We start from the raw sequence: 906,277 nt of genomic DNA, 5'->3' as shown, positions 1-906,277 counted from the left end.
GTCCGAGCGGCGAAAGATATCGACCATATCCACGTCGAACGGAATCTCGGCCAGCCCCGCATACACCGTTTCACCCAGATGCGTCTGTCCCTCCAGACCGGGGTTCACCGGCACAACGCGATATCCGCGTGATTGCAGGAACCTGGCGACACCGTGACTGGCGCGCGCGGGCTTGTTGGAAAACCCGACCACGGCGATCGTTTTCACGCGGGTCAGAACATCACGGATCAGATCATCAGAATACATCATCCCCCTATAGCCGCATAAAAAAGCGCCCGGAAGGGGATCCGGGCGCAAGGTATGGAACGAGGGACAGTGAAATGAAGCAGCAGGTTCCAGCTGCGTGCCTCTGATCCTAGATTTAGGGGCTGAGCGGCCACTTAAAAGAGGATGTAAGATAATTGTGAACAGGCCGTTAAGGGCACAGGAAATTCTAGGCTTCCAGCACTTTTGGCCAGTTTGCATCCGCCAGCGCGATATTCTCGGCAATCTCGGGGCGCCATTGCGCCCGCACGGAAATCGAATAATTCAGATATAATTTCCCAGCGTGCAGGGTCCAGGCCTCGGGATCGGTGCTGGCGGTATAGCCGCGTGACACCGCATAGGCGCAATAACCCCCGTATTGCGGGGCATATCCCATCGGATCGGCCTCGAAGGCGGCCATATTGGGCGCGCTGGCAAACTGCCAGATCGCACCCTTCCACATCAGTTGATGATCCGGCGATCCGGCAACGGGGCCATTGCCGGCAAAATAGGCCACTGGATCAATGCCGCGGATCGCAAGACCATCATCGGCAAAGGTTTCAGGCGTCGCGGCCATGACAGAGGGCGCCATCAACGCGCCAACAGGGGTCAGGGCGGCAAGGGCCAACAGGGAACGGCGAGTCAGCATGGGTCACACTCCGGTTGCTCGGGTTGATCCCAAGATGCGCGTTTGGATCGTGCCGCAAAAGCCCCCTGACACAAGTGTGACGGGGCGTGGGCAAATGTTTCAGTCAAAGATGTCGTCGACAACGTCCCATAGCTCGGACAGGGCCTTGTGCGCCAACCCTTTGCGTTTCTTACTCTTTTTGACCGACTTACGCCTCTTGCGCGGCGCCGGTTTGGGGCGTTTTGCGGGCGCCGGACGGGCGAGCGTCGCCGCAGGCGCGGTGGCCTGCGTCGGGCTGATCGGTAACATTTTCAGGTTGTGCAGCGGCGCGCCACAGCTTGCACAGGACAGCTCGTGGCGCTGCTCTCCGGTCAGAACCAGCGCGGCGCGGGTGCCGCAATAACAACAGGTTGCAATCTTTCGCAGCGGCAATCGGGCCTCCTATGCTCCTCTGGAGGCATATAGGGCTACGGCGGCCGCATTCGAGACATTCAGCGAACCAAAACCACCCACGGCATCAATCCGCACCAGGGCGTCGCAGGTTTCCTTGGTCTTGTCGCGCAATCCCGGCCCTTCGGCCCCCAACACCAGCGCGACGGCACGGTCGTGTTTGCCCGCCAGGGCGGTGTTGATGTCCTGATCCCCCTCGCCATCCAGGCCCAGCACCAGATAGCCCATCGATTTCAGGGTCTCCATCGCCTCTGCCAGATTGCGCACCCGCAGATAAGGCTGGCGTTCCAGCGCGCCACTGGCGGTTTTGGCCAATGCGCCGGTTTCGGGGGCCGCATGGCGCTGCATGGAAATGACCGCCCGCGCGCCAAAAACTTCGGCCGAACGCAGGATGGCACCCACGTTATGGGGGTCCGTCACACGGTCCAGCAAGACAACGCGCGGGGGCACACCATCGGCGCCGCCAACGCAGCGTTCCTCTAGTGACCCCCAGTTCAGCGGCTTGACCTCCAACGCCGCGCCCTGATGCACCGATTGCGGATCAATCGGGGCCGTGAACTTGCGCGGATCGGCCATTTCTGGCGTCATCCCGCTGGCCGCGACCGCGTCCTCCAGCTTGCCCAGCGCGTTCAGCGTGGTGATCAGGCGCAGTTTTTCGCGGCTCGGGTTCAAAAGCGCATCGCGCACCGCGTGCAGCCCGAACAACCAGATCGTTTCAGCCGCCGCGGCGCGCTTGTCACGTTCCTTTTCAACAACCCACTTTGGCTTTTTCATCGCATCTCTCCTGTTGCACCGCACCTAATCGACACCACCCGAAATAACCAGACAGCTTGTGGGGGCGTGGGTTGAAACCCACCTTACAGGGGGTCCGCGTCGGGTGGATTTCAATCCACGCGCCCTTTGTCACGATTTCAATCATTTGCGTATTGACGCCTCGCACGCCCAAGGGTATCCCGCCCGCCAGTGGGCGACAGGCCGCAAGGTGTGGCAGGGGACTGTAACTCCCTCGCGGAGACGCACGCCTGGTTCGATTCCAGGGTCGCCCACCATTACGCTATAGCGTTGATTTTCCTTATTTTTATGGCTACACTCCCCCGCACGGGGCCAGATTTAGCCACAAATGTTGAGGATTTAGCCACATGTCTTCGAAGAGAGCGCCAACTAAGGTCAAATATCTGAAGGACAACAATGGCTCATGGGCATACCGTCGCAGGGTACCGGAACGCCATCACTCTACGCTGGGTTTCAAGACGTGGAACAAGCCCTGTGGTAAAGTTCCCTATCCAGATGCGGTCGTTAAAGTCGCTGGGTGGACAAAAGAACATGACGAACTGATAGCGCAACTCGACGACCCAAAAATCGCAGCAGGCGTACGAGAAGTGACTATTTCTGGCAAATGGGAGAGAACGGCCCATGCAATGCGATACGCTCTCGAAGACTATGTTAGAGACCCTGAGGCACGGATGCATTTGCGCGACGAAGATGGGAATATCGTTGATACGTTCGATGCACTACCTAGTCCTTGGGTGACGGCAAGGGAATTCACTCTTGAAGCCGATGAGAATTCGGACCCAGTGCAGCGACTGGTTGTCTATCGAATAATCAAGAACACATATTTCGATCCCATCGTGGTGCCGCCGACCGATCCGGATGAGCGTGATCAGTATGACGCTGCCAAGCGGATGCTGGAACGTCGGATCGCTGATCTAAACGGAGACCCCAATACAATCAGCGTGGTATCGGAGAAGGCGTTTGATTTTGCCCGCATCAAAACCCAGGTCAGAAAAAAATATCGTCGAAGCATCCAGCAGTTGATCGACCATGCAGGTGATATTCCCCTGCCCCACTTGACCGGAGCCAAACTGCGTGAGTTCCGAGAAGCCAAAACAGGATCGATGAAAGCATCATCCGTCCAATCCGTATTTACCCCGATCAGGACGATGATGAAGTTCGCCGTCGAAAACGAGATCATCGAGAACAATCCGATGCCCGACGTATCCATGCCACGGGAAACACGGTCAGTTTGTCCGTCGTCAGGGTTTTTGGAACCAATGGCAGCTTAAACTAAGTGAGAGTTTGGCTCATCTGGTTGGTTTCATTATGCGGCGTGCTGTCGGTGATGCAAGCGCCGCGCTTCGAGTGTCTTTCGTTTGATCCTTTCCCTTTGTTTTAGAATGGCTTTGTCACGGCCAAAGTAGACGTCGGCGGGTGTGACGTTGTTGATGCTCTCGTGATACCGCTGATGATTGTAGTGGTCGACGAAGGCTTCGATTTGAGCTTCAAGATCACCCGGCAGGAAGTAGTTTTCCAGCAGGATGCGGTTCTTTAAAGTCTGATGCCAACGCTCGATCTTGCCTTGGGTTTGCGGATGGTATGGCGCGCCGCGAGAATGCTTCATGCCTTTGTCCTGCAACCATTCCGCCAGATCTCCAGAGACGTAACTCGATCCGTTGTCGCTGAGCAGACGTGGCTTGTGAACGACGTGAACTTGGTCGCAGCCGGATGCTTGCAATGCGAGGTCAAGCGTATCGGTAACGTCTTCAGCCCGCATGTTGGTGCAGAGCTTCCAGGAGACGATGTAGCGGCTGTAGTCGTCGAGGACAGTGCTGAGATAGAACCAACCCCATCCCAGAACCTTGATGTAGGTGAAGTCTGTTTGCCAAAGCTGGTTGATCGCAGTTGTTTTGTCTTTGAACTCGCTGGCTGCCTTGATGACGATGAAGGCCGGGCTAGTGATTAGATCATGCGCCTTTAGCACCCGATACACTGTGGATTCTGAGACAAAATAGCGCTCCTGATCCGTGAACGTCACCGCCAACTCGCGCGGTGACAGTTCCGTTTCCTGCAAGGCGAAGTCGACAACCTTGCGCTTCACCTCGTCAGGCACGCGGTTCCAAACGTGCTTGGGCTTGGGGGATTGATCCTGCAATCCGGCCTCACCGCGCTGCAGGTACCGATCGTACCAACGGTAGAACGTCGTGCGTGGGATACCCAGCTTGGCCAGTGTCAGACGCGCCGACAGATGGCTGCCCTCAACCAAACGAATGATCTCCAGCTTCTCTGATGCAGGATACCTCATTCGTGGTCGCCCCCATCGCCTGTCATGCTTTTTTTGAGAAGACGCAATTCGAGCGTCTGTTCCGCGACAACCTCTTTGAGATCCTTGGCCTCACGGCGCAGTTCTTTGACCTCATCGGTGTTTGCAGCCCGCGCAGTGTCGCCTGCCAGACGCCGCTTACCGGCTTCCATGAAGTCCTTGGACCACTTGTAGTAAATGCCTTGCGATATGCCTTCACGGCGGCACAGCTCTGCAATGCTGTCCTCGCCACGCAGCCCATCCAGTACGATCCTGATCTTCTCTTCGGATGAATAATGCTTGCGCGTGGCGCGCTTGATGTCTTTGACGATCTTCTCGCCAGGGCTCTTCGTTGTCTTTCTCATCGTCCACTCCTCAGTGGCTACGATGAGCAACAAACACTCTCTTAGCAAATACGCCTAATTGGACCCATAAGCGCTGACGTCAGACACTGGTGGTTACACCCAAGGCAACAACGCGGATTTCGATGCCGAACTGGCCATCGACACCGTGCAGCTATGGGCCTTCCTCGAAGCCACGCAATCAGACGAACTTGAAAAGCTGAAAAGCTATATGGACTGGAAAGATCGGGTGCTTCAGCGCCTCAGCAATAAGATCAAGAAGGACGGTTTGTTGACGATCCTAAAGAAGGGACTCAGCGTCGATCATGCCCACCTGAAGCTGCTCTATCGACTACCCTACAACACCAAGACCCCCGAGGTGACGCGGCTGTTCGAGGCCAACATCTTCTCGGTCACCCGGCAGGTCAATTTCTCGACCACCGACAGCAACCCGTCGGTCGATATGGTGCTGCTCATCAACGGTCTACCCATTGTGTCCATGGAGTTAAAACAGCCGTGGAAGGGCCAGAATGTCTCTCACGCCCGAAAGCAGTACCAAAGCCGCGACCACCGTGAACCGCTGTTCCAGTTCGGTCGCTGCCTGGTGCATTTCGCCCTCGATACGGATGAGGTGTTTATGGCCACCAAGCTGTCGGGCAAGAGCACCTATTTCCTGCCCTTCAACAGGGGCGACGGCCACGGCAAGGGCAACCCAATCAACCCCACCGGCCACAAGACAGCATATCTGTGGGACGAGGTGCTGACCCGGCACAGTCTGACCAATATCATTGAACACTTCGCCAAGCTGGTGGAGGAAGAAGACCCCGACACCGGCCAGAAGAAAAAGACTCTGTTCTTCCCACGGTACCACCAGTTGGATGTCGTGCGGCAGGTGCTGACCGATGTGAAGGCCCATGGTGTCGGACAGCGCTATCTGATCCAACATTCGGCGGGGTCAGGTAAGTCGAACTCGATCACATGGCTCGGGTACCAGTTGATCGAGACCTATGACGCGGTTGGGGAGCAGAATCTATTCGATAGCGTGATCGTGGTGACCGACCGCCGCGTGCTGGACAAGCAGTTGAAGGACAACATCCGGGCGTTTTCCGAGGTGAAAAACGTCGTCGCCCATGCATACAATTCGTCTGAACTGAAAACCGCATTGGAGAACGGCAAGAAGCTGATCATCACGACGATCCAAAAGTTCCCGTTCATCCTGGATGGCATCGCCGATCTTTCCGACCGGAAGTTTGCAGTAATCATCGACGAAGCGCATTCTTCCCAATCGGGCAGTGCTGCCGATAAGATGAACGAGGCCATCAGTGGTGGTGGTGACGAGGAAGAACCGGAAGACTTGCAGGACAAAATTCTCGCCGCGATGGAAGCCCGCAAAATGGGTACCAATGCATCGTTCTTTGCCTTCACCGCGACACCCAAGAACACCACGCTGGAACGGTTCGGTCGTCAGAACAGCGATGGCAAGTTTGTACCATTTCATCTGTATTCGATGAAGCAGGCGATTGAGGAAGGCTTCATCCTCGATGTGTTAAAGAACTACACGACCTACAAAAGCTATTACGAGCTTCAAAAATCAGTCGATGAAAACCCCGAGTTCAATACCAAGAAGGCGCAGGGGAAACTGCGGGCCTACGTCGAGGCTGATCCCACAACGATCAAGACCAAAGCTGGTATCATGCTCGAACACTTCGAGAGCAACGTTGTTCGGCCCAAGAAGCTGAAGGGCAAAGCCAAGGCCATGGTGGTTACCCGGAACATAGAGTCCGCCATCCGGTACTACCTGGCCCTGAGGGACGCCCTGCGGGCCGCTGGGAGCCCGTACAAGCCCCTGGTGGCGTTCACTGGCAAGAAGATGATTGATGGGGTGGAGCACGCTGAGGATACGCTGAACGGCTTCCCAGGGCGTGATATCACGAAGGAGTTCAAGACGGACCAGTACCGTATTCTGGTCGTCGCCAACAAATTCCTGACAGGGTTCGACGAACCCATGCTGACCACGATGTATGTGGACAAAAAGTTACAACATGTGCTGGCCGTACAAGCGTTGTCGCGGCTGAACCGCAGCAACAACAAATTGGGTAAAGAAGAGACCTTCATCCTCGATTTCCACAACACGGTGGAAGACATCAAGGATGCGTTCGACCCGTTCTACACCTCGACGGCCTTGAGCGAACCCACCGATGTGAACGTACTACACGACCTGAAAGACGCGCTGGATGATACGGGCATTTATGACTGGCCCGAGGTTGTGGAGTTCAACGAGAAGTTCTTTGCATCCGTCGACGCGGACCAGTTGTCACCGCTGCTCGACTCGGTTGCTGAACGGTTTGATGAGGTTGATGAGGACCAAAAGCCTGATATCAAGATCAAGGCTAAGCAGTTCGTGAAAATCTACGCCCAAGTGGCCTGCATCATTCCGTTCACCAACGCGAATTGGGAGATGCTGCACTGGTTCTTGAAGTTCCTGATCCCCAAGCTGAAGGTCAAAGACCCAGACCAGGATGAAATCAACGGCCTGCTCGAAAGCGTAGACCTGACCACTTATGGAGTAGAGCGCGTCAAGATCGGGTACACCATTGGACTAGACGACTCAGATAGTGAGTTGGAACCACCAAACCCGAACCCTCGCAGTGCCCATGATGACCCGGAAAAGGACCCTCTCGATCTGATCATCGCCGCGTTCAATGAACGATACTTTACCGGTTGGGATGCAACGCCAGAAGAACAACGGGTGAAGCTGGTTAACATCCTGAAACACGCCATGGCCGACCCTGCCTTCCAAGATAAGGTCGTTGGTAACCCCGATGAACAAAACCGTCGGATCGCGAGTGAGGCACTATTTGAGAAGGCGATGCGCAGTGAACGTCGTCGTGAAATCGATCTGTACAAGAAGTATGCGTCAGATGATGATTTCAAGAAGGGTATGCACGATGCGTTGCTACGAATGATGGAGCATGTGCTCAAGGATAGTGGAGCCAATCAATCACGTCCCGGATAAGGATCAGAGTTACGGCACCAGAATTGTTGATGGCCAATACCCAACCGACTATGAACCTTGGGCCCAACCCATATACGCTTAATGTTCAACAACAGGCTCCATATTTAGACACAAATCTTCATAATTTAGACACACAGTCGGAAAAATTCACCCACTACGAACTCATAAGTAATTAATAATATTAACTTAATCATAATCTTAATATCCACGCCAACACCGATTCCAGGGTCGCCCACCACTTTCCAGACATTGACCCACTGCCGTCACCACCCAACAAGGCACGGATGGAGAATGCGGGTTTTCTGCGCGGTCGGCATTTTTGTGGACGCGCGTGCCCGCAAAAGGTCAGGCCGCGCGATGGGAGGTGGCCGCTTTCGCCCCGCCCCTGTCATTCATGTTGAATGATCACCGACAAAAAGTCTTCATCGCTTGTGACGACGGTGTGATGGCCTTTGCCGTGCTTGTCTTCCATGTGCCAAACATCCCCCGGGCCGATGTCCCTGAACGCGCCGTCGCTGGCGGTCACGCGCACTGAACCGGCAAGACAGACAAGTTTTTGCGCAACAGGCGTTGGATGTATCGGTTCGTCCCACCCTGCGCGCAGTCGCAGAAACATGGTTTGCCTGGCGGTTTCCGGCGTTGAGATTTCAATGGCCTTGGCGGGTGGCGCAAAGGTCCGTTCCCGAAGTTCCACGTCAACGTCTTGCCAATGGCTCTCGCCTTGGGCGTCTGAATAAAGCCGATGAAATCTCATGTTCAAATCCCTTCTGCGCGCGCAGCGTTCCTGTTCGTGGGCGGCGGCAAATGTTGGTTCAGTTTGCGGAAAACTGCAAACCGGGATTTGGGTCCGGGATCGGCCCGTCCGGAAACCGGAAGTCGATGATTTCCCGAGCCGAGATTTCAAAAAATCGTCTGGCATTTCATGTTCCGGAAAAATCTTTTGCCGACTCCGAGTTTCCAGAAATCAGTCAGTTAAGGTTAAGCGGCCTGCGGCATGCAAGTAATCCGGCCTTTCGATTTCTGACAGGCTCACACTGGCCGATGCGGGTTCGGTCATTTCTCAAAACTCGTCTGGATAGACCGACATCAGCATTTGCATGCCATATTCGCTGTCACAGGCACCTGCCGCGATCATCTCGCTGACGATCTTGCGACGCGCGACGTCATGAACCGGGGCACTGTCGTCATGCTTTGGCGCGGCCTTCCGTGCGGGCCAGGTGAGACGCGGAAAAGAGGAAAAGAACAGGGCGGTCATGTTTGGTCTCCTTCGTTGTGCTGAATACAGATTACGGGTGGGAAAGTTCTGCTGGTATCCGTCACGGTGCCGTGCTGATATGCAATAATGCAGAGCCAGTTCAGGGATTGGGGCGACGTGCGCGTGTTTCTCGCGGTGATGCGCGAGGGGTCGACGCTTGCGGCCTCGCGACATTTGGGGATCAACCAGACCACCGTCGCGCGGCGCATCGACGTTCTTGAACACGTCCTTGACGTGACCCTGTTTGACAGAACCACGCGCGGAGTGGTTCCGACAGAACATGCGACCGCCCTTTTGCCTTATGCCGAATCCCTCGAACAGGCCGCCCTTGCGTTTGAGGCGGAAGCCGCGAGGGGAAAGACCAGCGCGCCGATCCGTATCACCTCCGTTGGCGACAAGACGTTTGGCAATATCGGCCAGGTGGTCGCCGATTTTGTCGCGGAAAATCCAGGTGTGAATTTTGAATTCATTTTTTCGGAGCGATATATAGACCTGACCAAGGGAGAGGCCGATATCGCCCTGCGCATGACACCGGCGATCTCGGACGACAGGTTGATTGCGCGAAAAGTCGGCCAGACGTATTGGACCTATTATGCCGCGCGCACCTATGCTGACAAACATGCGCTGCCCGATGCGTTTAGCAAAGATATGGAAGATCACCGCGTTCATCTGCTGGACCATTTCCCCAGCGAGCGCCGCAATATTATCCGGTGCGCGACAGTCAATGACCTGATGATGGCAATCGAAACCGGACAGGGTATTGGCCCGTTCCCGGTGCATGTCGGCGACGCAAACCCGAACCTTGTCCGCTGCTTTGATCCACCACCCAACGCGGAACTGCCAGTCTGGTTGATCACATCACCGGCTGCACACAAACGCCCCGAAATTCGCCGCTTTGCCGCCTTTGCTGCGCCGCGGATTGCCCGCAACCTCAAGACTATGGGCTAGGGTCAGATCGACCGCCCGTTCCGTTACCGCCACGCGGTCGGAGAGCGTTTTCAGGCGCGCACCGCATCGAACGATCCGTTGCTGCTGTCGCGCCATGAAAACCGCGCGCGGGATGGGCCGAGGTGTGATATGGTTAGACCGATTTCCAGTTAGGTCAGTGCCATGTCTCACGATTTGCACCTTCTTGTCGGCACTACAAAGGGGCTGTTCATTGTGCATGGCGGCACGGATCGCAACGGCTGGGATGTGACGGGGCCGCTGTGTGATGGCTGGCCGATCAATCACGTGGCTGGATGCGCGCGGACCGGGCATCTCTGGGCCGCAGGCGGGGGTGATTTTCACGGGGCCGGCGTTTGGCATTCACAGGATCGGGGGCAGACATGGGCGCTGACCCGCCTGACGCGCGGTGCGATGGATCAATGGGCCGCGAACGACCCCGATTTCGCGGCGATAGTCGGATGGGACGACACGCCCCTGCCCTTTGGCGACGATTTTGCCCAAATCTGGTCGCTGTCCTTCGCGCATGGCAGGCTTTATGCAGGCACCAAACCGGCAGGGCTTGTGGCCAGCGCGGACATGGGGGCCACTTGGGAAAAAATCCCGGGGCTGACAGATCACCCATCGGCCAAGGACTGGCAGGGCGGTGCGGCGGGTCTGGTCCTGCACAGCATCGTGCACCACCCCGAGGATGCGCAAAAGATCTGGGTCGGGATTTCCGCCGCTGGGGTTTTCGCTACCGAAGATGGCGGCAAGACTTGGGACAGGCGCAACCGTCTGTCCAACGCCGAAAGCTGTGGGCATCACGACCATCCGGCAGCGCCACGCGACGGGGAAACCGGACACTGCGTGCATAATATGATGCGCGCGCCGGGGCATGCGGACCTGCTGTATCAGCAAAACCACCATGGGGTCTGGCGGTCGCCTGATGGCGGGCGCAGTTGGGATGACATTACAGCGGGCCTGCCTTCGACCTTTGGTTTTCCGATCCGGGTGCATCCGCGCGACGGGGCGACGATCTGGACGATACCACTTAATGGCGACATGGCGGGCCGTTTTCCGCCTGACGCCGCCGCCGCAGTCTGGCGTAGTCGCGACGGCGGGCAAACCTGGGCGGCGCAGCGCGCGGGCCTGCCACAAAAGGCGTGCTTTTTCACTGTCCTGCGTCAGGCGATGGCGGGTGATACGCGCGACCCTGCCGGCCTTTATTTCACGACGAACAGCGGGTCGGTGTTTGCAAGTCTGGATGAGGGCGAACAGTGGCGCGAGGTCGCGCGCCACCTGCCCACTGCGCTGTGTCTCGAAGCTGTCGATTTCACCTGACGCCTAGGGAATCAGCACCTCGTTGCGGTTGAACTGAGCAAAATCTGTCGTGCCATCGTCATAGGTAATTTCGATATAGATGCTCTGCACCGAATCCGGCGGCAAGGTGACGTAAGGCAGGAATGTCGCCACATCGATCATCGCGTTGGGCGTGGCAAATTCGGTGTTGCAGGGTTCCATCAGCAGCGATGTGTCGGCCGGTTCTCCGTTGATCCCGTAACGCACGTCCCATAAACCGCAGCGCCAACTTAGCAGATGTGTAAAGTAAACAAGGTCTTGCCCCTCGTAGAGCCGCACCGCGACCCAGTTCGACTTGGTCATGGCCAAGATCGGACGCACTTCGAGGGCGGTCGTATATTTGCCCGTGGGCACCTGCGGTTCGGGTTCGCGCCCTTCCAGCCCATCGCCCGAACCTTCTTCGATCACAAGTTCGGGGACCATTTCGGCGACTTCGGTGCCGTTGGTGTCAGGCACGGGTTCGATTCCAAGGGCGATCCCGATCACAAAAGGCAGGAATAATTCAAACACGTGCAAATCTCCTCTCGGCACGGCTTTTGCCGCAGGGTTTCTCAATCTATACTGCCCCGAAATATATGAGGACAGGGCGAGTATGGCGCGAAAGGCGAAAACAGGCCAGCGTTTCAATATCATGGTTATTGGCCAGAACGGGCGGCTGCAATACGAGGCACTGTTGTTCGCGGCGTCGCTGCGCGCCTGTGCCCCCGCGTTCGCCGGGCGTCTGATCATCGCCGAACCCCAGCCCGGACCGCTGTGGAAGGGCGAGACCCGCATCACCGGCGATGTGCGCGCCGCCCTCGAGGAGATGGGCGCCGAGATCATACCATTCGACTCTGTTCATTTCGGCCAGGATTATCCCTATGGCAACAAGATCGAAGGGTTGTCGACCCTACCCGCAGGTGAGCCCTTTGTGTTCTTTGACACGGACACGTTGATCACCGGTGATATCACAAAAGTGCAATTCGACTTCGCCCGCCCTGCCGCATCCATGCGCCGCACCGGCACCTGGCCCGAGGAAGAGCTTTACTGGCCGGGCTATACGAAAACCTGGAAGTCGCTTTATGACAAGTTCGGGTTGGAGTTCGACAGCACGCTGGACCTGTCCCAACCGGATGAATACTGGGAGCGCTATCTTTATTTCAACGCAGGTTGGTTCTTTGGCACGGATCCCGTGGCGTTCCGTGATCGGTTCATGGAATACGCCCTCGCGATCCGTGATGACCGGCCCGAAGAACTGGTGCTGCAATCGCTTGATCCCTGGCTGGATCAGGTCACCCTGCCGTTGGTGATCCATTCGCTTGGCGGTGGCCGGCCCGGGCCGGAACTGGACGGGCTGGACGGTGATGTGACCTGCCACTACCGGATGCTGCCGCTGCTTTATGCCCGCGAGAGCGATCATGTTGTGCAGGTTCTTGAGGCTGTCGCCGCACCGAACAAGGTCAAGAAATTGCTGAAAAACTATGAGCCGTTCAAACGGATGATCTATCAAAAACGCGGCGAAAAGGTGCGTGCGCTGTTTGATCAAAACGACATGCCCCCGCGCGAACGCCAAGTCCGCAACATGATCAAGAAGAACGGGTTTTGGATGCGGTAATGACCGGGACGGGTGCTGCGCACACGCGATTTTTTGATGAGGGGCGCTGCCCCTCAAACACCCCGAGGTATTTCCGGCAAGATGAAACTAGGCACGCTTGAAGATATCAGCGTTGTCTGCCAATCCTTTGATTTCGATTGGGTTTCCTGACGGGTCGCGGAAAAACATCGTCCATTGTTCGCCGGGTTCACCCCGGAAACGCACCGAAGGCGCGACGATGAAATCCGTGTTGAGGCTGGTTAGCCTGTCTGCAAGCGCCTGCCAGTCACCCAATGGCAGCACGATCCCGAAGTGCGGCATCGGCACCATGTGATCGCCGACCTTGCCCGTTGCCGCCGTGGCCATCGGTTCGCCCAGGTGCAGACTCAGTTGGTGACCGAAAAAGTCGAAATCGACCCAGGTCGCCGTGCTGCGCCCCTCGCGCGCGCCCATGTGACCGGAATAAAAGTCGCGCGCGGCGTCAAGATCGCGAACATTAAAGGCCAGATGGAATGGATGTGGCATGTGTTTTTCCTTATTCCCGTGTCGCGCGTTGAGGTAGCGCAGCTTTCCCCTTAAACCTAGCGGCAAGCAACATCAGGGAGAAGACCTATGACCGACACGCCGACACTTGGTTTCGACACGCTGCAAATTCACGCGGGCGCGAACCCCGACCCCGCAACCGGTGCCCGTCAGGTGCCGATTTACCAAACCACGGCCTATGTGTTTCGCGACGCCGATCATGCGGCAAAGCTGTTTAACCTTGAAGAGGTCGGCTATATTTATTCGCGCCTGACCAACCCCACCGTGTCGGCCCTGGCCGAGCGGATCTGTGCGCTTGAAGGCGGCGTTGGTGCCGTGTGCTGTTCAAGCGGACACGCGGCGCAGATCATGGCGCTGTTCCCGTTGATGGGGCCGGGCAAGAACATCGTCGCCTCGACCCGTCTTTATGGTGGCACGATCACGCAGTTCAGCCAGACCATCAAACGCTTTGGCTGGTCCGCCACTTTCGTCGATTTCGACGATCTGGATGCAGTGAAGGCGGCGATTGACGATGACACCCGTGCCATCTTCGGCGAGGCGATTGCCAATCCGGGCGGGTATATCATGGATGTGCGTGCGGTGGCCGATATTGCCGACGCGGCGGGAATTCCGCTGATTATCGACAACACCACGGCCACGCCATACCTGTGCCGCCCGATTGATCTGGGCGCGACTCTGGTTGTGCATTCCACGACCAAATATCTGACAGGCAATGGCACCGTTACCGGTGGATGTGTGGTGGATTCGGGCAAGTTCGACTGGACCGCGAGCGACAAGTTCCCGTCCCTGTCAGCGCCCGAGCCAGCCTATCACGGGTTGAACTTTGGCGAGGCACTTGGGCCGATGGCCTTTACCTTTCATTCCATCGCGATTGGTCTGCGTGATCTTGGGATGACGATGAACCCGCAGGCGGCGCATTACACCTTGCTGGGTATCGAAACCCTGTCGCTGCGCATGGATCGCCACGTGCAGAACGCACAGGCCGTGGCCAAATGGCTTGAGGCGGACCCGCGTGTGGATTACGTGACCTACGCGGGGCTGGAAAGCTCGCCCTACTTTGCCCGGGTCAAGGATGTCTGCCCCAAGGGCGCGGGCGCGCTGTTCACCTTTGCCGTGAAGGGCGGATATGACGCCTGCGTCAAACTGGTCGATAACCTTGAGATTTTCAGCCATGTGGCCAACCTTGGGGACACCCGCAGCCTGATCATCCATTCGGCCAGCACGACCCACCGCCAGTTGTCGCCTGAACAACAAGAAGCCGCAGGTGCCGGCCCGAATGTTGTCCGCCTGTCGATCGGCATTGAAAGCGTTGACGATCTGATTGCCGATCTGGATCAGGCCCTGACCAAGGCAACCGCCTGAGCCATCATCGGGGGGCTGCGCTGTGGCCCCCCAGACCCGCTTAAAAGTCACAAAAAGGCACGCGGGCGCTTGGACTTGGCGGAAACCTGCTATAGCTTTGCGGCAACGCAGGGGGGTGCTTTTCCCCCACCCATCGGGATGATACAGCCGGGCAATGACGCCGAATTTCGCACTTTCACTTACATTCGAAGGCATCCGCCTGCTGCACCGCGTGCAGGATGGCTGGCACATGGTGGGTGAAGTTGCGCTGGATGTTGATGATCTGGGCGCGGCCCTTGCCCAATTGCGGGCGCAAGCGCTGACCATCGAACCGGGCGGATTGCGCACCAAGCTGTTGATTCCAAACGAGCAAATAAAATACCTCGCGCTTGACTCGACCCGCGTCGAAATGGACGATGTGCTGGCGGCGCTGGATGGCGCGACCCCCTATGCGGTGGCCGATCTGGCGGTCGATTTCACCAAGGGCGGCGGGCGCACCTACGTGGCCGCAGTCGCGCGCGAAACCCTGGACGAGGCGGCAAGTTTCGCAACCGAACACAACTTTGAACCGGTGTGTTTTGCTGCGGTGCCCGAAGCGTTCACTTTCGTCGGCGAGGCTTTTTTTGGCGCGCTTGACGGCTTTGACGTCCAGCGTGACGAAGACCCGGTGGTTGTGATCGGCGTTGCCGACGTTGGGGCGGCAAAGCCTGATCCCGCACCCGACGCCATTGCCGAACCCGAGGAAGTCGCCGCGCCGGAACCCGAAAAAGTGGCAGCGCCGGACCCTGCGCCTGACGCAACGCCGGATGCTGCCGCTGACACTGCGCCGCCCACCAAGCCAGCGCCCGATATCGCGCCAAGCGATCCGTCGGACATGTTCGAAGAACTTACGCTGGCCGCATCCGCGCCGGACGACACCGCAGATATTGACCTTGCCGACGAGACGCCCGCACCGGCTGGCGAGCCGGTCTTTGCGGCCCGTCCGCGCGCACCTCTTGCGGCACCGGCCAGCGATGCGCCAACCCCCAAGGCACCACCCGTCTTTGCGCCCGCCCGTGCCGCGAAACCGGCGAACGAGACCCGCATGGACCCGCCGCCGCTGGCCGTGCCGCAGGGTAAGAACACCAGTCCCATGCCCGCGCTTGCGGGCGTCAAGGTTGGCGATCGCAATGGCGTGGCGGCACCGGTGACGCCCTTGCGCGCAGAGACGCCCGATCCCGCCGACGCCCCCGCCGTGACAGGTGTGGCGCAAACTGCGGTGCCGGACGCCGAGGTGCAGCATTTTGAAGCGATTGTGCCCACTCACACGCCTGCGCAAGCCCCAGAGGAGACGCCGGAACCAGCCCCCCTCGCCGCCCCTGCCCGCGCGCCCGATACTGACATACCCGACAAACCCGGTCTGTTTCGCAGCCGCCGCAAGGAACGCGCCGAAAAGCCGCAAACAGCCCCGGCCGCGGCACAATCGGACGAACAAAGCCAGATGACCGTTTTTGGTGCGCGCAAGCCCGCCAAGGCAAAATCCACGACAGTCGTCGGCGGCAAGCCCCGTTTTCTTGGCTTGATCCTGACGGCGGTATTGCTGTTGTTCCTGATCGCCGTTGCCGCATTTGCCGCCATTATCTCAGAGGACGGGCTGGCAGGCTGGTTCAACCGTGGCACTGTTGAAACGGCGGCCACTGATCCGGTTGCACAGCCTGCCACCCCCCCGACATTGATCCGGCATCGGGGGTGGCCGCGCTGGACGATGGCACCGCTTTGGGGCAGGGCGGCACAGATGACGCAGTGACGCCCGACGCCCCCGACTTCGCGCTGATGGGAGAGGTCCTGAGCCCCGCCGAAGCTCAGCGAATCTATGCCGCCACAGGCGTTTGGCAAAGGGCACCACGCAGTCCCCAAACACCGCGCACCGATGTGATTGGCGCTTTGACTGTTGCTGCAACGCAGCCCATCACGCGCCAACAAACACCTGAAATTCCTGACTTTTCGATGGCCGCGCGTGATGGCTCGATGCTTGCGCCCGTCAATCCACCCCCGCCCGGCACCGATTTCCCGCGCGATGAACGCGGCCTGGTTCTGGCCACGCCCGAGGGAACGTTGACGCCGGACGGGATCGTGTTGATCGCGGGCAGCCCATCTGTCTTGCCGCCCGTGCGTCCGGGCACCATCGCCCCGCAAGTGGCCGCCGCACCCGAAACCAGACCCGAGACCACGCCCCAAGCCGCGCCCGCGTTCGTATCCGCCGCGCCGAGCGAGGTCACACTGCGTCCTCGTCTGCGCCCACAAAGCGATGCGGCTGTCGCACCTGAGGCAACGCCCGATACTGCACCGGAAACTGCGCTTGAATCTGAGCCAGACGCGGCTCCCGGGGCTGTCACAGAAGAACCGGCGCCAGCGGGCGGTATCGCCTTGACCGCCCTGCGCCCGCTGCCCCGCCCCGGCGGGCTTGCGCCCGTTGCCGCCCCCGTGCCCGAACCTGATCCGCGCCTGTCGGGGTTCCGCCCCCGTTTGCGCCCTGATGGTCTGGTCCCCGCAGCCGCGCCCGAACCAGAACCCGAAGTCGAACCCGCAGTCCCGACCGCCGCTGAACCGCCAACCTTGCAAATCGCCCCCGAAGTGGCCGCCGCCATTGCCGCTGCGCAATCCGCCCAAGCCGGACCGCCGCCCAGCATGATCGTTAATGCGACGCCGCTGGCGATCACCGCCTCGCTGCGTCCTGATATGCGCCCACGCAATTTCTCGCGGGTTGTATCGCGCGCGCGCGAAAACCAGACCCGCGTGGCGCAACAAGTGGCCGCCGTTGTGCCGCGAACCGTCGCGCCAAGCGGGCCGACGTCTGGCGGGGTGGCACGGGCCGCGACACTGGAGGGCGCGATCAACCTGCACAACATCAACCTGATCGGTGTTTTTGGCACCCCTGATGCGCGCCGCGCACTAGTGCGGTTGGACAATGGCCGCCTTGTGCGCGTCGGTGTGGGTGATCGTCTGGATGGCGGGCGCGTGCAGGCCATCGGCGATAGCACGTTGAACTATACAGTAAGAGGGCGCACATTTCAGCTGCAAATGCCCAGCGGCTGACCACTCTACCGCTTTTACACTGAGGGCCGATGCGTTGCACTGGCGCGCCCCTTAACCGACAAGGCCCAATGGAAAGTTTCCTGTTCCAAGCAACGATCTATCTTGGCGCTGCGGTGATCGCGGTGCCTTTGGCTGCGCGCCTCGGGCTTGGCTCGGTGCTTGGCTATTTGTTGGCCGGGATCGTGATCGGCCCCGTGCTTGGTCTTGTGGGCACCGAGACGGTGGATTTGCAGCATTTCGCTGAATTTGGCGTGGTAATGATGCTGTTCCTGATCGGGCTGGAGCTTGAACCGCGCGCGCTTTGGGATATGCGGCACCGGCTGGTCGGCCTTGGCGGCGCGCAGATCGGTCTGACAACGGCCCTGATCATGGCGGCGGGCATGTTTCTTGGCCTCGCATGGCCCACCGCGCTGGCTGTCGGGATGATCTTTGCGCTGTCGTCAACGGCGATCGTTTTGCAGACCCTTTCGGAAAAGGGATTGATGCAGACCGGTGGCGGACGTTCGACGTTTTCGGTGCTGCTGACGCAGGATATTGCAGTAATCCCGATGCTGGCGCTTTTGCCGCTGCTGGTCATTTCCGCGCCTGTCGCGTTTGCGCCGGACGGATCGATGCAGCTCGTGACGGAAGACCAACACGCGTCTGCCGCAAGCGAGGGGGCGCTGAGCCTTGTAGAGGGTCTGCCCGGATGGGGCGTTACGCTTGTGACGCTGGGCGCGGTGGCCGTGATCATTCTGGCCGGCATATTTCTGACCCGACCGGTGTTTCGCTATATCCACCACGCCCGCCTGCGCGAAATGTATACGGCGCTGGCCCTGTTGATGGTGGTCTCGATTGCCGTGCTGATGGGCATGGTTGGCCTGTCGCCCGCCTTGGGCACGTTTCTGGCGGGGGTCGTTCTGGCCAACTCGGAGTTCCGCCACGAGCTGGAAAGCGACCTTGAACCCTTCAAGGGGCTGTTGCTGGGGCTGTTCTTTATCACTGTCGGGGCGGGTATCAATTTTGCCGTTCTATTCGGTGACCCGGCGCGTATTCTGGGGCTGACGGCGGGCGTGATCGTTACTAAGGGTGCGGTGCTCTATCTACTGGCCCGCCTGTTCAAATTACACGGGCGCGACCGCTGGTTGTTCACGCTGGGCCTCGCGCAGGCAGGTGAATTCGGCTTTGTGCTGATCTCTTTTTCGCTACAGCAAGGTGTGCTGGGCCAAGGCCTGTCCGAGACCCTGTTGCTGGTCGTTGCCCTTTCGATGCTGGTCACGCCACTGTTGTTCATTGTCTTTGAATTGCTGAGCCGGAACATGACTGGCGATCAGGATCATCCCGCGGATGAAATAGACGAGGTCGGACAGGTGATCATCGCCGGAATCGGGCGCTTTGGGCAGGTCGTGAACCGGCTTGTGCAGGCTTCGGGCTTTAGCACAGTGGTAATCGACAACAATCTGACGACAGTGCAGACCATGCGCACCTTTGGCTTCAAGGGGTTCTTTGGCGATCCGACCCGCCCCGATCTGTTACACGCCGCCGGGCTGGACGACGCGACGGTGCTGGTCGTCGCCCTTGACGATCGCGCGGCCTCTTTGCGGTTGGTGAGATATGCCCGCAAGGAGCGCCCCGATTTGCACATCGTCGCGCGCGCCCATGACCGCATTCATGTTTATGAACTCTATCAGGCCGGTGCAGATGACATCGTGCGCGAAATGTTTGACAGTTCGCTGCGCGCAGGCCGCTATGTGCTTGAAAATATGGGTCTTTCTGAATTCGAGGCGAATGAGGCCGAAATGGCGTTCTACCATCAGGATCGCGCATCGCTGCGCGATCTGGCCGAATTGTGGAAGCCGGATGTGCCGATCGAACAGAACGCGGCCTATGTGGCCCGCGCGCGCGAGATGAACAAGGCGCTTGAGACCGAACTGACCGCGAAACTTGATGATGAAAAGGTCAAAAGGGGCGCCGCTGGCGGGCGCCCCAAGGCCTAACCCGCGGCTACACCTGCCTCGGCAAAGGTGGCCATGCCGGAATGGCAGGCCACCGCCCCCTTGAGGATACCAATCGCCAGTGCCGCGCCCGACCCTTCGCCAAGGCGCAAGCCAAGTTGCAGCAGTGGTTCCTTGTCGATCTTGGCGAGCAAAGCCGCATGCGCCCCTTCCGCGCTTTGATGCCCCGCAACCGCGTGATCCAGCGCGCCCGCCTGCGCCTGCGCCAAAGTTGCGGCGGCAGCGGTGCAGATGAACCCGTCAAGGATTACCGGGATGCGCTGCGCGCGCGCGGCGGCAATTGCCCCGGCCATCGCCGCAAGCTCGCGCCCGCCAAGGCAACGCAGGGCCGCAAGCGGGTCTTTGGCCGCGCTTGGGTTCGCGGCCAACCCGCGCGCAACCACATCGGTCTTGCGGGCAAGGCCTGCATCATCGACGCCAGTGCCGCGCCCCGTCCAGTCAGCCGGGTCACCGCCAAACAACGCCGTTGCGATGGCGGCGGCGGATGTGGTGTTGCCGATTCCCATTTCGCCCGTCACCAGTAGATCGGCTGCCGGATCAACCGCCTCCCAACCGGTGCGCAGCGCCGCGATCACCTCGTCCTCGGACATTGCGGGACCGGCGGTGAAATCGGCGGTGGGCGCGTCAAGCGACAGGGCATGCACGTCCATGCGCGCACCGAAGGCTTTGGAAAGCTGGTTGATCGCGGCACCGCCGTGTTCGAAATTGGCGACCATCTGCACCGTCACTTCGGGCGGAAAGGCCGATACACCCTGCGCGCAGACGCCGTGATTACCTGCGAAAACAATCACTTGCGGGTTTCTGATTTCCGGCGTCTCGGTGCCGCGCCACGCGCCATACCAGATCGCAAGGTCTTCAAGCCGCCCCAGCGCACCCGGCGGTTTGGTAAGCTGACCATTGCGGGCCGCAGCCCCCGCGCGGGCGGTTTCATCGGCGGCGGGTGCAGCAGCAAGGGTCGCGCGAAATTCGTCCAATGTGGTAAAGGGGGCTGGCATTTTTGTCCTCGCTCTGATCATTCTGGCCCCTGTCTAACGCCTTGGCCGCCTGTGAAAAGCCTCGAAAGGTCATCTTGATGCGCAATGCCGACATTTCGCACACACGCCCGTTGATGACGGCGCAGGACGTGCCTGCAGCACTGGGTTTGCTGACCCGGCTGCCGGTGCGGATCGACATAGATCGCGCCACGGCACGCGGCGCGGCGGCGGCTTGGGCCTTTCCGCTTGCGGGCGTTGTCGTGGCGGGAATTACCGCGCTGATCGGCGCGTTTGCCCTTTGGGTTGGCACGCCCGTCATGATCGTCGCCGGTCTGATCCTTGCCGTGCAGATCGTTGTCACCGGGGCGATGCACGAAGACGGGCTGGCCGACAGCGCTGACGGATTGTGGGGCGGTTGGGAGATCGCCCGCCGCCTTGAGATCATGAAGGACAGCGCGATTGGCACCTACGGCGTTCTGGCATTGGGGGTGTCGCTGTTGCTGCGGTGGGCGGCACTGGTTGCGATCCTGTCGGCGGGGTTTCTTTGGGCGCCGCTGATCGTTGTTGCCACTGTCAGCCGCGCGCCGATGGTGACGATGATGGCGGCCCTGCCCAATGCGCGCGCCGGTGGTCTGAGCCAAAGCGTCGGTCGCCCGAGCGGCGCGACAGCTGCCCTTGCCGGCCTGATCGCGCTGGCGGTTACGGTGGTATTCTTACCGTGGTCGGCCTTTGCGGTGCTCTTGGTCGTGGCCCTGGCGGGGATCGCTTGCGCCGTGATCGCGATGGCCAAGATCAAAGGCCAGACCGGCGACATTCTGGGCGCGACCCAACAAATCTGTGAAATTGCCGCCTTGACCGTATTGGCCGCACATCTGGGTTAGCAGCACTGCGCCGCCGTCAGGTCCGCGCGCCCGCGGTGCGGCCCCATATCGCGGGACACCAAAGTGCCATCCACAAGACGTGTAGCCATCACGCGGGTCCAGTCGGCATTGGCGGTGATCATCTCGATCACGCCGTTGCAATCGCGCAAGCCCCCGCCGATATCGCTTTCGCCGATGCGGTGGTTGGTCAGGCCCGGGGTTTGCGCCACAAATGTCAGCGCGCCGTCAGCGTAACGCCAGACCCGCAGGATGCGCGCCAGATGCGGGCGGTCGATATAGGCAACCTCAATCGCCCCGTCGCCGTCCAGATCAGCCGCACCGATGGGCGCAAGCCAGCGGTTGGTCTGGCCAATGTAGGGGGTCGCAGCCACCACGCCATTTTCATCGTAAAGCGCAAGCCGCGCGCCTTGGGCGATCGAGGTTTCGACTGTCATCACAACCACATCCCCATCGGGCAGGGTCACAAGGCGCGGCGCGATATCCTCGAATACATGGGTTTCAGGAAGCCGCAGGGTGATCTCGCGCCCCCCGACATCCATTTCCAGCGCGCCCCATTCCACAGCATCGCCAAGCACGCCGTGATCGTAACGGGTTGTCGGTTCACTGTAGCGCGCGGCGGTGATCGGTTCGGCACCCGCCAAAACGGGCCAAAGGGCCAGGGCAAGTGCACACAACCGCATCAGATCTGCTTTTCGGGCATCTGCACGCGCAAACCATCCAGCGCATCCGTCACCTTCAGCTGGCACGTCAGGCGCGAGCGGTCGGGATCGGGTTCATAGGCGAAATCAAGCATGTCTTCTTCCATCGGGTCCTTGGCGGGCAGCTTTTCGACCCAGGCCGGATCAACATAAACGTGGCAGGTGGAACAGGCGCAGGCGCCGCCGCAATCGGCCTCGATCCCCGGAATGCCGTTGTCGCGCGCGCCCTCCATCACGGTCAGCCCGTTGGCAACCTCGACGATGTGTTCCTTGCCGCCATGTTCGACGTAGGTGATTTTTGCCATGTGTTTCGCCCCTTTGCGATCCGCAATTTCTGTTGGCCTCTATTTAGGGTGCGCGCCACGGCCCTGCCAGCCCCAAAATGGTGTTGTGTGGGCTGGATGCGACAGGCTGTCGAGGTTGTGAACAGATGACTAGGCCGCGCACGGGTTTTGCGCTATCAAGCTTCAAGCGGGCGCAAGACCCATAAGGCAGAGCAGATGACCAAGCCGTTCCGAATTCTGGCTCCGATTGCGGGGGCGCTGGTGCTTGCTGCCTGCGTCGCGCCCGCGAATGTGCCTGATGAAACACCGATCACAACCGATGGCGCGGGGCGCTGTTTTGCGCAGGAAACCACGCCTGCGGTGATCGAAACCGTGACCGAACAGATCATCGTGCAGCCCGCCGTGCTGGACAGCGACGGAACGGTGCGCAGCCCTGCGGCGTTTCGCACGGTCACGCGCCAGCGCATTTTGCGTGAACGCCGCGAGGTTGAATTTGAAACGCTGTGCCCGGATGCGCTGACACCGCAATTCGTGGCCTCGGTGCAGCGTGCCTTGGGCGCGCGCGGGTTTTACCGTGGCGAAATCACTGGTGTGCTGGATGCGCGCACGGGGCGCGCAATCCAGACTTACCAGCGCCAGAACGGCGGCCATGACCTACCGGTTCTGGATATCGAAACCGCGCGGGGCCTGGGCCTTGTGGCCCTCTCCAGCGCGGTCTTGAACGCCGAGGGTTAAGCGGCCAGGCGCACGAAGTGCGGCTGCCCGTCCGAGGTGCGTTGCGGGGTCACGCCTGCATCGTTCAAGCTGACGGTGATCCGGCGGCGCAGGGACGAAAAGCTGTCAAAACGCACCACATCAACCGGTTCATCCAATTTGATCGTCAGCCGTGTCAGCCCTGCGTGCGCGGCAATCGCCAGCACGGTGCCCGCGACATCCTGGCCAAGGTAGCGCCCGGCGATCCGCGCCCCAAGGGTCAGTGGCGCAGGTGCGTTGGCGCGCTGCGCAAGCGCGGCAAGCGTGTTCCAGTCGCGCTGTCCCATCTGATGGGCCAGCATTTCAAGCGCTTGCGAATGGGTCGTGTCGTGGCCGCGCTTGGTCAGGTCTGCGCGCAAACGGCGGGCCTGATCCTTAAGGGTCGCAATGGTATTGGTCTGCATATTATCAGCCTTTTCAACGTGACGTTGGACCAGTGATCGGGGCTCGCATTGCCGGTCTGCCAACAATGTCTGTTGAAAGCCGTGGGATCGTGGCGGAATTTCACCATCCCCAAGGGGGGCGAGCGGCAGGCATTCCGAACCTGTGAGCGTAGATAGGTGTGGTGGGGCGATGCGTCAAGGTTTGGGGCCTTGCACGGAATCAAGGCACGCGCGGCATGAACCTGCAAAATTTGCGTCACTCGCCAAACAAAAAGGGCGCCCCGCGGGACGCCCTTTGTGCGGTGGTCAAAACAGTCTTACTCCAGGCCAAGCGCCACGAAGCGTGGATCACCGCCGCGCCGGATCAGCAGCAGGATCGACTTGCGCCCTGCTTCCTCGGCTTCGACGATACGCGCCTCAAGATCGCCCAGCGTGGCGACCTTTTGCTGGCCCGCTTCGGTGATCAGATCGCCGGCAAGGATACCTTTTTCTGCCGCTTCGCTATCGGCCGCAACATCCGTCACCACAAGACCGTCACCTTTGCCAAGCTGATATTCCTGCACAAGGTCCGGTGTGACTTCGGACAGGGTCATGCCCATCAGATCGGTCATGGCGGGTTCCATCGCTTCGGGCTGAGGGTCGGTGCCCGCCGCTTCGGCGGTTTCACGGCGGCCCAGCACGACGGTCAGGTCTTCCATTTCGCCTGCGCGCAGCACCTGGACGGGGACAGATTTGCCAACCGGCGAATTGCCGACGATGGTGACCAACTCGCGCGTATCCGCAATTTCGGTGCCGTCAAACATCAAGATCACGTCGCCCGACAACATACCCGCATCTTCGGCGGGGCCGGTCGGCACATCAGTGACCATCGCGCCGCGCGCCATATCCAGCCCTTCGATGGCTTCGACCATATCGGGGGTGACGTCCTGAATGCGCACGCCCAGCCAGCCGCGCCGCGTTTCACCAAACTCGCGCAGCTGATCGACCACATTGACCACCACAGCCGAGGACATGGCAAAGCCAATGCCGATGCTGCCACCGTTGGGCGACAGGATGGCGGTGTTCACGCCGATGACTTCGCCGTCCATATTGAACAGCGGCCCACCCGAGTTGCCGCGGTTGATTGCGGCATCGGTCTGGATGTAATCATCGTAAGTGCCTGACAATGCACGGTTACGCGCCGAAACGATTCCGGCGCTGACCGAAAAGCCCTGCCCCAGCGGGTTGCCCATCGCCATGACCCAATCGCCGACACGCGCGCCCGCGCCATTGCTGTCTCCAAAAACAACGAAAGGCAGGTCGGTTGCATCGACCTTGAGCAGGGCAAGGTCGGTATTGGGGTCTGTGCCGATAATTTCCGCGGGCAATTCCTGACCCGAGAAAAATTCAATCATGATTTCGTCTGAATCGACGATCACGTGGTTATTGGTGACGATATACCCGTCAGCAGAAATCACGAAACCCGATCCAAGAGCCGAGGAACGGCGCGGCGCGCCATCCTGACGATCCTCGAAATCGCGAAAGAAATCCTCGAACGGGGAGCCTTCGGGAACGATCCCCTGCGGGCCGGTGCGCCCTGCCACCACGGTGGTCGTGGTGATGTTCACAACCGCCGGGCTGACCATTTCGGCAAGATCGGCGAAGGTCGCCGGTCGCTCCTGGGCGAAGCCTGGCGCGACTTGTGCCGCCAGAACCGCAAGGCCAAGCATCAGCGCAGCCAGAGCGCGGATCATGGTAGTGTAACGAGAAGATTGAACTGCGATCGCCTTAGAATTCACGGGGATCTCCTTGGTATTGGACTGGTGCCGCTGCTGCGGCCATTGCTATGATCATCTATGTAGTATGCGCAGCGCGCAACTCAAACCTTGTGCACGGCCTGTCACTGCGATGTGAACAGATCGATGCCCAGCGCGGATGCGAACCAGACCAGCGCCAGCCCGGTGACAAGCGCCAGCGCCCCGGCTACGCGCCGTGCCTCGATGGGCATGTTGCGCAGGGCGGCAAGCATATCTTCGACGAGTGAAGGGGCCAGCACATAGACCAGCCCCTCTACGATCAAAACCAACCCGAGGGCCAGAAGCACGACGGCCATTGGCCCGCCTATTGCGCCGCTGGCGCACCAGAAGGCGAACGCAGGTAGTCAAAGAACTCGTTATCGGGGCTCAGGACAAGACGTGTGTTCCCCTCCGACAAAGCGCCACGATAGGCCTCGAGCGAGCGGTAGAACTGGAAGAATTCCTGGTCCTGACCAAAGGCATCGGCGAAAATCGCGTTGCGTTCCGCGTCTGCTTCACCCTGGGCGATACGCGCCAGACGTTCGGCGTCGGATTCAAGCTCGATCACGGTCCGGTCGGCCTGCGCACGGATACGCTGCGCGGCTTCGCGGCCACGGGCGCGTTCGTCTTCGGCCTCGCGTTCACGTTCCGACACCATGCGGCGGAAGGTTTCCGCCAGGTTTTCCGTCGGCAGGTCGGTGCGTTTGAGGCGCACGTCAATGACCGTCAGACCCAGCGAATTGGCTTCGGCAATGGCGCCGTTGCGAATGCGCAGCATCAGCGCGGTCCGGTCGGTGGACAAGATATCGCCGGAACTGACCGAACCCAGAACTTCGCGGGTTTTATCGCGCAGGATTTGCTCAAGACGGTTATCGGCCATTGCAATCGAGGCCTCACCGCCCGCGCCTGTGGCTTGACGGAATTGTTCCACATCGGAAATCCGGTAGCGGGCAAAGGCGTCGATGATCAAGCGGCGGTCATCATTGGGGATGACTTCCTGGGCTTCCATGTCGATGGAAATGATCCGGTCATCATAGGTGATTACCTGATCAATGATCGGAATGCGCAGGCCGATACCCGGGTCTTCCTTGATCTGGACCACACGGCCAAAGCGCAGCACAAGCGCCTTTTCACGTTCATCCACGATAAAGATCGAACTTAGCCCGGCTGCGATCAGGATCACGATAAGCGGCAGAATAAAGACTGACTTGTTCATTAGTTTGCCCCCCCTGTGGCTGGACGACGGATGGTATCAAGCGGCAGATATGGCACTGCCCCTCCTGCCCCGCCGTTATCATCCAGCAGGATGATGTCGGATCGGCCGTAAACTTCCTGCACCATCTCGAGATAAAGGCGCTGACGGGTCACGTCTGGGGCCTTGGTGTATTCTTCGAGAACGCTGATAAAGCGCGCGGCCTCACCCTGCGCTTCGTTGACGACGCGGGCACGATAACCTTCGGCGGCTTCAAGAATTTGCGCGGCATTACCACGCGCACCCGCCGTCACACGGTTGGCATAGGCGTCGGCCTGGTTCTGCAGTTGGATACGTTCCTGTTCAGCATCCTGCACGTCGCGGAAAGCATCCAAAGGCGAGGTCAGACGTTGCTGCCCGTCGATATCGATAACCTGCACCTGCGTTGCAGGCGGATCGGCCTGGTCAAGGTTGATACGCACGATGTTCACGCCGCTGTCATAGCTATCAAGGGTGGCCTGGGTCAGCTCGTGCAGGCGATCACGGATCACGCCACGTTCGCGGTTCAGGTTGGCCAATTCAGAGGTGGCGATAATTTCGCGCATGGCCGATTCTGCCACAGCCGCGATGGTTTCCTCGGGATCGGCTAGGTTGAACAGGAACCTGTCAGGCGAGGTAATATTCCACACCACCTGAAAGTCGATATCGACGATGTTTTCATCACCGGTCAGCATCAGGCCGATGTCCGCCTCAAGCTGGCTTTGCACAAGACGGCTGTCGCTGAGCTGTGCGGGCACCTCTTCTTCGCCGATCTCGATCACGCGTTCCTGTGAAACATTGACGATTTCGCGGGTGATAATCGGCCAGGGGGCAAAGTTCAGACCCGGTTCGCCGATGCAGGGCTCGTTACATTCGCCAAAAAGCAGCTCGACCGATTTTTGTTCGGGACGGATCGTGTAGAACGACGACAGCCCCCAAAGCACGACCAGCGCAAGAACCCCAAGGCCAACCATGCCACGGGTGATTTGCGGACCACCGGCGCCACCGCCGGCGCCGCCGCCGTTGTTGCCACCGCGACCGCCGCCCATCAAAACGCGCAGCTGTTCGCGGCCCTTGTTCATCAACTCGTCGATTTCGGGAATTTGGGGTGGTTCACCGGGACGGCGTCCGCGATTGCCGCCTTGACGGTCGCGATCGTCGTCGCCACCTGACCCGTTATTGCCTCCGCCCCCCAGGGGCCACCATTGTTTCCAGCCATTACGCCTGTTCATCCCTTTTTGCTCGGCCCGACTTAGGGCGTCATGTTCAATCTGTGTAGTTTCTAGCGGATTTCAAGCGCTCCGCACAGGTTCTCGCATCGTCACCAATTCTTCCGAGATCGTCGGATGCACGGCAACGGTGCGATCAAAGTCTTCTTTGGTGGCCCCCATCTTGATCGCGATGCCCACCAGCTGGATCATTTCGCCCGCCTGGGGGCTGACAATGTGACAGCCCAGCACTTTGCGGGTCGCCTTGGAGACCACCAGTTTCATCAGCACGCGGTCGGTGCGTCCGGCAAAGGATTGCTGCATCGGCTTGAACGAGGTGCAGTAGATGTCCACCGGCTCGATCTCGCGGGCGGCTTCCTCGGACAGGCCCACGGTGCCCATTTCCGGCTGCGTAAAGATCGCGCTGGGGACCAGTTTGTGGTCAACCTTGGTCGGATTACCCTGAAACACCGTCTCGACAAAGGCCATCGCCTCGCGGATCGCCACCGGTGTCAGTTGCACGCGGTTGGTCACATCACCGATCGCAAAGATCGAGGGCACCTTGGTTTGCGAATAGTCATCCACCACGATTTGTCCCTGACGGCCCAGTTCAACACCGGCTTCGGCCAGCCCCATGCCGTCGGTATTGGGGGCGCGGCCCGTGGCGAACATCACATGATCAAAAGTGCCTTCGGTGCCATTTGTCGCCTTGATCCAGACGCCAGCGTCGCGCTTTTCCATCTCGAATACGTTGGTGCCAAGGTGAAGATCGACGCCGCGTTGCTGCATCTCTTCGCTGACCAGCCCGCGGGCCTCGTCATCAAAACCGCGCAGGATTTGCGCGCCGCGATAGAACTGCGTCACCGCCACACCCAACCCGTGCAGAATACAGGCAAATTCACAGGCGATATAACCACCGCCGACAATCAGAATGGATTTGGGCAGCGCGTCGAGATTAAAGATATCGTTGCTGGAAATCCCCAGCTCGGCGCCCTTCATGTCAGGCGGTTGCGGGCGTGCGCCGGTGGCGATCAGAATATGTTTGGCCGATTTGGTGCTGCCATCGGTGAATTTGACGGTGTGTGGATCGGCCAGCGTTGCGCGGCTGTCGACGATTTCAACGCCCGACCCGTCCAGCAGGCGGCGATACACATCTTCCAGCCGGTCAAGTTCGGCGTGCAGTTTGCCGCGAAACCGGGTCCAGTCAAACTGCCCGTCTTCCACGTCCCAGCCATAGGCGCGCGCGTCAGCAAACATTTCGTGGTATTCGGATGCAAAGACCATCAGTTTCTTGGGCACACAGCCGCGGATCACGCAGGTGCCACCCATGCGGTATTCTTCGGCCAGTGCCACCTTGGCCCCCGTCGCGGCGGCCACGCGCGCCGCGCGCACGCCCCCCGAACCGCCACCAATTACGAAAAGGTCATAGTCAAAGTCGGTCATGGGTCGGCCTTTGGGAAAAACGATCATGCAGCATAGATCATAAGGCGCGGCGGAATGCCAGCACAGGCGCGGTAAATTTGCGCCCTCAGATGCGCGGAGCCTGATGCGCCGAATCAGGGCGGGCCGGACAGAATTCAACGCACAGGGCCGCACTATCCGTTCTGTGGGCCATCACGTCATCGCGACGATCCCCGGGCGGGTTTGCCCACGTCGCCGCCCCACACCGCACCAGTTGGATTGAGAAGCCGTCGTTTAGCGTGACGCCGGTTTCGTCAAAGCGTCAGTCGCACAGAGTTTGCGCAAGTCAACGTCGACCGGCGGACGCTACGGCAAAGTTCCATGCGTTTACAGATCGCTGAACAGGTTTTCGGATTCCACAAATTCGATCTGGCTTTCTTCGATCGTGCCCTGATTGATGTCACGCACCTCGACGCGGCCATCGCCGTGGCCGATCACGACGGCGTCACAGATATCGATGAACAGCCCGTTTTCCACCACGCCGGGAATCTGATTGAGCACAAGGCTGAGCTGGCGGGCGTTGCCGATCCGGTTGAGGTGCAAATCAATGATATGGTTGCCCTCGTCGGTGATAAACGGATGGTCGCCGTTCATGCGCAGGCTGGTGGTGCGTCCCAGCACATCCATCCCGATCAGCGTTTCCTCGAGCAGGGTTTTCGTGGTCTGCCAGCCAAAGGGGATCACCTCGACGGGCAAGGGGAATGCGCCCAGCGTTTCAACCTGCTTGCCGATATCGGCGATGACGACCATCTGGTCGCTGGCCGTCGCCACGATCTTTTCCTGGAGATGCGCGCCGCCGCCGCCCTTGATCAGGTTGAGGTTGCCGTCATATTCATCGGCCCCGTCGATGGTCAGGTCCAGCCACTTGGCCTCGTCCAGTGAAATCACCTCGATCCCGACTTCGCGCGCCATCTGGGCTGTGCGGCTGGACGTTGGCACGCCCTTGATGCGCAGCCCGTCGTTCTGCACCATCTCGCCCAGACATTTGACCAGCCAGGCGGCGGTGCTGCCGGTGCCAAGCCCCACGCGCATCCCGTCCTCGACAAAGTCGGTGGCACGTTTGGCGGCGGCGAATTTCGCCTTGTCGATGGGCGAGAGATCATAGGTCATGGGGCAGCTCCACTGTGGCAGGTGTGGGGGTTATAAGGCCGGAACGCGAGCCGCGCGACCCCAGAAATGCGGATAGCGATGACGGAAGCTGTGGGGACGATGGATGAATTTGTTCCAAAGCTGCATCTGCCACGCGCGAACGACCGCAATGAGCCGCAGTCGTTAATCCGCACGGATTTTGAATGTAGGGGTCCTTCCGTTATAGTTCCGGTAAAATAGCGAAGATAAGGGATCTCAAATGAAAATTCTCATAACTGGCGCTGGCACCGGGCTCGGACGTTTAACCGCGATAGAATTGGCGGAACGGGGCCACGATATCTTGGCTGGCGTTATTTCAACGACCCAAGCAGCTAGTTTTGAGAAACTTAACCGAATAACGCCGATCAAGCTGGATATCACAAACGCCGACGATCGCGCGCAAGCGGCGGAGTTCGCGGCGGATGTATTGGTCAATAACGCCGGCGTCAGTCAACTCGGCCCGCTTGCGCTTATGCCGATGGACCGCGCACGGCAGGTTTTCGAAGTGAACGTGTTTGGTACACTCGCGATGACGCAGGCCTGCGTTCCTGCGATGACGGCGCGTGGATCGGGGCGCATACTATTTGTCTCCTCGATTGCCGGTGTAAGCGCCGGGGCAATGGCAGGGCCCTATGCAATGTCAAAACATGCCATGCAGGCGATGGGGGCGAGCTTGCGCGAAGAACTGGCACCCCAAGGTATTGACGTTGTGTTGGCTAACCCCGGTCCTCATGCGACCGGCTTCAATGACCGGATGTTCGACAGTCTGGACGAGTGGCTGACTGGAGCCGCCGAAGAAACTTACAGGCCGTTTGTTCAGGCGTTGTCGAACGCCGTAACCGTCGGCCAGTTGGATCCGGCCGATGCAGCCAGCCAATTGGCCGATTTGTGCGAAGCAGAAACGACTGAACTTATCAACCCGATCCCCCCGAGCCTATTCTAATATCTGAGGGAGCCGGGGTTTCTCAGCGGTGTCAACGCCATCAGACCCGAAAAACGCGTTCGAATCGTCACCTGACCTGAACGTCCGCCTTATCCGCCTAGCGGCCATGTCCCTTTTGGTGCAATTCCCCCTGAACGGTCGTTTTCGCGCTGCGATTCATTCGGGCATGGCGTAATCTTGCGCCATGACCAGCAGCCTGCGCCTTCACTATGCCCCTGACAACGCCTCGCTTTGTGTTCGGCTGGCGCTGGATACTGTGGGCGCGCCGTTTGACACCGTGTTAGTGGATCGCGCCGCGCGGGGGCAGAAATCGCCACGATTTCTGGCGCTCAATCCCAACGGATTGATTCCGGTGCTTGAAACCCCCGACGGCGTGTTGTTCGAAACCGGTGCAATCTTGCTGTGGCTGGCCGATCGCCACGCCGGGTTGCTGCCTGAACGCGGGTCAGATCGTGCGGCCGCGCTGAAATGGCTGTTCTGGCTGTCCAATACCCTGCACCCCGCCTGCCGGATGCTGTTCTACCCTGACCAACATATCAGCGGTGACACAACCGCCCTGCGCGCGACCACCCGCGCGCGCATTTGCGCCCAGCTTGATATCCTGAATGCCGCGCCTGATGCGCCTTGGCTTGATGGGTTGGGGCGCGACGCGCGCCAGCCAAGTGCACCCGCCTGCTACCTGGCCCCGATACTGCGCTGGTTGGCACTTTATGGCGGCGACACCGCGTGGTTTGATCTGGCGCGCACCCCGCGCCTGCTTGCCTTTGCCCGCGCGGCTGATAGATGGCCCGCAACCACCCTTGTCCAAACCGCCGAAGGGCTTGGCCCCACGCCTATGTCTGCCCCCCGCCCCCCGCAACCCCCCGAAGGAAGTGCAATCTGATGTTCCTCTCAGTCTTTGATATGTTCAAAGTGGGCGTAGGCCCGTCGTCCAGTCATACGATCGGACCGATGGTCGCCGCCGCGCGGTTTCTGGATCATTTGCGCGCGCAGCCCTTCAAGGTGGCCCGTTTGCATGCCTCGCTGCACGGCTCGCTGGCGTTCACCGGCGTGGGCCATGCCACTGATCGCGCGGTGATCCTTGGCCTCGCCGGATTTCGCGCCGACGATTATGACGCCGACAAGGCCGAGGCCGAGCTGGCGCGCATCAAGGCGGAAGGGGTCGTGGAACCCGATGGCCTGAGCCGTCTGATTTTTGCCCCCGCCGACGATCTGGAATTCGACTATGGCCCGGCCCTGCCCGGCCATGCCAACGGGCTGATCCTGCGCGGGCGCGATGCGCAGGGCGATACGATCACCGAAGTCACTTATTATTCCATCGGTGGCGGGTTCGTTCTGACAGCCGAAGAACTGGCCGCGGGCAAGGATACCGACGATGGCCCACCGGTGCCGTTTCCCTTCACGAGCGCGCGCGAAATGCTTGATATGGCCGCTGAATCCGGCCTGAGCATCGCCGACATGAAGCGCGAAAATGAACATTCCCGCAACGGGTCCGGCCATGTCAGCAAGGGTTTGGCGCGCATCTGGGACGTGATGAACGCCTGTATTGATCGCGGTCTGACCACGGATGGCATCCTGCCCGGGGGCTTGCACGTCAAACGCCGCGCCAAGGCGATCCACGATGCGCTGCAGGCGGAACGCGGCATGAACCTGAATGCGCCGCACACCATCAACGACTGGATGTCGACCTATGCGATGGCCGTAAACGAAGAAAACGCCGCCGGCGGGCAGGTCGTGACCGCCCCGACAAATGGCGCAGCGGGGGTGGTGCCGGCAACGATCCGCTATTGGCTGGACCATGTGCCGGGTGCTGCGCCCTCGAAAATCCCCGATTTCCTGCTGACGGCGGCGGCGATTGGCGGGCTGGTGAAATTCAACGCCTCGATCAGCGGGGCCGAAGCGGGCTGTCAGGCCGAAGTGGGCAGCGCCGCCGCGATGGCTGCGGCCGGTCTGTGCGCCGTCATGGGCGGCACCCCGGAACAGATTGAAAACGCAGCTGAAATTGCACTGGAGCATCATCTGGGCATGACCTGCGATCCGGTGCGCGGGCTGGTGCAGGTGCCCTGTATCGAACGCAACGGCCTTGGCGCGATCAAGGCGGTATCGGCCGCGAGCCTGTCTTTGCGCGGGGATGGCACGCACCTTGTGCCGCTCGACGCCGCAATTGAAACCATGCGCCAGACCGGCGCCGATATGTCCGAGAAATACAAGGAAACCGCGCTGGGCGGCTTGGCGGTGAATGTGCCGAATTGTTAAGGGAGTGTTACGGCGCCCGGCGAGGGGAGCTGAAACCGTGATCGGTTTGCTCACCCATGCGTGTCGCCCCCAAGCTAGACCTGTCGCGTTCACCCGCCTAAATGCGCGACCATGACTGTCGCAATAACCCCTGCTGCTGACGCGGATCGCGTGCTGCCCGGTATCGTTTTGATGCTGGGGTTTTGCGTGTTTGCGCCGATGCTGGATGTGGCGGCCAAACTTGCCGCCGCGACCCTGCCCGTTGGCCAGATCACCGCCGCGCGTTTCATTGTGCAGGCGGTGCTGATGTTGCCGCTTTGTCTGGCGATGGGTCTGGGGCTGCGCCTGCCCGTCCGTCTGTGGGGGATCATCACGGCGCGCGCACTTTTGCTGATCCTCTCGACTTATCTTTTTATCGCGGCGATAGCGATCATGCCACTGGCCGACGCATTGGCGATTGTCTTTGTCGAGCCGTTTATCATCCTGATCTTTGCCAAACTCTATTTCGGCGATGAAGTCGGCCCCCGCCGGATCGGGGCCGCTGCCGTGGGTTTTGCAGGTGTATTGCTGGTGATCCAGCCCAGCTTTGCCGAATTTGGCGCGGTCGCATTGTTGCCGCTGGGCACGGCCTTCAGCTTTGCCGCCTATATGCTGGTCACGCGCGGGTTGTCGCGCCGGATGCATCCCGTGGCGATGCAGTATCATACGGCTGTGGTGGCCAGCCTGATCTGCATTCCGGTGATCTGGCTGGCGGACGGGCGCGGCTGGGCCACCCTTGATCCGGTGATGCCGCAGGGCGTTGTCTGGCTATGGCTGGTTGGCGTGGGGATCTTTGCCGCCCTCAGCCATCTGATGATGACCTATGCGTTGAAATTTGCCCCCTCGGCCACGCTCGCGCCGCTGCACTACCTTGAAATCGTCATGGCGGCGCTGCTGGGCTATCTGGTGTTCCAGGATTTCCCCGACACGCTGACCCTGATCGGCATTTCGGTGATCATCGGATCGGGGCTTTATGTGATCCATCGCGAACGGGTTAACGCCCGCGCGCCGCTGGTAACGCAAAGCCCGCCAGCGGCGGCGATTTAAGGGGGATTGGCAGAATAGACGCAACCGGCGCACATTTGCCAAGCCCGACCTCCCCCGTGGGAGGGCTTTCCCGCAACGCCTGGCACGCTTGGCAGTCAGGTCATTCTGCCCAACACCCGTCACGCGCAATTCCACGGCCCTCCCGAGGTCGGGCTTGGCGCATGTAGCGTGATACCGTTGTCGGAACGGGGTCGCCCCGCTAGCCTTCGCGGATGACCACCGACCGTCCTTTTCTTGGAATCCTCTTGATGCTTGGCTTCTGTGTCCTTGCACCCTTGGGAGATTCATTGGCCAAGGTCTTGGGCGATACGGTAGCGCTGGGTCAGTTGATCTTGGCTCGGTTCGGGGTGCAGGCGGTGATCCTTGTGCCTTTGGTTGTGGTCATGGGCGGCACCCTGCGCATGACACGCCGGATTGCCGCGCTGACGGCCCTGCGCACGGTGCTGCACATGGTCGGAATCGGGGCGATGTTCACGTCCCTGCGGTTCCTGCCATTGGCCGATGCCATCGCGATTGCCTTTGTCATGCCCTTCATCATGCTGCTGCTGGGGAAATACGTGCTGGGCGAGGATGTTGGCCCACATCGGTTGATCGCCTGCGTGATCGGATTTGCAGGCACCCTGCTGGTGGTGCAGCCGAACTTTGCGCAGGTCGGCGCGCCAGCCCTTTTGCCCCTGCTGGTGGCTGTCGTGTTTGCCCTGTTCATGCTGGTCACCCGCCAGATCGCCAGGGAAGTTGACCCGATTACATTGCAGGCCAATAGCGGGTTGTTGGCGCTGGTGATCCTGCTGCCGCTACTGGCCGTGTTTGCGCAGGTGCCTGCTCTGTCCCTCGCCCTACCCGTGGGGAATGAGTGGTCGTTGCTGGCGCTGCTGGGCATCCTGGGCACGCTGGCGCATCTGGTGATGACATGGAGCCTGCGCTTTGCCCCTTCGGCCACGCTTGCACCGATGCAATATCTGGAGATTCCGATTGCGACCGTGATTGGCTGGCTGATCTTTCGCGATCTGCCCAACGGGCTGGCGGCACTTGGCATTGCCGTCACGATCGCGGCGGGGCTCTACGTTATCCTGCGCGAACAGCGGTTATCGCGGCTACCAGCGCCGCCTGTGGCAGAGTGATCAACAGCGGCCCCATCGCATGAATATCAACCTGTGGCGCGGTGGTTTCGTTTGAAATGCTGGCGGCGCGGACGGGGTGCAGGGCGGTGTCCCGGATCTCCCAGCGCAGGCCTTTCGTGTCGACCCGCGCATCCGCCAAGGGCATCAGCGACAGGCGGGTGGCAACGGGCAGATCAAGGGTGATCTTGCTGTGCGGCACCAGAAAACTGATATCATCCGGTCCGATCAGGATCACCGGGCGGTCGCGGTGGCGCGCCATCGTGTTGAGCGCGGACAGAGTATGGTCAAGCCGCCCGCCGGTGAACCCCACCGCGAGAATCACGGGCGCCGCGATTCGGGTCAGGCATTTCTCAAAATCGGTGGTATCTTGTTCGCCGACGTGGTGCATTACCTTGGAAAACGCCGCCCTGGCCTTATTTGTCAGGCTATCAAGGTCGCCGATCACCGCCAGGGGTGCCTGCACATGCCCCACAAGCGCGTTCCCGCCACCATCGGCGGCCACAAGCGATGGCGCATGTTTTAACGCCAAAGTAAGGTCGTCCGCGTTAAACACACCCGCGCCGACCAATGTCACTGGTTCGGATTTGTGAACAACAGGGCGCGTCATGAAGGATTAACCACCATTCGGGAAACATTCCTTAGTTTGGTCACGAAATAATACCCCTATTAACGCGGTCTTGTTCCGGATTGCGAACCAATTGATGGTAAAAAGATTGTCGCTGGGATTGGGAGAAAGCGAGCACACAATGGTTGAATCAAGCAAGATTCTTACCGTTTCTTACGGCACTTTCTCGTGCACGTTGGAGGGATTTGACGATTCCTTCACCACGATGAAAGCGATTGCGGAATATTTCCGCGATCTGGCGAGTGAAGATCGGTATTTCGGGGCAGAGCCCCCAACACCCGACGCCGAAATGTTGGCGCGGATTGCCCAGCGCGAGATTGCGCGCCCGGTTCAGGCCCGAAGCGACGAAAGCGGCATCGTGCTGCGCGCTGCCGGTGCCTTGGCCGCGCCAGCGGAATCCCCGACACCTGCCCACCCGGCAGCGTCGGATCATGACACTTCAGACACCGATGCGCCTGCGACGGCAGATGCAGCCGGGAACGCCCCCGAACCCGAGGCCGAGGCGGATCACAGCGATCCTGCCTCAGTGCTCGTGGCTGACGGTTCGGAGGCGGCAATTTCAACGCCCGAGACGGAAGACATGGCCGAGGACGCAGCAGCGCAAGCCGCCCCGCGCCCCGCAGTGCCAAGCCACCCCGATGCCGACAGCGTTGCCGCCAAACTGCAGCGCATCCGCGCCGTGGTCGGGTCGGGCAACAGTGACGGCGAAACGGCCGACTATGCCGAAGACCTGCATGCGCCAAATGTGGCTGACGTTGATTCCATCGCCGCGTTTGACAGTGATATGGATGATGCCGACGACATGAATGCGGTGGACGAATCCGCCGCTATGGACGTGTCCGATGACATTGATGATGACTTGGAAGACGTCGCCGAAACCGCAGATGAAACACCTGCGGGTGATGACGATACCCTTGCCGCCATCATGGCGCAGTCCGGCGCCGATGATACCGTCGAGCCCGCGCAAGACGTGGATACATCCGACGATGTTGACGCCGATGACGCGACGGACGGCGACGACCTTGTCGCGCGTTTCGTGGCCGGCGATTCCGACGATGACGAGAGCGTCGATGACATGGGCAGCGCTGAGGACGAGGATGAAAACGCCCCGATCCAACCGCGTGTAATGCGCATGAAACGCGCGGCCTTCGACGCCGCCGTGCAAGCTGGCGCGCTTGAAGAGGATGTTGACGACGACGCGGGCGCGGACGTCGCTGATATGGCCGATTATGACGACGAGATCGAGGACGATATCGCCATCGCCGCATCCTTGGCGGATCTTGACGGCGCCGATGATGTCGATATCGCCGATGGCGACGACGACCCGCTTTCAGCCGAGGAAGAAGCCGCGCTGATGGAAGAGTTGGCCGAAGTTGAGCGCGAAACCGCCGCGCAAGACTCCGCTGCCGAGGCCCCCCCGCGACGCGCCGTGGCCGCGCGATCCTGTCGGAAACGGTTGACGAGGACGAGGCTGCGATGTCGCGGATCATGGATCAGACCGACGCCGAACTGGCCGAACCTGAAAGCAGCCGCCGCCGCCAGGCCATTTCGCAACTCAAGGCCGCCGTGGCCGCGACCGAAGCCGCGCGCGCTTTGGGCGAAGATAAAGACGACGATGGCGAGGCTGAAAACGCGTTCCGCGAAGACCTGGATCAGGTTGTGCGCCCACGCCGCGCCACACGCGGTGACGCACATACCGAACGGCCCCGTCCGGCACCGCTGAAACTGGTTGCGTCGCAACGTGTCGATGCGCCCAAGCCAGCAAGTGATGGTCCGGTGACCCCGGTCCGGCCGCGTCGCGTGGCCACGGCTGTGACAACCGCCCCGGCTGACGCGGATTCATTCGCTGAATTTGCTGAAAACATGGGGGCAAGCGCCTTGCCTGACCTGCTGGAAGCCGCCGCAGCCTACACCGCCTTCGTGGAAGGGGCCGAGGAATTCTCGCGTCCACAGATTATGAAGAAGGTGCGCGAACTCGACCCCGAGGAGTTCAACCGTGAAGACGGCTTGCGTTCGTTCGGCACCTTGCTGCGCGAAGGGCGGATCAGCAAGATCAGCAACGGCCGTTTTCAGGTGTCCGACCAAACCCGGTTCCACCCGGAACGGCGCAGCGCCGCAGGATAAGTGCGACTAACTATAAACATGAAAAGGCGGGGATAATCTCCCCGCCTTTTATGCGTTCTGGTGTCTGGGCCAATCAGTGTTCGTGCGGATCGTTTTCCGCATCGGCCTGGGTCGCGTGAACCGTTCCATGACGGTGATCAGGCGGGCCATAGATCGCATAAAGCTTGATCGGTTCGTCGCCGATGTTGGTGATGTTGTGCCATGTTCCGGCCGGAACGAAGACAGCAAAATCAGCTTCCACTTCGCGCTCGAAATTCAGATCCGCTTTGCTGGGGCCCATCTGCACTCGGCCCTTCCCCTGTTCAAGGCGCAGGAACTGATCATGGGTTTCATGCACTTCCATGCCGATATCGCCGCCCAAGGGGATCGACATCAGCGTCAGCTGGATGTTTTTGCCTGTCCAACGTGTCGTGCGAAAGTTCGGATTCTCGCGCGTATCCTTCTCGATATCCAAGACATGGGGGGCCGCGCCGTAATCGGTTGTGTCGGTCATGCTCTCTCCTTTCATGGTTCGTGATGTAACGCATGAGGTATGGAGTAGCGGCCTGCGTTCAATTGGGCCCAGCTGTGACAGATTGTCTGGGCGAGCGGCAAAGATCGCCCGCGCTCACTTGGCCAACCTATATTGGAAAGCTAGGCGTCCGGATCGTCCTGCCCGATCCCCTTGAACACGAATTTCAACGGGAACACCCACAGCACGCCCAGCCCGATGTAGATACCCAGTTCGACCCAGATTGGCGCGCGCGCGTCGGGATCGGGGTATAGCCAGTTGAGGACGCTGACACTTACGGCAATATAAGCAGGCAGCCCGACCAGCAGGATCACCAGCGCCCAGCGTTTTTTGGCTTTGTGCGACATCGCCATCAGTCCGCAAACGGATCAGTGACAAGGATCGTGTCCTCGCGTTCGGGCGAGGTGGACACAAGCGCCGCCGGACATTCGATCAGTTCTTCGATCCGCTTCACGTATTTGATCGCATTGGCTGGCAAATCAGCCCAGCTGCGCGCGCCTTCGGTTGATTCCGACCAGCCCGGCATTTCTTCGTAAACGGGTGTGCAGCGGGCCTGCTGATCAGCGGCGGTGGGAAGGTAATCAAGGTGCCTGCCGTCCAGATCATATCCAACACATATTTTCAGCGTCTCGAACCCGTCGAGCACATCCAGTTTGGTGAGGCAAATTCCGGTGATCCCGGATGTCGCGCAGGTCTGGCGCAGCAAGGCCGCATCAAACCAGCCGCAGCGGCGTTTGCGCCCCGTGGTCGTGCCAAATTCATGGCCGCGTTCGCCAAGGCGCTGGCCGTCCGCATCTTCCAGTTCGGTGGGAAACGGGCCTTCGCCCACGCGGGTCGTATAGGCTTTGACGATCCCAAGGACGTAGTCAATCGCGGTGGGGCCAAGCCCGACACCGGTCGCGGCCTGCCCTGCGATCACGTTGGACGAGGTCACGAAAGGATAGGTGCCAAAGTCGATGTCCAAAAGCGCGCCCTGCGCCCCCTCAAACAGGATGCGTTTGCCGGCTTTGCGTTTTTCAGCCAGAACTTTCCAAACGGGGGCGGCAAAGGGCAGGATTTTCGGAGCAATCTCACGCAGTTGAGCGATCAGGGCATCGCGGTCCACCGGGTCAAAGCCAAGGCCGCGACGCAGCGGGTTATGGTGCTGTAATGCCCGGTCAACGCGCGCCACAAGAGTTGCATCGTCCGCGAGATCAGCGACGCGGATCGAACGGCGCCCGACCTTGTCTTCATAAGCCGGGCCAATGCCGCGCCCTGTGGTGCCGATCTTGGTCCCCGCGCTGGCGGCTTCTTCGCGCAAGCGGTCCAATTCGCCGTGGAAAGGCAGGATCAGCGGCGTGTTTTCGGCAATCATCAGGGTTTGTGCATCAATCGTCACGCCCTGGTCACGGATCGTTTCAATTTCGCCCAACAGGTGCCAGGGGTCCAGCACGACGCCGTTGCCGATCACCGACAGTTTGCCGCCGCGCACAACACCCGAGGGCAGCGCGTGCAGCTTGTAGACCTTGCCATCAATCACCAGCGTATGGCCCGCGTTATGCCCACCCTGAAAGCGCGCGATGACATCGGCGCGTTCGGACAGCCAATCCACGATCTTGCCTTTGCCTTCGTCGCCCCACTGTGCGCCGACAACCACCACATTCGCCATGTTCAAAGATTCCTATCCGGTCAAACCCGCGTCCGTATATCGCCACGCGGGGCGGGGCGAAACCGCAAACTGCGCCCACAGGGTAGACAGGCGCGCGCAGCCCCGCCAAATTACCCGCAACAGGGAAAGGAACCATGATGGGATTTGTGCTGCGCTGGCTGTTTGCCTTTGTTCTGTTGGCCGCGACATATAATCCGACGCAGTGGAACTTTCTGCGCTGGAGCATGGCAAATTACCAAACGCAGCTTTCGGTCACCGTTCTGGCCGCGCTGGTGCTGCTGGTGGGTTACATCATCTATTTGCGCGCGACCCTGCGCAGCATCGGCGGCCTGGGCATGTTTCTGGTGCTGGCGGTGGTCGCGGCGCTGCTTTGGGTCGGGTATGACATGGGCTGGCTGTCATTCCAGAATCCCAGCGCCAACACATGGATTGGCCTGACCGCCATGTCACTGGTCCTTGGCGTGGGCCTGTCGTGGAGCCATGTGCGCCGTCGCCTGTCAGGTCAGGCCGACATGGATGATGTCGATGAGTGAACTAGGGGTTGCGGGACAGGCAATCAGCTTCTAGATACCACCCGTCCCAGTCCACTAAGGCCACACTCATGGAAAATGTCGTTCTTGTCGTTCATCTGATCCTCGCGTTGACGCTGATCGGCGTGGTGCTGTTGCAGCGCTCCGAAGGTGGCGGGCTTGGCATTGGCGGCGGCGGTGGCGGCGCGATGACGGGCCGTTCAGCCGGGACGGCTATGGGCAAGATCACCTGGGTCCTCGCGATTGCCTTCATCATCACCTCGGTCGCGCTGACAATTATTGCCGCGCGCGATTCCGTTGGCGGGTCGGTTGTGGACGGCGATGTTCCTATCACCATCGAAGATGTGACACTGGACGCCCCGCTGGGTGGCGGAAGCCTGTTACCGCCCACTGATCCGGCGCAGCCATTGGTGCCTGACGCCAACTAAGTGACTGTTTGACCACAAGGGGTTGGCGTTGCAGCTGCGGCGCCAACATGATCTTGGGTCACAGGTTGCGTTGCGGGCGCATTTGCGGATATACTTAAATCCCGTGATGATGCGATTCTGACGGGTCGCTTTTCCAGATAATTTGCCCGATTTCGGGTGCACTTCACGGGGGTTTGCGGCCAATGGCGCGTTTCATTTTTATTACCGGCGGCGTTGTCTCCTCGCTTGGCAAAGGGTTGGCTTCGGCTGCGCTTGGGTCGCTGTTACAGGCGCGCGGATTTTCGGTGCGCCTGCGCAAGCTTGACCCCTATCTGAATGTCGATCCGGGCACGATGTCACCCTTTGAACATGGCGAAGTATTCGTGACGGACGATGGTGCGGAAACCGATCTGGACCTTGGTCACTACGAGCGTTTTACCGGCGTCGCTGCGCGCAACACGGATTCCATTTCGTCGGGGCGCGTCTATTCCACCGTGTTGGAAAAAGAACGGCGTGGGGATTATCTGGGCAAGACCATTCAGGTGATCCCGCATGTCACCGACGAGATCAAGGAATTCATCAGCATCGGCGAGGACGAGGTTGATTTCATGCTCTGTGAAATCGGCGGCACCGTCGGCGATATCGAGGCCCTGCCCTTTTTCGAGGCGATCCGCCAGTTTTCCCAGGACAAACCGCGTGGCCAGTGCATTTTCATGCATCTGACGTTGTTGCCCTATCTGGCCGCCTCGGGTGAACTGAAAACAAAACCCACCCAGCACAGCGTCAAGGAATTGCGCAGTATCGGGATCGCGCCCGACGTGCTGGTTTGTCGTTCTGAACATCCGATTCCCGACAAGGAACGCGCCAAGATCGGCCTGTTCTGCAATGTGCGCACCGATGCCGTGATCGCCGCCTATGATCTGAAATCGATCTACGAGGCGCCGTTGGCCTATCATGAACAGGGGTTGGATCAGGCGGTGCTGGACGCTTTCAACATCTCCCCCGCGCCCAAGCCGGACCTTGGCGTCTGGGAGGACGTTGCCGACCGCATTCATAACACCGATGGCGAGGTGAATATCGCCATCGTCGGCAAATATGTGCAGCTTGAGGATGCCTATAAATCCATCAAGGAGGCGCTGACCCACGGTGGCATGGCCAACCGCGTCAAGGTCAATGTGAAATGGGTCGACGCAGAAACGTTTGACAGCGAAGACGCCGGGCCCGCCCTTGCCGGGCTGCATGCGATCCTTGTGCCCGGCGGCTTTGGCGAACGTGGCACCGAGGGCAAGATCAAGGCGGCACAATTCGCCCGCGAAAAGAAAATCCCCTATCTGGGCATCTGTCTGGGCATGCAACTGGCCGTGATCGAGGCGGCGCGCAATGTCGCCGGACTGACCACCGCCGGGTCCGAGGAGTTTGACCACGAAGCGGGCAAAAAGCGTTTTGAGCCTGTGGTTTACCACCTCAAGGAATGGGTGCAGGGCAACCACACGGTGCGCCGCAAAGCGGGTGACGATAAGGGCGGCACGATGCGTCTGGGCGCCTATGACGCGGCCCTGAAAGACGGATCCAAAGTCGCCCAGGTTTATGGCACCACCGCAATCGAGGAACGCCACCGTCACCGCTACGAGGTCGATACGAAATACCGCGAAACACTGGAAAAATGCGGTCTGACGTTTTCGGGAATGTCACCCGATGGCCGCTTGCCGGAAATTGTCGAATGGCAGGATCATCCGTGGTTTATCGGTGTGCAGTTCCACCCCGAGCTGAAGTCAAAACCCTTTGCTCCACACCCGTTGTTTGCCGATTTCGTGCGGGCTGCGGTTGAAACGTCGCGTCTGGTATAGGAAGGTTACCCATGTTCGCAGAATTCTTCAAACGCCTGACCGGCCCTGCTGAAACCCCCGTTGACGATGCCGATGCCCGCCTTGCGATCGGTGCCATGCTGGTGCGTATCGCCAAGGCCGATGGCGCGTATCGCGCCGAGGAAATCGCGCGGATCGACCGGATTTTGGCAAAGCGCTATGATCTCGATGTGGTCGCCGCCGCCAAGCTGCGCGCTGAGTGCGAACATATCGAACATGATGCGCCCGACACCGTGCGCTTTACCCGCGCCATCAAGGATGTCGTCCCCTATGAGGACCGCGCCGCCGTGATTTCCGCCTTTTGGGAAATCGTGCTGGCGGACGGGGTGCGCCGCCCCGAAGAAGACAGCCTGCTGCGCATGGTCGCGCCGATGCTGGGCATCACCGATCAGGAAAGCGGCGCATTGCGGCAAGAGGTCGAGGCGCGCAAGGCGTGATCGCCGCCCTGCCGATGTATGCGCGCGCCGAAAACCGCGCGGCACATGAGGCGTTTTGGGCCATGGTGCGCGATGATTTGCGCGCCGTCGGCCATGCCGCCCCCGATACCCTTGATCATGACATTGATCATATCGCCAGTTGGCAGCACCCCGCTTTGACCCTTGGGATGATCTGCAACCTGCCTTACCGCGCGCAGTTTCAAGGCCGGGTCACGCTTGTCGGCGCGGCCGACTACGGGCTGGATGGCGTTGCCAGCGGCTATTATCACAGCGTGTTTCTGGTGCGCGCCGAAGATCCGGTGCAATCCCCGGACAAGGCCCGTAGTCACCGCTTTGCCTATAACGATGCCCTGTCGCAGTCAGGGTGGGGCGCGCCGCAGCTTTGGGCGCAGGCGCGCGGATTTGCCTTTGCCCCGCATCTGGAAACCGGCGCGCATCTGGCCAGTGCGCGCGCCGTTCTGTCGGGCAAAGCTGATCTTGCAGCGCTTGATGCTGTCACCTGGCGCGACCTGCAACGATGGGAACCTGACATGACGGGGCTGCGGGTCATCGGCCATAGTAATCCTTCGCCTGCGCTGACATTCATCACCGCGCGCGACAACGATCCGGCCCCGCTTCGCACCGCGATTTGCGCCGCCATTGATGCCATGCCACAACCGCACCGCGAGGTTCTGGGCCTGCGTGGCATCGTCCAATTGCATGAATCGGCCTACAATCTGCCGCTTCCACCGCTTGTCGCGGGCGATTTGCCGTTAACGTAGGGTCATTGACCAGCGAGTCGTTGCAATCGGTTTGAAAATGCGCCCTAATCCCATGTCAAACAGGGATGTCTGCCGACCTATGACCGAAAATACCCCCGTGATCGAAATTCGCGATCTGCACAAATCCTACGGCGCGCTTGAGGTGCTCAAGGGTGTGGATATTGCCGCGCCTGCCGGCCATGTGGTCAGCCTGATCGGGTCTTCGGGGTCGGGAAAATCGACATTGCTGCGCTGCGCCAATCTGCTGGAAGACAGCCAGCAGGGCGATGTGTTGTTTTGCGGCGAACCGGTCAAATGGAAGGGGCACGGCCTTGGCCGCCACCCCGGTGATCGCGCGCAGATGATCCGGATCCGCACGAATCTGTCCATGGTATTCCAGCAGTTCAATCTTTGGGCGCATATGACGATCCTTGAAAACGTGATGGAAGCGCCGGTAACGGTGCTGAAACGCGACCGCGCAGACGTGGAAAAAGCGGCGCGCGGCTATCTTGACAAGGTCGGGATCGGCGACAAATGCGATGTCTATCCGGCGATGCTGTCGGGTGGCCAGCAACAGCGCGCGGCCATCGCCCGCGCCCTGTGCATGGAACCAAAAGCGTTGCTGTTTGATGAACCCACGAGCGCGCTTGACCCCGAGCTTGAGCAGGAAGTCATCAAGGTGATCAAGGACTTGGCAGCCGAGGGGCGCACCATGATCATCGTCACGCACGATATGCGTCTGGCTGCGGATGTCAGCGACCACGTGGTGTTTTTGCACATGGGCAAGATCGAAGAAGAAGGCCCGCCCGAGGCCGTTTTCGGCAACCCGCAGACCGAACGTTTGCAAGGGTTCCTGTCGGCAGGAAATGCGGCATGATCCGCGCGCTTGCCCTTGTCCTGCTGGCCGCCCCGGCGACCGCCGAAACCCTGCGTATCGGCACCGAGGCAGGGTTTGCCCCCTATATCATGGCCACTGGTTCCGGCGAATTGATGGGCTTTGACAAGGACATGGGCGACGAGATTTGCGCCCGCCTGCGCGCCGATTGTGAATGGGTCACCGTGCAATGGGACGGGATCATCGATGGGCTTTTGGTCGGCGATTATGACATGATCATCGGTGGCATGGCCGCAAGTGCGGCGCGCGCGCAGCGGGTCGACTTTTCCCGAGGCTATCTGGGCGGCGGCGCCGGTGCCTCGGCATTTGTGGGCTTGCGCGATGATATTGACCCATCCGGCGCACGGATCGCCGTGCAGGCCGCCACGGTCTATTCGGAACATCTGATCGGCTCTGGCAATGATGTCATGCTGGTCCGCACCGGCCAGGACGCGCTTGATGCGGTGCGCAGCGGCGCGGCTACATTGGCCTTTGGCAGCCCGACCTATCTGGAGCGGATGTTGCTGACGACATACCGTGACCTGCGCGTTGTCAGCACGATCGACATGCCCGTCGACCCGACCGCCATCGCCTTTCGCCCCGACGACGACGCGCTGCGTGCGCGGGTCGATCTGGTGCTGACAGGCATGCTAAGCGACGGCACAATCAACGATATCGCAGCGGTCTGGTTTCCAGCCCGCGACGACACCTGAACCACCAATCAGTTCATCAACGGGAGATTGAAAATGAAAAAACTGATCCTTTCCACCGCCGCCCTGGCCTTTACGGCTGGCATGGCGTTTGCCGAAAGCCATAGCGTTGTGCGCATGGGCACCGAGGGCGCCTACCCTCCGTGGAATTTCCTCAATGACGCGGGCGAAGTTGACGGCTTTGAGCGCGAGTTGGGCGACGAGCTGTGCGCGCGCGCCGAACTGACCTGCGAGTGGGTCACCAACGAGTGGGACAGCATTATCCCCAACCTCGTGTCCGGCAACTACGATGTCATCATCGCCGGGATGTCGGTCACCGACGAACGTGACGAAGTGATTGATTTCACACAGGAATACACCCCGGCTGATCCGACATCCTTTTTGGCCCTCTCGGCTGACGTGGATCCGGCAAGCGGTGTGATCGCGGCCCAGACCGGCACCATTCAGGCGGGCTATATCGCTGAACAAGGCTGGATGCTGGTCGAATTTGCGACCCCCGAAGAAACCATCGCAGCCGTGCGCGGCGGCGAGGCCGACGCGGTTTTCGCCGATAAATCGTTCCTTGTGGGCGCGATGGAAGGCCAGACTGATCTGGTGATGCTTGAGCAGGAAGTCATGATCGGCGGCGGCGTCGGCATGGGGATCCGCGAAAGCGACACCGAGCTGCGCGACAAGTTCGACGCGGCGATCACCTCCATGAAGGAAGACGGTTCGCTGAACGCGCTGATCACCAAATGGGAAGTGGCCAGCACATTCTAGGCTGACACGCGGCGGGGGCGGCTGATGCGGCCCCCGCCACACCAACGCACGGGGTATCCCAATTTTTGAATTTTGCGCTGATCCCAGCCAGCTAAGTGGTCTTTCGTGGCTTTCCTGCTACCTGACCACAGGCAAACACATGGCCTTTTACCAGTCCTTCGGGACGGTTCTGCTGCTGTTGGCGATTACCGCGCCGACGGCGCTGGCGTTCGGGTTCATGGGGGCGTCTGCCGCCCGCAGCCGGATCGCGCCCCTGCGCTGGATCGGCAAGACCTATACAGCGATCGTGCGCGGCGTGCCCGACATCGCGTTTTTTCTGTTTTTCGTGATCGCGCTGGACCAGATGTTTGAATACATCCGCCACCGCGTCAAATGCCCTGACTGGCCCGATGCCATTCGCCAGGGCAATGATTTCATTGTCTGCCAACAGGCCAAGCTGCCCCTGGGCAACAGCCCGCAATGGGTGCATGAGACCTATGGATTTTTCCTTGCGGTGCTGACCTTTGCCATCGTGTTTGGCGCCTTTGCCGCCAATGTGTTGTTCGGGGCCATGCGCGCCGTGCCGCACGGGCAGATGGAAACCGGCGAAGCATACGGCATGTCGCATCGCCAGACGTTCTGGCGCATCCTTGTGCCGCAGATGTGGGTCTATGCCCTGCCGGGGCTGTCGAACCTCTGGATGGTGTTGATCAAGGCGACACCCCTGTTGTTCCTGCTGGGGGTCGAGGACATCGTTTACTGGGCGCGCGAACTGGGCGGCACGAAGACACCGCAGTTCACCGACTACCCCCACGGCGACTGGCGCATCTGGTATTTCGGGGCGTTATTGGTGTTCTACCTTCTGTTCACCAAATTATCCGAAGTTGTGCTGGAACGGCTGATGGTCCGCCTCACCCACGGGCAGGCGACCACGGGTGGTGAAGCCCAGCGAAAGGGGCTGGCATGAGCTGTGTTCAAACGATCATGGACTATGGTCTGCGATCTCTCGGGATTGGCGAGCGTCTGTTGCCGCGCACCGATTTCACGCTTTGCCAGCAGTTCACGCTGATTGGCTCGGGGATGATCTGGAACATCTATTTCGGGCTATTCGCCCTGTTGTTCGGGTTCTTTCTGGCCACGATTGTCGCCCTTGGCAAAGGATCGCGCCATTTCTGGCTGCGCAAACCATCGGAATGGTTCATCTTTGTGTTTCGCGGATCGCCGCTGTTCATCCAGTTCTTCTTTGCCTATTTCCTGTTCCTGTCCCTCAAAAGCGTGAACCCGATGTTTGACGCCTTCACCTCGGCCTGGCTGGGGGCGCTGATCGTGCTGTTCCTGAACACCGCCGCCTACACAGGCGAGATTTTCTACGGCGCGCTGCGTTCCATCCCCAAGGGCGATGTCGAGGCAGCGGATGCTTATGGGCTGTCGGGCTGGGCCCGGTTTCGCCGGGTGATCTGGCCAACGATGCTGCGCCTTGCCTGGCCCGCCTATACCAACGAGGCGATCTTTTTGTTCCATGCTACCACGCTGGTCTATTTCAGCGGCTTTCCCGCATGGCAACAGCGCGGTGACGCGCTTTATTATGCCAACTATTTCGCCGACAAGACGTTCAACCCGTTCGTGCCTTACCCTATTCTGGCCGGATATTTCATTTTGTTGTCGCTGACGGTGATTGGCTGTTTTGGGCTGGTGAACCGTTATCTGAACCGGCATTTGCCTTCCGACAGGCGCGTGAAAATGAAAATCCGGCCACAGATCATCCGCTAGCGGGGGCTTGATTTGATCAAATTCTCGGATTAGCGTCAGGCCATACAAACTCTGGTGCATCATGAAAATCGGTATTCTGCAAACTGGCCACTCACCGGATGAGTTGCGCCCGACTCTTGGTGACTATGGGTCACTGTTTGAAAAGCTGTTGGCCGGGCAAGGTTTCGACTTTGATATCTATAGCGTCGTGGATATGGAATTTCCGAACACCATCACTGATGCCGACGGCTGGTTGATCACCGGCAGCAAGCACGGCAGCTACGAGGACCACCCGTTCATCGCGCCCCTCGAGACCTTGATCCGCGAGATATACGCGGCAGGTATCCCGATGGTCGGCGTCTGTTTCGGCCACCAGATCATCGCTCAGGCGCTGGGTGGCACCGTCGAAAAATTCGACAAGGGCTGGGCCGTGGGCCGTCAGACCTATGACTGGGGCGGCGAGACGGTTGCACTGAACGCCTGGCATCAGGATCAGGTCACCACCCTGCCACAAGGGGCGACGCCCCTGGCCAGCAACCCCTTTTGCGCCAATGCTGCAATGACCTATGGCAACCGCGCCTTTACGGTGCAGGCCCATCCGGAATTTGGCGCGCGCTTCATGGACGGCTTGATCAAGACCCGTGGCAGGGGCGTTGTGCCCGATCCGCTGCTGAATGCAGCGACCGCGACGCTGGATCAACCTGTCGACAATCAACTGCTGGCCGACAAGATCGCCCGCTTTTTCAAAACAAGAGACGTGTCATGAAAGACTGGATCAAACAGATACCTGCGGCAACGCAGACCTACCTTGAAAACAACCGTTTGGACGAGGTCGAATGCGTGATCGCCGACCTGCCCGGTATCGCGCGCGGCAAGGCCGTTCCGGCTGCCAAATGGGAAAAACAGGCGCATTTCCACCTGCCCAACTCGATCTTTTTCCAGACGATCACCGGGGATTGGGGCGAAGCGGCCGGCCCGGAAGGGTTCGTCGAACCCGACATGAACCTGCGCCCCGATCTGTCCACGGCCACCGCCGCGCCTTGGGCCGAGGATGGCACATTGCAGGTCATCCACGACGCATTTGATCAAAAAGGCCGCCCAGTAGAATTTTCCCCGCGCAACGTCCTGAAACGGGTGGTTGATCTTTACGCCAAACAGGGTTGGACACCGGTTGTCGCCCCGGAAATGGAATTCTACCTGGTGGGCCGCAACATTGACCCCGCCAAACCCATCGAGCCGATGATGGGCCGCACGGGCCGTCCCGCCGCCGGACGTCAGGCCTACTCCATGAGCGCTGTGGATGACTACGGCCCGGTGATCGACGACATCTATGAATACGCCGAAATCCAGGGCATCGAAATTGACGGGATCACCCAAGAAGGCGGCGCCGGGCAGCTTGAGATAAACCTGCTGCACGGCGATCCGGTGAAACTGGCCGACGAGGTGTTCTATTTCAAACGGCTGATCCGCGAGGCGGCGCTGAAACACGATTGTTTCGCCACCTTCATGGCCAAGCCGATCGAGGGCGAGCCGGGCAGTGCGATGCATATTCACCACTCGGTCGTGGATACGGAAAGCGGCAAGAACATCTTTACCGGTCCGCAGGGTGGTGAAACCGATGCGTTCTTTAACTTTATCGGCGGGTTGCAGGAACATATGCCCGCCGCCATCGCCGTGATCGCCCCCTATGTGAACAGCTACCGGCGCTATGTGCGTGACCACGCCGCCCCGATCAATCTGGAATGGGGCCGCGACAACCGCACGACCGGTATCCGTATTCCTGTGTCCTCGCCCGAAGCGCGGCGCATTGAAAACCGTCTCGCGGGGATGGATTGCAACCCCTATCTGTGCATCGCCGCCTCGCTTGCCTGTGGATATCTGGGGCTGATGAACGACATCCGCCCCGACAAACGTTTCCGCGGCGATGCCTATGACGCCGAAGACGACATCCCGCAAAGCCTGTTTGACGCGCTTGATCTGTTCGACGAGGCCAAGGAATTGCACGATGTTCTGGGGCCGGAATTTGCCCGCGTCTATTCGATTGTCAAACGGGCCGAATATACTGAATTCCTGCAGGTGATCAGCCCTTGGGAGCGGGAGCATTTGTTGCTAAACGTCTAGGATGTTACGCAAACTTCTGCTCTTTATCGCGCCGCTGGCGGTTCTGGTTCCGGTGTTCTGGATGCTGTTTGGCACCCGTCCACCAGTTGAACCCGCACAGCCCCTGGCCGTCGCGATGCAGCCCGCCCCTGCTCCTGATCCGGTTTTCGTTCTGCGCGACCAGAACCTTGAGACCGGCACCTTTGCCCTGATGATCCGAAACGGAGCGGAGGACGCAACGGTCGTTTTGCGCGATCAATCGGTGATCTTGGCCGCCCAAGACAGTGCCGCGATCATCGGCGATGGCCTGACCCCTCTGACCCCTGCGATGTTGGCGCAGACCGATGCCATGCCCACCCTGTCGCTTTATCGTGACGATCTGTTCATCGCCGGGTATGCCTGCGGGGCAGAATGCAAGGTATCGGGCATCGACATCGGCAGCGCGATCAGCGCGATCCCGCAAGTGGTGCAATTCAACGATTATGACGCATACCTCGCTGCGATCCTTGCCGTCACCGAGGATCCGAACTTCGGCTTTCTGGACCTGCGCCCCGAAAACGGCCTTCCTGCGCCGCGTCAGGTTCCCAAGCTGACGCTTGATTTGCCGGTGGTCAGTATCGCGGCATCGGCCCTGTTTGACATCGAAACCCACCGCGCAATGGTAGGGCAAGCGGTGCAAGACAGCCTGCCCGAAGGCGCATCGGTCGCAAGCGTCGAAATCACCGATCTGGGGTTGGGAGTCATCGGCGATATCGACAATTCCGCCCCGATCCTGCGCGCCGGTGCCCCTATCCCCTATCCCGACGTGCGGTTTCACGGCGTCGCAGTGCAGATTGACGGGGCCGATACGATCGCGCCCGAGGTGCTGGGGCAGATCGGTGATCTGACCCTCACGCAGGTCGATACCACCGCCGGTTTCACCCGTTTCACCGCTGCGCAACTGGGTGGCGATTGCGCCCAATGCTATCAATTGACCGTTGCGGGGGGTATCACGGACAGCGCGCGCATTCGTGACGCGCAGCCCGAAACCTACCAACTGCAATACTACGATCTGCGCGAGGCCCCGTAGATGACCGCCCTTTACCGCAACGACCGCCCCGCCACCTACCCCGCCAGTTTCTATGCAGCGGGCGTCGATTTCGGCCCCGAACGGGCCGGACTACGCGGTGACCAACACGCCGATGTCTGCGTGATCGGCGCTGGCTACACGGGGCTGTGGGCCGCAAAAACGCTGGCCGAAAAGGGGTTGCGGGTGATCGTGCTGGACGCCCACCGGGTGGGCTTTGGTGCATCGGGGCGCAACGGCGGGCAGGTCTGTTCCGGGTTTAACAAAAGCCCCCGCTGGATTGCGCTACGTCTGGGCCGCGACCCCGCCCGCGCCATGTGGGATTTCGCCGAGGAGGGCAAGGCAATGGTGCGCGATTTCTGCGCCGCCCATGCGCCTGATGCCACCTTCAAATCCGGCGTGGCCGCCGGTGCCTATTCCGCCCCCGAGGTGCGCGCCCTCCATGACGAGGCGAACTTTCTGCGCCTTGAATATGGCTATGAGGGCATCGAGAAGCACACGCGTGACAGCTTTCAAAGCATTGTAAAATCACCGCTTTATCAGGGTGGCTTGGTCGATACGGGCGCGGGCCACGTGCATCCCCTGCGCTATGCCCTTGCCCTTGCAGATGCCGCCGAAGCGGCGGGCGCCATGATCCACGAACGCAGTGAAGTGCATGACGTGCAAGCCGGACAACCCGCCTTGGTGCGCACCGGACAGGGGCGTGTGCGGGCCGATCATGTGATTATTGCCGGGAACGGATATCTCCCGCATCTGTTTGGCAAATATGCCGCCCGGGTCTTGCCGATCAACAGCTTCATGATTGCCACCGCCCCCTTGGGGACGCGCGCGGCTGACGTGCTGGCACGCGACATCGCCGTGAGCGACAGCAAACATGTGGTGAATTACTTTCGCCTGTCCGATGATGGTCGCCTGTTGTTTGGTGGGCGCGCCAACGCAGGTCTGGGGTTCCCGCGCGACATCGCCGGACTGCTGCGCGGCCGAATGGAGCATATGTTTCCGCAGTTGCGCGGCATGGCGATTGATCATGCATGGGGCGGCACGCTGGGGATTACCGCAACCCGTTTGCCCTGCCTGCTACACCTAGGACCCAATATGGTCGCGGCGGGCGGGTTTTCGGGGCATGGCGTGGCACTTTCGGGTCTGGCCGGGCGTGTCATGGCCGAGGCCGTGGCTGGACAGGCGGGCCGTTTCGACACCCTGTCGACCCTGCCGACCCCGCGCTTTCCCGGTGGGCCAATGCTGCGCGCGCCGATGCTAGGCGCGGCGCTCACCTGGTTCGGGCTGCGCGACCGGCTGGGGTTCTAAGCGGCGAAAATCAGCTTTTGGTTGTCCGCGCGGGGATTGTCATGGATTTGTCACATGCTTCATGTTAGGGAAATCAAAATTCCACTTTCAGGAAAGCCGAAATCACGATGCCAGCCCCCAACGTTTACGATGCCGAACCGATCCCCGCCGCCGCAATGACGGCGGTGCAGGAGTTGCTCAATTCAGGCGATCTGTTTCGCTACACGGCCGCATCGGACGCGCCTGTCACCCTGCTGGAGCAGGAATTTGCGCAGATGCTCGGGGCGCGGTTCGCGCTGGCCGTGTCGTCCTGCTCGGCCGCCCTGTTCCTGTCGCTCAGGGCGCTTGCCCTGCCCCGCGATGCGCGCGTCCTGATCCCTGCCTTTACGTTTGGCGCGGTCCCTTCGGCCGTCGTGCACGCCGATTGCATCCCCGTTCTGGCCGAATGCGGCGATAATTACCGCCTTGATATAGATGATTTTGCCGCCAAACTGCCCGATGTGCAGGCCGTCATCATCAGCCACATGCGCGGACATACATCCGATATGGATGCGATCATGGCGCTGTGTGACGCCGCAGGAATCCCCGTGATCGAGGACGCGGCACATTCCATCGGCACCACATGGCACGGGCGCAATATCGGCACGATCGGGGCGATCGGCTGTTTCAGTTTCCAGTCCTACAAGCTGCTGAATGCAGGCGAAGGCGGGATCATGGTCAGCGACGATCCCGACCTGATCGCGCGCGCCGTCATCATGTCGGGCGCCTATGAACATAACTGGCAAAAACACCCCGTCCTGCAGGATGCTTTTGCGCGCTGGCAGAACAGGCTCCCGCTTTACAATCAGCGGCTTGGCAACCTCTCGGCGGCTGTGATCCGCCCCCAACTGGATGAATTGCCCCGCCGCGTGCGTGATGGGTTGCGCAACCACGATTTCGTCGCAGCGCGCCTCAACGCTTCACCCTACCTGCATGTGCCGCCTCCACTTGCCCCCGAAAGCCGCGCGCCCGACAGTATCCAGTTCAACCTTATAGACCTGACGGCGGATGAAACCGACGCCTTTGCCAAGGCCGCAGCCGTGCGCGGCGTCAAGGTGCAGGTCTTTGGCCAGTCGACCGATAACGCCCGCGCTTTTTGGAACTGGCAGTTCATTGAAACGCCCGATCTGCCCAAAACCCGCGCGATGCTGATGAAGGCCTGCGATGTGCGTCTGCCCGCACGTCTCGGCCTTGACGACTGCAGCTACATCGCTGCCGCACTCTGCGACGCGGCGACCGAGGTGATGGGCACCCCGCGGGCATTCGGCACATAATTCTTCATCTTGGTCGGAAAACTCTGGGGGGGAGTCCGAGAGGACGGGGGGCTAGCCCCCCTGCACCGCCAGATCATCACCCAGCCACGGCAATTCAGCGCGGGCGGGATCAACGATCATCCCCTGCAGCAAGGGGCGCAGTTGGGCCGCGATTCCGGCAGGCATCTCGCCCAGCACATCGCGGCGCGCGGTTAGTGAAATCACGCGCGTCAGCGGCGCAAAGGGCATGGCGATCACGTCAACGCTATCGCGAAACCGCTGCGCGCGCAGCCAGCCCAGCGGCGTCAGGATCGTCCAGCCAGCACCTGCTGCCACCATCGCCATGATCGCGTGATAGCTGTCGAGCTCGAATTTATGGGCCAGCGTCAGGTTTTGCCGCGCCAGATGGGCGGCGATCATCCGGCCCATATGATGGCGGGTGGTATATTGAATAAGCGGCATGCGGCGCAAGGCGCGTGCCGGATCGCCCGCCACGCTGCCTTTTGGAACGGCGACGACAAAGGGTTCCTGCAACAGCGGATGCACTTCCATCCAGGGGGCGGCCGCGCCCATATCCGTGGCCACGACCACATCCAGCGCGCGGGTTTCCAGCAGGTCGAACAGGCGGTGCGATGCGCCGGTTTCCAGCAGGAATTGGCAGTTTTTCAGGGTATCCGCCATGTCCGACAACAAACGCGGGGTCACATCGGCGTCGAAATCCTCGATCATGCCAAGGCGGAACCGCGTGAGCCGTGACAGATCGGCCATTGCCAGTTCAGCGCGGGCCTGATCGGCCTCGTTGAGGATGGTATTGGCGCGGCGCAGAAACATCTCGCCGGCCGGGGTCAATGTCACGGGGCGTTCGGACCGGTTCAGCAGCGACGTGCCGATCGCGCCTTCAAGGTTGGTCAGTTGCTGGCTGACGGTCGCGGCGGATGTGCCAAGGCGGCGCGCCGCCGCGCTGATGCTTGCCTCTTCGGCGGTGGCGACGAAAACCTCGACGCCCCACAGGGTGATCCGGCCCGTCGATGCCGCCATAGCACGCGCCTTTACTTGCCCAGTTTGGACAGTTTCGCCTGGAGCGCGGCCAATTCGGCCTTGATGTCATCAAGGTCATCGGATTCGGGTTCCGGCGCGGTTTTGGCCTCGGGCTTGGTCGCGCCCATCATCCCGCCGGTCATCGCCTTGAAGAACGCCTGTTGCTGCGCTTGCATCGCGTCGAAACCGGGCATCTTGGACAGGGGGTTCATCACACCGACACTTTCGGCCATCTTGGATTGCCCGTCGCGCAGCATGTCGAAACTCATCGCCAGAAACTGTGGCACCACCGATGTGGCCTGCGATGTGTAGCTGCGCACAAGGTCGGTCAGCACATCGACCGGCAGCACGCTTTCACCACGGCTTTCGTGTTCGGCGATGATTTGCAGCAAATACTGGCGGGTCAGGTCGTCGCCGGATTTCAGATCAACGATCTGCACCTCGCGCCCCTCGCGGATAAAGCCTGCGATATCCTCAAGCGTCACATAGTCGCTTGTTTCGGTATTATAGAGCCTGCGGCTCGCATAGCGCTTGATCAACAGCGGCTTGTTCGATTCGGCCACGGTATCCTCCCCGGATATGTTGCAGTGCAGAGAAGCCTATGCCGCCTTTGCACAAAAAGAAAGGGCGAGCTGCGCACTGCAGGCTCGCCCCCGGGTGTCGTCCGGTCTTAGGGAGGAAAGACCGTCAGATTTCCCTTATCTTACTTCGATGTTGCCTTCTTGGCGGCAGCAGTCACATCGGCAGTTGCTTTCTTGGCGGCAGTTGTCATGTCCTCGGACATGTCTTTGCCAGCGGCCATCAGCAGCTCCAGAGTTTCGGTCTGAACCTTTTTCGCGATTTCAGCGAAAGCGGCCATGTTTTCAGCAGCGGCTTCGGCAGACGCGGAGGCGAAATCAGTGACGGATTTTGCATAGTCGGCAGGCTCGGCCTTGGCAGCAGTCAGCGCCTGCAGCTTGCCCAGCGTGTCCTGTGCCCACTTTGCGGACAGTTCTGTAGATTTGCCAGCGGCGTCGAGTGTGACGGCAGACATTTTTTCGGCAAGCGTCGTGGACGTCTTGAACTGCTCTTCCATTGCTTTGGTGTCGACGGGGAATGCGCCCATCATGTCTTTCATGACAGCGGTGAAGTCTTGTGTGTTAGCCATTGCTCTGAACCTTTCAGGGTCGGTTGCGGTGTCCCGCGGTGAATTTCTAACCCCAATATGCATGCTGCAGTGCGGCATTTCAAGTTTTTTCTGCACTGCAGCATGATATTTTTTCTGCACTTGCAAAATCAAACACTTAACCCGGCGTCACTTGTCCGGGGTGGCCGACACATAGGTTCCGGGTGCGTCACACAGCACCGGATGGGACGAATCGCCGGGGCTGCGGGCCGGCACCTGTTTGCCGGATTTCTTGCGCAGCCAGCTCTCCCAATGGGGCCACCACGACCCCTCATGCTGCGTGGCAGTATCCTGCCAATCTTCGGGCGACAGCGACAGATCATCATTCACCCAGTAGCCATATTTGACCTTGGTGGGCGGGTTCACGATCCCTGCGATATGGCCGGATCCTGACAGGATAAAGGTCTTGTTCTTTGCCCCCATCTTTTGCACGCCGCGATAGCTGCTTTTCCAGGCGGCGATGTGGTCTGTCTCGCAGGCGATCGCGCAGAGCGGCACATCGACATCTTTCAGGTGTAACTTTTGCCCTGCAATTTCAAAACCTTCGCCATTGGCAAAATTATCGCTTTGGCACAGGCCCCGCAGGTATTGCACCGCCATCTTGCCCGGCAGGTTGGTGCCGTCACCGTTCCAATAGAGCAGATCAAACGCAGGGGGCGCCTGCCCCATCATGTAGCTTTTGATGGCGGGTCCATAGATCAGGTCATTGCTGCGCAGATAGGAAAAGGTGCGCGACATGAAGAAACTTTCAAGGATGCCCGTTTTCTGCACCTCCTCCTCGATCCCGTCGACAAAATCGTCGTTCAGGAACACGCCGACTTCGCCCTGATCGGAAAAATCCGTGAGGGTCGTGAAAAAGGTCGCCGAATTGATTGATTTATCCTTGCGCGACTTCATCAAGGCCAATGTCAACGATAGGGTCGTGCCGGCGATGCAATAGCCCACGGTGTTGACTTTTTTGACGTCGCAGATGGATTTGACCTGGGCGATCGCTGTCAGATAGCCGTCCTGCACATAGTCGGTCATGTCGGTGTCGCGATAGCTTGCGTCAGGGTTCACCCAAGAGACGACAAACAGTGTATAGCCCTGATCGGTGATCCATTTTATCAGGCTATTTTGTTCTTTCAAATCAAGGATATAGAATTTGTTGATCCAGGGCGGAAACAGGATCAGCGGGGTTTCACAGACCGTTTCGGTGGTCGGGCGATACTGGATCAGTTCAAACAGGTGATTGCGGAACACCACGTCGCCGGGCGTTGTGGCGATGTTCTCACCAATCTTGAAGGCGGATTTGTCGGCCAGCGTGACCTGCAATTCACCCCCCGACGCCTCGAGATCGGCAACCAGATGTTCCAGCCCGTCCAGCAGGCTTTGGCCTTCGGTTTCGACGGCAAGGGTCAAGGCATCGGGGTTGGTCGCCAGAAAATTCGTCGGGCTGAACATATCGACGATCTGATTGCTGAAGAATTCCAACCGCTTGCGGTCCTTGTCATCCAGCCCGTCGATTTCGGCCACCGCCGCGTGAACCGCCTGCACATTGTGCATGTATTGCTGCTTCACAAAGTTGAAGTAGGGGTGGGTCTGCCACAGCGGATTGGCGAAACGTTTGTCGGTGGGGGTGTCATCGGGCGGGGCGACAAGGTTGCCCTTGGCCAGCTCCTGTTGCGCTTCGACAAAGTGTTTGACGGTTTTGCCCCAGTAGCCGACCTGATGTTCGATCATCTTGGCAGGGTTGGCCATCATTTCAGTCCAAAAATTGGTCGCTGCTTTGACGTAAAGCTCTTGGTCGGGGCCTTGCAGATCCTTTGGCACACTGCGTTTGTTCGCGAGCGCATTGACCAGACGCTGCGTCAACCCTTCGATCTTGGCTAGATTTGCCTCAAGCTTGGCAAGGCTTTCGCTAGATGTAGCGTCGTCGGTTAAATCTTCAGTTGTCATATCGCAATTTCACCCCTAGTTTGCAGGTGCAGCATCAGCCCTGACCTTCACGAAACGTCAAGGCCACCAAGCTATCCTGCTGCGCCAAACACCCGGAGGTGTCTTTGTGAAGTATATGATGACCTATGACCTGATGGAAAGCATGCGCAACACCAACCAATGGTTGGGAGCGACAGCACGCGCATTTGCATCCTATCCGGCGGTGGCGCTCTGGCCCAACCCAGGCATGGAAATGCTCAAGGCGTGGGGCGAGGTGACGGAACGGTCATTCAGCCGCATGGTCGCCAAGCCCGATTGGGGCATCAGCACCTTCACCTGCGAGGATGGCAAGGACCATCTGGTCAGCATCAACACTGTCGTCAAACGCCCGTTTGGCGATCTGATCCATTTCGCCGTGCCGGGCCGCAAGGCCAAGAAGCGCCGCGTGATGCTGGTCGCGCCCATGTCGGGCCACTATGCCACGCTGTTGCGCAAGACCGTGAAATCGCTGCTGGTCGATTGCGAAGTATACATCACAGATTGGCACAATGCCCGCGACATTCCGGTCAGCGAGGGCAAGTTCGACGTTGAGGATTATACACTCTACCTTGTTGATTTCATGAAGGCGCTTGGCAACGATATTCACGTCATTGCCGTCTGCCAGCCGGTGCCACTGACCCTTGCCGCGACCGCCTATCTGGCCGAGGAAGACCCAAAGGCGCAGCCTGCGTCCCTCACCCTGATCGGTGGCCCCGTCGACCCCGAAGCGAACCACACCGAAGTCACCGACTTTGGCCGCTCTGTCACGATGGGCCAACTGGAACAGACCATGATCCAGCGGGTCGGTTTCAAATACGCCGGCGTGGGCCGTCTGGTCTATCCGGGGCTGTTGCAACTGGCTTCGTTCATTTCGATGAATGGGGAAACCCACGCGGATGCCTTCAAGGACCAGATCATGCGCGTCGCCAAGGGCGAAGACGGCGAACATGACAGGCACAACACCTTTTATGATGAATATCTGGCCGTGATGGATATGCCTGCGGAATTCTACCTGTCCACGGTTGAACGTATCTTCAAGGGGCGCGATATCGCCCGCAATGATTTCTGGGTCGATGGCAAAAAAGTCGATTTCGGCAAGATCACAACGGTCGCCGTCAAGATTGTCGAGGGCGAGGACGATGATATCTCCGCCCCCGGTCAATGTCTGGCCGCGCTGGACCTGCTCACAAGCCTGCCTGACGACAAAAAGGCCGCCCATCTTGAACCGGGTGCGGGGCACTATGGCATCTTTGCCGGGCGCAGCTGGCGCAACAACATCCGCCCGCTTGTGCTGGATTTCATCGACGCAAACAGTGGCGATCCAACCCGCAAGATGCGCAATGCCAAACACGAGGATCTGCCGCACGATACCGGGCTGGCGAACGTCGCCGTTTGATCAGATCGGGGCGCTACGGCACCCCTTTCTTACACGCGGCGCAGGGCGAATCCCGCCTTTGGGCGCCAGATTTGCGACCAGCCCTCGGGCAGTTCCGCAAGCAAGCCGGCGATGTTGTCTGCCTCGTCCAGAACCACGCATGACCCGCCCTGTTTGACGGCCCCGGCAAGGCGGGCGAATCCTGCATTGCGGCGCGGCGCGTCAAGGATCATGTGCAGCGTGCGATCAAACAGCACGCAGTCAAATTCTCCATCCGGATCAAAGGTTTCCACATCTGCCACATGGGCGGTGACATCCAGCCCTTCGGCCTTGGCGCGATCACGTAACTGGCCGATTCCCACCGTCGAAATATCGATCCCGACCACGCGATGCCCCCGCCGCGCAAGCCAAAGTGCATCGCGCCCCTGCCCGCAGCCCACATCCAGAACGCGCGCCTTGGCGGGCAGATGATCCGTCAGGAAATCGGTCAGTATCTTCGTGGGCGGCCCCAGCGCATCCGGCCCTTCGCTGTAATATTTGTCGTATTTCACGCTCATCGAAGCACCAGCGGTTGTTTCATCCAGTCGCGCAGCGCCGCCGTGACCGCGGCAGGCTGATCCAGAACCGGCAAATGGCCCGCCCCGTCAATCACACGCAATTGGGCAAATTCGATCAGTTGCGCCATGAATTCGTGGCGTTTGGGCGGGGTCAGCGTGTCATCGGCCCCACACAGGATCAGGGCGGGCTGGCGGATCTTGCGCAGGGTCATCTGATGATCGCGCCGCCGCTGCAACGCACGGGTCTGGCGCACGAAAACCTCTGGCCCCAAATCCGCCGCCATATCCAGCATCAAGGCCTGTTGATCGCCCCTTTCCGGCCCGGGCCGCAAGACGTTGGGCAGCATATCGTCGCGGATCACCTCGAGCATCCGTCCCGATCGTGCGCCGACAATCTGCACCTCGCGCGCGGCGGCCTCGGCCGGGGATTCCGCCATTGGCGAGGTATCCATCAAGGCCAGTCGGGTCACCCGTTCAGGCGCGCGCCGCAGGATTTCCAACGCAACGATGCCACCCATCGATAACCCCGCCAGCGCAAACTTTGACGGAGCAAGCGACAGAATATGGCTGGCGATTTCCTCGATCCGTTCACCGTGAGTGATCGGCGCGGCCATGACGGCCATATCGGTCGATAGGGCAAATATTTGCGGCGCGAAAATGCGTGCATCGCACATCATGCCCGGAAGTAAGACCAGTGGTTCGTTCATGTCATCCCCTGTCACCCCGCTGCGGGGCGCGACACGCGATTGATGCCTGTTCCTGCGCGGCGGGCGCAACCCGAATCTGCACCGTATCCCGCGCTAATGCACCCTGTGGGGGCGATAAAACGCCAGTAATCCGACGATGGCCAGCCCAAGGATTCCCGCCGGCACAAGCGAGATTGACACCTGCAGTGCAGCCAGCGCCGCCTTGGGTTGCACGGTGATGGTTTCTGTCGTTTCGACCCAGCCATATGCCGTCAGAATGCCCCCCAGGATCAGCGGTGCGATCGCGTTGGCGGCCTTTTGGCCAAACAGCCAGATCGCGCTGAACGCCCCTTCGATGGCCTGCCCGCTTTGGGCCCGTGTGATATCCATCAGGTCGGGATACATCGCAAAGGGAATTTGCTGATAGGCCCCGTTCGCCATCCCGGCGAGCACGAAAAGCCCGGCAATCAAGGTGACATCGACCGACGGCAGTTGATAAAACAGCACGACCAGCAAGACGATATACAGTGACAGGCCCAGGATCAGCGCGCCCATTTTGCCCAAGGCATGGGACAGCGCGACCCAGACGGCCTGCGACAGGATCGCGCCGACGACAAAGGCGGCAAACATCAGGCTCAGGGTCGTCAGCGCCCGCGCCGCACCCGACAGAAATGTATCGCCCGAGTCGATGATCAAATAAAGCGCCCCAAAGGGCAGCCCTGCGGTGATCAGCGCGATCGCCATCGTCATCACACCATAAAGAACGGTCAGCGCCATAAAGGGACGATTGCCAAGCACCAGCGTGATCACCGCACGTGGATCGACAGTTGTGGCCTGCGCGATCCGCGGGGCGCGTCGCGTCAGATAGATCGACGCCCAGATGGCGCCAATGATCAATGGCGATACAGCAAGCGCCGCCCAAGCGTGGCCCATCCCCGCCGCCAAACCGGGCACCAAGGCCCCGCCCACAAGGATGCCGATGCTGGCAAATCCCATGCGCCACGCCGTCATCGCGGACCGTTCGCGCGGGTTTTGGGTAATTTCGCCCGCCATCGCGCCGTAGGGGACCGCGACCATCGTGAACCCGATTGTCGCCATCACGAAAAAGCCGATCACCCAAGTCAGACTTCCGGCAATGCCCAAACCGGCAGGCACGGCGAACATCCCCGTCATCCCCGCCGCCATGACGACCGCACCTGTGGCCATCCACGGAAACCTGCGCCCCCAGCGGCTTTGGGTGTGGTCTGACAAATACCCCACCAAGGGGTCGGTGATGATGTCAAAGATCAGCACGGCCGTGGTCACCGCCCCTGCCAATCCAACCGGCACGCCCAACTGACTGGTCAGAAAGGCAAAGACCAACAGTTGCTTGACGACGACAAAGACGACGATGCCCATATCGGCAAGGCCCCAGCCCGCCCTTTGCATGAGTGTGAGTGCCATACGTCCCCCCGGTTTTTCGAAAGGTTACGCATGGCGTGCAATACTTCCCTAGCAAAACCTTGCGTCACCTATGGGCTTTGGCATTACGGGACGTCGGCGCCGGGCGGATCACGCGCGCGCGATCACATCCGCCACAGTCGTGGTGATCAGATCAAGGCAGGCATCATCGGAAAAGCGGTGATCGGCCCCCTTCACCAACGTCAGCCGCATGTCAGCCCCCGTGGCATGGTCCAGCAGGCGCAGCGCCACCGACATTTCCACATCTGCGTCAGCCGTGCCTTGCAGGAACCTGACAGGAAAGGGCAAATCCAGCGGGCTGCGCAACACCAGATTGTCGCGCCCGTCCTCGATCAGGCGGCGGGTGATCGTATAGGGGGCGTCGTAGTCCGAAGGCAGTGCGATTTGGCCGTCACGATCCAGCGCCGCACGCTGATCGGCGTCAAAGCCTGCCCACATGCTGTCTTCGGTGAAATCGGGGGCGGCGGCAATGGTGACCAATCCGGCGACCTTGGCGGGCATCTCGCGGGCCAGCAGCAGTGAAATCCAGCCCCCCATCGAAGATCCGACAAGCACGACCGGACCGTCGATCAACGACAGGGCGGCGCGGGCATCTGCAAACCAGTCGCCAATCGTGCCATCGGTAAACCTGCCGCTGCTTTCGCCGTGGCCGGAATAATCGAACCGCAAGAACGCGCGGCCCTGCGCGCGGCACCAGTCTTCAAGAAAGACAGCCTTGGTGCCAGCCATATCCGACATGAAACCGCCCAGGAACACCACCGTCGGACCGCTGCCGCGGATCAGGTGATAGGCGATCGTCCGCCCTTGGGGTGTGTGCAAATGCTGTGTCATCTTTCGACCTCGTCCAAGCCTGGCGCAAGCCAAGCGCCGGTCAGGTTGAACACACCCAAGCGGAAAATGACAAGAGGGATGCCCGGTGCCGCGATCCTCGCCCTGTCGGGATCATCAACAAGCGCGGCGAATTCGACACGGCAGTGCCTGAGGCATCCGAGGTTGGTCCTGCGGCATCGCTTGCCTTGCACATGGCAGCGTCGGTGCGAACCTTGATAGGTTACCATATTGACACGTGACGTATTGGTTACCTAATGTAACCTATGGACCAGATCTTCAAAGCCCTCAACGATCCCACCCGCCGCGCAATCCTTGACACGTTGCGCGAGCAGGACGGGCAAAGCCTGTCCGACCTCGAGGCGAAGCTGACCCTGACCCGCTTTGGCGTCATGAAACACCTGCGGGTGCTGGAAAGCGCCGATTTGATCGGCACCCGCAAGGTGGGGCGGTTCAAGTATCATTACCTCAATGCTTTGCCGATGCAGGCGCTGATGGATCGCTGGGTCGCGCCGTTTTTGCAGCCCCAGGCCCGCGCGCTCAGCGAGCTGAAAACCAAACTAGAAAGAGAGGGCAAAACCGGAAAACCCGATTTCATGATGCAGATATTTATCCGCTGCACGCTGGATGCCTTGTGGCGCGCGTTAACCCAAGCCGATGAAATGGCGCGTTATCACTTTGCTGGCAACGTGGTGCAGGGCAACGCGGCGGTGGGCGCGGCGACGGCGTTTATCCAGCCCAATGGCGATGCGATGCTGCGGCAGGTCACGACGGAGCTGGACCCGAAATCGCGTATTGCCATGACGTTTGAACCGCTTTTCATGGGGCCCGCGGCACCGCCTTCACACATGGTCTATCTGATCGACGAACAGGGCGAGACCTGCAAACTGACCATCCAACATTACGACATGGCACCGGGTCAGGACGGCTTTGCCGAAGGCTGGGCGCGTCTGGCGGTAAGCCTCAAGACATACCTTGAAACCGGCAACGCCCTGAAGGCGGCGATGTGATTACAACAGGAGGGACAACAATGACCGAGAAACCAAAATTCATGATGCAGACTTATATCCGCTGCACGCAGGATGCGCTTTGGGACGCGCTGAGGGATGCGGATGCATTCCAGCACTATGATTTCCTTGAACAAAGGGCGAAGCGGGAGGGTGACAACGTCACCTATATGATGCCCGATGGCACGGTGACGCTGCATGCCCGCGACCTTGAGGTGGTGCCCAAGACCAAGCTGGTGACCTCGTTCGAGCCGACATGGGCGCCCGACGATCCCCCATCACGGATCACCTATGAAATCGCGGTCGAAGGCGACTTTTGCTGCCTGACCGTGCTGCATGAAGACCTGACCAACGATCCATCCGACGGCACCGGTGACGGCTGGGTGCGCAGCATTGCGGGCCTCAAGACATGGCTGGAAACCGGCAAACCTGCCCACTTTGGCGGTGCCTACCTGATGGAACAGATGTAGCGGATACCATCCGCGCCCCCGGTCCGATGATCCTTGCGGCATCTTTTTGATCCTGTTTGCCGCGCCACGGGCCGTCAAAACAGCCGAACCGGCGTCAGGCCATGCTTGACACCGGTTTAGCCAAGCGCCATCTAGACCCCACATAACCCGCAACCGGGCGTTCAGTAGGCGCCAAAACGACGAGGAGCAGGCCAGATGAGCCAGATTTCCCTTACATTTCCCGACGGCAATTCACGCGATTTCGACGCAGGTGTCACACCTGCCGAGGTGGCCAATGCCATCGCCACGTCACTTGGCAAAAAGGCGATCAGCGCCACCGTGAATGGCAAACACTGGGACTTGCAGTGGCCCATCGACAGCGATGCCAGCATCGCCATCAACACCATGAAGGACGATGCGGCGGCCCTTGAGCTGGTGCGCCACGACCTGGCCCATATCATGGCCCGCGCCGTGCAGGAAATCTGGCCCGACACCAAAGTGACCATCGGGCCGGTGATCGAAAACGGCTGGTATTACGACTTTGACCGCGCTGAACCTTTCACGCCCGAAGATCTGGGCCTGATCGAGAAAAAGATGAAAGAGATCATCAACAAGCGCGACCCCGTGACAACCGAAGTCTGGGACCGCGCGCGTGCAATCAAGTTCTACGAGGCGGGGAACGAACCCTACAAGGTCGAGCTGATCAACGCGATTCCGGGCGATGAACCGCTGCGGATGTATTGGCATGGCCACTGGCAGGATTTGTGCCGTGGCCCGCATTTGCAAAATACCGGTCAGGTGCCCGCGGATGCGTTCAAACTGATGTCGATCGCCGGTGCCTATTGGCGCGGTGACAGCGACCGCGCGATGCTGCAACGTATCTATGGCGTGGCGTTCCTGAACAAGGAAGGCCTGAAGGCGCACCTGCACATGCTGGAACAGGCCGCCCTGCGCGATCACCGCAAGTTGGGCCGCGAGATGGACCTGTTTCACATGCAAGAAGAAGCGCCGGGCCAGATTTTCTGGCACCCCAACGGCTGGCGCATCTATACGACGCTTCAGGATTACATGCGCCGGATGCAGACCAAACACGGCTACGTCGAGGTCAACACGCCACAGGTCGTTGACCGCCGGTTGTGGGAGGCCTCGGGCCACTGGGGAAAATATCAGGAGCACATGTTCATCGTCGAAGTGGACGAAGACCACGCACGCGAGAAAACCGTGAATGCGCTGAAACCGATGAACTGCCCCTGCCACGTTCAGATTTTCAATCAAGGTCTGAAATCCTACCGCGACCTGCCCCTGCGCATGGCAGAATTTGGATCGTGCAACCGTTACGAACCCTCGGGCGCGTTGCACGGCATTATGCGCGTGCGCGGCTTTACCCAAGATGACGGGCATATCTTTTGCCGCGAGGATCAGATCGAAAGCGAAACCGCGATCTATATTGAGTTTCTCAGCCAGGTTTACAAAGACCTTGGCTTTGAGAACTTCCGCGTAAAGTTTTCCGACCGCCCCGAAAAGCGATCCGGCAGCGATGACGTCTGGGACAAGGCCGAAGCCGCCCTTTTGAACGCCACCCGCGCCGCCGGGATCGAACCGGAAATGAATCCCGGCGAAGGCGCGTTTTATGGTCCCAAGCTTGAGTTCGTGCTGACGGATGCGATTGGCCGCGATTGGCAGTGCGGCACCCATCAGGTGGATTTCGTGCTGCCTGAACGCCTTGATGCGAATTATATCGGCGAGGACGGCGCCAAACACCGCCCCGTCATGCTGCACCGCGCAACGCTGGGAAGTTTCGAGCGTTTCATCGGTATCCTGATCGAAAGCCACGCGGGTAAACTGCCGTTCTGGATCGCGCCGCGTCAGGTTGTCGTCACCACCATCGTGTCGGACGCCGATGACTATGCCAACGAGATCGTCGCCGCGCTGCAAGCCGCAGGCGTGCGCGCCGAGGCCGATACCCGCAACGAAAAGATCAACTACAAGGTGCGCGAACACAGCCTTGGCAAAGTGCCGGTGATTTTGGCCATCGGCCAGCGCGAGGTCGAGGACCGCACAGTGTCGGTGCGCCGTCTTGGCGAGAAGCAGTCAAATGTTACAAGTCTGGACGAAATCGTCGCACAACTGAAAATCGAGGCCACCGCACCCGACCTTTTGTAACATTCCAGCACTGGAACCTGTAACAGACCCGCCCGCTGCAATCCGGGCGGGTCTTTGCGTTCAAGGGCTTAGGGGTTTTCTGCACCTGCAAAATCCATAACGGACGGTCACGCGCCCGCGATGCACGGCCCTGTGAGTGGCCGGGCCCGTCCTTCTCTCTCTACGCTTCAGGCAGCCAAACGGATCACCCGCTGGCATCTGTTCGAAACCAACCTTTAGGAAAACCTCATGTCCAACACTTACAAAACCCTCGCGATTGCTGCCTCTGTTGCAACGGCTGTGGCCGGGCTGGCCACCACCGCAAGTGCCGCCGAAGAAGAGAAATGCTTTGGCATTGCACTGGCTGGCGAAAACGATTGCAAGGCTGGCCCCGGCACCACATGCGCCGGCACATCCACCATCGATTATCAGGGCAACGCATTCTCGCTGGTCCCCGCCGGCACCTGCGAAACCACGATGATCGAAGCGATGGGCGACGAGCCCGCACGCCAAGGCTCGCTCGTTGAACTGGATCGCGATCTGCCCGCGTAAGCACACGAATGCAGGGTGGGTGCAAACCCGCCCTGCGCCCCGATTTCGAAAGGCCCACCATGTTCGACGCCCTACAAAACACGCTGCCCGCCCTGCCCGGCGTCGGTTACAAACCGCAGCATTTTGCGGCCGTGATGGACGATCCCGCGCCGGTGGGCTGGCTGGAAATCCACGCCGAAAACTACATGGGTGGCGGTGGGCGCCCCTTGGCGCAACTGCGCGCCCTGTCTGAAAAATTCCCGATATCCGTGCATGGTGTCGGTCTGTCGATTGGTGGCGAAGGGCCGCTTGATCCGGACCACCTTGCCCGTCTGAAAACCCTGTGTGACTGGCTTGATCCGGCCAGTTTTTCCGAGCATCTGGCATGGTCCACCCATGACAGCCAGTTCCTGAACGACCTGCTTCCGCTGCCCTACACGGGTGCCACCGTGGCGCGCGTCGCTGATCATATCGACCGCGTGCAGGATGTGCTGGGACGGCAGATGCTGCTGGAAAACCCGTCCTCCTACCTTGCGTTTGTCGAATCCGAGATGACGGAAACCGATTTTCTGCGCGAGGTTACGCATCGCACCGGATGCGGGCTATTGCTGGACGTGAACAACGTCTTTGTATCGGCCACCAACCTTGGTTACGCGCCCCAGGGATATATCGACGACTACCCCCTGTCGGCGGTCGGTGAAATCCACCTTGGCGGCCATGACGAGGACGAAGACGAACATGGCGCGCCGCTGTTGATCGACAGCCACGGGCGCGAAGTGGTGGACCCGGTCTGGGCGCTTCTGGACTATACCCTGGCCAAATCCGGGCCCCGCCCGGTGCTGATCGAATGGGACACGGATGTGCCTGACTGGCCGGTGCTGGCCGCCGAGGCACAGCGCGCGGCGCAAGCGCTGGTGCTGGCATGACGGTCAACCAAACCGCGTTTCGACAAGCGGTGCTTGATCCCGCCATGCCCGCCCCTGACGGGCTGGCCGACGGGCAGGGACGCAGGACCACGAAACGGTTCGATGTCTATCGCAATAATGTCGCCGTCAGTTTGACAGAGGCCCTCGAGGCTGCCTTTCCGGTCATTCGCAAACTGGTCGGGAACGAATTTTTCCGTGCCATGTCTGGGGTTTACCTGCGTGCGCATCCGCCCGCGTCGCCGCTGATGATGTTCTATGGCGCCGATATGCCCGCGTTTCTGGCCGGGTTCACCCCCGCCGCCAGCCTGCCATATCTGCCCGATGTGGCGCATCTGGAACTGGCGCTGCGCCATGCCTACCATGCGCCGGACACCGCACCGATCGCAGCTGACGCGCTGGCGCAATACCCGCCCGAGAACCTGGGCGATCTGCGCTTTGCCCTTGCGCCCGCCCTGCGCCTTGTGGCCTCGCCCTACCCGATTCACGGACTTTGGCGCGCCAATATGGCCGGGGCTGCGCCCACGAAAGGGGCGGAAACCGTGCTGATCACCCGCCCCGATCTGGACCCGCAGATGCATGTGATACCCCCAGCCGCCGCGCGCTTTATCGTCGCGCTCAAGGCCGATGCGACCCTCGCGGGGGCCGCCGACGAAGCGGGTGAAACCCTCGATCTGACCGCAATACTCGGGCTGCTGTTGCGGCAGCGCGCCATTACCGAAATCAAGCCCTGAAAGGCCCGCCCATGTCCGCATTCATCACCCGTTACGCTGCACTCCTTGCCATGCTTGACCGCGCCGCGCCTGTGGTCCTGCCCACCCTTGCACGGCTGGTCTTTAGCGCGGTCACCTTGCTTTATTTCTGGCGCGCGGCCGTCACCAAACTGGGGGACGGTTTCTTTGGATTTCTGTCGCCGTCCTCGGGCGGATACGTGCAAATCTTCCCGCGCGCGATGGAGGCCGCAGGTTATAGCACCAGCGAACTGGGCGTGTTTCACTGGGCCGTTGTCGTTGCCGGCACATGGGCCGAATTCATCTTGCCGCTGCTGATCCTGCTGGGCCTGCTGACCCGCCCCGCGGCATTGGGTATGATTGGCTTTGTCGTCGTGCAAAGCCTGACGGACCTTTATGGACACGGCGGCATTGAATACATCGAAACCGTTGGCGCGTGGTTTGACCGCCTGCCAGACGGCGTGGTTCTGGATCAGCGTGCGTTCTGGGTGCTTGCGCTTTTGGTGCTGGTGTTCAAAGGGGCCGGGCCACTGTCACTGGATCGCCTGTTCAAAAGTGCGCTTTAGGTTCATCCGGTTTGCCCGCGGCGATGGCCAGGATACCGCCCAAAGCCGCAAAGCCGATCGGGAACATCGTGCCTGCATTGAACCCGAACGCCGCGTAAAACAGCGCGGCCGCGATCAACAATAACCCGCCGCCCCACAGCGCGCGCATCTTGGCCATTGCCCCACCCGCGATGGCCAGCAAAGGGGCCATGAAACTTGCGAACCGGATGAAGCCGGGGTTGTCAAAACTGCCGAACACCTCGCCCACCTCGGGTTTGTTGCTGGTCAGTTCAGCGTAGCCATAGCCGAACAGGCCGACGAAAATACCGATGATCCCGGCGATGATCCCAAGGGTGAGGGCGGCGTTACGCATTGTTGTCTCCGATCAAGTTGCCCGTCCCACATAGGGGCTTTCCCGCGACTATCCAAGGATGGCCGCCTGCACATCCCCCTTCCAGCCCAGATAAAGCTGACCCGCGTGGTCGATCACAGGGCGTTTCATCAGGGTCGGATGCTGCGCAAGTAAATCATTGGGATCACTTTCTTTTTCAGCGTCTGACAGGCCGCGCCATGTGGTTGACGCGCGGTTGATCGCCTTGTGGCCAAAGGCTTTGAGAATTGCCGCGCGGTCCTCGTCAGATACACCGTCGGCGCGCACATCAATCACCTGCGGGTCATGACCCGCCGCGCGGATCGCGGCAATTGCCTTGCGGCAGGTGTCGCAGGATTTCAGGGCAAAGATGCGCATAAGCGGGCCTTTCATCGTAGTCGGCGGTTTCGTGCAGACTGCCAACCTCACGGTAATTTGTCATTTGCCTTTTTCAAAATCACGCTAGGATTTCATGAAAGGCCAACGGAATATCCGCCTTTGTCGCGGGCCCAATTGTGCCGCAACGCCGCATCGCGGCCCGACAAAGGAGAAGGACATGCCTAAAGGCACCGTAAAATGGTTCAACACTGCCAAGGGTTTCGGCTTCATCGCACCCGATGATGGCGGGGCAGATATCTTCGTGCATATTTCCGCCGTCGAGGCATCAGGTTTGACCAATCTTGCCGACGATCAGGCGGTTGAATTTGAATTGGTCGACGGGCGCGATGGCCGCAAGATGGCTGGTGACATCAAAGTCGTCTAAAGCGGTTTTTCCCAAGATTTGCACGCACTTGTCACGGTATGAGCCGGAACAGCGGATTTGACCTGTCAGATGTTGGCTCATTTCTCATGCGCAGTTGCCAACCACAGAGTCGGGCGCGGATGAGGGGGGGCTGCGGCGCGGTGTCCCAACCTAGCGGCGCAGCAGTTCCACGGCCTCGCAAGCCGGATCAGCGGCGCGCAGCGGTTGGCGGCCGAGTTCGCGCCAGTTGCGCGCGTCGATGTCGGGGAAAAACGCATCCGCATCGGCAATCTCAAGGTCCACTTCGGTGATCAGCAGACGGTCCGCCAGCCCCAGCATGTCACGGTAAATCCCTGCCCCGCCGATACCATAGAGGCGCCGATACCCCTGCGCATAGGCCAGCGCGATGGCGTCGGAAACGCTGGTAACCTGATGCGGCGCACCGGTTTCGCGCGAGGTCACGACGATATTGAGCCGCCCTTTCAATGGCTTGAACGGTGGCAGGCTATCCCATGTATTGCGCCCCATGATGATGGCCCCGCCCGTGGTCTCGCGTTGGAAAAACGCCAGATCCTCGGGGGCATGCCAGGGGATATCGTTATCCTTGCCAATCGCGCCATTGCGCGCGCGCGCCACGATCAGCGAAATCATACGGCCACCGGCGCGCGAATTGCGGGATCGGGGTCATAGCCGCTAATCTCGAAGTCCTCGTATTTGAAATCAAACAGCGAGGTCACCTTGCGGGAAATCCGCAATTGCGGCAGTGGTTTGGGGCTACGCGACAGTTGTGTCCGCACCTGTTCCATGTGGTTGGAATAAATATGCGCGTCGCCCATCGTATGCACGAAATCGCCCACCGCGTAGCCCGTCACATGGGCCAGCATATGTTGCAGCAACGCATAGGATGCGATGTTGAACGGCACGCCAAGAAACATATCGGCCGAGCGTTGATAAAGCTGCAAATGCAGTTTGCCGCCGGCGATCCGCACTTGCCATAGGGTATGGCAGGGCGGCAGCGCCATGTCAGGCACATCCGCCGGATTCCACGCCGAGACGATCATACGACGGCTGTCGGGGGTGTTTTCGATCTGGTCCAGCAGGGTTGCGATCTGGTCGATCTCGCCCTTGCGGCCAGGCCAATGGCGCCACTGGTGGCCATAGACGGGGCCAAGATCGCCATTTTCATCGGCCCATTCATCCCAGATCGACACGCCGTTGTCTTTCAAATAACCGATATTGGTATCGCCCGACAGGAACCACAGCAGTTCATGGATGATCGAGCGCAGGTGCAGCTTTTTCGTCGTTACCAGCGGAAAACCATCGGCCAGCGGATAGCGGCTTTGCAGGCCAAAGGCCGAAATCGTGCCAGTGCCGGTGCGGTCGCTTGATGTCACGCCGGTCTCAAGAACCTGCCGCAGGGCCGCGTGATATTGATGCAATGTGGTATCCCCCAAGGTGCGTTTGGGCAAAACCTAGCGGCGAACGGCGGCGGTGAAAAGCGCGAACCCTGCGCAGATTGTGACATCGCCGCGCCGCTTCGCTCTTTTTTGCGCACTCGGGGCAACCGCGCGTTGACTTTCAACAGCGATCCCCCGACTCTGCGTCAAAATCGTGATGAGGGGCAGTCGATGCGCAAAGCAATTTCATTCAGCCTGTTGTTGGGGCTGCTGGCAGCATGTGGCGATGGGAATCCGTTTACGTTTGGCGTGACGGAAACGCCTATCGAACCGCCCGTCGTCAGTGACAGCGGTGTCCCCGAAAAGGTGCAGGGCAATGTGGCGTCCGTTACCTTTGTCGCAGGCGCTCCGACAATCTCGGTGCAGATCACCTCGCTTGACCAAGGGACGATTGACGCGGTTTACAACCGTAATCCAGCGCTGAACGTCCCGGGCTATCAGGCCTATACCTATCAAGACGACCCGCTTGACCGGATGTTCGTCGCGATTGTCGCCGAAAGCCCGGATGCTGCAATGCAGGCCGCAGTTGTGATGGACGGCGGCCAGTTCACGAAATTCTTTGGCGGTACAAGCGTCACGCAGGTCGGGACCTACAGCGCGGATACCGGTCTTGTCAGCTATGCTGGCACCTATGCGGGCCTCAGCAATATCAACGCACCGGGTGCCGAATTGTTGCCGGTGCCCGCGGGCACCGACCCCGCAATCCTGCCATCGCAACCCACCCGCGTCACGGGCGATGTCTTTATCAACGCCGATTTTACCGACAACACGATCAACGGGGCGATCACCAACCGTGAATTGACGGAATATGGAACAGCGATCCCCGATGTATTCCTGATCCCGGGCGATATCGCCGCCGATGGCACATTTGAGGGATCGGTCGAACTTGGCGATCAAACGGGTGTCGGCAATTATGCCGGTGTCTTTGGTGGCACGGGGGCCACCTCGGTCGGTGGCGGCGTTCTTCTTGACGGTGATTTCATTACGGGTGTCGAGAATGAACAGGAATACGGGATCTTCGTGCTGGCCCAGTGTGGCACGCCCGGCGATGCTGCAATCTGTGCTGGCGTCAACTAAACGCTTCCTCTGCGCTCTGGCTTTCTGCTTTGGGCTGGCTGCGAGCGGTCAGGCCCAAACCACTGTCGCGCTGAGTCTTGACGAAGCGCGCGCCGCCGCGCAACAGGCCGCACTGTCGGGCAACTTTGAACTGGCGCGCGAATTGGCCGCTGCTCTGCTACAAGCGGACCCCAATGACCGCGCGGCACTGATCGTGCTGGCCGCTGTCGAACCTCGCCTTGGCCGCCCCGATCAAGGCCGCATGGCGGGCGCACGCGCATGGCGGCTTGCCACAACGGATGGGCAGAAATACGAGGCGGCCCGCCTTGCGGCCCTTGCCGCCGCAAATGAAGACCGCCTGACACTGTCACAAATCTGGCTGCGCCGCGCCGCCACCGTGGCCCCCAGTCCCGCCGCACTTGCACAAACCCAACAAGACTACGCCGGGCTGCGCAGCCTGAACCCGTGGCGCACGGATATCCAGCTATCGTTTTCTCCCTCAAGCAATGTGAACGGGGGCAGCAACGACATTTATAACGTCATTGACGGCCTGCCGTTCGTTGGCGTGCTCAGCGGCGATGCGCGCGCCCTGTCTGGCGTAACCGCAACGGCGGATGTGCGGTTAAGTTACCGTCTGGCAGAAACGTCGCAGGCGCGCACGGAAATCGCGGGCCGGTTCTATAGTCGTCAGGTTTTCCTGTCGGACGCGGCGCGCGCCCTGGCCCCGGACAGCGAAAACGGCGATTTTGCCACGACGTTTTTCGAGGTCGGCGTCGGCCATAAACGCGCGCGGGGCGATGCCATCGTGATGGCCGATTTCGACATCGGCGCGAATTGGTCCGGCGGCGATCTTAGCACCCCATTTGCGCGCCTGTCATTTGCGGGCAACGTCCCTATCGCCGCGCAGTGGACCGGATCGGCGGGCATCGCGCTTGAACAGCGCTGGCAGGGCAATAGCGGACAGATCGGTGACGTGGTTCAGACGCTGAACGCGGGGCTGGCCTATCAGTTGGACGGTGGCGCACAAATTGCCGGCACGGTCGAACTTCGCGACACGCAAAGCGACAGCGGCAACCTGCGCAATACGGCCACAAGCCTGCAGCTGACCTATGTGCCCGGCGAACAGATCGGACCCGCCGAGATGGTGTTCACACTGGGCGCGAGCGTGACCGATTATCCTGATTACGCGATCATCCTGCCCGTGCCCGGCGGGCGGCAGGATGTGACGCAATTTGCCTCGGCCGAATTTGCCTTTGTGGATTTCGATTATGCCGGGTTCGCCCCTGTCGTCACCCTTGGCGCGCAGCGCAGTGACAGCAACGTCAGCCGCTTTGACCGCTCGGCGTTTTCGATCCGGTTCGGCTTTCGCTCAACGTTCTAAGGCTGGTCATCGCGCGGTGCTGTGCTAGCATTTGGCGAAGCAAAGCGAGGAGCACAGCATGGGCCTGAAATATCTACACACAATGGTGCGCGTCAAAGACCTTGAGGCGTCGATGGCGTTTTATGCGCTACTGGGGCTAAAGGAAACGCGCCGCCACGACAACGAAGGCGGGCGGTTTTCCCTTATTTTCATGGCACCAGAAGGGCAAGAGGATTGCCCGATCGAACTCACTCACAACTGGGATGGCGATGACGGGTTGCCAAGCGACAGTCGCCATTTCGGCCATCTGGCCTATGCCGTGGACGACATTTACGCCACCTGCCAGCTTCTGATGGACAACGGCGTGACGATCAACCGCCCGCCCCGTGACGGGCATATGGCCTTTGTGCGCAGCCCCGACAATATTTCGATCGAACTGTTGCAGGCCGGTGATGCCCTGCCCGCGCGCGAACCCTGGGCCAGCATGGAAAACACCGGAACTTGGTAAAGGCGGGCGGCATATATGCCGCTGCTGTATCGGCTTTGGCGGCGACGGGCGCGGCGGCCGAATGTCGCCTGGCGTTACTTTTGGCGATCGACGTGTCGTCGTCCGTGGACCCATCCGAGGACGCCTTGCAACGGGGTGGCCTGGCCGCCGCCCTTGTCGCGCCCGAGGTTATGGCGGCATTTTTTGCCACGAATTCACCTGTCGCCCTTGCCGCCTTTGAATGGAGCGGGCGGTATAATCAGGCGCTGCTGCTGGACTGGACCATGATCAATGCGCCCGAGGATTTGACAGATGCGGCCCTGGCGATTTCCAGCACGCAGCGCAGTCAAGACGACTACCCCACAGCGATGGGCTATGCGTTGGGGTATGGCGCAACCCTGCTGGAACAGGCCCCGGTGTGCGATGCGCAGGTCATTGATATTGCTGGTGACGGGATCAGCAATGACGGCTTCGCCCCTGCCCTGGCCTACGCGTATTTCCCGTTTCAGGGCGTCACGGTCAACGGGCTTGTGGTGCTTGACGGCAGGGATGACGCGGCGCTGTTGGCCTTTTATCAGCGCGAAGTCATACGCGGACGATTGGCTTTTGTTGAAACGGCCCGTGGTTTTGCAGACTACGAAAATGCGATGCAACGCAAGCTTTTGCGCGAATTAAGTGTGCGCGTCATTGGCGCGCGGCCTGTGCAAGCCCCAAGGACAGGACCAGCCGGATGATCCGCCTGCTTGTCATGTTGTGCCTTCTTGCGAGCCCGGCACTGGCGCAATCGCACTGCCGCCAGGCGCTGGCCCTTGGTCTTGATGTATCGGGGTCGGTGGATCAGCGGGAATATCGCCTGCAACTGGATGGGCTGGCGGCGGCCCTCAACAGTGCGCCCGTGCGCGAGGTATTGCTTGCACCTTCCAGCGCGCCGGTGCGCATCGCCATCTTTGAATGGAGCGGGCCGCGCGACCAGTATTTGATCGTGCCCTGGCGCGAAATCACCGATGAGGCAGCATTGATTGGCGTGATCAGCGCCTTGGCGGCAACGACGCGCCGCCCCGCACAGCCCACAACGGCCCTTGGTCCAGCAATCCTGACAGGGTTGGGTCTGCTTGATCAGCAACCCGCCTGCTGGAAGCGCACGCTGGATATCTCGGGCGATGGCAAGGCCAATACAGGCACCCGCCCGCAAGATATTTCCGACCACCGGTTCCCGGCCGGTATCACGATCAACGGGTTGGTCATTGGCCACAACAACCCTGGCTTTGATCTGCAAATCGGCGAATTATCGGCCTATTATCAAAGCTATGTGGTGCGCGGCCCCGACGCTTTTGTGGAAACGGCGCTGGGGTTTGAGGACTACGAAGCTGCGATGACACGCAAGCTGCTGCGCGAATTGGCCAGTGTTGCGATTGGCAGCCTGTCCCCCTAGTAGATATAGCGGATCTGATCAGTCCAGTAGCGTTCAACCCGGCGCAGGGATGTCGTGATATCCTCGATCCCCGCCATATCCAGCACGCCGCGCCCTTGCAGCCCTTCGGCATGACCTGCAAACAGGCGCGCGACCACATCACGGATACGTCGCCCCTTTTCCGTCAGGCGCACACGGACCGAACGGCGGTCAATTTCGCAGCGCTGATGGTGCATAAAGCCCATTTCCACCAGCTTTTTCAGGTTATAGCTGACGTTGCTACCCTGATAGTAGCCGCGCGACTTGAGCTCGCCCGCCGTAACCTCGTGATCTCCGACGTTGAATAGTAGCAAGGCCTGGACGGCGTTGATTTCGATCACGCCGACCCGCTCAAATTCGTCCTTGATCACGTCAAGCAAAAGGCGGTGGAGGCGTTCAACCAGTGTCAGCGATTCCAGATAGCTGGTCATGAATCCGGCATCGATCGCCGGTTGGGTCGGTGCGGCCACGTCAGAATGAAGGCTCATGCGTCTTACTCCGTCAAGATTGTCGGGATATGTCTGGGGCATAAACCCCAACAACCCGTTAAACGGTGACAGAAATTTGCCCAAAATGCGGCTAGGGCTTTACGATTCCCTGCGCACGCGCCGCTATCCGCGTGATCAATGGGCCGTAGGGCGCCGGTGTTTGCACCTGCCCGGACACCCATTGGTAAAGATCGTGATCATTTTCACTCAAAAGCCGATCATATAGATCAATCTCGCCGATGTCCAAATCGGCCAGTTCCGCGTCGGCAAAGGCGGTCAGGATCAGGTCCATTTCCTTGATCCCGCGCCGCATTGACCGCATCCGTAACCGTTTCACGCGATGTTCGGCAGTTTCGCTCATGCGGGTTCGCGCAGGGCCGTGCGCAGGCGTTTTTCAAGCTGACCAAGGCGTTCGGCGCTTTGGATCATCTGGGTGCGCAAGCCACGCATTTCAGCCAGAATGCCGGCGATATCGGCTTGTGCTTCGCCCGCGTCCATCGGTGCATCCGGCCCGGTGCCATTGCCCGTCAACAACCACGACATCGACACGCCCAACACGCCCGACAGCATCTGCAACTTGTTTGCGCGCGGCTCGTTGAGGTCTTCTTCCCAGTTGCGCAGCGTGCTCAGCTTGATGCCCAGTTTCTTGGCCAAAGCCTTTTGGGTCAGCCCCGTGCTTTCGCGCGCGCCCGCGACACGATCACCAAAGGTTGCGGTTTCTTCGCTGAACCAGCCTGCGTCGTCTGTGTTTTCCATGACGTCGTCCATCGCGCGCTCCTTGCTGCTTGATCGGGTCGGTTGCGCACCATATGACACAAGCGTCCCAAGGATTCCACATGAGGCCGACCATGTCTTTTCTTTCCGCGACACTTGATCGCGTCAAACCATCGCCAACCATCGCCGTGACGACCAAGGCGCAGGAGCTCAAGGCGGCGGGGCGTGATGTCATCGGCCTTGGCGCGGGCGAGCCGGATTTTGACACGCCCGACAATATCAAGGCCGCTGGCATCGCCGCGATCAAGGCGGGCCACACGAAATACACCGCCGTTGATGGCATCCCCGAGCTGAAACGGGCGATCTGTGCCAAATTCAAGCGCGACAACGCGCTGACCTACACGCCCGATCAGGTCACGGTCGGCACGGGCGGCAAGCAGGTTCTCTATAACACCTTCATGGCCACGCTGAATCCGGGCGATGAGGTGATTATCCCCGCCCCCTATTGGGTCAGCTACCCCGATATGGTGCTTTTGGCGGGCGGTGAACCTGTGTTTATCGCGGCCACGCTTGATACGGATTTCAAGATCACCGCTGCCCAGCTTGAGGCGGCGATCACACCAAAAACCAAGTGGTTCCTGTTCAACTCACCCTCTAACCCAACAGGGGCGGGCTATTCATGGGATGAACTAAAGGCGCTGACGGATGTGTTGCTGCGCCACCCGCATGTCTGGGTGCTGACCGATGACATGTATGAGCACCTGGCCTATGGGGATTTCGCATTCTGCACGCCTGCGCAGGTCGAACCACAGTTGATTGACCGCACGCTGACCATGAACGGCGTCAGCAAGGCCTATGCGATGACAGGCTGGCGGATCGGCTATGGTGCGGGGCCAAAGCCGCTGATCGCCGCGATCCGCAAGGTGCAATCGCAGTCCACCTCGAACCCCTGCACGATCAGCCAGTGGGCCGCCGTCGAGGCGCTGAACGGCACGCAGGATTTCATCGCCCCCAATAACGAGATGTTCGTGCGTCGCCGCGATTTGGTGGTGCAGATGCTGAACGCTGCCGAAGGAATCGTCTGCCCGCGTCCCCAGGGCGCCTTCTATGTCTATCCCGACATCACCGGCTGCATCGGCAAGACCACCCCCAGCGGCGTGGTGATCGACGACGACGAAGTATTCGCCACAGCCCTGCTGGATGACACAGGCGTGGCGGTGGTATTTGGCGCCGCCTTTGGTCTTTCCCCAAACTTCCGTGTCAGCTACGCTACCTCTGACGAGGCGCTGAAAGAGGCCTGCACAAGGATTCAGGCCTTTTGTGCGGGGCTGACGTAAGGAATAATCATGTCGGCAGACCTACCAGACTACTACTTCCGTGTGCGCGAAAACGGGGCGGCGGTGTTTCGCGTGGACACTGAAAACCGCCAGCGCCGGATCGAGATGGACCAGATCGCCGTTATCAACATCAAAAACGGCGAAGTGAAACCGCATGGCGACCGCGAACTGTCCAAGGCCGATATCGCCCGTATCGAGGATTGGATGGCGCAGCGCAGCGCCCTTTTGGCCCAGCGCGACATCGACGATATCCACCGCGCGGTCGATTACCTCAATATCACGACGCAATGGGTGCAATCCAAGGCCAGCGACGAACAGCTTGAAGACGTGACCGATGCCCTGCTGCTGGCGATGCACGACCTGCGTTCGGTTCTTGTGCGAAAAAAGGCGGACCGGTTGCTGGATAAATCCTGACCGCGACACCATCCAAGCGAGGCCCGCCATTTCAGACGTTCGCGACCAATACGAAGCCTTCCCCTATCCTGCCCGCGATCCTGCGGAGGAGGCCAAGCGCCTGATCACCGGCTCGCCCAGCCACCCGCTCGAGATGGATCACTGCCTCTGGGGCGGTGCGCGCGACTGGTCGCAGCCTTTGCGCGTGCTGGTGGCGGGTGGCGGCACCGGTGACGGGCTGATCCAGTTGGCGCAGATGATGGCCAGTGCAAAACGCCCGGCCGAAATCACCTACATCGACCTGTCGACCGCCGCGCGCGCCGTGGCCGAGGCCCGCGCCAAGGTGCGTGGCCTGCGCAATATCACCTTTCACACCGGCAGCCTGTTGGACGCGGGCCACTACGGCCCTTTTGACTATATCGACTGTTGCGGCGTGCTGCACCACCTGCCCGACCCCGCCGCGGGTTTTACCGCATTGCGCGCTGCCCTCGCCCCGCATGGCGGTATGGGGTTCATGGTCTATGCGCCTTACGGACGCTCGGGCGTCTATCCATTGCAAGAGGCCTTTGGCACGTTGTTCGCCGATATGCCCGCACATCAGCGGGTGGCGGCGGCGAAATCCGTTCTTGCCGCCCTGCCCGCAGGCCATCCGTTCAAATGCAACCCCAATCTGGGTGATCACACGATTGGTGATGCGGAGTTTTACGACCTGCTGCTGCACAGTCAGGACCGGGCCTTTGATGTGCCTGCCCTCCTCGATATCCTTGATGAAACGGGCTGGGAACTGGCCGGTTTTGCGCTTGCGGGGCTTTATGATCTGGCGCGGCTTGCGCCCGTCCCCGATGGCATGGCCACGGCCAGCAGTATGGCTGTGGCCGAAAAATTACGCGGCACGATCAAGACCCATGTGGGCTATGCGCGCGCCAGCGGTCAATCCGCGCCCATGCCCGACCCCGATACGCGCATCCCGCATCTGCATGGCGTTCCGGCAGCGAAACTGGCCGAGGCGATTGCGCAGGGGCGCGCACCCGCCCTGACCGTTGAACGGGAACGCGTCCAGATCACCCTGCCGCCTGACACCGCCCCCCTGATCGCGCAGATCAACGGGCGGCAATCCTTGGCCGAGATATACAAAACCGCAGGGCTGTCGCCGACGCAGGCGCGCAGCCTTTGGCCCCGGATCGAGGCGCAATTGTTGCCCTGGGGCGTGCTGCTTTATTCTCGGTTTCTGGTCTGACGCGCAGCGCACCCTACCTGATATGGACCGAACGCACCCAAAACCGCCAGCCCAGCAACAACGCGGCACAGCCAAGCCCCACCGTCAGCCCTAGCCAAAGCCCGTTCGGGCCGAAATCCAGCGTAAAGGCCAACAGATAGCTGACGGGCATGCCAATCACCCAATAGCTGACACCAGCCAGCCACATGGGCACGGCTGTGTCCTGCACCCCGCGCAGCAGCGACAGCGCGACAATCTGCGCGCTATCGACGAACTGGAACAGGGCCGCCAGCATCACCAGCGTCACCCCAAGACCCAGCAAGGCATCACGCTGCGGTTCGCTCGGGTCAATGAACAGTGACACCAATGTGCCTGGGATCAGCAGGAACAGTGCCACCACGATCACACCAAACACCGTCGAAACCGCAAAAGCCGATATCGCACCCATGCGCAGGGCCTGTTCATCGCGCCGCCCGTAATGTCCGCCAGCACGGATCGTCGCGGCCTGCGACATGCCCACATGAAACATGAACATGAACGCGGTCAGTTGCAGGGCGATACCGTGGGCGGCCAGTTCGATTTCGCCGATCCAGCCCATCATGATCGCGCTGCCGGTGAACAAGCCGCTTTCGGCCAATGAAGTGATGCCGATGGGCAGGCCAAGCGCGAACACCTCGCGCAAGGCCTCCCAGTCGCTTTTCCAGATGCGTTGGAACAGGCTGTAATCGGGGCGTTTCCACTGCACATAGGCGATCAATGCTACGAGTTGCACCACCTGGATGATCACCGAGGCAATCGCCGCCCCGCGTATTCCCAGTTCCGGCGCGCCCAGATTACCAAAAATCAGCGCATAGTTCACCACCGCGTTGCAAACCAGGGCCACCAGCGTAATCCAAAGCTGCACCGCCGTCAGATGCAACGCCCCCAGAAACGAGCGCAGCACCTGCGCGGCCAGCGCCGGAAACATCCCGAAGACGGCAATGCGCAGATATTTTTCGGATTCAACGGCCACGACCGGCGTTTGGCCGATGGCCAACATGATTTCCTCGGCCCACCACAACAGCCCGACCGCCAGCACACCATATGCCGCGCTAAGCCAGAGGGCCATGCGGGTGATCCGCCGGGCGCGCACCTCGTCGCCTTCCTCGGCGGCGGCGGCGGCCAGCGGCACGACCGCATACCCAAAACCCGCACCGACGATGAAGATCACGAACCAGATCGAGGTGGCGATCGTGGCCGCCGCCAGCGCTGTCACATCATACCAGCCCAGCATGATCGTGTCGGTCATATGGATCGAAAAACCTGCCACGCTCGCGCCCACAAGTGGCAAGCCAAGGGCCAACAGCCGCGTGACATGCGCGCGATAAGTTTGCGCTGGTTGTGTGTGGACAGGGGCTTGCATCAGCCATGCTTAGGGCCAAAGCTGGGGCAGGTCCATAACCCAAAGGTGCCCCCATGTCAGACCCTTATGCCAGCCTGATCGCCGATGCGCGCAGCTTTTTCGCCGCGCTGTCGAGAAACAATAATCGCGACTGGTGGCAGGAACACAAAGACGGATACGACACCAAACTGAAGGTGCCCGCGCTGGCTTTGCTTGACGAGATGTGCGCGCCGCTTGCGGAAATCACCGGCGAAGCGATCACGCCAAAACTGTTCCGCCCGCACCGCGATGTGCGCTTTTCCAAGGACAAGACCCCCTACAACACCCACCTGCATATGATGTGGAGCGTGGCTGGCGGTGGCCGTCAGGATCCGGTATTTTTCTTTGGCATTGCACCTGAGTATGTGACCGTAGGCGCGGGGATGATGGGCTTTGACAAACCCGTGCTTGAGGATTGGCGCAAGTTTGTTGATCTGGACGGCGCGCGCGTGGCCGGGATCATCGCGGGCGTCGCCGCCCACGGGTATGCCCCGCGCGCGCCCGATCTCAAACGGGTGCCACCGGCCTTCGCGGCGGACCATCCGCAGGGCGAATTGCTGAAATACAAGGGCTTCGTGATGTCCGGCAACTTGCCCCGCATGGGCGCAGTGAACAGCGATTTGCGCGCCGCTTTCACGCAGCTATGGCCGCTGAACGACCTGCTGCTGTCAATTGCCGCGGCCTAATCCGCACCGTCCCAGATCAATTCAAGCCGCAGCCCGCCGGGGTCGGTAAATATCATGTGCCGGCGCGGTCCCTGCCCGACGAGTTCGGGCATGAATTCGATGGTGACGCCCGGATAGTCACGCAGGGTTTGCGCCAGGTCATTCAATCGCGCCTCGCTCTCGACCGTCATTGCCAGATGGTGAAGCCCGACGTTGGTGCGCCGCGCGAATGCTACGATTTCCGGTTCCGGGTGGGCCTGCCACAGGGTCAGCCGCATCGCCCCATCGCTCACAGTTGTGCGCGGATAGGTGTCGTCGCGCGCCAGAACCTCCCAGCCCAGCGCCTGCGCGAAAAACGCCGTGCTGGCGTCAAGGTCCGCGACCGTTAGCCCAAGGTGGTTCATGCCGGATGTTGCAGCCATATCATGTCCTTTCTAGGTGCCCGCCGCGCGGAATTTTTCCATCAGATAGGGGCCAGATTTGACGGGCGGATAGCTGTCGGACCCGTCCAGCGGCGCAATCACCACGTCCCAGTTGGGCTGGTGAAAGAACGCAAGCGACTGGCGCGCCGGCTGGTCCGGCCGGGCGACGACACGGTGCAGGGTGCTGACCCAACGATCACTGGTCCAGCGCGCCATCAGATCACCGATGTTGATCACGAACGCGCCTTCGGGGGCGGGCACGTCGATCCAGTCCTGTTCGGGCAAAAAGATTTGCAGGCCGCGCGATCCGGGTTGCGGCAGCAGGATCGTCAAAGACCCGTAATCCGTATGCGCCCCTGCGCGGTGCTGGCCTGCGAGCGGCACATTCTGCGTCGCAGGATAATTCAGTGCGCGCAGGGCGGAAATGGGCGCGTCGATATAGGGGGCAAAGTGATCTTCGGGCAGATCAAGTGCTGCGGCAAAACCCACCATGATACGCGCGGCGAGATCTTCCATCGCGGTATAATAGACCTCCCATGCGGGGCGAAACCCCACCATATCGGGCCAAAGGGTTGGCTGATAGCAAAAGGCATGGGCGTCGCGGTCGCTAACCCCGTCCGGCACGGTCAGCGGCCCGCCGTTAAAGCTTTCCTTCAGGTCGGGCGGCGTCTCTTCGCCCCTGGATTTCGCCAGGCTTTCGGTGTTGGGGCCAAGGTAGCCGTAGGGATAGCCCGCATAGGGTGCGGCGACCTGTTGTTTCGCCTCTGGATTCTGGGCAAAGAACGCCCGCGTGGCCTGCCAGACAGCATCAATCACGACCTGCGGCACGCCATGTCCGGTCAGCACCAGAAAGCCGGTCTCGCGGCAGATGCGATCAATCGCGGCGGCCAGTTTGGCGCGCTCGCCACCACGTGCGCCCTCGAACGCCGCCAGATCAAAGGTCGCGAACATACCCTAGCCTTTCAGCACGTCACGCCATGAATGACGGGGCTTGAACCCGACCAGGCGCTTGGCCTTGTCATTGGCATAAAAGGTCTCGTTCGGTCCCATGTCGCGTTTTTGCGGCACGCCTTGGTAAAACTGGGCAATGACCTGATCCGAAGTCAAACCGACCGACATATCATCGTTGCTAACGTTGAAAACCTCGTATCCCAGCCCGTCCGTTTTCAGGCAACAGTCCACCATCTGCCCCAGATCACGCGCGTCAATATAGGCAAAGATATTGCGCCGCCGGGTCGCCGGATCAGCCATAAACGCGGGGAAATTTTCAGCGTATTCATGCGGTTCAATGACGTTGTTAATGCGCAATCCATAGATATCGATACCGCTGCGCGCCTGAAAACTGCGCGCGCAGACCTCGTTTGCCACCTTGGACATGGCATAGCTGTCGTGGGGCACGGTGGGGTGGTCTTCGTCCACCGGAATGTAGTCGGGCTTCTTCTCTCCGTGGGCGAAACAGATGCCGTATGTGGTTTCGGAGCTGGCAAAAATAACCTTGCCGATCCCCAGCCGCACTGCTGCGTCAATCACGTGATAGGTGGACATGGTGTTGATGCGGAATGTCTCGTTGTCGGGACGCATCATGATGCAGGGGATGGCGGCAAAATGCACCACGGCGTCATAGGCGGGCTTGCCACCCTTTGCATCAAGTTCATCGAAATCCGCATAGGCCGACATGGCGTTGAGCACCTGCCCCGCGTCAGTCAGATCGACATTCAAGGTATCGCCCCCCGGCGCTGGATCAGCCGCCAGATCAATGTTGGTCACACGGTGCCCAAGGTTGCGCAAATAGGCGACCGCGTGTTTGCCAGCCTTGCCGCTGCCGCCGGTGAAAAAGATACGCATGACGGTGTCCTTTCATTGTTTGCCCACAGCCTAGCAGATCGGCGCGGCGTGGCGAGGGGGCGGCGCGCGTAATTTCGGGCATGGGTGCTTTCACACCGTCCAACCCTCTGCCATACTGGCGCACAATCAAGAAACGCGAGCGAGCACACACATGGCCAACGACCTTTTGGCGGGACACGAACCGACCGATTATGACGCCTCATCCATCGAGGTGCTGGAAGGGCTGGAACCCGTCCGTAAACGCCCCGGCATGTATATCGGCGGCACGGACGAACGCGCGCTGCACCATCTTGTGGCCGAGGTTCTGGATAACTCGATGGACGAGGCCGTGGCCGGCCACGCCACGCGGATCGAGGTCGAACTGCTTGCCGATTATTCCGTCAAGATCAGCGACAACGGCCGTGGCATCCCGATTGATCCGCACCCGAAATTTCCCGATAAATCCGCGCTCGAGGTGATCTTGTGCACCCTGCACGCGGGCGGGAAGTTTTCCGGCAAAGCCTATCAGACATCGGGCGGTTTGCACGGGGTCGGGGCGTCGGTTGTGAACGCGCTATCGGATTCGATGGTCGTGCAGGTGGCGCGCAACAAGGTGATCTATGAACAGCGGTTTTCGCGCGGCATCCCGCTGGGCCCGGTTGAACAGGTCGGCACCGCCCCCAACCGGCGCGGCACCACGGTCACATTCCACGCGGATGAGCAGATTTTCGGCGCACATCGCTTCAAGCCCGCGCGGCTGCTGAAATCCATCCGCTCCAAGGCCTATCTGTTTTCCGGCGTCGAAATCCGCTGGAAATCGGCGATTGCGGACGGCGACACGCCGATGGAGGCCACGTTTCACTTTCCCGGGGGCTTGGCCGATTATCTGGGCGAAACACTGGGCGCGGCGACGACCTATTCGGAAAAACCCTTTGCGGGGACTGTCGATTTTCAGGACAAGTTCAACGTGCCGGGCAAGGTCGAATGGGCGATCAACTGGACCCCTTCGCGCGACGGGTTCATCCAGTCCTATTGCAACACCGTCCCCACCGCAGAAGGCGGCACCCACGAGGCCGGTTTCTGGGCGGCGATCCTGAAAGGCGTCAAGGCTTACGGCGAGTTGGTCAACAACCGCAAGGCCAAGGACATCACCCGTGATGACCTGATCACCGGCGGCTGCGCGCTGGTCAGCTGCTTTATCCGCGAGCCGGAATTTGTCGGCCAGACCAAGGACCGCTTGGCCACGACCGAAGCGCAGCGGCTGGTCGAAAATTCCGTGCGCGACCACTTTGACAACTGGCTGGCGGCGGATACGAAATCCGCGGGTGCGATCCTTGATTTTCTGGTGCTGCGGGCCGAGGAACGGCTGCGCCGCCGTCAGGAAAAGGAAACCGCGCGCAAATCGGCGACCAAGAAACTACGCCTACCCGGCAAGCTGACCGACTGCACGTCCAAAACCCGCGAAGGGACCGAACTGTTCATCGTCGAGGGGGATAGCGCGGGCGGGTCCGGCAAGGGCGCGCGCGATCGCAACACGCAGGCGCTGCTCCCGCTCAAGGGAAAAATCCTGAACGTGCTGGGTGCGGCCAGCGGCAAACTGACGACCAATCAGGAAATCAGCGACCTGTGCGAAGCCTTGGGCGTCGGCATGGGCACCAAATTCAACCTTGATGACCTGCGCTATGACAAGATCATCATCATGACCGATGCGGACGTGGACGGGGCGCATATCGCCGCCCTGCTGATGACGTTCTTTTTCACCCAGATGCGCCCGCTGATCGACAACGGGCACCTTTATCTGGCCTGCCCGCCGCTTTACCGCCTCACCCAAGGGGCGAAACGGATTTACGTGGCCAATGACGCCGAAAAAGACGCGCTGATGGAGGCTGGTCTGGGCGGCAAGGGCAAGATCGACGTGCAGCGTTTCAAGGGCTTGGGCGAAATGGACGCGAAAGACCTGAAAGAAACCACGATGGACCCTGCCTCGCGCAAGCTCATCCGCGTGTCGATCGACGAGGACGAGCCGGGCGAAACCAGCGATCTGGTGGAACGGCTGATGGGCAAAAAGCCGGAACTGCGGTTCCAGTATATTCAAGAGAATGCGCGGTTTGTTGAGGAGTTGGATGTTTAGTGGCGCTTTCGTGGCGGAGGCATTGCACGCATTTTCTTGAGAAATTCATTGGTCTCGTCATCCAGAGACAACTCCTCCAACTTATGAATGCACTTAATACCGCTGCCAAGCACGCGACCGCTACTATCAGCTGCAAATTTCGAAGATAACTCCCGTAGGTATCGAGTCTCGACAATCCCAAAATTGTCAGGCGTTTTGTTTACGCAGGAGTAAAGTGCGTGCGAAACAAGATCAGCCAATCGAAGGAGGTCTTCCTCATCTTTGTTTTTCCGCGTTATCGAAAATGGGTTTATCGCAGCCAGCGAATTTGATTGCGGATAGATCGGGTTATCTTTGACCTTTGCGATGTATCGGATCATCGCATCATAGTCATGATTGCGCTCCTCAAAGACAATTCGTGGTTCAGTCAAGCTCTCGTCCACGTTTGCGAGGTATCGCCCCACTAATTCAAGTAGATACTTCGCGCATTTGTTGTAGAACTTGTGAGGGGACCATTCGATCTTCGAAGCGTATTCGCGCATGGTTGGTTTATAGGATATCACCCCGAAAAAACGAACATTTAACTCCGAAGCCTTCTTGCAGAAATAAACGCGCTGGTTATGGTTTAGGTCAGTGGCGTGTCGCCACTTCTTTGTTTTTCCGAACTCTTCTTGTAGTTCATCCAGCAATTGTCGCGCTGCAATTTGACTTGCCGGCTGCAATACTACTGCACTCATTGCCATGTATGGACTTGATCCACCGGCACTATTGTTTCGGATCTTGGTGAAACCCGTATCGCCACTTTCATCTATGAATACCGTACAAGCCATTTTGAGTCCTCAAAAAGGAGAAACATTCAGCCCACGAAACGCGGGCACGAGATCAGGCTTACCTCGAGGCTCTATTCAAATTCATTTGCAATTTATCTGCGATTCGTGATCTGAATACCAGTCGACTCCCCTTTGTTAATGCCACAATTCAAATAGCTTATCGCTGGCTATTAGCACCACAAAACTGGATACTCTCTGCGCCCGAACCGAGGGGTGGGCGTGAGCGCCCGCCCCGTGGGGGCGGTTCGGGCGCTGCCAAATCTTTGATTTGGCAAGGGGGATGGGGTGAAGCGTCCGCGCAATCCTCCCTCTTGAAAGACACCGCACAAAGGCGCACATTCCTCATGCAGGCCGCGCCAACATCCGCGCGGCCGCTGCCTCATCGGCTGCATCGCCCTGATCCGTCAGGCAACCCTGCCCCCCTGAGCATCGACCCGATGGGCAACCGCCGTTCGGGAACCGTTGTGAGAAAGGGACACCCCATGTCCAAGGAAAAGAACCGCGGCAACCGCGAGACCAAGAAACCGAAAAAAGAACAACCCAAAGTGCTGGCCACGGCCAATAGTGGCGGCAAGGACGGCACCACGATTGCCGGCAAAAAGGTCAAATAACCGCGACGACCCTAGCCGAAGTGATCGGTATATTTCACCATCGGCTGGGCAAAAATCGCGGCAAACCCGTCACCGCGCGGGATGACGCCAAGCGAGCCGAAAGGCTGCCATCCGTCATGGATGGCGGCCGCGACCTTCTTTTCCAAAACACGGGAATCCTCGTTGCTCAGGATCGCGTAATCGGTGATGTGGTGTCCGCTCACTGCTGAATCCCTTCGAGATAGGCGACCAGATCGGCAATCACCCGGCTGGTCATGATCGGCTGGCCCGATGGCGCCTTGAGCGGCGTATCGTCGCCCTGGAAAAAGTCGCCGTAGACCGGCATCGGCGATCCGTGGGCGACCAGCGGGTCGCGCCCGTCAATCCGCCAGACCACGCGGGTGGTCGGGAAAACACCGCCGTTTTGTTCCGCGAGCGTTGTCAGGTCGGGCGGTTGCACAACCAGCGCGGGGGCCATCGGACCATTGCCGGTCGCGTCCACCGCGTGACAGGTGGCGCAGTATTGCAAGTAAACGCCCTGCCCCTGGGTCGCATCCTGGGCGATCCCGGGTGTCGCCAAGGCCAGGCCTGCGCAAATCGCAAATATCTGGTGTCGCATCTTACCCTCCTATCGCTGGATGCTTTCAAGGTAGTTGGCCAGTGCCAGCAACCTTGCAGGCACCGGCGTGCCAATCCCGTCTTGTTCGACGATCACGGTGGCGCCCATGTCGCCTGCGCCAAATTCGGGCATGGCAGGGCTAAAGTGATCACCCCGGGTGTAGCCATCAATGGTGGACATCACGAAATCACGCGGAAACGCGCCGCCGTACCGCTGTGTCAGGGTCGTGAGGTCCGGTGGCACACGGATCAGCGTGCGCCCGAAATCACCTTCGCCACGGGCGTCCGAGCCGTGACAACTGGCGCAGTCTTGCTGAAAGGCCAAGGCCCCCGCCTCGGGCGAGGTGTCGGTTGATTGGGTGATACAGCCCGCGAGGGTCAGTGTGGTGAAGATGATGATTGCATTGCGCATGTTTCACTCCTCTGCTGTATCAAGTTTGCGCGCCTGCGCCGCTATTCGCCTTGATCTGGATCAGCCACGCGTTAGGCTGGCGGACATGCGCCTGACCTTCATCGCCCTGCTGTTGCTGGCCGCCTGTGGCCGCCCCCTGACATCGGGGGAAATGCGCCTGACCCAAGAGGTCATGGGGCCAGCGCTGGACCCCGCGCCGGTCCGCCTGTCACAAAACGCGTTCATCGGCCTGTCCACATCCACCTATGCCGTGCGCCCGGCCGTCACCTGCCGTGAACGCATCGCGCCCGCGCCCACAGCGGCAACATTCACGGCCCGCACCGCCGGTGTGGTGCTGTTCAATCGGGTGCTGACCAGCGCGGATTGGACCGCGCCCGATTACCTGCCCAACTACCCTGAATCGGTCAACGTCGTTTCCGCAATGTATTTCGCCCACGAGATGACCCATGTGTGGCAGTGGCAAAACCGCGCCGTCACAGGTTATCACCCGCTTCGTGCAGCGGCGGAACATAGCCGCAGCGATGATCCCTATCTGTTTGATCCGGCGGGGGATATTCCGTTCTTGCAAATGGCCTATGAACAGCAGGCATCACTGGTCGAAGAATATGTCTGTTGCCGCACCGTCGCCCCCGAAGGCGCGCGCACCCAGCGCCTGTGGGACAAACTGTCCGAGGTGATGAAGGTCACGCCACCGCAGCAATCCCCGCGCCCGACCCGCGTCACCGGCATTGCCGAGGGCGCGGATCTGACTGGCGTTTGTGACTGATCAGTTGATCGACAAGCCGCTGATTTCACCGCGAATGGTGCTGTTGGTATCGTCGCTGTCAGCCGACACGGCCAGACCCACCAGCGCCCCCGCAGCCCCGCCAAAGGCGCGCGTGTAATCCCCCGCCAAATCGACGGTTTCGCGAAAACTGCCCGTGCCCGAAGGGCGGCGCACAATCGTCTTGCCGCGTGCGCCCAGGTAGGGCGAGGACAGCACATCACCGCGCCCATGCACACCCCCCCAGACATAGACCAGCACGCGGGCCTGATCGTTATTGAGAAGGTTGCGGATCGACCCGCCCTCGCCGATGCGCCGCGCCTCGGCCTCGGGCAGGAACACGAAGTAAAGCGACAGGTTGCGGTCATCCCCGCCCTTGCGGGTCAGGTCGGTGGCAGGCACGCTTTGGCTGACGGCCCAGGACCAACTTGCACTTGTCGCGCCCCATGATCCGGCGGGTAATCGACGATATGTCATCGACGCGGCATCGTCCGAAGACACGCTTAACCGGCTGCTGGAAAAACCGTAATCGACCTTTTGAAACAGGGAAAACCGCTGTTCCGTCCAGCCGCTGAAGCTGACAGGTTCAGCCGCAATCGGCGTGGCGGCAAGCAGGATCGGCAAGACGAGGGACAGCGAACGCATCAGGGCAACCTTTCAAAACTCTGTTTCGAAGGGACCATAGCCCGCACCTGCACGCGCTCAAGCATTGGCGCAAAGTCTCACGCGAATGTCAGCCCTTCGTGAGGGTCTGCACGCTTTGCCACAGGGTGTCGGGCACGTCGATCACATCCATCGCACGGCGGTGTGCGCCGGGAAGGCGCGCACCGTCCTGCGCGGCAACGACATCGGCCACGCGCGCGAACCGGTCGCTGAAATCATCGCCATAGGTCGCTGGGTCCAGCAGGATATAGAACTGCCCCAGCCCGTGCGGCGGCCCATCGGGCAATTTCAGCCCCTTCACATCAAGCGAATTGACGCTGCCGGTCATGCCAGCGGCCAGCAATTCCACCATCAGGCCCAAGCCCCAGCCCTTGTAGCCGCCCGCGCTGACCAATGCGCCCCCAAGGGCCGCATCGGGATCAGTTGTCGGGGTGCCATCGCTGTCCACGGCCCAACCCGGCGGGATCGCCTCGCCTGCCGCCTTGGCCATTGTGATCTTGCCCAGCGCCACCGCCGAGGTCGAAAAATCGAAATGCATCCGCGGGCCGCTGTCGCCCGGCACGGTCATCGCGATCGGGTTCGTGCCAATCACCGCCGCGTTGCCACCCGGCGGCGCAACCACCGGCGAGGCGTTGGTCATGCCGATGCCGATCAGCCCTGCTGCGGCGATCTGTTCAGTGAAAAAGCCTACGGATGTGCAGGTATGGGCGTGGGCCACGGCAAGGGTCGCAACACCGTTTTCGCGCGCGGCCTGGATCGCCAATGGCAGCGCGCGGGTAAAGGCCGGTTGGGCAAATCCGAATTTGGCGTCCGACAGCACAGCCCCGCCGCGCGGCTGGCTAACTGCTGGTTCAACCGTGCCGTTGACCCGCCCCGAGGCAAGCTGCGTGCAATAGCTTTCAAGGTAGTAAAGACCGCAGATGACATTGCCCAAGGCCTCGGCGCGGGCCACGGCGCGGGCGACTTCGCCCGCCTGAAACTCGCCTGCACCGTGGGCGATCAGGGCGGTGCGGCTGGCCGTTTCGATTTCGGTGACGGTAATTTTCATGGCACGATCTTTCCCTGATCAAGACGCACCGTGCGGTCCATCCGCGCGGCCAGCTCGAGGTTGTGAGTGGCGATAACCGCCGACAATCCTGTGTCGCGCACAAGGTCCATCAAGGCAGCAAACACCACGTCCGATGTGCCCGGATCAAGGTTGCCGGTCGGTTCATCCGCCAGCAAAAGGCGCGGCTGATTGGCCAGCGCGCGACAAAAGGCAACGCGCTGTTGTTCGCCCCCCGACAGGGCGGCGGGGCGATGATTGGCGCGCGCGCCCACGCCCACCTGATCCAGCAGGGCTTGCGCGCGGCTCTGGGCCGCACCTTGCGCCACGCCATTGGCCAGTTGCGGCAGCGTGATGTTTTCCAGCGCACTGAATTCCGGCAACAGGTGGTGAAACTGATAGATGAAACCCACCTGATTGCGCCGGGCAGAGGTGCGTTTGCGATCCCCCAGATCGGTCATATCCACACCGCTGATGCTGACCTGCCCCGCATCGGGCGTGTCCAGCAGTCCGGCAATATGCAGCAGCGTCGATTTACCCGCACCCGAAGGGGCCACAAGGGCCACAACCTCGCCTTTTTGCACTTGCAGATCAACGCCTTGCAGAACGGTCACAGCATTGGGTTTGCCGTGATTATAGGCCTTGGTGACGCCTTGGATGTTCAGGATCAGATCACTCATATCGCAGGGCCTCGACGGGGTTCATGCGCGCGGCGCGACGGGCCGGAAACAGCGTGACGATCCACGACAGCGACAGTGACAAAACCACCGCCGAAAGCACATCGGCCAGTTCCAGTTTCGCGGGCAGTTTATAAATGCCACGGATCGACGGATCCCAGACCCCGCCCTGCCCCATCGCATTCACAAAGCTGAAGATCGGATCGATATAAAGCGCAAACAGGCAGCCAAGAATAACGCCGATCACAGTGCCAATGGTGCCGATACTGGCGCCACAGATGAAAAAGATGCGCAGCACCGATCCCTCGGAAAGGCCCATCGTGCGCAGGATGCCAATATCGCGGCCCTTGTTTTTGACCAGCATGATCAGACCGGAAATGATGTTCATCGAGGCGATCAGCACAAGGATGCTCAGGATCACGAACATCACGTTGTCTTCAACCTCGAGGGCGCGCAGGAAACTGCCGCTTGATTGCTGCCAGGTCCAGGGAATCGCGCTGTCGCCGGCGGCGTCGATGATGGCTGGCACCTGGGCATTGACGGTGTCAGGATCGGTCACCATCACTTCGATCTCGTCGGCAAAACCGTCCTTATTGAAGAACGACTGCGCTTCGGCGAAGGGCATGTAAATGCGTGTGCTATCAATGTCATAGCGGCCCGCCGTAAAGATATAGACAACCTCGTAGGCGCCGGTGCGCGGGGATGTTCCCATCGCCGTGCGCACCCCGTTGGGGGAAATCACGCGGATCCGGTCGCCCACCGTGATGCCCAGTATCCGCGCCACGCCAGACCCGATGGCGATGCCGTCGTCAAAGCGTTCGATTTGGCCCATGCTTTCTTCGGGGGCGGCGATACGGGGGATGCCCGCCAGATCGGCGGCGGTGATGCCATAGACCTCGACGCCGGTGTTGAACTGGCCGGCGTTGGCCATCACCTGTGCTTTGATCAGGGGGGCGGCGCGCACGACATCGGGCACCGCCTCGATCCTTTCGGCCATCGCGGTGTAGTCCGTGATCTGGCGCAGCACGATGCTGGTATTTGGCACCACCTCACCGCGCGGATAGACCGTGACATGGGCATTGGCCCCGACGATTGTATCCACAAATTCAGCGCGAAAGCCGCTGCGCACGGCCAGCGTGGCAATCAGCGCAAAGACCGCCAGAGCGATGCCGATCAGCGATATCCATGTCATCACACTGACGCCACCTTCGGCGCGTTTGGCGCGGATGTAGCGCCAGGCGATCATCCATTCAAAACGTGAAAACGGGGCGGTCTGGCCTGCCATCTGCTGCACCTTTGTGGTTTTGGGGATCACCTAATGGGGCGCGGGGGCAAAGGTCAACGCCCTAGCCCCTGATCAGCGAGCGGGTGCCGCCTTGGGATCGCCCCAGCCCCTTCCAGTTTGCATAAAGTTCATCCACGGCGCGAAAATAGGTTTGCCAGCGATCACCTGTTGGGTGGATCGCCTGCGCCAGCGCGTCGATCCCTCGGGGCGGGGCCATCGCGCGCGCGATGTCGTCAATCAGGAACGAAGTGCGCAAGCGGTAGGTCAGCATCTCGACCACATGGCGCTGCAAGATCTGCGCAAATTCGTCAACGCGGTGGCTGCGATCCGCAATCAGCGCATCCAGATGGGCATGAAGCGCGGCCAGACTACCATCACCGGGGCGCGTAGAAGGATCTGTGCGCATCGGATGCAAGTGGTTGAGAATATGAACAAAAGGACGCATGTCGGGCCTGTGAAACACCACGGGTTTGGCATGGCGTCCGTAGATTTCCACGAACAGGTCAAGCCAGTTGAACACGCGCTCCAGTGCCTGATCAGGGTTGTCACTGATCACCTCAAGCCAGTCACCCCAATCGGCCCCGCCGTCCCACATCGCGCGGTGGTCGCGCCCGTAGTAGCCGATGAAATGTTCGCGGGCGCGCTGGACAAAGTGCATGCCGTGGCGCGCCGGATGGGTTGCGTTGCCGTCTTGATCCAGATCGACGGGCGCGATCTGTTGCGCGGCCTCCCAAGCGGTCAGATCGCGGTGCAGGCGCGCGGTGCCGCCTGTGCCGCCGTAGGTGGACGGGTCGTCGCGCAGGGCGATCATCCAGCCAATCAGATCGTCGCCCGCATCAATCAATAATGGTTCCCCGCCGATTGCAGCGGCGCCAAGGCCGCCGGATCGGCCAGTGCCTTGCCCGCTGCAGCCCATAGCAGCCCGCGACGTAGCATTTCGTGCGCGGGGCCCGTCGCGATCACATCGGCGTGGTGGCCCAGCGCGTTGTAATAGACCCGCCCCTGCCCCCAAGCCCGGCTCCAGGCCACGGGCATATCGACCGGGCCGTTGGGCGAATGATACCAGTCGACAGTCGGAAAACGGGTGGTGGCCAGCACGTGATTGGCGGGATCGACATGCAGATAATACTGTTCGGATGTGACATCGAAATCACCGATCCCCGCGACCAGTTCATGCCCCGGGTCGGTGATGGTTACGCGGTACTCTACACCGTCACCGCCGGGATGCGCGACCCAGTTCGCCCCGGTCATGAATTGCCACAGGGTCTGGTCGCGAAAAGCATCACACATGCCGCCGTGACAGCCCGCAAGGCCGGTGCCCTGGGCCACTGCCTCGCTGACATTGGCGACCTGTTCGCGGCTGGCCTGTGCCATCGTCCAGACCGGCACGATCACATCGTAGGCGCGCAATCCTTCGGCATCATCGAAACACGCAAGGCTGTCGGTGAGCGTGACCTTCATACCCGCCTGCTCCAGCATCGCGCGAAATATCGCGGCGACCTGTTCTGGTTCGTGGCCGTCCCAGCCACCCCAGGTAATCAGGGCGCGCTTTACATCCACGTGTGGAACGACCGGTTCGCCATCGGTTCGACGTCGGCGTGGCCTTTCACGGGCAGGTGTGGTGCGTAGATTTTGGCGATCTTGGTGACGGCCTGTTTCGGGGTCATTTCCTCGGATGTGCCGGTGCGCCGACACGTCACTTCAACTACGCCGTTTTTCAACCCGCGCGGCCCAACCGTGATCCGCCAGGGCAGGCCGATCAGGTCCATCGTGCCGAATTTCGCGCCTGCCCGTTCGTCGCGGTCATCATAAAGCGGCTCGAGGCCCAAGGCGGCAATGTCGCGGTAAAGGGCTTCGCAGGCGGCATCGGCCGCGGCGTCGCCAGACCGCATGTTCAGGATACCCACATGAAACGGGGTGACACCTTCGGGCCAGATGATGCCCTTTTCATCGTGGCTTGCCTCGATGATGGCACCCAGCAGACGGGATACGCCAATACCGTGGCTACCCATATGCACCGCGACTTTTTCGCCCTCGCCATTATCGACAAGCGCGCCCAAGGCATCGGAATATTTGGTGCCAAAGTAGAAAATCTGCCCGACTTCGATACCACGCGCGGTCTTGCGTCGTTCTTCGGGGATGGCGTTGAACAGCGCCGCGTCGTGGGTTTCGTCGGTGCGCGCGTATTTGGTGGTAAATTCCTCCATGACGGCGGCGCAGGCGGCCTTGTCGTCATAATCAATTTCGCGGTCGCCGAATGTCAGATCGGTGACGGCGCTGTCATAGAACACTTCGCTTTCGCCCGTTTCGGCCAGCACCAGAAATTCATGGGTATCCTCGCCGCCAATCGGGCCGGAATCCGCGCGCATCGGGATCGCCTTGAGGCCCATGCGTTCGTAGGTGCGCAGGTAGCTGACCAGATGACGGTTATAGGCGTGCAGCGCGTCCTCTTTGGTCAGGTCAAAGTTATAGCCGTCCTTCATCAGAAATTCGCGCCCCCGCATCACGCCAAAACGCGGGCGGACCTCATCGCGGAATTTCCACTGGATCTGATACATGGTCAGCGGCAGGTCTTTGTAGGATGACACATTGGCGCGGAAAATATCCGTTACCAGTTCTTCGGCCGTGGGCGTGAACAGCATGTCGCGTTCATGACGGTCGGTGATGCGTAGCATTTCCGCGCCATACGCATCATAGCGGCCACTTTCACGCCATAGGTCCGCCGATTGAATCGTCGGCATCAGCATCGCCAGATGGCCCGCCCGGGCCTGTTCCTGATGCACGATGTTTTCAATCTTTTTCAGCACCTTGTAGCCCAGGGGCAGCCACGAATAGATCCCTGCGCTGGCCTGTTTGATCATGCCCGCCTGCAGCATCAGCCGGTGGCTGACGATCTGCGCCTCGCGCGGCGTTTCTTTGAGAACGGGAAGGAAATAGCGGCTCATGCGCATGGGGATGGACCCTTTTGGAATTCGGTTTCGCGACAGCTTTACGGATCACCCGCGCGCGGCGCAAGCGCGCAAGACGTGCGAAAACATCGTTTGGATCAAAGATTTCAGGCTTATGACAGATGCGCGAGGGATGTGAACCGTGCCGCCTGACGCCCCGTAACCTTGGCATATGCACTTTCGCATGAACCAAGAGATGGGATAGACACATGACCTTTTTCCGCAAGCTTGCTGCTGCCGCAGCCCTGAGCACCACAGTCGCCGGCGCTGCCTCGGCCCAGACAATCGTCGACATAGCCGCGGGCGATGAACGTTTCACCACGCTGGTCGCTGCCGTCACGGCCGCCGGTCTGGTTGAAACGCTGCAAGGCCCCGGCCCCTTTACCGTTTACGCGCCTGTCAACGATGCCTTTGCCGCACTGCCCGACGGCACGGTTGAAACCCTGCTGATGGAAGAAAACAAGGCCCAGCTGACCAATGTGCTGCTGTATCACGTGGACGATCGCCTGTTGCGCGCCGCCCAGATTCCAGCCGGTTCAAACTATTTCAAGCCGGTTCTGGATAGCGAACGCCTGTGCATCACCGCCGGTGCGGGGGGTGTCACAATCGCCGACGGGACGGGTGAAATGGCCAATGTGATCATTGCCGACATCGTTGCCGAAAATGGTGTGATCCACGTGATCGACAAGGTGCTGCTGCCCGGCACACGCCCTGCCTGCAACTAAGATTGCGCTTTGACTTAAGAAAGGCCCCGCAGCGTCGGGGCCTTTTACTATGCCGGCGAAATCCAGAGGGGTGACCGGCGGCACGCGGGTTGGCGATCCAGCGTTGGCTATATGGCACTTTATAGCTGCCGTGTTCATCTCCCTTTTCGGCATCTTGCGCGCGTCGCCAATCGCCGACCCGTGGTGCGGGCCGCCGATCACCCGGCGCCTGCGGCCTGATTGCGGGCGTGTTCTCCATCACGGTCCCGCCCCCCTTTTTCTTGCATCCCGTGCGTGCATCGCCCATTTAGGGGCAGCAACGCACGAGGGTCGAAATGGCATTTCCGGTTCAACAGCAGGCTAAATACTGGGGCATCGCCACGGCGGCATTCCTTGTGATCCTTTGGTATCTGGGCGATGTGATCTTGCCGTTTGTCCTTGGCGGGGCGGTTGCCTATTGCCTTGATCCCATCGCCGATCGTCTGGAAAAATGGGGTCTGAGCCGGATTATGGCGACCGTGACAATCACGCTGGTCGCGGTGCTGATCTTTGTCATCGCGATCCTGCTGATCATTCCAACGCTGATCCAGCAGACGGGGCAATTGATCAATACCGCGCCGGACCTGTTTGCGAACCTGCAGGCCTGGCTGACGGAAAAGTTCCCATCCCTGATGGATGCCGACAGCACGATCCGCCAGCAACTGGTTTCGATCGGTGAAACGATCCAGTCCAAGGGCGGCGATCTGGTCAATTCAGTGGTCAGTTCGGCCATGTCCCTGGTCAACGTGCTGGTGCTGATCGTGGTCGTGCCGGTGGTGACGTTTTATCTGCTGCTTGATTGGGACAACATGGTCGCCAAGATCGATGAATTGCTGCCCCGCGATCACGCCCCCGTGGTGCGCGACATCGCCAGCCAGATTGACGGCACGCTGGCATCATTCATTCGCGGTCAGGGCACGGTTTGCGTGATCCTTGGCACCTACTATGCGGTGTCGCTGATGCTGGTGGGGTTGAATTTCGGGCTGGTGGTCGGGTTTATCGCCGGATTGATCACCTTTATTCCGTACGTTGGCGCGCTTGTGGGCGGGGTTCTGGCCATCGGGCTGGCACTGTTCCAGTTCTGGGGGGAATGGGGATGGATCGCGGCGGTTGCCGGCATTTTCGCGTTGGGGCAGTTTCTGGAAGGGAATATCCTGACACCGAACCTTGTCGGCAGCAGCGTCGGATTGCACCCGGTCTGGCTGATCTTTGCCCTGTCGGTCTTTGGATCGCTGTTCGGCTTTGTCGGCATGCTGGTCGCGGTTCCGGTAGCGGCGATGCTGGGGGTGATCGCCCGTTTCGCGATTGCCGAATACAAGAAGGGGCGCCTCTATAAGGGCCTGACGGACCAAGACTGAATGACACAGCAGCTGTCCTTTGACTGGCCCAGACGCGTGGCGCTGGAGCCGGATGATTTCTTTGTCTCGGATGCCAATGCGGCAGCCTATGCGATGGTCAGCGACTGGGAAAACTGGCCCGACGGCAAACTGGCGCTGATCGGGCCGCAGGGGTCGGGCAAAAGCCACCTTGCGCGGGTGTTTCAACATATTTCTGGCGCGCAGATCATTGCGGCGCGTGATCTGGGCGGTTTGGCGCTTGCCCCGCCCGATGCACAGTCGCTGGTGGTCGAGGACATGGAAACCCTGCCCCAATCGGGCGAAGAATGGCTGTTTCACGCCCATAACCACCTGCGCGCTACGGGCGGGCGGTTGTTGCTGACCGGGGCCAACGCCCCGACCCGTTGGGACATCGCCCTGCCTGATCTGGCCAGCCGGATGCAAGGCGCCAGCGTGATCCGCATCGATGACCCCGACGACAGGCTACTGGGCGCGGTGCTGATGAAACTGTTTCAGGATCGCCAGTTGTCACCCGATCCGCGCGCCTTTGATTACCTGTTGCGCAACATGGCGCGCAGTTTTGCAATGGCGGGCAGGGTTGTCGAAGAACTGGACCGTATGGCGCTGGCCCAGCAACGGGCGATCAAGGTGCCGCTGGCCAAGGCGGTGCTGGACAAACTGGACCAAGACAGTCGATAATCTGTCACTCTCCTGTTACGCGAACGCGCCATAAGGCCCCGATGACACACGCAGATTTTCTTGACGCCCCCTTTCCCGATGCGGTCGCCCTTGATGGCGATCTGTCCGGCCCCGCACGTTTTGTGAACCGCGAACTTAGCTGGCTGGGCTTTAACTGGCGCGTGCTGGAAGAGGCGGAAAACCCCCGTGTGCCCCTGCTGGAAAGGCTGCGGTTCCTGTCGATTTCCGCCACCAACCTGGATGAATTTTACACGGTGCGCGTGGCCGGGCTGCGCGAACTGGCCCATGCCGGCAACCTTACACCCTCGATCGACGGGCTGACCCCGGCCGAACAGTTGATCCTGATCGACACCAATGCGCGCAGCCTTATGGCGCGCCAGCAACAGGTATTTCGCGTCCTGACGGCGGAAATGGAGGATGCGGGGATTTCCATCCTGAACCGTGCGGCCCTGACCAAGGATGACAAGAGCTACCTCGAGGATGTGTTTCTGGATCAGGTGTTTCCGGTGTTGTCGCCGCTGGCGATTGACCCCGCGCACCCCTTTCCGTTCCTGCCCAACGAAGGCTTTGCGCTGGCCTTGCAACTGGAACGCACGGCGGACAAACGCCCCCTGCGCGCGATGCTGCCCGTGCCCCACCAGATCGACCGGTTCATCGCCCTGCCCAACGACGGCGATCACCGCTTTCTGCCTTTGGAAGAACTGCTGCTGGAACATCTGGGCAGCCTGTTTCCGGGTTACCGGGTCAAGGGGCATTGCGCATTTCGCATCCTGCGCGACAGTGATCTGGAGCTTGAGGACGAGGCCGAAGACCTTGTGCGTGAATTTGAAACGGCACTGAAACGGCGGCGGCGCGGTGAAGTGGTGCGTATGAAAATGTCGGTCGATGCCCCGCCAGCGCTGAAGAAAATGATCATGGACGAACTTCATGTGACCGAGGACGAGGTCGTTGAAGTGGATGGGCTGATCGGCGCGTCCGATCTGTCCGAACTGGTGCTTGACGATCGCCCCGATCTGCTGTGGCCGGCGTTCAGCCCGCGCGTCCCCGAACGGGTGCTGGACCACGAGGGCGACATGTTCGCGGCGATCCGCCAGAAGGACATGCTGCTGCATCACCCTTACGAAACGTTTGATATGGTGGTCCGGTTTCTGGCGCAGGCCGCACGCGACCCCGATGTGGTGGCGATCAAGCAGACGCTTTATCGCACCTCAAAGAAATCCCCGATCGTCGAAGCCCTGTGTGAAGCCGCCGAAGACGGCAAATCTGTCACCGCCCTGGTCGAGCTCAAGGCGCGCTTTGACGAGGCCGCCAATATCCGCCAGTCCCGTCGCCTTGAACGGGCGGGCGCGCATGTGGTTTACGGCTTTATCAACTATAAGACCCACGCAAAAATCAGCACCGTGGTGCGCCGCGAAGGTGACAAGCTGGTGACCTATACCCATTACGGCACCGGGAATTATCACCCGATCACAGCACAGGTTTACACCGACCTGTCACTGTTCACCTGCGATGCGGCGCTGGGGCGCGATGCGACCAAGGTATTTAACTATCTGTCCGGTTACGCGCAGCCGGAAACCCTTGAGAACCTGGCGATTTCACCGCTGACGCTGAAGCCCCGCCTGCTGGAAATGATCGCCGCCGAGGCCGAACATGCGCGCAACGGAAAACCCGCCGAAATCTGGGCCAAGATGAACTCCCTGATTGAAGAAGACGTAATTGACGCGCTTTATGCCGCGTCGCAGGCGGGTGTGAAAATCAGCCTTGTGATCCGCGGGATCTGTGGGTTGCGCCCCGGCATCAAAGGGCTGTCGGACAATATCCGCGTCAAGTCCATTGTCGGGCGGTTTCTGGAACATTCCCGCATTGTCTGTTTCGGCAACGGCCACGGATTGCCGCATAAAAAGGCGCGTGTCTTCATCAGCTCCGCCGATTGGATGGGGCGCAACCTGAACCGCCGCGTTGAAACGCTGGTCGAGGCGACCAACAATACCGTCAAGGCGCAGATCGTCAGTCAGATCATGGCCGCAAACCTGCATGATGTCGCGCAAAGCTGGGTGATGGGCCCCGATGGCGCCTTCCGGCGCGAGGATATCCCCGACGGCACATTCGCCTTTAACTGCCACCGCTTTTTCATGGAAAATCCGTCGCTTTCGGGGCGCGGATCGGCGGGCGCATCGGATGTGCCAAAACTGACCCACACCGAAGATGATCCAACCGGGAATTGACTTGGGGGGCGTTCCGCCGCCAAGGTCACGGGGCAGGAATCGGGGGGCGTTTTGGACGACAGCTTGCAGGACCACGAAGATTGGGGGCCGTTTGGCCGCCCGCTGTTCAATGACCCGCAGGCGCGGGCGCTCTCGCGGGTTGGCGTGGTTGATGTTGGCTCGAACTCGGTCCGGATGGTGGTGTTTGACGGCGCGGCGCGCAGCCCCGCCTATTTCTACAACGAAAAGATCATGGCGGGGCTTGGTGCGGGACTGTCGGACACCGGAAAACTGAACCCCGAGGGCCGGGTGCGCGCCCTGTCGGCGATCCGCCGCTTTGTGGCCTTGGCCAAGGGGATGGGTATCGCGCCGCTGACGGCCGTGGCCACCGCCGCCGTGCGCGAGGCCAGCGATGGTCCCGATTTCCGCGCCGAAGTGGAACGCGAAACCGGCCTGAAACTTTGGGTGATCGACGGTCAGGAAGAAGCCCGCCTGTCAGCTCAGGGCGTGTTGCTGGGCTGGCCCGGCAGCTATGGCATGGTCTGCGATATCGGCGGATCGTCGATGGAACTGGCAGACCTGTCGGAGGGGCGCGTGGGGCGGCGGCTGACCTCGGCGCTGGGGCCGCTGAAACTGCGCGAGATCAAAGGCGGCAAAAAGGGCCTGCGCGCCTATATCAAGGCCACGATGGCCGACCTGCACGCGCAGATGGACCATGAGACCGCCATGCGCCTGTTTCTGGTGGGCGGGTCATGGCGCGCGATTGCCCGCGTCGACATGGAACGGCGCGGCTATCCGCTGACCGTCTTGCACGAATACCGCATGTCATCACGTCAGGTCAGCAAGACGCTGGAATATATCGAAAAATCCGACCTGCAAGAGCTGCGCAATCGCTGCAACATATCAGATGCGCGGATGTCGCTGGTGCCCTACGCCATTCAGGTGCTGCGCGAATTGGTCAAGGTGTTCAAACCCAAGGATATCGCGATTTCCAGTTATGGCATCCGCGAGGGGATGCTGTATGAACAAATGCCGCAACGCCTGCGCGACCGCGACCCGCTGATCGAGGCCTGCCGCTTCGTCGAAGCCAAAGACGCGCGCATGCCCGGTTTCGGGCGCGCGCTGCACCGTTTTATCGAACCGCTGTTCAAGCAACGTGGTTGGCAGCGCAAACGCATCACGCGCGCCGCCTGCCTGCTGCATGACGTCAGCTGGCGCGCCCATCCCGATTACCGTGCCGAGGTCTGTTTTGACAACGCGACCCGCGCCAATCTGGGCGGATTGAAACATTCGGAACGGGTATTTCTGGGGATCGCGCTGCTGCACCGCTATGCCAACAAACGCGAAGGCACTCCGTTTGAAGCCCTGTTCACGCTGCTCAGCGAAAAAGAACAGCTCGAGGCGGAAATCCTGGGCAAAGCCATGCGGTTTGGGGCGATGCTGCTGCTTTCGATGGACGAACAGCCCGGCCAATTGCAGTATCGCCCCAAAAAGAAAGAATTGGAAATCGTGTTGCGCAACCGCGCGCGCCCGTTGTTTGGCGAAGTGGCCGAAGCGCGGTTCAACGCGCTGGCCAGCGCAATGGGCGCGACCCCGATCGTGACCTTCAAGACAAAGCGCGCGTCCTAGAGTTCGATTTCTTCGTTCGGTTCCGGCTCGGGCTCGTAGGGCGGTGCATCGGGGCTGCGGCGGATGATGATATCACCGTTTGGCAAGACTTCCGGGGCTTCGTAATAGCGCACATCGTCCAGCCGCTTGATCAGCGCCATCAGCGCGGGGCCCATTTCGGTGGCCAGCATATCAAGGGCGGGTTCCAGGTCCTGCGCCATGCCGGCAAAGTCATCCAGTGCCGGTTCCATTTCGTTCATGAAACCGCGAAACAGCAGCTTGGCCCCTTCCTCCATGAGGGAAAAGCCCTCCTGTATATCAGGGTCCTGATCTTCCTGCGCGACCAAGGGAAAGGCCGCGAGGGTCAGCGCGAAACTGGCGGCGATAATCTGTTTCATGATTCCAATATAAGGGTTAACCGGTCAAATCCCAAGTCACAGATCAATATCAATTGTGACAGGGAAATGATCCGAGGCCGTCAGCAGTGCATCACGCAGCAGCGCATTTCCGTAACAGGCGGGGTGATCAAAGGGGTGCCAGATTGTCCAGACCGGCGCGCGGCGCTCTAGGTCGGGCGAGACCATGATGTAATCCAGCAGCGCCTGCAAATAGCGCCCGTCGGGCGGCAATTTGAACCGCGCGGTCGTGGGCGTGGCCACAAGACGGCGCGACAGGGCCATGCGCGCGTGCGGATCAAACAGGCCGGTCGCGCCGTTTTCGCCCAGCACGATTTCCACGCCCGAACGTCCGAACAGCTTTTCATATTCATCCAGGCCCGGACCATCGTTGAAATCGCCCAGCACGATCAGCGGTTCGCCAGCCTGCAAATGGCCTTCGACGCGTTGGCGCAACCAGATACATTGCGCCAGTTGCTTGCGCCGGTTTTCGATGGAAATGCGCATCACCTCGGCCTTGTTGCGCGCGCCATGCGGGGCCTTGGATTTGGCATGCACGCCGATCATCCGCAGTGCGGTTCCACCGGAGGTTTCAATCGCGACCTCGAGCGGGGGTTTGGACCAGCGGATCAGATCGGGCGCGGCATCGGTATCCAGATCAATGCGAAAGACGGAATCAAAGCGCGGCGCATCGCGCGCGCCCTGTTTGCCGGTCTGATCGCCCAGCGGATCGTGGCGCGCTGTCATCGCGTCAGGATCATGAAGCAGGCTGATTTCCTGCTGCGTTTCGTTGACAAACCCCATTACAACCTTGCGGGCGCGCAATCCGAAATGCGCGGCAAAGTTTTCAAGTGCGGCAACCCCGTCACGGCGGGCGTGGCCATCGGGGGCCTCGATCACCATCACCGCGTCCGCATCAAGCAGTTTGAAGACCACGCCCAGCGCCGCGATCTGGTCTTCGCGGGTCACATCGCGGCGCCCCGACCAGCGGTCATCATCCATCAGCGCACCTGCATCATTGAACAGGTTGGCAAACCATTCAACGTTGTAGGTGGCGATCCTCATGCGGCGTCCTGTTCGATCTTGTCCCATGCGGCATTGATCGCGATCATGCGCTTTTCGGCCAGTTTCACCGCCTCCTCGGGGACGCCGCGCGCGATCATCCGGTCGGGATGGGTTTCGCGCACTAGATCGCGCCAGGCCTTGCGGATGTCGGGCAGCGGTGTGTCGGGATCAACGCCAAGCACATCATAAGGGTCGCGCTGTGCATCGGGCACAAATTGCGCGCGCAGGCGCTGAAAAGCGCGCTGTTCCAGCCCGAAAATTTCCGCCACGCGGGCCAGAAACTGGTCTTCGCTCGGGTGATACTGGCCATCGGCAAGGGCGATGTGAAACAGCCCTTCCATCAGATCGCACAGCGGTGCGCCCCTGGTGTCATCATCATACATGGCGCGGATACGGCGGGCGTATTCTTCAAAGCCGGCGATATCGGTGCGGGCCATGTTGAAGATCCGCGCGGCGTTCTTTTCGTCGGCGGGCGAAATCGCAAACACCTCGCGAAAGGCGGTCACCTCGTCGCGGGTGACCTGCCCATCGGCCTTGGCCATCTTCGCGCCCAGCGCGATCACCGCAATCGCAAAGGCGGCGGACCGTTCGGGCGGCGTGCGCAGTTTTTCGAACACAGCCGACAGCCCCTCACCCGAGGTGAGAGAGGAGACAGCTTCGGCGATGCGGGTCCAGATCGACATGGGGCGCACCTTAACGATCTTGACGGCGGATGTCAGAGGCGTTTTTGCATCAGCACCAGATCAATCCAACGGTCAAACTTGCGCCCCACTTCGGGTAAAATCCCAATGGTTTCAAAACCCAAGGCCGTGTGGAATGCGACACCTTGGGCGTTTTCGCCGCTTACCCCCGCCCACATGGTATGCACGCCCTGCGCGCGCGCACGGACGAAAAGATCGTGCATCAGGGCCTTGGCCAACCCCTGCCCCTTGGCATCGGGCGCGATGATGACAGTGTGCTCGACAGCCTGGGCATAGCCAAGCCCGGCGCGAAATTGATCATAGGTGGCGAACCCCATGATATCGTCGTCCTGCGCGGCGACGATGAAGACAGGGCGCGTTTTGATCATCAGGGCGATGTCTTGGGCTGTTTTTTCGACCGGGTTGAAGGTGATCGTCGTGTCGCGGATGACCGGGTTCCAGATGGCGGCAATCCTTGCGCAATCTCTGGCGGTCGCGGGCCGGATCACAGGCGCACACGGCCCTTGGGCGTCTCGAAGGTGGCGTGAAGCGCGGGTCGGGGTGCAGCGTGAAAACTGACACGCGCGTCGTCCAGCATCGCACCAACCTCGACCGCCAGAGCCGCCGCCTGCGGGTGATGCACCTCGAGGTCGTGCAGGCGCACGCCGCTTTCGGGCAAGCCGGTTGCGGGATGGGGGCAATCGCCCCAGGCGATCAGGGTGGGAAAACCGCCCGCGTCAGGCAGGCTACCGTCCTTTGGCACCGCGATTTGCCATGCCAGATCGTCGCGCGTCAGGGCGATGGGCTTGCCCGCCTTGTCAGGAGCCTGCGCGATATCGTCGGTCGCGCAAATCCAGTTGCCAAGACGGGGCGCGCCGGTGAACCGGTCCAGATCAAACCAGCGCGGCCCCTGAAAGGGTGCGGCGTCAGGGTCGGGCGCGATCACCTCGAGATAGATGTCGCCCAGACCGAGCAGGGTGTTATGCGTGCCAAAACGGACATGTTTCCCGCCCTGTATCAGGCGCTGGCCCAGTTCCCCTTCGACCCAAGTGGTGCCGCTGACCAGATCGGTGGCGCAGATCGCAAGGTGATCAAGGCGCAGTTTCAACTGCGTGCCTCGCGGATCAATCGCAGAATATCCTGTGCGGCCTCGGGGATGTTGGTGCCCGGTCCGAAGATCGCCTTGACGCCATTATCATACAGGAACTGATAGTCTTGCTGCGGGATAACCCCCCCACAAATAACGATAATATCGCCCGCACCTGCATCCTTGAGCGCCTGCACCAGTTTCGGGGCAAGGGTCTTGTGGCCCGCTGCCTGACTGGAAATGCCGACCACATGCACGTCATTGTCAACGGCGTCCTGTGCCGCCTCGGCAGGGGTCTGGAACAGCGGGCCAACATCCACGTCAAAGCCAATATCGGCAAAGGCGGTGGCGATGACCTTGGCGCCGCGATCATGCCCGTCCTGCCCCATTTTCACGACCAGCATGCGCGGGCGCCGGCCCTCATCGGTCGCGAATTCCTCGACCGATTTCTGGATCGCGGCAAAGCCTGCGTCGCCTTCGTAGGCGGCGCCATACACCCCGGCGAGCGTTTTGACTTCGGCACGGTGACGCCCGAATTCCTTTTCCATAGCCATGCTGATTTCTCCGACTGAGGCACGGGCGCGGGCTGCGTCCACGGCGGCTTCCAACAGGTTCCCGCCCTCGCGCGCCCGGCGGGTAAGTTCATCAAGCGCCGCCGCGCATGTGGCGGCGTCACGGGACGCGCGGGTCTTTTCAAGGCGGGCAATTTGCGACTGGCGCACCGCGTCATTGTCGATATCAAGAATGTCGATCGGGTCTTCCTTATCAAGGCGATACTTGTTCACCCCGACGATTACCTCCTGGCCGCGGTCGATCATAGCCTGTCGGCGGGCGGCCGTTTCCTCGATACGCAGTTTCGGCATGCCGCTGGCCACGGCCTTGGTCATGCCGCCCATCTCCTCTACTTCTTCGATCAATTTCCAGGCTTGCGTTGCCAGATCATGGGTCAGCTTTTCAACATAATAGCTGCCCGCAAGGGGATCGACGACATTGGTAATTCCGGTTTCTTCCTGCAAAATCAACTGGGTGTTGCGTGCGATACGGGAGCTGAAATCGGTCGGCAGGCCCATCGCCTCGTCCAGGGCATTGGTGTGCAGGGACTGTGTGCCGCCAAGGGCCGCCGCCATCGCCTCGTAGGCGGTGCGGACCACGTTGTTATAGGGGTCCTGTTCCTGCAAGGATACGCCCGAAGTTTGGCAATGGGTGCGCAGCATGCTGGATTTGGGGTTTTTCGGTTCAAATTCGGCCATGATCTTGTGCCACAACAGGCGGGCAGCGCGCAGTTTCGCGGCCTCCATAAAGAAATTCATGCCAATGGCGAAAAAGAACGACAGACGCGGGGCGAATTTGTCCACATCCATGCCTGCCGCGATGGCCGTGCGGACATATTCACGCCCGTCTGCCAGCGTATAGGCCAGTTCCTGCACGAGGTTCGCGCCCGCCTCTTGCATGTGGTAGCCGGAAATCGAAATAGAGTTGAATTTCGGCATGAAATCAGAGGTATAACCGATGATATCCGAGATAATCCGCATCGAGGGTTCGGGCGGATAAACATAGGTGTTGCGCACCATGAATTCCTTGAGGATGTCATTCTGGATCGTGCCTGCCAGGAGTGCCTTGTCGTGGCCCTGTTCTTCGCCGGTGACGATGAAATTTGCCAGAATCGGGATCACGGCACCGTTCATGGTCATCGACACGCTGACCTTATCAAGCGGGATGCCGTCAAACAGGATTTTCATATCCTCGACGCTGTCGATGGCCACGCCGGCCTTGCCGACATCGCCTTCGACGCGGGGGTGGTCGCTGTCATAGCCGCGGTGGGTGGCCAGATCAAAGGCAACGCTGACGCCTTGCTGCCCTGCGGCCAAGGCCTTGCGGTAGAATGCATTGGATTCTTCGGCGGTGGAAAAGCCCGCGTATTGGCGGATGGTCCAGGGGCGGCCGGCATACATCGTCGCCTTGACGCCGCGGGTAAAGGGTGCCTGCCCCGGAACCGTGCCAAGATGGGCCAACCCGTCGGTATCTTCCGCCGTGTAAAGCGGCTGCACGGCGATCCCTTCCAGCGTGTGCCACGTCAGATCATCGACACTGCGCCCGCGCAGTTCGGCGGCGGCCGTCTCAGACCACGATTTGCTGTTTCCCATAGCCATATCCTCCTGAATGCGGTGGGCGGGGCGGGTTCATGCCCGCGACCTCGCTCTCGCAGGGTTGTTTTGGTATTTCCCGGTCGTCGCCGTGGCTGTCCACGAAACGTGCCAGCCCTTCTGCGCCCTGTCGCAGCCACGCCAGATCAATCTGGTATTGGGCCCGCAGGATTTCTTTTTGGTCGTCGTCAAACGGCATCCAGCGCCCGGTGGCACTGGGCATCTGCGCCGCACCGTCCTTATCGCCGCGCATCGCGAGGATTTCGCGCAGGGCGGCAGGTTGCGGGCTTGGGTTTTGCCAATCATTTTGGCCGGTCATGGGGTTTGTGACACGGACCCCGCCGGTCAGGATCTGCAATTGGCGATCAGGCTGCCCGACAAGCCGTTCAAACGGCCAGACAACGATTTCGGCCTTTGGAAAGACGCCAGCCACCTCGCGGATGATCTTGCGCCATGTGCGCGGCTGGGTCACCAACCGGTCAAGATCGGCGCGGTCGGGGGCAGCCTGCCCCTGCGTCAACGCAAAGGCCAGTTGCGACGCCCAAAGCGTGTCATAGGACCGGATGCCGATCGCGATGCGGCTGCAGCTATCGGCAAAGGCCGCGCGAAACCGCATGAGGCGTTCGTTCAAGAGCGGATAAAGCAGCCCTTCACGCAGGTTGTTGCGCATCGCGCCGATCATGTTTTCCTCGGAGACGATCAACTGGCGCATGCCAAGCGCGCGTGTGCGGGCGATCTCAACGCGCATCACGCCGCAGGACCGCGTGCCGGTGCGTTCAACCTGTTCGGTGATATCTTGCGGGCGGCGCACCAGCCCGGCCATCAGGCCGTTGCGGGTGCGCTCAGGTGTCCAGACGGCCACCCCCGCTTCCCACAAGGGGGTTTGGTTGCGCTGCAAAAAGCACTGAAAAGTTGTTGTTCCGGTGCGATGCGCACCAATATGCAATAATACGTCCATCACCCGTTTGACCCCACAGCGCAGCGCCGCACACCATCGCGCGACAAGAATTACTGCGCCGATCATTGATCAGACTTTCTGACGATAGGCTTAACCCTAAAATTGTTGTGACCCACAGCGTGATAAGTCTTAGCTTTTGCGACCGCCCGCCCTATGTTGGATGGCAAAGGGGTATCCATGAAATACATTATCAGCTTTGTTTTTCTGGCATTTTTCGCGTCAAACCTGGTGGCGCAAACCGCGTCGGACACGCAGGATATGCCGGCTGACGCGGTCGCGCTTTGGCAAGAAGACCACACCACCATCTTTGCGGCTTCTGAGGTCAATTTGAACGAATTTGTCTGGATCGCCCGCCCGGTCATCGTTTTTGCCGATAGCGAAAACGATCCCAATTTCCGCCGCCAGGTCGAACTGCTGCAAGAGCGCCCCGAGGATCTGGCCGAACGCGATGTGGTGATCATCACCGACACCGCGCCGCGCGACCCCAGCGAGGCGCGCACACGCCTGCGCCCGCGTGGGTTCATGCTGGTGCTGATGGGCAAGGATGGCGAGGTGGAGTTGCGCAAACCCAGCCCGTGGAGCGTGCGAGAAATATCGCGCTCGATCGACAAGATGCCGCTGCGCGCCCAGGAGGTCGAGGACCGCCGCGCCGCGCCATAGCCTGATATGCTCGCCGGATCAGGGATTATTCAAACTCCATGATCACTTCGTCAACGGCGAGGCTGTCACCGGCAACCGCGTTGATTTTAATGACAATTCCCTTGCGTTCGGCCCGCAGGATGTTTTCCATCTTCATGGCCTCGACAGAACAAAGGGTCTGCCCTTCCTGCACCTCGTCGCCAACTTCGACATCGACTTTGACGATCAGCCCGGGCATCGGGCAAAGCAGCAGTTTAGACGTATCGGGCGCCAGTTTTTCCGGCATCAACGCGGCCAGTTCGGCCTGACGCGGCGTGCGCACCCGCACTTTCAGGTCAGCGCCGCGATAGCGGATGCGGAAGCCCGCCGAAATCAGATCAACCTTGAGAACCAGCGGCGTGCCATCGACGGTCAGGCGCGCAAGGGTCTGGCCCGGCGTCCATCTGCCTTCGACGCGGTAGATTGTCCCGTCAAGCGTCACCGTCGCGCCACCGCGATCAGCATCCACATTGGCCCTGGCCGTGCCATTCCCAAAGGTTACGACCCAGTCCTGCCCGACAACCCGTTCATGGTTGTCCATGCGCCCGCTGATCTGGGCGCGCCGGATTTCGCAAACCCGATACATGGCAACGGCAGCGGCGGCGACCCGGTTCGCCTCGGCCTCGGGAAGGGTAACACCTTCAAATCCTTCGGGATATTCTTCCTCGATAAAGGCGGTGGTCATTTCACCGGCAATGAATTTCGGATGATCATAAACGGCGGCCAGAAACGGCAGGTTATGCCCGATCCCTTCCACCTCGAAGCCGTCCAGCGCGTTGCGCATTTCCTCGATGGCGGTCGCGCGGTCCAGCCCCCAAGTGCAAAGCTTGGCGATCATCGGATCGTAGAACATGCTGATCTCGCCGCCCTCGAACACGCCGGTGTCGTTGCGCACGGCGCGGCTCTGCTCGGCCTCCTCGGCGGGGGGGCGATAGCGGGTCAGACGCCCGATTGAGGGCAAAAAACCGCGATAGGGGTCTTCGGCGTAAAGACGGCTTTCCATCGCCCAGCCGTTGCGCTGCACATCCTTTTGCTTGATTACCAGCTTTTCGCCATAAGCGACACGGATCATCTGTTCGACCAGATCAATACCGGTGATCAGCTCGGTCACCGGGTGTTCCACCTGCAAGCGGGTGTTCATCTCAAGGAAGTAGAAGTTGCGATCCCCATCAACGATAAATTCGACGGTTCCGGCGGAGGCGTAGCCCACGGCGGCGGCCAGCGCGCAGGATTGCTCGCCCATTGCCTTGCGGGTCTTTTCGTCCAGAAACGGGCTGGGAGCTTCCTCGATGACCTTTTGGTTGCGACGCTGGATGCTGCACTCGCGCTCGTTCAGGTAAATCGTGTTGCCGTGGCTGTCAGCCAGCACCTGAATTTCGATGTGGCGGGGCTGGGTGACGAACTTTTCGATGAAAATGCGATCATCGCCAAAGCTGCTGGCGGCCTCGTTTTTCGAGGATTGGAAACCCTCGCGGGCCTCGGCGTCATTCCAGGCGATGCGCATCCCCTTGCCGCCGCCGCCCGCTGACGCCTTGATCATGACCGGATAGCCGATTTCGTTGGAAATTTTCACCGCCTCATCAGCGTCCGCAATCAGGCCCATATAGCCGGGCACGGTGCTGACGCCAGCCTCTTGTGCCAGCTTTTTGCTGGTGATCTTGTCGCCCATCGCTTCGATGGCGTTCACCGGCGGGCCGATAAAGGCAACGCCAGCGGCTGACAGTGCTTCGGCAAACTTGCTGTTTTCGCTCAGGAAACCGTAGCCGGGATGGACGGCCTCGGCACCGGTCTTCTTGACCGCCTCCATCACCTTGTCGATGACGATATAGGACTGGTTGGCGGGACTGGGGCCGATATGCACCGCTTCGTCCGCCATCTTGACGTGCAGCGCGTTGCGATCCGCATCCGAATAGATCGCGACCGTCTGGATGCCCATCAGCTTGGCGGTCTTGATCACGCGGCAGGCAATTTCGCCGCGATTGGCGATCAGGATTTTCTTGAACATGGGAAACGGTCCTTTGAATGCAAAACCGCCGCTGGCGCACGGCGGCACCAACGGCGGTCAATCTTGGTCAGTCGCCCCGAGGGGCGGGATGTATTAGCGGCAGATGCTTGTGAATTCGTCACAGGTTGCGCCGGCAAGGCCACCAAGGGCCGCGCCCGTGACAACGTTCCCGCCAGTGGAGTCAGCGATAATTGCACCCGCCGCGGCACCGGCAAGCCCGCGCTCGACGTCATTGCCAAGACATGCGGAGAGAGTGAAAACCGCAGCTGCGGCAAAGAGAAGACGGAGTTTAAGCATAATTTACTGCCCTTATTGGTGTTGCTATTACGCCCAGAATCGGCGGTTTTCTGGCCAAATACAACAAAATTCTTTGTGCAGCGGCCAAACTGGCGAAGCGGCGCGCGAAAAAGGGAAGCCGGTCTGGCCCGGGGAGGACCAAACCGGCTAGGGGAAGGGTAACGGTATTGACAATGTGCCGTTGAAATCTTGCTGGAAACCTCAACGACAAGAATAGGTTTGCACGCAGAAATGGACCGCGCAACACCACCTTGAATGCGGGCCGATGAATGGGCATTTTCCCGCGCAAATTGCATCTTTATGGGCTGGTTCCCGCCGATCATTCGAAGCGGTCCCCCGCAAAAGCATCGGGAAAACTGATCCGTGCGCGTTTTTCGTCGATCACCAGCAGGGCATCATAGCTTTGCGGATCAAAGGGATCCTCGGCGGCGACCACCTCGCGGCCAAACAGCCAGCTGAGGCGACCCGCATCGAGATTACCGCGCGCAAACGGGGCATTGCCGAAATGCGCCCAAAGCGCCGCCATGAACCCTTCGTCGGCGCGCCGGTCGGGCGGGCGACGATCGGCAAAACGTTCGCGCGCAATCAGTTTCGTCGGCCCCGATTTGGAATCGCGCCGGATCGTGAACTGATAGTCGGTGCCCGGAAGGCGGCTTGGGAATCCGCGGTGCTTTTCCATCACAGCCCCTCCGGTTGCGGGCCGCGATCCGTGGGGGCTGGCCTGGTGGCCAGCCCCGCACAGGCTTTAGTTGTATTTGCCGGTATAGACTGGCTCAACGGTGACCGGAACCGGGTCAACGACCACGAATTCTTCGACGTCACTGTTGCGCCCGCCACATGCTGCCACGAGGGCAAGCAGGCCAAGCATGGAAAATGTCTTGATGCTTTTCGACATAGGAAGCTCCTGTCTCTGTCCACAAAATGCGTCCGGCCTGCTGGCCGGTTCCGCGCCTCTTTACAAGGTAAGGTCACTTGGGTGTAACCCTGTGGAAAACTACTTGAAAGCCTGTGGAAAAGATACGCGGCGGAATGCGAGCCACGCGCATGTGACATGGCTGCATCAAAACGCCGCCAAGATGAGGAACACGCCGCAAGATGTTGTGTATGCATCACAATCCCTCCCATATGCAGGTCTCGTTTTCGACGCGAAACGCCTCGAAAAACTGCACTGCCTCGGGATCCATCTCGCCGAATGGCACTTCTCGATCGGCGATCGAGATGACGATCTGATTGGCGGATTGGCCGCTCGCGATCAGGCTTGGCAGGATATCAACCTCGCATAAATGCAGGAAATCAGCAGCCACTTTTTCAAAGTCGTCGGACCGCAATCCGGGCGACACGAAACGAAAGCGCCACAGATTTGCCTCCTCCTCGAAGATGGCGTCGAACAGCTCATGGGCATAGCCCGACGGCACCGCTGGCTGGTCGGCCAAGGCAGGGGCAGCTATCGCGATCAACGCGGCGGCAATCTGGCGGATACGCGGGGTCATAGCGGGATATTGTCGTGCTTTTTCCACGGGTTTGTCAGGCGTTTGCCGCGCAGGGAGGCAAAGGCGCGGCAGACACGTTTGCGGGTCGAATGGGGCATGATCACCTCGTCGATGAAACCGCGTTCTGCAGCGACAAACGGATTGGCGAAACGATCCTCGTAGTCCTTGGTATGGCCTGCGATTTTGTCGGCATCCCCCAGATCGGCGCGGTGGATGATTTCGGTGGCCCCCTTGGCCCCCATCACGGCGATTTCCGCCGTGGGCCAGGCATAGTTGAAATCGCCGCGCAGATGCTTGGACGCCATCACGTCGTATGCGCCGCCATAGGCCTTGCGGGTGATGACAGTCACCTTGGGCACGGTCGCCTCGCCATAGGCAAACAGCAGTTTCGCGCCGTGTTTGATGACGCCGCCCAACTCTTGTCCGGTGCCGGGCAAAAAGCCGGGTACATCGACCAGTGTCAGGATCGGAATTTCAAAGGCATCGCAAAAGCGCACAAAGCGCGCCGCCTTGCGCGAACTGTCAATATCCAGACAGCCCGCCAGCACCATCGGCTGATTGGCGACAACGCCGACCGTGGACCCTTCAAGGCGCACGAAACCGGTGATGATATTCTTGGCGAAATCTTCCTGAATTTCGTAAAAATCACCCTCGTCCGCCAGTTTCAGGATCAATTCCTTCATGTCGTAGGGCGCGTTGGCGTTATCGGGGATCAACGTATCAAGGCTGTCATCAAGACGGCCCACATCGTCAAAGAAGGGGCGCACGGGCGGCTTTGCGACATTGTTGAGCGGCAGGAAATCAATCAGGCGGCGGACCTCGGCCAATGCCTCCACATCGTTTTCAAAGGCGCCATCGGCCACGCTGGATTTGCGGGTATGGGTGCTGGCGCCGCCCAGTTCTTCGGCTGTCACTACCTCGTTCGTGACGGTTTTCACGACGTCGGGGCCGGTCACGAACATATAGCTGGAATCCTTGACCATAAAGATAAAGTCGGTCATCGCGGGGGAATAGACCGCACCACCTGCACAAGGCCCCATCACCACGCTGATCTGCGGAATGACACCGCTGGCCATGATGTTGCGCTGAAAAATCTCGGCGTAGCCAGCCAGGGCATCGACCCCTTCCTGAATACGCGCGCCGCCGGAATCGTTTAGGCCGATCACGGGCGCGCCGTTTTGCATCGCCATATCCATGATCTTGCAGATCTTTGCGGCATGGGTCGCGCTGACCGACCCGCCCAGCACGGTGAAATCCTGACTGAACACATAGACCTGACGACCATTGACCGTGCCCCAGCCCGTAACCACACCATCCCCGTAGGGGCGTTGTTTTTCCATGCCGAAATCGGTGCTGCGATGAGCGACGAAGGTATCGAATTCCTCGAAGCTCTCCTCGTCCAGCAGCAGGTCAATCCGTTCGCGCGCGGTCAGCTTGCCCTTGGCGTGCTGCGCGGCAATCCGTTTGTCGCCACCGCCCTGATACGCCGTCGCGCGCCGGGATTCGAGTTCTTGCAGGATGTCGCTCATGTGATTTTGCCCTTGTCTCTTTGGGGCAGACTATGCTGCATCGGGCGCGCGGGAAAGCAGGAATGGGCAAATTTGCAAACCAACCGATCTTCCATCTTGCATAACTGCAATATTGCAAACTGCCGATCCGGTGTCGTTTGCGTTGGACAGCCATCGGCGGCGGGCCTAGTCATGTGCAATGACAGATAGACCTCTGGTGCGCTTTCTTGATCGCACGACGCCGCCACATATTTTTACGTTGATCATGATCGCGGGCATTTCGGCTTTGAACATGTCGATTTTCCTGCCCTCGCTGAACACGATGGCACTCTATTTCAAGACCGATTACGCGATCATGCAAATCTCGCTGTCGGGCTATCTGGCTACCACCGCCGTGCTGCAGGTTCTGATCGGGCCGATTTCGGATCGCTATGGGCGGCGCAGCATCACCTTGATTGCATTGGCAATTTTCGTGATCGCGACAATTGGCGCCTTGCTCTCCACTGCGATCGAAGCATTCCTGTTTTTCAGGATGATGCAGGCAGCCGTGGCGACGGGCCTGGTGCTGTCGCGCGCCGTTGTGCGCGACATGGTGCCCCAGGAACAGGCCGCATCCATGATCGGCTTCGTGACGATGGGCATGGCCCTTGTGCCGATGTTCGGGCCGATGATCGGCGGGGCGCTGGACCAGTTGATCAACTGGCACGCGACCTTTGTGTTTCTGGCGCTAAGCGGGGCCGGCGTCTTCGTGCTGGTCTGGTTTGATCAGGGCGAAACGATCGCCGGACAGGGCGTCAGTTTCGCGGATCAATTGCGTGGCTACCCTGAATTGCTGGTCTCGCCGCGCTTTTGGGGCTACGCGATGTGCGCCGCTTTCGCATCGGGCGCATTTTTTGCCCTGCTGGGCGGGGCGTCATTCGTGGCGAGCGAGGTTTTTGGGCTGACCCCGCTCTGGAGCGGGATTGCTCTGGGCGCGCCTGCGGTCGGCTATGCCTTCGGGAATTTCATGTCGGGCAAATACTCGGTCAAGCTTGGTGTGAACCGCATGGCGATGCTGGGATCGTATATCATCATCTTTGGCCTTGGCGCATCCTTGCTGTTGTCATTGCTGGGATACAATCATCCGCTGTTGTTCTTTGGTTTCTGCACCTTCCTGGGGCGGGGAATGGGATCACCCTGCCCAATGTCACAGCCGGGTTGCTATCGGTGCGCCCACATCTGGCGGGCACGGCCAGCGGCTTGGGTGGTGCGCTGATGGTGGGTGGCGGCGCGGGCCTGTCGCAGTTTGCAGGCGGGATGCTGGATATCGAAACGGGGACATTGCCACTGCAATGGCTGATGCTGGGCACCGCCGTCGCGGCGCTGCTGTCGGTGCTGTTTGTCGTCTGGCGTGAACGGGCGCTGGGGCTTGCCGACTAAGTTTGCAAAGCCTAGCATTGCGATTGCAAAGTTGCGGAGGGGATCATGGCCGTTCAAAAACTCTATGCCGGTGTGAAACTGCGCGAGCTGCGCAGCCGTCTGGGGCTGACGCAAAAAGCATTCGCCGAAAAGCTGGGCGTATCTCTGCCCTATCTTAACCAGATGGAGAACAACAACCGCCCCATAAGCACCACGGTCGTGGTCAATCTGGCGCAGGAGTTTGGTTTTGACGTGACCGAATTGCAATCGGGCGACGAGGCCCGCCTTGTCGGTGACATGCGCGAGGCCCTGGCTGATCCGATCTTTTCCGGCCCGACGCCGCCGCTTGCTGATTTGCGACTTGCGGCCTCGAATGCGCCAGCCCTGACCCGCGCCTTTCTGGACCTGCATTCAGCCTATCGCCAGACGCATGAACGCCTTGCATCGCTCGACGAAGCCCTGGGGCGCGAAGATGCCCGTCTGCAACCCAGCCCCTGGGAAGAAGTGCGCGACTTCTTTCATTATTGCGACAATTACATTGATGCGGTGGACCGCGCCGCCGAACGGTTTGCCACCCAGGCCAGCACCAAGCCAAGCCCGGTTGCTGCCGCCGTGTCGGCGCTTGGCGCGCATGGGATCACGGTGCATTTCAGTGATACCGACGGGGCGTTGCGCCACTTTGATCCCGACACGCGCCGGCTGCATATTTCGACGCGCGCCGCCGCCCCGACGCAGGCGTTTCAACTGTTCATGCAACTGGCGCTGATCACGCAGGACAAGCTGCTTGAGGCGACGCTGGATCTGGCGCGGTTCCATTCACACCAAGCCCGCGCCATCGCCAAAATCGGCCTTGCAAACTACTTTGCAGGCGCGGCCCTGATGCCCTACGGCGCGTTTTTGCAGGCCGCACAGGACACCCGCCACGATCTTGAGCGTCTTGCCGATCAGTTTGGTGCGTCCCTTGAACAGGTCGCGCACCGGCTGTCGACGATGCAGCGCCCCGGGGCCAAGGGGATCCCGTTCTTTTTCGTGCGCGTCGATCCGGCGGGAACGATCACCAAACGCCATTCGGCCACGACCTTGCAATTTGCCCGCTACGGCGGGGCGTGCCCGCTGTGGAATGTGCATCGCGCCTTTGAAACGCCGGGGCGCTGGCTGCGGCAGTTGGCAGAAACACCGGACGGGGTGCGTTATTTTTGTCTGGCGCGAGACGTGACGAAATCCGGCGGAGCATTTGATGCGCCCACCCGCCGCTATGCCATCGGTTTGGGCTGCGAAGTGCGCCATGCGGGCGCGTTGGTCTATGCTGATCACATGGATGTGGAGGCCGCACAAGCCTATGAACCCATTGGGATTTCCTGCCGGATTTGCGAACGTCGCACCTGCCATCAACGGGCCGTTCCGCCACTGGAACGCGAATTGCGGGTGGAGTTGAACCATCGCGGCACCCTGCCCTATCAAATCGACTGAAAGGTATCACATGGAACTGACAGGCAGCCGTATCATCGCCGCCGACCGCGCGACCGTTTGGGCCCATCTTAACAGCGCCGACACGCTGCGCGCCTGCATCCCCGGCTGCGAGGAATTGACGGGATCGCCCGCGGATGGCTTTGCAGCCGTGGTCAAACAAAAGGTCGGACCCGTCAAAGCGACCTTCAAGGGGGCCGTGACGCTGGCGGATGTCACCCCGCCTGAAAGCTATCGGATTGTCGGTGAGGGCAAGGGCGGTGTGGCCGGATTTGCCAAGGGCAGCGCCGCTGTGCAACTGGTTGATCTGCCCGAGGGGACCGAACTGCGCTATAGCGTAGACGCCGCCGTCGGTGGCAAGCTGGCGCAGCTAGGCAACCGTGTGGTTGGGGGATTCGCCCGCAAGATGGCGGACGAATTCTTTGATCGTTTTCAGTCTGTTGTGCAGGGCGATGGCACCACGCCCTAGCTGGCCCTCAGCATGCCCCAGATTTCATCCTTAAGAGCGAGGCGCTGCTTGCGCAACTCGGCCATGTGCAGATCATCGGTTGGTTCTACGTCTGTTTCAGCGCGGTGCACGGCGCGGTTCACCTCGTGGTATTTGTCCGAAATATTGGCAAAATGCGCGTTTTCGGCCTTGAGCTTGTGCATCACCTCCACGTGTTCGGGGAATTCTTCGGCAAGTTCGTGCGGCGTATGAGACATATAGTGTCCTCCCTTAGGTGTTCGCCCAAGGTTATCGCAGGGTGCGGCGCGCCTCTTTGACAGGGATCAACAAGGGGGGCAAATACGGTGGTTTTGCGGGTTTAATTTCGCGCCGCGCGCCAGCCCGCCGCACGGGCCTCGGCTTCGGTGCAGAACCAGCGTTCACCGTTGGCGGGATTGATGCGGGTGCGGTCGTAATCGCGGTTGTGGGGCATGTGATAAATCCGCCCCGAGCGCGAAATATTACCCTTGATGATGCAGTTTTCGGTCGGCGCGGCGGTCCCTTGCTGATTGGCGGCGCGTCTGTCCGCGCGAAAGGTCGCGGGGGCAGTAAATTGCGCGCTCCAGATCCCGATTGCAGCCACGGCGGCGGCCTTTTCATCCAGATCATACGCCATTGAGTAACGGCGGTAGGCGGTGGCCAGCCCCGCGCGCACGATGGTGCGGCCCATGTCGTTTCCGTCCACCGCGCAGCGCGCAACGACGCGGTTGTAACGATCGATGTCGACCTGCTCGCAGGTCGCATACCGCCCCTGAAACCTTGCGCGCACTTCTTGGGTGGTCCAGGCCCCGCATTCCCACAACGTGCCTTGATCCGTGGTGCAGGTCTGCCCGTTTTCCAATGCGTCTACCCCATGCAACCTGACGGTTTGCCCTGCAATTTCAAAGGTATCGCCATCAATCACGCGAAGGCGCCCATCAGGGCCGGCCAATGCCGCCACGGGCATCAGCGCCAGTAAGAGAATTGAACAGAAGCGGAACATATCCTTAACAAAAGGTTAATTTCGCGCCAATGCAAGCCGGAAATCCGGTTGCGGTTAATATGTCGCTAGCGCTGTTCCGTTTGCCAGTTCGGATGCATCCAGGGCACGTCATTTGCCGCCGCAAGCATCCCGCGCCCAAGGATATGATCGGCCGCCTTTTCGCCCACCATGATGGACGGGGCGTTTAGATTGCCGTTGGTGATGCGTGGAAAGATCGAACTGTCGGCAACGCGCAGCCCGTCAACGCCAATGACCCGCGTTTCAGGGTCGACAACGGCCATCGGATCATCCGCCGCGCCCATCTTGCAGGTGCCACAGGGGTGATAGGCGCTTTCGGCATGTTCGCGGATCGCGGCGTCAAGATCATCGTCGCTTTGTGCCGCGTCGCCGGGCTGGATTTCGTGACGACGGAAGGAGGCAAAGGCGTCCTGCGCGAAAATCTCGCGGGTCAGCCGGATGCAGGTGCGGAATTCCTCCCAGTCCTGCGGATCGGACATGTAGTTGAACCGGATTTCCGGCGGGGCAAGCGGATCGCCCGTTGCCAGCGTGACCGCCCCGCGCGAGACACTGCGCATCGGGCCGACGTGGGCTTGAAATCCGTGCCCTTCGGCCACCGTCTGCCCGTCATAGCGTACCGCCATCGGCAGGAAATGGAACTGGACATCGGGGTAATCAATGCCCGCTTTGGAGCGAATGAACCCACAGCTTTCAAACTGATTGGAGGCGCCAAGCCCCGTGCGCGTGAACAGCCACTGTGCACCGATCAGCCCCTTGCCGATCAGGTTCCAGTATTTGTAAAGCGACACCGGCTTGGAGGCGGCCATCTGGATATACATCTCCAGATGGTCTTGCAGGTTTTGACCGACACCCGGACGGTCGGCAATAACGCCGATCCCGTGATCGACCAGATGCGCGGCGGGGCCAATGCCCGAATGCATCAGCAATTTGGGTGAATTGATCGCCGAGGCGGCGATGATCACTTCGGCATTGGCGGCGATAATCTGCGTGGTTTCACCGCGCTGGACCTCGACGCCCGTCGCGCGGCCCTCTTCGATCACCACACGCAGCGCCAGCGCGTTGACCAGATCGCAGTTGGCGCGTTTCAGCGCGGGGCGCAGGTAGGCGCGCGCGGCAGACCAACGCTGCCCGTTGTGAATCGTCGAATCAAAGGGGCCGAACCCCTCTTGCTGATAGCCGTTGTAATCGCCCGTCACGGGGTATCCGGCCTGTTCGCCAGCGTCGATGAAGGCCTGCGTCAGGGGGTTCTTGCCGGGTCCGCGCGACACATGCAGCGGGCCATCCGTGCCGCGCCAGGCCGGATCGCCGCCGCGCCCGCCATCGGTCCAGTTTTCCATCCGCTTGAAGTAGGGCAGCACATCGCCATAGCCCCAGCCCTGTGCGCCGCTTTCGGCCCAGTGATCAAAATCGCGGGCGTGGCCACGCACATAGATCATCCCGTTGATCGACGACGACCCGCCAATCACCTTGCCGCGCGGGCAGGCCAGACGCCGGTTGTTCAGGTGGGGTTCGGGTTCGGACCAATAGCCCCAGTCATACCGCTTCATGTTCATCGGATAAGACAGCGCGGCAGGCATCTGGATGAATGGGCCCACGTCCGTGCCGCCATGTTCGATCACCAGCACCGACCGGCCCGCCGCGGCCAGCCGATAGGCGATGGCGCAGCCTGCGCTGCCCGCACCCACGATCACATAATCTGCCTGCATCGGATCTGTCCTAGAACGGCGCGTCGACGGGGCCCATAGCCACATAGACGGATTTGACTTGGGTGTAGTATTCGATTGCGCCCTTGGAGTTTTCGCGCCCCACACCCGACAGTTTCGAGCCGCCAAAAGGGGCCTCGACGGGGGCAAGGTTGTAGGTGTTGATATAACAGGTGCCCGCCTCGAAACCGGCGGCCATCCGGTGCGCGCGGGTCAGGTCTTGGGTAAAGACCCCTGCGGCCAGACCAAATTCCGTTTTATTTGCGCGCTTTAGGACGTCTTCTTCATCCTTGAAGTCAAGAATGGACAGGACCGGGCCAAAAATTTCATCGCGCGCAATCGTCATCTCGTCGGTGACATCGGAAAAGACGGTCGGCTGTATATAAAACCCTTCTCTTTCAATGAGTTCACCACCGTAACTTAATGTGGCCCCTTCGCTGATACCCTGTGTGATAAAGCCCATCACGATGTCACGCTGGTTGGCACTGACCATCGGGCCGAAATTGGTGGATTCATCCATCGGATCGCCCATCCTGATCTGGCCAAGACGTTCGCAAAGCCGTTTGATAAAGGCGTCGCGGATACCGTCCTGCACAAAGACCCGGGTGCCGTTGGAACAGACCTGGCCAGAGCTGTAGAAGTTCCCGAGGATCGCGCCGCCCACGGCGTCCTCGAGGTTGGCATCATCAAAGATCACCAGCGGGGATTTGCCGCCAAGTTCCATCGTGACGTGACGGATTCCTTCGGCAGCGGCGGCGTAAACCTTGCGCCCTGTCGGCACCGAACCGGTCAGCGAAACCTTGGCCACGCGCGGGTCAGTGACCAGTGATGCCCCGACCGCGCCCATGCCCTGCACGACGTTGAACACGCCTGCGGGCGCGCCGGCCTCGTGCAGGATTTCCGCGACCTTGAGGGCGGACAGCGGGGTGGTTTCGGAGGGTTTGAACACCATCGTGTTGCCACAGGCCAGCGCGGGCGCGCCCTTCCAACAGGCGATTTGCGTGGGGTAGTTCCAGGCCCCTATCCCGACACAAACGCCCAGAGGTTCGCGCCGCGTATAAACGAAATCATCGCCCAACTGGATGTGTTCGCCGGTGATCGCCGCAGCCAATCCGCCGAAATACTCCAATGCATCCGCACCGCTGGTCGCATCCGCCACGAGCGTTTCCTGCAGGGGTTTGCCCGTGTCATAGGTTTCCAGCACCGACAGATCGCGGTTGCGCGCGCGCATGATATCGGCGGCGCGGCGCAGGATGCGGCCCCTTTCGGTGCCCGACATCGCCGCCCATTCCTTTTGCGCACGGGTCGCGGCGTCCAGTGCCTGTGCGACAATGGCGGGTGTCGCGGCGTGGACCTGCGCGATGACCTTGCCGGTGGCGGGATAGATCACGTCGATCACCTCGCCGTCTGTGTCCTCGACGTAGGCACCATCGATAAAGTGGCTGGCGGTGGGTTGGGTTGGATAGGTCATGGAGCCTCCGGCGGGAGTTGTAAGGGCCAAGATGAAGGGGTTATTCACCACGGGGAAAGCGTTTGCTTTCTTCCAGGACGTTCAGGTCCATGTGGTTGCGCATGTAGCGTTCGGATGCCTTTTGCAGCGGCTGGTAATCCCAAGGGTAGTAGTCGCCGTTGCGCAGGGCCTCGTAGACGACCCAGCGGCGCGCCTGACTTTCGCGCACCTCGGCGTCAAAGCGTTTCAGATCCCAGCGTTCAAGTGATTTTGCGCGCAGTTGCGTCAGTGCCTCGTGATGTTTTTCAACATTGGCGAGGTTGATGAGCTCGGCGGGGTCAGCGGAGATGTCAAATAGCTGATCCGGGTCCAGATCACAGCGGATATACTTCCATGTGCCGTCACGCAGGGCGACCAGCGGTGCGTTTGACCCTTCGGCGGCGTATTCCATCGCCACGGGGGTCGAACGCGTGCCACCCTGGCCCAGCGGCTTTAGGCTTTCGCCATCGGTCCAGGGCATGACATCGTCCATGCTGACGCCGGCAAGGTCGCAAAGGGTCGGGCAGACATCGATATTGCTGACCGGGGTGGTGACAAGCCCCGGTTCCATGTCCGGTGAGGCGATCAACATCGGCACGCGCGCCGAGCCTTCAAAGAAGGTCATCTTGAACCACAAGCCGCGTTCGCCCAGCATGTCGCCGTGGTCAGAGACGAACAGGATCGTGGCTTCCTGGCGGGTGTCTTTCAGGACTTGCAGGAGTTCGCCGATTTTGTCGTCGAGATAGCTGATATTGGCGAAATAGGCGCGGCGCGCGCGGCGGATGTCCTTTTCGGTGATGTCGAAATTTCGCCAGTCGTTGGCGTCGAAAATCCGTTTGGAATGTGGGTCTTGGGCGTCATAGCCAAGGTCGGACACCTGTGGCAGCAGATGCGCGCAATCTTCATACAGGTCCCAGTATTTCTTGCGCGTAACGTAAGGGTCGTGCGGATGGGTGAAGCTGGCCGTGAGGCACCAGGGGCGCGGATCGCCGCCGCGCGCGAGTTCGTAAATCTTGCGCGTTGCGTGATAGGCGACCTCGTCGTCATATTCCATCTGGTTGCTGGTTTCGGCGACACCGGCCCCCGTCACGGAGCCCATGTTGTGATACCACCAGTCGATCCGTTCGCCCGGTTTGCGGTAATCCGGCGTCCAGCCGAAATCGGCGGGATAGATATCGGTGGTCAATCGTTCTTCGAAGCCGTGCATCTGGTCGGGGCCGACAAAGTGCATCTTGCCCGACAGGCAGGTCTGATAGCCCGCACGGCGCAAATGATGCGCGAATGTCGGGATCGCCGAGGCAAATTCGGCCGCATTATCATAGACACCGGTGCGCGAGGGCAGTTGCCCCGACATGAATGATGCCCGCCCCGGCGCACAAAGCGGCGAGGCTGTATAACAGTTGGCAAATCGGGTGGCGCGCGCCGCCAATGCCTTGAGGTTGGGCGCGTGCAGCCAGTCGGCAGGGCCATCGGGGAACAGCGTGCCGTTCAACTGATCGACCATGATGATCAGGATATTGGGCTGGGTCATGCGGCACCTTTGGTGAGCGTGGACAAAAGCGAAAGCGTGCGCCCGCAGGCGTCCGCATCAGGTTCGGCAAGGGCGGCGCGAATATAAAGCCCGTCAATCAAGGCCGCGAGCGTGCCCGCCACATCGCGCGGATCGTCGCAAAGCGGGCGTAGCGCGTGGGTCAGATTGCTGCGCAGGCGGTTCTGATAGATGCGCAACAGGCGCAGGGCCTGGGGATTCGTTTGCGCCTGCACATAAAAGGTCATCCAGGCGCTGACAGTGGCCGGATCAAAGAATGCCGGGGCAAAATTGGCGCGGATAATGGCGCGCGCGCGCATCGCCGGGTTGGCGGCGGCACCTAGGGCGGCGCGCACTTCGGCACCGTAATCGCGCAGGATCTGGCGCATTGCAGCGATGAAAATCTGGTCTTTGCCACCAAAGTAGTGGTGTGCCAGCGCAGAAGACATGCCCGCACGCTTGGCGATCTGGCTGACGGTCACGTCCAAAGACGCCGCCGCACCGACCTCTGCAATAGTTGCTTTCACCAACGCCGCGCGGCGTATAGGCTCCATCCCGAGCTTGGGCATGTTTTCTCCAGAAAAGGCTTGCCCGGTGACACTAGATGGTTCTTTATTGACTGGTCAATCAAGAATAATACCGCAACATGGGAGCTGCTAAAATGAAAATGAAATCAACCCTTTCCGTGCTGGCCATTCTGGCCGCCGCGCCCGCATTTGCCGATTGTGATTCGGTTACCTTTTCCGATGTCGGCTGGACCGATATCACCGCAACGACCGCTGCAACGACCGTTGTGTTGAACGCGCTTGGGTATGAAACCGAGATCAAGGTGCTATCTGTGCCCGTCACCTATACCTCGCTGGCCGAGGGTGATGTGGATGTTTTCCTTGGCAATTGGATGCCAACGATGGAAGGCGATATCGCCCCTACCGCGAAGCTGGCACCGTGGATACGGTGCGCGCCAACCTTGAGGGTGCGAAATACACACTTGCCACCAATGCCGCGGGTGCCGCGCTGGGAATCACCGATTTTGCATCGATCGCTGCCAATGCCGACGCATTGGACGGCAAGATTTACGGGATCGAAGCGGGCAATGACGGCAACCGCCTGATCATGGATATGATTGCCGACAACGCCTTTGGTCTGGGTGATGCGGACATGGAAGTTGTCGAAAGCTCGGAAGCGGGGATGCTTGCGCAGGTGGGGCGCGCCACGGATCGCGGTGAACCTGTCGTATTTCTGGGCTGGGAGCCGCATCCGATGAACGCCAACTACGACATGACATATCTTGAAGGTGGCGACGACTGGTTTGGCCCCGATCTGGGTGGCGCAACGGTCTTTACCAATACCACCGCCGGTTATGTCGATGCCTGCCCGAATGTGGGCGCGCTTCTGAACAACCTGTCCTTCACGCTTGCGATGGAGAACGAAATCATGGGCGCGATTCTGGACGATGGTCAGGATCCGGCCGAAGCCGCGACCGCCTGGATGGCCGCCAACCCCGATCTGGTCATGGGCTGGCTTGACGGCGTGACCACCCAAGATGGTGGTGACGCTGCCGCGGCTGTCAAAGCCGCCCTTGGCATGTAAGTGACAACGGGCCGTCCCATGTGGGGCGGCCCAATTACATCGGGCGGATAGATGTCATTTCTCAACAGCATTTCGGATGCGGTGGTTTCCATCGCCTATGCCTTTTGGTGGTGCGTTGTTGCCGTCTGGGATTTCGTCTGGTGGCTGATCCCGGCACTTTGGTGGTTTCTCAAATGGCTGCCACAGCGGATCGCCGGATTGACGGACGAAAAACTGCCCGTGGGCGAAACCGCCAGCCGCGGATTTGACTATGTGCGTGACGGCGCCCAAGGCTTTCTGGACGGCTTTTCCGACAGCGTTGAAGTCTTTATCGAATTCCTGCTCGCGCTGTTGTCACGCCCGCCGGGCACCAACTGGATGCGCGGGCGCGGGTTTGAACCCTATGTGTCGTTCTGGAACGAAACGACCCATCCTTTTGTAATTGTCGCGGTCATTGTCGCGCTGGTCTATGCGGTGCACCGCCGCGTGACGATTGCCGCCTTTGTGGCCCTGGGGTTTCTGTTTATCCTTGATCAGGGCTATTGGGAAGAAACGGCCGAGAGCCTCAGTCTGGTGCTGTCGGCCTGTGTTGTCTGTATGGCCGTGGGCGTGCCGATTGGCATTGCCGCCGCGCACCGTCCGCGGCTTTATGCATGGATGCGGCCCGTGCTGGACCTGATGCAGACGCTGCCGACATTTGTCTATCTGATCCCGGCCATTGTATTTTTCGGCATCGGCATGGTGCCGGGCCTTGTGGCGACGGTGATCTTTGTGGTGCCTGCCCCGATCCGGCTAACCCAGTTGGGGATATCGTCAACCCCGCAATCCCTGCTTGAGGCGGCGGATGCCTTTGGCGCGACGGGCCGGCAAAAGCTGTGGAAGGTCGAATTGCCCTCGGCCCTGCCCCAGATCATGACCGGATTGAACCAGACGATCATGCTGTCGCTGTCGATGGTCGTCATCGCGGCCCTTGTGGGGGCCGATGGTCTGGGCGTGCCGGTGGTGCGCGCGCTCAATACCGTGGACACCGCCAAGGGGTTCGAAAGCGGGCTGGTCATTGTCATCGTCGCGATCATGCTTGACCGCATCCTGCGGGTGGGCCGCAAATGAGCGCCGTTGAATTTGACAATGTGTCGATCGTATTCGGCGACGATCCCGCCACCGCCCTGCCGCTGATGGACGCCGGCAAGGAGCGCCCTGATATTCAGGCGGCCTGTGGGCAAATACTGGGGGTGCACAACTGTTCACTGACTGTCGAAGAGGGCGAAATTCTGGTCTTGATGGGCCTTTCGGGTTCGGGCAAATCGACATTGCTACGGGCTGTGAACGGTCTCAATCCGGTGCTACGCGGCGAGGTGCGCATCAAGGACGGCACGCAGATGACCAGCGTGACCCATGCGGACAAGGCGACCCTGCGCCGCTTGCGCCGAAAAAGCGTGGCGATGGTGTTTCAGGCGTTTGGTCTGCTGCCCTGGCGCACAGTGCGCGACAATGTCGGCTTTGGCCTTGAACTGGACCGCATGGAAAAAACTGCACGCGCGGCCAAGGTCGCCGAGCAGCTTGAACTGGTCGGCCTGTCGGACCGCGCCGATGCGCTGGTCGGTGAATTGTCGGGCGGGATGCAACAGCGCGTCGGCCTTGCCCGCGCCTTTGCCACGGATGCACCGACCCTGTTGATGGACGAACCGTTTTCAGCGCTTGATCCGCTGATCCGCACGCGGCTTCAGGATGAACTGCTTGACTTGCAACAGCGGCTGAACCGCACGATTGTCTTTGTCAGTCACGATCTGGACGAAGCCTTTAAAATCGGCAACCGGATCGCCATCATGGACGGCGGGCGGATCGTGCAGATCGGCACCCCGCGCGAGATTTTCTCGGCCCCTGCCAACGGCTATGTCGCTGATTTCGTGGCGAATATGAACCCGCTTGGGGTGCTATGTGCGCGTGATGTGATGATTGACGGAACCTTTGACGGGCCCGAAGTGGACGCGGAAACGCCCGTGCGTGACATTATGGCGATGCTGGGTGACCACGGCGATCTGAGTGTCACCGAAAACGGCAAACCCATCGGGCAAATCTGTCGCGCGAGTGTCTTGGCGCGGCTTGCGCCCAGCGCTGGTTAACCGCGCGCCGCGACACCTGTCATCGCCGTTTCCAGATCGTGCACCAACGTATTCGCCATTGATCGCATCGCCATGACCTGAAACGTCTGCGCGCCCGTGCGCGTCACGCTGACCGTCATATGTGCCAGCATCGTGCGGGCGGTGTGGCCCTTTTTGAACGTCGCCGCGCGCAGATCAACGGGGACCAGGCGGGCCAGCACGTCTTCGGCCCCCTGCCCGTCCAACTGCACGATCGCCCATGCGTCCGATTGATCGCTCAGCGCCGCGCCCGCGATCGCCGGCAGCGCCGCGCCCATGACGAACGCCACGCCATTGCCAAACCAAAGCGCGCGCACGCCGCCTTTGGCTGTCGTGCGATTGGCACCGGGCAGCGCGATTCCGATGGCCGCTTTCACGGCCTGCGACACGGGTTTGGCCTGTCCCACAAGCGGCGCGACGGAAGTGATCACACCTGCTTCTACTTCGGTCAGGGTCAGCCCGCCGATGGCGCGCGGCAAGAGCCCCGCGCAGGGCGTTTGTGCAACCAGATTAACCACGCAAGCGCCCTCCTTCGGGATCAACAAAGACCGGATCGCATACCTCGCATTGGGCCGTCACGCCGCGCAGATGATCGACCATCGTGATCACCTCGCCGTGGCGCGCGCGCCCGTTGCGCAGGAACCCAAGACCAAGGGGTGTGCCAAGGGTCGGCGAGAATCCGACGCTGGTGACATAGCCCTGATCGTTGGTGCGCACCGGTTCGGCCCCTTGTGCAAACAAATGTGCGCCTGCGGTGATCTGTTTGACCTCGCCCGCCGGTTTCAGGCCCACAAGCTGTTCGCGGTCTTCCTCCAGCAGCCCTTCGCGTTGCGAGGCGGCGTTGCCGATGCAATCCTTTTTCTGGCTGACCATCCGGCCAAACCCGATATCGAACGCGGTGGTGCGCCCGTGGATCTCCGAATGGGTGATATGGCCCTTTTCGATGCGCAGCACGTTCAGCGCTTCCATCCCATAGGCGCAGCCGCCCATGCTTTGGGCGCGTTCCACCAGCACGTCGTAAAGGGCGGCACCATAGCGCGCGGGCACCGCGACTTCATAGGCGTGTTCCCCGCTGAACGAGATGCGGAACAAACGCCCCTGCACCCCCGCGACACCCATCGCGCCGCAGGCCATGAAGGGCCAGCTTTCATCGTCGATCTGGCTGTCCAGCACGCCGTTCAGCAACTCGCGCGATTTTGGCCCTGCCACGGCAAATTGCGCCCAGTGTTCGGTCACGGAAATGCACTGCACGTCCAGATCGGGGCGCAGCACCTGCGCGACGAAATCAAGGTGACGCATGACCAGACCGGCGGCGGCAGTCGTCGTCGTCATCACGTAGTGGTTTTCGCCCAGCCGCGCGGTCGTGCCATCGTCCATGACATGCCCGTCCTCGCGCAGCATGAGACCATATCGCACCCGCCCGATCTTCAGCGTGGAAAAGGTATTGCAATAAACGAAGTCAAGGAAGGCGGCGGCGTCCGGCCCCTGAATGTCGATCTTGCCCAGCGTACTCACATCACAAATCCCGACCGCGTTGCGCACCGCTGCAACCTCGCGGTCGCAGGATTGCCGCCATGTGGTTTCACCCGCTGCCGGATAAAAGGATGGGCGATACCAAAGCCCCGCTTCGATCATCGGTGCGCCGCGTTCGACGCTGGCCTTGTGCGATGTGGTGAACCGTTGCGGCGCAAACCCCACGCCCTGCGATCCCGCGCCCATCGCGGCAATCGCTACGGGCACGTAGGGCGGGCGGAATGTTGTCGTGCCGGTTTCGGGAATGCCGCGCCCCGTGGCATCGGCCAGCACAGCCAGCGCGGCCACGTTCGAGTTCTTGCCCTGATCGGTCGCCATCCCTTGGGTCGTGTAACGTTTCATATGCTCGACGCTGCGGAAATTTTCCTGCGCGGCCAGCTTGATGTCCTTGACGTGCACATCGTTCTGGAAATCCAGCCATTTGCGCCCCTTGCCTTCGACGACCCAAAGAGGAGTCATGGCATAGGGGGTATCTTCGGCCTGCGGGGTCGTGGCCGGTTTGGCCTTGATTTTCAGCTCTGCCAAGGCGGCCACGGCCACCGCCGCGCCATCCTTCAAACAGGCGGTGGTGGAAAAATGCCCCTTGGCCGCGCCCGCGACTGTCATCCCCGGCACCGAGTCCGGGGTTGGCACGAATGACGCGATATCGCTCTGCCATGTGGGGCGCCCGTTCATGTGACAGGTCAGATGCACCGAGGGGTTCCAGCCGCCCGACATCGCCAGACAGTCCGTCGCGATCTGATCGGTGCCGCCGGTATGCGTGACGCTGATTTGCTCCAGCCCCAATCGCCCGCGCGTGCCTGTGACCTGCGCGCCGGTGAACAGGCGATAATCCCCTTGCGCGCGCGCATCGGCGCGGCTGTCGATCACGCCCGCGACTGTCACACCCGCGCCCAGCATATCCAGCGCCGTGCGGTGGGCGTCATCATTATTGGCAAAGACGGTGACAGCCTGCCCCGGCGCCACACCCCAACGGTTAAGATAGGCACGCACGGCCGCAGCCGTCATGATGCCGGGGCGGTCGTTATTGGGAAAAGCAATCGGGCGCTCCAGCGCGCCCGCACAAAGCAGCGCGCGTTTCGCCACGATCCGCCAGAAACATTCGCGCGCCAGCCCATCGGCGCGGGGCCGATGATGCCCGACCCGTTCAAGCGCGCCGTAGGTTCCCTGATCATACGCGCCCGTGACAGTGGTGCGCGTCATCAGGCGCACGTTATCCATGCCGCGCAATTCGCCCAGCACCTGATCGACCCAAAGATGACCCGCCATGCCATCAACCGCGTGGGTTTCGGCCAAAAGCCGCCCCCCCATGCGCGCGTCTTCATCGGCGAGGATCACATCCGCCCCCGCACGCGCCGCCGTCAGCGCCGCTATCAATCCCGCAGGCCCAGCGCCGATCACCAGCAGGTCACAAAACGCAAAGGCCTTTTCATATGGGTCGGGATTGCTCTCGCCGCTCAGCGCGCCCAGCCCGGCGGCGCGGCGAATGATCGGCTCGTAAACCCTTTCCCAAAAGGCGCGTGGCCACATGAAGGTCTTGTAATAGAACCCTGCACCCAGAAACGGCGAGATCAGGTCGTTCACGGCCATCGCATCCATGCGCAGGGACGGCCAGCGGTTCTGGCTTGCGGCGTCCAAGCCCGCAAAGATTTCCTGCGTCGTAGCACGCTGGTTGGGGTCGGCCTCTGCCCCTTACCGATGGTGACCAGGGCGTTGGGTTCTTCGGACCCGGCCGTCAATATCCCGCGCGGGCGGTGATATTTGAACGAGCGCGCCACAAGACGCACATCATTGGCCAGCAGGGCCGCCGCCAAGGTATCGCCCTCGCGCCCCGTATAGTCCTGCCCGTCGAATGTGAACGGCACCGACCCGGCGTTGGTGTAAATACCCTTGCCTTGAATTCTCATCGTTTGACCTTTGCGGCGGCGGTGCTGGTATGCACGGCATGCGTCACTGTGTTGCGGTGCACCACAATCCAGGTCGCACAAGGATCGTGATACCACAGATCGCGGGTGTCACCGGCGGGGTTTTCGCGATTGTGCAGGTAGTCATCCCACGCGACTGCCCCCGCATCGCGCGCTGGTCGCTCCAGCGCCAACGCATCGCCTTGATAGGTAAACTCACGGCGGTCGCGGTCGCCACAATGGGGGCATATGATGCGCATGGTCTGGTGCCTCTAGTGTAGATTGTGCTGAGAGCCGGTGCCCTCTTCATCCATCAAACCGCGCCCCGTCTTGAAGCGGTCAAGCCGGTAACGCGCGGCGGGGGCGTGATGATTTCCGGTGGCCATCAGGTGGGCAAAGCTGAAACCGGACCCCGGCACGGCCTTGAAGCCGCCGTAACACCAGCCGCAATCGATGAACAATCCTTCGGTGTCGGTCTTGTCGATGATCGGGCTGCCGTCGGGCGTCATATCCATGATCCCGCCCCAGGATCGCAGCACTCGCGCCTTGCCGATCATCGGCATCAGGGTCATCGCCGCGTCCATGACGTGTTCCTTCATCGGCAGGTTGCCCCGCTGGGCATAAGAGCTGTAGAAATCCAGATCACCGCCGAACACAAGGCCACCCTTATCCGACTGGCTGATATAAAAGTGGCCCATGCCAAAGCTGACCACATGGTCGATGCAGGGTTTCAGGCCTTCGGTGACAAAGGCCTGCAAGACATGGCTTTCAATGGGCAGACGCATCCCCGCCATCGCCGCGACTTGCCCACTGCGCCCAGCGACGACAATCCCGACCTTCTTGGCACGGATCGCGCCGCGTGTGGTTTGCACGCCCTTGACCACACCGTTTTCGATATCAATACCGGTTACTTCGCAGTTTTGCAGCAGATCCACGCCGCGCTGGTCGGCCCCGCGCGCGTAACCCCAGGCCACCGCATCGTGGCGCGCGGTGCCGCCACGCGGATGCAGCAACCCGCCGTAGATCGGAAAGCGGATGTTGTCGAAATCCAGATAGGGCAGATGCTTGCGCACGCCGTCTCGGTCCAGCAATACCGCATCATCGCCCTGGTTGATCATCGCATTGCCACGGCGGGCAAAGGCGTCGCGCTGCCCGTCGCTGTGGAACAGATTGATCAGCCCGCGCTGGGAATGCATGACGTTGTAATTCAGCTCGGCCTCCAGCCCTTCCCACAGCTTCAACGAATGACTGTAGAATTCGGAATTGCCCTGAAGGAAATAATTGGCGCGCACGATGGTGGTGTTGCGCCCCACATTGCCGCCGCCGATGTATCCCTTTTCCAGCACGGCGATATTGGTCATGCCGTGTTCGCGCGCCAGATAATAGGCGGTCGACAACCCGTGCCCGCCGCCGCCAATGATCACGGCATCATATTCGGCCTTTGGTGCGGGGTCGCGCCATTGCGGGGTCCAGCCCTTTTGGCCAAACAGCCCCTCCTTGATCACCCGAAAACCGGAATAGCCCATTGCAGCGTCCCACTGTCATTACATGAGAGACCCTATCAAGACCGCCAATCGGCGCAACGCCGCTTTTCGACAAATCACGGCCCCGTCACGACAGCCTAATAAAGGGCAAGGCCCAGCGTGACCATAATCGCAAGCAGGCCCAGCAGCAGGGCAAGCTGGATCAGGCCGCTGCGCCGCGCCGCGATCGCGGCATGGGCAACAAAGGCCTCGGGCGTTTGTATCAACCCGTTCAACTGGCGGCGCAACCGCCCGCCCGTGCTTTCAATGGCCATCATCACGACGACGGCAGTGATCACCAATAGCCCATAGGGCGCAACCAGATCGCCCCAGCCGGAAACCCCACCGCCCAACCAGGCGCGAAAACCGCCCAAAAGATAGGTCAGCCCGGCCATGCTGCCCAATATCCCGGCCACGACGGGGCGCAGACGGGTAAACAGCGCCACAGCCTGTTCGCCGGGCATCCGCGCCAGCATCGGCCAGATCGCAAGACCGACAAACACGGTCGACCCGGCCCAGATCACAGCAATCGCTACATGCAGATAATGAATGACAGCCAACAGCACGGCACGCTCACCTTCATCTTGGTAAAACAACTCCGGGGGGAGTCCGCAGGACGGGGGGCAGCGCCCCCAAGCCCGCCCGCCGCAGGCGCTAAAGCCCCTTGGCGCGGTAACTGGCCGCGACCTTGTCGATGGCCACAAGGTAGGCGGCGGTGCGCAAATCCTCGCAATCGTCGCGGCTGTGCCACATCGCGCTCATATCCTGATAGGCCTTGCGCATGGTGTCATCAAGACCGGAACGCACCAATTCCAACTCGTCCGAACCGCGCAGGTATTTCGCCTTGAAATCGGGTGTCATCGACCAGCGATGCTCCAGCATTTCGTCCAGACGTTCCAGTTCGGCGATGATCAGCTCGTTGCGCGCTTCTTCGGCGCGCCGCTGCATCCGGCCAAAGCGGATGTGGGACAGGTTCTTGACCCATTCGAAGTAAGACACCGTCACACCGCCCGCGTTGGCATACATGTCAGGGATGATCACGCAGCCTTTTTTCCGCAGGATTTCGTCGGCCCCGGCAGTCACGGGACCATTGGCCGCCTCGATGATCAGCGGCGCCTTGATCTGTGCGGCGTTATCCATATGGATCACACCCTCCAGCGCGGCGGGGATCAGGATATCGCAGGCGGCTTCCAGCAGCGCTGCACCGTCTTCCTGATAGGTGGTGGATGGGTAGCCTTTGACGCCGCCATGTACGGCAATCCATTTGTGCACCGCATCCACGTCGATCCCGTCCTCGTTGAACAGGGCGCCGTCGCGTTCGATGATGCCGATGATCTTGCAGCCGTCCTCTTGCGACAGGAACTTGGCCGCGTGATAGCCCACATTGCCCAGCCCCTGCACGATCACACGTTTGCCGTCCAGCTTTCCGGTCAGCCCTGCCGCCTTCATGTCGGCGGGGTGGCGGAAAAACTCGCGCAAGCCATATTGCACGCCGCGCCCGGTGGCTTCGGTGCGACCCTGAATGCCGCCGGCGTTGGTTGGCTTGCCGGTCACGCAGGCGGCAGCGTTGATATCGGTGGTGTTCATCCGGCGGTATTGATCGGCAATCCAGGCCATTTCGCGTTCGCCCGTGCCCATGTCAGGGGCTGGCACGTTCTGGCTGGGGTGGATCAGGTCGCGCTTGGCCAATTCATAGGCAAACCGGCGGGTGATCTGTTCCAGTTCGTGTTCGTCCCATTCACGCGGGTCAATGCGCAGACCGCCCTTCGAGCCGCCAAATGGCGCTTCAACCAAGGCGCATTTATAGGTCATCAGGGCCGCCAGCGCCTCGACCTCGTCCTGATTGACGCCCATCGCGTAGCGGATCCCGCCCTTGACCGGTTCCATATGTTCGGAATGCACCGAGCGGTAGCCGGTAAAGGTGTGCAGCGCGCCGCGCAGGCGTACCCCGAAACGCACCGTATAGGTCGCGTTGCAGACCCTGATCTTTTCCTCGAGGCCGGGGGACAGGTCCATCAGGGCGACGGCCCGATTGAACATCAGGTCCACCGATTCACGGAACGACGGTTCTTTGGTGCGTTGGGAAGATTGGGCCACGGTAAGCTCCTTAAAGCTGAACTGCGATGATGTGCCATCGCCAAGACGTCCCTGACCCTACCCCTGTTGCAAACAACTGCACGCAAAATTCTTAGGATTTTCCTAACTTCAGCGAAATGGCCTGCAAACCCCCAGTTGCGCAGGCCGCGTGGCCGCAGGGTTCTTTGTTTCCAGTCGATCGACAGTACGGGCGACAGGGCCGGAATTGGTGCCAAATGGCGGCCTTGTTAACCTATTATTGCCATATTTGGTCAAACTTCTGCCACTTCCCCATGTCACATCTTCGCTTGGCCCAATGCGTCAAATGGGTTTTGCGACACGTGATTCGCAAACCTGGACGCGCGTTCACGGGTATGGAAAGGGACGTCATGGAACGTGATATGTTTTGCGATCGGCACATCAACAGCGCAAAGGACCGCGCGCGCCTGAAAGACTTTCAGCGTGACGAGGACGGCGGGATGATCATCTTTGCCCTGTTCATATTCGTGCTGATGCTCATGGCAGGCGGCATGGCCATCGACTTCATGCGCTTTGAAACCACCCGCACCAAATTGCAGGGCACCCTTGACCGCGCCGTGCTGGCCGCCGCCGATATGGAACAACCCTTGCCCCCTGCCGAAGTGGTTGCCGATTATTTCGCCAAGGCAGGCATGTCGGCCTACCTTGTCGGCGAACCTGTCGTTGATGAGGGTCTGAACTATCGCCGTGTGTCGGCCCGTGCCGAAGCTTCGATGGCGATGATGTTCGCCGATATGATGAACGTCTTTACCGATCCCTTCTCGCCCGGTGTGAGCGCGATCACGACGCCCGCGTCCGGCACCGCCGAAGAACGCGTGACCAACGTCGAAGTGTCGCTGGTGCTTGACGTCTCGGGTTCGATGAACAGCAACAACCGCTTTAACAACATGCAGGACGCCGCCGCGGAATTCATCGACCTGATCATGGCCAACAATGGCCTGCCCGCCGAGGGTCTGATTTCGATGTCGATCATCGCCTATAGTTCCGTTGTGAATCTGGGCGAGGAAGTCGCCGCGCAATACAATATCGACACGCTGCACGAATATTCGAACTGTATCCTGCTGCCGGACGAGGTGTTTGATTACCCTGGTCTGCCGATGGATGGCTATGGCTTTGCCCAAACCCCCTATACGCAGGTGTCGCACTTTGAACAGTGGTATGACTATTCCTACGGCGAAACGCTTTATGAACCGATCTGCTTTAGCGGTGAAGAAAACTCGGTGATCGTGCACTCGACCTCGACTACCGACCTGAAAGCTATGGTTGATGGTCTGGAGGCCTACGGCAACACAGCCATTGATCTGGGTATGAAATGGGCCACGGCCTTTCTTGACCCCAGCTCGCGCGATCTGGTGACCGGTCTGGTGGCCTCGGGTGATGCACCCGCCGTGGTTGCGGGCCGCCCGATGGATTACGGCCTGTCTGACAACCTCAAGGTGATCGTGCTGATGACCGATGGTCAGAACACGACAGAATATGACATCGCCGAACCCTACAAGACCGGCATGTCGCCGATCTGGTTTGACCGCGACAACGCATGGGAGGCCATCGGCGATGTGTCCCGAAATGACATCTCGATCAAGGTCGATGATAACGACACGCCATCCGACTACACCGATGACACGTTCTACTGGCTTGACCAGCCCTATTGGAACCGTATCCACGACTATCCACAGGGCTACCCTGAATACAAGACTGACGGCCCCAGCGGTGTGAGTGCCGGCCCCGGCCAGGGTGTCGAATACCCCGGTGATGTGCGCAATGCGAGCTGGCAGGACATCTATGCCTTCTGGTCGCGCTCGCGGATCAGCAACGTGTTTTTGAACGAACCCTATTCGCGCGGCTATATCAGCTACTCGGAATATGTAGGGCCGACCAGGGCCGACTATGCGGTCGTGAACGGTAGTCAGGCCGACGACCGCCTGTCCGACATCTGTCAACAGGCGCGCGACGAAAACATCGTGGTCTATACGGTTGCCTTTGAAGCGCCCTATGGTGGTCAGGTTGCGCTGCAGGACTGTGCAAGTTCGCCCAGTCACTACTTTGCGGCGTCCGGCACCGACCTTGCCGAAAAGTTCGCCACGATTGCCAGTGACATCCGTAGCCTGAAGTTGACCCAATGATCAGAACGCTCGCCAAAATCCTGCGCCTGTTCCGGCGTTCCGAGGAGGGCTCGGCCACGGTCGAATTCGTGCTCGTGTTCCCGATGTTCATGGTGCTTTTCACCTCGGCCTTCGAGGCGGGCTTGATGATGACGCGTCACGTGATGCTGGAGCGCGGCCTTGATATGGCAGTGCGCGAGGTGCGCCTGAACACAGGTGCCGCCCCAAGCCCTGACCAGTTCAAGGAAATGATCTGCGAAGGTGCGGGCATCATCCCCGATTGCATGAACAACCTGAAGCTGGAAATGCGCCCGATTGATCCGCGCAACTGGTCCAACATCCCACGCAGCGCCGACTGCGTGAACACCAACCAGCCGTTTCTGCCCAACCGCAACTTTGAGGCGGGCACGCAGAACCAGATCATGATCGTGCGTGCCTGCTCGCTGTTTTCGCCGTTCTTTGCGGCCACCGGCATCGGCTTTGATATTCCGCGCTACAGTGGCGATTTTTACGCCTTGATTTCGATTTCCGCCTTTGTGATGGAGCCAATCTGATGCTGAGCATCCTGAAACGCATGGTGGCAAAGTTCCACCACGAAGAAGATGGCGGGATCGCCGTTGAATCGGTGCTGGTCTTTCCCATGCTGACATGGGCCTATCTGGCGACCTTCGTCTACTTTGATGCGTTCCGCTCGCAGTCGACGGCCCTCAAGGCGGCCTATACAATCTCGGACGCCCTAAGCCGTGAAACCGACTATATCACCAACCAATATGTCACCAGCGTCTGGCGTCTGCACCGTTTCCTGACGATCACAAGCCAGCGCACCAAGCTGCGCATCAGCGTCATCACGTTTGACGCGGATGACGACCGCTACTATGTGATCTGGTCGCGCAACAAAGGCGCTATGGGCAACCTGAACGACGGCAATATCAGCAACATCGAAGATCAATTGCCAGTCATGCCCGACGGCGAGATCGTGATCGTGGTGCAGACCGAAGTGGTTTACGAACCGATCTTCTCGATCGGCCTCGAAGCCTTTGTGTTTGAAAACCTCATCGTCACGCGGCCACGTTTCGCATCACAGCTTTGCTATAGCCAAAACGGCACGGACGCAGGTCGTATTTGCGAGCGCGAGGCCTAGGGCTTCTCCATACTGGCCAGATGCAATGCAATCTGTTCGGCCATGAATTTGCCTGCGCCCGCCGCCGTGACCCCGCCCACGCCAAGGCGGCGGCCCACGCGCCACCACAATCCGGGCGCCCAGCCTGACGCGCCCTTGTCGCGGGTGATCAGCACAAAGCCGTTTGACGGCTTCATCGCGAATACCCCGCGTTCAACCCGCAGCATCTGATCAAACGGGATGTCCAGCACGCCGGTGGAATCGCGCAGCCCGTCCTTGGTCAGCTCGATCACCGTGGTCGTTGCGCGGCGCATCCGTTCGGCCACCCACAGCACCACCGCACCAAAGATGATCAGCATCATCTGCAGCGCAAAACTGGGTGGCTGCACGAAGGCGATCAGGATCATCATCGCGCCCAGCACAAACAACACCCCAAAGGCAAACGCACGCCGGATCGGCGACGCCCCCACGCGGGCCACGACACCCGTCTTGTCCGGATCCATCATCTGCAAACCCCTTTGCTTTGCGCCCTGCTAGCGAAAAGCGCGCGCGCCTTCCAGCCCTATCGCTTGGGCACCACCTCGTAGCCGGGTTCTTCGGGTTCATCATCGACCATTTCGTCCGGAAAGCCGGGGGCGGTGATATCAAGGCCCGTGGCCTCTTCAAGGCGGCGGATGATATCATCGGATTGCGCACGCGCCCCGTAACGGGCGATCCCGTCGTCAAAGATCGACACCATCAGGGGGCTGATTTCAAGCGGGACACCGGCGCGCTCGGCGATGTCCTGAAACAGGCCGATATCCTTTTTGACCAGATCCATCGTGAAATTGATGTCGCGACTGCCGTTCAGAATGACCTGACTTTCGGTCTCGTGCACGAAGGAAGTGCCCGAACTGATGCGGATCGCCTCGTATGTGGTCGCCAGATCAAGGCCGGCGGCTTTCATCGTCACCAGCGCCTCGCAACAGGTCAAAAGGTTCGCGGTGGCCAGATAGTTGGTCATGACCTTGAGCGTGCTGGCGCTGCCCAGATCGCCGGTGTGCAACACGCGCCGCCCCAGAATGGTCAGCACCGGCAAGACCCGTTCAAAGGTCGCGCGGTCGCACCCGGCAAAGATCGAAATATTGCCGGTGTCCGCGCGGTGACAACCCCCTGACACGGGGCAATCCACCGCTGCGCCCCCACGGGCAATAACCGCGTCGCCAAGGCGCTGCACTTCGGCGGCGTCCGTGGTCGACATCTCAAGCCAGATCTTGCCTTGCGTGACGGCGGGCAACATCTGCGTGACGACCGCATCGCAGGCCGCAGGCGATGGCAGACAGGTGATCACCAGATCGCACCGCGCCATCATATCGGCTGGCGATTGCCCATCGCGTGCGCCGCGCCCGACAAAGTCGGCAACGAATGCGCCGTTCAGATCATGCACCGCCAGATCGATGCCGTTGCGCAGTAAACTGCCCGCCAGTTTGCCGCCCACATTCCCCAAGCCGATAAAGCCGATTTTCATTAGGTCACTCCTGTTGTTTTCGCCACCCTGATCGCTGCGTGCACGGCAGGCCCGCCCATTTGCGACATTGCACCAGTCTTGTTGTGCGCCCGGGCCGCCGCCCCTTGCATCTGCACGCGCGCCCCCCGTATTGTCACGCAACTTTGCCCTGCTAAGGCCCGTTGATGCGTCCTTTCATGATCATCCTTCTTTACCTGACAGCCGCGTGCACGCAGTTTCCAGAACTGGATGCCACGCTGGATCAGGCCACGCTTGATGCACCTTATCCCGATCTGGTGCCGCTGGGGCCGCTTTTGGCGCAGGCTGACGGTATCGCGCAAACGGGTCAGACCAGCGCGACGGCACAGGCCAGTTTCGACAGCCGCCTGGTGCGCCTGCGCGCACAGGCCGCCCGCCTGCGCGGTCCTGTCGTTGACCGCGCCACCCGCGCCCGCATGGCGCGCGGAATTGCGATCGCCGCGTTGCAGTAGGCGCGCCAACGCGCTAACAGCCTTTTGAACCACAGCCAGACAGGACCCGAACATGACAGAGCCACTTCGCCTTGGAATTGCAGGTCTGGGAACCGTGGGCGTGGGCGTTGTGCGCATCGTGCAAAATCAGGCCGATTTGCTGGCCGCACGCTGTGGGCGCCCCGTTGTGATTACGGCCGTTTCGGCCCGCTCCAAAGCCAAGAACCGCGATGTTGACCTGTCTGATTACGCCTGGGAGGACGACCCCGTTGCCTTGGCCAAACGCGCGGATGTCGATGTTTTTGTCGAATTGATCGGCGGCGACACAGGCCCGGCCAAAGACGCCGTCCAAGCAGCCCTGAAGGCGGGCAAGGACGTGGTGACCGCCAACAAGGCGTTGCTGGCGCATCACGGTCAGGCCCTGGCTGAAACCGCCGAGGCCGCAGGCCGCGTGATCCGTTTTGAAGCGGCGGTGGCGGGTGGGATTCCCGTCGTCAAGGCCCTGACCGAAGGGTTGGCCGCCAACGAAATCACCCGCATCATGGGGGTGATGAACGGCAGCTGCAACTATATCCTGACGCGCATGCAAAGTGCCGGCCTGTCCTACGAGGCTGTCTTTGACGAGGCCAATCAGCTTGGCTATCTCGAGGCCGATCCCGAACTGGACGTGGGCGGGATTGATGCGGCACACAAGCTGGCGATCCTGTCGTCGATTGCCTTTGGCACGCAGGTTGATTTTGACGCCGTGGAACTGGAAGGCATCGGCGCTGTCACCATCGAAGACATCCACCAGGCCGCCGATATGGGCTACCGGATCAAGCTGCTGGGCGTGGCGCAGATGACCGGGCGCGGACTGGAACAGCGCATGTCGCCCTGCCTTGTGCCCGATACATCGCCGCTGGGGCAGCTTGAAGGCGGCACCAATATGGTTGTGATCGAAGGCGACGCCGTGGGCCAAATCGTGCTGCGCGGTGCAGGTGCGGGCGAAGGCCCGACCGCCAGCGCCGTGATGGGTGATGTCATGGATATCGCGCGCGGCCTGCGGTTGCCGACTTTTGGGCAGCCCGCCGCCAGCCTGCGCAGCGCCCGCGCGGCCCGCGCCGCGGTCTCTGCCCCCTATTATCTGCGCATGCAACTGCTGGACAAACCCGGCGCGCTGGCCAAGGTTGCCCAGACCCTGGGCGAAGCGGGTATCAGCATCGACCGGATGCGCCAATACGGCCATCAGGACACCAGCGCACCGGTGCTGATCGTCACCCACAAGACCACGCGCACCGCCCTGGACGAGGCGCTGGACGCAATGGCAGACACCCGCGTTGTTGTCGGCACGCCCGTCGCCATCCGGATCGAAGAAGTCTGATTTGAACTGGGGCGCGCCGGTTGATATTTACTGCGAGCGGCTGTCAGCCGCGTTCTGGGCCGAACCCATCAACGCGTTTAGCAACGTCGCCTTTATCATTGCGGCATTTGTCGCATGGCGCACGGCGCGCCGCCTTGGGGTGCGCGGCGTCGATCTGACCGCGCTGATCGTGCTCGCGGGGCTGGTCGGGATCGGGTCGTTTCTGTTTCACACCTTTGCAAACAGATGGTCGGAACTGGCCGATGTTGTGCCGATCTGGACCTTTGTCGCCGTTCTTGTTCTGGTCGCGATCCACCGTATTGGTGGGGTGCGTCCCGGCAAGTTGGCGATGGGTGCCATCGGGGTTCTGGCGATCATGATTATCGTGATGCTTGCCAGCGGCGAAGGCGATGCAGCGACGTCCCCCACCCCGCCAATCCTGAACGGATCATTGCAATACGCCCCAGCCGTCATCGCCATGCTGGTGTTTTCCCTTATCGGCTGGTGGCGTGCCAGCCCGATGGCCCCATGGATCTGGGCGGCCACGGGAACCTTTGTCATCAGCCTTGCATTTCGCACGGTTGATCTGGCGCTTTGCGATGTTTGGGCCACTGGCACACATTTTATCTGGCACGCGCTCAACGGTCTGATGATTGGCTTGTTGCTGGACGGGATGATACGATTACGCGCACGTCCGCCGGGTTGAGGCATGTTGCCGTTATCACGGTGCCAGCCATCCCACCGCTTGTCGCGATCTGCCTCGCCCCCTATCCTGACGCCACAGCATCAGGAGGCAAGAATGCTTGATCACATCGGCATCAGCGTGTCCGATTTCACAGCGGCCAAGGCATTCTACGACGCAGCGCTGGCCCCGATCGGCGCGTCACTGATGGTAATGATCCCCGCGGAATTTACCGATGGGGTCAAGGTTGGAGGCTACGGTCAGGGCCGTCCGGTGTTCTGGCTAAGTGAAGGTCCGGCGCAATCGCCCAGCATCCACATTGCCTTTGCCGCGCCCGATCGCGACACGGTTGACGCGTTTTATCAGGCGGCGCTTGCGGCGGGCGGCACAGACAACGGCGCGCCGGGGGTGCGCCCTCAGTATCACGCCGCCTATTACGGCGCATTCGTGCGCGATCCTGACGGAAACAACATCGAAATGGTCTGCCATGCGCCAGCCTGATCCAGCGCCAGACTTTCGCTGAAAGTCTGTGCCACAAATCCCGGGCAAGGATTTGACGGCGAAATCGGATGTTAGCGACGAAACTCGCGCTCCGATCGCTTGGCCTTGGGCACAGGGCGGGTTACACCATGCCCACCCATAAGGAACACCCCATGTCCAAAGCTGCCGATTTCAACGACCGCATGCTCTCGCTCGGCCTTGCCCGCGTGTCCGAGGCCGCCGCATTGGCCAGCGCCCGCCTGATCGGGCGCGGTGATGAAAAGGCCGCCGATCAGGCCGCCGTCAACGCCATGCGCGACCAGCTTAACAAACTTGATATCGCCGGCGTTGTCGTCATTGGCGAGGGCGAGCGCGACGAGGCGCCGATGCTTTATATCGGCGAAGAAGTCGGCACCGGCGATGGCCCCGGTGTGGATATTGCGCTGGACCCGCTGGAAGGCACGACCCTGACTGCCAAGGATATGCCCAATGCCCTGACTGTCATCGCAATGGGACCGCGCGGATCAATGCTGCATGCGCCCGATGTCTACATGGACAAACTGGCCATTGGGCCGGGGTTTCGCACCGGCGTTGTGACCCTTGACATGGCGCCAGCCGACCGTGTCAATGCGCTTGCTGCCGCCAAGGGGTGCAGCACCCAGGACATCACCGTTTGCGTGCTGGAACGACCGCGTCACGAGGAAATGCTCGCCGAGTTGCGCAGCACGGGTGCCGCAATCCGCCTGATCACCGATGGCGACGTTGCCGGTGTCATGCATTGCGCCGAGCCGCATCTGACCGGCATCGACATGTATATGGGCAGCGGTGGCGCACCCGAGGGTGTGCTGGCGGCGGCGGCGCTGAAATGCATGGGCGGGCAGATGTTCGGCCGGCTGACCTTTCGCAACGACGATGAACGTGCCCGCGCCAAAAAGGCGGGGATCACCAATCTGGATCGCGTTTACACCCGCGACGATATGGTGACCGGCGATGTGATTTTCGCCGCCACCGGCGTGACCGACGGCTCGATTCTCGCGGGCATCAAGCGCGAGGTCGGTTATCTGACCGCCGAGACGATCCTGATGCGTTCCAAGACGGGGTCGGTGCGGCGGATGTCGTATCGCAACCCGACCGGGTGACAGCGCCGCAAGGGCTGGAGCCTCCGGCGGGAGTTTTATTGCCAAGATGAAGCAAGGGGCGTGGATTATCTGCGCCCCTGCGCATATGGTGCATCGTGATGAATGAGACACAACATATGGCACGCGCCTTTTTGGGTGTGACGGAGTCTGCGACGGGCCGCCGCTGGGTCGGGCCCAGCGTGGAACAGGACCGCGCTGCCGAGGCAATGGCGCAGGATACCGGCCTGCCCCCGCCACTTTGTCATACCCTGGCGCGCCGCGGTGTTGCGAGCGCTGAGGCGGCAGACTTTCTGGCGCCAAAACTGCGTGACCTGCTGCCGGACCCGCGCGCACTGCGCGATATGGAGGCCGCCGCCACACGGTTTCTGGCGGCCGTCACTGCAGGTGAGCGGATTGCCATTTTTGCTGATTATGATGTGGATGGCGCCACCTCGGCGGCGCTGCTGATCAGTTGGCTACGCGATATGGGGCGCGCGGCGACCTTGTATATTCCCGATCGGATTGACGAAGGATACGGCCCCAACGACAACGCGATGGCGATGCTGGCAGGCGATCACGATCTGATTGTCTGCGTCGATTGCGGCACCCTGTCTCATGGGCCGATTGCGGCGGCCGTTGGCGCGGATGTGATTGTGCTTGATCACCATCTTGGTGGGGAAACGCTGCCTGAATGCGTGGCCGTGGTGAACCCGAACCGGCAAGACGAAGACGGTGCGCTGGCGCATCTTTGTGCCGCTGGTGTTGTGTTTCTGATGCTGGTCGAGGCGAACAGGCGCCTGCGCGAGGCGGATCAAAACGGCCCCGATCTGATCGCCCTACTGGATCTGGTGGCGCTGGGGACGGTGGCCGATGTGGCCCCGTTGATCGGCGTGAACCGTGCACTTGTGCGCCAGGGGCTGGCCGTTATGGCACGGCGCCAGCGGGTTGGGCTGGTGGCCCTGTCGGATGTGGCACGCATGGATAGTGCGCCGTCGTCCTATCATCTGGGGTTCCTGCTGGGGCCGCGCGTGAATGCGGGCGGGCGTATCGGCAAGGCCGATCTTGGCGCACGCTTGCTGGCCTGCACTGACCCGCGCGAGGCACAGGCAATGGCAGAGCGGCTGGACCAGCTCAACAGTGAGCGGCGCGAGATCGAAAGCAGCGTGCGCGACATGGCCCTGGAACAGGCGCAGGCGCGCGGCGTCGATGCGCCCCTTGTCTGGGCGGCGGGCGAAGGCTGGCACCCGGGCGTGGTGGGCATTGTCGCCGCGCGCTTGAAAGAGGCGACAAACCGCCCCGCCGTGGTGATCGGGCTGGACGGAGAGATCGGCAAGGGGTCGGGTCGGTCTGTCAGCGGCATTGATCTGGGCGCCGCGATCCAGCGGCTTGCCGCAGAGGGGCTGTTGATCAAGGGGGGTGGTCACAAGATGGCCGCTGGCCTGACGGTGGCCCGTGAACAGTTGGAACCGGCGATGGCGCGGCTGTCGGACCTGCTGGCCAAGCAGGGCGCGGGTGACATTGGCCCTGCCGATCTGCGCCTTGATGGCGTGCTGATGCCCGGCGCGGCCAGTGTGGAGCTGATCGAGCAGATCGAACAGGCGGGGCCATTCGGCGCCGGCGCCCCTGCCCCGCGCTTTGCCTTTCCCGACTGCCAGATCCTGTTCACCAAACGGGTCGGCGCGGACCACCTGAAACTGACGTTCGGTGACGGGCTTGGGACGCGCATCGACGCCATTTCCTTTGGTGCAATGGACGGGCCGCTGGGGGTCATGCTGGCCAATCACGCAGGCGCGCGATTCCATCTGGCGGGGCGGCTTGAGGTGAACACCTGGCAGGGCCGCCAATCGGTGCAACTGCGCCTTGAAGACGCGGCACCTGCCTGAAAACCCATAAATTTCAGGCCAAAAATTTTCGCAATATTCCGCGAAAAACCCCCTTGCCCTTGGCAAACGGTTTCCCTAAAAGCGGCTCACCAAGTGCGGTCCCTTCGTCTATCGGTTAGGACGCCAGGTTTTCAACCTGGAAAGAGGGGTTCGATTCCCCTAGGGACTGCCATTGGAGCCCCCAATTCTCAGGCGCTCGTCGTGTTTCAAAAATGCGATCCGTCGACTTTGCCGCCGTTGGCAACGTCGTGATTTGGCGCCTCCCTCGGGTTGCGGCCGGACCGCGCATTCGAAACACACCAGAATCCACGTCGAACCGGACCCCGATAAATACGAAACGGTGCCGCTCCTGTCGCCGATCCCGCCAACCTCAGTAGATCGGACGCGGCAAGGCCGGGCTTGATCCAAGCCAGAATTTTCGTGCGAGCCAGGCTACGACACTGGCAAACTGGTATTCACCGCCATATCGGCATAGACTTCGCAGGCAATTTCCGATTGCCTTGACTGCGAGGCGGCATGACAAGAAATACATTTTCAACCAAAGGCTTGACCAAGGTTTATGGTGAGGGCCGATCAGCCGTTCATGCGCTGCGCGGCGTTGACCTGGACATTCCCAAGGGCGAAATTGTCGTGCTGCTGGGGCCGTCGGGCAGCGGCAAATCCACCTTGCTCAACATTATCGGCGGGTTGGACCGTCCAACTGCGGGCGAGGCCTTTTTTCAGGATCGGAACCTGGCGGAGATGACCGACAGGCAACTGACCCGCTATCGCCGTGATCATGTGGGATTTGTCTTTCAGTTCTACAATCTGATGCCCAGCCTGACGGCGCGCGAAAACGTCGAACTGGTGACCGAGATCGCCCGTGATCCGATGGACCCGGACGAGGCATTGGCGATGGTTGGCCTGCGCGAACGCGTCGATCATTTTCCGGCACAGTTGTCGGGCGGCGAACAGCAACGCGTCGCGATCGCGCGGGCCGTGGCCAAGAACCCGACGGTGCTGTTTTGCGATGAACCCACGGGCGCACTGGACAGCATGACGGGGCGGTCGGTGCTGAATGTCTTGCGTGATGTGAACGAAGAACTGGGTGCGACCGTGCTGATCGTCACCCATGCCGCAAGCCAGGCGGCGATGGCCGACCGCGTCATACATTTTGCGGACGGCGCGATCCGCGAGGTCGTCGTGAACAAGACGAAACTGTCCCCCGCCGAGATCGACTGGTGAGCCCGCTTGACCATAAGCTCCTGCGCGACCTGTGGCGCATGAAGGGACAGGCGATTGCAATTGGCATGGTCATTGCAGTCGGGGTCGGCATGCTGGTGATGATGCAGGGGCTGGTCACCTCGCTCAATGAAACCCGCACGGCCTATTACGAACGTCACCGGCTGGCCGAGGTTTTCGCGCCTGTGGCCCGTGCACCCAACCGTGTGGTCGGGCGGCTGGCGGCAATCGACGGCGTCAGCACCGTCGAGCCCCGTGTTGTGGGTGGTGCGCTGATTGACCTGCCCGATTACGACCTGCCCGTGCAGGCGCAGGCGGTGTCCCTGCCCGACCTGCGCGACCCGCGTCTGAATGACGTGTTCCTGACGGACGGGCGGATGATTGATAGCGACCATTCCGACGAAATCCTGCTGTTGCAGGCCTTTGCCAATGCCCATGACCTACGTCCCGGCGATCGGATCAGCGCGACGATGAACGGCGCGCGGCGCAGCTTTCGGATTGTCGGCCTCGCCCAGGCGCCCGAGTTTCTTTACACCACCGCGCCGGGCGAATTGATCCCCGACGACGCCCGTTTCGGTGTGATCTGGATGAGCCGATCCGCGCTTGGCGCCGCCTATGACATGAACGGAGCGTTCAATCAGGCGCTCTTATCCCTCTCGCGCGGGGCCAATGAAGCGGCTGTTCTGGACGCGGTGGACCGCATCCTTGATCCCTATGGCGGCACGGGTGCCTACCCGCTGGCCGACCAGACCTCGGACCGGTTTGTCAGTGAGGAAATCAGCGGCCTGGAGGCATCCGCCGCGGGTGTGCCGCCAATCTTTCTCGCGGTGGCGGCGTTCCTTTTGTATATCGTGATCAACCGCATGGTGCAGTCCGAGCGCGAGGAGATCGGGCTGATGAAGGCCTTTGGCTACTCAAATGGCGAAGTGGGCGCGCATTATTTCAAACTGGTCATGGCCATCGCGGTCGGCGGCGCGCTGGCGGGGTGCCTGATGGGGATCGCAGGCGGCCGAGCGCTGATCCAGGTCTATGTCGCATATTTCAAGTTTCCGTTTCTTGTGTTCCAGCTTGATCCGGCCTCGTTCGTGACGGGGGTGACGGTCAGCATTCTTGCCGCTTCGGCGGGTGGCATGTTGGTGCTGCGCCGTGTTTTTGCGCTGACACCTGCCGATGCGATGCGACCGCCTGCCCCGGCCGATTACACGCGTTCGGGGCGTTTCGGGCGGAGGCTGGACAGTTTTCTGGATCAGCCCTCGCGCATGGTGCTGCGCCGCATTACCCGCCAGCCTGCGCGCATGGCCGGTGCGATGATCGGCATCGCCTGCGGCATGGCGCTGAGCGCGTCGATGATCACGATCTACGCCGGATTTGATCGCACGATCGACCTGACCTTCAACGTGATCGACCGCAGCGATGTGACGGTCGGCTTTACCCACGCGGCCTCTGAGGCGACGATATTCGAGCTGGCGCGCATGGACGGCGTGACATTGGTGGAACCGGTGCGCCATGTGCCTGCGGTGCTGCGCAACGGGTTGCTGACCCACCGCGGCATTGTCAGCGGGTTGCCACCCGATCCGCGTCTCAGCCGGGCACTGGACGCCGATCTGGTTGATATCCCGCTGGAAAATGGCGGTATCGTCCTGTCCACCGCGCTGGCGACCAAGCTGGATATCAGCCCCGGCGATACCCTGACGGTCGAGGTGCGCGAGGGGCGACAGCCGGTGTTGCAAATCCCGGTGACCGGTGTGGCCGAAAGCCTGTTGGGCGCGCCCGCCTATATGGATTTGACCGCGCTGAACCGTGCCCTGCGTGAACCCAACCGCGTGTCGGGTGCATATCTTTCCATCGACGTGGCCCGTGCCACTGAAATCTACGCCGCCCTTCAGGACATGCCGACAGTTGCGGGCGTCAGCCTGAAATCACAGGCCGAAGTCGCCTTTCAGACGGTGATGGACACAGGCGCGGGCGCGATCCGTTACGTCATGGGTGCCATCGCCTTTGTGATCACCTTTGGCATTGTCTACAACGCCGCCCGCATCGCCTATGCCGAACGCGCACGCGATCTGGCGAGCCTGCGGGTGATCGGATTCACCCGGGGTGAAACAGCATTTGTGTTGCTGGGTGAACTGGCCGTGGTGACGCTGGTTGCCCTGCCCATCGGCGGTTTTCTGGGCTATTATCTATCCTTTGGGATCGCCGCCGGTTTTTCCAGCGAACTTTACCAGATTCCTGCGGTCTTTGACCCGGCAAGCTATGGATTCGCCGCGATGGTGGTGATCGGGGCGGCCATTGGTTCAGGGTGGTTGGTGAAACGAGATATCGACAGGGCTGAACTTGTTGCGGCCCTGAAAACAAGGGAATAGCCCAATGGCAAAAGCAAAGAAACGATCTCGCCTGATCCTGACTGCCGCGACCATTTTGTTGGTCGGCGGCGCGTTGACGGCGGCATTCTGGCCCAAGCCCACAATGGTCGATATGGGCGCGGTCACGGTGGGAACGTTGCGCATGACCATTGACGAAGAGGGGCGCACACGGGTGCGCGATGCCTATATCGTCTCGACGCCTGTCGCCGGACAATTGCAGCGCGTCACCGTGCAGCCGGGCGATCCGGTGGTGCGCGGGGAAACGATCGTTGCGCATATGCGCCCCACCAACCCTGCTGCGCTGGATGTGCGCACCCGCGAACAGGCGCAAGCGGCTGTCACAGCGGCCCAGGCCGCCTTGCGTGTCGCGCGCGCTGATCTGAACGCAGCACTTGCCAACCGCGATCTGGCCGACACCGAACTGGCCCGCACGCAGCAACTGGTGGCGCGCGATATTTCAAGCGAGGCCGCCCTAGACCGTGCCCGCCAATCCGCCCGCGTGGCGCAGGCAAGCGTCGACACAGCCGAGGCCGCCATTGTCATGCGCGAGGCCGAAATTGCCAACGCGCAGGCCTTGCTGATCGGTTTTGATGATCGTGGGCTTGCGGCGGCTCTGGGCAACGGGTCCGACGATATCCCGCTGTTCGCCCCCGCCGATGGCCGTATCCTGCGGGTAATCCAGCAAAGCGAAACCACGCTTCCGGCCGGCGCTCCGGTCATGGAAATCGGCAATATCACCAACGACCTCGAGGTCGTTGTCGATCTGCTGTCAACCGATGCCGTGCAGGTTGCGCCGGGCGACCGGGTGGTGATCGCCGACTGGGGCGGTCTGGCCGAACTGGCAGGCGAAGTGATCCGCGTCGATCCGTTTGGTATCACCCGGTTTTCGGCCCTCGGCGTCGAGGAACAGCGGGTCAACGCCGTCATTGCCTTTACCAGCCCGCCCGAAGACTACGCCGGTCTGGGCCACGGGTTTCGCGTGGAAACCCAGATCATTGTCTGGCAGGCGGAAGAGACCCTGATCGTGCCCGCCAGCGCCCTGTTTCGCAGTGGCGATGCCTGGGCCGTGTTTGTGGTGAACAATGGTGTGGCGCAGCAGCGCACGATCACCATCGGCCCCAACAACGGCATCGCCGCGCAGGTGCTGGATGGTCTGGCCGTGGGCGACACGGTGATCCTTTACCCCTCGTCGGGTCTGTCCGAGGGGATGCGCGTGGCCGCGCGGGTGATCAACTAGGGCGCGCGCCAGTCAGGCGTTGTCTTGTTGAGGAATGCGTCGATCCCTTGTGCGGCCTCTTGGCCTTCCCAGGTATCGGCAAGACGGGCGATTGTGGCATCGATCACCGCGTCATCAATCACCGGACCAAGGGCGCGCGCCAGGGCCTTGGCGGCAGCGACCGCATGGGGGGCCGTGTGCAGGTAGGGGGCGATTTCGGCCGCGATTGCACCGTCCAGATCAGCGGCGGGAACGGCGCGAGCGATCACGCCAAGGCGCGCGGCCTCGGCTGCGTCGAACACCCGCGCGGACATGAACACGCGGCGCGCATGGCCTTCGCCCAGCCGCGCCAGGACATAGGGGCTGATGGTGGCGGGAATCAGGCCAAGGCGGGTTTCAGTCAGGCCAAATTTGGTGGTCGTTGCAGCCACGGCCACATCACAGACACAGGCCAACCCCACGCCACCGCCGTAGGCGCCACCGTGAAGTTTTCCGATCAGTGGCACCGGCAACTCGTTCAAGGCCTTCAGCATCATTGCCAGATCACGCGCCGCCCCCATGCGGCTGGCACGATCACCGTCGATCTGTGCCCGCATCCAGCCCAGATCACCGCCCGCGCAAAACACCTGCCCCGCCCCGCTAAGGACAATGACGCGACTTTTGCCGCCCGCATCGACCCCACGCGCGAAATCGGTCAGATCAGCGATCATCTGTCCCGACAAGGCGTTGCGTGTGTCGGGCAGGTTCAACTGCAGTTGGGTCACGCCACGCGGATCGGTCTGCACGGTCAGGGTGTCATAGGGCATCGGTTTGCTCCACCAGGGCGCGCGCAAATTCGGCGGCAATGGCCAGGGCGGCGCGGTCAATTCCCGTAGGATAGCCAAGCCGTTCCAGCAGTTCCACAACGTCTTCGGTCGCGACATTCCCGCGCGATCCGGGCGCATAGGGGCAACCGCCAAGCCCGGCTACAGAGCCATCAAAGCTGCGCAACCCGAAATCAAGGCTGGCGACGATATTGTCGCAGGCACGTCCGTGGGTATCGTGGTAATGCCCCGCGAGCGCGCGGGCTGGCACTGCGTCACAAACCGCCCGCAGCATTGCGGCAATCGTATCGGGCGTGCCCGCGCCGATCGTATCACCAAGGCTGACTTCATAAGCCCCCATCGCATACAGTTTTGCCGCCACATCAGCGACCTGTGCGGGTGGCGTTGGCCCGTCATAGGGGCAGTCGGTGACACAGGACACATAGGCACGCAGCGGCAACCCGTGATCGCGCACCACGGGCAGCATCGGCGCGAAACGTTCAAGGCTTTGCGCTATCGAACAGTTGATATTGTGCTGGCTGAACCCTTCCGAGGCAGAGGCGAAAATCGCGACCTCGTCCGCGCCAGCGGCAATGGCGGCATTCAGGCCGCGCAGGTTGGGTGTCAGCGCCGTATAGGACACGCCAGCCTTTCGCGCGATCCCCGCCAGAACCTGCGCCCCGTCAGCCATTTGCGGCACCCATTTGGGGCTCACAAAACTGGCGACTTCGATCCTGGAGAACCCGCAACCCGACAACAGGTTCACCAGATTGATCTTATCCGCCGTCGCAATCGCGCGGCCTTCGTTTTGAAGGCCGTCGCGCGGTGACATCTCGAAGATGGTGACGTTGTCAGACATTGCGCTGCACCTTGGTTAAGCCGTTGGGATGATCATCCCATTGCGGCGAACAATCGGCAAGCCACCCCATTTCCCCGCATGACCGGTGCGGCGGTTCGCGCTACTCGGCCGCGTTCAGATAATCCTCCAGCGGCGGGCAGGTGCAGACCAGATGCCGGTCGCCGTAAACATTATCCACACGCCCCACCGGCGCCCAGTATTTGTCGACCCGGAACGACCCCGGTGGGAAACAGGCCTCCTCGCGCGAGTAGGGCCGGTCCCAGTCGCTGACCAGATCCTGCATCGTGTGGGGCGCGCGTTTCAGGGGGTTGTTGTCTTGCGGCCAGTCGCCTGCCTCGATCTTGGCAATCTCGGCGCGGATCGCCAGCATCGCATCGCAAAAACGGTCCAGTTCGGCCTTGGTCTCGCTTTCGGTTGGTTCGACCATCAGCGTGCCAGCCACCGGCCAGGACATCGTCGGCGCGTGAAAGCCGCAATCCATCAACCGCTTGGCGATATCATCGACATTCACATGGGCGCTGTCGGCATAGGGGCGCGTATCAAGGATGCATTCGTGGGCCACGTGCCCCCGCGTGCCCTTGTAAAGCACGTCATATGCCCCTTCCAGACGTTTGGCGATGTAGTTGGCGTTCAGGATCGCGACGCGCGTCGCCTGCGTCAGCCCCGCGCCACCCATCAGCAAAATATATGCCCACGAGATTGGCAGGATCGAGGGCGAGCCATAGGGCGCGGCACTTACCGGCCCCTGTTCTCCCCCGGTCTGGGGATGGCCGGGCAAGTGTTTGGCCAAGTGTGCCTTGACGCCAATCGGCCCCATGCCGGGGCCGCCGCCGCCGTGGGGGATGCAGAACGTCTTGTGCAGGTTCAGGTGGCTGACGTCGCTGCCGATCTCGCCCGGTTTGGACAGGCCTACCATGGCATTGAGGTTGGCCCCGTCCAGATAGACCTGCCCGCCAAATTCATGGGTGATCTCGCAGACCTCGCGCACGGTTTCCTCAAACACGCCGTGGGTGCTGGGATAGGTAATCATGCAAGCCGCCAGCGTGTCCCCTGCCGCCGCGGCCTTGGCGCGGAAATCCTCGGTGTCGATATCGCCGCGCTCGGTGCATTTGACGACGACCACCTCCATCCCGCACATCTGCGCAGACGCTGGATTGGTGCCGTGGGCATTGACGGGGATCAGGCAAACCTTGCGTTGATCATCGCCATTGGCGCGGTGATAGGCGGCGATGGTCAGCAGGCCCGCATATTCACCCTGTGCGCCGGAATTGGGCTGCATCGACATGGCGTCATAGCCGGTGATCTCGCATAATTTGGCGCTCAGATCGGTGATGAGTTCCTGGTAGCCCTCGGTCTGGTCCCTGGGCGCAAAGGGATGGACCAGCGAAAACTCGCGCCAGCTGACGGGCATCATTTCCACGGCTGCGTTCAGCTTCATCGTGCAGGAACCAAGCGGGATCATCGCCCGATCAAGCGCCAGATCACGATCCGCCAGCCGGCGCATATAGCGCATCATTTCGGTTTCCGCGCGGTTCATGTGGAACACCGGGTGGGTCAGGTAGTCGGATGTGCGATGCAGTTCATCGGGCACCCGGTATTCGGGATCGAAATTGCGATCCTTGCGCTTGATCCCGAAGGCTTCCCAAACTTTCTCGACCCGTTTTGGCCGCGTTGTTTCATCCAGTGAAATCCCGATCCGGTCATCGCCGACGCGGCGCAGATTGATCTGGCGATCAACCGCAGCCTGCATGATCTTGGCCTGATCCTTGCCCACCTTGACCGTGATCGTGTCAAAGAATGCGCCGGTGCCAATATCAAAGCCGGCTTCTTCCAGCCCCTTGGCCAGACGCACGGTCTTGCGGTGAATCCGTTGGGCAATCGCCTTGAGCCCCTCAGGTCCATGAAACACGCCGTAAAACGAGGCCATGACCGCCAGCAGGGCTTGGGCTGTGCAGACGTTGCTGGTGGCCTTCTCGCGGCGGATATGCTGCTCGCGTGTTTGCAGGGACAACCGATAGGCCTGATGACCGTGGCTGTCGATGGACACCCCGACGATGCGCCCGGGCATGTTGCGTTTATAGGCATCCTTGCAGGCAAAATAGGCCGCGTGCGGGCCGCCATAGCCAACGGGCACGCCAAACCGCTGGGTGCTGCCCACCGCGATATCGGCCCCCATCGCGCCCGGTTCTTTCAGCAGCGTCAGAGCCAGTGGATCGGCACAGATTATCCCGATGGCTTTGGCACCGTGCAGAGCGGCAATGGGATCGCTGAAATCATGCACAGCGCCGTAGGTGCCGGGATACTGGAACACGGCCCCGAACACGGCCTCGGGATCCATATCCGCAGGGTCGCCGACAATCACCTTGATGCCCAGGGGGGCCGCGCGGGTCTGCATCACGGCGATGTTCTGCGGATGGCAGTGATGATCGACAAAAAACGCCCCCGCCTTGGATTTGGCGACACGCTGGGCCATAACCATCGCCTCGGCACAGGCCGTTGCCTCGTCCAACAGGGACGCATTGGCGATATCGAGACCCGTCAGATCAATGATCATGGTCTGAAAGTTGATCAGCGCCTCGAGGCGGCCTTGGGAAATCTCGGGCTGATAGGGCGTATAAGCAGTATACCACGCCGGATTTTCCAGAATATTGCGCTGGATCGCGGGGGGCGTGACCGTGCCATAATAGCCCTGCCCGATCAGGCTGGTATAAACCTTGTTCTTGCCCGCGACCTTGCGCATATGGTGCAGCAATTCCCGCTCGGACTTGGCCTTGCCGAAATCAAGCGGCTCCGCCTGCCGGATCTCCTTTGGCACGGTCTCGTCGATCAGCTGGTCCAAACTTTCGACGCCGATGACCTCGAGCATCTGCGCCATTTCGGCGGGGCTGGGGCCGATATGACGGCGATTGGCAAAATCATATGGCAGATAATCCGTGGGCGTAAACGACATGACCGCTCCTTTTCTGGGCGACGAGATCCAGCTTTTTCTTCCAAAATGACTTCCGCCGGAGGCTCCGGCAGAAGCCACGCGCGCTAGCCGATGAATTTCTGATAGGCGGCTTCATCCATCAGATCATCGAGCACCGACATATCCTCGACCTTCATCTTGAAGAACCAGGCGTCCCCCGTCGGGTCTTCGTTGACCTTGCCGGGATCATCGGCCAGCGGCGAATTCACCTCGACGATCTCTCCGTCCAACGGGGCCAGAATATCAGAAGCGGCCTTGACGCTTTCAATCACCACAACCTCGTCGTCCTTGACAACTTCGGTGCCTTCTTCGGGCAGTTCGATAAACACCACATCACCCAATTGTTCAGACGCATGTTCGGTAATGCCAACAACGATCAGGTCATCCTCGACGCGCAGCCATTCGTGTTCTTCAGTAAATTTCATTTTATTCTCCGTTGTTTATCTCTTGTAGGTGGATGGGCGGAACGGCATATCCGCGACCATGACAGGCTGGCGCTTGCCGCGGACTTCGCCCCAAAGGGCCGTGCCCGTGGCGCTGTGATCTGTAGCAACATAGCCCATCGACATGGGCGCGCCGATACTGGGGCCAAATGCGCCGGACGTTACATGGCCAATCGGCGCGCCACCGGTGGCCTGCGCGTAGATCTGCGTCCCGGCCCGCATCGGCGCGCGCCCGTCGGGCAACAACCCGATACGCAGACGTGCAGGCCCGTCAGCAAGTTCTTTCAAGATACGATCCGCGCCCGGAAAGCCCCCCGCACGGTCCCCGCCAGCACGGCGCACCTTCTGGATGGCCCATGCGATGTTGCCCTCCACGGGACTTGTTGTTTCGTCCAGATCGGACCCGTAAAGACACAAGCCCGCCTCAAGGCGCAGGCTGTCGCGCGCGCCCAGACCAATCGGCGCAACCCCGTCGATGGCCAGCAGGGCGCGGGCAAAATCGACCGCTGCCGCATCGGGCACCGACACTTCAAAGCCATCTTCGCCACTATAGCCAGACCGTGAAATCCACAGCGCGCCAAACGCGCTGTCCACGGTCAAGACATCCATGAACCGCATTGCGCGCACCTCTGGTGCGATGGCCGCCAGCGCATCCTCGGCCAGTGGTCCTTGCAGGGCCAGCAGGGCGCGGTCAGTAACGGCCGCAATCTCGCAAGCCTCGGACAGATGCGCGCGCAGATGCGCCTCGTCGGCGTCTTTGCAGGCGGCATTCACCACCAGAAACAGGTGGTCACCGCGATTGGCGATCATCAGATCGTCGCTGATCCCGCCCGCGTCATTTGTAAACACGCCATAGCGCTGTCGCCCCTCGGACAGCCCCGCCACAGACACTGGGACCAATCTTTCCAGCCCCAGCATCGCGTCCATCACCTCGCCGGATTTCGGCGACAGCAGGATTTGCCCCATATGGCTGACATCGAACAGCCCCGCTTTTTCGCGGGTATGCAGGTGTTCGCCCAGCACGCCCAACGGAAATTGCACGGGCATGTCATAGCCCGCAAACGGCACCATCTTGCCGCCCAGTTCCACATGCAGATCGTAAAGCCCCGTGCGTTTCAGATCGCTCATCCCGTTCCCCTGTCCTTGACCGTCGGGAAACCCCTGCGGCACCGTTTGCGCGCAATTGCGCGTCCGATGCCCCCTCTGTCCTTGCGCCTGAGATCGTTATCCCTTCGGCGGGTGCGTCTGCACCACTCTCCAGAGTTCAGTCAACACAGCGGTCCTTGGGCCTGAGAGTTTACCGGGGCGGTTGCTCCTTCGGCACTGGATATCCAGTTCTCCCACTGTGCTGTAGATTGATATGCCGCTTTTCCCCGAGTCGTAAAGGGCTTTGATGTATCACTGCGCGGCGATTGGCATGCGTGCCAGTTGGCATTGTTGCCAGAGCCTTTCGAGTGCGTTGACCAGCGCGTCGATATCGGTCTGGGAGTGCACTGGTGAGGGGGTGATGCGCAGCCGTTCTGTGCCTTTGGGCACGGTCGGGTAGTTGATCGGCTGGATATAGATGCCGAACTGGTCCATCAGCACGTCCGACAGGTATTTGCATTTCACCGGATCGCCCACCATCACCGGAATGATGTGGCTGGGGTTGTCCAGATGCGGGATGCCGGCCGCGTCAAGCCGGGCGCGCACCTGCGCGACACGGGCCTGCTGGCCGGCGCGCTCAGAGCTGGACTGTTTCAGGTGGCGGATCGCGGCGCAGGCGCCTGCGGCCACCGCCGGCGGCAGGGCCGTGGTAAAGATGAACCCGCTGGCGAACGAGCGGATAAAATCACAGACCGCGGCGCTGCCCGCGATATAGCCGCCAACCACGCCGAACGCCTTGCCCAGCGTGCCCTCGATCACCGTGATCCGGTCCATCAGCCCGTCGCGTTCGGCGATCCCGCCGCCGCGCGGACCATACATGCCCACGGCGTGCACCTCGTCCAGATAGGTCATGGCGTTGTATTTGTCAGCCAGATCGCAGATCGCGCCGATCGGGGCGATATCACCATCCATCGAATAGACCGATTCAAAGGCGATCAGTTTCGGGCGCTCCAGCGGCGCTGCGGCCAGTTTCGCCTCAAGATCGGCCAGATCATTGTGCCGCCAGACCTGACACTGCGCGCGCGAGTGGCGGATGCCTTCGATCATGCTGGCATGGTTCAGCGCATCCGACAGCACCAGACAGTCGGGGAGTTTCGCCGCCAGCGTGCCCAGCGCCGCCCAGTTGGACACATAGCCCGAGGTGAACAACAGCGCGTCTTCCTTGCCGTGCAGATCGGCCAGCTCGCGCTCCAACAGCACGTGATGATGGGTCGTGCCGGAAATGTTGCGGGTGCCGCCCGCGCCCGCGCCAACCTTGTCAAGCGCATCATGCATTGCCGTCAGCACCGCCGGGTGCTGCCCCATCCCCAGATAATCATTCGAACACCAGATCGTCACAGGGCGCACCCCATCGCCCCGATGATTGGCCGCCCGCGGAAACGCCCCCCGCTCCCGCTCAAGATCGGCAAAAACACGGTAATTGCCCTCGGCCCGCAACGACGCAAGCGCCGACTGGAAAAATGACTGGTAATTCATGGGGTTTCTCCTGCAGCTTGGGAAATTTTTACAGGACGGGGCGGTCACTACTTTGACACAGGTCAATGACGGGCGGTTTATTGCACCGCCTTGATCCCCGCATATGCGGCGCGGAATTTGGCATAAGCGACGTCAAAATCCGCCGCCAGGCTCGCGTCGGGCGTGATGGTTTCGCCCAACCGGGGCGGGGTCATCAGCGTTTCGGCCTCGGCCCCTGTGGCCGCCGCCATCGCAAGGCGCGCCGCGCCCAAGGCCGCGCCAAATTCCCCGCCCTTGGGCAGGGACAGCGGCACGCCCACCACGGTCGCGATCAGTTTCAGCCAATAGCGCGAACCGGTGCCACCGCCGATGGCGATCAACTGATCAAGCTTGGCGCCCGTGGCGCGCAGGGCGTCAAAACTGTCGCGTAGCCCAAAGGCCACCCCTTCGAGGACGGCGCGGGTCAGGTCATCGCGGGTCGTATCGGTGCCAAGCCCGGTGAAGCTGCCACGGATATCGGCATCGTTATGCGGCGTGCGTTCACCCGACAGATAGGGCAGAAACCGCAGGTCAGTGGGCGCTTGCAAGGCGTCACCCAGCGGCGCGGTCAAATCGCGTGGGGCAGTGCCGGTGATCCGTCCCAGCCAGTTCAGACTGTCGGTCGCCGACAGCATCACACCCATCTGATACCAGCGGTTCGGGATCGCGTGGCAAAACGTATGCACCGCAGTTTCGGGCGCGGGGCTATAACCATCGCGCGCGGCCAGAACCACGCCCGATGTCCCCAGTGACACGAACCCCTGCCCTTCGGCCACCGCCCCGATCCCGCAGGCAGCGGCGGCATTGTCGCCCGCACCACCCGCGATGGTGACGGCGTGTTCCAGCCCCCATTTGGCGGCCAGATCGGCGCGCAACTGACCAGCGGGCGCGCTGCCTTCCACTAGGTCGGGCATCTGATCGCGGCGCATCCCGCCAGCGGCCAGAAGATCATCGGACCAGTCACGCGCGCCGACGTCCAGCCAGGCCGTGCCTGCGCTGTCGGACATATCGGCCACACATGCGCCGGTCAGATAATAGTTCAGATAAGCTGCGGGCAATAGCACCTTGGCAACACGCGCAAAAACTTCCGGCTCATGGTTAGCTACCCAGCTAAGTTTTGGTGCGGTAAACCCCGGAAAGACGATATTGCCCGACAGGGCGCGCGTGCCCGCCATTTGATCAAGCTGCGCCGCTTCGGCATGCGCGCGCGTATCGTTCCACAGGATGCAAGGGCGCAAGACCGCACCCGTTTCATCCAGCAAAGTCGCCCCGTGCATATGCCCCGCAACGCCAATGCCCCGCAGGGTGGCAAATTCGGGATGGGCGGCGCGCAGATCGTCCATCGCAGCCTCAAGCGCGGCAATCCAGTGGCGCGGGTCTTGCTCGGACCAGCCCGAATGGGGGTGGCGGACCTCGTAGTGATGTTCGCTGGTGCCGATCGGCGTGCCATCGTCACCGATCAACAAGGCACGCAAACCCGATGTGCCAAGGTCAATGCCCAGATATGTCATATTGGTCCTTTCATGGGGCACCATAGCCCCCGCCGCCCGGCGTTTTCATCACGAAAACATCCCCCGCAGCCACCTGTGTTTCGTCGTTACCCTGCAATGCATCAACGCGACCGTCCGCGCGTTCGACAGCGTTTTCGCCCAGCGCACCCGTGTCCCCGCCTGCCGCCCCATGCGGCGGCACAATCCGGTGCGAGGTCAGCACCGTTACCGTCATCGGCTCAAGGAAACGCAAGCGGCGGGTAATACCATTGCCCCCCGCGAAACGGCCCTGGCCGCCCGAGCCGTGACGGATCGAAAATTCATCGACCCGCACGGGGAACCGTGTTTCCAGCACTTCGGGGTCGGTCATGCGGGTGTTTGTCATATGACTGTGCACCGCACTGGTGCCGTGAAACCCGTCGCCCGCGCCGGTGCCTCCGCAGATGGTTTCGTAGTTCTGATAAGTGTCGTTGCCGTAGACAAAATTATTCATCGTTCCCTGACTGCCCGCGATCACCCCCAGCGCGCCAAACAGCGTATCAGCAATGGCCTGTGACACTTCGGTATTGCCGGAAATCACGGCGGCGGGGTGAGCCGGATTGATCATTGATCCCTGCGGCACGATCAGGTTCAGCGGCTTGAGGCAGCCTTCGTTCATCGGGATGTCGCTGCCCACAAGCGTGCGGAACACATACAGCACCACCGCCCGGCAAATCGCCAAGGGGGCGTTGTAATTCAACGGGTTCTGCGGTGATGTTCCGGTGAAATCAAGGGTCGCTGCGCGGGCGTCATGGTCAACATTGATCGCGACCTTGATCTGGTCACCGCCATCAAGCGGATAGGTAAATTCGCAGTCGTGCAGCACGTCCAGCACGCGACGCACGCTTTCTTCGGCGTTGTCCTGCACATGGGTCATATAGGCGTGGACGGTATCCAGCCCGAACTGGCGGGTAATCTTCTGCAATTCGGCGACGCCGGTGGCATTGGCGGCGATTTGCGCGGCAAGGTCGGCCATGTTCTGATCAACGTTGCGGCAAGGATAGCGCCCCGAGGCCAGCAATGCCCGCGTTTCGCTATCGCGCAGTTTCCCTTTGGCGACCAGCAGGAAATTGTCGATCAGCACGCCTTCTTCGTCAATCGTGCGGCTGTCGGGCGGGGCGGACCCCGGGGTCTTGCCACCGATATCGGCGTGATGGCCGCGGCTGGCGACGGTATAGGCAATGCGACCGTCCGCAAACACCGGCGTGATCACCGTGACATCGGGCAAATGGGTGCCGCCGTTGAACGGGTTATTCATCATGAACACATCGCCGGGGCGGATCTTGCCAGCGTTCTGGCGCAGCACCGTGCGCACACTTTGTGACATCGACCCAAGATGCACAGGCACATGGGGCGCATTGGCGACCAGATCGCCCGCTGCGTCAAAAATCGCGCAGGAAAAATCGTAACGTTCCTTGATGTTTACCGAATAGGCCGTATTGGCGAGGGTCGCACCCATCTGTTCGGCGATCGACATAAAGAGATTGTTGAACACCTCGAGCATGACCGGATCGACGCGGGTGCCAATCGCCATTTCGCGCGGCAAAGGGATCACGCGGCGCAGGATCAGATTGCCGCCCGACAGACATTCGGCCCGCCAGCCCTGTTCCAGCACATTGGTGCCGGTGGGTTCGGTGATAATCGCGGGGCCATCGACGGTATCGCCCAGGCGCAGGGTCGCGCGATCGACCACAGGCACATCCACTTGCACACCTTGCGACCACATTGGCCGGGTCTGTGCGGGGCCGCTGGTGCCTTGCGGGTCGGGCAGGTTCACCGGTTCGCCCGTGGCGCCGATGGCTTCGGCCGTCAGCATGTCGATGATCAGGCGCGCGCCCTGCGGGACAAAACCGAACCGTTGCTGATGGGCCGTTTTAAAGGCGGCGGCCATATCATCGGGCGCGCCAAACGGCACGGCCAGCGTTTGCTGGGCACCGTCGGGGCGGATATGCGCCATTTTGACGAGGCTGATTTGCGCCGTGGGAATGCCCTGCCCCGCCACTTCTGCGCGGGCGTCTACCACAAGACCGGCCAAGGTTTTGGCCGCCGCATCCAAAGCATCAAACCCCTTGCCAAACTGGGCCTCGCGCATGGCGCGCACATCGGCCAGCCCCATACCAAAAGCCGACAAAACGCCGGCAAAGGGATGGATAAAGACGCTTTGCATCCCCAGGGCATCGGCGACCAGACAAGCGTGTTGCCCGCCTGCCCCGCCAAAACAGTTCATCGTGTATTTGGTCACGTCATAGCCGCGCTGGACGCTGATCTTCTTTATCGCATTGGCCATGTTCGCGACTGCGATCCGCAGGAACCCTTCGGCGATATCCTGGACCGACATATCGCCACCGATCACGCGCGCCATGTCGGCAAATTTCGCGCGCACAGCCTCCACATCAAGCGGCTGGTCGGCGTTAGGTCCAAAGACGGGCGGGAACAGATCGGGGTGCAGTTTGCCCAGCAGCACGTTGCAATCAGTCACGGTCAGCGGCCCGCCACGGCGATAGGCGGCAGGGCCAGGATTGGCCCCCGCACTTTCGGGGCCAACCTGCATCCGCCCGTCGCGGTAGGACAGGATCGATCCGCCCCCCGCCGCGACCGTGTGGATCGACATCATCGGCGCGCGCATCCGCACACCGGCGACTTCGGTCTCGAAGCTGCGTTCGAATGCGCCCGCGTAGTGGCAGACATCGGTTGATGTGCCGCCCATGTCGAACCCGATCAGCCGGTCAAACCCAAGCTCCGCCGCCGTGCGCACCATTCCCACCACGCCCCCCGCCGGACCGGACAGGATCGCATCGCGGCCCTCGAACAGGGCCGCATCGGTCAGCCCGCCGTTCGAACGCATGAACATCAGCCGGTCGCACCCGCCAGTCGTCGCGCCCAAGGCATCAGCCACCTGGGCCACGTATCGGCGCAGGATTGGCGACAGGTAGGCATCGACCACCGCCGTATCGCCCCGCGCGACGATCTTGATCAGCGGACTGGCCTGATGGCTCAGCGAGGTTTGGGTAAAGCCGGTGTCGCGGGCGATCTGGCCCAGCGCCTTTTCGTGATCGGCAAAGCGATAGCTGTGCATCAGGGCAATCGCGACCGAACGATAGCCCCGTTCGTGGGCCGCCTGCAGGGCCGCGCGGGCCGCACCGGTATCTAGTTGTGTAATCACCGTGCCATCGGCGGCCAGCCGTTCATCCACCTCGACCACATCATCATATAGCAATTCGGGCAGCACGATATGCAGATCAAACAGGCGCGGGCGGTTCTGATAACCAATGCGTAGCAGGTCGCGCATGCCCTTGGTAATCAACAGTAGGGTGCGTTCGCCCTTGCGTTCGAGCAGGGCATTCGTGGCCACGGTCGCGCCCATTTTGACGGCATCAATCTGACCGGGTGGAATAGGATCGCCCGCGCCCAACCCCAGCAGCGTGCGAATACCCTGCACTGCCGCATCGGCGTAGCTTTCGGGGTTATCAGACAGCAATTTATGGGTGTGCAACCGGCCATCGGGCGCTTTGCCGACGATATCGGTAAACGTCCCGCCGCGATCAACCCAAAACTGCCACATCCGCGCCTCCCCTGTTGATAGGTTTTTCAACAAGGGGGCTTGGGATGTAAAGCACGCAATGCGTGGTTATGTTTTCAGCGCGTCAAAGGTGGCGGGCTACATGTCGCGCGCGAATGCGGGCGCATCGGTAATGCCTGCCAGATTCGCCGTGATCACGATGAAATGCCCATACGCAAGTTTCTCAGAACCCGAGAAATCGCGTGATCAGCCGGGTCTGTGATTCAATGGTGCCCAGGGGCGGAATCGAACCACCGACACGAGGATTTTCAATCACATAACCAAATTAAATATCAATGAGTTACGTGTTGTTGTATAATCTTGTGTATAACTCTTAGTTTCAAACGCCTGACATACATGGCAAGTATCTGATATTTAACAATTATGCGGACGCAAGTTCTGCTATCATGTGAAAATACTCGTTGTTAACTGTCCATTGTCAGCCAGTTTGGGCACTTGGTGCAAACCGATACTGAACAGTGTCAGTTAGTCAAACAGACTTGCGATAGTTAAAAAGTAACCAATGACCAGCGCTAGCAAGCCCAGAATGACATGCAACCCTATGAGTTTTCCACCAAGTTTTAATGCCACACCGAGTATAGCGCTGAGGGCAAACAAAGCCATTCCGGCAAGTACTCCCCAAAACAAACCTAGGAATTGAGCCAGATACACCGCAATCCAAAGATTTGCGGGTAGGGCTGCCAACTGAAAAATGGACCCGATTGTGTTTTGGAGAACGGGAGGATCGAGCGCGATATTAGGTGGTTGCTGCAATCGTTGAAGAAACCCAAAATAGACGCATGCAGCGTAAAAGCACAGGACGACTCCTACATGTGATCCGTGTTCAAGAAAGTCGTTCAACATCTATTACTCTCCGGATGGCGAAACGTTTGAGGGATTCATCCCTGATTTTTTTGGCGCCCAAGCCTGTTTTATATTTCATTCGGGATAGGCAGGACATTCTATCGCACTGAGCCTCGAAAGTTAGTGTAGATTGCCGCCAGCTGCCACCAACTTTGTTGATGAACAGTATTCCTAGTAAACCATCGAAAGAACTCACAAGGGCTTGCTCTGCCAGTGTGAATGCAGTTTTCTTCGCCAGTTATTGTCCGACTCCCGAACACGGAAAATCCCCCGTTTGAGGTCACACGCACATTTTTTCAACAAAAGCTCTCCAACTGATGATCCATCACCAAGCAGTTTTTTCGCAGGGGGTTTTGTCGCCATATTTTGGCTGTCATGTGTCGATAGACGAAGAGTTCTTGTGTGCATGTGTCACCCGCATCACAAAACACATTTCGTATCGGTTCAGCTTTGGTTAACAAGGGTGGTGCAACCAGAAGAGTATTGAATAAGGAAGATCGAGCAGCAATGGACCAAGCCTCCCACAACAAGATCGTAAGTTTCATATGGTCCATCGCTGATGACTGCCTTCGTGACGTGTTCGTTCGTGGCAAATATCGTGATGTCATCCTGCCGATGTTTGTGCTGCGTCGGTTGGATTGCTTGTTGGAGCCAACTAAACAGGCTGTCCGCGATGAGATGAAGTTCCAAACCGAAGATGCGGGTCTGACTGAACTGGACCCCGCAGGGCTACGGGATGCATCTGGTTATGTGTTTTACAACACCTCCGAATGGACCTTGAAGTCGTTGCTCGGCAATCCATCACAGCTTGAAGCGAACATGGATGCCTACCTCAACGGCTTCAGTGACAACGTGAAAGAGATCATCGAAAACTTTGATCTTCGTACACAAGTGCGCAAGATGATTGCTGCGGATGTGTTGTTTGATGTGATCGAAAAATACGTCGCCGAGGACATCAATCTTACGCCGAATGACAAACGTGGTCCCGATGGCCGTGTTCAGCCTGCGTTGACGAACCTTGGCATGGGATATGTGTTTGAGGAACTGATCCGCAAATTTAATGAAGAAAACAACGAAGAAGCAGGTGAGCACTTCACGCCTCGTGAAGTCATCAAGCTGATGACGCATCTGTTGTTCGATCCGGTGAAGGACAAACTACCGCCAGTGTTGACTGTCTACGATCCCGCCTGTGGTTCGGGTGGGATGCTCACCGAAGCGCAGAATTTCATCGTCGATCCTGAAGGCGGCATCAAGTCGTCTGCGAGTGTCTACATTTACGGCAAGGAAGTGAATCCAGAGACATTTGCGATCTGTAAGTCAGACATGATGATCAAGGGCAACAACCCAGAAAACATCAAGCTTGGTTCGACATTGGCCACCAATGATTTCTCCTCCATGACCTTCGATTTCATGCTGTCAAACCCGCCTTACGGCAAATCGTGGAAGACCGACCTAAAGTTCATCAAGGATGGCAAGGATGTGCTTGACCCACGGTTCAAAGTCGAACTGAAAGGCTATGACGGCACAGTCGAAATGTGTGACGCCACGCCTCGATCATCTGATGGGCAACTGCTGTTCCTGATGGAGATGGTCGATAAGATGCGGAAGCTGCAAGACAGCCCCGCTGGTTCCCGCATCGCTTCGGTTCACAACGGATCATCGCTGTTCACTGGTGATGCAGGGGGCGGCGAAAGCAACATTCGCCGATACCTGATTGAGAATGATATGGTGGAGGCCATCATCCAGCTTCCCAACAACCTGTTCTACAACACAGGCATCACGACATACATCTGGGTCGTCACAAACAACAAACCTGCTGGTCGGCGGGGCAAGGTCCAACTGATCAATGCATCTGAAATGTACACCAAACGCCGCAAGAACTTGGGAGAAAAGAACTGCGATCTGGCCGATGAGCACATTGACGCAATTACTGAACTCTACATGTCGCTTGCCGATGAGGGTGTCTCGAAGGTTTTCGATAATGCGGATTTTGGCTACCACAAGGTCACAGTCGAACGTCCCTTGCGCAAGAAAGCGCAATTCACGCCGGAACGGATTGCGACCCTACGGTTCACGCCGGGCCTGCAAGAAATCATGGCTTGGGTCTGGGATCGTTATGGCGAAGATGTTTACACCGACCTGAAATCCCACCGCGAAGCCATCGAAGATTACATCGAACGAGAAGAAATCACGCTGACGCCGAAGAACCGCAAAGCCTTGCTTGATCCCAAAACATGGGTGGCTCAGCGGGAAATCATGGAAGAGGCTGCACGGCTTATGGCCAGCATCGGGCAGGAGGTCAGTGACGACTTCAACGCCTTCACCGCTGCGGTCGACGCCGATCTAAAATCCCGCAAGGTCAAACTGGCGGCCGCACAAAAGAACCAAATCTTGAATGCGGTATCGTGGCGGGATGAGACTGCCAAAAAGGTCATCAAGAAGCGGCACAAGCTGGCGGGTGACAAGCTGAAGGATGTGTTGGCCAAGCTGGGCGCAACGGTGGAAACACTGCCTGACCATGGCTACTGGCCAACCAAAACGGCTGGGGAATTCATCGAATATGAAAGCGACAGCGAACTTCGTGATAGCGAAAACGTCCCGCTGAAAGACGATATCCATGCCTACTTTTTGCGCGAGGTCCGGCCACATGTGAAGGATGCATGGCTTGATATCGCAACGGTCAAGATCGGCTATGAGATCAGCTTCAACCGGTATTTCTATCAGCACAAGCCGCTGCGGGACTTGAATGAAGTGGCTCGGGACATCCTTGAGCTGGAAAAAGAAACCGACGGTCTGTTGAAGCGGTTGGTCAGCCTGACAAGTGAGGCCGTGTAATGCAGGATATTCAAGGCGACGACAAAACCCTCGAAGTGCTGCTGTCTGGATCGGCGTTCGGCATCGACTACTATCAGCGGGAATACCGTTGGAAGCGCAAGCAGCTTCAGGAACTTGTCGATGACCTCTACGGCCAGTTTTCACAAACCTACGGCCCCGGCATACCGCTAGAAAAGCAATCGAAATATTTCCTCGGCTCCATCGTCATCAGCAAGGCGGGTGACGTGCGCAATATCGTGGATGGCCAGCAACGTATCACCACCCTTACGCTGCTTTTGATTTACCTGAACCACCTGCAAAAGGACCACGCCAAGAAGGTCAACAAGATCGAACAGTTGGTCTACGACGAGGACCCGGGCGGCCCTAAATTCAAACTCGACATTCCCGAACGCAACGACTGCATGTCAGCGCTGTTGAACGGTGACAGCTACAACCCAGAAGGCAAATCGGATTCCGTCCGAAATCTTGTGGACCGTTACGATGACCTTGCCGACATCTTCCCGACCGATATGGAGCCTGATGCGCTGCACATGTTCATCTGGTGGATCATCCGCAACGTGAAGCTGATCGAGATTACGGCCAATGACGATGGGGACGCATACACGATCTTTGAGACGATGAACGACAGGGGGCTGTCCCTGACCCCGACTGACATGCTCAAAGGTTATTTGCTGGCCAACATCGAGAACCCCGGCAAACGGCTGGAAGCAGACAAGCTGATCAAATCCTATCTGACCAAATTCGCCGAACATGGCGAGAATACAGAGTCGGATTTCTTTAAAGCATGGCTCAGGTCCCAGTACGCCAAAAAAATCAGGGAGCGGAAGAAAGAGGCCCAAAACGAAGACTTCGAGCTGATCGGAACCGAATATCACCGCTGGGTAAAGAACCATGAGGGAGAGGTGGGGCTGAACTCCGGTGAGGACTTCTATCAGTTCGTCATTAAGAACATGCGCATCTTTGCGGACCTTTACCTGCGACTGCTCAAAGCGTCTGCCACCCGCAAAAAGGGGCTGGAGAGCGTCAAATACAACGCAGATGCGGGCTTCACCCTTCAGCACCACATCATCTTGTCGGCAGTAAACGTCGATGACGACAAGGAAACAGCCTTGGCCAAGATGGGTCTGGTCGCTGACTTTATTGACAGCTGGCTGAATGTCCGTCTGTGGAATTTCAAAATGACCAGCTACTCGCACATGCAGTATGCGGCCTTCACCGTTATCCGCAGTGTCCGTGGAAAATCACTTACCGAATTGCGGAACGTGCTGCACAAGCGGCTTTTGGAAGAGATGGTCGAAATCAGGTTTACCGGCAATTTTGGGCTGACAAAAACCAACGGCAAAACAGTTCAACGCATGTTGGCCCGCTTTACCGATTGGCTCGAACAGCAGGCGGGAGAGCCGGGCAGATACGAGGATTACATCGTCAGGTCAGGCAAGAACGCCTACGAGGTCGAACATATCCTTGCCAACAAGTTTGAGATGTTCGCTGAAGAGTTCGAGGACGCCCACGCATTCGAGGAATGGCGCAACTACATCGGCGGGCTGCTCTTGCTGCCCAAAAAGGTGAACGCCAGCTTGGGGGATTACAGCTATGAAAAGAAGCTGCCGCATTACCTCAAAGCCAATGCGCTGACCCACTCATTGCACCCTAATTTTTACCAGAACAATCCCGGTGTGCTGAATGCCATCAAGAGGCACGGGCTGGCATTCGAGGCGCATGAAAAATTTGATGGGGACGATATCGAACAACGTTCCGAACTCTACAGCGCCTTGGCCAGCCTGATCTGGTCACCGGATCGCCTGCTGGCGGAGGAGGTGTGATGCTGGACGGGCAACCCAGATACGACAGCTACAAGGAGAGTGGAGTGCCGTGGCTGGGCGGGGTCCCAATGCATTGGGAGATTAAGCCGCTTGCAGGGCTCTTTGCAGTAAGCCGCGAGAAAAACGGAAAGAACATCGTTGGGTCGATGCTCTCCGTGTCTGGTTACCGTGGTATTGAAGAAAAGAAATATGAGAGCGAAGGCCAGATTCGTGAAGACAAGGATTTAGCCGACTATCGGGTTGTTCGACCAAGCCAATTAGTCGTCAATACGATGTGGCTGAATCATACTGGGTTGGGAGTTTCAGAGATTGAGGGTCATGTCAGTCCAGCCTATCGAGCCTACAATATTCATCCATCACTGATACCTCGATATGCACATCACCTTCTTCGGTGCCACAGCTATGTGCAGGGCTACACCGGTCTCATGCAAGGAATTCGGCCAAACTCCCTGCAAATCAAAGATGTTGATTTCAAGCGCATGCCGGTACTGGTTCCTGACCTCGACACCCAAAACCGGATCGTGCGTTTTCTTGACGAAAAAACCGCCGAGATTGATGCGGCGATTGCCAAAAAGCGGCGGTTGATCGAGCTGCTGAACGAGCAAAAGGCCATCCTGATCAACCGTGCGGTCACCAAGGGCCTGAACCCCGACGCCCCCATGAAAGACAGCGGCGTAGACTGGATCGGCGAGATACCTGCACATTGGAAAATCGTTCCCTTGATGGCTGTAGCTGAAGTGATCGATCCAAATCCTAGCCACCGAAACCCAGAATACGTAGATGAAGGTTTCCCGTTCATCTCAACCCAAGAATTCATTGGTTGGGACGATATAGAAATTGATACTCCACGCCGGGTTTCGGAAAAAACCGTTTTAGAACAAGAGCGTCGTTGTGGTTTCAGAAGAGGGTCAATCGTCTTTTCAAGGAAAGGCACAATTGGAGCAACGCGAGTTCTACCTTTTGGAGTTCGGCTAGGAATTCTCGACTCGCTGTGTGTTATTAACCCAAAGCAAGGGGTTACCCCTGAGTTTCTCGTCGGCACACTCGGTGCTGACTACCTTGCCGCACAATATGGGCCGACTGTTAAGGGTGCGGCACTGCCGCAGTTAAGTGTCGGCAAAGTGCGTTCACTCAGAGTTATTTTGCCACCGGATGAAGAACAATATTCCATCCAAGCAGAACTTGCTTCGATCAAGGCGGAACATCATCGCTTGGATGAAGTTGTTCAATCGGAAATCTCCACCCTCAACGAATTCAAACAAACCCTGATCGCCAATGCGGTCACGGGCAAAATCAAGATTTAAGCAAGGGATGTAGCGATGGTCAGCGAGACAAGCGAAAAAGCCTTGGAAGACTTGATCGAGACTGCCTTTCTGTCGGGCGGCTACATCAAGGGCAACACCGCTGATTTCGACGCTGATCTTGCCATCGACACGACGCAGCTTTGGGCCTTCCTTGAGGCCACGCAATCGGACGAACTCGACAAGCTGCGCCCCCGCCAGAACTGGCAACGCATCGTGCTGGAACGGCTGGATCGCAAGATCAAGAAAGACGGTGTGCTGGCGGTTCTGAAAAAGGGTCTGAATGTAGATGATGCGCACCTGAAGCTGCTCTACCGTTTGCCCTACAACACCAAAACCCCCGAAGTGACGCGCTTGTTTGAGGCCAATATCTTCTCGGTCACCCGTCAGGTCTATTTCTCGACCACGGACAGCAACCCATCAGTCGATATGGTCCTGTTCATGAACGGCCTACCCATCGTGTCGATGGAGTTGAAACAACCGTGGAAGGGGCAAAACGTCTCTCACGCCCGCAAGCAGTACCAAAGCCGCGACCCCCGCGAACCGCTGTTCCAGTTCGGGCGCAGTCTGGTGCATTTCGCCGTGGATACCGACGAGGTGTTCATGGCCACCAAACTGTCTGGCAAAAGCACCTATTTCCTACCCTTCAACAAGGGCGACGGCCACGGCAAGGGCAACCCGATCAACCCGACGGGCCACAAGACGGCCTATCTTTGGGAAGAAGTGCTGACACGCCACGGCCTGACCAACATCATTGAGCATTTTGCCAAGCTTGTTGAGGAAGAAGACCCAGAGACGGGCCAGAAGAAAAAGACCCTGTTCTTTCCCCGCTATCACCAGTTGGACGTGGTGCGGCAGGTGCTGGCCGATGTCAGGGCCAACGGGGTTGGGCAGAGGTATCTGATCCAACATTCGGCAGGGTCGGGCAAGTCGAACTCGATCACATGGCTCGGGTATCAGCTTATCGAAACCTATGATGCGGCAGGGGAACAGAACCTCTTCGACAGCGTCATTGTCGTCACTGACCGCCGTGTGCTGGACAAGCAGTTGAAGGACAACATTCGGGCGTTTTCCGAAGTGAAGAACGTCGTCGCCCATGCCTTCAGCTCGTCCGAGCTGAAAAGCGCATTGGAGAACGGTAAGAAGCTGATCATCACTACGATTCAGAAGTTCCCCCATATCCTTGATGGCATCACCGATCTGTCTGACCGCAAGTTTGCAGTGATCATCGACGAGGCGCATTCATCCCAATCGGGCAGTGCCGCCGACAAGATGAACGAGGCTATCAGCGGGGGCGGTGACGAGGAAGAACCAGAGGACTTGCAGGACAAAATCCTCGCCGCGATGGAAGCCCGCAAGATGGGGGCTAACGCCTCGTTCTTCGCCTTCACCGCCACACCGAAGAACACGACGCTCGAACGATTTGGCCGTCAGAACAGCGATGGCAAGTTCGTGCCCTTCCATCTGTATTCAATGAAACAGGCAATTGAAGAAGGCTTCATCCTTGATGTGTTGAAGAACTACACGACCTACAAAAGCTATTATGAACTGCAAAAGTCTGTTGATGAAAATCCAGAGTTCAACACTAAGAAGGCCCAAAGCAAGCTGCGGGCCTACGTTGAGGCTGATCCCACGACGATCAAGACAAAATCTGCCATCATGCTTGAACATTTTGAGAGCAACGTCGTGCGGCCCAAGAAGCTGAAGGGCAAAGCCAAAGCCATGGTGGTCACTCGGAACATCGAGTCTGCTATCCGGTACTACCTCGCCTTGAGAGACGCCCTGCGTGATGCTGGGAGTCCATACAAGCCCTTGGTTGCGTTTACGGGCAAGAAGATGATCGATGGTGTGGAGCACACCGAAGACACGCTCAACGGCTTCCCCGGGGGCGACATACCCAAAAAATTCAAGACTGACGAATATCGTATTTTAGTGGTTGCCAACAAATTCCTGACAGGATTTGACGAGCCGATGCTGACCACGATGTATGTGGACAAGAAGCTGCAACATGTTCTGGCTGTACAGGCGTTGTCACGCCTGAACCGTTGCAACAACAAGCTGGGTAAGGAAGAGACATTCATCCTCGATTTCCACAATACTGTGGAAGACATCAAGGATGCGTTCGATCCATTCTATACCTCAACAGCTTTGAGCGAACCAACGGATGTGAACGTGCTGCACGATCTGAAAGACGCGCTGGATGACACTGGCATCTTTGATTGGCCGGAGGTGGTGGAGTTCAACGAAAAGTTCTTCGCCTCTGTCGATGCGGATCAGTTGTCACCACTACTGGACACGGTAGCCGAGCGGTTTGATCAAGTAGAGGAAGCCCAAAAGCCCGACATCAAGATCAAAGCCAAGCAGTTCGTCAAAATCTATGCGCAGGTGGCCTGCATCATCCCGTTCACCAATGCGAATTGGGAGATGCTGCATTGGTTCCTGAAGTTCTTGATCCCCAAACTGAAGGTCAAGGACCCTGATCAAGATGAAATCAACGGCTTGCTGGAAAGCGTCGACCTGACGACCTACGGGCTGGAGCGGGTGAAGATCGGATACACCATTGGCTTGGACGACGCGGACAGTGAGTTGGAACCTCCAAACCCCAACCCGCGCAGTGCGCACGTTGACCCCGACAAGGACCCGCTTGATCTCATCATTGCAGCGTTTAATGAACGGTATTTTACGGGCTGGGATGCCACGCCAGAAGAGCAGCGGGTGAAGCTGGTCAATATCCTGAAACACGCAATGGCGGACCCGGCGTTCCAAGACAAGGTTGTCGGCAATCCGGACGAGCAGAACCGTCGCATCGCCAGTGAAGCCTTGTTTGAAAAAGCTATGCGGAGCGAGCGTCGGCGTGAGATTGATCTCTATAAGAAATATGCGTCCGATGACGACTTCAAGAAGGGCATGCATGATGCCTTGCTGCGAATGATGGAACATGTGCTGCGAGGCGAAGCACAACAAAATTCGATGCGTTAAGTTGGGCTATTTGTACGGGATTGGCGTTCAGGCGACAGAACTAACAAGATGGATTGAAGCTGCGCTTGATCACAGCAACCGTCATATGAACGACCAATAGGGGGCCTTCGGTTGTCGTCAGAAAAACTCATCAATTTGTCATTCAACCCGAAACTTGTTGATAAGGCAAAACATACCGACAAAGCTTGGTTCCGCGAGGGGTTTCAAGCATTTGAGGCGACGCTTGATGAGCTAGAAGAAACGATCAAGCTCGGCATTGCCTTCAGCTATCAATACAGGGACGAAAAACGCAGCGCGAAGAACTTCGTTGCGTCTGACTTTCTTGCAGTCGACTTCGATGGCGGGCTAACGATTTCAGACTGCCTTGCACTTGATCTCGTTCAGAACCACGCATCCCTTATCTACACTACGGCATCACACACGCAGGCCAATCATCGGTTCCGCCTTGTGTTTGTGCTCCCCAGAACAATCGAAGACCCGCAAGAATTGCGATTTGCCGTTCGTGCTTTAACGGAACGGCTCGGTGGCGATCCCTCAGCCACTGATCCAGCAAGAATTTTCTTTGGGTCCAAGGGTGGTTGGTCAAAACAGTTGGGGTCAACGCTATCGAGTGAATTGCTTGATGAACTCATTCTGGATGGTCGCCTTGAAGTCGCTAGCGACTCAAGAGCAAGAACGTTCCCGGTGCCGAACCGATCTCTCGCAAAGATTAAGCCGGAACAAACGATCGTACTTTCCGACGGAACGACAGCGACATTCGGGAACATCGCTGGCCACAAGCAGGTTCATTGCCCATTTCACGTGGATTATCATCCAAGTGCTTTCGTTTCTGGAAAACGCGATGGGCGATATCTCCATTGCTCGACTTGCCAGAAAACGTGGCATTCATCAGCGTCTCGCCCTAGACGATACAACTTTCACGACTTTGACGACTTCATTAAAGCCATCAAGTCAGGCGCCTTCTATAAAGGCGATAACGAGCTTGTGGCGCTAGAGAGGTTCATGGAGCCTCACGGCATCAAACCGCACAACATCAGTCTTCAAGACGGCACCTATTTCGAGGGTCCCGACATGAGACTTGAGTCAATCACGAATGGTGTGACGTTTATCAAAAGCCCTAAAGGAAGCGGCAAGACCACATTTCTAGAGAACCTGTTGAAGCCTGCGCCCGATGCTTTGGAGACAGAAATAAATTTTGCAGATGGTGCACTTCAACCTGACCCAAAGCAGGAAGACCCATCAAAAAAAGTGCTGCTGATTGGCCATCGCCAAGCATTGATTGGCGAATTGTGCGAACGTCTTGGGCTGAATTGCTATCTGGACTACCCAGAAAGTCTTGGTGCCAATGTAAAGGCTGAAAAGAAGCGCAGTTATGGTGTCTGTCTTGATAGCCTGTGGCGTGTAGATCAGATGCGGTACGATATCGTTGTGATCGATGAAGTTGAGCAAGTCCTTGGACACTTTCTTTCAAGCACGGTCGGTGCCGCCAGAAACCGATTATTTGAGGTATTTTTCAGACTTATCCGCATGGCAAAACACGTTATTGTCCTTGATGCCGACCTTGGCTGGACGAGCTTCAATACCATACGCATGCTTAAGTCATTGAGCCTTGAAGAGGGGCAAGGGCCGGAAGCGAAGGAACCCGAATGGCCCATTCAAATTGTGCTGAACGAGAGAAAAGATGCCAACCGCAAATTGCACATGTATGAGAGCCAGCCGCACCTCGTTGCAAAACTGAAGCAAGATATTCTGGCGGGCAAGCGCGTATTCGTTACATCAAATTCGAAGAAGACCGTCGATGCGATAGCCAAGACCGTGGAAGCCCTCGCAAAACAGGCAAATGTCGATATTCCACATCTCAGCATCACGTCAGCCAACTCAAAGACTGAAAGCGTTCAGGGCTTTATCACCAACATCCGAGATCGCATTCTAGACTACGGCGTCATCTTGTCTTCGCCGTCGTTGGGGACAGGTGTGGACATCTCATTCCCAAATGAAACGCAGGAAATCGACTGCGTTTTTGGTCTGTTTGAAGCCAGAATAACGAACCATTTTGAGATCGACCAACAGCTTGCGCGGGTGCGCAATCCTAGGGAGGTCTACGTCTGGATCAGCCCGCAATGTTTCAATTTTGAGACTGAGTTCGAGGTTGTTGTAGACGACTTGCTACGGACAGAATTGGCAACTGGAATCCGGTATGGGTTCAGGTGGCGGGACCGTAAGTCAATTGCCGATGAAGACCCTTTTTTGACGATGGCGGCACAAACGACCGTCAAGAACCGTGCATCCAAAAACAATCTGAAGGCGAATTTCATACGCCACAAATTGGATCAAGGCTGGGACATTGGGATAGTCGACAAGGACGACAGTCTAGCGCAAGACGGCAAGCAGCTGCTCAAGGATGGTCGATTGCGAAGCAAAGCTGAAGAAATAAAGAAGGTGACATCAGCTACAGTGCTCAATCATGTTGCGTTTGAGAAACTGAAGCGTCGTTTAAACTTTCAAGATAGCCCAATTACTGAATCCGAGCGTTATGACCTGAAGCGGACTAGTTTTGAGTTGTTCTATCGCGCAGATGCGTCGCCTGAGATGTTGGAGCTCGACATATCAAAGACGTATCGATTAAAAGTACTTTTGTTTGAGGCGCTTGCCCAGGCTTCCAAGGGTGGCACTGAATTCAAGAAAAAACTGCCAACAGATAAGCAGGATGACGTGCAACGAACTCATGTAAAGGTTATTCCTGACCGTCAGGTTGGTGCGGCCCTTCTGCATCTAATTCTAGAAACAACACCGTTCTATCAGAATGGGCAATTCAATCCTAGCGTCACATACTCACACGGCGATCTAGAAGCGTTTGTTGACCTCTCGTTGCATTTCAAGAAATTTGTTGAAGGTCAGTTTGACCTCAACTTACGCAAAGACTTCAAGACGAAGCCAATGCAGCACATGCAGCAAGTCTTGAACTTGGTTGGGCTCAGGCAAGAATACATTTGCAGTACGAAAGTGGGTTCGCAAAAAATCAGACACTACACACTAGACAGATCGGCTCTTCGGAGAATGCAATCAATCGTGGATGCGCGTGCTGAAACAGCACCTTGGCCCTCTCTCGACGCCCGCCACGGATTTGAATACTCCGAGGAAGATTACGATTGGCTGTATACTTACACATAGTTTTCCTTTGGGGACAACGACCTCTTTTTTTATAAGAATACTAATATTCACATTAGTTGCCCCACATTCTGAAAAGGGCAGCGGATCACCCAAACAGACAGAAGCCATAAATACTTGCAATCGCTCGTTATTGTGGACTTCAGCCCTTGCAACCCGACCTTCGCACCCCTCTTCGGGACTTCTTGATTGATCACGCCCGACAGTATGATCTCGCCGTGACTTTGACTCTGAAGCAGCAGGACGGGCAAACCACGCTTGACCGGATCGAGGCGGCAAAAAACTTACGGCACTTCCTCAATCGGCTGAACAAGCAGGCGTTTGGCAACGCAGCCCAACGGTTTGGCAAGAAGGTTGCCGTGATCTCGATGCTGGAAGCATCTTGCTCTGGTCGTCTGCATTACCATCTGGCGATGAAGAACCCCTTTCCGACAACTGCCGCATGCCACGAGGCCGTTGTCGATTGTTGGTCCAAAACACGGTGGGGCTATCATGAGGTTGATCTGCAGCCCATCTATAGCTCTGGCTGGATCAGCTACATCACGAAATCCAAGTTTATCGACGGCTGGGACGTCGAGAACACGCATCTGGTTCGTTGAGCTAAAGCTCCTTTCCTGCGGTGATTTTCAGAAACTCTTGAGTAGGGAGGCTCCGGTAGGGGCTTTCAATCTTAAGGGTGCCCAACCTTAGGGTAGTCATGTGGCCGATTTAGCTGAAAGAAGTCGGCAACGCAGCATCCTGCAGAAACGAAGTCCGTGAAGAAATTCAGACAAAACGATCTTAGCGCTACGCCGACTGCGGCTAGAGGACTTGACTTGGTCAATCAATTTTCTGTTTCATTTGATTTGAAGCCGAGGGAATTTGAAGGAGGGAAACCCCATGTGGGAAGATATTGAAGTCGTAGAGTGCTTGGGTGAACGAGGCGACATCATCGACGTTATCAAGCAGGAGCGAATGATAGACGGGCAAAGTCAGCAGCGCTGGCTGTCAAGCCGAGGCAACGAAATCCTTGTCGAACGTACCGATGGGCACTTTGAGACTCAAAATGGTGGAGAGATAATCACCAGATTTCCTGATTGATTGTGCCGATACAAAACTGCACCTGTGGCTCCGATTTGCAGGCTTCAGAAAGACAACCAATTCCAGCAAAGCGCATCTCGGCTCAGGTCGGGGTGCGTTTTTGTTTTCCCGCCTGAAATCGAACCCATGATAGAATAGTCAAAATATCATCAATTCATCTAACCACATGGAATTACAGGGAAGTTTCTAGCGTGATCACCGTGCCCATCTAGAACTGATGGTTCTACGGTCCTGATACAACGAAAGTATCATGGGTTTGAGATGGCATTAGGCAAGCAGGCAAAGACGTTAAACAAGAACCAGATCAGCGCAGTCCAGAACTATCTGGCGGGTCGGCGAAATGCTCTTCGGAACCAGACCATCTTCTTGCTGTCGATCAAAGCGGGGCTGAGAGCCAAGGAGATCGCCAAACTACGGTGGGAGATGACGCTCGACGCAGATGGAACGATATCGGCCTGTATGAGCCTCTCTGACGATGCTTCAAAGGGTAAGTCGGGTCGAAAAATTCCGCTGAACAAGGATTTGAAGGCTAAGCTGTCAGAACTGCGCCAGCAACAAATTCAGGATGGTTGCTATTCATCGGCAGGCCACGTCATCCGAACAGAACGGGCAGATCGGACAAGCCCCCAAGCCATCGTCAACATGTTCAGCAGCTGGTATCGGGACCTCGGATTGATCGGCTGTTCATCACACAGCGGACGACGAACCTTCATCACCAACGCAGCGCAGAAGATCACAACGGTTGGTGGATCGCTACGGGATGTTCAATATCTCGCAGGGCATTCGTCCTTGCAGACGACCGAGCGGTACATTGAGTACTCCGAGAAGGCACGACGCAGCATCGTCGACATTGTTTGATGTATTGCAGGTAAATGGCTTATGCGCAGGTGCGAAAAACACTGCTAACAGTGTCGAAGCGGTCATCGAATGACAGGTTTGCTTAAACTAAAGGATAACTGGTGACGGCGTTTCATTGAGTTTTCTGTATATGAAAGACCATGAGCAAAGGGGCACTATCCGCCGGTGTATCCAAGCGATAGGCTAAAACCATACTGCAACAAGGATTACTGCGTGGCGATGGCGGAAAACGAACTTTACATCCACGGATATGATCTGTCTGATCAATGGCACGATCAGGACGAGGACGCAGACGAAGGCATTGTCGACTGGGACGCGGAATTCCAAGCTAAGAAGACTGAACTTGAGACCTTCCTGGCTTGCCGTGATATTGATATTGCTCTCGGAAAAACTGCTCATCAGTGCCTTACAGAAACCCTTGTATTCAAGAACAGATATCCAACTATTGAACTTGCCGCGCTGGAAGCATTTCAGGCGCTGTTCCTGACAATGCCCATCCATTCCAGCAGTGTGCCTACGTCGCCCGAGAATTTTTCTAAGCACTGGAAGGCCTTGGCCCGCCTGTTTCAGGCTTTCACAAAGAAGCAATCTAATCAGTTGGACCAGAAAGACCCCATCAAGGTTTTAACTTGGCGTACCAAATTGCAGACGATCTACTACCGATTTCCCTTCGACCAAGACATTTGTGCAGAAATCACCGCTGATATTCTCGGACGGATCGACAGTAAGGGAAACGTCGCTACAGACTTCGCTAGCCAATTCAAAATGCTGATCGGGATTTCGCAGCTGGTCGCGAAGCGCCTTCACGATTTCATGTCACACATCGGCCAGATGATGAGGGCTGTCTCTCAGGATGAAGCAATCTCGCACATTGAGTATTTCTGCTCTCTCAGCCCAACCACAAATCGAATGTGGGAGCGCTGCAAACTGAAACAGAGGCCCCTTGATGACATGAAAAACCTGGGCTACCAGCTCTCAGAGCTTTCAACGCCTTGGTTGTTCATTCTTGAGAAAGATGAACTGATTAGGGAGTTTGGGTCGGAATGCGTTCCGTTGATTAAATCGCTGTCCCTTTGCCCCGGCGAGTTGGCAGGAAAGAACTTCGAGCATTTCGTCATGGACAACCCTGTATGGGATAAGCCGTTCATCGCACGCCCTGATGGTCACTTCTTTCTCGCAATTCAATATTTTCCTTTCAGTTACCCATTCAGGATTATTGAGCGGCTTATTGATGGCAAGACGGACTTGCTGGGTGCGTACAGCGATGCCCGCTCCGAATTCCTTGAGGATGCGATAGCCACAACATTGAAACAGACGATGCCAAGCGCTGAGATATACCGCAGCGTGCTATGGGATGATCCGGACACTGGCATTAGATACGAGAACGACGTTGTCGCAGTCGTCGGAAATTTCATTTTTGCATTTGAGGCGAAGTCCGGCAAGATCAGCCCAGCGGCACGACGTGGCGCGGAAATGAGCCTGCTGAAGAACATCAAATCATTGTTCGTTGAACCTTGGCAGCAGTCACAAAGGCTTCAAAGATACCTTAACGAACATGGCATGACTGCGAAGCTTTGGGAAAAAGTGGGCGGACGTCCCGTGAAGATCGACCTAGACAAGCCAAAAATCGCATTCAGCTACAGCGTGTGCTTGGAACATCTTGCCGCTCTTTCAAGCAGCAAGCACTTTTTTCTGGAAGCCGGACTTGTGAGCAATAACGACATCTGGGCACCGGTCCTTTCCATAGGCGAGCTGTTCATGCTCTCGAAGTTTCTGGATTCGGAAGTCTCGTTTGTTCACTACCTGACCAGACGGTTCCGGATTGGCGAGCAATTTGATTTCGACGGCGACGAACAGGACCTGTTGTCAATGTACCTGACCAATGGTTTCTGTCTCGTCGGAGACGCGCCGCCGGATAAGCGGATCATGTTCCGCGATTCCGACGATGCGGTGAGGGTAGACCGGACGCCGAATCCGGAGAGAGCAAGAGCTGAAATTATCGGGATAAGCCTACCACAGATGTGGACCAAGACAGTCGAAGAAATCTACACAAGCACGGTCGGCACCATGCGCCATAGGTTCGATATCATCTGCGCGATTCTGAACCAGCCGCCACCCTCGCTGCTCGAACTCCAGAAACGCATCCGAAGTTGGAGACGCGGAGGCGGCGGTAAAGAGCCGCGAGTTTCTAACTACGTGGTCGGCTCGCAGCAATACGTTGTGGCGACCATGTTCCTGAACAAGCCCATTTTGTCCGAGGATGACCTCAGAAACGAAGCGCGGATGCATGCCATGAAGATTTCCAGCAATTTCGAGGGAATGACCGATTGTGCGATCTTCCTCTATCTGAAGAAGTCAAAGCAGATGACCCATGACGGGGTATTCTTCTTCCGGGCAGGGCCACAAGGTCACGGAAAGGCTGCGCTGGCGACGCCTACACGATCTTTTTTCTCTTGAATACAGTACCGCCTCCAGCTGTGAGCTTTTGCCTTCACATGGAGAGTGCGCTCGCGGCGAATGAACAGATTGACCAAGCTGTGTAACAGTACCATCAGATATCACCAATGTCCGGTATGGGACGTCAAAGCCGAAGTGGACGAGGGCCTTCCAATCCGAACTTAAGCCGTTCGATTTGCATCGAAGCCGATTGCGCTTTCTTGATGAACGTTTCCAGCTCGGGGGCATCCAAAACGTCGGGCTTTGGGACTGTCGCCATGAGTTCGCGGAGCACTTGAGAGCCAGATCGTTCAATTGCAGAAATGTGCTGAGTCTCGTCACTTTCGCCAAACATTGAGCGCCCAAAGCTGCTTCCGAGTGAGGGGAGGTGCTGCCTATTGTGGTTTTCCCAATCTCGTCGTGTAGTCTGACAGGCCTCTTGAAGCAGCAAGAAGCTACGTTCTGCATTGGAAAGTCCATCTTGCACCTTCACCCGCATCGCGGTTGTGTCAGAATCTCTTGTGATCTTCAGTGCCTGTTTTGAGGCGCTGAAAGCCAATGCAGCGTAAACCAAGGCAGCGGCTGCGATGAAGATCGAAACGATCTCAAAAACATTTTGACTGATGAATTCCAAATCCAACTACCTTCCCGCCAGCGTCTGACATCTTTCTACAGGCCTCATTCAAAACCATAAATCGGATTGGATTTGCCGGATTTCAAGACTCGCGGCTGTTCGACCAGACCAAAAACACCTTTGGCCAAGCGAGTGATCTGAACAAGTTCGCCGTGCTTAATTATCTAGATTGGCTTGGGGGAAGCTCTGACGAAGCTTCCTCCTTCACGACAATTGATGATGTTCGGCGTTTATTTCCCAAACCGACTGCGGATTTCAGATGCCGCAGCCTCCAACACCGCATCCAGCTTGCCCTCGGATGCCAGCGCCTTCAGCTTCTGCAAGTTCTTGACGGCATCGTCAGCGTCCAAACACTTGATAGCGTGAAGGCCTTCAGCGAGTTCAAGCGGGGCCTTGCCGTAGCGGGGTGAGATGAACCACTCACCTTTATCTGACTGCCATACCCAGTTGCTTGATCGGGACAGCACGGTTGAGTTGCCGCCGGGCAACGCTGCAAACTGCTTGTCGACTGCCGCAATGAACTTCTGACGACGCTGGTGTGTCGGATTGGTGGACTTGGGCTTTTCAGCCGCTGCGAGGGTGAACTGTTTCTCTAACGTCATGATAATCTCCTTTTATGTAAGGAGGCGGTCACTCTTGATGCGCCAGTCGGACAACAGGAGATTTCTGAAGTTGTGGCTACGTCTGCAAAATCGGGAACAACGACCCCCTTTTTTATAGAAATTCAAATATTCGCTTTCGCTGTCCCCCACTCTGAAAAAGGGGTGGCTGAAGGGTTCATCGCTGGCTTTGGGAAACACCCCCGGGGGGCGGTTGAGAGCGGCTTTATATACCGGGGGGCGGCGATATAGGGCGCAGCCTCCCCAACGCTTTCCGATTTTTTTTTGCAGCCAAAAAATCGCTCAAATTTGGGTTTTTTAGAACTACCATATGCCAGCGGTTTGCCGGAGCATCATGTTGCAAATGTTGGCCATCAGTCTTCGTCATGCTCTTCAAACGAGAGGTGATCATTTGATTCTGAAGATAGGATCGGGGTCGGCTTCGTTTCACCACGGAAATGCAGGTTCTCAATCATCTCCGGCGTTGGGGCCATCTTGTGAAGATAGAAGCGCTCTAGCTGATCGACGGACGTGCCAGCATTTTGGGCCAGCGTATGAATATTGACCTTGCCGTGAGAGCTACGCAGGCGGCTTTGAAGCGCATAATGCCGAAGCGAATAGGGGGAAAGCTTCCGGTCGGCATCAATCAAGTTAGCCACCTTCAAGATGTGATTGAACAACCGTCGAGCCGTGTTGATGGCTGTCGTTCTGTTCGGGTATTCGGGCATCCAGACATATTCTTCAGGATCAACATTCGGCCATTCTAGCGGGGTCTTGATGCTTTCGTAGAGTGCTTTAGCCAGTGGCATTGTCACACTTGTACGTTGGCCTGTTTTGCCGCCCCTCACGTTCATTTCCAGATAATTTGGGCTGGAATGTGATTGAATATCCTTGTGCTTTAGCCCGAACAGTTCACCTCCTGTTGGACGTAGAAAGCTATGGACGATGAACTTGAACATCTTGGCATGATGGGTCGTGATCTGAACGCCTCTCACGACATCGCCCCGTTCAGCGCATTCAAGTGACGCTTTTGAGAACCGAATATACTCATTGTCCGTGAACGCATGTCTGGGCGTGTCGACAGTCTTGATTTTCGGCATCAATGGCAGTTGGTTCATCAGCCCATCTTCAACGGCCAGTGACAGGACCTTTCGGATGATGACGACATGCTTGGATTTGGTTGATTGAGCCAGTGGCCTGTCTCGGTTGTCATCCAGATGCAGCAAGTATTCACGGACCATGCCAGTCGTGATCTTCGTCACATCATGTCTGCCAAAATAGACGATCAAGCCGTCCTTCTGGCGGTTTAGCAGTTTGCCGTCGCCGTCAGACCACTTCGACTTGCCCTTCTGGGAGGCCATCAGCAGTTTGGCGTAGTGCTCAAAGCTTGTGACCTTCTGCTGGGCAAATTCGCTATTAGCCTTGCTACGGAAGTTGTCAGCAAACTCATGGGCTGTTTCGATGGCATCAAGGCGGGATATCTCTTTAGACGACCGGACGATGTACTTGCCAGCAAGGGGGTCTCGCAGCCGAATAAACCAAAAAGGGCTCCGACCAGTCTTGTAGATGGAGAGCCCTTTACGCAGATGTTTGATCGACTGGATTGAATCGATTGACTTTTTTGTCGCCTTCGATGTTCGGGCCAAAATCAGCTCTTTCAAAGTGTATAACTGTGTATAACTTATTCGAGCTTTCTGTTTGCATCAACGCAAATGAATTTATCCAGCAATATCAGGGTATTATTGGTGCCCGGGGGCGGAATCGAACCACCGACACGAGGATTTTCAATCCACTGCTCTACCCCTGAGCTACCCGGGCACCGGAACAACCTGAGTTGTGGGTGCGCGTTGTTTAGGCGAGCCGTTCAAGGGTGTCCAGAGGGATTTGCGCGAAAACGTCTAGTGCGGCTTTTCGGGCGGTAGATCGGTTTGACGCAGCACTTCATCAAGCGCTTTTTCGGCGTCTTCGGGATCGGTTGACGGGATCGCATAGCCCCCGCCCAGCCATTTCGCCAAATCCACATCCGCGCAGCGCTTCGAACAGAACGGGCGGTATTTTGCATCGGTGGGTTTGTCACAGATCGGGCAGGCCATTACAGCACCTTTGCCAACAGATCGCCCAGCGGCAGGCGTTCGCGTTTGCGTTGCAGTTCAAAGTGGCCCAGCGGCGTCCAGCCGACAAGGGCCGTTTCAATCGGGTCGGTGCGAAAGGCCGCCCGCAGCGCCTGTTCGATCTGTTTGCGGTGCGCCTTGGACATGGGCGCGAAATCAATCACGATCTGCCCGCCAAGCCCGCGCAGGCGCAGGGCCAGCGGCAAGGCGCGGGCCGCTGCCAGATTGACCTTCAACGCCGCAGCAGGAGAGGTATCATTACCGGTGTTCACATCAACGGCGACCAATGCGCGGGTGGGTTCGACATACATCCCGCCCTCGCCCAGTTTGTGACGTGCGCCAAGGGCGGCCAGCTGGTCGAGCACGCCTTCGCGCGCGAAACCGCCCGTATCGGTGACCACCTGCGCGGGCGCGACCCATTCGCGCCAGGCCAGGGCGTGGGGGCCATCGCCATCGGTCAGGGCCTCGGCTGATTTGCCTTCGGCCTCGGCCATCACGGCAGCGGCCAAACCGGCCATTGCATCAATATCGTCAGCGATTTCAACGGGGTCAGCGCCAAGGCAGGACGAGCGCAGGATCAATCCGTAACCATCAGGCAAGTCCGCTGCATGGGCAATGGCCAGCAGTTCGTCGCGCGCATCATCGTCCTTGATACTGCGGCTGATGTTCAGGCCCGGCGCGCCGGGGGTGACAATCGCATGGCGGCTTTTGAACAGCACCTTTTGCGTCACGGGCAGGGCCTTGCCATCTTCGGCGTAGCCCGTGACCTGCACCAGAAGCGTCTGACCGGGGGCAAGCCCCTTGGCCGCGCGCAGGAACGCCGTGCCGCCCTCGGGTAGGCGCAACATCATGCCGCCCTGCCCCTTGATCGGACGGTCGCAGATCGCGCGATAAATCGCACCAGGGCGCGGGGCATCTGCATCATCAACCAGGATGTCATGCAGCTTGCCCTCGACCAGCAATGCAGCGGCTTCGGTGTCACCCAGATGGTCCAGAACGATCATGCGGCCTTTCATGGTGCGCCTCCGTAAAGGGGGTAGCCCACAGCCGTCAGCAAGCCTGCGGTTTCGGCCAGTGGCAGGCCGACAACGCCGGTGAACGATCCGTTGATCCACGGTATGAACGCGCCTGCGGGGCCTTGGATGGCGTATCCACCTGCCTTACCGTCCCAGTCGTTTGTCGCCAGATAGGCGTTCACTTCGGTGTCCGACAGGCGTTTGAACTGCACGGTCGTGACCACATCGCGGGTGCGGATATCATCGCCACACCGCACCGCCACGGCGGTGATCACGCGGTGACGGCGCCCCGACAGGGCGTAAAGAAACGCCGCCGCCTCGCCCGCATTGGCGGGCTTGCCCAGAATACGGCGGCCCATTGCCACGGTCGTGTCGGCGCAGAGCACGACTTCATCCGTGCCACAAACGCTTGCCGCCGCCTTTTCGCGGGCCATGCGGGTGACGTAGGCGCGTGGGATTTCGCCCTTGGCAGGCGTTTCATCAATATCGGGGGGACGCACGGCATGGGGCACCACGCCAATCTGCGACAGCAGCTCAAGGCGGCGCGGACTGCCCGATCCGAGGACAAGTTTCAGACGCGGGTCAGGCATGACCGACGCGGCTTATTTGAAACGATAATTGATCCGACCCTTGGTCAAATCATAGGGGGTCATTTCGACCTGCACCTTGTCGCCAGCCAGAACGCGGATGCGGTTCTTGCGCATCTTGCCTGCCGTATGCGCGATGATCGTATGGCCGTTTTCCAGCTCGACCAGGAATGTCGCGTTCGGCAGGAGTTCCTTAACGACACCGGGAAATTCGAGCAGTTCTTCCTTGGCCATGTGATCTCCATCAAAAAGGTCCGCAACAGTGCGAACGGCGCTTAAATGCGCCCAAAGGCGCTTGGTTTCAAGTGCTAAACTGTCCAAGCCCCATGACGGTGACGCTTTTGACGCGGTGATCCTGTTCGGGCCAATGGGCAAAGTTGCCGACCTGACCGGATTGGCGCGGGGCGGCAATGGCTTGCGGGTCCAGGTCTGCAATCGTCCAACCGGCAACATCGGTATCGCCTTGGGCAATGATCCCGCTCGCAGGCAACCCGTGATCGGGCGGGCCAAAGAACCCGGCGCGGCCTGTTTGCGTGTCGGCAATGGCGCAATCTGGCACATCGCCAACCAGCGGGGCTTGTACGATCAGGCATTGCTGTTCGATCGCGCGAGCGCGGCAGGACTGGCGCACGCGGGTCTGGCCTGCGGGGAAATCAGTGTTAGAGGGCACAAGGATCATATCTGCCCCGGCGCTGGCCAAGGCGCGGGCGAGCAGCGGAAATTCACTGTCATAACAGATCAAAACGCCGATCTTGCCCAAATCCGTGTCGAACAGACGCAGGTCATTGCCCGCGCTGAGGCCCATTTCATCGCGCTCATAGGGAGTGAGGATCAGTTTGTGCTGGAATGCGACCTGCCCGTTCGAGTCACAAAGCGCGGCCATGTTTGTCGTCGCGCTCCCGTCCCACCACGGCAGGCTGCCCGCCAGAATATGCAGATCATGGGTTTGGGCAAGCCGCGCGTTCAGGGCGATCCATTGGTCCTGCACCGCAACGCATTGCGCGACCCAAGCCAGCGGGTCGCGATCTTTTGGCGTGCCGATCAGCGCCGCCTCGACTCCGGCATATTCGGGGAACACCAGCAACTCGGCGCCTTGTGCGGCGGCATCAGCGACCCATCGGTCCAGTTTGGCCGCAAGGCTATCCCAATCGGCGTGCCATTGCGGCGCATAGGCGGCAGCGGCGATTTTCATGCCTCAGGGTCCGGCGGTGGGCCAAAGCGCGCGATAAGATGTTCGGTGATCTGGTCGCGGGTCTGGCGATATTTGACAAGTTTTTCATCGCGGTTGTCGGTCAGACCGGTTGGATCAAGGATCGGCCAGTATTCCACCGTCAGATGGTAAAACCGCGTCAGGTCAAGGGCGCGGCGCTGGCTGGCGGGCGACAGGGCCAACACCAGATCGAATGATGACAGATCATCGCCCCAGTCTTCCATTTCATCAAACGAACGCGAACGGTGGCGCGCCAGTTCCACGCCGATTTCATCGCAAACGGCGACGGCAAATCCGTCAATCTCCATATCATTTTTGACGCCAACGGACTGAATGTAACACATTGTTCCATATAGTTTTTTCATAATTCCCTCGGCCATCGGGGATCGCACGGAATTATGGTCGCAGCAGAACAGAACCGAATGGGGCAGATTGCCTTGGATGATGGGCGTTGCCACTGGACTAGCCGCCGAAATGCAACACGCAAATCAGGGTGAACAGGCGGCGGGCGGTGTCGGTGTCGACCTCGGCCTTGCCTTCAAGACGTTCCTGCAAAATGCGCGCGCCTTCGTTGTGGATGCCACGGCGCGCCATATCAATCGTTTCGATCTGGCTGGGCGCGGCGGTTTTCACGGCCGAAAAGTAGCTTTCGCAGATCTGGAAATAATCCTTCACGACCTGCCGGAACGGTCCGAGCGAGAGGTGAAATTCAACGGCCGGCTGGTGATCTTCGGTTGTGACATCGAACACCAGGCGACGCTCGCGGATCGATAGCCCAAGGTGGTAAGGGCCGCGCGGCACCGCGCGATCATCCCGGTCAGGCAGAACGAACGAGTTTTCCTCGAGCAGGTCAAACATCGCAACCTTACGTTCCTGTTCTATCTCGGCTGTGGGCGCTGGCAGGGCACTGTCATCGAGATCAATTTTGATAATTTTCGACATTGGTTAACCTTCGTTCAACTGATCAAGGCGGGCGCGCACCGACAGGCCGTGCGCTTGCAGGCTTTCCGAATTGGCGAGGCGCTCTGCGGCGGGGCCAATGGCGTGCAGGGCGGCGGGCGTCATCCGTGCGAGCGTGGTGCGTTTGATGAAATCCATGACCGACAGCCCCGATGAAAACCGCGCCGAACGCGCCGTGGGCAGCACATGGTTGGGCCCGCCAATGTAGTCGCCGATGGCTTCGGGCGTCCAGCCGCCCAGGAAAATGGCGCCCGCGTGGGTGATCTTGGCCGAAAGCGCGTCAGCATCAGCCACGCAAAGTTCAAGATGTTCGGGGGCGATCCGATCAGAAAGCGCCGCCGCCTCGCCCATGTCACGCACGGTGATCACGGCGCCAAAGTCGCGCCAGCTTGCACCCGCAATCGCGCGCCGTTCCAGCGTTTCAAGGCGTTTTTCCACGGCCTGCGCCACCTGCTGGCCAAATGCCGCATCGTCGGTGATCAGGATGCTTTGGGCGCTTTCATCGTGTTCGGCCTGGCTCAGCAAATCAAGTGCGAGCCAGTCAGGGTTATTGTCGCGATCGGCAATCACCAGAATTTCTGACGGCCCCGCGATCATGTCGATCCCGACCTTGCCAAAGACGCGCCGTTTGGCGGCGGCGACAAAGGCATTGCCGGGCCCGGTGATTTTATCAACGGGGGCAATCGTTTCGGTGCCATAGGCCAGCGCCGCAATCGCCTGTGCCCCCCCGATCCGGTAGATTTCGTCAACACCCGCAATCCGCGCCGCCAACAGCACCAGCGGGTTACAGACCCCGTCCGGCGTTGGCACGGTGATGGCCAAGCGCCCGACACCTGCGACCTTGGCGGGAATGGCGTTCATCAAGACAGACGACGGATAGCTGGCCAGCCCGCCGGGCACATAAAGGCCCGCCGCCGACACAGGCGTCCAGCGCCAGCCGAGGGTCGCGCCAGTGTCGTCCACCCAACTGGCATCTTCGGGCATCTGGCGGGCGTGATAGGCACGGATACGGTCCGCCGCCAATTCCAGTGCGGCGCGATCCTGCGCCGATACCTTGGCGCATTCAGTAGCGATTTCAGCATCTGTAAAGCGCAGGGTTTCAGGCGTCAGTTGCAGACGGTCAAACTGCGCCGTGAGATCGATAACGGCCCCGTCACCACGGGCGCGCACATCGGCAATGATCGCCGCGACGGTATGGTCCACATCCGGGCTATCTTCGCGTTTGGCCCCCAAAAGGGCCGTAAAACGCGTTTCAAAATCGGCATCCGTGGTGGCGAAAAACTGCGGCATCGGCGACTCCTTTGGTCTGACATAGCCGCAGGGCGCGGGCGCATCAATGCAAGGGTTTACTGGGCATTCACGGCGGTTGTCATATAGACGATGGCGCGTTCCTCGGCGGCGCCGGTCGCTTCGGCCACAAAGGCCTGAAACGTGGTATTGGCCGCGCAGAACGCCGGATGGGACATGTCACCCCCCATCAATGCGGTCTGCATGTCGGGTGTGGTCGCGGGATCGTTGTTCCAACCGTCAATCAAGGCGGCAATATCGCCGTCCCGCACGGCGGCGTGTGTCACAGGTGTGTCACGCCCGGCGGCCATCGCGCGGAAGTTTTCGTTGCCAATCGCCGCGACCAGATCAAGGTCGAGCATTTCAACATCGGCCATCGTCAGGTTCGCACCACCGCCAACCGCAAACTTGGCACAAAGGGGCAGATTGTCTTGGAGGCTGACCAGCACAGCCAAGGTCGCGCGATTGATCGCACGCAGGTTTTCCAGCGGCGCCTGCGAAAGGTAGCGGGCGTTGGTGCGCCGCAATTCGCTGGTAAAGTCGCGCGATTTTTCAAACGCGGCCTGCTCCAGGTTGGGAATGCCGCTATTGGCAAGGGCCGTCATATCCGCAAGGAAGGCGGCATATTCTGTTGGATAATCCTCGGCGATGACACGGTAAAGATCGCGTTGCACCTCGCTTGTGGCCCCCTCAAGCAGCAGGGCTTCGACACGTTCCGTCGTGAACGAAGACCCAGCGGGCTGAAACCCGTCCAGCGGCGCGTTGCCGCGAAACGCCAGCACACCGACAATGACAGCAACGGCAAGGGCGACAACGATAAGAGCGTTTTTCATGTGATGTCCTGACCTAGGTTTCGTGATCGGGCACTTTGTGCGACGGGGCGACATAGGGGCGGGTTACATCGCGCAGCACAACTTCGAGCGCTTCGACATCCACAGCAATTGCGCCATCCCCTGCAAGCGTCAAAATCAGGCGGCCCGTGCCATCCTCTCCCGCTTCGAAGGCAAGTGATAACAGGGACATGACTGTATCGGCATCGCGGCTGACCCCCTGGCTTTGCACTTTCATTGCATCCTCGATCACCAGCACCGACTGCACACGTTCGACGGGGCGATTTCGTGCAGTTGCCTTGGGCGCATCCTCCCACCGGAAACGATTTATCAACAGGGCAAAGCGGCGTTTGCCCCTGTCCCACGTCATTTCGCTTGCCGGGAACACGGCATCTTGCACGAGGGTGGAAATCACCGTCAGATCATCGGTGTCCAGGGCCCGCAGGCGCAGCGGGCTTTCGCCGCCGTCTTCAAATGTTGCATCCCCACTCATGATCCCGGCACCCGCTTGATATCGGCCCCGACCGCGCCGAGTTTGTCTTCCACATGTTCATAACCGCGATCAAGGTGATAGACGCGGTTCACTTGGGTTTCGCCCTCGGCAGCGAGGCCGGCAAGAATCAGCGACACGGAAGCGCGCAGATCGGTCGCCATGACCGGCGCGCCTTTCATGCGCTCGACGCCGTTTACGGTGGCCGTGCCGCCATGCACTTCGATATCTGCCCCCATGCGCACCAGTTCGGGGGCATGCATAAAGCGGTTCTCGAAAATCTTTTCTTCCAGCACCGATTTGCCCTCGGCCAGGCAAAGCATCGCCATCATCTGTGCCTGCAAGTCGGTCGGGAAACCCGGGAAAGGTTCGGTCGTGACATCCACAGCCGTGGGGCGGCCATTCTTGCGCGCCACTTTCAGCCCGTTTTCGGTTTCGCTGACGGTGACGCCTGCCGCGTCCAGTTTTTCCGCAAAGGCAGCGACCAAATCCATGCGCCCGCCAATGCATTCCACCTCGCCGCCGGCGATCACGGGGGCCAGCATATAGGTGCCCAGTTCGATCCGGTCGGTGACAACGGGGTGGGTGGCACCGCCCAGACGATCAACGCCCTGAATGGTGATGGTTGACGTGCCGTCGCCATCAATCTGCGCGCCCATGCGGCGCAGGCAAGTCGCCAGATCTACGATTTCCGGCTCGCGCGCGGCGTTGTTGATCACAGTCGTGCCTTTGGCCAAAGTCGCGGCCATCATGATGTTTTCAGTGGCACCGACGCTGGCAAAGGGAAAGTCGATGACCGCGCCCTTCAGCTTGCCACCCGAAGCCTTGGCATGCAGATAGCCGTCTTTCAGTTCAATCGACGCGCCCATCTTTTCCAGTCCGTTGGTGTGGATATCCATCGGCCGCGCACCAATCGCGCAGCCACCGGGAAGGGACACAACCGCATGGCCTTCGCGCGCCAATAGCGGCCCCAGCACCAGATTGGATGCGCGCATCTTGCGCACGATGTCGTAATCGGCGGTGGTGTTGATGGTCCCGTGGGTCGACATGGCCTGCACTTTGCCGTCCTGCATCGAGGTAATCTCCGCCCCAAGCGAGCGCAGCAATTGTGTCATCGTCTTGATGTCGGACAGGCGCGGTGCGTTAGTCAGTGTCAGCGGTTCTTCGGACAGCAGGGTGGCCGGCATCAGGGCCAAGGCAGCGTTTTTCGCACCCGCAATGTGGATTTGCCCACTTAGCGGTTTGCCGCCCCTGACGATAATTGAATCCATACCTGCCTACTCTTTCTCTTTGTTGTCCGTGCCGCGGTCGGCCGCACGTGCCTTGGCCTGCGCCTTGCGACGCCCCATATTCGCCTTGAGCGCCGCTTTGAGCCGTTCTTCACGGGTCTGGGCGGGTTTTGGCTTGGGTGTGTTGCCGGATTTCTGCTCCATACCTGCCCTGTTACCAACAAGGGCAAAAAGCGTCCAGAGAGGGCTTGCACCATTTGCACATAACCGCTAATTCCCGCGCCACGGATGCTGTGGTAGCTCAGTGGCAGAGCACACCCTTGGTAAGGGTGAGGTCGAGAGTTCAATCCTCTCTCACAGCACCATCCGCCCTTCCCGTCTAGATTCGGCAAAAAACCGCAAGCTGTTGTTTCGCCCGCTTTTGCTGTTAGATCATCGCGCGCACCCATTTTGCCCATTTGGCAGACCGATTACAGCACCCAAAGGCACTGACATGACCAAGACGATCCATATCCTGAACGGCCCGAACCTGAACCTGCTTGGGCAACGCGAACCCGATATCTATGGCCATGCCACGTTGGACGATGTTGCGGCACAATGTGCTGCGGCGGCCAAGGACTGCGGGCTTGACGCCAAGCTGATGCAGACCAATCACGAGGGCCGGATGATCGACTGGATCCACGAGGCCCGCGACAATGCGGCTGGTATTATTATAAATCCGGGTGCGCTGACCCATTATTCCATCGCCGTGCTGGACGCGCTGAACGCCTTTGACGGACCGGTGATCGAGGTCCATATCAGTCAGGTGCACAAACGCGAGAGTTTTCGACATCAGTCCTATGTCAGCTTGCGGGCCGATGCCGTGATGGCCGGCTTTGGCGTGCATGGCTATGTGCTTGCGATGCAGCACATGGGGCAGTTGATTGGCGACGGTAAATAACACTGCAAATTCAGTGGGTCGCGCGGAGCTGTTCCAGATAGGTGCGTTGGCCCAGTGCCATGTTCGCCGCGCCGCGAAATTCGCGTGAAAGCCGGTCCAGCGTCTTGCGCGCCGCCGCGCGGTGCTGCGGGGTGTTGGCAAATAACTGCTTGGCCGGTGCCTTTGGCAAATGCCCCAGACCGTCAAGCACGGGCGCAAAAAGCTGTTCTTCCACATGTGGCAGGTTCCCCGGAAAGGGCGCGAAATCGGCGCGTGTCAGCGGGTGTGACTGCCATTGCGCAAGCCGGTCACGCGATTGCTGCGAAATCCCGCTGGCAGCCATATCGCGCCAGAAGGGTGTATCTCTGCGCCCGCCGGTGTAGTGCAAATTGATAAACTGTGCGAAATCATCGACTTGTCGTGCCGTGGCGGCGTTATATTCGCTGCGGGCGCGATCAGGTGCGCCACCCAATACCGTATCCAGCGAGATCTGCGTCAGCATCAATGCCTGCACCAGACTGCCGTGGATCGAGGTCGCCTCGAGCGGTTCAAGAAAGCTTTGGGCAAGGCCGATGGCGATGCAATTGTTGATCCAAGCGCGCCCAAGCCGCCCCGGATCAATCGACAGCACACCGCGCGGGTCGATCGGCTGGCCCAGCGCCGCCTCGATTTCGGCCTGCGCTGCATCGGGCGTGGTATGGGCATCGCTGAAGACATAGCCGCAGCCCATCCGGTCACGCACAGGAATGCCCCACATCCAGCCAGCCCCAAGCGCGCGGGCGTTTGTGTGGGTTGGAATGTCCTTGTCGGGCGCATGATCAAGCCAGAACGGCATCGCCTTGTTGAGCGGCAGGAACGTGCCGTAAGAGGTCCAGCCTGCGTCCATCTTGCCAATGATCGCGCGCCGAAAACCGGTGCAATCCAACACCAGATCAACCGCCACCGCGGTGCCGTCCGTCATGACCAGATCGGTGATATCGCCGCTGGCGCTGTTGCGCTTGGTTTGCGCGACTTCGGCACGGATGTGGGCGATGCCGCTGGCTTTGGTGGCCAAAAAGCGGCCCAGACGTGCCTGATCGAAATGATAGGCATAGTGATACTGGCTGAGGGCAATCAAGCGCCCGTTCTTGCGCGCATAGGGTGCCTTGCGCCCGCGCATCAGGGCCGTGAACAGATGCGCATCCGCCAGTGGTTTGCCCCCGGCCACGCGGGCCTGATGCAGCCAGTTGGCGGGCAATCCGTCAGGGTGCGGCACCAGGGCATTGGGATCGTCAATCGGCCCGTAGTAGCTGCCCCCATCAGCACGCCAACCTTGATGATGGATTCCGAATTTGAAGGTCGCTCCGGTCTCGGCCAGAAACTCGGATTCATCAATCCCAAGGTCCAAAAGCACCTGCCGAAACACCGAGGTCGACCCTTCACCGACGCCCACCGTCGGAATGTCGGGGGATTCGATCACCGAAATACTGATCGGCTGGCGGGCGCTCTGCGCGGCCTTTTGCAAGACCAGCGCTGACAGCCACCCCGCAGTGCCACCACCAACAACGGCGATATGTTTGGGTGCGCCGCTCACCTAGGCAACTTTGGACACGCCCTTGATCTGTGCCCATTTGGGCAACCAAGTGCCGTGGGCTTCGCGCAGGCGATCCACCACGCCCCAGATCTGGTCAAGGTCGAGTTCGGCGGCGGTATGCGGGTCCATCATGGCAGCATGGTAAATATGCGCCGGATCTTCGGTCATCAGTGCCTCCACGGTCAGGCCCTGCACCGTGACGTTTGACTGCATGACGGCGGCCAATTGCACAGGCAATGCGCCCACGGTCGTCGGTTGCACGCCATTACTGTCCACAAGGCAGGCCACTTCGACAGCGCAGCCCTCGGGCAGGTTCGAGATCAGTCCGTGATTGGACACATTGCCGTAAATCACGGACGGCGTGCCAGTCCATATCGAATTGACGATCTCGGAAGCGTATTCGTGGCTTTCCTTGATTTCGATCGTGTTCGAGGTTTCCAGCTTGGCGCGTTCCGCGTCCCAGTTGGCGATCTGTTCGACACAGCGCTTGGGGTATTCGTCCAGCGGAATCTGGAACTTTTCAATGATGTCGTCGCGGCCCTCCTTGATGAACCAGGGGGTATATTCGGCAAAGTGTTCACTGCTTTCGGTCACGAAATAGCCAAGCCGTTTCATCATTTCATAGCGCACGATATTGGGGCAACGGGCGTTGTGTTCGTTGGGTTTGGGCGCCGTGCCTTTGGCGTAGGCGGCGTGCAGATCGGGATAAAGATCGCGGTAGCTGCCATTGGCCATGCGCTGTTCAAACTTCAGCATAAAGGCAATGTGGTTGATCCCCGCGCATTCATAGCGGATTTCGTCAACCGGGATGTCCAGATCACGGGCCAGTTCCTTGGCTGTGCCCTGCACCGAATGGCACAGGCCCACGGCCTTGATTTGCGGATACTTGCGGGCAATGGCCCACATGTTGATCGCCATTGGATTGACGTATTGCAGCATCGTCGCATCGGGGCAAACCTCAAGCATGTCCTCGCAAATCGACCACAGGTGCGGCACGGTGCGCAATCCGCGCATGATCCCGCCCACGCCCAGAGTATCGGCGATGGTCTGGCGCAGGCCAAATTCCTTGGGCACGTCGAAATCGGTGATCGTGCAGGGATCAAACCCGCCGATCTGAAAGGCCACAACAACAAAATGCGCGCCGTCCAGGGCCTCGCGCTGGCTGGTGTGGGTTGTGATCGTTGCGCCGACATTCAGGGTCGAAACCATTTTGCCGACGACGGCCTTGGATTCGGACAGGCGTTGCGGGTTGATATCCATCAACGCGATATGTGCGTCGCCCAAGGCGTCGCGTTGCAGGATATCGCCCACGATATTACGCATGAATACCGTCGAACCGGCGCCGATAAAGGCGATCTTGGGGGATTTTGACATAGGTAGTTTCCTTTGGTCGAGATCGTTAAACATTAGGGCCGTTTGACCGGCGGCGCGTTCGGAAAAAACGCACATGCTTCCGGATCGTCACGCAACAACCTTGAAAGCGGCGTCCACGAGCCTGCGCGTATAGGGGGTTTGCGGGTTAATCAGCACCTGTTCGGTCGGTCCTTGCTCCATGACCTGCCCGTGTTGCATCACGATGACGTTGTGACACAGGGCGCGCACGACTTTCAGGTCGTGGCTAATGAACAGGTAGCTTAGCTCGTGTTTGCGGCGCAGTTCGCGCAGCAGGTCGATGATTTGCGCCTGAATGGACAAATCCAGCGCCGAGGTCGGTTCGTCGAGCAAGATAAATTCAGGCGCCAGAACAATGGCGCGGGCGATCGCAAGGCGCTGACGCTGGCCGCCGGAAAACTCGTGCGGGAACCGGTCAAGGCAGGCGTGGGGCATATGCACATCATCCAGCGCCTGGCGCACCAGGCTGTCGCGTTCAGCGGCATTCGCACCGATGTTATTGACCACCAGCCCCTCTTCGAGGATCTGGCGGATGATCATCCGCGGATTCAGCGATGAAAACGGGTCCTGGAACACGACCTGAAGACGCGTGCGGTAACGCTGCAACTGTTTGCGCGACAGCGCGTCGATGCGGTCGCCCTTGAACGTGATCTCGCCGCGGTGAAACACGCCCAGCCGGATCATCGCCATGCCAAGGGTGGTTTTGCCAGACCCGCTTTCGCCCACAATCCCAAGGGTTTCACCCCTGCGAATGGTTGCCGTGACATCATCAACGGCCTTCAGCTCCTTGAGTTTGGGACTAAAGAACCCGCCGGATTTCAGCATGAATGTCACGCCCATATCCACGCCTGACAGCACGGGTTCGGCGTTCTCGGGCAGCGGGTCGGGGTGGCCCTTGGGTTCCGAGGCAATCAGGTGTTTGGTGTAGGGGTGCTGCGGGTTGTCGAACACATCGCGGGTCGTGCCATGTTCGACAACCTCGCCCTGGCGCATGACGACGACGGTATCGGACACTTCGGATACCACGGTCAGATCATGGGTGATCAGGATCACGGCCATCTGATGCTTTTGCTGCAACTGTTTGAGAAGCGACAGGATTTCAGCCTGCACGGTCACGTCCAGCGCGGTTGTCGGTTCATCGGCGATCAACAGGTCAGGGTTATTGGCGAGCGCCATCGCGATCATCACACGCTGGCGCTGCCCGCCCGACATTTCATGGGGGTATTGGCTATAGCGCTGTTCGGGGTCAGGCAACTGCACCTCGCCCAGCAGGCGGATGACCTCGGCCCGCAAGGCGGCTTTGCCGATTTTGCGATGGGCGGTGATGATCTCACCGACCTGATCACCGATCTTGTAGACCGGGTTCAGGCTGGTCAGCGGTTCCTGAAAGATCATCGAGATACGCTTGCCACGAATGTCCTGCAGCTTGATCTCGGGCCATTCCGACAGGTCATCACCATCAAAGATGATCTGTGTATCAGGGTCGACCACCGCGTTGGGGGCCAACATGCCCATGATCGCGCGCGCGGTGACGGATTTGCCCGACCCGCTTTCGCCCACGACCGCAAGCGTTTCACCGCGCCGCACGCTATAGCTGACGTCCTTGACGGCTTCGGTCAGGCCGACAACGGTGCGAAAGCTGATTTTTGCGTTATGAACGGAAAGGATGGGATCAGTCATTGGCATAGGGGTCCATTGCATCGCGCATGCCATCGCCAAGCGCGTTAAAGGCAAGCACGGAAAGAATAATCATCCCCACAGGCGACAAGAGCCAGGGTGCCGAGGCAAGGGACTGGAAATCACGCACGGCGTTCAGCATCACCCCCAGGACACAAGCGGTTGTTGGATGCCGACCCCCAGGAAGGACAAGAAGCTTTCCAGCAGGATCACCTCGGGCAGGACATAGGTCGCCCAGACGATGATATGCGACGACATGTTGGGAATGATGTGGCGCAGGATGATGCGTTTGTCGCTGGCCCCCACCGCCACTGCCGCGCGCACGAATTCAACCGACCGGATGGCGATGACCTTGCCGCGCAATTCACGGGCAAGGTTGGCCCATTGCAGCAGCACGACAATGCCCGCGAACATGATAAACGTCGTCATCGGATCGGCGCGACGCGGCAGGATCGCCACCAGTGCAAGATAAAGCGGCAAATCGGGAAAGGATTTCACAAACTCGATCAGGCGCTGGATCAGCGTGTCGACTCGCCCGCCCAGATACCCCGATGTCACGCCGACGACCGTGCCGATGACACAGGCCACAGCCATCACCAGAAAGCCCATCATCAGCGTAATCCGACTGCCATAAAGCATCCGACTGAACACGTCGCGCCCCAAGCCGTCGGTGCCCAGCAGGTGGATCGGCTGCCCGTCAACGCCGCCAAACAGGCGCGTTTCAAATTCCATTCCCAGAAACCGATAGGGATCGCCGGTGACAAACAGATCAAGCTGCACGACCTTGTCATAGGACGGCACGAAAGTGATCTCGAATGTGTTGGGGTCCATTTCTTCGGCAAAACCAAGGACAAAGGGCCAGGTCAGCCCATCTTCGGGGCTATAAATCTTGATGATCTGGGGCGGCGAATAGATCGCATCGCGGTCCTTGGTGGCGTGATCATAGGGGGCCAGAAACGGCGCAAAGACGGCGGAAAAGACGATGAACAGGCAGACAATCATGCCCGTCATACCATAGCGGTTACGCCGGAAGCGGCGGCGCACAAGTTGCCAATATGACAGGGACGGGCCGGTCGCGGCCTCGGCGTTCATGCCAAAATCGGGGGCGGTTTGGTCGGTCATCGGTGCCGCCTCCTAAACCGTGGCCTTGCGGACGCGCGGGTCCAGCAGGGCAAGAACGATATCGGCCAAGAGATTGCCGATGACCAGCAGCACGGCGACCAGCAGAAAGATGGCGGCGACCACATACATATCGCGTTCACTGACCGCATTGATGATCAACGGTCCAAGGGTCGGAATGCCCAGGACAATCGCGATCTCAAGCTCGCCTTTGATCATGTAGTCAAAGCGCGCGCCCATGTTCATGATCACCGGGTGCAGCGCGTTTGGCACAGCGTGTTTATACAGCACCTTGCGGCGCGACAGCCCCTTGGCGCGGGCCGTTTCGATATATTGCGCGTTCATCACATCCAGAAGGTTGCCGCGCATCATGCGGGTCGTATAGGCCTGCCCGGCCCAGATCGAGATGAACAGGATCGGCCAGACATGCAGAAACATGTTCCACAGCTTGGCGAATGACATGCGGTCCTGCACCTGAAATTCCGCTGAATACAGAGCGCCAAGGTAGGGCGAATGCCACACGAACGCGAGAAAGTAGAGCAGGATCAGCGCGACAACGAACTTGGGGATGACAATGCCCAGGAACGCGACAAGGGTCGCCAGCTTGTCGCCCCATTTGTATTGATTGGTCGCGGCGTAAATGCCCAGAAACACACCGATTGCCTGCCCGACGACAAGCGTCACAAGCGCGATTCCGATCGAGCGCCAGAGCCGCAGGCCGATCACATCCGTGACGGGGCGGGATTGAACGAAAGACTGGCCGAAATCGCCGCTTACGACGATGTTCTTGATCCAGTACCAGTATTGAATGACCAGCGGCTGATCGAGACCAAGCTGGCGGCGCAATTCCTCGGCGCGCGGCATCAGGGCCTCGCGGGTTTGGCCGGTCTGCGCCATCGTGCGCCCGAGCCAGCCATCGACATAATCGCCCGGCACCGCGTTGATAATCAGAAATGTCGCGATAGAAATTCCGATCAGCAGCGGGATCGTCACAACGATACGGCGCAGAATGAAGACCAGAAAAGCCATTCAGAACATCCTTGGGATTGCGTGGATATGGTGATGCGCGGCCACCTGTCAGCGGCCGCGCAATTTGCGGGGCGCCCTTAGTATTCGGCTACCGTTCCGGGAAGGACTTCTGCTTCCTGCAAGTCAGCAGGCGTCCAGAGGCGTTCACGCATCACGCCATCTTCGGCCCATTCATACATGAACACCGGCGTGCCGGGGTGTGCGTTGCGCACCCGCTTGTTGACCAGAAGTGCCGCAGGGATTTGCACAGTGCCGATGTAATAGACGTTTTCAGTCATCAGGCGCTGCATACTTTGCGCAAGCGAAGCCCGTTCAACCGCATCGTTACTGGCAACAAAGGCGTTATACTGGGTTTCCAGTTCGGCCTCGAAGTCCAGACGGTCACCACCCTTGTTAAAGGTCGGGCAGTTGGCACCGGCGGGGAAACTTTCGCAGGTTTCGCGCGTCGGCTGGATCACCGGCAAACGGGCGAACATGGCTGTAAAGTTGCCGCTGGTGCGGTTCGTATCCGCAGTTGTCTGGTCAACGCTGCGTGTCTGGATACGGATACCAACTTCTTCAAGCTGAGAGGCAACCGCCTCGATTTGCTTGCTGTCGGCACCGCGTTCGGCATCGGCCATAACCTCGATGATGATGTTCTCACCGTCGGGCATGTTGCGGATGCCGTCGCCGTCGCTGTCCATCAGGCCAAGACCATCAAGCAGGGCGTTTGCACGGTCCTGATCGAAGGGCTGGTAGGCTGAAGACGCCGCATCGTAGTAGGGCGATCCCGTCGCAAACCCCGCGATATAGGGATAAGAGAACGGACCACGCGCAAGCGCCTGACCAATTGAATCGCGATCCAGCGCATGTGACAACGCAAGACGGAAATCCCGTTCACGGAACAGGTCGCGCAACGCGCGATCATAGTCGTCAGCCGCGGTCGATGTGTCAAAGTTCAGCATCAGGCGCCATGACAGCACGCGCGGCCCAAAGTTGGCCACGACAGGGCTGCTGTCGTCCTGCGACTGCTTGAGCGCTTCAACATAGTTGCCCGGGTCTTCCATGTTGGAAAAGTCACCCGTGCCCGCAACGGCCTGCGTTGTCCGATCGCCCCATGTGGACAGACGGAATTGCATTTCATTGTAATAGGGCAGCTGCTGGCCGCTTTCATCTACCTTAAAGTAATAAGGATTGCGGCGCATGATGACGATTTCATCTGGGCGGTGCACGACCGGCACCCAGGCCCCCAACACAACAGGCGGCAACAGATCGTTGGGCAGTGCGTTGGTGTAACCTTCGTAGGTTGCATCAGCGTTGTAGCTGGGATGCGACGCCTTGAGAATATGGCTTGGGCCGGGGCAGCCCTGAATATAGGCCAGACCTTCAAGGACGGTTTCACTTTGCGGGCTGTCGAAGGTGAATTTGAACGAATAATCGTCGATCACTTCCATCGTTGCGCCTTCGCCGAATGATCCCGCAGGCATCCGCGAGGACACGTTTTCGTCCTCGACGTTATCTTCCCACCAGAACCGGACATCTTCGACATCAAACGGATCGCCGTCAGACCAGCGCACCCCTTGCATCAGCTGCATTGTGACTTCGGTGCGGTCGTCATTCCACTCCCACGACTTGGCAAGGTTGGGTAGCGGGCCGGTTTGCTCTTCGGCGCGGACCTGCCAGCGCGGGCCTTGGCGCACGAGGCATTCCTGCATCGCCATGTTGATCCCGCCCCAGCCCTGATGCTGGCCGGCCATCCAGTTCCAGCCCTCGGGGCGGCCACCGATCACGTGGCGGAACACGCCGCCGTATTCGCCAATGCCGTCCGACATCGCGCCGGTTTTCATGATAATGGGTTCGGCTGGCAGACGCTCCGCGACCGGTGGCAGTTCGCCCGCCGCGACAAGGTCTGACAGGAACGGCGCTTCGGAATAGCTTTCCAATGCGCCGTAGGAATAAATATCGGCCTTACCGATCAGCTCGTATTCGAGGCCGGACAGGCTTTGTTCTGGTGGCATTTCTTGTGCTGCAGCCATCGTCGATACGGCCAGCAACGCCGTCGTTGCCCCCATTATCGCACGTGCTGTTTTGTTTTTGTGATACACTTTGTCTCCTCCCTATGACGACATGTGGTGCCGCACATTGAAGCGATCCGAGGTATCTCGAGTCTTCCGCATTTCTGCAAATGGCTTCCGGAAAAACCAACCATCAAACCTGTATTGGATTGCTTTGCCTATATTGTCTAGGATCACCACAGGCACACCGCCCCTACCCGATTCCAAGGAGTTTGCCCATGCCGACACCGCCAAAAATTTCGGAGTCTGTCGATGTGTTTTCACATGGGCGCGATGTTTTCATCGAAAGCCACGTGCCCTGGGTGGACAGCCGGTTTTACCACGCGCATCCCTCGATCGAGATCAATTATCTGCGCGATTGCGAGATGCGCTATTCGTTCTCGGGCGATCCGGTCGATGTCCCACGCGAAAGGCTGTGCATGTTCTGGGCCGCCTATCCGCACCGTGTCACCCATGTGTTCGGCCAAGGGCGGATCACCAACGCCTATGTGACCTTGCAGCAGTTTCTGAACTGGTCCCTGCCGCCTGACATGGTGGATCAGGTGATGTCGGGCGCGATCATTTGTTCACTAAACCTTGATCCGCTGGATCAACCGCTTGTGGCGCGCTGGGCCAATGAACTGGACAACAGCAACCCCGAATTGCAGCGTCTGCACCGCCACGAGGTGCGCGCGCGCCTTCTGCGGCTTGGCATCGAAGGCTGGGGCCAGATCAGCCCGCCGCGCACGACCTCGGGCGGGATGCGGATCGGCGGACGGGCGGTCGAGAGTTTCGACGCGATGATGCGGTTTGTCGCCTCGAACATGTTTGAGCCCATCACCGTGCAAGACGTGGCAGATGCGGCGGGGATTTCACGCAACTATGCAATTACGCTATTCAAAAAGATGCTGGGCATGACCGTCAAAAGCTATCTGTCCGACCTGCGTATCCGGCACGCCAAGATGCTTTTGGCCGAAACCGACAACAAGATCGTGTCGGTGGCTTTTGACTGCGGATTTGTGTCGCTGTCCTCGTTCTACGAGGCTTTTGGCAAGGCCACGGGCCAGTCGCCCGCAGCCTACCGCGACACGCACATGACCTGAGCGGCTGGTTTTGCTAATGCATGAAATCGGCAATCACCGGATAATGATCGGTGGGCCATTCGCCCGCAAACTTTTGGCGCAGCACAACAGGATCGCCCGCCAGTCGGGCCGTGCCCACATAGCCGATGTGATCAATCGCGCCAAACAGGTTCAGCCCGCGATTGAAGTGATAGCTCGCCCCTTTTACGGGCGCGAATGTGACGCCTGTTTCCTCGATCAACCGGAGCGTCTGATCACCACGCCGCGCGTTAAAATCACCCACGACAAAGACCGTCTCGCCCGCGTTGATCCAGGGGCGCGCCCGCGCGGCGACCAATTCAGCAGAACGTAACCGGTTGCTGCGGCTGCCATAATCGGTGTGGACATTGATCACGCGAAATTCGCGGCCATCACGCCGGTCGCGAAACACAGCCCAGGACGCGAACGCAGGGTATGACCCGTTGTAGGTGCGCGCATAGATCACATCGGGGGTCGGTGAAAAGAAGAACCACCCCTGATCGCGCATCTCTAGCCGGTCCCTGCGATAAAAGATCGGCTGGGTCGAAGGAAAGACCGCCGGATCGCCTGTCGCCGCAGCAGCATATCCGGTGTTGTTCTCCAGCAACCAGTCCAGCGTCAGGTTGACATCGCCGCCTGAGCTGCCGCCAAAACTCTCCATTTCCTGAAAGGCGATGATATCAGCGTTGATCGCCTTGAACGCCAGATCAAGCGGCCCCTTGCGCCGCTCCCAATCACCAACCGACCAGGGGCCAGTGGCCTGACCCAGCACAATATAATGCACGTTGTAGGTTGCCACCCGCAGGGTCGCAGCGGTCGCAGGGGGCAGCGGTTCGGTCTCGGTGTTGCGCACGATCTGACACCCCACGACGGCCAGTGCGACGAACAGCAGGACAAACACAGTCTTGGTCAGTCGTAAGAACAATTCGGGTATCCCTGATGGTCGCACCTGATCCCTTATACGCTTTGGTCCTTTGCTCCACAAACCCTCCGCCGTGCGCAACTATCGTTGCGGGTTGGAGCGCTGCGCTCGGGGCGTTCCCGTTCAGATCAGTTCCGGTTGGCGATCAGTTTCAACCGCAAGAGGTGTGCCCGAAAAGTCGGCTGCAGATTGCAACCAGCCTTGGTAGTGGACAATCAATTGGCCGGTAACAGGCATGGACAGGCGCACGTCGAAATGAAAGCGGCCGTTCTCGACCCTCTCGCTTGCCGCGCTTTTGGGCAGGGCAAAGCGTGGGATCGGGATGCCAAGACACCAGCCCTTTTGGATCGGGTAGTGCAATCTGCCCTCGGCCACATGCAGGTCCAGCAGAAAGGTAAGCGCGCCGAACCTTTCGGCGATCCCCTGCGGCGTGGCCCGCAGGGTTGACTGAAACGTGGCGGTGCCGAACCGCCGTTGCCAGACTTCGGTGCCGTTGACAGGTGTCTTGGTGACCTGCACGCGCGTATCGTCGCGTGCCTGCGGAAAGCGGAACAGAAAAGCCGCCAGCCGGGGCAACACCCCGGCCCCGCGCGTCACGCTGGCGCGGCCCTGCCAGATGCGCGGCGCGGGCGTGTCATGGGTGGCGCGAATTTCCGGCGCGAGGGTCGCGAAAGGCGCACCAAGTGTTGCGGGAAACAGGGGTGTGATTTGTGTGGTGTCACGGGTCGTCGTGACACATAGATCGGCCATCGCCGCCTCGGCATCTGGCAGAGTCACATCGCCCAGGGCGGGCCGCGCGCCAAGGGCAATCTGCGCCGGGTTACGCAACAGCGCGCGGGCAGGCACGGCCGGAATGAACGGCCCCTCGCCCTGATCAACACCAAGCCGCCAAACCGCGCGCTGCCACGCGCCATCCTTGCGCCCGATTACCGCGACAACCATGCCGCCACGATCCGTTCCAAAGGGCGCAAGCAGGCACGCGCCAAACATCACCAGCGCCACCAGCCAGCGCGGCATCCCAAAGCGCAAACGCTCGCGCAGCCGCGACAAAACCGCCAGACCGTAGTTCATCACGGGCAGTTCCAGCCCGGCGCGAAACTGCACGCTGCGCGCCTTGAAATGCGCGGGAAACAGCGACTGGTCCGGCACTTCGATCAGCCAGCCTTTGCGCAGCTCGCCCGAAGGCAGAGTGAACGTGCGCGGGGCCGACCACGACCGGACCGGCGTCGTCTGGCTGTCTGTCGTTTGGTCAAACATCAGCCCGGTTTGTGACAGGATGCTGTCCACGACGGACCGCCCGCGCGGGGCGCGATTGCCCGGCAGGATCGCACTGCTGATCGTGTCGATTGTCTCCATGTCCTGCGCCAGCGCCGTGGCGGCGGCGGCGGACAGGGCCGGCACGCTCGACACACCCGACAAGGCAAAGACGCCGGCCTTGCGGGCGTTGGCATCCAGCACTGAAATACCCGCGCAGAACGCGGCATTGTCGGACAGATCAAGATAGTTGATCCCCACATCGATGCAAAAGCGCGCAAGGCGATAAGGATCATCGCCGTAAGCATGAAACGGGCCGGCGGCATCCACGACCACCTCTGCGCCGGTCAGCGGCGACAGATCGGCGGATCGATCCAATACCATCGCCTGCGCGCCCCAAGCCGAGGCAAAACGCTGCGCGCGCGCCAGATCGCGCCCCGCAACTGTCACCTCGTGCCCGTCACGGCGCAAAAGCTGCACCAGCCGCCCGCCGAAAACTCCATAGCCGCCGATGACTGTGATCTTCATCCGATCAACCTTGCGCGCAGGGCCGGATCGGGCAGCGCACAGAGGTCTGCATGACCAAACACGGCGTAGCGATTGCGCGCTATGCGCCGGTAAAGCCAGTCGCGCATCGGGCGCGGCAGGATGCGCAACACCGACATAAGCCGCCCCCAGCCGCCCATGCGTTCGCCAAGGTAAATCATCGCGTCAAAGTCCTGCAAAACCTGATCACCCTCAATCAGCAACCACGAATCCGGATCGTCGGGGGCCAGCCCGTGACGCGCCAGCAAGGCCCGTCCAAGGTCCGTCTGGATCGGGCAAATCCGCACGGTCCCGGTCTTATCAAGCCGGTGGATCATCCGCGCCCCAAACGCACACAGGGCCAGTTGCCGTCCATGACGGCAACTGGCCCGGTAAAAATGGCAGGATCAGGCTGCGACATGATCCGACTTTAGTCCGCCATGCGCGCGCCACAAGCGGCAGATGCGCGCAGTCAGTCGGCCCACTCCCAGGGGCGGGTGAAGGCCCCCAGCGCGCGCAGGACATTTTCATCCGTGACGGTGCCGGTCTTGTTCAGACGCGCCACCAGACCGCGTTTCTTGTCCTCAACGACCTCGGCCACCTCGGCGGCGACATCGGCGTTGGACAGCGCCGCATCATAGATGCGGGCAATCGCCATCTTGCGCAGGTCAGGTTTGAAAATCTTGCCCACGGCCGTTTTCGGCAGTTCATCCATGATCTGCAGATGCTTGGGATGGGCGGCGCGCTCGCTGATGTGGTCCTTGGCGAATTTCATCAATTCGTCCTCGGTGACGGTCGCACCGGACACCAGTTCGACAAAGACGCAAGGCACCTCGCCCGCGTGGGCATCGGGCTGGCCGATGGCGCCGGCAAAGGCGACATCGTGATGACCTGCCAGCGCTTCTTCGATTTCGGCGGGGTCGATGTTGTGACCGCCACGAATGATCAGATCCTTGGCGCGACCCGTGATCCACAGGTAACCATCGCTATCGATCCGGCCCAGATCGCCCGTGCGCAGGAATTGCGCGTTGGATTTGGGGCCCGCGTAATAGAGATCGGCGTTCTTGTCGGTTTCGGTATAGGTTTCGCCCGAGACAACACCGGGGTTGGACACGCAGATTTCGCCCACCTCGTCGGGCGGGCATTCTTCGTGGGTGTCCACCGACATGATCTTGATCTCGGTATAGGGGAACGGCAGGCCGACCGACCCGACCTTCTTCTCGCCGTCGGGCGGGTTGATCGACACGAGGCAGGTCGCCTCGGTCAGGCCATAGCCCTCGCAGATGGTGACACCCGCAGCTTTCTCGAATTTCTTATAGAGCTCGATCGGGAGCGGGGCCGAGCCGGAAAACGCCATCTGGAGCGACGAAATATCGGCATCCACGGGGCGTTGCATCAGGGCGGACATGGCCGTGGGCACCGTGATCATGAAGGTGACCTTATAGCGTTCCACCAGCTTCCAGAAATTGTCGAACACCCCCTCGCCGCGATAGCCTTGGGGCGTCGGAAACACCACATGCGCGCCCGATGACAGGGATGCGCCCATGACCACAATCGTGGCAAACACGTGGAACAGCGGCAGCGGGCAAATCATCGTGTCCTTTTCGGTGAACAGCAAACGATCACCCAGCCAGCCGTTATAGATGATGCCGCTGTATTTATGCTGTGCCACTTTGGGCATACCGGTGGTGCCACCGGTGTGAAAATAGGCGGCAACACGGTCTTCTTCGCTGTCGGCGAATTTCAAAACCGTTGGCTGTTTGGCGATTTCAGCGTTGAAGTTCAGCACCTTGGCGCGATGCTGGATATCCACTTTGGGGCGGATCAGCGGGACGATCAGTTTCTTGACGCCCGTCAGATAGCGGAGCAAATCCACCTCGAGGATCGTATGCACATTCGGGGCCAGGCGCACGGCCTCGGCCGCCTTTTGCGCCACATCCGTTTTCGGGAAGGCGCGCAGGGTCACCAACACCTTGGCGCCGGTTTCACGCAGGATTGACGCGATCTGATTGGCGTCCAGCAGTGGGTTGATCGGATTGACGATCCCCGCAACGGCACCGCCCAGATAGGTCAGCGCGGTTTCGGTTGCATTGGGCAGCAAAAAGGCGACCACATCATTTTCACCCACTCCCAATTCGTGAAACAGGTTCGCCGTCTGGTTGGTTTTCTCCAGCAATTGCGTCCAGCTCAGGGTTTCGGCCTTGGCCTTGGGATCGGACAACAACTGATAGGTCAGCGCGTTGCGCGATGCATGTGTCGTTGCGGTTTTTTCCAGCATTTGATGCAATGTCACGGGCATGGGGCGGTCTTCCCATGCGGACTCGGCCTCGATTGCATCTCTATCGGCCACGGACGCGTAGGTCATGGTCGTCTCCTCCCCTGGTATTTGCCCGATCTGACGCCGGGGCATTCCTCGGGCCCAAGATGTGGGCAAATTTGGCGTTAGGCAAGACTGACGCTGCGAAACAGCTACTCGGCGGCCAAGCCGTCGGTGAATTGCAACCGGGCCAAACGGGCATAAAGCCCGTCTTGCGCGACCAGCTGGTCATGGGTGCCGGTGGCCACGATGCGGCCATCCTCCATCACGACGATGCGATCTGCCTTTTTCACCGTGGCCAGACGGTGGGCGACAATGATCGTCGTGCGATCCTTTGACAGCTTATCGACCGCCTGTTGCACAGCACGTTCGCTTTCGGCGTCCAGCGCGCTGGTGGCCTCGTCCAGCAACAACACGGGCGCGTCACGCAAAATGGCACGGGCAATGGCGATACGCTGCTTTTGGCCGCCCGACAGCATCACGCCGCGTTCGCCGACATAGCTGTCATACCCGTCAGGCAGGGCCGTCAGGAAATCATGGGCAGCGGCGGCGCGCGCGGCGTCCTCGACCTGTGCGTCGGTGGCGTCCGGGCGGCCAAAGCGGATGTTTTCGCGGGCCGTATCGGCAAAGATCACTGGGTCCTGGGGCACAAGCGCCATATGACGGCGGAAATCGGCACGCTCCATCTCGCGCAGGTCCACACCGTCAAGGCGCACCGCGCCGCTGGCGGGATCATAGAACCGCAACAGCAGTTGAATGATCGTCGTTTTTCCGGCACCGGATGGCCCGACCAGCGCGATGGTTTCGCCGGGCGCGACCGTCAGTGACACCTGATCAAGCGCCGAGGTATCGGGGCGCGACGGGTAATGAAACGTCACCTCCTCAAAGGCGATTTCGCCGCGCCGTGTGTCGGGCATGTTCGCTTGGCGCAACGGGTCCGCCACGCTGTCATGGGCATTCAGCAATTCCACAAGCCGTTCAGTTGCCCCGGCGGCGCGCTGCAACTCGCTCCAGATTTCGGTCAATGCGCCCACGGCCCCTGCGACCATGATGGCGTAAATCACGAACTGGACCAATTCGCCGATGGTCATGATATCGTCACGCACATCGCGCGCGCCAATCCACAAGACCCCCACAACCCCCGAAAAAATAAGGAAGATAACGATCGCCGTCATGACCGCGCGGGTGCCAATCCGCTTGCGCGCGGCGACGAAGCTTTTTTCGGTGACGTCATCGAATTTGTCGCGGCTTTGGGCCTCGTGGGTAAAGGCCTGCACGGTCTGCACCGAAAGCAGGATTTCGGACGCGCTGCCGCTCGAGGCCGCGATCCAGTCCTGATTTTCGCGGCTGAGCGCGCGCAGGCGGCGGCCCAGCACCACAATCGGGATGATCACCGCAGGCACGATCAGCAATACCAGACCCGCCAGTTTCGGCGAAGTATAAAGCATCAGTCCAAATCCGCCGGCAAAGATCAGAACATTGCGCAGGGCAATCGACACGGACGAACCGATCACAGAAAGGATGAGGGTCGTATCGGTGGTGATCCGGCTTAAAACCTCGCCGGTCATGATCTTTTCATAGAACGCCGGGCTCATCATCACCATGCGGTCAAAAACCGCCTTGCGAATGTCGGCCACCACCCGCTCGCCAAGGCGCGTCACCAGATAATAGCGCAGCGCCGTGCCGACGGCCAAAAGGGCGGTAATCACCAGGGCAGCAGCAAAATACTGATCAAGGATCGTGCTGGCTGCGGCCTCGAAATTGTCGACAACACGGCGCACGGCCAGCGGCATGACCAGCGAAATCATCGCTGTGGTCACCAGCGCCACCAATGCAAACGCCATCATCGCCTTGTGCGGTGCGACGAACGGCCAAAGCCCGCGCAGCGCGCCGATTTCTTTCGACTTCGCGCGGTCTTCGTCGGTTGTGATCGGGGCTCGGGCCATTGGCACCACCTTTTTGAAGTTCGTGATTGCTTAACCGCCCCGCTAAATGACCACAAGCGGCGCAGGGACGCATTTCAGGGCCATTACAGGAAAATCTGGAGCGGGCGGCGGGAATCGAACCCGCGTCATTAGCTTGGAAGGCTAAGGTCTTACCACTACACAACGCCCGCCCAGTGTTTGCTGTGCATATGTGAAGCAATTGGGACCGTCAAGAACACGTTGTGTCTTGGCGCCGTTGTCCGGTCGCTAAGCATTCGGAATCGGTCGAAAGCGGTCATTCGCCGCGCACGGCACGGTGGTTAGGTTTTCAGCTGAGGATTCTGACATTTGCCTTCACGCGAGCCATCATCATTTCTCGGGAATACCCAGCATGATTTGCGATTGGAAGTCGAACTGCCCTTTTCGACCGATGCCGACGCTGCCTGTCTATCACAACAGTGTGACGGTTCAGAGTGCGGCTTCTACGCTTCTTTCGATGAAATTTCGACCAAAAGTGCTATGATAAACGCCATGAAGCCGAGGAAAGGATGCAACATGCCCCGCCAACTCATCACGCGCCGCTCCCTCCTGACATCCGCTGGCGCCGCCTTGGCAACCGCAGGGTCAGGCATGTTTTCAGGTGCCACGGCCCAGACCCTCGCACCGACACCAACAATGCGCGGTGGCGCGAATAACTATCTGCCAGGCGCCGCTATTGTCGACAGAATTGGCGGTGGTGGCTTTTGGATGACGGGCACAGTCCGTCGTGCGGGTGATGGCGCGCCGCTTTCCGGTCAGCGCATCCAGATTTGGGCACACACGACCGAGGGGCACGAACGCGACCCCCAAAGTCATGGTGCCACCCTCACCGATGTCAACGGGACGTTTCGCCTCGAGATGCCGCAGATTGTCCCTGCGTTTGGCCAGCCACATGGGCATCTTGCCTATGACAGCGGTGACTTTGAAACCGTGTTTCTGCGGCCGGTGATGCAAAGCCCAAAAGACACGAGCCTCAATGTGGACTTCGTGCTCGTGCCGGTCTGATCGACGTGTCATCGCAACGCCCGGCGCGGGCGCGAGCCACATTGATCTGGACAGCAGTTTTCATCTGCGTGGTTGTTCCAGTTTTTGCCGCAACCCTGAGCCCACTGCTTGCCTGGCGCGGCCCGGTCTATATTGTTGCCGGGTTCGCAGGGATCATTGCGATGACGCTTTTGCTGATCCAGCCACTTCTGGCAGGCGGAATTTTACCCGGTCTCAACATCATGCAAAGCCGCAAAATACACCGCGTTCTTGGCGGTGCGCTGGTGACGCTGGTCCTGATCCATGTGGTAGGCCTATGGGTTACAAGCCCGCCGGACGTGGTTGATGCCCTTCTCTTTTCTTCACCAACGCCCTTTTCGGTTTGGGGCGTCATCGGGATGTGGACCATATTTATCTCGGCGCTTGCAGTCTTGTCACGGCGACGTCTGTGCCTTGCTCCGATGACATGGCGGCGTGTTCATATGGGCTTTGCCGTAGTGATCGTGACAAGCACCGCAGTCCACGCACTCCAGATCGTTGGCACGATGGAACCCGTATCCAAGGGATTGCTAAGCTTCTTGATTATGGTCGTGACCGCAACGGTGATTGTTGGGCGCTCTCGCGCCAAGGCTTCATAACCTGTCATGATCGGCCCCAACGCAGCGGGTCTTAGGCAATGTCGTTGTTTTGATCTGGCGCTTGAAGGCGGCGAAGCGCACCGACAAGCGCGCGGACACGGTCCGCGTTGTCTTTGGCGCGCGTTCCGTCGCGGTGCCAGAGGGAGTTTTCAAACCCGACCCTTGCTTTCCCACCCAGTTGGACCGCCCGCACAAGGCTGTCCGTTTCGGCCGCGCCAAACGCGCAGGCCATCCAGTCAAACGCCAAACCATCGCTTTGCGCAAACGGCTCCAGATAGGTCTCCAACGCGACACTTCCTTGCGATCCCTTAGAATAGCTGCCCTGCACGAAAAGGGTCAGGTGGGTCTGGTCGGGGATGAAGCCCATATCGCAGCCCGCAATGAAGGCGCGGACGTCATCGGGCGAATACAGGATGTGCTGGATTTCGACGCCACTTTCGGCTGCCCAATGATAGAAATCGCGGGCCTTGGGCCAATCGTCCGGGCTTTGCACCATTTCTCGTAGGGCCACAGAAACATGCGCGGGGCGCAGGTTGCGTATTACCGCGCGCTGCTCGGGCGCATTATAACGGTCTGCCGCCTCTGATGTCACCTGAAGATACATGCCGGGAGCCTGGTCTGCCAACTGATCAAGCAGTGCGCGGTATCGTGGCGCGTCAAGCAGGTGGCGACCCTGTGCATCACGGATGTGCAGATGGAGCCCGTCCGCACCCGCGTCTTGGCAAAGTCGCGCCGTGTCGATGATTTCTTCGTCGGTGACTGGCAGGGCGGGATGATCTGCCTTGCTGCGCCGCGCCCCGTTTGGCGCAATCATCAGACGTGGCAGTAACCTCACCACTTGTAACGCTCTCGCAAGGGCATCGCAGCTTCCCTAATGGATGTAGCCCTTCAGAAATGCGCCCGTCCGTTCATAATGGGATACCAAAAGTGCGGCAGCCCGATCAGGGTGTTCGGAAATGACGGCATCCAGGATCTGGCGGTGTTCGTCATCGACCTTGCGGCCCTTGTAGTCAGACGACCGCCCCGCAAGGTAGCGGTAGCGGATGTTGAGATCATAAAGCTGATCGCAAAACCGCAACAGCAACGGCGACTGGCAATTGCCGATCAGTGCCATATGAAAATGCTTGTGCTCTCGTTCGAATGCGTCCGAGCGTTCGGCCTGAAGGCGCGTCATGCGGTGGTGGACGACAACGAGATTTTCGACCCATTCGTCGGTCGCGTTTTCCATACTGTGACCCAGCGCCATGCTTTCAAGCGCGCAACGCAGCGTCAGAATCTCCTGAAAATTCTCGCGGCTGGTTTCGGCGGCGCGAAATCCGCGCTGCTCGTGACGCACCACAAGCTGGTCAGACACAAGCAGGCTCAACGCCTCGCGGATCGGTGACGCCCCCGTCCCCAGCAAATCGCGCAGCCGATCAATCTTGAGCTTTTCCCCCGGCGCCAGATCGCCCGTCAGGATCAAGTCGCGCAGCCTGTTATAAGCAAGCTTCGTAGCGGACCCCTCGGAGGGCGACTGGGCTGGGTTCAGATTGACGTTCATGTGCGCGACATAGCCCTATTTAGCCTTTACCGCAGCAACAATATTGGCGAACTCTTCATTCGACAATACGTCGCGCTTGGCAATACCTGTGGCTTTGACCTCATTCAGAATCAGCGCGATCTTGTCGTCATCAACTTCACCCAGGCCCATCTCTCCCATTTTATAGATGATGGATGCCTTGCCCGATTTCTTGCCCAGAACAACTTCGCCGATTTTACCCGTCAGTGACGGATGCGTAGCGAACATGACCAGCGGATCGTTCATCACATAGTTGATGCCGATCCCGGATTCACGAATGAAGTTGCCGTGACCCAACACAGGTTTGTTGCGCGCGATGGGGATGTTGGATTTCTCGGCGATCATCGCGGCAAGCTCTGGGATTTTATCGAGCTTGTAGTCGGTGTCGTAACCGTAAAGCAGGTGCAGACCCATCATCAGTTCTTCAAGCGCGGCGTTGCCCGTGCGTTCGCCCAAACCGTTGGCGCAGCTATGAACACAGACGGCCCCCGCGGTCACGGCCGCCAGTTCGGTGGCCACGCCCATCCCGAAATCGTTGTGCGTGTGGATTTCGATCGGCAGGCCCGTCATATCGGTGACCCAGCGCACCATGTATTTGATCGCTTCGGGTGTCGCGCAGCCCATTGTATCAACAATGCCGATGGAATCGGGCGGCGCGTTGTCCATGATGTAGTTGCACAGATTGGTCAGATCATCCTTGCGTGCCCGTGTCGTGTCGTAGGGAAAAAACAGCGCATGCAGCCCGTTTTCACGGGCATAGTTGATGATGGGCGCGGTTTTTTCGGCCACGTCTTTCCATGTCCAGCCGAACTGGGTCACCAGTTTCGGGTATCCAATCGGCACTTCGATCACAACGCCGTCTGCGCCACATTCCAGCGCCAGATCGATGTCTTTTTGCATCGCGCGGGCAAAGGTGAAAATCTTTGACTTCAACCCCAGCTTGGAGATTTCCTTGATCGCCTTTTGATCATCGGGTGACACTGCGGGCATCCCCGCTTCGATCCGGTCTACGCCAAGTTCATCCAGCTTGGTGGCGATCTCGATCTTGTCGTCGATAGAGAACACGACGCCCGGCGTCTGTTCCCCGTCACGCAGGGTCGCATCGTGAATTTCAACCTTTTCGGGCAGGTTCAAGCCCGCACGCACGCTGGATTCGAAATTATACGGGCTGACCCACCATTTGCCGTCCTCAAGATGTGTTTCGCGCATCTATTTTATTCCTTTTCGGATCAGTTTCTATTTTTCTGCAGGGACAAGGGTGAAATCGAAATCAACCTTGAAATAAGGGAGAGTAACGTTGCGTCCAACTTCCAGATCGTCGGGCAAAGCGTCCAGATCGTGGCTTTCGACGTAATTCATGATCAGATCAGAGCGCACGCCAAAGACAGCGTCGCGATCAAGGTAAGGATCGCCGTTTGCAAAAACCTCGGTCACCAGCGGCTTGAGGCCTTCCGCTTGAACGATGAAATGCAGATGTGACGGGCGCCAGGGCGTGCGCCCTGTCGCGCGGAACAACTCGCCCACGGGGCCATCATCAGGCACTTTATAGGGGGCAGGTTTCACCGTTGTGATGGCGTAGCGGCCATCGGCGCCGGTGCGCATGGAACAGCACAGGTTGAAATCCTCCTTGGCCTCGTCCTGGGCGTAGTAGAGCCCGTCTTCGGCCGTCTGCCACAGTTCGATCATCGCGCCTTCTACCGGATTCCCATCCAGATCCCGCACATATCCCTCGACGACGACAGTCGCGCCCTCGTTGTCCTTTTTGATGTCACCGCCCACTGGCAAAAGCGGCGCGCCGACCGAATGAAACGGACCAAGCACGCTAGACGAGGTGCCTTCGTGCTGCGAGCCGATCATATCCACGAGCGACGACATCCCCGTCACGTCCGAAATCAGCACAAACTCGTTGCGTTCGTCATCCGTGATCTTGCCCGCATCCGTCAGGAACTTCAGGCCACGCGCCCATTCTGCGTGGGTCAGTTGGGTTTCTTTGGCAAAGGCATGCATGTGCTCGACCATCTTTTGCAGGACGAACATCGTGCGCGGATCGGTATCATCACTGCAATAATCCAGAAAGGCCTGGGTTATCGTGTCAATGGTGACGTCTTTCATGTGAAGTGCGCTCCTGACGCTAGAGAATTGCAGTGGAAAGGATCGGGAACCTGATCAACAGGATCAGGACCAACAGCATGAGAAACGCAAATGGGAGAGCCCCAAGAAATACGTCTTTGAGCGAGATTGACGGATCGTTCAACGTGCTTTTGATGACAAAACACGAGATGCCAAGTGGCGGAGTCAGCAGGCCGATCTCGGCTCCGATCACGGTGACAATCCCGAACCAGACAAGGCTCAACCCCATGCTTTCAATCAAGGTGATGAACAGCGGCACGACGATCAGGATGATCGATGCCGTGTCGAGCAAGGTGCCCAAAACCAACATCAACGCCACATAAATCAGCATGATCTGGAAGAACGACATATCCCACGCCTGCAACAGTGCATCAAGCTGGTTGGGCAGGCCCGCATAGCCAAGCATCCGGCTATAGAACGACGCCATCGTAATCAGCAGCAGGATCGCAGCCGTGATATGGCCCGTCTCGACCAGGGTTTTCCAAAAATCCGGCCATGTGATTGAACGCCGTGCGATGGCCACGATCAGCGCAAGCGATGCACCCGCCGCACCCGCTTCGACAGGCGTCAACCAGCCCGTGTAAATGCCCCCCAGAACCAACAGGATCAATGAGGCAACGGGCCATGTTTTGCGGAACATTTCCGCGCCGGGCATCGCTGGCAGCTCGTCGGCGCTGATGTCCTCCCCCACATAAGAGGGCCAGACCCGCGCCATGACATAGATCGCCGCGACGTAGACGCCAGTTAGGATCAGGCCGGGGATGATCCCTGCAAGGAACATGTCGCCCACGGATTGTTCCGCCACAAAGGAATAAATGATGAGCATCGCCGAAGGCGGGATGATCATGCCCAGCACCGATGATCCTGCCACAACACCAACCGCAAAGCGCTTGTTGTAGTTGTAGCGCAGCATTTCCGGCACTGAAATTTTTGTGAAAACCGAGGCCGAGGCGATGGACGATCCGGTGATCGCCGCAAAGACCGCGTTGGCACCGACCGTTGCCATGCCGATCCCCGCAAGCACCTTGCGAAAGGCGGAATTCATCACGTCATAGATATCGCGGCCCAGCCGCGCCCTTGAAACAAGCAGCCCCATCAGGGTGAACAGCGGGATCGTCGCGAAGTTGTATTCCGTGACCCCGTCCCCGACGGCCACCTTCAAAAAGTTGAAGGCAAGGATGGATTTACCGGACATCAGCCAGATCGACACGAAAGACACCAGGCCCAAGGCGACCGGGATATAAAGACCGAGGTAGACCAAGACGACGATCGCGCCGACTGACAGCATTCCAATTGTGAGCGGATCCATAGGCTACAGGTCTCCGCTGGTTTGGGCTGTGACGTGGCGCGGGTCTTGGGTGTCGCCCAGCACGGTCTTGAAGAAGAACAGGATCGCCGCCCAGGCGCAGCCAAACGCGATCGCGAGCCGCACGGGCCACCAGGGTGCGGCAAGGATACCGGGCGTGCCAAAGTAGTCGCACCGCCCCAATGCGGTTTTGAAATCAGCCCAAAATGCGCCGGTCGGCTGCACCCCAAATTCGGGCGGGGTGAAGAAATAGCAACTTTCAAAGGCCTCGGTGAATTCGGGCCAGACCGTCCAGACGATCATGCTCATGAAGATACAGGACACCCCATCCAGGACGCGGGCCAGTCCCCCGCCCAGACGCGGGGCGCGGCTGCGTAGCAGGCCAAGAAACCCGTCAGATCGGGTCAGCCGCCCCGTACGCACCACATCCGGCAATTGCAGGAACACAATAAGCGCCAATGAAAACACCACTATTTCGACCACACCCCGGAACGGTGCCAGAAACAGATTTCGTGACACCACATCGACGTTCATGATCACGACCAGCGCCAGCAGCACAAATGCACCGCTGACGTTGGCAATAATCGCGACCGCCACGACCCAACTTTCAATTTTTCGCAGACCCGTGACGATCATTTTCAAGACTCACCTCGCTAGAGTTCGATTACTCGAGTTCCGCCGCCCAATCGCGCAACGGGGTGAATCCAGCCGCGGCCAGCTTCCCCATATAGGCGACCAGCATGTCAGAACCGGGCGCGCCAGTGCTGTCCAGATTCGCCGCCCATTCGGCAGCAATATTGGGCATGCTGTCGGCCCAGGCCTGACGCTCGTCCTGGCTCATCACGACGACGGTGCCGCCACCTTCGATGTAGGCCGCAACCGATGCAGCCGCCTTGTCCATCGCGATGCCCGCAACCCGGTCACGGTATTCCAGCGCGACAGTTTGCAGCACGTCTTTGACCTCGTCAGGCAGCGCAGCCCAGACGTCAGCGTTCACGGTCACAGTCTTTGAGTTCACGGCACCCAGATCGGCCTGCAACATGTAGGGTGCTACCTCGGCGATCTTGAATGTCACCGCAGCCTCTGGCCACAGCATCGCCGCTTCGGTCACACCGGTTTGCAGCATGTTGTAGAAATCCGGCAAACCGCCGCGCACACCGGCTGCACCGGGGATCCCTTCAAGATAGCGCAGGTTGTAGCCCGCACCGGCAATCTTGAGACCCTCAAGGTCAGACAGTGAATTGATCGGCTCGGTCGAAAACAACTGATAGGTGTCCAGAACAACGCCCGTCGCCAGATATACCTGGTTCTCGGCCGCCAATTCGGCGCCCATTTGCGGGAACTCGCGGGCGATCTCGTCAACCGCCTGCGCCACCACGCGCGCATCAGACGACACGAACGGCGTCACAGCAGAGATACCCTGCGAGGGCAAGGCCGAACTGTGGAAAATCGTCGTGACGATACCAATATCGCCCAAGCCCAGCTTGATGCCCTCCAGGACCCCGCGTGGTTTTACGATCTGGCCGCCGTAGGCTTCCATCCAGTTGATCTGGTAGTTGCCGGTTTCTGCCAGCAGTTCATCCACCCGTGGAATGAAAAAGCCGGAAAACTCGGCGACCCACATGGAGCGCTCTGGATAGCCATCGATTGCGGTCATGTTGATGACCTCTTGGGCCGTAGCGGCCCCTGTGATTGCGGTGGACAATCCCATCGCAAATCCTGCCGCAAGGGCATTGCGTCGTGTTAGTGCCATTGGTCTCTCTCCCTTGGTTATTGGTTAGCTGGCTTTGCGCCAATCCTCGTTAATGATGGTGCCAGCGCCGCGAAACAGCTTGGACACTGGACAGTATTTGGCGACCTCCATCGCCACTTGGGTCAACTCGTCTTGCGACGCCTTGCCGTCTGAAAGCACGACCAGATCGATCTCTTCAAACGGGGTGGCGATCTCCTCCTCCAGGGTCACGCCAAGTCGGTTGAATCGGCACTTCACCGAAATATCCAGGTTGCCGATGTCCACGCCCAACCGGGACGCGCATTTGTGGCCGATCGTATTGGTGCAGCCCGCCAGCGCGGCAAGTGCTGTATCCGTGGGTGTGAAGCCAAGGTTGGTGCCGTGGCGCTCAACCGGTTCGTCAATGATCGACACCAGATCGCGCGTGCGCAGTTGGGCAACCGAATGGCTGGAACACTTTGCGTTCATCGAAAGGGTCACCGATGTTTTCATCTTGACGGCCACTTCAGTGCGTCCCCTCGGTCATATGATTTCGCAGACGTCGTCGAAATCGAACCGGGGCAAGCGTTGGAACAGCGCGGCCTCGTCCGCGTAGCCCAGATTGCACAAGAAGTTCGATTTTACCGATGTTCCGGCAAAGAATTCGGCGTCCACCACTGCATTGTCAAAGCCCGAGATTGCGCCAATATCCAGCCCCAGCGCCCGCGCGCCGATCATGAAATAGGCCCCTTGCAAGGTGGAATTGCGAAACGCCGTCTCTTCGCTATGTGCCGGTTTGTCCTTGAAATGCGACCGGCGGTCCTCGTGAGGGAACAAACGCGGCAGTTCTTCCCAGAAATTCACATCGTAAGCGATGATCGCCGTTACGGGCGCGTTCATCACCTTTGGCACATTCGCGGGCTTGAGCGCCTTGGCCAGCCGTTCCTTGCCCGCCTTCGAGCGCACAAAGATGATCCGGCTGGGGCAGGTATTCATGCTGGTCGGGCCCATCTTCATGATGTCGAAGATCTTGTGCAGCATGTCGTCTGACACCGGCCTGTCAGTCCATGCATAGTGGGACCGCGCCTTGGTCAGGATCAGGCCGATCTGCGCGTCACTCAATGTGGTAATCTCGCGGCGCAAGGCGCGCACGTCGTCTTGTGCTGACTGCCGCAGGCCTTCAAGTGATGCGCCGTCTTCCATGAGTCCTCCCAGATTCGCTTTTCCAAAAGTGTCGTCATTTTCGCCCAATGTCCAATAAAATCGATTTTTTATTTGCAGCGCGCCGGACTCCGGTTAGGGTCGGCGTAACAGAGGAGAGTGAGTCCATGCCTAAATGGGAAGACTACAAGAGCGAAGCAAAGGCGCGCGGCGCGCTGGCGATGGAGTTGTTTGTCGTGCGCACGCGGCCCACGGGCGACATGGGATTGGTGAAAGCCACCTTGCCCGACCACCTCGCCTACCAAAAGGAAATGGAAGCCGCCGGTGCCTTGGTCATGGCCGGCCCCGTGTCCGACGTTACCGGCGATATGATGGAAGCCGAAGGGATGATCATCTACCGCGCCACCAACCTTGAGGCCGCCCGCGCGCTGGCAAACGGTGACCCGATGCACAAGGTCGGCGCGCGCAGCTATGACATTCGCAAATGGCTGGTGAACGAAGGCAGCCTGAGTTTCACCGTTGCGCTGTCGTCCCAAAGCGTCACAGTGAACTAAGGACGCCCATGCAACGCAACCGCTTCCTGCCAGATATGTTGTCCACACTGTTTGCCCGTAGCCGTGTGACGGGAAAGGACAACGACCCGCGCGATATGGCGCAGCTTTGCTATGCGCTTTTGTCCGACGAGGGCGAAGTGTCGGGCCAGAAACTTGCCGAGGTGATCCTTGATCGCTACCGCGCGTCAGGCGACGACAAGAAACTGGCGTTCTTTCAATTCATGAACGACGAGCTTGACATCGATGCGGGGGCCTTGGCTGTTCTGGCAGCCGAATATGCAGAAACACGCGCGGCCAATGCCTATGCCCGCGTTGCAGAAGTCGCGGCCCCGAAAAGACGCAAACTGCTGCGCCGCCTCAATCAGCCAAGCGGGGCAACAGCAGATCTCGTGAACATGCGTGTCGACCTTCTGCGCTTGATGAAAGATGCGCCTGAACTGGCGCGCAGTGACCTTGATTTCGCGCTTCTGCTGCGCAGCTGGTTCAATCGCGGGTTTCTGGTTCTCAAGCAAATTGATTGGGATGCGCCTGCCTCCCTGCTTGACAAGATCGTCGCCTATGAAGCCGTGCATGAAATCAATGATCTTGATGATCTGCGCCGCAGACTTAGCCCGCCGGACCGGCGTTGCTTTGCGTTCTTTCACCCAGCCATGCCCGACGAGCCGCTGATCTTTGTCGAGGTCGCATTGACCAAAACAATCCCCGGATCAATCGACGCGCTCCTTTCCGAAGACCGCGAGCTTCTCATGACCAAGGACGCGCGCGTCGCTGTGTTTTATTCGATCTCAAACTGTCAGGACGGGTTGAAGGGGATCAGCTTTGGCAATCTGTTGATCAAACAGGTCGCCCAAGAACTGTCGCTGGAATTTCCGCACCTGACCGATTTCGTGACCCTCTCCCCTATCCCGCGATTAAATACTTGGCTGGTCAGCCAAACAAGTGATCCGACCTATGGGCATGTGGCCGCCGCTGTCCTCGCCGGTGATGCCCCGCCCGAAGATGTGTGTGCGATGGCCGCGCGATATCTGGTTGAGGCCAAGCGGGATGACGGCACCCCCCTTGATCCAGTTGCCCGGTTTCATCTGGGCAACGGCGCCGAAATCCACGCGGTGCACGCCGGCGCCGACAGTTCCGAAAACGGTCGCTATCAATCAGGCGGCGCGATGGTGAATTACCTCTATGATCTGTCCCTGGCTGAACGTCACCACGCGGATTTCGCGCGCAATGCCACAGTGGCCACATCAAAATCGATCAAGGCCCTGATCCGCGCGCCGTTCAAGACCAAACCCGAAGAACTGGCGTCATGAGGGCAGTGAACGATTCTGAAAACCGGGGCTGTCGCGACCAACGACCTTGCAAACTTGAACAACTCGCGTCTCAATAGCGTCACGCGGCGGAATACCAAACGGCGAACACGCCATTAACCATCTGGGAGGATGATATGAAACTGTTGAAAAAGATAACCTTTACCGGGCTGCTCCTTGCATCCACAACGGCCGCTGCGCAGACGATCGAGGGGCCCGAAGTAAACTGGAGCCTGTCGATGTGGGGCAACCCGCGCGCTCTCGGCGGGTATGGAAGCGATTGCTGAGCAGGTCCGCGAACAGACGGGCGGCAACTTTGACATCACGATCTTCTATGGCGGGCAATTGTCCGGCAGCCGTGAAAACCTTGACGGGATCCAGTTGAATGCCTTTGAAGGTGCGGCGATCTGCAACTTCTACCACCCGGGCAAGAACCCGGCCTGGATGGTGTTTTCGCTGCCGTTCCTGCCGCTGGGCGATCCCGCAGTTGATCAATACGTGCGTTCGCGCATGTTCGAACATCCTGCTATTGTCGCTGATATGGAAGCGTGGAACGCCATTCCCTACATGTCGGGCCTGCTGCCACAGTATGAAGTCCTTGGCAAAGGCGATGCACCGACCGACCTGGCCGATTGGGCGGGTCTGCGCGTGCGTGCGGGCGGTGGACTTGGTGACGCGATGGAGGCTCTCGGGGCCACCAAGCAAACCTTGCCAGCGGGTGAAACCTCAACGGCTTTCCAGCGCGGCGCGGTTGATGCTGCGGCCTTCCCTTATACCTATGCGCATGTGTCTTTCGGCATTGCGGATGAAGCCGATTGGTTCACGTCCAACCTTGCCCCCGGCACGTCCGAATGCGGCTGGGTTCTGAACAAGACCGCCTATGAAGCCCTGCCCGAGCAGTATCAGACGCTCCTCATGGACCTGCGCGGGATGGGTATGGACGTTGAACAGGCCGCCTACGCAGAGCAGGACGAAAAGAACCTGCCTGTCTTCCGCGATACGATGCAGGAAATCGTCTATTCCGAAGAGCAGCTTCAAGCCTTCCGCGATGTTCCCGGGCAGCCGGTCTGGGATGCGTGGATCGCCGCAAACTCTGATGCGTTTGATGCACAAGGCGTGTTCGACGCAATTTGGGAATATGCCGAAGAAGCACAGAACCAGTAAGGTCTGACATCGGGTTCGGGCGCATTTGGCGCCCGAACACCACCATTCTTCCCGCCCATACACCTCAGATAAAGGACGTCCCATGTCTTCGGATTCAAAGGTCCCAGGCGCCTTGCTTGGTCGACTTCATAAAAGGTTGATCCCGATCGAGGACGCCGCCAACCTTTTGGCAGCCTTCGCGATTATGGCGCTCATGATCCTTGGGGTGATGCAGATTTCCCTGCGCACCTTCGACTATCCGATCAGTGGATACATCGACCTTGTCGAGCTTTCGATGGCCAGCATGGCCTTTCTTGGGGCCGCCTATACGCAACGCCTGGGCAGTCACATCCGCATGGAGCTTCTGGTGGGCAAGCTCTCGGGCCGGGCTCTCTGGGCGCTCGAGGCGTTTGGCGCGTTGGTGGCGATGTTCATCATCGGCGTGTTGATCTATTACAGCTATGGGCATTTCCTGCGCGCCTACACCCTGGGCGACACGACAATTGACGCCGAATATCCTGTTTGGCCGTCCAAACTGCTTGTCCCGATCGCGTTTTCGGTCTGGTGGTGCCGCTTGGCGTTGCAGTTCGTCGGCTCCCTCCGGCTTGTCATCTATCCCGACGCCGAACCCATCGCCGTCGTGATCGCCAAGAACGTCGCCGAGCAGGCCCAGGACGAGATCCACGAAGTCATGGGTGACGATGCCGATTTCTCCGATCCGGGGGCGTTCTCATGATTATCGGTATTGGCATGTCCGATCCCTTTCTGGTCGGCGTTATCACGCTTGGTCTGCTGCTTTTGCTGATCTTTCTTGGCGTGCGCGTTGTGTTTGCGGCAGCCGTGGTCGGGCTGTTGGGGCTGGTGGAACTGCGCGGCTGGGGCCCTGCGGCGGGTATCGTTGGCACGATCCCGCATTCAAAGTCCTCGGCCTATGCGCTGTCCGTCTTGCCGATGTTCATCTTTATCGGGTTTCTGGCATTCCACGCAGGCATGACCCAACAGCTGTTTGATGCGGCCCGCAAATGGCTTGGCTGGATGCCCGGCGGTTTGGCGGTTGCAACAGTGTTCGCGACCGCCGGTTTTGCCGCCGTGTCCGGCGCGTCCACTGCGACAGCAGCGGTGTTCAGCCGGGTGGCGATTCCCGAGATGCTGAAATACGGCTACGACAGGCGTATGGCCGCAGGCGTTGTGGCTTCGGCCGGCACCTTGGCCACGCTGATCCCGCCCTCGGCGATCCTCGTGATCTATGCCATTATCGTTGAACAATCCGTCGGCAAACTGCTGCTGGCGGGCTTCCTGCCCGGGATCTTCTCGGCAGTGGTCTATGCAGGGATCATTGTCGTCTGGGCGATGCTGAAACCCGGTTCTGCCCCATCGGTGTCGGGCTTTACCTGGGGTGAGCGCATGCGCACCCTGCCCGGCATTTCCCCCATCGCCCTGGTCGTCGTGATCATCATGACGGCAATCTACGGCGGCTGGGCCACCCCGACAGAAGCCGGGGCACTTGGTGCGTTCATCGTTATGGTCCTGGCGCTGGTGCGCGGCACGCCACTAAGGTCAATCAAAGATTCGCTGATGGAATCCGCTAAATTGACGGTGATGATCTTTTCGCTGATCTGGGGTGTGTTGATCTTTGTGCGCTTCCTGGGGTTTTCCGGCATTCCCGGCGCGTTTACCGAATGGATTGTCAGCCTTGACGTGGCCCCGATGACCATCATGATCTTCATTCTGCTTGGCTACGCCCTGCTGGGCATGTTCATGGACGCCATCGGGATGTTGCTGCTGACTTTGCCCGTGGTCTATCCGGCGGTTATCGCCCTTGGGTTTGACCCGATCTGGTTTGGCATCATCGCCGTCAAGATGGCCGAGATTTGCCTGATCACCCCGCCCATCGGCCTCAACTGTTTTGTGGTCAACGGCGTGCGGCCTGACATTCCGCTCGGCACGATATTTCGCGGCGTCGCGCTGTTCTTCATCGCCGACGTCATTACCATCGCGGCCCTCCTGATGTTCCCAGAAATCGTTACGTGGCTGCCAAACTTTGACTTTGAGGCATGGTGGTCTGGCCTTTGGGCCGCCGGGGCCGTCAACTAAGGAAACGCCATGCGCCTGCACACCTCATTGCCCCTTGATCGCGCCAACGCCATTGTCACCGAAAGCCTGGCCCTGGGGCGCAAGGCATCGCTCTTGCCTCTCACCGTCGTGGTGCTCGACGCGGGTGGCAAACTTGTGGCGATGCAATCCGAGGACGGCGCGGGCCTGATCCGCTTCGAGATCGCCTTGGGCAAAGCCTATGGCGCGCTTGGCATGGGGATTTCAAGCCGCCTGATCCGCGACCGCCTGTCTGAACGCCCAACGTTCCAGAACGCACTCGCGGCCGCGTCCGGCGGGCGGCTCATCCCCGTTCCGGGCGGGGTCCTGGTCGAAGATGCCGAGGGCGTGACGCTTGGTGCGGTCGGTATTTCAGGCGACACGTCAGACAAGGACGAATACTGCGCAATCGAGGCGATCAAATCTGCCGGATACGCCCCTGAACCCGCCGAACCGAACCCGGACTGGCGCACTTCGTCCCTGTCCGACCACTACCCGGCATCGACCTGAACGGTATGATCGAAATGCCGGTGTGTCACCTGCAATCGCGGCAAGTCAGCGTCCTTAGGCGTGCAAAGCTGAAACGTCGAACGCCCCAGATCGGCCAGCGGAATAACCATGCAACGCACGAACCGTGTAACACCCGCGCCGTGCAGCGCAACGGCACGCACAGGGCTATGGGCCGGTTCAAACCAATAGTCACCCGTTTTCATGATTGTGGTGTGATCCTCTGCTTCAGTGCGCAAAGACCCCGCGACCAGACACCGCCAGCCGCTGCCCGAATGGGTATGCCGATGGGCCACAGCGCCGACAGGAAACGCGACCTCGTCCAACCGCAAGGCCCAACCTTGGCCCGGCATCGCAACCCGCGCGCAGCCCAATACCCCGGCACCCGACAAGGCCGTGGCTGTGACAAGAAAGCCAATGCTGTCTTTGCCCCCCTCCAATGCACCGACACCCAGCGGTGCATCTGCTCCACGGTCCACCGCCCTGGTCCAATACGCGGTCGCAATCGCGTCATTGACCTGCACCAAGTCACTGTTAACCACGCTCATGAACATGCAAGATTCCCGATTCCATCTGTGGCAAATCTAGCATGAGGACCGCGACCCTCGCCACAGTCCTGATCGCCCTTTCAGTCCTTGTTCTTGGCGCGCGCACGATCGGGGATTCCTTGTTCGCCTGGGGTGCTGGCTTGGGCTTTGCCGCGCTTTGCATTGCCGGGCTCAAGACCAGCACCATTCGTGAATGGCTGCTGCTTGCCGCCGCCATAATCCTGTCGGTTCTGTTGCTGCAAACCGAAAACGGATGGGAGGTCTTTGCACAAGCCGTTGATCTGGCGGCGTTCTTCGCGGCCTTCATCCTGCTTTTGACGGCCCTGAAGATCGCGGCGGAGCGCTCCAACTCGGTCCTCACTGTCGGGCGTTACCTGTTGCGACAGCCCCCAGCAGGGCGCTTTATTGCGACGGCGACGGGCGGGCATCTGTTGGGTGTCTTCCTGAATTTCGGCGCGATCAGCCTCTTGGCCCCCCTGATCCAGAATGCCGCCAAACGCAGCGACGGAACAACGGACACCGGCCTTGAACGGCGTCAATTGTCAGCCCTCCTGCGCGGGTTCGCCTGGATCCTCCTCTGGGCACCGACAACGCTGTCGCAGGCTGTTTTGTTAACCTTGTTCACCGATATCGACATGGGCAAGATCGTCAGCCTGGGGATCGCGACCTCCGTTCTCATGATCATGATCGGCATGCTTTATGACCGCGTCGAATGGCGCGGGCGCACGCCGGCCCACCTTGCGCCACCGCCCTTTCCGGGTCTTGCACTGCTGCGGCTTGCGATTGTGTGTGGCAGCCTTATCGCGGCAACAGCGGTTCTACAGATCACATGGGGCTTCACTACGGCCTTGTCATTGATGTTCGTAGCTCCAAGCGTGACGCTGTTGTGGTTCGCCGCCCAGCGTCCACGAGGCACGGCAATGACGCGCCAACTCGCGACATTCTGGCCAGCCCTGAAAGGCAACGCTCCCGGGCTCGCGCGCTCTGCCATTGCCCTTGGGCTGTCGGGATTCATTGGCCGCGCGTTGGCCGATGTCCTGCCAATGGATACACTGACGGCACAGCTCGATTTTGCGGGCGTGCCGGGCTGGCTGTTCCTCGCCAGCCTACCGATCCTGATCACGCTGGGCGGGCAAGTCGCGCTCAGCCCGATCATCCTTGTGGTGTTCATCGGCCAGGTGGTGCAGACCATCCCAAGCCTGCCAGCTGACCCGACCAACATCGTCTTTGCCCTCAGCGCAGGCTGGGCGATCTCGATGTTCGCCTCTCCGAATGCGACGGCAACCCTGCTGATTGCGGCAACCACCAACATCCCGCCAACGCGCCTCACATGGGGGTGGAACCTGCGCTATGGCCTTGTGTGCTATGTCGTTCTGGTAGTGATATTCGCGGTGATCGAAGCCATCTAGCGGGGCGGAATGCCTTTGCCGCCGCCCGCCCGCGTCACCCCGTCGATCAGCACGAACATGATCGTGCAGGGTTCGGTCCCGCGATTGGCCCAGGCATGGTTGGTGCCGCGCTGAACGACAACATCACCCGCCTTCAGCAATACGTCGTCGTCTTCGTTGTCCATCAGCATCCAGATTTCGCCGTTCATGACGATGCCATAGTCCACGCTATCGGTGCGGTGCATCCAGGGATGGCGGCCCCCCTGCACAACATTGGCCCCAGCCCCCATTTCGGCAAATGCCTTTGCCCCATCCGCGCTGGACAGGCGCGCCATGACGTCCGGGTCCTCGGGCATGAACTCGACGCAGCGAAACACGGTTCCGTTCTTTGGCGGATGCAGGATGAAATCGCGCGTGCAGGTCTCGGTCGCGCCATCATATTCGGCAGGCGTTTGATCAGTCAGCCAAAAATTCGTTAGCCGCACACCGGGGCGATTTGGGCGCTCCAACTGCTGGGTCGCAATCTGGTTGCTTTCGATAATGGCGGTGCCCTGCGCGTTATGTCCGGTGACAACGCGGCGATAGTCCTTGTGCTTCATGTGGAGACCTCGATTGGTTTGGATCGGGCGCGATCAATAATGATCACGCAACAGAATAAGACGATGCCGATGACCGCGCTCAGCCAGCCTTGAAACAATAGACCAAGGCCCGCCACAGCGGCTATCAAACGCACAACAGGCGCAAGCCGCCCGGTCAAGGTGCCGATGATGGCCACGGCGATGGCGAAGGTGCCGGCACTGGCAGTGAGCACAGCCGCCGTATTATCCACCCAGGTGCCGCCCATCAGCAGTCCGGGTCCGTAGACAAAGGCGAACGGCAGCACGAAAGACGTCGCCGCATAGGCCGCCGCCGTCCAGCCAACCTTGTTCACGTCGGCCCCCGCAATCCCGCCCGCCACATAGGACGCAAGCGCCACGGGCGGTGTGATGGTGGAAATGCAGCCATAGTAGAAGACAAAGAAATGGGCCGTCAAAACAGGAACGCCAAGCTTGACCAGGGCAGGCGCAACCACTGTTGCAAGGATCAGATAGGCCGCCGTTGTCGGCAGCCCCATGCCCAGAATGATCGATGTGACCATTGTGAAAAACAGCGCCAGGAACAAATAGCCACCGGACGCCACATCAATCAGCGTCGCGATTTTGGACCCAAGGCCGGTCACTCCCAAAACCCCTGCGATGATCCCCGCTGCGGCGCAAGCTGCCGAGATCGTCACGATCGAGCGCGCGCCTTCGGACACGGAGCGCAATAGTTTCTCGATGAAGACCCTGTCGATCTTGCGCCGCCAGATCACATCGCCCCCGATCAGCACGACCATCGCCCAGAGCGAGGCCATGAAAGGTGAATAACCGACAAGCATCATCGTGATCAGCGTCGCGAAGGCGGCGATGAACGGCCCGCCCTTGATCAAGACCTGCGCCAAAGGCTCCTCGCTCACCTGCTCTCCCGCATTTGGCGCGATGCCTGATTTGACGGCCTGCAGGTGGACCACCACAAAGGCCGACCCGAAGAACAACAGCGCAGGCAGGATCGCGGCAGCCATGACGGCGGTGTAGGGCACGCCGACGATCTCGGCCATTATGAAGGCCGCGGCCCCCATCACGGGCGGCATGATCTGCCCGCCCGTCGAGGCCACCGCCTCGATCGCGGCCGCCTGATGGGGCGCATAGCCTTCGCGTTTCATGATCGGGATTGTAACCGTGCCAGTCACCGCGACGTTACCTGCCGCCGAGCCGCTGACCATGCCGATCAGCGTGGAAAACAGCACGGCTGACTTGGCCGATGCGGCGCGCAACCCGCGTGTGCAGCGCACCGAAAGTTCAAAGAAAAAATCGCCTGCACCAAAATTGGACAGCAACGCACCAAAGATCGTGAAGACAATAATATAGGTCGCGGCAACGCCAACGGGAATACCATATATGCCTTGGGTATCCGTGGTCAGGACCAGCACGATACGGCGCAATGTCGACGCGCGCCCCTCCAGAACGCCCGGCAGATACGGGGCAAGTAACGGATAGAGAAAGAAGACAAACGTGATCAGCGCAAGGATAAGACCGATGCCCCGCCGCGCGGCTTCAAACACCACGATCAACAGGATCACACCTGCGATGAAATCGCCCTCGGTCGTGATCCCGCCACTGAAAGCAATCGGTTTCCAGCGGGTCAGCATCCAAATGCTCGCCCCGACGGTTGCCACCGTCAGGATCAACGATAATGCAGCGTTCAGCGTGGTTCCCGCCAGACGTTCGCTGGCAGGGATCATGACGAACAGCAGCGACAGCGCCAGCATCACATGGGTCAGTCGCATGGGCATGGTCGAGATCACAAAAACCCCGGAAACCACCATCAAATGATAGAGCCCCAGCGCCAAACCGGCCGTAAAGATCGCGTTTTGAAGGCTGATGTGTCTTGTCGGTGATGTCATGGAAATGTCTCTGATTACGGCGGGCCAAGGCGCGCGATTGCGCCTTGGCCGATATCAGAACCTGAACTTATTGCGCGTCGAAATAGGCCTGCGCGCCAGCGTGAAGCGGGATAGAGAGCTGTTGCGTCATCGCTGGATCGATCTGGCGCGCATAGGCATTTTCTGCTTGGAACTCTTCAAGGTTATCAAAGATTGCTGCCGTGACAGCCTGAACCGTCGCCGCGTCAAGGCTGTTTGGTGCAACAAGCATGTTATTCACACCAATCAGCGTGCCACCTTCTTCCATGCCATAGACATCAGCCCCAAGGTCCACGGCCAAATAGGCATCATTCGCTTCAAGTGCGGCATCCAGCATCCCTTCGGAGAAACTGATAAACCGCAGATCCGCGCCAGCCGAAGCTTGCATGACAGCACCAGCCGGATAGCCGGACAGGGCAAGAGCCGCATCGACGGTTCCGTCGGTCAGCTGGCTAAAGCCGTCCGAATAAGACACGAAACTTGGCGTGATGTCGTCGATCGTCATGCCGTGCAGCGGGAACAGGAAGTTCACAAAGCCCAGTGTGCCACCCCCCGCTGGTCCTACGGCAACGCTTTTGCCGCGCAGGTCTTCGATGGAACGAATGTCGCTGTCGGCCAGCACAACCATATGCAAGACAGACGGGTGCAACGCGGCGACTGCGCCGATATCGATGGGACCCGCGGCGCTGTAGGGGCCCGCGCCGCGGGTCGCCAGAACAGCGAGGTTGTTGTTCGTGATGGCGATTTCAACTTCGCCGCTGGCGATCAAATTCGGGTTCTGAACAGAACCGCCCGTGACGATCGGCACCATCGAGATGTCGTCACCAGCATATTTGTTCACGATATTCGCGATGCTTTGGCCCATCGGATAAAACGCGCCGCCCAGCGATGCGGTTCCAATGCGCAGTTCTTCGGCGGATGCAGCTACCCCCAGCACGGCAAGCATGATCGCGCCGGTGACGTTCTTGAATGAGTTAAACATGGAATCCTCCCTGATGTCCTTTTCCAACATTACCTATGTTTTTACATTTATCCACAAAAAATCGATTTTTTCTGAATCCGCCTCTGGGTTGGCGAAGTCCAAACCTGGTGATCGCTTCACCAGTCGAATATTTCGCGCCTACGGTGAACGCCTGAAATCCTGCGCTGCGCGATCCGCCTCGAAGTGGGGCCATCAAGCAGCTCGGCTGCGCGCAATGCGAGAGTGCTTTTCGCATACCTGCCGCCCGACATGCTTGAATTCATCGGGCAACAGACGGGCGTTTCGTCCGAAATAAGTAAAATATCGACGAAGTGTCTGTGCAAGACCGGCACGTCATCCCAAGGATGCTTACACCAATGCCTGGAAGGTTGAGGTTTACCGCGCAATAATGCTGGTAAAATGCATCATTTGCCTACCTGCATTTGCCCGCACTGCGATTTTCACTGTTCTTGGCGCCCGTCACGTTCATAAGTTAGCCCATGACTGGAACGCATCCCTCTCTCAAGTGGCTTTCGACATTCCGCGCGATTGCACAATGCGGCTCGGTGCAGGCCACCGCAGCGCAAACGCAGCAATCGGTCAGCACGGTGTCGCACCAGTTGCAATCCCTTGAAAAGCATCTTGGCATTGCCCTGATGGATCACCATTGCCGCCCAATGGTGCTGACGCCGCAGGGCGCGATCTACCTGCGCCACGTCGAAGAAGTCTTCAAGCTGCTGGACCAGGCCAAGGGTGACCTGATTTCGACCGTGCCCGATGGCTTGCGGCACCTACGTTTCGCGATGATTGACGACTTCGAGGATGATGTCGGGCCTGCCGTGACGCGGCTGTTGACCCAAGCCCTGCCGACCTGCCGCGTCACCCATTACACCCGCACCAGCCATGATATTCTTGCGCTGTTGCGCAATCGTGAGCTTGATATCGCCGTTGCCACCCAGCCCCAGGCCCCGCTGCCCGATGTCGCCGAATTCCCCGTTCTGCGCGATCCGTTTGTGCTGGCCGCCCCAGCCGCGTTCACAGGTACGGGCGAGGATCTGATCGCGGGCCAGTCCGGCCTGCCGTTTCTGCGCTACATGCGCAGCCAGATCATGGGCGGTCAGATCGAGGCACAGTTGACCCGCCTTGGCCTGAAACTGCCCAATCAGTTCGAATTTGACAGCACCGCGTCGATATTGGCGCTGGTTGCGCAAAACAGCGGCTGGGCGATCACCACCCCCAGCAACTATGCCCGCAGCAAGCAGTTTCAGGGAGGCGTGCGGCTGATACCATTCCCGCGCAAAGGCTTTGCCCGCACGATTTCGATGTTCGTCGCCGCGCCGCATTTAGCCGATCTCGCCCAGACCATCGGCGCGACCCTGCGCAGCCAGCTGGCGACCCACTCCATCGGGCCCATCACCGAGGCACATCCGTGGTTGGTTGACGGGTATCGGCTGATCACCGACTAGCCGATGATATTGAACGCAGCGCGGATTTCCCTGTCCTGCGCGGGTATCAGATAGGCCGGGTGATGGGTTGCCAGCACTTCGCGTGCACGGATTTGCGCGCGCGCCCAGGCATCCATGGCGCCCGCGTCCGCCCAAGCGCGTGGCTGGGCGCGATCGGCAAGTTTGGGATAGTGATAATCACGCTCCATCGCCTGATACGTGGCGTTTGACCCCAGAAAATGCCCCTCGCCCAGCACCGCTGCACAGATCGTTTCAAACCCAAGGTTTTCCGGGTTCACTTCGACCCCGCGCAGGGCGCGGTACGTCATGGCGTGCATGTCATCGTCCAGAATGAAGGCCTCGAAGCTGGCCCCCAGCAAGGACGCCGTCATGCCCGAACTTTCATAGATCAGATTGCCCCCCGCAAGCGCGGCAGCCAGGCTGGTCATGCCCTTTTCAACGCCATATTGCGCGTCAATCGCCTTGGCGTCGGTCATTGAACAGGCCACCCCCGAAGGCAACCCCAACCAGTTGGACAATTGCGCCGACGCCGCATTGAGCAGGGTCGTTTCCCCGCCCCCGCCCGCGAATGCCCCGCTGCGCAGGTCGATCACAAGCGGCCAGTTGGAGAACACCATGGGAAACCCGGGCGAAATCACGTTGACCATCACCAGGCTGGCCAGTGTTTCGGCCAAGGATTGCGCAAGAAAACCGGCCAGGGTCGCGGGGGCCGTCGCACCGGCTTGCGCGGCCGTGATACAGGACATCGGAATGTTGTGGGCAATGCATTCGTAAACAACATCCACCGCGTCTTCACCAAACCGCATCGGTGAAATGACGGGACTGATATGGGCTTTGACAAAGGGGCGTTTGGCGAAACTCCCCGCGCCGCCACCCGCGATATCGAACATCCGCACGATCGGGGCGACATGCTGCGCCAGCGTAAAGGCCGTGGCCACTGGTTTTGTCGTGTTGCGCATCAGGGCATAGGCAGTGTTGACGTCCAGATCGAAATTGTCGGGCACATCCGTGGCAATGCAGCAACGCGTGAACCACGCCACGTTATCAAGCGTATCCTGAAGGCGCGTGAAATCGTGCAGGTCTTGCAGGGTCGAGGGGCGGTAAAGCCCGCTGTCAAGATCAAGCGTATTGACCGCCGCGCCACCGGTTCCGAAATAAACGCGCGCGCCACCAACCCTGATATCGCGCGCGGGGTCGCGCCCATGCAGGGCAAATTCTTTGGCCGAAAGGCTGATGGCCCGTTTGACCAGTGTTTCAGGCAATCCAAGGCGGGCATTGCCCAGATCAACCGCGCCCGCAACAGTCAGATCAGCCCAAAGCCTGTCCGGCACTTCGCCCATGCCCAGTTCGGCCAGCAATCGCAGCGCAGTGGCAAAGATTGCCTTGAGGTCGGTATCGGTCAGCGGGCGATAGGCACCGCCAATCTGGCCGGGCGGCGCGGGGTTGATCACTGGCGGTGCGGCGCGCGCCGTCACTCTGGCCTTGCGCCCCGCGCGGCGTGGCTTGTCCGGCGTGTGCATCTCTGCCCCCTTTGCTGGCCCCATCGGAACGGCGGTGCCGGAGCCTTTGCAATCTGTTTCGTTTTGTTCCCAGTTTTAGGGAAGCTATATTGCGATTTATGGGATGTCGTAGTTGCCGTTGACCCTTTGCATGTTTTTTCCGTCAGTATCGCGCAAACTTGAAAGGGATCATCATGAAATCGCACACCCGCGTCGTTGTTATTGGGGGGGGCATCGCCGGGTGCTCGACACTGTATCACCTGACCCAAGAAGGCTGGAGCGATGTCGTTTTGCTGGAACGCAACGAGCTGACTTCGGGCACCACATGGCATTCTGCAGCGCAGGTGACAAACTTTGGCATGAACCAGACGATGGTTGGCCTGAAAACCCATTCCATCAACCTTTACAAGGAACTGCGTGACGATGCCGACTATCCGGTCAGCTATAATCACGGTGACGGGGGGATCCGGCTGGCCAACACGCAGGCGCAGATGGATGGCTATCGCCACTTTGCCTCGATGGCACGCGGCATGGGTGTCGAATTTGAAGTGATCGACGCCGAAGAATGCGCCCGTCGCCATCCGCTGATTTCGACCGATAATCTGCTCGGCGGACTCTGGGACGGCAATGACGGCGATATTGACCCCGCAAGCCTGTGTCAGGCGTTGGCGCGGCGCGCCCGCACGGCGGGGGCCGAAGTGTATCGCAACACCCCCGTCACCGGCCTGACCCAACACAAAGATGACAGCTGGACGGTCCATACCGATCAGGGCGACATCACCTGCGAGATCGTCGTGAACGCCTGCGGCTACCGCGTGAACGAGGTCGGAGCGATGATGGGCGTGCATCACCCTGTCGTGTCGATGGAACATCAGTATTTCGTGACCGAGGACATTCCCGCAATCGTTGACGCGGGCCACCGAATGCCGTTGCTGCGCTGCCCGATCAGCGACTATTATTGTCGTCAGGAAAAGAACGGCCTGCTGGTCGGCTTTTATGAACAGGACTGCAAGACATGGGGCATGGACGGGATCGATCCGCATTTCGTCAACGCCCTTTGCCCCGACGATCTGGACCGGATCACGGATGTTCTGGAGGGCGCATTTGAAAGGATGCCAGCCCTTGCAGAGGTCGGGATCAAGACCATCGTCAACGGCCCGATCACCTATACGATTGACGGCGCGCCGCTGGTCGGCCCCATCCCAGGCAAGCGAAATGCGTTCTGTATCATTGGTTTGCGTGCGGGTCTTGGTGAGGGCGGCGGGCACGGCTGGATGCTGGCCCAACAGATCGTGCATGGCGAGGCCTGCTATGACAGCTGGTGCATCGATCCGCGCCGCTTTACCGGTCACACGAATGTCGAGCTGACCGCGCTGAAGGCAATCGAGGATTACCAAAACGAATTCCGTTTTCATTTCCCCAACGAACACCGCCCCGCGGGCCGCATGGCCAAGACAACCGCGCTGACCCCTGTTCTGGCCGCCGAGGGGGCCGAATTTGCGGTGGTGAACGGCTGGGAAAGGGCCGAGTTTTTCAAACCGACCGCCCAATTCGAGGTCACCCACGGGTTCCATTTTGATGAATCCTTTCCGCTGGTCGCACAAGAGGTTGCCGCGGTGCAGAACGCCGTCGGCCTGTGCGAGGTGAACGGCTTTAACCGGTTTGAAATCACGGGCACGGATGCGCGCCCCTTTCTTGACCGGATGTTCTGTGGCCGCGTGACCGCCAGGGCGGGCCGTGTCGGGCTTGGCTATCTGCTAAACCACCACGGCATGCTGAAAGGCGAGGCGACAGTCGCCAATATCCCCGCATCAGATCGTGGTCCCGACCGGATCTGGTATGGGTCTGCCGCAGCGTCAGAATTTCACGATATGGACTGGCTGCAACGCCATATTGGCGCGGACGAAGACGTGCAGATCACATCCCTGACCAATGACCAGACGATCCTTGTGCTGGCGGGTCCAAAGGCGCGCGCGGTGATGCAGGCGGTCAGCCGTGCTGACTGGACTGCCACCGGTTTCCCCTGGCTTTCGGTGCGCGAGTGTTTCATCGGCTTTGCCCCGGCAACGGTCATGTCGGTCAGCTTTTCGGGTGAACTTGCCTATGAAATCCACGTTCCCAATGCATCGCTTTATGCGGCCTATCTTGCCCTGCGCGATGCGGGTCAAGCCCACGGGCTGCGCCTGTTTGGCGCGCATGCGGTTGAATCGATGCGGCTTGAAAAAGGGTATTTGCACTGGAAAGCAGAAATTCTGACCGAATTTGACCCGTTCGAGACCGGCCTCTCGCGGTTTGTGGACATGGCCAAGCCCGATTTTGTCGGCAAGAACGCGCTGGAAAAACGTGTTGTTGATGGGCCATCAAAACGGCTTGTGACGCTGCATCTGTCTGACGACGGCGCGCCTGCGCATGGCGGTGCATCACTGATGCGTGACGGGGCGGTTGTCGGGACAGTGACGTCGGGCGGCTTTGGGCATCGGGTGCAAAAGAACCTAGCCTATGCCTTTGTCGATGCGGATCTTGCGCAGGTGGGTGCCGCCTTTGACATCGACCACCTTGGGCAGATGGTGCCTGCGGTGATCGTCGATCCGGCGCAATATGATCCGCAAATGGCGCATGTGCGCGGCTGACCGGCGGCGCAGGGCCGCTATGCGCGATTGCCCATATACATTTGGGCGCGCGGCCCTTATTGGCAGGCCTTTGATCCTGAAAGAAGCCGCCCGTGAAAAAAACTATCGCCGCTGCCCTTGAGACCCAAGGCTACCACACCCTGACCCCCGTCCAGGAGGCCGTGACCGCGCCCGACCTAGGCGCGGCCGATCTGCTGGTGTCCGCCCAAACCGGATCGGGCAAGACCGTAGGCTTTGGCCTCGCGATTGCGCCAACCTTGCTGGGGGATGACGACACATTCGCAAGCGCGGACGCACCGCTTGCACTGATCATCGCGCCCACGCGCGAATTGGCCCTGCAGGTAAAACGCGAATTTCAGTGGCTTTATGGGGCGGCGGGCGCTGTCATTGCATCCTGCGTCGGTGGCATGGATATGCGCGACGAACGGCGCGCCCTTGCGCGCGGGGCGCATGTTGTCGTTGCCACGCCGGGCCGCCTTGTGGACCATATCAAACGCGGATCGATCGACATGGGATCGCTGCGCGCGGTGGTTCTGGATGAAGCCGATGAAATGCTTGATCTGGGCTTTCGCGAAGACCTTGAGTTTATTCTTGGCCAATCCCCCGAAACCCGCCGCACTTTGATGTTTTCCGCAACCGTGCCAGCGGCGATTGCCAAGCTGGCCAAAAGCTTCCAGCGTGATGCGGTGCGGGTCACCACCGTCAGTGAAACCAGCCAGCATGCCGATATCGAATACAAGGCCATGACGGTCGCGCCGCGCGACGCCGAAAACGCCATTATCAACGTGTTGCGCTTTTATGATGCACGCAATGCCATCGTGTTTTGCAATACCCGCGCGATGGTTGCGCGCCTGACCAGCCGCTTTTCCAACCGCGGATTCAGTGTTGTAGCCCTGTCCGGTGAACTGACCCAGAACGAACGCACCCACGCCCTGCAAGCCATGCGCGACGGGCGCGCCCGCGTCTGTGTGGCAACTGATGTGGCCGCGCGCGGGATTGATTTGCCGGGGCTTGAGCTGGTTGTGCATGCGGAATTGCCGAACAATTCCGACACCTTGCTGCACCGCTCGGGGCGCACGGGGCGCGCGGGGGCCAAGGGCACCAGCGCCCTGATCGTGCCCGTCAAGATGCGCGGCAAGGCCGAACGCCTGCTGCGCTTCGCAAAACTGACCGCCGAGTGGGGCGCACCGCCGTCGGCTGCCGAGGTGCTGGCGCGCGACGAAGAACGCCTGTTGGTCGACACGCCCTGGGACGAACCGGTCGGCGAAGACGATCAGGACTTTGTCGCGAAGCTGGCGGCGCAGTTCAGCGCACCCCAACTGGCCGCTGCATTCCTGCGCCTGCACCGCGAACGCCAATCCGCCCCCGAAGAACTGGGCAATGCCGAAGACGCTGCCAAACCGCGCCCGCGCGAGGCATTCGGCCCCTCGGTCTGGTTCTCGGTCAATGTCGGGCGCGACAAGAACGCCGAGGCACGCTGGCTTTTGCCGCTGCTGTGCAAGGCGGGCGGGATCAGCAAGGACGACATTGGCGCGATCCGCATCCAGCAAGACCAGTCCTATGTCGAGATTTTGAAAAGCAGCGTTGACGGGTTCTTGGGCCGTGTCGGTAGCGGCATGGAGCTTGAGGCTGGCACCCTGATCACCCAGCTCGATAAGGCGCCCGTATTGGCAGGCCCACCGCCGCGCCAGGCTGGCGGCAAACCTGCCTACAAGCCACGCGATAATGACGCCGCGCCACGCGCCAAGCCCGCGCGCGCGCCCAAGAAAGATCACGGCGATGCCTTGACCGATTGGAAACCCAAGGGCGACAAACCTGCGGGCGCGAGCAAGCCCGGCGACAAACCACACAGCAAGCCTGCGGGCAAACCTGGCGATAAACCTCAAGGCAAGCCTGCGGGCAAACCCAAGGGCAAATTTGAAGGCAAGCCGAAGGGCAAGTTTGGCGGCAAACCCGAAGGCAAATTCGGCGGCAAACCTGCGGGCAAGAGCGCGCCGCGTTCCGATGCAGCCCCCGCCAAGCGCAGCTTTGAAGGCGCAAGCGATCCCTCCAAACGCTTTACCCCGCCCGGTGCCAAACCCAAAGGGGGCAAACCCCGCACCGCAAAGGGCAAGGGCGCGCCAAAAGGCGGCAGTGCTTTCCCGAAACGGGGCAAATAGACCCTAGCGCTGGCTGGCCATATCGGCCACCTGCGCTGCATCCCCAACCCCGGCAAGGGCCGCGACATTGCTGCCCTGGGCGCGCTGTAATGCGGCGGGCGTCTTGCCATCCATCAGCGCCGCAATGTCCGACAGGATCAACTGGCCGATCAACTGCCGCCCGCCCGCCACGGCGGCGGCGCGATGGGGCGACAGGATCAGGTTGGGATTGTTGCGCATGGGATGATCCGTCGCCACGGGTTCGGTCGGAAAGACATCAATCGCGGCGCGGATATGGCCCGTCTGAGTGGCCTCCAGCACCGCGTCGAAATCCACCAGATGCGCGCGGCTGATCAGCACCAAAAGCGCGCCCCGGGGCATCCGCGCAAGCTCGGGCGCGCCAATCAACCCCTTGTTTTCATGGCTTGGCGCGGCCGCGACGATGACACAGCGACTATCGGCCATCAGATCATCCAGCGCAACAAGATCAACCCCCGCCGCGCTGGCAACAGCAGCGGGCAACCAGGGATCAAACGCGCTGACCCGGGGCGCAAACGGGCGCATCAGATCATGGGTGACACGGGCGATTGACCCGTAACCGACAAAGCCAACCTTTGCGCCAAACAGCGTGAAATCAGTTGCGGGATTGTCAGCCAACCAGTGTTCCCGCCCCGCGCGAAAACCCTCGTGTTCGGTGACCAGCCCACGCGCGCCCGCCAGCACCATCGCAAGGGTCATTTCCGCGACAGATTGGCGAAATCCGGGGGCGCAGGACAGCACCTCGACCCCGCGCGCGGCACAGGCGGCGTAGTCAATCGTGTCTGGAAACGCGCCCGAAACCTCGATCACCATGCGCAGTCGCGGCGCAGCGTCTAGGATCGCCTGATCAACCTGTGGCGTCGCCGCGATCAATATATCCGCACGCGTCAGCCCATCGCACAAGACATCGGCGGGAATGGGGGCATCCCGGCCCCAGATCACCTCGGCGATGTCATGCAGGCTCCGCAGATCGGCGGCGCTGAACAGCTCGTCCAACTGCCGCCAATGGGCGTCAAGAATGACAACCGGGCGCGTCATTCCAGCTCGTTGAACAGATGCGCCTGCGCGGGGTCAAAGTTGAGACTGATCTTGGCGCCGGTTTCCATCACGCGGTCCTCGCCGATGGCGGCGATAATCTTGGCCCCTTCGCGCAGGGTGATGTCGATGACCGTTTCCGCGCCCAACCGTTCGGTGATCGCGACCTGCCCGTGCAGCATGCCCGTATCACCATTGACCGGCACCAGATATTGCGGGCGGATGCCCAGTGTCGCCTTGTCACCCTTGGTGAAATCGCGGCCGCGACGTGGCACCGAAATGGTCTCGAGGGACGGGCCGGAAATCGTGACTGTCTTGGCATCCACGTCCAGGACATCGACCACCATGAAATTCATCGAAGGCGCGCCAAGGAAGCCCGCGACGAACAGGTTGGCGGGTTCGTGATACAATTCCATCGGCGCGCCGACCTGCATGACCAACCCGTCCTTGAGAACGACAATCTTGTCGGCCAGTGTCATGGCCTCGACCTGATCATGGGTGACGTAAATCATGGACGCGCCAAGATCCTGGTGCAGTTTGCCGATTTCCATGCGCATATCCATGCGCAGGGCCGCATCAAGGTTGGACAGCGGTTCATCAAACAGGAACACTGCCGGATCGCGCACAATCGCGCGGCCAATCGCGACCCGCTGGCGTTGCCCACCAGACAACTGGCTGGGGCGGCGATCCAGCAGATGTTCCATCTGCAAGATGCGCGCGGCCTCTGCGACCTTGGCGTCCTTGGTCGCCCTGTCGGTCTTGTTCACGGTCAGGCCAAAGGCCACGTTTTCGCGCACTGTCATATGCGGGAAAATCGCGTAGGTCTGAAACACCATCGCGATGCCGCGGTTTTTTGGTTCGACATCGTTGACGACCTTGCCATCGATTTCGAGCGTGCCGCTGGTGATATCCTCGAGGCCCGCAATCAGGCGCAGCAAGGTGGATTTGCCACAGCCCGAGGGGCCGACAAAGACGACAAATTCGCCGTCATCCACATCGATGTTCACGCCCTTGATCACTTCGACCTTGCCAAAGCTTTTGCGAACGTCGCGCAGTTTTACCGTTGCCATTTATCGCTACTCCGCTGCTTTGGGAAAGGCCTGCACATGCAACAGCCCTTTGTCGTCAATGACGATTGGTTCAGGGTCCATCACATGGCCGACGAAATCGCCGCCATCAGGACGGTCCGCAAACCCTAGGATCACAAGGCCGTCGCCCGTGTCGACAATCCGCGCAGCATAGCGGCGCGGTGGCAATGCCCCGTCCAGGAATTCGGGCGCGATCTGCCACGGGCCGCGCGGGCTGTCGCCGATCAGGTAATGGTTGCCGGTGACGGGGCCGCCGGTAGTTGCGGCCGCCTGATCTTTGGAAAAATGCTCGGCGGCGGTGCAGAACAGGCAATACCACTGCCCACGGGCTTGGAACACTTGCGGCACTTCAAGCTGGCCATATCCACCCGTGAAAACAGGAGGTTGCAGGGTCCAGTCAAAGCCGTTGGGCGATGTCGCAAAGCCGATACAGCCGCCCGCATTGGGTTCCTGGATACCCGCGCTGCGGGCGGTGAAGAACATCAGCCACCCATCCCCGTCCGGGTCGCGCATGACCCAGGGGTCGCGCATGGCACGGTCATGCCACAGGCTGTCTTCCATGCGCACTTCGTAGTGGTGCGCATTCGGTCCCTCAAGATCAAGGATCAGACCGGTCCCGACCCGTTTCCAACTGTGCAGATCGTCCGATACCGCATGACCGATGCGCTGATACATCCCGTCTTCGGCCCTGCACGCCCCGGTATAATAAAGGTGCCATTGGGCATCACCGCCGCGCACGACCGATCCGGTCCATGTGGTGTAATCATCCCATGCCGGGCCAGTTGAGGGGCGGAAACACTCGCCCAGATGGGTCCAGTTGGTCAGGTCGGTGCTGGTCGCATGTCCGTAACTGACATTGAAGTGACGCAGATCCGGATCACCGATCGCGCGCGGCGCCTTGAGGAAAAACCCGTGCCACAGATCGCCATCACGGACATACCAGCTGTCCCAGACAAAGTGACTTTCAAGTGCAAGAACCATAGCTCAGCCTTTCACGCCGGTTGAGGCAATCGACGCGATGAACGCCCGTTGCAATATCAGATAGAAGGCCAGCACCGGCACCGTGATGACGGTGAGATAGGCCATGATTTCACCCCATGCGGGGTTAAGCTGGAAATAATAGCCAAGGCCCACCATGACGGGGCGGAACTCTTCTTGCTGCACCACGATCAGCGGCCAGAGGTATTGGTTATACATCACCAGAAACTTGAGGATCGCAGCGGTGGCTAAAACGGGTCCGGCAAGAGGCATGACAACGCGGCGATAAATCTGCCACCAGCTTGCGCCCTCAACGCGGCTCGCCTCGATCAATTCATTGGGCAAATCTCGGAAATACTGCACGAACAGAAAAATCGTCAGCCCATCGGCGATCCAGGGAATGATCTGCACGCGGTAGGTATTGAGCCAGCCGATCTCGAACCCTTCAAGCCCAAGCCACGGCAGCTTGGACACGATCAGCAATAGCGGAATCGCGATGGTTTCAAACGGAATGATCAGCGTGGCCAGAATGATCGACAACAACACGCCGCGCCCCTTCCATTCCAGAAACACGAACGAAAACGCAGCAAGCGAGCAGAAAAACAGCGACAACAGCACTGTCGCCCCCGTCACAAACACCGAATTGAACACGAACAGGGCCACCGGCGCGCGATCAAAGGCGGCGGCGTAGTTGTTGAAACTGACGTCCCCCACGGGCAGGAAGGCGCGCAGGCTGCCGGTATCCGACAATAGCTGGAAATCGGGCTTGAGGCTGGACACCACCATGAATACCAGCGGGAAGATAAAGATCAGCGCGATCAGGGTCAGCACGCCGTAACGCACGGCCAACCGAAGCCCGCTGTTGTCTGCATTGACAGTGGCCATCTTACCGCTCCCTCGTGAGGTATCGCTGGATCAGCGAGATTGTCAGCACGATCAGGAACAGGATCACGCTGATCGTGGACCCGCCGGAAATATCCTGTTTGCCATAGCCGCGCTCTACCGCCTGAAAGACGACCGTTTGCGTGCTATCAAGGGGGCCACCGTTGGTCATCACGTCAATCTGCGCAAACAGGGCAAAGGCCTGCATGGTGATGACGATCAGGACCAGCACCGCAGTGTTGCGCAGCCCCGGCCAAGTGACATAACGAAAGGTCTGCCATTTGCTTGTGCCTTCGATCTCGGCGGCCTCATACAATGTCGGGCTGATGGTTTGCAGCCCCGACAGCCAGATCACCATGTGAAACCCGACAGCCTGCCAGATCGACATCGCCATGATCGCACCCAGCGCGGTATCGGGCGACCCAAGCCAGTCGCGCCCTTCAAAGGCACCAAAGGTGATCGCGCCTAGCAAGTTGTTCAAAAGGCCGTCATTGCCGTCATAGATAAACCGCCAAAGCAGTGACACGACGACGATGGAAACGACAACGGGCATGAAATAGATGGCGCGATATATGTTGATCCCGCGCAGGCGCTGGTTGATCAGCAAGGCAAGGCACAGCGCCAGGCCGCCCTGCACAGGCGCCACGACCAGCACAAACAAAAGCGTATTCGTCAGGGCGATCCAGAACACCACGTCCTTGGCGATCACCACCTTGGCATTGTCACCGGACTGCCAGCGAAACCACTCGCGCATCCCTTGATACTGCGGGGCCTCGGGGTTGTTGCGGGTGATCGTGCGCACGCGCGGGTATTCGATCTGGCCATCGGCGTCGCGGACAATCGCGCCCGCATCATCGCGTTCCGGTTCAATGGTGATCACGGTGATCGACAGCAGGTTGCGATAATTGGCCAGCCCCACATATTCAGTCGGGTTGGGCGAAATCAGGCGCTGGTTGGTCAGCGACAACCCGAAAGCAAAGAAGAACGGCATGACGATAAAGGTCGCGATCAGCGCAAACCCCGGCAGGGCAAAAGCCCAGCCCGCCCTGTTGGAAGTCGTGAGTTTCGAAGCCATCAGAGGCAATCCTTCACCGGCGAATTCAGAAGAATTCGGATACGATCTTTGTCAAAAAAAGATCGGCGCCCCGGCCAGAAACCGGGACGCCGTGAGAGAAGTCTAGTTGTGGCCATAGCCTGCGTTGCGCTCGATGTCGGTGTCGATTTCATCGACAGCCGCGTCCAGCGTGTCAGCCACATCCGCGCCATTGGCGATATCGGCCAGTGCCTTTTCAAACACCTTGGCCGCCACCACGTAACCGGGCGAAACCGGACGCACCAGCGCCTGTTCCGCGCTAAGCGCGAAATAGACGTTCAGCGGGCCACCTTCGGCGTAGTTTGTCGTCATCGCCGCTGCGCCCGTGGTCGAGGGGATCAGGCCAATACCGTCCGAGAAGGCGGCCAGATACTTGTCCTGCAAGGCAAATTCGATAAACGCGTTTGCACCTTCGGCGTTTTCGGATGTGCCAGACACACCGAACTGCCACGACCCGGCACCGATTGTCGGGCCATTGCCAAAGTCGGGTGCGGGCAGGAACAGCACGTCATCAACGCCGCCGTCCATCGTGGCGACAGCTGCCCAGTTGCCGTTCCACTGGAAGCAGTATTTGCCATCAATGAAGCCGGTATCGCGGTCAGCGGGGTCCTGGCTGGTGCCCGGGGCGTAGCCTTCGGTGAACAGGCTTTGCCACCATTCGCCGAATGCGATGGCTTCGTCGCCGTTCAATGCCCCTTCGGCCGTCAAATAGGTCGAACGGTCAACGATGTCGCCGCCAAAGGATTGCAGGAACGGGCTAAAGGCATAAGGATACCATTCGCCCGTCCACGCCATGCCCGGGTCAAAGGCGTATTCGCAAAGACCGGATTCTTTGGCGGCACCAAGGGCCGCCATGAATTCATCGCCCGACCACGGGCTATCAAGGGTCGGTGTGCGCAGGCCAAGTTCGTCCAGCGTGGACTGGCGCGCATAAAGCGACACCGCCGCGTCCCACAGGCCGACCGAATACAGCTCGCCATTCCAGCGGCCAATCGTGCCCGGCAGGAAGTCGGCGATGATGCTTTCATCGATGGTGAGTGGTTGCATATAGCCGGCCCAGGCCCAGTTGGGCATGACGGGGCCGTCAACATCGATGATGTCGGGCAGGTTGCCAGCCAGTGCGGCGGCCACGATGGAATCGTTGTAGCTGCCCTGCGGGAAGGCCTCGAGCGTAACATTGTAATCGGCGTTGGCGTCGTTGAAATCTGCAACGATCGTGTTGATGATATCGCTTTCGACCTGATTACCGCCACCATGATACCACATGGTCAGTTCAGTCTGGGCCGCGGCAGCGCCTGCCCAGCCAAGCGTTGCAGCGACAGCCGCTGCGATCATTGGAGTGTGTTTCATCTCGTTTTCCTCCCGAGTGATGAAAGTTGTATAAGAGGTGAGGGTCGTGTCAGCACCGAGTTGCCCCAGTGCAGCGGACCACTGACAAGCAGCGGTTCGTTCGATGGGGCGGGTTCGCCCCGAATGAGCGCGGCTAGAATTTGCGCAGCCCGCACCCCCATCGCCGCATAGGGCAGTTCAACAGAGGTGAGCGTTGGATAAAGCGTTTCGGTAATCAGCCGGTGATTGTCATAGCCCGCCACCGAGAGTTCATCAGGCAAGGACACCCCGCGCGAACGCAAAATACCATAGGCGCGCATGGCCATACGATCGTTGCCAAAGCAAATTACAGTGGGCCGGTCCGCCAGTTTCAGGACGCGATCAATCGCATCCCACAGCAGTTGCACCTCGGCGTCAGCGTCATTGCTGTCCAGATCGGCAGGAATGATCAGGTCGGGGTCAATCGCAAGGCCCGCGCTCTGCAGGGCATCGCAATAACCGGCTGTGCGCAGCCGCGTGGCATCAAGCGTTTCATTCAGGCTGATATAGGCGATCCGCTGGTGCCCCTTGGCGATCAGCGCCTGCACCAGCATCTTTTGCCCCTCGTAATCGTTGGGCAGAACTGCGGGTGTGCCGCGTTCGTCATAGCAATTCGCCAGCACCAGCTTGGTGTCGGTCATCATCGGTGGCAGCGCGACCTTTTTGTGATGGTCAGCCACATAGATGATCCCTTCGACGCGGTGTTCCTCGAAGGTGCGCATCAGGTCCGGCACGCGCTCCATCCGCCCGCCCGTATCCGAAATGAGCAGTGTCTTGCCACTGGCTTCGAGCGCCTTCTGGATACCCTGAACGATAAAAAGATCGGGCAGGCCTGCCGTTTCGGTCTGCTGTGGTGACAGCGAAATCGCACCTGTAATCAGGCCGACAAGGCCCGACTTGTTAGACCGCATCGCCCGCGCGGCAATCGACGGCACATAGCCAAGCTGCTGGATCGCAGCCTGCACCGCCTTGCGGGTTTTTTCACCAACGGGGGCATCGCCGTTCAGCACGCGACTGACAGTCTTGGGCGACACTTTGGCCACCTTGGCGACATCGTATATTGTTGCCATCTTCCCCCCACTGCGACGCCGATTTCGGCGCAGTTCGCGACCGTGACATCGGTGTCATGACATCGGTGTCATAACGCGCCACTCGCGAATCGTCAAACGTGGCTTACGCCGCACTGCAGCATTCCGGGTATAATACAGCGCGATCGGTTTGGCACCTGCGGCGCGCCTGGACTTCACGCTGGATCAACCCAATGAAAAAAAGCGAATTTTCCGCTGGCGCCGCCATCAGGCGCGCGGGTGTTCTATAACAGCGGCGTTGCAGCGTTATACGGGCCGGTGAAGGTGGAAATAGGCGCGCTTGCGCCAAACCCGACCTTGGAAGGCCATGCACCCATGCGCGCCGGGTGCGCGCACAATATGCGGGGCGCATCAATGACAGCGATAAGAGTGGCCAGATTGCCAAAACAACGCACCTGGGGCGCAAACAAAAAAAGGGCGCGCCACTGGCGCGCCCTTTCCACGGTCGAACCGACCGTTATTTCATTGTGATACGGCCATCGGTGTAGGGCGCGTATGCGCCTTCCGCGGCCATATATTCGGCGACGACATCGGCCAGATCAGGGCCGAAGTCATAGGCGTTTGCGGCATCCGTAAACATCGCGAACCCGTCACCGCCATTGCGCACGAAGTTATTTGACACAACGCCGTAAGTCGCGGCGGGGTCAATCGGCGCACCCCCCACCATGACATCACTGATCCGGCTGCCCGGGTCCATCGACAGATCAACCGTTAGGGTCATGCCCGCCACCTGCAGGAACCGGCCCGATCCGTCTTCGATCTGGCTGGCAGAATTCTCGAGCGCTTCCATCAGCGTGGCACCCGATATCTGGAACGTGGACAGCGTGTTCTGGAACGGCAACACGGTCAGCACTTCGCCCATCGTCACTTCACCCGCGTCGATGTCGGCGCGGATACCGCCCGAGTTCTGCAAGGCGATGACGATGCCCTGATCCGCGACACGGTCCAGCATCGCATCGGCAATCAGGTTGCCCATACTGCATTCCATGACCCGGCAGATCGCACGGTCGCCGGTCAGAACATCCGCTGTTTCGGCAACAACCCGGTTGCGGATTTCCTCAAGCGGAATTGCCAGTTCTGCGACGCGGTCTTTCGCGGCAGCGTCCTCGGCCACGGTGCCATCGATGGTCACCGGCGCGCCGGAGGCTTCGGTGATCACACCGTCATCGTCAAAGGTGACATTCAACTCGCCCAGATATTTGCCATATGACCGGGCCTGAACAATCGCCGTATCGCCGACCATCGTCGGATAGGGGCCAGCGGCATCTTCAAAGTCGCCCAAAAGCGTGTGGCTGTGCCCACCAACGATCACGTCAACGCCGGTCGTGGCCTGCGCAATCGCGATATCGACGTTATAGCCGGAGTGGGACAACACGATAATCTTGTTCACCCCTTCCGCTTCCAGTCGGTCCACTTCGGCCTGAACCGCCTCGGCCGGGGCGGTAAAGATCACGTTGGGTCCGGGACTGGCCAACTCGTTTGTATTCTGTGGTGTCAGGCCGATCAGCCCGATCCGCTCGCCGCCGCGCTCGATGATGGTGGATTTCTCGATCGCACCGCTCAACAGCTCCTCGCCCGAGATGTCGGCATTGGACATCAGCACAGGAAAATCGACGGCGTCGATCAAACCGCGCAGCACCTCGGGGCCATCGTCAAATTCGTGGTTGCCCACGGTCATGGCGTCATAGCCCAACTGGTTCATGAATTCGGCCGTCATTGCACCCTTGTAGTAGGTGTAAAACAACGTGCCCTGAAACTGGTCGCCGCCATCCACGAGGATCACGTTGTTAGAGCGTGCGCGCGCCTCGGTAACGGCCGTGACCATGCGGGCCACCCCGCCAAAGCATTCGCCGGCATCGTTATCTTCGGCAGAACAGCCAGAGTCGTATTTGCTGATCGGCTCGAACCGATCATGGAAGTCGTTGGTATGCAGAATCGTCAGCGAGTATTCGGCAGTCGCCGCCCCCGCAGAAAGCGCCAGGGCGCAGGTTGATGTGAGAATACGAGCAAACATAGGTGGAACCCCCTTGTTGGAATGTCGATAGCTTGGCCAGAACCCGAACCAGAGTCAAAGGCTTCGCGACATCGGTGGCGTAACGTCGCATTGTAACGGTTTTGCATCCTTGACCCGCGCACGCGCAGGCGGCATGAGATTGCCATGTTGATTTACAAAATTCTGACGGCTGATCAGTGGGCCGCATGGCAGTCCGGTGGCACATTCACCGGCGCGCCGGTTGATCTGGCGGACGGCTATATTCACACCTCCACCGCCGCGCAGGCGCAGGAAACCGCAGCCAAGCATTTCGCGGGTCAGGGCGGGTTGATCTTGGTTGCCTTGGACGCGGATCGTTTCGGGGATGCCTTGAAATGGGAGGTGTCGCGCGGGGATGCCCTGTTCCCGCATGTCTTTCGCGACATCGCCCTGAGCGAAGTGATCTGGGCGCGTCCCATGCCGCTGGTTGACGGCAAGCATGTGTTGGATTTCGGATGAGGTTTCTGGAAAACATCGGCCTGCGCGCCCTGCGCGGGTTCGATCCCGAGCGCGCGCATGCGTTAGCCCTGCACGCGCTGAACACCGGATTGGGACCGCGCGGCGGGCCTGTGACATCGCCGCGATTGGTCGTTGAACTGGCCGGGCTGAGCTTGCCCAATCCGGTCGGCCTTGCCGCCGGTTTTGACAAGAACGCCGTGGCCCTGCACGCGCTGGCCCGCACCGGTTTCGGTTTCCTCGAGGTTGGCGCCGCCACGCCGCGCCCGCAGCCGGGCAACGCCAAACCACGCCTCTTTCGCCTGACCGAAGACGCGGCGGCGATCAACCGTTTCGGGTTCAACAACGACGGGATGGAGGCGATTGCCCTGCGGTTGGCCCGACGCCCGCGCGGCGCTGTGATCGGATTGAACCTTGGGGCCAACAAGGACAGCCCGGATCGCGCGGCGGATTTTGCCCGTGTGCTGGCGCATACTGGCGCGCAAGTTGATTTCGCGACCGTGAATGTATCCAGCCCCAACACCGAAAAGCTGCGCGATTTGCAGGGCAAGGCGGCGCTTGCGGCCCTGCTGGATAGCGTCATGCAGGCTAACACGGCCGGCGTGCCGGTCTTTCTGAAAATCGCCCCCGATTTGCAGGGCGACGAATTGGCCGAACTGGCCGAGGTCGCCAATGCATCGGGCCTGTCGGCGATCATCGCCACCAACACCACCCTATCGCGCGAGGGGCTGGCCAGCCCGCATCGCGATCAGGCGGGCGGGTTATCGGGCCAGCCGTTGTTTGAGAAATCCACCCGCGTTCTGGCGCAGTTGTCCGCGCTCACCACCTTGCCGCTGATCGGGGTTGGCGGGGTTGGCAGCGCGCAGCAGGCCTATGCGAAAATTCGCGCGGGTGCCACGGCCGTGCAGCTTTACACGGCGCTGGTTTATGGTGGGATCAGCCTTGCCACTGACATCGCGCGGGGCTTGGACGATCTTTTGAAACGCGACGGTTTCGCAAATATTGCCGAGGCCGTCGGCACCGACAAGGGTGCCTGGCTATGATCCTTTGGCACAATCCACGGTGCAGCAAATCGCGCCAGACGCTGGCGCTGCTCGAGGGGCATGCCCCTGACGTGCGGCATTATTTGCAAGACCCGCCGACGCTGGCAGAATTGACCCGGGTCACGGGCCTTTTGGGCGGTGCGGGCACGATGATCCGCAGGGGCGAGTCCCTCTACAAGGACCTCGGCCTGACAAATGCGGATGAGGCCACGCTGTTGGCCGCAATGGCCGCGCATCCCATTCTGATCGAACGTCCGATCTTGCTGGCCAAGGGCAAGGCCGCACTTGGCCGCCCACCTGAAAACGTGCTGACGATCCTTTAATCGACCGCCCGTTCCAACGCCGGATAGCGCCACCCCAAAGTCACCCCGCGCGCCACAAAGCTGATCAAAAAGCCAACCCACAGGCCGTGATTTCCCAAAGCGGGCATCAGTGCCAGCACGGCGGCAAAATAGATCACTGCCGATATAAACATCATATTGCGCATATCGGCAGTGCGGGTCGCGCCGATGAAAATGCCGTCCAGCATCCAGGCCGCAGCCCCAAGGATCGGAGCAAGGATCATATAGGGCAGATAGATGCGGGCCGCCGCGCGGACCTCGGGTGCGGTGGTCATGATGTCAATGATTGCGCCGCCCGCCACCAGGAACACCACCGCCAAAACCAGCCCGACACCAAAGCCCCAAATGCTGGTCAGCACGGCGGCACGGCGCAGGGCTGCACGCCGACCGGCCCCCAACGCCTGCCCGACCAGGGTTTCAGCGGAAAACGCCAAGCCATCCATCGCGTAGGCGGTGATATTGAGGAACAGCAAGAGGATGTGATTGGCGGCCAGCGTCACATCGCCAAAGCGTGCACCAAAAAACAGGAAGCTGACGAAAATCGCCTGCAACAAGAGCGAACGCAGCAGGATATCGCTGTTCACTTGGGCAAAACGGCGCAGCTTGGTCGGATCCGTAACGCGGGACCAGTCCCGCCATGCCGGTGTCTGGAACGCGGCGCGGCAGAACCACAGGCCCAGCGCCACCCCGCTCCACTCGGCGATCAAAGTGGCCAGCGCGACCCCTTCGACGCCCCATTCAAACCCCAGCACAAACCACAGGTCCAGCGCGATATTAAGACCATTCATCCATAGCTGGATCGCCAGCACCGCGCGGGTGCGTTCTGCGGCGATCAGCCAGCCGGTGATGGCATAGATAGCGATCAGCGCAGGGGCCGACCAGACGCGGATGCCCATATAGCTGCGCGCAAGGCTTTCGACCTCGGCGCTGGCGGGGGACACAAGGAACGACAGAAAAAACAGCGGCCGTTGCAAAATGATAATCGCAAGGCCCGCCATCAGCGCGATCCCCAGGGCGCGGCTCAGGATCGCGGCCCCTTCGGCCAGATCGCCCCGGCCCAGCGCCTGACTGGCAAAGCCGGTCGTGCCCATGCGCAGAAACCCGAACACCCAGTAAAGTGCCGTCAGAATGATCGCACCGATCCCGACAGCGCCAATGGGCGCGGCCAGCCCCATTTGCCCCACCACCGCCGTATCGACCGTCCCAAGGATCGGCACGGTGGCATTGGACAACACGATCGGCACGGCAATATTGAGGACCCGGCGATGGGTTAGCTGCGCGCGGTCAGCCATCCCGCGCAGGCATCAGGAAATGACCGGTCGCTTGGGCAAATAGACGCGTGCGGTTGTCTTGCCAGGCTTCTACATGCACGCTGGCATAGCGCCGCCCCGATCGGTTGACGCGCGCGCGCGCATAGGCATCGCGCGGCAGGCCAGTGCGCAGATAATCCACGGTCAGGTCGATGGTCTTGGGCATGCGGGGCTTGCGCGCCGCGTCAATCTGGAAATCCGCCGATTGTGCGCCCTCCATATCCTCCCAAAGCATTGCCCAACTCAGTGCGATGATCGCCGTGGTTTCCAGAAAGGCCGCCGTGACGCCGCCGTGCAGGGCGGGCAGCATGGGGTTGCCGATAAGCTTGTCCGCATATGGCAGCACGGCCGTCAGCTCATCGCCGCGCCGGTCAAACGTGATGCCCAGAAACTGGACATAGGGAACACCCCGCACGAGGCTTTCCAGCGCGGCATCGCGGCGTTGTTTGACGACCTGAACCGGCTCGGGGCGTTTCATGGCGCTCTCCTGCAAGGGGCGTGGGTCAAGACCCAACTTACGGGGCGGGTAAGGTGGGTCTTGACCCACGCACCCCCGCTCACGACGCACGCTCGAGCGTAAAGGCACCTGTTGCAGTGGCAACCGGCCTGTCCGGGTCTTCGTCGGTCGCCGTGGCGCGCACAAATGCAACCGAGCGCGTCACATGATAACATTCCGCGGTCGCCGTGATCGTCTGGCCGGGCGTTGCCGGACGCATATAGTCAATGCGTAAATCAAGCGTCGCCGTGCCGATGGGCGCGCTGGGGTGAACCATCACCGCCGCCCCGCCGCATGTGTCCATCAGGGCCGACACGGCCCCGCCATGGATCACGCCGGTTTCGGGATCGCCAATCAGATGTTCGGCGTAACCCATGCTGATTGCCGCCTTCCCGTCCGCAATATCCGAAAGGGTCATGCCCAGCGCTTGTGAATGCGGAATGGCCTCGATGAACTGGCGGGCCAGTTTTTCGCGCCGCGCCTGTTCCTTTGGATCGCTTTTGTCGGTCATGTCGCCTCCGGGATTTCGGGGCAATTTGGCACTTGTCGCGGCGCGTGCAAGTGCTATATCCGCAAATGAGAATAATTCTCAATACCAAAAGGCCAGACATGCACGCAACAACCGACATCGCACCGCCACAGGTGGGCACCCGCCTGCCCTTCGGAGAGTTTCGCCCGCGACGGCTGGCCGTTGCCCTTGTCTTTTTGGCGCTGGCGCTGATGCCGGGCGACTTTGGCGCGTTGACCCGTGGGTTGATGGTTGATGCCTATACGCAGGTGTCGGTTTTTGTGGCCGCAACGCTGTTTCTGTTTTATGGGGCGGAGCGGTTGTTCAGTTTCGATATCGGCACTGCCCTGCGCAACGCAAAGGGCTGGCAGGTGCCGCTGGCCGCCTTGCTTGGCGCGACGCCCGGTTGCGGGGGTGCAGTCGTCGTGGTTGCAGCCTATTCATCGGGCAACGTCGGCTTTGGCGCGGTTGTCGCAACCCTGACGGCAACGATGGGCGATGCAGCGTTCCTGCTTATTGCGACACGTCCCGACGCGGCCCTTGTGGTGCTGCCCCTGTCGCTTGCGGTCGGCGTTTTGTCAGGCTGGATCGTTGACGCTGTGTCGCGCGACAGCATGGGACCCGTCACAGCAAAGCACTGCGATCTGGCCCCGCGGATCGGTGCAACACGCCCGCGCGACTATCTTTTCGCACTGATCGCCCTGCCCGGGTTGATCGTCGGTGGGGCGCAATTGGGCGGTGTCGATGTGCGCGCCGTTTTTGGCCAATCGATGGAGATCGTCGGCCTTGTCGGCACGGCCATCGGCCTTTTCATCTGGGCCACGTCAAAACTGATGGCCATGTCCAACGCCGATGATGCGCCCGTCACACGCATGGCCGAAGAAACGGCATTTATCTCGGTCTGGGTGATCGGTGCCTATCTTGCCTATGACTACCTTGCGGCCTACGCGGGCCTTGACCTTGAGGCGATGTTCAATTCGGTCGCGCTGGTGCTGCCCTTGATCGCGATCCTGATCGGCTTTGTGCCCGGATGCGGGCCGCAGGTGCTTGTGACCACGCTTTACATCAACGGGCTGATCCCGTTTTCCGCACTGATCGGCAATGCGATTTCAAATGACGGCGATGCGCTGTTCCCGGCAATCGCTATTAATCCGAAGGCCGCAGTTTGGGCGACAGCCTATTCATCCGTTCCCGCACTGATCGTGGCTTATGGGTTCTATTTCCTTGCGCCCGGCTTCATGAATTAGTGGCTGCAATCGCAGTTGCCCCTACGCGCCGCACCCCTTACAATTGCGTGCAGGGAGACCATGATGCCTGAAACCCGCCTTAACTTTAAGGAAATGTGCGCCAAGTTTGACGTCACACCGCGCACCCTGCGCTATTACGAATATATCGAGCTTTTGACGCCGGACCGCGAGGGTCGCGCACGGTTTTACGGACCCCGCGAACTGGCCCGCATGACGCTGATCCTGCGGGGCCGCCGGTTTGGTTTTGCACTTGAAGATATCCGCCAATGGTTGCTGATTTACGAACATGAAGGCACCGAAGCGCAAATGCGCGCCTGGCTGAAGCTGGCCGATAAACAGCTTGCCGAATTGACCGAACAGCAAACCCAGATCGAAGAAGCCATCACCGAACTGCAAGCGCTACGCGATGAAACAGCAGCAAGCATCGGCTGAAAACCCGGCGACCCGTCCCCTCTGTTTACCAACAAAACAAGGCTAACGGGGAAGCGTTCGCGTTTCCTCCCCGTTAGAAAATTGCGCGTGAACCAGCGGAATGTTGCCTGACCTTTCGTCAGCCTCAAAGTGACGCCGCGTTACGTTTACGTTTACGTCAGCTTTCCTTGTAAGGTGATCCTCAAGCCCGCAATTCACTGGCACAACGTTTTGCCAGAGGAAACGACATGACTGATCAAACGATGACCATCCGCGAGATGTGCGAAGCCTACGATGTGACCCCGCGCACCCTGCGATTCTATGAAGCCAAGGAACTGCTGTTCCCGATCCGTGAAGGCCAGAAGCGCCTGTTCACGAAACGCGACCGCGCGCGGCTGAAACTGATCCTGCGTGGCAAGCGCTTTGGCTTCAGCCTCGAGGAAACCCGCCAGTTGCTCGATCTTTATGACATGGGCGACCAGCAGGCCACGCAATTGGCCAAGACATACGAGATGGCTGAAAAGCACCTCGCCGACATGGAAGCCCAAAAGGCCGAGTTGGACGAAGCAATCAGCGAACTCAAAACCCAGATGTCCTGGGGCAAGGCGCAGCTTGCCAAGCTCGGGACCAAATCAACAGCCGCCTAGCGGACCTTTCGGAGAGACCACAGATGCCAAGCTACACAGCCCCCCTCAAGGACATGCAATTCATCCTGCACGATGTGTTGAAAGTATCGCAGCAGGACATCCCCGGGTTTGACGAGCTGGACCCCGACTTTACGGGAGCGGTGCTGGAAGAAGCTGGCAAAGTGGCCTCCGAAATCCTCGCGCCATTGAACATTGTTGGCGATACCGAAGGCTGCGTGCTGGAGAACGGCATCGTGCGCACGCCCAAGGGGTTCAAGGAAGCCTTCGCGCAAATGAAAGACGGCGGCTGGACGGCGATGGACTGCGATCCCGAATATGGCGGGCAGGGTCTGCCATATGTGATGCACACGGCAGCACAGGAAACACTGGTCAGCGCGAATATGGCGTTCCAGATGTATCAGGGGCTGACGCATGGCGCCTATTCGGCGATCTATATCCACGGCACGGACGATCAAAAACAGACCTATCTGCCGAAAATGACGACCTGCGAATGGACCGGCACGATGAATCTGACCGAACCGCATTGCGGCACGGATCTGGGGTTGATGCGCACCAAGGCCGAACCGCAAGACGATGGATCCTATGCGCTGACGGGCCAAAAGATTTTCATCTCGGCGGGTGATCACGACATGGCGGATAACATCATCCATCTGGTGCTGGCGAAAATCCCCGGCGGTACCGAGGGGATCAAGGGTGTGTCGCTGTTCATCGTGCCCAAGTTTCTGGTGAACGACGATGGCTCGCTGGGTGATCGCAACCCCGTCACGGTTGGCAAGATCGAAGAGAAGATGGGCATCCACGGCAATGCGACCTGCGTGATGAACTATGACGGCGCCAAGGGGTATTTGCTGGGCGAGGAACACAAAGGCATGCGTGCCATGTTCACGATGATGAACGAGGCCCGTCTGGGCGTGGGCCTGCAAGGCTATGCGCAATCCGAAGTGGCCTATCAAAACGCCGTTGCCTACGCCAACGACCGGCTGCAAGGGCGCGCCGTGACAGGTGCCGAAAACCCGGACGGGCCTGCGGACCCGCTGATGGTGCATCCCGATATTCGCCGCAACCTGATGGACCAAAAGTCGTTCAACGAAGGCGCGCGCGCGTTCACATATTGGGGCGCGTATCTGATCGATCGCGCGCACAAGAATGGCGACGCCGAAGCTGACGGGCTGATTTCGCTGATGACCCCCGTAATCAAGGGCTTTCAAACCGACAAGGGCTTTGAATACGCCGTTGCCGCGCAGCAGGTTTTCGGCGGCCACGGCTATATCGAAGAATGGGGCATGTCGCAGTTTGCCCGTGATGCGCGGATCGCGATGATCTACGAAGGCGCGAACGGGGTGCAGGCGCTGGACCTTGTGGGGCGCAAGCTGGCACAGGACGGCGGCAAGCACGTCATGGCGTTTTTCGAGATGATCAAGACCTTCATCGCCGAAAACAAGGGCGATGCGGCGTATGAACGCGATTTCCTCGACCCCCTCAAGGCGGCGTCCAAAGACCTGCAGGCAGCCGGGATGTATTTCATGGCCCAGGGCATGAAGAACCCCAACAACGCATTGGCAGGATCATATGACTTCATGCACATGATGGGCCATGTCTGCCTTGGGCTGATGTGGGCGCGGATGGGCAAGGCGGCGATGGACGCTTTGGAGGGCGGCGCGACTGATACGGCCTTTTATGAAACCAAAATCGCGACGGGGCGCTATTACATGGCCCGGCAACTGCCCGCGACCGCGCTGCATCTGGCCCGCATCAACACCGGTGCCGATACCGTGATGGCACTGGACGCTGCGCAGTTTTAAGGGTGTGGTGGGGTGAAAACCCCACCCTACGCCCCCATATCGGAGGACGACATGCCAAAACGCCTGCGCCTGACCCGCCGTTTCCCGGTTGCGATGACCGAGGATGGGTATCGCCGCCTGAAACGCTTCGCGCGCGAGGCTGGACTGGACGAGGGCGAGGCGCTGTCGTTCCTGTTTGAAAACTTTGACAGCGTGATTGATGACGACACGTTTTCGCATCGCTTGCGGGTCTTCAATTCGGAACTGGAGGCGCGCAAACGGTGATGGGGGATTTGCGGCCAACCGCCCCTCCGGGGGGAGTTATACCGGCCAAGATGAAGCAGGGGCGCAGCGCTCCACCCCGCCTGCCGAGTGTTCTCCGCCGTGGGAGCGCTGCACGGCAGGACGGGGCTTCACCTTGGACGCCGCTTCACTCTCCAGCTATCGGCGCCCGTCTAACCTGGGCCATTAACCTTAACGGATCGTAAAAAAGAGAGACGCTCATCTTCATCTTGGCAAATACAACTCAAACCCGTCGCCAGCCAGTGGCGCACCCTTGGGAGGGGGTCACGACATGATCAAGCTGCATTGTTTTGGCGAAAGCGGAAACGCCTACAAGGTTGCCCTGACACTGGCCCTGTCGGAAAGCGACTGGGAACCGGTTTACGTTGATTTTTTCAACGGCGAGACGCGCGGCGCGGCGTTTCGCGCCCTGAACGTCATGGGCGAGGTGCCGGTGATGGAAGACGGTGAGCAGATCCTGACCCAGTCGGGCGTCATTCAGGATTATATCAGTTCCAAGACCGGCAAGCTGGGCGGCAAATCCGCAGCTGAACGCCGCGAGGTCCTGCGCTGGATGTTTTTTGATAATCACAAGGTCAGCGGTATCGCGGGCCCCTTGCGCTTCCAGATGAATTTCCTGCCCGAGGCCAAGCGCAACGCCGATGTCATCGCCTTCATGTCGGCCCGTCTGCACGGCGCCCTCAAGATCATGGAGACCCATCTGGCCGATCATGACTGGCTGGCCGGGGACGAGGTCACCATCGCCGATCTCGCCTGTTGCGGCTATCTGTTCTACCCCGAGCCTTTCACTTTTGCGCGCGCCGACTATCCCCATATCGACCGTTGGCTGGACCAGATCGCGGCCCTTCCCCATTTCGCCCTTCCCTATGACCTGATGCCCGGCAGCCCTGCTGACCGCGCTTAATCGGAGGATCCTATGACCGAAGCTTATATCTATGACGCCGTGCGCACCCCGCGCGGCAAGGGCCGCCAGGACGGCAGCCTGCACGAAGTCACATCCGCGCGCCTGTCCGCTGGTGTGTTGAACGCCCTCAAGGCGCGCAATAACCTCGAGGGTCACGCCGTCGAGGACGTGATCTGGGGCAATGTCACCCAGGTCGGCGAACAGGGCGGCTGCCTGGCCCGCACGGCTGTTCTTGCCTCGGACCTTGATGAAAGCATCCCGGGTCTTGCGATCAACCGCTTTTGTGCGTCGGGCATGGAGGCTGTGAACCTTGCCGCCAATCAGGTGAAAGGTGGCGCCGGTGCCGCCTATATCGCGGGTGGCGTCGAGATGATGGGCCGCGTTGCGATGGGCAGCGACGGCGCGGCGATCGCTGTTGATCCGTCGATCGCTATGGAGACCTATTTCGTTCCCCAAGGCATTTCCGCCGATATCATCGCCACCGAATACGGCTTTAGCCGTGACGATGCGGATCAACTGGCAATGGAATCGCAAAAACGTGCCAAGGCGGCGTGGGATGACAACCGCTTTGCCAGGTCCATCGTCCCGGTGCGTGATCAGAACGGTCTCGAAATCCTTGGCCACGACGAATACATGCGCCCAGGCACCGACATGCAGAGCCTTGGCGGGCTGAAACCGGCCTTCAAGGACATGGGCGAAGTCATGCCCGGGTTCGACAAGATCGCGATGATGAAATATCCGCATCTGTCCCGCATCAACCACATCCACCACGCCGGCAATTCATCGGGTATTGTCGATGGTGCGGCGGGTGTTCTGGTTGCATCAAAAGAATGGGGCGACCAGCATGGTATCAAACCCCGCGCGCGCATCCGTCAGACCGCCAAGATCGGCACCGATCCGACGATCATGCTGACCGGCCCCGTGCCAGTGACCCAAAAAATCCTGGCCGATGCCGGGATGGCGATTGGCGATATCGATCTGTTCGAGGTGAACGAGGCCTTTGCCTCGGTCGTGCTGCGTTTCATGCAGGCGTTTGATATTGATCCGGGCGTGGTGAACGTCAACGGTGGCTCAATCGCTATGGGCCATCCGCTGGGCGCGACCGGTGCGATCATCATCGGCACGCTGCTGGACGAGTTGGAACGCAGCGACAAAGAGGTCGGCCTTGCCACCCTGTGCATCGCATCCGGCATGGGTGCAGCCACGATCATTGAACGCGTGTGAGGATCAGATAAATGACAGATTTCACCATGAAAAATGACGCCGATGGCGTCGCGATTATTACTTGGGACGTCAAGGGCAAGAGCATGAACGTCCTGTCCCTTGAAGGCTGGGACGATCTGGACAGGCTGGTCGATCAGGCGCTGGGTGACGACGCCGTGAAGGGCATTGTCATCACATCCGGCAAGGACACATTTGCCGGCGGCATGGACCTCAATATCATCGCCAGAATGAAGGCCTCGGCGGGGGACGATCCCGCCAAGGGGTTGATGGAGGGGCTGATGAAATCCCACGGCATCCTGCGCAAGATCGAACGCGCGGGAATGGAGCCAAAGACCAACAAAGGTGGCAAGCCGATTGCCGCCGCCCTGCCCGGCACGGCCCTTGGCATCGGGTTGGAAATCCCGCTGGCCTGTCACCGGATCTTTGCCGCCGACAACCCAAAGGCCAAGATTGGCCTGCCCGAAATCATGGTCGGAATTTTTCCCGGCATGGGCGGCACCACCCGCCTTGTCCGCAAGATGGGCGCGATGGCGGCCAGTCCGTTGTTGTTGCAGGGGAAATTGAACGATCCGAAAAAGGCGATGCAAGCTGGGGTGATCGACGAAGTCGTCGCACCGGACGACCTGATGACCGCCGCAAAGGCATGGGTCTTGTCCGCCCCAAGATCGTCAAACCCTGGGACGAAAAAGGCTATAAGATGCCCGGCGGCGCGCCCTACCACCCTGCCGGTTTCATGACCTTTGTCGGCGCATCCGCGATGGTCAACGGCAACACCATGGGCGTCTATCCGGCGGCCAAGGCACTTTTGTCCGCCGTTTACGAGGGCGCATTGGTGCCGTTTGACACCGCCCTGAAGATCGAGGCGCGCTGGTTCACCAACGTGCTGATGAACCCCAGCAGCGAGGCGATGATCCGCAGCCTGTTCATCAACAAGGAAGCTTTGGAAAAAGGCGCCAACCGTCCGAAAGTAGCTGATCAGACTGTCAGGAAAGTCGGCGTTTTGGGTGCAGGCATGATGGGCGCGGGCATCGCGCTGGTCGCGGCCAAGGCCGGAATCGAGGTTGTCTTGCTGGACCAAAAGCAAGAGGCGGCAGACAAGGGAAAATCCTATACGGCAGACTATTACGACAAGGGGATTTCGCGCAAGAAAGCAACAGCCGAGCAGAAAGACGCGGCCCTGGCGCGCATCACGGCGACAACCGATTATGCCGCGCTCAAAGGCTGCGATCTGATCGTCGAAGCGGTGTTCGAGGACATGGGAATCAAGGCAGAAGTCACGAAAAAGGTTGAAGAAATTGTTGGCGCGGATTGCATCTTTGCCTCCAACACCTCCACTTTGCCCATCACCGAATTGGCCAAGGCCAGCAAGCGCCCGGACCAGTTCATCGGCATCCATTTCTTTTCGCCCGTCGACAAGATGATGCTGGTGGAAATCATCAAAGGCAAGGCAACCGGTGATGTGGCCGTGGCCAAGGCGCTCGACTTCGTGCGCCAGATCCGCAAGACGCCAATCGTCGTGAATGACGAACGGTTCTTTTACGCCAACCGCTGCATCATCCCCTATATCAACGAGGGCATCCGCATGGTGCGCGAAGGGGTGAACCCCGTCCTGATCGAAAACGCCGCAAAACTGGTCGGCATGCCCTTGGGGCCGTTGCAGCTCACGGATGAAACCAGCATTGATCTGGGCGTCAAGATCGCCAAGGCGACCAAAGCGGCGATGGGGGCGGATTACCCCAACGACGAAGTCGACGAGGTATTGTTCTGGATGGCCGACGAGGGCCGGTTGGGCCGCAAGGCCAACGCAGGTTTCTACGCCTATGACGACAAGGGCAAGCGCGGCGATCTATGGGAGGGGCTGGCGGCGAAGTATCCGCAGGCTGCCGACCAGCCGGACCTGACCGAAGTGCAGCATCGCCTGCTTTTTGCGCAGGTGCTGGAAGCCGTGCGCGCGCTGGAAGAAGGCGTGCTGGAAGACATCCGCGAAGGCGACGTGGGCGCGATCCTTGGCTGGGGCTTCGCGCCTTGGTCGGGTGGTCCGTTCAGCTGGCTGGATATGTTGGGCGCGCCCTATGCGGCAGATCGCTGTGACGACCTGACAGCCAGCTACGGCGACCGGTTCGCAACACCCGACCTGCTGCGCGACTTGGCCAGCAAGGGCCAAACGTTCTACGGCCGCTTTGGCACGCAAAAGAACGCAGCCTAACTCAAAAAGAATTGCCCCCGACCATCGCTGATCGGGGGCAATCTATCCTTGCCCTTGGCCCAATCTGGGGAAAGGCCCGCAGGCGCGGATCCTTGGATTGGGTCAGGCCGCGACAACCATCATGTGCGTGGCAGGACGGGCAGGCGCGCGGCGTCCCTCGTCCTCGACCTCAAGAAAACCCACGAGAACATCTGCCTCCTCCGCGCTCAGCGTCTGATACGGGCTTTGCGCGGTTTCGTTCAGCATGTCGCTCAGCACCGAGGCCGAACGCTTGCACAGGAACAGTGCGCCAAGGTTGGCAAACACGATCTCGTCCTGCGCAAATTCCAGATGCACGATCTCGATCTCGCCGCCGGGCAAGGGGCGCGAAATACCACGAAACCCGTCAAGGCTGGCAGCAGGGATCAAGGCGAACGGATCACCGAGCACGTCTTCGGCAGTGTCGCTTTCGACCAGAATGCTTTGTGCCGGCAATAGGCGCATGGCCTCGCGGTTACCAAGGGCATCGGCGGGCACATCCAGCGGCCAATGGGCCATTGGCGTGACGTTGGGATCAGCGCTGATCAGGTCGCGGCGCACCGAAATGACGGTTTGCAGCCCGCCATCAAAGGTCAGCACCTTGTCGCCCTCAGTCACGGCCTCGACCACGCGCCACCCCATTTCGGTGGCCACTTTCGTTCCGGCGATAATACCGGTCGTCACATCACGCAGCGTGTTGTGTGCAGTGGCGCGTCCCCAAGTGGCTTTGTTCCAAGCAAGCATTTTCCCATCCCTTATTTTTCCGGTGCGGCAGCGACCGTGTCGTTTTCTTGAAACCAGTTGCGGTGATTCCCGCGACCGTCCTTGGCCGACAAAAAGGCAAGATTGGGGCATTGGATGATGGTTAACGCCAATCGCACGCAATTCCGACGATTTGACTAAAATACGAAACGATCAGGCTGAATCATCAAAGGAATAGCCAAAGCGGGCAATATCATCGGCGCAACATTCGGCGATGATTCCCCGCGTCGTCGCATCATAATAGCTATGCCAATCGGCGCGCCTGTCCGATGTGTTGGCGCGGGGCATATCAATCGTGAACCCAAGGTGGCCTTCGACCGGGTCAAGGTCCGCAGGATATTCAAGACGCAGATAATGCCTACAATGTTCCTGCCCCGCGCCATCGCGCATATAGGCAGTATAGGGGGCGTCGCGCAGGCTGGTGCGGGTGTGTTCATGGGCGATAAACGCGGCGAACGACAGACTTTGCGCCAGTTGCACGGCGGGGTGGTCAAACCCCTGATCCTGCAACCAATGGTAATAGCTGACCGCGCGATCCCAAGGGTTGCGCACCAGCGTGAAGGTCATGAAATCGGCCAGTTCGGCGCGCGTCACCAATCCTTCGACATCTGCCAGCGTGGAATGTTTCCACAGCCGCCCCGCCGTGCGCAGACCCTTCAGCCGCCCCTTGCGCCGCCTGGCCTTGGGCGTGTCGCCGATCAGGATATCATCCGCCATCGCACGATTTTCGAGGGCCAGCGCCATCGCTGTCCCGCCGGTCTTCGGGATATGCACAAAGATATAGCGGCGCCCGCGCGAGATAATCATGCGCGCCGCGCCCGCAAGGTGATCACCGCGCCCGAAGCAACGATCAGCACAATCCCGACCACCGCCAGCCAGCCCAGCGTTTCGTCCCAGATGAGATAGGCCCAGAAGGATGCAAAGACGATCAGTGAGTATTCGTTGATCGCCACAAAACTTGCCTCGCCAATCTGATAGGCCTTGGTCAGGCAGCCGATGCCGATAATTGCGCCCAAGGCCTGCACCGCCGTCCAGAACAGGAAATCACTGGTAAACGGCACCGCCCCGCGTGCGATAAAACCGTCATTTCCCGCCGCCACGTCCTGCGGCCAGATCGCCAGCGCAGCCATGCCCAGCAGCCCGAAAATGCCGAGGGTGGCGAAAAAGCCCAATACGAGCGCAGCCGTCCCTTCACCTTCGCACCATGATCGCGTGGCAACCGCCCCGCAGGCATATAGCAAACCAGCGATGATCGGCACGAATGACAGGGCCGTCAGCGATCCATCGGTGGGCTGGATCACCAGCAGGGCCCCGACGAAACCCACGGCCACAGCGCACCAGCGCAGGACGCCGATTCCTTCACCGCGAAACAGGACCGAAATCAACAACACGAAAATCGGTGCGGTGAACAGGCCCGCGACGACCACCCCGATGGGCAGGAACGCAAGGCAGCCGAAATAGATCAGCATCGACAGCGCAATGAGACTACTGCGGCCCAACACGGCAAGCGGACGCTTGGGGCGCAACGCCCCGAGGCCGAGGCCCGATGCAATGATGATCAGCGGCAAGGTCATCGCCGCACGGGTCGCGTGAAACTGCCACAACCCCGCATCAGCCGAGATCATCCGCACGTAGTTGTCCGACAACCCCAGCGTCAGCATGCCGATCATGATGAATACCGTTGCCTTGAATGGTTCGGTCTGCGCCATGAGTCACCCTCCGCCCCGACTTTCGCCAGCGCCGCCGCCAGTTGCAATGCCAAAGGCGACACGCCGCTTGCGTTAAATGTCTGACAATTGCTTTCCCAGATCCGCAAACCTGCGCTAGAGTCTGGAAAATGATTCCGCAGGGAGGGGATGCGCGATGGGATGGATGCAAGACGAAACCGGCCTGGAAAAATGTGCCGCCAACCATGTGCCGCTGACGCCTCTGAGCCATCTGCAACGGGCCGCGCGGGTTTTCGCGGGTCACGAGGCGCTGGTCTATGGCACAACCCGGCGCACCTATGCACAGTATCACGCGCGGGTTTCGCAACTGGCATCGGCGCTGCAACTGGCCGGTGTTGCCCCGGGTGATGTTGTCGCTACGCTTCTGCCCAATGTCCCCGCACAATGCGAAGCCGCTTTTGGCGTCCCGGCCTGCGGTGCGGTGCTCAACACGATCAATATCCGGCTTGATGCGGACACGATCGCCTATATCTTCGATCACGGTGGCGCCAAGGTGGTGCTGGCCGACAGCCAGTTCCTGCCCCTCACGATGGCCGCGATTGACCTGATGGACGGCCCGGCCCCGCTGGTCATCGAAGTCCCCGATATTGAGGCAGGCGTGCCCGAAATCGGCGAACAGATGGATTATGAAACCTTCCTTGAAACCGGCGATCCGGCATTTGACTGGATCATGCCCACGGATGAATGGGAAAGCCTTGCGCTCAATTACACGTCCGGCACCACCGGGCGGCCCAAAGGCGTGGTCTATCACCATCGCGGGGCCTATCTGATGACGATGGGCACGCCCATTTCATGGCGCATGGTGCTGCATCCACGCTACCTGACGATTGTGCCGCTGTTTCATTGCAACGGCTGGAACCACACTTGGATGCTGCCGGTCATTGGTGGCACGGCGATCTGCTGTCGCGACGTGACGGCGGCCGCGATCTACTGTGCGATTGCCGACGAAGGGGTGACGCATTTTGGCGGCGCGCCCATCGTGTTGAACCTGCTGGTCAACGCAGCGGACAGTGACCGCCGCACTTTTGATCACACGATCGAAGTGTTCACCGCAGGTGCGCCGCCCGCTGCAGCCACCCTCGCCGCGATCAGCAAACTGGGGTTCCATGTCACGCAGGTTTACGGGCTGACCGAAACCTATGGCCATGTCACCGAATGCCTGTGGAACGATGATTGGGATACCCTGCCCCGCGATCAACAGGCCGCCATTCAGGCGCGTCAGGGGGTTGCCATGCCGATGATGGAAGACGTGACCGTCGTGGATGACAGCGGCGCGCAGGTCTTGATGGATGGCAAGACGCAGGGCGAGATCGTGATGCGCGGCAATTCCGTGATGAAGGGCTATCTGAAAAACCCCGAGGCCACGGCAAAGGCATTCATGGGCGGTTATTTTCATTCCGAAGATCTGGCCATTCAGCACCCCGACGGTCACATGCAGATCGCCGACCGCGCCAAGGACATCATCATATCGGGCGGCGAAAATATCAGCAGCGTCGAGGTCGAAGGCGCCTTGATGCACCACCCAGATGTGAACCTCTGCGCTGTGGTGGCAATGGCCGACGACAAATGGGGCGAAGTGCCCTGCGCCTTTGTCGAATTGAAATCGGGTCATAGCGTCGATGAGGCCGCGCTTATTGCCTTTACGCGCGAACGACTGGCCGGGTTCAAATGCCCCAAGAAGGTGGTGTTTCAGGAACTGCCGAAAACATCGACCGGCAAAATTCAAAAGTTCGAGCTGCGCAAGATGCTGCGCTGACGCAAAGTCCCTGTCCTTTCGCAAAGACCTGCCCTAAGATACCGTAAAACAAAGGTGGCAGGGCAGCCCCATGACGGCACTTAAAGAATATGCGCGGCTGGAAAGCGGCGGGTTGTGGCGCGCAGATGCCGACGCCCAGCGCCGCGATGTCATCGTGTCCTTTGGCGATGCAACGCTGGTAATTTCCGATAGCGCCGAGCGCGCCTTGGCGCATTGGTCGCTACCAGCGATTGAACGGCTGAATGTGGGCGAGCGCCCGGCGATTTTCAGCCCCGACCCCGAGGCGACCGAAACCCTTGAAATCGAAGACGACACCATGATCGCGGCGATCGAAAAGGTGCGCAAAACCGTTGAGAAACAGCGCCCCAAACCCAAACGGCTGCGCTATCTCGGGCTTGGGCTGTCGGTTGCGGCGGTTGCGGCGCTGGCGGTGTTCTGGCTGCCTGACGCCTTGATCCGACAAACTGTTTCCGTGGTGCCTGCGGTGAAACGCTCGGAAATTGGCGGCACGTTGTTGGGCCATATCCAGCGGGTGACCGGCCCGACCTGTCGCAGCCAGCTTGGCACGCAGGCGTTGAACCAATTGCGCACCCGCGCACTTGGGCGCGATGCGGGCGGCCAGATCGTCGTTGTGCCGGCTGGCGTGCAGCAGGCGCTATACCTGCCCGGCGGCATCATCGTGATGAACCGCGCGCTGGTCGAAGATACCGAAGATCCCGCGACCGTCGCAGGCCATGCCATCGCCGCTGCCGCCGGATTGCGGGTGCAGGACCCTTTGGCCACCCTGCTGAAAGAGGTCGGCGTGCGCGCAACCTTTCAATTGCTGACCACCGGCGATCTGGATTCAGAGACGTTACGCGCTTATGCCGAAGTGCTGATCGCGTCACCACCGCAACGCCCGCCCGATGATGCGCTGATACCGCTGTTCGAAGCCGCGCAGATCCCGTCCACGCCCTTTGCCTTTGCTGTCGACAAGACCGGTGAAACCACCCTTGGATTGATCGAGGCCGACCCGATGCAGGGGCGCGAGGCGCCTGCAATCCTGAACGATGGGGAATGGATCAGCCTGCAAGGGATTTGCAGTTAGGTCCAGACAAGAAAAGACCCTGCGTAGCTGGTGCAGGGCCTTTCCCCGGGAGAAATCAGTTGCGGGTGCTTGCGCCGCTGTAACCTGCGCCGCGCACGGTGTTCAGCGCGCTTTGCAAGGCTGTTGCCGAATTGAACGGCCCCGCCATGACGATCCGGTATTCAGTGCCTCCGCGCGTATAGACGCCGATCCGCATGGGCAGACCCTGGGCGCGCAGACCCTGTGCGACCCGTTGCGCATCCGCGCGCGAGGCATAGGTCGCAACCTGCACAAACCGATCCGCAGTCGCGGCGGGTTGCTGCACCGACCGCGTTGACACCCGCGTGGCAGGTGTTGCCTCCGGCTGGCGCAGACCTTGGGCGTTTCCTTCGGGCAGGCCGCGCTGGCTGTTAAGGCGCCCATCATCCCAAACCTTGGTATAACCATCGGGCGTCACGGGCGCGCGCGCCGCCGTCCAGGCGCCTGTAAATTCGGGATTCGAATAGGGTGGTGTGCGGCCAAACCCCCGTGCCGAGCGTGTCACAATTTCCGGGCTGGTCTGGCAATTCAATCCATAGCCAGTGCCGCCCGTCATGCCGATGCTGGTGCAGGACCGTGGCGCGGCGGCGGTGCCCAGCGTGCGCCCATAGGTCAGCATTTCAGGCTGCACAGCGCGAGTCGTCGGCACCGTTGGCGTGCGCCCCCAACCAAAGAGTGCGGCCATGATCCCGCCTTGCGAACCGCAATCCAGCGGCAGACCCGTGGAGGTACTGACATAGCGCCGCCCGGTGGCTTGCATATCGGCGCAGGCCGTTGCGCGATTAACGGGTGTGCGCCCGGACGGGGCCACAAGGGGGCCGGAGCCGATTGTGCCCGCGACGCTGGCACTGATGACCGCGCCGGTTTGCGGGCCGCATTGCAGCAACGCACCGGTCAGGGTGCTGGCATATTGACGACCCGTCGCGGCACTATCGGCACAGGCCTCGGCCCGGCTCAGCCGTGGTCGCGAAGCGGTGGCGGGGGTTGGTTGCGGCGCGGTAGCGGGCGTTGGTTGCAGCGTCGGGGGAACAACTGCGGCCACCTGGGTAACGGCTGGCGCACCACAAACGATCGTCTCGCCCGTGCGGTCGCTGATGAAACCGGGTTGCGGTCCACTGCGCCCTTCACAAAACTCCGAGCGGGTCATTGTGCGCGGCGCAGGTTCCGGTGCAGGCGTTGCGACCACGCGCGGCGTGGGCGTCACGGGCGCGGGTTGCGGAATGGCGGCGGGGGGCGTTTGCCGGGCAGCGGGCGCAGGCTGCGGCGCCGGGGCCACAACAGGTGTCGGTGCAGGTGCTTGGGGTGTTGGCGTTGGAACTGGTGCAGGCGCTGGGGTCGGCGTTGCCGTAGCGACCTGCGTTGCCCCACCCAGCGACGGTTCAAAGCCACACAGCTGTCGGCGCGACCGGTTCACACGCGGCACCCATGTCACATTTCCGGAAATACCAGCGCGAATGTAAACGCAGCCACGGCTATCCACATATTGGTTGGCAGTAAATGACGCGGGCGGCGTTTCCGCGGGTCCATCGGCGTTACGCAGCGCCTGCGCCATTGCAGCACCACCCAAACCCATCGCAACGATTGTCGCTGTCAAAAATACACGCGTCTTCATACTGCCCCCACAAGATATGGGGTTAGAATGGCGAACAATAGCTAATAAGTAAAGCCATTGACGCCAAATGAGCACCAATTTGGGCCGCTATTTTGTGCCAAACATCCGATCACCCGCATCACCTAGCCCCGGAACAATATATCCATGCTCGTTGAGGCAGTTATCCACAGCCGCTGTGACGATGGGGATATCTGGATGGGCTTCTTTCATACGCGCGATTCCCTCGGGCGCGGCCAGCAGGCACAAAAACCGGATGTTGGTCGCGCCCGCTTCTTTCAGCAAATCCATTGCCGCCACGGATGAATTTCCGGTCGCCAGCATCGGATCAACGGCGATCACAAGGCGATCCTCGAGCGCTTCGGGCAGCTTGCAGTAATACTGCACCGGCTTCAGGGTTTCTTCGTCACGGTAAAGCCCGACAAAACCGACGCGGGCCGATGGGACCAGTTCAAGCACCCCATCAAGCAACCCGTTTCCGGCCCGCAAGATCGACACCAGCGCGAGCTTTTTGCCATCCAGGACCGGGGCGTCCATCGATTCCATCGGCGTCTCGATCCGGCGCGTGGTCAGCGGCAGATCGCGCGTGACCTCATAGGCCAGCAGCTGCGAAATCTCGCGCAGAAGCTGGCGGAAAACGGCGGTGGACGTGTGTTTGTCGCGCATCAGGCTCAGCTTGTGTTGCACCAACGGGTGGGTGACGTGGGTCAGGTGTTCGCTCATGTGGCCTCCAGCTTTTTGGCGATCTTGGCGCGGGTGTCCTCATCACAGAACGCCGCCGCAAGGGCGGTTTCGTTAAGCGCGCGCAAATCGCTGTCGTCCCAGCCGAATGTCTTGGCCAGATTTACAAATTCATCCGTCATCGTGGTGTGGAAAAACGGTGGATCGTCGGTCGACACCGTCACCTTGACGCCTGCATCGCGCAAGGGTTTGATCGGGTGATCGGCCCAGCCCCCCGACGCCTTGAGAAAAACATTTGACCCCGGGCAAACCTCGAGCACGACACCTGTTTGCGCCATCTGATCGACCAGCGCGGGGTCTTTGATCGCATTGATTCCGTGGCCGATGCGTTCAACCCGCAGATCGCGGATCGTGTCGGCCACCATATCCGGCCCGCCCCATTCGCCCGCATGGCAGGTCAGTTGCAATCCGGCCTCGCGCGCCATGTCGAAACTATAGGCGTAATCGCCCGGACGTCCGACCATTTCCGCCCCCGCCATACCAAAGCCGGTGATGAAGCGGCCCTTGGTTTCAGCGGCGCATTTGGCGGCGGTTTTGGCCTGTTCGGGGCCGAAATGGCGGATGCAGGTAATGATGCCGCGCAGCGTGATACCCATATCGCGCTCGGCCTCGTCGGCGGCCATTTCCATCGCCGCCAGATAGTCGCGCCAGGCAGACAGATCGCCACCGCCGCAAAAATCGGGCGACAGGAAGGTTTCGGAATAGACAACGCCGTGGCTGGCGCTTTCTTCCAGCACCGCCTTGGTCAGACGGTAAAATTCCTCGGGGCCGGTCAGCGTGGTGCAAGCAGCCTCATAAACGCGCAGGAAATGTTCAAAATCGCGATAGGCATAGCCGCCGTTTTCATCGAATATCTCGCTGATATCGATGCTTTTTTCACGGGCAAGACCAGCGATGAACGCAGGCGGTGCGGCCCCCTCCAGATGCAGGTGCAATTCGACCTTTGGCATGGAGTTGAACGTCATGGAAATGTCTTTCCGGTTCCCTGTGATGGCACGCCCAGATGCTGCGCCACGCTGGCAGCGATATCAACAAACCCGACATGCCCCAAGTCCCTTGTGCCTGCGCCATGCACAAGAACCGGCACCCGTTCGCGGGTGTGATCGGTGCCGACCCATGTCGGGTCATTGCCGTGATCGGCGGTGACAATCAGCATGTCATCGGGGCGCAGGCACGGCAGGATTTTTGCCAGTTCGGCATCGAACCATTCGAGGTGGCGCGCATATCCGGCGGGGTCGCGGCGATGGCCGTATTCGCTGTCAAACTCGACAAAATTGGCGAATGTCAGCGACCCGTCCTCTGCCCCGTCCACCAGCGCATTCAAATGGCCCATCAGGTCAATATCCTTGCCCTTGACCACGTCATCAATACCCTGCATCGAGAAAATATCGCCAATCTTTCCAACGGCATGGACCTTTCTCCCGGCATCCTTGACCCAATCGCACAGGGTTGGCGCGGGTGGTGCAATCGCAAAATCACGGCGATGCGGCGTGCGCTGAAACCCGCTTTGGGCGTCCCCCACAAAGGGGCGGGCGATCACACGACCGATCTTCATGGCATGCAGCGTGGGCGCAAGTGCGCGACACAGATCCAGCAAGCGATCAAGGCCAAAGGTTTCCTCGTGCGCGGCAATCTGGAACACGGAATCCGCCGAGGTGTAGCAAATCGGCCAGCCGGTTTTCATGTGGCGCGCGCCTTCTTCGTCAAGGATCACGGTGCCGGATGCGTGACGATTGCCAAGAATGCCACCGGTGCCCGCCGTTTCACAGACCTGCACGACCAGATCGTCGGGAAAGCAGGGGTCGGTGTCGGGAAATGTGTGCCAGTCCCAGGGCACCGGAACGCCCGCGATTTCCCAGTGGCCCGAGGGCGTGTCCTTGCCGCGCGACACTTCGGTGGCAGCCGCATAGGCACCGGTCGGTGTGGCGTCCAATCCGTCAGCCGCGTCACCGCTTGCCAGCTTGAGCGCAGCGCCAAGACCCAGCGCATCCAACGTCGGCACATGCAGCGGCCCGCTGCGCCCCGTATCGGCGCGCCCGGCGGCACATTCGCGCGCGATATGGCCCACCGTGTTGGCACCGGTATCCGGCACATCGCCGTTGAAAAACTGGTCGGCATCGGGTGCGCCGCCAATGCCAACACTGTCAATCACAACCAAAAAGGCACGAGGCATCACTCTATCCTTTCGCGGATCAGGTCGGGCAGGTCCGGTGCATCGCCGATGGTGATCGCCGCCAAAACGGCCCGCGCTGTAGCTTGGGCGCTGTCCTCGTCGGCGGCGTGGATCACGGCAAGCGGATCGCCGCGGGTCACCTTGGTGCCCAGCATCACCACTTCGGACAGCCCCACGGCGGGGTCGATCCTGTCGGTCTCCACGCGCCGCCCGCCCCCCATATCGACCACGGCAAAACCCAGCGCTTCACCGTTGATCGCGCTGATATGGCCGCTTTCGGGGGCCGGAACCTCGCCCACAACTGGGGCTTTGGGCAGATGCGTGTGCCAGTCGTCGGCCATGTCGGGCGGACCGCCCAGCGCGGCCGTCATCGCGGCGAAATGCTCCATCGCGCGACCCGATGAAATGGCATCGCCAATCATCTCCTCGGCTTCGCCCTCACCGTGGCCAACCAGCGCCAGCAATCGCCCCCCCAAGGCGACAGTCAGATCGTGCAGGCGCGGCGCGGCCAGCCGGTTTCCGGCCAGCACCTCCATGCAGGTCCCCACCTCGAGCGCATTGCCAAGGGTCGGCGCAAGCGGTTGATCCATATCGGTGATAAAGGCCGCAGTGGCACAGCCCGCCCCATTGGCAGTGTCCACCAGCGAACGTGCAAGCGCGCGCGCGTCATCCGGCGTTTTCATAAAGGCACCACTGCCGACCTTGACGTCCAGCATCAACGCGCCAAGCCCCGCCGCCAGCTTTTTTGACAGGATGGACGCGGTGATCAGGTCGATGCTTTCCACCGTTGCCGTCACATCGCGCACGCCATAAAGCCGTTTGTCAGCCGGCGCGATCGATCCTGTCGCGCCAATGATGCAGCAGCCCACTTCGCGGGTAATCTTGCGCAACTGTGCATCGGTGATATTGCTGTCATAGCCGGGGATGGACTCAAGCTTGTCAAGCGTCCCGCCCGTATGGCCAAGGCCGCGCCCCGAAATCATCGGCACATAAACGCCGCAAGCCGCCAGCGCGGGCGCAAGGATCAGCGAGGTGCAATCGCCCACCCCGCCACTGGAGTGTTTATCGACAACCGGACCATCCATATCCCATTTCAGCACGTCACCGCTGTCGCGCATCCCTTGGGTCAGGGCCACGCGCCCCGCCTCGCCCAGCCCGTTCAAACAAACAGCCATTGCAAAGGCGCCCGCCTGCGCATCACTCACGGCACCGCTGGCAAGACCGCTGGCGAACCACTTGATCTCGTCGGCGTCCAGATCCTGCTTGCGCCGCACCTTGGCAATGATCGCGCGGGCATCCATCAGTTGCGCTCCATGTAATCCTGGGAAAAGACACCGGGCAACAACTCACCCACAGTCGTATGCAGCACCTTGCCATCCGTGGTGGCCAGCGTCACGACGATGTCGGGCGCGCTGAATTCCGCCAGCTTCTGGCGGCACCCGCCACAGGGGCTGACTGGCAGCGGGCTGTCGGCGATCACGGCGACCTCGGCGATGGCATCGTCACCGGCAGCGACCATCGCGGCAATTGCACCCGCTTCGGCACAGGTGCCTTCGGGGTAGGCTGCGTTTTCCACATTGCATCCACGGTGGACCGTGCCGCCAGTGGACAGCACGGCCGCGCCGACCTTGAAACCCGAATAGGGCGCATAGGCATGTTCGCGCACAGCTGTCGCGGCATCTATCAGATCTTGTGTTCTGCTCATGGCTGGTCTCCTTGTGCCTGACTCTGTGGTCTTGGCAGGCGGGATGCAAGGGGCAAGCTTAGCGTGCTGGCATGGTCTTGAACGCGCCGGGCAAGCTGACCTCGAGCAGTTCAAAATCATCAGAGGGGTCAGCCCAGTGGGTCACCATATCCGGCGGGATCACAAAGGCATCGCCCGCGCTCAGGTCATACGGTTCTTTGCCCTCGCCGTGCAGGGTCATACGGCCCTCCATCACAAAGCCGAACAGGATATCTGCATCGTGGCGCGCAGGGGTCGTGGCCCCCTGCCCGCGCCGCACGACTTGCACACCCGCCACGGATTTCGTGGCATCATTGATGGTGGTGTCGCGCGCAATATAGCCGGTCAGGCGAAATGGATGCCACGGTGCATCTGCCCCGACGTTATGCACAAACCGCTGCCCCTGCCATTCGCGATCTGGACGCAAATCGGGGGTCGGCAGTTGCATGTCGTGATCAATTTCGGTGATGTGTTCGGCGGGCACGCCGATCTCGATCACCTCGATCCCGTCCGAGGCCTCGAGCACGCGATGGCGGATCTCCGGCGGCTGGATAAAGCAATCACCGGCGTGCAGGCGGATCGGGCCACCCTGATCCTCGTATAAGACATCGACCCAGCCGCGATAACAAAAGATCAGCTGAAACCCGACGCGGTGGAAATGCACCGTATCGGGCACCGGCCCGCCATCGGGAATGCGAATATGGCTGGCGATGATCGACCCGCCCAGACGGGTCGGGATCAGGTCACGATAATGCATGCCCGCACGGCCAATGACCCAGGGCGCCTGATCTGTCAGGCGGCGCACGACAAATGCATGGTCGGTGTCGGGCAGGACCAGCGGCGGATTCAGCGGGCCAATCGTGATCTGTGTGCCGCCAGGCGCGACCTGCGTGCCCTTGAGAAAATCCGGATCGTCGGTGTTGATCTGCAACTGGCCGGCACCTGCCGCTCCCTGATCAAGGCGCACCCGCAGCCCGTGGCCGCTGAACACTGCAACGGCGGGATTGTCCGCCGGATAAATCATATCCATCCGCATTTTCAGGGTTTTCGTGAAAAACCCGATATCGTCACGCAGGGATGTGGTGGGCAAGACCACCTCGGCGCGAATTTCGTGTGTTTTGTCCATTGGCGTAAGTTGCGCGCGACCTTCTTGATTTGCAAGAAGCTGTTATCCGTGCTTAATCACGCATCAGCGCTTCCCCAACGGAAGCAAGCTTCCCCAACGGAAGCAAGATGGTTTAATATTAAACCATTATTCTCGGGAGGATCATCATGGCCGAAACACCGCGCGATAACCTGCGTCAGGCAGCACTGGATTATCACCGGCTCCCCAAGCCCGGAAAACTGGAAATCCGCGCCACCAAGCCGCTGGCGAACGGCCGCGATCTGGCCCGCGCCTATTCCCCGGGCGTGGCCGAAGCCTGCATCGAAATTACGGAAAACGCCGACACGGCGCGCGACTACACCGCACGCGGCAATCTGGTGGCCGTCGTCACCAACGGCACCGCTGTGCTGGGCCTTGGCAATATCGGCGCGCTGGCCTCAAAACCGGTAATGGAGGGCAAGGCCGTCCTGTTCAAGAAATTTGCAAACATCGACTGTTTCGACATCGAAGTGAATGAACCGGACCCGGAAAAGCTGGCCGATATCGTCTGCGCGCTTGAGCCCACCTTCGGCGCGATTAACCTCGAAGACATCAAGGCACCCGATTGTTTCATCGTCGAGAAGCTGTGTCGCGAGCGGATGAATATCCCCGTCTTTCATGACGACCAGCACGGCACCGCCATCGTCGTCGGTGCGGCAGCGACCAACGCGCTGCATGTGGCGGGCAAGACGTTCGAAGACATCAAGATCGTCAGCACCGGCGGCGGGGCCGCGGGCATTGCCTGCCTCAACATGCTGCTGAAACTGGGGGTGCGGCGTGAAAACGTTTGGCTCTGCGATATTGATGGGCTGGTTTACCAAGGCCGCGAAACCGAAATGACGCCGCAAAAGGCCGAATACGCCCAAGGTAGCAAAGCAGCTACCCTGACCGAGGTGATCGAGGGCGCGGATATGTTCCTTGGGCTGTCAGGCCCCGGCGTTCTGAAACCCGAAATGGTTGCGAAAATGGCCAAAGACCCGATCATCTTTGCCCTTGCCAACCCGACCCCGGAAATCCTGCCTGATCTGGCGCGCGAAGTCGCCCCCGGAGCGATCATCGCCACAGGGCGCAGCGATTTTCCCAATCAGGTCAATAACGTGCTGTGTTTTCCGTTCATCTTTCGCGGCGCGCTCGATGTGGGCGCGACCGAAATCAACGACGACATGCAACTGGCCTGTATCGCTGGAATCGCCGCGCTTGCCCGCGCCACCACATCGGCCGAAGCCGCGGCGGCCTATCACGGCGAAGAACTGACCTTCGGACCCGATTACCTGATCCCGAAACCCTTTGATCCGCGCCTGATCGGGGTGGTCGCCAGCGCCGTCGCCAAGGCGGCGATGGAAACCGGTGTCGCGCAACGCCCGCTTGAGGACCTGAACGCCTACAAGGCCAGCCTTGATGCATCCGTGTTCAAATCCGCGCTGCTGATGCGCCCCGTGTTTCAGGCCGCCGCTACCGCCGCCCGCCGGATCGTCTTTGCCGAGGGCGAGGACGAGCGCGTGCTGCGCGCGGCCCAGGCCATCCTTGAAGAAACCACAGAACTGCCGATCCTTATTGGCCGCCCCGAGGTGATCGAGGCACGTTGCGAACGGGCCGGTCTGACGATCAAGCCCAACACGGATTTCAAGATCGTGAACCCGGAAAACGACGATCGCTACCGCGACTATTGGCAAGCCTATCACAGCCTGATGTCGCGCCGTGGCGTCACCCCCGATCTGGCCAAGGCGATCATGCGCACCAACACCACCGCGATCGGTGCGGTGATGGTGCAACAAGACGAAGCCGACAGCCTGATCTGCGGCACCTTCGGGCAATACCGCTGGCACCTGAACTATATCGACAATGTGTTGGGCCGCGATGGCCACAGCGCTCACGGTGCCCTGTCGATGATGATCCTTGAAGACGGGCCACTGTTCATTGCCGACACCCATGTGCGGTCTGAACCGACGCCCGCGCAATTGGTCCAGACGGTTCTTGGTGCTGCCCGCCACGTGCGCCGCTTTGGTCTGGAACCCAATGTCGCGTTCTGTGCGCAATCACAATTTGGCAACCTTGATTGCGACACCGGCACCCGCATGCGCGAGGCGATGGCGATGCTGGATGATATGAACCTCGACTTTACCTACGAGGGCGAAATGAACGTCGATGCCGCCCTGGATGCGGAACTGCGCGAACGCCTTTTGCCCGGCAGCCGCATGCAGGGGGCTGCCAACGTGCTGGTCTTTGGCCACGCCGATGCAGCATCCGGCGTGCGCAATATCCTCAAGATGAAGGGTGGCGGGCTCGAAGTGGGGCCGATCCTGATGGGCATGGGCAACCGTGCGCATATCGTCACCCCGTCGATCACCGCACGCGGTTTGTTGAACATGGCTGCCATCGCCGGCACACCAGTCGCGCAATACGGCTGACCTGCACAAATGCAAAGCAACTTTGCAAAGTAGCGCCAATCTATGCAGCAACCCCCAGCATCTCGGTAACTTTGCAAAACTTTGCAGCCCAATTTGCGCAAATCCTGCAAATTTTCTGGGTCAATCTGACACGCCCCTGCGCAACAGACTTGCCCAGCGCGCCGACACTGCCTACCACCATGACATCGCTTTGGAGGAGGCAAACAAATGGGCTATCGCGAGGTTTACGACAGTTGGAAGGCTGATCCGGAAAGCTATTGGATGAATGCCGCCGAGGCGATCGACTGGGACCGCAAGCCAACCAAGGCCCTGTTTGACGAAAACGCCCCGCTTTATGAATGGTTTGCCGATGGCATGGTCAACACCTGCTACAACGCCGTGGACCGGCACGTGGAAAACGGGCGCGGTGACCAAACGGCGATCATCTATGACAGCCCGATCACTCATACAAAACGCGAAGTGACCTATTTCGAGCTGCGCAACCGCGTCGCCACCCTTGCCGGTGCGCTGCGTGCGAAAGGCGTGGAAAAGGGCGACCGCGTGATCATCTATATGCCGATGATCCCCGAAGCACTCGAGGCGATGCTGGCCTGCGCGCGCCTTGGCGCGATCCACTCGGTGGTGTTCGGCGGCTTCGCGGCCAGCGAATTGGCCGTGCGGATCGACGATGCGAAACCCAAAGCGATCATCGCGGCGTCCTGCGGGTTAGAGCCCGGGCGGGTGGTGCACTACAAACCGCTGCTCGACGGGGCGATTGATCAGGCGAGCCATAAACCCGATTTCTGCGTGATTTATCAGCGCGAGCAAGAGGTTGCACACCTTGAAGAAGGCCGCGACTATAACTGGCACGGCTTTCAATATGGCGTTGAACCCGCCGAGTGCGTCCCCGTCGAAGGTAACCACCCCGCCTATATTCTTTATACCTCCGGCACCACCGGCGCGCCCAAAGGTGTGGTGCGCCCCACGGGCGGGCACCTGGTGGCGCTGAACTGGACGATGAAAAACATCTACAACGTGGACCCCGGCGATGTGTTCTGGGCGGCCTCGGATGTGGGCTGGGTCGTCGGACACAGCTATATCTGCTACGCCCCGCTGATCCACGGCAACACCACCGTCGTGTTCGAGGGCAAGCCCATAGGCACGCCCGATGCGGGCACCTTTTGGCGGGTGATCGAAGAACATGACGTCAAATGCTTCTTCACCGCGCCAACGGCATTCCGCGCCGTCAAACGCGAAGACCCCACCGGCGAATTCGTCAAGAAATACGACCTTTCCTGCCTGAATGCGATCTATCTGGCTGGCGAACGGGCCGACCCTGATACAATCGAATGGATGCAGGATAAACTGGGCAAGCCGGTCTATGATCACTGGTGGCAAACCGAAACCGGCTACACCATCGCCGGCAACCCCGTCGGGATCGAGGCGCTACCCGTCAAGATCGGTTCGCCCACCGTGCCGATGCCCGGCTATGACGTGCAAATCCTTGACGAAGCGGGCCATCCGATGAAACCGGGCGAACTCGGCGCAATCGCCGTCAAACTGCCATTGCCGCCGGGCACGCTGCCGGGCCTATGGAATGCCAACGACCGCTTTATCAAATCCTACCTGACAACCTTTCCCGGTTACTACGAAACCGGGGATGCAGGGATGATCGACGAGGACGGCTACCTTTACATCATGGCGCGCACCGATGACGTGATCAACGTGGCTGGCCACCGCCTGTCCACGGGCGGGATGGAGGAAGTGCTCGCCGCGCACCCCGATGTCGCCGAATGCGCGGTGATCGGCGTGACAGATCAGCTCAAGGGGCAATTGCCAATGGGCTTTGTCTGCCTCAACAAGGGCGCGACCAAATCACACGAGGATGTCGTCAAGGACTGCATCAAACTGGTGCGCGACAAGATCGGCCCGGTGGCCGCGTTCAAGCTGTGTGCGGTGGTGGACCGCCTGCCGAAAACCCGCTCGGGCAAAATCCTGCGCGCGACAATGGTCAAGATCGCCGACGGCGAAGACTTCAAGATGCCCGCGACCATTGATGATCCCACAATCCTCGATGAAATCCGCGCAGCGGTGAAACCACTAGGATATGCCGGCGGCTAACAGCTTCTTCTGTTCAAAAATACCTCCCGCCGGAGGCGCAGCTTTCACCCCGTACCCCGGGCGGTTTTGCACGTCGCCGCGCAACTTTCTGAATATGAAATGCGCGGTCGCGCTCCGTTTACCGGATCACACAAACTGCTCGCGGATCAGTCGTTCTTCCAACCCGTGACCGGGGTCAAACAGGATACGGTGGGCTACCTTGGGTTCGGACCGGATCTCGACCCAGGCCACATCACGCACGGATTTACCATCGGCGTCCGACATCACCGGGCGCTTGTCCGGCTCGATTACATCAAAGCGCACCAGGGCGCTTTTGGGCAGCAAGGCACCGCGCCAGCGCCGTGGCCGAAACGCCGACATCGCCGTCAACGCCAGCACATCCGATCCGATCGGCAGGATCGGCCCGTGGGCCGAGTAGTTGTAGGCGGTTGAACCGGCGGGCGTGGCGACCAGCGCGCCGTCACAGACCAGCTCGTGCATGCGAACCTTGCCGTCCACCGAAATCTGCAATTTCGCGGCCTGTGGCCCTGCGCGCAGCAGCGACACTTCGTTGATCGCAAGCGCGTGATGTTCAGTGCCATCGATACAAACAGCCGTAGTCGCCAGCGGATTGATCACGGCTTCTTCGGCCTCGGCCAGCCGGTCCAGCAGATCGTCGCTGTGAAACTCGTTCATCAGAAATCCGACTGTGCCGCGGTTCATCCCGTAAACCGGCGCGGGCAGATCCTGGGTCGCGTGCAGGGTCTGCAGCATGAATCCATCACCGCCCAGCGCCACGATCACCTGCGCCTCCGCCACCAGGCAATCGCCATAGCGCGCAATCAATTCACCCTGCGCGGTTTGGGCGGTTGGGGCCTCGCTGGCCAGAAAGGCGATCTTGATCTTGGCAGTCATGCGGCGGCCCTTTTCAACTGTATTGACGGTTGTCCACCGATCCTGCCTGAAACGCAAGCGCAGGGCGAATGGCGGCGCAATGCGCCAACGGGTCGTTTTGTCACTTTTGGCCACGCCCACCTTACGCTAAGACACGGGCAACATTTCACCCGAGGGGCACTTTCATGACCAACGATTCCGGCTTTTTCACCGAAAAACTTGCAACCCGCGATCCGGCCCTCTTTGCCGCGATGCAGGACGAGCTGGGCCGCCAGCGCCACGAGATCGAGCTGATCGCAAGTGAAAATATCGTGTCCGCCGCCGTGATGGAGGCGCAAGGCTCTGTCCTGACCAACAAATACGCCGAAGGCTACCCCGGGCGGCGCTATTACGGCGGTTGCCAGTATGTCGATGTGGCTGAAAATCTGGCGATTGACCGCGCCAAGCAGTTGTTTGGTTGCGCATTTGCCAACGTGCAGCCCAATTCCGGCTCTCAGGCCAACCAGGGCGTGTTTCAAGCACTTTTGCAGCCCGGTGATACGATCCTTGGCATGTCTTTGGACGCAGGTGGCCACCTGACCCACGGCGCCAGGCCAAACCAGTCGGGAAAATGGTTCAACGCGGTGCAATATGGTGTGCGCCAGCAGGACAACCTGCTGGATTACGATCAGGTGCAGACCCTGGCCACCGAACACCAGCCCAAGATGATCATCGCCGGTGGCTCGGCCATTCCGCGCATCATCGATTTCGCGCGGATGCGCGAGATTGCCGATAGCGTTGGCGCTTACCTGTTGGTTGATATGGCCCACTTTGCCGGGCTGGTTGCGGCGGGCATCTATCCATCGCCCTTCCCGCACGCCCATGTGGCCACGACGACGACCCACAAAACCCTGCGCGGCCCGCGCGGCGGCATGATCGTCACCAATGACGAAGCCCTGGCCAAGAAATTCAACAGCGCGATCTTTCCCGGCATTCAGGGCGGCCCGCTGATGCATGTGATCGCCGGCAAGGCCGCCGCCTTTGGCGAGGCGCTTCGCCCCGAATTCAAGACCTATCAGGAACAGGTCGTCAAGAACGCACAGGCTTTGGCAGATCAGTTGATGAAGGGCGGGCTGGACATTGTGTCGGGGGGCACCGACAGCCACCTGATGCTGGTCGATCTGCGCCCCAAGGGCGTCAAGGGTAATTCCACCGAAGTCGCCCTTGGCCGCGCCCATATCACCTGCAACAAGAACGGCATCCCGTTTGATCCCGAAAAGCCGACCGTGACATCGGGCATCCGCCTTGGCACCCCGGCAGGCACCACGCGGGGTTTCAAAGAGGCCGAGTTCCGCCAGATCGCCGACTGGATCGTCGAAGTGACCGAAGGTCTGGCGGCCAACGGTGAAGACGGCAACGACGCCATCGAGGCCAAAGTGCGCGGCGAAGTCGAAGCCATGTGCGCCCGCTTCCCGATCTATCCCGACCTCTAGGGAATAGCTGCACAAATGCTACGCAAGGCCGCCGCTGGACACCCGGGGCGGCCTTGGTCTTTGGTGCCCCCATGAAATATCTCTCGCTTGAACGCCGCCTTGGCGATGCTGTCCGCCGCCGCCTGCCGCACCCGGTCGCCGAACTTGTGATGTTCGGGTTGAAACAGGGCTGGGCCTGCCTGTTTGGCGGTTTGATGATCGCGGGGTTGCTGGTCAGCGATGCACTCTGGCAGGATGATTGGTGGATTGCGCGTTATGATGCGCTGTTTCTCTTTGGGCTGACCATTCAGGCGCTGCTCCTGACCTTCAAACTGGAAAGCTGGCGCGAGGCGCGGGTGATCCTGTTGTTTCATGTCACCGGCACGGCGATGGAGATATTCAAGGTCAATGCCGGCAGTTGGGCCTATCCCGACGCGGGGTTGATCAAACTTTGGGGTGTGCCGCTGTTTTCGGGGTTCATGTATGCCAGCGTCGGGTCTTACATGGCGCGGGTGATCCGTATTTTCGACATGCGGTTCGCGCCTTTTCCGCCCTTCTGGATCACGGCCCTGCTGGCCTGCGCGATCTATATCAACTTTTTCGCGCATCACTTTGCCCGGGACATGCGCGTGGTGTTGTTCGCCGCGACGATCCTGATCTATGCCCGCACCCGCATCTGGTTTCGGATCGGCGCGCGTGACTACTGGATGCCCCTGCCCCTTGCCGCGCTGCTGACCAGCTTTTTCCTGTGGATCGCCGAAAATGTCGGCACCAGCACGGGGACATGGGTTTATGCGGGGCAGTCGGTGCGTGATTGGGTCAGTGTTACCAAACTCGGGTCATGGTATCTGCTGCTTTATGTGAGCTTTGCCACGGTCCTGCTGGTTTACCGCGATGTGCTGCACCCTGCCGCGATCACACCAGCCCGCGCGCCCACAGATACCAGACGCCAACAGCGAAAATTAGCAATAGATTAAAGGCGATAACGCCCAAGAATCCCAGCAACCTGCCCTTGGCGCGGTCTTTGGGGTCAACGGTTTTCAGGAAGGCAACCATATCATCATGGGCACGCCGGACGCGGTCCTCGTCCACCATCCGTGCCAGTTTCGGGTTTTGCGCCAGCACCGCCGCCTGCGCCAGAAACGCCCCGTCACGGCGCTGGCGCTTGGGTAAAAGCCGCCCGGCTTTGTGCACCTGACGGCCCAGATCGCGGCCGCGCACGCGCAAGCGATCCCGCATCAGCGTGCGGATTTCTTCGACCAGTTTGTGCAAGGTATCCGGGTCCATTTGCGCAATCTAGCGGTGGCATTGGGCGCTGGCAATCGGGGCCTGTGCGCCCTAGATTGCGGGCATGTTGAATACACTTGAATACGGCGAAGCGGGGCTGCCGAAACTGCTGATCGCGCACGGGCTTTTCGGGTCGGCGCGCAACTGGGGCGTGATTTCCAAACGGCTGTCCGACATCCGCCACGTGGTCTCGGCCGACATGCGCAACCACGGCGAAAGCCCGCGATATCCGACACAAAGCTACGCCGATATGGCGGGCGATCTGGCGGCACTTCTGGACACCCCTGCCGATGTTCTGGGCCATTCGATGGGTGGCAAGGCGGCGATGGTCATGGCACTGGCCCACCCCGAAAAAGTGCGCAAACTGGTCGTCGCCGATATCGCGCCCGTCGCCTACGGACATTCGCAAAGCCATCATATCGCGGCAATGAAAGCCCTTGATCTGGACGCGATAGAGACGCGCGCGCAGGCTGCCGCGCTGTTGCAGGTTGACGAGGAAGTGCGCGACTTCTTTCTGCAAAGCCTTGATGTGCAAGATAAAAAATGGCGTCTGAATTTGGACGTGCTGGAACAGGACATGGCGAAAATCATCGGCTTTCCCGATGTCTCGGGGCAGTTCGCGGGGCCGACCCTGTTCTTGACGGGGGCCGCGTCAGACTATGTGCAACCCGCACACCGCGACCGGATCAAGGCGCTGTTCCCCAAGGCGCGCTTTGCCAAAATTTCCGGCGCGGGGCATTGGCTGCATGCGCAGCAGCCGCGCGCGTTTGAACAGACCGTGCGGGCGTTCTTGACCAGTTAGGCAGGGCTGCAGTCAAAAACCGAGCACCGCCGATTGGCCAAGCACCAGCAGGCTGAACAGCGCAAGCGTGACAAGATAGACGATTGGCAACTGTGTCATGATGAACCTCTTTCGTTAATAGTGGTTCAACGGCTGACGCGGGCGTTTCCGTCGTCAGTTTTCGATGATTTTCTTGGCAATGATCCAGGTGACCGGCAGCGCGACAACCGCGCCAAGGGCCACGGCGATCACGATCGGGTAAAGCGTATCATACCCCATCGTCAGCCCGGCAATCATAAAGCTGCCCGCCAGGGTCGTGCCAATCACGGCGTAAAGAATAGATGCAAGTCGAAGCATAATGCGCCCCTTTGGTTGTTTCATGCAGGGTTTGGCATGTTTGGGGGCGGCGGGCTTTGATTTGGGTCAAGGTGGGGGCGACGCCTACTAGGAAGTCGCGCACGAACCGAGGGGTCCTCACCGCGCTCATTCAGGCGCTGCGCCCGAACCGAGGGGCTGGTGCGAAGCGCCCGCCCCGTGGGGGCGGTTCGGGCGCTGCCAAACGCTGTGCGTTTGGCATGTTGCAATTAGTTGGGATACCACGCAATCTGAGCGGGAGCAGTGATAGTATTGGAGCGACTTTTGGCCGACTTAACCTGGGATAAGGCAATACAAAAAGTACTTACGGCAGCAAGTGGAGCTATGCACTACACTCAAATTGCTGAAGATATTGAGGCATCTGGCTATCGACAGGTGCTTGGAGCGACTCCAGCAAATTCCGTCAATATGATAATTAACAAGTCGATTAACGAAAAAGGCGATAAATCGAAGTACGTGCGTCTTGGAAAAGGAATGTATGCGTTACGGATTGAGCTTCAGAAGAAATCTCAGGAAAAGCCTTCTGCAGAAGAAACGGAAGAAGGCGAAAAGAGTACAGGTATTATTCAATGTCTAGGTATGTATTGGAAGTCAGAAAATGTTTCGTGGAAAAACAACCCAAAGCTGTTTGGCCAAGCGACACCAAAATCGGATACCATTGATTTCTCGGAACAAATAGGAATTTACCTTCTTCATGACCGCGACAAAGTTGTTTACGTAGGTAGAGTGGATGAACCGAGGCTTGGGCAAAGGCTATTCGAGCATACCAAAGACCGCCTCAATGCCCGATGGGATCGATTTTCTTGGTTCGGACTACGTCCCATTGATGAAAGCGGGAATCTAGGAAAGTCGCAGGATAAGATTGATTTTGTATCTTCAATTTCTGCACTAGAAGCGATCTTGATTGAATCCCTTGAACCGCCACAGAATAGGAGAAGAGGAGACCAGCTGAACGCTGTCGAGTATATACAAACTCCGAAACCGTTAATTTCAGAGGAGAAGGCAAAGGCTATCGATCTAATTCTAAAGAGCCTTTAGATAATCGTCAGCGTGCCTTAGCTCCTAAATTCGACCGCAATTGCCCTTCGGTCAATCCCTTCCCCGGACGCCACAATACAACCAGCCCTAACTATCCATCTTCAGCGCCGAAATAAACGCCTCCTGCGGGATATCCACTTTGCCGAACTGCCGCATCTTCTTTTTCCCCGCCTTCTGCTTGTCCAGCAGCTTGCGTTTTCGGGTCGCATCCCCGCCGTAGCATTTCGCGGTCACGTCCTTGCGCATGGCTGACAGGGTTTCGCGGGCGATCACTTTGCCGCCGATGGCTGCCTGAATCGGGATCTTGAACATGTGGCGGGGGATCAGGTCCTTGAGCTTTTCGACCATCGCGCGGCCCCGCATTTCGGCGCGGTCGCGGTGCACCATCATCGACAGGGCGTCGACGGGTTCGTCGTTCACCAGCACCGACATCTTGACCAGATTATCCTCGCGGTAGCCGGTCAGTTGGTAATCAAAGCTGGCGTAACCCTTTGTTACGGATTTCAGGCGATCATAGAAATCAAACACAACCTCGTTCAACGGAAGGTCATACACCACCATCGCGCGGCTGCCCGCATAGGTCAGGTCTTCCTGGATGCCGCGGCGGTCCTGACACAGTTTCAGCACATCCCCAAGGTATTCGTCCGGCACCAGAATCGTCGCCTTGATGCGCGGTTCCTCGATGTGGTCCACATGGGTCAGGTCGGGCATGTCGGCGGGGTTGTGCAGCAGTTGCATCGTCCCGTCACGCATGTGCACGTGATAAATCACCGACGGCGCGGTGGTGATCAGTTCGATGTTGTATTCCCGCTCGATCCGGTCGCGGATCACCTCAAGGTGCAACAGCCCCAGAAAGCCACAGCGAAACCCGAACCCCAGCGCGGCGGATGTCTCCATCTCGAAACTGAAGGACGCGTCATTGAGGGCCAGCTTGTCAATAGCATCGCGCAGGTCTTCAAATTCGGATGAATCCACCGGGAACAAGCCGCAAAAAACCACAGGCTGGCTCGGCTTGAACCCCGGCAAGGCCTTGTCACAACTGCGCTTTTCATGGGTCACCGTGTCGCCCACACGGGTGTCGCGCACCTGTTTGATGCTGGCGGTCAGAAAGCCGATCTCGCCCGGGCCCAGATCATCGACGACCTGCATCGCGGGGCGGAAAACGCCAATCCGATCAACGTGATGCACCGTATTGTTGGACATGAATTTGACGCGGTCACCCTTTTTCAAGACGCCATCAATCACCCGCACCAGCACGATCACGCCCAGATAACTGTCATACCAGCTATCGACCAGCATCGCCTTGAGGGGCGCGTCGCGGTCGCCCTTGGGGGCAGGCAGATGCTGCACGATCGCCTCGAGGGTTTCGCGGATGCCTTCGCCGGTTTTCGCCGATACGGCAATCGCGCCCGACGCATCAATCCCGATCACGTCTTCCACCTGTTCGGCAACGCGGGAAATATCGCTCGCGGGCAGGTCTATCTTGTTGAAGACAGGCACGATTTCATGATCAGCATCCAGCGCGTGATAGACATTTGCCAGTGTCTGCGCCTCGACCCCTTGGGTGCTGTCGACCACCAAAAGCGAGCCTTCGACCGCCCGCATGGAGCGCGACACCTCATAGGCGAAATCGACGTGTCCGGGGGTGTCGATCAGGTTGAGCACATATTTCTGCCCATCAAGCGCGACATAATCAATCCGCACCGTGTTGGCCTTGATCGTGATCCCGCGCTCGCGCTCGATATCCATGCTGTCAAGCATCTGCGCCTTCATATCCCTGTCCTGCACGGTGCCCGTGGACTGGATAAGGCGGTCAGCCAACGTGGATTTCCCGTGGTCAATATGCGCCACGATCGAGAAATTGCGGATGTGATCTAGGTCAGTCATACAAGGGGATATGGTGGGATTTTGGGGGTTTGGCAATGGGATATCGTTACTGTCAATAACGATGAGTGCGCCAATGTGCACCTGATTAACCCCCTTCCCCCACTCCCCCATTTCCGCCATAATCGTCGCAGGCACACACGGGCTGACATCGCGCAAAGCGGGCGGGCCGAACATCGAGGCGGATCTATGCGTAGAGCTATCATTCTTTCGGCACTTGTTCTTTTGACATCTTGCGCCGGGGCCAACCGCGCAGGCGTTGGCAGCACGCGCGGCGCAACAGGCGAAATCAGCCGGGCCTGCCTGGCGGCGGATCGCGCGGCGGCCAATCCGGCCTTGTGTGGCTGTGTGCAGGCAGCCGCCAACCAGACCCTGCGCGGCAGCGATATGTCGCGCGCGGCTTCGTTCTTTGGCGATCCTGATCGCGCCCAGGCGGCCCGCACCGCCGATAATTCCAGCACCGAGGCATTTTGGCAGCGTTACCGGACGTTTGTGGATCAGTCGCGCGCGATGTGCAGCGTCTAACGCAGGTATCCACGCCGCGTCATGCCCCGCGCATAGGCCCAAAACACCACGATCATGATGAAAATCGCGGCTGAAAAGAGCGCGGCCGTTGGTCCAGCAAGGTCGATTATCGACACCTCCGACAGCCCGAAACTATAGACAGATGTGGCGATCAGCCCAAGCAGCGCAATGAAAAAGGCCGTGCTGGCAAAGCGGCTGCGCGCCAGCAGGAACACCGACCCCAGCACCGAAAACCACACGCCTGTCGCCCAGGTGGCAACCGCCCACGAGGGGTAGCTGGTGAAATAGGCCAGTTGTTCGGGCGTATAATTGCCCAGGTAACTTGGGACCCGCGCCTGCACCATCAGGTAGTCAAACGCCCCCATCGTGTTCCAGAGGAGCGAGAGAAGCCCTACGGCCCAAAGGTGCCACGGTCGGCGCATGTCACATTCCTTCTTTGTGGCAGGCTAACACGGGTTTGCACCGGGACAAAGCGGATGAAAACGGGCGGTCAGTTGCTCTCGCTGCCCATGTCGCCTTGATCCCCCATATCGCCCTGATCCATCGCGCCCATCATCGGCATCCGCGCGTTGTCGACAGGTATCTCGACCGTCAGTGCGCCGGAACTTTCAAACGTCAGCGTCACGGTGACCATTTCATCCTGCACAAACGGGCCGGTCAGCCCCATGAACATGATATGATCACCGCCGCGTTGCAGGATGTGATCACCCCCTGCCGGGATTGCAAAGCCGCCTTCGACTTCGCGCATGCGCATCACGCCGTTTTCGTCCTCGATATGGGTGTGCAGCTCGACGCGGGCGGCCGCATCCGATGCGACGGCAATCAAACGGTCGTCCGTGTCGCCGCTGTTGCGGATCGTCATAAAGGCCGCCCCGGACTGCGCCATCGCCCCGCTGGAACGCGCGTAGGCATCGAGGATTTCGATCCCACCGGCAAAGGCAGGCAGGGCAAAAGCCACGGCAGCCGTCGCCGCAAGAAGAGTCGTTTTGAGAGACATGTCATGTCCTTACATTGCTTTAGGTGTTTGAAATTATGTGTTTTTCAAACAAGCAACGGGGGGTCCGCGGGCCAAGGGGGCGATAGCGGGACGCTGGACATGCGCCGCAATGGCGGCGCTGGCAAAGGTCATGGCGCGCAGATTGCGCAGGACATCTGATGCATCCGGCGGGGCGCTGGTAATGATAAAGGACACCACGCAGTCCGGGCAGATCGGCGTGGCGCCAGCGGGCTTGCCCCCTTCATCGACAGGCGCTGCACCATGCAGGGCCACGCAAAGCCCCGTGCCATCCGCAACAACCACTTGCCCGCGCGCCTCGGCCATCTGCTGACTGGTGAAGGTCATCAACAGCGCAAGAACGATCGCTAAGGCGTGGCGCAAATTGGGCATGGGCATTGGTTAACATGGTCCATCAGGGGCGAAAAGCGTCAGGACGTCGCGGTCTGCGCTGCCCACGACCGTCCCTTGCGCCCTAGCGGTCCATGCGCGCGGACTGCACCAGATCCTCGTTGATTTCGATACCAAGGCCCGGTCCCTCGGGACGGTTCACCGATCCGTCCCTGTGCCAGATCGGCCGATCAACCAGATCGCTTTGCGCAGGGCCATAAACGGGCTGAAGTTCGAGTAGATAACAGGCGGGGCTGGCAAAGCTGAGCGCCTGACTGGCGGCCCCGACGATCGCCGTCGAGAAGTTATGCGCGTTGGCCTGTCGACGGTTAAGCGCACAAATCTCGGCGGCTTTGCGAAAACCCGTGATCCCCTCGACACGCCCCGGATCAAGACCGATCACATCAACCGTGCCCGACTGCACGATCCGCTGGACACCCACGGCATTCCATTCGCGCTCACCATAGGCGATGCGGATGCCGGATGCTGCGCGCAGGGCGGCATAGCCAGAAGGGTCGTCGTGGCCCAGCGGTTCTTCGAGCCAGGCAACATTGCGTTCCTCGAACGCGCGCGCACGACGGATGGCGGTGGGGACATCCCAGAAATTCTTGACGCCGAGGTCGATCATCAGATCCTTGCCCGGCCCCATCGCCGCCTGCACCTTGTCGACAAATTCCAGATCGCGCGCCTCGTCAAACCCCAAATTTGCATTGCCAGCCTTGCCAAACCCAACCTTGGCCCCGTGCAGGCCGGTGGCCGTATGGGCGGCGATTTCCTCGGCCATCTTGTCGATGCTTGCATCGGTGCCGTGCAGGCTTGCAATGGCAGGCAGGGTGTCGCGCACCGGCCCACCCAGCAGGTCAAGAACGCTGACGCCAAGCTGTTTGCCCTTCAGGTCCCACAGGGCGATGTCGATACCGGATATGGCGATCGAGGCAATTCCGGCCCCCGTGCCATACCACCAGCTATGCTGTTTCAGGTCGTGCCAAATGGCTTCGGTATGCAGCGGGTTCCGGCCAATCACGATCGGGGCCAGACCTTCGATGATCCGGGCCGTCGCAAGCGTGGCCTCGGGAAAATAGGCGCAGGATTCGCCCCAGCCGACACGCCCGTCCCGATCCGTGATCTTGACCAGACAGACAGACCGAAACCGGTTGTGATCGGTGGGTTCCTGATAGGAAACGGGGATTGCCTCGACGCTGGCGACTTTCATGGGCGGTCCTTTTCAGGTCGTGCGGGGCCGTTCAGCCCATCATGGATTTGAACGGCTCTTCGCGAACGTCGAGCAGCACCTCGTCAAGTTTACGGGCTTGGGGGCCGCAAAGCCAAGCCATAACGCTGGCAGGCACATCGGGATGCACCAGGTCTTTCTTGGCGATCTTGCTGATCGGGTTCAGCCCCGCCGTGCGGATCTCGGACTGCATTTCAGTATCGGTCGGCGGGATACCGACAAAGAAGAACTGCACATCGCCGCCGTCCAGGTCCTTGGCGAACATCATCGTCATCATGCGCGCCGCCGCCTTCGAGTTGCAGTAGGCCGTCCAGCCTTCCATCGGCGTGGTCGCGGCCCCCGTGCCGGCGTTCACCACCACCCCCTTTGATGCGCGCAGCAACGGCAGGGCCGCGCAGGTCATCCGGTGCACGCCCAGCGCGTTGATCTCATAGGCTTGGCGCAGGGATTCCGTGGCAAGCGTGTCGATATGGCCAATCGGCGCGATTGAACCTGCGTTATTAACCAGCGCATCAAGACGGCCGTTTTCGGATTTGATGCGCGTCAGCACCGTGGCGATTGTGCCGGCATCGGTGACGTCAAGATCAACAAGCGTGCAGTCTTTCAGATGATCAGCCCACGCGGGGTCTGGTGCATTCAGAATGCCCGCATAGACCTTGCCCCCGCTGGCCGCGATTTTCCCCGCAAGAACCGCGCCAATCCCGCGTCCAGCACCTGTGATCAGGATGGTCTTTCCCGACAGATCCGGGATCTCAATTGGTGATAGGTCGAACATTCTTCTTGCTTTCCTCTCGCGAATCGTCAAATTGGTATGACCAATTAATTGGTATGTGACCTGTCGGCGGAAGTCAAAAGCATTTGATCCGACCGGCACACCACTGGGAGGGGATAATGATGAACACCCGTTACGGTGTCAGCAAGCCGACCGAGGACGATATCCGCAAGGGCGGTTTTTCGACCCCTTGGGATGCGCCGATGATTCCCCCCTTTCCCTTTGCTTTCCGCAATGCCGAGGTCATGAGTGTCTATTGGCGCACTGACCCCGATGCGATGGCATTTTTGTTGCCCCCGCCCCTTGAACCGGTCGGGGATGTCGTCTGCGCGCATATCTACAAGATGAATGACACCGATTGGCTTGGCCCCTACTGCGAGGCCAACGTGATGATCGCCGCCCGCCTTGGTGACCGGATCGGTGCCTATTCGCCCTATCTGGTTCTGTCGTCCGATATCGGTGTCGCCCACGGACGCGAGGTGCATGGCCAACCCAAAAAGCTGGGCACCCCGGAATTAACATGTCGCGGTGACCTGATGGTCGGCACCGTCGAACGCAACGGGATCGACGTGCTGACTGGCACCCTACCCTACAAGCAGCGCCGGATCGCGGATGACGGGCTGGCCCCTTATTTCGACTTTACGACGAACCTGAACCTCAAGGCGGTGGATCACATCGACGGACAGCCCGCCATTCGGCAACTGACCAGCCGCAAGTTGTCTGATGTGCAGGTGCACGAGGCATGGATCGGTCCCTGCACCGTCGAGTTGCGGCCCAATGCCCAGCTTCCGGTCTTTCGCCTGCCCGTGCTGGAGCCGCTTCAAGGCGTCTATTGGCGCGCAGATTTCACCCTGGTGCAGGGCGAGGTCATTCATGATTATCTCGCGGAGGGCGCATGAGCCAGAAAGTTGTCATCACCGACTACACCTTCCCCAGCCTTGTGGCCGAAGAAGCGGCGGCGGCCTCTGCCGGGGCGGCATTTTCCGCGCATCAGTGCAAAACCGACGCCGAAGTGGCAGAGGCCGTGAAAGATGCCGATGCCGTCGCGGTCCAGTTCGCCACATTCGGCCCCTTGGCCGCGCAGGCCGTGCGGCCCGGCGCAACGGTCATTCGCTATGGCGTGGGGTATGACAACATCGACCTCGAAGCCGCCGCCGCCGCCAGCCTCAGGGTCGGATATGTTCCCGATTACTGCGCCGACGAGGTTGCGGATCATACGGCCGCAGCAATCCTGGCACTGTTGCGCAAACTGGTGCCGCTTGACGCCTCGGTGCGGGCCGGTGACTGGGCGGCTGTGAATGTCTGCAAGCCGATGAAACCCTTTGCGGAAACGACCGTCGGTTTTTTCGGGATGGGGCAGATCGGGTCTGCGGTAAAGGCGCGCCTTGTGGGGTTCGGCTTTCAGTTCATTGTCGCGGACCCCGGCCTGTCGCCCGCACAGGCCAGGGCCGCAGGCGTGTCACTGGTCAGCAGCGACACCTTGCTGGCGCAGGCTGACATCATTTCATTGCACGCGCCCGGCACGCCGCAGACAACTGGCTTTTTCAACGCAAAACGGTTGGCGCAGATGCAACCGCACGCGATGATGGTCAATTCCGCGCGCGGCCTTTTGATCAACGAAGACGATCTCGCGGCCGCCCTGGAAAATGGCACGATTGCAGGCGCTGCTTTGGATGTCTTTCAGACCGAACCGCTCCCGGCGACGTCGCCATTGCGCGGGGCACCCAACTGTCTGTTGACGCCACACGCGGCCTGGTATTCCGAAGCAGCGATTGGCCGCTTGCAAGGCTTGGTGGCCGATGATTTGACGGCGGCGCTGTCCGGTCGCGGGCCGCGCAAACCCGTTCCCGTATTGAAAGGATAAATGAATGAAACTGCTTCGTGTTGGCCCAGCAGGACAGGAAAAACCAGCCGCATTGGATGAGGCTGGAACGCTTCGTGACTTGTCGGCTCATGTCGAGGACATCAGCGGCGCAACGCTGTCCGATGACGGCCTGGCGGCCCTGCGGCAAATTGATCTTGCGACCCTGCCCGAGCTGCCGGCTGACAGCCGGGTCGGCCCCTGCGTCGGGCAGGTGGGCAAGTTCATGTGCATCGGCCTGAACTATTCCGATCACGCGGCGGAATCCGGCATGGAGGTGCCCGCGCATCCTGTCCTGTTCATGAAGGCGACCAGCGCGATTTGCGGACCAAACGATGATGTGCTGATCCCGCGCAATTCACAAAAGACCGACTGGGAGGTCGAACTGGGTGTCGTGATCGGCAAAAAGGCCAGCTACGTCGAGGAAGCCGATGCAATGGGTCACGTTGCGGGCTATTGCGTGGTCAATGACGTGTCCGAAAGGGCGTTTCAGATGGAATTCAGCGGCCAGTGGGTCAAGGGCAAAAGCGCCGACACCTTTGGCCCGATCGGCCCCTGGCTGGTCACCCGAGACGAGGTCGCAGACCCGCAAGATCTGGATATGTGGCTTGAGGTGGATAGCCACCGTTACCAGGACGGATCGACCAGAACGATGGTGTATGGGGTTGCCCACCTTGTTCACCACCTGTCCCAATTCATGACCCTTCACCCCGGCGACATCATTTCAACGGGCACCCCGCCCGGCGTCGGGTTGGGGCAAAAACCACCGGTCTATCTGCGCAGGGGACAGGTCATGGAACTTGGCATCGAGGGTCTGGGACGCCAACGCCAGACCGTAGGGCAGGCCTGAAGGCAAGAACCACGAAACCCGCGCCGGGAGGGCGCGGAACACTGGAAACGACTGACGACAAGATTTCAACGGAGGAGAAAAACATGAAATCGCTGAAAACACTTGGCCTCACGGCCGCATTGATGATGAGTGCCGCCGGTCTTGCGAATGCGCAGACCGCGCTTGAAGGCGGCGAAGAGGTCAACATGGTCCTGCTGCCCAAATTCCTTGGTATTCTGGTCTTTGATCAGGCCAATGAAGGCGCGCAGGAGGCCCATGCCGAATTGGCCAACCCCGGCGAGCTGCTGTTCGTCGGCCCAACGCCGGAAAATTCGGTCGCCGGACAGATCGAGATCATGACGACATCGGCGACCCAAGGTCAGGGCGCCGTGATGCTGTCCAACAACGCGGGTGATCAGATCGCCCCTGCCGCTGTCGCAGCACAGGAGAACGGCACGCGGGTCGTGACATGGGATAGCCCGATCCCCAGCGGCGAAGGCGAAGATATCTTCGTGGCGCAGGTCGACTTTGGCGACATGGGGGTGGTGATGGCCGATATGGCCTATTCCATCCTGGGCGGTGAAGGCCAGATGGCCGTGCTCTCGGCAACGCCCGATGCGGCCAACCAGAATGCCTGGATCGCCTCGATGCAAGCGGCGCTCGAGGATGATAAATATGCCAACATCGAACTGGTCGATATCGTCTATGGCGATGATCAGGCCGAGGTCAGCTATAACCGCGCACTCTCGCTTGTCGATCAATACCCCGATCTGGGCGTGATCATGTCACCGACAACCGTGGGCATTCAGGCCGCGGCCAAGGCGATGCAGGACGAAGGCCTGTGCGATCAGGTCAAGGTGTCGGGCCTTGGGCTGCCTTCGGAAATGGTGTCCTACACCATGAACGGCTGCGCGCCGGAGTTCGCCCTTTGGGACTTCCGCGACCTTGGTTACCTGACCTACTTTACGTCATACGGTCTGGCTACCGGTCAGCTGTCTGGTGAAATCGGTGAATCCTTCACCGCCGGTCGGATGGGTGACTTTACCATCGAGGAAGACCCCGGTCGCCCCGGTTCCAAGCGGATCCTGATGGGGCCGTTCACCATCTACACCAGTGAAAACGTCGAAGCCGCTGCCGGCTAACGGCGCTTGCGAGGGGTCGCGGCGGGTTACTCCCTCCTGCCGCGACCCATTTTGGAGAACCCCGATGACCGACCCCCTTTTGCAGCTGCGCAGCGTCTCCAAATCCTTTGGAATGACCCACGCGCTAAGTGATCTGTCGCTCGACCTCTTTCCGGGCGAAGTTCACGCCTTGGTGGGCGAAAACGGTGCCGGCAAATCGACGATGATCAAGATCATGACCGGGATTCACCAGCCCACCAGCGGCACACTTCTTTTGGACGGATCGGCAAAAACCATGACGGGGCCACAGGCGGCCCGCGATGTCGGTATCGCCGCGATCTATCAGGAACCGATGGTCTTTCCCGACCTGGATGTGGCCGAAAACATTTTCATCAGCTCAACCAAGGAAGGTATCTGGCTGAACCGCAAGCAACAGCGCAGGAACGCGCGCGATCTGATTGCCCGGATCGGCATGTCGTTTGACGTGGAACAAATCGCCAGCGGGCTGACGCTCGCCGAACAGCAAGCCGTCGAAATCGCGCGCGCGCTGTCCGAAGATGTGCGCGTGTTGATCATGGATGAACCGACCGCATCGCTGTCGGCGCACGAGGCCGCGCAACTGCGCCGGATCGCCAGCAGCCTGGCCGAACAGGGGGTGGCCGTCGTCTATATTTCCCATCGCCTGGAAGAGATATTCGAGATCGCCGACCGCGTGACGGTGATCCGCGATGGAACACATATTTCGACCCGCCCGATCGCCGAGGTCACATCGGATGGCATGATTGCCGAGATGGTCGGGCGCGAGGTCGGCAACTACTTCACCAAGGCACCAAGCACCGCCACCGACGAGGTTTTCCTGCAGGCCGAGGGTCTGACCCTGGACGGCGTTTTCGAGAATATCAGCTTTGCGCTTCATCGCGGCGAAGTGCTGTGTATGGCTGGCCTTGTGGGGGCACGTCGCACAGATGTCGCCCTGTCGATCTTTGGCGTCACGCCCGCCACCCGTGGCACCGTCACGGTCAAGGGGCAGACAATGCACATGACCAAACCACAGCAGGCCATGCAGGCCGGGATCGCCTATGTCTCCGAAGACCGTCGCAAGCTTGGTCTTGCCATGCCGATGCCGATCCGCGCCAATGTGAGCGTCGCCACGCTGGCGGATTTCCTTGGCCCGATGGGCATTCTGGATCGTGACAGGGAACGCGCCACCGCCGAGACTTACCGCGAAAGGCTCAATATCCGCACACCGGATGTGGAAATTGCGGTCGGCACACTGTCTGGCGGCAACCAGCAAAAAGTGATGCTGGCGAAATGGCTCAATATGGAACCGGACATCCTGATCTTCGATGAACCGACCCGCGGCATTGATGTCGGGGCCAAGGCTGAAGTGCATGACCTGATCCGCGCATTTGTCGCGGGCGGCGGGGCCGCGCTGGTGATTTCATCGGACCTGCCCGAAGTGCTGGCGCTGGGTGATCGCATTCTGGTGATGCGGGAGGGCCAGCAAATGGGGATCATTCCCGCCCAAAAGGCTACGCAGGAAAGCGTCATGGTAATGGCCACCGGACAGGCCGGTCTAAAGGAGGCATCGTGATGCTGCGCGCAATCGACAAACTTGGGCCACAGACCCTGCGCATCCTGGCCCTGCTGGCGGTTCTGATCGTGGTGATCCTGTTCTTTGCCTCGGTCGTGCCCAACTATCTGAACGGGCGGCTGTTCAACCGGATTTCCAGTTCGGTGGCGATCATGGCATTGATCGCGACGGCGCAGACCCTGGTGATCATCACCCGCAATATCGATTTGTCGATCGGCTCGATCGTGGGGTTCGTGGCCTTTGCGACGGGCAGTCTGATCTCGAACAACCCTGACCTTGGCCCCGTGGTTCTTGTCCTTTACGCGATGGCGGTTGGCGCCATATTCGGGGCCATCAACGGCCTGTTGGTCGCCTATGCCAAAATCCCGTCGATCATCGTCACCCTTGGCACGCTTGCGCTGTTCCGGTCCGCCCTGGTCGAATACTCGGACTCCAAGTCGATCTCGACGGCGAACCTGCCCGAATGGCTGGTGTCCTTTCCAAACACGGTGTTGTTGCAGGTCGGCGGGCTTCAGTTTCGCGCGGGGTTTGTTGCCGCCGTGGCCGTTGTGATCGTGGTGCATATCGCGCTGACGCGGCTGCGCGCCGCGCGCAAACTCTACGCGATCGGATCGAACCCCGAAGCTGCCGAAATGGCGGGTATCAACACGCGCCTGACGGTCTTTGTCGCCTTTGTGCTTGCGGGGGTTCTGGGCGGGTTGGCCGGGTTCATGTTCCTTGCAAGGTTCGGCACGATCACAGTTGTTGCCGGGCTTGGTTTCGAGCTGAAATCGGTCGCCGCATCCGTGGTCGGTGGGGTCAATATCTTTGGCGGGTCGGGCACTGTGGTCGGCGCGCTGATCGGCGCGATCCTTGTGGATCTGATCGACAGCAGTCTGGTGCGCTGGCAACTGGTCAGCGAATTCTGGCGCGAAGCCGTGCTGGGCGTCCTGATCCTGTTGTCGGTCGCCGCCGACGCCCTGCTGATGCGCCGCCTCGTGGCATCGCGACAGGCCCGTGAACACCAGCGCGCCGAAGAAAAGATCAAACAAGAACTGACCGCCCAAACACAAGAGGCGCAACCATGACCTATCTGGCCAAACTTCGGAGTTGGGAAGGTTTCCTGCTGGTCGCCCTGCTTGGCATCATCGTTGTCAATGCGATCCTGTCGCCGCAGTTCCTGACCCTCTCCAACCAGATCAACCTGTTTCAACTGTCGATCGAAAAGATCATCGTGGCGCTGATCATGACCTTCATCATCATCAACGCCGAAATTGACCTGTCGGTCGGGTCGATGATGGGGCTGGCCGCCTGTGCCTTCGGCTGGATGTTCGCGGCAGGCGTGCCCGCAGGACTGGCGATCGTGATCGTTTTGATCATCGGCATGATCGGCGGGGCGCTGAACGGGTATTTCATCGCCAAGGTCGGATTGCCGTCACTTGTGGTGACGCTTGCCACGCTGATCGGCTTTCGGGGCTTGGCACGGGTGCTGGTCGAAGACCGCGGCATCACGGATTTCCCAGACTGGTTCGACGCGCTGGGGCAACAGGGGTTCATCGGCGATCTGCCCTTTGCGATCCTTGTTTTCGTGGTGTTGTTCTTGTTTTTCTACGTCGTCCTTCAGCGCAGCGGCTTTGGCCGCAAGACCTACCTGATCGGCAACAATCGTAACGTCGCCGACTTTGCCGGTATCGACACCGCGAAACACAAGATGATCCTGTTCATCGCATCCGGGCTGGTCGCCGCCCTTGCCGGGTTGCTGTTTGCGGCGCGCGTCGGAGCGGTCCGCGGGGACGTGGCCAACGGGTTCGAGCTGGACATCATCACCATCGTGCTGTTGGGCGGCGTCAGCATCTTTGGCGGATCAGGCAGCCTTGTGGGCACCCTGCTGGCCGCATTGATCGTCCTCAACCTGCGCAATGGGATGGCCTTGATGAATGTCACAGGGCATATCCAGACGGGTGTGATCGGGATTCTCCTGATCGCGTCGGTGATCGCACCAAGGCTGAACCTTGGCTTTCTGATGGGGCGCAGCAAGGGCACAAAAACGGAAGGGGCAGCACCATGAACGCAAAGAAATCGGTATTTCAGCTGGAAGAACCCATCGCGCGACCGCCGCTGGCCGAGATCGTCGCCAAACGTATCCTCGAGATGGTGACAAGTCGCGCGCTAAAGCCCGGCGATCAATTACCCCCCGAACGCGAATTGGCCGAGATGCTGAACGTCTCGCGCCCCTCGGTGCGCGAAGCCATTCGCGGGCTGGCCATTCTGGGTGTCGTCACGTCGCGGCAGGGCGGTGGCGCCTATATCAGCCGGCTGGACGGAGAGGCCCTGCTTGGCCCGATCCGGTTCTTCCTGTCCCTTGAAGATATGAACATCCGCGAACTTTATGACGCCCGCTCGCTGATCGAAGGCGATGTGGCACGGCGCGCGGCGCAGAACATGTCGGACGCGCAACTGACCGAGTTGCAGGCGGTACTGGAACAACAGGAAGCGACCCTGGCGGATCCAAAGGCGTTCCGCGTCTCGGATTTCAAATTCCACGAGGCAATCTGGACCGGATGCGGTAATGCCTTTCTCAAGCGGATCGGCGAAAGCCTCAATTCGCTTGGTCTCGAATTTCGGCGACGGGCATCCGAACATCCGACGGTTCTTGCACAAAGCATGAAGGATCACCGCGCCCTGCTTGAAGCCTTGAAATCGCGCAATCCGGTCGCGGCGGCGCTGGCCGCTGAACAGCACATGCAAAACGTCTATCGCTCGACGGTTGCGCAAGACGTGAAAGGCCAGAAGACATGACAGCAAGGATAGGCGTGGTCGGCATCGGCTGGTGGGCCACGGTGAACCACATCCCGACCATTTCCGACTGCCCGCAGGCCGAGGTCGTGGCAATCTGCGACCTTGACGCGGACAGGCTGCAAAAGGCGGGTGCCGCATTCGGCATCACGGGGCAATACCGCGATCTGGACGATATGCTGGCAGCGGAACGCCTTGACGGTGTGATGGTGTCCACGCCCCACACCGCCCATACCGGCCCGGCAGTTGCCGCCCTGAAGGCCGGAGCGCACGTGCTTGTGGAAAAGCCGATGGCCACCACGGCGGCCGATGGTCGTGCGATTGCAGACGCGGCGATGGCGGCGGGAAAGCAGGTTCTGGTGCCGACCGGGGCGAACTTCACGTCCTATACCGCCCAAGCCGCGGCATGGGTGCGCGACGGGCGTATCGGCGAGGTGCGCCATGCCGTGTGCCAGATGGGCTCGGCGCTCGGGGATCTGTTCGCGGGCCAACCGATGCTTGAAACCGATGGTCAGATGTTCCGCCCGCCCGCATCCACATGGGCCGACCCGGCAAAGGCGGGCGGTTATGGCTGGGGGCAGATGTCCCATTCGCTGGCTTGGCTATGCCACGTCGCCGACCTGCAATTCGAAAGCGTTTATTGCATGGACGGGAAATCCGGCTCGGGTGTGGATTACTACGACGCGGCCTGCGCCCGGGCGACCAACGGCGCAACGGTTGCGCTGTCGGGATCGGCGACAACGCCCAAACACAAGGGCATGCACATGGATATCCGCATCTACGGGACCGAAGGCATGATCATGTTCGACAACGAACGCGCGCGCCTGTCGCTGCACCGGATGGACGGTGCGGACGATATCTTTGATATCTCGCCGCAAGAGGCCGAATATGACGGCACGCTGCCCGTGCGGGTCTTTGCGCAACTCTGCGCGGGCGACGCGGTGGTGAATGCCTCAGACGCCGAATGCGGTGCCCGCGTAACCGAGGCGCTGGACGCGATGTATCGCTCGGCGGCAAGCGGAGCGCTGGCGACAATAGGAGAATAGGACATGTATCTGTCACTGACCGCATGGTCATTACCATCCTGCACGCTGCGCGAAGCGGCCGATATTTCAAAAGCCCTGGGGATCAATGCGCTGGATGTGGGGTTGTTCTATCGCTCGGCGCTGGACAAATCGGCAATCCTGACGGACCCGACATCGGCGGCGAACGGTCTGCGCGATCTGGGTGTCAAACTGCCCAACTATTACCACCTCTTTGGCGAGGGGCTGGGCGGGCGCAACCTCGCGCTGCCCGGTGCGCTCGATGAAAACCTACGGGATCTCAAGCAGGTGCTGACCTTTGCCGATGCGGCCGGGATCGGCTCGGTCTTTATCCTGCCCGGCATTGTGAACCCGGGCCAGTCGCGCAGCGAGGCCGAGGCGATATCAGTCACCGCCCTGCGCGAAATGGTGGCGATGGCCAAGGATCATACCGCCAGCCTGTGCATCGAACCGCATGTTCATTCCTTTGCCGAATCCCCGTCGATCGTGCAGCGGCTTGTCGAAAAGACCGGCGTGCTACTGGCGCTGGATTATTCCCACTTTGCCTGTCTTGGCTATCGGCAGGAAGAAATCGACCCGCTTGCGCCACACGCGGGGCACGTTCACTTGCGGCAGGCCAAAATGGGGGCGCTTCAGACCAAATTCGCCCACGGCACGCTGAATTTTCCGGCGATGTTCGCCACGCTGCGGGACGCGGGGTATGACGGGGCCTTGGCAATCGAACCGGTCCACCAGGACTACATGAATACGCTGTTCGAGGACGTGCTCACTGAAATTGTCGCCTTGCGCGATTGTTTCACAAACTGGAAAGGAGACGCGTGATGGCATCCTACGCATGGGTTCTGGAAGTCCGCCCGGGCTGCGAAGACGAATACAAGAAACGCCACGATGACATATGGCCGGACATGCTCGCGACGTTGCGCGAAGCCGGGATTTCGAATTACAACATTTTCCGCCACGGGCTGACGCTGTTTGGATATTTCGAAACTGACGATTTGAAAGCCGCCCAGACTCACCTCGCGGCCTGCCCGGTAAACGCGAAATGGGGCGAGGCGATGGGCCCGCTGATGCGGATCGACGTCGATCCACGCACGAGCTTCCCCTATCTGTTGCCGCTGCAATTCCAGATGCTTTAGCCGCAACTACGGGACTGGCGCGGGGTGCGACGTGCCCGACAAAGGTTGGTGAAGAACCACGCGATTGCCTCGGACCGTGATCCGGTTCATGCTTCTGCCAGCTTCAGAAGCGATCCCAAGGGTTGCTTCGCATAGCCCGCACAATTGGCCATGAACTTCGTTCGCCGTCGCGCAGACATGCATTCTATCGCAGAGGACCAGCCTATGAGTAGAATTTTTCAAGAGCCCCACCGCGCCCTTCAGGATCAATTCGAAACGCGTCGGCTCGCTGACAGGGTTGAAGCCGAAGATCTCATGGACACGCTTGACGAACATGCCCGAAAGTTCGTTGCCGAGGCTTCGATGTTCTTTTTATCGACAATCGACCCGGACGGGCAGCCAACGGTGTCCTACAAGGGGGGCTTGCCGGGCTTCGTGCGAGTGCTGAGCGAAAGTGAGCTAGCTTTTCCGAATTACGACGGGAACGGCATGTATTATTCCTGCGGGAATATCGCGGAAAATGGCAAAGTCGGTCTGTTGTTCATCAATTTTGAAAAGCCGAACCGGCTACGGCTTCATGGCAAAGCCCGAATATCGCATAATGATGATTTGCTGGGCCAGTATCCCGGCGCGCAATTCATGGTGCATGTGACACTGGACAACGTCTTTGACAACTGCCCCCGCTACGTGCACCGCATGACGCTTCAGGAACACTCGCGGTTTGTCCCCCAGCCGGACGGCACGGCCCCCCGCCCCAAATGGAAGCGGCTTGATTATCTGCAAGACGACCTCTCGGCAGCCGAACGCGCCCGGACTGATCAGGAGGGTGGGTCGGTCACATTGCCAGACTACATGGCGGGGCTGGAGCGCGGCGAACACTGAAAGTCACGTTCAGACCGGACGCTGCGCAAACACGGCAACGCAAAAGGCCCGACGGGCGAACCATCGGGCCGGAAAACACATCTGCAAGGGATCAGGCGGCGGCCTGTGCCTTGGCGATGTCTTTCTTGATTTTCAGGGCATCGGCGGACAGTTCGGCGTCCTTGGCTTTGGCCATGAACGCATCCAGACCACCACGGTGATCAACCGTGCGCAGCGCCGCGTTCGAGATACGCAGCTTGAACGTGCGGCCCAAAACATCCGACATCAGCGACACTTCCTGCAGGTTCGGCAAAAAGCGGCGGCGGGTTCTGTTCTTGGCGTGGCTGACATTGTTGCCAGACATCGGCCCTTTTCCGGTCAATTCGCAACGGCGCGACATATCTCGTATCCTTGTCTTTCGGTAGCGCGGATCGGCCCGCGTCCCCGTTTCAAACGGCTTTGACCCTCCCGATGTGGCAGGGTCGTGAATTCGGTTCGCGGGAGTTACGAGGATTCCGTGTGCCCGTCAACCCGCATGGCGCGTGTTTTGCCGGAATCCGCGCGCAAAGTGAATTGCCTTTACGTCTTGGCTGGGAAAGCCGGATCAACCACCCCCGCCGCCGCCACCGAGGGCAGCACGCGACCCGCCGCAACATCGGCTTCGGCCGCTTCAAGGCGGGCGCGCATCGCCGGATCATCGCGCAGCCGTGCCAGCAATTGCACGCGCACTTCCTCGTGGAACCAAAAGCGGGCCTGATCCCTGCGCCGCGCCGCCCATATGCCATTGTCGCGCCGCCAATTGATCAGCGTTTGCATATCCCCCCAGGCCGCGTCCAACCCTTGTGTTTCCAGGGCCGACACGGCGATCGCCTTGGGGAAACCTTCGGGGTCTTCGGGGCGTTTGCGCATCAGACGCAGGGCGCCCGCGTAATCGGCACAGGTGCGCAGGGCCTGCGATTTCAATTCGCCATCGGCCTTGTTCACCAGAATCAAATCGGCAATCTCCATGATGCCGCGCTTGACGCCCTGCAATTCGTCGCCGCCCGCAGGCGCAAGTAGCAAAACGAACAGGTCCGACATTTCCGCGACAACGGTTTCCGACTGACCCACGCCCACTGTTTCGATCAGCACCACGTCAAATCCGGCCGCTTCGCACAGGGCCACCGCCTCGCGGGTGCGGCGCGCGACGCCGCCCAGTTGCGTCTGGCTGGGCGAAGGGCGGATAAAGGCCAATTCATCGCGGCTCAGGCGCTCCATCCGCGTCTTGTCCCCAAGAATCGACCCCCCCGAGCGTGCGCTTGACGGATCCACCGCCAAAACCGCCACGCGCAGGCCTTGCGCGGTCAGCATCAGGCCGAATGCCTCGATAAAGGTTGATTTACCAACGCCCGGTGTGCCTGAAAGTCCGATCCGCAAGGCCTGTTTTGCGGTCCCCAGCGCCGCCAACAGCTCTGCCGCCTGCGCGCGATGGTCGGCGCGTGCGCTTTCGACCAGCGTGATGGCGCGGGCCAGAGCGCGGCGTTCGCCCGCGCGCAATCGTTCAGCAAGATCATCAATCATCGTCATGCCCCTTACATCGCGCGCGACTGTGTCCATGTCTAGGGGCGCAGACGTTTCACGGTCCAGATCAACACCCCCGCCAGCACGCCCCAGAACGCGCCACTGACCCCCAGCAGGGTCATCCCGCTTGCGGCAATCAGAAAGGTCAGTGCGGGGGCTTCGGTTTGGGATTTATCGGCAAAGGCGGCAGACAGTGATCCGACAAGTGCCGGGATCAGGGCCAGCCCCGCCACGGCGGTGATCAGCACGGCCGGGGCCAGTCCGGCCAGCGTGGTGATCGCCCCCGCGGCCAGCGCCAGCGCCATATAGACCACACCGGATGTAATCGCGGCCCAGTAGCGGCGCGCGGGGTCGGCGCCCGCATCCTCGCCACTCATCATCGCGGCGGTGATCGCCGACATGTTCACAGGGATCGCACCAAAGGGCGCGATCAGCAGGCTCGCCAGACCGGTTTTGCGCAGGAACGACTGGCGCACGACCGGATAACCGTTCAATTCCAGCACCGCAAAACCGGGGATATTCTGCCCCGCCATCGTCACCAGATAAAGCGGCAGCGCGACAGATATGAACGCGCGCAGGGTGAATACGGGCGGCACGAGGGCAAACTCCCGCAAGGACAATGCGGCCAGCGGCGGCATCGCGCCCGCGTCGACCGTCACCACCAACACACCCACAAAGGCGGCCACCGCCAAAGGCATTGCTGCCAACCGATGCACAGCCATGCCCAGAACCCAGGCGACCAGCACGGGCAAGACCAGCCAGGGCGCGACCCCAAGGCCGACCGCAGGTGCCAGACAAAGTTTCAACAGAACCCCCGCCAATAGCGCGCTGGCAATCGGTTTGGGGATCGCCGCAACCACCCGCCCAAGGGCTGGCACGATCCCCGTGAGCACGATCAGCGCGGCTGCAAGGGTCATCGCGCCGACAGCTTCGCCGAACCCGCCGGGCAAGAGCACACTCGAGGCCAGAAACGCTGCACCGGGTGTCGACCATGCCACCGCCGCCGGAATACGTGTGATGGCAGGCAGCCAAATGCTGCAAATCCCCATGCCAAGGGTCGCAAAAAACAGGCCGGTTGCGGCCTGACCGTCGCTCGCCCCCGCAGCCGTCAGCCCCGCCAGCACGATCGCAAAGGACGCCGCGTAGCCGACAAAAGCGGCCAACAGCCCCATCATCACCGCCGAGGCCGAAATATCACGCACAAACAATCCCCAGATCCGGTTCGCGCGGATCGTGGTCGCATGCGCCGCGATTGACAAGACCGCGCGTGCAGGGTCCAACACACGGATGGTCGAAACGCTGCCCATTGATGTTGTCCTGCCCGATCTGGTCGCCGCCCTGCGCACGCACGGGCGGGCCGTGCTGCAAGCCCCACCGGGGGCAGGCAAAACCACCCGCGTGCCCTTGGCAATGCTGGATGCCGGGCTGACCGAGGGGCGGATCGTCATGCTGGAGCCGCGCCGCCTTGCGACCCGCGCTGCCGCGGACCGGCTGGCACAGCAGTTGGGGGAAAAGGTTGGCGCGCGTGTCGGCTACCGGATGCGGGGCGACAGCAAGGTTTCTGCGCAAACGCGGATCGAGGTCGTGACCGAGGGCATCCTGACCCGCATGATCCAGAGCGACCCGGAACTGACGGGTATCGGCGCGCTGATCTTTGATGAATTTCACGAACGGTCCCTGAATGGCGATCTGGGGCTCGCCCTCGCGCTTGAGGTGCGCAATGCCCTGCGCCCCGATCTGATCTTGCTGGCCATGTCCGCCACACTGGACGCAGGGCCGGTGGCCGACCTGATGGGTAACGCGCCGATGATCACCTCCCAAGGGCGCAGCTACCCGGTGGAAACCCGCTGGCTAGATCGCCCGACACCCAAGACCACGCGCCTTGAAACAGCGACCGCCGATCTGGTGCAACAGGCCGTGGCCGACAATACCGGCGGCGTTCTGGTGTTCCTGCCCGGTGAGGGTGAAATCAGGCGCGTCGAAAGCCTGCTGGCCAAATGCCTGCCCGCAGATTGCAGCCTGCGCCCGCTGTATGGCGCCCTGCCCTTTGCCGCCCAGCGCGCCGCGATCGCGCCCGTGGACAAGGGCCGCAAGGTGGTGCTTGCCACGTCGATCGCCGAAACCTCGCTGACGATCGAGGACATCCGCGTGGTCGTGGATGCGGGCCAGGCACGCCGCGCGCGGTTTGACCCGAACAGCGGCATGTCGCGGCTTGTGACGGAACCTGTGACCCGCGCCGAGGCAACCCAGCGTGCGGGCCGGGCGGGGCGCGTGGCGCAAGGCGTATGTTACCGGCTGTGGACCAAGGGTGAGGACGGCGCGCGCGCCGCCTTTCCCCCGGCCGAGATCGAAGCGGCAGACCTGACAGGACTGGCGCTGGAACTCGCGCTGTGGGGGACCGATGATCTGGCCTTTCTCACGCCGCCACCCGAAGGCGCGCTGGCCAATGCGCGCGACCTGCTGGTGGGTCTGGGGGCGCTGGACCGCACCGGCGGGATCACCGCGCACGGGCGCAAGGTGGCCGCCCTGCCCCTGCATCCGCGTCTTGGGCATATGCTATTGCGCGCCGGGCGTAGCGCGGCAGCCCTCGCCGCTCTGATGGCGGCACGTGACCCGCTGCGGGGTGCACCTGCCGATCTGGGGATGCGGCTGCGGCTGATCACCGGACAGGCAAAACCGGACACACAGGTCAACCGCGCCGCCCTTGAGCAAATCAGGCAAGAGGCCAAGCGCCTTGCCAAACTGGCCCCTGCGACGGGTGAACCCCTCAGCCCCGCCGCCTGCGCAGCCCTTGCCTATCCTGACCGGATCGGGTTGCGGCGCGCGGGCGATGCGCCGCGTTATATCCTGTCAGGCGGCAAGGGTGCGGTGTTGGACGCTGCCGACCCGCTGGCAGGCCAGCGCCTGATTGTCGCCACCGATCTTGACGGCGACGGGCGCGAGGCGCGCATCCGGCTGGCCCTGCCGATTGGCGAGGGCGAACTGCGCGATTTGTTCGCGGATCGGATTGCATGGCGCGATGTCTGTATATGGTCGCGCCGTGATCGCCGCGTATTGACGCGGCAACAGGAAAGCCTTGGCGCGCTGGTGCTGGATGATCGCACCTGGCCTGACGCCGACCCCGAACAGGTGGCGCGCGCCATGCTGGACGGTGTGCGCGACCTGGGCCTGCGGATCAGCGGTGCTGCGGCGCTGTTTCGCGCACGGGTGATGTTGTTGCAGGGCGGCGGCGGGTTGCCCGATATGTCGGATGAGGCGCTGATGGACAGCCTTGAAGACTGGCTGCTGCCCCACCTTTCCGGCGTCAAAACCGCCGAGGACTGGCGCAGGTTCGACCTGCTGCCGCCCCTGCGCGCGATGCTGGGCTGGGACCAGATGCAGCGGCTGGATCGCGATGCACCAGCCAAGTTTCGCACGCCGTTGGGAAACCACGTGGCGATTGATTATGCCCCTGATTTTCCAACGATTTCCGTGCGTATTCAAGAGATGTTCGGCGTCACCCGCCACCCGCATATCGGTGCCACGCCCTTGCGGGTCGAACTGCTGTCACCGGCCCGCCGCCCCGTGCAGGTCACGATGGACCTGCCGGGGTTCTGGGCCACGTCATACGACGATGTGCGCAAGGATATGCGCGGGAAATATCCGCGCCATCCCTGGCCCGAAGACCCGACGCAGGCTGACCCGACGTTGCGGGCCAAACCGCGCGGAACGTAAGGGATCAGGCCGCGTCGATGCCAACCACTTCAATGGCAAAATTCAGATCTTTGCCCGCAAGCGGGTGGTTGGCGTCCAGCACCACTTCGGTTTCGGTCACTTCGGCGACGGTGACCGGCACGACCTGCCCCTGCGGTGTCTGCATCTGCAACTGCAAGCCGGCTTCGACCGGAATGTCGGCAGGGATTTCGCTGCGCGGCACGGCCTGGCGTGCTTCGGGGTTGGTTTCGCCGTAAGCATCGGCGCAGGCCACATCGACCGACTTTTTGTCGCCCACGGTCATGCCCGGGATCGCGGCGTCAAGGCCGGGAATGATCTGCCCCGAACCGACCACGAATTCCAACGGATCACGGCCCGCCGAGCTGTCGAAAGTTTCGCCATTGGTAAGTGTGCCCGTGTAATGGATGCGCACGGTGTCGCCGTTCTTGACCTCTGTCATGGAGCCTCTTTGGAGTTGGAAGGGGTGAATTTCGGGGCCGCGCGGCGCGCAGGTTCCCGTTTGCGATGGCATTTAGGTAGTCTGCGCAGCACTTGATTGCAAACCGATGCCCGCCGCCCCTTTCGCTGGCGCGCGCACCGTGCCAGTCTTTGCACCAAAACCGGAGGACGCGATGCCCATCACCACCTGCATTTTTGACGCCTATGGCACCCTGTTTGATGTGGCCGGGGCCGCGCGGATTGCAGCGGCTGAAAAGGGGCGCGAAAAACTGGCACAGGTCTGGCCGCAGATCGCGCGGGACTGGCGGCAAAAGCAGTTGGAATACACATGGTTACGCGCGGTTGCAGATCGGCACTGCGATTTCTGGCAAGTCACGCAGGACGGGCTGGATTGGGCGCTGGATGCCGCTGGGCTGGACGACAGGGAAACGCGCGAAAGGCTGTTGGCGCTTTATTGGGAATTGCCCGCTTACGGCGAAGTGCCCCATGTTCTGGCCGACCTGACGGCGCGCGGGATGCGCTGTGCCATCCTGTCCAACGGATCGCCCGAGATGTTGCAGGCGGCGGTGGAGTCGGCGGGCATTGGCGAATTTCTGGTTGCGCGCCTGTCGGTCGAGGATGTCGGCGTGTTCAAACCCCACGCGCGCGTTTACGACATGGTCGGCGCGCGGATGGGCTGCGCGCGCGACGAGGTTTTGTTCGTCAGCTCCAACGGATGGGACGCGGCGGGGGCGGCGGGCTACGGCTTTCAGACAGCCTGGGTCAATCGCGCAGACGCGCCCGTCGATCGTCTTTACGCTGCGCCGCACCATATCGTGACAGACCTGACCGCCATCAAGGGGCTGTGCTGATGCCGTATTTCACCACCGCCGACGGCACGCGCCTGCACTTTACCGACCAGGGAACGGGCGCGCCTGTGCTTTGCCTTGCGGGGCTGACCCGCAACGGCGCGGATTTCGATCATGTGGCCCCACATCTGCCCGACCTGCGCCTGATCCGGCCTGATTATCGCGGGCGCGGTCAGTCCGATTGGGCCGAGCCCGCCACCTATGCGATCCCGCAAGAGGCGCAGGATACGCTGGCGCTGATGGATCATCTGGGGCTGGACAAGGCAGCCATCCTTGGCACCTCACGCGGCGGGCTGATCGCGATGGTGATCGCCGCCACGGCCAAGGATCGCCTGACCGCAGTCGCGCTGAATGACATCGGGCCGGATTTGTCCGAACAGGGCCTGAAAGTGATCCGCAACTACATCGGCAAAAACCCCGCGCAGGCGACATATGCGGAAGCCGCGGAATTTCGCGCGCGCAGCTGGGTGCAGTTCAAAAATGTGCCGATCGAACGCTGGCTTGCAGAGGTGGAAAACCACTACGAACAAACGCCAGACGGCCTTGTCATTCGCTATGATCCGAAACTGCGTGACGCGGTGCTGGCGGCCGGCGCACAGCCCGCGCCCGACCTTTGGCCACTGTTTGACGCACTGGGTGGCTTGCCGCTGGCGTTGATCCGCGGGGCCAATTCTGACCTGCTGACGCCCGAAACGGCGGCTGAAATGCAGCGCCGCCGCCCCGACATGATCTTTGCCGACGTGCCGGATCGCGGCCATGTCCCGTTTCTGGATGAACCTGTGGCGCTGGATGCGCTGATGCAATGGAAAGCGCACCTATGAATATCGGCATGATCCGCGCCGCCGCGACCCGCCTGCACGGTCACGCGCGCCACACACCGCTGCTGTCCGCGCCCGCGCTGGATGCCATCGCCGGACGGCGCGTCCTGATCAAGGCAGAGTGCTTGCAACATACCGGCAGCTTCAAATTTCGCGGTGGGCGCGCGGCTGTTTCGGCACTGACCCCGGCGCAGCGTGCAGCGGGGGTTATCGCCTTTTCATCGGGTAATCACGCGCAGGGGGTCGCGCTGGCGGCGCGTGATTTCGGCGCGCCCTGCCTGATTGTCATGCCCGCCGACGCCCCCGCCGTCAAAATCGCCAACACCCGCGCGCTGGATGCCGAAGTCGTGCTGTATGACCGCGCGCGCGACGACCGCGACGCCCTTGGTGCCCAGATCGCGCAGGATCGCGGATTGACCCTGATCAAACCATTCGACGATCCGCAGGTGATCTCTGGCCAAGGCACGGCAGGATTGGAAATCGCCGCAGATGCGACCGCGCTGGGGATCACCCGGGCCGAGGTTCTGGTCTGCTGCGGTGGCGGCGGGCTGACATCTGGCATCGCGCTGGCACTGGAAGCGGACGCGCCGGAGATGACCGTGCGCCCCGTCGAACCCGAAGGGTTCGATGATGTGACCCGCTCACTGGCCGCGGGCGCAATCCAGACCAACAACCGCCGCGACGGGTCACTGTGTGATGCCATCATCACCCCGCGCCCCGGCGATCTGACCTTTCCGATCATGCGGCGCCTTTGCGGCACCGGGCTGGTCGTCACCGAAGCCGAGGCCCAGCGCGCCATGGTGGCCGCCTTTACCCACCTGCGTCTCGTGCTGGAACCGGGCGGGGCCGTGGCATTGGCCGCCGCACTTTACCACCCCGACCAGATCACCAGCGACACCGTGATCGCGGTGGCCACCGGCGGCAATGTTGACCCCGCGCTTTTCGCGCAAACCCTGAGGGATTTTCCATGACCCGTTTCACCATCGCCAGTTTCAACGTCAAGAACCTGATCGCCGCCGATCAGGAATACTACCGCTTTGAAAAATACACTCCCGAGGAATACGCGTGGAAAGAGGCGTGGTTGTCTGAACAATTGCTGACGATGAACGCCGATATCGTCGGCTTTCAGGAAATCTTTGACGAAGCCCCACTGCGCGCCGTGATCGCCGAAGCCGATGCCCTGGGGGCTGCCGCAAACGAGGCCAACATCCCCGACCGCACCAAACGCTATGCCCGCAAGGCGATCTTTCGCAAGCTGGCGTTCACGCCCTATACCGACGCCGCCCTCGCCTTTGCGCCCAACGCCAATGACGGCGGCCCCGGTGAACGCCGCCCCGGTGTCGCGATCCTGTCGCGGTTCGGGTTCGCGGGCGCGCCCGAGGTGTTGCAGGAACTGGACGAACCGCTGACGATCCCGTTCCGCGACCTCGATAACAGCGATGGCGGCGCTTATACGATCAAACGTTTGTCGCGCCCGATCCTCAAGGCGCGCATTCCCGTGGGCGGGCAGGTCGTGACCGTGTTCAACTGTCATCTGAAATCGAAACTGGGCGAATTTCCACGCCCCGCCGGTGCGGCCTTTGCACCCGAAGCGGACCTTGTGAATTACGATCCGGCGGGGCGTGCGATGGGGGCGTTGCGCGCCGGTTTGCGCCGCATGGCCGAAGCATGGGTGCTGCGCGCCGCGGTCCTCGAAGAACTTGAGGCGGGCAACCCCGTCATGGTCCTGGGTGATTTCAACGACAGCGAACATGCGGTCAGCAGCGAAATCATCAGCGGCGAAATTCCATTCAAGAATTATGCCTGGATGCGCCGCCACGACGCCGAGCGCGCCAACGACCGTTACAGCGACGAGGAAAACGAGCTGATCACGGCCAAGGTCGAGGCCACGCGCCTGCATTCCGCCGAAAAGCTGTTCGTGCGCAAATCGCTGCGCGACATGGTTTACACATCGGCCTTTGGCGGTGTGTTCGAAAGCATCGACCAGATCCTGATGTCGCGCCATTTCCACCCTGATGATGACACCCGCATCGGCGAGATGGAATATTTCAGCGTGCTCAATGACCACCTCACCGATGGCTCGCACCCCGAAGCGCCCTATAACAAACTCGCCTCCGATCACGGGCAGATCATCGCGCATATGCGGATCGGCGCCGACGGCAAAATATAGCGCAAACAGTCAGGTCAGGATTTCCAGCCTTGCCTGAAAAGCAATCCAGCGCCAACATCACGGGTATTAGAACGATACTTTATTTTATTGACGATGGAGGGTTTCATGCTTGATGTATTTTTCCGCCCGACGACTCTGATTATCCTTAGCGGACTGGGCTATGCCACCGCGACCCTCGCCATGAAGGCCGCTTCAAGCACGCCCAGCCTGATCGCCATTTCCGCGATCGGGCTGTTCCTTGGGCTGGCCGTTCTGGCCGAAGTGTTGCTGCTGCAACGCACCGATCTTGGGCTGGCCTATATTGCCGTTCTGGCCGCAGAAACGGTCATCATCATCCTTGTGGCAGCCGCGATTGGCGAAGGCCTGGGCCTGCGCGATATGGCTGGTGGTTTGCTGGTTTTGGTTGGCGCGGCGATCTTGTCGACCTAAAGCGGTTGACCCTGCCCGCTTGAACGCCAAAGTAGCTCCGAAAACGGGAGGGGCTATGAAACAGCATCACATCATCCGCGACGGTGTCACGCTTTTTGCGCTTGAAAGCGGCCCAGCCGATGGCCCTGCCGTCGTGTTCCTGCACGGCCTCGGGATGGACGGCGCGATCTGGGATGATGTGGTGGCGCAATTGCCTGACGGTTTGCGCTACATCCGTCTGGATATGCGTGGACATGGCCAGTCCGACGTGTCGCCCGCGCCTTACAGCATGGGCGCGCTGATTTCCGATTGCGAGGCGGTTTGCGATGCTTTGAATGTTCGCGACGCCGTGATTGTTGGCCTGTCCATCGGCGGGCTGATCGCGCAGGGGTTGGCGGTAAAACGGCTTGATCTGGTGCGCGCGCTGGTGCTGTCCAACACCGCGGCCAAGATCGGGCGGCCCGAAATTTGGCAGGCGCGCGCTGATGCGGTGCAGCGCGGCGGGATCGGCGCGATTGCTGACGACACGGTCGCGCGTTGGTTTGGCCCGCGTGGGCGTCTGGAACAGATGGCGGCGGCCCGCGCGCGGTTGATGCGCTGTGATCCGGTTGGCTATGCCGGGTGCAGCGCGGCCATCGGTGGCACCGATTTCTGGACACCGACCAGCGGATTGCGCCTGCCCTGTCTTGGTATTGCGGGGGCCGAGGACGGATCGACTCCGCCGGACCTTGTGCGCGAAACCACCGATCTGATCCCGGGGTCGCGCTTTGCCCTGATGCGGCGTGTGGGCCATGTGCCGCCCTTGCAGGACGCACAAGGCTACGCCGCGCTGATCACACAGTTCCTGACCGAAATCGTTCATGGCTGAGTTTTTGCTGGTCCACGGATCGTGCCACGGCGCGTGGTGCTGGCGTGATGTGATCCCGGCCCTGACGGCACTTGGCCACTCGGCCCGCGCGATTGATCTCCCATCGCACGGCGATGATGAAACGCCGCCCGAAACGGTCACGCTTGATCTTTATGCCGATGCGGTCATCGCGGCCATTGCACCCGACACGATACTGGTGGGCCATTCGATGGCGGGCTATCCGATCACCGCCGCGGCCTTGAAAGCGCCCGACCGGATCAAGGCGCTGGTCTATTTGTGCGCCTATGTGCCGATCGCGGGCAAGACACTGGCCGAAATGCGCGCGATGGCCCCCAGCCAGCCGCTGTTAGAGGCCGTGCAAGTCGCGCCTGACCGGGTGACATTCACCATCGACCCGGCGCAGGCGGTGGCGAAATTCTATCACGATGTGGACCCTGCCACCGCCGATTGGGCCAGGGCGCAGCTTTGTGCGCAACCGATCCTGCCGCAGGAAACCGCGCTGGCGCAGGTCGCCACCGGCCTGCCGCGCCATTACATCCGCTGTCGCGATGATCGCACGATTCCACCCTTGTTTCAGGATGTTATGACCAAAGACTGGCACGGCGGGCGCGTGATCGACATGGCCACATCGCATTCGCCCTTCCTGTCTGATCCCACTGCACTGGCCGCGCATCTGGATGCCTTGGCGCAGGAAACGCTTGCAACGTGAACCAATCGGTTTAATTGGGTCGGGCCATCTGAAAGACCCGAAATGAACACCCGCCTGTCCATCACCTTTATCCTCATCACGGTTGTCCTTGATTCAATGGGGATCGGGCTGATCATGCCGGTCATGCCTGCATTGATCCGTGAAATCCACGGTGGCGACCTGGGCAATGCGGCCGTTTGGGGGGGTATTCTGGCAACGACATTCGCGGTCATGCAGTTCCTGTTCGGCCCCATCATCGGCAACCTGTCCGACAGGTTTGGCCGCCGTCCGGTGCTGTTGATCGCCTTGCTGGTGATGTCACTGGATTATCTGGTGATGGCGGTGGCGGGCACGATCTGGCTGTTGTTTCTGGGCCGCGTCGTTGGCGGGATCACGGCGGCGACCCAATCAACCGCAAGCGCCTATATCGCCGACATTTCCAGACCCGAGGAAAAAGCCGCCAACTTTGGCCTGATCGGCGCGGCCTTTGGCGTGGGGTTCGTCCTTGGGCCGCTGATCGGCGGGGTTTTGGGCGGCTATGGCACCCGCGCGCCGTTTTACGCCGCCGCCGCACTTGCTGCGATCAACCTTGCGTTCGGGTATTTCGTGCTGCCCGAAACCGTGACCGACCGGATCCGCCGACCCTTTCGCTGGGCGCGCGCGAACCCCTTGGGCGCGTTCAAATCGATCGGCGAATTGCCGGGTCTTGGGCGCCTGATGCTGGTCACCTTCATCTATGCGGTCGCCTTCTTTGTCTATCCGGCGATCTGGGCCTATTACGGCGAGGCCCGCTTTGGCTGGGGGCCGGGGATGATCGGCGCGTCACTGGCGATGTTCGGGATATCCATCGCGATCATGCAAGGCCTGCTGATTCGGCCGATCCTGCGTGCCATCGGCGAACGGAACGCGGTGCTGCTGGGATTGGGCGTGGATGTCATCGCCTTTGTCTTTCTGGCCTTTGTGACAAACGGGTGGGTGGCGCTCGCCTTGACGCCGCTGACAGCACTTGGGTCCATCGCCGGACCGGCAATTCAAGGGATCATGTCGCGCACGGCCAGCGACGACCAGCAGGGCGAACTGCAAGGCGCGCTCACGTCGATCAACGCGGTGGCGACGATCATCGCGCCGCTGCTAATGACCCAGACATTCTGGTATTTCACCTCTGGCAGTGACAGCTATTTCCCGGGCGCGCCATTCCTGTTGTCCGCCCTTCTGGTCGTGATCTGCATCGCGGTTTTCCAGTTGCGCCAACGCGCCGCAAACGCGGCGTAAAAAGGCCGGTATTTGCCGGAAAAGCGCTTGCAGGCTGGCAGGCGCAATCGCACCATACCCAAAAATCAGGGAGGGGCGCATGGCCCAGATCAAAGCTGCCGTTTGCCACACATTTGGTGCCCCGCTTCGTATTGAAACCGTCCAATTGCGCGCGCCCGTCGCGGGCGAGGTCGAAGTCGCGCTGGATGCCGTGGCCATTTGCCATTCCGATATTTCCTATGCCGAGGGCGCGTGGGGCGGCTCACTGCCCGCGGTTTACGGCCACGAAGCGGCAGGGCGCATCACCGCCCTTGGCCCGCAAGCGCAGGGGCTGAAAATCGGCGATCCGGTTGTCGTGACGCTGATCCGCGCTTGCGGCACTTGCCCGTCATGCAGCGCCGGAGCGCCGGTGATCTGCGAAACCGGATATGACGGCGATCATGGCCCGCTGACCATGCCCGACGGGTCAAAGCTGCATCAGGCGATGGCCTGCGGGGCCTTCGCTGAAAAGGTGGTCGTGGATCAATCACAGGTCGTCACGATCCCCGAAACCATGTCGATGGAAGCCGCATCCTTGCTGGCCTGCGGCGTGATCACCGGCGTAGGCGCGGTGGTCAATGCCGCCAAACTGCGCGCGGGGCAGGACGTTGTGGTAATCGGCGCGGGTGGCGTCGGGCTGAACGCCATTCAGGGCGCGCGGATCGCCGGGGCGCGGCGCATCGTTGCCGTTGATATGTCAGCGGAAAAACTGCAAATGGCACGGGGCTTTGGCGCAACCGATGGCGTGCTGGCCACGGGCGACACACCCTGGCGCGACGCCAAGGCGGCGATGGGTCGCGGGGCGGATGCGGTGCTTGTGACCGTCGGGGCGGCCAGGGCCTATGACCAAGCGCCGCAATACCTGGCCCGTGGCGGCAAGGTGATCATGGTCGGGATGCCCGCAAGTGGCGCCACATCCGCATATGAGGCGGGCAATTTCGCTGCCGTCGGGCAATCCATGATCGGATCGAAAATGGGCGATGTGGTGATCAAGCGCGACATTCCGTGGATGGTGGACCTTTATCAGCAAGGGCGGCTGAAACTGGATGAACTCATCTCGGGGCGCTGGTCACTTGATCAGATCAACGAAGCGATTGCCGATACGAAAACTGGCCAAGCGGGGCGCAACGTGATCCTATTCAAGTAACGGGGGTCGCGACCCGCCTTATGAAAGGACAAGGCGATGTGGCACGACGTAGAACTGGACAGGGAAGGCCAGGTGCTGCGCCTGCACGGTGGCGCGCCCGATACCCGTTTTCACGCCGTCTGGCTACGCGACAACGCGCTTGACCCGGCCACACGCGATCCGGGCAACGGGCAGCGATTGATCACGCTGGCTGACATCCCTGCCAATCTGAGCATCAGCGCCGCGCGCATTCGCGAAGGCCAGTTGCACGTCATCTTTGCCCCCGAGGACAAAACCTGCACCTGGCCCCTGCGCTGGCTGAATGATCACGCCTATGACCGCGCGCACCCCGCCGATATCCTGCCCGACCACGCGGAAACCTGGGACAGCGCGCTGACCGGCACCGTGCCCGGCGCCGATCTGGCGCAGCTGCAAACCGATCCCACCGCGCGGCGCTTCTGGCTCGCCGCTGTGCGCCGCTATGGCTTTGCCAAGGTCACCGGCATGACCCCGCGCGAAGGCGGGCTGTTCGATATCGTCAATCTGTTCGGCTATGTGCGCGAAACCAACTATGGCCGCCTGTTCGAAGTCCGCACCAAAGTGAACCCCGTCAATCTGGCCTATACCGGCCTTGGGCTTCAGGCGCATACGGACAACCCCTACCGTGATCCGGTGCCGACGCTGCAAATCCTTGCCTGCCTCGAAAACTCGGCAAGGGGCGGGGAAAACATGGTCGTTGACGGCTTCGCCGCCGCCCTGCGCCTGCGCGATGAAGACCCGCACGGGTTTGACCTGCTGGCAGGCTATCCGATGCGCTTTGCCTATACGGGCAGCACGGGCGTCGCACTGCAATCGCGCCGTCCGATCATTGATCTGTCGCCGGACGGGCAGTTGACGGCCGTGCGGTTCAATGCCCGGTCTGCCGCGCCCTGTGTCGATGTGCCTTTCGCCGATATGGCCGGTTGGTATCGCGCCTATCGCCGCTTGTCCGACATCATCGACGACACGGCGATGGAGGTGCAGTTCAAACTGTCCCCGGGCGAAGCGTTCATCGTCGACAACACGCGCGTTTTGCATGCGCGCAAGGGCTATTCTGGCGCGGGCAACCGCTGGCTTCAGGGCTGTTACGCCGACAAGGACGGGCTGCTGTCCACCCTTGCAGCACTTGAGGCACAGGATGCCTGAGTTGACCCGCGACACGATCGTTGCCTTTCTGGGTGACATTTTCGCCCGACGCGGTGGCGAGGAATATCTGGGCGAGCCGGTGACAATGGCGCAGCACATGCTGCAAGGCGCAACATTCGCCCAGCAACAGGGGTTCAGCGAGGAAATCATCGTCGCGGCCCTGCTCCATGATATCGGGCATTTCACGTCCGAATTTGGCACCTATAACCCCGATGACACCCAGGACCGCCATCACGAAGACGCGGGCGCTGCAGTGCTGGGCGCGTTCTTTCCCACTCTTGTGACAGACTGCGTGCGCTATCATGTGGCGGCAAAACGCTATCTTTGCGCCACGCAGCCCAGCTATTTCGAGCGCCTGTCGGATGCATCCGTGCACAGCCTGAACCTGCAAGGCGGGCCGATGTCAGCGGCCGAGGTCGCGGCGTTTTCCGCCAACCCGAATTTGGCCGAGATCATTCAGGTGCGACACCTGGACGAGGCCGGGAAAGTCGCCGATATGGAAACCCCCGATTTCGCCCATTTTGCACCGATGGTGCAGCGGGTCGTTGACCGCCATCTGAAAGGCACGCCATGAAGCTGCAAGACCTTGATATCATCGTCACATCGCCCCCTGCGCCCGGTTGGGGCGGGCGCTATTGGATCATCCCCAAGATCACCACCGACACCGGCGTTGTCGGATACGGTGAATGTTATGCATCATCGGTCGGCCCCGCGGCGATGAAGGCGGTGATCACGGATGTATTTGCCCGGCACATGCTGGGCGAAAACCCTGAGAACATCGAACTGATGTTCCGCCGGGCCTATTCTTCGGGCTTTACCCAACGCCCTGACCTGACGGTCATGGGCGCGTTTTCGGGGCTGGAAATCGCCTGCTGGGACATCCTTGGCAAGGATCGTGACCGCCCCGTGCATGCGTTGATCGGCGGGCGGATGAACGACCGCGTGCGCGCTTATACCTATCTTTATCCGCAGAAAACCCATCCCCTGCCCGACTTTTGGGCGAGTGCCGATATGGCCGCTGAAAGCGCGCTGGCGATGGTGGACAAGGGCTATACGGCGGTGAAATTCGACCCCGCCGGTCCCTATACGATCCGCGGCGGGCATATGCCTGCGATGTCGGACATTGCGACCTCGGTGGCATTTTGCAAGGCGATCCGCGAGGCGGTGGGCGACCGCGCCGACCTGTTGTTTGGCACCCACGGGCAGTTTTCCACGGCGGGCGCGATCCGGCTGGGGCAGGCCATCGAACCCTATTCGCCGCTCTGGTATGAAGAGCCTGTCCCGCCAGACAATCCGGGCGAAATGGCCAAGGTCGCGCAGGCTGTGCGCATCCCCGTGGCCACGGGCGAACGCCTGACGACCAAGGCGGAATTTGCGCCCGTTTTGCGCAGCGGGGCGGCAACGATCCTGCAACCCGCTTTGGGGCGTTCGGGCGGGATCTGGGAAACCAGAAAGATCGCCGCACTGGCCGAAGCCTATAACGCGCAGATGGCCCCGCATTTGTATGCCGGTCCCGTGGAATGGGCCGCCAACGTGCATCTTGCCGCCTCGATCCCGAATATCCTGATGGCGGAATCGATTGAAACACCGTTTCATCACGCCCTGATCAAAGGCGCGATCACGGTGGACGATGGCTATATCACTCCGCCCAGCGCGCCCGGCCTTGGGTTCGACTTTGACGAAGACCTTGCGCGCGCGCATCCCTACACCGACGATGGGCTGCACCTGCAAATGCAGGAAGACCCGATCAACTATGTCGGTGGGAATATCTTTGCCGGTGGCGCACCCGTGAAGGGTTAGGGCTTTGCAAGCGCGCAAACGCGCGTTATCTTGAACAAAGTTCACAGGAGTCCTCATGACAGGCAAAGTCCAAGAGCGCCGCCGCGCATTGCGCGAAAACCTGATTGCCCACGCGGAACGCCGGATTGCGGCGGACGGGCTGTCGTCCCTGCGGGCCCGTGATCTGGCGCAGGACGCGGGCTGCGCGGTCGGTGCGATCTACAATGTCTTTGGCGATCTCACCGATCTGGTGCTGTCGGTGAATGCGCGCACCTTTGATAAACTGGGCGCAACCGTGTCCGAAGCGCTGGCCGGTGCGCCGACCGATGCCGTTGAACAACTGGTGGTGATGTCGCAGGCCTATCACCGGTTCGCGGCGGAAAACCACAACCTGTGGCGCGCGATGTTCGATGTGGACCGCCCCGCCGGTGAATCCGCGCCCGAGTGGTATCTGCGCGAAATGGGCCGTCTCATGGCTTATATCGCCGCGCCCCTGTCGGTAATTTTTCCCGATCTGGACGAATCGGATTTGGCCTTGATGACCCGTGCGCTGTTTTCTTCGGTGCATGGAATCGTGCTTTTGGCGCTCGACGAGGCCGCATCGGGTGTGCCCACAGCAGAAATTGATCGCATGATTTCCCTTGTTTTACAGCAATTGACGGCTTCTCGTCAAATTTCATGAACAATGTTCAATATAATACTTGAACAGCGGCTACCCCATCGCTAGGTTTAATTCATGAACGGTGTTCACAATTTTGGCGAACACCAAAACATGAAAGGAACGACGATGTTCAAGACACTCTCAACCCTGATCGCGGGTGTGAATGCGCGCTCTGAAGATCGGGTGCGTGACGCCTTTGCGATTGAACTGATCGATCAGAAAATCCGCGAGGCCGAGGCCGGCATCAAAGCTGCCAAGGCCACGCTGGCCAGCCTGATCCAGCGTCAACGCAGCGAAGAACGCCAGAAACAGAACCTTGATACACGTATCAAGGACATGACCAAACGCGCCGAACAGGCCATCGAAAATGATCGCGACGACATGGCGACCGAAGCCGCCCATGCGATTGCCCAGATGGAAAACGAACTGGCGATCCGGCGCGAAACGCTGGCCCGGCTTGATCAGAAAACCGTCCGGCTGCGCAGCAGCATCGAGGCAGGCCACCGCCGCATCATCGACCTGAAACAGGGCGCCATTCAGGCCAAGGCCGTGCGCCACGAACAGGCGATCCAGTCGCGCCTCAACACGACAATCGGGCGCACCTCGAACGTCGAGGAGGCAGAAGAGCTGATCGCCCGCGTCATGGGCCGCGACGACCCGTTCGAACAGTCGGAAATCCTGCGCGAGATCGACCGCGACCTGGGCCATGAGTCCTTGGCCGACCGCATGGCGGATCAGGGCTTTGGCCCCGCGACACGGACCACGGCAGATGATGTTCTGGCCCGTCTCAAGAAGAAATCCAAGTAACGTAAAACACTGAAAAGGAATAGAAAAATGAACAACTTTAATCGCAATGACAACGGCCTGATCATGACCTTTAACGCCGCAGGCGTCCTGATCGCCTATGGTATGCTGGCCCTCTCGCTTTACATGTCGCCCGATGTGCCCCTGTCGACCAAGGGCTACTGGGGTATCGGTATCCTGCTGCTGACGCTTAGCCTCGTGAATTTTGTCAAATACCGCTTTGATGATCGCCTGAGCGAGGACCGCCTGCAGCGTCTTGAAGATGCCCGCAACGAAAAAATCCTGAGCGAATACGTGGGTGCAAGCGAAGACTAAGCCCAACATCATTGCCCCGCCTCCCGTGATCACGGGGGGCGGGGTTCTTGCGTCTAAACGCTTTTCAAACCCGCACGCCTGCGCCACTCTGGCAACATGGTGAACCCTTTGACCCTCTTGCGCCGTTTCGCTGCCAATATCGTCGGCCATGCCATTGCGATGTTCGCCCGTTTCGTGACGGCGGTGCGTCCCGACTGGCGCGGGATCGCGCCCGTGCCCCATCAGCGCGTCTATTACGCCAATCACGTCAGCAATGGCGATATGCCAATGATCTGGTCCTGCCTGCCGCCTGCGATGCGCCGCACTGTGCGCCCCGTCGCGGCGGCAGATTACTGGCTGAAAAACAGGTTGCGCGCCTTTGTCGGACCCGAGGTATTCAACTGTGTGCTGGTCGATCGCCGCCCCGAGGCCCGCGCCGCCGGAGAAGACCCGATGGCGGCCATCCTCCGGGCCCTTGAAGAGGGATCAAGCCTGATCATTTTCCCCGAAGGCAACCGCAACATGACTGACGATCCGCTGCTGCCCTTCAAGGCTGGCCTTTATAACATCGGCAAGGCCTTCCCCGATGTCGATCTGGTGCCCACCTGGATCGATAACGTCAATGAAATCATGCCCAAGGGCGAGGTCATCCCCCTGCCCCTGATCTGCACCGTGACCTTTGGCGCGCCGGTGCATGTGGCACCGGACGAGGACAAGGATGCCTTTCTGACCCGTGCATCCGATGCGCTGCTTGGCCTGGCCCCCGAGGTGCGCACATGAGCAACACAACTTCCGATATCCTGCTGCTGTTTCTGGGGGTTGCCGGGATCCTCATGGCGCTGACGCTGTTTGGTGAAATCCTGCGTGCCAAGGTTGCGCCCGATGGTAGCAACCCGGTGGTCGAAACCTTCATGACCCGTGTGCATTCATGGTGGGCAATGGTGATCCTGCTGTCGCTCGCGCTCCTGATCGGGCGGATCGGGATCGTGGTCCTGTTTGCCTTTGCCTCCTTTGCTGCGCTGCGCGAATTGATGACGATGACCAGCAAATCGCAGGCCGACCACATGTCGCTGGCGGTGGCGTTCTATATCATTCTGCCGGTGCAATATGTGCTGATCTGGCTGGGCTGGTCGGGGATGTTCATGGTGTTCATCCCGGTTTACGCGTTCCTGCTATTGCCCATCGTCAGCGCCCTGCGCGGGGATGCAAACCGGTTTCTGGTGCGGGTGGCGGAAACCCAGTGGGGGTTGATGATCGCGGTGTTCTGCGCCAGCAATGTGCCTGCCCTGATGACCATACAAATCGAAGGCTACCCGCATGAACGCGCGCTGCTGCTGATCGCCTTTCTGGTGTTGGTGGTGCAATTTGGCGACCTGTTGGATTTCTTCTTTGGGCGCCGGATCGGGCGCACCAAGATCGCTGCCGGAATTTCACCCAAAACCTACGAGGGCGTGATCTGCGGCGTGGGATCGGCCATGCTGATCGGTGCGCTGCTGGCCTGGATCACCCCGTTTGGCATCATTGGCGCGATGGCGATGGCGGGGGTGGCGTCATTGGTGGGCATGTTCGGCAATATCGTCTTTGCCGCGATCAAGCGCGACCGCGGCATCAAGGACTGGTCGCACCTGATCCCCGGTCAGGGCGGTGTGGCTGACCAGCTTGACAGCGTGGTCTTTGCCGCGCCGATCTTTTATCAGCTCACGCTGTATTTCTGGGGCGCTTAGGCCAGTCTGCGCAGGGCTTCGGGACCGGCAACATAGGCGCGCAAGACCGCGCGCGCATCGTTTGTCCAAAGCATCTCCATCCAGCCGGAAAAGGCCGCCGACAGGCGCGCGTTCTTTTGCAGATCGCCAAACACATCCGTGATCCCAAGGAAGGCATCAGGTGTGTGGCGGGTCGCCAGGGCGGCCGCTGTCAGGGCGCGCGCGCGCTCGTCCTCAAGGGTGAGGCCCGATGCAGGATCGGCCGTCGCCGCGCAGAACCGGCACCAAAGCGCGATTTCCAGTGCCAGACCGTTAATCGCGCTGTCTTGCGCCAGCGCATCGACCAGCGTCGGCAGGATGAATTTCGGCTGGCGGTTCGACCCGTCCAGACACAGACGCGCCACCGTATCGGCTACGGCAGTATTGCCAAACCGCGCAATGCAGGTCGTGAGGTAGGCGTCAAAATCGACGCCCTTGATCGGGTCAAGGGTCGGGATGATTTCGGTGCGGCCCAGATGCGCATACCACGCGGCAATATCAGGATCGTTCATCGCCTCGTAGGAATAGGTATGCCCCAGCAGCGCGCCCACATAGGCAATCGCAGCGTGACCACCATTGAGGATGCGCAGCTTCATCAACTCATAGGGCGTGACATTGTCGACAAATTCGACACCGACCTTTTCAAGGGCGGGGCGACCGGCCGTGAACTTGTCCTCGAGCACCCATTGGTGAAAGGGCTCACAAATCACGGGGGCCGCATCTTCGATCCCGAACTGGTCGCGCACGATGGCGCGCTCGCGGTCGGTCGTGGCGGGGGTGATGCAATCGACCATCCCGTTGGGAAAGGTCACGTTGTCGGCAATCCAGGCGGCGAGATCCGCGTCGATCAATTGGGCAAGTCCAAGCACCGAATTACGCGCCACGTGGCCGTTTTCGGGGAGGTTATCACAGGACATGACCGTGAACGGCACCTGGCCTGCATCACGACGCGCGCGCAGGCCCGCAATGATGATCCCAAAAACGGTTTTCGGGGTGGCGGGCGCGCCGACATCGGCCTGCACTTCGGGGTGGCTGGTGTCAAAACCGCCCGTCAACGCATCAACATAATAGCCGCCCTCGGTCACGGTGAGCGATACGATACGGATCGCCGGATCGGCCAGCTTTGCGACGATCGCCGCCGGATCGACGGGTAGAAAATCAATCATCGCGCCGTTGATCCGCGCGCTGAGTTGATCGGGATCAAGTTCAACGATGGTGGACAACCAGTCCTGCCCTTCAAGGCGGTCGCGGGTGGCCTGATCAAAGTGTTTGACGCCACCGCCGACAATCGCCCAATCGCGGCTTTCGCCCATCTCGAACAGGCGATCCAGATAGACGGCCTGATGCGCGCGGTGGAAATTGCCAACCCCGATGTGCAGGATTCCAGCGCTCAGGTCGGCGCGCCCATACGAGGGTCGGCCAACGGTTTCAGGCAGGTTTGACAGGTTTGTGAGGTTCAGTTTTTGTGCCATCAGCTCATCCAGTTCCCGCCATCGACGTTATAGGTTTGCGCCACGATATAGTCGGCGTCTGGCGTGGCCAAAAACACGGCCATACCGGTTAAATCCTCTGCCGTGCCCATGCGCCCAAACGGGACTGCCGCGCCGACCTGTTTCTTTTTCTCGCCCGGCTTCAGCCCTTCAAGGCGCGCGAAATAGGCATCAACACCGACCCAGTGATCACCATCGACCACGCCGGGCGCGATGGCGTTCACGTTGATCCCGTGCCTGATCAGGTTCAGGCCCGCCGATTGCGTCAGGCTGATCACGGCGGCCTTGGTTGCACAGTAGACGGCGACCAAGGCCTCGCCGCGCCGACCGGCCTGACTGGCCATGTTGATGATCTTGCCACCCTGCCCGCGCGCGATCATGGATTTCGCGACCGCCTGCATCATGAACAGGGTGCCCTGCACGTTCACCGCAAACAGCCTGTCGTAGCTGGCGCGGGTGATATCGACCAGTTCGGCGGCCTCGAACAGGGCGGCGTTGTTGATCAGAATATCGATCCCGCCAAATTCGGAATCCACGGTCGCGACACAAGCGTCAATGCTGGCCTGATCGGTGACGTCCAACGGCGCGGCGATGGCACTTTCGCCGATGTCCTTGGCAGCGGCACGCGCGGCATCAATGTTGATGTCGGCAATCGCCACACGCGCGCCTTCGGCAACGTAGGCCTGCGCGAAGGCCAACCCGATCCCGCGGGCCGCGCCCGTGATCAGCGCGGTTTTTCCCGCCAGCCGAGTCATGCGATCCGCAGGCCGTCCGCACCAAAGCGGTGCATTTGTTCCAGATCAGGCGTCAGATAGATCGTGTCTCCGTGACGGGCCGGAATATCGCCCGAAATGCGCACGGTGATCATATCGCCAAGCCCCGTATCATGAACGTGGATAAAGGTATCCGACCCAAGGTGTTCGGCCACGCCCACGGTGCCTTTCCATGTGCCGCTTTCCTTGGACACCGACATGTGTTCGGGGCGAATCCCGATGGTCTTGGCGTCATGTTTGGCGGCTTCGGGCCCTTCGATCAGGTTCATCTTGGGCGAACCGATAAAGCCGGCCACGAACACGTTGCGCGGTGCGTGATAAAGATCAAGCGGGCTGCCGACCTGTTCGATCACGCCGGCCTGCAACACAACGATCTTGTCGGCCATGGTCATGGCTTCGACCTGATCGTGGGTCACATAGATCATGGTGGTTTTCAGGGTTTCGTGCAGCTCGGAGATTTCCAGACGCATGCCGACACGCAGCGCGGCGTCAAGGTTCGACAGCGGCTCGTCAAACAGAAAGGCCGAAGGTTCGCGCACGATTGCACGGCCAATGGCCACACGCTGACGCTGACCGCCCGACAACTGGCCCGGCTTGCGATCAAGATAATCGGTCAGGTTCAGCGCCTTGGCCGCGGCGTCGATCTTGGCATCCTGCACATCTTGGGGCAAACCCGCCATCCGCAAGGGAAAGGCGATGTTCTTGCGCACCGTCATATGCGGATAAAGCGCGTAGGACTGGAACACCATCGACAGGCCGCGTTTGGCTGGCGACACTTCGGTCATGTCGGCGCCATCGATCTTGATGTGACCGTCGGTGGTTTCTTCCAGACCTGCAATCAGACGCAGCAGTGTGGATTTACCGCAGCCTGACGGGCCGACAAAGACGACAAATTCACCATCTTCGATTGTCAGGTCGAGCGGCGGAATAACCTCCACGTCGCCAAATCGTTTCGAGACATTTTCGAGTACGATGCTTCCCATGAGCCCGCTCCTTATTTCACTGCGCCGAAGGTCAAGCCTTGGACCAATTGTTTCTGACAGAACCAGCCCAGAACGATGATCGGGCCAACCGCTGCGGTTGAGACTGCTGACAGGCGACCAAAGAACAAGCCTTCGGGTGCGCGGTTGCCTTCAATGAGTTTGGACAGGGTTGCTGCATCAATCGTGGTGAGGCGCACCGTCCAGTAGGCTTCGTTCCAGCAAAAGATGAACGTCAGCAACGCCGTGGAGACAATCCCGCCCCAGGCCAGCGGAATAAGAATTTCCCGCACTTCGCCCCAAGTGGTCAGCCCGTCCATCTTGCCCGCTTCGATGATGTCCTTGGGGATGTCCTTGAAGTAGGTGAACAGCATCCAGATCACGATCGGCAGGTTGATCAGGCTCAGCACCAAAATCACCAGAAAGTGCGTATCAAAGAGGTTAAACACGTTCTTGGTCAGGAATGTCATCGGATAAAGCACTGCCGCGGCGGGCAGCATCTTGGTCGACAACATCCACATCAGCACGTCCTTGGTGCCCTTGCTGGGGTTAAAGGCCATCGCATAGGCGGCCGGCACCCCGACGATCAGCGTGAATATCGTCGCAAAGACCGACGTGATGATCGAGTTGGTTGCAAAGCGCCAGTAGTCGTAGTTCTGGGTCATGTTGGCGTAGTTTTCCAACGTCGGGGTGAACCGGAACAGGAACTCGGGCTTTACCGCATCCGCATCCGTCTTGAAGCTGGTCATGACCATGTAGAAGATCGGGAAGAAAAAGATCAGCGCCACGACCCAGGCCAATGTCGGCCATGCGATCTTTGAGAACCGAGAAGTTTGTGCAACGATTGCCATTGTCGTTTCCCCTTATTCCATCAATGTCTTGCCAACCATGCGCAGCAGGAAGATCGCTACGATGTTGGCGAGAATGACTGCGAAAATGCCTGTGGCACTTGCCGCACCGATGTTGTTGTTCGCGAATTCACCGATCAGGTAAGGCAGGTTCTTGTTGCCGTTCCCACGGCTGACGATTTCGATTTCCGCATAAAGCGACAGATGGAAAATCGCCTGGATCATCACCACGATCGCCATCGGACGGCCAAGGTGCGGCAAGGTCAGGAACCGGAACTGCGCCCAGCGCCCTGCCCCGTCCAGAACGGCGGCTTCTTTTTGCTGCTGGTCCTCGGACTGCAGCGAGGTCATGAAGATCAGCACCGCGAAAGGTGTCCACTGCCATGTCACCATCATGATGACTGCAATTGCCGAAGTTTGGGTTGCGCGGAACGAGATTGGCTCGAACACCGGCCACATATTGAAGAACCAGCCGACCAGCGGCGCGTCTTGCAGACCCGCGACCATGCTATTGAGGCCGCCGACCGCGATCCCCTGCAGGCCCAGCACCGGGTCAAGCAGCATGTTGATCCACAACACCGCGTTCACGGCGGGCATCACAAAGAAGGGCGAAATCAACAAAACACGCACAATGCCCCGCCCTGGGAAAGTGCGGTTGATCAAGACGGCGATCATTACCCCAAGAACGACCGTCAGAAACAAAATGCTTGTCACGATGAACAGGCTGTTCTTGATGGCAAGGATGAAATCCTTGGAGTTCAGAACGAATTGGTAGTTCCCAAAGCCGCGCCAGTTGCTGAACGACGGTGTCATCCACTCGGGGCGCTGTGTGCTGTTGAGAACATAGCGGATAAAGGAATAAAAAAGCGTCATCCCCAGCGGGACAATCATCCAGAACAACAAGAGTAGAACTGCCGGTGTCTGGAGAAGGCGTGGAATTGTTCTATTGGCCATAGCTCGGGTTCCTCAGCGTGGTGAATGTGCGCTTAGCATAACAGGTTTCCGGCCCTGAACGCCGTAGCCAAACCGAGTGACTCGGTTTTTTGGGAAAAACTCAACTATTCAGGTAACGGATGGGGTGGAAAGACCCGACTATGGCCGGGTCTTTCCCAAGTCTTGCGACTTATTCGTAGTAGCCAGCTTCACGCATGATCGAGTCAGCTGCTTCCTGGCTTGCGGCCAGCGCATCTTCGACTGATTTCGCGCCGGACAGTGCCGCAGCGATTTCCTGAGCTACCGCCGTGCCCACTTCGGGGAATTCAGGGATAGATGCGAACTGAACACCAACGTATGGCTTCAGGTCTGTCGCGCCAGGAGCCGCAGATTCGATCGCTGCCATCTCAGCTGCTGCGAAAGGTGCAGCGGCCAGGAATTCAGAGATCTCGTATGTGGACGCACGTGTGCCTGTTGGAACAGAACCCCAACCAAATTCAGGGTGGTTGCCCACGGCCTGGATGTATTCCTTGGATGTTGCCCACTCGATGAAGTCTTGTGCAGCTTCGGAGTTTGGCGACCCTGTTGGAACAGCCATTGCCCATGCCCACAGCCAGTTCGCACCAACTGGGTTACCAGCGTTTGGCGACTGAGCGTATGCAACGCCGTCTACTTCGAGGAAGGAAGCAGCGATCGTTGCGTCGATCCACAGGCCACACTTGCCTTCGTTGTAAAGCGCGAGGATCTCGTTGAAGGAGTTACCTTCGGATCCGGGAGGGCCGTATGTGCCCAGAAGCTCAACGTAGAATTCAATTGCAGACTGCCACTCGGCGGAGTCAAGCTGTGGACGCATTTCAGCATCGAACCAGGCGCCACCGAAGGAGTTTACCATGGTTGTAACGAACGCCATGTTGTCGCCCCAACCTGGCTTACCGCGCAGACACGCGCCATAAACACCGTTGTCGGGGTCGTGCATCGCAGCAGCGGCCGCCATCACGTTGTCCCACGAGTCGTTGTCAGCGATTGTTACGCCGGCAGCCTCTGCCAGGTCCTTGCGATACATGACCATCGAGGATTCACCGTAGAATGGTGCAGCGTAAAGCTGACCATCAGCGGACAGGCCATCGCGCATTGCGGGCAGAATGTCGTCAACGTCATATTCTGCGCTGAAGTTCAGCGGCTCGATCCAGCCAGCAGCGCCCCAGATGGGTGCTTCCTGCATGCCGATGTTGATGATGTCATACTGGCCACCACCGGTTGCCGTATCAGACGTGACCTGCTCGCGCAAAACGCCTTCTTCCAGGGAAACCCAGTTCAGTTCAACGCCGGTCTCGGCGGTGTAGGCTTCGGCAACGGTCTGCATGTTGATCATGTGGCCGTTGTTGACGATCGCGATGGTCAGTTCTGTTGCATGGCTTTCCGCCGTCGCGAGCGACGCAACGGACAGCAATGCGGATGCACCCATAAGGGCGCGCATAGTCGTTTTCATGGTAGTCCTCCCATATGCCCAGGGTGGGCATTTGCTTAATACGTGGGCAAATACTCACTTAACGGCCGATTCGAGTCAATGGACAACACAAAAACACCTGCAAAAAACAGATAAAGGCTTGCCGGGACTTGGGAAAATCTCTTAGCTGCGGCGCAGCAATTCCTGCGCCATCGCTTCGTTGGTGATCAAACCGTTGATCAAGCCACCCCGCAAGGCCGCCGTCAGGGCGCGCAATTTGGCCTGCCCGACAGCAACGGCAATCACCAGGTTCTCGGCGGCCTTGGGCAGTGGGGCCGATGCAACGCGGGCGTTGTAGTCGCAATCAATCAACCGCCCTTCGGCGTCATAAATCCAGCTTGTGATCTCGCCCGCGGCACCGGCGGCCTCAAGCTCGTGCAGCTCGTCTTTGGACAGGAACCCGTCCACCACAAGGGGCGCGCCCAGATCAATCTGACCGATGCCGACCAGTGTCAAATCGGCCTTGGCACAAAGCGCGATAGTGTTTCGGACCGCCCCCTGCTGATGCAGCACATCCAGTTCCGCCGCGTCCCGCGCCAGGACCGGCAAGGGAAACGGATAGTGTTGCGCACCCACGCGATCCGCCATGCGAATGACCGCGTTATAGGGGGTGGCCGATCCGTCCGACATCATGTTGCCAAGGCGCGACACGATCCGGTGTTGCGGGCAGGTCATCTGCGGCAATTGTTCCACGCAGGCCTTGAGCGCCCGGCCCGTGCCCAGCGCGATGATCTTTTCCTCGGGCGATTTCAGCACGCGCTCCATCTCGGCGGCGGCGGCGATCGCCACGCCCGTCAGCAACTCTGGCGCATCGGGGTCCGATGGCACGATCTCGCACATCCTGAGGCCGTAGCGCGCGGTGACGGCCTCGGCCAGATCCATGCAGCGCCCGATGGGATGGTCCAACCGGACCTTGATCAGCCGTTCGGACACCGCCAGCGATACAAGCCGCTGCGCCGACTGGCGTGACACGCCCAGCTTGCGCGCGATGTCGTCCTGGGTGTTGCCCGCCACATAATAGAGCCAGCCCGCCCGCGCGGCATCGTCCAGCCGTCCTGCATCGCCCGATGGTTTGCCGTTCGCGGCCATCCTAGTCCTCGTTCTTGCGAAGTTCGGGCATGATGTGAAAGAATTGCTGCCATTTGTCAAAGACTGTGACATTGGGCGGGGTCTTGAGATCGGTAGGTTTGCGGCCCCTGAGGTGGGTTCCGCCGATGTAGCGCATCACCGGCATGCCCGCCGCCAAGCCCGCGTGCACGCCCGGCAAACTGTCCTCGATCACAAGGCAGCGGGCCGGGTCGACGCCCATCTGTTGCGCCGTATGCAAGAACAGGTCGGGCGCCGGTTTGCCATTCTCGACCTCGGAGGCCGTAAAGACCGCACTCCCGAAATAATCCGTCAGCCCAGTCAAGGCGAGCGACCATTTCACACGCGGCGGGCTGCTTGAGGTTGCCACGCAGATCGGACGTTTGACCGCGTCCAATATATCGCGAATGCCCTGCGTTGTTGTTAATTCTTCGCCAAAGACATCCAGCAACCGCGCGCGATACTGGGCTTCGAAATCGTCGGGAAGGGTGACGGAAAACGCCTCGCGGATGGTTTTCGCCACCGTGGGAAAACTGCGCCCCACAAAATGGCTCGAGAAATGCGCAAGGTCCACGACCACGCCCAATTCCGCGAGCGCTGCAATCAGGACGCGGGCGCTGATGGCTTCGCTATCGACCAGAACACCGTCACAGTCAAAGATCACAAGGTCGATGGAATCGGGCACGCGCACTCCTGTTCAAAGTCGGTGCAGATTAGGGTCAGGGCGCGGTTCGTCAATGGCGGCATTTGCTGCTTGAATACGTTTGCAGCGCGACTGATAGTCCTCGCAAACGCGAAAACGGGGACGCAATGACTGACTTTCAAGCCGCCAAACAGATCGTGCGCGATTACCATCGCGTATTGGCGACGGCCACGCCCGGGACGATCGCCGATGTGCTGGCCCAGACGACCAGCCGCGATTATATCTGGCGCGGGATGCACCCGTTCAACCTGCTGACGGGCGCCGCTGATGTGGCACGCCTCTTTTGGGCACCGCTGCTGACAGCGCTGACGCGGTTGCAACGGCGCGAGGATATTTTCTTTGCCGGACTCAATGAAATCGACGGCGAGACCAGCACCTGGGTCGTATCGATGGGCCATTTGGTGGGCCTGTTCGATGCGCCGTGGCTGGGCATCCCGCCGACCCGCAAGATGACGTTCCTGCGCTATTGCGAATTTCACAAGATCGCGGATGGCAGAATCGTCGAGACAGCACAGTTTTGCGATATCCCGCATTTGATGATCCAGGCGGGGCAAAATCCGTTTCCGCCGCAAACCGCCGCACATCTGGTGCAGCCCGGGCCGATTGGCCATGATGGGTTGCTTTATGATGCCTGTGATCCGGCGCAGGGCGCTGCAACGCTGGCAACGATCAACGCCATGATCAGCGATCTGGGAACTTGGAACCTTGGTCTTCCGCTGGAACAGGAACTGGCCCGCACATGGCACGACGATATGATCTGGTGGGGACCGGCGGGGGTTGGTGCCACCTACACGATCGACCGCTATGCCACACAGCATTCCGGCCCGTTTCGCGCAGGGTTCAGCGAACGCACGAAGACCCGCCACATGTGCCGCATGGCCGAGGGGCATTTTGGCGGCTTTTTCGGCTGGCCCAATTTCACAGCCGTCGCAACGGGCGGGTTCATGGGGATGCCCGCCAGCGGCAAAGCGGGCGAGTTTCGGGTGATCGACATCTACCGCCGCGACGGCGACAAACTGGCCGAAAACTGGATCTTCATCGACATCCTGCACTATCTCAACACGCTTGGGCTGGACGTTCTGGACCGGATGGATGGCGGGTTTCAGACCTGAGGGTTGGGTGCCGGGGCTGGCCACATGCCCAGGCCTCACCCAGACCGGCCTTAAGCCGCAGGCGCCGGTCTGATCGGCGACCCGCCCGACGGGTCGGCGACCAGAGACTGTCTTACGTCACCAACAGGGCCAGAAATGGCGCGCGTGAGAGGAGTATCTTCGAACCCGCGCCAAAAGTCGCCCTCAAGTAGCGAAGCGGTAGGGCAAGGAAATATGGCGCTCCCTGAAGGATTCGAACCCTCGACCTGCCGATTAGAAGTCGGCTGCTCTATCCAGCTGAGCTAAGGGAGCGCATGGCGCATCTTATGGCGGGACCACAGCGTTGCAGCAAGACCCTTAGTGGGTCCATGCACCGCGCCGGTTTGTCGCGAAATTCTCGCCGTAGCCGCCCGCGCGGATATTGGCCTTGCGGGTCTTGGGTTCTTGCACGGTGGCGTCGATACCGTTTTCGGCGGCGTATTCCAGCGCCGCCTCTTTGGTTTCAAATGACATGTGCACCTGGGCCTGGGTATCGCTCGAGGATGTCCAGCCCATCAACGGATCAACCGCGCGGGCCGAGGCAGGCGCGAATTCCAGAACCCAGGCATGGGTTTTTGCGGTGCCCGACGACATCGCTGTTTTGGCTGGCTTGTAGATTCGTGCGCGCATGATCGGCCCCGCTGGTGTTGACGTGGCGCTGTTATCCGGCAAATCGCGCCGTGGCGCAAGGCGTCCTAATCGGCCGCGAGAAACGCAACGGGAAAGCGCACCAGATCACGATCAAGCCCCGCTTGCCCGTTATTGAGACGGGTAAAATAAAGATAGGCCGTAGCCCCCGTCGTTTCGAAATTGCGCGACGGGCTGTCGTGATCAATTAACGTTGGATAAAGATAGACCGGCACATTTGGATCGTCGGTGCGCCACGGCAAGCGCGCCTCGATCACCGGCATGCGGCGAGTCCATGTGACCAGATCGTCGGAAAAGGCGGCATAGAACCCAAAGATATTCGGATCGTTCGCCGGGTCGCTGCTGGTGCCGATCAGCACATATTTTTGCAGCGCGGTGTTCCAGCTGACGCCCTCGTACATCTCAGCGATCTGATCAATTGCTACGGCGGGGCAAACGGACGTACTCAGGGCGCGCGCATCATCTGATCGGTAGGGATCGACAAAGACGCCGTCAAATCCCAGCCGGTCCCAAAACCGCCACGCCGTGGGATCACCCAGATCATCGGTGCGCATCAGGCAGACATGCTGAAACCCCAGCGGATAGGTCTGCAATTTGAAGAACGCATAGTAATATCCGTCACGCGCGATGATATTGGACGGGCTGAACGCGCCAAAGACGCCCGCGTCTGGCACATATGGTTTTTCTATTCCCGCCACGCGATGGGTGGGCTGCACGGGCGCAAACTCGGCGCCGCCGTCCACCGATTGTGCGGCCGTGATGGTGTTATACCAGCACTTGAAATAATCCGCCGAGGGGCATGCGGCTGACACAAGTGTGTTGCCCTGATGTTCGTTGTGGACAAGGCCAAAGACCTGCCCGCCGTCAACGGCATACACCGCCGCGAGCCATTCGTTCTGCGCGAAATTGGCAGGGTCACTGTCGTAGCGGCTGGTCATGACCGGCGCGCAATCCACCGCAAGTGCGTCAAAATCCGCACCCGTCATCCGGTAGGTCGTGGTGTGGCTGATCAACAGGTTGACCTGCCCAGCGTCATCGCGAAACGCCCGCGCGGGCAGGTCGGGGATATTGTAGCGCTCGCAGCGATCTTCGCTCCAGTCAAAGACGACTTCGAGCGGCCCGGTGACAGTGATACCCATCTGCCCGGCTTTCTGCGCGACCGGGCGGGGCAAATGTGCATCGGCAATCGCGCTGGTCGCAATCAGCGCAAGAAACACCCCGATTAATCCTCGTTTCATCCCGTCCTCCTGACAGCGTGATGTCAGCAGTGTAACAAACGAAGGTGACCGCGGGCCAGTCGCGGGGTTGAACCGGAACAAAAAGGGACCAATTATAGCGAGCCGCCACAGGAAAACACCAATGCCATTTGCCCATTCCGATGAAACCATCCCCGTGCTGTCCAACCCCGCGCCCGACGTGCGCGACCGGGACAAGCTGGAGGGCGGCCAACGCCTTGTGCTGCACACCGAATTCGAACCGGCCGGAGATCAGCCGACCGCGATTGCCGAACTGACCGCGGCAATCAATGACGGCGAGCGCAATCAGGTGCTGCTGGGCGCGACCGGCACGGGCAAGACATTCACGATGGCCAAGGTGATCGAGGCAACACAACGCCCCGCCATCATTCTGGCCCCCAACAAGACGCTGGCGGCACAGCTTTATGGTGAATTCAAGGGCTTCTTTCCCGACAACGCCGTGGAATATTTCGTCAGCTTTTATGACTACTACCAGCCCGAAGCCTATGTCGCGCGGTCCGACACCTACATCGAAAAAGAAAGCCAGATCAACGAGCAGATCGACCGGATGCGCCACTCGGCCACCCGGGCGCTGTTGGAACGGGATGATGTGATCATCATCGCCTCGGTGTCGTGCATCTACGGGATAGGGTCGGTGGAAACCTACGGCGCGATGACACAGGACTTGCATGCGGGGCAGGATTACGACCAGCGGCAAATCATGGCCGATCTGATCGCACAGGCCTATAAACGCAACGATGCGGCGTTCCAGCGCGGCACATTTCGTGTGCGCGGCGACAGCCTTGAAATCTGGCCCGCTCACCTTGATGATCGCGCATGGAAACTGTCGTTCTTTGGCGAGGAGCTTGAGGGGATCACGGAATTTGACCCACTTACGGGTGAAAAGACGGATACATTCGAAAAGGTCCGCATCTACGCCAATTCGCACTACGTCACGCCAAAACCGACGATGCAGCAGGCGATTATCCAGATCAAAAAGGAATTGCGCGTCCGGCTGGATCAACTGGTCGCCGAGGGAAAACTGCTTGAGGCGCAACGCCTTGAACAGCGCACGAATTTCGATCTGGAAATGCTAGAAGCGACAGGCGTGTGCAACGGCATCGAAAACTATTCGCGCTATCTGACCGGGCGCGCGCCCGGTGAACCCCCGCCCACACTGTTCGAATTCATCCCCGACAACGCGATTGTCTTTGCCGATGAAAGCCACGTGTCGGTGCCCCAGATCGGCGGGATGTACAAGGGCGACTTCCGCCGCAAGATGACGCTGGCCGAACACGGTTTTCGCCTGCCGTCCTGCATGGACAACCGCCCGTTGAAGTTCGAGGAATGGGACGCCATGCGCCCACAATCGGTCTTTGTGTCCGCCACCCCCTCGAAATGGGAGCTGGGGCAATCGGGCGGTGTATTCGCCGAGCAGGTGATCCGCCCGACGGGCCTGCTTGACCCGCCGGTGGAAATCCGCCCCGTGGATACGCAAGTCGATGATGTCATGGATGAAATCCGGCGGGTGACGGCGGCGGGCTATCGCACGCTTGTGACGACCCTGACCAAACGCATGGCCGAAGACCTGACCGAATACCTGCACGAAAATGGTATCAAGGTGCGCTACATGCACTCGGATATTGACACGATCGAGCGGATCGAAATCCTGCGCGATCTGCGCCTTGGGGCGTTCGATGTGCTGATCGGGATCAACCTGCTGCGCGAGGGTCTGGACATCCCCGAATGTGGACTTGTCGCCATTCTGGATGCCGACAAGGAAGGGTTCCTGCGCTCGGAAACTTCGCTGATCCAGACGATTGGCCGCGCCGCGCGCAACGCCGATGGCCGCGTGATCATGTATGCTGATCGGGTGACCGGCAGTATGGAGCGCGCCTTGGGCGAAACCGACCGCCGCCGCGCCAAACAGATCGCCTATAACGAGGAACACGGCATCACGCCCGCCACCGTGAAAAAGAACGTCGAGGATATTCTGGCGGGCCTCTACAAGGGCGATGTGGACATGAACCGCGTCACCGCCAAGGTCGACAAACCGCTGGCCGGTGCGAACCTGCAAGCCGTTCTGGACGGGCTGCGCACGGACATGCGCAAGGCCGCCGAAAACCTGGAGTTCGAGGAAGCGGCAAGGCTGCGCGACGAGGTAAAGCGGCTTGAGACCGTGGAACTGACGATTGCCGACGATCCGCTGGCGCGACAACAGGCGGTTGATCGGGCGGTGGACGAGGCAACCAAGATGAGCGGACGCAGCACGGCAGGGCGGCCGGGGCAACGGGGTGGTAAATCGCGGTATGGGGGGAAGCGGTAGATTGAGAAAAGCAGCCAACTTGATAGGCAATCTCATTACGTTAGCTGCTCTCGCCGCACCGCTAGTTATTGTAGTTGGAAACGCATGGCCGGACGTTTCCTTACTGACAGTTCTTAGCGTAACTCCCTATTATGCTGTGATCGCCATGATGATTTTGTGGGCCAGATCGAAAAAGTAACTGAGTGCATACTCCGATCCGCTACCACTACTGCGCCGTCAGCCCGTAGGGCGGGATTTAACCCGCCACACTCGGCGGGATAAATCCCGCCCTACCCGCCGCTGTAAACTGCGCTATCTTCCCTTCATGCGCTTCGCCGTGATCCTTGCCCTCGCCCCCGTCCCCGCCCTCGCGTGGGAGTTTTCACCCGATCCCATTTGCACGCTCGCCCACGACACCGACACCGCCGAGATCGTGATCACCTATGATGTAAACCTGCCGGAATACGCCCTTGCGATCACGCTGAAAAACGGCACCTGGGCGGATGCACCTGTCTTTGGCATGGAGTTCATCGGCCCCCGCCCTTTGGCCATTGGCACCGACCGGCATGTGACGGACGGTGCCACGCTGACGGTGCGTGACAGCGGCTTTGGCAATGTGCTGGACGGGCTGGAATATAACGCAGGCGCTGTGGCCGTCAGCGGTGCCACGACGATCCCGATGCTCCTGACCGATGCCGCGCCCGCCGTGCGCGCATTCCGGGCTTGCCCGTCCGACAGCCCGACCACGTCGTAAAACAGCACTCTTCCTGGGCAAAAAACATGGATCACGCATTGATCCGTATGGCATTTCCCCCCATGATCACCCCACAAGGGGAAGGGTTTCATGGGCGAAATACTGGGCGTTATCATCGTGATCGCCATCATCATCGCGATGCTGGGCGGGGCGGTAAAGACATTTCAACGCAACTGGATTGTTGCCTTGCTGTTGTTGCTGTTCCTCTTTCCGGTCTGGGCAATCTGGGCATTCATCGAGATTTTCACCGATGACGTTGTTCCACAACAAACCGTGCATTACGTCCAGCAACCCGCGCCACCGGCCATTCCACAGGCACCTGTCGCGCCACCTGCCCTGCCCGCCGCGACCAAGGAATGCCCGTTTTGTGCCGAAACCATCCGAGAGGCCGCCGTTGTCTGCCGGTTCTGCCAGCGCGATTTGCCACCGGCAGAGGCCTAAAACACCGCCGCGACTTCATACATTACCGGCTCAAAGCTTTTGCACAGCTCGCTGATCGCGCGGTTGCGCCTGCGCATTTCCGGGGTGCGCAGCATCGCCTGAAAATCCTCGCGCCGCTCCCATTTGGAATAGTTCGCGATGCGGGTCTGGGCATCATTCACATGCAGGCCCGCGGCGATAAAGCCGGGTTGTTTGGAGATGCACACCTCGTAGGCATCAGTCAGCGCCTCGAGCAGATCCTCGCAGGTGCCCGGCGTCACCTCGAACGTGGTCAGCACCGTTTGGCCCGCAGCCCCTTTTTCAATCTTCAGCATGGCGTCCTCCCTTTCGCCAGCCTAGCGCATCACATGCACCGCGCAAGGCGCATGACGCACGACACGCGCCGCCGTCGACCCCAGGAAATAGTCCGATATGCCCGGCCGGTGCGATGCCATGACGATGCAATCCACATCATGTTCTTCGGCCCATTCCAGGATGGTGCGCCCCGAATGCCCCTCAATCACAAGGCCCGTGGCATTTTTCAACTGGGCGGCTTTTTCGGCCAGATCACGCGACAGGGCCACGCGGGTTTCGTCACGAAAACCGGCTGGCATGTAGGACATGGCATATGCGGGCACCTCGTCCATGACATGCAGCAGGGTGATTTTGCCATCACTTGCGGTCAGGACTTTGGCAATCTCGATCGCGGCCTTGGGGTCGTGATCGGAGTCATAAGCGATTGGAACAAGGACGTTGCGATACATGGGAATCCTCCTTTGATTGGCACCAGTCTAGCGACAAAATCAGGGATTGGGATTGATCTGGGTCATAGGCACTTTTCAGTTGGCATGAAGTGGCGCAGGTTCGACCCATGAAAACGGCACTGATCCTTGGGGCGGCTGTTTGGGCCGATGGCCCCTCGCCCACCTTGCGGCGGCGCACGCAGCGCGCGGCGCAGCTATATCATGGTGGTGATGTGAGTCATCTGATCGCCTGTGGCGGGCTTGGCAAACACCCCCCAAGCGAGGCCGCAGTCATGCGCGATTTGCTGATCAAGGATGGCGTGCCCGCAGGTGCGATCACGCTTGAGGATCAATCGACAACGACGGGCGAGAACATCGCGCTGGCCTTGCCGATGCTGAATACGGTGGACGTCGTGATTGTCACCGACTGGTATCACGGCCCGCGCGCGCGTCTGGTTGCGCGGCGGCACGGGCTGCGGGTGCAATCTGTTGCACCACCCCTGAAAGGGGCCAGACCCGTGGCGCAACTTCGGGCGATACTGCGTGAGATTCCCGCGTATGTTGTCTATGCCCTACGCATCAAATAAGGGGGCGCCCACCGGCACCCCCTCGCATCTTAAATCGGGTTGTCCATCCGCACCGAACAGCGCACCTTGCCCGTGACAGGCACCTTCCAAATCACGCGAAACTGGGTCTTGTCAGACGCATAGGCCGGTGACATCCACGGTGCATCATAAACGGAATCGTCGTTTTCATCGGCGACGCGGCCGTCGGTGACACAGGATTCAACCGTGCGAGCCCAGCCACCAAACGGCAGATAAGGCTGCGTGTCGACAATCCAGATCCGGTCTGCTGTGGCCTGATCATGGACGATGCTCAGCGGATTGAGCGTTTCATCGCGGACGCCGTGGAATGTGTTGGCGCTAAAGACAACATTGCGCATCCGGTTGAAATCAAGGTCGGCATAGGTGGTATCGACCCCTTCAACCCGATCAATATAGCCGTTGATCGCACGGAAAACGTTGCCGACAACCGACAGGCCGTGGATAAAGTGGTTTTCGCCGTATGGCTTGATCACGATCCATTTGAACCAGTCAGCCACGTCAATGCTGAGAAAGATATTGCCCGTCAACGACAATCCACCAAAGGAAAACTGCGCCCCCAGCGCCGGTGTCGCGTCATGTTCATTGGTCCATTCGACAAAATTGTTGTCGATGTAGTTGCCGGAAATCGTCGACGCCACGTTCGGCGTGGTAAAGATGATCCCGCCCTTGCGCACACCCTCGGCTTGGGTGTCGCCGGAAAACAGGTGGTTGCCTGTGATCAAGGCCCCCGTGCCGCCCAGCACGCAGAAATGTTCGAACATCATCATCCGGTTGTCGCGCACCTTGACGTCATTTGCGTTGACGTTGAATGCGATTGACTTGCGCTCGCTGACCAGCAGGCTTTGCTCGTTGGACAGGAACTGGCAGCGGTCGATCATCATCCCCTGACACCCGCCCCCGATCGAGGTAATCCCGCGATCCTTGGGCTTGGTGACAAAGCAGTCGCGCAGATGGAATGTCAGGCCCTGCGGCGCCAGCATGATCCCGCTTGCCTTGCCGTTGCACTGGAACTCGATGTCATCAAGAACAAACTGGCTCAGATCATCATAACCGCTGAAATCCAGAAGGTATTTGAAACGGGTAAAGGTAAAGGTCTGCGTCCCTTCCGCATCGAACAATGCATTCGACAGCGTTATGGTCTGCGCCCCCACATTCACGTCCTTGACGTAAATCTCGCGCCCGACACCATTGCCCGTTACCAGCGATCCTTTTTGGATATTGGCCACATTGGCCACGCCAGTCAGGGTCTTGGGCGATGATGCAGCATAGGTTGCCTGCGAGGTCACGACGTCATCGTCCCAGTTTGGGCCGGTGATCGGCTGGAACTGGCCGTTGCGGATCACGCGACGGGTCGCAAAGGTGTTCTTGGTGCCCTCGGCGGCGAACATGTCCACTGGCGCGGACAGGGCAATCCGCCGCCCGCCCAGATCAAGGCTTTCGTGGTCGGTATAATTCAAAAGCGCCTGATAGGCCTTCTTGAACGCTTCTTCCTCGTTGCCAAAAGCATCAAGATAGGTCGCATAATCAAAGTTCTTCTGGAAAATCAGACGTTTGTCGACAGGCATCGTGACCGTGCCTTCAAAGCGCACCTGGTTCTGAAACGTCACGTTGTTGTTCAGGAAATAGGTGCCAGCCGAAATCAGAACCTCGCGACCCTGCGCATCAGCATCGGCGGCCTCAAAGGCGGCGGCATCATTGGCAATGCCATCGCCGATTGCGCCGTAATCGCGTACATCGACGACGCCCATCATGTCGCGGATAAAGACGTTGGTGACATCCTCGATGACAATGTCATCAACCCGCACGATACCGCCATTGGGGCCCGTCAGATCAAGACCCAGATGGCCATAGATCGCATCGGCCCAAACCATGTCAACGCCGGTGCGCAGACCGGTGCCAAGGATCGCGCTCACCTCGACAACCTCACCGTATGTGGTCAGTTGCACCGCGGGCCCGGTCTCGACCAGCCCTGGCACCTGCGCGCCACCACCCGCACCGGGCCATCCGGCGATCCGCACCGATGGCAATGCGCCACCGACCGCCTTGACCTTGGCCGAAATGCGCAAATAGCAGCCCGGCAAAATCGTAGTTTCGCCCATGTAGCGCAGCTTGGTCACTGACTGGGTTTTCAGGATCTCGAGACACCCGCCAAAGTTCTGATCCGCAGGCACCAGAACCCCCGTGCCAGACCCCGCATAGGTGTCCGACCCCGGAGTGCCGTCCCCGCTTGACCAAACGTCCAAACCATCCGCAAACGCGGGCGGCATCAGTACCAGCCCGTCCGTAATCGCCTTGTTCATCAAAACCCCTTTCCGCAGGCCAATCGGACAAAGGAGTCCTTCGCCAGATGCCTTCAAATCCAGACCGCGACCTGCGCAAAATCGCGCCGATCAACCGCTGGCAGAGGTATCAATCAAGGGTAAACGCGCGCTTGGACCACCGCGCGCAGGGCTGGCAGGGGCAGCAACACCCCCTTGCTTTTTCTTCCGAAATAACTTCCGCCGAAGGCTCCGGCGAGTCAGGCGCCCACGTCCGGTGCGGGAAGTATCTGAACGCCATCAATCTGCCAGCCCTCTGGCGTTTCAATCATCGCATAATCCAGAATGTGCAGCCCGCCGCTGGCATCGCGCAGCATCACCTTTTGATAAAGAACACCGGCGATTTCGCGCAACTCCAGAAACCGCACGTCGCGATTGTCCCAGACCATCGGATAGCCCTGCTGGACCATCATGCCAAAATTGCCCGGCTCGCCGAACATGCCCTTGATCATCGGGCTGGCGTATTGCCACGCCGCCTCGACATCGCGCGCATTAAAGGCCTCAAGCTGGCTGCCAATGACATCTTCGATCTCGGCGCCCTGCGCCTGAGCCATCAATGGCAGACCCAAGGCCAGCACGAACCCCATGAAAAATCGCCGCATGATCCGCTCCTCCGTCTGGTTACCCAATAGATACGGATCGCGCGGCTGATTAGTTTCAAATATCCTCAGACCGCCAGCTTGCCCGCCAGCGCATCTTCGATCAGCGCGATGGTTTCATCGACCCCATAAAGCGCGATAAAGCCGCCAAAGCGCGGGCCTTGCTTGGCCCCCAGCAGCACCTCGTAAAGCGTGCTGAACCATGCACGCAGCGGCTCGAACCCGTGCGCTTTGCCGACCGCAAAGACCATGCTTTGCAGCTCCTCGGCGTCCAACCCGCCATCCCAGTTTTTCAGGCGCGCCAACAGGTCTTCCAGTGCTACACGCTCGTGATCCTGCGCCAGACGGAACACCTTATGGGGCTTCACAAAGTCATTGTAATAGCGCACCGCAAAGCCCGCCGCGGCGTCCAGATCGAGGTTGGTTTCGGGCGATGCATCGGGCGCATAACGGCCGATAAAGCCCCACAGCGTTTCCTTGCTTTCGGCCCCCGACACGCTGGCAAGGTTCAGCAACATGGAAAACGGCACAACCATCGTCGAGGCAGGAACGTTGTGGCCATGAATATGAAACACAGGGTTGTTCACACGCGCATCCGTGTCCTGATCCGCGTAGGCGCGCAGCTGCTGATGATATTCATCCACAGCCTTGGGGATCACGTCGAAATGCATCCGCTTGGCTGTCTTGGGCTTGAGATACATGAAATATGAGAGGCTTTCGGTGCTGGCATAGGTCAACCATTCGTCGATCGACACGCCATTGCCCGATGATTTGGAAATCTTCTGGCCATTTTCATCCAGGAACAGCTCGTAGGTGAAATGTTCAGGCTTGCGGCCGCCAAGAATTTCGCAAATGCGGTCATAGATCGGCGTGTTGGTGCTGTGATCCTTGCCATACATCTCGAAATCGACGTCCAGCGCGGCCCAGCGCGCGCCAAAATCCGGCTTCCACTGCAATTTCACGTGGCCCCCCGTGACAGGCAAAGTCCACTCGCGGCCCTCTTCGTCGTCAAAGGTGACCGTGCCGTTTTCCGCATCCACATGTTTCATCGGCACATATAAGACCCGCCCGGTTTCGGGATGGATCGGCAGGAAAATCGAATAGGTCGCGCGGCGTTCTTCACGCAGGGATTTCAGCATCACCGCCATGACATCGTCATAGCGTTCTGCAGCGCGCAACAGCACCTCGTCGAACTGACCGGACGCATAGTATTCGGTCGCGCTGATAAACTCGTATTCAAACCCGAAAGTATCCAGGAAACGACGCAGCATCGCGTTGTTATGGTGGCCAAAGCTCTCGAACTCGCCAAACGGGTCGGGCACTTTGGTCAGCGGCAGTTGCAAATACTGCACCAGCTTTTCGGGATTGGGCACGTTGCCGGGCACCTTGCGCATCCCGTCCACATCGTCGGAAAAACAGATCAGACGGGTGGGAATGTCCGAGATCACCTCAAAGGCGCGGCGGATCATCGTCGTGCGGCTGACCTCGCCAAAGGTGCCGATATGGGGCAGGCCGGACGGGCCATAGCCCGTTTCAAACAGCACATACCCCTTTTCCGGCGGCGCTTTTTCATAGCGTTTCAATAGCTTGCGCGCTTCCTCAAAGGGCCATGCCTTGGATTTCATTCCAGCCTCGCGCAGATCGGACATTTTTTCTCGCTCACTCTCCACACGCCGCGCGCCATTGTGCGACATTGCGCACTCCCTATTGCGGCAACGGCCAAGCGTCAATAAATGACAGGGGGTAACAAACGGAGCAAAACCATGACAGACACGGCCGCCCTGACCCCGCAAGACGCGCTTGCCGCCCTGATGATTGCGGTTTCCGCTTCGGACGAAAATATCCGAACATCGGAATTGGTGAAAATTGCCAATATCATCAACAACCTACCGGTGTTCGCCGATTACGATGCCAGCAATGTCAAACGCATGTCGCAAATCGTGTTCGAGCTTTTCGAACAAGAGGACGGTCTTGATGCCCTTTTCGGATTGATCCGCGATGCCCTGCCCGAACGGCTCAATGAAACCGCCTATGCGCTGGCCTGCGATGTGGCTGCTGCCGACGGTGCGATTGCCGACCCCGAAGGCCGTATGCTGGAAGAAATCCGCTACGAGTTGAACATCGACCGCCTGCACGCCGCTGCGATTGAACGCGGCTCGCGCGCGCGCCATTTGACGCTTTAGCCAGCGTAAACCAGCCCCCAACGCTGCAACAGGCGTTGCTGTAACCGTTTGGCGCGCCGGTTCCAACCTATGGCTCCTTCTGGCACCTCGTCACCGCGGGCCTTGGCCGCTGCGCGCCGGTCAAGATCGGCAGCGAAAATCGCAAAGGCCAGATCGGTGCCGCCCGCCGTGCGCACATAGCCCGCAAGGCAGCTCACGAAATTCAACGTGCCGGTTTTTGCCACCACCGTCGCCGGATGATCCGGCAGGACGTTGCGTTCTTCATCAACCATCGCAATGTCCTTGAGGATCGGACGCAACGGCCCGCTTGCGCGCGACACAAGCACCTGCACCATCTCCAGCGCGCTAATTCTGGACGCATCACTAAGCCCCGAATGATCGGCAAAATCGGCCCGCGCCCCGTGCTTTTCCGCCAGCCAGCGCCCCATCGCGCGCGCCGATCCAGCGTGTGTGGCCACGCCGTTGCCATCCGCCTGCGTCGCGGCCAGCCCGGCAACTTCGGCCGTCAGGTTCGTCGAATACTCCAACATATCATGCAGTACGTCGCGCAGCGCATCAGACCCATAGGTGACCAGAACATCGCCATCCGGCAGATCGTCAATCACTTCGGGCGCGGCCAGCGCAATCTCTTGCGCGCGCGCCAAAGTGGCAAATACATCTCCCGCATAAAGGGCCGGTTTGCGCACCGGCAACCAGCGCGCGCCACCATCGGCAAGCGCACTGCGCGCCACGCTCCAGTCGTCATATCCGCCGCCATCGGCATAGGCAAAGACCGGTCCGCTGCCCCCGACGACCCGCATCCGCGCCATGCCCACGCCAGGGCGGTAGCGCTCGCTGCGGGCCTCCATCGTCACGCGATAGTCCCCACCTGATCGCGCCCATTCAAAATGCACCCGGTTGAAATTCAGGTTCAGGCCCGACAGCGCCGGATTATAACTCAAATAGTCCAACTGCCCCGGTTCGATTTCATTGATATAGGGCAGCGCACCGCCCCAGACCTGAAACTTGCCACGCACTTCGCGCAGGCCGGTTTCCTTCAGTTGCGCGGCCATCTCAGCCAGATGATCGGTTGACAGGATCGGATCGCCACCACCTGCCAATATCAAGTTACCATTCAGAATACCGTCTGAAACGACTCCATTAGCAATTATGCGTGTTTGGAATTGATGCGCTGGCCCCAGCCTGTCAAGCGCATATAGCGCCGTGACAGCCTTGGCCACGCTCGCCGGTGGCAGCGAAACAGCGCCGTCGGTGTTTTCCAAAACGGTTCCCGTGCGCATATCCGCCACAACAAAGCCAACAGTGCCGCCCAAATTCGCCTCGGCGATCATTTCCGCAGTGGTAGTGCGCGCAAGTGGCGACACGCGGCTTGCGGGGTCAATCGCGGCATTGTCTCGCGCCACAGGGCGCAGGGACCGCAGCGGCGCATCCGCCAGCGCGACACTGGCCACTGCCGACATCGCACCACCCAAAAACGCCCGTCTGGAAACAGATTTCATCATTTTTCACCCCATTCCCCGCGCGCGCGGATCGCACTCGACGATGCCGCGTTCATCGGAAGGTTCACAAAACACCACTTTGGCGGGTCTAACCGCCCCAATAATTCTGACGCCCGCCCCGGCAATCGCGCAGACGCGTAGACCCGAGCCGCTTTGGACATCCGGGCCGAAATCCGCTCGCCGGGGCGGGCAAGAACACCCACCGGCACCTGCGCCATGATGTTTTCCCAATCCTGCCAAAGGTGAAACTGCGCCAGGTTATCAGCACCCATCAACCACACGAACCGGACGCCGGGATAGCGCGCGCGCAACGCCGTGATCGTCTGCGCCGTATAGCGGGTGCCCAGGCGTTCCTCGATCCCCGTGACCGTCACGCGCGGGTGTTGCATCATCGCGCACGCCGCTTGCAAACGGTCCTTCAGCGGCGCAGGCCCGTGCCTTTTCAATGGGTTGCCGGGGCTGACCAGCCACCAGACCCGATCCAGCCCAAAGCGTTGCAGCGCGGCCTTGCTGATATGCACGTGTCCGCTATGGGCCGGGTCAAACGACCCCCCCAACAGGCCAATCACCTGACCGGCGCGCGCATGCGGAAATTCACCCACCAAAGCCCCCAGAATTCGGTTCATCCGTCTTAGAATAGATAGCGCACAAAGGCAAAGGCACCACTGTCGGGGGCCCAGCTTGGCACGTTGATCGTGCCTTGGCCGCCGTGTAGATCGACCAGTTTTCGTGATCGCCCGCCACGTGCCGACATGATCCGCAACGCCACATCCAGCCCCGCGGGATGCCCCTTTGTGCCTGCCGGATAAGCCAGATAAACTACATGTTCACCATCAGGCGACGGGTGGGGAAACCAATTCACAGCCGCGTCATCCGTCATCCGCTCGGGCGTGCCGCCATCAGCCGGAATCCGCCACAAATCGACCGCGCCATCGCGCTCGCCATTGAACCATATCCATTTGCCGTCCGGCGCGTAGTCCGGCCCGTCCACATGATCGAAATCCGCCGTCAGCAGGGTCTCGTCGCCCCCGTCAATGCCAATCGTATAAACGCCGAACGGGCCATTGCGGGTGCCGACATAGGCAAGCCTTGCACCATCGGGCGACCAACCGTGCCAATAGCTTGGCACATGTGCGGTCACGCGCTTTGGCGCGCCGCCCCCCACGGGCAACGTATAAAGACACGACCCATCCGTTTGCGCCCCGTCCGACACCACCAACAATGTGCCACAGGGCGAAATCCCGTGATCATTGTTGCAATCTGTGGCCGCGCCCGTATCAATCTGCACCAGTTCGGGCGCGGCCAGATCAACGCGAAACAAGCGCCCGCCGCCATTCACAATCAGATACCCATCAGGATGCCAGTTCGGAGCCTCGATATGCCCCTCATGGGCCAATACAACGGTGACATTCCCGTCCAGATCGCAGGTGCAAAGCTGCGAGATCATCCTTCCAGCTCGGCCGAACTGGCCCAAAGGTTGATCTTTTCCTCGTCGGCATATTCGTCAATCAACGCCAGTTCTTCGGCGCTGAACGTCAGGTTGGCCACGGCGCCTGCACAATCAATTACCTGTTCGGGTTTGCTTGCACCAATCAACGCGCTGGTGATCCCGCCGTTGCGCAGCACCCAGGCAATCGCCATCTGCGCCAATGTCTGACCGCGACCGGCGGCGATATCATTGAGCTTGTGAATATTCGTGATCGCGCGTTTGGACAGCAAACCCTGATCCAGCGATTTGTCCTGTGCGGCGCGACTGTCCTCGGGGACGCCACCCAGATATTTCTTGGTCAGCATGCCTTGGGCCAGCGGCGTGAAGGCGATCGAGCCGACACCCAATTCCCGTAGCGTTTCTTTCAGGCCGTCCCGTTCGACCCAGCGGTTCAACATGTTGTAGGACGGCTGGTGTATGACGCAGGGCGTGCCCAGGTCACGCAAAATCGCCACGGCCTGACGGGTGCGTTCCGAATTGTAAGACGAAATACCCACATAAAGCGCACGCCCCGAGCGCACGATATAATCCAGTGCGCCCATCGTTTCCTCAAGCGGGGTATCGGGATCAAAACGGTGCGAATAAAAGATATCGACGTAATCCAGCCCCATGCGTTTCAACGACTGGTCACAGGACGCAATCAGATACTTGCGGCTGCCCCATTCGCCATAGGGGCCATCCCACATCTCGTAACCGGCCTTGGAGCTGATGATCAATTCATCACGGTAAGGCTTGAAATCCTCGGCCATGATCGACCCGAACGCATGCTCAGCCGATCCCGGGGGCGGGCCATAATTGTTGGCCAGATCAAAATGCGTGATCCCGTGGTCAAAGGCCGCATGGCAAATCTCGCGCTTGGTCTGGTGCGGAAAATCATGGCCAAAATTATGCCACAACCCCAGCGACACAGCCGGAAGTTTCAGCCCCGAATTACCGCAACGGCGATAGGGCATCTTTTCATAGCGATCAGCGGCAGCAACATAGGTCATCGGATTTCCTTTCATGGGATGCGATAAATGGGCCATGCGCAACGGACATTGTCAAATGCCAACAAAAAGGGGTGCGCCAGTTTCCCGGCACACCCCGATCACTGGGTAATGAAACGTCGCGAACCTAGTGTTCGAACTTCTTGATCTCGCCCGACTTGAGCCGGTCGAAATAGCTGTTCATCTCGCGCTTGACGATGGGCATCAGGGCATAGAGCGCAGTAATGTTCACCACGGCCATCGCAAAGATCATCGCATCAGAAAAGTCGATGACAGCGCCCAATTGGGCCGCCGCACCAACCACGATGAACAGACAGAAGGTCACCTTGAACACGTTTTCCTTGGTCTTGCCCTCACCCACCAGATAGGTCCAGGCCTTAAGGCCATAATAGGACCATGTGATCATCGTCGAGAATGCAAACAGCACCACCGCCACGGCTAGCACATAGGGGAACCATGCAAAGCCCGCGGCAAAGGCCGCCGATGTCAATTGCACGCCCGAAGACCCGTCAGCCGTCTGAATCGACGTGCCTGCTTCGGTCAGCACATAAAGGCCCGTCGCCTGATCGACGACCAGCACACCGGAAATCGTGATGACAAGTGCAGTCATGGTGCAGATCACCACAGTGTCGATAAAGGGTTCCAGTAGCGACACGATGCCTTCGGTCACCGGCTCTTTGGTGCGCACAGCCGAGTGTGCGATGGCCGCAGACCCCACGCCGGCCTCGTTGGAAAACGCCGCCCGCTTAAAGCCCTGAATCAACGCCCCGACAAAGCCGCCCGCGACACCCAGACCGGTAAACGCACCCGCCCAGATTTGCCCGAACGCCCAGCCGATCTGGTCATAATTGACCAACAGGATCACGATGGCCGCGGCGACATACATGATCCCCATGAAGGGAACGACCTTTTCAGTCACCTGCGCAATCGATTTGATACCGCCGACAATCACCATGAACACAACTACCGCAAACACGACACCGGTAATCCAGCCGGGATAGTCGCCGACAATACCGGCTATCTGCGCATGGGCCTGATTGGCCTGAAACATGTTTCCGCCACCCAGCGCGCCACCGATCGTGAAGATCGAAAAGATCACCGCCAGCACAGCGCCACCGGGCAGGCCACGTTCCTTGAAGCCCTTGGTCATGTAATACATCGGGCCGCCCGAAACGCTGCCATCGGCATATTCGTTGCGGTATTTCACGCCCAACGTGCACTCGGTGAATTTGGATGCCATCCCAAGAAGGCCCGCAAGGATCATCCAGAATGTCGCGCCCGGGCCACCAATGCCAACGGCCACGGCCACGCCGGCAATATTGCCCAGACCCACCGTGCCCGACAGCGCCGTCGCCAGCGCCTGAAAGTGGCTGACTTCACCTGCATCATTGGGATCGGAGTAATCACCTTTCACAAGGCTGATCGCATGCCCAAAGGCGCGCACCTGGATCGCGCCGAAATAAACGGTAAAGATCGACGCGGCCACCACAAGCCACATCACGATCCAGGGAAATGATGCCCCCGCCACCTCGAAGGGCAGCGGCGAAAAAATGAGATTCACAAACCAACCCGTCGAGGATGCGAACACATCGTTGACGCGCTGATCAAAACTTGCGGCTGTCTCTTGTGCCAGCGCGGCGACCGGAGAAAGCAAGGCAGCAGTCGCCGCCAAAGCGATTGAATACTTTTTCATGATCGGCTCCTGATTATGGGATGATTGTGACGGGCACCTGCGACGTCGCGACAAGTCGCCCCGTGACACCACCAAAGATGCGCTCTTTCAGACCGCGCGCGCCGGTCCGGCCTACGATGATCTGCAAGGCGCCGTTTGCCGTAGCCAGGTCATCCAGAATATCTGCCGCATCGCCGTGCCGCACCAGACCTGACGCCGCAACGCCATCCTTTTTTGTCGCCGCGACCGCCGGATCAATGACCCGCTCTTTCGCAGTGGCGATTTCCTCTTCACGCCGCTTGTGACGCATCTCGTTTTCTTCCGGTGTCTGGAACGAAAACGGCGACCACTCGATCACGAAACAAAGCATGATTTCACAGTCGCCGATCAGTTTCGCCTGCGCCTTGGCATAGGCAAGCGCCTTTTCTCCGGAAGGTGACCCATCAAGGCCGACCACCAATTTGTTTTTGGACATTTTGTTCCCTGTCGCTGTTGGTTCCGATCAAATGTGCCAAGGCTTCTGTGGCCCTGTGACCCGATCATCATACCGCGAAACCGGCATCAAACGCGAAAAAGTTGTGATTGATAGCAATTACAGTCCATATGGGCCGCCCATGTTGAAATATCAGCGTGATTGAAGTGCCATTGCTACATTAACGGTTCTTTTCACTTTTACCGCAAGACCGCACTTCGCCAGGGACGTCACCTGCGCACATTGCTACTCACCGTTGGAATCGCTAGACGCGGATCAAACCGGAATGACGGAGAATCCCAATGGCCAGCTATCAATACGTCTACTTCATGGACGGCGTGTCCAAAACCTATCCCGGCGGCAAGAAGGTGTTTGAAAACATCCGCCTCAACTTCCTGCCCGGCGTGAAAATCGGCGTGGTCGGGGTGAACGGCACCGGTAAATCCACACTGATGCGGATCATGGCCGGTCAGGACAAGGAATTTCAGGGCGAGGCATGGGCCGCAGAAGGGGCCACCGTCGGCTATCTGCCGCAGGAACCGGAACTCGATGCCGCCCTGACGGTGCGCGAAAACGTCATGCTGGGTGTCGCCGCGAAAAAGGCCATTCTGGATCGCTACAACGAATTGGCAATGAATTATTCCGACGAAACCGCTGATGAAATGGCCAGGCTGCAAGACGAAATCGACGCGCAGAACCTTTGGGATCTGGACGCGCAGATTGACGTCAGCATGGAGGCCCTGCGCTGCCCCCCCGATGATGCCGATGTGACCACGCTTTCGGGCGGTGAAAAGCGCCGTGTGGCCCTGTGTAAACTGCTGCTTGATGCGCCCGACATGCTGCTGCTTGACGAACCGACCAACCACCTTGACGCCGAAACGATCGCCTGGCTGCAACAGCACCTCATTGATTACAAAGGCACAATCCTGATCGTTACGCACGACCGCTATTTCCTCGATGCGATCACCGGATGGATTCTTGAGCTCGACCGCGGATCAGGCATTCCGCACGAAGGCAACTATTCAAGCTGGCTCGAAGCCAAGGCAAAGCGCCTTGCCAAAGAAGCCAAAGAGGACAAATCCAAGCAGAAAACCCTTGAGCGCGAACTTGAATGGATGCGTCAGGGCGCCAAGGCCCGTCAGGCGAAATCCAAGGCCCGGATCACCGCCTATAACGACCTTGCCAACCAGTCCGAGCGCGAAAAAATGGGTCGCGCCCAGATCATCATTCCCAACGGTCAGCGCCTTGGCAACAAGGTGATCGAGGTGAACGGCATCTCCAAACACATGGGCGACAAGCTGTTGATCGAAGACCTGTCGTTTGACCTGCCGCCCGGCGGCATCGTCGGCGTGATCGGCCCCAACGGCGCCGGGAAATCGACACTGTTTTCCATGCTGACAGGCCAGTCCGACCCGGATTCCGGCACCATTGAACTGGGCGACACCGTGCAACTTTCCTACGTCGATCAATCGCGCGATGCCCTGGACGCCAACGCGACCGTCTGGGAAGAAATCTCAAGCGGTGGCGAGATTATCCAACTGGGCGACGCGCAGATGAATTCGCGCGCCTATTGCTCGGCGTTCAACTTCAAGGGCGGCGATCAGCAGAAAAAGGTCGGCATCCTGTCGGGCGGCGAACGCAACCGCGTGCACATGGCCAAGCTTTTGAAATCAGGCGGAAACGTCCTGCTGCTTGACGAACCAACCAACGACCTCGACGTCGAAACCCTGCGCGCCCTCGAAGACGCGCTGGTCGATTTCGCAGGCTGCGCCGTGGTCATCTCGCACGACCGCTTCTTCCTCGACCGGATTTGCACACACATCCTTGCTTTTGAGGGCGAAGGCCACGTTGAGTGGTTCCAGGGCAACTTTGAAGACTACGAAGAAGACAAGAAACGCCGGTTAGGGGCCGATGCGATGGAACCGAAACGGATGAAGCATAAGAAGTTTGTGCGGTAGGTTGTTACCAGCTCCGTGGGGCGGGACTTGTCCCGCCTTACCCCTGACCACCTCACGCCACCCACCTTCCCGCCGCAATTTCACGATGCACCGACGAAAATGCCCATTCCTCCGGCCGCGCTACCAACCCGTGCTTCACCGGATTCACATGACAATACCGGATATGCGCGTTCAAATCTGCCGCGTCGCGGATGTGGTGCTCCCAAAAACGGCGTTGCCAGACGCCACTTTCACCGCGCCGTGGCGGGCCGAGTTGCCCGCGTTGTGATTGGGCAGGCGGGACAAGTCCCGCCCTACAGGCGTCACGGGAAAACCGCGCTTTGATGCGGCCCCAGCGTTGGGAAAAATTTGGGTCTGCTGTCGACATCTTCCAAACCGCATGCATATGATCCGGCAGGACCACCCATGCAAAGATATCGAAAGACCGATCGCGCTGTGTGACGCGCACCGCATTCCGCAAGATTTCAATGTAATCTACCAGCGCTGTCGATTTCCGATCCGCAAGGCAGACCGTGAAAAACACAGGCACGTTCGGCTGACTCGGGCGTCGATAATTGGGCATGATCCAACCCAACACGAATACGGTTAACAAACCATGTAGGGCGGGACTTGTCCCGCCACGCCTACTTGCGCTTTACGAATTCCGTCAGAATAACAATCCGCTGCCCTTCAATGCGCCCTTCGATGTGGCCTGCGTTGTCCGGCACCAGCGAGATCGAGCGCACTGCGGTGCCGCGTTTCGCGGTAAATCCTGCGCCCTTAACTGGTAGGTCTTTGATCAAAACAACCGTGTCGCCGTGGTCCAGCCGCATCCCGTTGCTGTCCACATGCACGACCTCGGCAGCACCCGTATCGGCGGCGCGCGCGGCCACGTCGGGGTCCATCATCATGCCTTCGCGCGCCTCACTGGCCCACGCCTCCGCGATCTCGCCCAATTTGCGCCAGACGGCGATCTGCACGGATGGCACGCCGGACCAGGCCGCGCCCTCAAGGCAGCGCCAGTGTGCGGCGGGCACGTCACCCTCACCGCGGCAGGCGGGGCAAAGCAGCACTTGATCGTCACCCGTTACGTCAACACTCGCCAATTCATCCGCCGCGCCGCAAAATTCGCAAACACCGCCCGCGCGGTCCATCAATTCATCCCAGCGCACTGCAAATCCTTCCAAAATACCTTGTGCGCATGTCGCATTGCGCTGCGCCAAAGGGCAAGGCGCAAATCCGCGCAAACCCCGCAACAGACTCAAAAACCCTTGCTTTTTCTGCAAAACGTCGCCATATGACCCTCGCGAACGTTATTCTATCTCGACCCCTGTCTTCCTTCATAGGCTACAGTTCTTCGATCTAGCACTGACTACGCCAAGGCTGCCGCACTCTCGCGGGCAGCGTTTATGTAAGGAAAAGACACGATGGCTAATGGCACCGTGAAATGGTTCAACTCAACTAAAGGTTTCGGCTTTATCGAGCCCGAAGGCGGTTCTAAGGACGTATTCGTCCACATCTCCGCAGTCGAGCGTTCCGGCATGACCGGTCTGGCTGATGGCGCGAAAGTTACTTTCGACATCGAAGCTGGCCGTGATGGTCGCGAAAGCGCCGTGAACCTGGCTCTGGCCTAAATCACGCGCCCCCTCGGGGATCGCTAAGATACGAAAAGGGGCAGCACCGCGCTGCCCCTTTTTGCGTTCATAGCCCCTTGACCCAATCGGTAATAGCGCCCGCACTCACGGCCCCTGACTGACGCTTGACCTCGCGCCCGCCCTTGAAGGCGACCATCGTCGGGATACCGCGAATACCATAGCGCTGGCCTGCGGATTGATGTTTCTGAGTATCGAGCTTGATCAACCGTGCTTGGCCCTTCAGCGCGTTTGCGGCCTTGGCAAACTCGGGCCCCATCATTTTGCAGGGGCCACACCAGGGCGCCCAGAAATCCACGACCAGCGGCACATCGTCAGTTTGCGCGGCCTTGACCAGCGTCGCCAAATCCACATCGACCGGCGCATCGGGCATCAAGGGGGCCTTGCATGTCCCGCATTTTGGCCCCGCCGCAAGTTTATCAAACGGCACGGCGTTGGTTTGCCCGCAGGACAGACAGGTGATTTTCTTACCAGCCATTTTTGGTCTCCTAGATATATGCCAAAATTAAAATATGTCTCATGCGGCTTTTTGGCAAGGGACCATTGCCAACGGCCGAAAGCGCGGGAATACTTGGGTGCATGTTGAAATTCCTTCTCCCGCTCGCTCTGATTGCCAGCCCTGCCATCGCACAGGACAACACCGGTGAATCCACAGGTGATGGCGAGGAACTCGCCTTTATCATGGATTTATTCGCCGAGCTGCAACCGCGCTCGGTCACCGAAAACCGCGAATTATGCGGCTATATCGGCTACAACCGCTTGGGCGAATTGCGTGCCACCCGGATCATGGAGGGTGATGAGGCAAGCTGCCTGCTGCCCAACTGGCCGATCAAACTGACCGTGATCGCGTCCTTCCACACGCACAGCACCTTCAGCCGCGATTACGATTCCGAAGTGCCATCAGTCATAGATATTGAAACCGATGAATCGAGTGGCATTGATGGCTATGTGGCCACGCCGGGCGGGCGCCTGTGGTATGTCGATACCGATACCATGACCGTCAGCCAGATCTGCGGGATCGGCTGCCTGCCGCAAGACCCGGCATTTCTGGCCGCAGCAGACGGGGCCGTGCGCGCCAGTTATACCTACCGGGGCTTACAAAAACGCGCCGCGATGCGCTAGACGCCGTGTCTGCGCCTTTGCCATTCAGTCCTTCAAGACAAAGGTCACGCGCAGGACAACGCGGTATTCATCGACCTTGCCGTCCTTGACCGTGACTTTCTGGTCGGCGACCCACGCACCGGTCACGCCGTTCAGCGTTTTGCAGGCCTCTTTGATGCCTTCCTCGACAGCATCGTCAAACGACTTGCCCGAGGATGCGATGATTTCAATAACCTTGGCGACAGACATGGAACTCTCCCTGAAATGAAACGTTGAACGCCCAGCTTAGCAGGGCTGGACGCCGCATACAGATCACTGCGCGGAAACACGCGCAACAAATGCCAGCACCTCGGGGCCAAGGGCCTCGACGATCGCGTTCACACCCGCCGGATTGGGATGAATCCCGTCGCGTTGCATGAAATTGCGCACCTTCTCCCGGCTGCCCGCTGCGTCCAGCAACCCCTGGAAATAGCGCGGCACCAGTTGCACGTCGAATTCCGCGGCCAACGCAGGATACATGGCATCAAAATCCGCCTTGTAGTCCGGGCCGTAATTGTTGGACGCAGCGATCCCGATCAACAGAACCGCGACATCGGCATCCGCCGCCGCCTGCAAAATCCCGCGCAGGTTTTCACGGCTCACCGCCGGATCAATGCCGCGCAGGAAATCATTGCCGCCAAGGGTGACAATCATCCCATCCACCTCCGGCGTCAGGGTCCAGTCCACGCGAGACAGCCCACCCGCCGTCGTATCCCCCGACACGCCCGCGTTGATCAGCACGACATCCGCACCCCTCGCGCGCAACCACGCCTCAAGCTGGGGCACCAGACCATCCGCGGTGTCCAACCCGTAGCCCGCCGTCAGACTGTCGCCCAAAGCGGCAATTGTTACCGGTTCGGCCTGCGCCAACGTGCCAAAGGTAAAAATCGTGGCAATTCCAAGGTTGCGCATCCCCCGCACTGCCCCATATCCAAAGGTGCGAAGCCATTGAAAGCCCTTGCTGATGTCCGAACCGATCCTGTCGCTGAATGATGTGTCCCTGTCCTTGCGCGGCAATGCGGGGATGGTCGATATCCTGCGCGGCATCTCGCTGGATGTGGCCGCCGGGGAAACTTTGGGGCTGGTCGGGCCAAGCGGGTCTGGCAAATCGTCACTCCTCATGATCATGGGCGGTCTGGAACAGGCCACCAGCGGTTCAGTTCAGGCGTTGGGGCGCGATATGACCCACTTGGGCGAAGACAACCTTGCGCGCCTGCGTCGGGATAATATGGGGGTGGTGTTCCAGTCCTTCCACCTTATTCCCACGATGACGGCTTTGGAGAATGTCGCGACCCCGCTGGAACTGGCGGGCCACCGCGATGCTTTTGCCCGCGCCGAGGCTGAATTGGCCGCTGTCGGCTTGCAGGATCGCGCGGGCCATTACCCCAACCAGCTCTCGGGCGGGGAACAACAGCGCGTCGCGCTGGCCCGCGCCGCCGCGCCGCGCCCAAAACTGCTGCTGGCCGATGAACCCACCGGCAATCTGGATGAAACCAACGGCGCGGCGATCATCGACCTGCTGTTTGATCTGCGCGACCGGCACGGTGCAACCCTGATCCTCGTGACCCATGCGCCGGAACTCGCCAGCCGGTGCGATCGCGTGATTTCCCTGCGTGACGGGCGCATTGCATGAGCCTCGCGCTTGCCTTTCGCTTTGCACGCCGCGAATTGCGCGGCGGACTGCGCGGATTTCGTATTTTCCTTGCCTGCCTTGCCTTGGGTGTGGCTGCCATTGCCGCCGTCGGTACCGTGCGCGCCGCAATCGAGGCGGGTCTCGCAGCCGAAGGTGCCTCCCTGCTGGGGGGGGATGCCGAGGTCGAATTTACCTACCGGTTCGCCCGTGACGACGAACTGGCATGGCTGAACAGCATCGCCACCCAAGTATCTGAAACCGTTGACTTTCGCTCCATGCTGGTGGTGCCGCGCGATCCGGTCGAACGGGGGCTGACGCAGATCAAGGCGGTCGATAGCGCCTATCCGCTGGTTGGCGCGGTCACGCTTGATCCGCCCATTCCCCTGCCACAGGCGCTGGCGGATTACGGTGCAGTCATCGAACCGCTGCTGGCTGATCGGCTCGCGCTGAACGTCGGCGATACCATCCGTCTTGGAACGCAGGATTTCACCCTGCGCGCGATCCTGACGCGCTATCCCGATAACGGCTCGGCGGGTTTTGGCCTTGGCCCGCGCACGATTGTGCGCACCGTTGATCTGGCCAACTCCGGCCTCATCGCCGAGGGCACGCTGTTTCACACGCAATACCGCCTGACCCTTCCCGCCAATGCCGATCTCGCCACCCTTGAAGGCGAAGCCCAAGACAGGTTCCGCGACAGCGGTCTGCGGTGGCGCGATGCCCGCGAAGGGGCGCCCGGTGTCGCGCGTTTCGTTGACCGGATCGGTGCATTTCTGGTGCTGATCGGGCTGTCGGGGCTGGCTGTTGGCGGCGTGGGTGTCTCGGCCGCCGTGCGGGCCTATCTGTCGGGTAAATCCGAAGTGATCGCGATCCTCAAGACCCTTGGCGCAACGCGCAGTACGATCTTTCAAACCTATTTCCTGCAAATCGGCGCGCTCACGCTCCTTGGCGTCACGCTGGGCGTGATCCTTGGTGGTGGCATCCCGCTTCTCCTCGCGCCCCTGATCGCGGCGAACCTGCCCCTGCCAGCCGAATTTACGATCTACCCCGCCCCCTTGGCCGAGGCGGCGCTTTACGGCACCCTCTCGGCCCTGATCTTCACGCTCTGGCCGCTTGCGCGGGCCGAGGAAACCCGTGCAGCGACGCTGTTTCGTGATGCCTTTTCAGGTGGGCGCACCCTGCCCGCGATGCGCTATGTTTTCGCCACGCTGGTGCTGGTCGCTGTCCTGTTGGGCGCTGCTGTCACCCTGTCGGGCACGGCTTTTCTGACGTTGTGGACCGCAGGCGGGATCGTCTTTGCGCTAGGCTTGCTGGGCGTCAGCGCGCTTGTGGTGCAACTTGTCGCACGCGCGGCGCGGCGCGGCGCACGGGGTTTTCCCGCGACCCGCATGGCGCTTGGTGCAATCGGCGGACAACGGGGCGAAGCGGCATCAGTCGTGCTGTCGCTTGGTCTGGGTCTGGCGGTGCTCGCCGCTGTTGGCCAGATCGACGGCACCCTGCGCAATTCGATCAGCAATGAACTCCCCGACATCGCGCCCTCGTATTTCTTTGTCGATATACAGCCCGACCAGATTGACGGGTTTCGCGCCCGCCTTGCCGATAATGCTGCCGTCAGCCGCGTCGATAGCGCACCCATGCTGCGCGGGGTGATCACGCAGATCAACGGCGCACCGGCGCGCGAATTTATCGATCACTGGGTGATCCGCGGCGACCGCGGCATAACCTACGCGGCCGCACCGGGAACCGACACAACCATCACCGCAGGGCAATGGTGGACGGCAGATTACGATGGCCCGCCGCTGGTGTCCTTTTCCGCCGAGGAGGCCGAAGAAATGGGCCTGTCACTGGGCGACACGATCACCGTCAATATCCTTGGGCGCGACATCACCGCGACGATCGCAAGCTTCCGCGAGGTTGATTTTGGCACCGCCGGAATCGGGTTCGTCATGTCGATGAATCCCGCTGCCTTGGCCGGCGCACCACATAGCTGGATTTCCACCGTCTACGCCGAACAGGACGCCGAAGCCGCGATCCTGCGCGATTTGGGCAACAGCTATCCCAACATCACCGCGATCCGTATCCGTGACGCAATTGATCAGGCCGTCGACCTGCTGGGCGGGATCGCCACCGCCACCCGTTATGGCGCCTTGGCGACGCTGATCACCGGCTTCCTTGTGTTGATCGGTGCGGCGGCGGCGGGCGAACGTGCGCGCACCCAAGAGGCCGCGATCCTGCGCACGCTTGGGGCGACGCGCGGGTTGATCCTGCGCAGTTTCGCCCTGCGCGCGCTGATTCTTGGAGCGGCAGCGGGCGGTGTGGCGCTGGCAGCCGGGATTGCGGGCGGCTGGGCCGTCAGCACGTTCATCATGGAAACGGACTATACCGTGATCTGGACCTCGGCCGGGGCAATCATCATTGGCGGTATCCTCGCGGTGCTGGCCGCCAATCTGGTCTTCGCCTGGCGTCCCCTGGCCGCGCGCCCTGCCCGCGTGTTGCGCGCGCGCGAATAGCCAGCGACCCCTGGGGTGCCATGCTCCACGCCAATCTATCTGCCTGCCCGGTCCCTGACGGCACGGGAACCGCGTGTTGCGGACGGACCCCTGAACAGCTAGCGACGCGCGTGCAGCAACCCCAAAAGCCGTGCCTGTCGCGCAAACGGCTTGGGGTATTCATCGGCGTCCCCCTTGCGGATCACGCGCAGCGCCAGCACTAGTGCCAACGCCGCGAACACAACACCACCGACGGCCTGACCGATCAAGACGCCCGGCGCGCCCCACCACATCGCCCCGACGATCACAAACGGAATGGTGCCCAACGTATGCCGTCCCCAATTCACGACCGTCGAATAAAACGGATGGCCAAGGTTGTTGAATGCGGCATTGGCGACAAAAATCACCCCGTTGAAAAAGAACAACAAGCTAAGCGGACCCGCGAACAGAAACACCAGCGTGCGTGCCTGCCCGTCCAGCACGAACAGCCATTCAAGCGGGCCGCGCAGCAGGAACAACACGACCGAGACAACCACAACCACCACGCCCGCAAACAACAACCCGTCAAAAAAAGTCCGTTGCACGCGCGCATTCTGCCCTGCGCCCGCGTTCTGGCCAATGATCGGTCCTATCGCGCCAGACATCGCAAAGATCACACCAAAGGCGACAGGCGTCATCCGCGCGACGATCGCCATGCCCGCAACCGCCTGTTCGCCGTAAGCCGCCATCGCGCGCGTGACATAGGCCTGCCCGATCGGTGTGGCCAGTTGCGTCAAGACCGCCGGGACGGCAATCGCCAGAATGGGCGTCAGGTCCAGATGGATCGAAGCCATGGTCGGCCGCCCGAACCCGCCATGATGACGCATGATCGGCGCCAAGGCGGCAGCCGCCATCGCAAAGCGCGCGGAAACGCTTGCCATCGCGGCCCCTGTCAATTCAAGGTCGAGCCCAAAAATAAGGATCGGATCCAGAACGGCGTTGATGATCGCCCCCCAGATGGTGGCCATCATCGCGCGGCGCGCATCCCCATGCGCACGCAAAATCGCGCCGCCCACCATGCCGATCAACAGGAACGGAAGCGATGGCACAACAATCGCCATGTAGTGGACCGCCAATTCAAGCGTATCGCCCGTCGCGCCCATCAATCCCGCCAGGGCGGCAAGATTGGCCCATACGATGGCCGCGAACACCGCGCCAAACACCACACCATAGATAAGCGCGTTGGTGGCACGACGGCGCGCCAGATCCGTATCACCCTGCCCCAATGCGCGGGCCACCAATGCGCCCGCCGCAATCGCGACACCGATGCCAAAGGACGACGTAAAAAACAAAATCGCGCCGGCATAGCCCACGGCTGCGGCCAGTTCCGCCTTGCCAAGCATCGATATGAAAATCATATCAACGAAATCGACCATGAACACGGCCATCAACCCAAGGCTTGCCGTCAAAGCCATCACCGTGATGTGGCGCAGTGGCAAACCCGTCAAAAAGACGGCTTGGGGTGCTTCAGACGCCATTGGCCACTTCCTCACGGATCGCGTTCAGCAGCACCTCCATATCGCGAAACTGCGTGCGATGGTTGGTGATATTGACACGGATCGCGGTTTTCCCGCCCAGCCGGGTGGTCGAGGGCGCGGCGATCCCGCTGACCTGCAATGCAACAACGATCCGGTCGTTCAGGGCGTCCAGTTCGGCAGCGTCCAGTCCCGCGGGCACCGCGCGAAAACAGCAGATGTTCATCGCCACGGGGGCCAGCCGTTCAAACCCCTGATCCCCGTCAACCAACCGCCCAAGATAGGCCGCCTGGTCGCAGTTCTGCGTGATCAGCGCGCCGATCTTGTCGGGTCCGTGTTCATTCAGATGCGCCCAGATTTTCAACGCACGAAACCCGCGCGACAGTTCCGGTCCATAATCCACGGGCCACGGGTTGCCCGAAGCCAGCCCGTCGGTTGCGGGCAACAAATAGTCGGGCCGGTCGGAAAAGGCGCGCCGATGGGCGTCCTCGTCGCGGATCAGCACAAAGCCCGCATCATAATTCACATGCGCCCATTTGTGGAAATCAAACGCCAGCGAATCCGCCCGTTTGATCCCTGTCAGGCGATCCCGCAACCGGTCACTCAAGACGCCCAGCGCGCCAAATGCCCCGTCGATATGGAACCAAAGGTTTTCGGCGGCGGCGATATCGGCAATGCCGTCCAGATCGTCAATCGCGCCCACATTCACGGCCCCTGCCGTGCCAACAACGGCAAAAGGCTGCAAGCCCGCTGCGCGATCCGCGGCAATCGCTTGGCGTAGCGCCTGCAGGTCCATTTCATAGATATCCGTCACCGGAATCCGGCGCAGGGAATCCGCCCCAAGCCCCAGCATATCAAAGGCCCGCGCGACGCAGGAATGCGACTGATCCGAGGTATAGCCAACCAGCTTGCCCGCCTGCACACCCGTCTTGCGCACGTCAAACCCCAGCGCACGGTCACGCGCGGATTTCAGCGCGATGATGGTCGCGATGGATGTGCCCGACACGACCAATCCGCTGGAATTTTCCGGAAAACCAAACAGGCGACGCACCCAGTCCACGACCTGCTTTTCGATATACATCGCCCCGTGATCGCGCCCGCCAAGGTTGGCGTTCATCGCGGCCGCAGCAATATCAGCGACCATATTCGAAGGCGTCCCCGCACCATGCACCCAACCGAAAAAACGCGGATGGGTATTGCCCACACCATGCGGCAGCAGTGCGGTGATCTGCGCGTCAGTGGCCGCAGCGCCGCGCCCTTCAGCAGGCAATGGCCCGCGCAACGCCGTCTTCATCTCCTCGGGAACCGGCGTCCAGACGCGGCCATCGCGCGCGCCCTGCATCTTGTCCACGGCGGCGTCCAGCATCGCATGGGCGCGGGCGCGAAACGCGGCCCAATCTTCAGGATCAAGCGAGGGCACAGTCGTATCCGGTGTCTTGTCAGCGCCCATTCCGCCCCCTATCCGATCCGTGGTTTGACCTGCATCAGCGGCATGACATCCGCCATTTCCGGCCCGCGATCCCGGCCCGTCACAGCACGGCGCAGCGGCATGAACAGCCCCTTGCCCTTGCGGCCCGTGGCCTCCTTGACGGCGCTGGTCCAATCGGCCCAGGTCGTTGGCGCATATGGTGGGTCGCCCAGCAACTCCAGAGCCTGCGCGACAAATTCGGCGTCCTCGGGGGCGACCTTGGCGGGGGTGCCGTTCTGGAACAAATCCCACCAGGGGGCCATGTCATCCACAGCGTCGATGTTGTCATGGACAACGGCCCAGAACGCCTCGGCCGTGTCGGCGGGCACGCCAAGTGCGGCGATGTGATCAGCAACCTCGGCGTAGGGGCGCGCCGCCAGCCAGCGCGCGCTTAGCGGGACCAGATCATCGGCGTCGAATTTCGTCGGCGCAGACCCGAACTTGCCAATATCAAAGCCAGCGACGACGTCAGCCACCGTTTCACGCAATTCCACCGGATCAGACGACCCAAGCCGCGCCATCAGCGACAGGATCGCCATCGGTGCGATCCCCCTGGCGCGCAGATCGCGCAGCGCGAGCGTGCCAAGGCGTTTGGACAGGGCCTCGCCCTGCGGCCCGGTCAGCAGCGAATGATGCGCAAAGCGCGGCACCGTGCCGCCCAAGGCGGTGATCATCTGAATTTGCGTGGCCGTGTTGGTGACATGGTCAGACCCGCGCACCACATCGGTGATACCAAATTCCGTGTCATCCACGACCGAGGCCAGCGTGTATAGAATCTGTCCATCATTCTTGAACAACACCGGATCAGACACCGAGGCCGCATCAATCGACAGATCGCCCAATATGCCATCGGTCCAGGTGATCCGCTCAAGGTCCAGCTTGAACCGCCAGTGCGATCCGCGTTCGGCGCGCAGGGCATCCTTTTCGGCGTCGGTCAGGGCCAGTGCGGCACGGTCATATACCGGCGGTTTGCCCATATTCAGCTGTTTCTTGCGTTTGAGGTCCAGCTCGGTCGGGGTCTCGAAACATTCATATAGGCGGCCCATCTCGATCAGGCGGGCCTTGGCGGCGGCGTATTGATCCATCCGCGCGGACTGGCGTTCAACGCGGTCCCATGTCAGGCCCAGCCATTCCAGATCGGCCTTGATCCCGTCAACATAATCTTCTTTCGAGCGTTCAGCGTCGGTATCGTCAATCCGCAGGATGAACGTGCCGCCTTGCTGACGGGCAATCGCATAGTTGAACAGCGCCGCGCGCAGGTTGCCGATATGCAGATAGCCGGTGGGGGACGGGGCAAAGCGGGTCGTGGTCATGGTGGTCTCCTATATGCGCGAGGCTCTTTCATAGTGGCGCGCAATTGTCCATATGAAGGGCATGAGCAAAGCATTCCCCAGCCCCGAAGACCTGTTCGCGATCGCCGCGCAGACGGTCGAAAGTTTCCCCGATGTCTTTCGCACCCCCGCGCAGGCTGTCGTGATCCGGGTCGAGGATTTCATTCCCCCCGACATGCTTGACGACAACGAGGACGAATGGGACATCACCGGCCTTTACACAGGCGTGCCGATGACCCTCAAACGCCCCGATGATATCCCGCAGGGCCCCGATACGGTCTGGCTATTCCGAATGCCGATCCTTGATGAACTATCGGACCGCGCGGGTGAAACCCTCGAAGCGCTCGTCGCCCATGTGACTGTGCACGAATTTGCGCATCATTTCGGCTGGTCTGATGCCGATATCGCGCGGATTGATCCGTGGTGGGAATAGCCGCGCGCTGATAGCGCTATCATTTCTGCTTGCAACGGCCCAACCCGTTTGGCACCCTTGCTGGCGAAAGGTGCCGTGATGCATGATATTCTGACAGTGACATTGAACCCTGCGCTTGATCTTGCAACCTCGGTCTCCGAGGTGCACGCCAACGTCAAATTGCGCTGTTCGCCCCCCGTCACGGACCCGGGCGGTGGCGGGTTGAACGTTGCGCGCGCCATCCATCAACTGGGCGGGCAGGCACGGTGCTTTGTGGCGCTGGGGGGTGATACGGGGCAGGCCTTGCTACACCTGTTGAATGACGCCGGACTTACGCCGGTCGTCTATACCGCGCCCAGTGAAACCCGCCAAAGCCTTGCGGTGACAGACCTGCACAGCATGGACCAATACCGGTTCATGTTGCCCGGTCCCAATTGGGAAGCCGCCGATATCGATGCCGCCCGCACCGCCATTCGCCAAGCAGCCCGCGATGACAGCATCCTTGTGCTGTCGGGCAGCGGACCAAACGGTGCGGCACCTGATCTTTATGCGCGCATCTGTCAGGACTTTGTCGACACGGACGTGCGTGTGATCCTTGATACCTCGGGGCCGATCCTGTCGCACCTTGCCGCCGGACAGGCCCGGCCACCGCTGGTGTTGCGCATGGACCAGCACGAAGCCGAAGGGCTGGCCCGCCGCCCGCTGGCCTCGCGCCGGGACAGCGCCGCCTTTGCCGCCAGCCTTGTCCGGCGCGGTGCGGGACAAATGGTGATCGTCGCACGCGGGGCGGACGGATCGGTTCTGTCTGACGGCACGCAACACCTGCATGTGGTCGCGCCCAAGGTTGAAACCCGCAGCAAGGTCGGCGCGGGAGACAGTTTCGTCGGCGGGTTCACGATGGCTTTGGCGCGCGACGCAGACATCGCAACGGCCCTGCAACACGGCTCAGCCGCCGCCAGTGCCGCCGTCATGACCGAAGGCACGCAGCTTTGTCACAAGGACGACTACCTACGCCTGCTTGATGACTGCGTGGTCAGCGCGCTTTAGGTCGCCGTGACAGTCCAGCGGGTCGCCAGATCGTCCAGCCCCGCGCGCACCAACTCTTCAAGCACCGCCATATCAACATCGGCCAGCTTGTTGATGTAAAGGCAGGATTTGCCGATCCTGTGCTTGCCCAACCGCGCCAGATGATCGCTGAAATCGCTGTATCCGGGCAGGATATAGACGCTCAGGCTGGCCTTACGGGGGCTAAATCCGGTGCCCAGCATATCCCCCGCGCGCCCGCTATCGTAGGTGTAGTGATACTGCCCGTATCCGATGATCGTCGGTCCCCACATGCGCGGCTGCCAACCGGTCACACGCTTGAACATATCGTTCAGCGCCACCGCATCGGCACGGCGCACTGGATGGTCGATCGCCGCGATGAAATCATCGACGTTTGTATCGCTCACTTGGGTCTTGTTCTGTGTTTTGGCCATGACGCCCCCACTGTGCTGCGGGCATATTAGCACATATCGGCGAAACCACCTCGTTTTGAGCGATCTCGGTCGATCGCGCGGGTCCGCTGCGAGGTCAGATCGGCCATAGGCCCGCCGGAGTGCATTAGCTGCGCTGCTCGCCCCTACCCCTCGTCGCGCCAGCGGTTGACGATCGGATAGCGGCGATCCAGCCAGAACGCGCGCTTGGACAGGCGGGGGCCGGGAGCGGACTGAAAGCGCTTGTATTCACTGATATAAAGCAGGTGTTCGACTCGCTTGACCGTGTCACGATCATAGCCTTCGGCGACGCAATCGGACACCGATGCTTCCTCGTCCACCAGCAGCGTCAGAATACCGTCCAACACGTCATAGGGCGGCAGGCTGTCCGCATCCTTTTGATCGGCGCGCAATTCTGCCGAAGGGGGCTTGTCGATGATACTTTCGGGGATCATTTCCCCCGCAGGTGCCTTCATCCAAGGGCGGTGATGGACGTTGCGCCAGCGGCAGGCATCAAACACCCGCGTTTTATACATGTCCTTGATCGGGTTATAGCCGCCCGCCATATCGCCATAGATCGTCGCATACCCCACGGCCACCTCGGATTTATTGCCCGTAGTCAGCAGCATTTCGCCGAACTTGTTGGACTGCGCCATGAGCAGCAGACCCCTGATGCGGCTTTGGATGTTTTCTTCGGTCAGACCTTCCTCAAGCCCGGCAAACAGCGGCGCGAGGGTCTCGGTTACGGCAGCACGGGTCGGACCGATTGGCACCGTGTCGTATGAGCAGCCCAGCGCATCCGCGACCTTTGCCGCGTCATCCAGCGAGGATTGCGAGGTATATTCAGAGGGCAGCATCACACAGCGCACATTGTCCGGCCCCAATGCATCAGCGGCAATCGTGGCGACAATCGCGCTGTCGATCCCGCCCGACAGCCCCAGCAGCACCTTTTTGAACCCCGTCTTGCGCATGTAATCGCGCAGACCCTCGACCATGACACGATAATCCTGCTCCAGATCGTCGGGGAAAATCGCCACGTCACCCTCAATAGCGCGCCAACCCTCTGCATCCCGCACGAAATCCACATGCACGACGGCCTCGTCAAATAACGGCAGCTTCACGGCCAGCTTGCCGCCACGGTTCAGCACGAACGACCCTCCGTCAAACACCTGATCATCCTGCCCGCCGACAAGGTTCAGATAAACCAGCGGGACGTCATTTTCGATCACGCGGCCTACCATGTTGGACAGGCGAATATCGTATTTGTTGCGGAAATAGGGCGATCCGTTGGGCACGAGCAACATTTCCGCCCCGCTTTCCACCATCGCTTCGCAGACATCTTCATACCAGGCATCTTCGCAGATCGGCGTGCCGATGCGCAGCGCGCCCGCGTCCCAGGGGCCCTGCATGTCGCCACGCGAAAACAGGCGCACTTCGTCAAAGACGTTGAAATTGGGCAGGTAATATTTGCGGGTCGTGGCATGAACCTCGCCACCCTTCAGGATGAAATAGGCGTTGTGCAGCTTGGGCAGTTCCGACAATGGCCCGCCAATCGCGATCATCGGACCATCGGCGCAATCACGCGCCAGGTCCGCGACCGCATCCATCGCCGCCAGCGTAAAGGCCGGTTTCAACACCAGATCCTGCGCCTGATAACCGGTGATGAACATCTCGGGCAGCATGACCATATCCGCCCCCGCCGCCCGTGCCTGTTCCCAGGCATCGCGGGCCTTGGCAGCGTTGCCCTTCAGGTCACCCACGGTGGGGTTCAACTGGGCCAGCGACAGGCGAAATCGGTCGGTCATTGCAGCAATCCTTGGTTCTTGACCCTCCATTTAGCAGAACAACCGGCAAGGGGAAGCCGATTGCAGCGATACGTGACCCTTTCCACCGTTGCACGGCCCTGCCCCGTCCATTAGCTTGGCCAAAGAATATCAAGGACCGCACAGATATGAATCGCCACCTGCCCCTGATCGCCGCGCTGTTGTTCGCCGCCCCTGCCTTTGCGCAGGACGTCACCGTCAAGCAATACGACGATGGTGGCGTCTACGAGGGTGGCTTTCTGAACGGCCTGCAACACGGGATGGGCAGCTACCGCTTGCCCAACGGCTATGAATATACCGGCGAATGGTTCGAAGGCGAAATTCGCGGACAAGGCACCGCACGATATCCCAACGGCGCGGTCTATGAAGGGCAATTCGCCCTAGGCAAGCCCGAAGGCTTCGGGACCATCGTCTTTGCCGATGGCGGCACCTACGAAGGCGACTGGACCGATGGCAAAATGACCGGCCGCGGCATCGTGCGCTACGCCAACGGCACGATCTACGAAGGCGAATTGCGCAATGCCATGCACCACGGCCAGGGCACCATGCGCAGCCCGTCCGGTTACATCTACGAAGGGTCGTGGGTGAATGGCGTCAAACAGGGCGAGGGCACGATCACATACCCCGATGGCGCGGTCTATCATGGCACGCTGGTTGACGGCGAACGCGAAGGCGAAGGCACGCTGACGATGGCCGATGGCCTTGTCTATTCCGGCACATGGGCGGCGGGGGCCATTCAGGGTCAGGGCCGCGTCGTGCGCCCCAACGGCGATATCTACGAAGGCGATCTGGTCGCGGGTCTGAAACAGGGCACGGGCACGCTGACATTCGCCAATGGCGATGTCTATCAAGGCGCGTTTGCCGATGACCGGCGCCACGGGCAGGGCACGTTTCGCGGCGCGGATGGCTATACCTATATCGGCGCCTGGGTCGGCGGCGACATGGAAGGGATCGGTGTCGTGACCTATCCTGACGGTTCCAGCTATGACGGCGAATTTCGCGCTGGCCTGCCGGATGGCAAAGGCACCCATACCTATGCGGACGGCTCAAGCTATCAAGGCGACTGGCGCGGCGGCGTGATCGAAGGCAGCGGCACGTTCACCTATGCCACGGGCCTTGTCTACGAAGGCGAATTTCTGGCCGGCGCCTACCACGGCGAGGGCACGATGACCTACGCCGACGGCTATACCTATGCCGGTACCTGGGTTCAGGGGCAGCGCAACGGCATCGGCACCGCGACCTATGCGGATGGCACCGTTTACGAGGGCGAATTCCTTGATGGACAGCGCCACGGGCGCGGCAAAATGACGATGGTCGGCGGCTTTACCTATGAAGGCCAATGGCAAACCGGCGAAATCAGCGGCATCGGGGTAGCGACCTATGCCACGGGCGACGTCTACGAGGGCATGTTCCGCGCAGGCCGCCGTCAGGGCGATGGCACGATGCGCTATGCCTCGGGTGAAACGGCAACAGGAGCGTGGCAAGACGGCGCGCTCGTCACCCAAGGCGAGGCCAGCCCGGCAACCGACGGTGTGGTTATCGAGGACGAACCGACCAGCGAATAACCCCGTAGGGCGGGATTTATCCCGCCATCCCCAACCGTATTCCGCCACCCTGTAGGGCGGGATTCATACTACCACACGCCATACCGGACCCATACGCTTTCCATACGGGTTCCATACGCTTTCCACACGGGCCTTTTCCCCGTCAAACCGCCTCGCCCGCGTCCAATCGCGCAAGAAACGCACCGGCATCCGCCAGCACCGTTTCACGCTTGTCTTCCGCCATCCGGTCCCAGGTGCGATACATATTCGCCATGCGCGGATTGTTCGCGAACCGCCCGCGATGCCGGTCCAGAAAATGCCAATACAACAGGTTGAACGGGCAGGCATCCGGCCCTGTCTTGTCCTTGACCTGATAGGCGCAATCCTTACAGTAATCTGACATCTTGTTGATGTAATTTCCGCTGGAAATATAAGGCTTTGACGCGACAACCCCGCCATCGGCATACTGACTCATGCCGATTGTGTTGGGGGCCTCGACCCATTCAAAAGCATCCGCATAAACAGCCAGATACCAGCCATGCACCTGCGCCGGATCAACCCCCGCCAGCAGGGCAAAGTTGCCCGTGACCATCAGGCGCTGGATGTGATGGGCATAGGCTTCCTCGCGGGTCTGCCCTACGGCCTGGGCCATGCAGCGCATCCGCGTCGCGCCACCCCAATAAAGCCCCGGCAAATCTCGCTTATGTTTCAATAGGTTACGCGAAGTATATTCCGGCCCCTCAAGGAAATAGATACCGCGCACATACTCGCGCCAGCCGATGATCTGACGAATGAACCCTTCGGCGGCATTGATCGGCACATCCCCGCTTTTCCACGCATCTTCAACGGCTTGGCAAACCTCCATCGGCTCAAGCAGGCCGATGTTCAGGTATAGCCCGACAATCGCGTGATACAGGAACCTCTCGCCACTCATCATCGCGTCCTGATAGTCACCAAACCTGGGCAACCCATGCCGGACCCAATGGGCCAGATGCTGGCGCGCCTGCCCCTGATCGGTAGCGAACCAGAAATCATCCAAACTGCCGAAATTATCCGCAAAGCGCGCGCCGACAAGCGCCAGAACGCCGGTCACGGTTTCATCGGGCGTGAACCGCATCGGGCCTTTGTAATCAATGCCTTGCGGTGGGGGCTTGCGGTTTTCCTGATCGAAATTCCACTGCCCGCCCGCGGGCTGATCACCCTCCATCAGCAGACCGGTCTTGCGGCGCATATCGCGGTAAAACCACTCCATGCGCAGTTGTTTGCGCCCCTTCGCCCAAGCGGCAAATTCTGCCTGCGTTGCGACAAAGCGGTCATCGGGCAATTGGCGCAGGGTCAGCGGCACCGCATCCAGTTCGGCAATCACGCGCCATTCGCCCGGCTGCGTCGCGATCGCCTCATCGGCACCAAATTCTTCGGCACGGCGCAGCAATTCACCGGCAATCGTGCCACTGCTTTGCGCATCATCCAGACGGGTATAGGCCACCGTCCAGCCCTGCCCTTCAAGACGGGCGGCAAACTTGCGCATCGCTGCAAAAATCAACGCGATCTTCTTGGGATGATGGGGGATATAGCCCGCCTCGCCCATGACTTCGGCCATCACGACAATATCGCGCGCAGGGTCCGCCTGACGCAGCGCCGCAATCGCCTCGCTCAACTGATCCCCAAGGACCAGAACCAGCCTCACCACGGCACCGCCTTCCCCGCATAATCAAGGAATCTGCCCGTATCCTGCGGAGTCAATCCCGCCATGACATCCACCAGATTGCGCGCCGCCACAGCGGGCGCAACAGTGCTGTGCCGCCCCGCATAATCAGCGGTAAAGGGTGTCGCCACGGTGCCCGGATGCAGGGCCACACAGACCGCCTTTTTGTGAGACCGCGCCAATTCAATCGCCGCGCCATGCACAATCTGGTTCAAGGCGGCTTTGGAGGCGCGATAGGAATGCCAGCCGCCAATCTGGTTATCCCCGATTGACCCGACACGTGCCGACAATACCCCCACCACCGACGCGCGATCCTTGGGCAATAGGCGCGGCACCTGCGCCAGAACCAACGCCGGACCAATGGCATTCAGGGCCATCACCTGCGCCATTGCCCCGGCATCAACCGCAGCGAGCGACTTTTCAGGCGCGCTGCCCTTCGGGGCCAATACCCCCACTGCGATGAACACGACATCAAACGGCCCCGCAAGCGCGCCCAGCACCCGCGCGACAGACCGCGGGTCGGTCACATCCAACCCGTCCACGCTGCGCGACAGGCCCGTCACGGCCACACCGCGCGCCGACAGTTCCTGCGCCACCGCGGCACCGATCCCGCCCGAGGCACCAATAATCAAAGCATTTTCCATGTTGCCCCACCTAGACCTGCCGCGCGGCAGGTCCAGCTTCTTTTGTTCAAAAATACTCCGGGGGAATTGGCCAAGGGCCAAGGGGGCAGCGCCCCAAAACAAATAATCATGTGCAGTTTTTCAAAACTGCCCCTTTTCAAACCAAGCGTCCGTTGTATAGTTCGCCCCATGGATACGCGCCCAAATACCCCTTTGACTGCCCCCCGTGGGTTGTCCCTGCGCGCGCTACTTCTCCTTAGCTGCCTCTGAGCGTGCCTGTCGGCGCGACCGCTCAGAGGTGTTTCGCGCCATGACATTCAGCTAAGGATCAAAGGACCAATCAAATGACAAACGACAAGAACCGCGTGTTGATTTTCGACACAACCCTGCGCGATGGCGAACAATCCCCCGGCGCAACCATGACCCACGCCGAAAAGCTGGAAATCGCCGAAATGCTTGACGATATGGGCGTCGATATCATCGAAGCCGGCTTTCCCATCGCCAGCGAGGGTGATTTCAAAGCCGTCAGTGAGATCGCCGAGCGTGCCGCATCCGCCACGATCTGTGGCCTGTCGCGCGCCAATTTCAACGATATCGACCGCTGCTGGGAGGCCGTGAAACACGCCAAATCCCCGCGCATCCACACCTTTATCGGCACCTCGCCGCTGCACCGCGCCATCCCGAACCTGACGATGGATGAAATGGCTGACCGCATCCACGACTGCGTCACCCATGCGCGCAATCTGTGCGACAACGTGCAATGGTCGTCGATGGATGCCACGCGCACCGAATGGGACTTCCTGAAACGCACTGTCGATATCGCCATCAGGGCGGGTGCGAGCACGATCAATATCCCCGACACCGTCGGGTATACCGAACCCGTCGAATCCGCCGATCTTATCGCGCGGCTGATCGCCGAGGTCGACAACGCAGATACGGTGGTTTTCTCGACCCATTGTCACAACGATCTGGGCATGGCCACGGCCAACAGTCTTGCCGCCGTCAATGGTGGCGCGCGCCAGATTGAATGCACGATCAATGGCCTGGGCGAACGCGCGGGCAACACCGCTTTGGAAGAAGTCGTCATGGCCCTCAAGGTGCGCCACGATATCATGCCCTATGACACGGGCGTGGACACCCGCAAGATCATGAATATCTCGCGCCGCGTCGCCACGGTCAGCGGCTTTCCTGTGCAGTTCAACAAGGCCATCGTCGGCAAGAACGCCTTTGCCCACGAAAGCGGCATCCATCAGGACGGGATGCTGAAAAACCGTGAAACATTCGAGGTGATGAAACCCGAAGATGTGGGCCTGTCGGGCACGACCTTGCCGCTGGGCAAACACTCCGGTCGCGCGGCGTTGCGTGACAAACTGGCCAAGCTGGGCTTTGAAATGGGCGATAACGAGCTCAAGGATATCTTTGTGCGCTTCAAGGATCTGGCCGATCGCAAGAAAGAAGTGTTCGATGACGACCTGATCGCGCTGATCCGCCAGAACAACAGCGATGATGATCGCCTGAGGCTCAAAGACCTGACCGTGGTTTGTGGCATGAATGGCCCGCAAAAGGCCGATATGGTGCTCGAGATCGATGGCGAGGATCACAAAACATCCGCAACCGGCGACGGTCCGGTTGATGCCACGTTCAATGCCGTCAAGGCGCTGTTTCCCCATGATGCGCGTTTGCAGCTTTATCAGGTCCATGCCGTGACCGAGGGCACTGACGCCCAGGCCACCGTGTCGGTGCGCATGGAAGAAGACGGGCGCATCGCGACCGGCCAGTCTGCGGATACCGATACCGTTGTGGCCAGTGCGATGGCCTATATCAACGCACTGAACCGCCTGCTGGTGCGGCGCGAAAAATCTGCACCGGGATCCGATATCAAGGAAATCCGCTATACGGACGCGGGCGAATAATCATGGTCGTGGCGGACCTTATCGGTCGGCCACGACGATCCGGCAAGAACACGCCAATGTGTCTGCCAATGCCCCTTCCCTCCCCTCGATAGCCCGCCTATAAGGCCCGCAGCCTGCCTCCACAGGGGAGTCGCGGGTAAGGGAATATTGGGAACACACTTCTATGTTTGGTTTGGGCAGCTTGTTTTCGTCAGATATGGCGATTGACCTCGGGACCGCGAATACGCTGGTTTATGTGCGTGGCAAGGGCATCGTGTTGTCCGAACCCTCCGTGGTTGCCTATCATTTGAAAGACGGCGTCAAGAAAGTGCTGGCCGTGGGCGAAGACGCCAAGCTGATGCTGGGCCGCACGCCCGGGTCCATTCAGGCGATCCGCCCGATGCGCGAAGGTGTGATTGCCGATTTTGATACCGCCGAAGAAATGATCAAACATTTCATCCGCAAGGTTCACAAGCGCACCACCTTTTCCAAACCCAAGATCATCGTATGCGTGCCCCACGGCGCCACACCTGTGGAAAAACGCGCCATTCGCCAGTCGGTTCTGTCCGCAGGTGCCCGCCGCGCCGGCCTGATTGCCGAACCGATTGCGGCCGCGATCGGCGCGGGCATGCCCATCACCGACCCGACCGGCAACATGGTTGTCGATATTGGCGGCGGCACGACCGAAGTTGCCGTGCTGTCGCTGGGTGACATTGTTTATGCCCGTTCGGTGCGCGTCGGTGGTGACCGCATGGACGAGGCGATTATCAGCTATCTGCGCCGCCAGCATAACCTGCTGATCGGTGAATCCACTGCCGAACGCATCAAGACCTCGATTGGCACGGCGCGGATGCCCGACGATGGCCGCGGGGCCTCGATGCAGATCCGTGGTCGCGACCTTTTGAACGGCGTGCCCAAGGAAACCGAGATTTCCCAGGCCCAGGTCGCCGAGGCCTTGGCCGAACCTGTGCAGCAAATCTGCGAGGCGGTAATGACCGCGCTTGAGGCGACCCCGCCCGACTTGGCGGCTGATATTGTCGACCGTGGCGTCATGCTGACGGGTGGCGGTGCGCTGCTGGGCGAGCTTGATCTGGCGCTGCGCGAACAGACCGGCCTTGCGATTTCGGTCGCTGACGAGTCGCTCAATTGCGTGGCGCTGGGCACCGGCAAGGCACTGGAGTATGAAAAACAGCTCCGCCATGTCATAGATTACGACAGTTAATCTAATACGAGGGGGGTAAGCCACCCTTGGCACGCGACCGGCACAACAACGAAGACTACATCAACCCGCTGCGCAGGCTTCTGGTCGGCGTGCTGGTGCTGTTCATGTTCGCCGTCTTTTTGATCTGGCGGATCGACAGCCCGCGCGTGGAACGGTTCCGCGCGGCCGTTATCGACCGCGTCGTGCCATCGTTTGATTGGGCCATGGCACCGGTGACCGGCACCGTGAACCTGATCGCCGACTTTCAAAGTTATCGACGGATTGCCGAGCAAAACCGCGACCTGCGCCGTGAACTGCAGCAAATGCGCGCATGGCGCGAGGCGGCCCTGCAACTGGAACAGGAAAACGCCAAGCTGCGAGACCTGAACAACGTGCGCCTTGACCCGCAGATCACGCATGTCACCGGCGTCGTGCTGGCCGACAGCGGCTCGCCGTTTCGCCAATCGGTATTGCTGAACGTGGGTGCGCGCGATGGCATTCTGGATGGCTGGCCGACAATGGACGGGATCGGCCTTGTGGGGCGAATCAGCGGCGTGGGCGAAACCACCAGCCGCGTGATCCTGCTGACGGACACCTCGAGCCGGATTCCGGTGACGATCCAGCCTTCGGGTCAGCGCGCGGTGCTGGCGGGCGACAATACCATCAATCCGCCGATCGAATTTCTTGAGGTTCCGGACGCCGTGCGCCCGGGTGATCGCGTCATTAGTTCAGGCGATGGCGGGTTATTTCCTGCCGATTTGCTGGTCGGGCGTGTGGCGCTTGGTAATGATCGCCGCCTGCGCGTGCGTTTGTCGGCGGACTACGAACGCCTTGAATTCCTGCGTGTGCTGCGCAGCCAACAAGCCGAGCGGATCAGCGACACGGGCGCGCTGATCGCCCCTGTCGAACCGCCCGTCCTGCCAGCCGCCGAACCTCCCATCGAAGTCGATCCCGAAGAAGAGGCCACCGATGGCTGACTCTCCGACCACGCAAATCTGGATGGGGCGCGCGATTTTCGTAGCGCTGTGCATCGTGATCATCTTCGTGCAGCTTTTGCCGCTTCAGACCATGCCACGCGGCATCGGCTTTCCTGATGCCATGCTCGGTCTGGTCCTGACCTGGGCGGCGCGGCGCCCTGACTATGTGCCCGCCCTTTTGATTGCCGCTGTCTTCCTGTTGGCCGATTTGCTGTTTCAGCGCCCGCCGGGACTTTGGACCGCGCTTGTGCTGATCCTGACCGAAATGCTGCGCGCGCGGGCTACCGGTCTGCGCTCCATGCCGTTTCCGGTCGAATGGGCCACTGTAGCGGCGGGGATCGTCGGAATCACTGTCACCTATTACGCCATCCTTGCCGTCCTGCTGGTCCCCCAAGCGCCGTTTAGTTTGACATTGACGCAGACAGTGCTGACAATCCTGTCCTATCCGGTCGTAGTCGGTCTGTCGCATGCCGTGTTCGGGGTCAGCCGCCCCGCCGCCGGGGCGGTAGATTCACGGGGGCACCGCATATGAGACGCACACCAAAAGATACCTCCGAAAGTGCCCGCAAGATCAGCCGCAGGGCGCTTGTGTTGGGTGCTGCGCAGCTTGGTGTGGTTGGTGCGCTTGGTTTGCGGATGCGGTCCATGCAGATCGAACAGGCCGACCAGTATCGCCTGCTGGCGGATGAAAACCGGATCAACATTCACCTATTGGCGCCCCCCCGCGGTTTGATTTTTGATATCAATGGCATACCGCTGGCTGCGAACGATCAGAACTACCGTATCGTGATGGTGCGCGAAGATGCCGGTGATGTCGAAGATGTGCTGGCCCGCCTGTCGCGCCTTGTGCCACTGCCGCCCGAAGCCATTGAGAACGCGCTCGAGGAACTCGCCCGGTCGGCCTTTGTGCCCGTCACCATTGCCGATCGTCTGTCATGGGAAGACATCACCCGAGTCACCGTGAACGCCCCTGCCCTCCCCGGTGTGATCGCCGAGGTCGGGTTGTCGCGCGGCTATCCGATGCGATCGGACATGGCGCATGTGGTCGGCTATGTCGGTCCCGTCAGTGACTACGACCTGAGCCGAACCGACGATAATGACCCACTGTTGCGGATTCCGCGCTTTCAGATTGGCAAGACCGGCGTTGAAAACAAGATGGAGTCCGCATTGCGCGGGTCCGCTGGTAGCCGCCGTATCGAAGTGAACGCGGTCGGGCGCGTCATGCGCGAACTCGACCGTCAAGAGGGTATACCGGGTGCCAACCTGCAACTGACTGTCGATGCACGTTTGCAAAACTACATCCAGGTTCGGATGCAGGGCGAAAGCGCCGCCGCGGTGGTGATTGACGTGGAAAACGGCGATCTGCGGGCGATTGGCTCGGCGCCGTCGTTTGATCCAAACCTGTTCGTGCGCGGGATCTCGGGGGCCGACTGGCGCGCGCTGAACGAAGACAAATACCTGCCCCTGTCGGCCAAGGCGGTGCAGGGTGCCTACCCGCCCGGGTCGACATTCAAGATGGTCACGGCAATGGCCGCACTGGAAAACGGCGATATTGACCCCGAAGAAACCATCTTTTGTCGCGGCTACATCGACGTGTCGGGCACGCGCTTTCACTGCTGGAAACGCGCAGGGCACGGCAATATGAACCTGCATGATGGCCTGGCCCAAAGCTGCGATGTCTTTTACTACGAGATCGCCCAGCGCGTCGGGATCGACAAAATGGCGGAAATGGCCCGTAAATTCGGGATCGGCGTCCGCCACGATGTACCGCTTTCGGCCATTTCAGGCGGCTTGGCACCAGACAAGGCCTGGAAGGCCGGATTGCACGGCGAAGAGTGGCGCATCGGGGATACGGTGAACGCGGCAATCGGACAGGGTTATGTGCTTGCATCGCCGCTGCAACTGGCTGTCATGACCGCGCGGATTGCGACGGGACGTTCTGTCACGCCGCGCCTTGTGCACGCGATTGACGGGGTTGAACAGCCCTCGGGCGCGGGTGAACCGCTGGACTTGAACGAGAACTTTTTGCGCCGCATTCGCCAGGCCATGTATTCGGTATCCAACAACAATCGCGGCACCGCTTTCGGGTCACGTATCGTCGAAGACGCCTTTCGTATGGCGGGCAAGACCGGCACCAGCCAGGTGCGCCGCATCACCACCGAAGAACGCGCGGCGGGCGTGATCAGTAACGCCGACCTGCCTTGGGAGCGGCGCGATCACGCCTTATACGTCAGTTTCGCACCCTTCGAGAATCCAAAATATGCGGTCGCGGTGGTCGTGGAACATGGTGGCGGCGGATCGACGGCCGCAGCACCGGTCGCCCGCGATATTCTGCTTCAGGCGCTTTATGATGGCACCCCGCCGCTCACTGCCTATCCCGCCAGCGCGCGCGATCGGATCGCCGAACAACAGCGCACGCTTGAACTACGCGACATCGTCCCCCCACCCTCAACTGATCGGGCGTGACGCATGAGTTATCTCGAGTATCAGGCCAAATTTGTGCCCAGCGGCTTTCGCAAGCTGCTGCACCTGAACTGGCCCATCATCGTCTTGCTGACGGCAGTCGCCTCGGCCGGGTTTCTGATGCTCTATTCTGTTGCGGGCGGATCGATTGACCCCTGGGTGCGCCCGCAGATGATCCGCTTTGGTCTTGGCATCGCGGTTATGCTGGGGATTGCGATGGTGCCGATCTGGTTTTGGCGCAATATGGCGGTGATGGCCTTTATCTTGTCGATTATCCTATTGATATTGGTTGAATTTATCGGAATCACGCGCGGCGGCGCGCAACGCTGGCTCGACGTCGGATTTATGGTTCTGCAACCCTCCGAGTTGATGAAAATTGCCCTCGTGATGATCTTGGCCGCCTATTATGACTGGCTCCCGATTGAAAAGACATCGCGCCTGTTCTGGGTGATTGTGCCGGTCGTCTTGACCCTCATTCCGGTCTTTCTGGTGGTGCGTCAGCCCGACCTTGGCACCGCGCTCTTGTTGATGATGGGCGGCGGGACGATGATGTTTCTGGCCGGCGTTCACTGGGCCTATTTCGCGGGGGTAATCGCCGCAGGGATCGGTGCGATTGTGGGGGTGTTCAAGTCGCAAGGCACATCGTGGCAAATCCTTGAGAACTACCAGTATGACCGGATCGAGACCTTTCTTGATCCAACCGCAAACCCCTTGGCCGAAGGCTATAATATCACGCAGGCAAAAATTGCGCTTGGCTCGGGCGGCTGGACGGGACGGGGTTTCATGCAGGGCACGCAATCACGGCTCAACTTCATACCTGAAAAGGAAACCGATTTTATCTTTACGACACTGGCCGAGGAATTTGGCTTTGTCGGGGCCTTCGCATTGTTGGTCCTTTATACGTTGATCACTCTATTTGCCGTCAGTTCGGCCATGCAGAACAAGGACCGTTTTGCCAGCCTTGTGACGCTGGGCGTTGCGATGACGTTCTTTCTTTATTTCGCGGTGAACATGGCGATGGTCATGGGTCTCGTGCCAGTCGTGGGTGTGCCGCTGCCGCTGGTCAGCTACGGCGGCTCGGCGATGCTGGTGCTGCTGGCAGGCTTTGGGCTGGTCCAAAGCGCACATGTGCACAGGCCCCGCTAAGACATGGCGCGCAACATTCTTTTCTCGGCCCCTGATCACCTGTGGGACGATTACAAAGACGCTCTGACGCAGGCGTTTGAACAGGCGGGGCTGCGCGCCGACCTGTCGCGCGACCATGACCCCGCAGTTGTCGATTACATCATCTATGCCCCCAATGCGGCGCTGACCGATTTCACGCCCTTCACCCGTTGCAAAGCCGTTCTCAGCCTTTGGGCGGGCGTTGAAACCATCGTCACCAACGACACGCTGAGCCAACCGCTTGCGCGCCTTGTTGATCCGGGACTGACGCAGGGCATGGTCGAATGGGTCGTCGGGCACACCCTGCGCCATCACCTCGGGATGGATACCCATATCCACGGCCAGGACGGCATCTGGCGTGATCACGTGCCGCCTCTGGCCAGAGACCGGCCCGTGACGATCCTTGGCCTCGGGGCATTGGGAGCGGCCTGCGGACAGGCGCTCGCCAATTTGGGGTTTCCGGTCACCGGCTGGTCACGCGGGGTCAAAACCGTCGAGGGGATCACCTGTCTGCATGGCAGCGCCGGCCTGAATCAGGCGCTCACGGATGCCGAAATCCTGATCCTGCTGTTGCCACTGACCCCGCTTACCCACGATCTGATCAACGCCGAACGGATCGCCCACCTGGCCAATGGGGGCTTTGTGATCAACCCGGGACGCGGAGCGCTGATCGACGACGGGGCACTGCGCGCAGCCCTTGACAGCGGTCGCATTGCCCACGCCACGCTTGACGTCTTTCGCCACGAGCCCCTGCCCGCCGACCATCCCTTCTGGGCCCACCCCAAAGTCACGGTCACGCCGCATATTGCATCGCAAACGCGGCCCTCAAGTGCTGCAAACGTCATCGCACAAAACATCGCGCGCTGCGAAAACGGCCAGCCAATGAAGAACCTCGTCAACCGGAAACGCGGCTACTAAGGCCTTCTTCTGTTTGGAAATACTCTGGGGGAATTGGCCGCAGGCCAAGGGGGCAAGGCCCCGACAAAACAGGGCGCGCGGCGCAGCCGCTCATTTTAACTTCGGGGGGCGGGACGGGTCCATGCCGGGGTTCGCGCCCGGGGTAGCGGGGGTTTCGGGCACAGGCAGATCAAAGCGCAAGCCAACCCGGGCAAGACGCGCGGCCATCGCATCCGTTGATGCGACAAACCCCACATCAAGCGCACCCGCCGCGATCCCCGAAAAGGTCAGCGCCTCGCTCACCGCAGTGGCCAGCGCGCCTTGGGCGGGTTCAATCGCATCGACAAAGGCCAGAAAATGCCCCTGTGCCCCGCCGTCATAGGTCGCCCCGACCAGATAGGCCGACCGCGCCAGCCCGGCGGCACTGGCCAGTTTGCGATCAAGGGCTGTGATAAACTCCTCGGGCAGTCCGGTGGGGGCACGCACCTCAACGATCCGCGCCTCGCCCTGATCAGGACCGTTCCCAAGGGTTTGCGCCAGCCAGTCCACGGCCTCTGCCGGGATCAGAATGGACGAGGGCGCGACGTCGGGGTTCAGCGCCATGCCAATCTCCTGCCCCGCCAGCATCGCCACCAAAGCGCGCCCCGACATGGCCGCATAGGGGGCAACCTTGCCGACAAATTCCGCCAACCGCTCGGCGCGATCAAACACCAGCACAAATGTCTGGTCCTCGACCGGAAACAGCGCAGGTTTGATCGTTTCGCCCACAGGTTCAGCGTCAAGCAGGATCAACAGTTCGCCATCGGCAAGGCGCTCGTAAAACCGCAACCGTGCGGCATCATCACCTGATTGCTCCATCAGCGCATGGGCCTGATCTATCTGGGTCGCTGTTTCGCTCATGCCAATACCTCTTGCACCCGCGCGCGTAGGGCGGGCAGCACCTTTGCTTCGAACCACGGATTGCGGCGCAGCCAAGCGGTATTGCGCCACGACGGATGTGGCAAGGGAAACACGCGCGGCGCGTGGTCACGCCATGCGCGCACCCGGTCATCGACCCGCCCCGCGCCCAGGTGCCAGCGCATCGCATGCCCGCCCACCAGCACCGTCAGCGGCATATCGCCCAGCGCCGCCATCACCTGCCCGCGCCACGTCTGCGCACAGATCGCGGGCGGCGGCAGGTCAGCCCCCCGCGCGTTGTATCCGGGGAAACAAAACGCCATCGGCACGATGGCCACGCGCGTGCGGTCGTAAAACTGCGGCCGCTCAAGCCCCAGCCAGTCGCGCAACCGCTCCCCCGATGCATCGTCAAAGGGGCGTCCGCTGTCGTGGACCCGCGCGCCCGGCGCTTGCCCCGCGATCAACAGGCGCGCACCGGCACGAAACCACGGCACGGGGCGCGGGCTGTGGGCGGTGGCGGTGGCCGCAAAACGGTCCGCACAGATCCGGCAGCCGGCGATGGTTGTGGCAAGGTCACCCATGCCCTGTCCTAGCGCGCAAACGCGCCTTGGGGGAACAGAAACCACGCAAAATCGCCGCAGATGCCACAAATCCCCGCACAAACGGGCGCGGTTTTCCAATTTTCATTGTATTTAGCGCCGTTGATCCGACATAAAGGCGGTAAATAGCACCCGCTCATCTGGTGTTAACAGCCATCGGCCATTTTAAGGACGGGGCGCACGAGGCCAAAACGAGTAATGCTCGAGTTTGAGAACGTCAGTAAGTCCTTTTGGACAGGAAAGCAGCGCAAGGTGATCCTTGATCGCGCCTCTTTTCGCGTGGAGGTCGGAAATTCGCTTGGCATTCTTGCCCCAAACGGCACCGGTAAAACCACGCTGATCAACATGATGGCCGGCCTTGAAAAACCGGACGAAGGCGTAATTCGCCGCACCTCGCGCATCTCGTTTCCGCTGGGGTTCATGGGCGGGGTCGTGAACCGGCACACGGCGCGCGAAAACAGCCGCTATATCGCGCGCCTCTATGGCCTTGATCCCGACTATGTCGAGGCGTTTTGCCGTTGGCTTTCGGGGATCGACGAATACTTCGACATGCCTGTGGGCACCTATAGTCAGGGGATGCGCGCGCGTTTTACGTTTTCGCTGATGCTTGCCCTTGATTTTGATATATATCTGATCGACGAAGGGATGCCGCAGACCACGGATCAGGAATTCAATCGCAAGGCCGGCGAAGTCTTGCGCGAACGGCTGCAAACGACCACGGTCATCATCGTGTCGCACCAGCCAGAAACACTCGAACGATTTGCCCGCTCGGCGGCGGTGCTGCTGGGCGGCAAATTGCACATGTTCGACACCTTGGAAGAAGCGAAACAGCTCTATGACTACGAAACCCAGGGCTAGAAAGTTCCGTATCAAGCGGTCAGGTGGCCCCGCCACCGACGGCGGAGCTGCGCGTGACGATGCGCAACAGCCCGACGATCAGCCAACCGCGCGCAGCGGTCAGGTGGACAGCGCCGCGACTGTCGCCGCCGAAGGGGACATGGACGCGATCCGCAAGGAAGGGCTGACAGGGCGGCAGTTGCGCATGGCGCGCCGCGTGGCCCAGAAACAGGGGCTGGCCGTCACATCCGATTTCGACGCCGTGCGCCAGTTGCGCGCCCGAGGGGTCGATCCGTTCCAGCGCGCCAATATTCTTGAACTTGTCGTGCCTGATGACGGCACCGCACCCGGTGTCGGCCCCGGAATGGACCCCAGCGCCGCTGGTGGTGGTCAGGGCAATGGCGGGGGCCGGGGTGGTTTGCCCCAGGAAACCGGCGATGGTCAGGGCCGGGTGCAACTGCCCCAGACGATCCAGAAAAAGCAGATGCTACCCTCGACCGAGCGGGCCAACCCCGCCGAACAGCGCGCGGGCGAGATCATGAAAATCCAGCGCGACATCGCGCGCCGTCGCCGCAAGAGCCTCGTGATGCTGTTCTCGCGGCTGGGCATGTTCGTCTTCCTGCCGACCCTTGCGGCCGCATGGTATTTCTATGTCGTCGCCACGCCGATGTACGCAACCAAGGCCGAATTCGTGATCCAGCAGGCCGAACCACAGGGTGCGGCGGGTCTTGGCGGATTGTTTCAGGGCACCGGCATGGCCACGCAACAGGACAGCACGACTGTGCAATCCTATCTGACGTCGCGCGCCGCGATGGTGCGTCTGGATCAGGACCACGGATTCATCGAACACTTCAGCGATCCCAACATCGACGCCATTCAACGCCTGCCCGAAGGGGCCACGAACGAGGACGCCTACGGCCTTTATCAAAGCAACGTCAAAATCGGCTATGACCCGACCGAAGGTATCCTCAAGATGGAGGTCATCGCCGCCACTCCCGAGGCTAGTCAGACGTTTTCCGAAGCATTGATCGATTACGCGGAAGAGCAGGTCGATCAACTGACCCAGCGCCTGCGCGCGGATCAGATGGCGGGCGCTATGGCCAGCTACGAAGCCTCCGAAGCGCGCCGCGCCGAGGCTTTGGCCGAACTGGCGCGCATTCAGGGCGAAACGACCACGCTGGACCCGCTGGCCGCTGCCGCTGCGCTGCAACAGCGGATTACCACGCTGGAAATCGAACTGGACGCCAAATCGATCGAGCTTGCCTCGATGCTGGACAACCGCCGCCCGAACGAGGCGCGGGTGAACGCCCTGCGCGCCGAGGTGGACCGGCTGAACGAACAGATCGAAATCCTGCGTAGTCAGTTGACCGAAGCCTCGGGCGATACCGCGTCCCTCAGCAGTGTGACCGCCCGCCTGCGCGAGGCCGAGGAAAACTACAACTTCCAGACCGTGCTGGTGCAACAGGCCCTTGCGCAAATGGAAAGTGCGCGGATCGAAGCCAACCGCCAGGTCCGCTATCTGTCCCTGGGCGTTGAACCCATCGCTCCGGATGAGGCGACCTATCCCAAAGCGTTTGAAAACACGGTGTTGGCCTTCCTGATCTTTTCGGGCATTTACCTGATGATATCGCTTACTGCCTCAATCCTTCGCGAACAGGTCAGCTCATGAATGACGTTTCCATCGGTGCTTTGACGGTTTCCAACGACCGTCCCCTGACCCTGATCGCTGGCCCCTGCCAGTTGGAAAGCATTGAGCACGCCCTGATGATTGCCAGCCATATGGCAAAGGTATGCGCCAGGACCGGCGCGCAGTTCATCTTCAAGGGCAGTTTTGACAAGGCCAACCGCACCTCCCTGTCGGGCAAGCGCGGCCTTGGCATCGACGAAGGCTTGCGCGTGATGGAGCAGGTCAAGGCGGAACTGGGGTGCCCCGTGCTGACAGACATTCACAACGTCGATCAATGTGCGCCTGTGGCGCAGGTCTGCGATGTGATGCAAATCCCCGCGTTCCTGTGCCGTCAAACTGATTTGCTTTTGGCGGCAGGCGAAACCGGCGCGGTGATCAACGTCAAGAAGGGGCAGTTCCTTGCCCCTTGGGACATGCCCAACGTCGTGTCCAAGATCGAAAGCACCGGCAACACCCGCATCCTGCTGACCGAACGGGGCACTTCCTTTGGCTACAACACGCTTGTGGCCGATATGCGCAGCCTGCCACAGATGGCCGCCACGGGATACCCCGTGGTGATGGACGCAACCCATTCGGTGCAACAGCCCGGCGGCATGGGCGGCAGCTCTGGCGGACAGCGCGAATTTGCCCCCGTCATGGCCCGCGCGGCGGTCTCCTTGGGCATCGCATCGGTGTTCATCGAAACCCACGAAGCGCCCGATACGGCACCCTCTGATGGGCCTAACATGATCCCGCTTGATCAAATGGACGCGCTGATGTCCTCGCTGATGGCATTTGACAAACTGGCCAAGGAAGATCCGATCCGCCTCTAGGGGCTTGGCCTTGCCCGTGCAGCCCCTTAGGATCATCACAAATTTGCAACCCAAGTGATGATCCAATGCGTATTTTCCGCCTATTGGCTGCCCTGGCCCTGACCTTGTTCATGGCCCTGCCCGCGCTGGCCCAGGGCGCCACCGGCGAGGCCCCGACAGGCACGATTTCCACCGATGTCACGGCGCAGACCGATGCCGATATGGCGGTGCGCTTGCGTGAAATTCTGGGCGAACTGGGCGGTTTCGACGATGTGACCGTCACCGTCAACGAAGGCATCGTCACCCTGCGTGGCACCACCAATTCGGCCGCCGAAGCCGCAAGCCTCGAAACCCTTGTGAACCGGGTCGAGGGTGTGGTCGCGATCAAGAACAACGTCACCGAAACCGCCGATATCGCCCGCCGCCTGAACCCGGCCGTGGAACGGTTCACGGCGCGACTGGATCAGTTCATCATCTTTTTGCCGATCCTTGTGATTGCGCTGACGGTCTTTGCGGTGATCATATTCTTCGGGTTTTGGATTGCACGAATGCGCCAGCCCTGGGCGCGGCTCGCGCCCAATGCCTTTATCGCCGATCTGTTCCGCACCCTTGTGCGCATCGCCTTTGTGGTAGGCGGAATTGTCATTGCGCTGGACATCATGAACGCCACGGCACTGCTGTCGACGATCCTTGGCGCAGCGGGCCTGATCGGTCTGGCGATCGGTTTTGCCGTGCGCGACACGGTCGAAAACTTTATCGCATCGGTGATGCTGTCAATCCGCCAGCCGTTCCGGCCCAACGATGTCGTGGAAATCAACGGCGATCAGGGCAAGGTGATCCGCCTGACCAGCCGCGCCACGATCCTGTTGTCGTTTGACGGCAATCACATCCGTATCCCCAATGCGACAGTGTTCAAAAGCCGGATCATCAACTTTTCCCTGAACCGCGAACGCCGTTTTCAGTTCACCATCGGTGTGGAGTCCGCCGCTGATCTTGCTGCCGTGCGCAGCCTTGCCGCCGACACGGTGCAGGCCTTGCCCTTCATCCTTGATGAACCGGCTGTCTCTGTCTGGCTGGGCGATATCACCGATGCAGGCGTCGAGGTAATCGTCACCGGCTGGATCGACCAGAACGAAACCTCGCTTGTGGCAGCGCGCGGCGAGGCATTGCGCCTCGTCAAAGGGGCGATCATCGCGTCTGGGGTCGCGATTCCCGATACGACCTACACGATCAGGCTGGACGGGGCCGAACCACCTACGGCCGCACAAACCAAGGGCACCAGGGCCAAATCCGCCCCTGCCCCTGCACCCGAATCCCTGACTCCGGGATCCGTGGATGCGGCACAGGAAAATGCGCTGGACCGGATGATCGACGCCGAACGCGAAGACGGGGAAGGCGAAGACCTGCTACGCGAGGATGCCCTCAAGGAATAGCTGGAATTTTCGCGCGAAACGGGCTTGATCACCGCGCCCGCGTGGCGTATCACCCGCCTCGCTGCTGGGATGTAGCCAAGTGGTAAGGCAACTGTTTTTGGTACAGTGTACCGTAGGTTCGAATCCTACCATCCCAGCCAGCCATTTCTGCATATGTTTGACAGTGTGACGGTGCCCTGAAGGTGTCGGAATGCCCCAGTTACTGCCCCAGATGTGCTGCCCGCTAGACGCTGTCCTGAGGGTTGGGCAGGAGTAGAAGAGAAGAGCGATTGTGTCTCCCCTCTCTCTCAGAACCGGCTCTCGCATGTAGCGGGTGTAGCGGGTGTCGCCAGGTGCCGCGTGTTAATGGGACGCGTTGGGCCCCTACCACGGGCTAGAGCAGGTTGTAGTCCACCCCGTTCGCCCAGAAGTCCCAGTCGTCTCGCTTATTGTCAGCCGCCGACCCTTCAACGAGATGTGAGGGGTTCACACAGCGCTCGTTATGGCAGCGATGTCGGATCACGGTTCTCTCGGTCAGGACAGCACGATTGACCACACAGTAGACGAGACGCGCGGAGGCCACCTGACGCCCTCTAAAGCGTGTCTTCGGGCGCTTCTGAGTGGCGAGCAACCGGCACCCATTCTCATCCTCAACAGACCGCTCTAGGAGGGAAGAGACCCGCGAACGGGCCTCCTCATAGTGGTTATTGATGACATTGAGAGACCATTCTTCGCTGTCATCGTGGTATACGAAGTCGGAACAACTCATAGAACCAGCTCCATTTCAGCGAAAGCATTGGTCGCCGGAACGCGAGCCAGGTATTCAGAAATCTTCACGTCGTCGAACTCAGGACCGTAAATCCTGCCTCGATCGACCATGAACCCGGGCTTCACCCAGAGAACACGCGCATAATCTTCTCCTCCCCATTTCACGCTACACTTGCTCCATCCTAGCTCATCCATCAGGTGGCGTGTCTGGTTGGAAGGGACATGAAGGACGCGAGTCAGGCGATCAACTAGGGTGCTCTGAGGCACCACCACGGCACCGGATTCGTTGAGTAGTTGTTCAACCTGCTCCAACACTGTCTGGCGGCTATTCTGGGCCATCCGCTTCATGATTGGGGTGGCATAGGCTTCGATATTCAGGCTCTTCGCATTGAACGCCTCCGCCTGCTTGCGTTGAATCAGCGCATTGTAAAGCCGGGCGACATTCTCAGGATCGTCTAGAAAGGCATGGACCTCTCCTACTTGCGCAGAAAACTCCATCGCACTCGGACCGCCGGAACGTCCATCATGCTCAAGCTCGAAGACAGCATAGCGCCTCTCGCCTTCTTCCATCCATGTCGGAGCGAAATTCGAAGTGAAGGCGAAGCAAGTCACATTCCGTTCTCTGACAGCCTCCTTGCCCTTCTGCTCGACGAGGACGTGGGCATCAGTGATGTATGTCTTTACTGAGTTGCCCTTGACGGACCCCTGCTTAAGGTGGGTTTCCTCCGAAATAACCAACTTGCTGCGCAGGACCGTCGCGTTGAATTGCTGCGTGAGCTTATCGAGGTTGTTCTGAACAGAAGTGTTCTCGTGCCCGAAGACTTCAGCCATGATGCGGCACAGGGTGCTTTTGCCTGTTCCCTTGCTCTTAGAGTAGAGGAAAGGAGCCCACGTTGGTTTCTGGCCTTCATTCTGAAGGCACCAGGACAACCAGTCTAAGAACAACTCCTTCTCCACCTCCTGCTGAAAAATGAAGTCGAGGAAGTCACCGACTATCCCGAAGTCGGCTGCGTTGACCCTTAGGCTGCGATAGCGCGGCACCGTCCACGTGTTGATGCTCACCGCTCCGCGCTCTGAAACAAGCTGGTCGGACTGGCCGGGTAGGCACGAGGAAGCACCGTTCCATACCTGAATGCTTCGATTTCGATCGGGATGACGAGAGACGATAAGAAGATCAAATACACCTCTTAGGATGGGGTTGGTCAGCGTCACGTCCGGAAACTCCTCCTGAATGCGGTTCAACACCATCATTTCGACGTCATTTCTAGAGAGCGCGGTATTGAGGTGAGCGACATCGAAGAACTTACTGTCCTTCCTGACGAACTGCTGTCCGTAAGCCGCTGCCAGCTCGTTGATTATTGCTTGATTATTGTCAGTTCCTTCGTTGGTTTTATGATTCATTGATTTACCATTTATTCAGCCGAATAATGGGTTTCGTGCCTCGCGAAGAAGTGCTGATGTGATGTTAAATATGAGGCGGAAACGTCGGCTAAATTATCTGCACTCTCTTCTATAGCGTGCCCTGGAAGCCTGAAGCGGCCTTGAAAGAGGCGTAAGTCACTGTAATTGCGTGATATAATCGAAGATCGGGTCGGATTTATAGGGCGTCGCCGAAACCTAGGCCGTTTATCCTCCTAGAGCGGTCTGTTGAGGATGAGAATGGGTGCCGGTTGCTCGCCACTCAGAAGCGCCCGAAGACACGCTTTAGAGGGCGTCAGGTGGCCTCCGCGCGTCTCGTCTACTGTGTGGTCAATCGTGCTGTCCTGACCGAGAGAACCGTGATCCGACATCGCTGCCATAACGAGCGCTGTGTGAACCCCTCACATCTCGTTGAAGGGTCGGCGGCTGACAATAAGCGAGACGACTGGGACTTCTGGGCGAACGGGGTGGACTACAACCTGCTCTAGCCCGTGGTAGGGGCCCAACGCGTCCCATTAACACGCGGCACCTGGCGACACCCGCTACACCCGCTACATGCGAGAGCCGGTTCTGAGAGAGAGGGGAGACACAATCGCTCTTCTCTTCTACTCCTGCCCAACCCTCAGGACAGCGTCTAGCGGGCAGCACATCTGGGGCAGTAACTGGGGCATTCCGACACCTTCAGGGCACCGTCACACTGTCAAACATATGCAGAAATGGCTGGCTGGGATGGTAGGAACCCCAGCCGACCGTTAGCGTTCTTCGGCTTAGTCAACGGAGGTGGCCGATTGGGGCAGTGGGTGGGGCATTGCTGGGGCGGTTTGGCCCTCGTTAGAGGTGGTGCGAGTGGTGGCGAGAGTAGGAGCATTGCGACGGGCGGATTGGGGGCGAGCGCCAGCGAAGGTGTTGGAGCGAAGCGATGGCCCTTGGTGGAGGTGGGGGGCGGTGTGGTGAGTGTGAGTGGCGCGCAAAATCACCGAAAAGGATTGAACATGCCTCAGGCCAATTCCAGCACCCTAAGGGTTCCCAGTATTTAGTATGAGTAGCAGTTGGTCGATACCCCAACGGTAGTGCAACTCGTTTGCCGAGGAGCGTCATAAGTCGGAATTGCGACATATGAGGGACGCTGGGATTGTGCGGCAATCACTGCGCTATCATCGGTCTTAGTCCTCTCACATGCAAACTGATGTATTTCTTCAGCCGATAACTCATTAACCGAATTGCCGCCTTTGTAGTTAGCGAACCTACCGTATCTCGCGCAGTGCTGAACAGCCATTTCACGAGCCTCTGCGGTCAGAGTTACAACGCTGTCAAATGCACTATATCTGATTGCAATTACGTTTTCGGATGCAAAGTCAACGACCGGGGCGGATGGAGAGCAAGATATCAGCAGCAGCATTGACCCGGCAGGTAGCAGATTTCTCATGAGGCTTCCTATTGTGTGCTTCGGCCCGAATGTCTCGTCAGAAATTCTAACTCTGACCGTCCGGTCTTTCAATGATAATCCAGTATGGACAGAATTCTTGTCAGGCGCATTGCTTGGTCGCTTAGTAGGCTTCTTCGTGCCCGGAACGGTTGCCTTCTGAAACATGCGTTTACTCATGTGAGTCAGCTTTTACGCGAGCTCTGTCTCGATGGTGTTACAGAGATGCTTCGGCCAAGATGCTCTTCGACGATAACGCGAAGGCTCTCCAATCCCCCAGCGGCATCCTCTATTGCAGCGCGCAGCTTTTGATCGTGACCCGGTCGAAACTTGCCGCCTTTGGTCTGTTCTCCGCACCCGCAAAGGCAAATAGTGCTCATCAGTTCGCTTCCATCCAATCGTTTCTAATTTTTCGCCTGCGCTCGTTAAGACCTCAACCGAAACCATCGATACGAAAACCAGCTCTAGGACCGCACTATGCTCCATCACGAAAGTCGTGGCCACAGTAACGGCACTTTACCGCTTTTTTCTTGATCCACTCGGCACAGACAGGACATTCTTTTTCGTCAGCGCCAGCGAATTGTTCATCACTAGCGCTAGTCGGGGTCGAGGAATCCTTGGCGTCCATGTCTTTTGACCACGTAATGAAACTGAAATGAATGCTAAGCGAAATGATAAACGCCAAGAACCCGACTACACCTAGTGCGCTACCAGCAAGCTCAAAAACCTCAATAGCGATGCCGCCAGTGAGGGCTCCCCAAAGAACAGAGACCACCAATGCCGCTACAGCTCGAATATAGGGAATCGATAGCAAGCCCAAAAAGACAACCCAAACCACTATTCCGGCGAGCCACTCTCTGTCTGACGTCAGCGCTTATGGGTCCAATTAGGCGTATTTGCTAAGAGAGTGTTTGTTGCTCATCGTAGCCACTGAGGAGTGGACGATGAGAAAGACAACGAAGAGCCCTGGCGAGAAGATCGTCAAAGACATCAAGCGCGCCACGCGCAAGCATTATTCATCCGAAGAGAAGATCAGGATCGTACTGGATGGGCTGCGTGGCGAGGACAGCATTGCAGAGCTGTGCCGCCGTGAAGGCATATCGCAAGGCATTTACTACAAGTGGTCCAAGGACTTCATGGAAGCCGGTAAGCGGCGTCTGGCAGGCGACACTGCGCGGGCTGCAAACACCGATGAGGTCAAAGAACTGCGCCGTGAGGCCAAGGATCTCAAAGAGGTTGTCGCGGAACAGACGCTCGAATTGCGTCTTCTCAAAAAAGCATGACAGGCGATGGGGGCGACCACGAATGAGGTATCCTGCATCAGAGAAGCTGGAGATCATTCGTTTGGTTGAGGGCAGCCATCTGTCGGCGCGTCTGACACTGGCCAAGCTGGGTATCCCACGCACGACGTTCTACCGTTGGTACGATCGGTACCTGCAGCGCGGTGAGGCCGGATTGCAGGATCAATCCCCCAAGCCCAAGCACGTTTGGAACCGCGTGCCTGACGAGGTGAAGCGCAAGGTTGTCGACTTCGCCTTGCAGGAAACGGAACTGTCACCGCGCGAGTTGGCGGTGACGTTCACGGATCAGGAGCGCTATTTTGTCTCAGAATCCACAGTGTATCGGGTGCTAAAGGCGCATGATCTAATCACTAGCCCGGCCTTCATCGTCATCAAGGCAGCCAGCGAGTTCAAAGACAAAACAACTGCGATCAACCAGCTTTGGCAAACAGACTTCACCTACATCAAGGTTCTGGGATGGGGTTGGTTCTATCTCAGCACTGTCCTCGACGACTACAGCCGCTACATCGTCTCCTGGAAGCTCTGCACCAACATGCGGGCTGAAGACGTTACCGATACGCTTGACCTCGCATTGCAAGCATCCGGCTGCGACCAAGTTCACGTCGTTCACAAGCCACGTCTGCTCAGCGACAACGGATCGAGTTACGTCTCTGGAGATCTGGCGGAATGGTTGCAGGACAAAGGCATGAAGCATTCTCGCGGCGCGCCATACCATCCGCAAACCCAAGGCAAGATCGAGCGTTGGCATCAGACTTTAAAGAACCGCATCCTGCTGGAAAACTACTTCCTGCCGGGTGATCTTGAAGCTCAAATCGAAGCCTTCGTCGACCACTACAATCATCAGCGGTATCACGAGAGCATCAACAACGTCACACCCGCCGACGTCTACTTTGGCCGTGACAAAGCCATTCTAAAACAAAGGGAAAGGATCAAACGAAAGACACTCGAAGCGCGGCGCTTGCATCACCGACAGCACGCCGCATAATGAAACCAACCAGATGAGCCAAACTCTCACTTAGTTTAAGCTGCCATTGGTTCCAAAAACCCTGACGACGGACATCGACAGCCCGGGATTGCCCGGCTCGATCATCTTTCGCCTCACTTGCCGGTCCACGGCTTGAGCTTTCTGGACAAAAAATCATTGGCCACTGCCAACTCCCCGATCTTGGCGTGCAACTCTTTCAGTTGCTCTTCGTCAATCCCGGGTGCCTGTTTGCCGCCGCGCTCGAACACGCCGGATGCGCCTTCCAGCAAGGCTTTCTTCCAGCCGTGGATCATCGTCGGATGAACCCCGAACCGGCTCGCCAGCTCGGCCACCGTCTGCTCACCCTTCAGCGCCTCAAGCGCCACCTTCGCCTTGAACTCAGGCGCATGCTGCTTCCGTTTCGACATCTCTGATCTCCTTCTCGTCGAAGATCAGCAGACAACAAATCGTAGCTTACGTCAGTGTCCGAATTTCGGGGGGTAGCTCACCAGACCAAATCATTGATGAGGATACTGATTTCTGTTGCCGTTTGATTGGGCAGGGATTCGACCCGCACTACCTCCGTATGGATGCCGTGCGACTAAACCGAAATCCATCCGTCAAACGCTTAACAAACTCGACAGAACAGCAACAAGTTTCACAGAGCTATCTAAGAACCTACACGAAGAATATTGAAAACTGCCGTTCTCACCCAGGTGCAGAGACCTTTCTTTTTCTAAGGGCACATCGGATGATCTGTCGAGCTGGTGATTATTCTGGTGCGCGTATTCTCAGAAAACAAGCGAAGAGTATTTATGTCCGCCAGATCGCAAAGTTCAACGAATTGAAGTCAAGGCTCAGCACATAATTCAGCGTCCAGACGCAGCCCTGAGTGTCCGCTCTCTACAAGTTGTCCAATCCAGTCCGCATTCGCAGCGAAAGTCCGATTTCCGCCCTTCCCGCCCCTTCACCGCTCAACACCACCCCCACACCGCCAATGTCCGCCCCCACACCTCCCAGGTCTCCTGACTGCCACACCCCAGACACATCGGTTGATCGCCTCGCCCGAGGGTTAGCTGTTAGGGAACACCCGAGAGCAACCGTGGCACCGTCTGTTGCCACCCTCTTCCTGCCGCACCCGTTCCACCTGCAACACCCGCTACCACTCACACTCACCACACCGCCCCCCACCTCCACCAAGGGCCATCGCTTCGCTCCAACACCTTCGCTGGCGCTCGCCCCCAATCCGCCCGTCGCAATGCTCCTACTCTCGCCACCACTCGCACCACCTCTAACGAGGGCCAAACCGCCCCAGCAATGCCCCACCCACTGCCCCAATCGGCCACCTCCGTTGACTAAGCCGAAGAACGCTAACGGTCGGCTGGGGTTCCTACCATCCCAGCCAGCGCTTCCCCTAAGTGACCCTGTTAGAACGGCCCCGCCGCCCGCTGGGGTCGACGTTTTGCCGCGCCGCACCTTCAATTCAGCGAAGGGTTTAACATGAACAGGGCGCTGATGGGGCGCGTTGCCGCGCCGATGGCGCGGGCCTTGCGGCCGATACTGCCCGCTTCGATCCGTGGCGGGATCAGGCCGCGCGTGTCTTGGGTGATGACATAGCGGCGCACCCGTGTGACCAGTTTCTCGCGCACGGTTTCAGGGAAGGCCCCGTCAATCAGCACCGCCTCGAAATCAATCACCGAACAGGTCGACAGCGCCGCCTTGGCCAGCTCCTGCGCGGTCTGACCGATCCACGGATCAACGTAGCGCGACAGGTCGTGCCAGCTTTCGGGGTTGTCCCACAACTGGCGCGGATCAAGGTCTACTTCACGCAGGCGCAGTTCAAGCTGGTGAATAGAGGCCATGTCCACCAGTTGCATGCTTTCGCCGTTCGGGCCGATACTGCGCAGCGATCCAAGTGCGCCCGCGTTGCCCTGCCGCCCTTCATAGACCGCATTGTTAAGGGCGATGCCCCCCCGACATATGCGCCCACGAAGAAATAGGCGTAGTCGCGAAATTCACGACCGCGCCCGTATGTGTGTTCGGCCTGGCAAGCCGCCGTTGCATCATTCATGAGCGAGACCGGCTGACCCGAACGCTCTTGCAGGATCGTCCGCAGGTCGACATCGCGCCAAGTTTCAAACGCGCTATCCGCCCCTGCCTGATTCTGCGGCCAGTTCCACATCTCGAAGGGGGCGGCGACGCCAAGCCCGCAAATCCGGCTGGCTTGCTTGAGCGTCAGGTTTTCCGCGATACTGTGGACGCCTGTTTCAACAAAGTCGAAGATCTGGTCGGGCAAGGGCGTTTCATAGGTCAACTGACGCTCGTGGCGCAGATCACCCCTGAGGTCAATCAGCACAAGTTCGGCAGATCGCCGCCCGATCTTGAGGCCATAGGAAAACGCCCCATCGGCAGCCAAACGCATGGGAATAGAGGGTTTTCCGACTTTGCCGCGGACCGGATCGCCACGTTCAAGCAGCCCTTCGGCCTCGAGCCGGCGCAGAATGCTTGATACCGTTGGTGGCGATAAGCCCGCGCGTTTCGCCAGATCGCTGCCGGGCAATGCCCCGTGACGCTGCACAAGCGAAAGCAGTAAACGTTCGTTGTGATCGCGAACGCCTTTCTGGCTCAGCCCCGAGCTGATTGATCTGACTAACCCGTCATCCATGCGCGCAACTTAGAATCCTCCTCCATGTTAATACATAGCCCATTCCATTTAATAAAGAAAGTTAACTAATTAATTGACATCCCCCAGCGAATCGTGCCTTCTAAGGTGGAACGGCGGGCATTGCTGGCCGTTGAACGCGCGGGGTGGAGGCCCTGCCATATTTTGTTCTGGGAGGACATCATGAAGAAATTGCTTATTGGGACGGCGCTTGCCGCCATCACTTCCGCCGGTTCCGTCATGGCCGAAAGCCACGGCGTCTCGGCCTGCCTGATCACCAAGACCGACACCAACCCCTTCTTCGTCAAGATGCGCGAAGGCGCCGAAGCAGCCGCCGCCGAGGCGGGCATCACGCTGCGCTCTTATGCGGGCAAGATCGACGGCGATCACGAAACGCAAGTGGCCGCGATCGAGACATGCATCGCCGACGGCGCGTCCGGCATCCTGATCACCGCGTCCGACACATCATCCATCGTCGGTGCCGTGACCCAGGCCCGCGAGGCTGGCCTGCTGGTCATCGCGCTTGATACACCGCTCGAACCGACCGACGCGGCGGATGCGACCTTTGCGACCGACAACTTCCTGGCCGGTGAACTGATCGGCCAATGGGCCGCGGCGACGTTGGGCGATGATGCGGCAAGTGCCCGTATCGCCATGCTTGATCTGGCCGTCAGCCAGCCAACCGTTGGCGTGCTGCGCGATCAGGGCTTCCTTCAGGGCTTTGGCATCGACCTTGCGGATCCAAACGTGAACGGCGACGAAGATGATCCGCGTATCGTCGGCAACGACGTCACCGCAGGCAACGAAGAAGGCGGGCGCACCGCGATGGAAAATCTGCTGGCTGTCGATCCAACCATCAACGTGGTCTATACGATCAACGAACCTGCCGCCGCGGGTGCCTACGAGGCGCTGAAATCCATCGGCCGCGAAAACGACGTGTTGATCGTGTCTGTCGACGGTGGCTGCCCGGGTGTGCAAAACATCGCGGACGGCGTGATCGGCGCAACTTCACAGCAGTATCCGCTGCGCATGGCCGCCCTTGGTATCGAGGCGATTGCCGCCTTCGCCGCCGATGGCACCCTGCCCGAAAACACCCCCGGCAAGGATTTCTTTGACACCGGCGTGGCCCTTGTCACCGATCAGCCTGCCGGAGGTGTCGAAAGCATTTCTGTCGCCGAAGGCACGGAGCTGTGCTGGGGCTAAACCCATCACATCTGATATCAGAATGGAGGGCGGGAAATTCCCGCCCTTCGTTACAAGAAATACGCTAGGCTTATGCATGGATGGCAGCCAAGCAAAACGCGGAGGGGCGACATGTCTGACAAGAATGATGATTATGAATCTGTCGTAAAAACAGGCTCTGCCGAGGCGGTCGCGCATTTCGAGGACGACCGCAAAGGCGTTCTGGCCCGGGTGCAGCATGCGTTGCACGTCAATCCCGCCCTCGTTCCGCTGTTTGTTCTGGTCGCCTCGATCATTATTTTCGGCGCGCTTCTGGGCACCAAGTTCTTTTCGCCCTTCGCGCTGACGCTGATCCTGCAACAGGTGCAGATCGTCGGGATCGTCGCGGCGGCACAAAGCCTTGTCATTCTGACCGCCGGTATTGACCTCAGCGTCGGGGCAATCGCCGTATTGTCCAGTGTCATCATGGGGCAATTCACCTTTCGCTATGGTGTGCCCGTGGAAATCGCGGTGGTCAGCGGTTTGGCCTTTGGCACGCTGATCGGGGCGATCAATGGCTGGCTGGTTGCGGCGATGAGACTGCCGCCTTTCATCGTGACACTGGGCATGTGGCAAATCGTTCTGGCCGCCAACTTTCTCTATTCCGCCAACGAAACGATCCGCAGTCAGGAAATCGAGGCCGATGCCCCGCTTTTGCAACTGCTTGGCACGACCTTCAAGATCGGTGCGGATGCTGACGGGCGCGGCGGAGCGACCTTTACCTATGGCGTGATCGCGATGGTCCTGATCTTTGCGATCCTCGCCTATATCCTGAGCCAGACCGCATGGGGCCGCCACATCTATGCCGTGGGCGATGACCCGGAAGCGGCGCAATTGTCAGGCGTGAACGTAAGGGGCACGCTGATTTCGGTCTATGCCGTCACCGGCTTTATCTGCGCCATCGCAGGCTGGGCCTTGATCGGGCGGATCGGATCGGTCAGCCCCACGTCCGGCCAGCTTCTCAATATCGAAAGCATCACGGCTGTGGTGATCGGCGGCATCTCCCTTTTCGGCGGACGCGGGTCGATCATGGGGCCACTGTTTGGAGCGCTGATCGTCGGGGTATTCACCCTTGGGCTGCGCCTTGCGGGTGCAGACGCCCAGTGGACGTTCCTGCTGATCGGCGCGCTTATCATCGGCGCCGTCGCCGTAGACCAATGGATCAGAAAGGTATCAGCATGACCCTGACTGGAAACACGCCCAATGGCGCGGTGGAACCGATTTTGAAAGGCCGCGGGTTGGTCAAACGCTACGGCAGGGTCACCGCTCTCGATCACTGCGACTTTGATCTTTACCCCGGTGAAATCCTTGCGGTGATCGGCGACAACGGGGCGGGGAAATCCACGCTCATCAAGGCGGTGTCGGGCGCGGTGATGCCGGACGCGGGCGAGGTGTTCCTGGATGGCCAACAGGTGCATTTCACATCGCCCACCGACGCGCGCAAGGAAGGGATCGAAACGGTTTACCAGACCCTTGCCATGTCGCCCGCCCTGTCGATTGCCGACAACATGTTCATGGGGCGCGAACTGCGCAAACCCGGTTTTCGCGGAACATTCCTGCGCCAGCTGGATCGCAAGAAGATGGAACAGGTGGCGCGCGACAAACTTTCCGAACTGGGTCTGATGACGATCCAGAATATCAACCAGGCGGTCGAAACCCTGTCAGGTGGTCAACGTCAGGGTGTCGCCGTCGCCCGCGCTGCGGCGTTCGGCTCCAAGGTGATCATTCTGGATGAACCAACGGCCGCGCTTGGCGTCAAGGAATCGCGGCGCGTGCTGGAACTGATCCTTGATGTGCGCTCGCGCGGGATCCCGATTATCCTGATCAGCCACAACATGCCCCATGTGTTCGAGGTCGCTGACCGCATTCATGTGCACCGTTTGGGCAAACGCCTATGCGTGATCGACCCCAAGGACTACACGATGTCAGACGCCGTGGCCTTTATGACCGGGGCAAAAGAAGCCCCGCCTGCGTCGATGTCATAGACCGCACCAAATGCGATGGGTGCAGCGCGGGTCAGGCGACCTCGTGCCCAAGGGCGGCTGTATAAAGCTCGAACCAGGTTTCGCGGTCCATGCGCACCTTGAATGCATCCGACAGGGTCGCAATGCGGGCCAGGGTGTTGGTGCCCATGACCGGCAGAATGCGCGCAGGATGGGCCAGAAGCCACGCCACCGCCACCGCTGCCCGATCCACGCCATTTTCCGCTGCAAGTCGCGCCAAGGTATCAGACAGCGCCTGATTGGCCCCAGCCATCAACGCGCCGCCACCCAAGGGCGACCAGGCCATGACCGGCTGGGACTGGCGCTGATGAAAGGCCAGGTCGCCGTTGGTAAAGGGCTGATGGGCTTGCAGGCTCAGTTCAATCTGGTTGGTGACCAGCGGCACTTTCATCGCCGATTGCAGCAGCTCCCAATCCCACGGGCGGAAATTCGATACTCCCACCGCGCGGACCTTGCCCGCGCGCACCAGTTCATCAAGCGCGGCCCCGGTCTCAAGGTGGTCCATCAGCGGGTCGGGGCGGTGGATCAACAGCAGGTCGATGTGATCAATCCCCATCAGCCGCAGCGAATGATCGACCGACGCCATGATATGCGCACGGCTGGTGTCGTAGTATTTGACGCGGGCATCGCCGTAACGACCGGCCGGGGCGACGATATCGCATTTTGTCACAATCTCGATCTTGTCGCGCAGGGCGGGCGTCAGGGCCGCACCCAGAATTTCCTCGGCCATGTAGCCGCCATAGATGTCGGCCTGATCCATCGTCGTGATGCCCTGATCAAGGCAGGCGTCGATTTTGGCGCGGACATGGGCCGCCGACGTGTCAACGTCATCGCCCAACCGCCACATGCCATAAACGATGCGTGACAACGACAGATCAGAGGTAAGGGAAATACGGTCCATTTAGCGCCTTTCGCCAGTGCCCAAAGGTGTGGCCGGAGTGGTCGCAGGCACCCGCCCATAGGCATGTGGCAGCGAACAGGTTTTCAGATGCGGCAGCACGCGTTTGCCGAAATGCTGCGCCTCGTCGATATGCGGATAACCGGAAAAGATGAAGGCCCGAATACCCATTTTCTGATAGGTTTCGATTTCCGACATCACCTGATCGGTCGACCCGACAAGGGCGGCACCGCAGCCCGAGCGCGCGCGCCCCACACCGGTCCACAGATGCGGTTCGACATAGCCGAATTTATCGGCCAGTTCGCGCGCCTTGGCCTGATGGGCAACACCAAGGCTGATGCTGTCATGGGCGCGGTCGCGGATCACGCGGCCATATTCATCATCCAGCTTGCTAACCAGATGTTCGGCGTATTCCTTGGCCTCGGCCTCGGTGTCGCGCACGATCATATGAACGCGCAGCCCGTAATCAAGCGTGCGCCCATGCGCGGCGGCGCGGGCGTGAACATCGCGCATCCGCTGGGCGATCTGGTCCTTGGGTTCAGGCCACATCAGGTAGACGTCACATTGCGCGCCGCAAAGCTCCAGGGCATCGGGGCTGTAGCCGCCGAAATACAACAGCGGCCCGCCGTTCTGCTGATAGGGGCGCGCGGGGTCCGTCGGCACACCCTTGAACTGGTAGACCTCGCCGTCGTGGTTGATCTCGTCGCGGGTCCAGGCCTGACGCAGGATTTCCACAACCTCGTGGCTGCGCTTGTAACGGAACTTGCTTTCGGCCACTTCGCCCGGGAAATCGCTGCTGATCACGTTCAACGTCAGCCGCCCCCTAAGCATGTGATCCAGCGTCGCGATGGTGCGCGCCAGCATGATCGGCTGCATCTCGCCGCAGCGGATCGCGGCCAGAAAATTGATGTCCTTGGTCAGCGCGGCCATGCCTGCCACGAAGGACAGCGTGTCTTGCCCGACCTGATAGGACGATGGGGCAAGAATATTGCGAAAGCCCTGCTTTTCGGCCTCAAGCGCGATGTCGCGGCAATGTTCCCAGCTTGAGCGCAGGGTGCCATCGGGCACACCAAGATACGCATAATCATCCGAACAGAGCGCCGAAAACCACGAAACCTCGGCTGCATCCAGATCAGCCGATGTGACGGGGACCACCTGCGTTGCATCTGCCATCGTAATCCCCTTTTCCATGCTATTTTCACCCCCTTGCTAGCATCTGAAATCACGTGCATCAATGGTGTATCAATTTGGCGCATTCGGGATTGAAGGCCGACACGTATGAACGAACCCTCGCACCCCGGCGCACTGCCGAAATACATCCAGGTCAGCGAAATGCTGATCCGCCGGATCGCTGCCGGCCAACTGGCTGACGGGGCGCGGCTACCGCCTGAGCGCACGTTTGCCAGGGGGCTGGGCATTTCTGTCGGCACGCTGCGCAAATCGTTGGCTGAGCTTGCTGAGAAAAACCTGCTTGAACGTATCCAAGGGTCGGGAAACTACGTCAGGCACAGGCCCGACGTGGCTTCGCTGTATACGTTTTTTCGGCTCGAAAAAGTCGGCGGCGGGGGCATGCCCACGGCGGAAGCCTTGACGGTGGACCGGCTTGCAAAGCCCGCCACCGCGCCCGATTTTGGTGCCAGCGCAGAGGGCCACCGCATCCGCCGTTTGCGCAGGCTTGATGGTGACGTCGTCGCTCTCGAGGAAGTCTGGCTTGATGGTGACCAGACGCCGAAACTGGCCGTCAGCGACCTGAGCGAAAGCCTGTATCATTTCTATCGGACCCAGCTGGGGCTGGTCATCGCGCGGGTTCAGGACCGCGTGGGAATTGCCCCGATTCCCGATTGGGCCCCGACCGGGTTCCACATGGCGCGGGGCCAGGTGGCTGGCTACATCGAACGGGTCTCGCACTCGCAAAACGCCCAAGCGGTCGAATTTTCCAGAACATGGTTCGACAGTGAACGGGCCGCATACGTCTCACGCATGGGCAGGGTCTAACAATGACGGACAGGGTAAACTACGGGCTGATCGGCTGCGGCATGATGGGCGGCGAACACATCCGCAATATTGCGCTGGTGCCGGGCGCGCGCGTCAGCGTGGTCTTTGATCCGGTGCCGGAACTGGCGCAGGCGGCTGCCGCGCAGGCGGGCGGGGCGCTGGTGGCGGGCAGCCTCGCCGCCCTGCTTGACCACGCCGAACTGGATGCGCTGGTGATTGTCAGCCCCAACCACCTGCATGTTCCGCAATTGCAGCAAATCGCAGCGCATGGCCGCGCGCTGCCGATCCTGTGCGAAAAGCCACTTTATACTGACCCGGCGCAGGCGGTATGGATCGCAGATTTCCGCGCCACCTACCCTGCCCCGGTCTGGGTCGCGATGGAATATCGCTATATGCCCCCCGTTGCGGCCCTGATTGCGCAGGCCGCGACGGCAACCGGCGGCGTCCAGATGCTGACGATCCGCGAACACCGCTTTCCCTTTCTGCCCAAGATCGGCGACTGGAACCGGTTTAACCGAAATTCCGGCGGCACCTTGGTGGAAAAATGCTGCCACTTCTTTGATTTGATGCGCCATGTCTTGGGCTCTGATCCGGTGCGTGTCATGGCCAGCGCCGGACAGGCCGTAAACCATCTTGACGAAAGTTATGACGGCGCCGTGCCCGATATCTGGGACCACGGTTATGTCATTGTCGATTTTGCCAGTGGCGCGCGTGCCATGCTGGAACTGTGCATGTTTGCCGAGGGCAGCCGCTATCAAGAGGAAATTTCCGCAGTTGGCCCCGAAGGCAAGATCGAATGTTTCGTCCCCGGCCCCGGCCGGTTCTGGCCCGCGCGTCTGGGGCCTGCGCCCGTGCCACAACTGGTTGTCAGTCCGCGCCACCCAAAGGGGCCGGAGCTGCGCGAAATTCCGGTGGATCCGACGTTGCTTGAGGCCGGCGATCACAATGGTTCAACCTATTACCAGCACATGAAGTTCAATGCCGTGGTGCGCGGGCAAGGCACGGTCGAGGTCGATCTGCTCGATGGTGCGATGGCCGTCGCGATTGGGCTAGCGGCACAAGAAAGCGCGCGCACCGGTCAGGCCGTCAAGTTGCCGTAACGGGCGCGCAGTATCACAGGATCACCGATGCGGTGTGATCTGCGAAAGGGCCACCATCACGCCACGCAATTCTGCCAACCCGCGCAGACGCCCGATCAGCGGGTAACCGGGCATCATGGGCCGGTCGAAATCTGATAACAACGCATGCCCGTGATCGGGCCGCATCGGAATTTCAGCGTCTGGGCGCCCCGCATCCCTGCGGCGCCCCTCCTCGGCCAAGAGGGCGGCGATGGTCGCCACCATGTCCGTATCCCCATCCAGATGCTCGGATTCATGAAAGCTGACCCGCGGCGCGTCATGCGGACCTGACCGCCGCGTGTTGCGCAGGTGAACAAAGTGGATACGCGCGCCAAGCCGATCAACAAATTCCACCGGATCAAACCCATGCGCAACACCCAGCGAACCGGTGCAAAGCGTCGCGCCGTTGGCTGGCACATCCACCGCAGACAGAACTGCTGCATAATCCTCGGTTGTGGACATCACGCGCGGTAGGCCCAGCAGCGCAAACGGCGGATCATCCGGATGACAGCACAGGCGCAGCCCAAGCTGTTCAGCCTCGGGCGCGACGATGGACAGAAAGTCGATCAGGTTCTGGCGCAATCTGTCCGGCGTTATCCCGTGATAGGAGCCAAGATGCGCGCGCACATCGTCCAGCGTCCAGCGGTCATTGGCCCCGGGCAGACCGGCAACGATATTGTCGACAAGGGCGCGGCGCGCGCGATCGTCAAGTTGGGAAAGGCGCTTTTGCGCAACCTCCCGGATCGTGTCGGAATAATCATGGTCGGCCCCTTTGCGCGCCAGCAGGTGCAGGTCAAAAACGGCAAAATCCACCAGGTCAAAGGCCATCGCCGTACCACCATGAGGCTGTCGCGCCGCAAGATCGGTGCGTGTCCAGTCAAGCACCGGCATGAAGTTATAACAGACCACATTGATCCCGGCAGCGGCGATATTGTGCAGGCTTTCGCACCACGCCGACAGATGGTCCTGCCAGCCCGCAGCTTGGGTCTTGATCGCCTCGGAAACCGGCAGGCTTTCGATCACATCCCATGTCAGCCCGCTTGGCGTGTCGGGCGGTCCTTCGATTTCGCGCTTGCGCTGCGCGATGTCTTGGGGCGTCCAAAGCGCGCCGGGCGCGATGTGGTGCAGTGCGGAAACGATGCCGGTGGCGCCGGTCTGTCGTATCTCGGCGATGCTGATTTCATCAGCCGGACCGAACCAGCGCCAGGTCTGTTTCATGACCGTTCGTCCTTATTCCTGGCGCAACGCGATGCCGCTTTCGGTATCGAAAAGGTGAATTTCATCAAGCCGCAAGGCGATGGTCAGCGTGTCGCCGATATGTGCGCCAACTTGACCGGGGAAATGCAGGGTCATGGAGTTGCCGTTCTGCAATGCACCGTAGATATAGGATTCTCCGCCCAATTGTTCGACGCTGCGCACGTCCATTTTCACAGGTCCATCAGAATCGACGCCCATGTGATTTGGCCGAATACCAAGCGTGACAGACTGGCCAGGATGGGTTGCAAAACCGGCGGTTGGCAGCGCGATCTGCTCCCCTGTTTCCAGCTCCAGCATCGGTTGATCGCCGCGCGACACCCGTCCGGTCATGAAGTTCATCTTGGGTGAACCGATAAAGCCCGCGACAAACAGGTTGCCGGGGCGGTTATAAAGATCAAGCGGAGAGCCGAATTGTTCCAGTCGCCCCGCCCGCAGCACCGCAATCTTGTCGGCCATCGTCATGGCTTCGATCTGATCGTGGGTCACATAGATCATCGTGTTTTCAAGCCTGCGATGCAGCGCGGTAATTTCGCCGCGCATATCGACCCGCAATTCGGCATCAAGGTTCGAAAGGGGTTCGTCAAAAAGGTAGACGCGCGGTTCGCGCACGATCGCGCGGCCAATCGCGACCCGCTGCCGCTGCCCGCCCGAAAGATCCTTTGGCCGCCGATCCAGCAGCATGTCAATCTTGAGCATGGCCGCCACCTGATCGACCTTGGCAGCAATCTCGGCCTTGGCCATGTTGATATTCTCAAGGCCGAAGGACAGGTTTTGGCGTACCGTCATATGCGGATAAAGCGCGTAGGACTGGAACACCATCGCCAAGCCACGGTCGGCGGCAGGAATGGCGTTCACCACTTCGTCGCCAATCACGATGTCGCCGCCCGTGATCGGTTCCAGCCCGGAAATCATGCGCAACAGCGTGGACTTGCCACAGCCCGAAGGCCCGACAAAAACGCAGAAATCCCCATGCTGAATATCAAGATCAATACCCTTGATAACCTCCACGTTGCCATAGGACTTGCGCACGTCCCGCAGCTCAACTCGTGCCATTTGGGTTTCCTTCCTGTCGATCTGGTTGGTGCATCATTTGCCGCCCGTCGACGCGATACCGGTCGCGATATATTTCTGCAGGAACATGAACACGGCGGCGATTGGCAAAAGCGTCAACACGGTCATCGCCAAAAGACTTGGCCAATCGGTCTGAAGCTCACCCTGAAACGAGTTCAGGGCAAGTTGCAGCGTGAAATTTTCGCTGCGCGTCAGAACAATCAGCGGCCACAGAAAATCATTCCAGCGCCACATGATCGCAAGGATCGCAAGCACAGCGATGGCGGGTGCCGACAGCGGAACGATGATGCGCCAGTAAATCTTCCACTCCGAGGCCTTGTCCATCCGCGCCGCCTCGAGGATTTCATCAGGGATGGTGATCATGTATTGCCGAAGCAGAAAGACACCCGTCGGCGTTGCCGCGCCGGGTATGATCACGCCCCAGACTGAATTGAACATGCCAAGCTTGGTCACGATCAGGAACAGCGGCACAAGCACGACCGTCAGCGGAATCATCAACGTGCCGATCACCAACAAAAGCACAGCCGTGCGTCCGCGGAATTCGTATTTTGACAGCGCAAAAGCGGCCATAGAGTTCACGGTCAGCATGATCAGCGTCGACACGACCGTGATAAAGGTCGAGTTCCAGAAGAACTGCAAAAAGTTGAAGCGCCCGAATAGCTCGGTATAGTTTTCGGTCGCAAAGGCCACGCCTTCGAGGGGGCGCAACTGATCGGTTGTCAGGCGGATGCGTTCGTCGGGATTGGCGGGCAGGATCACTTCAGAGCGACCGGCGGCGCGGCGGGTCTGGCCGACGATCTGCCCCTGCAAGTCCCCCGCAATCACTTCAAATGCGGGCAGCGGAGCGTCAAAGCCCGGCACATCGATCGTTTCCTGCGCATAGGGCAGAAACCGCGGCGGAAACCGGTCCAGTTCGTTCTGATCCTTAAAGCTGGACAGGACCAGCCAGACCACCGGCCCGAACATCAGCAGGACGCCGAGGCACAGGTAGCCATAGCTTACCCAGTCGGTCCAGTGCAGCCGATCCCTGCCGCGGGTCGCGCTCAGAAAGCCCCAGATGCCGACCCTGCTGGCGGATTTTGAATTAGCCATCGACATTTCTCCGGTTGGCCCAAAGCTGCACAAGTGTCAAAAGCACCAGAACCACCGCCACCAAAAGCGAAGCCGCAGCCGCAAAGCCGAACAATCTGGGGGTGCCGGCAAAGCCGCGTTCATAGATATACTGGATGATCAGGGTTGTCGCGGTGCCGGGGCCACCGCCGGTAAAGGCATAGACCTCGTCGAAGGTCTGCACGCCCTTGATCAAGGCAAGCACGAAAACAACCAGCATGGTTGGTGCCAGCAGGGGCAGCGTGATGCGGCGAAAGGTGCGCCAGGGACTGGCGCGGTCCATCGTCGCGGCCTCGTAAACATCGCGCGGGATTGCTTGCAGCCCGGCCAGCAGGATCAGCGTGTAAAACCCCATATGCGCCCAAACCGAAATAAAGACCGACCAGCCAAAGGCCCATTGGGCGTCCACAAGCCAGTTCACGCCGCCGATGCCGGTCCAGTCGAGAAAGGCGTTCAACACGCCTTCGCGTTGCAGGATCCACTTCCAGATCAGCGCAACAACGACCGGCGACAACAGCACCGGAAAAAAGAAAACCGAGCGGAAAAAGCCGCGCGCACGAATGTCGCGATTCAGGATGATTGCGGTCAAAAGCGAAAAGGCGACCATGATCCCGACCTGAAGAGTTACGAACCAGCTTGTGTTCCAGATCGCGCGCCAGAACTTGTCTTCGCGGCAGCTGTTTGGATCAAGGAAATTGCCGCAATCGGCAAAGGCCGCAAAATTGCGCATACCGACGTTGGGGCGCGCGCTCAGCAGCACGTTGTCACCGCCCGTCACCGAATAAAACATGTTCAGGATCACCGGCAAAAAGGCAAAGACGCCGAACAGAATAAGGTTCGGTGCCAGAAAGACCCAAGCGATGCGTTTCATCCCCAAAATCCGCTGTAGCGCAGACATGGGCACCTCGATGATCCGCATGATCGGTGTGATAATGGCAAGCATCAGCAGCGCTCCCTCAAGGTTGGGCCCCCCGCGACCCAAAGACCGCGAGGGGCAAGGCAACGCTATTCGGTTTCGGCCATTGCCGCCGCAAGGTCATCCGACATGCGCGCGAGCGCGTCTTCGACCGAAAGCTCGCCGACGATTGCCTGGCTCAGCCGCTCGACGGTGATCCCGAACATCGCCCGGTTCCCGGCGTAGCCCTGATAGGCGAACGCAATTGGCGACACGTTTGGCAGATCACCGGCAAAGGCGTTCAGCGCCGCTTGCGCCGCTGGCGAGGCATTTTCAAACGCCACCCCCTTGGCTGCGACACCCAGGTGGGCGGGCAGGTTGCGGGTGCGGGCCGAAGCGTCTGCATAGATTTCTTCGCGGGCGAGGAAATCGATCAGCTTGGCAACGATTTCGGGGTTTTCCGTCTGTTCAAACCCGACCACCCCAGCACCGCCGGGCATACCAGAACAAGCACCGGCCGGACCACAGGGCGAGCCGACGACCTTCCAGTCGAAAAAGTCACCGACCTGTTCGTCCATCCGGCCAACTTGCCACGAACCCGAATAGTAGAACACGACCTCGCCGTTGATGAACTCTTGCGCCGCGTCTGCATAGGTTGCGCCACCCTGGCTGGCCCAGACATCGCGCGCCATCGTGCCGTCTTCGTTCCACGCGACGAATTGCTCGGCAAACGGGCCAAAGCCCTCGAACGACCCGTTGCCGTCGGCGTCAAAGTATTGTGCGCCATAGGAAATTGCAGGTCCGGCCACGCGGTGCCCGGAGCGGTCAATCGCCATGGGGAAATCTGCATCCGTGGCGGCGGCCACTGCACGGCTTGCCTCGGCCCAGTCATCCCATGTGGCACCTGCACCGGGCATGTCCACTCCGGCTTGTTCGAAAAGGGTCGCGTTCACGAACGGTCCGGTGATGGTCAGTTGGGTGTGCAGCCCATAGTACCCCTGACGGTCGCCGACGCGATACCAATCAAGCGTGCCGCCAAAGGACGCATCCCAATAGGCAGTGTCAACGTAAGGCGTCAGATCAAGGTAGTATTCGTTCAACCCGCCAAGGTCTGTCACCTTGGCCAGATCGGGGCCCGTGCCCGCGGCAAGCTGGACCGGCAGGTTTTCAAGGATCGCCTGATAGGGCACCACATCGACAATCACATCGACACCGGCGTTTTCTGCTTCGAACTGGTTTAGCAGATCGTCATAGACGTCGCATTCATTTCCGTCCGAATAGCACATAAAGCGGATTTCCTGCGCCGATACGGCACCTGCCGCAAGGCCCAGACCCAGCGCGATAGCACCGGTCTTCATAATTTGGTTTCTCATTTTTCAGGTTCCTCCCTTGTTTCCTGATTTGATTTGTTGGCTCCCTCACGATTGTGCGGATAACCAACCTTTGTAAATCTCGTCGTCCGGTTCAAGTGGTAGCGCGACCGGCGTTGCGCGGCGGATAGATGCGTAGATGGCAGATACCAGTTCAATCGAGCGTCTGCCTTCGGCCAAGGTGACCGCCCGTCTTGGGTCGCTGCCCTTGATCGCGTCGGCCACCGCGTCAAGATAACCGGCAAAACCTGCATGGCTATCCGGTGTTGCGGCCAAAACCGCGTCGATTTGATCCTGCCCCACCCCGCGTGCAATGAAATGCCAGCGGTCCTGTGCGGGGGCATAGGGTGCGGCGCCGCTTTCGGCGGTGAATCCTTCAAAGCAAAACCGCAGTCGAGTCGTATCATTCCCCGCGCCAAGTGTCACCGAACTTGTCGCAAGTGCGCCACTGGCCATCCGCAGGGCAAGTGCCGCGCAATCTTCGGTTTCGATGGCATTGACCCGTGTGTCAGCAAAGGCCGCGACTTCGGCGACCGGCCCCATGATATGGCACAACAGGTCATGGGCGTGGATCGCATGCCCAAGAAGCGCGCCCCCCGATTCCCCCTTCCAGGTGCCACGCCACGGCACGCTGTAATAAGCGGCATCGCGATTCCAGTGCGTTTCAAGACTGGCAGCATATGCCTTGCCCGCAAGGCCCGCCGCAATCAGCGCTTCAAGCTGCGCAACCGACCGGCCATAGCGATACTGGAACACCGGAAAAACCTGCCGGTCAGCCGCTGTGGCTGCCGCCGCCAGTTGATCCGCCTCGGACAAGGAACGCACGATGGGTTTTTCGCAGATTACGTGCTTGCGGGCCGCCAGCACTTTTGTGGACACCGGAAAATGCAGATGCGGCGGCAGGCAGACATCCACAAGGTCGACATCCGGATCGGCCAGCACCGCATCAAGGTCACCGGTCAGGGCAATTGCGGGATCGCCCGCCGTTGCCTTGCGGGCGCGGTCCGTGTCCAGATCGCAAAGGGTTGTCACCGCAAAACGGTCCGGCAAGGCGCGATACCCGGCAAGATGTTCGGCCCCGATCCCGGCCCCGACGATGGCAACACGGATCATTCGCCCAGACCTTCGGCCATGCTCTGCGCGCGCAAGGCAAGGTCGCAGACCTGAAAGACGTGGGCTTGGGTCATAGCAGTCTCGGTCCGGTCGCGTATGTCATTGATAAGGCGCGCGAAAAATGGCAACCCCGCGTCCGAGGCATCAATCCTTTCGCACCGGGTGCCGTTGACAAGGATCAGATGGTCGGTGCCCGCGTGGCCGATATCGACGTATTTGCGCAGCTCGATATAGCCTTCGGTGCCAAGGATGGTCAGGCGTCCGTCACCCCAGGTCGGCAGCGCATCGGGCGTATACCAATCCACACGAATATAGCCATGCCCCCGGTCACCCTTGAGGGCAATTTCGCCAAAGTCCTGCAACCCGGGATCATCGGGATTGGCGTAATTGGCAACCTGCGCCAGTGTCACTTCGGCGCTGGTCGACCCGGTAAAGAACAGGAACTGGTCGATCTGGTGACTTGCGATATCGGTCAGGATCCCGCCATAAGCCGCGCGGTCAAAGAACCAATCGGGGCGCGTTGCGCGATTAAGCCGATGCGGGCCGATGCCCAATGTCTGGATAACCCTGCCGATTGCGCCCTCTGCCACCAGTTCTGCGGCGCGGGTCGCGGCGGGAACCTCGAACCGTTCCGAAAAATTGACCGACCAGATGCGACCCGTGCGCGCCACCGAAGCGCGGATCGTTTTCAACTGCGCTGAAGTCGTGCAGCCCGGCTTGTCGCTAAGCACGTCCTTACCTGCCGCCATCGCCTGCACCGCCCATGCGGCGCGATCACGCGGGATGCCCGACAGGACAATCAACCCGATGGTCGGATCCGACAGCAGGTCTTCGGCGCTGGCGGCACGGGGCACATCGGGAAATCGTGCGACAAAGCCGTCTTCGGTGTTGGGATGTCCTTGGGTCCACCAACCGGCAAAATCGGCACCGGCGGCAATCAGGTTGGCCGCCATGCCATAAATATGACGATGGTCAATGCCGATGGCGGCAAAGCGCAGGGGCGCAGTCATGGGTCTATTCCCTCGATCTGGCCGCTTTGGGCAGAGCGGATGGTTGCATCAATCAGGTCATGGGCGGGCAGCGCCGCCGCGCCGCTCACTATTGGGTCGCGCCCCTCGCTCAGTGCTGCGGCGAAATCTTCGATGATGGCTTGGTGCCATTCATGAGTGAACGCCATCGGGTCGGCCCCGCCGCCGGTGCCGCCAACGGCGCCCTCGGTCTCGGCGCGCCCGTCGCGCCAGCGCGTCACCAGTTGGCCCGAAGCCAGATGCAGACTGGCCTGTTCAAAATGCAGGGTGATGGATTCGGCGCCGCCGGGGAAACTTGCCGTGCTGGCGACCATCGCTCCGACCGCGCCATTGGCAAAGGTCAGCCCGGCGACCGCGAAATCCTCGGATTCCATCTGGTGAAAACGGGTCGTTGCGGCCATCGCGCGCACCGATGTGACCGGTCCGGCAAGGCTCAGGGCCAAGTCGATCGTGTGGATTGCCTGGCTGATCAGAACGCCACCACCATCGCGGGCATAGGTGCCCCGACCCGGTTCGTCGTAATAACTTTGCGCGCGCCACCACGGCACCGCCATTTCCACAAGGCCCAGCGCACCCAGATCACCCGATGCAATGCGATGCGCCGCCGCCCGCGAGGCGGCGCGCATCCGATGCTGGAACACCACGCCAAGCGTCACCCCTGCGGCCCGACAGATCGCAACAGCCTCACGCGCCTCGTTTGCGGTGCGCCCCATCGGCTTTTCGACAAGGATATGCTTGCCCGCCGCCGCAAGTTGGCGGATCGGATCAATTCGCGCATCCGGCGGCGTGAGGATGATGGCAAAGTCCACTTCAGGGTCGGCGGCGACGTCGCCAATATCGGTCAGGGCGGCTACCGGATACCCGGTCCTTTTTGACGCCTCATCGGCCAGCGCCTGTGCGCGGGCCATCGTGCGGCTGCAAACAGCCTTGAGGCGCACCGATGCCCCGGCCGCGATGGCCGCGACATGGGTTCCGGCAACCATTCCGGCACCGATCAGGACCGCGGTTTTTTCTGGCGCAACAGTCACTTTTTTGTCTGCCCCCAACTTTCGTCCCCAGCAATGCATGCCGGTATACCGGTTGTCAATCACGCTGCATACCGGTATACAGGCAGTGCGTTGACGCAGGGCAATAACCAGCAAGGGGCGGCAGATGAACAAGGATGCCACGACCGTCGAGCGGGGTTCTTTCACCGATGCGCAACTGGACTTCAACCGCCCGGCCAACGAACAGATCGCCAGCTGGCTCAAGTCTGCAATCCTTTCGATGGAACTGGTCCCGGGCCAAATGATCTCGGAGGCCGAGATCGGCCAGATTTTTGGCGCGAGCCGCACGCCGGTGCGCGAAGCCTTTGCCCAGCTGCGCGAGGAACGGTTGATTGTGACATGGCCAAGTCGCGGAACCTTTGTGTCGCGTCTTTCAGTCGCCCAGATCAAGGGCGCGCAGTTTCTGCGCGAGTCGCTTGAGGCGGCAGTTGTCGAAAGGCTATGCGCCAAGGGGCTGCCTGCCCAAGCCGCGGCCACGTTGAAAGACAATCTGGCGCGCCAGCGTCGCGCCGTCGATAAGGGCGACACCGTCGGATTTCGCGACCTTGACGACGGCTTTCATGCGATCCTTGCGCAGGCCACACAATTTGACCGGATCGGTGCCGTTCTCACGCGCGAAAAGGCGGTCCTTGATCGGCTGCGGGTTCTTGCGCTGGACAGCACCGCGCATCGGGGCCGACTGCTTGAGGATCACAGGCAAATCGCGCAGGCCATTCTGGCGCGGGATGCCACCAGCGCGGTGGCCCACAGCCGCCAGCATCTGCGTCGGGTCCTGAACACCCTGTCCGACCTTGTCGCCGCCAACCACAGCTATTTCGATTTCGATGACGCCACCAAGACGAGCCAAGACCATGCATAGCCCCCCCGGTGCGACGCTGCCCGGTGCAGCAATGCCGATCTACGAAGCAATCCGTGATCTGCCGATCGTCTCGCCGCATGGCCATTGCGACCCAGACTGGTGGGCGCATGACCGGGCGTTTCCAAACCCTGCCGCCTTGCTGATTCAACCTGATCACTATGTGTTCCGCATTCTCTATTCGCAAGGCGTGCCGCTGGCGGATCTGGGCATCGGCCCCAACGGAAAAGACCGCGACCCGCGCGAGGTTTTCCGCCTTTTCGCACGGCATTGGCCTCTGTTCCTTGGCACACCAAGCCGGATTTGGCTGGAACATACGTTCCGCCAAACCCTTGGCATTGCAACACCGCTCGGGCCTGACACCGCTGATGTAATCTATGACCAGATTGCGGACTTGCTGACCACGCCCGCCTTTCGGCCGCGCGCCCTGTTCGATCGCTTTGGTATCAGCGCGCTGGCGACAACCGATCCCGCGACCTCTGACCTGGCGGATCATGCGGCCATCGCCGCTTCGGGGTGGAGCGGCCGTATTGTGCCGACTTTCCGGCCCGACGATCTGTTGAATCCGGCGCGGCAGGGGCACGGGGCAGCCCTTGACGCACTTGCCGATATGACACATCGCGATGTCCGCGATTTCGCCGATTTTCTTGACGCGCTACGGGACAGGCGGGCCGCCTTTCGCGCCGCTGGCGCCACCGCAACGGATCACGATGTGCCAACACTTGCCACGGCCTGGCTTGATCGCGGGCAGATCGAAACACTGCATGCAGGGGCCGTTGCAGGCACCCTGAGCGCTGGGGACGCAACTGCCTATTACGGCCACATGCTGACGGAAATGGCACAGATGTCGGCCGAAGATGAGCTGGTGATGCAAATTCATGCCGGATCGCGGCGCAACACGAACCGGCAGCTTTTTGACAGCGTCGGGCCGGATATGGGCGCGGATATGCCCGGCCCCACGGATTGGGTCGGGGGCATGGGGCCGCTGTTGAACCGTGTCGGCAATGACCCGCAGTTGCGGATCGTTCTGTTCACCCTTGATGAGGGCAGCTATGCCCGCGAACTGGCCCCGATGGCGGGGCACTGGCCCAGTCTGCGGATCGGGCCACCGTGGTGGTTTCACGACAGTCCCAACGGGATCAGACGGTATTTCGACAGCGTGGTCGAGACCGCAGGCTACCACAACCTGGCCGGGTTCAACGATGACACCCGTGCGTTTCTGTCGATCCCCGCGCGCCATGACCTTTGGCGACGCGGCGTGGCGCTGCACCTTGCGGACCAAACGGATCGGGGGACGCTGAACACAGCCGAAACGGCAGATATTGCCCGCCTGTTGGCGCATGATCTTGCAGTTGACACCTATCGGCTGGAAGCAGGCTGAACATGGCGCGCATCCTGCACCTTGGGGTCGGCAACTTTCACCGCGCCCATCAGGCCTGGTATACCGCGCACGCAGGCGACGACTGGCACATCACGGGCGTGGTAATGCGCAACACCACGCTTTTTCAGGCGATGCAGGCGGGCGCGGGTTACAGGCTGGGTATCCGTGGACCGGACGGGCTTGAGACCGAAAACATTACCCTGCACGACCGGATGATCCTTGCCAGCCGCGATCCGGCTTTGGTGCTGGCGGCCTTTGCCGACCCGGACCTGCAGATCGTGACCCTGACGATCACCGAAAAGGGATATTGCCTTGATGCCGCCACCGGGGCGCTTGATCTTGCCCACCCGGACATTGTCGGGGATCTGGCCGGCCAGCCGAAAAGCGCGGTCGGCCTTCTTGCGCATGGCCTTGCGCGGCGCGCGGCAAAGGGCCTTGGGCCGCTGACGGTTCTCAGCTGCGACAACCTATCGGGGAACGGGCGCAAGCTGGCAAGGGCAACGGCTGATTTTGCCCGTGCGGCAGGGTTGCGGATAGATGCGCACACCCGCTTTCCCGACACGATGGTTGACCGGATCACACCGGCGACCACACCCAGGCTTGCGGCGGAAATCGCCGCTGCGGCTGCCGCCCCCGCACCGGCGCCGGTCATGACCGAGGCTTTTACAGAATGGGTGATCGAGGACGATTTCGCGGGGCCGCGTCCGGCGTGGGAAACTGCGGGTGCGGAACTGGTCCGTGATGTGGCACCGTTTGAAATGCGCAAGCTGCGCTTGCTGAACGCGGCACATTCATGGCTGGCCTATGCTGGGCTTTTGGCGGGTCATACCTATGTGCATCAGGCGATGGCCGACCCAAGGTTGGCAAACGGGGTCGAAAGGCTGTGGGACGAGGCGCAGCGCAGTTTGCCCAAGGTGGTGCAGGACAGCACAGCCGCCTACCGCGCCGCCCTGCGGGCCCGTTTCGCCGTGCCCGAAATGCGCCATGAACTGGCGCAGATCGCCGTTGATGGCAGCCTCAAGCTGCGTGAACGTATCACGCCCTTGCTACAAGGCGGGCGTGATGCGCCGCAGGCGGGCGATGTCATCGCGGTCTGGATCGCATTCGTTCTGCGCTGTCACAGATCGGGTACGCCGCTAGCGGATGCCAACGCCGACAAGATCGCGGCACATGTCCAGAATGCGCCAGACCTTCGCGGCGTCTGCGCCGCGCTCGCGCAGCTTGTCGGGGTCCGGGATGACACCCCCGATACGCTGGGTCGTCTTACCACCCGCGTCGCGGTGTTAGGCGCATAGCTCTTGATCAAGGAAAGCAAGCACGGCCTGCCGCATTGCCGCGCTTTCCTCATGTCCGGCCTCGGGTTCAACGTGGAAATGCAAGCGCTCGGCGGCACCTGCGGTAGCATAGGCAGCTTCAAGGTCCAGACGACCACGGACAAAGGCCATCTCGGGCGTGGACCAGTCCTTCAGCCCGACGCATATCTGCAACGCGCGCGGCGCGGTCAACCCGGCGATTTGCCCGCTTCGGGCCAGGGGCAGCAAGCCGGGCACGGTCATATAGATGCCATGCCCGTCATGGGGCCCGGTCTGAACAAGCGCTTCAAGATCGGCAAAGGAACACAGCGCAGATGTGGCGCGCAGCCGGTCATCAAGGGCAGCAAGCCACCACGCCAACGTGCTGCCCATCGAGAACCCCAAACCGCCGATCCGGTCCGGTGCCACAACCGGATGGGCGGCAAGGAAATCCACACCGCTGCGCAATTCCAACAGCATTTGCCCAAACAGCGTCCTGCCCTGCCATAGAAGCGCCTTGGCGCGCGCGGATTCCGTGGGCTTCTGGCGCGCGCCGAACGCGGGCAAATCAAAACACAACGCCGCGATACCAAGGCGGCGCAGATCGGGCGCATAGGGACCGTGCAAGGCGGGGCGCCCGTCAAGCAATTCGGTGTGGCCGGTGCCATAGCGATTGCCATGCGCATGGGCATAGATCACGGCGGGCACGGGGGGATGACCATCGGGCGGGCGCAGAAATACGGCGGGGATATCCTCGCGATCTGCACCCTCGCCGGTGAATATCAGATGTTCACGCTGCCAGCCGCAATCGTCGTCGACCTTGGTGGTGCGGCAACGGCCAAAGCCAGCCCCCTGACCGCTGATGCCAAGAAGGTGCATCAGATTATCGCGCACGGGTTCGGCCCCCTATGGCAGCAGTCAGTGGTGCCCTCACCGGGTGCCTCCTTGTCCTTGCGGAAAATCATAGGCACGCATGCCCCCGGATGGAAGCGGGATGATACGCGGCGGCGGGCCGGGTGCCATCCCGCCGATCCCACCCCGCGCCGGGGTTTTGGGCGATGTGGCTGCCCCCGAAACCGGCTACGTCAACAAAGACCGGACGCCAAGGTCAGTGCAGGCAATGGGCCAAATTGCATTGGCCGGATTTGGTAACAGAAATCCCACCGGAAGGTTCTGCGCGATCCAGCACCGCCTTGCCGGATCACACCGTGCCGCCAAGCGACCCTTCCAGCGTCGCCAGTTCCTGACCGCCAGCCATCATGTCCTGCAACTCCTCGGGTGTGATCTCTCCCCTTAGGGCGGTGCCAAAGGTCTTGCCGCGATTGAGAACCGTGAAACGGTCGCCGACCGCCATCGCGTGGCGGACGTTATGGGTGATGAACACAACCGAAATGCCTTGCTTGCGCACCTTATCGACGGTGGCCAGCACATTGGCCGTCTGGCGCACCCCAAGGGCAGAGGTTGGTTCGTCCAAAATCAGAACCTTTGCACCAAAGTGGACCGCGCGCGCAATCGCCACGGTCTGGCGTTCACCGCCCGACAATGTGCCCACGGCCTGATCGGGGCCACGCAGGTTGATGCCCATGTCGCGCATTTCTTTCATGGTCACTTCATTGGCATGGTCATGATCAAAAAAGCGCAAGCCCGCGATCCTTTTGACCGGTTCGTTGCCCATGAAAAAGTTGCGGCTGACCGACATCAGCGGGATCATCGCAAGGTCTTGATACACCGTTGCGATACCTGCGGCGATACTGTCGCGCGGGTCGTCAAAGTGCATCGGCTTGCCCTCGAACAAAATCTCGCCGTGAGTTGGCTTGTGAACGCCCGACATCGTCTTGATAAAGGTCGACTTGCCCGCGCCGTTATCGCCCAGCAGGCAATGACAATCGCCGGGATAGAAATCGATCGTGACACCAGCCAGCGCAATAACCGAGCCAAAGTGCTTTTCGATGTCTTTCATTTGAATGATCGGCTCCATCAGCGTTCTCCCGTAATCAGGCGGCGGATATAAGTGTTCAGGATCACGGCAAGCAGCAGGATGACCCCGAGGAACACGCGGAAAAGCGAGCTTTCGACATTGGCAAAGAACAGCCCCTGCTGCACCACGCCAAAGATCAGCGCACCAAGTGCAGCGCCCACCACCGAACCATAGCCGCCGGTCAGCAGGGCGCCGCCAATGACCACGGCGATGATCGCCTCGAATTCCTTGAGCAGACCGCGATCCGCCCCCGCCGAGCCGAATTCCATCACCTGACAAACCGCAAAAACAGTGGCGCAGAACGCGGTAAACATGAACATCTTGATCTTGACGGCATCAACGGGAACACCGGCATAGCGCGCCGCTTGAGCGTCGCCGCCGGCAGCGAAAATCCAGTTGCCGAAACGCGTGCGGGTCAGAACGATATGCCCAAAGATCACCAGCGCAATCGCCCAGATGATCAACATGGGGATCCCGTCAACGACGGGTTGGCCCTCGCGGTTACCGCGCGCAAATGTTGCGATCCAGCCGTTGTCGCCCATCCACTGAAAGATCGGACCGCCAACCTTCGCACCAAACAGCGGCGCAAGCCAATCACCCTCGGCTGCCTCGCGGATACCGCCGATGATGGTTTTGCTTTCGATCGTCTGGGGAATGAAGATGGTAAAGCCACGCAGGATGAACAGGGTGGCCAGCGTGACAATAAAGCTTGGCAGGCCCGTCTTGACGACGATGTAGCCATTCAACGCCCCGAAGGCGATGCAAATGGCAAAGGTGACGATAATCGCCAACCACATGGGCCAGCCCAGCACCACGCCGAAAATGGCAATCATCATTCCTGCAAAGCCGATCATCGACCCCACCGAGAGGTCAAATTCGCCCGCGATCATCAGCAGGCAAGCCCCGACGGCAATGATCATGAATTGCGCCGAAACCGTCGACCAGTTCATCACCCCTTGCGGGTTGAACATGCCGCTGTCGAAGGCGAAAAGCAGAAAGAACGTAAAGACGGCAACGGCACCGACGATGCCCCCCAATTCGGGGCGGATCATGGCGCGGCGCAGCGCCGACATTTCTTTGACGCGTTCGTCTGAGTTGGTTATGTCGCTCATGGCCCTACCAGTCCTTGAAAACAGGCAAAAAGGGCGGATACAGCAACAGCCGATCCGCCCCGGTTTTTCGTCGTATTAGCGGAATTCGCCCGCGAACTGCTCGACTTTTTCAAGGGCATCGGCGGTCACAAAGCCGGGGCCCGAGTTGATGTTGTTGCCGGGCAGAACACCGTAACGGTCATAGTTCGCCAGAACCACAACCGGCAGATAGGCCTGCAGGAATGGCTGCTGGTCGATACCCCACTGGATCGTGCCATCCTTGATCGCGGTGACGATATTTTCGCCCAGATCGAAGGTGCCAAAGTAGATGTCACCGGCCATGCCGTTCTCGTCCAGCGCCAGGATTGTCGGATCGGCCGACGTCGGCCCAAGCGTCAGAATGGCATCGGTTTCAGGGTTCGTGTTCAGATAGGCCAGAACACGGTTCTTGATCTCGGCGGGGTCCTGACCCGAGTCGATCATCTGGTTGCCCAGTTCAATCCCCAGACCGTCTGCGAAACCCTGGCAACGCTCGGTCGACGATGGCGAACTGATGTAGTGGTTCACGCAAAGGAAGCTTTCCACACCATCACCGGCGGCACGCTGGCCCGCGGCGAAACCGGCATCATATTCGGGCTGACCAACATACATCAGCGCGCCAACTTCGCGGGCCTGATCGGGGGTGCCAGAGTTCATGATGATCACGTCAACGCCCTGATCCACGGCAGATTTAATCGGGCCGGACAGCACATCGTAATCAGCCAATGTGGTGATGATGCCATCGGGCTGCGCGGCGGCTGCCTGTTCGATGATGCGGGCCATATCGGCAAGGTCACCGGTTGGCGGATTGCGATATTCAACCGTCACGCCCATCTGATCACCGGCAAGCGCGACGCCGTTCTTGACGGTGTTCCACCAGCTATCGGAATCGGGCGCGTGGCTGACCAGAATATAGGTCAGGTCGTCGCCATGCGCCTCGGCCGAGACCATCAACGGGGATGCTATCACGGCAGCAGTCAACATCAGTCTTTTCATCATGGATTTCATTATCGTTCCTCCCAAGAACATCAAATTATTGACAGCAGAGCAGCGAGCGCCCTCCTCCCATACTGGAGACAAGCACGGATTCGAAATCTTTGCAACCGGTTGCAAAAAAAATTGAGAAGTTATCTACTGTGGTAGCAGCCAGTACTTGATAGATGCAGGCGGCGAAAACGGACCACAGGGGGACAATCCAATGACAGCGACGCTCAAGGATGTTGCAGCACGGGCGGGCGTTTCGACGTCAGCTGTATCGCGCACCTTCACTGATGGCGCGTCAGTTTCCGTGAAAATGCGCCGCAAGGTCGAAAGGGCAGCGGCGGAACTGGGCTATAGCCCGAATTTTCTTGCCCGGTCCCTCACGACGCGGCGCACCAAATTGATCGGCCTTGTCTCCAACAACTTTCATAACCCGATCTTTCTTGAAGTGTTCGACCGTTTTACGCGCAGTCTTCAAGATCGCGGCTTGCGCCCCCTTTTGGTCAACCTCAGCAATGAAACCGATCCCGAAAACTCGGTCCGGATGCTGCGGCAATATTCGGTCGATGGCGTGATTGTCGCATCATCCACGTTACCGCCGGCCTTTTCCAAGGCGTTTCGCGACAAGGGGATCCCGGTTGTGAACACCTTTGGGCGCCACTCCAGCAGCCCCGAAGTTCACGTTGTCGGGATCGACAACGTCGCCGCGGGTCGTTTGGCCGCGCGTGAACTGGTCGCGCGCCACTACAAATCCGTTGCTTTTTTGGGCGGGCCACAAAGCGCCACATCGACCAAAGACCGGCTCAAGGGGTTCAGCGAGGAACTGGCGCTGCACCCTGACATCGCGGTCTCACACAGTTATGCTGCGGCCTATTCGTTCAAGGCGGGGCGCGCCGAAATGCTGCGGCTTGCGCAGGGCGAATTGGCCGAGGCCTATTTCTGCGGCGATGACGTTCTGTCGATCGGGGCGCTCAGCGGGCTTGATGAAATCGGAAAGCACGTCCCCGAGGATGTGGGGATCATCGGGCTGAACGACATGGAAATGGCAGGCTGGGAAAACATCGCCCTGACGACCGTGCGCCAACCGATCCAGCAGATCATCAACTCCTCCGTCGAAATGATGGTCGCCATGCTGGACGAACCGGACCGCTATCCCGAAGCACGCCTGTTTCCCTGCCAGGTGATCGAACGCGCGACCCTGCGCCCCCGCCCGTAGTTCAGCGATACATCGGCGGGCGCGCATCAACCCATGCGCCTTTGGCCTGGGCCGATTTCACCGCCTGATGCACAGCCGCCATCGAACGCAAGCCGTCTTCGGCGGTGGGCAGCCCATCAGGGCTCTCGCCGCGAATGGACGCGGCCAGATCGACATAGATGTTGGCAACGGCCAGCGGGAAGCCTTCGGGATGGGCGATTGCCACGCGTGACATGCGTGCCGCCTCGTCCGACAATCCGCCCTCGCCTTTCTCGATGATCTGGGTCCGCCCGCCAACAGGCGTGTAATACACCTGATTGGGCTGCTCGGACGCCCAGCGCATGCCACCGGTTTCGCCAAACACCTGAATGTCAAACCCGTGCTGACGACCAATCGCAACCGAACTGGTCCAAAGCCGCCCGACAGTGCCGCCCTCCAAGCGAAAATTCACCATCGCATCGTCTTCCAACTCGCGCGACGGGATCGTCGAGGCGAAATCGGCGCTCAACTCGCGCACCTGATCGCCGGCAATGAAACTGGCCATATGCAGCGCGTGAATCCCGCAATCGGCGAACTGCCCGGACACGCCCGCCATGGCCGGATCATAGCGCCAGCGCACGCGCGGATTGTCCGCATCCGTTGCGTCACCGTGGTGGCCGTGGCTGAAATTCGTCACGATCAGGCGCACCTTGCCAACCTGTCCCGTGCGCACCATTTCGCGCATTTCACGCACCATCGGATAGGCTGAATAGCAATAGTTCACCGCACATATCTTGCCCGATCTGGCGGCGACCTTCACGATCTCCTCGCCTTCCTCGACGGTCATGGTCATCGGCTTTTCACACAACACGTTAAAGCCGCCCTCAAGGAACGCCTTGGTGATTTCAAAGTGGGTGGAATTCGGGGTCGCAACTGTCACCAGATCAACCCGATCTTCGCGCGCCTTTTCGCCTGCCAGCATCTCGTGCCAGTCACCGTAGGCACGGTCCGCCACAACGCCCAAACGCATGGCATAGTCGCGCCCCTTTTCGGCGTCGTGGTCCAACGCCCCCGCAGCCAGCACGAAATTCCCGTCAGCCTGCGCCCCAAGACGGTGGGCCGGCCCGATCTGGCTGCCTTCGCCGCCACCGATCATTCCCCAGTTCAATCGTGTCATGTGATGTCCTCCACAGGGGGCATGCGCCCAATCTTCATCTTGGCAATTACAACTCTCCCCGAAGGGTCGGCCTGCCTCAGGTAAAACCGATGCTTTCCAGATACTCGCGGTTCGCACGGGCATCTTCCATCGGCGTTCCGGGCATGGAGGGATCGCAGTCTTGTTCAACCGTGCACCAGCCCTCAAATCCGTTGTTGACCAACACTTTGCGCACGGCGGGAAAATCGACATCCCCCTGCCCGAGGTTGCAGAAAATCCCCTGCCCGCAGGCCCGGTAGAAATCCGTGCGATTGGCTACCACATCGGCTTTGACCGCCGGATCGATATCTTTGAAATGCATGTATGAAATCCGGTCGATATGCCGTTTCATGAACGCCACCGGATCATAGCCCGCATAGGAATGATGGCCCGTGTCAAAGCAGATTTTCAGGATGCTGTCGTCGACCTCATCAAGCAGGCGTTCAAGCTCGGGCTCAAAGTCCATGAACCCGCCCGCATGCGCGTGAATACCCACGGTCAACCCATAGTCCTGCGTCCCGATCTTGGCGATTGTGGCGATCCGGTCGCGAAAGGCGGCCCATTCGTCGGCACCCATCTGTTCGGCCTCGGCGGCGCGGCCCGCTGTCGGGGCACGGCGCGGCGATATGCTGTCGATCAGCACCAGATGCTGCGCGCCGTGCGCGGCAAGCGCCTTGCAGGTTCGCACGCTCGCATCCAGCACATCATCCCACTTCGCGGGGTCGTGAAAGGCCCGAAAGACGACACCGCCGATCAGGTCCAGACCGCGCTCGGCCAGGGCGGGCGCAAGGATCGCGGGGTCTTCGGGCATATAGCCGATTGGCCCCAATTCGATACCTTTGTAACCTGCGCCCGCGCATTGATCCAAAACCGATTGCCAGGTCGGGTAGGCCGGGTCGCTGGGAAATTCGATGCCCCATGAACACGGGGCGTTGCCGATCTTGATCGTCATGAAAGTGCCTTTCGGGATGTTAGACAGAAGCCACGTCGACCCATGCCTTTGCACGGGATGAGGCCATAGCCGCTGCGATCACTTGGTTCACGTCCATGCCGTCCTCAAAGGTTGGCCAGACGCTGGTATTGGCTTCGATCGCGTGCAGGAAGTCGCGCGCTTCGATGATGATTTGGTCCTGGTATCCGGTGCCGTGCCCCGGCCCCTGACAAAACGGAAGGTAATCGGGATGCGCGGGGCCGGTCAGAATCTTGCGAAATCCGCGCGTGGCCTCTGGCTCGTCCATTGTATATAGCCAGATCGCGTTTTGGTCTTCCTGGTCAAAGCGGATCGCGCCCCTGGTTCCCGTGATCTCGTAGGCATAGCCCATTTTGCGCCCCTGCGCGATGCGGCTGAAATACATCTGACCCATCGCTCCATTGGCAAAGCGGCACATCATCTGACCGTGGTCATCGTTGGTCACGGCCCCCCGGGGCGGGTCGCATGCACGGTTTCCACGTCAGCCATCACAGAGGCGATCGGGCCGATCAGCGCCAGCGCACCATTGATCATATGCGGCGCAAGATCGCCCATCGTGCCATTGGCGTCACCCGTTGTGCGCCAGGTGGCTGGACTGTCAGGATCGGCAAGGAAATCTTCGGTATGTTCGCCCCTAAACCAGGTCACATCGCCAATCGCGCCCTGCGCCACCAGTTGACGCGCGAACTGGCTGGCGGGCGTGCGGATATAGTTAAACCCGACCATGCTGATCTGCCCTACCGCCGCGGCCACCATCTCGCGGCTCTCCGCAAGGGACGCGCCAAGGGGTTTTTCGCAAAACACCGGCTTGCTCAGGGCAAAGGCCGCCAAAGCGATCTCGCGGTGGGTTTCCTGCGGCGCGGCGATGATGATCGCCGCGACTTTTGGGTCGTTTACCAGAACCCGCCAATCGTCCGTGGCGCGCGCGAAACCATAGGCCGTGCGATACCTTTCGGCCGAGGCCGCCGTGCTGGCGCAAATCATCTCGAGCCGGGGGCGCAGTGCGGTATTGAAAACCGCGCCAACAGCCGACATGGCAACAGCATGTGCCTTGCCCATATAGCCGCCGCCGATGATCCCAATCCCGATTTCTGTCATGGTAGGCAGTGTCCGCTGATAATTCGTTTGCAACCGGTTGCAAAATTAGTATCCTCAGATTCGAAACCGCGCAAGCGACAATCTTTGAAAATGCGGCATTGCGAAAGAAATAGGCAGATGACGAACTCCACAATCCGGCTCACCACGGCCCAGGCGATTATCCGGTATCTTGCCAACCAGTACATCAGTGTGGACGGGCAGGAAATGCGCCTCTGCGGTGGTGGATTCGGGATTTTCGGACATGGCAATGTCACCTGTCTGGGCGAAGCGCTTTATGACGCCAGGGGCGCCCTGCCCCTGTATCGGGGTCAGAATGAGCAAAGCATGGGGTTCGCGGCGGCGGGCTATGCCAAACAGTGGTTGCGCCAGCGGTTCATGTTCTGCACCGCCAGTGCCGGGCCGGGCACATCCAATCTGCTGACCAGTGCCGCGCTAGCCCATGCGAACCGCCTGCCGATGCTTTTACTGTGTGGCGACACCTACGTGACCCGCCTGCCCGATCCGGTGCTGCAACAGCTAGAACATTTCGGCAATCCGTCGCTGGGCGTGAACGACGCCTTCAAGGCGGTTACGCGGTTCTGGGATCGCATCACCCATCCCGCACAAGTCTTGCAGTCGCTGCCTGCCGCGCTGGCCACCATGCTGGACCCCGCCGATTGCGGCCCTGCATTCATTGGCCTGCCGCAAGACGTGCAGGGCTGGACTTTTGACTACCCCAAAAGCTTTTTCGCCAAGCGGGTGCACCGGATCCGCCGTCAGGCGCCTGACCGGGCGGATATCGCCGATGCTGCGGCCCTGCTGAAAACCGCCAAACGCCCCATGATTATCGCGGGTGGCGGCGTGCAGTATGCGCGCGCTGTAGCCGAGCTCACCGATTTTGCCGTTGCCCATAACATCCCGGTGGTTGAAACGATCGCGGGGCGTGCGAACCTGCATCAGGATCATCCGCTCAACATCGGCCCTGTTGGCGTGACCGGCTCCGACAGCGCCAATGCGATTGCCGAAAAGGCCGATATGATCCTTGCCGTGGGGACGCGGTTGCAGGATTTCACAACCGGATCATGGACAGCATTCGCCAAAGACGCGCGCATCATCGGATTGAACGTTGGCCGCCATGACGCGATGAAACATCTGTCGCTTCCGGTCGTGGGGGATGCCAAACTGGGCCTTGCCGCCCTGGGCGATGCCCTCGCCGGTTACGCGGCCCCAATGGACTGGAGCGATTTTGCCCAGACCGAGCGCGCCAAATGGGTGGCCTATACCGATGACATCACCACAGTCGGCAACGGCCCCAATTCCTATGCCCAAGCAATCCGCACCGTGAACGATCTCTGCGATCCGCGCGATCGTGTGGTTGCCGCGGCGGGCGGCCTTCCTGCCGAAGTCACCGCCCATTGGCAGACCAAAGATATCGGCACCGTCGATGTCGAATTCGGGTTCTCTTGCATGGGCTATGAAATCGCGGGTGGCTGGGGCGCGCGCATTGCCCAACACGAACGCGAACCCGACAATGACACGATCGTCTTTACCGGTGACGGGTCTTATCTGATGCTCAACTCAGATATCTATTCATCGGTCCTGACCCAGCGCAAACTGATCATTCTGGTCCTGGACAACGGTGGCTTTGCCGTGATCAACAAACTGCAAAACAACACCGGCAACACCAGTTTCAACAATCTGATCGCCGACAGCCCGACCGTGCCCGCACCCTTTGCGGTGGATTTCGAGGCCCATGCCGCATCCTTGGGAGCGCATGCCGAAACCGTCTCGAATGCGACGGAACTGGGCGCGGCATTCAAGCGGGCCAAGGCGGCAGACAAAACCAGCGTGATCGTCATGCAGGTCGATCCATATGACGGCTGGACGACCCAGGGCCACGCCTGGTGGGAGGTCGGCACCCCGCATATCACCGACAATCCCAAAGTCGCCGAAAAACATGCCGAAATCGAAGCCACGCGGGCCAAACAGCGCAAGGGAATCTGATGAAGTCGTTTACCGCCAAAACCGCAAAACCCGACAAAGTTATTGCAGAGTTATTGCAGGGGGACGGGGCTGTGCGGATCACTGGCCTGTTCCGCCCCGATCAGATCGCCGAGGCCCGCGCCATCATCATGGCGCACTCCGAACAGGACAGCGAAAAGGCCACCCACTTTCAGGGCGCCGCCGAGGCTGAGGGCAAGATCAACCTGCAACGCCGTGTCTGGAACCTGTTGGCCAAGGGCGAGGTTTTCTCGCAATTGGCGGCGCATCCGGTGCTGATGAATATCCTGCGCAAGTTTCTGGGCACCGAATTCATTATGGGTTCAATCGCCGCGAACCGTATTCTGCCGGGTGGCCCCGGACAGGAACCGCATGTGGACTACCCCTATTGGGACTTTCATGCCCCGCAAACCCATCCGGTCGGCCTGAATGCCTCGTTCCCGATGAACGCACAGGTGTCGATCATCCTCGACCCGTTCACCGCCCAAAGCGGTGCCACGGGCTTTGTTCCCGGCAGTCAGACCGAACTGCGCTATCCCACACCCGACGACCGCTTTTACGAACGGTGCGAGCAGATGACAGGCGAACCCGGCGATGTGGCGTTGTTCTTTGGCGCGCTCTGGCACTGTGCGATGCCAAACCGGGCCAATCATGACCGCAACGCGGTGTTGATCCAGTATCTGCCCAAATGGGTCAAGCCGATGGAGGATATTCCTGCCGCTTTGCCCACGTCTTTTCTGGATGACGCCAGCGACGACATTCGCCAGTTGATCGGCCTGAATTTTCCCTATCCAGAAGTGCTGGACACCGCCAAGTCCGGCAATGCGGAGGGGCGGGCATGAGCGACGTTCTCGCAGGAATAAAACGCAACAGCTTTGTCGTGGTTGGCCGCGTGGGCATGGACCTGTTTCCTGCCCCGGGCGTCGCGACCGAGGATGCGGATGCATTCACCGCCGATATGGGTGGGTCCTCGGCCAATATTGCTGCAGGGATTGTGAAACTGGGCGGGCACGCCGCCCTTGTCACCCGCGTGTCCGACGATGCGGTCGGGCGGTTCTGTGTCAACAAGCTGGCGCATTACGGCGTCGAGTCCACCTATGTCACGCCTGTAGGCGGCGAGGCGCGCAATTCACTGGCGCTTTATGAAAGCCGCGTGCAGGGGCACCAGTCGGTGATTTACCGCAACGGCGCGGCCGACTTTGAAATGACCCTGGCCGATGTGGAAGCGGTGGATTATTCCAAGTTTGGCGCGCTGATCACGGCCGGCACGGTCTTTGCCGCCGAACCATCGCGGGCGGCGGCGTTTCGTGCATTCGAACTGGCCCGCGCGGCCGGATTGCCGATCATCTTTGATATTGATTACCGCCCCTATAGCTGGCCCAGCGCACAGGTCGCGTCCGAGGTACTGTCGCGTGCCGGTGGCTTGTCGGATGTGATTGTCGGCAATGATGACGAGTTCGGCTTTATGGCGGGCGACAAGGCCAAGGGGCTGGATATGGCCCGCGAGTTGGCCGCCACCAGCGCCAGCATCGTCGTTTACAAAATGGGTGAACGCGGCGCGGTGACATTCCACAACAGCGCCGAATTGCGCACTGGCATCTACCCCGTCACGGCCCTTAAACCCACGGGGGCAGGTGACAGTTTCATGGCGGGTTTTCTGACCGGGCTTGCCGACGGTCTTGACCTGAAAGCAGCCGTCTTGCGCGGCTCGGCCTGCGCCGCGATCGTTGTCTCCAAACCGGGCTGCGCGCCAGCCATGCCGATGCCTGCCGACCTTGAAAAATTCCTCGCCGCCCATCCCGGCCCAACCGACACAGCCTAAGGAACGTCCCATGCATATCGCACCGCACGACAACCACAATAAACCTATCGTGGACGCCGACGATCCGACTGTGCCGCTGAACTATTTTAATATCGTCAAGCTGAAAGCGGGTGAAGCGTTTGAATATCAGGTGCCCGGCTACGAGACCTGCGTCGTTCCCGCGACGGGCACGGTTGATGTGGACGTCGAGGGCGTCACATATCCCGCCCTGGGTCAGCGCACCACCGACGTTTGGGACGGCGAGCCCGAGGGGGTTTATGTTCCCGTTGGGGCCAAGGCCACGATTGTTGCCACACGCGATACGGAAACCTTCATCGCCGGTGCGAAATACAACAAGGTGCTGGACCCGTTCGATGTGCGCGTTGCCGAACTGGACGTGGTGCAATACGGCAGCGACGACACCAAGACGCATCGCAAGATCAAACACATCCTTGGCACCAAATATCACGACAAGGTCGGGCGCTTGCTGGTCTCCGAACTGTTTACCGTTGGCCAGGGCGGCTGGTCGGGGTTCCCGGCCCACAAGCATGATACCGACCGCAAGGACGCGGATGGCAACATCATCGAGACACGCCACGACGAGACCTATAACTTTCGCTTCAGGCCCAATCACGGGTCCGGCGTCCAGATCATCGAGCGCGAAGACGGCAAACCCGGGGACGCCTATCAACTGATGGATGGCTCCACCATCATGCTGGACAGCGGCTATCATCCCTGCGCCGTGATGCCGGGCTACGAGATGTATTATTTCACGATCCTTGGCGGACTAAGCCAACGCAGTCTGGTGCAGTTTTTCCAGCCGACACATGCGTATCAGGTTGAAACGATCCCGGGCATCAAAGACATGATCGCGAAATTCAAGTGAGCCTTGCAACGCTGGCAGAGGTGTTACAGCCCGCGCGCAAGGGCGGCTATGCGGTGGCGGGGCTGGTCACGCTGGGCTGGGAAGACATGCGCGCCTATGTCGCCGCCGCCGAAGCTGAAAACTGCCCCGTGATCTTGCAGGCGGGGCCGTCGTGCCGCGCGCATACGCCCCTGCCGATCTTGGGCAAAATGTTCCGTTATCTGGCCGAAAACGCCAGCGTGCCTGTCGTTGCCCACCTTGATCACGGCTATACCTTTGAGGAATGCCGCGAGGCGCTGGAGTCCGGCTTTACTTCGCTTATGTATGACGGGTCGCGCAAACCCCTGCAGCAGAACATCGACGAAACTGCGGCCATCGCCGAAATGGCCCATGCGGCGGGCATTTCCTGCGAGGGCGAGATTGGTTTTGTCGGCTATGCAGCGGGTGAAAAATCGGCCGGAACGGACCCGCGCGAGGCCGCCATTTTCGCACGGGACTCCGGTGTGGACGCGATGGCGATTTCGGTCGGCAACGTCCACTTGCAGCAGGACAAGGAGGGCGGGCTTGACGTCGCGCGCATCCGCGCGATCGAGGCCGTGACCGATATCCCGCTGGTGATCCACGGCGGATCAGGCGTGCCGATGGCGCAGCGTAGCCAGTTGGCCCAAACCTCCAACATCTGCAAATTCAACATCGGCACCGAACTGCGAATGGCCTTTGGCGCGGCCCTGCGCGAAGCTGTGAACAGCGACCCCGACAGGTTTGATCGCGTGCAGATTCTGAAAGACACCCACGACCCGCTTGTGGACGCGACCCGCACCGTCTTGGGTGCCTTTCGTGCCAAAACCCAAAGGTAACCCCATGATTAAAATCGGTATTCTCGGAAGCGGACGGATCGGCCAGGTCCATGCAGCGACGATCATGCGTTTGGACAATGCCGCCCTGGTCGCCGTGTCGGATTTCTTTCCCGATGCAGCGCAGGCGCTCGCCGCCAAGACCGGTGCGGCGGTGCAAACCACCGATGACATCATTGCCAATCCCGATATTGACGCTGTGGTGATCGGCACGCCGACCGACACGCATTACGATATCATCCACGCCGCCGCAAAGGCGGGCAAAGCGATCTTTTGCGAAAAACCCGTCGATATGTCCGCCGATCGCATCCGCGCGTGCATCGCCGTGGTAGAGGCAAACAAGACATCCTTTATGACCGCCTTTAACCGCCGCTTTGATCCCAGTTTTGCCCACCTGCAGGGGCGTATCGCGGCAGGCGACATTGGTGCCGTGGAAATTGTCACGATCCTGTCGCGCGACCCCGCGCCGCCACCGGTCAGCTACATCAAATCCTCGGGCGGACTGTTTCGCGATATGATGATCCATGACTTTGATATGGCGCGGTTCCTGCTGGGTGAAGAACCCGTCACTGTCTTTGCGGTGGGTGCAGCGCTTGTAGACCCCGACATCGGCGCGGCAGGTGATGTTGACACGGCGGCGGTGGTCCTTACCACGGCCAGCGGCAAAATCTGCCAGATCAGCAATTCCCGGCGCGCGACCTATGGCTATGACCAGCGGATCGAGGTGCACGGGGCCAAGGGCATGTTGCGCGCCGAAAACCAGCGCGAACATACCATCGAGATCGCCACCCAGGCCGGGTTTCAAACGGCACCGACGCAGCATTTCTTTCTGGAACGCTACGAGGCGGCCTATATGTCCGAACTTGCCCATTTTGTCGCCACTCTTGCGTCCGGCGCGCCGATGACCCCGTCAATCACCGACGGGCTACGCGCGCAGGTGCTGGCGGACGCCGCACAAGCGTCATTGGAAACTGGCAAGGCAGTAATGGTCTAAGGATCGTTTGCCCAGCTTGCGCAAGCGCCACCACCCCGACGAATAGGCCCGCGCCCGCATCATCGGCGCGGGCGTTGATGCAATCGCTGCGTTTTTGACCGGTGTCGCAGTGACCTAGACCACCCGTTCGACCATCATCTTTTTGATATTGGCGATGGCCTTGGCCGGGTTCAGACCCTTTGGGCAGGTCTTGGTGCAGTTCATGATCGTGTGGCAGCGATAAAGCTTGAACGGGTCTTCCAGATCGTCCAGACGCTCGCCCGTGGCCTCGTCGCGGCTGTCGATGATCCAGCGGTAGGCATGCAGCAGCGCGGCCGGCCCAAGGTAGCGATCACTGTTCCACCAATAGGACGGACAGGATGTGGAACAACAGGCGCACATCACACATTCATACAGGCCGTCCAGCTTTTCGCGGTCCTTGATCGACTGTTTCCATTCCTTGGCGGGGCGGTTGGTCTTGGTTTCCAGCCAGGGCATGATGCTGGCGTGCTGGGCATAGAAATGCGTCAGATCCGGGATCAAATCCTTGACCACGGGCATGTGCGGCAGCGGATAGATTTTCACATCGCCCTTCACCTCGTCCATGCCATAGATGCAGGCCAGCGTGTTGATGCCGTCGATGTTCATCGCGCAAGAACCGCAAATCCCTTCGCGGCAGGACCGGCGGAACGTGAGTGTGGGATCAATCTCGTTCTTGATCTTGATCAGCGCGTCCAGAACCATCGGGCCACAGTCGTCCATATCGACAAAATAGGTATCCAGACGCGGGTTTTGCCCGTCATCGGGGTTCCAGCGGTAAATCTGCACCTTGCGCAGGTTCTTGGCACCCGCAGGTTTGGGCCATGTCTTGCCGCTGGTCATGCGGGAATTTTTGGGAAGCGTAAATTCAACCATTGGGGTCAGGCTCCTGTTGGGGTCATTTGGTGGCCCCTGCGGGGCGTGTCACGATAAAAAGGGTTTCGCCGCGCATCAGACCGTGGGTCAGCACATCAGGCTCTTGGGCGGTAAATTCTTCCAGATCAAAACCGGCGGCGCGGATACGGTCACGCAGGTCACGGCCATAGAAACGGACATGGTCGGCCTGTCCGAAATGCACGAACCGATCCTGCGAGGTCTCCACGGCATCGTTTTCGTATGTTTCGGCCCAGCCTTCGCAGATCGGCGTGGACAGGATCGCGCGGCCACCGGGTTTCAGCAGGCGGAAAAATTCGCCCAGCGCCGCTGTGTCATCAACGTGTTCCAGCACGTGATTGCACACGATCCGGTCGTAACCGGCGTCCGGCAGGCCCGTGTCCTCGATATTGATACGGTGGGTCACATTGCGGCTTTCGCTCAGGTCCGCTGTTTCGTAACGCGCCACCACATCCTTGATGCGCAGCGACAGCAGATGTTCTGGTGCGAAATGCAAGACGCTGTGGTCGGGTCCGAAAAAACCCGTGCGATCACAATAAAGAACGAACAGGCGATGGCGTTCCAGTGATCCGCAACTGCCACAGCGCGCATCATAGCGTGGTGGCTGACCAAAGGCGACAAAGCTGCCGTAGTAGCCGCAGATCGGGCAGCTGCGCGGATGCACGCCTTTGACGGCCTTGCGAAAACGGTTGATCTGCACTTGCGCCCATTTGTCGATCTTGTCCTGATGGCGCGCGGTCTGATCGACCGGCGCGCCCTTTGCAGGCATCGATGACTTGGGCTGTTTGGTCATCCGGCAAGGCCGGAGGTGGCGCAGGCGATGGTCTCGGGCCGTTGCAGGATGTTGGACACAAGCGTGATGGTGTTGGGTTCAACACCGGTGACCGCAGCGCCCGCCAGATTGAAAAGTTCAGTATCGCTGGCGTTGTCGATGATGCAATCGGTCAGCACCACGCCGGCGGGGCCGGACACGGTTTCGGCTACGATCGGGCGCACGACAGATTTGGCGGCTTCGCGCGCGGGGTCCGGGCCGAGTGCGACATCACAGGCAGTCACTGCAGTCAGGGCGACGGTAGCAAGGATGATGGGTGTCTTCATGATGTGTTCCCTTTATCGCAGGTTGGGTTGGCGGACAGGTTCGGCACCTGTCTTTTCAACGACACAGGACCGATAGACTTCAAGCGGGTCACGCCCCGCCAGAAAGTCGCTGCTGAGCCCGATTTCAACATCGGTGTTTGGGCCTGTGTTCGAGTTTACGCCAACTGTCACGCTGCCAGTAGGGCCTTGGGCTGCGCGGGCACGATCCTCGCAGATTTCCGCCGCCCGCAGCGGATCGATCGGCGGTTGCGGGCCGCAGGCGGCCAACACGGCTAGTGGCAGGAACAACGCGATCCGCATCAGAATGTCCGTTCTTTCGGGGCGATCTTTTTCTGGCTGATGCCGCCCTGCTTTTCGGTGGTCAGTGGTTTGGTGATCACGGGGCGGTGGGTCAGCTTGACCTTCGCGCCGTCAATCCGGCTAATCGTGTGAACGCGCCATTTTTCATCGTCGCGGGTCGGGTAATCCTCGTGGGCATGGGCACCACGGCTTTCCTTGCGCGCCTCGGCCCCGACGATTGTCGCCAGCGCGTTGGGCATCAGGTTGGTCAATTCCAATGTTTCCATCAGATCAGAGTTCCAGACGAGCGAACGATCGGTGACCTTGATATCATCCATCTTGCCCGCAATCGCGGTCATCTTCTTGACCCCTTCTTTCAGGGTCTTGTCGGTGCGGAACACGGCTGCATCGGCCTGCATCGCCTTTTGCATTTCAAGGCGCAGATCGGCGGTTGCGACATTCCCATCGGCATGGCGCAACCCATCGAAGCGGTCAAAGGCCGCATCAACGCTGGCCTTGTTCAGGGTCGGGTTGGGCGCATCGGCATCGACAGTCGTGCCCGCACGGATCGCAGCAGCACGGCCAAAGACCACCAGGTCAATCAGGCTGTTCGATCCCAGGCGGTTCGCCCCGTGAACCGAGGCACAGCCCGCCTCGCCCACCGCCATCAAGCCGGGCACAACGGCGTTGGGGTCTTTGGCGGTCGGGTTCAGAACCTCGCCGTGATAATTCGTCGGAATACCGCCCATGTTGTAATGCACGGTCGGCAGCACGGGGATCGGTTCTTTGGTGACATCGACGCCTGCGAAAATCTTGGCGCTTTCGGAAATGCCGGGCAAACGCAGGTTCAACGCCTCGGGTGGCAGGTGATTGAGGTTGAGGTGAATATGATCGCCATTCGCCCCCACGCCGCGCCCCTCGCGGATTTCCATCGTCATGCAGCGCGACACATAATCGCGCGGGGCCAGGTCCTTGTAGTTGGGCGCATAGCGCTCCATGAACCGTTCGCCCTCGGAATTGGTCAGATACCCGCCTTCACCGCGTGCGCCTTCGGTAATCAGGCAACCGGCACCATAAATGCCGGTGGGGTGGAACTGCACGAATTCCATATCCTGAAGCGGCAATCCCGCGCGTGCGATCATGCCACCACCGTCACCGGTGCAGGTATGGGCCGATGTGGCGCTGAAATAGGCGCGGCCATAGCCGCCCGTGGCCAGCACGACCATCTTGGCGTTAAAGACATGCATGGTGCCATCATCCAGCTTCCAGCAGACGACACCCTGACACTGGCCATCATCGGACATGATCAGATCAATGGCGAAATATTCGATGAAAAATTCGGCCTGCTGTTTCAGCGACTGGCCATAAAGCGTGTGCAGAATGGCGTGGCCGGTGCGGTCGGCGGCGGCACAGGTGCGCTGCACGGCGGGGCCTTCGCCAAATTCGGTCGTGTGGCCACCAAAGGGGCGCTGATAAATCTTGCCCTCTTCGGTGCGCGAAAACGGCACGCCGTAGTGCTCCAGCTCATAGACCGCCTTGGGGGCTTCGCGGGCCAGATATTCCATCGCATCCGTATCGCCCAGCCAGTCGGAGCCCTTGACGGTATCATACATATGCCATTGCCAGTGATCTGGCCCCATGTTGGACAGGGACGCGGCGATGCCACCCTGCGCAGCAACCGTGTGGGACCGTGTCGGGAACACCTTGGTCACGCAGGCCGTGCGCAACCCCTGTTCGGCCATGCCAAGGGTCGCGCGCAAACCTGCGCCTCCGGCCCCGACAACCACAACGTCATATTCATGGGTCTCGTATTCGTATTCAGCCATTTTCAAACGCTCCGGCGAATTAAAGTGCGATGCGCACGATGGCGAAAATACCAACGGCGGCGGCGGTATAGGACAGGCAGATCATCGCGATGATCAGGGCCTTGCGCGCGAACCCGTGAACGTAGTCCTCGATCAGGGTTTGAACACCCCCGCGGAAATGCAGGAAACCAACCAGCAGCGTCAGGATGCCGATTATGGCAGGGAATGGCCGCTGGTAATAGGCGATTACGTCGTCATAGGGCGCGCCAAGGATATAGCCAAAGGTAAAGACAAACAGCGGGATCAACCCAACAAGCGCGACAGAGGTGACCATCATATGCCAATGGTGTTCGGTCCCGGTTTTTGCAGACCCAAGACCAGCGGCGCGTTTGCGATCGGTAAGAAATCTCATGATGGCCCCCTTACAGCACGATGATGGTGAAAACGGTCAGCAAGACCGACACGATGATGATGATCTGCCCCAGCAGTTCCGCCTTGCCGATCTCGAGCATCCGGCCGGTGTCCCAGATCAGGTGCCGGATACCGGCAAGCAGGTGATACCAGATCGCAAAGACAGACCCGAGCATGACAAGATCGCCGAACCAGCTTGTGATCACGGCGTTGGCGCGGTTGAACGCGGCCTCGCCCGTGGCGGCGGCGATGAACCACCAGACCACCAGCAGCGCCCCAACGATCAGCGCGTTGCCGGTGATCCGTGTCAGGATCGAGGTCATCGACGTCAGTTGTGGGCGATAGATCGTCAGATGCGGCGAAAGCGGGCGGTTGCCAGGGTTCACATCGGCCATGTCAGGCTCCTTGGTTGGGACGGCCCAGCGCGTGACAAGGCCCGTTGACCCTTTTCTGGCAAATTATTTCACAAGAGTCACGCAAGGGAATGGCGCAAATGTGCGGAATCTTGACGCGGCAGTGCAGAAAAATAGAGCTTGTGATCACACGATGATTTTCTGTGATCACAAAATGCGCAACCCGGCGCGGATGCCAGCGGACCATGACGGCCCGCTGGCGAAAACCTTAGCGCTGCAATGGCAGTAGCGGAAAGTGATGCAGAAAACCAACGCTTTCAGCGCGGGATCAGCGCCCAATAATCCAGATCAAGCAGGACATCGGGGTGATATTTCCCAGCTTCGCCGCGCAGCACGCCAGCCGCGCCTTTGGTGGCAACCAGACGCAAGCGGATTGCGCCGACACCCGGCGCATCGGTTTCCGCGTGGTCCAGCACTTCGCTCCAGGCGCGCAGGGTATCGCCCGCAAAACAAGGGTTCGCATGGGCTCCGCCGTTCAACCCGACAATCATTTGCGCATTGGCCAGACCATTGAACGACAGCGCGCGCGCCAGCGACAGCACGTGTCCGCCATAGATCAGCCGCTTGCCGTCCGCCCGATTGGTTGCATCAAAATGCACCTTGGCCGTGTTCTGCCACAGGCGGGTGGCCAGCATGTGTTCCGCTTCTTCAATCGTGATGCCATCGACGTGGTCGATCACCTCGCCCACCTGATAATCGCCCCAGCGGTGCGGCTCGCCGGCCAGCGCGACATTGTAGTCACTGAAATCAAGGCCCTGTGGGATCACAAGGGTCGCGGGGTCCACCACCTGCGCCAGCTCCGGCACCACAGTTTCAGGCGCAGGTGCGTCCAAATCGCGCTTGCGCACCATCACCCAGCGCACATAGTCCATCACCAGTTCTTCACGCTGGTTCAGCCCGCGTGTGCGCACCCAAACCACACCGGTCTTGCCGCTTGAATTCTGTTTGATGCCAATGACTTGCGATTCAGATCGCAGCGTGTCACCGGGCCAGACGGGCAAGTGCCAGCGCCCTTCGGCATAGCCCAGATTGGCCACCGCATTCAGCGACACATCCGGCACGGTCTTGCCGAAAATCACGTGAAACGCCGCCAGATCGTCCAGCGGGCTGGCGGGCAACCCGCAGGCTTGCGCGAACACATCCGATGAATAAAGCGCGTGTCGTGCCGGATAAAGCGCGTGATACAGCGCGCGTTCGCCCTGGCCGACCGTGCGCGGCACCGCATGGGTAATCACATCACCAACAGTATAATCCTCAAAAAACCGGCCCGCGTTCGTCTTGGTCATTGCTGGCGCAGTTTCATGTCGGGGGAATAGGGCGTGTCCACGTCTTTCACCACCGCCTGCCCGCAGCGCAACACGCCGTTGGCTTGATCGAACGTGTATTGCGGATCGCCATAAAGCACCCAGCCCTTGGCCAGCGCCGCGCTCACTTTGTGGCAAAACGCCGATGTGTCGTCTTCGGTCAGAAAGCGATAAATTTGCATGGGATTATCCGAACGGGTTATAGCCAAGCCAGATGTGAATGGCCGACACGATTGCAAAGACGACAAGGGTCGCCACAGCGGCGATCACCTCGGATTTGATAGGCGGGGCGTGGTAGGCGCCGCGCGGCCCCTGGGCGCGGTTGATCACCGCCATTTCGACCAGCGCCCAGACGGCCAAACCCCGAACAATACGAACGATGGCGCGTCGCCATTGACCAGCAGATGCGCCACCGACCAGACGATTACCGCCGTCAGCTGCGGATGGCGGATCGCGCGGGTGATCCGCGTGCCTTTACCCGAGGCCGCGAACAGATAAAACGCCAGCAACATCAACAGGTTGTTGATGCCCGTCATGGCCGGAGTGCGCCCCCAATAAAACGCGCCGTCCCATGCCCGATAACCAATCACCATCAGCACGATACTGACGACCAGAAGCAGCGCAATCGGCCCCTTGGCCTTGTCGCCCATCGCCGCGCGCTGGTCCGGTGCCACACGTTTAAAAAGGTGAACGCCCGCCCACAGCGCCAGTCCCAAAATCAGCCAAATCATGTTGCATCCATTTCCGCGATTGCTTTTGCTTTTTCCAAGGTCGCGCGGGCGGTGACAATATGCAAGTTCTCGACGATCTTGCCATCGACAACGGCCACGCCCTGCCCGGCTGCCTCGGCCGCATCAAATGCGGCGATCTGACGATTGGCAAGGTCAATCTCGGCCCCGGTCGGGGCGAATGCGGCGTTGGCGATGGCCAGTTGCGCGGGGTGGATCAGCGTCTTGCCGTCAAAGCCCATGTCGCGCCCCTGTTCACATTCGGCGCGCAGCCCGTCGTCATCCTTGAAGGCGTTATAGACCCCATCAAGCGCAATAACGCCGTGGGCGCGCGCCGCCAACAGGCACATCTGCAACGACATCAGTAGTGGTTCGCGGTTCGCAACCGTGCGAGTGTTCAGGTCTTTCGCCAGATCGTTGGTGCCCATCACAAAGCCCTGCACACGTCCATGCGCGGCGATTGCGGCGGCGTTCAGAACGCCCAAAGGGGTTTCCATCATCGCCCAGATCGGCAGATCGACCAGCGCGGCCAATGCATCGATATCATCCGGCCCGTTGACCTTGGGCAACAGCACCGCATCGCAATCCATCTGCGCAACGGCGGCGGCATCCTCCGTGCCCCAGGGCGTATCCAGCGCGTTGATCCGCACGATCCGCAGGCGCGGGCCATAACCTCCCTTGGCCAGTTCGGCGGCAAGCGTGGCGCGGGCGTTGCCCTTTTCTTCAACGGCCACGGCATCTTCAAGGTCGAACAGGATCACATCGGTGGCAAGGCCGCGCGCCTTGTCCAGGGCGCGTTCCTTTGAGCCGGGAATGTAAAGGGCAGACCGTGTCGGGCGCTGGGTCATCGAATCTTCCTCGCAATAATGTTGCGCGGAACAGGCCAGAAATGCGCAGATCATTCAACCGTGAAATGCCGCAATGCAGCGCAACACCCATCGTTAAGGGTTGTTAACCATATTTAAGGAAACGCGGGGCAGTGTTTTGGCAAGACGACGAAACGCACCGAAAGGCATTGCTATGACACGCACTTTTCTAAAAATGACGCTGGGCGCCACGACGCTGGCCTTCATGGCAACACAATCGATGGCGCAAGCGGCCAATTGCGCGCCACATGATGTTGTCGTGCAGCGCCTTGCCGCAGGCTATGGCGAAAGCCGCCAATCCATCGGCGTTGGCGCGAACAACACGGTGGTCGAAGTGTTTGCATCGCTGGAAACCGGCAGTTGGACCATCACCGTCACGGCGGCGGGCGGGTTGACATGCATGGTCGCATCAGGTGAGGCGTTTCAGGTCATGGCCGAAGGTTTGCCCAACACCGACAGCCCCGCCTAACCAATAACGCCGTCCCAGATCAGCTTGATCGACACGCCCAAAAGCGCCCATGTGACAAAGCCGAAAAACAGCCGGTCCGGCAGCAGGCGTGTCAGACGATAGCCCACATAAACGCCAACCAGGGCCGGGATCAGCAACATTGCGGCCACACGCAGGTTCTGCGGATCAAACTGCCCAAGATAATAATAGGGCACGATCTTGGTCACGTTCATCATCGCAAATGCGATGGTGGTCGTGCCCGCAAAAGCCATCTTTTGCAGCTTCATCGGCATCAGCCAGATCTGCCAGGGCGGCGCACCCGCGTGACTGACAAAGCTGGTGAACCCTGCGATGGTTGTCCAGAAAATCCCCCTGCCCCAGGTGGCAGGCCGCGGTGCGACATCTCCGGTGCGGCGCAACAACAGGCTTAGCGCGAAAGATGCACCGATCAGCCCGATCAGCGCCCGCACCAAACGCTCGGACTCCAATGACGCCGTCGCCCAGCCGATCGCGCCGCCGATCAGCATGCCAACAGCGGCGATTTTCAGCAGATCGGCGCGAAAGTCGTGACGGTAGGCCCAGACCCCGAAAACATCAGAGAACAGATACACCGGCAGCAAGAGCCCCGCTGCGGTGATCGGTGAAATGACCAGCGACAGGACCGGCACCGACAGCATCGACACGGCGGGCAAACCGCCCTTGGACAAGCCGGTGCAGACCGCTGCGACCACTGCCAATATCCAAAAATAGGTTCCGTCCACGTCGTGGCCTTTCGAAAGGGGAATCACACAAGGCATGCCTGCGCCGCCGCCAGTCCTGCCCCGATTTGCGCAAACACCTACGCAAACATTTCCCTACAAACAATGGCCTGCGATATGCCGCAGTGCAGCGGCCTTGCGCCATCTCTTGCAAAGGATTAGCAATCGGCGACCAAATCTCGAACGGACAAAGGACCCATTCAAAATGGCCAGAGCAAAAATCGCGCTGATCGGCGCAGGGAACATCGGTGGCACACTCGCGCACCTCGCAGCTGTCAAGGAACTGGGCGACGTCGTCATGTTCGACATCGCTGACGGTCTGCCGCAGGGCAAGGCGCTGGATATCGCAGAATCCGGCCCCGCCGAAGGGTTCGACGCCGCAATGTCGGGCACATCCGATTATGCCGATATCGCCGGCGCCGATGTTTGCATCGTCACGGCCGGTGTGGCCCGCAAGCCGGGCATGTCGCGCGACGATCTGTTGGGCATCAACCTCAAGGTCATGAAATCTGTGGGCGAAGGTATCGCCAAACACGCGCCAAACGCCTTTGTCATTTGCATCACCAACCCGCTGGATGCGATGGTCTGGGCCCTGCGCGAATTTTCGGGCCTGCCCCACAATATGGTCTGTGGCATGGCTGGGGTGCTTGATAGCGCCCGCTTCCGCCACTTTCTGGCCGAAGAATTCGATGTATCCATGCGCGATGTGACGGCCTTTGTTTTGGGTGGGCACGGTGACACGATGGTGCCGCTGACCCGCTATTCCACCGTTGCCGGTATCCCCCTGCCCGATCTGGTCGATATGGGCTGGACCACGCAGGACAAGCTTGATGCGATCGTGCAGCGCACCCGCGATGGTGGCGCGGAAATCGTTGGCCTGCTGAAAACCGGCTCGGCGTTTTATGCGCCTGCCACATCCGCCATCGAAATGGCCGAAGCCTATCTGAAAGACCAGAAACGCCTGCTGCCCTGCGCAGCCCACGTTGATGGCGCTTATGGCTTGAACGGCTTTTACGTAGGTGTGCCGACCGTGATTGGCGCGGGCGGCATCGAGCGCGTGGTCGAGATCAAGATGAACAAGAACGAACAAGCCATGTTCGACAAATCTGTCGACGCCGTAAAAGGCCTTGTCGAAGCCTGCATCGGCATTGACGGCTCTCTGGCGTAAGGCGATCTTTCCAATCTGAACGTTGGGGCGCCCCATCCGGGCGCCCTTTTTCGTGAGTCATGCCCGCGCTGACCGCGACCGAATCATTACAATTTGCGACATTCCCCTTTTTTGTGATCACACGTTTTGCGGGTGTGATCACAAATGTCGGATTTTTACCCCTCTTGTTAAAATAGTCATGTTTCAGGCCCACATAGTATGTTTGAAAGGGTCAAAGCCACTGGCAAACGAGGGACAAACATGAACATCCACGAATATCAGGCCAAGGCGCTGCTGCGCTCTTACGGGGCGCCGGTCAGCGATGGACGCGCCGTTTTGCGCGCCGAGGAGGCCAAGACAGCCGCTGGCGAAATGGACGGGCCGCTTTGGGTGGTCAAGGCGCAGATCCACGCAGGTGGCCGCGGCAAAGGCAAATTCAAAGAGGCAGACGCCGGTGAAGCAGGCGGCGTGCGCTTGACCAAATCCGTGGAAGAAGCCGCGCAGGAAGCCAAGAAAATGCTGGGCCGCACGCTGGTCACGCATCAGACCGGCCCCGCAGGCAAGGTCGTCAACCGCATCTACATCGAGGATGGATCAGGGATTGAAACCGAGCTTTACCTTGCCCTGCTCGTGGATCGCGCGACCAGCCGCATCGGGTTTGTCTGCTCGACCGAGGGCGGCATGGACATCGAGGAAGTCGCCGCCAAAACGCCCGAGAAAATTCTGAATTTCACAGTTGATCCCGCAACAGGCTACCAGCCGTTTCACGGCCGCCGCGTTGCATTCGCGCTGGGCCTGACCGGTCAGCAGATCAAGCAATGCGTCAATCTGATGGGCCTGCTTTACAAAGCCTTCGTCGAAAAAGACATGGAGATGCTCGAGATCAACCCGCTGATCGTCACCGACAAGGGCGACCTCAAGGTGCTGGATGCCAAGGTATCGTTCGACGGGAACGCGGTCTATCGCCACGCCGATATCGCCGCCCTGCGCGACGAAACCGAGGAAGACCCCAAAGAACTCGCCGCATCGAAATTCGATCTGAACTACATCGCTTTGGACGGCGAGATCGGCTGCATGGTCAACGGCGCAGGCCTGGCGATGGCGACGATGGACATCATCAAACTTTACGGCGCGGAACCCGCCAATTTCCTGGATGTCGGCGGCGGCGCGACCAAGGAAAAGGTCACCGAAGCCTTCAAGATCATCACATCCGATCCCAACGTCAAAGGCATCCTTGTGAACATCTTTGGCGGCATCATGCGCTGCGATGTCATCGCCGAAGGCGTGATCGCGGCCGTGAAAGAAGTCGGGCTGAAAGTGCCACTGGTCGTGCGCCTTGAAGGCACCAAAGTGGAAGAAGGCAAAGCCATCATCAACAACTCCGACGTGGACGTGATCGCCGCTGACGACCTCAAAGACGGTGCCCAGAAAATCGTCAAAGCGGTGAAAGGGTGATACTTGCCACTTCGCCAGACCATCTGCGTTACCGTGCTTGCCGCTTTTACGGTGACGTCAGCCTGCGCCATCGGTGGTGGTGTGACGCCATCGATGTTCGAATTGGCAAACATATGGCAATACAACATCATACCAAAGTCCTCGCCCCGCTCGCTTGTAACAGCGTTCGACCGCTATTGCGTTGGCTATGCGGATCGACTTTCGACGGTGCGGCCCGCGCTCTTGGACGCGGATTACGTATTGGTACCGACGACGCGGCAACCGGCACTGGACACATATGTGGTGGACGATCGGCGACCGATGGTCATGGTTGCCCCGCAAGCCGCATCATGCGCCGTTGCCGCCGAGTCCAGAACTGGTCAAAGCCACAGGGCGACAACCTATGTAGCAGATCGTTTCGCCAACGCCCGCGAAATACCGCCAGCCGATATCGGACCCAATGTCGAGCGCGCTTGGTTGACACAAGATGCAAACCCACTGGTCGTTTTCACGATGCGGCAAGGACCCCCAAGTGGACCGGCGACCTTTATGATAGGCCTCATCGGCGCCAAGGTGCGGCCATGATGGTTGAGAGCGCATTTCCGATCAAATACAACGCAGACCGCTAAGGAGCCACCATGGCCATTCTCATCGACGAAAACACCAAAGTCATCTGTCAGGGCCTCACCGGCAGCCAGGGCACATTCCACACCGAACAGGCGATTGCCTATGGCACGCAGATGGTTGGTGGCGTGACGCCGGGCAAAGGCGGGCAGACCCACCTTGACCTGCCGGTGTTCAACTCCTGCCACGAGGCCGTAGAAAAGACCGGCGCGGATGCGACGGTGATCTATGTGCCGCCACCCTTTGCCGCCGATTCCATCCTTGAAGCGGTCGATGCGGAAATTCCGTTCATCTGCTGCATCACCGAAGGCATTCCGGTGCTTGACATGATGCGTGTCAAGCGCGCGCTGGAAGGGTCGAAATCCCGCCTGATCGGGCCAAACTGCCCCGGCGTGATCACGCCTGACGCCTGCAAGATCGGCATCATGCCCGGCGCCATTCACAAGCGCGGCTCGGTCGGGGTTGTGTCCCGTTCCGGCACGCTGACCTACGAGGCCGTGAAGCAGACAACCGATATTGGATTGGGCCAATCCACCGCCGTAGGCATCGGCGGCGATCCGATCAAGGGGACCGAACATATCGACGTGCTGGAAATGTTCCTTGCCGACCCCGAAACCACCTCGATCATCATGATCGGTGAAATCGGCGGGAGCGCGGAAGAAGAAGCCGCGCAGTTCTTGGCTGACGAACGCAAAGCAGGCCGTTGGAAGCCTACCGCCGGCTTTATCGCCGGTCGCACGGCCCCTCCCGGCCGTCGCATGGGCCACGCGGGTGCCATCGTGGCAGGCGGCAAAGGCGATGCGGAATCCAAGATCGAAGCGATGAAAGCCGCAGGGATCGTGGTGGCCGACAGCCCCGCGACACTGGGCGAAGCCGTGCTGAAGGCGATTGGTTAACGATGGCCACTGGCCGGACATATGCCCCGAGGGCAGCGCCCGACCCTGGGTGGGTGCAAAGCGCCCTCCCGTCAAACCTATGGTTTGCCTTTGGCAAAACGGGAGGGTCGGGCGCTGCCCGGCCTATCGTCCGGGCGGGAGTGTACTGATGGGACCGCGTGAGGCCATCATCTCAGGGTTTTCTAACGTCCTCCAATTCTCAGGTCGCACGTCGCCATTTGAGTTCTGGTGGTTTTTTGGATTGGTCAGCCTGGTCGCGTTCATCCTGCTGCTACCGTGGCTCGAGTTTTTCGAAGTCGACACACTGGGCTATACGCGCATCTCGCAAAGCTTTGTGTCCGGTGAAATAGATCAGACTTTCGTAGTCGAGCAGAGATGGCGACCCGCAAGCCTCATCTACACACCGGTTTCACTGCTAATCGTGGTCGCGTTCTTCGCTACGCTAGCTTCAGCCGTTGCGCGTCGGTGCCATGACGTCGGCGCTTCCGGCTGGTTTGCGGTTGCCATGTTCGGAAGTGGCCCAATCCTTGTGTTATTACTTGGCCTAGCCATACCGATGCTATTCCCTTTAGCGCCCAAACTAACTGGGTTGCTTATCGCTTTTTCCACGATTCCTCTTCTGATCTGCCAATGGGTCTTGCCCCTTGCTGGACTCATTCGCCGCTCTCGGCCTTCAGAAGAAGGTACCACCGAATTCGGCCCTAACCCCAATGAGGTCCCCTCATGACTGACCAATCCCCCAACGACGCATTCCACGCCTCCTCGTTCATGCAGGGGCATAACGCCGAATATATCGAGCAGCTTTATGCCCGTTATGCGAGCGACCCGAACGCCGTGGACGAAAGTTGGCAGGCGTTTTTCAAATCCCTTGGCGATGCCCCCGGTGATGCACGGGCCGAGGCCGCAGGCCCATCCTGGGGCCGCAATGATTGGCCACCGGTCCCGAACGATGATCTGACGGCGGCCCTTGATGGCCAGTGGCCCGCCGAGCCAAAGGCCGCCGCCGACAAGATCAAGGCCAAGGCGCAGGAAAAAGGCGTCGAGGTCAGTGAACAGCAAATTCGCAATGCCGTGCTGGACTCCATCCGTGCGCTGATGATCATCCGCGCCTATCGCATCCGTGGGCATTTGGTTGCTGACCTTGACCCACTTGGCATGCGCGACAAGACCCCGCATCCCGAGCTGGACCCCGCGTCTTATGGATTCACCGCTGCCGACATGGATCGCCCGATCTTCATCGACAACGTGCTGGGCCTTAAAATTGCCAGCATGGGCCAGATTCTGGATATCGTGCGCCGCACCTATTGCGGCACCTTTGCGTTGCAATACATGCACATCTCCAACCCCGAAGAAGCAGGCTGGCTGAAAGAACGCATCGAAGGCTACGGCAAGGAAATCGCCTTTACCAAAGAGGGGCGCAAGGCGATCCTGAGTAAGCTGGTCGAGGCAGAAGGTTTCGAGAAATTCCTGCACGTCAAATACATGGGCACCAAACGGTTCGGCCTTGATGGCGGCGAAAGCCTTGTGCCCGCGATGGAACAGATCATCAAACGCGGCGGCGCCCTGGGCCTGCGCGACATCGTCATCGGTATGCCGCACCGTGGCCGTTTGTCGGTGCTGGCCAACGTCATGTCCAAACCCTACCGCGCGATTTTCAACGAATTTCAGGGCGGTAGTTTCAAGCCCGAAGAAGTGGATGGCTCGGGCGATGTGAAATATCACCTTGGCGCGTCGTCAGATCGCGAATTTGATGGCAATTCTGTTCACCTTTCACTGACGGCCAACCCCTCTCACCTTGAGGCCGTGAACCCCGTCGTTCTGGGCAAGGTGCGCGCCAAGCAGGACCAGTTGAATGATACTGATCGCACGGCGGTCATGCCGATCCTGCTGCACGGCGATGCGGCCTTTGCCGGTCAGGGCGTCGTGGCGGAATGTTTCGCCCTGTCGGGCCTGCGCGGCCACCGCTGCGGTGGGACCATGCATATCGTTGTGAACAACCAGATCGGGTTTACCACCGCGCCGCATTTCAGCCGCTCCAGCCCCTATCCCACCGATAACGCGCTGGTCGTCGAAGCGCCGATTTTCCACGTCAACGGTGACGATCCCGAAGCCGTGGTGCACGCCGCCAAGGTCGCCACCGAATTCCGCCAGAAGTTTCGCAAGGATGTGGTGCTTGATATCATCTGCTACCGCCGCTTTGGTCACAACGAAGGCGACGAACCGATGTTCACCAATCCGGTGATGTATAAAGAGATCAAATCGCACAAGACCACGCTGACGCTTTACACCGAACGGCTGGTCAAGGACGGGCTGATCCCCGAGGGCGAGATCGAGGATATGAAAGCCGCGTTTCAGGCCCACCTGAATGAAGAATTCGAAGCGGGCAAAGACTATAAACCCAACAAGGCCGACTGGCTTGACGGGAAGTGGTCGCATCTGGATCGCGACAAGGAAGACAATTATCAACGGGGTGAAACCGCGATCAAACCGGCAACAATGGCCGAGATCGGCCGCGCCTTGACCACCGCGCCCGACAATTTCCCGATCCACAAGACCGTGGGCCGCCTGTTGGACGCCAAGCGCGAGATGTTTGAAAACGGGGCAGGCTTTGACTGGGCCACCGCCGAAGCCCTCGCCTTTGGCAGCCTCACCGCCGAAGGCTTCCCTGTGCGGCTGTCGGGGCAGGATTCAGCGCGCGGCACGTTCAGCCAACGCCATTCCGCCCTGATCAATCAGGAAAACGAGGATCGCTATTATCCCCTGAACAACATCCGCGCGGGGCAGGCCCGCTTTGAGGTCATCGATTCCATGTTGTCGGAATACGCGGTGCTGGGGTTCGAATACGGCTACAGCCTTGCCGAACCCAACGCGCTGACCCTGTGGGAAGCCCAGTTCGGCGATTTCGCCAATGGCGCGCAGATCATGTTCGACCAGTTCATTTCGTCAGGCGAAAGCAAATGGTTGCGGATGTCGGGCCTCGTCTGCCTTTTGCCGCACGGCTATGAAGGGCAAGGGCCGGAACACTCCTCGGCCCGCCTGGAACGGTTCCTGACCATGTGTGGCGGGGACAACTGGATCGTCGCCAACTGCACGACGCCCGCCAACTATTTCCACATCCTGCGCCGTCAGCTGCACCGCAGCTATCGCAAGCCGCTGATCCTGATGACGCCGAAATCGCTGTTGCGCCACAAGATGGCCGTCAGCACCGCCAAGGAATTCCAGACCGGCAGCAGTTTCCACCGCGTCTTGTGGGACGATGCCCAGCACGGGCTATCGGACACGAAACTGGCCCCAGACAACAAGATCAAGCGCGTGGTGATGTGTTCGGGCAAGGTCTATTATGACCTGCTGGAAGAACGCGACGCACGCGGGATCGACGACGTTTACCTGATGCGGTTTGAACAGTTCTATCCCTTCCCCGCGCAATCCGCGCTCAAGGAACTCAGCCGTTTCAAATCAGCCGAAATGGTCTGGTGTCAGGAAGAACCCAAAAATCAGGGCGCATGGTCCTTCATGGAGCCGAACATCGAATGGGTGCTGACCCGCGCCAAATCCAAACACACGCGGCCGATCTACGCCGGCCGCGCCGCCGCTGCCTCGCCCGCCACCGGCCTTGCCAGCCAGCACAAAGCCCAACAAGCCGCGCTCGTTGATGACGCGCTGACCATCAAAGGAACGAAAAAATGACCGAAGTTCGCGTCCCCACACTTGGCGAAAGCGTCACCGAAGCCACCGTTGCAACATGGTTCAAGAAGCCGGGCGATGTGGTCGCGCAGGATGAAATGCTGTGTGAACTCGAAACCGACAAGGTGACGGTCGAAGTGCCCTCGCCCGTGGCCGGCACCCTGTCCGAAATCGTCGCCGCCGAGGGTGAAACCGTTGGCGTTGACGCCTTGCTGGCGCAGATCAGCGAAGGCGGCGAAGCCAGCGAAAGCGCGCCCGCCAAGGACGCCCCAAAGGCCGAAGCCAAAGCGGAAACCAAGGCTGAAACCAAAGCCGAAACCAAAACTGACGACACCCCCGTAAAGGGCGGCGAAGCTGTCGATGTCATGGTTCCCACCCTGGGCGAAAGCGTCACCGAAGCCACCATTTCGACCTGGTTCAAGAAGGTCGGTGACAGCGTCAAGGCCGATGAAATGCTCTGCGAGCTGGAAACCGATAAGGTCAGCGTCGAAGTTCCAGCCCCTGCCGATGGCGTGCTGACCGAAATTCTCGCCAACGAAGGCGATACCGTGCAGGCGGGTGGCAAACTGGCCGTGATGTCATCGGGCGCAGGCGCCAGCGCGGCACCCGCCGCCGCCGCACCCGCCGCCGCACCCGCCGCAGCACCATCGGGCAAAGACACCGAAGACGCGCCCAGCGCCAAGAAACTGATGGCTGAAAACAACCTGTCGGCGGATCAGGTCACCGGATCGGGCAAGGATGGCCGCATCATGAAAGAAGACGTGTTGAAAACTCTCGCCAAACCTGCCGCACCCGCCGTGTCCGCGCCCGCCCCGACTGCCGCCGCGCAGGCCGACCGCGAAGAGCGCGTCAAGATGACCCGCCTGCGCCAGACCATTGCGCGCCGCCTCAAGGAAAGCCAGAATACCGCCGCCATGCTCACCACCTATAACGAGGTCGACATGACCGAGGTGATGGCCCTGCGCAACGAATACAAAGACCTGTTCCTGAAGAAACACGGCGTCAAACTCGGCTTCATGTCCTTCTTTACCAAGGCCTGCTGCCACGCGTTGAACGAAGTGCCCGAAGTGAACGCCGAAATCGACGGCACCGATGTGGTTTACAAAAACTACGTCAACATGGGCATCGCCGCGGGCACGCCCACGGGGTTGGTCGTGCCGGTGATCAACGACGCTGACGCCATGTCATTTGCCGATATCGAAAAGGCGATTGCCGAAAAGGGCGCCAAGGCGCGCGATGGCAAGCTGTCGATGGACGAAATGCAGGGCGGCACGTTCACGATCTCGAACGGTGGTGTCTATGGTAGCTTGATGTCCTCGCCGATTTTGAACCCACCACAAAGTGGTATTTTGGGAATGCACAAAATCCAGGATCGCCCAATGGCGATCAACGGCCAAGTCGTCATCCGCCCGATGATGTATCTGGCCCTGTCCTATGACCACCGAATTGTGGATGGCAAAGGCGCTGTGACGTTCTTGGTGCGGGTGAAAGAAGCGCTGGAAGATCCACGTCGCCTCCTCATGGACCTCTAATGTCTGCACGCAACATAGGGCAGCGCCCGAACGCGGGGGGGCGTGAAGCGCCCGCCCATGGGGGCGGTCGGGCGCTGCCCGTGCAAGCACGGGCGTATCCACGAAACGCTTGTGGCAGGGTTTGATCCGAACGGGGAAATAAATTGTCTGATGAAATCCCAAAAGAGTACATTCGAGAGGTCAATCTTGAATACTACCGTATCAACATGGAACTTACTCGCGATTTAGGTCTATTTGCGATTAAGACCTTGATGACGTTGAACAGCGGAGCGTTCATCGTCCTCTTGACATTCATCGGAAATACCGCTGCTGAATCGCAGTTTGTAGTTTCGCTAGATGAACTTAAGAATTCCCTTTTGTTGTTTTTACTCGGTCTCGGTTTGACGGCACTGTCGATAGCGGTGACTTATGTCCACTCCCAGAAAGCCAGCCCCTACCCTAATTTTGAAAATGATATTTCAGACAAGAAATTCCTACTCCTAATGATGGGGTTTCCAACACTTGCCTTCTTGGCGTTTGTTGCAGGTGTAATCCTGCTGATAAGTGGCCTGACGACAGCATGACCCCCGAACTCACCACCCTCTCCACTTCCCACACGCCCCGGCCCCGGCGCCGGGGCCTCGCCGCCGCATACGCAGGAGGTCCCGGATCACGTCCGGGACGTAAGTGAATGACCCCCGAACTCACCGCCCTCACCCTCGCCGCCCTCCTGCAAATCGGCCAGTTCTGCGCCTATTCGCTGACCGCGATCCAGCAGGTCGGGGTCAAAGCGGCCGCCGGCCCGCGTGACGAACACATCGTCCTGACCGGTACCGCTGGCCGCCTCCAGCGCGCCATGAACAACCACTTCGAGGGGTTGATCCTGTTCACAATCGCCGTGCTGGTCGTGACCCTGTCGGACCAATCCACCCCCTTCACGGCAATCTCCGCCTTTGCTTACCTCGCCGCCCGCGTCGCCTATATCCCGGTCTATGTCTTTGGCTGGACGCCATGGCGCAGCGCGATCTGGGCGGTGGGGTTGCTTGCCACCTTGATGATGCTTCTGGCATCCCTATTCTAACCATACGGTTCCCATACGCTTTCCATACGCTTTCCATACGGCCAAAATCGAAGGAATAACGCCCATGTCCACCTACGACGTCATCATCATCGGTTCCGGCCCCGGCGGCTATGTCGGCGCTATTCGCTGCGCGCAACTGGGCCTGAAAACGGCTGTTGTCGAAGGCCGCGAAACGCTGGGCGGCACCTGTCTGAACGTGGGCTGTATCCCGTCCAAGGCGCTGCTGCATGCCAGCCACATGCTACACGAAGCCGAACACAATTTCGCGGCGATGGGCCTCAAGGGCAAGTCGCCATCGGTCGATTGGAAACAGATGCTGGCCTACAAGGATGATGTCATCGGCCAGAACACCAAGGGCATAGAATTTCTGTTCAAAAAGAACAAGATAGACTGGATCAAGGGCTGGGCCACCATCCCCGAGCCGGGCAAGGTCAAAGTCGGTGACACCACCTATGACGCCAAGAATATCGTGATTGCCACGGGGTCCGAGGTCAGCGATTTGAAAGGTGTCGAGGTGGATGAAAAGACCGTCGTGTCATCCACCGGCGCGCTGGAACTGGCTAAAATCCCCAAGAAACTGGTGGTGATTGGCGCAGGCGTGATCGGGCTGGAACTGGGCAGCGTTTACAAACGGTTGGGGTCCGAGGTCACGGTCATCGAGTTTTTGGATGCGATCACCCCCGGCATGGACGCTGAAGTCCAAAAAGTGTTCCAAAGAACCCTTAAAAAGCAAGGGCTTGAGTTTATCATGGGGGCCGCCGTGCAAGGCGTAACAACCAAAGGCGGCAAGGCCACCGTCACCTACAAACTGCGCAAGGACGACAGCGAGGCAACGGTTGACGCCGACACGGTTTTGCTGGCCACGGGGCGGCGCCCCTATACCGACGGGCTGGGCCTTGAGGCACTGGGTGTCGCCATGTCCGAGCGGGGCCAGATCAAGACGGATGATCACTATGCCACAAATATCAAAGGAATTTATGCCATCGGTGATGCGATCGACGGCCCCATGCTGGCCCACAAGGCCGAAGACGAAGGTATGGCCTGTGCCGAGGGGCTCGCGGGGCAGAAACCACATGTTAACTATGGTGTGATACCCGGTGTGATCTACACCCATCCCGAGGTTGCGACCGTCGGCCAGACCGAAGAACAGCTCAAAGACGCAGGTCGCGCCTATAAGGTCGGCAAGTTCAGCTTTATGGGCAATGGCCGCGCCAAGGCAAATTTCGCCGGTGACGGGTTCGTCAAGATCCTTGCCGACAAGGAAACCGACCGGATTTTGGGCGCGCATATCATCGGCCCCATGGCGGGCGATCTGATCCACGAAATCTGCGTGGCGATGGAATTTGGTGCCGCCGCCGAGGATCTGGCCCGCACCTGCCACGCCCACCCGACCTATTCGGAAGCCGTGCGCGAAGCCGCACTGGCCTGCGGTGACGGTGCGATCCACGCTTAAGGTTTCCTTAACCATCTGCCCCAAATTGGCGCGGCTGTTTCCATGGCCGCGCCACATTTATTTGGCATATCTGTCGGCGAAACACAGCGACGGCAGAATACAATGAAATCACTTATTAGCCTCATCGCCCTTGTTCTGGGCCTGACAGTCATGACAGCGACGCCCGCAGCGGCGCGCCCGTCGGTCCCCTATGGCACCCAGCACAACCTTGATTTTGTTGCCAATATGGAGGGTGCTGGCCCGGGCGGTCAGGACGCGGCCCTGTGCCATTACACGGTGCGTAGTCACCTGGCCTTTCTGGGATATTGGGTGCGCAGCAAAGGCTATGTGATGTCCACGACGGGCTGCGAGGGCAACAGCTTTTACAACATCGACGCGCAGGCCTTTGCCGCCGCGCAGGCCGCCGGTATCCTGCCCGCCGACCTGCCTGCAACACCGCGCCTGTCGGCGCAGCAAGCCATGATCGGTTTTGGCTGGTTGATCCTGCTGGGCATCGCCGGTGTCTTCAAGGTGCTGCAATTGCTGATGCGTGGGCGCAAACGCGCGACGCCGCGCAGCGCAGTGGCGGCCAAGATGCTGTCGGCGATGTGTATCGTCGCGAAATCGGATGGCCACATCGACGGCGAAGAAGAAAAGGCAATCAACTTTGCCTACGAGAAGATCATGGGTAAAAGCCTGACATCTATGGAAATTCGCACCGCCTTAGCCAAGGCACCCTTTGTAACTGACCCCCGCCAGCTAGAGGATTTGGGCGCTGGCACCCGCGAGTCGGATCGCCAGACAATCATGCGTGGTGCACTGCTTGTGGCCTGTTCTGACGGGGAAATTCACGACGCCGAACATCGCGTTATTGGCCATCTGGCCCAGGCGCTGGTGATCCCCGCGCCGCAGATCATGTCGATGGTGCGCGATTTTGCCGGTCTGCTCAGGACGCCAGTAGCCGCAGCCCCTGCGTAACATCGGTCCGCACCGCCAGCCGCAACCCCGGTTCATCGCCCGCCTTGAGCGCGGCGATGATCAGCTTGTGATGATAGGGCGGTTCGGTCCGGCGCAAACGCCCATATAGCGACCGCATCGTCGGGCCGACCTGCAGCCAGACCGTTTCCGCCATGGCCAACATCGCCGGTGCCTGCGCGCGCAGATAAAGAGTGCGGTGAAATTCAAGGTTCATGCGGATATAGCCGGGCGCATCGTGGCGCGCGACCATCTGGCTGACGCCTGCGTTGATCACTTCCAACCGGTCAATCAGGGCAAAGTGCGCACGCGGCAAGGCGCGGCTGGACAGTTCGGGCTCCAACAATGCGCGCAGCGCCGCCAGTTCCTCAAGCCGCTCGCTGGATAATTCCGGGGTCGACACCCGCCCCGAAGACGACAGAAACAGCGCTCCTTCGGCCACAAGGCGGCGCACCGCCTCGCGCGCGGGGGTCATCGAAACGCCGAATTCCTTGCCGATCCCGCGCAGTGTCAGCGCCTGCCCCGGTTCCATTTCACCGTGCATGATACGGGTGCGCAGCGCGCGATAAACGCGGTCATGGGCCGATCCTACGGGATCGTTCTGGCGGGACTGGATCAACATGCATCATTTGTGATCACATGCGCCGCTCTGGTCAATCGCGAAACCGCACGCGGTGCAGCCGGTCGCCATTTTCGCGCAACCACCTGCGGCAGCGTTTGTGGTCGGGAAAAATATCACCAACCACGGTCCAGAAGGCATCAGAGTGGTTCATTTCGACCAGATGGGCGACCTCGTGAGCCGCGACATAATCAAGCACCTCGGGCGGGGCCATGATCAGACGCCATGAATACATCAGATCACCTGTCGACGAACACGACCCCCAGCGCGAGCGTGTATCGCGCAGGGTGATCCGCCCGTAGCTGCGCCCAAGCACCGCCGCATAACGATCAGACGCATCGGCAAGACGATCGCGCGCGTGCAGTTTCATATAGGCCTCGACCCGCGCACTGACGCGGGCGGGATCATCGGGGACAATCAGTGCCGCCTCGCCCATGCGGGCACGTTTGACCGGGCCTGCGACGATGGCCAGATCCTCGCCGCCAAAAGGCACGGTGCCGCCGATCTGGGGGCGGGTTTCCTTGGTGATGCCGGACAGATGGCCACGCAGCCAGTCTTCCCGCTCGCGCACAAAGGCGATTCCCTCGCGTTCACTGACGCGGTGGGGCAAGGTCAGCGTCACCCGTCCGTCCAGCCGCGACACCCGCAGCGACAGGCGGCGCGCACGGGTCGAGCGGCGCAGCGTGACTTCGATCGGGGGGTTGCCCCCAATGACATGACGGCCCATATGACGTCCCAGTTAGAATGCCGCGCCAAAGGCTTTGACACGCCTGACAGCTTATGGCAGTTGGCGTCATTGCGCTGCAAGTAGTCAGATTTTGAAGGGAAGCAAGATGCCCAAAGAAGAGTGGGGAACCAAACGTGTTTGCCCGACAACCGGCAAACGGTTCTACGACCTGAACGCCGACCCGATCATTAGCCCCTACACCGGCGAAACGGTCACCATCAACACCGGCAAGACCCGCACAATGGTCGCCGACGCTGCCGATGCGCAGACCAAAAAGATGGAAGCCGAGTCCGAGGAGGATGATCTCGTTCTTGACGACGATGATGATGACGAAGATGTCGATCTGGGCGATGACGTTCTGGAAGATGATGACGACGATGATGTTTCGCTGGACGAAATCGCCGACGTTGCCGCACCGGACGACGACAGCTAAGTGATCACTCGCTAATCATCGTTGGGCGGGATTTTTTCTCTTGATCTCGCCCGCGACGCTGCATAGACAGCACCTCGCTGACATACCTTCCCACGTCAGCATTCGGGGCCTTAGCTCAGCTGGGAGAGCGCCTGCATGGCATGCAGGAGGTCAGCGGTTCGATCCCGCTAGGCTCCACCAAATCCCCTCGTTTTCGGTTGATCATAGCGGGTAATCCGTCGTCATTCACAACGCTTGAAGTCCCACCCAAATCGCTCCAAGGTTTCCCAAACACCTGGGGGGCGCATGTCACAGATCACCAATCGACTCGGCGCTGATATTGGCGGGACGTTCACGGATGTTGTTCTGGAAACGGCCAGGGGCAGCTTTTCGACCAAGGTTCTGACGACATACGGCGCGCCCGAGGACGCAATCATCGACGGTATGCATCAGGTCTGTGCCAAGGCGGATATTTCCCCTGCTGACATTGGCCAGATCATCCACGGCACCACCCTTGCCACCAACGCACTGATCGAACGGCGCGGGGCCAAAACCGCACTCATCACCACCCAAGGCTTTCGCGATGTAATCGAGATGCGGACCGAATCACGCTTTGAACAATATGACCTGAACCTCACCCTGCCCGACCCGCTTTTGCCGCGCCAGATGCGTTTCACGGTGCCCGGGCGGATTGATGCAACGGGGGCCGAACTGGTCGGGCTGAGCCGCGATGATATCACGCCGGTGGTGCAGCAGATCGCCGCCGCGGGATATGAAAGCGTGGCCATCGGATTATTGCATTCCTATCTGAACGACAGTCATGAACGGCTGGTGGCCGCGGTCGTGGCCGACCTGATGCCCGATGCGATGCTGTCTCTGTCGTGCGAAGTATCGCCGCAGATGCGCGAATACGAACGTTTCAACACCACCGTTGCCAACGCCTATATCAAGCCGCAGATGAAATCCTATCTGGGCCGTTTGCGCGGGCGGATGCAGGCCGAGGGGGTGGGTTGCAACATCTTTCTGATGCATTCCGGCGGCGGGATCATGTCGATCGAAAGTGCGGCGGAATTCCCCGTGCGGCTGGTCGAATCCGGCCCTGCCGGTGGCGCTGTTTTCGCCGCCAATATCGCCGCGCGCTACGGGTTGGACAAGGTGCTGAGTTTTGACATGGGCGGAACCACGGCCAAGATTTGCCTGATCAAGGACCAGACCCCGAAAACATCGCGGGTGTTCGAGGTTGCCCGCACCTACCGGTTCAAGAAAGGGTCGGGCATGCCCATTTCAATCCCGGTGATCGACATGGTGGAAATTGGCGCGGGCGGTGGGTCACTGGCGCATGTTGATGCGATGCAACAAATCCGTGTCGGGCCGGAATCGGCGGGGTCGGAACCCGGGCCGGCCTGTTACGGACGCGGCGGGGATCGCCCGGCGGTGACGGATGCCGATCTGGTGCTGGGCAAGCTTGACCCCGATAATTTCGCAGGCGGCACGATTCCATTGCACACGGATAATTCTGCAGCGGCGCTGACCCGCGTGCTGGGTGACCCTTTGGGCATGGATGCGACCACGGCGGCCTTTGGGCTGGCCGAAGTCGTCGATGAAAACATGGCCAATGCCGCGCGAGTGCACGCGGTCGAAAACGGCGAAGACCTGTCGGATTACACGATGATTGCCTTTGGCGGCGCCGCACCGCTGCACGCTGGGCGCTTGTGCGAAAAGCTGGGCATCACCCGTCTGTTGGTGCCACCGGGAGCGGGCGTCGGTTCGGCGATCGGGTTCTTGCGCGCACCGTTTTCCTTCGAGGCGAACAGGTCGGTCTATATGAAACTGTCGGGGTTTGACGGGGGCCGCGTGGCAACCCTGCTGGCTGAATTGCAGGCCGAGGCACATGGCTTTGTGCGCAACTGCGACCCAGGTGCCGATATTCTGTCGGAATTCAAAGTCTACATGCGCTACACCGGGCAGGGCTGGGAAATTCCGATCACACTGACCGCGGATCAGGCGCAAAACCCCGATGCCGCCACCTACGAGCGGCTGTTCGAGGCAGATTATACCAAGCTGTTCGGGCGCACGGTTGCGGGCTTGGACGTGGAAATCACCGTCTGGTCGGTGAACGCGACAACGCCGCCCGAAACTGTCGAAAAGATCACGCTGGCCAATTCCATTGGCGCGGCGGATACCACCACCGCGCGCCCGATATTCGACCCCGCAGGTGCCGCGTTTGTTGATGCCCAAATCGTATCCCGTGCAGATCTGACCGCCGGTCAGACCGTCCAGGGCCCAGCCGCGATTATCGAAGATGAAACAACGATTATCGTGCCTGTCAGCCGCCATGCCATTCGCCAGCCGGACGGATGTATCGACATCAAGGAGGGCCGCGCATGACCGCCCAGCCATCGAACGTTGCCTATCAGGTGATGTGGAACCGTCTGATTTCCGTCGTCGAAGAACAGGCCCAAGCGCTGGTGCGCACAGCCTTTTCCACCTCGGTGCGCGAGGCGGGAGACCTGTCGGCGGGGGTGTATGACACAGAGGGTCAAATGCTGGCACAGGCCGTCACCGGCACCCCCGGTCACGTCAATGCAATGGCCGATGCGGTGGCACATTTCATCCGCCGGATCGGGCGCGACAACATCGCCGAAGGTGACATCTATATCACCAACGACCCCTGGGAAGGCACCGGCCACCTGCATGATTTCACAATCGTCACCCCGTCCTTTCACAAGGGTGCGCATGTGGGCTTTTTCGCCTGCACGGCGCATGTGGTTGACGTGGGCGGGCGCGGATTTGGCGCCGATGCGGCAAGCGTCTACGAGGAAGGGATACACATCCCGATCATGAAATTCGCCGATCGCGGCACGGTGGACAACACGCTGGTGGCGATCATTCGCGGCAATGTGCGCGAACCTGATCAGCTGATTGGCGACATCTACGCGCTGGCCACCTGTAACGAGATCGGCCACCGCCGGTTGACCGACATGATGCAGGAATTCGGGCTGGACGATCTGGCAGGGATCGCGGCATTTATCCTTGCGCGATCCCGCGCCGCCACGCTGGAACGGATCGCTGCGCTGCCGCGCACCTCGGCCACGGGCGAGCTGACGATTGACGGGTTTGACACGCCGATCACCCTGCGCGTGAAGCTGACGATTGAAAAGGACCGGATCATCAGCGATTTCACCGGAACGTCCGGCGTCGATAAAAAGGGTATCAACTGCCCGCTGGTCTATGCCAAGGCCTATGCCTGTTACGCCCTCAAGGTGGCAATCGCGCCGGAGATTCCCAATAACGCCGCCAGCCTCGCGCCGTTTGAAATTACCGCGCCCGAAAATACCATCGTCAACGCTGTGCATCCCGCGCCCGTGGCCCTGCGCCACATTGTCGGCCATTTCGTGCCGGATGCGGTGTTCAACGCATTTGATCAGATCGTGCCGGGTCTGGTGCCCGCCGAAGGGGCCGGATGCCTGTGCAACTTTCAGGTCAGTTTGCGGCCACGCACAGATGCGCCTGCCCCCGCGGGTGCCGTGCGATCCGAAGTGCTGACCTTCAATTCGGGCGGATCGGGCGCGCGCCCCGCATTTGACGGGTTGAACGCCACCGCTTTTCCGTCCGGTGTCATGACCATGCCGGTCGAGGCCACGGAACACGCCGGCCCCGTGATCATCTGGCGCAAGGAATTGCGCCCCGATTCAGGTGGCGCGGGCAAACAGCGCGGTGGTCTTGGGCAATACATGGAAGTCGGCGCGCGCGAGGGCCATGAATTTGACATTCAGGCGATGTTCGACCGCGTTGATCATCCGGCAAAGGGGCGCCGTGGCGGTGGTGCGGGTGCGCCCACGACCATCGCCCTGAACGATGGCACAGCGATGCGCGGCAAGGGCAAACAGTTTGTCGCGCACGGGCGGCGCGTGGTCATGGCCTTTCCCGGCGGGGCCGGATATGGCGACCCGTCCGAACGTGCGCTTGAGCAGGTCAAACGCGATCTGGCGCGGGGCTATATTTCGGCTGAAACGGCGCAAGCAGATTATGGGCTAAGTGATAAAGAAATCCGCGATGTGGCCCTAGCCGTGCAAGAGGGGCGCGCGCCATGAACAGCTACGACATCGTCATTATCGGCGGCGCGATGGTCGGATCATCCATCGCTTTCTGGACCTCGCGCGATCCTGACTTCAAAGGTCGCATTGCCGTGATCGAGCGCGATCCGAGTTATGAATTTGCCTCGACCACGCATACGAATTCCTGCATCCGCCAGCAGTTCGGCACCCGCATCAATATCCAGATTAGTCAGTTTGGTGCGGAATTTATCAACAATTTCAAATACTACATGGGTGATGACGCCCCCGACATCCCGCTGCAAAACTATGGCTACATGTATCTGGCCGATACCGAAGAATTCGCCGATGTGCTGCGTGAAAACCAGCGGCTTCAGGCCAGCATGGGGGCTGGCACGCGGATCATGTCGCGCGATGATATCGCCGCCGCCTATCCGTTCTACAATCTGGATGATGTGATCTGCGGGAGCCACAACACCCTCAATGAGGGGTATTTTGACGGTGGCACGATCTTTGACTGGTTTCGCAAGAAAGCCCGCGCGCAGGGCGTGGAATACATCAAGGGCGATGTCACGGGGATCAGCCGTTCGGGCGGAACCGTCACCGGCGTCACCTTGGCCGATGGCACCCAGATCAGCGCGGGCAAGATCGTCAACGCATCCGGCCCCCGCGCCAATATCACCGCACAGATGGCGGGGCTGCATGTGCCGGTCGAGGCGCGTCGCCGGTATACGTTTATCTTTGATGCGGCGGCCCCGCTGGACCGCGACCTGCCCCTCACGATTGACCCGTCAGGCGTGCATATGCGCAGTGACGGGCGCTATTACCTTGCCGGCTGTCCGCCTGACGATGACCCGGCGGTGGATTTCGACGATTTCACCATTGATCACGGTCTTTGGGAAAACAAGGTCTGGCCCGTTCTGGCCACCCGCGTGCCTGCCTTTGAACAGATCAAGCTGATCAACACCTGGGTCGGGCATTACGCCTATAACACGCTTGATCAGAACGCGATTGTCGGGCCACACCCCGAGGTTGGCAATTTCTACTTTGCCAATGGTTTTTCCGGGCATGGGCTTCAGCAATCTCCTGCCATTGGGCGGGGAATGGCCGAATTGCTCGTGCATGGCCAGTTTCGCACCCTTGACCTTGCGCCGCTGGGGTATGACCGTATCGCAAGCAACACACCTTTCGTCGAACGGGCCGTGATCTGACGCAAGAACAAAGGAAGACCCATGAAGAAAATCGTCCTCACCGGAGCGCTGGGTGCGCTTGGATCGCAACTGCGTGAACCCCTGTCAAAAATGGCTGATGCGCTGGTGTCCGTCGATCTCCAAGACGCCCCCGACCTGCTGGTAAATGAAACATTCGCCAAGGCCGATGTCGCCAAGATGGATGAAATCGGACCACTGCTGGAGGGCGCGGACATGGTCGTGCATTTCGCCGCCATTGCGGATGAACGCACCTTCGAGGAGCTGCTTGGACCCAATTACATCGGTGCCTATAACGTCTGGGAAGCGGCCTATCAGCATGGTGTGCGCCGGGTGGTCTATGCCTCGTCGATCCATGCGGTCGGGATGCATCCCACCGCCGATGGTGTCGATACCAACTGTGATCACCGCCCCGATACATTTTATGGTCTGGCCAAATGCTTCGCCGAAGACATGGGCCGGATGTATTGGGAAAAGCGCGGGCTGGAATCTGTCTGCCTACGGATTGCGTCCTGCACGCCGGAACCGGGCAACGTGCGCGCCCTTGGCACGTGGCTGTCTTACGGCGACCTGATCCAGCTTGTCGAACGTGCGGTGGACACGCCCACCGTTGGATTTACCGTGGTTTACGGCGTCAGTGCCAACACCCGCGTCGCGGTGGACAATTCCCGCGTGTCGTTCCTGGGATATCGCCCGCAAGACAACGCCGAAGACTGGGCCGCGGCACTGTTCGCCAAGGAAGGCCCGGCCGATCCGCAAGACCTTGCGCAGATGCGTATCGGCGGGCCGTTCGCAACCGTGCCCTTGGGTGAAAGCGGCGTTGCGATGATCAAGAAGATGGGCGCGGACGACCCCGAAGCCCCTCCCGAAGTCGCAGTGACACCCAAAGGAAACGGTGGCAAATTACCCTCGTTCCTGTCGAAAAAAGGCATGAGCTAGGGCGTTTCGACTTTACATCGAGACACCGCAGATCGCTTTTCGCGTTCGCCCGCAGGGAGAGGCCGCGAACAAGCGAGTCAGTGTTAAGTCGAAACGCGATAGGGCGCGGCTTGCGCAAAACGGATCACGAAACGCGCGCCGCTGTCTGATGTTTGGGCCAGCGTGATTGTCGCCCCATGTGCATCAAGCATGCGAGCGACGATAGGCAGGCCCATGCCGGTGCCACCATCGTCGCGACGGGTGGTGAAAAAGGGATCAAAAATGCGCGCGCGGTTGCCGTCAGACACGCCGTTGCCGTTGTCGGCGACCGTCAATTCGCACCCATCGCGCGCGGTGATCGTCACCGCTGTCGCGCCATGCGCGGTGGCATTGCCCAGCAGGTGATCAAGCACCATCCGCATCCGTTCGCCAGCAATCGGCAGGGCATCATCGCCCCGCACGGTGATGTCCAGCGTGGGAAAATCCTGGCGTAACTCCTTGGTCAAATCGGCGATCCGGCATTGGCCCTGCACCAAGGGTTCCTGCGCGCGCGCCAAGGCGCGTTGCGCATCAAGCAGCGCGGTCATCCGGTTTGCCGCATCGTCGATCTGCGCCAACAACCGCACGCGCGCCGCAGCAGGAAGGTCAGGCGCGGCCAGCAGTTCGCTTGCGCCGCGGATCACCGTCAGGGGTGATTTCAGCTCGTGGGTCGCATGGTCGGCGTAGCTGCGCAACACCGCCTCGCGATTCAGCAAAACGTGACCCATATCAAGGATCGACTGGCCCATGTCGCGCATTTCGGCCGTGCCATAGTGCGACAGGGGGGCAAGCGCCGCTTCCTCGCCATTCTTGATGGCATTGGCGCGTTCGGCCAAAGCGGTGATCGGGTTCAGCAATACGCGCCACATCATCCAGCCCAAAATCGCGGTGGCTGCAATCACAAGGACGGTGATCAGCACCGCCGCCCCCGTGCACGTCATTGTCGGCCAGCCTTCACCGATAAATGCGGGGCGCAGCGGCACGCAAAGCACCCGCACCACACCAAACCCAAGAAACGGCAAGGCCAGCACCGCGATCAACATGCAGCCCAGAAACAACGCAAGCGTCGGCCGCCATTTGCGCCTTATCTGCCCCGACATGGGCCCATCCTGATCCCGACGCCATGCACGGTTTCAATAGCATCCGCGCAGCCTGCCTGGGTCAGTTTATGGCGCAGGTTGCGCAGGTGGCTGTCAACCGTGCGGTCACTGACATGGATGTTGGTACCATAGATCGCGTCCACCATCTGCGGGCGCGATGTAACATGATCGGGCCGTTGGATCAGACGCGCCAAAAGGTCCATCTCGCGCGCGGTCAGCGGCACGGTTTCGCCAGCAACACGGCAGATGTGGCGGGTCTGATCGACTTCGACAATGCCATGACGCGCGGTGGTTTGTGCGGGCGTGTGGGTGCCGGAACGTTTCAGAATGGCGCGCACACGGGCCACCAGTTCGCGCGGCGAAAACGGCTTGGCGACATAGTCATCCGCCCCCATTTCAAGGCCGACAACACGGTCGATTTCATCGCCGCGAGCCGTCAGGAACAGAATCGGCACCTCGCTTGACTTGCGCACCTCGCGGCACACCGCCAGCCCATCCATTTCCGGCAGACCAATATCCAGCACGATCAGATCGGGCCTCTCGCGCGCTGCCAGAGTCACGGCCATCGCCCCGTCACTGGCCTGCACGACATCAAAATCGGCCTGTCCAAGCGCAATCTGCAACATGTCGCGAATCTGCGGGTCGTCATCAACGATCAGGATTTTGCTGCTCATGTCGCGCTCCCTTCACCGGTCAGGTTACGGCGCAGGCGCCAGTTGCGGTAGCCCCAATCGCGCCAGCCATCGGGCGCGGCAAGGGTCACATCGGACGCGCGGCAAATCTGATACCCGATGCGGCGTTCATGGGCGATGATCGCGGCGTCAGCCCCTTCGCCCAGCATACAGACATAGTGTGTCGCCCTGGGGTGACGGTCCAGATTATAGGTTGCGATGATCCCGGCCACGTTGACGAAGCACAGCACATAAAGCACACCCAAAGTCATCGCCGCATTGGTCCAAACCAGCCACGTGATGCTGCGCACCCGCGCCATCTGCCAAATCATCGCCACCAGCCCCGCAGCGACCAACCCCATCCAGATCATCGCTGCAAAGCGCAGATACGTCAGCCCGTAGGCCTGCACATATAGATCAAGGCGCAGCAAGGCAGAAAGGGTCAGCGCAACGTTCTGTGCAACCCATAAATAAAGCAGCGCTTTCAGCCCCTTGCGCCCCGGTAGGAAGGGTTGCGCCAAGAGCGCAAACAGCCCCGCCAGCAGCGCTGTGGCGATCAGCGGATAAGCACCCCGATGGGCATATTCGGCATAGGTCAGCCCGTCAGGCAGGCGCGCGCCGCCCCATAGATAGGTCATATCCATTGCCGTCTGCAGTGCGAAAATCAGGTTGAAGCCGATCAAGGCACGCCAAAGCGACGCGGCATTCAAAACGGCGTGGGGCAAGCGAAAGACCGATCGATGCCCTGTCAGCGGCAAAGGCGGCACCATCCGCGCGCGCAGCGGGGCAAGCCGCAAGGACGGCCAGACCGCAACTGCCGAAAAGACCCAGAACAAGACCCTCTCAAGGTCGCCGATGGTCGCAGGGGCGAGACTTGTCACAGAGGATACCCAGCCTGCAAGGATCGGATTGGCGCGCATCAACAGGATCAGAAATACGCCACCCAGCCCGACCGGCAGCGCCCAGTTCGTGAACAGCCCCGCAAAGGGAATGCCGCGCACTTTCTCGCCGACGTTGACCTGTTTGGGTGTCGCCAGAATATCACGCGCGGTTTGCAGATGCCCCAGCACCACGAACCGCCCGACTGCCCGCCCCAGGCGCGCGCTGTCAATCGGGCCGCCGTCCAACAGCACCCGGGCGACAAAGTGCAACAGACCCCCGATCGCAAAGGCGATGGACAAGGGCTGCACGACTTCGACAAGCGGCAATACACCAAGGCCAATGCCTGCCCAGCCCATCATTATCCCGTGCCGTGACAGGCGGTGGCTAAGGCAAAATTGCGCAGCAGCCGCGAGTACGGCAATGACCACCACAAGCGACAAACCCGGCGCGGTGGCACGCCACAACAGAACGTCGATCAAAACGATCAGCCCGGTCAAAAGCGCAAAGGCACCCTGTGTCACGACCGGCGAAGGGCGGATGCCGTCAGTTGCGCCGCTACGGCTGTCGGCGGCGATCCACCACGCATCCCTGGCCAGCCCGCGGGGCAATCCGCGCACGGTATATCCTGACATGTCTGATCCCTCGTCTTGTTGATTGGCGACGGGGATAGGGCGCGGCGGTGCAAGCCCCGCGCGCGGTTCGTGCAGTTTTTGTGCAGCAGTTATGTGGCGGCAGCGGCCCGTATGGCGCGGATGTTTTCACCGTAGGCCGCCGGGTTTTGAACCGATCCGCCCTTGAATACGGCTGACCCCGCGACCAGCACATCAGCCCCCGCCGCAATCACAAGCGGTGCGGTTTCCGGCGTCACGCCACCGTCAATTTCGATGTGAATCGGCCGGTCCCCGATCATCGCGCGCAGCTGGCGCACCTTGTCGATCTGGCTATGAATAAACTTTTGCCCACCAAAACCGGGGTTTACTGTCATCACGCAGACCATGTCGATCATATCAAGCAGATATTCAACTTCGGTAGCGGGAGTGGCGGGGTTCAGCGCCACGCCTGCCTTGGCCCCCGTGGCGCGGATCGCCTGCATCGTGCGATGGGTATGCGCGCCCGCCTCGACATGGGCGGTAATAATATCGGCACCAGCAGCGGCGTAGGCTTCGATATACTGATCCACCGGCGAGATCATCAAATGCACATCCATCACCGTCTTGATATGTGGACGGATTGCGGCACAAAGGGGCGGGCCGAAGGTCAGGTTGGGCACAAAATGCCCGTCCATCACATCCACATGGACCCAGTCACAGCCCTGATCCTCGATCGCCTGAATTTCAGCACCGAAATTGGCAAAGTCCGCCGACAGAATGGACGGGGCAATTTTCACTGAACGATCAAAAGTCATGGCAGGCTTTCCTTGTGCGGCGTTTCATACCCTTTAGCCTAGCGCACGGGCGGCGTCACCTCCCCCGTGCAGGTGCGACGCGATGGCAGGGGGCGGCCTGCGATAGAGTGTGGTATATGGATATTATGGACCAGATCAAACTCTATCACGCTGATATTATTCCCAAAGGTGCCGCTTATCACCTCACCCGTGCAACTTTGGATACGCGCCGTCCGCGAGTCTTTCATGCCCATGATTTTTTTGAACTTCTTTGGGTGCAGAATGGCACCGTGCGCCATCACTTGCCCTTAGGGCGCGCCGATCTGAGCGAAGGGGACATGCTGTTCGTGCGCCCCGATCATGCCCACGCTCTTCAAGGGCGCGGCGAGGAGGCGCTGGTCGTTTCGATCAGCCTTTCGCCCGACATGATCGCCGACCTTGGGCAGCGCCACAGCGCGTTAAGGGGACGGTTTTTCTGGGCTGACAGCCCAGCGCCAGTCCTTCAACACCGCGACATGCGCCAGCTTGCAACCGTCAACGCCGCCGCATTGCGTCTGGAACGCGCGCAACCCAGCGTATTCGAGGCCGAAGCATTCTTACTTCCGCTCCTGACCAGCCTGCTTGACGGCGCACCCGACATACCCGGCGGCGCACCGCAGTGGTTGGCCGATGCCTGCGCAAGCGCCCAAGACCCCGCAGTTTTCCGGCACGGGGCAGCAGGTTTTGTCGCCGCCGCGGGCCGTGCTCACCCCCATGTCAGCCGCACGGCGCGCGCCCATCTGGGCCAAAGCCCGTCAGAATATATCAACGCGATCCGTATGGATTACGCGGCGCGGCGCCTGTCGGGCACCGCCGACACATTGTCCGAGATCGCCACTGATTGCGGCATCCCGAACCTGTCGCATTTCCACAAGCTGTTTCTGGCGCATCACGGCCAGACTCCGCAGCGCTATCGCCGTGCGCGACAACGTGACGTCCTGCAGCCCACGCGCGCTTGAAAACGGCGCGGGGCCGTGCCACGTTCTATCTCTGCAATCGGAGAATGCCGCGTGACCACGACCATCGACACCAAAACAACCCACCTGCCCCAGACGGTCGAGGCGCGCAATGACGGTCTGCCCCTTGATCTGTCATGGGTGCGGTCCGTGCAGGCGAACACATCCGCCATTGAACGGCGGGCCGCGACCCTTCCGGGGCGGCGTAGCGTCAAAAAAGAGTATCAGGCGGCATGGCTATGCCGTGCGATATCCTGCATCGACCTGACCACGCTGGCGGGCGACGACACCGAAGGGCGCGTGCGCCGCTTGTGCGCCAAGGCGCGCCAGCCCGTGCGCGCGGACATTCTTGCGACCCTGGGCATGACCGGCCTGACCACCGGTGCGGTCTGCGTTTATCACGATATGGTGCCAACAGCCGTGGACGCGCTGAACGGATCTGGCATTCCCGTCGCGGCCGTGTCCACAGGGTTCCCCGCTGGTCTGTCACCGTTGCACCTGCGACTGGCCGAGATCGGCGAAAGCGTGGATGCCGGTGCCAAGGAGATCGACATCGTGATTTCCCGCCGCCATGTGCTGACCGGCGACTGGCAGGCGCTTTATGATGAAATGCGCGCCATGCGCGAGGCCTGCGGCGATGCCCACGTCAAGGCTATTTTGGCCACGGGTGAATTGGGGACGTTACGCAATGTCGCGCGTGCCTCGGTGGTTTGCATGATGGCGGGCGCCGATTTCATCAAGACCAGCACCGGCAAGGAACCGGTCAACGCGACCCTGCCCGTGACCCTGACCATGATCCGCGCGATCCGCGAATATCATGAACGCACCGGTATTCGCGTGGGCTACAAGCCTGCGGGCGGGATCAGCAAGGCCAAGGATGCGATCACCTATCTGGCGATGATGAAGGACGAGTTGGGGGATCGTTGGTTGCAGCCTGATCTGTTCCGTTTCGGCGCCTCGAGCCTTTTGGGCGATATTGAGCGGCAACTTGAACACCACGTCACCGGTGCCTATTCGGCCCAGTGGCGTCACGCGATTGGATAGCGCGGGATGAGTTGTATTTGCCAAGATGAAGTTGAAGCAGGAGCACGGGCATGACCGTTCGCGACATTTTTGAAAGCATGGATTATGGCCCCGCCCCAGAAGGGGCTGCCGAGGCGCTTGCGTGGCTGGTCGATATGGGTGACAGCTTTGGCCACTTCATCGACGGGCAGTTCACCGCCGTTGGCGCGACCTTTGAAACCCGCAACCCGGCCACTGGCAACGTGCTGGCCAATGTGACCCAGGGCACGCAGGCCGATGTGGAAGCCGCCGTAACAGCCGCGCGCAAGGCGCAGGGCAAATGGGCAAAGCTGGGCGGGCATGGTCGCGCCAGGGTGCTTTATGCCATTGCGCGCCTTTTGCAAAAGCATTCGCGTCTGTTTGCTGTGCTTGAGACGCTGGACAACGGCAAGCCGATCCGCGAAAGCCGCGACATTGATATTCCGCTGGCGCAGCGGCATTTCTATTACCATGCAGGCATGGCGCAGTTGATGTCGGCCGAATTGCCCGACCGCCAAGCGCTTGGCGTTTGCGGCCAGATCGTGCCGTGGAATTTCCCGCTGCTGATGCTGGCGTGGAAGATCGCGCCCGCGCTGGCGATGGGCAACACGGTGGTGTTGAAACCTGCTGAATATACCTCGCTCACGGCACTGCTGTTTGCGGATATCTGCCGTCAGGCGGGCGTGCCCAAGGGGGTCGTGAATATCGTTACCGGTGACGGCGCGGTCGGCGAAATGATCGTCAACGCGGATGTCGACAAGATCGCCTTTACCGGGTCAACTGCTGTGGGTCGCCGCATTCGCGCGGCAACGGCGGGCAGTGGCAAGGCGCTGACCTTGGAGCTGGGCGGGAAATCCCCTTATATCGTGTTTGACGATGCCGATCTGGACAGCGCCGTTGAGGGACTGGTTGATGCGATCTGGTTCAATCAGGGGCAGGTTTGCTGCGCCGGGTCACGCCTGCTGGTGCAGGAAGGTGTCGCCGACCGTTTCTACTCCAAACTGCGCGCCCGCATGGACAAGCTGCGGGTCGGCAACCCGATGGATAAATGCATCGACGTGGGCGCAATTGTGGACCCTGTGCAGTTGCAACAGATCAGGGACAAGGTCGATGGCAATAACGCCGGCGTCACCTATCGCGCCACCTGTGACATGCCCGCCGAAGGGTGCTTTTATCCGCCGACCCTGATCACCGGGCTAGCGCCTGCTGATACCTTGATGCAGGAAGAAATCTTTGGTCCCGTATTGGTTGGCACAACATTCCGCACCCCGTCCGAGGCTGTCGAGGTGGCCAACAACACCCGCTACGGGCTGGCCGCCACGGTCTGGAGCGAGAATATCAATCTGGCACTGGATATCGCGCCGAAACTGGTCGCCGGTGTGATCTGGATCAACGGCACGAACATGTTTGACGCGGCTGCCGGATTTGGCGGCATGCGCGAAAGCGGGTTCGGCCGCGAGGGTGGTTGGGAAGGCTTGCAGGCCTACACACGGCCCAAGGGCAATGCGAAAAAGCAAAAGCCCGTAGCAGCCTTTACTACCGAAGATGGCCACCCCGCCGACCCGCTCGATCGCACGGCCAAGCTTTATATAGGGGGCAAGCAATCGCGCCCTGATGGCGGCTATTCAACCCCCGTGTTTGATCGCGCGGGCAAGTTGCTGGGTCACGTCTCTGTTGCGAACCGCAAGGATGTGCGCAACGCCGTCGAGGCGGCGAATGGGGCCAAGAGTTGGGGCAAGACCACGGGCCATCTACGCGCACAAATCCTGTATTACATCGCCGAGAACCTGTCGGCGCGCGCTGACGAATTTGCCGACCGTATCAACCGTCTGACCGGCGGCCGTAGCGGTGCCAAGGAGGTCGAGGCATCCATCCGCCGCCTGTTCACCTATGCCGCCTGGGCCGATAAACTGGACGGGGCTGCCAAGGGGGTGCCGATCCGCGGCGTTGCCTTGGCGATGAACGAACCGGTGGGCACGATTGCGGCCCTGTGTGACGATGAACATCCGCTACTGGGTCTGATCAGCGCGATGGCCCCCGCCATCGCGATGGGCAACCGCACGGTGCTGGTGGCGAGCGAACCCTTCCCGCTGGCGGCGACCGATTTCTATCAGGTGCTGGAAACATCCGATGTGCCGGGCGGCGTGGTGAACATCCTGACCGGATCACATGCCGAACTGGCCCCGACACTGGCCGCGCATATGGATATCGACGCGGTCTGGTCGTTTTCCAGCACGGACCTGTCAGGCGAGATTGAACGCGCCGCCGCGCTAAACCTGAAACGCACATGGGTCAACAACGGCCAGGCACGCGACTGGATGGACCGCGGGGTGGGTGAAGGACGCGCATTTTTGGCGGCCGCGACCGAGGTCAAGACGATCTGGATACCCTACGGCGAGGGCTAAGCGCTATTTGCTTTTCCAGCTATCAAGCCAACGGCGGATGCGCCCCCGCCGTTCGGCCAGATCAGCGTTGACGTGATCAAGCCGGTCACCTGCCTTGTCGGCAATCGGGTCAAGCGTGCGCTCACGAAACTGCATCCACATGGCGCGGATGAACAGGATGCCGATGATCAGGGCAATGAAGAACACGATATTGAACCACGGGACCGGGCGATAATCCGGCCCGTCGATCTGTTTGATCGCAATGGCGTTGGGGAAGATCGTAAAGAAGCGGTTGCGCCAGCCATAGTGCGTGATCGTCACCCATTTCGGGTCTTCGGCGGTTGAAACCAAATCCTGCGCCTCGCCCTGAAGATCGCGGGTGTCGAACTTGAAATAGGGCGGCCAGATCCAGCCGGTATCTTCGTTGCGATAGACCATCACATCATCACCGCCGCGGATCAGTCCGAACAGATAGGTCTGTTTGCGCTGCGCGGTGATGAACAACACATCACGGTTCACGCCGTCGACGTTGCCACTATCGGCCTGCGCAAAGAACCAGCGGTTGAAACTGCTGAAATCCTGCCGGATCGTATCGGTACCGGTAATGCGCGCCACGTCCTTTTGCGGTAAGGCGTAATGTAGCAAAAGCCCGAAAGCCACGAAAACGGTGATGCGGAAGATACGACGAAAATTGCGCATGATTGGGCGCCTTTCAGTTGACGAAATAAAGGATCGTGCCGACGATCACCGTGGGTATCACATATACCAGCACGATCAACTTTTTGCGGAACCCGCTTTCGTATTTGGCCATGCCCTTTTCGATATAGGCGGTACGTTCGGATGAATCCAGATCGTCGGGATGATCTTCGGCCCACCAGCCTTCCAGCTTTTCGCGCCGGACGGAGCGCGAATACAGCGAGATGCAGATATACACCACGCTTAATCCAAGAAAGCCGAACACGATCAATCGCACGAGTGCCATTTATTTTCTCCTCACCGCGCCCCAGGGGCCGACTTGTGCGATTATATCAGGAATTGGCGGCGGCACGACCTGTGGTTCGGCCATCGGGGCTTCGTGACCGAACAGCGCCCTGCGTGTGCCGGCCTTATCGACCTGATATTCGCGGTGCAAAAAGTCGGCGACGTATTCCTTTTTCTCGTCGGGCCACGTCGCGTAGGTCGCATAGAACGCTTCCTTGTGGCAGATGAAAAGCTGGCGAATATCCAGCGGAGTGAGCTGGGCCAACAGCATGTTGATCAGGTCCGCATCCGGGTGGTCCCTGGCCCGCAGGGTATAGAAGTAGGCGGGGTGCTCTGAGGTGATATGCGGCCAGTCGCCGCCTTCATCGGCCCAGCGCACAAGTGCGGCCAGCCCCTGCCATTCCTCGGGCAGGTTCGAGGCATAGCGCCGCCCCAGATTGCGCAGGTCGCGCCGGGTGGCGCCTGACAGGTCTTCGCCCATCTTGCTGGCCACCTCGGCCACGACAAAATCCATCTTTTGATGCAGGATCGCCGCCGCGTCGATCCCGCGCGCCTTGATGATCGGTTCAACCAGATCATTCAGTTGCAGGAACTTGGCGATCGCCGATGTTTCCGTCAGATCAAAAACATAGGGCACCGGCAAATCACCCAAGCTGCCCTTGTTACCCGCCGCGATCGCCGCCGGGTGTTCGACCCCGCGAAACACATAAATACCGCCGAACCTGGCAGTCCAAAAGTTGTCTTGCTGGAACACCATCTGGCGCAGCTTGACGGGGTTGCGCACCACGTCGCCGGTCTTTTTGGCCAGTCCTATCATCTCGGCGATCAGCACATCATCGAACCATGCATCGGGTTCGGATTTGAACTGGTCAATCATCTTGCCCAGCTTGGCGGCTGTGGCCACCGTGCCTTCGGTGGTATCCGCCTCGACGGTGATCTGACGGATATCGAACAGACGCGCGGCAGTGTCCGCGACGAACACCGAATTAACCAATTCGCCCGCGACAGCATCGCGCGCCGTCAAGGCAAACAATTCCGCCTCGTTCTGTGCAATGAACTGGCGCAATATCCCGCGCGAGGTGGAAAACTGCACGTTCAGCAGCGGCGCGGTTTTCTGTTCGGTGGTCAGCAGGATAAACTGCCGGTTTACGCCGTCGTGGTTGAGATAAAGCGTATCATCCAATTCGTCGCCGATCTCGGGCGAATAACCGGATATATCAACGTGAAAATCCTCTAGTTCGGTGGTCTTGCCCGTCAGGTGCTTTAGCGCGCGGTTATACCGATCCACCAACACGGGGCTGTCTACGCGGATCAGGTTGCCGAACATCAACCCCTTTTCGATCAGCCGCTTCATTGGAAACACCTTGGGAACACTACCATGTCTTCTTGACCCAATGTTTCGGCAAACCTGCAATCGACAAGATCATGATCGGTGCCCATAGCAGTGCCGATATCGCCCCCAGCCGCAAGAAGTGGAACATGACCGATGCGGCGCCGGCCTCTGACAGGGTTGCAAGGCTCACGCCCTGCCAAAGATACAGCGCCAGAAAGAACAGCACACCAATGCCAAACATGATCAGCGTGGCACAAAAAGAAAGTAATAACAGCGGCCTGACCCCTTCGGGGAATGCCATCGCCAAAAGTTTCGGGACCAGCCAGCCAATCAGCGCCAGCGTCAGGGCCGGCAGAACGATGGCCAATTGGCCCGATGTAAACAGATCGTTCATTTGCCCCCCCTGCGCATGACAGCGCTGATGATCGCCGCGATCAGGACAAAGACGCCCAACACGCCCGAAGCCTCAAGCTGCGATTGATCGGGCAGGACTTTCAGATCGGCCGTATCGCCCCAAATCGGTTGGGCAAGTTTCATGGCCAGATACAAGACCCCGAACCAGACCGCCGGAATCGCGATGATCCCAAGCGCAAATCCCGCGACACCCCCCACGCGCGCCCAAAGCAGCGGCACGATGATCACGATGATCACCCCGGCCACCACCGTCGACACCATCATGAGAAACGCTGCACTCACCCTTTACCCTCCAGATACCGCCGCTTGGCCTCTTCCTGTCGACCAAAGTCGCGGATCATGGTCTCGATCGCAACCTCGTCGGATTTGTCAGCATAGCGGAACTCGCTATCGGCGTAGCGGTTGATTTCCTGGATGACCATTTCCACGGTGATCGGCTGGCGCATGTCGTCGATCATCGCCTTTTTGGTGTCGTAGTCCTTGAACAGGAACAGATCGGGGTTTTCCATCCACTCATCGGGCAATTCGAAATCCATCGCGCGGACCTTCACCGCATCGGTGATGTTCTTGATCGCACGACCGGTAAACCGCTCATCCGCCTCTTGAATGCCTTTGAGATAGGTGCCGAGCTTGGCAATTGTATCCAATTTGCCGATGTCCTTGTTCACACGATCAAACACGCGCTCAAGCCCTTCTTCGTGCGGGCGCGCATGGCTTTCGAAACTGGCGGTGACGGCCTTCTTGATCTCTTGCGCGCTGAAGACCTCGTGATTGCCCACCGGAATATCGTGGTTCTTGCCCATCAGCAGATACAGGATATCGATGTAATCATCCCGGGTGATCGGCCCGTCCACCAGAAAACGCGCACCTGCCCGCTGACGCAGCGCGTCGTCAACATTCTCGGGGTAGTTCGAAAACATGCCGAAGGTGCAATTGCCCCGCACAACCGTATTGGCGCCTGCGAAACTCTCCATCAAGACGGCCGTGATTTCCAACTGACCTGCACTCGATTGTCTGTCGCCGCGCTTCCCTGCCAGTTGGTCAATATCGTCAATGGTGCCAAAACCGATAACATTGGGATCAATGATATTATTGATAAACGCCTTGGCGTTCTGGCCCGACTTGCCCTGATAGCTGTCGATATTATCAGTGCTGAGGTTCTGATAGCGAAACGGATATCCCGCCACCTGACAGTAGTCATTGATCAGCCCCGCCATCATCTGGATCAGGGTGGTTTTCCCCGTTCCTGGCTTGCCATCGCCCATAAAGGTAAAGATGAACCCGCCCAACTCGGCAAAGGGGTTCAGCTTGCGCTCGAAATCATAGGCCATGATCATCTTGGCCAGTTTCATGGCCTGATATTTGGCGATATGGTTCCCGACGACCTCGTTGGGTTTCTTGAAAGTCATGGTCAGTTTGGACGATTTCGCCGCGTGCGCGGGGCTGAAGCCGTCAACGGTGAACCCCTCCGCCTCGACCCGCCAGGACGCGGCGGTGAACGGTTCCAGGCGCGGCGCAGTGCTGGCGCGGGCCGCGACCTTGGCCATCAGCGACTCGGCAAATGCCAAAACGGTGGCGACCAGCTTGCTCTCACTTGTCGCAAACGATCCGATGTCCTGATCCAACTCCCACAAGACGCCGTGCAGGGCCAATTGGCCATTGTCGGTCAGCACTTCCTCGACCTCGCCCACTTCGACGGTGTCTTCGGTCGCGTGACTGGCCAAAAGGAACGCCGTGGCGGATCCAAACACATAAAGCGAGATCAACGCCTCCGCACTCAGCATCTCGGAAAACTCGGCCTTTTTGCCGCTGGGCAAGCTGCCCTCAAGGTTGGCCCGCTTCAGATCAGCCAACCCCGTGCGATCCCCATATTGCTCGGCCACGGCCAGCGCGATGGCCAAGGCACGGCGCAGCCCCTGCAACACTGACGCCTGTACCGGCGAGCACAATCCATCGCCCTGATCCGCACTTTCAACCCGTGCGATCAACTGAACGCCTTCGGTGCGGGCGGTGCGCTTGGTGACCAGCCCCGGCGTGGTGCTGCGAAAGCGCCGCCGCGTGCCAACGCCGCTGGACTTCTCCGCGACAGGGTTCTCCCTGGCATCGGCGATGCGCGGCGCGTGGTCAAACCCGTCAAGCATCCTCAATGCAGCGGCATAGTGCTTGACCACATCCTCTTCGCGCAACTCCATCTGATCACTTGTCTGGCTCATGTGGTTCGCGCCTCCGCTTCAACTTCATCTTGGCAATTACAACTCAAAATCCCGCCCTCACCGATAGCTCAGCACACGCCCGTTGGGGCTGACGACAAATTTGCGCACATCCGAGAACCCGGGCGGTTTGCGTTCTTCCAGCGCCTGATACGGACGTTGGGGCAGGATGATGCTGCGTTCCATGCGGGTGGCGCCGGTTTCCGCGCCTTGGCCCGCGAATGGGTCGAGCGCGAAAACCTCGCGCTGCACGGTGCCGAACCAGCCGGATTTTTCGCGCACCGTGTCGGCGGATGCCAGTTCTTCTTCGGTCCAGACCAGCGCCCAGTCTTCGCCCACCGGCGCGCGGGCAGCCTCAAGCACTTCGCGCAGGGGACCGGCCTGACGAGTAAAGGCGTTGGAATACATCGGGCCGATGTGGAACCGGCGCAGGCGTTTGGGGTGCAGATCGTCGAAATCCTGATCGAAACCCCGCGCGATGGTCAGCAGTTTCAGCCCGCCAAGGCTCTGCGCCATCAGGTGGGCCTGGGCCTCGGGCCAGCGGCGTTCGTCTTTGGGCAGGCCAACTTTGCCGGTGTCCTCGACCTCCATCAGATAGATCGTCGGCAGGTTGGTCTGGCTGTCGTAAACCGCCCAGTGGATCAGGAAATTCCGGCGCATTTCGCTGGGGTTTCCCTGCCAGACGGCAACGGGATCGTTTTGCGCCCAGAACAGCCCGCCACGGCGCAATTCCTGATAATACAGCCGCTGGGACAGGGCGTATTGCAACTTGGTGGGAATCTCCAGGTCGTGCAGGATCGCGCGGATCATTTCGTCCTTGAGCGCCTCCTCGCTGCGCATTTCGCGCAGGTGGCGTTCGGCCTGAAGCGCGTCATTGGCCATCGTCAGCAGTTCGGCAAAGACGGGAAAGCCGCTTTCCACACGATCAAATGTCAGCTTGCCCGCATGGGCGAAACGGCCACTGAAATGGTATTTATGCGCCAGCGCGCGGAACGTCAGCGTCAGCCCCACCAGATAGCGCGCCATGACCTCCACCTCGGCGCGGGTCAGGCGGCGTTCAGCCTCCATCGCGGCGGCGACACGGCCCAAATGACCGGTGATCTTTTCAAACTTGCCAAAATAGCGCCGCGTGACGCGGGTATCTTCCAGCTGGAAATGATCGAGGGGGGTGTCAGTCATGCGCCATACCCAACGCCCCGGACCTGATCCGGGGCCTCACCCTCAACGATGCCCAACGCTCGTCGGCACAGAGGTCCCGCATCAAGTGCGGGACGTGAAGGTTGCGGGTGTCAGTCATGTAGCAGATTTCCGACGTCATCAACACGTAGCCACCAGCGCCAGAAGCCACCAGTGACAGGATTGTTAATCATTCTCCGAGCTATGGATTTGTTGCCTAGAGCGTCTGCAAAAAACCACCTATGGGCTTCGCGAAATACCCCCGCACCGACAATCAGGTTCAAGGCAACAAACAGGCTAAGAACCGCAAGAATGGAATAAAGCGTAGCATCATCTACAGATAACGATCTATGAATTGAAAGGCATGTAACCCCAACAGCCAATGCTCCGAATCCAACGGAATAGGTAATTTTTCTCTGTTGGCTCAGTTTCATTGAGTTTCCGCCCGCACCATTTGCACCAAGGACAGCGCCCGTCCGCGGGTGGGCGAGAAGCGCCCGCCCATGGGGGCGGTCGGGCGCTGTCCGGCGTTGCCGCCGGACGGGTTCTCTTGCATCAGACTGGCCTTCATCAAGCCCCGTACTGGTTGCTGTCGTGCTTCTCGACGATCTTCTCGAACCGGCGCATGAAACGTTCATCGGCGCGGGCTTTTTGCTCCAGCACTTCGCGGGCGAATACCATGTGGTCCTCGTGCGCTTCCATCATTTCGGCCATGCGCGCGTTGGTGGCGGACCCGATCGCGGCCATTGCGGTCTGCGCCTCCTGGTCGGTTTTCACGCCGATTTCGTTGATCTGGTGGGCCACGTCCTGCTGCTGCGCCGTCTTCAGCGATTTGGTCAGCGCATCATACAGCACCACCCGCTGTTTCGTGTCGGTTTGCAGCTTGTTGATCAGAACCATCTGCGTCGCCGCCTGGTTTTGCAGTGAATCGATCCAGGTCTTACCCTTGTCGATATAGCGTTCCAACGTTTGCGATTTTGCCAGCTTGACCTGTTCCTGCTGCACCAATTCGTTATAGCGGGTGTTGGCGGCAGCCAGTTCGGTTTCCAGTGCCGTGCGTTTGGCCGCATCCTGCTCGACCGCTATCTTGTTTTCCAGCGCGATGATCGTCGGGTCCATGCCGGAAATCTCCGCCTTCACGGCCTCAAGATCGGACACGGTCGTTTCGCGTTCCTGCAATGTCCCCGTCAGGTTGGTTTCAACCTTGGTTTTCTGTTCGTTCAGCACCGCCAACTGGCCTTCAAGCAGTTGGGTGATCACATCGGACTTTGCGATCAGGTCTTGCAGTTTATCGTCCACGGACGCGGTGCGCATCCGTTCCTGACGCAAGGATTCCGATTTCCCCTTCGAAAAGACACCGACAAAGCTTTCCCAGCCGGTTTTCGAGCGCATCTCGTCGAAATCCTTGGAAAATGCGGCGGTGACGTCATCCAGCCCCATGATCAGTTCGGCGATATTGGCGTTCATCGCTTCGGTGTGCACATGCACATCCTCAAGCGAAGCGTTTTCAATATCGACCGCGATATCGGTGCCATCGGCCATCTTTTGGCGTGCGGTTTCGATCCGGCTGGTCAGTTCGGCAATCTTGCCCTGTGCCTCGGCAACCTGTTCCTGTGATTCACGGATCTGCGCGTCAAAATTGGCCATACTTTGTCCCTCGTTGGTAATCGTCTAAGCTTTATATGGGAAATCTTATGACAATTTACACGGGTGCAGTAGAGCCAAAATCGTGTTTCGCCCTGCTTTCACCGGCAAAAATGCGATTATGCGTCGGTTTCTGCGCCGGTGTCGGTGTCCGCCGCCGTCTGGTCCTCGACCGCGCCGTAAATCGTTTCGGGCGACACAATCGTCGGGGGCAGTTCAACGCCACGGTTGGATAGCTCCGGCCCAAGGATACGTTCGGAGTCCGCCTTGGTGCGGATGCGCACGTTGGTGCCATTGGGCACACGCTCGTAAAGGTCGATAATATCCTGATTAAACAGACGAATGCAGCCCGCCGACCCCGAATTGCCGATCGATGCAAGATCATTGGTGCCGTGAATGCGGTAGTAGGTGTCGCGCCCGCCCTGATACAGATAAAGCGCGCGCGCGCCCAAGGGGCTGGCCAACCCGCCGGGCACGCCGCTGCGGAAGGGGCCGTAGACTTCGGGTTGGGTGCGCAGCATGTTCGCCGTGGGTGTCCAGCCGGGCCATTCAACCTTGCGCCGGATCACGGTCGGGCGGCGCAGGGACCGCCCGGCGCGGCCAACAGCGATGGGATAGCGCCAGGCCGTGCCGTCATCAAGAATCCAGTATAGAAACTTGGCATGCGGATCGATTTCAATCGTGCCCGCGGACTCGGTTCCGTCATAGACAACCAACTCGCGGCGGTTGGGGTATTCCAGATAGCCAAGCGGCACCGGCGGTATGGTATATTCGCCATCCTCGATCAGCCCGTAACCTTCGGCGGGGGTAAACCCGAACCGTTCCAGATCAGTTGCCGCCCGCACCTCTTCTTCGGTCAGCGCAGGTGTGCAGGCGCCAAGGGCAACTGCGCCGGAAAGCGCCAGAAATCTGCGACGATCTGGTGCGGTAAAGGGCATGAACGATCCGCCTCACTGAACTGTTCCTATTGATCTAACACACCGATTGGCAAAAGCGGAAGTCTGCCAGCGGTAATAGGCGGAAATTGCGCACCTTTGCGCAAAATTGCGGTGACGGGCGGCACAAGACCGCCCGCCGCATTTAACCAACGACGTTGAAGTCCGGCCCATAGGGATACCCGGTGATATTCTCGTTTCCGTCCTCGGTGATCACCAGAATATCATGCTCGCGATACCCGCCTGCTCCGGGGTTTCCTTGGGCAATCGTCAGCATCGGTTCCATCGAAATGACCATGCCCGGCTCCAGCACGGTGTCGATGTCCTCGCGCAACTCCAAACCGGCCTCGCGGCCATAATAATGCGACAACACCCCGAACGAATGACCATAGCCGAACGTGCGATATTGCAACAGCTGCCGTTCATCAAAGAAAGCGTTGATTTTATGAGTAATCTCGGCGCAGCTTGCGCCCGGTTTCAGCAGCGACATGCCGTATTCATGGGCCGCCACATTGGCTTCCCATATTTTCAGGCTCGCTTCATCGACCTCGCGCACAAACATCGTCCGCTCAAGTGCCGTGTAGTAGGCGTTGATCATCGGAAAGGTATTCAGGCTCAGGATATCACCGATTTCCAGCGCGCGCGCCGTCACCGGATTATGCGCGCCGTCGGTGTTCACACCCGACTGGAACCAGACCCATGTGTCGCGGTATTCAGCGTCGGGAAAGCGCTTGGCAATCTCGGCCTCCATCGCGTCACGGCCAGCCATTGCCACGTCGATCTCGCGCGCGCCAACCGTGATAGCATCGCGGATCGCATAGCCGCCCACATCGGCAACCTGCGCACCGTGGCGGATCAGGGCGATCTCGGCGGGGGACTTGTGCATCCTTTGGCGCATGATCGCGGGGGCGACATCGACAGTTTTCAAGGGTTTCAGGAACTCGTCCAGCTTGGCCTTTTGCACCAGCGTCAGATGGTCCCCCTCGTAGCCGATCACGCTGCCTTCGCCCGTTACCGAAAGGATCGCACGCCAGTAATTGTCGCGGGTCCAGTCGGTATAGGTGATGTTGTCGCCATGACTGCGCCGCCACGGCTGACCCGCGTCGATCCCGGCGCTGATGGTCACATCCTGCGTGGCCGTGACAATCAGCCCATAGGGGCGACCAAATGCGCAATACAGGAAACCGGAATAATAAGCGATCGCATGCATGGATGTAAAAACGCAGGCCTCGACGCCTGCGGCGGCCATGATCTCGCGCAGGCCCGCAAGGCGCGTGTCAAATTCGGCAGCGTCGAAGGCCTGCACGGCCTTTTCGCCATTGTGAAAACGGTAAAATTCGGGACGGTCCATAAGGCACCTCCTTTTCAGAAGGTCCGGGCGTGCAGGACGATGTGCGCTGTTGATCTGGAGCGACGCCATCGCCCCGCGCATCCGTTTCCATTGCCCGAAAAATTGGCCGCGAGTCAATCCACCTTGTGATCGCCACGGCTGGCGCATTAGGCTGACCCCAAGGGAGGACATCATGACCCACTTCGCCCGCCTCGGCCCCAAAGCCACCCGCAAAGACTATGTGGTCAAGGGGTAGCATGGGAATCCTGCGCGCCCTTTTTGGCTGGATGATGCCGCAATCCCCCACCGCCCCGCCTCCGCCGGCAGGCAGCGACAGGTTGCATCTCTTCGCAGGCCATTTCCCGTCCGAGGAAACCGCGATGTCCTATTGCTATGACGCGCCCGACACCAACCACCCCGAACCGCTGACCCGCGATCTGGCGGATGCTTATGTGGACACAAATTTCGTCGAGGTGGCCTTTGGAGAGAGAGTGCCATTTGCCCTGCGCATGATCATCCCCGCAGCGGATCTGGACGACATCAGCGACCAAATCAGCGGCGACAATACCCTCGTGATGATCTCGGAATCCGCGTTTGGCGGGATGCCCTACACCCTTAACGACACACCCGCCCTACGCTACCTTGGCGCCTACACCATTTCATCCTAGGGGACTCATGAACAAAGTTACGCTCACCGATAAACTTGCGCAGTTCGATGATCACTGGAGCCCGCGCATCGTCGCGGATTACAATGGCAACGACGTGATGCTGGCCAAATTTTCCGGCGAATTTCACTGGCACAGCCACCCGGATACCGATGACTTCTTCCTCGTGGTGCAGGGGCGCGTGGCGATTGACCTGCCCGCTCAGACGCTGGAACTTGATGTCGGTGACCTGTTTGTTGTCCCCGCTGGTGTCGCCCACCGCCCGCGCGCGCTCAGCGATGAAGCCGCAGTGCTGCTGATCGAACCCAAGGGCACCCCCAACACCGGCGATCCGGCCACCGCCGCGCCCAAGCCGCGGCTTTGACATGCGCAGCGGTCCGACCAATCTGATCACCGATGTCGCTGGCCTTCGCGTGGGCAATGCGCAGGATGATACGCTGAAATCAGGCGTGACGGTGCTGCTGGGCAATGCGCCCTTGACGGCAGGCGTGCATATCATGGGCGGCGCACCGGGCACACGAGAAACCGATCTGTTGGCGCCCGACAAAACCGTGCAACAGGTCGATGCGTTGGTGCTCTCGGGCGGATCGGCCTTTGGGCTTGATGCAGCTTCGGGCGTGATGGACGCCCTGCGTGCCCAAGGGTGCGGCTTTGCCGTGGGCGATCAGCGCGTGCCGATCGTTCCGGCGGCGATCCTGTTTGATCTGCTGAATGGCGGGGATAAAACCTGGGCTGCGAACCCCTACGCCGCTCTCGGGCGCGCGGCGCTGGAAAATGCAGACCCGGCCTTCGGCCTTGGCAGCACAGGCGCCGGCACAGGCGCGACGACCGCGACACTGAAAGGCGGGCTTGGCTCTGCCTCGGCAATCCTGCCCTCGGGGCACATTGTGGGCGCGCTGGTCGCCGTGAACGCGCTTGGCACCGCCACGGTCGGCGACTCGGCGCATTTCTGGGCTGGCCCTTGGGAAATCGGAACCGAATTTGGCGGGCGCGGCCCCGCAATCAGCTATCCGCGTCATATGCCGCCCACCAAACTGGGCGGCGCAACCACAATTGCCATCATTGCCACCGATGCCGCTCTGACCCAGGCGCAATGCACCCGCCTCGCCACCGCCGCCCATGACGGCATGGCGCGCGCGCTGGTGCCAAGCCACACACCAATGGACGGCGACCTGGTGTTTGCCGTCAGCACCGGTGCAAAACCGCTCAGCGATGATCCCCGCGCCATGCTTTCCCTTGGCCACGCAGCCGCAACCTGCCTTGCCCGCGCAATCGCCCGTGGCGTCTATCTCGCAACGCCAGCATATCACGATCCGCTGCCGACATGGACCATGCTGCACAACGCCCAAGCCCCTTCATCTTGGCCATAAAACTCCGGGGGTGTGGGGGCTGGCCCCCACGATCCTAGCGCAGCAATGCCGCCACCAGATCACTGTCAGGCACGGCCAGCCCGTCTATCACGTTGAAATGATGGCGCGCGGGGGCGATCACCAGATCATTGCGCCAGGCCTTTGCCAGCGCCCTGGCCTGCGCGATAAACGCGGGCCGCTCATCCGCCCCGACCCACACCGTCACTGGCGCGACTGGTGCGGGATACAGAACCGGACTTTCCTGTCGCGCCTCCTCCGCGTCCAGCAGCAGCGTCGTGTTCATGCTGGTGCGCAACAGCGGCTCCAGATCAGCCAGCGGCGAAATCGGCACAATACGCGCGATCCGACCGCGCGCTGCCAGCGCAACATCGCCGCATCCCATCCGCGCCACCAGATGCCCGCCCGCAGAATGGCCGGTCAGGCGCAGCGGCAACCCCGCAAACCGCGCCGCCACGTGATCCATCAAATCCGCAATCTGGCGGGTGATCCCGGAAATTCGAACGTCAGGGCACAAATCGTAGGACGGGATCACAACCGCCCAACCATGCGCCAGTGGCCCCGCCGCCAGATGTGACCAAAACGACTTATCCAGCGCCATCCAATAACCGCCATGCACGAACACAACGACCCCCTTGGGCGGCGTATCCGGCATAAACAGGTCGCAAACCGCGCGCGCACCCGCGCCGTAGGGCTGGTCCAACGCGCAAGTCGCGCTGGCCCGAAACGCCGCCGCATCCGCCGCCCACTGCGCGGGAAAGGCATCGCCCCCGGCGATATGGGCACCGTTGGCATAGGCATCGTCAAGCTCCATGTCGCACCCTTTCGCACCTCCCCCTAGACTTTGCCAGCCGCTAGGGTATCCCTGTGTCAAATCATTGCAGGAGGCTAGCATGCTTGACGACGTCACCAACCTCAAATCGCTTTTGTCCCGCCCCGATCTGGTCTGTCAGCAGGCCTTCGTCGCAGGCGATTGGGTCGATGCCAAGGACGGCAAGACATTCGATGTGGTCAACCCTGCCCGCGGCGACGTGATCGCGTCGGTCGCCGATCTGTCGCGCGCCGAGATCACCACAGCGATCGCCGCGGCAGAAAAGGCGCGCCACGCATGGGCGGCGCAAACCGGCAAATTCCGGGCGCAGATCCTGCGCAAATGGTTCGACCTGCTGATGGCCAATCAGGAGGATCTGGCAATCATCATGACCGCCGAGCAAGGCAAGCCGCTGGCAGAATCCCGCGGCGAGGTGGCCTATGGCGCGTCCTTCGTCGAATGGTTCGGCGAGGAGGCCAAGCGCATCTACGGCGAAACCATCCCCGGCCACATGCCCGACAAGCGCATCACCGTGATCAAGCAACCCATCGGCGTGGCCGCAGGCATTACCCCGTGGAATTTCCCCAATGCCATGATCGCCCGCAAGGTCGCCCCGGCACTGGCGGCAGGCTGTTCCTTCGTGATCCGCCCTGCTTCGCTGACGCCGCTTTCGGCCCTCGCCATGGCAAAACTGGCGCAGGAAGCTGGCCTGCCCAAAGGCTTGCTGTCGGTCGTGACCTCCACGAAATCCTCGGACGCAGGCAAGGAATTCTGCGAAAATCCTTTGGTGCGCAAACTGACATTCACAGGCAGCACGGAAGTGGGCCGCATCCTTTTGAAACAGGCGGCTGATCAGGTGATGAAATGCAGCATGGAACTGGGCGGTAACGCGCCCTTCATCGTGTTTGACGATGCCGATCTGGACGCCGCCGTTGACGGGGCCATCGCCTGCAAATTCCGCAACAATGGTCAGACCTGCGTCTGTGCCAACCGGATCTATGTGCAAGCGGGGGTCTATGATGCCTTTGCCGCAAAACTGAAGGTGGCGGTCGAGGCTCTGGCGGTTGGCGATGGGCTGTCCGAGGGCACCGCCCTTGGTCCGCTGATCGAACCCTCCGCAGTGGACAAGGTCAAGGAACACCTCGCCGATGCGCTGTCCAAGGGCGGCACCGTCCTGACCGGTGGCAAGGCGCACGATCTTGGTGGTCTGTTCTTTGAACCGACCATCGTGGCCAACGCGACCCCCGACATGCAGGTCAGCACCGATGAAACATTCGGCCCCTTCGCGCCGCTGTTCAAATTCGCGGACGAAGACGATGTGATCAAGCTGGCCAACGACACGATCTTCGGCCTTGCGTCCTACTTCTACGCCAAAGACATCAGCCGCGTGACCAAAGTGGCCGAGGCGCTGGAATACGGTATCGTCGGCGTGAACACAGGTATCATCAGCACCGAAGTCGCCCCCTTTGGCGGCGTCAAACAATCCGGCCTTGGCCGCGAAGGCAGCCACCACGGCATCGATGACTACATGGAAATGAAATACATCTGCACCTCGGTATGATGGGAAAATATTTGCACCGTAGCGAATTTCCTTCCAAGGATTGACCGCGCAGCTCCGTCAAAGGACTGTGATGCGCATGATGACAAGCGACGAAGATCTGGCCCAGGCGGCCGCGGAAGGTGACGGGCAGGCTTTTGCCCTGTTGCTCGAGCGGTGCTATGATCGGCTGTTCGCGCTTTGCTTTCGCCTGACCGGAACACGGGCCGAGGCCGAAGATCTGACACAAGACATCTGCGCCGCCTTGCCTGCGAAACTCGCAACATATCGCCGCCAATCCAGGGTCACGACATGGCTTTACCGCGTCGCTGTGAACGCCGCCCATGATCGCCGCCGCCGCGCGGCCACCCATGCGCGCGCGGCGGACGGCTGGGGGGATTGGGAAATCGGGCGACAGGCCGATATCGCCCAAACACGTGCGCAATTGGACTGGCTGACCACCGCAATGGCCGCCCTGCCCCCGGACCTGCGTGACACGCTGGCGCTGATCATGGACGACATGACCCATGCCGAAGCAGGCGAGGTTCTGGGCGTCTCTGAGGGCACCATAAGCTGGCGATTGTCCGAGGCACGCAAACGCCTGCGGGCCATGAAACAAGACGAAAAGGAGGGCGCGCGATGAGTGCCCGCAACGACGACTTTGATGATCTGAAAGCCGCGATGGACGCCGCAACGCCCACGCCCGATGCCGCGCGCCGCGCCGCCGACATGGCCTTGGCGCGCGAAAATTTCGCCGCCCTCCAAGGATCGCGCAATGCCACCCGTCATACCCCTGTAACCGAGGGATCATCCCTCTGGACAGGAGTGAAAACCATGCTGACCAAACTGACCACCAAAGGCGGGCTGACCGTCACCACCGCGATCGTCGCCTTCGGCGTCCTCGTGCTGACCCCGCAAGGGCGCGATCTGATCAACCTGCCAAGCGGACAACCGACCGTCAGCGAACTTGGCGAGACCAAGGTCGCGCCGACCCCGACGATTGACGCCGAAGATGACCCTGTTGTGTCCGAATTTGGCGGCACAGTGGCGGAGGATTCCGATACCATCGTCATGTCCCCAGCACCCAATGCAACAGACCTGGCCATTGACGACGGCGCACTCATGCCGCCCGCGATCACTGCCGAGCGCGAAGAAGCACCCGCTGAAATGCTAACCCTATCCCCCACCGTCGAATTAAGTTCGCAGGACCTGGGCCGTATTCGCACGGCGCCCGCAGACGGCATGGCCGATATGGCCGCCGTCGCGCCCCGCGTTGCGTCCAGCCCACAAGACACGGCTGCGGTCGGTTTCGGTGACGAGGCGCAACCCGAACCCGATACCGAGGCCTTTGCCAATGCCTACACCAACCCCCTGCGCATCACCGCCGAAACCCCCGTTTCGACGTTTTCCATCGACGTGGACACCGCCAGCTATGCGGTCCTGCGCTCCTCCCTCATGCGCGGGCAACTTCCACCGCCGGGCTCCATTCGCATCGAGGAAATGATCAACTATTTCCCTTATGACTACGCGGCCCCCGAAGCGGGCGAAGCCCCGTTCCGCCCCACCGTCAACGTCTTTGAAACCCCGTGGAACGCCGACACGCAACTGGTGCAGATCGCGATCCAGGGCAGGATGCCCGCGCGCGACGACCGCCCGCCGCTGAACCTCGTGTTCCTGATCGACACATCGGGATCGATGAATGATGCGGCCAAACTGCCGCTGCTGAAACAATCGTTCCGGCTGATGCTCGACCAGTTGCGCCCACAGGATGAAGTGGCCATCGTCACCTATGCCGGATCGGCCGGGCAGGTTCTCGCACCGACCCCCGCGTCCGACAGCGCCACGATCCTCGCCGCACTCAACGCCCTCGCCGCAGGGGGCGGCACCAACGGCCAGGGCGGGCTGGAACAGGCCTATGCGACCGCCGCCACGATGGCCGCGAACGGCGAAGTCAGCCGCGTGATCCTTGCCACGGACGGCGATTTCAACGTCGGCCTGTCCGATCCGCGCGGGCTGGAGCGCTTCATCGCCGATCAGCGTGACAGCGGCACATACCTGTCGGTGCTCGGCTTCGGGCGCGGCAATCTGGACGATGAAATCATGCAAACGCTGGCGCAGAACGGCAACGGCACGGCGGCCTATATCGACACCCTGAGCGAAGCGCAAAAGGTGCTGGTCGACAACCTGACCGGTGCGCTGTTCCCGATCGCCAACGACGTGAAGATCCAGGTGGAATTCAATCCTGCAACAGTCGCCGAATACCGGCTGATCGGCTATGAAACCCGTGCGCTGCGACGCGAGGATTTCAACAACGACGCAGTGGATGCAGGCGAACTCGGCGCGGGCCACACGGTCACGGCCATCTATGAAATCACGCCCGTCGGCTCGCCCGCTATCCTCAGCGATCCCCTGCGCTATCAGCCCACAGCCGCAGCCGACGACAGCGGCGAACTGGGCTTCCTGCGCCTGCGCTACAAAGAACCGGGCGCGGGCGAAAGCCAGTTGATCGAAACAGCGATCACCACTACCTCCGGCACGAACGAGGCACAATTTGCTGCCGCCATCGCCGGTTTCGGGCAATTGCTTCAGGGCGGCACCTACCTTGGCGACTGGACCTATGCGGACGCCATCGCTTTGGCCAATGCCAATCGTGGCGACGACCCCTTCGGTTATCGCACCGAAGCTGTGCAACTGATGCGACTGGCCAAAAGCCTGTCAGGAAACTAGGGGCAAACTCCCAGCTTCATCTTGGCCCAAACACTCCCGCCGGAGGCTCCGACACCACCACCATCGACCCTTCGGCGGGACACGGATCACTTGCCACACCCAAAAAAACAGCGGCGCGGCAGCGCCTCATTTTGGGCGGCTGCGGCGGGTTTCATCGGCATAGAAATCACGCAGGGTCTGGCCGCGCTGGGGCTTGAACGAACCGGCATCGCTCATCCCGGAAATCCGGTCCAGCCGGAACATGCGGAAATCAGTGCGTTTTTCACACCAGCCCACCATCGTCCATGTCTTCCCCCAAAACCAAAGGCCAAGCGGGCGCACGACACGCTGACTGGTCGCGCCACCTTCGTCGGCATAATCAATATCCAGACGAATATTGCCCTCCGCGGCGGCCTCGACCCGATCAATCATCGCGCGCAGATCGTCGGTCATTTCCGACATCGTAAAGGCCTTGATTTTTACCGCCTCTGCTCGCGCACGCGCGCCTTCGGGCAGAACGGCGGCAATCTTGATCAAGGCTTCCTCGGCGCCAGCCGCCATATTGGCCCCGCCCCAGGCACGGATCAGTTTCGCACCCGCGACCAGCGCGACAATTTCATCCTCGGTGAACATCAGCGGCGGCACCTCGTATCCGGCGCGCATGACATAGCCAACGCCTGCTTCGCCCTCGATCGGCACGCCTGAACCGATCAGATCAGCGATATCGCGGTAAACGGTCCGCTTTGTCACCTCAAGCTGTTTAGCCAGACGCGCCGCCGTGGTCAGCCGACCGCCCCGCAGATACTGCACGATCTGAAAAAGGCGGTCGGCGCGCCTCATGTCGCTTGGGCTGGCTCGAACAAGCCGATCGAATTGCCGTCAGGGTCCGTTGCATATTGGAAACGGCCCGGCGGGATCGCAATCACCGGCCCCAACAGGGTCGCGCCCGCCTTTTGCGCCCGTGCGGCACCTGCCTCGATCGCGTCGGGCAAGGCCAGGTGAATGGTCGGCCCGTTCCCACTGGCTGGCGTGCCGGGATAAAGATGGCCCGACACACCCGACATATCACTGGTAAAGTTCACAATCGGGTTCGGGCCTTCATCGACCCGCAGGGTCTTCCAGCCGAAAACTTCGCTATAGAACGCCGTGGCGGCATCAAGGTCACTTACTGGAATTTCGGTCCAGACAACTGTTGGCATATCGGTCATGGGTCTCTCCTTTGCATGTCGATACGCAGTTTGTGACATACCGCTGCTGACAGCATTGTGTCAGCATGTTTTCAGCCACTCCAAACCCGCGCCCGTGTCACCCGCTGGCGTATATTCGCCGCTGATCCAACCGTCATATCCATCCCTGCGCAAACACGCGAAAAACGCTTTATAATCAATGTCGCTACCCACTGGCTCGTGCCGACCGGGAAAGCCCGCAACCTGCACATGGCGCACAAGGTGGCCGGTTTTTTCCCATGTTCCAATGACATCACCTGTGATCCGGTGGGCATGGTAGGCGTCAAATTGCAGGTGAAGATTGTTCACCGCGACCTCTCTCAGGATGTCAGCAGCTTGATCGTAATCGCACAGGAAATACCCCGGCATGTCAATCCTATTGATCGGCTCGATGGTCAGCGCTTGTTTTGGCGCAAATTCGGCAGCCCAGCGCAGATTTTCGATGAAAATCTGCCGCGCCTCGGCCCCTTCGGCCACCCCGGCCATGATATGCACCCGCTGTGCGCCCAGCGCCCCCGCATAACGCAGCGCCCGACGGAAGGCCTGTTGAAACCGCGCCTGTTCACCCGGCACGGCGGCAAATCCGCGCGGCCCGTGTGGATCGGCATAATTGGGCGGCGGGCAGTTGATCAACGCCAGTTCCACGCCAGCCTGTGCAATCGCATTGCCCAAGTCGGCCGCGTTTTCATCGTAAGGAAATAACACTTCGACCGCGCCAAACCCGGCCTGCGCGGCGGCATGGGGCCGCGCGATCATCGGCAGTTCGGTAAACAACCACGTCAGGTTTGCGCAGACCTTAGGCATCTGGCAGGTCCGCCGCAGGGATTACCGCAAAAAACTCCCCCCCCGACCGCAAACCGAACCAGTCGATACCATCAACTGCGTCAACTTCACCCAGTTCCACAAGGCGATAAAACGATTTGCGGTCAATCAGGGCTTCAAGGTTCGCGCGCACATGCACATAGGGCGCAGGTTCGCCCGTCGTAGGGTCGCGTACCACCCGGATGGGATGATCCGGCCCCGCATCAACAAAATCGCCGACATTTGTCTCAAATCGCAGTGCCTCGCCGACCCTTTCGAAATCAACGGCCACAAAGGGGGCATCGTCGACGGTGATTCCAACCTTTTCGACCGGCGTCACCAGAAAATAGTCGTCACCATCGCGTCGCAGAATCGTCGAAAACAGCCGCACCAGCTCGGGGCGGCCGATCGGCGTGCCAAGATAAAACCACGTTCCGTCCCGCGCGATCCGCATATCAAGGTCGCCACAAAACGGCGGATTCCACAAATGCACTGGCGGCAACCCCTTTTTACTGGCCGCCCGCGCCGATGATGCGAGACTTTCCGCCGAAACGTTCACGCCATTGTCACCTGAGATTGTTTTTGCCATTGGGGTCGCCTGCGATATCTGGTCTGATAGGAACAGGTTACAGATCAGCAGGAGTGATTGCCATGGCCGGAAACGAGCTTGTCGCAGAGATCGAGGCGCTTGGTGCCAAATTGGCCGAGGCGCGCAGCAGTATCGCCAAGCGGTTCATCGGACAGGACAGTGTCGTTGACCTGACGCTTGCCGCGCTGATGTGCGGTGGGCACGCGCTGCTTGTCGGCCTTCCCGGCCTTGGCAAAACGCGGCTCGTCGATACGCTTTCCACCGTGATGGGCCTGTCGGGCAACCGCATTCAGTTCACGCCCGACCTGATGCCGGCCGATATCCTTGGTTCCGAAGTGTTGGAAACCGCTGTCGATGGCGCCCGCACCTTCCGCTTTATCGAAGGGCCGGTGTTCTGCCAGCTACTGATGGCGGACGAGATCAACCGCGCCAGCCCGCGCACCCAGTCCGCACTGCTACAAGCCATGCAGGAACGCGAGGTCACGATTGCCGGGGAACACCGCCCGCTTGGCCGCCCGTTCCATGTGCTTGCCACGCAGAACCCGATCGAACAGGAAGGCACCTATCCCCTGCCCGAGGCCCAGCTTGACCGTTTTCTAGTTCAGATCGACGTGCCCTACCCTGATCGCGGCACCGAACGTGACATCCTGATCGCCACCACTGGTATCGCCGAAGAAGAGGCAAGTGCCGTCTTTACCGCCGACGAATTACTGGCCGCGCAAACCCTGCTGCGCCGGATGCCCGTGGGCGACGCAATCGTTGAAATGATCCTTGATCTGGTGCGCGCCTGCCGCCCCGATGATGAGACCGCCCCCGAAACGGTGCGCCAGAATGTCAGCTGGGGCCCCGGCCCCCGCGCGGCCCAAGCCCTGATGCTGACGGTGCGCGCCGAAGCCCTGCTCGATGGCCGCCTTGCACCTTCTGCCGAAGACGTGCGCCGCATGGCAGCACCTGTGCTGACCCACCGCATGGCGCTGACATTTGCGGCCCGCGCCCGCGGCGAAACGGTGGCGGACGTGATTGATCAGGTCGCAGCGCAAATCACGACAGTCACCAAAGCCGCATGACCCTGTCCGGCGATCTTCGCGCAGGGGCGGAAACGCTCGCCAGTCCCCTGCCCGCCCTTCTGGCCGAGGCCGAGCATCTGGCCAGCACGGTTCTGCTCGGCGAACACGGGCGGCGGCGCGCCGGTCTGGGCGATACCTTCTGGCAGTTCCGCCCCGCGCAAAGCCATGACGCCGCGCGCGCGATTGACTGGCGCCGCTCTGCGCGGGCCGATGCGCCCTTCGTGCAGGAAAAAGAGTGGCAGATCGCGCAAAGCGTGATCCTTTGGGTCGATCAGGGCGCGTCGATGGGGTTTGCGTCCACCAGTGACCTGCCCAGCAAATCCGCCCGCGCCCGCGCCCTTGGTCTGGCCAGCGCGATCCTGCTGATCCGGGGCGGCGAACGGGTCGGCCTCACCGGCCTGCGCCTGCCCCCGCGCGGTGGCGAAACACAACTTAACAAACTCGCTGCGCTTCTGTCCCAGGACGACAGCTCTGATTACGGCACCCCCGAGGCCCAAGGCATGCTGCCCCACTCGCGCGCGCTGTTCATTTCGGATTTTCTGGGGGATATCTCGGCCACCGAAACCGCGCTGCTGCAAGCCGCAGATCGCGGCGTGCGCGGCGCGTTGGTGCAAATCCTTGACCCGCAAGAAGAAGCCTTCCCCTTTGACGGGCGCACCATTTTCGAAAGCATGACAGGGGCCATGCGCCACGAAACCCTGCACGCTGGCGATCTGAAACAGCAATACCTCGACCGGCTTGCCGCGCGCAAAGACCACCTTGCCCATCTCGCGCGCATCACCGGCTGGCAGTTCACAACCCATCACACCGGGCAAAGCGCCGCCGCCGCCCTCTTGTGGATTTACGGCGCGCTGGAGCGCAAAGCATGACCCGCAACCAACTTCATCTTGGCCATACAACTCCGGGGTCCGGGGCAGCGCCCCGGCGGGCCGCCACAGGCGGAAAACCTTATGTTTAGTATCGGACCCTTGGGCTTTGCCGCGCCGTGGATTCTTCTGGGGCTGATCATTCTGCCGCTGCTGTGGCTGCTGCTGCGCGCCGTCCCACCCGCGCCGATCCGGCGGCGTTTTCCGGGTGTCGCGCTGCTGCTTGGCCTCACGGACAGCGATAGCCAAAGCGCCCGCACACCGTGGTGGTTGCTGCTGCTGCGCCTGCTGGCAATCGCAGGCGTGATCATCGGCTTTGCCGGCCCGGTGCTGAACCCGCAAGTCGAACGCTCGGGCAGCGGTCCGCTCCTGGTGGTGGTTGATGGCACATGGGCCGACGCGCGCGACTGGCAGCGCCGGGTTGATCGCCTTGATGTGGTCCTCTCCGATGCAACGCAGGCCGGCAGGCCGGTCGCTTTGGTGTCCCTCACCGACCTACCCGCCGAAGGCCCCGTATTTCAGGCCGCCGATGCCATCGCTGCGCGCCTGCCCGCGCTGAAACCCGCGCCCTTCACGCCCGATCCCGCAGCAGTTGCGGCTTTTGCCGATACGCTTACCGGTAATTTCGACAGCTTGTGGATGTCAGACGGATTGGCGCGCGACGGCCGCGAAGACCTGCTCGCCGCGCTTGAAACCCACGGCAACGTCACCGTGTTCGAAAGCCCACGCAGCATCACAACCCTGCGCCCTGCACGGTTTCAGGATGGCGATGTTGTGCTGCGCGCCGCCCGCGTTCCGGCCGCAACCGCGGCCGAGGCGCTGATCCTTGCCATCGGCCCTGATCCATCCGGCGTCGAACGCCAGTTGGCCAGCCTGCCCATCTCTTGGGATGCAGGCGCGGCCGAAGCCAGCGCCAGCCTGACCTTGCCGCCGGAATTGCGCAACCGTGTCACCCGTTTCGAAATTGCCGGGGTGCAATCGGCAGGTGCCGTGACCCTGACCGACGACGCCTTGCAGCGGCGCGAAGTCGCGCTGATCGCCGGTGGCGGCGACCGTGAAGGGCTCGAACTCCTGTCGCCGCTCTACTATCTCAATCAGGCCTTGGTGCCGACGGCCGACCTGATCGACGGAACGCTGGCTGACGTCCTGCTGGCCAACCCCGATGTGATCGTGCTGGCCGATGTGGCCGTGCTGACCGCGCCAGAGCAGGAGGCCATGCTGACATGGCTCGATAATGGTGGCTTGCTGCTGCGTTTCGCCGGCCCGCGCCTTGCCGGCTCCGACATTGGCCGCGCCGAAGAAGACCCGCTGCTCCCGGTGCGCCTGCGCTCGGGTGGGCGCAGCATCGGCGGCGCGATGAGCTGGGGCGAACCCAAGGCGCTGGCCCCCTTTGCCGAGACCTCGCCGTTCTTTGGCTTGGCCGTTCCCGATGATGTGACCGTCACCGCCCAAGTCATGGCCCAGCCCGATCCAACGCTTTCTGATCGCGTCATTGCCGCCCTCAGCGACGGCACGCCGCTGGTCACGCGCAAGGATGTCGGTGCAGGCCAGATCGTGCTGTTTCATGTCACTGCGAATGCGGAATGGAGCAGTCTGCCGCTCTCGGGCCTGTTTGTGCAAATGCTCGAACGGCTGGCCGTCTCGACCCGCCCCGCCGCGGCAAACGCCGCCGAGTTGACAGGCACAACATGGATGCCCGAAGACGTGCTCGACGGCTTTGGCGTGATCCTGCCAGCCGATACCCTGCCCGGTATCGCGGGTGAACGGCTGGCCACTGGCGTGCCTGGCGCCGATATGCCCCCCGGCCTTTATGCCGGTGACAAACGTAGGATTGCGGTGAATGTCATGACAGATGAAACCGAACTCGCGGCGATGCGCTGGCCCGCCCGCATCACCATCGAAGGGCTGGCCGTGACGGCGCAGACCCTTCTCAAGGGATGGGTGCTGGGCGTGGCGCTGACGCTCTTGGTCATTGATATCCTCGCCTCGCTGTTGTTGTCGGGCCGCCTGACAGGTCCGCGCGCACAGGCGGCGGCCATCATCTGCGCCGCCGCGCTCATGCTGCCCCAGACCGGACAGGCACAAGAGACCGATGATCGTTTCGCACTTGGGTCACTGACCGAGGTTGTCTTGGCGCATGTCATCACCGGGGATGCCCAGGTCGATGATATCGCGGCGGCTGGTCTTTACGGATTGTCGCAGACGCTTTACCGCCGCACCTCGATCGAACCGGCTATGCCTATCGGCGTCAACATCGAAACCGATGAACTGGCATTTTTCCCGATCCTCTACTGGCCGATTACCGCAAACCAACCGCTGCCATCAGCCGAGGCCTATGCCAAACTGAACCGCTATCTGCGCACGGGCGGGATGATCCTGTTTGATACCCGTGATGCGGATTTGGCGGGGTTTGGGTCAACGTCACCCGAAGGGCAGCGCCTGCGGGCCATCGCGCGCTTGCTCGACATTCCGCCGCTGGAACCGATTCCGCCGGACCACGTGCTGACCCGCACCTTTTACCTGCTGCAGGATTTCCCGGGCCGCTATGCGGGGCGCGACGTCTGGGTCGAGGCCGCGCCGCCCGATGCCGCGCAGGTCGAAGGCATGCCGTTTCGCGACCTCAATGATGGCGTCACACCTGTTGTGATCGGCGGCAACGACTGGGCCGCGGCATGGGCGACAGATACCAATGGCAATCGCCTTGTGCCGGTGGGCCGCGGCATGGCCGGTGAACGCCAGCGCGAGGTCGCGCTACGCTTTGGCGTCAACCTGATCATGCATGTGCTGACGGGCAACTATAAGTCGGATCAGGTGCATGTGCCTGCCCTGCTGGATCGGCTTGGCCAATGAGCGGTGACATCCTCCTTGATCCGCTGATCCCGCTGGTTTTTCTGGCGGCCCTGGCCGTTTTGACCACCCTTGGCACGCTGCTGGCCGCCTGGCGCGGGCTGTCGGGCTGGTGGTTGCGCGGGCTGGCCGCGCTTGCCCTGCTTGCCGCGATTGCCAATCCCTCGATCCAGCGCGAAGACCGTGCGCCGCTGTCCGATATCGTCGTGCTGGTGGTGGATGAAAGCGCAAGCCAACGCATTGCCGACCGCCCCGATCAAACCGAAGCGGTCATTGCCGATGTGACGGCGCAAATCGCGCTGCGTCCCAACACAGACCTGCGCATCGTGCGCATGGGTGACGCGCTGGGTGACGGCGGCACGCAAATGATGACAGCCCTCACCGAAGCCCTGAGCGAAGAACCGCAGGCGCGGATCGCGGGCATCTTGCTGCTGTCGGATGGGCGTGTGCACGACATGGAGCGTGCGCCAAACCTGCCCGCCCCCCTGCATGCGCTGATCACCGGGCGCGATACCGATTGGGACCGCCGCCTGATCGTGCGCAACGCCCCTGCCTTTGCCATTCTGGGTGAACCCGTCACCCTGACCTTGCGGATCGAGGATCAGGGCGCGGCCCCGACGGATGGCGGGCTTGTCCCGCTCACCATCGCCATCGACGGGGCTGACCCGCTGCAATTCACCATCCCCGTGGGCGAAGACATCGAAGTGCCGATCGATCTGGCCCACGGCGGCATGAATGTGCTGCAATTCGCCACCCCCGTGGCCGAGGGCGAACTGACCGACCGCAACAACGCTGCCGTGATCCAGATCAACGGCGTGCGCGACCGCCTGCGCGTGTTGCTGGTCAGCGGCGAGCCCCACCCGGGGGAACGCACCTGGCGCAACCTCTTGAAATCCGACAGCGCCGTGGACCTTGTGCATTTCACGATCCTGCGCCCGCCCGAAAAGCAGGACGGCGTGCCCGTGGATGAACTGAGCCTCATCGCCTTTCCCACGCGCGAGCTGTTTCTGGAGAAGATCGACGAATTCGATCTGATCATCTTTGACCGCTACAAGCGGCGCGGCATCCTGCCCTCGCTTTATCTTGATAATATCGCCACCTACGTCGAGGAGGGCGGCGCGGTTCTGATCGCCGCCGGCCCTGATTATGCCAGTGCCGACAGTATTTTCCGCTCGCCCTTGGGGCGCATTCTGCCGGGCACGCCAACGGCGCGGGTTTATGAACAGGGCTTCCTGCCGACCCTGACCGACCTTGGCGCGCGCCATCCCGTGACCGAAGGGCTGGATACACTGGCCCCCGCCGGACCCGATGCCGACACCCCCGGGTGGGGCCGCTGGTTCCGCCTGATCCAGGTTACGCCCAGCGCGACCGCTACCACCGTGATGTCGGGCATCAACGACGAGCCCCTGCTGATGCTGGACCGTGTCGGTGAAGGGCGCGTCGCGCTGCTGGCCTCGGATCAGTCGTGGCTTTGGGATCGCGGTTTCGAAGGCGGCGGGCCGCAACTGGAAATGCTGCGCCGTCTGGCCCATTGGATGATGAAGGAACCCGACCTCGAGGAAGAAATGCTATGGGCCGAAGGCACGGGGCAATCCATGCGGATTATCCGGCGCACGCTGGACGACACGGTGCCGGACGTGACTGTCACAGCGCCTGACGGGACCGAAACGGTGCTGACTTTGGAAGAAACCACGCCCGGGCGTTTTGAAACCGTTTGGGATGCGCCCGATATGGGGCTTTACCAGCTTGCCAATGGCGATCTGGATGCGGTGATCGGCCTTGGCCCCGCCGCCCCGCGCGAGTTCGAGGAAACGATTGCGTCACCCGATCTGCTTGGGGCTCTGGCGGAAACGACGGGTGGCGCCGCGGTGTCGATCACCGACGGCATGCCGCAAATTCGTGCCGTGCGCGAGGGACGTCCGGCAGCGGGGCGCGGCTGGATCGGAATCACCCCGCGCGAGGCCTATCGCACCGCCGATGTGCAGGTGTTCGCACTATTGCCTGCATGGGCATTTGTGTTGCTCGCGTCCCTTCTGGTGATCGGCGCTTGGCTGCGCGAAGGGCGCAGATAGGGCTGATCCTGCACGGAATCAAGCCGCAAGCGCCGTGCATCGACAGACCGCCCCGCCGGGCTGGCGATTTGGCCAAGTGATGCGCCCCGTTCTGACGGAGGACGTGCTTGGCCACCATAAAGTGCCACGCGCCAAGGTCAGATCGCCATCCGGCGGTCTGTCGATGCACGGCGCGCGTTGCGTCTGGGTCTAAGGCAGCGCCACCGTCACTGTATCGGCGCTCCAGCCGTCCACATTGCAGCGGGTGCGGATCATGACCGCGGTTGCGCCCGCGGGGATCACCACGCCTGACAGGCTGCGCGTAAAGGGCTGTTCATCCACATGCGGGTGCACCAATTCGCGCATCCCCAGCCGGGTGCCATCGGCGGCCAGAACCTCCCAGCCGTCAGCATAATGATCCCACCCCGTATCGGGATGGGTGATGGTCACGTCAAAGCGGGCTGTGTCGCCGGACGCCGTGACCGTAACGTCGATCGCTTGCGGTGCATCGGCCCAGACAGGTGCCGCACCAAGGGCCATCAAGGCCAGGAAGAGCTGTTTCATTCAGGGATCATAGCAGCACAGCCTGCTCAGGTCTTGCCCTGACCCATCACGATATCGCGTGGAAGCGATGCAAACTCGCGCTGCCATAGCAACCAGACGGTGGCCGCCGTTGCCGCGATCAAGGTCCAGGGGCCGGGCAACCACGCCAGCGCCCCCAGCGCGAAATACATCGACCTGAGACCGCGATTGAAATTCACGGCCGCGCGGATGTTCAGTTCAGCCGCCATCGCCGCACGCGGCTTGGCACGCGGATCCGCCGGATCATTGGGCACCGAGGCCATCATTACCGTGCAATAACCAAATACCCTGTTCGCCCAGACAAATTTCAAAAACGCATTGGTCAGGAACAGGGCCACCACCAGCAGTTTGATCTGCCAGACATAGGTCGGGGTGGTTCCTTGGCTGAACTCCTGCGCGACACCGCGCAACGGGTCGGTGTTGCCTACCAGCGCCAGCACACCCCCAATCGCCAACAGTGAGGTTGACGCGAAAAACGCCGTGCCCTGACGCAGGCTCGTCATGACTTGTGAATCGAAAATGCGCGGGTCGCGGTCAACGAACACCTGCATCCATTCACGGCGATAATCGGACATGATCATCGTGACCGAGGGGCGCTTGAGCGACGGGTGTTCAATCCGCCAGCCGATGGCCAGCCAGGCGCACAGCAACAAGATCACCGCCGCAATATCGGGCCAGGTCAAAAACTGAAGATAAGTCGCCATGTCCATAGCGGCACCTGCCCTAAAACGGCTTGACGACAACAACCCAAAGGATCGCGATCACACCCAAGACGCTGATTTCATTGAAAATACGCAGAAACATATCGCTTTCGCGGAACGTGCCGCCCCGCGCACGCACAACCATCACACCGGTGTAGGCATAGTGCAGCGCCAGCAGCGTCACCAGCGCCAGCTTGAACCAGACCCAGGTGGGATAATCCCACGTCCAGCCCAACCAAAGGCCCGTGATCAGCGCAATGACACCCAGACCGGCGGAAAAGCGATATAGCCGCACGGTCAGATCACCGGTGGGGCCAAATTCGCCCAACCGCGCAAATTCGCGCTTCCAGTAGATCAGCGCGCGCGGCACCGCAAAGATCGAGGTCATCCACCCCATCACGGTCAGAATATGTATGATCTTGAGCCAATCCATAGCGCCTGATTGCCCTGCCCACACGACCACCGCAAGGTGTGACAGGGGGTGCTGTCGAATCTCTTGGCAAAACACCGCATATTGGTTATAAATGTTTACCAATTCCGCAAGGAGAGCCGTCATGGACATGCCAACACCCGATGCAACCATCATCGCCAGAAAGGCTGCCGTGGTCGAACGGTTACAGGCCGTGCTCCCCAAATCGGCGGTCATTCACGAGGACCGCGAGGTCAAAGCCTACGAATGTGATGCGTTGACCGCCTACAAATGTCCGCCGCTTTGCGCCGTCTTGCCCGCGACCACCGCCGAAGTCGCCGCCGTGCTGCGGATTTGCCACGACATGGGCGTGCCGGTTGTGCCGCGCGGCTCTGGCACCTCGCTGGCAGGCGGGGCCTTGCCCACCGCCGATAGTGTGATCCTTGGGGTTTCGCGCCTGAATGGCGTGATCGAAACCAACTACGATGATCGCTATATCCGTGTCCAATCCGGGCGCACCAACCTGTCGGTGACAGGTGCTGTTGAACAGGACGGGTTCTTTTACGCCCCCGACCCGTCCAGCCAGCTGGCCTGCGCCATTGCAGGCAATATCGCGATGAATTCCGGCGGCGCGCATTGTTTGAAATACGGCGTGACCACCAACAACCTGCTGGGCGTCACGATGGTGATGATGGACGGCACCGTGACCGAAATCGGTGGCGCACATATGGATGCGGCGGGCCTTGATCTGCTGGGCCTGATCTGCGGCAGCGAAGGGCAGTTGGGTGTCGTGACCGAAGCCACCCTGCGCATCCTCCCCAAACCCGAGGGCGCGCGCCCCGTGTTGATGGGGTTTGATGACAACGAGGTCGCGGGTGCCTGCGTGGCCGATATCATCAAGGCGGGCGTCCTGCCTGTCGCCATCGAATTCATGGACCGCCCCTGCATCGAAGCAACCGAGAAATTCGCCAAGGCGGGGTATCCCATGTGCGAGGCCTTGCTGATCGTCGAGGTCGAAGGGTCCGAGGCCGAAATCGACGAACAGCTTGGCATGATTCTGCAAATCGCGCGCAAACATAACCCCGTCGAACTGCGCGAGGCCAAGGACGCAGACGAGGCCGCGCGCATCTGGCTGGGCCGCAAATCGGCCTTTGGCGCGATGGGCCAGATCAACGATTACATGTGTCTGGATGGCACGATTCCGGTGTCGTCTTTGCCGCTGGTCCTGCGCCGGATTGGTGAATTGTCAAAGCAATACGGGCTGGCTGTCGGCAACGTGTTTCACGCGGGCGATGGCAACATGCACCCGCTGATCCTGTTTGATGCCAACAAGCCCGGCGATCTGGAACTTTGCGAGGCGATGGGCGCGGATATCCTGAAGCTTTGCGTCGAAGTCGGCGGTTGTCTGACCGGCGAACACGGCGTGGGCATCGAAAAGCGCGACCTGATGAACGTGCAATTCGCGCCCGACGATCTGGAAGTCCAGATGGCCGTCAAGGATGTGTTTGATCCCGCCTGGCTGCTTAACCCGGCCAAGGTGTTCCCGCTGGGCGCCAGCGAAACCCGCCGTATCGCTGCTGAATAAAGGCCCGTCATGACACCCAAATCCGAAACCGAACTGGCCGCCGCGATTGCGGATGCCACAGGGCCGCTTCACATCACCGGCGGGGGAACGCGCCCCATTGGCAACCCCGTTGTTGGCGCGGCGCTCGGCACTGCCAAGCTCAAGGGTATTACCCTTTATGAACCCGGCGCGCTGACGCTTGTGGCGCAGGCGGGCACCCCCTTGGCGGATATCGAAAAGGCGCTCGCGAAGGAAAATCAGCGCCTTGCCTTTGAACCGATGGATCACCGTGCCCTGCTTGGCACCAAGGGCACGCCAACGATTGGCGGTATCGTCGCCGCAAACGTATCCGGCCCGCGCCGTGTGTCTGTTGGGGCCTGCCGCGATCACGTGTTGGGCGTGCGCTTTGTCGATGGACGCGGCACCGTGATCAAGAACGGTGGCCGGGTGATGAAAAACGTCACCGGTTACGATCTGGTCAAGCTGCTGACAGGCAGCTACGGCACGCTTGGGGTGCTCAGCGAAGTCTCGCTCAAGGTGCTGCCCCGCCCTGACACCAGCGCCACGATCACGGTGGCGATTGACGATGACGCGCGCGCCGTGGCTGCCATGTCAGCCGCCCTTGGGTCGCCCTTTGAAGTGTCCGGCGCGGCCCACGATCCGGCCACGGGCCAGACCCATCTGCGCATTGAAGGGTTTACCGGATCGGTCGCCTATCGCAGCGAACAACTGTCCAAACTGCTTGCCCCATTCGGCACAACGACCATCAGCGAGACGCAGGAAAGCGATGCAATCTGGACAACAATCCGCGATGTCACGCCCTTTGCCGATCAGGACGGCGATGTCTGGCGCGTGTCATTGAAACCATCCGACGCGCCCGCTGCGGTGGCGGGGCTCTCAAAGAAGGGTGCGCTTTACGATTGGGGCGGCGGCCTGATCTGGATGCTGACAACGGCGGGCCACAACCTGCGCGCCGAACTGGGCGACAGGGCGGGCCACGCCACCCTGATCCGTGCCAGCGCAGAAACCCGTGCCGCCCTGCCAGTTTTCCACCCTGAAAACCCGACCGTCACCGCCCTTTCGGCAGGCCTACGCGCCCGGTTTGATCCGCGCGGCATTCTCAACCCCGGAGTCATGGGCTGATGCAAACCACATTTACCGACGCACAACTGCAAGACCCCGCGATCCAGCGCAGCAACGAGATTTTGCGCGCCTGTGTCCATTGCGGGTTTTGCACGGCGACCTGCCCGACCTATCAGGTGCTGGGTGACGAACTGGATAGCCCGCGCGGGCGGATCTACCTGATCAAGGACATGCTGGAAAACAACCGCGTGCCCGATGCAGACACCGTGAAACACATCGACCGCTGTTTGTCCTGCCTTGCCTGCATGACGACCTGCCCCAGTGGCGTGCACTATATGCATTTGGTCGATCACGCCCGCGCCTATATTGAAAACACTTATAAACGCCCTTTGACGGATCGCGCCCTACGCTGGATTCTGGCCCGGATTTTGCCTTATCCCATGCGGTTTCGCGTGGCGCTTCTGGGGGCCAAGATCGGCAAACCCTTTGCCCGCCTGATGCCTGACGCGCGGCTGCGCGCGATGCTGGAAATGGCCCCGAAAACCATCCCGCCAGTGTCACGCAACGATGATCCGCAGACCTTTCCAACCACGAACAAGAAGATGCGCGTGGCGCTGATGACGGGCTGCGCGCAAAAGGCGCTCAACACCGATATCAACGATGCGACGATCCGCCTGCTGACCCGGCTGGGGGCCGAAGTTGTGGTCGCCAAAGGCGCCGGGTGCTGTGGCGCGCTGACCCATCACATGGGCAAGGAAAGCGAAAGCCACGCCACGGCGGCGCGCAATATCCGTGCATGGGCGGCGGAAATGGACGGCGGCGGGCTGGATGCGATTGTGATCAACACCTCGGGCTGTGGCACGACCGTCAAGGATTACGGCCATATGTTCCGCAACGACCCGCTTGCGGCTGATGCGGCGCGGGTCAGTGCCATCGCGATGGATGTCAGCGAAGCGCTGATGAAGTTGGACCTGCCCGAAAGCGCACCAAAAACCACCAAAGTCGCTTATCACGCGGCCTGCTCGCTGCAACACGGCCAACAGATCAAGACCTTCCCAAAAGACCTTCTGAAACGCGCCGGTTTCACCGTGCTGGAACCTGCCGACAGCCACCTGTGTTGCGGATCGGCTGGCACCTACAACCTGATGCAGCCTGAAATTTCAAAGCAGTTGAAGGCGCGCAAGGTCGATACCCTCGAAGCGCTCACTCCCGATATCATTGCCGCGGGTAACATCGGCTGCATGATCCAGATCGGTGGCGGGACGGACGTGCCGATCGTGCACACGGTTGAACTGCTTGATTGGGCCACGGGCGGGCCAAAACCGCCCGCCCTGACCGCACCGGGCAAACGCGACCCAAAGGTGCCGATCCTGCGCTGACCGCCCCATTTGTGCCACATCTTTTTGCTACGCGACGACCAACAAAGGTGAGGCGATGCGGCAATTCTTTCTAACTATGGTGTTTTTGCTTGGCGTAGCGCTGCCTGCGCAGGCCGAGGAAACCGCGCTGGAAAGCATGCAAACCGCCGACGCCGCGCGCGGCTGGGAGGCCGTGGGCCGCCTTGATATCGCGGGCAAGGGTTTTTGCACCGGCGCGTTGATCGCCCCCGATCTCGTGCTGACGGCGGCGCATTGCCTGTTCGATAGCAGCAAAGCGCAGGTCGATCCCGCAGGCATCCAGTTTCTGGCGGGTATGCGCAACGGGCGCGCGCTGGCCTATCGCGGGGTGCGCCGCACGGTAGTGCATCCAGCCTATGTTTACCCCAGCGTGGTCGATACAAGCATCGTGCGCTACGATGTCGCCCTGCTGGAGCTTGACCAGCCGATACGCTCGACCCAGATCACGCCCTTCGAAACAGCCGGTGGCACAGCGGCGGGCACGCAGGTCGGCGTTGTCTCCTACGCCTTCGACCGGTCAGAAGCGCCCTCACTGCAAGAGGTGTGCGATATTCTGGGCGAACAACAGGGCATGATCATCACGACCTGCGACATCAATTTTGGCAGCTCCGGCGCGCCGATTTTCCGGATCGACAACGGCATTGCGCGGATTGTCTCCGTGGTGTCGGGCATGGCGGAGGTGGACAGCGAAATGGTCTCTTTCGGGCCGGTTCTCATGGAATCATTGACCTTGCTGCGCGCTGAACTGACCGCCGGGGCGGACACGTTTCAATCGACCCCGCCGCCACAGGTGCGCGTGATTGCCCCGGGCGAACGCACGCAAACCGGTGCGAAATTTGTGCGCCCCTAGGGGTCTTGAAAGCCACAAAACCATCCCCAAATAGATGATACAGCACGCCAAAGACGGGTGCTGTGACGACCTGCCTGTCCCATGAGGGAAGGCATAAACACTTGGAATCGCTTGTGAAAGGATACCTACCCATGCGAACTTTTGACCTTGCACCACTGCATCGTGCCACCGTTGGCTTTGACCAGATCACCGACCTGATGGATCGGGTTCTCTCCAATGACGCCGGCACCCAAAGCTACCCCCCTTACAACATCGAAAAGACCGGTGACGACGGCTGGCGGATTTCACTTGCCGTGGCCGGTTTTGGCGATGAAGACCTGTCGATCGAGGTGCGCGAGAACGCTCTTCTGGTTTCGGGCCGCAAGTCCGAAACCGAAGACGACCAGAACCGCAGCTATCTGCACCGCGGCATCGCCACCCGTGCGTTTGAACGCCGCTTTCACCTTGCCGACCACGTCCGCGTGACTGAAGCGAGCCTTGAAAACGGCATGCTGCACATTGATCTGGTGCGCGAAGTGCCCGAGGCGCTGAAACCCCGCCAGATCGCGATTGCCTCCTCGGCCAGCAAAAAGGCCGATGTGATCGAGGCCGATAAGGTCAACTAACCTCTTATTGGTCAACTTTTGACGGGCGCGCGGTCCTCCCACCGTGCGCCCGTTATTGCGTTGGAACGCGTGCCAAGCCAGAAAACTCTCACGTGAATTGCAGTACTAGCCAATGTCAGCAGTGAGCCCTTAACGGAAGTGTTGGATTCTTGCTGCGCGCGCACGCGGCGTCGATATTGCTGCGGCAACAAAGTTATACATGCCGCAGTGCAGGGGCAAGACCGGTCATTCATGTGATCTACAGCAATAACCAGGCGCTCAAGAACAAAGCCACGCCACGGGGCAATGTGTAAGTTCGCTGTGAATTGACCCTTATGTCTTGCTCGCAGCCCAAATTGCTCCGCGGCGGATCATCTCGGTGACCTCGGGCACCTTGAGGTCGTCCAATTCATGCCCGATCGAGCAGTAGAATACGCGCCCCTTGTCCCAACGACGGATCCATGTGACGGGCATGACGGTTCCCTCAATCCACCAGAGGTGGTCGCCTGAAAACGTCGTTGTGGCCAGCACGCTGTTCGACGGGTCCGTCAGCATATAGTATTGTTCCGATGTGATGCGGAAACTGCGGATGCCTTCGACCAGTGGGTGATGCGGCTGGCAGATCGTCACGTCGTAATCGATGTAGTCTTCCTTGGGCTGCAAGTTATCGGGCCAGCCGGGGGGATGGGCGACGAACTGGCCGCCGATCAGAAAATGATAGGTGGGACGGTCGCGAAACGCGTCGCCCATGTGGCCGTGCCAGCCGACCAGACCGCAGCCATCGCCGATGAGCTTCAGCAGGCCGTCCTCTTGGCGCTTGGTCATATTGCCGAATTCTTCTTGGTGGCCGGAGCGGGCGGAGGACCAGATCGGGGTGATCAGATCGACATCGGCCATATCTTCCGGGCGCTCCAGCGGTTCAAGCGTGTCGTGCACGATCACCTCAAAGCCATTGGTTTCAAGAAGATCGCGGTACCAATCGGCGAAATCCATGGGCGCGTGGCCTTCCCAGCCACCGACGAAAAGAACTGCTTTCATATCTTGTTCTCCCTCATGAATGTCAAGATTGAGGCCATGTCGCGGGCGGCATAGCCATCCGCTTCAGCCTGTCTGAGAATGTCCAAAGTGCTCAGTCCCTGCGGCATATCAGTGCCGAGTTTGTGGGCCAGATCGGCGGTGACTTCCATATCCTTGCGGGCCAGTGCGACGGTGAAGGTCACCGCGTGGGCGGCCTCATTCAGGTAAAGCGGGCGGCGGTATTTCAGCATTGGCGCGCAGGCGGCCGACGCTTCGATGACGTCAAAGGCGGCCTTCGGTTCGATGCCTGCGGCCTCGGCCAGGGTCATCGCCTCGGCCAGGGTCTGGTTGATGCCATGTATGAGCGAATTGACCGCCAGCTTCATCACCGCGCCGCTGCCCGTTTGACCAAGGCAGAGGGTTTCTTTGCCCATTGCATCAAACAGCGGGGCGAGCGGTTTGGCGTCTTGCGGCGTGCAACCTGCCATGATGACCAGCTGCGCATCGGCGGCGGCCTGTGTTGCGCCGGAGACCGGCGCGTCGATCACGCACGCGCCCTCAGGCACGCCTTGGGCAAGCCGTTGAATGTGATCGGGGCTCATTGTGCCCATCTCGACATAGGTTTGCGCCGTGCCGGCGAAGAGGCCGTCAGGGCCAAAGTGAACGCTTTCAGACGAAGGATCATCGGCGAGCATGGTGAGCACCACATCCACAGAGTCTGAAAGTGCGCTTGGGCTCGGCGCGGTTGCGCAGCCCAGTTCTGCCGCCAGCGCGTCGGACTTCTCAGGTGAGCGGTTCCAGAGTGTGAGCTCAAAACCAGCACCCAACAGGTTGCGCGCCATATGTGCGCCCATCCGGCCCAGCCCGACAAAGCCGACCCGCATCACGCCACCTTTTCGGTGTCTAGACCGGATATGGCCGCGATGAGGTTTTCCTCTGTTACCTCTTCAGAGGTGAAGGTGCGCATAATCCGACCCGAATACATCGCAACAATACGGTCGGCCACGTGGAGCACCTCAGGCATCTCTGAACTGATGACGATTACCGCGTAGCCCTGTGCCGCCAACTCGCGAAGCAGGTTGTGGATCTCTGCCTTCGATCCCACGTCGATACCGCGCGTGGGTTCGTCTACGATCAGCACGTTGGGGCGCATCGACAGCCATTTTCCGATGACGATCTTCTGCTGATTGCCTCCCGAAAGGTTCCCCACAGTCTGTTTCCAGCCCGGTGTCCTGATGTCCAGCTTGTCGCGATATTGATCAAAGATCGCGATCTCGGCACCATCGGCGACGAAAGGACCGGACTTCAGGTCATCAACTTGCGGCAGGGTCATGTTATCGCGGCAGTTCATCCCCAAAACGAGGCCCTGTCCCTTACGGTCCTCAGGCACAAGCGAAATGCCCCGTTCAATCGCATCATGGGGCGCATTTATTCGCACCTCTTCGCCATCTAGCAAAATCGTACCCGCAGATGGGTTGCGAAGGCCAAACAGTGTTTCGGCAATTTCTGTGCGGCCTGCCCCGACAAGTCCATAAAAACCTACGACCTCACCGCGCCGTACTTCAAAGCTGACATCCTGATAGAGATCACCGCAACTCAGCCCGCGCACTTCAAGCGCGACATTGCCCAATTCATGATGGGTTTCGTTGCGGCTGAGGTCGAGCTTGCGCCCGATCATCATATGGGTCACGCCCTCTTCGTTGGTGTCGCGCGTGTTGACCGTGCCTTGGTACTGGCCATCGCGCAGAACGCTGATCCGGTCGGTGATCTTGAAGATCTCTTCCATCCGGTGGGAAATATAGGCAATGCCGACACCTTGCGCCTGCAAGTCCGAGATCACCTCGAACAGAACAACCTTTTCGGCGTCTGTCAGCGAGGCGGTCGGCTCATCAAAGATCACGGCCTTTGCATCTACCGTCAACGCGCGCGCAATTTCGACCATCTGTTGGTTGGCGATCGAAAGGTCACCCACACGCGTCTTTGCTTTGAAGCCAACCTTGAGCTTCTCAAGGATCGCGTTGGTCTTGGCCTCAAGTTCGGTCCAGTCGACCAAACCGAACCGTTTGCGCGGCAATTCGCCCAGATAGATATTCTCGGCCACGGAAAGCTCATCCGCGAGGCTCAGTTCCTGATGGATGAAGACGATGCCTTTGGCCTTCGCATCCAACGGGCCAGACATGACGACCGGTTTCTCGTCCACGATGATCTGGCCTTCGTCGGGTTGGTGAATGCCGCCGAGCACCTTCATCAGCGTTGATTTTCCGGCGCCATTTTCGCCCATCAGGGCATGCACCTCACCGGGCAGGATCGAGAGAGAGACACCATCAAGGGCACGCACACCCGGAAAGGTTTTCACGATCCCCTCCAATCGGAGAACAGGGGTTTGCTCGGTCATACCTTCAGCTCCTCTTTGCCTTTCACGTTCAACTGACGATCAAGGAACAGCACGACGATCAGGATCAGACCGATCACAAGGTTCACGGTGGATGTGTCGGCGCCGATATGGGCAAGACCCTTGCGCAAAAGCTGGATCGCGATAACGCCCCCGAACGTCGAGACGATTGAGCCTGCCCCGCCTGTCAGCTTGGTACCGCCCAGCACGACGGCGGTGATCACCCACAACTCGTAAAGCTGGCCATCGTTGGGATTGACCGATCCGGATTCCGAATAGAAAACCACGGCGGACAGCGCTGCGAGGAAACCGATGATCATGAAATTGATCATCATGTGCGGACCGACGCGGATACCGGCGTTGACCGCCGCTTCGCGGTTGTTACCGATGGCATAGGCGTTGCGGCCATGGACCGTACGGTTCATCAGGAACCAGATCGCCGCGGTCACGATCAGCAGGAACCACGTCGCGGTGTGCAGGCCAAAGAATTGCGCCTCGGCGAAGTCGACCAGCGTCCAGTTGAGATTGCTGGTCGGCTGCTCTCCATTGTACATGAAGACCAACCCGCGATAGCCCAACATAGAACCAAGCGTCACGATGAAGGCGTCCACTCCGGTCTTCCACACGATCAACCCATTGATCGCACCGAGAACCACTCCGGTCAGCAGCGCGAGAGACCAGGCCACGGGAATGACCCAATTTTCGAGCCCTGCGAACATTGTCCACGACATCGAATCCAGCAGGATGATGGCGCAGATCGCGTAGATCGCCCCGACAGATAAGTCGATATTTCCGTTCACCATGACGATTGTCATGCCCATGGCAATGATTCCGATAGGCGCGGATTGCTTGAGCAGAAGCAGCATGTTGTCCGCGTCCATGAAGGCCTTATCACTGACCGAGAGGAACTCGCCCGCCACCGAGAAGAAGATCAGTTCGAGAACGATGAAACCCCAGATGGCACCGCCCTTTAAATATTTCGAGAGTTTTCCAGATTGCATAGTCTTCCCCCTTACGCGATCGGCGACATGAGCTTGCCGCGCTTGGCTGCAATATCGAGCCAGACCGCGAGGATAATGATGATCCAGGTCACCACGTACTGTACCGAGAAATCAAGCCCGACCAGTAAGAGACCGTTCTGAATGAACCCGAGGATCAGCACGCCGATCACGGTCTTGAAGATTGTCCCCGAACCACCCAGCAGCGATGCACCGCCAAGAATGACTGCGGCGAGTACTTCAAGCTCTAGCCCTTGCCCTACAGTATTTTGCGACCCCATGGAGCGGCTGGCCTGGATAAGACCGGCCGTGGCCACACAGAACGCACTCATAATGTAGCAGAGGAAAACCACGCGTGCCCGCCGGATGCCCGAGAAGGTCGCCGCCGTACCATTACCGCCTACGGCGTAGACTTTTCGGCCAAACGGTGTCTTGGCCAAGATAACTCCGAGCAAGGCCGCTAGCGCAATGAATATCAGGATAGGCGTTTGAATTCCCATGATATTACCTTGCCCGAAGATGGCAAACCACGTGCCTTCCTTGTCGGCGATATCCATATTCTTGCCGCCCGAATACGTCAGCGTCAGCCCGTGGATGGCCGAAAGCATCCCCAAAGTGACAATCAATGAATTAAGCTTGAGATAGCCAACGAGAAACCCAATGAAGGCCCCCAGGAAGAGCGTCATCGCAAACATGGCAGGGATAGCAAGGGTCGGCCCTAGTTTGTCGTGAAGATCAAGGACAACGATGGTCGAAAAGGACATCATCGACCCTACGGAGAGATCGAGATTGCCGCTGATAACGACAAAGGTCACACCCAGCGCCATCACGCCCAAAATGGCCGAAGACCTAACCACGTTCTCAAGATTATCGAGGGTCAGGAACCTAGGATTGGCAATCGTGAACCCGATTATGAAAAGCGCGAAGGCAATCAGGATGCCCTGCTTCGCCAGAAACTTTCCGATGTCCTGCTTCGTAAACTCAGCCATTAGTTCCTCCCGCGAACCGCGTTTTGCGGCCCCAAGTTGTTTTTCTGTCCAACCTGCCGAAATCCCTCCCCCGGCATGTCAGATCAAACCAGCGTCATACCCCCGTCGATCATCACGATCTGGCCTGTCATGTAATCGCTTTCCGGCGCAGCCAGAAACGTGGTCGTTCCAATGATATCTTGCGGCTTTGCCACGCGGCCGCGCAGGATTTCAGCCGAAAACTCCTCCATCGCCTGACCTGGCCGTTCGGCTGCGCCAATCTCCATCAAGTCCTGATCGACCTGTTCCCACATCTCGGTCGCAACCACCCCAGGGGCAAAACCTGTGACCGTGATATCGTGCTTTGCCAAATCGCGGGCGCCCGATTGGGTGAGCGACACGACGGCAAATTTACTGGCACAATACGGGGCCACATTGTCAAACCCCTGTCGGCTGGCGATCGAGGCGGTGTTGATGATCTTGCCGCCTGTGCCTTGGGCGATCATCTGGCGGGCCGCTTCCTGCATGCCGATCATACAGCCCAACCCGTTGACCCCCATAATGAAATTCCAGTTATCTTCGGTGACATCCATAAAGTTCATCGGCCGGTTGACGCCTGCATTGTTGAAATTCACATCCAGCTTTCCAAACGTCGCGACCGTATGGTCGATCATAGCGCGAACCGCGGACCGGTCTGTCACATCGACCTGTGCGTGGATCACCTTTTTGTCCCCATATGTCTTCCGGTTCAGGTTAGCGACTTCGGAGACCCGATCGCCGTTAATGTCGGCAAAACAAACGCTTGCCCCTTCCGCCAGCAGCGCCTCGGCGATAGCTCGACCGATACCTTGCGCGGCCCCCGTAACAATACACGACCGCCCAGAGACTCGACCCATTGGCCCTCTCCTATACCTGAAATTCTTTTTAAATCATAAGGGGTTCGAGTGGGAGGGGGGCCGCAGCCCCCTTCCCGAAGTTGGGGCCCTAGAACACCGGCTTGGTGAACTGGTCCATGTTGTCCTGGGTAATCTTCGGCGTATCGAAGTAATTCAGGAATGGCAGATCTTCGCCGTTGAGCAGGTCAATCGCAGTCTTAAGTGCTGCTTCGGCGTCATCGACTGGTGACTGGTAGATTGAACCCCAGTAGGTGCCTGCGGCCATCGCTTCATAGCCAACTGCGAAGTTAGTTGCGCCAACAAAGGTAATGCCCTCGCGGCCCGCAGCGATCGCTGCGTTCATTGCGCCAACGCCCATGTTGTCGTCACCGGAATAAACACCGTCGATGTCGTCATACTGGACGAGGAACGCTTCCATTACTTGCTGTGACTTTTCGCGGTTCCAATCACCAGGCTGCTCGTCGATCTGCTCAACGTTCGGGCAGACTTCGGGCAGACGATCGTTGAAGCCCTGCGCGCGTTCAATCGCCGTTGTGTAGCCGGGCTGACCTGTGATGTGGACGACCTTGGCTTCGTCTTCGATGCCCAGTTCTTTGAAGCGGTCACACATGATTTCGGCAGAACGGATGCCCTGCGTGACGTTGTCAGGACCAGAGAAGGACGCGACGAAGTCAAAGCCGGCTTCGGCGATGTTGGAGTTGGTCACGACAACCGGAATGTCAGCCTGATATGCCTTACGCACAGCGGGGATCACGGCCTCGCCGTTGGTCGGCCAGATAATGATGGCGTCGACTTCCTGCTGGATAAGGTCTTCCATCTGGGCGATCTGGCGGGCCACGTCACCACCGGCGTCCAGAACGACGACTTCAACATGAGGGTTGGCTTCGGCAGCCGCAATGAAGGCCTGCTCATATGTGGTTTGGTAGCTGTCGACACCCACGTTGTTCTGGGTGATGCCGATTGTCATCGTTTCGTCGGCTGCGGCCATGCCTGCAACGGCCATCGCCGTCGTGGCGGTCGTCGCTGCGAGAAGTGTGCGGATTTTCATTTGTGATTTCCTCCCAAGGAATCTTTTCTGAACTCAGTTTAGCTGGCTCCCCCCTCCATAGGGGAATCATGGTCCATCGGACTGCGTTCACCATGTGGGTTTGCCAGAAGCACCGCGTCACCAAAAATATCCGTTATGATAATTTCTTCGTCCGAATTGGATATTTTTGCGATACGCTTTGATCACCAACTCTCGCAACCTACGGAGGGAAGCATCGATGGGCAAATCAGATTCGTTCAAAATGAATATTTCGGCCGACGGTCGCAAAACGCAATCGCCAAAGCAAACCAGAAAGAAAAAAACCAGTCCGATGAATGCGATGAGCGCAACAAACATGGCCCGGTTCAGGCCCCCAAGGGCAAAAACCGAGATGCTTCAGATCATCGCCTTTCTCGAGGATTTGGGTGACGAACTGGAGGACGTGGTAGACCTGTCCGCACCGAATCCGAACCTGCGAATGACGCTCTTGTTGCTACGTGGACACCTCGAAGGGCGTGCGATTACTGCCACTTCGCTGATTGGTGCCAGCCGCGTGCCCTACGCCACAGCGAACCGCCGCCTAAAGGAAATGGTGAACGCTGGTCTGATTGAACAGCGCCCCCGCACCAAGACCGGCAAAAGCTTCTCGATGCACCCCAGCGAAACACTCATGGATCAATGGGCCCAACTGTCGAGCCGCGTGAGTCGGTTGGCGGCAAATCGGTTCGGCGGCAAGCAAACGCTGGGAGAGGCCGACGACTACTACTTTGGCGAGTCCTACATGGACGCCAAGTCGATCCCCCCGCTTCAGGTTCTGTCCGAACCGCTGAAGCTTGCCGGTGGCCTGCGTGTGCTGGTTCACGGGGACCCAACGTTCATGGTCATGGAAAACCTCAAGCGGCAATTCGAACAGTCCATCGGGGTGCAAATCAATCAACGCGCTTTTTCGATTGATCGCCTGCACGAAGAAGCCGTCCGCAATTCAGAACGCAAATCCAGCCGCTACGACATCATCGCCGTGGATCTCCCATGGGTGGGGGAGTTCGCTGAGCGCGACATTCTGATGCCACTGGACGAGGCCATGGACATTGCGAGCGTTGACCCGGCAGATTTCCACACGGCTGGCTGGAAGGCGGCCCATTGGGGCGGCAGGCCCTATGGTTTGCCCGCCCAGACCACGCCCGAATTGTTGTTCTACCGAAAAGACATGTTCGCCGAAGCCGGGCTTGAACCACCTGCTACAACCGATGCGCTCTTGGCCGCCGCCAAGGCGCTGCATGACCCCCAAAACGGCCGACACGGGATTGCGTGGAACGCCGCGCGCGGAACGGCGCTTGGCCACACAGTGCTTATGACGCTTGCCGATTTCGGCCAGCCTGTCTTTGATCTGCCCCCCGTCGCGGGCGGCTTTGCCACGGGCCACCTCGCTGATCGGCGCTACAACGTCACGATTGATACGGAATCAGGTCTCCGCGCGGCCGAGTTCCTGCTGGAATTGCTGGAATACTCACCTCCCGATATTCTGTCGATGTCCTGGTATGAACGCGTACGGCCCTATGCTGCGGGTCGCATCGCGATGGCATACGGCTACACCTTGCTGGCTCCCTATTTCGAGTCGGACGAAGAGTCGCCCGCCAACGGTCAAACTGGTTATCTGCCCCATCCCGCTGGCCCGGGTGCCAGCCAGATCGCCCCTGTGGGCGGCTACATCATGGGCATTCCCGCCAATCTACCGCCGGATCGCGTGCCAGCGGCTGTTGAGGCGCTACGCGTCTTCACCTCGCCCGAGGCACAAAAGCTCTACGTGCAAAACGGCAGCCGGACCAACCCGCGTTATTCCGTTGGCGCGGATCCAGACGTCCGGCGCCTGTCGCCCATCTTCGAGGCCGTCGATGCCATGTCATGGCGCGACGAGTTGCAATTCTGGCCCCGCCCGCCCGTGCCGGAGATCAGCGAGATCATCCAGATTTGCGGAGAGGAATTCCACGACATGCTGCGCGGTCTAACGACCCCGGCAGAAACACTGCGTCGCGCACAGGAGAGGGCCGACGCCATGATCAAAAGACACAGGTCTAAGTGACAACAGGAGGAGACATCCATGGACCCCAACCGCCTCAAAGGTAAGAATATTCTCATCACCGGTGCCGCCCGCGGCATGGGTCAGGCCAACGCCGAAAACTTTGCCGCCCAAGGCGCGAATGTCTGTCTTGGCGATCTGGACGGCGATGAAGCGCAGAAAGTTGCCGATGCGATCAATGCAGCGGGGAACGGCGAGGCGATTGCTGTCAAAATGGATGTCACCAAGCGCGAAGACAACGCCGCCGCCGTTGCCGCCACGGTCAAGGCCTTCGGGTCGATCAATGTCGGGCTTTTCAACGCGGGCCTGAACAAACCCCGGTTCTTCATGGATATTGACGAAGACAACTGGGACATGATCATGAACGTCAACACCAAGGCGATGTGGCTGGGCATGCAGGAAGTCGCCCGCCAGATGATCGCCCAAGGCCCGATGGAGGATCACCCCTACAAGCTGATCAACGTGGGCTCGATCGCGTCGAAAAAGCCGCTGGTGGATGTGACCGTCTATTGCACCTCGAAATACGGCTGCCTTGCGCTGACAGAATGTGGTGCGCTTGGTCTGGCCGAGCACAACATCACCGTGAACGGCTACGCGCCGGGCGTGGTTGTCACACCGCTCTGGGAGCAGTTGGACAAGGATCTGGTCGAGATTGGGTTCAAGGAACGCGAAGGTCAAGCCTATGAGGATATCGTTGACAGCGCCCTTGTGATCAAGCGCGTTTCCTATCCCAAGGATATCGTCGGCACCGCGTCGTTCCTTGCATCCGACGATAGCGATTACATGACCGGCCAAATGATCTCTATCGATGGCGGCTGGGCGACGACCTAAGCCAACACCCGAATTTTCAGCAACAAACCGGGTGCGCATGGTCCCACCCGAAAGGAGTTTTCCATGTCAGAACGTCCAGGCAATGCACTCATGCCAAACCTGCTCACCCCTCAGGATCTTGAGCCCAATTGGGAGTGGCGCGAAAAGCTGCCGGCCCATGGCCACATGTCCGTGGATTTCGAACGCCGCATCGATCACGACCGCCTGCGTCGCTACCGCCTTGCGCGGACTCGCCAGTCGCTGAAGAACTCGAACGCGGGCACGCTGCTTTTGTTCGATGTGAACAATATCCGCTATGTCTCGGCCACCAAGATCGGTGAATGGGAACGCGACAAAATGTGCCGCTTCTGCCTTCTGACAGGTGACGACAGCCCCTACGTCTGGGATTTCGGGTCCGCCGCGGAGCACCACAAACGTCACTCCGATTGGCTGGAGCCCAGCCATTGCCTTGCAGGCGTGGTCGGCATGCGCGGCACGATCCCGCCCGAATTCGGGCTGATGCAGAAGTATGCCAAGCAGATCGCGCAATTGATCAAAGATGCCGGCATGGCCAACATGCCCGTGGGAGTGGATTATGCTGAAACGGCGATGTTTCACGCTCTGAAGGAAGAAGGCCTGAACGTCGTTGACGGTCAGCAGATCATGCTGGCAGCGCGTGAGATCAAAAATACCGACGAGATCCAGCTTCTGACGCAAGCCGCGGCCATGGTCGATGGCGTCTACCACATGATCTACGAAGAGCTAAAACCAGGCATTCGCGAGAATGACATTGTCGCCCTGTCCAACAAGATGCTCTACGAGATGGGCTCCGACGATGTGGAGGCGATCAACGCCATTTCCGGCGAACGCTGCAACCCGCATCCGCACAACTTCACCGACCGTTTGATCCGCCCCGGCGATCAGGCCTTCTTTGACATTCTGCAATCCTATCAGGGATATCGCACCTGCTATTACCGGACCTTCAACGTGGGCCGTGCGACCCCGTCGCAAAACGATGCCTACGTGAAGGCCCGCGAATGGATCGACGCTTCTATCGCTATGATCAAACCCGGCGTCACGACCGACAAGGTGGCTGCGGTCTGGCCCACTGCGGAAAGCCTGGGCTTCGCCAACGAAGATCAAGCCTTTGGCCTGCAGTTCGGCCACGGCCTTGGTCTAGCGCTGCACGAACGCCCGATCATCTCCCGCGCCGTCAGCTTGGATCACCCGATGGAAATCCAGACCGGTATGGTCTTTGCGCTGGAAACCTACTGCCCCGCAACGGACGGCTATTCGGCCGCCCGGATCGAGGAAGAAGTCGTCGTGACCGAGACCGGCTGCGAAGTCATCAGCCTCTTCCCGGCCGAAGAACTGCCGATCGCCAACCGCTACTGACCGGCGGTTTATCCGCGCCCGGCGTTCGCTCCCAGCGTCGGACGCGGGCCTTGCCCGTTTGCCCAAGAGGACATCATGGCCAAAACAAAGACAAACACCGAAGACTACCTACGCATGTATCGCCAGATGGTGCGCATCCGCTCGTTCGAAGATAACGCCAACCAGCTCTATCTGTCCGCCAAAATGCCGGGCCTGACCCATATGTATTCTGGCGAGGAAGCCGTCGCCGTGGGCATCTGCGAGGCGCTGAAAGTGACAGACAAGATCACTTCGACCCACCGGGGCCATGGCCACTGCGTCGCCAAGGGTGCGAATTTCAAAGAAATGTTCTGCGAACTTCTGGGCAAGGAAGAGGGCTATTGCCGCGGCAAGGGCGGCTCGATGCACATCGCCGATCAATCCAACGGCAATCTCGGCGCCAATGCCATCGTCGGCGGGTCCATGGGGATCGCCACCGGATCGGCCTTCACGGCGAAGATGCTGGGCAAAGACGATGTGACTGTCTGCTTCTTCGGCGACGGGGCGACGGCACAGGGCCTGATGTATGAGGTCATGAACATGGCTGCGCTTTGGAATCTGCCAGTCATCTACGCCTGCGAGAACAACGGCTATTCAGAATACACCAAAACCGAAGAAATCGCCGCCGGTTTGATCACGGCGCGCGCCGAGGCCTTCGGGATCGAGGCGCATCAGGTCGACGGGCAAGACGTGCTGGCCGTCAACGAACTCACCCAAGACCTCGTAGCGCGGGCGCGCAAAGGCAAAGGCCCCTTCTTCATGGAGTTGATGACCTATCGCTACCACGGCCACCACGTCGGCGACATCAACCGCGAATACTACCGCTCGAAGAACGAAGAGAAGGACTGGAAGGAAAATCGCGACCCGATCATCAAATTCCGCGGCTGGCTCGTCGAGCAGGGCATTGCGTCTGAGGACGAGATCGAAGCGATGAACGCTGAAGTGAAGAAAGACGCCGAAGAAGCCGTCGCCTATGCTGAGGCAGCGCCTTACCCAGACCAAGCCGAGGTCGATATGCATGTCTTTACAGACGTCAAACATGCGCTGGCCTGAGGAGGAAGACATGCGAGAAATTACACTGTCCCAAGCGGTCAATGAAGCACTGGCCGAAGAGATGCGCCGCGATGAAACCGTGTTCATCATCGGCGAAGATGTGGCCGAGGCCGGAACGCCTTTCAAGGTCCTCAGCGGCCTTGTCGAAGAGTTCGGCACCGAGCGCGTTGTAGACACACCAATTTCCGAACCCGGCTTCATGGGCCTTGCTGTTGGGGCCGCGATGACGGGCACACGCCCTGTCGTGGACCTCATGTTCGGCGATTTCATATATTTGATCATGGATCAGCTATGCAATCAGGCCGCCAAGACGCATTATATGTCGGGCGGCAAGATGAGCGCCCCCTTGGTTCTACGCACCAACATGGGCGCAACCCGCCGCTCGGCCGCGCAGCATTCGCAATCGCTGCACGCATTGGTCGCCCATATTCCCGGCCTGAAGGTGGCGATGCCATCGTCTGCCTATGAGGCCAAGGGCCTGATGAAAACCGCGATCCGCGACAACAACCCTGTCGTCATCTTTGAGGACAAGCTGATGTATAACGACAAGGCCCCCGTCCCGGAGGAGGAGTTCTTGATCCCCTTCGGAGAGGCCAACATCAAGCGGGAAGGCAGCGACATCACCCTGATCGCCACGTCCTCGATGGTGCAGGTCTGCGAAGCGGCGGCCGAGATTCTGGCGAAAGAAGGCATCGACGCAGAGGTCATCGACCCGCGCACGATCGTGCCTCTAGACGAGGAAACCCTCATCGCATCGGCCAAAAAAACCTCCCGCGTGATCGTGGTAGATGAAGGCCATCAAAGCTACGGTATCACCGGCGAGATTGCTGGCCGGATCAACGAAAAGGCCTTCTATCACCTCGACGCTCCGGTGCTGCGCATGGGCGCGATGGATGTGCCCGTCCCCTTCTCGCCCGCGCTGGAAGACATCACCGTTCCGACACCGGAAGCCGTGGCAGAAAACGCGCGCAAACTCATGTCAGGGGAGATGATCCATGCCGCATGAGGTCATCATGCCGGCGCTTGGCATGGCGCAGGACACCGGCAAGATCGTCAGTTGGCTTAAGTCTGCTGGCGATGCCGTGAAAGCCGGTGACGCGCTGTTCGAGGTGGAAACCGACAAAGCGACGATGGAGGTAGAATCCCCCGCCGACGGCTATCTGACAGATGTGCAAGCCGACGCAGGGGCCGATGTGCCCGTAGGCAATGTCATAGCACTTGTTTCGGACACCGCCGAAGACAGCGGCAGCGCCGCGCAGGCCCCCGTTGATGCAGGCGGCAGCGATGACGCCTCGCTGCCCGACGGCAAAGCCGTCATCATGCCCGCGCTTGGAATGGCACAAGATACAGGTGTAATTGTCGCTTGGCACAAGGGGCTTGGCGACGCCGTGGCCGCGGGCGACATCCTGTTCGAGGTCGAAACCGACAAAGCCACCATGGAGGTCGAGGCGGGCACCGATGGCTTCGTCGCAGCATTGCTGGCCGAGGCAGACGAAGCCGCCCCTGTTGGCGATACGATTGCCATTATCTCCCCCGAAAAGCCTGCCAATCCTGTGCAGCGCAGCATTGCGGATGGTGGCGCAGCAAAACCAGCTGCAACACCCGATCCGGCCCCAAAGGCGAAAGGCGAACCCAAATCTTCACCTAAAAAGGCGCCCAAAGCACAGGCTTTCACATCAGCTGATGGTCGTATCCTCGCCTCCCCCAAGGCGCGGCGTCTGGCGCTGGAACAGGGGCTGGACCTTAACCGACTGGTGGAGGCCGGACATCCCCAACCCTTCCACGTTGCGGATATTGAGGTCCTCAGCACAATGCCCGCGCAAACTGCCGGTCAAACCGCCGCACCTCCGCGTCGTCTGACTGCTGATTTGCCCACGGATGGCTCTTGCGCGTTTACCGAATGGGCGACTGAAAACACCGACCTGCAAGATGCAAACGCCATTCTCGCAGGCCTCGCCGCCGCAAGCCTTGGTCGCGACACGGCAATCATCGCCGTTGAAAGCTTCGAGCAAAGCCGCGCCTACACGGTTCCTGCCGGCCCGTTCAGCGCCATCACCAAGGCCGAAGATGATAGCGCGCCGGACCTCATCCTGCGCGATCTGCGCTTGAGCCGCGTCAGCACTGTCGATCTCGGCGAAGAAGACGCGCCGGTCCTCACGCTGACACGCACAAACAGCGGGCTCACCATCACACTGGAATGCGCAGGCCATCACCTGGCCGCCAGCGCCGCCGTCACCCTTCTATCAGAATTCGCAGGCCGCATGGAGCAACCGCTCCGCCACCTGCTCTAAGTCTCGGAGACACCTATGGAATATACCGATCTCTACATCAACGGCACGTGGACCAAAGGCACCTCGGGCGAACGTTTCGACGTCATCAACCCTGCCACCGAGGAGGTTCTCGCCTCCGTCGCCTCTGCCGACATCGCCGATGCAGACGCTGCACTGAACGCCGCCGAAGCCGCGATGAAGGACTGGGTCGCGCGCACGCCGCGCCAGCGCTCTGAAGTGCTCCGTAAGGCGTGGGAATTGATGACCGAGCGGCTTGATGAGTTCGCCCACCTCATGACGCTGGAGAACGGCAAGGCAGGCGTGGACGCCAAAGGAGAGGCTACCTATGCCGCCGAGTTCTTTCGCTGGTTCGCCGAAGAGGCCGTGCGCGCCGACGGGCTGATCACTCATGCCCCATCCTCTGGCGCGCGCATCGTTGTGCAACACAAACCGGCGGGCCTCGCCGTGCTGGTCACGCCTTGGAACTACCCCGCCGCGATGGGCACCCGCAAGATCGCACCCGCGCTGGCTGCGGGCTGCGGCGTGATCATCAAGCCTGCGTCCGAAACGCCCCTCACCATGCTTGCCCTCATGCCCCTTCTGGAAGAGGCGGGCGTTCCTGCGGGTCTCGTGAACGTACTGCCAAGCCGCAAGACGGGGTCATTGGTCGACCACATGTTGCATGATCCCCGCGTGCGGGTCGTCAGCTTCACCGGCTCGACCGGTGTCGGGCGGAAGCTACTGAAAAGCGCGGCCGATCAGGTCCTCAAACCTGCGATGGAGCTGGGCGGCAACGCCCCCGTCATCGTATTCGATGATGCCGACATGGACACGGCCATCGAAGGAACGATGCTTGCCAAGATGCGCAACCTTGGCGAGGCCTGCACCGCCGCCAACCGCATCTATGTGCACGAAAGCATCGCGGATGAGTTCACCAAACGCCTCAGCGCGCGGATGTCGGCCCTCAAGGTCGGGGACGGCACTGACCCGACCGTTGACGTCGGCCCGCTTGTGAATGCCGATACGCGCGACAAGGTCGCGGAGTTCGTCGCAGACGCCGTGGCAAAAGGCGCCAAAATCGAATGCGGCGGCACCCCGCCCGAAGGCAAGGGTTTCTACTACCCGCCCACGGTCCTGTCCAACGTGTCCGTGGATGCCGATTGCGTGCGCGACGAGATCTTCGGCCCCGTCGCCGCCATCCAAACCTTTACGGATCAGGACGAGGTCATCGCACGGGCCAATGACACCGAATACGGCCTTGTCGCCTATGTATTCTCTGAAGACTTCAAGCGTGCGCTACAGGTCTGTGAACGGCTCGATTACGGCATGGTTGGCTTGAACCGTGGCCTCGTGTCGGACCCCGCTGCGCCCTTTGGTGGGGTCAAGCAATCCGGCCTTGGCCGCGAAGGCGGGCATGAAGGCATGCTTGAGTTCATGGAAACCCAGTACATTTCGGCCAGCTGGTAAGGGGGCTGATATGAGCGACATCACCGCACCACCGTCGGTTCGTGCCCTTGCCCGCCAAAAGGGTATCGACCTTGAGAAACTGGCCAAGGATCTGGGCCGCACATCCATCGCGCGTGAGGATCTGGAGGGCGGAAAACCTGTAGGCGGACCAGCCGGTCACACATCTTATTGGGATGTGGACCACAACCAGTTCGGCCCCGTGACCGAAGAACCGATGAGCCGTTTTGCCCAAGTGGCCGCCGCCAACCTTGGCGCGGCCAATGCCCTTATCCCGCAGGTCACGCACCATGATCGCGCCGATGTCACCGCCATCGAGGCGCTTCGCAAAGAACTGAAACCGGAGGCACAGGCGCGCGGCATCAAGCTGACCGCGCTGGCGTTTCAGGCTAAGGCGCTGGCGCGAGCGTTGCGTGAATTTCCACGGTTCAATGCGTCGCTGTCGCCTAACGGCAAGACCCTGACACTTAAGGATTATGTTCACATCGGTATCGCCGTGGACACGGCCCATGGCCTCATGGTTCCGGTTGCGCGCGATGTGGACCGCAAAGGGCTTTGGCAGATCGCGACAGAGATTTCCGACCTCGCCACACGCGCGCAAAACCGCAAGGTAGGACCGGATGAAATGGGTGGCGCGTCGATGACGATCACCAATCTGGGCGGCATTGGCGGTATAGGCTTTACGCCCATCGTCAACCCGCCCGAAGTTGCCATTCTTGGCATTACGCGCACGGAAACTGTCACAGTCTGGGAGGGCGACACGCCGCGCCCCGTGCCAATGGTCCCGCTTGATCTGAGCTATGACCACCGCGCCATCAACGGGGCCGATGCGGCCCGCTTCGTCAGTTACCTTGCGGGGCTGATCGCGGATCCGCGCCGGATCATGGTCTAGGGGGCGCCAATGTCTGACAACCACGCCGACCTCATCGTTCTGGGCGCAGGCCCCGGTGGGTATGCCTGCGCCTTTCGCGCCGCTGATCTGGGGCGCAAAGTCGTCATGGTCGACCCACGCGCAACACTTGGCGGGGTTTGCCTGAATGTTGGCTGCATCCCGTCCAAGGCCCTCTTGCATGCCGCCGAAGTGATCCGCGAGGCCCGCCACGGGGACGACTGGGGTATATCTACCGGCCGTGTGTCCGTGGATCTAGACAAGTTGCGCGCGAAGAAAGACAGCATTGTCGAGCAGCTGACCACGGGCCTCGTTGGCCTTGCCAAGCGGCGAAAGGTCCAGACCATTCGTGGCACGGCACAATTCACCGGCGATAAGAGCCTTGAGATTGACGGCACCGCCTGGACCTTCGATCAGGCCGTGATCGCTGTGGGCTCCGCCCCTGTGCGCCTGCCCGGTTGGCCCGAAGACGATCGCATCTGGGACTCTACCGATGCGCTTGAACTCAGTGACGTGCCCAAGGCGCTCGCCATCGTGGGCGGCGGGATCATCGGGCTGGAAATGGCCACGGTCTATGCCGCACTCGGCAGCAAGGTGACTGTCATCGAGCTCATGGACCAGATCGCCCCCGGCGCCGATGCAGAAGCCGTGGCGATTCTGCGTGCCGCTCTGGAGACGGAGGGGGTTACAATCCACACAGGCACAAAAGTGACCGAGGTCAAAGCCACCAAAGCCGCGCTGACGCTATCTTGCGATGGTGGGTACGACGGGAAGATCAAGGCGGATGCGGCGATCCAGGCGGTGGGACGTCGTTCCAACGGGCCGCAAGTCGCCCCAGAGGCCGCTGGCGTCGAGATTGACGACCGCGGTGTTATTCCAGTGAATGTCTCTTGCCGCACGAATGTTGATGGCATTTTTGCGATCGGCGATGTCACCGGCAACCCGATGTTGGCACATCGCGCCACCCATCAAGGCCACGTCGCCGCCGAGGTCGCCTCGGGCCACGCCGCGGCCTTGGATACCGACCTTGTTCCCTCGGTTGCCTACACCAGCCCCGAACTGGCTTGGGCTGGCCTGACACAGGCACAGGCCAAGGACCGGGGCGTCGATCACAGAGTTGCCAGCTTCCCCTGGGCTGCGAGCGGGCGGAATCTGGCCTCGGGTGGGGGCGATGGGCTGACCAAACTGGTCTATTGCCCCGAAACCCAGCGCCTGCTTGGCGCGACCATCGTGGGTCGAAATGCCGGAGAGCTTTTGGCAGAATGTGTACTGGCTATGGAGATGGGCGCAACACTCGAAGACGTGGCGCTTTCAGTGCATGCACACCCGACACTTTCCGAAACCGTAGGCTTCACGGCAGAACGCGCCCTCGGCACGCTAACCGATCTGTGACTTCGCTTGGCACTTCTATAGAGCTCAGCAGGCAGTCAGCGCTCGTCACCGGAGCAAGCCACGGCATCGCCAGCGCCCGTGGCAACTGGCCCTGACGCAAATATCAGCAGACGCGCCATCAACCTCGATTGCGCCGCGTATGTTTTGTTGAGTTGATCCAGATTGACGGTTCGGATTATCGCTCGTTCGAGAATAGGGCCAATCCCAGCACCCCGAACGGCTGGTTTGGTGAATTTCGCTTCACTGTAAAATGCGCGTTGCTGCAGCTGCGATGAAATGCTGCATCAGCATTGGCCGCATCTGCGAAAGGCGGTAAAGTCCGCAAAGCAGACAATCAAGCGATGCTCATTGGCTTGTCCAACGTAGGCGCGCGCTTAGCCCGGAAAGAAGCCAAAGGCGCCGGGCATCGCCAGACTGGCCCGAAGGGCTGGCGATACCCGGCTTGCATGGTGCCTGTGGGCAGCGGGGCGGGTATTACCCCTGCAACGCCCTGACCCCAACCTCGCCCTCGACCCGTGCTTTCATTGCCAGTGCTGCGGCGTGTGATCCTGCGGCGGTGGTGTAATACGGGATGCGGTCATACAGGGCGACGGCGCGGATGCTCCGGCTGTCCTCAATCGCGGCGGAGCCTTCGGTGGAGTTCATGACGATGGCGATGTGCCCGTCCTTGAGGCGGTCTTCGACGGTCAGGCCGCCCTCGTAGACCTTGTTGACCACTTCGGCCTCAAAACCCTGTTCGTGCAGCCAGGCCGCGGTGCCGCGGGTGGCACACAGCGTCAGGCCAAGGTCGGTGAGGATTTGCGCGGCCTCGCTCATCAGCGGGCCTTTGTCGGCGTCCTTGATCGACAGGAAGGCCATGCCGGATGTGGGCAGATCCACGCCCGCGCCCATCTGCGCCTTGAGAAAGGCGCGGCCAAAGTTGCGCGCCCAGCCCATGACCTCGCCGGTGGAGCGCATTTCGGGCCCCAGGATCGTGTCGACACCGGGGAAGCGGGCGAAAGGCAGCACGGCCTCCTTGACGGAGAACCACGGGGTTTTCGGGTCGGCGAGGGTGAAGGCATCGCCCAGCGGGAGGACCGTCATTGGGTCTTCGGCGTGCGGATAGGGTTCGCGCAGCGGGAAGTTTGTGAGCGGCTCACCAGCCATGAGGCGCGCGGCGGTGCGGTTCACGGTTGAGGCTGTGAACGCTCTGGAGCGTGCCACCGAAGTGGTTTTGAAGCCGGTCGCGGATATGATCGACTTCAAGCCCGGCCAGTTCGCCTTTGTCGAGGTGCAGGGCAAGGGGTGGTCGGAGCCGCATCCGTTCACGATCTCAAGTGCGCCGGGCGAGGATCGGTTGCGCTTCACCATGAAAGTTCTGGGTGACTGGACCCGCAAGGTGCGCGAGGAGCTTCAACCGGGCCGCGACGTCATGGTCCGCGGCCCCTACGGGCGCTTCGATGCGGCGAAAACGGCTGGCAAGAAGCAGATTTGGCTCGCGGGTGGCATTGGCCTGACGCCCTTCGCGTCGAAACTGCGCGCGATGCAGCCGGGCGACGACCGGCAGATCCACCTGGTCTATGCGGCGCGCGAGAAACAGGATGCGATCTTTCTGGATGAGTTGAAGGCACGCGCTGCCGAGCTGGGCAATATCACGCTGATCCCGCTCTTTTCGGAGGAAGGCAACTTTGCACGCACCGACAAGATGAGGGAAAATTTGCCCGATCCGCTTGACACCTATGAATACTTCATGTGCGGGCCGAAACCCATGATCGAGGGCCTGATGAAAGGCCTGAAAGAAGAAGGTGTGAGCCGCAAGAACATCCACACGGAAGCGTTCGCGCTGAGGTGAGGCGCAGCTTGGGTCGGCCGCACCCCGGCACTGCGCCTCGCCATCCAAAACACACTGACAGGAGCCCCCCCATGCGCAAGCTCATCGGATGTGCTGTTGGCCGCAAGGTCCACAGCGCCGGGATCCGCGCGCGTGACGGCGCGCCGGATGTGCTCAAAGCTGTCGCCGCGCGTTACCGATGCTGCGCCACATTTTCGCCAACGCGGATACGCCAAATTGCATGACCGCTGAAGGCGATCGGGCGCAGGACCGTGCAGATCGTCAAACGCTTCGACGCCGCAAACGGTCGGGAGGCCTTGCCCCGCCGTTGCGTTGTCGAGCGCACCCGCGCATGGGTGGGGCGGTGCCGCCGATTGTCAAAGGACCGGGGAAAATCCAGCGTCAGCGCCAAGACGTGGGTGATAATCTCCCGGATTCGCCGCGTCACTCGCCATCTCGCAAAGCAATGAAAAGGCAGGGTTAGTTTTGAATCGGACTCTTAGATCGCTTCGGGTTCTTTCGGTCGATAGGGCGCGTCGGCATTCTTGAACACCACGTAGATGGCCGGGATCACCAATACCGTCAGCAAAGTTGACGAGGCCAGCCCGAACAAAAGCGAAATGGCCAGGCCCTGAAAGATCGGATCGGTCAGGATGACCGAAGCCCCGATCATCGCGGCAATGGCGGTCAGCAGGATCGGTTTGAAGCGGATCGCGCCAGCACGCAGCAGCGTCTCGTGCAAAGGCTCGCCCTCGATCGCCCCATGCCGGATGAAATCCACAAGCAGGATCGAATTGCGCACGATGATGCCTGCCAGCGCGATGAAGCCGATCATCGAGGTGGCGGTAAAGGCGGCGTTGAACAGCCAATGGCCAAAGACGATGCCGATAAAGGTCAGCGGGATCGGCGTCAGGATGACCAATGGCACCCGGAACGACCCGAACTGCGCCACCACCAGCACATAGATCGCCAGGATGGCCACGGCAAAAGCCGCCCCCATGTCGCGAAAAGTGACATAGGTGACCTCCCATTCACCATCCCACAAAAGTGTGGGTTCGGCGTCGCTTTCGGGCTGCCCGGCATAGCGAATCTCGGGGCGCGGCACGTCTTCGGACCAGGACCGCGCGTCCAGCGCCTGCTGCACCTCGATCATGCCATAGATCGGGGCCTCGAAATCTCCGGCCAGCTCGGCCATGACCATCTCGGCATAGCGCCCGTTGCGGCGGTAGATCGGATAGCTGCCCTCCTCTTCGCTCACGGTGACGACATCGCCCAATTCGACAACGCCGCGCGCTCCGGGCAGCAGGTTGGCCGGCACCGGGGTCGAGCTCAGTCGCTCGGACCAGCTCAGTTCCGAACGCGGCAACGCCACCCGGATCTCGGCCGGGTCGCGCCCCTCGCCGCGATAGGAATAGCCAACGGGCACCCCATCGAACAGCGCTCGGATAGTGCCATAGACATCGCTCTGGCGGACCTGGAAATACTCGAGGCTGTCCTGATCGATGGCCAGGCGCAGGCGCGGGCGGGGCAGGCCAAAGCTGTCCTCTACATCCACGACATAGGGTACCTCCTCGAAAGCGGCGCGCACCTCGCGGGCGACCGCGCGGCGGGTCTCGGCGTCGGGCCCGTAGATTTCGGCCAGAAGCGTGGCCAAGACAGGGGGCCCCGGCGGCACCTCGGCAACCCGGAACGATCCGCCCTTGGGCAGCTCGATCCCGGCCAGAATGTCGCGGGCCGCCAGAGCGATCTCGTGCGAGACCCGCTCGCGGTCATCCTTGGGCAGCAGGTTGACCTGCAAGTCACCCATCTCGGGGCGGTTGCGCAGGTAATAATGGCGCACCAGGCCATTGAAATTGAACGGCGCCGCGGTGCCCGCATTGAGCTGTATCGACGTTGCCTCGGGCAAGGCGGCCAGCCGGTTCGCAGCCTCGGTCAGCACCCGTTCGGTCCGTTCCAGGCTGGTCCCCTCGGGCATGTCGAGTATGATCTGAAACTCGGATCGGTTGTCGAACGGCAGAAGCTTGACCCGCACCGTGCGGTCAAAGAACAGCGTCATCGAGGCCCCTGTCATCGCCAACACGACGATCAGGAACAGCCCGGCCCGCCAGCGGCTGGCGATTACCGGGGTCGCCACGCGACGGAACAGCCGCCCCAACAGGCCCTCGTTTTCGTGATCATGCGCATCAGCGTCAGCATCGGCCCCGTCACGCCCGGCGATTTTCAGCATCAGCCAAGGGGTCAGAATCACCGCGACAAAGAAGGAAAAGATCATCGCCGCCGATGCATTGACCGGGATCGGCCCCATATAGGGGCCCATCAACCCCGATACGAAGAGCATCGGCAACAGCGCCGCGACCACCGTCAGCGTGGCAACGATGGTGGGGTTGCCGACCTCGGCCACCGCCTCGATCACCGCGGTCACCCGTGGTCGCCCGTCGCGCATGCCCCAGTGCCGGGCAATGTTTTCGATCACCACGATGGCGTCATCGACCAGGATTCCGATGGAAAAGATCAGCGCAAAGAGCGAGACCCGGTTGATGGTATAGCCCATCAGGTTCGAGGCAAACAGCGTCAGCAGGATCGTGGTGGGGATGACAATGGCCACCACGATACCTTCGCGCCAGCCGATGACCACCGTCACCAGTGCCACGATCGACACCGTCGCCAGAACCAGGTGGAACAGGAGCTCATTGGCCTTTTCATCGGCCGACTCACCGTAATTGCGGGTAATTTCGACATTTACGTTTTCGGGGATCAACTCACCGCGCAAAAGTTCCAGTCGTTCGAGGATGCTTTCGGCCACGACAACCGCGTTTGCGCCTTCACGCTTGGCGATTGCCAGTGTCACCGCGGGCAGCTGCGCCCATTCGGTTTCGCCTTCTTCGCGGGTCATCGTCCATGTGCGGGCCTCGACTGGGGAAGCTCCGACAACGATGTCAGCCACATCGCGCACATAGACCGGGCGCCCGTCGCGGGCGGTCAGTTGCAACAGCCCGATATCGGTCGGGCCGCGCAACGTTTGCCCTGCGGTAACAGAGAGCGTGCGATCCAGCGCCGAGACTTCTCCGGCGGGAAAGGTCTGGTTGGCCTCGGCAACGCGCGCGGCCAGCTGTTGCAGGGTGACGCCGTAAAGCGCCAACTGTTCGGGGTCGGGCTCGATCCGGATCTGATCAGTGCGCCCGCCTACGATATAGGTCAAGCCGACATCCTCGACCGACATCAACGCCGCGCGCAATTCTTCGGCCAGCGAATAGAGCGCCCGGTCGTCCCAGTGTGCGGCGGACTCGGGCGCGGGCGAAAGCGTCAGCGACACGATGGCCACATCATTGATGCCGCGCGCAACGATCAAGGGCTGCGGAATGCCCTGCGGGATGCGGTCTATATTGGCCATGATACGCTCATTCACCCGTAGGATGGCGTCATCGGGGTCGGTGCCGACCTCGAAGCGCGCGGTGACCAGCACCCGGTCATCCTCTGTCTGCGAATAGACATGTTCTACAGCGTTGATCGAGCGCAGGATCGCCTCCAGCGGCTCGGTCACAAGCTCGACCGCGTCGGTCGCGCGCAGCCCGTCGGTGCGCAGCATCACATCGACCATCGGAACCGATATCTGAGGTTCTTCCTCGCGCGGGATAACCGTCAGCGCGATCAATCCCACGGCCAGCGAGGCCAACAGCAAAAGCGGCGTCAGCGCCGAGCGGACAAAGGCACGCGTCAGGTGCCCGGAAATACCCAGTTTCATTGCTGCACCACCCGGTCGCCAACTGATAACCCTGTCAGAATTTCAACACCTTGCGGGGTTTCCGCCCCGAGAAGGACAACAATGTCGTGCCTGCCTTCCTCGGTTTCGACCGTGACGAAATCATTGCCGAACCGGGTGGAAATATAGGCGCGCGGCAAGATGATCGTTTCGCGTCGCTCGACCGTCACGTGCACGCGCACGCGCTCGCCGACAAAGAAGCTGCCCAATCCGTCGACCTCGGCATCGGCGATGACGCGGCCGTTTTCGATACGCGGATAGACCTGAACGATCACACCGGTGGGGGCCACATCGGCCCCGAGCGCCGCCCCGGCAACCTCGATCTCGTCACCCTCGGAAATGGAACGGGCGTGGCGTTCGGGCAGGTTCAGACGCAACAGGTAGCGGTCCGATGCAATGATGGCGACCGGTTCACCCGGTAACATGACGCTTCCTTGTGGGCTCCGAACGTCCAGCACGCGGCCCGCGGCGGGGGCCAGAACCGCGCCCTCGCGTTCCTGTTGCACCAGCACATCGCGCGTCTGGTTGGCCGAAGCCAGGCGGCCTTCAAGCACCGCCACTGCGGTCTGCGCCTGATCCAGCCGGGTCTGCGCGACGATACCACGTTCAAAAAGGTCCTCGGCGCGGGTCAGGTCTTCGCGGGCCTGGACCAGTTCGGCCTTGAGCGCATCGGCTTGCGAATTGGCAGAGGCGATCTGCGGAGCCATCTGATCATTGACCACCAGCGCCAGCACATCGCCCGCTGCGACCCTGTCGCCCTCATCGACCATCAGTTGCGCGATGGTGCCGCCGATGCGAGTCCGTGCGGTCAGGGTGTCGACGCTTTCAACCGTGGCGAACACCGCCTTGCGGTCGGCGATCATGGTGGTCGTGACCTCGAGAACCGGCGCGGTTTGGGACAGGGCAGGCGTGGCAAGAAATAGGGAAAGGAGTAAGGGCTTGAACATGGCAGAGCTTTCAGCGTCGGGTGTTGTGAGCGGGAAGACGGCGTAGCGGAATCGGCAGTTGACAGAAATATTAGCAAAATCTAAATTAGCTATTGCTGAATTAGTGTCAACCGGATTGATATGCTTTTATGTCGCAGTTCCAAAACCACGCCTTGGCAGATCTGCAAGCCCGCGCCGAGGAAGTCGCCGGGCTGCTCAAACTGATGTCCAACAAAAGCCGGTTGCTGATCCTGTGTCGGCTTTCTTCCGGCAAGGCCTCGGTATCCGAGCTTTGCGCGGTCGTGGGACTGTCGCAATCGGCGATTTCGCAGCATCTGGCCAAAATGCGGCGGGACGGGTTGGTCGAGGGTGAGAAAGATGGCCTGCAGATCAATTACTCGATCACCGATCCGCGTTGTCTGGATCTATTGGCACATTTGAGTTGCCAAAAACCCCGTGAGGCCAAGTAGACACCGGTCCGGTCGTGGAAAAAGTGCCGGTTGGCAAGCGGAGCCAGGTGAGCCGACGATTTTGGCCAAGGCACGTGAAATCGGCAAAGGTTTGGCCCGCTACGGGCCCGTTTCACATTGGTCCGATCTAACGACGGTTCGGCGTGCCGCGACTGGTTTCAGATATGCGTGTGAGGTGACCATGCGGGGTGGCGGTTACTCAAGCCCTTGCTGCCACTAGGCAAGTCGACCGGCTACTGTCGCACGACAGTTTTCGCGATGTGCGCGATGCGATTCCGTATATCGCGAGGGCCAGGCGCCAATGGCGCGTGTTGCCCGACGATTTCCCGCCGGTCTCCACGGTGCGGGGTTCGAGGGTATGACGCGGGCAAGAGGACCACGGAGCGCAAGCGCCATATCGTGACTGACACGGTCGGATGTGCTGTTGGCCGCAAGGTCCACAGCGCCGGGATCCGCGCGCGTGACGGCGCGCCGGATGTGCTCAAAGCTGTCGCCGCGCGTTACCGATGCTGCGCCACATTTTCGCCAACGCGGATACGCCAAATTGCATGACCGCTGAAGGCGATCGGGCGCAGGACCGTGCAGATCGTCAAACGCTTCGACGCCGCAAACGGTCGGGAGGTCTTGCCCCGCCGTTGCGTTGTCGAGCGCACCCGCGCATGGGTGGGGCGGTGCCGCCGATTGTCAAAGGACCGGGGAAAATCCAGCGTCAGCGCCAAGACGTGGGTGATAATCTCCCGGATTCGCCGCGTCACTCGCCATCTCGCAAAGCAATGAAAAGGCAGGGTTAGTTTTGAATCGGACTCTTACATCACGCACAATGAACGTGTGGCAGTCCAACTGAGGCCGAGTTCGCCAAGGCGCTACGAGGTCCAGTTGGACTGCCAATTCGCCCGCTGAGTTGACAGCAGCCATTCGCTTCGCTGCCGCCCGTGCCCGCTTCGTCCCCCATAGCAGGCGTTAATGCGCCTCGGCCCATGTGTCGCCAGTCCCTGCGTCAACGACCAACGGAACGTCGAATTTCACCGCCGGATCAGCCGCATTTTCCATGACCTCGCGGGCTGCGGCGATCAGGTCGTCAGCGGCCGCCTTGTCCACTTCGAACACCAGTTCGTCGTGGACCTGTAGCAGCATCTTGGCGGGCTGACCGGCGATTGCATCGTCCATCCGGATCATCGCGCGGCGGATCACATCGGCCGCCGTGCCTTGGATGGGCGCGTTGATCGCCGCGCGTTTGGCAAAGCCTGCGCCCGGCCCCTTCGCATTGATCTCGGGTGTGTGGATCTTGCGGCCAAACAGGGTCTGCACATAGCCGTTGTCGCGCGCGAATTTCACCGTATCGTCCATATAGGTGCGAATACCGGGGAAACGTTCGAAATAGCGGTCGATGAATCCCTGCGCCTCGCTGCGTGGAATGCGCAGATTGCGCGCCAGACCAAAGCCGGAAATCCCGTAAATCACCCCGAAATTGATCGCCTTGGCCTTGCGGCGCACATCCGGCGTCATGTCCTCCAGCGGCACGTCGAACATTTCCGAGGCGGTCATGGCGTGAATGTCATGCCCATCGCGAAAGGCCTGTTTCAGCGCATCAATGCCCGCCACATGGGCCAGAATGCGCAATTCGATCTGGGAATAATCAAGCGAAACCAGCAATTTGCCTTCTTCCGCAACGAATGCCTCGCGGATACGCCGCCCTTCCTCGGTGCGCACGGGGATGTTTTGCAGGTTCGGATCGGTCGAGGCCAAGCGGCCCGTATTCGCGCCCGTCTGCACATAAGATGTATGCACGCGGCCCGTATCGGGGTTGATATGGTCCTGTAGCGCGTCCGTGTAGGTCGATTTCAGCTTTGACAACTGCCGCCAGTCCAGCACCCGCGCGGGCAGATCATGTTCCGTCGCCAGATCCTCAAGCACGTCCGCGCCCGTGGCATAGGCGCCGGTCTTGCCCTTCTTGCCACCCTCAAGGCCCATCTCGTCAAACAGGATTTCGCCCAACTGCTTGGGCGATCCCACGTTGAACGACCGCCCTGCGAGTTCATGAATTTCCGCCTCAAGCCCCGCCATTTTCTGCGCGAATGCGTTGGACATGCGCGACAGGGTGTCACGGTCAACCTTGATGCCGTGCATCTCCATCGTGGCCAGCACGGGCGACAGGGGCCGTTCAAGGGTTTCATAAACCGTTGTCACCTGCTGAAGGTGCAACTGCGGTTTGAACGCCTGCCACAGACGCAGGGTGATATCGGCATCCTCGGCGGCATATTTCACCGCCTCGTCCACCGGCACCCGATCAAAGGTGATGGCCGATTTGCCCGTTCCCAACAGCGGCTTGATCGGGATCGGCGTATGGCTCAGGTAGCGTTCGCTCAGCGCATCCATCCCGTGATTGTGCAAGCCCGCATTCAGTGCATAAGACATCAGCATCGTGTCGTCGAACGGCGTCACATTCACACCGTTGCGGCGGAAAATCTTGGCGTCGTATTTCATGTTCTGGCCGATTTTCAGAATGCTGTCGTCCTCAAGCATCGGGCGCAGCATATCCAGACATTCCTCAGCGCCCATCTGCCCCTCGGCCAGATCATCGCTGCCAAACAGATCGTCAGCACCACCCGCCTTGTGGATCAGCGGGATATAGCAGGCCTCGCCCGCGTTCACACAAAGCGAAATACCTACCAGATCAACGCGCATTTCATTCAGGCCGGTGGTTTCGGTATCGACGGCCACACGGCCAAATTCATAAGCGCGATCAATCCAGACCTTGAGGGCCGCCGCATCGCGGACCCATTCGTATTTCTCGGCGTCAAACGGCACCTGCTCCACCTCGCCTGCGGGCGGGTTCGCGCCTTCGGGCGTGGTGTCTGGGATGGCGGGGGCCTCAACACCCAGCTTGTCGGAAATGCGCTTGACGATCGTGCGGAATTCCATTTCGGCCAGAAACCCCAGCAACACCTCCGGATCAGGGTCACGCACCTCCAGATCGTCCAGCGTGAACGTGATGGGCGTGTCGCAATCCAGCTGCACCAGGCGCTTGGACAGCCTGATCTGTTCCTCGTTCTCGATCAGGCTCTCGCGGCGCTTGGGTTGCTTGATTTCGCCCGCGCGGGCCAGAAGGGTATCCAGATCGCCATATTCGTTGATCAGCAACGCCGCCGTCTTGATGCCGATCCCCGGCGCGCCGGGCACGTTGTCAACGCTATCCCCCGCCAGCGCCTGCACATCGACGACGCGGTCCGGGCCAACGCCGAACTTTTCCATCACACCATCGCTGTCGATCACGCGGTTTTTCATCGCGTCCAGCATGACAACCCCGTCACCGACCAGTTGCATCAAGTCCTTGTCGCTGGAAATGATCGTGCAGCGCCCCCCCGCTTCGCGCGCCTGACAGGCCAGCGTGGCGATGATGTCATCGGCCTCATATCCCTCCATCTCCTCGCAGGCGATATTAAAGGCCTGCGTGGCGCGCCGCGTAAGGGGCATCTGCGGGCGCAAATCCTCGGGCATTTCGTCGCGGTTGGCCTTGTAGAGATCATACATATCATTGCGAAACGTATGGCTGCCCTTGTCGAAAATCACCGCCACATGGGTCACGTCACTGCCGGTATTGCCATCCACATAGCGCTGCAACATGTTGCAAAACCCCGATACCGCGCCAATCGGCAAACCGTCCGATTTACGCGTCAGGGGTGGCAGCGCGTGATAGGCGCGAAAGATAAACGCCGACCCGTCGATCAGATGCAGATGACAGCCTTTGCCAAATTTCCGAGCCTTTGCAGTCATGTCGCCCCCTCATCGGTCGTCAGCCGTTTTACCATCATCACCTTGCGGTCGTCGCGCCCGGTCTCGATCCAGCCCAGCCGACCATAGATCGCCACATTCTGCGGCATCTTTACGTGTGTCGCCAGCCGCAATTCCTGCAGGCCCGCCGCGCGGCAGGCATCTTCGGCCACACCGATCAACGCCTTGGCAACACCCTTGCCACCATGATCAGGCGACACCGCCAGATTGACCAGATGGGCGTGATCACCGTGCAGGGCCAGAACCAAACCGCCAACGATCGCGCCGTCCCAAAGTGCCGCAAAACAGGTCTGCTGCGCCAGATCATCCGCCAAGCCGCCTGTCACATCCGGCAGATCCGCAATCTCGGCGCGGGCCTGCGCATAGGCTGCGTCAAACACCGCACGCAACGCGGCCAAATCCGCGATGGTCGCTGGCCGGATCGCAAGGCGGCTCACACCTTGCCTTCAAAATCCTTGTGCACGTATTTGGCATCACAATAGGGGCATTCGACCCAGCCATGATCCTGGGGAATTTGCAGCCAGACGCGCGGATGGCCAAGGCTGCCATCGCCGCCGTCACAGGCCACACGCCAGTCATGCACGATCTTGGTCTCGGGGGCGGGTCGGGTCATGGGATTTACCTTTGGCTTGTCGCGGGATAGGCCCGCGTTACATTTGCAGCCATTCTAACGCCACAGCAGTTGCGGGCAAGACGGGAACGACGCGCCATGACGGACAATGCCATCGAAATCGCAGGCCTTTGCAAGACATATGCGGCCACAGGGCGCACCGCGGCCAAAGAGGCGCTGAAAGACATCAACCTCGACATCCCGCGCGGGTCGATTTTCGGGCTGCTTGGGCCGAACGGCGCCGGCAAGTCCACATTGATCAATATCCTTGCCGGTCTGGTGGTGAAAACCGCTGGCAGCGTGAAAATTTGGGGCTTTGATCAGGATGAAAACCCGCGCCAGTCCCGCGCCGCCATCGGCATCATGCCCCAGGAACCCAACCTTGATCCCTTTTTCACGCCGCGCGGCAGCCTGGATGTGCAGGCCGGGCTTTATGGCGTGCCCAGATCGCAACGGCGCACCGACGAGCTGCTTGACCTGATTGGGCTGACGGACAAGGCCGATGCCTATGCGCGCTCGCTTTCGGGGGGCATGCGCCGCCGCCTCTTGCTGGGCAAGGCACTGGTGCATTCGCCGCAAATCCTTGTGCTTGATGAACCCACGGCGGGCGTCGATATCGAATTGCGCAACTTGCTTTGGGCCAATGTGCGCAAGCTGAACGAGGACGGGATGACGATCATCCTCACCACCCACTACCTCGAAGAGGCCGAAGCCATGTGCGACGAGATCGCCATCATCAACCACGGCGACATGGTCGTGCGCGACACCACGGCGAACCTGCTGGAACGGCTGGATACGAAAACGATGGTGATTCAGCCCGACAGCCCTGCCAGCCTGCCCGATATGCCCGCCGGCATCAGCGCCAGCCAACGGGCCGACGGCGCGCTGGTCTTTACCTACGGCACCAAAACCACCCCCGCTGATGCGATCCTTGACCGCGTGCGCGGCGCCGGAATCACGATCCGCGATGTGAAAACGCAAGACCCCGACCTCGAGGACGTGTTCCTGTCGCTCACCTCGGGGCGCTGACCTTCTTCGCTTTTTCTTCCAGGATAACTTTCGCCGAAGGCCAGCGTATCGGCCAGCGCGTGTTAGCGCGCGTCGCCTCACCGCTTGCTGAAATAACAGGGCGCGGTCGCGCTCATTTTGGCAACATCCGCCCCAACTGCTGGCCACCAAGGATATGCAGATGGTAGTGCGGCACCTCTTGCACGCCGTGGCGGCGGGTGTTGGCGATGGCGCGGAACCCCTCCTCGACACCCGCGCTTTCACACACCGCCGCAACCGCCCGCATGAACCCGATCTGTTCATCGGCGCTGGCGTCACGGGCAAAGTGATCAAGGCTGACATACGGGCCCTTGGGGATCACCAGCACATGCACCGCCGCTTGCGGGGCGATATCGCGAAAGGCCAGCGCGTGATCGTTTTCAAACACCGTCTGGTTGGGGATTTCCCCGCGCAGGATTTTCGCAAAGATGTTTTCGGGGTCGTAAACATGATCCATCGGATACCTCAGTCGTCATAAAGATAAGGGGTTTGGGCGATCCCGCGCGCGACCTCGTCGGTTGCCGTCAGAAATTCGCGCAGGGTGGCGGCGTTTTCATCGACGGAGCCCAATTCGCGCAAGCGCAGATAATTGGGAAAGTTCGCGTCGCGGATCTTGTCACTCTCATAGACCACGTCGTAACGGATCGTCGGCAGCAATTGTTCCAGCGTCTCGGGCGGCGTTTGTTCGCCCGCCAGCCCGACCCGCATGGCGTGGCCGATCAAATAGGAATCGCTGAACTCGCACTCGATCTCCAGCAGCCGCGTGGTTGACCGGTCCGACATGAAATCCTGCATCAGATCAAGGTTGGCCGTGTCCAGACAGATGATCAACCGGTCGGTTTCATAGTAATCAAACAACATCCGCATCAGCGCGCGGCGATGGCGCGTGCGCTTGCCCAGCGTTGACTGAATGCCCCCCAGATCAGGCAGAGGCGTGTCCTCTTCGTTGAACAGGTATTCGATTGCCGGGATGTCGGTATGGTGCTTGATCGACCCCAGCAGGCGTTTGGCCACATGCCATTTCTTGCAGGCGACAATCAGCAATTCGCGTTCGCGGCCCAGTGACGCCTCGGTTTCCCAGAATCGCGGGGCAAAGCGGCGCCCGATTCTGCCCCGTCCGGTCAGGAACTTGAACAGGTCGCGGCCCTCGTCCGATATCTTGAAATCGTCGCGCTCGGATGCATACAGCCGCCCCAACCGGTCCTTCAGGCCCTTGGCTTCGGGGCTGATCTTGCGGGCGAACAGGAAATCCTGACTAAGCAGCAGATCGTAATGATCGTTGTAGAACGTGATCGGCATCCCGTAGTCGGAAAACATCAGAAATGTCAACGTGCGGGTCTTGATTTCGTGTTCGGGCACAAGGTGGCGCACGAGGGTTTGAAAGAACGTTTCGTCCGGAATCCATGTGGTGCGGAAAAAGCGCATGACGTCCTTGCGCTTGCGGGTCATCTCCAAAATCCATTCCACCGTGCGGCGGCGCAGGCACCACCACTGGCTGCCGATCATCACCTGAATGTCGCTTGGTATTTCGCGTTGCAAACCCAGTTTGCGCTGTGCCCACCACGACCAATAAAAGATGCGTTTATGCGCGCGTTCGTTAAAGAAATGCCGATAAATCAGCCGTTCTTCCTTCATCCCCGTCTTGATCCAGTCGCTTTCGAAAAAGTCGAAACTTTCGATATAGTCCACGTCATCACGATCAAGAATGTTCTTGGCGTAGCGGGCCGATTTCACCGCCATGCAATCACCCGAGACCATGTAGAAATGCGTGGCCCGCGGAAAGGCCTCCACCGCCGCTTCGACCGCGTGAAGGGTCGCCTGCACCAGTGACCATTCCCCCCAGCCGCATTTGATGCGCTTTTTGGCGAAGGTGACGTTGGGATTGTCCCCAAGCGCTTCGCTGATTTTCTCGAAAGCCTCGCGCGGGGCGCTGGCGTCAAAGTGGATCGCCATGTAATCGCCGACAGCCGTCAACTGCTCCGCCTGCTGAATAATCGCATCGGGGTCTTTGTGGCACAGCAGGATAAAGGCGATCTTTGCCATATTGGAAACAGTAAGCCATTGTTGCTCGGATTGTTTTTCATGTCTAAACGTGAAGGGACATTGAATAAACACAGTTTCTTTGCTTTTTTGGCGGAAACATCCCCTAAGTCACATTTGGGGCATTGCGTTGGAGGCGCAGAAGTATGGGTTTTCCCGGAACATGGATGACGGAAAGCGAAAGCGTGGTGTATCGCGTCGTTCCGAAATGCGCCTGTTCGACCATTGGCCAGATCATGTATTATTCCGATCACGGCGAATTTTTTGATGGTGATATCCACGATGCCACCGGAAAAATGCACAAATGGGCGATGGAGGACAGCCAGCAGCTGATCACCGACAACGTGAAGGGTCACAAAAGCTATGCCTTCACCTGCGTGCGCAACCCCTATACCCGCATTCTGTCGTCATTCTTTGATAAAATCTGCGGCATCCAACGCAACGGCAAACGCTATCGCGGCAACCTTGTCCCCCTGCTGATCCAGAAATACGGGATCGAGGTGGGCAGCCCTGACGATGGGTTTGAATTTGACCAGATCAAATCGTTCCGCCGCTTTCTGCTGTTTGCGCGTGATACCATCCGCTGGCGCCGCCCGATGGAGCCTGACATCCACTGGTCCGCCATGTCCGGCCATATCAGCACCTTTATCGTCAACGGCGGGCGCTACGACAAAATCTTTTGGACGGAATCCTTTAATGACGGGATGCAGGACGTGCTGAACGGCATCAAGACCAGGCACAAGGTCAACCTCAAGAAAATCCCGCGCTTCAACGAAAGCGAAGGGCATGGCCCCAAGCGCGCCCATCCGGTCGAAGATTATTTCGACGACCTGTCGATGCATCTGATCTATGAAATCTACAAACGTGATTTCAACCTGTTCAAATACGACTTTGAAAATCCGGCCAACAAGATGCCGATCGGCGAAATTGATCTCGACGAGGTTCACGCCAAGCTGGGCGAATGACGGCTGGCATGTCGGGAACATCGGCGCGGAAAAGCCGCGCCTTTGGGCGCGCGCGCCCAGCGCTGGCATCGCCATTTACCAAGGCCCCCCTTTCGCAGGCGATTTGCCCTACCCGTCGGCAATTCTTGCCCTATCTTCCGTCACGGGAGGGCATGTTGTGTCGATCATTCTTATCTTGGGCAGTGGCCCCGATGTCGTGGCCGCGCGCGCGTGGTCGCGTGCGTCGTTTAACAAGATCATCGCGATCAATAACGCTTGGGCAGTGCGCCCTGACTGGGATATCCACATCCATCCTGAGGATTTCCCGCCCGAACGTCACCCGGTGGATGTCAGCCCGACCCAGCAGATCATCACCGCCGCCGATTATGTGCCTGCACAAAACGCCTTTGGCGGGTTTATTTATGGCGGTGGCACGATGGCATTTACCGCGTCTTACTGGGCACTTCATGGGCTGCGCCCCTCGGTGATTGCCTATTTGGGCTGCGACATGATCTATCCCGAAACCGCGCAGACACATTTTTATGGCACAGGCACCGCCGACCCGTTGCGCGCAGATATCACACTACGGTCGTTGACCGCGAAATCGGCCCGCTTTGCGGCCATCGCCGCGCGCGAAGGCTGCGCGGTGGTGAACCTGTCGCCCGGACCCAGCCGCCTGACCTTTCCGCGCGCCACGCTTGAAAACGTCGGCACGTCACGGCATTTGCAACTGGATCAAACGGCTGTCGCAACCGCACTGGCAGCCGAGGACGCGCTTGGCTACATGGTCCCCTCGGGGCGCTATTGGGAATCAGACATGCAATTCGACCCTGCTGAAATTGACAGGATCGACTCGCTTTGGCTGGCTACGCTGCAATGATATTGTAACGCTTGAACAGCGCCTTGAGGTCTGCCTCGGGGCGCGCACCGACATGGCTGATCACCTCTGACGCGGCAACACAGCCCATATGGCCGCAGGCTTCGGGATCATAGCCATTGGTCAGCCCCCACAAGAACGCACCTGCGAACAGATCACCCGCGCCCGTGGCATCAACGATATCGGTCGGCACCGCAGGCACATGCCAGCGATGACCGGCAGCGATGATATGCGCGCCGTTCTCGCTGTCGGTGCAGGCAACCAGCGGCACTTCGTCCGCTGCGGCATCAAGGGCCGCGTCAAAATCGTCGGTCTGATACATCGACAGGATTTCCGCGCGGTTGCAGAACAACAGGTCCACATCTTCGCGGATCATCACGCGAAACGCATCGCGGTGGCGTTCAACGCAGAACGGGTCCGACAGGGTCAGCGACACGCGACCGCCGTGGCCCTTGCAGGCGTTGATCGCCTTGGCAAATGCGGCGTGGCTGTCAGGCCCGTCAAAGCGGTAGCCCTCAAGGTAAATCCAGTCGGCATCGGCCATCATCGCAGGATCAATATCGCTGGGTTCCAGAAATTCGGTGACCCCCAGATAGGTGTTCATCGACCGCTCACCATCGGGGGTCACAACGACGATACACCGGCCCGTTTCCTGCGGCGCGTCTTTGGGGGCAAGCGAGGTTTCATAGACGGCCCCCTGTGCGCGCATGTCGTGGGCGAAAATCGCGCCAAGCTGGTCGTCCTTGACCTTGCCAACATAGGCCGTCTTGCCACCCAGATGGGCAATGCCCGCAATCGTGTTGGCCGCCGATCCACCGCTGATTTCCTTGGCGGGGCCGATCCTGCCGTAAAGATCAACCGCGCGCTCCATGTCGATCAGTTGCATGATGCCTTTGCCGATGCCCGCCTCGGCCAGAAATGCATCATCGGCGCGGGCCAGCACATCGACCATGGCGTTGCCGATTCCGACAATCTGAAACTTTTTCATAGGTTCTTGTCCTCGAATGGGCACAGGTCGCGGATCAGGCAGGCTGCGCATTTGGGTTTGCGTGCAACGCAGATGTAGCGCCCATGCAGGATCAACCAGTGATGAGCGTGTTGCTGATAATCCGCCGGGATATGATCTTCAATGGCGCGTTCCACCGCATCCACGTCTTTGCCCGGACAAATGCCCGTGCGATTGCCAACGCGGAAAATATGGGTGTCCACGGCCTGCGCGGGCATCTTCCACCACATATTCAGGACCACATTGGCGGTCTTGCGCCCGACACCGGGCAGGGATTGCAGCGCGGCGCGGCTGTTGGGCACCTCGCCACCGTAATCATCGACCAGAATCTGGCTCATCTTGATGACGTTCCTGGCTTTCTGGCGGAACAGCCCAATGGTCTTGATGTGTTCGGTCACGCCCTCCAGCCCCAGATCAAGCATCTTTTGCGGCGTGTCGGCGATTTCAAACAACCGCTTCGTGGCCTTGTTCACGCCTGCATCTGTCGCTTGGGCCGACAGGGCCACCGCCACCACCAGCGTATATGCGTTGGTGTGATGCAATTCGCCCTCGGGCGCGGGTTCGGCCGCGTGAAACCGGGCAAAAATTTCGCGGATCGTGTGGTAGTCAAGTTGCTTGGCCATACGCATTTGTGGCCGAGGGCGCGACGGCGGGCAAGGGATTAACCCACCTGAAACCGCATAAATCGGGTCGCTTGATCGCCCGTCGCGCGCTACCTTGGGGCATGGAACAGGATCACAGGTATCACTATGGCGTCATGGCCCGCGCAATCGCGCTGATTGACGCCGCCAAGACCCCGCTTTCGCTTGACGACCTCGCAGCGCAGATGGGGATGAGTGTCGCGCATTTTCAACGGCTTTTCAGCAGTTGGGTCGGGGTGTCGCCCAAACGCTATCAGCAATACCTTGCGCTGGATCACGCCAAGGTCCTGCTGCGCGATCATTTCACGACCCTCGCCACGGCTGACGCGGTTGGCCTGTCAGGTTCGGGGCGGTTGCACGATCTGTTCATGCGCTGGGAAGCCATGAGCCCGGGCGAATTCAAACGCGGCGGCGCCGGACAAACCATCCGCTGGGGCACCTTTGACAGCCCCTTTGGCCCCGCCATCGTCATGGCAACGGACCGGGGCATCTGCGGGCTGGGGTTCACGGCCGAAGTGGGCGTGGCCGCGACGATGGCGGACCTGATCGCACGCTGGCCGAATGCACATTTCACCGAAGATGCGGCGGCAATCCGGCACCTCGCCGAACCCGCCCTTGCGATGCAGGGCGAAACCCGCCTGCATATGATTGGCGCGCCCTTTCAGCTGAAAGTCTGGGAGGCCCTGCTGGCCACTCCATCGGGCCAGGTCACGACCTACTCTGAAATCGCGGGGGCGATTGGGACACCGCGTGCCGTCCGGGCTGTCGGCACGGCTGTCGGGCGCAATCCGGTCAGTTGGCTGATCCCCTGTCACCGCGCCCTGCGCAAATCGGGCGGTTTGGGCGGGTATCACTGGGGATTGCCCGTCAAACGGGCCATGCTGGCCTATGAGGCCGCCCAGTCTGATGCCACAGCAGGTTAAGAATGCGCGGAACCTTGCCAGTGGTTCGCGCGTTATTGGATAACAACACCACATCGGCGATATAACCATCACAAGCGCGCAACCTTGCGCTCCAACATATGGAATCAGACCAATGACCCTGTCCAAATCCAAACTTTCTCTGGCCGTCGCGGCCTCTTCGATCCTTGCGCTGTCCGCCTGCGAGGAAATGACCGACCCCAACAACCCCAACCGTAACACCCAACAGGGCGCCGCGATTGGCGCTGGTATTGGCGCTCTTATCGGGGTCGCCGCAGGTGATACCGCCGCAGAGCGCCGCCGTGGAGCGCTCGTGGGGCCGTGATTGGTGGCGGGATCGGAGCCGCGGGCGGTGCCCAGCTTGACCGCCAGGAGGCCGAGTTGCGCCAGACGATGGGCAGCAATGTCGGCATTACCAATACTGGCGAACAGCTGATCGTGACCCTGCCGCAGGATATTCTGTTTGCAACCGACAGCGCCGCTCTTACAGGGTCGATGCGCAGCGATCTGACCGCACTCGCCGCAAGCATGAACCGCTATCCAGACACCACGATCAACGTGCTGGGCCATACCGACAACGTCGGTGACGCGGGCTATAACCAAGGTCTGTCGGCCCGTCGTGCGCAGGCGGTGACATCGGTGCTGATCAACGCCGGTGTCGCGCCTCAGCGCATTCGTTCAATCGGCCGCGGCGAAACGTCCCCCATCGCGACCAACCTGACGCCGGAAGGGCGCCAACAGAACCGTCGCGTCGAAATCATCATTGTTCCGAACTAGATGTATCGCATGTGATTGACCGGAAAGGGCCGCCCCTTGGGGTGGCCCTTTTGCGTTACAAGCATCGCTCCTCATGGCCGTCAGCTTTACACCTTTGATGATTTGGTCATATGATTTGACCAATACCAAGAGGACCGTAATGCCGTTTGAAAAAGTCCAGCCAGAAAAGCTTTCGCAATCAGTGGTGCGCCAGATCGAACTATTGATCCTGCGCGGCATCCTACGGCCCGGTGAACGCCTGCCATCCGAGCGCGAGCTGAGTGAACGGCTGGGCGTATCGCGCCCGTCCCTGCGCGAGGCCTTGGCCGAATTGCAGGACGCGGGTTTGCTGGCCTCGCGCGCCGGCGCAGGTGTCTACGTGGCCGATGTCCTGGGATCGGCGTTTTCAGAATCCCTCGTCCGGTTGTTTTCCACCCATGACGAAGCGGTGTTCGATTACATCACTTTCCGGCGCGACATGGAGGGGCTGGCGGCAGAACGCGCCGCAATCTATGGCAGCGACACCGACCTCAAGGTGATTGATGCGATCTTTCGCAAGATGGAAGCGGCCCATGCCAAACGCAACCCCAAGGACGAGGCCGCGCTGGACGCTGATTTCCACCTCAGCATCATTGAGGCAAGCCATAACGTGATCATGCTGCATATGATGCGCTCGATGTTCCAACTGCTGCGCGAGGGCGTGTTTTACAATCGGCAGGTCATGTTCAAGCAGCGCACGACCCGTGACATGTTGCTGGACCAGCATCGCGCCATGAACACGGCGATTCAGGCCCGCGACGCCGCCGCCGCCCGCGCCGCGGTCGAAGCGCATCTGACCTTTGTCGAAATCGCAATGACCGACCAGAAAAAGGCCGACCGAAACGAAGCCATTGCCCGCAAGCGGTTCGAACACGAAACGCGGCGCTGACATAGGCAACCACAGAAAAACCCGACGCCTCGGGGCATCGGGTCAATTCAGATCATCGGGCGGGGTTTCGCCCCACTTGCAACCGGTCAGTGCAGCTTGGCAGCCACATCCGCGATCGCTTCGTCGATCAGCTTGTTGCCATCGGCAGCGGTCAACTGTTTGGCGACCACATCGCGCGCCGCACCAATGGCGACCGTGATGGCGCTGTCACGCACTTCGTTTACGGCGGCCTGCTGGGCGCTGGCAATCTGGTCTTCGGCCGCGGCAACACGGCGGGCAACGGATGCCTTGATGTCATCCTTGGCCTGCTTGGCCGCGCGGGCGGCTTCTTCCTTGGCGGTTTCAACGATGCGGGCAGCTTGTTCCTGCACATCCTTTTGCTTGCGCTCGTAGGATGCCAGCAGGGTCTGCGCTTCTTCGCGCAGCGCCTTTGCTTCGTCAAGTTCGGAACGGATACCGGCGGCGCGACCGTCAAGCATTTCGCCAATCTTGCCGGGCACCTTGAAGTAAATGAGGATCCCGATGAACACCAGGAACGCCATCACAACGATCAGGTTGGTGTTTGTCAGCGTCCAAAAATACTTTGAAAACGGATTGACGCTCGCAGCCAATGCAGGCGATGCGACCAACGTCAGGATAAAGGCGAATGCCAGTTTTCTCATGTCGCTACCCCTTCATCCGTGCGGTGACGGCTGCGGTGATGGTCTTGGCGTCTGCCTTGCCACCCAAAACAGCGATCAATTCCTTGGCGGTGTCTTTGGCCACGGCTTTGACGCTGTCCATCGCACCGGCGCGAATATCGGCGATTGCCTTTTCGCTTTCGGCGGTCTGGGCCGCAATCTGTGCATCGGCCTTTTGCAGTTCGACATCCAGTTCAGCCTGAATTTCGGCTTTGGCTTCGCCAACGATGCGGCTTGCTTCGGCGCGGGCTTCGGCCAGGGCTTGATTATAGGCTTCTTCGGCCTCAATCGCTTTTTGCTTCAGCTCTTCGGCTGCGGCAATGTCATTGGTAATCGTGCCTTGGCGTTCGGCAAGAACGGACCCGATGCGCGGCAGCGCGATGCGGGACAGCACGAAATAGATCACGACAAGCGTGACCAGAAGCCAGAAAATCTGGTTCGGGAATGTTGAGAAATCCAGCTGCGGCATTCCTGCCTTGCTGGCCTCGGTCACTTGTTCTGCGGCTGTGGGCTCGGTCGCCATCTCGTCGTCCTTTCGACAAATCCTGGTGTCTATGGGGCGGGGTCAACCCACCGCCCCACACGTAAGGAAGCGTCGTTTGTTTAGACGGCGAACATCAGCAGAAGCGCGACGAGGAACGAGAAGATCCCCAGGGCTTCGGCAAAAGCCAGACCGATGAACAGTGTTGCAGTCTGCGATGCAGCTGCGGATGGGTTGCGCAATGCGCCGGCCAGAAAGTTACCAGCGACGTGACCAACACCGATTGCGGCTGCGCCGGAACCGATGGCGGCCAGACCGGCGCCGATGAATTGACCCATGTTTGCGATATCGCCTTCCATGACATTTTCTCCTTACGATGGAATTTGCGTTAGTTGTTTAAGACGGACCTTAGTGGTTGGGGTGCAGGGCATCCTTAAGATACACGCAGGTCAGAATAGCGAAGACGTAGGCCTGAATACCGGCCACAAGGACCTCAAGACCGAGGATAGCGGTAATGGCCAGAACCGAAACCGGCGCGATGGCCGAGATTGCGGCGAAGGCTGCGAACACCTTGATCACCGCGTGACCCGCCATGACGTTACCCGCCAGACGAATGGAGTGGCTGACGGGGCGCACGAAATACGAGATCAGTTCGATCAGCGCGATGACGGGGCGCAAGACCAAAGGTGCTTCAGTCATCCAGAACAGACCCAGAAATTTGGGGCCGTTCAGCACAAAGCCAAGGATCGTCACCGCAAAGAACACACCGAAACCAAGCACCGCCGTCACGGCGATCTGCGTGGTCGTGGTAAACGACATCGGGATCAGGCCAAGGAAGTTGGCGAATAGGATGAACAGGAAGATCGTAAAGATATAGGGGAAGTATTTTACCCCTTCCTTGCCGGTCACATCCTCGACCATCTTGTAGACAAAACCGTAAAGCAGCTCGGCGACAGACTGCACACGCGTGGGCACAATCGCGCGGCCACGGGTGCCCAGCACCAGCAGGCCAATGATCCCAAGCACCGCAAAGCCCATCCACAAGGTCGCGTTTGTGGGCGTATACCAATGCACCACCTCACCACCAAACAGCGGCTCAACAGTGAACTGATCCAGCGGTTTGAAAGTCAATTCCGGGGTCTCGGGGCCCAAGAAAATAGCCGCGAGCACAACAAGCGCCAATGCCCCGTACAAAAAGACCTTATGCATCTTCTGCTTCCTCGTTGTCGCCAGCCTCTTTGGCCAGCTGTCTTTCCTGCACCTCCCGGGCTGTGCGCATCATGGTTTTGACACCGGCTGCGAAGCCCAGAAATATGAACAGCACCAGAAAAATTGGCAGGGTTCCAAACAGGGAATCCAGCCCATATCCAATGCCAAAGCCGATCCCAAGACCAGCCACAAGCTCTATCACCATTCGCCAGGCAACCTGCGCCTGAGAGTAGTGCTCTTCCGAGTGGTGCTTTGCCTCGTCGCCTTTGGCCGCTTTGATCCGGTCCTCCAGCGCCTTCAGGCGACTGGCATGATCATCGGGCGAAGGTCCGTCAGACACGCGAAAATCCCACTCAAGAGTTGCGCAGTAGCTACGGTTTGCCGCTGCACGAGTCAAGCACGAGACAAGCGTGGTTAAATCACTGAATTAGAACGATAATTTATAACATCACACCGCCGGTGACAGCCTGTCGCACCCCCATTCACCCTCAAAACCTTATTTAACCAGATGGTTGACGTTTGCACCGACGCGCGGCAAAGCACACCAATGGCCCAGACTCTTGATACCGTTTTTGCCGCTCTTGCCGATCCGACCCGCCGCAGGATTCTGTCGATGCTGCTCGAGGATGATATGGCGGTGACGGATGTCGCCGACCCGTTCGAGATGTCGCTGGCGGCGATTTCCAAACACCTTGGGGTGCTGAGCGCCGCCGGGCTGATCACCCAGGAAAAGCGTGGCCGCGTGAAATGGTGCAAACTTGACCCCGACGCCATGCGCGATGCCTCGATCTGGATGCAGGGGTTCGGACAGTTCGAGGCGGTGAACCTTGATGCCTTCGAGGCGTTTCTGGAAACGCAATTTGACGACAATTGATCCCGGTCATGCTATCATGCCCCTTTCAACGGAGCATTCTCATGAAACGTATTGTCACCCTCCTTTTCGCCACCCTTGCCAGCCCCGCCCTGTCCCAAGGGGCCTGCCCCGCCGAAGTGCCCTTTCCCGATCCTTGCCTTGTGGGCAACTGGATTGGTGAAAACAGCGCCGTGATCCGCCTTCAGGCCGCGATTGACAGCATGCCCCTGCCCGATGCCGAACGCACGGTGATCATGGGCATGTCACCGGTGCTGGGGATGACCGTGTTTGATGACGGGCTTTATGCCACGCTACCCTTTCATCAGGACATGGAGGTAATCACCGTGACCGAAGAAGACACGGTGAGCGTGGAAATGAACCTCGCGATTGGCACGCAGGTCGGGTTTATCTGGGGCGATGGCACAAATCTGCAATTCTGCACGACCGGCGACAGTTTTGTCGCGTTGCAGGTCGATGCCGAGTCCACCCTTGGCGGCAGTTCCTCGACCATGATCACGCCCGGTGGGATGGGCGGCTTTACCCCCGTCATCACCTATCAGTGTTCAGCCAATACGCTGACCTATCAAGTGCAACTGCCCGCGCCCATTGGCACCGTCGATTACTATCTGGAACGGTTCTCGGATGCGCGCTTTCCGGCCGAATTTCGCGCCTTGATGGACGATCGGTTCGGGGTGGAGTGAACCGGATTTGCCCCTGCACGGACTCAAGGCGCAGCCGCCGTGCATCGGCAGACCGCCCCGCCGGGCTGGCGATTTGGCTGATGCAGGTTCCACACTCTACCGATGGACGTGTTTGGCGACCATAAAGTGCCACGCACATAGGGCAAGTCGCCGTCCCGCGGTCTGTCGATGCACGGCGCGCGTCACGCACGTGGCAGGAACAGGATCACCCCAGTGATTTCGCCGCCTCTTTCAGGTGTTTCAGCACCGCCTGCACCTTGGCCGTGCGGTGCAGATCGACATGTGTCACCAGCCACAGCGCGGCGGACCAATCATCGCGCGATGGGATCACCTCGACCAGTTCGGGATGGCGCGCGGCACTCCAGTCCATCACAAAACCGATGCCGGCCCCCGCAACGATCGCGTCCAGCATCGCGCGGTTATCAGAGGTGCGAAATACGACTTGGTCGTCATCTACAGCACCCCGCAGCCATTTGTTGAAAGGCGCGCGCGATTGCAGATCATCGTGACCGACAAATTCATGGCGCGCCAGATCACCCTCGCCCGTCGGCATCCCCTTGCGCGCGATATAGTCGGGCGAAGCCACCAACCGCACACGCTGCTCCAGAAAGGGTTGCACCACGTTGTCGGGCTGGTCGGGTGCTTCGCCCGCACGAATGGCCACATGCGCCTCGCCGTATTCCAGCCGGAACAGGCGATCCCCGGTCAAATAGCGCACCCGCAGGCCCGGATTGGCGACCTGGAACCGCGTCAGGACCGGCGCAAGCACGGGCGCCGCCGATACCAGCGACGTGACCACCAGATCACCGTTCACACCCTGCCCGCGCCCCTTGATACGGCCCGCAAGCTGGGTCAGCTGATCATCGGTGATCTTGGCGACCTGCAACAGATCCTCACCCGCTTCGGTGGCGGTATAGCCGCGCGCGTGGCGCTGAAACAGCTTGGCACCCAGATTCGCCTCGAGCGCATCAATATGGCGAATGACCGTTGCGTGATGCACGCCCAAAACATCCGCCGCACCACTAACCGTGCCCATACGGGCCACCTGATAGGCTGTGCGAACCTCGTCCCAATTATCCATCTGAACCCTCACGCGTTTACGTGCGCTGAAAAACACAACTGCCGCAAAATGCCAAGTCACGTTCGCTTGCGCAGGGTAAATCCGCCGATTGACCTTGGCCACCACCCACGGCCAAATAGCAGCCATGAAGATCACCCATAACGCCCCCGACCTGTTGATTATCGACAGCAAGCCCTGGCCGGTTGGGATCATCCTTGTCGGCATGGTGCTTGTGGTCGTGGGCTATGGGCTTGAGACATTCTTGAACGGCGATACCTTTACGGGCCTGATGACTGTTCTGTTGGGTGGCGGGATCGGCGGGCTGTTCATCGCCATCTTCGTGCGGCGCAACCAGCTTGTGCTGGATCGGCGCGACAACCGTCTGGAACTGCGCCGCCGCACCCTGTTTCGCCACACCCGCGTGCGCCACGATCTACGCCACCTGCGGCGCGCCATCGTGGAAACCGCGCGCGGTGACAAGAAGGATACACACCGGATGACACTGGAACTGACCGGCGGGATGGACGCGGGCCTGCACCCGTTCACAGAAGTCTACACCAGTGGCCGAGGTGCGCAGCGCGCCGCGGATGCCGTAAACGGCTGGCTGGCCTTGCGGCCCGTTGACTCCGCCCCGCCAACCCCCTAAACGCCACCCTATATCCGGAAGTCCCACGCTTCCGGTCCCCATTGCGGGGATCGCCACCAGTCAGCGCGTTGCGCCCACTGGTGCATTTGTGCTTTTCGCGATCACTTCCTATCTAGGGGTGGTCATATCCTAACTGGCCAAGGAGGCCTGCGGCATGTTTGAAAATCTATCCGAACGCCTGTCAGGTGTCTTTGACAAGCTCACCAAACAGGGTGCGCTGTCCGAGGATGATGTCAAAACCGCCCTGCGCGAAGTCCGTGTCGCGCTGCTCGAAGCCGACGTCTCGCTGGAGGTCGCGCGCGATTTCGTCAAGGCCGTGGCCGACAAGGCAACAGGTCAGTCCGTCACCAAATCGGTGACCCCCGGTCAGCAGGTCGTCAAGATCGTGCATGACGAACTGGTGCACGTACTGACGGGCAGCGAAGAGCCCGGCGTTCTGAAAATCGACAATCCGCCCGCGCCGATCCTGATGGTCGGCCTGCAAGGGTCGGGTAAAACGACAACCACGGCGAAACTGGCGAAACGCCTGAAAGAAAAAGACGGCAAGCGGGTGTTGATGGCGTCGCTTGACGTGAACCGCCCCGCCGCAATGGAACAGCTTGCGATCCTTGGTGTGCAGATCGGCGTCGATACCCTGCCGATCGTCAAGGGCGAAGACCCCGTGCAGATCGCCAAGCGGGCCAAGACCCAAGCGAGCCTTGGCGGGTATGATGTCTACATGCTCGATACGGCGGGTCGCCTGCACATCGACGCCGAATTGATCGCCCAGGCCGCCGCCGTGCGCGACGTGGCCAACCCGCGCGAAACGCTGCTCGTGGTCGATGGTTTGACCGGCCAGGACGCAGTGAACGTGGCGACCGAATTTGACGACAAGATCGGCGTTTCGGGCGTTGTCCTTACCCGCATGGACGGCGACGGGCGCGGTGGTGCGGCCCTGTCGATGCGCGCCGTGACGGGCAAGCCGATCCGCTTTGTCGGTCTTGGCGAAAAGATGGACGCGATCGAGGAATTCCACGCCGAACGTGTTGCCGGCCGTATCCTCGGCATGGGCGATATCGTCAGCCTCGTTGAAAAGGCGCAGGAAACCATCGAGGCCGAACAGGCCGAACGCATGATGAAGCGCTTTCAGAAGGGTCAGTTCAACATGAACGACCTGAAGATGCAGCTTGAACAGATGCTGAAAATGGGCGGCATGGAAAGCATGATGGGCATGATGCCCGGCATGGGCAAGATGGCCAAACAGGTCGAACAGGCGGGCTTTGACGATAGCATCCTGAAACGTCAGGTCGCGCTGATCCAGTCGATGACCAAACGCGAACGCGCCAACCCGCAGCTTTTGCAGGCCAGCCGCAAGAAACGCATCGCGGCGGGTGCGGGCATGGAAGTCAGCGAACTGAACAAGCTGATCAAAATGCACCGCCAGATGTCGGACATGATGAAAAAGATGGGCAAGATGGGCAAGGGCGGGATGCTGAAACAGGCCATGAAGGGCATGTTCGGCAAAGGCGCCCCCTCCGAAGCGGAAATTGCCGCCGCGCAACAGCAAATGGGTGGCATGGGCGGCTTGCCCGGCCTTGGTGGCGGCGCGCAGCTCCCCCCCGGCTTGTCAGGGTTCGGCAAGAAAAAATGATCACAATAGCCCGCCACGTCCCGGACTTGATCCGGGACCTCACCCTCCCCTCGCAAAGGCCCCGGATCAGGGTCCGGGGCGTGTTGTCATGACCCGCACCGTCACCATCCCCACCCTTGAAACCGATCGCCTGATCCTGCGCGCGCCGCGGATGTCGGACGCGCAGGCTTATCTCGGTTTCAAAGGATCTGAACGGTCGGTATTCACCGGCGGGCCGATTGACGCCCCAAAGGCAGCGGGCAACTTTTTCGGGATCGCAGGGCACTGGGTCTTGCGCGGTTACGGGTTGTTCATGGCCACGCTCAAGGGCGACCTTGATACACCCATCGGCGGCTTTGGCGTCTTTCACCCGCTCCAATATGCAGAACCGGAATTTGGCTGGACGCTCTACGACGGTGCGCACGAGGGTCAGGGCTTTGCCGTCGAAGCGATGCGCGCCGTGATCCCTTGGGCCTGGGGCGTCATGGGTGTCGATACCGCGCAATCCCACATCGACGAAGGCAATGATGCATCCGTCGCCGTGGCCAAACGGCTCGGTGCCACGTTCGATGCCCGCCAGACCGAAATCGCCAATGCGCCCGGTGGTGAATTTGAAGATGACGGCGGGATCGTCAATATCTGGCGCCATCACAAGGGGGCGCTGGCATGATGTATCGCAGCCATACGCTTTCCATACGCTTTCCATACGCTTTCCATATCGCCTTTCGGGGGGCAAAATGACCGATCACACCATCCTTGCCGCCGACCTTTTGAAAGGCCACCGCGACAGCATCGACCGGCTGGACGCGATCCTTGTCTATACGCTGGGCGAGCGGTTCAAACACACGCAGGCAGTGGGGAAACTCAAAGCCGAACACGACCTTCCCCCGTCCGATCCGGCCCGCGAAGCGGCCCAGATTGCACGGCTTGAAGATTTGGCAAAACAGGCCGATCTGGACCCTGAGTTTGCCAAGAAGTTTCTCAACTTCATCATCGCTGAAGTGATTCAGCATCATAAGCGCCACCAAACTTAGAATACTGAAAACAAAGGACTAACTACCATGGCTATGAAAATTCGTCTCGCCCGCGGCGGCTCCAAGAAGCGCCCGTTTTACCGCGTTGTTGCGGCTGACAGCCGTATGCCCCGCGATGGTCGCTACATCGAAAAGCTGGGCACATATAACCCGCTGCTCGCTAAAGACAGCGAAGAGCGCGTCAAACTGGACATGGAGCGCATCCAGCACTGGCTGGGTCAGGGCGCACAGCCCACTGACCGCGTAAGCCGCATGCTGGAAGCCGCCGGTGTCCTGCCCAAGAAGGACCGCAACAACCCCAAGAAGGGCACACCGGGCAAAGCCGCGCAGGACCGCGCCGAAGAAAAAGCCGCCAAAGCCACAGCCGCCGCCGAAGCCGCCGCAGCCCCCGCCCCTGCAGAGGAAGCCCCTGTCGAGGAAGCTCCCGTTGAGGAAGTTGCCGCCGAAGAAGCAGCGACTGAATAAACGAACGTGGGGCCGTCACTTGGCGGCCCCGCTTTTCCTGCTAGGATCGCGCGCATGAACAAGGATCGTATCATTGTCGGGTCACTTGGCGGCGCGTTTGGCGTCCACGGTGACGTGCGCCTGAAATCCTTTTGCGCCGATCCCGAAGCGATTGCCGATTACACCCCGCTTGTCACCGACAAGGGCCAGACCTTTGCGACGATCCTGCTGATCGGCCAGACCAAGGGCAGCCTGATCGCCCGTCTGGACGGAATCACGACCAAGGAACAGGCAGATGATTTGCGCGGCGTCGATCTTTATGCGGATCGCGCGCAGCTACCGCATTTGCCCGACGACGAATACTATCACAACGATCTGGTCGGCCTTGCGGTGTTTGATACCGGCGGCGTGGAAATTGGCCGCGTGAAGGCCGTGATGAACAACGGCGCCGAGGACATGCTTGAGGTCACCGGCCCCGGCTTGCGCGACAGCGCCCTGATCCCCTTCACCCGCAAGATTGTGCCGACCGTCGATCTGGCAACAGGCCGTGTGATCATTGATCCGCCCGAGGGGCTGATGCCCGATCATGTTGATGCCACCGATGGCTAAGAAAATCCTGCTGCACCCCGGATTTCACAAGACCGGCACCAGCACGGCGCAACATGTTTTCTGGCTCAACCGCGACCTGCTTGCCCCGCATGTCGCGATCTTTCAACTGCGCCACCTGCGCGAGGTGGCCAAGCTGTGCATGGGCTACGCAAAAACCCAGAACCCATTGTTACTGATGGATATGATTGACTCACTCGACAGCGTATTTGCCGATGTGACCGCCGCCGACCCACGCCATATCCTGATCAGTTGCGAAGGGCTTTCAGGCCATTTGCCGGGCTGGCCTGACGTTGATACCTACGCCGCCGCACCTGTTACGATCAGCTATATCTGCGGCTACCTTGCAGACCGCTTTCCCGATCACGCGCTGTCCGTCACCCTGACCACGCGCGGCGCAGACGAGTGGCTTTACAGCGCCTATCGCCACCATCTGCGCGGATACCGTCTGCGGGAAAGTTGGGACGAATTTCGTACCGCTTTGCGCGCAGCCGCTGATCTGGATGCCGTTGTGTGCGACATTCGCGAGGGGACTGCCCCCGTTCCGGTCACTGCCCTTCCGCTTGAGGCAAGCCGCGATCACCCGCTTGGCCCGGGCGGCGCGATCCTGAACGGGTTGGACCTGCCCAGCGGCCTCATGGCACGGCTTGATCCGGTCGATGTCGGCAATCAGGGGCCGAGTGACGACCTTGCCGAGAAGTTTCTTGCGCTGAATCTTGGCGATCTGCCGGACGGTGAAGTGCAGGCCCAAAAGGATGCGCTGGCGGAAATGTCCGGTGTCGGTGGTTGGAAGAAGGTGTCACGCGCATGACCGAAAAGCCCAGCAAATCCCATGGCCGAAAATCCATCGCCGCCACACTGAAACCACGCGCGCTGATGGAAGACGCCCCCGATCTGGCGGGCGTTTGGCGCGCGCAGGTGATCACGCTCCTGCCCGAGGCCTTTCCCGGCATTCTGGGCGACAGCCTGACCGGCAAGGCGCTCAAGGACGGGATTTGGCAGTTGCATACAACCGATCTGCGCCGTTTTGGGATCGGCAAGCATCGCAATGTCGATGACACCCCCGCCGGAGGTGGTGCGGGCATGGTGCTGCGCGCCGATGTGGTGGCCAATGCCATCGAAGACACGCGCCGTCGCGCCAAAGGTCAAATGCCGTTGATTTACCTGAGCCCGCGCGGCGCGCCTTTCACGCAAAAAATGGCGCAGGATCTGGCCGCCGCAGATGGTGTGACCCTGCTGTGTGGCCGGTTTGAAGGCGTGGATGAACGGGTGCTGGAACATTATGACATCATCGAGGTGTCGATGGGGGATTATGTGCTGACCGGTGGCGAACTGCCTGCGATGGTGCTGATCGACGCCTGCGTGCGCCTGTTGCCCGGTGTGCTGGGTAACGCCGAAAGTGCAGTCGAGGAAAGCCATTCCAACGGGCTGCTGGAACATCCGCAATACACCCGCCCTGCGGAATGGGAAGGGCGGGACATCCCGCCGGTGCTGACTTCGGGCGACCACGGCAAAGTCGCCAAATGGCGCCGCGAGATGAGCGAGAAGATCACAGCCGAGCGGCGACCGGATTTGTGGAGCAAACGCAAGCGCAACTGACGACACCGCCGATTGACATAACGCTGGCGAAACCGTGCGCCGTGCATCGACAGGCCGCGGGGTGGCGACCAAAGGTTGGTCTGTGGCATTTTATGGTCGCCAAACACGTCGCCCCGTCGGAGCGTGGGACATCCATCTGCCAAATCGCCAGCCCGGCGGGGCGGCCTGTCGATGCACGGCGGCTGCGCCTTGACTCCGTGCAAGTGCGTCCAATCCCCCCTTGCCACATACGCCCCTTCCCTCTATATCCCGCCTGTCTGCGGCCCAACTGAGTCGTCGGACCTGTTTGGTATGGCCGCGGCCTCTTCACCGCGAACCCGCCAGATAGCAAAAGCAAGGCCGCGAAACCTTTGGTGGGCAGCATGACTGACCCGCGAAGACCAAAGCTCTGGTAGCCCTCACATCCGCGGAAAAACCGCGTGAAACACAGGAGACGGTCAATGGACCTGATCGCACAACTAGAGGCGGAGCAAGTCGCCGCCCTCGGGAAAGACATTCCCGATTTCAAAGCGGGTGACACCATCCGTGTCGGTTACAAGGTGACCGAAGGCACGCGCTCGCGCGTCCAGAACTACGAAGGTGTGTGCATCGCACGCAAGAACGGCACTGGCATCGCTGGGTCATTCACCGTTCGCAAGATTTCCTTTGGCGAAGGCGTGGAACGTGTGTTCCCGCTGCATTCGACAAATATCGACAGCATCACCGTTGTCCGCCGTGGCCGTGTGCGCCGCGCCAAGCTGTATTACCTGCGTTCGCGCCGCGGCAAGTCTGCGCGTATTTCCGAACAGACCAACTATCGCCCCATCGGCGAAGCCAACGCATAGGAGAAGTCGAGATGAAAAAAGAGATCCACCCCGACTACCACCTGATCAACGTCAAAATGACGGATGGCACAATGTTGCAGATGCGCTCAACCTGGGGTGCCGAAGGCGACCAGTTGTCGCTTGATATTGACCCGACCGTCCACCCCGCATGGACAGGCGGCAACAGCCGTCTTCTTGATACCGGTGGTCGCGTGTCCAAGTTCAAGAAAAAATACGAAGGTCTGGGTTTTTAAAACACCCACCTTTTTCAGAAAACGAAACGCCGCCCATTGTTCCGGGCGGCGTTTTGCGTTTGGGGGGCACGACAGTGTCGCAGTGGTGTGCTAGGTTGGGCCATCAAACAACCTGAGGAAGGAAACCCATGTCATTCTCAAAATTCATTGATGCGTTTCCCAAATTGGACGTGCCCATTTCTGAAGACATCGTTTCAACCCGCGCGATTGCCTCGGACTCGGGACTGGTCGCGTTCTTCACGTTCCACGAGGATTTCGAGCTGCCCCCGCATTCCCACAAGGGCCAGTGGGGCACACTGATCGCCGGGCGGCTTGAACTCACCATCGAGGGGGTCACAACCGTCTATGCGCCGGGTGACACCTACGACATCCCGTCAGGTGCGGTGCATAGCGTCAAAGTGACTGCTGGAACGCAGGCACTGGATGTCTTTGAAGAAGGCGACCGCTACCCGCTGAAATGATAACGGGCGGCGCATGGCCGCCCGTTCTGTCGTCGATTTATGCTGCACCGCGGCCGGATTTGCGGCGGCGACGATTGCCGCCTGCCGGTTTTGCTGCGGCGTGGGCGGGCTTGGCACCACCACCATGAGAGCGCCGCTGGCCACCGCCACCGCGCCGACCTCCGCCGCCACCGCCGTTGGGTTTCTTTTTCTGACCAGGCTGCACTTCCCAGGGGCGACCTGATGCAACCGGAATATCGGCTTTCATCGCCTTTTGAATATCCAGCAATTCAATCATTTCATCGGGTGCGCAAAAGGCAATCGCCATGCCGTCAGCACCGGCGCGGGCCGTGCGGCCAATGCGGTGGACATAGTTTTCAGCGACGTTGGGCAGGTCGTAGTTATAGACGTGCTTGACCTCGGGGATGTCCAGACCGCGGGCGGCTACATCGGTCGCAACCAACACACGCAGCTTGCCGTTCTTGAAGCCCTCAATCGCGCGTTCGCGCTGGCCTTGGCTCTTGTTGCCGTGGATCGAAACAGAAGCGAAGCCCTTGGCCTCCAACATCTTATGCAGCTTTTCACAGCCGTGTTTGGTGCGCCCGAATACGATCGCGCGTTCATTGCGGTGCTTGTCCAGCAGTTCGATCAGCAAATCGTTCTTGGCTGCTTTGGCAACGAAATGGACCGACTGTTCGATCTTTTCAATTGCCTTGCCCGGAGGAGCGACCTGCACCCGGATCGGGTCATTCAGGAACGATGCAGCCAGTTCGGTCATCAGTTTCGGCATCGTGGCCGAAAACATCATCGTCTGGCGCGGGGTGGCCAGCAGCGGCGCAATCTGGCGAAGGGCGTGAATGAACCCCATGTCGAGCATCTGGTCAGCTTCGTCCAAGACAAGGTAGTGCGTTTCGTTCAAACGCACCGCCTTGCGGTCGAGCAGGTCAATCAGGCGGCCGGGGGTGGCGACCAAAAGGTCGGTGCCACGTTCAAGCCGTTTCATCTGCCCAACGATACCCGCCCCGCCGACAACAAGGTTCACCTTGAGGTGCGATCCTTGCGTATAGGCGCTAAGGTTGTCAGCGATCTGTTTGGCCAGTTCGCGCGTGGGCGCAAGAATCAGGCCGCGTGCGGTTTTCGGCTCGGGCTTGACGCCGGCTTTCATCAGCGCGTCGATCATTGGCAGGCCAAAGGCGGCGGTTTTTCCGGTGCCCGTCTGGGCAAGGCCCATCACGTCACGGCCATTCATCGCGTGCGGGATTGCCTGCGCCTGAATTGGGGTTGGGTCTTTGATGCCCTGTTCGGCCAGTTTGGCCACAAGGCGGGGCGCAAGGCCCAGCATGTCGAAATCCATATGGATGTCCTATCGGTTCGGCGACCCCGCAAGGGGCCGCACGGAAAAATATGCCCGACCCGAACGGGCAAGGCGGCAAAGGGATTGCGCCGTCGCACTGACATGAAAGCAGGATTGCTCGCACGCCGACGTGGCGCGGAACCCCTGCGTGATGGTGGGAACCTGTCACAATGCATCTTTGGCGGTGTCGGGCGCTGCGCCTGATATGCCCTGCTCACGCGGCAGCCTGCATCGGTCTAGGGGCAGATGGCCCCTTTGTTACCACAAGTCAAGGGTTTGACGAAAATGCGATATGTTCAGCGCGCATCCGCTTCCCCTTGCACGCCGCGCGCCATATAGTTACGCCGACCGTCCGGAGTTGAACCGGAGCAGGCACAAGGGGCAAGGGCAGTGGCACATATCATCGTTGTTGGTAACGAAAAAGGCGGCGCGGGCAAATCGACCGTATCGATGCATGTGGCAACGGCCCTGTCGCGGATGGGCCACAAGGTTGGCACGCTTGATCTGGACCTGCGCCAGAAAACGCTGGGCCGCTACATCGAAAACCGCACCGCCTATATGGCGCAGGAAGGGTTGTCGCTGCCCACACCGACCTATCACGACCTGCCCGAGATTGACGCCGCAAGCCTGAAACCGGGCGAAAATGTCTATGATCACCGGCTCAGTGCCGCCGTCGCCACGCTGGAGCCCGATAGCGACTTTATCCTGATCGACTGCCCGGGCAGCCACACGCGCCTGTCACAGGTCGCCCATTCGCTGGCAGATACGCTGATCACGCCGCTCAATGACAGTTTCATCGACTTTGATCTGCTGGCCCATGTGGACACCGATGGTGAAACGATCAAAGGCCCCTCGGTCTATTCCAGCATGGTCTGGAATGCGCGGCAACTGCGCGCACAGGCGGGGCTTGACCCGATTGACTGGGTCGTGGTGCGCAACCGGATGGGTGCGCAGAACATGGTCAACAAGCAAAAGATGGAAACCGCGATCACCAAACTATCGCGCCGGATCGGGTTTCGCACGGCACCGGGTTTCAATGAACGGGTAATCTTCCGCGAATTGTTCCCCCGTGGCCTGACCCTGCTGGACCTGCGCGATTTGGGTGTAACGGGGTTGAATATATCCAACGTCGCCGCCCGTCAGGAACTGCGCGAGTTGATCAAGGCGCTGAACCTTCCGGGCGTGACGGTGGATTTCTAGTAGCCGCTGTCCATGCCCATGCCGGTCATTGACGGCTGAATCTTGGGCCGGAACATGCCGCGCACAAAGAAGAACCAGCGCAGCAGGAACAAGAGCAAGAACAACCCGCCCACCATCATCGCAAGGGTCACCTGCGCGTTCTTGTCACCACTGACGGCCAGCACGCCTTTGGCGACGAACCATTGGGCGATCGGGGCGAAATCAATCTCGTACCATTCCTTTTCGGTCGCGGCAGTGGTCGGGGCGACGTATTCGGCCACGACCTGGGCGACACGTTCTTCGGCAGTTGGAATGGAAACTGCGGCGGCCGCATCGTTTTGACGGGCGTCCATCAACAGACTGCCGATGGTCGCGATTAACACCAGCCCGAACACCGCACCAACCACGATCAGGGCCACTTTGCGCAGGGTTGCACCAAAGGATCGCTTGGCGGGTGTATTTGCCCCGACCATGCCGGCCCGCAGGGTCGCAGACCCCGTGTCATCTGCCGCTTGCCCGTTGATTTTCGCATCCAGGCGACGCTTCCATTCAGGGGTGTTTTCCGTCACTTGCGCGGCTACGACGGGCGCTGGGGTGACGGCCAAAGGATCGGCCTGATCATCTTGCATCATGCCCTTGCGATTGCTGCCGGTCAGCGCAAAGGGGTCGTCAAGCGGGCTGAACCCCGACGCGGTTTGAGGCCCGGCCGATGGTTGCAATGGTGGCAAGTCAGGTATTTCGGCAGAGACAGGCGCGGGTTTGCGAAAGACCATTTTCAGAATGGCCAGCAAGGCAATTGCCCCTGCAATCTTTGAAAAAAGCCCGAAAACAGTGCCGGTCTTGGGTGCAAATTCGGCGGCGCGCCCGTTCACATAGGGGTAAACGATCAGGAAATCGGACGCGAACGCACGGCCCTGTTCACGAAAGGAGTCCGCGACGATGTCGTCCCATTTCCCCAACGTGCCCGTTTCGCCGTTCAGGTTCAGGATCGGGCCAACTTCACCAAACCCTTGGGATTTCGCCAAAAGAGCCATCGGCTCCATGTCCTCGAACTGGAAATTGCGGGTTGTGAACAGGGCGACACCAACCGGTTCGCCGGTTTCGACCTCCAACAATGGCACCATCAGCGCGCGGTCGGTCGATGACGATCCTTCGAGCGTCAACTGATAATCCATCGAGAAATCAAGCTGGGCGCGCAGGTTCACCTCGCCCATGTCAGTGCGATGACTGGCGCGATCATAATCCTCGATGTCGACAACAGCGGGCGGGCCTGCGGCAAGGGCTGCGGCCTTGCGCAGTTCCCGATCGTTTTCAGCGATTTGCAGGAAATATCCCAGTGCCAACACGGCAGCAGCACCCGCGAAAAGCGCCAATGGACCCGACATCACAAAGCGGATGAGACCTGCGAGAATATATTGCATATGACCTGCCCTAACCAAAGATTTGGACTGAAAGTGACAGGCGTTTGGGGCCAATTTGCGGCGCGGTGCGACCGATTTTATGGTGATGAAAGCATGGGAAGCGCATCCAGCGCCGCGCGCATCCGCGCGATCTTGTCGCCGTCGGTGCGGTTTCGTGATGCAGCGGAAAAACCGAACGCCTGTTCCTTTTGCCCCTGTGCCACAGGGCTGGAACAGGAGGCATGAAAGGCACCGATTCCCGTTCTTGCTGCGATATCGCCGAGGTTGCGCGCTGTCACGCCGCTGCCCGCGATCACCGTGATCCGGCCCGCTGCGGCATGTTGCAAGGCGGTCAGGCCAGCAATCCCGTCGTGCGCGCACAACGCCCCGCCCGAGGTCAGGATACAATCAAACCCAAGCGCGATCGCGTCTTCAAGTGCTCGCAAGGGATCCTCAGTCAGGTCAATCACACGGTGCAGCGTGCAGGCCATTTCGCCCGCCGCACCCCGCATATCGGCAAGTGCTTCGGCATCTAGCCGCCCGCCCTTGGACGCCCCCAGAACCACGCCCGCCAGACCTGCGCGGCGTGCCGCTGCGATATCGTGCAGGCAGGTCGAAAGATCGCGGGCATCGTAGCAAAAATCGCCCGTGCGGGGCCGGATCATCACGTGCACGGGCACCGCACTTTCGCGCGCGATCTCGATCAGTCCCGCCGAGGGGGTCAGCCCACCCAAATCAAGCGCACTGCACAGTTCGATCCGGTCGGCGTGGGTTTGGCACGCGGCGATACCTTCCGCGGTATCAACGCAAACCTCAAGCGTGGCGCTATTGGGCGGCATTGTTTTGCGCGACCACCGACAATGCGGTTGCCAGGTCGCCGCCATAATCAAGTGTGTCGGCGTCAAGCACGACAAGGTCGTCCGCGCCCCGCCCCACAAGACCACCCAAATCAGGACGCCCAATACAGGCAGCAGGTGCGGATGTCGCCATCGCAAGCGCGGTTTCCAATGGCGTGCCAGTCTGCCTCACAAGCCGCTGGACACCCAGCGCCTGGGTTACATGCGCCCCGGCAAGCGACCCTTCCTCGTTGACCAAACGTCCGTCCTGCAGGCGGATCGTCTGGCCATAAAGCGTGAATTCATCCGGTCCGCCAACGGTCGCCATCGCGTCGGACACAAGCATCATCCGCCTGGGAACAGGGCGCGCGCGGATCGCCATGCCGACAATTTCATCGGCCAGATGATGCCCGTCACAAATGATGCCCGCGTAGCAGTCGGAATTGATCACAGCACCGACTGCGCCCGGCGCACGGCCCAGCATCGGCGACATCGCGTTGAACAGATGGGTTGCGCAGGTCGCACCTGCCGCCATCAACGCGCGCACCTCCTCGGCGGTGGCATCCGTATGGCCGACCGATACGACCGCCCCGCTTTGCGCTAGGGTCGCCACATGCGCAGGTGTCGCGTTTTCCGGCGCAAGCGTCAGCATCACGGCAACACCGGCTGCGCGCAAACGCATTGCCGTTTCCATCGTGCGTGCGTCAAACGGGCGGATGAACCGCGCGGCATGGGTGCCACGGCGCGCTACAGAAATATGCGGCCCCTCGATGTGCAATCCGACGAAGCCGTGCAGCCCCTTGGCGGCAATCGCCGCATCTGCGGCCTTGTCCATGATATCGGGGTGATCGGTGATCACGGTGGGCATCAGCGCAACCGTGCCCAGCCCGCGATGCGCCGCCAAAATACCGGCGATTCCGTCAAGAGTTGGCATGGTGTTCACCATGATCCCGCCACCGCCATTGACCTGAAGATCAACGAAACCGGGTGTGATCAACCCTTTGACCGCCAGCGCATCGGCGGGTGCATCCGCCACTTCGGTCACGCGCCCGCCCGACAGGCGCAGCGCCTTGCCCCGATGCACATCCGTGCCATCAAATAGCAGATCAGGTGCGATCCAGCGGTCCATCATGTCACCCCGTTCCAAGCGGCATAGGCCGCGCCGCGCGCGCCGCTTGTATCACCGCCCTGCGCAAGGACAATCGGCGGGATTGAAAAATCGCCGATCTGTGCGGCGAGGGCTGCGGTTGTCAGATCGCCGATGACCCCGTCAATCTGGCTTAGCCCGCCGCCCAGCACGATAATGTCTGGATCAACGGTCAGGATCAGTGTGCGCATCAGGTCCGCGACCAGGTCGCACCACGCCTGCCAAACCTGCGCAGATTCCGCATGGCGCGTGGCGGCGATGTCCTGCGGGGTCAACGCGGACCCTGTCAGCGCCTTTGCAATCCGGGTCAGGCCCGGACCGGCGATATAGGTCTCGCTACAGCCCATGCGCCCGCAGCCGCATTGCACGATCGGCAGATCATATTTCGCGACCAGATGGGCAGGCGCGGAGGTATGGCCAAATTCACCACCTGTCAGGGTCGGGCCATGCATGATTGCGCCATCGATCGCAATGCCGCCGCCGATGCCGGTTCCCATGATCAGCGACATGACCGTGCGATGCCCCTTGCCTGCGCCGAACACAGCCTCGGACAGGGCAAGCGCGCGGCAGTCGTTCACATAGGTTACCGCGCGGCCTGCGGCCTTTGCGACATCACTTGGCAAGGGTTTGCCGGACGCGACGAGGTTCGCCGTCAGTGCCAGCCCCGTCACCGGATTGATCAGCCCTGCCGCGCCAATGCCCACTGGCGCAGGCACGCCGGTCTTGCCGTCAGCCCAGGCGATCTGTGACGCGACCGCCGCAACAAGGTCATCATAATCGCGCGGCGTCGCAACACGGTTGCGCGCGATCACCCGCCAGTCGTCATCGAACACCTGCGTTTCGATCTTTGTGCCACCAAGGTCGATCCCAACTGCTGTCATGACGCCACCGGATAGAGTTTCACGCCCGAGACCACGCGGCTCAGGGTGCCTTGGCCGGCAAACGGGTCATCGACGTTCAGGCCCAGGGCATGCGACCAGCGCACGGCGTCCAATTGTGCCGTTGCGATGACCAAGGGCGCGGCCCAAAGCGCGCCATATGGCATCGCAACCTTGGTGTCGCCCGTGGGGCCGACAGTGGCGAGGCGTGCTTGCGGGAACTGCGCGCGAAGTTCGCCCGCGAGGTCGGTTTCATAGGCGCTGGCGGGGTGATCGGGGCTTTGGAACAGGGTGATCGCGGTGTCATCGCTCACAAAGGATTTCGGCCCATGCCGGAACCCCAACGTGCTGTCCCAAAGGGCCGGGATTTGTCCGGCAGAAAGTTCCATCACCTTGAGCGCCGCTTCGCGCGCCGCAAAGGCCAGCGGCCCGGTGCCAAGATAAACCGCCCGCTGCGGCATTGGCGCCGCCGGATGATCACGCAGGATGGCGCGCAATTGATCGGCCAGCGCCGCCGTGCGGCCGGGAAAATCGCAGGGCGCGTCAAACAGCGCCAAGGCAGTCAGCAGCATTGTCGAAAAACTGCTGGTCATGGCAAAGCCCGCGTCATGCGTTTCTTGCGGCAGGGTGATCACCTTTTGCGGTGCGCGTGATGCGCGGGTCGCCAATACACTGTCCTTGTTGCAGGTGATGTTCAGGCGTGGCGCACCGGGCGCAAGCGCGTCCAAGACGTCAAGCGTGCCAATGCTTTCGGTGCTGTTGCCCGACCGCCCGAAACTGACGACCAGCGGACGCACACCTTCGCAGAAATGCTGCGGGCGACTGACCAGATCGGTGCTGGGCACCGCGCGCGCACCATGCAGGCCTGCTGCGATGATGTCACCGATATAGGCGCTCGTGCCCGCGCCGCAGAACCAGACGTCATCAGCGTCCTGGTCCCGGGTCCATGCGCGCAAACCTTCCACATCCAAGGATGTGCCCCAAGCCTGCCAAATGTCGGGCTGGCTGTGGATTTCGCGCCAGGTGGCCCATAGGTTCAGATCATCGCTCATGTGGTTTGTGTCACCTTCGAGAGGGTTTCGGGCGCATCCGGGTCCATCCCCAGCGCAAGGGCCGTGTTCAGAATGACCGGATACATCATCGCCAGCAAAAGGCCAGCCGCAGATGCAGGCGTCAGACCCTGCGCGCCAATATCCGCAGGGCTGATCCGCTGCACGTCGCAGCCGATCTTGCGAAACCGTGCTTCGGCCTGATCAAGGCTGTCCTGAATATGCGCGCTGCCATTATCAAGGATCAGCACCATCAGCGGGTTTGTGGCCAGTTGCATCGGGCCGTGCAACACCTCGGAAGATGAATATGGTTCGGCATGCAGGGCGCAACATTCCTTTAGCTTGAGCGCGACCTCATGCGCCGCACCATACCCCGTATCGCGACCGATCACATAGATATGGCGCGCGCGCAGCAGCGCGGCTTGCAGTTTCGCGGCGCGCGGGTGGGTCGGGTCGATCCCCCGCAGGGTCGCGATGGATTGCGCGGCGCGGGCGGCGTAATCGGGCGACAGCGCGCCAAGCAGGGCCATGCCTGCGGCGACTGATCCGATCACGGTTTTCGTGGCTGGCACGGCCAGTTCCGGCCCCGCGTTGATGGGCAGGTGCAAATGCGCTGCCATTTCGACGTTTGATCGCGATTGGTTGGTAATGGCCACGACCTGTGCGCCCTGTGCGGCCGCCCCTTTGGCCGAGAGCACCAGATCATCGCTGGCCCCAGATTGGCTGATCACAAGCGCGGCGGTGCCTGCCATGTCCACCCCCTGCCCGAGCGAAAACACCGAGGGCGGCAGGGATGTGACCGGCACGCCAAGTTCGCGCATCATTTCGTAGGACAGGATATTGGCGGCCGCATCGGACGACCCGCGCGCGATGGTATAGAACGCGCGGGCATTTTTCAGCGCAAGGGCGTCCACCTTTTGCGCAGCGGCGGCACAGAACACATCCAGCGCCTGCGCGGATTCGGTCGCCATCAGGCTGCCTGCGGTTTTGGTTTCCATGCTCATCCCCGCAATCCATAGCTGTCAAATTCGGCCCATGTGTCGGTCAGATCGATCATTGTGCCGGTGATCCGCGCCTGATCCAGCGCCATCGCCGCCAACCCCGCCTCGAGCGCGTCGACAACACCCACAGGCAGGCTGCCGACCTCGCCGCGCAGGAACGCCGCGATATCGTCCACCATCATGTGATCGGCACCGTAGTGGGCCGAGGCGCGCGCGCCGTCCATTTGCGTATAATCGTGATCGGCGATGACCGTGCCATCGCGTAGCGTCGCACGCAGATAACCGCGCACAAAGTCACCTTCGGCCATGCCCAGCGCACCCATGACGCAGAAACGGCGGTGCTCGTCGGGGACGTTCAGGTTGGTGTGAAAGGCCAGCGATGCGCCGGTGTCGTAGTGCAGGATCGCGGTTTGGTAGTCGATGATGTCACCATCAGACCGGAACGGATCGTCAATGCTTTCCCAGACACTTGGCTTGCGGTGCATGATCTCGTTTTCGGTGTTCGAGGTCGGGGCGAACTCCGGCACAAAAGATTTGCGCCCGCCAAAGCTGGCCACGCGATTGGGTCGCGCGCCTGTGACCATGTTGTAGATGTCGATGTCATGACAGCACTTTTCCAGCATGAACCCGCCCGACCATTTGATCATCCGCCGCCAGTCACGCATGAAAAACGCGCCGTGATAAGGGCCGATGTGTTCGTTGGCTTCAAGCGACACAATTGGTCCCAGACGATCAAGCACCGCGCGCAAATCGACCATGTGCTGCGAATAGCGCAGCACCAGCCCGACCATCACCTGATCGGTGCCGTGTTTGGCCAAAAGGGCGGCCAATTCCATGGTGTCTTCTTTGGTTGTCACAACGGGTTTCTCGGTAAAAATGCGCACGCCTGCAGCCAGCCCCAACTTGATATGGTCAAGATGGAAACTGTTGGGCGAACCAACAAAAAACAGATCGGGCTGTGTATCGGCCAGCATTTGCGCAACGTCGTCAAAGCGTGGCGTATCCTCGCCGATCATGTGCAGAAATGTCGGTTGCGGATCGTAGTAGCCGACGAATTCCACCTCGGGTATCGCATCGCGCAGGATCGACAGAACGTGCCCCGCACGCAGACCTATGCCGGAGGTGACGACCTTCATGCGACCAGAGCCGGTGCAGATTTGCGGCGCAGCACATCGCCATTGGCATCGAAAACATGGCAGTCTTGCGCCAGGACCGACAGGGTCAGGTTACGGCCCTCGCGCACGGGGGCGTCGCCGGGAAGCGAGGCGCAGAAGCGGTGGCCGTTGCCAATCGTGCCATAGGTGATCGACACGCCACCAAGCCGTTCCAGCACGCGCACCGAAATATCCAAGCCACTGTCGCCAAGGCTGACATGTTCGGGCCGAATGCCGACTTCGACCACGTCGCCCTTGCGCACGCCATTGGCGTCAACAGGCAGCGCCATTTTATGCCCGCCGTCCAGTTCAACGGTTAGCAGATCGCCGGTTTCCAAAACCGTGGCGGGGATCAGGTTCATGTTGGGCTGACCAATGAATGAGGCGACGAATTTCGTGGCAGGGTGGTGGTATAGCTCCATCGGGGTGCCGAACTGTTCGACCCGTCCGCCATTCAGCACGACAATGCGGTCGGCCATTGTCATTGCCTCGACCTGATCGTGGGTGACGTAGACCATCGTAGCATCAAGTTCGGAATGCAGTTGCGACAGCTCCACGCGCATATCACCGCGCAGGGCCGCATCAAGGTTGGACAGGGGTTCATCGAACAGGAACACCTTGGGATTGCGCACGATGCTTCGCCCAATAGCGACCCGCTGGCGCTGCCCACCCGAAAGCTGCCCGGGCTTCAGTTGCAGCTTGTCGGTCAGTTGCAAAATCTCGGCGGCCTTGTGGACGCGCTGATCCATGTCACCCTTGGCCAGACGCTGCACGCGCAGCGGAAAGGCAATGTTTTCATAGACCGACAGGTGCGGATACAGCGCGTAAGACTGGAAGACCATCGAAATGCCGCGATCAACCGGATGGGCGGCGCTGACATCTTGGCCGTCGATGATGATGCCGCCTGACGTCGCCTCCTCGAGCCCGGCGATGATCCGCAGCAACGTGGATTTGCCGCAACCTGACGGGCCGACGAAAACCACAAACTCCTTATCCTCGATGGCAAGGGAAATATCGTGCAGCACCTTGGCCGCGCCAAAGGATTTGTTGATCGCATTCAGGTCAAGGGTGGCCATTGTGCAAGCGTCCTGTCTTGGAGGTTTCGGGGGGCATGTCCGGGCGGCAGCAGATGCCCGCCGCCCGGATCGGGGAGAAACACCTGCTAAAGGGCGTCGTCCAGTTCTTGGCCTGCGATCGTCACAAGATTGTCCACGGTGTCATCTTCAAGGATGATGCCCTGGATCATGTTGGTGAATACCGATTGCAACGATTTGAAGTCCTCGACCAGTGGTTCAGGGCCACCTGTCTGGATCGATGCGGTAAAGGTCGGCCAGATACCACTTTCGTAGTAAAGATCGGTCTTGCCCATCGCCGCATAGTCAAGGATCGGCGTCAGACCCCACGAGCTGTCCAAGTCATACTGGCTGTCGCCGGATGTGATACGCTGCGCCAATTCCTGCGCCAGGCCTTCGTGACCCGAGCCTTTGAATACGACAATGCTGTCGGTGATCAGGATCGAGCCGCTTTCACCGGATGGGCCGCTTGGCACAGGGACAACCAGTTGGTTGATGTCCTCGTTATGTTGCCCGTAACCCCAGGGGCCGGACACATACATCGCGATCTGGCCATCGTTGAACAGGTCTTTCAGCTGGTCGCGTTCCCATGCGGTGGGGCCGTCCTGGGCCACGGCGACTAGGCTGCCATAAAATTCAAGCGTTTCGCGGGTTTGCTGGCTATCAAGTTTGTTTTCACCGGTCACCGGATCAATCACGACTCCGCCATTGGAATAAAGATAGTTCAGGAACTGGTGCATGGTGTTGTCGAAATCCTTGCCCGCAAGGCCAACACCGGCGGCATCGGTGTTGTTGGTCACGGCTTCGGCCATCGCATACATGTCATCCCAGGTGGCAGGGGCAGCACATTCCATACCGGCCTCCTCGACAAGGTCGCAGTTGATATAAAGCGCCTTGGTCGAAAACGCGTGCGGATAGCCCCAAGCCTGACCCTCGATCGTCACGGTGTTCAACACGCCGGGCTGATAAGGTGTTTCGGGGTCGATGTTGGCGGGCACGATCAGATCGTTGTTGGCCAGTTGGCGCAGCGTGCGCGACCCCATGTAGGCAATCGACGGTGGATCACCGGCAGCGGCCAGCGTCAGGGATTTGTCCTGGCAGGTGCCCCAGGGCACCGCTTCAAGGTTCACTGTCACGCCTTCGTTGTCGGCGACAAACTGATCGACAACAGCCTGATCGGCGGCGCGGATTTCCCCGCCACACATGATAAAGTGCAACTCGGTCGCGTCGCTGTCGGCCTGTGCGGTCATCGCTGTGCCAGAGAGCAGCAGCGCCCCCATCGAGATTTTCGCAAGTTTCATTTGATCGTTCTCCCTTGGTTAAGATTATTCTTTCACCGCGCCCGCCGTGAGACCGGCGACGAGGTATTTTTGCAGGAACAGAAAGATGACCATGACGGGCAGCACACCCACCAGGGCAGCGGCCATCATTTCGTTCCAGGTCACCGACTGATAGCCGATGAATTCGAACAGACCCGCGGGCAGCGGTTGCAATTCGCGGGTCTGGTTGAATGTGATTGCGAACAGGAATTGCTGGGCGTAAGCGCCAATGAACACAGCCGTTCCGACAACGATCAGCCCGGGCGTTGCCAAGGGCAGCACCACGCGGCGCAACGTATACATGCGCGATGCGCCATCGACGTAGGCCGCTTCTTCCAACTCGCGCGGGATTTTTTCCAGATACGAGCGTAGCAGCCAGATGCCCGTCGGAATAAGAAACGCCACACCTGGCACGATCATCGCCCAATATGTATTCAGGAACCCCAAGGAGCGCAGCACCCGGTAAAGCGGGATCAGCAGCACCGCGCCCGTGAACATGTTGACACCCAGAAAGATCGCAAGACTCGCGTTCTTGAACGGAAAGTCGAGCCGGGCATAGGCATAGGCCGCCGGCACCACGAAAATCATCGTCAGCCCTGTCACCGAAAAGGCGATAAAGACCGAATTGAAGATATAACGCCCGAGCAGCGGCACCGTCACCCACATGTCGGAATAGGCCTGGAAGCTGAAGTCGTCAGACCAGAACTGATAGGGGCTGCGGAACAGATGTTCGAGAGGGCGCAGGGAGGCCATGAACATCTCGAAGAAGGGCAATAGGATGAAGATCAGAAAAACAATGATGGCTGCGTAGATCCCTGCCATCTGAAGCTTGGTATACTTGTCCATCATCTTACTTCACCCCGTATTTCTTGTTCACCTTGTTCAGGAGGAACAGGTAGGCCAGAGAAAAGGTGCCCAGCAGAAACACGATGATCACAGCGCGCGCCGACCCTTCGCCGAATTTGTAGTTACCGATGGCGGTCTTGTAGGTGTCGACGATCAAGGTGGTCGTCGCGCTGCGCGGTCCGCCTTCGGTCAGGATCCAGATAATTTCAAAACTATTGAAAGTGAAAATCGCCGACAGCAGGGACATCGAGACGATCACCGGCATGATCTGCGGGATCGTGATGCGGCGGAACCGATACCAGCGCCCCGCCCCATCAACCCATGCGGCCTCGTAGAGGTCGCGGCTCACGCCCTGCATCGCAGCAAGGAAAAACAGGGTCACCATCGGCGTGCCGACCCAGACATCAGCGACCACCGCCGAATAGAACGCCGACCGTTTATAGGCGAGAAATTCGAACGGCCCATCGATCAACCCGATCGCCTGTGCGGTGCCTGACAGCACACCGAAATACCCGTTATAAAGCCAAAGCCAGCCAATCATCCCGATCGCAATCGGAATGACCCAGGGCGGCATCACCAGCACGCGAAACAAGCCGCGCCCGGGCACAGCGGCGTTCAGCAATGTTGCGCCGACCAACCCAAGCACCAGCTTCAGCGCGACCGACAGAAACATCCAGTAAAAGGTGCGCACGATCGTTTGTTGAAACTTGCGGCTTTCCAGCAGGTCTTCGTAGTTGGCAAGACCGATGTATTCTTCGCCGCCCAAGCCTGCCTCCATGAAGGACAGGCGGATCGTTTCGGCCAGCGGCCATGCGACGATAATGGCGATGAACAGCATGGCGGGGCCGACCAGCAACCATGCAAACACGCTCTCGGGCAGCACCTTGCGGCGGCTTGCCTCTTGGGTTCGCCCGATCGACTGCGCGATATCTGTCACGTTGATGCCCCCCGGCTGGATTTTCACCACAAGCGAATCGCGGTGCCTGAAATAATGATACCAAAGAGACGCATTATTACTACCAATATAATACCAAAATAGCACAGGGCTATTTTTATAATTAAATACAGTATTTTAAGCACCAATATGATAACCCCCATTGCGCAGGTGTATATAATTGGTATTGTATTCGCATACCAAACGGGCAGGTCAAAAATGTCGCTAAGCTTAGATATCTTTCACCCGGACAGCTGGTTTCGTGCGGGCCGCGGGCCGCGCTATCAGCAGTTGCAGCGCCATATCGCGGCGGCGATCCAATCAGGTCGCCTCGCGCCTGACGATCAACTTCCGCCCGAACGTGAGCTTGCCGACATGGCCGATATCAGTCGCGTCACGGTGCGCAAGGCAGTGGCCCAGCTGGTCAGTGACGGGCTGATTGAACAGCGTCAGGGGGCGGGCTCCTTTGTGCGCACGGCGGCACCCCGACTTGCGCAATCGCTGTCGTCCCTCGTGTCGTTCACGGAAAACATGCAAGCGCGGGGCATGACCTCGACGTCCGAGGTTCTGTCGGCAGGGTTGGTCACGCCGAACCCTGACGAAATGATCGCGCTGGGCCTATCAGCCCATGATCGGGTGGCGCGGATCAACCGGTTGCGCAACGCCGGTGATACGCCAATGGCGCTGGAATATTCGTCATTGCCGCGCGATATCCTGCCGCGCCCTGATCTTGTGCAAACCTCGCTTTACGCCGTGCTGCGCCAGACAAACTGCGCCCCTGTGCGCGCCGTGCAACGAGTAATGGCTGCCAATCTGACCAGCGCAGACGCCAGCCTGCTGAAACTGCCCGAAGGCACCGCTGTGCTGCGCATCGAGCGCACCGGATACCTTGGATCGGGCCGCCCGATCGAATTTACCAGCGGGCTTTACCGGTCAGACATCTACGATTTCGTTTCCGAACTGCGGTTGGACTGACATGGATTATACCTGCGAACTGCATGGCGCCGAATTGCTGTGCACGATCACCCCGGACCGCGATCTTGCGCGCCCGCTATTCTGCTTTTCCGGCATGGCGCCAATGACGGCAACCGCTGGTGGGCAGCGCATCAAGGGCTTGGGCAGTTACACCGAAGTCGCCATGCCTGATCTGCGCGCGGGCGTGCCCCATCGGGTGACGTTGCAATACGCGACGGGTCACAAGCCGGCGAACCGCGCGTGGCACCCCATCGGCCCGCTGCTGCGCGTCGGCAACGAGGTGATCAAGCTGCCGCAAACCACCCCGCTGGGGTGTCGCCCACAGCCCCTGCCCGATCTGGGGCCGTTTGACGGTTTACCCCTTGTGCCGCAACCATCATCGTGGAAACCGGACGGGCAGACCCTGACCGTCGGCGGGTTCACGGGGGAGGATCCGGCGCTTGCCGCCGTTGCTGCCCTGGCCGCACGGCAAGGGCTGACCTTTGTGGGCGATCACCCCGTCAGTTTTGCAGATGCCGACCTACCCGTTGACGCCTACACCCTGCGCATCACGCCCGAGGGCACCACCGTGCAGGCATCATCCTATGGCGGGCGGTTTTATGCGGGGGTCACGCTGCTAACCCTGCTGCAACATGGCCCCTGCCCTGTGGCATCCTGCATGATGTCCCCCGTTTCGGCTGGCGCGGACAACATCTGGACACCGCGCGCCACTACTATCACCCCGATACGATCTGCGATCTGCTGGACCTGATGGCGCTGCTGAAACTCAACCGGTTTCACTGGCATTTCGCAGACGACGAGGCCTTTCGCCTTGAGATCGACTGCCTGCCCGAGCTTTGGCAAAAGACGGTGTTTTGTGGTGAGGGGCAGTTGCTGCCCGCGCTATTTTCCGAGGGGTTGGTGACCGGTGGCAGTTATTCCAAAGACACCGCCCGCATGATCATCGCCCATGCCAAGGCACTGAATATCGAGGTCATGCCGGAAATCGAAACCCCGGCCCATGCCATTGCAATCACGCATGTTTTCCCCAATACGCGCGACCCCGCCGATAATGGCGCCGAGGTTAGCGTGCAGGGCTATCAAGGCAATGTTCTGAACCCGGCGCAGCCAGAAACATGGGAGGTTATCAACGCAATTGCCACCGAGGTTGGCGCGCTTTTTCCATTCGGTCATCTGCATCTGGGGTGCGATGAACTGCCCGAAGGGACGTGGATGGGCAGCCCGATGGCCCGCGATCTGATGGCGCGTGAAGGGCTGGAAAACACCCACGATCTGCAGGGCTGGACGATGGAGCGTATCGCCGCACAAGTGGCGCAAAACGGCCAGCGTCCCTGCGCTTGGGAAGAGGCCGCGCAGGGTAAGAATGGCGGTATCGGTCACGGTGCAATCCTGTTCAGCTGGACCGGTCAGGGGCCGGGCGTGGCGGCGGCACGCGCGGGTTATGACGTGGTGATGACCCCTGCGCAGCACACCTATTTCGACATGGCCCACAGCGACGATCCCGACGATTGGGGCGCAAGCTGGGCCGCTTTTGTGTCACTGACGGACACGCTTGCGTGGAACCCCGTCCCCAACCCCGATATCGCCGATCGGGTCATCGGCGTGCAGGGTGCGTTCTGGAGCGAGTTCACCACGCAGGACGCCCAAATCTGGCCGATGCTGATGCCGCGCATGTTGGGGCTGGCGGTCAAGGCGTGGCAGTCCGATGACCTGCCCCCCGACGATCTGATCCGCCTTGCGCGCGGGCATTTTCTGGTCCCGTTTACGCCTGCCAGCGCTACAAGATAATTCTGCGAGACAAGGCGAAATTCGCCCGCTAGGGTCGTTTGGAAAGTGATCACGGAGCGGGCGATGAACTTTGGACTAAGCGACGAGCAAGAGATGATCGTCCAAACCGTGCGCAGCTTTGTGGAAAGGGAAATCTACCCTCACGAGGCCGAGGTCGAACGCACCGGCGAAGTGCCTGCCGAGCTTGGCGAAGCAATCAAGAAAAAGGTGATCGACCTTGGATTCTACGCCTGCAACTTCCCGGAATCCGTGGGTGGCGCGGGGTTGAACCACGTTGACTTCACGCTGGTGGAACGTGAATTGGGACGCGGGTCAATGGCGCTGACGCATTTCTTTGGCCGCCCGCAAAACATCCTCATGGCCTGCGAAGGCGATCAAAAGGAACGCTATCTGTTGCCCGCCGTGCGCGGCGAGAGGTCCGATGCCCTTGCCATGACCGAACCGGACGCCGGATCGGATGTGCGGGGGATGAAATGTCAGGCTGTGCGCAGCGGCGGTGATTGGGTCGTCAACGGGTCCAAGCACTTCATATCCGGCGCGAACCACGCCGATTTCTTTATCGTTTTCATCGCTACGGGCGTTGACGATACCCCGCGTGGCCCCAAGAAGCGCATCACCACCTTTCTGGTTGATCGCGGCACGCCAGGGTTCACGGTGCGTGACGGCTACACGTCGGTGTCCCATAAGGGCTACAAGAATTGCATCCTTGATTTTGACAACTGCCGCCTGCCCGATGCGCAGGTTCTGGGCGACGTCGATGGCGGTTTTGCAGTGATGAACGAATGGCTTTATGCCACGCGGATCACGGTTGCGGCCTTTTGTGTGGGCCGCGCGCGCCGCTGTTTTGACTACGCGCTGAACTATGCTGCCGAGCGCAAGCAATTCGGCCAGCCGATCGGCAAATTTCAGGGCGTCGGTTTCCAGATCGCCGATATGATCACAGAAATCGACGCCGCCGACTGGTTGACGCTGGCCGCCGCCTGGCGGCTTGATCAGGGGTTGCCAGCCAACCGTGAAATTGCCAGCGCCAAGGTCTATGCCTCGGAAATGCTGGCGCGCACAACGGATGCGACCTTGCAGATTTTCGGTGGCATGGGGTTGATGGACGACTTCCCTATTGAACGGTTCTGGCGTGATGCGCGGGTCGAACGGATTTGGGACGGCACCAGCGAAATCCAGCGCCACATCATTTCGCGCGATCTGCTGCGCCCGCTTGGGGCCTGACGTGACGGGCGATCTGGCCCGCCTGCTGCGGCCTGCGTCAATCGCCGTGATCGGCGGCGGGGCGTGGTGCGAACAGGTCGTGCGACAGGCCAGCGGCATGGGATATGCTGGCGCGATCTGGCCGGTGCATCCGCGTGCAGACACCATCGCGGGACTGCCCGCATTTGCCTGCATGGGCGACCTGCCCGGCGCACCGGATGCGGTGTTCATCGGCGTGAACCGTGACGCCACGGTCGGGCTGGTGCGTGACCTTGCGCAGGTCCGCGCGGGCGGGGCTGTGTGTTTTGCCAGTGGCTTTGCCGAAGCCCGGGCCGAGGACGCGCGCGGCGATGATCTGCAGGCGCAACTGGTCGCGGCGGCGGGTGACATGCCGATCCTTGGCCCCAACTGTTACGGCTTTATCAACGCGCTTGATGGTGCGCTGCTCTGGCCTGATCAGCATGGTTGTGCACGGGTGGACCGCGGCGTGGCGATCCTGACCCAAAGTTCCAACATCGCGATCAATCTGACGATGCAGAAACGCGCCCTGCCCATCGCCTATACGATCACTTGCGGGAATATGGCGCAGACCAGTCAGGCCCAGATTGCCACTGCCCTGTTGGACGATCCGCGCGTGACGGCCATCGGGCTGCATATCGAAGGGTTTTCCGATCTGCGTGCCTGGGAGGCCTTGGCGCAAAAGGCCCATGCAAAAGGTGTGCCGCTGGTCGCCATCAAGGTCGGCGCGTCCGATCAGGCACAGGTGGCGACCGTGTCGCACACTGCGTCCCTTGCGGGCAGTGATGCGGGTGCGCAGGCTTTCCTTGACCGGCTGGGCATTGCGCGCGTGGGCAGCCTGCCCGCCTTTATAGAGACGCTGAAATTGCTGCATTGCGCCGGACCACTGACATCGAAAAACATCGCCTCAATCAGCTGTTCGGGCGGCGAAGCGAGCCTGATTGCGGATATGGCTATGGCGACCGGGCTGACGTTTCCGCCGCTGACGCAGAGCCAACGCACGCAACTGGCCGGTGCCCTTGGGCCGATGGTCGCGCTGAACAATCCGCTGGACTATCACACCTATATCTGGCGCGATCACGTCAAGATGGCAGCGGCATGGGCGGGGATGACCGGCCCTGACATCGCCATGACGTTCTCAATCGTTGACTACCCAACCACCGATGCGACCGATTGGGAATGTGCCACGCAAGCTGCCTTGGACGTGCGTGCGCAAACGGGTGCGCATTTCGCGATGGTCGCAAGCCTGCCAGAACTGATGCCGCTAGATGTCGCGGCGCGCCTGATGACGGGCGGCGTGGTGCCGTTCATGGGGATCCCCGAGGCCTTGGCCGCAACCCATGCCGCCGCGCAAATCGGCCCGCCTGATCCCAAGCCGGTGCTGTTGCCCAGCGCGCACCTGAACCCGCAAACCCTTGACGAGGCAACGGCGAAAGCCGCACTGGCCGCGCATGGCGTGCCCGTGCCCGCCAACCGCGTGGCGCGCGACGCGGATGAAATCGCGCAAGCCATCGTGGCCTTGTCCCCTCCCTATGCCGTCAAAGGGGTCGGCCTTGCCCACAAGTCGGAACATGGTGCTGTGCGGTTGGGAGTTGCCGCTGCTGATGTCACGACAGTTGCTGCCGAGATCGGCACCGATGCCGTATTGATCGAAGAAATGGCGCCGGGTGGCGTGGCGGAATTGCTGATTGGCGTCACGTGCGACCCCGCGCACGGGTTCGTGCTGACCCTTGGGGCGGGTGGCGTCTTGACCGAGGTATTGCGCGATACGGTGTCAATGCTGGTGCCTGCCGATGGCACGGCGATTGAAACGGCGCTGAACCGATTGCGCTGCGCCCCCCTTCTGCTCGGCTATCGCCGCAAACCCGCCGCCAATTTGGTTGCAATCGTCGACACGGTGCAGGCCGTGCAATCCTATGTGGTTGCCAACGCCGACAGCTTGGCCGAAGTTGAGATCAACCCGCTGATCTGCACCCCAGATGGCGCGATTGCCGTCGATGCCCTCATCCGAAAGACCATGCCATGAACCCGATCAAGACCGAAACCCGTGACGGTATCCTGCTGGTCACGCTGGACCGCCCCAAGGCCAACGCCATTGATCTGGCGACAAGCCGGATCATGGGCGATACCTTTGCTGCGTTTCGCGACGATCCGGCGCTGCGGGTCGCGATCATTACCGGCGCGGGGGCAAAGTTCTTTTGCCCCGGTTGGGATCTGAAGGCGGCGGCTGATGGCGATGCGGTGGACGGCGATTATGGCGTTGGCGGCTTTGGCGGCTTGCAGGAGTTGCCTGACCTGAACAAGCCGGTGATCGCTGCCGTGAATGGGATTGCCTGCGGCGGCGGGCTGGAACTGGCGCTTTCGGCGGATATGATCATCGCCGCCGATCACGCGACATTTGCCCTGCCCGAAATCCGATCCGGCACGGTGGCGGATGCAGCCAGCGTCAAACTGCCCAAACGCATTCCCTATCACATCGCGATGGAGCTGTTGCTGACCGGTCGCTGGTTTGACGCGAGCGAGGCCAAAGGTTGGGGGCTGGTCAACGAAATCGTGCCGGCCGATCAACTGATGGACCGCGCCTGGGAACTGGCCCGGCTGTTGGCATCGGGCCCGCCGCTGGTTTACGCCGCAATCAAGGAAATCGTGCGCGATGCCGAGGATTCGAAGTTTCAGGACGCCATGACCCGGATCACCGGACGGCAATTGGCCACCGTTGATGTGCTTTACGGGTCCGAGGACAACCTTGAAGGCGCGCGGGCTTTTGCAGAAAAACGCGATCCTGTCTGGAAAGGGAAATAACTGCGCAAACTTTGGGCAATTCTGGCACTTGCCGTAGCGGCACCGTTGAGCCCCATTGCCAGTTCGCCGCGCTGCTATAAGCTAACGGGATGACATCAGACCCCACACACTTTAATGAAATGCACGCAGCCAACGGTGCACGCGCACCCTACCACAGCTACGATGGTTGGTTCGCACAGCAAGACAATAATCGCCTTGCCAAGAAGTCGGACGAGGCGGAGGCGTTCTTTCGCCGCTCGGGCATTACCTTTAACGTCTATGGCCAATCGGACGCCGAAGAACGGCTGATCCCGTTTGATCTGGTGCCGCGTATTTTGTCCAATAACGAATGGGTCAAACTGTCCAAGGGGATTGATCAACGGGTCCGCGCGATCAACGCGTTCCTGCACGATATCTATAACCGTCAGGAAATCTTGCGCGCGGGCGTCGTGCCGACCAACCTGATCGCGCAAAACGATGCCTTTCTGCCGCAGATGATGGATTTCACGCCGCCGGGCGGAGTCTATACGCATATCACCGGCACGGATATCGTGCGCACGGGGGCGGATGATTTCTTTGTGCTGGAAGACAATGCGCGCACCCCGTCCGGCGTCAGTTACATGCTCGAAAATCGTGAGACGATGTTGCAGATGTTCCCTGAATTGTTCAGCAAGATCAGGGTGCAACGGGTCAGCGACTATCCCAAGGAGTTGCGCCGCTCGCTTGCGGCAAGCGCCCCGGCATCCTGCAAAGGGCGGCCCTGTGTCGCGGTGCTGACGCCGGGTATCTACAACTCGGCCTATTACGAACACAGCTTTCTGGCAGATCAGATGGGCGTCGAATTGGTCGAAGGGCATGACTTGCGGGTGGTCGATGGCCATATCGCCATGCGCACGACCAAAGGTTACAAGGTCATCGACGTGCTTTACCGGCGCGTTGACGATGAATTCCTTGATCCGCTGACATTCAATCCCAGCTCGATGTTGGGGGTGCCGGGGATCATGGATGTGTATCGCGCGGGCAATATCACCATCGCAAATGCGCCCGGCACCGGTGTCGCCGACGACAAGGCGATTTATAGCTATATGCCCGAAATTATTGAATTTTATACGGGTGAGCGCGCGATCCTCAAGAATGTCGAAACGCATCGTTGTTCCGAACCCGACACCCTGAAATACGTGCTTGATAATCTGGCTGATCTGGTCGTCAAGGAAGTCCACGGATCGGGGGTTATGGCATGTTGGTCGGCCCTGCCGCCAGCAAACAGGAACTGGCCGACTTCGCCGACAAGCTGCGCGCGCGGCCCAGCAATTACATCGCGCAGCCAACGCTGTCGCTGTCCACCGTGCCAATCTTTACCGAAGCGGGCCTGTCGCCGCGCCACGTTGATCTGCGCCCCTTTGCGCTGATGTCGCCCGATGGTGTCAACATCACGCCCGGTGGCCTGACGCGGGTTGCCTTGACCGAGGGCAGTCTGGTCGTGAATTCGAGTCAAGGCGGCGGCACCAAAGACACCTGGGTATTGGAAGACTGATATGTTGGGAAAAACCGCAGGTGGTCTTTACTGGATGTTCCGCTTCCTAGAGCGGGCCGAGAACAATGCGCGCCTTCTTGAGGCGGGCTTTCGGATTGCCCTGACACGTTCGAGCGCGGCCGAAGCCGAATGGCGCTCGGTGATCACGACCTCGGCGGTGCGGGCGCAATTTGACAGCAAATACAGCACCTATGACAGCGCCTCGGTCACGGATTTTCTGCTGCGTGACACGGATAATCTTGGGTCCGTGCTTTCGGTGGTCAAATCGGCGCGCGACAATGCCCGCCTTGTGCGCACCGCCCTGACCACCGAAGTCTGGTCGGCCGTGAACGAAACATGGATGCTGTTCAAGGACCTGTTGCAAGAGCCCGTGCCAGAAACCGAATTGCCTGCCGTGCTGGCGACGATCCGGCAGCAATGCGCGCTGGTGCGTGGCGCATTGACCGGCACGATGCTGCGCAATGACATGTATGATTTCTGCCGCCTTGGCACGTTCATTGAACGCACCGACAGCACCGCGCGGATTATCGACGTGAAATACTACGCGCTGCTGCCAGCCCCTTCGATGGTGGGCGGCCGGATGGACAATGTGCAATGGGAAACACTGCTACGCTCGGTGTCGGCACACCGGTCGTTCCGCTGGGCTGTGGATGGCGACTTTACCGCTGCCAATATCGCCAGCTTTTTAATCCTGGACACGCGAATGCCCCGTTCGCTGTCCTACAGCCTTGGGCGCATCGTCACCAATCTTGGCTATCTTGCCGAGGAATACGGCGAAACACCTGCCAGTCATGATATGGCCGTGGCCCTGCGCGCGCGGGTATCCAAACGCGACATTGGCGCGATCTTCGAAGAGGGGTTGCACGAATTCATCAGCTCTGTTCTGCGCGACACGGCAAGCCTTGGTCAACAGATCGAGCAGGATTACAGGTTCACCCGCTGATGCATCTGAAAATCACCCACGAGACCCGTTATCTTTATGATCAACCCGTTGATTATGCGTTACAAAAGGTCCGTTTGCGCCCGCTGGACAACCCGCTGCAGACCATTACGGATTGGACGGTCGAGGTCGAAGGTGGCAAGATCGAAACCAGCTACCGTGATCACTATGGCAATCACACCGATCTGGTCAGCATCACGCCCGAAACCCATAACCTGATCATTCGCGCCCACGGCACCGTGGACACCGTGGATGGTGCGGCGGGCGTGCTTGGGCCTGTCTATGGCCGCGCCCCGCTTTGGCATTTCACGCAACCGACGCCGCTGACCGCGCCCGGTGACGGCGTTGCGGCGCTGGCATCGGTCTTGGCTACGGCCACGGATCCACTGACCGGCCTGCACGATTTATCTGCCGCGATCCTTGGCGCGACCCCATACCAGATCGGCAAGACGGCTGCCAATACCACTGCCGAAACTGCCTTGGGGATCGGCGCGGGTGTCTGTCAGGATCACGCCAATATATTTGTTGCCGCCGCGCGCGTCGCAGGCCTGCCTGCACGCTATGTCAGCGGCTATTTGATGATGAACGACCGTATTGATCAGGACGCCAGCCATGCCTGGGCCGAAGCCCACGTGCCCGATCTTGGATGGGTCGGATTCGATATCTCGAACGGCTATGCCCCCGATGAACGCTATGCCCGGATCGCCGTGGGGCGCGATTCCGCCGATGCGGCGCCAATTTCCGGCATGCGAATGGGATCAGCAGGTGAGTCTTTGATTGTATCTTTGCAGGTGCAGCAGTAGCACTGCGACAGGTTTCACATGGATACGATTAAATGACCTATTGTGTCGGAATGCGGCTGAACGCCGGTTTGGTGTTCATGTCGGACACACGCACGAACGCAGGTGTCGATAATTTTTCGACCACACGCAAGCTGTTCAACTGGGCGGTCAACGGCGAGCGGTCGATCACCATCATGACGGCGGGCAATCTTGCCACGACCCAAGCGATGATCAGCCTGCTTGAGGAACGTTCGGTCGCGACAGAAGACCGCGACCCCAGCATTTTGCGCCAGGACACAATGTTTCAGGTCGCGCGGCTGGTGGGTGAAACCCTCAAGGAGGTCATCGCCTACAGCAACCCCAACGGCCCGACGGCCAACGACCAGTTCAGCGCCTCGGCGATTGTTGGCGGCCAGATCAAGGGCGGCAAGCCGACGATTTTCCTGGTCTATCCGCAGGGGAATTTCATCGAAATCAGCGAAGATACGCCGTTTTTCCAGGTTGGTGAAACCAAATACGGCAAGCCGATCCTGGTGCGCGCTTATGATGCGGACATGCCCTTTGACGAGGCTGTCAAACTGTTGCTGGTGTCGTTTGATTCAACGGTGAAATCAAACCTGTCCTGCGGCCTGCCCTTTGATCTGCTGATCCACGAAAACGATCATTTCAACGGTGATCGCACGATCCGTATCGAAGAAAACGACCCCATTTATCAGGCCATTTCAACGGGTTGGGGTGATGCGTTGCGTGCAGCCTTTCAGGCGTTGCCAACCTACAAAGTGTAGGATCCAGCGGCGAGTCACGATCTTCTTCAACGCCCCGCGAAAGGAGAAAACCGCATGAGCATCATCAAAGACCTCATCGCGCGCAACCGCGCTGGCGAAGCGATTGGCCTTCCTTGTTTCTGCACCGCCAATGAACATGTTTTGCGTGCCGTGCTGGCCCATGCCAAACAAACCGAGCTGCCCACGGTGATCGAGGCGACCTGCAATCAAGTCAATCAGGACGGCGGGTATACCGGCATGACGGCTGCGGATTTCATGGCGTGGCTACGCGGCTTGGCAAGTGACGCGGGCGTGCCGATGACACAGCTGATCCTTGGTGGCGATCATCTTGGCCCGAACGTCTGGAGAAATGAACCGATTGATATCGCTATGGAAAAGTCGCGTGAGCTGGTGAAATCCTACGTGCAAGCGGGCTTTGGAAAAATCCATCTGGACACAAGCATGGCCTGCGGTGGCGAACCGAATCCGACATTCGAGCAAATCGCCGAACGTGCTGCCGACCTTTGCGCGGTGGCCGAAAAATATGCGCCCGACCCCTCAGAGCTGTGTTACATCATCGGCACTGAAGTCCCTATTCCCGGCGGCGAAACCGACGAACCCAACGTGCTTGATGTGACGTCGATTGATCGCTACCGCGCTACAATTGACACGCATCACGCTGCCTTTATGGCGCGCGGGTTGCAGGAAGCTTGGGCGCGGATCGTGTCGGTCGTCACCCAGCCCGGCGTCGATTTCGGGCATACCTCGGTCTATCCGTTCGCAGCAGAAAAGGCAGCGCCGCTTTGTGCTGCGATCCTTGCTGATGACGGGCTGACGTTTGAAGCCCATTCGACCGATTATCAATCGACTGCGGCCCTCGCGGCACTCGTCGAGAACCACTTTTTCTTTCTCAAGGTCGGCCCTGAACTGACATTCCGTTTCCGCGAGGCAATCTGGGCGCTGGCCGAAATCGAAGCACACCTCGATATCGCATCACCGTCGCGTATTCGCGAAATCATGATCCAACGCATGACGGATCGGCCCGACTTCTGGTCCGCCTATTACAAGGGGACCGACCCCGAGGTCGCAAGGTTGCGGGTTTACAGCTATAGCGACCGCATCCGGTATTATTGGACAGATCCGGCCGTGTCCGGCGCGCTCTCACGACTGTTGCAGAACTTGTCCGGCTTACCCCTGCCCGAAACGCTTGTGTCACAGTCGTTCATGGGGGCGGAGTTTGGCGAAATCCCCACGACGGCGAACGACCTGATAGAGGGCCATGTCCTGCGGTGCGTCAGCCGATACTTCAAAGCGGCAGGCCTGCGGCAGGTGTATTGACGCGACCATGAAGCGGCAGCCCCAAGCCCACGAGATTGCACGGGCGGCGACCAAGACACTAGAAAATCCGCTGTTCGGGCCTTGCGCAAACGCATAATGTCCAGACGATGGAAAAGCGCGACGGCCCCGATATCAGGATCACATCATCAAAGCGTCAGGTGGTTGTCACGCTGCAAGGCGAGGTATCCTTGCGCAATGTCACGCCGTTTGTTGCCGCGTTGCGGGATATTGCGACCGACCAGCCCGTAAGGTTGGATATGTCCGGCGTAACGCGGTTTGATACGGCGGGCGCCTGGGCCATTTCAACCTTCAAGACCCGCCTTGATGATGCGGGGCAATCGCTTGAGATCGCGGGCGCGGATGACGGCCCTCGTGGTCTGCTGGAAACTGTGACAAGCGCCATGCCTGCCCCGACCCAAGCCGCAGCCACGCCCGCGACCTTTGCGGACCGGCTTGCAGGACTGGGCATGGCGGTGACGGACGGCGTGAGGTTCGTTCTGGCGCTTGTCGGCTATTTTGGGCTGTTTCTGGCGCGGCTCGCGCGATCCATACGTCACCCAAAGGAATTCCGGCTGACCGCGCTTGTGCATCATTGCGAAGATGTCGGGCTCAAGGCCGTTCCTATCGTTGCGCTGATGGCGTTTCTGATTGGGGTTGTGCTGGCGTTCCAAGGGTCCACGCAGTTGCGCCAGTTCGGGGCCGAGGTCTTTGTGGTTGATCTGATCGCAATCTCGATCCTGCGCGAATTGGGCATACTGTTGACGGCGATCATTGTAGCGGGGCGCACCGCTTCGGCCTTTACCGCCGCGATTGGCTCGATGAAGATGCGTGAAGAAATTGACGCGATGCACGGATTGGGTCTTGATCCGGCGATGACGCTGTTTGTGCCACGTATCCTTGCGCTGGTGATCATGCTGCCAATCCTGGGGTTGATCGCCGATCTTATGGGGCTGCTGGGCGGTGGAATCATGGCATGGGTCGATCTGGGCATTTCGCCCGCGATGTTCACCACGCGGCTGGTCAATGGCACCGATATCAGCCACGTGATCGTCGGCATGATCAAGGCACCGGTATTTGCGTTGATCATCGGAGTCGTCGGCTGCCACGCGGGGATGCGGGTGAAAAGCAACGCAGAATCGCTTGGTCGCATGACCTCCGCCTCGGTAGTGACAGCAATCTTTGCGGTGATCGTCGCTGACGCGCTGTTTTCGATCTTTTTTGCACAGATCGGGATGTGACGATGACCCAGCAGACGCCAAAATCTGACAAGGATGTCGTGATTTCAATCCGCGGGCTACGCAATCAGTTTGGCACGCAAGTGGTGCACGAAGACCTTGATCTGGATATCTATCGCGGTGAAATTCTTGGTGTGGTGGGGGGTCCGGCACCGGCAAGTCTGTGCTGCTGCGCACGATCGCCGGGCTGAACACACCGGCTGCGGGCACGATCAACGTGCTTGGGACCGACCTGTTAAACGCGGATCAGGATGCGCTGAACGCTGTTGCGGCCAATTGGGGCGTGATGTTTCAGGATGGGGCGCTGTTTTCGTCGCTGACCGTGCGCGAAAACGTCGAAGTGCCGATGCGCACGATTGAAGGGCTTGATCCCGCGATCCGGCGCGATCTGGCGGACCTCAAGATTTCGATGGTGGGGCTGCCCTATCTGGCGGGGGATAAATATCCGTCCGAACTGTCAGGCGGGATGCGCAAGCGCGCTGGATTGGCACGCGCCCTTGCTCTTGATCCGCAGATCGTGTTCTTGGACGAACCGACTGCCGGGCTCGACCCGATTGGCGCGACCGAGTTCGATATGCTGATCCGCAGCCTTAGCCGGGACCTTGATTTGACGGTCTTTCTTGTGACCCACGACCTTGATACCTTGCACGCGGTGTGTGACCGGATTGCTGTGCTGTCAGAACGCCGCGTGCTGGTGACCGGCACGATGCAAGAGATGCTGCACGTCGATCACCCGTGGGTGCATGAATACTTTAACGGGCCGCGCGCGCGGGCCGCGCTTGATACAAAAGAAACCGCGACCGAGCAAACAAGGGTCTGACGCAAAGCTATGGAAACAAGGGCCAATTACATCCTGATCGGCGCGTTTACCCTTGCGGGGGTGCTGGGCATCGTCGCCCTGTTCCTATGGTTTGCGCGGGTCGAACTAGACCGCCAGTTTTCCTATTACGACGTGCGCTTTACCTCGGTTTCGGGTCTGAGCGATGCCTCTGACGTGCGCTTTAGCGGCTTGCCTGTCGGGCAGGTGGTTGACGTGCGTCTGGCCCCTGATCGCGATGGCACAATTCTTGTTCGCGTCGAAGTGGAGGCCGACACCCCAGTGCGCGCCGACAGCATTGCCACGATCGAGGCGCAGGGCGTCACGGGCGTATCGTTTGTTCAGATCGGCCCTGGAACGCCCGAGACACCACTGTTGGCGCCGACCGACGCCATGCCGGTGCCCGAAATCACGGCTGGCCGTTCTGTCATCCAGACCCTGTCGGAAGATGCGCCGCAACTGGTCAACGAAACCCTTGTCGTGGTCGAGGAATTGGGCGCACTTCTTGGTAACAACCAAGACCGGATCGACCGGATTTTGACCAATGTCGAAGACGCTTCGGCGACCTTTGCAAGCACGCTCGAGGATTTTTCCGAAGTCGCCGGATCGGTCACCGAATTTGCGACTCAGATCAGCGAATTCAACAAGATTCTTGAAGGGTTGTCGGATGATCTGGAGGGCTTGCTGCAAACGGCTGATGCTACACTCACCTCGATCGGCAATCTGACAGACGAGGCCGGCACGATGCTGACAACGGGCACTGAAACACTGTCGGTCGCGCAGGATACGATCGCTGTCGCGGGCACATTTATCACCGAAGACCTGACCGTCACGACAGACTCCCTGCGCACCACAGTTGCCGAATTGCAGGCGACGATTGCCGCACTCAGCGCTGATGCCCAAGGCCTGATCGCGACCTTCAGCACCACCGGCACCACCGCCAACAGTCGCCTGGCCGAGGCCGAGGCGACCCTGGCCGCGGTCGATGAATTGCTTGCACAGCTTTCACAAGCCGCCAGCACAGTCGACAGCGCCGCCGCAAGTTTCGACACATTGCTGCAAACCGAAGGCACGCCGCTTTTGGTGGAAACGCGCGCTGCGGTCGCCGATGCGACCACCGTGATTGCCGAAATCGGCAAAGTCGCAGGCACCGATTTACCCGTCATTGTCGCTGATATCCGCACCGCAACCGAAACGGCATCCCGTGTGATCACGCAGGTGGGCGAAGACCTGTCAACGGCCAGCGGCCGGATCGAAGGGCTAAGCCTTTCAGCTGAAACCGCCCTGACACAGGTCACCGAGACCTTTAGCAACGCCAATGCCACGCTTGCGGCAATCAACGCCGCGCTGGAAACCGGCAACCGCACACTGGCTGCGGCTGAACGCGCTTTTGACGGAGCGGATCGGGTGATCAACGATGATATCGACGGTATTATCACAGGCCTCGAAACCAGTCTGGCCACGCTCAACCAAGCGATTGGTCAAGTCTCGGCCGACCTGCCTGAAATCACCGCTGAATTGCGTGCCGCCAGCCAATCCGCAGAAGGCGCGTTTGATTCGCTACAGCAGGTGATCGGGGCTGCTGGCCCACCGATCACCACGTTTAGTACCACCGGCCTGCCGCTATATACCCGCCTTGCCGATGAAGCCCGCGAGCTGATCAGCAACCTTGACCGGCTGACCCAACAAATCCAACGTGACCCGGCGCGGTTCTTCCTTGATCAACAATCACCCGAGTTCCGGAGATGAATGCGCCATGACTTTCGCTGTCAAACTCAGACTTGTCGCCCTGTTAGCGATGATCCCCTTGCTGACCGGATGCGCGACACTGGGTGCGCTGGGTGATGTGAGCACTCCACTTGCCGTTTACGATCTACGCGCACCCGACGATGCACCTGTGGCGCCGGGCGGTCCGCTGGCACGTGACGTGATTGTCGAACTGCCAACCACCAGTGGCGTGCTCGAGACGGACCGGATTTTGATCCGCCCCGACGCCCTGCAGGCGCAATATCTGCCCGCGGCGCGCTGGGGTGATGAAACGCCTGTGATGCTGCAAACGCTGATGGTTCGCAGCTTGGAAAACACCGGCGGATTGCGCTATGTGGGCCGCCGTCCGTTGGCGGGAAGCGGCGATTATGCCATCATAACCGAACTGGTTGATTTCCACGCCGAATTGGCACCGGACGGGGTTGGCGCGGTTATTTCCATCAGCATGACATCGCGGTTGATCCGCGAGCGTGACGCCAGCGTCATTGCAAGCCGGACGTTCCGCGCGCAAGCGATCTCAGCCTCGACAGAGACGCCCGCACTGATCGACGCCTTTGATCGTGGGTCTGATCAACTGCTGATCGACTTTGCCGACTGGACCATGAACTCCCTTGGCCGCCGCCTGTCACCCGCCTGACGGATATCCGCATGTTTTGGCCCACACCCGGCGCATTGGCTGGTTCGCTGTGGTCTAGGACGTCTTGGTTTCGGTGTCCGGTTCCGAGGTAAAGCGCGACCTGGTGCGATTGGCAAAGGCCACAAGTGAAAGCATCACAGGCACTTCGACAAGAACACCGACAACCGTGGCCAGTGCTGCGCCTGAATTCAGGCCAAACAGGCTGATGGCGACCGCCACGGCCAATTCAAAGAAATTCGATGTCCCGATCATGGCGCAGGGGGCCGCGATCCGGTGCGGAACTTTCAGGGCGTAAGCCGCCGAATAGGCCAGCATGAAGATGCCGTAGGATTGCAACAGGATCGGGACCGCAATCAGAACGATGACCTGCGGGCGGTCCAGAATGACCTGCCCCTGCAACGCAAAGAGAATCACGACCGTCGCAATCAGGCCGATAACGGACCAAGGCTTGATCCGCGCCTGAAATGCGCCGATGCGTTCGGCACTGCCCAGCCGCCTTCGGGTCAACAGACCTGCTGCCAGTGGCAGCGCCACAAAAAGAATGACGGACAACACCAGCGTCTCCCAGGGGACAACAATATCGGTGACACCCAATAGAAATGCGACAATCGGCGCAAAGGCGAATACCATGATAAAATCATTCACCGTGACCTGCACCAGAGTATAGCTTTCATCGCCACGGGTCAGTTGTGACCAGACAAAAACCATGGCCGTGCAGGGCGCAGCCCCCAGCAGGATCAAACCGGCGATGTATTGCTGCGCATCCTCGGGCGCGATCAGATCCGCAAAAACGACTTCAAAGAACAAAACACCAAGCGCGGCCATCGAAAACGGCTTGATCAGCCAGTTGACCGTCAGCGTGATGGCCAGACCTTTGGGTTGTTTGACCACATCGCGCAGGCTGGCGGGGTCAACACCGACCATCATCGGATAAACCATCGCCCAGATCAAAACGGCCACCACAAGGTTCACACGGGCAACTTCGGCCATTGCAATCGCGGAAACCAGAGCGGGTGCGACGCTGCCAATGGCGATCCCGGCCACGATAGCCAGCGCGATCCAAACCGTCAGGTAGCGTTCAAATATGCTCATACTGTTCCCGCTACCTTGTGTTCGCTCGACAACCGTCCTGATGCGATGGCGGATGCTGCCACCATGACAGCCGCCGTCGCGAGCATAAGCGTCAATCCCCCGACCTGATAGGTCAGGCCCGACAATACGGTGCCTGCAAGCCGGCCCCCGGCGTTGGCCATGTAATAAAAGCCCACATCCATCGTGACCCGCTCGGCCTTGGTGAAGGCGAGGATCAGATAGGAATGCAGCGCCGAATTGATGGCGAATATCCCGCCAAATACCAACAGTCCGGCAATCAGCGTCAGGGTCAACCATGTCTGCGGGCCCGAAGCAGCCCCGGCCGCCGCCGCCAACGCTGCCGGAACAAGCGCCAAGGCCCAGGCCCATCCGCGGGCTGCACCGATCAGTTGCGATTCATCGCGGGTTTTGGCACGCAGCAGGCGTGGCGCCGTGGCCTGCACCGCGCCATAAAGAATGATCCAAAGCGCCATGAACGTCCCGATCAGGAAAAAGGCGGCGCGGTTGCCTGCTTCGCTGCCATCGGACAGCACGGCGTAGAAATAGATCGGGATGCCGACGACGAACCACACATCCCGCGCGCCGAACAGAAACACGCGGGCCAGTGATAGCCAATTCACGTTGGCCGATTTTGAAAAGACCTCGGAGAACTTCGCCCCCTTGCGCCCCTTCGGAAGCCCGGTGGGCATGGCGGTCAGCACCGCGACCAGAATGACAAACAGAACCGCCGCCATACCAAGAACGGCAGTTGTGAACCCGAATGTGGCCAGCATTGCCGCGCCCAGCAGAAAGCCGATCCCTTTCACCGCATTCTTGGAGCCTGTCAGCATGGCGACCCAGCGAAACAGGCCGTCACCTTCTGCGGGTGCGAGGATCTTTACGGCGGATTTCGATGACATCTTGGCGAGGTCTTTTGCAACGCCGCTCGCCCCCTGAACCATCATCACGAAAGCGACGGAAGCGCCGATTGCCCAATTTGGGTCCAGTTGCGTCAGTGCCAGCAGGGCGAGCACCTGAATGCCCAGCCCCGCGTAAAGGGTCGAGGTCAGGCCGAACCGCGCTGATATCCATCCGGCAGCCAGATTGGTGACCATGCCCGCGATCTCGTAAAACACGAACAGATAGGCCAGTTGCACGGGCGAGAAGCCAAGCGCGTGAAAGTGCAACAGCACCAGCATGCGTAGCGCGCCATCCGTGAGCATGAAGGCCCAATAGGCCGCCGTGACGGCGATATAGGCCGAAAGGCCCTCGGGCCGCGCGGAAGCGCTGCTCACAGGCTGTCCCCGACCATACAGGCGACGTCGACCAGCCGGTGGGCATAGCCCATCTCGTTGTCATACCAGGCGTAGATTTTGACCTGAGTGCCGTTGATCACCATTGTGGACGGGGCATCCACGATGCTGGACCGTTCGTCGTTGGTGTAATCGGTCGAAACAAGCGGGCGTTCCTCGTAGCCCAGAATACCCTTCAGCGGCCCTTCTGACGCGGTTTTGAACAGGGCGTTCACCTCTTGGGCTGTCGTATCGCGCTCTACCTCGAACACACAGTCCGTGAGCGATGCATTGAGCAGCGGCACACGCACCGCATGGCCGTTCAAACGGCCCGTCAGTTCGGGATAGATCAGGGTGATGGCGGTGGCGCTGCCCGTGGTTGTCGGGATCAGGGAATTCAAGGCGGAGCGGGCGCGGCGCAGGTCTTTGGCAGGACGGTCCACGATGGTTTGCGTGTTCGTCACATCATGGATTGTCGTGATAGAGCCATGTTTGATGCGCAGGTTCTCGTGGATGACTTTCACGACAGGAGCAAGGCAGTTGGTCGTGCAACTGGCGGCGGTCACGATCCGGTGGTGGTCAGGGTCGTAAACATCGTGATTGACCCCGTAAACGATATTTGCTGCCTCGCCGTCCTTTACCGGGGCTGACACAACGACTTTCTTTACGCCTGCGTCAAAGTATGGTGCCAGCTTCGCCTCGGTCTTGAACACGCCGGTGCAATCGATCACGACATCGATGCCCGCTAACGGAAGGTCCGCGATCTTGCCGGTGCCGATGAACGGCAAACGCAGGCCATCAATTGTCACGCTGTCCGCATCATGGGCGAAATCAGCGTCCCACCTTCCATGCACCGTGTCGAATTCAAACAGATGCGCGTGCATCTCAGGATCGCCGACGGCATCGTTGATCCAGGCGATCTTGGCCCCCCGCTCAAGCAGGGGTTTCAAGGCAAGCTTCCCGATGCGGCCAAGGCCGTTGAGGGCGTAAACAGTCATGTTGATGGTCCTTGTTCTTTTGTTTGCCCGATATCATCGACCGCCCGTTGCAGGGACATACGGTCGAGCGAGGCCAATGGCAGCGCGGTAAAGCCGATCATGCGGTTGCGCAGCGCGCCGTAGGTCTGATGGAAGGCAAGGCTCTTTTCTGCATCCGAACCTTCGACCTTGACCGGATCAGGAAGCCCCCAATGGGCGCTGATGGGCTGCCCCTGCCAGGAGGCACATTCCTCGTTTGCAGCCTGATTGCAGACTGTGAAAACAAAATCGAAAACAGGGGCATCCGGCCCCTGAAATTCAGCGATGTTCTTGGAGCGCAGAACGGACACGTCGTGTCCTTTCTGCTTTAATACTTCAAGCGCGAATGGATTGAGGTCGGTGCGGGGTTTGGTGCCTGCCGAATAGACTTCAAAGCGATCCCCGGCCAGATCACGCAGGATGGACTCAGCAAAGATGGAGCGGGCGGAATTGCCTGTGCAGATAAACAGGACGTTGTGCTTACGGTCGGTCATGGGGATGTCTCGGTTTGCGGTGGAAAGGGCATCTGGGTGGCAAATCTCAGGCCGTCCCCTGCAGCAGTCATGCAGGAGATAGTCGATGGTCTCGCGCGCGGCATCCATGTCGATGGCGTAGCGCAGCGAAGTCCCGACACGTTCTTGCGACACCAGACCGGCATGCATGAGCGCGTTCACATAGGTTGAAAGCGTGTTTGGCTTAAGCCCAAGCGCCTTCGCCAGTTCAGTCGCCGGGACGCGATCCGGGTAGCGGCGCATCAGCAGCCGGAACACGGCCAGCCGCTGCGGATGGCCGAGGGTCGCGAGACGATTGGGGATCTCTAGTTCCATAGTTCGTGAATATATGAATTAATGGCTATGGAAAGTGAAATTTTTGTAACAACCGCCCTGATCAACGGCCAGCCAGGGCGGCTAGGATCGAACCGCCTGCGCGACGGGCTATTGCGCAACCTGACCCGCATGGTCAGCCCAAGTGGTCGCCGAAAAACCACTCATTTGCCGGAATTATTGGCCCCCACGCAGAATTGATTGCATATTGGATGCATTGCATCCTATCAGCGAAAGATCAGCAGATTATTAGTTCAAGGAGCCGCCGGATGTTCAATCGAAACACAGCCCTACTCACATTGCTACCATTGCTCGGTGCTTGCACCGTCGGTTTGGCTGGCTCTGAGGATCAAGACACAGCCCCTACGCCCCCGGTGCCCGAACAAGTCGTCGCCGTTGCCGCACCCAATCAGGACGTCATGGCGGCGTATTTGCGCCCCGAAGACAATTGCTACTGGTATTTGCACGCAGGTCCCGTCGAGACCACGCCGCTGCCGCTCAAGACCACAGACGGGCGCGCGATCTGCATTCGCCAAGAAGAAGAACAATCAAGCTAAACAAAAAAAACACGCTCGGCGATGTGCGCCGAGCGTGCAAACTTGTTGGGCGACGCATGTCGCGGTCGGTGAATCAACCTACCGAGACGACGCTGTCTTCGGCCGAATAAAGATAGACGGTCGACTCCATTTTGACATTTGGATAAAGCGTATTGATGTGGGCCATGACCATACGCACGCATCCCGAACTTGCCCGGCTACCGATGGATCTTGGATATGGCGTGCCGTGAATCCGCAGATAGGTATCGCGCTGCCCCACATAGAGATAGATCGCACGTGACCCAAGCGCGTTGGTTGGCCCGGGCTGCATCCCGTCTGCCCAGCGCTCGTACAATTCGGGCTCGCGCTCAATCATCGATCGGGTAGGTGTCCAGTGGGGCCATTCGACCTTGCGGCGGACGGTATATACGCCCGGCTCGTAAAGGCCGCCACGCCCGATCGCTACACCGTAGCGCATTGCCGTCCCGCCTTCTTCGATGTGGTAAAGGTATCTTGCGACCGCATCGACGTGGATGTCACCCGGCGTCAAAGTATCGCGCGCCTCAACGCGCTGTGGCAGGAACCGCTGTTCCAGACCCCAGGGATTGGACGTCGCGAGATCAAAATTCTCTGGCGTGATCTGCACATCCCAAGCCGCCTTCTCAGCTTCGTTGGGCCATGTGCTGGCCAGCAGAGGCGTTGCGATCGGTGCTGAAAACAGCGCTGCGCTGGTAGTGATGAAATGGCGTCTTGTTAACATTACTTGTTTCTCCGTTGTCTTGGCGGCGTGGCATACTTATCAACATTCTCGGTCGAGAGCTACAGCTTACACCTACTAGAGCCTCAAGAAGAAATATGAAATCACACGATTTTGTGTGGTGGCCATAGGCAATTCTTTGCCAAACAACGCTCTGTCGATCAAGCCACACTGTTTCAGCAGCTATTTCGATGGTTTGCTACGCTTTGGAAATCGATTTGTTGGTCGCACTTCAATAACGCGACAATGCGCATCTGATTGCGCAGAAACACTTGACCTTCCCCTCACTGGAAAGCCTATGTCAGCTTGGCACTAACAAAAGGTATGAGTCATGGAATTCAAAGTCCCGGAAATGAGCTGCGGTCATTGCACCAGCTCGATTGAAAAAGCGGTCAAAGGATCGGATGAAACAGCAACACTGGCATGCGATCTTGAGGCGCGCACAGTATCTGTTCAAAGCAGCCTGCCCGTCGAAACCGTAGCTGGCCTGATCAAGGGCGCCGGATACGATAACGAAGTCATTGCAGCCTGATCTGGCTGCGAGCCACCGCCGACCAGACGGCGGCGGTGGCCCATTTTCTGATTACTGATCTGCGTCGCGGGTCTTTTGCACGACCTCCAACAGCACAGATTCTTCGACGAAGCCCGGCAACAAATCCTCGCCGATAACGAAAGACGGCGTTCCGTTGAACCCAAGAGCCTGGGACAACCGCATCGATTCTTCCAGGTGGGCATTGACTTCGGGGCTTTCCATATCGGCCAACAACTGGTCGATATCGAGACCGACCTCATTGGCGATGCGCATGACCGAGGCTTCCTCGGCGCGACCCGTCATCCCCATCATCGCCCAATGGAATTCTTCGTATTTGCCCTGATTGCGTGACGCGAGTGCCGCCCGGGCCGCAAAGACCGACCCTTCGCCCAGGATAGGCCATTCACGATAGACCAACCGCACGTTCGGGTCCGCATCCAACATGCCCTGAACTTCGGGCATGGCCTGCCTGCAATAGGGGCAGTTGTAATCGAAAAATTCGACCACGGTCACATCGCCTTCGGGGTTGCCAAGGACGGGCGCATTGGGGTCTTGTTCAAGCAGCATGCGCTGGTCTGTCAGGGTTTGGGCCTGCAACTGCGCTTGGGCACTTGCCTCGCGCTGCTGCAGGATTTCGACCGCTTCGATGACAATCTGCGGGTTCTCGCGGATCGCTTCAAGAACCAGTTCTTTGACACGGTCTTCGTCAAGCGTTTGCGCAAGTGCCCCAAAGGGCATGGTCGCCAAAACCGCTGTGAAAATGGTATTTCTTACCGACATGTTAGTGTTCCCTATTTCTGATCTGTGCCTGAATTGTCGGCCTGAATTTCTTATTTCAATCGCACCAAGGGGTGCAAGTCATGCCACATCAACCCATGTCATCATGCCCGACGCGGCGTGCGTCAGCATATGGCAATGCAAGAGCCATTTCCCCGGATTGTCGGCGACAAACGCGATCTCGTTTGACTGCCCGCCAATGCTGAGCAGAGTATCGCGCATCGGGCCAAGCTGACCGTCTTGCGCAACTTCGCGGAAATGCATGCCGTGCAGGTGTATCGCATGCGGGAATGCCGTGTCGTTCTTGATTGTAAGGCGCACCGTTTCGCCGCGCGCAAGAGTGGCAAGCGGCGTGTCAGTCATGCCGATCACCCCGTTAAAAGCCCAGAACTGGTTGGCATCGGCCAACTGGCGAAAGGTCCGGCGTTCGCCGTCAAGTATGGCCGCCTCCAACTGGCCCATCGCGCCGCCTTCCATGTTCAGGATCAGCGAACGGGCATCGGCCAGATCGCCGATTTCCGCGATGGTGTTCGCGGGCAGGGCGTCGGGCGCCCCACGCATGCTGCCGGTGCTTGCGGCTGTCACCGGAAATGTTGCCTGGGGCATATTTTGACCATCCAGCGTCCGCAACACATAGGCGCTTTCGCCCACCTCGGCCGTCACATCGACAAACAGATCGACACGCTGCCCGGGGGCAAGCGGAAAATCACCCTCAATCTTTTCGGGCTGTGCCAGCGGCATGCCATCATAGGCCATCGCCCACCCGTCGAGCCCGGCAAGCGACAGCACGAAAATCCGTGCATTGGCCGCATTGATCAGGCGCAGGCGCAACCGGTCACCCTTTTTAACATCCGTGCTGAATTCGTAGTCGCCGTTCGTCACAATGAAATTGCCACTGCGGCCTGCGTGACTTCGGTCATGCGCCGCCTCGAAATCGGGATCCAACTGGGCCGTTTCAGGGTTCAGCAGCCAATCATCCACGACCAGAACCTCGTCGCGGTCAACATCCACCGCGACCGGTTCTTCGACGATCAACGCGCCATGAAGGCCGCGCGCCACCTGTTCAAACGACCTGTTATGAGCGTGAAACCAGTACGTGCCGGCATCGGGCACGACAAAATCATACTCAAACGTGTCGCCCGGCGCGACAGCGTCCTGGGTCAATCCCGAGACCCCGTCCATCGCGTTCGCGATCCTTATTCCGTGCCAGTGGACCGAACTTGCTTGCGGCAATGCGTTGACAAACTCTCGCTGCACACGCGCACCCTGCTGGACGCGGATCGTCGGCCCGGGCATCGCGCCATCGTATCCCCAGATGTCTGTCTTGGCATAGCCTTCGGGGGCAAGCTGCACCGCGGCGGTCCGCGCTGTTATTGGCGCAAAGCCCGAGGCTTGGGCCATAAGGCGATGTGGCGCGATCGCCGCCGCCGAAAAGGCCGCAGTTGCGCCCAGGAATTGCCGTCGTGTCTGTCTCATTCGTTTCATCCTTTGATCCGGAAGCCCAAGAGCCCGCGAATGGTCTTATTGTGCCGCACTCAGCCTACCGCCCTCAAGTCGTTAAGTAGCTTGCACATCATGCAGGACAATAAGACGCGCCTGCGACCCGATCCTTTCAAAGATCGCTACGCATAGGCCTTTGAGCGCCGAGTTGCCGATGTTACCATCAGAATCCAACGGGTGGTCTGGAGGGAAGAACGCGTCAAGTTCCGTCCGCAATCCGGAGACATCGGAAGGTGCAAATCCAAAGGGTTTTCCAGCCCACGACGGGTTCGTGACCACGCCGTTTGCGAAAGGCATCCTTAATTGATTCCGTTGGCGCGCTGAAGTTCGCGAATATATCGCGCGATGAACTGGACGTCCGCCTGAGTCACACCTTCGATCGGTGGCATGTTCCCAAAATCCCAGTGGTGGGCACGCACACCGTTTTGCGCTGCAATAATAAAGGCCGCGTCGGAATGGTGGTTGGGTTCATAAGTGATGTGCACCAATGGTGGGGCGACACCGTTTTGACCTGCCGCATTCTGGCCGTGGCACGCGGCGCAAGAAACCTCGAAGATACGTTTGCCGATCTGGGCATCCGTCGACAACTCTGCCGGTAGGACAACGTCAGCCAGCGCCCCGCCTGCGGCGATATCGCTGGTATCGGGCGGCACCATCGAATGATCCTGCGTGGCGACCTCGGGTTGAAAGGCCTGCCAGCCGACGACACCCAGTCCGACAACCAAAACACCGCCGACCACTATTCCCCAAAAATTCATGCCTGTTCCTTCAATTTAGCCGCTTTAGATCAGCTTGACTTGGGTGCCGACGGGGACACGATCATAAACTTCTTCGATCTGGACGTTGTAAAGCCCGATGCACCCGTTGGACGACCGACGCCCGATCTTGCGCGTGTCTTGTGTGCCGTGGATACGGTAATATTGCCACGACAGATAAAGCGCCCGTGTCCCCAGCGGATTGGTTGGATCGCCGCCCGGCACATACGCGGGCCATTCGGGGTTGCGTATGCGCATGGAAGGCGTCGGTGCCCAGCCGGGGTTTTCGCGCTTTTCGACAACTTCAGTATAGCCGCGCCGCGTCAGTTCGTCGGTCAGGGGCACCGAGGTCGGATAGACCCGCATTTCCCCGTCCAAAGTCCAGTGCTGCAACACCATCGTATTGGTGTCCGATATGATGATTCCCCGCCCAAGGGCGTCAAAATGATCTTGCCATTCATGCAGCGCGAACGAGGAAACGTTGCGCCGGATCACAGGGTTGGATTGCGCCCGCAGAACCTGCGGCGCAAACAAAAATGCGGCACTGGTGGTCACAAATCCGCGCCGGTTGAATTTCATGGGTTTCTTCATACCAAAAACTCCTCTGCCCCCGCGATCTTTGACGCGTTCCCACGTCTATTGCGCGATGTGGCGCTACCGGCAACCTACATCTGCGTTACTTTTGTATCCAAATGTATCCTTGACCTTCCCATAGGGGAGGCTCGCAAATACCGCCCAACTTTATCCCGAGCGGCCTGTATGCACAACGAAAATCACGTGACAGGGACAGAAAAGGCGGGCGACGCATCCTCGCTCTTTAAGTGGGGCATGGCCGCCTGTTGTGCTGTGATGTTCGTGCCGATTGCGATCTATCTTGCCGGAGGCGGCTCGATCGTCGGCCTTTGGTCCAATGCTGGCATCTTTGCCCCGCTTGCGCTGTGCTCTGGCGCGCATGTGGTCATGCACAAGATGATGGGAAAATCCTGCCACGGAAACGGCGAAAGCGGCGGGGCCAAGCAGGATGCCCCCGCCACAGTTCACATATTGGCCCAACCCGAAGGCAAGCGTGCCTAGAGACGCAGGCCGTTATTCCTTCAATGCGGCCAAGCGCTTGCGGTATTCTTCTTCCTCGATTTCACCGCGCGCAAAGCGTTCCTTGAGGATCTGTGCTGGGTCTTGATCAGGCTTGCTTGGGCCATTGCCGAACTGGCGCACGGCCACGACGATCAGGGCGATCACAGCCCCCAGAACAAAATCATCATCACTCCGCCAAACATTCCGTATCCTCCGCCCCACATGTGCCCGATCCCCCAGTCATTGCCAATTCCGTCTTCCGCATAGGCCGCTGTTCCCAGCATTGTCACCAGAGGAATTGTCCATAATCCATTCAGTTTCATCTTAGTCTCCTTCTTTCAGTTGTTTGGCCACAAATGGCAGCTGCACGATTGCAGCGAGGCCACCGTGGTTACGGTTTTTCAAGGTGATATCGCCACCGTGGGCGCGGATGATCGAACGGGCGATCGACAGACCAAGCCCGTGGCCACCGGTTTCTAGCGAGCGGCTTTCCTCGAGCCGGAAAAAGGGATCAAAGACCCGCGCGATATCCTTGTCGGGAATGCCTGGCCCATCATCCGCAATGGTGATGGTCAGGCTGTCGTCTTGTGCGCTCCATGATACCTGCGCGTGATTGCCGTAGCGCACAGCGTTTTCGATCAGGTTGCGCAGGGCGCGCCGCATCGCATTGGGGCGAAGCCTGACCTGCAGCGGTTGCCCCTCGGTGAGAGTAAACGCAACGGCTTTGCTGGCTTGCAGCTCGCGCAGGAACGCCTGGATTTCGACCGTTTCGACCGCTTCGTTACCAGTCAGGCCGCGGGCAAATGTCAGAGTTGCATCGACCATTGATTGCATCTCCTCGACCGATGCAACAAGGCTATCGCGGGTTTCGTTGTCATCAACCATTTCAGCGCGCACACGCAGCGCCGTCAAAGGCGAACGCAGGTCATGACCAAGCGCGGCGAGGACGCGTGTGCGATCAGCGACAAATCGGGTCAATCTATCTTGCATCCGATTGAAACCAGAAGTCAGCTCGCGCACTTCTGCGGGTCCCTGCATCGGCAGCGCCGCAACGTCTTCGCCACGGCCCAGACGGTCAACGGCACCGACAAGGCGACGCAGCGGCCCCGTCAGGCGCGTCATGACAAACCAAAACACGGCCACGAGAATCGCAAAGGCCGACAGCGCAAAGGTCAGCATGGCGTAAAACGGCCATTGGAGTGGCGGGCGTTCGAACCGGGTGCTGACATTCAGCCACTGCCCTCCCGATATGGCGATCGACAGGGTCATTTCGGTGGCCGACAGTTCACCGCGCATCATCGCGACGTGCATCTCGGTCATCTCGTGGGACAGGTTGGGAAGCGGCATGAGTTCGCCGGTTATTTCGTGCAGCTCTACGCGGATATCACGACTGTAGTCATCGCCCAGCAGGGCGCGCACACGATTTTCCACCATAACACCGTCGGATTGGTCAGTGCGCTGAACAAGCGGCAGATCTGCCAGGTCAAACCGCACCAGCGGCGAATTCGCCGCCCGCAGGATCGACGGGCGCAGATCGGCGGGCGCTTCTTCAAGCAACCGCGCCACATTGGCTGCTCGGCCCGCCGCCTCGAAACCCAACGACAAGCGGATGGCGAGACTGCGTTCATCGGCAAACAGCAACAAGCTGATGACCTGTGCAACGGCCAATGCGACGACGATCAACAGCACAAGCTGGACCCGCAAGGTATGCAATCCACGCCAGATCATGTGACATCCGTGATGTCTGCGTTCAGGCTGTAGCCGCCATTGCGCACGGTTTTGATGATCCTTGGGCGCAGGATATCGGGTTCGATCTTGCGCCGCAGGCGGGAAATCTGGTTGTCGATCTTGCGATCAAGCGGCCCTGCGGAAATCCCGGCGGACAGGTCCAGCAACTGTTCGCGGCTCAGGACCATGCGGGGCCGTTCTATCAACACTGATAACAGCCGGAAGTCCGCAAGCGTCAGCGCCGTTTCCTGACCATCTTCGTGGATCAGAATTTGCCGATCCACGTCCAGGACAAGGTGGGCGAAACGCAGTTTTCTTCCGGCGAGTCCGCGTGAAATCGTCTCGGGTTGCTCTGAACGCCGCAACACCGCCTTGATCCGTGCGAGCAGTTCGCGCGGGTTAAACGGCTTGGCAAGATAATCGTCAGCCCCGATTTCCAGCCCGACAATCCGGTCGGTTTCCTCACCCAAAGCTGTCAGCATGATAATCGGCAGCTCACGTTCAGCCGAGATGCGGCGGCAAACCGAAAGGCCACTTTCACCCGGCATCATGACATCCAGCACCATCAGATCAAACTGGCCTGCGGCAAGTTTGGCGTCCATGTCGGGCGCGTCCTTGGCGGCCGTCGCGCGCAACCCGTTCTTTTCCAGAAAGCGGGTCACGCTATCCCGGATCTGCTGGTGGTCATCGACAACAAGGATGTGTGGTGTGTGTTGCATTTGTCCTATCTAGGTCATTTGAACCGGATCGGTTAGGCCCGGTTTTGTCACCCTTTGTATCAGGCAGCGGGGGCTGCGACAGACGGATACAAAAACACCGGTGTTCAGCCCTTTCAATTTTGCCGCTTTAGGCAGAACTAATCTGTCAATGAAACCACGAAAGGAAAAGATATGTCTCTTACTCACAACATTGCAGCCGCCACCGCCATCACGCTGTTCAGCGCGGTCACTGCGGTTGCAGACAACAATCATCACGGTGCCCAAGCCGGCGGTGGGGCCACTGCGACACCCCAAGCCCAAACCGGTGCCGGTGAAATGGGCGGTATGGGCGGCGCGTCCGGCATGGGCGGCATGGGCGGCGCATCCGGCATGGGCGGCACGCCCGGCATGGGCGGCATGGGCGGCATGGGCAGTATGAACGGCATGGCCAGTATGATGGCCAACCATCAGATGATGATGCAGATGATGATGCAGATGCATTCTGGCATGCAGCCAATGGGCATGAACGGCCCAGGTCACAACGCCGGGGCCGGCCGCTTTCCGATGATGGGCGCCGCGATGATGGAAGCCTTTGACGCCGACGACGACGGCGAAGTGTCGTCTGAAGAAGCGCTTGGCATGATGCAGTCCATGCGCAGTGACGCTGACTCGGATGGCGATGGCCAGTTGAATCTGCAGGAATTCGAAACCATGCACACCCGCGTGATGCGCGAAACGATGGTTGACCGGTTTCAGCTTCTTGATGCCGACGGTGACGGGGTTATCAGCGAAGACGAGCTGGCCAAGTCGGTCGATGTGATCGGCGCAGGTCGTCGTGGTAATGCGCCGATGGATGCGCAATAATACATTTGGGAACCCTAATGGGACGGCTCCGGTTATACAGGTCTCAGGATCAGCTTCGATCCTGGACACATAACCGGGCCGTCGCCCCAATAGAAACCAAAGGAGAACGATATGAGCTATACCTACAATCGCACCCTCGGCGACACCACGATTGATGATGCCGACATGCGTGTGCGCGCCGCACTCAAGGACAACGGATTTGGTGTTCTGACCGAAATCGACGTCAAAGCGACGATGAAAGAAAAGATCGACGTGGATATGCTGGGATATCGCATCCTGGGCGCATGCAATCCAAACATGGCACATCAGGCCATCGGGCTTGAGCCGCGCATCGGAGCGATGTTGCCCTGCAATGTAATCCTGCGTGAAGTCGAGGGCGGTATCGAAGTCAGCGCCGTTGATCCTGTCGCCTCGATGGCTGCCGTAGAGAATGCAGCGCTTCATGATGTGGCCGGGCAAGTGCGCGAGATGCTGAAAACCGCAATCGACGCCGCGTGAACAGACCAAGGAGAACAACCATGCCCCTGAACCGCCGTAGATTTCTGGGAACAACGTTGACAGCGCCGGTCCCGTTCCTGATCGCCAGCCCGCTTTGGGCACGGGATCACGACATATGGTCGGCGCAGGACACCTATGCTGCGATGACTGCAAACACCGCCCGCCTGGTGGATGTCCGGCGCCCTGACGAATGGCGCGACACGGGCGTTGCCGAGGGCGCTTGGCCGCTGGATATGACGGACCCGCGCTTTGGTGAAAGGCTGTTTGCCGCGCGCGAACTGGCAGATGGTCGCCCCGTCGCGCTGATTTGCCGGACAGGGCGGCGATCCGGCTTTATCATGGATCAACTGCGCCAAGGTCAGGTGCCGGGGTTTGTGGACGTGGCGGGCGGCATGTTGGGATCGCCCACCGCGACAGGCTGGATCGACAGTGACCTACCGGTTGTATCAAGTGACTCAGCTCTTTCCGTCCTTCCCTCCCTCCTCGCTTGAAGGCCAACGTTATGATTTCCAGACGAAAATTCCTTGCAGGCGCCGCCGCCCTGCCCGTCGCCATTCACCCTGTTCTTACACGGGCACAATCCGCGCGCGTGCCCTTGGCGATGCCGCCATTGCTAGACGCGACCCGAACCCGGCGTTTCAAACTTACGGCGCAGCGGGGCACGACAGATTTTCTTGATGCCGGAGCAAGCCAAACCTGGGGGTTCAACCAACCCCACCTGGGACCAACCCTGCGTCTTGCAACGGGGCAGTCTACGGCAGCCGAAGTGTTAAACACTGTTGATGAGCCGATTTCGGTTCATTGGCACGGCTTGCTGGTGCCGGGTGACGCAGATGGCGGGCCGCACCAAACGATTTCGCAGGGCGAAACCTGGGCGCCAGAACTGGCCATCACGCAGCCCGCATCAACCGCCTGGTATCACACGCATGTCCACGAAAGTACGGCACGACAGGTCCAGAAGGGGCTTGCCGGTGTCTTGCAAATCGCTGACGGACAGGACGAAGCGCGCGGGCTGCCCATTGCCTATGGCATCGACGATCTGACATTGGTACTGCAAGACCGTCGCTTTGATCGGAGTGGTCGGATTAGTTATGATTCCGGAATGGCAGACCAGATGATGGGCTTCATGGGCGATACGATGGTTGTCAACGGGCAGGTAGGCCGCACAGCCGTTGTTCCAAAGGGAATTGTGCGCTTGCGGCTGATCAATGGATCGAACGCGCGGATTTACCCGCTCTCCATGTCTGACGGGCGCGAGATGCACCTGATCGCCACCGACAACGGTTATCTGGATCGTCCCATTGCGCTGCACGATCTGACCATTGCGCCCGGCGAACGGTTTGAAGTCTTGATCGACTTTTCGGACGAGCGCGATATCGCCTTGGTTTCTGCGCCAAACCCCAATCAGATGATGGGCGGAATGATGGGCGGCGGCGGAGGTGGAACACCTTTCGTGGTGCTGCCATTTTCTGTCGATGGGGCACTGTTGGCTGCCAAGGATCGGGTTCCTGATGACATCGGCGGAAGCCTTCCGCAAGCCGATGGCACTGGCGCATCCCTGCGTGACATTTCTTTGGATATGCCGATGGGGATGGGTATGATGTTGCGGGGCGGCGGTAACCGTTTTTCTGTCAACGGCGCGGCCTTTGACATGGAGGAAATCAACTTTGATATCCCCCGTGGCACGGTCGAGCGATGGCGCATCACGGCTGATATGATGATGCATCCCTTCCATATTCACGGCGTGACGTTTCAGGTGCTGTCACAAGGCGGCCGCGCGCCTGCGACGCAAAACACCGGCTGGAAGGATACCGTTCTTGTCAATGGCAGCGCCGAGGTGTTGGTCAAGTTCGATCAGGCCGCATCGCGTGACACCCCTTTCATGTTCCACTGTCATATTCTGGAACACGAAGACGGTGGCATGATGGGGCAGTTCACGGTAGGATAACGCTAGGCTGCCTGTTGACCTTACCCTTGCTGGAAGGCCTATCTGAGGCCACGAGTCAAGCGCGTTGGGACTACATCGAGGCACGAATATGACCGATAATCTGGTGAACCGCCCTACCTTTGTCGGCGGGGCATTGTTTGCCGTCACAGTCCCGTTTCACCTGCTGCTCCCGCAGGACTATTCGATCACGCTTGCGGCGGTGACGCTGGCCCTGATCGGAGGCGCTTATATCGGTTTTGGGGCTGGCGCCGACAATTTCACGACCTTTTCGATGGAATTGGCCGTTGCCTGCCTTTTCGGTGTTGCTGCACTGGTCGGGATTTGGTGGCACTGGAGCGCGCTACCCATAGGGCTGGCCGCGCATGCTTTTTGGGACATGGCACATCATAACGGGACCTTCGGGGCGCCGGTACCGCGCTGGTATATCCCGCTTTGCGTGATCTTCGATCTGGCGGCAGCAGCGTTTCTGGTGGTTCTATATGCCTTCTGACCGAACCACACTGCTGCGCCTTGTCGGAGTCGGAGTCCTGATCGCGGCCTTGGCAGGGCTGGTTTTGGGTTGGCAGCAACTCGGCCTGCCCGAAATCGATAAACAGACCGTCATGCAATGGGTTGATCGGGCCGGTCTTTGGGGGCCGGTCCTGATCATTGGTCTGATGGTGGTCGCCATCGTCGCCACCCCCATTCCCAGCGCCCCTATCGCATTGGTAGCCGGGGCGACATATGGGCATGTGACAGGCGCAATCTTTGTCGCGATTGGTGCTGAACTGGGGGCGGTCGTCGCGTTCCTGATTGCACGATATCTTGGGCGTGCAACTGTCGAGCGGATCCTTGGCGACAAAGCCGACTATGGCTTGTTTGGGTCGCAGAACGCGTTGACGCTGACGGTATTCGGTTCCCGGCTGTTGCCATTTATTTCGTTCGACGCGATCAGCTATGCGGCCGGGCTAAGCAAATTGCATCTCTGGCGGTTCCTGATTGCGACCTTCGCAGGCATCCTGCCCGCCAGTTTTGTGCTGGCTCACGTGGGCGCAGGCGCTCTCGAGGGCAGTTACGGCGCAACAGAATGGGCCGTTCTTGGGCTTGGCCTGATCACCGCATTGCCGCTGCTCGCGGTGGCACTGCGCTGGCGCCCTTTTGCGCGCGCTGATAAGGGATCAGCGCCATGAAGGCCAAATCCGATACAGGCCGTCGAACGCTGGTCGATGCCGTGGGCACCGGCATCTTGGTCAGTGCGGGCCTTGTGGCGCTTAACGGACAAATCGCACAACTGGCTGGATCAGCATTACCGTTACTGCAATCTTCCTCGGCTTAAGGCTATACTTATACGACATCTCGTGAGCATGCGCCGTGCAGCATGGCGATGGCACCGCTGACGCGATCTAAATCAATTGGAGCAATTCATGTCTGACCACGATCACACGCACATGCAAGGACACGGCCACAATGCGATTCCCGCGGGTGCAAATACTGCCAAGGACCCGGTCTGCGGCATGACCGTCGAGATCAAGGAGGACACCCGGTCAGAAAACTACGATGGGGAAAGCCACTATTTCTGCTCGGAGAAGTGCCAAACAAAATTTCAGACCGATCCATATTTCTACGCATCCGGCAACGCGGCGTCGGTTGGCCAGCAAGCGCAGCCGGGCACCCAATGGACCTGCCCGATGCATCCCGAAATCATCCGCGACGAACCGGGTGCCTGCCCGATTTGCGGCATGGCTCTGGAATCAATTCTCCCATCGGATGAGCCTTCCGAAGAACTGACAGATTTTACACGGCGCATGTGGATTTCGTCGGTGGCAGCAGTGCCGCTGGTGATCCTGACCATGGGAGAACTATTCGGACTCCCTGTGCGCGACTGGGTGGGCCATCGCCTTGCGACCTATATCGAATTCGTGATTGCCACGCCGATCGTGCTTTGGGCGGCGCAGCCGTTCTTTGTGCGCGGCTGGGATTCCATCCGCAACAGGTCGCCAAACATGTGGACCCTGATTTCGCTCGGTGTTGGTGCAGCCTACCTCTATTCTCTGTTCGCGACGTTCTTGCCGGGTGTATTTCCGGCCGAATACCGCATGGGTGAAAGCGTGGGCACCTATTACGAAGCCGCAGTTGTGATCATCGCGTTGATCTTTGTCGGTCAGGTTCTTGAGCTGCGCGCAAGGGAACAGACCGGTGACGCAATCCGCGCGCTTCTTGATCTTGCGCCCAAGACCGCGCGGCGCATTCTGCCCGATGGAAACGAATATGATGCCCCGCTTGAAAATGTGATAACAGGCGATGTGTTGCGGGTGCGGCCCGGTGACAGCGTTCCGGTCGATGGCGAGGTTGTCGAGGGCCGGTCATCAATCGACGAAAGCATGATCACGGGCGAGCCGGTTCCGATTGAAAAAACCCAAGGCGACCGCGTTACCGGCGGAACCATCAACAAAAACGGGACGCTGGCCATTCGTGCCACGCATATCGGCGCCGATACCGTGCTGTCGCAGATTGTCGAAATGGTGGCTGGCGCGCGCCGGTCGCGAGCACCGATCCAGGGTCTGGCCGACCTTGTGTCATCAGTTTTCGTGCCCACTGTCGTGGTCATTGCGATCACCGCGTTTGTGGTCTGGTTGGCGTTTGGCCCCGATCCCGCGCTTGCCTTTGCCATTGCGTCGGCTGTGTCGGTGCTGATTATCGCGTGCCCATGTGCGCTGGGGCTGGCCACGCCGATTTCGATCACGACGGCGGCAGGGCGCGGGGCGCAGTCCGGCGTGCTGATCAAGGACGCCGAGGCGCTTGAAAGGATGGCGCGCGTCGATACTGTCATCGTCGACAAGACTGGCACCCTGACGATGGGCAAGCCCGTGTTGACGGATGTCATCCCGCTGGGTGACCTGCCCGAAGCCGATGTGCTTGCCTTGGCCGCCGCGCTGGAACGCGGGTCCGAACACCCCCTTGCCGAGGCCATTCTTGAAGGCGCAAAGGACCGTGGTGCCGAACGGCTGGACGCTACCGAATTCGAGGCCGTGACGGGAAAGGGTGTAAAAGGCCTGATCGCCAAACGGCATGTCGCCTTGGGAAATGCGGCCATGATGCAGTCCCTGTCCGTCGATACCGCGACCGGCGACGAAGCCGCCAACACCCTGCGCGCCGATGGCAAGACGGCAATGTTCATCGCCGTGGATGGCGCGCTTGCCGGTATCGTCGCCGTGGCCGACCCGATCAAGGACTCGACCGCGGGGGCGATCCGCGATCTTCACGCGCTTGGTCTGCGCATCATCATGGCAACCGGCGACAATCAACGCACCGCCGAGGCCGTGGCGGGCAAGCTTGGCATCGACGAGGTGCGCGCAGGTGTGCTGCCCGAAGACAAGAAAGATCTGGTCGAGGAGCTGCGCGCCCAAGGTGCCTATATCGCGATGGCGGGCGATGGAGTGAACGATGCCCCTGCCCTTGCCGCCGCTGACGTCGGTATCGCGATGGGCACCGGCGCGGATGTCGCTGTCGAAAGCGCCGGCATCACGCTTCTGGGCGGTGATCTTGTTGGTATTGTGCGGGCGCGCAAACTCGCCAAGGCCACGTTGCGCAACATCAAACAAAACCTGTTCTTTGCATTTGCCTATAACGCGGCCGGTGTGCCGGTCGCTGCAGGCATCCTTTATCCGGTGTTCGGGCTTCTTTTGTCGCCGATGATCGCCGCCGCGGCGATGAGCCTCTCATCGGTATCCGTAATCTCAAATGCGCTTCGCTTACGGCGGCTAAAGCTATGAGGATTGTCACGACCTTGAAGTCGATCAGATGGAAAATCACCCGGGCAGGACTACGGCAGGTTGTGAAACGCGCAGCCAAAAGCGTCCTGATCAATCATGCTTTTGTAGACGCCAACGGACACCCCTATCGTTGGCTACACAGCGATATTGAAACGTTTCTCGCTTCTGTAGAGGCCGATGTATCGGCGCTGCGCCCGCAGGCAACGCTTGATGCGCTGCCTTCCTTTGGCACCCAACTGATGGTCGAATTCGCAACCTATACGATTTCGGCCGGTCGGGTTCTGACGAACTTGGGCGTGCCGGCAGAGGTCACCCGGCAACTCGTCAGTGATCTTGGGTGGGACATATATCGACGGCTCCTTGGGCTGACGTCCGCTCCGGTCCGGATGATGGCCCGCGATCCGGGCCGCCGTATCCGCTGGACGATCCGCATGCTGCTTTGGTTTCCATTCGGCGCACATGGGGCACCCGGCTACGCAGTTGAGACCAGCCGCGACGGCGATGATATCCTGACGCATTTCACGCATTGTCCGCCGCAAACTTTGGCCCGGCGCCTTTCGGAACAGGAGGGTGATCCCGAAATTCTCGAGGTCTTTAGAAAAAGCTGGTGCACCTATGATTGGCCGGGTGCCGACCTCATTGCCGATGATGGTCACCGCGGTCACTACCGTAGAACCCGGACGCTTTCGCACGGCGACAGCGTTTGCGACATGTGCTGGATCGCCCGATCCGCCCAGCAGTAATTGGCGGTGAACCTGACCGGCCCGCCCTTATAGCAAGGCTGCTTCGCGGGCTAAGCGGACTTGTGCCAGTGCGGCACTTGTTCGCGCAACGTTTGTTCGCGCTGGCGGCGACAAATTTCGCCGATGCAGCAAATTTCAACAAACCAGCCCTGAAACCGCGTCAATCTCTCTAGCCCCGTTGCCAAATGTAGAGAACTGTCGCGCGACAATCTTCTGTCAAAGGAGCGATCCCAGATCCGACCCAACACTCGGATAGGCAGCCGTCATTGACCGAAGTTGCTTTGCCGTGAGGCCCAGCTTTATGGCCAACCCGAAAAAGTTGATCAACTCGGCGTATTCCGGGCCGAACAAGTGCGCACCAAGGATTTTGCCGTTCGACCTGTCTACGAGGATCTTCGCAGCGGCTGACGTCTCGCCGATCCGGTAGTTCGAATACCAACCGCCGGTGTCGGTGAACCGGACATCAACGTCATGCCCGGCGTCCCTTGCCTCACTTTCCAACATGCCGACACGCGCCACTTCCGGAACGGTGAAGACGGCCGTCGGAATGCCTGCGTAATCCGGCGCGATCTGCCCGTTTTTGAGCATGTTGGAGGCAGCGACCTTCCCTTCGATCACCGCGACCGGCGTCAAGGGCAGGCCGTCGGTGTCGGCGGAATCTCCGGCGGCATAGACCGCGCTATTTGTCGTGCTTTGCAGATGGGGGGCCACGACGATGCCCTTGTCACCGTAGTCAACACCAGCCGCCTCAAGATTCAGATCGGTCAGGGCAGCAACGCGGCCCGCGCCATGCACGACCAGATCGACCTCGATTGTCCGGGTCTGATCGCCCGACGTCACCTTGACCGCAAATGCTACATCGGTTTGCGAGACCGAAACGATCTCAGCCTCGCGCATCAGGTCCACGCCGATACTGGCACTGCGCTCGATCAGTAGCTCGACCAGATCGGGATCGAAGCCGCCCAAAGGACGGGCACCGCGATCCACGATGGTCGGCTTGGCTCCGGCCCGCGCGGCGATATGCGCAAACTCGAATGACACGAAGCCGCCGCCGATAAAGAGGATGCGTTCGGGAAGGGCCTCAAGGTTAAGGAAATCCGTGCTGTCGATCACGAGATCGGCTCCGGTGAAACCGAGCGGCCTGGGCATGGCACCGGCGGCCACGAGGAACCGTTCCGACCGATATGCTGTTCCATCGACCTCCAGCGTGTTGCTTCCCGTGAAGCGCGCGGCGCCATGCAGGGTTTCGACGCCGTTGCCCAACAGGCCCTTCTCCATCTTGTCCGGCACCGGGTCGGTGAAGCCACGCTTGTGTGCCATCAGATCGGCCCAGTTGATCGAAAGGTCGCCAGCGTCGATCCCCTTGCCCTGCATGAGCCGTGCCGCGTCGATGATTTCCGCACCGCGCCGCAAGATTTTCTTCGGATCGCAGCCGCGCAATGCGCAGGTGCCGCCGTAGGGCAACGCATCGACGATAGCCACACGCCATCCTGCCGCGCCACACTTGTTGGCGGCTGCCACACCTGCCATGCCCGCCCCGATGACAATCAGGTCGTAGTCTTGGCTCATTCTTTCATCCCTTGCCTGATCTTCATCCGGCACAACAGCTCAGCTTTGCCACATCCATATCAAAGGTTTGCGCCGCCAGCTTCAGCCCTTCAACCGTTGTCAGATACGGAAAGATCGTCTCGCCCAGCGCCTTGGTGGTCATGCCGAACTTCAGCGCCATAACGAGGGTCTGAATCGTATCGGACCCCTCGGGCGCGATGATCTGGCCACCAAGCAGCTGGTCGGTCTTTCTGTCGGCTACCAGCTTGATCAATCCGCGCGTGTCACGTGCGGCCAGCGCGCGCGGCACTTGATCGAGTGGCACGATGGACGTCTTGACGTCGAAGCCTGCGTCCCGAGCGCGGGTTTCGCTGAGACCGACGCCCGCGACCTGCGGATCTGAAAACACGACCCAGGGCATCGCGGCGTTGTCGTAGCGATGGTCCTCGCCAAGAACCGCGTTTCTGGCCGCGAGCTTTGCACCATAGGCCGCCATATAAACGAACTGGTCGCGGTCGGTCACGTCGCCTGCCGCATAGATACCAGGCACCGATGTCCGCATGTCATCGCCCACAACGATGGACCCGTGCGCGTCGGTTTCAACGCCGATGTCTTCCAGCCCCATACCTTCGGTATTGGCCCGCCTGCCAGCGGTCGAAACAAGGTGATCCGCCGTCACCGCGACCGGCTTTCCGTCCTGGATCACGCGCAGCGTCACGCCCGCGTCGTTGCGGCGCGCATTGTCGTAGCTCAATCCGGTGAGAAGGGTGATCCCTTCGGCCTCGAATGCTTCCGCCAATGCCTTTGAGACCTCCGGCTCCGCGCCGGGCAACAGATGCGACCGTGCGACGAGCGTGACCTTCACCCCCATGCGGCTCATCATCTGGGCGAGTTCCGCGCCGATGTAGCCCGCGCCAACGAAGATCAGGCTTTTCGGCAGGATTTCAAGTTCAAGCAGGCTGGTGCTGTCGAGCGCGCCGATTTTCTCGATCCCGTCAATGGTCGGCAGAACGGGGCGCCCGCCCGTAGCGATGATGATCTTCGGCGCTTTCAGGGTTCGCTCACCGACTGTCACGCCACCTTCGATCAGCCGCGCGGGACCGGCGTCGATGTAATCAACGCCCTCGTATTCCGGTAAAAGATCTGCATATTTCTTCTGTCGCAGCGTCGCGACCAGATCGTCCTTGGACTGAACGAGCATCGGCCAGTCGTCCACCTGCGCTTGCCCCGACAGGCCGGGGAACCTCTCGGCAGCTTTCGCACCATGCACCGCCTCTGCCGCACGGATCATCGCCTTGGACGGCACGCATCCCACGTTGACGCATGTCCCGCCAATGGTCCCGTGCCCAACGAGGGCGACACGCTTTCCACCATCAGCACCGGTGATTGCGGCCGAGAACCCCGCCGATCCGGCCCCGAGAACGATCAGGTCATAGCTGCCCGGTCCGTTGTAATTTTTGTCAGCATCTTTCATTTCAATGCGCCTCTTTCAGGTCGGTTATTGCCGCGTGGCGACACTCGGATAGATGATCGCACCGACAGCAATAAGCGGTGTTGCCATGCCAGGGATGTCGCCTGCCGCGTAGGGCCGTCTTCATTGCGTCGCTCTGTTCGATGTCATGCGACTAAGGAAAAAGGCGTAAATCCCGACAGCAACAAAAACGCCCAAAGTGATCCGCAACGCGAAACGGAACTCGATCCAGATGAAAAGCACGGATAGCGCGGCGGCTATCGCGGTCGCCCAGAGTTTCGGAGCCGGGCCTGGCCTGCCTGCGCGCAACCAGAGCGCCTGCACCACCACCGCCAGACACAAGAACAACAGCGGGAACAACACATAATCGAGCCAGCCCGTGAGCGCCGACAACCCCACGCCAGCGACGACAATGACGAGCAGCGGCGTAAAACAACAAACCGCCATAAACAGCGCGCCGGCGAGCCCGCGTTTCAACAATCGGTCGGGGTTTTCAGATGTATCCGTCAAGGGGCTGACTTTCATTGAGTTGCGTTGCGTTGAAGCGAGGTCGAGTTCTATATTCACGAGTCAATCTCGGGCAGGGCGGAAGCCGGATAACCGTTGGCAGTTACTGCCCCGATAATGATCGCTATGGCCGTTTCGGCGTCATCAAAACTCACGGTGTAAATACCCTGACCTTCCTCGAGTCCATCCTCGAAACCATTGATTTCCACTGAAGGGACGCCCCTGAGCGCGCTTGCTACGATGAAAGAACAGGACGGGCAGGTCAATTTACCAACGGTGATCTCGATCCTGCGCTCTTCTGCCAAGGCTGCAGAGGATAGCGCGGCGACGATGAATGCCGATGACAACAGTAAATACTTCATGAATTTGATCCTTGCTTATAATTTCAGGATGTATGGGGTGATGTATGGGAAGATCATCGCGACAACGACAACCGCAGACGCGGCCCAGAGGATCGCTCGCATAATGCGGCGGTCGATCGGTCGGGCGCAGGTGCCATCTGCGCAAGCCTCGGCATCTGCGGGCTTGTAGGCCTTGTAAAATCCGTATCCGATAAACGCGGCGCTGAGTGTGAAAGTATACCACTTGTAAGCATAGAGCGCCCCAAGCTGTGCGATGAACACGCCTGTTACGCCAAAGCTGACCAGCACCAGCGGCAAGATGCAGCAAGACGTCATGGCCAGCGCGCCGAGGACACCAAGGCCGGTCGCACCCCAACCCTTGGCGGTGTTATCGCCGGTTTGCTGCGGCTGAGTGAGCGGCACCTCTGCAAATTGTCGTTCCATCGAATCGTCCTTGAACTGATGTTTCCACCGTTCTAGGGTCTGTAGCTGATACAGGCTCAAGGGGTTTTTCTGCGAAATGAATAACGCACGCGTGAGGTCAATTCGGCGGGGGGAGCTCGCGGGGGTCACAGGCTGTAACCTGGAAACCATCCGCTACTACGAAAAGATCGGCATTATGCCAGACCCGCCGCGCAGCGTGAAAGGCTATCGAAGCTATGACGATACTCATGTCAAACGGTTGAAATTCGTCATGCGATCCCGCGATCTTGGCTTCACGCTTGAGGAAGTCCGCGGGCTGCTTGGGCTGGTCGATGACCAGTCCCGGACATGCGCCGAAGTTCAGATTATCGCCGAGGATCATCTGAGCGATGTTCAGGCCAAGATTGCCGATCTGCAACGCATAGAGCGCGTCTTGTCGGAAACCGTTGCGCGATGCACCGGTGATGCCGCGCCGGAATGCGCTGTTATCGACGCACTTCTTGATGCATGAGCAGCGTGATTGATCGGGGGGTTCGTGCCATCCGACGCAGAAGTAGGCATTCAATCAAGGTTTTGTCCTATTGGAAAAACCGACTTGGCCTGCGTGTGTCGGTGTAGTCGAGGATCAACGCCCATGACTCCGGGATCAAACGCCGAGGGCCGTCCGAAGGATACTGATCCTGCGCCCAGACGCCGCCCGTCGGTGGCCGCAGGCAATCACGCCGGATCTTGGCTGCTATCTGGCTGCCTAACATGGGAAGTGGTTGCCCTTTAAAGCCGAAGAGTGGCCTAACACCGCCTTGCTGACACACCAGAACGCCGCGGCGATTTCAGCAATCTGCCAATGCCTTGGTTGGCATTGGCCGTGTGTTTAGCTGTCATGCGCGCGCCAGACGGACCGGTTCATGAACCGCCCTGCTTTGACAACCCGCCGATTTGACAAATCAGGTCAAGCACCTCACCCGCCCCGCCCCCGTTTCGCAGCGAGGTCATGACGAATGGCTTGCCGTTCCGCATGCGTGTGGCATCCCGTTTCATCACATCAAGCGACGCACCGACATAGGGTGCAAGGTCGGTCTTGTTGATCACCAGCACGTCGGATCTGGTGATGGCCGGGCCGCCCTTGCGGGGGATTTCCTCGCCCGCGGCGACGTCAATCACGTAAAGGGTCAGATCGGCGAGTTCCGGGCTGAACGTGGCCGACAGATTATCACCGCCGGATTCGATCAAGATGACTGCGACGTCGGGGTGGCGTTCTTGCATTTGTTCAATCGCGGCCAAGTTGATGCTGGCATCCTCGCGGATGGCCGTGTGCGGGCAGCCGCCGGTCTCGACCCCGATAATGCGGTCGCTTGGCAGTATCTGCATCCGGGTCAAGGCCTCTGCGTCTTCCTTGGTGTAGATATCGTTGGTGACAACGCCGATGGAATGCCTTGGATGTAGCAACTGCGCCAGACGCGCAGTCAAGGTGGTCTTGCCCGCGCCCACAGGGCCACCGATGCCGATCCGAAGCGGGCCATTTAGGTGGGTCATGATTGGCAAAGCCTATGCGGTTGGACTTCGTGGCGCATGGCCGCGATGTCAGAAAGGAACGTATTGGAATAGAGATCGTCAAGCGTGGCGCCTGTCGTTTCATTGGCCGTCTGTTCGCAAACCTGTGCAAGGTCGCTGATCACCTTGTGCGCCTGTGTTTGTCCCAGCCGCATCAACCGGACGCAGGCCATCACAATGCTGCTTGCAAACGCTTGCGAATACATCGGCGCGGTAATCTCTACCGGAATGTCCAGACGCGCCGCAGCGCAGCCGACCGCGACCGGAAACAGAACCTCTGGCACGTCGATGTCCGCGATAGCGGATGTGGTCCGCGCGAATGCCGCGCCTTGGTGCAGGCTTTCTCGCAACCGCTCATGGCTGGCCGCAAAGGCGCGTGCAGTCGCATCGATTTCCATCAGTTCGGCGCGCGTTTTGCTTTGGTATGCGGCGCGCAACACGATGATGTCGGCGCGACCTGTTCCTTCGCGCAGCACGTCTCGCAACCAGATCTCAAGTGTCGTGGCATCGTGGACCCACCCTTCATCGATCGCCGCTTCCAATCCATGCGAATAGGCGAAGCTGCCAAGCGGGTAAGCACCCGACAACCACTGCTGCAGCGTGAGGATAGCGCTAGTGGTCATGCGCTGTTGCCCCATGCGCGTGGCTGTGGGTGCGCCCGTGACCATAGGCGCCACCCTCGGGGGTAAAAGGCAGCTTTGCCACCGCTACAATCGCCCCAAGGTGTCGAAGCATATCCGCGATTACCGGATCATCGCGGATCACCAGCATGTCCGGCAAGATCTGGCAGGGCGTATGGCGGTTGCCGATGTGCCAGGCAAGCTGCGTGATATTCGTTCCCGACACTTGCAGGACAGGTTCGGGCGCCGCAGCGATCTGCACGCGCGTCCCGTCCGACAGTTCCAGTGCATCGCCATGTTCAAGCGACGTTGTCTGCGCCAGATCGACCAGAAAATGCTGACCGTCGGCGGTTGCCAGCACCTTGCGCCGCAAGAATCGCGCGTCGTAGTCAAGACTGCACAGGGATGCAGGTCCGGTCCATGTGCCTGCGCGCAAACGCGACTGCGCGACGGGTAGATCTATCATCGCATCCTCTTTCAAAACAGGAAATACCGTTGGGCCATCGGCAATTCCGACGCCGGTTCGCAGGTCAGCAACTCGCCGTCCGCCCGGACCTCATAGGTTTCGGGGTGAACCTCGATTTGCGGCAGCGCGTCGTTCAGGATCAAGTCGCGTTTACCAATGTTACGTGTGTTTTCCACGGCGACGGTCTGCTTGGACAGGCCCAGCGTGTCGCCGATGCCGTCCGCTTGGGCGGCGGCGCTGACAAAGGTGACGGCCGTCTGCGCAACGGCACCACCCATCGCCCCGAACATAGGTCGCGAATAGACAGGCTGCGGCGTCGGGATCGATGCATTCGCATCGCCCATTTGCGCACAGACGATCATGCCGCCCATCAGCACCATTTCCGGTTTCACCCCGAAAAATGCCGGATTCCACAAGACGAGATCCGCACGTTTGCCTTCTGTGATGGACCCTATCTCGCGACTCATCCCATGGGCGATGGCGGGGTTGATCGTATATTTCGCGATGTAGCGGCGCACGCGAAAATTGTCGTTCTCACCGGTTTCTTCGGCCAACCTGCCGCGCTGTTTCTTCATCTTGTCGGCTGTTTGCCATGTGCGGATCAACACCTCGCCGACGCGACCCATCGCCTGACTGTCGCTGGCGATGATCGAAAATGCGCCCATGTCGTGAAGAATATCCTCGGCGGCAATTGTCTCGCGCCGGATACGGCTTTCGGCAAAGGCCACGTCCTCGGGGATGGACTTGTCCAGATGATGACAGACCATCAGCATGTCGAGGTGTTCTTCCAGCGTGTTCACCGTGAAGGGCCGCGTCGGATTGGTCGAACTGGGCAGCACATTGGCGTCGCCACAGATCTTGATGATGTCTGGCGCATGGCCGCCGCCCGCACCTTCGGTGTGGAAGGCGTGGATCGTGCGGCCCTTCATCGCCGCAACAGTCGTTTCGACGAAACCAGATTCGTTCAGCGTGTCGGTATGGATCATCACCTGCACGTCCATGTCATCAGCGACGGACAGGCAGCAATCAATCGCCGCGGGTGTTGTCCCCCAATCTTCATGCAGTTTGAGCGCACATGCACCCGCCGTGACCATTTCGACGAGGGCTTCGGGTTGCGAGGCATTGCCTTTGCCGGACAGTCCGATGTTCATCGGAACGGCATCGATCGCCTGAAGCATGCGGCCGATGTGCCACGGCCCGGGGGTGCAGGTCGTGGCCAGCGTCCCATGCGCGGGACCGGTGCCGCCGCCCAGCATTGTGGTCACGCCGGAATGCAGTGCATCATCCATCTGTTGCGGACAAATGAAGTGGATGTGTGAATCAAACCCGCCCGCTGTCAGGATGCGCCCTTCTGCGGCGATTACTTCAGTACTGGGGCCGATGACAATATCTACACGCGGTTGCGTGTCCGGGTTGCCTGCCTTACCGATCTTGTGGATCCGGCCATCGCGAAGGCCTACGTCAGCCTTGTAAATACCGGAATGATCGACGATCAGCGCGTTGGTAATGACGGTATCTACGGCACCCCCCGCTCGCGTGACCTGGGATTGGCCCATGCCGTCGCGGATGACCTTGCCGCCACCGAACTTGACCTCTTCGCCATAGGTCGTCAGATCGCGCTCGACCTCGATGATCAGGTCGGTATCCGCCAGCCGCAGGCGGTCGCCGGTGGTCGGTCCGAACATGGCGGCATATTCCGCACGTTTGATGAGGGCGGGCATTACAGCTCTCCCATGACGGTCGCGTTGAACCCGAATACACGTCGTGCGCCGCTGAGCGGGATCAGGACGACTTCGCGACGCTGGCCGGGTTCAAACCGCACCGCAGTCCCCGCGGCAATGTCCAGCCGCTGGCCATATGCGGCTGCGCGATCAAACTCCAACGCGGCATTGCTCTCGGCAAAGTGGTAGTGGCTGCCAACCTGCACCGGCCTGTCGCCGGCGTTGGCCACCATCAGCGTGGTTTGCGGGCGGCCGTCGTTCAGTGTCAGGTGGCCCTCTTTCGGAAAGACTTGTCCGGGGATCATTGCGGGTTCCTATCTGATTGGGTTGTGAACGGTGACCAGTTTTGTGCCGTCGCGAAATGTTGCCTCGACCTGCACGTCGGGAATCATTTCGGCGATGCCGTCCATGCATTGATCACGCGACAGGATGGTCGCACCATGCGTCATCATATCGGCCACGGACCTGCCATCGCGCGCACCTTCGACAACCGCGTCGGTGATCAGGGCGATGGCCTCGGGATGGTTCAGCTTGACACCACGTGCCAGCCGCTTGCGCGCCACTTCGGCAGCCATCGCAATGATCAGTTTATCCTTTTCGCGCGGGGTTAGTTGCATTCAAAGTCTCCATGACTTGGGAAGTGGCGCCTTTGACAGACGCTCGAGAATTGGAATCAGGGACTGACGCAGGACATAGGTATCGCGCGCCACGATCCTGACGACCAGCAGGCCCTTGGCAAGCAGGGATGCCCCACCGAACTGGGGCAGATGCGACCGCACCGCGCCAAGATGCCCTTCGGCGTCGGGTGCGGCATAAACGATGCTGGCCATAGCGTTGGCCCCCTGCGCAACTGCGCCTTGCGCCAGCTTTTCCGAACCGTTCCCAGCGAACGTAACGCCGTCCAGGTAGATGGGGCGACCGTTGCGGTGGATGGATATCCGGTCCCTGAACCGTATACTGTCCAGGGTCTCGCCCATCGCCATGCGTCCAAAGGCTACGGTCTCCACCAACAGTGCCGTGGCGGATGGTGCCAATGCGACGTTCAAGCTGCGATCAAGATCGCAGCCGTCATACAGGATCAATTCCTGCGGCAACCACGCCAGCATTGCGTCATCATCGACAGAGATGTCGGTTGATATGCGCCCTGTCTCAAAGGGTTGTGCGCGGTAGGCGCGCTCGGCTGCTTGCGTCGTCAGGCTGAGGGCACAACCCTGGCCGACCCTTGCGCGGATCGCAATCCGGTCGCCGCCGGTCACGCCTCCGGATGTGTTGATCAGCACCGCATCAAGTGCACCAGCACTACGCGGAAACAGGACGCGCATACACCCGGATTGATGTAAGGTATCGATGACGCTGGCCTTGCCACGCCGCTTGGCCGAGAGAACCGCGGCCCCCTTTGAACGGGGTTGTGTGGTTGATAGGCTGTCAAACATGCAGGTGTCGCAGGATCCCGAGTGCGGTCTTGACTTTATATGCCTGGCAGGGTCGGCGCCGCCAGCGCGATGCCGTGCTGAAGCGCTTGGTCGACCGCTCAGCGCAAAAAGCAAGCGATATAGAAAGAATCGCCCATATTTCGGGCAGTTTGAGAACTCGATGCCCGGTGCGTCGCCCTCGACTCATCTTGACCAGGCTGCACGACGTGTCCGCGCAAATCGTGCGGCGCATCTGTGCAAACTGCGCGACTAACAGGCGTGTGTGCGAAAAGATGGTCAAACTTTGAGCGAAGGTGCGTGCGTTTCCAGAATTGTTGATGACGTGACTGGGAGTCCGCGATCGGCTTTGACCTAGTGATCCCTGATAACCACACCGCTGAAAGAGGACACATGATGCTATTTGGTAAAACGCTTCTGGCGACTGTCGCAGCCCTGCTGACTTCACCGGCATTCGCGCAAACAGAGATGCCGTTTGCGCTGGACTGGAAGTTTGAGGGGCCGGCAGCCCCTTATTTTCAGGCCCTCGATGCGGGGTATTTTTCAGATGCCGGCCTTGCCGTGACGATCAATGAAGGGGCCGGTTCCCTTGACGCAATCCCGAAGGTGGCAACTGGGGCGTTTCCGGTCGGCTTTGCCGATATCAATTCGCTGATGCGTTTTCTTGACCAGAACCCCGGCGCGCCGATCACGGCCGTTATGATGGTCTATGACAAACCGCCCTTTGCCGTGATCGGTCGCCGGTCATTGGGGATCGAAGCCCCAGAGGATTTGATGGGCAAGGTCTTGGGCGCTCCGCCACCCGATGGCGCATGGGCGCAGTTCCCGATCTTTGCCGCGGAAACCGGTATTGATATGTCCGAAATTACTGTCGAAGACGTCGGGTTTCCAACCCGGGAGCCGATGTTGGCCGAGGGCAACGTCGCCGCGATCACCGGTTTTTCATTTTCATCGACGTTGAACCTGATGCGCCTTGGCATTCCCGCCGATGACATATCGGTCCTGCTGATGGCGGACTATGGCGTTGATCTTTATGGCAACGCGATTATCGTGAATACCGATTTTGCCGACTCCAACCCCGCGCAGGTCACCGCATTTCTGGCTGCTATCGCGATGGGCTGGAAGGACGCGATTGCGGATCCTGACACCGCCATTGCCGCACTGATGGAACGCAACCCGGCCGCTGATCCCGCGCTTGAGGCCGAGCGCCTGCAAATGGCGATCGATGCCAACGTCCTGACCGATTTCGTGATCGCAAACGGCATCGGCTCTATCGATGATGAGCGCATGATGAGCGCGATCGCACAAACGAAATCGGTCTATACGTTCCAGAGCGAGCCCGACGCCGCGTTGTATTTCGACCCAAGCTATCTGCCGACCGACGGCAGCCTGATGCTGCAGTAACAACCTATCGGGGCCGTGTCCAAGCGCGGGGACGGCCCCGGCTGCCAGGGGTAAATACCATCGAAAATCTCATAGAAATAAAAGCGGTGACCCACGCCTATCAGACTGCGGGCGGGCCTTTGCCCGTGCTTGACGGGTTGGATGTCTCCGTCCCCGAAGGCACATTTGCAGCTGTCGTCGGACCGTCGGGATGCGGAAAATCCACATTGACCCGCCTTGTCGCAGGGCTGATGAAGCCTGATGCAGGCGAAGTCTGGCTACATGGCGAACGTGTAAAGGGCCCCCGCAAGACCGTCGGGATGGCGTTTCAGAACCCCGTGCTATTGGAGTGGCGCACGATCCTCGACAACGTGGTCCTGCCGCTTGAAATCGTTGCGCCCAAGATGCCCAAGGCGTCACGGATCGACCGCGCGATGGCATTGCTTGAAATGGTCGGGCTGCTTGGGTTCGAACACAAGCGCCCTTCGGAATTGTCGGGGGGTATGCGCCAGCGCGCGTCACTGTGCAGGTCGCTTGTCCACAAGCCCGATGTGTTGATCATGGACGAACCGTTCGGGGCACTGGATGCCTTCACCCGCGAAGACCTGTGGCAGACAATGCGCGACCTGCGCCGTGCGGAACCGTTTACGGCAGTTCTGATTACGCATGATCTGCGCGAAAGCGTTTTTCTGGGGGATCAGGTGATCGTCCTGTCCGGTCGGCCAGCACGGACGCAATACGTGATGGATATCGATTTGCCAGAGGATCGCACCCTGGACGTGCTGTTCACTCCAACCGCAGCCGATATGCTGCACATCTTGCGCGACCAGATCAAGATTGCACAGGGCCGCGCCGAGGCGGACCACTGATGCTATTCAAGATCGCGACACCCGTGCTCGCCATCCTCGTGTTCCTTGGACTGTGGGAAATGTTGGTTTGGGTCAACGACTGGCCGAACTACAAGATGGCTTCCCCCTCCGACTTGCCACCGGCATTCTGGAACTTCAAATATCTGTTCCTGATCATGGGCTGGCAAACCCTTTGGCGCACCGTCGCGGGTTTGATGCTGGCTGTGGTGTTCGGCACCTTGATCGGCATGATCATCGGTTTTTCAAAGGTCGCCCGCAATGCACTTTATCCATTGCTGGTAGGCTTCAACGCTATTCCCAAAGCAACGCTGGTGCCTGTCATCTCGCTCATCTTTATCGGGCAACATGACTTCAACACGGTGCTGATGGCCTTTATGATTTCGTTTTTCCCGATTGCCGTGTCGGTCGGGATTGGGCTGTCCACGCTGGAGCCCGAATACCGTGACATACTGCGCGCGCTCGGCGCATCACGGTATACGATCTTTCGCAAGATCGCGTTGCCCAAGACCTTGCCGGAATTCTTTGGGGCACTGAAAGTATCGGCGACCCTGGCGTTCATTGGCACCAATCTGGTCGAGATCGTGAGCCCACATGGCCGCGGCCTTGGGGCGCTATTCAAATCGGGCGAAACCAATGGGGATTATCCCCTGATGTTCGCGGTTTTGATTGCCCTCGCCTTTCTGGGCATCATTTTATACTACGCCGTTATTTTTCTGGAACGCATCTTTGCCGGTTGGGCGGATCGAGAGGGAAGCTGAGAAGCGCGCGCGCAAACTATAATCCCTGTGGCCGCGGCCCCTCGTGACGGACACCGGATTTTCGCGTCAAATCCCGAACCAACAGTCAGCGGGCTCAGAAGTCTTCACCATTCAACAACACGTCGTCGAAAGGGAGGCGGCATGGCCTCTTCCCTCGGACAAGATGAATTCACAAGATCGCATCCTCGGATTGTCTGACGTCAGACACACTGACACTAAGATCGACCTCATCTAACGTCTGATCACCCCAATACTCGTTGTCAGTTGCTCGGATGAATTGCCATTGCCGCTGGGTCCATTCAATGAAAGCCAAGTCTTGATAAAATTCTGCGTTTGGGCCTAGAAAATCCGCGACACTATTGACGCCATGCTTTCCTGTCCAATTCCATGTACTTGGATCGCTGCCGCTGCTTGCCTCAATTCAACCAATGTCCAGCAACGCGATTCTTTCAGACTGGTATGCTCCCAACCGAAGCCCGCCTTGAAAAGAATAGTCATTGTCACTTTCTCGGTAACCTACAGATTGGATAAACGCCGCAAGGTTCTTATTAGCGAAGCTATCAATTAGGTTTTGTGTCTGCTCAAATGAAGCCAATTCTCAATCCTCAATTCGATATTCATTCTTGCCTGATCTATAAAGCGCGACCGGGTCTACAAAAAAGTCTGAAGCCCCAAAACGAAGTGCGATTCCCAAACCTCCTCGGTCGAAGACGAAGATAGGTTCCAGACTGATCGGCAGGATGGTTGCTGTTTCGTATGAGGCGGAACCATCACTAGCTAGTTCGCTTAGGAAAATATAGTTTGCGCATCCGACGCTGCCGCACCATTCGAAGTTGCGAACTCTCAATATGAGATCCAGTTTCCCATCACGGTTTATGTCGAGCCACGCATACTCAAGACCACCCCGACTCCGGTCTTTTTGATCAGGGAACAGTTCTGTATTTACGCGAGCGAAATGCTCACAAACTTCAGGTATTGGACTAAGGGCAATCTGGCAGATTTGAGCGTCAACAATTTCACTGGATAGTCTGACTTCCCACGAGTATTCTGAATGAATGTCCGCCAATGAAGCAATCGGTAATGCAAGAAGGATAAGACCACAGAGTTTATTTCTAACTAAGATTTTGAGAAGCCTAAATTCAATTGCTGGGTCGCCGCTAAATTGCCCGAAATACGAACTCTGCATGATGGTCGCCACATCCCCAAATGTCATCAGAAGTTCAATTTCGTTGCTTTCTTAGCGACGATGTTATCTGTGCTCAGCTGGAGGTTGCAGCCCTAAACTCATTGCTTTGAGCATCATTCTCTGTCGCCAATGTTCGAATTGGCATAGTGCTGAGGCTATTAGGTGTCGATCTATTAGGCCTATCGCATATGATTAGCTGACTGTCCGTCGTCAGGGTTTTTGGAACCAATGGCGGCCTAAACTAAGAGAGAGTTCGGCTCATCTGGTTAATGTGATTATGCGGCGCGTTGGCTGTGATGCAAGCGTCTCGCTTCGAGCGTCTTCTGTTTGATCCTTTCCCTTTGTTCCAGAATGGCTTTGTCGCGCCCGAAGTAGACATTGGCTTCCGAATGTCTGTCTCATCTCCACTCCTTGACGGTTACGATGAACCAGAAATCCTCCTGATGCCAATCCCTCAAATCTGCCCCACAGGTGCTGACGTCAGACACACGCTTGTGAGCGTTATCAAGTATTTGTGTGGTGTGTCACAAACCTTCGATTCTTTTTGCAGCTAAATCTTCACGAAACAAAAAGAATCGCGTCATTCAGTTCTGACCCAATATGAAGAGCGGCCCTTCGTCGAAGCGGCGGCGAAGGTGTAAAAGGGCCCAACCCGGTCATCGTGATTTCTTGTTGCCTGCGCTCGCAGCGCCAAAATTGCGGCGCATGCAAAGAAATCCGTGCCGCCATGCGGCGCAAAAACCGATCATTCGAACTTTCTGCCGCGAGAACAAATTGCTCAAGGATCAAGTTGCGGGACTTAGTTATGCTTCCCGCAGCGGTCGGCAGTAGAGAACCCGGCTTGATCAATGCTGCAAAGCGCATGAACGGCAGCTTAATGAAAATCCCGGCTTGGGAAGAGGCGTTTTGCTTGATCGCGCGGATGCATGGCGCGGGCGGGATAGCGGGATTTCTTGGGGGTGTCATCCGTGCGAGGCCCTTCGGTTGTCAGGGCATCGGGGAGCGGGTGGCCCAGTTCCGACAGCTTGTGGGACATGTCCTGAACGTCCTGTGCAATCAGGTGCACCACGATACCCTCACGTTGCAGATAACCCTGCACCTGTAGCAGCCGCCCGCCCATAACGACACGGCGAAATCGTTCATAAACCTTGGGCCAGACCACGACGTTGCTGACGCCGGTTTCATCCTCAAGCGTCAGGAAAATCACGCCCGAGGCCGTCCCCGGGCGCTGGCGGGTGATAACCAAACCACAAACGCTGTAACGTCCAACCGCGATATGTTTCAAAGAGTCATGTGTGACCAGTCCCGGCAGAGATGGGCGCAAAAGTTCCATTGGGTGTGCCCGCAATGTCAGCCTGGTTGAAACATAGTCCTCGACCACTTCTTCGCCCAATTGCATGACCGGCAGGTGCGTCTGTGGCTCATTGATCGCTTCTCCATCAATCGGATCGTTGAAAAGAGGTAGTGGGTTATGATCCCGAATTGCCTTCACCGCCCAAAGCGCATCGCGACGGGCAAGGCCCATATCGGAAAACGCGTCGGCCTCGGCAAGGCGTGTTAGCACATCAGGCCGCAATCCGGCCCTCAGCCAAAGTGCCTCGGGATCCGGATAGCCATTACCACGCGCGGCAACAATCCAACCGGCATCTTCTTCCCTGAAAGCTTTGATCTGGCGAAATCCCAGCCGCAGGGCCAGCCTGCCATCGGGGCGGCGTTCCAACGTGTTGTTCCATTCGGAATGATTGACGCAAATGGGGCGCGTTTCCACATTATGTTCCCGCGCATCACGCACAATCTGGGCCGGGGCGTAAAACCCCATCGGCTGGGAATTGAGCAGCGCACAGGCAAAGATCGCCGGGTGGTGGCATTTTAGCCAGGCCGATACATAGGCCAGCATGGCAAAGGCCGCTGCGTGGCTTTCCGGAAAGCCGTAATCGGCAAACCCTTCGATCTGACTGAAACAGCGTTCGGCCACCTCCTGATCATAGCCCTTGCCAAGCATGCCATTGATGAATTTGTCGCGATGCGTGCCGATTGTTCCCATCCGCCGGAACGAGGCCAGAGACCGGCGCAGGTGGTCGGCCTCTTCAGCGGAAAACCCGGCTCCGACAACGGCGATCTGCAAGGCCTGCTCTTGAAAAAGCGGAACACCAAGGGTGCGCTTGGTAACTTGTTCCAATTCCGAGCCAAAAGGTTCCGGTTTCTCATCACCGTTCCGACGCCGGATATAGGGCTTGACCATATCGCCCTGAATAGGACCGGGGCGAACAATGGCGACCTCGATCACCAGATCATAAAAAGTTCTGGGCTTCATGCGGGGCAGAAAATTCATCTGCGCCCGACTTTCCACCTGAAAGACGCCCACCGCATCGGCGACACACAGCATGTCGTAGGTGGCTTTGTCCTCTTGCGGGACCGTGGCAATCGTCAGCGTTTCCCCCTCATGCACCTGCATCAGATCAAACGCTTTGCGCACACAACTCAGCATGCCCAGCCCCAGAACATCGATCTTCAGAATACCCAAGGCGTCGATATCATCCTTGTCCCATTCGATGACCGTCCGGTCCTCCATCGCTGCATTTGAAATGGGTGATAACTCGTCCAGCCGCCCACGCGTGATGACAAAACCGCCAACATGCTGAGATAAATGGCGGGGGAACCCGATCAGTTCACCTATCAGGCGAATGGTCTGCATCAAACGACGGTCCTCTGGAACAAGGCCAAGTTCGCGGATGCGGTCCAGATCAACACCGCCATTGGTCATACCCCAGATTTGGCTGGACAGACCTGCGGTTACATCTTGTGATAACCCCATGACCTTGCCCACTTCGCGGATCGCAGCACGAGAACGGAAATGGATTACCGTGGCACAAAGCCCCGCACGGTGGCGGCCATATTTCTTATAAATCCACTGGATTACCTCTTCGCGCCGTTCGTGTTCAAAATCCACGTCGATATCCGGCGGCTCGCCCCGGTATCTTGAGACGAACCGCTCAAAAACCATAGCGATCGTATCCGGGCTGACATCGGTAATGCCCAAAAGATAGCACAGGATAGAATTTGCGGCCGATCCCCGTCCCTGACAGAGGATGCCTTGCGATTTGGCAAATTGCATGATGTCATGAACGGTCAGGAAGTAGGCGGGAAATTTAAGTTCCTCCACCAGCGCCAGTTCTTTCTTCAGAAGTTGGATTGCGCGACTTGGCGGGCCAGCGGGGTAACGGTTTTTCAACCCTTCATGGGCCAGACGTTCCAGGCGAGCCTGCGGTGTTTCGCTCCCTGCGTCCTCATGAGGGTATTCATAAGACAGCTCCTCCAGATCAAAACTGCATCTGTTGGCAATCTCAAGCGTGCGCCGCAACGCACCGGGGTGGCTACGGAACAAACGTGCCAGATCGGCCCCTGATTTCAAACGGCGTTCTGCGTTGAGCAGCGCACGGGTTCCGATCTGATCAATGGTGATATGGTTGCGCATACAGGTCAGCACATCGGCCAACTGCCTACGACTGGCGTGGTGCATCAAAACATCCCCAACCGCGACCATGGGGGCGGATGTCTTGTGCGCCAGCCGGGCACAGGCCGCCAGATAGGTTTGGTCGCTGCCATCATATCGGGGGGCCGCCCCCAGAAAGACATGATTAGAGAAATATCGCCGCATGGTTTGAATATCCGAAGTGGCTTCTGCCAGGCCAGTTTGCGGCAAGGCGATCAAGATCATGCCTTTGCACGTGGTTATCATGTCTTCGCGGTAAAGGTCGCATTGCCCCTTTTCGGCCCGACGTTTTCCCAACGTCAGCAACCGGGTCAGTCGCTTATAGGCGGTCCGGTCACAGGGCAAGGCAAGCCAATCCACGGAACTGTCCTGTAAAATCAGACGGCACCCAACGATCAGTTTCGGCAACGAAAATGCGGTCGGTTTCGCAATTGGGTCAAGTCGTCCAACCTCTTGCCGAGAAGATGAATCAATCTGATGCTGAGACCGGATTTGCACTGCACCTTTCGCCTCACGTTTCAGCTCTTTCAGCGCACTCCACGCGCGCACCACCCCGGCCAGGGAATTGTGATCCGTTATGGCAATAGCAGACAGCCCCAGTTCCGCCGCGCGCGTGACCAATTCTTCTGGATGAGATGCGCCGGTCAGAAAGGTAAAATTCGTCGTCACGCAGAGTTCTGCATAATTCTGCCCTTGCGCATGTGTTTCCAGCATATCCGGACGATAGGTGCGGTTCACCTCGATCATGCGAATTCCCCCTGCACAAACCAACCCGGATTTTGCGGGGTGTGAAATAACCAAAGCCGCCGCCCCTGTCTTGTCTCCACGCGCCAGTAATCGCGCAGACCTGAGCGCCAGTTTTCATCCTCAAACCACCATTCCGGTGCGATACGTTCAGGGCCCGTGGCATGGCCTGTGGTCAAGGACATGCGCCGCCAGCGAAAACGGCTTGGCGGGTGCGGTCCCGTTCCAGCAATCGGTTCCGGCGGAAACAGGCAAAGCGGGCGTCGCTTTGCACTGTTCCAACCACTTTGTGGTTCAGAATAAGCCGCGCAAGCGATCAGAAAGCTGCGCTCCGGAATATGGCTGTCTGCTGGTAGGAACCGTTGGATATTCTCCAACCCGATACGTGTGCCAAGGCGGCTAATCAGGTCGTCTAACTTGTCTTTGTCATGATCCGATACGTGGCTCACCTGCTGCACGGGCAATGCCTCGACCTGTGTCGCCTCCAGGCGCAATTGATCAATGCCAAACCCGGCCTCAACCTCGGCTAATCCGCGCTCGAACAAGGGCAGGATGCGCTTGGGGTCTTGCAAGGGCCGCGCCAGACGCAGCTCAACCTGTTGCTGATCCTGATCTACCCGGCGCAGCGTCATGCAAAGCATGCGCGCACCCATCTCTCGCGCTTTCAGTTTGGCGCAAAGCTGAACCAGCAACCGTTCGGTTCCAGCCATGACATCAGTCAGCAATCCAATCGGTTCCGGCAAGGTCATCCGCAGACCGTAATGTGGGGGATCAGCCAGCGGTGTAATCTCTTCGGGATGTGTGCCAAGGGCCTGATCAAGCCGCAGCAAAAGACCGGGGCCAAAGCGGCGGGTCAGGGGTGCGCGCGGGGCTGTCGCAAGGTCCCCAATTTTGCGCAAGCCCAACCGCTGTAACGTGACCGTTGTGTCTTCCTTCAGGCGCAGCGCGGCCACAGGCAGGGTTTCAAGCGCGCTCCGCATGTTACCAGAGGGGGCGGTTCCCTCACCATAATGGGCCAGCGCCCAGGCTGCCCCCGCGTGTCGCCAAGTCCGATTTGCACCGAAAGCCCCGCCCGCAACAACCGCCTGCGTATGTCCACGATCATGGCAGACTCTCCACCCCAAAGATGCGCCGATCCTGTTATATCAAGAACCAGCCCGTCCTCACCCTCCGCCCCGACCCAGGGGCAATACCGTGTCGCCCAGCGGCGCAAAATATGCAGGAAACGCTGATCTTTTGCGGGGTCGGCCGGAGCGCTTCGCAAGTTTGGGCAAAAGGCGCGCGCATCGGCATAAGACATCCCCCGGTGCAATCCCTGCCGCGCGGCTTCACCGTTCAAGCAATATATACGATTGGCATCCTGCTGTTTCAGGGTCAGCGCAAAGGGGCCATCAATCAGATGCTGGCGTAAAACCCGGTCACTTGCCAGCCGAGGAAACCATAATGAGACGACGCGACGCTGTATCCCATCGAACATGCCAGACACCCAATGTTCCTGATTTGTTCTTAATAAGCTCCCATTTTTGCAGAGTCGAGTCCTTGGGGTCAAAAACAGGGCCACACCGCCACCTGGTTTCCGCGGCATTGCTACCCATGCCTTCGGGGATGATGGCCAACCCGGTGGATTTTCCCTCCCGCGCGGCCAACTGCAATCTTCGCCCTTCGGTCAGGCCGATAGGCTGATTCAAGGTCATCACAACAAGGGTGACAGCCCCCGATCGCAACGCTTCTTCTGCGACGGCCAAAACCCCCATTTGATTTTTGGCATTGCAAATGGTCACACTCGCCGGGTCAATGAACTCAGCAAACCCGTTGGGATTGGGTTGCACAGTCTCCCAGGCCTCGCGCACCCAAAGGATTTCCCCACCCAGCCGCGCGGCCAGCGTAAAAGCGAAAACAAAAGCCCCGGACCCGCAAACTTCATGGGTGCGGGCACTGTCAGGTGGAAAGAAACGTAGATCAGAGCTGTGCATGTCTAAGCTTTAGCAGTTGATGGCCATATTGAAAAACAGCAGAAACCGCCAAAGCTGATATTGGTGCAGTTGCGGCGAAAGTCAGCAATGTCCGCGCAGTCCAGTCATTGGCGCCATCCGCGGCGAAGGTTGGGTTTGGGCCCACTCCCCCAAATGCTGCGGCGCGCTCGATTGGACGCCAGGCACCCAAAGCCGACATCGTTGCCAGTAGAAACGGCGCTTAACGGACATACGAGGCCCCCGCGTCGAACGGCTGCAATAGGCACGAATTGTCAAACGCATCTCTGAGCGGGGTGTCCGTTTGCGGAGTTCTTCGATACGGCGATTGGCCCCATCACCTGTTCCGGCATTTGCTTCCAAAGCGGTCATCCTCTTGAGCCGACGGTCAACTACGTTGAATGTCCAACCGTGCAGAAACACCTGCCGGGGTATCTTCGAATGACAGTTTTCCACCGTGCAATTTCGCAATAGTGGCGACGATCGTCAGGCCCAGCCCGTGACCGTCGATGGTCTTTGTGTTTTCACCGCGTTGAAATGGCGCGAGCATGTCTTCGATTTCCGTGGCCGAGCTTTGGGAACCCTCATCGTCGATGATGACAGTTGCCGATTGCGCGTCAGCCTCTAACGAGATGGTCGCGCTCCGACCGTATTTCAGAGCATTTTCGATTAGGTTCGTAATGGCTCGTTCCAGCGACACGGGCCGCCCAACAACAACAATATCGCGGTCATTGGACATCACACCGTACCCTTGCCGGGACATGAAGATGGATTTCCCGCCCCGTACAATGACATCGTTGCCTTTGCGGAGGGTCACTGGGCGTCCGACGTCTTGGTAGTTGGCCACAATCGCTTCCAGAAGTGATGTCAGAGATAAGTTGCGTGGTTCTTCGGCGCCCATTTCGACGTTCGTATAGGTCAGTACGCTCTCGATGATGCCCGTCATGCTGTCAATATCTGTTTCAAATTTGCGACGCAAGTTGCCGTCTTGGATCAACGCAGCCCGTAGGCGGAGCCGTGTGGCAGGTGTGCCGAGATCGTGGCTAACACCAGAGAGAACGGCGGCCCGGCTCGCCAGTTGTTCGCGCTCGATTTCCAGATAGCTGTTAACGGCCGTTATGATCTCTTGCAGTTCTTGCGGGCCATACGGTTCATAGCGGGTGGGACCACCTACACGCCGACGATTTCGCAACTGGTCGGCGAAAGACAGGAATGACGAATGTAGGTTCAGGACCACCGTTAGAAGGATGCCTGTCGCGACCACCACCAGAAGTGCGGCGAGGATACGCAGATCTGGCGGGGCGACGTCACACCCCCATACGGTGTTGCCAACTATCTCGACCCAATCGGCATCGCCCATGCGGGCCACGACAAATGGGTCGCTGCAGAAGGTGGCCAATTTCCGGGTTATAGCGCCCAGCGTTTCGGCTCCAGTCTGGCCGTTGCGGCGCGGCAGGTCCGCCAGGCTATAGGTCAAACTGGGCGACAGAATGGCCAAGGTAACCGGTGCCCCGGTGATCTGGTTTGCGGTATCGGGCAGGATTGGGACAATCGTGATCCGCGGGGCATCAGGCGCGCCCGAGATTTGGCGGAATGATCCGTTTGTCGCGTGGACCTGATCGGCGTCAGGCAAAGGTGTGATTTCCATGCCCGCAGGTGGGGCAGTACCGTTTTGCATCGCATAAAACAGTGTTATCCCTGCGTTATAAGCCGCAATGCGATGCTCGCGCCAATCTGACGTGGATTTCGTCCACATCCAAACCGTGCCGCCGCCCATTAGAAACGCCGCAAGAACCAGGATCGGCCCAATCATGCGCAGGCTGTTCGGTTTGAACTTCACGCGTCTGAAACCGCGACGTCCACGGCGAATACATAACCAACACCTCGTTCAGTCTTTAGGATTTGTGGGTCCTTCGGGTTCGCTTCAATCTTATTGCGCAGGCGCCCGACCAAAACATCAATGGCTCGGCCCGATGTCTCGCCGGGGGGCTGGGTTTCTCCGGTGACATCCAGATTGGCCGCGATTTCTTCCCGCGTGAGGGGAATGTGCGGGTTCGCCAACAATACCTGTAGCAATGCAGTTTCTCGGCGCGATAAGGCGACTTGAACCTTGGATGGGGACGAAACCTCGCCGGACTTGGCGTCATAGAACCATCCGCTGAAATTGAACGTCTTGGTGTTTCTTCGGTGCACCAGTGACGCCGACCGTTGTGTGCGCGACAGGACGGCTTTGACACGTGCCAATAGCAGTTCAGGGTTGAATGGCTTGGCAACATAGTCGTCCGCCCCAACCGCATATCCTTCCATGCGTTGATGATCTGCAGATAAGGCCGACACCATGACAATCGGCACCTCCTGTTCACGTCGTAGCCGTTTGCAGATTTCCAAGCCGTTCTCGTCGCCCAGCATAACGTCGAGCAAAACCAGATCGACGCGGCCGCCGTCGATATGCGTGCGCACTTCTGCTTCGTTGGCGGCGGGCAAAGCAATCGACCCGTTCTGACGCAGAAATTGCGTCATCATCTGACGCATGTCAGGGTCATCATCGACGACAAGGATACGCGGGATCGGCATGGTTCAGGTTCTCCGGCGGATGCCAAGGTTTTTGGTCGGACAAAGGAGCGTCATCCCGTTATGTAACAGAATGCAACAAAATCGAGCGCAAAGTAACAGCGTGTAACAAGCCGTGCAATTTTCTGCATGCGTGCAGCGAATACCCGTCATGTAGCAATTGCATCGACATCGTCGTGGCCCTCACATTGCGGCCACTCGAGCCGCGAAGAGCGGTCTTTTCTGGGAGGAAATCGAAAATGAAAACTCAAGTAATTGGCACAGCATCCGCACTCGCCATCGTCGCATCTACGGCGGCATTTGCCGAACCACAGGCAGAAGTCCTCCACTATTGGACGTCCGGCGGCGAAGCACGTTCTGTGGCTGTGCTGCAAGAAGAATTCGCGGCGGGCGGCGGCACTTGGACCGACATGCCGGTTGCTGGCGGTGGTGGCGATGCGGCTGGTACAGCCCTGCGCGCACGTGTCTTGTCCGGCAACGCACCAACCGCTGCACAGATCAAAGGCCCAGCGATTCAGGAATGGTATGCCGAAGGTGTTTTGGCCGACATTTCAGCAGTGGCTGAAGCCAATGACTGGGCAAACCTTTTGCCAGCGTCCATCGCAAACCACATGCAGTGTGACGGCACCTGGTGCGCAGCCCCTGTGAACGTTCACCGCGTTGACTGGATCTGGGCCAACACCGAAGTCCTGTCTGCCAACGGTATCGAAATGCCAACGACGTGGGACGAGTTCAACGCCGCAGCCGAAACACTGCAAGCCGCTGGCATCATCCCGCTGGCCCACGGTGGTCAGGCTTGGCAGGATGCAACAGTCTTTGAAACGGTTGTTCTGGGTCTTGGCGGCGCCGAGTTCTATCAGGCCGCTCTTGTGGATCTCGACCCCGAAGCCCTGACATCTGACACGATGGTTGCGGTGTTCGACCAGATGCGCACTATGCGTGGCTACGTCGACGAGAACTTCTCCGGTCGTGACTGGAACCTTGCGACAGCCATGGTCATGAACGGCGAAGCGGCGTTCCAGATCATGGGTGATTGGGCGAAAGGTGAATTCCTAGCGGCCGGCAAAGTCCCAGGCGTTGATTTCTCCTGCGCATCCACTCCGGGCGATGGTTACCTCTACAACGTTGACAGCTTTGCAATGTTCTCGGTTGAAGGCGAGGACAAAGCAGATGGTCAGGCGCTGTTGGCGGAACTGATCATGGGGCCAACGTTCCAGGAAGTGTTCAACATGAACAAGGGCTCCATCCCTGCCCGCACGGACGTCGATCTCTCTGGCTTTGACGAGTGTGCTCAGATCTCCGCAGCAGACATGGCCTCCACCAACGACGCTGGCACTCTCATGCCGTCCTATGCACACGGCATGGCGCTTTATGGCGCGCAATCGGGTGCGATCACGGATGTTGTGACTGCGCACTTCAACTCTGACATGACCTCCGCCGAGGCTGTTCAGATGTTGGCTGACGCAGTAGCAAACTCCCTGTAATTTCTTGCAATTACCTAAGTCGGCCCTGTCCCCTTTCGGGGCGGGGCCACCAATGGATAGGGGGAACATCTGATGACAAGATGGTTGCAAGATAATATGCCAAAGATCGTTTTGGCGCCGTCGTTCATCGCCGTCATGGTGTTTGTCTACGGTTTCATCGCATGGACTGCATGGGTGTCACTGACGCGGTCGCGACTGATGCCGCGCTACGAGTTTGACAGCTTCATTCAGTATGAACGCCTCGCGGCCTCGCCGCGCTTTGAAACCGCGATGGTGAACCTCGCGATTTTCGGCACATTGTTCATCTTGATTGCGATGGTCCTGGGACTGTTGCTGGCCATTCTGCTGGATCAAAAAATCCGCACCGAAGGCGCGATCCGCACGATTTACCTTTACCCTATGGCCCTGTCGATGATCGTTACCGGCACCGCGTGGAAGTGGATCCTGAACCCTGAACTGGGGATTGAGGCCACCGTCCAAGGCTGGGGGTTCGCCAACTTCGAATTCGGTTGGCTCGTTGACCCCGACAAGGCGATCTATACGGTTGTGATCGCGGCGGTCTGGCAAAGCTCGGGCTTTGTGATGGCGCTGTTCTTGGCTGGTCTGCGCTCTGTGGATGAAGAGATCATCAAGGCCGCGCAAGTCGATGGCATTCCCACATGGCGCGTCTATTCGGCCATCATCATCCCGTCGATGGCCCCGATATTCCTCAGCGCGTTCATCGTGCTGGCTCACCTGGCGATCAAAAGCTTTGACCTTGTCATTGCCTTGACTGGAGGGGGCCCCGGTTACGCCACCGATCTTCCAGCCACCTACATGTATGCCATGGCGTTTTCACGCGGCGACATCGGACAGGCGGCAAGTTCGGCCATGGTGATGATGCTTGTCGTCTTCGCGATCGTTGTCCCCTACCTCTACTCAGAATTGAGGACCAAAGATGACTGATTTGTCCTACAACCCGTCCCGCGGCCAAAGCCCCGCGACCAAGCTGGTCTTGCGTCTTGTGCTTTATATTCTGCTCAGCCTCTTCGCGCTGTTCTACTTGATGCCGCTGTTCGTCATGATCACGACTTCGCTTAAGTCGCTAGATGAAATCCGGACGGGCGATCTTGTCTCGCTGCCGCGTGAGGTAACGTTTGACGCCTGGAGCACAGCATGGTCCTCCGCCTGCACGGGCATCCAATGTGAGGGCATGCGACCCTACTTCTTGAACTCGCTACTGATCGCAATTCCAGCCGTGATAATATCTACGCTTGTCGGTGCGCTGAACGGCTACGTTGTGGCCCAGTGGCGGTTCAAAGGTGCTAATATCTTCTTCGCGCTGTTGCTGTTTGGCTGCTTCATCCCGTTTCAGGTGGTCCTTTTGCCAATGGCACGCATGTTGGGTGTCATGGGGATTGCAGGGACGATCCCGGGGCTGATTTTTGTTCACGTCATCTACGGTCTGGGATTCACGACGCTGTTCTTCCGCAACTACTACGTCTCCATCCCGAGCGAGCTGACGAAGGCCGCAAAAGTCGACGGTGCTGGCTTCTTCCGCATTTTTTGGTCGATCTTCCTGCCTCTGTCGCTCCCCATCATCGTGGTAACCGTGATCTGGCAGTTTACGCAAATCTGGAACGATTTTCTGTTTGGCATCTCGTTCAGTCAGGCGGGGACACAACCGCTGACAGTTGCGCTCAACAATATCGTCAACTCGACCACCGGCGTGAAAGAATACAACGTCGATATGGCCGCAGCGATCATAGCGGCACTGCCGACCCTGCTTGTCTACGTCGTTGCTGGCAAATACTTTATTCGCGGTCTGACCGCTGGGTCCGTGAAAGGATAATACAATGGCTCCGATCCTCGAAGTTAAGAACCTGTTCAAGAACTACGGGTCCACCGAAGTCCTCAAGGACATCAATGTCTCGATTGACGAGGGTGATTTCCTTGTCCTTGTCGGCCCATCCGGCTGCGGCAAGTCCACGCTGTTGAACTGCATCGCAGGGCTAGAGCCGATCACAGGCGGTGACATGTTCATCAGCGGTCAGAATATGACCAACGTCAGCCCCAAGGACCGCGACATCGCCATGGTTTTTCAGTCCTACGCTTTGTATCCAACGATGACCGTCGCCAAGAATATTACTTTTGGGATGAAAGTGCGCGGTATCGATCAAGCAACACAGGATGCGAAACTGGCGCAAGTTGCCGCCCAATTGCAAATTGAACCGTTGTTGCACCGCAAGCCGGGTCAACTGTCTGGGGGTCAACGTCAACGTGTCGCCATGGGTCGGGCATTGGTGCGCGATCCCAAGCTGTTCCTGTTTGATGAACCCCTCTCAAACCTTGACGCGAAACTGCGGGTCGAAATGCGCACGGAAATCAAGGCGCTACACCAGCGGCTGGGAGCATCGATGGTCTACGTGACGCACGACCAGATCGAGGCGATGACACTGGCGACCAAGATCGTCGTAATGAAGGGCGGCGTGATCCAGCAAATCGGCACTCCGGCCGAGATCTATAACCGTCCTGCCAATCTGTTCGTCGCCGACTTCATGGGCAGTCCTGCAATGAATCTGATACCCGTCAAAACCAAAGCGAATGGCAAGGGCACGCGGATTGAGATCGCGCGAAAGGACGGGGATCCGATTGTGCTCACTGATACGCGCAATCAAGATCTCCCAGAAGACGTGATACTTGGCGTGCGTCCCGAAGATATCGTGGACTCGGCACTTGGTCGCCTGAGCGACACTCAGGAAGCGGAATGTGTGATCGATATCGTTGAACCGGCAGGCGCCGATACATTCGCGGTGATGCAGTTGGGGGGCAAAAATGTGACTGCTCGCCTACATGCCGAAACCACTGCGACCCCGGGAACAGCGCTACGCCTCGCCTTTGATATTGGAAAAGTGTCCTATTTCGAGCCAAACACTGGCCTGCGCTTGAACTGACCTGATGCGCTTGGTGGCAGATATTGAGGGAGCAAATACACGTTTGGCCTTAGCCGCACATGGCGTGATCGTTCCAAGGACGGTCCGTAGTTCTCCGAACGACGACTGGCCTCATTTTTACGATATGCCGGCAGCCTACTTGCCTGAGCAATCACCAGCGCGTCTTACTGATTTGGTCATCGCTGTGGCTGGGCCTGTCGAAGGTGGTCTCGCACAACCGACAAACCGAAACTGGACGATTTGCGCGGCAGATTTAGTGCGATCGACAGGCTACACAAAGCCTTGATATTGAACGATCTTCTCGCCGGGGCTCTTCGTTGTCTTTCTCATCGTTCCCTCCTTAGTGGTTACGATGAGCAACAAACACTCTCTTAGCAAATGACCCTATTTGGACCCATAAGCGCTGACGTCAGACAGTCTATACCGACATCATCTCGGCTCTCGATTCATTGTCGCTCTTGGGCTTCTCGGCAGAGCATCCGAAGATCCAAGAGGCTCTTACCTGGTTTGAATCGCATCAGGCAGCCGATGGAATGATAAACACCATCGAAAACCCGAGCGGCACAGGCGATATGCAGCTTTGGCTGCAACTCGCGATCTGCAAGGTTTATCAAAGGTTCTGGAGCTAGGTTCAGCGATCTTGCTCCAGTGTTTGACCAAACACGCCAAATCAGTCTGTTTGCAACGGGCATTCTTGACTTTGCAAGCGACCTTTCGCAACGCAGCGGTGCAGAACCAGTCGTTCGGATTGGTCCGGGCAAGGTCCGGTTCGCCCGCGTCTTACCAGTTGATACGGGTTGCGGCGAAAGGTACTCGGAACCGGACCAGCCCTTTAGTGATCGCGCCGCAAAAGTTATCGAGAAGCCCATTCTGCAAATCTGATTTCTCGCTGCGTGCGCACGCAGCGCGGGAAATGCGACATAGCCGAAGAGTTCGGTGCTGCTTAGCAGCACAAAGAGCAGTTATTCATGCAGGCCACAGCGAGGATCCTGCGTCGAACTCACAGGTTGCAGGACTATCCCCAGCGCGCCACGGCAAAGGGATGGGTTACGGCAAAGAGGATCAACCAAAGCATTGGAGGCGTCCTTCTTGCGGGGCTGGCCATGTTTACATGCCCCGTGACGCCGCCCGGAACGTCCACCAACCGACGATGAAGTGGAAAAAGACGAGGGCAAAGACACCAATGGCGACGATCTCGCTTTCCTCCATCAGGCTCATCACTGCCGCGTAGGTTCCGGCGACCCCAAGAAGGATGCCGACCCCTCCGGCCCATTTCCCATAGCTTGGCGCACCGAGCATCGCGATCCCATAAAGCATCATTCCAAAGGGCGTCAGGGCAATGCCAGTTACGACGAAGCTGTCGACCCAGCCCTGCGAGACCTGCCATGCGATGACGAGGACGGGCCTGAGGTCAGCCGCAGTTTCCGGTGCGTGGTAGAGTTCGGAGATCACGGTTGTCGCCGTGTGCGGGATGGCGCCTGCGGCAAGAACGGCGAGGCCCAGAAAGGACAGTATGGCCGCTGCAAGCGCCATGCCATAGCGCGCGCCCCGCAGCGCGATCAACAGTGCAACGGAATGCAGCGCCCAAAGCGCCAGAGTGAACAGATAGGCGGTATTTTCGATGATCCGGACCCAGCGGATATCGGGGAACCGCGCCACCGCCGCTTCGCCTTCGACCGTTTCGAGGCCCACGAAGGCTGCAAGCATTCCGAAAACCCCAAGCAATAGTACGCTGCCCAGAATACCCGACAGTCCGCCCCATCTGAGCGCTGATTGGTCCTGCGCGTCCATGTTATACCCTTTCAATTGTATTTTCGGCAGCGATCAGAACGACCTTGCCACTCACATTCCCGCTTTCCAGCATGGCATGCGCCCGAGCGGCCTCATGCATCGGGACGGTTTCAGCCACCCGCGGCGCAAGCCGTCCTTTCAGCGCCATAGCAAAGAACCCTGAAAGTGTCTTTTGGTACCAATCGGGATTGTCGCGTGGGTAGCTGTCCATGCCCGGCCCTTTGACCAGATGCCGCTCTCCCGGCGAGATCGCGAAAAGGCCCAGCAACCCAAGACTGGGCAGGATAATCCCGGTCCCGGACCGGAGTGACCCGGCCATGCCCAGCATCAATAACCGCCCGTCCGGGCGCAGTGCGCGCCACGACCGCATCAATTGTCGCGCGCCACCGACAAGGTCGATCACAACGTCGGCCCCGCCATCTGTCAGGTCGCGGCTCTGCTGGATAACGTCTGCGGCCTTGTAGTCAATCGGCTCTGCACCGTCGGTGCTGATCTGATCGTGTTTGCGCGCAGCATCACAGCCATAGGTCAGCAAGCCAGCCTCGCGACCCAATTGCAAAAGCGCACTGCCCAGCCCGCCACCCGCTCCCTGAACAAGCAGGCGTTCGCCCGGCTGAACCTTGGCCGCCTGATGCAGGGCAAGGCTCGCCGTCAGATAGTTGACGATCAGCGCAACCGCAGCTGCGGGGGCAAGCCCGTCAGGCACCGGCACCAGATCAGCGGCAGGACGGCACAGGTATTGGGCATAGCCACCGGCATCCCCGAAGGTCCAACCGCCGACACGCTGTCCCGGCGACAGGGTGGTTACATCGCGGCCGACCTTATCGACGATTCCAACGATATCTTCACCCGGAGTGTAGGGCAGCGCGGGGAATCCGGGAAACCGGTGACCGCGCAGCATCACATCATAGGCAGAGACACCTGCCGCCTCGACCTGCACGCGGACCTCGGTCGGGGCAGGTTCGGGCAGATCCTCAGCCTCCCACAGTAGAACGTCGGGCGCGCCATGGCGGCGGATCGTGATGTGAAGCGCGGCACCGGCACTCATGACGGGACATCGGAGTATTGGGGTGGTTTGGCCTCTAGCGCGCTGAAGTCGAAGCCGCGGAAGATGAACCAAAGCGCCATCACCATTTCCTGCACCGCGATCGGCGCCACCAAGAGGGGTGCCCAGGACGGCAGCTCTACAAACATCGCCGCAATGACAATGGCCAGTAGGATGATGATCGCGATCACCCCCCAAAGCGATATCCAGCGCGGGATCAGCCTTGCCCGATACAGCACCGTATAGAGGCAGAGCGCGCCCAGCCCGAAAATGATGTTGTAAATTGACCCATCCGTGTTGCCCAATGCGTTCTGCGCGACGATCAGCATTCGTGCACTTTCGGCGGAGACCGGATCAGCGCCTGCCGCCACAGCTTCGCTGAGCGATAACAGCGCGAACTTGTTTGTCAGCGCCACGGTGATCAGGATCACCCCCTCTACCCCGCGAAAGAAGAAATAGGTCAGCGCCATCCCGACGCTGACGCGGGCCAAAACCGGGTAGATGATTGCACCGATCAGAGGCATGGCCAGAATGCAAACAAGTTCGATCATCAGGCCGAAAGTGATGACAGATTTGTTCTGGGCCGCGATGGTCAAAACATCGGGGCTGTCGAGCAGGGATCGGTAGAACACCTCGCCCAGAAACAGGAACGCTGTTGCGATGATGAACAGGATGCCGACAATGATCCCCGCCCGGCGGAAGTTGGTTGCGTCATGTTGCATGGGTGGCTCTATCTTGGGTCGCGCCCAGATCAAGACCGCGCAGGAACAGCCAGACGGCCAGCACCATTTCGTTAATCCAGATCGGAAGCGACAGGACAAGGTCAGTTGTGCCGCCCATGGTGATCTGGCCGAACAGGATCAACAGGCAGGACACCAGCAGCATTGACCCACCAATCAGGCCCCAAAGCGATAAGACAGGTGGCACCAGCCGGTATTTGAAAAGCAGTGGATAGAACAGAAGGGTCCCGCAGCTAAAGACGATCAGCACCAACAGGAACATCGCATCATGATAGGCTGCGACCCAGCCGGTGTCAGTCACGAGAAGGACGATCACACCCGCGGCTGTCGCAACGCCCAATGTGCCTTCCACAATGCGCAACCCCAGATATCCGGTGGCCACAAGCTCTGATACGTGCCGCAGAACTGGGTAGAGCGCGAGCGCGACACCTGCACTTGCGAGACCGCTGGCGATTTCAAATATGACGGCCAATGAAACCATGCCCGACTGTGCGGGCTCTCCTTGTACGCCCTCAAGGATCATCTGGCCTGCCATCGTTGACGCCGTGGCCAATACAAACAACACGGCCGCTACGCGCGCGGCGCGTCTGACGAAAGCATCAGGTGGGCCGATGGATGTGGTGACGGTGGCGAAAGAGGTACTCATCCTGCTTTATCCTTCCCGGTTGCATCAGCAGCCCGCAATGCGTTGATCTTCTCCACGATTGGCTGAATGCTTTGCCTGTCCACATAGTCAAAGCCTTCGATTTCCTCGCGGCCTGCCTTGCGATCCCGGTTGGCCAATCCGGCAATGATCAGCATCAGGCGGTCGTGCCAGCGCAACTCTTTTGGAACCTGTCGGCCTTGCAGCGCAAAGTGCTCCGCGTGGATGAGCAGGTCGGGCGGCAGACTGGCCGCAAGCCAGCCGTTCAGCTTATCACTCGGCGGCGCGCCGGAAACGGTGAAAAAGATCAGGGGTTTTGCGCAGAGGGCGGCTGTGTGTCTGCGCATCCAACTCGCGGCCAAGGGTTTGTAGTAGTAGATCGGGCAACCCAGAATGATGAAATCGCATTGGGTCAGTGCCGTATCATCCTCTCGGATGTTGTAAGTCGGCAACCCCGTCGCCTCGGCGATCCAATTGGCGTAATCACGGGTGCTGCCGTGCTGTGTATCGTAGAATATGGCACCGCTCATTGGACCTCCTCCGACTGTCTGCATAGCAATTGAAGCCCATTCTACGGCATCGCGACCCAACCTAATTGATATTTATCAGTCGGGTTCACGTTGACCGAAGGTAGCCTGAGGCGAAATGCTTCTCTGGTCAATGCTGCAACAGAACCTCGGCAGCGGCGGCAAGCAGCGAATTGGGCCCGCCTGCGTTGATGAATGGCCTGTTCCAGGGCATCCGAGACAAAACCGGCACTGGCAGTGCGGCTTGCCCGCCAAAACGACAATCCGGCGGGCAAATACATCGATGACATAGGCGACCTAGGTGAACCCCCGGCCACGTTGCGACATAGGTGACGTCGCTGACCCAAAGAACATTTGGTGCCGGTGCATGGAACTGTCGGTTCACCTTATCCAACGGACTCGGTAGCGCCTTGTCTGGGATCGTTGTCTTCGGCTTCTTGCCACGCACAACGCCTTCGATCACGATGTCCTTCATCAGTCTGGCAACCGTCCACCGCGCCGAAAGCCTTCCCTGCACATCAGATGCCAAAGCTTGCGCACGCTAGAGACGTTGAAGTTTTGCTCAACGATCCGTTCGATCTCGGGCTTGAGTTCAGCATCACGCAGCGGACGGGCCGACAGGCGCGAAGAGTCTACCCGCGGCGCCAAGCTGTCGCAAAACGTCGCTGGAGCAATCGGGGACCCCTGCAAATTGGCTATGGACGGTGATCTTCTATCAAGCGGATCATCGTTTGAATGGGCGGACGCGCTCCGCCCGGGCATAATATGCGGACGCCTTGTGAAGGATCTCGTTGGCCTGCTTCAACTCACGCACTTCACGCTCAAGGCGGTCATCGTCTCAGCTTGTTCGGTGGTGATGCTGCCGCGTTGGCCGGTATCAGCTTAAACCTTCTTGACCCATTCGTTCAGCGTTTGCCATGCACAGCCAAACTATGACGCAATCGACACAATCGCTGACCAACGACTCTCATGCTGCCGTGCACGATCCAATACAATCCGCACGGCACGGTCGCGCACTTCTGGTGAATACTTGTTCGTTATCTTCTTCATGATGCTCCATCCTACTCATGAATTGGAGCCTCTGGCAAACCCGGCGCGGTTCTGTAAAATGGCGGACTGGGGAGGATTCGAACCCCCGACCCCTTGATTCGTAGTCAAGTACTCTATCCAACTGAGCTACCAATCCGCGTAACGGGGGATTTAGACGCCGCGCTGCGGGTTTGCAAGGGTGAAAGGCAAGAAACTTTGGCCTAGCTCAACGTTCCGTCCTTGGGCAAGCTGATCGCAAATTCCGTGCCCGTTTCATCGGTGCGGCGCAGTTCGAGCCGCCCGCCGTGGCCGCGGATCAGATCGGCGGCGATGGCCAACCCAAGACCCGATCCGCCTTTGGTCGCCCCACCCTGAAACGGTTTGAAAATATGATCGCGGGCCTTTTTTGGCAGACCGGGGCCGGTATCGGTAAGGTAAATCCACCAGGCTGCGTCGTCTTCTTCGGCCTGGATGCAAATCTCGCCGGGCTTGCCGGTGGCGATGATCGCTTGGCGCGCGTTGCGCACAAGGTTGGAAATGACGCGATACAGTTGTTCGCCGTCCGCGCGCACTGTCAAACCTGCGGGGATATCCTCGGAGAATGAAAGATCGTGGTCGCCGGCCGCAAGCCGTTCGCTGTCGATGACATCGGCAACGATCGCGGCCAGGCCCACGCGCGCCAGCGCCGGCGGCGGTTCTTCGGCGCGCCCGAATGCAAGTGTGGATTCGCACAGGTTCACGGCGCGCGTGATTGAACCAACCAGTTTCGGGGCCATACGTTTGACCAGCGGATCATCAGAGCCTTCGATCCGGTCGGTGAACAGCTGCGCCGAGGTCAGGATATTGCGCAGATCATGGCTGATCTTGCTGACAGCCCCGCCAAGCTGGGCCAGCCGTTCCTTTTGCTTCAACGCCCCTGTCAGTTGCGTTTGCAGGGACAGCAGCGCCTCTTCGGCCTCGCGCAGTTCGGTGACACCGGCGCTGGGGGTGATGATGCGATGGGCGTCTTCGGGGGCGGCGGCATAGCTTTGCATATGGTTCACTACGCCCTTGATCGGTTTGACCAGAAAGATTTGCACAGCGCCGAACAAAAGAATTGCCGTGAAGATCGAAATGACAGCCGAGAGCATCAGGATGTTAATGCCGTATTCGATCATCGCGGCGCGTAGGGGGGCGGTTTCCATCGTCACTTCGATCAGCAGCCCGCCATCCTGAACGGGGTTGCCGATCACGCGGATGATCCGGTCTTCGGTGTCCCACAGGCGCATCATCGCATCGCCGATCAGGGTGAACGCGCCGGGATCGCGCATGTCAAAGGTATCGTCAATTGGCGCAGGGATCGGCGAGGACAGCACAAGCTGGCGCACCTCGTCACGCCGCAACACCACGTTGAACACGCCCGCGTTGGTCAGCAGTTCTTCTTCCAGCGCCATGTCGATCATGTCATCGGCCAGCAAGGCGAGCGATGCGATCTGCGCCCGTTCCAGACGCAACAGCAGATAGTCTTCACGAAAGCGCGCGACAGACGGCACAAAGATCAGCACTTCGGCCAACATCACAAAGATGGTGGTCAGGATCAGAAATCGACCTGAAAGTGAGTTAAGCATTCTGCCTCCGCCCGCGCTGGCTTAAGGTAGCCACCTTTGCACGAAACCCACAACCCGTTTGACCATTGCACTGTCGAACAGGCGTGGGCTGAAATAGGCACCTGCGGCGCGTTTGTTGACCTCGCCAATCGTCGGATAGGGCAGGACAGTGTTGGCAATGGCGGACATTTTCAACCCGTTGGCGATGGCCATCGCCCATATCCCGATCAGTTCACCCGCCTGATGCCCGACGATACTGGCCCCCACGGGTTTGCCCTTGACGACCATGACCTTGATCAGACCCTTGGTTTTCCGCTCGGCGATGGCGCGGTCATTGTGTTCAAATTCGAACCGCACCACTTCAAGGCGGTCACCATGTTTGTCGCGTGCCTGTGCCTCGGTCAGGCCGACCTGGGCCAATTCGGGGTCCGTATAGGTCGCCCAGGGGATATGATCGGTGCGCTGTCTAGAAGGTAGGCCGAACAACATCGAGCGGATCACGACGCCCGCGTGATAGCCCGCGACATGGGTAAACTGCATCCCGCCAGCCACATCGCCCACGGCGTACACCTTTTTGTTGCTGGTCGAGCGCAGATTGTCGCCCACCGTCACGCCAGCACGGTCATGGGCCACGTTGCCCTTGTCCAGATCCAGCGTGTCGATGTTGACCTTGCGCCCTACGGCCATCAGCAGATGCGTGCCCGTGATGTCGCCCTTGGGGGTGTGGACAGTAATTTTCCTGCCTTTGCCGCTGACCTTTTCGGCCTGCGCCCCCTCCAGAATTTCAACACCTTCGGCGCGCAGGTTATCAAGGACAATCGCGGCCAGTTCGGGGTCATCCTTGCCCATCGCCGTGGCCCCTTCGATCACCGTGACCTTGGAACCAAGCCGCACATGCGCTTGCGCCATTTCCATGCCGATCGGACCACCGCCGACAATGATCAGATGATCAGGGCGGGTCCGCAGATCAAAGATATCTTCGTTAGTGTAGACCTTGACGCCTTCAAGGCCCGGGATCGGCGGCACAAAAGGGCCGGACCCTGTGGCGACCACGAAGCGGCGCGCCTCGATCACCGTATGACCGGCCTGCACTTCGGTCGGGCTGATGAAGCGGCCAAATTCGGTGATGACCTGCACGCCCAGTCCTTCGAAACGTTCAACACTGTCGACGGGGGCAATCGTGGCGATCACGTCGTGGACATGATCCTTGGCGGCGGCGTAATCCACATCGGCGGCGACATTGGCAACGCCGTATTGCGCACCCTGTGACATGGCATGGGCCTGCTTGGCACTGGCGATCAGCGCCTTGGACGGCACGCACCCATAATTCAGGCAATCGCCGCCCATCTTGTGCCCTTCAAGCAGGATGACACGCGCACCCATCTGAACGGCACCTGCGGCGATGGACAGACCACCGGACCCTGCCCCAATAATGCAAATATCGGTTTTGATTCGGGGCATGGGTTACAGCCCTTTCTTGCCGCGCACGGCCTTGAGGATGACGGGCAGCAGGGCAAGCGCGCAAAGTCCAAGGATCGGCAACAGGATTTGCGGCTCGAAGATGATGCCAAGGTCGGGGCTTTCGCCACGCGCGAACACATCCCCCAGCCCCGCCCCGACCGAGGTATAGACAACCGCGCCAGGGATGATGCCAACAAAGGTCGAGATCGCGAAGCGCGACAGCGACACACCGACCAAGGCCGGCACAAGATTGGCCACAAAGAACGGCACCGCAGGCACAAGGCGGATCAGGAACAGCATGGACCACTGGTTTTCATCGATCCCGTCCTTGATCTTTTTGACAGCGCCGTCCGAGGATTCCATCCGGGCCGCCAGTTTTTCGCCCAGACCCCAGCGCGCGGCCATAAAGATACCGATTGCCCCAAGGGTTGCGCCCGTGACGTTGAACAACGCACCCGGGAAAGTGGCAAACAGGAAGCCACCCGTCAGCGTCATGATCGTCGCACCGGGCAGCGAAAACGCGACAATGACGACATAGGCGGCGATGAACAGCGCCACCATCAGCAGATAGTTGCTGTCACGATAGGCCACCAGCGCCTCGCGGTTGTCGCGCAGGGTATCAAAGGTCAGGTAATCGCGCAGGAAATAGCCCCCCACGAGCGCGACACAGAGAATCACAATGATCGGCAAGCGCCGCACCAAGGCATTTTGCGGCTTCTTGGCAGGATTATTCGTCATTTCTGTCATCTCTTTCGTCCCTTTGGGGCTTTGGCTGCATCCTAGATGGACTGCGCGGGCTTTTGCCGATAGCCCTATCACGCCCGCTTGATCGCTGGTGAAGGGTTGTTTCAGTTCTGACAGGGCTGCAGCGTTGGCTTGTAACATTTGCCACACCAACAATCTGCGAAATGTTGCACAAACGGGGCGGGATGCGCGTTGACATACCCGCAGCCCCCCTCTAGATGACGGGCTTCGAATGATGTCGGGGCACGAATCCATCACGGGTCGCCCCCAAAGCCGGAGAGAACGCGATGAAGCGCACGTTCCAACCTTCCAACCGGGTTCGCAAGAACCGTCACGGTTTTCGCGCACGTATGGCCACCAAAGCTGGCCGCAAGATTCTGAATGCGCGCCGTGCAAAGGGCCGCAAGGTTCTGAGCGCTTAATCGCTTGGGATTGCGAGGTCACATATGACCCCGCAGGATGATATGATGCAAACCGCCGGGGCACCGTCCGCGGCGGTTTTCGCTTGTCCGGTTGTCCTAACCAAACGTGCGGATTTCGTGCGCGCCTCGCATGGCAAGCGACAAGGCACGACAGGGTTTCATTTACAGGCTTTCAATCGTCGTGACACAGAACCACCGCGTGTCGGGTTCACCTGTTCGAAAAAGGTCGGCAACGCCGTGGCGCGCAATCGTGCCAAACGTCGGCTTCGTGAGGTCGCGCGGTTGGTCTTGCCGCACCACGGGCGCATGGGTTGGGATTATGTGCTTGTGGGCAAACGTGATGCCACCGCCACCCTTGATTTTGCCGCGATGCAGGCCGACCTTATCCGTGCACTACGGAGCGTTCACAAATGACCCCACTCGCCCATATCGCCGCCCTGCCCGTGCGCGCCTATCGGTTGCTGTTCAGCCCGTGGGTTGGCCACGGCTGCCGCTATCAGCCCACCTGCAGCGCCTATGCCCTCGAAGCGCTGGAACAGCACGGCGCGATCAAGGGCAGTTGGCTGGCCGCCCGCCGGATCGGCCGCTGCCATCCCTGGGGCGGTCACGGCGTCGACAACGTTCCCGATTAAAACGCGATCGGCTGAGCGCCTGTTCAGACGTCACGCGCGACAGTTTGTGCGCTGATTTTCCTAGTTTCGCTTTTCAAAGCTGATGACGACCTGCCCGATATCCAGACCGAAGCGCTTGACATAGGCGATATTAAGCAAGCGATCCTCACTTTGCAGCCACATCCAATCGTCAAATGTGACGCGCAGGGTTTCTACCGAGCCGTCAGCGGCAGGGACGGGCAGATCAATCTCGTATTGCCAATTGAACCGGTTGTCTTGTTCGCGCCCCGTCGCCATGCCGATGACACCGGGTGCCGTGCCTTGCCATGTATCAGGGCCGGTCTTGGACAGGGTCCAGATCCGCTGTTCAGTTGCGCCGTCTTCATAGACGAAGTCTTCTTGGAGTCGCAGGCGCGCGCCATCCCAATCGCCCGTGATATCGACAACAAAACTGCGCCTCACGGTGCCGAAAATGTCTTGAAACTGCCCATAGGCCACCAGATCACCGTCAAAAAATTCTTCAAGGTTCAGCTGGCGCGTGCTGAGACTTGGATCATCAAACGAAGGTTTGCCCGTGCAACCTGCCAAGAACAGCGTCACCACAATCATCAAAATCCGCATCACGCCCTCCTTTTAGAAACATCCGGCGCGCGGGGGAGATCGGATTGCTCTTGGCGGTTTCGCGAACCTCTGGCATATCCGCGCCATGCTAGATGATCTTGACGATATCCATCCCCTGTTTCACGGCGCCCCCGCGACGACCGAATTCAAAAAGCTGCGCAAGCGGATCGTGCGCTATGCCCGCGAGGCGATTGAACAATACGGAATGATCGAACGGGACGCCCGCTGGCTTGTCTGCCTGTCGGGCGGCAAGGACAGCTATACCCTGCTCGCGGTTCTCTATGAACTGAAATGGCGTGGGTTGCTGCCTGTTGATCTGCTCGCCTGCAATCTCGATCAGGGGCAACCGGGGTTTCCGGCAACGGTTCTACCTGATTTCCTTGGGAAAATGAGCGTTCCGCACCGGATCGAGTATCAGGACACCTATTCGATCGTGATGGACAAAGTGCCTGCAGGGCGGACGTTTTGCGCGCTGTGTTCACGGCTGCGCCGTGGCAATCTTTACCGGATCGCACGCGAGGAAGGGTGCAGCGCAGTTGTGCTGGGCCATCACCGCGATGATATCCTCGAAACGTTTTTCATGAACCTGTTTCACGGCGGGCGCCTGGCGACGATGCCGCCCAAGCTGGTGAACGAAGAAGGCGACCTGTTTGTTTATCGCCCGCTTGCCCATGTAGCCGAAGTGGATTGCGAAAAATTTGCCACTGCGATGGGTTATCCGATCATCCCCTGTGACCTGTGCGGGTCGCAAGACGGGCTGCAACGCCAGCAGGTCAAAGCGATTCTGGATGGGTGGGAAAAAAACAGCCCCGGGCGACGGCAGGTGATGTTTCGGGCACTGATGAATGCGCGGCCTTCGCATCTGCTTGATCCAAATCTGTTCGATTTCAATGGCTTGTCGATTGACCCGCAGGAAAGCGACAAGTTGAACGATATTCCGGTGCTGCGTTAACCCCACCGTTAGGGACTGAACCATAACGTCCATGCGAACGTGGTGCGCCAAAGGGTGTGCGACAGAAACAAAGGACGGCACGCCAGATGATAACCGGTTTCACGCTCCGCCCTGCACAGGGATTGCAACGTCGAATCAGACAGGCGCAGCGTCCGCTATTATTGGGCTTGCTACCCCTGCTCATGGGACTTGCCTATTTGGCGGGCGGGCAAACCGGCGTATACGGTGCCGCCCTGGCCTTTCCGTTGGCATTGATGTTTGGTGCGCATTCCGTTGACCCGACAAAACTGCCGCGCCCTGATCCGTTGACCGGGCTGGCAGAACGTGATCGCCTTATCAGCGCTCTTGACGGGGCCTTGCACGTGCGCGGACGGACTACCGCGGCACTTGTGCTGGAAATCGACCGTTTCAAACTGCTTGAGGAAAGCCAGGACCGCGCGGTGGTGGAACGGGTGCTTTGCGCTGTTGCGGACCGGCTGCGCGATGTGCTGCGTGACACTGATGTCGCCGCGCGCCTTGACGGTGCGACCTTTGCGATTGCGTTGACGTCTGTGCATCGCCTTGACCTTGAGGCGGCCTTGCAACTGTCGGCGCGCATCCAGCAATCCGTCGCAGCACCCATCGCGATAGATGGTGAAAACGTTTACGTCAGCGTCTCTGTCGGATTCAGTCTTGCACAACGGCTCAAGTCCCCAACAGGCACCGCCCTGTTGCAGGCCGCCACATCAGCGATGATTGAAGCGCAGCGCAGTGGCCCATGTGCCATTCGCAGCTTTTCCGGCGCGATGAAGAACCGCATCAAGACCCGCAATTCGCTATGTGACGAGGTCGCGGGCGCATTGGAGCGCGGCGATATCCGCGCGTTTTTTCAGCCGCAGGTGAACCTCAGGACCGGCGAAGTATCAGGCTTTGAGACCCTTGCTCGCTGGCTGCACCCCCAACGCGGGTTGATCCCACCTGTCGAGTTTCTGCCCGCGTTGCGTCAGGCCGGTCTGATGGAACGCCTGGGCGAAGTGATGATCCGCGATGCCCTGACCGCGCTGCGTGCATGGGACGAACAAGGCCATGATATCCCCCGTGTCGGTGTCAATTTTTCGACCGCCGAGTTGCGTAGCCCGCATCTTGTGGATCATGTAACATGGGATCTTGACCGCTTTGATCTGACACCGGATCGGTTGGTGATCGAGGTTCTTGAAACCGTGGTTGCGGGCCAGTCCGAAGACTTTGTCATTCGCAATCTGTCAGGGTTGGCGCGCCTTGGATGTTGCCTTGATCTGGATGATTTTGGCACAGGTCACGCCAGCATCACCAACATTCGCCGCTTTTCGATTGAGCGGATCAAGATTGACCGTTCGTTTGTGACCAACATCGACCAGGACAGCGAGCAGCAACAAATGGTCGCGGCAATCCTGACGATGGCTGACCGGCTTGGTCTTGATACCCTTGCCGAAGGGGTCGAGACCTTGGCAGAGCAAAACATGCTTGAAAGGCTGGGTTGCGGCCACGCACAGGGGTTTGGAATCGCCCGTCCGATGCCGTTTGAGGAAACCAGCCAATGGATCACCGAATTCACTACAGATGTGCCTCGGTTGATCACATTGCCCGGTCGCGCCGGACTTAGCGCCGCACAACCGGCGAAAACGGGTAAAACTGCTTGACCTTTGCCCCCCGGACTGTTGAACCTGCCTGACCTTTTCAGAGCAAACGGCGGTTCAGATGGACGATCAGAACAAGAACCTTATCTTGGCCACGGGGCTAAGTTTCATTGTGATCCTCGTGTGGTTCCTTGTGTTCCCACCCCAGGAACCGCCGGTGACCGAAACCGACCCTGCGGTGACCGCGGCCCCCGCCGATGGCACAGGTGCCGAAACGGCCACGGATACGCTTGCGCCCACCGTTGATCCCGCGACCGGAACGGCCGCTGCGACACCCGCCGTTGCGACCGAAAGCGAAGCAGCGCGCGTGGCGATCGAAACGGCTGAGTTGACCGGCACGCTTTCGTTGCAAGGTGGGCGGATCGACGATCTGTCCCTGACCCAATACCGTGAAACACTGGACGAAGATTCCGACCTCGTGCGCCTGCTGTCACCCATTGGCACGCAAAACCCCTATTACGCGCTGCACGGTTGGATTCCGACCGATGGAACCAGCACCGATCTTGTGCCCGGCGCAAATACCGTCTGGGCCGTCGAATCAGGTGAAACTCTGACCACCGAGACCCCGGTCACGCTGATCTGGGATAACGGCGCCGGCCTGACATTCCGCAAGACCATCGCGGTTGACGAAAAGTTCATGTTCACGGTCACGCAATCGGTAGACAACGCAACAGGCGCGCCGGTCTCGTTGCGCCCCTATGGTCTTGTGGCGCGGCACGGCGAACCGGACACCGTTGGCTTTTTCATCCTGCACGAAGGCGTCGTGCGGATGTCGGACGGCGAACTGGAAGAAATCGACTACGACGACATGCCCGACCTGACGGCAGATGAAGGCCGCATCGAAGTCACCGAAAACGGCTGGGTCGGGTTTACCGACAAATACTGGATGACCAACCTTGTGCCGGCACCCGGCAGTGCATTCCGCTCCGTCGCGCGATCCGCAAACGATATCTACCAGACCGAGGCGATCTATCCTGTGCTGACCGTCGCCGCCGGCGGAACCCTGAGCGCTGACAGCCAGCTGTTTGCGGGCGCAAAGGAATGGGAGGCCATCCGCGACTATCAAAACGAGGGTGGCATCGCCGGTTTCCTCGATAGCATCGACTGGGGTTGGTTCTTTTTCCTGACCAAACCGATTTTCGCACTGCTGCATTGGCTGAATGGAACGATTGGTAACATGGGTTGGTCGATCATGGTGCTGACCCTGATCCTCAAGGCCTTGCTGCTGCCGCTGGCGTTCAAGTCCTACGTGAGCATGGCCAAGATGAAAGAGCTGCAGCCCGAGATGGAGAAGCTCAAGGAAAAAGCTGGCGAAGACAAACAGGCCCTGCAACAGGGCATGATGAAATTGTATAAGGAAAACAAGGTGAACCCCGCCTCGGGCTGTTTGCCGATCCTGCTGCAAATCCCGATCTTCTTTTCGCTGTATAAGGTGATTTTTGTGACGCTCGAATTGCGTCACGCGCCGTGGCTCGGCTGGATCAATGACCTATCCGCGCCCGATCCGTCAAGCATCCTGAACCTGTTTGGGGTTCTACCCTGGGGCGTGCCGGACCCAAGCAGCATCTTTGCCATCTTTAGCCTTGGTATCCTGCCAATATTGCTGGGTATTTCGATGTTCATTCAACAAAAGCTGAACCCTGCGCCAACCGACCCGACGCAAAAAATGATCTTTGCCTGGATGCCGTGGGTGTTCATGTTCATGTTGGGCAGCTTTGCCAGCGGGCTGGTGCTTTACTGGATCACCAACAACACGATCACCTTTACGCAGCAGTATCTGATCATGCGCAGCCAGGGCTACAAGCCGGATGTGTTTGGCAATATTCTGTCGAGTTTCAAGCGCTCGGCGCCCGAGGATAAGTAATGGGTGCTGTCGCCCATTTGTGGCGGCACCCGATCAAGTCGCATGGCCGCGAGGCGCTTGAGGCGGTGACGCTGACGACAGGCCAGACGATGCCTTGGGATCGTGTCTGGGCCGTTGCCCATGAGGCGTCAAAGTTTGATGCCGAAAATCCCGCCTGGGTGGCCTGCCAAAACTTCATGCTGGGCACACGGACACCGGCATTGGCCGGGCTTTGGGCGCAGTTGGACGAGGCCAAAGCATTGGTCACTTTGACCCACACCGACCTTGGTTCGCTAACCTTTGCGCCCGATGATCCCGCAGATGCGGCGCGCTTCCTTGCCTGGATTGCGCCCCTTTTCCCTGCGGATCGCGCGCAGCCTGCAGCGCTGGTCAAGGTGCCCGGACGCGGGATGACGGATACTGACTTCCCGTCGGTGTCGATCATGACCTTCGCCTCGCACGAAGCCGTTGCAAAAAAGCTGGGGCAGGATCTTGAACCCGAACGCTGGCGCGGAAATATCTGGCTTGAGGGCGTCGGCGCGTGGGACGAAATGAATTGGGTCGGCAAGGTGATCTGCGTTGGCGACACGGAAATCGCCATCCGCGAGCCGATCAAGCGCTGCCTGCACACGGCAGCGAACCCGCAGACCGGCAAGCGCGATGTTGATACGCTTGGCGCACTGAAAAGTGGCTGGGGCCACCAGAACTTTGGCGTCTACGGCGAAGTGACGACAGGCGGCAACATCCGCCTTGGCGACCCGATGGAGGTTCTTTAGATGCAACTGCCCTTCCCAATTGCTGATGCCCCCGATGATCAAATGCGCGAGGCAGGCCGCCTGTTGTTTGCCGGCGAAACCGATTTCATCAAAGGCGTTGTAGCCATGTCGGGCCTGCCCGATGCTGACCGCCCCGAAGTGTGTTTCGCTGGCCGTTCAAATGTCGGAAAATCAAGCCTAATCAATGCGTTGACAGGACGAAAAGGATTAGCGCGCGCGTCAAATACGCCCGGTCGAACGCAGGAAATCAACTTTTTCACAGCCGGTGACAGCCACTATATTGTCGACCTTCCCGGCTATGGTTTTGCCAACGCACCCGTGGCCGTTGTTGAAAAATGGCAGCGGCTTTTGCGCGCCTATCTCGCCGGTCGCCAAACCCTGCGCCGTGCCTTTGTGCTGATTGATGCGCGTCATGGTGCCAAGGCGGTGGACGAAGAAATCATGAGCCTGCTGGACCGCGCTGCTGTGACATTTCAGTGTGTGATGACCAAGACCGATAAGGTCAAAAAGGCCGATCTGGATCGCGCGATGGACGTCACCCGCGCCGCCCTTGCCAAACACCCTGCCGCCTATCCAGAAATTGTCATGACCAGCTCGGAAAAGGGCGAGGGGATTGAAACATTGCGCGCGATTATTGCTGGGATAGACTGACCTGGCACATCAGGACACAAGAAAATGAGACAGCAAGACATGAACCGCGATTGGATCGCCACCGCCGCCACCCTATCGCAAGCGCTGCCCTATATGCAGCGCTATGCCGGGGCGACGGTTGTCATAAAACTCGGTGGCCACGCGATGGGCAGCGAAGAGGCGATGGAAGAATTCGCGCGCGACGTCGTGTTGATGCAGCAGGTCGGTGTAAACCCAGTGATCGTTCACGGTGGTGGGCCGATGATCAATCAGATGCTGGACAAGCTGGCGATCAAGTCCGACTTTGTTGATGGCAAACGGGTGACCGATACTGCCACGGTCGAAGTCGTTGAAATGGTCTTGTCAGGCAAGGTGAACAAGTGGATTGTGCAGGCGATCAACCGTCAGGGCGGCCGCGCCGTGGGCCTTTCGGGCAAGGATGCCAGCCTGATGACCTGTGATCAGGACGCCCCTGAACTGGGTCTGGTCGGCACCCCAGCGCATGTCGACCCATCGATCCTGCGCACGCTGTTTGATGCCAACACGATCCCCGTTATTGCCCCGCTTGGCGCAGGCCGCAACGGCGAAACCCTTAACGTGAACGGCGACACGGCAGCGGGCGCGATTGCCGCCGCACTGACTGCCGATCGCCTGTTGCTGCTGACGGATGTCAGCGGCGTAAAGGACAAAGACGGCAATGTCGTCACTGAAATGACGCCTGACCAGATTGCTGTAATGACGGCCGATGGCACGATTGCTGGCGGAATGATCCCGAAAACCCGCACGGCGCTGGATGCCATCGCAGGCGGTGTGCGGGCCGTGGTCATCCTGGATGGGCGGGCACCAAATGCCTGCCTGCTGGAGCTGTTTACCGACCACGGCGCAGGCTCGCTGATCCGCACGCCACGGTGACACTGGCGGCGATCACCGACGCCACGAACGCGTGTCATCTGGCCGTTATGGGCGGGTTTCATCCCGACCCGAGCGAAGGTATCGGTAAAACCCTGATCCTTTTGGGACCAGATCACGGGTTTTGGCCCACCTTTACCGCAAGCCCCGAATATGGCGATGGCGCTGCCGACCCGCTCGATCGTTGGTCCGCCCGGGTGATTGGCGCAATTGCCACCGGCCTTGATGCCCGGGCCGTATTCCCGTTTGGCGGCCCGCCCTTTCAGCCTTTCATCGCATGGGCGCAGCGCACTGGCCGCGCTTGGCAGTCGCCAGTGGGCCTGCTGGTGCATGATACGGCGGGGTTGATGGTGTCGTATCGCGGGGCTTTGGTGTTTGATCGCCACATCGCCCTGCCCGCTACGGGGAACAGCCCCTGCACGGGCTGCGCCGCGCCTTGCCGCACGGCCTGCCCCGTCGGGGCGCTTGGCCCGGCGGGTTACGATGTGCCAGCCTGCAAGTCCTATATCACCTCAGCGGGCATTGACTGCATCGACTATGGTTGTGCCGTGCGCCGCGCCTGCCCGGTGTCACAAACCTACGGACGCGACCCCGCGCAATCCGCATTTCACATGAGGGCCTTTGCATGACCTGCCGCTTGATCCTGATCCGCCACGCCAAATCCAGCTGGGATGATCCGATGGCGGACGATCATGCGCGCGTGCTGAACGGGCGCGGGCGCGCATCTGCGGCGGTAATCGGGGATTGGCTCGCCGCAAAGTCCTACTTGCCGGAAGTGGTGCTGTGTTCAGATGCGGCGCGCACAGCGGAAACGCTTGCGCTGATCCTACCGGAATTGCCAAACAAGCCCAAGGTGCAGTTCCGTGGCGGCCTCTATCATGCAAGCCCCGATCATATGCTTGAAGTTTTGCAGCGCCAGACTGCAGGCACTATAGCGCTTGTCGCGCATAATCCCGGGATCGGGGCGCTGGCCTGTGGATTGGTCGCCGCAAGGCCCGACAATCCGGATTTCGCGCGCTATCCGACGGCGGCGACTGCAGTGATTGATTTTGACGTGGACACATGGGCGCAGGTGCGGCCGGCCCAAGGCGTTCTGGTCGATTTCACGACACCCCGCGCCCTGATGTGAAAGGGCGGGGAAAACCCCGCCCGTCATCAAGACTTTCGCCTGACCTAGTGGCCCAGAATCTGGCTCAGGAACAACTTGGTCCGGTCGGACTGCGGGTTGTTAAAGAATTCTTCGGGCTCGTTTTCTTCGACGACCTGCCCCTGGTCCATGAAAATGACGCGGTTGGCGACCTGACGGGCAAAGCCCATCTCGTGCGTGACGCAAAGCATGGTCATGCCTTCTTCGGCCAGCTCGATCATCGTATCCAGCACTTCCTTGATCATTTCCGGATCAAGCGCCGAGGTCGGTTCATCAAACAGCATGATGCGTGGCTTCATGCAAAGCGAACGGGCAATGGCCACACGCTGTTGCTGACCACCGGACAGTTGGCCGGGGTATTTGTCAGCCTGTTCGGGAATCTTGACCTTTTCAAGAAAGTGCATGGCCACTTCTTCGGCTTCCTTTTTGGGGGTCTTGCGCACCCAGATCGGCGCCAGCGTGCAGTTTTCGAGGATCGTCAGATGCGGGAACAGGTTGAAGTGCTGAAAACACATCCCTACTTCAGAGCGCACTTTGTCGATGTTTTTCAAATCGCTGGACAGTTCGGTGCCATCAACGATGATCTGGCCCTTTTGGTGTTCCTCGAGGCGGTTAATACAGCGGATCAATGTCGATTTGCCCGACCCGGACGGGCCACAAATCACGATCCGTTCGCCAGTGTTCACCGTCAGGTTGATGTCGCGTAGGACATGAAAGGTCCCATACCACTTGTTCATGCCAGTGATCTGGATGGCGACCTCGTCGGACACCTGCATGTGGCTGCGATCAATCTCGCGTTGGGTTGCAACTTCAGACATATCAGGTCTCCTTAACGGTGCTCACGCTGGAGCTTTTTCTCGAGGAATAGGGAATAGCGGCCCATGCTAAAGCAGGCGATGAAGAACATCAGACCGATAAAGACGAACAATTCCCAGTAGATGCCGTTCCATTCAGTCGTCGCGCGGACCGCGCCTGCGATACCAAGCGGGTCAAACAGCCCGATGAACACGACAAGCGTGGTATCCTTGAACAGCCCGATAAAGGTGTTCACGATACCCGGGATCGAAATCTTCAATGCTTGCGGCAGAATGATCAGTTGCATGGACTGCCAATAATCAAGGCCAAGTGAATCCGCGCCTTCGTATTGCCCCGTTGGCAGGGCAGCTAGGCCACCACGCACAACTTCGGCGATATAGGCCGAGGCAAAGAGCGTCACCATGATGATCACACGCAGGGTCAGGTCAAAGTTGGTGCCTGGCGGCAAAAAGTAGTTCAGCAGCAGTTGCGCGGTGAACAGCCAGACGATCAGCGGCACGCCACGGATCACTTCGATGAACACCACGGCGGAGGTCTTGATGATGATCAGGTCAGACTGACGGCCAAGGGCCAACAGGATGCCCAGTGGCAGCGACAGGATGATTGCTGACAGGCCAATCACCACCGATAGCATAAAGCCACCAAACTGGCGCGATTCGACGAATTCGATGCCAATCGGAAGCAGGTTTTGCATTTCACCTGCAATATATCCGGCGCCATAAAGCCAGTAGATCACGGGAACGGCGACTGCCGCGATCAGACCGGCCAATGGGCTTAAGGTATCGCCAACGACCTTCATCGCGCCGGCGCCCAGTGCAAAGCCCAAGGCAATCGCGATTGGTCCCCAAATTGATCCGCCCCAAAGCAGCCAGAAACACAGGAAAGGCACAGCCGCAGTCAGGATGAACATCTTGCGCGGCAGGCTGGTAAATAGAACCGGCATGATGCCAACAAGAAACAGGATCAGCGCCAGAATCGGACGCCAGTAAAGTTCGGATGGGTAATAGCCAAAGACCAACTGGTGCCAACGGTCGTTCAATACCGCGAAACAGGCGCCATCATGGCTTCCAAGGCCCTGCGCGGCGAGGATTTCACGACATTCAGTCAGCGATCCGGCATCCCAGACACTGTTGAACAGCCAAGGGATCACACTCGCGAGCACGGCGTAGACCACGTAAAGCGAGACCACGGTAAGGATGCCGTTCAAGACACTTGAAAACAGGTTCTCGCGCATCCATTTGATCGCGCCGGTTTCCGTGATGGGCGGGGCCTGTTCGGGCAACATGCTATCACGGACATAGGAGACGGTTTGTGCGTGTGTCTCAGACATTTTACCGCTCCTTCAGCTTGGTCGAGTTGTTGTAGTAGTTCATGCCTGCCGAAATCAGCAGGGACAGCGACAAATAGAACACCCCCACCAACATGATCCCCTCAAGCTCTCGACCGGTTTGGCTGATGGTGATGCCGCCAAGCGTGGCACGCACATCCATATAACCCACGGCCAGTGCAAGGGACGAGTTTTTCGTCAGGTTCAGGAACTGTGAAATCAACGGCGGGATGATCACCCGCATCGCCTGTGGCAGGACCACAAGGCGCATCGTCCGGTTCGGGCGCAGGCCCAGCGCAAAGGCAGCTTCGGATTGTCCCTTGCTGACGGCCAGAATGCCAGCGCGCACGATTTCAGCGATAAAGGCACCCGTATAAAGCGACAGCGCAAGCCAAAGGGCCATCAGCGAATTGCGCACGTGGACACCCTCGGTAAAGTTGAACCCCTTGAGGAACGGCTGCACGATTGTTGCACCAAGCAGGAAAAGCACAATCGCAACCGGCACAAAGAAAATTGCCAGATTGGTCCAAATCGTGGTCGGCCTGATCCCTGTCGCAAGCTGTTTCGCGGTGGCGTTATGGTTCACAAACCTGATCGCTACGATACTTGCGGCCAGCACACCAAAAATCACCAGCCAGTCGATCCTCCCCGACGATACCGCAGCGACACCTTCTTGCGACGCCACGGCCTCGTTTCCGCTCAGCGAGTTGGTAAAGCCGATGCGCGGGATGTAGGTGCCGCGGTTCGTGATGGCGACACTGTCACCAAGGATCATCGACGCTTCGGGTTCTTCGCCACGGAAGTCACGGGGTTGCGGCAGGCCTTCGGAGAAGAAAGCAAAGATCAGGATAATCCACAGCAGCAGCGGGATATTGCGGAAACCTTCAACGTAAACGGCCATCAGGCGGCTGACGACCCAGTTTTTCGACAGGCGCAACACGCCTGCAAGCACACCGATGATGGTCGCGGCAACACAGCCAAGGAAGGCGACCAGCAGCGTGTTCATGATACCGACAAGCGCGGCGCGTCCGTGGCTCATCTGGTTGTTATATTCAATCAACATCTGGTTGATGTCATAGCCAGCGGGCTGGCTCAGGAAACCGAAGCTAAAGGTCTTACCCAACGCCTCAAGGTTTGAAATTGTATTGCTGACCAACCACCACAGGCCGACGGCAATCAATACCAGCGCAATGACCTGGATCGTGATCGACCGATAGCGCGTGTCATAGATGAGCTGGCTTAGCCGAAATGATGCTTTCGGCACGTCACTGAACGTGGACATTGTCATGTTCTCCCGGTCCCGCTGGTTCAGCATCACGCCGGTTGGCCCGGCTGCGCACTGATCGCAGGTGTCGTGTTGGTCGTCTTTTTATTGAGAAAGGGCGCGACCCTTAGATCGCGCCCTGACTGATGTGTTTAGCGGAAAGGTGGCGAGTAGATCAGGCCGCCTTCGGTCCACTGTGCGTTCAGGCCGCGGGCCAGACCGATTGGTGTGCTTTCACCGATGTTCTTTTCGAACAGTTCACCGTAGTTGCCGCCCGCCATGATGGCGCGCTTGGCCCACTCGGCATCCAGACCAAGCATCGCGCCGAGTTCACCTTCGGTGCCCAGCAGACGATTGACTTCGGGATTATCTGTGCCAGCGGACAGTTCACCGACGTTCGCCGATGTCACGCCCAGCTCTTCGGCTGTGACGAGCGCGTTCAGAGTCCAGCGCACGACGTCGCCCCACTCGTTGTCACCGTGACGGACCAGCGGCCCCAGCGGCTCTTTCGAGATGATTTCGGGCAGAAGCACGTGATCACCGGGGTTTTCGAACGATGCGCGTGTCGCGGCAAGGCCCGAAGCGTCGGTGGTGTAAACGTCACATGCGCCAGCAAGATACTGCTGCTGGCCTTCGGCGTTGGTTTCGATCGGAACCGGCTCGTAGCTGATATTGTTGGCGCGGAAGTAGTCGGCCAGGTTCAGCTCGGTTGTGGTGCCGGTCTGGATACAAACGGTCGCACCGTCCAGATCCTTGGCCGAAGAAACACCCAGTTCACGAGGGACAAGGAAACCTTGGCCGTCATAGTAGTTCACGCCGACAAATTCGAACTTGAGGTCAACATCGCGCGAGAAGGTCCATGTGGTGTTGCGGGCCAGCATGTCGATTTCGCCGGATGCCAGCGCGGTAAAGCGTGTCTGACCAGTCGTCGGCACGAATTCAACAGCAGTAGAATCGCCAAGCACGGCAGCTGCAACAGCGCGACAAACACCAACGTCAAAGCCTTCCCATTCGCCATTCGCGTCGGGGGCTGCAAAGCCGATCAAGCCAGTCGTCACACCACAGTTCAGCTTGCCACGGGCCTGCACATCATCAAGTGTGCCAGCCGCCACGGCACCGGCGGAAAGACCAGCAATGGTCAGAGCGCCGAGGAGAACGGATTTTTTCATTTTTACCTCTTCCTGAATTCCCCCTCATCAGGGGATTAGTTTGCTGCCACGTTGGGCAGGAGCGATACGCGGGCAGATGTCTCTGCCACAACGACTTTAGATTGGTCGGATTCATTCACAGAGGTCAAGGGGAGGTTCGCGAAAACACTACGTCACCCGCAGGCCATTGGGCTGAACTAGCGCCCGCAAGCAGTCGATTCGACTTTAGCCCGCGTTTATAGCAAGCCTACAAAAGCTGTCCGCGTGCATAAACGCTGCACGTTTTCGTGAAGCCACGGCCAGCGCCTCGTCATCGTCGCCCCATTGGGAAATTTGCCAGTCTTCATCAATGCGCGACAAATCCCATGCTTCATTGGGCGCAAGCCGTCCACGCATCACCGCCAACGCCAAAATCAGCGAGCCGGACATGGCGACCAGATCGTGAAATCCGGTCAGGGAAAACGCATCCTGCTGCGCGACCATCTCGGCCAAGCGATCAAGCGAGGACTGCGGCTGCGCAATCGGCAATATGCCCTGCCCCGTGATCAGTGGCGCGCCCAGATCATCCGCCGCCCACTGCAAAACCGGATCCCAGCCAGCGATTTGCAGCGCGACCAGTTCGGCAGGCGATTCGGCACGGTAGCACAACAGGTCACTGCCGCCGTATTCCGCTAACAGATGTGCCACCTCGGTGTGCTTTGCGGCGACCTTGTCGATGGCTGCGTTGGCCGAGCGCGTAAAGGGCATGTTTTCGGGGTTCACGACCTTGCCCACCGCGCCCCATTCGGCGGCGATCTGTTCCGCCAGCGCGCGCGTCGGCACAATCAGCGCAGCCTTGGCCGGCGTCTTTACGGCGCGACCATCCAAAGCGATGCCGAAACCGCCATTTGCCTCGGTCACTGTCACATCGGTCCAGAACCGTCTGGCTGTCCAGTCGCTCATGTCCTAGGGCTCCACAAGTTGGTCAAGCGCGGCGGGCAGTGCCGCGAAACTGTCGATCAGCATATCCGCGTTCAAGGTGTCGGCAGCATGATAACCCCAGGTCACGCCGATGGTTTTGACCCCGGCCGCACGCGCCATGTCCATATCGAATGTGGTGTCACCAACCATGACCGCACGGCGGGCATCCACACCGGTTTCCGAAAGGGCCGCGTGGATCATCGCGGGGTGTGGTTTGGAGGGGTGGTGATCTGACACTTGCTGACTGATGAACAGTTTTGACAGCCCATGCCCCTGCAACAGCTTGTCTAGGCCGCGCCGCGACTTGCCAGTCGCCACGGCCAGAATGGTATCGGGCTGCCCCTGCAGGATCTGCAGCGTTTCACGGGCTTGTGGGTAAAGCGGGCTTGTCTCGATGACCGTCGCAGCGTTGCGCAGGGAAATGTAGGCATCCTTGTAGCCCCGCACCATACGGGCCAGCGCGGCATTGCCAAGGTCGGGCTGCAAGCGTGCAATCGCGACCTCAAGCGACAATCCAACAATCGCGATCGTTGCTTCGGGCGGCGGCGGTGTTATGCCCTCGGCCACAAAGGTCGCGTTCATGGCGGCCACGATATCGGCCTGACTGTCGACCAGCGTGCCATCCACGTCGAATATGACAAGCCGCAGGTCGGTCACATCAGCTCTTCAAATGGGTCGTTGGGCGTGCCGTTGGCATCCCATCCGACGAAATCCCACGTGTGTTTCATGTGATCGGGCAAGGGCGCGACAAAGGTCATCACCTGCTTGGTCGTTGGGTGTTCGATGGTCAATTGGCGGGCATGCAGGTGCAGCTTGCGGCCGATTTCCTCGCCCATGCCGGAACCCCAGCCGTCGCCCAGGTTTTCCTGCGCGCTGCCGCCATATTTGCCATCGCCAATGATCGGATGGCCCAATTCGGCCATATGGGCGCGTAACTGGTGGGTGCGCCCGGTGATCGGCACAAGGCCGACCCAGGCTGCACGGCTCGCCAGTTTATCCATCACGGCGTAATCGGTCGTCGCACGTTTGGCGCCTTCGGTCTTGTCCACTTCGGCGGGGTGGATGCAGCGCATCTTTTCATTTTCGCCACCGCGTCCGTGGCCGCCGGATTTCAGCAGGCCGTATTTGATCGTGCCCATGCGTGGATGGGGCACGCCAGCCACGGCGGCCCAGTAGACCTTGCGGGTCTCGCGGTGTTTGAACGCCTCGGTCAAGGTCTTGGCAGCCATGCGGGTGCGGCCCAGGACCAACACGCCGCTGGTGTCCTTATCCAGGCGATGCACAAGGCGCGGGCGATCCTCGAGCCCGAAACGCAAGGCTTCTCCCATGCCATCGACATGGCGGGTTTGCTTGCTGCCGCCTTGGGTCGGCAATCCAGCGGGTTTGTTCAGCACGATGATGTCGTCGTCGCGGTAAATCACGCAGGCTTGGATCATCTTTTCATCGGCAGGGCTGACATGTTTGCGCATGACCGCCTGGGCGGTAATGTCATCAGCACTCGGCAGAGGCGGAATACGAACCTGCTGGCCAACCTCAAGGCGGGTCGATGATTTCACCCGCCCCCCATCAACGCGCAGGTCACCCTTGCGGCACATCTTTTCGATGCGCCCCTGTGACAGGTGTGGGAAGTGGCGGCGCAACCAGCGATCAAGGCGCTGGTCACCCTCGTCTTCACCCACGGCAATCAGTTGTGCGCGACTCATGCGTATATCCCCCGCGCGATGATCAAACCCAGGACCAGCGCGCCAATCGACAGACCCACCGAAAGCGCCACATAAAGGGCAGCCTGGGTCGTTTCCCCGCGTTCAAACAGCGCCACAGCTTCAAGCGAAAAGGCGGAAAACGTCGTGAAGCCGCCCAGGAAGCCCGTCATCACCAGCGGCGATAAATGTGTCAGGCCACGGTGCGCGGCCATCACGACGAATACCCCCATCAGGAACGACCCGATGACGTTGACGGTGATGATCGCCAGCGGAAAGCCATGGCCGACCATGCGCACGACGCCGATCCCCGCGAGGTAGCGCAGCGCGGCGCCCAATGCCCCGCCAAGGGCCACATATGAAAGGTTTAGCAACATGTCCGTGCAATCGCGCGGGGGCGCGGCGTTGTCAACTCCCGCGCTTGGCGCGCAGCTTGGCAAAATAGTCGAGGCGCTTTTTCAATTCGCGTTCAAATCCGCGATCGACGGGTGTGTAATAGACGCCACGCTTCATTCCATCGGGAAAGTAGTTCTGGCCGGAAAAGCCGTCTTCGGCGTCGTGATCATAGGCATAGCCATCGCCATAGCCCTGATCTTTCATCAGCTTGGTCGGCGCGTTCATGATATGTTTGGGGGGTGGTTCGCTGCCGGTTTTGCGCGCGGCGGCCATCGCGTTCTTATAGCCCGCGTAGCCCGCGTTCGATTTCGGGGCGAGCGCCAGATAGGTCACCGCCTGGGCCAGCGCCAGTTCGCCCTCGGGGCTGCCCAACCGTTCGTAGGTTTCCCATGATTGAAGACACACAGCCTGGGCTTGCGGATCGGCCAGACCGATATCTTCGACGGCCATGCGGGTGATGCGGCGCGCCAGAAAGCGCGGGTCTTCGCCACCCGTTAGCATCCGCGCGAACCAGTAAAGGGCGGCATCGGGATCGCTGCCGCGCACCGATTTGTGCAGGGCGCTGATCAGGTTGTAATGTTCATCTCCTGATTTGTCGTATTTCGCGGCGCGCTTCATCAGGCGGGTGGACAGGGCATCGCGATCCAGCTTGCCTGTGACCTGCCAGGCGGCGACCTGTTCGATCAGGTTTAACAGCGCGCGCCCGTCTCCATCGGCCATTTCCAGCAGGGCCTCGCGCGCCGGACCGTCAAGGGGCAGCGGCTTGCCGATGTCGCCCTCGGCGCGCTGCGCAAGGCGCTCCAGATCGGCCAGTTCAAGACGTTTCAGCACGAGAACCTGCGCGCGGGACAACACGGCGGCGTTCAATTCAAAACTGGGGTTTTCGGTGGTGGCTCCGACCAGCAGGATCGTCCCGTCCTCCATATGTGGCAGGAACCCATCCTGCTGCGCCTTGTTGAAACGGTGTATCTCATCAACGAACAACAGCGTGCCCTTGCCGTTCTGTCGGCGCATCTTGGCGGCCTCGAACACTTTGCGCAGCTCTGGCATGCCCGTGAAAATCGCGCTGATCTGCACGAAATGCAGGTCTGTCTCGTCAGCCAGCAAGCGCGCGATAGTGGTCTTTCCCACGCCCGGCGGACCCCAGAACACAAGCGACGACAGGCTGCCCGACGACAGCATGACACCCAATGGCGCATCGGGACCAAGAACCTGATCCTGCCCGATCACCTCGGCCAGTTTTTTCGGGCGCAAGCGGTCGGCCAGCGGCCGTGGGGCGGTGCTGGGCGTAACGCTGGCGGTGTCGAACAGATCAGACATGCCAGCAGGTTACGCCCATGCGCCGGGCTTGGAAACACATCAGTGCAGTTGCGTGGAAAAGTCGATCCAGACGGCCTGATAATCTATCCCGCCCATGTTCATGTTGCGCCCGGCCGCTTCCATGTCGAGATTGCATCGCGCCGCCCAGCGGTGCCAGTTGGACGGGAGCAGAGCCAGCATCCGGCGCACGCCCAATTCGCGGCTGGTGCGCAGCATTTCCAGCACCAGCTTCATACGCACGCGATGGCGGATATTGGCAGGAATATCCTTGGCCACAAACCCGCGCGTGACTTCCCATGTGCCGCCGTCAATGGGGGCTTCGTCATACAGCAGATCGTCGGGAATCGAATCCAGCAAGCCGTTCTGCGCATCGCGGATCATATAGCTATAGATGCCGCAGCGCGCCGTGGTCGGGGTAAGCCGCACACCGGCAAGGACATTGCCCAGATCATCATAAACAGCCAACCAGCGGGACGCGGGGGTGTCATACTGATCAAACTCCATTCCCATCGTCTCGGGCAAGTCCCAGCCCTTTTTGACGATGAACGAATCGCGCCTAGCGCGCAATATATTGGCGAATAACTCGCCATGGTTGTGCATATTGGCGAACGAAAGTGTAGTGCTTTGCATCATTTCCTCCAGCAAAGTTAGGAAAACTAACCCGCCGGTCTATCTTAGAGAGGAGATGTTAAAGCAGTCTGTAGTCCCGTGCGCGTTGGATGGCTTCGGCAGTAGTGCGAGCGAGCAGACTCGTCCTGGCTGATGAAAGCCGCGCCTTGAGGGCGCTTTCTGAGATATTCAATCGTGCGGCGGCAGCTGCGTGACGATCTCCCTCGGCGATACACCGGAGGGCTTCGATTTGCGCTTTGGTAAGCGACGTGGGTGGTTCGGTTATGTCGTGTAAGTGCGAAATCTGTTCGGCAAATGCGCCGATTTCATCATCATTAAATTCACGGTCGTCACGGCACGCAGATGCAATCGTGCGGGATTTCATAGGGCCACAAGACACGGCCAGACCATAGACCATGCCAAACCCGCGGGCTTGTCCCAGAATGTCAAACGGATCGGGAATAGCGATCTCGCTCCAACGCGCGGTGCCCAATTCGCCAAATCCCCAAGCGATAATCGGGTCGCGCAACGCAAAGGCTTGCTCGGTATAAAGGTCGGTCCAGCCTTCGGGAAATGTTTGGTGATGCAACAGCGGCAAGGCAAAGCGAATATGCAACGCAAAAAAGAACCCTTTTGGCGCCAAGCGGGCCAATTCTTCGGTTTTAAGATCGATTCCAGAACGTAAAGACATGTCCTTTTAGACAAGTTGCATCAAATTCAGTCAACCTTAAATTGTATAGCGAAGTGTGGGAAATCAAAGGAGTAACAAGTGCAGACTTCAGATCAGGATTTATTCGAAAGGATCGCGGCGCTTGGGAAAGTGGATGTTGATCAACTGGTCGCCTATCTTGGCGCAAATATAACGGAAGACGAGGCCGATGCAGAGGTCAAGGATGACCGGCCGGTCGATGACTTTGGCTTCCCGTATCTTTCCTCGTGATGACACGCAAAGAAAAAGCCCCGACCGATTGGCGGGGCTTTTCTGATTCCATGTCAAAAGGCAGAGTTTACTCTGCAGCTTCCTCGGCCTCGAGGCGGGCCTTGTCGGCTGCACCCTTGGCATTCACGTCACGATCAACAAATTCGATGATCGCCATCGGTGCCATATCGCCGTAACGGAAACCGGCCTTGAGGACGCGGACGTAACCGCCATTGCGGTCCTTGTAACGGGGCCCAAGCACTTCAAACAATTTGGCAACATGCATGTCCTGCTTGAGGCGCGATGCAGCCTGACGGCGCGCATGCAGGTCGCCGCGCTTGCCCAGTGTGATCATCTTTTCGATGATGCGCTTGAGTTCTTTTGCCTTTGGCAAAGTTGTCTTGATTTGCTCATGTTCAATAAGCGAGCCTGCCATGTTCGCGAACAGCGCCTTGCGGTGTTCATGGGTGCGATTGAGGCGGCGGTAACCACGTGCGTGACGCATGATGAAGTCTCCATTTTGTATTAGGATGGGCCTAAGCGATGCGTGTCGCCGGCTCCGTTATTGGGGCGGAATTGCCCGGGTCGTTATCGGGCGGGGACACCCCCGCCCAGATTTCTTTAAAACTGGTCTTCGAATTTCTTGGCCAGGTCTTCAATGTTGTCCGGCGGCCAGTCTTCGACGTCCATGCCAAGGTGCAGACCCATGCCCGACAGCACTTCCTTGATCTCGTTCAAGGATTTGCGGCCAAAGTTGGGGGTGCGCAGCATTTCGGCTTCGGTTTTCTGGATCAGATCACCGATGTAGACGATATTGTCGTTCTTGAGGCAGTTGGCCGAACGGACCGACAGTTCAAGCTCGTCAACTTTCTTGAGCAGCAACGGGTTGAATTCCAGACCATCGTCGTCGGACTGGGCCTGCGCGCTTTCTGGCTCGTCGAAGTTCACAAAGATCGACAGCTGGTCCTGCAGGATGCGTGCGGCAAAGGCCACGGCATCATCGGGCGTGATGGATCCGTCCGTTTCGACTTTCATGGTCAGCTTGTCATAATCAAGCACCTGACCTTCGCGGGTCGGCTGCACGTCATAGCTGACCTTCTTGACCGGCGAATAGATCGCGTCGATGGCCATCATGCCGATGGGCGCATCTTCGGGCTTGTTCTTGTCAGCCGAGACATAGCCCTTACCGGTATTCACGGTCAGTTCCATATAAAGATCGGCGCCATCATCAAGGTGACACAGCACGTGATCCTTGTTCAGCACTTCGATGCCTGCACTTTCGGAAATATCGGCAGCGGTGACAACGCCCGGGCCTTTGGCCTGAACGGACAGACGCTTGGGGCCTTCGACTTCCATGCGGATCGCGACGCCCTTGAGGTTCAGCACGATATCGGTCACGTCTTCACGCACCCCAGCAACGCTGGAGAATTCGTGCAGCACATTGTCGATCTGCACGGTCGTGATAGCGGCGCCTTGCAGCGATGACATCAGGATACGGCGCAGCGCGTTGCCAAGGGTCAGACCAAAGCCGCGTTCCAGCGGTTCGGCAGTGACGGTTGCCTGACGGGTCGGGTCATTGCCCGGCTTGACGTCAAGCTGTGTAGGTTTAATGAGCTCAGCCCAATTCTTGTGGATCATACGTCCCTCCATCCTTGTTCACCTTTCATGTCCAAAAAAGGCAAACGCCCGAGGTTTCAAAATGACGGACTGGGGCCGCGCGAAAATGCACGACCCCAGCCAAATACTGGTGCTTAGACGCGACGGCGCTTGGGCGGACGGCAACCGTTATGGGCCATCGGGGTCACATCGCGGATGGATGTGACATTAAAGCCTGCGGCAGCCAAGGCGCGCAATGCGGATTCACGGCCGGAACCGGGACCCTGCACTTCGACTTCCAGCGTCTTAACGCCGTGGTCTTGCGCTTTCTTGGCAACGTCTTCGGCAGCCATTTGGGCAGCATAGGGTGTCGATTTGCGCGACCCCTTGAAACCCATTGTGCCAGCCGACGACCATGCAATGGCATTGCCCTGCACGTCCGAGATCAGGATTTTTGTGTTGTTGAAAGACGAGTTCACATGAGCAACGCCTGCGGCGATGTTCTTGGAGACCTTCTTTTTGGTGCGTTTGGTATCGCGTGCCATTGGTCAGACCCTCCCTTATTTCTTCTTGCCGGCAATGGCCTTAGCGGGGCCTTTGCGTGTGCGAGCGTTGGTGTGGGTGCGCTGACCGCGGACGGGCAGGTTACGACGGTGGCGCAGGCCACGGTAGCAGCCAAGGTCCATCAGGCGCTTGATGTTCATCTGGGTTTCGCGGCGCAAATCGCCTTCGACGGTGTAGTTTGCGTCGATGTGCTCGCGGATGGCCAGAACTTCGGCGTCGGACAATTCGTTGACACGACGGGTAACGTCGATCTTAACGGCTTCGCAGATTGCCTCTGCAGAAGTTGTGCCGATACCGGTGATATATGTGAGGGCGATTGGAACCCGCTTTGCAGTCGGGATGTTTACGCCGGCAATACGTGCCACGTGTGCAATTCCTTTTCGTTGCGGGTCCGTCATTCCAGACCCTTTTTTCACAACGGAAGCCCGGACCTATTGGCGCCGGGCTGCGTCATATCGAGGTGACCTGCGATTGTCGGGGGCGACCCGTTAACCGCAAATTGATTCCTTTGCAGGATGGGGCTGTTTATGGGCGTTGCGCCACGGGGTCAAGGGCTAACACAGCCCCCAGCGGCCCCTAATCGTAGAAGCAATATCTGGTCGGAATGCGATCCATTTCTTCGGGGAATTGGGTGCAAAGGTAATTCGTGCGCCACACCGCGCCTACGAAACTGCCAATCAAGAAAACAATGACCAAAAGCGCAGCGATCCCGGCCTTTTCCCAGCCCAATGCCAACGCCCTGCCCTATGCGCCCAGTGCATCCTTGATCTCGGCTGCCACAGACTCCATTGACCCCAGGCCATCAACCGACCTCAGATCGCCCTTGGCGTAGTAGTAGCCGATCAGGGGGCTGGTCTGTTTGTAATAGGCCAGCAGGCGGGTTTTCAGGCTTTCTTCGTTGTCGTCGGCGCGGCGGGTTTGGTCGGTGCTGCCGCAATTGGAACACTTGCCGTTCGCGGGCCAAGGCTTGGTTGCGTCGTTGTAAACTTCGCCGCAATTGCCGCAGGTCGAACGGGCGGTGATACGGGCGACGAGGGCATCATCATCCACCTGCATTTCGATCACGCAGTCCAGTTTATGACCCATGTCGTCCAGCAGGGCACCCAAGGCATCGGCCTGCGCCAAAGTGCGCGGAAAGCCATCAAAGATGAATCCGCCGGCGTGCGAGGTGTCTTCTAGCTGCTCACGGATCAGACCGATCACGATTTCATCGGTGACCAACTCGCCGCGGTCCATGACGCCAGCCACGGTTTTGCCCATCGCGGTGCCGCTGGTGCGGGCGGCGCGCAGCATGTCGCCAGTGGAAAGCTGCACCATGTCACGTTCATCCACGAGGATACGTGCTTGTGTGCCTTTACCCGCGCCGGGTGGTCCAAGAAGAATGATGTTCATCTGCGTGATGGTCCCTTTGACTTGTTCTTACCGCCACGCTTGCCGCGCAGCTGGGATTTTTCGATCAGCCCTTCATATTGGTGGGCCAACAGATGCGACTGGATCTGCTGGATCGTGTCCATACCCACAGAGACGATGATCAGCACCGATGTACCGCCAAAATAGAATGGAATCGAGAGTTGCGAGCGCAGAATCTCTGGCATGAGACTGACGAGTGCGAGATAGCCTGAACCAAGGACCAGGATGCGTGTCACAACATAGTCAAGGTATTCCGCCGTGCGTTTGCCCGGACGGATGCCGGGAACAAAGCCGTTTTGGTTCTTGAGGTTGTCGGCAACTTCATCCGTCTTGAACGCGACTTCCTTGGTGTAGAAGTAGGTGAAGAAAACGATCATCGAGGTGAAGAACAACAGATAAAGCGGCTGACCGGGGCCAAAGTAGGCCAGCAGCCATGACATAACGGGGCCGCCTTGGCCGCCACTGAACGTCGACAGGGTCGTGGGCAGCAACAGCAGGGCGCTTGCGAAAATCGCGGGAATAACACCTGCGGGGTTGACCTTGATGGGCAAGTGGCTGCTGCCACCATCATAGACCTTCATCCCGACTTGACGGCGCGGATACTGGATATGGATCTTGCGCAGGCTGCGCTCCATGAAGACGACAAATGTCAGCACGACAATCACCATCAGGATCACACCGACGATAACTGCAGGGCTGATCGCACCGGACCGTCCCTGGGACAGGAACTGCGCAATCGCAGCGGGGATTTCAGCGATGATGCCGACGAAAATGATCAGCGAAATACCATTGCCGATGCCGCGTGCGGTAATCTGCTCACCCAGCCACATCAGGAACATTGTGCCGCCCACAAGCGTGATCACGCAGGCCATGCGGAAATAGAGGCCCGGATCAGAGGCAAGCTCGCCCGCTTCAAGGCTGACCGCGAGGCCGTAGGCCTGGAACGTGGCCAGAACAACCGTGCCGTAGCGGGTATATTGGTTGAGCTTTTTGCGGCCCTGTTCGCCCTCTTTCTTGAGTTGCTTCAAAGGCTCCCACATCGCGCCCAAAAGCTGCACGATAATCGAGGCCGAGATATAGGGCATGATGCCCAGCGCAAAGATACCCATCCGCGACAGCGCGCCGCCCGTGAACATCGACAAGATGCCACCGATCCCTGCCGCTGCGTCCTCCATGAAGGATTGCAGGGCGATCGTGTCGATGCCCGGCACAGGGATATAGGTGCCAAGACGATAGACGATCAAAAGGCCAAGGGTGAAAAGGATACGCTGGCGCAGCTCGGTTGCCTTGCCAAAGGCCCCCCAGCTCATGTTGGATGCCATTTGCTCTGCTGCTGATGCCATTGGGGGCTCTCTTTTTTAATCAAGAACGCCGCCAGACGGTTCCCCGAGTGGCGGCGTTAGGAAAACTTAAAGAAGGATGTAGTGGCCCGAAGGGCCGCTCACAACCTATTATTCCGCCGCTTCTGCGGTTGGGGCAGTCACAACCAGCTTACCGCCGGCTTTTTCAACGGCCTCGACCGCGCCTTTGGAGGCACCAGTCACCGAAATCGTGACTTTCGACGTAACGTCGCCTTTGGCCAACACGCGGATACCGTCCAGCTTGCGACGGACCAAACCCGACGCGATCAGTGCATCCTCGTCGATGTCCTTTTTCACGTCGATCTTCTTTTCGTCGATGAATTTCTGGATCAGACCAAGGTTGATCACAGCGAACTTCTTGCGGTTCGGCTTGTTGAAGCCACGCTTTGGAAGACGCTGGTAGAGGGGCATCTGCCCGCCCTCATAGCCCTTGATCGCCACACCCGAGCGGGATTTCTGACCCTTGATACCACGGCCACCGGTCTTACCAGTGCCAGAGCCGGGGCCACGGCCGATCCGCTTGCGGGGTTTCGTTGCGCCATCATTGTCGCGCAGTTCGTTCAATTTAACCATTGTCGCTTCTCCTTTGGCCGGAACTGCCCCCCAGCGACGGGAGCGGGCAAACACGGCGTTACAGTTTTGAGTCGCGCACACGCGGTGCGGACTAGCGGCGTATAAGAGAGATGCGCTGCCATGACAAGCACAACCTCTCGGCTGCCTGCGCATGGACCTCGGGGTGGGTGCGAAGCGCCCTCCCCATGGGGGAGGTCCGGGCGCTGCCAAATCGGAGATTTGGCATTTTGATGCTACGGAAACCGCCAGATGAGCGTTTCAAGAACTTCATCGTTGGGGCCATATCTGGTCTGCCTGCCAAATATGTCTATCTCGCCGGTACGCGTGTCTTGAAAGACCAGAGCCATCCCTTTCTGAACAACCCGTCAACAAGGACCGCTTCGTTTCCCCAAAACCCTGTCAGCATCATTGTTTCATTCGTCGTTTGTTGAAGCAATAGACTATGGAGATGAACCCAATTCATGCGGCAAAAATGAAAACGCCCCGCAGTTTCCTGCAGGGCGTTCTGGATTTCAAACGTAACGTGGGTCTTGACCCACCTTACCCCTTTTCTTCGATGATTTTCACCATGTGGGGGATGCTCTCGACCATGCCGCGCACGGAAGGGGTGTCTTCCAGCTCGCGGGTGCGGTGCATCTTGTTCAGGCCAAGGCCAACCAGCGTTGCGCGCTGCTTGGCGGGGCGACGGATCGGAGAGCCGATCTGTTTGACGACGATCGTTTTTGCCATTGTTCCGGTTCCTTACGCTTCTGCCGCTTCGGCCGCGGGGGCTTCTTCGGTCTTGTTACCAAGAATGTCAGCGACCTTCTTGCCACGACGCTGCGCGACCGAGCGGGGTGATGTTTCTTTGGCCAGCCCGTCCAGTGTTGCCCGGATCATGTTGTAGGGGTTCTGCGAACCGATGGATTTCGACACAACGTCCTTGACGCCCAGCATTTCGAACACGGCACGCATTGGACCACCGGCGATGATCCCGGTCCCTTCCGGGGCTGTGCGCATCACGACCTTGCCAGCGCCATGACGGCCGTTCATGTCGTGGTGCAGGGTGCGGCCCTCGCGCAGGGGCACGCGGATCATGTTGCGCTTGGCTGCTTCGGTGGCCTTGCGGATCGCTTCGGGCACTTCCTTGGCTTTGCCCTTGCCAAACCCGACGCGGCCTTTCTGGTCGCCCACAACGACAAGCGCGGCAAAGCCGAAACGCTTACCACCCTTGACGGTCTTGGACACACGGTTGATCGCAACAAGGCGATCGGCGAATTCTGGGGTCTCGTCGCGGTCACGACGGTTCCCGCGTTGTTGTGGATCACGAGCCATGTGGCCCTCCTAGATTTGGTGGCTTGCGCCGGTTGTTTCAATCGCGGTGCCCCGAGGTCCGGGGCCCGGATCATCGGAGGGGCGTTGCCGCCCCTCGCAGAGTGGTAAGGTGGGTCTTGACCCACGTTACCCTTTAGATCTTCAAACCACCTTCGCGGGCAGCTTCGGCCAGAGCCTTGACCTTCCCGTGAAAGAGGAAACCGCCACGGTCGAAATAGGCTTCGGATACACCGGCCTTTTTCGCACGTTCCGCGATTGCAGCGCCGACCTTGGTCGCCGCTTCGACGTTGTTCTTGCCAACCACGCCCAGTGCCTTCTCGAGAGAGGAGGCCGAGGCGAGTGTGACGCCACTCACATCGTCGATCAGCTGCACGCTGATATTCTTGCTTGAACGGTGGACCGACAGGCGAGGACGCCCGGCGTTCACCTTGCGAAGTTTGTTCCGAACGCGCATGCGGCGTTTGATGAACAACTGTCTTTTCGTGTTTGCCATCTGTGCGTTCCTTACTTCTTCTTGCCTTCTTTGCGGAAGATGTATTCGTCCACATACTTGATGCCTTTGCCCTTGTAGGGCTCGGGCTTGCGCCATTCGCGGATATTTGCCGCTACCTGGCCAACAAGCTGTTGGTCGATACCTTCCACGATCACCTGGGTCTGCTTGGGGGCGGTGACGGTCACGCCGTCAGGCACCTCAAAGTTGACCTCGTGGGAATAGCCAAGCGACAGCTTCAGGGTGTTGCCCTGCATCTGTGCGCGATACCCCACACCGTTGATCTCGAGCTCTTTCTTAAAGCCGTCGGACACACCCGTCACAAGGTTGCTGACCATCGTGCGGGACATGCCCCACTGCTGGCGCGCGCGCTTGGATTTGCCGCGCGGATCAACGCTCACCGCACCGTCAGCGACAGTGATTGTGACGTCGTCCGTTGCGGTAAAGCTACGGGTGCCCTTGGGGCCTTTGACTTCGATGGTCTGGCCGGAGACTTTCGCCTCAACCCCGGAGGGCAGATCGACCGGCTTTTTGCCAATACGAGACATTACGCTCTCCTTAGAAGATTGTGCAAAGCACTTCGCCGCCAACTTTGGCCGCCCGCGCGTTTGCATCCGACATCACACCCTTCGAGGTGGAGACAATCGACACACCCAGACCCTGACGGACCTGTGGAATGTCATTGACGCCCATGTAAACGCGACGGCCGGGTTTGGAGACCCGCTTGAGTTCGCGAATGACAGGGGTGCCTTCATAATACTTGAGGCTGATTTCAAAGGCCGGGTGGCCGTTGACGTCCGTGCTGCTTTCGTAGCCGCGGATATAGCCTTCGTCTGCCAGCACATCCAGAACCCAAGCACGCAGCTTGGATGCAGGGGTCGCCACCGTGGACTTGCCACGCATTTGACCGTTGCGGATGCGGGTCAGCATATCACCGATAGGATCGTTCATTTATCTGATCTCCCTTACCAGCTTGACTTGACCATGCCGGGGATCTGGCCATTCGAGCCAAGGTCCCGCAGCGCGATCCGGCTGACTTTGAGCTTGCGGTAATAGGCGTGTGGACGCCCCGTCAGCTGACAGCGGTTGTGCAGACGCACCGCAGAGGAATTCCGCGGCAGTTTTGCAAGCTTCAGGCGGGCGGTGAACCGCTCTTCCATTGTCTTGCTTTCATCTTTCGCGATTTCTTTCAAAGCGGCGCGCTTGGCGGCGTATTTCGCTACCAGCTTTTCGCGCTTCTTTTCGCGTGCGATCATTGATTTCTTAGCCATGGTTTCTGATCCCTTAGCTGTTGAACGGCATGTTGAAATGCTTCAACAGCGCTTTGGCTTCTGCATCGGTCTGGGCCGTTGTGCAGATGACGATATCGAGGCCCCAGTTCTCATCAACTTTATCAAAGTTGATTTCGGGGAAGACGATGTGTTCCTTCATGCCCATAGCATAGTTGCCACGACCATCGAACGATTTGCCCGGCACACCGCGGAAGTCACGGATACGGGGCATTGCGACGGTGATCAGACGATCAAGGAAGTCATACATGCGGTCACCACGCAGGGTCACCTTGGCACCCAGTGGCATGTCTTCACGGACGCGGAAACCAGCGATGGATTTCTTTGCCTTGGTGATGACGGCCATCTGACCGGCGATTGCAGTCAGGTCTTCCTGAGCCGACTTGGCCTTTTTGGAGTCCTTCACGCTTTCAGCACCTGCGCCGATGTTCAGGACAATCTTGTCCAGACGCGGGATCTGCATGTCGTTCTTATAGCCGAATTCCTCTTTCATGGCAGCTTTGATGCTGTCCTTGAAAACGGTCTTCAGACGCGGGGTGTAGGTTGCGGTATCAAGCATCAGATCACATCCCCTGTTGTCTTGGCAAAACGGACCTTCGTGTCGCCGTCCATCTTGAAGCCGACGCGGGTCGCCTTGCCGTTCTTGTCAACGATTGCCAGATTGGACAGCTGGATCGGCATTGCCTGAGGCACGCGACCACCCTGATCGGTCTGGGATTGCTTGGTGTGACGGATCGCGATGTTCACGCCCGAAACAACTGCCTTGCCGGTCTGGGGGTTCACAGACGAAATTTCGCCTGTCTTGCCCCTGTCCTTGCCGGCCAGCACGATGACCTTGTCACCTTTTTTGAGTTTCGCAGCCATCAGAGCACCTCCGGAGCGAGCGAGATAATCTTCATGAAGTTCTTGCCGCGCAATTCGCGCACGACCGGCCCGAAGATACGGGTGCCGATCGGCTCGTTGTTGTTGTTGAGGATCACAGCAGCGTTGCTATCGAAACGGATTGCTGTGCCGTCATCACGACGAACTTCTTTGGCGGTGCGAACGACGACGGCCTTGCGGACATCACCCTTCTTCACACGGCCGCGTGGGATGGCTTCTTTCACCGAAACGACGATGATATCACCAACCGACGCATACCGGCGGTGCGAACCGCCGAGAACCTTGATGCACTGAACACGGCGCGCGCCGCTGTTGTCAGCAACATCCAGGTTGGTCTGCATCTGGATCATTTGTTTTCTCCGGACCTTTGGGGACCAATGTTCGGCCCCAGGGTTTCACTTGAACTGGACAGTCGCGCTGTTAGGCGATGACTTCCCAGCGTTTGGTTTTCGACTTGGGGGCACATTCCTGAATGCGGACTGTGTCGCCAACGTTGACGGCGTTCTTTTCGTCGTGCGCGCGATACTTCTTGGACTTACGGACAGTCTTGTGCAGCAGCGGGTGCTTGAAACGACGTTCAACAGACACGGTGACGGTCTGTTCGTTCTGGTTGCTGGTGACGACACCGGACAGGATACGCTTAGGCATTGATTAAGCCTCCTTGGCGGCGGCGGCCGCTTTTTCGTTCAGAATGGTTTTGACACGGGCCGCATTGCGACGCGCCTTGCGCATCTGCGACGAGTTTTCGATCGCGCCGGTTGCCTGCTGAAAACGCAGGTTGAAGGCTTCTTTTTTCAGATTGGCAAGCTCTTCCCGAAGCTGATCGGGCGTCTTGTCACGCAGTTCATTGGCTTTCATGCCATATTTCCTTTTCAACATCACCGGCAGGCCGCGCGAAAGCGTCACCCGAATCCCGATGGAGGGGGTAGAAGTGCGCCGTATAGGGGGGTGAAGGGGTGTTGGCAAGGGTGATGTTTAACCGGGTTTTGCCACTATAACGCACCAGAACCGACGGGCAGGTGCCAAGCGCCCGTCCCGTGGCGGCGGTTCGGACGCGACCCAAGCTGCGCTTGGGCAATGCAACCCTCTACTCGCCACCGTCAGTTTCATGCGCTATCAGACCCCATGACCCAAATCAAATCCCTCTTCGTGACCCGCCTTTACCACGCCGCCCTCTCCGAGCACGGCGCACCGATTGACCCTGCTGAGATGGAGGCGTCCTGCTATTCCATTGCCGAGGATGACGAGGCCGGGCAGGAATGGTGCGAGGCGAATGGTTATGCCGGTTATACATCCTATGCGTCCCTCACTGATCTACCTTGGCGCTTTCCGATTTTTGCCGATCTGGTGAAATCGCTTGATGCCCACGTGGCGGCATTCGCCAAGGACGCGGAATTTGATCTGGACGGGCGCAAGCTGGTGCTTGAGGACCTGTGGATCAATATCCTGCCCGAAGGCGGTATTCACACCAGCCACATCCACCCGCATTCCGTGGTCAGCGGCACCACCTATGTGGCCATGCCCGAAGGCGCGAGCGCACTGAAACTCGAAGACCCGCGCAGCCAGATGATGATGGCCGCCCCTGCCCGCCTGAAAGACGCGCGTGAAGAAATGCGCCAGTTCATCTATGTGGCGCCCGCCGTGGGTGATGTGCTGCTTTGGGAAAGCTGGCTGCGCCACGAGGTGCCGATGAATTTGAGTGAGGACGACCGGATTTCGGTGAGCTTCAATTACCGCTGGGAATAGCACCTTACGAGCCGTTTCGGTAAAATTTGCGCGGTTTTCATCAACGCCCCAAACCTTCTGTCAACGATTTGCGCGCCATAGTCGCCCCGTTATTGATGCAAAGGGGCCAGAATGGCGTTGCGGATTTTCTGGGTGGTATGCCTGCTGTGCCTTGGCGGCGCAGCGCAGGCCGAGGTTGGGTCGCTTTTCCCGACGGGTGCGCGCGGTGCCGTGCAACCCGCTGCCGCATCCAGTCTGTTTTTAGGCGCCAACACGGGCATGTTCGCCCCCGTGCAAGCGCGTGTCGTGGTGCCGCCTGGTCCACGCAGTTCGCCCACGGCACAACTGCTGTCGTTGATCGCGCAGGCCGAGGCTGGCCCCGCAGGCTATGACGCGGTGCAATACGGCGCGCGCGTCCCACCATCTGCCCCACCGACCCGGCTGACTTTGGCCGAGATTTATGCGTGGATCGATGCCACGCCCGGTCAACCCCACGCCATAGGGCGATATCAGTTCATTCCCAGCACCCTGCGACGACTAGCTGATGGTCAAGGGATGGGGCCTGACACGCCCTTTTCCCCGGAGGTGCAAGACCGGCTGGCAGTGATCTTGTTAGAGGACGCCGGATTGCAACAGTTTCAGGCCGGGACACTTGCGCGGGTCGATTTCATGCATAGCCTCGCCCGCATCTGGGCCGGACTGCCCTTGCCCGATGGATCGTCCTATTACGAAGGGCTGGCTGGCAATCGCGCGACAATGACATGGGCGCGGTTTGAAGACGGGATGGCGCGGATCTGGAGCGTTGAGGGGTAAGGCCCCTGCTGCACGATCATTCGCGCAAGGTTTGTCACACATTCCGCGATTTGCAAGCATGGGGAAAATGAACGTTAGTGTGCGGTGCCAATGGAAGTTATCGTCGTCGCTGTCGTGCTTGGCGCAATTATTGCCTACCTGGTTGGGGCTTCGACCCCGCGCCGCAGAGGAAAGCGGCACAGCAATTATCGTCGCGAACCGACGGTCCGTTCTCTCGGAACCGGCAGAAATCTTCCACCAGTCACCCGCCCCAACGAGGGCTCGCGCCTGGTTCGTGCGCGGCAGGAAAAGGCCCGGGCAGCCCACCGCCTGTCCGAACGGCCCGATCATCCGCCACCGCCTCCGATACCCGCTTCCCGCAAACTGGTTGGCCGCGCGTGGGTTATTGACGGTGATACAATTGCAATTGACCGCATCAAGATACGTCTGGCCGGGATTGACGCACCGGAACTGGACGAACCCTGGGGGCGCAAATCCAAATGGGCGATGGTCAATATCTGCAAGGGCAAAACGATCCACGTCGACCTTACGGGCGAGACATCATATGACCGGCTTGTTGGCACCTGCTATCTGCCCGACGGCACTGACATAGGCGCAGAACTGATCAAGGCGGGGCTGGCGTTGGACGGTAGCTATTATTCCAAGGGGAAGTATTTGCATCTGGAGCCGGAGGGGGTGCGGCAACGGCTGAAGTTTTATGGGCTGAAACAGCGTCGCTAGGGACGGGTGGGTTACAAACCCACCTTACTGCCTCACCGGCGGGGTGATTGTCGGCCTTGGATCAGCGCCAAAGTAGTGCTGCATAACAGATGCGCGCAGTAACAAAGTGATAAGGATCGCATGCATCGCGGCAGCTATAAAGAACATCGCACCACCGAACGCCTGGATCATAAAGAACGCGGGCCAGGGCGTGGTCAGGTGCACGATATAGGCTGACATCGCGTCCCATATCCCAAGCGCGTTCCAGATCAGCGCCGCGGTCCAAACCCAAAGGCCCGCGCGTTTTGCAAGTAGATAGGCAACCAAGAGCCCGCTGACTCCGATCACCGCATCCCCGATCAGAGGCATGAGCCAGGCGATGGGCGGATCGCCAATACCGCCTCTGCCAGCCCGATGAATGAACGCCAGGGTCATCATGCGTCCCGAAAGCATGAGTGTCAGAAGAAGAATGAGACTGCGCATTGTGAACCTCCATTGCTTGCGAAATGCAAGCAAATGTGACTTTGCCGAATTTGCTTGTTTTTTGCAAGTAAGTTCGGCATTGGCTAGGTATGACTGAAGTGAGTGGAAAATGCCCTGTCGTCTTTGCGCTTGATGTGATCGGCGACAGGTGGAGCTTATTGGTCCTGCGCGACATGCTTTTTCGTGGCAAACGGACCTATGGCGACTTCCTGAAATCCCACGAGAAGATTTCAACGAATATTCTGGCCGACCGGCTTGGGAAGCTTGAGGCGGCCGGCATGATCGCCAAAGTGCCCGCGCGCCCAAACTCGCCCCGCAAGGCCTATAAGATGACAGAAAAGGGCGCGGATATGCTGCCGGTCATTCTGGAAATGATCGCGTGGAGTGCGAAATATGACCGCTACCCCGAAGGCGCCGCATTGATCGCGGGGGCGCCCGACGATCTGTTGCACCGGATCAAGACAGATCGCGACGGGTTGATGGCTGAGTTACGCTTGGCGCTGCAGTAAGGCGGTGCCGCGTCGGCAAGTAACCCGCGTGACGTCGCGAACAATACCGTCAGCCCTTAAACGAAAACCCCCGCCGATTTCTCGACGGGGGTTTCCTATTTCGCCGGTGGGTTCAAGACCCACTTTACGGTCTGTCGGTAAGGTGGGTTTCGACCCACTTACCTGATTACCAATCCTCGCGGACGATTGTGCGTGTCTTGACCGGCAGCTTCATCGCGGCAAGGCGCAGTGCCTCGCGGGCGACAACTTCGCTGACACCGTCGATCTCGAACATCACGCGTCCTGGCTTGACCTTGCAGGCCCAGAAATCGACCGAGCCTTTACCCTTACCCATACGCACTTCGATGGGCTTGGAGGTAACAGGCAGGTCTGGAAAAATACGGATCCAGACACGGCCCTGACGCTTCATGTGGCGCGTCATGGCACGGCGGGCGGCTTCGATCTGGCGCGCGGTCACACGTTCAGGTTCAACCGCCTTGAGGCCGTAAGTGCCAAAGTTCAGATCGGACCCACCTTTGGCCTGACCCTTGATCCGGCCCTTGTGCATCTTGCGGAATTTGGTGCGTTTTGGTTGCAGCATATCCTAGTCCTCCGATCAGCGACGGCCGCCAGCACCGCGAGGTGTTGGGCCATCCTGGAGTTCCTGTTGCTTACGGTCACGCGCCTGTGGATCGTGCTCCATGATCTCGCCTTTAAAGATCCAGGTCTTGATCCCGATGATGCCATAGGCAGTCATCGCTTCGACGTGTGCGTAATCGATGTCGGCACGCAGTGTGTGAAGCGGCACGCGCCCTTCACGATACCATTCGGTCCGCGCGATTTCCGCGCCGCCAAGACGGCCCGCAAGGTTCACACGGATGCCAAGGGCACCCATCCGCATTGCATTCTGCACGGCGCGCTTCATGGCACGACGGAAGGACACACGGCGTTCAAGCTGCTGCGCAATGCTTTCGCCAACCAGTTGCGCATCGAGTTCCGGCTTGCGCACTTCAACGATGTTGAGGTGCAGCTCGCTGTCGGACATCGCGGCCAGCTTTTTGCGCAGGGTTTCAATGTCCGCGCCTTTCTTGCCGATGATGACGCCGGGGCGGGCAGTGTGAATGGTCACACGGCACTTTTTGTGCGGACGCTCGATGATCACGCGGGAAACGCCAGCTTGGTAGCATTCCTTCTTGATGAACTCGCGCATGCGGATGTCTTCCAGCAGCAGGTCACCAAAATCCTTGGTGTCTGCATACCAGCGGCTGTCCCAGGTGCGGTTGACCTGAAGACGCATGCCGACGGGGTTTACTTTGTTACCCATTACGCTTGCTCCTCGACCTGACGGACTGTGATTGTAAGCTCTGCAAAGGGCTTCATGATCTTGCCAAACCGGCCACGTGCGCGCGGACGACCGCGCTTCATGGTCAGGTTCTTGCCAACGTAGGCTTCGGCGACGACCAGTTCATCAACATCCAGGTTGTGGTTGTTTTCGGCGTTGGCGATGGCGGACTGAAGGCATTTCTTCACATCTGCCGCGATCCGCTTTTTCGAGAAAGTCAGGTCCGTGAGGGCCTTGTCGACTTTCTTGCCGCGGATCATCGCTGCGACGAGGTTAAGTTTCTGCGGCGACGTGCGAAGCATCTTGGACTTTGCCATTGCTTCATTGTCAGCCACGCGGCGGGGATTCTTATCCTTGCTCATGGCTTATTTCCGCTTCGCTTTTTTGTCGGCGGCGTGGCCATAATAGGTGCGGGTTGGCGAATATTCACCGAACTTCTGACCAATCATGTCTTCCGTGACGTTGACGGGGATGTGCTTCTTGCCGTTGTAGACGCCGAACGTCAGGCCAACGAACTGAGGCAGGATGGTTGAGCGACGCGACCAGATCTTGATCACTTCGTTGCGGCCGCCTTCGCGGGACGCTTCGGCCTTCTTGAGGACATATGAGTCCACAAACGGGCCTTTCCAGACTGAACGAGACATGCTTAACGCCCCTTTTTCTTGGCGTGACGCGAGCGGATGATCAGCTTCTGCGACGCCTTGTTCTTGTTACGGGTGCGCGCACCCTTCGTGGGCTTACCCCAAGGCGTCACAGGGTGGCGACCACCCGATGTGCGACCTTCACCACCACCGTGCGGGTGATCGACCGGGTTCATGACAACACCACGCACAGAGGGGCGGATGCCCTTGTGACGGTTGCGACCGGCTTTCCCGAGGTTCTGGTTGGAGTTGTCAGGGTTGGACACGGCACCGACGGTGGCCATGCATTCCTGACGCACGAGGCGAAGTTCACCCGAGGACAGGCGGATCTGCGCGTAGCCACCATCACGACCAACGAATTGGGCGTAGGTGCCTGCGGCGCGGGCGATCTGCCCACCCTTGCCCGGCTTCATCTCGATGTTGTGGATGATCGTGCCGATAGGCATACCGCTGAACGGCATTGCGTTGCCCGGCTTGATATCGGCCTTGGCCGACGCGATCACCTTGTCACCAACAGCAAGGCGCTGGGGGGCGAGGATATAGGCCTGCTCGCCGTCCGTATATTGGACGAGGGCGATAAAGGCTGTGCGGTTCGGGTCATATTCGATGCGCACGACTGTTGCCGCGACATCCATCTTGTTCCGCTTGAAATCGACAATACGATAGAGACGCTTTGCGCCCCCACCGATGCGACGCATCGTGATCCGTCCGGTGTTGTTCCGTCCGCCCGATTTTGTCAGACCCTGCGTGAGGGCCTTGACGGGGCGACCTTTCCAAAGCTCCGAACGGTCGATCAGCACCAGCCCGCGCTGGCCCGGCGTCGTCGGCTTATACGACTTAAGTGCCATGTTAGCTTCTTCCGTTTGCTTGGCGGACCCCTTGCGAGGCCCTGATGTTAGAGGCCCCCGTAGGTGCCCGTTGTTTTACCTCAACGTCCCGGACCTGATCCGGGACCTCTTGGTGGTTGTGTCCTCCCGCGTCTGGCGAGAGAGACCCCGGATCAAGTCCGGGGCGTGGTGAAAACCACGCAAAAACGAAGCCCCGGACGAATCCGAGGCAACGCGATGGGTTCACTTAGAAGAGAGAGGGGGTGGGGTCAAGGGATTGCTAGCCAAATAGCACCTATTGCACCCTGCTGCACCCCAAGCCGGGCGCGCGCCTGACCGGGGATGGCGCACTGACAGCGTTAGGAAGCCATTTATGGTCGCCAAGCACATTCCACAGAAAGAAGCGTCAGCGCACCGCCGCCAAAGCGCCAGCCCGCCGGACGGTCAGGCGCTCGCGCGGCGCGTTTGGGCTGTTTGCGGGCAATACCATGACGTTAGTATTTACTAGACAGCCAAATTGTCTGAAGTTCTTTGCAATTCATTGCGGGGTTTACATGAATGCTAATAAAGCGAAATGACTACGAGAGAATCTATCAGTTAATTGCAGCAGTGGTCGAAAGCGAAGACGGCAGTCCGGCACATGCTTGCATGAACTTCAGCATATTTGGCGCTCATATCTTAGCTGAGCACTTCAAGCTTTCGCCTTCCGTGAAGTGTGGTTTGGCCGCATTTCACTTGGGCGGGGATAATGATGTTCTCTGCTTTGGCGAGTTGCGCGATGAAGGAGTCACATTCTCCGAGGACGGGTTCCACTGCTGGATTGAAGCTGATGGTTGGATCATTGACTTCATGGCTCCGCAGTTCGCGGTGTTGTCTGACAGCACTGATGCCGCTGAGCCAAGAATGTTCCAGAAGAAGTCGGACCTGATGGCGCTCGATCCGAGCGAGATTAGGAGCAAAGGCGATTTCTTTTTGAAACACGATCAATACTTTGCAGAGTCGTTGTTGATGCCACATATTGAACGCCCAGACATTCAAGACCTTGCAGAGATATGCTCGAATTGGTTCAGGAAGACGCCGCTAAAAATTCCGCAGTATATAGCAACAATGGATAAAGGTGGTCGGCGCCGAGATATTGTACTCAAACCTAAGAAGCTTCGTTCGAATTGGTAGCGAAGAGCGCTACTAAGAACAACAAAACGGAGCAAACCATCCGCGACAAAAAAAGCCCCCCGCCAATCCGGCGAGGGGCTTTCTCAATTCTTATCGGTGTGGCGGGACAAGTCCCGCCCTACTTGGGGCGGGGTTAAACCCGCCGCGCCGGTCAAAGACCGGTGCTCACGTCAATCGTGTTGCCTTCTTCAAGCGTCACGTAGGCTTTCTTGACGTCTTTGCGCTTGCCGAGTTGGCCGCGGAAGCGCTTGGACTTGCCTTTGGTAATCGTGGTGTTCACCGCTTTGACCTTGACCCCAAAGAGCGTCTCGACGGCCTCTTTGATCATTGGTTTGTTCGCATCAATCGCCACTTCGAAAACAACGGCGTTGGCTTCGGAAGCCATTGTTGCTTTCTCGGTGATGATCGGCTTGCGGATCACGTCGTAATGTTCTGCCTTGGTGCTCATTTCAAACGGGCCTCCAGTGCTTGCACGCCTGCTTTGGTCAACACGAGCGTGTCGCTGCGCAGGATGTCATAGACGTTTGCGCCCATTGTGGGCAGGATATCCAGACCTTCGATGTTGCGTGCGGCGCGGAGGAAATCCTCGTTGACGGTTGCGCCATCGATGATCAAGGCACGCTTCCAGCCAAGGTTTTTCACCTGCTTGGCCAGTTCTGCCGTTTTCGCGGCGGAAGTTGCGGCTTCGATAATGACCAGCTCACCAGCCGCCTGCTTGGCGGACAGCGCGTGGCGCAGACCCAGCTTGCGGAACTTTTTGGTCAACTCGTGGCCGTGGCTGCGTGGGGTTGGACCCTTGTAGACACCACCGGACCGGAAGATCGGAGCCGAACGCGCGCCGTGGCGTGCGCCGCCGGTGCCCTTTTGGCGATAGATCTTCTTGGTCGAATAGCTCACCTCGCGGCGCGTCTTGACCTTGTGCGTGCCAGCCTGGGCGTTGTTGCGCTGCCAGCGCACGACGCGGTGCAGGATGTCGATGCGTGGCTCAAGACCAAAGATGGCCTCGTCCAGATCGACGGAACCAGCTTTCTTGCCGTCCAGTTTGATTGCATCAGCTTTCATCAGACTCGCCTCCTTCAGCGGCGTCATCGGCCGGGGCTTCGTTTGCAGCGTCGGCTTCGGCGGCTTCCAGTGCAGCCTGTTCCGCTTCGGCAGCGGCCTTGGCGGCGGCTTCCTCTTCGGCGGCGGCAGCGGCAGCGGCTTCGGCGGCCAGACGCTCGGCTTCTTCCTTCATGGACTTCAGACCAGCGGGGTAGATCACGTTTTCAGGGGTCGGCTTTTTCACCGCATCCTTGACCGTGACCCAGCCGCCCTTTGAGCCGGGAACAGCGCCTTTGACCATGATCAAGCCACGGTCGGCGTCTGTGCGCACAACTTGCAGGTTCTGGGTGGTGATTTTCGCAGCACCCATATGACCGGCCATTTTCTTGCCTTTGAAAACCTTGCCCGGGTCCTGACACTGACCGGTGGAGCCGTGCGAACGGTGCGAAATCGACACACCGTGCGTGGCCCGCAGACCGCCAAAGTTGTGACGCTTCATGGCACCGGCAAAGCCTTTACCAATCGACGTGCCGGACACGTCGACAAACTGACCTTCAAAGTAGTGGTTCGCTGTGATTTCTTCGCCAACCTCGATCAAGTTTTCGGGGGCCACGCGGAATTCAGCAACCTTGCGCTTGGGCTCGACCTTGGCCGCGGCAAAGTGGCCACGCATTGCCTGGCTCGTGCGCTTCACCTTGGCCGTGCCTGCACCCAACTGAACAGCGGTGTAGCCATCAGTTTCGGTGGTGCGCTTGGCAACAACCTGAAGCTTGTCGAGTTGAAGAACGGTCACAGGAATCTGCTTGCCGTCTTCCATGAACAGGCGGGTCATCCCCACCTTTTTTGCGATAATACCGGAACGCAACATATCTGGTGCCTCCCCTATACCTTGATCTCGACGTCAACACCGGCAGCCAGGTCGAGCTTCATCAGCGCGTCCACGGTCTGGGGTGTCGGGTCGACGATATCCAGCAGACGCTTGTGCGTGCGGATTTCGAACTGATCACGGGATTTCTTGTCGATGTGGGGTCCACGCAGAACGGTGAACTTTTCGATCTTGTTCGGAAGCGGGATCGGGCCCCGGACCGAAGCACCCGTGCGCTTGGCTGTGTTGACGATTTCCAGCGTGCTGGCGTCGAGCACACGGTAATCAAAAGCCTTGAGACGGATGCGAATATTCTGGCTAGCTGCCATGATGCATATCCCTTGTCTTTGGGATCTCAACGGAGAGGAGGACAGCGGCTCATCCGGCACCCTCGTCGCGTCGTTTGGTCCAACTTAAAAAGGGCACGGCAAAGCGCACCCTCGTTGGATTGCTGCCGTATAGGGGGAGTCGGAAAAGAAAGCAAGGCGAAGTCGCACCGAGCTGGGCAAAAGTTCGATGTGCCCCTATGCTTCTCCGCCCACGACCCCCATCCACAAGAAATGGAACGCGGTCACGTTGTCGAATAGGTCTTTGCTGTAAGAAAGATCACTTGCCAAGTTACCGTGGCGCAGCGCTATGGCATCATAACCCTGCCCGACCGCAGCAGCTGCCAGTGATGGAAAGCAGCCGATTACTTCGCCGATATCAATCCGTTTGCTGATCAGGTCCATATGCACGCCCGAATCCGACAGATTCGCTAGCAGCAGGTGCATGTAGCCTACCACCTGGCGCTCATCACCGGTCAGTTCCGCGAAGGCGGGTGCCTCGGCCCAATCTGGTGGCTGTTGTCTGGCGACCGTGCGCGCCCGGTGCACGCTGTAGGGGAGCAGAAAATACAATGGCGCATCATCAACAGCCAGTTGCTGGCCACTCCTTAGCGCTGCCAGACCGATGGCATAGGCGTCCGCCAGATCCGGGACCGAATGGATGGCTTCTGCCTTCTTCTCGGCCGCCACCCGCGCCTCGAAATGCCGCACCCCGGCATTGCGAAAGACCTTGTCGATTTCGACCTGTTTGGCTGCCGCTTCACGCCAACGTTGTCGGAACCCGTCTGCCTTCGTGATGTGAACGGGCAGCATGTGCGTGCAATGTGTCGTATATTCGGCGTCCGATGCACCGAACGCAAGCGCCATGCAAACCACGATGGCTTGATCCGATCCGGTCAATTCGTTTGGCGTCGAGACGTTTGCCCTCTCCATGAATTCCACGGTGTACCAATAGAAGGAGACAAGAAGGCAGTCCTGCAGCTTCACACCCTGTTCGATGTTTGCCTTGTCGTCGATGATCAGTTTGCGGCGATATTTCTCGTAAACCACCCGACGTGCCTGAACGTGCAGCTGCGCGACAATATCCGACCGCCCGCGGATCGGTGCAACCGTTGCCTCTGACGATGTAACGGCGCCGAGACCTAGGGCTTTCAGGATACGCTTCATGGCAGATGGTCCAGTTTCAAAAATCCGGTGGTTCTTGCGCCTCATCGTAGCCGTGAATGGTGGCATATGAAAAGCCGCCCCATTTCTGGGGCGGCCTTTTCGTTTGTGCGGTAACGTGGGTTTTGACCCACGTTACGATTGCTCAGGCGTCAGCGGTGCGGGTTCTCGTCGTTTCCGTTGGAAACGTCTGCAACCCGCCCAGCTAAATCATCATTCGATGATTTTGCTGACAACACCTGCGCCAACGGTGCGGCCGCCTTCGCGGATCGCGAAGCGCAACCCGTCTTCCATGGCGATCGGGGCGATCAGTTCGACTGTGAACTTCAGGTTATCGCCGGGCATCACCATTTCCGTGCCTTCGGGCAGCACAACCGTGCCGGTCACATCCGTCGTGCGGAAGTAGAACTGCGGACGGTAGTTGGCGAAGAACGGCGTGTGACGGCCACCCTCTTCCTTGGTCAGGATATAGGCTTCGGCCTCGAACTTGGTGTGCGGGTTCACAGAACCGGGCTTGCACAGAACCTGACCACGCTCAACGCCGTCACGGTCGATCCCGCGCAGCAGAACACCAACGTTGTCGCCAGCTTCACCGCGATCCAGCAGCTTGCGGAACATTTCAACGCCTGTGCAGGTCGTCTTGCCTGTGTCGCGGATCCCCACGATCGACAGTTCGTCGCCCACGTTCACAACACCACGTTCGATACGACCGGTCACAACCGTGCCGCGGCCCGAGATCGAGAACACGTCTTCGATCGGCATCAGGAACGGCTGGTCAACAGCGCGTGCAGGGGTCGGGATGTAGCTGTCAACAGCTTCCATCAGCGCCTTGATCGAGGTCTCGCCGATCTCGGGGTCGCGCCCTTCCATCGCCGCCAGCGCAGACCCGCGGATGATCGGAATATCGTCGCCGGGATATTCATACGAGCTCAGAAGCTCGCGGATTTCCATCTCGACCAGTTCCAGCAGCTCTTCGTCGTCAACCTGATCGACCTTGTTCATGTAAACAACCATGTAGGGGATACCCACCTGGCGGCCCAGCAGGATGTGCTCGCGCGTTTGCGGCATCGGGCCGTCGGCCGCGTTCACAACCAGGATCGCGCCGTCCATCTGGGCGGCACCGGTGATCATGTTCTTCACATAGTCGGCGTGCCCGGGGCAGTCGACGTGCGCATAGTGGCGCGTCTCGGTCTCATACTCGACGTGCGCCGTCGAGATCGTGATCCCGCGGGCCTTCTCCTCGGGCGCGCCGTCAATCGAGTCATACGCCTGAAAATCACCGAAATACTTGGTGATCGCTGCCGTCAACGTCGTCTTGCCGTGGTCAACGTGACCAATCGTGCCAATGTTTACGTGCGGTTTCGTGCGGGCAAACTTTTCCTTAGCCATGGTGGCCTCCTTAGATTTTTGTGTCGCTGTGGGCCAAGGCCCACGTTACGGTTTTGGGGTGGGTGGGCATCGCTGCCCACCGCTGAACTATGCGAATTTCGCCTGGATCTCTTCGGAGATGTTGGACGGAACCGGCTCGTAGTGGTCGAACTGCATCGTAAAGTTGGCACGGCCCGACGACATGGAGCGCAACGTGTTGATGTAGCCGAACATATTGGCCAGCGGCACGAAGCAATTGATCGCTACTGCGTTGCCGCGTGGCTCCTGACCTGTCACCTGACCGCGACGCGATGTGAGATCACCGATGATTCCGCCGGTATATTCTTCGGGCGTCACAACTTCGACCTTCATCACAGGTTCCAGCAGTTTCGCGCCGGCCTTTTTCATGGCTTCGCGCATCCACTGACGTGCCGCGATTTCAAACGCCAGCACCGAGGAGTCAACATCGTGGAATTTACCGTCGATCAGGGCGACCTTGAAGTCGATGACGGGGAAGCCAGCCAGTGGGCCGCTATCCATAACCGATTTCACACCCTTTTCGACACCGGGGATGTATTCCTTGGGAACGGCACCACCAACGATGCGGCTTTCAAAGGAGAAACCTTCGCCCGGTTCGGTCGGGGTGATGATCATCTTCACCTCGGCGAACTGACCAGACCCACCCGACTGTTTCTTGTGGGTGTAGGTGTGCTCTGCCTCGCGCGAAATGGTTTCGCGGTAGGCCACCTGAGGCGCACCGATGTTGGCTTCGACCTTGAATTCGCGCTTGAGACGATCCACCAGAATATCGAGGTGAAGTTCGCCCATGCCCTTCATGATGGTCTGACCTGATTCCAGATCGGTTTCCACACGGAAAGACGGGTCTTCGGCGGCCAGACGGGCCAGACCCTGCGACATTTTCTCTTGGTCGGCTTTGGTCTTTGGCTCAACGGCGATTTCGATAACCGGATCGGGGAACGTCATCGTCTCCAGAACAACAGGATCTTTGTCGTCGCACAGGGTGTCACCTGTTGTTGTGTCTTTAAGACCTGCAAGCGCGATAATATCGCCAGCGAATGCTTCTTCGATTTCCTCGCGGTTGATCGAGTGCATCATCATCATCCGGCCCACACGCTCTTTTTTGCCCTTGGTAGAGTTGAGCATCGTATCGCCTTTCTTCAGCACACCCGAGTAGATGCGTGTGAAGGTCAGCGAGCCAACAAAGGGGTCGTTCATGATTTTGAAGGCAAGGCCCGAGAAGGCCATATCATCATCCGCGCGACGCGGGATGTTGCGCGTTTCAGTTTCGTCACCGGGTTTGAAGCCCATGTAATCGACAACGTCCAGCGGGCTGGGCAGATAGTCGATGACAGCGTTCAGCAAAGGCTGCACACCCTTGTTCTTGAACGCAGAGCCGCACAGAACGGGAATGAATTTGATGGCCAGCGTGCCTTTGCGGATCAGCTTGCGCAGCTCCTCGACGGAAGGCTCGGCACCATCCATAAGGTAGTTTTCCATCGCATCGTCGTCCATTTCGACAGCGGTTTCGATCAGCTTGGCGCGCCACTCGGCGGCCTGCTCCTTCAGGCTGTCACGAATTTCGCGCTGTTCCCATGATGCGCCAAGGTCTTCACCAGCCCAGACCCATTCTTTCATGGTGACCAGATCGACCATGCCTTCCAGCTCGGTCTCGGCCCCAATCGGGATTTGGATCGGCGCAGGTGTGGCACCTGTGCGGTCCTTGATCATGTGCACGCAGTTGAAGAAATCCGCGCCGATCTTGTCCATCTTGTTGACGAACACGATGCGCGGGACCTTGTAGCGGTCAGCCTGACGCCAGACGGTTTCGGTCTGAGGTTCAACACCGGCGTTGGCGTCCAGAACGGCAACTGCGCCGTCAAGCACGGCCAGCGAGCGTTCAACTTCGATCGTAAAGTCGACGTGGCCGGGGGTGTCGATGATGTTCATCCGATACTTGGTGTCGGATGTCGCATCTGCGGTGGGTTCTTCCTGACGCTGCCAGAAAGTCGTCGTCGCAGCCGAGGTGATCGTGATGCCACGTTCCTGTTCCTGCTCCATCCAGTCCATCGTCGCGGCGCCGTCGTGGACTTCGCCGATGTTGTGGGACTTGCCGGTGTAGAACAGAATGCGCTCGGAGCAGGTCGTTTTACCCGCGTCGATGTGCGCCATGATGCCAAAGTTGCGGTAACGTGCGAGGGGATAATCGCGTGCCATTTCGGTGCTTTCCTCTTACCAGCGGTAGTGGCTGAACGCTTTGTTCGCGTCGGCCATTTTGTGGGTGTCTTCGCGCTTTTTCACGGCGGTGCCGCGACCGTTGACTGCATCAAGCATTTCACCGGCAAGGCGTTCTTCCATCGTGTTTTCGTTGCGCTTTTTAGCGGCGGCGATCAGCCAGCGGATGGCCAGGGCTTCGCGGCGCTCGGGGCGGACTTCGACGGGCACCTGATAGGTGGCACCACCGACGCGGCGCGAGCGCACTTCGACGGATGGTTTGATCAGATCAAGACCCTCGTGGAACACTTCCAGCGGGGACTTTTTCAGTTTGGCTTCAACGCGGTCGAACGCGTTGTAAACGATCCGTTCGGCGACGGATTTTTTCCCGTCAACCATCAGGTTGTTCATGAACTTGGTCAAAACCTTATCGCCAAATTTGGCGTCGGGCAGAATCTCGCGTTTTTCAGCGGCGTGACGACGTGACATGCTATCTTTTCCTTACTTCGGACGCTTCGCGCCGTACTTCGAACGACGTTGCTTACGGTCTTTGACGCCCTGCGTATCCAGAACACCGCGCAAGATGTGGTAACGCACACCGGGAAGGTCTTTGACGCGGCCGCCACGGATCAGAACCACCGAGTGCTCCTGAAGGTTGTGGCTTTCGCCGCCGATGTAGCTGATGACCTCGAAGCCATTTGTCAGGCGCACCTTGGCGACCTTACGCATGGCCGAGTTCGGCTTTTTGGGTGTCGTTGTATAAACGCGGGTGCAAACGCCGCGCTTTTGTGGACACTGTTCCAGGTGCTGCGACTTGGAGACTTTACGTTTTGGCTGACGCGGTTTGCGGATCAGCTGCTGAATCGTTGGCATTGGGCTTTGTTCCCCGTTCCTACACATGTGTGCGGCCCCGCAGGTCCGCGTTTCGATTGGTTTGCATCACGCCTGCGCGTAACACAAAAAACCCGCAGTCGTTCCCTTACCGGAGGAACGGTGCGGTGGGTATACAGAGGATCGGGACAATAAAGGCGTCCAGATCTTGACCACTTCAACTTTGATGTCTGGACACAAAAGGGAATTACCCGCGCCCAAGTGCGCGCTTCATAGGGGGAGTCGGATAAGGTGTCAACAGCGTGCGGCGTGCGTTCGCTAGCGGACGCGCAGCCCGATCGTGGGCGTTTTGACACTGCGTTCGCGGTAAAGGGTAAACAGGCCCGTTCCCACGACGATCAAAGCGCCCAGCAGCGTCAGCCAGTTTGGCCATTCGCCAAAGAACACCAACCCAAGGATCAGCGCCACCAGCAGGCTGGTATAGCGGAATGGCGCAACAAAGCCGATGTCCCCGCCGCGCATCGCTGTGACGGCCGCGATATAACCAACCGCCAGACAACCCGCCGCCGCAGCCAGTTGCAGGGCGGCCTTGGCGCTTGGCATGACCCAGATTTCGCCGGTTCCGGCCACCAAGGCCAGGGCCGTCACGCCAACGGCCGCCACCAATGCCACGAGGATTGACGGCACGGTGGCCGTCAACTTGCGCGCGGCAAGGTCGCGCACGGTGACGGCGATGACAGCGGCAATGCCCAGGACGGAATAGATACTGAACCCATCAGTGCCGGGCTGCACGATCAGGATCACCCCAACAAAGCCGATCAAGATCGCCGTCAGCCTGCGCCAGCCCACGGGTTCGCGCAGGAACAGCGCCGCCGCCAGCGTCACCGTCAACGGCAGGGCTTGCAGAATTGCGGAGAGGTTGGCGATAGGCATTTTGAACAGTGCCGTCAGGAAAAACAGCGTGCCAATTGCTTCGGCCGCGGTGCGCAGCGCGACCAACCCCCAGTCACGTTTAGCAGCGCGCAAGGTAAAGTTACCCCAGATCAGCGCGACGACGATCAGCACGGCTGTAATCATCAAGCCGCGCAAGGCGATCGCCTGAAAGAACGGCACCTCGTCAGAGGCCGCTTTCATCAACGCATCATTCACGGTGAACGCTGACATCGACAGCATCATCAGAATGGCAGCGCGCATATTGTCTGAAAGGGCATTCATGATTTCCGGTAGCAGCGGTTGACGATGGACGCCAGACAATTTGCGTGTTTGTCTGAGGCATGGTTGACCGATCAGAACAAATTACCGTCTTTGGTGCGATGCGAAACGAAGGCCCATTCATTGTCGAATGGGTCTGTTGGTATCGGATGCTGGGTTTTGAGGTGCTGATCGCCACCAACGATTGCACCGATCATTCGGTGGCCCTGCTTGACCGCCTGGCCGAAGAGGGCTGGCTGACTCATATCACCCACGCGCCCGAAGAACGCCAGCCGCCCAAACAATCGGCCCACCGTGTCGGGCTTGCCCATCCGCTGATGCGGGATGCCGATTGGGCGATGGTCTGTGACGTCGATGAATTTCTCGTGCTGCACGAAGGGGACGGCACGATCCAAAGCTATCTTGAAGGGCGCGATACGCACGTGGCCGGTATCTGCTTTAGCTGGATGTGTTTTGGCGCGGGCGGCTGGAAACGCTATCATGACGGGCTTGTGCATCGCCAGTTTCGCCGCCGCGGCCCCGAAAGCCAGCGGGTGAACATGCCCTTCAAGTCGCTGTTCAAGACCCCTGCCCGCTATCGCCGCCTAAACGCCCATGCGCCCAGCGGCTTTGACGGAGACCGCACCCTGCCAGAAAACCGCTGGATTGATGGCGCCGGTCGCCCGATCCAGAAGTTTGTCGACACGGATCAGCCGATCCACCACCTATCGCCCGACCAGATCACCCATGCCAGCGCACAGATGAACCACTATGTGATCCGCTCCGAGGAAAGCTTTGACATCAAACGCGGCAAGCCAAGTGCGAGCGCGCTCAAGGATCGTTACACAGATCAGTTCTACCGCGCGCGCAATCGCAACGGGTTCAAGGATATCACCGCCTATAAATATGCCGAAAGCTTTGATCTGATTCACGCCGCCGCAATGGCGCTGCCCGATGTGGCGCGGCTGCATCACCTGTGCTGCGCCGATTATGTTGTGACTCTATGCGCACACAGGGGTGTCGATCACCGCACGGATGAACGCTGGATCAAGCATATGGACGCTGCCAGCGCGGGCTGATTGGATGGTAAGTTGCGATGCGATGTCCGCCCAGCGGACAAAGTGTGAAGTCGCTGCGGGGCGACGAGGGTCCGTTACCGGAAGATTGTGGCGTGTTGCGGGTCAGCAATCCAGTGCAACCGAAGACTAGGCCTTCAACTTCGTTTATGTTGCTGTCCTTGTTTCCCACCACTGATGCATGGCCTTAAATGCCGGCATCAATCTAATTGCATCTTCGGTGGCGCTGTACTCGACACGCGGCGGAACCTCCGCATAAATCTCTCGGTGCACTAAGCCATCATTCTCAAGGTCGCGAAGCTGCTTGGTCAGCATCGTCTGTGTAATCCCGGGAATGCTTTTTCGAAGCTCGCCAAACCTTTTTGTCCCGTTGAAGATCAGGATTTGGAGAATCGAAAGCTTCCACTTGCCGCCGATCATGGCAAACACAAGCGGCGCTGGACAGAGGTCCGCAACGGTTTTTTTACGCATAGCAAGCTCCAATGGTATTATTTTGATGCCTAGGTATCGAAATGTTGCCTACTTTTCAAAAGCAATGTTTTCCGCGAAGTTGAGTGCCAGCAGAGAAACGGAGCTCATGATGACAAATTCGTCGGAAAACTATCAAGGGAAAATACGCGTATCAGCGTCTCGGGAGGACAGCTTCCAGGCTGTCGCGACCCAGATGGACAAATGGTGGACAACGACGACCAGCGGCGCTTTCGGAAAGGTCGGAGACAAATTGACGGCGCGTTTTCCCCCTGATTACGGTCACTGGACATTCGAGGCGTCCGTCTTGAACTGGGGCAATCGTCTTGAGATGACTTGCGTTGATGCACACCACAAGGTCGATGGCCAGCCAAAAGAAATCGATCAGGAGTGGCTTGGGACAAGCATTATCTGGCAGTTTGAAACTGTCGGAGACAAGACGGAGATTACGATGATCCATGACGGTCTGACACCAACTCTGAACTGTTGGGAAATCTGCCTAGATGGTTGGAACCATTTCTTTCAGAACAGTTTGAAAGCGTTCTTGGACGGCGATCAAGCAAGCCCTCATTCCGCTGGATAGTTCTCCCGTACTCGGCTTCATAGCGGCCATTTGGGCACTGCGCAGCATCCCTCGCAATGGGCTCTAAGCAGACATTCTTCGGCCTTCACGCTTTCACAGCGTAGCCGGTTACGGTCGACATGAACCCCAACAAAAAAGGCCCCCGCGATTGCAGGGGCCTTTTTCGATTTCTTGAGACGCGCTTTATTCGTCGCGGCTTTCCGGGGTGTCGACGATCATGGAGTCGAACTCGTCACCGCCGACGACGTCCTCGGCCGCAGGTGCGGCCAGTGCGGCAGCTTGTTCGGCTTCCTCGCGGCGCGCCTGAATGACGACGTTGTCACGCTCGGTTGCGATACGTGTCACGTTTTGGGTTGCACCACCCGTGCCCGCCGGAATGAGACGACCAACGATGACGTTTTCCTTGAGGCCGACCAGCTTGTCACGCTTGCCCTGCACCGATGCTTCGGTCAGCACGCGCGTGGTTTCCTGGAACGACGCCGCCGAGATAAAGCTTCGGGTCTGCAGCGATGCCTTGGTGATGCCCAAAAGGATCGGTTCGCCCGTGGCTGGACGGCCACCACGCTTGATCGCCTTTTCGTTGGCTTCATCAAACTCGGCCTTGTCCACGTTTTCACCTTTCAGGAGCGTGGTTTCGCCACTGTCCTGAATCTCCCATTTCTGGAGCATCTGGCGCACGATGACTTCGATGTGCTTGTCGTTGATCTTCACGCCCTGCAGGCGATACACGTCCTGCACTTCGTCAATCATATAGTCCGCAAGCGCCTCGACACCCATCACCGCAAGAATATCGTGCGGTGCGGGGTTGCCATCCATGATGTAGTCACCCTTCTGGACGAAATCACCTTCCACGACGGGAATGTGCTTGCCCTTGGGCACCATGTATTCGACCTTGATGTCCGCATCTTCCGAGGACTCGATCGCGATACGGCGCTTGTTTTTATAGTCCTTGCCAAAGCGCACATAACCGTCGATTTCGGCGATGATCGCGTGATCCTTGGGGCGACGTGCTTCGAACAGTTCCGCAACACGTGGCAGACCACCGGTGATATCCTTGGTCTTGGCGCCTTCGCGCGGGATACGCGCGACAACGTCACCGGCCATGATCTCTTGGCCATCTTCCACGGACAGAACCGCATCAACCGACATGGTATAGGCGACGGGGTTGCCGTCATCCTTGGCCACGACTTCGCCGTCGGCACCCACAACGATGATCTTGGGGGCCAGTTCGTTGCCTTTGGGGGCAGCGCGCCAGTCCGACACGATCTTCTGGGTCATACCCGTTGCGTCATCGGTTTCTTCGCGCACGGCAATACCGTTCACGAGGTCCACATATTTGGCCGTGCCCGACTTTTCGGCGATGATCGGCAGGGTATAGGGATCCCATTCAAACATCTTGTCGCCGCGCATGATTTTGCCACCGTCCTTGACGAACACCTTGGAGCCATACCCAACCTTGTGGTTGGCCAGTTCCTCGCCGTTGTCATCCATGATGGCCAGAACCATGTTCCGGCCCATGACAACCTGCTCACCCGCCTGATTTTCAAGCAGGGTCGCGTTGCGGAATTCGACTTTGCCGGACTGGCTCGCCTCGAGGAAGGACTGCTGGCCACCCTGAGCAACGCCGCCGATGTGGAATGTCCGCATGGTCAGTTGGGTGCCGGGTTCACCGATGGACTGCGCCGCGATGATGCCGACGGCCTCACCTTGGTTGACCATGGTGCCGCGGGCAAGGTCACGCCCGTAACACGCCGCGCAGACGCCATCTTCGGCCTCGCAGGTCAGCGGGCTGCGGATGCGCATCTTCGCGATTCCGGCCGCATCAATGATGTCAGCGGTGCGTTCGTCGATCAGTTCGCCCTGCTTGACCAGCACTTCATCGGTGCCGGGCTTGAGAACGTCATCAGCCGACACACGACCAAGCACACGCTCGGCGAGGGACGACACGACTTCACCATCGTTGACTGCCGCTTCGGCAGTAATTGCGCGCTCGGTTCCGCAATCATGCTCGCGCACGATGCAGTCTTGGGCGACGTCCACCAGACGACGTGTCAGATAGCCCGAGTTGGCCGTTTTCAACGCCGTATCCGACAGACCCTTGCGGGCACCGTGGGTCGAGTTGAAGTATTCCAGAACGTTCAGGCCTTCCTTGAAGTTCGAGATGATGGGCGTTTCGATGATCTCGCCATTCGGCTTGGCCATCAAACCGCGCATCCCGCCCAGCTGCTTCATCTGCGTCACCGAACCACGCGCACCGGAGTGGGCCATCATGTAGACCGAGTTCGGCTCGTTTTCGGCACCGTTCTCGTCACGGCCATTGTCGGAAATCGTCGACATCATGGCTTCAGTGACCTTGTCGTTGGCCTTGGACCATGCATCGACAACTTTGTTGTATTTTTCGCCCTGTGTGATCAGGCCGTCCATATACTGTTGTTCAAAATCCTTGACCTGATCGCGTGTTTCATCGACCAGCGCCCACTTGGTGTCAGGTACAACCATGTCGTCCTTGCCGAACGAAATGCCTGCACGGAACGCCTCGCGGAAGCCCATTGTCATGATCTGATCACAGAAGATGACGCTCTCTTTCTGGCCGCAATACCGATAAACGGTATCAATGATCTGCTGCACCTCTTTCTTGCGCAGCAGACGGTTGACCAGTTCGAACGGTGCCTTGGCATTGAGCGGCAACAGCGCACCAAGGCGCAGACGGCCCGGTGTGGTTTCAAAGCGTTTGACGACTTCGTTGCCTTCGTTGTCGATCTGGGTGACGCGGGCCTGGATCTTGGCGTGCAGGTGCACGGTGCCATTGGCCAGCGCGTGCTCCACTTCTTCGATTGAACCAAAGGCCATGCCCTCGCCGGTCATGCCTTCGCGCTCAATGGTCGTGTAATACAGACCCAGAATCATATCCTGCGATGGAACAATGATCGGTGCGCCGTTGGCAGGCGACAGAACGTTGTTCGTGGACATCATCAAGACGCGCGCTTCCAGTTGCGCTTCCAGCGAAAGCGGGACGTGCACAGCCATCTGATCGCCGTCAAAGTCGGCGTTAAAGGCCGAACAGACCAGCGGGTGAAGCTGGATCGCTTTGCCTTCGATCAACACGGGTTCAAACGCCTGAATGCCCAGACGGTGCAGCGTCGGCGCACGGTTCAGCATGACAGGGTGTTCGCGGATGACCTCGTCCAGAATGTCCCAAACCTCGGGGCGTTCCTTTTCCACCAGCTTTTTCGCTTGCTTGACGGTAGATGACAGCCCCTTGGCTTCAAGGCGCGAATAGATAAACGGCTTGAACAGCTCCAAGGCCATTTTCTTGGGCAACCCGCACTGATGCAATTTCAGCTCTGGGCCGGTCACAATCACCGAACGGCCCGAGAAGTCGACGCGCTTGCCCAAAAGGTTTTGGCGGAAGCGGCCCTGCTTGCCCTTGAGCATGTCCGACAGCGATTTCAGCGGGCGCTTGTTGGCACCGGTGATCACGCGGCCACGACGGCCGTTGTCAAACAGCGCATCAACGGATTCCTGCAACATCCGCTTTTCGTTGCGCACGATGATGTCCGGCGCGCGCAACTCGATCAGACGCTTGAGACGGTTGTTCCGGTTGATCACACGACGATACAGATCGTTCAGATCAGACGTGGCAAAGCGACCCCCATCCAGCGGCACCAGCGGGCGCAATTCTGGCGGAATCACAGGCACAACGGTCAGGATCATCCATTCCGGACGGTTGCCGGATTCGATGAAGCTTTCGACGATCTTGAGGCGCTTGATGATCTTCTTGGGCTTGAGTTCACCGGTTGCCACGGCCAGATCGGCGCGCAGGGTTTCGGCTTCGCCCTCAAGGTCGATCGCGGCCAGCATTTCGCGGATCGCTTCGGCGCCGATATTGGCGGTGAAGGCGTCCATGCCGTAAACGTCTTGCGCATCAAGGTATTCTTCCTCGTTCATCAGCTGACCATAGGTAAGGTCAGTGAGGCCGGGTTCGATCACCACATAGTTTTCGAAATACAGGATGCGTTCCAGATCACGCAGGGTCATGTCCAGCATCAGGCCGATGCGGGATGGCAGCGACTTGAGGAACCAGATGTGTGCAACGGGCGACGCAAGCTCGATGTGGCCCATGCGCTCGCGGCGAACCTTTTGCAGCGTGACTTCGACACCGCATTTTTCGCAGACAACGCCGCGATACTTCATGCGCTTGTATTTGCCGCAAAGACATTCGTAGTCCTTGATCGGGCCAAAGATACGCGCGCAGAACAGACCGTCACGTTCCGGTTTGAACGTGCGGTAGTTGATGGTCTCGGGCTTTTTGATTTCGCCAAAGGACCACGACAGGATCCGTTCGGGCGATGCCAGCGACACCTTGATTTCGTCAAACGTTTTTGCCGGTGTGAGCGGGTTAAACGGATTGTTTGTCAGTTCCTGGTTCATCTTCAATTCCTTGAATTGCGGTGCAAAAATTTCCGAGTGCCGAGGCAGGGTGGGTCGAGACCCACCCTACATTTCCGGCTTACTCGTCGACCTCTGCATCCAGGAGTTCCATATTGAGGCCAAGGCCACGGACTTCTTTCACCAGCACGTTGAAGGACTCGGGCACGCCGGCCTCAAAGTTGTCCTCGCCCTTGACGATGCTTTCATAGACCTTGGTGCGGCCAGCAACGTCATCGGACTTCACAGTGAGCATCTCTTGCAGCGTGTAGGCCGCGCCATATGCTTCCAGTGCCCAGACTTCCATTTCCCCGAAACGCTGACCACCAAACTGGGCTTTACCACCCAGCGGCTGTTGCGTGACAAGGCTGTAAGGCCCGGTGGAACGTGCGTGGATCTTGTCGTCCACAAGGTGGTGCAGTTTCAGCAGGTATTTGACACCCACCGTCACTTTGCGGCTGAACTGTTCGCCGGTGCGACCGTCAAACAGAACCGACTGGCCCGATGTATCAAATCCGGCGCGCGTCAGGCTGTCGTTCACGTCAGCCTCCTTTGCGCCGTCAAAGACGGGCGTGGCGATCGGCACACCGCGGGTCACGTTGCCCGCGGATTCCACCAACTCGTCCTCGGTCATGTCGGCAATACCTTCGGCGTAAACATCATCGCCGTAAGCCAGCTTCATCGCTTCCTTGACAGGGGTCAGATCGCCGGACCGGCGATAATCCTGCAAGGCCTCGTCGATATTGAGACCCAGACCGCGCGCGGCCCAACCCATATGGGTTTCAAGGATCTGACCGACGTTCATACGCGACGGCACGCCAAGCGGGTTCAGACAGAAATCGACAGGTGTGCCATCGGCAAGGAACGGCATGTCTTCCATCGGAACGACCTTGGAAATGACACCCTTGTTGCCGTGACGACCCGCCATTTTATCACCGGGCTGCAGCTTGCGCTTCACAGCCACGAAGACCTTGACCATCTTCATCACGCCCGGGGGCAAATCGTCACCACGGCGGACTTTCTCGACCTTGTCCTCGAACCGCGCGTCCAGCAGACGCTTTTGCGCCTCATACTGTTCGTTCAGGGCTTCGACGATTTGCGCATCGCCTTCGTCCTTGAGCGCGAGCTGCCACCAGTGGCTGCGGGGCATGTCATCCAGCATGGCAGCGTCGATCTTGCTACCGGCCTTGATGCCCTTGGGGCCTTTGGCAACGACCTTGTCTTCGATCATGGACCGCAAACGGGCATAGATGTTGCGATCAAGGATCGTCATCTCGTCGTCGCGGTCACGGGCAAGGCGTTCGACTTCTTCACGCTCGATCTGGAGCGCACGTTCGTCTTTTTCAACGCCGTGACGGTTGAACACGCGCACTTCAACGACTGTCCCGAAATCGCCCGGGGGCAGGCGCAATGATGTGTCGCGCACATCCGATGCCTTTTCACCAAAGATGGCGCGCAAAAGCTTTTCTTCCGGCGTCATCGGGCTTTCGCCTTTTGGTGTGATCTTGCCGACCAGAATATCCGCTGGTCCAACTTCGGCACCGATATAGACGATACCAGCCTCGTCGAGGTTGCGCAGGGCTTCCTCGCCGACGTTGGGAATGTCGCGGGTGATTTCTTCTGGCCCCAGTTTCGTGTCACGGGCGGCAACTTCGAATTCCTCGATATGGATCGAAGTGAACACGTCGTCACGGGTGATGCGTTCGCTGATCAGGATCGAGTCTTCGTAGTTGTAACCATTCCACGGCATGAACGCGACGACGACGTTCTTGCCCAGCGCCAGTTCACCGATATCGGTGGAGGGGCCGTCGGCAATCACTTCGCCCTTGATCACGCTATCACCCACCTTCACCAGCGGACGCTGGTTGATGCAGGTGTTCTGGTTGGACCGCTGGAACTTGCGCAGGCGGTAGATGTCAACGCCGGGGTCGCCGACCTCAAGATCGGATGTCGCGCGCACAACGATACGGGTCGCATCGACCTGGTCGATGATTCCCCCACGTTTCGCCATGATTGCAGCACCGGAGTCCCGTGCGACGACTTCTTCGATACCGGTGCCCACAAGAGGAGCCTCGGCCTGAAGCAGTGGCACCGCCTGACGTTGCATGTTCGACCCCATCAAGGCCCGGTTCGCATCGTCATTTTCAAGGAACGGAATAAGCGAGGCCGCGACCGAAACAAGCTGTTTCGGCGAAACGTCGATCAGATCAACGTTTTCATTCGGGGCCAGCGTGTATTCGCCGTTCTGACGGGTCGAAACCAGATCGTTCTGGAACTTGCCCTTGGCATCAAGGTTCGCGTTTGCTTGCGCCACGGTGTGACGCATTTCTTCGGTCGCCGACATGTAGTGGACTTCATCCGTGACCTGACCGTTCTTGACGACACGATAAGGTGTTTCGATAAAGCCATACTTGTTCACGCGCGCAAAAGTAGCGAGCGAGTTGATCAGACCGATGTTCGGACCTTCGGGCGTTTCAATCGGACACATCCGGCCATAGTGGGTCGGGTGCACGTCGCGGACCTCAAAACCGGCACGTTCGCGGGTCAAACCACCGGGCCCAAGGGCCGACAGACGGCGCTTGTGCGTGACTTCGGACAACGGGTTGGTTTGGTCCATGAACTGCGACAGCTGGCTGGAGCCAAAGAATTCACGCACGGCTGCGGCGGCAGGTTTGGCGTTGATCAGGTCCTGCGGCATCACCGTGTCGATTTCGACAGAGGACATGCGTTCCTTGATCGCGCGCTCCATGCGGAGCAATCCAACGCGATACTGGTTCTCCATCAATTCGCCAACAGACCGGACGCGACGGTTCCCAAGGTGGTCGATATCGTCGATATCGCCCTTGCCGTCGCGCAGTTCGACCAGCGCCTTGATGCAGGCCACGATGTCTTCGCGGCGCAGGGTGCGCTGGGTATCCTCGGCATCCAGATCAAGTCGCATATTCATCTTGACGCGGCCAACAGCCGACAGATCATAGCGTTCGCTGTCAAAGAAAAGGCTGTCGAACATGGTGCTGGCAGCGTCCACGGTGGGTGGCTCGCCGGGGCGCATGACGCGGTAGATATCCATGAGCGCGGTTTCGCGGTTCATGTTCTTGTCGGCGGCCATGGTGTTACGCATGTATGGGCCGACATTGATGTTATCGATGTCCAGAACCGGAATGGAGGCAACGCCCGCATCCACAAGATCCTTGAGAGTGCCGCCGATGACAGTGCCGTCCTTGTCCACTTCCAGTGTCAACTCGTCACCAGCTTCGACGTAGATCGCACCGGTTTCTTCGTTGATGATGTCATTGGCAACAAATTTGCCGACGATTTGTTCGTAAGGCAGCAACAGGTTCTGCACCTTGCCATCGTCGATCAGTTGCTTGACCGCGCGAGGGGTGATTTTCTTGCCAGCTTCGGCAATCACTTCGCCGGTCTTGGCGTCGACCAGATCGAATACTGGACGCGTGCCGCGCACACGTTCGGGGAAGAACTTGGTGACCCAGCCTTTGCTCTTCTTGTCGAACTTGTATTCAACCGTCTCGTAATAGGCGTTCATGATCGATTCTTGATCAAGGCCCAGCGCATAAAGCAGCGTAGTGACAGGCAGTTTGCGGCGACGGTCAATCCGGCAGAACACAAGGTCCTTGGCATCGAATTCAAAGTCCAGCCAACTGCCGCGATATGGGATAATGCGGCATGCAAACAGCAGCTTGCCCGAGGAATGGGTTTTGCCTTTGTCATGGTCAAAGAACACACCGGGCGAGCGGTGCATTTGTGACACGATCACGCGTTCGGTGCCGTTCACGACAAATGTGCCATTCGGTGTCATCAGAGGCATATCGCCCATGAACACGTCTTGTTCCTTGATGTCCTTGACCGACTTGTTGCCTGTATCCTCGTCAATATCAAACACGATCAGACGCAGCGTCACCTTCAGCGGCGCGCTATAGGTCATGTCGCGTTGTTGGCATTCTTCGACGTCATACTTCGGCTTTTCCAGCTCGTATTTGACAAACTCGAGCACCGCAGTCTCGTTGAAGTCCTTGATCGGGAAGACCGACTGGAAGACGCCCTTGATACCCTCGCCGTCAAGTGGCTCAAGCTGGTCGCCTGACTTCAGGAACAGGTCGTATGAAGATTTCTGAACCTCGATGAGGTTCGGCATGTCGAGCACTTCGCGGATTTTGCCGTAGTACTTGCGCAAGCGTTTCTGGCCAAGGAAGGATTGAGCCATGTGCGTTGTCACCTTTCAAATCTCTACGAACGCACCACCGTTGGGCCTCGGCGGCACGCCCATCTGAGAACGGGTCTGTTCGGTCTATTCCTGGTGCCCGTCCCATAGGGCGCCTCCCGACCATTGAACCAACCCAAGAGGGGGCCAGTGTGGTGGCCATCCTCTAAGACAGGTTCGGCTGGGCCCGCATTGCGCGGACCCAGCCATATTTGGTGTGTGGGTCAAGACCCACCTTGCGCTACCCGTTGCCCGGCCCCGCGTAAGGTGGGTGAAACCCACTGCCGGCTTAGGCCAGCTCGACCTCTGCGCCAGCTGCTTCCAGCTTTGCTTTGATGTCTTCGGCTTCGGCTTTCGACGCGCCTTCTTTGACTTTGCCGCCAGCTTCGACGAGGTCCTTGGCTTCTTTCAGACCAAGACCCGTGATGCCGCGCACTTCTTTGATCACGTTGATCTTTTGTGCGCCGGCGTTCTTGAGAACGACGTCAAATTCGGTCTTTTCCTCAGCAGCCGCACCGGCGTCGCCAGCAGGACCAGCCATCATCACGGCGCCGCCAGCGGCGGGCTCGATGCCGTATTCATCCTTGAGGATCGTTTTCAGTTCTTGTGCTTCGAGAAGGGTCAGGCCCACAATGCTCTCAGCCAGTTTTTTCAGATCAGCCATTTTGCTTTCCGTTCTTTTAGTTGTGTTCCAACGTCAAGGTGTTCAACCCCACGCAGACATTTGGTTGCTTATGCAGCAGCTTTCTCTTCGATCGTCGAGAGAATGCTGGCGATGTTAGAAGCAGGCGCGCCAATCGCGCCGGCGATGCTGGAAGCAGGTGCGCCGATGCAACCCACGATAGAAGCGATAAGCTCCTCGCGGCTTGGCATCGCTGCAACGGCCTTCACGCCGGCAACGTCCAGAACGTTATCGCCCATAGCACCGCCAAGAATGACAAGTTTGTCATTCTTTTTGGCGTATCCATCGACCACTTTGGCAGCTGCCACAGGGTCTTCGGAAAAGGCGATTACGGTCATACCCGTAAGGTGTTCGGCAATGCTTGCGCAGGCCTTACCCTCAAGGGCGATCTTGGCGAGCTTGTTCTTGGCAACGCGTACAGACCCACCAACTTCGCGCATTTGCGCGCGCAGGTCCTGCATTTCGGCAACTGTCATGCCCTCGTAGTGGCTCACCACAACGACGCCAGAGCTTTCGAAGATCTGGCCGAGTTCGTCGACCAATTTCTCTTTCTGGGCTCTATCCACAGTTTCACTCCAAGTTTGGCACCGGATCAATCCGGCACCGGCTCAATTTAACCCCCGGTGGTCTGGGGGCACTTCGGGTCCAATTCAGGGTCCCGATCCTTGATCGCCCGAGGTGCGCAAGGCGCCCGCGGAAATCTCGTCTCGTTCCCCATCTCAGGAAGGAATTATCAGGCTTGCGCCAGACCCTCCGTCTCGGACAGGACGTGGCCGATGTTGCGGCCCCGTCATCTGGCAGACCCGAAGGCCCGCCAAATTCTTTTAGTTGCCAGTCGCGCTGGCCACGTTGATCGACACGCCTGGCCCCATCGAAGAGCTGAGCGCGACTTTCTTCATGTATGTGCCTTTGGCGCCAGCGGGCTTGGCCTTGCTGATTGCGTCAATAAAGGCGAGCAGGTTTTCTTCCAACTGCTTGGCCGTAAAAGAGGCCTTGCCGATACCTGCATGAACAACGCCGGCCTTTTCCGCCTTGAACTGCACTTCACCACCCTTGGCGGCTTCGACGGCTTCCTTGATGTCCATCGTCACCGTGCCGATTTTCGGATTCGGCATCAGGTTGCGGGGGCCAAGCACCTTACCCAGACGGCCAACGATCGGCATCATGTCGGGGGTGGCGATGCAGCGATCAAAGTCGATCTTGCCGCCCTGGACGATTTCCATCAGATCTTCGGCGCCAACGATGTCCGCGCCGGCCTTTTGGGCTTCTTCGGCCTTGTCGCCACGGGCGAACACAGCCACCCGGACCGATTTGCCTGTGCCGTTTGGCAGGCTGACCTTGCCGCGGACCATTTGGTCAGCGTGACGTGGATCAACACCAAGGCAGACTGCAACTTCGATGGTTTCATCGAATTTTGCAACAGCGTGGGATTTTACCAGATCAACCGCTTCGGTGACGTTGACGTTGTGCTTGCCTGCGAATGCTTCGCGGGCGGCAGTTGTGCGTTTTCCAAGCTTTGCCATCTTACTTCACCTCAATGCCCATGGACCGTGCGGAACCGGCAATGATCAACATTGCGGCTTCGATGGAGTTTGCGTTGAGGTCTTTCATCTTGGCCTCGGCGATTTCGCGCAGCTGCTTGGTCGTGACGGACCCGACAGTTTCCTTGGCGGGAAGTTTCGCGCCGGACTTCAGGTTCGCGGCCTTGAGCAGGTAATAGGACGCGGGTGGCGTCTTGATTTCCATCGCAAAGGATTTGTCCTGATAATAGGTTATCACGGTCGGGCATGGCGCGCCTGGCTCCATGTCTGCGGTCTTGGCGTTGAACGCCTTGCAGAATTCCATGATGTTGATGCCGCGCTGACCCAGTGCGGGACCAACGGGCGGGGATGGGTTGGCTTGCCCGGCTTTCACCTGCAGCTTCATCTTGCCAGCAATCTTCTTGGCCATGTGGCCTCTCCTTTGTTCAACACCCGCGGGACGCGTCCCTTGGGTTCTTGGTTGTGTGGTCCGGCTTGGACATCGCGATGCCCGTGCCTCCCACAGGTAAGTTGGGTCAAGACCCAACTTACAATTACGCTTAGCCCTGTTTGGACACCTGCGTGAATTCCAGTTCGACCGGGGTGGCGCGGCCGAAGATCGACACCGTCACCTTGAGACGCTGGTTGTCTTCGTCCACTTCCTCGACCATGCCATCGAAATCTTCGAACGGACCATCGTTGACCTTGACCTTCTCGCCGATCTCGAAATGGATCAGGGTGCGTGGGCTTTCCTCGCCCTCCTGAACGCGGCCAAGGATGGCCTGCACTTCGGCGTCACGCATCGGCATCGGGCGGCCTTGCGGGCCCAGAAAACCGGTAACGCGGTTGATCGAGTTGATCAGGTGATAGCCCTCGTCCGACATCTCCATGTGCACCAACACGTAGCCGGGCATAAAGCGACGCTCGGCTGTGACTTTCTTGCCGCGACGCACTTCGATGACTTCTTCGGTCGGCACCAAAACTTCATCGATCTGATCCTCAAGACCATGCTCCTCGGCAGATGTTCTGATCTGTTCGGCGATTTTCTTCTCGAAGTTCGAGAGGACGCTTACCGAATACCACCGTTTCGCCATGTTCTTCGAACCCTCGTCGCCACGGGCCGCAAAGCCCTAAAATTCCAATTTATTCAGACGGTTAGACCGTCGCTTCTGAAAATAAAAAGCGGCGCGCAACACGATTCGCCGCACGCCATTCCAGAAGGTCCGCTGCAATTACCGCTCCTCCCCCATGATTTCAAGGGGGTAAGGGCAGTTTCATGCAGATCAGCCGAAGTAGCCGAGAACGCCCTGAAGGCCCGAGCGGATTGCAAGATCAACGAGCGAGAAGAACAACGCCAGCACCGCCGCCATCAAGAACACCATTGCCGTGGTCAAAATGACCTCGCGGCGGGTGGGCCAGATGACCTTTGAAATCTCAGCACGGGTTTGCTGGATAAACTGAATAGGGTTGGTTCTGGCCATGATCGGTCCTCATACTCGGGCAGTGGCGACATACGAGGTCGCGGCGGGGTTTTCAAGTCTTGGCAGACTTGGGGTGGGCGGATGCAGCAGAGTCACGCCGTCGATCGCCTCGATCTGGGCAATTTGCGCGGCATAGGCGCGGGCCGAGGCCGCGATTTCGACATCGTCGAACAGGCGGAACCTGGCGTGGCCTTGACTGACCGGATGGGCCGCACGGGCACGCAGACCCAGATCATCGCGGGCCAGCCCCTTGGCACGCCAGTCAAAATACTGCGCCACAGCCTGCGCCGACAGCCCTTCGTGCACACGGGACGGCAGCGGGTTCATCTGCCCACCGATCCGCCAGCGCAACATCCGCCGACACACCAGGCGAAACACCTGCGCATAATCTTCGTAGCGCCAGACCGTGACCTTGTTGATCTGCGCGATTGCACGCAGCCGCGTCGCAACGTCAGCCCAGTTCACAGCAGCCAGCGGCGTGGCATCGCGAAATGCATCAGGCGCCATCGCCGACCCGCCGCCAAGGATGGTCTGCCCATAGGCCGAGGTCAGAAACCCAGCCGGATCACGGATGCACAGGAACACATCCAGCGGCGAGGGCGCGATTTTGGCCGCAAAGGGCGTAAGGCGGTCCTCGGCCCGCTGACACAAGGGAAACACAACGCCACCCGCGCCGTCATGAAGGCTGCCGGTCAGGTTTTCCTCGGTGAATACGATTCGGGTGCCGCCCTTGGCCAAAAACGCTATCTGGTCCTGCGGCGAACGGCGCGCAGGGCGGGCGTCGCGCATTGGCAGGCCAAACATCGCCTGAATAGATCGCCCCGGACGCCGCAAATAGTCGGGACCATAGGTGCGAATACCCGCGTCGATCAACAGCTCGCGCTGCGCCGACAGTGATTTCTGAAAATGCGAGGTTGCCGTTTTGTGAGCGCCGATATGCACCGCGACGGAAACGGGTTTTCCCACGATCAACCTTTCCCGCAGCACGGTTGTGGCTTGGCAGGGGCTGAGGGACTCGAACCCACGACCCTCGGTTTTGGAGACCGATGCTCTACCAACTGAGCTAAACCCCTAAGCCGAGGCCGGGTCTAGCGAGGGCGCGCAAAATAGGCAAGGTAGAATTCGTTTGTCGGCATCAAGTTTAGCGTCCCGACTTGGGGCCAAAGACCTCGCGGACGATTTCTTCGGCGGTGCGGGCGCGGTAGCCCGATGATGCGATGCGCGGTTTCGCCGCGAGCAACGCAGGAGGTGTGGCTGGATTCGGGTGCGGCTGCGCCGGTCCACCCCGGGATGCCGACTTGCTGAGCAAGGCCTTGGTTAGGGTGCCTTGATGGTCCGGGAATGCGTCAACGGCGCCGCCATGCGGATGGATTCGCGACTTGTGCCGTTCAGGGCGGAGTCGCGGGATGGGCCAGGGAAGGAGTTTCGAACAAATTGACTAAGGCTCCTCGTGCGACAAAGGCTTTGTCGGCGCGTCGGCTGATCGCTTGTCATTCAGGTTCAATCGCATTCAAAAATTCGAACCACGCTGGCTTTGGCTCACCAGTCGTCGCATCCACGATTCCGATGGTACTCAACTGATTCAGATAGACAAAGATCAGTTCGGGGTTATCACGAAACGCCGGTTCCGCATCCATAAGCGGCTGAAGTGCATTCCCGTAAAAGTCGATAGTGGCCTGGGTCCAGTCGACAAGCTGAAAAACGACTGAGACACGGACGGAGGTATCAGAAACGGCTTGAAAATACTGAGCAAAAAACTGGCGTTGATGTTCAAGTGAAAATCCATCGGCGCCCCCGCTCGGGCAACCCACCTCTTGAAAAATGACGTCTTTGCCATTTGCAGCGCGAACTCTTGCGTCGATGCGTTGGCGCACCGACGCTGATTGATCTGCAAGAGGCACCCTGCGGCAGTAGAAGTTGAACACTGCGATATCGCTGGCTTCAATCAACGCCAAATGATGGGGGAGCGGGTCACGGATAAGATCCAGATCGTCGTCGTAGTCAAACCCATTGGACAGCGCGACACCGACGGCCATGTCGGGGTCAATGCCGTGGACATGGTCTCGTACGGCATCCACGAACTGCGTGACCTGTTCGGTAAGCTCCGGATACGGCGTTAGGAAGTTGTCCGCCTCGTTTACGATCATGATGGCAAAGCCGCCGTACTGGCGAACCAACGGTACAACTTCATCCATCAGCGCGTTGTACCTTTCGATAAAACGTGGCGAACTGACATCCACATCCGTGAGCGACATAGGTTCATCGGTGCCCTTAAGATAGCGAGGAACCGTTATATCATCGGAATCGATGGCACGTAGGAACACGAGTGGACGCCAACCTTGATCACGATAGGACGCCAAGCGATCTTCAAATTCATCAAGCTGGTAACGTCCTTCCAAAGGCTCAATCTCACTCCAGCCAATCTCGAACGGCTTGACCCGCATCCCTGCTTCTGTTGCATCGTCTTGATAGCGTCGGATCGCATTGCGAACAAAGCGTGGGTTGTCGATGTTAAAGCCGGTTTCAAACGTTTGGTATTGGCCGTCCGGGAGCAGCGGCAGCTTAGATGCGTCGGCAGACGCAGGCGGAGCGAACATCATTGAAGCAATTGCGAATAAGAGAACCGCGCGCACCATTATGCCACCTTTCTACCGATCAATGCGATTTCGGCGTCCTGTCGAATTAGACTAGCATGATACCACGGCCAATGCATTTCGAATTGGTCTCGACCGCACAATCGATCGGCAAATATCCGGCAATATTCAATTATTCATGAAATGCCACGGGTGAGTCCTGCGGCCTTTTGTTCACCAATATAAGCGTAAGCGCCCGAGTGTCATCCAAGCTGCCCTAGATCTGAACGCAAACGGCCCCGCTTTTGACGGGGCCTTCTTTTGTTTTTCCGAGGGGTCTCGTGCACTTGGCTGCGCCAAGTTACTGTGACCCACGGGCGTTTGGCGGGGTGAACCCCGCCCAGCTAAATCATCATTCGATGATTTTGCTGACAACACCTGCGCCAACGGTGCGGCCGCCTTCGCGGATCGCGAAGCGCAACCCGTCTTCCATAGCGATCGGGGCGATCAGTTCGACTGTGAACTTCAGGTTATCGCCGGGCATCACCATTTCCGTGCCTTCGGGCAGCACAACCGTGCCGGTCACATCCGTCGTGCGGAAGTAGAACTGCGGACGGTAGTTGGCGAAGAACGGCGTGTGACGGCCACCCTCTTCCTTGGTCAGGATATAGGCTTCGGCCTCGAACTTGGTGTGCGGGTTCACAGAACCGGGCTTGCACAGAACCTGACCACGCTCAACGCCGTCACGGTCGATCCCGCGCAGCAGAACACCAACGTTGTCGCCAGCTTCACCGCGATCCAGCAGCTTGCGGAACATTTCAACGCCTGTGCAGGTCGTCTTGCCTGTGTCGCGGATCCCCACGATCGACAGTTCGTCGCCCACGTTCACAACACCACGTTCGATACGACCGGTCACAACCGTGCCGCGGCCCGAGATCGAGAACACGTCTTCGATCGGCATCAGGAACGGCTGGTCAACAGCGCGTGCAGGGGTCGGGATGTAGCTGTCAACAGCTTCCATCAGCGCCTTGATCGAGGTCTCGCCGATCTCGGGGTCGCGCCCTTCCATCGCCGCCAGCGCAGACCCGCGGATGATCGGAATATCGTCGCCGGGATATTCATACGAGCTCAGAAGCTCGCGGATTTCCATCTCGACCAGTTCCAGCAGCTCTTCGTCGTCAACCTGATCGACCTTGTTCATGTAAACAACCATGTAGGGGATACCCACCTGGCGGCCCAGCAGGATGTGCTCGCGCGTTTGCGGCATCGGGCCGTCGGCCGCGTTCACAACCAGGATCGCGCCGTCCATCTGGGCGGCACCGGTGATCATGTTCTTCACATAGTCGGCGTGCCCGGGGCAGTCGACGTGCGCATAGTGGCGCGTCTCGGTCTCATACTCGACGTGCGCCGTCGAGATCGTGATCCCGCGGGCCTTCTCCTCGGGCGCGCCGTCAATCGAGTCATACGCCTGAAAATCACCGAAATACTTGGTGATCGCTGCCGTCAACGTCGTCTTGCCGTGGTCAACGTGACCAATCGTGCCAATGTTTACGTGCGGTTTCGTGCGGGCAAACTTTTCCTTAGCCATGATCAAGGCGCCTTATTCGTTGGGGGGACCACCATTGGCCCCGGACATCATCGCGGGCGATGTATTGCCATTGACGCAGGAAATCAAGCGTCAGTTCGACAATGGCGCGTCTGGATCGGGTGTTTGCTCGGGCAGGAGCGCATCCGGGTCGTCGACCAACACGTTGCCGGTCACGATTGTGGCGTCGGCCTCCAGCACCTCGTCAGAGCCGCCGAACCATTCGCCGTTCTCGCGCATCGTGCGTTCGATGGCGCGTGCGGCGTTGAATGACAGCGCCTCGAGCTGTTCTTCGCGGGTCTTGGACAGCCCCGACCCGATCAACGGCACATTGCAACAGGCTTCGAAGATGGTCAGTTGGATCGGTTCTTCGTTCAGCTTGGTCTGGGTTGCATCTTCGTAAAAGGTCACGCCGATGATCATCACTGATTTCGGCGTAAAGATCAGTGGCACACCGGGTTTGGCGAGGACATATCCGTCCACCGACACGGCGATGTGATAATACTGGTTGCCTTCGAACCGGCTGAAACGGTCGTTAAGTGCCTGTTCGACCGATGCCACCCATTCCTCGGGCGTGGCTTCGCGCGACAGCGGCCCGAGCGTGGGGTTTGGCGCGACCACGATGTTAAAGCCCATGCGGTATGCGCCCAGCGGTTCAGGTGGAAGCGAAAGGTCATCACGAGCACAGGCCGTCAAGACAGTAAGACCGATCAGCAACAGAAAAAGACGGATCATGGCATTCCCCTTTGGATACCCTATGGCTACCCCAGCAACATCGTGCGGGCAACCGCTCTGCGTTCAACGTGAACCTTGCGTGCATGCGAATATCGCTTGTGCCAAGCTGCCGTGCAGCGGATCAGCTGGCCGGAAATCGCCGCTGGTCGGCGTGTCAGGTAAAACGGTTGTCGCGCGGGAAACCGCGCGGCGCCATTCGACCCGCCCCTGCCCGTTTCGCGATCCATTCCGCAAGGTCACCGCCCTCGACGGTGCGGGTGCGGCCTGCGGGATCAAGCCAGGACAGCCCTTCGGCCAGCACGAATGTCGTCGCATCCGACAGGCCGCCATCCTTGTATTTCTGCAACCGCACGCCCTTGCCGCGCCCCATTTCGGGCAGTTCATCAAGCGGGAACACCAGCACTTTGCGGTTTTCGCCAACGCAGGCCAAATGATCGCCCGTCACCGGCGCACAGACCATCGCGCGCACGTTATCCTTGACGTTCAGCACCTGCTTGCCCGCGCGGGTTTGCGCCACCACGTCATCTTCGGGGACGACAAAACCGTCACCCGCGCTGGAAGCGACAAGCAGTCTGCGACCGGGCTGGTGGATAAACAGCGCGACGATATCTGCCTCGTTGGGCAAGTCAATCATCAGGCGCAGAGGTTCACCCATACCGCGCCCGCCGGGCAGGTTTGACGCGCTCATCGTGTAAAAACGCCCGTTGCTGCCGAACACCAAAAGGCGGTCGGTGGTCTGGGCATGAAACACGAAGCGGGATTCGTCGCCATCCTTGAATTTCAGCTCGCGGGTCAGGTCGATGTGGCCCGTCATCGCGCGAATCCATCCCATTTCCGAACAGACAACGGTGATTGGCTCTTTGTCGATCATCGCCTCCAGCGGCACATCCTCGACCTCGCCCGCTTCGGCAAATGTGGTGCGGCGCGCGCCACCTGCACTGTCACGACCAAATTGTTTGCGGGTCTCGCGCAATTGTTCGGCAATCCGGGACCATTGCAGGTCTTCGGAGTCCAGCAGGTCTTCGAGGTCGGCGCGTTCCTTCATCAAGGCGTCGCGCTCGCGGATCAGCTCCAGCTCCTCGAGGCGGCGCAGGCTGCGCAGACGCATATTGAGGATCGCTTCGGCCTGCACATCTGACAGCCCCGGCTCCTCCCCCTCGGGTAGGCGCGCGGGGCTGACGTAATCGGATTCATCGCGCGCGCGTACGTGATCCTTGCCCCAATCCTCGTGCATCAAGGCGGCTTTGGGATCATCGTCGTAGCGGATAATGTCGATCACACGATCAAGGTTCAGGAAGGCAACGATAAAGCCTTCAAGCACCTCAAGACGGTGATCAATCTTGGCCATGCGATGTTCGCTGCGGCGGATCAACACATCGCGCCGGTGATCAAGGAAGGCGCGCAGCACTTCTTTCAGGCTACAGACCTGCGGCGTCAGCCCGTCGATCAACACGTTCATATTCAGACTGAACCGTGTTTCCAGATCCGAGTTGCGGAACAACATGCCCATCAACACTTCAGGATCGACGTTTTTCGAACGGGGTTCCAGAACAATACGGATATCCTCGGCGCTTTCGTCACGCACATCCCCAAGGATCGGCACCTTTTTGGTCTGGATCACCTCGGCCAGCTTTTCGATCAGTTTGGATTTCTGCACCTGATAGGGGATCTCGGTGACGATCACCTGCCACTGGCCACGGCCCAGATCCTCGACCTCCCAACGGCAGCGCAGACGAAATCCGCCCTTGCCGCTGCGATAGGCCTCGCGGATATTCTCGGGCGGTTCAACGATCACGCCGCCGGTCGGGAAATCGGGGCCGGGGATGTATTCAACCAGCGTTTCATCCCGGGCATTCGGCGATTTGATCAGATGCAGGCAGGCATCAATCAATTCGTGCAGGTTGTGCGGCGGGATGTTCGTAGCCATCCCCACGGCAATTCCGCTGGACCCATTGGCAAGCAGGTTCGGAAAGGCGGCGGGCAGAACAACGGGTTCTTCAAGGCGCCCGTCATAGTTGGGGCGGAAATCAACCGCATTTTCAGCCATACCTTCCAACAAGGCCTCGGCAGCGGCGGTCATGCGGGCCTCGGTATAGCGACTGGCAGCGGGGTTATCACCGTCGATATTGCCGAAATTCCCCTGCCCGTGGACCAGCGGATAACGCACGTTAAAGTCCTGCGCGAGGCGGGCCATCGCATCGTAGATCGCCATATCACCATGCGGGTGAAAATCGCCCATCGTATCGCCGCTGATCTTGGCAGATTTAAGGAAACCTCCCGTCGCGGTGAGCTTCAACCGCGACATCGCAAACAAAATCCGGCGATGCACGGGTTTCAGCCCGTCACGCGCATCCGGCAATGCGCGGTGCATGATCGTGGATAACGCATAGGTCAGATACCGCTCGCCCAGCGCGCGGCGCAACGGTTCTGTCAGGTCGGGCATGCCGATATTGGGGTCGTCTACGTCACTGCTCATAGATGCTGTGTATCCATCGACAATTGAGGCGTAAAGCACACAAACGGGGAAGGATGTTAAACTTTTCCCTGCCCGCTCCGCTCTCGGTGATGTAACTTGGCGTTACTGTTTGTGAACTTTGCGAATCTCTGGGGGATTTGTCGTGACTCGTTTTATTGTGCTGACCTTCGGCTTTTTGGGCTGGGGATACTATGAATTGTCCGGTGGGGCCGATTTCGTGCCCGAAGTGGCGACCGTAGAAATTACCGAACCTGCCGAGGCTGTCGTCGCGCAAGTGGTCGCACCTGCGGTCGAACCCGAGGTTGCGCAAGACATCGTCGCGCGCGCCGAAACCGAAACGCTCATGACGCTGGCTGCGGCCTATGAACCTCAGCCCGCCGAAGAAACTCAGCCCGACATCGTCGACGTGGTCCCCGAAGTCGCGGTGCAGGACATGCGCTCGGTTGCGGCTGAACGTGTGAATATGCGCAGTGGGCCGGGCACTGGGTATCGCGTGCTTGACACCCTGCCCCGTGGCACCGAGGCCGAGGTGCTTGAAGTCAACGCTGATGGCTGGGCCCGTGTGTTGATCTTCCAGACCGGCCAAGAAGGCTGGATGGCAGAGCGGCTGCTGGGTGACAGTTAAGCCCTTGTTTGCGGCGCCATCTGACGTCACTTAGGCACAATGACAGATCAATCCGACAAACCCAGCATCCTGATCACTGGGTGTTCCTCTGGTATCGGCCATAACGCGGCCCACGGTATGCGTGCGGCGGGCTGGCGCGTGTTTGCATCCTGCCGACAAGAGGCCGACTGCGTCCGCCTGCGTGATGAAGGTTTTGAAAGCCCGCAGATCGATTACGCCGACAGCGACAGCATTCATGCCGGTCTGGCCATGGTGCTGGCTGGAACAGGCGGCACCCTGCACGCCGTATTTAACAACGGCGCCTATGCCATTCCCGGCGCGATCGAGGATTTGCCGCGCGATGCCCTGCGCAACATCTTTGAGACCAATCTGTTTGGCGTGCACGAGCTGACCCGCGCCGTGATCCCGGTGATGCGCGCGCAGGGGCACGGGCGGATAGTGAATTGCAGTTCCGTGCTGGGGCTGATCCCGATGCAATGGCGCGGAGCCTACGTGGCAACGAAATACGCGATGGAGGGGCTGACCGATGTTCTGCGCCTTGAAATGCGTGACACGGCGATTGCGGTGATTCTGATTGAACCGGGCCCGATCACGTCGAAAATCAGGGCCAATTCGATCCCGCATTTCGAACGGTTCATCGATTGGGAAAACTCGGCCCGCGCCGAAGAATATCACGCGAAACTGCTGAAACGGCTATATGAAGATCGCGGTCCCGATCGGTTTGAATTGCCCCCGGACGCCGTGACACAAAAACTGTTGCGCGCTGTAACGGCAGATCGCCCGCGCCCGCGCTACTATGTCACGACGCCCACCTATTTTGCGGGCGCGATCAGGCGGGTGCTGTCAACACGCCTGCTGGATTGGGTGCTGTTGCGAGGTTGAGACCCTTCCCTTTTCGGCCATCCCTGCTAAATCAGGGCAATAACCGGAAGGACGCCATATGAGCCGTGATCCAGTAATTATCGTCGCAATTGTCGGCTCTTTGATCGTCGCCGCGATCTTGATGTGGGGGATCGGCACGTTCACGTCGGGCACCGACGACAATGGCAAAAAATCAAACAAGATCATGCAGTATCGTATTATCGCGCAGTTCATCGTCGTGATTGTGATCGTCGGCTTGGTCTGGCTGCGTCAACTCGGGGGGAACTGATGGTCGTTCTGAACAAAATCTATACGAAAACAGGCGATTCTGGCGAAACTGCCTTGGGCAACGGCAGCCGTGTGGCAAAACATTCGGCCCGCGTGAGCGCCTATGGCACGGTGGATGAAACCAACGCGACCGTCGGGCTGGCGCGCCAGCATGCGGATGGTGAAATGGACGCGCTGCTGGCGATGATCCAGAATGACCTGTTCGATCTGGGTGCCGACCTTTGCCGCCCCGACATGGAAAAGGACGCCGAGGCCGAATACCCGCCGCTGCGGATGTCTGACGCGCAGGTCTTGCGGCTTGAAGGCGAAATCGACCGGATGAACGCGAAGCTTCAGCCGCTGCGCAGCTTTATCCTGCCCGGCGGGTCGGCACTGGCGGCGCATTTGCATCTGTGCCGCACCGTATCGCGGCGCGCCGAACGGCTGTGCGTCGAACTGGCGACGATGGAATCAGTGAACGGCGCGGCGGTGAAATACCTGAACCGGCTGTCGGACTGGTTCTTTGTCGCCTCGCGGATCGCCAACAACGACGGGCACGACGATGTGCTATGGGTTCCGGGCGCAAATCGCTGAAAATTCAGCCATGTGGGCGTTTGCAGGGTGACGCGCACGTCAAGACGTGGCGTCCGATGGCCCTGGCGCGTCGATTTTGCACTGTTTTCCCCTCGCGCGGCGCGCTACCAACTGCCTTGAAGCTTTGTGCGCCCCGCTTGGCGCTGGATTTCTAGAGGAGAATAACGCCCATGAAGGTGCTTGTGCCCGTCAAACGCGTGATTGATTACAACGTGAAGGTCCGCGTAAAGGCGGATGGCAGCGGTGTCGATCTTGCCAACGTCAAAATGTCGATGAACCCCTTTGACGAAATCGCTGTCGAAGAGGCCATTCGCCTGCGCGAAGCTGGCAAGGCGGATGAAGTTGTCGCCGTGTCGATTGGTGTGAAGCAATCGCAGGAAACACTTCGTACAGCACTTGCGATGGGCGCGGATCGCGCCATTCTGGTTGTCGCAACCGATGATGTGCATCAAGACATCGAACCGCTGGCCGTCGCCAAGATATTGGCCGCCATCGTCAAGGAAGAAGAGCCAGGTCTGGTGATCGCGGGCAAGCAGGCGATTGATAACGACATGAACGCAACGGGCCAGATGCTGTCGGCCCTTCTGGGCTGGTCACAGGGCACGTTCGCGTCCGGTCTGGACATTGACGGGGACAGCGCCGTTGTGACCCGCGAAGTGGACGGCGGTTTGCAGACGATCAAGGTCAAGATGCCGTCGATCGTCACCGTAGACCTGCGCCTGAACGAGCCGCGCTATGCGTCCCTGCCCAACATCATGAAGGCCAAGAAAAAGCCGTTGGATGAAAAGACACCCGCCGATTACGGCGTCGATGTCACACCACGTCTGGCTGTCGTCAGCACCGCTGAACCTGACACGCGCAAGGCGGGGATCATTGTTGGATCGGTCGATGAGCTGGTCGAGAAACTCAACGAAGCGGGGGCTATATAAATGGCTGTTCTACTTTTGGGCGAAGTGAATGACGGCGAACTGGCCGTTGATGCAACCGCCAAGGCCGTGGCTGCGGCTGCGTCTTTGGGCGATGTAACAGTGCTGTGCACCGGTGCCACCTGCAAGGCGGCGGCGGATGAAGCCGCGAAAATCGACGGCGTGGCCAAGGTTCTGTGCGCCGAAGACGGGCTTTATGGGCACCGCCTGGCCGAACCCGTGGCCGATCTGATCGTGTCGCTGGCGGGTGATTACAGCCACATCGTTGCGCCCGCCACAACGGACGCGAAGAACATCATGCCGCGCGTTGCGGCCCTGTTGGACGTGATGGTCATTTCCGAAGTGGTCGAAATGATCGACGCGGACACATTCGCGCGCCCGATCTATGCGGGCAACGCGATCCAAACGGTGAAATCCTCGGATGCCACCAAGGTGATGACGATCCGCACCGCAGGCTTTGACGCCGCCGGCATGGGCGGGGCTGCATCGGTGGAAAGCATCGGCGCGGCTGGCAATCCGGGGCTGTCGGCATGGGTCGAAGACAAGGTCGCGGCAAGCGATCGCCCTGAGCTGACCTCGGCCGGGATCGTTGTGTCCGGCGGGCGCGGTGTTGGCTCCGAAGACGATTTCAAGCTGATCGAAGGGCTGGCAGACAAACTGGGCGCGGCGGTGGGCGCATCACGCGCCGCCGTGGATTCGGGCTATGCCCCCAACGACTGGCAAGTCGGCCAAACCGGCAAGGTCGTGGCCCCCGACCTCTACATCGCGGTCGGGATTTCCGGCGCGATCCAGCACTTGGCTGGCATGAAGGACAGCAAAATCATCGTTGCGATCAACAAGGACGAAGAAGCACCGATCTTTCAGGTCGCCGACTTTGGCCTCGTCGCTGATTTGTTTGATGCCGTGCCGGAACTGACCAAAAAACTGGGGTGACCATGCGGAGGGGCAAGTGCCCACCCCAAGGAATGATTGCCACAATTTCGAAAGGGCCTGCCACTTAGGCAGGCCTTTTCATATTGCGCAAGAGGGCTGACGTGATCGGCCCGCGCAGGGCTTTGGCCGCCTCGGCATGGGCGCGCACGCCCAGCATTTCCTTTGCCGCTGCCGCCTCTTGCGGTGGAAAGACCATGCCATCGGTGCCACTTTCCATCGCGCCAACGGTTGGCACGACCTCGACGATGTCACTTACCATAGGACGAAGGGCTTCGATCATTTCGCGGCTGACAAACACCGGATTGGTTTTCAAGGGCATCAGCGACTCCGGACGCGCACCATCATAGGGTTGGTGATCAGCAAACCAGAAAAGGATCGTATCGGGGCCAACGATGCGCAGGAAATTCTGCATGCGCGCCACCCAGGCATTGCGCAATTCGGCGCACATGATCGCGAAGCGTTCCGGAGAGCGCTGAAACAACGCGGTCAGCATATGGCGGGTAAAGCTGAAATCGGCAAAATCCACATCGTCATAGATTGCGCGCAACACCGTGGACGGCTTGAGGAACCGGTCGTTGCGGCGCGGGTGCACCGAATAAAACCGGTTCGACATGTTCTGCGCACCCATCACCTGCACGACGGTCAGGCGGGCATCGCGGCAGGCCGCCTGCACGGTTTCGTCATAGGCAAAGGCATCAATGCCCGCATTGACGCAGCCGAAATTGACACAGGTTTCGACCATCGATTCTTCGATCAGTGTCGCGAAGGGTTTGTCGATATATTTGCCATAGGTTTCGGTTCCGCCGACAAAGGCGATATGGCGCCCGTCCAGCCGCTTTTTCGGACCACGGAAGAACAGACGCGACGTTCCGTATCGGCAGGGGGCATAGGACAGCCCCGCTTCGTAAAGCGTTTCGTGTTTCATGGTTCCCACCACTCGTTATTTCTCTCACCACGGATCAACATGGGCCGATTCCATTGCCAAATTGCTAAAGGTTGAGATTGAGTTAGATTTTAACGATCCCGCGGCCTTGAAGCCGCCTAGCGGGCGGGCATATGGTGCCGACAACCACGGAAAGGGCAGTGTCATGGCAATTGAACGGGTAGGCATCGTTGGCGCGGGCCAGATGGGTAACGGGATTGCCCATGTATTTGCCCTTGCCGGATATGACGTGCTGATGACCGACGTCAGTCAGGACGCGCTTGATACGGCCCGCGCCCTGATTGATCGCAACTTGGAACGGCAGGTGGGACGCGAATTGATCACGGCTGCTGACAAATCCGCCGCGATGGGCCGGATCACCAGCACCCTGACCCTGACCGACCTTGGCCCGACCGATCTGATCATCGAAGCTGCGACCGAGCGTGAAACCATCAAGGCTGCGATCTTTGAAGACCTGCTGCCACATCTGAAACCCGAAACGATCCTGACATCGAACACCTCGTCGATTTCGATCACGCGGCTGGCGGCGCGCACGGACCGGCCCGAAAAGTTCATGGGGTTCCACTTCATGAACCCGGTGCCGATCATGCAACTGGTCGAATTGATCCGTGGGATCGCCACGGACGAAGATACCTTCAAGACCTGTCAGGGGGTGGTGGAACGGCTGGGCAAAACATCCACCGCCTCCGAGGATTTCCCCGCCTTCATTGTCAATCGCATCCTGATGCCGATGATCAACGAGGCGATTTACACGCTTTATGAAGGAGTCGGGAGCGTCAAATCCATTGATACATCGCTGAAACTGGGGGCGAACCACCCGATGGGGCCGCTGGAGCTGGCCGATTTTATCGGCCTGGACACCTGTCTGGCGATTATGAACGTGTTGCACGACGGGTTGGCGGATACGAAATACCGCCCCTGCCCCTTGCTGACAAAATATGTGGAAGCGGGCTGGTTGGGCCGCAAAACCCAGCGTGGATTCTATGATTATCGGGGCGAAGGCGACCCGGTTCCGACCCGCTGAGGCTAGAGTCAAGACACATTAGTTTTCCCGTGAGGGTTTGACTCATGCCTCCGAAAGGCGGAGCGGTGACAGGTCTAATCTTCATGGGCTGACGGACGCGCAGATGGCGCGTTTGGTGACTTGCTTTCGCAAATCCTGACAGCATGCCCGGGACGATAACCACCGGGTGCTGACAGGATTTATTCTCATAAATCCTTACGGCTTGCAGTAGCAGACTGGGGACGCCGATGGTCGATGCCGCCCGCCTCAGGGCGCGCCGCAACCCGCAATGACAGATGCCCCTTGGCTGTTCCCGTCGGCCTGTGCTCTCGCCGCCGTCATCATGTTCTGATTATGAATCCTGACCCGGGTCATACAGACGGTCCTGTGAACGAGAATGCGATTTGTATAGAGATCGCTATCGACGGGGCGGTAGGCGTCCACAATGCACCTATACGGATCGAGCAGCAGCGCGAGCGCGCGGTCGAAGCCCGTCGCGGATGGTATGCCGGATATGGGTTATCCTCCTGTGTTATTTCCCTCGCGGTGGTCTTTTCCCCGAATTTCCGGGTCGCCGTTCGGTGCGCGCAAACCTTCCCAAAGCAGCAGTGCCGCCCCACAGACGATTGCCACGTCAGCGAGGTTGAAGGACGGCCAGTGGTATAATCCGTAATAGAGGTCGAGAAAGTCAGGGACAGCCTGATAGCGCAGACGGTCGAGGATATTGCCGAGCGCGCCGCCGATGATCAGACCGAGGGCCGCACCCGTCAGCCTGTCGGGAGCGCGCCATAACCAGATCAGCAGCCATGCCACGACCACGGCAGCAAGCGCGATGAGACCCCACCAGGGCACGATCCCGCCGAGCATTCCAAAGCTGACCCCATCGTTCAGAACCCGGACGAGATTGAGAAAGGGTAGAACCTCGACACCGCGCTCAAGCTCCGGGGCGTTCAGGGCAAGCGCCTTGGAGCCCTGATCAAGAACGAACGCCACGACGGCGCAAATGCCACCCAGAACGCGCCCGTTCATGCCGCTGTCTTCAGGTCGGCCCGCGCGTCACGGATGATCGCCCATGACGAGTGCAGGAACAGTCCGGCTATACCGAAAGCGACGATGAGGTCGGGCCACACGCTACCCAGCCAGGCCACCAACCCGGCGGCGACGACGACAGCAGCGTTGCCGATGGCGTCATTGCGCGAGAACAGCCACACGGCACGCATGTTCGCGTCGCCCTTGCGGTGCCGCAGCAGCGGCAGCACGGAGATGACATTCACGACAAGGGCGATGATGCCCAGCAGCCCCATCAGACCTGCATCCGGTGTCGTCGGCTCGAAGATACGCATGATGGTCGTGCCAATGACGCCCAGACCAAGCAGGCCAAGGAAGACGCCCTGCATCAGGGCCGACCGCGCCCGCCAGAGAAGACTCCAACCGATGGCCATTAGCCCCAAGAAGGTGATTGCGCCATCGCCGATGAAATCCAATGCGTCGGCCTTCACCGCCTGTGACCCGGCAATGAACCCGCCAATCATCTCAAGAACACCGTAACCGACGTTCAGGATCACGACGATCCAGAGCGCACGGCGATAGCCCGGATCCTGGTGCGCTGCGTGCTGATGTATGTCTTCGTCGGTTTCAATTCGATCAAAGCCGTAGCCGGTCGTCTCAACGGCTTTTTCAATTTCCGGCAAATGCGCTTGGGGAACCTTTAATGTCATTATGTGCGTTGCGGTCGACACTTTCACATCGTCAGGCGCAACTCCGGCCGACTGCGCCGCCCGCTCGATCTGCGCGGCATCTTTCGCGCAGTCCATGCCCGAAACCCGGTATCGAAAGGATGGGGCATCTAGCATCGCGCTTTCTAAGTTGGCCATGTTCGCAGTTATCCTGCTAATTTAGGTTAAAGGACAATATATCAGTGAGTAATGATATGATGCAAATCATTGCCGACCACAAGGCCGGTAACATTGAACAACGCGCAAAGCTGTTCCGCGGCTTTGCAGACCCAAGCCGCTTGGCTATTCTCTGTGCTTTGTGCGAAGGGCCGATGGTTGTTCACGAACTCGTCGAACGCACAGGATTATCACAACCAAACGTATCCAACCACTTGCGATGCTTGCAGGAATGCGGGCTTGTCAACAGCGACCGCGAAGGGCGCTTCATCCGCTACCGTATCAGTAGCTCGCGTATCGCAACGCTGTTGAGCGATGTAGACGCACTTCTTGATGTCGTTGCAGAGGGCGTTGAGGCTTGTGAAAACTATCGCGGGAGATGAACGGTCGAATTTGTCACTGCGGACGGCTCCGTCAAAATTACTGAAAATCTTGTGCCACGAACCCTCGGCGAAACGTACTTTGATTTTGGCAGGTTTGGGCTATCTTCGAAATCGGTTATCGTGCGCCATGCAGCACCGGTCACACTGGGCTGATTGCCGACAGCGGATGCGACGGGGGATGTCCGCATAGGCCAATGACCGACGGCCCACAGGCGACGCGCAGCGAACTATAGGTAGCCAGATCGGGCAATGGGCGCGCCTGTCGTTTCACGCACTACCAATTCGGCCGAAATCTCGGATACAATGACCGGCATGTCGGGATCGCGAATACGGTCAAGCAGAACCTGCGCCAGCTTGCCGCCCAGTTTGTGCGGCGAGACCGCCATTGTCGTAAGCGGAGGCGTGGCGACTGTCGCATCCTGGATATCGTCAAAGCCGGTGACCGAGACGTCCAGCCCCGGCACCAGTCCCGCCCGCTGCAACGCAAGGCAGGCGCCCAGGGCAACCACATCACCGTTGCAAACGACGGCCGTGATGCCAGGGTGGGCACGACGCAAAGCCAGCATGGCCTCAAGCCCTGCCGATTTGTTGTCCTCGGACTCCCAGATGACGCCGTGGCCCAACCCGTTTTCGGCCATCGTCTTTTGATATCCCGCGATACGATCCCTGCGCACCAAGGTCATGTCCGTGCCGCCCAGATAGGCGATTTCGCGGTGGCCCAATGCCATCAGGTGCCGCGTCGCGGTTGCGGTGGCTTCGGCGTTTCGGATGCCGACGTGGTCGATATCCGTGCGCAAATTTCGCAGAAACGTCACCAAGGGGATGTGATGCGCAGCCAAAAGGTTGAACGTCTCGTCAGGAGTTTCAATCGCGGGGACCCAGATCAGCCCGCCCCGCCCGTGCCGGATGAACGCCTCAAGCTGGCGACCTTGCCTCTCTGCGTCGTCCCGCGTGTCTAGGATGGACACGAGATAGCCCTCTGCTTCGAGCAGATCGACGACGCCGCTGATAACCTCGGCATTGAACGGGTTTGAAAGCTGATTGATGACAAACCCGATTTCCCGGTTTTCGCCTGATCGCATTGCCGCAGCTTTCTGGTCTGGCACATAGTGCAGGGTCTTGGCGGCCTTGAGGACGCGATCGCGGGTCTTTTCCGAGATCCGTCCGGTTCCGCGCAGAACCTGACTGACGGTGGGAATCGATACCCCCGCTTCTTTCGCGACGGTCCCGAGGGTCGGCTTGCCTGACATTACTCTACGCCTCTTTAGATACATCGATATACCTATTTGCCTGCAAGAATTCAAACCATTTCGTCAATATATACTGCCTGTTACCTGCTTTTACCGCGTCTCTTCCTGAGGTCGGCAGACAAAATCATTGACATAAGATATATCGTTATATCATATATTTACCATTCGGACGATTCGACTGCAACAGAAGCCTTCAAGGGCTTTTCGAAACCGATTGACTTTGCGTGGCCGACAGCAGGCCAAACGCTTACCGACGGGAGCCGGCAGGGAGGCTGGCCTCGCATTTCACTTCTGGGAGGAAACATGACCCTACGTTCCAAATTCGCCGGCGCGGCTTCTGGCATCGCCATCTCTTGTATCGCGGTTGCCGCGCAGGCCGAGGTTCTTTTCTGGTCCACACAGGCAAAACCCGTTGAGGAAGCCCAGGCCATGCGCGAGCAGGTCATGTCAGGTTTCGCCGATGGCGTTGACTACCAGCCGAACGACGGCGGTCCGTGGATCACCCGTCTGAACGCGGAACTGGAAGCCGGTTCAGGCTCCATCGGTGTTCTGGGCGCGCTGCACGGCGACTATTCCGCGATGGACCCCGCGAACCTTGTCGACCTGAGCGATCTGGGCGCAATGGCCAGCAGCGACACCTTCAACACTCTTGCCATGCTCGGCACCGACGAAATGCAGTATATCCCCTGGATGCAGGCCAGCTATATCATGGCCGCCAACCGCGAAGCTCTGCAATATCTGCCAGAAGGCGCTGATATCGACGCGCTGACCTATGACCAACTGATCGCCTGGGCCGCCAACGTGCACCAAGCAACCGGCGAGGCCAAGTTCGGCTTTCCTGCTGGCCCGGACGGGTTGAAGCACCGCTTCTTCCAGGGCTACCTCTATCCGTCCTATACCAACGGCGTTGTGCGCACCTTTGCGTCCGAGGAAGCCGTCGTCGCATGGGAAAAATTTGCTGAACTGTGGGAGCACACCAACCCTGCCTCAACCAACTTCTCGTTCATGCAGGAACAGTTGTTGTCCGGTGATGCATGGATCGTTTTCGATCACACATCGCGCCTTGCCGGTGCCTTCAACGAGCGCCCGGACGATTTCGTCGCCTTCCCGGCACCTGCGGGTCCGACCGGTCGCGGCTTCATGCCGGTTCTTGCCGGTGTTGCGATTCCAACCACAGCGCCCGACATGGACGCGGCCAAAGCACTGGTTGCCTATATGCTGGAACCTGAAACCCAGCTTGCAACGCTGCGCGCGACAAGCTTCTTTCCGGTTGTGGATGTCGAGCTTCCCGATGATCTGCCCCCGTCCGTGCAGGCCGCAGGCGCCGCGATTGCCAAGATGAGCAGTTCCCCGGACGCCAACCCTGGCCTTCTGCCCGCTGGATTGGGCGACAAGGGCGGTGATTTCAACCGCGTCTTCGTCGATACGTTCGAGCGTATCATTCTGGGCCGCCAGGATATCCGCACGGTTCTGGACGATCAAAAGGCAACGCTCGCGGCGATCATGGAAGAGACCGGCGCGCCTTGCTGGGCCCCTGATGCGCCTTCCGAAGGTGCTTGCCCGGTCGAGTAGACGCCGGGGTAGGCTGACAACAGCCACGTGTCCGGGCGCCATTGCCCGGACACATCTCTCCCACGTAAATTGAGACAGCGCCTTGGCGCAAAGCCGGAGTGATGCCGATGAACGCCCGCATATTGCCCTACGTGCTGATCCTGCCCGTCACGCTGTTTCTGTGTCTGTTCTTCCTTTATCCCTTTGTTCTGGTGTCCCAGCAGGCTTTCGGGTCTTCGGACGGCGGCTGGTCTCTGGATAACTTCCGCGAAGTCGTGAACTACTGGAAGTTCCCGATCTCGCTGAAAAACACGCTGCTGCTGGCGGCGGCTGTGGTGCCGATCCAACTGGCGCTGGCGCTCTTGATGGCGACGATGGTCAGCAAAATGGGAAAGGGCCGCGATATGGTGCTTTATATCTGGACCATTCCGCTGGGCATTTCGGACCTCGCCGCCGGGATCATCTGGCTGGCGATCTTTGAACAATCCGGTTTCCTGAACTCGATGCTGAGCGGTATCGGCGTGATTGATCGGCCGATGAACCTGCTGACCTATCAGAACCCGTGGATCGTGTTTCTTGCCATCGCCTTGGCCGAAATCTGGCGCGCAACCGCGATCATGCTGGTGATCCTTGTGGCTGGCATCGGCCTGATCCCAAAGGAATACTACGAAGCCGCAGACGTCTTTGGCGCCTCCAAATGGAAGCAGTTCACGCGCATCACCTTTCCGATGCTGCGCCCAAGCCTACAAACGGCCCTTGTCCTGCGCGTCATCCTTGCGTTTGAAATCTTTGCCGTGGTCGCAGCCCTTGGCGGCACGTTGTTCCCGGTGCTGATGGGCGAAACCTATGCCTATCAGTTTGATCTTCTCAACTCTGGTGCAGCGGCGGCGATGGCCCTGATCATCCTTGGTATCTCCATCGGCTTTACCCTCATCATCCTGCGCATCCTGCGCGTTCCGAAAGGAGCCTCGATATGACCGATGCCACCGCCTTGGACGTGTCCACAGACACGCGCAAATCGGGCCGGATTCTGTATGTGGCCTCTGTCGTGTTCCTCTGCGCCTGGGTGATCGTGCCGATCTACTTTTTGTTGATCAACACGCTGTCCTCACCGGACGCCGTCAACAGCTTTCCCAAGTCCTTCATTCCCGAGTTTGATTTTGGCAGCCTGCAGTTCTTTGCGGGTTTCGCCGGTATGCTGACGGCGTTGAAAAACTCGGTCATCGTGGCGCTGATGACGATGGTCATGTCGATCCTCATCGGCGCACCGGCGGGCTATGCGCTGTCGCGGTTCGACTTTCCCGGCAAGGGCCTGTTCCGGCTGCTGATCCTGCTGACGCGGGCGTTTCCGCTTCCGCTGCTGGCACTGCCGCTGGCGGTGATGTTCATCCAGACCGGGCTGGACGATACCGTATTCGGGCTGGCACTCGTGCATACCACGCTGGCAATCCCGTTTGCGGTGCTGATCACCTTCTCGCTGTTCTCGGGCATCCCGATCGAGCTGGAAGAAGCGGCGTGGACGCTTGGCTGCACGCGGCTTACCGCCTTCACCAAGGTGGTGTTGCCGCTGATCCTGCCCGGCATCACGGCCTCGGCGATCTTTGCCTTCGTGATCTCGTGGAACGAGGTGTTCGCCGCCGCCGTGCTGACCATCGAGAACCGCACGCTGACCGCGTTTCTGCTGCAAAACCTCGACACCTCTCCGCTGCACCTGAAATTCGCTGGCGGCTTCATCCTTGTCGTGCCTGCGCTGATCTTCATCTTCGCCGTGCGCAAGTACCTCTTTGCCATGTGGGGCATCGCGAACCGCTAGGCCGCGCGATTTAGAAAGGAACCGGAATATTGGCTGAAATTCAGATCAAGAACGTCGCCAAACGCTTTGGCGCTTATCAGGCGCTCAGCGATATCGACCTGACCATCGCAGACCAGGAATTCATGGTCCTGCTGGGCGCATCGGGTTGCGGCAAGTCCACCTTGTTGCGGATCATCGCGGGGCTGGAAACGGCCACCTCGGGCGAGGTCTGGATCGGCGGCAAGCGCATTGATCATCTGGCGCCCAAGGACCGTGGTATCGCGATGGTGTTCCAGAACTATGCTGTGTTCCCGCATCTTACTGTTTTTGAAAACATCGGGTTCGGACTGCGGATGCAGAAGTTGCCCAATGATGAAGTCACGCGCCGGGTCGAGCGGGTGGCGGGCCTGATGCATATCGAGATGTTGCTAAAGCGTTACTCCGGCGAACTTTCCGGTGGTCAGCGGCAGCGGGTCGCCGTGGCGCGGGCGCTGGCGATGGAACCGGACGTGATCCTGATGGACGAACCCTTGTCGAACCTTGACGCGCTGCTGCGCATGGAAATGCGGGCCGAGTTGAAAGGTGTGCTGGCCGAAAGCAAAACCACCACGATCTATGTGACCCACGATCAGGTCGAAGCGATGAGCATGGCCGATCGGATCAGTGTCATGCATGAGGGCAATATCGTGCAGGCGGCCGCGCCCATCGAAATCTACCGTGATCCGGCCGCCAAGTTCGTTGCCAGCTTCATCGGCAACCCGCCGATGAACTTCTTGTCAGCCACCCCAGAAGGCAATGGCAAATGGCTGGTGGCAGGCCAGACGTTCGACGGGCCGAACACCGCCCACCCCAACCTTCAGTTCGCAATCAGACCTGAAGATATGCGACCCGCTGAACACGGCCTTGCGGCCACCGCCAGGATCGTCGAACCCCTTGGCGCCCATGTGCTGGTGACCTGCCAGATCGATGATGCGATGTTCCGTGTCATTCTGGACAGCGACACGGTGGTGAAAGCGGGCCAGACCCTCACCCTTGCCCCCCAATCCGACCGCGTGCGGTGGTTCGATCCCGAAACCACGCTTGCCGTCGCCTGAAAGAACCCCATGACACACGACATGATCGAGCAGGCCAAAGCCGTGCTGCGCCGCAATGATCGCGGCACCTATACCGTTCCAACCCACGGTCTTTATCCGTTTCAGTGGAACTGGGACAGCGCGCTGAGTGCGCTTGGCTTTGCGCACTTTGACGAAGCGCGGGCCTGGACCGAAATCGAAACGCTGTTCGCGCATCAATGGGACGATGGCATGGTGCCGCATATCATCTTTCACGAATTGGACGACGGGTATTTCCCTGGCCCTGATGTCTGGGCAACGGCGCGCCCGGTGTCGACTTCTGGCATCACCCAACCGCCCGTCGCAGGATTCGCGGTACGTCGGATTTTTGGCCGTGCGACAGACAAGGCATTGGCCGCCGAGAAAGCCCGCGCGCTGCTGCCCCGCATCCATGCCTGGCATCAATGGTTTTTTGCCAACCGCGACCCGCAAGGGACCGGCCTTGTGGCCATCATCCACCCGTGGGAAAGCGGCCGGGACAATTCCGTCGATTGGGACGCGGCGTTTGAGCGGGTGCCAACCGAAGGCGTTGAGCCATTCACGCGACGCGATACCAGCCACGCCAACCCCGAACACCGGCCCACGGATGAGCAATACAAGCGTTACATCTGGCTGGTTCAGAAGTTCCGCAGCCTGGGTTGGGACAATTCCGAACTGCACGACGCCTCGCCATTCCGGATTGTCGATCCCGGATTCAATGCGATCCTGATCCGGTCTTGCGTTGATCTCGCCGATCTGGCCACCGCGCTTGGCGAGACCCGGATCGCAGCCCAGTCGCAGGCCATGGCCGACAAAGCCATCGTGGCGATGGACACCCTGTGGAGCGACAAGCGCGGCCAGTATGTGTGTTATGACCGTGCAATCGGGGCACTGATCGACAGCCCGTCGATCGGTGGTATCCTTGCAGCTTTTGCGCCGATCCCGCAGGCGCGAGCCAAGGCCATTTCCGCCCGGATCGACGCCCTGTCCCAAAACTGCAACTACCTTGTACCAAGCCACGATCCAACGGTGCCGGAATTTGACGCCCTGCGCTATTGGCGCGGGCCGATCTGGCTGATTGTGAATTATATGATTTCTGATGGTCTTGAACGCTGCGGTGAAACCGTCATGGCTGACCGGATCAATGCCGACTGCCTGCGGCTGATCGAAAAAAGCGGCTTTGCCGAATACTACGGCCCGATGGGTGCCGAACCCTGTGGTGGCGACCAATTTACCTGGACTGCCGCGATGGTCATTGAAATTCTCAAATCACACGAGATTGCCGCATGAAAGGCGTGATCTTCGTCGCGATCATGTCAGGCTGATGGTCTGATCCACAAACACGTGCTTTGGGCCGTCACACGTGGCGACGGCGCGATTGGGTTGACCAGACATGGTCGATTTTCGGAAGCACCTGCAACGCGAGATGCGCCAGGGCCGGTCCCACCCCCAGTGTAGCGCGGTCCAATGGACGAGCGTCAAAGCGGCAGCCCCGTAAATGACTTGCTGCCGCACTTTCCAATTGCGGCCAAGGCTACAGTCCCGCCCGACCGTAGATGTGATCGCAAGCGGAACAAAGGTCGGGAACGCCAGCCGGTCCAGACGGCTTGCAGAATGAACCGAGTTTCATCCGGGATGGATCGTCGTTTTGGCGCAACATTTCCATCGCGCTCAATGTGCTAGAGCAGAAAAATAATCTTCCCAGCTTTGGTGAGGTCGGCCCATGACGGTCTCGAAATCACCGGAACGGTCATAGGTGCCGTGGCGGATGCCGTCATAGATCCCGCCAATGATCGGACCGATGAAGTCGCCGAGATCTGCGGTGCGATCCGCGACGAAATCTGCTGATGACATCGCGCGATAGGTCAGGTGAGTGCCGAAGGCCAAGTTCAGGTATCCGGCCAGTTGCTCTTGCGTGATGGGGGCACCGTTCAGGTTCACCGTCTGACCGTTCAAGTTATCCTGCGTCACCAATGCGGTGTAGGCGTGGGCCAGTTCAGACCGGGTGGTGTAACCACACTTGCCGTCGCCCGCGCTATTGGCGATCTCACCCTTGGTGCGGTAGCTGTCGATATACTCCACATCTGGTTCGATATAGATGCCGTTGCGCCCGATGGCCCAGTCCAGACCGCTGGCGCGGATGTCGGCCTCGGTCTGGCGATTGCTTTGAACAACCGGCGAAAACGCTGTGCCCTCGTCCGGTCCCTGAATGCTGGTATAGACGATCTTGCGCACACCTGCTTCCCTGGCTGCCTCTATCACATTGCTATGCTGCTGAATGCGGTCCTTGGGCGGGGCCATACCTGACACCAAGACAAGCGCATCGATGCCCTGCAATGATGCACGAAGCTCGTCGGGTTTGTCGTAATCACCCGCGCGAACCTCGATGCCCAGACCCTCAACGCGGGCCGGTGTGCGGGCCAGACCCATAACATTTTCCGAACCGACCTTGTCGATCAGCTTCAGGGCGATTTCCCGCCCGAGCTGGCCCGAAACAGCGGTGATTGCATAGGTCATAGTGCGCGCCTTCTGTGATTTGCGATGGCACGGCCGGCATTGAAACCGGCCGTGCCATGGTGCTTGGGTCAGCCGTTATAGGCTTGGCTGATGGCGAAGCTGTCTTCGAACCAGTGCCAGAGAACCACCTGACCGTCGCGCACCTTGGCGCGCAGGGCGAAGGAGAAGTCCCCCGTTTCTTTACCGGATTGGGTGGTAACGGCGTTCATCACACCGAATACGGCCACGGTGTCGCCGGAGGCGAAGGCGTCAGTATTTTCCCACTTCGTGGTTTGCAGGTTCTGAGAAAAGACGCCGAGGAATTCGAAGATGTTTTCCTTGCCGCGGGTTTCGCCGATCCAGGGCAGGCTTTCGTCGCCTTCATTGTGCCAGACCATGTCGTCGGCCATCAGTGCGTTCATCGCTTCCATGTCGCCCGATCCCATCGCGCCCATGAAGGCCATCACGGTGTCGAAGGATGCTTGTGTCTGCTCATCCATGTCCTGTGCTCCTGCTTGTGTTCCGAGAATGATCGCCAGCGATGCGCCAAGCGATGTCTTGATAAGAGTTCGGCGGTTCATTGTTTGCTCCTTTTGGGGGCGCCCCGCACGGGCCGGGGGCGCAGGTTTCAATTAGAATTTGCCAGCTTCGTTATGCGCGGCGTCCGGGCCGGGCATAGGAGCAATGACGTCCCAGTGCTCGACGATCAGTCCGTCTTCGAGGCGGAAGAGGTCGTAGAAAGCGGTGGGCTCATCACCGAGCGTCCCTTCAGACAAGGTCAGCACGAAGTTTCCTTCGCCAATCACCTGATGCACCTGCGCGTAGTTCATGGAAATGTCCTTCTGGGCCATTTCGGCCATGAACGCGCCGAAGCCCTCCAGCCCATCCGCGACCATCGGATTGTGCTGAAGGTAGGTCACGGGGCTGATGTAGTCGGTGAGGTTGATCTCGGCGTGATCGATCATTGATTTGGTAAGGAATTCCTCGACCAAGGCCTTGTTCGCCTCGGTCTGGTCTAGGTCGGTGATCTCTGTCGCGCCGTCGATCTGGCTGCGGCCCGACGGGTTAAGCGGCTGCTCTTCGATCAGGTTATCCCAGTGCTCTGCGATCTTGCCGTCCTCGACGCGGAAGACGTCAAACGCGATCATCGGCGTTTCGCCAAAGCCTTCGTACCGTGCGTGCACGGCGACAATGTCGTCATCCGCGATAACGCGGATATAGTCGGCCTTGAAGTCGCCACTGCCGGCGAGGAAACCGACGACGCCTTTCTGCGCTTCGATCCCGTTGTCGAACATCGGATTGTGCTGGATAATGTCGGTCGCAAAGTAGTCGTCGACAGCATCGACATCGCCTGCAAGAAGCGTATTTTGCAGTGCCTCAAGGACGAGTGCCTTGTTTTGATCGCTGTCGGCAAGCGCCGCGAAAGGCAGGGCGAGCGCAATAGCGGCGGTCGCCATAAGTGTTGTCATAGTCATGTCAAATCTCCAAATGTCAGGGTGATTGGGTCGGGTTAAAAGGGGCGAGTCGCGTTGTTCAGTGCCACTCGATTTGCGGATTCTCGCGGAAGGCAAAGCGTTCGAGGTGGCTGGCAATGACCTGTGCTGTCTTGTCGAGGTCGGCCTTGGTTTCGGCGGACACTTTCATGTCTAACCCGTCGCCAGATGCATCTAGTTCGCACTGGCCAAACGGAAGTTCGATTCGGCCGGAATTGCCGTCCAGTTCTACCGGAACCCTGTGGCTGAAATGCTTGCACAGCGTGCCGAGGTAGCGTTTCGCCTGCTCTGTCCTGAATGTCGTCTGTGCGTTCATCGGGGGGGCTCCTTCAATGTTGAAGTCACAACTAGCCCCTCGGGATGGTTTCGGATATTGTATTAATATTGATTTTATAGTTCCGGAAACAGAACAATGATTGACCACCTGAAACACATGGCCGTCTTTGCGCGGGTCGTCGACAAGGGGTCTTTCCGGGCCGCCGCACAAGATATTGGTGTGGCCCCCTCTCGCGTCAGTCAGACGATCACCGATCTGGAAAACCATCTCGGCACGACGTTGCTCTATCGGACAACCCGCAAGCTCGCGCTGACTGGCGAAGGCAGAGCGCTCTATACGCGCGTCACCGAGATGTTGCGAAGTGCCGAGGCGGGATTGAACGAAATCAACGCGACCATGCAGGATCCCGTAGGTGCGCTTCGCGTATCCGTCCCGGCGTTCCTGGCCACATCGGATCTTTCGACTGCCATGGCAGCGTTTATCAAGCGGTATCCAAACGTGGCCCTGTCGCTGTTCTATAGTGATCGCAGGGTCAAGATCATCGAGAACGGGTTCGATCTTGCCATCCGCGCGGGGGGCCTTTCCGACAGTGCAATGATGACTCGCAAGCTGGGCGGCATCCCCCGCGCGCTGGTTGCCGGTGCCGAATATGCGCGCGCTCGCCCGGTACCCACACGTCCCACCGATCTGGAGGATTGGGACTGGATCAGATACCAACAGCGGACCGACACGATAGACCTGACATCGGACACCGGCGAAACCGAAAGGGTCACGGGGCGCTCGCAGATTGAGGTCGACAGCGCCGATGCGCTTTATTACTTCGCAACGCAAGACGTGGGCGCGTCGGTCTTGCCGGAAAATCTGGCCGAGCGGGGTGTGGCATCCGGTGCACTTGTCCGGCTCCTGCCAAAGTGGCGATTGCCGGACATCGGCCTTAATGCCGTTTGGCCGGATTCCTCACGGCGCGAAACCCTGACGCTGCTCTTCGTACGGTTTCTGGCTGGGGAACTTGGCCGCTAAGCCCCTTGGCGGACCTTGGTTCGCAGTGCTGAACCGGCTTTTACAATAGGGGCCCGAATGACCGACGGGAATGGCGTCTAGAAAAACGGCAATGGGCAAAGCGTTGCGGGGTCACGATACCCGCCACGGATGACATCGACCTTGTCTCCGACCGCCCTGTCTGCCCCAACCAACGCAAATCCGATCATGGAATGCGCGCGAGGCGACCACGCCCCGCAGGTCATGTGCCCCACACGCTCGCCGTCTTTTAGCATGTCATACCAAATCGCGTGACCGGGGTGGCGTTCGGAATTGTCCAGCACAATGCCCAACTGCTGACGCTTGACCCCCTCGGCTTTGATCCGCCTTAGGGCTTTGATGCCGACGACCTCGTCATCAAGATCGAGATCGACGTATTTCCCCAGCCGCACCTCGAACGGATTGGTCTTATCGTCAGTGTCGCCGCCATAGGACAGCAAACCGCTTTCGATCCGCTCAATCGGATTGGGATTGCCGGGGCCGATGCCCCAGGGTTGCCCAGCCTCCTTGATGATGTTCCACAGCTCGGTGCCACGGGATCCATCGCGCAGGTAGATTTCGAAGCCGCCCTGTTTGGAATAGCCCGACCGCTGGATAATCAGCGGAATGCCGTTTATCTCAGCCGGGGCAAACCAAAAGTATTTCAGCGCCCGCACCCAATCCCCAAAGACTGCGGCAACCGCATCTTCGGCCTTGGGGCCTTGAACCGCCATGGGCGAAACGTCAGGTTCGCAAATCTCAACCTTCAGGCCGCGCTCAGCGGCAATGGCCCGTGCCCACATCAGGATATTGTTGTCGCCAATCGACAACCAATAGGTCCCATCCTCGTGCTTCAGGACCACGGGGTCATTGATCAGCACGCCGCGATGGTCACACATCGGAATGTATTTGCCCTTGCCAACATCAATGGCCGACAGGTCGCGCACCGAGATAAGCTGCACCAGATGCGCGGCATCCGGTCCCTTGATTTCCACCTGTCGTTCGACGCTGACATCCCATTGGGCCACGCCGTTCATCAGCCGATCATATTCAGCATCCGGATCGCCATAGGACACCGGCATGAGCATCGCGTTATAAGGGGAAAAAGCAGTGACACCTTCTCCAATCGTCGCCTCGTAAAAGGGCGACACGCGCAGTCGGGTGTTGGGTCCAATCTCAGCCATTTGGGTGCCTCAGTCGTCTAGGTTTGCAGCATTAAGTGCCGCTTTCTTCAAGAGTGTCGCAAGCGTTTCGCGTTCATCCGTGCTCAGCCCTGCTAGAACGTCGTCTTGTCTGCGGCTCAGATAGACGCTGATCTGTGCGTGTAACGCGCGACCGGCGGGCGTGATTTGCAACCACGATTGCCGTCCGTCCGCTGGATCAGGTGCGCGGTCAAGGTAGCCATCTTTCAACATCCGGTGCACGGCGCGGCTGATGGTATTGCGTGGACGCCGCGAGATGCGGGCAACGTCCTGCGCTGTGAGGATGTCGAAATGCGAAAGACAGGCCAGTAGGATGTATTCGGCACGCACCAAGCCGAAGTCCCGCTTAATCTCTGCATAGGCGGGGAACACGATGGCGTTGGCCAGATAGGTGATACGATACGCCTCCGGGTATTCGATCGTGTCGAAGATCCGCGTCAGGTCCGTGTCGTTTGATCTGTCCATGATCGGTTGCCCATTGCCAGCTACATCCGTCCTAGCGCATATTGTTCCAAATGGAACAACAAATGCGACGATTCCATGGTCGCAAAGGACGTGAATGACCTCGACCCGCAAGAAACTGACACTGCCGGAACTGGCTGCCCGAAAGGCGGCAGGCGAACGGCTGGTCATGGTCGCCGTCGGAGAAGTGCTGACCGCAACATGGGCCGAGCGCGCAGGCGTCGATATTGTCGGGGTGGGCGATAGCCTGGGCATGACGTTACATGGCCACGAAAATACCCTCGCGATGACGGTTGATCAGATGATCATGCACACCCAAGCGGTCCGGCGTGGGGCGCCCAATACGCTGTGCATAGTGTCCATGCCCTACGGCTCTTACGCGACGCCCGAGCTGGCGGTCACCAATGCGGTGCGCATGATGAAAGAAAGCGGTGCGGACGCGCTGAAATTGCAGTTGGGCCGCGAAGGCGCGCATATCATCCGCGCTGTCGCAGATGCTGGCGTGCCCGTGATGAGCCATGTCGGCCTGTTGCCGCATAAAGTCCACCAGATGGGTGGTTTCAAAATGCAGGGCCGCACCGCCGAAGCCGCAATCGAGATCGTCGAGAACGCGCGCGCCATCGAGGCGGCTGGCGCCATCGGCCTAGAAATCGAGGCGATGCCTTACGAGGTTGGCAAGGCCGTCGACGACGCGGTCGCCATCTTCACCTTTTCGATTGGCGCAGGCGCGGCGGGCACATGTCAACTGCTGAACGGCTACGACCTGCTCGGCGCGTTCGATACGTTCAAACCCAAATTTGCCAAGCGCTACGCCAACCTTGCCCAAGATGCGACAGATTCCTTTGCGGCCTATGCCGAGGATGTGCGATCTGGCCGCTTTCCAGATGCCGACCATAGTTATCAGATGAAACCCGAAGAAATCGAGCGGTTTGCAGCGCTCTTGAACAGGGAGGATGCGACATGAATGACGAGGCAAAGCGGACAAATGGCCAGACCATTCCCAACGGGATGCTTGAAGACAACTATCCGCGCAATATGTGGTGGGTCGCCGCGCATCGCGATGAGTTAACGACAAAACCGCTGGCCCGTTGGCTCCTGGAGACGCCCGTCGTTCTTTATCGCCTCGAAGATGGCACGCCCGCCGCGCTCTATGACCGCTGCCCGCACCGCTGGGCGCCACTCAGCGAAGGCCATGTGGAGGGCGACAAGATCATCTGCCCCTACCACGGGATGGAGTTCAACAAGGCCGGACGTTGCACCAAAGCACCGACACAGCATATGAGGCCCAAGACGGCCGAAATCCCGTCGTTTGCCGTGCGCGAGGCTGGCGCCTATGTCTGGATCTGGATGGGCGACCAAGACGCTATCGATTGCGACCCGCCCGAAGTCGAATATCAAAGCGATCCGGGCTGGGCCCCGGTCCATGGCTATTATGAAGTGGCCGCAAACTGGGTATTGATCCGCGAAAACGTGCTGGATCTGACCCATATCGCGTTCCTGCACAAGGATACCTTCAAGCAAGATGACTGGATCACCGCGCCCGATACCTACATGGACGGAGAGACGATCTGCTACGAGCAGGAGTTCGACCTCGCGCCGCTCTCGCCGCTCTTTTGTGCGGGCATGGGACTTCCGGAGGACAAACCAATCAAACGCGTTCAAAAGGGGCGGATGCCGTCGCTGGCGATTTCGTTCTCGGATTGGAATGTGCATGATCCCGCACCCGAGGAAGGACATCGCTCAGATTTCATCGTGCGCGGGTGCCATATCGTAACGCCAGCGCAACGCGGCAAGACACACTATTTCTGGATGGCCGCGTTTGATGTGCCATCGCTGACCGATGTGGTGGCGGAAAAGACCCGCGCAAGCGTCACTGCCGCATTTGACGAAGACAAACACCTGCTGGAAAAGCTGCAAGCGAGCGTTGCCGCCGACCCGCGGGGCCTTGATTTTCTAGAGGTCACGCTTGGGGCTGATGGCGCTGGCATCAAGGTCCGGCAAATCCTCAACAAAAAACTCAAGGCCGAGGGCCGCTCACTTCAACGCCAATAGGTCTGCCATGAATGATTTGAAATAGAACACGAGACCCCGCCCGTCTCCGCTGCACACAGATGGCATGAGTGTTTCTCAGCAGCGCTTTCTGGCGGCAAAGGCCAGAGGCGGTAATTCGCCATCTTTCAGAAACTTGGAAGGTCGGGGTCCTTGCGGCCTAGCGCATCGGTAGAAATTCTGCGTAATCGTGCCATCGGATACGATTGGCCGATCTTATTCAGCCCCACAGCCAGGCAACCGTGCAACCGTGCAACCAAAATGCGCGCCGGTCGACGAATCCCAACGCGCCCATGAACATCAATAAGTTGCGCGGGTGCACATGGCGGCATCCGTTTCCTGTGTTTGGCTATACCGGTGATCGTGCGGCACCACGTCCGGCATTTCGCCCAAAGACGGTCCCTGACGTCAGGCCGGACCCGCCCGGATATCCTTCAAAAAAGACACCGCCGACCATTTCTCCAGCTGCATAAAGCCCGAGGATTGGCGCGTCGGACTTGTCGAGCACGGCACCCGTTTCAGACACTTTCAACCCGCCATAGGTGAAGGTGATCCCACCCGTCACCGGATAGGCCTTGAAGGGTGGTGTATCCAACCGCTGCGCCCAGTTCGATTTTGGCAGCGGCAGGCCTTGCGTGTTCTTGCCATCTAGCGACGTCGGATCAAACGGCACAGCATCGTTGACGGCTGCGTTGTAGGCATCAAGGGTCGACCGCGCCGCCTGCGGGTCGGTCCCGTCGAGTTTCTCGCACAGCTCATCCAGCGTATCGGCTTCAACGAAATGCGCATCATGAAAGCGGTATTCAGCATACAGCAGATCATCGACCTTGGCATCGAAGATTTGCCACGCGAAATGGCCAGGCTGCTCTAACACCGCCTTGCCGAATTGCGCATACGTGTAGTTGCGGAAATTCGCGCCTTCATCCACGAAACGGTCTCCACTTGCGTTCAGCATCACACCAAGGAAGTAGCAAATCTTGCGGTAATTCTTGCGCTCCGACGCTGGCAGGCCGAGGCCACCGTAGTCTGCCATGTGCAAATCCATCGGTGTCGCGTGACAACCGTCGATCAACCCGTATGTTTGGGCGCCGACCTGTGCCCCCATCACCAGTCCATCCCCGGTGTTCATCGGCGTGCCGCGCACTTTGGCCTTGTCCCAATCGCCGCCCATCCACGCGCGGCGCAGATCGGTGCTGGCTTCAAAACCGCCACAGGCGAGGATCACCGCGTCCGCTGCAATCTCTTCGTCGCCAACGCGCACACCTGTGACAGACCCGTCCTCGGTCAGCAGACCCGTCACGGCGGCATTGTAGCGTATGATGCCGCCCAGCCGCGTGAAGGCCCCAAGCTCCATCTCAAATAGCCCCACGCCTTCGTTTTCTGCGGCAAGTGTCAGACCGCCCCAAAAAACATGCCGCCCGTCCTTTTCAAAGCTTTGACGACTGTAGATCGGCTCAAACTTCACCCCGTGACCACCCAGCCATTGCATGGCCGACAGAGATTCGCCAATGAGCCGCTCTTGCTCGGGCGACAAAGGGCGCCCGCCATTAAACATTAGCAGGTCCTCGGAAAACTTCGCCTGCGTGTAGCCGCCAAAGTCGGTCACCGCGAGGCGCGGATCTTCCGGGTCTTTCAACAGCGGCATCAAATCGTCCGCACCGTCATAGGCAAAGCGCATGGCGCCGGCTGTGTATTTGGTATTGCCCCCAGCCAAAGCTTCATCTGCCTTTTCCAGCATCAGGACCTGCGCGCCCGCCTCAAGTGCGGCAATGCCCGCAGACATGGCGGCGTTCCCGGACCCAACAACGATGACCTGCTTTGACATTTGCGATTCTCCTCTTTAGACGTTTATGTATCCAAGCGGATACAATTTGAAAAGAGAGAAGATGATGGCCAACGATCCAACCGATCTGTCCCAGGGCGGTATGGCTTTCACCAAACTGATGCAAGCGATTGAGGGTGGGATTTATCAGCCCGGCGACCGCCTTCGTGAGGTCGAAGTCGCAGACCGGCTAGCGCTGTCCCGCACACCCGTCCGAGAGGCGCTGCGACGGCTGGAGGCCGAGAACATCATTGAACACCGCCCCCGCGTCGGTGCGGTAATCCGCAAGTTGGAACAGACAGAGGTTGTCGAGCTGTACGAGATGCGATTGGTGCTGGAACGAACAGCCGCAGAAATGGCGGCAAAACATGCCTCAGAGGCAGAGATTGATGCACTGGGTGCCTTGAACGACGAAATCGCGGCCGTCGGCGATGATGGGCCGCAGGCCGCCGCGATCAATCAGAAGTTTCATCGTGCGATCTATCTGGCGGCCCGTAATCGGTTCCTGCTTGATGCCGCGCGGGCGATGAACAACGCGCTTTTGCTGCTGGGACCGACCACACTTGCCGACGCCGAGCGCATTGCGACGGTGGTCCACCAGCATGGGAAGATCATAGATGCTATGGCCGCGGGGGATATCGACGGTGCAGGGGCCGCCGCAGAGGCGCACTTGCAGACCTCGCTGCGCTATCGCTTGAAAGTGATGCGGGGATGATAAGGATCGGGATCACGCATGTCGTCGCGGGCCTTGGTGTCTTGGCCTTTCACCTGCTGAACTTGCCCCTGCCTTGGTTGCTTGGGCCGATCACGGCTTGTTTGGTGGCAGCGCTGCTCGGCGTCCCGATGAAGGGCATCGCCGTCTTGAACAATGCCATGCGCTCGATCCTGGGTGTCGCGGTGGGCGCTACGTTTACGACTGCACTGGTCATCAGCTTGGCAGGCATGTGGACCACCCTGATCTTGGTTCCCCTCATGGTGTTCCTGATCGGGCTGATCGGGGTTCCCTATTTCCAACGGTTGTGGGGTTTCGATTTCGCCACGAGCTACTATTCCGCGATGCCGGGTGGATTGCAGGACATGCTGCTCTTTGGTGAGGAGGCAGGCGGCGACGTCAGGGCCCTTTCACTCATCCATGCGACGCGGGTCATGGTGATCGTCGCGGCCTTGCCATTCATCTTGAAAGCTTACTGGGGCGTTGACCTTAGCAATCCACCGGGTGTGCCAGCGGCAACGCTGCCGCTTTCACAACTCTTGCTGATGGTCGTAGCGGGATTGGCCGGCTGGCAAATCGCCAAGGCCATTGGGCTGTTCGGCGCGTCGATCCTGGGGCCGATGATTCTGGCGGGTATTCTGGCGCTGGCAGGGGTCTTGCAGCACCGCCCCCCGGCAGAGGCAATCTGGGCCGCGCAATTCTTTATCGGCATGACGGTGGGGACAAAATACGCCGGTGTCACCGGCAAGGAAGTGCGGCATGATGTGGCCGCGGCCCTCGGGTTCTGCGTGATCTTGTTGATCCTTGCGGCGATCTTTGTGGAAATCATCCATCTCTTCTCATTGGCTCCACCGATGGAAGCCCTGCTCGCCTTCGCGCCCGGCGGTCAGGCAGAGATGACGGTTCTGGCATTGATCGCGGGGGCCGATATGGCCTTTGTCATTGCCCACCATGTATTGCGGATCGTGACCGTGATTGTCGGCGCGCCGATTGCAGCCCGCCTGTTCAATCAGCAACCTAAGGGTTGATCACGTGAATCGGATGGCCCGCAGCGTAGGCGTTGATTTGGTCGAAGATATCGCTGAACTGCAGATCGAATTCGTCTTCTGTGACGTAGCCGATATGGGGTGTTGGCAAGACATTCGGGTGGGTCAACAAAGGGTTGGCGGTGTCCCGCAAAGGCTCTGCATCAAAGACATCGACGGCAGCATGGATGCGGCCTTTTGCGATTTCCGCCTCAAGCGCACCCGGCGCGATCAATCCAGAGCGCGACGTATTCACCAGCAAACTACGCGCGGTCATCGCGGCCAGGTCATCCGCCGTGATAACGCCCCGCGTCATCGGCTTAAGCCGGACATGCAGGCTCACAATGTCAGACGTCGCAAAAAACGCGCCCCGACTACCTGCAATGCGACGCCCATCAGCCTTGGCGCGTGCGCGTCCATCATCAGACGCCCACCATTGCACTTGCATGCCAATCGCCTCTGCATATCCTGCAACGGCCTGCGCAATACGCCCATACCCGTAAAGCCCGAGTGTCCGGCCCCGCAACGTTCGGCCCACACCGATTTGCCAGTTTCCAGCGCGGATCGACCCGACTTGCTGCGGGATTTGGCGATAGCTGGCGAGGATGAGCGCCAGCGTCATTTCAGCCGCGGCATAGGACGGTGTGTCGCTATGCATGTTCGAACAGAGCATCACGCCGTTCGCCGTGCAGGCGGGCACGTCGATATGAGGGTAAACGCTGCGTTGGCTGATCAGTTGCAGGTGCGGGAGGCGTTCAAGCAGGTCAGCCCCGATCTTCGTGCGCTCGCGAAATAAAACAAGCGCCTCGGCATCTTGAACGCGGGCGGCGAGTTTCGCAGGTTCCGGTTCGTGATCCGTCCAGATGGTAACATCATGCCCCGCGAGCTTGTCAAAACACGGCAAGCTGCGCAGCGTATCGAACCAATCGTCGAGGATGTGAACCTTCATGGTGTCCAAACTGATCCGGGTATGAACACATCGCCCCGCGCCAAAAGTCTGGCCGTGCGGACCAACCCGGCAGAGCGCAGATCAATGCCTTCTGATGTCAGTTCATAGTCCACCAAGACGTCGATTTGACCGCTGGCATGTTCCAGCGTGAGAGTCGCGGGCCGGTCATTGGAACGGGCGGCAATTCCGTCGGCCACGGTCCCGGGGGTCAACACGCAAGAGGCAAGACATTGCGCCCCGGTCACGGCCATCGTCGGATGCGTCTTCCACGGCATGAAATAGCGGGTTGCGACAGTGCCGCCCTCTTGGGCGGGGGCCAGCAAACCAAACTTGGGAGTTACCGATTTGGCAACCTCTGTGATGCCCATTGCTTCGCCGGCCTTGATGCGCACAGCCTCCATCGCCTCGAAAAATTCGACGTTTTCGTTTAGCGCCTCTGAACTCTCATAGCCCGTCAGGCCAAAGCTTTCCGCCTTGGCGATGACCATGGGCATTGCGACGTCCATGCAGGTCACGTCCACCCCGTCGAATGTATCGATCAAATTGCCGGTCGGAAGAAACGCACCAGTCGCGCCGCCAATGGTATCCATGAACTGCAGGTTCACCGGCGCGGCGGTCCCGGGCACGCCGTCGATTGCAGCATCGCCGTCATAGCGCACCTGTCCATCCGGTGTCCGAACCGTCGCGACGACCCGCGCACCGGTGTTGACCGCGCGAATATTCACTGTGGTTTGCGCTCCATCAGCCGGGATCAGCCCCATTTCGATGGCCGCAGGCCCAACGCCGGACAGGATATTCCCGCAAGTTGGTTTGAAATCAACGGTGCGGTCGTCCACGCTGACCTGCGCAAAAAAATAGTCAACATCAGCCCAGTCGTCCTCAGACCGCGACAGCATCGCGACCTTTGTCGTGACCGCGTTACCCCCGCCAAGTCCGTCAATATTCAACAGATGGCCCGACCCCACCATAGCCACCAACACATCTGCCAACACCTCGCGATTCTCTGGCAGATCCGCGCGATTCAGATAAGGCCCGCGCGACGTGCCCCCGCGCATGAACAGAAAGGGGATCGCTGTCTGGATCATGTCAGCGGCCACGGCAGATCGACGAGGTCCTGCAAAAGGCCCGGTGGGAAGTCGCGGTTCAACGTCCAGGCCATGCCGCAGATGAACGCGATGCCCGCCGCCGTGTAGGCCACGGCATATCCCCAGCTTTTGCCGGCGCGAATGCGGATGAACAGCAGCAGGAACCCGGCCAACGCAAGGATGAAACCAACTAGAGCAGAGGCGATCAGCAGGCTCGCAAACCACCCCAATGTGACCCACAAACCATGCACGTTTTCTTCTGCCTCTTCGTCTTCGCGATCTGCGAAAATCGGCGCTGTCTCGTCGGACCGCACCATCTGGACCAATAGCAATGCACAGCCAACCAAAGCGACGGTGGCCACAAAGACGGGAAAGACGCGGTCCATGCGGGCAAAGTCCGGGATGATCGCGGAGTTCCAGTAGGCGACAGCGATATAGCCAGTCACCGCCAGCAGGAAGATCAGCGGCGCGCGTTTTGATCCGGACGCAACAGCGCCCTCAGCCTGAATATTTTTTGCCTGGCGCAATCCGATCACCACCGACAACAGGGTTATGATGATCAGCACGATCACGATGGGGCTGAAGACATACTCGATGCCTTCTTCAAACCCGCGCCGGAACCGGGACGCGCCTATTTGGTAGGCTTGGTTGGTGTAGCGTTCAGCCGGGGCGGACAGTACGAACCCAATCAGGAAAGCCGGGCGCGACCAGTCGAAACGGCGCATGAGGATGCCCAGCAGACCGATACCAAAAAGCGCAACAAGGTCCCAGATTTCCTGTCGTGACTGGAACGCTGCGAAGGCGATAATCATGAACAGGAATGGGGCAAGCAAGGCAAAGCGGATTTCCGTCAGCTTGGCGATCCCACCCGAAGCGGCAATGCAGATGACCGTGCCGACGACATTGGCCAGCGCCAGCAGCCATACGATGGCATAGGTGAAATCAAGGTTGTTCTTTAGCATCGAAGGGCCAACCTCGATCGATCCGGTGCCCAGCAACGCTACGGCAGAGATGAAGATCGCCATCGAACCAGAACCGGGTATGCCGAAAAGCAAGGTCGGGACCAACCCGCCGCCTTCCTTGGCGTTGTTAGAGCTTTCAGGCCCAATCACGCCGCGCACGTCGCCAGACCCGAACCCGGATTTGTCTTTCGCGGTTTGCACTGTGTGACCATAGGCGATCCAATCCACAACTGAACCGCCAAGCCCGGGGATAACGCCCACGACCACGCCGATCAGGGAACAACGCACAGAGAGCCATTTGTTCGCCCACCAGTCCTTTACACCCTCGAGCCAGCCGCCACCCAACGGCGTGTGGTCAGAGATGGCCTTATCACGTCGCAGGAGCGCCACGATTTCAGGAATCGCAAAGATACCGAGGCCTACAATCACCAGTTTCAGACCGTCAACAAGATAAGGCATGTCATACGTGGACATCCGCAGAGCGCCGGAGCTGGCCCCTTCGCCAATCGTCCCGACAAGGATGCCGAGGCAAGCCGCAACGAGCCCCTTTAATGCGACGCGACCGGCAAGAATGCCAACCATCGACAGGCCAAAGATCGTGATCATTAGCAGTTCGGGCGTTTGGAACAGCAACACGATAGGACGCGCAGCGAGGATAAACACGGTGAGGAAAGCAGCCCCGACAAGACCACCAAACAGGGATGACGCAAAGGCCGCCGACAATGCCCGCGCTGCCTGCCCCTTCTTGGCCATCGGGAAGCCATCCAGCACCGTGGCTTGCGACGCAGACGATCCTGGTATCCCCATCAGGACAGAGGCGAAGGTATCAGAGGTCGGCACCACCGCGACCATGCCGATCATCAGGGCGAGGCCCGTGACAGGTTCCATCCCAAACATGAACGGCAGGAGGAGAGACAGCCCAGCGATGCCGCCCAGGCCGGGAAAGACCCCGATACAAAGGCCCATCACAACGCCAAGGACCAGAAAGCCCAGCACATGCGGCTGCAAGATCATCGCAAACGCTGCGTCCAGCGCAGGCAAGGCGGTCGCAAAGACCTCCATTTCGGACCCCGTTCATCAAAGTGAAAAAAGAAAATGCCCCACCCGTGACCAGCACGGATGGGGCATGGAGAAATTACTGAAGGACGACGCCGTAACGCTCGCTCAGCCAGTTAATCACAAAGTCCTTGGCCCCTTGTGGCACATCCGTAGCACTGCTCAACGCGGTCTGCGCAGCCGCACCGGTCATCTGCGGGTAAACGCCAAGACGGGCCCGACTGATTTCAGCGAAATCGTCGCGCTCCTGAATAGCTGCAAACGCCTCGGTGAAGGTCGCGATTGCTTCGTCAGGCGCGCCTGCAGCCAGGAACACCATCTTTTGGGCCGGGAAACCTGCGATGAAAAAAGCTCTCCAGGCCTCCCACTGCGCGCCTTCTGTCGCGCAACCTTCGGTGGCCTCACAGACTTCCTTGAAGGTCGGCATGTCGGGGAACGTAGGGTCCCGCACGATGTTGCCGTCATCGTCCAACGCGCCGAAAGAGAACCATGGCACGGCGGTGCCTGCTTCGACCAACGGCGTGACGCCGGACAGGTAGCTGGACGAGGTCTGATAATCGATGTTGGCTTCGCCACGCTCGAACATCAGGCGGCCGTCGCCGCGACCTTCGATCCCAAAGACGGGCTCGACCTGAAGACCCAGCATCTCCCATGCCAAAAGCGGCACAAGGTCCAGACGGGTGGCACCCTGCGAGCCGTAGATAAAGTCTTCGCCAGCCAATGGTGTCGCGTCACCGCCATCACCCAGCTGCCCGGCCAGATCAGCAGGCAGATAGGCCACACCGCCCGTGCCAGAGGCCAGAACAACGTTCCAGTCGCTGTATTCATAGCGGACACGTGGATCGCTCAGCAGGTATGGGAACTGTGTCGAACCGGACGACCCGAAGATCGTCGTGCCATCTTCGTAGGTCATTTCCTGAAACGCATTGGCGCCTTTCGTAGACCCCGCGCCGGGGTCAAACATCACCACGACCGTTGGGTTGCCGGGCAATGCCTCGGACAACAGCGGGGCATAGAAGTTGGCCCATTTGGCTGAACCGCCCGTTTCAGAGAATGGAATGATCCATTCGACCGTTTTGCCGGACAGATCAATCCTGTGACCGCCGGCTGCGGATTGTGTCGCGACCAAAGCCGTTGAAAGCGCGAGCGCGCCCAGTGTTTTCTTAAGCATGTTGTTCCTCCCAGAACTTCGGATCTTGTGACCCAAAATAGAATCAGAAGGCTTCCCTTGCCTTCTTGATATGGGCAAGTTGCAGTGACATCCTTGCGTGAACCTTGCATCCGCGAAATCTCTTGAAAGGGCTGCTTTGCGTATCGTCGTTGTCGAAGACAATATTTCTGTGGCGAAAGGTGTCCGCTACTACCTGCAAGATGCGGGCCATGCGGTGGATTTGCTGCATAATGGCGCGGAAGCGGCGGCATTCTTGCGCAATGATGATGCGGATATCGTAGTGCTTGATATTAACCTGCCCCACACCGACGGGTTGACCATCCTGCGGGGGATGCGGGCTCGGGAAGATATGCGCCCGGTGTTGCTCCTGACGGCGCAATCCGAGACAGACGACAAGATCAAAGGGCTGGATGCTGGCGCCGATGACTACCTCAGCAAACCCTTTGAGATGGAAGAATTCGGCGCGCGGATCAGAGCGTTGTCACGCCGTGTCACCGACCAACCAAAGCAGGTTGCCAAGATCGGGGAGGTGCAGTTTGATCGCACCGCCCGCACGATTGAAGGGCCGAATGGTCCGCTGGATATTCCCCGCCGCGAGATCGCTCTTTTTGAACGGCTTTGGCTGGCGGATGGGCGGGTCGTTTCGAAACAACTTTTGCTAGACAGCCTTTATGGCACAGGTGCGGATGTAGATGAGCCTGTCGTCGAGGTGTATGTGTCGCGTTTGCGCAAAAGATTGCAGCCTCACGGGGTTCAGATCATCGTAAAACGCGGGCTCGGCTACATGATGCAGGCGGTGACGTGAAGAACAGTCTATCCCTGCGTGCGCGCCTGACTATCGTCATCCTTGCACCGCTGATTGTGATTGCCATTCTGGTTGGGCTCTGGGCCTATTACGATGCCCAATCCAATGCGGCCGAGCGTTTTGACCGGTCGCTGCTTTCGACGGCGCTCGCAATTTCGCGAGACACGGCGGTCACAGGTGGCGATGCGCTGAGCGAGGAAACCCGCGACCTTCTGCGCGATACGTCCGGCGGTGCAGTTTTCTACCATGTTTATGCGCCAGATGGCGTATTCGTCACTGGCTACGCAACACCGCCGGTCCCACCGGAACACGTGGCGGATGATGCCCCGCAAACTTACTACGATGCGGTCTATCATGATGCCCCAGTGCGGGCGTTGCGGTTCTCGCAAAGCACCTCGATCGATGGGCTGACGGGGCTGTTTACTTTTACGGTCTGGCAAAGGACCGCGGTGCGTAATGGCTTTGTGCAGACACGGACGCGGCCAGTCTTTCTGATCATCGCATCGCTGATCGGCGCGCTGGCCATCATCGTTTGGTTCGGGGTCGCGCGTGGTCTTGCCCCCTTGATAGATCTGGAAGACGCCATTGCCCGCCGCTCCGCCTCTGATCTTACACCTATCAAGCGGCGCATCCCGCAAGAGGTGACGGGCATCGTCGGGCGGTTCAATGATCTTGTTGGCGAACTATCGCGAACCATGGAGGCCAAAAATGCCTTCATTTCTGATGCCGCGCACCAATTGCGCAATCCAATCGCAGGCGTGCTAAGCCTCGCGGAATCTGTGGCCAATGCAAAAACGCTCGCTGTATCCAAAGAGCGATCTGAAGATCTGCTGGAAGCAGCGCGTGACGCGGGCCAGTTGGCCAACAACCTATTGACCCTGGAACGAGCACAGGCAAGGTTGCCGCAAGACAGCAAACAACGGTTTGCGCCCTTGCCTATCCTTCAGGAGGTTTCCAACAAAGCCGCAACGCTCGCCCAAGAACAAGGCATTGCGTTTCAGCCAGTATTGGCCTGCGGAAATATCAGCCTCTATGGCGATCCAGTGATGTTTGAGCAGGCAGTTCTCAATATCATCAACAACGCGATGGTTCATGGCGGGACACATTTGAAGAAGATTGCGCTAACTGCCCACCGGGTCGCGGATAGGTTGGAGGTGTCAGTATCTGACGACGGCAAAGGGATCGCACCAAAGGACTTTGACCGCGCGCGGGGGCGCTTCAGCCAGGTCGGACCTAGCGCAGGATCAGGCTTGGGTTTACCAATCACCGCCGCAGTTGCAGAGGCCTTTGGCGGGCGCATAGAATTGCGCAATGAGAATAGGCGCTTTTCTGTCACAATGATGTTGCCGCATACGTGATCCGATTGGGGCCTATTGGGTCGGCAGGCCAACACCCGCGTGCTGGTTCATTAAACCTTTTGAAGCGGGCTGGTTGGGCCGCACAACCCAACGCGGATTCTCTGATTGTCGGGGCGAAGGCGACCCGGTTCCGACCCGCTGAGGCTAGGGTCTGAAACCCATTAGTCTTACGTTAAGTAACCAAAATTTATGGCCCGAAAAGCCGAGCGGTGAGATTTCTGATCGTGCTGGCTGACAGACGCGCAGATGGCGCGTTGGTGCCTTGCTTTCGCAAATCCCACGGCAGGCCCAGGACGATCACCACCCTATGCCGTCAGGATTTATTCTCAAAAATCGCTATGGCTCGCGGTAGCGGAGCTGATGCGCTGATGATCAATGCCGTGTCGTATTCCTGTCCGCCTGTGCTCTCGCCGACGCCGTCAAGTTCTGACTATGAATCCCGACCCTGATGACCCAGACCCAGCGTCTTGTCGCGCAGCCAAGCCATAAAGGCGCGTGGGTCTTTGACCCGTTCGCGGACATCATCCGACGAGATGACCTCGCCCACGACAGGGGCCTGGGGTTTGTCCAGCGAATGCACGATTTCATGCAACAGCAATCCCTGGCGCAGGGTCGCTGAAAGCCGGTTGGCAATCTGGTACCAGCGCGAATTGGACCCCTGAAAATAGACGGGCAACACCTGTGCGCCGGACGTGCGGATCATCTTGGCGGTAAAGACGTTCCATTCCTGCTCGATCGCGGGGCCAAACATGGTCTCGGAACTGGCGACAACGCCCGATGGAAACAGCGCCACAAGGCCACCCTGTTTCAGGTGTTCCATCGCCTTGGCGCGCATTTCGATCATCTTTTTCTGCGCGTCTTCTTCGTGCGGAAAGGGCACCGGAATCATATAGCTGGCGGCACTTTCGTCGATCCCTGTCAGCAGGGATCGTGTAAGAATGCGATAATCGTTGCGCACACGTCCGACCAGATCGGCCAAAATCATCCCGTCAACAAGGCCGTGCGGGTGGTTGGCAACCAGCACGACGGGGCCCGTCTTTGGGATGCGGGCCAGTTGTTCGGGCGGGGTCAGCAGATCGACACCCATCACATCAAGGGTGGCGCGCCAAAACGCCTGCCCTGTCGGCGTGCCGCGCCTTTCAAAGGTGCGGATGCGGCGCAGGATCGTTATTTTGCCGGTGAACCATTCGATTGTGCGAATGATGTTGCGACGCCAGGGATTATCAAAGGTGTTGGAATAGGTCAGCGTACGACGGTCATATATGCGCTGCGTATCATCGGGTTTCACGATGGGCTGCGCGCCGGAATTCCGTGTCGTCGTATCGGTCAACGCGGGCTCCTCCCTGACGGCCTGAGGGCAATCGCTTGCCAGTTGCAGCTTGAAATGCCCTAGTCGCCTTCGCCAAACCTGTCAGCCACAAGGGCCTCAATGGCATCGGCAAGCGCTTGGGCATCTGTGCCTTTGGTCTCGACTTCAATAAAGGTTCCGATTGAGGCTGCCAACATCAAAAGCCCCATGATGCTGTCGCCCGCAGCACTTAGCCCATCCTTTGACACGCTTGCCTCGGCGTCGAATTGCTCAACCACTTCGACCAGCTTTGCCGAAGCGCGGGCATGCAAGCCCTTGATGTTCTCGATTTTCAGCGTGCGGGTGACGGTCATCTTGGCCTCAATTTTGGTCAACAGAATGGCTGTCTATGTATTTACGGCCAGCGTCAAGCGCAGCAGCCACGGCATCAGGCACCGATTTATTGCGGCTTTTTGCCAATTTCACCAGCATTGGCAGGTTCGCGCCATAAAGAATACGGCGGTTTTCCGGGCTACAGGCGCGCAGCGACAGATTGGATGGCGAGCCGCCGAACATATCTGTCACGATCACAACACCATCACCGACTTCAACCGCGTCGGCGGCATCGCAAATCTCGTTTTGCTTGGCGGCGCGGTCATCGTCGGGCTGGATCGCAATGGCGATAATACCAGATTGTTTGCCGACCACGTGTTCGACAGCAGCGAGGTATTCCATCGCCAACCCACCATGCGCCACGATCACGATCCCGATCACGCAGTTTGCCCCTGTGCCTGTGCCGCCGATGTCCCAATCGCGCGGCGTTCAATCTCCCGATGGCGTTTAGATACTTGCCATCCCGCTTGTGCAAGGGTTTGGGCAAATCTTTCCGCTACGGCAACGGATCGATGTTGCCCGCCGGTGCAACCAAAACCGATCGAAAGATGCGATTTCCCTTCGGCCTTATAGGCGGGGATCAGCAGGGTGGCCATATTTTCGATCTGCTCGGTGAAGGCTGCGAAATTCGGGTCGGCCTGCACATACTCGGCGACGGCACTGTCGCGCCCGTCAAGCGCGCGCAGCGCCGGGTCCCAATGCGGATTGCGCAAAAAGCGACAGTCCATCACGATATCAAGCCCTCGAGGCAGCCCGCGTTTATAGGAGAACGACTGTACGGATACCGCAAGGTTCGGGCTGTCCTTGGGGACGAACCACATCTCGATTTCGGCACGCAACTCATGGGGGGTCAGGCCGGTCGTGTTGATCAGCACATCGGCGCGTGCGCGGATCGGCAGCAACAGCTCCAGTTCTTCATGGATACCCTCAAGCGGTGTTGTCGTGGGGGTCAGCGGATGGCGGCGGCGCGTTTCCGAATAACGCTGCACCAGCACATCCTCGGAACAGTCAAGAAACAGCAGTTGAAATGCCACATGCACATCTTCGGCCAGGGCGCGAGTCATATCCAGAAATCCATCGACACTGAAATCACGGTTACGCACGTCGACGACCACGGCAAGCGGATGATCATGAGGCGGACCATCAAGCAAACGGGGCAGCAAGGACAACGGCAGGTTGTCAATCACCTCGTGGCCCGCATCCTCGAGGGCGCGCATCGCCGTTGAACGGCCCGCTCCAGACGGGCCGGTCACAAGGACGACCCTGTGTGGTGACGGCTCGGTCTGGATGTCAGGCGGTTGATCGGTCATTTAGCTGTGGCGCCCGTGTCTGAGTATCTGCAAGATTGCCGCGCCAAAATGATCGTAAGGGGCGCGGTGAAGCAAGGGGATCGCGTGCCCCATCACATTGACGCTGCGTAACGGGGGGAGCCGTTCTATTTCCGTAGTGCCCAGATCTATGCACAGATGCAGGGCCGCTTGCGTCGCGGCGGCGTTCAGAATGCCCACGCCCCGTGCTTCGATCAGGCCGTGAATGGTAGCAACGGCGCTTGCGGTCAGCGTATCACCGGTGTTGCGCAGAAGCGTGCGATCATCGGCGACAAGGTCCGCGCCCAGCGCCATCAAGTGCAGCGCGAGGGCCGATTTTCCGCTGCCCGAGGGGCCGCAGATCAGCACGCCGCGCCCTTGGACGGAGACGCAGGAAGCGTGGATATTCAGGGTGCCATCGGGGCTATCAGGAAAGGCGAGTGGCACGCGCCGCTCAGACCGGAAGGCCGACCACAAATCGCGCGCCAAGCGGTTCCGATGTGATATCCATCTCGGTGGGGCGGATATTCTCAGCCCAGATCACGCCGCCGTGCGCTTCGACGATCTGCTTGGAAATCGCAAGGCCAAGGCCGGAGTTATTGCCAAACTGCCCTTCAGGGCGTTCCGAATAGAACCGTTTGAATACCTTGGTCAGCGCCTCGTCGGGGATGCCGGGGCCTGTGTCTTCGACAACGACAAGCACGCGGTTTTCGCGCTTGCGGGCCCAGACGCGGATCGCATCGCCATCTTCGCAGAACGATGTGGCATTGGTAATCAGGTTGACGAAAACCTGCGCCAACCGCCCTTCAAGGCCATGCACGATGATCGGCTTGTCAGGCAGGTCCGAGATAAAGTCGATGCCCTTCTGTGCCGCCTGTTCCCCAAGAAATTCGCTAAGGTTCGTCAGCATCTTGATCAGATCAAAGGGTTCTTCTTCCTCTTTCACCAACTCGCTATCCAGGCGCGAGGCGTTGGAAATATCGCTGACAAGGCGGTCAAGGCGGCGCACATCGTGTTCGATCACTTGCAGCAGACGTTCGCGCTGATCGTCACGTTTCGCGACCCGCATTGTGCCCACGGCTGAGCGCAGACTGGCCAGCGGGTTCTTGATTTCATGGGCGACATCGGCGGCAAACTGTTCGTTGCCTTCAATCCGTTCAAACAGGGCAGCGACCATGCCACGCAATGCGCCTGACAATCGCCCGATTTCATCAGGCCGAGCTGTGAGGTCAGGGATGCGAATGCGGTTGGGTGACATTTTTCGCGCGTTGCGATCACGGCCCAGCTCGGCGGCGGCGGCCAAATCCGACAGCGGATTAGCTATGGTCGAGGCCAGAACAAGCGACAGACCGATCGACACGAGGCTGCCAATCACGAACATCTGCAAAAGCTGTTCGCGTTCGCGCCGCACAAGTCCGTCGATTTCGCCCGCAGCACTGGTCAAGGCGACAACGCCAACGGCCCTGCTGCCCTGCATGATCGGGGTCGCGACGGCAAAGATCGTGCCACCAGTTGCGTCGGTGTGGGTCTGCACTTTGGGTGCGCCACCCATCGCGTCGGCAACAAGGGCGCGCGCATGGCCTTCGGTATCCACGGCGACCGGTTCGGCAGGTTCGGGGGCAAGCAGACCTGCGATCCCTTCCCAGACAGTATTCAGGAAATCGGTGATCAGCGTGCCGCCGGAATCATACGCAAGCCCGTCGATCGGTTGCGCCTGACCGCTGGTCAGACCCGCGGATTCTGCAACAAGCGTTTCAGAGGGATCGAAAACATAGACGTTGATACCACCCCGCAGATCAAGCCCGTCAAGGGTGGTCACCGCGTCGATCCCATCGCCGGTAATCAGATTTACAGGCGCACCGGCGGGCAACTGTGCCTCGAACACATCGGCAATCAATTCCGCCTCGTTCACCAGACCGCTGGCGCGTTGAAATGCCAGATTGTCGCGTGACGGGTTCAGATAAAGCACACCTGCGACCAGCACAATCAACGCCAGCAGGTTAAAGGTGATGATCTTGCGTGCCAAAGGCGAACGGTTCAGGCGCACCAAACCGCGGCGGCGGCGGCGGTCGGCCATATCCTTGTCGGCGGCGGCATCGGGTGACACCCAGTCTTCGCCCAGCACAACCCGTTGTTCCACATCCCCACCTGACCCGGCCGCAGAGCGGACCGCGTTCAGATCATGGATGTCGATTTTCGGGGCTACGGTCATCACCTACTCTTCGTTGTAGCGATATCCGATACCATAAAGCGTCTCGATTGCCGAGAAGTTGTCGTCGGCAGTGCGCATCTTTTTGCGCAGACGCTTGATATGGCTGTCGATCGTGCGGTCATCCACATAAACTTGGTCGTCATAGGCCACGTCCATCAACTGATCGCGGGATTTCACGAAACCAGGGCGTTGGGCCAGCGCCTGCAACAGCAGGAATTCGGTGACGGTCAGGGACACATCATTGCCCTTCCACTTTACGGCGTGGCGTAGCGGATCCATCGTCAACTCTCCGCGCACCATGATCTTGGTGTCTTCGGTTTCTTCGATGGTTTCGCCGGAAATCGCATCCTGACGGCGCAGCAAGGCACGGATGCGTTCGACCAGCAGGCGCTGCGAGAAAGGCTTTTTCACATAATCGTCGGCCCCCATGCGCAGACCAAGCACTTCATCAATCTCGTCATCCTTGGAGGTCAGGAAAATCACCGGCATCGACGATTTCTGGCGCAGGCGCTGCAACAGGTCCATGCCATCCATGCGGGGCATCTTGATGTCCAGCACCGCCATATCGGGCATCTGTTTGTTAAACGCATCAAGCGCGGCCTGACCGTCATTATAGGTGGAAACATCAAAGCCTTCGGCCTCGAGTGTCATGGATACGGACGTCAGGATATTCCTGTCGTCATCCACCAGTGCAATCTTCGACATGGGGTTACTCCTACTGCTCGTGGCAATTTTTTGCCTGATTTTCCACGGTTTTGCCCTGCTTTTGGCAATCGAATCAATCCCTAAGTGCGAATCAGTCGGGATGTGTTGCCTTATTTGCGCGCAAAAAGCGTAACCAATGACTAAAATGTCTCACTTGTCGGCAAGCGCCCGCCTTGGTTGCGCTAACAGGCATTTGGTTGCGCTAACTATAACAAACCCACCTATTCACCCGCAAAGAACCCATGTTAAGCCAGCCTTGTCTGGGTCAACACCGGCCCCAAATCAGGAGTGAAAGACATGGACCACGGAACGGTCAACCCGCAGATGAAGCTTGAAGATCAAGGCATCACAGGGCTTGGCCAGGTCTATTACAACTACTCAGAACCTGAATTGATGGCTGCCGCCCTTGCCGCTGGTGAAGGCGTCGAGGGACAGGGCGGCACGTTGCTGGTCACCACTGGCAAGCACACCGGTCGATCCCCCAAGGATAAATTCGTCGCCTCTACCCCGTCGGTCCAGGATACGATCTGGTGGGAAAATAATCCGCCAATGGACGTTGCGGCCTTTGATCGCCTGCATGCCGACATGCTGGAACACATGAAGGGCGGCACCTACACGGTGCAGGATCTGTTCGGCGGTGCCGACCCCGCGTATCGTCTGGACGTGCGTGTGGTGACGGAACTGGTCTGGCATGGGCTATTCATACGCACGATGCTGCGCCGCCCGGAAGTGTCCGAACTGGCCAGCTTTGTGCCCGATTACACAATCATCAACTGCCCGACCTTCAAGGCCGATCCGGCCCGCCACGGCTGCCGCAGCGAAACCGTGATCGCGCTGAATTTCGACGCCAAACTGATCTTGATCTGTGGCACCGAATACGCGGGCGAGAACAAGAAATCGGTGTTCACGTTACTGAACTACCTGCTGCCCGAAAAAGGCATCATGCCAATGCATTGCAGCGCCAACCACGCCAAGGGTAACCCTGTCGATGCGGCTGTTTTTTTTGGCCTGTCAGGCACGGGCAAGACGACCCTGTCGGCGGATCCATCCCGCGTGTTGATCGGGGACGACGAACACGGTTGGTCGGATCGTGGCATCTTTAACTTTGAGGGCGGCTGTTATGCCAAGACCATCGGCCTAGATCCAAAGGCGGAACCTGAAATCTATGCCACCACCAAGATGCCGCACACGGTTATCGAAAACATGGTGTTCGATCCTGAAACCAAAGAACTGGATTTCGAGGATGACAGCCTGACGGCCAATATGCGCTGCGCCTACCCGCTGCACTACATCAGCAATGCCTCGGACAGCGCCCTGGGCGGGCACCCCAAAAACATCATCATGCTGACCTGTGACGCGTTCGGCGTGTTGCCTCCCATTTCGCGCCTGACACCGGCGCAGGCGATGTATCACTTCCTGTCGGGCTTTACGTCAAAGGTGGCGGGCACGGAAACCGGGGTGACAGAACCTGAACCCACGTTCAGCACCTGTTTTGGCGCGCCGTTCATGCCACGCCGCCCCGAAGCCTATGGCAAGCTGTTGCAGGAAAAGATCGCCAGCCACGGCGCAACATGCTGGCTGGTCAATACCGGCTGGACGGGTGGTGCCTATGGCACCGGATCGCGGATGCCGATCAAGGCCACGCGCGCTCTGTTGACGGCAGCGCTGGATGGGTCGCTGGTGGAAAGCGAGTTCCGCAAAGACCCCAATTTCGGCTTTGACGTGCCCGTTTCCGTGCATAATGTCGATGACGGATTGCTCAACCCGCGCGACACCTGGGCCGACAAGGACGCCTATGACGCTCAGGCCGCCAAGCTGGTGCAGATGTTTGCCGATAACTTTGGCCAATACGTGCCGTTCATCGACGATGATGTCAAAGCGGCGGCAATCGGGTAGCGCGCAAATTCAAGGTTGAACATGCGTGCGTGCCACGCCACCCTAGGGGCATGTTCAACCGGTTCTTTCCCTTTCTCGCTGCCCTCGCCCTTGGCAGCGCCGCGCTCGCGCAGCAGGTGCAGCTTTTGCCGGACGACAAAGTCAGCGCGCAAATCGCCGAAATTGATGTCGGTGTGATCTGCGCGCAGGAAATCGTCGGCTTCAATGATGCGCCCGGCACCATCGCTGGCACCACGAACGTGATCGAGGGCGAGCCCGAGTTCATTTCCCGCGCGCGCGTTGTTCCTGCGGTTATGGGTGTCGGGTTTGGTGTGAAATCCCGGTCGGCCAATCCGTTTGGTCTTGATGGGGTGGTGATGACCGTGACGCATCCTCCGATGGGCGCAGATGGGGCAACGCAGCAAGTCTATAGCACCGCAATCAGGGGCACGGCACGGTCGATCACATTTTATCAGTTCGACTACAATTACGAACTTCTGGTCGGGCGGTGGGAAATGGAAGCAAGCCTGAACGGCGAGGTTCTCTATCGTGTCGGCTTTGACGTGGTGCCGCCGACAGCCGTGCCGGAACTGGCCGGCGCCTGCGGATTCGAGGATCTGCTATCCTAACAGCCCGCGCCGGATCAGGTTCAACCCAGCGATAAACAGCACCAGCAGGGTTGCCTTGCGAAACGCTGCCTGATCAATCCTGTTATGCAGGCGCAGGCCGATCCACATCCCGATACCCGCCGGAACGACCATCAGCGCTGACAGCGGCGCGGTTTCCATGCGCAGCACCCCTGACTGCAGATGCGCCACCGTGAGGGCCAGCGCGCCCAGCCCGTAAACCACACCCTGAATGCGCATCTGGTCACGCTTTTCGGTGTCGATGGCTGTCAGATAGGCGATCGTCGGTGGCCCCCAAACACCTGACAACCCGCCAATAAATCCCGCAAAACCACCAACCGCGGCTTCGATCCACTGGGTGGGCCGCGCGATATGTGGCTTCCAACCCAATAGCTGCACCGCCGTAAACAGAACGACCGGGCCACCGATGAGCAAGAACATGACGTTGACGGGCAACACACGCACGAACTGCGCACTGATCAACAACATCACCAGCCCTACCCCAAGAAACACGCCAAAACGGCGCACGGATTGCCACGCGGCACGCGGCCCCTGATGCAGTGCCTGCGCGCCGTTTGATACCAATGTCGGCAGAATCAGTGCTGCAAGTGCAAGATCAGGGGCGATCAATGTGCTGAGACCGGAAATCATGATCATCGGCATCGCAAAGCCGACCATGCCCTTGACCAACCCCGCAAACAGCGTGATCAGACTGGCAAGAACAAGCGCTTCAGCGCCGATTTGATCAAAAATCAAAGGCATATCCGGGTTTTACCGCGCCGTTTCGCTTGTCGCACGATAATTCGACTGCGACATTTATTTACCTTTGCGGATCATTTTGCGACTTATTATTGCGCTGCAGTTGCAAACACATTATCTCTGCACCTGCATAATGGAGGCTGAAATGGCGCGGGATGAAATGGACATGGCTGTAACACCGGTTTTGACGGATCTTTTGAAACTGACCGGCGCCGCTGTGCCGCCTGTGCAAGATATTCTTGCGACGGCGACAAGTCACGTGCGCGCGGCCGTTACCGATGACGACCGCGTATCAGCTACGTTGATCGAAGAAAACCAAACCGCCGCGCACGGTCTTGCGTGGCTTGCGACCTACGCCGAAAGCCTTCGCCAGATGCAGGCATGGGCGGAACGGCTGCAGGCGGACGACAAGTTTGGCGAGGTCGAACAACTGATCCATCAGATCGCCTTTGGTGAATATCTTTGGCAGATTTACGGCGGCATCCCCATGTCACAAGGTGAAATCGTGCGCCTGCAAGACATCGGCCTGACCCAGGACCAGATGCGCGGGCTGATGACCCCTGAAATCCAGACGCTGACCCAAGAGGGCAATACGCAGGCCGCGCGGATGCGCCTTGTCGCACTCATGCAGGAGCACAGCGCTGATATTACCGTGGGCCGCTCGGGTCTTGATGATGAACTCGAGATGATCCGCGAACAGTTCCGCCGCTTTGCCGTGGAAAAGGTTGAACCCTTTGCCCATGACTGGCACCTGAACGATGAATTGATCCCGATGGAAATCATCGAGGAACTGGCCGAGATGGGCGTGTTCGGCCTGACGATCCCCGAAGAATACGGTGGTTTTGGCCTATCCAAAGCATCGATGTGCGTGGTCTCCGAAGAACTGTCGCGTGGCTATATCGGTGTGGGGTCGCTGGGGACGCGCAGCGAAATCGCCGCCGAACTGATCATCTGCGGTGGGACTGAAGATCAGAAACAGAAATGGCTGCCCGCGCTCGCCTCGGCTGAAAAGCTGCCCACGGCGGTGTTCACCGAACCCAATACCGGCAGCGACCTTGGGTCGTTGCGGACCCGCGCGGTCAAGGACGGCGACGATTACCGGGTGACGGGCAACAAGACCTGGATCACCCACGCCGCCCGCACCCATGTGATGACCTTGCTGGCCCGCACCAATCCTGACAGCACCGATCACCGCGGATTGTCGATGTTTCTGGCCGAAAAGACGCCGGGCGATGATGCAAATCCCTTTCCCACCGACGGGATGACCGGTGGCGAGATCGAGGTGCTGGGCTATCGCGGGATGAAGGAATACGAACTGGCCTTTGACGGGTTCACTGTGAAGGGCGAAAACCTGCTGGGTGGCGAAGAGGGCAAAGGCTTCAAGCAGTTGATGCAGACCTTCGAATCCGCCCGCATCCAGACCGCCGCCCGCGCAATTGGCGTGGCGCAATCGGCGCTTGATGTAGGGATGCAATACGCGCAGGACCGCAAGCAATTCGGCAAATCCCTGATCGATTTTCCACGGGTCGCGGGCAAGCTGGCGATGATGGCCGTAGAGATCATGATCGCGCGCCAACTGACCTATTTCAGCGCCGCCGAGAAGGACAACGATCGCCGCTGCGACCTTGAGGCCGGCATGGCGAAACTGCTGGGCGCGCGGGTCGCTTGGGCGGCGGCAGATAACGCGCTGCAAATCCACGGCGGCAATGGTTTCGCGCTGGAATACAAGGTTAGCCGCATTCTCTGCGACGCACGCATCCTGAATATCTTTGAAGGTGCCGCCGAGATTCAGGCGCAGGTCATCGCGCGACGTTTGCTTGGGTAGCGTCGTATGCCTGCACCAGCTCTTATAGATCAAGGGGAGTAGGAGGAAACCATGCGCCTGTTTCCACTTGTCTTGATCGCCGCGCTTGCGGGGTGTGTGGGAGGCAAAGGCATGTCCGGATACGACGCTAACACCGTTTTTCGCCTGATCGGGCTGGACAGTGCGCCGTTCACGGCCCGCGCCACAATCCAATTTGCCGAAGACGGCCGCGTCACCGGCCAGGCGCCCTGCAACAGCTATTTCGCCGCGCAAACCGCGCCCTATCCAGCGTTCAACGTCGAAAATATCGGCGCGACGCGCATGGCCTGCCCTGATCTGGCGGCCGAGACGCAGTTTTTCACCGCACTTCAATCCATGTCACGGTCCGAAGTCCTTGGTGACACGCTGATCCTGCGCAACGACGCGGGGCGCGAAATGGTGTTCAAGGCTGGCGATTAAGCGCATCCAGAAGGCGTGCGCGGCTTGCGGGAAATTTGCGATCCCCCAATGACGGCGCTAGGTGGTTCTCAAAGAAATGCCCGGTGGTTTTCAGCCCTTGCAGGATGTTTTCATCGGTGATGTCGCGCCCGATCAGGGCGGGCGAGAGCGGTAGCAACCTGTCCACCCACGGACCCGCATTTTCGCGGCTCACCGCGCGCCCCGTGCGCGGCGACACGAAACACAGATCCGCGTTGGTACCGGTCACGGCGCAGGCCGACAGATCAAGGCCAAAGCCCAGTTCATCCAGCAGCGCCATTTCCCATTGCAGATAGGCCAGTGGCCAGACATCACCCTGCCCCAACAGATCAAGCAGCGCCACGGTGCGCGCATAAAGGGCGGGGTGGGGTTCACGCTCGGGCAGGCTGAACGACAGGATGGCGCAGACCGCGTTCAACCCGGCAAGCGCCACACGATCCTGCATCACTTGCGCGGCGCGGCTACGCTGCGGTTCAACGGTGATGCTGCCCAAATGATCCTCGAGCCGCGCTTTCCATGTGATCTCGATCTGGGTGCCGGGCTGCAGGCTGGCCGAAACCTTGCGGCTGGTGCCACCGCGCACGACACCGGCGTGGCGGCCATGTTCAGCCGTGAACACCTCGATAATGACCGAGGTTTCGCCATGTTTGCGCACCGCAATCAGCGGGCCTTCGTCGCGCCATTCTATCATGGTGCGATCAGGCCCGAAGGTGACGGGTTATTCAAGACCCGGTTGATCCAGCAGGTGACGCCCGGCGCGGTCTTCGACTTCGATCACCCAAAGGTCAGGGTCGAAACTGCGTTGTCTGGCAAGAGAGGCATCAACATCCGCCTCCGCCCCATCGGCCAAGACGGCCCATGTGCGTTCGCCGCTCATCAGATCAAACGCGCGGTGAAACGCGCGCGCCTGCCCGTCCAAAGTGTTGAGCTTGACGATCACCGTGCCCGCCGTGAGGTCACCCTTGGCCACCACGAAGGCGGGGATGTCTTGCAGGCGCAGCCGTGTCAGATAGGCCGATACCCAGATATCCGCCGTCAGCCGCGTCATGCATTTCCGTCTTTGAAATCAAGGCCCATTTCGGAATAGCGTTCGCTTTCCTCAAGCCAGTTCGGGCGGACCTTCACTTGCAGGAATAGATGCACCTTGCGGCCCAGAAATTCGACCAGTTCCTCGCGCGCGGCCTTGCCCACCGCCTTGATGGTCTCGCCCTTGTTGCCCAGCACGATCCCTTTGTGCCCGTCGCGCATGACGTAAACAACCTGATCAATCTTGGCCGATCCGTCTTTGCGTTCTTCCCAGTTTTCGGTTTCGACGGTCAACTGATAGGGCAATTCCTGATGCAAGCGCAGGGTCAGCTTTTCGCGCGTCACTTCAGCGGCGATCATGCGCAGCGGCAGGTCGGCGATTTGATCTTCGGGATAAAGCCACGGTCCTTTGGGCATTTTGTCAGCCAGCCATGCGCGCAGGGTATCACACCCGTGGCCCTTTTCCGCCGAGATCATAAAGGTGTCGGCAAAAGCGTAGCGGTCGTTCATTCGCTGCGTAAGTTCCAACAGCTGTTCCGATTTCACGCGGTCGATCTTGTTGATCGCAAGTGCAACTGTGCGCCCCTCACCAACTTCGGCCAATTTCTCCAGGATCGCCTCGACGCCCGGGGTGATCCCGCGATGGGCCTCGATCATCAGCACGATCACGTCTGCATCCGCAGCCCCGCTCCAGGCGGCGGCGACCATAGCGCGGTCAAGGCGGCGGCGGGGGGCGAACAGGCCCGGCGTATCGACAAAAACAATCTGTGCGGCACCGTCCATCGCGACACCTCGGATGCGGGCACGCGTGGTTTGCACCTTGTGGGTCACGATTGACACCTTGGCGCCAACCATACGATTCAGCAGCGTTGATTTTCCGGCGTTGGGTTCACCAATCAGGGCGACAAATCCGGCTGAGGTGGGCGCATCGTTCATGGGCTGACTTTCTGCAAAAGTGCCTCGGCGGCGGCCTGTTCGGCAAGGCGTTTGGGAGTGTCGCTCGCCTGTGCGGCCTCGCCCGTTTCAAGGCGCGCTTCGATCAGGAAAACCGGAGCGTGATCCGGTCCTTCGCGGCTGATTTCAGTATATTTTGGCGGCTGGATACCACGCGCCTGCGCCCATTCCTGCAATGCGGTCTTGGCATCCTTGGATTCGGTCGCGGCTGTTGAAATCCGCTCGCCCCAGATTCGCAGAATCACGGCGCGCACCGCATCAAGGCCTGCATCCAGATAGATCGCGGCAATCACCGCCTCAAGCGCATCCCCAAGGATCGCCGTCTTGCGTCGTCCACCGCTTTTCATCTCGGAGCGGCCGATTTTCAGCACCTCGCCCAAGCCCCATTCGCGCGCCACATCTGCGCAGGTTTCCTTGCGCACAAGGTAGTTATAGCGCACGGCCAGTTCGCCTTCGGCCGCGCTTGGGTCAGCGGCAAAGATTGCGTCGGCAATGACCAGGTTCAGCACCCGGTCCCCAAGAAATTCAAGCCGCTGATTGTCGTCACGATGCGCTGTTGCCATCGACGAATGGGTGACGGCGCGCACCAACAATTCCGGCTTGGCGAAATCATGACCAAGGGTGCGCGCAAAGGCGTTCAGATCAGCGGCCAGTTTCACTCAATCGCCTTGAAATAACGGTCACTGCGCCATGTCCAGAACGCCAGCATCGAACGCCCGGCAGACGAGAACATGATGCGATCCGCGCGGCCAACGATATCCTCGAACGGCACGAAACCCACGCCACGGGCGTTTTGTGGAACGCGGCTGTCGGTGGAATTGTCACGGTTGTCACCCATGAAAAAGAAATGCCCCTCGGGCACCGTAAAGACGCCGGTATTATCAAGGGCCGTGGTGCCAATATTGAGGATGTCATGGCTGACACCGCCGGGCAGCGTTTCGGTCTGGCGGGTCTTTTCGCAATCCGCGCCCATGCCCACGGCACCATTGCGGCAGCGCGGCAGGTTTCCTTGCGGGCCTTGGCGCTCCATCGTTTCGACGAACGTGCCTGCGTCCTCAAGTGTGACTGCCTCATCGTTGACATAAAGAACGCTGTTGCGCATCTGGATACGGTCGCCGGGCAGGCCGATCAGGCGCTTGATGAAATCGCGCCCCGTGACGGGGTGGCGAAAAACGACAACATCGCCGCGGTCAGGCATAGAGCCAAACAATCGGTTGCCGCCGCTGGTGTCGTCCTCGTCGCTCTTGAACACGCCGCAGAAATCTTCGGCGTCCACATCAAGACCGATGCGCGGAATGATGATGCTGGGGCAGGATGCATAGGAATAGCCATAGGCCATTTTGTTTACGAACAGAAAATCACCGATCAGCAGCGTGTCTTTCATCGACGCCGATGGAATCCAGAACGGCTGGAACAGCAGCGTGCGAAAGGCACCTGCGATCAACAGGGCGTAAACCACCGTTTTGATGGTTTCCTTGATGGTGCCCCAAAGGCTCGAAGTTTCGGACATGCGTGTTCCTATCATTGGTTGGCTGCTACATGCGGCCCGCATCCTTGGCTGTCAAGCGATGGGGCGTGCCTCGATCACGACAAAGGCCTGCGCCCAGGGGTGATCGTCGGTCAAAGTCACGTGAATGATGGCCTCGTGGCCAGCGGGAGTCATTTTCGCAAGGCGTTCGGCAGCCCATCCCGTTACGGCCATGACGGGTTGTCCGCTGCGCAGATTAGACACGGCCATGTCCTTCCAGGAGATCCCCATGCGCAGACCCGTGCCCAGCGCCTTGGAGCAAGCCTCCTTGGCGGCCCAGCGTTTGGCGTAGGTGCCCGCGACGTCACGGCGGCGTTCGGCCTTGCGCTGTTCAACATCGGTGAAAACACGATTGCGAAACCGGTCGCCAAAGCGGTCAAGCGTGCCTTGAATACGCTCGATATTCGCGAGGTCAGTGCCGATACCCAGAATCATGATCTGCTCTCGATATCAAAGACCGTGATACCGTCACCGCCGCCCGCACATTGCGCAACCAGGCGCGCGCCAAGGGCGCGATGGCGTGGATCGGCGGCGTAGGTTTCCAACGCGGCCCGGCTGGTAAAACGCCCCACAAACCCTACGGCGAAATCAGGTGATTTGCCTTCCAAATCAATGTTCGGCCCGTGTTCGAAACCGGTAAATCCGTCGATCGTGCCCACAAGGGCAGCAAGCCCCTGCATGATCTGCGCCAATTCGCCTGCGTCGTGATCTTCACGCAGGTTCAGCATGACACAATGCGCAATCATTCCATACCCAATTGGCTGGTGACGGTAACACTGCCGGTGGCCTGATTAAACGTGATTTCCAGCGGGGCCGCGTTGGCAAAGGTTGCGCTGTTGTCCTCCCAGGGCTCGACCAGCGCCTGCGCCGAGGCCTGCCAGTCGCAAGGGGTAGCGGTTTGCGCGGTGGCCGCCCGCGGGGCCAATAACAAGGCGGGAAGAAGTCGCAATATCATGCCTCCAATCGGGTGGTCAGCAGTTGCAGGCTGACCGCGCCGAAAGAACGCTGGCCGGGTCATGCCCGGACCTCTTTCATCAAGCGGCGCATTTCTGCAATTGCGGGGGTGAGGCCGCGAAAAATCGCCTCGCCGATGATGAAATGACCGATGTTCAACTCGCGCACTTCGGGAAAAGCGGCGACGGGCTGCACAGTATCATAGGTGAGGCCGTGACCCGCGTGGACTTCAAGACCAAGGGCGTGGGCAAAGGCCGACATTTCACGCATCTTTTCCAATTCGGCATCGCGTTTGGCAAAATCCCCTTCGGCGTGGGCATCGCAATAGGCACCGGTGTGCAGCTCGATCACTTGCGCACCGATCCGGTTGGCCGCCTCGATCTGGCGCTGATCGGCAGCGATAAAAATGGATACGCGGCATCCCGCATCCCGCAACGGTGCGATGAAATGGGCCAGCTGGTTTTCCTCGCGCGCGACTTCAAGGCCGCCTTCGGTCGTGCGTTCCGCGCGCTTTTCGGGGACGATGCACACGGCATGGGGCTTGTGGCGCAGGGCGATCTTTTGCATCTCGGGCGTGGCGGCCATTTCAAAGTTCAGCGGCACAGTCAGCGCCGCCATCAATGCGTCGATATCGCGATCTGTGATATGGCGGCGATCTTCGCGCAGGTGCGCCGTGATGCCGTCCGCGCCAGCCTCTTGCGCCAATATGGCGGCGCGGACAGGGTCGGGGGTGTCACCGCCACGCGCGTTGCGCACGGTTGCCACGTGGTCGATATTGACGCCAAGGCGCAGGTCTTGGGTTGCCATGTGCGGCCCTCTTGCGATTCCTGCTGCCAACCTACTGGCCCGAGCCGTCAGTTTCGATGTTTTTCTTGAGTTGTGCCAACTTGTTGCGCAGCACCTTGCGGCGCCGGTTCTGGTAGGCGCGGATCAACGGGACGCTGATGTAATAGGCGATGGTTGCCGCGATGATGCCCGGGATTATGCCGCCGATCATATAGGGAAAGAACACCTCGTCAAAAAAGATGCGCAGGCGCTGCCAATCCATCTGTTCGGGCGTAAAGATCGCCTTGAAATTATGCCAAAGGTCGCGCCCTGCACCGACAAACTTGCCGCCAAGGCTTTCGTGAATATCGCGGTCGGGGCGCGTGCCCAGCAAGAAATGCCCGGCCTGAAGCGATGCCACAGCGATCGGCAGGTAGGTCAGCGGATTGCCGAAAAACGTGCTCATCAAGGCGGCGAGGATATTTCCACGCATCAGTTTGGCAATGATCGCAGCAACGACGAAATGCAGCCCATAGAACGGTGTAAAGGTCGTGAAAACACCAGCCCATATCCCGCGCGAGATTTTCTCGGGGGTGTCGGGCAGGCGGCGCACCCGGTGCTTGACGTAGTTGAACGCCCGTGACCAGCCACCGCGTGGATAGATGACTTCAAAAATGACTTGCCAGACCGGTCGTCTGTCCCGACGCTTGAACACCATCTTTAATGCCCGTCCCGCGCATTGTCTGCCAAGGGGGCCACGGTGCGCGCCGGATCGCGGTGCCGCCCGATGGACGACACGTTACTTTCAGCCTCGAGCGCGGTCATGACGCGGTGCAAATGTTCCGCATCGCGCAGTTCGACATCAAGCAGCAGGCGATAATAATCCGGCTTGCGATCAACAAAAATCAGGTCCGAGATATTGGCGTTCTGTTCGCCGATCAGCGTGCAGATACGGCCCAGCACACCGGCGTCATTGGTGATCACCAGATCAAGGCTGACGGAATTGCGCGCCGGGTGCGTGCCCTCTTGCCAATGCAGATCGATCCAGCGTTCGGGCTGTTCTTCGTATTGGGCCAGCACTTCGCAATCAATCGCGTGCACGACAACGCCCTGCCCGCGAAAGGTGATCCCGACAATACGTTCTCCCGGCACTGGCTGGCAGCATGCACCGCGGCGATAAAGCTGATCAGGTGACAGACCGACAACCGCACGGCGCTGGTCCACCTCGTCTTGTGGCAGTTCCGCCAGATCGGGATAGATGGCATTGACGACCTCACGTGCGGTCATTTCAGCACTGCCCAGCAGGGCCAACATTTCTTCGACCGATTCAACCGCCAGCGCCTTGGCGGCAGTCGCCAACGCTTTGTCGGTGCTTTTCTTGCCAACGTTTTCAAATGCCACGCGGGCCAATTCGCGGCCAAGCTTGATGAACCTTTCGCGGTCTTCCTCGCGCAGACTGCGCCGGATCGCGGTTTTCGCACGGCCTGTAACGGCGATGTCGATCCAAGTGGCCTGCGGCGTTTGCCCCTCGGCGGTGATGATTTCAACGGACTGGCCATTCTTGAGGCGGGTCCACAGCGGTACGCGCAACCCATCGACCTTGGCGCCGACGCAAGCGCTGCCGATGCGGGTATGGATCGCATAGGCGAAATCAATCGGGGTGGCACCCCGCGGCAGTTTGATCACTTCGCCCTTGGGGGTAAAGCAGAACACCTGATCTTGATACATCTCGAGCTTGACCGTCTCGAGAAATTCGTCGTGATCGTCCTCATAGCCTTCGCCCAGACGCTCGGTCAGCGATGCAATCCAGCGCGCCGGATCAACGGCAAAGCGGTTTTCGACCAGTTCACCATTGCGATAGGACCAATGGGCGGCCACACCGGTTTCGGCCACCTCATGCATCTCGCGCGTGCGGATCTGCACCTCGACGCGCTTGCCATCGCGGCCGGATACGGTGGTGTGGATGCTGCGATAGCCGTTCGATTTCGGCTGGCTGATGTAATCCTTGAACCGGCCCGGCACCGCACGCCAACGCTGATGCACGGCCCCCAGAACGCGATAACAATCGGCCTCGGTCTCGGTGATCACGCGAAAGCCATAGATGTCGGACAGGCGCGAGAACCCCTGATCCTTTTCCTGCATCTTGCGCCAGATTGAATAGGGGCGCTTGGCGCGGCCCGTGACCTCGGCGGTAAGGCCGGCCTTGTCCAATTCATGGCGCATGTCGGCCGTGATCTTTTCGATCACATCACCGGTTTCGCGCTGCAGCGTGATAAAGCGGCGGATGATCGAATTGCGCCCTTCGGGGTTGAGGACACGGAACGCCAGATCCTCCAACTCCTCGCGCATCCACTGCATCCCCATGCGTCCGGCAAGCGGGGCATAGATATCCATTGTCTCGCGGGCCTTCTGCGCTTGCTTGTCCTCGCGCATGGATTTGATCGTGCGCATATTGTGCAGACGGTCGGCCAGCTTGACCAGCGTCACCCGCAAATCGCGGCTCGTGGCCATGAACAGCTTGCGGAAGTTTTCAGCCTGTTTGGTCTGGGCCGAATTCAGTTGGAGGTTGGTCAGCTTGGTGACACCATCGACCAGTTCGGCAATCTCGCGGCCAAACTTGGCCTCGACGGTCGCGAATGACGCCTTGGTGTCTTCGATCGTGTCGTGCAGCAGGGCGGTGATGATCGTGGCATCATCCATCTGCTGCTCGGCCAGAATGGCGGCAACGGCAATGGGATGGGAAAAGTAGGGCTCGCCCGAATGGCGAAACTGCCCCTCGTGCATGTCGCGGCCAAAATCGTAGGCGGCGCGGACCAGCGCCTCGTTTGTTGCGGGGTTGTAGCTGCGGACCAGTCCGATCAGGTCATCTGCTGGGATCATACCGGTCCGCGCTTGGTTTGGGGTGTCGCCCTTACTTGGGCTCCTGCGCTTCCATCAGGGCGCGCAGCAATTTCTCTTCTGACATGTCATCGTCAGCGGGTTTGTCCGCCTCGCCGCCACCGGCACCCATCAGCAACGCCATCGCGTCTTCTTCAGGCATATCAACCTCGATCTGGGTCTGGTTGGCTTCGATCATACGCTCGCGCAGATCGTCGGCTTTCTGGGTTTCTTCGGCGATCTCGCGCAGGGAAACAACAGGGTTCTTGTCGTTGTCGCGGGGCACTGTCAGCGCGCCACCGGCGGAAATTTCACGGGCACGATGCGCGGCAAGCATCACCAGCTCAAAGCGGTTGGGAACTTTGTCGACGCAATCTTCTACGGTAACGCGGGCCATCGGGGCTCTCCAGTCAGTCAGGGGCGGTCTGCAAGCGCTCTATCTAAGGGCTAGGGCGATGAATGACAAGCGCAATCCCCGCCCGTGTCATCACGCCAGCGCGACCACCTGCGCGACGTCTTGTGCGGGAAGATTAGCCAGCATCTGCGCAACTGTCAGCCCCAACAGCGGATGCACCCAATCGGGGGCAATATCGGCCAGTGGAACCAACACAAACGCGCGATCCTGAAGCCGCGGATGCGGGAGAATCAACTGCTCCGGTGCGGTCCGTGCTTGCGACTTTGCATCAAGCGTGCGCCACTCGGTCTGCATTTGCGCATTTGGTGACACAACGTCACGAACCGCGATCAGGTCCAGATCAAGGGTGCGGCTGGCCCAGCGTTGTTGCCGTTCGCGCCCGTATTTGCGTTCAATGCCATGTAATTCCCGCAATATTTCAGAAGGTTGCAATAACGTCCTCACAGCCACGGCCGCATTTACATAATCCGGGCCTGCACCTGCGGGAAAACAAGGGGTGCGAAACAGCCGACTTTTCCCCGTGATCGGCCCCAAGGCTTGCGCAATGTCGGTCACACTCTCAAGGATTGTGGTCTGCAGCGTCTCGTCCGCACGCGCCAGATTTGCACCGATGGCAATCAAGGCAGTGTCTCGCTCATGGGGTTGCAGCATGTCACAATTCCCTTACATTAAACTACGCCTGACCCGTTTTAGACTACTCACACCACTCACACCACTCACTCACAAGCACGGGCCAAGCACTATTTGAAAGGAAATTTCATGTTCTACCGTGACGAGCGTCTGGCGCTCTTCATTGACGGGTCGAATCTCTATGCCGCCAGCAAGTCACTTGGCTTTGATATCGACTATAAACTACTGCGGGCCGAATTTATGCGACGCGGCAAGATGCTGCGTGCCTTTTACTACACGGCCTTGCTGGAAAACGACGAATATTCGCCGATCCGTCCACTTGTCGACTGGCTGCATTACAACGGCTTTACGATGGTGACCAAACCGGCCAAGGAATACACAGATTCGATGGGCCGCCGTAAGGTCAAGGGCAACATGGACATTGAATTGGCCGTAGACGCAATGGAGCTGGCCGCGCATGTCGATCACATCGTGATCTTCTCGGGTGACGGTGATTTTCGTCCGCTGGTCGAAGCGCTTCAGCGCAAGGGCGTGCGTGTTTCGGTCGTGTCCACGATCCGCAGCCAGCCGCCGATGATCGCCGATGAACTTCGTCGTCAGTGCGATAACTTTATCGAGCTGGACGAGTTACGTGATGTCGTCGGGCGCCCCCCGCGCGAGCCGCGCCCCGAGGAAGCCACCGAAATGGTCTCACAAGACGATTGAGCCAGCAAAGCCCCGCCAATCGCGCGGGGCTTTGCTTTGACGTCACCGCTCGTTGATCAGGTTGTGCTGGGCGATAACCTCGGCGGGCCAGTTGCTTTTGATATAGCCCAGAACCTCGCGGATTTCCGTGTCGGTCAGCACGTCACCAAACCCGCTCATATCGCTTTCATAGCCATTCCCGACCACAGCTGCCGTGCCCACTTTGGTGATTTCGATCAGTTGCTCGTCGGGGTGGTGCCAGGTATGGCCGTCTTCGTCATGGGGCGGGGCAAGCGCGCGACCTTCGGGCGTGCGGGCCGTGCGCCACTCGGCCTGCCCCTCAAGATTGGCACCGTGGCATGCCGCACAGCTGGCCTCATAGATGGCAGCGCCGCGCGCGACGGCGGCCGCATCATCGTAGGGCAATCCCCCATTCGAGTCAGCGCCACCCTGTCCGGCGACCAAAAAAGCGCCAATCGCAATCGCAATTGAAACGCCGCCCGCAGCTACAATGAGAATCCTGTTCATTGTTCATCCTTGATCATGTTCCTGATCATCATAATCATTTTCCGGTAGCGCGAGCACCATCTATTTACTGAAAAGCAGGTCACCGCTCCGTGATCTCGGGGTCTGGACGGCGCGGTCCAGCGGCACTACCTATGCCACATGACAAAAGCACCCCTCACCTTATATCTGGCCGCGCCGCGCGGGTTTTGCGCGGGCGTGGATCGTGCCATCAAGATCGTCGAAATGGCGCTGGACAAATGGGGCGCGCCCGTCTTTGTGCGGCATGAAATCGTGCACAACAAATATGTGGTCGATGATCTGCGCACCAAAGGGGCCGTGTTCGTCGAGGAGCTTGATGAATGCCCCGATGACCGGCCCGTGATCTTTTCCGCGCACGGCGTCCCCAAGGCCGTCCCGGCCGAGGCCGCGCGCCGTGAGATGGTCTATGTGGATGCCACCTGCCCCTTGGTCAGCAAGGTCCATATCGAGGCCGAGCGGCACAACGAGAACGGCCTTCAGATCATCATGATCGGCCATGCGGGCCACCCCGAAACCATCGGCACGATGGGGCAACTGCCACCCGGTCAGGTCGTGCTGGTCGAAACTGTGCAGGACGTGGCAACCGCTGTCGTGCGTGACCCTGAACGCCTTGCTTTCGTGACCCAGACGACCCTGTCGATGGATGACACGGCGGAAATCGTTACCGCGCTTTATGCCCGCTTTCCTGATATCATCGGACCCCACAAGGAAGACATCTGTTACGCCACCACCAACCGTCAGGAGGCCGTCAAGGCGATGGCACCCAAATGCGATGCAATGCTGGTGGTGGGCGCCCCCAACTCATCCAATTCGCAACGTCTGGTCGAGGTCGGACGCAAGGCGGGCTGCGCCTATTCGCAACTTGTCATGCGGGCTGAAAACATCGACTGGCGTGCGCTGAACGGGATCACATCGGTCGGTATTACTGCGGGTGCCAGCGCCCCCGAGGTGCTGATCAATGAAGTGATCGACGCCTTCCGCGACCGCTATGATGTGACCGTCGCGATGGTCGAGACTGCCACGGAAAACGTCGAATTCAAAGTGCCGCGCGTGTTGCGGGAACCTGCGTGAATCGCGCCATTTCCAGGTCCTTCGCCTGGCTTGTCCTTTGAGGTCAGAAGCCTGCATGATCATACCCAAGGACAAGATTTGCCTGACGTTCGATCATGATTCCGAAGGGGCTGAGCGAATTTATAGTGACGCACTTCCAGACAGCCGCATGGGAGGCCTGACCCCCGACAAACGGCAGGCTCTGTTGCACCCGAACAACAGCGCCAACACGTTGAAACCCTTGCACAAAGCATCGCCAATCTGACTGGAACACTCTGATGATCACATTGCATTTCTTTGTCACCGCCATTGCCCGCGGCGCGGTAAAACGCGCATGAGGCATATTCCCCGCTCTGCCCTGATCCTTGGCCTGCTGGGCCTGCTGCCCTTCCTGTTGGGCGCAGTGATCAATCTTGGCTGGCTGACGACCGGCATGAGTGGCCCAAACGCGGGCGGATACTGGCAGATCATCCCTGCTGACGGGCGGGTAATGATGATCCGCTATGGCACGATCATCCTTGCATTCATGTCCGGCATTCTTTGGGGGTTTGCCACACGGGCAACCGGAACAATGCAGGCCTCGGGCTATGTTTTGTCAGTGATTCCCGCACTTTGGGCGTTTTTCATGATCAGCGGCGGGCCGGTCAGCATGGCGTCAAACCTGCTGATCGGCTTTCTCGGGCTGCTGATTCTGGATTGGCATTTCTGGCGTTACGAATTGGCCCCTCCGTGGTGGATGCATTTGCGGGTGCTGCTGACCGTGGTTGTCGTGGCTTGCCTGTTGACGGTGGTTTTCTGATGCCTGACGCCAGGACGATCGCGTTCTACGGCACCGCCGCCGAAAGCGACGCCAACCTGACAGACCGTGGCACACCCGGTGCCTTGCTCACCTTAAGGCCAGCATTGCCGTGCTGGGTCTGCTTCAGCCGCTGACCGTCCAGAAACGCGACGGCAAATACGCCGTGCTTGCCGGGGGCCAAGCGCACCACCCGCGATATGCTGCGCTGCCAGGATGGAGGGAGCGCGCATGCGTTATTGAAATACTACCACCGCGTCACCTGCATTTTCACAAATCTCCACAACCGCTTGCGCTTCTTTGACGCTGCGCCCGACCGGTTTTTCCAGCGGACCACGTTTGCCTGCTGTAGCCAGCACTGAAATGACGCCATGCCGGACGTTTGGCGGTGTGGCAACGATTGCCTTGAGCTGGGCCGCATCCATGAGCGCAGAAAGGCCGAAATGTGGTTTTGCGATCATGCCTGCGCCAGCCCATGCCACGCCCACGCGTTTTGATGCGCTCGAGACCGGCATCAGTAGTTCCAAGCCGTTCCGTCCTGAAGCCGGACAATTGGGTGACTGCCCGCTTTGTATTCATATTTTTCGGCTTCAATTTCGTCGAAATCGACGCCAAGGCCCGGTGCGTCGCTGACAAAAACCATCCCATCTTCCATGACATGATCGGACGGGAACAATGCGCCGCATTCCGCAGTAGCCAAAACAAGATATTCCTGAATGCCAAAATTTGGAGCCCAAGCGTTGAGGTGATGTTGCGCGGCCATAGACACAGGTGAATGACTTGGTGCGCCGTGAAAGCCGGTGCGCACGTGATGCAGCGCCGCCAAATCGACGATGCGTTTCACAGGGGTAATTCCGCCCGCATAGGTCACCGCGACACGAATGAAATCGATCAACTCGTCTTCAATCAGTTTGTTGCAATCCCAGATCGAATTGAAAACTTCGCCGATGGCGATTGGCGTCGTCGAATGCTGGCGCACAAGACGCAATGCGTCCTGATCCTCGGCCGGCGTTGGGTCCTCTAGCCAATAGAGGCCCACGGGTTCGACGGCTTTCGCAAATTCCGCCGCCTCGCGGGGCAGCAAGCGGTGGTGAACGTCATGGAGAATCTTAAGCTCTGGCCCGAACCTGTCGCGAATGTCGGCGAGCGCGCCGGGCATGTACCGCATATAGTGATCGGTGTCCCAGACTTCGGTCTTGGGGATAATGCCACTAAAATCTGTGATGAAATCCTTGTCTGCGCCCTTCTGATCAGGCACTGCGTAGCTCGCCGTTGGCATCCCCGGGATACCGCATTGCACCCGCACTGCCCTATAGCCTTGGTCCAGATACCGCGCGACTGAATCCATCAGATCAGGCAGATCAGCACCTGCGGCATGGGCGTAGACCAAGGCTCCTTCGCGGCTTTTGCCGCCAAAGAGCTGGTAAAGCGGCATGTTCGCCAGCTTGCCCTTGATGTCCCAAAGGGCCATGTCGATGGCACCGAGCGCGGCCATGGCGATAGGGCCGCGCCTGAAGTAGGCACCGCGATACAGGAACTGCCAGATGTCTTCGCTTTGGCGAGGGTCCATGCCAATCAAGTTGGGGATCAGGTAATCCCGAAGATAGGCCGCAGGCAGCGTTTCGCGATTGTTCAGCGTGGCATCGCCAAGGCCATAGATGCCCTGATCGGTCATGATCTTGAGCGTGACGTAATTCTTCCCCGGGCCGCCGACAAAGACTTTTGCGTCGGTAATTTTCATGGCTTTAGCCCCCTCTCGTGGTGGTGAATGGGCGGCGCATCTGCCCAGCTCGGCGCGTCGCAGTAAATTGCTGTGATCCCTTGGTGCTGTGCGCCTTGCGCGAAGGTCGGATCGGGCGGCACTGCCTGACCGCGTAGATCGCGCAAGCAATAGTCGGCTAATACATGCCAACGGTATTCGGTATCAGCCAGTTCAGCATACGCCAGACTCGCTATATCCAAAGGCTTCGGATGTTCACGCCGACCCGATCCATCGTGCAGCGATAAGGGGCCGACGCCGTAATGCCCCTCCATATAAATCGCACTTTTGGTTCCGTAGCCCACGATATGATCGTCATGAAACCATGGTGTTGATCCGCCGCATTTGAAAAGGACGAAAACAGGCTTCGGGTCCAAGTCCGACTTTTGCCGCGAAGTAACGGTATAGGACCATTCCCCACTGCTTTCGCCCCACTCCAGCAATGGATCATCTAGGTTTTCGGGGATGAATGCGCACCGCTTGGTGAAGTCATGAACGCTGGCAACCCTGGGCGCCCGCCCCGGATCGTCGCGCACGTCCCCCGCGATGTCCAGGATGTCACCCCCGATCAGCGCCTGCGCGATGCCCTGTTTGATCGGAGGGTATTGGGCACCTGCCGGCATCGCGCGTGGGACAACATCAGGCTCTAGCTCGACCAGGGCCGCGGCCCAATTCGTGCCTGCATTTAGGATCGCCATGTCCGCCGCGTGACCCATTCCCGTGAACCCCGTCCCCGCACTCAAGACTTGGTTACTTTCCAAGGCCTTAGCGCCCTAACCATCCGCCATCTACCGGCAGCGTGGCACCCGTCACATATCGCGCAGCCCGGCCTGCCAGAAACGTAACGGCGCCAGCGATATCCTCGGGTTCTGCCCAACGACCCATTGGAATACGGTCAAGGATCGCCTTGTTGCGTTCGGGATCATTGCGTAGGTCGGTTGTGTTGTTGCTCATGACGTAACCCGGTGCGACCGCATTCACTGTGATCCCTTTTGCTGCCCATTCGTTAGACAGAATTTTCGTAAGCCCGGCCACCCCGCTCTTGGATGCGGTGTAGGACGGCACACGGATGCCGCCTTGAAATGACAGGAGCGAGGCAATGTTGATGATGCTGCCGCCCTGCCCCTTCGCGACACGTGACTTGGCAAAGGACTGGCTGAGGAAGAACACTACCTTCAGATTGATATCCATGACCGCGTCCCAGTCTTCTTCTGTGAACTCAAGACTGTCGTTGCGGCGGATGATGCCGGCATTGTTCACCAGCGTATCAATGGGTCCGAATTGCTGCTCTGCCTCTTCAAACGCGGCTTGTGCGGCTGCAACCGTTCCCAAATCAGCCCGCACGGCGCTCGCCGTGCCACCTGTTGCGGCCGCCTTTGCCAGCGTTTCGTCCATGGGCGAGCGTCCGACCGCAATGACGTGGCAGCCGTGGCGCGCCAGATCGACGGCAATCGCCTGACCGATGCCAGTATTGGCCCCTGTCACGAAAGCCCTTGTATCATTCAAAGAAAATCGGTTCATCGCACTCTCTCTTTTGATGTTATGTTTCGCGGTTGTCATGCAGCGACGTCAAACTTTTTCCAGTCACCACGCCAAAGACGACGATGAAATGCCGGGAATTTTATGACTTCCTCCCACAAAAACAGGGACAATATCCAAAAGGCTGACAGATCGAAATACAGAACAAGAAGGGCGGTCGCTGGCACGCGAAACGCCCACTGTGACCAGATGAAGATGTGCATCACATACACGGTATCCCCCGCCGCACGCAGTGTGTTGCCACAGATCGCATTGGTGGCGCGGGGAAACTGGATGACCATCAGGATCGGCAGAAACCCAAACAGGATCGCGCGGGTCTCACGTTCAAGGTTCGGGTAAATCCAGTCGAGCGACAGGCCCATGATCAGAAACGCCGCCGATACAATGCCCGCAGCTACAAATGCGCCAAGCCAGGCGCGCGACAGGAAGCGGTCGAGCACGTCCTCAGGGGTGCGCTTGCCAAGCAATTGGGCAACCAAGATGCCGGTCGCTTGGGTCCACTGCATCGCGATTTGCCCGGCCAACATGTTCCACGGCGCGATGAGCGTCAGCGCCGCAAAACTGTTGAGCGCCATTCTGGCGTAGATCAGTGAACACAAATGCGTCGAAAGCGTCGCGCTGACAAAGGTTGCAGCGATCGGCAAGGCAAACTGAATGTGCCGTTTAAGGGTGGACACAAATGTATCAAGGTGCCACCCCACGACACGAAGCAAGTGCCCACTCGTGCGAAATAAAAGAACGCTCCAAAACGCGGTTTGAACGGTGATCGCGATGGCGCTGCCAAGAGCGGCGCCAGCCACGCCAAGCGCCGGGAAACCCCAATATCCATGGATCAAGACGATGCTGCTGGTGACGTTGATAGGGACTGAAAGCAGATACCCGTAGAGGGGCAGTTTACTGCGGCTACAGCCATTGAAGAAACTTGCAATACACTGGCCGATTGCCTCGCAAAGGATAACAACGGTGAAGATCAACAGATAGGTCTGCGCTTGACCGGCGATCTGGGTTGATGGGGCCAGTGCAGCGATCACTACCTCGCCCCAGACCAGGATCATGCCAACGCCGACTACGCCAATGCCGAGGCTGACAGTCAGCCCCGCAACCAGCACGGATTTTAGAAAAATCGGATTTCCGCCGCCGAACGCCTGCGCGGTGCGGATCTGCATTGCATGAGAGAAGGCGAAGATAAAACCCAACACAATCCCGCCAAGGGCCGCCGCCAGACCCATCGCGGCAAGTGCTCCTTCCCCTAAGGACGATAAAAGGAAGCCATCAATCACAACGGTCCCATGAAGGAAGATCGCCCGCAGCGTCATAGGCCACGCCAGAACAAACACCTGCCGTGCGCCGGGACCGGCCTCAGCCTCTGCATATTCTGTCGCTGTGGTCATGGACCGGTTCCGTATTTGGGCGCGCGTTAGGGGCAGGCCATCAAATAGGCCGGACCCGTTCTAGGAGCTTGCGCTCTCAAAGTAATTTGCGTTCGTCGCGGTGATCCGCGCGATCGTGCCATCAAGACGCGAAAGGTGCTTTTGACCTGCGGCGATTGCGGCCTCTGCATCATGCGAAATGATCGCGTCGGCGATCGCCTTATGGTCCTCGATCAGTTCGGGCATGCGCTGCTCTTTTTCGATGCCCAGCATGCAGAGCCGGTCGACTTTCGCCTTTTCCTCAAGGATTACATCAAACGCATAGTCCACATGCGCGATATCGCACAATATCTCATGAAAGGCATAGTCAAGCTTGCCAAAACGCTCAACATCCTTGGCGGCAACCGCTGCTTTTTGCTGTGCCAAGGCATCGCTCAACTGTGCCGCGCCTGCACTGTCGCAATGGGCTGCGGCGCGGCGCAATACCTCTTTTTCAATAGCGGCCCGAATGAACCGAGCCTTTTCGATCTGGCGCAATGAAAACCGCCGGACCTCGGTCGCCCGCTGTGGCCGGATCAAAAGCAAATCCAGGTTTGCCAGCCTGCTGAAAGCATCACGTACAGGCTGCCGCGACACACCAAACTGCGCTGCTATTTCGGCCTCTGAAATACGATCCCCAGGCTTGAGCTTCAGAGTCACAATTTGCTCATGCAGATTGTCAAAAACATCATCCACGCTCGTGCGGCGTTCGTTTTGAGCGATTGACTGTACCATAATTAGAAACCCTTTCGACCCCACCGGTGATACCTGAATATCAGGAAATAAACTAGTATACTAGACTGGCATTTGAGATGAGCTACTAGTATACCAGAGGGGATGATGTGATTCGTTCATGTCGATTGGCCCGGTTGGGCTGCACCTGGGGGAGGGGACATTGTCCGGTGTAAATCTCAGTGGTATCGTAAAGGCATATGGGGCTTTGCAGGTCGTCCACGGGATCGACTTGAATGTCGAGGAAAAGGAATTCGTGGTGTTGGTTGGCCCGTCGGGCTGTGGAAAATCAACCACCTTGCGGATGATTGCGGGTCTCGAGGAAATCACGGGTGGTGACCTTACAATCGATGGCCGCCGCATGAACCGGATCGCCCCCAAAGACCGCGACGTGGCGATGGTTTTTCAGAACTACGCGCTCTATCCGCACCTGAATGTGGCCGACAACATGGCCTTCGGATTGCGTATTCGAAAGATGCCCAGGGCCGAGATCAAGACCACGATCGACGATGTCGCCGAGATCCTCGGCCTGACCCCTTACCTTGATCGGCGCCCCGCAGATTTGTCAGGCGGGCAGCGGCAGCGTGTCGCCATGGGCCGTGCCATCGTGCGTCACCCAAAGGTGTTCCTGTTTGACGAACCGCTGTCGAACCTTGACGCCAAGCTTCGCACACAGATGCGCGCAGAAATCAAACGATTGCACAACAGGCTTGGCGTGACATCGGTCTACGTAACGCATGATCAAGTCGAGGCAATGACCCTGGCGGACCGGATTGTCGTCATGAATGACGGCAGGATCGAACAGGTCGGAACGCCGATGGAATTGTTTAACGATCCCGCCAACATTTTTGTGGCAGGTTTTCTGGGCTCTCCGCCAATGAACCAGATGAAGGGGACGCTAACCGAAAACGGGGCACAGATCGGCAGTGCTGAGATCAGGATTGACGGGTCCACGACTGGGCAGGCGGGGCGCGAAGTGATCGTAGGTATCCGCCCCGAACATGTGACCCTGTCTGATGAGGGAAAGTCGTCGGCGCTCCCCATCAATCTCGATCTTGTTGAACCGCTTGGTTCAGAGGCGCTTTTGCATGCCCGCAGTGGTGAAGACAGCCTTGTTTTCAAGGCTGACACTAACGGGGATATTGCCCATCTGTCAGGCGTTGCCACGGTGTATGTGCCGACACATTTGGTGAAACTGTTTGACGCCGAGACTGGCCATGCCATGAAGTTGGGGGCCTGAGTCGATGTCTGACCGCAATTCCGACGTTGGAGGTTCCCCAATCGAAGAAGTGGTCGTCAAGGCGTCCGAGGCCTTGCGTGACCGAAAACAGACCCACGCGGCCGACAAGAACTGGGTCCGCCTTTATGATCATTTCAAGCGCGAATGGCAGATCTATGCGATGCTGTTGCCAACGATCATCTGGTTCCTCGTCTTTCTCTATAAACCGATGTACGGACTTCAGATTGCCTTCAAAGACTATTCGATTTTCAAGGGCGTCGCGAATAGCCCATGGATTGGATTCGAGCATTTCCAGACGCTTTTCTCGAACGACCAATTCCTTCGAGCGGTGCGCAACACGATAGCCATCAGCTTTTATAATTTGTTGTTCGGCTTCCCGGCACCGATCATCCTTGCGCTGATGTTCAACGAGGTTTTGCACGCGACATACAAACGTACGGCGCAGACCATCGTTTACCTGCCGCACTTCATCTCATCGGTGATTATTGCTGGTATCGTCATCACCGCATTTTCGCCCACCGCCGGTATCATCAACACCATCCTTGGGTGGTTTGGGATGGATTCGATCTACTTCCTAACCCAGCCCCAATGGTTCCGACCGATCTTTGTCGGGACGGGAATCTGGCAAGAGGCCGGCTTCGGTTCCATCGTATTCCTTGCCGCCATCGCGGGTGTGAACCCGTCGCTCTACGAAAGCGCTGTCGTCGACGGCGCGAACCGTTGGCAGATGATGTGGAAGATCACAATTCCCTCGATCCTGCCAACCATCCTGATCATGCTGATCATTCGGATTGGCAACGTCATGGAGGTTTCATTCGAACTGGTGATCTTGCTCTACCAGCCATCGACCTATGAGACGGCTGACGTGGTGAACACATGGATTTATCGTCAGGGCCTTCAATCCGGTCAATACGATCTTGCCGCCGCAGGTGGGTTGTTCAACGCCGTCGTCGCCTTCGTTTTGGTCATGACCGCCAATACCTTGTCACGCCGCTTCTCGCGCACTTCGCTCTGGTAGGAGGATCAAGCAGTGATGAATTGGAACCTCTATTCAAACGGCGACAAATTCTTCGCCATTGTGGTGTCAGTCCTGATCGGCCTGTTCACAGTCGCCACGCTGTATCCGTTTATCTATATTGCTGCGGTGTCATTCAGTTCGGGGTTTGCAGCGCAAGCAGGTAAAGTGGTGCTGACGCCAATCGATGCGACGCTTGAAGCCTACGGGTACATTGTGTCTGATCCGCAGTTCTGGATCAGCTACGGCAATACGTTCATCTATACGATTGGCGGCACTGTCATGAGTTTGCTGTTTATCGTGCCTTGCGCCTACGCTCTGTCGCGCCCGCAGCTCAGGGGTCGTCGGTTTTTCAACCTCTTTATCGCCTTCACCATGTGGTTCAACGCGGGTCTGATCCCGTTCTTTCTGAACATGCGCGATCTGGGGCTTTTGGACAGCATGTTCGGCATTATCCTTGGTTTTGCGATTAATGCCTTCAACATCATCCTCCTGCGCAACTTCTTTGAATCCATTCCGCAAAGCTTCGAAGAAGCCGCTCGCATGGACGGGGCCAACGATTTTCAAGTTCTTTGGAAGGTGTTCATCCCGCTATCAAAGCCAGCCATTGCGACGATCACATTGTTCCTTATCGTCGCGCGTTGGAACGGCTTTTTTTGGGCCATGGTGCTGCTGCAATCTGAAAGCAAAATCCCGTTGCAGGTGTTCTTGCGCCATACAATCTCGAACCTCAGCGACGATGATGAATTTGCCATCGTTCAGACAGCAGCCGGGTTCAGTGCGGAAACCGTTACCGCAGCCATTATCGTATGTTCGATCATCCCGGTGCTGATCGTCTACCCGTTCGTTCAGAAATACTTTGAGAAAGGCATCCTTCTAGGGGGTGTCAAAGAATGAAAACGCAAATGGGAGGAAATCAAATGCGCAAATTGAGCCTAGTGGCGACCCTACTTGTAGGGAGTGCTATTTCAACGCCCGCGTTTGCGGACGGTCATCTGAGGATTGTCGATGAACCTCTGGAACTGACGATCCAGATGAACCACGCACGCTATCCTATCTACGAAGAAACCTGGCCGGTTGAGCAGGCCGCCCGAGAGCTGACAGGTATCCATCTGATAAACGACACTGTCGGCGCCAACATGCGGACGGACGAAAACACGGGCCGCACCGAGGCGCTGAACTTGATGCTGGCCTCTGGCAACGTCCCCGACATCGTTGGCTCCAGCCGGATCCGCGACTTTGTGAACCAGTATGGCCCCGAAGGTGCGTTTGTGCCGCTGAACGATCTGATCGCAGAACATGCGCCAAATATCGCAGCCTATTACGCGGAACGTCCCGACATCGAGGCCGCCGTCAAGGCTTCCGATGGTCAGATGTATTACATCCCCTATCTGCCCGATGGTAAATACGGCCGCGCGTATTGGATCCGCACAGATTGGCTCGACGCGCTTGGTCTGGATATGCCTGAAACGGTCGATGAATACGAAGCAGTCCTGCGCGCCTTCAAGACGCAGGACCCCAACGGCAATGGCATCGCGGATGAGGTGCCATTCTTCGCGCGTCAGTGGCCCGAACTCATCCGTCTGGTGACACTCTGGGACGGTCGCGCGCACGGTTCCGACACCTACCACGACTTCTTGGTTGAAGACGGCAAAATTGGCCATGGCTATATCGGTGAAGGCTACCGCGACGGTATCGCCAACCTTGCACGCTGGTATGCAGAAGGCTTGATCGACGCTGAAATCTTCACGCGCGGTTCTTCTGCACGTGATTTCTTGCTGTCGGAAAACCTTGGCGGGTCAACCCATGACTGGTTCGCCTCCACCTCTGGCTACAATCGCCTGTCGTCCGAGATCGACGGCTTTGCGTTCGAGGCCTTCTTGCCGCCAGCGTCCCCATCCGGGCGCCGTATCGAAGAACACCGCCGTATCCTCGTCAAGCCGGACGGTTGGGCCATTGGTTACACCAATGAGAACGTCGTTGAGACGATCAAGTATTTCGATTTCTGGTTCACCGAAGAGGGCCGCCGCCTGGCCAACTTTGGCGTCGAGGGCCAGCAGTATGAAATGGTCGATGGTGAGCCGATCTTCACTCAGGAATTCCTGGATGCTGGTCCGGTGAACCGCTCGCTTTATCAGGTGGGCGCCCAGCTTCAGGGCCGTGGTTACTTCCAGGATTACGACTATGAAATCCAGTGGAGCAACGAGTTCGCCCTTGAGGGCATTGCCCTTTATGACTCCGGCGACTACCTGATCCCTGACTTTCTGGGCGTGGCATTCACGGCTGACGAACAGCAGGTCTACGACCGCACATGGAGCAGTATTCGCGACTACATGCTCGAGCGTCAGCAAAGCTGGATCCTTGGCAATGGGGACGTGATGGCCGATTGGGACGAGTATATCGCCACGCTCGACGAGATGGGCATGCAGGAGCTGCTGGTTGTTATGCAGTCCGCCTACGATCGTCAGTACGGCGTAAACTGAATCTTATCGCCGGGGCGGCAGTTTCTGTCGCCCCTCGCATTTTGTTCCAACTTCATTCTGTGGGATTCCTGACCGATGCCGGCCACTTCTCTTCCTTTGCTTGATGAACCCAAGGCAGGCCGACTGACTATTCAGTATAGCCCGACCGCCGACACGGAAGTCACCGAGAACCCACCCCGTTTCATGTGGATTCCAGTGCTCGATGACGACGCATGCTATGTGATGCGCCTGTCCACCGATCCCAAATTCTCGAAGGGGAAAACACTGGTCTTCGAGGGCCTGCCGCTGAACTTCTTTACGCCCGGCACCACGCTGGAACCCGGCACCTATTATTGGTCTTATGCTACATGGGGCGCCGACACTGGCGCGCCATCCAGCAGTTGGAGCAGCAGCCGCAGCTTTAGTATCGGTGATGGGCTGCCGGAAACGCCGCTACCTTCACGTGCGGAGCGGTTGTCAAACGTCGCGATGGATCACCCGCGCCTTTGGATGACAAACGCGCGGCTGAGTGATTTCAAGGACGCCGTCAAGGCCGACCCTGATCACTGTACCTGGTCCACATTCTACGAAAAGTCCGTACTGCCGTGGATGGATCGCGACATCCAGTGCGAACCTTCCGGATACCCGAACCATCAGCGCACGGCCCCCATCTGGCGGCAAACCTATATTGATCTGCAAGAGGTCTGGTACGCGATCCGCCACCTCGCCATCGGGGGCAAGGTTACCGATGACGCCGAGATGACGGCCCGCGCCAAACAGTGGCTGCTTGAGGCAGCAAGCTGGGATCCGATGGGGGTCACATCCCGCGCCCACACGGACGAATGGGCCTATCGGGTGTGCAATGCTTTGGCGTGGGGATATGACTGGCTTTATGACGACCTCAGCGAGGAAGAACGCGCGACCGTTCGGGCGGCCCTACTGGAACGCACCCGCGATATTGCCGAACATGCGATCTTGAACGCCAAGATTCACCTTTTCCCATACGACAGTCACGCCGTGCGCTCAGTTTCGTTGTGCATCGTGCCCTGCTGCATTGCACTGTTAGGAGACGATGAGGACGACGAGGCGCGCGATTGGCTCAACTACTCCATTGAATTCCTGATGACAGTCTATTCGCCCTGGGGTGACGCCGATGGGGGCTGGGCCGAAGGCACCAATTACTGGATGATGGGCATTGCATACCTTATTGATGCAGCCAACCGGCTGAAATCCTATACCGGGATTGACCTCTATAAACGGCCTTTCCTGCAAAACACAGGTGACTTCCCGCTGTATTGCAAGGCGCCCAACACCCGTCGTTCCACGTTTGGCGATGATAGCACGCAAGGCGACCTGCCCGCGATCAAGACCGGCCTGAACATGCGCCAATTTGCGGGCGTGACCGGAAAGGGTGAATACCAGTGGTATGCCGACGAAAACCTGGCCACCAATCCTGGCACAGAAATGGCGTTCTATAACTGGGGCTGGTGGGACACCAATTTCGATGAATTGGTTTACCAGACAGATTTCCCCATGGTCGAAGCCACGCCCCCAAAGGGTGGTCTACGTCACTTCAAAGGCATCGGCTGGGTTGGTGCCCAACATGCGATGGACGACCCCGACAACCACATTCAGTTTGTATTCAAGTCGTCCAGATTCGGATCTGTCAGCCATAGCCACGGAGATCAGAACGCATTTTGCATGGCCGCCTATGGCGAAGATATGGCTATCCAATCTGGCTACTATGTTGCATTCAATTCCAGCATGCACCGGAATTGGCGCAGGCAGACCCGATCGAAGAACGCCATTCTGATCAATGGCAAAGGGCAGTACGCTGAAAAGGATAAGTCCAAGGCCTTGGGGGCGACGGGCAAGATCATCGCTGCCGAACAGCGCGACGATCACATCTTCATTCACGGTGATGCGACGCCGGCGTATCAAAGCCTGTCCCCCGAAGTGACCCGCGCGGAGCGCGAAATCTACTTTGTGCGCAATTCCTATTTCGTGATCGTCGACAAGGTGGACGCCGAAACCCCTGTTACGGTTGAATGGCTCTTGCATGCCAATAATCCGTTCGACCTGGGCAAAACGTCCTTCCGCCATAGCGGAGATCGCGCGGGGTTCTATGGGCAGGTTGTCTGGTCCGAAGGCGGCAAGCCAAACATCACGCAGAAGACGGAATTCACTGACGTCGACCCTGAGGATTACCAAGGCTTGCACGTCAGCACCTGCCTTACCGCGCAGTATCCCGCGGCAACCCGCCACCGCTTCGCAACGCTCCTTGTGCCCTACAAGCTCGATGCCCCGAGGAGGGTTTTCAATTTCATGGACGATCAAGGTTATGACGCAGATCTCTATTTCACCGACCCGGATGAACACACGTTCAAAATCGTCATGAAGAAACTCGCAAACAGCTGAACAGGACATGGATTACGATATGACCATCAAAAACCACTTCCCCGGACAGGAGAATACGCTGGAGACCGTTGTCGATGGCCTGTCACGCAAGATTGCGGCCTACAACGACAACCTGATGATCGTGGAAGTGCATTTTGAGGCTGGCGTCACGGCCCCCCTGCACCACCATATCCACGAGCAAATCACCTACGTGATGTCCGGCAAATTCGAATTCACCGTGGGCGACAAGACCTACATCGTGGGCGCTGGTGACTCGCTTTACAAACAACCCGATATTGAACACGGGGCCACCTGCCTGGAAGCAGGCACACTGCTGGATGTCTTTACACCACACCGTGAGGATTTCCTGTGACGCCCCCCAAACACGCAACGGAGCAATCATCATGACTAAACCCGTCATCGGCTTTATCGGCCTCGGCCTTATGGGCGGCAACATGGTCGAGAACCTGCAAACTCGCGGGTTTGAAATGGTTGTGATGGGGCGCAAACGGCCCGTTATTGATGCGGTGACCGCGCGCGGAAACGCACGCGAGGCCGCAACCCCCAAAGAACTAGCCGAAACCTGCGACATCATCATGCTATGCGTCACAACCTCTGAAGTCGTCGAAAGCCTCGTCTATGGCGATGATGGCATCTTGGCGGGGGTAAAGCCGGGGGCGGTTCTGATCGACTTTGGCACCTCGATCCCGGCTTCAACCCGCAAAATTGGCGCGGATTTGGCTGCTAAGGGTGCTGGCATGATTGATGCGCCTCTCGGGCGGACGCCCGCCCACGCCAAAGATGGGTTGCTGAACATCATGGCGGCCGGCGATAAATCGACCTTCGACAAGGTTAAGCCCGTGCTGGACGAACAGGGCGAGAACGTCTTTTATCTTGGGGCGCTCGGTGCCGGACATGTCACCAAGCTGATTAACAATTTTATGGGCATGACAACCGTCACCGCCATGAGCCAGGCCTTTGCCATCGCTGACCGCGCGGGCGTAGACCGTTCTCAGCTGTTCGACATCATGTCTGCCGGTCCATCAAATTCACCTTTCATGGCGTTCTGCAAGAAATACGCGGTGGACGGTATCAGCGACCTCGGCTTTTCAATCAACAACGCCAACAAGGACTTGGCCTATTTTTTGCAAATGGCTGAGGACATGGGCACCCGCGCGCAGATTGCAGAAGGCACTTCAAGCAACCTTCAAGCCGCAGTCAACGCCGGTATCGGGGGCGGAAACGTCCCCGAGATTTTTGACTATTTCATGACGCTAGAGAAGTAAGTCAGCGTGCGTTTCGCGCGGCGGACACAACGGGAAGGATCAGTATGAAACTTGTAGGGAAAACGGCAATCGTCACGGGGGGCGGCCGGGACATCGGCGCCGCAGCAGCCAAAAAACTCGCCGCCGAAGGCGCGAAGGTGGCGATCAGTTATTTCGAAAGCTCCAAAGGCGCCGACTCAGTCGTGACCGAGATCGAAGCAGCGGGTGGTCAGGCGCTGGCGGTTCAGGCCGACCTGAACACGCAAGGCGGCGTCGACAAACTGGTCAATGCAGCGATTGATGCATTTGGCAGCGTGGACGTGCTGGTGAACAACGCGGGCGGCTTGATTGCACGCAAGACCATTGCTGAAATGGACCTGACGCACTGGAACAATGTCATGACGCTGAACCTGACAAGCACTTTCATGATGACCAAGGCCTGCCTCGCGCATATGAAAAGCGGTACAATCGTGAATCTCGCGTCTCAGGCCGGTCGTGACGGCGGTGGCCCCGGTGCAGTCGCATATGCCACGTCCAAGGGTGCAGTCATGACCATGACCCGCGCGCTTGCTAAAGAGCTTGGCCCTAACATCCGTGTCAACGCGCTGTGTCCCGGCATGATCGATACGGACTTCCACAATATTCACACGCCCGACGCAGGTCGCAAAGGGTTCGAGGCCAACGCTCCGCTAAAGCGACAGGGCCATGTGGATGATGCGGCCAACCTCGTGTTATTCCTCGCGTGCGACGACAGCGCCTTCCTGACCGGGACAAATATCGACATCAACGGCGGCATGCTGTTCTCGTAGAAAGGAACGGACATGCGCGTTCTGGCGATTGGCGAATGTATGGCCGAATTGGCCCCATCAGATACCGACGGCGATTTCCGCTTGGGTTTTGCCGGCGACACGTTCAACACCGCCTGGTATCTGGCCCGCTGTGCGCCCGATGTGCAGGTATCCTATCTGACGGCCGTCGGGGATGATCCTATCTCTCAGAATATGTTGACGTTTATGAGTGACAGCGGGATCGACAGCCGGTTTGCACAGGTGTCTGGTGGCAAGACCGTCGGCCTCTACCTGATTTCTCTGGACCACGGGGAACGCAGCTTTTCCTATTGGCGCGGGCAGTCAGCGGCAAAGACGCTGGCGGATAATCCGGCGGCATTGGGCGACGCGATGGCGAGGTCCGATATTATCTACTATTCAGGCATCACCTTGGCGATCCTTGCACCTGAAGGTCGTGCAACCCTACTTGGCGCATTGCGCAAGGCGCGTGCTGCGGGCAAAACCATCGCATTTGACCCCAACCTGCGCCCGAAACTCTGGGCTTCGGACAGCGAAATGACGCAGGCCATCATGCAGGGTGCAGCGGTCAGCGACATCGTCCTGCCATCTTATGAAGACGAGGCCGAGTGGTTCAATGATACCAGCCCGCAAGCCACTGCAGAGCGTTATCTTGCAGCAGGGGCGATGACGGTTGTTGTAAAGAACGGTGTCGGACCGGTGTCATATGCCGACGGAGAATTTCGCGGGGATGTCGCCGTGACCCCCGTGGAGCGCCCTGTAGATACGACCGCCGCAGGCGATAGCTTTAACGCCGGCTTTTTCGCGCGCCACGCCGCTGGAGATAACATCGTTGACGCAATCGCCCACGCCTGTGCGCTCTCGCGAGCTGTTGTGCAGCGGCGCGGGGCTCTTGTGGCGGTTGATCCGGCTTGCTTGTCTCGCACCACAGCCACCTAGAAAGACATTCGAATGCCCAATCCATCGCCTGAGAATGAAGTCATCCTGTCCGGCAAAACGCTTGATCAGCTGGCAAGGGCCAGCACGGCGAGTGTCGCGACGCTGCTGTTCAAGCGCGGCTATCACAACGCATATATTCAAGGCACCTATCCGCTGAATGCTGATGCCAGGACCATGGTCGGCCCGGCCTATACATTGCGATACATCCCGACACGACCTGACACCGATCCATTGGATGCATTTCGTGAACCAGACCATCCACAGCGTGTCGCTGTGGAAAACTGCCCTCAGGGCGCTGTGCTGGTGATGGACTGTCGCCAGGATGCATCTGCTGCGTCTGCCGGGTCGATCCTGTTGACCCGGTGTCAGATGCGCGGCGTCGCGGGCGTGGTCAGCGACGGGGGGGTTCGAGACGCGCGTGGTGTCGCCGCCTTGGACATGCCTGTCTTTGCCGCCAAGCCCTCCGCCCCGACGAACCTCACCAAACACCACGCCGTCGACATCGGCCTGCCGATTGCCTGTGGCGGTGTCGCAGTCTATCCCGGTGACATCCTTGTGGGCGACGGGGATGGCGTGATGGTGATCCCTCGCCATCTGGCCGATGAAATTGCATCCGAAACCGTTGAGATGGAATTGTTTGAAGCATTCGTCATGGATCAAGTCCAAGGTGGTGCCTCGATCCGTGGGCTCTATCCTCCTACGGATCCCGAAACGCTGATCCGCTACGCGGCGTGGAAGTCCAACCGCAGGGACGGCGTCTGACGCGTAAAACATGGTCGCTGGTTCAACAATACTGGACCCGCTTTAGTTCCATAATAAATTGGGCAGTGTCATTGAAATGGCCGGGACGAAGGTGATCAGCATGAGCGCCACAAATATCGCCAGATAGAAAGGCCAGATCGTGCGAATGGCTTTCTCCATCGGGAGTTTCCCAACGGCACAGCCAACGAAAAGACAGGACCCAACGGGCGGCGTGCACAGCCCAAGGCCCAAATTCACAAGCAGAATCATACCAAATTGCACCGGATCAATTCCTAACGCGTAGGCGACAGGCAAAAAGATGGGTGTGCAGATCAGGATCAGCGCCGCCATGTCCATAATCATGCCCAGCAAGAGCAGCACGGCGTTGATCATCAGCAGGATAAGGATCGGGTTTTCAGTAATCCCAGTCAGCAGCCCTACCATTTTGGTCGGGACACGATAATACGTTAGCATATAGGCGAACGCAGCCGCGCAAGCGATCAGGATCATGACCATCGCCGTCGTCTTGACCGATTGATTGACCGCAACCTTGAAGTTTTCCCAAGTGATCGAACGATAGACAAGAAGCGTCACAAGAAAGGCATAGATGACGCCAAAGGCGCCGGACTCCGTCACTGTGAACACGCCTGACAGGACGCCGCCCACGATGATAACCGCGGTCATCAATCCCGGGATTGCGCCGATAAAGGCAAACATTAGTGCATTCCAACCGGGAAATTGCTCTGCCTGGTAGCCGCGTTTGACCGCTACGATGTAGGCCGCAACCGCAAGGCAAACACACATCAAGATACCTGGCACGACGCCCGCCAGAAACAGCTTGGAAATTGAAACCGCACCACCGGCTGCAATGGCGTAAATGATCATATTGTGGCTTGGCGGGATGATGATGCCCGCGATGGATGACGTCACCGTGACGTTGACCGCATAATCCGCGTCATACCCTTTGTCTTTCATCACAGGGATCAAGATTGACCCCAAGGCAGATATGTCGGCAATAGCGGAGCCTGAAATTCCGCCAAATAGCATCGACGAAAGGACGTTCACAATGCCAAGCCCGCCCCGCACGGCCCCAACGGCGGCTTGCGCAAACTTCACAAGACGGATGGCGATACCGCCATGGAACATCAACTCACCGGCGAAGATGAAGAATGGGATGGCCAGCAGCGAGAAGACGTTAATGCCCGAGATGATCCTTTGAAAGCCGACCATGAGGGGCAGGCCTTCGAACCAGAACGCTCCGATTGCGGCGATGCCCAAGGCAAAGGCGACGGGGGTGCCGATCGCAACACATAAGGCAAAAATGCCCAAAAGAAGCGCTAGTCCCATAAATCAGGCCCTATTCGATGCTGTCGACGCGTGTGTCGCGCCCAAGAAGATGCCGGGTCAAATGTCCAAGCGAGAAAATCAGGATCATGCCGCCGCAAATCGTTAGGGGCAGCGACCGCAGGCCCTCGGGCCATTGAATAAGCGGGATGAGCGAGTTCCATTTGAACATCGTCAATTGACCGCCGTACCAAAGCATCAGGCCGCCAAAAATCGCCAAGAATGCATCCGTCATGATGACCAGAACAGACCGGATTCGGGTGGATACGATGTTACGCAAGATAACGACGGAAAGGTGGGTGTTTTCGTAGACACCAATTCCCGCGCCAAGGAACGCGATCAGCATGACCAGCAACAACGACAGCGGGTCAACCCATGTTGGCGTGTCATTCAGGACGTAGCGACCGAAGACCTGATAGCCCAACAAGAGCGTCATCGCGACAAGGGCGACCCCGGTTATGACGCGGCAGACCTTAACAATCCCGCGAAAGACACTGTCGATAGGGCCAAGACCTGTCTGCTTTTCTGGCGCGTCAGTCATCCGCTGCGATCCTTGTTGAATTGATGGCACCCGGCGTTATTGCCGGATGCCATCGTGGTTTATCTATTGTGGATCACTCGGTTGATTGAGCAAGATCTACGAGTTCCGCCATGCTTGGGTTGGCGGCAAGATAGTCGGCATACACAGGCGCCATTGCAGCTTGGAACGGGCCTTTGTCGGCGATTTCGTTGATCTGAACACCAGCGGCTTCAACAGCTTCGCGGCTTGCCAGTGTCTGCGCTGCCCATAGCTCGCGCTGGTAGACGGACGCTTCTTCGGCGGCGGCCACAACGGCGGCTTGCATGTCCACCGACAAGGCCTCGAACTTGGCCGTGTTCACGCAGATACATTCTGGAATGATCAGGTGCTCAGACAAGGAGTAGAAGCCCGCGACTTCAAAGTGGCCAACGGATTCAAACGATGGCAGGTTGTTTTCTGCACCATCAACAACGCCCGTGCTAAGCGACTGGTAAACCTCAGAGAATGCCATTGGGGTGCCGTTGCCGCCCATGGCGTTCACCATACCGGTGAACAGATCGTTGTTCATCACCCGGATTTTCATGCCGACGATGTCATCTGGCGAATTAATTGGACCAGTATTGTTATAGAAAGAACGCGCGCCAGCATCGAACCAACCGATCGGCAGGATTCCCGCTTCGCCCATTGCGCTGGAGATTTTATCGCCTGCTGGGCCTTCCATGACGCGGAACATGTGGTCAACGCTGCTGAAAATGAAAGGAAGGGAAACAAGGTTTGCTTCTTTTACGATCGGGCCAATTGGACCAAGGTTGAAGTTACCAACGTCGATCGCACCCAGCTGCACTTGCTCTAGCGCGTCCGGCTGACTGCCAAGGACACCGCCGTTAAAAACTTCGACGCTGATTTCGCCGCCGGTCTTTTCGGCTACCAGTTCAGCAAAGCGTTCCATCGCAGCGGTGTTGGGGTGGCCGTCGGTATGGATGTTCCATGCCCGCCAAACTTCGGCGCTGGCAGCTGATGTGATAAGGGCCAACGCCGTCGCGGTGCCCAGAATGGTCTTTGAAATCGATAGATACATTGTTCTCTCCCAGAGTTCATAATTTGGTGCGTGTTTAGATATGCAACCGTTCCTCCACGATCATTGGCTGCACCACGTCGGCCATTTTGCACCCTTTAGGTTTCTTGGCCTACCATCAATTGGAGACTAGTATCCCAGATTTGTCAAGTGAGTTGTAATCTGTTAGTTTCAGTGATGAGAAGTTAACGTTTGTAGGGCTGAACGACACGACCAGCACACCGCCAACCGTGCGAGAGCTGTGCTGAACAGGAATCGATCCGGAAGTCCGGAGAACTGGGAGATGAAATGCACGACACCTTGGTTATCGGCGAATCCAAATCGACTGCGGACGTGATTTTTGAATGGTTGCACGGGGAAATTGTCACGTTAGCCATCCTGCCTGGCTCCAAGATTTCAGAGACCGATATCGCGCGCCGTTTCGGCGTATCGCGTCAACCCGTCCGCGATGCATTTCGCCGGCTCCATAATCTGGACTTGCTTGATATCCGCCCACAACGCGCGACCGTTGTCCGGCGGTTTTCGCTGGAAGAAATCGAAGCCACCCGGTTCGTCCGGCTGGCGGTTGAGCTAGAGGTGATTGAGGGCGCTGCCCAGCTATGGGATCAAGCCCGCTCGGACGCCCTTGCCGAAAATCTGGATGAACAGTCCGATGCTTTGATAGCGGGCGACGCTGGTCTATTTCATGAACTCGACTACGGGTTTCACAAGCTGATCTGTGATCTGTCTGACGTCCCGAAAGCCTTTGAGACAATCAACCAGTGCAAGCGCAAGGTCGACCGTCTCTGTGTGCTCAGCTTGTCAAACGACGAAAGTGTGGCGGAGGTGTTGGATGATCATCGTGCGATAGCCAATGCCCTTGGTCGCCGCTCGGTGCAAGACGCACGCGCGCACATCCGCCATCACGTCGGCCGGCTGGATCAAACGATTGCCGAGATACATCAAACGCACACGGATTTCTTCCAATGAAAAAAAAGCGGCCTTGGGTTTCAAGAAAAAGTGCAAGTAAGGGGTCAACATGACAAGCACAAAACCGCGGGTTGGCGCAGCGATCGCGCCCATGAGACTTCCTCGGGTCGGCACAAGCCAAGCGATCACAGTGGGAGCGGCCAAGACCAGATGGACAATGCTTTTCATCTACCGTGGGCGTCATTGCCCACGTTGCAAACGCTTCCTGAATAAACTGAATGCCGCTCTGTCCGCGTGGACGGCGCATATGGATGTGGTTGTTGCCTCGGCGGACAGTGCGGAAAAAGCACTCGCCGATCTCAGGGAGTTCGGATGGGACTTTGATCTTTGCTATGGCCTGAAGGAAGAGCAGATGCGCGCCCTTGGGCTTTACGTATCGACGCCGCTTTCAGAGGCGGAAACCACGGGAAACTTCGCAGAGCCGGGCGCCTTTGCGATCCGTCCCGACGGCACATTGATGCTCGTTGATATATCAAATGGCCCGGCAGCGCGCCCCGATCTGGAAGAGCTATTGGATGGCATGATCTTCAACATCACGAACAACCGGCCGGTGCGCGGAACAGCTTAGGCCACCCGCAATCGGTTACTCTCTCCCGCGCAGAGCGCTTTCCGCCAGCTCAAGCTTCTGTGTTTGACATAACTAGTATACTAGAATATCTTTCGAGTCTGAGGGGCGCTACTGTGGCCTCTCTGATATGATTTAGCGCATCATAGGGGGACGCGATGCCAGCACTTAACCGCGACCGCCGGTTCCCGCATGATTGCGTCGCAGGGTATACACAAGATGTGCCGTTGCCTGATCACGCTCCGACCCTCGTCACGCCTGATCGCTACGTGTTTCACCGGCTGCTTTTTCACAGTGTGCTGCCTGAACAATTGGGTATCACTCGCAAAGACTTGCAAAGGTTGAAAAAGACCACCGTGCGCTTTTTTCGCACCCCGGTGCTAACTGAACTGGCGGGGGTGAGCCTCGCGGACGGGCCGGTCATGCAAGTGCAGCCGCAGTCGCCGAAGACCTCTCGTATCGGTGCGCCAAACATGCCTGCAGGCCTTGTGCATGCGCCGTCATCCCATTCACATAATTGCAGCCAAAGATGCCCAAAGGACACACGATGACCCTCAAGACCGAAACCCGCTATGCCATTGATCCTGCGACCGCAAAAACGCTTGATACGAATGGGCTGCGCAGTCATTTTCACAAAGGCGGGCTGTTTGCAGAAGGCGAAATCAATCTGGTCTACACACATTATGATCGCCTGATCGTAGGCTCTGCTGTGCCCGGAAACGATAGGTTGACGCTGGATCACATGCACGAGACCGGCACGCCCGGTTTTCTGGATCGCCGAGAGATGGGGATTTTGAACATTGGTGAAACGGGCACCGTTGAAGTGGATGGTGACATCCACACTTTAGGGACCGGAGAACTGCTCTATATCGGCATGGGTGCCGGGGCCGTGACCTTTTCTGGCAAGGGTCGGTTCTACATCACATCTTCGCCTGCACATCGCACGTGCCCAACCAAACTGATCAAGCTTGCAGACGCCCGCCGGGTTGAACTTGGCAGCCGGGAGACTGCAAACGAACGGGTTATCATCCAGTTCCTTCACCCCGAAGTTTGCGAGACTTGCCAGCTTCTGATGGGCTACACCCAGTTCGCCCCTGGGTCGCTCTGGAACACGATGCCCGCCCACCTGCATGATCGTCGGATGGAGGCCTATCTTTACTTTAACGTGCCAGAGGATGCGCGTGTTTTCCATTTCATGGGCGCGCCAGATGAAACCCGGCATCTTGTCATGGCCAACGAAGAGATCGTGATTTCACCGCCGTGGTCGATCCACTGCGGGGCGGGCACCGCTGCTTATACGTTCTGCTGGACAATGGCGGGTGACAATGTGGACTTCAGCGACATGGACATGGTGCCAATGAGCGATCTGAAATGATCGCCATCCGCGCATGAACACCGAACCACGACCGCCATCGCGCGTCGTTCATTTGGGGTCCGGCGCATTCTTTCGCGCCCATCCCTGGGCCTATTGCAGGATATCGGCGGTAGGCGCGCGACAAGATCGACCGTAAATACACCTATGTCACGCCAGCGGGGCTGCAAAACTGCTGCACGACGCCGGTTTCTCGGTTCTGGCCATTGACGAAGGACGCGAAGTGGGATGTGCAGGCACCGATGATCCTTACGTCACCATGAGAGCCCGCAAGAATGCCTGACCTTTACGCCTATACCGACGGTGCTTGCAGCGGCAATCCCGGCCCCGGCGGCTGGGGCGCCCTGCTGATCGCACGCGAGGGTGATGCGGTGGTCAAGGAACGGGAACTGTCGGGCGGCGCGGCGGACACGACGAACAACCGGATGGAATTGCTGGCCGCAATCAGCGCATTGGAATCCCTGTCGCGCGACACGGCAATCACCATCGTGACCGACAGTTCCTACGTCAAGGACGGGATCACCAACTGGATTCACGGATGGAAAAAACGCGGCTGGAAAACGGCGGCGAAAAAGCCTGTGAAAAACGAAGACCTGTGGCGGCGGCTCGACGAGGCAACGCAACGTCACGCCGTCACATGGGAATGGGTCAAGGGGCACGCGGGCCATCCCGAAAACGAACGCGCCGATGAATTGGCGCGCGCGGGCATGGCCCCGTTCAAACCCGCATGAGCGCGGTTGTCTTCCTCGACACTGCCTCGGTGTTCATCTTTGCACTGACAGGTGCCCTTGTGGCCAGCCGCGCCCAGCTTGATATCGTCGGATTCATCTTTGTCGCCAGCCTCACGGCGGTCGGTGGCGGCACCCTGCGCGATGTGATCCTGAACCGCGATGTGGTGTTCTGGGTTGCCAATCCCACGTTCATTCTGGCGGCCAGTGTTGCAGCAGTGCTGGTGTTCTTTACCGCCCACCTTCTGGAATCCCGGTATCGGACGATCCTGTGGTTTGACGCATTCGCGCTGGCTGTGGCTGTGCCTGCCGGGGTCGCCGTGGCGCTTGGGATGGGGCAGCCCTGGGCCATCGTGCTGATCATGGGCGTCACCACGGGCTGTTTTGGCGGCCTGCTGCGCGACGTGGTCTGCAACGAGGTTCCGTTGGTCCTCAAACAAGGCGAACTTTATGTAACATGTGCCTTTGCCGGTGCGGCGGGCGCTGTCTTGGTGCTGGCAGCCGGTTACAGCGTCAACCTCGCACTGGTTGCTTGCGCCGTTCTGACATTGGCCCTGCGTGCAGGCAGCATCGCCTTTGGCTGGCGCCTGCCCGTCTACAAAAGCCGCCCGCCCAAGGCCTAGGTCAGCCGTTCAGGCAGGTCCAACCCGCGCAGAGCATCGCTGGTCTCCATCGGCTTTTTACCCGCACGTTGCAGGCGGGTAATCGCAACGGCACCGTCCCCACAGGCCACCGTGAAACCACCCAAAATCTGCCCCGCGCCGCCCTGCCCATCGGTAAGACGGCTGCCAAGCAGCTTTACCCGTTCGCCGCCCAGATCGCACCACGCGCCGGGAAAAGGTGACAATCCCCTGATCAGATGATCAACCTCGACCGCCGGACGGCTCCAATCCACACGTGCCTCGGCCTTGTCGATCTTGGCGGCATAGGTCACGCCATTTTCGGGTTGGGCTTGGGGAACCAAACTGTCGATCTGCGCAAGCGCCTTGACGATCAGCATCGCGCCCAATTCGGACAGGCGATCATGCAGCGCGCCTGTCGTGTCTTCCGGGGCAATCGCCACAGCCTCGCGCAGCAGCACGGGGCCCGTGTCCAGCCCCGCGTCCATCTGCATGATGCACACGCCGGTTTTCGCATCCCCCGCCATGATGGCGCGATGGATCGGCGCAGCTCCCCGCCAACGGGGCAACAGACTGGCATGGATATTCAGGCAGCCTAACTTCGGCGCATCCAGCACCACCTGTGGCAAGATCAACCCATAGGCCACGACCACCGCCACATCCGCATCCAACGCGGCAAAATCAGCCTGCGCCTGTGCATCTTTCAGCGAAACGGGATGGCGTACCGGCAGACCCAGACTTTCCGCCCTGGCCTGAACGGGGCTTGGGCGGTCTTTCTTGCCACGACCGGCTGGGCGGGGCGGCTGGGAATAAACCGCGCAAATCTCGAGCCCCGCGGCCACAAGCGCATCCAGCACTGGCACCGAAAAATCAGGTGTCCCCATGAAAACAACGCGCATCGGTTTCCCCTTCATCTTGGCCAAAAAACTCCCGCCGGAGGCTCCCGCGTCTGCAACTAGCGCAGTTTTGCAGCCTTTTTCAGCAACATATCGCGTTTCACACGGCTAAGGCGGTCAAAATACATCCGGCCGTTCAGATGATCGATCTGGTGCTGCACGCTGGTCGCCCACAGCCCGACCAACTCCTTGCGGTCCCACATGCCCTGATCGTTCATGAACCGCACCGTCACGGCACGAGGGCGCTTCAACACCGCCGCCACACCGGGCAAATTGGGCGAGGCTTCCTGATGCGCGCGCAGCTCGACACTTGCGTGCAGGATACTCGGGTTGGCCATGCAGATCGCCTGCCCGCGTTTGTCGCTGGCATCGACGACGGCAAGGCGCAATCCAACGCCCAGCTGCGGGGCCGCCAAACCGACACCGGGCATGGCGTCCATCGCCGAAATCATCTCGTCCCAAAGCGCGCCGATTTCGTCTGTGATCTCCTCGACTTCGGCGGCGGGGGTGCGCAAGACCGCGCTTGGCCAGGGCACGAAGGCACGGCTCATTCGCTTTCGCGCGCCAATTCGCGTTTCAACTTTTGCATCTTGCGGGTGATCATCTGACGGCGCAGCGGCTTAAGGTAATCAATGAACAGCTTGCCGTTCAGGTGGTCAATCTCATGCTGCACGCATGTCGCCCATAGCCCGTCAAACTGCTCTTCAACCGTTTTGCCATCCAGACCCGTCCAGCGCACTTTGACTTCGGCGGGGCGGGTGACTTCGCCATATTGTTCGGGGATCGACAAGCAGCCTTCCTCGTAGACATTCGTGTCCTCGGAAGACCAGATAACCTCGGGGTTGATCAGGACCATCGGGCGGGGCGATGCCCCTTCTTCCTTGACCGCGTCCATGACCAATAAACGGCTCATGACGCCGACCTGTGGCGCGGCAAGGCCAATGCCCGGCGCATCATACATGGTTTCCAGCATGTCGTCTGAAAGGCGACGCACCTGGTCGCTGATTTCAGCAACAGGGGCGGTCACGGTTTTCAGGCGCGGGTCGGGATGGATCAGTATCTTTCGCAATGTCATGGGCTCGATTTAGTCGCTGATAACACGCTGCGCAAGGCATGTGGTTTTGGGTTGCGTTCGGTTCTGACTGAAATACCCTGCCGTGAAAAATGAGGACACGTAGGAAATGACGTTGGATCACGTTGCGCGATCAGAATTTGACTTCACAACTCCCAAGGCGACGCGTGATGGCCGCAGTTCAAAGTGGGCGAATGTCGGTCAATTTCTCGATCACGAGCCCCCGGCTGACATGCTGGCAATGTGGTTGGCACAAATGGATTTCCAGCCCGCCCCCTGTTTGCAACAAGCGATGGCGGCAATCATGGCCGAGGGCGAATATGGCTACTTTAGCGGTCTCGGCAAATTCTTCGAAAGCGTCGCGTGGTGGTATGAAAACCGCCACGGCTGGTCGCCAGATCCGGCCCATATGTTCGCCACCCACGGCATCGGAAATGCCATCGGTATCGCGCTCCAGGCGATGACCGAACCGGGTGACGGGGTCATTATGTTCAGCCCGGTTTACAATGAATTTCTCAGCAAGGTCATGCGCAACGGGCGCAGGCCGGTGCAATCGCCGTTGGTTGTCGATGCCGATGGGATCTATCGCATGAACCTTGAAGCGCTCGAAAACCAACTGACGGGCGATGAGAAGGCCGTGTTGTTCTCGGCACCCCATAATCCCGCCGGGCGCGTCTGGGAGGTGTCAGAACTGCGGGCACTTGCAGCCTTCTGCGACCGGCACGATTTGCTTCTGATCTCGGACGAAATCCACCACGACCTGACATTCCCCGGCCAAGAACACACCCCTACGGCCATCGCCGCGCCAGACTCCCTGCCGCGCCTGATCACCATGTGTGCGGCCTCAAAGACCTTTGATATCGCCGGGTTGCGCACCGGTTACGTGATCATCCCCGACGATGCGCTGCGCGCACGTTTTGCGAAACTGCACAGCGGGTTGGATATCCAGTGCAATCGCGTGGGCATTGACCTGACCCGTGCGGCATATACGCCCGAAGGGGCGGCGTGGGTTGATGATCTGGTGCAGGTGCTGGATCGCAATCGCCGGATTCTTTGCGACGGGCTCAACACAATCCCAGGTGTCACGGCGATGCCGATGCAATCCACATTTCTATCATGGGTCGATTTCACGGGCACGGGAATGTCGCACGCCGAACTCGACAAACGGATCATCAAGGACGCGCGGATCATGCCCAGCCCGGGCGAGATTTTCGGCCCCCGTCACGAAATGTGGAAACGCATCAACATCGGCGCACCGACGGCGATCATTCAAGATGCTGTTGAACGCCTGCAAGCCGCATTCAGCGATCTTCAGTAACTATCGCCCAAGCAGGGCAATCGGCGCGTCATCCGCACGTTCAAAATCAAGCGGCGCCTTGTCGGCAGCGGCTGTATTGCGCTTGAATTCATAGCGCATCTCGCCGTTTTCTTCGTCGCTGGCGATAATCAGACACTGATACAAATGCCGCCCACCATCAAAGATATCGACCAGCCCGCGCAGGTGCGGCGCATCTTCCGCCTCAAGTGAAAAACCACGGTCCCACAGGCGCAATATCGGATACATCCGCTCGCCGTCCATGATCCGCAAACGGCTGCTTTTACGCAGCGCATCCTTGCGGGCGGCTTCTAATCCTTGGCGCACGGCCTCGGGCAGAAAGTCTGACATCTGATCCTCCATCCTGGTCAGGATCATGGGGCCAAACTGCTTTGCGTCAAGTTAACCTTTCGATATCAGCGCGAAAAACCTCGCAAAACCCTTAGTTTGCGGGTTTCACCTTGGGGCGCAGCACATGCGGTTTGGCCGGATCATAAAGCGCGGAATCGGGAAAACCGTGCGAATCACTCAGCGCGGGACCGACCAAAATCAGCGCCGTGCGGGTAATCTTGGCCGCACGCACCTTTTCGCGGATGTCGCTGAGCGTGCCGCGGATCATCTGCTGATCAGGCCAGCCCACGCGGTAGGCCACTGCCACAGGGCAATCGGCACCATAATGGGGGATCAACTGTCGCTCGATCTCGCGCAGCGCGCGGATACCCAGGTGGATCGCCAGCGTTGCACCCGAGCGGGCGAAGTTCGCCAGGGTCTCGCCCTCGGGCATGGAGGTCGATTTCATCGACATGCGCGTCAGCACGATAGACTGCGCCACCTGCGGCACGGTCAGCTCCGTCCCCAACGCCGCCGCCGCCGCCGCATAGGCGGGCACACCCGGAATGATCTGGTAGTCAATGCCGTCCGCCTTGAGGCGCCTGATCTGTTCGGCAATCGCCCCGTAAAGCGAGGGATCGCCGGAATGAACCCGCGCCACATCCTGCCCCTTGGCATGGGCCGCCAATAACTCAGCGTGAGTATCATCAAGGGTCATCGGCGCAGTATCCAACACACGCGCCCCCTTTGGCGCGCAGGCAACCACCGCCTCGGGCACCAATGATCCTGCGAACAAACACACCGGACAATCGCCGATGATGCGCGCCGCCTTCAGGGTCAGCAATTCAGGGTCGCCCGGCCCCGCGCCGATAAAATAAACGGTCATATCCCACCCACGTTCTTCTGTTCAAAAATTCTCATGCCGCAGGCTGCGGGATGGCGGGCGGGGCGTCGCGGCACGCGCGCGCCGAACCCCATCACGCCAGATCTCCGTCAATCTTGCGCGCATAGCCGCGCGGCGTGAACATGCGCGGTCCCTCGCCCAGTTGCGCCAGCCGTGAATTGGACGATCCCACCAACACGACCGTCAGCATATCAACCTCGTCAACCTGCAACGCGTCCAACCGGCGATAACGCACATTCTCTTCGGGACGCCCCAAACTCGACGCCAGCATCACCGGCGTATCGGCGGGGCGGTGCTGCAACAGAATGTCGCGGGCCTCGGCCAGCAAGGTCCGCCGTGTCTTGGACACCGGATTATAAAACGCGATCACGAAATCGCCCGTCGCGGCCGCATGCAGACGGCGGATAATATCGTCGCGCGGGGTCAACAGATCGCTCAGGCTGATCGTGCAGAAATCATGGCCCAAGGGCGCGCCCGCACGGGCCGCCGCACCTTGCAGCGCCGACACGCCCGGCGAACAGATAACCTCGACACGGCGCGCGGCATCGCTGACACCCAGATCTTCTTCGCTGCGGTCCAACAGTTCAAAGACCAGCGCGCCCATCGCATAAATGCCTGCGTCACCGGAACAGACCAGCGCGACATTCTTGCCCTTGCCAGCCTGTTCCAACGCGTAGCGGCAGCGGGCCTCTTCGCCGCCCAATGGGAAATCACTGCGTTCCTTGCCAACGGCCAATGGCCCCAGCAGATCAATATATAACCCATACCCCACCAATTCTTCGGCCTGGGCGACAAGGTGGGACACTTCAGGCGTCCGCCAGGCTGCCTGTCCCGGGCCGATGCCGACAACTGACAGCCGCCCGCGTGCGCGGCCGCGCATCTGCACAATCGGGTCCTCTGCGCGGGCCACGGCGCAGGTTGTATTCGCTGTCTTGCTTTTGGCGATTGATAGCTCTGCACCCGGCCCTGCCGCCGCCAGCGCCGCGCCTTCGGATACGCCGTGGCAGCCGACCTCGGCAAACACCACATCAGACGGGTTCAGCAAGCGACCCGCCTCCGCCTCAAGCGCGGCGGCCGTGAAGACCCGCAGTGGCACACCCAACCGAGCGGCCACGGCGATAATCGCCGGTTCATCTGCCTTGAGATCAATCGAAGCAACACAGGCGATCGCGCCCTTGGCGATATCGCCCGCTTCCAGCGCGCCCAACACGTGGGACCACAACTCTTCCACGTCGGCATTGCGCGCGCACCCGACCCCAAGGGCAAAGCGCTGTGGATGATAGACCAGACGGGTCGCGTTGCCATGCCCTTCGGCCTCGGTCACGAGCAGTTCGACATCGCCGCCTTCTGGCAGTTCAACATCAAACAGTTCCTCATCTGTCCATGTGACCCCACCCCCCGCCAGCAGGTTCGCCATGACCCCCTTGGCATCCCCGGGGTTCATCAAACGATAGCCTGTCGGGGGCTCGTCCAGCGCCACACCAAGCGCAACATCGCCCGCCGTAGTCACGGCCGCATCACCGCCGAGCGCATCCGCGATCCGGCGCGCCAGACGATTTGCCCCGCGATGTCCCCCCAGCAGCGGCACGACAACGGACCCGTCATCCGACACCGACACCACCGGCGGCTCCGCAGTCTTGTCCGCCAAAAGCGGGGCAACACCGCGGATCAGAATGCCACTGGCACAGACGCCGACAATCGGCACGCCTGCGGCGAACAGATCACGCGCGTGATCCAGCGCATTGGCAAACAACGCGTCTGCCTTTTCCACCCGCCCCTCGCGCCCGTGAACCGCAGCGCCAAGGGTCTGCGCGATCCGATGGGCGGTGGCTTCGCCAGAGCGCGAGAGTGCCAGAACCACAGGTGTCAAAGCCATGCATCAGCCCCTTTCGTCAGAAGTATCATTGAAAAATACGGCGCGTCCCTGGGGGCGTCAGCCAGCGGCAATACCACCTCTTGGGGCAGGCTTGCGCGCTCCACGTAGGTGGCAAATTCAGTTAAGCCCAAGTCGTCGATCACAGCACGAATTTTCGCCAGATGACGGCCAACCTTCATGATTGCGACACTTTCGGCCCCTTCAATACGTGCGCGCAGTTCACCCTCGGGCAGCGGACCGGGCAAGACGGTCAGACGTTCATTGCGCGCCACAAGCGGGCGACCGGCGCGCGCCGCACATGCGGTGATGCTGGTGACACCGGGCACGACCTGCACATCATAGCGGTCGGCAAGGCGGGCAAAAATATACATGAACGAGCCGTAGAAAAACGGATCGCCCTCGCACAGATACACCACATCCTGACCGGCATCCAAAGCCGCCGCAATGTCCGCCGCGCCTTTGTCATAGGCCTTTTGCGCGGGTTCGCGCGCGGTTGTCATTGGCACGTCCATGACAATCTCGACCGCGTCCGGCTTGATCAATTCAGCGGCAATCGCGCGCGCGAAACTTTCGCCCCCGGCCAGCGTCGGATAGGCGACGACGCCTGCGCCAGCGATCAAACGCGCCGCGCGCAGGGTCATCAAATCGGGCGCGCCGGGGCCAAGGCCCACGCCAAACAATGTCCCACTCATGGCTTTTTCTTCCAAAATATCTTCCGCCGGAGGCTTTGCTTCATCGCTTCACAAGGCTCCATTGGGTGACGGGCATCGAGGGCCGCCAACCGGTCAACCGTCCTACCGGCTCGGCGCGGTTCACCTGAAGTTTCACAAGGTCGCCACCGAACGCGCGGTAAAGGGCAAACAGTTCAGTTTCGCTTTCCAGTGTCACGGCATTCACGACCAGCCGTCCCAAGGGGCGCAGGGCATCCCACGCCGCATCAAAAGTGGCGCGCGACAGCCCGCCACCGATGAAAATCGCATCGGGCGCGGCCAGCCCGCCAAGGGCGTCAGGCACGGTGCCGTCGATCAGTTCCAGCTTGGGCGTGCCCAGCGCCAGCGCGTTGGCCGCCGCCATCGCGCGGCGGTCGGCGCGGGGTTCGATGCCGATGGCGCGGGCATATCGCGCCGCACGCATCCATTCGATAGCAACGGATCCGCAGCCGGTGCCAATGTCCCACAGCAGCGCGCCGCGCATGGGCATGAGTTTAGCGACCGTGGCGGCGCGGACCTCTTGTTTGGTCATGGTGCCGTCGGATTGGAACAGCGCATCGGCAAGGCCGGGCACGCGGGGCAACAGGGCCGCGTCCGGTGCGGCAACGCAGTCGATGCACAGGGTGTTGAACGCGGGGACGGTATGGGACCAATCGGCAGCGGTGCCGTCAAAGCGTTCTTCGCGTTCACCGCCCATCGCCGCAAGGACCGTCATGCGCGAATTGCCAAAACCACGATCCGTCAGGAACTTCGCGATTTGCGTCGGGGTTTCTACGCCGGTTGTCAGGACGATAAGTCGTTGATCAGGTTGAATAAAGGCAATCATCTGTTCCACGGGGCGACCATGCACCGTCAGGGTTTCCACATCCGCCAGCGACCAGCCCATACGCGCCGCAGCCAGTTGAAAGGCCGACAATTGCGGGTGGTAAACCAGTTGATCAGCGGGGATCGCGCGCCCGATCCGCGCGCCGACCGAAAACCACAACGGATCACCCGTCACCAGCACCACGGCACGTCGATTTCGCAATGATTCCAGGGTGGTAATCATCGCATCAAACGGCGAGGGCCAGGCGATACGCTCGGCATCGGGATTGACAGACAGGGTGTGATGACGGTCACCGCCGACGATCACTTCGGCGGCTTCGACCACAGCGCGGGTGACGGGGGTAAGGCCGTCCATGCCGTCTTCGCCGATGCCGACGATATGCAGCCACGGAGCGTTAACCATTGGGCAGCCCCCCTGAAAACGGCGTATGGAAACCGTATGGAAACCATATGGAAACCGTATGGGTCGTCGTATGGCTGGGCGCGTTAAGCATGTGTCACCTCGGGCAGGCCCGCCGCCAGCGCATTCACCGCAGCCGAAGCCATCGCCGAGCCGCCGCGCCGCCCGCGCAGAGCGACAAATTCACAACCGCGCGGATTGGCGGCCAGTTCGGCCTTGGATTCAGCCGCGCCAATAAATCCGACAGGGAACCCGAGGATTGCCGCCGGTTTGGGCCAGCCCGCGTCGAGCAGTTCGAGAAGGTGAAACAGGGCCGTGGGCGCATTGCCGATGGCAACGACTGCGCCTGCGATATGCGGCTCCCACAATTCCACGGCAGCGGCTGACCGCGTGTTGCCAATCGCCTTGGCGCGGTCCGCCACGGACGGGTCGTTCAGCGTGACGATCACATCATTGTCTGCGGGCAGGTAGCGGCGGATGATCCCTGCGCCAACCATTTCGCAATCGCACAGGATCGGTGCGCCGCCCGTCAGGGCCGCGCGGCCTGTCGCGCTGACATCTTCGGAAAATGCCAGCCGGTCGGCGATTTCCACCATCCCGCAGGCATGGATCAGCCGGGTCATCAGCGGATGCATGTCGGGGGCAAAGCGATCAAGGCGCGCCTCGCGCGCGACGGTCGCAAAGCTGGCAGCGTAGATCGCGGCGGGGTCGGTTTCATAGGGACGCATTACGGAATCTCAATCACAAAGGACAGCCCCCGACCGCGGGTGGGGGTGAAGCCCCCGCCCATGGGGGCGGTCGGGGGCTGTCCGGCTTTGCCGTCCAAGATCACGCCTTAGCCTTGCGCGCGCTTTCCGGCCCGTGCGGGTGGTCGGCGTGCGGATAGACCGCGTGGTGGTGATCGTGGTGGTGATCATGGTCGTGGTGGTGATGGTGATCATGGGTGTGTTGCGCCACCAGCCGACACATGCCGGTGCAGAAGGTATCGCACAGCGCGCAGTCAGCCACGTTCGAGCCGGGCGCAGAGGCCCCCTGCCCTTCGACGTGATGGTGGTGGCTTTCCTGCACCGCGCCGACTTCGGCCTCGAACCCCAAGACCTGCACGCGGTATTTGCACAGCACGCAGGTGGGCGGTGGTGTGTTGGCGAATGCGGGATGATTGCGCTGATCCGGTGTGATGTGCACATGATCACCGTTGTCCAGTGCCAGCACCTGTTCGCGGTAACCGCATATCCCGCAGTTGGGGGGCGGATTTTTTCCGGTCTGTTCGATGATCCGTTCGGCGAATGTTTCCAGCACCGATGCGTGATCCCCAAGGTAGCCCGCCTTGACGAACTGGATACCGGGATTTTCGGCGGCAACCTGATCGGTGAAGCCATAGATGCGGTCGATCAGGATGCCGGAAAACAGGAAATAGGGGAAAACGATGATGCGTTTGTATCCCAGTTTCGCGGCATGTGTCAGGCAGGGTTCGACCAGCGGGAAGGTCACGCCGGAATAGCCGACCTCGCACCAGCCAAAGCCGATGCCTTCGTGCAGCATGCGCGCGATCTTGGCGACGTTGCCGTTGGCATCGGGGTCGGACGCGCCGCGCCCGATGACCACCAGGCAGGTGTCGTGCAGATCGACGGGACCGTGTTTGGAATTTGCCGCGCTCACGGCCTCGGTGATCCGCCCCGCAGCGGCGGCGATCATTTTCGGATCGACGCCCAGTTCGCGGCCATAGGAAATGTCGATACCGTGTTTCTGCGCGTAGGTATTCAACACGGTCGGGATATCGTTCTTGGCGTGCATCGCCGCAAACAACATGCCTGGCACCGCGAGGATCCGGGTGCATCCGGCCTCGCGCAGTTTGTCCAGCCCGTCGCGGATCACGGGATTGGCAAATTCGAGGTAGCCATATTCGGTTTGCCAATCGTCGGGCAGGTAGGCGGGCAGCTTGTCGGCCAGCGTCGCAAATTCATCGACCGCAGATTGGGAGCGTGAGCCGTGCCCGCAGATCATCACACCGGTTTTCATGCGGTTGCTTCCTCTTCGGGCTCGTCCTCGGTGTCGGCAGAGGTTTCTTTGCCGCCGCGCCCTTTCAATGCACCCCAAAGTCCGACCAGCACGGCAACGCCCACAGCCGCCCCTGCGACCCAATGATTATGGCCCGCGACATCGGCGATATGCCCCGGGTCGGCGGCGGCGGATGTGGCGAAAAGCATCGCGATCAGGGTAAGGGTTGTGCGCATCTTGCTGTCCTCGTGTCGTATAATGGCCAGAGGACCGCAGGTGCAGTCGTTGACGATGCAGCGGTCCGGTTCCCGTTTTGGGTCAACCTTGCGCCACCAACCTCTCTGGCCACTGGGGCTTCGTCTGAGAAGGGGTATAGGCGGTGGGCCGGTGACTCGCAAATGGATAAGCGGCGAGGGAGAGGTCGAAACCGACTGTGCCGCCACTGTGCGTTGGCGCAGGGGCCATGCGCGGGAAGCGGGGTTGCGCCCGCCCGCGCGCGCGTTAGGTCAGACGTAACAGGTATCGGAGGGGAACATGGGCCAACTTGTTGACGGCGTCTGGCAGGACGTTTGGTATGATACGACATCCACGGGCGGCGCTTTCAAACGCTCGACCGCGAAGTTTCGCAACTGGATCACGACCGATGGCGCTGCGGGGCCAAGCGGCGAGGACGGGTTCGAGGCGCAAAGCGGGCGCTATCATTTGTATGTGTCCTATGCCTGCCCTTGGGCGCATCGCACCTTGGTGTTTCGCGCGCTCAAGGGGTTGGAGGACCACATTTCCGTCTCGGTGGTCCATCCGCACATGCTGAGTGATGGCTGGACCTTTGAGACCGATTTCGCGGATGCCACCGGGGACACCCTTTATGGGCTGCCGTTCGCGCGTGACATATATCTGAAGGCTGACCCAAAGATATCGGGACGCGTCACGGTGCCGATCCTGTGGGACAAGCTGCGCGAAACGATTGTCAGCAACGAAAGCTCCGAGATCATCCGCATGTTCAACTCCGCCTTTGACGGTATCACGGGCAACGCGGATGACTATTGGCCCGTCGCCTTGCGCGATGCGATTGAACCCGTCAACGACCGGATTTACAACACTGTCAACAACGGCGTTTACAAGGCGGGCTTTGCCACCACGCAAGAGGCCTATGAGGCGGGTGTGATGCCCTTGTTCGACAGTCTGGACTGGCTTGAGGACCGCCTGTCGCAGAGCCGTTATCTGATGGGGGATCGGTTGACCGAGGCTGACTGGCGCTTGTGGACCACCCTGATCCGCTTTGATCCGGTCTATCACCTGCATTTCAAATGTAACCGCAAGCGGATCGTCGATTATCCGAACCTTTGGGCCTTCACGCGTGAACTATATCAGATGGAGGGGATCGCGCAGACCGTGAAGATGGATCATATCGTGCATCACTATCACTACAGCCACGAGACGATTAACCCCTACCGGATCGTTCCGATTAATCCGGTGCTGGATTACGACGCGCCGCATGGGCGTGGTTAATGGTGAACGGCGTAGTGTTCGACCATCGCGGCAATGTCTTCGGGCGGCGTTGTGCTGGGCACCAGTGTGCAGGCGTTGGAGGCCAGCGTAAAAATTGACCCATCCGAAAAGAATGAGGTGTCGGTAACAAACATCACTTGCGTGTCGGGCTGGCGGTATTGCGCAAAGTCCGACACCGAGATGGCATCATGTGCCTGTTCAAGATTGACGACGATTACCTCGAATGTCTGATCGGAGATGGCCATGATCGCGTCATCAGATGTCGCCACAAGTTTCACACGCCCGCCGTGCCGCCGCAGGTGATCCGCCCAAAGCTGCCCAAGCGGGCCTTTATTTTCAACGATCAGAACATCCATAGCTTACCCCAGTTCACTTTCAGCGCATGTCACGTGCCTGCGCATCCATCGCCCAACCGGATTGCCCGTTGAAGGTTAACGAAGGGTTAAAACACGCCCCCACCTATTACCAAATGGCAGGAAACAGCCGCGCCCCTTGCGGAAATCCGCCGAATGTTTATCAAAACGCTAAAATCGGAGGCGCAAAACCCATGACCACCTGGATCACCATCTGCGACACCTGCAAAGCGCCTGGCTGGGAAGACACCGCCATGGAACAGACCGATGGCGAGGCTTTGGCCGCATTGATCGAGGACCGCGCGGGCGGTGACGTGGCCGCGCGCCGCGTTTCATGCACGATGGGCTGCGAAAGGGCGTGCAACATCATCGTCCAGGGGGCGGGCAAGATCGGCTATTCCCTTGGCAAATTCGCGGCCTCTGCCGAAGATGCGCAGGCGATTGTCGACTACGCGCAGATGCATGCCGCCAGCCCCACGGGGCAGGTGCCGTTTCGTGAGTGGCCCCAGGGCGTGAAGGGTCATTTTGTCAGCCGCCACACCCCCGTTCCTGAATGACACAAGCGCGCGACCACGGCGGCGGGTTGGACGCCGCGATTGCGCGCTATGGCGGGGCGCGCGCTGATTGGATTGATCTGTCCACCGGAATCAACCCGGTGCCCTATCCGGTCGGAGGAATCGGTGCGCAGGCGTGGACTGCATTGCCCGACACCGAGGCAATGCACCGTTTGCTGGATGCTGCGCGAAGCTTTTGGAATGTGCCGCGGGGGGCCGATATAATTGCAGCGCATGGGGCGTCTGCACTGATCGCCCGCCTCCCGTCGGTATTTGCCGGGGATACCGCGACGATTCCGGCGCCAACCTATAACGAACACGCGGCCGCGTTTCGCGCCCAAGGCTGGTCTGTGCAGGAACACGGCGCGGCGGCGGTCACGACTGTTGTGCACCCCAACAATCCTGACGGTCGCATGTGGCGTGCCGCCGACATCGATGGCCCGACTGTGATCGACGAGAGTTTTTGCGATGTTGCCCCGGACCAGTCTTTGGTGACGGAAACCACGGGCGGCGGGGTTGTGGTCCTCAAGAGTTTTGGCAAATTTTGGGGGCTTGCGGGCCTGCGGCTTGGCTTTGCGATCGGGCAACCTGACACGCTTGCGCCCCTGCGCGATCTGATGGGGCCGTGGTCCGTGTCTGGCCCCGCGCTGGACATTGGTGCGCGGGCGCTGGCGGATCAGGCCTGGGCCGAAGAAACCCGCGGGCGGTTGGCCGCGGATGCGGACCGGCTGGATGCTTTGCTGACGGGCGCTGGCGCGCAGGTCGTTGGCGGCACGACGCTGTTTCGCTTGTATGAAGTCGATGACGCGGTGCGCTGGCAGGATCACCTTGCGCGGCACCACGTCTGGTCGCGCATTTTTCCGTATTCCAAGACGTGGGTGCGCCTTGGCTTGCCGCACCCTGACAGGTGGACGCAGGTCGCCGATGCCGTAGCGGGCGTCTGACATGGCGATGGCGCTGTTCTTTGCGATGTGCCTTGATGCATGGCTGGGAGAGCCGCGCTGGCTGTGGTCGCAGGTAGCGCATCCGGCGGTGATGATGGGCCGCGCGGTGGGCTGGCTGGATCAGCGGTTCAACACGCGCGACAGCCGGTTGGAGGGTCTGATTGCATTTGCAGCGCTTGTGATTGGCGCGGGGCTGCTTGGCTGGGCCTTGGCGCTGTTGCCGGGGCGATGGATCGACCTGCTGATCGGCGCGGTGTTGCTGGCGCAAAAGTCCTTGGTCGAACATGTGAAAGCGGTGCAGGAGGGTTTGCGCAGCTCGCTGGATGACGGACGGCGCGCCGTGGCGATGATCGTCAGCCGCGACACAGGGCAGATGGACGAAAGCGATGTCGCCCGCTCCGCGATTGAAAGCGCGGCCGAGAATTTCAGCGACGGTGTGATTGCGCCCGCCTTTTGGTTTCTGATTGGCGGGTTGCCCGCATTGCTGATCTACAAGATCACCAACACCGCCGACAGCATGATTGGCTATCGCACCCCGCGGCATGAAAAATTCGGCTGGGCGGCGGCGCGGTTTGACGATCTGCTGAACTGGATTCCAGCGCGGGTGACGGCGGTGATCATCGGATTGGCCTGCCCCGGCGCGCGCCTGGCCCCCGTGCGCCGCGATGCGAAACTGCACCGTTCGCCCAATGCGGGATGGCCCGAGGCGGCGATGGCCTATGGCTTGCAGATCGCCCTGTCCGGCCCGCGCCGTTACGGTGGCGTGATGACGGATTATGCCTTTGTGAACGCGGATGGCAAACGCGATCTGGGTGCGGATGACATTGCCGCCGCGATCCGCGTATTGTGGATTTCCTGGGGCATGGCCTTGACCTTGGTAGTGGCTATCGGGCTGGTCGGGCGGGTGGTAATGACCGTGTTCAGCCTTTGGTAACACTGACCGACTGCGCCAGCATCTGTGCGCTGCCCCAGCTTGTCAGGAATGCGACATCCGCCGCATCGCGCCCCACGCCGATGAGAGCCATTTCGCCGGCTGCCGCCATGCCTGTCGGGTCAACAAGGTGCCAGCCACCGTCAAGGAACACTTCGACCACGGCGTGAAAATCGGGCGGTGTGACCGTGGGCGCATAGACACTGGCGATGCGTGCCGGGATCGCGGCGGCACGGGCCAGCGCGATCAGCACATGCGCATAGTCGCGGCATATCCCGTGGCGATGCACGAAGCTGTCCATTGCGGTGGTCTGCGCGGTGCTGGCACCGGGATCGTAGGTAAAGGCATCTTCGATCCAGTCGCGCATTGCCACGATCCGCGCGCCGCCCGTCAGGTCGCCGAAATCCGCATCCACAAAGGCCTGAAAATCATCCGCCGGACAATAGCGCGACCCCATCAGATACCGCAGGGTTTCAGGTGGCAGGTCGTGCAGCGGGGTGGCTGCCAGTGTTGCCATCTCGACCGCTTTGCGCGTGATGGTCACGGTCGCGCGGTAGTCACATGTCACATGTCCCTGCACGCGGGTCCAACTGCGTTCGCCGATGCCTTCCTCGGCTGGAACGCGACGAAAATGATCGACGGGGGTGATCATCAGCGTGGGGTCGTTGACGGTCTGGTCGCGGGTCTGCGCCGCCTCGATCTGCAAAAGCACATCGGTCTTGTCGGCGAACATGTAGTCAAGGTGGGTGTGGATGATCAGCTGCATGCCGCCCCCACTAGAGTGTTACGCGGGCAGGCGAAAGCCGTCACGCGACCATTGCGGCGGCTTTCTTGAGGTCAACGCTGACCAACTGGCTGACGCCCTGTTCACCCATGGTCACGCCAAACAGGCGATCCATCCGCGACATGGTGACGGCGTGGTGGGTGATGATCAGGAACCGCGTATCGGTGCGGCGGGTCATTTCATCCAGAAGGTCGCAGAAACGGGTCACGTTGGCGTCGTCCAAAGGTGCGTCGACCTCGTCAAGCACACAGATCGGCGCGGGGTTGGCAAGAAAGACCGCAAAGATCAGCGCCATCGCGGTGAGGGTCTGTTCGCCCCCTGACAGCAGCGACAGGGTGCTGAGTTTCTTGCCCGGCGGCTGGCAGAGGATTTCGAGGCCCGCGTCCAGCGGATCATCGCTTTCGACCAGCACCAGCTTGGCCTCGCCACCGCCAAAAAGGTGGGTGAACAGCAGGCCGAAGCTTTCGTTGACCTGTTCAAAGGCGGTCAGCAGACGTTCGCGCCCTTCACGGTTAAGGTTGGCAATACCGGTGCGCAGGGCGCGGATCGCGTCCTCAAGATCGGTCTTTTCCTTGACCAGACTGTCGTGTTCGTTCTGCACGTCCACGCTGTCTTCCTCGGCGCGCAGATTGACGGCCCCAAGGGCATCGCGCTGTCGCTTGTAGGCGTTCACCTGACCTTCGATCACATCAGAGGCGGGCATCTTCTCGGGGTCGACGTCCAGCGTTTCCAGCAGCTTGTCAGGCGTAACCTCTTGCGCCTCCATGATCCGTTCGGCGGCGTAAGCCACAGTTTCGCGGGCGGCGTCGGCGCGCGCTTCGCTGCGGGCGCGGGCCTCGCGGGACTCTGATGCCGTGCGCTCGGCTTCGCGTTCGGCCAGCGCGGTGTCGCGCAGGGTATTTTCGGCCTCGGCAAGTTTGTCGGCCGCCTGCTTGCGGCGGTTTTCGGCCTCGTCAATCGCATCGGAAAGTTCGGCACGTTTGGCGGCGATTTCTTCGGGAGCGGCGGTGGCCTCTTTCAGTTCAATCTCCGAGGCGTCGCGGCGTTCAGCCAGTTCGGCGGTGCGTTTGTTGGCCGTTTCAAGGCGGTGCTTCCAACCGCTGACTTCCTTGGTGATTTCCTGACTGCGCTTGAGGCGGGCATCGCCCTCGCGGCGCAGTTCGTCATGGGCGCTGCGGCGCGACATCATAGTGATGCGCGCAGCCTCAACGGTCATTTTCACGTCTTCGACGCTGGCGCGGGCGGCATCAAGATCGCCCAGATCGCGGGCTGCCTTCTCGGCCTCGGCCAAAGATTTGCGCGCGTTCATCGCTTCTTCTTCGTGGCGGGTCACGGCCAGACCGTTGCTTTCCAGCTTGCCCGCCGACAGGTTGCGATCGGCCTCGGCACGGCTCAGGGCGCGATTGGCATCCGCGACCAGACGGTCGGCATCGCGGCGCGCCTGACGGGCGGCCTGATCAGCGGCGGTCAGATCGGCCATGCGCGCGGTCAGGGCATCATGCGCCTGCGCGGCGCCCTGGGCGCGGGCATTGGCGTCTTCCAGGTCACGCTTGAGTTCCACAAGACGGTTCAGCTGTTGCAGGCGCAGGGCAGCTGCCGATGGCGCATCTTCGGCCCCGGCGCGAAACCCGTCCCAGCGCCACAGATCGCCCGCGACGCTGACAAGGCGCTGCCCCGGTTTCAGATCCGCCTGAAGGCGCGCGCCGTCAGCGGCATCCACCAAACCGACCTGCCCCATGCGGCGCACCAGAACATCCGGCACCGACACATAATTCGTCAGCGCAAGCACGCCGTCAGGCAGGGTTTGCGGGGTGGCATAGCCGGGCAAGACCGCCCAGCCTGATTTGTCGTTGGGCCCGATCGCGGGCGCGCGCAGATCATCGGCCAATGCGGCGCCCAGCGCCTTTTCATAGCCGCCCTCGACGCGCAATTGATCCAGGATTTGCCCGCCCTCGGCGGTGTCACGTTCGACCAAACGGGCCAGTCCCGACACTTCGGCGCGCAGGGCGTTGGCTTCGCCTTCGGCCTCGGCGCGCTGCACGCGGGCATCGGATTCGCGGGTCTGGGTTTCAGCGCGCGCGGCTTCGGCGGCAGCCAATGCTTCGTCGGCGCGGGCGGCGGTGGCAACGGCGGCGGCTTCTTCTGCCCCGGCGGCGGTGAAATCAGCCTCGGCCCGTGTCAGCGCCGCTTGGGCTTCGGCTTGTTGGGTCTTGGCGCGCGCGGCCTCGGCCTCGCTTTTCTCCAGTGTGGTGCGGCTGTCATCCAACAGGCGTTGCGCCGACTGGTGGCGCGCGGCCAAACGGGCCACATCTTCGGTCAGTTGCGACAGATCGGTTTCGCGGTCTTGCAGGATTCCGGCGGCCTCGTGCGCCGCAGTCGCGGCCTTGTCCAGGCGGCTGTCATGCCCCTCGCCCGCCTTGGCGATTTCGCGCGCTTCCCACTCAAGCCGTTCAATGGTTTCGCCCGCGTCCTTGTTCAAGCCCGTCTCGCGCTCGATATCGCGACCAAGCTGGTCGATGCGCGCCTTGAGGGTCTCGATGGTTTCAAGGGCGCGGGCCTCCTGGTCGGACAGGGTGTCGCGCTGCACGGTCAGGCGTTGCAGGACGGCTGCGGCGATCGCTTCCTCCTCGCGCAGGGGCGGCAGGGCGGATTCGAACGCGGCGCGGGCCTTGGCAGCCTGACGGGCGGCGGTTTCGGCACCGGCAGCGGCTGTGGTGCGTTCGCGCAACTGGTCCTCGGCGGCTGCGCGGGCCTCGTCTGCCTCGCGCCAACGCCGATAAAGCAACAGGCCTTCGGATTTGCGCAGAGCCTCGCCGATCTCGCGGTAGCGTTTGGCCTGACGGGCCTGACGGGCCAGTTGCGACAATTGCGCGGCCAGCTGTTCGATCACATCGTCAACGCGGGTCAGGTTGGTTTCGGCACCTTTCAGTTTCAGTTCGGCCTCGTGGCGGCGCTGGTAAAGGCCGCTGATCCCGGCGGCTTCTTCGAGGATGCGGCGGCGCGCCTTGGGTTTGGCATTGATCAGCTCGGCGATCTGGCCCTGCCGGACCAGCGCGGGCGAATGCGCGCCGGTCGAGGCATCGGCAAACAGCATCTGCACATCGCGCGCGCGCACGTCCTTGGTGCCGACCTTGTAGGCGCTGCCCGCATCGCGGGTAATCCGGCGGATAATTTCCAGATTGTCGGCGTCGTTGAACCCGGCGGGGGCAAGCCGTTCGGTGTTATCAATCACCAGCGACACTTCGGCAAAGTTGCGCGCCGGACGGGTCGCGGCGCCTGCGAAAATCACATCCTCCATGCCGCCACCACGCATGGCGGTGGGGCGGTTTTCACCCATAACCCAGCGCAGCGCCTCGAGCAGGTTCGACTTGCCGCAGCCATTTGGACCGACGACACCGGTCAGACCATCAGCGATGATCAGATCGGTGGGATCGACAAAACTTTTGAAGCCGTTGAGCCTGAGTTTACTAAATTGCACGGGGCGTTCCTGATTCCCTCACAGTCGGGAAACACTGGCCAAACGATCCCGCCAGAGTCAACGCGCAACCCCCGCATATGGCGCAATTCAGCCAGTTATCCACAAGATATTGCGGTTTTTCGCCACCCAGATCTTCTTTTGTTCATAAAAACTCCCGCCGGAGGCTCCGCCGCCCGCCTTGGTCGCCAAAGCCGCGGGGCAACTGCCAAACGTCGCAATCTGCCTTGACGCACCCTGTCCAAACAGCGCACTAAGGGCGGGCATGGTTCCCCGCCAAGGATGCAAAGCATCAGGGGATCAAAAGGGAATGTGGTGCGGACCGATCCTAGCCGGAGGTTCAAATCCACAGCCGCCCCCGCGACTGTCAGCGGAGAGTGCGGTGTCATCAGCGCCACTGGGAAACCGGGAAGGCCGACACCAAACTTTGACCCGCAAGCCAGGAGACCTGCCATGCGATGTAATCAACCCCGTCGGGTGTGACGGAACAGGAGAGACAGAATGAACGACGCGATTCAGGCCACCACGGCCCCACAAACCGCCCCCGCAACCAAAGTCAGCAGCGATGTGATCGCCCTTGCGTTTGCCGCATTGGTGGGCGCCGGTCTGTTGTTTGTCGGCGGGTTTGCGCAGGCATCGGCAATGCATGATGTTGCGCATGACCAGCGTCATGCCATCGCATTCCCCTGCCACTAGCACCTGACTGATCTGATCCGATGATCAAACAGCTGTTCACCAGCGCGGTGCTTGCCGGGCTGGTCGCAGGTATTTTTGCGGCCGCCCTGCAGTTGATATTCGTTGTCCCCCTTCTGATCGAGGGGGAAACATTCGAGCAAGGTCTGGTCGTGCATTTCACGACCGTCGAGAACGGCACGATTGAAACGCCGGTCGGCAACCCTGACGTTATGGCCCAACTGCCCCGGCACGTTGGAACCCTGGCGATGAACATGGTTGTCTATACCGGCTTTGCCTTTCTGATGGTTGTCGGCTTTGGCATTGCCCAGCGTGCAGGTCACAGCGTCAACGGACGCAGTGGGCTGATCTGGGGGCTGGCCGGTTTTCTGGCGGTCAATCTGGCACCTGCGGTAGGGCTTGCGCCTGAACTGCCGGGCACGATTGCCGCTGATATGTTCGCGCGTCAGATGTGGTGGCTGGGCACGGTTCTGGCCTCGATTGCAGGGATCGCTTCGATTGCCTTTGTGCGCGCGCCCTGGGGCATGATCACGGGTGCGGCCCTGCTTGCTGCGCCGCATGTGATCGGTGCGCCGGTGCTTGATACCTATTATGGTATCGCGCCGCCCGAACTGGCCTCGCATTTCGCGGCACGCGCGCTGGCTGTTGCCGCCGCGAGTTGGGCCGTGCTGGGGGCCACAGCCGGTTGGCTGTGGTGCCGCAGCGCCTAGCCCGGGATGCGTCCGACCAGACAAAACCGCAGATCGCCTGCGGCGCGTGCATCGGCGATCTGTCCGTCCGCTGCCTCTGCATATAGCTGCGCAAAGGCGACCACATCGTCGGGGCTGTCCGGGCTGACGCCTGTGAACAGATACGCGGCCTTGCCGGTCGCCCGCACCGCAAGGCTGACCGGAGTGCTGCAGACATTCATGCAGTCGGTCGTTTCCACGGTCAGCCGCCCTGCCAAAGCAGCAACCAATTCCGTGCCACCGGCGCATCCTGTGCAGATGATGATCCGATCGGTCATTTGCTTTCCTTTCCGCCCGCTTTGGGCGACACATACCGTTCCAAACCCATAAGGACCACCATCATGGCCGCCAAGATCCCCGCAACTGTCGTCACCGGTTTTCTGGGCGCAGGCAAGACAACGCTGATCCGTCACATGCTTGATCATGCCAACGGCAAGCGCATCGCGTTGATCATCAATGAATTTGGCGATCTCGGTGTGGATGGTGACATCCTGAAAGGTTGCGGTGACGCCACCTGTAGCGAAGATGACATCATGGAGCTGTCAAACGGTTGCATCTGCTGCACGGTGGCCGATGAGTTCATCCCGACGATGGAAAAGCTGCTGGCGCGCGACACGCCCCCTGATCACATCGTGATCGAAACCAGCGGATTGGCCCTGCCGCAACCGCTTGTGCGCGCCTTCAACTGGCCCGGCATTTCAACGAAGGTCACCGTTGATGGCGTGGTGACGGTGGTTGACGGCAAGGCGGTCACTGACGGTCGTTTTGCCCATGATGTTGCCGCCGTGGATGCCCAGCGCGCGCAGGATGACAATCTTGATCACGAAACGCCTCTGTCGGAATTGTTTGAAGACCAGATCGCCTGCGCCGACATGATTGTCGTCAACAAATCCGATCTGCTGGACACGGCGCAGGTTGATCATCTGCTTGCCGTCCTCAAGGCCGATGCCCGCAAGGGTGTGCAGGTGGTCAAGGCAACGATGGGCGCGCTTCCGGTCAGCGTGTTGTTGGGTCAGGGCGTGGGTGCCGAGAATGACCTCGCGGCCCGCCACGAGGTGCACCACCACCATCACGACGATGATGACGATCACCATGATCACGAACATGAACATGGCCACGACGAATTCCAGAGTTTCGTCGTGACCCGCAGCGAAGTGGGGGATGCCACGGCCTTTGCCCAACAGGTTGCCGATGTGATCCGCAAGCATGACATTCTGCGCCTCAAGGGGTTCGCGGCTGTCACTGGCAAGCCCATGCGCCTGACCTTGCAGGCCGTGGGCCCGCGTGTTGATACCTATTTCGACCAGCCTTTCGCTGACGGCAACCGCCAGACGCGCCTTGTGGTGATCGGCGCGGCGGGCCTGGACCAAGCGGCGATCGAGGCCGCACTCATCGCATGATATTCGTCGATCGTGATGATCCACGCGATCCGCAGGCCACCGCGCTTTTGCGGCAAAGCCACGCGTTGATGCAAAGCCTCTACAGCGCCGATGACTGCCATTTCCTGCCGATTGACGCGCTTTGCGCCCCTGACGTCGCGTTCCTTACGGCGCGACGTGGCGATATCAAGGTCGGCTGCGGGGCGCTTGCCAGGCGGGATGGATATGGCGAGGTCAAGTCGATGTTCGTCGATCCCGCCGCGCGCGGGCAAGGCATTGCCGATGCGATCCTGCGCGCCCTTGAGGACGAAGCCCGCGGGCTTGGTCTGCCCTGTCTGCGTCTTGAGACAGGCCATGTGTCGCGCCCAGCGCACCGGCTGTATCAGCGCCACGGTTTTGCATTCTGTGGCCCGTTTGGCACCTATAGCGCCGCACCGGTCAGCCTGTTTATGGAAAAAACGCTATGCGCTTAAGATTTCTTTGCCTTTTGCGCATTTGCCTTCATCCGCGCCAACAGGTCGGCCTTGCCGGGCCGCACGTTGAACGGGGTCTTTGCGGTCCCATAGGCGTTATGTTCGGCGTAGCGCGGGCTGCCCTTTGGCCCCTTCGGCACGCCGGATTTCTTGTAGTCAACCATGACGGGTCTTTCCTGACTGTTCGCTCGTCCCATGATGCAATTCCCGCGCCCCCGCAAGATGGATTCGCCTGATGCACCTGCTTGCCGCCACGCCCGGAACGATTGACGACGGCAAGGAACCCGTCGATCTGGGGCAAACCCCCGCCGATGTCGTGGTGATTTCCGCCGCCGATACGGAACTGGCGGCGCTGTCGGCCGCGCGCGGCGACATGCCCGCCCCGCCGGGCCTGCGTCTGGCCAGCATGATGCATCTGATGCACCCGATGTCGGTTGATCTGCATCTTGATGCCTGCGCGACGAAATCGCGGCTGGTGATCGCGCGGATTCTGGGCGGCGGGGGCTATTGGAAATACGGGCTGGAACAATACGCCGCCCGCCTGCATGAGGCCGGTGTGCCTTTCGTGGCCCTGCCCGGCGATGACAAACCCGACCCCGAGCTGCGCAGCCTGTCGACGGTGCCCGAAGAAGACTACGACGCGCTTTGGGCCTATCTTGTCGAAGGTGGACCACAGAACGCGGTGCATTTTCTGGATTACACACAGGCGATGCTGCGAGGTGGTGAGAAACCGGCCGCCGCCAGCCCCTTGCTGCGCGCAGGTGTCTACTGGCCCGGCGCGGGCCTCGCTGATCTGGCGGTCGCGCAGGCGGAATGGACCGATGGCGCGCCTGTTGTGCCGATCGTTTTCTACCGCGCGCTGGTGCAGGGGGCCGGGCTGAACCCGATCAACCGGTTGGTGAAATCGCTGCTGCGCGCAGGGCTGAACCCCTTGCCGATCTTTGTCGCCTCGTTGAAAGACCCCATCAGCAAGGCCACGCTGGACGGGCTGTTTGGTGCCGCGCCGCCAAGCGTGATCCTGAACTGCACCTCCTTCGCTGTGGGCAGTCCGCACGCAGGCGATGGCGCAACCGATAACCCGCTTGCCGCGCCATCTGCCAATGCCGCGCCAGTCTTTCAGGTCGTGCTTGCGGCCTCCTCGCGCGCGGCATGGGATGAGGGGCTGACCGGCCTTTCCGCCCGCGATATCGCCATGAACGTGGCCCTCCCCGAGGTTGACGGGCGCATCCTGTCGCGCGCCGTCAGCTTTAAGGGCGAGGCGTATTTTGACGACGCGACCGAATGCCCGATCGCCACATATCAGGCAGATGGCAACCGGATCGCCTGGGTCACAGAGCTGGCTGTGAACTGGGCGCGGCTGCGCACCGCGCCGGAGGGTGATCGCAAGGTCGCACTGGTGCTGGCGAACTACCCCAACAAGGACGGGCGACTGGCCAATGGTGTCGGGCTGGATACACCCGCCGCGACCGTTCATGCGCTGCAGCTTCTGGGAGAAGCGGGCCATCGCGTCACCGACCCGCCTGCCGACAGTGCCGCCCTGATGGCGCAGATCATGGCGGGGCCGACAAACTGGCTGACGGATCGGGCAGATCGGTCGGGCGGCGAATTCCTTGCGCTTGACAGCTACAAACAACATTTCGATGCGCTCCCTTGGGAGGTCAAACAACAAATCACGACGCGATGGGGTCAGCCCGAAGATGATCCCTTCATCTTGGCCAGAAAACTCCCCCCGGAGGGTCGGTCGGCCAAGGGCTTTGCCCTCTCGATCCATAGCTTTGGCAATGTCGTTGTCGGGCTGCAACCGGCGCGCGGCTATAATATCGACCCGACCGATACCTATCACTCGCCCGATCTGGTCCCGCCGCATAACTACCTGGCGTTCTATTTCTGGCTGCGCACCCAGTTCCGCGCCGATGCGATCGTGCATATGGGTAAGCATGGCAATCTGGAATGGCTGCCGGGCAAGGCAATTGCACTGTCGGAAACCTGCTGGCCCGAAGTGGTGCTGGGTGCGACACCGCACATCTATCCCTTTATCGTCAATGACCCCGGCGAAGGCACGCAGGCCAAACGCCGTGCCGCAGCGGTGATCGTTGATCACCTGACACCGCCGCTGACCCGCGCCGAAAGCTACGGACCGCTGCGTGATCTCGAAGCCCTGGTCGATGAATACTACGAGGCCGCAGGTGTTGACCCGCGCCGGATCGATCACCTGCGCCGCGAAATCCTGTCATTGTCCGAGGTCACGGGGCTGGCCGCCGACACCGGCATGACGGGGGATGCGGATACCGATCTGGCAAAGCTCGATGCCTACCTTTGCGAATTGAAAGAAGCGCAGATCAGGGACGGGCTGCACGTTTTCGGGCAATCACCCGTCGGCACGTTGGAACGTGATCTGGCGATTGCGCTGGCACGGGTGCCGCGCGGGGATGGCCGTGGCGGGAATGCCTCGCTGTTGCGCGCACTTGCGGCTGATCTGGGCCTTGGGATTGATCCGCTTGATTGTGACATGGCGGCACCGGCGGCTGTAAAGCCCGCGGTCCTGCACGACCTGACCCGCGACACATGGCGCAGCAATGGCGATACGGTTGAACGGCTTGAACTGCTCTCGCAAAACCTGCTGCGGGATGGCGGATGGGGCGGTGAGGGCGCAAACCTGCCCGCGACACAGGCCGTTTTGACGGAAATTGCCGACACCATCCTGCCTGCGGTGCGCGCCTGTGGCCCCTCGGAGGGTCGCGCACTGCTGACCGCCCTTTCAGGCCGCGCGATCGCGCCCGGGCCGTCCGGCGCACCGACGCGCGGGCGGCTGGATGTCCTGCCGACGGGGCGCAACTTTTTCAGTGTTGACAGCCGCGCCGTGCCGACCCCGACCGCCTGGGCGCTGGGGTGGAAATCGGCGAATTTGCTGATTGAAAAGCACCTGCAAGATCACGGCGACTGGCCCCGCACCATGCTGATCACAGCCTGGGGCACTGCCAATATGCGCACCGGCGGCGATGACATTGCGCAGGCCTTGGCGCTGATGGGTGTCAAACCCAAGTGGGACAGCGCCAACCGCCGCGTCACCGGGTTCGAGGTGCTGCCGCAGGGTGTTCTGGGGCGACCGCGTGTCGATGTAACCCTGCGGATTTCCGGCTTTTTCCGCGATGCCTTTCCGCAGTTGATCGCGCTGGTGGATAGCGCGGCGCGGGCCGTGCAGGCGCTGGATGAACCGGCCGACCTGAACCCCGCCGCGGCGCGCACAAAGGCGGGCGAGGATGGTGCGCGAGTCTTTGGCTCAAAACCCGGTGCATATGGCGCTGGTCTGCAGGCGATGATTGATGAACGGTTGTGGGCTGACAAGGCCGATCTGGCCGAGGCCTATCTGGAATGGGGCGGTTATGCTTATGGCGCGGGGGTCGAAGGGCAGCGCGATCGCGCCGCATTCGAGGCGCGCCTGTCCCAGACCGAAGCCATCGTGCAAAATCAGGACAACCGCGAACACGACCTTCTGGACAGCGACGATTATTACCAATTCGAGGGTGGCGCCGCAGCTGCGATCAGCAGCTTGCAGGGCCGTGACCGACCGATCTATCACAATGACCATTCCCGCCCCGAACGCCCGGTCATTCGCACGCTGGATGACGAAATTGGCCGCGTCGTGCGGTCACGTGTGGTGAACCCCAAATGGATCGAAGGCGTCAAACGGCACGGCTACAAGGGTGCCTTCGAGATGGCAGCGACGGTCGATTATCTGTTCGCCTTTGCCGCCACCACGGGGGCTGTGCGCAACCATCATTTTGATCTGGTCGAGGAAGCGTTTCTGGCCGATGACGCCACGCGCGATTTCATCGCCGAACACAACGCGCCGGCGCTGGCCGAGATTGCCCAGCGCTTTCAGGAAGCGATTGATCGCGGGTTGTGGACCCCGCGCAGCAACTCGGCACGTGCGCGGATCGCGGGGCTGCTGGCGTAAGCGCAGGTATCCATATCATCGGCGGGAGCGGGTCGGCATGCCCACCTGGGGCGTAACCTTGCCCTGCCATCGTGCTTCAAAGCGCCCAACCGTGCCTGACCTGCTCGCCCGCTGACGCGCGGGTTTGGCGGACAGAAGATTATTGCAGCGGCGGTGTCTTAGACACCAGCGGCCACGGCTGCGACGGCGATATATGTAATCAGCAAGACCAGTGACAGAATGCGCATGTGTTTTTCCTTTGTTTGATCAGGGCATGACGCAGACTGCGCGACGGCGCACGGGGAATAATCGCGCGGCTTCGTCGGATTTAAAATATTCCATTATTGACATATATAATATTTGGAATGTATCTTTGCCACAGCGTTTATTCATATTGTGAGAGGAGCCTTCCATGACACCCGCACGACCCGCCGAAAATTATTCGCCACTTTATTTCCTTGCCTCCGTTGGTGCGGGTGGCCTAGTCGTTACGTTCTTCATGTATCTGTTGTTCTGGGTCCCCCATGTTGGCCGCCCTGTGCCGATTTTCGAGGACATCATGGCCGCCTTTGACGGTGGCGCATTACCGATGAAAACAGCGATTGCCATCGCGATGGTCGGGATCGCGTTTTTTGCCTACCTCAACATCAGAATGCTGGTGTGGAACCTTGGCAGGCTTTCGACATTTTCCCGAACGGACGCCTATGACAAGCTGCGCAATTCCAATGCGGAAACACAGTTGCTGGCGATGCCGCTGGCCCTGGCGATGACGGTGAACGGGTTGTTCATTCTCGGCCTTGTGTTTGTGCCGGGCCTTTGGGGGATCGTTGAATATCTTTTCCCTGCGGCAATGGTTGCCTTTCTGCTGATCGGCTTGCTGGCGCTGCGCCAGATCGGCCATTTTCTTGCCCGCGTCCTGTCCGAGGGCGGCGTGTTTGACGTGACCGCGCATAATTCCTTTGCGCAGCTTCTGCCAGCCTTTGCACTGGCGATGGTTGCAGTGGGTTTGTCTGCCCCCGCAGCGATGAGCACGGCCCCGGTCGTCGTCGGCACAAGTTTGGTCATCTCAACTTTCTTTGGCACGATGGCCGCGGTTTATGCGCTGATCGCGGCTGTCACTGCCTTCAATTCCATGCTGCACTATGGCACCGCCAAGGAAAGTGGACCGACCTTGATGGTGGTCGTGCCGATCCTGACCGTGCTGGGCATCATGTTGTTGCGTCAGAACCACGGGATGGACACCACATTCGACCTGCATGGCACGGCAGCTGAAACCCTGATGTTATTGTCCAAAATCCTGACCATTCAGGTGCTGTTTGGCCTGCTTGGCCTGATCGTGCTGCGCCGTCAGGGATATGCCAAAGCCTTTCTGACCGGCGAAGGCAATTCGGCAGGGTCATACGCGCTTGTCTGCCCCGGAGTTGCGCTGTCGGTGATGACACATTTCTGGATCAACAAGGGGCTGGTCGCCGTTGGACTGATCGCCAAGTTTGGCTCGGTCTACTGGACGTTCACGGCGCTGGCGCTTGGGTTCCAGATCAGCATGATCATTCTGGTGCTTTACCTGAACCGCCGCCACTTTGGCGCGGCGCGCAAATCCCACGCTGTTCTCGCCGAGTAGGCCCATCGGTTAGGCGCAAGACAGGGCGGCCCCACGTGGGTCGCCCTTTTTATGTCGCAGCGATTGCAGCGCGGTTACGGGCCAGAAACGCATCGGAATCATCGACGCTCAGTTCCACCCAGATCGGAAAATGGTCGGACACCTGCCGCTTGCGATAGGTATCGCGGAAATAGCGCCAGGCGGCGGCGTCATCAGTCATCATCTTGGCTTTGTCGGCGGCCTTGGTGCGTTTGTCGCGCATGGCTTCGCGGTAGGTTGGCCAATCGGCATCGCGGTATACATGGTCAAGAAAATCAAAGACACCGCCCTGTTCCAGCCCGTCGCGCACCCCAATCTCAAAATATTCCTCGCCATTGAAAAACATCCGGTCGTAGGTTTCGCCATCCGCCGGATCGACGGTGATATTGGTGGTCTTGCCGACCAACCCGCCGCTTTCCCAGAACCCGGCCGCGTGGAGCAGATCAAGGGTTGCTTCGTCGTGGCGGCGATAGAAATTCGTATCGCCTACAAGGATCAGGTTTTTTGACCAAAGTTGTTCGCGCCGCGCCGCCAGCACGGCCAGCAAAAGGCGGATCTCCTCTTGGCGCACCTGTGCGTCCGACGGCACGGGCGGATCGGCGGCGGGCTGCGCCCGGTCCTTGCCCGGATGCAGGTGCAGGTTGACCATCGCAAAGTGTTTCCAGGCCGTCACAAAGCCCGTCATGTAGGGCGGACGTTTCAGGCTGCGCATGGCGCCGGGCCAATCACCATCGTAGTCCTGCCACAGCGACAGTTCGCCCGCGACACCGGACAGCCGCACGCGGTTGGTGTTAAAAACATAGGCCGAGCGTTCATCGTTGCCCGCATCGCCGCCCGTGGGGTCATTGACCATATAGGACCAGTGTGGCCCCAGTATTCGCATCAGTTTATCAAGATCGGTGAGGTTCGGTTTCAGTTCCTGCACCGCGATCAGATCGAATGCGCCGATGATCTCGGCCAAGTAATACAGGCCTTCACCATCACGGTAGTCTCCACCGCCGAGCGCGACGATGTTCCAGCTTGCAACCAGTAGATTGCCTTCGGTTTCGCGCGGTGGGACGTGTTGCGCCAGCCCCGCCTTGAGACGGCGTAGCCCGTCGATGCAGCGCGCACGCTCGGTCGTTGTCATCTCGGGGAAAACGCGCACGAAATCACGTGTGGCGAAATCGGCTTCGGGGCGCAGGTCATTGTAGAACGGCATGTGTGTTCCCTCCTGCGCCAAAGCATAGCACAGCACAGCGTGTGGCAAAGGCAGGTGATCGGCACTTGCGCCGCCCCGCGCCCTGCCGCAATGTCGGTGTTCGACACAAAGGGGGTGACCATGACCGAAGACACCGAGCGCCATGCCATGAAGATGGCCAAGAAGAAGGCCGCCCGCGACAAGATCATGGCGACCAAGACCGACAAGAAAGGTCTGATCATCGTCCATACCGGCAAGGGCAAGGGCAAATCCACCGCCGCTTTCGGAATGATTTTCCGCCACATCGCGCATGGGATGCAATGCGCCGTTGTCCAGTTCATCAAGGGCGGGATGAGCACAGGCGAGCGCGATATGATCCTGTCGAAATTCGCGGATGAGTGCGCGTTTTACACGATGGGGGAAGGCTTCACCTGGGAGACCCAAGACAAGACCCGTGATACCGAAATGGCGATGGCCGCTTGGGAAAAGGCCAAGGATCTGATCCGCGACCCCGCCAATTCGATGGTCCTGCTGGATGAAATCAACATCGCGATCCGCTATGATTACGTGCCCATCGCCGAGGTCGTGGAGTTTCTGGCGACCGAAAAGCCACCCATGACCCATGTTGTGTTGACGGGCCGCAATGCCCATGACGACCTGATCGAAATCGCCGACCTGGTGACGGAAATGGAGTTGGTCAAACACCCGTTCCGGTCAGGGATCAAGGCGCAGATTGGCGTGGAATACTGATGGCCCTCCGAGCATGTTGTCCTCATTTGGATTGAACACATTGCAGCGCCGCGACCAGACATCGTGTGGAACCTCCAAACGCGCCCAAGGTCGTGAAAATGGCAAAGCGAGCGCGCGGCCCGATTTGCGAAGGTCGGCAAAGAGTCCATTCTGTGAGTTCGATTTTCTCGCTGCGTGCGCTGGCAGCGTCAAATTTGCTGCATGGACGTAAGTTCTGATACCATTGCGCAGCGTGAAAATCGGACGTTTGTGCTTGCCGCAGCAAGGATCAGGCGTTGAATGCACAGGTTGCGGACGGTCCCGCCGTTCGCCAGCGTAGAAAGACCGGCGACCCTGCAGCAGCGAGAACGAAAAGGGAGCCCACATTGTTAATGTGCTGCAAGGTGAACCAAGATACACAATGCGCAAGAAAGCCGACGTTGAAGACTAAAAAGAACGGCCGCTCGCAGCTGGTCACTTGATAACCATTCGCGCTGCGGCGCATGGATCAAGCTGGCCATTACCCTTTGCACACAGAAATTGGAATCCGACAGAGGCGAAACCCGCTTGGCCCGCGCTAGCCGAGGACCGCCAAAACACCAGCTCCTTTAGGTCAGTGGGAACAGAAACCGCCAGATCGTGGTGTCGAGCGCATACCACCCCCAATGAAGCGAAAACGAATATACAAACCCGTTTCGCATTTTCAGCATTTGATAAGGCGTGATCGCACCGAAAAGCGTCGCGGCGACTGTGTATCGTAAAACATAGAATGGATTGGCACCGTCCAATGCCAACGTCAGGTGGAACCCGCCAAACAGGATTGCAGTGAGCAAGGCGATTTGCCCCAGACGCAGGTTTTGTGCCGCGAGTGCTACGACCAGCGCTGTCATCAGACTCTGCTGAAAGAGGATTTCAACGGATTTGGGAAGAAAGTACCAAGGTTGCGTGTCAATCGCAGAGTAAAAATGGGCCATATCGTGGCGTAAAAAGGGGCCACGGCGGTCGTGTGTTTTCTGCGTTTTGGGGCGCGTGCTTTCCACATAGCAAACGCGTGCCAAAGCGCATGTTGGCCCTTGGGCCGACATGGTTCTGAACTTGGTGGTGCCGGTTGCGAGCATGCCAGAGAAGAGATCAAATCCTGCTGACGATCGAAGGCGCTTGGCGCGAAAGCCGACATTGGTTCAGAGTGCAAAGCCCGACAATTTGGGCTGGTAGCCCACGCCCTTCTGTTGCCCACAGGAGGTTAGACGATGGCAAAGCAAAAGACCCACAAGACGCCTGCGATTGAGACCGTAAATAGTAGTGCTGCCGCGGTTGATATCGGTGCACGAAAGCACTCGGCAGCGGTGAACCCAAACGTGACGGGTGCACCCGTGCGCGCGTTTGGCTTGGAGGGATTGCGCCGAGCCAAAGAGACCTCGCTCAACGTTCTAAGTCAGCATCCAATCTGACGCCAAACAATGCAACAGAACCCTTGCGCAGGTTAGCTACCTTGTTCGCTGGAACATCAACGCCAACAACCCGAGTGCGGCGGACACAACGATCAGCAAAAGGGAAACCGCATTCAAAACTGGTGTGGAACCCTGTTTGAGTTTGTCGAACATCGCGATTGTCAAAGGTGAGTCCGAACCAACGAGCATCAATGTGGTGTTGAAGTTTTCAAAGCTCATCAACACAGCGACAACGCCAGCCCCAACGATCGCAGGTTGCAGGAAAGGCAAAGTGATTTGACGAACTGCCCCCCATTTGCTTGCGCCAAGGTTCAGGGCAGCTTCTTCGAGGCTGAGGTCGAACTTTTGCAATCGCGCCGAAATCACCAAGGTTGCGAAAGTCGTTATAAACGAAAACTGCCCCAAGATGACGAGGATCAGGCCGGGACGTAACCCATCGAACCAAAGCCCCGTCGCGTCTTCCAGCGTGTTTGCGACTGAGCTGGCGAATACAAGGATCGAGATGCCAAGGATCACACCGGGAATAATTAACGGCAATAGCATCAGAATGTAGAGAAAACCTTTGCCGCGAAAATCATGGCGTACGAACAAAAACGCGTTGCAAGTGCCAACGGAAATGGCAAGTCCGGCAACCCAGACAGCAACAAAGGCCGATGTCCCAATGGCGCGCAAAATCGAACGTTCATTAAACACCCCGATAAAGGGCGCTTCGGTCCCGAAAAACCATGCCATGGTAAACCCTTCCCACGGCAAGGACGGGAACACGCTGTCGTTGAACGCAAAAACGCTAACAACCGTGAGCGGCAATGCGAGGTAGATGAAAAATAGTGTCACATAGGCCCGATAAGACCATTTCAGCACCGGAGATTGTGGCACGGTGGGGATCATCTAGCGCCCCATCGTTTCGGACAGCGACTGGCGCGACAGCTTGAGCCCGAGGAAAACAATTGTGGATGACAGCCCCAACAGCAGGAAGCCAAAAGCAGACCCCAGTTCCCAGTTAAAGCGAGTGATGAACTGGGTGTAGATCAGGCCCGTGAACCACAGGCTGTCCTTGCCGCCCAGCAGGATCGGAGTCAGATAATTGCCCAGTGACAGCATGAACACGACGATACAGCCCGACACGATACCGGGCATGGCATGGGGAATCACGATCTCGCGCAGGATGGAAAGGCCCGACCCGCCCAGATCATACCCCGCTTCGATCAGGCTATCGTCAAGGCTGTCGAGCGTTGTGACCAAGGGCACGATCATGAACAGGATCGACGTGTAGACAAGGCCGACCATGATGGCCGCATCGTTATACAAAAACTCGACCGGGCCGTCGATCACGCCAACATATTGCAGGAAATTGGACAGCACGCCGGTTTCGCGCAACAGGATCATCCAGCCAAAGGTCCGGACAAGTTCAGACACCCAGAACGGGATCAGGCACAGCAGGAACAACGTGGTTTTGGTGCGCCCGCGCGTCAGCTTTGCGATGTAATAAGCAATCGGAAATCCCAACACCAATGTGAGAAACGTCGTGAATATCGACATGAATGCGGTGCGCGCAAAGGTGCGCCAATAGAGCGGCTCGTTAAAGAAAACCGCGTAATTGCCAAGACCCGTTTCATATTCCCGCACGTCGACTTTTTCGCTGATCGAGACAAAAAACAAGCCGATGTGCGGCAGAACGATCAGGGTGACCAGCCACAACAGTAGCGGCATCAACAGCAGGTAGAACCCGAGCTTGGATTTGTCTGACAGCATCTAGGGACCCTCGGATACAAAGCAGCGGGCCTGTGTCGGGTTCCAACTGGTGAAAACCGTCTCGCCCTTGGTTAGCCCCAAGAACGCGCCGGTTTGGGGCAAGGTGACCTGGAGCGTTTCGCCAGATTTCGGGTCGCGCAGGATGACCATACTGTTCGCACCGTTGAACAGAACGCTGTCCACGATGCTTTCACTGGCATTCGGATTATCCGCCCCCTGCAGTGGTGTCTTGGACAGCTCGACCGCTTCGGGGCGCACGAAAATTTGCGCGTGTTGATCCGTCGCGGGAACCGCGGCGGTAGCCAGCGCATGGAGTTTGACGCCCCCGTCCGTCACAAGCGAAACGACCCCGTCGTTTACCGCCGTAACTTTGCCCTCAAAACGGTTTGCGTCACCGACAAACCTCGCAACAAAAGCGTCTGCCGGTTCATAGTAAAGCTCCTTGGCAGTGCCTATCTGGTCGAACCTGCCCTTGTTCATGACGGCGATATTGTCGCTCATCACCAAGGCCTCGGATTGGTCGTGGGTGATGTAGACAAAGGTCGTGTTGAATTCCGCCTGAAGCGCTTTGAGTTCGATCTTCATATGTTCGCGCAGCTTCAGGTCAAGCGCACCAAGCGGTTCATCCAGAAGCAGAACATCAGGTTCCAAGACCATGCAGCGGGCGATCGCGACGCGTTGTTTTTGGCCACCTGACAGCTGATCGACTTGACGGTCCTCGATGCCGGGCAGTCCTACCCTCTCCAGAACCCTGCCGACACGAGTCTTGATTTCGGATGCCGGCACACCGCGCTGGCGCAACCCAAAGCCGATGTTCTTGCCGATATTCATCATCGGGAACAACGCAAGATGCTGGAAAACCATCGACACAGGGCGCTTGCTTGGCCCGACACCTATCATGGAGTTGCCCTTGATCAGAAGATCGCCGCTCGTCGGAAATTGAAACCCCGCGATCATCCGCAAGAGTGTGGTCTTGCCGCAGCCAGACGGACCGAGGATAGAAAAGAAAGACCCTTGCGGGACTTCGAAACTGACGTGATCCACCGCGCGGAAATCATCGAAATCCTTGGTCAGATCCCGGCACACAAGGTCAGCGGTAGTATCCATCGGGTTTGACCTTTTCCACGTGACAAAGAAGGGCGCAAATAGCGCCCTTCTTGTTGGTTCAAATGCGTCGCTTAGTTCGCGGCGTTGATGCGATCCAGCGTCGCACCTTCCATGGCTTCCAGCCCGGCAGGCACAGGCGGATACCACTTGATATTGTCGATGGCTGCCTGATCAAAGCTCGCTTGGTAGCGCGCTTGCAGATCGGCAGTGACGCCAGCATCACCGCCAGCTGCGGCGGTGAAGTTGCCCGCTGTATTGGTGATCATCGCCGCGATGTCAGGGCGCATCACAAAGTTGATCCAGTCGTAAGCCGCGTCATCCGCCCGCCCGCGTGCTGGCAAAACGAATGTGTCGATCCAGCCAAGCGCACCAGACTCAGGCGCAACAAACGTGATATCTGCATTGTCCGCGTTCAGCTGCCAGCCGCCTGTGTCCCACGCCATCGCTGCAACAACTTCGCCGGACCGCAGCAGGTTCTTGATCTCGTCGCCACCGTCCCAATATGTTTTGACGTTGGGTTTGCACGCGATCAGCATTTCTTCAACCTGATCAAGGATACCTTGATAGGCCTCAGGGTCTGCATAGGCGGCAAAGGGGTCAAGACCCATCGAGTAGGCGAAACCGATCAGTGTCGGGCGCTTCAAACGGTAGGACACGCTGCCAGCAACAGAGTCGTCACACAGGTCGGTATAGTCGGTGACCTGCCCTGCTTCGGCAGTGTTCACAACCAGACCGCTTGTGCCCCAGACATGCGGCAGGCCAAATACTTCGCCTTCAAATGTTGTGTTTGTCGCCGTCGCTGCCAGCATCGAGGGGATGAATTGCGCGGCGTCCACACGGGCCATGTCGATCGGCTTGTAGATACCGAATTCTTCTTGTGCGCTTGCGATCCGGTCCTGGCTCGGTTGGGCAAGGTCAAAACCGCCGCCGTTGGTTGCGCGCAACTTCGCGATCATTTCTTCGTTGTTCGATGTCGTCACTTCGACCGTGTGGCCGGTTTCGGCTTCGAACAGGGCAATGACGTCATCGGGCGCGTATCCACCCCACGTCAAAAGCCGCAAAGTCTCGGCCGATACAGTTGTTGCCGACAGGGCGGCGATAAGAACTGTCGTTGGGGCAAGTCCAAATTTCATATCAAAGTTCCCTTTATTCGAGTTATGTCTGCCGCCATTAAGGCGACCGGACGTGAGAGAGTCTATAGCGTTGGTCTGTGAAGTCCTTGCGACACCTGCACACCAGATTGCGGATTCTTCGACCCGCATCGTTTCCAATACCGAACCTCGACTCAGATGAGTTCCAGCAAAAGTTTCGTTGTGTTCTCCTTTGTCATCTCCACAGGATTTCCGCCGGTGCTGGGATCAATCAAGGCACCCGCAACGATGCGGTCGATGTCCGGATTCTTGACGCCAAGGCCGGCAAGGGTCTTGGGGATACCAAGCGAGTCATTCAGCCCGTCGACATAGGCGCAAAACCCATCGAACCCGCCGGAAATGCCAATGTAGTTGGCGGCCCGGCCGATCACGCCGGTGATCGCGGGTTTGTTGAATTGCAAAACGGCGGGCATGCAGACCGCATTCGTTGTGCCGTGGTGCGTGTGATACATCGCGCCTATCGGATGGGACAGCGCATGGATTGCGCCAAGTCCCTTTTGAAACGCCGTCGCCCCCATCAATGCCGCAGACATCATATGCGCGCGAGCCTCGATATCCGAACCATCGGCATAGGCGCGCGGCAGATAGTCTTTGACCAGACGCATCCCTTCCAGCGCGATGCCTTGGCTCATCGGATGGTAGTGCGGTGAACTGAATGCTTCGACACAATGGGCAAAGGCATCAAGCCCCGTGCCTGCGGTGATGAAATTCGGCATGCCGACGGTCAGTTCGGGGTCACAGATGACAACTGTGGGCAGTAATTTCGGGTGGAAGATGATCTTTTTTTCTTCGGTCACAGAATTGGTGATGACCGACGCGCGGCCGACTTCGGATCCAGTTCCAGCCGTCGTTGGAACCGCAACAATAGGCGCGATGGCATCAGCATCCGCGCGGGTCCACCAATCGCCGATGTCCTCGAAATCCCAAAGGGGGCGTGTTTGTCCGGCAAGGAATGCGACCAGTTTCCCCAGATCAAGACCGGACCCGCCACCAAAGGCGACCACGCCGTCATGGCCACCATCATTGTAGGCTTTGACACCCGCTGCGGCGTTCTTCTCGTTCGGGTTCGGATCAACGTCGCTGAACATCGCGCGGCCAAGGCCCGCCGCGTCAAGCAGGTCGAGCGTCCTGGTGGTGATGTCCATGCTCGCAAGGCCACAGTCAGTGACCAGGAGCGGCTTTTTGATCCCCGCAACGGAGCAAGCATCGGCGATCTCGGAAATGCGGCCAGCGCCGAAACGGATAGCGGTCGGATAGGACCAGTTGGCAGTAACGGTCATGTCTTTAGGCCTTCTTTAGGTGGTATGATTTCGGACGGGTCAGATTGTGATAGCCGATGACGGACAGCCCGCCCCCGCGTCCGGTGTCTTTGCATCCGGTCCAGCACAGACCCGGATCAAGGTAATCGGCACGGTTCATAAATACGGTGCCGGTCTCGATCTGGTCGGCGATGGCTTCGGCGCGCTTGGCATCCTGGGTCCAAAGTGACGCGGTCAGGCCAAAGGCACTGTCATTCATCAGGTGGACCGCCTCTGCGTCATCCTTGACGGACATAATGCCAACGACGGGGCCAAAGCTTTCCTCGCGCATGACGCGCATGTCGTGGGTCACGTTTGTCAGGATTTGCGGCATCAGATACGCGCCACCGTCCTGCGGGAAAAGCGCCGGATCAATCTGTGCTTTGGCCCCATCGGCAATGGCCTCGGCCGTTTGCGCGCGGACTTCGTCGGCAAAGCGCACATGTGCCATCGGACCAAGGGTCGTTTCAGGGTCCAGCGGATTGCCCAGCTTGTAGCCGTTCACAATTGCCACCGCCTTTTGCACAAAGGCGTCGAACAGGCTTTCGTGAACATAAATCCGTTCAATCCCGCAACAACATTGACCCGCGTTGAACATTGCACCGTCAATCAGGGTATCCACGGCGGCGTCCAGATTGGCATCATCCATCACGTAGCCCGGATCTTTGCCGCCAAGCTCAAGCCCGATGCCCGTGAATGTGCCCGCCGCTGCGCGCTCCATCGCCTGCCCGCCGCCGACAGAACCGGTGAAATTCACAAACCCGAAAGCGCGATCCGCGATCAGGTCGGATGTGGTTTTGTGGTCAAGAAAGACGTTCTGGAACACGTCCTTAGGAATGCCGGCGGAATGAAACGCCGCCGCCATGCGTTCACCGACCAGCGGCGTTTGTGAGGCGTGTTTCAACATCACCGCATTGCCGGCGATCAATGCAGGGGCCACGGTGTTGATGGCCGTCATATAGGGATAATTCCAAGGGGCGACGACCAGAACGACGCCATGTGGCACGCGCTTTATGACACGGCGAAAGGCTTCGCTGTCCTCGATCTCTATATCAGCAAGGGCATCTTTCGCAATTTCAGCCATATAGGTGGCGCGTTCATTGAAGCCGCCAAATTCGCCACCATAGCGCACAGGGCGGCCCATTTGCCATGCAAGTTCCGGCACAATGTCGTCGTTCACCGCGCCAACAGCGGCAACGCCTGCTTGCACGAGGGCGATGCGATCCGCCAACGGACGCGCGGCCCATTCGGTTTGCGCCGATTTCGCCCGCGCGACTGCGGCGTCCGCGTCGGTCCGCGACAGGGTTTCGCGTGTCGCATAAACAGAGCCGTCAATCGGCGATATACATTGGATCGTCATTTGGTTAAGCCCTTTCAAAGCCGCGTGCGATTTCCCAATCGGTCACGACACGGTCGAATTCTTCTTGTTCCCATTCCGCAGCGCGGGTGTAGTGATCGACCACATCATCGCCCAACGCCTCACGCAGAAATTTCGATTTCCGAAGTGTCTCGGTCGCCGCGCGCAGGGTCTGGGGAATATCGGCGGCCTTGGCATCCTCATAGATATCGCCAGTTGTCGCAGGCGCTAGTTTCATCTTGTCTTCGATGCCTTTGATCCCTGCCGCCAGCATCGCAGCCTGTGCAAGATAGGGGTTCAGATCGGACCCGCCAATGCGACACTCGACCCGCACGCCCTTGGTATTTTCGCCGCACAACCGAAAGCCCGCCGTGCGGTTATCAACGGACCAGACGGTCTTGGTCGGCGCAAATGTCCCACGCGCGAACCGCTTATAGCTGTTGACGTAGGGCGCGAGGAAATAGGTATAATCGGGCGCGTAGTTGATCAGGCCTGCCATGTAGTGGCTCATCAGTTCCGACATGCCGTGTTTGGCGGGTTTGTCATAAAATGCAGCCTCGTCGTCTTTCCAAAGCGATTGATGGACGTGGCTGGATGAACCGACACGATCCTTGTCCCACTTGGGCATAAACGTCGCTGCACGACCGTTTTGCCATGCGATTTCTTTCACCGCGTGCTTGGCGATGGAATGGTAATCGGCGCAGTCGAGCGCGGGGGAATATCGGATGTTCAGTTCTTCTTGCCCGGCTTCGGCTTCGCCTTTTGTGTTTTCAATGGGCAGACCCGCAGCAAAAAGGTGATTGCGGATCGGCCGCATCACGTCCTCTTCTTTGGTGGTCTGGAAGATGTGGTAGTCTTCGTTGTAGCCACTGATCGGCTGCAGGTTACGGAAACCCTCTTTGCGGATTTCATTCAGGCTTTTCTCGAACAGGAAAAACTCAAGCTCTGTGGCCATCTTGGCCTCATAGCCCAGTGCCGCGAGCCGCTTGATCTGCTTTTTCAGGACCGCGCGAGGGGAATGGGGGACGGGTTCGTGAGTGTGATGGTCAAGCAGGTCACAAAGCACCATCGCGGTGCCCGCGAGCCACGGGACCAGCCTGATCGTGCCAAGGTCCGGCGCCATGATGTAATCGCCATAGCCCGCTTGCCAACTGGTCGAGGCATAGCCATCCGGTGTGGCCATTTCGAGGTCGGTGGCGAGCAGATAGTTGCAGCAATGGGTTTCCTTGAACGATGTCTCGACAAAGTTCACAGCGTGGAAACGCTTGCCCATCAACCGGCCCTGCATGTCCACAAAACACACAAGGACGGTATCAATTGATCCGTCCGCAACGCGGGATTTCAGGTCGTCAAAAGTCAGTGTGCCGGGCATGTTGTTTCCACTTTGCGCGAAGGGTGTGGAGGCGGCAACGCGCCGCCCCCACAGTTGTTGTTTAGCCGTAACGGTAAGGACGTCCAGCTTTGACCATGTCGGCGTTATATTGCTTGAAGATATCAACCACGCGCCGTTTGACGTCACTTTCGGCTGCAATTTCTTCCCAGAACACTTGCGCTTCCGCTTCCACGGTTGCCCATTCTTCGTCGGGAATTGACGTCAATTCCATCTTGGAGCCGTTGACGCGCAGATCGGCCTCGCCGCCCCAATACCACCACTGACGGTAGTAGTGCGACTGATCACTGCAGACGCGGAACAGCGTTTGCAGATCTTCCGGCAATTCGTTCCAGCGATCCATATTGGCAAAGAACGACCCTGCCCATGCACCCGAGATGTTGTTGGTCAGGAAGTAGTTGGTCACGTCGGCCCAGCCAACCGTGTAGTCTTCGGTGATGCCGGACCATGCGATACCGTCAAGTTCGCCTGTTTGCATTGCCACTTCGATGTCTTCCCACGGCAGGTTGACCGGAACAACGCCAAAGCGGGTCAGGAAACGACCAGCGGTCGGGAAGGTGAAGATGCGTTTACCTTCCAGATCGGCAAGGCTGGTGATCGGGTCTTTGGTGGCAAAGTGGCAGGGATCCCATGCACCGGCGCTGATGTGTTTGACGCCGACCTTGGAGTATTCCTCGTCCCAAATCTCGTTCAAGCCGTATTTGTTGAACAACACAGGCACATCAAGCGAGTAGCGCGAACCGAACGGGAAGTAACCGCCAAAAACGGTAACTTCGGTCGGTGAGGCCATTGAATCGTCATCCGACTGCACGGCGTCGATCGTGCCGCGCTGCATCGCCTGAAACAGTTCGCCTGTGGGGACCAGTTGGTCCGCGAAGAACAACTCGATCTGCATGCGGTCGCCTGCGATTTTGTTGAACATTTCAATGGCTGGCACGATCACCTCGGCTGCCAAAGCAGCACCGGCGTAGGTTTGCATCCGCCATTGAATGGTGCTTTGCGCCAGGGCTGGTGTTGCCAGAGCTGCAGCCGGGGCGATCGCCGCCCCTTGGATAAATCTACGTCTTGAAGTCATGTCTTCTCTCCTTGGTTGGGTTTCGACCGCCTTGGGGCGGCTCTTATATGGTTAGTTATAAACGTAGCTTGGAAGCCACGTGGCGATAGCGGGGAAGACCATGACCAGTGCAAGCGCAAGAACCATGATCAGCACAAATGGCGTGATAGAAGAATAGATGTCGCGCAGTGTAATTTCGGGCGGCGCCATCGCCCGCATCAAAAACAGATTATAGCCAAAGGGCGGCGTCATATAGGCGATCTGCGTCGTGATCGTGTAAAGGATACCATACCAGATCAGATCAAACCCAAGCTCCCCGACAAGCGGCACATAAAGCGGCGCGACAATCACCAGCATCGCTGTGTCGTCAAGGAAGGTGCCCATCAGGATAAAACTAAGCTGCATCAGGATCAGGATCATCCAGGGGCTTAGGTTCAGGCGCTCGGTAAATACGGATTCAATCGCTTTGACTGCGCCCAACCCGTCAAACACAGCGCCAAACGCAAGGGCGGCGAGGATGATCCACATGAACATACAGGTGATGCCCAAGGTATTGCGCACCGAGTTTTCGAATACCTCGCGTGTCATGCGCCCCTTCAGCACGGCTGCAACAAATGCGGCAATCGCGCCGATTGCAGAGCTTTCCACAAGCGAGGTCCAGCCCTTCACGAATGGCACCATCATCACTGCGAAAATGATGATAGGCAGTAGACCCGCGCGGAGTAGCCGAAGCTTTTCGGCGCGCGGAATGTCACGCTCGGCGGCGTCCAGAACCGGCCCAAGCACCGGATTAATCCGGCAACGCACAACGATATAGATAATGAATAAGCCAGCCATCATCAGGCCCGGAATGACCCCCGCCAGCCAAAGCTGTCCGACGGGTTGGCGGGCAATCATTGCATAAAGTACCAAGACGACAGAGGGCGGCACAAGGATGCCCAAACTCGACCCCGCTTGGATCACGCCCGTCACCATCCGTTTATCGTAACCCCGCTTCAACAACTCCGGCAAGGCAATGGTTGACCCGATGGCCATACCCGCCACGCTTAGCCCGTTCATCGCGGAAATCAGCACCATCAAGCCGATTGTGCCAATCGCAAGGCCGCCGCGCAGCCCGCCCATCCAGACGTGGAACATCTTGTAGAGGTCGTCCGCGATCCTACTTTCCGACAGAACGTAGCCCATGAAAATGAACATCGGTAACGTCAAAAGTGGATACCATTTCATCAGCTTCATCGCCGCTGAAAACCCGAGATCAAAACCGCCCTTGTCACCCCAAAGCAGCAAGGCGGCCACAACGGCGATGAACCCGATTGCGCCAAAGACACGCTGACCGGTCAGCAACATCAGCATCATCGATGAAAACATCAGAGTGGCGATCAATTCATATGACATCAGACAGCTTCACCGTTGATGCGCAACACGTCCTTGAACAGCTCTGAAATGCATTGCAGCAGCATCAGGAACATCCCTAAAATCATGATTGATTTGACCGGCCAAAGGTAGGGACGCCACGCCGAGGACGAGCGTTCCATGCGGCCGATTTCCTCGCTGCCTGTGATCAATCCGCCAAAGAACGAGAACGGTTCGGTGCCCCAATAGCCCAGCGAATAAGCAGTCGAGCTGATGGCACCGAAGAGCAGAACACAAAGGTAGAAGATCAGGAACAGCACGGTGAGCAGGTCAAACCACGCCTTCTTGCGCACCGACCACTCGCCATAAAGCAAATCCATCCGCACATTCGAGCCAAGCTGGATCGAATAGGGACCGCCAAGAATGTAATAGGCAACCATCACAAACTGCGCCATTTCCAGCGTCCACAATGTCGGCAAGAAGAACGTCTTGCTAATCGAGGACCAAAGCAAAACCCCCATCAGGACAAAGATACCGTACATGGCGATGCGCCCGACGCGGTAGTTCACGGCGTCAACAGCGCGGATATATCCCTGCATGATCCCTAGCATTGCACGCCTACCGGTACCTTCAGAGCCGCAAGAGCACCGGACAGCCAGTTGGCAAGGCATGCCGACATGGCATCCTGTTGCTGCGGGGTTTCAATCAGATCGTTGCGAATTTCGAGCATAACATTCAGGTGGCCCGCCTTGATCGCGTGCTCTTTCAGCGTGTGGGTCACGCCATCCGCCGGGCCGTAGGGTTCGTTGATCATGACATTCATACCCGTATACGCCTGCACAATCTGCATCATCGCATCGGACAGGCGCGCATCCGTGTCGTGCAAAACGCCAATTTCAACCGCGCGCGGTTTTGCGTGATAGATCGGTGTGAAACTGTGCACGGTGACGAGGATAGGATCCGGCGTGGCCGCAATTGCCGCCGCAAGGCTGGCGCGAAACGGGTCGTAAAAGCGGGCCGTGCGGTCTGCGCGTTGCGCCGCTGTCAGGTTCGCATTGCCCGGCACATCAGTTACCTCGCTGTGGGCCGGCATAGCATCGGCAGCGGATGGCGGCCGGTTGCAATCATAAACCAAGCGCGACACGTTTGATGCGATCAGTTTGGCGTCAAAGCGCTGCGCCAAACCGCGTGCCACTTCCAACGCACCGGGGTCCCATGCCACGTGGCTTTGTCGTGCGGCCTCATCCAAACCAAGTTCACCAAACGCAGGCGGAATAAACCGGCTCGCATGTTCGCACACCACAACCACAGACGACCGCCCCTCGGGATTGAGGACCATAACCGGGTCATTTGGTAAGGCAGGCTGCATGTGATTCATCTACGGTCCCCGCGGACAGCGTGCTTGCTCGACCAGACCAAAGTCAATAAAATTTTGAAAAAAATTTCACAGCGACGCGCGCTTTGGTATATATTGAACAAAATGGAGGCGCGGATGACCGAAGCAACACAGACAATATCTGACCGCATCCAACAAAAGCTTGATGATCTTACCCGTGCGGAACGGCAGTTGGCCCTGTCGATCCTCGAAAATTATCCAGCCTCCGGCCTTGGTCCACTGGCGGCCCTTGCCAAGGATGCAAATGTATCTGTGCCCACTGTCGCGCGCATGGTGCAAAAGCTTGGTTATAAGGGCTATCCAGATTTTCAGTCGGAATTGCGCGAAGAGCTGCGCGCCAAGGCACAGAACCCGATCGCTAAGCATGACACATGGGCCGAAGCCGCCCCCTCCGAGCACCTCTTGAACAGGTTCACGGATGCGGTAATTGATAACATTCGCCTGACACTTGGGCAGATCAACCCTGACGACTTCGATGAAGCCTGCAGGCTGGTCGCAGATCAGTCACGCCACCTTTTCATTGTCGGCGGGCGGATTACACATACTTTAGCCGAGTATTTCTACCTCCACATGCAGGTCATCCGTCCCGACCTTACGCATGTTCAGTCCACATCGAACACATGGCCGCACTACCTTTTGAACGCAAAAGAGGGCGACGTTTTTGTGATCTTCGATGTGCGGCGATACGAAAACAACACGCTGAAACTGGCCGAAATGGCACATGTCCGCGGTGCCAAGATTATTCTCTTTACCGACCAGTGGCGCTCGCCGGTGCATCATCTCGCAGATATCAGCCTAAGCTGCCGGATCATTGTCCCCTCGGCATGGGACTCAAGCGCGACGACAATGCTTTTGGTTGAAACCATGATTTCCTCCGTTCAGAACCTGAACTGGACCGAAACCAAGGAACGGATGGAAACACTGGAAGATATGTTCGATCAAACAAAATTGTTCCGGAAGTTTACTTAGCTTTTCACTGCCTTCGTCGGGCATCCCGCAATCGTGGACACGTCGTCGCACGGGCTTTCATTGATGATAATCCGGAAGCATTGTCGCCATTGCAGCAGTCAAACGGTTTGGAGAGATGTATCTTGGGTGCATTCACTGAACAAGTAGTGGCAACAGTGCGGTTCAGAACGCGTCTTGCCCAAAGCTGCCGTATCCGGGGTTAACATAATCTGCGATGCGGCTTTCCCAATGAGGACCTCGAGACAAGGTCTGTTCCTTAACACAGGCCCAAAACTCTGTGTTTACGCAGGATGCCAATTTGCTAATCCGCAATGAGCTTTTACAAGCGACACCCTTCAAAGCCTGGCGTTGGAGGCGCGATCAAGTTAGGCCGTCTGCCGCAAACGGCGGGTGTCAATCGCAGAGTAAAAATGGGCCATATCGCGGCGTTGTCCTGTGCGGGGACCGAGGTGGCGAATGTGGTGGTCAGGGCCACGGCACTGACGAAAGCGAGAGGTTTCATGTCGGGTACTCCTTTGGTTCGTTGTCTACATCTTTGTGATGCGATCACAGGAACGTTGGAGGATCATTTCTACTTTGATATGTGGAAATTGAAATGTAACTGCGAGCAAAATGTTCTTAACTAGGGGTCAGATTACGCCGCTGGAACGGATATCTTGGACAGAGAAATCAATCAGGGCGCGGATTTTGCGTGGCAAGACCCGCCCCTCCAGATAAACAGCGCTCACGCTGCTCGTTTCTGTCTCGTAGCTTTCCAAAAGCTCTACGAGAGCTCCGCTTGTGAGGTCATCACACACCGCGAAATGGGGTACGTAGGCGATGCCTAGGCCCGACGTTGCCAGTTCTGCAGCAGCGCGCGCCGAATTTACATGGAACCGCCCCCGAATATTTGCGACCTGTTCGGTTCCGTCTTTACTGAATGTCCAATGACGCGGCCTGCGGCGGTTGGTGTCGACGATACAAGCATGATGCTCAAGATCACCGGGGCGCGCGGGTTCACCATGCGCATCGAGATAGTCACGACTTGCGACCAGTCTTGAGTGCAGCTCTCCCAGCCTACGCTCTTTGAGCGACAAGACTTCTGACCGCCCGATCCGAAAGGCGACATCGATGCCGTCGCGCGCAAGGTCGACATATCCGTCGTCGAGACGCAGGTCAAATGTCAGTCCTTGATTGGCTTGCGCAAAGCGACGGATCATACCGACGACATAGCGCTCGCCGAATGTCACCGGGGCCGACATGCGGATCACGCCGGAAAATCCACGTGATCCTTCTGCTACCTCAGCCAGCAAATCATCCAATTCATCCAAAAGCGATGGGGCGCGGGCCAGAAGGTCCTCACCTGCTGGGGTCAGCCCGACCCGTCTGGTTGTGCGTTGGAACAACCGAACGCCGAGCCGCTGTTCCAACTCGGCGACATACTTTGAGGTCAATCGGTTCGACACGCCAAGCTGGTCGGCGGCCGCCGTAAACGATCCGGTCTGCGCGGTGGCCACAAAGGCCTTGAGTTCGTCGGTGATATCCATCGGCGCCCATTCGGAACAATTTGTTCAAAGTCATTCAATAACATCGTCATTTTGTTGATGATGAGCAACCCGTAAATTGAGGTTAGAACACAGCCCGGATCGAATGGGCATTTGAAAGGATAAAGACATGAATATCGCAGTTATCGGAAAAGGAAATGTTGGCACTGGCCTTGCAGCCGTGCTCAGCGCTGCTGGTCACGATGCAGCGGCCTTTGGTCGCGATGACGACTTGGCACGCGCGGTGTCGAATGCGGAGATTGTGATCCTCGCGACACCTTACAACGCCGCAGAAGATGTTGCTGGCAAAGCAGATTTCAACGGAAAGCTGGTCATCGACGTCTCAAACCCTGTGAAGGAAGACTTCTCTGGCCTTCAGGTCGGGCTGGACACCTCAGCGGCCGAGCAAATCGCGGACCTCATGCCTGGTGCCTCTGTGGTGAAGGCCTTCAACACGATCTTTGCCCAGCACTATGCATCGGGTCTCTCGATCGATGGAACGCCGCTTCAAACCTACGTGGCCGCCGACGACGAGGTCGCACGGGCGCGCGTCAAAAAGCTTGCCGGTGACATGGGCCTTGTTGCGATTGATGCAGGCCCGCTGGCAAATGCGCGTTACCTCGAGCCTATGGGCTTCATGAACATTCAATTCGGCTATGTGCTTGGTCAAGGCGTTGAAATCGCGCCTCAATGGCTGGTGGCCTGATCCACACTGAAAGGAACAAAAAGATGTCTAACACGTCCAATTCCGACTACGCCGCCACTTTGCTGCGTGTGTCCTCTGGCATAGCTTTTCTGGCCCACGGGCTCTTGAAGGTGAATGTATTCACCATCGCGGGCACGGTTGGCTATTTCGAAAGCCTTGGCCTGCCGGGGATCCTTGCCTATCTCACCATCGCCGCCGAATTGGCGGGGGGTGTGGCACTCATCCTTGGGATTGCAACCAGACCTGTCGCGCTGGCCTTGATCCCTGTTTTGCTCGGCGCCACATGGGTCCACGCTGGCAACGGCTGGCTGTTCTCGAGCGAGGGCGGCGGCTGGGAGTTCCCATTGCTGTGGGCCATTCTGCAGGTCGCGATCGCGCTTTTGGGCGCGGGTGCTTACGCTATGCGCATTCCCGTCCTGCAAAAGACACTTGGCAAGTTTGCCTGAGCAAAAGGGGCCGCCTTTGGGTGGCCCTACTACCCATAAAAGGATCGCGTTATGAGCCCCGTAAAAGCCCTGTCGGCCCTGCGCGACAGCCTATCCCTGTCTGAGCGGATGCCGCTTGTTTTTCTGGGCCATGGCAGCCCGATGAACGCCATCGAAGACACAAGTTTCAGCCGTACCTGGAGCACGCTTGGCCGCACCCTGCCACGCCCCAAAGCCATCTTGGTCGTGTCGGCCCACTGGATGACCCGAGGCACCACTTTGGTGGATGTCTCGGCCATGCCGCGCACAATTCACGATTTTTACGGCTTTCCTGACAAGCTTTTCGCCCAGCAATACGACGCCCCCGGCGATCCCGAACTGGCGCGTGAGGTCGTGTCGCTGCTGGCCAGCCACCACGCAGAAGGCGACGAAACTTGGGGGCTGGATCACGGCGCTTGGACGGTGCTCAAGTTCCTCTACCCCGATGCGGATGTGCCCGTGTTCCAGGTCTCGATCGATATGACCAAGGGCCTCGCGTACCAGCTGGAGATCGGCCAGACCCTGACCGAGTTGCGCGACCGAGGCGTTCTTATTCTGGGCTCGGGCAATATCGTCCACAATCTGGGCGCTGTGAACTGGCGACCCAATAGCAAGCCGCATGATTTCGCGTTGGCATTCGATGCGCTCTTTACGGAAAAGCTGGCCGAGCGCGACTTCGCCGCCTTGGCCGATCGAGCAGGGTTGGGGCACCTTCTGACGGCGGCCCATCCGACGGTGGATCACTACCTGCCGGCGCTCACAATTGCTGGGGCGTCGGACGCCCGCGATGACCTTACTTACATGACCGACAGCATCGATCTGGGATCGATCTCGATGCGGTCCTTTGTCTTTCACGCTGCTTAAGGAGAAGCCCGGTGCTTGTTGACGGTAAGTGGATGGAAAATTGGCAACCCGTGCAGAAGGTCGATGAAAAGGGGCGTTTCGTGCGTCAGGTGTCGAGCTTTCGCAATTGGATCACACCTGATGGCAGCGCCGGCCCCACCGGAGACGGCGGCTTTGCAGCCGAGGCCGGACGGTATCGGCTTTATGTGGCGCTGATCTGCCCTTGGGCGTCGCGCACGCTGATCGCGCGCAGGCTCAAGGGGCTGGATGCGCTGATACCCGTGACCGTGGTCAGCCCAATGCTCACGGATCAGGGTTGGCAATTCGGCGGCTATCCCGGTGCCGACGAGGACCCGCTTTTGAGGACCGATTATATGCACCAAATTTACACCCATGCCGATGCGCATTTCACAGGCCGCGCCACCGTTCCGGTGCTCTGGGACATGAAGCAAAACGTGATGGTGAACAATGAAAGCGCCGACATCCTGCGCATGTTCGACACCGCTTTCGAGGAGCTGGTGCCGTCAGACCTGCGGCTTTACCCCGCGCATCTTGCCTCTGACATCGACACGCTGAACGCCGAGGTTTACGATCGCCTCAACAACGGGGTCTACAAAGCTGGGTTTGCAGGCTCGCAAGAGGCCTATGACGAAGCAACTGACGGTGTTTTCGCCACGTTGGACATGCTGGAAGACCGCCTGACCGGCCCCTACGTCTTTGGCGACCAATTGACCGAGACGGATATCCGCATTTTCGTGACGCTAATCCGCTTTGACGCGGCCTATCATGGGCTTTTCAAAACCAACCGCCGCCAAATTTCCGACTACCCGCGCCTTTCCGCTTACATGGCGCGCATCCTGTCGCTGCCGGGTGTTGCGCAGACGGTGAACATGGACCACATCACCCGCGGCTACTACTCGATCAAAGCCCTAAACCCCACTGGGATCCGCCCAGTCGGTCCGGCGCATATTCTACGTCTTCTCGACGAATTGGCGTAGGTTTGCATCCTGGTTTGCCATTTCGTTTTTTGGCCAAGACTCGTCTGGCTTCAGACAGAAGAGGATACAGGTTAACTGACCGCATCGGCAGTGTGATCTGCAACGCAGAGATAAACAGGCTGGAAACTCGAAGCGATGCTACGTCAGCGAAGTCCGAAAAACGAATGACGGCAAAGTGTCAGTTCATGCGCCGTGCAGCGAATAGTCGCTACACCGCAGCTGAAGGTGCATCTGCGCTCGGTGTTCGCTGCAGGACACGGTAGACAGTTGGCCGGGAGACGTCGAACAGCTCTGCCAGATCGCTGACCGAATAGTCGCCCGTGTGATACATGCGGCGCAGCTCTGTTTGGCGGCGATCCGACAACTTCGGTGTCTTGCCCTTCAGTTTGCCATTGGCGCGGGCGATGGCCATGCTCGATATCATCGACGGTACTATTCAGGGCCAGAGCCTCCGTCTGGTGACCCGCGCGGGCGCCGCCGCGCCCACACCGGACCAGATCAAGGCGGGCATCACCGCAAAGATCAACGCCGCCGCACCGCGCTTCGAGGATGCGTTCATGGATCTGCTGGGTGGCGGCCCAAAACTACGCTCGCCTTTTGCCAACATGTCCACAAAGGATCCGGACCGGCGCGAGGATGTCGTCGTCGCCGAAAACCTGACCCGGCATTTCGGCAGTTTCACGGCGGCCGACAACATCAGTTTCAGGGTCCGGCGCGGCGATATCTTCGGGCTGATCGGCCCCAATGGTGCCGGAAAATCGACCACGTTCAAGATGCTGAACGGGTTGTTGAAGCCCTCATCAGGCAATGCGCGTGTGGCCGGGCTTGATCTGGCGCGCGCGCCGGGCAAGGCGCGTGCACGTCTGGGCTATATGGCGCAGAAATTCTCGCTTTATGGCGATCTCAGCGTCCGCCAGAACCTGAACTTCTTTGCGGGTGTCTACGGGCTTGGCGGCGCTCGGCGGCGCGACGTGATCGACCGGATGACCGAAACATTCGCGCTTGGCCCTTATCTTGGCAGCGACGCGCACGCACTGCCGCTTGGGTTTCGCCAGCGCCTCGCGCTGGCCTGCGCGGTGATGCACGAACCAGATGTGTTGTTCTTGGACGAGCCAACGTCGGGTGTCGATCCGCGCACGCGTCGCGAATTCTGGTCCCATATCAATGCAATGGTCGGAACCGGCGTGACCATCATGGTCACGACGCATTTCCTCGATGAAGCCGAATACTGCGACCGCATTGCGCTAATCTATCGCAGCCGGATGATCGCGCTGGATACACCGGACGCGCTGAAGGCGGGGGTGGTGTCGCAGGGCCTGCCCGAACCGACGCTTGAAGACGCCTTCGTGGCACTGGTCGAGGCCGACGACGCGGCACAGGTGGCAGCATGAGCGCGGCTCCGACAGGCGAACGCGCCCGCCGTATGCGCGGGCTGATCGTCAAGGAAACCAGGCAGGTGATGCGCGATCCCTCGAACCTGCTTGTCGCCGTCTTACTGCCGCTGTTGCTGCTGTTCCTGTTTGGCTATGGCATCAGCCTCGATCCGCGATCCTACAGTATCGGGCTGGTGGTCGAGCAACCGACGCCCGAGACCGGCAGTTTTACGGCAGCCCTGCACAACTCGCAGATATTTGAGATCGAAACTGCGCGCGACCGCCGCGCCTTCGAGCCGGCACTGATCGCAGGTGATATTCGTGGCATTGTCGTGCTGGCAGCCGACTTCTCGGACCAGATATATCGTGGCGAAACGGCACCCATTCAAGTGATCGTCGATGGTGGCGATCCCAACACCGCCCGTCTGGTTGAGGGCTATCTTGAGCTACTGTGGGCCAATTGGCTGGCGACCGAATCTCTCAGCCGGTCACGCGCGCTCTTGCCTTTGCCGATCACCGTAGAACCGCAATTCTGGTACAACCCGGAGTTGGCCAGCCGCTACTCGCTGATCCCCGGGTCGATGGCGATCATCCTGACGCTGATCGGCGCACTTCTGACCGCGTTGGTTGTCGCCCGCGAGTGGGAACGCGGCACCATGGAAGCGCTGCTTGCCACACCGATCGGCCGGTTCGAGCTTCTACTGGGCAAGATCGTGCCGTATTTCCTGCTCGGCATGGGCTCGACGATCCTATCCACTGCTGTCGCCGTCGCAGTTTTTGGCGTGCCGTTTCGCGGCTCGTTCCTGATGTTGGCAGTGGTATCGGCGGTGTTCATGCTGTCGGCGCTCGGTCAGGGACTGCTGATATCAACGGCGACGCGCAACCAGCTTGTCGCGGCGCAGGCGTCAATCCTGTCGGCCTTCCTGCCGGCGTTTTATTTCTCGAATTTCGTGTTCGAAGTCGACAGCATGCCCTGGCCGCTCCAGGTGATTGCATGGGCGGTTCCGGCAAATTATTACGTATCCAGCCTGCAAACGCTGTTTCTGACTGGCGATATCTGGCCGGTTCTACTGCCTGATATGGCCGCTCTGCTGGCAATTTCCGTCGGCTTTTTCGTTCTGACGGTGTTGTCCACCCGCACAAGGCTGGATTAGGCGATGTGGCGGCGCATTCTTTCGCTGATCCTAAAGGAGTTGTTAGCCAGCGCACGCGACCGCCAGACAAGGGTCGTGGTTCTGTTCGCACCACCGTTTCTTTTGTTGATTTACGCATTTGCTATCACCCAAGATGTCAATAACGCATCAATTGGCATCGTTAACTACGACACCGGCATCGAGGCGCGCGCGCTGATCAATCGTTTCGAGGGCGCGCCAACCTTTGACCGGATCATCTACTTCACAACCATCAAAGACGCCTCGAAAGCAATCGATGACAAGGACGTGTCGATGGTGCTCCAGTTTGCGCCGGATTTTTCACGCCGCGTGCTGGCGGGCGAACCGGCACAAGTTCAGATTCTGTTGGATGGTCGCCGCTCGAATACCGCGCAGATCCTTCTGGGCTACGCCAGCCGCATCGTTCTGGCCTATGACGCTGAACTGGTCGGCGAAAGCGGTCCGCGACCGCCCGCCACCGTAACCTCGCGCACATGGTTCAACCCCAATGCCGACCCGCTGTGGTTCGCGGTTCCAGCTTTGTTCGCGGTGATGGTCGCCATCGTCGGTTTTATGGTATCGGCGCTGGCGATTGCGCGCGAACGCGAGCTTGGCACGTTCGAACAATTGCTGGTTTCACCGCTGCGTCCAGCCGAAATTCTTGCGGGCAAGACCCTGCCGGCGCTGTTCGTGGCGCTGCTCAGCGCCACTGCGATGTTGGTACTGGCCCGGCTTGTCCTTGATGTTCCGTTTCGAGGCTCGCTGCCGGCGCTTTATCTGGCCATGGTGGTCTATCTTGCGGCCAATATCGGAATCGGCCTGTTCATCTCGTCTCTCGCCTCAACCCAGCAACAGGCCGTCATCGGCCTGTTCATCTACATGACGCCAGCGGTGCTGTTGTCTGGCTATGCAACGCCTGTCGAAAATATGCCGGACTGGTTGCAGTGGCTGACCGAGACTAACCCGATCACGCATTTCATCATCCTCTCCAAAGGATTGTTCCTAAAAGATATTCCGCCCGAGGTAATCTTCCGCCACACTTGGCCAATGGCGTTGATCGCCGTAGTCACACTTTCGGCAGGCGCTTGGTTGTTCCGGCGCAAGACTGGGTCCTGACTGTGATTGGGTCTAGCAGTCCAGATCGTCTTGTCGAACGTTTGGGGAAACGCTCATAGCTTGGAAAATGCCAGAACTACAGCTTGGACCCTTTCGAGATCGGCCCGAAGAGTTGATCTTTGCGGTGCCGATAGTCGCTTCTCACGGAATAAAATCCGTCTCATCTTGGGCGGCTTTCTGCCAGGCCGGAAGATGCCGAGCCCGGATATAGGCATGCGGACACTTTGCCGGTTGGCAAAGCGGGGTTCTCGGCTGGCTCTGGTCTGTAGCCGTTTTGAGGCCGGGGCGGTGGCAGGATCAAAAAGCAGTCCGCCAATACGTTGACGTGTCGCGATAGAGCGATGCTTCCAAGCATCATGCGCAGTGGCCCATGACTGGCAATGCGTGCCGGAAGGGGCACGCCTCACTCCCTCAGCACAATAGGCACTTTTGGGAATGGTTGCGATACCTTGCGCTCCGCAACTTGCATCGATCATCCTGAGTGAGCTTCTGCCGGTGGCTGCGATCCTTGGCGGGGCAGTGATCATCAACCGCCCAATGGCACGCGACGATCGACTATCGGCATGAAAAGCATGTCGCTTTACAGTAGCAGACGTTCGCGCACTAACTGCGAAGGTCGGGAAAGTCCGCCCTCGTTACGTCAATCCCGGTTGCAGCGTAAATGGCGGTGTGAATTTCATGTCTCAGACTGGCTTCGAATGTCCGGTCTGGCGACATCGGCTGCAACGCAGCAATGAGTGTGCCGCAGGCGCGAGCAGATGCTGCGTCAGCAATCACCCAGAAGGGCAACGGCGGCAAAGTCCGCGAAGCAGCCGATTGGTCATGTCACTTTGGATGTCTGGTTCGGGTCTGAGTCACTTGGCCCTTGCGACCGAACTTAGTGGTGGACTGAATTTGGTGAACTCCTATTCACGCAGCTCCCTCGCCAGTGCCAGCGCCGCGAGTGCGGCGTTCTTGCCGCGGGAATTACCCCCTTGGAATTCCGCTTGGCCCGTGTCACGACTGATCCAAACCAAGGAGAAACCCATGCCCGATACCCATCGCGTTCCCAATGATCTTGATAGTTTCTGGATGCCGTTCACGGCGACCAAGGCGTTCAAGGACAATCCGCGCCTGATCTCCAAGGCCGAGGGTGTGCGCTATACAACCGTGGACGGGCACGAATTGTTCGACGGCACCGGCGGGCTGTGGTGTTCGAATGCGGGGCATAACCACCCGAAAATCACCAAGGCCATTCAGGATCAGGCGGCGGCTTATGATTTCGTGCATAATTTCAATCAGGGCCATCCGCTGGCCTTTGAGGCGGCAGCGCGCGTCACCGAACTGGCCCCCGCGTTTGACCATGTGTTCTTTACCAACTCGGGATCCGAGGCAGTGGATACGGCGCTGAAAATTGCGCTGGCCTATCATCACCATCGTGGTGAAGGGCAGCGCCGGATTCTGGTGGGGCGTGAAAAAGCCTATCACGGGATCAACTTTGGTGGGCTGTCCGTTGGTGGGCTGGGTCTGAACAAGGGGCAATTCGGCACGCTATATCCGTCGGCAGTTCACATGCGCCACACCTGGCTGCCGGAAAATACCTTTAGTCGTGGCCTGCCCGAGCACGGCGCGGACCTGGCCGACGATCTGCAGCGGCTGTGCGACTTGCATGGCGGTCACACGATTGCGGCGGTGATCGTCGAGCCAGTCAGCGGCGCGGGCGGGGTATTCCCGCCGCCCAAGGGCTACCTTGAGCGCCTGCGCGAGATTTGCGATGGCAACGGGATTTTGCTGATCTTTGACGAGGTGATCACCGGATTTGGCCGCATGGGCACACCCTTTGCCCACGAGGCCTTTGGCGTCACGCCTGATCTGGTGACCTGCGCCAAGGGGATGACAAACGCGACCGTGCCAATGGGGGGCGTGCTGGCCACGGCGGCCGTGCGTGACGCTTTCCGCAACGGTCCCGCGACGATGCCTGACCTGTTCCACGGCTATACCTATTCCGGTCATCCGCTGGCCAGCGCGGCCTGTATCGCCACGCTCGATGCCTACCGCGACGAGGATATTTTCGGCAATGCCGCACGTATGGCCGGCCCGTGGGAAGACATGTTGCACGGTTTGCGCGACCTGCCCGGCGTGATGGATATTCGCAACTGTGGAATCATCGGCGCGGTGCATCTGGAACAGAAAGGTGCCATCGGTGACGCGGGGCGCGCGGCCTATAACGGGTTGTGGGACAAGGGCCTGATCGTGCGGCCGGTGGGCGACGCGCTGTGCATGTCACCACCGCTGACGATTACCCAAGACCACATCGACGAGGTTGGCGCAAAACTGCGCGCCCAGCTTGCGGGATAGGGTGCGGCCCCGACCGGGCCGAGCCGCGCAACCGCTGTCGCACCCGCTTGCGAAACCTGCTGACGTTTTGAAACAACGGCGCATAAGGGCTCCTTGAAACAACGGCGCATAAGGGCTCCGATAATGACCGTTGGGCGCCGTCTATGCTGGATGGCTGGCAAGCGGACGAAGTTTCAACTTGCTCCGTTTGTGCGCATGGCTGCTTTCAGACGCTTTGCGGACAAAAAGTCTATATCAATCAGAAATTGCCCCTTCTGAGGAGACAGCCGCTTGATAAGCCGAAAAGATCTGTTCGGTGCTTCATATGCGGCGTGCCGCGTCGCTCGACCGTGACAGCTTAATTCGGGCCGTCTTTGGTGACGTCGAAAGGGGCCGACAAGACTTTCGGCAAACGGAAGCTTGGAGCTTTGCTCCGCCAGGATTCTTGCGCAGCCAGGCCCGCCCCATGACTGCCGGCCCTCCACGCAACATGGCATCGCGATGGAGCATCTCCGACTGGAACATTCGACGACCACGCCGCATATCGTGCCAAGCGCTACTTCGGCAACAGCCTTGATCGAGCTTGGTTTGTGGGCTTGCGGTCGTTCTCCCCGGCTCAGAGTGCAGGAAACAGAAACCGCCAGATCGTGGTGTCGAGCGCATACCACCCCCAATGAAGCGAAAACGAATATACAAACCCGTTTCGCATTTTCAGCATTTGATAAGGCGTGATCGCACCGAAAAGCGTCGCGGCGACTGTGTATCGTAAAACATAGAATGGATTGGCACCGTCCAATGCCAACGTCAGGTGGAACCCGCCAAACAGGATTGCAGTGAGCAAGGCGATCTGCCCCAGACGCAGGTTTTGTGCCGCGAGTGCTACGACCAGCGCTGTCATCAGACTCTGCTGAAAGAGGATTTCAACGGATTTGGGAAGAAAGTACCAAGGTTGGGCGATGATGATTTCATTGACCTCATCTTCTGTCGGAATATCCGCCTCAGGAAGAAATGGCAGAACGATAAATGCGAAAAGGGCGCAGGCGGTCAGCATAAAAAGAGGTGCGAAGCGGTCTTCGGGGGGAGAGGATCGTTTTGCCCAAGCGGATAAGGCGGGGTGAAAGATCAAAAAAACGATCAGGCACCAGATCCCATAGTAAATGCTGAAAATACGAGGGCCTTCATTATACCCGCCCGGCTTTCCGAGAAAATCGGCGAGCTGATAGTACCCGATGCTGGACAGGGTCCAGGTTGTCGTGATCAGGGCGACAACAACTGCAAGACTTGCCCATGTCGGCTGAAACAGGCTCTTCATCGCAGCCATTCCCCGCTTTGACGATCAATCAACGAATTCGCCAAAGACCGTAGACCTGAAGGACGCGAGACTCAAACGTGGCAGTCGAGAGAACGAGGTTTTGCCATCAGCCTCCATCAAGGCCTAAGCGGGCTTCAGTTTGCGATAGAACCGCATCAGCTTCGCACCTGTCCGCACCACCCAGTTCGGGACCTTGGGCATCCAATCGGCAACGGCCCTATGATAGGATGGGCGCTGTTCCTGCCGCTTCGCCCACGCAAGGATGCCCGGATAGGGGCGGAAGTCAAAACCGAGCATATTCAGCAGAACATATTGTGGCAGCCACGCGATATCGGCAAGGGATTGTGCGTCGCCGGTAAGGTAGTCGTTATCCTTGAGCCGCGCTTCCATCCGGTCGAATACATCCGCGAGCATCTTGCGCGCGGTCTCGATTTCCTCGGCGCTGAAACCGTCAAGGGAATGCGTGTGGAAGGCCACCAGTGACTTGTCGGGTTGGATTTCAGCGTAATGCATCATATCGGAGCGCTTCTTTGATGCGCCACCGGTGCTGCCATAGACCCAGGTCTTGATGGCCTTCATGTGCAGTGAGGCGGCCAGATCGACCCATTCGTTTTCCTCTGTCGCGAGAGCGGGATTTGAGGAAAGCAGGGCAGGATTGGGGAATGTTTCTTCGAGATAGTGCAAGATGTCGTTGGACTCGGTCACCGGAACGCCGTCGTGCACAAGCGCGGGAACCAAGCCTTTAGGGTGGATTGCCAAGTACCACGGCTCAAGGTTTTCCTGATGGCCAAGATCTACCTCATGGGAAATCCACGTCAATCCCTTCTCCTCCAGAGCAAGGCGGACCCGCATGGAGCAGTTGGACATGCCCGCATGATAAAGGTGAATGCCTTTGAGCGACGTGATGGTGGAATCTTCGGTTTCTAGAATAGGCATGTTCATTGTCCTTTTTAGGATGCGAGCGCAGACTATGGTCCGGTGACTGTTCAGCGCATCTCGAACAGCTCTTGATGGAAGTCTTCGACGACGAGGCCATTGGCCAACAGGTCGCTACGCAGCGCCTGCCCGAAACCGGCAGGACCGCAGAACCAAACCGATGCCGATTTCCAGTCAGGAACAAGATCGCGAAGCCGTGCGCCGTCCAGGAATCCATCCCTGTCGTCCACCAGGATATGTATTGTGATGCCCGCCGCCTTTGCGTCTGCTTTCAGCATCTCCACGGCCTCGGCGGAGAAATCCTTGGTGCTGTGGATCAGATCGACGGTTTTGGTGTCAGGCGTGGCCGCCAGTTCCTTCATCTTCGCAATAAAGGGCGTGATGCCGACACCGCCGCCGATCCAGACTTGGCGTGTCTTCGCATCATCGAACGTGAAGCGCCCATATGGACCTTCGACAATGACTTCGCCGCCGGTTTTCAGCCTATCGGGCAGAAATTTTGTGTAATCGCCAAGCGCCTTGGAAATGACGGAAATGCGACCCGCGGCCGGATCCCAGGCCGAGGCGATCGTAAACGGATGTTTGCCTTCCTTGCGATCAAACGAGACAAATGCGAACTGCCCTGCATCATGGCCTTTCCAGCCGTCCTCCATCGCGATGGTGACCGCTGTCGCATCCAGTTCCGCAAAGGTTCGGATGGATTCGACTTTGCCCGAAACCGTGTTGCGCCGCCCGATCTGTCGCGTCAGCGTCATCACCGCAGAAATCACACCGCCGACCATCAAAAGCACGACGACGATGCCCAAGGGCTGCGTCCACGCTGCGAAGTCCATCAGCACAACGCCATGGAACACAAACGCCAGATACGCGACGGCCAAAAGCGTGTGGGTATTGGCGAAGAATTTGTACGGGATCCGTTTGACGAGCGCGATAATGATCAGAATAACCATGATCTTGAACGGCAGGTCGCCCAGCGTTTCGGCTAAGCCGCGCTGGCTATTGAAAAACGCCTGAATGGCCCCGACATCCGGGATTGCACCAGATGGTTCACCGCGTTCAGGGGCCTCCATCAGACCCAAGGAGACCGCCCATTTTGGTGCATTGGATGCAAGCCAGTGAACCACCGCCGTTACCAGCACCAAAATACCGAGCCATTTATGCAGCCGATAGGATTTATCGAGGCCATTAAGCCAAGGCTCGATCCATTTTGCACGCGTGGCAAGCAGCATTACGATGCTCATGGCCCCCAAGCTCAGCACGCCGGAATACTGCACCAGAAGGTTGCGGACCGCGATCGGGCTGAGCGTGTCGGGAAGTGGCAGGCTGGCCGCCAGCCATAGCACAGTCAGCGATGCCGGAATGCCCCAAAGTGCGATTTTGATGTTCTTCATGGTTGGGTCTTTCAGTGCGAATTGGTGTGATGAGGAAAAGGGACGGACGTCAAAAGGCGTCGTTATAGTGTGCTACGTGTTCTCGATGGGTTTCCGTCGATTTGACGGACGATAAAGCACGGTTTTCTGCTCGGGGCGCTGCGACACGTGCTGCGCTCAGATGTCCCCAAGACATTCAGCGACCCAAAATAGTCCCCCCAGCCTTGGTGTGGACGACCTGCGGCGGCTTCATAAGCGCTGAGACTGTCGAGCGCAGCGTGCAAGTTGTACGTGGACCCGTCGTATGCGGTTTCGGTCAACATACGGGCACAGGCGAAAGCCAGTTCCGGGCGGGATTTGTAACCGCAGCGGCCGTCACCCGCGCAATTGGCGATCTCGCCTGCCTTCCGGTAGGTGTCGATGTCGTCCAGATCCGGCTCGATATGGATTCCGTTGCGGCCAATGACCCGGTCTGAAACCGGCCCAATCGCGGGCAAAGGGCGCCTGCCAGCTGACGTCAACTTTCACCTCGACCTTCATGTCATCAATCGACAAATCCAACGCCTCGACGGCCTGTTGCAGGCTCGTATAGAGGTTAGCGGCGATGCCCGCGGTCAGGTCGCTCAGCGGGTTCGGTGCGGTCTGCGCATTCTCCGCGCCGCCTTCATCGCCGCCAGGCTCCCAAGCGCTGAAGCCGTCAACGCCCAAGGGTTGAAATGTGACCACTTTCAGCATGGTGTAGTCCGGCGCGAAGATGCGCGCGCCCTTACGCGGCTGAGGGGTCGGCACCATGATGTGCGAGGTCCTGAATGGATGGGCCCGTCTTGGACGTGATCAGCTGTTTGATCGCCAGATACGGCGCAAACACAACAACGCCCAAAACGATACCCAACTCGCGCCCCAGACTGCTTTCGGGGGTGGGCTTTCGCTTTATGCGGTGGCGCAGGGCGTCAATCATATTGCTATGCAGATTACCCACCATGATGCCGCGTGTGATCCCCAGGATCTGTGCGGCGGTGTCCATGCCATACGTTTCAATCAGCTTCTGGGTTGCCTCAGGCGACGGGTGTCCCGCGCTGTCTGCACGATGCTCTGAATAAAGCTGGGCCACAGACTAATTGGATGGCGCTGCGCCGAATTCACCGTCATGCAGCCCCTGCACCTCGTCTTCGCTCATGCCTTCTTCAAGGGCGTTTTTTGTGTGCACGAAAGTGCAATGGCAGCATCCGTTCGCATGGGGAACAGCCAACAAAATGGGGTTTGAAAAGGCAGCGCTGATTTCGGGGTTCTTCCTCGATTTTCGCATGCCCGCAGAACTGGCCACCGCATCCACGATGAACCGCTGGCAGGTCTCGACGTCATAAAGGCGTTTCATGAATTTCTGGATCATCTCACAGGCCAGCTACGCTTTTGATCAGCCCCCCGCGCCTATGGGGTGTTTCAAGTATTGATCCTTGAAGAGGACACGTTAACCGATTGGAACGCATTATTTCTGCAGGTGCATTGGGCTGGATTGGAGTCCAAAGCGGTCCTTCACATCTAACCTGATGTATTCCCTTTCATCCCAAATAGGCGCCTGAAGTACGGGACAGAACCACAACTTTGACTGCGTAGTCTTTCGAGGGAAAGAGTGCTAGGGTTGAGGTGATTGATGGGGTGTGAAGTTGGGTTATGAAACTGACTATCTGATTGTTGGCAGTGGCGCCTCTGGCATTTCTTTTGCCGACACGTTGGTATCTGAAACACAGTCCCACATCACCATTGTTGATCGGCAGCACAGCCCCGGAGGCCACTGGAACAGCGCGTATCCTTTTGTGCGGCTGCACCAACCTTCTGCATTCTATGGCGTTGCCTCGCAAGCGCTTGGATCAAATCGAATAGATACCACCGGCGGCAACAAGGGCCTGCATGAGTTGGCCAGTGGCCGAGAGGTTTTGGCTTATTTTCAGACGGTGATGGATCGCAAACTCCTGCCCTCGGGACGGGTGCGCTACCTGCCGAATTGCGAGCTGTTGGAAAATGGCTCAATCCGCGCAAACATCACGCAGGAAACCCATCAGATAAACGTGCGCAAGAGCATCGTGCATTCTTCTTATGGTGCCGGAGAAGTGCCCGCCTTGCACCGCCGCAAATTCGAAGTGGATGGTGACGTCGATTGCCTGACCCCAACCGAAATAGCAGAGAAACAGCAACCTTTCGAACAGTATGCCGTACTCGGCTCGGGCAAAACTGGCGCGGACGTGTGCTTATGGCTTCTGGACCAAGGCGTTCACCCGTCAAAAATCGTCTGGGTGATGCCGCGCGATGCCTGGTGGATCGACCGTCGCATGTTTCAGCCCGGATCTGAGTTCCATGAGTTTAAGCTGAAATACGCTCTTGAGGAAAACGAGGCTGTCATCGCCGCTAAAACATTGCCCGATCTGTTTGCCCGGCTTGGACATGCCGGCAATCTACTACAATTGGACCCTGATCACACCCCTACCGCATATAAGTGTGGGACGGTCACACCTGCCGAACTGGACAGCTTGCGCAAGATCGAAACAGTAATCCGCCTTGGTCATGTAACCCGCCTGTCTCGCGGCAAAATGACGCTGAAGCATGGGGAAATTGTGGTTGCGGATGACACTGTCTTTATTGATTGCACCGCCACCGGGATTCGGAAAGTCGCAAGCGTTCCCGTTTTCCAGCCGGGGCATATCTTCGTCCAATCTGTCAGAACTTGCCAGCCAACATTCAGCGCCGCCTTCATTGCACATCTGGAGGCGACAATTGCCGACGATGCGCAGAAAAACGCGCTTAGCGTTCCAGTGCCATATCCGGCGGACGACATTGATTGGATCGGCCAAAAAATGATCTCCCTGCAAAACCAATTCATGTGGTTACAGAATAAGAGTATTCGCGATTGGCTGAAATCGTGCCGTTTGGACGCCCTGACCGCTGGCGACCGTGCGCCGACAGAGACACCCGAACTTGCGCAGTTGTCGGCACGTTTCAAAGACAGCCTGTTCCCGGCGATGATCAACCTGAAAAAGCTGAACAGCATGGCAGACGCAGGCGAGGCATAGACCACGGGCGGACTTGCGAAAAAATGCATTTCAAGCTGGCACGCGCTGAATGGCCAGTAGAGTTTGCGTGCGACCTGTGCCGCGCCCCGCTTCAATGACCGTTTCCCTCGCTGCGCGGGGGCACGGTGTTTTTTGCTCCTGCCGCATTTTTCATGCGGCTTGTGCGCGCAGCACGAAATTGCGACGATCGCGTCGGGCTGAATTGTCACCTGCGCCGCATCCTACGCCAAACTGCGGTTTGCGCATTTGGATCAGTCGGTCACATGATGGTCAATGTGGGCTGTGGGGCAACCGGGGTGCCTAGATCAGGCCTATGTCATTTAAGGCTGCATCGTGGAAATCCCGCTCAGCGTCGTGCCAGTCGTCAGCGCGTCGGGGTCGATTGTCAGTTCGATCACGGCGGGCAGGTTTGAGGCCTGCGCGCGCGCGAAAGCATCCGCGAACTGTGCGCCTTCGGTGACGGTTTCGCCGTGGCCGCCATAGGCCCGCGCAAGGGCTGCAAAATCGGGGTTGGCCAGCATCGTGCCGGACACGCGCCCGGGGTAGTGCTTTTCCTGATGCATGCGGATCGTGCCGTAGCGCCCGTTGTTCATCACCAGCGTGATCGGTTTGGCGCCGTGCTGGATCGCTGTGGACATCTCGTTCAGCGTCATCTGGAAGCAGCCGTCACCGGCAAGGCAGACAACCGTGCGATCGGGATGTTCAAGGCTGGCGGAAATCGCGGCTGGAAAGCCATATCCCATTGATCCGGATGTGGGAGCAAGCTGCGTGCGAAACCCCTTGAAGGTGAAATAGCGGTGCAGCCATGCGGCGTAGTTGCCCGCGCCATTTGTCAGGATCGCATCATCGGGCAAGTTGTCGGACAGCCATGCGATGACCTGTTCCTGTTTCACAGCACCCGGGGTTTCCAGTGGCGCGCGCCAGTCCTCGTGATCGGCGCGGGCCGCTTTGGTCCAGGCGCCCCAATCGCGGCCACAGGCAGGCAGGTGCGACAGGGCGCGGACGAATGAGACCGCATTGGCGGTAACGCAAAGATCGGGGTGATAGACGCGCCCCAATTCATTGGCATCCGCGTGCACATGCAGGATTTTCTGGGTCGGGGCAGCGGGATCGACCAGCGTATAGCCCTGGGTTTCGATATCCCCCAGTCGCGAGCCGATCACAAGCAACCGGTCGGCGTCACGGACCCGCTGTGCCAATTTTGGGTTCACCCCGACATTCAGATCGCCCACATAGTTCGGGTGGCGGTTATCAAGGTAATCCTGCCGCCGGAACCCCAGCGCCACAGGCAGGTTTTGCACCTTGGCAAAGTGGGCCAGATCGGCCGCTGCCGCCTGCGACCAATGCGGCCCGCCGATGATCACCAGCGGGCGGCTGGCCTGCGCGATCCAGCCCAGCGCGTCCTCGGCGGCATCGACAAAGGTTGGTGCGCGTTCGACCAGGGGGCCGGCGGTGTCAGGGACGTCGGACCGCGCGCTGAGCATGTCTTCGGGCAGTGCCAGCACCACGGGACCGGGGCGGCCTGACGTGGCAAGCGCAAAGGCGCGGGCGATATATTCGGGCAGGCGGTCTGTCTGATCGACCTCGGCCACCCATTTCGCCAAACCGCCGAACATCGCGCGGTAGTCCACCTCTTGAAATGCCTCGCGGTCGCGCTGGTCGCGCGCGATCTGGCCAACGAACATCACCATCGGCGTGCTGTCCTGCATCGCGATATGGATGCCCGCGCTGGCATTTGTCGCGCCCGGACCACGGGTGACCAAAGCCACACCGGGTTGGCCTGTCATCTTGCCATAGGCCTCGGCCATCATCGCGGCGCCACCTTCCTGACGACAGACGATATTGTCGATGCCACTGTCATAAAGCCCGTCAAGCGCGGCAAGGAAACTTTCGCCCGGCACCGAAAACACACGGCGCACGCCAAGGATTTCCAGTTGGTCGCTGAGGATTTTACCGCCGTGTCGCATGATGCACCTGTATCAAGTTTGCGCCCACCATGTGCCACGCACAGGCGCTGTGCAAGAACCGTCAATTGCCGCGTCCCGATTTGCGGCTAGATAAAGAGAGGTAAACAAGAGGACCACACATGTTACTGGGAATTTCAGGGTCGCTGCGCGCGGCGTCAACCAACACTTACCTGATGCGGGCGGCGGCCAGGGCTTATGGCGGTGACACCGTCGAGGCGGATTTGAACCTGCCGCTGTATAACGGTGATCTGGAGGCCAAAGGGATCCCTGCCGCGGTGCAGACCCTTGCGGACCAGATCGCGCAGGCCGAAGCCGTGGTCATTTCCACGCCTGAGTATAACAAGGCGATACCGGGTGTGTTGAAAAATGCGCTGGATTGGGTGAGCCGCACCGAGGGCAGCCCCTGGCTCGACAAACCTGTCGCGATCATGTCGGCGGCGGCGGGGCGCGCGGGCGGCGAGCGCACGCAGTTTTCCCTGCGCCTGTGCCTTGTGCCGTTCCGGCCTGTTATCATCAACACGCCGGAAATTCTGGTCGCCAAATCAAGCGAGCAGTTCGACGCGGACGGCAATCTGGTCAATGAGTTCCATGCCAAGCAGTTGGCTACGGCGATGGCCGCACTGCGGGCCGCCGTAGGCTAAAATTGAGATTCCGTCGCGGTCTGATCCGGTCTAGGATCGCGGTATGACTGAACAGACAATCACCGACGTGATGGATCCAGCGCGCGCCTGCGCCATGCAGGCTGCGCTGGGGATGACGCCCGACATCGCCTATGGCAGCGCGCTGCCGCCATTCTTTCACCACCTCTATTTCTGGGAGCCGGAACCACCCGCAAAGCTGGGCCGTGACGGGCATCCGAAGCTGGGTGGGTTGATCCCCGATCTGGGCCTGTCTCGGCGTATGTGGGCGGGCGGGCGGCTGACGTTTTTGCAGCCACTTGTGGCGGGGATCAAGGCGGACAAGACCACGACGCTTGACTCCGTCACGCAAAAGGATGGCGCGCAGGGACCACTGACATTCGTGCGATTGCGTCACGATATTCGCCAGCGCCATGCGACAGTGCTGACCGAATGGCAGGACCTTGTGTATCGCGGCGAGGCGCAGCGCAATGACGCGCCGCCTGCCCCCGTCAGCGCGCGCATGGACGAGGACCACAGCAAAGTTTTCACCTTTGATACAACCCTGCTATTTCGCTATTCGGCGCTCACGTTCAATGGTCACCGTATCCATTATGATCGCCCCTATGCGCGCCGCGTCGAAGGCTATCACGGGGTGGTTGTGCATGGACCGTTACTGGCGCAGGTCTTGATGCTGATGGCGCAGGATCAATTGGACAAGCCTTTGGCAACATTTGATTATCGCGCAACGGCGCCCTTGATCGGCGGCGAGGCGGCGACGTTCTGCTGGAAGGGCGATGATGCCTGGGTGCGTGGCGAAGACGGGCGCGTCTGCATGACCGCCAAGGCGGGTTAGAGCGAGGCCTGCGCGCGGAATCCTTTGGGTATTGTGTCATGCCCGTCAAGGATCAGGTCGGCCATGACTGCGCCAACCTTGGGTGCCATCCCAAAGCCGATTTTGAACCCGCCATTGGCGATGAATTCCCCTGCCCGAAACGGGTGTCCGCCAATCATCGGCGCACGGCTGCGCGCGCGCGGGCGCACACCGGCCCAGCGTTCGATCACGGGGGCGTTGTCCAGAACGGGAAACGCCTTGATCGCGCGGGCAATGATATCGTCAAGCTGGCTGTCGGTGCTGGTCGGGTCGTCAAATTCCCGCTCCGAGGTTGATCCGATCGCGACGGTTCCGTCGTTGTGCGGCACGATGTGCAAGGCATCAGCGAAGAGTTGTGGCCGGTCGCGCGCGTCAAATTGCATCAGCGCCGCCTGCCCCTTGATCCCGTTACCAACAAGGCGGGAACGCTGCGCTGTCAGCGCGGCCAGGCCCTGCCAGCCGGTCGCCCAGACAACAGCGCCCTCGTCAGTGCCACTGGTCGTGACCTCGCCACCCAGTGCGGTGATTGCCGCCGCCAATGCGTGGGTCGCACGGCGTGGGTGGATGCGGGCCGTCAGTGTGTCGTGGATCAGCAGGCCGGTAGCCGATTGCGGGGTCCACGGGGTGTCGGGTGCGTCGATCACCTCCCAGATTGCGCGCCCCTGCCACAGATCGCGGGCGGTTTCGCTGCGTTGACGGGCAAGCGCCACGGCGCTGTCATCTGCCAAGGGTTGCAGGCGGCCAAGGCGCGCATAGCCGACATCTTTGCCGGCGATGTCGCTGACCTCCTGCCAGAACGCATCCGCCATCATCAGGCTGTCAAACTGAAACGCCTTCTTGTCGTTCCAGTTCTCGGGCACATGCGGGGCAAGCGCGCCGACGATCCCGCCGCTGGCGCCCGCCGCGGCGCCATGCGGGTCGATCACGCGCACAGCCGCGCCGCGCCGCGCGCAGGCAAACCCGACCGCCAGCCCGAACGCGCCCGCCCCGCGCACTGTCACATCAACCGTTGCCATCGCCTTCCCTTGCCGCCAAAGATTGCGCGCAACATAGGGCCCGCGCGGATGAGTGACCAGCAAGCAGAATTGGAATGGCGTGACGGAGTGATCCCGGTGTCGCGACGGTTTGATGATCCGTATTTTTCGCTGCAAGGTGGACTGGACGAAACCCGCCATGTGTTTTTGGCGGGCAATGACCTGCCCGCGCGATTTGCAGATGGATTTCATGTGGCGGAACTGGGCTTTGGGACGGGGCTGAACTTTCTGGCGACGTTGCAGGCATGGCGCGCGGCGGGGATTACCGGGCGGCTGCATTTCACCAGTTTCGAGGCTTATCCAATGGCGACTGACGATCTTTCGCAGGCGCTTGCGCCCTTTGCCGATGTGCTGCCGGTGGACATTCTGACCAATGGCGTGGCGGCGGATGATGTCACGCTTACAGTCATAAAGGGCGATGCGCGCGACACTTTACCGATGTGGCAGGGCCGCGCGGATGCCTGGTACCTGGACGGGTTTTCGCCCGCCAAGAATCCAGAGCTTTGGAATCCGGCCCTGATGCGCGCAGTGGCAGATCATACCGCCAAGGGCGGCACGGCGGCGACCTATACGGCCGCCGGGCATGTCCGCCGGTCGCTGGAATTGGCCGGATTTGCCGTGGAGCGGGTGACCGGTTTCGGGCGCAAGCGCCACATGACCCGCGCTAGGCTGGGATGATGCAGACCAATACCCGCCAGGGCGTTGTGTTGATGATCGCCACCACATTCATCTTTGCGATGCAGGACGGCATCTCGCGCCATTTGGCGGGGGAATACAACGTGCTGATGATCGTGATGATCCGCTATTGGTTCTTTGCGGCTTTCGTGATCGCCATTGCCAAGCGGCGCGCCGGATCGGTGCGCGCGGCGGCGGCGACCACGCAGCCGGTCCTGCAAATTTTTCGCGGGCTTTTGCTGGTGGCGGAAATCTGCGTGATGGTGCTGGCTTTTGTCATGCTGGGGCTGGTCGAGGCCCACGCGATTTTCGCCAGTTACCCGCTGATCGTCGCGGCGCTGTCCGGCCCGATCCTGGGGGAAACGGTTGGCTGGCGGCGGTGGGCCGCGATCGCGATCGGGTTCGTCGGGGTGATCGTGATCTTGCAGCCCGGATCGGGTGTGTTCACGCCATCTGCCTTGATCGCGCTGACCTCGGCGGGCATGTTCGCGCTCTACAGTTTGCTGACGCGTTATGCCGCGCGCCGTGACTCGGCTGCGACCAGTTTCTTTTGGACAGGTGTGGCGGGGGCCTTTGCCATCACATTTGTCGGGGTCTGGTATTGGGAGCCGATGATCGCGTCAGATTGGGGCTGGATGGCCCTGTTGTGCGTCACCGGCGCGACAGGGCATTTCATGCTGATCAAAACCTACGAGGTGGCCGAGGCAAGTGCGGTCCAGCCCTTTGCCTATTTCCAACTGGTCTTTGCGTCGATGGTCGGGTTGTTTGTCTTCTCCGAAACCCTGCGCACAAATGTGGTGATCGGTGGGGGATTGGTCGTTGCGGCGGGTCTGTTCACGTTGTGGCGCGCCCGATCGGCACCCTAGCCACCGGGCCGGGAAATCGGGCGGATCCCTTGCGGCGCACCGGGGGTCGAAGGTTCAAGGGTGCCGGCGCGGCGCACCGGTGGCAGCGTCGGCGTCGGATCGGGCACAGCTGGCACTAGTGTCGCGTCAATCTCGGGGCGCGCGCGCGGGCGGATCACCGGCTTTACCCCATTCAGGAGGTCGCGGAAATTCAGGGCCCCTGCTTCGCCACTCAGGCGCGCGCGATAGATGGGGATGCCTTCGGTGACGCGCATCACGTAGTTGCGGGTTTCGCGAAACGGGATGTGTTCGATCCAGTCGACCACGTCCGCGGTGCCAATGCGCGGGTCGCCGCGATCGTCAATCCAGGTTTTGGGGCGGCTGGGACCGGCATTGTATCCCGCAGCGATCATCACGGGGGAATCGCCAAATTCTGCCTGAAGGTTAGCCAGATATTGCGCCCCGAGCGTTGCGTTATACTCCCAATCGGACGTCAGCCGCGCGCGCTGGAATGGCAGGCCAAGTTCGTCTGCAACTTCCTGGGCGGTTGCGGGCATCAGCTGCATCAGGCCCAGCGCGCCAACGGCACTGCCTGCGTCGGCGCGAAATTCGCTTTCACGACGCGCGATGGACAGGGCCAGCGCCGGGTCGACCGGAAGGTCCATCTGCGCCAGATCGTGCAGTGGAAAGTAGATCTGCGGCAGGACGATATCGCGCTCGGCGGCCGCTTTGGCGATGAGAATGGCAAAGAACGGCTCGTTCAGCTCGAGCATGAGATTGCCAAGCTGGGCCAGCCCTTCGCGGTCAAGTGTGCGGGTCAGGTCAACGATAAACAGCACCGCAAGGCCACGCTGATCGGCGGCCAGCAGCAACAGGGCGGCCTGCGTCAGCTCATCTGTCAGGAACGGTGCCTCTTGCCAGTCGTCGAATACCTCGTCGCCCACAAGGGCGGGGTCCAGGGGCAGGCCAAGCTGTTCAGCCGCCAACAGCCCGTAAAACCCCGTCTGGTATTGCGCCGCGCGGCGATAGGCGGCTTCGGCGTCAGCGGCATTGCCCATGGCTTCATGGGCGCGCGCCAGCCAGTAGCCCGCGCGACCCATCGAAATCGGCGATGACACAGCACTGTCGAAGGTCTGAAAATGCGCCAGCGCTTTGGCAGGGTCATCCATGTATGTCAGAGCGATATAGCCAGCCAACCACTCCAGATCGGCAAAGCTATCGCCCTCGGTCAGAAAATGCGTTGTCGCAAGGTCATAGGCGCTCTCGATCCGGCCTTCGCGCATTTCCCATCGGGCAAGAACCCGCCGCCAGCTTGCCCAGCGCCACGGGTATACAAGTGTCTCAGCGCTTGCCGATTGCTTGCGCAAGACTTCGATGGCATCGGTGCGTTCGCCCCGCCTTGCCAGCCAGTTAAAGCGGTCATAGGCAAGGGCGGGGTCGTTGATCAGCGCGTTGGGGACAGCCGTGACACGTTCTGCAATATCGTCGGCATTACTGATATAACCGATACGCGCAGCGGCAAGCGCGCGCTGATCTTCATCCAGCAAAGGCAGCATCATTTCCGCTTCAGCCGTACGCCAGCGCCAAAGCAGCATGTCAGTGCGGGTCACATGATATGGGGCGATGATTTCGGGAAAGGCTGCCAGTATTGCCGCATAGCCGGTTTCGCTAAGCGTCAAGGTGGTCCAGGCGGATGTGATCACGTCGTTTGCTTCCTCGACCTGCCCTTTGGCAATCAGTGCTTGGGCCAAACCGACCGCGCCTTCGCCTGTTTCAGGCGCGCGTCCATCGAAAAAGGCCAGAACCATATCGGCACTTTCATCGATCGGCAGGGCTTCTTCGGCATTCCTGACGATCCGCTCGGTGCCGGGCCAGTCGCCACGTGCGGCCAGAAACAGCAGGTAATCATCGAATGTGCCTTCGCCTTCGCGCAGACGCGCCCAGGTTACCAGATCACGCGCCACGGGGCTGGCGCCGGCCACAACTGCGTTGGCCGTGTCCCAGTCTTCCTGCGCCATTGCCTCGAATGCCGCAGCGAGGGGTGGACCACCGGCACCGTCTTGGGCCTGGGCCGCGCCAGACATGACGAAGGACAGCAAAACAGCCGACAAATTGCGAAACATGGAGGGAGCCTTCAACACCATTTCCCTCAGGGTAGCTTGCCTGTGCATAAGTGCAACTCACAAACTTGGCAAAGGCAGCAATCCGCACTAGTGTCCGCCCGATTTCATTGGCGCCGAGTCACGGCCCACATCACGAAAAGGAAGCGTGTCATGATCAAAGGGTCTCTCCCTGCTCTTGTTACGCCGTTTGAGAACGGCAAGCTGGACCTTGATACGCTGAAAAAACTTGTCGACTGGCATGTGGATCAGGGCACGCACGGGTTGGTGCCTGTGGGGACGACGGGTGAAAGCCCAACCCTGTCCCATAGTGAACACGACACCGTCGTGGCGACCGTGATCGAAGCTGCGGCGGGGCGTCTGCCTGTCGTTGCGGGGGCCGGATCGAACAACACCGCCGAAACCGTGCGTCTGGTCAAAGCGGCCAAGGCTGCCGGGGCAGCAGCGGCGCTGGTCGTCACGCCCTATTACAACAAGCCCACGCAGGCGGGTCTGATTGCCCACTTCACGGCGGCGGCCGACTGTGGCCTGCCGATCATCATCTACAACATTCCCGGTCGGTCCGTGGTCGATATGACCCCCGCGACGATGGGCGAGTTGGCCAAGCACGAGTTCATCGTTGGCGTGAAAGACGCGACCGCCGATCTGGCGCGCGTGCCCGCCCAGCGGCTGACCTGTGGTGCAGATTTCATTCAGGTGTCGGGCGAAGACCCAACCGCGATTGGCTTTAACGCCCAGGGCGGGGTCGGCTGCATCAGCGTGACGGCCAATGTCGCCCCCAAGCTATGCGCGCAGATGCAGGAAGCCACCCTTGCCGGCGACTATGCCACCGCCCTGACCTATCAAGACCGGTTGATGCCCTTGCATCAGGCGATTTTCACTGAACCCGGCCTGTGCGGTGCGAAATACGGTCTGTCCCTGCTGGGCATGTGCCGCGACGAGGTGCGCCTGCCGCTGGTCGGGGTGACGGACCCCACCAAGGAAAAGATCCGTGCGGCGATGGTGCATGCAGGGTTGTTGAATTAAGGGGCAAAGGCGGGGGATGAACCCCGCCTTTTCGTTTATGCCGCGACCCGTTCGTCAGCGTCGCGGAAGATATCATTCAACCGCCACAACCCCCACGCCAGCGGGATCGCCGCCAAGCCACCAATCACATAGGCCAGCGGTTCGTCATAGAAGGTTTCGAACATCTGGGTGTAGGCATGGATGCCGCCGAATGTCATTGCGGCGTTGAACAGCCCGCGGCGGTTCTTGTGCGCAGCCCAAAAGGCCGAGGCCGCCAGCGCAATCGCCCAGAGGATCGCATAGACTTGTTCGCTGATCACAAGTGTCGTGGCCTCGAATGCGGCGCGAGCGGCTTGATACTCTTCCCAGCTTTGTTCGCCGTAAACATAGGTCGGCTCCCAATAGGAACTGCCCACCACATCACCCCAGAGACTACCCACAAGGGCGCATAGATTGGCGACGATAAAGGCCATGATTGCAAGGATACCCGCGTGGCGACCGATCCGTTCGGGCTGCGTGCGCATGACCCAGATGCTGGCGAAAATCAGTAGGCCAAGTTGCAGAATGCTGAGCGTCGATTCAGGTGAATAGAACACATAGGCGGCTTGAGAATAGTAGGTCGCGGTATCCAGCATCTGTGCGAAAGGCATGATCGCCAGCGCTGTGACGGCGCGCACGTCGATGAATACGCCTGCCGCGACAATCAGAATGGTCGCGTAAAGGTGGGACAGTGGCACGGGCCAGCCGTTCAGATCAGCCTCGCTCATGCCGTAATAGACGCCGACAAGGTGCATCGCACCCCCCATCAACAGGACGGACCCGGTGACAAACCGCGTTTTCGTGCCGCGTCGAAAGGCGTAGCCCGCGATCAGCGCCGCAAGGGCACCCGCAACAATCAAGGCGGGCGCGGCAAATCCGCTTGGGTATTTGTCGATCAGCTCGATTGTCGCGCCGCCGGCCAACATGCCGCCGCCGATCAGCGCTGCCGCATTGCCGAACATGCGATAAAGGTCATTGCCGCTGCGTAGGATCAGCACGCCAATGCCAAGGAACAGCGCGCCGGTGATCGCCACCGCAAGGGCGTTGGCCAGCCAGAAGATGAACCCGAATGCGGCAGCAATGATACCGGCGCATAGCAGCGTGTTGATGGACAGGCTGACCATCGCCTGGCGCGAGTGGCGTCGGATGATGCGGGCCTGGTCGGTTGTTAAAGTTCCGTCTGCGACCAAGGCGTCTGTGTCGGCGAGATAATGCATAACTTGCTCCTGTGAACAGTGTTCATTCAATCTTTAGCACGATATTTGAACGCTGTTCAAGAACTTTCTTTGGCCCACCCTCGCGCGTAGTCAATCTGTGCCGACCCGACAAACCGTGCCGCACGTTCAATTTCAGCCACCAGCCGCGCGCTGCGCCCTGCCCCCATCCGCACGCCGTCCTCGGGCCAGAATGCTGTGACGCGCAAGGTATCGCCGTCCCGTTTGGTGTCGATCCGCCCGATCAGTTGCGTGCCCTCCAACACAGGAAAAACGTAATAACCGTAGCGCCGTTTTGGCGCGGGCACGAAAATCTCGATGCGGTAGTGAAAACCAAACAGGCGTTCCGCGCGTTTGCGATCCCGCAAGGCGGGATCAAAGGGTGACAGCAGGCGGATGCGCTGGCTGGGGGCGGGCGGTGTGACGTCCATGATGTCGGGGCGGGCAAAGCATTTGCGCAGCGATCCATCCGCACCTTCGACGTTGATCTGCATTATCTCACCGTGCGCCATTGCGGCGGCACACCAGTCGCGGGCCTCGGCCACGGTCACGATATCCCAGAACGCGGCGATTTCCCCCGAGGTCGCAAAACCAAGCCGATCAAGCGCTGCGTTGCAGGCCCAGTCAATCGTTTCGGCCTTGGAATAACGCGCATTCAGGTATTGTTGCGGGATAACCCGTTCCGTCAGGTCATAAACCTTGCGAAACCCGTCACGTCGCGTGACCGACAACTGCCCTGACCGCCACAGATATTCCAGCGCGGTTTTGCTGGGGTGCCAATCCCACCAGCCGCCTTTACCGCGCTCCTCGCCCTCGCCCACATCGCTGCTGGTGCAATCACCGTGATCGGCGACGCGGCGCAGCACCGCATCCACCTTTTGCGTGAAATCATCCCGCCGTATGCCCTGCCAATGACCCGCCAAACGCGCCCCGTCCCGGGCCATTTTCAAGCGCCAATGGGGGAAATGCGCCATGTCGATCGCCGATGCATCATGGGTCCAGTGTTCAAACACGGCGCGGTCACGCTGCAACAAGGGTGGCAGATGCGACACGCGATACTGCTGGCGGCGCGACCAGAGGATCAGATCGTGGGCGCGGGCCAGCGTGTTGACGCTGTCCAACTGCACAAAGCCCAGATCGGCGATCACACTGTGCAGGTCCGCGCCTTTGCCTGTGCCGCTGGCCGGGGTGATCAGCCCGTGTCGGTGCAAAAACAGGTGGCGTGCCGCGGTGTTGGTCAGGGTCGCAATCATTCGATATCGTCCTGCGTTGCATCGCGCTGCATCCGCCGCACCTGGCGCAGGGTTTCAACAATCACGGCCGTCAACAGGCCGAAATTCAACAGCCCGTTCGCCGCCGCCATCCCCCCCAACAACCGCCATTGAAGCGGCAGCAGGATGTCGCCAAACCCCAACGTCGTGAAGGCGACAAAGCCGAAATAGACCGATTCTTCGAATGTGGTGAATACGTCCAACCAAAACAGCGCGGCGGCCCAAATCCAGACGCCTGCCGTCACCTGCACAAGGATCCACAGCGCCGAGAGGCATAGCATAAACACCAGTTTCGGGCGGTGCGGGCGGCGGCGCAACCAAAGCTGCCAGCGCGACAGGGCGACTTCAAGAAACCAAAAGCTGAACCCTGCGATCATGATCGACACAAACATGAGGGCCGACCCCAATACGATTTGAATGAACATGGCCCCTCCGCAGAACTGTCAGCGCCACCATACTGCGCAGCGGCGCAAAGGCCAGCCGTGCGCGCACCTTGTGCAAGGGTCGCGCATCACATATCTCGGCAATGATATGGCAAAGAAACCTGAAAAAACGAACTACAAGGTCCTCTCGGAGAATCGCCGCGCGCGGTATGACTACGCGATCGAGAGCGATCTTGAAGTCGGAATTGTCCTGACCGGGTCAGAGGTGAAATCCCTGCGCGGTGGCCAGTCCAACATTGCCGAAAGCTATGCGTCGGTTGAAGACGGCGAACTGTGGCTGGTGAATTCCTACATCGCGCCCTATGACCGCGCCATGTTTGGCCACGAAGAACGCCGCCGCCGCAAGTTGCTGGTTTCAAAGAAAGAACTCGCACGGATGTGGAACGCGACCAAGCGCGAGGGAATGACCCTTGTGCCATTGGTGATGTATTTCAACGACCGCGGTTTGGTGAAGCTCAAGATTGCCATCGCGAAGGGCAAGAAGAACCACGACAAGCGCGCGACTGAAGCAAAGCGTGACTGGGGCCGCCAAAAGCAGCGCCTGCTGCGCCACGGCGACTGACACTACATCTTGGGGGGAAAACGCCCCAAAATACCCCCTATTGATCCGTTTGCGGAATAGGTTAACCTCTCCGCCATATGGCGCGGGCCACGCCATGGCACAAAATATCAAAATAACACGGCCCACAGGAAGGAACTGGGGACTATGGAACAACTTATCATTCAACTTGTCTCGGGCGCTGTTGGCGGCAATGTCGCGGGCGGTTTGCTGAAGAATCTCTCGCTTGGGACGCTTGGTAACTCGATCGCCGGGATCGTCGGCGGCGGGCTTGGCGGCCAGATCCTGAGCATGGTCACGGGCGGCGCGGCCGATCCGGCTGCGGGCATGGATATCGGCGCGATCGTGACCCAAGTCGCAGGCGGCGGTGTCGGCGGCGGTGTTGCCCTTGCCGTGGTCGGCGTGATCAAGAACATGATGAACAAGTCGTAAACGCGAAAAATCCACTGTGCGGGCGTCCCATCGGGGCGCCCGTTTGCGTTTGCGCCCCTTGTCTTGGCGGGCTTGCGGGGCTAGTCAAAGTCGCAACCGCAACTGCGCAAGACGGGGGGTGTCATGCCCGACGATCCACACACACTGGTCAGCACGGATTGGCTTGCCCAGCACCTGAAAGACCCTGACCTGCGGATTCTCGATGCCTCGTGGTATATGCCGGACATGGGCCGCGACGCCATGGCCGAGTATATGGCTGCGCATATCCCCGGCGCACGGTTCTTTGATATCGACGAGATCAGCGATCACCGCAGCGACCTGCCCCACATGGTGCCACCGGTCGAAAAATTCATGAGCCGGATGCGCGCGATGGGTGTGGGTGATGGCCATCAGGTTGTTGTCTATGACGGGTTGGGCCTGTTTTCTGCGGCCCGCGTCTGGTGGCTGTTCCGCCTGATGGGCAAAAAGGACGTGGCCGTGCTGGATGGCGGGCTGCCGAAATGGCAGGCCGAAGGGTGCGAGATCAGCGATTTGCCCCCGATTGTACGCGACCGGCATATGACCGTGCAGCGCCAGAACCAGATGGTCAAGGACGTGACCCAAGTGGCCCGCGCCGCCAAGCTGGGCGATTACGAGATCATCGACGCCCGTGCGGCTGGCCGCTTTCGTGGCGACGATCCCGAACCGCGCGAGGGGTTGCGCGCCGGCCATATTCCCGGTTCGCGCAATGTGTTCTTTGGCGATCTTCTGAATACGGATGGGACGCTGAAAGACCGCGATACCCTGCGCGCCCTGTTCCAGAACGCCGGTGTCGACCTGTCCAAACCGGCGATCACAACCTGCGGGTCCGGCGTGACGGCGGCAGTGTTGTCGCTGGCACTCGAAAGGATCGGCAAAAACGACCACGCGATCTATGACGGATCGTGGTCCGAATGGGGCATGTTCCCCGACCTTCCCATCGCTACCGGAGATGCGTGATGTTTGAAAACCTGCAAGCCCCCGCCGCTGACAAAATCCTTGCCCTGATGCAGATGTTCCGCGATGATCCGCGCGACACCAAGATCGACCTTGGTGTTGGCGTCTACAAGGATGCCACGGGCAACACCCCCGTGATGCGCGCGGTCAAGGCGGCCGAACAGCAGCTTGTCGATGAGCAGATGACCAAGGCCTATACCGGCCTTGCCGGCGATCCGGCCTTTGCGGACGCGATGATTGATTTAGTGCTGGGGGGTATCGTGGCGCGCGACCGCATCGCCGCTGTTGCCACGCCCGGTGGCACGGGCGCGATCCGGCAGGCGCTTGAGTTCATTAACCGCGCCAGCCCCGATGCGACCGTATGGATTTCCAACCCAACCTGGCCGAACCATCCGTCGATTATCAAATACCTTGGCATGAAGATGTTTGAATACCGTTATTTCGACGAGGATACACGCGGCGTGGACTTTGACGGGATGATGGCTGATCTGGCCCCCATTGCGACGGGTGATGTGGTCTTGCTGCATGGCTGTTGTCACAATCCGACCGGTGCAAACCTGACGCTGGATCAATGGGGCAAGGTCATCGCGCTGGTGAAAGACCGTGGCGCCGTGCCGATGATCGACATCGCCTATCAGGGCTTTGGTGACGGGCTGGCCGATGACGCAGCCGCGACACGCATGGTCGCCGAGAGTTTCGATGAAGTGCTGATCGCCGCAAGCTGTTCCAAGAACTTTGGCGTGTATCGTGAACGCACGGGTATCCTGATGGCCATTGGCCGCAACCCGCAGGAGGCCAAGCTGGCGCAGGGGAATCTGGCGTTCCTGAACCGACAGAACTATTCCTTCCCGCCCGATCATGGCGCGCGCGTTGTCACGACAATCCTGAATGACCCCAAGCTGCGCGCCGATTGGGAGGCAGAACTGGAAGCGACCCGTCTGGGCATGCTGGAGTTGCGCCAACAGTTGGCGGACGAATTGAAACGCCTGACCAATTCCGACCGGTTTGCCTTTATTGCGCAACATCGTGGCATGTTCAGCCGCCTTGGCACCACGCCTGAAAAGGTAGAGCAACTGCGCGTGGAACACGGGATTTACATGGTCAGCGACAGCCGGTTGAACATCGCAGGGCTAAACGCGCAAACCGTGCCGATTCTGGCCCGCGCGATTGTTGCGGTCGGGATTTAGCGCAGCTCATCAGCGCAAACACCCGCCCGATGGTGCCAGCCCCTGGCACCAACTGGTGCAACCTAGCGGAAAGTCGGCGCAGCCTTGGCTTTAGGGTTTCTTTGCAATCAGCGTCACGAATGGAAGAAAGCTGAAGAGGAGCCCTGCGTCTGCCCGGCGTATGTATTCCGCTTCGAGCGCGTCAGCGAGCGGCTGTCCGATGATGCCTTCTGCGACCAGGCGCGCCCCGGACATCCGCACCCAAGTCATCGCACCCATGCCAGAGGTAACCACCCGGTTCATAACGCTGAAATGTTCCACGGACAGCCCGGTTTCGTTAATCAACGGTTTCAGTTTTCCAGTAAGCCATGCGTCCGTTACTGCCCCGCTTACGAAAGCATCCGCGCAGCTACCAAGCGGGTCACCCGGAACGACCCCCATGGTTGCCTTGGAAAAATCGGCGTCGCATATCACCAGTGTTCCACCTCGACGGAGGATACGCACAGCCTCGGCGATCAGGGTCTCGGGTGTTTTGACGTGAGACAGGACGGTGTGCAGGATGGCCACATCGGCACAGCCCATTTCGAGATCAAGGGCGGCGCCGTCACCGACATCAAAGGACAGGTTCGGCCGATCTCCGGCGAGGTCTTTTGCCTTGGTGGTCAGGGCGTCTGACGGTTCCAAACCGACAACAGAGGCTGCCGGAAACCGATCAGCGATCCGACGGGTGACCCCGCCAGTGCCAGACCCGATATCGACGATAAGGCCGCCATCCCGCACGCCTAACATTTCGAGATATGCGTCGATCACCGGAAGCATGCTCGGGTCTTCTGCTCGGGTTTCCAATCCGGTCGCAATGATTTCGATCATCTGGGCCGAAGCGGCGTCGACGTTTTCGAACGGATCAGCCATTGGAAGGCTCCTGCATTGGGTTTTGTTGACAGAGTTGGATCAGTCGTAAATTCGATCATCAGAAACTTTAGCGAAACAGTGCGCCACCGCAATTTTCATTCCAACACAATACACCAGCGGGCGCAAAAACACGCAATTGGCCCGATTACGTGAAACGATGAATGAGTAGTTATCTTTCCCAGCTATGTCCCTGCGCAAGCCGAGTCTACAGAATATGGCCTGTGATCTGCACCATTCAAAACGAAAAAAGCCCCACCAGTTGGCGGGGCTTTGGTTTTTTGTCGGGTCGCGCTTAGCGGTTGGCGAATTCAGGATAGGCTTCCATGCCCAGTTCCGCCATGTCGAGGCCCATGATTTCTTCCTCTTCGCTGACACGGATGCCGATGGTCGCCTTGAGGATGGACCAGACGATCGCGCTGACCACGAAGACGAACACACCGACGATGATGATCGAGATCAGCTGACCGCCAAGGGTCGCGTCCGGGTTGGTGAGAACCACAGCCAGCGTGCCCCAGATGCCTGCGAACAGGTGAACCGGGATCGCACCGACCACATCATCAACCTTGAGCTTGTCAAGGAAGGGCACCGCAAAGACCACGATGATACCACCGACGGCACCGATCAGAGTGGCCGCGCCAAGCGAAGGTGTCAGAGGCTCGGCGGTAATCGAAACCAGACCTGCAAGCGCACCGTTCAGCACCATCGTCAGGTCCACTTTCTTATAGAGAAGCTGGGTCACGATCATCGCGGCGATGGCACCACCGGAGGCAGCGGCGTTTGTGTTGGAGAAGATCCGGCTAATGTCAGTGACGTTGGCGGCTGTATCCATATAAAGCTGCGAGCCGCCGTTAAAGCCAAACCACCCCATCCACAAGATGAATGTGCCCAGTGTCGCGAGCGGCAGGTTCGACCCCATGAAAGGAACCACGCGGCCATCCTTGTATTTGCCGATACGCGGCCCGAGGATCAGCGCGCCCGCAAGGGCAGCCCAACCACCAACCGAGTGGACGACTGTGGAGCCGGCGAAGTCAAGGAAGCCAAACTGGGAATCAAGGAACCCGCCGCCCCACTTCCACGACGCCTGGATCGGGTAGATCAGACCGGTCAGGATCACGGTGAACAACAGAAATGGCCACAGCTTGATCCGCTCGGCCAGCGCACCCGATACGATCGAGGCGGTCGCAGCGGCGAACATCAACTGAAAGAAGAAGTCCGAGCCGACAGAGGCATATGTCAGGTCAGGTGTGGTATCGGCAAGACCGACCGCCTCGAGCACGGCGGGCGAGAACAGGATACCGAGGTAACCACCGGTTTCATCGGTGCCGATGGTCCAGTCACCCAGCGGATACATCAGGTTGTAGCCAATGAGATAATAGGCGATCGCGGCAAGTGAAAAGAGACCCATGTTCTTGGTAAGCTGCATCGCCACGTTCTTTTGGCGCACAAGGCCAGCTTCGAGCATGGTAAAGCCCGCCGCCATCCAAAACACGAGGAAGCCAGCCACAAGAAACATGAATGTGGTCAAAATATAGCCGATTTCGTCGTTCGGCGGCGTCATATCGACCTCTTGCGCGAGGCCAAGTGTCGGCAGTGCCATGAGGGCGGCTGCGACAGGAAGGATTTTCATTAATTTCATTGTCAGGGTGTCCCTTGTGGTCAGCGCTTACAGCGCGTCGTCATTGGTTTCGCCGGTGCGCACACGCAGCGCGCTCTCGACATCAAGAACAAAGATTTTGCCGTCGCCGATTTTCTCGGTGCGTGCCGTCTTGGCGATGGTCTGCACGACGTCGTCGGCCATCGCGGCTGAGACGACGAGTTCAAGTTTGACCTTGGGCACGAAGTTCACGGCATATTCCGCGCCCCGGTAGATTTCGGTATGACCGGACTGCGAGCCAAAGCCCTTGACCTCGGTCACCATCATGCCGCGCACGCCCATCGTGGTCAGCGCTTCGCGGACCTCCTCGAGCTTGAACGGTTTGATTGTTGCAATGATCAGTTTCACGTTGTTCCCCTTGCGATGACGCGGCACTGTCACTGCGCGACAGGCCGCTTACCCCTGCAAAAGGGCGCAATGACTGGGGATGCTCAAGGAAATGCTGCGCCTGCAAAGGTCAATATTTACCCGAATTGCACAATTTTTGCACAAATCAACTAGTGCGCCTAAAAATTAGGCATGTCAAAAAGGCGCGCAATGAGAATCGCCCCCCTCTACAAACCCGTTCGCGCGGGGTATGTTCGGGAAAAATGGACTGATCCCTTGGAAAAAGCGGGCAGAGCAGATGAGTAACAAAAGTGGTGGCCGCAAGCCTTTGGTCGCAGATCGCCGATACGCGAAACCGTCAAAGGTAGCGCCGAAGACGCGTGCGCGCAAACCCGCGGTCCGCAAGAAAAAGCCGCGCGGGCTTTTGCGCCGTATCCTGGGGTTTTTCGGCCGTTTCATCTGGTGGATGACCGGCCTGCTGTGGCGTATTGGCTGGCGTGCCGGGTTGGCCGTTGGCGCATTTGTGGCGCTTGGGGTGATATATTACGCATCGACCCTTCCACCGATCACAGACCTTGTGGACGCACGCATGCGCGGCTCGGTCACGCTGTCAGATCGTGAGGGCACGGTCTTTGCCTGGCGCGGCGACCAGTATGGCGGGATGGTCACGGCGACGACCGTATCGGTGCATTTGCGCAACGCCGTTGTCGCGACCGAGGACAAGCGATTCTATAACCATCTCGGAATTTCGCCGCGCGGGGTTGCCAGTGCGATACGCATCAACCTGAACGAAGGACGCGGCCCTTTGTCGGGCAACGGCGGGTCGACGATCACGCAGCAGACCGCGAAGCTTTTGTGTCTTGGTCGCCCGTTTGATGCGGACGTCTGGGAAAGCGAAACCGACTATGAACGCGATTGCCGCCGCACGACCCTGTGGCGCAAGGTTCAAGAGGCGGTTTATGCGCTGGCGATGGAAGTGCGCTATTCCAAGGATGAAATCCTGACGATCTATCTCAACCGCGCTTATCTAGGGGCGGGCAGTCGCGGGTTCGAGGCGGCGGCGAACCGCTATTTTGGTCGCAGCGCGGCCGAAGTGACCCCCGCCGAAGCGGCGATGCTGGCGGGTTTGCTCAAGGCGCCTTCGACACTTGCGCCCACAAGCAATCTGCAGCGGTCGCGCGACCGCGCCAATCTGGTGATCAATTTGATGGAGGAACAAGGCTATCTTTCGAGCAGTGCCGCCGAGGAAGCGCGCACGAACCCTGCCGGGCTGTCAGCCGCTGCTGAACGCCGTGCAGGTGGGTATTTTGCCGATTGGGTCATGGATCAGGGGCCAGAGTTCTTTACCAGCACAACCACCGAGGATGTGGTGATTCAGACAACGATCGACCAACGGATGCAGACCGCCGCCGAAGAGGCCCTGGCCTGGGTTTTCGAAAGCAGGGTAAGCGAAGGCTCTGAGGCGCAGGCGGCGATTGTCGTGATGTCAGCCGATGGCGCGGTGCGCGCGATGGTCGGCGGGCGCAACACCGATGGAACGGGCGCATTCAACCGCGCCACGCAGGCGTTGCGTCAAACCGGGTCTGCATTCAAACCCTTCGTTTATGCGACGGCGCTGGAACTGGGCATGACACCGAATGATATCGTGCTGGACGAGCCGCTGACGATTAACGTGCCCGGCTCTGGCCCTTGGTCACCCAAGAACTATTCGCGCAATTTCCGCGGACCCGTGACCTTGACCGAAGCCTTGTCCGCATCGCTGAATATTCCTGCGGTGCGCCTGTCCGAGGAAATGGGTCGCGAAAACGTGCGCGCTGTCGCGCAGGGGTTCGGGATTTCCAGCGATCTGGCAGCCGGTCCCGCCTTGGCGCTGGGCGCATCCGAAAGCACGCTGGTCGAAATGACCGGCGCCTACGCGGGCATTCTTAACGGTGGATCGGCGGTCACGCCCTATGGGCTGGTGTCGCTTCGCATCATGGGCGACAGCGAGCCGTTGATGACAGCCACCGGCGGCATCCGCGAACGGGTGATCCGCGAAGAGGCCGCACGGCAATTGACGTGGATGATGTATCAGGTCGTTGAAACCGGCACGGGTCGACGCGCGCAGATTGACGGCTGGGAAATCGCAGGCAAAACGGGCACGACTCAGGCGGCGCGGGATGCGTGGTTCATCGGCTTTTCGGGTGATTATGTGACCGGTGTCTGGATGGGCTATGACGACAACACGCCCCTGACCGGCGTCACCGGGTCAACGTTGCCTGCGGAAATCTGGCGCGAAACCATGACGCGGGTGTTGTCGGATTTGCAACCGACACCTCTGCCGATGCAGCGGACGTTTGCGCAGCGCCCCTCGGAAAATGTCGTTACCGAGGATCTGATCGACCAGCTTATCCTTGATCTGCAAAATCGCGCGAATTAACTGTCGGGGCAGCGGCTATACCGAAAGGCGTAGCCGTTCCAAAGCATGATGATCCCACCGTCGGACTGCGCGTCTTTCATGACCATTGCGCGCTCCGACCAGGTCTGGTCTTCGCCCGAACACTGAAGCGTATAAAGCATCGCATCCATATCGACCACATTGACGGGGCGGGTCATCCGGCACTCCATCTCGACGCCGTAAAAGATGCCATTCTCGATTTTCAACGATCCACCATCGACGCCGATCAGCGCACAATCGGCGTTTTCGCTTTGGCGGTAGACGCCGTCAAAGGTATCGGCCAGCGCCGGAAGCGCCACAAACGCAAGGACTGCTGCCAGAACACGCATCACGAATTGCGCAGATCGTTGATCAGCGCATCAATGTTGCCGCCGCGACGGTCCAGCATCGCGCCGATTTCGGTGCGTTCGGACAAAAGCATGTTCACGCCTTCGATGATCAGGTTGAAAAAGACCGGTTTGCCCGGGCGGTCGGAGACATGGAAATCCACCCGAAACGGCGACTGGTTGCGCAGCGCAACGGTGGTTTCAACCTCGATCCAGCTATTGACCGCCTTGGCGTTGACGACCGTGATCTGTCCGCCGATGAACTCGCGGAAACGGCGGCCATATTTGGCAGCGACATAGGTGCGAAACGCCTCGACAAAGGCCTGAATTTGCGACTGTGATGCGCTGCGGCGATCATTGCCCAGCGCGAAGGACGCGATGTAGACGGTATCGGCGTAACGGTCGAAAATACCTTCAAACTGACGGATCATCGCGGCTTCGGACCCACCGGATGCGATGATCGTGTTGATGTCGTTCACCGCACTTGTGACAAGCCCCTGCGCCTGTTCGCTACTTAGCGCGAAAGCAGGCAGCGGCAGGGCCGTGGCCGTGGCTGCGACACCTGCGGTGATCAAAAACTGGCGGCGTGTATTCAATGGACGCATCATTCAAAAGGCTCCGCGAAAGGGTCAATAAACGGGTCTGCAAAGGGGTCGATCCCCGTGCTTTCATCGGTTACTCCAAGCTCAAACCGGCGATTTTGCAAGTAAAGAAGCCGTGCTTGGGCATAACTGTCCGCACTATCATACAGAACCGAGTCCACCGTATCGCCGAACCGGCCGCGCGAAATCGCCACATCCGCCACACGTGCGGCGGTTGCCGCCCTGGCCTGCTCGGCGGTGCCGTAGCGTGCCAGCGGATCAATCACGAGATCAACCAGCTGGCCAACGGCGTCACGTTCCGTCGACGGGCCAAGCACCGGCAATTCAAGGTAGGCCCCCTCGGGGGCGCCCCATACGGCAAGCGTTTCGCCAAAATCGGTCGTTTCTTCGTTCAGCCCGATGCCACCGGCAGGGTCAAACAACCCGCCAAACCCGACTGTCGTGTTCAGAACAAACCGCATGGTATTCGTGGCAGCCCCGCCGATGTCGCCTTGCAGGATGCCGTTCACGATCATTCCCGGCAGACCCACATTATCGGCGAAATTCGCAACGGGCGTCGTGACAACTTCAGGGGTCGCGGCGGTAACTTGCCCCGCGGGACGCAACAGCGCCTGATCCAGACCCTTGTTGAATTCGTGGATACCGCGGTTCGTGCTTTCGTATGGATCATTGAATTGCGCACCGGGTTGCGCAGGCGTGCAGGCCGCCAGCACCACACCGGCACAAAGGACGCAACCACGCAAGAAATGCTTATTTAATGAAACGGACAATGGAATTCTCGGCGCTTTGATTGCTAACGTGTCACACATAGTTGCAGGACACGGAAAGAACAGGGTATTTCCAAACTCTGGCCCAAGACGTGTCTGATGGGAAACAATTATTCACCCGCTTCTGTCACAAGGATGCGGCGAAAACAATTCGGCAGGGCGGAAACACGCGCATGAACAGGGATACAGCAAGTCAGGGACACGCCCAATTGCGCGCCGTTCGTCGCGAAAGCCGGACGCTGTATTGGATCGTTGCGATTTTCAGTCTGGTTGTGAACCTGCTGATGCTCACCGGTCCGCTGTATATGCTGAACGTCTATGATCGCGTGCTGGGGTCGCGTTCGCTTGAGACATTGATCGCGCTGTCGGTGCTGGTTGGCTTTCTTTATGCGATGATGGGCATTCTGGATTACACGCGCGGGCGGATCATGGCTCGTGTCGGCGCGAAATTTCAGGCGCGCCTAGATCGCCGCGTCTTTGCCGCCGTGATGAAGGCCACAACGATGAACCGCGCCCCGACCGAAGCGGCCACCGGTTTGCGCGATCTGGAATCGGTGCAACGGATGATCACGTCGCCGGTGTTGATGGCACTGTTTGATCTGCCGTGGGCACCGCTGTTTGTCGTCGGCATTTTCATCTTTCACCCGTTCATGGGTTATCTGGCGCTCGCAGGCGGGGCCATTTTGATCGCGGTGGCGCTGGCCAACCAGCTGTCCACCCGCCGCCCGCTTGAGCGCGCCAACCAGATGACCCATCAGGCCGAATTCACGGGCCAGCAAATCCGCGCCGAAAGCGAGTTGGTGCATTCATTGGGGATGCGCGATGCGGCGTTTTCGCGCTGGCAGGATGCGCGGGATCAATCCTTGGGTGCGGCGATTTCCGCGTCCGATCTGGCGGGCAGTTATACCGCGCTGACCAAGGCATTTCGCCTGTTCCTGCAATCGGCAATGCTGGGCCTTGGCGCCTATCTTGTGTTGCAGGGTGAATTGACACCGGGCGCGATGATCGCCGGGTCGATCCTGCTTGGGCGAGCGCTGGCGCCGATTGAACTGCTGATCGGCCAGTGGCCCGTGTTGCAGCGTGGTCGCGAAGGCTGGCGCAATCTGGCTGTCTTGCTGGGCGATATTCCCGAAGACGTTGCGCGCACCGCCCTGCCCACGCCCAAAGCGGTGATCGACGCGCAGCAAGTCACTGTTGTTCCGCCCGGCGAACAACAGGCCGCCCTGCGGATGATCAGTTTCAAGGTGCAGCCCGGACAGGCGGTCGGCGTGATCGGCACCTCCGGGTCCGGCAAGTCGACACTGGCGCGCGCGCTGACCGGTGTCTGGCGCCCCGCAGGCGGCAAGATCCGCCTAGATGGGGCGGCCCTTGATCAATACGATCCCGATACTTTGGGCAAGCACATCGGCTATCTGCCCCAGCGCGTGCAGCTGTTTGATGGCACCATCAAGGACAACATCGCACGGATGTCGCAGGCTCCTGACGACGGTGAGGTGATCAAGGCCGCGAAACGTGCCGCCGCCCACGAGATGATCCTGAGACTGCCCGATGGCTATGACACCCATGTCAGCGCCAACGGCGGCCGGCTATCGGGCGGACAAATCCAGCGGATCGGGCTGGCCCGGGCGATGTACGGCGACCCGGTGGTGCTGGTATTGGACGAACCTAACTCGAACCTTGATAATGACGGCAGCGTCGCCTTGAACCAGGCGATCCGCGTGATGAAGGACGAAGGCCGCGTTGTGTTCATCATGGCGCACCGTCCGGCGGCGATCGAACAATGCGATATGCTTTTGGTGATCGAAGGCGGGGCGATGCGGGCCTTTGGCCCCAAGGACAAGGTTTTGGCAGACATGGTCAGCAACCATCAGGACATCAAGAAATCTATCGGCAAGGGCGGGGGCGTGACATGAGCGCGCCGGTAAATTCCTGGTCGGTCAAACGGCCTTTGTTTCTGGGATTGCTGGCGCTGGTGGTGCTGATCGGCGGCTTTGGCACTTGGGCCGTAATGGCGCAGATCACCGGAGCGGTGATCGCTAGTGGCCAGATCGAGGTTGATCAGAACCGTCAGGTCATCCAGCACCCGGACGGCGGGATCGTTGCCTCAATTCTGGTCGGCGAGGGCGATTTGGTCGCCGTGGGCGATCTGTTGATCCAGCTTGATGCGGTTGACCTGCGTTCGGAACTGGCCGTTGTCGAAGGGCAATTGTTCGAGATCGTCGCGCGCCGCGCGCGCTTTGAGGCCGAGCGCGATCTGGCCGATGAATTGGTTTTTGACCCGCTTTTGATCGAGGCCGGTGATGAAACCCTGGCCCTGCGTGACGGTCAGACCCGCCTTTTTGAGGCGCGCCGCGAATCTGTCGCGCAGGAAAAAGAACAACTTGCCCGCCGGAGCGGCCAGATCGCCAGTCAGATCGACGGGATTCGCGCGCAGGAAGAAGCACTGACAGCGCAGCTTGCCCTGATCGAACAAGAGCTTGCCAGCCAGCAAAGCCTGCTGGACCGCGGCCTTGCCCAGGCCAGCCGTGTCCTGGCCCTCCAGCGCGAGGAGGCATCGCTGCGCGGGCGCGCGGGCGAGTTGGTCGCCGGAATTGCGCAGGCCGAAGGCCGCATCACCGAAATTGAAATCGAACTGCTGAAACTTGACGCGCAGCGCCGCGAGGAGGCGATAACGCGCCTGCGCGACCTGCAATATAACGAACTGGAACTGCGTGAACGCCGCCGCACCCTGCGCAACCAGTTGGACCGTCTGGATATCCGCGCGCCCGTGTCCGGCGTGGTTTACGGGATGCGCGTGTTTGCAGAACGGTCAGTCGTGCGCGCCGCTGATCCCCTGCTTTATCTGGTGCCGCAGGACCGCCCGCTTGTGATTGCCGCACAGATCGCGCTCACCGACATTGACCAGATCAGCCTGCAACAAGAGGTCGCCCTGCGGTTTTCCGCCTTTGATCAACGCGAAACGCCCGAACTTTTCGGCCGCGTCAGCCTGATTTCGCCGGATGCGTTTCAGGATGAAAACACCGGGCAGTCGTATTATCGCGCGGAAATCGTGTTGGGCGAAGGCGAAATCTCGCGCCTGCCAGACGGGTTTGTCTTGATCCCGGGGATGCCCGTCGATGCCTTTATTCGCACCGCCGAACGCACGCCGCTGGCATATCTCGTCAAGCCGCTGGCGGATTATTTCGCCCGGGCCTTCCGCGAGAGTTGATTGCCCCTGCCGCGCGTCCCCGCTAGCCTTTGGATCAGCCGCTGCACAAAGGACGCACCATGACTTCTGCCATCGAATCCCGCCTTGCCGCACTGGGTGTGACCCTGCCCGATGTGCCTGCACCTTTGGCCAATTACGTACCTTTCGTGACGGTGGGCGATATCGTTTATGTGTCGGGCCAGATTTCCAACGGGCCTGACGGGTTGATCAAGGGGCGCCTTGGCGATGGGATGTCTGTTGCGGATGGCGCGGTGGCCGCACGCGCCTGTGCGATCAGTCTTTTGGCGCAGGTGCGCGCAGCCTGTGACGGTGATCTCGACCGGTTGGTCAAGGTCATCAAACTGACGGGTTTCGTCAATTCCACAGCCGATTTCACCGATCAACCCAAGGTCATCAATGGCTGCTCCGATTTCCTGGTCGAAGCCTTGGGCGATGTCGGTCGCCACACCCGGTCCGCCGTCAGTGCCGCCGCGCTGCCCCTAGGTGTCGCCGTGGAAATCGAGGGGATATTCCGGATCAAATGACCCTGCCTCAATCGTTTTTTACCCGCCCGATTGCGCATCGTGCCTTCCACGACATTGACCGCGCCTGCCCTGAAAATTCGCCCGCTGCCTTTGCCGCTGCGATCGCCGGGGGCTATGGGATTGAACTGGATGTGCAGCTTTCCAGCGATGGGCGGGCGATGGTTTTTCACGACTACGCCTTGGATCGCTTGACAGACGAGGTTGGGCCCATCGCACACCGCAGCGCCGCCGAACTGGGGCAAATCAAGCTGAAGGGCGGGAGGGATACGATCCCGACACTCTCCCAGATATTACGGCAGGTCGTCGGGGCCGTGCCGCTGCTGATTGAGCTTAAGGATCAGGACGGCGCTTTGGGTCAGGGTATTGGCCCATTGGAACAGGCAACCGCGCGCGCGCTGGCCGGATACGACGGTGATGTGGCGGTGATGTCGTTCAATCCGCATACGGTCGCGCTGATGGCGCAAATCGCACCGCATATCGCGCGCGGTCTGACGACCTGCCATTTCCCCGCCGAAGACTGGCCAACAATCCCCGCGAAAACCCGTGAACGGTTGCGCGGCATTCCTGATTATGATGATACCGGATCGTGCTTTATCAGCCATCAGGCCAGTGATCTGGACAATCCACGCGTCAAAGCGTTGAAAGAACAGGGCGCGGCGGTGTTTTGCTGGACGATCCGGTCACGCAAGGACGAAATACGCGCACGCCGCATCGCCGATAACGTGACATTTGAAGGTTACGCCGCTTGACCTCAACGCCGCGCGGGCCAATCTCAGCCTTATGAGTGACATCGAAATAACCGCCCACCCCAGTCTTGCGGGGATCGATCCCGCCGATTGGGATGCCTGCGCCTGCCCCGAGGTCACAGATGGCGGCCGCCCGGTTGATCCCTTCACCACCTACCGATTTCTGAAAGCGATTGAAGACAGCGGGAGTATTGGCACGGGAACGGGCTGGCAGCCGCGCTATCTTTCGGCGCGCCAAGATGGGCAAGTCATTGCCGTTGCACCACTTTATGCCAAAAGCCACAGTCAGGGCGAATACATTTTCGATCACAACTTTGCCCATGCCTATGAACAGGCGGGCGGGCGGTATTATCCGAAACTTCAGATGGCTGTGCCGTTTACCCCTGCCACGGGGCGACGGTTTCTGACCCGTCCGGGGTTCGAGGTGGCGGGTATGTCCGCGCTGGTGCAGGGTGCTGTGCAAATCGCGGCTGATAACGAATTATCCTCGCTCCATGTGACGTTCTGCACCCAAGCCGAAGCGCTGGCGGGGGCAGAAATGGGCCTGCTGCACCGCACCAGCCAGCAATTTCATTGGCGCAACGCAGACTATGCGGATTTCGACGCCTTTCTGGCACAGCTTTCGGCCCGCAAGCGCAAGAATATCCGCAAGGAGCGCGCCACGGCTCAAGGGTTCGGTGGCGACATCGTGACACTCACCAGTGATCAGATCGCACCACACCACTGGGACTATATCTGGCAGTTCTATCAGGACACGGGCGGGCGCAAATGGGGCACGCCCTATCTGACGCGGCGGTTTTTCGAAATTGCCCATGACAGCCTGCGCGACGACATTTTGCTGGTGCTGGCCCAGCGCGATGGTGTGCCGGTGGCAGGGGCGCTGAACATGATCGGGCGCGACACGCTTTATGGCCGCTACTGGGGGTGCAGTGAACATCACGCCTGCCTGCATTTCGAAGTGTGCTACTATCAGGCGATAGATTACGCGATCCAGCATGGCTTGCGACTGGTCGAAGCGGGCGCGCAGGGCGAACACAAGCTGGCGCGCGGATACATGCCGGTAACGACCCATTCGTTACACTGGTTTGGTGATGCGGGTTTCCGCGGGGCCGTGGCGAATTACCTTGAGGCCGAACGCAATGCGGTGGACGAGGATATCGAGATTCTCACATCCTACGGCCCGTTTCGCAACACAGACGAGGAGGATCATCAATGAGTGATTTGAAGGACGATGTGCAGGAACTGGTCGCGAATGGCTGGGAACTGAATGCCGACAGCACGCGGTTGGAAAAGGAATTTGTCTTTGCCAATTTCGTCGCCGCCTTCGGGTTCATGACCCAAGCGGCAATCTGGGCAGAAAAGCTGAACCACCACCCAGAATGGTCCAATGTCTACAAGACCGTCAACGTGGGGCTGACAACCCATGACACCGGCGGGCTAAGCGAACTGGACGTCAAACTGGCCCGCAAGATGGACGCGATCGCCGGATAACGAAAGGACGCCGCGGCGACGGCCCTTTGCAGTGAACGATGCACCTGATAACCCGCAGTGGACTCGGAGCGCAATGACCGCTTTGAGCCCGAAGTGACGCCTGCCAAGAGATGCTGGACCGCCCGGAATCAAGGCGAAGCCGCCGGGCGATCGTCGGCCCGTCCCCACGGGTCGGCGATTTTGCCAACCGCACATCATGCCGATCCGAAAGATGTGCTTGGCCGCCATAAAGCGCCAATGCGGCAGTGTCTTATCGCCAACCTACGGGCCGCCGACCGCCCGACTTATTGACCTTTGGCGACGGCTGCTTCGTCCGCAAAGTGGCCGTTCATCGCATCAAGTTGCTCTGAACGGCTCTGGGTTCCGTGCTGCACCATTTACGGCAAAGGGCGCCGCAATCGGCGCCCCTTTGTCTTACATCTGGTCCAGCAGCGTTTCGCCGGCGGAAATCTCGCATTCGCCTGGGCTGCCTTCCTCGTTCAGGATCGTAACCACGCCGTCATCCACCAACATCGAGAACCGCTTGGACCGGTCAATCAGACCTGCGGGCGGAGCCGTGAAATCCATGCCGATCGCCTTGGTAAATTCGGCCGCGCTATCGCCCAGCATCTTGATCCCTGCGTGTGTCGCGCCGGTGCTCTCGCCCCAAGCCCCCATCACAAACGGATCATTGACACTGATGCAGATCACATCATCCACACCCTTTGCCGCGAACTGGTCTCGGGTGCGGATGAAACTGGGCACATGGGCCGTCGTGCAGGTGCCCGTATAGGCGCCGGGCAATGCAAAGATCACAACCTTGCGGCCTTTGGTCAGGCTGGACAGCGCAACCGCCTCGGGCCCCTCGGCGCCCATTTGATAAAGGGTGGCATCGGGAAGGGTGTCGCCTTGGGAAATTGTCATGTTTCACCTCATTGGGGAATTGCGTTTATCTTACCGTCCAATATAGCGTTTGGCGTTCAGACAACCAGTCGGGAGACGTGGAATGGCCCATTTTGTAATCGTAGGTGGCGGGCAGGCAGGATCGTCGCTGGTTGCGAAGCTGCGCAGTTGTGGATTTGATGGCGATATCACCCTGATCGGGGCCGAGGCCGTGCCACCCTACCAGCGTCCGCCCCTATCCAAGGCCTATCTGCTGGGCGAGATGGACGAACCCCGGCTGTATTTGCGCCCGGCCGAGTATTACGCCGACAACGCGATCACCTTGCGCACCGGCACGCGGGTCGTGGCGATTGATCCTGCAGCGCAAACCCTGACGCTGGAGGGGGGCGAGGAAATGACATATGACGCCCTTGCCCTGACCACGGGATCGCACCCTCGCATGCTCCCTGCAGCGATTGGTGGCGATCTGGAGGGTGTTTATACGGTGCGTGATTTGCAGGACGCCGATGCGATGGCCCCCGAATTTGTCCAAGGGCGGCGCGTGCTGATCATCGGTGGTGGCTACATTGGCCTCGAGGCAGCGGCGGTTGCTGCGAAAAAAGGGCTGCATGTGACGTTGGTGGAAATGGCCGACCGCATTTTGCAACGGGTCGCCTGCCCCGAAACGTCCGACTATTTCCGCGCACTGCACCGCGAACACGGTGTTGATATCCGCGAAGGTATCGGCCTTGATCGGTTGCTGGGCGATGACCATGTGACCGGCGCGCGGCTCGCGGATGGTAGCACGCTGGAGGTGGATTTCGCGATTGTCGGTGTCGGTATCACGCCTGCAAGCATTTTGGCCGAAAGTGCCGGGCTGATGATCGACAACGGCATCGCCACCGACCTGCATGGCCGCACATCCGATCCGCATATATGGGCAGCGGGTGATTGTGCGTCGTTCGAATTCAACGGCACACGCATTCGGCTGGAAAGCGTTGGCAACGCAATTGATCAAGCCGAAGTCGTGGCGCAAAACATGATGGGTGGCGATGTGCCCTATCACGCGAAACCGTGGTTCTGGTCGGATCAATTTGACTGCAAATTGCAGATCGCCGGGCTGAATGCGGGCTATGACGCGGTGCATGTGCGCCGCGGCGAACATGGCGGGCAATCCCATTGGTATTATCGCGCCGGGCAGTTGGTTGCCGTGGACGCAATGAACGATCCACGCGATTACATGGTAGGCAAGCGGCTGATCGAGGCGGGAAAATCGCCCGATCCGACGCTGATCATCGACCCGGCGACCGATATGAAAGCGCTGTTGCGCGCGTGAGGATCATTGCCGGACAGCACCGCGGCTTGACGCTTGCTTCGGTCGGCAAGGGGGACGCGGGCGCACATTTGCGTCCCACGTCGGATCGCGTGCGTGAAAGCCTGTTCTCGGTGCTGCTGGGGTATGGGTTTCCGGCGGGGGCACGGGTGCTGGACCTGTTTGCCGGCACTGGTGCGCTGGGGCTCGAGGCGCTGTCGCGTGGTGCGGTCCATGCCACATTTGTCGATGACGGGCGGGTCGCGCAAACGCTGATCCGCGAGAATATCGCCAAGGTCCGGCGCGGTGATGATTGCACGCTTATCGCCCGTGACGCCACACGACTGCCGCCCAATTCCAGCGCGCCCTGCGATCTCGTGTTCCTTGATCCGCCCTATGGCAAGGGGCTGGGGCTGGCCGCGCTGCAGGCCGCGCAGGCAGGTGGCTGGATCGCCGCAGATGCCCTGATCGTCTGGGAAGAAAGCGCGTCGCAACCTGCGCCCAAAGGGTTCGCCCTGCACGACCAACGCCGCTATGGCGACACGCATATCACCTTGCTGGGGGCACCCTAACCGTAGGTCGGGTGGAATTTTCCAGCGGGTGACAGTGTGAAAATCTCGGGCGCACCGGCTGTCACACCGATCGAATGTTCAAACTGTGCCGACAGGGATTTGTCACGGGTCACGGCTGTCCAGTCATCGGCCAGCACCTTGGTTTCGGGGCGGCCAAGGTTCACCATCGGTTCGATCGTAAAGAACATGCCTTCTTCGAGCACAGCACCAGTGCCGGCGCGGCCATAGTGCAGCACGTTGGGCGGGGCGTGGAATACGCGGCCCAGCCCATGCCCGCAGAAATCACGCACAACCGACATGCGCTGGCTTTCGACGTAGGTCTGGATCGCGTGGCCGATATCGCCAAAGGTATTGCCGGGGCGCGCGGCCTCGATCCCATACATCAGCGCATCGTGGGTCACCTGGATCAGGCGTTCGGATTTGCGCGACAGGGTTCCGGCCACATACATCCGGCTGGTGTCGCCGAACCAGCCATCAACGATCACGGTCACGTCAATGTTCAGGATATCGCCATCCTTCAGTTTCTTGTCGCCGGGAATGCCGTGGCACACGACGTGGTTCACACTGATGCAACTGGCATGTTGGTAGCCGCGATAACCGATGGTCGCGCTTTTTGCGCCCGCGTCATCGACCATCTGCGTGATCAGGCGGTCCAGTTCGCCCGTGGTCTGGCCGACAAAGACGTGCTGCGCAATATCATCAAGGATTTGTGCGGCGAGCTTTCCCGCCACGTGCATCCCTGCAAAATCAGCCTCGCCATAGATGCGAATACCGTCTTTGGTCAGCCGTCCTTTGGGTTCGTCCACGTCGCCGTTCCTTGTGTCGTTTGGGGGCTATTTAGGCCATGTGCGGACAAAGTTCTAGGGCCGCGTAAAGGGCAGCGCCCCGCCAAGGGTCACGCCTTGCGCGGTGATATCGGCAGTGTGGCATATGACCTGCACGCCAGCCCGCATGGCCACATCAAACGCGGCGGCATAGGTTGGATCAATATCAGCGGCGAGCGTCACACGGGTGCAATCGGTGCGCTGGACAAGGAACAGCATGACTGCGCGCTGGCCGTTCTGCGCGATTCTTGCAAGTTCTTTCAGGTGTTTGGTCCCACGTGCGGTGACGCTGTCGGGAAACTCCGCAAGGCCCGCCTGGCGGGACAGGGTGACGCTTTTGACCTCGACATAGGTTTCGCCGCCCACCCCCGCCAGCAGGAAATCGATCCGGCTGTTGGTGCCGTATTTCACCTCAGCACGGATGGTGTCGAAACCGGCAAGCTGCGGCACCCGCCCTGCGGCCAACCCTTCACCGACGACCCTGTTGGCTGCACCGGTGTCAATCCCGACCCAAGTGTCGCCCATTTCGATCAGACGCCAGCCGTAATCCAGCTTTTTCCGAGGGTCGTCGTTGCGTTCCAGCCAGACGCGCAGGCCCGCGTCCTTCAACCCCATCATTGAACCGGGATTGGGGCAGTGGGCCTTGACCACCTTGCCGTTGTCCAATTCGACATCGGCCAGAAACCGCATGTAACGCCGGATCAGGCGGCCCGGCACAAGAGGAGTGGAAAACTGCATGGCCCAGACCTATACCGAAAGCACCACACAGGAGAAGCCACCATGCCAAACCCAACTGCCGCCATGCTTGTGATCGGGGATGAAATCCTGTCGGGGCGCACGCGCGATGCAAATATGTACTTCCTTGCCGGTGAGTTGGCCAAGATCGGGGTTGACCTGAAAGAGGTCCGCGTGGTGAGCGATGACGCCGATGCAATCATAGCGGCGGTGCAGGCGCTGTCGGAGGCGTTTGATCATGTGATCACCAGTGGCGGGATCGGCCCAACCCACGATGACATCACCGCCGATTGTATCGCGCGCGCCTTTGGCAAACATATCGACGTGCGGGCCGATGCGGCGGCGCTGTTGCAGGCGCATTATGATCGGCAAGGGTCTGAATTCAACGACGCGCGCAAGCGCATGGCACGCATTCCCGATGATGCGGTGCTGATTGACAATCCGGTCTCGGTGGCCCCCGGTTTCACCCTTGGCAACGTGAATGTGATGGCAGGGGTGCCTGCCGTGTTTCAGGCAATGCTGGCAAGCGTTTTGCCGCAGATGACGGGTGGTGCACCGCTGTTGTCACAAACCCTGCGGATCAATCGCGGCGAGGGCGACATTGCCGGGCCGCTGGCACGGCTGGCCGCCGATTTTCCGATGCTTTCTATCGGGTCGTATCCATTTCAAAAGGACGGGGCCTATGGGGCCAACATCGTCATTCGCGGCAGTGACGGCGCTGCACTTGATGCGGCGATGGTGCGGTTGGCCGGTATGTTTCCTGCATGATATGCCCTGATGCGGCCATGCTTTACCCAGTGATCGACGGCACCTGGCCCGCCGCCCACGCGCGCCACCAGTCCGGTTGGATCATCCGCGAGGGTCAGGGCGGTGGCAGCCGCGTGTCCGCAGCGACGCTGGTTGACGAGGGGGCCGAGATTGGCGTGGCCGAAGCGGCGATGTGCGCCCTTGGCCAGACGCCGCTGTTCATGATCCGCGATGGCGATGCGGGGTTGGATCAATCCCTTGAAGCGCGCGGCTATGTCATCAAAGACCCTGTCGTGATGTTCGCCGCACCGCTGGCGGAAATGACCCTGCAACGCCCGCCAGAGCTGCGCACCTTCGAGGTCTGGCCACCCCTTGCGACCCAGCGTGAAATCTGGGCCGAGGGCGGGATTGGCGCCGGACGGCTGGCCGTGATGCAACGCGCCGACTGTCCCAAGACAACGATTCTTGGGCGAGTCGCCGACCATCCCGCAGGCACCGGATACGTCGGCATCAGCGACGGCTGCGCCATGATCCATGCGCTTGAGGTGCAGCGCGATTTCCGCCGCAAGGGGCTGGCGCGGCAAATGACGGTGGCCGCCGCCCTTTGGGCGCAAAAGCAGGGCGCGACCTCGCTTGCGTTGGTGACGACAATGGCCAATGCGGCTTCTCGCACGCTCTATGCTTCCCTTGGTATGTCGGTTGTGGGACACTACCACTACCGCATTTTGAACGAGGCGTGATGAAGTCCAGATCAGTCACATTCTGTGGTCGGGTAGTGGCAATCGTGCTGATGTGCCTGCCCACAATCGTGCGGGCCGTCACGCTTGAATTTCCGGGCAATGCGGACCTGCGCGCCGAGATCGTTGAACCGATCGGCAGCTACGCCATGCCAGTGGGCGCCTGGGAACAGGGCACCATGCCAATCCTGACCGGCGAGGGCGAGGTGACGCGACAAGCCTGGCGCATAGACGCCGGCCGGTTGACGGCGTTGCAGATCCTTTTGCCGCTGCGGGACCAATTGCGCGACGGCGGTTTCGAGGTTGTGTTCAGTTGCGAAACCGAAGGCTGCGGCGGGTTCGATTTCCGCTTTGCGCTTGATGTGATTCCGGCACCCGACATGCATGTGGATCTGGGTGATTTTCAGTATCTTGCGGCGCGCCGTGACAGCGATGCGGGCAGCGAACTCGTTAGCCTTTTGGTCAGCCGCAGCAGCAGCGCTGGATTTGTGCAGGTCACCCGTGTCGGCCCGCCCAGCGGCGCGGCCATCGCCGAAACAAGCGCTCCGGATTTGCGCGCGACCGTGGCTGCACCGGCGGGCGATTTCGCAGAGGCCTTGGAACGGGATGGCCATGTGATTTTGCCAGATCTGACGTTTGAGACCGGCTCGGCCCAGCTTGACGATGGGCCGTATGAGTCGCTGCAAACGCTGGCCGATTATCTGGCCGCGCACCCTGCGCGGCTGGTCGCTCTGGTGGGGCATACGGATTCCGAAGGGTCGCTTGAGGGCAATATCGCACTGTCAAAGCGCCGCGCGGGATCGGTGCTTGAACGGTTGGTCAGCGATTACGGCGTGACCCGCGCCCAGCTACAGGCCGAAGGCATGGGATTTCTGTCGCCCGTGCGCGCGAACCTGACGGCCGAAGGGCGCGAGGCGAACCGGCGGGTCGAGGTGATCCTGATTTCGACCGAATAGGCGATGGTTTTTGCGATTGTGGTGATCCGCACGCACCGTGGGCCGCGTTGATGATCAACCGGGTGTCTTCATCGTATCGGATCGTTTGAACTTTTAAGCCGGTGAATTGCGATAGACGACCGATTGACAACATACTCAAGAAGCCTCTTGAACCTCTAGCAACTAGAGACACTAGGTAGATCTCGAGCGAAATTCAAGGAACGCAGCATGGCCGGACATCACCACATTGACGCAGATGCGGGGGACCGCCGTGTCGGGGCCGCGATTGCGGTGAATCTACTGCTGACCGTTGCACAGATCGTCGGGGGAATCCTTGCGGGCAGCATGGCGCTGATCGCGGACGCGATTCACAATCTGTCAGACGCGATGGCGCTGGTGATTGCCTTTGCCGCCCGCAAGATCGCGCGCCGTCCTGCCAATGCGGAAATGCCATTTGGCTATGGCCGGATAGAAGTCGTCGCGGCACTGATCAACTATACCACATTGATTATCATCGGGATTTATCTGACTTACGAGGCCGTTTGGCGGCTGTTTGATCCGCAGCCCGTTGACGGTTGGCTGGTGGTCATACTCGCTGGGGTCGCCTTGATCATCGACATAGCGACGGCCATGTTGACGTTCTCGATGTCCAAGAACAGCGTCAATATCCGCGCGGCGTTTCTTCATAATCTGGCCGATGCGGCAGCGTCAGTCGCTGTTATCATCGCTGGCACGCTGATCCTGCTATACGACTGGCGACTGGTTGATCCTGCGGTGACCCTGCTGATCGCAGGTTACATTATATGGATGTCGTTCAAGGAAATCGGCGGGGTAATCCGTATCCTGATGCTGGGCGCGCCCGATGATCTGGCGCTTGATGACGTGATCGCGGCGATCAAGGATCTGGACGGGGTAACCGATGTTCACCAGGCATATCTGTGGCAAATGCAGGAACACGCGCCAGCCTTTCAGGCGCACGTGGTGCTGAGGGGCGGCGAATGGGTGGCTGCAGATGCGTTGAAACAGGCGATCAAGGCGCGACTGGCTGACAAGTTCGGGATCAGGCACACGACAATCGAATTGGAATGCGCCCAGCGCGCGTGTGTCGACGCGCACCGCATCGGGGGCATGGGTTGAAACCTGCGTCACACCTGCGCCACGATCCGCGACGAAAAAAACGCAGCCCGAGGACTGCGTTAAGTGGGGCGTTGCGCCCTATGGGATGTGGTGGTGTCGTTACCAGGCGTCCGGCCCTTTTTCGGCAAAGGAATGGACGAGGAAATCAATGAATGCGCGCACTTTGGGCTGCGTGAAGCGGCCCGGCGGATAAACGGCGTAGATACCCTGCGTATCCATCGGCAGTTCGGGGATCGCATCGACAACCAGCCCCTGCGCCATTGCATCAGCATAAAGGAAGCTGGGGAGGTAGGCGATACCAAGCCCGCTGATCGCGGCGTTCAGCAGGGATTGCCCGTCGTTCACGGTCAGTCCGCCAGCGGTGCGCACCTGACGTTTTTCACCCGAGGGGGCCGTCAGTTTCCAGACCGCGCTATTGGCCTGGTTGGAATAGTGCAGCAGCTTGTGTTCGTTCAGATCGTCGATCTTTTCAGGACGTCCGTGTTTTTCGAAATAGGCCGGGCTGGCGATCATCCGGCGGCTGGTTTCGGTCAGCTTGCGGGCGCGCAGGGTGCTGTCCTCAAGTTCGCCAATTCGGATCGCCATGTCGAACCCTTCGCTGATCAGTTCAACGAAACGGTTGTTGAGGACCATATTCACCGTGATGTCAGGAAACTCCGTAAGGAAATCACCCAGCACAGGGGACAGGTGGTTTACGCCGAAATCTGTTGCCACACTGATCCGCAACAGGCCCGAAGGTGCGCTTTGCATGGATGTTACCAGTGCGTCCGCTTCGCCCGCGTCATTGAGAACGCGGCGCGCGCGGTCATAATAGGCAAGCCCGATTTCCGTGGGGCTGACACGGCGCGTTGTCCGGTTCAAAAGGCGCGCACCGAGGCGGGCCTCAAGCGAGGAAACGTGCTTGGAAACGGCGGATTTTGAAATCCCCATCTTCTTGGCCGCGTCGGTAAATCCGCCCTGATCCACCACTGTGGCAAAGGCTTCCATTTCGGTCAGGCGATCCATTCTCGTTCCTCGGTTTGCGTCTTTGTTCGAGGAGAAGGTATGAGATCGAAATCGGGCGGGACTGGGGCGCAGGCCTGACAATTGCGGGGTATTCGCAGGACTGTTGCGGGGCGAGAAACAGGGAAATGGGGGGATTTCCGGGGTGGAAGAAGGGCCAGCGCCTACCCGTGGGGTGGCGCATGAAGCGAAAGGGCTGGCACTTTAGGGTGCGGTGTCAGCTGTCCCTCGCCAGTTCGCGTGACATCGGCCAAGCGCCAACCCGTCTCGGCGGGCAGGCGCTGGCCCGGCGCGCTACGCGCTTGATTCCGGGCCGGGGATTTCTAAAGCCCCGCCGCCAGCCGTGTCCCCTGATCGATCGCGCGTTTGGCGTCGAGTTCCGCGGCCACGTCTGCCCCGCCGATGACATGCGGTGTCACCCCGCGCGCGGTCAGGTCATCGGCCAATGTCCGTTCGGGCACCTGTCCGGCGCAGAGCACGATCGTGTCGACCGCGATCAGGGTGGGGCGTTCGCGGGCTTCACCGTAAGACACGTGCAGCCCGTCCGCGTCGATACGTTCATAGTTTACACCGCCGATCATCTGCACGTTCTTCATCTTGAGCGCGGCGCGGTGAATCCAGCCGGTGGTCTTGCCCAGTCCTTTGCCCAGTTTCTGCGCCTTGCGTTGCAGCAGCGTTACCTCGCGCACCGCCGGATCGGGTTGCGGGCCTTCGGGGCGCAGGCCGCCGCGCTGGTCCTCGGGGTCGCCGACGCCCCATTCTTCCAGCCATTCCTGCAAATCCTCGGTCGGGCTATCATCGGTCACCAGATATTCCGCCACGTCGAACCCGATTCCGCCTGCGCCGATGATCGCGACGCGCTTGCCCACAGCAGCCTTGCCGCGCAGCACATCGATATAGGACAGCACGTTGGCGCCGTCCTGACCCGGGATCGCGGGATCGCGTGGGATGACGCCGGTGGCGATGATCACCTCGTCGAAGTCGGCCAGATCGTCAGCGGTTGCGGTAACTCCAAGGCGCAGGGTGACGCCAGTCTTGTCAACCATCGCGCGATAGTAATCCACCAATCCCCAAAACTCCTCTTTGCCGGGCACCTGTTTTGCCATGTTGAGCTGACCGCCAATTTCAGCAGCTTTGTCGAACAGGGTGACGGCGTGACCGCGTTCAGCCGCCGTGATCGCGGTGGACAAGCCAGCCGGCCCGGCGCCAACCACGGCAATATTCTTGGACCCCGTGGCGGGTGCGATCACCAGTTCGGTTTCAAAGCAGGCCTGCGGGTTCACCAGACATGTGCTCATCTTGCCACTGAAGGTATGATCTAGGCAGGCCTGATTGCAGGCAATGCAGGGCGCGATTTCTGCGGCCTTTCCTGCCGCTGCCTTGGCGACGAAATGCGGATCGGCCAGAAACGGGCGCGCCATGCTGACCATATCGGCGCAGCCATCGGCCAGCACATCCTCGCCGACCTGAGGTGTGTTGATCCGGTTTGAAGTGATCACCGGAATGCCCACCTGCCCCATCAGTTTCTGGGTGACCCATGTAAAGGCGCGGCGCGGCACGGATGTCGCAATGGTCGGGATGCGGGCCTCGTGCCAGCCGATACCGGTGTTGAGGATCGTCGCACCTGCGGCCTCGATCGCGCGGGCGAGCGTGACAACCTCGTCCCAGGTTGATCCGTTCGGGATCAGGTCAATCATCGACAGACGATAGATCACGATGAAATCGGGGCCGACAGCGGCACGCACGCGGCGCACCACCTCGACGGGCAGGCGCATCCGGTTTTCATACGATCCGCCCCAACGATCGGTGCGTTTGTTGGTATGGGTGACAAGGAACTGGTTCAGGAAATACCCCTCCGATCCCATCACCTCGACCCCGTCATAGCCCGCTTGCTGAGCGCGCGAAGCGGCGGTGACGATATCGCCGATCTGCTTTTCAATGCCATCCTCGTCCAGTTCTTTGGGGGGAAAGGGCGAAATGGGCGATTTCACGGGGCTGGGCGCGACACATTCGGGGCTATAGGCATAGCGGCCCGCGTGCAGGATTTGCATGGCGATCTTGCCGTCAGCATCATGCACACGGTCGGTGACGATGCGGTGATTTTCAATGTCCTGATCGGTGAACAGGCCCGCCGCACCGGGGAAAACGCCGCCTTCGCGGTTCGGGGCCATGCCGCCCGTGACCATCAGGCCAACACCGCCGCGCGCCCGTTCAGCGTAAAATTCCGCAACACGGTTCCAGTCCTTGGTTTCTTCGAGGCCGGTATGCATCGACCCCATCAGCACGCGGTTTTTCAGGGTTGTGAACCCCAAATCAAGCGGGGCGAGGAGGTGGGGATAATCTGACATGGCGCGGCTCCGTTGTTGGGGCCACATTGGCGCGGGTTGACGCAAAGGTCACGCGCAACGCGGCGTCAGGTCTGGCGGGACCAGAACATGGCGAAGCCCGGCACAGGATGATCTAGCCGACAGTTTCCACGCAGTGGCGGCGGAATGCCTTCTTCAGCATATCAAGTTCGGCGCGCAGCAGGCTCATCTCGGCACGGATATCCTCGGCCAGGGCATCACCTGCGAGCAGGGCAAAGCTGGCCAGGACTTCGTCGTTTGATGCCTCGCGGATCACAAAGGTCTGCAACCCGTCGGAAATCAGATTGGCAGGCACTGGCACACGCACGAGCCAGTGACCGGCCGCCTGATCTTCTTGTGCCGTGACGCCTTCGACGGGCTGGTCCAGATGGGTGACACGCAGCGAAGGCTGGAAATTTCCGCTACCGTTATGGGTCAACACGCCTTCCCAGACGCCTGCGATCAGGCGGGTCTTTGTGAGGGTTATCTCGCTCATGGCAGCCTCCTTACAGTTCGGCGCGCGGGTGGCGGCAGAAGGTAATATCGCGGATCGTGACTTGATTCATTTCCGGACCTTCAAAGATCAGATCGACCCACATGCGTTCCACCCGTTTCTCATTCAGCTTGGTATAGGCAAGATCGAATTCGACCATCACTTCACTTTCGTGCAGGGGGAGTTCGCGCACGATCTGTTCGGTATTGGGGCCGTGTTTGATATTGAGCCGCGCAAAGATTTCCAACGGCTTTTCCATCTCGATGACCGCATCAAGTCGCACAAGGTGGCGTTTCTTGAGATCGATACAGGCATCGTTGGGCAGGTCCAGAACAAGGCTCAGGAACGATCCGTCAAAGCGGAACACATCCATGCGCAACCCAAAGGGGGCAAGGTCTTCTTCGCGGGTGTTGCGCAATTGGCGCAGGGTCAGTTCGGAAATGCGGCAGTCGTGGAATATGGTGACTTCGCTCCCCAACATGGTTTTGCTTGGCACACTTGCCATGCCCTTGGACGCCAGCGGACCACGCCACAGCTGCGGACGCCATGACCAATCCGTGCCACCCGGTTTGGCAAAGGCATTTGATCCGATGTGCGGCAAAGCAAGGCGGCTGTCAGCGACATAGGTCAGTTCGTCCAGCTTTTGACGCAGCTGGCGTGCCCGCTGCCGTTGGCCGCGCAAGACCGACAGTTCGGTCGCGGCGGCGGAACGTGCGGCCTGCGCCCATCCGGCAAGGGCGCGACGTTGAAACAGCTTGTCAATCAGGCCAAGACGGCGGCGGGGCATTCAGAATCTCGTTTCTAGGGGCACGTAGGCATGTGATGCACCATACCTGCCAAACTGTTTCCCAAAAGGAAACAGTGCTTAGCCTTCCGAGGGCTGGATTGGCGGGTTCACGGCCCGAATTTCGCGGATTGCCGCGTTGAGCAAAGCGGCACCCTGGCGTGCAGCCAGCGGTTTGCGCGTAAAACTACGCACCGTGACGGTGGTCAGGCGGCCATTCACGTCGAAGAATCCCTGCCACAAACGCGGCTCTAGCCCTGAGTCATTGTCAGCCGACAGGTCAGTGAAATGAACTGTTACGGCACCTGTCACCATTTCCACGCTGTGCAGGGTGACTTCATCGCCCTCGCCCGAGCTGGCCAGCAGACGTCTGCCCGCGTCCGTTTCGAGATAACGACGCAGGGTTTCTTCGGAGCCCGCAACGGTGGCCGTGCCCGAATCGCCTAATTGCACGGTGATAAAGCCGTCCTTTGCAGGCATCACAGCTGCCCTTGGCGCCAGCAGCGCACAGCCAACCATCACCGCGAACCCATCACCCGACCGGCTGGCCCGTTGATCGATGCAGTAACCATCCGGGCCGCGCACGCGCACGCTGCCTCCCAGCAATGACAGCGTGCGAATACCTGTCGTTGTGGCATCTTCGCGCCCGCCCGCAAGCGACATCGTTCCGAAATCGGGCATTTGCAACGCTTCTTCGCAGGCGGACAGGGCCAATAAGGCCCCGCCAAGCGTCAATATGCGCATCCAGCGCAAATCACAGGTCCATATAGACGTGGCGTTCTTCTTTGGCACCCGGATGGGTTACCGCACCGAGCCGCGTAGAGCCGACGAGTTTCGCGAATTTCCAGACGGCGCCACTGGCATAGATCGTTTCGCGCGGACCCTTCCAACCGGCTTTGCGGGCCTCAAGTTCGGCGTCCGTCAGATCGACGCTCAGGTCGCCCTTGATCGCGTCAATCGTAATGATATCGCCGTTTTGCAGCATCGCGATCGGGCCGCCATGGGCTGCCTCGGGGCCCACATGGCCCACGCAGAACCCACGGGTCGCGCCGCTGAACCGGCCATCGGTGATCAGCGCGACCTTTTTGCCCATGCCCTGACCGGACAGGGCCGCAGTGGTCGCCAGCATTTCGCGCATTCCCGGGCCGCCCGCGGGGCCCTCATTGCGGATCACCAGCACTTCACCTTCTTCGTATGCACGCTTTTTCACGGCCTCGAACGCGTCTTCTTCGCATTCAAACACGCGCGCAGGGCCGCTAAAGACCTGTTGTTCTGCGGTCATCCCGGCGACTTTGACGATCGCACCATCGGGGGCAAGGTTGCCGCTCAGGCCCACGACACCACCGGTCTTGCTGATCGGGTTCTGCACAGAGTGGATGACCTTGCCGTCCGCCTCGCCCTCGATCTTGTCAAGGGCCTCGCCCATCGTGACGCCATTGGCGGTCAGGCAATCCTCGTGGATCAACCCGGCCTTGCGCAGTTCTTTCATCACGACCGGCACGCCACCGACTTCATACAGGTCCTTGGCCACATACTGACCGCCCGGTTTCAGATCGACGAAATAGGGTGTGTCACGGAAGATATCGCAGACATCAAACAGGTCGAAATCAATGCCGGCCTCGTGGGCGATGGCAGGCAGGTGTAACCCCGCATTTGTCGACCCGCCGGTGCAGGCGACAACGCGGGCGGCGTTTTCCAGCGACTTGCGGGTGACGACATCGCGGGCGCGGATGTTCTTTTCCAGCAGGTTCATCACCGCATCGCCCGACGCCACGCCATATTGGTCACGGCTTTCGTATGGGGCGGGCGCGCCCGAGGAATTGAGCAGGGCAAGGCCGATTGCCTCGCTCACGCAGGCCATCGTGTTGGCGGTAAACTGGCCGCCACAGGCCCCCGCCGAAGGGCAGGCGACCCGTTCAAGGATTTCCAGCTCGGCGTCAGTCATATTACCCGCCTGATGCTGGCCCACGGCCTCGAACACATCCTGAACGGTCACGTCCTTGCCGTTCAAGCGGCCCGGCAGGATCGACCCGCCGTAGATGAACACCGACGGCACATTCAGGCGCACCATCGCCATCATCATGCCGGGCAAGGATTTGTCACAGCCCGCGAGACCAACCAGCGCGTCATAACAATGGCCACGCATCGTCAGTTCAACCGTGTCGGCAATCGCCTCGCGCGATGCCAATGACGAACGCATGCCCTCGTGGCCCATCGCGATCCCGTCGGTGACCGTAATGGTGGTGAACTCGCGCGGCGTGCCGTTGGCGTGTTTCACGCCCAGTTTCACTGATTGTGCCTGACGGTTGAGGGCGATGTTACAGGGCGCGGCCTCGTTCCAGCAGGTTGCCACGCCGACCAGCGGCTGGTGGATTTCCTCTTCGGTCACACCCATCGCATACATGTAGCTGCGATGTGGCGCGCGGGCCGGTCCCTCGGTCACATAACGGCTGGGAAGTTTGGATTTATCGACTTTTCCGGCTGACATCGCGTGTTCCTTCACAAAAACTGTTGGCAGAGGTCTAAAAGACCGCCGCGACCACCACAAGCGGCTGATTGCATTTCCCCGCGACGCGGCCTATTTCGGAAGGATAACGCGCGAGGGCCCCATGAACTGGATTTCCAACTACGTCCGTCCCCGGATCAACTCGATATTTTCGCGCCGAGAGGTGCCGGAAAACCTTTGGACGAAATGTGATGAATGCGGCACGATGCTGTTTCACCGCGAGCTGTCGGATAATCAGAACGTCTGCACCAACTGCGGGCACCATATGTATATCTCGCCGCGGGACCGTTTTGCGGCGCTGTTTGACGGTGGTATTTTCACCGAAGTCGCGGTGCCTGAACCAACCGCCGATCCACTGCATTTCCGTGATCAGAAACGCTATCCCGACCGGATGAAAGCGTCGCAGAAGTCGACCGGCGAAAAGGATGCGATGCTGGTCGTCGAAGGCGAGATCGGGCGCACGCCGATTGTTTCTGCGGCGCAGGATTTTTCGTTCATGGGCGGCTCCATGTCGATGTATGTGGGCAACGCGATCATTGCCGCCGCAGAACGTGCGGTGCAAAGGAAATGCCCGCTGATCCTGTTTTCAGCCGCCGGGGGCGCGCGCATGCAAGAGGGTATTCTTGCCCTGATGCAAATGCCACGCACCACGATTGCGGTCGAGATGCTGCGCGAGGCGGGCCTGCCCTATATTGTCGTTCTGACCCACCCGACCACGGGCGGCGTCACCGCATCCTATGCGATGCTGGGTGACGTGCATATCGCCGAACCCAACGCGCTGATCTGTTTTGCCGGCCCGCGCGTCATTGAACAAACGATCCGCGAAAAACTGCCCGAAGGGTTCCAGCGCGCCGAATACCTGCTCGACCACGGCATGCTGGATCGCGTGACCGCCCGCACCGAAATGCGTGAGGAATTGATCACGATCACACGGATGCTTCTGGGCCTTGATCCGGCGATTTCGGGCGAACTGCCCCCGCCCGAAGTGGAAATACCCGCCGCCGAGGATGCAAAACCTGAATGACCGCCATACCGGTCGCCCGACTTTCCCGCAGGGGCAAACCTGCGCCGCACACCCTTTCATCTTGGCCGCTACAACTCCCCCCGGAGGGCCGACCAGCCGCAAGCGTCATCCAGAGCAATCAATCATGACACAATCCTCTGATGTGATCCTCGCGCGCATGATGGCGCTGCATCCCAAGGTGATCGACCTCACGCTTGATCGGGTCTGGCGGTTGCTGGCGGCACTTGGCAATCCGCAGAACGATCTGCCCCCTGTGATCCACCTTGCCGGCACCAACGGCAAGGGCAGCACACAGGCGATGATCCGCGCTGGGCTCGAAGCGGCGGGCAAGACCGTTCATGCCTATACCTCGCCCCATCTTGCACGGTTTCACGAGCGCATCCGGCTGGCGGGGGATCTGATCTCTGAGGATCATCTGACGGCTGTGCTTGATGAATGCTACGCCGCGAACGATGGCGGTAATATCACCTACTTCGAGATCACGACCGCCGCCGCGTTACTGGCGTTTGCCCGCACGCCTGCCAATTACACCCTGCTCGAGGTGGGTCTTGGCGGGCGGCTGGACGCAACCAATGTGATTGAGACGCCCGCGCTGACGGTGATCACGCCGATTGACTTGGATCACCAGCAATTTCTGGGCGACACCCTGCAAGAAATCGCCGGCGAAAAGGCAGGGATCATCAAGCGCGGCGTGCCCTGCGTGGTCGGGCCGCAGCACGATGAAGTGTTGGACGTGATCGAAGCGCGCGCCGCGCGTTTGGGTGCGCCCCTGCTTGCGTTTGGCCAGCAGTGGCACGTCACACAGGAACGTGGGCGGCTGATCTATCAGGACGAAACCGGACTGCTGGATTTGCCCCTGCCCGCCCTGCCCGGCCCGCATCAGATTGCCAATGCCGGAGCCGCGATTGCAGCGCTGCGCCGTTTGGGATGTGACGAGGTCGCTTGCGAGGCGGCGATGACCGATGTGTTCTGGCCCGCGCGGATGCAGCACCTGACGACCGGGCGGATCGTTGACCGCTTTCGCCCCGCCGATCTGTGGCTGGATGGCGGGCATAACCCGGCGGCGGGCGTGATGCTGGCGCGGACTCTGGCCGACCTGCCCGATCGCCCCACCCACCTGGTTTGCGGGATGCTGAATACCAAGGACATTCGCGGCTATCTGCTGCCCCTCGCCAAAGTCGCGCAAAGCCTGACGGCGATTTCAATCCCGGGCGAGGCAAATACCCTTCCCGCCAGTGTCACGGCGACTGCGGCGCGCGATGTGGGGATGGTGGCTGCGGTGGCGGACAGCCTTGATGCAGCACTTGAAGACATCAGCGCAAAAGAGCCCTATGCGCGCATCCTGATCTGCGGATCACTATATCTCGCGGGTCATGTCCTGCGCGAAAATTCATGATCCGCGCGGTAATCCTGACACTGGCGCTGGCCAGCCCTGCCGCTGCGGCCGAATTCGAATTCTGCTGGGTCGGCGCGAACGACTACACCATGACGGGCCGCATGACCGTCCCGGACGCCGCGCTGGCCGGTATCGTGACGCAGGATGATGTTACGGCGTTTTCGATCACGGGGTTTTATCGCGGCTTGCCGGTTGGCAGTTGGGATCTTGCTGACCTCACGCCGACAACCACATGGCATCTGCGTTTTGACCCGGCGACCATGACCTTCCCGACTGGCGGGATGCACAACAGTGCGAACGGGCAAGCGTGGAACGCCAACGGCGCTGTGAACGACTGCGGAAACCCCGGTTTCGGCTTTAATTCGGGCACCAATGCGCAGGATGTTTGCGTCAACGGGCGTTTCATCACCGATTCAAGCATCGACCGCTATACCGAATTTCCCGTCTTTCCCGCCGGGGTCGCGTTGCAATGCGGCGGCGCGGTGCTTTTGTCGCGGGGTTTTGACCCTGAAACGCCCACCACTCGCGAATCACCCGGTTGACGGCGAATCACCCCACCGCCTAGGGTAGCTTCAACAGGTGTTCGACCTTGGTCGAGCAAACCTTTGGCAGGGCGAGGGGGCGGGCGGCAAGTCCGTCCTCTTGTTTTGAAACCAACCGCCCAGCGTTGCAAATTTGCCGAATCGGTTAGCCCTCACGCGCGCAGCGGGTTTGACTTGCAAACCAAATCCACACTACATCTTGTGCGAGCAGTTAAACGCACCCCGCCTGCCAGCGGATTTAACGAAATGTGGTGTGTCACGGTTGGGGGAAGTTCTTATGATGCGGTATGCAGCAGCCATCGGGCTGGTTCTTGGCATATTCACGGCAGATATGGCATTGGCGCAGGATGTAAGGATCACACCGGCGCGGGCGCAAACCTCGTTTGAAATCAACGGCCAGACCTTCACGATTGCCCGCAATCAAGACACCTCCGATACGCTGACTGGCGAATTTGCCCGCACATCCCGTGAATGTCCGCCGTTTTGCATCACGCCGATGATTGTTGCCGAGGGCGTCGCAACCTTGGGCGAATTGGAAGTGATCCGCTTTCTGGAACAGGACGCGGTCGCGGGTGCAGGCCTTTTGATCGACAGCCGCCTGCCGGACTGGTTTGTGCAGGGCACTATTCCGGGCGCTGTGAACGTCCCCTTTCAAACGCTTGACATGGCCAACCCTTACCGCGACGACATTTTGCGCGCGCTGGGGGCCGTAAAGCTGGCCGATGGCACGCTGGATTTCGGGCAGGCGCGTGCCTTACTGCTGTTCAGTAACGGCGCGTGGAGCGATCAAAGCCCGCGCGCCATTCGCAGCCTGCTGGACGCCGGATACCCGGCCAGCAAGCTGTCGCACTATCGTGGCGGCATGCAGTCGTGGCGTGCTTTGGGCCTGACGGTCGCAATCCCCCGCAACGAAGGCTAAGGACTCCCTTCCATGATCCGTATGACGCTTGCCTTTTTCGTTTTTGCCTTGGTGCTCTGCGCATTTATCATCCTGCGCCCGGGCAGAGATGCCCCGCGCGCGCAAGCGCCCGACATGACGCAAGACGTCGAAGTGACCCGTGCCGTGATGGATCCCTTGCTGACGCCACCTGCGGCACCTGAAACCGTCGTCGTGGCCGAACCTGTGGCGGCCCCCGTTGTCGCGGCCCCCGCCATGCGCATAACGCCACAGATTGCCACCATCGACAGTTCGATGCAGGCCACGACCGCCGCCGTTCTGGCCGGTCTGGGTGTGCAGACAGGGGCCGAGCCTTTGCCCACCCCCGCAACCGATGAAATGCGGGACGCCACGGTGGCAATCTTGTCAAACATCACCGCAATGACAGGCGCACCTGCCCCCGAGATCACCCAGCGACCAACCCTTGATGCGATTGTCGTGCAGGCGCTGCAAGAGGGCCAGTCGGACGACTACATCGACGCGCTGATCAACGCGGCCGCCGCAACCGGCGATCTGGCAGTGCCTGAAATTCTGGTGACATCGGACGGGCGTGTCGATACGGCCGTTCTGTTGGCTGATATCGTTGCCCAGGCGACAGTGGCGACGGGCGGGCAGATCAACATCGCCCCTGCGATCGACCTTGACGACTCCGCCGGTGTCGAGGTGCGCATCGTGCAACGCGCCGACGCAACCGTACAAGCGCGGTTCTACACGGTCCAGGCCGGTGACAGCCTTGGTGCCATCGCCATCAAGTTCTTTGGCGATGTGAACCGCTACACTACCATTTTCGAGGCAAATCGCGGCACACTGTCTAGCCCTGACCGTATTCGCACGGGCCAGCGTCTGGTGATCCCCAACGAAGCCTAGCGCCCCCAGTCAGCCCCTTGCATTTCGCGCAATCGGCTGGCTGTGCGTTCAAATTCAAACACACCTTCGCCTTCGACATATAGCATTTCGGGCGACGCCGCGGCGGTGCAGATCAGCCGCACATGCGCCTCGTAAAGGGCATCAATCAGGGTCACGAACCGCTTGGCCTCGTTGAAATTCGCGCGGCTCAGACGGGGGATATCTTCAAGCACAAGAACTCGTGCGGCGGCCGCGAGCGTCAGGTAGTCGCCCGCACCCAAAGGCTGCCCGCACAGGTCGTGAAAACTCGCGCGGGCTACACCGTTGTGAAAGCCCCGAATGACCACATCGCGGCCCTTGACGCGTAGTGTCAGCGGCTCCGCCTGCCCATCGGTCAGACCCTGCCACAGGGTATCGATTTGCGCGCGCGCGGACGCATTGTTGGGGGTGAAATAGGTTGGTGTGCCTTCCAGCACCCCTTGGCGGTAGTCGGTCTTGCTGGCCAGTTCGTGGATCACCAAACGGTCCTGCAAAAGGACAATAAACGGCAGGAATAACTGCCGGTTCAAGCCATCCTTATAAAGGTCATGGGGCGGGCGGTTCGATGTGGTGACAACCACGACCCCCGCCGCAAACAGGGCAGTGAACAAACGGCCTACGATCATCGCGTCCGTGATGTCGCTGATCTGCATTTCGTCAAACGCGAGAAACCGCACCTCTTCCGCCAATTTTTCGGCGACAGGTGCAATCGCATCATCGACACCGCGTTTACGTGCGGCGGTCATTTCCTCGTGGACCCATTGCATGAACGCATGAAAATGCGCGCGCCGCTTTGGGGCTTCGACCAACCCGAACAGCAGGTCCATCAGCATGGATTTCCCACGCCCGACACCACCCCACATATATAGCCCCTTGGGTGGCTCGGGCGTTTTGCGAAACAGGCGGCCGCGTTTGGCGGGTTCAGCGAGGGCGGCGCGGATACGCTCAAGCTCGTCCAGCACGCCCTCTTGCGCGGGATCGTGGTGAAGTTCGCCCTTTGCGATCCGGTCGCGGTATGCATCCTGCACGGTCATAAAGGTGGTGATAGCGATGCCGCATGCCGATGGAAAGCGTATCAATTCAGCTTGCGTAACGCATCACATCTTGTGAATTGACCCGTGTCGCTATCTGCCCTCTAGTCACCTGATGAAAACGCACGCGCCCCTGATTACGCCCGTTCTTGTCGCAGGTTGCGTCATCGTCATGATGGGCTTTGCGATCCGCGCGTCCTTTGGCGTGTTCCAGATCCCCATCGCCGCGGAATTCGGCTGGATGAGGGCTGAGTTTTCGCTGGCGATCGCAATCCAGAACCTTGCCTGGGGGATCGGCCAGCCGATCTTTGGTGCCATTGCGGAAAAGGTCGGTGATCGTAGGGCGATCATCCTGGGTGCGCTGTTTTATGCGGCGGGGTTGTTGCTGTCTTCGGGCGCAACCACGCCTGTCGCGCATCAAATGTACGAAGTTCTGGTCGGTTTCGGCATCGCTGGCACAGGATTTGGTGTGATTTTGGCCGTAGTCGGGCGGGCATCAACGGACGAAAACCGCTCCATGTCGCTGGGGATTGCGACCGCAGCCGGTTCGGCCGGACAGGTATTCGGCGCGCCGATGGCAGAATTTCTGTTGGGTTTCATGACCTGGCAGATGGTGTTCGTGACCTTTGCCCTGATGATCCTTGCCACGCTGATGGTCTTGCCGATAATGCGTGCGCCGGTCAGCGCATCCAAGGCAGAACTCGAAGAAAGCATGGGCGCAATCCTCGGGCGCGCCTTCAAGGATCCGTCCTATTCACTGATTTTTATCGGCTTCTTTTCCTGCGGCTATCAATTGGCATTCATCACGGCGCATTTCCCTGCTTTCGTCGCCGAGGCCAGCGCAGCAATTCCGGCGGATGGGGTGCTTGCCGGGATCGGGATTTCAACGACGAGCGCGCTGGGTGCCGCGGCGATTTCATTGATCGGAATGTTCAATATCGCTGGGACACTTGTGGCAGGCTGGGCGGGCAAGCGGTATTCAAAGAAATACCTTCTTGCAGGCATATACCTTGGGCGCACGGCAATCGCGGCGTGGTTCATCATGACACCGATGACCCCGACCACCGTGCTGATTTTTTCAGCCCTGATGGGGAGTCTGTGGCTTGCGACGGTTCCACTGACAAGCGGGCTGGTGGCGCATCTTTATGGGCTGCGCTACATGGGGACACTTTACGGTATCGTGTTCTTTAGCCACCAGTTGGGCAGCTTTCTGGGCGTCTGGCTGGGCGGCCGACTTTACGACATCTACGGCAGTTACACGGCCGTCTGGTGGGTCGGGGTTGGCGTCGGTGCCTTCAGCGCCATCGTGCATCTGCCGATCCGTGAAAAGCGCATCACGCTGGTGCCCGCCTAATCACGTTCGCGCAGCACGTCCCGCAGAATTTCCGTTACCGCAGTGGCGTGGGTATAGGGCAAACCATGCGCTGCGCCCTTGACGGTTTCCTGCCGCACGGCGCGGTTCCACTGGGTCAACTGGCCCAACGCACGCAGCGGGATCACCTGATCCTGATCACCCCACAGCGCAATCACCGGAATGCCATCGTGGCCCAGCTTGCGATGTTCCGCCTCTTGGCTTTCTGACAGGATTCCGCGACGACTGAGCAGGACCGCGCGCTGGAACCCCTTTTTGTTCAACTGATCCAACTGCACCGCGTGCAGGCCCGGCACTTCGCTGTCCTCGGCCGAGATCATGAGCGCGGTGCGCGCGCGCCATTCGGCGGTTGCCCCATGCAGCCAGTCCCCCAGCAGCGGCACATTGCGGCAGAACCGCGTAAACGTGCTTTCGGTCATGACAATTCCAGTGGGCGCGACAAGGATCACGCGTTTCATCCGATCAGGGTTTTCGGCGGCAAAGGCCGTCGCAATTGCACCGCCCATCGAATAGCCCACAAGCGTGAGATCATCGCGCAGTCCCTGATCGTCCAGCAGATCGCCCAGTTGCTTCAGGAAAAACGCGCGGTCCTGCGCGCCTGTCGGGGCAGACGAAAACCCGCGCCCGTATAGATCATACACCAGCACGCGATAGCCGAGTTGCCCCAATCCCGCAGCTACGCCATGCCAGGCGGGTGACGGTGTCGTCAGCCCGTGGATGCAGACAACGACGGGGCCGCGCACGGGGCCAATCCACTGATAATGCGTGATGCCCTGCGACAACTGCACCGTATCGCCCGGCGCCTTGGCGGGGTCGGCGGGTTTGCGCGCCGCCTCGAATACAAAGGGGATAATCGCCACTGCCAGCAAGACCAGCACGAACCAGATCATGTTATTTCCCTTTCCAGGCCTCAAGAATGTAGCGGCTGACCATCAGGTCCAGATGCGCACCGCCGCCGTTCTTGAACAGGGTAATTTCGGCATCAGTATGACGTTGAAACGCCGACAGGTCATAATAATCGGCGATCACGTGGTCACGGGTGATCACGCCTTCGGCCAGCGGTGTTTTCAATTCACCGATATGATCCATCGTGGTCTGGCGGTTATCAACGAACACGCGGGCGCGTTTTATGGCCGTGTCATCCGCTTCGCGCATGTCGGGGCGGTAGGCGCCAATCAGGTCGATATGCTGACCCGCCTGCAGCCAGTCGCCCCTTATAATCGGTTCGGTCGTCATGGTGGCGCAAGTGACGATGTCGGCCGCGCGCAGTGCCGATTCAAGGTCATCCGCAATGGCAACGTCAGGGCAGTCAAGCTGAAAGGCCTGCGCGCCTGCGGGCGTGCGGTTCCAGACACTGAAATGGGCATCGGGAAAGGCCATTGAATAGGCCTGATACAACCCGCGCCCCACCGTGCCGGCCCCGACGATCAGGATATTGCGGCTGTCAGGACGGGCAAGGCGCGTGGCCGCCAACAGGCTGTCACCCACGGTTTTCCATTTGGTCACCAGATGGAAATCCAGAATTGCCTCGAGGCTGCCATCATGATCGGAAAACAGACTGACCGCACCACCAATGGCCGGTTTGCCATGATCGCGGTTTGCGGGAAAGATCGTCGCGCTTTTGACGGCAATTCCCATCCCGTCAATCCAGGCCGAGCGGTTCAACAGCGTATCGTTGCCGCGATAGAGAAATACATCCTCGACCTCGGCTTTGGGCAGATCATGGCCCGCGGCTATCGCACGGGTCAGCGCCAGCCAATCCAACCGTTTTTCGCCCTCGGCAAAGGGGATCATTTCAGTCATGCGGCGTCCTTTTCACTGAGCAGGTTTTCGGCAACCAGACGGTTCGCCCATCCTTGCGGCCCGTCGAACAGGTGGGTTTTCCAGCCACGGTCGGCAGCCACTTTGATATTGTCGATCCGGTCGTCGGCAAACAGCAGGGCCGCGGGCGCAATACCGCAATCCTGTTCAACCATCTCATAGATACGCGGTTCGGGCTTGATCACCTTCATGTGGCCCGACACATAATGCCGGTCAAATTCGTTCAGGAACGGATAGGCCGTGCGGCCGATTTCAAAGGGCTCGACCCCGAAATTCGTCAAGGCAAAGACCGGCACGCCCCTGGCGCGCAGGGCACGCAACAGACGCACGGAATGATCAATCGCCGGGGTCGCCATATCCGACCAACGGTCATGCCACATGCGAATTTCATCGCGCCATGCGGGATGATTTTCAGCCTCTGCGTATATCCGTTCACGAAATGGCGCCCCGCGATCCACGTCGTCATTCATCGCGTGCAGATCAAGCGTATCAAAGAACGCGCGGCGGCGGTCCTTTCCGATCACAGCGTCATAGAACCGTTCGGGCTGCCATTCGATCAGCACGTTTCCGATGTCAAAAATGACGGCTTGAATGGTCATGCGGCCTCCTGTTCTTGGCCGCATCTAAACGCAATCAACGCCGCAGTGCCAGTCGTTTGGCCCGATCTGCGCGGGCCTCGCGCCAAACCATGAACAGGCCGGACCCAAGGATCAGGGCGATCCCCAGAATGGTGGTCAGGTCGGGCCATTCATCAAATATCGTGATCCCCCAGAACACTGCCATCGGCAAGCCGACATATTCAAACGGGGCAACCAGTGCGGCCTCACTCATGCGGTAGGCCTGCGAGATCGCAACGCCGCCAAAGGCCAGTGCCACGCCCAACAAGGAAAAGACCCATAGATCAGCGCCGTCGGGCCAGACCCACGGGCGCAGCAGGAACTGCAACGATACGCTGTCCTGATCGGCCAGTTGCCCGGCACCGAATGCCGCGCCCATGATCAAAGAGACCAAGACGAATGTGATCTGAATATAAAAGGTCAGCGCAACCGCGCTTTCAGTGCCCCCCATCCGCCGCGTCATCATGTGCAAGCCGCCGTAGGCCAGCGCGGCCGCAACGGGAAACAGCGCCGCCATCTGAAACGCATCCGTGCCCGGACGCACGATCACGATCACCCCGACCAGCCCCACGACAATGGCCGCCCAGCGCCACGGGCCGACCGTTTCACGCAGAAACACGATCGAAAAGATCGTGATCACCAGTGGGCTCAGGAAAAAGATCGCCGAGGCCTCGGCCAGCGGCATCGCCGCAAGTCCCAGAAAGAACAGCATATTGGCGCTTACGACGAACCCCGCACGGATCAGGTGCTGGCCCAGCTTTTGCGTGCGCAGGGTCGCGATGCCGCCCGAAAACGGCAGGATTACCACGAACAACACCAGCAATCCGACAAGCGCGCGGATCAGCACCAGTTGGTGCAACGCATAGCCGCCCGACAGGAACTTGATCGCCATATCGTTGACGGAAAAGCAGAACACCGCGAATGACGCGCAAAGCGCGCCGATCACGGGGGCGGGCAGACTGCGCAGGTAGGTCACTTGACCGCCCGTAATTCGCGTTCCAGCGCGTCAAGAAACCGCGACCGGTCTGCCTTGCCGAAAGCCTTGCCGCCGCCTTGGCGAAAGGGATCAGCGGCGCGGATATCGGCCATCAGATCACGGGTGGCAAGGATGTTGCCGATGTTGGCTTGGGTCAGGGCCTCGCCGTCATGCTTCAAGACGCGCGCGCCTGCCTCGACGCATTTTGCAGCCAATGGGATATCACCGGTGATCACCACATCGCCCGGCCCCGCACGGTCCGCGATCCACATATCGGCAACGTCCGGCCCATCAGGCACGATCACATTTTCGACCAGGGGGTTTTGCGAGGGACGCAAGCCGCCATTGCTGACGATGAACATCTTGATGCGGTGGCGGGTGCCGACCTTTTCGACCTCGGCCTTGACGGGGCAGGCATCGGCATCAACGTATATCACGAGTAAAGCGCCTCGGCGTGAAAGGCGATGTGATCCTCGATAAAGGTGGTGACAAAGAAGTAGCTGTGGTCATAACCCTTTTGCAGCCGCAGCTGGCCCGGTTGGCGCCGCGCAGCCATCGCATCGGCAAAGGCTTGGGTGCCCAGCAGATCCCAGAACTGATCGTCGGTGCCTGTGTCAATCAGCAGCGGGCCGTCAAATCCCACGTCCTGCATCAGCAAGGTCGCGTCATGCGGCCCCCAGTTCTTTTCGTCGCCCCAATAAGCCGCGAATTGTTTGCGGCCCCAATCGCTTTTGGTGGGGTTGCAGATTGGCGCAAAGGCCGACACCGAGCGGTACTGCCCCGGCAATCCCATTCCCAGCGTCAGCGCACCATGCCCGCCCATCGAATGCCCGGTGATTGACTGGCGGTCTTCGTCGATGGCGAAATTGGCTGTGATCACCTTGGGAAGCTCTTTGGCGACATAGTCCCACATCTGGAAGTGCGGTGCCCAGGGTTTCTGCGTGGCATTCACATAGAACCCGGCGCCCTGCCCCAGATCATAGGCATCGTCATCAGCGACCCCTTTGCCACGCGGCGAGGTGTCGGGGAAACACAGCGCAATCCCGTGTTCGGCGGCCCAGACCTGCGCCCCGGCCTTGGACATGGCGTTTTCATGTGTGCAGGTCAGGCCCGACAGATACCACAGCACCGGAACCGGCGTGTGCTCTGCCTCCTCGGGGAGGAACAGACCGAACGTCATATCGACACCGCAGACATCGGACGGGTGCGAATAGACGCCTTGTGTGCCACCAAAGCAGCGGTTTTCGGATATGGTTTTCATGGGGCTACTCCTTGGCGGCATAGACGGTCATGATCTCGTCCAGCGGTTTTTTCTGTTTGGCAATGGCGGGCACCGTGGCCGTATCGTCAGGGTGGCCCACGGCCAAAATCATGATCGGTTTTTCATTGTCGGGGCGATCACACAGATCGTTCAGAAACTTCATCGGGTTGGGCGTATGTGTCAGGCAGGACAGGCCCGCGGTGTGCAAGGCGGTAATCAGCATGCCGGTGGCGATGCCGACACTTTCGGGAACGTAGTAATGCTTGATCCGTTCGCCGTTCCTTTCACCCCAACGCTGGGCAAAGATCACGATCAGCCACGGGGCGATATCAAGGTGCGGTTTGTCGGCCCCGGTGCCAATCGGTTCCAGCGCCTTGAGCCAGGCATCACCCCCGCCGCCATCGTAGAATTTCACTTCTTCTTCTTCGGCAGCGGCGCGGATACGCGATTTCATCGCCCGATCGGAAATGGCCACGAAATGCCAAGGCTGCTGGTTTGCACCGCTGGGGGCTGTGCCTGCGGCCTGAATGCAGGTGGCAATCACCTCGGTCGGCACAGGCCGGTCGCAATAGTCACGGATCGTGTGGCGGGTCTTGATGTGGTCGTAAAAACCCTGCGCCGCCGCCAGCATCTGATCATCGGACATCTCGCGCCGGTCGGGCAGCGGCAGAGGCATGTAGGTGGGCGGCGTTTCGGTCATGGATTGCTCCGTTCACAGGTATTGGATCAGGGCGATGACG

At 59.7% G+C, this 906,277-nt stretch carries 901 protein-coding genes, 10 tRNA genes, 16 pseudogenes and 2 riboswitches (2 of these 929 running past the window's edge); of the genes and pseudogenes, 415 read left to right on the top strand and 512 right to left on the bottom strand.

Annotation, left to right across the window (positions count from 1 at the left end):
• From FTO60_RS05110 to rlmB, 4 genes are all read right to left on the bottom strand, one after another.
• Positions 1–249, bottom strand: the 5' portion of a protein-coding gene (locus FTO60_RS05110) for a CoA-binding protein (protein WP_148054955.1). It extends 174 nt beyond the left edge of the window; 249 of the gene's 423 nt are visible here — the first part of the coding sequence; its start codon is at positions 247–249; its stop codon lies beyond the left edge, outside the window.
• A 184-nt stretch (positions 250–433) separates the two neighbouring features.
• Positions 434–892 (bottom strand): YHS domain-containing (seleno)protein, encoded by a 459-nt coding sequence (locus FTO60_RS05105; protein ID WP_148054954.1) that lies wholly within the window; start codon positions 890–892, stop codon positions 434–436.
• A gap of 99 nt (positions 893–991) precedes the next feature.
• On the bottom strand, positions 992–1,303 hold the full coding sequence (locus FTO60_RS05100) for a hypothetical protein (protein ID WP_148054953.1): 312 nt from the start codon (positions 1,301–1,303) through the stop codon (positions 992–994).
• 9 nt (positions 1,304–1,312) lie between these two features.
• Positions 1,313–2,095: a 23S rRNA (guanosine(2251)-2'-O)-methyltransferase RlmB gene (gene rlmB / locus FTO60_RS05095; RefSeq protein ID WP_148054952.1), complete on the bottom strand. Its 783-nt coding sequence runs from the start codon at positions 2,093–2,095 to the stop codon at positions 1,313–1,315.
• 191 nt (positions 2,096–2,286) lie between these two features.
• Between rlmB and FTO60_RS05090 the strand changes: the two genes are divergently transcribed.
• Positions 2,287–2,370 (top strand) — tRNA-Tyr (locus FTO60_RS05090).
• A 90-nt stretch (positions 2,371–2,460) separates the two neighbouring features.
• Positions 2,461–3,384: a phage integrase SAM-like domain-containing protein gene (locus tag FTO60_RS05085; RefSeq protein WP_148054951.1), complete on the top strand. Its 924-nt coding sequence runs from the start codon at positions 2,461–2,463 to the stop codon at positions 3,382–3,384.
• A gap of 35 nt (positions 3,385–3,419) precedes the next feature.
• Here the strand turns inward: FTO60_RS05085 and FTO60_RS05080 are convergent.
• A protein-coding gene (locus FTO60_RS05080; RefSeq protein ID WP_148057338.1) for an IS3 family transposase occupies positions 3,420–4,762 on the bottom strand; the annotation gives its coding sequence in 2 pieces (ribosomal slippage) (positions 3,420–4,433 and positions 4,436–4,762; 1,341 coding nt in all).
• Between the two features lie 145 nt (positions 4,763–4,907).
• Here FTO60_RS05080 and FTO60_RS05075 point away from each other — a divergent pair.
• Positions 4,908–7,754 carry a type I restriction endonuclease subunit R gene (locus FTO60_RS05075; RefSeq protein ID WP_254696892.1) on the top strand — a complete coding sequence of 949 codons (2,847 nt, stop codon included), beginning with the start codon at positions 4,908–4,910 and terminating at the stop codon, positions 7,752–7,754.
• A gap of 388 nt (positions 7,755–8,142) precedes the next feature.
• Here the strand turns inward: FTO60_RS05075 and FTO60_RS05070 are convergent, their stop codons facing one another.
• Together FTO60_RS05070 and FTO60_RS05065 are read right to left on the bottom strand one after the other, a co-directional pair.
• Entirely contained in the window at positions 8,143–8,673 is a 531-nt protein-coding gene (locus FTO60_RS05070) for a cupin (protein WP_254696891.1), read from the bottom strand.
• A 141-nt stretch (positions 8,674–8,814) separates the two neighbouring features.
• On the bottom strand, positions 8,815–9,009 hold the full coding sequence (locus FTO60_RS05065; RefSeq protein ID WP_148054949.1) for a hypothetical protein: 195 nt from the start codon (positions 9,007–9,009) through the stop codon (positions 8,815–8,817).
• 87 nt (positions 9,010–9,096) lie between these two features.
• Here FTO60_RS05065 and FTO60_RS05060 point away from each other — a divergent pair, with 87 nt between their 5' ends.
• Both FTO60_RS05060 and FTO60_RS05055 read left to right on the top strand, forming a co-directional pair.
• Positions 9,097–9,957 (top strand): LysR family transcriptional regulator, encoded by an 861-nt coding sequence (locus FTO60_RS05060; RefSeq protein WP_148054948.1) that lies wholly within the window; start codon positions 9,097–9,099, stop codon positions 9,955–9,957.
• 162 nt (positions 9,958–10,119) lie between these two features.
• A complete protein-coding gene (locus FTO60_RS05055; protein WP_148054947.1) occupies positions 10,120–11,277 on the top strand; it encodes a sialidase family protein in 1,158 nt (385 codons plus the stop codon).
• Positions 11,278–11,280: 3 nt separating this feature from the next.
• On the opposite strand, the gene FTO60_RS05050 is transcribed toward FTO60_RS05055, so the two are convergent.
• Positions 11,281–11,805 carry a hypothetical protein gene (locus FTO60_RS05050; RefSeq protein ID WP_148054946.1) on the bottom strand — a complete coding sequence of 175 codons (525 nt, stop codon included), beginning with the start codon at positions 11,803–11,805 and terminating at the stop codon, positions 11,281–11,283.
• Between the two features lie 82 nt (positions 11,806–11,887).
• Between FTO60_RS05050 and FTO60_RS05045 the strand changes: the two genes are divergently transcribed.
• Positions 11,888–12,889, top strand: coding sequence for a hypothetical protein (locus FTO60_RS05045; RefSeq protein WP_148054945.1), 1,002 nt, complete (start codon positions 11,888–11,890; stop codon positions 12,887–12,889).
• An 87-nt stretch (positions 12,890–12,976) separates the two neighbouring features.
• Here FTO60_RS05045 and FTO60_RS05040 read toward each other — a convergent pair whose 3' ends face one another.
• The gene (locus FTO60_RS05040) at positions 12,977–13,393 is read right to left on the bottom strand and encodes a VOC family protein (RefSeq protein ID WP_148054944.1); all 417 of its coding nucleotides are present in this window, start codon (positions 13,391–13,393) and stop codon (positions 12,977–12,979) included.
• 87 nt (positions 13,394–13,480) lie between these two features.
• Here FTO60_RS05040 and FTO60_RS05035 point away from each other — a divergent pair, with 87 nt between their 5' ends.
• The 4 genes from FTO60_RS05035 to FTO60_RS05025 all read left to right on the top strand — a co-directional run bounded on the left by FTO60_RS05035 (position 13,481) and on the right by FTO60_RS05025 (position 19,803).
• Positions 13,481–14,773 carry an O-acetylhomoserine aminocarboxypropyltransferase/cysteine synthase family protein gene (locus tag FTO60_RS05035; protein WP_148054943.1) on the top strand — a complete coding sequence of 431 codons (1,293 nt, stop codon included), beginning with the start codon at positions 13,481–13,483 and terminating at the stop codon, positions 14,771–14,773.
• Positions 14,774–14,927: 154 nt separating this feature from the next.
• Positions 14,928–16,538 carry a hypothetical protein gene (locus FTO60_RS17885; protein ID WP_254696890.1) on the top strand — a complete coding sequence of 537 codons (1,611 nt, stop codon included), beginning with the start codon at positions 14,928–14,930 and terminating at the stop codon, positions 16,536–16,538.
• A complete protein-coding gene (locus FTO60_RS17880; protein WP_254696889.1) occupies positions 16,481–17,827 on the top strand; it encodes a hypothetical protein in 1,347 nt (448 codons plus the stop codon). Before FTO60_RS17885 ends, FTO60_RS17880 begins: the two co-directional genes overlap by 58 nt.
• Positions 17,828–17,895: 68 nt before the next feature.
• Positions 17,896–19,803 carry a cation:proton antiporter gene (locus tag FTO60_RS05025; protein ID WP_148054942.1) on the top strand — a complete coding sequence of 636 codons (1,908 nt, stop codon included), beginning with the start codon at positions 17,896–17,898 and terminating at the stop codon, positions 19,801–19,803.
• Here FTO60_RS05025 and cobT read toward each other — a convergent pair.
• The gene (cobT, locus tag FTO60_RS05020; RefSeq protein WP_148054941.1) at positions 19,800–20,816 is read right to left on the bottom strand and encodes a nicotinate-nucleotide--dimethylbenzimidazole phosphoribosyltransferase; all 1,017 of its coding nucleotides are present in this window, start codon (positions 20,814–20,816) and stop codon (positions 19,800–19,802) included. The two genes, FTO60_RS05025 and cobT, sit on opposite strands and share 4 nt — an antisense overlap.
• 77 nt (positions 20,817–20,893) lie before the next feature.
• On the opposite strand from cobT, the gene FTO60_RS05015 reads away from it, so the two are divergent.
• Positions 20,894–21,676 carry an adenosylcobinamide-GDP ribazoletransferase gene (locus tag FTO60_RS05015; protein WP_148054940.1) on the top strand — a complete coding sequence of 261 codons (783 nt, stop codon included), beginning with the start codon at positions 20,894–20,896 and terminating at the stop codon, positions 21,674–21,676.
• Here the strand turns inward: FTO60_RS05015 and FTO60_RS05010 are convergent.
• Positions 21,673–22,356 (bottom strand): VCBS repeat-containing protein, encoded by a 684-nt coding sequence (locus tag FTO60_RS05010; RefSeq protein ID WP_148054939.1) that lies wholly within the window; start codon positions 22,354–22,356, stop codon positions 21,673–21,675. The genes FTO60_RS05015 and FTO60_RS05010 overlap by 4 nt on opposite strands.
• Positions 22,356–22,679, bottom strand: a complete 324-nt coding sequence (locus FTO60_RS05005) for a 2Fe-2S iron-sulfur cluster-binding protein (protein WP_148054938.1) — start codon at positions 22,677–22,679, stop codon at positions 22,356–22,358. Before FTO60_RS05005 ends, FTO60_RS05010 begins: the two co-directional genes overlap by 1 nt.
• Positions 22,680–22,874: 195 nt before the next feature.
• On the opposite strand from FTO60_RS05005, the gene FTO60_RS05000 reads away from it, so the two are divergent.
• A complete protein-coding gene (locus FTO60_RS05000; protein ID WP_148054937.1) occupies positions 22,875–23,393 on the top strand; it encodes a peptidoglycan-binding protein in 519 nt (172 codons plus the stop codon).
• Here FTO60_RS05000 and FTO60_RS04995 read toward each other — a convergent pair.
• The 7 genes and pseudogenes from FTO60_RS04995 to rpiA form a co-directional block, all read right to left on the bottom strand.
• On the bottom strand, positions 23,390–23,815 hold the full coding sequence (locus FTO60_RS04995; protein ID WP_148054936.1) for a glyoxalase superfamily protein: 426 nt from the start codon (positions 23,813–23,815) through the stop codon (positions 23,390–23,392). The genes FTO60_RS05000 and FTO60_RS04995 overlap by 4 nt on opposite strands.
• Positions 23,816–24,111: 296 nt before the next feature.
• Complete coding sequence (locus FTO60_RS04990) at positions 24,112–25,527, bottom strand: Do family serine endopeptidase (RefSeq protein ID WP_148054935.1); 1,416 nt, start codon at positions 25,525–25,527, stop codon at positions 24,112–24,114.
• A gap of 146 nt (positions 25,528–25,673) precedes the next feature.
• Positions 25,674–25,886, bottom strand: a complete 213-nt coding sequence (locus tag FTO60_RS04985; RefSeq protein WP_148054934.1) for a DUF2065 family protein — start codon at positions 25,884–25,886, stop codon at positions 25,674–25,676.
• 8 nt (positions 25,887–25,894) lie between these two features.
• Positions 25,895–26,785, bottom strand: a complete 891-nt coding sequence (hflC, locus tag FTO60_RS04980) for a protease modulator HflC (RefSeq protein WP_148054933.1) — start codon at positions 26,783–26,785, stop codon at positions 25,895–25,897.
• A pseudogene (gene hflK, locus FTO60_RS04975) lies at positions 26,785–28,019 on the bottom strand (FtsH protease activity modulator HflK). Before hflK ends, hflC begins: the two are co-directional and overlap by 1 nt.
• Before the next feature lie 73 nt (positions 28,020–28,092).
• A complete protein-coding gene (gene gor, locus FTO60_RS04970) occupies positions 28,093–29,451 on the bottom strand; it encodes a glutathione-disulfide reductase (RefSeq protein ID WP_148054932.1) in 1,359 nt (452 codons plus the stop codon).
• A gap of 345 nt (positions 29,452–29,796) precedes the next feature.
• Positions 29,797–30,579: a ribose-5-phosphate isomerase RpiA gene (gene rpiA, locus FTO60_RS04965; protein ID WP_148054931.1), complete on the bottom strand. Its 783-nt coding sequence runs from the start codon at positions 30,577–30,579 to the stop codon at positions 29,797–29,799.
• A 238-nt stretch (positions 30,580–30,817) separates the two neighbouring features.
• On the opposite strand from rpiA, the gene FTO60_RS04960 reads away from it, so the two are divergent.
• From FTO60_RS04960 to FTO60_RS04940, 5 genes are all read left to right on the top strand, one after another.
• The gene (locus FTO60_RS04960; RefSeq protein WP_148054930.1) at positions 30,818–31,540 is read left to right on the top strand and encodes an SDR family NAD(P)-dependent oxidoreductase; all 723 of its coding nucleotides are present in this window, start codon (positions 30,818–30,820) and stop codon (positions 31,538–31,540) included.
• Between the two features lie 184 nt (positions 31,541–31,724).
• Positions 31,725–32,423 (top strand): glutathione S-transferase family protein, encoded by a 699-nt coding sequence (locus tag FTO60_RS04955; protein ID WP_148054929.1) that lies wholly within the window; start codon positions 31,725–31,727, stop codon positions 32,421–32,423.
• On the top strand, positions 32,423–33,796 hold the full coding sequence (locus FTO60_RS04950; protein ID WP_148054928.1) for an L-serine ammonia-lyase: 1,374 nt from the start codon (positions 32,423–32,425) through the stop codon (positions 33,794–33,796). Before FTO60_RS04955 ends, FTO60_RS04950 begins: the two co-directional genes overlap by 1 nt.
• Positions 33,797–33,907: 111 nt before the next feature.
• A complete protein-coding gene (locus FTO60_RS04945) occupies positions 33,908–34,861 on the top strand; it encodes a DMT family transporter (protein ID WP_254696888.1) in 954 nt (317 codons plus the stop codon).
• A 212-nt stretch (positions 34,862–35,073) separates the two neighbouring features.
• Positions 35,074–35,982: a DMT family transporter gene (locus FTO60_RS04940; protein WP_148054927.1), complete on the top strand. Its 909-nt coding sequence runs from the start codon at positions 35,074–35,076 to the stop codon at positions 35,980–35,982.
• Here the strand turns inward: FTO60_RS04940 and FTO60_RS04935 are convergent.
• Positions 35,927–36,589, bottom strand: coding sequence for a thiamine diphosphokinase (locus FTO60_RS04935; protein ID WP_148054926.1), 663 nt, complete (start codon positions 36,587–36,589; stop codon positions 35,927–35,929). The two genes, FTO60_RS04940 and FTO60_RS04935, sit on opposite strands and share 56 nt — an antisense overlap.
• A 223-nt stretch (positions 36,590–36,812) precedes the next feature.
• On the opposite strand from FTO60_RS04935, the gene FTO60_RS04930 reads away from it, so the two are divergent.
• Positions 36,813–38,330: a hypothetical protein gene (locus FTO60_RS04930; RefSeq protein WP_254696887.1), complete on the top strand. Its 1,518-nt coding sequence runs from the start codon at positions 36,813–36,815 to the stop codon at positions 38,328–38,330.
• 474 nt (positions 38,331–38,804) lie between these two features.
• Here the strand turns inward: FTO60_RS04930 and FTO60_RS04925 are convergent, their stop codons facing one another.
• The 3 genes from FTO60_RS04925 to FTO60_RS04915 all read right to left on the bottom strand — a co-directional run bounded on the left by FTO60_RS04925 (position 38,805) and on the right by FTO60_RS04915 (position 40,890).
• A complete protein-coding gene (locus tag FTO60_RS04925) occupies positions 38,805–39,224 on the bottom strand; it encodes a cupin domain-containing protein (protein WP_148054925.1) in 420 nt (139 codons plus the stop codon).
• A 140-nt stretch (positions 39,225–39,364) separates the two neighbouring features.
• Positions 39,365–39,595, bottom strand: a complete 231-nt coding sequence (locus tag FTO60_RS04920) for a DUF2842 domain-containing protein (protein ID WP_148054924.1) — start codon at positions 39,593–39,595, stop codon at positions 39,365–39,367.
• Positions 39,595–40,890, bottom strand: a complete 1,296-nt coding sequence (locus tag FTO60_RS04915; RefSeq protein ID WP_148054923.1) for an adenylosuccinate synthase — start codon at positions 40,888–40,890, stop codon at positions 39,595–39,597. Before FTO60_RS04915 ends, FTO60_RS04920 begins: the two co-directional genes overlap by 1 nt.
• A gap of 137 nt (positions 40,891–41,027) precedes the next feature.
• On the opposite strand from FTO60_RS04915, the gene FTO60_RS04910 reads away from it, so the two are divergent.
• From FTO60_RS04910 to FTO60_RS04840, 15 genes are all read left to right on the top strand, one after another.
• Positions 41,028–41,423, top strand: coding sequence for a DUF6524 family protein (locus FTO60_RS04910; RefSeq protein ID WP_148057050.1), 396 nt, complete (start codon positions 41,028–41,030; stop codon positions 41,421–41,423).
• Between the two features lie 68 nt (positions 41,424–41,491).
• Positions 41,492–41,848 (top strand): preprotein translocase subunit SecG, encoded by a 357-nt coding sequence (gene secG / locus FTO60_RS04905; protein WP_148054922.1) that lies wholly within the window; start codon positions 41,492–41,494, stop codon positions 41,846–41,848.
• 182 nt (positions 41,849–42,030) lie between these two features.
• On the top strand, positions 42,031–43,674 hold the full coding sequence (locus tag FTO60_RS04900; RefSeq protein WP_148054921.1) for a CTP synthase: 1,644 nt from the start codon (positions 42,031–42,033) through the stop codon (positions 43,672–43,674).
• Positions 43,675–43,685: 11 nt separating this feature from the next.
• Positions 43,686–44,129 (top strand): TerB family tellurite resistance protein, encoded by a 444-nt coding sequence (locus FTO60_RS04895; RefSeq protein ID WP_148054920.1) that lies wholly within the window; start codon positions 43,686–43,688, stop codon positions 44,127–44,129.
• The gene (locus FTO60_RS04890) at positions 44,126–44,890 is read left to right on the top strand and encodes a phosphate/phosphite/phosphonate ABC transporter substrate-binding protein (protein ID WP_148054919.1); all 765 of its coding nucleotides are present in this window, start codon (positions 44,126–44,128) and stop codon (positions 44,888–44,890) included. The genes FTO60_RS04895 and FTO60_RS04890 overlap by 4 nt, the downstream gene beginning before the upstream one ends.
• A 79-nt stretch (positions 44,891–44,969) precedes the next feature.
• Positions 44,970–45,746: an ABC transporter ATP-binding protein gene (locus FTO60_RS04885; RefSeq protein WP_148054918.1), complete on the top strand. Its 777-nt coding sequence runs from the start codon at positions 44,970–44,972 to the stop codon at positions 45,744–45,746.
• A complete protein-coding gene (locus FTO60_RS04880) occupies positions 45,743–46,456 on the top strand; it encodes a transporter substrate-binding domain-containing protein (RefSeq protein ID WP_148054917.1) in 714 nt (237 codons plus the stop codon). Before FTO60_RS04885 ends, FTO60_RS04880 begins: the two co-directional genes overlap by 4 nt.
• A 33-nt stretch (positions 46,457–46,489) precedes the next feature.
• Positions 46,490–47,212 (top strand): transporter substrate-binding domain-containing protein, encoded by a 723-nt coding sequence (locus FTO60_RS04875; RefSeq protein WP_148054916.1) that lies wholly within the window; start codon positions 46,490–46,492, stop codon positions 47,210–47,212.
• A gap of 61 nt (positions 47,213–47,273) precedes the next feature.
• Positions 47,274–48,158: an ABC transporter permease gene (locus FTO60_RS04870; protein WP_148054915.1), complete on the top strand. Its 885-nt coding sequence runs from the start codon at positions 47,274–47,276 to the stop codon at positions 48,156–48,158.
• On the top strand, positions 48,155–48,961 hold the full coding sequence (locus FTO60_RS04865) for an ABC transporter permease (protein ID WP_148054914.1): 807 nt from the start codon (positions 48,155–48,157) through the stop codon (positions 48,959–48,961). Before FTO60_RS04870 ends, FTO60_RS04865 begins: the two co-directional genes overlap by 4 nt.
• 61 nt (positions 48,962–49,022) lie before the next feature.
• Complete coding sequence (locus FTO60_RS04860) at positions 49,023–49,706, top strand: type 1 glutamine amidotransferase (RefSeq protein ID WP_148054913.1); 684 nt, start codon at positions 49,023–49,025, stop codon at positions 49,704–49,706.
• Entirely contained in the window at positions 49,703–51,061 is a 1,359-nt protein-coding gene (locus FTO60_RS04855; protein WP_148054912.1) for a glutamine synthetase family protein, read from the top strand. The genes FTO60_RS04860 and FTO60_RS04855 overlap by 4 nt, the downstream gene beginning before the upstream one ends.
• A 1-nt stretch (position 51,062) precedes the next feature.
• The gene (locus FTO60_RS04850; protein ID WP_148054911.1) at positions 51,063–52,109 is read left to right on the top strand and encodes a hypothetical protein; all 1,047 of its coding nucleotides are present in this window, start codon (positions 51,063–51,065) and stop codon (positions 52,107–52,109) included.
• Complete coding sequence (locus FTO60_RS04845) at positions 52,110–53,414, top strand: FAD-binding oxidoreductase (RefSeq protein WP_148054910.1); 1,305 nt, start codon at positions 52,110–52,112, stop codon at positions 53,412–53,414.
• Positions 53,415–53,515: 101 nt separating this feature from the next.
• Entirely contained in the window at positions 53,516–54,706 is a 1,191-nt protein-coding gene (locus FTO60_RS04840) for a DegT/DnrJ/EryC1/StrS aminotransferase family protein (RefSeq protein ID WP_148054909.1), read from the top strand.
• Between the two features lie 51 nt (positions 54,707–54,757).
• On the opposite strand, the gene FTO60_RS04835 is transcribed toward FTO60_RS04840, so the two are convergent.
• The 4 genes from FTO60_RS04835 to phaC form a co-directional block, all read right to left on the bottom strand.
• Positions 54,758–55,723, bottom strand: a complete 966-nt coding sequence (locus tag FTO60_RS04835; RefSeq protein ID WP_148054908.1) for a LysR family transcriptional regulator — start codon at positions 55,721–55,723, stop codon at positions 54,758–54,760.
• 11 nt (positions 55,724–55,734) lie between these two features.
• On the bottom strand, positions 55,735–56,286 hold the full coding sequence (gene phaR, locus FTO60_RS04830) for a polyhydroxyalkanoate synthesis repressor PhaR (protein WP_148054907.1): 552 nt from the start codon (positions 56,284–56,286) through the stop codon (positions 55,735–55,737).
• Between the two features lie 140 nt (positions 56,287–56,426).
• Positions 56,427–56,870 carry a phasin family protein gene (locus FTO60_RS04825; protein ID WP_148057049.1) on the bottom strand — a complete coding sequence of 148 codons (444 nt, stop codon included), beginning with the start codon at positions 56,868–56,870 and terminating at the stop codon, positions 56,427–56,429.
• A gap of 147 nt (positions 56,871–57,017) precedes the next feature.
• On the bottom strand, positions 57,018–58,826 hold the full coding sequence (phaC, locus tag FTO60_RS04820) for an alpha/beta hydrolase (RefSeq protein ID WP_148054906.1): 1,809 nt from the start codon (positions 58,824–58,826) through the stop codon (positions 57,018–57,020).
• A gap of 106 nt (positions 58,827–58,932) precedes the next feature.
• On the opposite strand from phaC, the gene phaZ reads away from it, so the two are divergent.
• Positions 58,933–60,240, top strand: coding sequence for a polyhydroxyalkanoate depolymerase (gene phaZ / locus FTO60_RS04815; RefSeq protein ID WP_148054905.1), 1,308 nt, complete (start codon positions 58,933–58,935; stop codon positions 60,238–60,240).
• Positions 60,241–60,269: 29 nt separating this feature from the next.
• On the opposite strand, the gene FTO60_RS04810 is transcribed toward phaZ, so the two are convergent.
• From FTO60_RS04810 to FTO60_RS04795, 4 genes are all read right to left on the bottom strand, one after another.
• The gene (locus FTO60_RS04810) at positions 60,270–60,776 is read right to left on the bottom strand and encodes a class I SAM-dependent methyltransferase (protein WP_148054904.1); all 507 of its coding nucleotides are present in this window, start codon (positions 60,774–60,776) and stop codon (positions 60,270–60,272) included.
• Positions 60,773–61,483 (bottom strand): alpha/beta fold hydrolase, encoded by a 711-nt coding sequence (locus FTO60_RS04805; RefSeq protein ID WP_148054903.1) that lies wholly within the window; start codon positions 61,481–61,483, stop codon positions 60,773–60,775. The genes FTO60_RS04810 and FTO60_RS04805 overlap by 4 nt, the downstream gene beginning before the upstream one ends.
• A 93-nt stretch (positions 61,484–61,576) precedes the next feature.
• Positions 61,577–62,905 carry an MFS transporter gene (locus tag FTO60_RS04800; protein WP_148054902.1) on the bottom strand — a complete coding sequence of 443 codons (1,329 nt, stop codon included), beginning with the start codon at positions 62,903–62,905 and terminating at the stop codon, positions 61,577–61,579.
• Positions 62,906–63,013: 108 nt separating this feature from the next.
• On the bottom strand, positions 63,014–63,754 hold the full coding sequence (locus tag FTO60_RS04795) for a carboxylesterase (RefSeq protein ID WP_148054901.1): 741 nt from the start codon (positions 63,752–63,754) through the stop codon (positions 63,014–63,016).
• A gap of 263 nt (positions 63,755–64,017) precedes the next feature.
• Between FTO60_RS04795 and FTO60_RS04790 the strand changes: the two genes are divergently transcribed.
• From FTO60_RS04790 to FTO60_RS04760, 7 genes are all read left to right on the top strand, one after another.
• Positions 64,018–64,761 carry a metalloregulator ArsR/SmtB family transcription factor gene (locus FTO60_RS04790; protein WP_148054900.1) on the top strand — a complete coding sequence of 248 codons (744 nt, stop codon included), beginning with the start codon at positions 64,018–64,020 and terminating at the stop codon, positions 64,759–64,761.
• 20 nt (positions 64,762–64,781) lie between these two features.
• Complete coding sequence (locus FTO60_RS04785) at positions 64,782–65,228, top strand: SRPBCC domain-containing protein (protein ID WP_148054899.1); 447 nt, start codon at positions 64,782–64,784, stop codon at positions 65,226–65,228.
• Between the two features lie 195 nt (positions 65,229–65,423).
• A complete protein-coding gene (thrS, locus tag FTO60_RS04780; RefSeq protein WP_148054898.1) occupies positions 65,424–67,370 on the top strand; it encodes a threonine--tRNA ligase in 1,947 nt (648 codons plus the stop codon).
• Positions 67,371–67,598: 228 nt separating this feature from the next.
• A complete protein-coding gene (locus FTO60_RS04775; RefSeq protein WP_148054897.1) occupies positions 67,599–67,901 on the top strand; it encodes a DUF2282 domain-containing protein in 303 nt (100 codons plus the stop codon).
• A gap of 59 nt (positions 67,902–67,960) precedes the next feature.
• Positions 67,961–68,806, top strand: a complete 846-nt coding sequence (locus tag FTO60_RS04770) for a DUF692 family multinuclear iron-containing protein (protein ID WP_148054896.1) — start codon at positions 67,961–67,963, stop codon at positions 68,804–68,806.
• Positions 68,803–69,537, top strand: a complete 735-nt coding sequence (locus tag FTO60_RS04765) for a DUF2063 domain-containing protein (RefSeq protein ID WP_148054895.1) — start codon at positions 68,803–68,805, stop codon at positions 69,535–69,537. Before FTO60_RS04770 ends, FTO60_RS04765 begins: the two co-directional genes overlap by 4 nt.
• Positions 69,538–69,548: 11 nt before the next feature.
• On the top strand, positions 69,549–70,100 hold the full coding sequence (locus FTO60_RS04760; RefSeq protein ID WP_148054894.1) for a DoxX family membrane protein: 552 nt from the start codon (positions 69,549–69,551) through the stop codon (positions 70,098–70,100).
• Here FTO60_RS04760 and FTO60_RS04755 read toward each other — a convergent pair.
• Positions 70,084–70,452 (bottom strand): hypothetical protein, encoded by a 369-nt coding sequence (locus tag FTO60_RS04755; protein WP_148054893.1) that lies wholly within the window; start codon positions 70,450–70,452, stop codon positions 70,084–70,086. The genes FTO60_RS04760 and FTO60_RS04755 overlap by 17 nt on opposite strands.
• A 48-nt stretch (positions 70,453–70,500) precedes the next feature.
• Positions 70,501–70,842: an arsenate reductase family protein gene (locus tag FTO60_RS04750; protein WP_368074262.1), complete on the bottom strand. Its 342-nt coding sequence runs from the start codon at positions 70,840–70,842 to the stop codon at positions 70,501–70,503.
• Between the two features lie 163 nt (positions 70,843–71,005).
• On the opposite strand from FTO60_RS04750, the gene FTO60_RS04745 reads away from it, so the two are divergent.
• Positions 71,006–71,212, top strand: coding sequence for a cold-shock protein (locus tag FTO60_RS04745; protein WP_148054892.1), 207 nt, complete (start codon positions 71,006–71,008; stop codon positions 71,210–71,212).
• 150 nt (positions 71,213–71,362) lie between these two features.
• Here FTO60_RS04745 and FTO60_RS04740 read toward each other — a convergent pair whose 3' ends face one another.
• Together FTO60_RS04740 and FTO60_RS04735 are read right to left on the bottom strand one after the other, a co-directional pair.
• Complete coding sequence (locus tag FTO60_RS04740; RefSeq protein ID WP_148054891.1) at positions 71,363–71,842, bottom strand: dihydrofolate reductase; 480 nt, start codon at positions 71,840–71,842, stop codon at positions 71,363–71,365.
• Positions 71,839–72,630, bottom strand: coding sequence for a thymidylate synthase (locus FTO60_RS04735; protein ID WP_148057047.1), 792 nt, complete (start codon positions 72,628–72,630; stop codon positions 71,839–71,841). The genes FTO60_RS04740 and FTO60_RS04735 overlap by 4 nt, the downstream gene beginning before the upstream one ends.
• A gap of 189 nt (positions 72,631–72,819) precedes the next feature.
• On the opposite strand from FTO60_RS04735, the gene FTO60_RS04730 reads away from it, so the two are divergent.
• The 5 genes from FTO60_RS04730 to FTO60_RS04705 are packed head-to-tail and all read left to right on the top strand — an operon-like array spanning position 72,820 to position 76,983.
• Positions 72,820–73,725 carry a thymidylate synthase gene (locus FTO60_RS04730; RefSeq protein WP_148054890.1) on the top strand — a complete coding sequence of 302 codons (906 nt, stop codon included), beginning with the start codon at positions 72,820–72,822 and terminating at the stop codon, positions 73,723–73,725.
• Positions 73,682–75,085: a hypothetical protein gene (locus FTO60_RS04720; protein WP_172623805.1), complete on the top strand. Its 1,404-nt coding sequence runs from the start codon at positions 73,682–73,684 to the stop codon at positions 75,083–75,085. Before FTO60_RS04730 ends, FTO60_RS04720 begins: the two co-directional genes overlap by 44 nt.
• A gap of 58 nt (positions 75,086–75,143) precedes the next feature.
• A complete protein-coding gene (locus tag FTO60_RS04715; RefSeq protein WP_148054887.1) occupies positions 75,144–75,572 on the top strand; it encodes a VOC family protein in 429 nt (142 codons plus the stop codon).
• Entirely contained in the window at positions 75,566–76,285 is a 720-nt protein-coding gene (locus FTO60_RS04710) for a DUF1194 domain-containing protein (RefSeq protein ID WP_254696886.1), read from the top strand. Before FTO60_RS04715 ends, FTO60_RS04710 begins: the two co-directional genes overlap by 7 nt.
• Positions 76,282–76,983 carry a DUF1194 domain-containing protein gene (locus FTO60_RS04705; protein ID WP_148054885.1) on the top strand — a complete coding sequence of 234 codons (702 nt, stop codon included), beginning with the start codon at positions 76,282–76,284 and terminating at the stop codon, positions 76,981–76,983. Before FTO60_RS04710 ends, FTO60_RS04705 begins: the two co-directional genes overlap by 4 nt.
• Here the strand turns inward: FTO60_RS04705 and FTO60_RS04700 are convergent.
• The 3 genes from FTO60_RS04700 to FTO60_RS04690 form a co-directional block, all read right to left on the bottom strand.
• Positions 76,980–77,489 carry a MarR family winged helix-turn-helix transcriptional regulator gene (locus FTO60_RS04700; RefSeq protein ID WP_148054884.1) on the bottom strand — a complete coding sequence of 170 codons (510 nt, stop codon included), beginning with the start codon at positions 77,487–77,489 and terminating at the stop codon, positions 76,980–76,982. The genes FTO60_RS04705 and FTO60_RS04700 overlap by 4 nt on opposite strands.
• Positions 77,490–77,580: 91 nt before the next feature.
• The gene (locus FTO60_RS04695) at positions 77,581–77,850 is read right to left on the bottom strand and encodes a succinate dehydrogenase assembly factor 2 (RefSeq protein ID WP_148054883.1); all 270 of its coding nucleotides are present in this window, start codon (positions 77,848–77,850) and stop codon (positions 77,581–77,583) included.
• Entirely contained in the window at positions 77,847–78,257 is a 411-nt protein-coding gene (locus FTO60_RS04690; RefSeq protein ID WP_254696885.1) for a helix-turn-helix transcriptional regulator, read from the bottom strand. The genes FTO60_RS04695 and FTO60_RS04690 overlap by 4 nt, the downstream gene beginning before the upstream one ends.
• Positions 78,258–78,337: 80 nt before the next feature.
• Here FTO60_RS04690 and FTO60_RS04685 point away from each other — a divergent pair, with 80 nt between their 5' ends.
• The 3 genes from FTO60_RS04685 to FTO60_RS04675 are packed head-to-tail and all read left to right on the top strand — an operon-like array spanning position 78,338 to position 81,170.
• On the top strand, positions 78,338–79,540 hold the full coding sequence (locus FTO60_RS04685; protein WP_148054882.1) for a pyridoxal phosphate-dependent aminotransferase: 1,203 nt from the start codon (positions 78,338–78,340) through the stop codon (positions 79,538–79,540).
• A gap of 9 nt (positions 79,541–79,549) precedes the next feature.
• Positions 79,550–79,954 (top strand): hypothetical protein, encoded by a 405-nt coding sequence (locus FTO60_RS04680; protein ID WP_148054881.1) that lies wholly within the window; start codon positions 79,550–79,552, stop codon positions 79,952–79,954.
• Positions 79,914–81,170: a class I SAM-dependent methyltransferase gene (locus tag FTO60_RS04675; RefSeq protein ID WP_368074261.1), complete on the top strand. Its 1,257-nt coding sequence runs from the start codon at positions 79,914–79,916 to the stop codon at positions 81,168–81,170. Before FTO60_RS04680 ends, FTO60_RS04675 begins: the two co-directional genes overlap by 41 nt.
• Positions 81,171–81,183: 13 nt before the next feature.
• On the opposite strand, the gene FTO60_RS04670 is transcribed toward FTO60_RS04675, so the two are convergent.
• Positions 81,184–82,551, bottom strand: a complete 1,368-nt coding sequence (locus FTO60_RS04670) for an MATE family efflux transporter (RefSeq protein WP_148054880.1) — start codon at positions 82,549–82,551, stop codon at positions 81,184–81,186.
• A 53-nt stretch (positions 82,552–82,604) separates the two neighbouring features.
• Here FTO60_RS04670 and FTO60_RS04665 point away from each other — a divergent pair, with 53 nt between their 5' ends.
• A complete protein-coding gene (locus FTO60_RS04665; RefSeq protein ID WP_148054879.1) occupies positions 82,605–83,255 on the top strand; it encodes a DUF2461 domain-containing protein in 651 nt (216 codons plus the stop codon).
• Here FTO60_RS04665 and FTO60_RS04660 read toward each other — a convergent pair.
• The 3 genes from FTO60_RS04660 to FTO60_RS04650 are packed head-to-tail and all read right to left on the bottom strand — an operon-like array spanning position 83,252 to position 85,501.
• Entirely contained in the window at positions 83,252–83,656 is a 405-nt protein-coding gene (locus FTO60_RS04660) for a VOC family protein (RefSeq protein WP_148054878.1), read from the bottom strand. The two genes, FTO60_RS04665 and FTO60_RS04660, sit on opposite strands and share 4 nt — an antisense overlap.
• A gap of 12 nt (positions 83,657–83,668) precedes the next feature.
• Entirely contained in the window at positions 83,669–84,607 is a 939-nt protein-coding gene (locus FTO60_RS04655; RefSeq protein WP_148054877.1) for an isopenicillin N synthase family oxygenase, read from the bottom strand.
• A 3-nt stretch (positions 84,608–84,610) separates the two neighbouring features.
• Entirely contained in the window at positions 84,611–85,501 is an 891-nt protein-coding gene (locus tag FTO60_RS04650) for an NAD(P)-dependent oxidoreductase (RefSeq protein WP_148054876.1), read from the bottom strand.
• A gap of 151 nt (positions 85,502–85,652) precedes the next feature.
• Here FTO60_RS04650 and parE point away from each other — a divergent pair, with 151 nt between their 5' ends.
• Positions 85,653–87,611 carry a DNA topoisomerase IV subunit B gene (parE, locus tag FTO60_RS04645; RefSeq protein WP_148054875.1) on the top strand — a complete coding sequence of 653 codons (1,959 nt, stop codon included), beginning with the start codon at positions 85,653–85,655 and terminating at the stop codon, positions 87,609–87,611.
• Here the strand turns inward: parE and FTO60_RS04640 are convergent.
• A complete protein-coding gene (locus tag FTO60_RS04640) occupies positions 87,608–88,420 on the bottom strand; it encodes a DUF3800 domain-containing protein (protein ID WP_148054874.1) in 813 nt (270 codons plus the stop codon). The two genes, parE and FTO60_RS04640, sit on opposite strands and share 4 nt — an antisense overlap.
• 482 nt (positions 88,421–88,902) lie before the next feature.
• Between FTO60_RS04640 and FTO60_RS17960 the strand changes: the two genes are divergently transcribed.
• Positions 88,903–89,031: a hypothetical protein gene (locus tag FTO60_RS17960; protein ID WP_302849704.1), complete on the top strand. Its 129-nt coding sequence runs from the start codon at positions 88,903–88,905 to the stop codon at positions 89,029–89,031.
• Positions 89,032–89,042: 11 nt separating this feature from the next.
• Here the strand turns inward: FTO60_RS17960 and FTO60_RS04635 are convergent, their stop codons facing one another.
• The 3 genes from FTO60_RS04635 to FTO60_RS04625 are packed head-to-tail and all read right to left on the bottom strand — an operon-like array spanning position 89,043 to position 90,040.
• Entirely contained in the window at positions 89,043–89,234 is a 192-nt protein-coding gene (locus FTO60_RS04635) for a DUF1737 domain-containing protein (RefSeq protein ID WP_172623804.1), read from the bottom strand.
• A complete protein-coding gene (locus tag FTO60_RS04630; RefSeq protein WP_148054872.1) occupies positions 89,231–89,629 on the bottom strand; it encodes a c-type cytochrome in 399 nt (132 codons plus the stop codon). The genes FTO60_RS04635 and FTO60_RS04630 overlap by 4 nt, the downstream gene beginning before the upstream one ends.
• Positions 89,630–89,638: 9 nt before the next feature.
• On the bottom strand, positions 89,639–90,040 hold the full coding sequence (locus FTO60_RS04625) for a cytochrome c (protein ID WP_148054871.1): 402 nt from the start codon (positions 90,038–90,040) through the stop codon (positions 89,639–89,641).
• An 85-nt stretch (positions 90,041–90,125) separates the two neighbouring features.
• Here FTO60_RS04625 and FTO60_RS04620 point away from each other — a divergent pair, with 85 nt between their 5' ends.
• Positions 90,126–90,806, top strand: coding sequence for a hypothetical protein (locus FTO60_RS04620; protein WP_148054870.1), 681 nt, complete (start codon positions 90,126–90,128; stop codon positions 90,804–90,806).
• Here the strand turns inward: FTO60_RS04620 and FTO60_RS04615 are convergent, their stop codons facing one another.
• The 7 genes from FTO60_RS04615 to proS all read right to left on the bottom strand — a co-directional run bounded on the left by FTO60_RS04615 (position 90,807) and on the right by proS (position 97,424).
• The gene (locus tag FTO60_RS04615; protein WP_148054869.1) at positions 90,807–91,448 is read right to left on the bottom strand and encodes a DUF3047 domain-containing protein; all 642 of its coding nucleotides are present in this window, start codon (positions 91,446–91,448) and stop codon (positions 90,807–90,809) included.
• Positions 91,449–91,536: 88 nt separating this feature from the next.
• Positions 91,537–92,514 (bottom strand): Ldh family oxidoreductase, encoded by a 978-nt coding sequence (locus tag FTO60_RS04610; protein ID WP_148054868.1) that lies wholly within the window; start codon positions 92,512–92,514, stop codon positions 91,537–91,539.
• On the bottom strand, positions 92,511–93,191 hold the full coding sequence (locus tag FTO60_RS04605; RefSeq protein ID WP_148054867.1) for an ABC transporter ATP-binding protein: 681 nt from the start codon (positions 93,189–93,191) through the stop codon (positions 92,511–92,513). Before FTO60_RS04605 ends, FTO60_RS04610 begins: the two co-directional genes overlap by 4 nt.
• Positions 93,184–94,473, bottom strand: coding sequence for a lipoprotein-releasing ABC transporter permease subunit (locus FTO60_RS04600; protein ID WP_148054866.1), 1,290 nt, complete (start codon positions 94,471–94,473; stop codon positions 93,184–93,186). Before FTO60_RS04600 ends, FTO60_RS04605 begins: the two co-directional genes overlap by 8 nt.
• Before the next feature lie 61 nt (positions 94,474–94,534).
• Complete coding sequence (locus tag FTO60_RS04595; RefSeq protein ID WP_148054865.1) at positions 94,535–95,317, bottom strand: hypothetical protein; 783 nt, start codon at positions 95,315–95,317, stop codon at positions 94,535–94,537.
• Positions 95,314–96,033 (bottom strand): ThuA domain-containing protein, encoded by a 720-nt coding sequence (locus FTO60_RS04590; RefSeq protein WP_148054864.1) that lies wholly within the window; start codon positions 96,031–96,033, stop codon positions 95,314–95,316. Before FTO60_RS04590 ends, FTO60_RS04595 begins: the two co-directional genes overlap by 4 nt.
• Positions 96,024–97,424, bottom strand: a complete 1,401-nt coding sequence (gene proS, locus FTO60_RS04585) for a proline--tRNA ligase (RefSeq protein ID WP_148054863.1) — start codon at positions 97,422–97,424, stop codon at positions 96,024–96,026. Before proS ends, FTO60_RS04590 begins: the two co-directional genes overlap by 10 nt.
• 206 nt (positions 97,425–97,630) lie before the next feature.
• Between proS and FTO60_RS04580 the strand changes: the two genes are divergently transcribed.
• The 5 genes from FTO60_RS04580 (at position 97,631) to FTO60_RS04560 (ending at position 104,033) form a co-directional block, all read left to right on the top strand.
• On the top strand, positions 97,631–98,146 hold the full coding sequence (locus FTO60_RS04580) for a fasciclin domain-containing protein (RefSeq protein WP_148054862.1): 516 nt from the start codon (positions 97,631–97,633) through the stop codon (positions 98,144–98,146).
• A gap of 314 nt (positions 98,147–98,460) precedes the next feature.
• Positions 98,461–99,522, top strand: coding sequence for an AI-2E family transporter (locus FTO60_RS04575; RefSeq protein WP_148054861.1), 1,062 nt, complete (start codon positions 98,461–98,463; stop codon positions 99,520–99,522).
• Positions 99,523–100,200: a chromosomal replication initiator DnaA gene (locus tag FTO60_RS04570; protein WP_148054860.1), complete on the top strand. Its 678-nt coding sequence runs from the start codon at positions 99,523–99,525 to the stop codon at positions 100,198–100,200.
• A gap of 41 nt (positions 100,201–100,241) precedes the next feature.
• Entirely contained in the window at positions 100,242–102,425 is a 2,184-nt protein-coding gene (locus FTO60_RS04565) for an RNA degradosome polyphosphate kinase (RefSeq protein ID WP_148054859.1), read from the top strand.
• Between the two features lie 51 nt (positions 102,426–102,476).
• Positions 102,477–104,033: a Ppx/GppA family phosphatase gene (locus FTO60_RS04560; RefSeq protein WP_148054858.1), complete on the top strand. Its 1,557-nt coding sequence runs from the start codon at positions 102,477–102,479 to the stop codon at positions 104,031–104,033.
• On the opposite strand, the gene FTO60_RS04555 is transcribed toward FTO60_RS04560, so the two are convergent.
• From FTO60_RS04555 to FTO60_RS04525, 7 genes are read right to left on the bottom strand one after another with little or no spacing between them, the layout of a single operon-like run.
• Complete coding sequence (locus FTO60_RS04555; RefSeq protein WP_148054857.1) at positions 104,030–104,410, bottom strand: hypothetical protein; 381 nt, start codon at positions 104,408–104,410, stop codon at positions 104,030–104,032. The two genes, FTO60_RS04560 and FTO60_RS04555, sit on opposite strands and share 4 nt — an antisense overlap.
• Positions 104,411–104,446: 36 nt before the next feature.
• The gene (locus FTO60_RS04550) at positions 104,447–105,472 is read right to left on the bottom strand and encodes an endonuclease/exonuclease/phosphatase family protein (RefSeq protein WP_148054856.1); all 1,026 of its coding nucleotides are present in this window, start codon (positions 105,470–105,472) and stop codon (positions 104,447–104,449) included.
• Positions 105,469–106,155 carry a molecular chaperone DjiA gene (locus tag FTO60_RS04545; protein WP_148054855.1) on the bottom strand — a complete coding sequence of 229 codons (687 nt, stop codon included), beginning with the start codon at positions 106,153–106,155 and terminating at the stop codon, positions 105,469–105,471. The genes FTO60_RS04550 and FTO60_RS04545 overlap by 4 nt, the downstream gene beginning before the upstream one ends.
• A 32-nt stretch (positions 106,156–106,187) precedes the next feature.
• On the bottom strand, positions 106,188–106,661 hold the full coding sequence (locus tag FTO60_RS04540) for a GNAT family N-acetyltransferase (protein ID WP_148054854.1): 474 nt from the start codon (positions 106,659–106,661) through the stop codon (positions 106,188–106,190).
• A complete protein-coding gene (locus FTO60_RS04535; RefSeq protein ID WP_254696884.1) occupies positions 106,658–107,260 on the bottom strand; it encodes a VOC family protein in 603 nt (200 codons plus the stop codon). Before FTO60_RS04535 ends, FTO60_RS04540 begins: the two co-directional genes overlap by 4 nt.
• On the bottom strand, positions 107,257–109,383 hold the full coding sequence (scpA, locus tag FTO60_RS04530; protein ID WP_148054853.1) for a methylmalonyl-CoA mutase: 2,127 nt from the start codon (positions 109,381–109,383) through the stop codon (positions 107,257–107,259). The genes FTO60_RS04535 and scpA overlap by 4 nt, the downstream gene beginning before the upstream one ends.
• Complete coding sequence (locus tag FTO60_RS04525; protein ID WP_148054852.1) at positions 109,358–110,407, bottom strand: hypothetical protein; 1,050 nt, start codon at positions 110,405–110,407, stop codon at positions 109,358–109,360. The genes scpA and FTO60_RS04525 overlap by 26 nt, the downstream gene beginning before the upstream one ends.
• Positions 110,408–110,518: 111 nt before the next feature.
• Here FTO60_RS04525 and FTO60_RS04520 point away from each other — a divergent pair, with 111 nt between their 5' ends.
• On the top strand, positions 110,519–111,001 hold the full coding sequence (locus FTO60_RS04520) for a DUF4174 domain-containing protein (RefSeq protein ID WP_148054851.1): 483 nt from the start codon (positions 110,519–110,521) through the stop codon (positions 110,999–111,001).
• Between the two features lie 25 nt (positions 111,002–111,026).
• Here FTO60_RS04520 and FTO60_RS04515 read toward each other — a convergent pair whose 3' ends face one another.
• The 6 genes from FTO60_RS04515 to FTO60_RS04495 all read right to left on the bottom strand — a co-directional run bounded on the left by FTO60_RS04515 (position 111,027) and on the right by FTO60_RS04495 (position 116,340).
• A complete protein-coding gene (locus FTO60_RS04515) occupies positions 111,027–113,024 on the bottom strand; it encodes an acetyl/propionyl/methylcrotonyl-CoA carboxylase subunit alpha (RefSeq protein ID WP_148054850.1) in 1,998 nt (665 codons plus the stop codon).
• A gap of 93 nt (positions 113,025–113,117) precedes the next feature.
• Positions 113,118–113,321 (bottom strand): hypothetical protein, encoded by a 204-nt coding sequence (locus FTO60_RS04510; protein WP_148054849.1) that lies wholly within the window; start codon positions 113,319–113,321, stop codon positions 113,118–113,120.
• Between the two features lie 319 nt (positions 113,322–113,640).
• Complete coding sequence (locus FTO60_RS04505) at positions 113,641–114,000, bottom strand: hypothetical protein (protein ID WP_148054848.1); 360 nt, start codon at positions 113,998–114,000, stop codon at positions 113,641–113,643.
• 66 nt (positions 114,001–114,066) lie between these two features.
• Complete coding sequence (locus FTO60_RS17610) at positions 114,067–114,216, bottom strand: hypothetical protein (RefSeq protein WP_172623803.1); 150 nt, start codon at positions 114,214–114,216, stop codon at positions 114,067–114,069.
• 214 nt (positions 114,217–114,430) lie between these two features.
• Positions 114,431–114,811, bottom strand: coding sequence for a DUF6497 family protein (locus tag FTO60_RS04500; protein WP_148054847.1), 381 nt, complete (start codon positions 114,809–114,811; stop codon positions 114,431–114,433).
• On the bottom strand, positions 114,808–116,340 hold the full coding sequence (locus FTO60_RS04495; RefSeq protein WP_148054846.1) for an acyl-CoA carboxylase subunit beta: 1,533 nt from the start codon (positions 116,338–116,340) through the stop codon (positions 114,808–114,810). Before FTO60_RS04495 ends, FTO60_RS04500 begins: the two co-directional genes overlap by 4 nt.
• A 178-nt stretch (positions 116,341–116,518) precedes the next feature.
• Between FTO60_RS04495 and FTO60_RS04490 the strand changes: the two are divergent.
• From FTO60_RS04490 to FTO60_RS04480, 3 genes and pseudogenes are all read left to right on the top strand, one after another.
• A pseudogene (locus tag FTO60_RS04490) lies at positions 116,519–117,738 on the top strand (multidrug effflux MFS transporter).
• A 45-nt stretch (positions 117,739–117,783) separates the two neighbouring features.
• Entirely contained in the window at positions 117,784–119,187 is a 1,404-nt protein-coding gene (locus FTO60_RS04485; protein ID WP_148054845.1) for a short-chain fatty acyl-CoA regulator family protein, read from the top strand.
• Between the two features lie 10 nt (positions 119,188–119,197).
• The gene (locus FTO60_RS04480) at positions 119,198–119,653 is read left to right on the top strand and encodes a CoxG family protein (protein ID WP_148054844.1); all 456 of its coding nucleotides are present in this window, start codon (positions 119,198–119,200) and stop codon (positions 119,651–119,653) included.
• On the opposite strand, the gene FTO60_RS04475 is transcribed toward FTO60_RS04480, so the two are convergent.
• The 6 genes from FTO60_RS04475 to betI form a co-directional block, all read right to left on the bottom strand.
• Positions 119,650–119,889, bottom strand: a complete 240-nt coding sequence (locus FTO60_RS04475) for a YdcH family protein (RefSeq protein ID WP_148054843.1) — start codon at positions 119,887–119,889, stop codon at positions 119,650–119,652. The genes FTO60_RS04480 and FTO60_RS04475 overlap by 4 nt on opposite strands.
• 101 nt (positions 119,890–119,990) lie before the next feature.
• Complete coding sequence (locus FTO60_RS04470) at positions 119,991–120,653, bottom strand: thermonuclease family protein (RefSeq protein WP_148054842.1); 663 nt, start codon at positions 120,651–120,653, stop codon at positions 119,991–119,993.
• A gap of 65 nt (positions 120,654–120,718) precedes the next feature.
• A complete protein-coding gene (betA, locus tag FTO60_RS04465) occupies positions 120,719–122,377 on the bottom strand; it encodes a choline dehydrogenase (RefSeq protein WP_148054841.1) in 1,659 nt (552 codons plus the stop codon).
• Positions 122,378–122,387: 10 nt separating this feature from the next.
• Positions 122,388–123,845, bottom strand: coding sequence for a betaine-aldehyde dehydrogenase (gene betB, locus FTO60_RS04460; RefSeq protein ID WP_148054840.1), 1,458 nt, complete (start codon positions 123,843–123,845; stop codon positions 122,388–122,390).
• A 40-nt stretch (positions 123,846–123,885) separates the two neighbouring features.
• Positions 123,886–125,394, bottom strand: a complete 1,509-nt coding sequence (gene betC, locus FTO60_RS04455; protein ID WP_148054839.1) for a choline-sulfatase — start codon at positions 125,392–125,394, stop codon at positions 123,886–123,888.
• Positions 125,391–125,960, bottom strand: a complete 570-nt coding sequence (betI, locus tag FTO60_RS04450) for a transcriptional regulator BetI (protein ID WP_148054838.1) — start codon at positions 125,958–125,960, stop codon at positions 125,391–125,393. Before betI ends, betC begins: the two co-directional genes overlap by 4 nt.
• A gap of 92 nt (positions 125,961–126,052) precedes the next feature.
• Between betI and choX the strand changes: the two are divergent.
• The 3 genes and pseudogenes from choX to choV all read left to right on the top strand — a co-directional run bounded on the left by choX (position 126,053) and on the right by choV (position 129,083).
• Positions 126,053–126,981: pseudogene (gene choX, locus FTO60_RS04445) on the top strand (choline ABC transporter substrate-binding protein).
• Positions 126,982–127,170: 189 nt separating this feature from the next.
• On the top strand, positions 127,171–128,070 hold the full coding sequence (gene choW, locus FTO60_RS04440) for a choline ABC transporter permease subunit (protein ID WP_172623925.1): 900 nt from the start codon (positions 127,171–127,173) through the stop codon (positions 128,068–128,070).
• On the top strand, positions 128,067–129,083 hold the full coding sequence (gene choV / locus FTO60_RS04435) for a choline ABC transporter ATP-binding protein (protein WP_148054836.1): 1,017 nt from the start codon (positions 128,067–128,069) through the stop codon (positions 129,081–129,083). The genes choW and choV overlap by 4 nt, the downstream gene beginning before the upstream one ends.
• On the opposite strand, the gene FTO60_RS04430 is transcribed toward choV, so the two are convergent.
• From FTO60_RS04430 to FTO60_RS04405, 6 genes and pseudogenes are all read right to left on the bottom strand, one after another.
• A complete protein-coding gene (locus FTO60_RS04430) occupies positions 129,080–129,619 on the bottom strand; it encodes a sarcosine oxidase subunit gamma (protein WP_148054835.1) in 540 nt (179 codons plus the stop codon). The genes choV and FTO60_RS04430 overlap by 4 nt on opposite strands.
• A pseudogene (locus FTO60_RS04425) lies at positions 129,612–132,541 on the bottom strand (sarcosine oxidase subunit alpha family protein). The gene FTO60_RS04430 and the pseudogene FTO60_RS04425 overlap by 8 nt, the downstream one beginning before the upstream one ends.
• Positions 132,538–132,798, bottom strand: a complete 261-nt coding sequence (locus tag FTO60_RS04420; protein WP_148054834.1) for a sarcosine oxidase subunit delta — start codon at positions 132,796–132,798, stop codon at positions 132,538–132,540. The pseudogene FTO60_RS04425 and the gene FTO60_RS04420 overlap by 4 nt, the downstream one beginning before the upstream one ends.
• Before the next feature lie 12 nt (positions 132,799–132,810).
• Positions 132,811–134,064, bottom strand: coding sequence for a sarcosine oxidase subunit beta family protein (locus FTO60_RS04415; protein ID WP_148054833.1), 1,254 nt, complete (start codon positions 134,062–134,064; stop codon positions 132,811–132,813).
• Positions 134,065–134,159: 95 nt separating this feature from the next.
• Positions 134,160–134,621, bottom strand: coding sequence for a hypothetical protein (locus tag FTO60_RS04410; protein ID WP_172623802.1), 462 nt, complete (start codon positions 134,619–134,621; stop codon positions 134,160–134,162).
• 94 nt (positions 134,622–134,715) lie between these two features.
• Positions 134,716–136,101 (bottom strand): Glu/Leu/Phe/Val dehydrogenase, encoded by a 1,386-nt coding sequence (locus FTO60_RS04405; protein WP_148057043.1) that lies wholly within the window; start codon positions 136,099–136,101, stop codon positions 134,716–134,718.
• A gap of 425 nt (positions 136,102–136,526) precedes the next feature.
• Here FTO60_RS04405 and FTO60_RS04400 point away from each other — a divergent pair, with 425 nt between their 5' ends.
• The 3 genes from FTO60_RS04400 to FTO60_RS04390 are packed head-to-tail and all read left to right on the top strand — an operon-like array spanning position 136,527 to position 139,419.
• The gene (locus FTO60_RS04400; protein WP_172623801.1) at positions 136,527–138,299 is read left to right on the top strand and encodes a pilus assembly protein TadG-related protein; all 1,773 of its coding nucleotides are present in this window, start codon (positions 136,527–136,529) and stop codon (positions 138,297–138,299) included.
• On the top strand, positions 138,296–138,832 hold the full coding sequence (locus tag FTO60_RS04395; protein ID WP_148054830.1) for a TadE/TadG family type IV pilus assembly protein: 537 nt from the start codon (positions 138,296–138,298) through the stop codon (positions 138,830–138,832). The genes FTO60_RS04400 and FTO60_RS04395 overlap by 4 nt, the downstream gene beginning before the upstream one ends.
• On the top strand, positions 138,832–139,419 hold the full coding sequence (locus tag FTO60_RS04390) for a TadE/TadG family type IV pilus assembly protein (RefSeq protein WP_148054829.1): 588 nt from the start codon (positions 138,832–138,834) through the stop codon (positions 139,417–139,419). The genes FTO60_RS04395 and FTO60_RS04390 overlap by 1 nt, the downstream gene beginning before the upstream one ends.
• Here the strand turns inward: FTO60_RS04390 and FTO60_RS04385 are convergent.
• Both FTO60_RS04385 and FTO60_RS04380 read right to left on the bottom strand, forming a co-directional pair.
• Positions 139,416–139,904 carry a hypothetical protein gene (locus FTO60_RS04385; protein ID WP_148054828.1) on the bottom strand — a complete coding sequence of 163 codons (489 nt, stop codon included), beginning with the start codon at positions 139,902–139,904 and terminating at the stop codon, positions 139,416–139,418. The two genes, FTO60_RS04390 and FTO60_RS04385, sit on opposite strands and share 4 nt — an antisense overlap.
• Positions 139,905–139,960: 56 nt before the next feature.
• Entirely contained in the window at positions 139,961–140,905 is a 945-nt protein-coding gene (locus FTO60_RS04380) for an NAD(P)-dependent oxidoreductase (protein ID WP_148054827.1), read from the bottom strand.
• A gap of 176 nt (positions 140,906–141,081) precedes the next feature.
• On the opposite strand from FTO60_RS04380, the gene FTO60_RS04375 reads away from it, so the two are divergent.
• From FTO60_RS04375 to FTO60_RS04330, 10 genes are all read left to right on the top strand, one after another.
• Positions 141,082–141,375, top strand: a complete 294-nt coding sequence (locus FTO60_RS04375; RefSeq protein WP_148054826.1) for a hypothetical protein — start codon at positions 141,082–141,084, stop codon at positions 141,373–141,375.
• A 52-nt stretch (positions 141,376–141,427) separates the two neighbouring features.
• Complete coding sequence (locus FTO60_RS04370; protein WP_148054825.1) at positions 141,428–142,714, top strand: homoserine dehydrogenase; 1,287 nt, start codon at positions 141,428–141,430, stop codon at positions 142,712–142,714.
• A 1-nt stretch (position 142,715) separates the two neighbouring features.
• Positions 142,716–143,399 carry a ceramidase domain-containing protein gene (locus FTO60_RS04365; RefSeq protein ID WP_172623800.1) on the top strand — a complete coding sequence of 228 codons (684 nt, stop codon included), beginning with the start codon at positions 142,716–142,718 and terminating at the stop codon, positions 143,397–143,399.
• Between the two features lie 93 nt (positions 143,400–143,492).
• Positions 143,493–143,876, top strand: a complete 384-nt coding sequence (locus FTO60_RS04360) for a VOC family protein (RefSeq protein ID WP_148054823.1) — start codon at positions 143,493–143,495, stop codon at positions 143,874–143,876.
• Between the two features lie 152 nt (positions 143,877–144,028).
• Positions 144,029–144,994 carry a class II fructose-bisphosphatase gene (gene glpX, locus FTO60_RS04355; RefSeq protein WP_148054822.1) on the top strand — a complete coding sequence of 322 codons (966 nt, stop codon included), beginning with the start codon at positions 144,029–144,031 and terminating at the stop codon, positions 144,992–144,994.
• A gap of 98 nt (positions 144,995–145,092) precedes the next feature.
• Entirely contained in the window at positions 145,093–146,856 is a 1,764-nt protein-coding gene (recJ, locus tag FTO60_RS04350; RefSeq protein ID WP_148054821.1) for a single-stranded-DNA-specific exonuclease RecJ, read from the top strand.
• Between the two features lie 97 nt (positions 146,857–146,953).
• Positions 146,954–147,028, top strand: a tRNA-Glu gene (locus tag FTO60_RS04345).
• A gap of 344 nt (positions 147,029–147,372) precedes the next feature.
• The gene (locus FTO60_RS04340) at positions 147,373–148,080 is read left to right on the top strand and encodes an ABC transporter ATP-binding protein (protein ID WP_148054820.1); all 708 of its coding nucleotides are present in this window, start codon (positions 147,373–147,375) and stop codon (positions 148,078–148,080) included.
• The gene (locus tag FTO60_RS04335) at positions 148,077–150,440 is read left to right on the top strand and encodes an ABC transporter permease (protein ID WP_254696883.1); all 2,364 of its coding nucleotides are present in this window, start codon (positions 148,077–148,079) and stop codon (positions 150,438–150,440) included. The genes FTO60_RS04340 and FTO60_RS04335 overlap by 4 nt, the downstream gene beginning before the upstream one ends.
• A gap of 4 nt (positions 150,441–150,444) precedes the next feature.
• Entirely contained in the window at positions 150,445–151,677 is a 1,233-nt protein-coding gene (locus FTO60_RS04330; protein WP_148054819.1) for an efflux RND transporter periplasmic adaptor subunit, read from the top strand.
• On the opposite strand, the gene FTO60_RS04325 is transcribed toward FTO60_RS04330, so the two are convergent.
• The 8 genes from FTO60_RS04325 to FTO60_RS04290 all read right to left on the bottom strand — a co-directional run bounded on the left by FTO60_RS04325 (position 151,674) and on the right by FTO60_RS04290 (position 164,460).
• Positions 151,674–152,462 carry a crotonase/enoyl-CoA hydratase family protein gene (locus FTO60_RS04325; protein ID WP_148054818.1) on the bottom strand — a complete coding sequence of 263 codons (789 nt, stop codon included), beginning with the start codon at positions 152,460–152,462 and terminating at the stop codon, positions 151,674–151,676. The two genes, FTO60_RS04330 and FTO60_RS04325, sit on opposite strands and share 4 nt — an antisense overlap.
• The gene (locus FTO60_RS04320) at positions 152,452–153,318 is read right to left on the bottom strand and encodes a hydroxymethylglutaryl-CoA lyase (protein ID WP_148054817.1); all 867 of its coding nucleotides are present in this window, start codon (positions 153,316–153,318) and stop codon (positions 152,452–152,454) included. The genes FTO60_RS04325 and FTO60_RS04320 overlap by 11 nt, the downstream gene beginning before the upstream one ends.
• Before the next feature lie 100 nt (positions 153,319–153,418).
• Positions 153,419–156,268 (bottom strand): aminomethyl-transferring glycine dehydrogenase, encoded by a 2,850-nt coding sequence (gcvP, locus tag FTO60_RS04315; RefSeq protein ID WP_148054816.1) that lies wholly within the window; start codon positions 156,266–156,268, stop codon positions 153,419–153,421.
• A gap of 83 nt (positions 156,269–156,351) precedes the next feature.
• Complete coding sequence (gcvH, locus tag FTO60_RS04310) at positions 156,352–156,711, bottom strand: glycine cleavage system protein GcvH (RefSeq protein WP_148054815.1); 360 nt, start codon at positions 156,709–156,711, stop codon at positions 156,352–156,354.
• A gap of 15 nt (positions 156,712–156,726) precedes the next feature.
• On the bottom strand, positions 156,727–157,857 hold the full coding sequence (gene gcvT, locus FTO60_RS04305) for a glycine cleavage system aminomethyltransferase GcvT (protein ID WP_148054814.1): 1,131 nt from the start codon (positions 157,855–157,857) through the stop codon (positions 156,727–156,729).
• A gap of 139 nt (positions 157,858–157,996) precedes the next feature.
• Positions 157,997–158,082, bottom strand: a riboswitch (glycine riboswitch).
• 45 nt (positions 158,083–158,127) lie between these two features.
• Positions 158,128–159,351 (bottom strand): 5-aminolevulinate synthase, encoded by a 1,224-nt coding sequence (hemA, locus tag FTO60_RS04300; protein ID WP_148054813.1) that lies wholly within the window; start codon positions 159,349–159,351, stop codon positions 158,128–158,130.
• A 77-nt stretch (positions 159,352–159,428) separates the two neighbouring features.
• Positions 159,429–160,880: a xylulokinase gene (xylB, locus tag FTO60_RS04295; protein ID WP_148054812.1), complete on the bottom strand. Its 1,452-nt coding sequence runs from the start codon at positions 160,878–160,880 to the stop codon at positions 159,429–159,431.
• Positions 160,881–160,890: 10 nt separating this feature from the next.
• Positions 160,891–164,460, bottom strand: coding sequence for a hydantoinase B/oxoprolinase family protein (locus FTO60_RS04290; RefSeq protein ID WP_148054811.1), 3,570 nt, complete (start codon positions 164,458–164,460; stop codon positions 160,891–160,893).
• Positions 164,461–164,518: 58 nt separating this feature from the next.
• Here FTO60_RS04290 and FTO60_RS17605 point away from each other — a divergent pair, with 58 nt between their 5' ends.
• Positions 164,519–164,680, top strand: coding sequence for a hypothetical protein (locus tag FTO60_RS17605; protein WP_172623799.1), 162 nt, complete (start codon positions 164,519–164,521; stop codon positions 164,678–164,680).
• A gap of 263 nt (positions 164,681–164,943) precedes the next feature.
• On the opposite strand, the gene FTO60_RS04285 is transcribed toward FTO60_RS17605, so the two are convergent.
• Complete coding sequence (locus FTO60_RS04285) at positions 164,944–165,321, bottom strand: hypothetical protein (RefSeq protein ID WP_148054810.1); 378 nt, start codon at positions 165,319–165,321, stop codon at positions 164,944–164,946.
• A 507-nt stretch (positions 165,322–165,828) separates the two neighbouring features.
• Between FTO60_RS04285 and FTO60_RS04280 the strand changes: the two genes are divergently transcribed.
• From FTO60_RS04280 to FTO60_RS04240, 9 genes are all read left to right on the top strand, one after another.
• Entirely contained in the window at positions 165,829–168,156 is a 2,328-nt protein-coding gene (locus tag FTO60_RS04280) for a class I SAM-dependent DNA methyltransferase (protein WP_148054809.1), read from the top strand.
• Positions 168,156–169,979, top strand: coding sequence for a DUF262 domain-containing protein (locus FTO60_RS04275; protein WP_148054808.1), 1,824 nt, complete (start codon positions 168,156–168,158; stop codon positions 169,977–169,979). The genes FTO60_RS04280 and FTO60_RS04275 overlap by 1 nt, the downstream gene beginning before the upstream one ends.
• Positions 169,979–171,283 carry a restriction endonuclease subunit S gene (locus FTO60_RS04270; RefSeq protein ID WP_148054807.1) on the top strand — a complete coding sequence of 435 codons (1,305 nt, stop codon included), beginning with the start codon at positions 169,979–169,981 and terminating at the stop codon, positions 171,281–171,283. Before FTO60_RS04275 ends, FTO60_RS04270 begins: the two co-directional genes overlap by 1 nt.
• 15 nt (positions 171,284–171,298) lie before the next feature.
• Positions 171,299–174,259: a type I restriction endonuclease subunit R gene (locus tag FTO60_RS04265; RefSeq protein WP_148054806.1), complete on the top strand. Its 2,961-nt coding sequence runs from the start codon at positions 171,299–171,301 to the stop codon at positions 174,257–174,259.
• A 111-nt stretch (positions 174,260–174,370) separates the two neighbouring features.
• Positions 174,371–177,430 (top strand): plasmid replication protein, CyRepA1 family, encoded by a 3,060-nt coding sequence (locus FTO60_RS04260; RefSeq protein WP_148054805.1) that lies wholly within the window; start codon positions 174,371–174,373, stop codon positions 177,428–177,430.
• A gap of 221 nt (positions 177,431–177,651) precedes the next feature.
• Entirely contained in the window at positions 177,652–178,026 is a 375-nt protein-coding gene (locus tag FTO60_RS04255) for a hypothetical protein (protein WP_172623798.1), read from the top strand.
• Positions 178,027–178,306: 280 nt separating this feature from the next.
• On the top strand, positions 178,307–178,507 hold the full coding sequence (locus FTO60_RS04250; RefSeq protein WP_148054803.1) for a hypothetical protein: 201 nt from the start codon (positions 178,307–178,309) through the stop codon (positions 178,505–178,507).
• Between the two features lie 261 nt (positions 178,508–178,768).
• Complete coding sequence (locus FTO60_RS04245) at positions 178,769–179,365, top strand: site-specific integrase (RefSeq protein WP_148054802.1); 597 nt, start codon at positions 178,769–178,771, stop codon at positions 179,363–179,365.
• Positions 179,366–179,578: 213 nt separating this feature from the next.
• Positions 179,579–181,822: a hypothetical protein gene (locus FTO60_RS04240; RefSeq protein ID WP_148054801.1), complete on the top strand. Its 2,244-nt coding sequence runs from the start codon at positions 179,579–179,581 to the stop codon at positions 181,820–181,822.
• A gap of 124 nt (positions 181,823–181,946) precedes the next feature.
• On the opposite strand, the gene FTO60_RS04235 is transcribed toward FTO60_RS04240, so the two are convergent.
• From FTO60_RS04235 to FTO60_RS17600, 16 genes are all read right to left on the bottom strand, one after another.
• Positions 181,947–182,435: a hypothetical protein gene (locus FTO60_RS04235; RefSeq protein ID WP_148054800.1), complete on the bottom strand. Its 489-nt coding sequence runs from the start codon at positions 182,433–182,435 to the stop codon at positions 181,947–181,949.
• A gap of 230 nt (positions 182,436–182,665) precedes the next feature.
• The gene (locus FTO60_RS04230; protein ID WP_148054799.1) at positions 182,666–183,037 is read right to left on the bottom strand and encodes a hypothetical protein; all 372 of its coding nucleotides are present in this window, start codon (positions 183,035–183,037) and stop codon (positions 182,666–182,668) included.
• Between the two features lie 371 nt (positions 183,038–183,408).
• Entirely contained in the window at positions 183,409–184,695 is a 1,287-nt protein-coding gene (locus FTO60_RS04225) for a site-specific integrase (protein ID WP_254696882.1), read from the bottom strand.
• An 82-nt stretch (positions 184,696–184,777) separates the two neighbouring features.
• Positions 184,778–184,852 (bottom strand) — tRNA-Phe (locus FTO60_RS04220).
• An 80-nt stretch (positions 184,853–184,932) separates the two neighbouring features.
• On the bottom strand, positions 184,933–185,127 hold the full coding sequence (locus FTO60_RS04215; protein WP_148054798.1) for a DNA gyrase inhibitor YacG: 195 nt from the start codon (positions 185,125–185,127) through the stop codon (positions 184,933–184,935).
• Positions 185,127–186,161, bottom strand: a complete 1,035-nt coding sequence (locus FTO60_RS04210; protein WP_148054797.1) for a ribonuclease E/G — start codon at positions 186,159–186,161, stop codon at positions 185,127–185,129. Before FTO60_RS04210 ends, FTO60_RS04215 begins: the two co-directional genes overlap by 1 nt.
• Positions 186,158–186,751 (bottom strand): nucleoside triphosphate pyrophosphatase, encoded by a 594-nt coding sequence (locus FTO60_RS04205; protein ID WP_148054796.1) that lies wholly within the window; start codon positions 186,749–186,751, stop codon positions 186,158–186,160. Before FTO60_RS04205 ends, FTO60_RS04210 begins: the two co-directional genes overlap by 4 nt.
• Before the next feature lie 12 nt (positions 186,752–186,763).
• Entirely contained in the window at positions 186,764–186,982 is a 219-nt protein-coding gene (infA, locus tag FTO60_RS04200) for a translation initiation factor IF-1 (RefSeq protein ID WP_008186030.1), read from the bottom strand.
• Positions 186,983–187,049: 67 nt separating this feature from the next.
• Positions 187,050–187,940: a carbon-nitrogen hydrolase family protein gene (locus tag FTO60_RS04195; protein ID WP_148054795.1), complete on the bottom strand. Its 891-nt coding sequence runs from the start codon at positions 187,938–187,940 to the stop codon at positions 187,050–187,052.
• The gene (locus FTO60_RS04190; protein WP_148057041.1) at positions 187,937–188,401 is read right to left on the bottom strand and encodes a low molecular weight phosphatase family protein; all 465 of its coding nucleotides are present in this window, start codon (positions 188,399–188,401) and stop codon (positions 187,937–187,939) included. Before FTO60_RS04190 ends, FTO60_RS04195 begins: the two co-directional genes overlap by 4 nt.
• A gap of 19 nt (positions 188,402–188,420) precedes the next feature.
• The gene (locus FTO60_RS04185; RefSeq protein ID WP_148054794.1) at positions 188,421–188,900 is read right to left on the bottom strand and encodes a UPF0262 family protein; all 480 of its coding nucleotides are present in this window, start codon (positions 188,898–188,900) and stop codon (positions 188,421–188,423) included.
• A gap of 3 nt (positions 188,901–188,903) precedes the next feature.
• Positions 188,904–190,208 carry a histidinol dehydrogenase gene (gene hisD, locus FTO60_RS04180; protein WP_148054793.1) on the bottom strand — a complete coding sequence of 435 codons (1,305 nt, stop codon included), beginning with the start codon at positions 190,206–190,208 and terminating at the stop codon, positions 188,904–188,906.
• 56 nt (positions 190,209–190,264) lie between these two features.
• Entirely contained in the window at positions 190,265–191,038 is a 774-nt protein-coding gene (locus FTO60_RS04175) for a hypothetical protein (protein ID WP_148054792.1), read from the bottom strand.
• A gap of 13 nt (positions 191,039–191,051) precedes the next feature.
• Positions 191,052–191,528, bottom strand: coding sequence for a DUF2948 family protein (locus FTO60_RS04170; RefSeq protein WP_148054791.1), 477 nt, complete (start codon positions 191,526–191,528; stop codon positions 191,052–191,054).
• Entirely contained in the window at positions 191,525–192,796 is a 1,272-nt protein-coding gene (gene murA / locus FTO60_RS04165) for a UDP-N-acetylglucosamine 1-carboxyvinyltransferase (protein ID WP_148054790.1), read from the bottom strand. Before murA ends, FTO60_RS04170 begins: the two co-directional genes overlap by 4 nt.
• A 6-nt stretch (positions 192,797–192,802) precedes the next feature.
• A complete protein-coding gene (locus FTO60_RS17600) occupies positions 192,803–192,958 on the bottom strand; it encodes a hypothetical protein (RefSeq protein WP_172623797.1) in 156 nt (51 codons plus the stop codon).
• Between the two features lie 86 nt (positions 192,959–193,044).
• Between FTO60_RS17600 and FTO60_RS04160 the strand changes: the two genes are divergently transcribed.
• Both FTO60_RS04160 and aroQ read left to right on the top strand, forming a co-directional pair.
• Positions 193,045–193,119: transfer RNA gene (locus tag FTO60_RS04160), tRNA-Thr, on the top strand.
• A 128-nt stretch (positions 193,120–193,247) separates the two neighbouring features.
• Complete coding sequence (gene aroQ, locus FTO60_RS04155) at positions 193,248–193,694, top strand: type II 3-dehydroquinate dehydratase (RefSeq protein WP_148054789.1); 447 nt, start codon at positions 193,248–193,250, stop codon at positions 193,692–193,694.
• 10 nt (positions 193,695–193,704) lie between these two features.
• On the opposite strand, the gene FTO60_RS04150 is transcribed toward aroQ, so the two are convergent.
• From FTO60_RS04150 to FTO60_RS04125, 7 genes are all read right to left on the bottom strand, one after another.
• Positions 193,705–195,246 (bottom strand): tryptophan halogenase family protein, encoded by a 1,542-nt coding sequence (locus tag FTO60_RS04150; protein ID WP_148054788.1) that lies wholly within the window; start codon positions 195,244–195,246, stop codon positions 193,705–193,707.
• A complete protein-coding gene (locus tag FTO60_RS04145; RefSeq protein WP_148054787.1) occupies positions 195,247–196,620 on the bottom strand; it encodes an alpha-glucosidase/alpha-galactosidase in 1,374 nt (457 codons plus the stop codon). It abuts the gene before it with no gap.
• A gap of 87 nt (positions 196,621–196,707) precedes the next feature.
• On the bottom strand, positions 196,708–198,318 hold the full coding sequence (locus tag FTO60_RS04140; RefSeq protein ID WP_197738513.1) for an ABC transporter ATP-binding protein: 1,611 nt from the start codon (positions 198,316–198,318) through the stop codon (positions 196,708–196,710).
• On the bottom strand, positions 198,311–198,457 hold the full coding sequence (locus tag FTO60_RS17850) for a hypothetical protein (RefSeq protein ID WP_217520560.1): 147 nt from the start codon (positions 198,455–198,457) through the stop codon (positions 198,311–198,313). Before FTO60_RS17850 ends, FTO60_RS04140 begins: the two co-directional genes overlap by 8 nt.
• A complete protein-coding gene (locus FTO60_RS04135; protein WP_217520558.1) occupies positions 198,457–199,437 on the bottom strand; it encodes an ABC transporter permease in 981 nt (326 codons plus the stop codon). Before FTO60_RS04135 ends, FTO60_RS17850 begins: the two co-directional genes overlap by 1 nt.
• Before the next feature lie 12 nt (positions 199,438–199,449).
• On the bottom strand, positions 199,450–200,463 hold the full coding sequence (locus FTO60_RS04130) for an ABC transporter permease (protein ID WP_148054785.1): 1,014 nt from the start codon (positions 200,461–200,463) through the stop codon (positions 199,450–199,452).
• Between the two features lie 77 nt (positions 200,464–200,540).
• A complete protein-coding gene (locus tag FTO60_RS04125) occupies positions 200,541–202,478 on the bottom strand; it encodes an ABC transporter substrate-binding protein (protein ID WP_217520556.1) in 1,938 nt (645 codons plus the stop codon).
• A gap of 257 nt (positions 202,479–202,735) precedes the next feature.
• On the opposite strand from FTO60_RS04125, the gene FTO60_RS04120 reads away from it, so the two are divergent.
• Positions 202,736–203,599, top strand: a complete 864-nt coding sequence (locus FTO60_RS04120) for a helix-turn-helix domain-containing protein (protein ID WP_172623795.1) — start codon at positions 202,736–202,738, stop codon at positions 203,597–203,599.
• A 13-nt stretch (positions 203,600–203,612) separates the two neighbouring features.
• Here the strand turns inward: FTO60_RS04120 and FTO60_RS04115 are convergent, their stop codons facing one another.
• The 6 genes from FTO60_RS04115 to FTO60_RS04090 all read right to left on the bottom strand — a co-directional run bounded on the left by FTO60_RS04115 (position 203,613) and on the right by FTO60_RS04090 (position 210,730).
• Positions 203,613–204,521 carry an endonuclease/exonuclease/phosphatase family protein gene (locus FTO60_RS04115; protein WP_148054783.1) on the bottom strand — a complete coding sequence of 303 codons (909 nt, stop codon included), beginning with the start codon at positions 204,519–204,521 and terminating at the stop codon, positions 203,613–203,615.
• A gap of 120 nt (positions 204,522–204,641) precedes the next feature.
• Positions 204,642–206,300, bottom strand: coding sequence for an SDR family oxidoreductase (locus FTO60_RS04110; RefSeq protein WP_148054782.1), 1,659 nt, complete (start codon positions 206,298–206,300; stop codon positions 204,642–204,644).
• Positions 206,297–206,635: a thiol-disulfide oxidoreductase DCC family protein gene (locus FTO60_RS04105; protein WP_254696881.1), complete on the bottom strand. Its 339-nt coding sequence runs from the start codon at positions 206,633–206,635 to the stop codon at positions 206,297–206,299. The genes FTO60_RS04110 and FTO60_RS04105 overlap by 4 nt, the downstream gene beginning before the upstream one ends.
• A gap of 134 nt (positions 206,636–206,769) precedes the next feature.
• Entirely contained in the window at positions 206,770–208,662 is a 1,893-nt protein-coding gene (locus FTO60_RS04100) for an acyl-CoA synthetase (RefSeq protein ID WP_148054781.1), read from the bottom strand.
• 104 nt (positions 208,663–208,766) lie between these two features.
• Positions 208,767–210,560 carry an ABC transporter transmembrane domain-containing protein gene (locus FTO60_RS04095; RefSeq protein ID WP_148054780.1) on the bottom strand — a complete coding sequence of 598 codons (1,794 nt, stop codon included), beginning with the start codon at positions 210,558–210,560 and terminating at the stop codon, positions 208,767–208,769.
• A 96-nt stretch (positions 210,561–210,656) separates the two neighbouring features.
• Positions 210,657–210,730 (bottom strand) — tRNA-Gly (locus FTO60_RS04090).
• 364 nt (positions 210,731–211,094) lie between these two features.
• Between FTO60_RS04090 and FTO60_RS04085 the strand changes: the two genes are divergently transcribed.
• Entirely contained in the window at positions 211,095–211,583 is a 489-nt protein-coding gene (locus FTO60_RS04085) for a twin-arginine translocation pathway signal (protein ID WP_148054779.1), read from the top strand.
• Positions 211,584–211,624: 41 nt separating this feature from the next.
• Positions 211,625–212,200 (top strand): ferric reductase-like transmembrane domain-containing protein, encoded by a 576-nt coding sequence (locus tag FTO60_RS04080; protein WP_254696880.1) that lies wholly within the window; start codon positions 211,625–211,627, stop codon positions 212,198–212,200.
• A 31-nt stretch (positions 212,201–212,231) separates the two neighbouring features.
• On the opposite strand, the gene FTO60_RS04075 is transcribed toward FTO60_RS04080, so the two are convergent.
• The 9 genes from FTO60_RS04075 to FTO60_RS04035 are packed head-to-tail and all read right to left on the bottom strand — an operon-like array spanning position 212,232 to position 220,108.
• Positions 212,232–213,035: a 3-keto-5-aminohexanoate cleavage protein gene (locus FTO60_RS04075; protein ID WP_148054777.1), complete on the bottom strand. Its 804-nt coding sequence runs from the start codon at positions 213,033–213,035 to the stop codon at positions 212,232–212,234.
• Between the two features lie 36 nt (positions 213,036–213,071).
• On the bottom strand, positions 213,072–213,740 hold the full coding sequence (locus FTO60_RS04070) for a GntR family transcriptional regulator (protein WP_148054776.1): 669 nt from the start codon (positions 213,738–213,740) through the stop codon (positions 213,072–213,074).
• Between the two features lie 15 nt (positions 213,741–213,755).
• A complete protein-coding gene (locus FTO60_RS04065; RefSeq protein WP_148054775.1) occupies positions 213,756–214,967 on the bottom strand; it encodes a LeuA family protein in 1,212 nt (403 codons plus the stop codon).
• Positions 214,968–214,994: 27 nt separating this feature from the next.
• Positions 214,995–215,870 carry a dioxygenase gene (locus tag FTO60_RS04060; RefSeq protein ID WP_148054774.1) on the bottom strand — a complete coding sequence of 292 codons (876 nt, stop codon included), beginning with the start codon at positions 215,868–215,870 and terminating at the stop codon, positions 214,995–214,997.
• A gap of 19 nt (positions 215,871–215,889) precedes the next feature.
• The gene (locus FTO60_RS04055) at positions 215,890–217,197 is read right to left on the bottom strand and encodes a TRAP transporter large permease (RefSeq protein WP_148054773.1); all 1,308 of its coding nucleotides are present in this window, start codon (positions 217,195–217,197) and stop codon (positions 215,890–215,892) included.
• Positions 217,198–217,200: 3 nt separating this feature from the next.
• A complete protein-coding gene (locus FTO60_RS04050; RefSeq protein ID WP_148057039.1) occupies positions 217,201–217,830 on the bottom strand; it encodes a TRAP transporter small permease in 630 nt (209 codons plus the stop codon).
• A 28-nt stretch (positions 217,831–217,858) separates the two neighbouring features.
• On the bottom strand, positions 217,859–218,947 hold the full coding sequence (locus FTO60_RS04045; protein WP_254696879.1) for a C4-dicarboxylate TRAP transporter substrate-binding protein: 1,089 nt from the start codon (positions 218,945–218,947) through the stop codon (positions 217,859–217,861).
• Between the two features lie 24 nt (positions 218,948–218,971).
• Positions 218,972–219,418, bottom strand: coding sequence for an OsmC family protein (locus FTO60_RS04040; RefSeq protein ID WP_148054772.1), 447 nt, complete (start codon positions 219,416–219,418; stop codon positions 218,972–218,974).
• A gap of 30 nt (positions 219,419–219,448) precedes the next feature.
• Positions 219,449–220,108: a malonic semialdehyde reductase gene (locus FTO60_RS04035; protein WP_148054771.1), complete on the bottom strand. Its 660-nt coding sequence runs from the start codon at positions 220,106–220,108 to the stop codon at positions 219,449–219,451.
• A 125-nt stretch (positions 220,109–220,233) separates the two neighbouring features.
• Between FTO60_RS04035 and FTO60_RS04030 the strand changes: the two genes are divergently transcribed.
• From FTO60_RS04030 to FTO60_RS04005, 7 genes are all read left to right on the top strand, one after another.
• Positions 220,234–220,620, top strand: coding sequence for a YciI family protein (locus FTO60_RS04030; protein WP_148054770.1), 387 nt, complete (start codon positions 220,234–220,236; stop codon positions 220,618–220,620).
• An 8-nt stretch (positions 220,621–220,628) separates the two neighbouring features.
• Positions 220,629–221,927, top strand: a complete 1,299-nt coding sequence (locus FTO60_RS04025) for a malonyl-CoA decarboxylase family protein (protein ID WP_148054769.1) — start codon at positions 220,629–220,631, stop codon at positions 221,925–221,927.
• Positions 221,928–222,061: 134 nt separating this feature from the next.
• Positions 222,062–222,211 carry a hypothetical protein gene (locus tag FTO60_RS17595; RefSeq protein ID WP_172623794.1) on the top strand — a complete coding sequence of 50 codons (150 nt, stop codon included), beginning with the start codon at positions 222,062–222,064 and terminating at the stop codon, positions 222,209–222,211.
• Positions 222,195–223,088 (top strand): C4-dicarboxylate ABC transporter substrate-binding protein, encoded by an 894-nt coding sequence (locus tag FTO60_RS04020; RefSeq protein ID WP_148054768.1) that lies wholly within the window; start codon positions 222,195–222,197, stop codon positions 223,086–223,088. Before FTO60_RS17595 ends, FTO60_RS04020 begins: the two co-directional genes overlap by 17 nt.
• A gap of 136 nt (positions 223,089–223,224) precedes the next feature.
• Positions 223,225–223,803, top strand: a complete 579-nt coding sequence (locus tag FTO60_RS04015; protein ID WP_254696878.1) for a TRAP transporter small permease subunit — start codon at positions 223,225–223,227, stop codon at positions 223,801–223,803.
• Positions 223,800–225,161: a TRAP transporter large permease gene (locus FTO60_RS04010; RefSeq protein ID WP_148054766.1), complete on the top strand. Its 1,362-nt coding sequence runs from the start codon at positions 223,800–223,802 to the stop codon at positions 225,159–225,161. The genes FTO60_RS04015 and FTO60_RS04010 overlap by 4 nt, the downstream gene beginning before the upstream one ends.
• A 9-nt stretch (positions 225,162–225,170) precedes the next feature.
• Entirely contained in the window at positions 225,171–225,668 is a 498-nt protein-coding gene (locus FTO60_RS04005; protein WP_148054765.1) for a heme-binding protein, read from the top strand.
• Here the strand turns inward: FTO60_RS04005 and FTO60_RS04000 are convergent.
• Entirely contained in the window at positions 225,650–226,213 is a 564-nt protein-coding gene (locus FTO60_RS04000; protein WP_172623793.1) for a cupin domain-containing protein, read from the bottom strand. The genes FTO60_RS04005 and FTO60_RS04000 overlap by 19 nt on opposite strands.
• 41 nt (positions 226,214–226,254) lie before the next feature.
• Between FTO60_RS04000 and FTO60_RS03995 the strand changes: the two genes are divergently transcribed.
• The gene (locus tag FTO60_RS03995; protein WP_148054763.1) at positions 226,255–227,622 is read left to right on the top strand and encodes a hypothetical protein; all 1,368 of its coding nucleotides are present in this window, start codon (positions 226,255–226,257) and stop codon (positions 227,620–227,622) included.
• Here FTO60_RS03995 and FTO60_RS03990 read toward each other — a convergent pair.
• From FTO60_RS03990 to FTO60_RS03980, 3 genes are all read right to left on the bottom strand, one after another.
• A complete protein-coding gene (locus tag FTO60_RS03990) occupies positions 227,619–228,200 on the bottom strand; it encodes a cupin domain-containing protein (RefSeq protein WP_148054762.1) in 582 nt (193 codons plus the stop codon). The genes FTO60_RS03995 and FTO60_RS03990 overlap by 4 nt on opposite strands.
• Positions 228,197–230,083 (bottom strand): TRAP transporter fused permease subunit, encoded by a 1,887-nt coding sequence (locus FTO60_RS03985; RefSeq protein ID WP_148054761.1) that lies wholly within the window; start codon positions 230,081–230,083, stop codon positions 228,197–228,199. The genes FTO60_RS03990 and FTO60_RS03985 overlap by 4 nt, the downstream gene beginning before the upstream one ends.
• Before the next feature lie 67 nt (positions 230,084–230,150).
• Positions 230,151–231,083, bottom strand: coding sequence for a TAXI family TRAP transporter solute-binding subunit (locus tag FTO60_RS03980; protein WP_197738512.1), 933 nt, complete (start codon positions 231,081–231,083; stop codon positions 230,151–230,153).
• Positions 231,084–231,562: 479 nt separating this feature from the next.
• Between FTO60_RS03980 and FTO60_RS03975 the strand changes: the two genes are divergently transcribed.
• The gene (locus FTO60_RS03975; protein WP_148054760.1) at positions 231,563–232,528 is read left to right on the top strand and encodes a LysR family transcriptional regulator; all 966 of its coding nucleotides are present in this window, start codon (positions 231,563–231,565) and stop codon (positions 232,526–232,528) included.
• On the opposite strand, the gene FTO60_RS03970 is transcribed toward FTO60_RS03975, so the two are convergent.
• Entirely contained in the window at positions 232,525–234,048 is a 1,524-nt protein-coding gene (locus FTO60_RS03970; RefSeq protein ID WP_148054759.1) for a trimethylamine methyltransferase family protein, read from the bottom strand. The two genes, FTO60_RS03975 and FTO60_RS03970, sit on opposite strands and share 4 nt — an antisense overlap.
• A 173-nt stretch (positions 234,049–234,221) precedes the next feature.
• On the opposite strand from FTO60_RS03970, the gene FTO60_RS03965 reads away from it, so the two are divergent.
• Both FTO60_RS03965 and FTO60_RS03960 read left to right on the top strand, forming a co-directional pair.
• Entirely contained in the window at positions 234,222–236,657 is a 2,436-nt protein-coding gene (locus FTO60_RS03965; RefSeq protein WP_148054758.1) for an FAD-dependent oxidoreductase, read from the top strand.
• 92 nt (positions 236,658–236,749) lie between these two features.
• Positions 236,750–238,816 carry a DEAD/DEAH box helicase gene (locus FTO60_RS03960; RefSeq protein ID WP_148054757.1) on the top strand — a complete coding sequence of 689 codons (2,067 nt, stop codon included), beginning with the start codon at positions 236,750–236,752 and terminating at the stop codon, positions 238,814–238,816.
• A gap of 3 nt (positions 238,817–238,819) precedes the next feature.
• Here FTO60_RS03960 and FTO60_RS03955 read toward each other — a convergent pair whose 3' ends face one another.
• From FTO60_RS03955 to FTO60_RS03920, 8 genes are all read right to left on the bottom strand, one after another.
• Positions 238,820–239,872 carry an NAD(P)-dependent oxidoreductase gene (locus FTO60_RS03955; RefSeq protein ID WP_148054756.1) on the bottom strand — a complete coding sequence of 351 codons (1,053 nt, stop codon included), beginning with the start codon at positions 239,870–239,872 and terminating at the stop codon, positions 238,820–238,822.
• Positions 239,869–240,939 (bottom strand): ABC transporter ATP-binding protein, encoded by a 1,071-nt coding sequence (locus FTO60_RS03950; RefSeq protein ID WP_148054755.1) that lies wholly within the window; start codon positions 240,937–240,939, stop codon positions 239,869–239,871. The genes FTO60_RS03955 and FTO60_RS03950 overlap by 4 nt, the downstream gene beginning before the upstream one ends.
• A 6-nt stretch (positions 240,940–240,945) precedes the next feature.
• Positions 240,946–241,938, bottom strand: a complete 993-nt coding sequence (locus FTO60_RS03945; protein WP_148054754.1) for a levansucrase — start codon at positions 241,936–241,938, stop codon at positions 240,946–240,948.
• Between the two features lie 3 nt (positions 241,939–241,941).
• Positions 241,942–242,820 (bottom strand): carbohydrate ABC transporter permease, encoded by an 879-nt coding sequence (locus FTO60_RS03940; RefSeq protein WP_148054753.1) that lies wholly within the window; start codon positions 242,818–242,820, stop codon positions 241,942–241,944.
• A gap of 1 nt (position 242,821) precedes the next feature.
• A complete protein-coding gene (locus FTO60_RS03935; protein WP_148054752.1) occupies positions 242,822–243,892 on the bottom strand; it encodes a carbohydrate ABC transporter permease in 1,071 nt (356 codons plus the stop codon).
• Between the two features lie 102 nt (positions 243,893–243,994).
• Complete coding sequence (locus FTO60_RS03930) at positions 243,995–245,260, bottom strand: extracellular solute-binding protein (protein WP_148054751.1); 1,266 nt, start codon at positions 245,258–245,260, stop codon at positions 243,995–243,997.
• Positions 245,257–246,348, bottom strand: a complete 1,092-nt coding sequence (locus FTO60_RS03925; RefSeq protein WP_148054750.1) for a LacI family DNA-binding transcriptional regulator — start codon at positions 246,346–246,348, stop codon at positions 245,257–245,259. The genes FTO60_RS03930 and FTO60_RS03925 overlap by 4 nt, the downstream gene beginning before the upstream one ends.
• A 475-nt stretch (positions 246,349–246,823) precedes the next feature.
• Positions 246,824–248,380 carry a bifunctional UDP-sugar hydrolase/5'-nucleotidase gene (locus FTO60_RS03920; protein ID WP_148054749.1) on the bottom strand — a complete coding sequence of 519 codons (1,557 nt, stop codon included), beginning with the start codon at positions 248,378–248,380 and terminating at the stop codon, positions 246,824–246,826.
• 144 nt (positions 248,381–248,524) lie between these two features.
• On the opposite strand from FTO60_RS03920, the gene FTO60_RS03915 reads away from it, so the two are divergent.
• From FTO60_RS03915 to arsC, 3 genes are read left to right on the top strand one after another with little or no spacing between them, the layout of a single operon-like run.
• The gene (locus FTO60_RS03915) at positions 248,525–248,857 is read left to right on the top strand and encodes a DUF952 domain-containing protein (RefSeq protein WP_148054748.1); all 333 of its coding nucleotides are present in this window, start codon (positions 248,525–248,527) and stop codon (positions 248,855–248,857) included.
• Positions 248,854–249,897, top strand: coding sequence for a quinone-dependent dihydroorotate dehydrogenase (locus FTO60_RS03910; RefSeq protein WP_148054747.1), 1,044 nt, complete (start codon positions 248,854–248,856; stop codon positions 249,895–249,897). Before FTO60_RS03915 ends, FTO60_RS03910 begins: the two co-directional genes overlap by 4 nt.
• Positions 249,894–250,220 (top strand): arsenate reductase (glutaredoxin), encoded by a 327-nt coding sequence (gene arsC / locus FTO60_RS03905; protein ID WP_172623792.1) that lies wholly within the window; start codon positions 249,894–249,896, stop codon positions 250,218–250,220. The genes FTO60_RS03910 and arsC overlap by 4 nt, the downstream gene beginning before the upstream one ends.
• Here the strand turns inward: arsC and FTO60_RS03900 are convergent.
• The 3 genes from FTO60_RS03900 to FTO60_RS03890 form a co-directional block, all read right to left on the bottom strand.
• Entirely contained in the window at positions 250,217–251,530 is a 1,314-nt protein-coding gene (locus FTO60_RS03900; RefSeq protein WP_148054745.1) for an MATE family efflux transporter, read from the bottom strand. The genes arsC and FTO60_RS03900 overlap by 4 nt on opposite strands.
• Complete coding sequence (locus tag FTO60_RS03895; RefSeq protein ID WP_148054744.1) at positions 251,523–252,026, bottom strand: PaaI family thioesterase; 504 nt, start codon at positions 252,024–252,026, stop codon at positions 251,523–251,525. Before FTO60_RS03895 ends, FTO60_RS03900 begins: the two co-directional genes overlap by 8 nt.
• A gap of 79 nt (positions 252,027–252,105) precedes the next feature.
• The gene (locus FTO60_RS03890; protein WP_148054743.1) at positions 252,106–252,555 is read right to left on the bottom strand and encodes a PaaI family thioesterase; all 450 of its coding nucleotides are present in this window, start codon (positions 252,553–252,555) and stop codon (positions 252,106–252,108) included.
• Positions 252,556–252,653: 98 nt separating this feature from the next.
• Between FTO60_RS03890 and FTO60_RS03885 the strand changes: the two genes are divergently transcribed.
• From FTO60_RS03885 to FTO60_RS03850, 8 genes and pseudogenes are all read left to right on the top strand, one after another.
• Positions 252,654–253,799 (top strand): putative manganese transporter, encoded by a 1,146-nt coding sequence (locus FTO60_RS03885; RefSeq protein ID WP_148054742.1) that lies wholly within the window; start codon positions 252,654–252,656, stop codon positions 253,797–253,799.
• Between the two features lie 63 nt (positions 253,800–253,862).
• A complete protein-coding gene (locus FTO60_RS03880) occupies positions 253,863–254,231 on the top strand; it encodes a MerR family DNA-binding transcriptional regulator (protein ID WP_148057036.1) in 369 nt (122 codons plus the stop codon).
• A gap of 227 nt (positions 254,232–254,458) precedes the next feature.
• On the top strand, positions 254,459–254,857 hold the full coding sequence (locus tag FTO60_RS03875; protein ID WP_148054741.1) for a MerR family DNA-binding transcriptional regulator: 399 nt from the start codon (positions 254,459–254,461) through the stop codon (positions 254,855–254,857).
• 23 nt (positions 254,858–254,880) lie between these two features.
• The gene (locus FTO60_RS03870) at positions 254,881–256,659 is read left to right on the top strand and encodes an acyl-CoA dehydrogenase C-terminal domain-containing protein (RefSeq protein ID WP_148054740.1); all 1,779 of its coding nucleotides are present in this window, start codon (positions 254,881–254,883) and stop codon (positions 256,657–256,659) included.
• A gap of 51 nt (positions 256,660–256,710) precedes the next feature.
• Positions 256,711–256,923: a hypothetical protein gene (locus tag FTO60_RS03865; RefSeq protein WP_148054739.1), complete on the top strand. Its 213-nt coding sequence runs from the start codon at positions 256,711–256,713 to the stop codon at positions 256,921–256,923.
• A 289-nt stretch (positions 256,924–257,212) separates the two neighbouring features.
• Positions 257,213–257,845, top strand: a complete 633-nt coding sequence (locus FTO60_RS03860) for a glutathione S-transferase family protein (RefSeq protein WP_148054738.1) — start codon at positions 257,213–257,215, stop codon at positions 257,843–257,845.
• Between the two features lie 12 nt (positions 257,846–257,857).
• The gene (locus FTO60_RS03855; protein WP_148054737.1) at positions 257,858–259,069 is read left to right on the top strand and encodes an acetyl-CoA C-acetyltransferase; all 1,212 of its coding nucleotides are present in this window, start codon (positions 257,858–257,860) and stop codon (positions 259,067–259,069) included.
• 11 nt (positions 259,070–259,080) lie between these two features.
• Positions 259,081–261,275: pseudogene (locus FTO60_RS03850) on the top strand (3-hydroxyacyl-CoA dehydrogenase NAD-binding domain-containing protein).
• 102 nt (positions 261,276–261,377) lie between these two features.
• Here FTO60_RS03850 and FTO60_RS03845 read toward each other — a convergent pair.
• The 3 genes from FTO60_RS03845 to FTO60_RS03835 all read right to left on the bottom strand — a co-directional run bounded on the left by FTO60_RS03845 (position 261,378) and on the right by FTO60_RS03835 (position 263,764).
• A complete protein-coding gene (locus tag FTO60_RS03845) occupies positions 261,378–262,037 on the bottom strand; it encodes a Hint domain-containing protein (protein WP_172623791.1) in 660 nt (219 codons plus the stop codon).
• 171 nt (positions 262,038–262,208) lie between these two features.
• On the bottom strand, positions 262,209–262,862 hold the full coding sequence (locus tag FTO60_RS03840; protein ID WP_148054735.1) for a sulfotransferase family 2 domain-containing protein: 654 nt from the start codon (positions 262,860–262,862) through the stop codon (positions 262,209–262,211).
• Complete coding sequence (locus FTO60_RS03835; RefSeq protein WP_148054734.1) at positions 262,859–263,764, bottom strand: DMT family transporter; 906 nt, start codon at positions 263,762–263,764, stop codon at positions 262,859–262,861. Before FTO60_RS03835 ends, FTO60_RS03840 begins: the two co-directional genes overlap by 4 nt.
• A gap of 154 nt (positions 263,765–263,918) precedes the next feature.
• Between FTO60_RS03835 and FTO60_RS03830 the strand changes: the two genes are divergently transcribed.
• Positions 263,919–265,538: an AMP-binding protein gene (locus FTO60_RS03830; protein ID WP_148054733.1), complete on the top strand. Its 1,620-nt coding sequence runs from the start codon at positions 263,919–263,921 to the stop codon at positions 265,536–265,538.
• Positions 265,539–265,608: 70 nt separating this feature from the next.
• Positions 265,609–266,625, top strand: a complete 1,017-nt coding sequence (locus FTO60_RS03825; RefSeq protein ID WP_148054732.1) for a hypothetical protein — start codon at positions 265,609–265,611, stop codon at positions 266,623–266,625.
• Positions 266,626–266,680: 55 nt separating this feature from the next.
• Here the strand turns inward: FTO60_RS03825 and FTO60_RS03820 are convergent, their stop codons facing one another.
• From FTO60_RS03820 to FTO60_RS03790, 7 genes are all read right to left on the bottom strand, one after another.
• Positions 266,681–268,255: an SPOR domain-containing protein gene (locus tag FTO60_RS03820; RefSeq protein ID WP_254696877.1), complete on the bottom strand. Its 1,575-nt coding sequence runs from the start codon at positions 268,253–268,255 to the stop codon at positions 266,681–266,683.
• An 87-nt stretch (positions 268,256–268,342) separates the two neighbouring features.
• Positions 268,343–268,975, bottom strand: coding sequence for a uracil phosphoribosyltransferase (upp, locus tag FTO60_RS03815; RefSeq protein WP_148054731.1), 633 nt, complete (start codon positions 268,973–268,975; stop codon positions 268,343–268,345).
• Entirely contained in the window at positions 268,972–269,958 is a 987-nt protein-coding gene (locus tag FTO60_RS03810; protein ID WP_148054730.1) for an adenosine deaminase, read from the bottom strand. Before FTO60_RS03810 ends, upp begins: the two co-directional genes overlap by 4 nt.
• Positions 269,955–271,166: a phosphopentomutase gene (locus FTO60_RS03805; protein ID WP_148054729.1), complete on the bottom strand. Its 1,212-nt coding sequence runs from the start codon at positions 271,164–271,166 to the stop codon at positions 269,955–269,957. Before FTO60_RS03805 ends, FTO60_RS03810 begins: the two co-directional genes overlap by 4 nt.
• A complete protein-coding gene (locus FTO60_RS03800) occupies positions 271,166–272,467 on the bottom strand; it encodes a thymidine phosphorylase (RefSeq protein ID WP_148054728.1) in 1,302 nt (433 codons plus the stop codon). Before FTO60_RS03800 ends, FTO60_RS03805 begins: the two co-directional genes overlap by 1 nt.
• Positions 272,467–272,871, bottom strand: a complete 405-nt coding sequence (locus FTO60_RS03795) for a cytidine deaminase (RefSeq protein WP_148054727.1) — start codon at positions 272,869–272,871, stop codon at positions 272,467–272,469. The genes FTO60_RS03800 and FTO60_RS03795 overlap by 1 nt, the downstream gene beginning before the upstream one ends.
• A 58-nt stretch (positions 272,872–272,929) precedes the next feature.
• On the bottom strand, positions 272,930–274,015 hold the full coding sequence (locus FTO60_RS03790; RefSeq protein ID WP_148054726.1) for a cupin domain-containing protein: 1,086 nt from the start codon (positions 274,013–274,015) through the stop codon (positions 272,930–272,932).
• Between the two features lie 146 nt (positions 274,016–274,161).
• On the opposite strand from FTO60_RS03790, the gene FTO60_RS03785 reads away from it, so the two are divergent.
• Positions 274,162–276,441 carry an NADP-dependent malic enzyme gene (locus FTO60_RS03785; RefSeq protein ID WP_148054725.1) on the top strand — a complete coding sequence of 760 codons (2,280 nt, stop codon included), beginning with the start codon at positions 274,162–274,164 and terminating at the stop codon, positions 276,439–276,441.
• A 207-nt stretch (positions 276,442–276,648) separates the two neighbouring features.
• Complete coding sequence (gene prpE / locus FTO60_RS03780; RefSeq protein ID WP_148054724.1) at positions 276,649–278,541, top strand: propionate-CoA ligase PrpE; 1,893 nt, start codon at positions 276,649–276,651, stop codon at positions 278,539–278,541.
• Between the two features lie 126 nt (positions 278,542–278,667).
• Here prpE and FTO60_RS03775 read toward each other — a convergent pair whose 3' ends face one another.
• Positions 278,668–279,435: an NAD kinase gene (locus FTO60_RS03775; protein WP_148054723.1), complete on the bottom strand. Its 768-nt coding sequence runs from the start codon at positions 279,433–279,435 to the stop codon at positions 278,668–278,670.
• Positions 279,436–279,599: 164 nt separating this feature from the next.
• Between FTO60_RS03775 and glyA the strand changes: the two genes are divergently transcribed.
• Together glyA and FTO60_RS03765 are read left to right on the top strand one after the other, a co-directional pair.
• The gene (gene glyA / locus FTO60_RS03770; protein WP_148054722.1) at positions 279,600–280,886 is read left to right on the top strand and encodes a serine hydroxymethyltransferase; all 1,287 of its coding nucleotides are present in this window, start codon (positions 279,600–279,602) and stop codon (positions 280,884–280,886) included.
• Positions 280,887–280,957: 71 nt separating this feature from the next.
• Positions 280,958–281,842, top strand: a complete 885-nt coding sequence (locus tag FTO60_RS03765) for a DUF817 domain-containing protein (protein ID WP_148054721.1) — start codon at positions 280,958–280,960, stop codon at positions 281,840–281,842.
• Here FTO60_RS03765 and FTO60_RS03760 read toward each other — a convergent pair.
• A complete protein-coding gene (locus FTO60_RS03760; RefSeq protein WP_148054720.1) occupies positions 281,781–282,152 on the bottom strand; it encodes a hypothetical protein in 372 nt (123 codons plus the stop codon). The two genes, FTO60_RS03765 and FTO60_RS03760, sit on opposite strands and share 62 nt — an antisense overlap.
• 64 nt (positions 282,153–282,216) lie before the next feature.
• Between FTO60_RS03760 and FTO60_RS03755 the strand changes: the two genes are divergently transcribed.
• On the top strand, positions 282,217–282,954 hold the full coding sequence (locus FTO60_RS03755; RefSeq protein WP_148054719.1) for an alpha/beta fold hydrolase: 738 nt from the start codon (positions 282,217–282,219) through the stop codon (positions 282,952–282,954).
• A gap of 153 nt (positions 282,955–283,107) precedes the next feature.
• On the opposite strand, the gene FTO60_RS03750 is transcribed toward FTO60_RS03755, so the two are convergent.
• Positions 283,108–283,290, bottom strand: a complete 183-nt coding sequence (locus tag FTO60_RS03750; protein ID WP_148054718.1) for a CTP synthetase — start codon at positions 283,288–283,290, stop codon at positions 283,108–283,110.
• Between the two features lie 282 nt (positions 283,291–283,572).
• On the opposite strand from FTO60_RS03750, the gene FTO60_RS03745 reads away from it, so the two are divergent.
• Positions 283,573–284,346, top strand: a complete 774-nt coding sequence (locus FTO60_RS03745; protein WP_172623790.1) for a winged helix-turn-helix domain-containing protein — start codon at positions 283,573–283,575, stop codon at positions 284,344–284,346.
• An 87-nt stretch (positions 284,347–284,433) separates the two neighbouring features.
• On the opposite strand, the gene lepA is transcribed toward FTO60_RS03745, so the two are convergent.
• Positions 284,434–286,233, bottom strand: coding sequence for a translation elongation factor 4 (gene lepA / locus FTO60_RS03740; protein WP_148054716.1), 1,800 nt, complete (start codon positions 286,231–286,233; stop codon positions 284,434–284,436).
• 186 nt (positions 286,234–286,419) lie between these two features.
• Here lepA and FTO60_RS03735 point away from each other — a divergent pair, with 186 nt between their 5' ends.
• Positions 286,420–286,755 carry an arginine transporter gene (locus tag FTO60_RS03735; protein WP_148054715.1) on the top strand — a complete coding sequence of 112 codons (336 nt, stop codon included), beginning with the start codon at positions 286,420–286,422 and terminating at the stop codon, positions 286,753–286,755.
• Here the strand turns inward: FTO60_RS03735 and FTO60_RS03730 are convergent.
• The 5 genes from FTO60_RS03730 to FTO60_RS03710 all read right to left on the bottom strand — a co-directional run bounded on the left by FTO60_RS03730 (position 286,752) and on the right by FTO60_RS03710 (position 290,145).
• A complete protein-coding gene (locus FTO60_RS03730) occupies positions 286,752–287,177 on the bottom strand; it encodes a hypothetical protein (protein WP_148054714.1) in 426 nt (141 codons plus the stop codon). The genes FTO60_RS03735 and FTO60_RS03730 overlap by 4 nt on opposite strands.
• A gap of 68 nt (positions 287,178–287,245) precedes the next feature.
• A complete protein-coding gene (locus tag FTO60_RS03725) occupies positions 287,246–287,752 on the bottom strand; it encodes a copper chaperone PCu(A)C (protein ID WP_148054713.1) in 507 nt (168 codons plus the stop codon).
• 33 nt (positions 287,753–287,785) lie between these two features.
• On the bottom strand, positions 287,786–288,142 hold the full coding sequence (locus FTO60_RS03720) for a hypothetical protein (RefSeq protein ID WP_148054712.1): 357 nt from the start codon (positions 288,140–288,142) through the stop codon (positions 287,786–287,788).
• A gap of 82 nt (positions 288,143–288,224) precedes the next feature.
• Positions 288,225–289,352 (bottom strand): mandelate racemase/muconate lactonizing enzyme family protein, encoded by a 1,128-nt coding sequence (locus tag FTO60_RS03715; protein WP_148054711.1) that lies wholly within the window; start codon positions 289,350–289,352, stop codon positions 288,225–288,227.
• A 31-nt stretch (positions 289,353–289,383) separates the two neighbouring features.
• Positions 289,384–290,145, bottom strand: a complete 762-nt coding sequence (locus tag FTO60_RS03710) for an SDR family oxidoreductase (RefSeq protein ID WP_148054710.1) — start codon at positions 290,143–290,145, stop codon at positions 289,384–289,386.
• 116 nt (positions 290,146–290,261) lie between these two features.
• Here FTO60_RS03710 and FTO60_RS03705 point away from each other — a divergent pair, with 116 nt between their 5' ends.
• The 12 genes from FTO60_RS03705 (at position 290,262) to FTO60_RS03650 (ending at position 301,362) form a co-directional block, all read left to right on the top strand.
• The gene (locus FTO60_RS03705; RefSeq protein ID WP_148054709.1) at positions 290,262–291,041 is read left to right on the top strand and encodes an acetoacetate decarboxylase; all 780 of its coding nucleotides are present in this window, start codon (positions 290,262–290,264) and stop codon (positions 291,039–291,041) included.
• Positions 291,038–292,006, top strand: a complete 969-nt coding sequence (locus tag FTO60_RS03700) for a C-terminal binding protein (protein ID WP_148054708.1) — start codon at positions 291,038–291,040, stop codon at positions 292,004–292,006. The genes FTO60_RS03705 and FTO60_RS03700 overlap by 4 nt, the downstream gene beginning before the upstream one ends.
• Positions 292,007–292,010: 4 nt before the next feature.
• Positions 292,011–292,853: a fumarylacetoacetate hydrolase family protein gene (locus FTO60_RS03695; RefSeq protein ID WP_148054707.1), complete on the top strand. Its 843-nt coding sequence runs from the start codon at positions 292,011–292,013 to the stop codon at positions 292,851–292,853.
• 83 nt (positions 292,854–292,936) lie between these two features.
• Positions 292,937–293,974, top strand: coding sequence for a rhamnose ABC transporter substrate-binding protein (locus FTO60_RS03690; RefSeq protein ID WP_148054706.1), 1,038 nt, complete (start codon positions 292,937–292,939; stop codon positions 293,972–293,974).
• Between the two features lie 64 nt (positions 293,975–294,038).
• Positions 294,039–295,547: a sugar ABC transporter ATP-binding protein gene (locus FTO60_RS03685; RefSeq protein ID WP_148054705.1), complete on the top strand. Its 1,509-nt coding sequence runs from the start codon at positions 294,039–294,041 to the stop codon at positions 295,545–295,547.
• Positions 295,547–296,614, top strand: coding sequence for an ABC transporter permease (locus FTO60_RS03680; RefSeq protein WP_148054704.1), 1,068 nt, complete (start codon positions 295,547–295,549; stop codon positions 296,612–296,614). Before FTO60_RS03685 ends, FTO60_RS03680 begins: the two co-directional genes overlap by 1 nt.
• Positions 296,611–297,594, top strand: a complete 984-nt coding sequence (locus tag FTO60_RS03675; protein ID WP_148054703.1) for an ABC transporter permease — start codon at positions 296,611–296,613, stop codon at positions 297,592–297,594. The genes FTO60_RS03680 and FTO60_RS03675 overlap by 4 nt, the downstream gene beginning before the upstream one ends.
• Positions 297,591–298,325, top strand: a complete 735-nt coding sequence (locus FTO60_RS03670) for a FadR/GntR family transcriptional regulator (protein ID WP_148054702.1) — start codon at positions 297,591–297,593, stop codon at positions 298,323–298,325. The genes FTO60_RS03675 and FTO60_RS03670 overlap by 4 nt, the downstream gene beginning before the upstream one ends.
• Positions 298,322–299,368, top strand: a complete 1,047-nt coding sequence (locus tag FTO60_RS03665; RefSeq protein ID WP_148054701.1) for a Gfo/Idh/MocA family protein — start codon at positions 298,322–298,324, stop codon at positions 299,366–299,368. The genes FTO60_RS03670 and FTO60_RS03665 overlap by 4 nt, the downstream gene beginning before the upstream one ends.
• Before the next feature lie 3 nt (positions 299,369–299,371).
• Positions 299,372–300,187, top strand: coding sequence for a sugar phosphate isomerase/epimerase (locus FTO60_RS03660; protein WP_148054700.1), 816 nt, complete (start codon positions 299,372–299,374; stop codon positions 300,185–300,187).
• Positions 300,187–300,501: an L-rhamnose mutarotase gene (locus tag FTO60_RS03655; RefSeq protein ID WP_148054699.1), complete on the top strand. Its 315-nt coding sequence runs from the start codon at positions 300,187–300,189 to the stop codon at positions 300,499–300,501. Before FTO60_RS03660 ends, FTO60_RS03655 begins: the two co-directional genes overlap by 1 nt.
• A gap of 204 nt (positions 300,502–300,705) precedes the next feature.
• Positions 300,706–301,362 (top strand): pyridoxamine 5'-phosphate oxidase family protein, encoded by a 657-nt coding sequence (locus FTO60_RS03650; protein WP_148054698.1) that lies wholly within the window; start codon positions 300,706–300,708, stop codon positions 301,360–301,362.
• 91 nt (positions 301,363–301,453) lie between these two features.
• Here the strand turns inward: FTO60_RS03650 and rpmB are convergent, their stop codons facing one another.
• The 3 genes from rpmB to FTO60_RS03635 form a co-directional block, all read right to left on the bottom strand.
• The gene (gene rpmB / locus FTO60_RS03645) at positions 301,454–301,741 is read right to left on the bottom strand and encodes a 50S ribosomal protein L28 (RefSeq protein WP_148054697.1); all 288 of its coding nucleotides are present in this window, start codon (positions 301,739–301,741) and stop codon (positions 301,454–301,456) included.
• Between the two features lie 179 nt (positions 301,742–301,920).
• A complete protein-coding gene (gene meaB / locus FTO60_RS03640; RefSeq protein ID WP_254696876.1) occupies positions 301,921–302,937 on the bottom strand; it encodes a methylmalonyl Co-A mutase-associated GTPase MeaB in 1,017 nt (338 codons plus the stop codon).
• Between the two features lie 2 nt (positions 302,938–302,939).
• Positions 302,940–304,208, bottom strand: coding sequence for a benzoate/H(+) symporter BenE family transporter (locus FTO60_RS03635; protein WP_148054696.1), 1,269 nt, complete (start codon positions 304,206–304,208; stop codon positions 302,940–302,942).
• Between FTO60_RS03635 and hrpB the strand changes: the two genes are divergently transcribed.
• Positions 304,189–306,615 carry an ATP-dependent helicase HrpB gene (hrpB, locus tag FTO60_RS03630; protein ID WP_148054695.1) on the top strand — a complete coding sequence of 809 codons (2,427 nt, stop codon included), beginning with the start codon at positions 304,189–304,191 and terminating at the stop codon, positions 306,613–306,615. The two genes, FTO60_RS03635 and hrpB, sit on opposite strands and share 20 nt — an antisense overlap.
• A gap of 4 nt (positions 306,616–306,619) precedes the next feature.
• On the opposite strand, the gene FTO60_RS03625 is transcribed toward hrpB, so the two are convergent.
• Positions 306,620–307,054 (bottom strand): peptidylprolyl isomerase, encoded by a 435-nt coding sequence (locus FTO60_RS03625; RefSeq protein ID WP_148054694.1) that lies wholly within the window; start codon positions 307,052–307,054, stop codon positions 306,620–306,622.
• 172 nt (positions 307,055–307,226) lie between these two features.
• On the opposite strand from FTO60_RS03625, the gene FTO60_RS03620 reads away from it, so the two are divergent.
• The 17 genes from FTO60_RS03620 (at position 307,227) to FTO60_RS03540 (ending at position 321,716) form a co-directional block, all read left to right on the top strand.
• On the top strand, positions 307,227–307,904 hold the full coding sequence (locus FTO60_RS03620; protein WP_148057033.1) for a haloacid dehalogenase type II: 678 nt from the start codon (positions 307,227–307,229) through the stop codon (positions 307,902–307,904).
• A complete protein-coding gene (locus FTO60_RS03615; RefSeq protein WP_148054693.1) occupies positions 307,904–308,722 on the top strand; it encodes an alpha/beta fold hydrolase in 819 nt (272 codons plus the stop codon). Before FTO60_RS03620 ends, FTO60_RS03615 begins: the two co-directional genes overlap by 1 nt.
• On the top strand, positions 308,719–309,690 hold the full coding sequence (locus FTO60_RS03610; protein WP_148057032.1) for a threonine/serine dehydratase: 972 nt from the start codon (positions 308,719–308,721) through the stop codon (positions 309,688–309,690). The genes FTO60_RS03615 and FTO60_RS03610 overlap by 4 nt, the downstream gene beginning before the upstream one ends.
• Positions 309,687–310,889 (top strand): endonuclease/exonuclease/phosphatase family protein, encoded by a 1,203-nt coding sequence (locus FTO60_RS03605; RefSeq protein WP_148054692.1) that lies wholly within the window; start codon positions 309,687–309,689, stop codon positions 310,887–310,889. Before FTO60_RS03610 ends, FTO60_RS03605 begins: the two co-directional genes overlap by 4 nt.
• A gap of 105 nt (positions 310,890–310,994) precedes the next feature.
• Positions 310,995–311,318: a 5-aminolevulinate synthase gene (locus FTO60_RS03600; protein WP_148054691.1), complete on the top strand. Its 324-nt coding sequence runs from the start codon at positions 310,995–310,997 to the stop codon at positions 311,316–311,318.
• A 55-nt stretch (positions 311,319–311,373) separates the two neighbouring features.
• On the top strand, positions 311,374–312,165 hold the full coding sequence (pcaD, locus tag FTO60_RS03595) for a 3-oxoadipate enol-lactonase (RefSeq protein WP_148054690.1): 792 nt from the start codon (positions 311,374–311,376) through the stop codon (positions 312,163–312,165).
• Complete coding sequence (locus FTO60_RS03590) at positions 312,158–312,874, top strand: alpha/beta fold hydrolase (RefSeq protein ID WP_148054689.1); 717 nt, start codon at positions 312,158–312,160, stop codon at positions 312,872–312,874. Before pcaD ends, FTO60_RS03590 begins: the two co-directional genes overlap by 8 nt.
• A 42-nt stretch (positions 312,875–312,916) precedes the next feature.
• A complete protein-coding gene (locus tag FTO60_RS03585) occupies positions 312,917–314,125 on the top strand; it encodes a TCR/Tet family MFS transporter (protein WP_148054688.1) in 1,209 nt (402 codons plus the stop codon).
• Positions 314,126–314,204: 79 nt separating this feature from the next.
• Positions 314,205–315,290: a Zn-dependent alcohol dehydrogenase gene (locus FTO60_RS03580; RefSeq protein ID WP_148054687.1), complete on the top strand. Its 1,086-nt coding sequence runs from the start codon at positions 314,205–314,207 to the stop codon at positions 315,288–315,290.
• 36 nt (positions 315,291–315,326) lie between these two features.
• Entirely contained in the window at positions 315,327–316,454 is a 1,128-nt protein-coding gene (locus FTO60_RS03575; protein ID WP_148054686.1) for a TauD/TfdA family dioxygenase, read from the top strand.
• Positions 316,447–317,028 carry an HD domain-containing protein gene (locus tag FTO60_RS03570; protein ID WP_148054685.1) on the top strand — a complete coding sequence of 194 codons (582 nt, stop codon included), beginning with the start codon at positions 316,447–316,449 and terminating at the stop codon, positions 317,026–317,028. Before FTO60_RS03575 ends, FTO60_RS03570 begins: the two co-directional genes overlap by 8 nt.
• A complete protein-coding gene (locus tag FTO60_RS03565; RefSeq protein WP_148054684.1) occupies positions 317,025–318,254 on the top strand; it encodes a mandelate racemase/muconate lactonizing enzyme family protein in 1,230 nt (409 codons plus the stop codon). Before FTO60_RS03570 ends, FTO60_RS03565 begins: the two co-directional genes overlap by 4 nt.
• A 55-nt stretch (positions 318,255–318,309) precedes the next feature.
• Positions 318,310–318,915, top strand: a complete 606-nt coding sequence (locus FTO60_RS03560) for a TetR/AcrR family transcriptional regulator (RefSeq protein WP_148054683.1) — start codon at positions 318,310–318,312, stop codon at positions 318,913–318,915.
• A gap of 105 nt (positions 318,916–319,020) precedes the next feature.
• Positions 319,021–319,701, top strand: a complete 681-nt coding sequence (locus tag FTO60_RS03555) for a PspA/IM30 family protein (RefSeq protein ID WP_148054682.1) — start codon at positions 319,021–319,023, stop codon at positions 319,699–319,701.
• Between the two features lie 27 nt (positions 319,702–319,728).
• Entirely contained in the window at positions 319,729–320,013 is a 285-nt protein-coding gene (locus FTO60_RS03550) for a hypothetical protein (RefSeq protein WP_148054681.1), read from the top strand.
• Positions 320,014–320,109: 96 nt separating this feature from the next.
• Positions 320,110–320,772 (top strand): 1-acyl-sn-glycerol-3-phosphate acyltransferase, encoded by a 663-nt coding sequence (locus FTO60_RS03545; RefSeq protein ID WP_172623789.1) that lies wholly within the window; start codon positions 320,110–320,112, stop codon positions 320,770–320,772.
• Positions 320,769–321,716 (top strand): phosphatidate cytidylyltransferase, encoded by a 948-nt coding sequence (locus FTO60_RS03540; RefSeq protein ID WP_148054680.1) that lies wholly within the window; start codon positions 320,769–320,771, stop codon positions 321,714–321,716. Before FTO60_RS03545 ends, FTO60_RS03540 begins: the two co-directional genes overlap by 4 nt.
• Here FTO60_RS03540 and FTO60_RS03535 read toward each other — a convergent pair.
• The 8 genes from FTO60_RS03535 to FTO60_RS03500 all read right to left on the bottom strand — a co-directional run bounded on the left by FTO60_RS03535 (position 321,713) and on the right by FTO60_RS03500 (position 330,036).
• Complete coding sequence (locus tag FTO60_RS03535; RefSeq protein WP_148054679.1) at positions 321,713–323,206, bottom strand: mannitol dehydrogenase family protein; 1,494 nt, start codon at positions 323,204–323,206, stop codon at positions 321,713–321,715. The genes FTO60_RS03540 and FTO60_RS03535 overlap by 4 nt on opposite strands.
• Positions 323,206–323,979, bottom strand: coding sequence for an L-iditol 2-dehydrogenase (locus FTO60_RS03530; protein ID WP_148054678.1), 774 nt, complete (start codon positions 323,977–323,979; stop codon positions 323,206–323,208). The genes FTO60_RS03535 and FTO60_RS03530 overlap by 1 nt, the downstream gene beginning before the upstream one ends.
• On the bottom strand, positions 323,976–324,980 hold the full coding sequence (locus FTO60_RS03525; protein WP_148054677.1) for an ABC transporter ATP-binding protein: 1,005 nt from the start codon (positions 324,978–324,980) through the stop codon (positions 323,976–323,978). The genes FTO60_RS03530 and FTO60_RS03525 overlap by 4 nt, the downstream gene beginning before the upstream one ends.
• A gap of 11 nt (positions 324,981–324,991) precedes the next feature.
• Complete coding sequence (locus FTO60_RS03520) at positions 324,992–325,828, bottom strand: carbohydrate ABC transporter permease (protein ID WP_148054676.1); 837 nt, start codon at positions 325,826–325,828, stop codon at positions 324,992–324,994.
• Between the two features lie 12 nt (positions 325,829–325,840).
• A complete protein-coding gene (locus tag FTO60_RS03515) occupies positions 325,841–326,779 on the bottom strand; it encodes a carbohydrate ABC transporter permease (protein WP_148054675.1) in 939 nt (312 codons plus the stop codon).
• A 169-nt stretch (positions 326,780–326,948) separates the two neighbouring features.
• Complete coding sequence (locus FTO60_RS03510; RefSeq protein ID WP_148054674.1) at positions 326,949–328,247, bottom strand: sugar ABC transporter substrate-binding protein; 1,299 nt, start codon at positions 328,245–328,247, stop codon at positions 326,949–326,951.
• 141 nt (positions 328,248–328,388) lie between these two features.
• Positions 328,389–329,354 (bottom strand): sugar-binding transcriptional regulator, encoded by a 966-nt coding sequence (locus tag FTO60_RS03505; RefSeq protein WP_148054673.1) that lies wholly within the window; start codon positions 329,352–329,354, stop codon positions 328,389–328,391.
• Position 329,355: 1 nt separating this feature from the next.
• Positions 329,356–330,036 (bottom strand): HAD family phosphatase, encoded by a 681-nt coding sequence (locus FTO60_RS03500; protein WP_197738511.1) that lies wholly within the window; start codon positions 330,034–330,036, stop codon positions 329,356–329,358.
• A gap of 125 nt (positions 330,037–330,161) precedes the next feature.
• On the opposite strand from FTO60_RS03500, the gene FTO60_RS03495 reads away from it, so the two are divergent.
• Positions 330,162–331,166 (top strand): ester cyclase, encoded by a 1,005-nt coding sequence (locus FTO60_RS03495; RefSeq protein WP_148054671.1) that lies wholly within the window; start codon positions 330,162–330,164, stop codon positions 331,164–331,166.
• Between the two features lie 214 nt (positions 331,167–331,380).
• On the opposite strand, the gene FTO60_RS03490 is transcribed toward FTO60_RS03495, so the two are convergent.
• From FTO60_RS03490 to FTO60_RS03480, 3 genes are all read right to left on the bottom strand, one after another.
• A tRNA-Arg gene (locus tag FTO60_RS03490) sits at positions 331,381–331,457 on the bottom strand.
• 45 nt (positions 331,458–331,502) lie between these two features.
• Positions 331,503–331,814 carry an ETC complex I subunit gene (locus FTO60_RS03485; RefSeq protein WP_148054670.1) on the bottom strand — a complete coding sequence of 104 codons (312 nt, stop codon included), beginning with the start codon at positions 331,812–331,814 and terminating at the stop codon, positions 331,503–331,505.
• A gap of 65 nt (positions 331,815–331,879) precedes the next feature.
• The gene (locus tag FTO60_RS03480; RefSeq protein ID WP_148054669.1) at positions 331,880–333,070 is read right to left on the bottom strand and encodes a hypothetical protein; all 1,191 of its coding nucleotides are present in this window, start codon (positions 333,068–333,070) and stop codon (positions 331,880–331,882) included.
• A 121-nt stretch (positions 333,071–333,191) separates the two neighbouring features.
• On the opposite strand from FTO60_RS03480, the gene uvrB reads away from it, so the two are divergent.
• The 3 genes from uvrB to FTO60_RS03465 all read left to right on the top strand — a co-directional run bounded on the left by uvrB (position 333,192) and on the right by FTO60_RS03465 (position 336,567).
• Positions 333,192–335,393, top strand: coding sequence for an excinuclease ABC subunit UvrB (gene uvrB, locus FTO60_RS03475; protein ID WP_148054668.1), 2,202 nt, complete (start codon positions 333,192–333,194; stop codon positions 335,391–335,393).
• 304 nt (positions 335,394–335,697) lie between these two features.
• Positions 335,698–336,126: an excinuclease ABC subunit B gene (locus FTO60_RS03470; protein WP_148054667.1), complete on the top strand. Its 429-nt coding sequence runs from the start codon at positions 335,698–335,700 to the stop codon at positions 336,124–336,126.
• Between the two features lie 90 nt (positions 336,127–336,216).
• Complete coding sequence (locus tag FTO60_RS03465; protein ID WP_148054666.1) at positions 336,217–336,567, top strand: hypothetical protein; 351 nt, start codon at positions 336,217–336,219, stop codon at positions 336,565–336,567.
• Here the strand turns inward: FTO60_RS03465 and FTO60_RS03460 are convergent.
• Both FTO60_RS03460 and FTO60_RS03455 read right to left on the bottom strand, forming a co-directional pair.
• Positions 336,564–336,881 carry an antibiotic biosynthesis monooxygenase gene (locus FTO60_RS03460; RefSeq protein WP_148054665.1) on the bottom strand — a complete coding sequence of 106 codons (318 nt, stop codon included), beginning with the start codon at positions 336,879–336,881 and terminating at the stop codon, positions 336,564–336,566. The genes FTO60_RS03465 and FTO60_RS03460 overlap by 4 nt on opposite strands.
• Before the next feature lie 21 nt (positions 336,882–336,902).
• Complete coding sequence (locus FTO60_RS03455; protein ID WP_148054664.1) at positions 336,903–337,310, bottom strand: universal stress protein; 408 nt, start codon at positions 337,308–337,310, stop codon at positions 336,903–336,905.
• A 107-nt stretch (positions 337,311–337,417) separates the two neighbouring features.
• On the opposite strand from FTO60_RS03455, the gene FTO60_RS03450 reads away from it, so the two are divergent.
• Positions 337,418–337,876, top strand: a complete 459-nt coding sequence (locus tag FTO60_RS03450) for a YdcF family protein (RefSeq protein ID WP_148054663.1) — start codon at positions 337,418–337,420, stop codon at positions 337,874–337,876.
• Between the two features lie 29 nt (positions 337,877–337,905).
• Here the strand turns inward: FTO60_RS03450 and FTO60_RS03445 are convergent, their stop codons facing one another.
• The 3 genes from FTO60_RS03445 to FTO60_RS03435 form a co-directional block, all read right to left on the bottom strand.
• Positions 337,906–340,194, bottom strand: a complete 2,289-nt coding sequence (locus FTO60_RS03445) for a glycosyl hydrolase family 28-related protein (protein ID WP_148054662.1) — start codon at positions 340,192–340,194, stop codon at positions 337,906–337,908.
• Between the two features lie 218 nt (positions 340,195–340,412).
• The gene (locus FTO60_RS03440; RefSeq protein ID WP_148054661.1) at positions 340,413–340,814 is read right to left on the bottom strand and encodes a DUF4864 domain-containing protein; all 402 of its coding nucleotides are present in this window, start codon (positions 340,812–340,814) and stop codon (positions 340,413–340,415) included.
• Between the two features lie 65 nt (positions 340,815–340,879).
• Positions 340,880–342,460, bottom strand: a complete 1,581-nt coding sequence (locus FTO60_RS03435; protein WP_148054660.1) for a lysine--tRNA ligase — start codon at positions 342,458–342,460, stop codon at positions 340,880–340,882.
• Positions 342,461–342,574: 114 nt separating this feature from the next.
• Between FTO60_RS03435 and FTO60_RS03430 the strand changes: the two genes are divergently transcribed.
• Positions 342,575–342,994, top strand: coding sequence for a tellurite resistance TerB family protein (locus FTO60_RS03430; protein ID WP_148054659.1), 420 nt, complete (start codon positions 342,575–342,577; stop codon positions 342,992–342,994).
• Here the strand turns inward: FTO60_RS03430 and FTO60_RS03425 are convergent.
• From FTO60_RS03425 to FTO60_RS03400, 6 genes are all read right to left on the bottom strand, one after another.
• Entirely contained in the window at positions 342,991–344,496 is a 1,506-nt protein-coding gene (locus tag FTO60_RS03425; RefSeq protein ID WP_148054658.1) for a D-alanyl-D-alanine carboxypeptidase/D-alanyl-D-alanine-endopeptidase, read from the bottom strand. The two genes, FTO60_RS03430 and FTO60_RS03425, sit on opposite strands and share 4 nt — an antisense overlap.
• Complete coding sequence (locus tag FTO60_RS03420) at positions 344,493–345,098, bottom strand: nicotinate-nucleotide adenylyltransferase (protein WP_148057030.1); 606 nt, start codon at positions 345,096–345,098, stop codon at positions 344,493–344,495. The genes FTO60_RS03425 and FTO60_RS03420 overlap by 4 nt, the downstream gene beginning before the upstream one ends.
• Positions 345,099–345,124: 26 nt before the next feature.
• The gene (locus FTO60_RS03415) at positions 345,125–345,940 is read right to left on the bottom strand and encodes a TolB family protein (protein WP_148054657.1); all 816 of its coding nucleotides are present in this window, start codon (positions 345,938–345,940) and stop codon (positions 345,125–345,127) included.
• The gene (mgrA, locus tag FTO60_RS03410) at positions 345,937–346,971 is read right to left on the bottom strand and encodes an L-glyceraldehyde 3-phosphate reductase (RefSeq protein ID WP_148054656.1); all 1,035 of its coding nucleotides are present in this window, start codon (positions 346,969–346,971) and stop codon (positions 345,937–345,939) included. Before mgrA ends, FTO60_RS03415 begins: the two co-directional genes overlap by 4 nt.
• Positions 346,972–347,095: 124 nt before the next feature.
• Positions 347,096–348,661 carry a sodium:alanine symporter family protein gene (locus tag FTO60_RS03405; protein ID WP_148054655.1) on the bottom strand — a complete coding sequence of 522 codons (1,566 nt, stop codon included), beginning with the start codon at positions 348,659–348,661 and terminating at the stop codon, positions 347,096–347,098.
• A 13-nt stretch (positions 348,662–348,674) separates the two neighbouring features.
• A complete protein-coding gene (locus FTO60_RS03400) occupies positions 348,675–349,115 on the bottom strand; it encodes a universal stress protein (RefSeq protein WP_148054654.1) in 441 nt (146 codons plus the stop codon).
• Positions 349,116–349,414: 299 nt separating this feature from the next.
• Here FTO60_RS03400 and ettA point away from each other — a divergent pair, with 299 nt between their 5' ends.
• A complete protein-coding gene (gene ettA / locus FTO60_RS03395; RefSeq protein ID WP_148054653.1) occupies positions 349,415–351,070 on the top strand; it encodes an energy-dependent translational throttle protein EttA in 1,656 nt (551 codons plus the stop codon).
• 623 nt (positions 351,071–351,693) lie between these two features.
• Here ettA and FTO60_RS03385 read toward each other — a convergent pair.
• Positions 351,694–352,236, bottom strand: a complete 543-nt coding sequence (locus FTO60_RS03385; RefSeq protein WP_368074260.1) for a PhnA domain-containing protein — start codon at positions 352,234–352,236, stop codon at positions 351,694–351,696.
• Between the two features lie 240 nt (positions 352,237–352,476).
• On the opposite strand from FTO60_RS03385, the gene FTO60_RS03380 reads away from it, so the two are divergent.
• On the top strand, positions 352,477–352,683 hold the full coding sequence (locus tag FTO60_RS03380) for a cold-shock protein (protein WP_148054651.1): 207 nt from the start codon (positions 352,477–352,479) through the stop codon (positions 352,681–352,683).
• A gap of 67 nt (positions 352,684–352,750) precedes the next feature.
• On the opposite strand, the gene trxA is transcribed toward FTO60_RS03380, so the two are convergent.
• Positions 352,751–353,179, bottom strand: a complete 429-nt coding sequence (gene trxA / locus FTO60_RS03375) for a thioredoxin (RefSeq protein WP_148054650.1) — start codon at positions 353,177–353,179, stop codon at positions 352,751–352,753.
• A 101-nt stretch (positions 353,180–353,280) separates the two neighbouring features.
• Here trxA and FTO60_RS03370 point away from each other — a divergent pair, with 101 nt between their 5' ends.
• Complete coding sequence (locus FTO60_RS03370; RefSeq protein ID WP_148054649.1) at positions 353,281–353,823, top strand: DUF4329 domain-containing protein; 543 nt, start codon at positions 353,281–353,283, stop codon at positions 353,821–353,823.
• A 24-nt stretch (positions 353,824–353,847) separates the two neighbouring features.
• Here FTO60_RS03370 and FTO60_RS03365 read toward each other — a convergent pair whose 3' ends face one another.
• Complete coding sequence (locus FTO60_RS03365) at positions 353,848–354,051, bottom strand: dodecin family protein (RefSeq protein ID WP_148054648.1); 204 nt, start codon at positions 354,049–354,051, stop codon at positions 353,848–353,850.
• 63 nt (positions 354,052–354,114) lie between these two features.
• Positions 354,115–354,753, bottom strand: a complete 639-nt coding sequence (locus FTO60_RS03360; RefSeq protein ID WP_148054647.1) for an arylesterase — start codon at positions 354,751–354,753, stop codon at positions 354,115–354,117.
• Between the two features lie 52 nt (positions 354,754–354,805).
• On the opposite strand from FTO60_RS03360, the gene FTO60_RS03355 reads away from it, so the two are divergent.
• Both FTO60_RS03355 and FTO60_RS03350 read left to right on the top strand, forming a co-directional pair.
• A complete protein-coding gene (locus FTO60_RS03355) occupies positions 354,806–355,474 on the top strand; it encodes an ABC transporter ATP-binding protein (protein ID WP_148054646.1) in 669 nt (222 codons plus the stop codon).
• Positions 355,471–357,981 (top strand): ABC transporter permease, encoded by a 2,511-nt coding sequence (locus FTO60_RS03350; RefSeq protein WP_148054645.1) that lies wholly within the window; start codon positions 355,471–355,473, stop codon positions 357,979–357,981. The genes FTO60_RS03355 and FTO60_RS03350 overlap by 4 nt, the downstream gene beginning before the upstream one ends.
• A 98-nt stretch (positions 357,982–358,079) precedes the next feature.
• On the opposite strand, the gene FTO60_RS03345 is transcribed toward FTO60_RS03350, so the two are convergent.
• Genes FTO60_RS03345 through gltX form a run of 3 tightly spaced genes read right to left on the bottom strand, consistent with a single transcriptional unit; the run spans position 358,080 to position 362,255 of the window.
• Complete coding sequence (locus FTO60_RS03345; RefSeq protein ID WP_148054644.1) at positions 358,080–359,477, bottom strand: MATE family efflux transporter; 1,398 nt, start codon at positions 359,475–359,477, stop codon at positions 358,080–358,082.
• On the bottom strand, positions 359,467–360,924 hold the full coding sequence (locus FTO60_RS03340; RefSeq protein ID WP_148054643.1) for a pyridoxal-dependent decarboxylase: 1,458 nt from the start codon (positions 360,922–360,924) through the stop codon (positions 359,467–359,469). Before FTO60_RS03340 ends, FTO60_RS03345 begins: the two co-directional genes overlap by 11 nt.
• A gap of 8 nt (positions 360,925–360,932) precedes the next feature.
• Positions 360,933–362,255: a glutamate--tRNA ligase gene (gltX, locus tag FTO60_RS03335; RefSeq protein WP_148054642.1), complete on the bottom strand. Its 1,323-nt coding sequence runs from the start codon at positions 362,253–362,255 to the stop codon at positions 360,933–360,935.
• A gap of 61 nt (positions 362,256–362,316) precedes the next feature.
• Here gltX and FTO60_RS03330 point away from each other — a divergent pair, with 61 nt between their 5' ends.
• Together FTO60_RS03330 and FTO60_RS03325 are read left to right on the top strand one after the other, a co-directional pair.
• Positions 362,317–362,706, top strand: a complete 390-nt coding sequence (locus tag FTO60_RS03330; RefSeq protein WP_148054641.1) for a metallopeptidase family protein — start codon at positions 362,317–362,319, stop codon at positions 362,704–362,706.
• 78 nt (positions 362,707–362,784) lie between these two features.
• The gene (locus tag FTO60_RS03325) at positions 362,785–363,732 is read left to right on the top strand and encodes a 1-phosphofructokinase family hexose kinase (RefSeq protein ID WP_148054640.1); all 948 of its coding nucleotides are present in this window, start codon (positions 362,785–362,787) and stop codon (positions 363,730–363,732) included.
• On the opposite strand, the gene FTO60_RS03320 is transcribed toward FTO60_RS03325, so the two are convergent.
• Together FTO60_RS03320 and FTO60_RS03315 are read right to left on the bottom strand one after the other, a co-directional pair.
• Positions 363,729–364,163: a DUF1801 domain-containing protein gene (locus FTO60_RS03320; protein ID WP_148054639.1), complete on the bottom strand. Its 435-nt coding sequence runs from the start codon at positions 364,161–364,163 to the stop codon at positions 363,729–363,731. The genes FTO60_RS03325 and FTO60_RS03320 overlap by 4 nt on opposite strands.
• Positions 364,164–364,306: 143 nt before the next feature.
• On the bottom strand, positions 364,307–365,965 hold the full coding sequence (locus FTO60_RS03315) for an NAD+ synthase (protein ID WP_148054638.1): 1,659 nt from the start codon (positions 365,963–365,965) through the stop codon (positions 364,307–364,309).
• A gap of 146 nt (positions 365,966–366,111) precedes the next feature.
• Here FTO60_RS03315 and FTO60_RS03310 point away from each other — a divergent pair, with 146 nt between their 5' ends.
• Positions 366,112–367,548 (top strand): MORN repeat-containing protein, encoded by a 1,437-nt coding sequence (locus FTO60_RS03310; RefSeq protein ID WP_148054637.1) that lies wholly within the window; start codon positions 366,112–366,114, stop codon positions 367,546–367,548.
• A 142-nt stretch (positions 367,549–367,690) separates the two neighbouring features.
• Here FTO60_RS03310 and FTO60_RS03305 read toward each other — a convergent pair whose 3' ends face one another.
• Together FTO60_RS03305 and FTO60_RS03300 are read right to left on the bottom strand one after the other, a co-directional pair.
• Positions 367,691–369,217 carry a cryptochrome/photolyase family protein gene (locus tag FTO60_RS03305; protein WP_148054636.1) on the bottom strand — a complete coding sequence of 509 codons (1,527 nt, stop codon included), beginning with the start codon at positions 369,215–369,217 and terminating at the stop codon, positions 367,691–367,693.
• Entirely contained in the window at positions 369,211–369,876 is a 666-nt protein-coding gene (locus FTO60_RS03300) for an SDR family NAD(P)-dependent oxidoreductase (protein ID WP_148054635.1), read from the bottom strand. Before FTO60_RS03300 ends, FTO60_RS03305 begins: the two co-directional genes overlap by 7 nt.
• 323 nt (positions 369,877–370,199) lie before the next feature.
• Between FTO60_RS03300 and FTO60_RS03295 the strand changes: the two genes are divergently transcribed.
• The 7 genes from FTO60_RS03295 (at position 370,200) to FTO60_RS03265 (ending at position 378,470) form a co-directional block, all read left to right on the top strand.
• On the top strand, positions 370,200–371,768 hold the full coding sequence (locus FTO60_RS03295; RefSeq protein WP_148054634.1) for a 2-isopropylmalate synthase: 1,569 nt from the start codon (positions 370,200–370,202) through the stop codon (positions 371,766–371,768).
• 163 nt (positions 371,769–371,931) lie between these two features.
• A complete protein-coding gene (locus FTO60_RS03290; RefSeq protein ID WP_148054633.1) occupies positions 371,932–372,969 on the top strand; it encodes a rod shape-determining protein in 1,038 nt (345 codons plus the stop codon).
• Between the two features lie 26 nt (positions 372,970–372,995).
• Positions 372,996–373,925, top strand: coding sequence for a rod shape-determining protein MreC (gene mreC, locus FTO60_RS03285; protein ID WP_148054632.1), 930 nt, complete (start codon positions 372,996–372,998; stop codon positions 373,923–373,925).
• Entirely contained in the window at positions 373,918–374,457 is a 540-nt protein-coding gene (locus FTO60_RS03280) for a rod shape-determining protein MreD (RefSeq protein ID WP_148054631.1), read from the top strand. The genes mreC and FTO60_RS03280 overlap by 8 nt, the downstream gene beginning before the upstream one ends.
• Positions 374,454–376,391 (top strand): penicillin-binding protein 2, encoded by a 1,938-nt coding sequence (gene mrdA, locus FTO60_RS03275; RefSeq protein WP_148054630.1) that lies wholly within the window; start codon positions 374,454–374,456, stop codon positions 376,389–376,391. Before FTO60_RS03280 ends, mrdA begins: the two co-directional genes overlap by 4 nt.
• A 3-nt stretch (positions 376,392–376,394) precedes the next feature.
• On the top strand, positions 376,395–377,534 hold the full coding sequence (gene rodA / locus FTO60_RS03270; protein WP_148054629.1) for a rod shape-determining protein RodA: 1,140 nt from the start codon (positions 376,395–376,397) through the stop codon (positions 377,532–377,534).
• A 3-nt stretch (positions 377,535–377,537) separates the two neighbouring features.
• Entirely contained in the window at positions 377,538–378,470 is a 933-nt protein-coding gene (locus FTO60_RS03265; protein WP_148054628.1) for a glyoxylate/hydroxypyruvate reductase A, read from the top strand.
• Between the two features lie 90 nt (positions 378,471–378,560).
• Here FTO60_RS03265 and FTO60_RS03260 read toward each other — a convergent pair whose 3' ends face one another.
• On the bottom strand, positions 378,561–379,349 hold the full coding sequence (locus FTO60_RS03260) for an SseB family protein (protein ID WP_148054627.1): 789 nt from the start codon (positions 379,347–379,349) through the stop codon (positions 378,561–378,563).
• Entirely contained in the window at positions 379,346–379,927 is a 582-nt protein-coding gene (locus FTO60_RS03255) for a uracil-DNA glycosylase family protein (RefSeq protein ID WP_148054626.1), read from the bottom strand. The genes FTO60_RS03260 and FTO60_RS03255 overlap by 4 nt, the downstream gene beginning before the upstream one ends.
• Positions 379,928–380,143: 216 nt before the next feature.
• Here FTO60_RS03255 and FTO60_RS03250 point away from each other — a divergent pair, with 216 nt between their 5' ends.
• From FTO60_RS03250 to FTO60_RS03230, 5 genes are all read left to right on the top strand, one after another.
• Entirely contained in the window at positions 380,144–380,803 is a 660-nt protein-coding gene (locus FTO60_RS03250; RefSeq protein ID WP_148054625.1) for an ABC transporter ATP-binding protein, read from the top strand.
• A complete protein-coding gene (locus FTO60_RS03245; RefSeq protein ID WP_148054624.1) occupies positions 380,781–382,451 on the top strand; it encodes a capsule biosynthesis protein in 1,671 nt (556 codons plus the stop codon). The genes FTO60_RS03250 and FTO60_RS03245 overlap by 23 nt, the downstream gene beginning before the upstream one ends.
• A complete protein-coding gene (kdsA, locus tag FTO60_RS03240) occupies positions 382,448–383,281 on the top strand; it encodes a 3-deoxy-8-phosphooctulonate synthase (RefSeq protein ID WP_148054623.1) in 834 nt (277 codons plus the stop codon). Before FTO60_RS03245 ends, kdsA begins: the two co-directional genes overlap by 4 nt.
• 65 nt (positions 383,282–383,346) lie before the next feature.
• Positions 383,347–384,693, top strand: a complete 1,347-nt coding sequence (locus FTO60_RS03235) for a mechanosensitive ion channel domain-containing protein (RefSeq protein WP_148054622.1) — start codon at positions 383,347–383,349, stop codon at positions 384,691–384,693.
• A 65-nt stretch (positions 384,694–384,758) separates the two neighbouring features.
• A tRNA-Gln gene (locus FTO60_RS03230) sits at positions 384,759–384,833 on the top strand.
• A 233-nt stretch (positions 384,834–385,066) separates the two neighbouring features.
• Here the strand turns inward: FTO60_RS03230 and FTO60_RS18020 are convergent.
• Together FTO60_RS18020 and FTO60_RS03220 are read right to left on the bottom strand one after the other, a co-directional pair.
• Positions 385,067–385,441 (bottom strand): HNH endonuclease, encoded by a 375-nt coding sequence (locus FTO60_RS18020; RefSeq protein ID WP_148054621.1) that lies wholly within the window; start codon positions 385,439–385,441, stop codon positions 385,067–385,069.
• Complete coding sequence (locus tag FTO60_RS03220; RefSeq protein ID WP_148054620.1) at positions 385,438–386,841, bottom strand: primase-helicase family protein; 1,404 nt, start codon at positions 386,839–386,841, stop codon at positions 385,438–385,440. Before FTO60_RS03220 ends, FTO60_RS18020 begins: the two co-directional genes overlap by 4 nt.
• Positions 386,842–387,158: 317 nt before the next feature.
• Between FTO60_RS03220 and FTO60_RS18015 the strand changes: the two genes are divergently transcribed.
• Entirely contained in the window at positions 387,159–387,347 is a 189-nt protein-coding gene (locus FTO60_RS18015) for an HNH endonuclease (RefSeq protein ID WP_172623788.1), read from the top strand.
• Between the two features lie 1,410 nt (positions 387,348–388,757).
• Here FTO60_RS18015 and FTO60_RS17585 read toward each other — a convergent pair.
• Entirely contained in the window at positions 388,758–389,096 is a 339-nt protein-coding gene (locus tag FTO60_RS17585; RefSeq protein WP_172623787.1) for a hypothetical protein, read from the bottom strand.
• A 130-nt stretch (positions 389,097–389,226) separates the two neighbouring features.
• Here FTO60_RS17585 and FTO60_RS03210 point away from each other — a divergent pair.
• Positions 389,227–390,568, top strand: a protein-coding gene (locus FTO60_RS03210; protein WP_148054619.1) for an IS3 family transposase whose coding sequence is annotated in 2 segments (ribosomal slippage) — positions 389,227–389,555 and positions 389,554–390,568 — 1,344 coding nt in all. Because the reading frame shifts where the segments join, the coding sequence is not laid out codon by codon here.
• Between the two features lie 113 nt (positions 390,569–390,681).
• Here the strand turns inward: FTO60_RS03210 and FTO60_RS03205 are convergent.
• From FTO60_RS03205 to FTO60_RS03200, 3 genes are all read right to left on the bottom strand, one after another.
• Positions 390,682–390,975, bottom strand: a complete 294-nt coding sequence (locus FTO60_RS03205; protein WP_148054618.1) for a transposase — start codon at positions 390,973–390,975, stop codon at positions 390,682–390,684.
• 1,050 nt (positions 390,976–392,025) lie between these two features.
• Positions 392,026–392,409 (bottom strand): hypothetical protein, encoded by a 384-nt coding sequence (locus tag FTO60_RS18010; RefSeq protein ID WP_368074259.1) that lies wholly within the window; start codon positions 392,407–392,409, stop codon positions 392,026–392,028.
• On the bottom strand, positions 392,367–393,212 hold the full coding sequence (locus FTO60_RS03200) for an ROK family protein (RefSeq protein ID WP_368074258.1): 846 nt from the start codon (positions 393,210–393,212) through the stop codon (positions 392,367–392,369). Before FTO60_RS03200 ends, FTO60_RS18010 begins: the two co-directional genes overlap by 43 nt.
• A gap of 180 nt (positions 393,213–393,392) precedes the next feature.
• On the opposite strand from FTO60_RS03200, the gene FTO60_RS03195 reads away from it, so the two are divergent.
• The 3 genes from FTO60_RS03195 (at position 393,393) to FTO60_RS03185 (ending at position 396,415) form a co-directional block, all read left to right on the top strand.
• The gene (locus FTO60_RS03195; RefSeq protein WP_148054617.1) at positions 393,393–394,412 is read left to right on the top strand and encodes a sugar ABC transporter substrate-binding protein; all 1,020 of its coding nucleotides are present in this window, start codon (positions 393,393–393,395) and stop codon (positions 394,410–394,412) included.
• Positions 394,413–394,523: 111 nt separating this feature from the next.
• The gene (locus FTO60_RS03190) at positions 394,524–395,612 is read left to right on the top strand and encodes an ABC transporter permease (RefSeq protein ID WP_148054616.1); all 1,089 of its coding nucleotides are present in this window, start codon (positions 394,524–394,526) and stop codon (positions 395,610–395,612) included.
• A 29-nt stretch (positions 395,613–395,641) separates the two neighbouring features.
• Positions 395,642–396,415: an ATP-binding cassette domain-containing protein gene (locus tag FTO60_RS03185; protein WP_148057027.1), complete on the top strand. Its 774-nt coding sequence runs from the start codon at positions 395,642–395,644 to the stop codon at positions 396,413–396,415.
• A gap of 31 nt (positions 396,416–396,446) precedes the next feature.
• On the opposite strand, the gene FTO60_RS03180 is transcribed toward FTO60_RS03185, so the two are convergent.
• Positions 396,447–397,334: an aldo/keto reductase family oxidoreductase gene (locus FTO60_RS03180; RefSeq protein WP_148054615.1), complete on the bottom strand. Its 888-nt coding sequence runs from the start codon at positions 397,332–397,334 to the stop codon at positions 396,447–396,449.
• Entirely contained in the window at positions 397,335–398,504 is a 1,170-nt protein-coding gene (locus FTO60_RS03175; RefSeq protein WP_148054614.1) for an LLM class flavin-dependent oxidoreductase, read from the bottom strand.
• Positions 398,505–398,609: 105 nt separating this feature from the next.
• Between FTO60_RS03175 and FTO60_RS03170 the strand changes: the two genes are divergently transcribed.
• Positions 398,610–399,326, top strand: a complete 717-nt coding sequence (locus tag FTO60_RS03170) for a GntR family transcriptional regulator (protein ID WP_148054613.1) — start codon at positions 398,610–398,612, stop codon at positions 399,324–399,326.
• Positions 399,327–399,328: 2 nt separating this feature from the next.
• Positions 399,329–400,426, top strand: a complete 1,098-nt coding sequence (locus FTO60_RS03165) for a Gfo/Idh/MocA family protein (RefSeq protein WP_148054612.1) — start codon at positions 399,329–399,331, stop codon at positions 400,424–400,426.
• Positions 400,427–400,447: 21 nt separating this feature from the next.
• Here FTO60_RS03165 and uxuA read toward each other — a convergent pair whose 3' ends face one another.
• From uxuA to FTO60_RS03125, 8 genes are all read right to left on the bottom strand, one after another.
• Positions 400,448–401,662 (bottom strand): mannonate dehydratase, encoded by a 1,215-nt coding sequence (gene uxuA, locus FTO60_RS03160; RefSeq protein ID WP_148054611.1) that lies wholly within the window; start codon positions 401,660–401,662, stop codon positions 400,448–400,450.
• Positions 401,663–401,674: 12 nt separating this feature from the next.
• A complete protein-coding gene (locus FTO60_RS03155; protein WP_148054610.1) occupies positions 401,675–402,754 on the bottom strand; it encodes an ABC transporter ATP-binding protein in 1,080 nt (359 codons plus the stop codon).
• A 33-nt stretch (positions 402,755–402,787) separates the two neighbouring features.
• Positions 402,788–403,864: a carbohydrate ABC transporter permease gene (locus FTO60_RS03150; RefSeq protein ID WP_148054609.1), complete on the bottom strand. Its 1,077-nt coding sequence runs from the start codon at positions 403,862–403,864 to the stop codon at positions 402,788–402,790.
• On the bottom strand, positions 403,857–404,825 hold the full coding sequence (locus FTO60_RS03145; protein WP_148054608.1) for a carbohydrate ABC transporter permease: 969 nt from the start codon (positions 404,823–404,825) through the stop codon (positions 403,857–403,859). Before FTO60_RS03145 ends, FTO60_RS03150 begins: the two co-directional genes overlap by 8 nt.
• A gap of 62 nt (positions 404,826–404,887) precedes the next feature.
• Complete coding sequence (locus tag FTO60_RS03140) at positions 404,888–406,150, bottom strand: ABC transporter substrate-binding protein (protein ID WP_148054607.1); 1,263 nt, start codon at positions 406,148–406,150, stop codon at positions 404,888–404,890.
• Between the two features lie 45 nt (positions 406,151–406,195).
• A complete protein-coding gene (locus FTO60_RS03135; protein WP_148054606.1) occupies positions 406,196–407,260 on the bottom strand; it encodes a Gfo/Idh/MocA family protein in 1,065 nt (354 codons plus the stop codon).
• Positions 407,257–408,270, bottom strand: a complete 1,014-nt coding sequence (locus FTO60_RS03130) for a Gfo/Idh/MocA family protein (protein WP_148054605.1) — start codon at positions 408,268–408,270, stop codon at positions 407,257–407,259. Before FTO60_RS03130 ends, FTO60_RS03135 begins: the two co-directional genes overlap by 4 nt.
• On the bottom strand, positions 408,267–409,316 hold the full coding sequence (locus FTO60_RS03125; RefSeq protein ID WP_254696875.1) for a Gfo/Idh/MocA family protein: 1,050 nt from the start codon (positions 409,314–409,316) through the stop codon (positions 408,267–408,269). Before FTO60_RS03125 ends, FTO60_RS03130 begins: the two co-directional genes overlap by 4 nt.
• Positions 409,317–409,440: 124 nt before the next feature.
• On the opposite strand from FTO60_RS03125, the gene FTO60_RS03120 reads away from it, so the two are divergent.
• From FTO60_RS03120 to FTO60_RS03110, 3 genes are read left to right on the top strand one after another with little or no spacing between them, the layout of a single operon-like run.
• Positions 409,441–410,193 carry a GntR family transcriptional regulator gene (locus tag FTO60_RS03120; protein ID WP_148054603.1) on the top strand — a complete coding sequence of 251 codons (753 nt, stop codon included), beginning with the start codon at positions 409,441–409,443 and terminating at the stop codon, positions 410,191–410,193.
• Positions 410,186–411,571, top strand: coding sequence for a glucuronate isomerase (uxaC, locus tag FTO60_RS03115; RefSeq protein ID WP_172623786.1), 1,386 nt, complete (start codon positions 410,186–410,188; stop codon positions 411,569–411,571). The genes FTO60_RS03120 and uxaC overlap by 8 nt, the downstream gene beginning before the upstream one ends.
• Before the next feature lie 2 nt (positions 411,572–411,573).
• Complete coding sequence (locus tag FTO60_RS03110; protein ID WP_148054602.1) at positions 411,574–412,866, top strand: mannitol dehydrogenase family protein; 1,293 nt, start codon at positions 411,574–411,576, stop codon at positions 412,864–412,866.
• Here FTO60_RS03110 and FTO60_RS03105 read toward each other — a convergent pair.
• The 4 genes from FTO60_RS03105 to FTO60_RS03090 form a co-directional block, all read right to left on the bottom strand.
• Entirely contained in the window at positions 412,855–413,757 is a 903-nt protein-coding gene (locus FTO60_RS03105; RefSeq protein WP_148054601.1) for a S9 family peptidase, read from the bottom strand. The two genes, FTO60_RS03110 and FTO60_RS03105, sit on opposite strands and share 12 nt — an antisense overlap.
• Before the next feature lie 307 nt (positions 413,758–414,064).
• Positions 414,065–414,841: an ATP-binding cassette domain-containing protein gene (locus tag FTO60_RS03100; RefSeq protein ID WP_148054600.1), complete on the bottom strand. Its 777-nt coding sequence runs from the start codon at positions 414,839–414,841 to the stop codon at positions 414,065–414,067.
• Complete coding sequence (locus tag FTO60_RS03095; RefSeq protein ID WP_148054599.1) at positions 414,841–415,953, bottom strand: ABC transporter permease; 1,113 nt, start codon at positions 415,951–415,953, stop codon at positions 414,841–414,843. Before FTO60_RS03095 ends, FTO60_RS03100 begins: the two co-directional genes overlap by 1 nt.
• 75 nt (positions 415,954–416,028) lie before the next feature.
• Positions 416,029–416,979: a sugar ABC transporter substrate-binding protein gene (locus FTO60_RS03090; protein WP_148054598.1), complete on the bottom strand. Its 951-nt coding sequence runs from the start codon at positions 416,977–416,979 to the stop codon at positions 416,029–416,031.
• Positions 416,980–417,169: 190 nt separating this feature from the next.
• Between FTO60_RS03090 and FTO60_RS03085 the strand changes: the two genes are divergently transcribed.
• Positions 417,170–418,168 (top strand): LacI family DNA-binding transcriptional regulator, encoded by a 999-nt coding sequence (locus tag FTO60_RS03085; RefSeq protein WP_148054597.1) that lies wholly within the window; start codon positions 417,170–417,172, stop codon positions 418,166–418,168.
• 1 nt (position 418,169) lies between these two features.
• Here FTO60_RS03085 and FTO60_RS03080 read toward each other — a convergent pair whose 3' ends face one another.
• From FTO60_RS03080 to FTO60_RS03070, 3 genes and pseudogenes are all read right to left on the bottom strand, one after another.
• Complete coding sequence (locus FTO60_RS03080; protein ID WP_148054596.1) at positions 418,170–419,303, bottom strand: Gfo/Idh/MocA family protein; 1,134 nt, start codon at positions 419,301–419,303, stop codon at positions 418,170–418,172.
• Between the two features lie 76 nt (positions 419,304–419,379).
• The gene (locus FTO60_RS03075) at positions 419,380–420,273 is read right to left on the bottom strand and encodes a TIM barrel protein (RefSeq protein WP_148054595.1); all 894 of its coding nucleotides are present in this window, start codon (positions 420,271–420,273) and stop codon (positions 419,380–419,382) included.
• A gap of 19 nt (positions 420,274–420,292) precedes the next feature.
• A pseudogene (locus tag FTO60_RS03070) lies at positions 420,293–421,389 on the bottom strand (Gfo/Idh/MocA family protein).
• Positions 421,390–421,506: 117 nt separating this feature from the next.
• Between FTO60_RS03070 and iolD the strand changes: the two are divergent.
• Genes iolD through iolG form a run of 6 tightly spaced genes read left to right on the top strand, consistent with a single transcriptional unit; the run spans position 421,507 to position 427,883 of the window.
• Complete coding sequence (gene iolD / locus FTO60_RS03065) at positions 421,507–423,372, top strand: 3D-(3,5/4)-trihydroxycyclohexane-1,2-dione acylhydrolase (decyclizing) (protein ID WP_148054594.1); 1,866 nt, start codon at positions 421,507–421,509, stop codon at positions 423,370–423,372.
• Entirely contained in the window at positions 423,372–424,211 is an 840-nt protein-coding gene (locus tag FTO60_RS03060) for a phytanoyl-CoA dioxygenase family protein (RefSeq protein WP_148054593.1), read from the top strand. The genes iolD and FTO60_RS03060 overlap by 1 nt, the downstream gene beginning before the upstream one ends.
• A complete protein-coding gene (iolC, locus tag FTO60_RS03055; protein WP_148054592.1) occupies positions 424,208–425,191 on the top strand; it encodes a 5-dehydro-2-deoxygluconokinase in 984 nt (327 codons plus the stop codon). The genes FTO60_RS03060 and iolC overlap by 4 nt, the downstream gene beginning before the upstream one ends.
• 10 nt (positions 425,192–425,201) lie before the next feature.
• A complete protein-coding gene (locus FTO60_RS03050; protein ID WP_148054591.1) occupies positions 425,202–426,056 on the top strand; it encodes a 5-deoxy-glucuronate isomerase in 855 nt (284 codons plus the stop codon).
• Positions 426,053–426,892, top strand: a complete 840-nt coding sequence (locus FTO60_RS03045) for a class II fructose-bisphosphate aldolase (protein WP_148054590.1) — start codon at positions 426,053–426,055, stop codon at positions 426,890–426,892. Before FTO60_RS03050 ends, FTO60_RS03045 begins: the two co-directional genes overlap by 4 nt.
• A 4-nt stretch (positions 426,893–426,896) precedes the next feature.
• The gene (gene iolG, locus FTO60_RS03040) at positions 426,897–427,883 is read left to right on the top strand and encodes an inositol 2-dehydrogenase (RefSeq protein ID WP_148054589.1); all 987 of its coding nucleotides are present in this window, start codon (positions 426,897–426,899) and stop codon (positions 427,881–427,883) included.
• Between the two features lie 114 nt (positions 427,884–427,997).
• Here iolG and FTO60_RS03035 read toward each other — a convergent pair whose 3' ends face one another.
• The 11 genes and pseudogenes from FTO60_RS03035 to FTO60_RS02985 all read right to left on the bottom strand — a co-directional run bounded on the left by FTO60_RS03035 (position 427,998) and on the right by FTO60_RS02985 (position 435,681).
• The gene (locus FTO60_RS03035) at positions 427,998–428,777 is read right to left on the bottom strand and encodes a succinate dehydrogenase iron-sulfur subunit (protein ID WP_148054588.1); all 780 of its coding nucleotides are present in this window, start codon (positions 428,775–428,777) and stop codon (positions 427,998–428,000) included.
• 22 nt (positions 428,778–428,799) lie between these two features.
• Positions 428,800–429,588 (bottom strand): methyltransferase domain-containing protein, encoded by a 789-nt coding sequence (locus FTO60_RS03030; protein ID WP_148054587.1) that lies wholly within the window; start codon positions 429,586–429,588, stop codon positions 428,800–428,802.
• Complete coding sequence (locus FTO60_RS03025; RefSeq protein WP_148054586.1) at positions 429,585–429,893, bottom strand: succinate dehydrogenase; 309 nt, start codon at positions 429,891–429,893, stop codon at positions 429,585–429,587. Before FTO60_RS03025 ends, FTO60_RS03030 begins: the two co-directional genes overlap by 4 nt.
• A gap of 12 nt (positions 429,894–429,905) precedes the next feature.
• Positions 429,906–430,193 carry a hypothetical protein gene (locus FTO60_RS03020; protein ID WP_148054585.1) on the bottom strand — a complete coding sequence of 96 codons (288 nt, stop codon included), beginning with the start codon at positions 430,191–430,193 and terminating at the stop codon, positions 429,906–429,908.
• A complete protein-coding gene (gene sdhA, locus FTO60_RS03015; protein ID WP_148054584.1) occupies positions 430,193–431,998 on the bottom strand; it encodes a succinate dehydrogenase flavoprotein subunit in 1,806 nt (601 codons plus the stop codon). Before sdhA ends, FTO60_RS03020 begins: the two co-directional genes overlap by 1 nt.
• A gap of 19 nt (positions 431,999–432,017) precedes the next feature.
• The gene (sdhD, locus tag FTO60_RS03010; protein WP_148054583.1) at positions 432,018–432,389 is read right to left on the bottom strand and encodes a succinate dehydrogenase, hydrophobic membrane anchor protein; all 372 of its coding nucleotides are present in this window, start codon (positions 432,387–432,389) and stop codon (positions 432,018–432,020) included.
• Positions 432,390–432,399: 10 nt separating this feature from the next.
• On the bottom strand, positions 432,400–432,783 hold the full coding sequence (gene sdhC, locus FTO60_RS03005; RefSeq protein ID WP_148054582.1) for a succinate dehydrogenase, cytochrome b556 subunit: 384 nt from the start codon (positions 432,781–432,783) through the stop codon (positions 432,400–432,402).
• 275 nt (positions 432,784–433,058) lie between these two features.
• A complete protein-coding gene (locus tag FTO60_RS03000; RefSeq protein ID WP_148054581.1) occupies positions 433,059–434,087 on the bottom strand; it encodes a MaoC family dehydratase in 1,029 nt (342 codons plus the stop codon).
• The gene (locus FTO60_RS02995) at positions 434,084–434,287 is read right to left on the bottom strand and encodes a DUF1737 domain-containing protein (RefSeq protein ID WP_148054580.1); all 204 of its coding nucleotides are present in this window, start codon (positions 434,285–434,287) and stop codon (positions 434,084–434,086) included. The genes FTO60_RS03000 and FTO60_RS02995 overlap by 4 nt, the downstream gene beginning before the upstream one ends.
• Positions 434,288–434,291: 4 nt before the next feature.
• Positions 434,292–434,836, bottom strand: a pseudogene (locus FTO60_RS02990) (NnrU family protein).
• Entirely contained in the window at positions 434,833–435,681 is an 849-nt protein-coding gene (locus FTO60_RS02985) for a CoA ester lyase (RefSeq protein ID WP_148057025.1), read from the bottom strand. The pseudogene FTO60_RS02990 and the gene FTO60_RS02985 overlap by 4 nt, the downstream one beginning before the upstream one ends.
• Positions 435,682–435,853: 172 nt before the next feature.
• Between FTO60_RS02985 and FTO60_RS02980 the strand changes: the two genes are divergently transcribed.
• A complete protein-coding gene (locus tag FTO60_RS02980) occupies positions 435,854–436,168 on the top strand; it encodes a hypothetical protein (RefSeq protein WP_148054579.1) in 315 nt (104 codons plus the stop codon).
• On the opposite strand, the gene FTO60_RS02975 is transcribed toward FTO60_RS02980, so the two are convergent.
• Positions 436,165–436,908, bottom strand: coding sequence for a sulfite exporter TauE/SafE family protein (locus FTO60_RS02975; protein WP_148054578.1), 744 nt, complete (start codon positions 436,906–436,908; stop codon positions 436,165–436,167). The genes FTO60_RS02980 and FTO60_RS02975 overlap by 4 nt on opposite strands.
• Before the next feature lie 202 nt (positions 436,909–437,110).
• On the opposite strand from FTO60_RS02975, the gene mdh reads away from it, so the two are divergent.
• The 10 genes from mdh (at position 437,111) to FTO60_RS02925 (ending at position 449,692) form a co-directional block, all read left to right on the top strand.
• Positions 437,111–438,073: a malate dehydrogenase gene (mdh, locus tag FTO60_RS02970; protein ID WP_148054577.1), complete on the top strand. Its 963-nt coding sequence runs from the start codon at positions 437,111–437,113 to the stop codon at positions 438,071–438,073.
• A 240-nt stretch (positions 438,074–438,313) separates the two neighbouring features.
• Complete coding sequence (sucC, locus tag FTO60_RS02965) at positions 438,314–439,507, top strand: ADP-forming succinate--CoA ligase subunit beta (RefSeq protein WP_148054576.1); 1,194 nt, start codon at positions 438,314–438,316, stop codon at positions 439,505–439,507.
• Between the two features lie 617 nt (positions 439,508–440,124).
• Entirely contained in the window at positions 440,125–441,006 is an 882-nt protein-coding gene (gene sucD, locus FTO60_RS02960) for a succinate--CoA ligase subunit alpha (RefSeq protein WP_148054575.1), read from the top strand.
• Positions 441,007–441,154: 148 nt separating this feature from the next.
• Positions 441,155–441,733 carry a DUF805 domain-containing protein gene (locus FTO60_RS02955; protein ID WP_172623785.1) on the top strand — a complete coding sequence of 193 codons (579 nt, stop codon included), beginning with the start codon at positions 441,155–441,157 and terminating at the stop codon, positions 441,731–441,733.
• Positions 441,730–444,693 carry a 2-oxoglutarate dehydrogenase E1 component gene (locus tag FTO60_RS02950; protein WP_148054573.1) on the top strand — a complete coding sequence of 988 codons (2,964 nt, stop codon included), beginning with the start codon at positions 441,730–441,732 and terminating at the stop codon, positions 444,691–444,693. The genes FTO60_RS02955 and FTO60_RS02950 overlap by 4 nt, the downstream gene beginning before the upstream one ends.
• Positions 444,690–446,222, top strand: coding sequence for a 2-oxoglutarate dehydrogenase complex dihydrolipoyllysine-residue succinyltransferase (gene odhB / locus FTO60_RS02945; RefSeq protein ID WP_148054572.1), 1,533 nt, complete (start codon positions 444,690–444,692; stop codon positions 446,220–446,222). Before FTO60_RS02950 ends, odhB begins: the two co-directional genes overlap by 4 nt.
• A gap of 143 nt (positions 446,223–446,365) precedes the next feature.
• Positions 446,366–446,785 carry a hypothetical protein gene (locus FTO60_RS02940; protein WP_148054571.1) on the top strand — a complete coding sequence of 140 codons (420 nt, stop codon included), beginning with the start codon at positions 446,366–446,368 and terminating at the stop codon, positions 446,783–446,785.
• Positions 446,786–446,892: 107 nt separating this feature from the next.
• Positions 446,893–447,282 (top strand): MAPEG family protein, encoded by a 390-nt coding sequence (locus tag FTO60_RS02935; RefSeq protein ID WP_148054570.1) that lies wholly within the window; start codon positions 446,893–446,895, stop codon positions 447,280–447,282.
• A 64-nt stretch (positions 447,283–447,346) separates the two neighbouring features.
• Positions 447,347–448,735, top strand: a complete 1,389-nt coding sequence (gene lpdA, locus FTO60_RS02930) for a dihydrolipoyl dehydrogenase (protein WP_148054569.1) — start codon at positions 447,347–447,349, stop codon at positions 448,733–448,735.
• 102 nt (positions 448,736–448,837) lie between these two features.
• Complete coding sequence (locus FTO60_RS02925) at positions 448,838–449,692, top strand: TerB family tellurite resistance protein (RefSeq protein WP_172623784.1); 855 nt, start codon at positions 448,838–448,840, stop codon at positions 449,690–449,692.
• Here the strand turns inward: FTO60_RS02925 and FTO60_RS02920 are convergent.
• The gene (locus FTO60_RS02920; RefSeq protein ID WP_148054567.1) at positions 449,661–450,311 is read right to left on the bottom strand and encodes a GntR family transcriptional regulator; all 651 of its coding nucleotides are present in this window, start codon (positions 450,309–450,311) and stop codon (positions 449,661–449,663) included. The two genes, FTO60_RS02925 and FTO60_RS02920, sit on opposite strands and share 32 nt — an antisense overlap.
• Before the next feature lie 31 nt (positions 450,312–450,342).
• Entirely contained in the window at positions 450,343–451,035 is a 693-nt protein-coding gene (locus FTO60_RS02915; RefSeq protein WP_148054566.1) for a M48 family metallopeptidase, read from the bottom strand.
• Positions 451,036–451,141: 106 nt separating this feature from the next.
• Here FTO60_RS02915 and FTO60_RS02910 point away from each other — a divergent pair, with 106 nt between their 5' ends.
• From FTO60_RS02910 to FTO60_RS02885, 6 genes are all read left to right on the top strand, one after another.
• A complete protein-coding gene (locus tag FTO60_RS02910; RefSeq protein ID WP_148054565.1) occupies positions 451,142–451,468 on the top strand; it encodes a TIGR02300 family protein in 327 nt (108 codons plus the stop codon).
• 104 nt (positions 451,469–451,572) lie between these two features.
• Positions 451,573–451,648 (top strand) — tRNA-Ala (locus FTO60_RS02905).
• A 105-nt stretch (positions 451,649–451,753) separates the two neighbouring features.
• Entirely contained in the window at positions 451,754–453,835 is a 2,082-nt protein-coding gene (locus FTO60_RS02900) for a hydantoinase/oxoprolinase family protein (RefSeq protein WP_148054564.1), read from the top strand.
• Positions 453,832–455,541 carry a hydantoinase B/oxoprolinase family protein gene (locus FTO60_RS02895; RefSeq protein WP_148054563.1) on the top strand — a complete coding sequence of 570 codons (1,710 nt, stop codon included), beginning with the start codon at positions 453,832–453,834 and terminating at the stop codon, positions 455,539–455,541. The genes FTO60_RS02900 and FTO60_RS02895 overlap by 4 nt, the downstream gene beginning before the upstream one ends.
• A complete protein-coding gene (locus FTO60_RS02890; RefSeq protein WP_148054562.1) occupies positions 455,538–456,713 on the top strand; it encodes an FAD-binding oxidoreductase in 1,176 nt (391 codons plus the stop codon). The genes FTO60_RS02895 and FTO60_RS02890 overlap by 4 nt, the downstream gene beginning before the upstream one ends.
• A 21-nt stretch (positions 456,714–456,734) precedes the next feature.
• Entirely contained in the window at positions 456,735–457,649 is a 915-nt protein-coding gene (locus FTO60_RS02885) for an NAD(P)-dependent oxidoreductase (protein ID WP_148054561.1), read from the top strand.
• Positions 457,650–457,732: 83 nt separating this feature from the next.
• Here FTO60_RS02885 and FTO60_RS02880 read toward each other — a convergent pair whose 3' ends face one another.
• The 4 genes from FTO60_RS02880 to rpe all read right to left on the bottom strand — a co-directional run bounded on the left by FTO60_RS02880 (position 457,733) and on the right by rpe (position 461,725).
• The gene (locus tag FTO60_RS02880; RefSeq protein WP_148054560.1) at positions 457,733–458,767 is read right to left on the bottom strand and encodes a sensor histidine kinase KdpD; all 1,035 of its coding nucleotides are present in this window, start codon (positions 458,765–458,767) and stop codon (positions 457,733–457,735) included.
• Positions 458,752–459,441, bottom strand: coding sequence for a response regulator transcription factor (locus tag FTO60_RS02875; RefSeq protein ID WP_148054559.1), 690 nt, complete (start codon positions 459,439–459,441; stop codon positions 458,752–458,754). Before FTO60_RS02875 ends, FTO60_RS02880 begins: the two co-directional genes overlap by 16 nt.
• Entirely contained in the window at positions 459,438–460,952 is a 1,515-nt protein-coding gene (locus tag FTO60_RS02870; RefSeq protein WP_148054558.1) for a DUF4173 domain-containing protein, read from the bottom strand. Before FTO60_RS02870 ends, FTO60_RS02875 begins: the two co-directional genes overlap by 4 nt.
• 89 nt (positions 460,953–461,041) lie before the next feature.
• Positions 461,042–461,725, bottom strand: coding sequence for a ribulose-phosphate 3-epimerase (gene rpe / locus FTO60_RS02865; protein ID WP_148054557.1), 684 nt, complete (start codon positions 461,723–461,725; stop codon positions 461,042–461,044).
• Positions 461,726–461,841: 116 nt separating this feature from the next.
• On the opposite strand from rpe, the gene FTO60_RS02860 reads away from it, so the two are divergent.
• Genes FTO60_RS02860 through FTO60_RS02850 form a run of 3 tightly spaced genes read left to right on the top strand, consistent with a single transcriptional unit; the run spans position 461,842 to position 466,145 of the window.
• Entirely contained in the window at positions 461,842–462,702 is an 861-nt protein-coding gene (locus tag FTO60_RS02860) for an AraC family transcriptional regulator (protein WP_368074257.1), read from the top strand.
• A 51-nt stretch (positions 462,703–462,753) separates the two neighbouring features.
• The gene (gene deoC, locus FTO60_RS02855; protein ID WP_254696874.1) at positions 462,754–463,743 is read left to right on the top strand and encodes a deoxyribose-phosphate aldolase; all 990 of its coding nucleotides are present in this window, start codon (positions 462,754–462,756) and stop codon (positions 463,741–463,743) included.
• 50 nt (positions 463,744–463,793) lie between these two features.
• Positions 463,794–466,145, top strand: a complete 2,352-nt coding sequence (locus tag FTO60_RS02850; RefSeq protein WP_148054556.1) for an aldehyde dehydrogenase family protein — start codon at positions 463,794–463,796, stop codon at positions 466,143–466,145.
• Between the two features lie 3 nt (positions 466,146–466,148).
• On the opposite strand, the gene FTO60_RS02845 is transcribed toward FTO60_RS02850, so the two are convergent.
• From FTO60_RS02845 to FTO60_RS02795, 11 genes are all read right to left on the bottom strand, one after another.
• The gene (locus FTO60_RS02845) at positions 466,149–466,823 is read right to left on the bottom strand and encodes a DUF1523 family protein (protein ID WP_148054555.1); all 675 of its coding nucleotides are present in this window, start codon (positions 466,821–466,823) and stop codon (positions 466,149–466,151) included.
• 13 nt (positions 466,824–466,836) lie between these two features.
• Positions 466,837–467,106 carry a hypothetical protein gene (locus FTO60_RS02840; protein WP_148054554.1) on the bottom strand — a complete coding sequence of 90 codons (270 nt, stop codon included), beginning with the start codon at positions 467,104–467,106 and terminating at the stop codon, positions 466,837–466,839.
• The gene (locus FTO60_RS02835) at positions 467,107–468,459 is read right to left on the bottom strand and encodes a DUF6638 family protein (protein WP_148054553.1); all 1,353 of its coding nucleotides are present in this window, start codon (positions 468,457–468,459) and stop codon (positions 467,107–467,109) included.
• 19 nt (positions 468,460–468,478) lie between these two features.
• Positions 468,479–468,832 (bottom strand): hypothetical protein, encoded by a 354-nt coding sequence (locus FTO60_RS02830; RefSeq protein ID WP_148054552.1) that lies wholly within the window; start codon positions 468,830–468,832, stop codon positions 468,479–468,481.
• Entirely contained in the window at positions 468,829–469,134 is a 306-nt protein-coding gene (locus tag FTO60_RS02825) for a hypothetical protein (RefSeq protein WP_148054551.1), read from the bottom strand. The genes FTO60_RS02830 and FTO60_RS02825 overlap by 4 nt, the downstream gene beginning before the upstream one ends.
• Positions 469,131–471,065 carry an ATP-binding protein gene (locus FTO60_RS02820; protein WP_148054550.1) on the bottom strand — a complete coding sequence of 645 codons (1,935 nt, stop codon included), beginning with the start codon at positions 471,063–471,065 and terminating at the stop codon, positions 469,131–469,133. The genes FTO60_RS02825 and FTO60_RS02820 overlap by 4 nt, the downstream gene beginning before the upstream one ends.
• Positions 471,066–471,122: 57 nt before the next feature.
• On the bottom strand, positions 471,123–472,241 hold the full coding sequence (locus FTO60_RS02815) for a hypothetical protein (protein WP_148054549.1): 1,119 nt from the start codon (positions 472,239–472,241) through the stop codon (positions 471,123–471,125).
• Between the two features lie 110 nt (positions 472,242–472,351).
• Positions 472,352–472,672 carry a hypothetical protein gene (locus tag FTO60_RS02810; protein ID WP_148054548.1) on the bottom strand — a complete coding sequence of 107 codons (321 nt, stop codon included), beginning with the start codon at positions 472,670–472,672 and terminating at the stop codon, positions 472,352–472,354.
• Between the two features lie 136 nt (positions 472,673–472,808).
• The gene (locus tag FTO60_RS02805) at positions 472,809–473,885 is read right to left on the bottom strand and encodes a hypothetical protein (protein WP_148054547.1); all 1,077 of its coding nucleotides are present in this window, start codon (positions 473,883–473,885) and stop codon (positions 472,809–472,811) included.
• Positions 473,886–474,001: 116 nt separating this feature from the next.
• Positions 474,002–474,820, bottom strand: a complete 819-nt coding sequence (locus tag FTO60_RS02800; RefSeq protein ID WP_148054546.1) for a L,D-transpeptidase — start codon at positions 474,818–474,820, stop codon at positions 474,002–474,004.
• Positions 474,821–474,962: 142 nt separating this feature from the next.
• A complete protein-coding gene (locus FTO60_RS02795; RefSeq protein ID WP_148054545.1) occupies positions 474,963–476,168 on the bottom strand; it encodes an aminopeptidase P family protein in 1,206 nt (401 codons plus the stop codon).
• 236 nt (positions 476,169–476,404) lie between these two features.
• Here FTO60_RS02795 and FTO60_RS02790 point away from each other — a divergent pair, with 236 nt between their 5' ends.
• The 3 genes from FTO60_RS02790 to FTO60_RS02780 are packed head-to-tail and all read left to right on the top strand — an operon-like array spanning position 476,405 to position 478,182.
• Positions 476,405–476,815, top strand: a complete 411-nt coding sequence (locus FTO60_RS02790; RefSeq protein ID WP_148054544.1) for a hypothetical protein — start codon at positions 476,405–476,407, stop codon at positions 476,813–476,815.
• 7 nt (positions 476,816–476,822) lie between these two features.
• Complete coding sequence (locus FTO60_RS02785; RefSeq protein ID WP_148054543.1) at positions 476,823–477,176, top strand: cupin domain-containing protein; 354 nt, start codon at positions 476,823–476,825, stop codon at positions 477,174–477,176.
• A 1-nt stretch (position 477,177) separates the two neighbouring features.
• A complete protein-coding gene (locus tag FTO60_RS02780) occupies positions 477,178–478,182 on the top strand; it encodes a P1 family peptidase (protein ID WP_148054542.1) in 1,005 nt (334 codons plus the stop codon).
• A gap of 34 nt (positions 478,183–478,216) precedes the next feature.
• Here FTO60_RS02780 and FTO60_RS02775 read toward each other — a convergent pair whose 3' ends face one another.
• On the bottom strand, positions 478,217–478,993 hold the full coding sequence (locus FTO60_RS02775) for an alpha/beta hydrolase (RefSeq protein WP_148054541.1): 777 nt from the start codon (positions 478,991–478,993) through the stop codon (positions 478,217–478,219).
• A gap of 79 nt (positions 478,994–479,072) precedes the next feature.
• Between FTO60_RS02775 and FTO60_RS02770 the strand changes: the two genes are divergently transcribed.
• The 3 genes from FTO60_RS02770 (at position 479,073) to FTO60_RS02760 (ending at position 483,254) form a co-directional block, all read left to right on the top strand.
• Entirely contained in the window at positions 479,073–480,551 is a 1,479-nt protein-coding gene (locus FTO60_RS02770) for an NAD-dependent succinate-semialdehyde dehydrogenase (protein ID WP_148054540.1), read from the top strand.
• A 76-nt stretch (positions 480,552–480,627) separates the two neighbouring features.
• Entirely contained in the window at positions 480,628–481,170 is a 543-nt protein-coding gene (locus FTO60_RS02765) for an RNA polymerase sigma factor (RefSeq protein ID WP_148054539.1), read from the top strand.
• Entirely contained in the window at positions 481,167–483,254 is a 2,088-nt protein-coding gene (locus tag FTO60_RS02760) for a von Willebrand factor type A domain-containing protein (protein WP_148054538.1), read from the top strand. Before FTO60_RS02765 ends, FTO60_RS02760 begins: the two co-directional genes overlap by 4 nt.
• A 126-nt stretch (positions 483,255–483,380) precedes the next feature.
• Here FTO60_RS02760 and FTO60_RS02755 read toward each other — a convergent pair whose 3' ends face one another.
• The 4 genes from FTO60_RS02755 to FTO60_RS02740 are packed head-to-tail and all read right to left on the bottom strand — an operon-like array spanning position 483,381 to position 485,849.
• Positions 483,381–484,073 (bottom strand): YafY family protein, encoded by a 693-nt coding sequence (locus FTO60_RS02755; RefSeq protein ID WP_148054537.1) that lies wholly within the window; start codon positions 484,071–484,073, stop codon positions 483,381–483,383.
• A complete protein-coding gene (locus FTO60_RS02750) occupies positions 484,070–484,441 on the bottom strand; it encodes a VOC family protein (RefSeq protein ID WP_148054536.1) in 372 nt (123 codons plus the stop codon). Before FTO60_RS02750 ends, FTO60_RS02755 begins: the two co-directional genes overlap by 4 nt.
• A 60-nt stretch (positions 484,442–484,501) precedes the next feature.
• Positions 484,502–485,263 carry a hydroxypyruvate isomerase family protein gene (locus tag FTO60_RS02745; protein ID WP_148054535.1) on the bottom strand — a complete coding sequence of 254 codons (762 nt, stop codon included), beginning with the start codon at positions 485,261–485,263 and terminating at the stop codon, positions 484,502–484,504.
• The gene (locus FTO60_RS02740) at positions 485,256–485,849 is read right to left on the bottom strand and encodes a DUF1285 domain-containing protein (protein WP_148054534.1); all 594 of its coding nucleotides are present in this window, start codon (positions 485,847–485,849) and stop codon (positions 485,256–485,258) included. The genes FTO60_RS02745 and FTO60_RS02740 overlap by 8 nt, the downstream gene beginning before the upstream one ends.
• Positions 485,850–485,911: 62 nt before the next feature.
• On the opposite strand from FTO60_RS02740, the gene FTO60_RS02735 reads away from it, so the two are divergent.
• The 4 genes from FTO60_RS02735 (at position 485,912) to FTO60_RS02720 (ending at position 492,701) form a co-directional block, all read left to right on the top strand.
• Positions 485,912–486,916 (top strand): MoxR family ATPase, encoded by a 1,005-nt coding sequence (locus tag FTO60_RS02735; protein WP_148054533.1) that lies wholly within the window; start codon positions 485,912–485,914, stop codon positions 486,914–486,916.
• Complete coding sequence (locus tag FTO60_RS02730; RefSeq protein WP_148054532.1) at positions 486,913–487,785, top strand: DUF58 domain-containing protein; 873 nt, start codon at positions 486,913–486,915, stop codon at positions 487,783–487,785. Before FTO60_RS02735 ends, FTO60_RS02730 begins: the two co-directional genes overlap by 4 nt.
• Before the next feature lie 81 nt (positions 487,786–487,866).
• Positions 487,867–490,632: a DUF4159 domain-containing protein gene (locus FTO60_RS02725; RefSeq protein ID WP_148054531.1), complete on the top strand. Its 2,766-nt coding sequence runs from the start codon at positions 487,867–487,869 to the stop codon at positions 490,630–490,632.
• On the top strand, positions 490,629–492,701 hold the full coding sequence (locus FTO60_RS02720; protein WP_148054530.1) for a hypothetical protein: 2,073 nt from the start codon (positions 490,629–490,631) through the stop codon (positions 492,699–492,701). The genes FTO60_RS02725 and FTO60_RS02720 overlap by 4 nt, the downstream gene beginning before the upstream one ends.
• 189 nt (positions 492,702–492,890) lie before the next feature.
• Here the strand turns inward: FTO60_RS02720 and FTO60_RS02715 are convergent, their stop codons facing one another.
• The 3 genes from FTO60_RS02715 to FTO60_RS02705 are packed head-to-tail and all read right to left on the bottom strand — an operon-like array spanning position 492,891 to position 494,396.
• Entirely contained in the window at positions 492,891–493,244 is a 354-nt protein-coding gene (locus tag FTO60_RS02715) for a hypothetical protein (RefSeq protein WP_148054529.1), read from the bottom strand.
• 26 nt (positions 493,245–493,270) lie between these two features.
• Positions 493,271–493,972 (bottom strand): DUF599 domain-containing protein, encoded by a 702-nt coding sequence (locus tag FTO60_RS02710; protein WP_148054528.1) that lies wholly within the window; start codon positions 493,970–493,972, stop codon positions 493,271–493,273.
• Positions 493,973–493,985: 13 nt separating this feature from the next.
• Entirely contained in the window at positions 493,986–494,396 is a 411-nt protein-coding gene (locus FTO60_RS02705) for a CopD family protein (RefSeq protein WP_148054527.1), read from the bottom strand.
• Positions 494,397–494,517: 121 nt separating this feature from the next.
• Here FTO60_RS02705 and FTO60_RS02700 point away from each other — a divergent pair, with 121 nt between their 5' ends.
• The 5 genes from FTO60_RS02700 (at position 494,518) to FTO60_RS02680 (ending at position 499,871) form a co-directional block, all read left to right on the top strand.
• Positions 494,518–495,957 (top strand): FAD-linked oxidase C-terminal domain-containing protein, encoded by a 1,440-nt coding sequence (locus FTO60_RS02700; protein ID WP_148054526.1) that lies wholly within the window; start codon positions 494,518–494,520, stop codon positions 495,955–495,957.
• A 9-nt stretch (positions 495,958–495,966) separates the two neighbouring features.
• Positions 495,967–497,079: a glycolate oxidase subunit GlcE gene (glcE, locus tag FTO60_RS02695; RefSeq protein WP_148054525.1), complete on the top strand. Its 1,113-nt coding sequence runs from the start codon at positions 495,967–495,969 to the stop codon at positions 497,077–497,079.
• Positions 497,079–498,398, top strand: coding sequence for a glycolate oxidase subunit GlcF (gene glcF, locus FTO60_RS02690; protein WP_148054524.1), 1,320 nt, complete (start codon positions 497,079–497,081; stop codon positions 498,396–498,398). Before glcE ends, glcF begins: the two co-directional genes overlap by 1 nt.
• Before the next feature lie 55 nt (positions 498,399–498,453).
• Positions 498,454–499,266, top strand: a complete 813-nt coding sequence (locus tag FTO60_RS02685) for a serine protease (RefSeq protein WP_148054523.1) — start codon at positions 498,454–498,456, stop codon at positions 499,264–499,266.
• A gap of 131 nt (positions 499,267–499,397) precedes the next feature.
• Positions 499,398–499,871 carry an Hsp20 family protein gene (locus FTO60_RS02680; RefSeq protein WP_148054522.1) on the top strand — a complete coding sequence of 158 codons (474 nt, stop codon included), beginning with the start codon at positions 499,398–499,400 and terminating at the stop codon, positions 499,869–499,871.
• Positions 499,872–500,183: 312 nt separating this feature from the next.
• On the opposite strand, the gene FTO60_RS02675 is transcribed toward FTO60_RS02680, so the two are convergent.
• The 7 genes from FTO60_RS02675 to FTO60_RS02645 all read right to left on the bottom strand — a co-directional run bounded on the left by FTO60_RS02675 (position 500,184) and on the right by FTO60_RS02645 (position 507,169).
• A complete protein-coding gene (locus FTO60_RS02675) occupies positions 500,184–500,888 on the bottom strand; it encodes a ThuA domain-containing protein (RefSeq protein WP_148054521.1) in 705 nt (234 codons plus the stop codon).
• On the bottom strand, positions 500,885–501,751 hold the full coding sequence (locus FTO60_RS02670) for an NAD(P)-dependent oxidoreductase (RefSeq protein ID WP_148054520.1): 867 nt from the start codon (positions 501,749–501,751) through the stop codon (positions 500,885–500,887). The genes FTO60_RS02675 and FTO60_RS02670 overlap by 4 nt, the downstream gene beginning before the upstream one ends.
• A complete protein-coding gene (locus FTO60_RS02665; RefSeq protein WP_148054519.1) occupies positions 501,751–503,262 on the bottom strand; it encodes a sugar ABC transporter ATP-binding protein in 1,512 nt (503 codons plus the stop codon). Before FTO60_RS02665 ends, FTO60_RS02670 begins: the two co-directional genes overlap by 1 nt.
• Positions 503,259–504,260, bottom strand: a complete 1,002-nt coding sequence (locus tag FTO60_RS02660) for an ABC transporter permease (protein ID WP_148054518.1) — start codon at positions 504,258–504,260, stop codon at positions 503,259–503,261. The genes FTO60_RS02665 and FTO60_RS02660 overlap by 4 nt, the downstream gene beginning before the upstream one ends.
• Positions 504,261–504,271: 11 nt before the next feature.
• Positions 504,272–505,246 carry an ABC transporter permease gene (locus FTO60_RS02655; protein ID WP_148054517.1) on the bottom strand — a complete coding sequence of 325 codons (975 nt, stop codon included), beginning with the start codon at positions 505,244–505,246 and terminating at the stop codon, positions 504,272–504,274.
• A gap of 83 nt (positions 505,247–505,329) precedes the next feature.
• The gene (locus tag FTO60_RS02650; protein ID WP_148054516.1) at positions 505,330–506,121 is read right to left on the bottom strand and encodes an SDR family oxidoreductase; all 792 of its coding nucleotides are present in this window, start codon (positions 506,119–506,121) and stop codon (positions 505,330–505,332) included.
• 88 nt (positions 506,122–506,209) lie between these two features.
• Positions 506,210–507,169 carry a sugar ABC transporter substrate-binding protein gene (locus FTO60_RS02645; protein WP_148054515.1) on the bottom strand — a complete coding sequence of 320 codons (960 nt, stop codon included), beginning with the start codon at positions 507,167–507,169 and terminating at the stop codon, positions 506,210–506,212.
• Positions 507,170–507,304: 135 nt separating this feature from the next.
• Between FTO60_RS02645 and FTO60_RS17875 the strand changes: the two genes are divergently transcribed.
• The 10 genes from FTO60_RS17875 (at position 507,305) to lpdA (FTO60_RS02600) (ending at position 518,516) form a co-directional block, all read left to right on the top strand.
• Positions 507,305–507,577, top strand: a complete 273-nt coding sequence (locus FTO60_RS17875) for a hypothetical protein (RefSeq protein ID WP_254696872.1) — start codon at positions 507,305–507,307, stop codon at positions 507,575–507,577.
• Entirely contained in the window at positions 507,540–509,228 is a 1,689-nt protein-coding gene (locus FTO60_RS02640; protein ID WP_254696871.1) for an extracellular solute-binding protein, read from the top strand. The genes FTO60_RS17875 and FTO60_RS02640 overlap by 38 nt, the downstream gene beginning before the upstream one ends.
• Positions 509,229–509,246: 18 nt before the next feature.
• The gene (locus FTO60_RS02635; protein WP_148054513.1) at positions 509,247–510,056 is read left to right on the top strand and encodes an SDR family NAD(P)-dependent oxidoreductase; all 810 of its coding nucleotides are present in this window, start codon (positions 509,247–509,249) and stop codon (positions 510,054–510,056) included.
• 63 nt (positions 510,057–510,119) lie between these two features.
• Entirely contained in the window at positions 510,120–511,430 is a 1,311-nt protein-coding gene (locus tag FTO60_RS02630; RefSeq protein ID WP_148054512.1) for a Xaa-Pro peptidase family protein, read from the top strand.
• Positions 511,431–511,505: 75 nt separating this feature from the next.
• The gene (locus FTO60_RS02625) at positions 511,506–512,501 is read left to right on the top strand and encodes a thiamine pyrophosphate-dependent dehydrogenase E1 component subunit alpha (RefSeq protein ID WP_148054511.1); all 996 of its coding nucleotides are present in this window, start codon (positions 511,506–511,508) and stop codon (positions 512,499–512,501) included.
• A 10-nt stretch (positions 512,502–512,511) separates the two neighbouring features.
• A complete protein-coding gene (locus tag FTO60_RS02620) occupies positions 512,512–513,507 on the top strand; it encodes an alpha-ketoacid dehydrogenase subunit beta (RefSeq protein WP_148054510.1) in 996 nt (331 codons plus the stop codon).
• The gene (locus tag FTO60_RS02615) at positions 513,497–514,792 is read left to right on the top strand and encodes a biotin/lipoyl-containing protein (protein WP_148054509.1); all 1,296 of its coding nucleotides are present in this window, start codon (positions 513,497–513,499) and stop codon (positions 514,790–514,792) included. Before FTO60_RS02620 ends, FTO60_RS02615 begins: the two co-directional genes overlap by 11 nt.
• Positions 514,793–514,807: 15 nt before the next feature.
• Positions 514,808–516,238, top strand: coding sequence for an NAD-dependent succinate-semialdehyde dehydrogenase (locus tag FTO60_RS02610; RefSeq protein ID WP_148054508.1), 1,431 nt, complete (start codon positions 514,808–514,810; stop codon positions 516,236–516,238).
• A gap of 10 nt (positions 516,239–516,248) precedes the next feature.
• The gene (locus tag FTO60_RS02605; protein ID WP_148054507.1) at positions 516,249–517,127 is read left to right on the top strand and encodes a 2-oxo acid dehydrogenase subunit E2; all 879 of its coding nucleotides are present in this window, start codon (positions 516,249–516,251) and stop codon (positions 517,125–517,127) included.
• Positions 517,128–517,136: 9 nt separating this feature from the next.
• Entirely contained in the window at positions 517,137–518,516 is a 1,380-nt protein-coding gene (gene lpdA / locus FTO60_RS02600; protein WP_148054506.1) for a dihydrolipoyl dehydrogenase, read from the top strand.
• 474 nt (positions 518,517–518,990) lie between these two features.
• Here lpdA (FTO60_RS02600) and FTO60_RS02595 read toward each other — a convergent pair.
• A pseudogene (locus tag FTO60_RS02595) lies at positions 518,991–519,674 on the bottom strand (carbamoyl phosphate synthase large subunit); the annotation flags it as partial.
• Here FTO60_RS02595 and FTO60_RS02590 point away from each other — a divergent pair.
• Together FTO60_RS02590 and FTO60_RS17870 are read left to right on the top strand one after the other, a co-directional pair.
• A complete protein-coding gene (locus tag FTO60_RS02590; RefSeq protein ID WP_148054504.1) occupies positions 519,661–520,347 on the top strand; it encodes an FAD-binding oxidoreductase in 687 nt (228 codons plus the stop codon). The pseudogene FTO60_RS02595 and the gene FTO60_RS02590 sit on opposite strands and share 14 nt — an antisense overlap.
• An 83-nt stretch (positions 520,348–520,430) precedes the next feature.
• Positions 520,431–520,796, top strand: a pseudogene (locus FTO60_RS17870) (IS5/IS1182 family transposase); the annotation flags it as partial.
• A 29-nt stretch (positions 520,797–520,825) separates the two neighbouring features.
• On the opposite strand, the gene FTO60_RS02585 reads toward FTO60_RS17870, so the two are convergent.
• A complete protein-coding gene (locus FTO60_RS02585) occupies positions 520,826–524,068 on the bottom strand; it encodes an efflux RND transporter permease subunit (RefSeq protein ID WP_148054503.1) in 3,243 nt (1,080 codons plus the stop codon).
• Positions 524,065–525,033: an efflux RND transporter periplasmic adaptor subunit gene (locus tag FTO60_RS02580; RefSeq protein ID WP_148054502.1), complete on the bottom strand. Its 969-nt coding sequence runs from the start codon at positions 525,031–525,033 to the stop codon at positions 524,065–524,067. The genes FTO60_RS02585 and FTO60_RS02580 overlap by 4 nt, the downstream gene beginning before the upstream one ends.
• Before the next feature lie 128 nt (positions 525,034–525,161).
• On the opposite strand from FTO60_RS02580, the gene FTO60_RS02575 reads away from it, so the two are divergent.
• A complete protein-coding gene (locus FTO60_RS02575) occupies positions 525,162–525,482 on the top strand; it encodes a helix-turn-helix transcriptional regulator (RefSeq protein WP_148054501.1) in 321 nt (106 codons plus the stop codon).
• 160 nt (positions 525,483–525,642) lie between these two features.
• Positions 525,643–526,259 (top strand): annotated as a pseudogene (locus tag FTO60_RS02570) (transposase); the annotation flags it as partial.
• Between the two features lie 183 nt (positions 526,260–526,442).
• Here FTO60_RS02570 and polA read toward each other — a convergent pair.
• The 3 genes from polA to FTO60_RS02555 are packed head-to-tail and all read right to left on the bottom strand — an operon-like array spanning position 526,443 to position 529,887.
• Positions 526,443–529,256 carry a DNA polymerase I gene (gene polA / locus FTO60_RS02565; protein ID WP_148054500.1) on the bottom strand — a complete coding sequence of 938 codons (2,814 nt, stop codon included), beginning with the start codon at positions 529,254–529,256 and terminating at the stop codon, positions 526,443–526,445.
• On the bottom strand, positions 529,253–529,711 hold the full coding sequence (locus FTO60_RS02560) for a GNAT family N-acetyltransferase (protein ID WP_148054499.1): 459 nt from the start codon (positions 529,709–529,711) through the stop codon (positions 529,253–529,255). The genes polA and FTO60_RS02560 overlap by 4 nt, the downstream gene beginning before the upstream one ends.
• Positions 529,708–529,887, bottom strand: a complete 180-nt coding sequence (locus tag FTO60_RS02555; RefSeq protein ID WP_148054498.1) for a zinc-finger domain-containing protein — start codon at positions 529,885–529,887, stop codon at positions 529,708–529,710. The genes FTO60_RS02560 and FTO60_RS02555 overlap by 4 nt, the downstream gene beginning before the upstream one ends.
• A 96-nt stretch (positions 529,888–529,983) precedes the next feature.
• On the opposite strand from FTO60_RS02555, the gene FTO60_RS02550 reads away from it, so the two are divergent.
• The gene (locus FTO60_RS02550) at positions 529,984–530,913 is read left to right on the top strand and encodes an ABC transporter ATP-binding protein (RefSeq protein WP_148054497.1); all 930 of its coding nucleotides are present in this window, start codon (positions 529,984–529,986) and stop codon (positions 530,911–530,913) included.
• 112 nt (positions 530,914–531,025) lie between these two features.
• On the opposite strand, the gene FTO60_RS02545 is transcribed toward FTO60_RS02550, so the two are convergent.
• Positions 531,026–531,388 (bottom strand): HIT domain-containing protein, encoded by a 363-nt coding sequence (locus FTO60_RS02545; protein WP_148054496.1) that lies wholly within the window; start codon positions 531,386–531,388, stop codon positions 531,026–531,028.
• A gap of 8 nt (positions 531,389–531,396) precedes the next feature.
• The gene (locus FTO60_RS02540; protein WP_148054495.1) at positions 531,397–532,974 is read right to left on the bottom strand and encodes a DUF5928 domain-containing protein; all 1,578 of its coding nucleotides are present in this window, start codon (positions 532,972–532,974) and stop codon (positions 531,397–531,399) included.
• A gap of 143 nt (positions 532,975–533,117) precedes the next feature.
• Between FTO60_RS02540 and FTO60_RS02535 the strand changes: the two genes are divergently transcribed.
• Together FTO60_RS02535 and FTO60_RS02530 are read left to right on the top strand one after the other, a co-directional pair.
• Positions 533,118–533,936 carry a sulfotransferase family protein gene (locus FTO60_RS02535; RefSeq protein ID WP_148054494.1) on the top strand — a complete coding sequence of 273 codons (819 nt, stop codon included), beginning with the start codon at positions 533,118–533,120 and terminating at the stop codon, positions 533,934–533,936.
• Entirely contained in the window at positions 533,899–534,795 is an 897-nt protein-coding gene (locus FTO60_RS02530; protein WP_368074256.1) for a hypothetical protein, read from the top strand. The genes FTO60_RS02535 and FTO60_RS02530 overlap by 38 nt, the downstream gene beginning before the upstream one ends.
• Here FTO60_RS02530 and FTO60_RS02525 read toward each other — a convergent pair.
• Together FTO60_RS02525 and nth are read right to left on the bottom strand one after the other, a co-directional pair.
• Entirely contained in the window at positions 534,782–535,780 is a 999-nt protein-coding gene (locus tag FTO60_RS02525; RefSeq protein WP_148054493.1) for an adenosine kinase, read from the bottom strand. The two genes, FTO60_RS02530 and FTO60_RS02525, sit on opposite strands and share 14 nt — an antisense overlap.
• Complete coding sequence (gene nth / locus FTO60_RS02520; protein ID WP_148054492.1) at positions 535,777–536,421, bottom strand: endonuclease III; 645 nt, start codon at positions 536,419–536,421, stop codon at positions 535,777–535,779. The genes FTO60_RS02525 and nth overlap by 4 nt, the downstream gene beginning before the upstream one ends.
• Positions 536,422–536,522: 101 nt before the next feature.
• Here nth and FTO60_RS02515 point away from each other — a divergent pair, with 101 nt between their 5' ends.
• The 3 genes and pseudogenes from FTO60_RS02515 to FTO60_RS02505 all read left to right on the top strand — a co-directional run bounded on the left by FTO60_RS02515 (position 536,523) and on the right by FTO60_RS02505 (position 539,043).
• Positions 536,523–537,362 (top strand): bifunctional helix-turn-helix domain-containing protein/methylated-DNA--[protein]-cysteine S-methyltransferase, encoded by an 840-nt coding sequence (locus FTO60_RS02515; protein WP_148057021.1) that lies wholly within the window; start codon positions 536,523–536,525, stop codon positions 537,360–537,362.
• Between the two features lie 112 nt (positions 537,363–537,474).
• A pseudogene (locus FTO60_RS02510) lies at positions 537,475–538,136 on the top strand (OmpA family protein).
• 139 nt (positions 538,137–538,275) lie between these two features.
• Positions 538,276–539,043: a FadR/GntR family transcriptional regulator gene (locus FTO60_RS02505; protein WP_148054491.1), complete on the top strand. Its 768-nt coding sequence runs from the start codon at positions 538,276–538,278 to the stop codon at positions 539,041–539,043.
• Between the two features lie 86 nt (positions 539,044–539,129).
• On the opposite strand, the gene FTO60_RS02500 is transcribed toward FTO60_RS02505, so the two are convergent.
• From FTO60_RS02500 to FTO60_RS02480, 5 genes are all read right to left on the bottom strand, one after another.
• On the bottom strand, positions 539,130–539,705 hold the full coding sequence (locus tag FTO60_RS02500; protein ID WP_148054490.1) for a F0F1 ATP synthase subunit B: 576 nt from the start codon (positions 539,703–539,705) through the stop codon (positions 539,130–539,132).
• Positions 539,706–539,709: 4 nt separating this feature from the next.
• On the bottom strand, positions 539,710–540,246 hold the full coding sequence (locus FTO60_RS02495; RefSeq protein WP_148054489.1) for a F0F1 ATP synthase subunit B': 537 nt from the start codon (positions 540,244–540,246) through the stop codon (positions 539,710–539,712).
• Positions 540,247–540,326: 80 nt separating this feature from the next.
• The gene (locus tag FTO60_RS02490) at positions 540,327–540,563 is read right to left on the bottom strand and encodes a F0F1 ATP synthase subunit C (RefSeq protein WP_148054488.1); all 237 of its coding nucleotides are present in this window, start codon (positions 540,561–540,563) and stop codon (positions 540,327–540,329) included.
• 49 nt (positions 540,564–540,612) lie between these two features.
• Positions 540,613–541,413: a F0F1 ATP synthase subunit A gene (locus tag FTO60_RS02485; protein WP_148054487.1), complete on the bottom strand. Its 801-nt coding sequence runs from the start codon at positions 541,411–541,413 to the stop codon at positions 540,613–540,615.
• Positions 541,406–541,753 (bottom strand): AtpZ/AtpI family protein, encoded by a 348-nt coding sequence (locus FTO60_RS02480; RefSeq protein ID WP_148054486.1) that lies wholly within the window; start codon positions 541,751–541,753, stop codon positions 541,406–541,408. The genes FTO60_RS02485 and FTO60_RS02480 overlap by 8 nt, the downstream gene beginning before the upstream one ends.
• A gap of 207 nt (positions 541,754–541,960) precedes the next feature.
• On the opposite strand from FTO60_RS02480, the gene FTO60_RS02475 reads away from it, so the two are divergent.
• Both FTO60_RS02475 and FTO60_RS02470 read left to right on the top strand, forming a co-directional pair.
• Positions 541,961–542,287: a helix-turn-helix transcriptional regulator gene (locus FTO60_RS02475; protein ID WP_148054485.1), complete on the top strand. Its 327-nt coding sequence runs from the start codon at positions 541,961–541,963 to the stop codon at positions 542,285–542,287.
• 41 nt (positions 542,288–542,328) lie between these two features.
• The gene (locus FTO60_RS02470) at positions 542,329–542,967 is read left to right on the top strand and encodes a hypothetical protein (RefSeq protein WP_148054484.1); all 639 of its coding nucleotides are present in this window, start codon (positions 542,329–542,331) and stop codon (positions 542,965–542,967) included.
• A gap of 205 nt (positions 542,968–543,172) precedes the next feature.
• On the opposite strand, the gene FTO60_RS02465 is transcribed toward FTO60_RS02470, so the two are convergent.
• Complete coding sequence (locus FTO60_RS02465) at positions 543,173–544,048, bottom strand: LysR family transcriptional regulator (RefSeq protein WP_148054483.1); 876 nt, start codon at positions 544,046–544,048, stop codon at positions 543,173–543,175.
• Positions 544,049–544,172: 124 nt separating this feature from the next.
• Here FTO60_RS02465 and FTO60_RS02460 point away from each other — a divergent pair, with 124 nt between their 5' ends.
• The 11 genes from FTO60_RS02460 (at position 544,173) to FTO60_RS02410 (ending at position 551,483) form a co-directional block, all read left to right on the top strand.
• A complete protein-coding gene (locus FTO60_RS02460) occupies positions 544,173–544,673 on the top strand; it encodes a hypothetical protein (protein ID WP_148054482.1) in 501 nt (166 codons plus the stop codon).
• Positions 544,674–544,827: 154 nt separating this feature from the next.
• Positions 544,828–546,303: a signal recognition particle protein gene (gene ffh / locus FTO60_RS02455; protein WP_148054481.1), complete on the top strand. Its 1,476-nt coding sequence runs from the start codon at positions 544,828–544,830 to the stop codon at positions 546,301–546,303.
• An 88-nt stretch (positions 546,304–546,391) separates the two neighbouring features.
• Positions 546,392–546,952, top strand: a complete 561-nt coding sequence (locus tag FTO60_RS02450; protein ID WP_148054480.1) for a GNAT family N-acetyltransferase — start codon at positions 546,392–546,394, stop codon at positions 546,950–546,952.
• Between the two features lie 67 nt (positions 546,953–547,019).
• Positions 547,020–547,316 carry a chorismate mutase gene (locus FTO60_RS02445; protein WP_148054479.1) on the top strand — a complete coding sequence of 99 codons (297 nt, stop codon included), beginning with the start codon at positions 547,020–547,022 and terminating at the stop codon, positions 547,314–547,316.
• A 27-nt stretch (positions 547,317–547,343) separates the two neighbouring features.
• On the top strand, positions 547,344–547,781 hold the full coding sequence (gene rpsP, locus FTO60_RS02440) for a 30S ribosomal protein S16 (protein ID WP_148054478.1): 438 nt from the start codon (positions 547,344–547,346) through the stop codon (positions 547,779–547,781).
• Positions 547,782–547,835: 54 nt separating this feature from the next.
• Positions 547,836–548,369: a ribosome maturation factor RimM gene (gene rimM, locus FTO60_RS02435; RefSeq protein ID WP_148054477.1), complete on the top strand. Its 534-nt coding sequence runs from the start codon at positions 547,836–547,838 to the stop codon at positions 548,367–548,369.
• The gene (locus FTO60_RS02430) at positions 548,353–549,177 is read left to right on the top strand and encodes a hypothetical protein (RefSeq protein WP_172623783.1); all 825 of its coding nucleotides are present in this window, start codon (positions 548,353–548,355) and stop codon (positions 549,175–549,177) included. The genes rimM and FTO60_RS02430 overlap by 17 nt, the downstream gene beginning before the upstream one ends.
• Positions 549,174–549,965 carry a tRNA (guanosine(37)-N1)-methyltransferase TrmD gene (trmD, locus tag FTO60_RS02425; protein WP_148054475.1) on the top strand — a complete coding sequence of 264 codons (792 nt, stop codon included), beginning with the start codon at positions 549,174–549,176 and terminating at the stop codon, positions 549,963–549,965. The genes FTO60_RS02430 and trmD overlap by 4 nt, the downstream gene beginning before the upstream one ends.
• Before the next feature lie 440 nt (positions 549,966–550,405).
• A complete protein-coding gene (gene rplS, locus FTO60_RS02420; protein WP_148054474.1) occupies positions 550,406–550,789 on the top strand; it encodes a 50S ribosomal protein L19 in 384 nt (127 codons plus the stop codon).
• Between the two features lie 11 nt (positions 550,790–550,800).
• On the top strand, positions 550,801–551,022 hold the full coding sequence (rpmE, locus tag FTO60_RS02415; protein ID WP_148054473.1) for a 50S ribosomal protein L31: 222 nt from the start codon (positions 550,801–550,803) through the stop codon (positions 551,020–551,022).
• 128 nt (positions 551,023–551,150) lie between these two features.
• On the top strand, positions 551,151–551,483 hold the full coding sequence (locus tag FTO60_RS02410; RefSeq protein ID WP_148054472.1) for a cupin domain-containing protein: 333 nt from the start codon (positions 551,151–551,153) through the stop codon (positions 551,481–551,483).
• Between the two features lie 37 nt (positions 551,484–551,520).
• On the opposite strand, the gene FTO60_RS02405 is transcribed toward FTO60_RS02410, so the two are convergent.
• Positions 551,521–552,816 (bottom strand): DEAD/DEAH box helicase, encoded by a 1,296-nt coding sequence (locus FTO60_RS02405; RefSeq protein ID WP_148054471.1) that lies wholly within the window; start codon positions 552,814–552,816, stop codon positions 551,521–551,523.
• A 390-nt stretch (positions 552,817–553,206) separates the two neighbouring features.
• On the opposite strand from FTO60_RS02405, the gene FTO60_RS02400 reads away from it, so the two are divergent.
• The gene (locus tag FTO60_RS02400) at positions 553,207–554,016 is read left to right on the top strand and encodes a division plane positioning ATPase MipZ (RefSeq protein WP_148054470.1); all 810 of its coding nucleotides are present in this window, start codon (positions 553,207–553,209) and stop codon (positions 554,014–554,016) included.
• On the opposite strand, the gene FTO60_RS02395 is transcribed toward FTO60_RS02400, so the two are convergent.
• The 11 genes from FTO60_RS02395 to FTO60_RS02345 all read right to left on the bottom strand — a co-directional run bounded on the left by FTO60_RS02395 (position 554,013) and on the right by FTO60_RS02345 (position 565,635).
• On the bottom strand, positions 554,013–555,416 hold the full coding sequence (locus FTO60_RS02395; protein WP_148054469.1) for a hypothetical protein: 1,404 nt from the start codon (positions 555,414–555,416) through the stop codon (positions 554,013–554,015). The genes FTO60_RS02400 and FTO60_RS02395 overlap by 4 nt on opposite strands.
• Positions 555,417–555,493: 77 nt before the next feature.
• Positions 555,494–556,234, bottom strand: a complete 741-nt coding sequence (locus FTO60_RS02390; RefSeq protein WP_148054468.1) for a copper homeostasis protein CutC — start codon at positions 556,232–556,234, stop codon at positions 555,494–555,496.
• Positions 556,221–557,363 (bottom strand): N-acetylglucosamine-6-phosphate deacetylase, encoded by a 1,143-nt coding sequence (gene nagA, locus FTO60_RS02385; RefSeq protein ID WP_148054467.1) that lies wholly within the window; start codon positions 557,361–557,363, stop codon positions 556,221–556,223. Before nagA ends, FTO60_RS02390 begins: the two co-directional genes overlap by 14 nt.
• On the bottom strand, positions 557,360–558,259 hold the full coding sequence (locus FTO60_RS02380) for an ROK family protein (protein ID WP_148054466.1): 900 nt from the start codon (positions 558,257–558,259) through the stop codon (positions 557,360–557,362). The genes nagA and FTO60_RS02380 overlap by 4 nt, the downstream gene beginning before the upstream one ends.
• Positions 558,256–559,308: an SIS domain-containing protein gene (locus tag FTO60_RS02375; RefSeq protein WP_148054465.1), complete on the bottom strand. Its 1,053-nt coding sequence runs from the start codon at positions 559,306–559,308 to the stop codon at positions 558,256–558,258. Before FTO60_RS02375 ends, FTO60_RS02380 begins: the two co-directional genes overlap by 4 nt.
• The gene (locus FTO60_RS02370; RefSeq protein WP_254696870.1) at positions 559,305–560,303 is read right to left on the bottom strand and encodes an SIS domain-containing protein; all 999 of its coding nucleotides are present in this window, start codon (positions 560,301–560,303) and stop codon (positions 559,305–559,307) included. Before FTO60_RS02370 ends, FTO60_RS02375 begins: the two co-directional genes overlap by 4 nt.
• A 2-nt stretch (positions 560,304–560,305) precedes the next feature.
• Complete coding sequence (locus FTO60_RS02365; protein WP_148054464.1) at positions 560,306–561,442, bottom strand: Gfo/Idh/MocA family protein; 1,137 nt, start codon at positions 561,440–561,442, stop codon at positions 560,306–560,308.
• Complete coding sequence (locus FTO60_RS02360; protein WP_148054463.1) at positions 561,439–562,536, bottom strand: ABC transporter ATP-binding protein; 1,098 nt, start codon at positions 562,534–562,536, stop codon at positions 561,439–561,441. The genes FTO60_RS02365 and FTO60_RS02360 overlap by 4 nt, the downstream gene beginning before the upstream one ends.
• Before the next feature lie 86 nt (positions 562,537–562,622).
• Positions 562,623–563,834: an ABC transporter substrate-binding protein gene (locus tag FTO60_RS02355; RefSeq protein WP_148054462.1), complete on the bottom strand. Its 1,212-nt coding sequence runs from the start codon at positions 563,832–563,834 to the stop codon at positions 562,623–562,625.
• 24 nt (positions 563,835–563,858) lie between these two features.
• Positions 563,859–564,701: a carbohydrate ABC transporter permease gene (locus FTO60_RS02350; RefSeq protein ID WP_148054461.1), complete on the bottom strand. Its 843-nt coding sequence runs from the start codon at positions 564,699–564,701 to the stop codon at positions 563,859–563,861.
• Position 564,702: 1 nt separating this feature from the next.
• On the bottom strand, positions 564,703–565,635 hold the full coding sequence (locus FTO60_RS02345; RefSeq protein ID WP_254696869.1) for a carbohydrate ABC transporter permease: 933 nt from the start codon (positions 565,633–565,635) through the stop codon (positions 564,703–564,705).
• Between the two features lie 216 nt (positions 565,636–565,851).
• On the opposite strand from FTO60_RS02345, the gene FTO60_RS02340 reads away from it, so the two are divergent.
• The 15 genes and pseudogenes from FTO60_RS02340 (at position 565,852) to FTO60_RS02270 (ending at position 582,211) form a co-directional block, all read left to right on the top strand.
• Positions 565,852–566,607 carry a GntR family transcriptional regulator gene (locus tag FTO60_RS02340; protein ID WP_148054459.1) on the top strand — a complete coding sequence of 252 codons (756 nt, stop codon included), beginning with the start codon at positions 565,852–565,854 and terminating at the stop codon, positions 566,605–566,607.
• A gap of 1 nt (position 566,608) precedes the next feature.
• Positions 566,609–567,358, top strand: a complete 750-nt coding sequence (locus FTO60_RS02335) for a glycoside hydrolase family 20 zincin-like fold domain-containing protein (RefSeq protein WP_148054458.1) — start codon at positions 566,609–566,611, stop codon at positions 567,356–567,358.
• Positions 567,247–568,395 carry a family 20 glycosylhydrolase gene (locus FTO60_RS02330; protein WP_368074265.1) on the top strand — a complete coding sequence of 383 codons (1,149 nt, stop codon included), beginning with the start codon at positions 567,247–567,249 and terminating at the stop codon, positions 568,393–568,395. Before FTO60_RS02335 ends, FTO60_RS02330 begins: the two co-directional genes overlap by 112 nt.
• Positions 568,396–568,458: 63 nt before the next feature.
• Positions 568,459–569,619 (top strand): acyl-CoA dehydrogenase family protein, encoded by a 1,161-nt coding sequence (locus FTO60_RS02325; RefSeq protein WP_148054456.1) that lies wholly within the window; start codon positions 568,459–568,461, stop codon positions 569,617–569,619.
• Positions 569,531–571,642 carry an acetate--CoA ligase family protein gene (locus FTO60_RS02320; protein WP_172623781.1) on the top strand — a complete coding sequence of 704 codons (2,112 nt, stop codon included), beginning with the start codon at positions 569,531–569,533 and terminating at the stop codon, positions 571,640–571,642. Before FTO60_RS02325 ends, FTO60_RS02320 begins: the two co-directional genes overlap by 89 nt.
• The gene (locus tag FTO60_RS02315) at positions 571,639–572,418 is read left to right on the top strand and encodes a carnitinyl-CoA dehydratase (RefSeq protein WP_148054454.1); all 780 of its coding nucleotides are present in this window, start codon (positions 571,639–571,641) and stop codon (positions 572,416–572,418) included. The genes FTO60_RS02320 and FTO60_RS02315 overlap by 4 nt, the downstream gene beginning before the upstream one ends.
• A gap of 89 nt (positions 572,419–572,507) precedes the next feature.
• Positions 572,508–573,931 (top strand): annotated as a pseudogene (locus FTO60_RS02310) (circularly permuted type 2 ATP-grasp protein).
• Between the two features lies 1 nt (position 573,932).
• Entirely contained in the window at positions 573,933–574,874 is a 942-nt protein-coding gene (locus FTO60_RS02305; protein WP_148054453.1) for an alpha-E domain-containing protein, read from the top strand.
• Positions 574,874–575,674 carry a transglutaminase family protein gene (locus tag FTO60_RS02300; protein ID WP_148054452.1) on the top strand — a complete coding sequence of 267 codons (801 nt, stop codon included), beginning with the start codon at positions 574,874–574,876 and terminating at the stop codon, positions 575,672–575,674. Before FTO60_RS02305 ends, FTO60_RS02300 begins: the two co-directional genes overlap by 1 nt.
• A gap of 32 nt (positions 575,675–575,706) precedes the next feature.
• Positions 575,707–576,438, top strand: a complete 732-nt coding sequence (locus FTO60_RS02295; RefSeq protein ID WP_148054451.1) for a peptidase — start codon at positions 575,707–575,709, stop codon at positions 576,436–576,438.
• Positions 576,439–576,492: 54 nt separating this feature from the next.
• A complete protein-coding gene (locus FTO60_RS02290) occupies positions 576,493–577,755 on the top strand; it encodes a class II D-tagatose-bisphosphate aldolase, non-catalytic subunit (protein WP_148054450.1) in 1,263 nt (420 codons plus the stop codon).
• A 107-nt stretch (positions 577,756–577,862) separates the two neighbouring features.
• On the top strand, positions 577,863–578,993 hold the full coding sequence (locus FTO60_RS02285) for an MlaE family lipid ABC transporter permease subunit (protein WP_148054449.1): 1,131 nt from the start codon (positions 577,863–577,865) through the stop codon (positions 578,991–578,993).
• Positions 578,994–578,995: 2 nt separating this feature from the next.
• Positions 578,996–579,810 (top strand): annotated as a pseudogene (locus FTO60_RS02280) (ABC transporter ATP-binding protein).
• A 9-nt stretch (positions 579,811–579,819) separates the two neighbouring features.
• On the top strand, positions 579,820–581,556 hold the full coding sequence (locus FTO60_RS02275; RefSeq protein WP_148054448.1) for an MlaD family protein: 1,737 nt from the start codon (positions 579,820–579,822) through the stop codon (positions 581,554–581,556).
• Between the two features lie 7 nt (positions 581,557–581,563).
• Positions 581,564–582,211, top strand: coding sequence for an ABC-type transport auxiliary lipoprotein family protein (locus FTO60_RS02270; RefSeq protein ID WP_148054447.1), 648 nt, complete (start codon positions 581,564–581,566; stop codon positions 582,209–582,211).
• 54 nt (positions 582,212–582,265) lie between these two features.
• On the opposite strand, the gene arsB is transcribed toward FTO60_RS02270, so the two are convergent.
• From arsB to FTO60_RS02250, 4 genes are read right to left on the bottom strand one after another with little or no spacing between them, the layout of a single operon-like run.
• Positions 582,266–583,303: an ACR3 family arsenite efflux transporter gene (gene arsB, locus FTO60_RS02265; protein ID WP_148054446.1), complete on the bottom strand. Its 1,038-nt coding sequence runs from the start codon at positions 583,301–583,303 to the stop codon at positions 582,266–582,268.
• The gene (gene arsJ, locus FTO60_RS02260) at positions 583,300–584,577 is read right to left on the bottom strand and encodes an organoarsenical effux MFS transporter ArsJ (RefSeq protein WP_148054445.1); all 1,278 of its coding nucleotides are present in this window, start codon (positions 584,575–584,577) and stop codon (positions 583,300–583,302) included. The genes arsB and arsJ overlap by 4 nt, the downstream gene beginning before the upstream one ends.
• Positions 584,574–585,572 (bottom strand): ArsJ-associated glyceraldehyde-3-phosphate dehydrogenase, encoded by a 999-nt coding sequence (locus FTO60_RS02255; RefSeq protein ID WP_148054444.1) that lies wholly within the window; start codon positions 585,570–585,572, stop codon positions 584,574–584,576. The genes arsJ and FTO60_RS02255 overlap by 4 nt, the downstream gene beginning before the upstream one ends.
• Entirely contained in the window at positions 585,569–586,417 is an 849-nt protein-coding gene (locus FTO60_RS02250; RefSeq protein WP_148054443.1) for a helix-turn-helix domain-containing protein, read from the bottom strand. The genes FTO60_RS02255 and FTO60_RS02250 overlap by 4 nt, the downstream gene beginning before the upstream one ends.
• Before the next feature lie 27 nt (positions 586,418–586,444).
• Between FTO60_RS02250 and FTO60_RS17580 the strand changes: the two genes are divergently transcribed.
• Both FTO60_RS17580 and FTO60_RS02245 read left to right on the top strand, forming a co-directional pair.
• Positions 586,445–586,615 (top strand): hypothetical protein, encoded by a 171-nt coding sequence (locus FTO60_RS17580; protein WP_172623780.1) that lies wholly within the window; start codon positions 586,445–586,447, stop codon positions 586,613–586,615.
• Between the two features lie 68 nt (positions 586,616–586,683).
• Positions 586,684–586,971, top strand: coding sequence for a hypothetical protein (locus tag FTO60_RS02245; protein ID WP_148054442.1), 288 nt, complete (start codon positions 586,684–586,686; stop codon positions 586,969–586,971).
• Positions 586,972–587,044: 73 nt separating this feature from the next.
• On the opposite strand, the gene FTO60_RS02240 is transcribed toward FTO60_RS02245, so the two are convergent.
• Positions 587,045–587,710: a L,D-transpeptidase gene (locus FTO60_RS02240; RefSeq protein WP_148054441.1), complete on the bottom strand. Its 666-nt coding sequence runs from the start codon at positions 587,708–587,710 to the stop codon at positions 587,045–587,047.
• Positions 587,711–588,038: 328 nt separating this feature from the next.
• On the opposite strand from FTO60_RS02240, the gene FTO60_RS02235 reads away from it, so the two are divergent.
• Positions 588,039–588,239 (top strand): heavy-metal-associated domain-containing protein, encoded by a 201-nt coding sequence (locus FTO60_RS02235; protein ID WP_148054440.1) that lies wholly within the window; start codon positions 588,039–588,041, stop codon positions 588,237–588,239.
• A 51-nt stretch (positions 588,240–588,290) separates the two neighbouring features.
• Here FTO60_RS02235 and FTO60_RS02230 read toward each other — a convergent pair whose 3' ends face one another.
• The 4 genes from FTO60_RS02230 to FTO60_RS02215 form a co-directional block, all read right to left on the bottom strand.
• The gene (locus FTO60_RS02230) at positions 588,291–588,977 is read right to left on the bottom strand and encodes a DsbA family protein (RefSeq protein ID WP_254696932.1); all 687 of its coding nucleotides are present in this window, start codon (positions 588,975–588,977) and stop codon (positions 588,291–588,293) included.
• 120 nt (positions 588,978–589,097) lie between these two features.
• Positions 589,098–590,492, bottom strand: a complete 1,395-nt coding sequence (locus FTO60_RS02225) for a multicopper oxidase family protein (RefSeq protein WP_148054438.1) — start codon at positions 590,490–590,492, stop codon at positions 589,098–589,100.
• A 323-nt stretch (positions 590,493–590,815) separates the two neighbouring features.
• Positions 590,816–591,274 carry a cytochrome c gene (locus tag FTO60_RS02220; RefSeq protein WP_148054437.1) on the bottom strand — a complete coding sequence of 153 codons (459 nt, stop codon included), beginning with the start codon at positions 591,272–591,274 and terminating at the stop codon, positions 590,816–590,818.
• Positions 591,275–591,298: 24 nt separating this feature from the next.
• The gene (locus tag FTO60_RS02215; RefSeq protein WP_148054436.1) at positions 591,299–591,862 is read right to left on the bottom strand and encodes a L,D-transpeptidase; all 564 of its coding nucleotides are present in this window, start codon (positions 591,860–591,862) and stop codon (positions 591,299–591,301) included.
• A gap of 186 nt (positions 591,863–592,048) precedes the next feature.
• On the opposite strand from FTO60_RS02215, the gene FTO60_RS02210 reads away from it, so the two are divergent.
• A complete protein-coding gene (locus tag FTO60_RS02210; RefSeq protein WP_254696868.1) occupies positions 592,049–592,345 on the top strand; it encodes a DUF2933 domain-containing protein in 297 nt (98 codons plus the stop codon).
• Between the two features lie 12 nt (positions 592,346–592,357).
• On the opposite strand, the gene FTO60_RS02205 is transcribed toward FTO60_RS02210, so the two are convergent.
• The 4 genes from FTO60_RS02205 to FTO60_RS02195 are packed head-to-tail and all read right to left on the bottom strand — an operon-like array spanning position 592,358 to position 594,792.
• Positions 592,358–592,510 carry an SHOCT domain-containing protein gene (locus FTO60_RS02205; protein ID WP_254696867.1) on the bottom strand — a complete coding sequence of 51 codons (153 nt, stop codon included), beginning with the start codon at positions 592,508–592,510 and terminating at the stop codon, positions 592,358–592,360.
• Positions 592,507–592,668 (bottom strand): hypothetical protein, encoded by a 162-nt coding sequence (locus tag FTO60_RS17865; protein ID WP_254696866.1) that lies wholly within the window; start codon positions 592,666–592,668, stop codon positions 592,507–592,509. The genes FTO60_RS02205 and FTO60_RS17865 overlap by 4 nt, the downstream gene beginning before the upstream one ends.
• 1 nt (position 592,669) lies before the next feature.
• Positions 592,670–594,070 carry an ATP-binding protein gene (locus FTO60_RS02200; protein WP_148057019.1) on the bottom strand — a complete coding sequence of 467 codons (1,401 nt, stop codon included), beginning with the start codon at positions 594,068–594,070 and terminating at the stop codon, positions 592,670–592,672.
• Complete coding sequence (locus tag FTO60_RS02195; protein ID WP_148054434.1) at positions 594,070–594,792, bottom strand: response regulator; 723 nt, start codon at positions 594,790–594,792, stop codon at positions 594,070–594,072. Before FTO60_RS02195 ends, FTO60_RS02200 begins: the two co-directional genes overlap by 1 nt.
• A 171-nt stretch (positions 594,793–594,963) precedes the next feature.
• Between FTO60_RS02195 and FTO60_RS17805 the strand changes: the two genes are divergently transcribed.
• The 8 genes from FTO60_RS17805 (at position 594,964) to FTO60_RS02155 (ending at position 602,576) form a co-directional block, all read left to right on the top strand.
• On the top strand, positions 594,964–595,635 hold the full coding sequence (locus FTO60_RS17805) for an EF-hand domain-containing protein (protein WP_197738509.1): 672 nt from the start codon (positions 594,964–594,966) through the stop codon (positions 595,633–595,635).
• A gap of 111 nt (positions 595,636–595,746) precedes the next feature.
• On the top strand, positions 595,747–596,133 hold the full coding sequence (locus tag FTO60_RS02185) for a DUF302 domain-containing protein (protein WP_148054433.1): 387 nt from the start codon (positions 595,747–595,749) through the stop codon (positions 596,131–596,133).
• A 20-nt stretch (positions 596,134–596,153) separates the two neighbouring features.
• Positions 596,154–596,624, top strand: a complete 471-nt coding sequence (locus FTO60_RS02180) for a rhodanese-like domain-containing protein (RefSeq protein WP_148054432.1) — start codon at positions 596,154–596,156, stop codon at positions 596,622–596,624.
• An 11-nt stretch (positions 596,625–596,635) separates the two neighbouring features.
• A complete protein-coding gene (locus FTO60_RS02175; protein ID WP_148054431.1) occupies positions 596,636–598,081 on the top strand; it encodes a multicopper oxidase domain-containing protein in 1,446 nt (481 codons plus the stop codon).
• An 88-nt stretch (positions 598,082–598,169) separates the two neighbouring features.
• The gene (locus FTO60_RS02170; RefSeq protein WP_148054430.1) at positions 598,170–598,571 is read left to right on the top strand and encodes a DUF6010 family protein; all 402 of its coding nucleotides are present in this window, start codon (positions 598,170–598,172) and stop codon (positions 598,569–598,571) included.
• Complete coding sequence (locus FTO60_RS02165) at positions 598,561–599,250, top strand: TVP38/TMEM64 family protein (protein ID WP_148054429.1); 690 nt, start codon at positions 598,561–598,563, stop codon at positions 599,248–599,250. Before FTO60_RS02170 ends, FTO60_RS02165 begins: the two co-directional genes overlap by 11 nt.
• A 258-nt stretch (positions 599,251–599,508) precedes the next feature.
• Positions 599,509–601,833 carry a heavy metal translocating P-type ATPase gene (locus FTO60_RS02160; RefSeq protein ID WP_148057017.1) on the top strand — a complete coding sequence of 775 codons (2,325 nt, stop codon included), beginning with the start codon at positions 599,509–599,511 and terminating at the stop codon, positions 601,831–601,833.
• Between the two features lie 62 nt (positions 601,834–601,895).
• Complete coding sequence (locus tag FTO60_RS02155) at positions 601,896–602,576, top strand: hypothetical protein (protein WP_172623778.1); 681 nt, start codon at positions 601,896–601,898, stop codon at positions 602,574–602,576.
• Positions 602,577–602,792: 216 nt separating this feature from the next.
• Here FTO60_RS02155 and FTO60_RS02150 read toward each other — a convergent pair whose 3' ends face one another.
• From FTO60_RS02150 to FTO60_RS02130, 5 genes are all read right to left on the bottom strand, one after another.
• Positions 602,793–604,145 (bottom strand): NAD(P)/FAD-dependent oxidoreductase, encoded by a 1,353-nt coding sequence (locus FTO60_RS02150; RefSeq protein WP_148054427.1) that lies wholly within the window; start codon positions 604,143–604,145, stop codon positions 602,793–602,795.
• A gap of 22 nt (positions 604,146–604,167) precedes the next feature.
• Positions 604,168–605,598, bottom strand: a complete 1,431-nt coding sequence (gene merA / locus FTO60_RS02145) for a mercury(II) reductase (protein WP_148054426.1) — start codon at positions 605,596–605,598, stop codon at positions 604,168–604,170.
• Positions 605,599–605,718: 120 nt separating this feature from the next.
• On the bottom strand, positions 605,719–606,162 hold the full coding sequence (gene merF / locus FTO60_RS02140) for a mercury resistance system transport protein MerF (RefSeq protein WP_254696865.1): 444 nt from the start codon (positions 606,160–606,162) through the stop codon (positions 605,719–605,721).
• The gene (locus FTO60_RS02135; protein WP_148054425.1) at positions 606,159–606,464 is read right to left on the bottom strand and encodes a periplasmic mercury ion-binding protein; all 306 of its coding nucleotides are present in this window, start codon (positions 606,462–606,464) and stop codon (positions 606,159–606,161) included. The genes merF and FTO60_RS02135 overlap by 4 nt, the downstream gene beginning before the upstream one ends.
• Positions 606,465–606,479: 15 nt before the next feature.
• A complete protein-coding gene (locus FTO60_RS02130; RefSeq protein WP_148054424.1) occupies positions 606,480–606,887 on the bottom strand; it encodes a mercuric transporter MerT family protein in 408 nt (135 codons plus the stop codon).
• A gap of 76 nt (positions 606,888–606,963) precedes the next feature.
• On the opposite strand from FTO60_RS02130, the gene FTO60_RS02125 reads away from it, so the two are divergent.
• Positions 606,964–607,377, top strand: a complete 414-nt coding sequence (locus FTO60_RS02125) for a helix-turn-helix domain-containing protein (RefSeq protein WP_172623777.1) — start codon at positions 606,964–606,966, stop codon at positions 607,375–607,377.
• A 392-nt stretch (positions 607,378–607,769) separates the two neighbouring features.
• Here the strand turns inward: FTO60_RS02125 and ureG are convergent, their stop codons facing one another.
• From ureG to FTO60_RS02090, 7 genes are read right to left on the bottom strand one after another with little or no spacing between them, the layout of a single operon-like run.
• A complete protein-coding gene (gene ureG, locus FTO60_RS02120) occupies positions 607,770–608,399 on the bottom strand; it encodes an urease accessory protein UreG (protein ID WP_148054423.1) in 630 nt (209 codons plus the stop codon).
• The gene (locus FTO60_RS02115) at positions 608,396–609,040 is read right to left on the bottom strand and encodes an urease accessory protein UreF (protein ID WP_148054422.1); all 645 of its coding nucleotides are present in this window, start codon (positions 609,038–609,040) and stop codon (positions 608,396–608,398) included. The genes ureG and FTO60_RS02115 overlap by 4 nt, the downstream gene beginning before the upstream one ends.
• The gene (locus tag FTO60_RS02110) at positions 609,030–609,503 is read right to left on the bottom strand and encodes an urease accessory protein UreE (protein ID WP_148054421.1); all 474 of its coding nucleotides are present in this window, start codon (positions 609,501–609,503) and stop codon (positions 609,030–609,032) included. The genes FTO60_RS02115 and FTO60_RS02110 overlap by 11 nt, the downstream gene beginning before the upstream one ends.
• 11 nt (positions 609,504–609,514) lie before the next feature.
• Positions 609,515–611,224 carry an urease subunit alpha gene (gene ureC / locus FTO60_RS02105; protein WP_148054420.1) on the bottom strand — a complete coding sequence of 570 codons (1,710 nt, stop codon included), beginning with the start codon at positions 611,222–611,224 and terminating at the stop codon, positions 609,515–609,517.
• Positions 611,224–611,529 carry an urease subunit beta gene (locus tag FTO60_RS02100; protein ID WP_148054419.1) on the bottom strand — a complete coding sequence of 102 codons (306 nt, stop codon included), beginning with the start codon at positions 611,527–611,529 and terminating at the stop codon, positions 611,224–611,226. The genes ureC and FTO60_RS02100 overlap by 1 nt, the downstream gene beginning before the upstream one ends.
• A gap of 9 nt (positions 611,530–611,538) precedes the next feature.
• Complete coding sequence (locus FTO60_RS02095; protein WP_148054418.1) at positions 611,539–611,841, bottom strand: urease subunit gamma; 303 nt, start codon at positions 611,839–611,841, stop codon at positions 611,539–611,541.
• On the bottom strand, positions 611,842–612,546 hold the full coding sequence (locus FTO60_RS02090; protein ID WP_254696864.1) for an urease accessory protein UreD: 705 nt from the start codon (positions 612,544–612,546) through the stop codon (positions 611,842–611,844).
• A gap of 504 nt (positions 612,547–613,050) precedes the next feature.
• Here FTO60_RS02090 and FTO60_RS02085 point away from each other — a divergent pair.
• From FTO60_RS02085 to FTO60_RS02075, 3 genes are read left to right on the top strand one after another with little or no spacing between them, the layout of a single operon-like run.
• Complete coding sequence (locus tag FTO60_RS02085) at positions 613,051–614,058, top strand: ABC transporter substrate-binding protein (protein WP_254696931.1); 1,008 nt, start codon at positions 613,051–613,053, stop codon at positions 614,056–614,058.
• 59 nt (positions 614,059–614,117) lie between these two features.
• Positions 614,118–614,906, top strand: coding sequence for an ABC transporter ATP-binding protein (locus tag FTO60_RS02080; protein WP_148054415.1), 789 nt, complete (start codon positions 614,118–614,120; stop codon positions 614,904–614,906).
• Positions 614,906–615,664, top strand: coding sequence for an ABC transporter permease (locus tag FTO60_RS02075; RefSeq protein WP_148054414.1), 759 nt, complete (start codon positions 614,906–614,908; stop codon positions 615,662–615,664). The genes FTO60_RS02080 and FTO60_RS02075 overlap by 1 nt, the downstream gene beginning before the upstream one ends.
• A 598-nt stretch (positions 615,665–616,262) precedes the next feature.
• On the opposite strand, the gene FTO60_RS02070 is transcribed toward FTO60_RS02075, so the two are convergent.
• The 7 genes and pseudogenes from FTO60_RS02070 to FTO60_RS02040 all read right to left on the bottom strand — a co-directional run bounded on the left by FTO60_RS02070 (position 616,263) and on the right by FTO60_RS02040 (position 625,631).
• Positions 616,263–616,877 (bottom strand): hypothetical protein, encoded by a 615-nt coding sequence (locus FTO60_RS02070; protein ID WP_148054413.1) that lies wholly within the window; start codon positions 616,875–616,877, stop codon positions 616,263–616,265.
• A gap of 531 nt (positions 616,878–617,408) precedes the next feature.
• Positions 617,409–617,714 carry a hypothetical protein gene (locus tag FTO60_RS02065; RefSeq protein ID WP_148054412.1) on the bottom strand — a complete coding sequence of 102 codons (306 nt, stop codon included), beginning with the start codon at positions 617,712–617,714 and terminating at the stop codon, positions 617,409–617,411.
• 10 nt (positions 617,715–617,724) lie between these two features.
• The gene (locus FTO60_RS02060; RefSeq protein WP_148054411.1) at positions 617,725–621,090 is read right to left on the bottom strand and encodes an error-prone DNA polymerase; all 3,366 of its coding nucleotides are present in this window, start codon (positions 621,088–621,090) and stop codon (positions 617,725–617,727) included.
• A pseudogene (locus tag FTO60_RS02055) lies at positions 621,087–622,564 on the bottom strand (DNA polymerase Y family protein). Before FTO60_RS02055 ends, FTO60_RS02060 begins: the two are co-directional and overlap by 4 nt.
• Complete coding sequence (locus FTO60_RS02050) at positions 622,506–623,060, bottom strand: ImuA family protein (protein WP_148054410.1); 555 nt, start codon at positions 623,058–623,060, stop codon at positions 622,506–622,508. The pseudogene FTO60_RS02055 and the gene FTO60_RS02050 overlap by 59 nt, the downstream one beginning before the upstream one ends.
• A gap of 385 nt (positions 623,061–623,445) precedes the next feature.
• Positions 623,446–624,813 carry a sensor histidine kinase KdpD gene (locus tag FTO60_RS02045; RefSeq protein WP_254696863.1) on the bottom strand — a complete coding sequence of 456 codons (1,368 nt, stop codon included), beginning with the start codon at positions 624,811–624,813 and terminating at the stop codon, positions 623,446–623,448.
• Positions 624,814–624,893: 80 nt separating this feature from the next.
• On the bottom strand, positions 624,894–625,631 hold the full coding sequence (locus tag FTO60_RS02040; RefSeq protein WP_148054408.1) for a response regulator transcription factor: 738 nt from the start codon (positions 625,629–625,631) through the stop codon (positions 624,894–624,896).
• A gap of 236 nt (positions 625,632–625,867) precedes the next feature.
• Between FTO60_RS02040 and FTO60_RS02035 the strand changes: the two genes are divergently transcribed.
• The 5 genes from FTO60_RS02035 to FTO60_RS18005 all read left to right on the top strand — a co-directional run bounded on the left by FTO60_RS02035 (position 625,868) and on the right by FTO60_RS18005 (position 630,331).
• Positions 625,868–627,112 carry an ABC transporter substrate-binding protein gene (locus FTO60_RS02035; RefSeq protein WP_148054407.1) on the top strand — a complete coding sequence of 415 codons (1,245 nt, stop codon included), beginning with the start codon at positions 625,868–625,870 and terminating at the stop codon, positions 627,110–627,112.
• Between the two features lie 72 nt (positions 627,113–627,184).
• On the top strand, positions 627,185–628,057 hold the full coding sequence (locus FTO60_RS02030; RefSeq protein WP_148054406.1) for a carbohydrate ABC transporter permease: 873 nt from the start codon (positions 627,185–627,187) through the stop codon (positions 628,055–628,057).
• On the top strand, positions 628,050–628,943 hold the full coding sequence (locus tag FTO60_RS02025; RefSeq protein ID WP_148054405.1) for a carbohydrate ABC transporter permease: 894 nt from the start codon (positions 628,050–628,052) through the stop codon (positions 628,941–628,943). Before FTO60_RS02030 ends, FTO60_RS02025 begins: the two co-directional genes overlap by 8 nt.
• 4 nt (positions 628,944–628,947) lie before the next feature.
• Complete coding sequence (locus FTO60_RS02020; RefSeq protein ID WP_148054404.1) at positions 628,948–630,045, top strand: ABC transporter ATP-binding protein; 1,098 nt, start codon at positions 628,948–628,950, stop codon at positions 630,043–630,045.
• A 4-nt stretch (positions 630,046–630,049) separates the two neighbouring features.
• On the top strand, positions 630,050–630,331 hold the full coding sequence (locus FTO60_RS18005) for a glucokinase (protein WP_148054403.1): 282 nt from the start codon (positions 630,050–630,052) through the stop codon (positions 630,329–630,331).
• An 821-nt stretch (positions 630,332–631,152) separates the two neighbouring features.
• Here the strand turns inward: FTO60_RS18005 and FTO60_RS02010 are convergent.
• From FTO60_RS02010 to FTO60_RS01965, 10 genes and pseudogenes are all read right to left on the bottom strand, one after another.
• On the bottom strand, positions 631,153–631,836 hold the full coding sequence (locus tag FTO60_RS02010; RefSeq protein ID WP_148054402.1) for a hypothetical protein: 684 nt from the start codon (positions 631,834–631,836) through the stop codon (positions 631,153–631,155).
• A gap of 1 nt (position 631,837) precedes the next feature.
• Positions 631,838–632,884: a zinc-binding dehydrogenase gene (locus tag FTO60_RS02005; protein ID WP_148054401.1), complete on the bottom strand. Its 1,047-nt coding sequence runs from the start codon at positions 632,882–632,884 to the stop codon at positions 631,838–631,840.
• Entirely contained in the window at positions 632,881–633,603 is a 723-nt protein-coding gene (locus tag FTO60_RS02000) for a DUF4386 domain-containing protein (protein ID WP_148054400.1), read from the bottom strand. Before FTO60_RS02000 ends, FTO60_RS02005 begins: the two co-directional genes overlap by 4 nt.
• Positions 633,593–634,267, bottom strand: a complete 675-nt coding sequence (locus tag FTO60_RS01995; RefSeq protein ID WP_148054399.1) for a DUF4386 domain-containing protein — start codon at positions 634,265–634,267, stop codon at positions 633,593–633,595. The genes FTO60_RS02000 and FTO60_RS01995 overlap by 11 nt, the downstream gene beginning before the upstream one ends.
• Positions 634,264–634,794, bottom strand: coding sequence for a flavodoxin domain-containing protein (locus tag FTO60_RS01990; RefSeq protein ID WP_172623775.1), 531 nt, complete (start codon positions 634,792–634,794; stop codon positions 634,264–634,266). The genes FTO60_RS01995 and FTO60_RS01990 overlap by 4 nt, the downstream gene beginning before the upstream one ends.
• Positions 634,795–634,973: 179 nt before the next feature.
• Positions 634,974–635,841, bottom strand: a pseudogene (locus FTO60_RS17860) (IS3 family transposase); the annotation flags it as partial.
• 59 nt (positions 635,842–635,900) lie between these two features.
• Positions 635,901–635,977: transfer RNA gene (locus FTO60_RS01980), tRNA-Arg, on the bottom strand.
• Positions 635,978–636,041: 64 nt separating this feature from the next.
• A complete protein-coding gene (locus FTO60_RS01975; protein ID WP_148054396.1) occupies positions 636,042–637,427 on the bottom strand; it encodes a HAMP domain-containing sensor histidine kinase in 1,386 nt (461 codons plus the stop codon).
• Between the two features lie 21 nt (positions 637,428–637,448).
• Positions 637,449–638,867 (bottom strand): NAD(P)/FAD-dependent oxidoreductase, encoded by a 1,419-nt coding sequence (locus FTO60_RS01970; protein ID WP_148054395.1) that lies wholly within the window; start codon positions 638,865–638,867, stop codon positions 637,449–637,451.
• A 3-nt stretch (positions 638,868–638,870) separates the two neighbouring features.
• Positions 638,871–639,614 (bottom strand): TVP38/TMEM64 family protein, encoded by a 744-nt coding sequence (locus FTO60_RS01965; protein ID WP_254696862.1) that lies wholly within the window; start codon positions 639,612–639,614, stop codon positions 638,871–638,873.
• 284 nt (positions 639,615–639,898) lie between these two features.
• Here FTO60_RS01965 and rpmH point away from each other — a divergent pair, with 284 nt between their 5' ends.
• Genes rpmH through yidD form a run of 3 tightly spaced genes read left to right on the top strand, consistent with a single transcriptional unit; the run spans position 639,899 to position 640,665 of the window.
• Positions 639,899–640,033, top strand: a complete 135-nt coding sequence (gene rpmH, locus FTO60_RS01960; protein WP_148054394.1) for a 50S ribosomal protein L34 — start codon at positions 639,899–639,901, stop codon at positions 640,031–640,033.
• 24 nt (positions 640,034–640,057) lie between these two features.
• Entirely contained in the window at positions 640,058–640,447 is a 390-nt protein-coding gene (rnpA, locus tag FTO60_RS01955) for a ribonuclease P protein component (protein WP_148054393.1), read from the top strand.
• Positions 640,444–640,665: a membrane protein insertion efficiency factor YidD gene (gene yidD, locus FTO60_RS01950; RefSeq protein ID WP_148054392.1), complete on the top strand. Its 222-nt coding sequence runs from the start codon at positions 640,444–640,446 to the stop codon at positions 640,663–640,665. The genes rnpA and yidD overlap by 4 nt, the downstream gene beginning before the upstream one ends.
• A 60-nt stretch (positions 640,666–640,725) precedes the next feature.
• Here yidD and FTO60_RS01945 read toward each other — a convergent pair whose 3' ends face one another.
• Positions 640,726–641,265 (bottom strand): DUF3833 domain-containing protein, encoded by a 540-nt coding sequence (locus tag FTO60_RS01945; RefSeq protein ID WP_148054391.1) that lies wholly within the window; start codon positions 641,263–641,265, stop codon positions 640,726–640,728.
• Positions 641,266–641,350: 85 nt separating this feature from the next.
• Here FTO60_RS01945 and ttcA point away from each other — a divergent pair, with 85 nt between their 5' ends.
• The 8 genes from ttcA (at position 641,351) to FTO60_RS01905 (ending at position 649,159) form a co-directional block, all read left to right on the top strand.
• Positions 641,351–642,217 (top strand): tRNA 2-thiocytidine(32) synthetase TtcA, encoded by an 867-nt coding sequence (gene ttcA / locus FTO60_RS01940; protein WP_148054390.1) that lies wholly within the window; start codon positions 641,351–641,353, stop codon positions 642,215–642,217.
• A 182-nt stretch (positions 642,218–642,399) separates the two neighbouring features.
• Positions 642,400–643,875: a bifunctional diguanylate cyclase/phosphodiesterase gene (locus tag FTO60_RS01935; RefSeq protein WP_254696861.1), complete on the top strand. Its 1,476-nt coding sequence runs from the start codon at positions 642,400–642,402 to the stop codon at positions 643,873–643,875.
• 58 nt (positions 643,876–643,933) lie between these two features.
• Entirely contained in the window at positions 643,934–645,736 is a 1,803-nt protein-coding gene (gene yidC, locus FTO60_RS01930; protein WP_148054388.1) for a membrane protein insertase YidC, read from the top strand.
• Positions 645,736–646,491: an MOSC domain-containing protein gene (locus FTO60_RS01925; RefSeq protein ID WP_148054387.1), complete on the top strand. Its 756-nt coding sequence runs from the start codon at positions 645,736–645,738 to the stop codon at positions 646,489–646,491. Before yidC ends, FTO60_RS01925 begins: the two co-directional genes overlap by 1 nt.
• Positions 646,492–647,142 carry a ribosome biogenesis GTP-binding protein YihA/YsxC gene (gene yihA, locus FTO60_RS01920; protein ID WP_148054386.1) on the top strand — a complete coding sequence of 217 codons (651 nt, stop codon included), beginning with the start codon at positions 646,492–646,494 and terminating at the stop codon, positions 647,140–647,142.
• Between the two features lie 24 nt (positions 647,143–647,166).
• Positions 647,167–648,033: an acetylglutamate kinase gene (gene argB / locus FTO60_RS01915; RefSeq protein WP_148054385.1), complete on the top strand. Its 867-nt coding sequence runs from the start codon at positions 647,167–647,169 to the stop codon at positions 648,031–648,033.
• Positions 648,034–648,080: 47 nt separating this feature from the next.
• A complete protein-coding gene (locus tag FTO60_RS01910) occupies positions 648,081–648,659 on the top strand; it encodes a ferredoxin (RefSeq protein WP_148054384.1) in 579 nt (192 codons plus the stop codon).
• Complete coding sequence (locus FTO60_RS01905) at positions 648,656–649,159, top strand: histidine phosphatase family protein (RefSeq protein WP_148054383.1); 504 nt, start codon at positions 648,656–648,658, stop codon at positions 649,157–649,159. Before FTO60_RS01910 ends, FTO60_RS01905 begins: the two co-directional genes overlap by 4 nt.
• A gap of 44 nt (positions 649,160–649,203) precedes the next feature.
• Here the strand turns inward: FTO60_RS01905 and FTO60_RS01900 are convergent, their stop codons facing one another.
• From FTO60_RS01900 to FTO60_RS01850, 11 genes are all read right to left on the bottom strand, one after another.
• Positions 649,204–649,995: an amino acid ABC transporter ATP-binding protein gene (locus tag FTO60_RS01900; RefSeq protein ID WP_148054382.1), complete on the bottom strand. Its 792-nt coding sequence runs from the start codon at positions 649,993–649,995 to the stop codon at positions 649,204–649,206.
• Between the two features lie 11 nt (positions 649,996–650,006).
• On the bottom strand, positions 650,007–651,323 hold the full coding sequence (locus FTO60_RS01895) for an amino acid ABC transporter permease (RefSeq protein ID WP_148054381.1): 1,317 nt from the start codon (positions 651,321–651,323) through the stop codon (positions 650,007–650,009).
• Between the two features lies 1 nt (position 651,324).
• Complete coding sequence (locus tag FTO60_RS01890) at positions 651,325–652,602, bottom strand: amino acid ABC transporter permease (RefSeq protein ID WP_148054380.1); 1,278 nt, start codon at positions 652,600–652,602, stop codon at positions 651,325–651,327.
• 134 nt (positions 652,603–652,736) lie between these two features.
• Positions 652,737–653,753 (bottom strand): amino acid ABC transporter substrate-binding protein, encoded by a 1,017-nt coding sequence (locus tag FTO60_RS01885; protein ID WP_148054379.1) that lies wholly within the window; start codon positions 653,751–653,753, stop codon positions 652,737–652,739.
• A 204-nt stretch (positions 653,754–653,957) separates the two neighbouring features.
• A complete protein-coding gene (locus tag FTO60_RS01880; RefSeq protein ID WP_148054378.1) occupies positions 653,958–654,674 on the bottom strand; it encodes an ATP12 family chaperone protein in 717 nt (238 codons plus the stop codon).
• Between the two features lie 3 nt (positions 654,675–654,677).
• Positions 654,678–655,349 (bottom strand): HAD-IA family hydrolase, encoded by a 672-nt coding sequence (locus FTO60_RS01875; protein ID WP_148054377.1) that lies wholly within the window; start codon positions 655,347–655,349, stop codon positions 654,678–654,680.
• Entirely contained in the window at positions 655,346–656,395 is a 1,050-nt protein-coding gene (locus FTO60_RS01870; RefSeq protein WP_148054376.1) for an RluA family pseudouridine synthase, read from the bottom strand. The genes FTO60_RS01875 and FTO60_RS01870 overlap by 4 nt, the downstream gene beginning before the upstream one ends.
• Positions 656,392–656,769 (bottom strand): fluoride efflux transporter CrcB, encoded by a 378-nt coding sequence (gene crcB, locus FTO60_RS01865; protein WP_148054375.1) that lies wholly within the window; start codon positions 656,767–656,769, stop codon positions 656,392–656,394. Before crcB ends, FTO60_RS01870 begins: the two co-directional genes overlap by 4 nt.
• 31 nt (positions 656,770–656,800) lie before the next feature.
• Entirely contained in the window at positions 656,801–658,108 is a 1,308-nt protein-coding gene (locus FTO60_RS01860; protein ID WP_148054374.1) for a replication-associated recombination protein A, read from the bottom strand.
• A gap of 39 nt (positions 658,109–658,147) precedes the next feature.
• On the bottom strand, positions 658,148–658,738 hold the full coding sequence (locus tag FTO60_RS01855; protein ID WP_148057013.1) for an acyl-homoserine-lactone synthase: 591 nt from the start codon (positions 658,736–658,738) through the stop codon (positions 658,148–658,150).
• Positions 658,739–658,796: 58 nt separating this feature from the next.
• Positions 658,797–659,408 carry an autoinducer binding domain-containing protein gene (locus FTO60_RS01850; RefSeq protein ID WP_148054373.1) on the bottom strand — a complete coding sequence of 204 codons (612 nt, stop codon included), beginning with the start codon at positions 659,406–659,408 and terminating at the stop codon, positions 658,797–658,799.
• A 78-nt stretch (positions 659,409–659,486) separates the two neighbouring features.
• Here FTO60_RS01850 and FTO60_RS17575 point away from each other — a divergent pair, with 78 nt between their 5' ends.
• Positions 659,487–659,657 carry a hypothetical protein gene (locus FTO60_RS17575; RefSeq protein WP_172623774.1) on the top strand — a complete coding sequence of 57 codons (171 nt, stop codon included), beginning with the start codon at positions 659,487–659,489 and terminating at the stop codon, positions 659,655–659,657.
• A gap of 67 nt (positions 659,658–659,724) precedes the next feature.
• Here the strand turns inward: FTO60_RS17575 and rplQ are convergent, their stop codons facing one another.
• The 18 genes from rplQ to rpmC all read right to left on the bottom strand — a co-directional run bounded on the left by rplQ (position 659,725) and on the right by rpmC (position 669,973).
• Entirely contained in the window at positions 659,725–660,141 is a 417-nt protein-coding gene (rplQ, locus tag FTO60_RS01845) for a 50S ribosomal protein L17 (RefSeq protein ID WP_148054372.1), read from the bottom strand.
• A gap of 116 nt (positions 660,142–660,257) precedes the next feature.
• A complete protein-coding gene (locus FTO60_RS01840) occupies positions 660,258–661,274 on the bottom strand; it encodes a DNA-directed RNA polymerase subunit alpha (RefSeq protein WP_148054371.1) in 1,017 nt (338 codons plus the stop codon).
• A 113-nt stretch (positions 661,275–661,387) separates the two neighbouring features.
• Positions 661,388–661,777: a 30S ribosomal protein S11 gene (rpsK, locus tag FTO60_RS01835; RefSeq protein WP_148054370.1), complete on the bottom strand. Its 390-nt coding sequence runs from the start codon at positions 661,775–661,777 to the stop codon at positions 661,388–661,390.
• Between the two features lie 15 nt (positions 661,778–661,792).
• On the bottom strand, positions 661,793–662,161 hold the full coding sequence (gene rpsM, locus FTO60_RS01830; RefSeq protein ID WP_148054369.1) for a 30S ribosomal protein S13: 369 nt from the start codon (positions 662,159–662,161) through the stop codon (positions 661,793–661,795).
• 379 nt (positions 662,162–662,540) lie between these two features.
• Positions 662,541–663,188: an adenylate kinase gene (locus tag FTO60_RS01825; RefSeq protein ID WP_148054368.1), complete on the bottom strand. Its 648-nt coding sequence runs from the start codon at positions 663,186–663,188 to the stop codon at positions 662,541–662,543.
• The gene (gene secY, locus FTO60_RS01820; RefSeq protein WP_148057012.1) at positions 663,185–664,528 is read right to left on the bottom strand and encodes a preprotein translocase subunit SecY; all 1,344 of its coding nucleotides are present in this window, start codon (positions 664,526–664,528) and stop codon (positions 663,185–663,187) included. Before secY ends, FTO60_RS01825 begins: the two co-directional genes overlap by 4 nt.
• Before the next feature lie 129 nt (positions 664,529–664,657).
• Positions 664,658–665,140 carry a 50S ribosomal protein L15 gene (rplO, locus tag FTO60_RS01815; RefSeq protein WP_148054367.1) on the bottom strand — a complete coding sequence of 161 codons (483 nt, stop codon included), beginning with the start codon at positions 665,138–665,140 and terminating at the stop codon, positions 664,658–664,660.
• A 540-nt stretch (positions 665,141–665,680) separates the two neighbouring features.
• Positions 665,681–665,869, bottom strand: coding sequence for a 50S ribosomal protein L30 (gene rpmD / locus FTO60_RS01810; protein WP_148054366.1), 189 nt, complete (start codon positions 665,867–665,869; stop codon positions 665,681–665,683).
• Between the two features lie 12 nt (positions 665,870–665,881).
• Positions 665,882–666,454, bottom strand: a complete 573-nt coding sequence (rpsE, locus tag FTO60_RS01805) for a 30S ribosomal protein S5 (RefSeq protein WP_148054365.1) — start codon at positions 666,452–666,454, stop codon at positions 665,882–665,884.
• A 133-nt stretch (positions 666,455–666,587) separates the two neighbouring features.
• Entirely contained in the window at positions 666,588–666,947 is a 360-nt protein-coding gene (gene rplR / locus FTO60_RS01800) for a 50S ribosomal protein L18 (RefSeq protein ID WP_148054364.1), read from the bottom strand.
• Positions 666,948–666,958: 11 nt separating this feature from the next.
• A complete protein-coding gene (gene rplF, locus FTO60_RS01795) occupies positions 666,959–667,492 on the bottom strand; it encodes a 50S ribosomal protein L6 (protein ID WP_148054363.1) in 534 nt (177 codons plus the stop codon).
• A 10-nt stretch (positions 667,493–667,502) separates the two neighbouring features.
• Complete coding sequence (rpsH, locus tag FTO60_RS01790) at positions 667,503–667,895, bottom strand: 30S ribosomal protein S8 (RefSeq protein WP_148054362.1); 393 nt, start codon at positions 667,893–667,895, stop codon at positions 667,503–667,505.
• 14 nt (positions 667,896–667,909) lie between these two features.
• A complete protein-coding gene (gene rpsN, locus FTO60_RS01785) occupies positions 667,910–668,215 on the bottom strand; it encodes a 30S ribosomal protein S14 (protein ID WP_148054361.1) in 306 nt (101 codons plus the stop codon).
• A 13-nt stretch (positions 668,216–668,228) separates the two neighbouring features.
• Entirely contained in the window at positions 668,229–668,792 is a 564-nt protein-coding gene (rplE, locus tag FTO60_RS01780) for a 50S ribosomal protein L5 (protein ID WP_148054360.1), read from the bottom strand.
• Positions 668,792–669,097, bottom strand: a complete 306-nt coding sequence (rplX, locus tag FTO60_RS01775; protein ID WP_148054359.1) for a 50S ribosomal protein L24 — start codon at positions 669,095–669,097, stop codon at positions 668,792–668,794. The genes rplE and rplX overlap by 1 nt, the downstream gene beginning before the upstream one ends.
• A complete protein-coding gene (rplN, locus tag FTO60_RS01770; RefSeq protein WP_148054358.1) occupies positions 669,097–669,465 on the bottom strand; it encodes a 50S ribosomal protein L14 in 369 nt (122 codons plus the stop codon). The genes rplX and rplN overlap by 1 nt, the downstream gene beginning before the upstream one ends.
• Positions 669,466–669,535: 70 nt before the next feature.
• Positions 669,536–669,763, bottom strand: coding sequence for a 30S ribosomal protein S17 (rpsQ, locus tag FTO60_RS01765; RefSeq protein WP_148054357.1), 228 nt, complete (start codon positions 669,761–669,763; stop codon positions 669,536–669,538).
• A 3-nt stretch (positions 669,764–669,766) separates the two neighbouring features.
• Complete coding sequence (rpmC, locus tag FTO60_RS01760) at positions 669,767–669,973, bottom strand: 50S ribosomal protein L29 (RefSeq protein ID WP_148057011.1); 207 nt, start codon at positions 669,971–669,973, stop codon at positions 669,767–669,769.
• Positions 669,974–670,240: 267 nt separating this feature from the next.
• Here rpmC and FTO60_RS01755 point away from each other — a divergent pair, with 267 nt between their 5' ends.
• The 3 genes from FTO60_RS01755 (at position 670,241) to FTO60_RS01745 (ending at position 672,373) form a co-directional block, all read left to right on the top strand.
• Positions 670,241–670,861: a 2OG-Fe(II) oxygenase family protein gene (locus FTO60_RS01755; protein ID WP_148054356.1), complete on the top strand. Its 621-nt coding sequence runs from the start codon at positions 670,241–670,243 to the stop codon at positions 670,859–670,861.
• A 111-nt stretch (positions 670,862–670,972) separates the two neighbouring features.
• Positions 670,973–671,653 (top strand): hypothetical protein, encoded by a 681-nt coding sequence (locus FTO60_RS01750; protein WP_148054355.1) that lies wholly within the window; start codon positions 670,973–670,975, stop codon positions 671,651–671,653.
• A gap of 90 nt (positions 671,654–671,743) precedes the next feature.
• Positions 671,744–672,373, top strand: a complete 630-nt coding sequence (locus FTO60_RS01745) for a thermonuclease family protein (RefSeq protein WP_148057010.1) — start codon at positions 671,744–671,746, stop codon at positions 672,371–672,373.
• A 24-nt stretch (positions 672,374–672,397) separates the two neighbouring features.
• Here the strand turns inward: FTO60_RS01745 and FTO60_RS01740 are convergent, their stop codons facing one another.
• On the bottom strand, positions 672,398–672,835 hold the full coding sequence (locus FTO60_RS01740) for a hypothetical protein (protein ID WP_148054354.1): 438 nt from the start codon (positions 672,833–672,835) through the stop codon (positions 672,398–672,400).
• 89 nt (positions 672,836–672,924) lie between these two features.
• Here FTO60_RS01740 and FTO60_RS01735 point away from each other — a divergent pair, with 89 nt between their 5' ends.
• Complete coding sequence (locus tag FTO60_RS01735; protein WP_148054353.1) at positions 672,925–673,344, top strand: helix-turn-helix domain-containing protein; 420 nt, start codon at positions 672,925–672,927, stop codon at positions 673,342–673,344.
• 166 nt (positions 673,345–673,510) lie between these two features.
• Here FTO60_RS01735 and rplP read toward each other — a convergent pair whose 3' ends face one another.
• The 5 genes from rplP to rplB are packed head-to-tail and all read right to left on the bottom strand — an operon-like array spanning position 673,511 to position 676,154.
• On the bottom strand, positions 673,511–673,924 hold the full coding sequence (rplP, locus tag FTO60_RS01730) for a 50S ribosomal protein L16 (RefSeq protein WP_148054352.1): 414 nt from the start codon (positions 673,922–673,924) through the stop codon (positions 673,511–673,513).
• A gap of 15 nt (positions 673,925–673,939) precedes the next feature.
• Positions 673,940–674,647 (bottom strand): 30S ribosomal protein S3, encoded by a 708-nt coding sequence (gene rpsC, locus FTO60_RS01725; RefSeq protein WP_148054351.1) that lies wholly within the window; start codon positions 674,645–674,647, stop codon positions 673,940–673,942.
• A complete protein-coding gene (rplV, locus tag FTO60_RS01720) occupies positions 674,647–675,027 on the bottom strand; it encodes a 50S ribosomal protein L22 (protein WP_148054350.1) in 381 nt (126 codons plus the stop codon). The genes rpsC and rplV overlap by 1 nt, the downstream gene beginning before the upstream one ends.
• Positions 675,028–675,030: 3 nt before the next feature.
• Positions 675,031–675,309, bottom strand: a complete 279-nt coding sequence (gene rpsS / locus FTO60_RS01715; protein ID WP_148054349.1) for a 30S ribosomal protein S19 — start codon at positions 675,307–675,309, stop codon at positions 675,031–675,033.
• Between the two features lie 2 nt (positions 675,310–675,311).
• Positions 675,312–676,154: a 50S ribosomal protein L2 gene (gene rplB / locus FTO60_RS01710; RefSeq protein WP_148054348.1), complete on the bottom strand. Its 843-nt coding sequence runs from the start codon at positions 676,152–676,154 to the stop codon at positions 675,312–675,314.
• A 537-nt stretch (positions 676,155–676,691) separates the two neighbouring features.
• Between rplB and FTO60_RS01705 the strand changes: the two genes are divergently transcribed.
• A complete protein-coding gene (locus FTO60_RS01705; protein WP_148054347.1) occupies positions 676,692–677,306 on the top strand; it encodes a DUF2026 family protein in 615 nt (204 codons plus the stop codon).
• A gap of 151 nt (positions 677,307–677,457) precedes the next feature.
• Here FTO60_RS01705 and FTO60_RS01700 read toward each other — a convergent pair whose 3' ends face one another.
• The 10 genes from FTO60_RS01700 to FTO60_RS01655 all read right to left on the bottom strand — a co-directional run bounded on the left by FTO60_RS01700 (position 677,458) and on the right by FTO60_RS01655 (position 686,348).
• Positions 677,458–677,754, bottom strand: a complete 297-nt coding sequence (locus FTO60_RS01700) for a 50S ribosomal protein L23 (RefSeq protein ID WP_148054346.1) — start codon at positions 677,752–677,754, stop codon at positions 677,458–677,460.
• The gene (gene rplD, locus FTO60_RS01695) at positions 677,751–678,368 is read right to left on the bottom strand and encodes a 50S ribosomal protein L4 (protein ID WP_148054345.1); all 618 of its coding nucleotides are present in this window, start codon (positions 678,366–678,368) and stop codon (positions 677,751–677,753) included. Before rplD ends, FTO60_RS01700 begins: the two co-directional genes overlap by 4 nt.
• Positions 678,358–679,215: a 50S ribosomal protein L3 gene (gene rplC, locus FTO60_RS01690; RefSeq protein ID WP_148054344.1), complete on the bottom strand. Its 858-nt coding sequence runs from the start codon at positions 679,213–679,215 to the stop codon at positions 678,358–678,360. The genes rplD and rplC overlap by 11 nt, the downstream gene beginning before the upstream one ends.
• 14 nt (positions 679,216–679,229) lie before the next feature.
• Positions 679,230–679,541, bottom strand: coding sequence for a 30S ribosomal protein S10 (rpsJ, locus tag FTO60_RS01685; protein ID WP_148054343.1), 312 nt, complete (start codon positions 679,539–679,541; stop codon positions 679,230–679,232).
• Positions 679,542–679,736: 195 nt separating this feature from the next.
• Complete coding sequence (locus FTO60_RS01680; RefSeq protein ID WP_148054342.1) at positions 679,737–680,705, bottom strand: hypothetical protein; 969 nt, start codon at positions 680,703–680,705, stop codon at positions 679,737–679,739.
• A 210-nt stretch (positions 680,706–680,915) separates the two neighbouring features.
• Positions 680,916–682,091, bottom strand: coding sequence for an elongation factor Tu (gene tuf, locus FTO60_RS01675; protein WP_148054324.1), 1,176 nt, complete (start codon positions 682,089–682,091; stop codon positions 680,916–680,918).
• Between the two features lie 87 nt (positions 682,092–682,178).
• A complete protein-coding gene (fusA, locus tag FTO60_RS01670) occupies positions 682,179–684,305 on the bottom strand; it encodes an elongation factor G (RefSeq protein WP_148054341.1) in 2,127 nt (708 codons plus the stop codon).
• A 15-nt stretch (positions 684,306–684,320) separates the two neighbouring features.
• Positions 684,321–684,791 (bottom strand): 30S ribosomal protein S7, encoded by a 471-nt coding sequence (gene rpsG / locus FTO60_RS01665; protein ID WP_148054340.1) that lies wholly within the window; start codon positions 684,789–684,791, stop codon positions 684,321–684,323.
• Positions 684,792–684,803: 12 nt separating this feature from the next.
• The gene (gene rpsL, locus FTO60_RS01660) at positions 684,804–685,175 is read right to left on the bottom strand and encodes a 30S ribosomal protein S12 (RefSeq protein WP_148054339.1); all 372 of its coding nucleotides are present in this window, start codon (positions 685,173–685,175) and stop codon (positions 684,804–684,806) included.
• Positions 685,176–685,451: 276 nt separating this feature from the next.
• Positions 685,452–686,348, bottom strand: coding sequence for a DMT family transporter (locus tag FTO60_RS01655; protein ID WP_148054338.1), 897 nt, complete (start codon positions 686,346–686,348; stop codon positions 685,452–685,454).
• Positions 686,349–686,407: 59 nt separating this feature from the next.
• On the opposite strand from FTO60_RS01655, the gene FTO60_RS01650 reads away from it, so the two are divergent.
• On the top strand, positions 686,408–687,403 hold the full coding sequence (locus FTO60_RS01650; RefSeq protein ID WP_148054337.1) for a glycosyltransferase family 2 protein: 996 nt from the start codon (positions 686,408–686,410) through the stop codon (positions 687,401–687,403).
• Positions 687,404–687,547: 144 nt separating this feature from the next.
• Here the strand turns inward: FTO60_RS01650 and FTO60_RS01645 are convergent, their stop codons facing one another.
• Entirely contained in the window at positions 687,548–687,871 is a 324-nt protein-coding gene (locus tag FTO60_RS01645) for a helix-turn-helix domain-containing protein (RefSeq protein WP_148054336.1), read from the bottom strand.
• A gap of 64 nt (positions 687,872–687,935) precedes the next feature.
• Here FTO60_RS01645 and FTO60_RS01640 point away from each other — a divergent pair, with 64 nt between their 5' ends.
• Positions 687,936–688,451 (top strand): SRPBCC domain-containing protein, encoded by a 516-nt coding sequence (locus tag FTO60_RS01640; RefSeq protein ID WP_172623773.1) that lies wholly within the window; start codon positions 687,936–687,938, stop codon positions 688,449–688,451.
• A 183-nt stretch (positions 688,452–688,634) separates the two neighbouring features.
• Here FTO60_RS01640 and rpoC read toward each other — a convergent pair whose 3' ends face one another.
• From rpoC to FTO60_RS01570, 14 genes are all read right to left on the bottom strand, one after another.
• A complete protein-coding gene (gene rpoC / locus FTO60_RS01635; RefSeq protein ID WP_148054334.1) occupies positions 688,635–692,882 on the bottom strand; it encodes a DNA-directed RNA polymerase subunit beta' in 4,248 nt (1,415 codons plus the stop codon).
• Positions 692,883–692,961: 79 nt separating this feature from the next.
• Positions 692,962–697,101: a DNA-directed RNA polymerase subunit beta gene (gene rpoB, locus FTO60_RS01630; RefSeq protein WP_148054333.1), complete on the bottom strand. Its 4,140-nt coding sequence runs from the start codon at positions 697,099–697,101 to the stop codon at positions 692,962–692,964.
• 286 nt (positions 697,102–697,387) lie between these two features.
• On the bottom strand, positions 697,388–697,762 hold the full coding sequence (gene rplL, locus FTO60_RS01625; protein ID WP_148054332.1) for a 50S ribosomal protein L7/L12: 375 nt from the start codon (positions 697,760–697,762) through the stop codon (positions 697,388–697,390).
• A 68-nt stretch (positions 697,763–697,830) separates the two neighbouring features.
• On the bottom strand, positions 697,831–698,346 hold the full coding sequence (gene rplJ, locus FTO60_RS01620; protein WP_148054331.1) for a 50S ribosomal protein L10: 516 nt from the start codon (positions 698,344–698,346) through the stop codon (positions 697,831–697,833).
• A 258-nt stretch (positions 698,347–698,604) separates the two neighbouring features.
• On the bottom strand, positions 698,605–699,303 hold the full coding sequence (rplA, locus tag FTO60_RS01615; protein ID WP_148054330.1) for a 50S ribosomal protein L1: 699 nt from the start codon (positions 699,301–699,303) through the stop codon (positions 698,605–698,607).
• 1 nt (position 699,304) lies between these two features.
• Positions 699,305–699,730 carry a 50S ribosomal protein L11 gene (gene rplK / locus FTO60_RS01610; protein ID WP_148054329.1) on the bottom strand — a complete coding sequence of 142 codons (426 nt, stop codon included), beginning with the start codon at positions 699,728–699,730 and terminating at the stop codon, positions 699,305–699,307.
• A gap of 130 nt (positions 699,731–699,860) precedes the next feature.
• Positions 699,861–700,394, bottom strand: coding sequence for a transcription termination/antitermination protein NusG (nusG, locus tag FTO60_RS01605; RefSeq protein WP_148054328.1), 534 nt, complete (start codon positions 700,392–700,394; stop codon positions 699,861–699,863).
• Positions 700,395–700,583: 189 nt separating this feature from the next.
• Positions 700,584–700,781, bottom strand: coding sequence for a preprotein translocase subunit SecE (gene secE / locus FTO60_RS01600; RefSeq protein ID WP_148054327.1), 198 nt, complete (start codon positions 700,779–700,781; stop codon positions 700,584–700,586).
• A 9-nt stretch (positions 700,782–700,790) separates the two neighbouring features.
• Positions 700,791–701,747: a hypothetical protein gene (locus FTO60_RS01595; protein WP_148054326.1), complete on the bottom strand. Its 957-nt coding sequence runs from the start codon at positions 701,745–701,747 to the stop codon at positions 700,791–700,793.
• A 31-nt stretch (positions 701,748–701,778) separates the two neighbouring features.
• Positions 701,779–701,854, bottom strand: a tRNA-Trp gene (locus FTO60_RS01590).
• A 417-nt stretch (positions 701,855–702,271) separates the two neighbouring features.
• Entirely contained in the window at positions 702,272–703,417 is a 1,146-nt protein-coding gene (locus tag FTO60_RS01585) for a hypothetical protein (protein ID WP_148054325.1), read from the bottom strand.
• A 349-nt stretch (positions 703,418–703,766) separates the two neighbouring features.
• Complete coding sequence (tuf, locus tag FTO60_RS01580) at positions 703,767–704,942, bottom strand: elongation factor Tu (protein ID WP_148054324.1); 1,176 nt, start codon at positions 704,940–704,942, stop codon at positions 703,767–703,769.
• A 90-nt stretch (positions 704,943–705,032) separates the two neighbouring features.
• Positions 705,033–705,674, bottom strand: a complete 642-nt coding sequence (locus tag FTO60_RS01575; protein WP_254696860.1) for a hypothetical protein — start codon at positions 705,672–705,674, stop codon at positions 705,033–705,035.
• Positions 705,675–705,828: 154 nt separating this feature from the next.
• A complete protein-coding gene (locus tag FTO60_RS01570; RefSeq protein WP_148054323.1) occupies positions 705,829–708,150 on the bottom strand; it encodes a DNA topoisomerase IV subunit A in 2,322 nt (773 codons plus the stop codon).
• A gap of 142 nt (positions 708,151–708,292) precedes the next feature.
• Here FTO60_RS01570 and FTO60_RS01565 point away from each other — a divergent pair, with 142 nt between their 5' ends.
• The 6 genes from FTO60_RS01565 (at position 708,293) to FTO60_RS01540 (ending at position 712,356) form a co-directional block, all read left to right on the top strand.
• A complete protein-coding gene (locus tag FTO60_RS01565) occupies positions 708,293–708,775 on the top strand; it encodes an SH3 domain-containing protein (protein ID WP_148054322.1) in 483 nt (160 codons plus the stop codon).
• A 39-nt stretch (positions 708,776–708,814) separates the two neighbouring features.
• Complete coding sequence (locus FTO60_RS01560) at positions 708,815–709,657, top strand: SDR family NAD(P)-dependent oxidoreductase (RefSeq protein WP_148054321.1); 843 nt, start codon at positions 708,815–708,817, stop codon at positions 709,655–709,657.
• Positions 709,658–709,715: 58 nt separating this feature from the next.
• The gene (locus FTO60_RS01555; protein WP_148054320.1) at positions 709,716–709,925 is read left to right on the top strand and encodes a twin transmembrane helix small protein; all 210 of its coding nucleotides are present in this window, start codon (positions 709,716–709,718) and stop codon (positions 709,923–709,925) included.
• Positions 709,925–710,497 (top strand): cob(I)yrinic acid a,c-diamide adenosyltransferase, encoded by a 573-nt coding sequence (locus FTO60_RS01550; protein ID WP_148054319.1) that lies wholly within the window; start codon positions 709,925–709,927, stop codon positions 710,495–710,497. The genes FTO60_RS01555 and FTO60_RS01550 overlap by 1 nt, the downstream gene beginning before the upstream one ends.
• Before the next feature lie 170 nt (positions 710,498–710,667).
• Entirely contained in the window at positions 710,668–711,426 is a 759-nt protein-coding gene (locus FTO60_RS01545; RefSeq protein ID WP_148054318.1) for an electron transfer flavoprotein subunit beta/FixA family protein, read from the top strand.
• Positions 711,427–712,356 (top strand): electron transfer flavoprotein subunit alpha/FixB family protein, encoded by a 930-nt coding sequence (locus FTO60_RS01540; protein ID WP_148054317.1) that lies wholly within the window; start codon positions 711,427–711,429, stop codon positions 712,354–712,356.
• Positions 712,357–712,420: 64 nt separating this feature from the next.
• On the opposite strand, the gene FTO60_RS01535 is transcribed toward FTO60_RS01540, so the two are convergent.
• Positions 712,421–713,281 (bottom strand): DUF6473 family protein, encoded by an 861-nt coding sequence (locus FTO60_RS01535; RefSeq protein WP_148054316.1) that lies wholly within the window; start codon positions 713,279–713,281, stop codon positions 712,421–712,423.
• Between the two features lie 163 nt (positions 713,282–713,444).
• Between FTO60_RS01535 and FTO60_RS01530 the strand changes: the two genes are divergently transcribed.
• Positions 713,445–714,323 carry a 3-hydroxybutyryl-CoA dehydrogenase gene (locus FTO60_RS01530; protein ID WP_148054315.1) on the top strand — a complete coding sequence of 293 codons (879 nt, stop codon included), beginning with the start codon at positions 713,445–713,447 and terminating at the stop codon, positions 714,321–714,323.
• Positions 714,324–714,821: 498 nt separating this feature from the next.
• On the opposite strand, the gene lspA is transcribed toward FTO60_RS01530, so the two are convergent.
• Positions 714,822–715,331 carry a signal peptidase II gene (gene lspA, locus FTO60_RS01525; protein ID WP_148054314.1) on the bottom strand — a complete coding sequence of 170 codons (510 nt, stop codon included), beginning with the start codon at positions 715,329–715,331 and terminating at the stop codon, positions 714,822–714,824.
• Positions 715,328–716,176 (bottom strand): cation transporter, encoded by an 849-nt coding sequence (locus FTO60_RS01520; RefSeq protein WP_148054313.1) that lies wholly within the window; start codon positions 716,174–716,176, stop codon positions 715,328–715,330. The genes lspA and FTO60_RS01520 overlap by 4 nt, the downstream gene beginning before the upstream one ends.
• A gap of 44 nt (positions 716,177–716,220) precedes the next feature.
• On the opposite strand from FTO60_RS01520, the gene FTO60_RS01515 reads away from it, so the two are divergent.
• A complete protein-coding gene (locus tag FTO60_RS01515) occupies positions 716,221–716,577 on the top strand; it encodes a helix-turn-helix transcriptional regulator (RefSeq protein ID WP_254696859.1) in 357 nt (118 codons plus the stop codon).
• Between the two features lie 227 nt (positions 716,578–716,804).
• On the opposite strand, the gene FTO60_RS01510 is transcribed toward FTO60_RS01515, so the two are convergent.
• The gene (locus FTO60_RS01510; protein WP_148054312.1) at positions 716,805–717,827 is read right to left on the bottom strand and encodes a LacI family DNA-binding transcriptional regulator; all 1,023 of its coding nucleotides are present in this window, start codon (positions 717,825–717,827) and stop codon (positions 716,805–716,807) included.
• A gap of 303 nt (positions 717,828–718,130) precedes the next feature.
• Here FTO60_RS01510 and FTO60_RS01505 point away from each other — a divergent pair, with 303 nt between their 5' ends.
• The 5 genes from FTO60_RS01505 (at position 718,131) to FTO60_RS01485 (ending at position 723,551) form a co-directional block, all read left to right on the top strand.
• Positions 718,131–719,399, top strand: coding sequence for an ABC transporter substrate-binding protein (locus tag FTO60_RS01505; protein ID WP_148054311.1), 1,269 nt, complete (start codon positions 718,131–718,133; stop codon positions 719,397–719,399).
• Positions 719,400–719,500: 101 nt separating this feature from the next.
• On the top strand, positions 719,501–720,355 hold the full coding sequence (locus tag FTO60_RS01500) for a carbohydrate ABC transporter permease (RefSeq protein ID WP_254696858.1): 855 nt from the start codon (positions 719,501–719,503) through the stop codon (positions 720,353–720,355).
• Positions 720,352–721,191: a carbohydrate ABC transporter permease gene (locus FTO60_RS01495; RefSeq protein WP_148054309.1), complete on the top strand. Its 840-nt coding sequence runs from the start codon at positions 720,352–720,354 to the stop codon at positions 721,189–721,191. The genes FTO60_RS01500 and FTO60_RS01495 overlap by 4 nt, the downstream gene beginning before the upstream one ends.
• A 29-nt stretch (positions 721,192–721,220) precedes the next feature.
• Positions 721,221–722,264, top strand: coding sequence for an ABC transporter ATP-binding protein (locus tag FTO60_RS01490; RefSeq protein ID WP_148054308.1), 1,044 nt, complete (start codon positions 721,221–721,223; stop codon positions 722,262–722,264).
• Positions 722,265–722,273: 9 nt separating this feature from the next.
• Positions 722,274–723,551: a trehalase family glycosidase gene (locus tag FTO60_RS01485; RefSeq protein WP_148054307.1), complete on the top strand. Its 1,278-nt coding sequence runs from the start codon at positions 722,274–722,276 to the stop codon at positions 723,549–723,551.
• Positions 723,552–723,932: 381 nt separating this feature from the next.
• Here the strand turns inward: FTO60_RS01485 and FTO60_RS01480 are convergent, their stop codons facing one another.
• The 4 genes from FTO60_RS01480 to FTO60_RS01465 form a co-directional block, all read right to left on the bottom strand.
• Positions 723,933–724,778 carry an NAD(P)H-binding protein gene (locus FTO60_RS01480; protein ID WP_148054306.1) on the bottom strand — a complete coding sequence of 282 codons (846 nt, stop codon included), beginning with the start codon at positions 724,776–724,778 and terminating at the stop codon, positions 723,933–723,935.
• A gap of 68 nt (positions 724,779–724,846) precedes the next feature.
• A complete protein-coding gene (locus FTO60_RS01475) occupies positions 724,847–725,338 on the bottom strand; it encodes a nuclear transport factor 2 family protein (protein WP_254696857.1) in 492 nt (163 codons plus the stop codon).
• 51 nt (positions 725,339–725,389) lie between these two features.
• The gene (locus FTO60_RS01470; protein ID WP_197738508.1) at positions 725,390–726,214 is read right to left on the bottom strand and encodes a nuclear transport factor 2 family protein; all 825 of its coding nucleotides are present in this window, start codon (positions 726,212–726,214) and stop codon (positions 725,390–725,392) included.
• 76 nt (positions 726,215–726,290) lie between these two features.
• Positions 726,291–726,566 carry a DUF2218 domain-containing protein gene (locus FTO60_RS01465; protein ID WP_148054304.1) on the bottom strand — a complete coding sequence of 92 codons (276 nt, stop codon included), beginning with the start codon at positions 726,564–726,566 and terminating at the stop codon, positions 726,291–726,293.
• A 96-nt stretch (positions 726,567–726,662) separates the two neighbouring features.
• Between FTO60_RS01465 and FTO60_RS01460 the strand changes: the two genes are divergently transcribed.
• The gene (locus FTO60_RS01460) at positions 726,663–727,547 is read left to right on the top strand and encodes a LysR family transcriptional regulator (RefSeq protein ID WP_148054303.1); all 885 of its coding nucleotides are present in this window, start codon (positions 726,663–726,665) and stop codon (positions 727,545–727,547) included.
• 77 nt (positions 727,548–727,624) lie between these two features.
• Here FTO60_RS01460 and FTO60_RS01455 read toward each other — a convergent pair whose 3' ends face one another.
• Positions 727,625–728,728 (bottom strand): glycine cleavage T C-terminal barrel domain-containing protein, encoded by a 1,104-nt coding sequence (locus tag FTO60_RS01455; protein WP_148054302.1) that lies wholly within the window; start codon positions 728,726–728,728, stop codon positions 727,625–727,627.
• A gap of 9 nt (positions 728,729–728,737) precedes the next feature.
• Positions 728,738–729,211, bottom strand: a complete 474-nt coding sequence (locus FTO60_RS01450; protein ID WP_172623772.1) for a MarR family winged helix-turn-helix transcriptional regulator — start codon at positions 729,209–729,211, stop codon at positions 728,738–728,740.
• 94 nt (positions 729,212–729,305) lie between these two features.
• Here FTO60_RS01450 and panB point away from each other — a divergent pair, with 94 nt between their 5' ends.
• Complete coding sequence (gene panB, locus FTO60_RS01445) at positions 729,306–730,172, top strand: 3-methyl-2-oxobutanoate hydroxymethyltransferase (RefSeq protein WP_148054300.1); 867 nt, start codon at positions 729,306–729,308, stop codon at positions 730,170–730,172.
• Positions 730,169–731,260: an aromatic ring-hydroxylating dioxygenase subunit alpha gene (locus tag FTO60_RS01440; RefSeq protein WP_148054299.1), complete on the top strand. Its 1,092-nt coding sequence runs from the start codon at positions 730,169–730,171 to the stop codon at positions 731,258–731,260. The genes panB and FTO60_RS01440 overlap by 4 nt, the downstream gene beginning before the upstream one ends.
• 346 nt (positions 731,261–731,606) lie before the next feature.
• Here FTO60_RS01440 and tcuA read toward each other — a convergent pair whose 3' ends face one another.
• Entirely contained in the window at positions 731,607–733,082 is a 1,476-nt protein-coding gene (gene tcuA / locus FTO60_RS01435) for an FAD-dependent tricarballylate dehydrogenase TcuA (protein ID WP_148054298.1), read from the bottom strand.
• A 61-nt stretch (positions 733,083–733,143) separates the two neighbouring features.
• Between tcuA and FTO60_RS01430 the strand changes: the two genes are divergently transcribed.
• Together FTO60_RS01430 and FTO60_RS01425 are read left to right on the top strand one after the other, a co-directional pair.
• Positions 733,144–733,794, top strand: coding sequence for a GntR family transcriptional regulator (locus FTO60_RS01430; RefSeq protein ID WP_148054297.1), 651 nt, complete (start codon positions 733,144–733,146; stop codon positions 733,792–733,794).
• Positions 733,791–734,819, top strand: a complete 1,029-nt coding sequence (locus FTO60_RS01425; RefSeq protein WP_148054296.1) for an AbrB family transcriptional regulator — start codon at positions 733,791–733,793, stop codon at positions 734,817–734,819. The genes FTO60_RS01430 and FTO60_RS01425 overlap by 4 nt, the downstream gene beginning before the upstream one ends.
• Here the strand turns inward: FTO60_RS01425 and FTO60_RS01420 are convergent.
• From FTO60_RS01420 to FTO60_RS01405, 4 genes are all read right to left on the bottom strand, one after another.
• Positions 734,809–735,765 (bottom strand): D-2-hydroxyacid dehydrogenase family protein, encoded by a 957-nt coding sequence (locus tag FTO60_RS01420; protein WP_148054295.1) that lies wholly within the window; start codon positions 735,763–735,765, stop codon positions 734,809–734,811. The two genes, FTO60_RS01425 and FTO60_RS01420, sit on opposite strands and share 11 nt — an antisense overlap.
• Entirely contained in the window at positions 735,762–736,850 is a 1,089-nt protein-coding gene (locus tag FTO60_RS01415; RefSeq protein ID WP_148054294.1) for a 4-oxalomesaconate tautomerase, read from the bottom strand. The genes FTO60_RS01420 and FTO60_RS01415 overlap by 4 nt, the downstream gene beginning before the upstream one ends.
• On the bottom strand, positions 736,847–738,874 hold the full coding sequence (locus FTO60_RS01410; RefSeq protein ID WP_148054293.1) for a tripartite tricarboxylate transporter permease: 2,028 nt from the start codon (positions 738,872–738,874) through the stop codon (positions 736,847–736,849). Before FTO60_RS01410 ends, FTO60_RS01415 begins: the two co-directional genes overlap by 4 nt.
• Positions 738,875–738,947: 73 nt before the next feature.
• Positions 738,948–740,039 (bottom strand): tricarboxylate transporter, encoded by a 1,092-nt coding sequence (locus FTO60_RS01405; protein ID WP_148054292.1) that lies wholly within the window; start codon positions 740,037–740,039, stop codon positions 738,948–738,950.
• Between the two features lie 97 nt (positions 740,040–740,136).
• On the opposite strand from FTO60_RS01405, the gene FTO60_RS01400 reads away from it, so the two are divergent.
• Positions 740,137–740,844 (top strand): response regulator transcription factor, encoded by a 708-nt coding sequence (locus FTO60_RS01400; RefSeq protein WP_254696856.1) that lies wholly within the window; start codon positions 740,137–740,139, stop codon positions 740,842–740,844.
• Positions 740,841–742,202, top strand: coding sequence for a sensor histidine kinase (locus FTO60_RS01395; protein ID WP_172623771.1), 1,362 nt, complete (start codon positions 740,841–740,843; stop codon positions 742,200–742,202). The genes FTO60_RS01400 and FTO60_RS01395 overlap by 4 nt, the downstream gene beginning before the upstream one ends.
• A 430-nt stretch (positions 742,203–742,632) precedes the next feature.
• On the opposite strand, the gene FTO60_RS01385 is transcribed toward FTO60_RS01395, so the two are convergent.
• The 7 genes from FTO60_RS01385 to FTO60_RS01355 all read right to left on the bottom strand — a co-directional run bounded on the left by FTO60_RS01385 (position 742,633) and on the right by FTO60_RS01355 (position 748,107).
• Positions 742,633–743,493, bottom strand: coding sequence for a lysophospholipid acyltransferase family protein (locus FTO60_RS01385; RefSeq protein WP_148057005.1), 861 nt, complete (start codon positions 743,491–743,493; stop codon positions 742,633–742,635).
• 98 nt (positions 743,494–743,591) lie between these two features.
• Complete coding sequence (locus tag FTO60_RS01380; RefSeq protein WP_148057004.1) at positions 743,592–743,864, bottom strand: HPr family phosphocarrier protein; 273 nt, start codon at positions 743,862–743,864, stop codon at positions 743,592–743,594.
• 7 nt (positions 743,865–743,871) lie between these two features.
• Positions 743,872–744,264 carry a PTS sugar transporter subunit IIA gene (locus FTO60_RS01375; RefSeq protein ID WP_148054290.1) on the bottom strand — a complete coding sequence of 131 codons (393 nt, stop codon included), beginning with the start codon at positions 744,262–744,264 and terminating at the stop codon, positions 743,872–743,874.
• Complete coding sequence (rapZ, locus tag FTO60_RS01370) at positions 744,261–745,193, bottom strand: RNase adapter RapZ (RefSeq protein WP_148054289.1); 933 nt, start codon at positions 745,191–745,193, stop codon at positions 744,261–744,263. Before rapZ ends, FTO60_RS01375 begins: the two co-directional genes overlap by 4 nt.
• Positions 745,194–745,637, bottom strand: a complete 444-nt coding sequence (locus FTO60_RS01365) for an HPr kinase/phosphorylase (RefSeq protein WP_254696855.1) — start codon at positions 745,635–745,637, stop codon at positions 745,194–745,196.
• A gap of 7 nt (positions 745,638–745,644) precedes the next feature.
• Entirely contained in the window at positions 745,645–747,402 is a 1,758-nt protein-coding gene (locus FTO60_RS01360) for a sensor histidine kinase (protein WP_148054288.1), read from the bottom strand.
• A 3-nt stretch (positions 747,403–747,405) separates the two neighbouring features.
• The gene (locus tag FTO60_RS01355; protein WP_148054287.1) at positions 747,406–748,107 is read right to left on the bottom strand and encodes a response regulator transcription factor; all 702 of its coding nucleotides are present in this window, start codon (positions 748,105–748,107) and stop codon (positions 747,406–747,408) included.
• A 297-nt stretch (positions 748,108–748,404) separates the two neighbouring features.
• Here FTO60_RS01355 and FTO60_RS01350 point away from each other — a divergent pair, with 297 nt between their 5' ends.
• Complete coding sequence (locus tag FTO60_RS01350; protein ID WP_148054286.1) at positions 748,405–750,003, top strand: phosphoenolpyruvate carboxykinase; 1,599 nt, start codon at positions 748,405–748,407, stop codon at positions 750,001–750,003.
• A gap of 50 nt (positions 750,004–750,053) precedes the next feature.
• On the top strand, positions 750,054–750,611 hold the full coding sequence (locus FTO60_RS01345) for a DUF3859 domain-containing protein (protein WP_148054285.1): 558 nt from the start codon (positions 750,054–750,056) through the stop codon (positions 750,609–750,611).
• Here FTO60_RS01345 and FTO60_RS01340 read toward each other — a convergent pair.
• Entirely contained in the window at positions 750,603–751,370 is a 768-nt protein-coding gene (locus tag FTO60_RS01340) for a sulfite exporter TauE/SafE family protein (RefSeq protein WP_148054284.1), read from the bottom strand. The two genes, FTO60_RS01345 and FTO60_RS01340, sit on opposite strands and share 9 nt — an antisense overlap.
• A gap of 142 nt (positions 751,371–751,512) precedes the next feature.
• Between FTO60_RS01340 and FTO60_RS01335 the strand changes: the two genes are divergently transcribed.
• Complete coding sequence (locus FTO60_RS01335; protein WP_148054283.1) at positions 751,513–753,192, top strand: acyl-CoA dehydrogenase family protein; 1,680 nt, start codon at positions 751,513–751,515, stop codon at positions 753,190–753,192.
• A 51-nt stretch (positions 753,193–753,243) separates the two neighbouring features.
• Positions 753,244–753,630: an META domain-containing protein gene (locus FTO60_RS01330; RefSeq protein ID WP_148054282.1), complete on the top strand. Its 387-nt coding sequence runs from the start codon at positions 753,244–753,246 to the stop codon at positions 753,628–753,630.
• Here the strand turns inward: FTO60_RS01330 and recO are convergent.
• The 13 genes from recO to folK form a co-directional block, all read right to left on the bottom strand.
• Positions 753,614–754,339: a DNA repair protein RecO gene (recO, locus tag FTO60_RS01325; RefSeq protein ID WP_148054281.1), complete on the bottom strand. Its 726-nt coding sequence runs from the start codon at positions 754,337–754,339 to the stop codon at positions 753,614–753,616. The two genes, FTO60_RS01330 and recO, sit on opposite strands and share 17 nt — an antisense overlap.
• A gap of 27 nt (positions 754,340–754,366) precedes the next feature.
• Positions 754,367–754,696 carry a DUF1491 family protein gene (locus tag FTO60_RS01320; RefSeq protein WP_148054280.1) on the bottom strand — a complete coding sequence of 110 codons (330 nt, stop codon included), beginning with the start codon at positions 754,694–754,696 and terminating at the stop codon, positions 754,367–754,369.
• A complete protein-coding gene (gene era / locus FTO60_RS01315; RefSeq protein ID WP_148054279.1) occupies positions 754,693–755,610 on the bottom strand; it encodes a GTPase Era in 918 nt (305 codons plus the stop codon). The genes FTO60_RS01320 and era overlap by 4 nt, the downstream gene beginning before the upstream one ends.
• On the bottom strand, positions 755,607–756,287 hold the full coding sequence (rnc, locus tag FTO60_RS01310; protein WP_148054278.1) for a ribonuclease III: 681 nt from the start codon (positions 756,285–756,287) through the stop codon (positions 755,607–755,609). The genes era and rnc overlap by 4 nt, the downstream gene beginning before the upstream one ends.
• Positions 756,284–757,138 (bottom strand): signal peptidase I, encoded by an 855-nt coding sequence (gene lepB / locus FTO60_RS01305; protein ID WP_148054277.1) that lies wholly within the window; start codon positions 757,136–757,138, stop codon positions 756,284–756,286. Before lepB ends, rnc begins: the two co-directional genes overlap by 4 nt.
• Before the next feature lie 51 nt (positions 757,139–757,189).
• Positions 757,190–757,591: a holo-ACP synthase gene (gene acpS, locus FTO60_RS01300; RefSeq protein WP_148054276.1), complete on the bottom strand. Its 402-nt coding sequence runs from the start codon at positions 757,589–757,591 to the stop codon at positions 757,190–757,192.
• Positions 757,588–757,902 carry a Dabb family protein gene (locus FTO60_RS01295; protein WP_148054275.1) on the bottom strand — a complete coding sequence of 105 codons (315 nt, stop codon included), beginning with the start codon at positions 757,900–757,902 and terminating at the stop codon, positions 757,588–757,590. The genes acpS and FTO60_RS01295 overlap by 4 nt, the downstream gene beginning before the upstream one ends.
• The gene (locus FTO60_RS01290; protein ID WP_148054274.1) at positions 757,899–758,111 is read right to left on the bottom strand and encodes a hypothetical protein; all 213 of its coding nucleotides are present in this window, start codon (positions 758,109–758,111) and stop codon (positions 757,899–757,901) included. The genes FTO60_RS01295 and FTO60_RS01290 overlap by 4 nt, the downstream gene beginning before the upstream one ends.
• A gap of 59 nt (positions 758,112–758,170) precedes the next feature.
• Positions 758,171–758,917 (bottom strand): pyridoxine 5'-phosphate synthase, encoded by a 747-nt coding sequence (locus tag FTO60_RS01285; protein WP_148054273.1) that lies wholly within the window; start codon positions 758,915–758,917, stop codon positions 758,171–758,173.
• 31 nt (positions 758,918–758,948) lie between these two features.
• Positions 758,949–759,593 carry a DUF2062 domain-containing protein gene (locus FTO60_RS01280; protein WP_148054272.1) on the bottom strand — a complete coding sequence of 215 codons (645 nt, stop codon included), beginning with the start codon at positions 759,591–759,593 and terminating at the stop codon, positions 758,949–758,951.
• Positions 759,594–759,595: 2 nt separating this feature from the next.
• Positions 759,596–761,755 (bottom strand): bifunctional (p)ppGpp synthetase/guanosine-3',5'-bis(diphosphate) 3'-pyrophosphohydrolase, encoded by a 2,160-nt coding sequence (locus tag FTO60_RS01275; RefSeq protein ID WP_148054271.1) that lies wholly within the window; start codon positions 761,753–761,755, stop codon positions 759,596–759,598.
• 31 nt (positions 761,756–761,786) lie between these two features.
• Positions 761,787–762,149, bottom strand: coding sequence for a DNA-directed RNA polymerase subunit omega (gene rpoZ, locus FTO60_RS01270; RefSeq protein ID WP_148054270.1), 363 nt, complete (start codon positions 762,147–762,149; stop codon positions 761,787–761,789).
• A 90-nt stretch (positions 762,150–762,239) separates the two neighbouring features.
• Positions 762,240–762,818 carry a 2-amino-4-hydroxy-6-hydroxymethyldihydropteridine diphosphokinase gene (folK, locus tag FTO60_RS01265; protein ID WP_148054269.1) on the bottom strand — a complete coding sequence of 193 codons (579 nt, stop codon included), beginning with the start codon at positions 762,816–762,818 and terminating at the stop codon, positions 762,240–762,242.
• 108 nt (positions 762,819–762,926) lie between these two features.
• Between folK and FTO60_RS01260 the strand changes: the two genes are divergently transcribed.
• On the top strand, positions 762,927–763,502 hold the full coding sequence (locus FTO60_RS01260) for an NYN domain-containing protein (protein ID WP_148054268.1): 576 nt from the start codon (positions 762,927–762,929) through the stop codon (positions 763,500–763,502).
• Positions 763,503–763,544: 42 nt separating this feature from the next.
• On the opposite strand, the gene FTO60_RS01255 is transcribed toward FTO60_RS01260, so the two are convergent.
• Complete coding sequence (locus tag FTO60_RS01255) at positions 763,545–764,009, bottom strand: cytochrome c (protein WP_148054267.1); 465 nt, start codon at positions 764,007–764,009, stop codon at positions 763,545–763,547.
• A gap of 138 nt (positions 764,010–764,147) precedes the next feature.
• On the opposite strand from FTO60_RS01255, the gene ispH reads away from it, so the two are divergent.
• The 3 genes and pseudogenes from ispH to FTO60_RS18000 all read left to right on the top strand — a co-directional run.
• Positions 764,148–765,098 carry a 4-hydroxy-3-methylbut-2-enyl diphosphate reductase gene (gene ispH, locus FTO60_RS01250; protein WP_148054266.1) on the top strand — a complete coding sequence of 317 codons (951 nt, stop codon included), beginning with the start codon at positions 764,148–764,150 and terminating at the stop codon, positions 765,096–765,098.
• A 313-nt stretch (positions 765,099–765,411) separates the two neighbouring features.
• Entirely contained in the window at positions 765,412–765,876 is a 465-nt protein-coding gene (locus tag FTO60_RS01245; RefSeq protein WP_148054265.1) for a DUF3429 domain-containing protein, read from the top strand.
• A gap of 52 nt (positions 765,877–765,928) precedes the next feature.
• Positions 765,929–766,084, top strand: a pseudogene (locus FTO60_RS18000) (ParB N-terminal domain-containing protein); the annotation flags it as partial.
• A 25-nt stretch (positions 766,085–766,109) separates the two neighbouring features.
• Here FTO60_RS18000 and FTO60_RS01240 read toward each other — a convergent pair.
• The 6 genes from FTO60_RS01240 to FTO60_RS01215 all read right to left on the bottom strand — a co-directional run bounded on the left by FTO60_RS01240 (position 766,110) and on the right by FTO60_RS01215 (position 771,315).
• Complete coding sequence (locus FTO60_RS01240) at positions 766,110–766,400, bottom strand: Gfo/Idh/MocA family oxidoreductase (protein WP_148054264.1); 291 nt, start codon at positions 766,398–766,400, stop codon at positions 766,110–766,112.
• The gene (gene manD / locus FTO60_RS01235) at positions 766,388–767,614 is read right to left on the bottom strand and encodes a D-mannonate dehydratase ManD (protein WP_148054263.1); all 1,227 of its coding nucleotides are present in this window, start codon (positions 767,612–767,614) and stop codon (positions 766,388–766,390) included. Before manD ends, FTO60_RS01240 begins: the two co-directional genes overlap by 13 nt.
• Positions 767,611–768,255, bottom strand: coding sequence for a hypothetical protein (locus FTO60_RS01230; protein WP_197738507.1), 645 nt, complete (start codon positions 768,253–768,255; stop codon positions 767,611–767,613). The genes manD and FTO60_RS01230 overlap by 4 nt, the downstream gene beginning before the upstream one ends.
• 142 nt (positions 768,256–768,397) lie before the next feature.
• Positions 768,398–769,153: a 2-dehydro-3-deoxy-D-gluconate 5-dehydrogenase KduD gene (gene kduD / locus FTO60_RS01225; RefSeq protein WP_148054262.1), complete on the bottom strand. Its 756-nt coding sequence runs from the start codon at positions 769,151–769,153 to the stop codon at positions 768,398–768,400.
• Positions 769,154–769,188: 35 nt separating this feature from the next.
• Entirely contained in the window at positions 769,189–770,562 is a 1,374-nt protein-coding gene (locus FTO60_RS01220; protein ID WP_148054261.1) for an MATE family efflux transporter, read from the bottom strand.
• 60 nt (positions 770,563–770,622) lie between these two features.
• Complete coding sequence (locus FTO60_RS01215) at positions 770,623–771,315, bottom strand: GntR family transcriptional regulator (RefSeq protein WP_148054260.1); 693 nt, start codon at positions 771,313–771,315, stop codon at positions 770,623–770,625.
• A gap of 160 nt (positions 771,316–771,475) precedes the next feature.
• Between FTO60_RS01215 and FTO60_RS01210 the strand changes: the two genes are divergently transcribed.
• The 10 genes from FTO60_RS01210 (at position 771,476) to FTO60_RS01165 (ending at position 782,198) form a co-directional block, all read left to right on the top strand.
• Positions 771,476–772,552: an ABC transporter ATP-binding protein gene (locus FTO60_RS01210; RefSeq protein WP_148054259.1), complete on the top strand. Its 1,077-nt coding sequence runs from the start codon at positions 771,476–771,478 to the stop codon at positions 772,550–772,552.
• A 4-nt stretch (positions 772,553–772,556) separates the two neighbouring features.
• Positions 772,557–773,570 (top strand): sugar ABC transporter permease, encoded by a 1,014-nt coding sequence (locus tag FTO60_RS01205; protein WP_148054258.1) that lies wholly within the window; start codon positions 772,557–772,559, stop codon positions 773,568–773,570.
• A gap of 15 nt (positions 773,571–773,585) precedes the next feature.
• Entirely contained in the window at positions 773,586–774,464 is an 879-nt protein-coding gene (locus tag FTO60_RS01200) for a carbohydrate ABC transporter permease (protein ID WP_254696853.1), read from the top strand.
• Positions 774,461–776,050, top strand: coding sequence for an extracellular solute-binding protein (locus tag FTO60_RS01195; protein WP_254696852.1), 1,590 nt, complete (start codon positions 774,461–774,463; stop codon positions 776,048–776,050). Before FTO60_RS01200 ends, FTO60_RS01195 begins: the two co-directional genes overlap by 4 nt.
• Before the next feature lie 183 nt (positions 776,051–776,233).
• The gene (locus tag FTO60_RS01190; RefSeq protein ID WP_302849697.1) at positions 776,234–778,447 is read left to right on the top strand and encodes a DUF4962 domain-containing protein; all 2,214 of its coding nucleotides are present in this window, start codon (positions 776,234–776,236) and stop codon (positions 778,445–778,447) included.
• Between the two features lie 19 nt (positions 778,448–778,466).
• Entirely contained in the window at positions 778,467–778,799 is a 333-nt protein-coding gene (locus FTO60_RS01185; RefSeq protein ID WP_148054255.1) for a cupin domain-containing protein, read from the top strand.
• Entirely contained in the window at positions 778,723–779,712 is a 990-nt protein-coding gene (locus FTO60_RS01180; protein ID WP_368074255.1) for an NAD(P)-dependent oxidoreductase, read from the top strand. The genes FTO60_RS01185 and FTO60_RS01180 overlap by 77 nt, the downstream gene beginning before the upstream one ends.
• Before the next feature lie 44 nt (positions 779,713–779,756).
• Complete coding sequence (locus tag FTO60_RS01175; RefSeq protein WP_148054254.1) at positions 779,757–780,500, top strand: SDR family NAD(P)-dependent oxidoreductase; 744 nt, start codon at positions 779,757–779,759, stop codon at positions 780,498–780,500.
• A gap of 12 nt (positions 780,501–780,512) precedes the next feature.
• The gene (locus FTO60_RS01170; RefSeq protein ID WP_148054253.1) at positions 780,513–781,436 is read left to right on the top strand and encodes a sugar kinase; all 924 of its coding nucleotides are present in this window, start codon (positions 780,513–780,515) and stop codon (positions 781,434–781,436) included.
• Between the two features lie 12 nt (positions 781,437–781,448).
• On the top strand, positions 781,449–782,198 hold the full coding sequence (locus tag FTO60_RS01165) for a ribonuclease activity regulator RraA (protein ID WP_148054252.1): 750 nt from the start codon (positions 781,449–781,451) through the stop codon (positions 782,196–782,198).
• A 42-nt stretch (positions 782,199–782,240) separates the two neighbouring features.
• Here FTO60_RS01165 and FTO60_RS01160 read toward each other — a convergent pair whose 3' ends face one another.
• The 3 genes from FTO60_RS01160 to FTO60_RS01150 form a co-directional block, all read right to left on the bottom strand.
• Positions 782,241–783,524, bottom strand: a complete 1,284-nt coding sequence (locus FTO60_RS01160; RefSeq protein ID WP_148054251.1) for a TRAP transporter large permease — start codon at positions 783,522–783,524, stop codon at positions 782,241–782,243.
• 10 nt (positions 783,525–783,534) lie between these two features.
• Positions 783,535–784,062 (bottom strand): TRAP transporter small permease, encoded by a 528-nt coding sequence (locus tag FTO60_RS01155; protein ID WP_148054250.1) that lies wholly within the window; start codon positions 784,060–784,062, stop codon positions 783,535–783,537.
• Between the two features lie 73 nt (positions 784,063–784,135).
• A complete protein-coding gene (locus FTO60_RS01150; protein ID WP_148054249.1) occupies positions 784,136–785,119 on the bottom strand; it encodes a TRAP transporter substrate-binding protein in 984 nt (327 codons plus the stop codon).
• Positions 785,120–785,404: 285 nt separating this feature from the next.
• On the opposite strand from FTO60_RS01150, the gene FTO60_RS01145 reads away from it, so the two are divergent.
• From FTO60_RS01145 to FTO60_RS01125, 5 genes are all read left to right on the top strand, one after another.
• On the top strand, positions 785,405–786,085 hold the full coding sequence (locus FTO60_RS01145) for a GntR family transcriptional regulator (RefSeq protein ID WP_148054248.1): 681 nt from the start codon (positions 785,405–785,407) through the stop codon (positions 786,083–786,085).
• A gap of 49 nt (positions 786,086–786,134) precedes the next feature.
• The gene (locus FTO60_RS01140; protein WP_148054247.1) at positions 786,135–786,653 is read left to right on the top strand and encodes a redoxin domain-containing protein; all 519 of its coding nucleotides are present in this window, start codon (positions 786,135–786,137) and stop codon (positions 786,651–786,653) included.
• Between the two features lie 544 nt (positions 786,654–787,197).
• Entirely contained in the window at positions 787,198–788,025 is an 828-nt protein-coding gene (gene kduI / locus FTO60_RS01135) for a 5-dehydro-4-deoxy-D-glucuronate isomerase (RefSeq protein WP_148054246.1), read from the top strand.
• Between the two features lie 272 nt (positions 788,026–788,297).
• Positions 788,298–788,753 (top strand): ribonuclease HI, encoded by a 456-nt coding sequence (gene rnhA, locus FTO60_RS01130; protein ID WP_148054245.1) that lies wholly within the window; start codon positions 788,298–788,300, stop codon positions 788,751–788,753.
• Positions 788,750–789,373 carry a trimeric intracellular cation channel family protein gene (locus tag FTO60_RS01125; protein ID WP_148054244.1) on the top strand — a complete coding sequence of 208 codons (624 nt, stop codon included), beginning with the start codon at positions 788,750–788,752 and terminating at the stop codon, positions 789,371–789,373. The genes rnhA and FTO60_RS01125 overlap by 4 nt, the downstream gene beginning before the upstream one ends.
• Here FTO60_RS01125 and fmt read toward each other — a convergent pair.
• The 3 genes from fmt to def (FTO60_RS01110) are packed head-to-tail and all read right to left on the bottom strand — an operon-like array spanning position 789,370 to position 791,341.
• Positions 789,370–790,269, bottom strand: a complete 900-nt coding sequence (fmt, locus tag FTO60_RS01120) for a methionyl-tRNA formyltransferase (RefSeq protein ID WP_148054243.1) — start codon at positions 790,267–790,269, stop codon at positions 789,370–789,372. The two genes, FTO60_RS01125 and fmt, sit on opposite strands and share 4 nt — an antisense overlap.
• Before the next feature lie 56 nt (positions 790,270–790,325).
• Positions 790,326–790,817: a peptide deformylase gene (gene def, locus FTO60_RS01115; protein WP_148054242.1), complete on the bottom strand. Its 492-nt coding sequence runs from the start codon at positions 790,815–790,817 to the stop codon at positions 790,326–790,328.
• Complete coding sequence (gene def / locus FTO60_RS01110; protein ID WP_148054241.1) at positions 790,814–791,341, bottom strand: peptide deformylase; 528 nt, start codon at positions 791,339–791,341, stop codon at positions 790,814–790,816. Before def (FTO60_RS01110) ends, def (FTO60_RS01115) begins: the two co-directional genes overlap by 4 nt.
• 238 nt (positions 791,342–791,579) lie before the next feature.
• On the opposite strand from def (FTO60_RS01110), the gene FTO60_RS01105 reads away from it, so the two are divergent.
• Entirely contained in the window at positions 791,580–792,656 is a 1,077-nt protein-coding gene (locus tag FTO60_RS01105; protein WP_254696851.1) for a MalY/PatB family protein, read from the top strand.
• Here FTO60_RS01105 and FTO60_RS01100 read toward each other — a convergent pair whose 3' ends face one another.
• From FTO60_RS01100 to FTO60_RS01065, 8 genes are all read right to left on the bottom strand, one after another.
• Positions 792,657–793,004 (bottom strand): hypothetical protein, encoded by a 348-nt coding sequence (locus tag FTO60_RS01100; RefSeq protein ID WP_148057000.1) that lies wholly within the window; start codon positions 793,002–793,004, stop codon positions 792,657–792,659.
• Between the two features lie 91 nt (positions 793,005–793,095).
• Entirely contained in the window at positions 793,096–793,869 is a 774-nt protein-coding gene (gene cobM, locus FTO60_RS01095) for a precorrin-4 C(11)-methyltransferase (protein WP_148054239.1), read from the bottom strand.
• A gap of 91 nt (positions 793,870–793,960) precedes the next feature.
• Positions 793,961–795,763: a precorrin-3B C(17)-methyltransferase gene (gene cobJ, locus FTO60_RS01090; RefSeq protein WP_148054238.1), complete on the bottom strand. Its 1,803-nt coding sequence runs from the start codon at positions 795,761–795,763 to the stop codon at positions 793,961–793,963.
• Entirely contained in the window at positions 795,754–796,455 is a 702-nt protein-coding gene (gene cobI / locus FTO60_RS01085; RefSeq protein ID WP_148054237.1) for a precorrin-2 C(20)-methyltransferase, read from the bottom strand. Before cobI ends, cobJ begins: the two co-directional genes overlap by 10 nt.
• 40 nt (positions 796,456–796,495) lie before the next feature.
• Positions 796,496–797,701: a precorrin-6y C5,15-methyltransferase (decarboxylating) subunit CbiE gene (gene cbiE, locus FTO60_RS01080; RefSeq protein WP_148054236.1), complete on the bottom strand. Its 1,206-nt coding sequence runs from the start codon at positions 797,699–797,701 to the stop codon at positions 796,496–796,498.
• A gap of 83 nt (positions 797,702–797,784) precedes the next feature.
• Positions 797,785–798,426, bottom strand: coding sequence for a precorrin-8X methylmutase (locus tag FTO60_RS01075; RefSeq protein WP_148054235.1), 642 nt, complete (start codon positions 798,424–798,426; stop codon positions 797,785–797,787).
• Positions 798,427–798,526: 100 nt separating this feature from the next.
• Positions 798,527–799,717 (bottom strand): sirohydrochlorin chelatase, encoded by a 1,191-nt coding sequence (locus FTO60_RS01070; protein ID WP_148054234.1) that lies wholly within the window; start codon positions 799,715–799,717, stop codon positions 798,527–798,529.
• Positions 799,714–799,932, bottom strand: a complete 219-nt coding sequence (locus FTO60_RS01065; protein WP_148054233.1) for a DUF6732 family protein — start codon at positions 799,930–799,932, stop codon at positions 799,714–799,716. Before FTO60_RS01065 ends, FTO60_RS01070 begins: the two co-directional genes overlap by 4 nt.
• A 298-nt stretch (positions 799,933–800,230) precedes the next feature.
• Here FTO60_RS01065 and FTO60_RS01060 point away from each other — a divergent pair, with 298 nt between their 5' ends.
• The gene (locus FTO60_RS01060) at positions 800,231–801,205 is read left to right on the top strand and encodes a glutathione S-transferase family protein (RefSeq protein ID WP_148054232.1); all 975 of its coding nucleotides are present in this window, start codon (positions 800,231–800,233) and stop codon (positions 801,203–801,205) included.
• Here the strand turns inward: FTO60_RS01060 and FTO60_RS01055 are convergent.
• Entirely contained in the window at positions 801,202–801,561 is a 360-nt protein-coding gene (locus FTO60_RS01055) for a hypothetical protein (RefSeq protein WP_148054231.1), read from the bottom strand. The genes FTO60_RS01060 and FTO60_RS01055 overlap by 4 nt on opposite strands.
• Before the next feature lie 191 nt (positions 801,562–801,752).
• Between FTO60_RS01055 and FTO60_RS01050 the strand changes: the two genes are divergently transcribed.
• From FTO60_RS01050 to cbiB, 3 genes are read left to right on the top strand one after another with little or no spacing between them, the layout of a single operon-like run.
• Positions 801,753–802,115, top strand: a complete 363-nt coding sequence (locus tag FTO60_RS01050) for a DUF1636 domain-containing protein (RefSeq protein ID WP_148054230.1) — start codon at positions 801,753–801,755, stop codon at positions 802,113–802,115.
• A complete protein-coding gene (locus FTO60_RS01045) occupies positions 802,112–803,056 on the top strand; it encodes a threonine-phosphate decarboxylase (protein WP_148054229.1) in 945 nt (314 codons plus the stop codon). Before FTO60_RS01050 ends, FTO60_RS01045 begins: the two co-directional genes overlap by 4 nt.
• 7 nt (positions 803,057–803,063) lie before the next feature.
• The gene (cbiB, locus tag FTO60_RS01040) at positions 803,064–803,990 is read left to right on the top strand and encodes an adenosylcobinamide-phosphate synthase CbiB (protein WP_148056999.1); all 927 of its coding nucleotides are present in this window, start codon (positions 803,064–803,066) and stop codon (positions 803,988–803,990) included.
• Here cbiB and FTO60_RS01035 read toward each other — a convergent pair.
• Positions 803,977–804,753, bottom strand: a complete 777-nt coding sequence (locus FTO60_RS01035; RefSeq protein WP_148054228.1) for a transglutaminase family protein — start codon at positions 804,751–804,753, stop codon at positions 803,977–803,979. The two genes, cbiB and FTO60_RS01035, sit on opposite strands and share 14 nt — an antisense overlap.
• Positions 804,754–804,793: 40 nt before the next feature.
• Positions 804,794–808,249 (bottom strand): chromosome segregation protein SMC, encoded by a 3,456-nt coding sequence (smc, locus tag FTO60_RS01030; RefSeq protein ID WP_148054227.1) that lies wholly within the window; start codon positions 808,247–808,249, stop codon positions 804,794–804,796.
• A gap of 246 nt (positions 808,250–808,495) precedes the next feature.
• Positions 808,496–808,717, top strand: a riboswitch (cobalamin riboswitch).
• Positions 808,718–808,747: 30 nt separating this feature from the next.
• On the opposite strand from smc, the gene FTO60_RS01025 reads away from it, so the two are divergent.
• Positions 808,748–808,942, top strand: a complete 195-nt coding sequence (locus FTO60_RS01025; RefSeq protein WP_148054226.1) for a CbtB domain-containing protein — start codon at positions 808,748–808,750, stop codon at positions 808,940–808,942.
• A gap of 20 nt (positions 808,943–808,962) precedes the next feature.
• A complete protein-coding gene (locus FTO60_RS01020; RefSeq protein ID WP_148054225.1) occupies positions 808,963–809,649 on the top strand; it encodes a CbtA family protein in 687 nt (228 codons plus the stop codon).
• On the opposite strand, the gene FTO60_RS01015 is transcribed toward FTO60_RS01020, so the two are convergent.
• Complete coding sequence (locus FTO60_RS01015; RefSeq protein WP_148054224.1) at positions 809,646–809,945, bottom strand: DUF1636 family protein; 300 nt, start codon at positions 809,943–809,945, stop codon at positions 809,646–809,648. The two genes, FTO60_RS01020 and FTO60_RS01015, sit on opposite strands and share 4 nt — an antisense overlap.
• 63 nt (positions 809,946–810,008) lie before the next feature.
• Here FTO60_RS01015 and cobW point away from each other — a divergent pair, with 63 nt between their 5' ends.
• Positions 810,009–811,067, top strand: a complete 1,059-nt coding sequence (cobW, locus tag FTO60_RS01010) for a cobalamin biosynthesis protein CobW (RefSeq protein WP_148054223.1) — start codon at positions 810,009–810,011, stop codon at positions 811,065–811,067.
• The gene (locus FTO60_RS01005; RefSeq protein WP_148054222.1) at positions 811,064–811,519 is read left to right on the top strand and encodes a GNAT family N-acetyltransferase; all 456 of its coding nucleotides are present in this window, start codon (positions 811,064–811,066) and stop codon (positions 811,517–811,519) included. Before cobW ends, FTO60_RS01005 begins: the two co-directional genes overlap by 4 nt.
• Here FTO60_RS01005 and FTO60_RS01000 read toward each other — a convergent pair.
• Positions 811,516–811,716: a hypothetical protein gene (locus tag FTO60_RS01000; RefSeq protein ID WP_148054221.1), complete on the bottom strand. Its 201-nt coding sequence runs from the start codon at positions 811,714–811,716 to the stop codon at positions 811,516–811,518. The genes FTO60_RS01005 and FTO60_RS01000 overlap by 4 nt on opposite strands.
• Positions 811,717–811,754: 38 nt before the next feature.
• Here FTO60_RS01000 and cobN point away from each other — a divergent pair, with 38 nt between their 5' ends.
• Together cobN and FTO60_RS00990 are read left to right on the top strand one after the other, a co-directional pair.
• Positions 811,755–815,477, top strand: a complete 3,723-nt coding sequence (gene cobN, locus FTO60_RS00995) for a cobaltochelatase subunit CobN (protein WP_148054220.1) — start codon at positions 811,755–811,757, stop codon at positions 815,475–815,477.
• A 391-nt stretch (positions 815,478–815,868) separates the two neighbouring features.
• Positions 815,869–817,077, top strand: a complete 1,209-nt coding sequence (locus tag FTO60_RS00990; RefSeq protein ID WP_148054219.1) for a hypothetical protein — start codon at positions 815,869–815,871, stop codon at positions 817,075–817,077.
• A 49-nt stretch (positions 817,078–817,126) separates the two neighbouring features.
• Here the strand turns inward: FTO60_RS00990 and FTO60_RS00985 are convergent, their stop codons facing one another.
• Positions 817,127–818,296, bottom strand: a complete 1,170-nt coding sequence (locus tag FTO60_RS00985) for an endonuclease/exonuclease/phosphatase family protein (RefSeq protein ID WP_148054218.1) — start codon at positions 818,294–818,296, stop codon at positions 817,127–817,129.
• Positions 818,297–818,416: 120 nt separating this feature from the next.
• On the opposite strand from FTO60_RS00985, the gene cobO reads away from it, so the two are divergent.
• Complete coding sequence (gene cobO / locus FTO60_RS00980) at positions 818,417–819,025, top strand: cob(I)yrinic acid a,c-diamide adenosyltransferase (RefSeq protein ID WP_148054217.1); 609 nt, start codon at positions 818,417–818,419, stop codon at positions 819,023–819,025.
• A gap of 587 nt (positions 819,026–819,612) precedes the next feature.
• Here cobO and FTO60_RS00975 read toward each other — a convergent pair.
• The 12 genes from FTO60_RS00975 to FTO60_RS00920 all read right to left on the bottom strand — a co-directional run bounded on the left by FTO60_RS00975 (position 819,613) and on the right by FTO60_RS00920 (position 832,256).
• Complete coding sequence (locus FTO60_RS00975; RefSeq protein ID WP_148054216.1) at positions 819,613–819,894, bottom strand: hypothetical protein; 282 nt, start codon at positions 819,892–819,894, stop codon at positions 819,613–819,615.
• A 597-nt stretch (positions 819,895–820,491) separates the two neighbouring features.
• Positions 820,492–821,343, bottom strand: a complete 852-nt coding sequence (locus FTO60_RS00970; RefSeq protein ID WP_148054215.1) for an ABC transporter permease — start codon at positions 821,341–821,343, stop codon at positions 820,492–820,494.
• A complete protein-coding gene (locus FTO60_RS00965) occupies positions 821,344–822,207 on the bottom strand; it encodes an ABC transporter permease (protein WP_148054214.1) in 864 nt (287 codons plus the stop codon).
• Entirely contained in the window at positions 822,208–823,314 is a 1,107-nt protein-coding gene (locus FTO60_RS00960; RefSeq protein WP_148054213.1) for an ABC transporter ATP-binding protein, read from the bottom strand.
• Positions 823,315–823,385: 71 nt separating this feature from the next.
• Entirely contained in the window at positions 823,386–824,447 is a 1,062-nt protein-coding gene (locus FTO60_RS00955; RefSeq protein ID WP_148054212.1) for an extracellular solute-binding protein, read from the bottom strand.
• A 152-nt stretch (positions 824,448–824,599) separates the two neighbouring features.
• Complete coding sequence (locus FTO60_RS00950) at positions 824,600–825,745, bottom strand: iron-containing alcohol dehydrogenase (protein ID WP_148054211.1); 1,146 nt, start codon at positions 825,743–825,745, stop codon at positions 824,600–824,602.
• 4 nt (positions 825,746–825,749) lie between these two features.
• Positions 825,750–827,123 carry an aldehyde dehydrogenase family protein gene (locus FTO60_RS00945; RefSeq protein WP_148054210.1) on the bottom strand — a complete coding sequence of 458 codons (1,374 nt, stop codon included), beginning with the start codon at positions 827,121–827,123 and terminating at the stop codon, positions 825,750–825,752.
• Between the two features lie 4 nt (positions 827,124–827,127).
• Positions 827,128–828,492: a glutamine synthetase family protein gene (locus FTO60_RS00940; RefSeq protein ID WP_148054209.1), complete on the bottom strand. Its 1,365-nt coding sequence runs from the start codon at positions 828,490–828,492 to the stop codon at positions 827,128–827,130.
• A gap of 61 nt (positions 828,493–828,553) precedes the next feature.
• A complete protein-coding gene (locus FTO60_RS00935; RefSeq protein ID WP_148054208.1) occupies positions 828,554–829,585 on the bottom strand; it encodes a TRAP transporter substrate-binding protein in 1,032 nt (343 codons plus the stop codon).
• Between the two features lie 51 nt (positions 829,586–829,636).
• Complete coding sequence (locus FTO60_RS00930; RefSeq protein WP_148054207.1) at positions 829,637–830,959, bottom strand: TRAP transporter large permease subunit; 1,323 nt, start codon at positions 830,957–830,959, stop codon at positions 829,637–829,639.
• On the bottom strand, positions 830,959–831,528 hold the full coding sequence (locus tag FTO60_RS00925) for a TRAP transporter small permease subunit (RefSeq protein WP_148054206.1): 570 nt from the start codon (positions 831,526–831,528) through the stop codon (positions 830,959–830,961). Before FTO60_RS00925 ends, FTO60_RS00930 begins: the two co-directional genes overlap by 1 nt.
• The gene (locus FTO60_RS00920) at positions 831,522–832,256 is read right to left on the bottom strand and encodes an N-formylglutamate amidohydrolase (protein ID WP_254696850.1); all 735 of its coding nucleotides are present in this window, start codon (positions 832,254–832,256) and stop codon (positions 831,522–831,524) included. Before FTO60_RS00920 ends, FTO60_RS00925 begins: the two co-directional genes overlap by 7 nt.
• 153 nt (positions 832,257–832,409) lie before the next feature.
• On the opposite strand from FTO60_RS00920, the gene FTO60_RS00915 reads away from it, so the two are divergent.
• A complete protein-coding gene (locus FTO60_RS00915; RefSeq protein ID WP_148056998.1) occupies positions 832,410–833,282 on the top strand; it encodes a MurR/RpiR family transcriptional regulator in 873 nt (290 codons plus the stop codon).
• Between the two features lie 629 nt (positions 833,283–833,911).
• On the opposite strand, the gene FTO60_RS00910 is transcribed toward FTO60_RS00915, so the two are convergent.
• Positions 833,912–834,808: a LysR family transcriptional regulator gene (locus FTO60_RS00910; protein ID WP_148054204.1), complete on the bottom strand. Its 897-nt coding sequence runs from the start codon at positions 834,806–834,808 to the stop codon at positions 833,912–833,914.
• A 127-nt stretch (positions 834,809–834,935) separates the two neighbouring features.
• Between FTO60_RS00910 and FTO60_RS00905 the strand changes: the two genes are divergently transcribed.
• From FTO60_RS00905 to FTO60_RS00890, 4 genes are read left to right on the top strand one after another with little or no spacing between them, the layout of a single operon-like run.
• On the top strand, positions 834,936–835,511 hold the full coding sequence (locus tag FTO60_RS00905; RefSeq protein WP_148054203.1) for an NADPH-dependent F420 reductase: 576 nt from the start codon (positions 834,936–834,938) through the stop codon (positions 835,509–835,511).
• 23 nt (positions 835,512–835,534) lie between these two features.
• Positions 835,535–835,957 carry a DoxX family protein gene (locus FTO60_RS00900; RefSeq protein WP_148054202.1) on the top strand — a complete coding sequence of 141 codons (423 nt, stop codon included), beginning with the start codon at positions 835,535–835,537 and terminating at the stop codon, positions 835,955–835,957.
• 51 nt (positions 835,958–836,008) lie between these two features.
• A complete protein-coding gene (gene ygiD, locus FTO60_RS00895) occupies positions 836,009–836,839 on the top strand; it encodes a 4,5-DOPA dioxygenase extradiol (RefSeq protein WP_148054201.1) in 831 nt (276 codons plus the stop codon).
• An 11-nt stretch (positions 836,840–836,850) separates the two neighbouring features.
• Positions 836,851–837,816: a glutathione S-transferase family protein gene (locus tag FTO60_RS00890; protein WP_148054200.1), complete on the top strand. Its 966-nt coding sequence runs from the start codon at positions 836,851–836,853 to the stop codon at positions 837,814–837,816.
• 208 nt (positions 837,817–838,024) lie between these two features.
• Here FTO60_RS00890 and FTO60_RS00885 read toward each other — a convergent pair whose 3' ends face one another.
• Complete coding sequence (locus FTO60_RS00885) at positions 838,025–838,228, bottom strand: helix-turn-helix domain-containing protein (RefSeq protein WP_197738506.1); 204 nt, start codon at positions 838,226–838,228, stop codon at positions 838,025–838,027.
• Between FTO60_RS00885 and FTO60_RS00880 the strand changes: the two genes are divergently transcribed.
• From FTO60_RS00880 to FTO60_RS00865, 4 genes are all read left to right on the top strand, one after another.
• Positions 838,227–839,207 carry an ABC transporter ATP-binding protein gene (locus FTO60_RS00880; RefSeq protein ID WP_197738505.1) on the top strand — a complete coding sequence of 327 codons (981 nt, stop codon included), beginning with the start codon at positions 838,227–838,229 and terminating at the stop codon, positions 839,205–839,207. The two genes, FTO60_RS00885 and FTO60_RS00880, sit on opposite strands and share 2 nt — an antisense overlap.
• Positions 839,204–840,343 (top strand): ABC transporter permease, encoded by a 1,140-nt coding sequence (locus FTO60_RS00875; protein ID WP_148054198.1) that lies wholly within the window; start codon positions 839,204–839,206, stop codon positions 840,341–840,343. The genes FTO60_RS00880 and FTO60_RS00875 overlap by 4 nt, the downstream gene beginning before the upstream one ends.
• A 3-nt stretch (positions 840,344–840,346) precedes the next feature.
• Positions 840,347–841,456, top strand: coding sequence for an ABC transporter permease (locus tag FTO60_RS00870; protein WP_148054197.1), 1,110 nt, complete (start codon positions 840,347–840,349; stop codon positions 841,454–841,456).
• Between the two features lie 1,026 nt (positions 841,457–842,482).
• Positions 842,483–843,793 (top strand): aminotransferase class III-fold pyridoxal phosphate-dependent enzyme, encoded by a 1,311-nt coding sequence (locus FTO60_RS00865; RefSeq protein WP_148054196.1) that lies wholly within the window; start codon positions 842,483–842,485, stop codon positions 843,791–843,793.
• Between the two features lie 595 nt (positions 843,794–844,388).
• On the opposite strand, the gene FTO60_RS00860 is transcribed toward FTO60_RS00865, so the two are convergent.
• The 6 genes from FTO60_RS00860 to FTO60_RS17955 form a co-directional block, all read right to left on the bottom strand.
• Positions 844,389–845,093, bottom strand: a complete 705-nt coding sequence (locus FTO60_RS00860; RefSeq protein WP_148054195.1) for a hypothetical protein — start codon at positions 845,091–845,093, stop codon at positions 844,389–844,391.
• Positions 845,094–845,207: 114 nt separating this feature from the next.
• A complete protein-coding gene (locus tag FTO60_RS00855) occupies positions 845,208–846,026 on the bottom strand; it encodes a glutathione S-transferase family protein (RefSeq protein ID WP_148054194.1) in 819 nt (272 codons plus the stop codon).
• A gap of 44 nt (positions 846,027–846,070) precedes the next feature.
• Positions 846,071–847,411, bottom strand: coding sequence for a ferric reductase-like transmembrane domain-containing protein (locus FTO60_RS00850; protein WP_148054193.1), 1,341 nt, complete (start codon positions 847,409–847,411; stop codon positions 846,071–846,073).
• 354 nt (positions 847,412–847,765) lie between these two features.
• A complete protein-coding gene (locus FTO60_RS00845; RefSeq protein WP_148054192.1) occupies positions 847,766–848,182 on the bottom strand; it encodes a hypothetical protein in 417 nt (138 codons plus the stop codon).
• Positions 848,157–848,414 (bottom strand): hypothetical protein, encoded by a 258-nt coding sequence (locus FTO60_RS00840; protein ID WP_148054191.1) that lies wholly within the window; start codon positions 848,412–848,414, stop codon positions 848,157–848,159. The genes FTO60_RS00845 and FTO60_RS00840 overlap by 26 nt, the downstream gene beginning before the upstream one ends.
• Positions 848,415–848,504: 90 nt before the next feature.
• Positions 848,505–848,696, bottom strand: coding sequence for a carboxymuconolactone decarboxylase family protein (locus FTO60_RS17955; protein WP_302849714.1), 192 nt, complete (start codon positions 848,694–848,696; stop codon positions 848,505–848,507).
• Between the two features lie 358 nt (positions 848,697–849,054).
• Between FTO60_RS17955 and FTO60_RS00830 the strand changes: the two genes are divergently transcribed.
• The gene (locus tag FTO60_RS00830; RefSeq protein WP_172623768.1) at positions 849,055–850,455 is read left to right on the top strand and encodes an NAD(P)-binding protein; all 1,401 of its coding nucleotides are present in this window, start codon (positions 849,055–849,057) and stop codon (positions 850,453–850,455) included.
• Between the two features lie 320 nt (positions 850,456–850,775).
• Here FTO60_RS00830 and FTO60_RS00825 read toward each other — a convergent pair whose 3' ends face one another.
• Entirely contained in the window at positions 850,776–852,422 is a 1,647-nt protein-coding gene (locus FTO60_RS00825) for a thiamine pyrophosphate-binding protein (RefSeq protein ID WP_148054188.1), read from the bottom strand.
• Positions 852,423–852,541: 119 nt separating this feature from the next.
• On the opposite strand from FTO60_RS00825, the gene FTO60_RS00820 reads away from it, so the two are divergent.
• Both FTO60_RS00820 and FTO60_RS00815 read left to right on the top strand, forming a co-directional pair.
• Positions 852,542–853,063 carry an NADPH-dependent FMN reductase gene (locus tag FTO60_RS00820; protein WP_148054187.1) on the top strand — a complete coding sequence of 174 codons (522 nt, stop codon included), beginning with the start codon at positions 852,542–852,544 and terminating at the stop codon, positions 853,061–853,063.
• A gap of 43 nt (positions 853,064–853,106) precedes the next feature.
• Positions 853,107–853,895, top strand: coding sequence for a MaoC family dehydratase N-terminal domain-containing protein (locus FTO60_RS00815; RefSeq protein ID WP_148054186.1), 789 nt, complete (start codon positions 853,107–853,109; stop codon positions 853,893–853,895).
• Here the strand turns inward: FTO60_RS00815 and FTO60_RS00810 are convergent.
• Entirely contained in the window at positions 853,892–854,929 is a 1,038-nt protein-coding gene (locus tag FTO60_RS00810) for an FAD-binding oxidoreductase (protein ID WP_148054185.1), read from the bottom strand. The genes FTO60_RS00815 and FTO60_RS00810 overlap by 4 nt on opposite strands.
• A gap of 48 nt (positions 854,930–854,977) precedes the next feature.
• On the opposite strand from FTO60_RS00810, the gene mnmD reads away from it, so the two are divergent.
• The gene (gene mnmD / locus FTO60_RS00805; RefSeq protein ID WP_148054184.1) at positions 854,978–855,625 is read left to right on the top strand and encodes a tRNA (5-methylaminomethyl-2-thiouridine)(34)-methyltransferase MnmD; all 648 of its coding nucleotides are present in this window, start codon (positions 854,978–854,980) and stop codon (positions 855,623–855,625) included.
• On the top strand, positions 855,622–856,488 hold the full coding sequence (locus FTO60_RS00800; RefSeq protein ID WP_148054183.1) for a DMT family transporter: 867 nt from the start codon (positions 855,622–855,624) through the stop codon (positions 856,486–856,488). The genes mnmD and FTO60_RS00800 overlap by 4 nt, the downstream gene beginning before the upstream one ends.
• Here FTO60_RS00800 and FTO60_RS00795 read toward each other — a convergent pair.
• Positions 856,485–858,590, bottom strand: a complete 2,106-nt coding sequence (locus FTO60_RS00795; protein ID WP_254696848.1) for a lytic transglycosylase domain-containing protein — start codon at positions 858,588–858,590, stop codon at positions 856,485–856,487. The two genes, FTO60_RS00800 and FTO60_RS00795, sit on opposite strands and share 4 nt — an antisense overlap.
• A gap of 150 nt (positions 858,591–858,740) precedes the next feature.
• Between FTO60_RS00795 and dapA the strand changes: the two genes are divergently transcribed.
• Positions 858,741–859,613 (top strand): 4-hydroxy-tetrahydrodipicolinate synthase, encoded by an 873-nt coding sequence (gene dapA / locus FTO60_RS00790; RefSeq protein ID WP_148054181.1) that lies wholly within the window; start codon positions 858,741–858,743, stop codon positions 859,611–859,613.
• Positions 859,614–859,648: 35 nt separating this feature from the next.
• On the opposite strand, the gene FTO60_RS00785 is transcribed toward dapA, so the two are convergent.
• From FTO60_RS00785 to FTO60_RS00775, 3 genes are read right to left on the bottom strand one after another with little or no spacing between them, the layout of a single operon-like run.
• A complete protein-coding gene (locus FTO60_RS00785; RefSeq protein ID WP_148054180.1) occupies positions 859,649–860,848 on the bottom strand; it encodes a hypothetical protein in 1,200 nt (399 codons plus the stop codon).
• A 56-nt stretch (positions 860,849–860,904) separates the two neighbouring features.
• On the bottom strand, positions 860,905–862,098 hold the full coding sequence (locus FTO60_RS00780) for a winged helix-turn-helix domain-containing protein (protein ID WP_148054179.1): 1,194 nt from the start codon (positions 862,096–862,098) through the stop codon (positions 860,905–860,907).
• Positions 862,095–862,541 (bottom strand): ion channel, encoded by a 447-nt coding sequence (locus FTO60_RS00775; protein ID WP_148054178.1) that lies wholly within the window; start codon positions 862,539–862,541, stop codon positions 862,095–862,097. The genes FTO60_RS00780 and FTO60_RS00775 overlap by 4 nt, the downstream gene beginning before the upstream one ends.
• Before the next feature lie 106 nt (positions 862,542–862,647).
• Between FTO60_RS00775 and smpB the strand changes: the two genes are divergently transcribed.
• The 4 genes from smpB to FTO60_RS00755 all read left to right on the top strand — a co-directional run bounded on the left by smpB (position 862,648) and on the right by FTO60_RS00755 (position 865,712).
• Positions 862,648–863,121 carry an SsrA-binding protein SmpB gene (gene smpB / locus FTO60_RS00770; protein WP_148054177.1) on the top strand — a complete coding sequence of 158 codons (474 nt, stop codon included), beginning with the start codon at positions 862,648–862,650 and terminating at the stop codon, positions 863,119–863,121.
• Positions 863,122–863,265: 144 nt separating this feature from the next.
• Positions 863,266–863,550, top strand: a complete 285-nt coding sequence (locus FTO60_RS00765) for a hypothetical protein (protein ID WP_148054176.1) — start codon at positions 863,266–863,268, stop codon at positions 863,548–863,550.
• A 123-nt stretch (positions 863,551–863,673) separates the two neighbouring features.
• Entirely contained in the window at positions 863,674–864,528 is an 855-nt protein-coding gene (gene sseA, locus FTO60_RS00760) for a 3-mercaptopyruvate sulfurtransferase (protein ID WP_148054175.1), read from the top strand.
• Entirely contained in the window at positions 864,528–865,712 is a 1,185-nt protein-coding gene (locus tag FTO60_RS00755; protein ID WP_148054174.1) for an amino acid aminotransferase, read from the top strand. The genes sseA and FTO60_RS00755 overlap by 1 nt, the downstream gene beginning before the upstream one ends.
• A 90-nt stretch (positions 865,713–865,802) precedes the next feature.
• Here the strand turns inward: FTO60_RS00755 and FTO60_RS00750 are convergent, their stop codons facing one another.
• From FTO60_RS00750 to FTO60_RS00740, 3 genes are all read right to left on the bottom strand, one after another.
• Positions 865,803–866,603, bottom strand: coding sequence for a methyltransferase domain-containing protein (locus FTO60_RS00750; protein WP_148054173.1), 801 nt, complete (start codon positions 866,601–866,603; stop codon positions 865,803–865,805).
• Positions 866,604–866,895: 292 nt separating this feature from the next.
• Positions 866,896–868,239: an ammonium transporter gene (locus FTO60_RS00745; RefSeq protein ID WP_148054172.1), complete on the bottom strand. Its 1,344-nt coding sequence runs from the start codon at positions 868,237–868,239 to the stop codon at positions 866,896–866,898.
• Between the two features lie 27 nt (positions 868,240–868,266).
• Positions 868,267–868,605: a P-II family nitrogen regulator gene (locus FTO60_RS00740; protein WP_148054171.1), complete on the bottom strand. Its 339-nt coding sequence runs from the start codon at positions 868,603–868,605 to the stop codon at positions 868,267–868,269.
• A gap of 277 nt (positions 868,606–868,882) precedes the next feature.
• Between FTO60_RS00740 and FTO60_RS00735 the strand changes: the two genes are divergently transcribed.
• Positions 868,883–871,003, top strand: a complete 2,121-nt coding sequence (locus tag FTO60_RS00735) for a transglycosylase domain-containing protein (RefSeq protein WP_148054170.1) — start codon at positions 868,883–868,885, stop codon at positions 871,001–871,003.
• Here the strand turns inward: FTO60_RS00735 and FTO60_RS00730 are convergent.
• From FTO60_RS00730 to FTO60_RS00720, 3 genes are read right to left on the bottom strand one after another with little or no spacing between them, the layout of a single operon-like run.
• Positions 871,000–871,350, bottom strand: a complete 351-nt coding sequence (locus FTO60_RS00730) for a hypothetical protein (RefSeq protein WP_148054169.1) — start codon at positions 871,348–871,350, stop codon at positions 871,000–871,002. The two genes, FTO60_RS00735 and FTO60_RS00730, sit on opposite strands and share 4 nt — an antisense overlap.
• Complete coding sequence (locus tag FTO60_RS00725; RefSeq protein ID WP_148054168.1) at positions 871,350–871,955, bottom strand: phospholipid-binding protein MlaC; 606 nt, start codon at positions 871,953–871,955, stop codon at positions 871,350–871,352. The genes FTO60_RS00730 and FTO60_RS00725 overlap by 1 nt, the downstream gene beginning before the upstream one ends.
• Positions 871,952–872,692, bottom strand: a complete 741-nt coding sequence (locus FTO60_RS00720; protein WP_254696847.1) for a VacJ family lipoprotein — start codon at positions 872,690–872,692, stop codon at positions 871,952–871,954. Before FTO60_RS00720 ends, FTO60_RS00725 begins: the two co-directional genes overlap by 4 nt.
• A 197-nt stretch (positions 872,693–872,889) precedes the next feature.
• Between FTO60_RS00720 and FTO60_RS00715 the strand changes: the two genes are divergently transcribed.
• The 6 genes from FTO60_RS00715 to FTO60_RS00690 are packed head-to-tail and all read left to right on the top strand — an operon-like array spanning position 872,890 to position 878,685.
• Positions 872,890–874,629, top strand: coding sequence for a type I secretion system permease/ATPase (locus tag FTO60_RS00715; protein WP_148054166.1), 1,740 nt, complete (start codon positions 872,890–872,892; stop codon positions 874,627–874,629).
• A complete protein-coding gene (locus FTO60_RS00710) occupies positions 874,626–875,924 on the top strand; it encodes an HlyD family type I secretion periplasmic adaptor subunit (RefSeq protein ID WP_148054165.1) in 1,299 nt (432 codons plus the stop codon). Before FTO60_RS00715 ends, FTO60_RS00710 begins: the two co-directional genes overlap by 4 nt.
• Before the next feature lie 59 nt (positions 875,925–875,983).
• Positions 875,984–876,448: a RidA family protein gene (locus FTO60_RS00705; protein ID WP_148054164.1), complete on the top strand. Its 465-nt coding sequence runs from the start codon at positions 875,984–875,986 to the stop codon at positions 876,446–876,448.
• Positions 876,445–877,197 (top strand): glycerophosphodiester phosphodiesterase family protein, encoded by a 753-nt coding sequence (locus tag FTO60_RS00700; protein WP_148054163.1) that lies wholly within the window; start codon positions 876,445–876,447, stop codon positions 877,195–877,197. The genes FTO60_RS00705 and FTO60_RS00700 overlap by 4 nt, the downstream gene beginning before the upstream one ends.
• A 31-nt stretch (positions 877,198–877,228) precedes the next feature.
• Complete coding sequence (locus FTO60_RS00695; RefSeq protein ID WP_148054162.1) at positions 877,229–878,410, top strand: GNAT family N-acetyltransferase; 1,182 nt, start codon at positions 877,229–877,231, stop codon at positions 878,408–878,410.
• Entirely contained in the window at positions 878,407–878,685 is a 279-nt protein-coding gene (locus FTO60_RS00690; RefSeq protein ID WP_148054161.1) for a 4a-hydroxytetrahydrobiopterin dehydratase, read from the top strand. The genes FTO60_RS00695 and FTO60_RS00690 overlap by 4 nt, the downstream gene beginning before the upstream one ends.
• 414 nt (positions 878,686–879,099) lie before the next feature.
• On the opposite strand, the gene FTO60_RS00685 is transcribed toward FTO60_RS00690, so the two are convergent.
• Positions 879,100–879,588, bottom strand: a complete 489-nt coding sequence (locus FTO60_RS00685) for a peroxiredoxin (protein ID WP_148054160.1) — start codon at positions 879,586–879,588, stop codon at positions 879,100–879,102.
• 82 nt (positions 879,589–879,670) lie between these two features.
• Between FTO60_RS00685 and FTO60_RS00680 the strand changes: the two genes are divergently transcribed.
• Together FTO60_RS00680 and rsmD are read left to right on the top strand one after the other, a co-directional pair.
• On the top strand, positions 879,671–880,882 hold the full coding sequence (locus FTO60_RS00680) for an NAD(P)/FAD-dependent oxidoreductase (RefSeq protein ID WP_148054159.1): 1,212 nt from the start codon (positions 879,671–879,673) through the stop codon (positions 880,880–880,882).
• A complete protein-coding gene (gene rsmD, locus FTO60_RS00675; protein WP_148054158.1) occupies positions 880,879–881,430 on the top strand; it encodes a 16S rRNA (guanine(966)-N(2))-methyltransferase RsmD in 552 nt (183 codons plus the stop codon). Before FTO60_RS00680 ends, rsmD begins: the two co-directional genes overlap by 4 nt.
• On the opposite strand, the gene map is transcribed toward rsmD, so the two are convergent.
• Both map and sfsA read right to left on the bottom strand, forming a co-directional pair.
• Positions 881,427–882,236 (bottom strand): type I methionyl aminopeptidase, encoded by an 810-nt coding sequence (gene map, locus FTO60_RS00670; RefSeq protein ID WP_148054157.1) that lies wholly within the window; start codon positions 882,234–882,236, stop codon positions 881,427–881,429. The genes rsmD and map overlap by 4 nt on opposite strands.
• A gap of 54 nt (positions 882,237–882,290) precedes the next feature.
• On the bottom strand, positions 882,291–882,992 hold the full coding sequence (sfsA, locus tag FTO60_RS00665; RefSeq protein WP_148054156.1) for a DNA/RNA nuclease SfsA: 702 nt from the start codon (positions 882,990–882,992) through the stop codon (positions 882,291–882,293).
• A 42-nt stretch (positions 882,993–883,034) separates the two neighbouring features.
• Between sfsA and FTO60_RS00660 the strand changes: the two genes are divergently transcribed.
• From FTO60_RS00660 to FTO60_RS00645, 4 genes are all read left to right on the top strand, one after another.
• Positions 883,035–883,757 carry a molybdopterin-binding protein gene (locus FTO60_RS00660; protein ID WP_148054155.1) on the top strand — a complete coding sequence of 241 codons (723 nt, stop codon included), beginning with the start codon at positions 883,035–883,037 and terminating at the stop codon, positions 883,755–883,757.
• A 17-nt stretch (positions 883,758–883,774) separates the two neighbouring features.
• Positions 883,775–884,476: a GNAT family N-acetyltransferase gene (locus FTO60_RS00655; protein ID WP_254696846.1), complete on the top strand. Its 702-nt coding sequence runs from the start codon at positions 883,775–883,777 to the stop codon at positions 884,474–884,476.
• Positions 884,476–885,429 (top strand): OmpA family protein, encoded by a 954-nt coding sequence (locus FTO60_RS00650; protein WP_148054153.1) that lies wholly within the window; start codon positions 884,476–884,478, stop codon positions 885,427–885,429. The genes FTO60_RS00655 and FTO60_RS00650 overlap by 1 nt, the downstream gene beginning before the upstream one ends.
• A gap of 207 nt (positions 885,430–885,636) precedes the next feature.
• On the top strand, positions 885,637–886,545 hold the full coding sequence (locus FTO60_RS00645) for a cation diffusion facilitator family transporter (RefSeq protein ID WP_148054152.1): 909 nt from the start codon (positions 885,637–885,639) through the stop codon (positions 886,543–886,545).
• 99 nt (positions 886,546–886,644) lie between these two features.
• Here FTO60_RS00645 and FTO60_RS00640 read toward each other — a convergent pair whose 3' ends face one another.
• The 6 genes from FTO60_RS00640 to ilvD all read right to left on the bottom strand — a co-directional run bounded on the left by FTO60_RS00640 (position 886,645) and on the right by ilvD (position 893,657).
• Entirely contained in the window at positions 886,645–887,550 is a 906-nt protein-coding gene (locus FTO60_RS00640) for a LysR family transcriptional regulator (RefSeq protein WP_148054151.1), read from the bottom strand.
• Between the two features lie 320 nt (positions 887,551–887,870).
• A complete protein-coding gene (locus FTO60_RS00635; RefSeq protein ID WP_148054150.1) occupies positions 887,871–889,895 on the bottom strand; it encodes an NADPH-dependent 2,4-dienoyl-CoA reductase in 2,025 nt (674 codons plus the stop codon).
• A 112-nt stretch (positions 889,896–890,007) separates the two neighbouring features.
• Complete coding sequence (locus tag FTO60_RS00630; RefSeq protein WP_148054149.1) at positions 890,008–890,388, bottom strand: hypothetical protein; 381 nt, start codon at positions 890,386–890,388, stop codon at positions 890,008–890,010.
• A 10-nt stretch (positions 890,389–890,398) separates the two neighbouring features.
• Positions 890,399–891,172 (bottom strand): DUF6478 family protein, encoded by a 774-nt coding sequence (locus FTO60_RS00625; protein ID WP_148054148.1) that lies wholly within the window; start codon positions 891,170–891,172, stop codon positions 890,399–890,401.
• 78 nt (positions 891,173–891,250) lie between these two features.
• Positions 891,251–891,913: a hypothetical protein gene (locus FTO60_RS00620; RefSeq protein WP_148054147.1), complete on the bottom strand. Its 663-nt coding sequence runs from the start codon at positions 891,911–891,913 to the stop codon at positions 891,251–891,253.
• 10 nt (positions 891,914–891,923) lie between these two features.
• A complete protein-coding gene (gene ilvD / locus FTO60_RS00615) occupies positions 891,924–893,657 on the bottom strand; it encodes a dihydroxy-acid dehydratase (RefSeq protein ID WP_148054146.1) in 1,734 nt (577 codons plus the stop codon).
• A gap of 121 nt (positions 893,658–893,778) precedes the next feature.
• On the opposite strand from ilvD, the gene accD reads away from it, so the two are divergent.
• From accD to FTO60_RS17800, 5 genes are all read left to right on the top strand, one after another.
• Positions 893,779–894,699, top strand: a complete 921-nt coding sequence (accD, locus tag FTO60_RS00610; protein WP_148054145.1) for an acetyl-CoA carboxylase, carboxyltransferase subunit beta — start codon at positions 893,779–893,781, stop codon at positions 894,697–894,699.
• A 124-nt stretch (positions 894,700–894,823) separates the two neighbouring features.
• Entirely contained in the window at positions 894,824–896,095 is a 1,272-nt protein-coding gene (locus FTO60_RS00605) for a folylpolyglutamate synthase/dihydrofolate synthase family protein (protein ID WP_148054144.1), read from the top strand.
• Entirely contained in the window at positions 896,092–896,637 is a 546-nt protein-coding gene (locus FTO60_RS00600; RefSeq protein ID WP_148054143.1) for a hypothetical protein, read from the top strand. The genes FTO60_RS00605 and FTO60_RS00600 overlap by 4 nt, the downstream gene beginning before the upstream one ends.
• Before the next feature lie 277 nt (positions 896,638–896,914).
• Entirely contained in the window at positions 896,915–897,556 is a 642-nt protein-coding gene (locus tag FTO60_RS00595; RefSeq protein ID WP_254696845.1) for a rhodanese-like domain-containing protein, read from the top strand.
• Positions 897,557–897,568: 12 nt separating this feature from the next.
• The gene (locus FTO60_RS17800) at positions 897,569–898,441 is read left to right on the top strand and encodes a LysM peptidoglycan-binding domain-containing protein (protein ID WP_197738504.1); all 873 of its coding nucleotides are present in this window, start codon (positions 897,569–897,571) and stop codon (positions 898,439–898,441) included.
• Here the strand turns inward: FTO60_RS17800 and zapE are convergent.
• Positions 898,438–899,493, bottom strand: a complete 1,056-nt coding sequence (gene zapE, locus FTO60_RS00585; RefSeq protein WP_148054142.1) for a cell division protein ZapE — start codon at positions 899,491–899,493, stop codon at positions 898,438–898,440. The genes FTO60_RS17800 and zapE overlap by 4 nt on opposite strands.
• Before the next feature lie 112 nt (positions 899,494–899,605).
• On the opposite strand from zapE, the gene FTO60_RS00580 reads away from it, so the two are divergent.
• Complete coding sequence (locus FTO60_RS00580) at positions 899,606–900,844, top strand: MFS transporter (RefSeq protein WP_148054141.1); 1,239 nt, start codon at positions 899,606–899,608, stop codon at positions 900,842–900,844.
• On the opposite strand, the gene FTO60_RS00575 is transcribed toward FTO60_RS00580, so the two are convergent.
• The 8 genes in view from FTO60_RS00575 to FTO60_RS00540 are tightly spaced (at most 34 nt apart) and all read right to left on the bottom strand, a layout consistent with a single transcriptional unit that may run on beyond the window.
• The gene (locus FTO60_RS00575; RefSeq protein ID WP_148054140.1) at positions 900,841–901,752 is read right to left on the bottom strand and encodes an alpha/beta fold hydrolase; all 912 of its coding nucleotides are present in this window, start codon (positions 901,750–901,752) and stop codon (positions 900,841–900,843) included. The two genes, FTO60_RS00580 and FTO60_RS00575, sit on opposite strands and share 4 nt — an antisense overlap.
• Before the next feature lies 1 nt (position 901,753).
• Positions 901,754–902,665 (bottom strand): ornithine cyclodeaminase family protein, encoded by a 912-nt coding sequence (locus FTO60_RS00570; RefSeq protein WP_148054139.1) that lies wholly within the window; start codon positions 902,663–902,665, stop codon positions 901,754–901,756.
• Positions 902,662–903,282, bottom strand: coding sequence for an HAD family phosphatase (locus tag FTO60_RS00565; protein WP_148054138.1), 621 nt, complete (start codon positions 903,280–903,282; stop codon positions 902,662–902,664). Before FTO60_RS00565 ends, FTO60_RS00570 begins: the two co-directional genes overlap by 4 nt.
• Positions 903,283–903,316: 34 nt before the next feature.
• Positions 903,317–904,276, bottom strand: coding sequence for a DMT family transporter (locus FTO60_RS00560; RefSeq protein WP_302849696.1), 960 nt, complete (start codon positions 904,274–904,276; stop codon positions 903,317–903,319).
• Positions 904,273–904,713 (bottom strand): YaiI/YqxD family protein, encoded by a 441-nt coding sequence (locus FTO60_RS00555; protein WP_148054137.1) that lies wholly within the window; start codon positions 904,711–904,713, stop codon positions 904,273–904,275. The genes FTO60_RS00560 and FTO60_RS00555 overlap by 4 nt, the downstream gene beginning before the upstream one ends.
• Positions 904,710–905,537 (bottom strand): S-formylglutathione hydrolase, encoded by an 828-nt coding sequence (gene fghA / locus FTO60_RS00550; protein ID WP_148054136.1) that lies wholly within the window; start codon positions 905,535–905,537, stop codon positions 904,710–904,712. The genes FTO60_RS00555 and fghA overlap by 4 nt, the downstream gene beginning before the upstream one ends.
• Before the next feature lie 4 nt (positions 905,538–905,541).
• A complete protein-coding gene (locus tag FTO60_RS00545) occupies positions 905,542–906,237 on the bottom strand; it encodes a nitroreductase family protein (RefSeq protein WP_148054135.1) in 696 nt (231 codons plus the stop codon).
• Positions 906,238–906,249: 12 nt separating this feature from the next.
• A protein-coding gene (locus FTO60_RS00540) for an AEC family transporter (RefSeq protein WP_148054134.1) crosses the window boundary here: on the bottom strand, positions 906,250–906,277 show its final stretch. The gene runs 902 nt beyond the window's last position; the window shows 28 of its 930 coding nt (coding positions 903–930); its start codon lies off the right edge, out of view; its stop codon occupies positions 906,250–906,252.

The organism is Octadecabacter sp. SW4 (assembly GCF_008065155.1).
Classification (GTDB): Bacteria; Pseudomonadota; Alphaproteobacteria; order Rhodobacterales; family Rhodobacteraceae; genus SW4.
The sequence above is the reverse complement of the archived record's forward strand: the minus strand, read 5'-3'. Positions and strand labels throughout refer to the sequence as shown.

What these genes read in the sequence shown, in the direction of transcription:
- FTO60_RS00990 (WP_148054219.1), top strand. Translation starts at nt 815,869, where the DNA reads ATGACACCCGCACGACCCGCCGAAAATTATTCGCCACTTTATTTCCTT.
- FTO60_RS04790 (WP_148054900.1), top strand. Translation starts at nt 64,018, where the DNA reads ATGGACCAGATCTTCAAAGCCCTCAACGATCCCACCCGCCGCGCAATC.
- FTO60_RS01415 (WP_148054294.1), bottom strand. Translation starts at nt 736,850, where the DNA reads ATGATCCAGACAGCGATCCCCTTTCTGTTCATGCGCGGGGGCACGTCG.
- FTO60_RS01905 (WP_148054383.1), top strand. Translation starts at nt 648,656, where the DNA reads ATGACCTGCCGCTTGATCCTGATCCGCCACGCCAAATCCAGCTGGGAT.
- FTO60_RS04515 (WP_148054850.1), bottom strand. Translation starts at nt 113,024, where the DNA reads ATGTTCAAGAAAATCCTGATCGCCAATCGCGGCGAAATTGCCTGCCGC.
- mgrA (WP_148054656.1), bottom strand. Translation starts at nt 346,971, where the DNA reads ATGACCTATGTTGCTGCCGCTGATCGCTATGAAAAGATGCCCTATCGC.
- FTO60_RS01255 (WP_148054267.1), bottom strand. Translation starts at nt 764,009, where the DNA reads ATGAACAGGATTCTCATTGTAGCTGCGGGCGGCGTTTCAATTGCGATT.
- FTO60_RS03170 (WP_148054613.1), top strand. Translation starts at nt 398,610, where the DNA reads ATGAACGAACCCTCGCACCCCGGCGCACTGCCGAAATACATCCAGGTC.
- rplF (WP_148054363.1), bottom strand. Translation starts at nt 667,492, where the DNA reads ATGTCTCGTATTGGCAAAAAGCCGGTCGATCTGCCCTCCGGGGTTGAG.
- FTO60_RS01545 (WP_148054318.1), top strand. Translation starts at nt 710,668, where the DNA reads ATGAAGGTGCTTGTGCCCGTCAAACGCGTGATTGATTACAACGTGAAG.
- FTO60_RS02660 (WP_148054518.1), bottom strand. Translation starts at nt 504,260, where the DNA reads ATGCAATCTGGAAAACTCTCGAAATATTTAAAGGGCGGTGCCATCTGG.
- FTO60_RS04945 (WP_254696888.1), top strand. Translation starts at nt 33,908, where the DNA reads ATGACTGTCGCAATAACCCCTGCTGCTGACGCGGATCGCGTGCTGCCC.
- FTO60_RS00795 (WP_254696848.1), bottom strand. Translation starts at nt 858,590, where the DNA reads ATGTTTCGCAATTTGTCGGCTGTTTTGCTGTCCTTCGTCATGTCTGGC.
- FTO60_RS02430 (WP_172623783.1), top strand. Translation starts at nt 548,353, where the DNA reads ATGCCACCGATGGCTAAGAAAATCCTGCTGCACCCCGGATTTCACAAG.
- FTO60_RS03525 (WP_148054677.1), bottom strand. Translation starts at nt 324,980, where the DNA reads ATGGGAAGCATCGTACTCGAAAATGTCTCGAAACGATTTGGCGACGTG.
- tuf (WP_148054324.1), bottom strand. Translation starts at nt 682,091, where the DNA reads ATGGCTAAGGAAAAGTTTGCCCGCACGAAACCGCACGTAAACATTGGC.
- FTO60_RS03550 (WP_148054681.1), top strand. Translation starts at nt 319,729, where the DNA reads ATGAACAACTTTAATCGCAATGACAACGGCCTGATCATGACCTTTAAC.
- fmt (WP_148054243.1), bottom strand. Translation starts at nt 790,269, where the DNA reads ATGCGCGTTGTTTTCATGGGGACACCTGATTTTTCGGTGCCAGTGCTG.
- thrS (WP_148054898.1), top strand. Translation starts at nt 65,424, where the DNA reads ATGAGCCAGATTTCCCTTACATTTCCCGACGGCAATTCACGCGATTTC.
- FTO60_RS01485 (WP_148054307.1), top strand. Translation starts at nt 722,274, where the DNA reads ATGACACACGACATGATCGAGCAGGCCAAAGCCGTGCTGCGCCGCAAT.
- FTO60_RS04580 (WP_148054862.1), top strand. Translation starts at nt 97,631, where the DNA reads ATGACCTTTTTCCGCAAGCTTGCTGCTGCCGCAGCCCTGAGCACCACA.
- FTO60_RS04655 (WP_148054877.1), bottom strand. Translation starts at nt 84,607, where the DNA reads ATGTTCGCGACCTTTGATCTGGCGGCGTTCGAGGGCGCACGTGGTGGC.
- FTO60_RS04060 (WP_148054774.1), bottom strand. Translation starts at nt 215,870, where the DNA reads ATGAAAGACGTCACCATTGACACGATAACCCAGGCCTTTCTGGATTAT.
- aroQ (WP_148054789.1), top strand. Translation starts at nt 193,248, where the DNA reads ATGACCAAGACGATCCATATCCTGAACGGCCCGAACCTGAACCTGCTT.
- FTO60_RS04700 (WP_148054884.1), bottom strand. Translation starts at nt 77,489, where the DNA reads ATGAGCCTTCATTCTGACGTGGCCGCACCGACCCAACCGGCGATCGAT.
- FTO60_RS04510 (WP_148054849.1), bottom strand. Translation starts at nt 113,321, where the DNA reads ATGCTTAAACTCCGTCTTCTCTTTGCCGCAGCTGCGGTTTTCACTCTC.
- smpB (WP_148054177.1), top strand. Translation starts at nt 862,648, where the DNA reads ATGGCAAAGAAACCTGAAAAAACGAACTACAAGGTCCTCTCGGAGAAT.
- folK (WP_148054269.1), bottom strand. Translation starts at nt 762,818, where the DNA reads ATGCTGCAACCCCATGAGCGAGACACTGCCTTGATTGCCATCGGTGCA.
- betI (WP_148054838.1), bottom strand. Translation starts at nt 125,960, where the DNA reads ATGCCCAAGCTCGGGATGGAGCCTATACGCCGCGCGGCGTTGGTGAAA.
- FTO60_RS00700 (WP_148054163.1), top strand. Translation starts at nt 876,445, where the DNA reads ATGACCCTGCCTCAATCGTTTTTTACCCGCCCGATTGCGCATCGTGCC.
- FTO60_RS04280 (WP_148054809.1), top strand. Translation starts at nt 165,829, where the DNA reads ATGGACCAAGCCTCCCACAACAAGATCGTAAGTTTCATATGGTCCATC.
- FTO60_RS02040 (WP_148054408.1), bottom strand. Translation starts at nt 625,631, where the DNA reads ATGCCGATCCCGCGTATCCTTGTCGTCGATGATGACCCTGACATGCGT.
- FTO60_RS02645 (WP_148054515.1), bottom strand. Translation starts at nt 507,169, where the DNA reads ATGAAAATCCGCACACTTCTCGCAGCGACGACCGCCACGACGGCGATG.
- FTO60_RS03025 (WP_148054586.1), bottom strand. Translation starts at nt 429,893, where the DNA reads ATGAAGACACCCATCATCCTTGCTACCGTCGCCCTGACTGCAGTGACT.
- FTO60_RS01000 (WP_148054221.1), bottom strand. Translation starts at nt 811,716, where the DNA reads ATGGGACGAGCGAACAGTCAGGAAAGACCCGTCATGGTTGACTACAAG.
- FTO60_RS03985 (WP_148054761.1), bottom strand. Translation starts at nt 230,083, where the DNA reads ATGACATCACCGACAAGACACATCAGCCTTCAAAACGCGATCTTTACG.
- FTO60_RS00570 (WP_148054139.1), bottom strand. Translation starts at nt 902,665, where the DNA reads ATGACTGAAATGATCCCCTTTGCCGAGGGCGAAAAACGGTTGGATTGG.
- FTO60_RS04400 (WP_172623801.1), top strand. Translation starts at nt 136,527, where the DNA reads ATGGAACGTGATATGTTTTGCGATCGGCACATCAACAGCGCAAAGGAC.
- FTO60_RS00680 (WP_148054159.1), top strand. Translation starts at nt 879,671, where the DNA reads ATGGCCCATTTTGTAATCGTAGGTGGCGGGCAGGCAGGATCGTCGCTG.
- FTO60_RS03430 (WP_148054659.1), top strand. Translation starts at nt 342,575, where the DNA reads ATGACAGACACGGCCGCCCTGACCCCGCAAGACGCGCTTGCCGCCCTG.
- FTO60_RS17580 (WP_172623780.1), top strand. Translation starts at nt 586,445, where the DNA reads ATGGAAAGTGAAATTTTTGTAACAACCGCCCTGATCAACGGCCAGCCA.
- FTO60_RS02740 (WP_148054534.1), bottom strand. Translation starts at nt 485,849, where the DNA reads ATGGCAAAAACAATCTCAGGTGACAATGGCGTGAACGTTTCGGCGGAA.
- FTO60_RS03035 (WP_148054588.1), bottom strand. Translation starts at nt 428,777, where the DNA reads ATGGTTGAATTTACGCTTCCCAAAAATTCCCGCATGACCAGCGGCAAG.
- FTO60_RS04100 (WP_148054781.1), bottom strand. Translation starts at nt 208,662, where the DNA reads ATGACCTACGCGTCCGTGGCCGATAGAGATGCAATCGAGGCCGAGTCC.
- FTO60_RS04055 (WP_148054773.1), bottom strand. Translation starts at nt 217,197, where the DNA reads ATGGATCCGCTCACAATTGGAATGCTGTCAGTCGGCGCGATCGTCGTC.
- FTO60_RS02770 (WP_148054540.1), top strand. Translation starts at nt 479,073, where the DNA reads ATGCTTGACGACGTCACCAACCTCAAATCGCTTTTGTCCCGCCCCGAT.
- FTO60_RS03710 (WP_148054710.1), bottom strand. Translation starts at nt 290,145, where the DNA reads ATGTTCGACCTATCACCAATTGAGATCCCGGATCTGTCGGGAAAGACC.
- FTO60_RS03540 (WP_148054680.1), top strand. Translation starts at nt 320,769, where the DNA reads ATGAGCAACACAACTTCCGATATCCTGCTGCTGTTTCTGGGGGTTGCC.
- FTO60_RS01460 (WP_148054303.1), top strand. Translation starts at nt 726,663, where the DNA reads ATGATTGACCACCTGAAACACATGGCCGTCTTTGCGCGGGTCGTCGAC.
- FTO60_RS03405 (WP_148054655.1), bottom strand. Translation starts at nt 348,661, where the DNA reads ATGAAAAAGTATTCAATCGCTTTGGCGGCGACTGCTGCCTTGCTTTCT.
- rplD (WP_148054345.1), bottom strand. Translation starts at nt 678,368, where the DNA reads ATGAAAGCTGATGCAATCAAACTGGACGGCAAGAAAGCTGGTTCCGTC.
- FTO60_RS02245 (WP_148054442.1), top strand. Translation starts at nt 586,684, where the DNA reads ATGTTCAATCGAAACACAGCCCTACTCACATTGCTACCATTGCTCGGT.
- FTO60_RS03000 (WP_148054581.1), bottom strand. Translation starts at nt 434,087, where the DNA reads ATGACCAAGACGAACGCGGGCCGGTTTTTTGAGGATTATACTGTTGGT.
- FTO60_RS03765 (WP_148054721.1), top strand. Translation starts at nt 280,958, where the DNA reads ATGAAATATCTCTCGCTTGAACGCCGCCTTGGCGATGCTGTCCGCCGC.
- FTO60_RS03620 (WP_148057033.1), top strand. Translation starts at nt 307,227, where the DNA reads ATGCCCATCACCACCTGCATTTTTGACGCCTATGGCACCCTGTTTGAT.
- FTO60_RS02460 (WP_148054482.1), top strand. Translation starts at nt 544,173, where the DNA reads ATGAAGATCACCCATAACGCCCCCGACCTGTTGATTATCGACAGCAAG.
- FTO60_RS02320 (WP_172623781.1), top strand. Translation starts at nt 569,531, where the DNA reads ATGCGCGGGTCGAACGGATTTGGGACGGCACCAGCGAAATCCAGCGCC.
- FTO60_RS05015 (WP_148054940.1), top strand. Translation starts at nt 20,894, where the DNA reads ATGCGCAATGCCGACATTTCGCACACACGCCCGTTGATGACGGCGCAG.
- FTO60_RS04330 (WP_148054819.1), top strand. Translation starts at nt 150,445, where the DNA reads ATGGCAAAAGCAAAGAAACGATCTCGCCTGATCCTGACTGCCGCGACC.
- FTO60_RS03615 (WP_148054693.1), top strand. Translation starts at nt 307,904, where the DNA reads ATGCCGTATTTCACCACCGCCGACGGCACGCGCCTGCACTTTACCGAC.
- FTO60_RS00660 (WP_148054155.1), top strand. Translation starts at nt 883,035, where the DNA reads ATGCCAAACCCAACTGCCGCCATGCTTGTGATCGGGGATGAAATCCTG.
- FTO60_RS02525 (WP_148054493.1), bottom strand. Translation starts at nt 535,780, where the DNA reads ATGAAAAAGTTTCAGATTGTCGGAATCGGCAACGCCATGGTCGATGTG.
- argB (WP_148054385.1), top strand. Translation starts at nt 647,167, where the DNA reads ATGAGACAGCAAGACATGAACCGCGATTGGATCGCCACCGCCGCCACC.
- FTO60_RS04545 (WP_148054855.1), bottom strand. Translation starts at nt 106,155, where the DNA reads ATGTCGATCTGGACCCGCATCGCCGAAGCTGTCTCCTCTCTCACCTCG.
- FTO60_RS00985 (WP_148054218.1), bottom strand. Translation starts at nt 818,296, where the DNA reads ATGCCGTTCTACAATGACCTGCGCCCCGAAGCCGATTTCGCCACACGT.
- FTO60_RS01870 (WP_148054376.1), bottom strand. Translation starts at nt 656,395, where the DNA reads ATGAGTCGCGCACAACTGATTGCCGTGGGTGAAGACGAGGGTGACCAG.
- FTO60_RS01050 (WP_148054230.1), top strand. Translation starts at nt 801,753, where the DNA reads ATGACCACCTGGATCACCATCTGCGACACCTGCAAAGCGCCTGGCTGG.
- FTO60_RS03415 (WP_148054657.1), bottom strand. Translation starts at nt 345,940, where the DNA reads ATGATCTCGCAGCTTTGCACCTGCGATCTGGACGGGAATGTCACCGTT.
- FTO60_RS04525 (WP_148054852.1), bottom strand. Translation starts at nt 110,407, where the DNA reads ATGATCGGCGCAGTAATTCTTGTCGCGCGATGGTGTGCGGCGCTGCGC.
- FTO60_RS04095 (WP_148054780.1), bottom strand. Translation starts at nt 210,560, where the DNA reads ATGGCCCGAGCCCCGATCACAACCGACGAAGACCGCGCGAAGTCGAAA.
- gor (WP_148054932.1), bottom strand. Translation starts at nt 29,451, where the DNA reads ATGACCGACTTTGACTATGACCTTTTCGTAATTGGTGGCGGTTCGGGG.
- FTO60_RS00910 (WP_148054204.1), bottom strand. Translation starts at nt 834,808, where the DNA reads ATGGATATCACCGACGAACTCAAGGCCTTTGTGGCCACCGCGCAGACC.
- nusG (WP_148054328.1), bottom strand. Translation starts at nt 700,394, where the DNA reads ATGGCGAAACGGTGGTATTCGGTAAGCGTCCTCTCGAACTTCGAGAAG.
- FTO60_RS17805 (WP_197738509.1), top strand. Translation starts at nt 594,964, where the DNA reads ATGTCTCTTACTCACAACATTGCAGCCGCCACCGCCATCACGCTGTTC.
- FTO60_RS03920 (WP_148054749.1), bottom strand. Translation starts at nt 248,380, where the DNA reads ATGTTTGCTCGTATTCTCACATCAACCTGCGCCCTGGCGCTTTCTGCG.
- FTO60_RS02165 (WP_148054429.1), top strand. Translation starts at nt 598,561, where the DNA reads ATGCCTTCTGACCGAACCACACTGCTGCGCCTTGTCGGAGTCGGAGTC.
- FTO60_RS01295 (WP_148054275.1), bottom strand. Translation starts at nt 757,902, where the DNA reads ATGATTGCGCATTGTGTCATGCTGAACCTGCGTGAAGATCACGACGCA.
- FTO60_RS03365 (WP_148054648.1), bottom strand. Translation starts at nt 354,051, where the DNA reads ATGTCTGTCGCCAAGGTTATTGAAATCATCGCATCCTCGGGCAAGTCG.
- FTO60_RS02820 (WP_148054550.1), bottom strand. Translation starts at nt 471,065, where the DNA reads ATGAGCCAGACAAGTGATCAGATGGAGTTGCGCGAAGAGGATGTGGTC.
- FTO60_RS04275 (WP_148054808.1), top strand. Translation starts at nt 168,156, where the DNA reads ATGCAGGATATTCAAGGCGACGACAAAACCCTCGAAGTGCTGCTGTCT.
- FTO60_RS03465 (WP_148054666.1), top strand. Translation starts at nt 336,217, where the DNA reads ATGGGCGAAATACTGGGCGTTATCATCGTGATCGCCATCATCATCGCG.
- FTO60_RS01065 (WP_148054233.1), bottom strand. Translation starts at nt 799,932, where the DNA reads ATGCGCACAACCCTTACCCTGATCGCGATGCTTTTCGCCACATCCGCC.
- FTO60_RS02875 (WP_148054559.1), bottom strand. Translation starts at nt 459,441, where the DNA reads ATGAGCAGCAAAATCCTGATCGTTGATGACGACCCGCAGATTCGCGAC.
- rplR (WP_148054364.1), bottom strand. Translation starts at nt 666,947, where the DNA reads ATGGCAAACACGAAAAGACAGTTGTTCATCAAACGCCGCATGCGCGTT.
- recJ (WP_148054821.1), top strand. Translation starts at nt 145,093, where the DNA reads ATGAATGAGACACAACATATGGCACGCGCCTTTTTGGGTGTGACGGAG.
- FTO60_RS03980 (WP_197738512.1), bottom strand. Translation starts at nt 231,083, where the DNA reads ATGTTTAACTCATTCAAGAACGTCACCGGCGCGATCATGCTTGCCGTG.
- FTO60_RS03135 (WP_148054606.1), bottom strand. Translation starts at nt 407,260, where the DNA reads ATGATCCGTGTTGCCATCGTCGGGGCCGGGATCGGGGCCGAACATCTT.
- FTO60_RS04505 (WP_148054848.1), bottom strand. Translation starts at nt 114,000, where the DNA reads ATGGAAAAGCACCGCGGATTCCCAAGCCGCCTTCCGGGCACCGACTAT.
- sdhA (WP_148054584.1), bottom strand. Translation starts at nt 431,998, where the DNA reads ATGGCTGAATACGAATACGAGACCCATGAATATGACGTTGTGGTTGTC.
- FTO60_RS01550 (WP_148054319.1), top strand. Translation starts at nt 709,925, where the DNA reads ATGGTCGTTCTGAACAAAATCTATACGAAAACAGGCGATTCTGGCGAA.
- FTO60_RS01160 (WP_148054251.1), bottom strand. Translation starts at nt 783,524, where the DNA reads ATGGGACTAGCGCTTCTTTTGGGCATTTTTGCCTTATGTGTTGCGATC.
- FTO60_RS03190 (WP_148054616.1), top strand. Translation starts at nt 394,524, where the DNA reads ATGTCTGACAAGAATGATGATTATGAATCTGTCGTAAAAACAGGCTCT.
- FTO60_RS04920 (WP_148054924.1), bottom strand. Translation starts at nt 39,595, where the DNA reads ATGGCGATGTCGCACAAAGCCAAAAAACGCTGGGCGCTGGTGATCCTG.
- glpX (WP_148054822.1), top strand. Translation starts at nt 144,029, where the DNA reads ATGTCCAAAGCTGCCGATTTCAACGACCGCATGCTCTCGCTCGGCCTT.
- fghA (WP_148054136.1), bottom strand. Translation starts at nt 905,537, where the DNA reads ATGAAAACCATATCCGAAAACCGCTGCTTTGGTGGCACACAAGGCGTC.
- FTO60_RS04825 (WP_148057049.1), bottom strand. Translation starts at nt 56,870, where the DNA reads ATGGCTAACACACAAGACTTCACCGCTGTCATGAAAGACATGATGGGC.
- FTO60_RS03235 (WP_148054622.1), top strand. Translation starts at nt 383,347, where the DNA reads ATGCGTATTTTCCGCCTATTGGCTGCCCTGGCCCTGACCTTGTTCATG.
- lpdA (WP_148054569.1), top strand. Translation starts at nt 447,347, where the DNA reads ATGTCCACCTACGACGTCATCATCATCGGTTCCGGCCCCGGCGGCTAT.
- FTO60_RS02500 (WP_148054490.1), bottom strand. Translation starts at nt 539,705, where the DNA reads ATGAGAAAACTGGCATTCGCCTTTATCCTGACGTTGGTCGCATCGCCT.
- FTO60_RS02735 (WP_148054533.1), top strand. Translation starts at nt 485,912, where the DNA reads ATGGCCGGAAACGAGCTTGTCGCAGAGATCGAGGCGCTTGGTGCCAAA.
- FTO60_RS04140 (WP_197738513.1), bottom strand. Translation starts at nt 198,318, where the DNA reads ATGACTGATCCCATCCTTTCCGTTCATAACGCAAAAATCAGCTTTCGC.
- panB (WP_148054300.1), top strand. Translation starts at nt 729,306, where the DNA reads ATGACCTCGACCCGCAAGAAACTGACACTGCCGGAACTGGCTGCCCGA.
- FTO60_RS04845 (WP_148054910.1), top strand. Translation starts at nt 52,110, where the DNA reads ATGACCGCCCTTTACCGCAACGACCGCCCCGCCACCTACCCCGCCAGT.
- lspA (WP_148054314.1), bottom strand. Translation starts at nt 715,331, where the DNA reads ATGAACGGGCGCGTTCTGGGTGGCATTTGCGCCGTCGTGGCGTTCGTT.
- FTO60_RS01335 (WP_148054283.1), top strand. Translation starts at nt 751,513, where the DNA reads ATGGCGCGGGATGAAATGGACATGGCTGTAACACCGGTTTTGACGGAT.
- FTO60_RS02350 (WP_148054461.1), bottom strand. Translation starts at nt 564,701, where the DNA reads ATGATGGACAAGTATACCAAGCTTCAGATGGCAGGGATCTACGCAGCC.
- FTO60_RS01450 (WP_172623772.1), bottom strand. Translation starts at nt 729,211, where the DNA reads ATGGACAGATCAAACGACACGGACCTGACGCGGATCTTCGACACGATC.
- FTO60_RS03690 (WP_148054706.1), top strand. Translation starts at nt 292,937, where the DNA reads ATGAAATCGCTGAAAACACTTGGCCTCACGGCCGCATTGATGATGAGT.
- FTO60_RS03965 (WP_148054758.1), top strand. Translation starts at nt 234,222, where the DNA reads ATGAAATCGCACACCCGCGTCGTTGTTATTGGGGGGGGCATCGCCGGG.
- FTO60_RS00820 (WP_148054187.1), top strand. Translation starts at nt 852,542, where the DNA reads ATGTTACTGGGAATTTCAGGGTCGCTGCGCGCGGCGTCAACCAACACT.
- FTO60_RS01640 (WP_172623773.1), top strand. Translation starts at nt 687,936, where the DNA reads ATGTTTTCCGCGAAGTTGAGTGCCAGCAGAGAAACGGAGCTCATGATG.
- glyA (WP_148054722.1), top strand. Translation starts at nt 279,600, where the DNA reads ATGACCAACGATTCCGGCTTTTTCACCGAAAAACTTGCAACCCGCGAT.
- FTO60_RS03900 (WP_148054745.1), bottom strand. Translation starts at nt 251,530, where the DNA reads ATGGCTGACCGCGCGCAGCTAACCCATCGCCGGGTCCTCAATATTGCC.
- FTO60_RS00975 (WP_148054216.1), bottom strand. Translation starts at nt 819,894, where the DNA reads ATGACAGCGCTGGTCGTAGCACTCGCGGCACAAAACCTGCGTCTGGGG.
- FTO60_RS01245 (WP_148054265.1), top strand. Translation starts at nt 765,412, where the DNA reads ATGAGGCATATTCCCCGCTCTGCCCTGATCCTTGGCCTGCTGGGCCTG.
- FTO60_RS00800 (WP_148054183.1), top strand. Translation starts at nt 855,622, where the DNA reads ATGATGCAGACCAATACCCGCCAGGGCGTTGTGTTGATGATCGCCACC.
- FTO60_RS03610 (WP_148057032.1), top strand. Translation starts at nt 308,719, where the DNA reads ATGAATATCGGCATGATCCGCGCCGCCGCGACCCGCCTGCACGGTCAC.
- FTO60_RS05005 (WP_148054938.1), bottom strand. Translation starts at nt 22,679, where the DNA reads ATGGCAAAAATCACCTACGTCGAACATGGCGGCAAGGAACACATCGTC.
- FTO60_RS03300 (WP_148054635.1), bottom strand. Translation starts at nt 369,876, where the DNA reads ATGGAAAATGCTTTGATTATTGGTGCCTCGGGCGGGATCGGTGCCGCG.
- FTO60_RS01855 (WP_148057013.1), bottom strand. Translation starts at nt 658,738, where the DNA reads ATGCAAAGCACTACACTTTCGTTCGCCAATATGCACAACCATGGCGAG.
- FTO60_RS03695 (WP_148054707.1), top strand. Translation starts at nt 292,011, where the DNA reads ATGAAACTGCTTCGTGTTGGCCCAGCAGGACAGGAAAAACCAGCCGCA.
- FTO60_RS17885 (WP_254696890.1), top strand. Translation starts at nt 14,928, where the DNA reads ATGACGCCGAATTTCGCACTTTCACTTACATTCGAAGGCATCCGCCTG.
- FTO60_RS03730 (WP_148054714.1), bottom strand. Translation starts at nt 287,177, where the DNA reads ATGCGCCGACCGTGGCACCTTTGGGCCGTAGGGCTTCTCTCGCTCCTC.
- FTO60_RS03145 (WP_148054608.1), bottom strand. Translation starts at nt 404,825, where the DNA reads ATGCTTGCCATTATCACACCGATCATGCGGATCATCGAGGTGCCCATG.
- FTO60_RS04850 (WP_148054911.1), top strand. Translation starts at nt 51,063, where the DNA reads ATGTTACGCAAACTTCTGCTCTTTATCGCGCCGCTGGCGGTTCTGGTT.
- FTO60_RS00925 (WP_148054206.1), bottom strand. Translation starts at nt 831,528, where the DNA reads ATGCTAGGGATCATGCAGGGATATATCCGCGCTGTTGACGCCGTGAAC.
- FTO60_RS04960 (WP_148054930.1), top strand. Translation starts at nt 30,818, where the DNA reads ATGAAAATTCTCATAACTGGCGCTGGCACCGGGCTCGGACGTTTAACC.
- FTO60_RS04600 (WP_148054866.1), bottom strand. Translation starts at nt 94,473, where the DNA reads ATGGCAGGCCAGACCGCCCCGTTTTCACGTTTTGAATGGATGATCGCC.
- manD (WP_148054263.1), bottom strand. Translation starts at nt 767,614, where the DNA reads ATGAAAATTACCGACGCAAAAGTCTTTGTCGGCGGCCCGGGGAAGAAT.
- rplS (WP_148054474.1), top strand. Translation starts at nt 550,406, where the DNA reads ATGGACCTGATCGCACAACTAGAGGCGGAGCAAGTCGCCGCCCTCGGG.
- FTO60_RS04380 (WP_148054827.1), bottom strand. Translation starts at nt 140,905, where the DNA reads ATGAAAATCGGCTTTATCGGCTTGGGGAATGTGGGCGGCAAACTGGCG.
- FTO60_RS04135 (WP_217520558.1), bottom strand. Translation starts at nt 199,437, where the DNA reads ATGACCGACCAAACCGCCCCCGATTTTGGCATGAACGCCGAGGCCGCG.
- FTO60_RS02585 (WP_148054503.1), bottom strand. Translation starts at nt 524,068, where the DNA reads ATGAAACTGGGTATTTCCGGGCACCTGACGCGTGCCTTTGTCCGCTCG.
- FTO60_RS04570 (WP_148054860.1), top strand. Translation starts at nt 99,523, where the DNA reads ATGACACAGCAGCTGTCCTTTGACTGGCCCAGACGCGTGGCGCTGGAG.
- FTO60_RS01350 (WP_148054286.1), top strand. Translation starts at nt 748,405, where the DNA reads ATGGACCACGGAACGGTCAACCCGCAGATGAAGCTTGAAGATCAAGGC.
- FTO60_RS00735 (WP_148054170.1), top strand. Translation starts at nt 868,883, where the DNA reads ATGAGTAACAAAAGTGGTGGCCGCAAGCCTTTGGTCGCAGATCGCCGA.
- FTO60_RS02065 (WP_148054412.1), bottom strand. Translation starts at nt 617,714, where the DNA reads ATGCGCTTTGCAGCATTGATCAAGCCGGGTTCTCTACTGCCGACCGCT.
- rlmB (WP_148054952.1), bottom strand. Translation starts at nt 2,095, where the DNA reads ATGAAAAAGCCAAAGTGGGTTGTTGAAAAGGAACGTGACAAGCGCGCC.
- iolD (WP_148054594.1), top strand. Translation starts at nt 421,507, where the DNA reads ATGACGAACTCCACAATCCGGCTCACCACGGCCCAGGCGATTATCCGG.
- FTO60_RS02575 (WP_148054501.1), top strand. Translation starts at nt 525,162, where the DNA reads ATGTCGCAGTTCCAAAACCACGCCTTGGCAGATCTGCAAGCCCGCGCC.
- FTO60_RS01170 (WP_148054253.1), top strand. Translation starts at nt 780,513, where the DNA reads ATGCGCGTTCTGGCGATTGGCGAATGTATGGCCGAATTGGCCCCATCA.
- FTO60_RS04250 (WP_148054803.1), top strand. Translation starts at nt 178,307, where the DNA reads ATGTGGGAAGATATTGAAGTCGTAGAGTGCTTGGGTGAACGAGGCGAC.
- FTO60_RS03075 (WP_148054595.1), bottom strand. Translation starts at nt 420,273, where the DNA reads ATGACGATCAAGATCGGCAACGCCCCGTGTTCATGGGGCATCGAATTT.
- FTO60_RS02255 (WP_148054444.1), bottom strand. Translation starts at nt 585,572, where the DNA reads ATGACTGTTTACGCCCTCAACGGCCTTGGCCGCATCGGGAAGCTTGCC.
- FTO60_RS00845 (WP_148054192.1), bottom strand. Translation starts at nt 848,182, where the DNA reads ATGGTGCCGACCCCTCAGCCGCGTAAGGGCGCGCGCATCTTCGCGCCG.
- arsC (WP_172623792.1), top strand. Translation starts at nt 249,894, where the DNA reads ATGATCCTTTGGCACAATCCACGGTGCAGCAAATCGCGCCAGACGCTG.
- rplP (WP_148054352.1), bottom strand. Translation starts at nt 673,924, where the DNA reads ATGCTGCAACCAAAACGCACCAAATTCCGCAAGATGCACAAGGGCCGG.
- def (WP_148054242.1), bottom strand. Translation starts at nt 790,817, where the DNA reads ATGAGCCGTGCCTTCGTGCCCTGGCCAAGCGCGGTCTTGCGCACCCCC.
- FTO60_RS03835 (WP_148054734.1), bottom strand. Translation starts at nt 263,764, where the DNA reads ATGGCGCAGACCGAACCATTCAAGGCAACGGTATTCATCATGATCGGC.
- FTO60_RS03250 (WP_148054625.1), top strand. Translation starts at nt 380,144, where the DNA reads ATGCTCGAGTTTGAGAACGTCAGTAAGTCCTTTTGGACAGGAAAGCAG.
- FTO60_RS01750 (WP_148054355.1), top strand. Translation starts at nt 670,973, where the DNA reads ATGGCGTTGCGGATTTTCTGGGTGGTATGCCTGCTGTGCCTTGGCGGC.
- FTO60_RS04500 (WP_148054847.1), bottom strand. Translation starts at nt 114,811, where the DNA reads ATGACCCCGCGTATCCGCCAGATTGCCGCCGCGTTGATCGCGATAGCT.
- FTO60_RS03330 (WP_148054641.1), top strand. Translation starts at nt 362,317, where the DNA reads ATGAGCAAAGCATTCCCCAGCCCCGAAGACCTGTTCGCGATCGCCGCG.
- odhB (WP_148054572.1), top strand. Translation starts at nt 444,690, where the DNA reads ATGACCGAAGTTCGCGTCCCCACACTTGGCGAAAGCGTCACCGAAGCC.
- FTO60_RS04375 (WP_148054826.1), top strand. Translation starts at nt 141,082, where the DNA reads ATGATCATCCTTCTTTACCTGACAGCCGCGTGCACGCAGTTTCCAGAA.
- FTO60_RS04040 (WP_148054772.1), bottom strand. Translation starts at nt 219,418, where the DNA reads ATGAAAACATCGGTGACCCTTTCGATGAACGCAAAGTGTTCCAGCCAT.
- FTO60_RS00885 (WP_197738506.1), bottom strand. Translation starts at nt 838,228, where the DNA reads ATGGCCATCGCCCGCGCCAATGGCAAACTGAAGGGCAAGACACCGAAG.
- FTO60_RS02395 (WP_148054469.1), bottom strand. Translation starts at nt 555,416, where the DNA reads ATGCAATATATTCTCGCAGGTCTCATCCGCTTTGTGATGTCGGGTCCA.
- FTO60_RS04730 (WP_148054890.1), top strand. Translation starts at nt 72,820, where the DNA reads ATGCGCAAAGCAATTTCATTCAGCCTGTTGTTGGGGCTGCTGGCAGCA.
- FTO60_RS01230 (WP_197738507.1), bottom strand. Translation starts at nt 768,255, where the DNA reads ATGCCGGCAGGTGCCCAATACCCTCCGATCAAACAGGGCATCGCGCAG.
- rpsC (WP_148054351.1), bottom strand. Translation starts at nt 674,647, where the DNA reads ATGGGTAACAAAGTAAACCCCGTCGGCATGCGTCTTCAGGTCAACCGC.
- FTO60_RS00745 (WP_148054172.1), bottom strand. Translation starts at nt 868,239, where the DNA reads ATGAAATTAATGAAAATCCTTCCTGTCGCAGCCGCCCTCATGGCACTG.
- FTO60_RS03685 (WP_148054705.1), top strand. Translation starts at nt 294,039, where the DNA reads ATGACCGACCCCCTTTTGCAGCTGCGCAGCGTCTCCAAATCCTTTGGA.
- FTO60_RS04130 (WP_148054785.1), bottom strand. Translation starts at nt 200,463, where the DNA reads ATGGCTTTTCTGGTCTTCATTCTGCGCCGTATCGTTGTGACGATCCCG.
- FTO60_RS03165 (WP_148054612.1), top strand. Translation starts at nt 399,329, where the DNA reads ATGACGGACAGGGTAAACTACGGGCTGATCGGCTGCGGCATGATGGGC.
- FTO60_RS02550 (WP_148054497.1), top strand. Translation starts at nt 529,984, where the DNA reads ATGACGGACAATGCCATCGAAATCGCAGGCCTTTGCAAGACATATGCG.
- FTO60_RS04690 (WP_254696885.1), bottom strand. Translation starts at nt 78,257, where the DNA reads ATGGACGACGTCATGGAAAACACAGACGACGCAGGCTGGTTCAGCGAA.
- FTO60_RS04360 (WP_148054823.1), top strand. Translation starts at nt 143,493, where the DNA reads ATGCTTGATCACATCGGCATCAGCGTGTCCGATTTCACAGCGGCCAAG.
- FTO60_RS04405 (WP_148057043.1), bottom strand. Translation starts at nt 136,101, where the DNA reads ATGTTCAATCGGGCCGTCGCCCTGATGGACCTGTCCCCCGGCCTCGAG.
- cobI (WP_148054237.1), bottom strand. Translation starts at nt 796,455, where the DNA reads ATGAGTGGGACATTGTTTGGCGTGGGCCTTGGCCCCGGCGCGCCCGAT.
- merA (WP_148054426.1), bottom strand. Translation starts at nt 605,598, where the DNA reads ATGAAAGATGCTGACAAAAATTACAACGGACCGGGCAGCTATGACCTG.
- FTO60_RS04550 (WP_148054856.1), bottom strand. Translation starts at nt 105,472, where the DNA reads ATGAGGATCGCCACCTACAACGTTGAATGGTTTGCCAACCTGTTCAAT.
- FTO60_RS04125 (WP_217520556.1), bottom strand. Translation starts at nt 202,478, where the DNA reads ATGGCTGCAGCACAAGAAATGCCACCAGAACAAAGCCTGTCCGGCCTC.
- FTO60_RS00930 (WP_148054207.1), bottom strand. Translation starts at nt 830,959, where the DNA reads ATGTCATATGAATTGATCGCCACTCTGATGTTTTCATCGATGATGCTG.
- FTO60_RS02220 (WP_148054437.1), bottom strand. Translation starts at nt 591,274, where the DNA reads ATGAATTTTTGGGGAATAGTGGTCGGCGGTGTTTTGGTTGTCGGACTG.
- FTO60_RS00730 (WP_148054169.1), bottom strand. Translation starts at nt 871,350, where the DNA reads ATGCGTGTTCTGGCAGCAGTCCTTGCGTTTGTGGCGCTTCCGGCGCTG.
- rpsP (WP_148054478.1), top strand. Translation starts at nt 547,344, where the DNA reads ATGGCTATGAAAATTCGTCTCGCCCGCGGCGGCTCCAAGAAGCGCCCG.
- FTO60_RS04990 (WP_148054935.1), bottom strand. Translation starts at nt 25,527, where the DNA reads ATGATCCGCGCTCTGGCTGCGCTGATGCTTGGCCTTGCGGTTCTGGCG.
- FTO60_RS01215 (WP_148054260.1), bottom strand. Translation starts at nt 771,315, where the DNA reads ATGGTACAGTCAATCGCTCAAAACGAACGCCGCACGAGCGTGGATGAT.
- FTO60_RS03970 (WP_148054759.1), bottom strand. Translation starts at nt 234,048, where the DNA reads ATGCACACGCCGGACAAGCCACGCCGCGCGGGGCGCAAGGCCAGAGTG.
- FTO60_RS04175 (WP_148054792.1), bottom strand. Translation starts at nt 191,038, where the DNA reads ATGAAAAACGCTCTTATCGTTGTCGCCCTTGCCGTTGCTGTCATTGTC.
- FTO60_RS04795 (WP_148054901.1), bottom strand. Translation starts at nt 63,754, where the DNA reads ATGACACAGCATTTGCACACACCCCAAGGGCGGACGATCGCCTATCAC.
- rpmB (WP_148054697.1), bottom strand. Translation starts at nt 301,741, where the DNA reads ATGTCGCGCCGTTGCGAATTGACCGGAAAAGGGCCGATGTCTGGCAAC.
- FTO60_RS03080 (WP_148054596.1), bottom strand. Translation starts at nt 419,303, where the DNA reads ATGACACGATTGAACTGGGGAATGATCGGTGGCGGCGAAGGCAGCCAG.
- rplK (WP_148054329.1), bottom strand. Translation starts at nt 699,730, where the DNA reads ATGGCCAAGAAGATTGCTGGCAAGATGAAGCTGCAGGTGAAAGCCGGG.
- FTO60_RS04565 (WP_148054859.1), top strand. Translation starts at nt 100,242, where the DNA reads ATGACACACGCAGATTTTCTTGACGCCCCCTTTCCCGATGCGGTCGCC.
- FTO60_RS03155 (WP_148054610.1), bottom strand. Translation starts at nt 402,754, where the DNA reads ATGGCACGAGTTGAGCTGCGGGACGTGCGCAAGTCCTATGGCAACGTG.
- FTO60_RS00640 (WP_148054151.1), bottom strand. Translation starts at nt 887,550, where the DNA reads ATGGATCGCCTGACCGAAATGGAAGCCTTTGCCACAGTGGTGGATCAG.
- FTO60_RS04605 (WP_148054867.1), bottom strand. Translation starts at nt 93,191, where the DNA reads ATGAGTGATCTGATCCTGAACATCCAAGGCGTCACCAAGGCCTATAAT.
- FTO60_RS02025 (WP_148054405.1), top strand. Translation starts at nt 628,050, where the DNA reads ATGACTGATTTGTCCTACAACCCGTCCCGCGGCCAAAGCCCCGCGACC.
- FTO60_RS00875 (WP_148054198.1), top strand. Translation starts at nt 839,204, where the DNA reads ATGAGCGCGGCTCCGACAGGCGAACGCGCCCGCCGTATGCGCGGGCTG.
- FTO60_RS04415 (WP_148054833.1), bottom strand. Translation starts at nt 134,064, where the DNA reads ATGGGCTATTCCGGTTTTCGGGTGATCAAGGAGGGGCTGTTTGGCCAA.
- FTO60_RS04050 (WP_148057039.1), bottom strand. Translation starts at nt 217,830, where the DNA reads ATGATCGTCACGGGTCTGCGAAAAATTGAAAGTTGGGTCGTGGCGGTC.
- FTO60_RS01145 (WP_148054248.1), top strand. Translation starts at nt 785,405, where the DNA reads ATGCACGACACCTTGGTTATCGGCGAATCCAAATCGACTGCGGACGTG.
- FTO60_RS01175 (WP_148054254.1), top strand. Translation starts at nt 779,757, where the DNA reads ATGAAACTTGTAGGGAAAACGGCAATCGTCACGGGGGGCGGCCGGGAC.
- FTO60_RS02615 (WP_148054509.1), top strand. Translation starts at nt 513,497, where the DNA reads ATGCCGCATGAGGTCATCATGCCGGCGCTTGGCATGGCGCAGGACACC.
- FTO60_RS00765 (WP_148054176.1), top strand. Translation starts at nt 863,266, where the DNA reads ATGGAACAACTTATCATTCAACTTGTCTCGGGCGCTGTTGGCGGCAAT.
- FTO60_RS03120 (WP_148054603.1), top strand. Translation starts at nt 409,441, where the DNA reads ATGAACAAGGATGCCACGACCGTCGAGCGGGGTTCTTTCACCGATGCG.
- FTO60_RS02665 (WP_148054519.1), bottom strand. Translation starts at nt 503,262, where the DNA reads ATGACCGAGCAAACCCCTGTTCTCCGATTGGAGGGGATCGTGAAAACC.
- FTO60_RS00960 (WP_148054213.1), bottom strand. Translation starts at nt 823,314, where the DNA reads ATGGATACTACCGCTGACCTTGTGTGCCGGGATCTGACCAAGGATTTC.
- FTO60_RS00865 (WP_148054196.1), top strand. Translation starts at nt 842,483, where the DNA reads ATGCCCGATACCCATCGCGTTCCCAATGATCTTGATAGTTTCTGGATG.
- FTO60_RS01890 (WP_148054380.1), bottom strand. Translation starts at nt 652,602, where the DNA reads ATGTCCACGTTCAGTGACGTGCCGAAAGCATCATTTCGGCTAAGCCAG.
- FTO60_RS03245 (WP_148054624.1), top strand. Translation starts at nt 380,781, where the DNA reads ATGACTACGAAACCCAGGGCTAGAAAGTTCCGTATCAAGCGGTCAGGT.
- FTO60_RS01705 (WP_148054347.1), top strand. Translation starts at nt 676,692, where the DNA reads ATGCTAATAAAGCGAAATGACTACGAGAGAATCTATCAGTTAATTGCA.
- FTO60_RS02325 (WP_148054456.1), top strand. Translation starts at nt 568,459, where the DNA reads ATGAACTTTGGACTAAGCGACGAGCAAGAGATGATCGTCCAAACCGTG.
- FTO60_RS03590 (WP_148054689.1), top strand. Translation starts at nt 312,158, where the DNA reads ATGGCTGAGTTTTTGCTGGTCCACGGATCGTGCCACGGCGCGTGGTGC.
- prpE (WP_148054724.1), top strand. Translation starts at nt 276,649, where the DNA reads ATGGGCTATCGCGAGGTTTACGACAGTTGGAAGGCTGATCCGGAAAGC.
- FTO60_RS01220 (WP_148054261.1), bottom strand. Translation starts at nt 770,562, where the DNA reads ATGACCACAGCGACAGAATATGCAGAGGCTGAGGCCGGTCCCGGCGCA.
- FTO60_RS02470 (WP_148054484.1), top strand. Translation starts at nt 542,329, where the DNA reads ATGAAACGTATTGTCACCCTCCTTTTCGCCACCCTTGCCAGCCCCGCC.
- FTO60_RS02465 (WP_148054483.1), bottom strand. Translation starts at nt 544,048, where the DNA reads ATGGATAATTGGGACGAGGTTCGCACAGCCTATCAGGTGGCCCGTATG.
- FTO60_RS03345 (WP_148054644.1), bottom strand. Translation starts at nt 359,477, where the DNA reads ATGGCGTCTGAAGCACCCCAAGCCGTCTTTTTGACGGGTTTGCCACTG.
- FTO60_RS03325 (WP_148054640.1), top strand. Translation starts at nt 362,785, where the DNA reads ATGCATGATATTCTGACAGTGACATTGAACCCTGCGCTTGATCTTGCA.
- FTO60_RS01510 (WP_148054312.1), bottom strand. Translation starts at nt 717,827, where the DNA reads ATGTCAGGCAAGCCGACCCTCGGGACCGTCGCGAAAGAAGCGGGGGTA.
- FTO60_RS02270 (WP_148054447.1), top strand. Translation starts at nt 581,564, where the DNA reads ATGACTTTCGCTGTCAAACTCAGACTTGTCGCCCTGTTAGCGATGATC.
- FTO60_RS04855 (WP_148054912.1), top strand. Translation starts at nt 49,703, where the DNA reads ATGAAAGACTGGATCAAACAGATACCTGCGGCAACGCAGACCTACCTT.
- FTO60_RS03195 (WP_148054617.1), top strand. Translation starts at nt 393,393, where the DNA reads ATGAAGAAATTGCTTATTGGGACGGCGCTTGCCGCCATCACTTCCGCC.
- FTO60_RS01150 (WP_148054249.1), bottom strand. Translation starts at nt 785,119, where the DNA reads ATGTATCTATCGATTTCAAAGACCATTCTGGGCACCGCGACGGCGTTG.
- FTO60_RS01965 (WP_254696862.1), bottom strand. Translation starts at nt 639,614, where the DNA reads ATGACAGAAATGACGAATAATCCTGCCAAGAAGCCGCAAAATGCCTTG.
- FTO60_RS02380 (WP_148054466.1), bottom strand. Translation starts at nt 558,259, where the DNA reads ATGACAGCAGTTGGGATCGACCTTGGTGGCACAAAGATCGAAACGCAG.
- FTO60_RS01045 (WP_148054229.1), top strand. Translation starts at nt 802,112, where the DNA reads ATGACACAAGCGCGCGACCACGGCGGCGGGTTGGACGCCGCGATTGCG.
- scpA (WP_148054853.1), bottom strand. Translation starts at nt 109,383, where the DNA reads ATGGGAAACAGCAAATCGTGGTCTGAGACGGCCGCCGCCGAACTGCGC.
- FTO60_RS02160 (WP_148057017.1), top strand. Translation starts at nt 599,509, where the DNA reads ATGCAAGGACACGGCCACAATGCGATTCCCGCGGGTGCAAATACTGCC.
- FTO60_RS03450 (WP_148054663.1), top strand. Translation starts at nt 337,418, where the DNA reads ATGAAAACGGCACTGATCCTTGGGGCGGCTGTTTGGGCCGATGGCCCC.
- FTO60_RS02925 (WP_172623784.1), top strand. Translation starts at nt 448,838, where the DNA reads ATGAAATCACTTATTAGCCTCATCGCCCTTGTTCTGGGCCTGACAGTC.
- FTO60_RS02895 (WP_148054563.1), top strand. Translation starts at nt 453,832, where the DNA reads ATGACCGCCCAGCCATCGAACGTTGCCTATCAGGTGATGTGGAACCGT.
- FTO60_RS03580 (WP_148054687.1), top strand. Translation starts at nt 314,205, where the DNA reads ATGGCCCAGATCAAAGCTGCCGTTTGCCACACATTTGGTGCCCCGCTT.
- FTO60_RS00955 (WP_148054212.1), bottom strand. Translation starts at nt 824,447, where the DNA reads ATGAAATTTGGACTTGCCCCAACGACAGTTCTTATCGCCGCCCTGTCG.
- hflC (WP_148054933.1), bottom strand. Translation starts at nt 26,785, where the DNA reads ATGAACAAGTCAGTCTTTATTCTGCCGCTTATCGTGATCCTGATCGCA.
- FTO60_RS02815 (WP_148054549.1), bottom strand. Translation starts at nt 472,241, where the DNA reads ATGACTGACACCCCCCTCGATCATTTCCAGCTGGAAGATACCCGCGTC.
- FTO60_RS17595 (WP_172623794.1), top strand. Translation starts at nt 222,062, where the DNA reads ATGAAACTGTTGAAAAAGATAACCTTTACCGGGCTGCTCCTTGCATCC.
- FTO60_RS00810 (WP_148054185.1), bottom strand. Translation starts at nt 854,929, where the DNA reads ATGGCAACGGTTGATGTGACAGTGCGCGGGGCGGGCGCGTTCGGGCTG.
- secY (WP_148057012.1), bottom strand. Translation starts at nt 664,528, where the DNA reads ATGGCATCCAACATGAGCTGGGGGGCCTTTGGCAAGGCAACCGAGCTG.
- FTO60_RS03725 (WP_148054713.1), bottom strand. Translation starts at nt 287,752, where the DNA reads ATGTCTCTCAAAACGACTCTTCTTGCGGCGACGGCTGCCGTGGCTTTT.
- uxuA (WP_148054611.1), bottom strand. Translation starts at nt 401,662, where the DNA reads ATGAAACAGACCTGGCGCTGGTTCGGTCCGGCTGATGAAATCAGCATC.
- FTO60_RS04495 (WP_148054846.1), bottom strand. Translation starts at nt 116,340, where the DNA reads ATGAGCGACATCCTGCAAGAACTCGAATCCCGGCGCGCGACGGCGTAT.
- FTO60_RS00920 (WP_254696850.1), bottom strand. Translation starts at nt 832,256, where the DNA reads ATGGTCCTCAATCCCGAGGGGCGGTCGTCTGTGGTTGTGGTGTGCGAA.
- FTO60_RS04775 (WP_148054897.1), top strand. Translation starts at nt 67,599, where the DNA reads ATGTCCAACACTTACAAAACCCTCGCGATTGCTGCCTCTGTTGCAACG.
- FTO60_RS02580 (WP_148054502.1), bottom strand. Translation starts at nt 525,033, where the DNA reads ATGTTCAAGCCCTTACTCCTTTCCCTATTTCTTGCCACGCCTGCCCTG.
- FTO60_RS04875 (WP_148054916.1), top strand. Translation starts at nt 46,490, where the DNA reads ATGAAAAAACTGATCCTTTCCACCGCCGCCCTGGCCTTTACGGCTGGC.
- FTO60_RS03290 (WP_148054633.1), top strand. Translation starts at nt 371,932, where the DNA reads ATGTTTGGTTTGGGCAGCTTGTTTTCGTCAGATATGGCGATTGACCTC.
- FTO60_RS03545 (WP_172623789.1), top strand. Translation starts at nt 320,110, where the DNA reads ATGGTGAACCCTTTGACCCTCTTGCGCCGTTTCGCTGCCAATATCGTC.
- FTO60_RS00545 (WP_148054135.1), bottom strand. Translation starts at nt 906,237, where the DNA reads ATGACCGAAACGCCGCCCACCTACATGCCTCTGCCGCTGCCCGACCGG.
- FTO60_RS03795 (WP_148054727.1), bottom strand. Translation starts at nt 272,871, where the DNA reads ATGAGCAGAACACAAGATCTGATAGATGCCGCGACAGCTGTGCGCGAA.
- FTO60_RS00575 (WP_148054140.1), bottom strand. Translation starts at nt 901,752, where the DNA reads ATGATCTGGTTCGTGCTGGTCTTGCTGGCAGTGGCGATTATCCCCTTT.
- FTO60_RS00840 (WP_148054191.1), bottom strand. Translation starts at nt 848,414, where the DNA reads ATGGACACCGCCGCACAGATCCTGGGGATCACACGCGGCATCATGGTG.
- FTO60_RS03565 (WP_148054684.1), top strand. Translation starts at nt 317,025, where the DNA reads ATGAAGCTGCAAGACCTTGATATCATCGTCACATCGCCCCCTGCGCCC.
- FTO60_RS01285 (WP_148054273.1), bottom strand. Translation starts at nt 758,917, where the DNA reads ATGGCAACCCAAGACCTGCGCCTTGGCGTCAATATCGACCACGTGGCA.
- sucC (WP_148054576.1), top strand. Translation starts at nt 438,314, where the DNA reads ATGAACATCCACGAATATCAGGCCAAGGCGCTGCTGCGCTCTTACGGG.
- FTO60_RS03355 (WP_148054646.1), top strand. Translation starts at nt 354,806, where the DNA reads ATGTCCGAACCGATCCTGTCGCTGAATGATGTGTCCCTGTCCTTGCGC.
- FTO60_RS01355 (WP_148054287.1), bottom strand. Translation starts at nt 748,107, where the DNA reads ATGTCGAAGATTGCACTGGTGGATGACGACAGGAATATCCTGACGTCC.
- tuf (WP_148054324.1), bottom strand. Translation starts at nt 704,942, where the DNA reads ATGGCTAAGGAAAAGTTTGCCCGCACGAAACCGCACGTAAACATTGGC.
- FTO60_RS02720 (WP_148054530.1), top strand. Translation starts at nt 490,629, where the DNA reads ATGAGCGGTGACATCCTCCTTGATCCGCTGATCCCGCTGGTTTTTCTG.
- FTO60_RS01880 (WP_148054378.1), bottom strand. Translation starts at nt 654,674, where the DNA reads ATGAGCGACTGGACAGCCAGACGGTTCTGGACCGATGTGACAGTGACC.
- FTO60_RS04650 (WP_148054876.1), bottom strand. Translation starts at nt 85,501, where the DNA reads ATGCGTATCTTTTTCACCGGCGGCAGCGGCAAGGCTGGCAAACACGCG.
- FTO60_RS04005 (WP_148054765.1), top strand. Translation starts at nt 225,171, where the DNA reads ATGCGCCTGCACACCTCATTGCCCCTTGATCGCGCCAACGCCATTGTC.
- FTO60_RS00900 (WP_148054202.1), top strand. Translation starts at nt 835,535, where the DNA reads ATGTCTAACACGTCCAATTCCGACTACGCCGCCACTTTGCTGCGTGTG.
- FTO60_RS03715 (WP_148054711.1), bottom strand. Translation starts at nt 289,352, where the DNA reads ATGAAAGTCGCCAGCGTCGAGGCAATCCCCGTTTCCTATCAGGAACCC.
- FTO60_RS02755 (WP_148054537.1), bottom strand. Translation starts at nt 484,073, where the DNA reads ATGAGGCGCGCCGACCGCCTTTTTCAGATCGTGCAGTATCTGCGGGGC.
- FTO60_RS03805 (WP_148054729.1), bottom strand. Translation starts at nt 271,166, where the DNA reads ATGCCTCGTGCCTTTTTGGTTGTGATTGACAGTGTTGGCATTGGCGGC.
- FTO60_RS00915 (WP_148056998.1), top strand. Translation starts at nt 832,410, where the DNA reads ATGACCGAAGCAACACAGACAATATCTGACCGCATCCAACAAAAGCTT.
- FTO60_RS03625 (WP_148054694.1), bottom strand. Translation starts at nt 307,054, where the DNA reads ATGACAGAGGTCAAGAACGGCGACACCGTGCGCATCCATTACACGGGC.
- FTO60_RS01020 (WP_148054225.1), top strand. Translation starts at nt 808,963, where the DNA reads ATGATCAAACAGCTGTTCACCAGCGCGGTGCTTGCCGGGCTGGTCGCA.
- FTO60_RS01405 (WP_148054292.1), bottom strand. Translation starts at nt 740,039, where the DNA reads ATGCTTAAGAAAACACTGGGCGCGCTCGCGCTTTCAACGGCTTTGGTC.
- FTO60_RS01420 (WP_148054295.1), bottom strand. Translation starts at nt 735,765, where the DNA reads ATGAAGGTTCACATCCTCGACGATTGGTTCGATACGCTGCGCAGCTTG.
- zapE (WP_148054142.1), bottom strand. Translation starts at nt 899,493, where the DNA reads ATGACCGTGCAGGATGCATACCGCGACCGGATCGCAAAGGGCGAACTT.
- FTO60_RS02540 (WP_148054495.1), bottom strand. Translation starts at nt 532,974, where the DNA reads ATGGCAAAGATCGCCTTTATCCTGCTGTGCCACAAAGACCCCGATGCG.
- FTO60_RS03535 (WP_148054679.1), bottom strand. Translation starts at nt 323,206, where the DNA reads ATGGCACAAAAACTGAACCTCACAAACCTGTCAAACCTGCCTGAAACC.
- FTO60_RS01895 (WP_148054381.1), bottom strand. Translation starts at nt 651,323, where the DNA reads ATGTCTGAGACACACGCACAAACCGTCTCCTATGTCCGTGATAGCATG.
- FTO60_RS01465 (WP_148054304.1), bottom strand. Translation starts at nt 726,566, where the DNA reads ATGAACGCACAGACGACATTCAGGACAGAGCAGGCGAAACGCTACCTC.
- FTO60_RS03955 (WP_148054756.1), bottom strand. Translation starts at nt 239,872, where the DNA reads ATGACGCGCCCGGTTGTCATTCTTGACGCCCATTGGCGGCAGTTGGAC.
- FTO60_RS01555 (WP_148054320.1), top strand. Translation starts at nt 709,716, where the DNA reads ATGAGCCGTGATCCAGTAATTATCGTCGCAATTGTCGGCTCTTTGATC.
- FTO60_RS18020 (WP_148054621.1), bottom strand. Translation starts at nt 385,441, where the DNA reads ATGAGTTGTTCCGACTTCGTATACCACGATGACAGCGAAGAATGGTCT.
- FTO60_RS02085 (WP_254696931.1), top strand. Translation starts at nt 613,051, where the DNA reads ATGCTATTTGGTAAAACGCTTCTGGCGACTGTCGCAGCCCTGCTGACT.
- murA (WP_148054790.1), bottom strand. Translation starts at nt 192,796, where the DNA reads ATGGATTCAATTATCGTCAGGGGCGGCAAACCGCTAAGTGGGCAAATC.
- FTO60_RS05045 (WP_148054945.1), top strand. Translation starts at nt 11,888, where the DNA reads ATGGCGCGAAAGGCGAAAACAGGCCAGCGTTTCAATATCATGGTTATT.
- FTO60_RS00880 (WP_197738505.1), top strand. Translation starts at nt 838,227, where the DNA reads ATGCTCGATATCATCGACGGTACTATTCAGGGCCAGAGCCTCCGTCTG.
- FTO60_RS04765 (WP_148054895.1), top strand. Translation starts at nt 68,803, where the DNA reads ATGACGGTCAACCAAACCGCGTTTCGACAAGCGGTGCTTGATCCCGCC.
- kduI (WP_148054246.1), top strand. Translation starts at nt 787,198, where the DNA reads ATGACCCTCAAGACCGAAACCCGCTATGCCATTGATCCTGCGACCGCA.
- rpsL (WP_148054339.1), bottom strand. Translation starts at nt 685,175, where the DNA reads ATGCCAACGATTCAGCAGCTGATCCGCAAACCGCGTCAGCCAAAACGT.
- FTO60_RS02175 (WP_148054431.1), top strand. Translation starts at nt 596,636, where the DNA reads ATGATTTCCAGACGAAAATTCCTTGCAGGCGCCGCCGCCCTGCCCGTC.
- FTO60_RS02050 (WP_148054410.1), bottom strand. Translation starts at nt 623,060, where the DNA reads ATGCACAGCTCTGATCTACGTTTCTTTCCACCTGACAGTGCCCGCACC.
- FTO60_RS01475 (WP_254696857.1), bottom strand. Translation starts at nt 725,338, where the DNA reads ATGAACCGCCGAACTCTTATCAAGACATCGCTTGGCGCATCGCTGGCG.
- FTO60_RS03400 (WP_148054654.1), bottom strand. Translation starts at nt 349,115, where the DNA reads ATGTCCAAAAACAAATTGGTGGTCGGCCTTGATGGGTCACCTTCCGGA.
- FTO60_RS02705 (WP_148054527.1), bottom strand. Translation starts at nt 494,396, where the DNA reads ATGGATTGGCTCAAGATCATACATATTCTGACCGTGATGGGGTGGATG.
- FTO60_RS02685 (WP_148054523.1), top strand. Translation starts at nt 498,454, where the DNA reads ATGCGGCAATTCTTTCTAACTATGGTGTTTTTGCTTGGCGTAGCGCTG.
- gcvH (WP_148054815.1), bottom strand. Translation starts at nt 156,711, where the DNA reads ATGAAATTTACTGAAGAACACGAATGGCTGCGCGTCGAGGATGACCTG.
- FTO60_RS01340 (WP_148054284.1), bottom strand. Translation starts at nt 751,370, where the DNA reads ATGCCTTTGATTTTTGATCAAATCGGCGCTGAAGCGCTTGTTCTTGCC.
- FTO60_RS03455 (WP_148054664.1), bottom strand. Translation starts at nt 337,310, where the DNA reads ATGTATCGCAACGTCCTTGTTCCAATCGCTTATGACTCCGATCACGAC.
- FTO60_RS01745 (WP_148057010.1), top strand. Translation starts at nt 671,744, where the DNA reads ATGGAAGTTATCGTCGTCGCTGTCGTGCTTGGCGCAATTATTGCCTAC.
- rplX (WP_148054359.1), bottom strand. Translation starts at nt 669,097, where the DNA reads ATGGCTGCGAAACTCAAAAAAGGTGACAAGGTCATCGTGCTGGCCGGC.
- FTO60_RS03885 (WP_148054742.1), top strand. Translation starts at nt 252,654, where the DNA reads ATGCACGCAACAACCGACATCGCACCGCCACAGGTGGGCACCCGCCTG.
- FTO60_RS01055 (WP_148054231.1), bottom strand. Translation starts at nt 801,561, where the DNA reads ATGGATGTTCTGATCGTTGAAAATAAAGGCCCGCTTGGGCAGCTTTGG.
- FTO60_RS00715 (WP_148054166.1), top strand. Translation starts at nt 872,890, where the DNA reads ATGAACAGGGATACAGCAAGTCAGGGACACGCCCAATTGCGCGCCGTT.
- FTO60_RS04805 (WP_148054903.1), bottom strand. Translation starts at nt 61,483, where the DNA reads ATGAACGAACCACTGGTCTTACTTCCGGGCATGATGTGCGATGCACGC.
- FTO60_RS00940 (WP_148054209.1), bottom strand. Translation starts at nt 828,492, where the DNA reads ATGCCCGGCACACTGACTTTTGACGACCTGAAATCCCGCGTTGCGGAC.
- FTO60_RS04210 (WP_148054797.1), bottom strand. Translation starts at nt 186,161, where the DNA reads ATGAAAGGCCGCATGATCGTTCTGGACCATCTGGGTGACACCGAAGCC.
- FTO60_RS00725 (WP_148054168.1), bottom strand. Translation starts at nt 871,955, where the DNA reads ATGATGCGTCCATTGAATACACGCCGCCAGTTTTTGATCACCGCAGGT.
- kdsA (WP_148054623.1), top strand. Translation starts at nt 382,448, where the DNA reads ATGAATGACGTTTCCATCGGTGCTTTGACGGTTTCCAACGACCGTCCC.
- rplC (WP_148054344.1), bottom strand. Translation starts at nt 679,215, where the DNA reads ATGTTGCGTTCCGGTATTATCGCAAAAAAGGTGGGGATGACCCGCCTG.
- FTO60_RS03515 (WP_148054675.1), bottom strand. Translation starts at nt 326,779, where the DNA reads ATGGCCAATAGAACAATTCCACGCCTTCTCCAGACACCGGCAGTTCTA.
- FTO60_RS17960 (WP_302849704.1), top strand. Translation starts at nt 88,903, where the DNA reads ATGTCCAAGGAAAAGAACCGCGGCAACCGCGAGACCAAGAAACCGAAA.
- FTO60_RS04215 (WP_148054798.1), bottom strand. Translation starts at nt 185,127, where the DNA reads ATGGCCTGCCCGATCTGTGACAAACCCACCGATGCAAAATACCGCCCG.
- FTO60_RS03750 (WP_148054718.1), bottom strand. Translation starts at nt 283,290, where the DNA reads ATGCTTCGACTTGCATCTATTCTTTACGCCGTGATTGGCACGACCCTG.
- mnmD (WP_148054184.1), top strand. Translation starts at nt 854,978, where the DNA reads ATGAGTGACCAGCAAGCAGAATTGGAATGGCGTGACGGAGTGATCCCG.
- FTO60_RS02610 (WP_148054508.1), top strand. Translation starts at nt 514,808, where the DNA reads ATGGAATATACCGATCTCTACATCAACGGCACGTGGACCAAAGGCACC.
- FTO60_RS02360 (WP_148054463.1), bottom strand. Translation starts at nt 562,536, where the DNA reads ATGGCCACCCTTGACCTGAATGCGATCAACAAATCCTTTGGCGCGGCC.
- fusA (WP_148054341.1), bottom strand. Translation starts at nt 684,305, where the DNA reads ATGGCACGCGATTATCCCCTCGCACGTTACCGCAACTTTGGCATCATG.
- FTO60_RS02170 (WP_148054430.1), top strand. Translation starts at nt 598,170, where the DNA reads ATGACCGATAATCTGGTGAACCGCCCTACCTTTGTCGGCGGGGCATTG.
- FTO60_RS04340 (WP_148054820.1), top strand. Translation starts at nt 147,373, where the DNA reads ATGACAAGAAATACATTTTCAACCAAAGGCTTGACCAAGGTTTATGGT.
- lpdA (WP_148054506.1), top strand. Translation starts at nt 517,137, where the DNA reads ATGTCTGACAACCACGCCGACCTCATCGTTCTGGGCGCAGGCCCCGGT.
- FTO60_RS17600 (WP_172623797.1), bottom strand. Translation starts at nt 192,958, where the DNA reads ATGGAGCAGAAATCCGGCAACACACCCAAGCCAAAACCCGCCCAGACC.
- FTO60_RS03510 (WP_148054674.1), bottom strand. Translation starts at nt 328,247, where the DNA reads ATGAAAACGACTATGCGCGCCCTTATGGGTGCATCCGCATTGCTGTCC.
- FTO60_RS02555 (WP_148054498.1), bottom strand. Translation starts at nt 529,887, where the DNA reads ATGACCCGACCCGCCCCCGAGACCAAGATCGTGCATGACTGGCGTGTG.
- FTO60_RS03310 (WP_148054637.1), top strand. Translation starts at nt 366,112, where the DNA reads ATGAATCGCCACCTGCCCCTGATCGCCGCGCTGTTGTTCGCCGCCCCT.
- rplQ (WP_148054372.1), bottom strand. Translation starts at nt 660,141, where the DNA reads ATGCGTCACGCACGTGGTTACCGCCGCCTCAATCGCACCCATGAACAC.
- FTO60_RS02515 (WP_148057021.1), top strand. Translation starts at nt 536,523, where the DNA reads ATGGAACAGGATCACAGGTATCACTATGGCGTCATGGCCCGCGCAATC.
- ilvD (WP_148054146.1), bottom strand. Translation starts at nt 893,657, where the DNA reads ATGTCAGCCGGAAAAGTCGATAAATCCAAACTTCCCAGCCGTTATGTG.
- FTO60_RS04705 (WP_148054885.1), top strand. Translation starts at nt 76,282, where the DNA reads ATGATCCGCCTGCTTGTCATGTTGTGCCTTCTTGCGAGCCCGGCACTG.
- FTO60_RS03950 (WP_148054755.1), bottom strand. Translation starts at nt 240,939, where the DNA reads ATGGCAACGGTAAAACTGCGCGACGTTCGCAAAAGCTTTGGCAAGGTC.
- cbiB (WP_148056999.1), top strand. Translation starts at nt 803,064, where the DNA reads ATGGCGCTGTTCTTTGCGATGTGCCTTGATGCATGGCTGGGAGAGCCG.
- rpoZ (WP_148054270.1), bottom strand. Translation starts at nt 762,149, where the DNA reads ATGGCCCGCGTTACCGTAGAAGATTGCGTCGACAAAGTTCCCAACCGC.
- FTO60_RS03495 (WP_148054671.1), top strand. Translation starts at nt 330,162, where the DNA reads ATGACTGACTTTCAAGCCGCCAAACAGATCGTGCGCGATTACCATCGC.
- FTO60_RS02335 (WP_148054458.1), top strand. Translation starts at nt 566,609, where the DNA reads ATGGATTATACCTGCGAACTGCATGGCGCCGAATTGCTGTGCACGATC.
- cobN (WP_148054220.1), top strand. Translation starts at nt 811,755, where the DNA reads ATGCACCTGCTTGCCGCCACGCCCGGAACGATTGACGACGGCAAGGAA.
- FTO60_RS03680 (WP_148054704.1), top strand. Translation starts at nt 295,547, where the DNA reads ATGCTGCGCGCAATCGACAAACTTGGGCCACAGACCCTGCGCATCCTG.
- FTO60_RS04065 (WP_148054775.1), bottom strand. Translation starts at nt 214,967, where the DNA reads ATGCGCGAAACACATCTTGAGGACGGCAAATGGTGGGTCAGCCCGTAT.
- cobO (WP_148054217.1), top strand. Translation starts at nt 818,417, where the DNA reads ATGACCGAAGACACCGAGCGCCATGCCATGAAGATGGCCAAGAAGAAG.
- FTO60_RS02790 (WP_148054544.1), top strand. Translation starts at nt 476,405, where the DNA reads ATGGGAATCCTGCGCGCCCTTTTTGGCTGGATGATGCCGCAATCCCCC.
- FTO60_RS03560 (WP_148054683.1), top strand. Translation starts at nt 318,310, where the DNA reads ATGACAGGCAAAGTCCAAGAGCGCCGCCGCGCATTGCGCGAAAACCTG.
- FTO60_RS04930 (WP_254696887.1), top strand. Translation starts at nt 36,813, where the DNA reads ATGAAAGCGATTGCGGAATATTTCCGCGATCTGGCGAGTGAAGATCGG.
- FTO60_RS03150 (WP_148054609.1), bottom strand. Translation starts at nt 403,864, where the DNA reads ATGGCTAATTCAAAATCCGCCAGCAGGGTCGGCATCTGGGGCTTTCTG.
- FTO60_RS03820 (WP_254696877.1), bottom strand. Translation starts at nt 268,255, where the DNA reads ATGAAGACGCGTGTATTTTTGACAGCGACAATCGTTGCGATGGGTTTG.
- FTO60_RS02490 (WP_148054488.1), bottom strand. Translation starts at nt 540,563, where the DNA reads ATGGAAGGCGATATCGCAAACATGGGTCAATTCATCGGCGCCGGTCTG.
- FTO60_RS03470 (WP_148054667.1), top strand. Translation starts at nt 335,698, where the DNA reads ATGCGCTTCGCCGTGATCCTTGCCCTCGCCCCCGTCCCCGCCCTCGCG.
- FTO60_RS02670 (WP_148054520.1), bottom strand. Translation starts at nt 501,751, where the DNA reads ATGCGGGTCGGCTTTGTCGGGCTGGGCCGGATGGGCGCACATATGGCG.
- FTO60_RS02900 (WP_148054564.1), top strand. Translation starts at nt 451,754, where the DNA reads ATGTCACAGATCACCAATCGACTCGGCGCTGATATTGGCGGGACGTTC.
- FTO60_RS02985 (WP_148057025.1), bottom strand. Translation starts at nt 435,681, where the DNA reads ATGACCCAGCGCCCGACACGGTCTGCCCTTTACATTCCCGGCTCAAAG.
- FTO60_RS01025 (WP_148054226.1), top strand. Translation starts at nt 808,748, where the DNA reads ATGAACGACGCGATTCAGGCCACCACGGCCCCACAAACCGCCCCCGCA.
- FTO60_RS03720 (WP_148054712.1), bottom strand. Translation starts at nt 288,142, where the DNA reads ATGCCCAATTTGCGCCACGCCTTAGCGATCGTTCTTGCGCTGTTGATG.
- cbiE (WP_148054236.1), bottom strand. Translation starts at nt 797,701, where the DNA reads ATGGTTAACGCTCCGTGGCTGCATATCGTCGGCATCGGCGAAGACGGC.
- FTO60_RS02315 (WP_148054454.1), top strand. Translation starts at nt 571,639, where the DNA reads ATGAACCCGATCAAGACCGAAACCCGTGACGGTATCCTGCTGGTCACG.
- def (WP_148054241.1), bottom strand. Translation starts at nt 791,341, where the DNA reads ATGACATTGCGAAAGATACTGATCCATCCCGACCCGCGCCTGAAAACC.
- FTO60_RS02775 (WP_148054541.1), bottom strand. Translation starts at nt 478,993, where the DNA reads ATGGAGCTTGACGATGCCTATGCCAACGGTGCCCATATCGCCGGGGGC.
- FTO60_RS04620 (WP_148054870.1), top strand. Translation starts at nt 90,126, where the DNA reads ATGCGCCTGACCTTCATCGCCCTGCTGTTGCTGGCCGCCTGTGGCCGC.
- FTO60_RS03940 (WP_148054753.1), bottom strand. Translation starts at nt 242,820, where the DNA reads ATGGCCACTGTCAATGCAGACAACAGCGGGCTTCGGTTGGCCGTGCGT.
- FTO60_RS02785 (WP_148054543.1), top strand. Translation starts at nt 476,823, where the DNA reads ATGAACAAAGTTACGCTCACCGATAAACTTGCGCAGTTCGATGATCAC.
- FTO60_RS00755 (WP_148054174.1), top strand. Translation starts at nt 864,528, where the DNA reads ATGTTTGAAAACCTGCAAGCCCCCGCCGCTGACAAAATCCTTGCCCTG.
- FTO60_RS17610 (WP_172623803.1), bottom strand. Translation starts at nt 114,216, where the DNA reads ATGTCGAAAAGCATCAAGACATTTTCCATGCTTGGCCTGCTTGCCCTC.
- FTO60_RS03350 (WP_148054645.1), top strand. Translation starts at nt 355,471, where the DNA reads ATGAGCCTCGCGCTTGCCTTTCGCTTTGCACGCCGCGAATTGCGCGGC.
- FTO60_RS01140 (WP_148054247.1), top strand. Translation starts at nt 786,135, where the DNA reads ATGACAAGCACAAAACCGCGGGTTGGCGCAGCGATCGCGCCCATGAGA.
- FTO60_RS03600 (WP_148054691.1), top strand. Translation starts at nt 310,995, where the DNA reads ATGCTTGATGTATTTTTCCGCCCGACGACTCTGATTATCCTTAGCGGA.
- FTO60_RS02805 (WP_148054547.1), bottom strand. Translation starts at nt 473,885, where the DNA reads ATGGCCAATTTTGACGCGCAGATCCGTGAATCACAGGAACAGGTTGCC.
- sseA (WP_148054175.1), top strand. Translation starts at nt 863,674, where the DNA reads ATGCCCGACGATCCACACACACTGGTCAGCACGGATTGGCTTGCCCAG.
- FTO60_RS02630 (WP_148054512.1), top strand. Translation starts at nt 510,120, where the DNA reads ATGTCAGAACGTCCAGGCAATGCACTCATGCCAAACCTGCTCACCCCT.
- FTO60_RS01995 (WP_148054399.1), bottom strand. Translation starts at nt 634,267, where the DNA reads ATGAGTACCTCTTTCGCCACCGTCACCACATCCATCGGCCCACCTGAT.
- FTO60_RS02010 (WP_148054402.1), bottom strand. Translation starts at nt 631,836, where the DNA reads ATGGACGCGCAGGACCAATCAGCGCTCAGATGGGGCGGACTGTCGGGT.
- FTO60_RS04285 (WP_148054810.1), bottom strand. Translation starts at nt 165,321, where the DNA reads ATGTTGAACGACTTTCTTGAACACGGATCACATGTAGGAGTCGTCCTG.
- FTO60_RS04110 (WP_148054782.1), bottom strand. Translation starts at nt 206,300, where the DNA reads ATGAAGATCACAGTCATCGGCGGCTATGGAGTTTTCGGCGGGCGGCTG.
- FTO60_RS03425 (WP_148054658.1), bottom strand. Translation starts at nt 344,496, where the DNA reads ATGATGAAATCTGTTTCCAGACGGGCGTTTTTGGGTGGTGCGATGTCG.
- FTO60_RS00905 (WP_148054203.1), top strand. Translation starts at nt 834,936, where the DNA reads ATGAATATCGCAGTTATCGGAAAAGGAAATGTTGGCACTGGCCTTGCA.
- FTO60_RS03785 (WP_148054725.1), top strand. Translation starts at nt 274,162, where the DNA reads ATGGCCGAAACACCGCGCGATAACCTGCGTCAGGCAGCACTGGATTAT.
- FTO60_RS02625 (WP_148054511.1), top strand. Translation starts at nt 511,506, where the DNA reads ATGGCCAAAACAAAGACAAACACCGAAGACTACCTACGCATGTATCGC.
- FTO60_RS03895 (WP_148054744.1), bottom strand. Translation starts at nt 252,026, where the DNA reads ATGAAACGCCCCGAGCCGGTTCAGGTCGTCAAACAACGCCGCGATGCC.
- FTO60_RS02060 (WP_148054411.1), bottom strand. Translation starts at nt 621,090, where the DNA reads ATGATCGAGGTGAACCGCACCTATCGTCCGGATATGCTGGAAACACAT.
- nagA (WP_148054467.1), bottom strand. Translation starts at nt 557,363, where the DNA reads ATGATGGACCGCTGGATCGCACCTGATCTGCTATTTGATGGCACGGAT.
- ureG (WP_148054423.1), bottom strand. Translation starts at nt 608,399, where the DNA reads ATGACCCACCTAAATGGCCCGCTTCGGATCGGCATCGGTGGCCCTGTG.
- iolG (WP_148054589.1), top strand. Translation starts at nt 426,897, where the DNA reads ATGATTAAAATCGGTATTCTCGGAAGCGGACGGATCGGCCAGGTCCAT.
- lepB (WP_148054277.1), bottom strand. Translation starts at nt 757,138, where the DNA reads ATGTCCGAAACTTCGAGCCTTTGGGGCACCATCAAGGAAACCATCAAA.
- FTO60_RS04105 (WP_254696881.1), bottom strand. Translation starts at nt 206,635, where the DNA reads ATGATCCACCGGCTTGATAAGACCGGGACCGTGCGGATTTGCCCGATC.
- FTO60_RS02850 (WP_148054556.1), top strand. Translation starts at nt 463,794, where the DNA reads ATGACCGTTCGCGACATTTTTGAAAGCATGGATTATGGCCCCGCCCCA.
- FTO60_RS00565 (WP_148054138.1), bottom strand. Translation starts at nt 903,282, where the DNA reads ATGACCATTCAAGCCGTCATTTTTGACATCGGAAACGTGCTGATCGAA.
- FTO60_RS03095 (WP_148054599.1), bottom strand. Translation starts at nt 415,953, where the DNA reads ATGAGCGACATAACCAACTCAGACGAACGCGTCAAAGAAATGTCGGCG.
- FTO60_RS00860 (WP_148054195.1), bottom strand. Translation starts at nt 845,093, where the DNA reads ATGGCTGCGATGAAGAGCCTGTTTCAGCCGACATGGGCAAGTCTTGCA.
- FTO60_RS03175 (WP_148054614.1), bottom strand. Translation starts at nt 398,504, where the DNA reads ATGGCAGATGCAACGCAGGTGGTCCCCGTCACATCGGCTGATCTGGAT.
- FTO60_RS03775 (WP_148054723.1), bottom strand. Translation starts at nt 279,435, where the DNA reads ATGACTGCCAAGATCAAGATCGCCTTTCTGGCCAGCGAGGCCCCAACC.
- yidC (WP_148054388.1), top strand. Translation starts at nt 643,934, where the DNA reads ATGGACGATCAGAACAAGAACCTTATCTTGGCCACGGGGCTAAGTTTC.
- FTO60_RS03110 (WP_148054602.1), top strand. Translation starts at nt 411,574, where the DNA reads ATGGCGCGCATCCTGCACCTTGGGGTCGGCAACTTTCACCGCGCCCAT.
- FTO60_RS01195 (WP_254696852.1), top strand. Translation starts at nt 774,461, where the DNA reads ATGAAAACGCAAATGGGAGGAAATCAAATGCGCAAATTGAGCCTAGTG.
- rnpA (WP_148054393.1), top strand. Translation starts at nt 640,058, where the DNA reads ATGACCCCGCAGGATGATATGATGCAAACCGCCGGGGCACCGTCCGCG.
- FTO60_RS03440 (WP_148054661.1), bottom strand. Translation starts at nt 340,814, where the DNA reads ATGCGGCGATTTTTCATGGGGTTCGTGCTGGCCTTGGGTCTGCCATTG.
- FTO60_RS04230 (WP_148054799.1), bottom strand. Translation starts at nt 183,037, where the DNA reads ATGACGTTAGAGAAACAGTTCACCCTCGCAGCGGCTGAAAAGCCCAAG.
- FTO60_RS04865 (WP_148054914.1), top strand. Translation starts at nt 48,155, where the DNA reads ATGAGCTGTGTTCAAACGATCATGGACTATGGTCTGCGATCTCTCGGG.
- FTO60_RS01470 (WP_197738508.1), bottom strand. Translation starts at nt 726,214, where the DNA reads ATGGCGACCGCCGCTATTGCGCTCGCCCTGCCTTTCGCGGCGCTTGCC.
- FTO60_RS18005 (WP_148054403.1), top strand. Translation starts at nt 630,050, where the DNA reads ATGCGCTTGGTGGCAGATATTGAGGGAGCAAATACACGTTTGGCCTTA.
- FTO60_RS17605 (WP_172623799.1), top strand. Translation starts at nt 164,519, where the DNA reads ATGCGTGGTTATGTTTTCAGCGCGTCAAAGGTGGCGGGCTACATGTCG.
- FTO60_RS02035 (WP_148054407.1), top strand. Translation starts at nt 625,868, where the DNA reads ATGAAAACTCAAGTAATTGGCACAGCATCCGCACTCGCCATCGTCGCA.
- FTO60_RS04520 (WP_148054851.1), top strand. Translation starts at nt 110,519, where the DNA reads ATGAAATACATTATCAGCTTTGTTTTTCTGGCATTTTTCGCGTCAAAC.
- FTO60_RS02845 (WP_148054555.1), bottom strand. Translation starts at nt 466,823, where the DNA reads ATGCGCAATTTTCGTCGTATCTTCCGCATCACCGTTTTCGTGGCTTTC.
- FTO60_RS04325 (WP_148054818.1), bottom strand. Translation starts at nt 152,462, where the DNA reads ATGCCCTATGACACCCTGACCGTGCAGACCGATCCGCGTGGCGTGACC.
- FTO60_RS04385 (WP_148054828.1), bottom strand. Translation starts at nt 139,904, where the DNA reads ATGATGGATCCGGACAAGACGGGTGTCGTGGCCCGCGTGGGGGCGTCG.
- FTO60_RS02295 (WP_148054451.1), top strand. Translation starts at nt 575,707, where the DNA reads ATGACCTATTGTGTCGGAATGCGGCTGAACGCCGGTTTGGTGTTCATG.
- acpS (WP_148054276.1), bottom strand. Translation starts at nt 757,591, where the DNA reads ATGATTCTGGGTATCGGCACTGACCTCGCGAATATCGAGCGTATTCAA.
- FTO60_RS00950 (WP_148054211.1), bottom strand. Translation starts at nt 825,745, where the DNA reads ATGACCGTTACTGCCAACTGGTCCTATCCGACCGCTATCCGTTTCGGC.
- meaB (WP_254696876.1), bottom strand. Translation starts at nt 302,937, where the DNA reads ATGGACACAGTCGCGCGCGATGTAAGGGGCATGACGATGATTGATGAT.
- FTO60_RS04885 (WP_148054918.1), top strand. Translation starts at nt 44,970, where the DNA reads ATGACCGAAAATACCCCCGTGATCGAAATTCGCGATCTGCACAAATCC.
- glcF (WP_148054524.1), top strand. Translation starts at nt 497,079, where the DNA reads ATGCAAACCACATTTACCGACGCACAACTGCAAGACCCCGCGATCCAG.
- FTO60_RS01650 (WP_148054337.1), top strand. Translation starts at nt 686,408, where the DNA reads ATGGTTGACCGATCAGAACAAATTACCGTCTTTGGTGCGATGCGAAAC.
- FTO60_RS03650 (WP_148054698.1), top strand. Translation starts at nt 300,706, where the DNA reads ATGAGTAGAATTTTTCAAGAGCCCCACCGCGCCCTTCAGGATCAATTC.
- FTO60_RS18010 (WP_368074259.1), bottom strand. Translation starts at nt 392,409, where the DNA reads ATGGCCTCTATTCACCAGCTTGAACTGCGCCTGCGTGAAGTAGACCTT.
- FTO60_RS02445 (WP_148054479.1), top strand. Translation starts at nt 547,020, where the DNA reads ATGACCGATCACACCATCCTTGCCGCCGACCTTTTGAAAGGCCACCGC.
- FTO60_RS04900 (WP_148054921.1), top strand. Translation starts at nt 42,031, where the DNA reads ATGGCGCGTTTCATTTTTATTACCGGCGGCGTTGTCTCCTCGCTTGGC.
- FTO60_RS01410 (WP_148054293.1), bottom strand. Translation starts at nt 738,874, where the DNA reads ATGGAGGTCTTTGCGACCGCCTTGCCTGCGCTGGACGCAGCGTTTGCG.
- FTO60_RS01155 (WP_148054250.1), bottom strand. Translation starts at nt 784,062, where the DNA reads ATGACTGACGCGCCAGAAAAGCAGACAGGTCTTGGCCCTATCGACAGT.
- FTO60_RS03810 (WP_148054730.1), bottom strand. Translation starts at nt 269,958, where the DNA reads ATGACGTTCAACTCCATGCCAAAGGTCGAATTGCACCTGCATCTGGAG.
- rpmE (WP_148054473.1), top strand. Translation starts at nt 550,801, where the DNA reads ATGAAAAAAGAGATCCACCCCGACTACCACCTGATCAACGTCAAAATG.
- FTO60_RS01260 (WP_148054268.1), top strand. Translation starts at nt 762,927, where the DNA reads ATGTTCTACCGTGACGAGCGTCTGGCGCTCTTCATTGACGGGTCGAAT.
- FTO60_RS03670 (WP_148054702.1), top strand. Translation starts at nt 297,591, where the DNA reads ATGAACGCAAAGAAATCGGTATTTCAGCTGGAAGAACCCATCGCGCGA.
- FTO60_RS02650 (WP_148054516.1), bottom strand. Translation starts at nt 506,121, where the DNA reads ATGGGTCGAGTCTCTGGGCGGTCGTGTATTGTTACGGGGGCCGCGCAA.
- FTO60_RS04625 (WP_148054871.1), bottom strand. Translation starts at nt 90,040, where the DNA reads ATGCGCAATGCAATCATCATCTTCACCACACTGACCCTCGCGGGCTGT.
- FTO60_RS03295 (WP_148054634.1), top strand. Translation starts at nt 370,200, where the DNA reads ATGACAAACGACAAGAACCGCGTGTTGATTTTCGACACAACCCTGCGC.
- FTO60_RS02835 (WP_148054553.1), bottom strand. Translation starts at nt 468,459, where the DNA reads ATGAAGCGGCTGATCGAAAAGGGGTTGATGTTCGGCAACCTGATCCGC.
- sdhD (WP_148054583.1), bottom strand. Translation starts at nt 432,389, where the DNA reads ATGAGATTTCTTACCGATCGCAAACGCGCCGCTGGTCTTGGGTCTGCA.
- FTO60_RS00965 (WP_148054214.1), bottom strand. Translation starts at nt 822,207, where the DNA reads ATGCTGTCAGACAAATCCAAGCTCGGGTTCTACCTGCTGTTGATGCCG.
- FTO60_RS04290 (WP_148054811.1), bottom strand. Translation starts at nt 164,460, where the DNA reads ATGTGGCAGTTTTGGGTTGATCGCGGCGGGACGTTTACCGATATCGTC.
- FTO60_RS03855 (WP_148054737.1), top strand. Translation starts at nt 257,858, where the DNA reads ATGACCGAAGCTTATATCTATGACGCCGTGCGCACCCCGCGCGGCAAG.
- FTO60_RS00935 (WP_148054208.1), bottom strand. Translation starts at nt 829,585, where the DNA reads ATGACTTCAAGACGTAGATTTATCCAAGGGGCGGCGATCGCCCCGGCT.
- FTO60_RS02880 (WP_148054560.1), bottom strand. Translation starts at nt 458,767, where the DNA reads ATGTCGGGGCAGATAAGGCGCAAATGGCGGCCGACGCTTGCGTTGTTT.
- FTO60_RS02180 (WP_148054432.1), top strand. Translation starts at nt 596,154, where the DNA reads ATGCCCCTGAACCGCCGTAGATTTCTGGGAACAACGTTGACAGCGCCG.
- FTO60_RS01205 (WP_148054258.1), top strand. Translation starts at nt 772,557, where the DNA reads ATGTCTGACCGCAATTCCGACGTTGGAGGTTCCCCAATCGAAGAAGTG.
- FTO60_RS05105 (WP_148054954.1), bottom strand. Translation starts at nt 892, where the DNA reads ATGCTGACTCGCCGTTCCCTGTTGGCCCTTGCCGCCCTGACCCCTGTT.
- ffh (WP_148054481.1), top strand. Translation starts at nt 544,828, where the DNA reads ATGTTTGAAAATCTATCCGAACGCCTGTCAGGTGTCTTTGACAAGCTC.
- FTO60_RS05040 (WP_148054944.1), bottom strand. Translation starts at nt 13,393, where the DNA reads ATGCCACATCCATTCCATCTGGCCTTTAATGTTCGCGATCTTGACGCC.
- FTO60_RS01850 (WP_148054373.1), bottom strand. Translation starts at nt 659,408, where the DNA reads ATGTCTTTACGTTCTGGAATCGATCTTAAAACCGAAGAATTGGCCCGC.
- uxaC (WP_172623786.1), top strand. Translation starts at nt 410,186, where the DNA reads ATGCATAGCCCCCCCGGTGCGACGCTGCCCGGTGCAGCAATGCCGATC.
- FTO60_RS04715 (WP_148054887.1), top strand. Translation starts at nt 75,144, where the DNA reads ATGGGCCTGAAATATCTACACACAATGGTGCGCGTCAAAGACCTTGAG.
- FTO60_RS03760 (WP_148054720.1), bottom strand. Translation starts at nt 282,152, where the DNA reads ATGGACCCGGATACCTTGCACAAACTGGTCGAAGAAATCCGCACGCTG.
- gcvT (WP_148054814.1), bottom strand. Translation starts at nt 157,857, where the DNA reads ATGAGCGATCTGAAACGCACGGGGCTTTACGATCTGCATGTGGAACTG.
- yidD (WP_148054392.1), top strand. Translation starts at nt 640,444, where the DNA reads ATGACCCCACTCGCCCATATCGCCGCCCTGCCCGTGCGCGCCTATCGG.
- mrdA (WP_148054630.1), top strand. Translation starts at nt 374,454, where the DNA reads ATGAGACGCACACCAAAAGATACCTCCGAAAGTGCCCGCAAGATCAGC.
- choV (WP_148054836.1), top strand. Translation starts at nt 128,067, where the DNA reads ATGAGCGCCGTTGAATTTGACAATGTGTCGATCGTATTCGGCGACGAT.
- rpsK (WP_148054370.1), bottom strand. Translation starts at nt 661,777, where the DNA reads ATGGCACGCGATACCAAACGCACCAAAAAGAAGGTCTCCAAGAACATC.
- FTO60_RS03945 (WP_148054754.1), bottom strand. Translation starts at nt 241,938, where the DNA reads ATGGTTCTTGCACTTGAAAGTCACTTTGTCTGGGACAGCTGGTATGTC.
- FTO60_RS03220 (WP_148054620.1), bottom strand. Translation starts at nt 386,841, where the DNA reads ATGAATCATAAAACCAACGAAGGAACTGACAATAATCAAGCAATAATC.
- FTO60_RS03990 (WP_148054762.1), bottom strand. Translation starts at nt 228,200, where the DNA reads ATGAAGCACAAGGACTATCGCCGCGTTGTCACCGGACATAACGCGCAG.
- FTO60_RS02780 (WP_148054542.1), top strand. Translation starts at nt 477,178, where the DNA reads ATGCGCAGCGGTCCGACCAATCTGATCACCGATGTCGCTGGCCTTCGC.
- FTO60_RS03315 (WP_148054638.1), bottom strand. Translation starts at nt 365,965, where the DNA reads ATGACCGACCGATTTCGCCTGTCGCTGGCCCAGTTGAACCCCACCGTG.
- rpmH (WP_148054394.1), top strand. Translation starts at nt 639,899, where the DNA reads ATGAAGCGCACGTTCCAACCTTCCAACCGGGTTCGCAAGAACCGTCAC.
- FTO60_RS04395 (WP_148054830.1), top strand. Translation starts at nt 138,296, where the DNA reads ATGATCAGAACGCTCGCCAAAATCCTGCGCCTGTTCCGGCGTTCCGAG.
- FTO60_RS02000 (WP_148054400.1), bottom strand. Translation starts at nt 633,603, where the DNA reads ATGCAACATGACGCAACCAACTTCCGCCGGGCGGGGATCATTGTCGGC.
- FTO60_RS03890 (WP_148054743.1), bottom strand. Translation starts at nt 252,555, where the DNA reads ATGACCGACAAAAGCGATCCAAAGGAACAGGCGCGGCGCGAAAAACTG.
- FTO60_RS03060 (WP_148054593.1), top strand. Translation starts at nt 423,372, where the DNA reads ATGAAGTCGTTTACCGCCAAAACCGCAAAACCCGACAAAGTTATTGCA.
- polA (WP_148054500.1), bottom strand. Translation starts at nt 529,256, where the DNA reads ATGACTGCAAAGGCTCGGAAATTTGGCAAAGGCTGTCATCTGCATCTG.
- FTO60_RS02495 (WP_148054489.1), bottom strand. Translation starts at nt 540,246, where the DNA reads ATGGCGACCGAGCCCACAGCCGCAGAACAAGTGACCGAGGCCAGCAAG.
- FTO60_RS03635 (WP_148054696.1), bottom strand. Translation starts at nt 304,208, where the DNA reads ATGGGCAGCGTTTCGACCATCCGTGTGTTGGACCCTGCACGCGCGGTC.
- arsB (WP_148054446.1), bottom strand. Translation starts at nt 583,303, where the DNA reads ATGAGCATATTTGAACGCTACCTGACGGTTTGGATCGCGCTGGCTATC.
- trmD (WP_148054475.1), top strand. Translation starts at nt 549,174, where the DNA reads ATGACCGAAAAGCCCAGCAAATCCCATGGCCGAAAATCCATCGCCGCC.
- FTO60_RS01530 (WP_148054315.1), top strand. Translation starts at nt 713,445, where the DNA reads ATGGCAATTGAACGGGTAGGCATCGTTGGCGCGGGCCAGATGGGTAAC.
- FTO60_RS01970 (WP_148054395.1), bottom strand. Translation starts at nt 638,867, where the DNA reads ATGCCCCGAATCAAAACCGATATTTGCATTATTGGGGCAGGGTCCGGT.
- FTO60_RS01060 (WP_148054232.1), top strand. Translation starts at nt 800,231, where the DNA reads ATGGGCCAACTTGTTGACGGCGTCTGGCAGGACGTTTGGTATGATACG.
- FTO60_RS03380 (WP_148054651.1), top strand. Translation starts at nt 352,477, where the DNA reads ATGGCTAATGGCACCGTGAAATGGTTCAACTCAACTAAAGGTTTCGGC.
- FTO60_RS03445 (WP_148054662.1), bottom strand. Translation starts at nt 340,194, where the DNA reads ATGAACAAGGCGATTACGGACGGGCTGGTACTGATGCCGCCCGCGTTT.
- FTO60_RS01185 (WP_148054255.1), top strand. Translation starts at nt 778,467, where the DNA reads ATGACCATCAAAAACCACTTCCCCGGACAGGAGAATACGCTGGAGACC.
- FTO60_RS01585 (WP_148054325.1), bottom strand. Translation starts at nt 703,417, where the DNA reads ATGGTGCGCGCGGTTCTCTTATTCGCAATTGCTTCAATGATGTTCGCT.
- FTO60_RS03205 (WP_148054618.1), bottom strand. Translation starts at nt 390,975, where the DNA reads ATGTCGAAACGGAAGCAGCATGCGCCTGAGTTCAAGGCGAAGGTGGCG.
- FTO60_RS01575 (WP_254696860.1), bottom strand. Translation starts at nt 705,674, where the DNA reads ATGATCCGTCTTTTTCTGTTGCTGATCGGTCTTACTGTCTTGACGGCC.
- FTO60_RS02130 (WP_148054424.1), bottom strand. Translation starts at nt 606,887, where the DNA reads ATGGAACGACAATTTGCAGAGGTGCCGCTCACTCAGCCGCAGCAAACC.
- FTO60_RS03875 (WP_148054741.1), top strand. Translation starts at nt 254,459, where the DNA reads ATGACTGATCAAACGATGACCATCCGCGAGATGTGCGAAGCCTACGAT.
- ygiD (WP_148054201.1), top strand. Translation starts at nt 836,009, where the DNA reads ATGAGCCCCGTAAAAGCCCTGTCGGCCCTGCGCGACAGCCTATCCCTG.
- secG (WP_148054922.1), top strand. Translation starts at nt 41,492, where the DNA reads ATGGAAAATGTCGTTCTTGTCGTTCATCTGATCCTCGCGTTGACGCTG.
- yihA (WP_148054386.1), top strand. Translation starts at nt 646,492, where the DNA reads ATGCAACTGCCCTTCCCAATTGCTGATGCCCCCGATGATCAAATGCGC.
- FTO60_RS01430 (WP_148054297.1), top strand. Translation starts at nt 733,144, where the DNA reads ATGATGGCCAACGATCCAACCGATCTGTCCCAGGGCGGTATGGCTTTC.
- FTO60_RS01910 (WP_148054384.1), top strand. Translation starts at nt 648,081, where the DNA reads ATGGGCGGGTTTCATCCCGACCCGAGCGAAGGTATCGGTAAAACCCTG.
- FTO60_RS02090 (WP_254696864.1), bottom strand. Translation starts at nt 612,546, where the DNA reads ATGCGCGTCCTGTTTCCGCGTAGTGCTGGTGCACTTGATGCGGTGCTG.
- FTO60_RS04170 (WP_148054791.1), bottom strand. Translation starts at nt 191,528, where the DNA reads ATGAGTGGGGATGCAACATTTGAAGACGGCGGCGAAAGCCCGCTGCGC.
- recO (WP_148054281.1), bottom strand. Translation starts at nt 754,339, where the DNA reads ATGATAGAATGGCGCGACGAAGGCCCGCTGATTGCGGTGCGCAAACAT.
- FTO60_RS03585 (WP_148054688.1), top strand. Translation starts at nt 312,917, where the DNA reads ATGAACACCCGCCTGTCCATCACCTTTATCCTCATCACGGTTGTCCTT.
- FTO60_RS02910 (WP_148054565.1), top strand. Translation starts at nt 451,142, where the DNA reads ATGCCCAAAGAAGAGTGGGGAACCAAACGTGTTTGCCCGACAACCGGC.
- FTO60_RS05070 (WP_254696891.1), bottom strand. Translation starts at nt 8,673, where the DNA reads ATGCCAGACGATTTTTTGAAATCTCGGCTCGGGAAATCATCGACTTCC.
- FTO60_RS01075 (WP_148054235.1), bottom strand. Translation starts at nt 798,426, where the DNA reads ATGCGTCCCTATGAAACCGACCCCGCCGCGATCTACGCTGCCAGCTTT.
- FTO60_RS01975 (WP_148054396.1), bottom strand. Translation starts at nt 637,427, where the DNA reads ATGCTTAACTCACTTTCAGGTCGATTTCTGATCCTGACCACCATCTTT.
- FTO60_RS03700 (WP_148054708.1), top strand. Translation starts at nt 291,038, where the DNA reads ATGAGCCAGAAAGTTGTCATCACCGACTACACCTTCCCCAGCCTTGTG.
- FTO60_RS04835 (WP_148054908.1), bottom strand. Translation starts at nt 55,723, where the DNA reads ATGGCGGCATCGACGGGCCGGATCACCCTGTGGGGCGTCGAGGTTTTC.
- FTO60_RS03605 (WP_148054692.1), top strand. Translation starts at nt 309,687, where the DNA reads ATGACCCGTTTCACCATCGCCAGTTTCAACGTCAAGAACCTGATCGCC.
- FTO60_RS03520 (WP_148054676.1), bottom strand. Translation starts at nt 325,828, where the DNA reads ATGGCAATCGTTGCACAAACTTCTCGGTTCTCAAAGATCGCATGGCCG.
- rpsN (WP_148054361.1), bottom strand. Translation starts at nt 668,215, where the DNA reads ATGGCTAAGAAATCAATGATCGCACGCGAAAAGAAGCGCGAAAAGCTG.
- sfsA (WP_148054156.1), bottom strand. Translation starts at nt 882,992, where the DNA reads ATGCAGTTTTCCACTCCTCTTGTGCCGGGCCGCCTGATCCGGCGTTAC.
- uvrB (WP_148054668.1), top strand. Translation starts at nt 333,192, where the DNA reads ATGCCATTTGCCCATTCCGATGAAACCATCCCCGTGCTGTCCAACCCC.
- FTO60_RS00655 (WP_254696846.1), top strand. Translation starts at nt 883,775, where the DNA reads ATGCTTTACCCAGTGATCGACGGCACCTGGCCCGCCGCCCACGCGCGC.
- sucD (WP_148054575.1), top strand. Translation starts at nt 440,125, where the DNA reads ATGGCCATTCTCATCGACGAAAACACCAAAGTCATCTGTCAGGGCCTC.
- FTO60_RS01035 (WP_148054228.1), bottom strand. Translation starts at nt 804,753, where the DNA reads ATGCAGCTGATCATCCACACCCACCTTGACTACATGTTCGCCGACAAG.
- FTO60_RS03675 (WP_148054703.1), top strand. Translation starts at nt 296,611, where the DNA reads ATGACCTATCTGGCCAAACTTCGGAGTTGGGAAGGTTTCCTGCTGGTC.
- FTO60_RS03030 (WP_148054587.1), bottom strand. Translation starts at nt 429,588, where the DNA reads ATGACCAAACAGCCCAAGTCATCGATGCCTGCAAAGGGCGCGCCGGTC.
- era (WP_148054279.1), bottom strand. Translation starts at nt 755,610, where the DNA reads ATGAACGATGCGCCCACCTCAGCCGGATTTGTCGCCCTGATTGGTGAA.
- rplL (WP_148054332.1), bottom strand. Translation starts at nt 697,762, where the DNA reads ATGGCTGATCTGAAAAAACTGGCTGAGAGCATTGTGGGCCTGACCCTT.
- pcaD (WP_148054690.1), top strand. Translation starts at nt 311,374, where the DNA reads ATGAAACAGCATCACATCATCCGCGACGGTGTCACGCTTTTTGCGCTT.
- FTO60_RS00705 (WP_148054164.1), top strand. Translation starts at nt 875,984, where the DNA reads ATGACTTCTGCCATCGAATCCCGCCTTGCCGCACTGGGTGTGACCCTG.
- FTO60_RS02635 (WP_148054513.1), top strand. Translation starts at nt 509,247, where the DNA reads ATGGACCCCAACCGCCTCAAAGGTAAGAATATTCTCATCACCGGTGCC.
- FTO60_RS01700 (WP_148054346.1), bottom strand. Translation starts at nt 677,754, where the DNA reads ATGAGCACCAAGGCAGAACATTACGACGTGATCCGCAAGCCGATCATC.
- FTO60_RS01070 (WP_148054234.1), bottom strand. Translation starts at nt 799,717, where the DNA reads ATGAAAACCGGTGTGATGATCTGCGGGCACGGCTCACGCTCCCAATCT.
- FTO60_RS04665 (WP_148054879.1), top strand. Translation starts at nt 82,605, where the DNA reads ATGTCAGACCCTTATGCCAGCCTGATCGCCGATGCGCGCAGCTTTTTC.
- rplB (WP_148054348.1), bottom strand. Translation starts at nt 676,154, where the DNA reads ATGGCACTTAAGTCGTATAAGCCGACGACGCCGGGCCAGCGCGGGCTG.
- FTO60_RS01500 (WP_254696858.1), top strand. Translation starts at nt 719,501, where the DNA reads ATGCCGATGAACGCCCGCATATTGCCCTACGTGCTGATCCTGCCCGTC.
- FTO60_RS02710 (WP_148054528.1), bottom strand. Translation starts at nt 493,972, where the DNA reads ATGGACATGGCGACTTATCTTCAGTTTTTGACCTGGCCCGATATTGCG.
- FTO60_RS00635 (WP_148054150.1), bottom strand. Translation starts at nt 889,895, where the DNA reads ATGTCAGATTATCCCCACCTCCTCGCCCCGCTTGATTTGGGGTTCACA.
- FTO60_RS04985 (WP_148054934.1), bottom strand. Translation starts at nt 25,886, where the DNA reads ATGGCCGTCGTGCTTCTGGCCCTCGGGTTGGTTTTGATCGTAGAGGGG.
- FTO60_RS03660 (WP_148054700.1), top strand. Translation starts at nt 299,372, where the DNA reads ATGTATCTGTCACTGACCGCATGGTCATTACCATCCTGCACGCTGCGC.
- FTO60_RS04120 (WP_172623795.1), top strand. Translation starts at nt 202,736, where the DNA reads ATGCCGACACCGCCAAAAATTTCGGAGTCTGTCGATGTGTTTTCACAT.
- FTO60_RS02810 (WP_148054548.1), bottom strand. Translation starts at nt 472,672, where the DNA reads ATGAAACTGAGCCAACAGAGAAAAATTACCTATTCCGTTGGATTCGGA.
- accD (WP_148054145.1), top strand. Translation starts at nt 893,779, where the DNA reads ATGAACTGGATTTCCAACTACGTCCGTCCCCGGATCAACTCGATATTT.
- FTO60_RS04800 (WP_148054902.1), bottom strand. Translation starts at nt 62,905, where the DNA reads ATGGCACTCACACTCATGCAAAGGGCGGGCTGGGGCCTTGCCGATATG.
- FTO60_RS02405 (WP_148054471.1), bottom strand. Translation starts at nt 552,816, where the DNA reads ATGGATTTCGACATGCTGGGCCTTGCGCCCCGCCTTGTGGCCAAACTG.
- FTO60_RS01320 (WP_148054280.1), bottom strand. Translation starts at nt 754,696, where the DNA reads ATGACGCGGCTGACGGCGGATATCTGGGTATCGGCCTATCTGACACGG.
- FTO60_RS00695 (WP_148054162.1), top strand. Translation starts at nt 877,229, where the DNA reads ATGAGTGACATCGAAATAACCGCCCACCCCAGTCTTGCGGGGATCGAT.
- FTO60_RS02890 (WP_148054562.1), top strand. Translation starts at nt 455,538, where the DNA reads ATGAACAGCTACGACATCGTCATTATCGGCGGCGCGATGGTCGGATCA.
- FTO60_RS04955 (WP_148054929.1), top strand. Translation starts at nt 31,725, where the DNA reads ATGACCAGCAGCCTGCGCCTTCACTATGCCCCTGACAACGCCTCGCTT.
- FTO60_RS03280 (WP_148054631.1), top strand. Translation starts at nt 373,918, where the DNA reads ATGGCTGACTCTCCGACCACGCAAATCTGGATGGGGCGCGCGATTTTC.
- FTO60_RS04475 (WP_148054843.1), bottom strand. Translation starts at nt 119,889, where the DNA reads ATGTCTCATACGCCGCACGAACTTGCCGAAGAATTCCCCGAACACGTG.
- rpmC (WP_148057011.1), bottom strand. Translation starts at nt 669,973, where the DNA reads ATGAAAGCCAATGAACTGCGTGACAAGACGCCCGATCAGCTTCGGGAA.
- FTO60_RS04860 (WP_148054913.1), top strand. Translation starts at nt 49,023, where the DNA reads ATGAAAATCGGTATTCTGCAAACTGGCCACTCACCGGATGAGTTGCGC.
- FTO60_RS00595 (WP_254696845.1), top strand. Translation starts at nt 896,915, where the DNA reads ATGATGCGGTATGCAGCAGCCATCGGGCTGGTTCTTGGCATATTCACG.
- kduD (WP_148054262.1), bottom strand. Translation starts at nt 769,153, where the DNA reads ATGAACCGATTTTCTTTGAATGATACAAGGGCTTTCGTGACAGGGGCC.
- FTO60_RS00685 (WP_148054160.1), bottom strand. Translation starts at nt 879,588, where the DNA reads ATGACAATTTCCCAAGGCGACACCCTTCCCGATGCCACCCTTTATCAA.
- FTO60_RS02150 (WP_148054427.1), bottom strand. Translation starts at nt 604,145, where the DNA reads ATGAGCCAAGACTACGACCTGATTGTCATCGGGGCGGGCATGGCAGGT.
- FTO60_RS04030 (WP_148054770.1), top strand. Translation starts at nt 220,234, where the DNA reads ATGCCTAAATGGGAAGACTACAAGAGCGAAGCAAAGGCGCGCGGCGCG.
- rpoC (WP_148054334.1), bottom strand. Translation starts at nt 692,882, where the DNA reads ATGAACCAGGAACTGACAAACAATCCGTTTAACCCGCTCACACCGGCA.
- FTO60_RS04420 (WP_148054834.1), bottom strand. Translation starts at nt 132,798, where the DNA reads ATGCGCATCATATGCCCCCATTGTGGCGACCGCGACCGCCGTGAGTTT.
- FTO60_RS04660 (WP_148054878.1), bottom strand. Translation starts at nt 83,656, where the DNA reads ATGGCTGCAACATCCGGCATGAACCACCTTGGGCTAACGGTCGCGGAC.
- FTO60_RS01105 (WP_254696851.1), top strand. Translation starts at nt 791,580, where the DNA reads ATGTGGTTGGCACAAATGGATTTCCAGCCCGCCCCCTGTTTGCAACAA.
- FTO60_RS01275 (WP_148054271.1), bottom strand. Translation starts at nt 761,755, where the DNA reads ATGATCCCAGCAGATGACCTGATCGGACTGGTCCGCAGCTACAACCCC.
- FTO60_RS00645 (WP_148054152.1), top strand. Translation starts at nt 885,637, where the DNA reads ATGGCCGGACATCACCACATTGACGCAGATGCGGGGGACCGCCGTGTC.
- FTO60_RS02390 (WP_148054468.1), bottom strand. Translation starts at nt 556,234, where the DNA reads ATGCCGCCCAATAGCGCCACGCTTGAGGTTTGCGTTGATACCGCGGAA.
- FTO60_RS03865 (WP_148054739.1), top strand. Translation starts at nt 256,711, where the DNA reads ATGCCAAAACGCCTGCGCCTGACCCGCCGTTTCCCGGTTGCGATGACC.
- FTO60_RS00850 (WP_148054193.1), bottom strand. Translation starts at nt 847,411, where the DNA reads ATGAAGAACATCAAAATCGCACTTTGGGGCATTCCGGCATCGCTGACT.
- FTO60_RS02590 (WP_148054504.1), top strand. Translation starts at nt 519,661, where the DNA reads ATGAGGCGCGCGGCGGTGCGGTTCACGGTTGAGGCTGTGAACGCTCTG.
- FTO60_RS02110 (WP_148054421.1), bottom strand. Translation starts at nt 609,503, where the DNA reads ATGATAGATCTACCCGTCGCGCAGTCGCGTTTGCGCGCAGGCACATGG.
- FTO60_RS04320 (WP_148054817.1), bottom strand. Translation starts at nt 153,318, where the DNA reads ATGTCTGACAACGTCACCATCTTCGAGATGTCACCGCGCGACGGCCTT.
- FTO60_RS02760 (WP_148054538.1), top strand. Translation starts at nt 481,167, where the DNA reads ATGAGTGCCCGCAACGACGACTTTGATGATCTGAAAGCCGCGATGGAC.
- FTO60_RS02885 (WP_148054561.1), top strand. Translation starts at nt 456,735, where the DNA reads ATGAAGAAAATCGTCCTCACCGGAGCGCTGGGTGCGCTTGGATCGCAA.
- FTO60_RS04025 (WP_148054769.1), top strand. Translation starts at nt 220,629, where the DNA reads ATGCAACGCAACCGCTTCCTGCCAGATATGTTGTCCACACTGTTTGCC.
- FTO60_RS03860 (WP_148054738.1), top strand. Translation starts at nt 257,213, where the DNA reads ATGATCAAGCTGCATTGTTTTGGCGAAAGCGGAAACGCCTACAAGGTT.
- FTO60_RS03870 (WP_148054740.1), top strand. Translation starts at nt 254,881, where the DNA reads ATGCCAAGCTACACAGCCCCCCTCAAGGACATGCAATTCATCCTGCAC.
- FTO60_RS02800 (WP_148054546.1), bottom strand. Translation starts at nt 474,820, where the DNA reads ATGCCCTTTACCGCACCAGATCGTCGCAGATTTCTGGCGCTTTCCGGC.
- FTO60_RS02830 (WP_148054552.1), bottom strand. Translation starts at nt 468,832, where the DNA reads ATGAACGATCTGTTTACATCGGGCCAATTGGCCATCGTTCTGCCGGCC.
- ttcA (WP_148054390.1), top strand. Translation starts at nt 641,351, where the DNA reads ATGCTAGATGATCTTGACGATATCCATCCCCTGTTTCACGGCGCCCCC.
- FTO60_RS01885 (WP_148054379.1), bottom strand. Translation starts at nt 653,753, where the DNA reads ATGAAAAAATCCGTTCTCCTCGGCGCTCTGACCATTGCTGGTCTTTCC.
- FTO60_RS02545 (WP_148054496.1), bottom strand. Translation starts at nt 531,388, where the DNA reads ATGGATCATGTTTACGACCCCGAAAACATCTTTGCGAAAATCCTGCGC.
- cobT (WP_148054941.1), bottom strand. Translation starts at nt 20,816, where the DNA reads ATGCCAGCCCCCTTTACCACATTGGACGAATTTCGCGCGACCCTTGCT.
- FTO60_RS04265 (WP_148054806.1), top strand. Translation starts at nt 171,299, where the DNA reads ATGGTCAGCGAGACAAGCGAAAAAGCCTTGGAAGACTTGATCGAGACT.
- FTO60_RS03880 (WP_148057036.1), top strand. Translation starts at nt 253,863, where the DNA reads ATGCCTGAAACCCGCCTTAACTTTAAGGAAATGTGCGCCAAGTTTGAC.
- FTO60_RS02355 (WP_148054462.1), bottom strand. Translation starts at nt 563,834, where the DNA reads ATGAAACTTGCGAAAATCTCGATGGGGGCGCTGCTGCTCTCTGGCACA.
- FTO60_RS02185 (WP_148054433.1), top strand. Translation starts at nt 595,747, where the DNA reads ATGAGCTATACCTACAATCGCACCCTCGGCGACACCACGATTGATGAT.
- parE (WP_148054875.1), top strand. Translation starts at nt 85,653, where the DNA reads ATGGCCAACGACCTTTTGGCGGGACACGAACCGACCGATTATGACGCC.
- FTO60_RS03100 (WP_148054600.1), bottom strand. Translation starts at nt 414,841, where the DNA reads ATGGAGCCGATCATTCAAATGAAAGACATCGAAAAGCACTTTGGCTCG.
- FTO60_RS04680 (WP_148054881.1), top strand. Translation starts at nt 79,550, where the DNA reads ATGTCGGCAGACCTACCAGACTACTACTTCCGTGTGCGCGAAAACGGG.
- crcB (WP_148054375.1), bottom strand. Translation starts at nt 656,769, where the DNA reads ATGTTGCTAAACCTTTCATATGTGGCCCTTGGCGGGGCATTGGGCGCC.
- cobW (WP_148054223.1), top strand. Translation starts at nt 810,009, where the DNA reads ATGGCCGCCAAGATCCCCGCAACTGTCGTCACCGGTTTTCTGGGCGCA.
- FTO60_RS01495 (WP_148054309.1), top strand. Translation starts at nt 720,352, where the DNA reads ATGACCGATGCCACCGCCTTGGACGTGTCCACAGACACGCGCAAATCG.
- FTO60_RS02020 (WP_148054404.1), top strand. Translation starts at nt 628,948, where the DNA reads ATGGCTCCGATCCTCGAAGTTAAGAACCTGTTCAAGAACTACGGGTCC.
- sdhC (WP_148054582.1), bottom strand. Translation starts at nt 432,783, where the DNA reads ATGGCCGATGTGAACCCTGGCAACCGCCCGCTTTCGCCGCATCTGACG.
- cobM (WP_148054239.1), bottom strand. Translation starts at nt 793,869, where the DNA reads ATGACCGTTTATTTTATCGGCGCGGGGCCGGGCGACCCTGAATTGCTG.
- FTO60_RS01165 (WP_148054252.1), top strand. Translation starts at nt 781,449, where the DNA reads ATGCCCAATCCATCGCCTGAGAATGAAGTCATCCTGTCCGGCAAAACG.
- FTO60_RS02410 (WP_148054472.1), top strand. Translation starts at nt 551,151, where the DNA reads ATGTCATTCTCAAAATTCATTGATGCGTTTCCCAAATTGGACGTGCCC.
- FTO60_RS04810 (WP_148054904.1), bottom strand. Translation starts at nt 60,776, where the DNA reads ATGAGCGTGAAATACGACAAATATTACAGCGAAGGGCCGGATGCGCTG.
- FTO60_RS04685 (WP_148054882.1), top strand. Translation starts at nt 78,338, where the DNA reads ATGTCTTTTCTTTCCGCGACACTTGATCGCGTCAAACCATCGCCAACC.
- FTO60_RS01900 (WP_148054382.1), bottom strand. Translation starts at nt 649,995, where the DNA reads ATGTCTGAAGTTGCAACCCAACGCGAGATTGATCGCAGCCACATGCAG.
- FTO60_RS02305 (WP_148054453.1), top strand. Translation starts at nt 573,933, where the DNA reads ATGTTGGGAAAAACCGCAGGTGGTCTTTACTGGATGTTCCGCTTCCTA.
- cobJ (WP_148054238.1), bottom strand. Translation starts at nt 795,763, where the DNA reads ATGGCTTTGACACCTGTGGTTCTGGCACTCTCGCGCTCTGGCGAAGCC.
- FTO60_RS01825 (WP_148054368.1), bottom strand. Translation starts at nt 663,188, where the DNA reads ATGAACATCATTCTTCTTGGACCACCCGGCGCGGGTAAAGGCACACAA.
- FTO60_RS02375 (WP_148054465.1), bottom strand. Translation starts at nt 559,308, where the DNA reads ATGAGCGATGATCTGAACCTATGGGCCACCTGGCGCGAAATCCACAGC.
- FTO60_RS03085 (WP_148054597.1), top strand. Translation starts at nt 417,170, where the DNA reads ATGACAGCGACGCTCAAGGATGTTGCAGCACGGGCGGGCGTTTCGACG.
- xylB (WP_148054812.1), bottom strand. Translation starts at nt 160,880, where the DNA reads ATGACATATCTGGGCATTGACCTTGGCACATCGGGTTTGCGTGCCTTG.
- FTO60_RS03975 (WP_148054760.1), top strand. Translation starts at nt 231,563, where the DNA reads ATGACTGGAACGCATCCCTCTCTCAAGTGGCTTTCGACATTCCGCGCG.
- FTO60_RS04615 (WP_148054869.1), bottom strand. Translation starts at nt 91,448, where the DNA reads ATGCGTTCGCTGTCCCTCGTCTTGCCGATCCTGCTTGCCGCCACGCCG.
- rplA (WP_148054330.1), bottom strand. Translation starts at nt 699,303, where the DNA reads ATGGCAAAGCTTGGAAAACGCACAACTGCCGCCCGCGAAGCATTCGCA.
- FTO60_RS04915 (WP_148054923.1), bottom strand. Translation starts at nt 40,890, where the DNA reads ATGGCGAATGTGGTGGTTGTCGGCGCACAGTGGGGCGACGAAGGCAAA.
- FTO60_RS03130 (WP_148054605.1), bottom strand. Translation starts at nt 408,270, where the DNA reads ATGACTGCGCCCCTGCGCTTTGCCGCCATCGGCATTGACCATCGTCAT.
- FTO60_RS03340 (WP_148054643.1), bottom strand. Translation starts at nt 360,924, where the DNA reads ATGGGCGCTGACAAGACACCGGATACGACTGTGCCCTCGCTTGATCCT.
- FTO60_RS01740 (WP_148054354.1), bottom strand. Translation starts at nt 672,835, where the DNA reads ATGCGCAGTCTCATTCTTCTTCTGACACTCATGCTTTCGGGACGCATG.
- FTO60_RS02030 (WP_148054406.1), top strand. Translation starts at nt 627,185, where the DNA reads ATGACAAGATGGTTGCAAGATAATATGCCAAAGATCGTTTTGGCGCCG.
- tcuA (WP_148054298.1), bottom strand. Translation starts at nt 733,082, where the DNA reads ATGTCAAAGCAGGTCATCGTTGTTGGGTCCGGGAACGCCGCCATGTCT.
- gltX (WP_148054642.1), bottom strand. Translation starts at nt 362,255, where the DNA reads ATGACCACGACCCGCTTTGCCCCGTCCCCCACCGGCTATCTGCATATC.
- FTO60_RS03435 (WP_148054660.1), bottom strand. Translation starts at nt 342,460, where the DNA reads ATGTCCGATCTGCGCGAGGCTGGAATGAAATCCAAGGCATGGCCCTTT.
- FTO60_RS17875 (WP_254696872.1), top strand. Translation starts at nt 507,305, where the DNA reads ATGATAATTTCTTCGTCCGAATTGGATATTTTTGCGATACGCTTTGAT.
- proS (WP_148054863.1), bottom strand. Translation starts at nt 97,424, where the DNA reads ATGCGCATGAGCCGCTATTTCCTTCCCGTTCTCAAAGAAACGCCGCGC.
- FTO60_RS03930 (WP_148054751.1), bottom strand. Translation starts at nt 245,260, where the DNA reads ATGAAACACACTCCAATGATCGCAGCGGCTGTCGCTGCAACGCTTGGC.
- FTO60_RS04910 (WP_148057050.1), top strand. Translation starts at nt 41,028, where the DNA reads ATGGGATTTGTGCTGCGCTGGCTGTTTGCCTTTGTTCTGTTGGCCGCG.
- FTO60_RS03360 (WP_148054647.1), bottom strand. Translation starts at nt 354,753, where the DNA reads ATGCGCAACCTTGGAATTGCCACGATTTTTACCTTTGGCACGTTGGCG.
- FTO60_RS00630 (WP_148054149.1), bottom strand. Translation starts at nt 890,388, where the DNA reads ATGAGCGAGATAACCCTCACAAAGACCCGCCTGATCGCAGGCGTCTGG.
- FTO60_RS04195 (WP_148054795.1), bottom strand. Translation starts at nt 187,940, where the DNA reads ATGAAAATCGCCGCTGCCGCCTATGCGCCGCAATGGCACGCCGATTGG.
- FTO60_RS02285 (WP_148054449.1), top strand. Translation starts at nt 577,863, where the DNA reads ATGGAAAAGCGCGACGGCCCCGATATCAGGATCACATCATCAAAGCGT.
- gcvP (WP_148054816.1), bottom strand. Translation starts at nt 156,268, where the DNA reads ATGTCGTTTACGCCCACGGATTATCTGCCATATGATTTTGCCAATCGC.
- rplV (WP_148054350.1), bottom strand. Translation starts at nt 675,027, where the DNA reads ATGAGCAAGGATAAGAATCCCCGCCGCGTGGCTGACAATGAAGCAATG.
- rpiA (WP_148054931.1), bottom strand. Translation starts at nt 30,579, where the DNA reads ATGACCTATGATCTCTCGCCCATCGACAAGGCGAAATTCGCCGCCGCC.
- FTO60_RS02715 (WP_148054529.1), bottom strand. Translation starts at nt 493,244, where the DNA reads ATGAAACAGCTCTTCCTGGCCTTGATGGCCCTTGGTGCGGCACCTGTC.
- hrpB (WP_148054695.1), top strand. Translation starts at nt 304,189, where the DNA reads ATGGTCGAAACGCTGCCCATTGATGTTGTCCTGCCCGATCTGGTCGCC.
- rpsG (WP_148054340.1), bottom strand. Translation starts at nt 684,791, where the DNA reads ATGTCACGTCGTCACGCCGCTGAAAAACGCGAGATTCTGCCCGACGCC.
- FTO60_RS04770 (WP_148054896.1), top strand. Translation starts at nt 67,961, where the DNA reads ATGTTCGACGCCCTACAAAACACGCTGCCCGCCCTGCCCGGCGTCGGT.
- FTO60_RS02675 (WP_148054521.1), bottom strand. Translation starts at nt 500,888, where the DNA reads ATGAAAGCAGTTCTTTTCGTCGGTGGCTGGGAAGGCCACGCGCCCATG.
- FTO60_RS02680 (WP_148054522.1), top strand. Translation starts at nt 499,398, where the DNA reads ATGCGAACTTTTGACCTTGCACCACTGCATCGTGCCACCGTTGGCTTT.
- rpsS (WP_148054349.1), bottom strand. Translation starts at nt 675,309, where the DNA reads ATGTCTCGTTCAGTCTGGAAAGGCCCGTTTGTGGACTCATATGTCCTC.
- FTO60_RS01015 (WP_148054224.1), bottom strand. Translation starts at nt 809,945, where the DNA reads ATGACCGATCGGATCATCATCTGCACAGGATGCGCCGGTGGCACGGAA.
- FTO60_RS04895 (WP_148054920.1), top strand. Translation starts at nt 43,686, where the DNA reads ATGTTCGCAGAATTCTTCAAACGCCTGACCGGCCCTGCTGAAACCCCC.
- FTO60_RS04935 (WP_148054926.1), bottom strand. Translation starts at nt 36,589, where the DNA reads ATGACGCGCCCTGTTGTTCACAAATCCGAACCAGTGACATTGGTCGGC.
- FTO60_RS03370 (WP_148054649.1), top strand. Translation starts at nt 353,281, where the DNA reads ATGTTGAAATTCCTTCTCCCGCTCGCTCTGATTGCCAGCCCTGCCATC.
- dapA (WP_148054181.1), top strand. Translation starts at nt 858,741, where the DNA reads ATGATCAAAGGGTCTCTCCCTGCTCTTGTTACGCCGTTTGAGAACGGC.
- FTO60_RS01540 (WP_148054317.1), top strand. Translation starts at nt 711,427, where the DNA reads ATGGCTGTTCTACTTTTGGGCGAAGTGAATGACGGCGAACTGGCCGTT.
- rpmD (WP_148054366.1), bottom strand. Translation starts at nt 665,869, where the DNA reads ATGGCAAAAACGATCGTCGTCAAACAGATCGGCTCTCCGATCCGTCGC.
- FTO60_RS04035 (WP_148054771.1), bottom strand. Translation starts at nt 220,108, where the DNA reads ATGGAAGACGGCGCATCACTTGAAGGCCTGCGGCAGTCAGCACAAGAC.
- FTO60_RS01455 (WP_148054302.1), bottom strand. Translation starts at nt 728,728, where the DNA reads ATGGCTGAGATTGGACCCAACACCCGACTGCGCGTGTCGCCCTTTTAC.
- rpsE (WP_148054365.1), bottom strand. Translation starts at nt 666,454, where the DNA reads ATGGCTCGTGATCCACAACAACGCGGGAACCGTCGTGACCGCGACGAG.
- FTO60_RS02750 (WP_148054536.1), bottom strand. Translation starts at nt 484,441, where the DNA reads ATGACCGATATGCCAACAGTTGTCTGGACCGAAATTCCAGTAAGTGAC.
- FTO60_RS01290 (WP_148054274.1), bottom strand. Translation starts at nt 758,111, where the DNA reads ATGATATTGCGACTTCTTCCCGCCTTGTTATTGGCCCCGCGGGCGGCC.
- FTO60_RS01330 (WP_148054282.1), top strand. Translation starts at nt 753,244, where the DNA reads ATGCGCCTGTTTCCACTTGTCTTGATCGCCGCGCTTGCGGGGTGTGTG.
- FTO60_RS02275 (WP_148054448.1), top strand. Translation starts at nt 579,820, where the DNA reads ATGGAAACAAGGGCCAATTACATCCTGATCGGCGCGTTTACCCTTGCG.
- FTO60_RS03665 (WP_148054701.1), top strand. Translation starts at nt 298,322, where the DNA reads ATGACAGCAAGGATAGGCGTGGTCGGCATCGGCTGGTGGGCCACGGTG.
- betA (WP_148054841.1), bottom strand. Translation starts at nt 122,377, where the DNA reads ATGCAGGCAGATTATGTGATCGTGGGTGCGGGCAGCGCAGGCTGCGCC.
- FTO60_RS03790 (WP_148054726.1), bottom strand. Translation starts at nt 274,015, where the DNA reads ATGGACAAAACACACGAAATTCGCGCCGAGGTGGTCTTGCCCACCACA.
- FTO60_RS04145 (WP_148054787.1), bottom strand. Translation starts at nt 196,620, where the DNA reads ATGTCAAAATCCCCCAAGATCGCCTTTATCGGCGCCGGTTCGACGGTA.
- FTO60_RS01935 (WP_254696861.1), top strand. Translation starts at nt 642,400, where the DNA reads ATGGGACTTGCCTATTTGGCGGGCGGGCAAACCGGCGTATACGGTGCC.
- FTO60_RS02300 (WP_148054452.1), top strand. Translation starts at nt 574,874, where the DNA reads ATGCATCTGAAAATCACCCACGAGACCCGTTATCTTTATGATCAACCC.
- FTO60_RS17850 (WP_217520560.1), bottom strand. Translation starts at nt 198,457, where the DNA reads ATGCTGAACGCCGTGCGTGATTTCCAGTCCCTTGCCTCGGCACCCTGG.
- FTO60_RS02795 (WP_148054545.1), bottom strand. Translation starts at nt 476,168, where the DNA reads ATGGACCGTCCCGAATTTTACCGTTTTCACAATGGCGAAAAGGCCGTG.
- FTO60_RS04270 (WP_148054807.1), top strand. Translation starts at nt 169,979, where the DNA reads ATGCTGGACGGGCAACCCAGATACGACAGCTACAAGGAGAGTGGAGTG.
- FTO60_RS03915 (WP_148054748.1), top strand. Translation starts at nt 248,525, where the DNA reads ATGTTGATTTACAAAATTCTGACGGCTGATCAGTGGGCCGCATGGCAG.
- FTO60_RS01440 (WP_148054299.1), top strand. Translation starts at nt 730,169, where the DNA reads ATGAATGACGAGGCAAAGCGGACAAATGGCCAGACCATTCCCAACGGG.
- FTO60_RS00605 (WP_148054144.1), top strand. Translation starts at nt 894,824, where the DNA reads ATGACACAATCCTCTGATGTGATCCTCGCGCGCATGATGGCGCTGCAT.
- FTO60_RS01560 (WP_148054321.1), top strand. Translation starts at nt 708,815, where the DNA reads ATGACAGATCAATCCGACAAACCCAGCATCCTGATCACTGGGTGTTCC.
- FTO60_RS00825 (WP_148054188.1), bottom strand. Translation starts at nt 852,422, where the DNA reads ATGCGACACGGCGGTAAAATCCTCAGCGACCAACTGGAAATCCTTGGC.
- FTO60_RS03265 (WP_148054628.1), top strand. Translation starts at nt 377,538, where the DNA reads ATGGCGCGCAACATTCTTTTCTCGGCCCCTGATCACCTGTGGGACGAT.
- FTO60_RS05035 (WP_148054943.1), top strand. Translation starts at nt 13,481, where the DNA reads ATGACCGACACGCCGACACTTGGTTTCGACACGCTGCAAATTCACGCG.
- nth (WP_148054492.1), bottom strand. Translation starts at nt 536,421, where the DNA reads ATGGCCAAGCAACTTGACTACCACACGATCCGCGAAATTTTTGCCCGG.
- FTO60_RS04010 (WP_148054766.1), top strand. Translation starts at nt 223,800, where the DNA reads ATGATTATCGGTATTGGCATGTCCGATCCCTTTCTGGTCGGCGTTATC.
- FTO60_RS05025 (WP_148054942.1), top strand. Translation starts at nt 17,896, where the DNA reads ATGGAAAGTTTCCTGTTCCAAGCAACGATCTATCTTGGCGCTGCGGTG.
- glcE (WP_148054525.1), top strand. Translation starts at nt 495,967, where the DNA reads ATGACACCCAAATCCGAAACCGAACTGGCCGCCGCGATTGCGGATGCC.
- FTO60_RS04640 (WP_148054874.1), bottom strand. Translation starts at nt 88,420, where the DNA reads ATGGCTTGTACGGTATTCATAGATGAAAGTGGCGATACGGGTTTCACC.
- FTO60_RS05055 (WP_148054947.1), top strand. Translation starts at nt 10,120, where the DNA reads ATGTCTCACGATTTGCACCTTCTTGTCGGCACTACAAAGGGGCTGTTC.
- FTO60_RS05085 (WP_148054951.1), top strand. Translation starts at nt 2,461, where the DNA reads ATGTCTTCGAAGAGAGCGCCAACTAAGGTCAAATATCTGAAGGACAAC.
- FTO60_RS02045 (WP_254696863.1), bottom strand. Translation starts at nt 624,813, where the DNA reads ATGTGGACGAAATCCACGTCAGATTGGCGCGAGCATCGCATTGCGGCT.
- FTO60_RS01480 (WP_148054306.1), bottom strand. Translation starts at nt 724,778, where the DNA reads ATGACCTATGCAATCACCGCTGTTTCGGGCCAGCTCGGGCGGGAAATC.
- FTO60_RS04045 (WP_254696879.1), bottom strand. Translation starts at nt 218,947, where the DNA reads ATGGCACTAACACGACGCAATGCCCTTGCGGCAGGATTTGCGATGGGA.
- FTO60_RS00945 (WP_148054210.1), bottom strand. Translation starts at nt 827,123, where the DNA reads ATGACGATCCAATGTATATCGCCGATTGACGGCTCTGTTTATGCGACA.
- FTO60_RS00650 (WP_148054153.1), top strand. Translation starts at nt 884,476, where the DNA reads ATGAAGTCCAGATCAGTCACATTCTGTGGTCGGGTAGTGGCAATCGTG.
- FTO60_RS04880 (WP_148054917.1), top strand. Translation starts at nt 45,743, where the DNA reads ATGATCCGCGCGCTTGCCCTTGTCCTGCTGGCCGCCCCGGCGACCGCC.
- FTO60_RS04480 (WP_148054844.1), top strand. Translation starts at nt 119,198, where the DNA reads ATGGAACTGACAGGCAGCCGTATCATCGCCGCCGACCGCGCGACCGTT.
- rplN (WP_148054358.1), bottom strand. Translation starts at nt 669,465, where the DNA reads ATGATCCAGATGCAGACCAACCTGGATGTTGCTGACAACAGCGGCGCG.
- FTO60_RS01380 (WP_148057004.1), bottom strand. Translation starts at nt 743,864, where the DNA reads ATGACCGTCACCCGCACGCTGAAAATCGAGAACATCAAGGGCTTGCAT.
- rpe (WP_148054557.1), bottom strand. Translation starts at nt 461,725, where the DNA reads ATGACTTTTGATCGTTCAGTGAAAATTGCCCCGTCCATTCTGTCGGCG.
- FTO60_RS02340 (WP_148054459.1), top strand. Translation starts at nt 565,852, where the DNA reads ATGTCGCTAAGCTTAGATATCTTTCACCCGGACAGCTGGTTTCGTGCG.
- rnhA (WP_148054245.1), top strand. Translation starts at nt 788,298, where the DNA reads ATGCCTGACCTTTACGCCTATACCGACGGTGCTTGCAGCGGCAATCCC.
- FTO60_RS03575 (WP_148054686.1), top strand. Translation starts at nt 315,327, where the DNA reads ATGTGGCACGACGTAGAACTGGACAGGGAAGGCCAGGTGCTGCGCCTG.
- FTO60_RS01645 (WP_148054336.1), bottom strand. Translation starts at nt 687,871, where the DNA reads ATGCGTAAAAAAACCGTTGCGGACCTCTGTCCAGCGCCGCTTGTGTTT.
- rpsQ (WP_148054357.1), bottom strand. Translation starts at nt 669,763, where the DNA reads ATGCCTAAGCGTATCCTGTCCGGTGTCGTCACCAGCAACCAGAACGAA.
- FTO60_RS03200 (WP_368074258.1), bottom strand. Translation starts at nt 393,212, where the DNA reads ATGGATGACGGGTTAGTCAGATCAATCAGCTCGGGGCTGAGCCAGAAA.
- FTO60_RS03320 (WP_148054639.1), bottom strand. Translation starts at nt 364,163, where the DNA reads ATGGCCAAAACACAGAACAAGACCCAAGTGAGCGATACAAACGTCGAT.
- FTO60_RS03935 (WP_148054752.1), bottom strand. Translation starts at nt 243,892, where the DNA reads ATGGCTTCGAAACTCACGACTTCCAACAGGGCGGGCTGGGCTTTTGCC.
- FTO60_RS00780 (WP_148054179.1), bottom strand. Translation starts at nt 862,098, where the DNA reads ATGATTGCGACCCTGACCAACACCGCGGCACGCCACCTGTTTTTGCAC.
- FTO60_RS03530 (WP_148054678.1), bottom strand. Translation starts at nt 323,979, where the DNA reads ATGACTCGGCTGGCGGGAAAAACCGCGCTGATCACGGGCGCGGCCCGC.
- FTO60_RS02115 (WP_148054422.1), bottom strand. Translation starts at nt 609,040, where the DNA reads ATGACCACTAGCGCTATCCTCACGCTGCAGCAGTGGTTGTCGGGTGCT.
- FTO60_RS04070 (WP_148054776.1), bottom strand. Translation starts at nt 213,740, where the DNA reads ATGAACGTCAATCTGAACCCAGCCCAGTCGCCCTCCGAGGGGTCCGCT.
- FTO60_RS02935 (WP_148054570.1), top strand. Translation starts at nt 446,893, where the DNA reads ATGACCCCCGAACTCACCGCCCTCACCCTCGCCGCCCTCCTGCAAATC.
- FTO60_RS04000 (WP_172623793.1), bottom strand. Translation starts at nt 226,213, where the DNA reads ATGAGCGTGGTTAACAGTGACTTGGTGCAGGTCAATGACGCGATTGCG.
- FTO60_RS04085 (WP_148054779.1), top strand. Translation starts at nt 211,095, where the DNA reads ATGCCCCGCCAACTCATCACGCGCCGCTCCCTCCTGACATCCGCTGGC.
- FTO60_RS01505 (WP_148054311.1), top strand. Translation starts at nt 718,131, where the DNA reads ATGACCCTACGTTCCAAATTCGCCGGCGCGGCTTCTGGCATCGCCATC.
- FTO60_RS03460 (WP_148054665.1), bottom strand. Translation starts at nt 336,881, where the DNA reads ATGCTGAAGATTGAAAAAGGGGCTGCGGGCCAAACGGTGCTGACCACG.
- rpsH (WP_148054362.1), bottom strand. Translation starts at nt 667,895, where the DNA reads ATGAACGATCCTATCGGTGATATGCTGACCCGCATCCGCAACGGTCAA.
- FTO60_RS02095 (WP_148054418.1), bottom strand. Translation starts at nt 611,841, where the DNA reads ATGCAACTAACCCCGCGCGAAAAGGATAAACTGATCATTGCGATGGCT.
- rpoB (WP_148054333.1), bottom strand. Translation starts at nt 697,101, where the DNA reads ATGGCTCAATCCTTCCTTGGCCAGAAACGCTTGCGCAAGTACTACGGC.
- FTO60_RS02655 (WP_148054517.1), bottom strand. Translation starts at nt 505,246, where the DNA reads ATGGCTGAGTTTACGAAGCAGGACATCGGAAAGTTTCTGGCGAAGCAG.
- FTO60_RS03800 (WP_148054728.1), bottom strand. Translation starts at nt 272,467, where the DNA reads ATGGATGCCCGCGCGATCATTGCCAAGGTGCGGCGCAAGCAGGATCTG.
- FTO60_RS02075 (WP_148054414.1), top strand. Translation starts at nt 614,906, where the DNA reads ATGCTATTCAAGATCGCGACACCCGTGCTCGCCATCCTCGTGTTCCTT.
- FTO60_RS05000 (WP_148054937.1), top strand. Translation starts at nt 22,875, where the DNA reads ATGACCAAGCCGTTCCGAATTCTGGCTCCGATTGCGGGGGCGCTGGTG.
- FTO60_RS03845 (WP_172623791.1), bottom strand. Translation starts at nt 262,037, where the DNA reads ATGCTTGCTTGGAACAAAGCCACTTGGGGACGCGCCACTGCACACAAC.
- FTO60_RS04925 (WP_148054925.1), bottom strand. Translation starts at nt 39,224, where the DNA reads ATGACCGACACAACCGATTACGGCGCGGCCCCCCATGTCTTGGATATC.
- FTO60_RS02235 (WP_148054440.1), top strand. Translation starts at nt 588,039, where the DNA reads ATGGAATTCAAAGTCCCGGAAATGAGCTGCGGTCATTGCACCAGCTCG.
- FTO60_RS01100 (WP_148057000.1), bottom strand. Translation starts at nt 793,004, where the DNA reads ATGTCAGACTTTCTGCCCGAGGCCGTGCGCCAAGGATTAGAAGCCGCC.
- FTO60_RS01535 (WP_148054316.1), bottom strand. Translation starts at nt 713,281, where the DNA reads ATGAAACACGAAACGCTTTACGAAGCGGGGCTGTCCTATGCCCCCTGC.
- FTO60_RS03485 (WP_148054670.1), bottom strand. Translation starts at nt 331,814, where the DNA reads ATGCGCGCACGAATCTACAAGCCAGCCAAAACAGCGATGTCGTCGGGC.
- FTO60_RS02505 (WP_148054491.1), top strand. Translation starts at nt 538,276, where the DNA reads ATGCCGTTTGAAAAAGTCCAGCCAGAAAAGCTTTCGCAATCAGTGGTG.
- FTO60_RS00600 (WP_148054143.1), top strand. Translation starts at nt 896,092, where the DNA reads ATGATCCGCGCGGTAATCCTGACACTGGCGCTGGCCAGCCCTGCCGCT.
- FTO60_RS00855 (WP_148054194.1), bottom strand. Translation starts at nt 846,026, where the DNA reads ATGAACATGCCTATTCTAGAAACCGAAGATTCCACCATCACGTCGCTC.
- FTO60_RS04485 (WP_148054845.1), top strand. Translation starts at nt 117,784, where the DNA reads ATGGCCGTTCAAAAACTCTATGCCGGTGTGAAACTGCGCGAGCTGCGC.
- FTO60_RS02225 (WP_148054438.1), bottom strand. Translation starts at nt 590,492, where the DNA reads ATGAGACAGACACGACGGCAATTCCTGGGCGCAACTGCGGCCTTTTCG.
- FTO60_RS02250 (WP_148054443.1), bottom strand. Translation starts at nt 586,417, where the DNA reads ATGGAACTAGAGATCCCCAATCGTCTCGCGACCCTCGGCCATCCGCAG.
- FTO60_RS01860 (WP_148054374.1), bottom strand. Translation starts at nt 658,108, where the DNA reads ATGTCTGATCTGTTCGACACCGCCAGCGTTACGCCCAGCACCGCCCCA.
- FTO60_RS03735 (WP_148054715.1), top strand. Translation starts at nt 286,420, where the DNA reads ATGCGTAGAGCTATCATTCTTTCGGCACTTGTTCTTTTGACATCTTGC.
- rpsJ (WP_148054343.1), bottom strand. Translation starts at nt 679,541, where the DNA reads ATGGCAGCTAGCCAGAATATTCGCATCCGTCTCAAGGCTTTTGATTAC.
- FTO60_RS05010 (WP_148054939.1), bottom strand. Translation starts at nt 22,356, where the DNA reads ATGCGGTTGTGTGCACTTGCCCTGGCCCTTTGGCCCGTTTTGGCGGGT.
- FTO60_RS02955 (WP_172623785.1), top strand. Translation starts at nt 441,155, where the DNA reads ATGGGACCGCGTGAGGCCATCATCTCAGGGTTTTCTAACGTCCTCCAA.
- FTO60_RS01360 (WP_148054288.1), bottom strand. Translation starts at nt 747,402, where the DNA reads ATGACCGTAGCCCCGAAAATCGACATCCATGATCTGAACGCGGTCCGC.
- FTO60_RS02950 (WP_148054573.1), top strand. Translation starts at nt 441,730, where the DNA reads ATGACTGACCAATCCCCCAACGACGCATTCCACGCCTCCTCGTTCATG.
- FTO60_RS04695 (WP_148054883.1), bottom strand. Translation starts at nt 77,850, where the DNA reads ATGAGCGAAACTGCCGAACATCGCGTGAAACGGTTACGGATGCGGTCA.
- FTO60_RS01345 (WP_148054285.1), top strand. Translation starts at nt 750,054, where the DNA reads ATGTTCAACCGGTTCTTTCCCTTTCTCGCTGCCCTCGCCCTTGGCAGC.
- FTO60_RS03755 (WP_148054719.1), top strand. Translation starts at nt 282,217, where the DNA reads ATGTTGAATACACTTGAATACGGCGAAGCGGGGCTGCCGAAACTGCTG.
- FTO60_RS02485 (WP_148054487.1), bottom strand. Translation starts at nt 541,413, where the DNA reads ATGCATAAGGTCTTTTTGTACGGGGCATTGGCGCTTGTTGTGCTCGCG.
- FTO60_RS04470 (WP_148054842.1), bottom strand. Translation starts at nt 120,653, where the DNA reads ATGTTCCGCTTCTGTTCAATTCTCTTACTGGCGCTGATGCCCGTGGCG.
- FTO60_RS02995 (WP_148054580.1), bottom strand. Translation starts at nt 434,287, where the DNA reads ATGCAAATTTATCGCTTTCTGACCGAAGACGACACATCGGCGTTTTGC.
- FTO60_RS04185 (WP_148054794.1), bottom strand. Translation starts at nt 188,900, where the DNA reads ATGTCGAAAATTATCAAAATTGATCTCGATGACAGTGCCCTGCCAGCG.
- FTO60_RS00750 (WP_148054173.1), bottom strand. Translation starts at nt 866,603, where the DNA reads ATGGCTGATCCGTTCGAAAACGTCGACGCCGCTTCGGCCCAGATGATC.
- FTO60_RS04575 (WP_148054861.1), top strand. Translation starts at nt 98,461, where the DNA reads ATGGCATTTCCGGTTCAACAGCAGGCTAAATACTGGGGCATCGCCACG.
- FTO60_RS00690 (WP_148054161.1), top strand. Translation starts at nt 878,407, where the DNA reads ATGAGTGATTTGAAGGACGATGTGCAGGAACTGGTCGCGAATGGCTGG.
- FTO60_RS02240 (WP_148054441.1), bottom strand. Translation starts at nt 587,710, where the DNA reads ATGTTAACAAGACGCCATTTCATCACTACCAGCGCAGCGCTGTTTTCA.
- FTO60_RS03505 (WP_148054673.1), bottom strand. Translation starts at nt 329,354, where the DNA reads ATGGCCGCGAACGGCAAACCATCGGGCGATGCAGGACGGCTGGACGAT.
- FTO60_RS02535 (WP_148054494.1), top strand. Translation starts at nt 533,118, where the DNA reads ATGGGTTTTCCCGGAACATGGATGACGGAAAGCGAAAGCGTGGTGTAT.
- betB (WP_148054840.1), bottom strand. Translation starts at nt 123,845, where the DNA reads ATGACCTATCCAACCCAACCCACCGCCAGCCACTTTATCGATGGTGCC.
- FTO60_RS01655 (WP_148054338.1), bottom strand. Translation starts at nt 686,348, where the DNA reads ATGAATGCCCTTTCAGACAATATGCGCGCTGCCATTCTGATGATGCTG.
- FTO60_RS02640 (WP_254696871.1), top strand. Translation starts at nt 507,540, where the DNA reads ATGCTTCAGATCATCGCCTTTCTCGAGGATTTGGGTGACGAACTGGAG.
- ispH (WP_148054266.1), top strand. Translation starts at nt 764,148, where the DNA reads ATGACAAAAGCACCCCTCACCTTATATCTGGCCGCGCCGCGCGGGTTT.
- FTO60_RS01570 (WP_148054323.1), bottom strand. Translation starts at nt 708,150, where the DNA reads ATGAGCAGTGACGTAGACGACCCCAATATCGGCATGCCCGACCTGACA.
- FTO60_RS03840 (WP_148054735.1), bottom strand. Translation starts at nt 262,862, where the DNA reads ATGATTATCTCGCGCGGGCGCCGCTATATCTTTGTGCATATCCCGAAG.
- FTO60_RS02100 (WP_148054419.1), bottom strand. Translation starts at nt 611,529, where the DNA reads ATGATCCCCGGACAAGTCTTTCCGAAAGAGGGCCACCTGACACTGAAC.
- hisD (WP_148054793.1), bottom strand. Translation starts at nt 190,208, where the DNA reads ATGCCGCAGTTTTTCGCCACCACGGATGCCGATTTTGAAACGCGTTTT.
- FTO60_RS01190 (WP_302849697.1), top strand. Translation starts at nt 776,234, where the DNA reads ATGTGGATTCCAGTGCTCGATGACGACGCATGCTATGTGATGCGCCTG.
- FTO60_RS01680 (WP_148054342.1), bottom strand. Translation starts at nt 680,705, where the DNA reads ATGAAGCGTATCCTGAAAGCCCTAGGTCTCGGCGCCGTTACATCGTCA.
- FTO60_RS03995 (WP_148054763.1), top strand. Translation starts at nt 226,255, where the DNA reads ATGAGGACCGCGACCCTCGCCACAGTCCTGATCGCCCTTTCAGTCCTT.
- FTO60_RS00870 (WP_148054197.1), top strand. Translation starts at nt 840,347, where the DNA reads ATGTGGCGGCGCATTCTTTCGCTGATCCTAAAGGAGTTGTTAGCCAGC.
- FTO60_RS03140 (WP_148054607.1), bottom strand. Translation starts at nt 406,150, where the DNA reads ATGAGAAACCAAATTATGAAGACCGGTGCTATCGCGCTGGGTCTGGGC.
- FTO60_RS02980 (WP_148054579.1), top strand. Translation starts at nt 435,854, where the DNA reads ATGACACGCACTTTTCTAAAAATGACGCTGGGCGCCACGACGCTGGCC.
- FTO60_RS02290 (WP_148054450.1), top strand. Translation starts at nt 576,493, where the DNA reads ATGAGCATCATCAAAGACCTCATCGCGCGCAACCGCGCTGGCGAAGCG.
- FTO60_RS01425 (WP_148054296.1), top strand. Translation starts at nt 733,791, where the DNA reads ATGATAAGGATCGGGATCACGCATGTCGTCGCGGGCCTTGGTGTCTTG.
- iolC (WP_148054592.1), top strand. Translation starts at nt 424,208, where the DNA reads ATGAGCGACGTTCTCGCAGGAATAAAACGCAACAGCTTTGTCGTGGTT.
- FTO60_RS02860 (WP_368074257.1), top strand. Translation starts at nt 461,842, where the DNA reads ATGGATATTATGGACCAGATCAAACTCTATCACGCTGATATTATTCCC.
- FTO60_RS03830 (WP_148054733.1), top strand. Translation starts at nt 263,919, where the DNA reads ATGGGATGGATGCAAGACGAAACCGGCCTGGAAAAATGTGCCGCCAAC.
- FTO60_RS04630 (WP_148054872.1), bottom strand. Translation starts at nt 89,629, where the DNA reads ATGCGACACCAGATATTTGCGATTTGCGCAGGCCTGGCCTTGGCGACA.
- FTO60_RS02475 (WP_148054485.1), top strand. Translation starts at nt 541,961, where the DNA reads ATGGCCCAGACTCTTGATACCGTTTTTGCCGCTCTTGCCGATCCGACC.
- ettA (WP_148054653.1), top strand. Translation starts at nt 349,415, where the DNA reads ATGGCCAGCTATCAATACGTCTACTTCATGGACGGCGTGTCCAAAACC.
- FTO60_RS01755 (WP_148054356.1), top strand. Translation starts at nt 670,241, where the DNA reads ATGACCCAAATCAAATCCCTCTTCGTGACCCGCCTTTACCACGCCGCC.
- FTO60_RS03255 (WP_148054626.1), bottom strand. Translation starts at nt 379,927, where the DNA reads ATGGGTGACCTTGCCACAACCATCGCCGGCTGCCGGATCTGTGCGGAC.
- FTO60_RS02070 (WP_148054413.1), bottom strand. Translation starts at nt 616,877, where the DNA reads ATGACATTTGGGGATGTGGCGACCATCATGCAGAGTTCGTATTTCGGG.
- FTO60_RS03570 (WP_148054685.1), top strand. Translation starts at nt 316,447, where the DNA reads ATGCCTGAGTTGACCCGCGACACGATCGTTGCCTTTCTGGGTGACATT.
- FTO60_RS03480 (WP_148054669.1), bottom strand. Translation starts at nt 333,070, where the DNA reads ATGAAACGAGGATTAATCGGGGTGTTTCTTGCGCTGATTGCGACCAGC.
- FTO60_RS04750 (WP_368074262.1), bottom strand. Translation starts at nt 70,842, where the DNA reads ATGAAAGGCCCGCTTATGCGCATCTTTGCCCTGAAATCCTGCGACACC.
- FTO60_RS04555 (WP_148054857.1), bottom strand. Translation starts at nt 104,410, where the DNA reads ATGAAACAGATTATCGCCGCCAGTTTCGCGCTGACCCTCGCGGCCTTT.
- rapZ (WP_148054289.1), bottom strand. Translation starts at nt 745,193, where the DNA reads ATGACCGATCAACCGCCTGACATCCAGACCGAGCCGTCACCACACAGG.
- rodA (WP_148054629.1), top strand. Translation starts at nt 376,395, where the DNA reads ATGAGTTATCTCGAGTATCAGGCCAAATTTGTGCCCAGCGGCTTTCGC.
- rplE (WP_148054360.1), bottom strand. Translation starts at nt 668,792, where the DNA reads ATGCTTGATACCGCAACCTACACCCCGCGTCTGAAGACCGTTTTCAAG.
- FTO60_RS04205 (WP_148054796.1), bottom strand. Translation starts at nt 186,751, where the DNA reads ATGCCTGACCCGCGTCTGAAACTTGTCCTCGGATCGGGCAGTCCGCGC.
- FTO60_RS00970 (WP_148054215.1), bottom strand. Translation starts at nt 821,343, where the DNA reads ATGATCCCCACCGTGCCACAATCTCCGGTGCTGAAATGGTCTTATCGG.
- hemA (WP_148054813.1), bottom strand. Translation starts at nt 159,351, where the DNA reads ATGAATTACCAGTCATTTTTCCAGTCGGCGCTTGCGTCGTTGCGGGCC.
- rimM (WP_148054477.1), top strand. Translation starts at nt 547,836, where the DNA reads ATGAACAAGGATCGTATCATTGTCGGGTCACTTGGCGGCGCGTTTGGC.
- upp (WP_148054731.1), bottom strand. Translation starts at nt 268,975, where the DNA reads ATGAGCGAACACCTGACCCACGTCACCCACCCGTTGGTGCAACACAAG.
- FTO60_RS02730 (WP_148054532.1), top strand. Translation starts at nt 486,913, where the DNA reads ATGACCCTGTCCGGCGATCTTCGCGCAGGGGCGGAAACGCTCGCCAGT.
- FTO60_RS02125 (WP_172623777.1), top strand. Translation starts at nt 606,964, where the DNA reads ATGAATAACGCACGCGTGAGGTCAATTCGGCGGGGGGAGCTCGCGGGG.
- FTO60_RS04245 (WP_148054802.1), top strand. Translation starts at nt 178,769, where the DNA reads ATGGCATTAGGCAAGCAGGCAAAGACGTTAAACAAGAACCAGATCAGC.
- FTO60_RS04610 (WP_148054868.1), bottom strand. Translation starts at nt 92,514, where the DNA reads ATGAAAATTACCGTCACCGAAATCGAAACGGCCAGCCGCACCGCCCTG.
- FTO60_RS02700 (WP_148054526.1), top strand. Translation starts at nt 494,518, where the DNA reads ATGGACATGCCAACACCCGATGCAACCATCATCGCCAGAAAGGCTGCC.
- FTO60_RS04745 (WP_148054892.1), top strand. Translation starts at nt 71,006, where the DNA reads ATGCCTAAAGGCACCGTAAAATGGTTCAACACTGCCAAGGGTTTCGGC.
- FTO60_RS00775 (WP_148054178.1), bottom strand. Translation starts at nt 862,541, where the DNA reads ATGTTCATTCAAATCGTATTGGGGTCGGCCCTCATGTTTGTGTCGATC.
- mdh (WP_148054577.1), top strand. Translation starts at nt 437,111, where the DNA reads ATGGCCAGAGCAAAAATCGCGCTGATCGGCGCAGGGAACATCGGTGGC.
- FTO60_RS02620 (WP_148054510.1), top strand. Translation starts at nt 512,512, where the DNA reads ATGCGAGAAATTACACTGTCCCAAGCGGTCAATGAAGCACTGGCCGAA.
- FTO60_RS02370 (WP_254696870.1), bottom strand. Translation starts at nt 560,303, where the DNA reads ATGGAAACCAAAACCGCAGGCAGCCTGATGGCGACCGAATCCGCGCAG.
- FTO60_RS03180 (WP_148054615.1), bottom strand. Translation starts at nt 397,334, where the DNA reads ATGGACCGTATTTCCCTTACCTCTGATCTGTCGTTGTCACGCATCGTT.
- FTO60_RS00815 (WP_148054186.1), top strand. Translation starts at nt 853,107, where the DNA reads ATGACTGAACAGACAATCACCGACGTGATGGATCCAGCGCGCGCCTGC.
- FTO60_RS00620 (WP_148054147.1), bottom strand. Translation starts at nt 891,913, where the DNA reads ATGCGCATATTGACGCTTGGCGGGGCCTTATTGGCCCTGTCCGCCTGC.
- FTO60_RS02765 (WP_148054539.1), top strand. Translation starts at nt 480,628, where the DNA reads ATGATGACAAGCGACGAAGATCTGGCCCAGGCGGCCGCGGAAGGTGAC.
- FTO60_RS04740 (WP_148054891.1), bottom strand. Translation starts at nt 71,842, where the DNA reads ATGATTTCGCTGATCGTGGCGCGCGCGCGCAATGGCGCGATTGGCAAG.
- FTO60_RS03090 (WP_148054598.1), bottom strand. Translation starts at nt 416,979, where the DNA reads ATGAAATCCATGATGAAAAGACTGATGTTGACTGCTGCCGTGATAGCA.
- FTO60_RS02135 (WP_148054425.1), bottom strand. Translation starts at nt 606,464, where the DNA reads ATGAAGTATTTACTGTTGTCATCGGCATTCATCGTCGCCGCGCTATCC.
- FTO60_RS01005 (WP_148054222.1), top strand. Translation starts at nt 811,064, where the DNA reads ATGATATTCGTCGATCGTGATGATCCACGCGATCCGCAGGCCACCGCG.
- FTO60_RS04995 (WP_148054936.1), bottom strand. Translation starts at nt 23,815, where the DNA reads ATGCAGACCAATACCATTGCGACCCTTAAGGATCAGGCCCGCCGTTTG.
- FTO60_RS03050 (WP_148054591.1), top strand. Translation starts at nt 425,202, where the DNA reads ATGCATATCGCACCGCACGACAACCACAATAAACCTATCGTGGACGCC.
- FTO60_RS01200 (WP_254696853.1), top strand. Translation starts at nt 773,586, where the DNA reads ATGAATTGGAACCTCTATTCAAACGGCGACAAATTCTTCGCCATTGTG.
- lepA (WP_148054716.1), bottom strand. Translation starts at nt 286,233, where the DNA reads ATGACTGACCTAGATCACATCCGCAATTTCTCGATCGTGGCGCATATT.
- FTO60_RS01735 (WP_148054353.1), top strand. Translation starts at nt 672,925, where the DNA reads ATGACTGAAGTGAGTGGAAAATGCCCTGTCGTCTTTGCGCTTGATGTG.
- ureC (WP_148054420.1), bottom strand. Translation starts at nt 611,224, where the DNA reads ATGCCCGCCCTCATCAAACGTGCGGAATATGCCGCCATGTTCGGACCG.
- FTO60_RS02230 (WP_254696932.1), bottom strand. Translation starts at nt 588,977, where the DNA reads ATGCCCTTTGGGGCACTTGCGCAAACGCTTGACGAAGACCGTGTCAAA.
- FTO60_RS02915 (WP_148054566.1), bottom strand. Translation starts at nt 451,035, where the DNA reads ATGGGCCGTCATGTCATTGGGGGCAACCCCCCGATCGAAGTCACGCTG.
- FTO60_RS01125 (WP_148054244.1), top strand. Translation starts at nt 788,750, where the DNA reads ATGAGCGCGGTTGTCTTCCTCGACACTGCCTCGGTGTTCATCTTTGCA.
- FTO60_RS04950 (WP_148054928.1), top strand. Translation starts at nt 32,423, where the DNA reads ATGTTCCTCTCAGTCTTTGATATGTTCAAAGTGGGCGTAGGCCCGTCG.
- infA (WP_008186030.1), bottom strand. Translation starts at nt 186,982, where the DNA reads ATGGCCAAGGAAGAACTGCTCGAATTTCCCGGTGTCGTTAAGGAACTC.
- FTO60_RS04785 (WP_148054899.1), top strand. Translation starts at nt 64,782, where the DNA reads ATGACCGAGAAACCAAAATTCATGATGCAGACTTATATCCGCTGCACG.
- FTO60_RS02195 (WP_148054434.1), bottom strand. Translation starts at nt 594,792, where the DNA reads ATGCAACACACACCACACATCCTTGTTGTCGATGACCACCAGCAGATC.
- FTO60_RS00710 (WP_148054165.1), top strand. Translation starts at nt 874,626, where the DNA reads ATGAGCGCGCCGGTAAATTCCTGGTCGGTCAAACGGCCTTTGTTTCTG.
- FTO60_RS03705 (WP_148054709.1), top strand. Translation starts at nt 290,262, where the DNA reads ATGATGAACACCCGTTACGGTGTCAGCAAGCCGACCGAGGACGATATC.
- FTO60_RS05065 (WP_148054949.1), bottom strand. Translation starts at nt 9,009, where the DNA reads ATGACCGCCCTGTTCTTTTCCTCTTTTCCGCGTCTCACCTGGCCCGCA.
- FTO60_RS02725 (WP_148054531.1), top strand. Translation starts at nt 487,867, where the DNA reads ATGTTTAGTATCGGACCCTTGGGCTTTGCCGCGCCGTGGATTCTTCTG.
- FTO60_RS01925 (WP_148054387.1), top strand. Translation starts at nt 645,736, where the DNA reads ATGGGTGCTGTCGCCCATTTGTGGCGGCACCCGATCAAGTCGCATGGC.
- FTO60_RS03260 (WP_148054627.1), bottom strand. Translation starts at nt 379,349, where the DNA reads ATGAGCGAAACAGCGACCCAGATAGATCAGGCCCATGCGCTGATGGAG.
- FTO60_RS04370 (WP_148054825.1), top strand. Translation starts at nt 141,428, where the DNA reads ATGACAGAGCCACTTCGCCTTGGAATTGCAGGTCTGGGAACCGTGGGC.
- FTO60_RS02870 (WP_148054558.1), bottom strand. Translation starts at nt 460,952, where the DNA reads ATGTCAGGATATACCGTGCGCGGATTGCCCCGCGGGCTGGCCAGGGAT.
- FTO60_RS01520 (WP_148054313.1), bottom strand. Translation starts at nt 716,176, where the DNA reads ATGGCCAACTTAGAAAGCGCGATGCTAGATGCCCCATCCTTTCGATAC.
- FTO60_RS04390 (WP_148054829.1), top strand. Translation starts at nt 138,832, where the DNA reads ATGCTGAGCATCCTGAAACGCATGGTGGCAAAGTTCCACCACGAAGAA.
- FTO60_RS03555 (WP_148054682.1), top strand. Translation starts at nt 319,021, where the DNA reads ATGTTCAAGACACTCTCAACCCTGATCGCGGGTGTGAATGCGCGCTCT.
- FTO60_RS04670 (WP_148054880.1), bottom strand. Translation starts at nt 82,551, where the DNA reads ATGCAAGCCCCTGTCCACACACAACCAGCGCAAACTTATCGCGCGCAT.
- phaC (WP_148054906.1), bottom strand. Translation starts at nt 58,826, where the DNA reads ATGACAACTGAAGATTTAACCGACGACGCTACATCTAGCGAAAGCCTT.
- FTO60_RS05060 (WP_148054948.1), top strand. Translation starts at nt 9,097, where the DNA reads ATGCAGAGCCAGTTCAGGGATTGGGGCGACGTGCGCGTGTTTCTCGCG.
- FTO60_RS02365 (WP_148054464.1), bottom strand. Translation starts at nt 561,442, where the DNA reads ATGAAGGTCGTCACCTCCGGCATAGGTCTGCGTGCGGGGCACGTTCTG.
- FTO60_RS03825 (WP_148054732.1), top strand. Translation starts at nt 265,609, where the DNA reads ATGACGGCACTTAAAGAATATGCGCGGCTGGAAAGCGGCGGGTTGTGG.
- FTO60_RS03655 (WP_148054699.1), top strand. Translation starts at nt 300,187, where the DNA reads ATGGCATCCTACGCATGGGTTCTGGAAGTCCGCCCGGGCTGCGAAGAC.
- FTO60_RS00580 (WP_148054141.1), top strand. Translation starts at nt 899,606, where the DNA reads ATGAAAACGCACGCGCCCCTGATTACGCCCGTTCTTGTCGCAGGTTGC.
- FTO60_RS01280 (WP_148054272.1), bottom strand. Translation starts at nt 759,593, where the DNA reads ATGGTGTTCAAGCGTCGGGACAGACGACCGGTCTGGCAAGTCATTTTT.
- FTO60_RS02920 (WP_148054567.1), bottom strand. Translation starts at nt 450,311, where the DNA reads ATGTTGATCCAGTCCCGCCAGAACGATCCCGTAGGATCGGCCCATGAC.
- secE (WP_148054327.1), bottom strand. Translation starts at nt 700,781, where the DNA reads ATGGCCAGAACCAACCCTATTCAGTTTATCCAGCAAACCCGTGCTGAG.
- FTO60_RS04940 (WP_148054927.1), top strand. Translation starts at nt 35,074, where the DNA reads ATGACCACCGACCGTCCTTTTCTTGGAATCCTCTTGATGCTTGGCTTC.
- FTO60_RS02840 (WP_148054554.1), bottom strand. Translation starts at nt 467,106, where the DNA reads ATGGCACTCGTGCGATTGATCGTGTTCGGCTTTCTTGGATTAAGCGTG.
- FTO60_RS02005 (WP_148054401.1), bottom strand. Translation starts at nt 632,884, where the DNA reads ATGAGTGCCGGTGCCGCGCTTCACATCACGATCCGCCGCCATGGCGCG.
- FTO60_RS01945 (WP_148054391.1), bottom strand. Translation starts at nt 641,265, where the DNA reads ATGCGGATTTTGATGATTGTGGTGACGCTGTTCTTGGCAGGTTGCACG.
- FTO60_RS00625 (WP_148054148.1), bottom strand. Translation starts at nt 891,172, where the DNA reads ATGCCCCGCCGCCGTCTTGGCCTGATTGACAAGCTGTTTCAACGTCGC.
- trxA (WP_148054650.1), bottom strand. Translation starts at nt 353,179, where the DNA reads ATGGCTGGTAAGAAAATCACCTGTCTGTCCTGCGGGCAAACCAACGCC.
- FTO60_RS17800 (WP_197738504.1), top strand. Translation starts at nt 897,569, where the DNA reads ATGATCCGTATGACGCTTGCCTTTTTCGTTTTTGCCTTGGTGCTCTGC.
- FTO60_RS02745 (WP_148054535.1), bottom strand. Translation starts at nt 485,263, where the DNA reads ATGCCTAAGGTCTGCGCAAACCTGACGTGGTTGTTTACCGAACTGCCG.
- FTO60_RS04020 (WP_148054768.1), top strand. Translation starts at nt 222,195, where the DNA reads ATGGAAGCGATTGCTGAGCAGGTCCGCGAACAGACGGGCGGCAACTTT.
- FTO60_RS01840 (WP_148054371.1), bottom strand. Translation starts at nt 661,274, where the DNA reads ATGATCCACAAGAATTGGGCTGAGCTCATTAAACCTACACAGCTTGAC.
- FTO60_RS04760 (WP_148054894.1), top strand. Translation starts at nt 69,549, where the DNA reads ATGTCCGCATTCATCACCCGTTACGCTGCACTCCTTGCCATGCTTGAC.
- FTO60_RS03020 (WP_148054585.1), bottom strand. Translation starts at nt 430,193, where the DNA reads ATGCGGATCGCGTTGTTCCTGCCACTAGCCGTGTTGGCCGCCTGCGGC.
- FTO60_RS04755 (WP_148054893.1), bottom strand. Translation starts at nt 70,452, where the DNA reads ATGCGTAACGCCGCCCTCACCCTTGGGATCATCGCCGGGATCATCGGT.
- FTO60_RS02215 (WP_148054436.1), bottom strand. Translation starts at nt 591,862, where the DNA reads ATGAAGAAACCCATGAAATTCAACCGGCGCGGATTTGTGACCACCAGT.
- FTO60_RS02450 (WP_148054480.1), top strand. Translation starts at nt 546,392, where the DNA reads ATGACCCGCACCGTCACCATCCCCACCCTTGAAACCGATCGCCTGATC.
- FTO60_RS03925 (WP_148054750.1), bottom strand. Translation starts at nt 246,348, where the DNA reads ATGGCAACAATATACGATGTCGCCAAGGTGGCCAAAGTGTCGCCCAAG.
- FTO60_RS03910 (WP_148054747.1), top strand. Translation starts at nt 248,854, where the DNA reads ATGAGGTTTCTGGAAAACATCGGCCTGCGCGCCCTGCGCGGGTTCGAT.
- betC (WP_148054839.1), bottom strand. Translation starts at nt 125,394, where the DNA reads ATGACCCAGCCCAATATCCTGATCATCATGGTCGATCAGTTGAACGGC.
- FTO60_RS17955 (WP_302849714.1), bottom strand. Translation starts at nt 848,696, where the DNA reads ATGCGAAAATCGAGGAAGAACCCCGAAATCAGCGCTGCCTTTTCAAAC.
- FTO60_RS02605 (WP_148054507.1), top strand. Translation starts at nt 516,249, where the DNA reads ATGAGCGACATCACCGCACCACCGTCGGTTCGTGCCCTTGCCCGCCAA.
- FTO60_RS00785 (WP_148054180.1), bottom strand. Translation starts at nt 860,848, where the DNA reads ATGCATTATCTCGCCGACACAGACGCCTTGGTCGCAGACGGAACTTTA.
- FTO60_RS01990 (WP_172623775.1), bottom strand. Translation starts at nt 634,794, where the DNA reads ATGAGCGGTGCCATATTCTACGATACACAGCACGGCAGCACCCGTGAT.
- rplO (WP_148054367.1), bottom strand. Translation starts at nt 665,140, where the DNA reads ATGGTTAAATTGAACGAACTGCGCGACAATGATGGCGCAACGAAACCC.
- FTO60_RS17865 (WP_254696866.1), bottom strand. Translation starts at nt 592,668, where the DNA reads ATGAAACTGAATGGATTATGGACAATTCCTCTGGTGACAATGCTGGGA.